Origin of the sequence: Flavobacterium labens (genome assembly GCF_048286755.1) — a bacterium.
In the GTDB taxonomy this organism is placed as follows: domain Bacteria; phylum Bacteroidota; class Bacteroidia; order Flavobacteriales; family Flavobacteriaceae; genus Flavobacterium.
This window is the reverse complement of record NZ_JBLVPL010000001.1, coordinates 173,015-1,095,760: the sequence shown is the minus strand read 5'-3', so window position 1 is coordinate 1,095,760 and position 922,746 is coordinate 173,015. Positions and strand designations below refer to the sequence as shown.

The window sequence follows — 922,746 nt, the reverse complement described above, 5'->3', positions numbered from 1 at the left end:
AATGGAGAGAATTCTCCTCTTCCTGCCGCAGTAAGATTTTGCTTGTTGATTTTTTTATTCTCACTCAAAATAGCAACTATTGCCGTGGCTCTTTTAGTCGATAAATCCCAGTTATCCGCAATTGGACCTGAAGCTGTAAACGCATCATCATCCGTATGACCTTCTATAAGCACGGAGATATCTGGGTTGTCACCCAAAACTTTACCTAATTCTACAACTGCTTTTTTCCCTTCGGAACCTACTGCCCAACTTCCCGAATTAAAAAGTAGTTTGTTCTCCATAGAAACATATACTTTCCCGTTTTTTTGTTGCACGGTCAACCCTTTTCCTTCAAAACTATTCAAGGCTTTAGACAAGGTTTCTTTTAGTTTTTTCATGCTCGCTTCTTTGGCAGCAATCAAATCTTCTAATTCTTGCAAACGTTGTGCGCTTTTGCTCAATCGGTCTTGTTCTAATGCCAATGCTTTCCCTTTTTCGTCTAATTGCTCCAGCAAATCGCGATTTTTCTTCATATTGCTTTGCAAAGCATCACCGCTATTTTTTTCTAAAGCGGCGTAAGAATCTTGCAAGACTTTGAATTTATTTTGAGCTGCGGCGTAATCTGCTTTCAATTTATCCAATTCCGTTTTGGACTTACTCAAATCAGTTTTTAAACCGTCGCGGTCTAATTCTAATTGGTTTTTAGCTTTTAACAAATCGGTATTTTCATCTGCTAAACTTCTGTTTTCTTTTTTTAAATCGGTGAACTTACTTTCTAAGTCGTTGTATATTTTTTTAGATACACAAGAAGTTGAAAGAGCCAATACTAATAATCCGATGGAAACTCTTTTAATCATTTTGATGGTATTTATGTTGTTTCTAATGTTGTTTTGAACCCAAAAAATCAAATTGTATTCGAATGCCCTAGCCCCGATTACTTCACTATACTTTTGCCTTCATCGGAGTTCAGTGAACTTCGTTTGAAACGAAAATCCTTGTTGTATTTTCTTTAAAAACAACAAGATTACTTCACTAAGTTAATATTCTATTTTGGTGTTCAGTGAATTTCATTTGCAGTGAAAAGCGGGAAATAGCTCCTGAAAATGTTATTCGATTTCTACCAAAATTGGGCAGTGATCCGAATGCACGGCATCTGATAAAATAACGGCTCTTTTTAATTTATGTTTTAAAGAATCGGCAACTAAATTATAATCGATACGCCACCCTTTGTTGTTTCCTCTAGCTCCGGCGCGGTAGCTCCACCACGAATATTGGTGCGGCTCACTGTTGAAATGGCGGAAACTATCGACAAATCCGGACTTCATAAATCCATCGAGCCAAGTTCTTTCCTGTGGTAAAAATCCGGAAACATTTTTGTTTCGGATAGGGTCATGAATGTCGATTGCCTCGTGGCAAATGTTGTAATCCCCGCAGATAATTAGGTTTGGCGTTTCTTTTTTGAGTTCGTTGATGTAGTTTTGAAAATCATCCATAAACGTGAATTTATGATCCAATCGATCGATATTTGTCCCTGATGGCAAGTACAAACTCATCACTGAAAAGTCATCAAAATCAGCACGAAGGTTTCTTCCTTCGAAATCCATGTGGTGAATTCCGGTTCCGTGAACGACATTATTGGGTTTGATTTTCGATAGAATGGCTACACCACTATATCCTTTTTTGGTCGCTGAATAATAATATTGGTATGGATAGCCGGCTTTTGCGATATCCTCGACTGGTATTTGGTCTTCAGTTGCTTTAATTTCCTGAAGACAAATAACATCGGGATTTGCGTGCTGCAACCAGTCAATAAATCCTTTTGAAATGGCCGCTCTGATTCCGTTTACGTTGTATGAAATAATTCTCATTAAAGTATTTTTTGATTTCCAAATGTAACAAAAAAGTAGAAGTTTGATTCAGAAAAATAGAGAAAATGGAGTTTTTTGCTATCTTTGTTTCTTGCTCTAAAAAAACAAAAAAATACATGGGTTTAGTAACCGCGAAAGAAGTTGCAAAAGCAATAAATGCAGACAAGTACGGAGTTCTGGGGACTTTTTCTGGCTGGATGCTAATGAAGGTGCTAAAAATCTCTACCTTAAACAAAGTATACGACAGAAATAAACATTTAAAAGACGTTGCCTTTTTAAATGGGATATTAGATGATTTACAAATAAAATTCGAAATTCCGGAAGAGGATTTAAAACGTTTACCAAAAGAAGGCGCTTATATCACCATTTCAAATCATCCGCTGGGAGGAATTGATGGTGTTTTATTGTTGAAATTAATGCTCGAAAGAGAACCAAATTTCAAAATTATCGCCAATTTCCTTTTGCACCGCATTACCCCTCTCAAGAAATACATTATGCCGGTGAATCCTTTTGAAAATCATAAGGATGCCAAATCAAGTGTAGTGGGAATTAAAGAAACCCTGCGCCATTTAAGTGATGGAAAACCATTAGGAATGTTTCCTGCCGGAGAAGTTTCTACTTACAAAGACGGAAAATTAATGGTAGACAAACCTTGGGAAGAAGGTGCAATTAAAGTCATTAGAAAAGCCCAAGTTCCTGTTGTTCCTATTTATTTTCATGCAAAAAACAGTCGATTATTTTATTTGCTCTCTAAAATAAGCAGCACTTTTAGAACAGCAAAACTGCCTTCGGAAGTGTTTAGCCAGAAACGACGCGTGATTAAAGTGCGCATTGGTAAACCAATTTCTGTAAGCGAACAAAACGAACATGCAACGATTGAGGAATATTCGGAATTTTTGAGAAAGAAAACCTATATGTTAGCGAATCCTTTCGAAAAAGAAAGTAACTTTTTGCCGACACCCACTTTAAAAATTCCTAAAAGCCCAAAGAAAATTGTTACTGCAGCAAGCCAAGACAAAATGATTAAGGAAGTTGAGGCGCTACGTAGCACTGATTGCCGACTTTTACAAAGTAAAAATTACGAAGTTTTCTTTGCTAGAGCATCTAAAGTCCCTAATATCTTACACGAGATTGGCCGTCTTAGAGAAATCACTTTCAGGGAAGTAGGCGAAGGGACAAACGAGCCCATTGATTTAGACAAACACGACCAATATTATCATCACCTCTTTTTATGGGATGCTGATGCAAATAAAATTGCCGGTGCGTATCGAATGGGATTAGGTTCAGAAATTTATCCAAAATATGGAATAAATGGTTTCTACCTCAACGACTTATTCCGTTTTGAACCTGAATTATATGATATGATGCACAAATCCATAGAGATGGGTCGTGCTTTTATCATTAAAGAATACCAACAGAAACCAATGCCGCTTTTCCTGCTTTGGAAAGGGATTATGCACACAACATTGCGTTATCCAGAACATAAATTTTTACTAGGTGGCGTGAGTATCAGCAATCAATTTTCAGATTTTTCGAAATCACTGATGATTGAATTCATGAAGTCCAATTATTATGATCCTTATATTGCGCAATACATTCACCCGAAGAAAGCGTATAAAGTAAAACTAAAAGATGCCGATAAGGATTTCATTTTCGATGAAGCCGAATCGGATTTGAATAAGTTTGATAAAATTATTGACGAATTGGAACCAGGAAGTTTGCGTTTACCCGTTTTGATTAAAAAATACATCAAACAAAACGCAAAAGTAGTAGCCTTTAATGTAGATCCATTGTTTAATAATGCTGTAGATGGATTAATGTATATCAGAATTGCAGACATTCCGGAAAGCACCATGAAACCCGTAATGGAAGAGTTTCAGGCTGAACTGGAACGAAAATTAAACGACAAAGAAGATTAATTCAGATTTCAGATTATATAAAAAATCCCGATTCAATCGGGATTTTTTATATTTTAGAACCAAGCTTTTTTACCAACTTGATACGTTTGATAAAACTCTTCGTCAGATTTTGTTAAATATATTATACCTTCAATAAGTCCCAATATACTTGTTACTACTCCACATGTAAAAAGGCTAATTACCAACCATATTATCCCTTCTGTTGTATAACCCAACAGGAATTTATGAATCCCTAGAGGACCTAAAAGAATAGCAAGTAATCCTGCTGCAATTTTTTTATTATCTGGTTGAACAGGCCTCGGATTGTTCCATTCTTCGTGTTTTAAATTTTCCATTGGTTAATTGTTATTGGTTTGTCTTTAAGTTACTAAAAAAATTATTGAAATGCTGTATCGATTGGTTCCCAAAGTTCTATCTTATTTCCTTCGCTATCCAGAATCCAGCCAAATTTTCCATACTCATAAGACTCCATATCACCCACAATTGTTACACCTTCATCCGATAATTTTTGTAATAATTTTTCTAAATCATCCACTCTGAAGTTTTGCATGAACTGTTTTTCGCTTGGCGCAAAATAAGTGGTGTCCTCCGCAAATGGCGACCATTGGGTAGAACAGTCATTTCCTTCTTTATCTTTCCACCAAAAAGTAGAACCATAATCATCGGTTTTTAAACCCAAATGTTTTCCGTACCAAGCAACCAGTTCTTTAGGGTTTTTTGATTTAAAAAAGAAACCACCAATTCCCGTAACGCGTTTCTCCGACGCTTCAACTTTGGCTTGACCAAAATACTTTGCTTTTATTTTATCGACAATGACTTGCGCCAATCGCTCATGACTTTCGAATGTCCAACCAGCAATATGCGGTGTCAAAATCACATTCTTTGCTTTCAACAAGTATTGAAAAGCTTCCGGTGTGTGTTTATCCTTAAACAGCGTTTCGAAAGACAATTTCTCATATTCCAAAACATCCAAACCAGCGCCGAGAATTTTACCGGATTGCATAGCAGCTACCAAATCGGCAGTGACAATATTCTTGCCCCGAGAGGTGTTTATAATCCAAAAAGACTTCGCAAATCCATTGATAAAATCAGCATTTACCATTTTATCCGTTTGGGGAGTCCACGGAATATGCAAACTCACTACATCTACTTTTTGTTGAAATTCTGCTAATGAAACCTGTTTCGCATTGGCGTCACCCACATTTTCCTGAATATCATAACAAAGGACTTCCACATCAAAGCCACGCAATTTTTTAGCAAATGATTTTCCCATATTTCCGTAACCGATAATCCCAACTACTTTTCCATCCAACTCATGACCGCGGTTACTTTCACGATTCCAGTGTCCCGCTCGTATCTCGCTATCAGCTTCGTTCAATTTATTAAAAAGGGATAAAATCATTCCCAATGTATGTTCGGCAACAGCATTTCGGTTTCCTTCGGGAGCAGCAATAAGTGTAATGTTTTTGGATATTGCGTAGTCGCAATCGATACTTTCTAATCCCGCTCCTACGCGTGCAATAAATTGCAAATTAGTGGCTTTGTCCAAGAACGTCTTGTCAATTTTAAACCTACTGCGAATCACAATTCCTTGATATTCATGAATTTTGGCTTCAACTTCCTCTTTTAACGAAGTGAAATCGCTGTGATTTATAAATCCGGACTGTTGCAATTGATCCCACAGTAAGGAATGATTGCTATCGATATGAAGGACTTTGATATCCATAAAAGTAGTGTTTTTTTGATACTTCAAATTAACAAAAAAATTACGGTTTATTGTTTTGTCAAAGGAAATTAGCTCATAAAATCGTAAATTAGCAATCACAATTTTTATTATAAATCGAATGCTTATAATAAATGAAAACTAAAAAATGAAATTAACAAAAACATTCAAAGCTTTTTTTGAAAGTGAAAAAGCAGGTGGTCTTTTATTGCTTTTTGTAACAATACTCTCTCTTTTATTAGCCAATTCTTCTATTCAAACCGAATATATTGCATTTTGGGAAACCAATATCGGTAGTCATTCGATAACGCACTGGATCAATGATGGTTTAATGGCTATTTTCTTTCTTTTGATTGGGTTAGAATTAGAACGCGAAATCTATCAAGGAGAATTATCCAGTATTAAAAATGCGGCTTTACCTATTTTTGGAGCATTAGGTGGAATGGTTGTCCCTGCGGGAATCTTTTTACTATTAAATTTTGGAACTATAACACAAAACGGAGCCGGAATCCCTATGGCGACCGATATTGCTTTTGCTATTGGTATCCTATCACTTTTAGGAAATCGCGTTCCTACATCTTTGAAAGTATTCCTGACTGCGCTTGCCGTAATCGATGATTTAGGCGCCATCATGGTCATTGCCATATTTTATACAGACACAATTGCTTATCTGAATTTGTTTATTGCTTTTGCCATTATGGGAGGCTTATTTATTTTAAATCGAATAAAAGTACACAGTCTAATTCCTTATTTGATTGGTGGAGCAGCGATGTGGTATTTCATGCTAAATTCAGGTGTTCATGCCACAATAACCGGAGTATTATTAGCCTTTGTAATTCCGTTTGGGAATGGCGGCAAAAAAACATCTTCGTACCGATTACAGCATTTTTTACACAACCCAGTAGCATTTTTTATTCTTCCGTTATTTGCCATTGCCAATACATGTATAGCTATAAACTCGGATTGGCATGAGGAATTGAACCATCCCAACACGATTGGAATTATGCTGGGTCTCGTGGTAGGAAAACCATTGGGAATCTGGTTGTTTTCATTCCTTGCGGTGAGTTTAGGGATTTGTACGTTGCCAAGAGATTTAAAATGGAGTAGTATTCTGGGAGCAGGAATGCTGGGCGGAATAGGCTTCACGATGTCTATTTTTATAACCTTGCTTGCTTTTAAAAATGATGGCGAAGAAGTTATCACCTATTCTAAAATTGCGATTCTGGTTGCTTCATTTATTGCTGGAACCATTGGTTTCTTATGGTTGAAATTTAATTTGAAACCTGCTAAAGTAAAACAAACACAACCTAAGTAAATCAATATAACCTTTTAAGTTTTGTAATTTTTTACTTTTTTTGAAAATGGAAAAAACAATTAATGATTTTAGTTTTGGTCTAATTTTATGGCAAATTGTAATAGTATTTTGTTTAGTTGTAATTTTCTATTTTACAGTAAAACTGTACAGAAAAATTGTAAAATATTTAGACAAGAACCCTTAATCCTACACACATAAAATCAAAAAAGGGTGTTTTCCACAGCCTTTTTTATTTCTATCTCAATAACAAGATGTAATATCCATTATTATTTTTTCTTTATTTCCTACAAAGTATATCCAATTCCTATATGTAGATAAGGAATGTATTGATTTCTATTATACGCACCATCTACATTCTGTACATTACCATTAACCGAATTCTCTTTCAAATACACTACGCGATACCCAAATCCTACAGCAGTTTCATACGTAAAATGATTGCCTATTTGACGCTTTAAACCCCAAGTAGGAACAATCGCTAAATCGGCCGTTTTTGTCACGTTATCGGCTAAGTTTATCACAAACCAGTCTGGATGGTAACTTGTTTTAATCGAAATATAGTTTCCGCTGTTATTGGCTGTTTTTTTACCTTTTGAGTTCCTTTTTTCCAGATTGTAATAATATCTTGGCTCTACTGTAAGTACAGGTTGCAAAATAAAACCAGCGCCATCGTAATGATCTCCAACTGTAAAATCCTTTTCAAGCCCAATTTCACTTCGTAAAGCGATGCTATTTGAAAGTTTGCTTTCATTATTTAACCAAATTCCAGTGTGTACTCCAAATCCAGTTTGTATTCCAAAAATTGATTTTTCAACACCTACTTCTTGGGCGTTTATATTAAGATTAAATGCCAGAATCAGGATTGCTATTACTCTTTTCATTTTATATTTAATAATCTTTAATTTTTAAATCGGTTTTTGTTTATTTATTCGTCCAATAATCTACTACGGTGACTTTATCTGGTGCCGGATTCAAAACTGCCACAAAAGCTTTATGATCCGGATGAATCAAATACGCATCTCTATCTGCTTCACTTTTAAAAGTCAAGACAAAACAATGTGTTAAACCGTTATTTAAGTTTTCAGGACTGTTGTTAATTCCCCATTCATACGCTTTGATCAACTTTATTTTATGCTCTAAGTTACCAAAAGCAGTTATCACTTTGTCAATTGCTGCTGCATCTGTACCGGGTTTCCATCCAAACATCACCACATGTCTGAGCACTTGTTTTTGCTTGGCTTGTTGGGCGTTTACAGTGTAACTTGAAATTAAAATAAACATTAATAGGAGTAGTTTTTTCATGATAGTTTTTTTCAAATATAAGATTTATTTTATAAAATGATTCCTGATATAGCATATTGTGCGCGTAACTCATACATTGAATTCATAATTAAAGCTTTTTAATTGTTTATATTTTAAACTCTGTTTGTCAAATACTTAACAATGTGTCAATGTTACAAATTTTAAAAAAAATTGTGTAAAAGTTATATTGTAATGTATGCTGATATTTGTGTAAGTGAAAATTAATTCGCTCAATAAATACAAAAAAGATGAATACTGAAAAATCAATTGACATATTAAATTCGTTAATCCAAATCAATAACGATAGAATCCAAGGGTACGAAACTGCTTCAAAAGAGGCTGATGAAACAGACTTAAAAACATTGTTTTCTCATTTTACTGAAACAAGTTTAAAATGCAAATCAGATCTTGTTGCGGAGGTAAAAAGATTAGATGGAACACCAACTGAAGGAACAACTACATCAGGTAAATTATTTAGAGTATGGATGGACATTAAATCTGCCATGACAGGAAGCGACAGAAAAGCGATAATCAATTCATGTGAATATGGAGAAGAAGCTGCACTTGAAACCTACGATGACGCATTAACTCATGCTGAAGATTTATCCTCGGAACAACTGATGATGATTAACGAACAACGTGCTGCTATAAAAGCAAATCACCAAAAAATAAAAGATTTAAGCAATCTTATGGCTTAAATTTTTGTTTGTTGTAACGGGCATTAGTCAAATTCATTTTACTACCCAGTTGGTTATATTTATTTCAAGTAAAAAAATTGCTTAACGATTAATCAAGATACTAAATATCAGAATCTTGATTAATCGCTAAGCAATTTCTATTTGGAGTTTTATAGAAAATTATTTTTTGACCTTTAGAATTGCCTCTTCACGACAACAAACCTTTTCAAAGTATTGACCCAATAATTTGGGGAGCAGGGCACGCGCTACTTACGTTTATCCCTTAATTTGTTTCAAAGATGTTTTGATTCCACGTATTAATGACGAACTGAATCCGTGCATTTCCATTTCGTTCAATCCCGCAATCGTGCAGCCTTGTGGCGTGGTCACACGGTCAATTAATTGTTCCGGGTGTACTTTTTCTTCCAGCAGCATTTCGGCGGCACCTTTTACTGTTTGTGCTGAGATGGCCAAAGCAGTTTGCCAGTCAAAACCTATTTCGATTCCAGCTTGCATCGAAGCGCGAATGTATCGCAATGCAAAAGCAGTTCCGCTTGCTGCCAAAACGGTTGCTGCATCCATCAGTTTTTCGTCTATAATAGGAGCGGTTCCCAAACTCTGAAAAAGAGCAACTACGTCTTGAGCCTTCTCTTTATCTTTTTCATGGAATGCAATACAAGTGGCTGATGCGCCAAATTGTGCCGCAATATTGGGCATGATTCGGATGGCACTATTAGCAATACCTATTTTGTTTTGTAAATTTTCTATGGACAAGCCACTCACTGCCGAAGCAATGATTTTATTAGAAATTACAGGAAGGATTTCGGCTAAAACGGTATCCACTTGGTACGGTTTTATAGTCAAAATAATGACATCTGCTTCCTGAATCTGGTGTATATTATTGGTGGAAACTGTAGCACCTAATTTTTCAAGATAGAGAATACTGGATGTGTTTCTTCGGGTTATAGTTACTTGATTTTCTGGTGAAAATTTTGATAATCCTAATGCGATAGAGACTCCTAAGTTTCCTCCGCCAATGATGTGTACTTTCATGCTGGTTGTGGTTTTTCCTCTCCCTAACCCTCTCCAAAGTATAGTGAGCAGTTAGGGAAAAGTGTTGGTTGTGTAGTTATAGTTGTATTAGTTTGTTGTTGAATTTCCTCTCAATATTCTATTGTCTTTCTTCTTTGTTCTATTCTCTCTTAAAACCCCAGAATCATTTTTGCTATCGAAAAATAAATCAGAATTCCGCAAATATCATTGCTCGTTGTGATGAACGGTCCAGTTGCTAGTGCGGGATCAATACCAAATTTATCCAGCAATAACGGAATAAAAGTCCCTATTAACGAAGCAATTATAATTACTGAAATTAATGCTGTGGTTACAATAACACCAATGATAATCTCGACATTCAATAGAAAATGACTTCCTAAAAACAATATCGTAGCCAGAATCACTCCGTTTAACAAACTCAGCGACACTTCTTTTACCAATCTATTAAACAAGGAGCCACTTAACGTATTGTTAGCCAAACCCTGTACAATAATTGCCGATGACTGCACCCCAACATTTCCTGCCATAGCGGCAATAAGCGGCGTAAAAAAGAACAAATTTCCATGCTCGAGCATAGCTCCTTCAAACAAGCCCAGCACTTTTACGGAGATAAAACCGCCTAAAAGAGCCAAAACTAACCACGGCAAACGTGCCTTTGTATGTTCAAATATACTATCATCTGCTTCAACGTCCTGCGAGATACCTGCTGCTAACTGGTAATCCTCATCGGCTTCATCCTTGATTACATCTACAATGTCATCAATAGTGATTCGACCTACTAATCGTCCCATTTCATCTACGACAGGGATAGCTTCTAAATCGTATTTTTGCATGATTCGAGCCACCTCAACATCTTCAGTATCGACTTTTACGGAGTTTAATTTCCTGATATAAACATCGCTAACTGGTGTTCTAGAAGAAGTGGTCAATAAATCCTTGAGTGACAAACGTCCTTTCAGTCGGTCTTCATCATCCACTACATAAATCGAATGGACTCTGGAAATATTTTCGGCCTGAATACGCATTTCTTTCACACAGGTCAGGACATTCCAATTTTCATTGACTTTAACCAATTCCTTGTGCATGATTCCACCTGCGGTATCTTCGTCATAACGCAATAAGTCAACAATATCTTTAGCGTGCTCAACATCCTGGAGTTCTGATATTACTTCGGCTTTCAAATCTTTCGAAAGCTCCGCAATAATATCGGCGGCGTCATTGGTTTCCAGCTCGTCTAATTCTTCCGCAATCTCTTTTGGCGAAAGCCTGCTTAATATATTTTCCCGCAAATCATCTTCCAGTTCCAGAAGGATTTCGGCGGTTTTTTCACTGTCTAAAACTTTAAAAATATAGGTTGCTTCATTAAAATCAAGCTCATCAAGAATTTCAGCAATATCAGCATGGTGCATGTCATTCAATAATACTTCCAGTTGCTGGTCGTTTTTATTTTGAATGAGTTGCTCTAATTCTTGTATTAATTCTTTGCTGATTTTAAACTCCATCGGCTTCTATTTTTTGGGTGAGTGCTATGAACTGTTCTACATCTAATTGTTCTGGTCGAAGATTGAAAATTTCATCTTCTCTCAAACTATCCGACAAATTTAAGGTTTTTAAACTGTTTCGTAACGTTTTGCGTCGTTGTTGAAAAGCCGTTTTAACTACCGTAAAAAACAATTTTTCGCCGCAAGGCAAACTGTAATCTTTCTTCCTACGCAAACGCAAAACACCTGATTTTACCTTTGGTGGTGGAATAAATACATTCTCATCTACCGTAAATAAATATTCGGCATCATAAAAAGCCTGAACCAAAACCGACAGAATTCCATACGCTTTCGTTCCCTTTTTTTCACAAATACGTTGCGCTACTTCTTTCTGGAACATCCCTGCAAATTCCGGAATCTGATCGCGGTATTCCAAAGTTCTAAACACAATTTGAGTTGAAATATTATACGGGAAATTCCCAATAATCGCAAATTGTTTTCCTTCAAAAACATCGTTGACATTGTATTTCAAAAAATCTTTGGAAATGATTCTGTCTTTTAATTTTGGATAATTCTGGTCTAAATACGTTACTGATTCCGTATCGATTTCAATAACGTAGGTGTTCACCGGTTTATCCAACAAATATTTTGTCAAAACTCCCATTCCCGGACCTATCTCTAATACATCATCATAACCTTCTAAATTCAACGTGTCAGCAATGTCTTTTGCAATGCTTTCGTCTTTCAAGAAGTGTTGTCCGAGGTGTTTTTTGGCTGTTACTTTTTCCATGTTTTCATTGCGAGGCACGAAGCAATCTCGCTGTATTTTAGGTTTATTTTGGCACTAAGGCACAAAGTGTATTTTATTTCAAATTGGAGGTCGCAGATTGCTACTTCAAGATTGTGGTTCAAAACGACAATCTGAATATGCTTGCTTCATTCCTTACAATGACTCTAAAAATCGGCAATCAATTCTAATTCTGTTCTGAAAGCAAGCATTTTATCTCCAAACAACTTCGCTCCTTCTTCCCGAAAAGCCGGCGCATCTTCCTGGTAATATTTCTCCAAAGTTTCTTTGCTGTCAGTCGTATATTGAACCGAATAGGTTACTCCGCCCATTTCCTCTTCAATTAAAACCCTTACCATTCTTGCCGAAGAGAATTTTCCTGTTGCCAAAATTTCAGGAATGTGTTTGTATTGCATCCAGATCATCCATTGATCGTGAACGCTTTCGTGTATGTTTGTGGTAACGTTGTATAATATCATTTTTTTTAGATTGTTAGATTATTAAATTATTAGACTTTTCAAAAAATCCAAGAATCTAAATAATCTGTTTTTATAAATTAGTGTCTCCTCGCAATTGCCTGAATTTCTTCCGGGCTTCCACAAAATAAATACTGTCCTGATGATTGAACAATACCTTTTCATATAAAGGCTTCGCTTTTTCAGGCAACAACTGCTTGTTATAAATTTCTGCCGAAAAATACAACGCTTCATCTATATAAATTCCGTCGCTGTGCTGGTTAATAATGGTTTGGTATTGGCTTAAAGCTAAAGCAAAATCACCTTTCTTTTCGTATATTTTCCCTAATCGCAACAAGGTCACAGCCTCTATTTCTTGTCCTTTGTGGTTTTTCAAAATCAATTGAAACTGCGCAATAGCTTCCTGATTTCTGTTTTGATACAACAGATAATCTCCTTTTGCAAATTGCTTCAAAGCCGTTTGTGTTGAATCAGCTGCAGTGTTGTCGTTTATCAACAGAAAATATTCCAAAGCATCATTGGCAATCAACTGCGTATTGGCTGATTTCAATTCCTTAAATTGTTTCAATGCCCATGCAAAATCAGTTTTGAAATAACTCGTTTTTGCAGCTTTTAAACTGGCTTCATGCGCCATTACATCATTCTTCAAATCTAATTCTATCTGCGAATAATAGATCAAAGCCTGATTAAATTTTTCTTCGAAAAGCAGAATATCTGCCAGTTCCATTTTGGCATTGGCTAGCTGATAATCATTCAATTGTAATTCCAGCGCTCTCTTGACTATCGCCTTTCCTTCTTCTGGTTTTTTCAAATTAAATGCCGTGAAATGCGCCTGAATCAGCTGCAAAGATAAGGTAAAAGGACTTATTTCAAATTGTTTCAACAAACCGTCTAATTCTGTACTGATAGCTGCAAAGTCATTTTCGGATGCTTTTTCAATTTTCATGGTTATCAAATATGAATTCGCTTGGATAAGCAATTCTAAATCTTGTGTGTTTTCCAGTACAAATCCCAAAATTTCTTTAGCCGCTTCCTGATTCCCTTCTTCAATGGCGAGTTGTCCTAAATTCACAATATTAGCAAGTGATTCCGGATTGCGTTTGTAAATGGCTTTCTCCTGAATAAATGCTTTTTCGAATTCTTTTTGTTGTACATAAAACCAACTCAAATAATGATTCCAAAAGAGATCTTGATTTTTTTGAGTTCTAACAATTAATGCTTTGCGCAACAGTTCATTGAAGTTTGCATCACCTTCGTCAACCATAAAACGAACCAGTTGATTTTGGATTCTAATGGAGTTTTGAGGATTGGCAAATGCTTCATCCAGAAAAGTGGAAATCATCATTTCCATATTAGACAATTGACCGTAAAGCAATCCTATTTGATAATTAAAATTAAAATTCGGTTCTAATTCCGTAGCGGTTTTATAGGATTTTAATGCGTATTCGAGCAACACTTTTTTCTCAAAAGCGTTTGATATTCCGTAGACTTCATTAGGATTTTTTTTGATTCGTTCCAAAGCCTGTTCGTAGTACATCTTGGCTTTGACATCATTTTTTTGCAACTGATAATTATAACCCAATTCTACCAGAAGATTCCCTTGATTGTACTTGTTGAATCGTTCTTGAATGGCTTTTTCAGCGCTTTCAAACTGTTGCAATTGCTGAGAACAATCGATTATTCTTAAAAAATATTGCGAGTTTAACGGAATCTCTTTCAGTAATTCTTCATAGCTGATTTTTGCTTTTTCAAAATCACCTTTGTCATAATAATACTGCGCTAATTGTTCGTTTTGAGAAAAACAAACCAATGAAAAAAACAGGGCGATATGTAGAAAGAGTTTTTTCATTATTAATTGCAGTTTGCCTTGTCAAATATCTATTTTTTTAAACATATAAGTCATATTAAGACTTGCATCGCTTTCAATTTTAAACTTTGCAAAAACTTATATGACTTATATGTTAAATTTTTTAATCTATAATATCAAATCCGCAATACGGACGTAATACTTCTGGTATTACGATTCCTTCCGGAGTTTGGTAATTTTCTAAAATTCCGGCCAAAACTCTTGGCAAAGCCAATGAACTTCCGTTTAAAGTGTGTGCCAATTGGTTTTTTCCGTCTTTGTCTTTAAAACGCAATTTCAAACGATTCGCTTGAAAAGTCTCAAAATTAGAAACCGAACTGATTTCTAACCAACGATCCTGAGCGGTAGAAAACACTTCGAAATCATACGTCAAAGCCGAAGTGAAACCCATATCACCGCCACAAAGACGCAATATTCGGTAAGGTAATTTCAATTCTTGTAATATATTTTTAACGTGTTCTACCATTCCGTCCAAAGCTTCATACGATTTATCAGGATGTTCTACACGTACGATTTCCACTTTATCAAATTGATGCAAACGGTTTAATCCACGAACGTGCGCCCCATAAGAACCTGCTTCACGACGGAAACATGGCGTGTAAGCCGTTGTTAAAACTGGTAATTCATTTTCGTTAAGGATTACATCACGGAACAAATTCGTCACCGGAACCTCAGCCGTTGGAATCAAGTATAAATCATCGGTTTTATCATGGTACATTTGCCCTTCTTTGTCCGGCAATTGTCCCGTTCCATAAGCCGATGATTCGTTGACCATGTGCGGAACCTGAACTTCATTGTACCCTGCAGCTGTATTTTTGTCCAAGAAATAATTGATTAAGGCGCGTTGTAATCGTGCTCCTTTTCCTTTATAAACCGGAAATCCTGCTCCAGTGATTTTTACACCCAATTCAAAATCAATGATGTCATATTTTTTTACCAATTCCCAATGTGGTTGAGCACCTTCGTGCAAAACTGGAATCTCTCCTTCTTCAAAAACATTTAGGTTTTCCTCTGGTGTTTTTCCAACAGGAACGATATCAGCAGGAAGATTGGGTAAAGTATATAATTTTTCTAAAAGTTCAGCGGCAAGTGCATCAGCGGCTTCCGCTAAAGCCTTGCTTTTCTCTTTGTTTAAAACGGTTTTTTCTTTAAGAATTGCAGCTTTAGATTTCTCACCCGCTTTCATCAATTCGCCAATGTCTTTGGATAATTTATTAGATTCGGACAAAATGTTGTCTAGCTCCACTTGCGTAGCGCGACGTTTTTCATCCAGTTGTACCACTTCTTCAACAACACTTGTAGCATCGATGTTTCTCTTTGCCAAAGCGGTGATTACTTTTTCTTGATTCTCTCTAATAAATGCGATTTGTAACATAGCTTGATTTTTTTAACGCTAACTTTTATAATAATGGAAGCAAATTTAAGGAAATGTTTGATAGAAATGGGACAAAAAATTAGTCAAAAGTCCAAAGTCATAAAGTCACAAAGTCAAGTTCTAGGAAATAACCTTATTTAGTCACCCTTTGTTGAAATATAATATTTTGTTGAAAAGACAATGGAGTACAACAGAAAAATACCTTTAAGACTTTTGACTTACGACTTTTGGCTAAGTTTAGGCTCTTTTAATCTCATGACCCACAAATTCTTCTAAGGCTGCAAACATGTCGTCTACAGAAAGGACTTCGAAATCGGGATGTGTTTTTAAAAAATCAGCATTTAGAGTAATCAGGTTTTCTTCAATTTCGAAAAAAGTGTCGTTGTTAAGAAAATCTCGGATAGGATTTACTCCTTCCAATTTCCCTTTTAGGAATTTATTCAGTTTTATACTGCTCATTAATTTTATTTTTTTGGATTGTTGTTGGAACAATTCCAAATGCTTTTCAGCACCAATTAATGCTAAACCTTCTTCTATTAATTCGTTCAGTTCTTTATCCCAACCCGAATTATATACAAACTGAGCAAAATTTCCTTCGGTATATTGCGAGGTGTAATAGTCTAAATAATAACTCATTATAGCATCTTCGTGAATCAAATCATCGTTTACGCCTTCCTCGCGCATTAAGTTGATTACCGAAATATTAGAGTGAATCACATCTTGAAGGTTCTCACTATTAAAGGCTGTTTCTGAAATAATTATTCTACCGAATTCCATTTGTTTTGTATTTGAATATGTGTTGCAAATTTCGGGTAAATAAAAACAGAAACGAAATACAATGCAATTTATATGCTATCAGATTCGTTACTATTCTTTTTCTGATTCATTTTTGTAACTAAAGCTTTCAACCGTAAGGCTTTTTCTTTTTTTTCTTCATGAAGCTTAGCCTTTTTCCGATTGAGCAATTTGGTATGCAGCGCCTTATTTTTAGTGTTTTTTTCGGGTCCCTTTGCCATGATTTACAGTCTTCTTTAATTACGGTTACAAATATAATTAATCATTTTACATTATCTCAAAAAACGTCTTTCACCAACAAATCCCCTAGCCCCGATAGCAGTGAAATTCCTTATTGTTTTTAAAGAAAAAACAATAAGATTGCAATCTCGTCTTTAAAACGAGACGGTAAATAGCTTCAAATAAAAATTCTATTGCTTATTTTTGCACTCAATAAAATTGAATCATGATACAGAATCCAAAAAGATATACGATTACAGCGGCATTGCCGTATACGAACGGACCGATTCACATTGGCCATTTGGCGGGTGTTTACGTGCCTTCCGACATATATTCCAGATATTTAAGATTGCAAGGAAGAGACGTTTTGTTTGTTTGCGGAAGTGACGAACACGGTGTGGCGATTTCGATGAAAGCCAAAAAAGAAGGCATTACGCCACAGGAAGTAATCGACAAATATGATGGAATCATCCGTAAATCGTTCTCTGATTTTGGAATTTCGTTTGATAATTACTCCAGAACTTCGGCTAAAATTCATCATGATACGGCTTCGGAATTTTTTAGAAAACTGTATGAACAAGGTGATTTTATTGAAGAAGTGACCGAGCAATTGTATGATGCAAAAGCAGATCAATTCTTAGCAGATCGTTTTGTGGTGGGAACTTGCCCAAAATGCGGCAACGAAGAAGCATACGGCGATCAATGCGAAAAATGCGGTTCGACGCTAAATGCTACGGATTTGATTAATCCAAAATCGACAATTACAGGAGAAACTCCTATTTTGAAATCAACAAAACACTGGTTTTTACCTTTGGACCGTTACGAAGATTTCTTAAGAGAATGGATTCTCGTTGGACATAAAAATGACTGGAAACCAAATGTTTACGGTCAAGTAAAATCGTGGATTGATGGCGGATTAGAACCTCGTGCAGTAACTCGTGACTTGGATTGGGGAATTGATGTTCCCGTTGAAGGTGCCGAAGGAAAAAAATTATACGTGTGGTTTGATGCGCCTATTGGGTACATTTCTTCTACCAAAGAATGGGCTTTGCGCGAAGGAAAAGATTGGGAACCATATTGGAAAGATGAAGACACAAAACTGGTTCACTTCATTGGGAAAGACAATATTGTTTTCCATTGTATCATTTTTCCTGCGATGTTGAAAGCCGAAGGAAGTTATATTTTGCCGGACAATGTTCCTGCAAACGAGTTCTTGAATTTGGAAGGAAATAAATTATCTACGTCTAAAAACTGGGCAGTTTGGTTGCACGAATATTTAGAAGAATTCCCGAATCAGCAAGATGTTTTGCGTTATGCGTTGACATCGAATGCACCAGAAACTAAGGATAATGATTTTACTTGGAAAGATTTTCAGGCGAGAAATAATAATGAATTGGTAGCGATTTACGGGAATTTTATTAATCGTGTCGTGGTTTTAACCAATAAATATTACAACGGAATTGTACCACAACCAAATGAGCTTTCTGAGGTAGATGAAGCAACTTTAACCGAATTGAAAGCGTATCCAGCAGTAATTTCAAGTTCCGTAGAGCGTTATAGATTTCGTGAAGCTTTGAGCGAATTGATGAATGTAGCGCGTTTGGGAAATAAATATTTGGCTGACGAAGAGCCTTGGAAAGTGATAAAAGACAATCCGGATCGCGTGCAAACACAAATGTATGTGGCGTTGCAAATTGCTGCTGCATTGAGTTCACTTTGCGAACCTTTCCTACCATTTACAGCAAAAAAATTATCAAGAATTTTAAAAATAGAAAGTCCGTTGAACTGGAATACTATTGCTCAAAATTCTGATTTGATTCCGGCTGGACATCAAATTGGGGAAGCTGAATTGTTGTTTGCTAAAATTGAAGACGAAGAAATTCAAAAACAAATCGACAAACTGGAAGCAACTAAAACGGCTAATACTGCCGAAAACAAAAAAGCTGAACCACAGAAAGAAGCGATTCAATTTGAGGATTTTGCCAAAATGGATATTCGTGTAGGAACCATATTGGAAGCCGAAAAAATGCCGAAAGCCAACAAGCTTTTGATTTTGAAAATCGATACCGGAATTGACGTTCGCACGATAGTTTCAGGAATTGCAGAGAGTTTCAAACCGGAAGATATTATCGGAAAAAGAGTTACTGTTTTAGTGAATTTGGCTCCAAGAAATCTTCGTGGTGTAGAAAGTCAAGGCATGATTTTGATGACTACGAATGCTGAAGGGAAACTGGTTTTTGTAAATCCAGATACAGATGGTGTTGCTAATGGAGAGACAATCAATTAAGAAAATTATAAAATGAAAATAAAAAAGCCGCAATTAGCTTTAATTGTTGGGATACTCTGCATTTCGATTTTTCCAATATTAATAAAACTTCGGTTAACTCCCGGACTAATTTCGGCTTTTTATAGAATGGCAATTGCAGTAACCTTGTTATTGCCGTATGTCATTATTACAAAAAAATTCAAGCTTCCAACTTTCAAAGTATTAATTCCTGCTATAATTTGCGGAATTTTATTTGCCTCAGATGTTGCCGTTTGGAATATTGCTATCCAAGAATCCAGCGCTACTCAGGCTTCACTGCTTACTAATTTATCGCCGCTTTGGGTGGGCATTGGTTCGTTTTTATTTTTAAAAACAAAACCCGCCACTAATTTCTGGATTGGAACTCTAATCTCATTATTCGGAATGATTATGCTGGTTGGTTTTCAGTTTTTTATTGAACTGAATTTTGACACCGCATTCCTGTTAGCCGTGTTATCGGGTATTTTATACGCTATTTACTTATTGATCAGCAAAAAAGTACTTTCTAAAGTAGACGTGCTTTCATTTATGACCATCAGCCTAATCTCTTCAAGTATATATTTAGGAATTCTCTGTTTAATGTTAGGCGAACCTTTTTCTGGGTTTTCTGATGTTGGTTGGTTGGTCTTGTTGATCCAGGCAGTAGTTTGCCAACTTTTAGCATGGTTATCGCTCAGTTATGCCACACAACACATGCGCGCCACAAGAGTGTCTTTGAGCTTGCTAGCCCAAGCCGTTTTGACTGCTATTTTAGCTTGGTTATTTTTAGAGGAAATAATTACGCTGCAAATGATTATCGGTGGAATTATTTTACTTTTAGGTATCCGAATTACCTTTTATTCGAAAACAATTTCAATGAAGAAAGTCTTTTCCAAAACAGTTAAAAGTTAAAAGAAAAACCTCAATTATTATCAAAAATAAAATAAAAATGGAACTTAAAGTAATTGCTTTCGACGCCGATGATACCTTATGGATCAACGAAACGTATTTTGATGAAACCGAGAAGAAATTCTGTGGTTTAATGGAAGATTATTTATCACATCAAGGGATTTCTAAGGAGTTATTCAAAGTCGAAATCGACAATTTAAAATTATACGGCTACGGAATCAAAGGCTACATTTTATCGATGATTGAAGCGGCGATGACTATATCAAATAACACACTTCCTATAGAAATAATCGAAAAAATCATTCAATACGGAAAAGAATTATTGGAGAAACCAATAGTTTTATTGGAAGGTGTGGAAGAAACTTTAGCTGCTTTACAAGGAAAATATAAATTAGTGGTTGCTACTAAAGGCGATTTATTAGACCAACGAAGAAAGTTGCACAATTCAGGTTTGGGTCATTATTTTCACCATATCGAAGTAATGTCAGACAAGCAAGAAATTGATTATTCTGATTTGATTAAACGTTTGGAAATACGATCTGAAGAATTTTTTATGATTGGAAATTCCTTAAAGTCAGATGTGTTACCTGTTTTAGCCATTGGCGGACATGCTGTACATATTCCGTTTCACACGACATGGGCGCACGAGAAAATCGACCATAAAGTAGAGCACAAAAATTTCAGTGCTTTCGAAAAGATAACAGAAGTTTTGAAAAAACTGGAATGAGAAAACTTGTTTTAAACTTCTTTAATCAATAATAAAAGTCTTTTCAAGTAAAAAAAACTCTGTTTTAAAGTTAATATCTTTGAATAATCTATAAAAAAAATACAAAATATTGCTAAAATCGCCGATCTGAACTTAGTTTATAGAATTAAAACTAATTCTTACATAATTAACAGTTTAAAATTTCTTATTTAACAATATGTCGTATTTTTGCATAAAATTTTAAAAAATAAAATTATGAAAAAAATCATACTTACGTTAGTTTTTGCTTCTGCAATGACAACTTTGAGTGCTCAAACAGAAAATGTAGAAAGCGCAAGTACTGGAACTGAATTTAACAAATGGTCTGTTGAATTAGCTGGTGGTGTAAACAAGCCACAAAGACCTATGAGTTCTGGCTACTTTACTTCAACACCAAGTCCTTATGTTGTTGATCTTGGAGTTAGATATATGTTTAACAACAAATTTGGTTTGAAAGCTGATTTTGGATACAACAGCTTTGAAGGAAAAAACAATTCAGCAGATTTTGACACTAAATACTATAGAGTAGATTTACAAGGTGTTGCTAACCTTGGAAGAATCATGAATTTTGAAACTTGGACAAATACACTTGGTTTATTAGGTCATGCTGGTTTTGGTTTAGCACAGTTAGAAGATCAAAATTCTGCAGTGAAAGACAGAATGGGTAACTTTATGGCTGGTGTAACAGGTCAAATAAAATTATCTAACAGAATTGCTTTAACTGGAGATTTTACAACAATCTTAAACGCATCTCAAGATCATGCTTTTGATGCTGCAAGTAGTCCAGCTGCAAGAGGATTTTCTGGAATTCTTTTCAATGGTACAGTAGGTTTAACTGTTTACTTAGGTAAAAACGAGAAACATGCTGACTGGGTTATTGACAATGAAGGAAAATTTGACGCAATTGATGCTAGATTTATGGCTATCGAAAATAAAATGCTAGATTCTGATAAAGATGGTGTAGCTGATTATTTAGATGAAGAAGCTAATACACCTGCAGGTGCAATGGTTGATACTAAAGGAAAATCAGTTGACAAGAACAACAACAATGTTGCTGACGAAACTGAAGCATATATCTTGAAAAATTATGCAGGAAATACTGGTGACGGATCTATTATTTACAATAATGATTTAATCAAAAGTTTAATCAACGGTGGTTATGTTGCTGTTTATTTTGACTACAACAAATCAACTCCTACAAATGTTTCTACAGAAGGTACAGATTTCATCTTAACATATTTGAGAAACAATCCTTCTGCTTCAGTTGACATTATTGGTCACGCTGACGAATTAGGAAGATCTGAATACAATGATAAATTATCTGCTGCAAGAGCAAATAATGTAAAAAACACTTTAGTAAAAGCTAATATCGATGCATCAAGATTGAATGTAGTTGGTGCTGGTGAAGACAATTCTGTTGATAAAAATTCTGACGCTGCAAGAAAATTAGTTAGAAGAGTTACTTTCATAGTAAAATAATTCTTTCTCAATATTCTCTAAAACCCTAAAGGAATTTTCTTTTAGGGTTTTTTTATGCCTTTATGATTTCCATTTGAAAAAAGTCTTCTTATTTCTTTAAAATAAAAATTCCAAAAAACGGATTTATGATTTAAAAGATTAGCAGTACTTTTGAATCCTAAATAAAATTACAAAATCTTGAAAACACTTTTAGATATAGAGAACTGGCCTAGAAAAGAACATTTCCATTTCTTTAGACAATTTGAAGAACCATTCTTTGGTGCCACTGTCCAAATCGATTGTACGAAAGCGTATGCAACTGCAAAATCACTAAACACTTCCTTCTTTATCTATTATTTACACAAAACGTTAGTTGCTGTCAATGGCACCGAATCATTCCGCTACAGGATTACGGATGATCAAATATATGTTTGTGACCAAATTAATGCTTCGGCAACTATTGGTCGTGAAGACGGTAGTTTCGGATTTTCCTTAATCGAATACGATGTAGACTTTGAAATTTTCACTAAAAATGCATTGGCAGAGATTGAAAGAATACAAAATACGACTGGTCTTTTTACCCGAACATTTTCGGATGATAATGTAATCCATTTTTCGGCGGTTCCGTGGTTAGATTTCACTTCATTATCGCATGCCAGAAGCTATACTTTTCCGGATAGTTGCCCAAAAATTTCTTTTGGAAAAATGAAAATTAATGAAAACGGAGAAAGAACCATGCCAATGTCAATTCATGTGCATCATGGACTAGTTGATGGCTTACCTCTAGGTCAATTTGTAGATTGTTTCCAAGAATTGATGAACCAATAAAGGCGTCCAATTTTCACTAAAAAAAAGTCCCGGTTTGCAGTTTAATTATACTGCAAACCGGGACTTAACAATTAGAAACTAATTTTACTTTCCTAAAAGCATTACCTCATTCACGACGACTTCGGTAACATAGCGCTTTTCGCCATTTTTATCATCATAACTTCTATGGGTCAATTTTCCTTCGACAGCAATTTCTTTCCCTTTAGTAACATATTTTTCTATGATTTCAGCTGTTTTTCCCCAAGCTACAAGTTTGTGCCATTGGGTTTCCTCTACTTTTTCTCCTTTGTCGTTTTTGTAGCTTTCGTTTGTTGCTAATGTAAAATTGGCTAATTTTTTTCCTCCGTCAAATGATTTAATTTCCGGATCATTCCCTACGTGTCCAATTAACTGTACTTTGTTTCTTAATGTGCTCATGGCGTATAAAATTTAAATGTTAGTATATATTTTGTTGAATCGTTCTTTCAAATCAACATTGCAAAGATGCGGTGGCTTCCAAAAAGTATTCGGTTACTAACTATTTACTTTCGGTTGTAACTATTTGTAAACGTTTGTAAATGGAAAAATTTAGCTATATTTGATGAAAATCAAATTCTTATGCAAGCCAAAATAAACAAAGTAGAGTTACGAAATCTGAAATTTGATGACTACAAAGAGTTAAAAAACTCCATGGTAGAATCTTATCCGGAAATGGTTGGCTCTTACTGGAGAGAACATCATATCGAAAAATTATTAAGCATTTTCCCTGAAGGTCAATTGGTAATTTTAGTTGATGGAAAAGTAGTAGGTTCTGCATTATCCTTAATTGTTGACGAAAGTTTAGTCGATAAAAACCATAATTACTCTGATATAACCGGAAAATACACTTTCTCTACTCATAACCCAAAAGGAGATGTTTTATATGGAATAGATGTTTTTATTCATCCAAATTATAGAGGATTACGCCTTGGCAGACGTTTATATGATGCCCGAAAAGAATTATGTGAACAATTGAATTTAAAAGCAATTGTTTTTGCAGGAAGAATTCCTAATTATGGACAGCATGCGAAAACACTCACTCCAAAAAATTACATAGAAAAAGTAAAAAGAAAAGAACTTCACGATCCCGTACTTTCTTTTCAGTTAAGCAATGATTTCCACGTGATCCGAGTAATGAAAAACTACTTGGAAGGTGACTCTGATTCCAAAGAATTTGCCGTTTTACTGGAATGGAATAATATTTATTACGACGAAAGTCCAAAATTAATAAACCTCGCAAAAAGCGTCATCCGTTTAGGACTCGTTCAATGGCAGATGCGTCAATTGAATAATCTAGAAGCTTTGTTCGAACAATGCGAATTTTTTGTAGATGTTGTTTCCGGTTACGGAAGTGATTTTGCTTTATTCCCGGAACTATTTACTGCGCCGTTGATGGCGGATTACAACCATTTATCTGAAGCCGAAGCCATACGGGAGTTAGCCAAACATACTGAACCTACTCACAAACGTTTCCAGGAATTAGCCATTTCTTACAATATCAACATTATTACAGGAAGCATGCCCTATTTAGAAAATGGTATGTTATACAATGTTGGTTTTCTTTGTAAAAGAGACGGAACTTCAGAAATGTATGCTAAAATTCACGTCACTCCAAACGAAGTACAACACTGGGGAATGACCGGAGGATCCCAAATTAAGACTTTTGATACAGATTGCGGAAAAATAGGCATCGTAATTTGTTATGATGTAGAGTTTCCAGAACTTTCCCGATTAATGGCAGATGAGGGAATGAACATCTTATTTGTACCGTTCTTGACCGATACTCAAAATGCCTATACCAGAGTCAAACATTGTGCACAAGCAAGAGCCATTGAAAACGAGTGTTATGTTGCCATAGCAGGCTGCGTTGGAAATCTTCCAAAGGTGAACAACATGGACATCCAATATGCGCAATCTGCTGTATTTACACCTTCTGATTTTGCCTTTCCAAGTAACGGAATAAAAGCTGAAGCTACTCCAAATACGGAAATGACATTGATTGTCGATGTAGATTTAGATTTACTAAAAGAACTTCACGAGCATGGAAGTGTTCGAATTCTAAAAGACCGTAGAACTGATTTATACGACATCAAAAAAATCAACCCATGAAAACCTGCTTAGAATGTGGAGAGAAAATTGTAGGTCGCGAGGATAAAAAATTCTGTAGTGACGGTTGCCGTAATGCCTACAATAATAAAATAAACAAAGACAGCACTAATTTTATGCGCAACATCAACAATAAGTTGCGCAAAAATTACCGCATTCTATCTGAAATTAATGTAGAAGGAAAATCAAAAACCACTCGGGCAAAACTCTTGAGCAAAGGCTTTGATTTTGAATTTTTTACTAATATTTTACAAACGAAAACTGGAAATACCTACTATTTCCTATATGACCAAGGCTACATGCTTTTGGACAATGATTTTTATATGTTAGTCAGAAAAGATATTTAAATACCACAACCCCAAACCTATCTAACCAAAAATGAAAAAAGATTATTCCTCAATTTATGCCAGTTTATTTCTCCTAGGAATTCTAGGATTAATTTACTTTACCATGATGCCGCATTGGACTTCCGATGAAGAAGGTTCTCTTTCTGAATTTTCGACCAAAAGAGCTTTAACCCAAGTGGAAGCCATTTCCAAACAACCCCACTACGTAGGTTCCATAGAACATGAAGTGGTTGCTAATTATCTCATAAAAGAACTTAACAAATTAGGACTGGAAACTTCCGTTCAGCAAGGATTTACCTTGAGCGATTGGGGAAATCTGGTACAATCAAAAAACATTCTAGCTCGTATAAAAGGAACTTCAAGCTCTAAAGCTTTGTTGTTGCTTTCCCATTATGACAGCGCGCCGCATTCCTACTCTAAAGGCGCGAGCGACGCAGGTTCTGGTGTAGCAACAATACTAGAAAGTGTTCGTGCTTTTTTATATTCTAAAACACCTCACAAAAATGACATTATCATTCTGTTTTCAGATGCGGAGGAATTAGGATTAAATGGCGCAGCACTATTTGTAACCCAACATCATTGGGCAAAAGAAATAGGCTTGGTGCTTAATTTTGAAGCGCGTGGTTCATCCGGTCCAAGTTATATGTTGATGGAAACCAACAAGGGAAATGCAGGATTAGTAAAAGAGTTTGCTGCCGCAAAAGCGACTTTTCCAGTTTCAAATTCCTTGATGTACAGCATTTATAAAATGTTACCCAACGATACTGATTTGACCGTTTTCAGAGAACAAGGAAACATTCAAGGATATAATTTTGCTTTTATTGATGACCATTTTAATTACCATACCGCTCAGGACGACATCAATCATTTGAACAAAAATACGTTAGCGCATCAAGGCACGTACTTAATGCCTTTGTTGAATTATTTCTCAAATGCCGATTTAAGTACGACGCAGGCCAGCGAAGATTACGTCTATTTTACCATTCCATATACATTTATAAGTTATCCTTTTAGCTGGGTTTTACCAATGGTAGTAATCGCATTGGCACTATTTATTTTTCTGCTTTTTGTAGGAAGAGCCAAGCGTATTTTATCATTCCGAGAAATTGGTAGAGGATTTATTCCGTTTTTAGGCTCCTTGATTGTTACCGTATTAATAACTTTTTTTGGATGGAAAGGTTTATTAGCCGTATACCCGCAATACAATGATTTACTGAACGGATTTACCTATAACGGGCACGCTTACATTGCTGCATTTGTACTTTTGGCATTTGCGATAACTTTAGTATTTTACAACCGTTTTTCTGCTAAGAAAGTAACTATGAATCATTATGTAGCACCATTATTTATTTGGATTGTGATTAATGGAGCTTTGGCTTTTAGTTTACAAGGAGCTGGATTCTTAATTATTCCGGTTTATTTTGGATTATTTTTATTCGCTGCATTTATCATTACCCAAAAATCCCGTAAAATACTAAGTCTTATTTTTAGCATTCCTGCTTTACTAATTATAGCCCCTTTCATCCAGATGTTTCCTATTGGTTTGGGATTAAAAGTACTGTTTGGAAGTGCTATTCTTACCGTTTTGACTTTTGGATTATTGCTACCCGTTTTTGGGGCTTTCGCCAAAAAGGGAATCTGGTCTTTAGTGTTTTTTGTACTTGCCATCGGCTTTTTTGCGAAAGCACATTCTGAATCCGGTTATGAATCCGGAAAAGCAAAATCAAACAGTTTGTTGTACATATACGATGCCGATACTGACAAAGCTAGTTGGGCAACGTATGACACGAATCTTGATTCCTGGACCAAAAGCTATTTGGGTGAAAACCCAAAAGATGCAACCGCTTTGAATGAAACACCATTATTCAGTAAATACAATTCAGGTTTTACGTATGCTGCCGAAGCTCCTAAAAAAGACATTCTGAAACCAAGTATAGCATTTCTGGAAGACAGAATCGTAGGCAATCAAAGGTATTTGAAAATAAAAATTTCCCCGAATAGAAACGTTAATCGCTATGATATTTTTGCCAATGAAAAAATGGCGATTCATAATTTCAAAGCTAATGGCGTGACCACATTAGGCCAAAAAAATTCGCTTTACCAACGCAAAGGAAAGAAAATATTGAGTTACTATGTCGTTGGAAACGCACCTTTGGAAATCCAGTTCAGTTTAAATTCCTCAACGGTTTTAGATATGGAATTGATGGAAAGTTCTTTTGATTTAATAACTAATCCTTTATTTGGAATAGCCAAAAGAGAAAACTGGATGATGCCAACGCCTTTTGTTTTGAATGATGCTGTGGTAATCAAACAAAAAATAAAACCGACACCAGTTGTTCTTACAAATCCTCTAGACACCGCTATTACATATCCTGTAATAAAAGATAGTTTAACGGTTGTAAACGACAGTTTGAAAGTCAAATAATTTAAACCTAAAAATGACAAAAATTAGTATTCTGGGTTGCGGTTGGCTGGGCTTGCCTTTGGCGAAAGCCTTACTTTCAAAAGGATTTTCCGTGAAAGGCTCGACAACTTCTGATGAAAAATTAGCAACATTAAAAGATGCAGGAATCGCTCCTTTTTTAATTGCGCTTTCAGAAAATAAAACGACTGGAAATCTAACTGATTTTCTAGAGAATTCTGAAATTTTAATCATCGATGTTCCGCCGAAACTTCGCGGTTCAGGGGCAGAAAGTTTTGTTTCGAAGATTAGAAACGTGATTCCGTTTATAGAAAAATTATCTGTCAAAAAAGTGCTTTTCATCAGTTCGACATCGGTTTATAATGATGACGAAGCTTTTGTTAATGAAGAAACTATCCCAAAACCAGATACTGAAAGTGGCAAACAATTACTGGAAACAGAACAGCTTTTGCAAAACAATATAAATTTTAAAGCTACCGTATTGCGTTTTGGCGGTTTAATTGGCGATGACCGTCATCCTATAAAATTTCTGGCTGGTCGTGAGAATTTAGACAACCCAGATGCACCTATTAATTTGATCCATCAGGAAGATTGTGTGGGTGTAATTCTGAAAATCATAGAAAATGATGTGTGGAATGAAACTTTCAATGCGGTCACTCCATCTCATCCTACACGAGAAATGTATTATACTCAAAAAGCATTGGATTTAGATTTGGCTTTGCCAAAGTTTAATCATAAAAACCCATCTATAGGAAAAACAATTTTGAGTACTAAAATAGAAACCGTTTTAAATTATACTTTTACAAAATCAAATTTATAACGTGAGAACTAAAATTAAAAATGCTTTTTCGTCGAAAGTTAGTGCCATTGGATTACCTATTTTAGCATTGTGCTGGGTCAGTTTTTTTTGGGGAACTACTTGGATTGCTTCAAAAGAAGGTGTAAAACACATGCCGGCGTTACAACTTGCTGCTATTAGACAATTCATTGGTGGATTGCTTTATATTTCTTTTTTCTTGTTCAAAAAAACACCTTGGCCAAAAGGAAAACAATGGAAAACCATTATCATTTTAAGCATCCTTAATTTTGTTTTGAGTAATGGATTAAGCACTTGGGGCGTGAAATACATCAGTAGCGGACTGGGAGCAATCATTGGCGCTATTGTTCCGTTGTGGATTGTAATCATTACTTTTTTTAGGGGAGAACGATTGGCGAGGCTTACGGTTATTGGTTTAATTGTCAGTTTTGGTGGCGTATGCGTTATTTTTTACGACCATTTGAGTGATTTTATGATTCCTGATTTTAGATTTGGGATTATATTGTCATTGATAGCTACGTTAACTTGGGCATTTGGCTCGTTGTACACTAAGAAAAAGGCAGCCAGTTTTAATCCCTATTTTAGCTTAGGACTGCAAATGTTTATATCCAGCATTTTACTTTTTGCGTACAATGGTGCAACAGGAACTTCCGTTAGTTTGAGTGCTATTCCGGCAATTTCGTGGTGGTCTATTGCCTATTTAGTCGTTTTTGGTTCTGTACTTACTTTCATTGCCTTTATCTATGCGCTTCAAAATCTTCCTGCTGAAATTAGCAGTGTTTACGCGTATATCAACCCAATTATAGCCGTGATATTAGGTGCTGTAATTTTTGGTGAAGTCCTCAATGCAGCCATTGCCATTGGTGGAGGAGTTACATTATTTGGGTTGTATCTGGTGAATTATTCGTTGAGGAAATCACGTAAAAATAGTAGCGAAATCATATAAAAAAATCCCATTCAAATATACGAATGGGATTTGTGAAATCTTATTTATTTTGAAAATTACCAGAGTTAACTTTTATATTTATGAGTTACGGTAAAAGTTTGTTACCAATAAACAATGTCGATCAACACTGTATTAACCAAAACATTATTTTCAAATTTTTCTTGTTTGATTATGTTTCCAATCTTATCGAAGGAAAATTTGTATTCTACAACTGTATTCTTTGGTGATTTAGGCAAAGAATAAGTTCTTAATAAGTTACTTCGCTTGTCATATTCATTAATTGTGACTGAATGGTATTTAGATTTTTTGTATTCTAATTCTGATTTAATTCTATTTCCGTTTTTATCAAAAATACATTTTAAATAACCGTCTTTAAGTTCTCCTTGTTTATTGTATGAATAGGTAATTAAAGATTTATTTTTATAATCAATAGCTGTTTTTTCTGTAAATTCTAGTTGGCCATTTCTATCAAAATGTTCTACGACTATTCTGTTTCCTCGTTTGTCATATTGTGTTACTATTTTGTTAGCAAGCTTTTTGTCAAAGTAGGCTAAATACTCTATTTCATTCCCTTTTTTATCATACTTGTGCTCGATCAATAATTCTGGGCTATTGGTGGTAATTGATTTTGTAATTGATTTGATTACTCGTCCATTTTGATAAAAAAATAAAGTCTCGTCAAATTGATCTTTTGTATAAAGGTCTTTTTGTGCAATTTTATGACCTTCTCTGCTCCAGTTTGAAATTAGTTCGAAGGGTATTGTCTCTGGGTCTATAACAGAAGATCCTTTTATGTTTTTGACTTTTAATTCCTTTACCTGACCTCTAATATCTTGAATGTCACTATCGGGCATGAGGATTTTTTTTATTTTAATAGGAGCACAAGAGGCTAATAATGACAAAACTATAAACAAGGATATTCGCATAATTAGTAAATTTTGTAAATTAGAAAAATGATAAAAAGGTGTTTTCTTAACTAGGATTGCATTGTTTAACTCTTTTAAATACGACAACATCGATTACATTTATCTCTTTAAAAAAGCTTTAATTTCTTTTTTGGACATCTCGGTTGAAATGAATTCTTCTTTGACTAATGCGGTATATTCCTCACCATTAACCAATTGTACGTCACCTTCGGTGGTGTGAAAATAAGGTGTTAAATAATTATGTGACAGCATTGATTTATGATCATTGTTGTTTATTTCTTTGACAGGATAGTATATGTCAAAATTTAGAAGGTAGTACTCTTTGTTAAATTCATCAATGACTCCTAAAAAGCTTGATGGATAAACAGTATCACCCTCTTTAACACTAATTGAGCTAGATTTAAAACCATTGTAGTTTGCATAGGTACCATCTTCATGTTCCACACGCATACTATTTCTATCAGTGGTAAAAACCAACTCATCTTCGTAAGTTTTATTAGACTGTTTATTGGCAACCTCAATAACAATTCCTTTTCGCATGGCATAAATGCTATCAGGATTTTTGGCTCGAATAGCATATGATTTGAACTCGATGTCTTTTTTTTTGTTAAAATACACTTCATAAACATTCTTGCTCTCATAAACCACATAATTCTTAGCATTTTTAAATGGCAGAAGATATCGATAAGTACTGTCAACTTTAGCTTTGAAGTTTCCAGGAACATAAGAGACTGAATAACTGTATCCAATACCTTTATTTGGATCCCTTGGTCGTAAAATGCACAATGTTCCAGATTTGTCTTTTACAATTTTCTCAATATCACTTGATGATGTGTTTTCTAAATTTTTAAATTTTAGATAGACTGTATAAGTACCCGGTTTGAATTTTTCATAAGAAATCTCAATTGAATTGTTTTGATTTTTTACCGCATTAACAATAATTGGTCTTTCCTGCGCTTGTGCAACACTAAAGAAAATCAAAATCCAAAACAATGATATCGAGGGGACGATTTTTCTATTATACATATGTTAATAATTATTTATTTTAATAGGTTTTGTCTTTCACACCAAAGCTATTAAAATAAATATATTATATAGATTGAAGTAGATGATTTTTTAATTTTTTTTATTCTAAAGTGAATTTTAAGAAAATCGCTTAAAGTCAAATGGAATTCATCCATAATAGTATCTTTAACTAGTTAACCACCTAACTCAAAAGATAAGAAATATTCTAAACATATAAATTTCACACCAACAAAAAAGCCCATTCACTATTGTGAATGGGCTTTTTGAAATTCTATTTATTTTGAAAATTACCAGATTCTTACACGCTTTTCAGGTGCAATATACATTCCGTCATTTGCTTTGATATCAAACGCTTGATAAAAAGTATCAATGTTTTGCAAAGGCACATACGCACGGTACATTCCTGGAGAGTGCGGGTCTGTTTTTACTTGATTTTTCAAGGCTTCATCACGCATTTTTGAACGCCATATTGTTGACCAAGAAATGAAGAAACGTTGTTCTGGAGTATATCCGTCGATTAATCCTGGATTTCCATTTTCTTTCAAATACAATTGTAAACCATCGTAAGCGGCATTTACTCCACCTAAATCTCCAATGTTCTCTCCCAATGTAAATTTACCATCTACAAAAGTTCCAGGAATTGGTTCCAAAGCGCTGTATTGAGCCGCAAGTGCTCCAGTTAAAGCAGAGAATTGTTTCAAATCTTCAGCCGTCCACCAGTCTACTAAGTTTCCATCAGCATTGTAACGAGATCCTGAATCATCAAAACCATGTGAGATTTCGTGTCCAATAACCCCACCAATTCCACCATAATTTACCGCTTCATCCGCTTGGTAATTGTAAAAAGGCGGTTGCAAAATCGCTGCCGGGAATACAATTTCGTTATTTGAAGGATTGTAATAGGCATTTACCGTTTGTGGAGACATTCCCCATTTTTCTTTATCCACTGGTTTGTTCAACTCAGCAATATTCTCATTGAAACGCCATTTAGCCATGCTCAAAGCATTTGTAAAATAACTTCCTCCTTCTTCTGGACTTTTAATCGTCAAGGCTGAATAATCTTTCCATTTGTCAGGGTAACCAATTTTAATTCTTGATTTATGCAATTTAGCCAAGGCGCTTACCTTAGTTTCTGCAGACATCCAAGATAAATTATTGATTCTGTTTTCGAAAGCTAAAAAGATGTTTTTGATCATTTTCTCCGCTTTTACTTTGGCTTCAGCCGGAAATTTTTTCTCAACATATAATTTTCCTAATGCTTCTCCAACTGCTCCATTGATTGTTTGAAGTGCTCTTTCATCACGTGGTCTTTGGCTTACTGCACCAGTCAAAGTTTTTCCGTAAAACTCAAAGTTTGCGTTTTCAATTTCAGTTGACAATTGGCTAGAAGCTCTGTTCAACAAACTCCAACGCATGTAAGCTTTCCACTCGTCTACTTTGTTTTCTTTCAACATAGTTTCAAGCGCCACCATGTATTTAGGTTGCGATACAATTACAGTATCTACTTTTGCCAAACCAATTTTTGTGAAATAATTATTCCAGTTGATTGACGGAGTTAATTTACTCAAATCACTCAAAGTCATCGGATTGTAAGACTTACGACGATCTCTACGTTCTACTCTGTCCAATCTTGGTTTAGACATAGCAATTTCAAGCGCTAGAATTTTCTCAGCATTTGTTTTAGCCACTGCTGGTTCATCACCAAGGTATTGCAACATTTTAGCAACGTGTAAAACATATTTTGCACGTTTCTCTTTAGAATCGGCATCCTCAGAAACATAATAATCTCTGTCTGGCAAACCTACGCCCCCAGGACCTAAGTTAATCACATTTCTACTGCTGTTCTTTGCATCAGTTCCTACGCCGGCACCCATAAATCCAATACCACCGATAGGTTCCATTTCAATCAATAAAGCCTCTAAATCTTTGGCATTTTTAACCGCATCAATTTTTTTCAAGTACGGTTTCAAAGGAGCTATACCTAACTTATTTCTTCCTACAGTATCAAGAATAGATTTGTATAAGTTAATCGCTTTTCCTTGATCTGTATTGGATTTGTAGCTTGGATTTGTTGTCGCTTCTTTTAGAATTGCCAAGGCATCCGCGTCAGTTCGTTGACGCAATTCGTCAAAACTACCCCAACGGGTTCTATCAGCTGGAATCTCCGTATTGTCCAACCAAGTTCCATTCACATAGCGAAAGAAATCATTACTTGGTTTCACGTTTTTATCCATGTAATTCACATTGATTCCCGGTTCCTTAGCTCCCGGAGTGGTTTGCGCTTGACTCACCGCAAAGCCCATAATTGCGGGAATCACAAAAAGCAATTGCTTATTGCTGGTTTTTTTCATTTTTTTTAGGTTTTTAGTTATCTTAACAAAGTTATTAATAAATAATTTGATTTTTAGTTAAAATCTATTATTTACGAATACATCTTCATTTGACTCCAAAATTTCTAAAAGGTTTAATCCAAAAAGGCATTAATTTTATACCCTTATATTTCGAAGGAATCTATCTAAACTAAGTATTGTGTTAGGTCAAACGCATTAAAAATTGAACCACATAGAAACATAGAATTTAATTTTTGATTTAAATCTGTTCCGAACATTGGAAATTTAGGTGACATAGAAAAAAAGCCAATGCTTTTTTCTATTGTAAACTCTTATCTCCGTCAAAATTTACTTTTACAGGAATAAACACTATGTTTCTATGTGGTTCAATTTTTAATGCGTTTGACGTGAGTATTGTGTTAATTTGAATTAAAAACAAATCTCGTTTTCGTATTTTTGCATTAAAATAGCGTTATGTTAGAATTTTTCAAAAAATACCGACTCTTTTTCGGGGTCTTCATTGTTCTTTCGGCAATCATTTTATCTTTATTTTATTCGGCTTTAAAGCCCAAAAAAACACTTCCCATTTATAATCCTGCGGATGTAAATCCTGAATTAGTGGACAGCACCGTTCAATACAAAAGCAAGTATCATACGATTGCTGATTTTTCGTTTACCAACCAAAACGGAAAAACCATCACCCAAAAAGATTACGAAGGCAAAATATATGTAGCTGATTTTTTCTTTACTACTTGCGGTTCCATTTGTCCAAAGATGACTACCAATTTATCGGATATTCAAAAAGCTTTCGCTAATAATCCAAAGGTAAAATTATTATCATTTACCGTTTTCCCGGAGACTGACAGCGTTCCAGTTTTGAAGGCTTACGCCAAAAAACATCATGTTGATGACAGTAAATGGAACTTAGTAACCGGAGACAAAAAAGAAATTTATACTATGGCCAGAAAATCCTATTTGGCCGTGAAACTGGGAAAACCAGACGAATTATACGATATGGTTCACACCGAAAATTTTGTTTTGGTAGATACCAAAAAAAGAGTTCGTGGCTTTTATGACGGTACCAATAAAGAGGATATGAAACGATTAATTGAAGACATTAATTTTTTAAGTAACGAATAAGAAGCATTCAAACGAATCCCAGTTTTTATAAAGATAACCGTTGCATTATCTGTTGGATTGATTTGTTTTAATTACCGTATAAATGTGATAATTATCATTTGTGTTTGTATTAAAATGTGTATTTTTGCAATCTTAATTCAATCTAAATAAGGTTTGCAAACAACGATAAATTCTCTCAAAAAAGGCGAAAAAGCCATTATAAAAGACTTTGACATCGACACCGTTCCATTAAAATTATTGGAAATGGGTTGCTTGCCCGGAAATATGGTTGAATTGCTTCAAATTGCTCCTTTTGGAGATCCTTTGTATTTGAATATTAATGGTTCACATGTAGCAATTCGGGTCGAAACTGCAAAAGAAATTGAGGTTGACATTATAAAAACCAACTTATGGTAAGCAAACAAAACATCAATGTCGCTTTGATCGGTAATCCGAATGTGGGTAAAACTTCCGTTTTTAATCAACTTACGGGTTTGAATCAACAAGTGGGGAATTATCCCGGAATTACCGTTGAAAAAAAGATAGGTTTCTGCAAATTACCCAATAATATAAAGGCAAATATTCTGGATTTACCCGGCACATACAGCCTGAACGCCAGTTCCATTGATGAGAATGTTGTCATTGAATTATTACTCAACAAAAATGACAAATTATATCCTGATGTAGCGCTTGTCGTTACCGATGTGGAAAATTTAAAACGAAATTTACTTCTTTTTACCCAAATAAAAGACCTTGAAATTCCAACAATATTAGTCATCAACATGGCTGACAGAATGAAATTTAAAGGGATTACGCTAGATATTCCATATCTTGAAGAGCACCTAAAAACAAAAATTGCATTAATCAGTTCCAGAAAAGGGTATGGAATTGATGAGTTGAAAAAGTTGATTGTAAGCTACCGAACCATTTCGAGTGAACCTTGCCTGAATGCCTCCGTAATTGATCCGGACTATTTCAACAGTTTACGCAAAGCATTCCCAAATCAATTGCTTTATAAATTATGGTTGGTGATTACACAAGACGTAAATTTCCTAAATTTAGAACGAAATGAAGTCCGAAGCTCGTTCACAAAATCGCACTCAGATTTAAAACGCCTGCAACAAAAAGAAACCATAAAACGCTATCAATTCATCAATGATGTGCTGAAAGTAGGTTTAAAAATTGACTCCTCCGTTGCACGAGATTACCGTAGCAAACTCGACCGAGTGCTAACACATAAAGTTTGGGGATATGTCATTTTCTTTTTGATTTTATTTGTTATTTTCCAATCTATTTTCGAATGGTCTAAAATTCCAATGGATTTCATCGATGCCTCTTTTGCTTCGTTGAGCACGCATGCTGCCGAAGAATTGCCAGCAGGAGTTTTAACCAATTTAATTTCACAGGGAATCATCCCGGGAATTGGAGGGATTTTGATATTCATTCCACAAATTGCTTTCCTGTTTATGTTTATTTCGATTCTTGAAGAAAGTGGTTACATGAGCCGCGTGGTTTTCCTGATGGATAAAATAATGCGAAAATTTGGTTTATCGGGCAAAAGTGTGGTGCCACTTATTTCTGGAACAGCTTGTGCGATTCCGGCAATTATGGCAACCCGAAATATTGAGAACTGGAAAGAAAGATTAATTACCATTCTGGTAACTCCTTTCACAACTTGTTCCGCCAGATTGCCGGTTTACGCTATCATTATTGCACTTGTAATTCCGGACAATCGTGTTTTTGGATTTCTGAACATGCAAGGAATGACCTTGATGTTGTTATACCTTCTAGGTTTTGGAATGGCTATTTTCTCTGCTTACATTTTGAATAAAATCCTTAAAATTAAAGGAAAAACATACTTTGTAGTAGAAATGCCGAATTACAAATTACCCCTTTTCAAGAACGTGGGAATCAATGTAATTGAAAAAACAAAGGCTTTTATTTTTGGTGCCGGAAAAATCATTTTAGCTATTTCTATAGTTTTATGGTTTTTAGCTTCTTACGGTCCAGGGGAAAAATTTAATAATGCAGAAAAAATTGTCACTGAAAACACTATAAATAATCCGTTGCCGAAAGCTGAATTTGAAAATGCTGTGGCTTCTCAAAAACTAGAAAACTCCTATATTGGAATCATGGGAAAAGCCATCGAACCTACCATTTCACCGTTGGGTTACGACTGGAAAATAGGAATTGCTATTATCAGTTCCTTTGCAGCAAGAGAAGTTTTTGTGGGAACATTAGCCACGATTTACAGCGTTGGCGGAAGCGACAATGAAGTAACCATCAAAAACAAAATGGCTGCCGAAATCAATCCCGTTACCGGAGAAAAGATTTTCAACTTTGCCTCAGGAATATCATTATTGTTGTTTTATGCTTTTGCCATGCAATGTGCTAGTACGTTAGCGGTTACTAAAAAAGAAACCAATTCCTGGAAATGGCCGGTCGGACAATTGATTTTCATGTCTGGATTTGCTTATGTTGTTGCTTTAATTGCATACCAAATCTTAAAATAAAATATTGAACAAACGTTAAACTTCCTATTTTTATTATTTTTAATTTGTCTAAATAAGATTTCGATTTTATCTTTGCAGCGTAGAATTAATCTAAATAAAGATAAAATGAAAAATGCCTTTTCAATAGGACTATGTTTGCTTACTACAAGCTTATTTGCACAAGAGATAAATCCAACACTAAATGACACGGTTAAGACCTTGTTGCCTGTGATTATCACAACAAAAATTCAAAGTCCAGAAAGAATGCCTGAAGTAAGAGAAAATGTCTTATTTTCTGGTAAAAAAAACGAGGTATTAAAACTTTCTAACATCAACGGGAACTTTGCTACAAATAATACACGTGAAGTTTTTTCTAGAGTACCTGGTGTAAATATTTGGGAAAACGAAGGGTCGGGCATACAAATAAACGTAGGAGTAAGAGGGTTGAGTCCCAATAGAAGCTGGGAATTAAACACTAGACAAAACGGATATGATATTTCATCAGACGTATTCGGATATCCAGAAGCATACTACAATCCACCTCTCGAGGCAGTAGAAACGATCGAATTGATACGCGGAGGAGCTTCACTACAATTTGGACCTCAGTTTGGAGGAATGCTAAACTATGTATTAAAAAGAGAAACAAAGAAAAAATTTACCTTTGAAACCCAAAACAGCGTGGGTAGTTATGGATTAATGAGTTCATACAATGCTATTGGCGGTACCCTAAAAAACTTTTCCTACTACATTTACAACCATTCCAGAAGTGCTGATGGATGGAGACAAAACGGAGAATATACCGTCCGTAACACGCATGCTTTCTTAGAGTATCGTTTTACTCCAAACATTAAAATTTCTGCTGAGTATACCAATATGGATTACCAAATGAAACAATCTGGAGGTTTGACCGATGCACAATTTGACGCCAACCCACAGCAGTCTTTACGAAATAGAAACTGGTTTGGAACACCTTGGAACGTATTCTCGATTCAATTAGACACCAAGATAAATGAAAATTTAACGTCCAACACCAAATTATTTGGTCTTATTGGAGAGCGCAATAGCGTTGGATTTACTGCCACTCCAAACGTTACAGATGCTATAAATCCTACAACGGATAACTATGCCAACAGACGCGTAGATAGAGATTTTTACGAAAACTTTGGTGTAGAAAACAGAAATGTTTACAAATACAAATTAGGTAAAACATCACACAACTTAGCATTTGGAGCACGTGCTTACCAAGCAACAACTATTCGTAAACAAAGCGGAAATGGTACAACAGGAAGTGATTTTGATTTATCTGTAAATCCTGATTATACAAGAAACATAAAATTCAAGACTGAAAACATTGCCTTTTTTGCCGAGAATCAATTTAGAGTTACTGAAAAATTTAGTGCTACGCCAGGAGTTCGTTTTGAACACATTACCTCTAGTGGTGCAGGTTTGTTTGCTGTAAACAATGGTTCAAATGTAAATTTTGATGCAGCACCAATTGTTCGTAACAAAACGTTGTTTGGACTTGGATTAGAATATAAATTTAGTAGTACCAATGTGTATGCTAATATATCTCAAGCTTACAGACCGATACTTTTCTCTGACTTAACACCTCCTGCAGTTACAGATGTGATTGATCCAAACTTAAAGGATGCAAGCGGATATAATGCTGATTTAGGATATAGAGGAAATATAAAAAACTACATCAATTTTGATATTGGTTTATTTTACCTTCAATACAACAATCGTATTGGTGGAGTGAGACAGTTTACAAATAATGATCCATCACAAGGAACTTTTTTATACAGAACTAATTTAGGAACTACAGTAAACAAGGGTATCGAAAGTTTTTTTAACATTAATATTACTCGTTTTCTAGAAGTTGATAAGGAAATAGGAAATGTAGACTTTTTTGCATCGATGAGTTTTATTGATAGTCGTTACACCGATTTTGAGACTTTTACAACAACAGGAACGCCACCAAACACGGTTATTACTAGCTCAAATCTTAACGGTAAAAGAGTAGAAAATGCGCCGCGTTACATTCATAACTTTGGTCTTTCATGGGGGAAAAACAACATATCTACTACCCTGCAATACCGCTTGACAGGAAAAATATTTACTGATGCTAACAATACTACATCACCTTCTACCAATGGAGTTACAGGATTGTTAGATAAATACAATGTATTTGACTTTTCATCAGAGTATAAATTCTTAGAAAAATACAACATTAGAGCAGGAATAAATAATGTTTTTGACGATGCTTACGCTACAAGACGTGCCTCCGGTTATCCAGGACCAGGTATCTTACCCGGTGAAGGAAGAACATTTTACATTTCGGTGGGAGCAAAATTGTAATTGACTCTAAAATTACTATTTCATAATCTGAAATAAATCTTTGGAATTAACTTTGGAATCATGGCTCAGTTGTAAAAACTTTGTCATTAGTTTAACGCAAAAAAGCAACCCGAAAAGGTTGCTTTTTCTTATATTTACAATATGGATATTCAAGAAATTTTAGCTTTTTTAGCACTCGGAATAGCACTGGCTTTTTTGATTAAAAAATTCTTTTTCAAAAAGAAAAAATCAGATAAAAATTGTGGTAGCGGCGATGATTGCGGTTGTAATTAAAATTTTCATTATTTCTGTTTTTAATCTGAACTACTTTAAAACACAACAGGGTTAAACTTTCCTTAAAAAAACAAAAAAAAGCCTTCTACAAATTAATAAAATGCCTTTTTTTGATTAAATTTACTATAAAAAAATGAGTTTTTAGACTCAAAATCAGTCGTTTCCATTTTTTTGATTAAAAATTGGTTTTGGATTTGAACTTGATTCTAAGTTTACTTTTGGACATAATTTCAATTTTTATCCCTACAAAAAAGTGAAATTATAGAACTATTATGAATTGGTAATCCACATACGATTATACGATCATAATTTTTAATAAAAATCTGATATGTAAGTTGTAAATATTTTTAATCCCGATAAAATATTTACAATTCTGTTATAAACTTAAGTAATGTTCGTTTTTGGATAGACTTCTTTTAATAACTCGAAGAAAACTACCTTTTGATTTCATAACTATCCTTTTCACGGATTACTTTTCTCAAAAAAACACAAGAAGTAGTTCCATGAAAACTTCTTACACTTATTACGTTGCCATTGATTTCAAACCAAAACGAACCAATATCAACTAATCATGAAAAAGTTTGTCACCATAGTGTTATTTATGCTGAACATCTCCTTTCTTTTTGCTCAAAAAGAAATCTCTGGTTTTGTGATAGATAATTCCGGTGTTCCAATGTCAGGTGTTAATATCACCGAAAAAGGAACAAGCAACAGCGTTTCTACTAATATTAACGGAGCGTATAAGATTACTGTTAAAGAAGGTGCTATTTTAGTCTTTAGCTATACTGGTTTCTCCAAACAAGAATATGGCACAACCGAATCTATTCTGAATGTAGTTTTATCTGAAGGAGGCGGACAAAATCCTAACCAAGTTGTCGTTACCGGAACAAGAGCTACACCCAGAAGCAATACCACAACTACACTTCCTATTGATATTGTATCATCTGAAGAACTAATTTCAACAGGACAAACAACTTTTGACAAAGCATTACAATACAAAATCCCTTCTTTTAATACGGCTCAAACTCCCGTAAACGATGCTACTTCCTTACTTGATCCATACGAAATTAGAAATATGGGCCCCAGCAGAACTTTAATACTCATCAACGGAAAACGGAAAAATTTAAGCGCTTTACTGTATGTTCAAACTTCACCCGGTCAAGGAGAAACTGGTGTTGACATTTCTGGAATACCAATTAATGCCATAGAAAGAGTGGAAATTCTTCGTGATGGCGCATCGGCGCAATACGGTTCTGATGCTATTGCCGGAGTACTCAATATCATTTTAAAAAAGAGAACTGATAATGGTTCCGTAACTATTAAAACAGGCGTGACGGGTGAAGGTGACGGCGAAATGCTGGGTATAAGTTTGAACGATGGAGCTACTGTAGGCGACAGAGGTTTTGTGAATTATACGTTAGATTTTTCGAAAGTAAACCTGGCAAACAGGCCTGGAAAAATTGATGCAGATGGAGAGTTTACTGATTTTGGAGGCACTATTTCTGGCATTAACACCTCAACAGATATTAAAGCTTTTCTAACAAAATACCCCGACGCTAAAAATATAAATGGAGCACCAGAAACTGCTGCAGCAAAATTTTTAGTCAACGGTGGATTTAATCTATCCGATGAAACACAAATGTATTACAATGCTGCTTATGTGTACAAAAAAGTGAATTCTTATGCCAATTACAGAACACCATACTGGGGCTACGGAGGAGGAACTAGTGTAAACGAACTTCCCTATTTATTGAACTTCTTTGGAGATGGAACTGTTGCTTCATACAAAGGCTATATCCCAACATTTATAGGCGATTTAAACGATTACAATGCCACTTTAGGGTATAAATCCATAAAAAACGGATGGAATACTGATGCCAGCATAACTGTAGGCGGAAACAAACAAGCTTATGCTATAGAAAACTCTCATAACAGATCTGACATTCAAGATGAAAATGGAGTGAATTTATATCGTGAGAGCAGTCCCATTTTTTTCAAACCTGGAGGCGCTTCCTTCAATCATGTTGTAGGTAATTTAGATATTTCAAAAGTGCTGTCTGATAAAATAAGTATTGGTTTTGGCTCAGAAGTCAGAACCGAAACATTTGTAATTAACGAAGGCGATAAAGCTTCTTGGGATGGATTTGGCGCAGACTCATTTGCGGGGAATCGCCCCGAAAATTCTGGTAAATGGAATCGATACAATTTAGGTGGGTACTTTGATTTAGCGTATGACTTTACCAAAGACTTTTCGGTAAACAGTACCATTCGTTATGAAGATTATAGCGATTTTGGCGCAGCTACGGTTTGGAAATTGAGTTCCAGATATAAATTTTCTAAAGATAAAATTACCGTAAGAGGTTCTATTTCCTCTGGATTTAGAGCGCCTACATTACACCAAATTTACACTCAAAAATCACAATATTCTTTCGTTGCTGGCCAGGGAATCCAAATCAACGGCCTAATTAATAATATTTCTGCAAATGCACGCATTTTAGGTATCCCAAAATTAGATGCCGAAAAATCAACCAATATGACTGTAGGAATAGGTGCCAATCCTTTGAAGAATTTAAATTTTACTATAGATTATTACAACATTAAAGTAAAAGACCGAATCATTTTAGGAGATAAAGTAAATACTCAATTTGGCAGTGTGGCCTGGTTTGAAAACTCTTTCGACTCGAGAACTTCAGGTTTAGATGTGGTTATGAACTACGGAACTATAGCACTAGGAACCGGAGCAATGGGATTCCATTTATCCGGAAACGTAACTCTTGAAAACAAAAGGATTTCACCCGTTTCAAGTGATAATTTTGGCGCAACACTTGAGGCTTTGATGTTTACCTCCAGACCCAAAACAAAATGGATTTTGGGAGGAAATTACAAAATCAGTAAATTTGATATCTCGCTTAGCAACACGTATTTTGGGAAAACAACTTTTAAACAAGAAGGTTTAGATTCCAATTTAAGAACCGAATTTATACCCAAAATAGTCACTGATTTAGGAATTAACTACGCTGCAACAGATAAATTAACCGTGGCGCTTAACGTGAATAATTTATTAAATGTCGTCCCGGAATGGAAATTTAAAGCCGAAAACGCAATTGGAACAGCCATTTTAAACAATCCAACTCAAGTAAAATCACAATTTAACCTAATCACATTCAATGGGCGTTATTCTCAAATGACCTACGAAGGATATCACTTTAGCCAATTAGGAACGCTATTTAATTTATCCCTTATCTATAAGTTTTAAACCAGATCTTTCAAATCAAAACAAAAACTCATTAAAAACAGCATGATGAAAATTAAAAATCACATATTTATTCTAGGGGCAATTATCATGCTAATGGGAGGAAATACTATTGCTGCCCAAGAGAATTCTGGTGGGAAAGAATATGCTCTGAAAGCTGATTTTCTGTATCGTTTTGTAGACTATGTCTATTGGAAAAACTATTCTAAAAAACAAAATTTCAAGATTGCTATTCTGGAAGGAAGCCCAATTACCTCTTCATTACTTGACATTACTAAAAACAAAAAAATTGAAGTAAAGGAGTATAAAAATTTGAACGACCTAAGTTTTTGCAACATTCTGTTTGTTCCTTACAATAGCTCCATTCCAATAGAAACCATTCTTTCTAAATTTTCCGGTAAACCCGTACTGATTGTAACAGAACAAAACGGTTACGGAAAAAAAGGCACACACGTGAATTTTGTTACACTAGATAATAAATTAAAATTTGAAGTAAATATAAAAGCAATAAATAAAGCCGGAATAGGAATCAGTTCATTCTTATTGCAACATGCCATTATTGTGCAGTAAAAGTGTCAAATCACATATTTACATTGTCCCTTTTTATTTGAATTCGAACAATTTAAAACCTTTAAAATCAAGAAAAAACAAAACGTTTAGTATGTTATAAATATTAAAAAAACAATAAATGTATGATGAATCTACGCAACATATCAATTAAAAATAAGCTAGTGCTTATGCAGGTTTTTACCTCTGCATTTGTGTTAGGAATTTGTATTACTGCTTTTGTACTAATCGACATTAAAGGATTTAAAGACCGAAAAGTGATTAGTTCAATAGCAATTGCTCAAGTGGCAGGTTTCAATAATGTTTCGGCCCTAGAGTTTTTAGATAATGCTGCCGCCAATAAAATCCTGTCGGAATTAAACGTGCAAAACGACATTTTGAATGCAAACATATTGGACAAAAAAGGTAACGTTTTTGCCTCCTATACAAAACCGGGTTCTAATCCTAACTATCGATTTACTATTCCAGCCATGGATGAAAAAAGTTCCCATTTTACCAATGAAAATCTTTTTGTTTTCAGCAAAATCAAAAAAGACGATAAAATAGTAGGATTAGTTTGCATCCGATTTGAACTATCAGAATTGAATAAAATAAAAATGGATATACTGCGTCTGGGAATAGTGTTATTGGTCGTAGGAATTGGGCTGGCTTTCTTGATTGCAATGATTATTAAAAAATACATCTCAAAACCCTTGTTGAACTTGGTAACCGTTATACAGCAGATAAAGGACACAAGTGATTATGCAACCCGCATGACAGTTGAAGGAAAAGACGAAATCAGCATTCTTTCCCTAGGCCTTAATGACATGCTTTCAACGATCGAAAAAAGAGACAATGAAGTGGCACAATCCAAAGAAAAGTTAAATGAACAAAATATACTTTTACAATCGGTGATTCAAAATATGGGCGATGGATTAGTCGTTGCTGATGAAAATGGAAAATTCATCATTTGGAATCCTGCTTCTGAAAAGATAATTGGAATTGGTCTTTTGGATATACCCGAAGAAAAATGGGCTAACACGTATGGCATATTGTGGCCCGACACTAAAGCCATTTTAGCCACGGATGAACTTCCCATCGTTAAGGCATTACATGGCGAAGAAGTGGATGACATGGAAGTATTTGTACAAAATTACAAAAAAACAGAAGGTAATTTTGTTGTGATATCTGCCAGACCATTAAAAGATTCAGTAGGGAAAATCACTGGTGCGGTCGCCGTTTTCCATGATATCACAGAACGAAAAAATGCAGAAACCGAAATTAAAAAACTAAATGAAGAACTGGAACAAAAAGTAACGGAACGCACAGCACAATTGGCAGAAGCCATAGAAACACTTCGCAAAAGCGAGGAAAAATACCGTGAAATTGTGGAAAACATAAGCGATGTTGTCCATACATCAGACTACAAAGGATATTTTACTTACATCAATCCTGCTAGTAAAAAACTGACAGGTTATACCCAAGATGAACTTATAGGAAAACAATTTTCAGAACTAGTGGCTCCGGAGTGGAAAGACCGTGTGGCTGAATTCTATTTAAATCAATTTAAACATAAAATAGACGAAACATTATTCTCATTTCCAATAATTACCAAAAACAGGGAACAAAAATGGGTAGAACAAACAGTAATGCAGTTAAGGGAAGGAAATAGAATTACCGGTCACAAATCGATCATGAGAGACATTACGGAACGAAAAGCAGCCGAACAGAAATTAAAAGAAAGTGAAGGTCAATTGCAAACCATATTCAATGAAGCGCCTGATGCTTTGATTGTAATAAATGACGAAGGAATCATCATGAGATGGAATCCACAAGCCGAAAAAATATTTGGTTGGACAATCATAGAAGCCTTAGGCAAACGAATGCATGAATTAATTATGCCAAAACAACATAGAGAGAATCATTCAAAAGGACTTCAACACTTTATAGATACTGGTGAAGGGCCAATTCTTAATAAAACATTTGAAACCACTGCCCTTAACAAACAAAATGTTGAATTTGATATTGAACTAACTGTATCACAAGCTACCATTTTAGGCAAATATATCTTCATTGCTTTTATAAAAGATATTTCAATAAGCAAAAAACTAGAAGACGAAAAAATAGAAGCCGATAAATTAGTGCGACTTAATGAATTAAAATTGAAATTGATATTAGAAAATATTGGCGAAGGAATTATTGTAACTGACAGTCAGAAAAGAATTGTTTTATCCAATCACATGGCCGAAGAAATCATAGGTATAAAACAAGACTCTACAATGCCTACCACACTAGATTGGTCCACTAAATATGACTTGTATTATCCTGACGAGCGAACTGTTTTTCCTGCTCAAAATCTTCCATTGGAAAAAGCCTTAAAAGGCGAATCAACGGATGATGTTGAGATAATAATTGAAGATTCCGAAACTAAAACCAGAAAACGGGTTATCATCAGCGGCAGACCAATAATCGATGAAAACAATTATGTCATTGCCGCTGTTGCGAATATAAAAGACATCACCTACTACAAAGAACTTGAAGTCGCTCTAGAAGAAAGCGAACAGAAATATCGAAAATTAATTGGGTTCAAAAGTGATAAAAAATAACATTTACTATACTGTCTATCTTTAAAGATGCAATCATTCGCTAGTGTAAGAAAGGGTTATTTTACATACCCAATTTTTACATAATAGTTTTTCGGATTGATTTTAACACCTTCTTTTGGATAAGGAAAAACACTAATGTTTTTTATTTTTTTTTGCTTTTCGGGCAAATATTTAGCGAACCACTGTTTATTTTCTTGTTCGTTTTTCATCGAAAAAACCATCGTGTGGTCCTCCACTAATTTTGAATCTTTGTAAACTGAAACTATAACCGAAGCTTCTCCGGCCCAGATACAAGTCACACCTTCAGGGCAACGAGAATCATTTGCAATCGCTTTTAAAACCAGCTGAAATCCTTTTTGATTGGGACATACTTTTTGCTTTATAGTTACGTATTTAACTTTTTCTATTTTGGTGTTTTGTGCAAAAGTTACCGTACCAAGAATAAAAAGAAACAACAGCAATGACTTTTTCATGTTCTTTATTTTTTAAATAGTTTATCCAAAGATAAGGCCAAAATAGCTACATTAATTTTACAAAAAGGTTACTGGCAATTTTATTGGAAATGGTTAAATCCTTGTTGTCCACTTTTATTTTCAATGACAAATCGAAACTTTCCTTTCCTATGATTTCAATTTTAGAACCCAATGCGATTCCTTGTTTATCTAAATATTTTAAAAATTCGGATGAGGTATCTTTAACGCCTACACAAATTCCTGCTTGGTTTTCGTGCAATTCCGAAAGCAATTGCTTTTCGATTTTAACAATTTGACCATTTGCATCAGGAATAGGATCTCCGTGAGGATCTTCGGTAGGATTACCCAGAAAATCATCCAGTTTGTTGATGAGTTTTTCTGATTTGATGTGTTCCAGTTGTTCTGCAATATCATGAACCTCATCCCATGAAAAATCTAGCTTATCAACTAAAAAAACTTCCCAAAGACGGTGTTTTCTCACAATCATTTTTGCCGCTATTTTACCGTGATCTGTCAAAGAAACGCCTTGATATTTTTTATAATTCACTAAGTCTTTTTCGGCTAATTTCTTGAGCATATCTGTCACTGAAGAAGCTTTGGTTTCCATTTTTTCGGCAATGGCGTTAGTGCTTATTTCTGAATCCGAAATAATAGTAAGGTGGTATATGGTTTTAAGATAGTTCTCTTCTGAAAATGTCATTGAATATTAGATTGGTGATTCGTAATTTTGATTCCAAATGTCCTAGCCCCGATAATAGTGAAAATCTTTTTCCTTTTTTCTTTTAAAGGAAAAGATTACTTCACTATACTTTTATTTTAATTGGAGTTCAGTGAATTTCATTTGCAACAGATAGCGGGAATAGCTCCTGTAAAATTTAATTTTTAACAATAAGCAACGGAATAGAAATTTTGTGGCGCAGTTTGTTTACCGTAGTTCCAAAAATCAAATCCTTAAATCCGGTATGACCGTGCGTTCCCATTACTAAAATATCAAATTCTCCTTTATTGATAATCTCCGGAATAACTTTATCGGGCTTACCAAAACCTAACTTGGTTTCCACTTGAAATCCTTTTTCGGTCAATATTACTTTGTATTCTTCTAATAATTTTTCGTCGATTAGCGTTTCGTGATCATCAATGTTTTCTCCATACATCATGGCTCCTACGGTTTCTACCACGTGAATCAAAGTGTATTTAGCTTCTATTCCGCCTAGTTCAAAAGCATTATTTAAAGCAACTTCATCTGCACTGGAGAAATCTACAGAAACCGCAATATTCTTTTTAGTATAACTTCCCGATTTAGAAAATTGCAGTTTTAAACTATGTGGAGAATGATTTTGAATGTCTATTTTAGCTTTGGCAATAAAAGGCTTGAACACAATATAAAGTAACAAAATCAAGAATCCAAAAGCTAAAGGAACAACCGTTAACCATAACAAAAGTGGATTTTTTGAAGTTTCTAGCCAACCTGTTATTTCGTCAAAAACCAATTTAGCATTTAATGAAACAATAATTGTAGCAATAACCCAAGAAGCGATTTGTGTTACTTTTCCAATGTGAAATCCTTTCATTTTTGATTTATCGCTTACAAAATGAATCAACGGTATAATGGCAAAACCCAATTGTAAACTCAGGATAACCTGACTCAAAATCAGTAATTTTCCCGTAACACTTTCTCCATAAATCGTAATTACAATAACCGCCGGAACAATTGCGATTAATCGTGTGATGATTCTTCTAACCCAAGGCTGAATGCGTAAATTAAGATAGCCTTCCATTACAATTTGTCCGGCAAGAGTTCCCGTAATTGTAGAACTTTGTCCGGCAGCAATCAAGGCTACCGCAAATAATATAGGCGCAAATTTGCTTCCTAAAAGCGGCTCCAAAAAGCGATGGGCATCTTGAATTTCAGCCACTTCAAACATTCCGTTTTTATAAAATGTGGCTGCAGCCAATATCAAGATGGCAGCATTCACTAAAAAAGCTAAGTTTAATGCAATGGTAGAATCGATGAAATTGTATTTTAAAGCCTGCTTAATTCCTGCAGTAGTTCTTTCGAATTTTCTGGTTTGGACCAAAGAGGAATGCAAGTATAAGTTGTGTGGCATAACCGTAGCTCCAATAATTCCAATAGCAATATACAATGCCGCTTCATTAGGCATCGAAGGAATTAATCCAAACAATACTTTATCCAGTTCCGGTTGGGCAAATATCATTTCAAATATAAAGGAAAAACCAATGATAGCAACCAATACAATAATAAAAGCTTCCATTTTTCGGATGCCTTTATTGATTAAGAATAACAACAAAAAAGTATCTAAAACTGTAATTAAAACCCCTTCAATCAACGGAATGTCAAACAGTAAATTGATACCGATTGCCATTCCTAAAACCTCGGCAAGATCACAGGCTGCAATTGCAATTTCGGCAAGGAAATACAATATATAATTGATAAATGGCGAATAGGTTTCTCTGGATGCTTGCGCCAAATCACGTTGGGTAACAATTCCAAGTCGGGCGCTCAAGCTTTGCAACAACAAAGCCATAATATTACTCATCAATAAAACCCAAAGCAAGGCATACCCAAACTGGCTTCCGCCTGCAATGTCTGTCGCCCAATTTCCCGGATCCATATAACCAACACTAATTAAATAAGCCGGGCCAAAAAAAGCAAGGATTTTTCGGAATACTGATTTCTTGTTTAGTGTGGAAACGGATTGGTTTACTTCTTCTAAAGATTTAGTCATGACATTAAGTTATTGACACAAATGTAATTAAAAAATTTGTTTTGCAAAATATAATTTTTAGGTTTGTCTAAAATTTAATTTAATTATAATGAAAATAATAATTCCGCTACTCGTATTTCTAATCTTTAACTTTGGCTACAGCCAAGAAAAAACGATTCTTTCAGGATATGTTTCATCAGAAAAAAAAGGAGTTTCGGATGCCCGTATTTTTTTAATTGGGACAAAATACGCAACCCAAACGGATAGTTTGGGAAATTACAGCATAGCGAATATAGCTGAAGGAAATTATAAAATTCAGATTACAGCAAGCGGATTTCAAACTTTAAAAAAGAACATAACGGCCAAAATTAATGAAAACAACATTTTGGATTTTGAACTTTCAAGTACCGAAAACCAACTTAACGAAGTCGTGGTTTCGGGAACATTAAAAGCGGTAAAAAGATTAGAAAGTGCCGTTCCAGTCGAGGTTTATTCTCCAGTATTTTTCAAGAAAAACCCAACGGCCAGTATTTATGAAGCATTACAAAATGTAAATGGCGTTCGGCCGCAACTGAATTGTGGGGTTTGCAACACAGGCGACATCCATATTAATGGGTTGGAAGGTCCGTATACTTTGGTTTTAATCGACGGAATGCCCATCGTGAGCAGTTTATCTACGGTGTATGGATTATCCGGAATTCCAAATTCACTGGTGGAACGAATTGAAATCGTAAAAGGTCCCGCTTCCTCATTATACGGCAGCGAAGCCGTGGGCGGTTTAATCAATATCATTACTAAAAATCCAACAAACGCTCCCCTATTCTCTGCTGATGTGTTTACAACTTCTTGGTTGGAAACTAATGTTGATTTAGGAGTAAAACTCAATGTTGGCAAGAAAGCCACGACACTTTTAGGTTTAAATTATTTCAGATACAATCAAAAAATCGATAACGATAATGACGGTTTTACCGATGTTTCTCTTTCGGACCGAATTTCCATGTTTCAAAAATGGACTTTTGAAAGAAAAGAAAATCGATTGTTCACCATTGCGGCGCGTGGCGTTTATGAAGATCGTTTTGGTGGCGATGTGCGTTGGGAGAAAAAATACCGTGGCGGAGACGAAATCTACGGCGAAAGCATTTATACCAAACGGGCAGAATTAATAGGAAGTTACCAATTGCCTTTTCAGGAAAAACTGATACTGTCTTTTTCAGGAAACGTACATTTTCAAGACAGCCGATATGGTACGACAAGTTATATTGCGAATCAAAAGATTGGTTTTCTACAATTGACTTGGGACAAAAAAATAGGAAATCATGACTTACTTACTGGAATCGCCACCCGTTATAATTATTACGATGACAATACACCGGCAACTTCAAAACTAGGAACCAACAATCCAGAGAAAACGTGGTTACCTGGGATTTTTATTCAAGACGAAATCACATTGACCGAAAAACACAAGCTGCTACTGGGAATGCGATACGATTACAACTCATTTCATGGAAGCATCTTAACACCAAGAATTGCCTACAAATGGAAATTGGACGACAATAATATCATTCGTTTGAATGCAGGAACAGGTTTTAGAGTAGTTAATCTATTTACCGAAGATCATGCTGCATTGACTGGCGCTCGTGAAATTATCATCGCAAATAATCTGAAACCGGAACAATCCCTAAATGCCAATTTGAATTATATCAAGAAGATAAATTTCGATAACGGAACCTTTATTGGCATTGAAACTTCGTTTTTTCATACCAGATTCAGTAATAAAATTGTTTCGGATTATGATACTGATCCCAACCAAATTATTTATGACAACATCAATGGCTATGCAATAAGCCAAGGAATCAGTACGAATATCGATTTCAATTTTCCAAATGGATTAAAGATTATCACTGGTGCTTCTTTGCTAGACAATAAAAACGTTAAAAATGGCCGAAAAGAAACGCCTATTCTAACTGAAAAATTTACGGCAACCTGGAGTGTTTCTTACAAAATTCAATCAATCGATCTGAATGTAGATTACACCGGAAATGTGTACAGCCCAATGCAATTGCCTCTTTTAAGCTCTTTAGATCCTCGAACTCCTGAGTCGCCTTGGTACAGTTTGCAAAACATTCAATTCACCTATTCTGGTTTGCAACACTTTGAATTCTATGCTGGAATTAAAAACTTATTGAACTTTTTGCCTAAACAAAATAACCCATTTTTAATTGCAAGAACCAATGATCCTTTTGATAAAAATGTAACCTACGATACGAACGGTAAAGTGCTAGCAACACCTGAAAATCCTTATGGATTAACGTTTGATACGACTTATGTATATGGACCGAACCAAGGAATCAGAAGCTTTTTCGGACTTCGCTATACCTTAAAATAATGAAGAAGAATCTTTATGTACTATTGCTTTTATGCTGTGCAATTCCGTCTGGATTCGCGCAGCTGCATTCGGTTTCATTCGAAGAAATCGACAGTTCGCAACGTATCGAAGAGAAAAAAACGATTGTTTTCATTCAAACCGATTGGTGCCAGTTTTGTCATGCAATGAAAAATACCACTTTTAAAAACGAGGAAATCATCAAGGAGCTTAACGCTGGTTTCTATTTTGTTGATTTCAATGCCGAAGAAAAACGAACGATAGTTTTCAACAAAACCACTTTTCAATTCAAACCCACGGGAAATAACTCCGGTACACATGAACTGGCCATCGCATTAGGAACAATAAATAAGCAACTGAACTTTCCTGTTTTGTGTGTTTTGAACAGTGAAAACGAGATTATATTTCAGCACAGCGGCTACTTAAAACCAAAAGAATTAAAGCTGATTTTAGCCAAACTAAAAGAATAAAATTGCCTATTTTTGGGGAGAAATGTCAAATTCCCAAATGAAACACTACGATTATATTTTTACCGGCGCAGGATTATCGGCTTTGATGACCGTATATAAAATGGTAAAATCCGGTGCATTTAAGGACAAGAGTATTTTATTATTGGATGAAAACACTAAAAAAACCAACGACAGAACATGGTGTTTTTGGAAAACCAATGATTCACTTTGGGAACAATCTATTTCCAAAAAATGGGACTCGGCTTTGTTTGCCAATGAAGATTTTCGCAGGGATTTGTACTTGCAACCGTATCACTACAATATGATCAAAGGACTGGATTTTTACAACCAGGTATTTGATTTGCTTTCAAAACAAGAAAATATCACCTTCTTCAACCAGAAAGTTTTGGAAATCGAAGAATCCGAAACTATAATTCTGATACAAACCGAAAGTGAATCCTTTTCGTGCTCGAAATTATTCAACAGCATTTACAACAAACACAAAGCAGAAAGTCAGACAAAATATCCAGTTTTACAACAGCATTTTATTGGTTGGTTTATCAAAAGTGAACAGCCGGTTTTCAATCAGGAGCAAGCTACTTTCATGGATTTTTCGGTGAAACAAAAAGGAAATACCCGTTTCATGTACGTGTTACCAACATCTAAAACTGAAGCATTACTGGAATACACCTTGTTTTCGCACCAGCATTTGAAAAAAGAAGAATATGAAAACGAAATCCAGCAATACATCAAAAAATTGTGGATTTCGAACTATGAAATCGTCGAAAAAGAGCAAGGCAGCATCCCGATGACGTGTTATCCTTTTTGGAAAGCGAATACTAAAAACGTACTCAATATAGGTACTTCTGGTGGTTGGACAAAAGCCAGTACAGGTTATACTTTCAAAAACTCCGATAAAAAATCAAGTGAATTAGTTGCCTTTCTGCAAAGGGAAACCGACTTCACGAAATTTCATAAAAAGACTAAATTCTGGTTTTACGATTTACTTTTGTTAGACATTTTAGACCGAAAAAACGAATTGGGTTCCCACATTTTTTCTTCGATGTTCAAAAAAGCTAATCCAAACTTGATTTTTAAATTTCTAGACGAGGAAACATCTTTTATTGAAGATATTCAAGTGATTTTAAAATGTCCGAAAATGCTATTTATAAAAGCTATTTTTCACGTGGCTTTAAAAGCAATGAAATAACAATCAAACTATAACAAAACTTTATAATTGAACTTCTATTCTTGACTGTAAACTTTGTAACTTTGCATGACAAAATTAATATTGATTTAAAATAAAAAGATATGTATCCAGAAGAAATGGTAAAACCAATGCAAGCGGAACTAACTGCTGCTGGTTTTCAAGATTTACATAGTGCTGAAGCGGTAGAAAACGCAATGAAATTAGAAGGAACAACGCTTGTAGTTGTAAATTCGGTTTGTGGTTGTGCTGCTAGAAACGCGCGTCCGGGAGCAAAAATGAGTTTAGATGGCGCTAAAAAACCAGACCATTTAATCACTGTTTTTGCAGGAGTTGACAAAGATGCAGTTGATGCTGCAAGACAACACATGTTCCCTTTTCCTCCATCATCGCCAAGTATGGCTTTGTTCAAAAACGGAGAATTAGTGCATATGTTAGAGCGTCACCACATTGAAGGTCGCCCAGCGGAACTAATTGCTGAAAACTTGAAAGACGCTTTCAACGAGTATTGCTAAAATTTACATTTTAGAATGTATTAACCCTTTCAGAGTTTAGAACTCTGAAAGGGTTTTTTATTTATAAACTTTAAATGATTGCTTTTTTTGGAGCTATTTCCAGCTGTACACTATATCTTTTCCTGGCTAAAGAGGCCAGTAAAAGGATTTCGTTCCCATCTGGGCTAGAAAATATTTTATACAAAAGAGAGAAAAGTTGTATATATTTGATTATTTAGACAAACCGCTAATAATATCACTAGCATGAAAAAAATTCTATTTATCATCTTATTGTTGAATTTAAAAGTCAATTCTCAAGAATTAATAGGAAATTGGAAAGTCATCTCCTATGAAGATGAAATCGCTTATTTTAACAAAATGACTGACTCCATTTCTTATAAAGATGCTTCCCGAAAAGGTGAAGCTGAAAATTTTAGAAAAATGTCCGAATTAATAATATTTCCAATTACTTATAATTTTGAAAGTAATGGAAGCTACGCTATGATTCATCCAATAATCGGCAAAATTAGTGGTCAATTTAAATTAGATCAAAACAATAAAACAATCATTTTTACTGATGAAGAAGGTAAAAAAGATGAATTGCCTTTTATATATAAAGATGAAATATTATTTGTAGAAATGAAAATGGAATCTGGTTATATTAAAATCGGTCTAAAGAAAAATTAAAAAACCAATCCTCAAAAGCAAAACATTTAGCGCAAAATTATATTCTGCACCATCACAAATATCCAGCTATTCGCTTCAATCTTTTTCCCCGCTAAAAAAGCGGACAAAAAGGATTTCTCCCAAAGCTTCGGGACTATCTGGCCTAGGAAAAGTTTTAATCTAAAAGATGTGTATATTTGATAATTGCTGCCAATAAAAAGAAATTTATACATTTAATACTTATGAAACATTTTTTCACATTCATATTTTTGCTCTCACTAGCATCTTGTAATTCAATAGTTAAAGATACATCTCAAAAAGTTAGTCTTAAGAATTATGCAGAAGAAGCCATGAAGGATTCGTTACTTGGAGCCAGTCCAATAGTAATCATCTCAAAAGAATCAGTCAAAATATATTCCAAAATGAAATTAAATCATCCTGTATTTTCTAATCTAAATAGAAAAGGTCTAGTCATTATTCCAAAAAATTCAGATGTGATTGAAGAGATTTTCGATGTCGAAAGTAAATTAAATGGAGTAATCGTTTTCATGGAAGCACACGAACTAAAACCAGATTTTAAAAAGTTACGATATGTACTAAATGGAAAAGAAATTGAAAAATCTGTATCAGATACAATTAATATGAAAAATATAAAAAGTTTTGTAGTAATTCAAAAACGGAATACAAATCAATGTGTTGCTTTTTTAAATACTAAGTACTAAAAATAGTATATTAAAATTTAGACAAAACATTATCTATCTTCCCTGCTCCCGAACGAATCCTTTCACCCGACTGGAAGCGATAATTACCATTTTGGAAAACTAAAAATACTATTCACCACAACTATCCTAGCCCAGATGGAAACGGCATCCTGTTGTGGCGGGGTTTGCCACAACAGATATAGTGAACAGCTGGTTTAGCTCCTAAAAAAGTAAACCATTAAGACATTCAAGTAAATTAAGTATGCATTGTTATTGATTACGAACCTTACTTCCTTCAAAACTTTGCCCTCTGAACCTTTTTACCTACTTTTGCAAAAAATATATTTCTCAACTTAAAACTGTTTATAGCATGCAACTGTATAACACATTAAGCGCAGAGGAAAGGGCCATCATGATTGATGATGCCGGAAAACAACGTCTTACGCTGTCTTTCTATGCTTATGCGCAAATCTCAAATCCAACACAATTTCGTAACGAATTATTTCTGGCGTGGAACTCTCTTGAAGTTTTGGGTCGGATTTATGTAGCCAGTGAGGGAATCAACGCCCAATTATCATTGCCTGCCGATAATTTCTATGCGTTCAAAGATTCTATTGAAGTCTATGATTTCATGAAAGGAATCCGATTGAATATCGCTGTAGAACAAGACGACCACTCGTTTTTGAAACTGACGGTAAAAGTGCGCGATAAGATTGTGGCTGATGGCTTGGTTGATGAAACTTTTGATGTGACGAATATTGGAATTCACCTAAAAGCGGCGGAATTCAATGAACTTCTAGAAGACCCAAACACGATTGTGGTCGATATGCGAAATCATTACGAAAGTGAAATTGGACATTTTACCAAAGCTATAAAACCAGATGTTGACACATTCCGTGAAAGTTTACCAATCATCGAAGAACAACTTGCTGAACACAAACAAGACAAAAAACTATTGATGTATTGCACCGGAGGAATTCGTTGTGAGAAAGCCAGTGCTTATTTCAAACACAAAGGTTTTGAAAATGTATACCAATTAGAAGGCGGAATTATAGAATACACACGCCAAGTAAAAGCTGAAGGTTTAGAAAGTAAATTCATTGGAAAAAACTTCGTGTTTGATCACCGCTTGGGCGAAAGAATCACTGACGATATTGTTTCGCAATGCCATCAATGTGGCGAACCTTGTGACGTGCATACAAATTGCGTGAACGAGGGTTGTCATTTACTTTTTATCCAATGTGATTCTTGCAAGGAAAAAATGGAAGGTTGCTGTTCTGCTGAATGTGTCAGTGTGATTCATTTACCGGAAGAAGAGCAAAAAGCCATTCGCAGAGGAATTAAAAACGGAAATAAGATTTTCAAAAAAGGAAAATCAGATGTTTTGACTTTCAAAAACAACGAAGAAACGCATGGTGTTTTTGTTGCAGAGAAACCATCCCGAAGTGTCGGGACTGCAGTTAAAAAAGAACCAAAAGTTAAGAAAGTCTATATCGGAAAAGGAACGCATTTTTTTCCAAAACCAAGTATTGGTCAATTTCTAATTGAAGAAAACGAAATCAAAATTGGCGATACGATTCTAATCAAAGGTTCCACAACCGGAGAACAAAAAATAGTAATCGAAGAAATGCTAGTGAACGATTTGGCAAAAGAAAAAGCAGTTTCTGGAGACACTTGTACGTTTAAACTACCATTCAGAATCCGATTATCTGATAAATTATATAAAATTATAGAATAAATATTTAGAACAAAATCCTATGAAATTAACCCATTACAATCTGATTTGTAATGGGTTTTTTTATAAAAATTTTATGATTTATTGGTGCTTTTATGCGTTGTTCCATAAAATTAAAAAATACTATCTTTACACATTAAACGTTTTAAGAACTTAAGTTGTGCTCGTCGCAACACTACATATAAGATTATGGCATGTACAAGTTGTTCAACTTCTGATGGTGGCGCACCTAAGGGTTGTAAAAATAATGGGACTTGCGGCACCGATAGCTGCAATAAATTAACGGTTTTCGATTGGCTTTCTAATATGAGTTTGCCTAATGGCGACGCACCTTTTGACTGTGTTGAAGTACGTTTCAAAAATGGAAGAAAAGAATTTTACCGCAATACTGAGAAATTAACGTTAAGCATGGGTGACATAGTCGCTACTGTTGCTTCTCCAGGACATGATATAGGAATTGTTACTTTGACAGGAGAATTAGTTAAAATTCAAATGAAGAAAAAAGGAGCGAATTACTTGGGTAATGAAATTCCAAAAATCTATAGAAAAGCCTCGCAAAAAGACATTGATATTTGGTCTACCGCAAGAGATCGTGAAGAACCAATGAAGGTTCGCGCTCGTGAACTGGCGATTGCTCAAAAACTGGAAATGAAAATTTCGGATATTGAATTTCAAGGAGACGGATCAAAGGCTACGTTTTATTACACAGCAAATGACCGAATTGACTTTAGAGCATTAATTAAAGATTTTGCAAAAGAATTCAGTACCCGTATCGAGATGAAACAAGTAGGTTTCCGTCAGGAAGCAGCTCGTTTAGGCGGAATAGGTTCTTGCGGAAGAGAATTGTGTTGTTCTACTTGGTTGACGGATTTTAGAAGTGTAAACACCTCAGCGGCACGTTACCAACAACTGTCTTTGAATCCACAAAAACTGGCTGGACAATGCGGGAAATTAAAATGCTGCTTGAACTATGAGCTGGATACGTACATGGATGCCTTGAAAGATTTTCCGGATTTCGAAACAAAATTAGTGACTGAAAAAGGAGATGCCATTTGCCAGAAACAAGATATTTTCAAAGGATTAATGTGGTTTGCCTACACCAATAATTTCGCTAATTGGCATGTTCTGAAAATTGAGCAAGTCAAAGAAATTGTTGCCGAAAACAAACTAAAAAATAAAGTTTCTTCGTTAGAAGATTATGCTATCGAGATTATTGCTGAGCCAGAGAAAAACTTCAATAACGCAATGGGTCAGGAAAGTTTAACTCGTTTTGATCAGCCAAAACCAAAGAAAAAACAGCATAAAAAACGCAAACCGGCCGGTGAAAATGTAACTGTAGCAAACAACAACAAGCCCGCAAACAATAACAATAATAACCGTCAGAATCCAAATAACAAAAAGCCTGCGGAGCCAAGAAAACCTATAATTATTACTAAAAATGTGGATAAAAAATAGCGCTTTACTTCTTTTAGTGGTGATTCTCTTTTCTTCATGTGATAAAAAAAGAGTTTTTGATGACTATAAATCTGTTGGAAGTGCGTGGCACAAAGACAGCATTGTAACGTTCAATTTACCGGAATTAGATTCTACAAAACGATACAATCTATTTGTAAATTTGAGAGCCAATAATAATTATCAATTCAATAATCTGTTTTTAATTGTGGCATTGGAATTACCAAATGGTTTCACAAAAGTGGACACGCTTGAATACCAAATGGCAGATCCGGATGGAACACTATTAGGCGATGGATTTTCGGATATAAAAGAAAGTAAACTCTTTTATAAGGAAAATGTACGGTTCAAATCAAAATACAAAGTCTATATCAAACAAGCTGTTAGAGAAAACGGTAAAGTTCCCGGCGTAACGGCTTTAGACGGAATTACAGAAGTAGGTTTTAGAATAGAAAAAAAAGAATAAAATAGTATTATGGCTATCAAAAAAAATAACAATCAGACAAAAAACATTGATAAGGACATCACTTACTACAAAAAGAAATTTTGGAAAATCTTCTTTTATGGAATGGGTGCTGTTGGTTTGTTTTTCTTATTTGCTTCATGGGGACTTTTTGGTTCGATGCCTTCTTTTGAAGATTTAGAAAATCCCGATTCAAACTTAGCCACCGAAATCATATCGGCAGACGGAGTGGTTTTAGGTAAATATTTCGAAAAAAACAGGTCTCAATTACGCTATTCAGACTTACCAAAAAACTTGGTACAAGCATTAATAGCTACTGAAGACGCTCGTTTTTATGAGCATTCCGGTATTGACGGAAGAGGAACTTTAAGAGCGATTTCCAGTTTAGGAACAAGCGGTGGAGCGAGTACGTTAACACAACAATTAGCCAAGCAATTATTCCATGGTGAAGGGTCTAAATTCCTGCCTTTTAGAATTGTACAAAAAATAAAAGAATGGATTATCGCTATTCGATTAGAAAGACAATACACTAAAAATGAAATCATTGCCATGTATTGTAACGTATATGATTTTGGGAATAATTCTGTTGGAGTAAGTTCAGCGGCAAAAACTTATTTTTCCAAAGAACCTAAGGATTTAACCATCAGTGAATCGGCAATATTAGTTGGAATGTTTAAAAATTCGGGTTTATACAATCCTATCAGAAACCCGCAAGGTGTAAAAAACCGTAGAAACGTGGTGCTTTTGCAAATGGAAAAAGGAAAAATCATTTCAAAAGAAGAGAAAGAAAGATTGCAAAGTTTACCAATCAAATTAAATTTCAAATTAGAAACACATAAAGACGGAACGGCTACGTATTTTAGAGAATATCTACGTGATTATATGAAAAAATGGGCCGAAGAAAATAAAAAACCGGATGGCTCTGATTATGACATCTACAAAGACGGTCTAAAAATCTACACAACGATTGATTCCAGAATGCAATTGCATGCTGAAGAAGCGGTTACTGCCCACATGGCAAACCTTCAAGAAGAGTTTTTTAGTCAATCTAAGGATAATAAAAACGCTCCTTTTGTTAATATTTCTTCGGTAGAAACACAACGAATTCTGAATCAGGCAATGAAATCATCTAACCGATGGGCTGTGATGAAATCAATGGATAAAAGCGAGGAAGAAATTATAAAATCGTTCAGTGAAAAAGCAAAAATGACTGTCTTTTCTTGGAAAGGAGAAAAAGATACCATTATGACACCATTGGATTCTATTCGGTATTACAAACACTTTTTACAATCTGGGTTGATGGCAATGGAACCACAAACCGGTAATATAAAAGCTTGGGTTGGTGGTATCAACTACAAATATTTTCAATACGATCACGTAGGGCAAGGCGCCAGACAAGTAGGTTCGACTTTCAAACCATTTGTTTACGCAACCGCTATCGAGCAGTTGAATATGTCTCCTTGTGACTCGATTATTGACGGACCATTTGTAATCAGAAAAGGACGCCATCATGTTACAGAAGATTGGGAACCTAGAAATTCAGACAATAAATACCGCGGAATGGTTACCTTAAAAAGAGGTTTGGCGAATTCCATAAATACAGTATCAGCAAAATTAATTGATAAAGTTGGACCGGAAGCCGTAATCGATTTAACCCATAAATTAGGCGTAAAATCCGAAATTGTAAACCAACCTTCCATTGCGTTAGGAGCTGTAGAAATAACCGTTGAAGATATGGTTGCTGCCTACAGTACTTTTGCCAATCAAGGTGTTTATATGAAACCTCAATTTATATCTAAAATTGAAGATAAAAGTGGTGTTATCATCTACGAACCAATACCTGAATCACACGATGTTTTAAACAAGGATATCGCTTATGCAGTCATCAAATTACTGGAAGGTGTAACCGAAGGTGGTTCTGGAGACCGTTTACGCACCACAGGCGGCGGTAACGGAGACAACCGCTGGACGGGTTATCCGTATTCGTTTAAAAATCCTATTGCTGGAAAAACAGGTACTACTCAAAACCAGTCTGATGGTTGGTTTATGGGAATGGTTCCTAATCTGGTAACTGGAGTTTGGGTAGGTTGCGAGGATCGTTCAGCCCGTTTCAAAAGCATTACTTATGGTCAGGGAGCCACAGCCGCATTACCAGTTTGGGGTTATTTCATGAAATTGTGTTATGCTGATCCTGCCCTTAAAGTTTCTACGGAAGCCTTTGAAAGACCTGCGAATCTTTCTATAAAAGTAGACTGTTACGTACCTAGAAAAGTAGTAGACACGACAGCCGTAGAACAAGACACCGAAGAATTTGAATTGTAAAATTTTCATTAGGAGCTAATCCAGCTAACCGCTATATCTTTCTGATCCTGAAAAAAATCAGGACCAGAAAGGATGTCGCTTTTATCTGGGCTAGGGCTTTGGTTCTCAAAATGAAATTCTGTTGTTCTTAGTATTACAAGCAGACTTACTTCTTCATTAAATAAAATTCGACAAATAGAAACTCATTTTTATGATTAACAAAAAAGTAAATAACGTTCAGGAAGCCCTTCAAGGAATTGAAAACGGGATGACTATTATGCTTGGCGGTTTTGGATTATGTGGTATTCCAGAAAATTCCATCGCCGAATTAGTAAAAAAAGAAACTACGGATTTAACGTGTATTTCAAACAATGCAGGTGTTGATGATTTTGGTCTTGGACTGCTTTTGCAAAAGCGCCAAATCAAAAAAATGATTTCTTCTTACGTAGGTGAAAATGCCGAATTTGAACGCCAAATGCTTTCTGGAGAACTCGAAGTAGATCTTATTCCTCAAGGAACTTTAGCAGAGCGATGTCGTGCAGCACAAGCAGGAATTCCCGCTTTCTTCACACCAGCCGGTTATGGAACTGAAGTAGCCGAGGGTAAAGAAGTTCGCGAATTCAATGGAAAAATGCATGTTATGGAACACGCTTTCAACGCTGATTTTGCAATAGTAAAAGCATGGAAAGGTGACGAAGCCGGAAACCTAGTTTTCAAAGGAACCGCAAGAAACTTCAACCCTTGCATGGCCGGAGCAGCAAAAATCACTATTGCCGAAGTAGAAGAATTATTGCCTGCAGGAAGTTTAGATCCAAACGAAATTCATATTCCGGGAATACTTGTAAATAGAATTTTCCAAGGCGAGAAATATGAAAAAAGAATTGAACAAAGAACCGTGAGAAAAATTTTCTAATTATGGCTTTAGATAAAAACCAAATTGCAAAACGTATTGCAAAAGAATTGAAACACAACTATTACGTAAATCTTGGAATCGGAATTCCAACATTAGTAGCTAATTATATTCCAGAAGGAATTGACGTTGAATTTCAAAGTGAAAACGGAATTCTTGGTATGGGTCCATTCCCTTTTGAAGGCGACGAAGACGCTGATTTAATCAACGCAGGAAAACAAACCATCACTACTTTGCCCGGAGCAAGTTTCTTTGACTCCGCATTCAGTTTTGGAATGATACGCGGACAACATGTTGACTTAACAATCCTTGGCGCTATGGAAGTGGCCGAGAATGGTGATATTGCCAACTGGAAAATCCCTGGTAAAATGGTCAAAGGAATGGGAGGCGCAATGGATTTAGTGGCTTCTGCGGAGAATATTATTGTTGCGATGATGCACGTTAATAAATCCGGAGAATCAAAGATACTTAAAAGATGTACTTTACCATTGACAGGCGTGGGTTGCGTTAAAAAAGTAGTAACTGAATTAGCCGTTTTAGAAATAACACCGCAAGGTTTCAAATTATTGGAACGCGCACCAGGTGTAACCGTAGAACATATCATCGCTTCTACTGAAGCCGATTTAATTATTGAAGGTGAAATTCCGGAAATGATTATCGACTAACTATTTTCGGTTCAAAATCGATTGAAGAAAATGCATCCCTTTATTAGGATGCATTTTTTTTAGTATTAATTTCACATCTAATTCCAACTCAGAAAACACCCATTTTCATGGGTTTTGCATTTCACAATAAATACAAATCAATTAATTTAACACAAAACTAACATTATGTTGTTTTTTTGTTAAATTTGACTATATTTTTTAACTAACCAAAACACCTATTAAATGAAAACAAAATTACTCGGAAAAATTGCACTTTTTGCCTCCGTTTCTTTTTTTGCTTTAGAAACAAATGCACAAGACGCTACTAAAAATGTAAAAGAAAAATTTACCGACGAGAGAGGAAAACCTGCACTAATCGTTTTTAATGAGAAATCAACTTATAAAAACACCGACTCTGAGAAGGCATTCAGAGAACAATTAGAGTTAAAAGGTAATTCCAGTTTCGCAAAAACTAAATCAGAAACTGACAAACTGGGATTTTCTCATGAAAAATTCCAATTGTTTCACCAAGGCATAAAAGTTGAATTCTCTTCATACACCTTGCACTCTAAATCAGGGAAATTAGAATCCATGAGCGGCGAGTTTTATCAAGTAGAAAACGTAAACACTAATCCGGTTTTATCAAAACAACAAGCTTTCAATAGCGCTTTAAAACAGATTGGAGCAGCAACATATCTTTGGGAATCTCCAGCGGAAGCAAAGATTAATGAGTACCAAAAGCCTACTGGCGAATTAGTTTTATTGCCTCTTGTGGACGAAGATGCGAAAGGTAAAAAAACTGAACAAATTCGTTTAGCCTACAAATTTGATATTTACGCCACAAATCCGGTAAGCCGCGGTGACATTTATATTGACGCAATAACTGGCGCTACTTTATTTTACAATGCAACCATCAAACATCTAGATGAATTCAGCAATGGTGGAAAACATAATTCTGTACATAAAAAATCCGAAAATAACACAGCAACATCATTTGTAATTGCAAATGCTGACACTCGTTATAGTGGTTCTCAATCAATACAAACTACATTAAGTGGAGCATCATATATATTAGCTGATGCAACTCGTGGTAATGGAGTTATGACCTATAATATGAAAAAAGGAACGAGCTATACGGCAGCTGTCAATTTTACAGATGTAGATAACAACTGGACTGCCGCAGAATACAATAATGTAAACAAGGATAATGGAGCATTAGACGCGCATTGGGGAGCTGAAAAAACATATGACTACTTTTCTCTTTTTCACGGAAGAAACAGTTATAACAACGCTGGGGCAGCTATAAAGAGCTACGTTCATTACAGCACAGCATACAATAATGCATATTGGAATGGCTCTGTAATGACTTACGGCGATGGTTCTGGAACTGGTGGTTTTGATATCCTGACGTCAATTGACGTAGCTGCACACGAAATAGGCCATGCTGTTTGTACAAGTACTGCAAACTTAGTGTATCAAAAAGAATCTGGAGCAATGAATGAAGCGCTTTCCGACATTTGGGGAGCTTGTATTGAATATTATGCCGCGCCAAACAAACAACGTTGGTTAATTGGTGAAGATATAGAAAGAAGAGCAGGACACCTATCTTTACGTTCTATGAGTAACCCTAAAAGCGAAGGCCAACCTGACACTTACGGTGGGATAAACTGGACTAGTCAAACTAAATGCAGACCAACTTCAAATAATGATCAATGTGGAGTTCACAACAATAGTGGTGTTTTAAACCATTGGTTTTATATACTTACTGAAGGCAAAACAGGAACTAATGACAAAGGAAGTTCGTATAACGTAACAGGTATAGGAATTGATAAAGCAGCTAAAATAACTTACCGTATGGAAAGTGTTTACATGACGTCAAGCTCTACATACGCAAATGCAAGAACTTACGGAATTCAAGCTGCTACAGACTTGTACGGAGCAGGTTCTCCTGAGGTGATAGCGACGACTAATGCATTTTATGCTGTAGGTGTTGGAACTGCATATTCTGGATCAACTGCCAGAACTAGCTCTGCAAAAGTAGCGAGTACCGAAACTACGAATGAAGCATTTGTATTGTATCCAAATCCAGCAACTGACGTTTTGAATATTTCAATCAAAGAAAACAAAAGTGGTTCTTATAAAATTTATAATTCTTTTGGATTTGAACTTCAAAACGGAAAAACATCAGGAGGACAAATTAACGTAAGTACCCTGACCAAAGGAATTTATTTCTTCGAATTAAATAATGGTCAAGAAACTATAGTAAAAACGTTCATCAAGAAGTAATCATTCCAGATTAAGTCAAAAGAAAAGCCTCACAATATTGTGAGGCTTTTTTATTTTACATTCAAATTTCTATTTCTAAAAGAACCAGGTTGCCACAAAAATCGCAGTAATCACACAGATTAAATCTACGACAAGCATCGTTCCTAATGCATAACGAGTGTTTTTAATATTTACAGAGCCAAAATAAACTGCTATCACATAAAAAGTACTCTCGGCACTACATTGAAAAATACTGGCCAATCGTGCCGTTAAGGAATCAGCGCCAAAAGTGTTCATCGAGTCAATCAAGAATCCTCTTGATCCGGCAGAACTAAAAGGACGAAGTAACGCAACCGGTAAAGCGTCCGTGATTTCTTTACTTACTCCCATATTAGAAAAAATGAAAGCGATCCAATTACTTATAATTTCAAATAAACCACTGTTTCTGAACAAAGAAATAGCAACTAACATTCCCAAAACATAAGGAAAAATAGTCACTCCGGTTTTCACACCATTATTGGCTCCCACTACAAAACTTTCAAAAACTGTTGTAGATGCTTCCGTAAATTTTTTCTCATGGATGAACGAAAAAATCAAGGTAAAGGCAATAATTCCAATTAATATTAAAGCCGAAAGATTAGAGGTGAAATAGTTTTTACCGATTAAATCCAAATGATTTACATACATCAACAAACCAACAATTGCAGCTATTAAAACCATCAATACGATAACCAAAGAAGCGCTTTTGAAATTGATTCTTTGTTTTATTCCAACAATTAAAAAAGCGGCTATTGTCCCTATAAAAGAAGTGATAATGCAAGGCAACATTACATCCGCTGGATTGCTGGCATTTGCCGCTGCGCGATACCCTATAATAGATGTAGCGATTAAAGTAAGACCTGATGCGTGCAAACACATAAACATAATTTGTGCATCGCTCGCCTTGTCTTTCTCTGGGTTTATCTCTTGTAAACTCTCCATAGCTTTTAGACCAAAAGGAGTTGCGGCAGAATCTAATCCTAAGAAATTAGCAGCAAAGTTTAAGGTCATATAAGAAATAGAAGGATGGTTTTTGGGAATACTTGGAAAAACTTTTACAAAAACAGGACTTAATGCTTTCGCCAATTTTCCAGAAGCTCCAGAAATAATTAATAATTCCATTAATCCACAGAAAAAAGCCAAATAAGCCATCAACGGCAGGACTAAATCTAACAAAGTACTTTTACACGTTGGCAATAAACCATCTGATTTTTGAACGCCACTGTAGATTTTTACCGTTTTGTTTTTAAAAACATAAGTTGTGTCTGCATTTAACGTATCACGATTGATAATCATGGTTTGTTCTGGCGCTTTTTTGATGCTGTCTTTAATAAAAGCAGGAAGTTCTTCGGCAAATTTCTCCGAAACCAGAATTGGATCATCTTTCTTTCCGTTCAAAACGTGGTCAATGGTATAACTGTCTCCAGAAAACAAACTAAACACCACAAACACAATTGCTGAAATAAAAATGACCAACCAAAATCTACTCAATACCATAATCTATAATTTTTGTAAATGTAATAAATCAATATCAATAACAATTGCAATGTCAATTTCAATAAAAGAATTTTAAAATTGTATTTGCCATTGAATTTTGATATTGATATTGCCATTGAAGTTACTTACACATGAATAATCTCCTCCTCTATCAACAATTCTTCTCTACGTAATCGGAGGAAAATCTGTGCAACCGCAATTGTATCTTTCTCGCAATAGGTTACTATTCTATCAATATCCTTGTCTACATAAAAAACATGTCCTACTTGACTGCCGTCGATATCGCCTTTAGGCGAAGGGATTCCAAGTACTTTACACATTAACTTTAAGGAAGTAAAATGCTTGTAATCACCAAATTTCCACAATTCCAATGTATCTAAATGTGGAATTTCCCATGGTTTTTTTCCAAATAAATTCAGCTTGTTCGGAATGGCGATTTGGTTGATAATCATTCGTCGGGCGAGAAAAGGAATATCGAATTCCTTGGCATTGTGCCCACACAAAACATGTTGCGGCTGATTGAAATGATTGTTCAGAAGATTATTAAAATCCAACAATATTTTCTTTTCTTCTCCTAAGAAAGAAGTCACTCTAAAATTCCGAATATCGCCTTTGATGGTAAAATAACCTACCGAAATACAAACGATTTTACCAAACTCTGCCCAAATTCCCGCACGATCATAAAAATCCTCCGGCGTATATTCGTCTTTGCGTTGGTATTGGGTTTTGTGTTCCCAAAGATCTTTCATTTCAGCATCTAACGCATTGAAATCTTCGGCTTCCGGAACGGTTTCTATATCGAGAAACAGAATGTTATTGAGGTTTATTTTTTCTATCATTTTATGGCACGCAGATGACGCGGATTTTACAGATTTACACAGATTTTATTAAACTAATATACCAAATTTATTGACAAACCACTAAAAAAGAGTTTGTTGCGTAGTTGGATTCTCATGTTCTAATAACCATTTCTTTCGCCATAATCCACCTGCATAACCGGTCAATGAACCATCTGTTCCAATGACTCTGTGACAGGGAACGACAATCCAAAGCGGATTTTTCCCATTAGCAGAAGCAACGGCTCGAATGGCTTTGACATCGCCCAGTTTTTTAGATAAATCCATATAACTACAGGTTTTTCCAAATGGGATTTCCAGTAATCCTTTCCAGACTTTTTGTTGGAATTCAGTTCCTTTTGGATTGAGTGCAAAGTCAAAATCAGTTCGTATTCCTTCGAAATAATCATTCAGTTGTAAGACCGCTTCTTGCAAAACAGTTGGAATTCTATTTGAAACTTCGCCTTCATCCGAAACTGAAATTACGGATATTCCATTTTCATCCCCAATGATTGTGGCAATTCCTAAAGGTGTTTTGATACATACTGTTTCCATATTTTAAAGATAAAAAAATTAACCACATTGTTCCCAAAGAAGTAACAAAGTTCAGAAATAAATAAAAATCAGAACGTTTTGAACATAAAAAAACCACTCGCAGAGACGAATGGTTCTTGTATTTTAGCCCCGATAGTCCCGAAGCTTCGGGAGAAATCATTTATGTTTTCCTTTAAAAACATAAAAACACAGCGTAGAGCGGGATTAGCTCCTGAAAAATATCAGGATTATTTCAAATGTGAGTAAACGTAAGCTTCTAATGCTTTTAATTCATCATCAGACATGGCTTTAGTAACCGCAAAGTTTGTTTTCATAACTTCGTATTGGCTTGGGTCAACAATAGGTTCACCTTCGCCTTTTAAAAACGTTACGATACTTGCATTTTTATCTTTGTAAATCTTAGCAATATCCTGCAGACTTGGTCCTATCACTTTCTTGTCTACTTGATGACAGGCAACACAATTTCCTTTTCCTTTGAAAATTTCCTCCCCTAATTCCTCTGGAGTTTGGGCAACTTCTTCGGTAGTGGTTGGGTATAAAGGTTCTTTTTTGACTTCTTCTTTTTTACAAGAAGCAAAGGCTAAAACAGCAAATAAAAACAACGTCTTTCTCATAATATTTTTTTTAATTTTAAGTATCTAAATCACTAAAAATTACCAACCAATATATTTGGGTGGCTGAATTTGATTCAGATTCAAATATACTAAAATTTGTGCTCTGTGATGGGTAACATGATCTTGCATCAAGTTGAGTATTTGCAGTTTTGATTTTGGACCAACAAAAAAAGCTACTTTTTGGGATAATTCAGCATCATTGGTTTTTTGTACAAATGCTTTTGCTTTATCAAAAGAGGATTTTATTTCTTGGATTATTTGCGCTTTCGAAAGTCCTTTTACAGCTTCTTTTTTCATATATTTCTGTTCCGAAAAATGCGTTGTACTCAACCAATTCATATTCTCTTGTATGTGAAATAACTGTTCTCTAAATGACATTTCACGGGCAGTTGGTTTGTAATCATATTTATCTTCCGGCATAGCTTCTGCAACGGCTACTAAATAATCTTTGGAATTATCCCATTTCTCGATGAAAGTAGCAACTACCTCAACTTGTGCAAAAATGCTATTGGAAAGCAATAATACCGCTATTATTAAACATTTTTTCATGTTTATTTGTTTAAAAGTATTGCAGCTTCTTTAGCAAAATAAGTCGAAATCAAACTGGCTCCGGCGCGTTTGATACACATTAATTGTTCCATCATTATCTGATCATGATCCAACCAACCTCTTTCGGCAGCGGCTTTAATCATTGCGTATTCTCCCGAAACGTGGTATACCGTTACCGGAACATTTACCGCGTTTTTAACTTCACGAACGATGTCTAAATAGGCAATTCCTGGTTTTACCATAACCATATCAGCGCCTTCTTCCACATCCCACAACGCTTCTTTGATGGCTTCGATGCGATTAGCATAATCCATTTGGTATGTTTTTTTGTCTTTTGGAATTTCAGTGGCGTCAACAGGAGCGCTGTCTAATGCATCACGGAAAGGTCCGTAAAATGCAGAAGCATATTTTGCTGAATAACTCATGATTCCTACGTTATGAAAACCTGCAGCATCAAGACCTTCACGCAAACGCAGTACGCGCCCGTCCATCATGTCAGAAGGTGCTACAAAATCGGCACCGGCTTGCGCGTGAGAAACGGCCATTTTTACCAAGGCTGCGTTCGTCGAATCATTTTCAACATCGCCGTTTGCAATGATTCCGTCATGGCCATAAATAGAATAAGGGTCTAAAGCTACATCGGGCATTACAATCATTTCTGGGCAAGCCATTTTGATCGCACGAATGGCATTTTGCATTAATCCATTTGGATTCCAAGCTTCATTTCCTTCGTTATCTTTTAAATCCTCACTTACTTTTACATAAATATTCACCGCACGAATTCCCAATGCAAATATTTCTTTGACTTCTTCTACCGTTAAATCTATCGAACGACGAAATATGCCTGGCATGGAGGCAATTTCTACTTTATAGTTTTCTCCTTCAGCAATAAACATGGGAAACATAAAATCCGCTGGACTCAAACTGGTTTCACGAACTAAACTACGGATAGATTCATTCGTTCTTAATCTTCTGCCTCTGTGTAATGGGAACATATATTTTCGTTTAAAGTTAAACTTTAATTTATTTTTTTTAACCATTAAGAAATTAAGGTTCATTAAGGTTCTACACTTAATTTTTCTTAACTTGTTAATGGTTTAAGTATTTAAATCCAATTTTTAGTATTCTCTAATACGTTTACTAATTTTTCTTCTTCGCTTCCAGCTTCTGCATGATGGTCGTATACCCATTGCACATGTGGCGGCAAACTCATCAGGATACTTTCGATTCTTCCGTTAGTTTTTAGACCAAATAAAGTGCCCTTATCATGAACCAAATTAAACTCGACATAACGACCGCGACGAATTTCCTGCCACGTTCTTTGTTCTGGAGTATATGGTAAGTTTTTTCTTTTTTCAACAATGGGAACATAAGCTTGCAGGAAACTATTTCCAACTTCGGTTACAAAGTTGTACCAATTTTGCATACTCATGTCATCTGTTGCTTTGCAATAATCGAAAAACAATCCACCAATTCCGCGTGCTTCATTGCGGTGAACGTTCCAGAAATAGGCATCACATTGTTTCTTATATTTTGGATAAAACTCCGGATTATGTTTGTCGCAAGCGGTTTTACAAGTTTGATGAAAGTGAATTGCATCTTCTTCAAACAGATAATATGGGGTTAAATCCTGTCCGCCACCAAACCATTGTTGAATTACGTTTCCATTGTCATCGTACATTTCGAAATAACGCCAGTTCGCGTGAACGGTTGGTGTCATTGGATTTTTTGGGTGCAAAACCAAACTCAATCCACAGGCAAAAAAATCAGCTTCGCCTACATTGAACATTTTCTGCATGGCTTCGGGTAATTTCCCGTGAACTGCCGAAATATTAACTCCGCCTTTTTCGAAAACTTTTCCGTTTTCTATCACGCGTGTTCTTCCGCCTCCGCCTTCCGGACGTTCCCAAAGGTCTTCACGGAATTTGGCTTGACCTTCAACAGCTTCCAATCCTTTACAGATTTGGTCTTGAAGGTTTTGTATGTAGGTGTAAAATTGATTTTTCATTGCTTACATATAATATTTATTGACATATCCAATAATAAAGAAGATGGCAACGTGAGTTAATACACCTAATATAAATGCCAACAATGCGTTTAAATAATTTACTGTTTTTTTCTCTCCAAAAAACTGCCCGATTGCCCAAATTTGATAAACAATAAAGAAAATAGTCAAATTACTAAAAATATTTGTGATTTTAACTAATGTAATTATAGGAATTATTATGAGTAAACCTGTGGCTAAAACATAGGACATTAATACAATCATTTCGAAAATATTGTATTTTCTCTTTCTATATAACAATACTAACCAAGGTGCTATACAGAATCCTACAATAATGTTGGTGTACGCAATATGACTAATTAACCAATTGTCAATGGTTTTTAAATTTACTTTGTCTTTTAATGGTTCTATATAACCCACATTTAAGTAAGTATATTGAATATGAAAAAATGAGGTGAACAAAGTGAAAATTAACGATGCGAAAAACAAATAAACTATTGGTTTTACATATTTATTTCTATTTTCAAATAAATAGGTTCGAATAGTTTTTCCTGGTTTTATTATCAAGTGCCAAGCCGTAAAATGGAACCCTTTTTCGAAATGAAGCAAGTGTTCTATTTCATGAATTAGATAGTGAAAATCAATACGTTTTATTGTTTTGGGCTGTCCACATTTCGAACAAAACTCATCTACAATTTGATTATCACAGTTTTTACAATTTGTCATTTTATTTATAATCTGATTTCAATAATTCATAGTAATTAATATCTTCTATTTTATCAAGTTTCCAGTTAGTAAATTCTTGAGTTATTGATTATACTCCTTCACTGCATCAATAAACGCTTTCGCGTGATCCACAGGAATATTTGGTAAAATTCCGTGACCTAAATTCACGATGTATTTGTCTTTTCCGAATTCGTCAATCATTTCGTGTACCATTTTCTTGATAACCGGAATTGGTGACAACAATCTTGACGGATCAAAATTTCCTTGTAATGTGATGTTTCCACCTGACAAGTATCTTGCATTTCTTGGAGAGCAAGTCCAATCAACACCTAATGCTGATGCTCTACTTTTCCCCATTTCGCCTAATGCGAACCAACATCCTTTTCCGAAAACAATAACCGGTGCATCGTCTGCTAAAGCTTCAATGATTTGGTTGATGTATTTCCAAGAGAATTCCTGGTAATCTACTGGAGACAACATTCCGCCCCAAGAGTCAAAAATTTGAACGGCATTTACTCCCGCTTTTACTTTTTCTTTTAGGTATGCAATAGTAGTATCGGTAATTTTTTGCAATAAAACGTGCGCTGCTTCTGGATGTTGGAAACAAAATCCCTTGGCCATATCAAAACTTTTAGAACCTTTCCCTTCCACTGCATAACACATAATTGTCCAAGGTGAACCTGCGAAACCAATTAATGGAACCTCATCATTCAGCATTTCTTTGGTCAATTTGATAGCTTCAAAAACGTATCCTAATGTTTCGTGAACGTCTGGAACAATTACTTTCTCCACATCTTGAATCGTCCGAATTGGATTTGGTAAATACGGACCAAAATTAGGTTTCATCTCCACATCAATTCCCATAGCTTGAGGAATTACCAAAATATCTGAGAATAAAATCGCAGCATCGGGAGCAATTCTTCTTATTGGCTGAACTGTAATTTCAGCAGCTAATTCCGGAGTTTGACAACGGGTGAAAAAATCATATTTATCACGCAAAGCGATGAATTCCGGTAAGTATCTACCGGCTTGACGCATCATCCAAACTGGTGGACGTTGTACAGTTTCTCCTTTTAGTGCTCGTAAAAATAAGTCGTTCTTAATCATGTATTTAAATTTTAGCAGATTGCTAGATGCTTTCCGTTTTATAATATTCAATAACTTCCTTAATCACCTCTTCGATAGTTGGTGTTTCGGCAATTACTATGTTTTTAACTTTCTTTGATTCTAATGCTGATGCTGTGGTAGTACCTACGCAAAAACACACTTCATTCTTGATTTTATTATTTGTCAAATAACTTTCTACGGCAGATGGGCTAAAAAATAGAATTCCGTCAAAATTTTCTTGATCTGATATTTTAAAAGGCGCAAGAGTTGTTTGATACACTTCAATTTCATTAAAAGTTATTCCGGCATTTTTTAATGCTTGAGGCAACGTCTCTTTGCGCAAATTTCCGCTTAAAAAAGTATAGCTTTCCTTATTGTAAATCAAAGTGATTATTTCAGCTAATTCAGATGCGTAATCTAAATAAACATCCACTGTAAATCCATGCGACTCCAGTAATTCCTTGGTTTTAATACCTACGCAAAAAACAGGTTTCGTCTTTAAAACTTCCCAACCGTTTTGTTCAATCAAACTTAAAACAGCATTTTGGCTACTAAAAATCAAGTTGTTGTTGATGGTCTTTAATTCAAAAAGGTTATTTTTTATTTCGATGAAATCCTGTTCTAAAAGATCAAAATTAGCATCAAGAAATACTTGTCTTTGTTCTGCCGACAATGTTTTGGTGGATAAAATGCTTGTTTGACTCATTATTTCTTCAAATTAATTTTAATTTCTGTCATCAATTCTGCTCCGCCATTTTCTAAAATTTCTTTGGCACAATAAAAGCCTAATTTCTTCCATTCTTGCATCGGAACGGTTTTTTCGATTTCGATTTTTTGCTTCCCATCGATAGAAAACAGAACACCTTTAAACAAAATATCATCTTCTACAAAAACTGCTAAAGCGCCAATTGGTGCCGTACAACCGCCTTCGAGTGTTTTTAAAAACTGTCTTTCGATATGTGTACAAACTTCGGTATCAATATCGTTGAGTTCGTTTAGTGCTTGTCTGCAAAATTCATCATTTGCCATTGCAACAACAACCATAGCACCTTGAGCCGGCGCTGGAATCATCCAGTCCAAATCAATATAATCAGTTGGTTTCAAATTGATTCTCTCCAATCCTGCTGCCGCAAAAACGGCTCCGTTCCAATCGCTTTCCTGCAATTTCTGCATCCTCGTATTGACGTTTCCACGTAAATCCACTACTTTGTGATTGGGATATTTATTTAACCATTGTGCTTGACGACGCAAACTTCCAGTGGCAATTGTACCTTCGCCATTAAGAAAATCAAGGTTTCCTTTGTGTACCAAAATATCCAAGGTATTCGCTCTTTCCAGAACAGCCGCCTGAACAATCCCTATTGGCAAAGCTGTAGGAACATCTTTCATGGAATGCACCGCAATATCTACATTACCATTTATCATAGCGATATCGAGTGTTTTAGTAAAAATTCCTGTGATTCCTAATTCATAAAGTGGTTTGTCAAGGATGATATCTCCTTGTGATTTTACCGCTAAAATTTCGGTTTTATAGCCTAAATCATTTAGCTTTTTTTCGACGGTATGGGCTTGCCAAAGCGCGAGTTCGCTATCGCGAGTTCCTATTCGTATTGTTTTGCTCATTATCTTGTAGTCGCTCCTATTTTGAAAACTTTTTCAATCCATTCAATACTTTCATCTACCATGGTATCATCATCTTTCAAATGATTAGCGAAATGAGTCGTTATTTTTTGGATAATTCTGTTGCTGATAATCTCCGCTTGCTCTTCATTGAAATTTGAAATCTTTCTACTTTGGAAATCTAATTCAGATGTTTTTATCGCATTCAATTTTGCTTTCAACGCATTGATTGTCGGTGCAAATTTTCTGCCTTTAGTCCAAGTTATAAATTCCTCTTTGATTTCTTCAATGATGGCTTCAGCAGCAGGAATGTGTTTTTTTCTGTTTTCTAAAGTCTCGTCTGTTAGTTGTGACAAATAATCCATGTGAATTAGCGTAACACCTTCTATTTCTTCCACATTTTCATGCACGTTTTTCGGAATTGATAAATCCAAAATCAACATTGGTTTTTTCAAATTCAGAATTGCTTTGTCAATAGTTGGATTTTGTGCACCGGTTGCTACCACAACAACATCTGCTTTTTGTAGTTCCAAATGCAGTTCAGAATAATCTTTTACGATTAAATTCAATTTTCCGGCTAATTTCTCTGCTTTCTCTTTGGTTCTGTTGATTAAGGTAATATGTTCATTTTTAGTATGTTTTACTAAATTTTCACACGTATTTCTACCAATTTTTCCGGTACCAAACAAGAGAATGTTTTTGTTTCCAATATCTTGCACATTGTTGATAATATAACGAACTGCGGCAAAAGAAACCGAAGTAGCGCCAGAACTAATTTCTGTATCTGTTTTTATTTTTTTACTGGCTTGGATAACTGCATTTACCAATCTTTCCATAAAAGCATTGGCTAAACCCAACGATTTTGATTGTGAAAAGGAATTTCTTATTTGTGCGATAATTTCAAAATCACCCAGAATCTGACTGTCTAAACCAGTTCCTACACGAAACATGTGGCTGATGGCTTCTTGATTTTTATAGACAAAACCTACCTTTTGAAACGCTTCAACAGAGCCTTGACTATTCTCGCAAATTAATTTGATTAATTGAAACGGATGTTCCGCATAACCGTAAATTTCAGTACGGTTGCAGGTAGAAGTGACTATTAAACTCTCTATTCCTTCATTCTTAGCTTGTTCCAGCAAACGCGTTTTTGCAGCAGCGTCTAAACTAAACTTACCTCTAATCTCAGCATCTGCTTTTTTATAGCTCAATCCAACTGCGTAAAAATAGTGATGCTTTGATGTGTTATTGTTTTCCATATTTGCACTTTTCAAGAAAGTGGAACAAAATTATCATTATAGTTTTTATAAAAGTAACGCTAGAAGTTCTTTTTGTATCGCTTCGTGATTTTTTAATTCTAATGGCTTATTTTATGGTAAAAAAATCTATTTTTGTAATGAATTCAAGTCATTTGAATTAAGTTATTTAGAGTTGTTCTAAATAAAAAGGTTTGATAATTATGATTTTCATATTAAAAAAATATCGCTATGGGTTCTCAGGAAATTATAAAAATTGAAGATGACTTTACGCTTATCCGTTTTCAAAATGACGGCATCGAAAATTTTAACGCTCAACGTGAAGTCAGCAGTGGCCTGATTCAGTTTCATTTTGGATTAAAAGGAAGCGCCAAATTCATCTTTAATCAAGGGAATTATGCTTTGGAACTGAAAGAGGAAAAATCGTTGCTTTTATACAACCCACAAAAGGAACTGCCTTTAAATTTGGAATTAGCCCCAAATTCCTGGGTGATATCTGTGATTATATCTATCAAGAAATTTCACGCTTTATTTTCAACAGAAGCTGATTATATTACTTTTTTAAGCGCCGATAATAAAGATAAAAAATATTATAACGAAGGAAATATAAGTCCATCGATGGCAATTGTTTTATCGCAACTGTTCCATTACAGCTTGCATCCGTCGATTAAAAACCTGTATTACAAAGGAAAAGGATACGAATTATTGAGCTTGTATTTCAATAGAACCGAAGATCCAAACGCAGAACAATGTCCGTTTTTAATAGACGAGGAAAATGTAATGAAAATTAGAAAAGCCAAAGAAATCATCATTGCCAACATGGCCGAACCGCCAGGATTACAGGAATTAGCAGATGAAATAGGCTTGAATTTAAAGAAACTAAAAATGGGTTTCAAACAAATTTATGGCGATACGGTTTATGGTTTTCTATTTGACTACAAAATGGATTTTGCCCGAAAATTACTCGACAGCGGTTCCTATAACGTAAATGAAGTAGGATTGAAAATTGGGTACAGCACCGGAAGTCATTTCATAGCGGCATTCAAAAAGAAATTTGCCACTACGCCCAAAAAATATTTGATGTCAATCAACCCAAATATGCCGTAAACAATTGATTTCTTATATTAAACAATAAATAAAAAATAGTTAATCACAATTTATAAAAAAGTAAGTTTAATTACTTTTGTACCAACAAAAAAAGACAACATGAAAGGTGTATTATTAGTTAATTTAGGTTCTCCGGAAAGTCCAACTGCTAAAGATGTAAAACCATATTTAGATGAATTTTTAATGGACAAATACGTGATTGATGTTCCGTTTTTATTGCGAGCATTACTAGTTCGTGGAATAATTTTACAAACAAGACCTAAAAAATCAGCTGCCGCTTACGCAAAAATATGGTGGGATGAAGGTTCTCCATTAGTTGTTATTTCCAAAAGAATGCACGAAAAAGTACAAAAATTAGTTGACGTTCCCGTTTCCTTAGCCATGCGTTACGGAAATCCGTCTTTATTATCTGGTCTACAAGAACTGCATGACAAAGGCGTAACCGAAGTGCTGCTTTTCCCTTTGTACCCACAACATGCGATGGCGTCTACGACTACTATACTAGAATTAGCTGAAGAACACCGTAAAAAATATTTCCCAGAAATGAAATTTACGATTGTTCCTGCTTTTTATAACAAACCTGATTATTTACAAAACCTGGCTGATTCTATCAAAGGACATTTAGAAGGTTTTGATTACGATCATTTATTATTCTCATACCACGGAATCCCTGAGCGTCACATTCGCAAGACGGATATTACGAAATCACATTGTAAAATTGATGGTTCTTGTTGCAACACGCCTTCGCCGGCACATGAATTTTGTTACCGTCACCAATGTTACGAAACGACGAAACAAGTGGTAAAATTACTGGGAATCCCAGAAGGAAAATACAGCCAGACTTTTCAATCTCGATTAGCGGGTGACAAGTGGTTGACCCCTTACACGGATGTTGAAGTGAACAAAATGCCTGAAAAAGGAATTAAAAATCTTGCTGTTGTAACACCTGCTTTTGTATCTGATTGTTTGGAAACTTTGGAAGAAATTGCCATGGAAGCCAATCATGAATTTAAAGTTCACGGAGGAGAAAACTTCAAAGCAATTCCATGTTTAAATGACGGTGATGACTGGTGTAAAACCGTGAGTAACTGGATTTCAAATTGGTCGAACGCCTCTTCAACCGTTAAAGTTGACTCTGAAAAAATTAATGCTTAAATGGCTGTTAACGCCGATGAGTTAGGAACTCAGGACATCAAAAAACTCTTGATAAAACAAGCAGTTCCATCTTCTATTGGGATTTTATTCATGTCGGTTAATATTTTAATTGATACCATATTTGTGGGTCAATGGATTGGTTCTTTGGCCATTGCGGCGGTAACCGTAGTTTTGCCCATCACCTTTTTGATTTCTTCTTTAGGAATGGCGATTGGTGTGGGCGGAGGTTCAGTACTTTCCCGAGCATTAGGCGCGAATCACAAGGAAAAAGCATTGCAGACTTTTGGTAATCAAATTATGATGACTTTTTTATTGGCGTCTGTTTTTGTGCTATTTGGTCTTTTTTTTAGCGACGAAATGCTAATGCTTTTTGGTGCTAAAGGAGCTATAATGGAACCCGCTAAAGAGTTTTTTATTCCCATAATTATTAGTGTACCATTTTTGGCACTTTGCATGATGGGTAATAACGTGATTCGTGCAGAAGGCAAGGCAAAATTTGCGATGGTTGCCATGATTATCCCAGCATTTGTAAATATTGCCTTGGACATTCTTTTTATCAAATACTTAGATTTAGGAATGTTTGGCGCGGCTTTGGCTACAGCCATATCCTATTTTACCTGCTTCTTATTTGTACTTTGGTTTTTTGTTTTTAAAAGCGAACTAAAATTAAAAACAAGACATTTTAAATTCAACATTCCCATTGTCAAAGAAATAACCGAATTGAGTTTTGTCACGTTTTCGAGACAGGGAGTCGTGAGTATTTTGGCGATAATCCTGAACCATACTTTATACACATATGGAGGCGAACATTCAGTTGCTATTTATGGAATTATCAGCCGAATGTTGATGTTTGCCTTGTTTCCAATTCTGGGAATTACGCAGGGATTTCTACCAATTGCCGGATTCAATTATGGCGCGGGAAATTATTCAAGAGTAAAAGAAAGTGTACTGCTTTCAATAAAATATGCAGCAATTCTAGCCTCGCTGATTTTTGTGGTTATTCTAATTTTTGCCAAACCTATTGTTGCCGTTTTTACAACTGATCCACTCGTAATTGACCAAACTCCGGAAGCGTTGCGCTGGGTTTTTGCGGCTTCGCCAATTATTGCCGTTCAACTCATTGGCGCGGCCTATTTTCAAGCTGCTGGAAAGGCAAAAAAAGCATTGCTTTTGACGCTAAGCAAACAAGGATTTTTCCTAATTCCGTTAGTGCTGATTCTACCAAATTTTTTAGGTATTTTTGGCGTGTGGATTGCATTCCCAATCGCAGATATTTTATCAACTATATTAACTGGCTATTTTCTAAAAAAAGAAATGAATACAAAACTGATTCAAAATAACGATGGAATACTATAATTACCTTAAATCCTTACACCTCATCTTTGTAATCACATGGTTTGCAGGATTATTTTACATTGTTCGCTTATTTGTTTACCAAATAGAGGCGGCTCAAAAACCTTCGCCAGAGAAAGAAATTTTACAAAAACAGTACAAAATAATGACCTATCGCTTGTGGTATATTATCACTTGGCCGTCAGCAGTTTTAGCTAGTATTTTTGCTTTTTGGATGCTGTTTTTCACAGATTTAGGGCAAGCGTGGTTAAAAATGCCGTGGATGCACGTAAAACTTGGCTTCGTATTTGTGTTGTATTTATACCATGCCAAATGCCAACAAATATTCAAGCAATTGCAAAATGACGAGGTAAAATACACCACTACTTTCATGCGGTTGTGGAATGAAGGCGCAACGATTATCCTTTTTGCAGTGGTTTTTTTAGTAATTTTAAAAAATGCGGTCAACTGGATTTATGGCGTGATTGGGATTTTCTTATTTTCCATTTTGATAATGCTTGGGTTTAAATTTTATAAAAAAATTAGAGAAAGAAATCAATCTTAATATGTTTAAAAGCTTCAAAATATCAATGCTATCATTACGAATCAGGATTTTCCTTTCGATGATTGTATTGATAGTAATGGCTTCGGTTTTATTGGCTTCCATTTCTATTATTCAGTTTAAAAACGAAGCCAAAGAATACCACCAAGAGCGTTTAGAACGAAAAGAAGATGCGATAAAAGAACACATCAATTATGTGCTTTCGACCACGACATATCCTTTAACAAATGAGAATTTAGATTTAATTTTCAAAGATAAAATACACGAATTAGCTCAAATCCACAGTATTGAAATTAACATTTACAGTCTGGACGGAAAGTTGCTAAAGTCTTCCAAAGAATCATTTTCTGTTGATAAAGTAGCCCCGCCAATTCCCAAATACATTTTAAAACTGGTTCGCTCTTCGATTGAAAAAAGATACGTGGACATTAAAACTATTGATGGCAAAAAGAATCGTTCTGCTTTCAGCCAAATTAAAGACGACAAATTTAAACCATTAGGAATCTTAAACCTGCCTTACGTAGAAGACGACGGCTATTATGAAAACGAATTAAAAAGCTTTTTAATTCGACTGGGACAAGTGTATTCCTTTATGCTTATCGTCGCGTTTGCACTAGCCTATTTTCTCTCTTCTTACATCACTAAATCCTTAAAAACAATCTCAGATAAATTAAGCGAAACGAGTTTGAATCAAAAAAACGAAAAAATTGTTTTGGAAGCCAGTAGCAAAGAAATTAATCTTTTGATAAAAGCATACAACGGAATGGTGGATGAACTCGAGAAAAGTGCCATCAAACTAGCACAAAGCGAACGTGAAGAAGCTTGGCGCGAAATGGCGAAACAGGTGGCGCACGAAATCAAGAATCCGCTTACGCCAATGCGACTAACGGTACAGAGTTTTCAGCGAAAATTTGACCCAACTGATCCCAATGTAAAACAGAAAATGAACGATTACTCCGAAACGTTAATTCAACAAATTGACACCATGAGTGCGGTGGCTTCTGCTTTTTCAAATTTTGCATCGATGCCAGCGCAGCAAAATGAAACCTTGAATGTGGTGGAAGTGGTAGAACTCGCCATGGATATTTTCAACGAGGAATACATTGAATTTCACAGTGATTCTCCCGAAATTATTTCGAAAATTGACCGAACACAACTCATTCGAATTATCACAAATTTAGCGAAGAATGCCATTCAGTCCATTCCGGAACAGCAGGAAAACAAGTCCATTATTGTATCCGTAAAGAAAGAATCAAACAACGTTCTAATTACTGTTGCAGATAATGGAATTGGTATTCAGCCAAAAGACATTGACCGTATATTCGAACCTAAATTTACCACTAAAAGCAGCGGAATGGGGCTTGGTCTTGGAATAATAAAAAACATAATCGAAAATTATAAAGGAACGATTACCTTTGAAACTGAATTTGGAAAAGGAACTACTTTTACGGTTTCACTTCCAATAATTAACTCTTAAAATTATAATTATGAACTACGAAAATCTTTTAATTACAACCGAAAATAACATTGCTACGATTACCATTAATCGTCCTACAAAACTAAATGCGTTGAATGTTGCTACCATTTCAGATTTGAACAAAGCGTTTAAAAACTTAGGAAAAAATGATGAAATTCGTGTTATTATTTTAACTGGAAGCGGTGAAAAAGCGTTTGTAGCCGGTGCTGATATTTCAGAATTTGCTCATTTCTCGATTGAAGAAGGAACGCAATTAGCGGCAGAAGGGCAAGAAAAATTATTTGATTTCATAGAGAATTTAAAAACTCCAGTAATTGCAGCCGTAAATGGTTTTGCATTGGGTGGCGGATTAGAATTAGCGATGGCGTGTCATTTCAGAGTCGCTTCAGAGAATGCAAAAATGGGATTGCCTGAAGTTTCACTGGGCGTAATTCCGGGTTACGGAGGAACACAGCGTTTGCCACAATTAATAGGAAAAGGGCGTGCGATGGAAATGATTATGACCGCAGGAATGGTAACGGCACAGGACGCCTACAGAACTGGATTGGTAAATCACGTAGTTCCAGAAGCCGAACTTTTAGATTATTGTGTGAGTGTGGCAAATAAAATAATGAAGAACTCTCCGTATGCTATTGGCAAAGCCATAAAAGCAGTCAATGCTAATTTCAAAGAAGGAAAAAATGGGTATGAAGCCGAAATAAAAGCCTTTGGAAAATGCTTTGGAACAGAAGATTTTAAAGAAGGAACAACGGCTTTCTTAGAGAAAAGAAAAGCAGTTTTTACCGGAAAATAATAACAAAAGAGAGCCACATTGGTTCTCTTTTTAGTTTATAAATGATTATCGTTTAAAATAATCTTTCCTTAAAAGAGATTGTTTGGTTTACAACACTTAATTTTACAGACCCGTTTCGGAATATAACACATCATCTAAAAATCAACATATGTCCTTCCAACCTGTATTTGTACTTTTCTGGGAAAAGGTAAAAGAAAGTATCGAAAACCATACCTACGCTAAACTTACGCTTGCCAAAACAATTGGTGATACCGAACTGAAAAATATTTATGTGCGTCCAGTTTTATTGGAAAATGACGTATTTAGTCTTTCGGTTACGGCGCGCTACAAAACCGAAGAAGTAGAAAGTTTCCATACGCTTGACGAAGCTTTTATTATATTGGCTCCGTATATGAATAATCCTTTTTTGACAGCGCTGCTATTTACTACGGAGAATGATATCACCTTTAAACTCAATAAAAAAAGAGTGGGAACCATTATTGAGCAAGCGCCCACTTTTAAAAACGCTTCGGATGTTATTCTGGAGATGAAAGAAAAAGGAATTTAAAAAACAATTTGCATTGTAGAGACGCACTGCAGTGCGTCTCTACTATCGTGCGTCTTCACAATCAAAAATATTACTTTTCCCCTTCCCATTCCGCATAAAACTTCGCCAGAAATCCTTCCATATAATGATGTCTTTCTTGTGCAATTTGTTTTCCGGTTTGGGTATTCATCTTATCTTTTAAGAGCAATAACTTCTCGTAGAAATGATTGAGCGTTGGAGAATCATTCTTTTTGTATTCTTCCTTTGTCATACTGGAATTTGGGGCGATATTAGGGTCATATAGCGCTCTATTTTTAAATCCGCCGTAATTGAATGTTCTCGCGATTCCAATGGCGCCAATCGCATCTAACCGATCTGCATCCTGAACCACATCTAATTCTATTGATGAGAATTTCTTTTCGAAATTACCGCCTTTGTATGAGATGTTTTCAATGATATTCACCACATGAGTGATAATCTCCTCATCAACATTTTCTGATTCTAAAAATTCTCGGGCAATTCTTGGCCCAACGGTTTCGTCTCCGTCATGAAACTTACTGTCGGCAATATCATGAAGCAAAGCCCCAAGTTTCACAACCGTAACGTCACAAACTTCATTTTTTGAAATCAGAACAGCATTTTTAAACACTCTTTCGATATGGAACCAGTCGTGTCCGCCTTCGGCATTTTCTAGTTTTTCTTTTACAAAAAGAATCGTTTTGTTTATTAAATCAGGGTTTGTCATTGTTTATTATATTTTAAAAAAAATGTTGAATTTCAAAGTTCTCCAACTTCAAAATTCAACATTTTTATTCTTTATTTAGAACTCAAAAATCTATCTTACTAAAGCTGGCTCAACCCATTTGAAGATATGTGATTCTTGTGGAATGACTAATCTTTCTGAAATTTTTGCCATTCTTCCTGGTAACTTCATCAAATAATCACGGGCTTTTTCTGCTTCATCTGTCAAACCGGAAATTTTATCAATTTCCCATTTGTCAATTAATTTTTGCATAATATCCACATAATCCGCTGCGGTATAAACCCCAATTCTTTGTGCCGAATCAGAAAACTGTTCGAAAGCAGTGCTTATCTTTTCACCGGATTCTCTCAAGAAATGTGCCGGCATAACGATTTTTGCTTTCATCATGTATTGAAACGCAAGCATCATTTCACTTGGATCAACTTGAAAAATACGGTTTACAAATTCGCTATATGCATGATGATGACGCATCTCGTCACCAGCAATCATTTTGCACATTTTAGACAATTTGTTATCACCATATTTCTTAGCCATTTGCGCTACTCTGTTGTGTGAAACGTATGTCGCTAATTCTTGAAAACTGGTGTACACAAAATTTTTGTATGGATCTCTTCCGGTTCCAATATCAAAACCGTCGTTGATAAGGTGCTGCGTTGTCATTTCTACTTCGCGCATGTTTACACGACCCGATAAATACAAATACTTGTTCAGTAAATCACCGTGACGATTTTCCTCTCCAGTCCATTGTCTGATCCATTTAGACCAACCGTTACGCTCTACATTATCAATTCCTTCTACGTCCATTAACCAGGATTCGTAAGTTGGTAAAGCTTCCTCAGTAATGGTATCACCTACTAAAGTTACCCAGAAATCATATGGTAATTCTTTTGCAATTTCGCGTAATTCTTTGACCTCATCAAAAAAAGTATCGCTTTGGGAATTAGGCAAAAAATCAGTTGGTTGCCATATTTTCTCCACTGGAATTAGATACTGATCGACAAAGCTGTCTACGTTTTTTTCCAAAAACTGCATTACTTCTAATCGAATGTTTTTTATTGACATTATATATAAATTAAATTTTTATTCCTTGAACAACTGCTGTTTCTGTTTTTTCTATTAAATCAGCAAAATCATAATCCTTAACCGCTAACGGTTTATGTACCACAAAGGTAAGGCGATTTCCTAAACCTAAAGGGAAAAACCCGTATTTAACTATTTTCCAAGAATTGTTTATACTTACTGGAACCACATATGCCGAGGGCGCATATTTACATAAAATTTTCAAACCGCTTTGGGCAAACTCTTTTGGTTTACCAGTCTTGCTTCGTGTTCCTTCCGGAAAAATAACTGCAGAACGGTTGTGTTTTTCAATATATTCTGATAATCCTTTGATAGCCGGAATGGCTTGTTTGGGATCTTTACGATCGATAAGAACAGAACCTCCATGACGTAAATTAAAAGATACACTCGGGATACCTTTTCCTAATTCTTTCTTACTGACAAATTTACAATGAAATCGGCGGAAAAACCAAATCATAGCAATAATATCGTACATACTTTGATGATTGGACACAAAAATCAAAGGAACATCTTTTGGAATGCTTTCTATGTTTTCAAATTTGTACGTTGTTCCCAAAAGATTTGTGCATCTCAATAAGAAAAAATTCAAATAATCGACACTTTTTTTATGGGCTTGATAACCAAAAACATTGAAGCAAACCCACTGAATTGGATGAAAAATAACCAATGTAAGACCGAAACATAAATAATAAATTACGGAAATGGGATACGAAATTAGTTTTTGCATGCTTTAAAAATTTGCCACAAAAGTAAGAAATATATTTTTAGCGGTATTTAAATCCGAAACAATATACAGGCTCAACGTTTAATCGTAACTTTGCGCGTCAAAATCAATGTCTTTTTTATATTAAAATGAACTTCACTTACCCAAAAAACGAAAAGCTAAAAAGCAAAATAACCATTGGATTATTATTTACCGAAGGAAAATCAGTATCTAAATATCCGTTGCGATTGGTGTATAAAGCCGGTTCTTTTGACGCGAGTGAAAAAATAAAAATGGGAGTTTCTGTTTCCAAAAAGAATTTTAAGAAAGCCGTAGACCGCAATTACTTCAAGCGGGTACTACGCGAAACCTATCGACTGAATAAACACCTATTGATTGACAATCTGGACCAACCATATTCCTTTATGTTTTTTTATCAAACTAAAAATCGCTTGACATACGAGGAAATTAATACCAAAACAATTCAATTATTTGAGAAGTTTATTGCTCAAAACATTAAAAAACCAGCATCAGAAAGCGATTCTATTTCTGAAATTTAAACATTTGACATATTCTTATTAAACAAAGTTGCGTTTAGATTTAGTCCTGCCTAATTGTTTGATGATTTATTGTTATTTTAGTGGTCTCAAATTTAGTTAATTAAACCTATGAACTTCTTCAAAAAAAAATTCATAATTCCCGTTGTAGCTTCGGCATTTCTGTTTATTGGAACCAGTTTCAAAGACGATTTTTTCGAAATTGCCAAACAAATCGAGATATTCACCACACTTTTCAAGGAATTAAATCGAAATTATGTCGATGAAACCAATCCTGGTGACTTAATGGATAAAGCCATCAAAGGAATGCTGGCTAATTTAGATCCGTACACCGTTTATTTCAACGAGCAGGATGTGGTGCGATTTAAGATAAATAACACTGGAGAATATACTGGAATAGGCGCTCTACTGACTCGGAAAGAAGATAAATTAATCGTCAAGGAAGCCTATAAAAACTTCCCTGCGGATAAAGCCGGCCTTAAAGCGGGTGATGAAATTACTCAAATAGGCGATGTATTGTTATCTGATTTCAAAGAAGATGCTTCTCAGCTTTTTAAAGGTACTAAAAACACGAAGATTGACATTAAATACATCCGTCAGGGAAAAATGAGCACCACTCAAATTATTCTGGACGAAGTCGAAATAAAATCGGTTCCCTTTTTCGCAAAAATAGATGACAAAACCGGATATATTGTATTGTCTCATTTTAACAAAAAAGCGTCCTTCGAGACCAAAGAAGCATTGGAGCAATTAAAAAAAGACGGTGCGGAACGCATTGTTTTGGATTTAAGAGATAATCCGGGCGGACTTTTGAATGAAGCTGTGAATATCTGTAATTTATTTGTTCCAAAAAACGAGATTATAGTTACTACAAAATCAAAAATAGAAAAACACAACAGCACCTATAAAACAAGCAAAGATCCTGTAGACACTGAAATCCCTTTGATTATTATTGTCAATGGCAGAAGTGCATCTGCTTCAGAAATTGTGGCTGGCGCCTTGCAGGATTTAGATCGTGCAGTGGTGGTAGGTAGCCGTAGTTTTGGAAAAGGATTGGTACAAAGACCTGTAGATTTAACTTTCGGAACACAACTAAAAGTAACCATTTCACGCTATTACACGCCGTCTGGAAGATGTATTCAAGCATTAGATTACACCCGAAAAGACAAAAATGGGAAAGCCATAAAGACCGAAGAGAAAAACTATAATGCTTTTAAAACCAGAAAAGGGAGAACCGTTTATGATGGTGGCGGTATTCAACCCGATGTGGAACTGGAGGAAGCAAAATTAAGTCCAATAACGGATGCCTTGATAAAAAATGACGGAATTTTTAATTACGTAACCAGTTATTATTATAAAAATCCCGATTTAGGAAACCGCATTCCTACCGTTACTGACGCTGATTTCTTGGATTTCAAACAGTTTTTAAAAGTACAAAAATTCTCTTTTGACACTGAAACAGAACTCGCTTTGAAAAACACTTTGGCTGTAGCCAAAAAAGAAAAAATAGAGGAATCCATACTTACAGAATACCAACAATTGCTTACTGCACTTCAGAAAAGTGAGAATGCTTTATTAGATAAAAACCAAAAAGAAATTAAAAATCTGATTTTGGATGAAATCATTAAACGCTATCAATACCAAGAAGGATTGTATCAATATTACATAAAAAACAATTCGGAGATTAAGAAAGCGGTGAGCATTTTGAACAACAACTCTGAGTATAAGACTATTTTAAAAATATAATGAAGAACTTATTTAGTCTAATCTTTTTGCTTTTTTTTAGTTACTTAACCGCTCAAATTAAAACCGCAGAAACCGTATATTTTGAATTTGATAAATACAATCTTTATAACGACCAGATACAAACTATTGTCGATTTTATAAAAAGAGTAGATACTGCAAAAGTCGAATCCATTCAGATTTATGGGTATTGTGACGATAGAGGTGATAATGATTACAATTATAAATTATCAGACAACAGAGTAAAAACAGTTCAAGATATCCTGACTTCAAATGGTTTTAATAAAAACAAAATTGTTATTATCGAAGGGAAAGGTCGGGTGATTTTAACAAATGATCCTTTTGAAAATTTAACTGAAATCCGTTCCAAAAATAGGCGTGTTGATTTACTAATTGTAAAGAAAAACAGTTTTGGAAAAGGAATTTACAACTCTTTTCAGGACAATCATAAAGTTGGTGACCGAGTCTATCTAGAAACTATTTTATTTCCTTTGGGAAGCAGCAAATTAACGGAACAATCCAAAGTGGAATTAGACAAAATTTCAAAAATTTTGCAAAAACAAAAGAACATACAATTCGAGATTAAAGGTCATGTATGTTGCACTCCAAGCTATTACGATGATGCCATCGATAAAGACAGCCACGAAAGAAAACTTTCTTTGAATCGAGCCAAAAATGTGTACAAATACCTCATGTCTAAAGGCATAAACAGCCTTAGAATGAAATACACAGGGTGTGGAAATAAATTCCCTACGGGTTTAGGAGAAGAACTAGACCGAAGAGTCGAGTTTCTTATTTTGAAAATTTAATTATTCTCTTTTCATCTCAATATGCGGAATATCATCTTCCAGATACATTTCGCTGGTTTGCACAAATCCGTGGTTTTCGTAGAATTTTTTTAGATACAACTGCGCTCCAATAGTGATTTTGCTTTCGCCAAAATGATACGCAATACCGGCAATTGATTCTCGCATTAAGTCATGTCCCCATTTTCTGTCACGATAATTAGCATCGACAGTTACCCTACCGATAGAAGCATTGTCAAAACTGATTCCTGGCTTGAATAATCTGGAATGAGCCACAATTTTACCGTCAAATTCACCTATAAGATGTAACGCTACTTTATCTTTCCCGTCAAGATCAAGATAAACGCAATTTTGCTCCACTACGAAGATCTCACTTCTTAATTGCAACAAATCATATAGTTCGTGAACCGTTAGTGCGTCAAACGCCTTAATTTTCCATTGTAACATCGTGCCTCTTTTTTATGTTTTTTGTATTGTACAAATAAAAGAAAATAAGATTATCTTTTCAATACATCTACTGATTTTATAATAGATTCCAATTCATGCATCAGATCGCGTTTTTCTTTGGATGGCGCATAACAAAAACCTTCTAAAACCAGTATTCGATTGTATTCCTTATCGATAATGGCATAATTGATAAAAGGACCCGACATGAAATCATTATTTAACTCCCAAGTTCCCTTCGTTTCAAAGGTTTCCTTATCGTTAAGAGTAATCTTAGAAAGGTATGGCGCATAGGCCTCCTCTGTAATCATAGTAGTGTTAGGTTCGGTTCCGCTGATGTATAATTTCCCAATGGAATCTCTCATTTTTATAATACTGGAGATTAAATCCCCATCTTTTTTTATCGAGCTTAAAGGAACCTGATAAATTAAAAGACTCGTGTTTCCACCGATAATTTCCTTTTTTAACCACATAAAATTACTTTTGTGAAGCACGTATGCATAACCGGAAGGAACCTGCAATGTGATGTGGAATTTATTCGAAATTACCTTAGGGTCAATATGGGATTGACTGTTGATCTTCTGTGTTTCAGCTATTTCTGCCTGCTTGATCAGCTGAATCATTTTGGGCGCATTTTTTTCAATGCTTGCTATAATATCTGCACTTGTTTTACCAGAAATATGAAATACATTCTGAGGGGATGCATATTGATCTTTTACAATCTCAAATTTGTTTATATCGCCTTTCTTTATCACAATAATCGCTCTGGTATCAGTCATAAAACCTTCCAAAAGCTTAACTGGATATTGATTGATGTTGAAAAGTGGTTCTTCCTGTGGCAATCCAATTACCGGAGATGCAAACTTGTTTCGAATGCTGTCTCCTACATCACCATTCCATAACTGATCGTCAATAATAACTGAAATAGTATTGATTTTCCCCGAAGTTTTTCGCGGCAAAGATTCATTTTCCTTTTTACAAGAAAACAACATCAGAGAAATCAGAAGAAATAAAAAATGGGCTTTATTCATTGCTATTCAATTATAAAATAAAACCCAAATTTATAGAAGTTTATCGTATTATCCGTTTATTTTTAACTTCATTCCAGGCTTGAGTTCTTCATTGCGAATACCGTTCCATTTTTTTAAGTCAGAAATGGTTACTCCTGGATATTTTTTAGAAATACTATACAAGGAATCTCCTTTTTTAACATAGTAATCAATCGCTTCTTTCTTAGAAGAATCGGTGATATTCGTTTTTTTCTTAAACGAATTTACGGTTGCTTTATTGGTATTAATCACAATTTCATCTTTGGCAACAATCAAAGTGGCGCCTACGCCAATCGTATTGTCCTGTAAATTATTCCATTGTTTTAAATCCATTAATGATGCTCCAAATTTCTTAGCGATATTCCCTAAATTATCTCCTTGTAACACAACATATTCAATGTCTTTTCGCTCCGGAGCTGAAACTAATTCTTCTTTACGGTCAGACTCTTTTTTTACAACTTGCAATGAAGCTCCTAATTGCACATTATCACTGGAAAGGTGATTCCATTCTTGGATTTCGGCAACGGTAACATCATATTTCTTTGCAATACTTCCTAAATTATCTCCTTTTTGAACCACATAAAATGCAGGTGCATTAGATATTATCGGTTCTTGTTGCGTTGTTTTTTTAGTTCTTTCATCCTTATTGGCTTTCACTTCAGAAGCGACTATTCTTTGATTGCTCGAAATTTTCTCTGATGGAACCAATTCCATTTTAGGTTCCTTCTTTAAAGTTGTCAAATCAGCACCAATCACTATTTTTAAACTTTTTCCATAAGCCAAAGCATTACTTTTAAGTTTATTCCATTTTTTTATGTCTGAAACATCAACGTCATATTTACTGGCAATCATAGTCAGATTATCTCCGCGTTTTACTTTATAATACGCTGTTTTTGGCAGTGCAATCTTCTGAATCGTGTAATTCGCAGTGTCCTTTACAGCCAGGGCTTTTTCAATCTGAAATGGCTTTTCACGTTTGTCTGATTCATATTGAGTGTAAGCATAAATCTGAGCTTCATTAGACGCAAAAACGGCTATTTTTTCTTGTGGCAACCTCAAATAATGATTTTCATCATGATAAAACGGAATCACATTTAGCTTGTATGAAGGATTCAAAACCTGCAATTGTGCTACCGGAACATCTAATAAATCTGATATTTGCTTGAACGTCATTTGCTTCTTAATCATAATCGTATCTGTGGCAAAATGCTTCACTGATGCTCTGTTAGGAACAATTCCGTGTTCTTTATGGTATTCATAAATGTACATTGTAGCAAGAAAAGCAGGTACATATCCTTGTGTTTCTTTAGGAAGATTTTTTCTAATGTTCCAATAGTTTTGTTGCCCCCCGGAACGTCTGATTGCTTTTGCAACATTACCCGGACCAGAATTATAAGACGCCAAAACTAAATCCCAATCGCCAAATATTTTATACATATTTGTCATGTATTGCGCAGCGGCTTCACTGGCTCTCAATGGATCACTGCGTTCATCAACATAGGAATCAATTTTCAAACCGTATTGTTTTCCGGTTTGATACATAAACTGCCAAAGTCCTGTGGCGCCCATTTTAGAAACTGCTTTTGGATTCAAAGCCGATTCCACAATAGCCAAATATTTTATCTCCAAAGGAACATTTTGTTTCGCCAAAGCTTCTTCAAAAAGCGGAAAATAATATTCTGATGTGCCCATCAAGCGCTCAAAAGATTTTTTTCTATTTTTTAGAAATGATTTAATGATATTTTCCAGACCTTGATTGTATTCGATATTGAAAGGTGATTTGGCATCCATTGCCGCCAATCTTTCTTTCAAAAGGGCAGTTGGCAATTCATAATCGACTATTTGGTCAATATTAATGTTCTTAATATCATCCGATAGGTTGTTGTATAAATCCAGGTTTGTTAATTCTTTCATCCACAAACTGTCAACACAAGATGCTAAGTCATCTTTTATGAAGGTTTTCTTGATGGAATCTAAATAGGATAATTTTGTTTCTACTCTTACAACATCTTTATTTACAACTGTTTCTTGCGAAAATAAATGCACGGATGCTAATAGAAAAAACGATAGGGTGGTATTTTTTATATTCATATTTTTACGATCAAAGACCTATATTTCAAATGATTACAAAGCTTGTTTTTACAAACTTAACAGGTTTAAACTAAAAAATTCTATAAATATTGTTAAAAATGTAATCTTTAGTTCTTTTATAAAGAATTTTCAGTGGTTTTAGAGGCAAAATTCCCTTTAAAAAAACAATTCTTGAAATTTAAAACAAAAAACCTCAGCGATAAATAGTATCGCTAAGGTTTTTATTGAATTTTGTTACCGGTTTTTAATTTGAAATCATTACAAATCAAACCGGTTTATATTTATTTAGCAATACGGTATTAGTCAAGAATAGCTGCTATTCCTGGCAATGTTCTACCTTCAAGCATTTCTAGCATGGCACCACCACCTGTTGATACGTAGCTCATTTTATCTTCTAAGCCAAATTGTTTTACTGCAGCTACAGAATCTCCTCCACCTACAAGTGAAAACGCTCCGTTTGCAGTAGATTCAGCAATGAAGTTACCCAAAGCAATGGTTCCGTTAGCAAAACTTTCCATTTCAAAAACACCTAATGGTCCGTTCCAAAGGATAGTTTTAGAATCCATAATTACTTTTTTGAAGTTTTCCAAAGATTTTGGTCCTGCATCCAATCCTTGCCATCCATCAGGAATTTCTTTTACATCAACTATTTGAGTATCGGCAGTATTTGAGAAAGCATTTGCAGCTACAACATCAACTGGAATGTGAATTTGAACTCCTTTTTCCTTAGCCAATCTCAATATTTCCAATGCCAATTCTTGTTTGTCATCTTCACAAATAGAATCTCCAATTTTACCTCCTAATGCTTTTACAAAAGTAAAAGTCATTCCTCCGCCAATAATCATGTGGTCTACTTTGTCTAAAATATTCTCGATAACCGTAATTTTAGAAGAAACTTTAGATCCACCAAGAACTGCTGTTACCGGTTTTTTACTGTTTTTCAAAACTTTGTTCAAGCTTTCGATTTCTTTAGCCAATAACAATCCGAAACATTTTTCTGTTGGGAAAAACTGAGCGATAATTGTAGTCGAAGCGTGCGCTCTGTGTGCAGTTCCAAAAGCATCGTTTACATAAATATCACCAAGTGACGCTAGTTCTTTTGCGAAAGCAACATCACCAGCTTCTTCTTCCTCATGAAAACGTAGATTTTCTAATAACAAAACTTCTCCAACTTGTAATTTTTCAGCAGCATTTTTAGCTTCCTCACCAATACAGTTTGAAGCAAACTGAACAGGTACTCCAAGTACTTCTGAAGTTGTTTTCAAGATATGTTTCAATGAAAATTTTTCTTCAACACCTTTTGGTCTGCCTAAATGTGACATTAAAATTACGCTTCCGCCTTGAGCCAGAATAGCATCAATTGTAGGTTTTGCCGCTTCGATACGAGTTGCATCTGTTACATTGAAGTTTTCATCTAAAGGCACGTTGAAATCTACGCGGATTATGGCTTTTTTATTTTTGAAATCAAAATCGTTTAAAGTTTTCATTAGGTCTATTTTTAGTTTGTTTATTTGTAAAATGATAACAAATATAGAACTTTTAGACTATTAATAAATTTGATGAAATCAAATAAATCCCGTTTTTAGTAACGAAATCGATGTAAATTAATAAACAATGTGTCTTTTTATTATTATAACTGTTTTTAATTCTGAAATATGTTAAATTAAATGTCTTAAAAAATATCCTGATCCAGCTGTAAATTTGAAAATTCATACTACAAAACTTTGCATCCGAAAATTTTAGACTAAACCATTTTCTGCTATCTTTGCTTTATGCAATTTTCAGAAATTTTAGGACAAGAACACATTAAAAGTCATTTGACAAGAAGTGCTAATTTGGGAAGAATTCCACATGCGCAACTGTTTGTTGGTCCTGAAGGAAGCGGTACTTTACCCATGGCTATTGCTTATGCACAATACATCATTTGCAACAATCAAAACGCAGAAAACTCGGGTTCAAATGAAGCGTGCAACATCAAATTTCAGAAAACTTCGCATCCCGATTTGCATTTTATTTACCCAACCGTAAGTACCGAAGATGTAAAAACGAAACCAAAAAGCATCGATTTTATCACGGAATGGAGAGATTTTTTAAACCTAAATCCATACGGAAGTTTGTTTGATTGGTATCAAATATTAGGTGTTAAAAACAAACAAGGAGAAATTAGGGTTGATGATGCACAGGAAATCTTGAAATCGTTAGCGTTGAAATCCTACGAAGGCGGATACAAAGTAATGATCATTTGGATGGCTGATAAACTAAACATTGCAGCTTCCAATAAATTATTAAAACTACTCGAAGAACCTACCGACAGAACGGTTTTTATTCTGATTTCAGAAAACGAAGAAGATATTATCCAAACCATTCGTTCCCGATGCCAAGTTCTACATTTCAACGGATTAAGTGAAACCATAATCGCTGAAGCATTAGTTTCAAGAGAAAATACGGAATCAAGAGAAGCCTTAAAAATAGCGCATCAAGCACAAGGAAATTATAACAAAGCATTGCAATTATTACAACCGGACAGCGAATCGGTTTTTTTTGAAAAATGGTTTGTTGATTGGGTTCGAGCCGCTTTTAGAGCAAAAGGAAACGCAGCGGCTATTCAGGATTTGATTCAATGGAGCGAACAAATTGCCGGTTTAGGAAGAGAAACTCAAAAGAAGTTTTTACATTTTTGTATCGATATGTTCCGTCAGGCCTTGTTGTTGAATTATCAAACCGCAAGTTTAGTTTACATAGAGCCAAAAGTGGAAAAATTCAAATTGGAGAATTTTGCCCCTTTCGTGAATGGCAACAACATAAATGATATTTTCAAAGAACTTTCGGATGCTATGTATCACATTGAACGCAACGGAAACGCAAAAATTATTTTAACCGATTTATCTATAAAACTTACCCGTTTAATTCACAAAAAATAAAAAAATGAACAACATTACTTCGATTTTAATTTTAATTTTTCTGGCCATTACTTTCCTGCAATCTGGTTACGACAAACTGTTTTATTGGAAAGATAATGTCGACTGGCTGAAAGGTCATTTTGCCAAAACTCCATTAAAAAACCATGTGCCGTTAGCATTACTTAACATTCTAATATTAGAATTAATTTCTGGTATTTTATGCGTAGTGGGTTGCATTGAATTATTCGTAAATAATGGCAGAATATTCGGTTTTTACGGAGCTGTCTTCTCTTGTATCACTTTATTGATGTTGCTTTTCGGACAGCGATTAGCAAAAGATTACGATGGTGCCAGAACAATTGTTATCTATTTTATCCCTGCAATATTAGCAGTTTATTGGTTAAACTAAAACCATACTATTATTAAAAACAACAATTTCCTTTTTACATAAAAAAACATGACTCCAAAACATCCTTCAGAATCCCTGACTATATTAACTGATTTGGTTTTACCAAGTGAGACCAATCCTTTGAATAATCTTTTTGGTGGCGAATTATTGGCCCGTATGGATCGCGCTGCGAGTATTGCGGCACGAAGACACTCCAGAAGAATTGTAGTTACGGCTTCGGTAAATCACGTTGCCTTTAACAGAGCCATTCCGCTGGGGAGTGTTGTTACTGTTGAAGCAAAAGTTTCAAGATCGTTTAAAAGTTCTATGGAAATTTTTATTGACATTTGGGTAGAAGACAGAGAGTCTGGCAACAAAACCAAAGCCAACGAAGCAATTTATACTTTTGTTGCGGTTGATGATACCGGAAGACCTGTAGAAGTGCCACAAATAGTTCCGGAAACTGAGCTGGAAAAACAACGTTTTGATGCCGCATTGAGACGCAAACAACTAAGTCTAGTTTTAGCAGGAAAATTAAATCCTCATGAAGCTACTGAATTGAAGGCCTTGTTCCTATAACACAAATAATCAACTTATTTTTTATTGAAAATTAGATTTAAAATATTCTTGAAAGAGAAAATTCACATTAAAAAAAGAAGTATTTTTACGAAAATAAATGTTCGCACACAAATGAAATTTTCAGGATAATTAGTCATTCTGTCAGTTTCTTAGAGTTATAAAATAATACAAATAGATGAAAGAAAAGGTAAAAGAGAAGATGAGTACAGAGAAAGAATCCAAATTAAAAGCGCTACAACTTACGCTTGACAAACTTGACAAAACGTACGGAAAAGGAACGGTGATGAAAATGGGAGATAAAGCCATTGAAGAAGTGGAAACTATCTCATCAGGATCTTTAGGAATCGATTTAGCATTAGGCGTTGGCGGTTACCCAAGAGGTAGAATTATTGAAATATACGGTCCGGAATCTTCTGGAAAAACAACCTTAACACTTCATGCTATTGCCGAAGCTCAAAAAGCAGGTGGAATTGCTGCTTTTATTGATGCGGAACATGCTTTCGATAGAAATTACGCAGAGAAATTAGGGGTAGATATCGAAAACTTAATCATATCGCAACCAGACAACGGAGAACAAGCTTTAGAAATTGCGGAGAACTTAATTCGTTCAGGAGCGATTGACATTGTAGTAATTGACTCAGTTGCCGCATTAACTCCAAAAAGTGAAATTGAAGGAGAAATGGGAGATTCTAAAATGGGTCTTCACGCTCGTTTAATGTCTCAAGCATTGCGTAAATTAACAGGAACCATCAGTAAAACAAATTGTACTGTTTTCTTTATTAACCAATTAAGAGAGAAAATCGGTGTAATGTTTGGAAATCCAGAAACTACAACTGGAGGAAATGCATTGAAGTTTTACGCTTCGGTTCGTTTAGATATCCGTCGTTCCACACAAATTAAAGATGGCGATAATGTCCTTGGAAACAGAACCAAAGTAAAAGTGGTGAAAAACAAAGTAGCTCCACCATTTAAAATCGCTGAATTTGACATCATGTATGGTGAAGGAATTTCAAAAACAGGAGAAATTTTAGATCTTGCAGTAGAATTTGAAATCATCAAAAAAGCGGGATCTTGGTTCAGTTATGGTGAAACCAAATTAGGACAAGGTCGTGATGCTGTTAAGTCTTTAATAAAAGACAATCCGGAACTAGCGGATGAACTTGAAGAAAAAATTAAAGCCAGAATAAAAGAATTGGCAGAAGCATAAAAACTAAAACCCGAGAATATCGGGTTTTTTTAATTTATAACGCAACCTTTTTAAAAAATTTCATCTATTAAGAAAACCGTCAATAAAGCTTTTTAAACTGACGGAATAGTATTAACTTTTAAATTAGTAAAGATGAAAAAAATTGTTTTACTCACCCTCTTTTTATTATCCCTGACGGGCTGTAGTATTGACGATGATCAACCCAATTACAGCTTTGAAGTGCTACCTGTAGATAGCTATACATTACCCGAAAAATTTATATTAGGGAACACCTATGAGATAAAATTAAAGTATACAAGACCTTCCGAATGTCATTTTTTCCAAGGGATATATTATGATAAAAATTTAAATACAAGAACCATAGGAATTCAAACGGCATTGAATACTAATCAAGTGTGTACACAACAAATTCCAGCACCATCCGAGGTTTCTTTCAATTTTTATGTAACTAATACCGGTTCTTATATTTTTAAATTTTATAAAGGTGAGGATGCCAATGGTCAAAATATATTTGAAGAAGTTGAAATTCCAGTGATTAATTAATGACTGAAAAAACTGTGGTATTAGATCAAATAATTAATCAATGTAAAAAAAACTGCCCCAAGGCACAAGAGCAATTGTATCAATTGTTTTCTAAAAAATTCTTTGGGGTGTGTTTAAAATATTCCAGTGATTATGCAGATGCCGAAGACAATCTACAGGATGGGTTTTTGATCATTTTTGATAAAATTGAGCAGTATAATTTTAAAGGTTCTTTTGAAGGATGGGCAAAGAGAATATTAATTAACAATGCCCTTCAAAAATTCAGAGGCGTTAGATATATGGAGGTCATAAACGACAATATTCCTGAGGAAGAAGTCGAAATTGAAGACGAAAATATTTCTATCGAGTATCTAATGCAAATCATTCAAGAGTTACCAGACCAGTATAGATTAGTTTTCAGTCTCTATGTACTTGATGGATATTCTCATAAAGAAGTTTCCGAAATGCTTAAAATCAGTACAGGAACCACAAAGTCAAATCTTGCCAGAGCCAGAGCGATTTTGAAAGAAAAAATTGATCATCATACAAAAATTAAAATAAATTCATTGGCAAAATGAACGACAAAAAAAATATAGACCGATTGTTTCAAGAGCGATTCAAAGATTTTGAATCAGAGCCAAGTAAACATGTTTGGATAAACATCCAAGCCTCTTTAAAAGAAAAAGAAGAGGATCGAAAAGTGATTCCGTTTTGGATGAAATCTTCTGGGATAGCCGCGGCTTTCCTTTTAGGTTTTTTTGCATTGAACACAGTCATAAACAACAAAATTGAAATAAAAAATGATGTCGTTATAGGCACGAAAGTTTTAAAAAATTCGTTTGAAGGAAAGGATTCTACTCTTGATAAAACAAAAAAAGAGCGTAATCCTTTAGAATTGAAAACAATTCCTCAGGTCGTAGTTAACAAAATTAAAACAGGAAAAACAGATGAAAAAGAAATTATATCTTCTGATAGATTTAAAATCAATTCGAACAAAGAGAAGAATCAAAACGGTTCTGTTGTTTATTTCCAAAAAAATAATTCACCGCTAAAACAAACAACAGCAAATACTGATAACCTAAAAACTACGGCTGTTATTGCTGAAAAAAACAACACAAAAACCCAAAACCGGTTTGAAAATATTCCACAAAATCAAACACTCGAAAAAAGTGGTTTAAAAGAAGGAGAAAATGCTAAAATTGCTGCAACAGATTCAAAAAAACAACCATTAAATACTACTGAAACTCCAAATGAATTAGAAGAAATCCTTAAAAAGAAAAAAGGAGAAGAAAAAGAAGTTGTGGTTCTCAATCAAAAAAACAAATGGCAAATTACGCCAAACATTGCTGCTGTATATCTGAATTCAAATTCAGGTGGTTCTGCCATTGATCCTCAATTTTCAGAAAATCAAAAAACGGGCGATAACAGCTTAAGTTTTGGTGTTGGGGTAAATTATGCTGTTTCTAAAAAAGTAGCCTTACGAAGCGGAATAAACAAGCTCTCGTTGGGATACAACACGAATAACGTAGTCTACTCAACCGGTTTGGCCAATAATAATCTGGCAAATATTAATTATTCTTCAAATGTATTAATTGAGATTAAAAACCAATCTGCTATGAGCGGTTTAATCACTTTCGAAAAAGACCTACAAAAAACAAATACAGGCGCCATCAATCAAAAAATGGGCTATTATGAAGTCCCTTTAGAAGTTTCCTATGCTGTTTTGGATAAAAAATTTGGCATTAACGTTATTGGAGGTGTAAGTACTTTATTTCTCAGTCAGAATAAAATATCGTTAGTTTCCTCAGAAACCAATGTAAAATTAGGAGAAGCAAAAAACCTAAATCAAGTTCATTTCAGTACTAATGTGGGGTTAGGATTTAAATACCAGATTATAAAATCATTCCAAATTAATGTGGAACCGATGGTTAAATATCAGCTAAATACCTTTTCGAACAACTCCGGTGACTTTAAACCGCTATTTATCGGTTTGTATTCCGGTATTAGTTATAGCTTTTAATTGGTTCAGAATCGAAAGCTATAAGTTGGTTGTATATTATTTCGCGTACTTCTTCCCGAATTTCTTTGCGATCAACACCCGTTTTTCCCAAAGTCTCTACATGCGAATGCATTTTTACACGCATAATTCCTGGACTTCCGCTGAAAAAAGTATACGAGAATCTTTTTTTATTATCGGCAAAAGTAATTGGAACAATAGGGATTTCATGTTCTATCGCCAATCGGAAAGCACCGTCTTTGAAAGTATCCAACAGCACCGATTCATCATCTGGAACGCCGCCTTCGGGAAAAATACAAATACTCAATCCTTGATTAATTCTTTTTTGAGCACGGTTAAAAACTTCCATTCTACTTTTTGAAGAGCTTCTGTCCACTAGAATACAGGTTCTTTTATAGAAAAACCCGAACAAAGGAATTTTTGAAAGTTCTTTTTTACCCACAAAAACAAACGGATTTCTAGTCAGGGCAAGCATCAACATAATATCGGCCATAGAAGTATGGTTGGCAACAATCATGTAACTTTTTTGGTATTCCATTTCTTGGCTTTTGTCTATTTTATAATAAAATCCCATCCCAAAAAGAATAAATTTTGCCCAAATACGAGCCATCTTAAAAAAATAAGGATAACCGCTTTCCGTCAAAATAGACAATACCAGAAAAGGAAACATCACCAATATAGGAATGGCCATTAAAATATAAAACCAAATGCGCCACAGTACCCAAAAAATAATTTTTAATCCTCTCATAGGTTCAAAAGTAAGAAATCGTAGGCGAATAATAATAAAAGAATTTGCTTTGGAAAACTACCTATTAGAAAAACTTTACAATCGTTGCAAACTTTGCGAAAATCTTTGCGAACTTTGCGGTTAAGAAAAAAGAAATAATGGCAAAAATACTTACAGGCGTTCAAAGTACCGGAACACCACATTTAGGAAACTTACTTGGTGCAATAATTCCCGCAATAGCATTATCAAATAAACCTGAAAACGAATCGTTTCTTTTCATTGCCGATTTACATTCGATAACACAAATAAAAAATGGCGAAACATTAAGAACCAATACCTACAGTACTGCTGCAGCGTGGTTGGCGTGTGGTTTGAATGTGGATAAAGTTGTTTTCTACAGACAATCAGATGTGCCGCAAACAGCTGAATTATCGTGGTATTTAAGTTGTTTTTTTCCTTTTCAGCGCTTGACATTAGCGCATTCTTTCAAAGACAAAGCCGACAGACTGGAAGATGTAAACGCTGGTTTGTTTTCGTATCCAATGCTGATGGCTGCCGATATTTTATTATACGACGCAGAATTCGTTCCCGTAGGAAAAGACCAATTGCAACACCTTGAAATCACTCGTGATGTAGCGTCACGTTTCAACCACCAAATGGGAGAAACGTTCGTACTTCCGGAGGCCAAAATTCAGGAAGACAGCATGTTGATTCCAGGAACCAATGGTGGAAAAATGAGCAAATCTGCAAATAATATTATCAATATATTCCTGGATGATAAAGCGCTACGCAAACAGGTGATGAGTATTGAAACCGACAGCACGCCGCTGGAAGAACCTAAAAATCCAGATACGTGCAATGCTTTTGCTATTTATACTTTATTGGCAACCGAAGAACAAATCGCGGCGATGAAAGCCAATTACCTTGGTGGAAATTACGGTTACGGACATGCTAAACAAGCTTTATTTGAATTGATTACAGAAACTTTCAAAACCGAAAGAGAAAAATACAATTACTACATGAATAACCTTCCCGAAGTAGATGCACTTTTAAAAATTGGTGCTCAAAAAGCTTCGGCTGTTGCGAATGGTGTTTTGGCAAGAGTGAGAGAAAAATTAGGATTTGAGGTGTAACAATCTATTTTTAAAACATATAAGTCATTTAAGTTTTTTATAGTTTTATTACTATTTCATGAAAGCTTAAATGACTTATATGTTAAAATCAAATCGCGTTTATAGAAATCCCTTTTTAGTTAATAGACAGAAAGATTAGATTTTAAAAACACGTATGAAGCATATGGAAATCAACACGGTACCATAGCAGGATTATATCTCAATAGTATGAAAGAAGCTTTAAAAGGATTTCATAAAACTGCTCTTATAGATGATTATAATAAATATATAAATAACTATGGACAAGCACCAAGCGATGCTTTTTATGAAGCGCTGGCTTGGAGCCGGTCTAAGAGAAAATAATGTTAAAGCCTGGGCCGATTTACCCGCAGAAATAGAAGCACTAGCGAAGAGAGTTGATGGTTTTAGCAGAACTGTTCCTTGTCCTTAACTAATTATTATAAAACTATTTGATTTATGAAAACACATATTTTAATTATATTATCGCTTTTTTTTCTTAACTCTCTAAAGGCTCAAGAAAAATCAAAGGACACACTTTTTTTTAATATAGATAAATATTACACAATATCTCCTACAATAATTCCAAATCTTTCGAAACAAACTTATCCTGAAAGGATGGAAATTGAAAAACAGCAAATGATTCATACAAAAACAAATGGCTATATATTCTTTGTTGGCAATGGTTTTTTAACAAAAGGGCTAAAGCCAAAAAAAATCCTATCTATAAAAAACTACATTGAAAACCGAAAATTTTATTATGATGGAAAATATAACCGAATAATAGACAAATGGAAACTAAAAGATTCATTGACCGATAAATACATAATATACTTTGTCAATGGTAATGAATTTATCCAGCCTAGATATTTAGAGTATCATTCTTACTATCCAATTGGTAAAGGAGAAAATGAAATCACCAATAAAATAAAAGATACACTTTTTTTTAAGTTGGATAATGATTATGTTTATGAATCAAAGATTACTCCTGGGAGTTATTTAATTGAAGATAGTAAAGGGAGTGAAATCATTTTCTTCGAGAAAATGAAAACCATATTTGGTCTGAAGTCAAAAAAAGTACTGCATCTTAAAGAATTTGTAAGACACTCAAAATTTTTTGATGAAAATAAATTTGTTAAATTAGATTATTTTGGACTCAATCAATATCTTAATAATTATGAAGTATTTTTAATTAAAAATAAAGATGAATCTCTTCATGTAAATACAACTACTGTGATTTATGATTGATATGCTTCGATAAGGCAAGGTTATGCAGATACAGGAACAAAGAATAAGAGAAAAATTAGGATTTGAGGTTAAATAATAATTACAATCCTATCAGGGTTTCGAACCCTGATAGGATTAAATCAAATAGCCTCAAACAATTTCCCCGGTAAAGGCCGAATCACACCTTTCAATTCCATATTCAACAACATTCCTGAGATTTTATAAATAGGGAAATCACAGCGCAAAGCAATAATATCCATAAGTTCTTTTCCGGTCTTAAGGAGATAATCGTATACTTTTTGCTCGTCATCGTCTAAGCTTACAAACAATTGTTTCTGTACTGGTTTGGATTCTTTTTGAATATCCCAATTCAAAATATAAATCAAATCCGCAGCACTTGTCAAGACATTTGCTTTTTGGGTTTTTATCAGGTTGTTGCAACCCTGACTGTACTTATCCGTAACACGTCCCGGAACCGCAAAAACATCACGGTTGTAATCATTGGCCATGTTTGCCGTAATCAACGAACCGCCTCTATCGGCTGACTCAATTACGATGGTCGCTTCAGACATTCCCGCAACGATTCTGTTTCTTTTTACGAAGTTTTCCTTATCAGGATTCGAGGAACTCCAAAACTCGGTCATAAAACCACCGTTCTGCTCGACTTTCGATACATATTTTTTATGGGTTTTTGGGTAAATTTGGTTCAACCCATGCGCCACCACGCCTATCGTCTGTAAATTATGTTCCATTGCCAGTTGGTGTGCGACAATATCAACACCATAAGCAAAACCACTTACGATTATAGGATCTAGCGGAGCTAAATCTTCTATCAATTTTCTGCAAAATTCAGTTCCATACGAGGTAATTTGGCGCGTTCCTACAATGCTGATTATTTTTCTGTTTTTTAAATTGATATTTCCAGAGGTGAATAATAAAATTGGTCCGTCAATACAATGTTTCAAGCGTTCCGGATAATCTACGTCCTGAAAATAAACTGCATTAATTTCATTTGCTTTTATAAACTCCAGTTCCTGAGTTGCTTTTTCGAAAACCGATTTGTCTCTTAAATTTTTCAGTAAAACAGATCCAACTCCATCAATAGCAGCGAGTTGGGAAGCCTTAGTATTAAAAACCGCTTCCGCAGTTCCAAAATGAGTCAGCAGTTTTTTGGCCATTATGTCGCCCACGCCTTCTATTCTTTGCAATGCCAATAAATAAAATAAATCCTGCTCTTTCATGCTAATTATTTGAGAGTGAAATGTATAAATTTTTATGCGGATTGTTAATAAAAATTGTGAATAAAATTTTGATAACTATTTTCGTTGTATAACTTTGTAAGTATGAAAATCGAACTATACATCGCGCAGCTTTTATACCGTTATCAATGTGTAACCATTCCTGGTTTCGGAGCTTTTTTGACCGAAATTCAATCGGCTAAACTAAACGAAAGTACAAATTCATTTTCTCCACCCAAAAAAATGATTGCTTTCAATGCAAATCTAAAAAACAATGATGGTTTATTAGCCAATCATATCGCTTTAGCAGAAAAAACTTCTTATGAATATGCCGTAAGTAAAATTCAATACGAGGTATTTAATTGGAAAAAAGCATTTGAAGAAAACGAACTTATTTCAATAAAAAATGTAGGTGATCTTCGTCTGAATGCAGATAAAAACATTGTTTTCACGCCTTACGATCAAACAAATTATTTAACTAGTTCTTTTGGATTGGCTCCTTTTGTTTCACCACTTGTAAAAAGAGAAATCTTCGAAAAAGAAGTGGAAGCAATCGAAGAGAAAGCAACCATCACTATGGTTCTTGAGACCAGAACAGCAAATCCATATTTAAAATACGCTGCTATTTTTGTATTAGGATTAGGTCTTGCAGGAAGTTTTGGTTATCCAATGTACCAAAACCAAATTGCCTCAGAAACGATTCTTGTTGAAACTGCCGTTCAAAAACAAGTTCAAAATAAAATTCAGCAAGCCACTTTCTTCATCGAAAGTCCAGTTCCTGCCGTGACGCTTACTTTAAAATCCGACAAGGAAATAAAAATGCCGTATCACATTATGGCTGGCGTGTACCGAGAAGAAAAAAATGCTGATAAAACTTTACGAATTTTGACTCGTTTAGGATATGATGCCAAACGGATCGCTCCTAACAGAAACGGTTATTTTCCGGTTTTATATGGTAGTTACGCCACATTTGCTGAAGCAGAAAAAGCAAAAAAAGAAATCAATGAAAAGCACAATCCAGAGGCTTGGATATTGATTCAATCACTATAAAACAAAAACCCTATTCTTACCGAATAGGGTTTTTTAGCTTTAGCACTTTGTTGTTTTTAATTTAAACTGGCTTTGTACATTCTCGCTTCTTCCCAAGAGAATTTATGGCCGTGTTTTTCCATCATGGTATTCAGTGATTCTTCTCTATATCCTGCAAAAGCAGTTGCTAAATCCTGCATTTTATCCTCCGGTAAAACTTCCGAAATGGATACCGCTTTGGTTTGTATCAACTTCACAAAATGCGAGTAAATCGTTTGTTTGGTCAGCACCCTGATTGTAGCAATATCTTCAATTGATTTCTTTTCTACCCACAATTCGTAGGTTTCCTGAACTGTTGATTTTTTAGGTACTGCTGTTTTAGATTTCTTCGCAGTATAACGTTCCACGTCCCTATCGTCTTCAATCAGTGTAATATTTAATTCCTTGAACTGATTTTGTATGGCTTCCGTTTTACGGCTGATGTATTTTTTTATTTCTGAGGACGTTAATTTCTCTTTCGAAATGGTTTCTCCCGACACAACAGTTTCTATCAATAATTTGGCCTTCATTAAGCGCAGAACGGCCTTGGTTTGCAATTCTTCCAGCACAATTAATTCATCGTAAAACGCTTTTACTTTTTTGATGCGTTTTACTTCTTCTATTTTCCAAAGAATTTCAAAAACCAAATCGTCCATTGGTTTCAAGAAATAACTGAAAGCGGCTTGAATGCGTTCCGAAACATGATTTAAATCGACTGTTTCCTGACCAAAAAGCTTATTCAATTGTGAAATGAATTTTTTGGATGGATCCAAAAGCTGTTCGATGACTTCCGTTTGCTTTTTGGCCCATAAGGCATGTTTTGATTTTCCTGAAACTTCCGAGTTTTCATTGTAACTGAATCGGTGATTGCGCCATTCCTGAGCCAAATCATTCCAATCGAACGTGTTTATCAGATAGTTATGGATGAAATTTTTGGTTTCAAAATGCAAGGCATTCTCTAAAAACGAATCCGAAGCTTTGTTCAACGAATAATCCATCACATCCTGATCGTTTGAAATGCCATTCATACGCAGCGGAGAAAGCAAAATAAGCCCTTCTAACGAGCGCAAACGCGATAATGCGACATACGCCTGTCCAGGAAGAAAAACTTGCGAAACATCAAGTGCAGCTTTATCAAATGTCAATCCCTGGCTTTTATGAACCGTAATTGCCCAAGCTAATTTGATGGGATAATGCACAAAAGTTCCCAAAACTTCTTCCTCAATTTCTTTGGTAGTTTCATCTACTTTGTAGCGAATGTTTTGCCATTCGTATTTTTCGACTTCTATAGTTTTGTTTTCTTCCGGGAAGTGAACCAGAATTTCCTGACTCGAAAGCGATTTGATAACGCCCATTTTTCCGTTGAAATAGTGCTTATCAAAAGACAAATCGTTTTTTACAAACATGATTTGCGCGCCCACTTTCAACTGCAGTTGTTGTTCCACGGGAAATATCTTTTCCGGAAAATCACCGGTTATTTCGGGTTTGTAAATGACTAACTTTCCTTCCAGATCTTCCAAAGCCTGCGCATTCATCGTATCGGCTTTGTTGTTGTGCGTTGTTAATGTGATATATCCTTTATTTGCTTTTAAATCAAAATCGGGTTTAACGTATTGATTTAAAGTTTGAATGTCTTGTTGCGAAATTTGGTTGTTGCGAAGATTATTCAAAACCGAAATAAACGTATCATCAGTTTGACGAAAAATCTTGGACAGTTCAATGTATAAAGGCGGATGTTGCTGCACAACGTGCGAATGAAAAAAGAATTTTCCTTTGTAATAGGTTTTCAGCGTACGCCATTCTTCGTCCCGAATTACTGGTGGCAACTGCAATAAATCGCCAATATACAAGACTTGAACGCCACCAAAAGCAGTATTTTTTTTTCGGACGGTTTGCATCATATAATCCATAGCATCCAGCAAATCAGCGCGAAGCATACTGACTTCATCTATAATCAACAATTCCATATTGCGAATCACTGATTTCTTCAAACCGCTCATTTTGAAATGTCTGCGCAACGTAGCTTTGGTTTCAAATTTGGTGCTTTCGGAAAATTGAGGCGATGAATTATCCGGAATAAATCCTCCAAACGGCAACTGAAACATCGAGTGAATCGTAACTCCGCCAGCATTTAAAGCGGCAATTCCAGTTGGCGCCACAACAACAGTATTCTTGTGCGTGGTTTGAATAATTTCCCGTAAAAGGGTAGTTTTTCCCGTTCCTGCTTTCCCGGTAAGGAAAACGGATCGATGGGTTTGATTGATAAATCGTAAGGTATAAGCGGCGGCTTCTGAAATGGTTTGCATTAGGCGTGTATATATAAAGCTAAAGTATTGAAAATTAGTAATACTATTTTAATATTGGAAAACATTTTATGTTAATAATACCAATGTTTTTAGCCCCGATAGTAGCGGAAATCCTCGAAATTTAGAAAGTGATTTTTTTATGACCGGAAAAGAGCGACCAACGGAAGCTCCTTTTATGAGTAAGAAAAAACACTTTCTAAACGAGAGATTACTTCACTATACTTTCATTTTAATTGGAGTTCAGTGAACTACGTTTACAGCAGATAGCGGGACACGAGCGAAGCGAACTGACGAAGTAAATAGCTTCAAAAAAAATGCCTTCAATCTAAAGCTAGACGAAGGCAATTTTTTGAATTAATATAAAAAAATTATTTTTTAGCTTCTGCTTTTTCTTCTGTCTTAGCAGGTGCTTTGTATTTGTCATTCAAGGCTTTGATAATTTCTTTTGTAATATCAAATTTGTCTTCAGCGTATAGAATTGAAGCCGCGTCACCTGTTCCGTAGATGTACGCATATCCTTTTTCTTTACCGTACGCTTTGATGAATTTTTTCACGCCGCTTACTAAAGAATCCATTTCTTTTCCGCTCTCCACTTGCAATTCCTGAGACAACGCTTGTTGTGCGTAACTTAATTGTTGTTCTTTCTTTTGTAATTCAGCACCTTTTTGTTGTGCCCAAGCTTGACCGTTTGCTTGTGCTTGAGTTTGAAAATTTGCAGCTTCTTGTTTGAAACGATTAATTTCAGCTTCTAGCTGTCTTCCTTTTTCCTCCGCTTTTGTTTTATATTTTGCTTCAAGGTCTTTTGCCTCTGTATATTCTTTCATTAATTCAGAAGTGTCTACGTAAGCTGTTTTTACTTCTTTAGCTGCTTCGGCTGGTTTGTTACAAGCAACTAGTGAAATTGAAAGTGCGATAATTAATAATGCTTTTTTACTCATGTTTTTAATATTTATTTTTTGGTATTCTTGAATCTTCGATTTCATTTTGGTTAATTTCTAATTTTTAAGTATTGGTCACAAAAATATAAAAAAATAGACAGCATTGACATAAAGTTTAAAAAATGCTACATTTTTATGATATAAGATTTTCTTATTGTGATTGATGAATGAATAATTTACGACTATCAAAAGCGGCTTTCATATCTTTTAACTAAAGGAATTAATTTAAAAATCCGACAATTACCCTTGATTTCATTAAAAACTATCCTTAAATGCGCTTAAAATGATTTTTAGTTGTTTTTTAAGATGTAAATGTGTGAAGAATACTCGAAATTGTTCTTCGCTTTCCAATTCGACTGCAAACCGATGAAAAAGGCTTTTATATAATTCATTTTGCCCGTTTTGTATTTTTCCGAAAGTAAGCTCACGTAAAAAGAGTCGAATTTCATAGGAAGTACTTTTACCAATTTCATTTCTTCTTTTTCGAAAAGCATTTTTATAGCCGTTTTAGAGAAATGCCAAAAATGAATTGGCACATCATAAGCAGCCCAAAACTTTCCGTAATGTTTTGCGTCGAAAGATTTGAAATTTGGAACAGCAATAATTAAAGCTCCGTTCGGTTTTAATAATCGTTTCAACTCTTTGATTTGGTTTTCTAAATTTGGAACGTGTTCCAGAACATGCCACATCGAAATCACATCAAAAGAGTGATTGTCTAATTCACTGGTTTCCCCAACAAATAAAACGCCTTTCTTTTTTGCAATAGCTTTTGCTTTTTCGCTTGGCTCTACTCCTATCGTCTGCCAACCGTTTTCTTTGGCAACAGACAAAAAATCTCCTGTTCCAGCACCAATATCTAAAACGCTACCTTTATTCGGTTGCAATGAATTGATTAAATTCAATTTGTTTTTAAGCGCAATGCTTTTTACAAAATGATATGCTTTTTCAAATAAAGATCGTTTACTATCTGTGTGCGAAATATAATCAACGCTTTCGTAGTACTTTCCTGAATTCTCTAAGCTGGGTTGTGGAGACGTAATCAGCATATCCAATTTCTCATCATGATATAAATCGAAAATTTCTTGAGAAACAGAATAATCTTTAACGGTTAAAAAAGGCTGTTGGTTTAAAATGTCCATTAATTAATAGTGCTTTTATATTTTAATTTTAAACTAAACCCTGAAAACACCAACGGATGCTTTCAGGGCTAAATTATTTATTTTTGCGATTCTTCAATTATAGCAAGGCTTCACAGCGTAGTTTCACGTGGAACAGTTGATTGTAGATTTAAATCAAAAATCGTTAATCATACATCTCAAATCTTATCTTCCCATATAAATCAACAATACAGAAACATCACTTGGCGAAACGCCACTGATTCTTGATGCTTGAGAAATAGTTACCGGACGAATCTTACTTAATTTTTGTTTTGCCTCAATCGACATTGATTTGATTTTTTCATAATCAAAATTCTCCGGAATTTTCACATCTTCCAATCGAAGCAACTTATCAGCATTGTTTCTTTCTTTTTCGATATAACCAGAATACTTCACTTGAATTTCTGCTTGTTCCAAAATTTCTTGGTCCAAATCATTTTCTGCAACATAAGCTGCAACCTTATCAAATTTCATGATGTCTTCTAAATCAATTTGCGGACGAGAAAACACTTTGAACATTTTATCTCCTTGTGTAATCAGCGCCGTATCTTTTGATTCTAAAATAGGATTTGCTTCCGCAACCGAAACACTCGTTTCTTTGAAGAATGCTACCATTTTTTCAGATTCATTTAATTTGTGTTCCATTCTGCGCAAACGCGCTTCTGAAGCCAAACCTATTTCATGAGACATCGGCGTCAATCTGAAATCGGCATTATCCTGACGCAACAAAGTTCTGTATTCTGCACGAGACGTAAACATTCGATAAGGCTCTTCCGTTCCTTTCGTAATTAAATCGTCAATCAAAACTCCAATATACGCTTCGTCTCTTTTTAAAATTAACGGCGCTTTTTCATGTACTTTTAAATGTGCATTAATTCCAGCCATCAATCCTTGAGAAGCCGCTTCTTCATATCCGGTAGTACCGTTTATTTGTCCGGCGAAATACAATCCTTCAACTAATTTTGTTTCCAAAGTATGTTTCAATTGTGTCGGCGGAAAATAATCATATTCGATTGCATAACCAGGACGAAAGAATTTCACCTTCTCAAATCCTGCAACAGAACTCAAGGCTTTAAATTGAATATCCTCAGGAAGCGAAGTGGAAAATCCATTTACATAAACCTCGCACGTATTCCATCCTTCTGGCTCCACAAATAACTGGTGTCTTTCTTTATCTGCAAAACGATTAATTTTATCTTCAATTGACGGACAATATCTTGGTCCAAGACTTTTTATCCTTCCGTTAAACATTGGAGAACGATCAAAACCTTCTCTCAAAATATCATGAACATCAAGAGACGTGTACGTCATGTGACAAGATCTCTGATGAACCAACGGAGAAGTCACATCCGAATAGGAAAACTTATCCGGTTTAGCATCTCCTTTTTCTTCATTCATTTTTGAATAATCCAAAGAACGTCCATCTACTCTTGGAGGTGTTCCCGTTTTCATTCGACCCGATTCAAAACCTGCAGCAACTAAATCTTCGGTGATTCCATGTGCAGCACTCTCGCCTGCTCTTCCTCCGCCAAATTGTTTTTCACCAATATGTATCAAACCATTCAAGAAAGTTCCATTGGTCAACACAACCGATTTAGATCGAATTTCAACTCCAAGCGAAGTTCGGATTCCTTTTATTTTTCCATTTTCAATAATCAAACCTTTAACCATTTCTTGATAAAAATCAAGATTTGGAGTTCCTTCCAACATCATTCTCCACTCCTCAGCAAAACGCATACGGTCACTTTGAACACGCGGCGACCACATTGCAGGACCTTTGGATTTGTTCAACATCTTGAACTGGATTGCAGTTCTGTCCGAAATAATTCCCGAGTATCCTCCAAGCGCATCAATCTCACGCACAATTTGTCCTTTGGCTATTCCGCCCATCGCTGGGTTGCATGACATCTGGGCAATATTCTGCAAACTCATTGTTACCAATAAGGTTTTTGAACCCAAATTTGCGGCAGCGGCTGCAGCTTCTGAACCTGCATGCCCTGCACCCACAACGATTACATCATATTCATTTAGAAACATCTTCTTTTATAATTTAATCCTTGTTCAGGATTGTAATTTTGAAATCTATATTTTGTTCCACGTGAAACATTGCAAACCTATTTTCAAACCAACCTTATATGTTCCACGTGAAACACTTTTGATTTGAAAATTTGAAAGACACTATTGTTCCACGTGAAACATAGCGATTTTTTCATCTTCTTTAGAACGCATTAAAAGCTCTTCGGCCTCACCTTTGTCCTTGTAACCGCAGTAATGTAAAATGCCGTGAACCAACACTCGCTTTAATTCTTCCTCAAAGGAAACATTAAAGTCAGTAGCATTGTCTTTTACTCTTTCGATAGAAACAAAAATGTCTCCGTTCAATTCATTACCCATAGAATAATCAAAGCTGATAATGTCTGTTAATGTATCGTGATCGAGATACTCTACATTGATTTTATGCAAATACTCATCGTCACAAAAGATATAATTTATTTCTCCTTCTTTCTTGTTTTCCGAGGTGATAACATATCCCAACCAAGCAGCTGTAGCTTCTTCGTTGTCTAAATTAAAGTCGGTTTCGTAATTAAAATTGATCATTTTTTATTAAAATATTCTTGAACCTTTTGATTAAAATTCGAGCGCAAAGGTAAGGATTGTCTATTTAATATTTCTATGCTATTTAAATAATCTAATAAAGCAGCTGGCAGCGCATTAGATTGATTATTAAACTCCTTTTTATTAGTTTCAGATTGGCGTTTATTTTCCTCTCCTTGTTGCTGAATGGCAGAATTCAATTTCAACAATTCTTGTTTTACATTTAAAATTTTTTGAAGTGTTTCGTTCTTAAAACCTTTGTTCAACAATTGCTTTTCAATTTGCTTCATTTGTTCCAAAGCGCTTTGTCCATTTCCACCGAATCCTTGTTTGTTCAATTCGTTTTGCAATGCTTCACGTAATTGTTTTTGCTCTTTATAAATTTCCATAATAGCCTGTGCATCGCCTTCACCATCCTCACCATCTTGACCTGATTCCCCTGGCTTACCTTGCTTGCCATTTTGTCCCTTTTGTCCTTCACCACGCTTCTCGCCTTTCTTCATTCCGTCTTTCATTTTCTCGCCAAGACCTTCTTGCTTTTTAATAATATCCGGCAATTGCATTCCTTGTCCTTGACCTGGTTTAGGTTTACCAGAGCCCATTCCTGACATTTGCATTTGCATATTGTTAAGCATATCACTTAGGAAATCTGCTAATTTGTTAGCCGCAGAAATGGTATATTGTTGATGCGACAAACCTTTTGGAACTTGAGCATCTGTTAAACTGGACAAAGACTTATCTACGTTGTAAACTACATTGCCAATCTCTTTAGTAATATCCTCCGCAATTTTAGGATTGCGCAACGACATCGCAAACAAACTATCATCAACATGCTTGAACTGTTGTTTTAAATCCTGTTGGAATTTTATGTTTTTATTGAACGCCGGAGATCCTGATTTATGCTTTTTAAATTGGTTCATCAAGTCTTCCTGGGATAAAGAAAATGCTAATAGGTTGTCCAAGATTTGTCTTAACATGGCAACATCTTCCTCCAGCTGTTCCATCTCACCTTCCTCCAAAGTTTGCTCCATTTTTTTCGCCATCTCTTTCATTTTCTTAGATGCGCTTTTTTGATTTGGCTTAGCTTTATCTTTTTTGTCCTTCTTCAATTCCTCAGAAGCTTTCTTCAAATCTTCATCAATACTTTTCTCTTTAGCATCGTCTTTAGGTAGATCCAAAGGTGATTTTAACTCCTTATTTTCTTTTTCCAAATCATTTAAATCTTCTTGGATTTTGTCAAACTCAGTATTAATATCTTCTTGCTTGTCTAGTTTGTTTTCCTTTTCATCATTAGATAACTTATCTTGTTTCTCAGAAAGCTTGTCTAATTTGTCTCCTAATTGTTCCGCTTTCTTTTCTACATAAAACCTCTTTGTCAACTCTACTAATTGTTCTAAATTCTTAGTTTGATTTTTACTGTTTTGTTTAAATTTATCCAACTTAGTCAACAACTCTTCATTCTGAATTTTATCGTTTAGTTCTTTCAATTCATCTAAAAGTTTCTGGTTTTTCTCCAATTCCTTTTCCGCTTTGTCCATTCGTTTTTGAAGCTCTTGTTTTAATTCATCCTTCTTATCGGTTTTGAATTGCTCCAAATTATCGTTCATTTTTTTAGAAAATTCTTTCATCATCTCATCCTGTTTCATTTGACGCTTGATGAAATCATTTACTTTTTGCTGATCTTTGAAATCCAGATTTTCTTTTTCTTTTCCGGTTTTTTGCAACTTCTCCATTTCAGAGATTTGCTTATCCTGATTTTTTAAAGACTTCTCTAAACTGTTAATGTTGACATTTTGCTGCTGCAAAATTTGATCTTCTTTTTCTTCATCTGTAGAAACACGATTCGAGAAAACAGAAGACTTTGTACTTTTGAAATTATGGATTGCATCGCTATCAAAAACTTCAAAATAATAATCATAAGACACGCCTTGCTCTACCGGAAGATTACTTGGAAACGAAAACACGAATTGGTCAAAAGCACCTTTCTTAATAGCAATTGTTCCACGTTTAGCAGTTTGTGGCTTCTCTCTTTCGTAATAAACAATCTGAAGTTTAGACAAACCATAATCATCGGAGATTTGACCTAAAACATAGTTCTTAGCCACCTTCAAACTGTCTGGTGCATTGTTCACATTGATTGTTGGGAACTGATCTTTGACAATAGTAAGCTGATAATTGAGTTTTTCATAGTTTTTTACCTTATCATTTGAAGTAAGGATTTGATAATCTGTGTTTTGAACTATATTTTTTGATAAAACAAAGGTGTTTTCTGTTATTGAAAAAGTAGCTTTCGAGATTCCATCCATCCACACTACATTTTCTGTCGCTTGTGTATTCATTTTCCAAGTCACACTCGTTCCTTCCGGAATGATTGCATTTCCTGTTCCTTTGATAGTTTCTGATTTTTTATTCAAATACGAAGGAAAGTTCAACTGCATTTCAAAATTAGCAATCGATGGAACAGTTATCACTTTCAATTCATAATCCGGAGAAGAAATAGCATTTCCCTCCACGTGGAACAAAATATTTTCTGAAGGCTTTGCCATCTTAAATTGAAACTCTCCCGCTTTAGTCGATTCCATAAAATAACTTTCATCATCAATAAAAATCATCGCATTCTCAGGAACTACTTTCCCTTCGGTTTTAATTCGAAGGATAAAATCCTTTCCTTGTTCAGTTTGTAAATTAGAATTAAGAACTGCAAATTTAAATGGTGCAGGTGGCAAAAAAGTCGAATTGAAGTGCACTACTCTATTCAAACTTTGAGAAATCATATTGCTGTTTCCGGAGAAGTAAAAAAAAGCAAATAACAATATTGGAATCAAAGCCAAAGGAAAATATTTCCTGTTAACATTATAGTTTATAGCGTTACCAAAAGGAATTGGTTGCAACGCATTGGCTTTTTGTTCAATCGAAGCAGCTAATAATTCCGATTTTATTTGATAATCATTCGGATTTGATAATTGTAAAAAGTTAGTAAGTTTGTCACTCACTTCCGTAAAATGATTTCCAATAATTGACGAAGCCTGATTGTAATCGATTCCTTTTTGAAGTTTGAATAATTTAAAAATTGGAAACAAAATAAAACGGAACAACAGATACACTTCTACTCCAACGAAAGTCCAAAATAAAATCGTTCTTCCCATTGGCTTGAGCCAAAGAAAATATTCAACAAAAAGCGTAAATAGGAAATACAACAATCCTAAACCGATAAAGAAAATAGTTCCCCGAATCAATTCGTTGGTGTAAAACTTTCTGATGAAAGCTTCTAATTTTTGATAAATAAATTGCTGAGTTTCCAAAATTTCTACTTTGTTTTTTGTAACCAATAAAAGTAATAATTTATATGAATAAAGAAATGTTAAAAATCATTAAACTCATTAATCTTACATTATCTCATTTTCAGATAATAACAAGAGAAATCGAATTTGTATCTTCGCAAAAAATTTATAGCAATGTCTAAACAAGTTCGGGTGCGTTTTGCACCAAGTCCAACTGGACCTTTACATATTGGCGGAGTTCGTACCGCACTATTCAATTATTTGTTTGCAAAAAAAAACAATGGTGTTTTCTTCCTGAGAATTGAAGATACGGACCAAAATCGTTTTGTTGCAGGCGCCGAAGAATATATCATGGAAGCACTGGAATGGTTAGGCATTGCAACAGATGAGACTATTGGTAAAAATGAAAAATTTGGTCCATACCGTCAAAGCGAAAGAAAAGATTTGTACCAACAATATGCTGCTGAATTAATCAATTCCGGAAATGCGTATTATGCTTTTGATACAGCCGAAGCTTTGGATGCAGCACGAAAACTAGAAGAAGAACAAGGAAAAACCTTTATATACAATCATACCAACAGAGAAAAACTGGACACTTCGCTAGTGATTTCTGCAGACGAAACTACTAAAAGAATTGCTGCTGGAGAACATTATGTCATCCGTTTTAAAACTCCAGTGAATGAAACCTTGCATTTGCATGACATTATTCGTGGTGATGTGAAATTTGAAACGAATCTTTTGGACGATAAAGTATTATTTAAAAGTGACGGAATGCCAACGTATCATTTGGCTAATATTGTAGATGATCATTTAATGGAAACGTCTCACGTAATTCGTGGTGAAGAATGGTTACCATCAATGCCTTTACACGTTTTATTGTACCGCGCATTTGGTTGGGAAGCGCCGGAATTTGCACATTTACCATTGATTATGAAACCTATTGGTAACGGAAAATTATCCAAACGTGACGGTGACAAGATGGGATTTCCTGTATTTCCATTGGATTGGCAAACCGCAGAAGGCGTTTCATCAGGTTACAGAGAAAAAGGATTTTTCCCGGAAGCAGTAATCAACTTTTTAGCATTATTAGGTTGGAATGACGGAACCGATAAAGAATTATTCTCGCTGGAAGAATTAGTGGCAGCATTTGACTTGAACAGAGTTCATAAAGCTGGAGCTAAATTTGACCCGGAAAAAAACAAATGGTTCAATCACCAATATTTAATCAAGCAAGAAGATGCAACTTTGGCGAAAGCCTATGCTCCTATTTTGGCAGAAAAAGGGTTTTCTGTTGATGAAAGTGTCTTAACAAAAGTGGTTTCTTTAATCAAAGAACGTGCGCATTTTGTTTCTGAATTTTGGGAAATGAGTGATTTCTTTTTTGTGGCTCCAACAGCGTATGATGAAAAAGCCAGCAAAAATTGGAAGGAAGAAACTCCCGCATTAATGCAGGAATTAATTTCTGTAGTAGAAGAAATCACAGATTTTAGTTCTATGAATATCGAAACGATTGTAAAAGACTGGATGACAAAAAACGAAATTGGAATGGGAAAAGTAATGCAACCATTTCGTTTGAGTTTGGTTGGAGCGCTGAAAGGTCCTCACCTATTTGATATTGTTGAAGTAATTGGAAAAGACGAAACGATTAAGAGAATTCAAAAAGCAATAGCTACTTTATAGTTTTTAAACACAAAGATCATCACGAAGGCTCAAAGTTCAATACATTTAATTTAGTGAATTTTGAGCCTTCTACCTTATATTCTTATGTGATTAGTTACAAATAAATAATCAAATTCCCATTTAGTATTCCTGGATTCCCTTTGAAATTTACTCCTAAATTCTTGTTGTTCAAGTTTTCAAGCATGTTATTGACTCCATATTGATAGGAAACATTAGCTCTGAAATGACGAACACCAAACGTGATTCCAACCGTTGGATAAAAATTAAAATTTGAAATCTCCCTAATATCTTTGGCTAGCAAAGTTGTACCAGAAATGACATTGTTTTCATCTGTATTATCAATATTTAATTTTCCATTTACTTGAACAATTGGTCCAAACTCAATACTCAAATGATTTTCAACAAGTTTATAACTTACTTGTAAAGACACTTGAGCTGACGCCAATTTATAATTAACGTCTTCCTGTGCCAAAGTAAAAGTGTTGGTTGCTACAGAGAAATTATTCTCGCTAAATTGAATGTTATACACCATGTCCCAATTATTATAGAAATTTCCTCGCATAGAAAGCCCCGCATTCCAACCCAAATCAGGTTTTGTCTGGAAATTATCAGTGTTCAAGGTAAATTGATTGACTCCAAAACTGATTCCTATCCTATTTGAATCCCTGTATTTATATTGCGAAAAGGCTGTTATTGAAATGAAAATAAAAAATAAAGTAAGCGTTATCTTTCTCATATAATTGAAATTTACAAAGACAAACCTAAAGTTTTTTTGTAAATTGTGAGATAATTTATAACTAAAAACAAAAAACATTATGAATATTGCATTAATTATCCTACTAGTCTTTGGGTTCTTTATTTTACTGTCATCGTTTTTTACGGTAAAACAACAAACGGCTGTTGTTGTTGAGCGATTTGGAAAATTTTTAAGTATCAGACAATCTGGTTTGCATTTGAAAATTCCTTTAATAGATAGAATTGCAGGACGAGTAAATCTAAAAATCCAACAATTAGATGTTATCATTGAAACAAAAACCAAAGACAACGTTTTTGTGAAACTTAAAGTTTCCGTTCAATTTATGGTTATTAAAGAGACTGTTTATGATGCTTTTTATAAACTGGAATATCCACACGATCAAATTACTTCTTATGTATTTGATGTCGTTCGTGCCGAAGTTCCAAAATTAAAACTGGATGATGTTTTTGAAAGAAAAGATGATATTGCCATTGCGGTAAAAAGAGAATTGAATGAAGCCATGACTACTTACGGATACACCATTATCAACACTTTAGTAACGGATATTGATCCAGATATTCAAGTGAAAAATGCCATGAATAGAATTAATGCTGCTGATAGAGAAAAAACGGTAGCTGAATTTGAAGCTGAAGCATCAAGAATTAGAATTGTAGCAAAAGCCGAAGCTGAAGCGGAAAGCAAGCGTTTACAAGGACAAGGTATTGCAAACCAAAGAAGAGAAATTGCAAAAGGTTTAGTAGAAAGTGTAGATGTTTTGAACAGAGTTGGAATAAATTCTCAGGAAGCTTCAGCATTAATCGTAGTTACACAACATTATGATACGCTACAAGCTATTGGTGCTGATGCCAATTCAAATTTGATTTTATTGCCTAATTCTCCGCAAGCCGGAAGTGACATGCTCAACAACATGATTGCTTCATTCAGCGCCTCCAATCAAGTGGGTGAATTAATGAAAAAGAGAAATGGAAAAGGAACTTCCAGAAGAGAAAAAGACATAGAAATACCTGAAAGGCCAGAAGCTCCAGAAACACCGGAAACAGAAGAATAATTTACTTGAATTCATAAAAAAAGAGGCTTAATTGCCTCTTTTTCTTTTTGCAAACCAATTTTTTATAAACGGTATTGCTTTATTAAGTATAAATGGTGCTGCCGTCGAAACGATTGCTCCATAAGGAATAACGGAACTATACGAACCTATTAAGTCACTTACGATGTTTTGAGGTGTAAAGCTTTCTTTCGTTTTCTTTACTCCAAAAACCAATTTTTGATAACTGAGTTCTTTTTCAATTTTTAAAATTTCTAGTTCTCTGTCGATTTGAGCATACGAAGAATATTTTTTGGTATCCATGATTTAGTCGTTAAAAAATATTTCTGAAAATTTCTCTAATATTGGTCCTTCTACAATTTTATCTTTTATTAAAAATAATAGACTGGTTATCAATAGATATATTCCTCCAATTATTAAAAATCCCAATAGATAACTATCTAAATATTTACCAATTGCCATTGCTCCTGCTATTGAACAAAACAGTAAAACCATACTAAAACACAAAAATATCAATGTGAACTTTAGAATCATGGTCGTAGATTTCATTGCTACTTTGAAACCCCATAATTTATAATAAGCCACATTGCTCTGGATATACCCTTGTATTTGTTCCTGAATATCCTCCGTATTTTCTTTTAATTCTTCAAAAGCCATGTATTTAGTTTTAAGATTTGTTAGATCGATGAATCAAGACTATTTCTGAAGCTTTGCATTTTGTCGTTTTAACTCCGCCAATTTTTCTTCTAAGAAAGAAATTACATCTTCGGTCTTGTGACTCATATTTGAAACTAGTTCTTCGTAAGTTCCTTCTAAGTCATATTTTGCGCTTGTGAATTTATCTTTCAATTCTAAAGATGCATTGTCTAATTTATTTTTTAATTCGTTTTTAGCATCATCAAAACCATCTTTAATTTTTCCTCTTGTTTTAGAACCTTTATCCGGAGCAAATAAAATTCCAATTCCAGCTCCAATAGCTACTCCAGTCAAAAGAGCCAATAATGTATTTCCTGTATTATTCGACATGATTCTTAATTTTAAAAGTTTGTTTCATAAAGATACGTATTTATTAACAACTACCCGTTAACAACTCGTTAAAGTGTAATTTTATAAGACAAAAAGTGAATAAAAGCGAGCTGTTACACATTTATTTGAATTCCATATTGATTCTCATTTGTTTTAAAAAACTGTCTTAAAATCAATTTATGAAGGTAATTTTCGATTGAAAAAAAATATTAAAAACAATATTTTTATAAGAAATTACAATAATAAGAAAAGCCCTCTAAGAAGAGAGCTTTTAATTGATAAAATCTATAACTAATATTTTGAATTATATTTTAAGATCGTTTAATAATTGTAACACTTTTTCGTTTTTCTCGTTCGTTTTTAATTCTGAAAGTTGTGTTTCAAAAAGGCTAAAATTATTCAAATCATTTTGCAAATTTTCAATCGCTAAAATTCTAACCGCTGCCATTTGACTTTTTAATGACATGGTGTATAATTTTGTCAAAGCTTCTTCTTCGATATCTTTTACTTGCACTTTATCAGAATGATGTAAAATCAAATTAGAAAACAACAGCGAGTTGTTATCATTTTTAATGCTTTTGACAATTGTCTGAATAATTAAACTGTAATTATCAATACTTTTGATGTTATCAACAATGTTATTTAGAATCAAATTGGAATTTTTTTCGTCCTTTTCTTTTACATATTTATTGATTTCTTTTTGAGTATTCATCAATAAATTTTCTTCTTTTTTGCCTTTTTCTTCCCAAGCATCTTTTAATCCAACGGTTTTATTAAAGACAATTTTGCCTTCAGCCGTATCTTTATCCACATTGAAATAACCCAAACGTTGAAACTGGAATTTCTCTCCAGATTGAACCGTTGCTAAACTTGGTTCTACAAATCCTTTTACAATTTGTAACGAACTTGGATTCATAAATTCTAAGAAATTTTTCTCTTTATGACTGTCTGGCGCTTCATCGATAAACAAACGATCGTACAAACGAACTTCTGCTTCCAGAGCATGTTGAATAGAAACCCAATGCAAGGTTCCGGCCACTTTACGTTGACTAGCTTCGCTCCCACTTCCACTTCTACTGTCTTCATCATACGTTACATGAATCTCCGTAATAGTTCCTGCAGCATCTTTTATAACACTTTCTCCTTTAATGATATACGCATTTTTAAGACGTACTTCTCTGCCTAAACTCAATCGGAAAAACTTAGCCGGAGCATCTTCAAGAAAGTCTTCTCGTTCAATAAATAATTCTTTAGAAAAAGGAACTTTTCTAAATCCTGCGCTTTCGTCTTCCTGGTTATTTTCGGCTTCTAACCATTCTTCTCTATCATCAGGATAATTCGTGATGACTAATTTTATTGGATCTAAAACCGCCATAACTCTTGGAGCCGTTTTATTCAAATCTTCACGTAAGCAAAATTCCAAAAGTGAAAAATCAATTATATTTTCTCTTTTGGCAACACCAATAATATCACAAAATTTACGAATAGAATTGGCTGTATATCCTCTTCTTCTTAATCCTGAAATAGTTGGCATTCTTGGATCATCCCAGCCATTTACTATATTTTCCTGTACCAATTGCAACAGTTTTCGCTTGCTCATTACTGTGTAATTCAAGTTCAAACGCGCAAATTCATATTGATGTGGTTTTACTTTTGATTCATCATAAATTTGGTCCAAAAACCAGTTGTATAATTCTCTGTGCATTACAAATTCTAACGTACAAATAGAATGTGAAATTTGCTCTATATAATCACTTTCTCCATGTGCAAAATCATACATTGGATAGATTTTCCAATCGTTTCCGGTTCTATGATGATGACGGTGTAAAACACGATACATCAATGGATCACGCATCAACATATTAGTCGAAATCATATCAATTTTAGCACGCAAAACATGGCTTCCTTCTTCAAAATCTCCATTTTTCATTCCTTCGAACAAAGCAAGATTTTCTTCAATAGAACGGTTTCTATAAGGTCCATCAACTCCAGGTTGTGTAGGCGTACCTTTTTGCGCAGCCATATCTTCTGAAGATTGACTATCAATATACGCTTTACCATTTTTAATCATTTTTACAGCCCAATCGTACAATTGTTGGAAGTAATCAGATGCATATCGTTCTTCGGCCCAATTAAAGCCCAACCATTGTAAATCTTCTTTTATGGCATCTACGTATTCCTGCTCTTCTTTAGCAGGATTTGTATCGTCAAAACGTAAGTTAACTGGTGCATTGTACTTTAATCCCAAACCAAAATTCAAGCAAATCGATTTGGCATGGCCAATATGCAAATACCCATTAGGTTCAGGTGGAAAACGGAAACGTAATTTATCTTGGGGAAAACTGTTTGATAAACTGTCTTCAATGATTTGTTCTATAAAATGGAGTGATTTTTCTTCAGTTGACATTTTTTTGTTTTATTTTAGCAAAGGTAAAAAAGTTTAAGGTTTAATGTTTACTGTTTCCATATAAACCTATGAAAAGTTAGTAATTCCACTTTAAACTTTACACCATAAACAAAAAAAATAATAATGGGAATCATAAAACTTAAAAATATCAGAACCTACTCCTACCATGGTTGTTTAATCGAGGAAGGAAAAATTGGGTCTGACTATACCGTAAACTTAGAAGTTAAGACTGATTTGAGGAAATCCAGTATCTCAGATGATTTGAAAGATACTGTAGATTATGTGCTATTGAATCGCATTGTTGTAGAAGAAATGGCCATTCGTTCGGACTTATTAGAACATGTGGCACACCGAATCATAACTCGTATTTTTGAGGAAATTCCTGAAGTTTCCAGAATTATTGTTGCAGTTTCTAAACTCAATCCTCCTATTGGTGGTGATGTTGAAGCAGTTACTATAGAAATGGAAGAATATAGAAGTTAAATAAGAAATGTTTAAAAAGGATAAAAAAATATTTTTTGAAACTTTTAAACTTTAATCTTTTAAACTTTAAACTTTTTAAGTACTTTTGCCATCCGTTTAACCATGGCGTCGTGGCCGAGCGGCTAGGCTGGGCTCTGCAAAAGCTCCTACTCCGGTTCGAATCCGGACGATGCCTCTAAAAGAGATACAGAAATGTGTCTCTTTTTTTTGTTTCAATTTTTAAGAAAAATTAAGTAAAGATAGAGTTCGAATCCGTCCTGAAGCTTCGGGAGATGCCTCTAAAACCTTCAAAGCAATTTGGAGGTTTTTTTATGTCACATTTTAATAAATAATTAAAAATTTCTAATTTAAACCATTAAGGAATTAAGAAAAATTAAGTACAAAGTCTTAATGACACTTAATTCCTTAATGGTTTTAAATAATACTTGAATAACTTATAATGTTAAATAAAATGCCTTGAGTCAAAACCATTTTTCTTTCTTCCGGGAACCAAATTTGTTTGATTAAAAAAATTAAGGAATTAAGAAAAATTAAGTGTTAATTCTTAATGAAACTTAATTCCTTAATGGTATAAAAATAATTTTAATTGATAATTTAGTAACTAAAAACTTAAATGACTTACATGTTTAAATAAAAAAAAGCCCTGAATCTAAATCAATTAGAGTCAAGGCTTTTACTATTTTATAAAAATATTATTAATTATCTATTTTGTCAAATGCTTTTTTAACCATTGCTTTTTCTTCTGGGAACCACCCTTGAGTGATTAAAACCATCCCAAAAACCATCATTACAATACTGATTCCTTTCTTAATTTTAAGAATGTTTACCGGTGTTAGTTTTGTTTTTAATTGCTTAGCCAAAAGTATTTTGATACAATCAATAAACAAATAAGAAACAATTACCGATATAAAAAAAGTCATCATTCTAGAGGTTTGCATTTCAAGTTTTGGTCCCACTGAGATAATAATAGCAAGCCAAAAACCAAGAACACCAATATTGATAATGTTCAACAAAAACCCTTTTATAAAAAGGCTTAAATAGTTTTTTTTTACTATTTCCCTGTCAATAATATCAGTGTTTATTTTTTCTTCTTTTTTTAATTGTATGAAGGAAATTATACCATAAACTAACATCAATACACCTCCAAAAATAAAAAGTGCCGGTTGATCTTTTAAACTTTGTATCAACCTATAACTTCCTAAATAAGCAATTCCAATAAAAACAATATCTCCTGAAACTACGCCTAAATCAAATACTAAAGCAGCTCTAAATCCTTTTATAATACTTGTTTCCAGTAAAATAAAAAAAACAGGACCAATCATAAAACTTAAGAAAATTCCCCAAGGAATACCAGATAAAATATCGTTTATCATTAAAAATTTAAATTTATTACCATAAAATCTAAACCAAAGTACTAATTTTTTTCTAAAATAGTACCGCCAATGAAAACTTCCTTGTTGATCTGTTTTGGTTTTCCGTAGATAAAAATAGAGCCTCCAGCTTTCACTTTTGCATCAACCAATGTAGTTGCATGAATTTCAGATTTTCCTCCTGCAGCAACGCTTATTGTTGTTTGTGTAGTATGTAAATCAATTGCTTTTAGAATTCCACCTGATGTAATAACAACATCTTGATTTGTAGCTTTACCAGAAACATCAATTATTCCACCTGCACTGGCTTTTACATTCACTTTATCAACATCTATTTCAATGTTAATCTCTGCTCCTGATTTTGCATTCAAATCTAACATTGTTTGTTTGAAATCAGTATCACTTGAAACATAGCTTCCCTCGCTGGCACTGATACTTTCAATATTTTTAAAATATAGTTTTATTGTAATAGCATCACCTGATAATAATTGTGAAAATGGCATTCTGATTTTCAATTCACCATTTTTGTTTACAGTTTCCACTTCATCTGCTCGGTCTCCAGTTATAACTATTTTGTTTTCTGAAGCTGGAATTAATTTTACATTGATTTTATCAAATACTTTTACTTCATCAAAATCTCCTAAGTTTCGCGTTACTTGTGCATTTGTCATTTGACTTAAAAATACAAAGGCAATAATCACTAATTTTTTCATTTTTTTATTTTAACGGTTCTCCAATTCTTCTTAAAAAATTAAAATCCAGTTGTTTTTTAACTAAATCAGCATTTTTTACTTTAACGTAAATTTCATCTCCTAATTGTAATAATTTTCCAGAAGTTGCGCCGGTTAATGCATATTGTTTTTCGTCAAAGGTGTAATAATCGTCTTTTATATCACGTATTCTACACATTCCCTCACATTTATTCTCAATAATTTCTACATAAATTCCCCATTCCGTCACACCAGAAATTACACCTAAAAATTCTTGATCCTGATGATCTTGCATGTATTTTACTTGCATGTATTTGATAGAATCACGTTCAGCATTAGTTGCTAAACCTTCCATTGTTGACGAATGCAAACATTTTGTTTCATACGTTTCTTCATCAACTGATTTACCTCCATCTAAATAATGTTGTAATAATCGATGTACCATTACATCCGGATAACGACGAATTGGTGAGGTAAAATGCGAATAATATTCAAAAGCTAAACCGTAATGTCCTATGTTATCCGTAGAATATTTGGCTTTACTCATACTTCTAATTGCAAGAGTATCAATTAAATTCTGTTCTTTTTTACCATTTACTTCTTCCATTAACGCATTCAATGATTTTGAAATATCGCCTTTGTTACGGAAATCAATTTTGTAACCAAACTTGGCAATCACTGTTTGCATCGCAATTAATTTATCTTCATTTGGTTCATCGTGGATTCTGTAAATGAAAGTTTTCTTTTGTTTTCCAATGTATTCTGCTACTTTTTTATTGGCCAAAAGCATGAATTCTTCAATCAGATGATTAGCATCTTTTGAAACTTTAAAATAAACACCTTGAGGTTCTCCGGCTTCATCTAAATTGAACTTCACCTCTACTTTATCAAAAGAAATTGCTCCCTCAGCCATTCTTCTTTTTCTGAAAATTTTAGCTAATTCATCCATTTTTAGCGTCGCAGCGACAATTTCTTTAGAAACTTGATAAGAACTTCCTGTTATCGAAATTTCTTCTGGAATCACATCGTCTTTGGTTTCTATGATGTATTGCGCTTCTTCATACGCAAAACGCTGATCAGAGTAAATTACTGTTCTTCCAAACCATTGGTTCACTACCTGCGAGGTTTCGGTAATTTCGAATATGGCCGAAAACGTATATTTTTCTTCATTTGGACGTAATGAACACGCAAAATTTGATAATACTTCGGGCAACATTGGCACTACTCTATCCACTAAATAAACCGAAGTTGCTCTTTGATACGCTTCATCATCTAGGATTGTGCCTTCTTGCAGATAATAAGATACATCGGCAATGTGAATACCAATTTCGTAATTACCGTTTTCTAATTTTTTAAATGAAAGTGCATCATCAAAATCCTTCGCATCTTTTGGATCTATCGTAAAAGTCAATGTATCACGCATATCGCGACGTTTGGCAATTTCACTTTCTTCTATCGAAGTATCAATTTTTTGTGCAAACGTTTCCACTTCAATAGGAAACTCTGACGGTAATCCATATTCAGCAAGAATGGCATGGATTTCTGTATCGTGTTCTCCTGGTTTCCCTAAAACTTTTATTACGGAACCAAAAGGACTATCGGCTCTCGCTGGCCAATCTTCGATGTGAACCAAAACTACATCGCCTTGCTCTGCCTCGCCTATTTTATCCTTTGGAATAAAAATATCAGTGTACATTTTTGGATTTGCAGTAGAAACAAAAGCAAAATTAGCTTGAATCTCAATTACACCAACAAAGTCAGTTTTATGTCTTTCAATAACTTCAATCACTTCACCTTCAGGTCTTTTTCCTTTTCTTCGATTATAAACATACACTTTAACAATATCTTTGTCTAAAGCGTGGTTCAAATTATTAGTAGGAATAAAAACATCTTCTTCCATTTCAGGACAAACAAAATAAGCTGTTTTACGTCCTGTCATGTCAATTTTACCTTCGTAATAGTCTTTGCTTATTGCTTTTACTAAATATTTTCCAGGTTCAGATTCTATTATTTTATTTTGAGAAGCCAGAATCTTCAAATCTTTTATAATTTGGTTCCTGCTTTGGGTATCGTCGAGTTCCAGCTTTGCTCCTATTTGTTTATAATTGAATGCTTTATTAGCACTTTGCGATAATATTTTTAATATTTTATCAGAGTAGTCTTTCTCTTTTTTTATCGGCTTTCTTAATCTTTTACTCATATATCTGTTCTTAAAAGTTTAAAATTACAAAATACTTAACTGTTATTAGTACAGAGTGCACAGTTTTAAAGAAAATATAACTTTAAAGAATAGTTGTATCTTTATAAAAACAATTAAAATGGAAGATTTTCAAACAATTGCGATTTTTAATTACTCACATGAAATTGTAGTGCTGAAGCATTTATTAGAACAAGAAAAAATTAATTATTTTTTTGAAAACGAAACCTTAGTTTCCGTCGATCCATTTGGGAGTTTTGCTTACGGTGGAATCAAGCTTAAAATTCACATTAATGATTTTGAAAAAGTACAAGAATTTTTAGATGACTTGAACAACAATCTAAAAATCGTTTAAAAGAAATTAGAACACAAAAATCTGTTTTTTGAATTTTAATTTTTTCAAAGTTGTCAACATATATTTAAATAAACAAAAAGAAAAATTAAATTTAAATTCTTTCTTGGTTGTTATTATAGTGTGTTAATAGTGGCAATAAATTTATTTTAAAATGTATTGAAATCAAGTTAAAAGATGTTATACTGACTTATCAACATAGTTATTTTATACTAAAGTATTCGTTTTAAAGTCTTTTCTAATTTTAATTAACAATGGTTAATAATCTAAAAAGAATTCATTTTGTAAATAAGTACTTTTTTAAAATTTGTTGATAAACTACTTTTTAATATTGATAACTATTCTAAAAATTCAACAAACTAAATTTGGATTTCTAATGTGTGTTTTGGATTACTTATTTTTTGGTTACAACCATAAAAAACTTCTAATATTCTATCTAAAGTTATGAACATTCTATGTTAATTTAAAGTTAACTGAATATCAAGTGATTGCGTTTTGCTATTAACAATGTAAATTTTTAACATTTTAAATATAAAATCTACATTGATTTACAGCTATTTATAAATTTATTAGAATTGTTGATAACCGCTAATTAAATAGTAATCTGACAGTTATAAAATCTATTGTTAACTTTTATTTTTACTGACTTTTATCAATTATAATAATCAATTAAAGAAGCGAAATTTAAATTCTGCAAAACTAGATTTCTTTATTTAAATTTGCACCACACAACTTAATACATACAAGATGAAAATCTCCATAGGAAACGATCACGCAGGACCAGATTACAAAAAAGCAATTGTTGAGATGCTTAAAGCAAAAGGGCATGAGGTAACTAATTACGGAACAGATTCAGCAGATAGTGTTGATTATCCTGATTTTGGTCATCCAGTTGCCACGGATGTTACTGAAGGAAAAGCTGATTTTGGAATAGTTATCTGCGGAAGTGGAAACGGAATTTCTATGACAGTGAATAAACAATCTAAAGTTCGCGCTGCTTTATGCTGGATGAAAGAAATTGCGGTTTTGGCTCGTCAACATAATGATGCAAATATTATTAGTATTCCTGCTCGTTTTACTTCAATTCCACAAGCAGTAGAAATGGTAGAAGCGTTTTTAAATACTGAATTTGAAGGTGGAAGGCACCAAACTAGAGTAGATAAAATTTCTTGTTAGTACTCTATTATTCCAGAATAAAAAAGTACAAAAAGGATTAAAACTTGGATTAATGTAATTCCGTAAAACCTCAAAAGGAAGCTTCCTTTTGAGGTTTTATGTTTAAAAAAAAGCATCGCTAACCCAGAACCAATTGTTCCGCCCAGAATACTTGTAAACAATAAATTACGTTCTGAAATTCTCCATTTTTGCTTTACGGCGAGCCATTTGTCTACTCCTGTTGTTGAAAACGCAACTAAATTAATTAGCGGAAAATACCAGAATAAAAAAGACATAAATAAGTAGTTTTGACTCAAAGATACTATTTTAGCAATATGATTTTATAATCTTAAATTTAAAATGACTAACATACAATTCATAGCTAAGTCTGTTCAAACAACAGCAATTAACATTCAAAATACCGTTCAATTATTACAAGAGGATTGTACGATTCCTTTTATTTCGAGGTATCGAAAAGATAAAACAGGTAATCTGGACGAAGTTTTTATTGAGCAAATTGCTAAATTTCAAAAGGAGTATGAAGTGGTGGTAAAACGCAAAGAAGCGATTTTAAAATCGATTCAGGAACAAAATGCGCTTACAACAGAATTAGAGAAAAAAATTCAGCAAAGTTTCGATTTACAGGAATTGGAAGATTTTTATTTGCCATTCAAAAAGAAGAAAAAAACTAAAGCCGATACTGCCCGCGAAAACGGATTAGAACCGTTAGCTAAAATCATCATGGCACAAAATAATGATGATGTCGATTTTATTTCAACACAATATTTGAATGAAAATGTCATCAATGAAGAAGCAGCTTTGCAAGGAGCAAGAGACATTATTGCCGAATGGATTAATGAAAATATTTATGTTCGAAAACAACTCCGAAGATTGTTCGAACGCAAAGCCACCATTACAACCAAAGTAGTAAAAACGAAGAAAGACGACGAAGCAGCACATAAATTCAACCAATATTTTGATTGGTCAGAACCGTTGACTAAAGCACCTTCGCACAGATTATTAGCGATGCTTCGCGCTGAAAATGAAGGTTTTATCAAGTTTAAAGTAGAAGTAGATATTGATGAAGCGTATGATATTATTGATGCTTTAGTTTTAAAAAGTCAAAATAAAACTACGCCACACGTTCAATTAGCCATTGAGGACAGTTACAAACGATTGTTGAATCCAGCTATTTCAAACGAAGCTTTGCAAGAAGCAAAAGCTAAGGCTGATGCCAATTCGATTCAGGTTTTTGCGAATAATTTGGGACAGTTATTATTAGCACCGCCTTTGGGTGAAAAACGAATTCTGGCGATTGATCCAGGATTTAGAAGCGGTTGTAAAATTGTTTGTCTAGACAAAAAAGGGGATTTATTGTATAACGAAACCATTTATCCGCATGCGCCTCAAAAAGAGGAAGCCATGGCGATGAAAAAAATTCGTTCGATGGTCAATTCGTATAAAATTGATGCGATTTCAATAGGAAACGGAACGGCTTCACGAGAAACCGAATTTTTTATTAAGAAAATAGCTTTTGATAGAGTGGTGCAGGTTTTTATCGTTTCCGAAGCGGGAGCATCGGTGTATTCAGCTTCAAAAATAGCTAGAGATGAATTTCCTAATTATGATGTCACGGTACGAGGTTCTGTTTCTATCGGAAGACGATTGAGTGATCCTTTAGCTGAATTGGTAAAAATTGACCCAAAAGCCATTGGCGTAGGCCAATACCAACATGATGTGGATCAAAACAAGTTGAAAGAAGAATTAGACTGTACGGTGATTCGTTGCGTAAATTCAGTTGGAGTAAATATCAACACAGCGAGTAAACATTTGTTGAGTTATGTAAGCGGAATAGGAGAGAAGCTGGCTGAAAACATAGTTCAATACCGTTCAGAAAATGGTCCTTTTCAAGATAGAAAACAACTGAAAAAAGTCCCTCGTTTGGGTGAAAAAGCGTACCAACAAGGGGTTGCTTTTATCCGAATTTCGAATGCAAAAAAACCGTTGGATAATTCAGCGGTTCATCCTGAATCGTATGGAATTGTGGAGAAAATGGCAAAAGATTTGAAATTGACAGTGCATGATTTGATTGCCAACAAAGAAAAAACAGCATTAATAAAACCAGAAAATTACATTACGCCAGAAATAGGTTTATTGGGATTGAAAGACATTATAAAAGAACTCGAAAAACCCGGATTAGACCCAAGAAAATCAGCTAAAGTATTTGAATTTGACCCGAATGTAAAAACGATAAAAGATGTAAAATCAGGAATGGTTTTGCCTGGAATTGTTAATAACATTACTAATTTTGGTTGTTTTGTAGATATTGGCGTAAAAGAAAGTGGTTTGGTTCACATCTCACAACTCAAAGCAGGTTTTGTAAGCGATGTAAACGAAGTGGTAAAATTACACCAGCATGTTCAGGTAAAAGTAACGGAAGTGGATGAGGATAGAAAGAGAATTCAGTTAAGTATGATACTTTAAAAATAAAAAAAAGGCTTTTCATAATTGAAAAGCCTTTTTTTTATTTTGTTTCGTCTTCTTTTTTATCAGCTGGCTGACCGTCTTTAGCTGCATTTTTGAATTCTTTGATTCCGCTTCCTAAACCTTTCATAAGTTCCGGGATTTTTTTACCACCAAAAAGTAATAAAACAATCGCTAATATAACGAGGATTTCTGTAACACCTAATCTTCCCATGATTGAATAATTTATTGCCGAAGCAAATTTGTAATAACTTTAGAGGCAAAGGTATATAGAATTACTTAACAGAAACTCATTTTAGCAGATTTATTTGGTTTCAAAAGCGTTAAAAATTTATTAAAAATAAATTTAGGTTAAAAAAAGTGAACAAAAACATGTGAATACAATCAACGACAATAATTGTTATATTTGTTCAATAATAAAAAAGTATGTCAAAAAAACGACTAAAACGGCGCAAACTCAAAGAAAATTTATTCAATAAACGACGTTTAATAATACTTAACGAAGATACTTTTGAAGAGACATTTTCTTTGAAACTTACCCTGATGAATGTATTTATCGTAGCGTCATTGGGAGCCATAATCATCATATTTGTCACTACATTTATTATTGCTTTTACTCCTTTACGAGAATTTATACCAGGTTATTCTTCTTCAAAATTAAAGAAGGAAGCAATGGAACTGGCTTTAAAATCAGATTCTTTGTCAAAAGCCTTAAAAAGAAATGAAGCATACATCCAGTCGATTCAAAAAGTGTTGACAGGAGAGTTAGAATATGCAAAATTCAATAAAGATTCTATACTTTCGGTTGCGGATGAAGTACCTTCTCAAGCTGATTTATCTGCATCAAAACAAGAACTGGAATTGCGGGAACAAGTAGCAAAAGAAGAAAAAAAAGCGCTTTCTAAAAAATCAAAAAAAGAGTAAAAAACAATTTTTATCTTTTAAAGAACAAAAATAAAAATGTCAATAAAATCAATTGCAGCCAAATTATTTGCACAAAAAATATACAAGAAAACACAACTTTGGGCCACTAATCCTATTGAAACTCAAAAGAAGGTTTTACAAAAATTAATTAAAGAAGCGAAGAAAACACAATTTGGTATCGACCATCATTTTGATCAAATAAAAAACGAACAGGATTTTGCAAAACAAGTCCCAGTTCGGGATTATGAGGCGTTGAAACCGTATGTTGATAAGGTGGTAAAAGGTCAGGAAAACATCCTTTGGAAAGGAAAACCGCTTTATTTTGCCAAGACTTCCGGAACTACTTCCGGTGCTAAATACATTCCGTTGACTAAGGAATCCATGCCTTTTCATATTGAAGCTGCTCGAAATGCAATTCTACATTACATTCATGAAACCGGAAATGCTGATTTTGTTGACGGTAAAATGATTTTCTTGCAAGGAAGCCCCATATTGAAAGAAAAAAATGGAGTCAAATTAGGCCGATTGTCTGGAATTGTGGCTCATTTTGTTCCAAAATACCTTCAAAAAAACAGAATGCCATCTTGGGAAACGAATTGTATTGAAGATTGGGAAACCAAAGTTAATGCGATTGTAGAGGAAACTTTCAACGAAAATATGGCTGTGATTTCCGGGATTCCTTCTTGGGTGCAAATGTATTTTGAGAAATTGCATCAAAAAGGAGGGAAGCCAGTGGGTGAAATCTTCAAAAATTTCAATTTGTTTATTTACGGCGGTGTAAACTATGAACCATATCGCGCCAAATTTGAGAATCTTATTGGGCGAAAAGTAGACAGTATCGAGTTATTTCCTGCTTCGGAAGGATTTTTTGCCTATCAGGATTCGCAAAAAGAAAAGGGAATGTTGCTGCTTTTGAACTCCGGAATTTTTTATGAATTTATAAAATCGGACGAATTCTATACTGATCCCGACGGTTCGGGACCAAGACGTTATACGATTGGTGAAGTAGAATTGAATATAAATTATGTTTTGATAATTTCTACCAATGCAGGACTTTGGGGTTATAATATTGGAGATACCGTTCAGTTTACCAGTTTAAAACCCTACCGAATCATAGTATCAGGAAGAATCAAACATTATATTTCGGCCTTTGGTGAACATGTGATTGGTAAAGAAGTGGAAAGTGCGTTGCAAGAAGCAATTCTTGGAACGGATATAAGCATTAATGAATTTACCGTTGCGCCACAAATCACACCGGCAGAAGGATTGCCGTATCACGAATGGTTCATAGAATTTGAGAACGAACCGGAAGACAGCGTATCTTTTGCGGAAGCGCTGGACAATGCCATGCGAAAACAAAACATATATTATGACGATTTGATAGTGGGTAAAGTGTTGCGTAAAGTGGTTGTCACCAAAGTAGTAAAAAATGGGTTCCAGGATTATATGAAATCGATAGGCAAGTTGGGAGGGCAAAATAAAATCCCGAGGCTCTCAAATGACAGAAATATAGTGGATTTATTAAAAAATAAATAAAAGAGTTACCTTTGCAGGTTAGAAAATAAGTAGAAAATGAAAGAAACAAAAAATATATCACGGTCCAGAGCGCAAGAATCATCAGCAGCAATTGAAAAAATGTACATCACCATGCGTCATCTTTTCAATAGAGGATTTTATAAACCAATGGGAGTTTCCGGAGATACATTGAGAGAAGCATTATTGGCATTAAGCCCAGAAATATATGGAAATATTGCAGATGAAAAAGTAGAATTAAATGGACTTTTGTATGTAATAGAACGACTTCCTGTAGGAATTGAAGAATGTAGATTTATCAATTTAACTTCGGAAGAAGGCTATTCAAAATCTCATTTTCAAGCTATTGTTCCACCAAAAAGACGACGCAATTGTTACCGTATCGATGAGGAGCAAATGAATGTGGAAATCACCCGCGGACGCTCCGATATTTATGATATTTTGACGCATTTGACGTTTATTTTTATCGAGTCACACAAAATTAGAAATAGAGTTTTACTGGATGACGCAGGCGAAGTTTCTCGTGATTGGTTCAAACTCGAACAAGCGGTTTCTCAAAAGAAAAAGCTGACTCAAATAGAAAAAGAAAAAGCCATTTCACATGCTGCGAATATTCTGGGAAGAACGTTTGAGGAAGTATTGGATATTTATGATGCATTTGGTTCAACGGCAGCGCCAGATCGTTTTTTACATGTTATTTTTTGGTTAGGAAAACTGGCCATTGAAGAAATTGTAGATGATAATAAGAGAACAATCACTTTCAGTCCTATTTTAAGAGAGCGATTGGGACATCATATTCACGGCGAAATTTGGGCTACTAATATCAAGGAGGTTTTGAAAGAAAACCAACTTTTAGACCGTCCAATTCACGTAATCAGTGCGAATATGCACAGTGTGATGAATTCTATTTTTGCCACCGAGGTTTTAAAAACGAAGTTTAAAGGCAAATCGGATTTCTTTATTTACGAAGAACTAAGCAAATCGGGTGCAAACGAAGTTCGTAATCAGGTTGAAGAAGTAGCTTTGAAACACGGAATGATTTCGTTGCCGGATACATCGGGAACAAATATTGATGTTCAGATTTTTGATACCGCCAAAATCGATTGGTCCAAAACATCATTTCCAAAGGCAAATTCCGGAGATAAAAAACCGGTTTTGATTGTTATGGATTATGCTTTTGGGGAACAAGCGTATGAAACCATTGATGAGTTATTGAAACCGTATAAAAAAGCTACTTTGCTTAATGTGGAATCAGTTTCTATCATGGGGAAAGCAGGAATTCTGGAAGGTGGAAAAGGGGATATTATGATTCCGAATGCACACATCAATGAAGGAACGGCGGATAATTATTTTTTCGAAAATGAATTGACTGCCGATATGTTTGAAGGAAATGACATTGCTGTTTTTGCCGGACCAATGGTTACTGTTTTGGGAACTTCATTACAAAACCGAGATTTATTAAAATTTTTCCATGAATCAACTTGGGGAGTCATAGGATTGGAAATGGAAGGTTCATATTACCAAAAAGCCATTCAATCGGCTTCAAAAATCAGAAAGAGTGTTCCTCATGACATCAAAGTGAGATATGCGTATTATGCATCAGATAATCCGTTGGAAACTGGAAGTACATTGGCTTCAGGCGGACTAGGAACTACGGGTGTAAAACCTACTTATTTGATTACCATTAAAATATTGGAACAAATTTTCAACGTAAAATAAAAATATAGGATGAACAAAAACCAACCCAATAACCAAGAGGATCAAGAGATTGATTTGATGCAAATTTCTAAAAAAATAGGAAGTTTTTTTCAAAATATTAACACATTTTTATTTAACTGTATTCAGTTTTTTGTAAAAAATGCGATTGTAATTTCAATTTTGTTGGTAATTGGAGTTGGAGTAGGGTTTTATTTAGATGTGACAAAAAAAATCTATAATCATCAAATTACAGTGACTCCAAATTTTGGAAGCACGGATTATTTATATTCAAAAATTGACTTGATTGAATCAAAAATCCAAGAAGGAGATACTGTTTTTTTGAAAGAAGTTCTAGGTGTAAAAAAGCCTAAAGCAATAGTAAAAATTGAAATAAAACCAGTTACAGACGTTTATAAATTTATTGAGAATAAAACCGAGAACTTTGAATTAATCAAGTTGATGGCTGAAGATGGTGATATAAAGAAAGTACTTGAAGAGAATTTGACAAGTAAAAATTATAAATTTCACACGATTACTTTTCAAACTAAACATATAATAACTGAAAAATCTGCAATTGAACCGATATTACATTTTTTAAATGAATCGGAGTATTATTCAAAAGTGCAGAAAGAAATAGTTAATAATGTTCAGTTAAAGATGATTCAAAACGACACTATTATAGCACAGATAAATGGTGTTTTAAGTGGTTTTTCGAATACAGCAAAAGGGACAAAAAGTAATAATCTAGTCTATTATAATGAAAATATCCAATTGAATGATATCATTAAAACGAAAGAGTCTTTAATAAACGAACAAGGATTTCTTAGAGTTGATTTGGTAGGATTAAATAGAATTGTAAAGGAAAATAGTTCAATACTTAACATTGAAAATAACACTTCTATAAATGGAAAATTAAAATTTATTTTGCCAATTTTATTTGTTTGTATTTTCATTTTGATTCGTTTTTTTATCACTTTTTATAGAAGGCAGTCTGTAAAAGCAAACTTAACTAAGTTATAAAGAAGTATAGAGTTACTGTTGGCAGACAGTGTGCGAGGAAAACCGTAAAATAAAACAGAAACATTTAATATAAATTAACCTTAATTACAAGCTGAAACAAAAATGAAACTAATTAAATTAAACTTAGCAATTTTACTTTTATTAACGATTACAAGTTGTGTAACAACATTACCTATAAACAAGCAATTTTATAATACTAAAAAAGTTGGCGTAATATTACAAGTAGATAGTATTGGAATGGCAAAAGCAGGTGGACAAGGATTATTAGATATGGCGCTAACACCAGGGAATAGATTTACTGAACCATTGAAGAAGATAGAACCAAGTTTTAAATTGAATGAAACATTAAAGACTGAAATTAGTAATATGTTAAATTCAAAAAACAAACAGTATCAATTTATTGATGAAAAAGTTGACTACAAATCGCTAAATAAATTTGAGAAACCGAATTCTGACAAAAAATACAGCAAAAAAGATTTTAGAAATTTTAAAACTTCAAACAATGTAGATGAAATAATGGTTGTTAAAGTGAAATACGGTATACTTGTGAGTTATTACGGCGTAATAGAATTAGACAAACAAGGATATGTAAATATTGAAACTGAGGTAGTAGATTTAACAGATAATTCACTTTTACAACAAGAAATGTTTCAAACTGCTGCAAAAATGAATGGAAACTGGAAAAAAGGCGAAGATTTTGGAAATCTCAAAAGTTCAATTCAAGATGCAATAAATAGTTCAATTTCAACTCTGAAAGCAAAATTCTAAAAAGACAACAATCTGCCAACAGCAGTTTGCAAAAATGGTGGGTTTTAGGTTCCTTAATCCGCCACTTTTGCATAATAGAAAAGGCTACTTACAGTAAAAAACGCACGATATGATCAATAGATAGTATGTAAATGGATATAAGTAGGACAAGATTAAACATAATATCTAACTTTTTTTACATAGGTGTAATGAAGTTTCTGAATATTGGTTCTAAGTATATTCTGGTGGGTTATTTAATTAGAGTTTTAGGTGAGAATGGATATGGTACATTAACATGGGTAGATTCAATTGTTCAATATTTTATAATGTTAATCAATTTTGGCTTTGATTTGTATGCGGCTAAATATGTAGTCGAAAACAAGAACAACCCTAAAAAGCTGAACGAAGCAATTTCTGCCATATATTATATCAAAGGAATACTATTTCTCATGTCCTTTATTTTATTGATTCCACTGACTTTTAATACAGAAATTAATACTGTTATTAATCTAATTTTTTTGATGATGGTCATGGGAATCGGTGAAGTATTCACTCCTATTTGGTTTTTCCAGGGTATTGAGAAAATGAAAACGATTACCGTTATCACTTTTTTCTCTAAACTAATCCTAGTTCTACTCACTTTTTTCTTTATCAAAAATAGTACTGATATTCATTTGTACATTTTGTTTTTAGTGTTTACAAATATTATTTGGGGCTTTTTTGGGTTTCTAATGATGAAAAAAGAGGCAAATTTTAAATTTGTTGCGGTTACTTTTCAATTAATTAAAAACTATTTAAAAGAAGGATATCTCTTTTTTATTGGTAAGTTTTCTACCTTTTTGTTTAATCTGGGGACGGTATTTTTAATAGGTTATTTGTTTACCAAAGGTCAGGTTGCAGGTTTTGATATCGCTATTAAAATTGTCTTTGTTTTTATTATTCCTTTTGAAGTTTTGCAGCAAGCACTTTTTCCAGTTATAGTAAGGGGAGTAAGGAAAAGTGTACTTCGAAAGATTACAGTTGCAACATTTATTATCAGTTCAGCTGCCGCTATTGTATTATATGTTTTTTCTGAAAATATAATTGTAATTTTTGGAGGAACTGAAATGTATAAATACAGTTATGTCCTTGATTTGGTTTTGGTTTTAATTCCTATTGTTAGTTTAACAATAGTTGTGGGAAATTGTATTCTTGTGGCAAAAGGGCATTATAAGCAATACAATTCGTCTTTGATAGTGTCAGCAATGGTTTTTGTTTCCTTACTGATTGTATTAAAAACTACTGATCAATTGAATTTTTTAAATGTTATTCTAATTCGGGTTTTGGCAGATTTCATCCAATTATTAATTAGATTTTACTATAATTTTAAATTTAAAATAATTTAAATAGTACTATGAAAGTGATTAAAAAAGCTAATTTTGAAAAAAAGTATAAAAATGAGAATAAATAACGCAATGGCTTTAGGGCTTTTTTCTTTGTTTTTAGTTTCTTGTTCGAAGAACTCAAAGGAATTAGTATTAGAAGCAAAAAATGGCAATATAGAAGATGCTTTAATATGTAAATTTTTACCGTATCAAAATTTTTCTGAAGAAGAAAATATCCATTTATACTCCTCTAAGCAAGGAGATTCAATAAATGTTAATAGGGTGGTTTTAAATTTTAAGGAAATTCCGGCCAATATAAAAATTGATAGCGCTTTTTTACAATTAAAATTTAATGCAAAATCGGTAATTGGAAAAGAGAGTTATGGTGAAAACGGCTTCGTTATTCAACGTATAATTTCTCCTTGGGACGAAACCGAAGTGAATTGGGCAAACGCACCTGTTACAATAGATGATAACCAGATTTTCACTGATAAAACTAAGCTTAACAAAGATCCAAACAGAATTAATGTTACAAGATTAGTTCAAGATATTTCTGATGATAAAGACAATAGTTATGGGTTTTTATTAAAGTTGATAAATGAAAACAGTAGTTCTTTAGTGCTCTTAGCATCTAGTAATAATAGTGATGCTAGTTTAAGACCTAAATTAAAAATATACTATTCAGATAAACAATAAAACCATTTTATTTTTATTTGATGAAACTATATTTTAGAAAAACATCTTTGCCAGTCCTATTTGAATTTATATTATTTATAAGTTTAGTGGAGACTGGTTTTTTTTATTTTTTTAAATTACTTGGACTTCAGCAATTTCAAATGATACCTTACTTAAGGTTAATGTCATTGTTGTTCACCTTTTTATTCTTCTTCAAAAACAGATTTTACCTCAATAAATTTTTTAAAATCAGTTTAAAAGCAAACTCGGAAAACCTTTTGGTTGTGGTATGGGTTAGCTCTACTATTCTAGGTTTCTTCATAGGTATAATACATCAAAATTCTGTTTTATATCTTTTTACAGATATGATCTATATCCTTTTTGGCTATTTTTTGTATCGAATTTTTTATAGCAATCAAAAATTACTGGATGAAATTACAGTTGAATTAACGCTACCGCAAGAACACTATTTTGTTATCTCTATTTTATTTCTTTCAGTATTAGCATTTGTTTTAAACATTGATTTGCCTTCTTTCACAGTGGTTTTCACCTTAGTTTATGCATTATATCAGTACAATAAAAAAAATTATGGCCTGATGTTTTTGTATTCACTACCTTTCTTTTTTCAAATACTTAAATCAAATAGGGCATTATTACTTGTTTTTGTTTTAGTGTTGTTTTTTGCCTTTGTACAAAAAAGATTTTCAAAAAAAAACATCAACGATTTTCTGCTAATTATTGTAGTTTTTCTATTGCTCTGTTTTTTCTTTTTAGATGATGTATTAAAAGTCATAATTAATTATTTTCCGGAGAATTCTACTTTAAAAGATCGATTGGTTCAAGTGTATTTAGTATTAAAAGGCAATGTAGATTGGAACTCTCCCGCATTACTATCACTTAGTCAGCGAATCGATGAAGCAAAAGCGGTAATTGCATATTGGTGCTTGAATCCTTTCAATTTTTTATTTGGAGGAGGTATGGGAGCTACAATTGAAGGTTTTTCTTTTAAAGACATTGGCGTTGCGGACTCTGCATTATTAGGAAAAACAGCTATTCATAATATTCATTTATTACCATTTGCTTTAATTTTTAGGTATGGAATTATTGGAATTGGTTTATTCCTTATTTTGATATATAATTTATTTAAGTATTTATTTAAAATCATTTTATCGGAACAATCCTTGTTTAAAACATTGATTGTTTTTCAATTTTGTTGGATATTATATTCCTTTCCTGCTGCCTCTTATTTATGGACCTGCCCACTATTTTGGATAACATTAGCTTATGTCTCAAATGAAAAAAGAATTAACTTTTCTTAATTATATTTTATATTCTATAGCTTTTTTTATACTGTTGCCTAATAGTATAAAGGAATTACCATTTATGTTATTGGGACTATTTTCTATTGTTGTTTTTAGTAGAGAAAGAAAGATTGACACTAAAATGTTTACTATACTAGTGCTTTTTTTTGTTGTAAATCTTTTCAGTTTGTTATATACCAAAGATTTATTTTATGGATTAAAACGAATAGAAGGATTCCTTCCTTTGCTTTATCTTGCTTTTTGCTATTGTGTATTCTCAAAAATGGAATTAAGATTTGAAAGAAAATTTGTAGAAAATTGGATATTAATTTTTAACGGCTCTAATTTTGTTTTTTTAATAGTTGTTAGCTTATATTTTTATTATCAAAACATTCCAGTAACGTACAATACAATCAGGACCGTTTTCGATGAGATCCCTTTGATTAATATGCATCCTATTTACCTATCGATTACTTCAGTTCTGGGTTTAATGTCTTGTGTTTTTATTTTCGGAAATAACTTAAAAAAATGCTCTTTTTTAATAGTGGTAAATATTCTTTTGCTTTTTCTAACTGGGGCAAGGGCTACTTTTATTGGGTTTTTTATGATTTTATTTTTGGTATTATTTTTTGGAAGATTATCTTTAAAAATAAAATTTTCGGTAGGAGTAGTTTCTTGTTTTTTGATTTATTTCCTTTTTGCTTTTAATAGTGATTTTAAGAAAAGGTTCCAAGAAATGATTATTCCGGTTTCCTATTCAAAGGTAAATCCAAACAATTCCACAAGTGTTCGAATTGCGGTTTGGGACTGTGGAATTCAAAAAATTAAAAGTTCAAATACTTTAATTGGAAATGGGATTGGAGATGTTCCTTCTGTTTTGCAACAATGTTATGATACACAATATCCTGAATTAGAGAAGTATTATAATACACACAACCAGTATTTCAGTATTCTTTTAGGAACGGGTTTGATAGGCTTACTAAGTTTCTTGCTTTTTTTTGTGTATCTTTTAGTTAATGCTTTAAAAAATAAAAATAATTTTCTGTTAGTGCTTGTTTTATTTTATCTCTATATATTTAATTTTGAAAATATTATAGAGAGAAAATACGGAATTTTATTATTGCTGTTCTTCTTGTTTTTCGTTTTTAATATTTTTACTAAACCGGCAAATAAACCTGTTGAAATTGTTTAATTCTTGATGCAAAATAAAATTTTAATTATAGGTCCTTTTCCGCCACCAATATCTGGAGTGAGTATTGCGAATGAGGTTATTTCTAAAGGATTGCGTAAAAAAAACTGGAAAGTTGACACGATAAATTCAGAATATTCAGAATCCATTACCAATAAACACGGTAGAATTAGTTTAAAAAAATTATATTTTATTAGAACGTATTTACATGTTGGTAAAGTCTTATTTTCAAAAATCACTTACATCACTATAGGCCAATCTTATTTTGGAGTTTTAAAATATCTCCCATTCATAGTATTAGCTAAGATTGCCAAAAAAAAACTAGTGGTTCACTTACATGGAAATCATCTGCTCAATGAGTATAATGTATTAAAAGGGTTAAAAAGAATCATTTTCCACAAGTTAATTTCAATGTTTGATTATGGAATTGTTTTGTCTGAATCATTGCGCAATAATTTCGAACCTTTTTTAAAAAAAGAATCTATTTTTGAGTTGCATAATTTTTTTGAAGAATCATTAATTCTTCCTCCTGAAAAGTTAATTCAACAAAAAGAGTATGCAGAGTTAAGAGTTGTATTTTTGAGTAATTTAATAGAAGAAAAAGGAATTAATATTTTATTGGAAGCAGTAAAAAAATTAAAAGTAAAAGGAATAAATATTCAGTTAAAAGTTGCTGGAAACAAGATTAAAGAAAATAATTTATCTAATTATTTTAATACTTTGGATGGTGTTGATTATGTGGGAGTAGTTCATGGGGAGGAAAAACAGAAATTATTACTTTGGAGCAATGTTTTTTGTTTGCCGACCTTTTACAAAATGGAAGGTCAGCCAATAAGTATATTAGAGGCAATGGCGATGGGGAATTTGATACTCACAACTAACCATGCTGGAATAATAGATGTTTGTAAAGAGCAAAATGCAATCTTTTGTGAAAAAGAAAATGTAGAAGATTTAGCAAATAAATTAGAAGATTTAGTGAATGACCAAAATCAGATTCGAAAAAAAGGACTTCTAAATATACAATATGCCAATGCATATTTTACAGAAGAAATGTTTATTGAAAATGCAAATAAAATTTTATTGCAATGTATCAACTAAAAGAGTTTAAACTTCCCGAGGGATTCAGAGGGAGAAATGCATTTACAGTACAACTCTGGTGGTTGGTTTATTTTTTTTTATTTAAACCGTCACCTCAGGTTATGTACGGTTGGAGACGTTTTTTATTAAGACTTTTTGGTTCAAAAATTGGGAAAAAGGTAATTTTGAGACCATCATGTCAAATAACGTATCCATGGAAGTTGGAAATAGGAGATTATTCCTGGATAGGAGATGAAGTTGTTTTGTATACTCTTGGTGAAATAAAAATAGGAAGCAATACTGTAATTTCACAACGAAGTTATTTATGTACAGGTTCTCATGATTATACGAAAACTGATTTTCCAATTTTTGTAAAGCCAATACTTATTCACGATTCCTGCTGGTTAGCGGCAGATGTTTTTGTTTCTCCTGGAGTGGAAATAGTTGATGAGGTTATTGTAGGAGCTAGGTCTTCTGTCTTTAAGAGTATTTTGGAGAAAGGAACTTATAAAGGAAATCCTTTGAAAAAGGGATAAATACCTATAAATTGATCAAATGAATATAACAATAATTAGTAACCATTATTATCCTGAAGATAGTGGAATTGGACTATATTCTACAGGAATGGCTGAGTTTTTAGCTCAAAAACATACGGTTAAAGTGATTGCTGCAACACCCTACTATCCACAATGGAAAATATATCAAGAATACGATAAAAAAGGACTTTTTAGCACCGAAGTTATTAATGGTGTGGAAATCTTTCGGTTCAAACAATTTACCCCTGAAACCCCCACATTCAAAGGGAGAATATTTCAAATGATTCATTTTTTTATAGGTTCATTTTTTAATGTTTTTAAAATAAAAAAAAATGATATTGTCATAGTTGTAATGCCTTTTACGCTATCAGCAGTTTTAGGCTGGTTTGTAAAAACATTTCGAGGAGGCAAACTTTGGATACACGTTCAGGATTTTGAATTTGATGCTGCTTTCGAAACGGGAATTTCTAATAAAAAAGGAATCTTGCCCAGAGTTGTGTTTAGAATAGAGCGATTTATATTTAATCGAGCAGATTTCACGAGCACAATCAGCAATGGAATGTTAAACAAATTAGAAACTAAATCAAACACAAAAAAATACTTTTTCCCTAATTGGATTGACCATTCGAAGATAAATCCAGATCTGGCAAAGCCAAGTTTATTATTTGATACTTCAAAATTTAATATTTTGTATTCTGGAAATATTGGCGCCAAGCAAGATTGGGATTTTTTTATTGATTTTGTAAATGCTTGTCAAGAAATAAAGAATGTTCAGATTTATTTGATTGGTGAGGGAGCAAAACGGAAAGAAGTAGTCGAGAGTTTAAAACAATTTCAAAATTGCAAATACTATCCACCAGTTCGTTACGAAGAATTAAATGATGTGTTGTGTAATGCAGATTTACATCTACTTTTTCAAAAAAGCACAGTTATTGATACTGTAATGCCATCAAAAATATTAGGAATGATGGCAAGTGCAAAGCCCTCTATTGTTACTGGGAATGAATATTCGGAGGTAAAATATAATCTCGAAATTTCCGAAGGAGGATTTTATTTTCATCAGGATAAAAAACTTGAAGAAATAATGGGAGTTCTAAAAAAATTAATTCAAAACCCATGGCAGTCTATGATTATGGGTGATAAAGCAAGAAAATTTGTAATTGAAAAATATTCTATTGAAAGTGTTTTGAGTCAATTTCAAAAGGATATTGAAAATGGTTTATAAACGAATTTTTAGAATTAATTCGGTTTGTTGTAAATTCAAATGTGATTGAAAAATGTTGTTTTTTTAATGAAAATATTAACGGTTTATTATACCTTGCATTCGTAAAATTGACTCATGAAAAGAATACTCATCACCGGAGCCGCTGGATTTTTAGGATCACATCTTTGTGACCGTTTTATTAAAGAAGGTTATTTTGTTATTGGAATGGACAATCTCATTACAGGAGATTTAAAAAATATAGAACATTTGTTCAAACTGGAGAATTTTGAATTTTATCATCACGATATTACAAAATTTGTTCATGTTCCGGGTCAACTAGATTATATTCTTCATTTTGCATCGCCTGCAAGTCCAATAGATTATTTGAAAATCCCGATACAAACCTTAAAAGTGGGTTCTCTAGGAACGCATAATCTTTTAGGTTTGGCACGTGTTAAAAAGGCTAGAATCCTTATTGCATCTACTTCTGAAGTGTACGGAGATCCATTGGTTCATCCACAAACGGAAGAGTATTATGGAAACGTAAATACCATAGGTCCAAGAGGTGTTTATGACGAAGCAAAACGTTTTCAGGAATCCATAACAATGGCGTACCATACGTTTCATGGTGTAGAAACAAGAATTGTTAGAATTTTCAATACGTATGGACCAAGAATGCGTCTTAATGATGGCCGAGTAATTCCCGCTTTTATAGGTCAGGCAATTCGTGGGGAAGACTTAACTATTTTTGGAGACGGAATGCAAACCCGTTCGTTTTGCTATGTAGATGATCAGGTAGAAGGTATTTTTAGATTATTACATTCTGATTATGTGTATCCGGTAAATATTGGAAACCCTGATGAAATCACCATCAAGGATTTTGCAGATGAAATTATAAAATTGACAGGTACCAATCAAAAAGTAGTATACCATGCTTTGCCGATAAATGATCCTTTACAACGTCAGCCTGATATTACTAAGGCAAAAGAACTGCTTGGATGGGAAGCCAAAATAGGTCGTGCCGAGGGAATGAAAATTACTTATGATTATTTTAAATCCTTATCTAAAGAGGAACTTTCTAAAGAAGAGCATAAAGATTTTTCCAGTTATATTAAGTAAATGAATTTATTTAATGTTTGTAATGTATAGTTTTAATATACTTTGAATGTAACTGAAAATAAAAAAATAGTAACATATTTACTGTACTAAATTTTGCGTAGCTATTTCAAGAGGTTAAAAAAACAAACGAACAGTAAATCCAATAAAGTGAATTCTATCCATTTTTTTGTTTGTTGTATTTTACAATTTTCACTAGCTACCAAAAGTAAAAACAGATGATATGTTAGCAAACGAAAGTAAAACTATCAGAAATAACAGGTATTACCTGCAACTATTTCAATTCAATAGTAACAGGGAATTTTTTAAAACCGATAAAAAACCAAACAGGTTATATTCGTTAATTATGAGTGCATCTCAAACAGGAAGATATTCAAAGTACATTAGACCCATTAGTATTTCAATAGATCTAATCGTTATTATGATTCTTGGTTTTTTCTTTTTCAAAGACCTTAATTTTAAGATTGAGCAATTTATTATTTACCAGCTAGTTGGATGGAGTATAATTGCTTTTTTCATAAGATTCTACGGAATATATCGCTTTACAACTCCGCTTGAAATAATATCAAAACTAGTAAAACAAGGAGTTCTGTTTCTTTTAATAACTATTGCTTTTTTTCCGTTTTCAAAGCAAGTTGTTTTTAACGCAATGGTGATTGCCATGTTTATCTCCTCTGCGATGTTACTAATTACTATTTCAAAATTTTTATTGTTTTACTATCTAAAAGAATATAGGATAATAACCGGAAGTAATTATAGAAGCGCTGTCATTATTGGATATACTCCTGAGGCAATAGAATTAAAAAATCTTTTCGAAACCAGAAAAGATTATGGCTATCGTTTTTTAGGTTATTTTTCAGATAAAAAAACAAATCAAAATATTAAAGGGAAATTGGCGGATTTAAAACCCTTTGTAATTGAAAATTGTGTAGATGAAATTTATTGCTCATTAAATGAAATTACCAATGAGCATTTGAAAGATTTAATTGATTTTGCCGATGAAAACAATAAAACGATAAAATTCATACCGGATACAAAAGAGATTTTTTCTAAAAATTTGAAAATTGACTATTACGAATTTTTTCCAGTACTTTCTTTAAAAAAAACCATGCTTCATGAACCTGCTACAATGATATTTAAAAGGGTTTTTGACATTGTTTTTTCCAGTATAATTATTATAGTTCTCTTATCCTGGCTCATTCCATTATTAGCAATTTTAATAAAGTTAGAATCTAGAGGTCCGGTTTTTTTCAAACAAGGAAGACCTGGAATTGATGAAAATGAATTTTTCTGTTATAAATTTCGTTCTATGAAAATCAATAAAACAACAGAAAAAGAAGCCTCGAAAAACGATCCGCGTGTTACTAAAATAGGGAAGTTTATGAGAAAAACGAGTTTAGACGAAATGCCTCAATTTCTAAATGTTTTACTGGGTGACATGTCGGTTGTGGGGCCGCGTCCACATCTTTGGGCTCAAAATAAAGTCTATGGGAATAAAGTTAAAAAATATATGGTACGCCATTATGTTAAACCAGGAATTACTGGATTAGCGCAGGTGAGTGGTTTTCGTGGCGAAATTGAGACAGAAGCTGATATGATTAACAGAATAAAATTTGATGTTTTTTATATTGAGAATTGGTCCTTAATTTTAGATTTAAAAATAATTTTCCAAACGGTTATCAATATTTTTAAAGGAGAAGAAAAAGCCTATTAGAATGGAAAAACCTCTTGTATCCATAATAACACCATCCTTTAACTGCGAAAAATTTATCGCAAAAACAATCTTGTCCGTACAGAATCAAACCTACAAAAACTGGGAAATGATTATTGTAGATGATTGCTCTTCTGATGAAACGGTTTCAATAATAAAAGAAATTTCCAGTCAGGATAATAGAATTCAACTTTTTCAACTTGATACAAACTCGGGAACCGGAATTGCCAGAAATACTGCTTTGGCTAAAGCAACTGGAAAATATATAGCCTTTTTAGACGCAGATGATTTGTGGAAGCCGCTTAAGTTAGAACTACAAATTGATTTTCTCAAAAAGCATAACTTACCGTTTACTTTTTCCTTTTACGAATGCATTAATGAAGCAGGAGAATCGCTGAACAGAAGAATAGTATCACCAAGGAATCTCTCTTATCGTCAGTTATTTTTTTGTAATTATATCGGGAATCTAACGGGAATCTACGATGTAAACTACTTTGGGAAAATCACCATTTCTTCTTTTCGAAAACGCCAAGATTGGATACACTGGCTTATTATTCTCAAGAAAATAAAAACCGCTCAACCTGTTCCGGAAAGTTTAGCTTTATATAGAATTAGAGAAAACTCAATTTCGGCCTCTAAATATGAGCTTCTAAAACACAATTTTGCCGTTTACAGGAAGTTTCATGGGTATAATACAGTTCTTTCGATACTGTGTATGACAGGATTTTTATTCACACAATTAATCATAAAACCACGTTACGTTAAATCATTGATTTAAATTGCTTCAATTTTCCTCTGTTACTTCTTTCTAAAGATTTTTTTCTAAGAAAACTAAATTTTAAATTTGGTTCCAAATACAAAGCAATCGCCTTTTCTATTTTTTCAATTTGTGCCAAATTTAATTCGGTTTCGCTCACATATTCAATTTCAAAAGTATCTAATTTGGTTTGTTTTATCACAAATTCTTTTACGTTTCCGTCGTCTTCGATGATGCTTTTTGTCACATAATAAAAGGTGAGTCCAGGTGATTTTTTCCCGCTGGGTAAAATGGCAACATCATTGGTTCGGCCTATTAATTTTTTGACAATCGGTTTTTGTAACGTGCTTTTTTCATCCAGAATTCCAATATCGCCAATGTCATAGCGTATAAAAGGATGCGCTTTATTGAACAAAGAAGTAATCACGATACGCCCAGAAGTACCATTTGGAACCGCTTTATTATTATCATCCAAAATTTCCACAAACAACGTTTCCGAATTGACTTGCCATTCTCCTGTCTTATTTTGAAAAGCAATCAAATCCAATTCCGAAGCACCGTATTCATTAACAATAGGAAAACCAAATTGTTTTTCTAAAAGGAGTTTGTCTTCTTCAAAAAGCATTTCAGAAGTTACCATGCAAACTTTCAAAGTGGGGCAAACTGTAGTTAATATGATATTTCTCTTTTGTAAAAATTTAGCAAATAAAACAATGGAACTCGTATAACCATTGATGTAATCAAATTTTTTAGTTCTAAAATGATTCAAAAACTCTTCTAAAACTTCATCCGACAAATCGAAAATAGAGAACCGAAATCGATGGCTCAAAAAATCCTTGAAACGTTCCTTTTTGTTTCCGATAAAATCCATCGGAATACCATAAAAACGTGCTTGATAGGAAGTATTAAAATCAATTCCATACCAACCAAAACGGTAAATGTTTGAAGCCCAAGTCAAGGCATGACAATATTTGTCTTTGGCAAAAATAAACGGAGTTCCGCTAGAACCAGACGTTTTATTGATGTAACTGTTTTTAGCGGAATAGCCTTCCGAAAGCCTTTCCAGTAATGGTTTTTGTAAGTTTTTCTTATTCAAAACGGGTAACTCTTCCCAGTTTGTAAAAGTTGTCATTCCTGCTAAATCTTTATAGAAAGCATTATTTTGCAAATGAAAATGGACAATTTCTAATTTTTTATTTTGGAGGAAAAGGTCATGTTCTTTTTCAGAAAATGCTACTATTTTCCGCAATTCGGCTTTAGCTTCCTTCATTTGGAAGCCATTTATCTGCAGCGATAAGTCGAATAGTCGTAACATTTTAAAGGTATATTTCACCAAAAATAATATTTACCAACAACTAATGATGGAGAACCAACAACTTTTTAAAAATTAATTATTTTTTAAGTTCAAAAGCAATTATTTTTGCACCACAACTAAACACAACTACACATGACAATTTTACTACTGGGTTCGGGCGGAAGAGAACATGCTTTTGCATGGAAAATGATTCAAAGTCCGCTTTGTGATACACTTTTTGTAGCGCCAGGAAATGCTGGAACTGCTTCTATAGCTACTAATGTTGCTATCAGTCCAACTGATTTTGAGGCTATAAAAACGTTTGTTATCCAGGAAAAAGTAGAAATGGTTGTCGTAGGACCAGAAGATCCTTTAGTAAAAGGGATTTATGATTTCTTTCTGAACGATGCCGCATTAAGTCATATTCCTGTTATCGGTCCATCAAAAATTGGTGCGCAACTGGAAGGAAGTAAAGAATTTGCTAAAGAATTTTTAATCAAACATAACATTCCAACCGCTGCTTACGATAGTTTTACTGCTGAAACAGTAGAAAACGGATGTGAATTTCTGGAAACATTGCAACCGCCGTATGTTTTGAAAGCTGATGGTTTAGCCGCAGGAAAAGGGGTGTTAATTATTCAGGATTTGGCAGAAGCCAAAGAAGAATTAAGAAACATGTTGGTGCATCAAAAATTTGGTGATGCGAGTTCTAAAGTCGTTATCGAAGAATTTCTTGACGGAATCGAATTAAGCTGTTTCGTTCTTACGGATGGAAAAAACTATAAAATATTGCCAACAGCTAAAGATTACAAACGTATTGGCGAAGGCGATACAGGTTTAAATACAGGCGGAATGGGAGCGGTTTCTCCAGTTCCTTATGTTGATGCTGTTTTGATGGAAAAAATTGAAACACGCATTGTAAAACCTACAATTGATGGTTTTCAAAAAGACGGAATTCCGTACAAAGGATTTGTTTTCATTGGATTGATTAATGTGAAAAACGAGCCAATCGTAATTGAATACAATGTGAGAATGGGTGATCCGGAAACCGAAGTGGTTATCCCGAGATTGAAAACGGATTTAGTGGAATTATTTTTGGCTGTAGCCAATGAAAAACTTGAAGAAATCAATCTGGAAATTGACGAAAGAAGTGCGACTACCATTATGGTTGTTTCTGGTGGATATCCAGAAGATTTTGAAAAAGGAAAAGTAATTTCAGGATTAGAAACTATTGAGGATTCTATTGTTTTTCACGCAGGAACAAAATTAGAAAATGGAAATGTTGTTTCTAATGGCGGAAGGGTTTTAACCGTAACTTCGTATGGAAATAATTTCGAAGAGGCCATAAAAAAATCTTACCAAAACATAGAGAAACTACATTTTGATAAGATGTATTTTAGAAAAGATATTGGAAACGACTTAAAATAGTTTCCAATTATCGTTCACTTTTTTTTAATTCTTATTTTAAGAAAGAGTGAGCGGTAGTATCTTGCTTCTCAGTTCCAGCGTCTTCAAAAATTTTCAATTGTTTGATCCAGTATACCATTGCCGAAGCGCAAATAATCATGAAAATCCAATTGATTGTATTAGCCGCAAACCAAGATGACAGCTCTAATGAACGTAAAAAGTCTAGAGGAGCAAATAAAATATTTACAAATAAGTATTGTATTCCTTCGAAAAATGCTTTCATAATGTATAAAATTAATTTTATTAATTGTTTTTGAGGAACTCTGGTAATTAAAAGTTCTTATTTAGAAGAATCTTTTTGAACTTGCAGGGTTTACTTTTTAAACAAGTATTATATTTACGAACACAAAAGTATAAAATATCCTTATGATAACAAGTGTTTTTAGAAAATCTACACCATTAAATTTTTCATTGGTCGTAATTTTAATGCTGGTTTTCTTTTCTATATACCAATTTCAAGATTTATCCTGGATGAATTCCTTTTTATTAATTTCAAAAAAGGGAATGCTATTTTGTGTTTTATTGGCATCTGTTTTTATCACGAATTTTGTTGTAAAGAAAAACGGATTGAGTAAAGACAGTAGCTACACGGTTTTTTTTTACTTTTTATTGCTGCTTTTTTTTCCTTCAGCATTAGATAATTTAAACCTGATTTTATCTAATTTCTTTATTCTATTGGCACTTCGCCGATTGATTTCATTGCAATCCCTGAAAGCCTCTAAAGAAAAAATATTTGATGCATCATTATGGATTTTTCTGGCTGCATTATTTCATTTTTGGAGTATAATTTTCATCGTGTTGGTTTTTATATCCATAATTTTCCATGTTTCCAGAGATTATAGAAACTGGATATTACCTTTTATCGCTTTTTTTATTGTTGTAATTCTGTTTATGATTTATGCAACAGTTTTCGATTTGAATGTTATTGAGTATATTACTAAAAGTGTACAAATCAATTTTGAAATCAACTATTTCACGAATAATTACCAAAACGGCGCTTTATCAATCTATGCTACAATCGCTTTGTTTTTCCTAGTTTCTATGTTTGCCACATTATCAAACAGACCACAATTATTACATATTTCATTCAAAAAAGTCATCGCCTCTTTCTTTATTGGAGTAGTAATTTTTCTAATTTCGGCCAATAAAAGTAATGATTTGTTGCTATTTACATTTGCGCCTTTGGCCATAATGGCAACCAGTCACATTGAAATTCCTCAAGAAAAATTAAATCAGGAATTAGTGATGTATGTGCTGACTGCCTGTAGTCTTTTTGCTTTTTTCTCCCAATTATAATTTTTCACCGTAAGCTAAATCTCCTGCATCTCCTAATCCTGGAACTATGTAACTATGCTCATTTAGCTTTTCGTCCAAAGAAGCGACCCAAAGATGACAGTTTTCCGGCAAATGTTTTTCAAGATATGCAATGCCTTCTGGTGCGGCAATCACAACGGCAATGTGAATTTCTTTTGGCGAACCTCTTTCCATTAATTTGTTGAAAACAGCAACAATAGATTGACCGGTAGCAAGCATAGGATCAACTAATATTAGATTTTTTTCATTTATAGCAGCAATAGCTTGGTATTGCACAAGTATATCAAAGTAATCATCATTGTTAGGATGGTGTCTAAAGGCGGATATGAAACCATTTTCGGCATTATCAAAATAATTCAAAAACCCCAAATGTAAGGGTAATCCAGCACGTAAAATGGAACATAACACCAATTTATCCTTAATCTCAGTGGTTGTTTTTATACCTAATGGTGTTTGGATTTCGACAGTTTTGTACTGTAATTTTTTACTTAATTCATACGCCATTATTTCGCCAATACGTTCAATATTTCTTCGGAAACGCATGCTGTCATTGTGAACATTTACATTTCGTATTTGTCCCAAAAAATGATTTAGGATGCTATTGTCTTCTGATAAATAGTGAATTTGCATGTTTTTATTTTTGCTGTTAAACTTATAAATATTTTTATAATCTATAAAAGTATAAAAAAGTATCTTTGTCCTTTAAAATATAAAGATATGTTTTCAAAATTAGCGTACTCCGTATTCGAACAAAGTATTAAAGATTATCATCAGTTTGATAATGTTGACCAACCGATTAATAACCCTTTCCCAAAAGATAAATTTGAACATTTGTTGTATCATAAAAACTGGATTGATACCGTTCAATGGCATTTTGAGGATATTATTCGCGACCCAAATATTGATCCTGTAGCTGCTTTGACTTTAAAAAGAAGAATCGATGCTTCTAATCAAGAACGCACGGATATGGTGGAATATATTGACAGTTATTTTCTTCAAAAATACAGTTATGTAAAAGTAAAAGACAATGCAAAAATCAACTCAGAAAGTCCGGCTTGGGCTTTTGACCGATTGTCTATTTTAGCATTGAAAATTTACCATATGCAAGAAGAGGCTACTCGTGCTGAAGCTTCACAAGAGCACAGAGATAAATGTCAGGCAAAATTGAATATTTTATTGGAACAAAGAACAGACTTGTCTTTGGCGATTGATGATTTATTGACAGACATCGAGAATGGAGATAAATTCATGAAAGTGTACAAACAAATGAAAATGTACAACGATGATGATTTGAATCCTGTTTTGTACCAGAATAAGAAGTAAAAGATATTTTGAACATTAATTAATTGTCCAAAAAAATCCAACATATAGCCGTCATGAGACTTTCCGCAATGGGAGATGTCGCCATGACGGTTCCTGTTTTACGTGCTTTTGTAAACCAGCATCCACAAGTTAAAATTACGGTCATTTCCAGACCTTTTTTTAAACCTTTTTTTGAAGGAATCCCTAATATTACTTTTTTTGCTTTTGATGAAAAAGAGAGACACAAAGGATTTCTGGGGTTGTTGCGTTTGTTCCAAGATTTAAAACGTTTAAACATCGATGCTTTTGCCGATTTACATAACGTTTTGCGTTCAAAAATTGTCCGAAACCTTTTTGCTTTAAGCGGAAAAAAAACAGCTTCGGTGGATAAAGGAAGAGTAGAAAAAAAAGCATTGACGCAACCCGAAAATAAAGTGTTCCAGCAACTGCCAACGATGTTTGAGAGACACGTCAAAGTATTTGAACAACTTGGTTTTACGGTTGATTTATCCTCCGGAAGTTTTGGGACAGTTTTTCCTGAAAAAGCAATTTTGAGTCCGGAAATTTTAACGATAATTGGACAAAAAAGTCAAAAACTAATAGGAATTGCTCCTTTTGCACAATACGATTCTAAAGTGTATCCGTTGGATTTAATGCAGGAAGTGATTGACAAATTAGCTTTGGATACAACCAATACCATTTTGCTTTTTGGAGGAGGAAAAAAGGAAATCGAAATCCTGGATTCGCTTGCTGCTAATAAAGAAAACGTCATCAATATGGCGGGAAAAATTAAGTTTCAGCAGGAATTGCAGCTCATAAACAATCTTGATGTCATGCTTTCCATGGATTCCGGAAACGCGCATATTGCAGCAATGCTAGGTGTAAAAGTCATTACGCTTTGGGGCGCGACACATCCATATGCGGGATTTTCACCGTTTAATCAACATTTTGAAAATGCTTTAGTTTCTGATAGAAATCTGTTTCCTAAACTACCCACTTCGGTGTATGGAAATAAAAAAGTAGCTGGTTATGAAGATGCCATGCGAACGATTGCTGTTGAAGCGATAGTTGAAAAAATTAAAATTGTTTTGAACCGTTAAGGGATTTAGAAAAATTAAGTCCTAAATGATACATTACAATATGTTTTACAAAAAAAAGAGTTTGCACATTGCAAACTCTTTTTTTTAATTGAATACCGCTATCGTAAAGGGAACAGTTTCCTAAACATCATCATAATCTACATAGATAGTTTCTGATGTAGGATGCGCTTGACAGGTAAGAATCAAACCATCAGCGATTTCTTTATCGGTTAAGATGGAGTTTTTCGTCATTTCGGCAGTTCCAGATGTTACGCGAGCCAGACAGCTGCTGCAAATTCCACCTTGGCAAGAATACGGAGCATCAATGCCTTGTTTTAAAGCGGCATCAAGAACGGTTTGTTTTTGTGACATTTCGAAAGTCGTTTCCTCGTCATCCACCATAATGGTGATTTTAGAATGGCCGCCTAATGATTGCTCTATTTTATTTTCTTTGGTAGAAGAAGAAAACAATTCAAATTTTATTGCTGCTTCTTTAATATTATGTTCTTTTAAAACTCCAGAAACGGTATTAATCATTTCTTCGGGACCACATAAATAGAACTTATCAAATTCCAATTCCTTGTGTTTGTTATTCAAGACAAAATTCACCGTCGATTTTTCAATTCGACCAAACAAAGCATGTTCTACTTTGGCTTGACTGTAAACATAGTGTACAAAAAGACGCCCTACGTATTGCAATTGTAAATCGTGTAATTCTTGGTGAAAGATAGTTTCTTCTGGTGTTTTGTTACCATAAACCAATACAAAAGAACTTTTAGGCTCATTTTTCAATACCGATTTTAAGATGGAAAGTACCGGTGTGATTCCGCTTCCGGCAACAAAAGCGGCGTAGTTTTTTTGTCGGCCAACTTGAGGTTCAAAAGTGAATTTTCCTTCTGGTTTTCCTACTTCAAGAACATCTCCAGCTTTGAGTTTTGTGTTAGCAAATTGAGAGAAAGCACCGTTTTTCACTGCTTTTACTGCAATGCGCAATTCCCCGCTGTCAGGAGCCGAGCATATAGAATACGCACGACGAATTTCTTCACCGTCCAAGGTTAATTTTAGATTGATATATTGACCGGCAACAAAAGTGTAATTCGCTTTTAATTCCTCAGGTACGTTAAAAAGTACGGAAACAGCGTCTTTGGTTTCGCGTTTTACTTCTTTTATTATTAGTTTTAAAAAAGATGGCATGTGATTATTTTTTTACAAAGATAGGAAACACATTAGGTTTCTAAAAATCAAAAGTATTGAAAATTTATATACCTAAAACTATTATGTATAAGAATCTTATGTATATTTGATTTTTGAAATAAGAAATACCACCAAACTTGCACCGATTGAATCATGAAAAATTCTCAATTATACAAAGGAAGTCTGAATACGATTATCATGAAATTGCTGGAAGAAAACGGCAAGATGTACGGCTATGAAATCACCCAGAAAGTTAAGCTCATTACCCAAGGCGAGCTGAACATAACCGAAGGCGCTTTGTATCCGGCCTTGCACAAACTGGAAGCCGAAGGTTTGCTGGATGTAGAAATTGAAAAAGTGGATAACCGCATGCGAAAATATTATAAACTCACGGAAACCGGTCATAAAGAAACCGTAAACCGACTCTCAGAACTCGAAGATTTCATTCGAAACATGCAGAGTTTAGTGAACCCAAGTCCAAAATTAGAATTTTAATTTTTTGAAGATGAAATTAACCACCGAACAAATAGAATGTATTAATCAAACTTTAGTTAAAAAAGGGGTCAAGTTTGACGATTTGAAAATGGAAGTTTTAGATCATATTGCTTCACAGATTGAATATGAGATGACAACTTCTCAAAAAACGTTTCCAGATGCATACAATCAGGTTTTTGAAAGATGGAATGCAGAATTTGAACCCACCAGAGCTTTTTTTTCGCTAAGAACCTATTATCCTAAATTGGCGAGGAGTAAATTCGGAAATCAAATAAAACTTGAAATATTTACAACATTTACAATCGCCGCAGTATTGTTCTGTAGTTTTCAATTGGTATCGGATTCAAATACAAAACTGCAGTTTATTTTCTGGATTAAAAAAGTATTTTTCTACGCTTATATTGGAACAATACTGTCGATGTTTATTTTTAAATTTTTCAATGCAAAATCAAAAGTGTCGTCTACTTATAAACATTCATTTGATGCTCGATTTCCTTCGATTTTCATTTGGTTAACTTTAATTTTTAATGATAATATTCCTCAAGATGCAACCAATCAGAATTTGTTTGTATTGTCGATGGGCTGTCTTTTTATGTATTTATTGTCCACTGTTTATTTAGGATTTAAGCATTACCAATTCCAAAAGAAATTTTCAATACAATAAAGTCATGAAACTAACCAACCAACAAATTGCTAAAATAGAAGAAACTTTGGTTTTAAACGGCGTTGTTTATGACGATATTAAAATAGAATTGATTGATCATATCGCTTCGGAAATAGAAGAAAAAATATATAATGAAACGAGTTCTTTTGAAGTTGCTTTCACAGAAGTGTTTGATAAATGGAAACCAGAATTAAAACCATCCTTTTCTGGATTGATAGGTTTTACAAATCCAAGAATAATGACTGTCAAATGTCATAAAATAGTAAAAAGACAATTATTTACTGCAATTACAATTTCTTCTTTGATGGCGCTCGCATCAATGGTATTTGTAAGAAATTCAAGCTATGGATTGGCTCTAACAAATATTCAAGGAGTTTTGAGATCATTTGTTCTTGTCGAATTTTGTTTGGTTATTTTGGCTTGTGGTTTTGTTTGGCAATCAAAACACCAAACCACTTATAGTTATTTGATGAAGAAAAAAAGCTTTGGTCTCATCATCGTTCTTTTTATGCTTGGTATTGGTTTGTTTCCAGTAATGTTAAATCATCCAGATGCTAAAATTGCTTTTGTATCTGTTTTTACTGCAACGACTTATGTTTTAATCACTGGAATTTACCTTCAATTGGCATACAAACATTTTCAATTTGAAAAAAAATTATCCTTTACCAAACTGTGAAACTAACCACCGAACAAATAGAATATGTATCTAATTATGTCAAATCCTTTGATATCAAATGGTATGAATTACAAGTAGAATTGACGGATCACTTTGTAAATAGTATGGAAGAAATTTGGGAGAAAGATCCAGAACTTACTTTTCATCAAGTAAAACAGTATGCTGAAAATCATTTTGGTCGCAACGGTTTTAAAGCCATAGAAAAAGAAAGAATCGAGATTCTTAGAAAAGAATACAATCGAATTCAACGAAAAATGATAACTGAGTATCTGAAATTCCCTAAAATTTTTGGAAGCATTCTGTTGGGATTTCTAGCTTATCAAGTATCTTTTTACTTCGAAAAACCGCATGAATTTATTTTTCGTTTAAATCTGTTGCTTCTGGCGTTATCGATTCCATTTATATACAGTTGGATTAAAAATCAAAAAATAAATGGGAAACGTTTCTTGACAATTAACGGTCAGAATTTTTATATCAGTGTGATCGTGTTTCCTCAATTTGGAATTAACTTAGCCAATGGATTTAAAGAGGAAATCCAACAGAATCATCTCTTAGTGATACCTTTTGTTTGTGTTTGGGTTTTAGGTGTTTTATTCAGTATCACAGGTTTACATATTAACACTAAAATTGTAGCGAAGATCAAAGAACAATACCAATTGAATTAATTTTATGAAATTAACCACCCAACAAATAGACCAACTCTACCTTTTTACCCGCCAGCATTATGTAGAATATTACGATTTGCAAACGGAATTAGTCGATCATTTGGCAAACGCCATTGAAACTGAATGGCAACAAAATCCTAAACTAACTTTTGACGAAGTTTTAAACAAAGAATTCAAGAAATTTGGCGTTTTTGGGTTTATGGATGTAGTAGAAAGTCGGCAAACTGCTCTAGGGAAAAAATACAATCGGTTAGTGTTTCAACATTTTAAAACTTTTTTTAAAGTCCCGAAAATTTTATTAACGATAGTAATGACCTTTTTGCTTTTTAATATTCTGAAAACAAGCATTTACAACGACTATATTTTAATAGGTATTTGTATTATTTATTTTGGATTTATTTTTCATGAATTTTACAAAAATAAGAAAATCAAAAAGATACAAAAAGAGACCAATAAAAATAAATGGTTGTTTGAAGAAATTATCAACCAATATGGTGTTTCTTCGGGAGCTTTTTCGGTTCCGTTTTATTTTTTTATTCAAATAAGCAGTCGTGCAGAAAGGTATTTATTAAATGATTATTGGATTTTCACCTTGAGTTTTATGATAGTGCTTTTTGGAATTTTAAATTATATTTTATTCAGAGTCATCCCTTCCAAAGCTGAAGCCTATTTAAAACAAACCTACCCAGAATATAAATTAGAAAATTTGTAACGTTTTCTTATTTTGACTACATATTACAAAACCAAAATTACCAAACTATGATTCAAAAATTCCTTTATCTCGAATGGAAAGCATTTTTTAGGTCGGCTTCCTTCGCAACTAATTTGGCTTTGAAAATCCTGATGGGTTTTGTCGCCGTTTATTTCATTTTAATTTTCTTGGCATTAGGAGTCGGTGCATTTTATATTTTAAAGAAAATGAATCTGGACCCAATTGTTACCGTGAATCAATTCATGATTTATTATGTATTGATGGATTTAATCGTCCGATTGCTGTTGCAAAAAATTCCGGTGATGAACATTCGCCCGATGTTGATTTTCCCCATAAAAAAATCCACAATTGTTCATTTCTCTTTAGGGAAGACGGTTTTGTCCTTCTTTAATTTGGTGCATGGTTTTTTCCTGATTCCGTTTAGTGTTGTTTTAATTATTGAAGGTTATGATCCTGTTTCTGTAGTACTTTGGTATACTGCGTTGTTTTCATTGCTGTACATCAATAATTTTTTGAATATTCTACTGAGTAATAAAGACAATTTATTTGCTGTTTTCTTAGCATTAGCAGCCGTTTTAGGTGGATTACAGTATTATGGACTGTTCAATATCACAGATTATACAGCGCCATTTTTTGATGCTATTTTCAATACATATTGGGCTTTTTCCATTCCAGTAGTAGCTTTAATCGCTTTATATTATTTCACATTCCAGTATTTCAAAAAGAATTTATATTTGGATGCGGGATTGTCTAACAAACACGATGAAGCCAAAACAGAAGAGCTGACTTGGTTAAACCAATTTGGAACCATTGGAACCTTTTTGAAAAATGACATTAAATTAATCAAAAGAAACAAACGATCTAAAACTACTGTTGGATTGAGCGTCATGTTTCTTTTTTATGGTTTTCTTTTCTTTACTAATGCAATTGCAGTATACAACAATCCTACAATGCACATTTTTGCCGGGATTTTCGTTTCTGGTGGATTTCTTATCACTTTCGGACAATTTGTACCTAGCTGGGATAGTGCCTATTATCCGTTAATGATGACGCAAAACATTCCTTACAAAGGCTATTTGAGTTCTAAATGGTGGTTGATGGTAATTGCTACAATAGTTACCACAACCATTGCGTCATTCTATCTCTATTTTGGAGTTCAGGTATATTTAACCATTGTTGTAGGTGCAATTTATAATATCGGAGTCAATTCTCATTTGGTTTTACTGGGTGGTGCATACACTAAAACACCAATCGATTTGAGTTCCGGTAAAGGCGCTTTTGGTGACAAAAAAGCATTCAATGTAAAAACTATGCTCATCTCAATTCCACAATTAGGATTACCCGTTTTACTGTATTGGTTGGGTTCAAAATTTGGAAACCCAAACATAGGCTTAGCACTAGTAGCAGGGGTAGGAGTAATTGGATTTGCCTTCAAAGAGAAAGCATTTTCCTTGATTGAGAAAATTTACAAATCAGAGAAATACGCGACCATAGCGGCTTATAAACAAAAAGGATAAATAACAATTAAAGTAACCAACAAGACAAAAGCTTTAAGTCCTGTTTTAGACTTAAAAAAGGGAAACGATTCAAATAGAAATATTCATCAAGCCTTAATTTTACTTAATAACTTAATGGTTTAAAAAAATATTTTCAATTTTTCAAAAGCTTTTGCCTAAATAACCAAATAACTAGTCAACCGATTAAACTTTAAAAAATGATACAAGTAAACAACCTTTCGAAAACATACAACGGAACAACCGTATTAAAAATAGATACTTTAGAAATAAAAAAAGGCGAAAGCTTTGGATTAGTGGGGAATAACGGAGCAGGAAAAACTACTTTTTTCAGCCTTTTATTGGATTTAATTCAGCCATCAACAGGGAATATCATCAACAATGACGTTCAAGTAAACACCAGCGAAAACTGGAAACCATTCACCGCTTCTTTCTTGGACGAAAGCTTCTTAATAGGTTACTTAACTCCCGAAGAATATTTTTATTTCATAGGCGATTTACGCGGACAAAACAAAGCCGATGTTGATGCTTTATTGGCCAAGCACGAAGAATTTTTCAACGGAGAAATACTTAAAAACAAGAAATATTTACGCGATTTATCCAAAGGAAACCAGAAAAAAGTGGGTATCATCGCCACTTTAATCGGGAATCCAGAAGTGATTATTCTGGACGAACCGTTTGCTAATTTAGATCCAACGACACAATTTAGATTAAAAAAAATCATCAAAGATTTAGCTGATAATCCGGATGTTACAGTACTGGTTTCCAGCCACGATTTGTTGCACACCGTTGAGGTAAGTGACAGGATTGTCGCGTTGCACAAAGGCGAAGTAGTTAAAGACATTCAAACTTCTGAGGAGACCTTAAAGGAATTAGAGCTGTTTTTTGCAGTTTAAACATAAAATAACTCAACCGCAAATTCGCTAATTATATAGTCTAATGAGTCTATGTAATTAGCGAGTTTGCGGTTTATTTTTAGTCTTCAAATCCATAAAGTTTAATTTGGGCGTGACCCGGAAAAAAATCCGGGTCGGGCTTTCGCTCTCAATCTTTTTTATTCTTAAAAAAAAAGAATAAAAAAGGATTTCCGCTACATCCCTCACGCGCGCATGAGACTCAAATAAACCCCGATAATTTTCACGATATCAAAAAGAAACGTATTTTTACAAGTCAGTATACTAAAATGCATTTTTAAAAGTTAATTGATAAAAACGTTTTCCATTGAAAGTCAATAGATTCAAACAGTTATTTTTCCTCTTATTTTTCGGTTTTTTAGTGGCCTGTTCTACTAAGAAAGACACTTTTATGGCCAGAAATTCCCACGCCTTGAGTACAAAGTATAATATTTTGTACAACGGTCAAGTAGGTTTGGACAAAGGAGTTAAGGAAATAAAATCCAACAGTGATGACGATTTCTGGAAACGTCTGCCAATAGAAAAAATGCAAATTGTAGAAGACTTCACTTCCACAACAAAACCTAAAAATACGAATTTTGAATTGGCAGAAGCTAAAGCGACTAAAGCCATTCAAAAGCATTCCATGAATATTGGCGGTAGAGAGAAAAACACTCAAATTGACGAAGCGTATCTTATGCTTGGGAAATCCCGTTATTACGACCAACGATTTGTTCCTGCACTTGACGCATTCAATTATGTTTTATACAAATATCCCAACAGCAGCAAGATTTATGAGGCTAAAATTTGGCGTGAAAAAACAAACATGCGCTTAGGAAATGATGCTTTGGTAATAAAAAATATAAGTAAATTATTAGAAGATCACGAAGTAAAAAAACAGGTTTTTGCGGATGCTAATGCGCTTCTATCAGAGTCTTTTTTAAATTTAGAAGAAAAAGACAGTGCGGTTGCTAAACTAAAATTAGCCATAGCGTTTACCAAGGTAAATCAGGAAAGAGCACGATATCGTTTTGTTTTGGGACAATTGTACCAACAATTAGGATATAAGGATAGTGCCGTGACTTCGTATCAATCAGTGATTGACATGAACCGAAAAGCGGATAGAAAATTTGTCATTCAGGCGCATGCTAAAAAAGCGGAATTGTTTGATTATCAAAACGGTGATTTCAATTCTTTTATAAAAACATTTGATGAACTGGCAAAAGACAGAGAAAACCGCCCGTATAAAGATTTAATTTTTCATCAGATGGCAGTTTTTTATGATCAGAAAAACGACCAGAAGAAAGCGTTGGATTTTTACAATTTATCCTTAAGAACAGATTCAAAAGATTCCTATTTAGTAGCTTCAAATTACCGAAATTTAGGAAATATGTATTTTAGAAATGCGGAATATCCTGCTGCTGCAAAATATTATGACAGTACATTGGTAAAACTCAATGACAAAACGAGAGAGCATAATAAAATAAAAAAAATTAGAACTAATCTAGATGAAGTGATTTTGTATGAGGCTCTTGCCAAAAGAAATGACAGTATTTTGAATGTGGTTGCATTGAATGAGAGTGATAAAATAGCTTATTTCGAAAAATACATCCTCAAATTAAAAGAACAAGATGAAATCAACAGAGTTTTAGATGAAAAACGAAAAGAAAAACTAGAAAATATAGAACGAAATAGTACAATTAGTTCTATTGATCCGGCTTCTAATCAGGAACCTGGAAAACCGGCCAAAAAATCAACGTTGATGCCGCCAGCTATTCCCAATGTTTCCTCACAACAAGCAGGAAGTATTTTCTATTTTTATAATCCTACAACCGTAGCTTTTGGAAAAATAGAATTCAAAAAAACGTGGGGCGACAGAACTCCAAATGGCAATTGGAGAATCTCATCCAGTACTGGAAATCCAACATCGGTAGATCCTTTGAGTGATGACAAAGAAACTCTTGAGGATGTATCAACAGCGGAGAAAATTGTGGAGCAATACACTACTGATTTTTATTTGAAACAACTTCCAATAGCACAAACGGAGATAGACAGCATTGGTAAAGAACGTAATTTTGCGTATTACCAATTAGGGATTATTTATAAAGAAAAATTCAAAGAAAATAATTTGGCCATCGCTAAACTGGAACAATTATTAAACAACAATCCTGAAGAAAAACTGGTGCTTCCATCGATGTATAATTTGTATAAATTGTACCAAATCACCGATGCAAGCAAAGCAGAAGCGATGAAAAAAAGAATATCAGCTCAATATCCGGATTCTCGTTATGCGCAAATTATGAACAACACAAGCTCCAATGCGGCTTCAGTAAATGAAACACCGGAAAGTGCGTATACGAAATGGTATAAATTATACGAACAAGAACAATTTGTAAAGGTTTTAGAGAACTCAGACGCTTTGATTAATCAGTTTTCGGGAGATGAAATTGTATCAAAATTCGAACTGCTTAAAGCAAATACCATTGGAAAACTGAAAGGACTAACGGCTTACAAAAATGCATTGCAAGGAGTAGCGGATAATTATCCGAACAGCGAAGAAGGTAAAAATGCACAAGAAATCCTGATGAGTCAAATTCCGTTTTTAGAGAAAATGGAGTTGAATTCAACAGACTCAAATAATTGGAAAATTCTATATCGAGTAGGTTCACGAGAGGATAAAAACACAAAAGCAATAGAGGAAAAAATCAAAATGTTAGTTGCTGCAGAAAGTCCTCAGAAACTATATTATTCCTATGATATTTATACTGAAAAAGAAAATTTCATCACGATTCATGGAATAAAATCAGAACTTTATGCTAAAGACATTGTATTTGTATTGAAGGATAATGTAAAATATAAATTGGTCGATCCTGCTATTGTAGTTTCAGGTGAGAACTATAAAGTGATTCAAATCAAGAAAAATATAGACATTTATTTAGCGCCAAAAAATCAATAAACATGTTTGATAAAAAGCAAAAATCATACACCGATCTTTTGGGTAAAACCAATAGAATTGTTGAAGGAACTACTATAAAAGGCGATATTATTTCGCACGCTGATTTTAGATTAGACGGAAACTTGATAGGTAATTTTCAGTCTGGCGGGAAAATTGTAATTGGCCCAGCTGGAAGCGTTACTGGTGATATCGTGTGTAAAAATGCAGATATTGAAGGAAAATTTGATGGAAAAATTCAAGTAACCGAAGTGTTGAATGTAAAATCAAAGGCCAGCATTCATGGAGAAGTTACCACAGGAAAATTATCTGTGGAGCCAGGAGCTGATTTTAGCGCTTCTTGCACAATGAAGACTAATGTAAAAAATCTAATCCAGAACGATGGACAACAATCCCAACAAAAAAAGAGCGAATAAATGGCTTGCGCTGATTAACATTCCTATTCAAATGGGAGCAATCATCTTTCTGTTTTCCTATCTGGGAGACTGGTTAGACGAAAATCATCCACACCCAAAAGTTTATTACAGTAAAATTTTAGTAATGGTTGGCGTTGCACTGGCTTTGTATAATGTGATACGACAGGTAAACGAAATCAATAAAACGCAATAATTTTTTTAAATAAAAATCAAAAAACAAGTTGTAAACGTCTGGATGGTCGTATAAATTCAAATAACTTTGCACCTTAGTGCCGTTGGGGCAAAAAACAAATACAATGAATTTAAAAAATTACAAACCGCTTCTGCCTTTATTGGCACTTGCGGGATTGGCTTATGTGCTTCATCGCGTTGCTTTTTATCTATTAGATATAAATGATGCGACTTTTTATTATTCGATAGAAACCCTTTATATGTTATTTCTGGTTTTGTCGATTATGGTATTTGTAGTCCTGTTAAAAGTCAAAGAACGCAGTTTTGATAATGTGGGGATGTCATTTCTTTTGAGTACCAGTATTAAAATGATTGTTTGTTATCTGATTTTAAAGCCTATATTGCAGGTTACAGCTCAAAACAATGCAATAGAGAAAAAGAATTTTTTTATGATGTTTATTCTCTTTTTAGCAATTGAAACCATATTAACAATACGTATATTAAACGAAAAGCAATAAATATGTTATTCAAGGAACAAATCCATCAAAAATAATTTTTTATATTCTTTTGAATATTAATAAAAGATGTACATTTGCACCAAATTTCAGAAACGTAATAAATTAAGATAATTAACTGTTATGGTGATTTCAAACAAACCACTTAGATTTATATTAGCGACTTTAGTAGCGTGTCTTCCTTTAATTAGTTTTGCAAATCCTGAACAGGATACTGTAAAAGTAAAAACAGAAGTTGCCCATGAGGCAGCCGAAGGAGCTCATGCTGAACCAACAGATGTAAAATCTAAAATTAAGGCATTTATTAATCATCACCTTTTGGATGCGCATGATTTTACCTTTTCAGCAAATGAAGAAACAGGCACGCATTATGGTTTTTCATTGCCAATTATTCTTTGGGATAATGGTTTGCAAGTATTTTCTTCTTCAAAATTTCATCATGGTGAAGAAGTTGCAGAACATAATGGTAACTTTTACGTATTGCACCACGAGAAAATATACAAAACGGACGCTTCTGGAGCTTTAACAGAAGAGCACGGTCACCCAACAAATCCAACGCCACTAGATTTATCTATTACAAAAAGTGTAATCGGTATTTTAGGAATAGCAATCTTAATGTTTGTATTGTTTACAGGTTTAGCAAAATCGTATGCTAAAAATGGAGGTATAGCTTCAGGAGCAGGACGTTTCTTTGAGCCACTTGTTCTTTATGTAAGAGACGAAATTGCCATTCCAAACATTGGAGAAAAAGGATATAAAAAATACATGAGTTATTTATTGACTATATTTTTCTTTATTTTCTTTTTAAATATATTAGGATTAACTCCACTAGGATTTAACGTAACGGGAAATATTGCTATTACAGCATCATTAGCTTTGTTAACGTATTTGATTACAACTTTTACGGCTAACAAAAATTACTGGGGACACATTTTCTGGATGCCAGGTGTGCCAACTCCAATGAAATTTATTTTGGCTCCAATTGAATTATTGGGAACAATCATCAAACCATTTTCATTAATGATACGTTTGTACGCTAACATTTTAGCAGGACACGTTGTTTTGATGAGCATCATTGGTTTAATGTTTATCTTTAAAAGCTGGATTGGAAGTACTTTGTCATTCGGATTGGCATTTGCACTTTCTATCCTTGAAATATTAGTTGCTTTTTTACAAGCGTATATTTTCACAATGTTATCTGCACTTTATTTTGGAGCAGGAAACGAAGAGCATCATCACGACGAGGCTCACCATTAAATTGCTTTAAGCAATAAGCTATAGGCAATAAGCTGCAAAGCATAAAGCCTACCGCCTAAAGCATAAAGCCAAAAAAGAATGTTTAATTTTTAATATATATATTATGGAAATTCCAACTATTGTAGGAGCAGGATTGATTGTTATCGGAGCAGGTTTAGGTATTGGTAGAATTGGTGGTTCAGCAATGGATGCTATTGCTCGTCAGCCAGAAGCTTCTGGAAAAATCCAAACAGCTATGCTTATCGCAGCTGCACTTATTGAAGGTATTGGTTTCGCTGCGTTATTCGCATCTTAATTAAAACTTAAAAAACAATAGTTACAACGGTTGGTTGTAACTATTGTTTTTAAAATTAAAACATTACAAATTGCGATTAAAAGCAATTCATACTTTAAAATTTATAATTAGATATAATGGATAAGTTAATAAATGATTTTTCGTTTGGTTTGTTTATTTGGCAAATAGCAATATTTGTTGGATTAATACTCTTGTTAAAAAAATTCGCTTGGAAACCAATTCTTGATGCAGTTAATGATAGAGAAGAAGGAATTAAAAATGCATTACTTTCTGCTGAAAACGCTAGAAAAGAAATGCAAAATCTTCAAGCTGACAACCAACGTATTTTACAAGAAGCAAGATTAGAGCGTGACAACATGCTTAAAGATGCTCGTGAAATGAAAGAGAAAATGGTTGCTGATGCTAAAAATGAAGCGCAAGCTCAAGGATTGAAAATGATCGAGCAAGCGAAAGCAGCAATTGAAAGCGAAAAAAATGCAGCTATGGCAGAATTGAAATTACAAGTTTCAACTTTATCATTGAGTATCGCAGAAAAAATATTGAAAGACGAATTATCTAACAAAGAAGCTCAAACTAAATTAGTTGAGAAAATGTTAGGTGACGTAAAGTTAAACTAACAATTATGGCAAGTACAAGAGCAGCAATTCGTTATGCAAAAGCAATTCTAGACTTAGCAAACTCAAAAGGTGTTGCCGAAGTTGTAAATAACGACATGAAATTGATTGCTTCGACAATTAATGGTAATTTGGAATTGAGTACTTTTATTCAAAATCCAACCATGAAAGTGGAAGTGAAAGAGAAAGCACTGTTAGAAGTTTTTGCAGGTATCAATGGCGTAACTCAAGGGTTGTTTCATTTGTTATTTGAAAACAAAAGATTCGAAATTCTAGAAGCAATTGCAATAGAGTACAGTAAATTATCTGACATTATGAATGGTATTGAAGTAGCTCAGGTTACTACAGCAATTCCTATGGATGCAGGATTAGAAGCACAAGTTTTGGCTAAAATTGCAACCCTTTCAGATAAAAAAATCACAATAGAAAATATAGTAGATGCTTCAATCATTGGAGGATTTATTCTAAGAATAGGCGACAAGCAATACAATGCTTCAGTAGCCAACAGATTACAAGTATTAAAAAGAGAGTTAAGTAATTAGTTTTATTGCACATTTAAGTGTCTAAATTATAAATTAAGATGGCGGAAATCAAACCTGCTGAAATTTCAGCAATATTAAGAAAGCAAGTAGAAGGTTTTGAATCTGGTGCTACACTAGAAGAAGTAGGAACAGTACTTCAAGTTGGAGATGGTATTGCTCGTGTTTACGGGCTTTCTAATGTTCAATATGGAGAGTTAGTTGAATTTGACAATGGATTAGAAGCTATTGTTTTGAATCTTGAAGAAGATAATGTAGGTGTGGTACTTTTAGGACCATCTACAGGAATCAAAGAAGGTTCAACTGCAAAAAGAACACAACGTATTGCTTCTCTTAAAGTAGGAGAACAAATGGTAGGTCGTGTAGTTAACACTCTTGGTTTTCCAATTGATGGAAAAGGGCCAATTGGTGGAGATTTATACGAGATGCCTTTGGAAAGAAAAGCTCCTGGAGTTATCTTCCGTCAACCAGTTACTGAGCCATTACAAACAGGTATCAAAGCAGTAGATGCAATGATTCCAGTAGGTCGTGGACAACGTGAGCTAGTTATTGGTGACCGTCAAACAGGTAAATCAACTGTTTGTATCGATACTATCTTAAATCAAAAAGAATTTTACGATGCTGGGAAACCAGTATTTTGTATCTACGTTGCTATTGGACAAAAAGCGTCAACTGTAGCAGGAATTGCTAAAATGTTAGAAGAAAAAGGAGCAATGGCTTATACCATTATTGTTGCTGCTAATGCTTCTGATCCAGCTCCAATGCAAGTTTACGCTCCTTTCGCGGGTGCAGCAATTGGAGAATATTTTAGAGATTCAGGTCGTCCGGCTTTAATTGTTTATGATGATTTATCTAAACAAGCTGTTGCTTACCGTGAGGTTTCTCTTTTATTAAGAAGACCACCGGGACGTGAAGCATATCCTGGAGACGTTTTCTACTTACACAGTAGATTATTAGAGCGTGCTTGTAAAGTAATTGCAGATGATGGAATTGCTAAAGACATGAACGATTTACCAGATTCATTGAAATCAATTGTAAAAGGTGGTGGTTCATTAACTGCTTTACCTATTATTGAAACTCAAGCTGGTGACGTTTCTGCATACATCCCAACAAACGTAATTTCGATTACAGATGGTCAAATTTTCCTTGATGGAGATTTGTTTAACTCTGGGGTTCGTCCAGCAATTAACGTAGGTATCTCGGTATCTCGTGTTGGAGGAAATGCACAAATTAAATCAATGAAAAAAGTAGCAGGTACTTTGAAACTGGATCAAGCACAATTCCGTGAATTGGAAGCGTTTGCTAAATTTGGTTCTGATTTAGATGCAGTTACTTTAAATGTAATTGAAAAAGGAAAAAGAAACGTTGAAATCTTGAAACAAGGTTTGAACGATCCTTATACAGTTGAAGATCAAGTTGCGATTATCTATGCTGGTTCTAAAAACTTATTGAGAAATGTTCCTGTGAACAAAGTAAGAGAATTTGAGAAAGATTTCTTGGAATTCTTGAACAACAAACACAGAGCTACTCTTGATGCGTTGAAAGCAGGAAAATTAACAGACGAAATTACAGATGTAATCGAAACTGTAGCAAAAGAATTATCAGCAAAATATAACTAATTTAGTGAAAAGTGAAAAGTGAGTAGTTTTGGCTATTCACTTTTCACGACTCACTCTTCACTATAAATAAAATGGCAAATTTAAAGGAAATCCGTAATAGAATTACTTCCGTTTCATCTACGATGCAAATCACATCGGCAATGAAAATGGTTTCTGCAGCAAAGCTAAAGAAAGCACAAGATGCAATCACAGCAATGCGCCCTTATGCCGAAAAATTAACGGAATTATTGCAAAATCTTTCTGCTACCCTTGAAGGTGATGCAGGTGGAGAATTTACAACACAACGTGAGATTAAAAAAGTTTTAGTGGTAGCGATAACTTCAAATAGAGGTTTATGTGGTGCATTTAATACAAATGTTATCAAAGAAGCAAAAAGCCGTTCAGAGTTTTATGCTGGAAAACAAGTTGATATTTTTGCTATTGGTAAAAAAGGAAATGATGTTTTGAGCAAATCACTTTCAATTGTGGATAATCAAAGTGCTATTTTTGACGATTTGACTTTTGACAATGTGGCTAAAATTGCTGACTTGTTAACGGAGAAATTCGTTTCTGGTGAATACGATAAGATTGAGTTGATTTATAACCAATTTAAAAATGCTGCGACACAAATCGTTCAAACAGAACAATTTTTGCCATTAGCACCAATTAAATCAGATCTTACTGCTTCGACTGGAGATTATATCTTTGAACCTTCAAAAGAAGAAATCGTGTTGACTTTGATTCCAAAATCATTAAAAACACAGTTGTATAAAGGAATTCGTGATTCATTTGCTTCAGAGCACGGAGCGCGTATGACTGCAATGCACAAAGCAACTGATAACGCAACGGAATTGAGAAATCAATTGAAGTTGACTTATAATAAAGCACGTCAAGCTTCTATTACTAATGAAATCTTAGAGATTGTTGGTGGCGCTGAAGCATTGAATGGGTAATACATTATTGATTCAAAATATATTTTAAGAGCCAACAGATGTTGGCTCTTTTTTTGTTTAATTTTATAGTTTAAAACAATACTTGGAAGAATGAAATTACAACTCAAAGAACTTACCACTAAACAAGAAATGCTGGCGCAATACCCAGTAATGCAATATTTATATACTAATTTCAGTTTAGAGAAATACAATACCTATCTTGATGATATGATCCCACACAACTACAAACAAATCGCTGTTTTTGAGGGTGATGAATGTGTTGGACTCTCTGGATTGTGGTCTGGAACTAAACTCTGGTCAGGCAAGTATTTAGAAATTGATAATTTTATTGTACATCCAGAACATCGTAAAAAAGGAATTGGTAAAATGCTAACGGATTATGTCGATGCCAAAGCCAAAGAACTTGGATGTACTATGATTGTTTTAGACGCTTTTACGGGAAATTATACTGCACACCGTTTTTATTACAACCAGGGATACGTGCCTAAAGGATTTCATTTCCTTAAAATTTTAAACGAAGATGGATTAAGTTAAATAGAAAAGTATGAAAGGATATAAAACAATTGTTCTCTTATTTATCATTGCAATCAGCCTGACTTTTTGTGCTATGAAAAAAGAATTTCAAACGGAATTTCCGCAAGAAATACAATCTGCGTTTTATCAGAAAATGAAAGATGGTATTGATAGCGGTGGAACACATTTTTATATTGAATTCAAAAAACCGCTTGCAGCAAACATCAAACTGGAGAAAATCTATTTTCAAAATCAGCAATCTGCGGTTCAAGAAATTACTCCAAAAGACTTTGAATCTACTTTTTTGCAAAGCAATAAAAAAGAAGATTTGATTATGGATAAAAATCCTGCTAAAGAATATGGAAACAAAGCGCCGGTAATTCAAAAAACTAAGTTTGATTTAAAACCCAACGAAGCAGTGTTGGAATACAAGAAGGACGATGAAACCCAGTTTTTTAAAATAACAAATCTCATAGAAAAGCCATTAAGATAATTTTGGTAAAAATGAATCAGTTCTAGTCGTAGGTATTTCTGTTCCAAAACAAATATTCACTTCAGATGATTAAACCAAAGAATTCGTTATTTTTGTTTTTATAAATAGTAATAGACACATCATTTTGGGATTATATAAAAATCTTTTTAAACAGACTGCCATTTATGGATTGGCTACGGTCATACCAAGAATGTTCAGTTTTATATTGGTTCCATTATACACAGATTTGCTTCCAAAAGCTGAATACGGAAAGGTTTCCATCATTTTTGCGTGGATGATTTTTTTTAATGTAATTCTCGCGTATGGATTTGAGACTGCTTTCTTTAGGTTTTACAATAAAGAAACCGATAAGAAATCGGTTGTGGAAACAACATCTGTTTCTCTTTTTTGGACTTCTATTTCGTTTTTATTCATTGCCTTATTATTCAGGAATAAATTAGCCATTTGGTCTGGAATTGATGCTCAATATATCACGTATACCATCTGGATTTTAGTCCTAGATGCATTAGTGATTGTTCCTTTTTCTAAATTAAGGGTCAATCAGCAACCCATAAAATATGCTATAATTAAAATTGGAAATGTTGTAATAAATCTGGTGTTAAACCTTTTCTTTTTGAGTTATTTACCGGCAATTTCTGAATCAAATCCGGATAGTTTTTTAAGTTCTTTTTACTTAGAAGATTTTCAAATAGGCTATATTTTTGTGTCTAATATTGTTGCGAGTTTAGCTACATTCCTTATACTTTCTCCTAATTATCTTTTGCTGAAATGGCATTTTGATTACAAGCTTTGGAAACGAATGATGCAGTATGGTTTGCCTATTATGGTAGCCGGAATCGCATTTGCCATCAACGAACAGTTTGATAAAATTTTATTGGGGAAATTACTGCCTGCAAATATTGCTGATGCCGAAGTAGGGGTATATTCTGCGTGTTATAAACTTGGTTTGTTCATGGTTTTGTACCGTACGGCCTACACATTAGGAATCGAACCTTTCTTTTTTAGCCACGCTGATAAGGAGGATGCGCCTCAAACCTACGCCACGATTACTAAGTATTTTGTCATTTTTGGCTCTTTTATTTTACTGTCCGTAATCGTTTTTGCCGATGTTTTAAAATACATCATGATTCAGGATGAGTCGTATTGGGAAGCTATGAAAGTGGTGCCGTTAATCATTTTGGCTAACTTTTTCTTGGGCATTTACACCAATCTTTCCGTTTGGTATAAACTTATAGATAAAACTCATATTGGTGCTTATATTTCCATTATTGGAGCTATAATTACATTAGCGTTAAATTACTTGCTAATACCAACAATGAGCTATTACGGCTCTGCAATTGCTACGATTGCGGCCTATGGGAGTATGATGTTTATTTCCTACTATTTCGGAAATAAATATTATCCTATTCCATATGACACCAATAAAATTGCTATGTATCTATTGATATCAATAGGATTTTCGGCAGTTTCATTTTATGGTTTTAGAGAAAATTATTATGTCGGAATCACATTATTACTCGGATTCATCTATTTCATATACCACAACGAAAAAGAATTATTAACCAAAATTTTGAATCGAAAAAAATAGGGACAAGTCGCGACTTATACCTACAACATATTTTAAATAAAAAGCAATGACAATAAATATAATCAACAAATCACAACATGCCTTGCCAAACTATGAAACCATAGCTTCAGCAGGAATGGACTTACGAGCGAACTTAACAGCATCGATATATCTTAAACCATTGGAAAGAACCATTGTAAAAACAGGTCTTTTCATAGAATTACCAATAGGTTACGAAGCACAAGTGCGTCCAAGAAGTGGTCTTGCTGCCAAAAAAGGAATTACTGTGCTCAATTCTCCAGGAACAGTAGATGCAGATTATCGTGGCGAAATAGGTGTGATTTTAGTAAATTTATCCAACGAAGATTTCGTTATCGAAAATGGAGAGCGTATTGCACAACTTATCATCGCAAAACACGAACGTGCTGAGTGGATTGAAGTACAGGAACTAACAGAAACATCCAGAGGCGAAGGTGGTTTTGGAAGTACAGGAGTGAAATAAATTTAATAATTTAAAGATTGTTGATTCTAATTTTTCAATCTTTTAATATAAAACAACATGAAAATAATTGTCCCAATGGCAGGTCGTGGTTCACGTCTTCGCCCACATACATTAACTATTCCTAAACCATTAATTCCTATCGCTGGAAAACCAATTGTTCACCGTTTGGTCGAAGACATTGCTGGCGTTTTGAATCAAGATATTGAAGAAGTAGCCTTTATTATTCACGAGAGTTTTGGCAAAAAAGTTGAGGAGGAATTACTTGCTATCGCACAAAAATTAGGCGCTAAAGGAACTATTTATTATCAAAATGAAGCGCTGGGAACCGGTCACGCCATTATGTGTGCCAAAGATTCTTTGAGTGGACCAGCAGTTATTGCTTATGCCGATACTTTAATTCGTGCCGATTTCGATTTAGATCAAAATGCCGATAGTGTTATTTGGGTAAAACAAGTAGATCATCCAGAAGCTTTTGGTGTAATCAATTTAAATGAAGCTAATGAAATAGTCGAACTGGTGGAGAAACCTAAGGAATTTGTTTCGGATCTAGCTGTTATTGGAATTTACTATTTTAAAGATGTAGCGGTTTTAAAAAATGAATTGCAATTAGTATTAGACAATAATATTATTCACGGCGGAGAATATCAAATTAACGATGGAATCAAGCAAATGATGGCCAAAGGCTTGAAATTTGTTCCTGGTAAAGTGGATGAATGGATGGATTGTGGCAACAAAGAAGTTACTGTGGAAACAAATTCAAGAATGTTAGGTTTCTTGCACAATGACGGGACACATTTGGTAGATTTTGATGTCAAGTTAGAAAACTCCACAATTATTCCGCCATGTTATATCGGGGAAGATGTGGTGTTGATAAACTCAACAGTTGGGCCTAATGTTTCTTTAGGAAAAGGATGTCATGTAGTAAATAGCAGTATTAAAAACAGCTTGGTACAAACGCACTCTCATATAAAAAACACGAATTTAGATAATGCAATGATTGGGAATCATGCCAGTTTTGATGGTAACTTTACAAGCATCAGTATTGGAGACTATTCGGTTTTAGAATAAAATGGTTCGATTCTTGTATGTATAATTAGGATTTAGGATTAAAAAATAGAATGAAAAAAAGCGCTTTAATACTTTTATTTCTGGTTTTGCAATGCAATTCAGCTTTGCTATTAGCGCAAACGGAACCTGAAGAGATTAAGCTCGATACAGATCAGTTTCAGGAATTTTTTTATGAATCATTGCTTCAAAAAGGAATCGAAAATTATGACAAGGCGGTTGTAGCTTTAGATAAATGCATTAAGATTAAACCAAATGATGCAGCTGTTTATTATGAATTAGGAAAAAACTATTTAGCATTAAAGGAATATAAAAATGCCTATTCTTCATTTGAAAAAGCCACACAAATTGATCCCAAAAACAAATGGTTCTGGGTTGGAATGTATGATGTGAGTTATGAAACGAGCGATTATAACCAGGCAATAATGGTGATCAACAAATTGATAGAATTTGATGAGAAGTATAAAGAAGACCTGACATCTCTATATATGGGGACAAAACAGTTTGACAAAGCGTTGGATTTAATTAACGAGTTGAACGAAACATTTGGAAAAACGGACAGACGGGATTTGTACAAAAGCCAGATTTTATCGGAAGTGAAATTTCAAAATATGGAAGCTTCAAATTTGTTAGAGCAAATTGAAAAGAACCCAAAAGAAGAGTCTAATTATATAAGCTTGATAGTTTTGTATTCTAAAAATAATGAGGAAGAAAAAGCTTTTGAAATTGTCAAAAAACTGGAAAAAGCCTTGCCAAATTCTGAATGGGCCCAAGTAACGCTATTCAAAAATTATTTGGATAGTAATGACGCACCAAAAGCAATAAACGCGATGAATGTGGTTTTGGCCAGTAATAAAATTGATGCTAAAATAAAGCACAGAATACTGAATGAGTTTTTGATTTTTGCAGATAAAAATCCTCAATACACAACTGATTTAGAAAAAGCGATTTCATATTTCGATAATGACAAAGAAGTTAATGTAGCTAAGGAAATAGGAAAGTTTTTCCATGCTAAAAAGCAATGGGCAAAAGCGATTAAGTATTATGAACAAGCATTAAAAAACGGTTCAGGAGATGATATAGAAACCAACTTGCTTTTGCTTCAAACGTATACAGAAACAAAGCAATTTGAATTAGTAGCCAAAAAAGCGTCGGCAATGGTGGATACTTTCCCTACACAGCCCCAGTTTTATTACTATTCAGGTATGGCAAATAATCAATTGCAACAATTTAAAAAAGCTAAGGATATGCTGGAAATGGGCTTGGATTATTTAGTAGAGGACAAAGCATTAGAAATAAACTTCAACATTCAGTTAGGAGAAGCATACAACGGTTTAGGAGATTTCAAGAAAAAAGAAATGTATTTTTCTAAAGCCAATCAATTATTAAAAGAAAAAAAATAATGAAAAAAATAGCAATAGTAGTATTAATAGCTCTTTTCATGGTGTCTTGTAAATCGAAAGCCATTGCCATTTCGGCCAGTAATGTGCCTGTTGCAGCGGCAGAACAAATGTCGGCCAAAAAAATAATAGAAAATCATTACAACAATAAAAATGAATTTTCTACATTATATATTAAGTCAAGCGCCCGCTATGCCGATGACAAACAAACGCAAAACGTTACCGCTGAAATCAAAATCAAAAAAGATGAACAGATTTTGGTAAGTATTCGTTTTCTGGGGATTACAATGGCAAAAGCATTGATCACTCCTAAAACAGTGAGCTATTATGAAAAGATAAATGGAAAATATTTTGAAGGTGATTTCAGTAGCTTAAGCCAATGGCTCGGAACTGATTTAGATTACAATAAAATCCAGAACATGTTATTAGGTCAGGCAATTGATGATTTGACCAAAGGAAAATATTTAGAAACGTTATTGGAACAAACCTATCGATTGGATGATACCTCGAATAAAAATACGAAAAAATCATTCTTTTTGGATTCCGATAAATTTTTAGTTCAAAAACAAGAAATTACGCAAACTGCCGAAGAACGAATGATCAAAGTAGCATACGCTGACAACAAAGTTTATAACGAGGCGATTTTGCCTACGAGCGTTTTAATCAATACGTTTCAGAAGAAAGGAAACACCGAAATTAATCTGGAATACAACTCGGTAACATTTAATGAAGAACTTTCTTTTCCTTATAGTGTTCCAAATGGGTACAAAAGAATTATAATTAAGTAAATTAGCAAAAATATTTTTTCGATATGCCAAAATTTCTCCTAAGCCTAATTTTTATCTGTATGACTTCATTACTGTGGAGTCAGGAATCCCAACAAGAAAAATTAGAAGAACGTAAAGCTCAAATTCAAAAAGAAATTAGAGAAAATGAGAAGTTATTACAATCTGTAAAGAAAAAAGAAAAATCTGCTGTCAACGTCGTGGTTATTCAAAGCACTAAAATAAAGCTTAAAGAAAAATTAATAAACACGACTGAAAAGCAAACCAAATTGCTGAATAATGATATGTATATTAATCAAGTTCAGATTAATAAATTGAAGAAAGAATTGGCAGAACTTAAGGAGGATTATGCCGAAATGATTGTTAAATCGTATAAAAGTCGTTCATCGGAAAGTAGAGCGATGTTTTTATTGTCATCTGAAAATTTTTTACAGGCGTACAAAAGAGCGCAGTATATGAAACAATATACTGGTTACCGCAAAATGCAGGGTGAAGAAATAAAAACGAAATCTAACAAGCTTACTGATTTCAATCAAAAACTGAATGTACAAAAAACAGCAAAACAAAAACTGATTGCTGAAAATGAAAAAGAGCGCTTATCACTCGAAAAAGAGAAAAAGGAGCAATTGAAGTTAGTAAACGTTATCCAAAAAGACAAAAAGAAGATAGCCCAAGAAATCAAGAAAAAACAGCAGGAATACAGAACGATTGACAGACAAATCAATAAATTGATTCGGGAAGCAATTGCTGCAGCCAATAGAAAAGCGGCCTTAGAAAAAGCGAAAGCCAATCCAAGTGCGCCTGTTTCAAAAGCTGCCGTATCATCGTCCAAAATTGAGTTGACACCTGAATCTAAAATTATTGCAGATAATTTTAGAGCCAACAGAGGAAGATTGCCTTATCCGGTTGAAAAAGGATATGTATCACTAGGATACGGAAACCAAACGCATCCTTTATTTAATACGATAACCGTACACAATAGCGGTGTGGAAATCACCACAGATAAAGGCGCAAGTGCCAGAGCTGTTTTTGGTGGAGAAGTAACCAGTGTTATTGTATTGTCACCCGTAAACAAAGCGGTAATGATACAACACGGAGATTACTTCACAGTGTACCAGAATTTAAGTTCAGTAAATGTAAGCAAAGGTGATAAAGTAAGTATAAAGCAAACTTTGGGGAAAGTAAGAACTAATGGGGAAACAGGAAAAACAATCATTAAGTTCCTAATTCTCCAGAATACAACTTATAACAATCCTGAGGGTTGGTTGTCTCCGAGATAACAAAAGTTACATTATAAATAAAAAAGCACTATCGTATTCTTTGGAATGTAATAGTGCTTTTTTTAAGTTGTTTATAACTGTAAACCTGATCTATATAAAATTAATATTTATTTTTAGGAGCTCAGACATTTTTAGAATAGTTTGTGCTTTTTAGAACAATCGTTTGACGAACACTTCAACAGCCAGTTTTTAAAAAAAACTAAGTGTAATTTGTAAATAGACTAGATCAAATAAGAAATCTTAACATGAAAAATTCAAAGGATATACTCAATATAAAAAATTCCAAAAAAAAGATTGTGAAGCTAATGAATCTGTTAATTATGTTACTGCTAATTACATTTATGATTGCTTGTAACAATAGAAAAGTGGAAGAAAAACAACATTCTTTTAGAGCAATTAATGGACGAGATACAGCCTACTTATCACTCACAACAGGAGATAATTATTTTATTGGAAAATATGAAATATTTTATGGACATAAAACAATGAAAGACTCAGGATATGTAAGAGGTAAAATAGTTGGTGATACTTTGTTGGGTGCTTATTATTACAAATCGTACGGAGGTTTAGGTTTAAGTAAGCCAATCGCTCTGTTAATGAAAGAGGACAAATTACTATTAGGTACAGGAGTACAGAGTAGTGTATTGGGACTAGTTTTTTTTACTACTGATGTACCAATTAACTATGATCAACCAATATTTATTTTCGAAAAATTTCAAAAAAAGAAGTAGGTCATTAGTAATTCAATAATCAGTTTTTAAAAATCCTTGACGACATCTCTTTTTAGCTTCTAAATTTTTTTGCTACAGATTAAACCGAACACAGTATTACTCTGACTTATTGAATGAGGAATTAATAGATTTCATCATCCCTTCAGTAGACCAAGTTCCAGAAACAATAATACGCCTAATGGTATATAATGGATCTACAGAATCTCTTTTGGTTGACAAGATATACGCCATTCCATAACCACTTTTCTTAATTTCAGGAATTGCAGCCGTATTCCATAAACCAAAAGGATAAGCAAAATCAGTTACTGGTTTTCCTATGATTTCCTCCAGTTTTGCTTTTGGTTTTACCAATTGTGTATTCCAGTCGTCCCCAGCATATTTTGTAACCATGTGATGATCCCAAGTATGCGCGCCTACCACATGCCCGTCGTCAGATAAGCTTTTAATTTGTTCTTTGCTCATATATCCGGGACGATTAATAGAAACAGTCATAATAAAAAACACGCCTTTGAAACCGTATTTTTTCATTTCGGCTGCGCCAATGCTGAATTGTTCTCCTCGCGTATCATCAAAGGTAATCATTACTGGATTTGATGGTAACGGTACATCATATACGAGATAGTCGTGTAATTGATTGGGTAAAATACTATGATAACCGGCATCAGATAAGGCTTTCATTTGCTGTGCAAAATTTGCTGGTGAAACCGTATATGTTTTTGTCATTTCACCATCACCCGCTTTCAATTCTTTAATATTATGATAACATAAAATGGGAACTTCTTTTTTCGAAAGAATGGCAGCGGCATCAGCAGCTACTTTTTTTGACGCAACAACTTCTGCTGGAGCAGCAACAAGCGGAACTTCCGGAACTATTTTACCTGGTTCAGACTTACAGCTTACCATTAAAAATAGTCCAACGAAAACGGAATAAAGAATATTTTTCATGAATTCAATGGTAAATTATTGGTACTGAATGTAAATTGGTTTCGGAGTAAATTTTACTAATTCTTCAGGACTATACATTTTCCAGTCGTTTTTATTGTCATTTTTATAAAACAATTTAAAACCGGCAAATTGTACAGGTTCTCTATAAATATAACTTACGTAAGAGTCTTTTTTTAATACTTTACTTCCAAAACCATCCATATCCATAACGATTTGAACTTCGGGAACGGTTTTGATTTCTTTATAATTTTTGACCATTCCTTGTGTAAAACGATGTACTACAAGTACTTTTGGAGTCAGTTTATTTTTGCGCACAATATTGGCCAATATGTCAATGGCATCATTAATATCTGCTGCCGTAAAATGGCCGATTTTAGAACCTGGTCGTTCTCCGTTTTTCATCGAAAATTCAGGGTCAATTCCAAGGTGTACATTTGGCATAGAAAGGTATTTTTCTAATTCCGCCACTTCAGCTTTCACCGAACTGTGACCTACTTGAATATCTAAAAACACTAATGCATTGATGGGTTTTGCCCAACTGATAACAGTGTCAATTTGTTTAAAAGGCATTCGCAAGCGATGCATATTATTTTTTCCTGGAGCACCTTGAGCCGTTACAGCAATGTAATGCAAAGCAGGTATTGCTTTTACAGTAGAATCAGCTGCCTGCCATTTGGCTACTTCGCCTTGCAATTTTGCTAACATTTCTTTTCTAGGGATTTCACCCAATATTCCCATTCGGGTAGAGTATAAATTTCCGTAATACGCAATAATTCGATTGTATGGTAATAACGCTCCCGGCAAAGGATAAGGCGCTTTTACGGGCCATCTTCCGGTTGTGTCATTGTTGCTTAAAGCAATCATTCTTTTGTTAAAATCAACAGTATCTATTGTCAGAGTTGGCGTTTTTTGTTCAGTAACCGTTTTTACAGTATCTGATTTTTCTGTACCGGATATACCATCTGCTGCTTTTCCTTTCTCACAGGAAATATTCATTAGCAGTAATGGAAGTGCAAGTAATGCAATAGCTGATTTTTTCATATATTAATTCTAATTTTTTATTGTAAAGATAAAGTATTTTAGAAGCGAGAAATCATTTAAAATTGTGTTTTAACGCCTATTTATTACATAATTTACGGGTTTTAGTTTTAAATTTCTTTTAATTCAATAATTAAACGAAATCTATTTCAGTTAATTGTCAGGTCGTGATTATAATTAAAAAAACAGTTTTCTTTGATCACAATTTCAGAATAGCTTTTGGAAATAAAAAGAAAACCCTAACTTTATAAACGTTTTACTAATTCAAATACGCAAACAATTGTTCAAATTTCCCCTTACTTTTCTTTTTTTTATATGTTGTGCGACTGCTATTTTTGGACAAATAAAAAAAGACACTATTGCTCTTTCAGAAGTAACTTTGAAAGGATCACCAATCAAAAATGTGCTTCAAAATGTTGCGGCATCCGTTTCAGTGATTACTACCGCCGATATTAATAAAAGTGACGGAATTATATTGACTCCGGTTCTAAACAAAATTCCCGGTGTGACGATGCAACAAGGTGCTTTGAACACTAACAGGATTACGATTCGTGGTATTGGTGCGCGATCTCAGTATGGAACCAATAAGATAAAAGCGTATTTTGACGGGATTCCACTAACTTCGGGTGAAGGTGAAACTACGATTGACGACATTGATTTGGCAGCAATCGAAAAAATAGAAATCATAAAAGGACCAAATTCCACTAGTTTTGGATCCGGTTTGGGCGGCGTGATTCAGCTGTTTTCGAGAGAAACTCCATTATTGGAATCTTTTGGAAAATCAACAGTCACTTTTGGTAGTTTTGGTTTATTGCAACAGCGACTTTCGACCGGATACAGTGATTCTAAAACGAATGTATTCACAAGTTATACAGATTTAGAAAGCGATGGATTTAGAGCCAATAGTTCCTATAACAGAAAATCATTTAACCTGCACGGCAAACAAAAAATTGGTTCCAAAGGTGATTTATCATTTTTGGGAACGTTCACCCGATTGAAAGCCTATATTCCAAGTTCTATAAATGAGACGGATTTAAAAAATAATCCGGAGAAGGCAGCCGCTACTTGGGCAGCCGCACAAGGTTTTGAGTCGTATGATAAATTCATGTTAGGATTAGGATACGATCATCAATTTTCTGAAAAATGGTCCATGCAAACCAGTGTTTTTTCTAATTTTAAAGATGCTTACGAACCCAGACCGTTTGATATTTTGGATGAAAAAACAAGTGCTGTAGGTTTTCGTTCTAATGTCAATTATAAAGACCACTTGTTTTCGTTGCCCTTTGAAATGAGTTTTGGCTCCGAATTATTAAGGGAAAAATATGATTATACCTTGTATCGAAATTTATACCAATCGCAACCTGGTCAGGGAAGTATTCAAGGTGATGAATTCAGCGCCATCAAACAAAACAGAAATTATAGCAACTACTTTTTACAAATGGAACTTTGGATTTCCAAAAAGATGCATTTGGAAACTGGTCTGGCATTAAACACAACCAAATATTCGTTAGAAGATGTTTTCGAAAATAATCCTGGTGGTCAAAAAATGCCATTCACTTTTGGAAATGTTTGGTCTCCAAGAGTTGGTTTGTCCTATAAAGTAAGCAATGGGAAAAATATATTTACGTCCGTCAGCAAAGGATTTTCGGTTCCTTCAGTTGCAGAAACATTGACTCCCGAAGGTCAAATAAATACCAATTTGAAACCAGAAATAGGTTGGAATTATGAATTGGGTTTCAAAGGGAACTGGCTTAAAAATAAAATATACACGGAAGTAACGTTTTATACCACACAAATTGAAAATTTATTAGTGGCACGACGTACCGCCGATGACCAATTTGTAGGGATTAATGCAGGCAGTAGTTCACATTCGGGATTGGAATTCTTGGTTAATTACAAACTTTTGGAACTAACCCAATTTCAAATTACACCCTATTTTTCAGGAGCGGTGAATAACTTTAAATTCAAAGAATTCTTGGATGGTGATGCTGATTATTCGGGAAACCAACTTACAGGCGTTCCCGAAAAGCAATTTAATTTTGGACTGGATTTAAACACAAAAAACGGATTTAGTGTCAACACCTCTTTCCGAACGATGAGTAAAATCCCGCTTAACGATTCCAATGCAAAATACAGTGCACGGTATTCGTTGCTTGATATAAAAACGACCTATGTTTTTACGATTCTTAAAATCTTGAAAACAGAGTTGAATGCTGGAATTAATAACGCTTTAGATACCAAATATGCGGCTAATATTTTGCCTAATGCAGTTGGTTTTGGCACTGCTGCTCCGCGTTATTTTTATCCGGGAAATCCCATCAATTATTACGGTGGTTTTTCAGTAGCGTATGTTTTTTAGATAGAAATCCTAAGTCCACATTTTATTTTTTAATAGCAGCGACTTCTTTCTCGGTAACGACTTTCGTTTGTTTATTGCTCCAAGAAGTCATGATGTAATTCATCACATCAGCCACTTCCTGATCCGTAAGTCCCATTGCCGGCATGCTGCTATTGTACTTTATTTTATTGACAACAATTTCGCCACTTTGTCCAAATTTTACCGCAGCAATACTTTGATTTCTTTTAGTTTTCAACCAGTCAGAACCATCAATAGGAGGGAAGTTCTTAGTGTCTCCTTTGCCATTTGCACCATGACATTGCATGCAAAAATCAGCATAAATTTCTTTTCCGGGGGACTGAATTTTTGAAACAACTGCGGTTTCAGTATTCAAGTCAATATAGTTGTCTTGGGAAAATAGGTTTTCGAAAGAGAAGCTTCCCAATACAAATACTCCAAAACCCAAAAATAATTTCGTTATCAACATCATTTAGTTCGGTGTAATTTTTACGATTCCTTTTCCTTCAACGCCCATATAAATATAACCATCCGGGCCTTGCACAACATTACGTACGCGACCAATATCAGTAGCAATTTTTTGTCTGCCAATAACTTCAGTGCCTTTCAACTTTAGTAATTCAAGGTATTGGAATTTTAAAGAACCTACCAGTAAATGTCCTTTCCAGTCTGGATATTTATCGCTGGTTACAAAAGTCATTCCGCTTGGCGCGATGGACGGCAACCAATAATAAATAGGTTTTTCAATGCCTGGTTTGTCGTTTTCTTTACTAATTGTTGTACCGTCATAATCGATACCATAAGTAACTACAGGCCATCCGTAATTAGCCCCTTTTTTTATGATGTTGATTTCATCTCCACCTTGAGGGCCGTGTTCATGTGCCCAAATTTCCCCTGTTAATGGGTTTTTTGCAATTCCTTGCGGATTGCGATTTCCGAAGGTATAAATCGCTTCTTTTGCTCCGGTCTGACCTACAAAAGGATTGTCTTTAGGGATACTTCCATCATCATTTAATCGGTATATTTTACCGCCATCGCGTTTTATGTCTTGCGGATTTACAAAATGTTCCCCACGTTCTCCAACGGAGAAATACAAATAGCCATCGTTGTCAAATACAATTCGGGAACCAAAATGCTGTCCTTTTGTAGTATTTGGAGTGGCTTTGTAAAGTGATTCAATTTGTGTCAGACTTCCGTCCAATAATTTTGCTCGTATGAGTTTTGTGTTACCGCCGGTTCCTTCACCTTCATCTGAAGCAAAAGTCATATAAATCCACCCATTTTTAGCATAATCTGGATGTAGAACAATATCTAACAATCCGCCTTGTCCGCGAGAATATACTTTGGGAACATTTTTGATTTCGGTTTTTGCTCCGTTTTTGACGTGATATAAAATACCGCTTTTTTCAGTAACTAATAGTGCTCCGTCTGGCAACCAAGTCATACCCCAAGGGATAGCAATATCGGAGGCCACGGTTTCAAGCGTGTAGTTTTTTACTTCATCTTTAAGAGCAATGTCATTGGATTTTACCTGCGCATCACAACTGAAAGAAAGAAAGGATATAATTGAAAGTGAAACTAATGTGATTTTTTTCATGAGTTTGGTTTTTGATTCTTTGTAAGATAGAAATCTTTTTTAAAGGTAGTAAAAGCGGATTTAAAAAGACAAATAAGTCTCTAATTTTGCGTATAATTAACAAAAAAATGCCATTAGAGTTCTGTTTTGATTATCAGATTTCAAATCAAAATTTGGAATTGGGCAAAAAAAACCACCTAAAAATCTAGGTGGTTTAAATGTTATTTATTTACTTCTTAACGCTGTATTTTTCAGTTCTGGCGTCTTTGATTATCCCTTTCCAGTTCAATCCAAAACCAAAATCATACACATTTCCAGAAGAATCTGTATACGGAATCATGTCGTGAGGAACGTCTTCCAGTTGTTTTTCAACGGTTGACATATTCAACGGCATTTGTAAAGGAAGTAATCCGGAAGGTTCTGTTTTACCTGAAACAATATCTAGCAAAGCTTCTACTTGTACGCCGAATTCTCCCACGATGGCGTCAACGTCTTTTTCAAATTCTGCAAAAACCATTGGATTAGAAATATTCACAGTAACTAAAACCGGCTTTCCATTCATAGCTTTTTTCGTTTCCAGAATAGTATTTAAATCCGGATATGAATTTGATTTTGACATTTTATTGAGATACGAACGATTGGTAATCGTTGGGTCAATCACAGGATCTCCAGCTGCAATACTTTGCGCTCTGGCATCGACTGCGGTATAATCTTTTAATTGTAAACTGATTGGCACATATCCATTTCCACCGGCTTCTCTGTCGGCTCTGCTGTATCCGCCACTTATCGGGCTTTTTATAAATACAATCGCAAAATCTGCTTGAGCAGGATCTTCCGTTACGGTGTAATATTTTTTAATCAATTCTAAATTAACCGGATATTCAATTTTTTCAGGTGATGGCTGTCCAAAAAAGTTGATTCCTGCAGGAGTAACTCTTTTTGGGATATAGACCGTCTTCCCTTTTGCAATTGGCAACGTTTTATTTTGGTTTTTAATCATTACAACCGACTTCAATTGCGCATCGTATCCAGCTTTCATAAACTCTGGTTTTCCTACAATAGCTTTGGTTTCATTAGGGTCTAAATAGGAATTTTCGAATAATCCCACTCGGAATATATTCAAAAGCAAACGAACTGCTGATTGCTCAAAACGTTTGCGCATGAATGGTTCACCGTGTTCTTTTATTCCCATTTGATACGCTTCAAGCACTGGATTAATGTCGTTATTCCCACCAAATTGATCGACTCCTGCCATCAGAACTTTATAATGTCTTTCGGCTACACTTAATTTTTCGACACCCCAAGATTTTCCTGAAAAAACATCTGGTTTAGCTCCTTCATCTGCAGTAATGAGCCAATCCGTGCAAACAACTCCATCATAACCGTATTGGTTTCTTAATAAGTCCGTAATGATGTATTTACTGAATCCGTTACCCACATTTTCACCATATTTTTTGTCCTGACCATACGAAATCGTGTAATATGGCATCACTGCAGACGCTTTTTTAGTAGCTCCTTTTAATTGAAAAGCGCCTTCGGTAAATGGTTTTAAATGGGTTTCGAAATTATTTCCCGGATACACGGCAAATTTCCCGTACGCGAAATGACCATCACGACCTCCTTCTTCAGGACCGCCACTTGGCCAGTGTTTAATCATTGCGTTAACACTTTGATTTCCCCATCCTTCATAAGCTTTAATCGATTTTGGTGACGTTTGAAATCCATCTACATACGCTCTTGCCATAGCTGTCGCCAGCTTTGGGTCTTCGCCAAAAGTACCCACAAAACGATTCCATCTTGGTTCTGTTGCCAAATCAATCTGTGGTGATAGCGCTGTGGTGATTCCCATAGCTCTGTATTCTTTGGCAGCAATTGCACCAAATTGTTCCGTGATAGCAGCATCAAAAGTAGCGGCTAGACCTAATTCTTCCGGCCATTGTGAGATAGCGCCGCCGGAACCCGCATTATATTCAGCATCTTTATTGGCGCCGTTTCTAGGGTCAGAACTGTTGTTAGACGGAATTCCCATTCCAATACCTTCGACTAAAGCTTGTATATTGTTATTCCAAGTTGCAGCAACCGTTGGACTTTCAACAGAAGTCATCAGTACATGACGTAAATTGTCTTTGGTTAAAAATGCAATTTGCTGGTCAGATAAATCAGATGATTTTGCACTACTTTTAGAAAATGGTTTTTCATTATAGGTTCCGGTAAACATTCCTGCTTCGGCTGCAGGAATAGCCTGATGCCTACTATATAACATTAACCCAGCCATTTGTTCTACCGACATTTTAGAGGCAAGATCTTTGGCACGTTCCGCTACCGGTTTTCTCCAGTCTTCATAAATATCTAGCTTCCCATTTTTGTTGAGGTCTTTAAAAGCCAAACCGTCAACTTGTATGATTTTAATTCCTGATTTTGGCGAATAGCCTAATGTTTGACCTCTTTTATTTTGAACAATAGTATGAGAGTCTTTAGTGGTTTCGGTCCATTTGGATTGCGCCTTCAATGATACAGCTAGTAACAATAAAGACGGTAGGAGAAAGATTTTTGATTTCATGATGGTTTATTTATCAGTCTAATAGCGTTTTGTAGTTTCCAAATGTAAAAAATAATTGTGTTATTTCGACACATTGAAAAAATATTTTTTTGGCGGTGACAATATGGTGCAAAAACTAAATTAATTATTGCCTTCTAAGAGTTAAATTGTGTTGAGGATTTATATTTTTTTTTGTTTAACTTTGCATCAAAATATTTAAACAAAAACATTCGTTTTTTAAAATTTGTAAATCTCCTTTTGATTCGAGCAAAATTTGGGAATCAAAAAAAAGTATTAAACGAATAGTATTTTGAATTCATTTTGAAAAAATATAGATGAAATAAATTGGTATTAATTCATTGGTAGGGATTAATTGGTATCGGTAAAATAAAAGAAAAAGTAAATGGAAAATAAAAAACCAGATAATGTTGTATACACAGTCGAAGCAGGATATAATGCCAATGTTCTGCCTTACGCAACTGGAGTTGGAGCACCGGTGATTAGAGTTGATGACGTGGTTTCCTGGAAAAGTAGAGGAATTGATAATGTGAATAAAGAGCTAGGTAATAAATTTAATGAACTGAAACTGCAATATGAAAAACTGATGCAGGAATACGAATGGAATGAATTAGTATACAGTGCTAAATTTTCATTTGAACCCGTTATTGGTGAAATCTATCATTTGTACAGAGATGCTGGAGGCGTGAACTTTCTTTCGTTGATAGGTCCGAACGAGTGGAACAAAGAACATATTGGTACTTTTAAACTCAACAGTGATAAAAAATGGATTCTCCTGAATGCACATGATTCGCAGCTATACTAATCTAAAATAATCGAAATAATTTGGAGATAGAGCGTTTCTTCATATTTCAAAAATAGAATTGATTTCTAAAAATGGCACTAAACTCAACGTGTTGTTTTGTCTGTATTTGTCGTATGATTTTTAATTTTTGTATTCAAGATTGGCAATAGATCCTGATCGTTCTTTTTTAATCGTATTTTTATCCGAGTATTAACAAAAGGAGGTATGGAAGAAATTTTAAGAAGACAAATTGAGAAAATAGTACCATTAAATGATGATGAATTTCAATTGGTACTCTCTCATTTTTCGGTAGGTAAATATAAAAAACATCAATACATTGTACAGCAGGATAGTCCTGTTCCTTATGTCCATTTTGTTGTAAAAGGACTGTTGAAATCTTTTTATATCGACAAATCGGGAAAGAGTCATATCCTGCAATTTGCCATGGAAGACTGGTGGATAACGGATAACCAAGGTTTTTATAATAACCAGAATGCCACACTCAATATTGACTGTTTAGAAGACGCGCAAACCTATTACATTACTCTTGACAATAGAGAAAAATTGTGTGCCGAATTACAGAAAATGGAATTCTTCTTTTTGCAAAAAATGACCGCCGGTAATATTGCGCTTCAAAACCGAATCCTATCGTTGATGAGCAAGAATTCAGAAGAACGATACATGCAATTTATCCAATTATATCCGGATTTGATTCACCGCATTCCTAAAACTTTAATAGCATCGTATCTGGGAATTTCAAGAGAAACGTTGAGCCGTTTGTCGCATTGATGTGATATAGGTCACAAATTATATGTGACGTATGTCCTTTATAATCCATGGAAAGTTTTAGAATTTTGTACTTGATAAAATTTAAAAACAGAAATATGGAAAATATAGCACTAGTTGTTGGAGCAACCGGAATCACAGGAAGTAATCTTGCAGAAAAACTTATTGCTAAAGGCTGGACGACTTTTGGTTTAGCCAGAAACCCACGAAAAGATATAGAAAACCTTCAGCCAGTTGCTGCGGACCTTTTGGATCTGGAGCATTTAAAAACAGCTTTAAAAGACATTTCTCCCACTCACATTTACATTACAACTTGGATGCGTCAGGATTCTGAAGCCGAAAACATTCAAGTAAATAGCATGATGATCAGGAACCTTCTCGAGGTATTATCTCCAAAAAAATCCGTGCAACACGTAGCGCTCGTTACGGGATTGAAACATTATCTTGGACCTTTTGAGGCTTATGCCAAAGAAGGATTTTTACCCGAAACACCACTTAGGGAAGAGCAGCCGCGTCTTAATTTAGAGAATTTTTATTATGCGCAAGAAGATGAGGTTTATGCCGCTGCTGCGCGGGATGGTTTTACATGGAGCATCCACCGACCGCATACGGTTATAGGAAAAGCAGTAGGCAACTTAATGAATCTTGGTACTACGCTAGCGGTGTATGCCAGCATTTGTAAAGAAACAGGCAAACCATTTCAGTGGCCTGGTTCAGCAGCACAATGGAATGGACTTTCGGACGTTACGGATGCCAGAATTCTGGCGGAACATTTAATATGGGCTTCCACTACTGCAGCGGCTCGTAACGAAGCATTCAATGTGGTCAATGGAGATTTTTTTCGTTGGAAATGGCTTTGGAACAAATTAGCGGAATCGTTCGGAATTGATGCAATAGGTTTTGATGGTACGATTCATCCTCTTGAGGAACAAATGATTCAGGAAGCTCCGGTCTGGAAAAATATGGCTACAAAACATGCTCTTAAAGAGTCTGATTTAGATAAATTGGCTTCTCCTTGGCATACGGATCTTGATTTAGGTCGTCCCATAGAAGTGATGACTGATATGTCTAAAAGTCGTAAACTCGGATTCCCTGTTTTTCAAAGTACTGAAGATTCCTTTTACGATTTGTTTGAGCAACTTCGCAAGGACCGATTGATTCCGTAGTTACTTTAAAGTGGTGTGCATAAAATAGGGGTTTCAAGATTTGTTCTTGAAGCCCCTGTTTTATTTATATTTCGAATGAATTGGCAACAGCCAACACCTTCAATATTTATACATCTATAGCATCATAAACCACGACCTTTTCCCATAAATGAGAACAGTTCTTTATAAAATCCTGATGAATTGGATGGTCTTGATATATTTTTTGGCCGGCTTCATCATCAAAAAACATGAGTTCTGAAACACTCCAAGAAGTGTCAACAACCTCACGCTTCTCTGTCGAAGCTATTACTCCTACATGAATTTTACGAATCGTTGGAATTGCCGCCAAAGTTTTCAAACCAGAAATCAATTGCTGTTTATCCGCCTCCGATTGAGGGTTTTTTAGCCAAAAAAATACATGGTGCAACAAGAATTTTTTCTTTGGACGCATTGCAAAGCCCATAATACCTGCAACTCCAAATAAAGCTGCGGAACCAATAAATCTTCTACGTATCATCATTTATTTATTTTAATAGGTAAATATCGAAATTTAATAAATAGAAAAAGAAAAATAACACCTTTTATTTGTTGGGATAGCTTGGCATAGAAAGCCCGAAATTGCTGTCAGGTTTTTATCCAAAAATTATCAGATTCATGAATCAATTATTTCTTCGTTACTTTTAAATCTTTAAAAAATCCTATTGTTCCTATTTCAACCCAAAGCGCAATACTACCTTTTTTAGAAGTTCCAAGCATTTTTGTAACGATAAAGCTAGGTGATTTTTGGTTATTAATATATAAAACCGCCTTTTCATCCTGAAATTCAATACGTACATCAATCCATTCGTTTAAACCAATATCAGCATAGGTTTCATACAAACCATTTGCTTCTTTTCTCAATCGGCTAAACGTATTATCAGGATAGGAAAAATACTGAATGGTGTGGTTGCGCCTCAATTGATCATCGGCTCTGCCATTACTTGGACGAAGGTAAATGGCATCAAAATTTTTATTTTCTGGGTCTACTCTGTAAGCTACTCCTATAAATCCCCGCGCAGCAGGAAAAGGAGAATTTTCCATGATTCGGCTTAACATTTTAACTTCAATCGTTCCGTTCTCGATGTCAACATTCGTTAATTTAACGTAAGTAGGACCATCAGTTGAGGCGTCAATATTTTTTTCATCAAAAGGAAAAGCAATTAAATCACGCTCCACTTTTAAGACTTGAACACCGTCCATATTCACGATTGCTACTTTGGTATTCACCGCTTCAAATTCCTTATTCTGCCAAGTAAATTTTTGAGCAAAAGCCATCGTTATATTTAAAAGAAGGACGCAGTATAAAATTACTTTTTTCACGTTCAACGGATTTAGTTTTCTTTTATAAACGGAGCGATACTAGCCCAAGTGGCGTTAAAATTTAAAATAAAAGCAGGATGACCAGCATTTGGAACAATCGCTAACTGGTGATTTGGAATCAGCATTGCGGCATTGAGTACGTTTTGAACCGAGTTGCCCTCATCTCGGTCGCCCGCCATCACTAAAACGGGGCACTGTATAGAACTTAGTAATTCAGCTCCTACGGTAAGTTGGCTATAACAAGTCGCGATTTGCTGAAACACCTCTTTCAATCGATTCGGTTCTGGCATTAAGTCGCGTTGTTGTGCCCAAAATTCCGAATCCATTTCCATCGCTTGATTAAAGTTGAAACTAAAATCTCTTAATCCGGGATATAAAACACCCGCGCCTATCACAATCATTTTTTTAACTTCATCAGGATACATCGAGCCAAATTTATAAGCGGTAAATCCGCCATCACTAAATCCAAGAATCATTACTTTTTCTGTGGTTACTTTACGGATTACAGCCAATACATCATTTGCTCTTTGTTCTAATGTCAATGGTTCGGTTCCTATTTCCGATTTACCATGCCCACGAGTAGAAACTGCTATTACCTGAAAACGTACGGAAAGGCTGTCTATGATTTTTGCCATTTCTACGGTTGAACCAAACAATCCACCATGTAATATTACAATGGGTTGTCCTTTGCCATATACTTCATAATAAATTTTGGCATCTTTTGATTGTACATAATGTCCCGCGAGTGGATTATTTCCATAGGGAATGGTATTTATTTGTTCGTCTTTGCTTTGCATGAAATGACGCAACGGTTTTTGTGCAAATACACTGGAGCAAAAAACAACATGTATTAAAAATGCTAGTATTAATTTTTTCATTTTATAAATTTATTAAAACAATTTTTCAGCTGGAGGAGTAGCGCCTACCAATCGTAAATAAACAGTAGTTTGTGCTCTATGATGAGTTTGATGTTCAAAACACTTATTTAGTACTTGTGCTCTGCTCAAGTCAAATGTACCGAAAAGTTTAATTTGTTCCCCAAGTTTACTATTAGGATATTTTTTGATGTTATTAATAGCAAAATCATAGGCAGCCATTACTTTGGCGGTTACACTTGCTTTATTCTCATCAGCAGATTTTTCTAAATCTCCAAAACCTACTGGCGGCTTTTCATCGGTAGCAGCACCTAAGAAACCATATATGGCATCGCTCAAGTGTAAAACCTGAACTGAAAAAGAACGCATTTCTTTTGTTGGTTTAAAGGAATAGCCACTTTCAGGCATGGCATCCAGATACTCTTTAGTATATGCTTTGGCTCTTTCCCAATCTTTAACGATATCCTCTGTTCCTGTTTGTGCATTTAAATTACTTATAGATAAAAATACGGTCAGAAGGAATACAATCTTTTTCATGTTTCTTGTTTTTATAGTTTTTTACAAATTTACAACCATTAGTGTATATTTGTAACCAACAAATTAAATACCGGTAACCCGTAGGTTACTAGAAATTATATGAGATATATAGAAAACCCTTATGATTGTCCCGTAACAAGAGCCATGTCTATTTTTGGAGGTAAATGGAAACCTATAATATTGAATTGTATTGGTGAAAGTTCATTGCGTTTCGGAAAACTAAACCAATTAATGCCTGCTATTTCAAACAAGGTACTTTCTAATGAATTAAAAGAATTAGAAACATTGGGTTTAATCGAAAGAAAAGAGTTTAAAGAAAGTCCTCAAAGAGTAGAATATACCTTATCTAATTCAGGGAAAAGTTTGATGCCTGTTTTGCATGAAATTGCAAGCTGGGGTAATTCAAACGAGGCCAAAAAGATTGTTACCGAAATGGTTAAATAGAAAATCCCATCCATAATATTTCATTCTGACAAGGAAAAAAGATAACACATTGTAATTCAATAGATTTTGTTTTTTTTATAATTTATTGAAAATGATCATATTACGTTTGTAAAATCCAAATATTGATCTAATATTTGTAGCAAATAAATGTTTTATGAATACATCGTTTGAACGTTGCGAAAACACAAAAGTTGAGTGGTTAACTCCACCTAATTTAGTTTTAAAATTAGGTGAATTTGATTTAGATCCTTGTAGTCCAATAGATGCTCCTTTCTTACATGCAAAAAATAATTTTACAATTATTGATGATGGTTTGTCAAAAGATTGGTTTGGTAAAGTTTATTTAAACCCACCTTATGGAAGGGGAATGGAATTATGGCTTGAAAAATTAAAATTTCACGGAAACGGTATTGCATTAATTTTTGCAAGAACAGAGACAAAATGTTTCTTTGAGCATATTTGGAATAATGCAGATGCAATATTATTCGTAAAAGGGAGAATAAGATTTTACCATATTTCAGGTATTCAAGCAGGAACACCAGGAGCTCCAAGTGTATTTATTGCTTATGGAAAAGAGAATGCGCTGGCTTTAAAAAATTCGGGTATTATAGGTAGATATTTGGAATTAAAATCATGAGATTTCATAAATAATAAATTCAGCAATGTTGAATTCAGCATCAATTATCCATTCGTTTTCAATTAGAAGTTTTTTTAATGCTTCATCCTCATTGATGACATTTTCAACTATTCCTATTACTTGCATGTTATTTACTTCGTATAAACTGTTTGGGGCTTCAGTTGAGCCTTCGGGTGAAATAAATATATATTTTTTCATATTTCAATTTTTTTATAATTTCCTCTTCCGTTAAACTCTATTAATCCTCGATCTCTCAAAAACTGTAATTGTTGACGGATTTTGTCTTTGATATGATTATTGTTTGGATATTTAATTTTTAATCTATTTTCAAATGCATATAATTCATCTAATGTAAATGTTTGCTTTTTAATTTCTTCAACGCAATTTAAAATATCCAAAATCCAACCTCTTGTTTCTAAATTTTTAGTTTTTAAAAAATCAGTGTTTTTTAATTTTATGTATACTTTTTCTTGTTCAATTATTTTTGAATCTTCTACTATAAAAATCCTTCCACTTTGAGGAACTTTCGAAATGTCAATATTACAACCAATCCAACCAGCTCGTTTAGCGGTAATGGATAAAGGTTTTCTTTTGATGATAATTTCTGGAGTGAAAAAATGTTTTGGTATTACCAAGAAATTATTAACCTTATTATTATCATATGTTAAAAAGAAGAAATTAGGGTTTGTATCCGAAGTAATCCTTTTTATCATACTATCATAAGCTCCATCATTAATTATAGTACTTAACTTCCCGTTTTTACTTTTTAATTCGAACTCTTCTCTACAACCTAAACAATAGAAATCGGCAACCGGCATATTGTTTTCAAAATCGTTTAATGGTAATTGACCGCAGTTTGGACAGTATGAATTTTCTTTAACCCAATTTTCAGTTAAAATTCTTGCAATCTGCGAATTGCTTTTATATCCTAGAGCTAGATCTAAATTAAAATTCAAGTTCATTAAAATAATATTTATGGAAAAGAAAAAGCTAATTGAGTGAGAAAATGTTTTTTTAAACTCGTCTATTCAACAAAGATTTTGCTACTATTCTTTTTTATCAAAAATACTGTTTTATTATAATTTATTTCGTTTTTCTTTTCGTTGGGGAATATTGGTTTGTGCTGCAGCTTTTTTTGGAGTAGGAGGAAATTGTGATAAGGCAATGCAACATCAATTTTTAGTTTTTATTTGCAAGTCTCGCTTTCACTACCGCTTTAAAACAAAAAAGACCTTACATTGCTGTAAAGTCTTTTTAAAAAGCTCCCGTGAATGTTGTTATTTCGAACCAATTTAAGGAAGATTTAAAGAAATTATATTACTTACATGATAATATTAAAGAATTGCTTTAAAAGATTTAGCAGTAATGATGGTGATTTTTTAGCTGTGGCCATGGTAGGTATTCAACCAAATTATTTTTATTAAGGTTTATAAATTCCCCCCGATTGTAATTTTAAGAACCTTAATAAAAATAATTTAGTAATTAATTAGCTATATTAGCATGAAAAATAACCTTTTTAATTAATACCTTTGCAAAATAATTAGGGAGGGAAATTTTTCATACTTAATTTAAATTATTTTCATTTATATTTATAAAAAAAATGTTTGGATTTCCAAAAGTAGATTATTCAATAAGAGATTCTTTTAAGCAAAATTTTCTTAGAACAGTAATTGTTCAAATAAAATTTGAGCAAACTGATGCTTTATTCAAAAACAAAAATAAAATTTTATCTGATTTCCAAGAAAGATATCCAAGGCTTAACGATAATGTTTCTAATAATTTTCAAATACAGATAAATAAAAATGAAACACCAATTGTTAATACTTCAAAAGGGAAAGGTTTTGTGCTTAAATCTCTGGACGGAAATAGAAGTGTAAATTTTACTGAAAACATCGTTGAAATAAATATTAACGGAAATAGCTATAAGGATTTTTCTGAAATTTTAGATTTTGAGATAAATAAGATTATAAAATTATTTTTAGAATTAAATATTTCCGTCGTTAATAGATTAGCAATTAGAAAAATTAACATTATTGGCGTTGGTATTAATGAAAATACTACCTTAACCCAGATTTCAAAGAACTTACTAAACGAAAAGATAGGTTTTAGTTTTGATTGTTTTCCAATGGAAGAATTAATTCAGCAAAATATTAATACTATTAATTATTTAAAAGATAACGATGGTTTAAACATTAGAATTGGTCACGCCATTCCACAACAAGGGTTACAAATTCAAAATTCAAAAGTAGGGCATATAATTTGTGATATTGACAGGTACAATATTGCTTCAATTGAATCTAATAGAATTTCAGAAGTTTTGTCTTCAATAAACGAAGAAATATTTGACGTTTTTTTATGGTTTTTAAACGATAATTCATTAAAAATATTAAAAAATGAATAATTATAACATTGTAGATATTAATTACACTAATGATTTTATACAAGAAATAGTTGATGAAAAATATAATAGTTATATTTCATTAAAACCCTTGTCCTATATTTTATTATTTGGTGTAACAACAGTTTTTGGGGCAAATTTGCCTCAGGAAAAAGCACCAGTTTTCAAAACATCAGAAATTGAAATCATGTCTAATTTTGATTTTCAGATAGAAGAATATCAAAAAGATATTTTATTAAATGAAAATTATTGTGACATTGAGTGCGTTAACAATGAAAAAAAAGAGTGGATTGAAACTATATTGTCTTTTAAATCATTACATGAAAGCTGGGATGGATTCGGAGCTTTACCACTTGAGATTAAAAGCGCATCCAATGCTATAACATTTTTACAAAATATAGATTCCAAATTTGATTTTATAAGTCCTGTGGATGTATCTCCAAACCCTAGCGGTACGGTGAATTTAGTTTGGGAAAATGAAGATAATGAAAGATTGGCTGTTGAAATAGGTAATAAAGAATTATCTTTTTACACAAAATTTAATAATGTAGAACCTGAATTTTTCAACAACATTGATATTACTACCTATAACATTGAAGACATTACTCGAAAAATTCAAGCTTTATTTTAAAGCTGTTCCTAGCTTAATAGCTGATAGTGAGAAAATTGTTAAAGTAGTTTTTTCTCCTATGAATTTTAATAAAAGCGGGTTAAGAGGAAATGCTTTTCGATGTAAACGAGATGATTTATCCGTAAATAGACTTGATTACACTACCTTAAACTTTTGTAAAAGGCAAGGGATTAAATTAGAAAAATCATCCAACATGCCTAATAAACGTTTTTATGGTATTGCTTTATTATTTGCATTAGAGATTAGAAGTTTGGCAAGTATAATATTTCGCCCAGTAAAAGGGAACAAAGCTCATGCTGAAATCGTTACGGGACATATTCAAGGAGAAGTTGGGGAAGTGTCTTCGGCGCAGTACAATTATATGACAGATGAATTGGCAAAAAAATCAAGAATTTATATTGATGAAAATTTAACATCAAACTGGTGGGAAGCTGATAATGTAAATGAGATTTTAGACATTAAATTATAGTCATAAATTCATTGTGAAATGAATTAGAAGGAAATTTAATTGTTAATTATATTTATAATGGTTTTTTAAGATTATAGTTCTTAAAACCAAATTTTTTCTTAATAAAAATTCAAATTTGAACTTACTATAGTAATTTTAACCATGTAAAAGACGTTACAGGGAATGATTTATTGAGCAAAAACACGCTTTTTAAGACCAATAAGTGTTGTTTTGATATGTGCACACTCACGTTAATGATTAATTTTTAATGTCCAGTAAGGATGTGGTTATTCTATATACCCTTCCCACTGGAATTTTTTTTATAGTGTTTGCGGGGGTTGTTATTTGTCTTTACCCCTCTTGTTATGGTGACGATGAAATTTTAAGTCATACTACAATCAGATTTTTATTTAAAAACTCTACCATTTTATATTTTAAATTTTATAGTGTCTCATTTTGGGACACTAATATTTTTGTGGATTAATTTTTTTTTTAGAAAAAAAGTACCAAAAAGCTACACTTTTGCAGAAACTTCAGTATTTATATTAGTAGATACTTGGTTGCGCCCCTTGTAAGGAGTTCTTGTATTTAGTCAATAACAAAAAATATAAATTTAAAAATTAAATGAAATATGAAAATTTAAAAGCATTTATTAAAAGTACAAAATGTAGTAAAAGTAAAATATATAGGTTTTACAAAATGAATGAACAATTAAAAGCTGAAACTAAATTAAAAGGAAAAAGATATTATCCTGAAAGTCATTTAAAATATTTTAGTAGCGAAATAATGTTCGATGAAAACAAGGTACTAACATTAGAAAATCGATCAATGAGAAATTTGATTGATTGTTTAGTAGATAGAAATAGTTTAGCCAGTAGATTATGGGAAATGGATTGGTCATTTTTTTTTACTGTTGCCTATAAAGTTGAAAGAAATAAAAAGTCTTGTTTCAAGCAAATGCACAGAATGTTTGAGTTTTTAATTTCAAAATATGGTGATGATACAAGTTTGCGGTTATTTTTTACGACGGAACCATTTTCCAATAGAGCTGGATTTCATAATCACTTTGTAATCCATGTTGATAGCAAAATACTTCATGAACAGATTGTTAATGAAATAAAAAATTATTTTAGTTATGATAGGGTCGATGTAAGTATTTATGACCGCTATAAAGCTGGATTGTTTTACGTCGCAAAGAATGGGCTGGTGAACGAGGATTGGGATGTTTTAGGAAATAATTTAGGTGATAATACAATTAATTATGAGAATTAAGGTGACAATAAAACAGTTTAAATTATTGTTAGCTAACTTTTCCGTCTTGAAAGAAAAAGGTTTGGCACTGCAAGTAAAAGGCTCAGTAATTAATAATGTTTTAAAGAAATAGCATCATACCATTTTTAGACTATAGTCATTCTCTAGCATAGCAATAGTATAAACCTCAACACAAAACAAGGATTACAAGTGTACTAAAAATAACTACCCTAAAATTAGCACACATGAAATAATTTTATATCTTTGTAGTGTAATAAAATAGATATGAAAGCAAGATATAATAGAATTTCGACGGCGAACCAAAATTTAGAAAGACAATTAGCTAAGCAAAACCCAGACGAGGTTTTATATAATGATGTGGTCAGTGGTTCAGTTACTTTTTCTGAGAGATTGAGAGGTGGTGACCTATTGAAAGATATTGAAGCTGATAAAATTAATTTTGTGGTAGTGTCGTCAATCGATAGATTGGGAAGAAATTTGCACGATATTGTTAATACATTGGAATTTTTTAATGATAAAGGGGTAGTGTTGAGGGTTGATAATTTAGGTTTAGAATCACTGGTTTTGGGTAAGCCCAATCCAACATTTAACCTTATCGTTAGTGTTATGGCAAATGTAGCTGTAATGGAGCGTGAAACATTGCTAGAAAGACAGCGTGAAGGAATTAGTATTGCTAAGGCTAAAGGAATTTATACAGGACGTGTGAAGGGTTCGGTTGAGTCTGATGATGAGGTGCTGGCAAAATATAAGGAAGTGGTTAAATTCTTAAAGATGGGAAAATCATTGAGAGATATTGTTGGTAGGTGTGGGGTGTCACTTGGGACTGTGCAAAAAGTTAAACAAATAATTAAGAAATAAGATGAAACAATTTAAAATTAAGATGTGTCTAGGAGCAAGCTCGACGGAAACTTATGTGACTGCGAGCAATAGTGCCCATGCTTTGGTGATAGCCCGAAAAATGTTTCCGATGGCCCGAGTTGTTTGGGCTAAGGAAATATAAGATTTACTGTAAATTTTTTAAAACCGAGTAATTAAGTTTGCTCGGTTTTTTTTTGTTAATAATTAATAGACTTTACAATTTTTTTGAATTAATATTTTAAAAATTTGGGATTAGGTAATTAAAATAATATTTTTGTTATGTGTTCCGATTACTGTTAAAGTATTCGAATCCAGATAAATAAAACAATTTGTAACCGATGGGCTATTTTCGCTCGCTGGATATCGATTGTTTTTTTTTGGCCTAAAATAATCGTCCACCAATAAAAGAGAAATGGTGAGTAAGCAAAAATGAGTTTAGATAGAGAAAAAATTAATGAAATAACGTTAAACATCGTCCACGAAATAAAAAAGAATTTGTGACTGAGAGAATAAATGTTAAGTAAAACTGAATGTAAAAAAATTTTAAATAAAAAAGGGATTTGTTATAGCGACGAAGAAATTGAAAAAATAAGAGAGGTATTGTATCAAATCGCAGAGATTATGTATAGCCAAAAAAATAAATAAAAATAAACAAAACAAAATGACAAAAATTAATGTAATCACTTACGGGAGAGTAAGTACAGAAGAGCAAAAAGAAAATGGTTTTAGTTTAAACCACCAAGAAGAAATGCTGAAAAAATATTGTGAAATTAAAGAATATAATATTCTTAGGCACTATGTAGAGGATTATTCGGCAAAAACTTTTAACCGTCCAGAATGGAAAATATTGATGGATTATGTTAAAAAGAATAGAAATTCTATAGACATGATTTTGCTTACAAAATGGGATAGGTTCTCAAGAAATGCAAAAGGTGCGATGGCTGTTATAAGAGAGTTATTAAAGATGGGAATAATTGTAAATGCAATTGAACAGCCCTTAGATATGACTATCCCAGAAAACAAGTTAATATTAGCAATGTACCTTGTAATGCCCGAAATAGAAAACGATAAGATTGCTCAAAGGACAAAAGACGGAATGCGTCGGGCAAAAAAAGAGGGTTGCTACATGGGTAAAGGGCCTTTTGGTTACTCTAATGCTAAGGTTCTTGAGAAAACGTCAATAGAACCTAATTCAGATTCAAAAATTGTAATTAAGGCGTTTAAAGAAGTAGTGAAGGGGCTAGAACCAGTTGAGGTAATTAGAAAAAAATTTAAAGAGAAGTATGGGCTAAAACTTGAAAAACAACAATTTTATAACATGCTGAGAAACATAACTTACTGTGGTATGATAAAAATTCCAGAGTACAAAAAAGAAAAAGAGAAAACCATTACGGGAATACATGAACCGATTATTGATTTTGAGCTATTTAAAAAGGTCCAAAATGTTTTAGATGGTAGAAAGAATTCTGATGCTAAATTTCCGACCAGTGTAAGCGATTTGTTCCCCTTGCGGGGGAATTTTGTTTGTCCTAATTGTGGAAAACAAATAACGGCCAGTAAGTCTAAAGGGAACGGGGGGCATTATGAATACTACCACTGCAAATCGTCTTGTAGAATTCGATTGAAAAAAGAAGTGGTGCATGATAGAGTGCAAGTATTACTAAATAATATTTCATTAAACGAGAATGCAAAAGAGCTATTTAAAGAAGTTTTAAGCGATGTTATACAATCTAATAGCGTAGATGCTAAAACTCGCATAAAAGTACTGCAATCAGAGCAAGAATCGATCAGAATGTTGTTGGAAAGTACAGAGGATAAATACATAGCAAATGGGCTATCACCAGAAGACTATTTTAAGATTAAAAATAGATATTCAGATAGAATATCAGATATTGAAAACAGCATTGATACACTAAAGGAGAATGATACTGATTTAAAGAAGTATGTGAGTGATTCGGTTAATTTATTATCGCAATTGGGAAATGTATTCAACCACTTGCAGAATAAGGAAAAAGGTTCGTTTTTGAGGGTTATTTACCCAGAAAACATAATACTGGAAAAAGAGTGTTTTCGAACCAATTCTGAGAATGTCTTAGTGGAGCTTATGACTAGAATTTACGGAGGTTCGCAAAGTATAGAAATGAAAAAAGCCACTCCGAAGAATGGCTTTTCCATTGTAGCTCCCTCTCTTGGGCTCGAACCAAGGACCCTCTGATTAACAGTCAGATGCTCTAACCAACTGAGCTAAGAAGGAAACTGTATATTTTTATTCTGATACTGAATGAACGTTTTTGGTTGCTTATTGGTGAAGTGTGTTTCACTTGTAAAGCGGTGCAAAGATAGGCTATCATTTGGTTTTTGCAAATAAAAAACGAACTTTTTTTATTTTTTTTTACTTCCCTACAATTGACTTGTAAATGTCATTTCCGTTAGCAAATAGTAACAGTGTTATAAGTAATACGAAACCAACCATTTGCGCATTCTCTAAGAATTTATCGCTAGGTTTTTTACCACTGATGATTTCATATAATAAAAACATTACGTGCCCACCATCAAGTGCTGGAATAGGCAATAAGTTCATTACACCAAGCATAATTGATAACAAAGCAGTGATGTTCCAGAAAACTTCCCAGCTCCAAGTATTAGGAAAAATATCAAATATCGCTTTAAAACCACCTACTTGTTTGTAAGCACCAGTGCTTGGACTAAAAATCATTTTCAATTGTTTTCCGTATCCTAGTAATTGATCTTTTCCTTTAGTAATCCCAACCGGAATAGATTCTATGAAACTAAATTCCTGTTTGCTGATTTTATAGTAACCTAGTTTCTTTAATGATTCCATTCCTAAGCTTCCGATACCAATTCCTAATTTTGCATCTTTAGAAACAATAACTTGTAACGGAACTTGTTTTTCATCTCTTAAAACAACAGCCGAAATGGTTTTGTTTTTATTCTTTTCTAAAACTGAAGTAACTTGGTCATAATATTTGGTCGATTGTCCATTTAAAGATAAAATAATATCTTTTGGCTGTAAATTAGTATTCAATGACCCTTCAGAAATTGAGGTTATGGCAAACGGTTTTCTAATCGAAACTAAAGAACCTTTTTCTAATTTAGACAATTGATCCACAAAATCAACTGGTATTTTTATAGTTTGCTCTATTCCATTTCTTTCAATCAAGACTTCTTTGGCCATGATGATTTTGATATTTATGTCATTGTCATACTTGACAATTTTTTCGCCATCAATAGCAATGATTTTATCTCCGGTTTGAAAACCTACTTTATTCATTGCTGGATTCTCAATCAAAAGACCGTCTTTCAAATCTTCATTAGCAATATAGGTATCGCCATAAGCAAATGCCATTCCAATGTAAATGATAAAAGCCAAAATGAAGTTGACGGTAACGCCTCCCAACATAATAATCAAACGTTGCCAAGCCGGTTTTGAACGGAATTCCCATGGTTGCGGAGGCAAAGCCATTTGTTCCTTGTCCATACTTTCGTCAATCATTCCGGAAATTTTTACATAACCGCCCAAAGGCAACCAACCGATACCGTATTCAGTTTCGCCAATTTTCTTTTTGATAAGGGAATATTTAACATCAAAAAATAAGTAGAATTTTTCGACTCTGGTTTTAAACAATTTAGCAGGAATGAAATGTCCTAATTCGTGAAGTATAATCAGTAATGATAAGCTCAATAAAAATTGAGAAAGCTTGATAACTATGTCCATTTATTTGTCATTGCGAGGAACGAAGCAATCTAATCCTCTTATTAATTTAAATTTTTAACTCACAAAAGTAAGGTTTTCTATTTGTTTATTTTACAATAATTGTTCCATACCATTTTAAAAATTTGTTAATTAATGTAAATTGAATTCTAAGTTTGAGTTGTGAATCTTAACTTTACTTTTTTGAAATGAGTATTTCTTGTTTCTTTCACTTTTAAAATAAAGATATGTCGTCAAAATTATTTTCTCCTCTCACAATAAAAAACATCACGCTCAAAAATAGAATTGTTATTTCACCAATGTGCCAATACTCGGCCCAAGATGGCTTTGCCAATGATTGGCATCTCGTACATCTTGGAAGTCGCGCCAGCGGTGGAGCAGGATTAATCATTCAGGAAGCGACTTCAGTTTCTCCCGAAGGTCGAATTTCTCCCGAGGATTTGGGACTTTGGAAAGACGAGCAAATCGAAAAAATGCAGCAGATTAATCAATTTATTATCAGTCAGAAATCCGTTCCCGGAATCCAACTGGCGCATGCCGGAAGAAAAGCAAGTGCCGCATCACCCTGGAACGGAGGTCGAAAACTATACGCAACACAAGGCGGCTGGGAGACCGTGGCGCCAAGTGCAGTTGCGTATCATCATACTGAAAACCCACCCGTTGCATTAGATGAAGCGGGAATTGTAAAAGTAATTTCCGACTTCAAATCAGCAACAAAAAGAGCCGTTCAAGCAGGTTTTCAGGTAATGGAAATTCATGCCGCACATGGGTATTTGTTGCATCAGTTTCTTTCACCATTATCCAATTTTAGAACCGATGCATACGGAGGAAGTTTCGAAAACCGAATCCGTTTAACACTCGAAGTCGTGGATGCAGTTCAATCAGAATGGCCGGAAAACCTGCCTTTATTCGTTAGAATTTCAGCTACAGACTGGGCAGAAGGCGGATGGAATGCTGAAGAATCTGTAAAGCTGTCGAAAATATTAAAAGAAAAAGGGGTGGATTTAATCGATGTTTCTTCGGGAGGATTAGTGTCGCACCAACAAATTCCGTTGGGCCCAAATTACCAAGTTCCTTTTGCGGAAAGCATAAAAAATGAAACTGGAATCCTGACAGGCGCTGTAGGTTTAATTACTTATGCCGCTCAAGCCGAGGAGATTGTCGCTACAGGAAAAGCAGATTTAGTGTTATTTGCCAGAGAATCCCTTAGAAATCCGAATCTGGGATTAACATTCGCCCATGATTTAAATGCGGATATCGAATGGCCAAAACAATATGAAAGAGCTAAAATCTAAATAGTAGCGTCTTTCTTTTTTAAAATTGAAGTATAAAAACCATTTTAGAAATGGGACTTCATTCAATACTAAAGTGAACCGAGATAGGCTCCATAAAAATAATACCATGCAAAAAATAAAAACTGCTTTGCTTTCCTACGGAATGTCCGGAAAAGTATTTCATGCTCCTTTTTTAAATTTTCATCCCGGATTTGAACTACTTGGTTCTTGGGAACGAAGTAAAAAATTAATCCACCAAGATTTTCCTTCGGTAAAAAGTCACTCCACGCTGGAAGAGTTGTTAGATGATGATGTAGATTTAGTCGTTATAAATACGCCGGTGGAAACACATTATGAATTTGCAAAAAAAGTCCTTCTTGCTGGAAAACATGCCATTGTCGAAAAAGCTTTTACCACAACGGTTGCCCAGGCGGAGGAATTAGCGGCTATCGCCAAAGAAAAAGGATTGAAACTGGCCGTTTTCCAAAACAGAAGATGGGACAGCGATTTCAAAACCGTCCAAAAAATAATTACGGATAATATGCTTGGTGAAATTGTGGAAGCCGAATTCCATTTCGACCGCTACAATCCTATTTTAAGTCCGAAACAACACAAAGAAACGGCCAATTCCGGTGCTGGAATTCTGAAGGATTTAGGACCACATTTGATTGATCAAGCGTTATGTTTATTTGGTTTGCCACAATCCGTTTTTGCTGATATACGGATCACACGAGAACATTCTTTGGTAGATGATTATATTGATATTTTACTGTATTACTCCAATTTCCGTGTCCGACTCAAAGCAGGATTTTTTGTTCGGGAAGCGATTCCAGCCTTTGTTATTCATGGTAAGAAAGGTTCGTTCCTGAAACCGCGTGGTGATGTTCAGGAAGACGAATTGAAATTAGGAAATAAACCAAATTTAGAAATGTGGGGAACGGAATCCATTGTAAAACGAGGACTTTTGCACACTGAAATTAATGGAGAAATTGTTCAGGAAATTATACCCACACTTCAAGGGAATTACTACGACTTTTTTGACGGAGTTTATCATTCGATTACAAATGACGCTATAGAACCGGTGACGGCACAAGAGGGTGTTCATGTTATGCAAATTATTGAAGCTGCGATACAAAGCAGCGCGCATAAAAAAGCAATTGACCTATAAAATCTACCGCGAATTCGCTTATTTCTATACTTTTTTAAAAATTAGCGAATTCGCGGTAATCATTTTTTATAAACAATAACGTTGTATTTTTCCTCAAATGTGTTGTTTTGACACAACCAATGAATGGTTTTTGTAATTTTGACCCCTTAATGCTAAAATAAATCACTTTGATAGATTTAAACTTTTTAGGAAGGTCAAAAACTAAAGCCAAACTCAAGAAAACATACACAGAAGCCAAGGTTTCTTATCTGAACAGAATCCGTTGGGCGGTGTCCATGTTCTACTTTGGGATGGGTTTGTGCTTTGCCACTTGGGCTAGCCGAATCCCGGATATCAAAACCGCATTGGATTTGAGCGAAGGCGATTTAGGAAGTATTTTATTCGCTTTGCCATTAGGACAATTAGTGATTATGCCTTTTTCCGGAAAATTAGTCACCCGTTTTGGCAGCCACAGAATCTTGATATTCGCCCTTTCACTATATGTTTTTAGCATGACAAATTTAGGCTTGGCTGCAGCGGCTTGGCAATTGTCATTGGGATTATTTGTGTTTGGAATCTTTGGAAATCTATCTAATATCGCTGTAAACACACAAGGCGTTTACACCGAAGTGCTTTTCAAAAAAACCATCATGTCATCTTTTCACGGGATGTGGAGTTTTGCCGGATTCATGGGAGCATTAGTAGGACTTGCAATGCTGGCTTTTGAGTTAACACCGTACATTCACTTTCTCATTGTGGCCGGAATCGTATTTTTGATGATGGCGTTCAATTATAAGTTTTTAATAAAAGCCAAAGAAACTATCCAACCCAAGAAGAAAAAATTATTCTCAAAACCGGACAGTGCGCTGATTTGGTTGGGAATAATCGGGTTTTGTTGCATGGCCAGCGAAGGCGTCATGTTCGACTGGAGCGGCGTTTATTTCAAGGATGTCATCAAAGCGCCAGGACCATTAGTTATTCTGGGGTACACTTCCTTTATGATTATGATGGCCGGCGGAAGATTCTTAGGAGACGGTCTGATAGGTAAATTTGGTCGAAAAACCGTCTTACAAATCAGCGGCATCATGATATCGGCCGGACTTTTTACAGCAGTATTCTTCCCATTTGTCATTCCCGCAACCATCGCGTTTATGTTTGTTGGATTGGGAGTTTCCACCATAGTTCCCACAGTGTACAGTGTGGCCGGAAAAACCCCAAATGTATCGCCCAGTGTAGCCTTAACCACGGTTTCCAGCGTCAGTTTTCTGGGTTTTTTGATGGGTCCGCCAATCATAGGTTACATAGCGGAGCTGTCAAGTCTTAGATTTTCATTCGCATTCATCGGCGTTTTTGGGATTCTTATCGCCATTATGGTGTCCCGAATCAAAGCAATCGAGTAACTATAAATTTTTAGGAGCACTACATTTCGTTTCCACAAAAACAAATTCTCCCGCTGTTCGCAGTATCTTTCCAGTCCTGAAAAAGCTCAGGACTGGAAAGGATACTTACTGCCATCGGGGCTAAAGACTACTTTTTATATTTATAAGAAATTTTTTATTTAAAATTAATTGTATATTATTTTTTTGTATATTTAATATTATAATTCCTTCAATAAGGAATTAATAAAGAATAAAAAATTTCAAATACCACTCTTCTATAATCATTCCCATTGGGATTTACGTCCCATTTTTCCAAAATTCATTTTTAATTATTTTCAAGTTGTTGTCCAATTTCGGATGACGCTTTCTATGCTTTTTGTTCAGCCGTTGAAATTCCTTTCGACGGTTGAACTTTTTGCTAGGAATAAAAATTCGCTTAATCTTAATTTTAGTCAATGTAAACCATCATCAAAATTTGAATATATGAATAAATTTTACCTCGGGTTTTTTTTTATGTTTCAAATAGGATGTACTTTAGCACAGAATAACACAGGATTTTTTGGAAAAACCGTGGACTCAAAAACACAAAATCCATTAGGTTTTGTCGTCGTCAGTGTTCAAAATACGACTTTAATGCAACTCACTAAAGAGGATGGTAATTTTAGTTTTGATTCCGTTCCCACAGGAAATATTTTGCTACTTATTCACAGTCAGGGCTTCAAAGATGGCTTGTATCCTGTCGAAATTACGGAAGGAAAAATGCTGGATTTAGGAACCATAACTTTAGAAGAAGACCAATCCACAGAACAACAAAACAGTATCATCACAACTTATTGAAAGCGATTTTGGCGAAGACAACAGCAATTCCGAAAGTACTTCTGGACTCCTGCAATCCTCCCGTGATGCTTTTCTGCAAGCCGCTGCATTCAACTGGGGACAAGCTCGTTTTAGAGTTCGGGGATTAGACAGCGAACATTCCACGATGATGATTAATGGCGTTTCCATGAACAAAATTTATGATGGAAGACCGCAATGGGGAGAATGGGGCGGATTGAATGACGCGCTCCGCAATCAGGAATTCACCCTCGGAACTGCCCATTCGGATTATACTTTTGGAGGTATTTTAGGAACACAGGAAATCAATACGAGGGCTTCCATTTACAGACCGGGTTCCCGAATCTCCTTTTCATCAACCAATACCAATTACAGTTGGCGCACAATGGCAACACATGCTTCTGGCATGAATTCCCGCGGTTGGGCTTTTGTAGTTTCGGCAGGAAAGCGCTGGGCGCAGGAAGGATATTTCGAAGGGACAAATTATGAAGCGAATTCCTTTTTTATAAGCCTCGAAAAAAAATTAAATGAGAAGCATTCATTGAATTTAACCGCGCTTTACGCACCAAATTCCAGAGCCAAAAACTCTCCAAACACCGCCGAAGTTACGCAATTGACAAACGTAAAATACAATTCCTATTGGGGCTTTCAAGATGGTAAAAAGAGGAATGCCCGCATAAAAACCATTGAAGAACCTACGATAATGCTGAATCATTATTTTAAAATCAATGATAAAATCAATTTGAATTCGAGTGTAATGTATCAATTTGGAACAATTGCCAACAGCAACATCGATTATCAAAATGCGAATAGTCCGGACCCAACGTATTTCAGAAAGATGCCCAGTTATTATAGCTCGCTTTATGCTCCGGATAACGGAGAATTTTCGGGAGCATTCACTCCAGATTATGAAAATGCCGAAAAGAGCAAAGCAGAATTTTTAGTAAATCCTCAAATCGATTGGTCAGCATTATATCAAGCCAATCAAAATCCAATTTTGGATGCTAATGGAACAATTACGGGCTACGAACCCACAAAAAGCAAGTATGTCTTATATGAAGATCAAGTGGAAGATGAAACCGCAGTGGCCACAACAAATTTGAGCGCGCAACTCTCAGAAAATATTTTTTTGAATGCCGGAGCGTCATTCAAAAAACTAAAATCACATAATTCACAAAAGTTATTAGACTTGCTTGGCGGTTCTTATTTTGAAGATATCGATGCTTTTTACAGTGGGAATCAATCGCAATCTGATCTCAATAATCCAGACCGTCAAGTAGTCGTTGGCGATACATACGGATACAATTATAATTATTTTGCCAATACATTAGAAGCATTTACCCAATTTAAATTCACCTATAACAAAGTAGATTTTTATCTTGCGCAAAATTTTTCCAAATCGGAGTATCAACGGGAAGGTTTATACAAAAACGGAATTTATGAAACGAATTCCTTCGGTAAAAGTGAAAAGGTACTTTTTGAAAACTTTGGCTTCAAAGCCGGATTCAATTTGAAAATCTCCGGCAAACAGTTAGTGACTTTTAATGCGGCACATTTGACCAAAGCACCTTCTTTGAAAAATACGTTTGCAAATTCCCGATTGAATAATGCAATTGTAAACGGAATCGAAAGTGAGAACATCAGCAGTTTGGATGCGAGTTATGTCTACCGTTCACCAAAACTGAAAGCCCGACTGACAGCTTATTATTCCCTGATTAAAAACGCAACTCAAATTTCTTTTTTTTATGCCGAAGGAATTTTTGATGATGGCGCTGGATATTTAAACACGGATGCTTTTGTGAGTCAAACATTAACGCAATTAAACAAGAAAAATATGGGTGCCGAATTCAGTTTGGAGTACCAATTGACGCAAACATTTAAAACTACTTTTTCGGCAGGTTTTGGGGAATATACGTATGACAGCAATCCGAAAGTGACGTTGACAAACGATGCCGAAGCAACTCCAGAAAACACCAGTCCGGTTTTTGATTTTGGAACGGCTTCCCTTAAAAATTACAAGCAAGCGGGAATGCCACAACGCGCGTATTCCGTGGGAATTGAGTATCGAGATCCAAAATATTGGTGGATTAGCGCCAATGTAAATTACCTCACCAACAGTTATATTGATATTTCACCCATCTCCAGAACCGAAATATTTTATAGAAATCCCGCAAGCGGTTTCAATTTTCCGGAAGCGACTGAGGAAAGAGCCGCAGTATTATTAAAACAAGAAGAATTTGATCCTACAATGTTGCTCAATCTCGTGGGTGGAAAATCATGGCGAATTTATGGAAAGAATGTTGGCGTTTTTGCCAGTATCAATAATGTACTCGATGTTACCTATAAAACGGGTGGTTACGAACAAGCCAGAAACGCAAATTTCAGACAAATTAATCAAGATGTTTCCAGCGGTACGCCTTCTTTTGGACCAAAATATTTCTACGGATACGGAAGAACGTATTTCGTAAATCTTTATATCAATCTATAAATTAAAGCATATGAAATCAACATTTTACAAATCGGTTCTATTTTTACTGTTGACAATTACATTTGGCAGTTGCGTGACAGATGAGGTTGTGGCTCCAAAACTAGTTTGTACGCAACCGGATTTGGTGACAAACAAATCAGTGAGCGAAGTTCATGCGGTTACGAATGCCATTGTAACGCAATACAAATATGATGATATCATCGAGGCGTATGTGGTTTCCAGCGATGAATCGGGGAATTTTTTCAAGTCAATTTCCTTTCAGACTTTGGCAACAGCCACAACACCAGCCATAGGATTTAGCGTTCCCGTGGATGCTACAAATTTGTATATTGACTATAGATTAGGCAATAAAGTATACATAAAATTGAAAGATCAATACACGGATATTTCGTTTGGTGGCATGCGTATCGGAAGCATTTTTGTGAATTCCTATAATGAAGGCGGAGTAGGGCGACTTTCGCAAAATGACTATAAAAAAGTGTTGAATGCGTCGTGTACGAATGTAAAGGAAGAGGCTTTAGTTCGCTCGTTAACAATGTCGGAATTGTTGAATGATTCCAATTTGAATACTTTGGTCGAATTGTCTGATGTTCAGTTTTCATCTGCTGCAGTAGGACGCCATTATTTTGAAGAAACCAATAATGTGGGCGGTGCGACGAACTGGGGTTTGATGGATAAATTAGGCAATCAAGTGTATTTTAGAACGAGTAGTTTTTCTAATTTTGCAACTAAAATAGTTCTCAATGGGAGCGGAAAAGTGAGAGGAATTTTGACGAAATATGGAAGTGATTACCAATTGTTGCCTCGTTCCGAAAAAGATGTAGTGATGACTGGAAGCAGAGCGATTCCTTTTTTCTATCAAGATTTTGAAACGGTTGAAAACAATGTTAAAATAAATCTTCCAGGTTGGGCAAATATGGTCCAAAAAGGATCACTTTTCTGGAAAGGCACAGTGTATTCCGGAAACGGTTATGCTGAATTTAATATTACAGGAACTAAAGTTCTTTCGAATATTGCCTGGTTGATTTCGCCAAAAATTGACATGGATGTTCATACGAAAGAAGTCTTGACTTTTAGAAGTGCTCAACATCATTTAGATGTTGATTCGTCATTAAATTCACTGGAAGTCTATGTTTCCACAAATTTTGACGGGTTGAATTTTACTACTGCGACTTGGACTCCGTTGGTGGTTAATTTACCAAAACAAGCCACGCCTTGGTATCAATTTGTAGGAAGTGGCGCAGTGGATTTATCTTCGTACAAAGGCAAAATCAACATTGCTTTTAAATATACTGGTTCCGGGAAAAATCTGGCTTTGGATGGCGCTTTTCAAGTAGATGATGTTCAGGTTTTTGGTGATAAATGATTTTTATAAAAGGTTTTACTTGAATTGCTATATTTGCAGCCTTAACCTTTAAATTAAATTATGAAATCTACTTTATTAGCATTAGTTTCTTTATTATTTGTTTCTTGTTTATCGGATAACGAAGCATCTAAACCTGTTGATTACACGGTTCAAAACGAAAAAGAAATCGTGGATTACATTGCCAAAAATAATTTAAAAGCGACGAAAACCGATTCAGGTTTGTATTATGTAGTTAACGAAGCGGGAACTGGGGTTCAACCAACAACTTCATCTAATGTAACAGTTGCCTACAAAGGGTATTTTACGAATGGAAACATTTTTGATAAAAGCGATTCTGCTGGAATTTCATTTGGTTTAAACCAAGTGATAAAAGGCTGGACAGAAGGGATTCCTTATTTTAAAGAAGGTGGAAACGGAGTTCTTTTAATCCCCTCCCATTTAGGTTATGGAAGCGATGGAAGTGGACCAATTCCAGGAGGTTCTGTTCTTATTTTTGATGTAAAACTGATTAAAGTAAATTAGTTTTAAAACTCTTATAAAATCAAAAAAGGCTGTCTATTTAGACAGCCTTTTATAGTTAGTTACTTTTTGATTTCAACAATGCTTACCGCATAACCTCCACCCGGAGCACTAAGTTGTGCCAGTTTCGATTTGTTGGTTACCATCATTTTACGAATCGTATACGCTTGCGGATTGGTTTTATAATGTGCATCTTTTGCATCAGCATAAATCGTTGCCTCGTATTTTTTTCCTTTTTCCAAGAAATCAAATTTGATTGTTGAGGTACGAGAAGTATCGCCATTTACATTACCGATGAACCAATTGTTAGTCACTTTTGCTTTACGCGCAACGGTAACATATTGACCAGGTTCTGCTTCAAGGTATTTACTGTCAGACCAATCTACTGCGACATCTTTGATAAACTGGAAAGCATCTGGAAAACGGTCGTAGTTTTCTGGAGTATCAGCTGCCATTTGCAACGGGCTGTACATTGTTACATACAAAGCCAATTGATTTGCAAGAGTGCTATTTACGTGGGAGTTGTTGTCCTTGTTCATTTTACTCAAATCCATTTCAAAAATTCCAGGAGTGTAATCCATCGGTCCGCCCACTAAACGTGTAAAAGGCAATACCGTCACGTGATTTGGTTTAGAACCACCAAAAGATTGATATTCTGTTCCTCTTGCCGCTTCGTTACCTATTAAGTTAGGGTATGTTCTTGCAATCCCTGTTGGGCGAACTGCCTCGTGGGCATTCAACATAATTTTATAGTCGGCTGCTTTTTCTATTGCATATTGATAGTGGTTATTCATAAATTGGTTATAATGATTTCCACCGTTTTCAATGATAGAACCTACGTAACCACTTTTTACAGCATCATAACCATTGTCTTTCATAAACTGATACGCTTTATCCATGTGACGCTCGTAGTTACGTACTGAACCTGAAGTTTCATGGTGCATCATCATTTTAACGCCTTTTGATTTGGCATATTCATGCAATCCTTTGACATCAAAATCCGGATAAGGAGTCAGAAAATCAAAAACATAATCTTTGGAATGACCAAACCAGTCTTCCCACCCTTCATTCCAGCCTTCGACTAAAACGGCATCAAAACCGTGTTTAGCTGCAAAATCAATGTATTTTTTCACATTAGCATTATTTGCACCATGTTTTCCATTAGGCTTCGCTTTTGAAAAATCAGTAACGCCAAGTTGTACCGTAGGAAATTCATCCGTATACGCCCAAGAGCTTTTTCCAGTAATCATTTCCCACCAAACACCCACATATTTAACCGGTTTTATCCATGATGTATCTTCAATTTTATTAGGGTCATTCAAGTTCAACGTCATTTTTGAAGCCAGAATTTCTCTGGCATCATCACTAGCAATTATGGTACGCCAAGGCGAATGATGTGGAGCCTGCATGTATCCTTTGTCTCCTTTTGCATCTGGTGTTAACCAAGATTCGAAAATCATAGTTTTATCATCCAGATTCAAATGCATGCATGAATAATCGATTAATGCTGCTTCGTGTAAATTGATATACAATCCGTCCGCTGTTTTTAACATTAGCGAAGTTTGAACTCCTGTCAAAGAAAAAGAAGTTTGTGATACATTTGTCGTTTTTGCTTTTTCAGCCAATCCTCTGATTTCTGATAATTTTGAGGTCGTATAATCGTATTCTTGGGTGTCATAATCGCCAGGAATCCAAAACGCGGTATGATCGCCTGTCATGGCAAACTGTGTTCTTTCTTCTTTGATTACAAAATAAGTAAGGTTTTTTTGCGAAGGGAATTCATAACGAAATCCTAGACCATCGTCAAACAAACGGAAACGAATCACAATTTGTCTATCGGTTTCTTTTTGATTTAAGGTTACTGCCAATTCGTTATAATGATTGCGAATTGAGGCTACTTCTCCCCAAACTGGTTTCCAGCTTTCATCAAAAGTTGTCGCTTTCGAGTCAACAATAGTAAAATCATTTAACAACGATTTTTTATCGTTTTTCAACTCAAGACCCAATTTACTTGGTTTTACAACTGCTTTATTTTTGTAATTTAAACTGTAACTTGGAGTTCCGTCATTTTGTAAAGAGAACTCCATTACAAATTTTCCATTTGGTGATTTTAACTGCTGCGATTGTGCAGGGCTAAAAAACGCGAGCCACATTAAGGCTGTGAAAAGAAATTGCTTCATTTTTTAAATAGAATTTGATAAATTAATTTTTCAGGTTTGGTAATAGATTCTGATTTTCACGAAATCGATTTATAGAAAAACCCAAAGTTTTCCATATTTCGAAAAGGTAAAAGTAAACGCTTTACACACTACATATTTTTGTCATCATAAAAAAGTAGATTGCGTTTCTCTTTTTTAAATGCAAGATACTGAATAACTGTTTATTATGTAAATTTAGTGTTTAAAAAAAGTGGTAGATTTATAATAAAAAAGTGGTCTTTGAGATTGTTTTAATCCCAAAGACCTTCTTAAAAAACAGAATTTTTCTATTTTAAATTGGTTCCGATACGCATTACTTTGGCTTCAAAATCTTCTCTTGGACCCGCTGCTTTGTTTTTGAGTTGCGAACGGTAATTATAAATGGTGGATACCGAATACCGAAGAAAAGTCGAAATTTTTGCGCTGTCTTTGATGCCCAAACGAATGAGTGCAAAAATCCGTAGTTCCGTATTCAGCAGTTCGCCTTCTTTCAATTGAATCGCTTCGTCATCAATCAACAAAGCGCTGAATTCCGGTATGAAATTAGGAAAGAGTTGCAGGAAAGTCTTATCGAAATTCGTGAGAAATGCAGCCAGTTCATTTTCGACAAACTGTTTTGATTTTACGGCACTAATCAGGTCATTCATTTTTCCCGTTGTTGCCATCACATTCAATTTTCGGCGGTATTCGTCTAATTTTCCGATGTAGTCCGAACACTGATCCATGTAACGACCAATGTATATTTCTTTCAAAAGATTGGCTTCGGTCAGCGTATAATTGGTTTCGTTCAATTTTTCATTGAAAGTATTTAGTTCAGTATTTAATTCCGAAAGCTTGCTGTTGGCAAAACTTAAATCCTGCTTTGCTTTGGATAATTTTTTCATTTGCTTAAAAAGTAAAAAAAGCACCGCCAACAGGAACATGGATAAGATACTCACACTTATTAAAAACAATACCAACTGAAATCGATTGGTTTCATTTTGTTTTTGATACGCTTCATTGATAATGGGCAGCATCTTCGAAATTTCATAGGTTCGTAAGCGCGCATTACAAAAAAGAGCATCTTCAAGCGAGCGTTTTATGTATTTGTAAGCGCGATCAATATCCCCGTTTTCATACATTAGAAAAGCCAACGAACGCAACGAAATGTATTCTTTCTTGGCCAACTGCAAATCGGAAATAGCCGAAATAGTCAACCATTTTTTCTCCTGATTAAAGTCTTTTTTTTGGCGATACGCCTGTGAAATAATGTAGGCAATAACCGCTCGATCATCACTGTTGTGAGCAATTTTCGGGAAATAGTTCAGCAATAAAGCCAGCGTTTCCTTGTGGTTTCCAGCATCAAGAAGCGTACTGGACTTTGCCATAATATAAGCACTTGATTGTGGTTTGTAATAGTTTAAAGAAGAATCACGGTACTTTTTTGTTAAAACAATATACTTCTTTTTTTCCTGAAGCGAAGCCGCATAATCAGACATATAGCCATAAACGACACTATTTACGGTGAAATAATAACCTTTTAATTCGGGTGAGGTAGTGATGTTGATTCGATTAAGAATATCGGTTGCTTCCTTGTACATTCCTAATGTTCCCATGATGGAAGCTAGATTTAATCGGGCATGATTTAGCTTTTCAATGTCATTTAGTTTTTCGGCTATTTGAAAACTCTTTCGAGCATAAATTAAGGCTGAATCTGATTGATACGATTTATATTCCGCATACAACTTTCCGTAAACATCATATTTTTGAATATCGGACGAAGTAGAAAGTAGCAGTTCTTTGAGTTTTTTGATTTGAATCTCTTTTTTATCCGAATACAATTGGTAATCCGCAACCGTTTGATCCAATTCCTGCAATAATTGTTCAGAATTATTTTGGGCAAAAAGAAAAAGGGGAGACAAAAATGCAAGAAGTACTGTCAAAAAGCGATTCATTCAAATGGTATTAAATTGCTGTAAAAATAATTAAAAATCCAATGGAACTTCAAAAGTAAGCAGTGCAAAGGTCTGAGATTTTACAATTACCGCAAATTTGCTAATTTCTTTTCGATAAACTTTTAGCCACTAATTATTCCGATATTGACTAATTTTTTTAAAAGTAAAGATTAAATCGTGGAAAAATCTTTCTTCAGTCTAATTTTTGGCCCGACCAAAATACTATCATTATTCACACGTTATGTTTTTTTATAAACCCAGAACTCAATAAGTCCCTTACAAATCATTAAATTTGTAACTTATTCAAAAATATGTTAGAAAAAGAAGTATTAAATTTCGAAAAAACGGCTATAGTTGGTATTGTAACTCAAAACCAAAGTGAAGAGAAACTACGCGAATATCTTGACGAATTGGAGTTTTTGACTTTTACCGCAGGAGGCCAAGTGGTGAAACGTTTTTCGCAAAAAATGGAACGTCCAAATCCTAAGACTTTTGTAGGAACTGGAAAAATTGAAGAGATTCATCTTTTTGTAAAAGAAAATGATATATCAACTTTGGTATTTGATGATGAATTATCGCCTTCACAACAAAAAAATATATCTAAAATCATTACAGAATGTAAAATTCTGGACAGAACGCACCTTATCCTGGATATTTTTGCGCAACGTGCCGAAACTTCGTATGCAAGAACGCAGGTAGAATTAGCACAATGTATCTATATGTTGCCTCGATTATCAGGATTGTGGACACACCTTGAACGCCAAAAAGGGGGAATTGGAATGCGTGGACCTGGAGAGACAGAGATTGAAACCGACAGACGTATTGTAAGAGATAGAATCGCTTTATTGAAAGATAAAATCAAAGCAATCGACAAGCAAATGGGGACGCAAAGAGGCAATCGCGGTTCCATGGTACGCGTGGCTTTGGTTGGGTATACTAATGTGGGGAAATCGACTTTGATGAATGCCGTTGGGAAAAGTGACGTTTTTGTAGAGAATAAACTTTTTGCAACTTTGGACACCACCGTTCGAAAAGTAGTCATCAAAAACCTACCTTTCTTACTTTCGGATACCGTAGGATTTATCAGGAAATTGCCAACACAACTGGTAGATTCTTTCAAAAGTACGCTGGATGAGGTTCGCGAAGCGGATTTGTTATTGCACGTAGTTGATATTTCGCATCCGGAATTTGAAGATCATATTGCATCTGTAAACCAAACTTTATTGGACATCAAGGCAAATGACAAACCCGTTATTATGGTTTTCAACAAAATCGATGCCTACAAGCATTTGACTATTGATGAAGATGATTTAATGACCGAAAAAACGCCAAGACATTACACGCTGGAAGAATGGAAAGCGACTAGGATGAGTCGAGTAGGAGAGCAAAATGCGTTGTTCATTTCGGCTACCGAGAAAGAAAATTTCGAGGAATTCAGAGAACGCGTTTACGAAGCCGTAAGACAAATTCACATCACCCGTTTTCCGTACAATAAGTTTTTATATCCGGATTATAAAGACGCGGTGGAAAAAGAAGACAAAGACGAAGAAGAAAACGAATAATTTTCTCGTAAACATAAAATACACAATCCCTTTTGATATTTTCAAGAGGGATTTTTTTTAGCATGTCCCAGCTTTCTCTATGTTGCAGCTGCGTCAGGCTGTTCGTTTCAATCTTTTATGTAGTCCCGAAGATTCGGGACTACATAAAAGGATTTCCGCTGCCATCCTTCATGCGGTTTAGCGATAACGATAATTAATAAATAAAAAGTCCATTTGAAGATTTGTAAGATAATTATTAAAGTGTATATTTGAAAGTAATACGATACGCTGTAGCGCTTATCCACCCAAAATAAGATGTATATACTCTATTTTGTAGCGTCTATATACAAGTTATGTGGCATTTTAAAGAACCGACAGCAGAATGACGAATGAAAATCTAATCATAATTAGTGGTGGTGCATACAACGATGTAAAAAAAGCTTTGCGACAATGGATTGACCTTTATACTGACGACTTACAGGATGGCTTGACTTTTGAACTTTTCAAAAACGGTCATGGAAATCACATAATTTTAGCAGACGAAAGAATAGATAATGAAAGGTTTTATTATCTTGTTAATTACTTGAATTATCCCGAAGGAATTAAATACAAAATAGACATTGAAGGATTTACGACAGGTAAAGAAAACAATGTTTTAAAAGACCAAAAGTTACTTGTTTATATTTCATCAACCGACAAAGAAGGTGATAATGTTTTTGTTACAACCTCCTCCAATAATAATTACAAAATTGACTTTGGACGTGGTATTTCAGACACTAGAGTACGAAAATTATTTCGTCTTCCTATTAACCTAAATCTAGATAATCCAGAAGTCCTAAAAGTTAACAAACAAGTAGTTTCCCGTCAAATAAAAGGAAAATCAAAAGACAGTTTAGAGAAACGATTTCGAATAATTTCATTTATTGCTATTATTCTATTCTTAACAAGTCTTTCTACATTATTTTACAACTCTCAAACATTCATTCAAGCAACCTTTTTCTTGGGTATGGGACTTGGACTTTGGTTTTTTATTGATTTTAAAATGTTACGATCAGACAAATATTATTTTTACGGCTTGCTAATTTCCATAATATTTTTAGGCTATACCGTTCTCATAAAGAAAGTACTAAATAATATGGAAGTAGACTTTGTGGACTTAGGAGCTTTCTATCCTTTGACTCTTTTAATTATCCAATGGCCGACAAGAAAAATTTATATAATGCTTTTTAAAAGAGAGCCTGAAGTTGATAAACACGGAAAATTTGCTGACATGATATATACAATTATATTATTTTTTGGCTTTGCTGTTTTGCCATTTATTATAATGGACAACTTAAAATAAAAAGAAAAAAACGCCACATAACAACCACTACAACGGATTTGGGCATTTGGCTTAATGGAAAAATGGTTTTGTATTTAGGATGATTTGGCAAATCCGAAAATAGGGCTTAATTTAGTCCCAAACCCGCTGTAGTGCCAAGACGTTAGCAAATATTTCAAAAAAACTATGAAAGAAACTTTATTGATAATCTCATTATTTTTAATTTTTAGTTGTTCAACTTCTCAAAAAATAGTTGATATAGATAAATGTTCACAATACTACGAGAATAAGTATACAGAAATATTAAACAAAAAATATGAAACTATCTATAACAAAGATACAATCACATTTAATGAAATAAGATTTGAATGTGTTTATTCTGCATTATATACACATAAAGTGATGTTTGATAAATTCGGAAAATGGGATAAAGCTATTTATCCGAATAATAAAAAACATCCAATTTTAGTTTGGGAAAAAGTCGACTTATACTCAAATGGAAAAAAATATAATGTGTACACTAATGGAACTGAAGAATGGAAACATATTTACGCATCTGTTATGGTTTTTGACGAAAATGGTACAGATTTGCTTTTTAATGAATCACCTGAAAAAGAAAATCTTAAAAATTATTTTTCCGAACTAATTAAGAAACAGAATTCGAAAAAGAAAGATTTCTACAAAGTTTATTGGACAATGGTTGACCCAGAACGCGCGAAATATATAAATTATTAAAAGCCTTTGCTAACAGCGGTTTTGCAGCATTTGGGTTTTCGGGTTAATTTGAAGTTGGTCTTGTACTTGAAATAAAAGTGGTAATCCGAAAGAAAAATCTAAACTTAGTCCCAAAGCCCGAGCAAAGCAGCGGGGAAGTTGTAGGTAATTATAAAGAAGCACAAATTAATTGAATTATATGAAAAGATTATTATTTATTTTAATGATTTCCATATCAGGAAATATCTTTGCTCAATCTGAGCCACAGAATTTATTAGACAGTTTTTTTAAGACTTACGAAAAAGATGCTGGAAAAGCGGTAAAAGATTTATACGCAACAAATAAATGGACTGAAAGATTAAAGGATGACATTGAGAAAATTGTTGGAACAGTAAATGGATTTACAGAAAGTTATATGGGGAAATATAATGGACACGAAATTATCACAACTAAAAAATTCTCTGAAAGTTTTATTTTATATTCATATCTCGTGAAATATGATCGACAACCAATAAGATTCATATTTAAATTTTACAAACCAAGTGACAAATGGCTATTATATTCTTATGCTCTTGATGATAGTTTAGATGACGAAATTCAAGAAGCGGCTAAACTTTTTTATCTGGATTTAGATAAAAAATAATCCGGATCGCGTTGATATGAAATGGTTAGCGCATTTTTGTAAACTGCATACATTTTAACTTCTACTGTTTCTCGTTTTTCCAGTTCTCTGGTGCTCGTCTGTGAAGAGTACTTTCTTAAATCAACACACAAATTATAGCGTTTTCAGAACAGATCATTAAAACCCGACCGCGCTCAAACTGTGTTGCGTTTTTAAACATTTCAAAAATTGATTGAAATTAATTTCGGGTCAAGTTCATAAATTAATTTAATACATTTGATTAAAAATATAAATAAAAATTTATGAACTATTGAGTGTAATTTTGCATCATTATATCAAATATAAAGAAAATGATAAAAAATTTATTCAAGGTTACTGTAATAGTAATTACATTTCAAATGTTCAGTTCTTGTTATACAACAACTAAAAATGTAAGGACGCAAAAGGAGGCAACATCTTCAGTTGATGTATATAGGCAAAGACACGTCATGACAAAAACGGAACAGGATTCTTTAACTCCCGAACAAGTTTTAGCAGAATTTAAGGACGGTAATCGCCGCTTTAATACTGGAAACATAACAAAACGGGAGCACTCGGAAGAAGTAAGAAAAGCTGTAACTGGTGGCCAATTTCCTAAAGCAATAGTCTTAAGTTGTGTTGATAGCAGAGTTCCAGTAGAAGATGTATTTGACCAAGGTCTTGGTGATGTTTTTGTAGGCAGGGTCGCTGGAAACTTTGTAAATATGGATCTTTTAGGGAGCATGGAATTTGCTTGTAAGGTATCCGGTGCTAAGTTAATAATAGTAATGGGTCATCAACACTGTGGAGCAATAAAAGGAGCGATTGATGATGTGCATTTAGGGAATATCACTGCGATGCTATCGAATATAAAGCCAGCCATAGCAATGAGTCAAAATTTTGAAGGTGAGAAATCTTCAAAAAATGAAGCTTATGTAAAAACTGTTAATAAAAATAATATACTATATGCTGTATCTGAAATAAGAACTAAGAGCATAATATTAAAAGAAATGGAAAATAAAGGACAAATAAAAATAGTAGGTGGATATTATTCACTTCTTACAGGTAAATTAGAATTCCTTAATTAATATATTAATTTAAATAAAAACTTATTGGTTTTTTTGCGCGACGAGAGAAATTGTGGCATTGAATGACGATTGCTAACAGAATTATTTCAAGACGCTAAAGAACAAAAAAAAAGACCTTTAGAGTTTTCTAAAGGTCTTTTTTTATAAAAATGTATTTCCTTAAAAACCGTAGTTAACGCCTAATCCAAATACTTCCCTTACCTGAACGGCTTGAATCGAATTATCATCATAAATGGCTTGTACCGCTACGTTAGCCGACAAGTATTTATTGATTTTCATGATGACATTCATTTGGTAATCAACATCCACGTTTTGAGGATTATCTAAATAATTGGAATATAAATTCAGTCGGTTTTCTACAGACACATTTGTCATAATATTGAATTTATAGTATGCCGTAATACTGGCTCCAAACTCAAATCGAGTAGAATCGCCTTGCAATACTCCAAAAGAAGGACCCAATTCAGTAAAATGAGGATGAACAACAACTAGTTTTGCTGTTGCCGGAGAAAAATTGACACTTAAATTATTGCTTTTTTTCCACAGCATTCCTGGTCCCAATTGGAAATATGCCGGAGAGAAAAAATGCGATATTTTATCATCATTTTTGTCTAAACCAGTGTCCATTTGTGTCTTGAAATTAAAAAACATCGAATAGTACCATTGTCCTTTGGCTTTCTTTCCCCAAAGAGAATTCAGTTCCAGACGATCGTCCGTTTTTGCGGTTTTTTCGTCTCCTTTTATTTTGGTTAAACCGTACGCTAAAATAAATTTGTTATCCCAAACGATATCTTCTTTTTTATAATTGAAGTCATAATTCAGTCCAAAATTCCCCGCAATATTTGAAGTTCCGCCACCCAGCCATTGTTTATTATAAGCCGATTGATTAAAAAGCAGTGAGATATTCCCTTTTTTGGTCCAATACTTTATCGTGTCTGTTGCCGTTTCTTGTGCAGCAGCAGAAAGCATTGCAAAAAGAAACACTACAGAAAAAACTATTTTTTTCATGTTTTATATTTTGAATTACACTTTAAACTATTACTAAACGTAAATATATTATCCCTTTTTCGGTGCTTTGTACAATGGAACGGCTGAGCATGCTTCGCCATACATAATACTTCGAGCAAAAGGCTGTAAAAAATGCGCAGCTAAAACGTAAGCCCGCATCGGAACCGGTTTTCTGGAGCATCCTTTTATAATAACAGGCTTATTTTCATAAACCGAATAGTCAATTTTAGGCAATAATTCTTCATAGAGTGAAGCGTCTAAATCTTCCAAAGTTCCATTAATGATTTTCTTTGCAAATGGCGCTAGTTGAATGGCTACCAAAATTGAAGCCCAAGCCGGAACGATAGCATCGGTACTGCAATGAATGGCGACATATTGATCTTGGTATTGTGACCAATCATGATTTTTCAATTCCTCTCTAAAGTCTTTTTCTTTCAATAAAAAACCTTCCAACAGCCATTGCGAAGTATCGATTTGCGTACGAATCCCCTTTGGATAATAATCTTCGAGATCGAAAACTTCCAAAACACTATTCGCAACTTTATTTATTATTTCTTCCATTTTGAAAAGTTTAAAAGGTTTAAAGTTTAAAGTTGCATAACCTTAAACTTTAAACCTGAAACAAATTTTACAACATTCCCAATTCTAATTTTGCTTCTTCGCTCATTAAATCTTTGCTCCAAGGCGGATCAAAAGTAATTTCTACTTCAGCATCTTTTACATTTGCAATCGATTTTACTTTTTCTTCCACTTCTCTTGGTAAACTTTCTGCAACCGGGCAGTTTGGAGAGGTAAGTGTCATCAGGATTTTCACTTCGTAATCAGTATTGACCATCACGTCATAAATCAATCCTAATTCGTAAATATCTACAGGAATCTCCGGATCGTATATAGTTTTTAATATTTTTACGATTGATTCTCCTAACTCGGTGGTGTCTATTTCTTGTTCCATTTTTTTAATATTTAATTTTTATTATTCGTAAATAACCGATATCAATGTAGTTGTGTCAAATAAGGAAGCGATTTCACTAACTCCAAAATTATTATTTGAAAATATAATATCAGGGGTAATTTTATTATTGTACTTTTTGTTTAGAGTGACTGCATTGGTATAATAATGGTCTTTGGTTTGAAAAGTGTATGTTCCTATGCAGTTATCGCCATTTATAAAATTGATTTTTTTTAATTGTGAATCAAATGATTCTGAATAATTTGTACTCGGATAGTTTGTATAAATTTGTTTTGAATTGTAATCAACAACAATATTGAATAGGAATGTATTATAATTACCTCCAAAATATTTTTTGAAAATTTCGGTTAAAGCTTTATTTCCTCTCTTGAAGAATAGTTTCGTTTTATTCTTTTTCAAATCATAGGTTCCTTCTATAGTGTGAGTGGTATGGTATAAAGTACTTTCTAGTATTTTTTTATCTTCGTTATTAAAATTTTTAATTTCAATAAATCCAACAATTTTTGTCGAATCAAGAGGACTTATTACTTTTGAAAATTTTAATTTTGGGTATTGAAATTGGAGTAATAATGTGTCTGCATACACTTTGTCATTTTCAATGAAAAAGTTCGATTTTTGTTCATAAACAAATTTTATTTTTGAATATTTTTCCGGTATTACTGTTTGTGAGAAAACAATATTACAGGCCAAAATTATCAATGTAAAAAATATTTTTTTCATACGAATTCCGCAATTAATTCTGCGTATTGAACGCCAATGCATACATTTTTATGTTTTTTATCATCGATACCAATCCGTTGGCGCGAGTTGGTGATAAGTGTTCTTTTAAACCTATTTCATCAATAAAATTCATGTCAGCTTCTAGAATATCAGACGCTTTTTGATTGGAAAAAGTACGAATTAATATCGCAATAATTCCTTTGGTCAAAATGGCATCGCTATCGGCAGTGAAAACAATTTTGTCATCCGTTTGTTCTCCTTGCAACCACACTTTCGACTGGCAGCCTTTAATCAGATTGTTTTCAGTTTTGAATTCTTCTTTGATTAAAGGAAGTTTTTTCCCTAGTTCGATAATGTATTCATAACGCTCCATCCAGTCGTCAAACATGGAGAACTCGTCAACAATTTCTTCTTGTATTTCTTTAATTTTCATACTATGCTGAATTTATTTTCAGTTTTTTTCTTTAGCTAATAAAGTTATCGTATTCACGAATTTCTTAATTTCTTTTGGCGGAAAACCATGATCAAAACTATTCGTTTCATAGGCTTTATCCTTGAAGTTGATTTTCAAATTCGCGATAGCCGCACCGTCATGAAAACGTTTTTCGGTTGGTGCTTTTAATTTGGCTAAACTATCCAATTCCACCTTTTTAAAACAATCTACTAATTCTTTCCAGTCTGCATCCGAAATTTTTGATGGTACCGGCTTATCATTTCCGTCTCTGTCTTTTGAAACTGTCAGCATCTGATTTTTCACTGTTATTTTTTGATAAAAACCTCTGGTGTTAGCTATGTATTCAATAGTAGCGGTTTCAATATCTTGCGCTTTGGCGCTATCGCAACCGTTGCCTAGGAAAATAGTCAGAAATAATAAGGATAGAATTTTCATGTGTTTATATTTTTAATTTTTTTAGGACAACATGCGTTGCGCTTTTTTAATAGCTTCAACCATAACATCAATTTCTTCTTTGGTATTATAAAAAGCAAATGATGCTCGTATAGTTCCCGGAATATTAAAGAAATTCATAATGGGTTGGGCGCAATGATGGCCTGTTCGTACTGCTATTCCTAATTTGTCAATTATGGTGCCAATATCGTACGGATGAATTCCTTCAATGTTAAACGAAATTACGGAAGTTTTTTCTTTGGCGGTGCCAAAAATCTTTAAACCTTCAATTTCTAATAATCGTTTAGTCCCGTATTCCAGTAATTCTTTTTCTTGTTGTTGAATGTTGTCAAAACCAACTTCATTCATATAATCAACGGCAGTTCCCAGCACAATTCCACCAGCAATATTTGGTGTTCCGGCTTCAAATTTATGAGGCAACTCCGCATAAGTAGTTTTCTCGAAAGTCACTTCCTTAATCATTTCGCCTCCACCTTGATAAGGCGGTAATTTATTTAGCCAAGCTTCTTTTCCATATAAAATTCCAGTTCCTGTTGGACCACATATTTTATGTCCTGAAAAAACATAAAAATCACAATCCAATTCCTGAACATCTGGTTTCAAATGCGGAACAGCTTGCGCTCCGTCAATCAAAATCGCCGCACCAACTTCATGTGCTTTGTCAATCATGTATTTAATTGGATTGACAGTTCCAAGAGCATTCGAAATGTGATTTACGGTAACAACTTTGGTCTTATCCGAAAGTAATTTGTCATACTCTGACATAATCAATTCGCCATCAAGATTCATTGGAATCACGCGCAAAGTCGCTCCCGTTTTCTCGCACAACATTTGCCAAGGCACAATATTGCTGTGGTGTTCCAATGCCGAAACTAAAACCTCATCGCCTGGTTTCAAAATCGAAGCAAATCCATTAGTAACTAAATTGATTCCATGCGTTGTTCCCGAAGTAAAAAGCACTTCATGGGCAAATTTTGCATTGATGTGATTTTGAAGTTTACCGCGTGAAATCTCATACGCATCGGTTGCTAATTGACTTAACGTGTGAACGCCACGGTGAATATTAGCGTTGATTTCCTGATAGTATTTTGAAATCGCATCAATCACCACTTGTGGTTTTTGCGAAGTGGCTCCGTTGTCGAAATAAACCAATGGTTTCCCGTTTACTTTTTGTGAAAGAATAGGGAAGTCGGCTCTAATTTTATTAATGTCTAACATTTTGTCGGCTTGTTTTTTTAATGTTTTTATTGGTCCGAAATAAAGCCAACAGTCAACATTTTTTTAGAGAAACTAATTTGGAATTAGTCTTTCATTATTTAGAATTTTTCTAAATACAAAAGTAGTGAAATTGGAATTAATTTTTGGCAAACACTTGTTAATAAAAGTTGATTTTCTCAATTCGGTATCGGTTCAAAAATGTGGTTCTTTTTTATTAAATTGCTTCAAATTAATTCTATATGAAAAAATTCTTCAAGTTCGTTGGTTTTGCTTCTTTTATCGGAATCTTTTATTTGGGGTTCGCAACCTATCCAAAACTGGATTTAATTTCTGGCTTTTCAGCCAAAAGTATCGCCTCGGGGCATTTTATTGATAATCGTTCACAAGAAATGATTGAGAAAGGCGACAATGATATCGACATGATTGATTTGGCCAAAAACAAAATTGAAGATGCCGGAAAGTTTGCTGTGGCTTCGGTTTATGGTTTAAAAGAAAGAAAAGCAATTTACCGCGAAGGTTTGGGAGCGACTTTAATCAATGATGATTTTGATGTTTCAAAACCGTATTTGGTTCCCAAAAGAACAAAATTGAATAACAATTTACCTTTTCCGTATGGAAATAAGGAACCTAAAGATACCGTTTTTAGTAACGTTGATTATAATAAATTGAATGCTGCTGTCGCCAATGCTTTTGATGCAAAAGGGCAAATCAAAAAAAGAACACGTTCCCTTTTAGTAATTTATAAAGACAAAATCATAGCCGAAAAGTATGATACCGGTTTCGATAAAAACAGCAAAATTCTGGGCTGGTCGATGACCAAAAGTATTACCAGCGCCATGTTTGGAATTTTGGAGAAACAAAGAAAATTTGATATTGACGATCCTGCTCCAATTCCGGAATGGAAAAATGACAACCGAAAATCGATTACAACAAGTGATTTACTCCACATGAATTCCGGTTTACAATGGGAGGAGAAATACGATAGAATTTGTGATGCTACCGAAATGCTTTTTCAAGCCGAGGATATGACGCGTTCCCAACTTGAGAAACCGGCGGCATTCAAACCCAACACGAGATGGAATTACTCCTCAGGAACGACGAATTTGCTTTCCGGAATTTTGCGTAAGCAGTTCAAAACGCATCAGGAATATTTAGATTTTTGGTACACAGATTTAATAGATAAAATAGGAATGAATTCTATGGTTATCGAAACCGATATGGCAGGAAATTATGTGGGCTCGTCTTATGGTTGGGCTACAACACGAGATTGGTCTAAATTTGGGTTACTGTATTTACATAACGGCAATTGGAACGGGGAACAAATTTTCAATGAAGGTTGGGCAAAATATACAGCAACACCTACGAATACGTCAGACGGAAGATACGGTGCTCATTTTTGGCTTAATGCTGGTGGCACGTTTCAAGATGTTCCAAAGGATATGTATTTTTGTAGTGGTTATCAAGGTCAAATGATTTTGATTATTCCGTCACTTGACTTAGTTGTGGTGCGAATGGGTTTAAAAGAATCTCCAGAATTTAATTTTAATGAAATCATGAAGGGGATAATCGCTTCCATAAAGCACATGAATTAAAATAGCAAAAGGCGCAAAGTTATAGTAACTCTGCGCCCTTTGTGTATAATTTTGTAACATTTGGGATTAAAAACTACAAATCAAATCCCAATTTCACCCCTAATTTTGTGGCGATAATTTTGGTGATGCGCTGTTTTAATTCCGGTATTTTTATGTTTTCAATAACAGCATTCGAGAACGCATACATCAATAACGCTTTGGCTTCTTTTTTAGGAATTCCACGTTGTTGCATGTAGAACATTGCTGTTTCGTCTAATTGTCCAACGGTACAACCGTGAGAACATTTTACGTCATCGGCAAAGATCTCCAATTGTGGTTTTGCATTTATTGTCGCTTTGTCGCTCAATAAAATATTGTTACTTTTTTGGAACGCATTTGTTTTTTGAGCGTCTTTTTCCACATAGACTTTTCCGTTGAAAACTCCCGTAGAACGATCGGAATAAATTCCTTTATAATCCTGGAAACTTTCGCAATTTGGAGCCGCATGTTTCACTAAAGTATAATGATCTACGTGTTGTTTTTCACCAATAATCGTGATTCCGTTTAATGTACTTGTCAATCGTTCCCCAAAGTGATAAAAGTTCAAGTTGTTTCTCGTTAAGTTTCCTCCAAAAGAGAAGGTATGAACCGAAACGTGACTTTCTTTTTGTTGAGAAACGTACGTATTATCTATTAAATTCGCTTCAAGCGTATCGTTTTGAATTTTGTAATAATCAACGATAGCACGTTTTTGAGCAAAAATCTCGGTAACAGAATTCGTTAAGACCGGATTTTCGTTTAAACTTTGATGACGTTCGATAATTTGAACATGTGAATTTTCACCCACAATCACTAAGTTTCTAGGCTGAACCAAAAGAGCCGCTTCATTTCCTGTTGAGAAATACATGATTTCAATAGGCTTATCTGCTACTTTAATTTTTGGAATGTTGATATACGCTCCTTCAATAGCAAACGCCGTATTCAAGGAAGTTAGACTTTCGTCTTTGTTAGCAATTTGGTTAAAATAAGTATCAATAACCATTTTGTATTTCGGTTTAGTCAATGCCGATGACATCAAGCAAACATCAATTCCTTCGTGTGTGGTTGACGATAAATGCGAACTGAAAACGCCATCGATAAACACCACTTTATAAGTGTCTATTTCGTGTAAAAAGTATTTTTTTACGTGGTTGAATTCAACTGCGTTTTCTTGCTTTGGAAAAACGGTAAAGTCATTTTTTAAGATGGCGTTTAGCGAAGTGTATTTCCAAGCTTCGTCTTTTTTGGTTGGGAAACCTTTATTTTCAAAGTTTTTTATGGCGGCGGTTCTCACGTCATGAAGTTCAGAGTGAACATCGACACGCTCTTCAAAAGCCATAAAAGACGATAGTAATTTTTCTTTTAATTCCATTTTTATATTGTTTAAAGTTTAAGGTTTAAAAGTTTAAAGTTATCTCGAGGCAACTTTAAACTTTAAACTTCAAACAAAATTTTAAGCTTCTTGTTCTTGTTTAATCCAGTCGTATCCTTTTTCTTCCAGTTCGTGCGCTAGTTCTTTTCCACCGGATTTTACAATTTTTCCGTTGTATAATACGTGAACGAAATCAGGAACGATATAATCCAATAAACGTTGGTAGTGTGTAATTACTACGATGGCGTTTTTGTCGCTTTTTAGTTTGTTAACTCCATTAGCAACAATTCGTAACGCATCAATATCCAATCCAGAATCGGTTTCATCAAGAATAGCCAATTTTGGTTCTAGCATTGCCATTTGGAAAATTTCGTTACGTTTTTTCTCTCCACCAGAAAAACCTTCGTTTAGAGAACGAGACAAAAATTTACGGTCAATTTCTAATAATTCTGATTTTTCACGAATCACTTTTAGCATTTCATTTGCAGGCATTTCTTCCTGACCGTTTGCTTTACGCGTTTCGTTGATAGCAGTTCTCATGAAGTTAGTAACTGAAACTCCCGGAATTTCAACCGGATATTGGAACGAAAGAAAAACACCTTTATGTGCTCTTTCTTCTGGTGCCAATTCCGAAAGGTCTTCTCCGTCTAAAGAGATTTCACCTTCGGTTACTTCGTAGTTTTCGTTTCCTGCAATGATAGACGCTAGGGTACTTTTTCCAGCACCGTTTGGTCCCATAATCGCGTGAATTTCTCCTGCTTTTACTTCAAGGTTAATTCCTTTTAATATTTCTTTGTCACCTATCGAGGCGTGTAAATTTTTTATACTTAACATGTTTTCTTTGTTTAAAGTTTAAAGTTTAAAGTTCTCGTGTTTACTGAAACTTGGTGCCTTTAAAATCTTTCTTGTTTAAATATGATATAAAATTGTTTATTTTTCCACTTAAATTTTCGAAGTCAGTTTTTAAAATTTCAAACTTTTCTTCATTGATATAATTGTAATCTAAAATGCGGTATAATTGCGACCTGGTTTCTCCAGCGGATCCTTTTGCGATATACAAAAACTGTCTAAATTCTAAATTTCCGTTTCTCTCAAAACCTTCAGCAATATTATCCATTACTGAGCCTGACGATGCTTTTATTTGATCTTTAAATCTGAAATCATTTTTTAAATCTGATTCTACAGAAATAATATGAATTTCTTTAGCCAGTCGTCTAGCCTCTTTCCAAATTTCTAAATCTTCAAACCTAGTTATTGTCGCCATTCATTTTTGTTTAAGGTTTAAAGTTAATCATAAGTTGCTCAACTTTAAACCTTAAACTTTAAACAAATTTTTATCCTACAGAACCTTCTAATGAAATTTCTAATAATTTTTGTGCTTCTACGGCGAATTCCATTGGTAACTTATTCAATACATCTTTACTGAAACCGTTTACGATTAAAGCAATTGCTTTTTCAGTTGGAATTCCACGTTGGTTGCAATAGAAAACTTGGTCTTCGCCAATTTTACTTGTCGTAGCTTCATGTTCTATTTTTGCTGATGGATTTTTACTTTCGATGTAAGGGAAAGTATGCGCACCACAATTGTTCCCCATTAATAAGGAATCACATTGTGAAAAATTTCTGGCGTTATCTGCATTTGGTGAAATTCGAACTAAACCACGGTAACTATTTTGTGATTTTCCAGCAGAAATTCCTTTAGAAATAATGGTCGATTTAGTATTTTTACCTAAATGGATCATTTTGGTTCCTGTATCGGCTTGTTGGAAATTATTGGTCACCGCAATCGAATAAAATTCTCCTACTGAATTGTCTCCTTTTAAAATAACCGAAGGATATTTCCAAGTTATGGCAGAACCAGTTTCTACTTGTGTCCAAGAAATTTTTGCGTTTTTCTCGCAGATTCCTCTTTTGGTTACAAAATTATAAACACCACCCTTTCCTTCTTTGTTTCCAGGATACCAGTTTTGTACGGTTGAATATTTGATTTCGGCATCATCCAAAGCGATTAGTTCCACTACAGCAGCGTGTAATTGATTTTCATCACGACTTGGTGCAGTACAACCTTCTAAGTAAGAAACATAACTTCCTTCGTCAGCAACTAAAAGCGTTCTTTCGAATTGCCCTGTTCCTGCCTGGTTAATTCTGAAATAAGTTGAAAGTTCCATTGGGCAACGAACGCCTTTCGGAATATAACAGAACGATCCGTCAGAGAAAACTGCTGAATTCAAAGCCGCATAAAAGTTGTCTTTTTGCGGTACAACTGTTCCTAAATATTTACGAACTAATTCTGGATGCTCTTTGATGGCTTCAGAAATACTCATGAAGATAATTCCTTTTTCGCCTAATGTTTTCTTGAATGTAGTCGCTACAGAAACTGAATCGACAACGATATCCATTGCTACATTATTCATCATTTTTTGCTCATCGACAGAGATGCCTAACTTTTTGTACATTTCTAAAAGTTCCGGATCTACATCGTCCAAAGTTTTATTAGGATCTACCGCTTTTGGAGCTGAATAATAGGAAATCGCCTGAAAATCAGGTTTGGTATAATTCACATTTGCCCATTCTGGCTCTGTCATTTGCTCCCAAGCACGAAAAGCCTCCAGACGCCAATCGGTCATCCATTGTGGCTCTCCTTTTTTGTGCGAAATAGCGCGAACGATATCTTCATTTAAACCGATAGGAAACGTTTCTGATTCTAATTCGGTGTAAAATCCGTATTCGTATTCTTTAGTTTCGAGTTCGATTTTTAAATCGTCTTCTGTATATTTTGACATATTTTTTGTCTTAAAGTTTTAAAGTCTAAAGTTTTAAAGTCATTACAAGTCTTTCGACTTTATGACTTTCGACATTCGACTATAATGAAAATGATTCTCCGCAACCACAAGTTCTATTGGCATTTGGATTGTTGAAAACAAATCCTTTGCCATTTATTCCACCTGAGAATTCTAATATTGTCCCGGCTAAGTATAGAAAAGATTTTTTCTCAACAGCAATTGTGATATCGTTGTCTATAAAAATTTTATCGTCTTCGCTTTTTGTTTTATCAAATTTTAAATCATAAGACAATCCAGAACATCCGCCGCTTTTTACACCTACTCTTACGTAGTCAATTGCAGCGTCAAAACCATCATCTTTCATTAAATCGATGATTTTTTTTCTTGCTGTGTCAGAAACTTTTATCATAGCTTATATTGATTTTGTCTAAATTAAGCACAAAGATAGTGTATAAAAAGCTTTTTCCATAATTGATAACATTATTATAACTAATGCAAAAATAGAAAAAAGCTATTTGCGACCAGTAAAAGCGTTTGAATTCCTTAACTTTGTTTCCTCTCGAAAAAAAGAAAAATCATGAAATTATATCCCATAGAAACAGGCAATTTTAAATTAGATGGTGGCGCAATGTTTGGCGTGGTGCCAAAAACTATTTGGAACAAAACCAATCCTGCCGATGAAAATAACCTGATTGATATTGCGGCGCGCTGTTTATTGATTGAAGACGGCAACCGATTAATTTTGATTGATACGGGAATGGGAAACAAACAATCCGAGAAATTTTTTGGGTATTATTCGCTTTGGGGAACACATTCCATGGATAAATCGTTGGCTAAATATGGTTTTCATCGCGATGATATTACCGATGTTTTTATGACACATTTACATTTTGACCATTGTGGTGGAAGCGTACAATGGAACGCTGACAAAACAGGATACGAACCTGCGTTTAAAAACGCTAAATTCTGGTCTAACGAAAATCATTGGGAATGGGCGACAAAGCCAAATCCAAGAGAGAAAGCATCCTTTCTATCCGAAAACATTTTACCGATGCAGGAAAGCGGACAGCTGAATTTCATTCAAAGACCCGAAGGAGATTTTTTAGAAAAATCGGAACTGGGTTTTGGCATTTTCTTTGCTGATGGACATACAGAAAAGCAAATGATTCCGCACATTCAATACAAGGACAAAACAATCGTTTTTTGTGCTGATTTATTGGCAACAGCCGGACATATTCCAATTCCGTATGTGATGGGATATGATACCAGACCTTTATTGACTATGCCAGAAAAAGAAAAATTCATGAATGCTGCGGCAGATAATAATTATTATTTGTTCTTGGAACACGATGCGCATAATGAAATAATAACCGTACAAAAAACCGAAAAAGGTGTTCGGTTGGCAGAAGTTTTTACTTGCGAACAAATCTTAACATAGTGTTAATCATAACACCATTTGTAACAAAAAAAATTATTTTAGACAAATATTTAAAAATCAACAAAAACATTTTCAATGAATACCATTAAACCCATTTACATTTCTGCTTTTGCTCTTTTAGCATTAGTGGGATGTGGCGCTTCAAAACAAGTTTCAAATACCACTAATTCTGATCTAGTTGCCATAAGCGCACCTTTAAATATTAAAAAAAAGGCACCAATTGCTGAAAACGATTTGAAAAGATGGAGTCATCTAGATATCGTAACTGATACTATTCCTGGAATGAGTGTTGACAAGGCGTATGCTGAATTATTGAAAGGCAAAAAAGGCGTGCCAGTTATTGTTGGAATTGTAGATTCTGGTGTGGATATCGAACACGAAGATTTGAAATCTGTACTTTGGACCAATACAAAAGAAATTGCCGGAAACGGAATTGACGATGACAAAAACGGATATATTGATGACATTTACGGATGGAATTTTCTTGGAGACAGCACCAAAGAAAACTTGGAATACGAAAGAATCATTAAAGATAAAACTTTAGTAGATGATGCGACTTATCAAGAGGCAAAAGCATTGAATGATAAAAAAGTGGCTGAAGCTGCTGCAGGGAAAACACGTTCAGAGCAAATGTTAGAAAGTATTACTGCAGGTGATGCTGTACTAGTAAAACATTTAGGAAAACCAGTTTATACAGTCGAAGAGGTAAATGCAATTGTTTCACAAGAACCGGCAATACAAAAAAGTAAAGCGGCTATGCAACAAATGCTTTCTTATGGATTGCCAGTAGCGGAACTAAAAGTTGCTGTTCAAAAACAATTAGACGATCAGGTTGCCCTTATAAATGGAGACAATCTGAAAACAGATTACCGTAAAGTGGTAGGAGATAATCCAAACGATATCACCGATACTAAATACGGTAACAATAATGTAATGGGACCAGACAAGAACGAAATTCTTCATGGAACGCACGTTGCCGGAATTGTTGCTCAAAGCAGAAACAACGTATTAGGTGGGGATGGTGTTGCAAACAACGTTCAGATTCTTACCGTTCGTGCAGTGCCAGACGGTGATGAGTACGATAAAGATATTGCACTTGGAATTCGTTACGCTGTTGATAATGGTGCCAAAGTAATCAACGGAAGTTTTGGAAAAAGTTTTTCTCCACACAAGCAATGGGTTTATGATGCTATAAAATATGCTGAGAAAAAAGATGTATTAATTGTTCACGCAGCGGGTAATGATGCAAAAGACATTGATTTTGCAGAAAATTTCCCTAACGATTCTGAAGATAAAGTGAAGGAGTTTGCTGATAATTTAATCACAATTGGTGCTTTGAATTTTGAATACGGAAATAAAGTTGTGGCTCGTTTCTCTAACATCGGAAAAATCAATGTGGATGTTTTTGCTCCTGGAGTAAAAATCTACGCTACAACTCCAAACAATACATACAAATACTTACAAGGAACTTCAATGGCTGCGCCAAATGCTGCCGGAGTTGCTGCATTAATTCGTTCGTACTATCCAAAATTATCTGCTCAACAAGTGAAGCATATTTTGATGGATTCTGGAATTGCAATTACAACGGATGTTATTGTAGGAGGAAAAGCAAATGATACGCGTTCATTTACTGCTTTGTCTCAATCAGGAAAAATAGTAAATGCATATAACGCTTTACTGATGGCAGAAAAAATGTCTAAATAATATTTAAACAATTCATTATATGGAAGGACAAACTGTCCTTCCATTTTTATTTAAATCACATATGAAAAAACTACTTTTATTCTCTTTTGTCACTTTGAGTTTCGGAACTGTTTTTGCCCAAAACACTTCATATTGGCAACAGCATGTCGATTACAAAATGGATGTTTCCATGGATGTAAAAACATACCAATACAAAGGAAAACAGGAATTGGTTTACACCAATAATTCTCCTGATACTTTGAGAAAAGTATATTATCACTTACTTAATAATGCCTTTCAGCCTGGAAGCGAAATGGATGCAAGAATCCAAAGCATCAAAGATCCAGATGGCAGAATGGTCACCAAAGTAAAAGTTGGTGATAAAGAAGTCAAAGAAAGCCGCATTAAAAATTTGAAACCAAATGAAATTGGTTATTTACGAATTTCTAATTTCAAACAAGACGGAGCAGTTGCTAATGCAAAAGAGATTGGGACTATTCTTGAAGTAACTTTGGCTAAGCCAATATTACCCAATTCCAAAACTACATTCACATTAGATTTTGATGGTCAGGTTCCCATTCAGATTCGTCGTTCCGGAAGAAATAATGCCGAAGGCGTAGAATTATCAATGGCGCAATGGTATCCAAAACTAGCTGAATTTGATTTTGAAGGTTGGCATGCCGATCCGTATATCGCTAGAGAATTTCATGGCGTTTGGGGAAATTTTGACGTAAATATTACTATTGATAAAGATTATGTTTTAGGTGGTACCGGTTATTTACAAAACAAAAACGAAATTGGTCACGGTTACCAAGATCAAGGTATTGTTGTGTCTGTTCCAAAGAAAACAAAAACATTGACTTGGCATTTTAATGCACCAATGGTTCATGATTTTACTTGGGCTGCTGATAAGAATTACATTCATGATATTGCAAAAGCACCAAATGGGGTTGATATTCATTTCTTGTACAAAAACAATCCAAAATTTGTACAAAACTGGAAAGATCTGCAACCAAAAACGGTTCAGCTGATGGAAATTTACAATAAAACTGTTGGCGATTATCCGTACAAACAATACTCTGTAATTCAAGGTGGTGATGGCGGAATGGAATATGCCATGTGTACGTTGATTTTAGGACAAGGAAGTTTTGATGGATTATTAGGCGTAACCGCTCACGAAATGGCGCACTCTTGGTTCCAGCATGTATTAGCTTCCAATGAATCAAAACACGGATGGATGGATGAAGGATTTACATCGTTCCTTGAAGATTTTGGACTGAATGAAATTGCCGATAAAAAAGTAGAAAACCCATTTACAGGAGCGTATGCTGGATATTTTTCAATGGTGAATTCAGGTAAAGAATTGCCACAAGGAACACATGCAGATCGTTTTGACGAAAACAGAGTATACAGCATTTCTTCATATAGTAAAGGAGAGCTTTTCCTAACACAATTGATGTATTTGATAGGCAAGGAAAATCTGATGAAAACTTTAAAAAAGTATTATAGCGATTTCAAATTCAAACATCCTACGCCAAATGATATCAAAAGATCTGCCGAAAGAATTTCCGGTGCAAATTTGGATTGGTATTTGACGGATTGGACACAAACCACAAATACTATTGATTATGCAATCAATGACGTAAAAGAAAATGCAGATAAAACAACGGTTACTTTAGGAAGAATAGGCAGAATGCCAATGCCAATTGATTTATTAGTGGAATATACAGACGGAACAATGGAAAGTTTTTACATCCCGTTGCGAATGATGAGTTTTGAAAAAGAAAACCCAAATCCTGCTGTAAAAAGAACAGTTTTGAATGATTGGGCTTGGGCGTATCCAACGTTTGAATTCAACATTGCTAAATCGAAATCTTCCATCAAGAAAATAACTATTGATCCAAGTGGATTAATGGCTGATCTGAAAAAGGAAAACAATACCTACGAATTAAAGTAATATTTAAAAGCCCTGAAAAGGGCTTTTTTTATGCTGTTTAATGAAAATATTGGTGCCTGAAAATTACCTTCGGAATTTAAAATATTCTGATAAAGGATGTTTCTTATTTTTCAACATTTCAGAAACGAGTTCCATTCCAATGACTGAAAATGTGATGCCGTTTCCGCCAAAGCCCAAAACAAAATAAGCGCTTTGAAAATTGGGATGTTTACCAATGTAAGGTAGGCCGTCTTTGGTCTCGCCAAAAGTACCTGCCCAAACAAAATCCATTCTGAAATCATAATCAGGTAAAATTTTCTTCAGATATTTAGTCAACTTATCAGACTTGTCGTTGAGTAGTGAATCTCTTTTTGCAGCGTCTACAAAATCTTCGTCTTCTCCGCCAATAAGCAATCGGTTGTCATCCGTGGTTCGCATATACATGTAAGGCTCTGCCGTATTCCAAAACAGCGTGTCGTTAAGATATGATTGGTCATCCTCGAAACGTTCTCCCACAATGGCGTAAGTAGAAAGTAATTTTACAAATTTGTCTTTAATGATTTCGGTACTTTCAAAACCGTTGCAGTAGATTATCTTTTTAGCGGTAATGGTAGTTCCATGTTCTGTTAGAACGGTGACGCCATTTTGTTTGTAAGTAACTTTTTTGATATCGGTTTTATCGAAAACTTGTAATCCTTTTTTATGATTGTACGCTAGAATATCGTGAGATAAGTGGAATGCATCAATACTGCCGCCTTGTTCTGATAAGATTCCACCATGCGAATGTTTGATTTTAAATTTTTTATCAATTTCTTCGGCTTCCAGCCATTTTACTGGCATACCAATTTTTTTTCGCGCTTCGAATTCTTTTTTTAACCAGACAACATCTTTCTTTAAAGCGGCAAAATAAAGGGATTCTTTTTTCTTGAAACCACAATCAGATTTTACTTGTTGCACTATTTTCTTCAAATCATCAATCGATTTATAGCATGCCCAGTAACTGTCAACGGCAGCTTTTTCGCCAATTAAATCAATAAGTTGGTGCAGCGGCACGTCAATCTCATACTGTAACATGGATGTCGTAGCTGATGTACTTCCGTGACCTATTTCTCTGCGATCAATCAGAACGGTTTTGTAACCATCTGCCATACATTGATGCGCTATTAGACTGCCGGTTATTCCGCCTCCTACGATTAGAATTTCTGTATCCAAGTTTTCTCTTAAAGAAGGATAGGAGTTAATGATTCCGTTTTTTACCAACCAAAAAGGTTCACTTGATTTTAGTTTCATTGCGCTTAGGTTTTTATCAAATCTAATAAAAAGTAGCTTTAAAATCTTACCAATGAAGTAAATACTTCCCAATTGTATTACTTTGATTCAAAAAAAATCGGGTTTTAAAAAACTAGATTTCCCCCCTAATTTTTTAAAACCCGAATTCTATATAAATAAAAGTATTATGCTTTTTCGGCACTCAAATTTTTCAACATATCCGTAGTCATCGTTTCCAAATCAAATTCATGTTTCCAGTTCCAGTCTTTTCTGGCTTCAGCATCATCAATACTTGCTGGCCAGCTGTCCGCTATTTTTTGACGGAAATCCGGCTCATAAGTGATGGTAAATTCAGGAATATGTTTCTTGATTTCTGCAGCAATCTCTGTTGGCGTAAAGCTCATGGCAGCTAGATTGTACGAAGAATGAATTTTTATTTGGTCAGCCGGCGCTTGCATAATTTGGATGGTCGCAGCAATGGCATCGTCCATATACATCATCGGCATTTTAGTTTCTGAGGATAAAAAACATTCGTATGTTTTATCGGAAAGTGCTTTGTGAAAAATATCCACCGCATAATCCGTAGTTCCACCACCAGGAGGCGATGACCAACTGATTAAACCCGGATAACGAATACTTCTTACATCTACCCCAAAAATATTATGGTAGTATTCGCACCATCTTTCGCCCGCTTGCTTACTAATTCCGTACACTGTTGAAGGTTCCATAACCGTGTATTGTGGCGTGTTTTCTTTAGGAGTTGTTGGTCCAAAAACGGCAATACTCGAAGGCCAGAATATTTTTTTTATTTTTCCGGCTTTCGCCAAATTCAAAACGTGAAACAACGAATTCATATTCAAGTCCCAAGCAAATGCAGGATTTTTTTCGGCTGTTGCTGATAACAATGCAGCCATCAAATACACTTCGTCAATTTGGTGTATTTCGACCAAATGTTCAATTTGATTAAAATCCAAAGCGTTCACGACTTCAAATGGACCGGAATTTACCACATCAATATTTAGTTTTCGGATATCCGAAGCGATTACATTTTTGGTTCCGTGTATTTTTCGCAACTTTTGGGTAAGCTCCGTTCCTATTTGGCCGCAAGCGCCAATAATCAATATTTTTGTACTCATTTTTGTCTGTTTTGAAAAACAAAGATAACGTTTTCGTAAATAACACAATTTTGATAAAAAAAGGTATAAATTTCTTAAAACAGTATTTAAAAAGAAGTTTTATTTCTTAATTTATGACTTTTTAAACACAAAAATAGCTTCAGGAATATTAGATTGTTATTCCAATACTGGAATTCATTATTGTAAATTTACTTTGTAACTTTGCACTTAAATTAATGGAAATTTTTAAAGGGTCATAATTGCTTCTTTTTTAAAAAATTACAACTGTATTTGAATTACTTTCATCCATTAAAAAATGATAAATTGACGCACATGAAATATAAAATAGCCGTTTTCTTCTCACTGGTTTTTGTTTTGTTCTCTTGTAAAGATGACAATCAAAAACGAATTGCTGAAAACAAAAAAGAGATACAAAAAAAAGAAGTGATATTAGCAAACATACAGAAAGGTTGGGTTTTATATGATGAGCCAGTAACCGAAGCGGGTGAAAAAAGCATTGCATCTTGGAACGAATGGCGTATGTTTTTAGCTGAATTAGCGCAAAAACCTAAAAAAAGTATTGGAGCTTTTCAGCAAAAATCAACAGCGCTTTCGAAAAAAGTGATGGCTTTGAACGACAATATTCCTTATGATTACAACAAACCTCAAATAAAAAGCAGGATTTCCACGTTGATTACCAAAGTTAGATTGCTGGATTTATTCATTCATTTGGATAATATTCCTGATAAAAAAGTGACGTTGTTAGTGTCAGAAATCAACTTGGAATTAGTTTCGCTACAAAGACAAATGGACAAAATTGTGGAGAAAAGTAAAATTCCGCTTGAAGAAGGAGAATCTGATTTATTGAAAATGATGGACACTACAAGAGCCATTCCTAACACACCAGTCATCGACCCAAATCTACCACGCGTTGAGTAAAACAGCCTTATACAATACCTACGATAATTCCCCTAAAACCCAGCAAATTGTTGCTCGTTTATTAGAGAATAACCAAGTCAAAATGCACCTTTCGGGACTTTTGGGTTCTGCACTTTCATTTGTAATTCGGTCTGTTTTCAAGAAATCCGAACTTCCTTTTTTAGTTGTTTTAAACAATAAAGAAGAAGCGGCGTATTATTTGAACGATTTGGAACAAATGATTGGGGAGCAAGATGTGCTATTTTATCCCGGTTCATTTCGTCGCCCTTACGAAATCGAAGATACGGACAACGCGAATGTTTTGCTTCGCGCCGAAGTGCTAAACCGAATCAATTCCCGCAAGAAACCGGCCATTATTGTTACCTATCCCGAAGCGCTTTTCGAGAAAGTGGTGACCCGAAAAGAATTGGACAAAAACACGCTGAAAGTTGCTGTTGGCGACAAGATTTCTATTGATTTTATTAATGAAGTTTTGTTCGAATATGAATTCAAAAGAATCGATTTTATTACGGAACCTGGAGAATTTTCGGTTCGTGGAGGAATAGTCGATGTATTTTCATTTTCGAATGATAATCCGTACCGAATTGAGTTTTTTGGAGACGAAGTGGAGAGCATTCGTACCTTCGATGTAGCGACGCAATTGTCTATTGAAACGCAAAAAAAAATTACGATAATACCAAATGTCGAGAACAAAGTTTTTCAGGAAAACCGAGAAAGTTTCTTGGATTATATTTCGGAGAAAACAGTAATTTTTATTCAGAACACCGAAGATTTTTTATCACAATTAGACAAACAATTTGGCAAAGCTGAGGAAGCTTTTGCAAAATTGTCTCAGGAAATAAAGCGTTCATCTCCTGAACAATTGTTTTTGAATCAAGCAGCATTTATAAAAAGAGCGTTGGATTTTTCGATTGTTGAATTGAGTTCAAAAGCTATTTTTAGAACCAACAAAAAATTCGAATTTCACATTCAGCCACAACCGTCTTTCAACAAACAGTTTGATTTGTTATTGAATAATCTGAACGAAAATCATTTCAACGGTTACAAAAATTATTTGTTTTGTTCGAATGATGCCCAAGCCAAACGATTTCATGATATTTTTGAGACCTTGGATGAAGCCAATTCTGAGAATATCCGCAAGCAATATCACACCGTTGTTTTGCCTTTGTACCAGGGATTTATTGACGAAGAAAACCAAATAACCTGTTACACTGACCACCAAATTTTTGAACGCTACCATAAATTCAGCATCAAAAATGGCTATTCGAAAAAACAGAATATCACTTTAAAAGAACTGACGACACTTTCGGTTGGGGATTATGTGACGCATATCGACCACGGTATTGGACGTTTTGGAGGGCTGCAAAAAATACAAGTCGAAGGCAAAACACAAGAAGCCATCAAGCTCGTTTATGCCGATAATGATATTGTGTATGTGAGTATTCATTCGCTGCACAAAATTTCAAAATACAACGGGAAAGACGGAACGCCACCCAAAATTTACAAATTGGGTTCGAATGCCTGGAAGATTTTAAAACAAAAAACCAAGGCTAGAGTCAAACATATCGCATTCAACCTGATTCAGTTGTATGCCAAAAGAAGACTCGAAAAAGGATTCCAGTTTGCGCCGGACAGTTATTTACAAAACGAATTAGAAAGCTCGTTCATTTATGAAGATACGCCGGACCAAACCAAATCTACGGCAGAGGTAAAAGCCGATATGGAAAGTGATCGCCCGATGGATCGCTTGGTTTGTGGGGATGTAGGTTTCGGGAAAACCGAAGTTGCCATTCGTGCTGCTTTCAAAGCTGTGGATAACAGCAAACAAGTTGCGATTTTGGTTCCTACGACTATTTTGGCCTACCAACATTATAGAACTTTTACAGAACGATTGAAAGATATGCCCGTTTCTGTGGGTTATTTAAACCGTTTTAGAACCGCCAAACAAAAAGCGGAAACACTAAAACAATTGGCCGAAGGAAAACTCGATATTGTGATTGGAACCCATCAATTGGTCAACAAAAATGTGGTTTTTAAAGATCTTGGATTGCTGATTGTGGATGAGGAGCAAAAATTTGGTGTTAATGTAAAAGACAAACTCAAAACCATTGCTGCGAATGTCGATACGTTAACTTTAACGGCAACGCCAATTCCTAGAACGTTGCAGTTTTCACTAATGGCTGCGCGTGATTTATCAGTGATTACAACGCCTCCGCCCAATCGTTATCCTATTGAGACGAATGTAGTTGGTTTTAGTGAAGAATTGATTCGGGATGCGATTTCGTATGAAATCCAGCGTAACGGACAGGTTTTCTTTATCAATAATCGAATAGAAAATATCAAGGAAGTAGCCGGAATGATTCAGCGTTTGGTTCCCAATGCTAGAGTTGGAATTGGTCACGGCCAGATGGATGGAAAAAAACTCGAGGAATTGATGTTGGCTTTCATGAATGGAGAATTTGACGTTTTGGTTGCTACAACCATCATCGAAAGCGGATTAGACGTTCCCAATGCGAATACGATTTTCATTAATAATGCGAATAATTTCGGATTGTCTGATTTGCATCAAATGCGCGGTCGAGTAGGGCGTAGCAACAAGAAAGCGTTTTGTTATTTTATTTGTCCGCCATATTCTGCGATGACCGATGATGCCAGAAAACGAATTCAAGCATTGGAACAATTCAGCGAATTGGGAAGCGGATTTAATATTGCGATGAAAGATTTAGAGATTCGTGGAGCGGGAGATTTATTAGGCGGTGAGCAAAGTGGTTTCATCAACGAAATTGGTTTTGACACCTACCAAAAAATCATGAATGAAGCCATCGATGAATTAAAGGAAAATGAATTCAAGGATTTATATCCGGAGGAAAACAATTTGGAAACCAAAGAATACGTCAAAGACCTGCAAATCGATACTGATTTTGAGTTGTTGTTTTCTGATGAGTATATCAATAATGTTTCGGAACGATTGAGTTTATACAATGAATTAGGCGCTGTGAAAAACGAAGAAGAACTCATCATTTTCAAAAATAAATTGATTGACCGTTTTGGTCCAATGCCACCTCGTGCCAAAGCGTTAATGAATAGTATTCGAATCAAATGGATTGCAACCCGAATTGGTATCGAAAAATTAGTAATGAAACAAGGCAAGATGATTGGTTATTTCATTTCGGATCAACAATCAGATTATTATCAATCGAATCGTTTTCATAAAGTACTGCAGTTTGTACAAAAACATCCTAATTTATGCAAAATGAAAGAAAAGCAAACGCCAGCTGGTTTGCGGCTTTTGTTGACTTTTGACAATGTAAAAAATACCAGGACAGCTTTGGAATTGATGGAGCTATTGGGAGGAGAATAAAAAAGGAATTTACTGTTAAGTATTTCTTGACGGATTCTTAATTTGTAAATGATCCTAATTGTAAAAAAACCAATCTTATTATGATTGGTTTTTTTATTTCTTATATTTGATTTTTACAAATTCATTCTCAATGAAATTAAAATCAATAGATGAGTTTTACCAGGAAATCTCTGGAGACTCTGTTACAGATCCGAGCACATTATTGCCAAAAGGTATTCAAAAAGAAATTGGTCATTTCAATGTTTTTAGTATCAAAGAACTTTATGAAAGGCTAAAGGATAAGTCATTTATGCCTTATGACCGGAGAGCGTATTATAAAATAAGCTTGATACGAGGAAAAAACAGAGCTGAATATGCAGATAAAATAATTGACATTGAAAAGAATGCTCTTTTATTTGCTACGCCAAAAATCCCCTATCATTATGTTCCTCTAGACACGCAGCAGTCGGGAAATTTTTGTGTTTTTACGAGCGAGTTTTTAACAAAAGATAAAAGCGGAATTGTACTTGACGAGCTTCCTATTTTTAAATCAGATGGCTATCCTATTTTTGAACTCTCTGATGAGGATGCAATAGAAATTGACTTGATATTCAAAAAGATACATAAAGAAATCAATTCTGATTATGTGTATAAATACGATTTGATTCGGAATTATGTGGCAGAGTTAATACACTTTGGACAGAAATTGCAACCTATAACCGCCTTATATTCAAAACACAATTCGGCAGCAAGAGTATCTTCCTTGTTTGTGGAACTATTGGAAAGACAATTCCCGATTGAGTCGCCTCGTCAACGATTAGAATTGAAATCGGCCAAAGATTTTGCAGCTCGTTTGTCCGTGCATGTCAACCATTTGAATAAAGTTTTAAAAGAGAACACAGGTAAAACGACTACTGAATTAATCAGTGACCGATTGATTCATGAAGCTAAGATACTTTTAAAAGAAACCGATTGGAACATTTCGGAAATCGCCTATTCACTTGGCTTTGAAGAGTTGGCACATTTTTCTAATTTTTTCAAAAAGCAAACAACTTTGACACCTATATCTTTTAGGGTTTAAATAATTTGATTTGAATTTTGCAAACTCTGGATTGATATTTACAATTGACAAGCTTAATATCGGAATTAATTTTGCAGTATTAATTTAAAACAATTTAAACATGGAAATCAATAACAGTAAAATAGCATTAGTTACCGGAGGAAGCCGCGGATTAGGAAAAGACATGGCTTTAAGTCTTGCCAAAAAAGGGCTTGATGTAATCCTAACGTACAACAGCAAAAAAGACGAAGCGGATGATGTTGTATCCGAAATCGAAAAAATGGGACAAAAAGCAGCAGCCATTCAATTGAATGTTGCCGATGTGAGTAGTTTTGATTTGTTTTTTCAAAATGTAGCGAGCGCTTTAAAAAGCGCTTTTGGTGCTGAAAAAATGGATTTTTTAATCAACAATGCTGGTGTTGGTCTTCACGAAAGTTTTGCGACAACAAGTACAACTCAATTTGATGATTTGGTTAATATTCAATTTAAAGGACCCTTTTTTCTGACTCAAAAAGCTTTGGAGCTACTAAACGATGGTGGTGGAATTGTAAATATTTCGTCAGGATTGACCCGTTTTTCATTTCCGGGATATTCAACTTATGCAAGTATGAAAGGCGCGATGGAAACCTTGACTAAATACCAAGCGAAAGAATTGGGCGAAAGAAAAATCAGAGTCAATATAGTGGCTCCAGGCGCAATAGAAACTGATTTTGGCGGAGGTGCAGTTCGGGATAATGAGCAATTAAATCAAATGATTGCTTCGTTGACGGCATTAGGACGAGTAGGTTTGCCAGATGATATTGGAAGCGTAGTTGCCTTTTTGTGTACCGATGATGCTAAATGGGTAAATGGACAACGTTTAGAAGTTTCGGGTGGAACGAATTTGTAATTTTAAACTGCTGTTTAGAAATGCAGTAACGGAATATTATTTTATAAAAAAGCTTCCAGTCTTCAAAAGGCTGGAAGCTTTGTTGATAACGGAATTTTCTAATTTTTCAAATCCTTAATCACTTTAAAAGTCATATCCACTTGGTCTTCACTTACTAGTATGGTATATTCATTTGAAGTCGAAATTATTCTATAATAATTTTTTGACTCGAAATGATTCCATTGCTCTTGATTTTAAGAATATAGACTCCTTTTATAAGGTCCGATAGATCAATAGTATTATTAGCAGAAGGATAATTAAACGAAATGATTTTTACTGTTTTTCCTTCCATGTTGTTAACTGTTATTTTTTCTAAAATCAAGTTATTTATATATAGTTGTCCTTTGGTTGGATTAGGGTAAATTGTTGATTTATCAATCGCAATATCTGCAGTTGATAAATTTTGGCAAATAGCATTATATTTTGCAGTCGAATCTTTTAGATTAAACCAATTTGTTTCTGAATAAGTTGTATCATCAACTTGAATGCAAGTTAAATATAGGTTATTTCTGAAGCTTGTTGGGGGTGTTTGAAAATTTTTGTTGTTTCCATTTTTTAAATTGAGAGTAGTCAATTTGTTGGACTCACAATTCAAAACTTTTAACATTGTATTTTTTGAAATATCTAATTTGTTTAGCAAATTATCATAACACGCCAAAGAAGTTAATAAGGTATTCTGGGAAAGATCTATATTTTGTAATTTATTTGAACCAAAGTTAAGTTGGTCTAAGTAAATACAGTTGTTAACATTCAAATTTGTTATAATGTTGTTATAGCAAGAAAAAAAAGTGAGATTTATATTATTTGAAACGTCTAAGGAAGCTAAATTATTATTTGTTGTGGTTAAATTTTTTAATAACGTATTTTTAGTAATATTTAAATCAGTCAGAATGTTACTACTACAATCAATATCTGTAATTTTAATATTTTTGTAAAAGTCTAAAGTTTTAATTTGATTATCGGAGCAATTTAATATTGTTAGATTTTCGTTTTGTGAAATATCAAGGCTTGATATTCTGTTCTGACCACAGTTTACTTCTATCAGAAGTACATTTTTAGAAAGATCTAAACTTGTTAATTGATTTAAATTGCAAAAAAGTTTTTTTAATGAAGTATTTTTAGATAAATCGATAGTAGTGAGTTTGTTCAAATAACATTGTAGTATTTCTAAATTCACAAAGTCTTGAATACCTGTTAGGTCAGTTATATTTTGACTTCCAATATATAAAGATTTAATCGTATTAATATTTGAAGTTAAAACTTTTCCGTCTTTTGCTCCAGTGTCAACACCTGAGTTAATTAAATATTGCTCAAAATTACCATCTGGAATTGAGGTATACTGGCCTACCATTTGTATGGTAAGAAATAAAAAAAGAATAATTTGAAGTTTTTTCATGAAAAAATGTATTTTTTGCAATTTAACATTTTTTTTAAATAAATAATGTAAACTTACACCGTTTAAGACTCAATTATTAATTGTTTAAATAAAAAAGGGATTGGTTTTTCAAAAACTAATCCCTTTTTTATTTAAATGATAAACTTATCTAATTCTTCAAATCCTTAATTACTTTAAAAGCAACATCAACTTGTTCTTCACTCACTAAAATAGTGAACTCATTAGAAGTCGAAATTACTTCGTTTATGATAATTCCTTCCCAAGCCAAACGTTGAAAAATGAAATAGTAAATCCCAGGAACGACAATGTTTTCTTTAGGTAATTTTACCGTAATCGAAGCTAGATTGTCTAATTTCTGAATCAGTTTTTCAGTAGCAAAATGCTTGTCTACTAAGTGATTGATGCTGTTACTAACCACAATGTTGGTTTCGTTCACTCCTCTGGATGAAGTGTAAAAAATATCCGGTAACGTATTGATATCTGCAATTAAATCTGCTTGTTTATTTAAAACAGTATCGGATGCAGCAAAAGTATAATCCGTCAAGGCCGAACGAACGGTGATTTCCCCAATGTTTTTGATGACTTTATTAATCTTATGATTTAACCTGAAATCTAGTTCTTCTGTTAGTCTTTTTAAAGCCATAACAACCGCACCTTGTTTTACTTCCTTGCCAAATTCACTTTCTAATTCGGTCATTATGTTTCGGGATAATGAGGTCAGATTAATGATGCCTAATGATAGTGCATTTAGCAAAAAAGGCTTTGTTTTAATGTAGTTTTCTACAATGGAAGAAACAGTTTTCATGATGTAATTTTTTTTAGTTGGTTGTTATTTTACGCGTAGTTAGTGTGTAAATATGACGCAAATATAAATAAAAAACAATTTGTTACAAATATAACATCAAGAAAAAACGTTTAAAAGTGATAAAAAGCATCGATAAGATGCTCAATTACAAAAGATTTCCCTTCTTTATGGATAGCTATAATGTCAAAACGGACTTCAATATCTAAATCTCTTTCGTTGACAAACGCATCAACAGCCTTCACAAGAAGCTGGATTTTTTTTGGTTTTACAAAATCTTGTGGCAAGCCAAATTCTAATGAGGAACGGGTTTTGACTTCAACTATGGCCAGTGTATTTCCTTTTTGGGCAATAATGTCTATTTCGGCTTTTTGGAACGTCCAGTTCGTTTGCAAAATCGTGTAGCCGTCTTTCCGTAGAAATTCAACCGCCATTTCTTCTCCAAGTTTTCCGAGCTCGTTGTGTTCCGCCATTGAAAAATTTTGTTTTAAGTTTAAGGTTTCAAGTTTTTAAACTTCTGCAATCTTAAATCGAATTGTCTTTATTCAAAAACCAACGTACTGCATTTTTCATTGACATTCAGAGTCACTTTGTTCCCTAAAATCAATGCTCTATTATCTTGAATATGACCGGCCGGGAAATTATATAAGACGGGAATATTGTATTTTTTGGTAACATCCTCTATAATTTCAATGGCATTTTTACCCCATGGAATATCATTGTCCTTCATTTTTGTCATGGAACCCACAACAATTCCCTTGATGCTTTCCAGACAACCATTTCGCTTTAAATTCATCATCATGCGGTCAATATGATACAAATATTCGTCTAAATCTTCTATAAATAAGATTTTATCAGTACAATCAATCGCAGATGGTGAACCAAACAAGCTATATAGAATCGATAAATTTCCGCCCACTAATTCTCCGGTAGCTTTTCCGTGTCTGTTCATCAAGAAAGGATCTATTTCATAAGACAATTTTTCACCAAATAAAGCAATTCGCATGGTTTCAATCGCCTCTGGAGTTGCTCTAGGAGCGGTTATCGGCATGATTCCGTGAATGGATTTGTAACCCATTGTATTCAAATGATTGTGTAAAACAGTCACATCACTGAAACCAACAATCCATTTTGGATTTTTTTTGAACGCAGTAAAATCCAATAAATCAATCATTCTTACGGTTCCGTATCCGCCTTTTACACACCAGATTGCTTTGATGTTTGGATTATCCATTTGCTGCTGAAAATCGGCGGCACGCTGTTCGTCGGTTCCAGCTAATTGGTCGTTGTCTAAACCTATTGTATTTCCAATGACTACTGCTAAACCCCAACTTTTCAATAAAGCAATAGCGGGTTTCAAGTTGTCATCTGTATTTTTTCTGGCTGTTGCCAAAATAGCTACTGTATCTCCTTTTTGTAAACTTGGCGGTGTAATCATGTTGTGTTGGGCTTGGCTGTTGAAAGATTGTAAAACAAAAATAAGCATTAGAAATTGATATAAAACAGGACAGCGTAATGTAAAAGTAAATCGGTTTATGTTCATGCTTTAATGCTTTTCTGAAAAAATTCTAGTGGTATGGTCTTTAAATGATAAAAACAAAGATAGACAATTAGAAAATAATTTTAAGTTCAGGTTCAAATGACTATTTTTACAATAGCCAGATTCTAAAATGGAATCTAATTCACCGACTGGAAATAAATAATATTTATGAGAATTACGTATTGGATTCCTATTCTTTTTTTATTTTTTCCGTTGGTAAAATCAAATTCTCAACAGAAAAAATACGTTATTCATACCGTTGCGTTTTATAATTTCGAAAACCTTTTTGACACCATAAACGATCCAGATACTTTTGATGAAGAATGGACGCCAACAGGTTTGCAGCGATGGACCTATGATAAATACGAAAAGAAATTAAGCAACTTAGCCCGTGTTTTATCTGAAATAGGTTCAGCTGATAATACGGATTCACCTACATTTATTGGCGGATGCGAGATAGAAAATAGAGGCGTTTTAGAAGATTTAGTCAAACAACCCAAATTAATCGAGAAAGATTACGGGGTCATTCATTTTGATTCGCCTGACAAAAGAGGAATCGATGTGGCGCTCCTGTATCAGAAAAAGAAATTTCAGCCCACCAGTTACAGCAATATTCCGTTGTATATTTATAAAGTAAGCGGAAATACAAATGAAAATTCTAAAGCTAGTTCTGAAGATAAAACAGATGATGACCTGCAAATTAGTCCTAAGAATTATCGGGTTTACACTCGAGATCAACTTTTAGTAACGGGATTTCTGGACGGAGAGGAAATCAATATTATAGTCAATCACTGGCCATCACGTTCTGGTGGTGAGAAAAAATCTAGTCCGTTCCGAGAGGCCGCCGGCGCATTAAATCGAAAAATAATAGATTCGTTACAACGAATCAATCCAAATGCAAAAGTGATTACGTTGGGTGATTTGAATGATGGACCTTATAATAAAAGTGTCAAAATTGGGCTTGGCGCCAAAGCAAAAAAGTCTGATGTGCTTCCGTTTGGAATTTACAATCCATTCGAAGAAATGGCTAAAAAGGGATTTGGCACCATCGCATTTCGGGATGCTTGGGATGTTTTTGACCAAATAATGGTTTCAGAAACCTTATTACTAACGGATTATTCGAGCTTTCGGTATTGGAAAGCTGGAATTTACAATAAATCCTTTTTGATACAAAACAGCGGACAATATAAAGGCTATCCGTTGCGACATTCCAATACCGAAATAGGATTTAGTGACCATTTTCCCGTGTATATTTATTTGATTAAGGAAAAAAGATACTAAACCGCTCAGGTTCCATGCTATTGAGAAAATTATTATGTTCTATAATTTAAAATCTTAGTACCTTAGTACCATAGAAACTTTGAACCTCAGAAAAAATGGCAATTGCAAAACCCTTCAATCTCAATAAATGGATTAATGAAAACCGTCATCTTCTTAAACCACCTGTTGGCAATAGAAATTTGTACAGAGAATCCGGTGATTATATTGTTATGATTGTTGCGGGTCCAAACGCCCGAAAAGACTATCACTATAATGAAACCGAAGAATTGTTTTACCAACTTGAAGGGTCCATCAAAGTGATTATTCAAGAAGATGGTATGCGAAAAGAAATGGAATTGCATGCCGGTGATATGTATCTTCATCCTGCCAAAATCCCGCATTCTCCAGTGCGTTCAGAGGGTTCTATAGGGCTTGTCATCGAACGAAAAAGAGCAGGAAAAGGATATACTGATGGTTTATTGTGGTTTTGCGATAACTGTAATCACAAGCTGCACGAGGTTTATTTTGAATTGCATAATATCGAGAATGATTTCCTTCCTCATTTTGAACATTTTTATAATTCAGAAAAGTTGAGAACCTGCGAAAAATGCGGAACCATAATGGAAACCGACCCGAGATTTGTATCCAAAAAATAATTTAATTCCGAATTCAAAGTGGTTTTAGGAGCTAATCCCGCTATCCGTTCTATCTTTTGTAGTCTCGTAAAAAAACGAGACTACAAAAGGATGCCACTACTATCGGGGCTAAAAATCGTAAAATATAAAGTAGCAATGTTTAGTTTTTCACGTTAAATCAATATATTTGTAAAAAAATATAACAATTTTTAATAAAAAAGTTACAATGATAACAATAGCAGATCAATTCGGAATGAAGGAAGCATTGGCGCAATTGGGTGTAAAAGCCATAAATGAAGGAACATCAACTGGGATAAACCATTTTTCAAATGGGGAAATTCTTGAAAGTTATTCACCAGTTGACGGTCAGCTAATAGGTACTGTAAAAACAACTACGGCTGCTGATTATGAAAAAGTAATGCAAACCGCTACCGAGGCTTTTAAAACTTTCAAAGTAATGCCCGCGCCGCAACGTGGTGAAATCGTGCGTCAGTTTGGTGAAAAATTACGTAAAAACAAAGAAGCTTTAGGCAAATTAGTTTCCTACGAAATGGGGAAATCATTGCAAGAAGGATATGGCGAAGTTCAGGAAATGATAGATATCTGTGATTTTGCAGTTGGATTATCGCGTCAATTACACGGATTAACAATGCACTCCGAACGTCCGGGTCACAGAATGTATGAGCAATACCACCCAATGGGAGTTGTAGGTATTATTTCTGCCTTCAATTTTCCAGTTGCCGTTTGGGCTTGGAACACGGCTTTAGCTTGGATTTGTGGCGATGTTTGTGTTTGGAAACCATCTGAAAAAACACCACTTTGTGGAATTGCATGTCAAAATATTATTGCCGAAGTTATCAAAGAAAATAACCTTCCGGAAGGAATTTCCTGTTTGATAAATGGAGATTATAAAGTGGGTGAAATGATGACTAACGACAAGCGTGTGCCATTGATTTCTGCAACGGGTTCTACTCGTATGGGGAAAATTGTTGCGCAAGCAGTTGCAGGTCGTCTTGGAAAATCATTATTAGAATTAGGCGGAAACAACGCCATCATTGTAACTCCGGATGCTGATATCAAAATGACGGTTATTGGTGCTGTTTTTGGTGCGGTAGGAACTGCAGGACAACGTTGTACATCAACACGTCGTTTGATTATTCACGAAAGTATTTATGATAAAGTTAAAGATGCAATTGTATCAGCTTACAAACAATTACGTATTGGAAATCCTTTGGATGAAAATAACCATGTAGGCCCTGTAATTGATAAGCATGCTGTTGAAATGTACAATAAAGCATTAGAAAAAGTTGTTGCCGAAGGTGGGAAAATCCTCGTGGAAGGCGGCGTACTTTCTGGTGAAGGATTTGAAAGTGGTTGCTACGTAAAACCAGCAATTGCAGAAGCAGAGAATTCTTTCGAAATCGTACAACATGAAACTTTTGCGCCTGTTTTATATTTATTGAAATATTCAGGAACTGTGGAGAATGCTATCGCAATTCAAAACGGAGTGGCGCAAGGACTATCATCCGCTATTATGACAAACAATTTGCGTGAAGCAGAACTTTTCTTATCCGTAGTAGGTTCTGATTGTGGAATTGCAAACGTAAACATAGGAACTTCCGGTGCAGAAATTGGAGGTGCTTTTGGTGGTGAAAAAGAAACTGGAGGCGGAAGAGAATCAGGTTCTGACGCTTGGAAAGTATATATGAGAAGACAAACGAATACCATTAATTACACTACAAGTTTGCCATTGGCACAAGGAATCAAATTTGATTTGTAGTAATAAAATACAATAAACTAAAAAAGGCAATTTGAACTATTCAAATTGCCTTTTTTTATTAAAATTTCTTCGTAAACGTTGTGGATAATTGTTCTACAAATTGAAAGAAGCGCCAATATTAAACGTGAATTGGTTATTCAATTTGTCAAAGCCTACAGCATCTGTTTTATAACTTGCGATTGGAATTCCCGCTTCGGTGAAAATACCAAAACCTTCCGTAAAGAAATAACGGAATCCTAAATGCGCACCGAAATTTCTTAGTCCTAAATCTAATCCTGGATAAACATCCATTTTTGGATCAAATTGAAAAACATTCCCCAAGTTTGCATTGAATCGTCCTTTAATATCCATTCTGTCTCCAAAATCAGGTTTATTTCCCAAATCATCATTAGAAACCGATAACAAATAAGAAGTAACAAATCCGAATGACATGTTTTCACCAAGACCAAAATCAGAAGAAACACGAATTCCAGAACCTCCGTTTTGAATGTTGGCTCCAACATCAAATTTAACGTCACCTTTTCCTTTGAAAGCCTGTGCATTAATCAAGCCAATTGTCAATAACAATACTAATGTGGTAATCTTTTTCATACTTTTAATTATTTAAGTGGGTGCAAAAGTAGTTCAATAAAATCTAATTTCTTCCCTTTTCATCAAAATACAATTGGTTCAGAGGTTCACTTTGCCAGAATTCCTTGGTGTCAACATCCATAATCGTTAACGGACCTTTGAAAGCTGCGCCTGTATCCACATTCCAAACATTTGCTTTTTGAATCGGGGTTGTTTCGCCTATTCGGGTGACAGGCGTATGGCCAATATAAATTTCATTGTATAAAGTAAAACGTTTTGGATAGAAAAGATCATCCTTTTTTAAAGTGCGGTCTAATGCCAAAGCCGTTTCCCATAAGGTTCTGTCCCAATAAAAAAGCCCGGGAAAATATTCAAAATCGACACCGTTCATATTAGTAAAACCAGCATGAACAAACAGGCGACGTTGCTCATCTAGATGAAAATTTTCTAATGATTTCAAGAATTCAATATGCTTTTGCTTCGTTTCTGCGCTAACGGATTCGTAGGCCAAAACAGTCGCTTCACCACCATGTTTATACCACAACAGATTGTCTTTACTTTCGTCTAGCCATTCCAGCAATAAATCATCATGATTCCCGCGTATGCACACACAGTTCTGTTTGGTTTTCAAATCAATTATAAAATCGAGTACCTGAGGGGATTGGCTCCAACCATCAACATAATCTCCCAGAAAAATCAAGGTGTCGTTTTTAGTAACGTTGGCTCTCTCCATAATTTGGTGTAATGCTCGCAAACCACCGTGGATATCGCCTATAACAAGTGTTCTCATGTACTGAATGTTCTTTATTAGAATAAAAACAGCTAAAAATTAATGCTATTTTCAAGTCATAAAATTAAGTAAAAGAGAGGTTAAGTAGGCTTTTTTAACTTATTTTTTTTAATAAATTAAAAGTAGCGGTATTTTAAAGATTGTAATTTTTATTTAAATTTCAGTAGAAATTTCTTCGAAATTGTGTTTTAATCAATGAACAAAATATCACTGTTTTTGGTGATGGTTTTTTTTGTTTTTTAAGATTAACTTTACAAGAAATTAAATCTCTCGAAAATGAGTGCACTTCTTGCGTTAACGTTACTTTTGGCTAAAATGATCTGTGAGGTTTTAAAAGAATTATTAGCTTTGATTTAGAATTATAAATCAATACTTTCTTTTTCAAAACCATTTTTTCAATCAGATAAATGCTCAAAATTCACATGAAAATATACCTGCAAATATTGTTTTGTTTTCTGGTGTTAAGTTGTACGTCTAATAAAAAAGCAACAAATACCAAAGTCGATAATCAAGAATTTGAGGTCAAGTCAGATAGCGCCAATTGGCTGGATAGTTCCAGAAACAGATTAATTCCGGTAGCGTTTTATTCCCCTATTGTAAACGAAAAAATTAGAAATCAACAGCTGGTAATTGTGAGTCACGGATATGGAGAAAATAAACCTGGCGCAAATAAATCGTATTCATACTTAACAAAAAAATTAGCATCCAAAGGCTATTTTGTAGTGAGTATTCACCATGAATTACCAACCGATGATTTGTTGCCTTTGACAGGAATTCCTCAAGTTGTAAGACGATCAAATTGGGAAAGAGGAGCAGAGAATATCCTATTTGTTCTGAATGAATTGAAAAAAATAAAACCAGAATTAGATTTCAAACATGTAAACTTAATTGGACATTCTAATGGAGGTGATATGACGGTTTTGTTTGCTCATAAATACCCAAATTTGGCAGATAAAATAATTTCTTTAGACAACCGCAGAATGGAATTACCCAGAACTTCTCAGCCTAAAATCTACTCGCTTCGTTCCAGCGACCAGTCTGCTGATGAGGGAGTTTTGCCTACTGTTGCAGAGCAGAAAAAGTTTGGGATAAAAATCATTAAACTCCCGAATACCATTCATAATGATATGAATGACAGAGGAAATAAAAGACAAAAAAGAGAAATTAACACCTATATAATGGATTTTCTTAGGGAATGAAATAGTGTACTTACTGCACATCATATTTCATTTTTCTCAAAATTCGCAACGCTTCTTTAAACGATAAATATATGGGTATGAAAGGTTTTAAAAGCACTTTGGCATCAATCAGTTTTTGCTTGGCTTCTTCAAAACCGTTGAGGTAACAAATCATAAAAGTGGAAGGTAAATTCTCTAAATCTTTGTGCTCCCGCTCGGACAATGAAAGTCCTTTTTGCAGTTTTTTCAGCAAAGCAATATTAGCATTGTAAATATGGAATAACATTTTTTTGTTGAATTCCGGCGGCTGAAAAAGCATCTCTCTTTCAATTTTATAATAGCCATTATCATGAAAATGAATCGTCTGTTTTTCTAAAGGATAATAGCTCGTTTTGTCGTTTAAACCCAAAGGAACATATTCAATAATGGTAAAAGTGTCTTCGTCAAAAGTAATTTCGACCACATCTTGAGCCGAATAAAATAGCTTGATTTGTTCATTGATCAATTCAATATCAACACGTGACAAATACGTTTTCTCACGAGATTTTTTGGCAATTCCAGCCCAGCAAATCACAAATAATTCTTTGAATACTTTATACTTTGGCGCCATATCCTTGTGGCGAAAATTCATGAAATCAATCACGCCATCGAGTGTGTATTCGATGCTGTTTCTGGAGTTGTTTTCGATGCCAATTACGGTTTCAGTATTCTGGTAATTTTTTTCAATTTCGCCTTCAACCGGCATTGTGTTACTGCCTCGCCGTATAAAAATACTGTTGGCAGGAATCGTATGAATTCCTTTTTTGAAATAGGAAGTTTTGCTTTTTGGCTTGACCGTTACCAATCCGATAACTTTATCTTTTGGCAAATTTGGGAATGGCACATTTTCGTACTGAATTTTCGGAGGATTCTCCAGATAGGCATTCACTAAATTCTGAATCCGACTGTCATCAAAAAAATCATCGCCCACAATAGTATTATCTTGGTCTTCAACACCCACGACGATATAGGAATTGTTTGTAGGATTCGAGTTAGACAGTGCACAAATGTGTTTTAAAAATTTTGCTTTTCCTTCCCGTGTATGTAAATTCAACTGACGCTTTTTATCATAAAAACTACTCTCATCATTGTGAGCAAGCAGATTCTTGATGAGAATACGTTTGTTGATCATCATTATTGATTATTATATTTTTTAGACAGTTGGATTCTTAGACTTTCTAAAAATCCAACAATCTAAAAATCCAATTTAAATATCTCTTTTTAAAATAGTCGCTGCGGCTTGTGCTGTTGGCAACACCATCAAATCGGCAATATTTACATGGTACGGTCTGGAAACTACAAAGTGAATAATATCAGCAATGTCTTCTGGATGTAATGGTTCAAAACCTTTGTAAACATTGGCGGCTCTGTCTGCATCACCTTTGAAACGCACTTCGCTAAATTCTGTTTCTACGGCACCAGGATGAATGGCGCCAACACGAATTCCGTAAGGATTCAAGTCCATCCTCATGGCTTGGTTCAAGGCGTCAACTGCATGTTTGGAGGCACAATATACGTTTCCGTTTGGATATACTTCTTTTCCGGCGATGGAACCAATGTTGATAATATGACCTGATTTTTGTTCTATCATTTGTGGTATTACAGCTTTCGAAACATATAAAAGTCCTTTGACATTGATGTCAATCATGGCGTCCCAATCGTCTAAATCCCCGTTTTGAATGGGATCTAAACCATGCGCATTTCCTGCATTATTAATCAAAACATCAATCTTGGAAAAGTCTTCTGGGATGGAATTAATACTTTCAAAAACCACTTTTTTGTCTCGAACATCAAAGGATAATGCATGCACTTCCGTAAATGCTGAAAGTTCTTTTTTGAGTTCAATTAATCGGTCTTCACGGCGTCCGCAAAGAATAATTTTATAGTTATTTTTAGCTAATATTTGTGCTGTCGCTTTACCAATTCCGCTGGTGGCTCCAGTTATTAGGGCTGTTTTACTCATGAGTCTTTTTTCTGTTTGTGATTTTAAAGTTGCTGAACTGAACACTATTCTTAGGCTACATCATTCCCCATGCTTTCGGTCCAAATGGCAAACCAATCTTCTTTGTCTAATTCTAATTCTACGGCTTTCATCAATGATTGAATTCGGGCCACATTTACGGTTCCTGCAATAGGAATAACTTGCGCCGGATGTTTTAAAATCCAGGAAAGCAAAATCGTATCAGAGCCAAAATGGTATTTTGAAACCAAAGTCGCCAGTAATTTTTTCAATCGTCTGGTTTGTGGAATATCTTTTCTAAAAACTGACCCCAGTGGATTCCAAGACATCGGACGAATGTTGTTTGCTTGCATGTAATCAAAACTACCATCGATCATAGGCTCGAAATTAGTGGCCGAAAATTGTACTTGATTGTACAAAACTTCTGTTTTTTGACGAATCAATTCGGTTTGTGTAGCTGTGAAATTAGAAAGTCCAAAATCAATAATTTTTCCATCTGATTTTAGTTTCAAAACCGCTTCTGCAATTTCATCGGCTTGCATTAATGGGCTGGGTCTGTGTAGTAAAAGAACATCCAAATAATCGGTGTGTAGGTTTTTTAAGGAGTTTTCAACAGACCAAACAATGTAATCTTTTGAATATTCATAATGTTTTATAGTGTTGACGCGGTTTTCCGTGACCATTTGGATGCCACATTTGGATATTAATTGCATTTTTTCTCTGGCAATTTTACTCGAGGCAAAGGCTTTTCCAAAATCAGATTCGGTGGTATAATCACCATATATATCGGCATGATCGAAAGTAGTAATTTTGTTTTCCAAGCATACATTAATCATGTTTTCCATTTCTTTGGTATTGAGATTTTTATCCCATATTCCCCAATTCATGACACCCGCTACAATAGGCGATAATTTTGTTTTATTCATGGTTTTTATTTTTTATTGAAATTCATAATTCTGCTATTTCAAAGTATATTTTTCAAAGTTCTTAAAAATATAAAAATTGTATCATAATTAGTCCTTAAAATTAGCGCTTTTGTCGAAGTTTTAACCATTTTTTAACATCTTACTTCTAAAAAAAAATTGAATTTGCACCATCAAAACAAAGGCATTAAATTCAAGGTTTTAAAAATAATAAAATGGAAGAAAATACAGCGACTTTAGACATCAGGGCAATCAATGAAAAAATTGAAAGAGAGAGTGCTTTTATAGACCTTCTCACAATGGAAATGAACAAGGTTATCGTAGGTCAAAAGCACATGGTGGAGCGTTTGTTAATTGGACTTTTGGGTCAAGGACATATTTTATTGGAAGGTGTTCCCGGATTAGCAAAAACTTTAGCGATAAATACTCTTTCACAAGCCGTTCAAGGATCTTTCAGTAGAATACAATTTACACCAGATTTATTGCCAGCCGATGTTGTGGGAACAATGATCTACAACATTAAGTCAAATGAATTCTCGATAAAAAAAGGGCCAATCTTCGCTAATTTCGTCCTTGCTGATGAGATTAACCGTGCTCCTGCCAAAGTACAATCGGCATTACTGGAAGCCATGCAGGAAAAGCAAGTGACTATTGGTGATACGACTTTTAAACTAGACCGACCATTTTTAGTATTGGCTACGCAAAATCCAATTGAGCAAGAAGGTACTTATCAGTTACCTGAAGCGCAAGTCGATCGTTTTATGTTGAAAACGGTTATCGATTATCCAAAAATGGAAGATGAGCGTTTAGTGATTCGTCAAAATCTAAAGGGAAGTTATGAAAAAGTAAATCCTGTAGTTTCAGTGGAACAAATTTTACGCGCTCAAGAAGCAGTTCGCGAAGTTTACATGGATGAAAAAATAGAAAAATACATACTTGATATCATTTTTGCCACGCGTTATCCAGAGAAATATAAATTGGCTGATTTGAAACCATTAATCAGTTTTGGAGCGTCACCTCGTGGAAGTATCAATTTGGCGAATGCCGCAAAATGCTACGCTTTTATCAAACGTCGCGGCTATGTAATTCCAGAAGATGTTCGTGCTGTAGTTCATGATGTATTGCGTCATAGAATTGGAGTTACCTACGAAGCCGAAGCTGAAAACATTACTTCAGTAGATATCATTAACAAAATTGTAAACGAAGTAGAAGTACCTTAAAGTTTGTTTAAGGTTTAAAGTTTCAAGTAATTGGATTACGAACTTGGAACGTTAAACTTTTAAACTTTAAACAAATTAAAAATGGATACAAAAGACCTCTTAAAAAAAGTCCGAAAAATAGAAATTAAAACCCGAAGATTGAGCGATCACATCTTTTCGGGAGAGTATCATACGTCTTTCAAAGGACGTGGAATGACGTTCAGTGAAGTGCGTCAATACCAATACGGAGATGATATTCGTGCGATTGATTGGAATGTAACCGCACGTTACAACGAAGCGCACGTAAAGGTTTTTGAAGAAGAACGTGAATTGACCATGATGTTAATGGTCGATATTTCAGGTTCAGAAAGTTTTGGTTCAAAAAATCAATTCAAGAAAGATATTGTTACAGAAATTGCTGCAACGATGGCTTTTTCAGCCACTCAAAACAATGATAAAATAGGTTTGATTTTGTTTTCGGATGAAATCGAATTGTACATTCCGCCAAAAAAAGGAAGATCACACGTACTTCGAATCATTCGGGAATTGATAGAGTTTCAGCCTAAAAGTCGTAAAACAGATATTGCTCAAGCCTTAAAATTTTTATCGGGAACCCAAAAAAAGAAAGCGATTGTGTTTGTGATTTCTGATTTCATGTCGGAAGATTATGAGCAAACTTTAAAAATTGCTGCAAAAAAACACGACATAACTGGGATTCGCGTGTACGACATTCGAGAAGAAAAAATGCCCGATTTAGGGATGGTTTCTATGCTTGATGCCGAAACCGGAGCAGTCGAATTGATAAATACCGGTTCGAAAGCAGTGCGAATGAATTATGAAAAACAGTACCGCGACAAAGTCAATTATTTTAAAGAAACATTCAGTAAATCAGGTTCCGGTGTTGTAAACACTAGAGTTGATGAAAGTTATGTGACTAAATTATTAAGTTATTTCAAATCGAGATGATGATTTCAGATTTTTGATTAACGATTTTTGATTTCAGATTTTGTAGAAAAAGAAAATAGATTTTAAACGGGCAAAATAAAAATATAAACTTAATAAGTGAATAAGCAAGAATTAGAAAATAGATTGATAGATTTTGCAGCCACAATAATAATCGTTGCAAGCAAATTTGAAAAAAACTATGCTGGAAATCATCTTGCAGGGCAAATAATTAGATCTGGAACTTCTCCTGCTTTAAATTATGGAGAGGCACAAAGTGCAGAAAGTAGTAAAGATTTTATTCATAAAATGGGCATTTGTTTAAAAGAATTAAGAGAAAGCTTTGTTTGTTTAAAAATTATTGAAAAATCAAATTTAACGTCCGATTTAACAAATCTAACTATTGCAAAAACTGAGGCTAATGAGCTAATTTCTATTTTCGTATCAAGTATTAAAACAGCTAAAACAAATCTGAAATAAATTTAGATTTTTGATTAAAAACGAATCGAAGTTTCTTGGTCAAATCTGAAATCAAAAATCGTTAATCTTCAATCAAAAATCGAAAGAGGTTCAATAATAAAAGATGAAAAAACAATTATACCTACTACTATTGCTGCTTTCTACGGCTGTTTTTGCACAACAAAAGCAAGTAGTCACAAGTATTGACACGACTAAAAATAAAATTGGTGCGGAATTTAAACTGTCCATAAAAACTACTGTTGATACTTCGTCTAAAGTGATTTTCCCGAAATTGAAAAACTTTGGAGCTTTAGAGGTTATTCAGTCTTATCCTATTGATACTGTCAAAATGGACGGACGTTATGAATTAATTAAAAAATACGGTTTAACCCAATTTGATTCCGGTAGATATGTTGTTCCAAGTATCAAGATTTTTATCGACAGCAAACCGTTTATGACGGATTCGCTTTTGGTTGAAGTGGCAAATGTTCAGGTGGATACTTTGAAACAAAAAATGTTCGACATCAAGGACATTGCTCCAGCTGATAACTCAATTGGTGACTGGTGGAAATACCTATTGATAGTCGCTATGATTATTGGAATTGGAGCATTTATTTATTGGTTTATTAAAAAACGCCAAGAAAAGAAACTACAGGAAGAAATTTATAAAACGCCAATCGAGAAAGCGACTAGTTTGCTGGATACTTTAGAGAAAAAAGAACTTTGGCAAAAAGGAGAAGTAAAAGCATATTATAGTGAATTGACGGATATTGCTAGAAACTATATCGAAGAAGCAATTGAAATTCCGGCTATGGAAAGTACGACTTCAGAATTGATTCAGGGTCTTAGAGCAGCTTCTGTAAAAAAGAAAATGAAGCTTTCGCAGGAAATTATCGAGAATCTAGAGCGTGTTTTGAAACAAGCCGATTTAGTGAAATTTGCCAAGTCAAAACCACTGGATTTTGAAATCACAGAAGACCGAAATAAGATTCAAAAAGCAATACTGACATTAGACAATTCAATTCCTGTGGAAATTCCGGTAGAGGAAGATATGTTGTTAAATGAAGCGCAAAGACAAAAACAGATACAAATTCAGTTGCGCAAACAAAGGAACAAACGCATCGTAACCGCGGTAGCTTCGGTTGTTTTTTTATTGGCAGCGACCACTACTTTTTTCATTGTTACCAAAGGGTTTGATTATGTAAAAGACAATATTATTGGTCATCCTACAAAAGAATTATTGGAAGGTGAATGGGTAAAAAGTGAGTACGGAAATCCTGGAATTATCATAGAAACACCAAAAGTGCTTAAGAGAGTAGATTTGACAAAAACACTCCCTAAAAACGGAATGGCTTTAATCAAAGAAATGCAGTCTTTTGCTTATGGAAGTGTTTTGGACCGTTTTTATGTGATGGTTTCTACACTAAAATTCAAAGCAGAAACGCAAATTGATTTGGCAAAATCTATGGATGGTGCTTTGCAATCACTTGAAGCGCAAGGAGCTCAAAACATGATTGTAAAACAAGAAGATTTTGAAACCAATGAAGGAGTCAAAGGATTGAAAGCCTATGGAACGTTCTCCCAAATTGATAGTGACAATAAGACTACTGCAAAAATGTATTATGAGGCAATATTGTTCAGTCAAGAAGGCGGATTGCAACAGATTTTAATTTTTCATGAAGAAGGAGATAAGTATGGCAACGAAATATCAGAACGCGTTTTGAATGCTGTCGAATTAAAACAAGCAAGTAAATAATGGAGAAAATAACATTTTTAAACCCAGAATTTTTTTGGTTGCTTCTGCTGATTCCAGTTGTAATTGTCTGGTTCATGCGAAAAAAGAACCATCAATCAGCCACGTTAAAAATAAGTTCGTTACAAGGATTTAAAGGTTCTAACTCGTATTTGACAAAGCTAAAGCCGATGTTGAATGTATTTAGAATTTTGGCTTTATGCTCTTTGATTGTAGCTATGGCAAGACCAAGAACAGTCGATGTAAGTAATAAAACAAAAACTACTAAAGGAATTGATATTGTTATGGCAATTGACGTTTCAGGAAGTATGCTAGCCAAAGATTTGAAACCAAATAGAATGGAAGCCCTGAAACGAGTGGCCGCTGATTTTGTTGATGAAAGACCAAATGACAGGATTGGACTTGTGGTATATGCCTCTGAAGCATACACAAAAACACCGGTAACTAGTGATAAAGCCGTTATTCTTAATGCTATCAACAGCATTAAATATGATAATGTTTTACAAGACGGAACTGGTATAGGAATGGGATTAGCGACTGCTGTGAATAGATTGAAAGACAGTCAGGCTAAGAGCAAGGTGATTATTCTTTTGACCGACGGTGTGAATAATGCCGGATTTATCGAGCCGGAAACTGCATCCGATATTGCCAAACAATACGGAATTAAAGTGTACACAGTAGGAATTGGTACAAATGGAATGGCTATGTTTCCTTATGCGGTAGCGCCAAATGGGCAGTTTTTATTCCAAATGATGAAAGTGGAAATTGATGAGCAATTGATGAAGAGCATTGCTAAAAAGACAGATGGTAAATATTTTAGAGCAACGAGTAACAGCAAACTAGCGGAGATTTACGCCTCAATCAATAAATTAGAAACTACCGAAATTGAAGAATTAAAATTTTATGATTATGATGAGAAATTTAGGTCTTTTGTATGGTTTGCCGGTTTTTTATTGTTGCTGGAATTAGGATTACGAAATACAGTTTTTAAAAGCTTTATATAATGACAGTCGCAAACTGAAAACTGTAACTGAAAACTGCGACTAAAAGTAAAAAAATGGAATTAGACGAAAAAAAATATTTATATCTTCTCTTTATACTGCCTTTGGTGGTGTTGGTTTTTCTGTTCAATTTATATTGGAAAAGAAAAAAACAACGCGAGTTTGGCGATTTAGAAATGGTAAAAAGGCTGAGCCCGGAGAGTTCCTTTTTTAAACCGGTTTTGAAATTAGGAGTATTGCTTTTGGCATTGACCGGATTAATTCTTGGATTAGTAAATCCAAAAATTGGTACTAAAATGGAAACCGTAAAGAGAGAAGGAATCGACATTGTTTTTGCAGTGGATGTATCCAAAAGTATGCTTTCTGAAGATGTAGCGCCAAATCGTCTGGACAAAAGCAAGCAAATTGTTTCGCAAATTATCAATCAATTGGGAAGTGATAGAATAGGAATTGTGGCGTATGCAGGAAGCGCGTTCCCAGTATTGCCTATTACTACGGATTATAGCGTTGCAAAAATGTTTTTGCAAAGCATGGATACAGATATGGTTTCCTCGGTAGGAACGTCATTCAACGAGGCAATCAAATTATCATCAACTTATTTTGATGATAAAAAAACGAGTAAGCTGTTGATTATGATTTCTGATGGTGAAGACCACAATGAAGGTGCAGAAGAAGCGGCGGAAGAAGCCAATAAGCTTGGGATTAAAATCATTACAATTGGTGTTGGAACTGAAAAAGGAGGTACAATTCCATTGAAAAGAAATGGAATTGTCGAAGGTTTCAAAAGAGATGGCAATAATGAAGTAGTTATAACGAAACTGGTTCCAGAAAGTTTAACGGCGATTGCTAAAGCGACTAAAGGCGGTTATGTAAACGGAAACAACACTAAAGAAGTGCTCGAATATATTAAGAATGCATTGAATAATATTCAAAAAACAGAATTTGAAGCAACAGAAATGGCTGATTTTCAATCGCAATTTCAATGGTTTTTAGGTTTTGCTTTTGTTTTCTTATTTCTGGATATTTTTCTTTTGGAAAGAAAAACAAGTTGGGTAAACAAATTGAATTTATTTAACGAGAATAAAAAAGGTTAAAGTATAAAGTTGCGCTCCATTATTGGAATAAAAATACTAGTATACTTTGACACTTACATTTAAAATACAATGAAAAACATAATTTTATACCTGTTATTGCTTTTTTCTTTTGTTGCAAATGCACAACAGAAAGATAGAATATTGCCTAAAGCGAACGAGGAATATGCTGAAAATAAATTTGTAGATGCCGAAGCTAATTATAGGATTTCGGATTCAAAATTTCCAAATAAAGCAACCGCGCCTTTCAATTTAGGAAATAGTATTTACAAGCAAAAACAATCTTCGGAAGCCAAGTTTGCGTATGCTAAAGCTTTGAAAAATTCAAAAACAAGACCGCAGAAACATCGCGCTTTTCATAATTTAGGAAATGTTTTCATGAATGAAAAGGATTATACGCAAGCGGTTGAAGCTTACAAAAATGCATTAAGAAACGATCCGACAGATGAAGAAACACGTTATAATTATGCTTTGGCAAAAAAAATGCTAAAAGAAAATCCTCCAAAGGACGATAATAAAAAAGACGATAAAAAGAGCGATAAAGACAAGAAGGACGATAAGAAAGACGGAGAAAAAGATAAAAAAGACAATAAGGATAAAGATAAGAAAGACGATAAGGGAGATAAAGACAAACAAAATAAAGACCCTAAACCTAATGAAAATGGAGAGCCAAAACCAGCTCCAGGAGGAATTTCTAAAGAACGTTTAGAGAATCTTTTGAATGCAGTGAATAAAGAAGAAAAGAAAGTGCAGGATAAAGTAAACGCCAAAAAAGTACAAGGAAAACCAGTTAAGACGGAGAAAGATTGGTAGTTCAATTAGATAATTTGAAAATGAAAAGATTTATAGCAGTAATAGTTTTAATGGTGTGCAATTTACTTAGCGCTCAAGTGCAATTTGAGGCTAGGGTAAGTAAAGCAACGCTGGGTATAAACGAGAGACTTCGTATCGATTTTATGATGAATGTAGATGGGGATAATTTTGTGCCACCCTCTTTTGAAGGATTTAGAATTATTGCCGGTCCAAGTCAGCAAGTAAGTCAGTCTTGGGTAAACGGAAGAAGTTCTTTTGAGAAAATATATTCTTATTTTCTTTTGCCAAATCAAAAAGGGACATTGGTTATCAAGCAAGCCGCAATCGAATACAACGGGCAAATTTATAAAACATCACCTTTAAAAATAAATGTTACCGCTGCAACGGAACAGCCTAGAGATCCAAATGATACCAGTGTTTCGGCAGATGATAATATTTATCTTGTTGCTGATATTTCTAAAACAAATCCATATGTAAACGAACCCATTACGGTAGTTTATAAAATGTATTTCAGTTATAATATTGGAGTCACAAATTCTAACGAAGTTAGTAAGCCAAAATACAATGATTTCTGGAGTCAAAATATTGATATAAAACAGTTTGTTGCTGAAGAAGGTATGTTTAAAGGGGAGAAATACCGTTTTATTGTACTTAAAAAAATAGTTTTGTATCCTCAAAAATCAGGAAAGCTGGTTATTGAACCGTTGTCATTAGATATTGATGTTCAATTGCCGTCGAATCGTAGAGATATGTTTGGTCGAATGGTTGTCACCGAAGGCAGGAAGAGAGTTTCTGCAGGAGCGAAAACTATAAATGTTAAGCCACTTCCCGAAGCAGGAAAACCAGACGACTTTTCAGGCGCAGTTGGAAATTTTGATTTCAAAGTAACACCAACGAAAACCGATTTAAAAAACGGAGAAAGTCTGGACTTAGTAGTTAGTGTAACCGGAAAAGGGAATCTGAAATTATTCAGTTTACCAAAACCGGTAGCGCCAAATGCCCTGGAAATGTATGATGCAGTTCATAATGAACAGGTCAACACGCCGCTTTCAGGAATGGCTGGAAAAATCTCAGATAGTTATACCATTGTTCCGCAGTATAAAGGGAATTACCCTATAAAACCATTAAAATTCACGTATTTTGATTTGGGTTCAGGAACGTATAAAACGCTAAGTTCTCCAGAGATAATGATTAATGTTCTCGATGGTCCTTCGCCTACTGATGCGACCGTTGCTTCTGGTGCAAACAAGAATAAAATAGACAAAGTAGAGCAGTTCAAATTCATAAAGTTAAAAAGTAATCTTTTGACGATGAATAAGAAAGACTTCTTTGGGTCTAATTTGTTTTATGGATTATTCTTTTTCCCATTTTTAATGCTGCCTTTAATCGTATTATTCAAAAAGAAAAAAGAAGCTATTGATGGTGATATTACCGGAAACAGAATTCGAATGAATAATAGATTGGCGAAGAAATATTTATCAGAAGCCAAGAAGCAAATCAACAACAAAGAACTGTTTTATATTGCGCTCGAGAAAGCAATGCATAATTTCTTGAAAGCCAAGTTGCATATTGAAACTTCAGAAATGAGTAAGGATAATATTCAAGAATTGTTGTTGTCAAGAAATGCGAATCCTGAAGCGGTGAATGATTTTATTGCACTTACGGAAAACTGTGAAATCGCGCGATATGCACCATCATCAAGTGTTACTATACAAAAGGATTTTGATAAAGCGGTAGTGATTATTTCAGATTTAGAAAAACAGATTGCTTAATAATTTGCTTAACCACAAAGTGCACAAAGAAGGCACAGAGTACACTAGTTTTTTTAAACAAATGACTGAAAGCGAAATATCAAAAATTGTATTTGAAAGTGCTTTGAAAGTACATAAAGTTTTAGGTCCCGGACTATTGGAAAGTGCTTATGAAGAGTGCTTGTTTTATGAACTTAAAAAAAGTAATTTAAAAGTAGAAAAGCAGAAAGCGCTTCCTTTGATTTATGAAGAAGTAAAACTGGATGTGGGGTACAGAATTGATATGATTATTGAGGATAAATTTATTGTTGAGGTAAAATCTGTTGAAGCTATGACAGATGTTCATTTGGCTCAATTACTTACGTATTTGAGATTGTCGGATTGCAGATTAGGATTACTAATTAATTTTAATGTAAAATTACTAAAAGAAGGTGTAAGAAGAGTTATAAATGGAGCACTTTAAATAGTGTCCTTTGCGGCTTCCTTGTTACCTTTGTGTTTAAATTTTTATGAAAAACATTCTATACATATTATTACTTTCAACCCAAGTTTTCTTTGCCCAAATCGGCTTTGAAAAAGGAAATGAGTATTATCAAAAAGGGAAATATAATGAAGCGGTTGAGGCTTATGAAAGTGTTTTGACAGATAGCAAACACTCTTCTGAATTGTATTATAATTTAGGAAATGCCTATTATAAGTTGAACAAAGTAGCGCCTTCTATTTATAATTATGAAAAAGCATTGGTTTTAAATCCAAATAATATCGATGCCATTAACAACTTGAAATTTGCTCAAAAACGGACTATCGATGAAATTAAAGTAATCCCAAAAGTAGGTTTTGCAAAGCTGATTCGGGATTTTACGGGAATCTATCATTACAATACGTGGGCGTGGATTTCTATTGGACTGGCAATGGCGTTCCTGTTGTTTTTTGTAGGGTATTATTTTTCCCAAATTACACTATCAAAAAGAATTTTCTTTTTTGGAATGTTTGTCCTTTTTTTTCTAATTCTAATCAGTGTTTCGTCTACGATTTTTGAAAAAAGTCATTTTGATACTGAAAAACCAGCGATTGTTTTTGCGGAAATGGCCAATGTAAAAAGCGAACCCAGAAATGGCGGTCAGCCAATATTTATGCTACACGAAGGAACAAAAGTGTATGTGGAGGAAATCATTGGAAAATGGAAAAAAGTGCAATTAACAGATGGAACTGAAGGCTGGATTGAAAGCAGCGCGATCAAGGAAGTGAAATAATAGCTTTTAATCTGACCACTGATTACTTTTTCTTCAAATTATCATACCAATTTTCTATCGAAGGATACATGAATCCTGCTGTTTTTTGGATTGGATTATAAAAAATGGACTTGTCTAAGGTTTCTTTTTTGGCTAAAAAATTGTGATAGTTTATTTTTTCGAAAACTTTGAAAACAATTCCTATTATCAAAATTGTTTTTAGCACCCGAAAGAAGCCACCACCAATCTTATTCAACCATCCTAAAAAGGCAAAATCAGCTATTCCGGTGAGGAATTTCCCCAAAAGTGATATTCCAATTACGACAAGGATAAATGTCAATACAAAGGCAACTACTTGAATTGTATTGGGATTCCATTTGACAAATCCAGCTAATATTTCTTTGATAAATGACGAAAATTTTATGGCAAAATAAATTCCTGCCAATAGCGAAACCAAAGAAGCTAATTCTACAAAAAGACCATTTCTAACGCCTTTATACAAAGCAAAAGCGAGTAATACACCCAAAATAATATCCAAAAATCCCATGACACTTAATTAAGAAAAATAAAAGTGCAAATATAAAAGAATTGTTCTTTACCATTGCCAATTTTCAAGTTCTTATCTTTGCCCAAAATAATTTTATAGATTATGGATTCATAACTCATAATTTATAATTCATAATTAAAGATATGTCAAGAGACACACAACTTAAAGAACGCTGGGAACAGCTTGTAAATATACTTTCCAATCAATTTTCTCAAGGTGAGGATTTAGATCTCGACGCTATTATTTATCTAATTGGCGTACAAGAGCTTGGGAAAGTGCATAGTGAATACAAAAAAGACGAAAAATTAAACCTGATGCACATCGCGATTTGCAGGTTGTTAGAGCCGTATGGTTTCTATGAATTTGAGTTTTTTGATGAAGAAGGCTGGCCACATTACAAAGTAAAAGAGGAATTACCACCGCTTAAAGCTGGAGAACAGTCGGTTTTAATGAAAGAAGCTATTGTAAATTATTTTCTGGAAAGAGAACTGATAGAGTAGTGTTCAGTAAAAAACACCTAGCTTAAATGAACTTTTAGGGCTTATTATAGAAGCAGAACAGCGGTGAAAAGTAATCTAACAATTTAGAATGGAAACTTTAAACTTTAAAGAGTATACTTGGAACAAATTTCCTAAATTTGCACTCTCAATTATTGGATGAAAATGATAGATAAGATAAAAGAATATATTGGCGAAGCACAAGCTTTCTCAACGCAAAACGCAGCAGAATTAGAAACATTCCGAATTAAATTTCTGGGAAGCAAAGGGCTTTTAAAAGACCTTTTTGCTGAATTTAAAAACGTTCCTAATGACCAAAAAAAGGAATTCGGACAGGTAATCAATTTGCTTAAAACTTCTGCCGAAGACAAAGTAAAAACCATACAGGAAGCTTTAGAAAGTAAAGAAGAAATCAAAGGTTTTTATGGTGATTTGACGCGTTCGGCTGAACCTATAACTATTGGTTCTCGTCACCCTATTTCATTGGTGAAAAACCAAATTATTGATATCTTTTCAAACATTGGTTTCAACGTTTCTGAAGGTCCGGAAATCGAAGATGACTGGCATAATTTCACAGCATTAAACTTACCGGAATACCATCCGGCGCGTGACATGCAAGACACGTTTTTCATTCAAACAAATCCTGATATTTTGTTGCGTACGCATACATCATCCGTTCAGGTGCGTTACATGGAAAATAATAAACCGCCAATTCGAACTATTTCTCCCGGAAGAGTTTTTCGTAATGAGGCAGTTTCGTCCCGTTCGCACTGTATTTTTCACCAAGTGGAAGGATTATATATTGACAAAGACGTTTCTTTTGCCGACTTAAAACAAACGCTTTTATATTTCACCAAAGAGATGTTCGGAAAATCAAAAATCCGTTTACGTCCATCCTATTTCCCGTTTACTGAGCCTAGTGCTGAGGTTGATATTTATTGGGGCCTTAAAACAGAAACCGATTATAGAATCACCAAAGGAACCGGTTGGTTAGAAATCATGGGTTGCGGAATGGTAGATCCTAATGTTTTGAAAAACTGTGGCATCAACCCTGATGAATACAACGGTTTTGCATTTGGTATGGGAATCGAAAGAATCGCCATGTTGTTATATCAAATCGGCGATATCCGTATGTTCTACGAAAATGACGTTCGTTTCCTAGAGCAATTTAAATCAAGTATATAAAAATTAAAATTTTTGATCAGCGATTTTTGATTTTAGAAGTTTAAATCTACAATCAAAAATCGTTAATCATCAATCAACAATCAAATAAATGAAAGCTGACATCATCATCCCCGAAGTAGAAAACGTATTTCTTGCTGTAGTTCAAGAATGGAGTGACGATTTCATGGAAAAAGTGTGGTATGCTTATTTAGTAAATGATAGCGATTACTTAATCGAAAGTGTTATGGTAGTTTCCAAAGCTTTTGGAACTATTGATGGCGAAATGAAGAAAACATCACTTTTGCGTCACGCTTTTGTCGAAGTACCAGCGGTTTCAGTAGTGAAAATTGAAATGATTGAAAAAAGTGTTTTGGCACTCAACAATGAGTTCATGCTAACTTTCTTTATTGGAGACAAATTATACGATAAAAAGTTCATTTTCAAAGCACATTCCATCCATGAGGATTTCGTTGAAGAAGTGCCTATTTTATTTGTTGACGGCGTTATCGTGAGATAAGTCCATATTAGTTTCACTTTTTATTTTCTTCTTCCAACTAAAATAACTTACCACAAATATTCCGGCCAGAACGAATAATGCGGTACGGATTGTGTTTTTTTCAGATAAATACACCTCTTGAAAAGTCATACTGTATAAATCAAAAGCAGCAGTTATAAAAAAAACTAGTAGTCCCCAAATTAATCCGTATTTGAGTTGATATTTCCATCTTTTACTCATAAAAATGATTTAGCGGCTTTGTTGTTTAACTTTTGATTTCCAGGTAAAATAACCTAAAACAAATATGCCTACAATGATATAAGCAGCTGCGCGAATATAAAAATTGGGGGTAGCAACCTGTTCTGAAAAAGGGATTTCTTTTATGTCAAATAACACATTGAAAACCGTCATAAATACACCCCAAATTCCGCCAGTTTTAATCTGGTATTTCCATCTTTCGCTCATGAAGTGATTGTGTTTTGATTATTAAATCTGGTAGTTAAATTAATCCAGTTTATCGGTCAATTTTTTAAACACGGCTTTGGCTTCTTGTCCTTCGTATAAAATACTGTAAACAGCATCTATAATTGGTGTTTTGGCACCATACGCCTGATTAAGTTTGTAAGCGCTTTTTGCGGCATAATATCCTTCGGCAACCATACTCATTTCCATCATTGCTGATTTTACGGTGTAGCCTTTGCCAATCATATTCCCAAACATTCTATTTCTGGAGAATATAGAATAACCGGTAACCAATAAATCGCCTAAGTAGGCAGAATCATTGATGTTACGTTTCATTTTGTGGACTTTTTTGATGAATTTTTTCATCTCACGAATCCCATTACTCATCAATACGGACTGGAAATTATCGCCATAACCCAGACCATGAGCCATTCCCGCTGCAATTGCATAAATGTTCTTTAGCATCGCTGCGTATTCTGTTCCTATAATGTCGTCTGTAATTTTAGTTTTGATATAATTTCCAGATAAATTTTTAGCTACGGTTTTAGCTTTGTCAGGATCTCCGCATGCAATAGTAAGGTAAGAAAGGCGTTCCATTGCAACTTCTTCAGCATGGCAAGGACCGGTAATTACACCTATATTATAATAAGGAATGTCATATTTTACATGGAAATGTTCGCCCACAATTAAGCTTGTTTCTGGTACAATTCCTTTAATTGCTGAAAAAATGATTTTATCTTTTAATGAAACTGTTAATTTTTCTAATTCACCATCTAAAAAAGCAGATGGAATAGCAAAAATGATGTAATCTGCATACGCAACAGCTTCATTGATATCACTAGTCAGTTTCAGTTTATTGATGTCGAATTCTACTGAACTCAAGTAGTTTGGATTGTGTTTGTATGCTTTAAGGTGTTCTATAGCAGCTTCATTACGCATGTACCATGAAATTTCGGTAAGATTTACGCATAACATTTTTGCTATCGCTGTCGCCCAACTTCCACCACCTATTACTGCGAATTTTATATTTTCAGCCATTTTTTATTGAATTTAATCAAAAGTACTTAAAAAAGCACTGATTATACAAATAAAATTAGAACAAGAACGTTGATTTTTAAACGTTTTGGAAATACTGCAATTGTGTCCGACAAAAAAAAATTTTAATTTTTTTTGTTTTTTAACACAATATAAATATTCCTATTTCGTTATTGTTGTTTATTGTTTAAATATTTAACAAAATAATGCGGATTGAGTTAGTTAGTTATTGTTTAGAATTTTAAAAGGCGTTCCCATATAAAATGAGAACGCCTTTTTATTTAAAATGCTTCAATCGGTAATCTAGTTATTTGAATTAATAACTCATTTCAACAATAGATTTTACTTTTTCTAAAGTAATATTTTGTTTTTCTCCTAAACCTAACCAACCTCTTTCTTTAAAACGATCCACTATAAAATCTGCCGTTTTATCAAAATCTTTGGTATAATCAGATAATTTAGTGTCCATTCCCATCGTATGGAAAAATTCAACTGTTTTGTTGATGGCTTCATTTGCGATTTCATCATCAGTTCCAGTTAAATTAAAAATACGTTTTCCGTATTGTGCCAATTTTCCTTTTTTGGTTTCAAACATCACTCGGTATAAATTTGGACCCACAACTGCCAATGTTCTTGCATGATCGATTCCGTATAAAGCCGTTAATTCATGTCCAATCATGTGCGTTGCCCAATCAGAAGGAACTCCTTTCTGGATTAAGCCATTCAGCGCCATCGTACAACTCCACATAAAGTTAGAAGCCAAAGCATAATCAGTAGGCTTTTCAACAACATCAGGGCCAACTTGAATCAAGGTTTGTAAAATACTTTCGGCAATCCTATCTTGAAGGTATCCTTCGTGCGGATACGTTAAATATTGTTCTAAAACATGGGTGTAGGCATCCACAATTCCGTTTTGTAATTGTCTTTTTGGCAAAGACTCAATTACCGTTGGATCACAGATAGAAAACTTTGGAAACAAGGCGCTACCACCAAAGGATAATTTTTCTTGCGTAGATTGAATAGTGACAACTCCGCCAGAATTCATTTCACTTCCTGTTGCCGGTAATGTCAATATAGTTCCAAAAGGAATAATTTTAGATACATCTTTAGTTAATACTCGTTTTTGAAGAATATCAATAGGGTTTCCGTCAAAGTTTACAGCTGCAGAAATGAATTTTACTCCATCGATTACAGAACCTCCACCAACGGCAAGGATAAAATCAATATTTTGTTCCTTGATAATCGCAACTGCTTTCATCAATGTTTCAAAATGCGGATTTGGTTCAATTCCTGCAAATTCTACGATTTCAAAACCTTTTAGATTGTTGATAACCTGCTCATGAATTCCATTTTTGAAAATACTTCCACCGCCATACGCCAAAAGTATTTTTGCTCCTTGAGGCACTAGCGTGGATAATTTTTCTATTTGCCCTTTTCCAAAAACTAAATTGGTAGGATTGTATAATTCGAAATTTAACATCTTCTTATTTTTTTGAATTCAATTGGTTTAATAATTTTTCCGCAACCAGTTTAGACGAAGCTGGATTTTGACCTGTAATCAATAAACCATCTTCTACTGCATATGGCTGCCAATCTCCTATTTTTGAATAAGTTGCACCATTAGCCTGCAACGCATCTTCTAATAAAAATGGAACAACATTGGTTAATCCAACCGCTTCTTCTTCGGTATTAGAAAATCCAGTTACTTTTTTACCTTTAACTAAAAATTCCCCATTTACTTTTACGTTTTTCAATACTGCTGGTGAATGACATACAAAAGCAACAGGTTTGTTATTCGTGTAAAAATCTACAATTAAAGCACTTGAAGATGTATCAGTAGCTAAATCCCATAATGGACCATGACCTCCAGGATAAAAAACAGCATCATAATCAGCTTGTTTAACATCAGCTAGTTTGTGTGTTTTACTTAGTTTTGCTTGTAGCTCAGTATCTTTGTCAAATCTTTTGGTGTCTTCAGTAGCCGAGGATGGATCTGAACTTTTTGGGTCAATTGGTGGCTGTCCTCCTAGTGGCGATGCAATATCAATGATCACTCCTTTATCAGCTAACTCATAATAAGGAGCAGCAAATTCTTCAATCCAAAATCCTGTTTTTTCTCCTGTGTTCCCTAATTCACTATGACTAGTTAGAACAAATAATACTTTTTTCATACCTTTTTTATTTTGTGCAGTTGCTGTGATACAACTTGCGGTTAATGCTATAATGGCAAATAATGCGATTTTCTTCATTTTTAATTTTGTTTCTACAAATTTACGGCGAATATGCTATTAGTAAAAATAATTTAAATTATGTTTGTGATAAATATATTTATATCATGGTTAATCTCGAATGGTATCGAACGTTTAAATCCGTTTATAAAAACGGTAATTTTTCTATGGCTGCTAAAGAATTATTTATCAGTCAACCTGCTGTTAGTCAGCAAATATCAATGTTGGAAGCGCATGTAGGATATAAACTTTTCAATCGAAAGTCTAAAGGTGTCGAACCAACGGAATACGCTAAGTTACTCAATAATTTAATCATTGAAGCATTGGACCGATTGGAAAATGTGGAGAATGGTTTTCGTGCCAAAGCCTTTAATGCCAATCGATTAATTTCAATTGGAATCTCAAAGCATTTGATGCGAAGTTTGGGAAACGCTTTGGTTTCCAAATTTGATTTTATTGATTTTAGCTTCCATGAAAACGATACGCTTTTTGAATTGGTAGATTCTAAAAAACTTGATTTTGCGGTTGTCACCAAACAATATGATACGTTTGACACTATTCAGAAAAAGGTTGGCGAAATCAAACAAGTCATTGTCGGTTCCAATACTATCGATGCTTCCGAGTTGAAGTCTGCTATTAAAATAAAGGATTTCTCTGCTATCGAAAATTGGTTAAACGACCAAAAATGGTTCAGCCACAACGCGCAGATTCCGCACATAAAGTTGTTTTGGTTGCATGTTTTTAATAAAAAAAGACCGTCGATGGTTCCCAATTATATTATTCCGTCAGAATATGAAATGCTCGAAATCATTTCGATAAATACAGGAATAGGAGTAGTTTGGGATATAAATGCAAAAAATTTAATCGAAGAAAATAAAATCCAATTGTTGTGGAACAGCAAGCAAATGCCAAGTACCGAAGTGTTTGTATTATCCGGTAAAAACGATAATTTGAGTACGATTTTCGAAAATATTCAACAGGAATTGAAAAGGGTTTTGGGATAATTACTTCTTATAAAAATTATTATGATCAATATAGTCCCAAACTTTTGCAGGCAATAAAGGCTGAACATTTTTTCCTTTTTTAATATTGTCCCGAATAAATGTGGCAGATATCTCGACAACCGGAGCATCAATCATGTGGATTTTTGTTCCGAATTTTTGTAAAATTTTTAAATCCAAATTGTCCGCGTCGCTAGAAATTGCTTCTTCAACAGAAACTTTGGCCTCTAGTCTAGGATAAACATAAATATCATGGTTTTCGAGAATCACTTCGTAGTTTTTCCATTTGTGCAAAGATTTTAAATTGTCTTCGCCCATGATTAAGGAGAACTCGTATTTTGGAAATTTTTCTTCTAAATGAACCAAAGTATTTACCGTGTAATTAGGCTGGGACAATTTGAACTCAATATCCGAAGGCTTAATTTTTGGAAAATCCTCAGTGGCAAGATGCACCATTTGCAACCGGTGGTAATCATCGAGCAAAGTGCTTTTTTTCTTTAAAGGATTATGTGGGGTAACGACCATCCAGATTTGGTCTAAATCAGAATGCTCTGCCATGTGATTGGCGATAATGAGATGCCCAACATGAATGGGATTAAACGTTCCGAAATAAAGTCCTACTTTCATTAATTTAAAGATTTAAAAATTAAATGATTTAAAGATTAGAAATAACTTTGAATTTTTCAATTCTTTAATTTTTCAATCTTTTAATCCTTAACAAAATTCTTCACCAATTGATATGCTTCTTCAAGAGCTATAGGCAAATCGTAGTTTTTTATAATCACATCAAATTGTGGTGCTGTTGCCAGTTCTACAGAGGCTTTAGCGATACGCATGTTGATTTTGTCATCACTTTCAGTAGAGCGTTCCTTTAATCGTCTTTTTAGTTCATCCACGCTTGGAGGTTTCACGAAAACAGCTAAAGTTTCTTCTGGGAATTTATGTTTGATACGCAATCCGCCAGATACATCAATATCAAAAATCACATTCTTTCCTTTGGCCCAAATGCGTTCCACTTCACTTTTTAGGGTTCCGTAGAAATTATCGCGATAGACCTCTTCCCATTCTAAGAAATCTTCGTTTTTGATGTGTTTTTTAAATTCTTCGGTAGACATGAAATAATAGTCTTTTCCACTTACTTCTTCGCCTCGTGGTGCGCGGGAAGCTGCCGAAATAGAAAATTCAAGATTCAAATCTTCTTTGCTTAATAAATGTCTAACGATAGTAGTTTTCCCTGACCCTGAAGGCGCCGAAAAAACAATTAATTTTCCTCCTGTGCTCATTTTATGCTGAATTTATTTCAGTATCTGTTTATCTTTTCCTGCAAGGTTTCTAAAACCTTGTAGGTATGTTATAAAATTAATTAACCTGCAAAATTATATAAGTTTGCAGGTTAATAATTACAATACGTTTAATACTTGTTCCTTGATTTTTTCCAATTCGTCTTTCATCTGAACGACTAATTTTTGCATTTGTGCGTGATTGGATTTAGAGCCCATCGTATTGATTTCACGTCCCATTTCTTGGGTGATGAAACCTAATTTTCTACCGTTAGCTTCGGTTCCGTTGATGGTTTCCAGGAAATAATCCAGGTGATTCGTTAAACGGACTTTTTCTTCGGTGATGTCTAATTTCTCTAAATAATAAATCAATTCCTGCTCAAAACGATTTTCATCTACATTCACTTTCAATTCTGAGATTGCAGTTTGTAAACGGTCTTTTATAGCCTGAACGCGTTCTGGATCAAGTGCTAAAGCTTCGGTCATGTATTGACGAATATTACCAATTCGCAATTGAAATTCTTTTTCAAGAGACATTCCTTCATCTCTTCTAAAGTTCAAGATGTTTTGCAACGCTTCTTCGATAACGGTTTGGATTTGTACCCAGTCGTTTTCATCGATTTCATCGCGTTCTATTTTCATGGTGTCCGGCATGCGAACTGCCATTTTCATTAGTTCGGTTTCATCAGCATCAGCATAAACTTCTCTTAACTGATTGATATATGCTTTTACAATCGGCACATTCACTTTCGTAGAAGTTTGTTCCGCGGTATTTTCGATAAAAATAGAAAAATCTACTTTTCCTCTTTCCAGTTTTAGTGCAATTTGGTTGCGTAAACCCAATTCCATTTCGCGGTACAGCGAAGGCATTCTCACATTTAAATCCAAACCTTTACTGTTTAAAGATTTTACTTCTACCGTGATTTTTTTGGTTGGTAATTGCAAAGTCGCTTTACCAAAACCCGTCATTGATTGTATCATATAATTTTCTAAAAGAGGTCAAAGATAATAAAAAAGTACTCAGTGGTCCGTTTTTAGTATTCAGTGCTTTTTTATAAATAGGTTTGGACTTGTAAAAAGATTGAAATTAGAAGATTCTAAATCAACGACTGAACACTGATTACTGAACACTCTTTTTCTGTGTAACCAAATAAACACCCACAAATATCAAAACTGCCGAACCAATTTTCACCAAACTCAATTCGTCTTTGCCCAAGCTTATCGCAAAAATAGTGGCGAATAAAGGTTGTAAATAAATAAAAACGGCAACTGTGGTTGGTTTTAATTCTTTCATCGAAAGCAAATTCAACAAATACGTCAGGAAAGTCGAAAAAACCACAACAAATCCTATTTTCCAGCAAATATCCATTGGGACTAAAGCCCAGTTCACAGTTTGAAATTGGCTCCAGCCAAAAGGCAAAACCATAATAAAACCAAATAAATAAATCCATTTTACAAACGTAAAGGCATTGTATTTGTCCATCAATTTCTTGACGATAATCAGGTAAAATCCATAGGAAATAGCGTTGACTAAAACCAGAAAATTTCCCAATCCGGCGTTTGTGGCGCTGCCAATGGATTTCCCGTACAGAATTAGAAAAGCAGTTCCTATTAAACCAAGGATAATCCCAAAAACCATTCGTTTTTGCATACGCTCTTTCATAATCAATGCCGAAAGTGTCAACACAATCATAGGTGTTGAAACCATAATCACTGCCGCGCTAATAGGAGAAGTAAGGCTTAGTCCTTTGAAAAATGTAAGCATATTAAACGCCACGCCAAAGAAAGCTGCGGCAATAATTCTAGGAAAATCACTGAGTGCAATTTTCTCCTTTGGCATAAAAAGCCAAACCAGCCAAAACAATAGCACCGAACCGCCTACGCGCAACAAGATGAAACCATAGGCGTCAATATACAACGGCATGACATCTTTGGCAATGGTAAACGTGACGCCGTAAATTATAGAGACAATTGTGGCGCCAATTAGTGCAAGATTTCTTTTGGACATTATACCAGCGCTTTCATTACCTGCAACATATTTTGTTGGGTATTGCCAATGTAAATTTTGTCTTTGATGATAAAAACGGGACGACTCAAAAACGTGTAATGTTCCAAAATGTATTTTTTGTAATCGTCTTCCGTTAACGATTTGTTCTTCAAATCCATCGATTTGTACAACTGTGCTTTTTTGCTAAAAAGCGCTTCGTAACTTCCTGAAAGCTCACGCATTTTTTCTAATTCGGCAACAGTAATTGGATCTTGTTTGATGTCGTGAAATTTAAAATCATGTTCTTTCGGTAATGATTTTATAATTTTTCTGCAGGTATCGCAAGAAGCGAGATAGTATATTATGTCCATGTAAATAGCGATTTCTTTGTGCAAAGAAAATTCATTTGACACGGAAAATGATTATTTTTATCAAAAAAATAAAAAAATGCATCAAACATTTAATATTGCCAAAGCAAGTAGAAAAGTGTTGTCACAATTTCTGGAAAATTATACGTTGGAACAACTAAATAAAATGGCTCCGGGATTTAATAATAATCTGATTTGGAATATCGCTCACATTGTGGTTACGCAGCAACGATTAGTCTATAAATTTTCGGGAGTGCCTATGATTGTATCGGATGAATTATTCGAAAAATACAAAGGCGGGACCAAGCCAAGCCATGATGTTACACAAGCTGAGGTTGATGAAATTCGGTCATTGCTTTTCGAAACTATCACTCAAACCGAAGCTGATTTTAATAATAAACTTTTTAAAACCTATCAAGAATATTCAGCTTCAATAGGTGTAACTATTAAAAACATTGAAGGTGCTTTATCTTTTAATAACTATCATGAGGCACTACATATGGGCGTAATTATGAGTATTAGAAAGTTTGTATAAGTCAAAAAATGATTATTTTTATCAAAAAAATAAAAAATGAATCAATTATTCGACGTTAGCACTACAAGCAGAAATATGGTTTCAAAATTTCTATCGGGATACAATCTTGACCAACTCAACACGATTCCGGAAGGATTCAGCAATAATTTGATTTGGAACATCGGTCATATTATCGTCTCACAACAACTATTAGTTTACAAACTTTCTGGTTTGCCGATGATGGTTTCTGATGATTTAGTCGAGAAATACAAAAAAGGAACCAAGCCGGAACATATCGCTAAACAAGCCGAAGTGGACGAAATCAAATCGTTATTGTTTGAAACAATCCAGCAAACTAAAGTGGATTATGACAATCAAATTTTCAAAAACTACATGGAATATACCACATCAACAGGCGATCACGTTTTAAGAAATGCCGAAGACGCCATGGCATTCAGTAATTTTCATGAAGGGCTTCACATTGGAAATATGATAAGTCTCCGAAAATTCATTTAGAATTAACACCTATGAATATTGGGAGCTTAATCCCGTTATTCGCTTATATCTTTTCCTTTTTAAAGAAAAAAGTAAAAGGATATACGCTGCTATCGGGGCTAGGGAATCGTGAAAAAAAACACTATTTGGTCTTTAAAAATGAAATGTTTTTTAAAGACCATTTTCTATTTAACCGCCAAATAATCATTCACTTCAGTGTATGGCAATAATAATTCTTTTGGTCCGTCAGCATACGATGCGGCTTCGTAGGAATTGTAATAAAGCAGCAATCCTTTATCGGTATAAAAAATATTTTGGGGCAACTGGAATTTTTCTTTCTCAAACATCAATCCGGTTGCATTGATGGATTTGTTTGCAGGAATTTTATATTTTGCCCTGAATTTTTTTTCGGCGAAAGCCTTGAAAGCTGTTTTATCATTAAATAATTCCTCATTCGAGATTGATTTTCCAGTATTTGGATCAAAAAGCAGCGAACGCAATCCTTGGTATCCGTGAGCGCCACCAGTATAGGTGTAATGTTTGATTTCAATATTCAATACAGCATCTGATTGGTATTTTACATTTCCTTCAATGTCAGCTTCCCAGCCAAATTTATCATTGGGAAATTCTTTCTGAAGTTTGTCGTAGGAATCAATAAAGGAGGCTAATAAACCATTATAATCGGTTGCTGTGTAGGGCTTTTCGCCAAAATAAATAATCTCTTTCATTACCGAAAACACTTTTTTATTAATGCTGTCCGCAACAACCGGGACGGCAATTGCAACCGGTATTTTTACACTAATCGACGGACAGTTTTCTTTGCAAGGCATCGTGGTTTTTTTCTGAAAAGATTCCTCTTCAAAAACCAATTCGTTTGAACATTGTGCAGCTGAAAAAAGCAGTAAAGTGTAAATAATAAAGTGTTTCATCTCAAAATTGTTAATTAAATACAAAGGTACCTACTTGTAGCTTGGTTAAAATAAATTAAAGGGTAAATTTGTGAAACAATTTTGCATTAAAAATTAAACTTATGAAATTCAATACTAAAGTCATTCACGGTGGACAACACCACGACCCAAGCACAGGAGCGGTTATGCCTCCGGTATATCAAACATCAACTTTTGTACAAACTAGTCCGGGACAACCTATAAATCCTGATTATGAGTACAGCAGGGCTGCAAATCCTACTCGAAGCGCGCTTGAAAACGCTTTGGCAAGTATCGAAAACGGAACTCGAGGATTGGCTTTTTCATCAGGATTAGCTGCAACGGATTGTGTTTTGCGTTCTTTCAAATCCGGGGACGAAATCATTGCGATGGACGATTTATATGGCGGAACCTACAGAATGTTTACGCGTATTTATAAAAATTCAGGTATAAAATTCCATTTTGTGGATATGAATGACATCGAGAAATTCAAGTCATTAATCAACGAGAATACAAAACTGGTTTGGGTAGAAACACCAACAAACCCTTTGATGAAACTTGCTGACATTCAAGAAATCGCAAAAATCACTAAGGAAAATAAAATCCTTTTTGCAGTTGATAATACTTTTGCAACGCCTTATTTGCAAAAACCATTGGATTTAGGAGCTGATATTGTAATGCATTCGGCGACTAAATATTTGGGAGGTCATTCCGATGTTATTGCAGGGGCTTTGATTGTAAAAGATGAAGCGTTAGGAGAACAATTGCATTTTCAACAATTTGCGACAGGAGCAACATTAGGACCAATGGATAGTTTCTTAGTTCTTAGAGGAATTAAAACCTTGCATTTGCGCGTGGAAAGACATTGTGAAAATGGAGGAAAAGTGGTGGAGTTTTTAAACAATCACCCAAAAGTGAAAACAGTTTATTACCCAGGATTACCAAGCCATCCGTATCATGAAATTGCAAAAAAACAAATGAGCGGTTTTGGAGGAATGGTTTCCTTTACTTTTGTTTCCGGTAAAAAAGAGGACGCAATTGATTTTCTGGAAAAACTAAAAGTTTTCACACTGGCTGAATCTTTAGGCGGAGTGGAGTCATTAGCAAATCATCCTGCTTTGATGACGCATGCTTCCATTCCGGAAGACAAACGTAAGGAAGTTGGAATTACTGATGATTTGGTTCGATTAAGCGTAGGTATTGAAGATGCTGATGATTTAATCGAAGATTTGAAACAAGCATTAGTATAAATTGACAAAAACAAACCCCCAATTCTATCCCCGAAGTGTCGGGATTAGAATTGGGGGTTTTGTTTTTTATATACGGTTGTTTAAATGGCTATTGTAAGTAATAAATGTAACCCACATTGAACCAAACTAACCAGTCATTTGCTTTATTTTCTTTGTAAAGTTCCGGATTAGGATTTAAACCATCTACCCAGTTAGAGAAAAAATATTGAAACCGTAAGTCGACCATTAAATCCGACAAAGGCGCTAATTTATAACGGGTTCCTACACTGGAAACAACGGACCAAACTGTTCCTCCTTCATTAGAAAATCCATAAGGTCGACCGTCTGTAGGAGTTAAATATTTAGGAAATGTGGTCAAAGGAGTTCCTAATGGACCAAGAGTGGAGGAGGCTTCTGCATTGTAATAACTGAATTGTCCACCAAGACTGATAAATGGACCCAAACTACCTGTTCTTGCTGTGAAATCACGAATGCTCCATGGGAAAAATTCAAGTTGCATCCCAATATTAGTTACGGCGGTACTTCCCGTCATAGCTTTTAATTGCTCTTTTCCTTTGGAAGGTTTTCCTTCAATATATTCTCCAAAATGCTCTAATTCGGTTTTATTATAGGATATTTCAGATCTAAGTTTAAAGTGGTCGTTGAAATACGTTTCAGGAGTGTAACAATTACATTCGGCTTTATACGAAAAGTTTAAATAATGGATAATTCCGATACCTAATCCAGTATTTCCGGCGTTTGTCGATAAATCATAACGTTCTCCATAATCAGATTGAAAAGCAACCGGTCCAGCTATTACCCCTATTTCATGTGAAAATCCACCAAACTGTGCGTTTACATCAGGAGAAAATCCAAAACAGATTAATAGAAAGAGGATTACTTGTTTAATCATTAGGGTTGTTTTTCTAATCTTGACAAATATATAAAAACATCATACACATATAAAAATAAAATGGAAATTAAAAATAAGCAGACAAATTCTTATTTACTTACGAAAGTGGTAGCCATTTGGTTTAAATGAGGATATCATAAACACAATTGTTTAAAAATGCTTAATAAAAAGATAATTCTATTTAGAAATTAAAAAAAATAGAGTCCGAATATTTTTATAAAATGTATCTTTGTAAATTACAACGAAATCGTTTTCTTAATTAATTATTTATAATCTATGTTACTAAAAATAAATGATTTTATGGCTCAAGTAGAGGCCAAGAATCCAAATGAACCTGAATTTATTCAAGCTGTTAGGGAATTTGCAGAGACTGTAATTCCATTTATTGCAGAGCAAAAAAAATACGACGGAAAAAATTTGCTTCTCAGAATAGCGGAGCCGGAGCGTTCTATTATATTTCGTGTTCCTTGGGTAGATGATAAAGGAGAAATTCAGGTAAATAGAGGTTTTAGAATTCAAATGAATTCAGCAATTGGACCTTACAAAGGTGGAATACGTTTTCACCATACTGTAAATTTATCTGTTCTTAAATTTTTGGCTTTTGAGCAAGTATTCAAAAACAGTTTGACTACTTTGCCAATGGGTGGAGGAAAAGGAGGATCTGATTTTGATCCACAAGGAAAATCTGATGGAGAAGTAATGCGTTTTTGCCAGTCATTCATGACTGAATTGTGCAGACACATTGGACCACAACTAGACGTTCCTGCTGGGGATATCGGAGTTGGAGCCAGAGAAATTGGATATTTATTTGGTCAATACAAGAGAATAAGAAATGAATTTACCGGAGTTTTAACCGGAAAAGGATTGGCTTATGGAGGTTCTTTAATCAGACCGGAAGCAACAGGTTACGGAGTAGTTTATTTTGCAGAACAAATGCTGAATACTATTGGTCAAAACATCAAAGGAAAAAGAGTATCTATTTCTGGATTTGGAAACGTTGCTTGGGGTGTAGCCTTGAAAGTAAATGATCTTGGAGGAAAAGTAGTTACTATTTCTGGTCCTGATGGATATATTTACGATGAAGAAGGTATTTCTGGTGAAAAAATTGACTTTATGCTTGAAATGAGAGCAAGAGGAGATAATAGAGCCGAAGCTTATTTAGAAAAATATCCAAATGCAGTTTTCCACAAAGGGAAAAGCGTATGGGAAGTAAAAGTTGATGTTGCAATACCTTGTGCTACTCAAAATGAGTTGAACGAGGAAGATGCTAAAAAGTTAATTGCAAATGGTGTTATCTGTGTAACAGAAGCAGCAAATATGCCATGTACATTAGAGGCAATCAAACAATTCTTGAAAGCGAAAGTACTTTTTGCTCCTGGTAAAGCAGCAAATGCCGGAGGAGTAGCAGCTTCAGGATTAGAAATGACTCAAAACTCTATTCGTTTAAACTGGACCAGTGAAGAAGTGGATTCTAGATTAAAAGAAATTATGGTTGGCATACACAATCAATGTAAAAGATACGGTACTGATGAAGAAGGCTATGTAAACTATGTAAAAGGTGCAAACATTGCCGGATTTGTAAAAGTAGCTGATGCTATGCTAGCTCAAGGAGTGGTATAAATCAGATTTATTATAATTTAAAAAGCCTTTCACCATTCCGAAGCTCGGGATTGGATGAAAGGCTTTTTTTTGCGTAACAAAATGCTAAGACTTTCGTTTGTTCTATATTTGTAAACCAATATTAATGCAAATAATGAAAAAGAGCGTTTTATATTTTTTTCTTTTACTTTTTATCCAAATGGGTTTTGCCCAAAGTAACTTGACGTGGCAAGGTTATTTCTCTTATAATGAAATTAAAGATGTATCAGAATCTGGAACGGCTGTTTTTGCTGCTTCCGAAAATGCTTTATTTTCAAAGAATTTAGCAACAAACGTAATTAAAACTACCAATACTATTGACGGGCTTTCCGGACAAACAATTTCATCGGTATACCATAGCACATCATTCAATAAAACAATTGTTGGTTACGAAAACGGACTGATAATAGTGATTAATGAAGCTGATGGAAGCATGCTGAATGTGGTCGATATAATCAACAAACAACTTTCTCCGAATATCAAAAAAATCAATCACTTCATGGAATTTGAAGGGATTGCCTATGTCTCCTGTGATTTTGGAATTGTTCAGTTTAATCTGGCTACCATGCAATTTGGGGACACTTATTTTATTGGCGACAACGGAGCCGAAATTAGAGTGAATCAAACAGCACTTTTTAACGGATTTATTTATGCTGCTACAAATAGCGGTATAAGAAGAGCAAATAGTTCTAATAAAAATTTAATCGATTACAAGCAATGGGAAACTATTGCTACGGGAAACTGGTCAAGTGTAGTGACTTTTGGTACGGATTTGTATGCCATTAATACTGCGGGATACATTCATAAATTTAATTCGGGTTCTAATTCTTTTGCAGGATTTATTACTCTTTCTCAGTCTTCTCTAGACATGAGAGCAACAGTAGATTATTTGATAGTGACAACTTCTAGCAGTGTTTATATTTACAACAATCAAATGGCTTTGGTGCGTCAAATAAATACAAATCAAATTACCGATAGTAATCCAAGTTTTACTTGTGCAACTATAATAGGAAATGCTATTTTTATTGGAACAAAAGCAGATGGATTGATTACAGCTTCGCTTTCTTCGACAGTAACTTTTGAGAATATAACACCTATTGGTCCTTCGCGTAACAATATATTTTCGCTTAAAGCCACGACAAGTGCGCTTTGGACGGTTTACGGAGATTATTCCGCAGATTATAATCCATATCCCTTAGATAGTTACGGTGTCAGTAAATTTAGCGCAAGCGGATGGTTGAATATTCCTTATGAAGAAGTTTTAGGAGCACAATCGATGACCAGAATTACGGTTAATCCAAACAATGAAAACGAAGTATACGCAAGTTCTTTTTTCTCTGGTTTGCTAAAAATAGAAAATGATATCCCTACAATTTTATACAATCAAACCAATAGTGGCTTAGAGTCTTTGACCTTTGCGGGTCCTACTTATATAGATATCAGGGTTAACGGAACGGCATTTGACAAATTAGGAAATCTTTGGGTTACTACCAGCCGAATAAAAAACGGATTGAAAGTATTTAAATCTAATGGTCAATGGCAAAGTTATGCTATGGAAAATATCCTAGATTCGGCTATTGATAATAATTTTGGAACAATTGCAATTGATAAAAATGGAACGAAATGGCTTTCAACGAGTGAAAATGGGGTTGTTGGTTTTAATGAAAGTAGCAATGTATTCAAAAAAATAACAACAGGACCAGATACCGGAAATTTACCTATTTCAAATGTGAAGGTAGTTGCAGTGGATAATAGAAACCAGCTTTGGATAGGAACAACAAAAGGATTGCGGGTTTTGCCAAATGTAGGTAGCTTTCAAACAGAAGACCAGATGACAGCTAATCCCATTATTATTTTAGAGGATAATCTGGCGCAAGAATTATTATACGAGCAATTTATTACTGATATTGCTGTTGATGGAGCAAATAATAAATGGATTGGTACTGCTGATTCAGGTTTGTTTTTGGTCTCACCAAACGGTCAGGAAACCAAATATCATTTTACGATAAATAATTCGCCGTTGCCCAGCAATGTGATCAATGATATTGATATCAATAGCGCTACGGGCGAAGTTTTTATAGCTACTGCTAAAGGGTTAGTTTCTTTCAAAGGAACTGCGACTGCGCCAAATGATGATTTAAGTAATGCCTTTGTGTATCCAAATCCAGTGCGGCCAGAATACCAAGGAACGGTTAAAATTGCCGGATTACTAGATAAAGCCAATATTAAAATCACCGATATTGAAGGAAATTTGGTTTATGAAACCATTTCTGAAGGCGGGACAATAGAATGGGATACCACTGCTTTTGGGAAGTATAAAGTTGCTTCCGGCGTGTACATGATTTTTATTTCGGCACAAGACGGAGTGGAAACCAAAGTTAAAAAAGTAATGATAATCAGATAATTTAGAAGAATGAATTTTTCAATCTTTAAATTTTTCAATCTTTAAATTAAAATTGTGCTCGTAAAAACCAAAGCCATCGTTCTTTCGTCTTTAAAATTTCAAGAAAAAAGCTTGATTGTGAAATGCTTTACGCTGTCTCATGGTTTGAAATCGTATTTCGTTCGCGATGCTTTTTCAAGCAGAAAAGCGAATCAGAAAATCGCCTATTTTCAGCCGTTGACCATTCTCGAAATTGAAGCAGTTCACAAAAATAAAGGCACTTTAGAAAATTTCAAGGAAATAAAAATTGCCTCAGCTTTTCATTCGATTCATTCAGATATTTATAAGAGTACGATTGTGATGTTTATCTCAGAAATGCTGCACCATTCCATTCACGAAGAAGAAACAAATGAGCATCTTTTTACCTTTCTGGAAACCGCTTTGCATTGGTTGGACAATCACGATGAAATTGCTAATTTTCATCTTATTTTATTATTGGAAACCACAAAATATTTGGGTTTTTATCCTGATATTTCCGACATGGATATGCCTTTTTTCGAAATGAATGAAGGTATTTTTACGCCTTTTCACGCCATCAGTTCGCTCACGGAACATGAAAGTAATTTGTTCAAAAAACTGATTGATTTAAAATTCGATAACAATCAAAAAATATTCCATGTCATTGAAAGACAAATCGTTTTGAGAATACTGATTGATTACTACAGTTTTCATTTGGATGGCTTTAAAAAACCAAAATCATTAGACGTTTTGAAAGACGTTTTTTCGTAGGAGGAATTTTTTTTTCATAATTTAATTTCGTGTGAAAAAGTAAAGTATATTTGTCTTTTAATCAAGTTTGTTATTCTTTATGGAAAGCAAGCTTTAACCAATTAACATTATGGAACCAAAAGCAAAACAAGAAGGAGATATTGAAAAAATTGATAAGTTTACAGGTTATCAATTACCTAATAAATTTAAAATTGTTGGATTAATATTGTTTGTTATATCATTCATTTCAGTTCCAGTGATCTCAATTTATTTAGAAAATAATAAATACCAAGATTTATTTCAAAGGATAGGTTCGACTCTAGCTATTTTAAGTTTGCTCATGATCGCAATTTCTAAGGAAAAAGTAGAAGATGAGTTAATCGCAAAGATTAGGATGCAATCCTACCATTACGCTGTTATTGGAACGGTATTAGGCTATTTATCACTGCCATTTGTTAATTATATAATTTCCTTTAGTTTTTCTGATGCCACAAAAATGGAAGGTGTTAAGGATATTCCAATATTTGGGGTTTTATTGTTCATGCAAATTCTTACTTTCCGTAAGTTAAAAAAAGCGTACAATGAAGAATAGACTAAAAATAGAACGCGCCATTTTAAACTTAACGCAAGAGGAATTAGCGGAGAAAATAGGCGTTTCCAGGCAAACGATAAATTCAATTGAAACCAATCGCTTTGTGCCATCAACAGTTCTGGCGTTAAAATTATCAAGGTTGTTTGGAAAACCAGTTAATGATTTTTTCGAGCTGGATGATGATGACAAATAAGGGTTAAGTACTTAAAATTCATAAGAAATTGCATTTAGCTTAAAGACTTAAGTAACAAAGATAATTTATAAAATTCAACATAAATTTAAGGTCAAAAAACCAAAATCGCTGGACGTTTTTAAAGAAGTTTTTGCTTAAAATAGAATGTTGTCGGACTTATTATGAATTTTATCGAATTCTCTAATCAAATTTGTCTATTTTCTCTCATCTTTTCTTTCTTTTATTCAAAATTCCTTACTTTCGCACCTCGATTTAGAAAAGGATAAAATGAGCACAAAATTTACTGAATACAAAGGACTTGACTTACCAACTGTGGCGTCAGAAGTTCTAGATTTTTGGAAGAAAGAAAATATATTCGAGAAAAGCGTAACCACTCGTGAAGGAAACCCACCATTCGTGTTTTTTGAAGGGCCACCTTCGGCAAATGGATTACCGGGAATTCACCACGTAATGGCGCGTGCCATTAAAGATATTTTTTGCAGATATAAAACTCAAAAAGGGTTCCAAGTAAAGCGTAAAGCGGGATGGGACACCCACGGTTTGCCTGTGGAATTAGGTACCGAAAAAGAATTAGGAATTACCAAAGAAGATATTGGAAAAACCATTTCCATCGAAGAATATAACGAAGCGTGTAAAAAAACCGTGATGCGTTATACAGATGTATGGAATGATTTGACCGAAAAAATGGGCTATTGGGTTGATATGGAAGATCCGTATGTGACCTATAAATCCAAATATATGGAAACGGTTTGGTGGATTTTGAAACAAATCTATAACAAGGATTTGATGTACAAAGGCTACACGATTCAGCCGTATTCTCCAAAAGCAGGAACAGGATTATCGTCTCATGAAGTGAACCAGCCGGGAAGTTACCGTGATGTAACGGACACGACTGTTGTGGCACAATTTAAAGTGATTGACGCGCACAAAGAATTGTTGTTCTCTAAGTTTTACGATTACATCAGTTCGAATAATTTACTGCATTATAAGTTAGAAGCTTTGGATTTAGACGAAATCTTTATCTTAGCTTGGACGACAACGCCTTGGACATTGCCAAGTAATACGGCTTTGACTGTAGGTCCAAAAATTGAATATGCTTTAGTAAAAACATTCAATCAATATACATTTCGTCCCGCAACATTAATTTTGGCTAAGAATTTAGTTGGAAAACAATTCGGGAAAGGGTTCTTCGAAAGTACAGAACCTGCTGACTTTGAAAATTTCAAAGAAGGCGACAAGAAGATTCCATATCAGGTTTTGGCGGAATGTAAAGGAGCGGATTTAGTTGACATTCGTTACGAACAATTAATGCCTTTAGTTCTTCCATATCAAAATGCTGAAAATGCTTTTAGAGTTATTTCAGGGGATTTTGTAACTACTGAAGACGGAACAGGAATTGTACATACTTCACCTACTTTTGGAGCAGATGATGCAAAAGTAGCAAAAGAAGCTACGCCTGAAGTTCCGCCGATGTTGGTTCTTGACGAAAATGGAACTCCGGTTCCGTTAGTAGATTTACAAGGAAAATTCACTTCACATGTGGGGGAATATGCCGGTAAATATGTAAAAAATGAATATTATAACGAAGGTGAAGCGCCAGAACGTTCCGTAGATGTTGAAATCGCCATTCGATTAAAAGAAGAAAACAGAGCGTTTAAAGTAGAGAAATATGTTCACAGTTATCCACATTGCTGGAGAACAGACAAACCTATTTTATACTATCCTTTGGATTCATGGTTTATAAAAATTTCTGAAGTTAAAGACAGAATGTTTGACTTGAACGAAACCATCAACTGGAAGCCAAAAGCGACTGGAGAAGGTCGTTTTGGAAATTGGTTGAAAAATGCCAATGACTGGAACTTATCCCGTTCAAGATTCTGGGGAATTCCATTGCCAATTTGGAGAACCGAGGACAAACAAGAGGAAATTTTAATAGGTTCTGTTGAAGAGTTATACAATGAAATTGAAAAATCTATCGCTGCAGGTTTCCAAAAAAACAATCCTTTCAAAGGTTTCGAAATTGGAAATATGGCCGAATCAAATTACGATTTAGTTGATTTACATAAAAATGTAGTCGATGAAATCACGTTGGTTTCTGCTTCTGGCAAACCGATGACGCGTGAAGCGGACTTGATTGATGTTTGGTTTGATTCCGGTTCCATGCCCTATGCGCAATGGCATTATCCTTTTGAAAACAAAGATAAAATTGACGAAAACAAAGATTTTCCCGCTGATTTCATTGCAGAAGGAGTAGATCAAACACGTGGTTGGTTTTATACGTTGCACGCCATTGGAACATTAGTTTTCGATAAAGTAGCGTACAAAAATGTAGTTTCTAATGGATTGGTTTTAGACAAAAACGGACAAAAAATGTCCAAACGTTTAGGCAATGCCGCAGATCCATTTGAAACCTTAAAAGAATACGGTCCTGATGCGACGCGTTGGTATATGATATCAAATGCAAATCCTTGGGACAACTTGAAATTTGACTTAGAAGGAATTGCTGAGGTTCGCCGTAAATTCTTTGGAACTTTATACAACACGTATTCGTTCTTTAGTTTATATGCAAATATTGATGGTTTTAAATTTGAAGAAGCGGAGATTCCGTTAAACGAAAGACCGGAAATTGACCAATGGATCATGTCAGAATTGAACACTTTGATAAAAGATGTTGATAGTTATTATGCAGATTACGAACCAACGAAAGCAGCTCGTGCAATTTCTGAATTTGTTCAGGAAAACTTGAGTAACTGGTACGTTCGTTTGTGCAGAAGACGCTTCTGGAAAGGGGAATACGCACAGGACAAAATCGCGGCTTATCAAACTTTATATACTTGTTTGTTAACCATAAGTAAACTGGGTGCGCCAATCGCTCCGTTCTTTATGGACAAACTTTACAGAGATTTAACTTTAGCAACACAGTCGGAAAAGTACGACAGTGTACATTTGGCGGAGTTTCCAATTTCGGTTGAAAACTATGTTAATAAAATGTTAGAGAGCAAAATGCAGAAAGCACAGACCATTTCATCATTGGTATTATCACTCCGCAAAAAGGAAATGATAAAGGTACGCCAACCGTTACAAAAGGTAATGATTCCAGTACTTGACGACAATCAAAGAGCTGAAATTGAGGCCATTTCTGACCTTATAAAAGCAGAGGTAAACGTGAAAGAAATCGTACTTTTGGACGATGCTTCTGGTGTTTTGGTGAAACAGATTAAACCTAATTTTAAGGCGCTCGGACCTCGTTTTGGAAAGGATATGGGCTTGATTTCTAAGGAAATACAAGGGTTTTCAAAAGAGCAAATTAGTCAATTAGACAAGGAAGGAAGTCTGAATATTGTTATTGCAGGAAATAACGTAATTTTAACTTTAGAAGATGTAGAAATAACATCACAGGATATTGAAGGTTGGTTAGTAGCCAATTCAAACGGAATAACGGTTGCGCTTGACATTACAATTTCTGAAGAATTAAAACAAGAAGGAATTTCCAGAGAATTGGTAAATAGAATCCAGAATATCCGTAAAGATTCTGGATTTGAAGTTACCGATAAAATTAAAGTTCAATTGAAAAGAAATGGAATTCTAGAAGAGGCGATTCATAAAAATGAAGCGTATATAAAATCAGAAACATTAACCAGCGATTTGGTTTTTGTGGATGAAATAGAAAACGGTATAGAAATTGAGTTTGACGATATAAAAACAATGATATTAATTTCAAAATAATATAAAGATGGTAGATGAAGCTACAAAATACTCTGATGCTGATTTAGCAGAGTTCAAAGAGATAATCCTGAATAAAATTCAAAAAGCACAATTAGATTTAGATTTGATAAAAAGTGCTTATATGAATGACTTAAATAACGGAACTGACGATACTTCGCCAACATTTAAAGCCTTTGAAGAAGGAAGCGAAACAATGTCTAAAGAAGCAAACTCACAACTGGCGATTCGTCAGGAGAAATTCATTCGTGATTTGAAAAATGCACTCTTCCGTGTAGAAAACAAAACCTACGGAGTTTGTAAAGTTACAGGTAAACTAATTGGGAAAGAAAGATTAAAAATCGTTCCTCATGCAACAATGAGCATTGAAGCAAAGAACTTGCAACGATAAATCTCTTGTTAAACAATATTTAACGCTCCATTGGGAGCGTTTTTTTTGATTAAATTGTTATTTTTGCGCCATTAAAATTTATAAAATGTCATTACGAAAAGCGTATCTCCTTATTTTTATCTTATTGCTTGTTGATCAAGTTTCCAAAATATATATTAAAACTAATTTTATTTTAGGTGAAGAGGTTGAAGTATTCAAATGGTTCAAAATTCTGTTCATCGAAAATGAGGGAATGGCTTGGGGAGTTCAAATTCCGGGAGCTTATGGAAAATTATTTTTAACTCTTTTTAGAATTGCAGCCGTTGGTGGAATTGGATATTGGTTGTGGGATTCAGTGAAAAAGAAGAGTTCGGATTACTTAATTGTTGCGATTTCTTTAATTCTTGTTGGCGCTTTCGGGAATATTATTGATTCTGTTTTTTACGGTGTTATTTTTGACGACAGTCAACAACAATTAGCTACTATGTTTTCGGATCAACCCTATGGAACTTGGTTTCATGGAAAAGTAGTAGATATGTTTTACTTTCCTTTTTGGCATGGAAATTTACCAAGTTGGTTACCAATTTGGGGCGGAAAAGAATTTACTTTTTTCAACGCTATTTTCAATGTTGCCGATATGGCTATTTCAACAGGAGTTGGAATCTTGATTTTTTTCAACAAAAAAGCATTTCATCACAATTAGATTTAAGCTTATTCACATTATAAAAAAAAGACCTGTTCATAATTTGAACAGGTCTTTTTTATTAATTTTTATTTTGTCCGGGTGCGTAACGTTTAGCACTTTTTCCTCCATATATTTTTTTAGCTTGTCCTGGGGGCAGTTTTTTAGCCTTATAGGTTGATCTGCTGGTTCCGGTGTGGATGCTACAGTTTGAAAATGAAACTGCAAATAGAATAACCATAACGCTTACGGCAAATCTTGAATTTTTAAATGTTCTCATAACTTGATTAGATTTTATCTGTTGCGAAAGTACGGATTAAAATTAAAACGAGTGAACTTCATTCGGAGTTACGCAATAGTCCAGTTTTACATCGCCTTCAAAAACATCGGTAATCAATTCTTCGGGTTCAAAGAAAGACAGCCCGATTTTGATTACATCCGGTTTACATTCCGATAAAAATTTGTCATAAAATCCTTTACCGTAACCCACCCGATGCCCTTTTTTGTCGAAAGTCAAAAGCGGTACAAAAACTATGTCGATTTTATTGGATTGAACTATTATTCCATCAACAGGTTCCGGGATATTGTATTCATTTTTCTTGATTCGGGTGTTGTCAGTCAATAGGAAATGAGTCATGTTTCGAGTTTCAAAATCAGCTTTGGAAACAATAATCTCCTTGTCTTTTCCGGATAATAAATGCAGAATAAATTCCGTATTTACTTCATGATGTTCTGTAATGGGAAGAAAAATATGGAAATAGGTTTTCTCCCAAATAGGAAGTGTCAGTATTTTATTGGCTACAGCCAAACTCATTTCCTCTATTTCATTTTCGGAAAGGGAATTTCGTAAGGCTTTGTATTTTTGTCGTAACTCTGTTTTGTTCATTTTAAATATTTTATTCTCCTTCTTCTCCAAGAGCATTCGACAAATGATAAATAGCATCGCCTTCGTAAACAATAGGGGAATGATTGGCGTTGATTACGTAACCATCATTTGGCGCTTTGACTTTTCGCTCAAACTTTCCGTACGGATCTGTTATGGTAGCTAGAATTGTTCCCTTTTTTACAAAATTACCAATAGTGTTATAATCGTGCAACAGTCCGGAACATTTGGCTCTGATCCAGCCCGATTTTTCAATATAGATTGAAGGTGATTTTGGTTTGATTACCGTATGTTTTGGATCTAACATGCCAAGGTGAGACAAGAGACGTTTTGCACCATTAACTCCTTCGTCGGCTACGGAATTATTAATATCCAGTGATTTTCCACCCTCAAAAAGCAGCATTTTCACATTCAATTTCTCACTGGAACTTCTGAAAGAACCTGAAATGTTTTTGGAATATAAAGTAAACGGAGCATTAAAAACATCGGCTAATATTTTTAACGGCTCATTGTTCTGGGTAAGACGAATTTGTGGCGCATTGAAACGGCTGGCGCCACCGGCATGAAAGTCAACGGCATATTGTACAATTGGCATAATCTCCTTTAAAATATGAAAGGCAAACCTGCTTGCTAAAGAACCTGTTTTGCTGCCAGGGAAAACCCGGTTTAAATCCCTTCCATCAGGAAATTCTCTGGATTTATTGACAAATCCGTATACATTTATGATAGGAATACAAATGATTGTACCTTTTTTTGGTCGGTTTATTTTCTTGCTGATAATTTGCCGAACGATTTCGACACCATTAATTTCATCTCCATGAATTCCAGCTGAAAAAAGTACGACAGGACCATCAATTTTAGATCGTCTTACAATAACGGGTATGTTCAATTTTGTAGTGGTGTGCAGTCTCGCAATTTCGACATTGATGGTTTTGCTCTCGCCGGGAATAATGCTTTCGCCGAAAATTACGATTGGTGTGATATTGGTTTTTATCATAGGTTCTTGAAAAGATAAAAATAACGATAATAACGAATTAGAAACTAAAATTTTGATAAAAATTTCGGTAGAAAGATTTCAAGTGTATTGATTTGTATTTCGTGATTTTTGAGATTAACTTTGTTACATGAATCCAACTACTTTAGCCTTACAAATCCAAACCTTGCCTGATGGTCCCGGCGTATATCAATATTACGATAAGGAAGGAAAAATTCTGTACGTAGGCAAAGCCAAAAACCTAAAAAAAAGAGTCTCTTCTTATTTTAATAAAATTCATGATACGGCCAAAACCAATGTGCTAGTAAAGAAAATTGTCTCTATAAAACATATTGTGGTTCCTACGGAAACCGATGCGCTGTTATTAGAAAATAACTTGATAAAAACCTTGCAGCCGCGTTACAATGTATTGTTGAGGGATGATAAAAGTTACCCATGGTTGTGTATCAAGAAAGAGCCTTTCTCGCGCATTTTTGCTACCCGAAGAATGGTCAAAGACGGCTCGGAATATTTTGGACCGTACACCAGTTTTAAAACGGTAAGCACTATTTTAGAATTGATTAAAGAGTTGTATCCGCTACGAACTTGCAACTATGATTTGAGTAAAAGCAATATCGAAAGCGGGAAATTCAAGGTTTGTCTTGAATATCATATTGGGAATTGCATGGGACCTTGTGAAGGTCATGAAACTTTAGAAAATTACCAGAAACAAGTGCATGCGATTCGCGAAATTTTAAAAGGGAATTTCAAGGAAAGCATGAAGGATTTCAAACGTGTCATGACGAATCTGGCCGCTGATATGCATTTTGAAGAAGCACAAAAAATAAAAGAGAAAATAGAAATTTTAGAAAACTACCAATCACGTTCTACGATTGTAAATCCAAAAATCACCAATATTGATGTGTTTTCGATTGTTTCGGATGAAAGCGCGGCCTATGTGAATTTCCTGCAAATTTCGCACGGTTCTATTATTCGTTCGCACACGATGGAAATCAAAAAGAAACTCGACGAATCCGATGAAGAATTATTAGAATTGGCGATTATCGAATTGAGAGAGCGTTTTCAATTATTGTCTCGAGAAGTTATTGTTCCGTTTCACGTGGATTTGGGTGAAAACATCAAAATTACAGTTCCACAGTTGGGAGATAAAAAGCAAATTTTGGATTTGTCGATTCGCAACGCTAAATTTTACCGAATTGAACAGTTGAAACAATTGCAAATTGTAGACCCGGATCGCCACACGAAAAGAATTATGGCACAAATGCAAAAAGACTTGCGATTGCCGGTAGAGCCACGACATATCGAATGTTTTGATAACTCGAATATTCAGGGAACGAATCCCGTTGCGGCTTGCGTGGTTTTTAAAGATGGAAAACCAAGCAAAAAAGATTATCGACATTTTAATATAAAAACGGTCGAAGGACCGGATGATTTTGCGTCAATGACCGAAGTCGTTTACAGAAGATACAAACGATTGCTGGATGAAAATCAACCTTTGCCCAATTTGATAATTATTGACGGTGGAAAAGGACAATTGTCATCAGCATTAAAAAGTATTGATGAATTGGGATTACGAGGAAAGATTGCTATAATTGGTATTGCCAAAAGACTGGAAGAGCTATTTTATCCGGGCGATTCTATTCCGTTGTATTTAGATAAAAAATCAGAAACTTTGAAAGTAATCCAGCAATTGCGAAACGAAGCACACCGTTTTGGGATTACGCATCACAGAGATAAAAGGAGTAAAGCAGCGCTGAATTCTTCGATAGAAAGCATTCCTGGAATTGGAGAAAAAACCATGTTGACTCTGATTCAACATTTTAAAAGTGTTAAAAGATTGAAATTAGCGACAGAAAAAGAAATTTCGGACGTTATAGGTATGTCTAAAGCCAAAAAAATTACCGAATTTTACAAGGCTACAAATGAATGATTAATTTAAATTATTGATATTTGGGCAAATACTATCTGATCTGGCCAAATTCTATTACTACCAAATTGCTGTTTATGAAGAAAATTGCGCTGTTACTCCTTATTTTTGCTAGTTTGACTGTGTTTTCGCAAGAGCAAAAGAAGCCAAAAATTGGTTTAGTTTTAAGTGGTGGCGGAGCAAAAGGATTTGCGCATATTGGAGTTTTGAAAGTGTTGGAAGAAGCTGGTGTCAAGATTGATTACATCGGCGGAACAAGTATGGGAGCCGTTATAGGTGGTCTTTATGCTTCTGGTTATAATGCCGGTCAAATTGATTCTATTTTTCAAGCCACAAATTTCAATGAATTACTAAACGATTTTATTCCCAGATCCTCAAAAAATTTTTACGAAAAAAGAAATGACGAATTATACGCGCTCGTTTTGCCGTTTAATAAAATGAAAATTGGAATTCCGGAAGCCTTGTCTAAAGGAATGTACAATTATAATTTATTGAGCAGGATTACTAGAAACGTAAGGCATATCAAAGATTTCAATAAGCTTCCGATTCCTTTTTTGTGTATTGGAACTAATATTGAAACCGGAGAACAAGTGCTGTTGAATAAAGGGAATTTGGCGCAAGCAATGATTGCCAGTTCCGCATTTCCGTCTTTATTTTCTCCTGTGGAAATTGACGGAAAACTGCTGGTGGATGGTGGTGTCATTAATAATTATCCAATTGAGGAAGTTCGAAAATTAGGCGCGGATATTATCATAGGAGTTGATGTACAAGACGATTTATTAGACAGAAATCAACTCAAAGATGCAACGAGAATTTTGGTTCAAATTACAAATCTTCAATCTATTGAAAGGATGAAGAAAAATGTAAAAGAAACTGACGTCTATATTAAGCCGGATATTAAAAATTATGGCGTAGTATCTTTCGATAAAGGAAAGGAAATTATTAGAAAAGGAGAAGAAGCCACATTCTCCGTTTATGAACAAATAAAGTTGCTGGTTGATGAGTCCAATCCCTACAAGAAGCCTAGTCTAAAATTAGCAACAGACAGCTTGCAGATTGTAGATATCAATAGCAATGAATTAGATAATTACACTAAAGAATATGTGATAGGTAAACTAAGGTTTAAACCAGGAGTTAAAACCTGTTATGATGATTTGTTGAAGGGAATAAATAATATCAACGCAACTCAAAACTTCAGTGCTATATCTTATTCATTAGATAAAAATAAAAACGGGGATAATTTAAATCTAACGTTAAAAGAAAATCCTTCAAAAACGGATTTAAAATTTGGACTGCACTATGACAATTTATTCAAGAGTGCTGTTTTGATTAACCTGACGCATAAAAAGACTTTTTTTAAAAATGACAGAACTTCTCTGGATATCGTTTTGGGAGATAATATCAGGTATAATTTAGATTATTATATAGAGAATGGATTTAATTTGAGTTTTGGCTTCAAATCGCAGTTCAATCAATTTAATAGAAACGTAGCCAAAGAAATAAGCAGTTTAGATTTAGGCGCTTTGGGTATAAATGCTATCAATGTTGATTTTCACGACTTGACAAATCAGGCATATTTTCAATCACTATTTGTTCAGAAATTTTTAATAGGAGGAGGAATTGAATTAAAATATTTGAAAATAAAGTCGGAAACATTGGCGAATACGGACCCTATAATTGATAATAGTAATTACTTAAGTCTTTTTGGTTATATGAAATTTGATTCCTTTGACAATAAATATTTTCCTAAAAAAGGATGGTATTTTTCAGGGGACATACAATCGTATTTGGTCTCTTCAAATTATACAGGAGATTTTCAGCCTTTCTCTATTGCAAAAGCTGATTTTGGGGTAGCAGCAACACTTTTTAAAAATGCTACGGTTAAATTTAATACAGATGCTGGTTTCTCCTTTGGTAATGAAAGCGTTTCTTTTTTCAATTTTATTTTGGGAGGTTATGGTTACAATCCTATAAATAATTTTAAATATTTTTATGGGTATGATTATTTGAGCATTGCGGCCAATAGTTATATAAAATCAACAGGAACTATTGATTATGAGTTTTATAAGAACAATCATTTTAATTTTTCGGCAAACTTTGCTAATGTTGGAGACAGAATTTTCGAAACGGTAGATTGGATTTCAATACCTAAATATTCAGGTTATGCAGTAGGTTATGGTCTTGAAACAAGAATTGGGCCCATAGAAATAAAACATTCCTGGTCTCCGGAAAATGCAAAAGGATTTACTTGGTTTAGCATCGGGTTTATGTTTTAATTGTAATTTAATTCAATAATAATTCCGATATTTGTTATCATGAAAACAACTTGGAGCGGTTTATTAGGATATCTGCAATTTCTCATCAAGAGGAATCCTGAATAGATTACATTTTTTTTGATTTAATTAAATAAGTTTAGTTCAATACAACTTTAAACTTTTAAACTTTAACTTTTAAGCAAAAAAATCATGCCTTTATATCATAAATTGGGAAATTTCCCCCAAAAAAGACACACACAATTTGAAAAACCAAATGGCGGTTTATACTACGAACAGCTTTTTGGAACCGAAGGTTTTCACGGTCATTCGTCATTATTATATCACGTTCACAGACCAACACAAGTAAAGGAAATTCTAAAATCCTATTCGGTTGAACCTAAAATTGCCATTGGAAAAAACATAAAATCATTATTACTAAAAGGTTTTGAGCTGAAGCCCGAAGATGATTTTCTAGACAGCCGCAAACCGATGTTAGTCAATAAAGATTGTACGATAGGATTAGCTGCACCAAGACAATCATTGCGCAACTATTTCTATAAAAATGCCGATGCTGATGAAATGATTTTCATCCATAAAGGAAAAGGGAAATTGCGCACGATGATGGGAAATATTCCTTTCGAATATGGTGATTACTTGATTATTCCTCGCGGAATGATTTACCAAATTGACTTTGAAACATCAGAAAACAGACTTTTTTATGTCGAATCCTTTGCACCTTTTTACACGCCAAAAAGATATAAAAACGAATCAGGACAACATTTAGAACATTCACCATTTTGCGAGCGTGACTTCATTTTACCAACAGAGTTAGAAACGCACGATGAAAAAGGAGACTTTCTTATCAAAATCAAAAAAGAAGGAATGATCCATGAATTCGTTTACGCCACGCATCCCTTTGATGTAGTAGGTTGGGACGGATATAATTTTCCTTACGGATTCAACATTCATAATTTTGAGCCTATAACAGGCCGCGTGCACCAGCCGCCGCCGGTTCATCAGACATTTGAAACGTCAACATTTGTAGTTTGTTCGTTCTGTCCACGATTGTATGATTACCATCCAAAAGCAATTCCGGCACCTTACAATCATAGTAATATTGACAGTGATGAGGTTTTGTATTATGTAGATGGCGATTTTATGAGTCGCAACAATATCGAGCAAGGACATATTACTTTGCATCCAAAAGGCATTCCACACGGTCCCGCGCCGGGAGCAATGGAACGTAGCATAGGTCATACAGAAACTCAAGAATTAGCCGTAATGGTCGATACATTTCGCCCATTAATGGTCACTGAAGAAGCCATGGGGTTGGATGATGGTCAGTACTATAAATCTTGGGTAGAGTAATAAGGAGCTATTTCCTGTCTCGTCCTAAAAGACGAGATTACAATCTTTTTTTCGGTTAAAAAAACCTCAAAAAAGGATTTTCACTTTTATCAGGGCTAGGGCTTTAGAATAAATAACAATTTTTTTTTTAAAATTAATAAATCCGTGTACATCTGTTTTATCCGCGTCATCCGCGTTCCAAAACGAAAAGTACCGAATCAAAAAATAAATCACAATGAGCAAAGAAATAAAATCAGTAGAATACGGGCTAGAAAAAATATTTGAAGGAGCACAAGATTTTCTTCCGTTACTAGGAACCGATTATGTGGAATTCTACGTAGGAAATGCAAAACAATCCGCACATTATTATAAAACGGCTTTCGGTTACCAATCTTTGGCGTATGCCGGATTAGAAACTGGAGTACGAGACAGAACATCGTATGTGCTGAAGCAAGATAAGATCCGCATCGTATTAACCACGCCATTAACTCAGGATTCTCCAATTCATGAACATTTGAGAAAACACGGTGACGGAGTAAAAGTGGCGGCACTTTGGGTAGAAGATGCCACAAGTGCTTACGAAGAAACTATGAAACGTGGGGCGCGTTCTTTTATGGAGCCTACTGTGGAGAAAGATGAATTTGGAGAAGTAGTACGTTCCGGGATTTATACCTACGGAGAAACAGTTCACATTTTTGTAGAGCGCAAAAACTATACTGGTGTTTTCTTGCCTGGTTATAAGGAGTGGAAATCTGATTACAATCCAGAACCAACTGGCTTAAAATACATAGACCACATGGTAGGAAATGTGGGTTGGAACGAAATGAATACTTGGGTTAAGTTCTATGAAGACGTCATGGGATTTGTAAATTTCCTTTCTTTTGATGACAAGCAAATCAATACTGAATATTCAGCGTTGATGAGTAAAGTAATGTCCAATGGAAACGGAAGAATTAAATTTCCAATTAATGAACCTGCAGAAGGAAAGAAAAAGTCGCAAATCGAGGAATATTTGGACTTTTATGGCGGACCTGGAATTCAGCATATCGCCATTGCAACGGATGATATTATCAAAACGGTATCGCAATTGAAAGCAAGAGGAATCGAATTCTTATCTGCTCCTCCGCATACGTATTATGAAGCAATTCCAGAACGATTGGGAGAGCACATGAAAATGATGAAAGAAGATTTGAACGAAATCGAAAAGCTTGCCATTATGGTCGATGCCGATGAAGAAGGATATTTACTGCAAATATTTACAAAACCGGTACAAGATAGACCAACCTTGTTTTTTGAAATTATACAAAGAATGGGGGCCAAAGGATTTGGTGCAGGTAACTTTAAAGCGCTATTTGAATCAATCGAGAGAGAACAGCAATTGCGAGGAACGCTATAGAAACGTCTTATTTTTACACATTGTGAAAAAATAACCGATGAACAGCGTGTTTTTTTGTAAATGTTGTGTTAAACTTTATTTTTCACTAAAATAACTGAATTTGTTAGCTACCTTTGCACTCGCAAAAAGGGAAGGGGTGGTTTCCTTCCTGATTTCATATAAATTTCATAGTTTATAGTTTTTTGGTTAGTTAATAGCATAAAAACTCAGTCATTATTTGACTGAGTTTTTTTGTTTTAATATATTTGGAACAAAATTTGCTATTAGAGTCAATAAATTGACGAATAAAGTAATGATGAAAAAAATAATACTATTCTTTGTAGTGATATTGACCGTAAGTTTTGATTCTCCAAAAGAGGATGCTTATGATGTGGGGGAGTGGTTTAAATTTCGAATTCATTATGGAATAGTAAATGCCGGCTACGCCACATTAGAGGTGAAAGATGCTACAGTAAATAACAAAAAAACGTTTCATGTTGTAGGCAGAGGATATACTACCGGAATGTCACGATTTTTCTTCAAAGTAGACGATTTATACGAAAGTTATATTGATAAGGATACCAGAAACCCATACCAGTTTGTCCGAAAAATTAATGAAGGCGGGTATACTAAAAACCAAGAAGGCTTTTTTAATCAATCTACAAATAAAGTTCTTGTCAAAGATTACAAACATAAAACAGAAAAAACAATTTACGTTCCTAAGAACACACAAGACATTTTGTCCACCTTTTATTATCTAAGGAATTATCCTGGAATAGATAAGTTAAGAATTGGAGAGTCTGTTGCGATTGATATGTTTTTTGATGATGAAACGACAAAATTTAAACTTAAGTTTATAGGTCGTGAAAACATTGCAACTAAATTTGGAGTGGTATCAACAATGGTTTTTAGACCTTTGGTACAATCAGGACGTGTTTTTAAAGAACAAGAAAGTCTTACCGTTTGGATTTCAGATGACGATAATAAATTACCTATCAGAATAAAAGCCAGCTTGGCAGTAGGTTCAATAAAAGCAGATATAGATGCATATAGAGGATTGAAAAATCCTTTTAAAACAAATAAATAATGAATAACATTGATAGTTCAGAAGCGATTTTAAAAGAAATTGAAATTAAATACCAAGCAATAAATCAAAAAACAGAGACGCAACTGGAAGGATTATTATGGTCAAAACCAATTACATATTGGGATTATATCCAAACAGATGCTTTGTTGAATCTGCAAATTCAAAGAACTACACTTCCTGACGAAATGGTTTTTATTATGTATCATCAGGTGAATGAATTGATATTTAAGATGATACTTTGGGAAATGCGTCAGATTTCCTATTGTGAAAATATTCAAACTGATTTTTTTACTGAAAGATTAATGAGAATCAGCCGCTATTTCGATATGCTAACGACTTCTTTCAGTATTATGGGAGATGGAATGGAGGTAGATCAATATATGAAGTTTAGAAATACGTTAACCCCTGCCAGCGGTTTTCAAAGTGCGCAATACCGTTTAATAGAATTTTCTTCTACAGACCTAATAAATCTTATTGATCACCGTTATAGAGATTCAATAGACAGAAATACGCCTTATGAATTTGCGTTAGAGCATTTGTATTGGCAAGCAGCCGGAAAAGATTATCATACCGGTAAAAAATCTTTTCTATTGGAGGAATTCGAAAGAAAATATAAGAAGATGTTCTTAAATCATATGGAAGAATATAACACCATAAATATTTGGCAAAAATTCAAACAACTTCCAGATTTAGATCAAAAAAATCCAGAGTTAATATTAGCGATGCGTCATTATGACCATACAGTGAATATTACTTGGGTAATGCAACATTTAAATACGGCAAAGAAATATATAGATCAGAGCGGTAAAGGAGATGGTGAAGCGACAGGAGGAAGTGACTGGAAAAAATACATGCATCCAAAATACCAACGCAGAATATTTTTTCCGGAATTATGGTCGGCAGATGAGTTAGCGCAATGGGGAGAAGAAAAATAATTTGAATAAAAAAACATAGTTTGAAACAAGTATTATTAGCAATTATAGTATTATTTTCTTTGATTTCTTGTAATAAATCTGAAGAGATTCTGGAAAAAGAAATTATAAAACCAGCAGTTAAGAAGATAGAGTTTGGGTTTAAATATTCTGATTTTAATGTTGTTCAGGATACTATAAAAAAAGGAGACACTTTTGGGACTTTACTAGAAGGACAAAATATTGGTGAGCGAGAAGTATATGATATTATCGCTAAGGTAAAAGACACTTTTGATGTGAGAACAATCAGGGTAAACAAGCCTTTTACAATGCTTCGGTCAAAAAACAAGAAGAATGATTTACAGGTTTTTATCTATCAGCCGGATGCGTTAAACTATTATGTAGTTGATTTACGTGACACGGCTGTTGTTGCTTATAAAAAAACAAAACCCATTACTATTAAACGTCGCACCATTGGTGGCGTTTTGAAAGAATCATTGTCAGAAACCTTAGGCAATGCCAAGATTGAAGGAGCATTGGCGAGTAAAATCTCTAAAATTTACGCATATTCCATCGATTTTATGAAACTCAAAAAAGGGGATCGTTTTGCGATAACTTTTACGGAGCGATTCATAAATGATAGTGTTTATGACGGAGTAGAAGAACTGGAAGCTTCCTTTTTTGAATACAAAGGAAAAATTATTTATGCATTTCCTTTTGCCCAAAATCCGGATTCAGACAAAATAGAATATTACGATGAAGATGGAAAAACCTTGAAAAATTTCTTTCTTAAGTCTCCAATAAAATTCAGTAGAATATCCTCTCGATTTTCAACGAGTAGATTTCATCCTGTTCAGCACAGATGGAAAGCACATAAAGGAACTGATTATGCAGCGCCACGCGGTACCCCTATTACTGCAACAGCAGGCGGAGTTGTGGAGCAAAGTGGTTTTACTGCCGGAAACGGGAATTTTGTAAAAGTGAAACACAACGGAACATACTCAACACAATACTTGCACATGTCTAAAATATTGGTAAGAAGAGGACAACGTGTCAGTCAAGGACAGGTTATTGGTTTAGTAGGAAGCACAGGTTTAGCAACTGGTCCCCATGTATGTTATCGATTTTGGAAAAATGGTGTACAGGTTGATGCGTTGAGATTAAAATTACCAACCGGCGAACCTATGACCGGGAATAATAAAAGTCGTTTTATTAAACAAATAACTCCGTTAAAATTTCAATTAGACAGTGTTGCTAATTTATAATACTATAATATAAATTGACAAAAAAAATATTTAGTTTAAAAATAGAAACACTTGATGTGCTTATTGGACGACTACTATTTAGTGTTTTTCCTGCTAAATTGTTATATAATCATAAACTCATTTAGCATTAAAAGTAATTTCAGTATTTTTGCCACATTAAAATAATACTACAAACTACCTAATAAATGGCTTTAAATACAATAAACCCAACAGAAACGAGCGCTTGGAAGAAACTTGAAATGCATTACAATGAAATGCAAAAAGCTTCTATGCAAGAATTATTTCAATTGGACGCAAACAGAACTGAAAAATTCAATTTGAAATGGAATGAATTTTTAATTGACTATTCAAAAAATATTATCAATCAGGAAACACTTCAGTTGTTATTGCAATTAGCAGATGAAGTAGGACTTAAAAGTGCTATTACCGACTATTTTGATGGTGCAATAATCAATCAAACCGAAAATAGAGCCGTACTTCATACTGCATTACGAGCCAAAGAAGCAGCAATTATAAATGTTGATGGCGATAATGTAGTTTCTGAAATTTATGAAGTAAAAAGCAAAATAAAAGCATTTACGAATGAAGTTACTTCCGGTGAAAGAACTGGTTACACGGGAAAATCTTTTACGGATGTTGTTAATATAGGTATTGGAGGTTCTGATTTAGGTCCTGCTATGGCTGTTGAAGCATTACAATTTTATAAAAATCATCTAAATGTTCATTTTGTTTCAAATGTGGATGGCGATCATGTAAATGAGATTATTAAAAAATTAAATCCAGAAACGACTCTCTTTGTAATTGTTTCTAAAACGTTTACCACACAAGAGACATTGACTAATTCTGAAACTATCAGAAAATGGTTTTTAGAATCAGCTACTCAAGAAGATGTAGCGAAGCATTTTGTTGCGGTTTCTACCAATATCCAAAAAGTAACAGAGTTTGGGATAAACCCCGATAATGTATTTCCTATGTGGGATTGGGTTGGCGGGAGATTCTCTTTGTGGAGTGCCGTTGGACTTACGATAAGTTTAGCCGTTGGATACGATAATTTTGATGAATTGTTAGAAGGGGCGAATGAAATGGACGAACATTTCAAAACGGCTGATTTCGACCAAAATATGCCGGTAATATTAGCTTTATTGAGTGTTTGGTACAATAATTTTTTTGGTGCCGAAAGTGAAGCCTTGATTCCGTACACACAATATTTACAAAAATTAGCGCCTTATTTACAACAAGGAACAATGGAAAGTAATGGTAAAAGTGTTGGACGTGATGGGAAGCCAGTAAATTATCAAACGGGAACTATTATTTGGGGAGAACCGGGAACGAATGCGCAACACGCTTTTTTTCAGTTAATTCATCAGGGAACAAAATTAATTCCTGCAGATTTTATTGGTTTTGTGACTCCTTTATACGGTGATAATGATCATCATGACAAACTAATGTCTAACTTTTTTGCACAGACAGAAGCGTTAATGCATGGAAAATCTGGAGAACAAGTTCAGGCTGAATTTGATAAACAAGGTATTTCAGAAGACAAAGCTAAATTTCTTTTACCGTTTAAAGTTTTTGCGGGGAATAAGCCTACCAATACTATTCTAATCCAAAAATTATCTCCAAAAACTTTAGGTTCTTTGATAGCTTTGTATGAGCACAAGATTTTTGTACAAGGAATTATCTGGAATATTTTTAGTTTTGATCAGTGGGGAGTGGAATTGGGCAAACAATTAGCTAATTCTATATTGGAGGAAATTAATACTAAAACGGTTAAAAATCATGATAGTTCTACAGCCTTTTTATTGAATCATTTTCTGATGAATAAATAAGATAATTGATGTTGTTTGTTTTTATAATTTCATAAGATTTTTATGATTTCAAATTTTCTTGCTTTTTTTAATATTTTAAAGAAGTCAAAAACCCTGATTTTATCTAAATCAGGGTTTTTTATTTATAAGTTACTCTGTTTTAGTAATTTTTTAAAAAATAGCGCTTTTTTTAACTTAAATTTATTTTTGCTTTTAGTGTTAAAATATTAGCAAAAAATCAGTGTAATAAACAATAATTATATTTTTTAGTAAAAAAATCTTAAAATTTATTTTAAGAAAAAAATCCTATTTGAAAATATGCTTTTCTTAACGTTGTGTTAACTTTTTAAACTAAAAATGTTATATTTTTGCCAAATATTAATAAACTAAACAATATGAAAAAATTATTAAAATTATTTTTAATTCTAGTTGTGCTAATGTGTGCTAACTCTGGAGTTTATGCTCAGGGTAACACTACCTCTTCTATTAGTGGTAATGTTTATGATAAGGACTCTCAAACCTTACCAGGAGCTTCAATTCTTGCAACACACACTCCATCAGGTACTCGATACTCTGCGTCTACAGATGGTACAGGTAACTTCAGAATCTCGAATATGAGAGTTGGAGGTCCATATAAAATTGTAATTACTTTTGTTGGATTTAAAACTTTTGAAGATAGTGATGTTTATCTTCAATTAGGTGATACTAAAGATTTTAAAGTTGTATTGCAAGAAGAATCAAATGAATTACAAGAAGTTGTAGTTAGAACTTCAAGAGATAATACTTTTAATTCACAAAGAACTGGAGCTCAAACAGTAATTAATTCAGATAAGATTAAAGCATTGCCTTCTTTATCTAGAAATATCTCAGATTTTGCTAGACTAACACCACAAGCTCAATTAAGAGGTGATGATGTTTTATCTATTGGAGGTCAAAACAACAGATTCAACGCTATTTATATTGATGGAGCTGTGAGTAATGACGTTTTTGGATTAGCTGCAAATGGAACTAATGGAGGTCAAACAGGAGTAAGTCCTATCTCTATTGATGCAATTGAGCAATTTCAAGTAAGTGTAGCTCCTTATGATGTAAAACTATCTGGTTTTGCAGGTGGAGCAATTAGTGCAATTACTCGTTCAGGAACTAATAATTTTGAAGGGTCTGCTTATTTTTTTAATAGAGATGAATCTTTAGCAGCAAAAACACCTCCATCATTAGTAGGAGTTAATGGAAGACAAAAATTAGCTGATTTCTCAGCGCAGACTTATGGTGTTCGTGCTGGTGGATCAATCGTAAAAGATAAATTGTTTTATTTCATCAATTATGAAAAACAAGACAATGAAACTCCACAACCATTTGACCCTTCCACTTATACAGGATTATCATTAAATAGATTAGGAGAATTAAGAACTAAACTTGCTTCTTATGGCTATGATCCAGGTTCTTTTGAAAATAACGTAAGAACACTTGTAAGTGATAAAATCATTGGTAAATTAGACTGGAATATTAATGACAATCACAAATTGTCTTTAAAACACAGTTATGTAAAGGCTGAGAATTTTTCACCAAGTAGATCTTCTGCAACTTCAATAAGTTTTATAAATGGTAGTCAGTTGTTTAATTCTACAACTAATTCTACGGCTTTAGAATTAAATTCAAGATTTGGGAATAAATTTTCAAATAATTTAGTTGTTGCTTACACTAATGTAATCGACGATAGAGATGCAGCTGGAGATCCATTTCCTTCTGTACAGATTTTTGATGGTGCTAATCAAAGTATTTTCTTTGGAGCTGAAGGTTTTTCAACAGCAAATTTCTTAAGTCAAAAAACATTGACTATTTCAGATAATTTTGAAATTAATGCTGGAATGAGTAAAATAACTATTGGTACTCACAATGAATTTTCATCTTCTAGAAATGTTTTCTTTGGTAACAATTTCGGATCATACAGATATGCTACTTTAAATGATTTTTTAAATGATGCAAAACCGAATAGATTTCAATTAAACTATTCTTTAATTGGTGGTGAAGGTGATGATTCTCAAGGAGCAGCTGAATTTGGAACAAAACAATTCGGATTCTACGTTCAAAATGATATGAAACTTAACAGTAAACTTAGAGTTTCTTATGGTGTTAGGGTAGATATTCCTGTATGGGAAGACGGAGTAGGAAATGCTGATTTTAATAACAGAACAATACCTTTGTTACAGGCTGCTGGTAAAAATTTACAAGGAGCAACTGTTGGAGAAGGTATCAGAAATTCTGCTCACTTTGCACCACGTTTTGGATTTAATTACGATCTTAACGGAAAAAAATCTACTCAGTTTAGAGGTGGATTTGGTATATTTACTTCTAGATTACCTCTAGTGTGGCCAGGTGGTACTTACAATAACAATGGTGTTTCTCAAGGAGCTATTTCTATAACAAGCCCTACTGGAATGCCTACATTTAATCCAAATCCAAGTGTTGCTAGTCAAATTGCACCGCTTCCGGCATCATTCCCACGTCCAGGTTCAGGACGTACTGGAGGTAATGTTGATTTATTTGCAAAAGATTTCAAGTTACCTCAAGTATTCAAAGCGAGTTTTGCTGTTGATCAAAAATTACCATTAGGTTTCGTTTTGACATCTGAAATTACTTACAATGATAATATTAGTGCAATCACTTATGAGAATTTGAATATTAGAGCTGCTTCAAGCTATTTAACGGGAGCTGATACTAGACCTCGTTATAATGGAAACAGCAGGGTAGATCCTTCTTATTTAGGAGTGTATCTTGCTTCAAATACAGATGAAGGGAAAGCATATAATATAGCTTTTACATTGGCTAAAAATTTCAGATCTGATTTCATTGATGCTAACATTTCTGGAACTTATTCTTACGGTAAGTCTACTGTTCTACTTGATGCAACATCTTCTCAAAACAGTTCACAATGGAATAATACTGAAACGGTTAATGGTGCAAACTATTTGGCGCTCTCAAGATCTGATTTCGATCCAGGAAGAAGAGTTATTTCTAATGGTAATGCAACATTCAAATGGAGTAAATTCACTAAATCTAGATTAGGTGTATTCTACGAAGGTGCTCAAGGAACTCCAATCAGTTATGTTTATAATGATTCAGGTCGTTTATTACAAGATACTTTCTCTAACTCGGCATTGATTTATATTCCTGCTGCACAAAGTGAGATTAGATTAGTTTCTACTACTGCAAATACTTTAACTCCTCAACAACAATGGGACGCTTTAAGTGCTTTCATTGAAGGGAATGAGTATTTAAGAGGTAGAAAAGGAGGTTATGCTGAGCGTAATGGTGACCGTTTAAAAACAAGTCATGTTGTAGATTTAAAATTCGCTCAAGAATTTACTTTTAACATTGGTAAAAAGAAACATACATTAGAGTTCACTGCTGATATTTTTAACTTTACAAACCTTTTAAATAAAGATTGGGGTAAAAGATATTTTACAAGTAATGACCAAGTACAGTTGTTAACACAAGTTGGTTTCTTAACAGGTACTAACACACCAACATTTAGTTATAATCCTACTGTAGGAAATAGTATTAACCAAGTTGATGATGTTGGTCTTAACTCTTCAAGATGGCAAATGCAAACTGGTGTTCGTTATACGTTCAACTAGTTTAGTTTAAAATAATGTAACCCTCATTTCAATTGAAATGAGGGTTTTTTTTATGTCTTTTTTTCTTATATTTGTTAAAACAAAAACAGTATTTATGTACGATTTCATTCAAAAATTTCATTCTGGTTGGGCTTATCTAGCACTTTTAGTATTAGTAATTGCAGTGGTTAATTCCTTAATCGGGATGTCTTCTAAAAAAGATTTTACTTCAAAAGATCGGAAAATTGCATTGTTTGCTTTAATAGCAATACACACTCAATTATTAGTTGGTTTTATTTTATATTTCGTGTCTCCTAACGGATTAGATATGATAAAAGCAGTAGGAATGGGTGGATTAACAACTGAAAGTAGATTGCTAGCTTTAGAGCATCCATTAATCAATATTATTGCCATAACATTAATTACAATTGGTTGGTCTAAGCACAAAAAATTAATAGCTAGTGAATCAAAATTCAAAACTTTCTCTATTTTTTATGGTTTAGGATTATTACTTATTTTAAGTAGGATTCCATGGAAAATTTGGTTTTAAAAACCAATTAAAGCTCTAGGAATAGGGCTTTTTTTATCTAGGTATGGTTTTTGTAAAATAGATTTAACTAATACGATATATATGAAAAAATCAATAACATTATTTTTTTTACTTGCAATTATTAGCTTAGTCAGCAGCCAAAGTTCAACCTCAGAAAAACAAAAAGCAGCAACCCAAAAAGATACGCTTAAGAAAGGTAAAGCAAGTATTGAATTGGAAGAAAACAAAATAGATTCTTTAATTACTTCATTAGGAAAATTTAAAATCTATAAAAAAGAAGCACATGCATCCTATTATGCAGATAAATTTAATGGAAGACGGACTACAAGCGGGAGGAAATTTGATAATAACAAATATACTGCAGCACATAAAAAACTTCCTTTTGGTACAAAAGTAAAAGTGACCAATGAAAAAAATGGAAAGTCCGTGATTGTTGAAATTACTGATAGAGGACCATTTGTTAAATCAAGAGAAATCGATCTTTCAAAACGTGCATTTATGGATATAGCCTCCAATAAAGGCAGTGGAGGTATGCAAGTAACAATAGCGCTATTAAGTAACTAAATTACCAGTTTTTGTATGGATTAGTGCTTAAATATGCGTTGTAATAGCGATTAATATTTGTCACTTCTTCACCCAACCAATTAGGTTTTTCAAAAGTTTCCGTTTCAGAACCAAGCTCAATTTCAGCGACAATTAATCCTTCATTTTCACCATAAAATTCATCAATCTCAAAAACATGGTTGCCTTGTTTTACCTCAAAACGGGTTTTGTCAATAACACCTTTTTCGCATAACAATAATAATTCCTTTGCTTCGGTAACAGGAATTTCTTTTTCCCACTCAAAACGGGACATACCGGAATCATTTGAAATTCCTTTTATGGTCAAATACCCTTTGTCGCCTTTTATACGTACTCGCACCGTGCGTTCTGGGGCCGAACTTAAATAGCCTTGTGCAATGTGATTTTGAGCAAAAGCTACTGCCTTAAACGAATCGTCTGTAACCAAAAATTTTCTTTCTATTTCAATCATTTTAATGTTATATAAGTATTTAGAGCAATTTCCAGCTATTCGTTTCAATTTCTCAATCATAAAACTTTTTTTCTATTTTTAAAAAAGGAGCTTCTTAGGTCGCTCTTTTTAAAAAGAAAAAATAGTTTTTCTCAATCGAAGATTTCCACTTCTATCTGGGCTAATCCAGAAACTCAAAGGTATCAAATATTTCCATTTTTAATGCTCTACTATCTTTTGTCATAATCGTATAATAAAAAGTGGTTATAATATTGTACCTTAAATTTGCTTTCGTAGCAACGAAATTTAATACGTTAATTATGTATAAAGCATAGTTTGCGTCTAGTTAACAGTTATTTTATGAATAAGTTAATGGAAGTTATTGCGTCGATTTGTATTTTTACAAAAACCGAATGAATTTAAACATGCCAATTTTTAAAGTAAAATCTAAGCCAACACCAGCAACACTACTAATCAAGTTTTTTGGAGAAAGCCAATCGTGGCGTGAAACAGATGATAATTTAGAACCTTTAATCGAATTAATTAGGCAGATAAGACCTTTGAAAATAAAAAATCTGGAAACGGTCAATTTGCAAGAAATCATTTCCTTCTTTAATGAAAATGATTCTTGCAGGGAACAATTCTCAATATATCTCAAAGAAATACTAAAAGACAAGAAATTCAATAAAATACTTTCTGATGCGGCTATTCTGCAAGATGTAGATTTTATATTTGAAGTCAAAAAAAGAATATTCGCTAAATTGTTACCGTATCAGCCCCAAAAAGATACTTTAGAATATATCTTGAATCAGGTTTTTTATAGGGCCAATGATACCATTTGGATCAACAAAATTCCATCCAATCAATTGGAAGAATTATATGGAATTTTAAAATTCAAATCAATTTACGAAAGCGTTGAACCTAATTCAGTTTTATCGGAAGTATTAGTTGCAATGGATTTAATCACGCAACGCATTAGTGGTCGTGCCTTGGAAACGGATGTTATCAAAATGGTGCCGGAATTTGATGATTACGAAAGTCCTTTTACAGCTTTTGAAAAGGAATTATTCATGATTGAAGACCGAATCAGGAATTCTGAAAATCATTTTATTAAGCCAGATGATTTGTCCTATGCGCAGTTATTAGTTTTACATAAGCAATGTGAAGACTTTGTGGAGAAAGCATTTCACAACAGTTCAAAATATGGGATTTCGCTTCGTGTAAATCAGAATTTATTGAAAATTAGACAGCAATTAGTGCGACTTAAATTTTTAGTTTCGTTGTTAATTATAGAAAAAGGGACTGATAAAAAAAATAATGGAATTGTATTGGCTCTGCACTTAATTAAGTACAATTGCTATAAGAATAATGTCAGGAAGTTTATTGGTGAAAGCACCCAACTCATTTCCTATGAAATAACGCAACATACGGCTAAAACCGGGGAACATTATATCACCGAGAGTAAACAGGAGTATTTCAAGATGTTTAGGACGGCTTTAGGAGGAGGATTTATAGTAGGGATTTTATGTATTATTAAAGTGTTACTTTCTAAAGCTGATACAAGTTTTTTTGGGCATGCTTTTCTGTACAGTGTGAATTATGCTTTTGGATTTATTGCTATTTATCTTTTAGGTTTTACGCTGGCGACAAAACAACCGGCGATGACAGCTTCTGCTTTAATTAAAGCGTTAGAGGAAGGTGTCATAAAAAAAGGAAAAGATGCCGAAAAGTACAAAGCTTTTGCTATTCTTTTTGCACGTGTATTTCGTTCTCAGTTTATCGCTTTTGTGGGGAATGTAATCATGGCTTTCCCAGTTTCACTACTTGGAATCTGGGGTATTGATTATGCGTTTCAGTATAATATTGCTGCCACTAAATGGGAAGGGCTACTTATTGATTTGAGTCCTATTCATTCCTTAGCCATATTTCATGCGGCTATTGCCGGAGTATTTTTGTTTTTATCAGGAATCATCTCAGGAAGTATTGCAAACAGGGATAAGCACAATCAAGTGTATTTCCGAATTACTGAACACCCTTTGCTGAAAAGGAGTTTGGGGAAAGATAGGACGATTAAATTAGCTAAATTATATAGAAAAAGATGGGCTGGGATTATTTCAAATTTCTGGTTTGGAATATTCATGGGAAGTACAGCATCTATAGGCTTGTTCTTAGGATTGAATCTTGATATTCGACATATTACTTTTGGTAGCGGAAACCTTGCTTTGGCATTATACGGTGCGAATTATGCAGTAAGTAACTCCATGTTATTTTGGGGTATTTTTGGTATTGGTGTTATAGGATTGGTTAACTTTATGGTGAGTTTTAGTCTTTCGCTGGGACTGGCATTTCGTTCAAGAGCCATCTCAGTATTCGAATTGCGATTTGTTACAGTTTCCATTTGGAATCATTTCAAGTCGAGACCTATTAGCTTCTTTTTTCCAACAGAAAAGAAAAATAAATCGGTAATTGTAGAGAATTATTTGCATGTTGAAGATCAAAAATAATTTTTAGCGTTACTAAATCTTTCAAAAATAGTATAGGATATTCAATCAGTTAGATGCAGGAATTAATTCCAAATAGAAAAATCATACACGTTGACATGGACGCTTTCTATGCTTCAGTAGAGCAGATGGATAATCCATTATTGCGTGGGAAGCCTATTGCTGTTGGCGGTTCAGAAAATCGTGGTGTGGTGGCTGCAGCAAGTTATGAAGCCAGAAAATTTGGAGTTCGAAGTGCTATTAGTGGTGTCATGGCCAGAAAAAATTGTCCAGAACTCATTTTTGTAAAACCGCGTTTTGACAGATACAAGGAAATTTCGAGTAAAATCCAAAAGATTTTTTATGAATATACGGACTTGGTTGAGCCATTGTCACTTGATGAGGCTTATTTAGACGTTACCAATAATAAAAAAGGAAATCCAAGCGCTACTTTATTGGCACAAGAAATAAGACAGCGTATTTTCAACGAAGTGGGTTTAACAGCATCTGCAGGAATATCAGTGAATAAGTTTGTGGCTAAAATAGCCAGTGATTACAATAAACCGAATGGTCAAAAAACGGTTAATCCAGATGAAGTTATTTCGTTTTTGGAAGAATTACCCATTCGAAAATTTCATGGTGTTGGAAAAGTAACCACTGAAAAAATGTACCAACTGGGAATTTTTACCGGAGTGGAATTAAAAAGCAAAACATTGGAATTTCTAGAGAAACACTTTGGGAAATCAGGAAACTTTTATTACAATGTGGTAAGAGGAATTCACAACAGCGAAGTAAAATCAAACCGAATTACTAAATCAGTTGCTGCTGAACACACTTTTGATGTCAATCTTTCTTCTGAAATTTTTATGATAGAAAAATTGGAAGTTATTGCAACTGCATTGGAGAAAAGATTAAAAAGGTACAATGTGGCTGGTAAAACCGTTACTTTGAAAATAAAATACAGTGATTTTTCTCAGCAAACTCGCAGTAAAACCCTACCTTATTTTATATCTGATAAAGCTTTAATAATTGAAGTCGTAAAAGAACTATTGTATCAGGAACGAATGAAAGATTCCGTCCGATTGCTTGGAATTTCCTTAAGTAATTTAAACACGGAGGAGAAGAAGTTTGTTGTGGTTCAGTTAAAATTTGATTTCTAATTGGGCTTTAGTTCGTTCAACAATGGTTAAAGTCGGAAAATTGTTGTTTTATCTTTATAAATAAAATTACATTTGATTTTTTAAATCGAGAAACCATGAATAATTTTAGACAATATGAAGAGGCTATTGCATTACATCATAATGGTTTAAGTGTAAAGACTGCTCCTGTTGTGTGTTGGGATTTCCACAATGAATTTTTGACTGCAGTAAAGAGCTTTTTTTTGGATTTAAATAAATTAAATGCAATTGCATCCCAAAATAAATGGATTAAGAATAATTGGGATTTAAAAAATAGTCTCAAAGAGGAAGTAATTATTGTTACTGATTCAAAATTAAAAATTGTTTTTGCATCACACAATATAGTAAAAATGAATGGGTATGTAGAAGCAGAAGTTTTGGGCAAAAGTCCAAAAATGTTTCAAGGAGAGGCTACTAACCAAATTACTTCAAATGAAATTCGTAGAGCGATTATTGATCAGCAACCTTTTGAGAAAACAGTAATGAATTATAAAAAAAATGGAGATGTCTATGCTTGTCTGATTAAAGGTTTTCCTGTTTTTAATAGTAAAGGACAGTTAAGTCATTACATAGCTTTTGAGAAAGCCGCATAAAAGAGAAAACCTTTCCAATTTGGAAAGGTTTTCTCTTTTGTAATTTTTTATAATGGTTTTAGTTTTTACTGTTTAATTTAGATAGTAATCTTAAAAATTCGATATACAACCAAACCAGCGTAATCATCAATCCCATTGCACCATACCATTCCATGTATTTTGGCATTTTTTGTTCTGATCCTTTTTCTATTCGGTCAAAATCTAAAAATAAATTTAAAGCAGCAACAACAATCACAAAAATACTGATTCCAATGCTCATCATTGAGTTTCCATAATGCACAGGAACAAAACTCGTAAACATAGAAAATACCCAAGATATAAGATAATACGTTGCAATAGCCAATGTAGCAGCTACAACAACTGATTTGAATTGTTCTGTTACTTTTACTATTTTATATTTATACAATCCCAGACAAACCATAAAAGTTACAAAAGTTGCACCTACTGCCTGAATTACGATTCCAGGATACATTGCTTCAAATATTGCCGAAATTCCGCCAATAAATAATCCTTCGAATAAAGCATATCCCGGAGCTAAATATGGAGAGTATTGTGGTTTGAAAGCAGAAATAAGCACTAAAACTAATCCAACAACAGCACCACCAATTGCAGGAACCATTGGATTCATTCCGTTAAAAGTCAACCACCAGATTACAGTTGCAGAAGCGGTAAGGAGTAAAAATAAGATTAAACTTTTATTGATAGTGCCAGACAAAGTCATCTCGTTGTTATAATCAATGATAGTAGCTTGATGTACTTCATCATTTTTTGAATCTGCAGTAGAAAAAGTTTTGTTATTTAAAAATGGATTTTTAGAATTAAAACTCATAATTTGTAGGGTTATTTGTTGCTCAAATATAAATTTTATTTTGCATAAGATTGTTTAAATAGTCTTAAATTTTTTTAAGAAGAAAATCGTTTTACATTAATTAATGCATAAAAAAATCCGTCTCATTTATCTAACGAGACGGATTTTTAATATTTAATGAAATAGCTTTTACTATTCTATTTCTGACACTCTTAAGGTGTTAACCATTCCTTTATCTTTAATAGGCATTGCTGCTAAATTGATAAGAAAATCTCCTTTTTGTACAAAACCTTTTTGTTTTACAATTTCGTTTATGTCAGTTACAGTATCATCTGTGCTTACATCTTTAGTGTACATGAAAGATTTTACTCCCCATAATAAATTAAGTTGGGTAAGGATTCTTTTATTAGAAGTAAAGACTAAAATATGTGCATTAGGTCTCCAAGCTGAAATTTGGAAAGCAGTATAACCACTATTTGTCAAAGTACAAATTGCTTTTGCCTTGATAACGTTAGCCATAGTTGCTGCATGATGACAAATTGTTTTAGTGATAAAACGTTTTGTTTTGATCTGTGGTGTGTTTTGTGGCACTTGAATTAGCGGAGAATCTTCTACTGCTTCAATAATTTGAGTCATTTTTTGAATTACTTGAACTGGATAGTTACCTGTAGCGGTTTCTCCAGAAAGCATCACTGCATCTGCACCATCCATAACTGAGTTTGCTACGTCATTTACTTCAGCACGTGTTGGCGTCAAGCTAGTGATCATAGTTTCCATCATTTGAGTGGCAACAATTACGGGGATTCTTGCAGTTTTAGCTCTGCGAATTAATTCTTTTTGAACTAAAGGTACTTCGTGTGCAGGAAGTTCAACTCCTAAATCTCCACGAGCAACCATCAGAGCATCGCAATACGCAACAATTTTGTCAATATTTTCTAATGCTTCTGGCATTTCTATTTTGGCAATAATTGGGATTTTATAGTCGGAGTGTTCTGCAATTAATTCTTGTAGATCTTGTAAGTCTCTTGGTGTTTTTACAAAAGATAATGCAATCCAATCAACATTTTGCCCAATAGCAAAAATAGCATCTGCTATATCTTTCTCAGTCATTGCAGGAAGAGAAATTTTAGTATTAGGTAGATTTACTCCTTTTTTAGATTTCAATTCACCACCTTGAATTACTCTTGCTATAACTTCTGATTTTTTATCAGTTTCAACGATTTCAAAGATAAGTTTTCCATCATCAAGCAAAATTCTTTCTCCTGGATTTACATCATTTGGAAAGTTTTGGTATTTCATGAATACTTTCTTAGCTGTTCCAAGAATGTCTTCGGCAGTAGTAAATGTAATTAAATCACCGTCATGTACTACTACACCCTCCTCCATAACTCCTACACGAAGTTTAGGTCCTTGTAAATCACCTAGGATTGCAGTTGTATAGCCAAATTCGTCATTAAGACCTCGTATGATATTAATTTTTTCTTTTACATCATTGTAGTCAGCATGTGAAAAATTCACTCTAAATACATTTACACCGGCATCAATCATGTCTTTTATGATTTCTCTTGTACTACATGCGGGCCCAAGTGTGGCTACAATTTTTGTTTTTTTGTTTGTAAGCATTTGTATTAAAAAATTAAATTGTTTTTTGATTTTATTTGATTTATATCAACCGTATAAACTGTTGATACGTTATCTATGGTATTTAATTGTATCTGTATTTTTGATACATTCATAGTATCTTCATTATTTTCTATTTTTAAAAAGTAATCTACTTTTTTAAATTCCGGAAGTAAAAAAACTTTTGTTGAAACTTCCATTGTGACATTTGAAAATAAATTTTGAGTACTTCCTTTCTTATATTGAATTACTTCGTTTTTATTTTGAATCAAATTCCAAGAGACCTCTTTTTCGGCATCATTATAATAAAATCTTGAAAAATTTGTTTCTCCTTCTTTTATATTAATTTGAATTTCATTTTTACTTTTACTCAAATTTATAGGCAGCTTTTGATTTATAAAATAAGCCAATCTATAGTCTTCTAATGAAGTATGAATTGCGATGAGATAGTAATCTATTTCGTCAAATTCGCCAAGATCCAATTTATGAATTGCCATTTCATGAAAAAATAAGATGTAAATATAGTATTTCTATCGAAGCGTAGACCTCTCAAAATAAGATGTTTTTGTTAATTTATGAACGAAAACGATATAGTTTTATGAAAATTGATATTATTTTCGGTCCATTTTTTCTTGAAATGCAAAATAAGCACGTTGGGATGCTTTTTCTTCTGCTTTCTTTTTTGAAGTTGCTCTTGCTCTTCCAATCACTTTGTCATCAATACTTAGTTTTACGCCAAACAAACGTTGCCCGTCAATTGCGTTATCTTCGAAAATGTCATAATGAAATATTTTCTTTTCTTTTTGACACCATTCTATGACCAAACTTTTATAACTAATTACTTTTCCTTCGAGTCTTGCGATATCTACGTAAGGAATTATAACTCTTTTTTGAATGAATTTTTCACAATATACATAGCCTCTATCCAGATAAATTGCTCCTACGAGTGACTCAAAGATATTACCATGTATGTTTTCACCAAAATGCTGTATCGGCACTTTGCTTTCTATGTATTGTACTAAATTTAGGTCTTTTCCTAATTCGTTCAAATGTTCTCTGCTTACAATTTTTGAACGCATTTTAGTAAGATAACCTTCGTCTCCAGCGGGCGCTTTGCTAAATAAATGAGCTGCAATTACGGAGCTTAACATAGCGTCACCTAAAAACTCTAATCGTTCGTAATTAATTGGATTTCCTAAAACATCCATGCGATTTGAGGAACGATGCGTGAAGGCTTTCCTGTAATTGTCTAAGTTTATTGGGTCGAAACCCAAGATTTTCTGAATAGAATCAAAAAAAATCCCGTCTTCTGGAGAACGGGATTTTGAAAATATTTTTCTGATTATACGCATATATAATTATTAGATTTCTAATTTTTTTACCAATACACAAGCATTGTGACCGCCAAAACCAAAAGTATTACTCATAACAACATTCATTTCTCTTTTCTGAGCTTTGTTGAAAGTAAAATTTAATTTAGAATCAATGCTTTCATCATTTGTAAAATGATTTATTGTAGGTGGTACAATTCCATGTTTCATGGAAAGAATAGAAGAAATTGTTTCAACAGCTCCTGCTGCGCCAAGTAAATGACCCGTCATGGATTTTGTTGAATTTAGATTCATTGTGTAAGCGTGATCGCCAAAAACATGAAGTATAGCTTTGGATTCTGCCATATCACCTAAAGGTGTTGAAGTTCCGTGCATATTTACTCCATCAACATCGGTTGGTTTTAAACCAGCGTCTCTCAAGCAGTTCAGCATTACATTTTTAGCACCTAATCCATCAGGATGTGGTGCAGTAATATGATGGGCATCTGCTGACATACCGCCACCGCCAATTTCGCAATATATTTTTGCTCCACGAGCAATTGCATGTTCGTATTCTTCAAGGACTAGAGCACCAGCACCTTCTCCTAAAACAAATCCATCACGGTCTTTATCCATAGGTCTGGAAGCTGTTTTTGGATCGTCATTTCTTGTTGATAAAGCATGCATGGCGTTAAATCCACCCATACCTGCTATAGTTACGGCAGCTTCAGATCCTCCGGTTACCATAGCATCTGCGTGACCTAATCTAATATAATTGAAAGCATCAATAATAGCATTTGTAGAGGAAGCACAAGCTGAAACAGTTGTGAAATTAGGCCCTCTAAAACCATATTTTATTGAAATGTGACCACCAGCTATATCGGCAATCATTTTAGGGATGAAGAAAGGATTAAATTTTGGGGTACCGTCACCAGCAGCAAAATTAAGAACTTCTATTTGAAAAGTTTCTAATCCGCCTATTCCAGATCCCCATATTACGCCCACTCTGTCTTTATCTAATTTTTCAAAATTGAAACCTGCATCATTTACAGCTTCGTCAGATGATACCATTGCGTATTGTGCATATCGGTCCATTTTTCTAGCCTCTTTTCTGTCTAAGAAATCTTCAGCATTAAAATTTTTCAATTCGCATGCAAATTGAGTTTTAAATTTTGAAGCGTCAAAATAAGTGATTGGAGCAGCTCCACTAACGCCGTTAATAAGTCCGTTCCAATACTCTTCAATGTTATTTCCAATGGGTGTAAGAGCGCCTAAACCTGTTACAACAACTCGTCTTAATACCATAAATTCTTTATTTTTGTTATCTTTAAACAAATAAAACCCATGCTTTCTTTGCTGTATTACTATTACGAAAGAGCCATGGGTATTACAATAAATATAGTTTTTGATTGAAATTCAATCTCGAATTTAATTTTAAAAAAAATAATAACACCCGTAAGCAAGATTGCAGACGGGTGTGTAATTTATTATTTTTTAGCTTCCTCGATATAAGAGATTGCTTGACCTACAGTAGCGATGTTTTCTGCTTGATCGTCTGGAATTTGAATGTCAAATTCTTTTTCGAATTCCATAATAAGCTCAACAGTGTCTAATGAGTCAGCTCCTAAATCATTAGTGAAGCTTGCTTCTGTTACAACTTCGTTTTCGTCAACACCTAATTTGTCTACGATAATCGCTTTTACTCTTGATGCAATGTCTGACATAATCTTTAATTTTAGAATTTAATTTGTTGGCAAAAATAAAAAACTTTATTTTAAAACAACTATTTAGTTAATAAATGTGACATCTAATTTATGAAATTTATTTTAACAAAGCTGTCGCAATGTTATTTATTTTCGATTTTTATGCCTTTTTTTGTGCAATTAAAATTTGATAGGTTATGAAAAAAATTGTGGTTTTTGCTTCTGGATCGGGTACTAATGCTGAAAATATCATAAAGTATTTTGCAAAAACAGAAATTGGAACTGTCGAAGCGGTGTTTACAAATAACCAAAGTGCTCAAGTGATTGAAAGAGCAAAAAACTATGAAGTTCCATCCATTATTTTCTCAAAAGAAGAGTTAATTGAAGGAATTGTATTACATAAAATAAATAAAATCCAGCCTGATTTGATTGTTTTAGCAGGATTTTTATTAAAATTTCCCAAAAATATCATTGCAGTCTATCCTAATAAGATCATAAACATTCATCCTGCATTACTGCCAAAATACGGCGGAAAAGGAATGTATGGTATGTATATCCATAGAGCAATTGTTGGTAATAAAGAGGTGGAAACAGGAATAACCATTCATTTTGTTGATGAAAATTATGATGAGGGTAATATTATTTTTCAAAAAAAGGTAGCCTTGTCGGGCGATGAAACACCAGAAGAAGTGGCCGGAAAAATTCATGAATTAGAACAAAAATATTTTCCGGAGGTAATCGAGAAATTGTTAGAAAAGCTATTATAGTATTACAAAAAATCTAACAATCTCTAAGTCTAAAAATCTAAAATGGAACACGACGTACATATATATACGGATGGCGCTGCCAAAGGAAATCCCGGAAACGGTGGTTATGGAGTAGTGATGGAATGGGTAGGAAAGCCGTACAAGAAAGAGTTCTATGAAGGTTTTCGTCGTACAACTAATAATAGAATGGAGTTGCTGGCAGTAATTGTAGGTCTGGAAAAATTAAAAAATCCTAACACTAGAGTTTTAGTTGTTTCGGATTCTAAATATGTAGTAGATTCAGTAGAGAAAAAATGGGTTTTAGGTTGGGAAAAAAAAGGATTTGTTGACAGGAAAAATTCCGACTTGTGGAAACGTTTTCTGGTTGTTTATAGAAAACATAAAGTAAATTTTAAATGGATTAAAGGACATAATAATCATGTCCAAAATGAACGATGTGATGAGTTAGCCGTTATGGCTTCGATGCAAAAGCAACTTTCAGTTGATGCATTTTACGAAAAAGAAGAGGCAAAGCTGTTGTGATTATTTAAAAGATTCTTCTCTTTTTCTAATGTAATCGATTCCTAGATAACAATCAGAACTTAAATCATATCCATTTTTAAATAAAAAATAGGCTATCGTTTCGCGTTCTCCCTCTTTTATAATTTCGCGTTTGAGAGCTATTCTTTTCGAGGCCGTTATCTTTGAATATTTTGTTAAAAACCTCTTAATACCTAAACGAGCATATTCTTTTTCTGCATTTGAGTTTGGTTTAAAACTTTCCAAATAAGTTAGTTTTTTAAACAATCTTTTGTCTAAAACAAATCTCTGATTTAAAACCTTATCTAAAAATTCATGAAAGGTTTTGAATTTTCTAAAATAATACTGTTTGTAAAATGCAGATAATTCATGATTATTAGTCTTATAAATTTCATTATTATTTGTTTGAACATACAAATCAAAAGAAAGATAATAAGACGGAAGCCCATTGTTTTCAACTATTAATTTCCCAATCATTTCTTTAGAAAAGTTTGGTTCTTTTCTTTCGCAGGAGATCAATAAACAAAACAACGTTAATAGAGTTATGATTTTTTTCATGATTCAAATTTAATAGGACACAAATTTAATTAAATAAGCACTAAAAATTTTACGTTAATCAAACAAAAGAAAAGTCTTAATTCATTCATTTAGAATGCTTTTATGGTTAAAAAAGATAGTGTTTTTTTAAGAAAACTTTGAGATTTAAAACCATTGCAACTTTACAACTTATAAACTATCTTTGCGCCTTAATTCGAAACTCAGAAAATGAATAAATTATTGATTGTTGGAAGCGTTGCTTTTGATGCCATAGAAACGCCTTTTGGCAAAACTGATAAAATTTTGGGTGGAGCTGCACCTTATATAGGACTTTCGGCTTCTTTTTTTAATTTACAATCTGCCATAGTTTCTGTAGTTGGCGATGATTTCCCACAAGAATATTTAGATTTATTAACAGCAAGAAACATTGATATTTCAGGCCTTGAAGTTGTTAAAGGTGGGAAAACGTTTTTTTGGAGCGGTCTTTACCATAATGATTTGAATTCAAGAGATACATTGGCAACGGAACTTAATGTTTTGGGTGATTTTCAACCAAAAGTACCTCAAAACTTTAAAAATGCCGATGTAGTGATGTTAGGAAACCTACATCCATTAGTACAAAGCAGTGTTTTGGATCAAATGGAAAGCAAACCAAAATTAGTAGTTTTAGATACTATGAATTTTTGGATGGATTGTGCTTTACCGGAATTACTTGACGTAATGAAACGTATAGATGTAATCACTATTAATGATGAAGAAGCAAGACAACTTTCCGGAGAATATTCTTTGGTAAAAGCGGCTGCAAAAATTCATGAAATGGGACCAGAATACGTAGTGATTAAAAAAGGAGAGCACGGTGCTCTTTTATTTCATAAAAAAGAAGTGTTTTTTGCGCCAGCATTACCATTAGAAGAAGTTTTTGATCCAACTGGAGCTGGAGATACTTTTGCAGGTGGATTTGCAGGATTTATAACGCAGAGTGAAAACATCTCTTTTGAGAACATGAAAAATGCTGTTATATACGGTTCTAATTTAGCTTCATTTAGTGTGGAAAAATTTGGAACAGAAAGGATGGTTAATTTAGATAAAAAGGAAGTTGTTTCCAGATTACAACAATTCAAATCACTGACACAATTCGACATAGAATTATAATGCACTGAAACCTCGGAAACGAGGTTTTTTTGTTAAATAAAATTAGCAGGGAATTACATCTGATTTATCAATTTTTTTTAGATCAGTTCAATTTATTTTTTACAATAACACAACAACACAAACAAACTTACAATGAGCGATGCTTTAAAACACGAGTGTGGTATAGCCTTAATTAGACTACTCAAACCGCTTGAATTTTATAAAGAGAAATACGGAACTGCTTTCTACGGAATACAAAAAATGTATCTTCTTATGGAAAAGCAGCACAATCGCGGTCAAGACGGAGCTGGTTTTGCAAGCATAAAATTAGATGTGGAACCAGGAGAACGTTACATTAGTAGAGTTCGTTCGAATCATGCGCAACCCATTCAAGATGTTTTTGCTCAAATAAACGACAGAATAAATGAGGAAATGGCCGCTCATCCGGAATACGCAGATGATGTGGCGTTACAAAAACAAAAAATTCCATATTTAGGAGAATTGTTTTTGGGACATGTTCGTTATGGAACTTTTGGTAAAAACAGCATTGAAAGTGTTCATCCTTTTTTACGTCAGAATAACTGGATGCACAGAAACTTGATTTTGGCTGGAAATTTCAACATGACAAATGTTAAAGAGCTTTTTCAAAGTTTGGTTGAACTAGGGCAGCATCCAAAAGAAATGGCGGATACGGTTACAGTGATGGAAAAAATTGGTCATTTTCTTGACGATGCAGTAACTGATTTGTACCAAGAGTGTAAAAATGAAGGATTGACTAAGAGAGAGGCTTCACCCGTTATTGCAGAGCGATTGGATGTAGCTAAAATTTTGACCCGAGCTTCTAAAAATTTAGATGGTGGTTATGCCATGGCAGGACTATTAGGTCACGGGGATTCATTCGTATTTAGAGATCCAGCAGGAATACGTCCCGCTTATTTTTATCAAGATGATGAAATAGTGGTAGTAGCTTCGGAGCGACCAGTGATACAAACCGTGTTCAATGTTCCTTTCGAAAAAGTACAAGAGATCGAGCCCGGAAATGCTTTGATTATTAAAAAAAATGGAACAATTTCTATGAAGGAAATTTTGCCTCCCACAGTTAAAAAAGCATGTTCTTTTGAACGAATTTATTTCTCCAGAGGAAGTGACGCCGAAATATATCAAGAAAGAAAAAATTTAGGAAAACTTATTTTGCCTGCCGTTTTAAAGTCAATCGACGAAGACACAGACAATACTGTTTTCTCTTATATACCAAATACTGCGGAGACATCGTTTTACGGATTAGTGGAAGCAGCACAAGATTTCTTGAATCAAAGAAAGAACAATTACATTCTGCAAAATAGAAATACCTTAACAAAGGAATCGTTGCAAGAGTTACTGTCGGTAAAAATACGTACCGAAAAAGTAGCTATTAAAGATGCTAAACTAAGAACCTTTATTACTGAGGATAGTAGTCGTGACGATTTAGTAGCCCACGTATATGATGTTACGTATGGTGTTATTAAACCAACAGACAATTTAGTTATTATTGATGACAGTATTGTTCGAGGAACGACCTTGAAAATGAGTATTATTAAAATGATGGATCGTTTGAATCCAAAGCGAATAGTTGTTGTTTCATCAGCACCACAAATACGCTATCCGGATTGTTACGGAATTGATATGGCTAAACTTGAAGGTTTAGTAGCTTTCAAAGCAGCATTAGAATTGCTTAAAGAAAGAAACTTATATCATATAGTCGACGAAGTATATGTGAAATGTAAAGCACAGGAAAACTTCAAGGACAGTGAAGTTGTAAATTACGTAACGGCAATATATGCACCTTTTCAACCTCAAGAGGTTTCAGATAAAATCGCACAAATGTTGAGCTCTCCTGAGATAAAAGCCGAAGTGAAAATTATTTTCCAAACCGTAGAAGATTTGCATATTGCTTGTCCAAAAAATTTAGGCGATTGGTACTTTACCGGAGATTATCCTACGCCAGGAGGAAACCGCGTAGTAAACCGAGCATTCATGAACTTCTATGAAGGAAAAGACGCTAGAGCATACTAATAATTGAGTCTATGGGTTTTTAATCGGTTTTCTAAGTTGTTCATCTAATTTATTTGGTGGCAACGAAGAACTAATATAATTTTGACTCACCATGACATTAGTAGGTTAAGTTTATGGTAGATTTGGGGCAAAAAAGGTGGAAGAGATTCCACCTTTTTTATTGGAATAAAGTGAAGAAATGATATAAAAAAAAGCGCCGATTTCAAAATTTTGAAATCGGCGCTTTTTGTTTTAATAAACAAGACAAAAAGACAACAGTAATTTTTGAAATCTTTAATCTTGACGCTCTTTTTATTTCTCTAGAGCAAATCTTCTTGATACTTCCGTCCAGTTAATTACATTGAAAAAAGCTTCGATATAATCTGGTCTTCTGTTTTGATAATGTAAATAGTAAGCATGCTCCCAAACATCCATCGCTAAAATTGGAGTTCCGCCACAACCTACACCAGGCATTAATGGATTGTCTTGGTTTGGAGTACCGCAAACTTCTACTTTTCCTCCTTTATGAACACAAAGCCAAGCCCATCCAGAACCAAATTGTGTTGCTCCAGCTTTGCTGAAACTAGCTTTAAACTCTTCAAAAGTTCCAAAAGCAGCTTCAATCGCAGCCAATAAATCTCCAGTTGGAAGTCCGCCACCGTTTGGTGTCATAACCGTCCAAAATAAATTATGATTATAAAAACCACCACCATTGTTACGAACGGGCATGTTTTTCATATCAAGGTTAATCAGAATATTTTCAATCGTCTTACCTTCCATATCCGTACCTGCAATAGCAGCATTCACGTTGGTAATGTAAGCGTTGTGATGTTTCGTGTGATGAATTTCCATCGTGCGCGCATCAATATAAGGTTCTAATGCGTCATACGCATAAGGTAATTGTGGTAATTCAAAAGCCATAATATGATTGTTTAATGATTTATAAATATTTATTCAAATTTAAACATTAAACTTTGGAAACGGAAATTCTATTTCGTTATAATTTCATTAAATTAATTGATAGTATATTCTTTGGAGTTGTAATCGGCTTGTTTTCAGGAGCTATCTAATTCGTCAGTTCACTCCGCTCGTGTCCTGCTTTCCGTTATAATCTTTTTATCCGCCGAAAAGGCGCATAAAAAGGATTTCCACTACAAACGAAGTTTACTGAACTCCTATGAGTGTAAAAGTTAGGTGAAGTAATCAGGGCTAAAAAACGGTGGTGCTTTAAATTGTCATTTTGTTTTAAATACCCGTTTTTAGAACCAAAATTTTTAAATTACGATTGCGCCATTGCCATACAAACAATACTGATTTTTGCGCCGGGAATTTTTAATAAAGCGCGGGAACAAGCTTCCAATGTTGATCCTGTTGTAATAACGTCATCAATTAAAAGGAAATGTTTATTGTGGTCTTTTTCAGTAAAGGAAACATCAAAAGTGCTTTCGATTCCTTCTGTTCTTCCTAATAAGTTTTTCTTGGATTGTGTTTTTGAGTATACATTTCGAACTAAAATAGTATCATTGTAATCGATGTTTAAACTCGAAGAAAGTGCGGTTCCAAAAGCGGTGACTTGATTGTAACCTCTTTCTTTTAATTTTCTTCGGTGCAATGGAACCGGAATAATTTCATGAATAGATTGTAATGATTCAATGGTTTTTAAATCTTCGGCATACCATTCGCCAAGAACAGTTCCTATTTCCTCGTGTCCTTTGTATTTCAAATTATGAATGAGCTCTTGGACAATTCCCTTTTTATGAAAATAAAATAATGCCGAAGTATGCACTACAGGAATTCGCCCATAAAACTTTTTGAAAGCATCATTTTCAGGATTTAAGTGATGATTCGTTAACGGAATTTCGTGTCGGCAAACCGTGCAAATTACATTTTCATTAGACAATAAAAAAGAGCTGCAACCGGAACAGACTTTTGGAAAAAAGAGATTAATAATGCTTTCAAACATGTAATCAGGGATTTATTTATAAAAATAGACAAATCAATGCTTCAATCTTTAACAATTTTCTTTTTTTTAAGTTCACTTTTTATATTTTTGCATCATTATGGCAAAACAAGAAGATTTATTTAAGAATGTAGTTTCGCACGCAAAAGAGTACGGATTTATTTTTCCGTCAAGCGAAATATACGATGGTTTAAGTGCAGTCTATGATTATGCACAAAACGGAGTAGAATTAAAAAAGAACATACGCGAATATTGGTGGAAAGCAATGGTTCAAATGAACGATAACATTGTAGGTCTTGACGCGGCAATATTGATGCATCCAACTACTTGGAAAGCATCTGGTCACGTTGACGCTTTTAACGATCCATTAATTGACAACAAAGATTCAAAAAGAAGATATAGAGCCGACGTTTTGATTGAAGATTATGCTGAAAAGCTAAATCAAAAAGCAATCAAAGAAATCGAAAAAGCACGTGCTCGTTTTGGTGATGCTTTCAATGAACAGGAATTTGTGACGACAAATACCCGTGTAATGGAATACAAAGCTAAAGAAAGAGAAATTCTCGAAAGAATGGCACGTTCTTTAGGAAACGAAGACTTGGAAGATGTAAAAGCATTAATCGAAGAATTAGAAATTGCTTGCCCGGAATCAGGTTCAAGAAACTGGACCGAAGTGCGTCAATTCAACTTGATGTTTGGTACAAAACTTGGAGCTTCAGCAGATTCAGCAATGGATTTATATTTGCGACCAGAAACGGCGCAAGGTATTTTTGTGAACTTCTTGAATGTACAAAAATCAGGAAGAATGAAAGTTCCTTTTGGAATTGCACAAACTGGAAAAGCGTTTAGAAATGAAATCGTTGCAAGGCAATTTATTTTCCGCATGCGCGAGTTTGAACAAATGGAAATGCAATTTTTTGTGCGTCCAGGCGAAGAAATGAAGCATTATGAATTTTGGAAAGAAGCTCGTTTAAAATGGCATTTATCACTTGGTTTAGGTAGAGAAAATTATCGTTTCCACGATCACGAAAAATTAGCGCATTATGCTAATGCGGCTGCGGATATTGAATTTAATTTCCCGTTTGGATTCAAAGAATTAGAAGGAATTCACTCCAGAACTGATTTCGATTTGAAAGCACACGAACAATTCTCCGGTAGAAAATTACAGTATTTTGATGCTGAATTGAACCAGAATTATGTTCCTTATGTTGTGGAAACTTCAGTAGGATTAGACAGAATGTTCTTGGCAGTTTTTGCAACTTCATTAAAAGAAGAAACGTTAGAAGATGGTTCTACAAGAACAGTGTTGAAATTACCTTCGGTTTTGGCTCCAACAAAAGCAGCCATCTTACCATTGGTAAAGAAAGACGGATTACCAGAAATCGCACACAAAATCATTGAAGATTTACGTTGGGATTTCAATGTTTCTTATGATGAAAAAGATGCGGTAGGAAGACGTTACAGAAGGCAAGATGCTTTAGGAACTCCGTTTTGTATTACAGTAGATCATCAAACAATAGAAGATCAAACAGTAACAATTCGTCATAGAGATACGATGAAACAAGATCGTGTAGCTATTGCAGACTTGAAAGCTATTATCGAAAATGAGGTATCAATGAAAAACTGGTTGATGAAAATGTAATTAGTTTAGGACTATATAAAAAAAGCTTCTCGATTGAGAAGCTTTTTTGTTTAAAATCTGTAACCTAATGTTATTCCGCCTCGTCCAACAATCTCTGGACTATTATCACTAAATAAATTGCGTCCTATTCCAGCATTGATTTCAAAGACAAATCCTTTTCTGTGAATCCATTTAGATCCTAAGCCAAAACCAAGAGCAAAGTCAGCTCCTGTTTCATCTGCTACAAAATTAGTTACAGTCGTTCCATTATCATAATAGTATGTTGTGTAACCGTGGTCTATATATGAATTAAACATTGCAAAACCTTCTACAAAAAATCCAGCGGCTGGTTTTTTACCAAAATAAGCGCGATAATATGGAGTTAGACTTAAGTTAGTTTCAAATTCATCTTCAGACACAAAGAATAAAGAAACTCCAAGTCCAGTATCTTGATTAATAATTCTTTCATAAGTTATTTCTACTGCGCCCAGTACTAAAAAAAGAGCATTTCCTTTTAATTCATTTCTTTTGAAATTGGTGGTTTCTTTTTCTTGGCTAAAACCAGATAACGAAAAAGTTAAGCAAATTAATACAAATAGTTTTTTCATAGGGTTAATTTTTCGCATAAAAGTAAGATAATTTTGTAAAAAAAGTATTTTTGTGCTTATTTTTTTGATTGTTAATTCGGATAATGTTATAAACAATCGATCGATATGTTAAATTTTTAGGTCCTCAATAAAATGGGTAAAAGATTTTCTATTGGAATTTTTTTTGGATAATAACGTGATGTTTTCAGGCATGATTTACTAGACAGTTATAATTTTTAACTGGTTTTAAAATAAAAAGAATGCTCTTTATCGGATAAATTTGCACTTCGTCTCAATGTGTCAACATTTGTTAAAAACATATTAACAACATATATGTAAAAAAGGTTAAATGCTTATTTTTAGAATGTTAAATATGATTTTTTTGTTTAACTAGTTTCCCAAAACTACCATTGTTACTTAATAATTTAAAGTATATTTTGCTTTGGACGTATAATGTAATGCCTAACAATTTCAGGAAAAACCATTGATGAATTATTCGTACATTATTATTGACGACGATCAAGAAAGTGTTTTGAAAACAAAAGCCATGGCTGATAGTTTTTCAGAACTCGATTTTGTAGCATCGGCTAATAATTATGAAGAGGGTTTAAATCTGATATTAGAACATACACCACAAATAGTTTTTTTGGAAATTGACCCCGTTGATCCGGCCAGTAATTTGTCTCTGGCTCTAATTAATGAGTTGCACCGGTATTTAAAAGTAATTCCTAAAATTATCATTACAACTGCTAGGAAAGATTTAGCCTTTGATGCTATAAAATACGAGATTTTCGATTATTTAATAAAGCCACTGACACGAATCGATGTTGTAAAATCAGTTTTAAAATTGAATAAATCAATTGTTTCTAAAGAAGTTTTTTTAGAGCAATCATTAGTTGTTGATAAAGAACCTACAGTTTTTTCCAGACAAGAAACCCCAAATCAAGATCAATCTCTAATTCTGTGTATCAAATCCTATGGTGATTATAGATATATTGCAGCCAAAGACATTTGTTATTTCCAAGCCGATAATAACTCTACGGATATTTACCTAAATAATGGTGAAATGATAACAGCTTTCAAAACATTGAAGCATTTTGAGGGTGTCTTGTCATTCCCTTTCATTAGAATTCATAACAGTTATATAGTCAATCGTAATTATATTTCTAGGATTCATAGTGGAAATTCAGTGTGTTACATTAAAAACAGCGCTGTGAAACTGCCTTTTTCCAAATCATACAGGGTAAATATCGACCTTATTATTTCTGATTTTTCCAATGGAAATTATCTGGAAATTTAAAAAACAGTCATCCACTTTAATTTGACGGCCATTCACTCTCAAACGGGTGCATTCTACCATAAACGCCTTTTTTTGTAGGAATTTTTGAAGTTGTCTCTGTAGTTTTACAAAAGAATTGCATGTGAGTGTGGTTCAAAAATAAGACAAAACAAAACAACAACATAAAAACTCCAAATTATGAAAAAAGCAATCTTAACAATCGGATTATTTTCTTTGGTGATGATATTGACATCTTTTACTACACCTGAGACTAAAAACAATGCTAAAGTTGAAAACAATGCAATTGTAGACTTGACTGGAAATCAATCATTAGGTGGAAATAAAAAAGTAGATTTAACTGGTAATCAGTCACTAGGGGGGAATAAAAAAGTAGATTTGACGGGAAATCAGTCATTAGGAGGAAATAAAAAAGTGGACTTGACAGGAAATCAATCATTAGGAGGAAATAAAAAAGTTGACTAAATAAATTAATATTTAGGATAATTTCATAAAAAATTATTAGGCTATCAAATTTTTGATAGCTTTTTTTATGTCAATAGGTTTATTTCACTATTTTTGGTGAAATACAAGAATACCTATTGAAAAACATTTACTACATATTTTTTCTTATACTGTTTGTGCTTCTTGGTTGCACCAAGAAAACAAAAGTAAATTCAGCAGGAGTATCTTCAAAGGATAGTTTGACTTCCTATCTTTCGCTGGCAAATGAAGATAGCCTGCCGCTTATCAAAAAACAAGGGTACAACCAAAAAGCATTGGCTATCATCATCAGTCAGCCCAATGATTCGATGAATAAGGTAAACTTGTTTCGGGTAGCTAATCGGTATTATAACATGAATGATTGGAAAGGGTACAAAGAAACAGTACACCTTGTTTTAGAAAACTCAGAAAGTAATAAGGACACCGTGAATATAGCGAAAGCCTATACTTATCTTGGGGATTATTACGGCGCTCAAGCCGTTTCGGATAGCGCTTTCCTGTACTATTCTAAGGCCGAGAAAATGTACCGTCATGATAATTATAATTTGGCAAGAATACGGTTGAACAAAGCATTGTTGCAATATGGTGAAGGGGATTTTTCGGGTAGCGAAATAGCCGTATTCAACGCCCTGCGAGCCATAAAAGGAGAAAAGGCCAATGATATTCTATACGATTCCTATAACTATTTAGGAGCTTTATATAATGAAAGGGAAGAATACGATAGAGCCATAGAATTTCACACTAAAGCCTTAGCTAATATAGATAATGAGGTATTGCCATCTGTATTTCAGTCGAAAGCCGCTTCATTGAACAATCTTGGGTTTGTTTATCAAAACATGAAAAAGCACAAACAGGCAATATTTTATTTTCGACAAGGATTAGAACAAAAAAACTTATTGATTGATAAACCATCGTTATATGCGATGATTTTGGATAATTTAGCGTATTCGAAATTCAAACTGAATGAATCTGAGGGGTTACCCGAGCTGTTTTATCAATCACTGAAGCTGAGGGATAGTTTGCAGTTGACAGCCGGAATTATTACTAATAAAATCCATTTATCGGAATATTTTGCTTCAAAAAGGGATACGCTAAAAGGGATACGGTATTCCAAAGAAGCACTTGCAACAGCCCGGAGTTCCAAAAACTTCCGAAATGTCTTGGCTTCGCTTAAGCAATTAGCTGTTATAGAACCCAAAAAAGCAACTAGCTATACCAAACAATACATTCATATTAACGACAGTCTCCAAAAGGCGGAACGAAATATGGGGGAAAAATTCACCCGCATAGAGTATGACACGGATCAGATAAAAGATAAAAACTCGGATTTAGTAGAGCAAAACAGGAATCTAGTTTATATTTTCAGTGGATTAGCAATGTTGGGTTTGTTTACTTTTGTCATTAAAACGCAGAAAGCTAAAAATAGGGAGTTACAGTTCAAACAACAACAACAAAAAGCAAATGAGGAAATCTATAATTTAATGATTTCGCAACAGAATACTATTGAAGGGATTAGAATTAAGGAGAAAAAAAGAGTAGCTCGTGAGTTACACGATGGAGTTTTAGGAAGGATGTTTGGAGTCCGAATTAACTTAGACAGCTTAAATAAAATTGATGACGGAACCGCTGTTGAAAAAAGGAATGATTATTTAACAGAGTTAAAAAGTATTGAGCAGGATATTCGTGAAATTTCTCATGATTTAAATAGAGAAAAATCAGAATTAATTAATAACTTCGTCGCTATTGTTGACAATTTATTTGAAGACCAAAAAAAGACATTTAAGTCAAAATTAGTTTCAATTATTGACTCAGGTATAAAATGGGAATTAATAAGCAATTCAGTCAAAATTAATTTATATCGAATTCTTCAGGAAGTACTTCAAAATGTCAATAAGTATGCTATAGCAGATAATATTAAAATTGAACTAAAAAAAGAAGAAGATCATCTGATTTTGATGATGAGTGATGATGGGGTCGGCTTCAATGTTAAGACAGCCAAAAAAGGAATAGGATTGCAAAATATACTTTTCCGAACCAATGAATGCGATGGAGTTGTTGATATAAAATCGAAAAAAGGAGAAGGCACAATTATAACAATTACAGTCCCAATAGAATAAATAAAAAAAACTTACACAGAAATGATAATTGAGCAATCAATAAGAAAAAATAATATATTAATCGTTGATGACCACCCTTTTATTATAGAAGGATACAAAAATGCAATTACTAGATATAATCCTGATAAGTTTGAGTTTTTTATAACGCAAGCTAAAGATTGTGAATCGGCTTATGGGATTATTACAAATCCGGATGCTTTGTTGTTTGACATTGCCTTTTTAGATATTAGTATGCCGCCTTATGAAGAAAAAAATATTTATTCAGGTGAGGATTTGGCAAGATTAATATCAGAGTACATGCCAAAATGTAAAATAATTTTGCTTACTATGTATACAGAATTATTAAAGATAAAAACCATTATCAAATCTATAAACCCTAATGGGCTGGTTATAAAAAATGATTTAACCTTTGATGAATTACTTTTTGCATTTGATAAAGTTATAAAAAATGAAAAATATTATAGTCAGTCGGTTCTAAAAATGTTAGCCCAATCTGAGGAAGATAGTGTTGAAATTGATCAATTTGACAAGGAAATTTTATTTCATATTTCAAAGGGAACTAATTTGAGTGACATTCCACAATACATTCCAATTTCATTAGGGGCCATTGAGCAAAGAAAAATAAAATTAAAAGAGTTATTAAAGATAGAAGGCGGCAGTGATATCGACTTAGTCCGAGAGGCAAAAAATAAAGGATTGCTTTTCTAAATTTTCTTAAACAAAAAACGACACCTATTAAGTATCGTTTTTTGTGTTGATTAATGAAGTTTTATTGAGTTAGAGCATCCCAACCACGTGCTTTCAAAGCAATTTTGGTGTTCGCTCGAGTAACTAAATGAATTCCTTCACTTTCTTGTGTCATATGGCCAATAATTGTGAAATTTGGATTTGCTTTGATTTTTTCAAAATCTTCCATGGCAATAGTGAAAAGCAATTCGTAATCTTCGCCTCCGTTTATGGCAACTGTTGTACTGTCAATATTAAATTCTTCACAAACGTTAATAAATGTTGGGTCGATTGGTAATTTGTCCTCATATAAATTACAACCCACTTTGGACTGTTTGCACAAATGCATAATTTCAGATGACAATCCATCCGATATGTCAATCATTGAAGTTGGTTTTATTTCTAAAGCATGTAATAAAGTACGAACATCTTTACGTGCTTCAGGCTTCAATTGACGTTCGATTAAATACGTATATGCATCTAAATCCGGTTGTGAATTTGGATTAACTTGAAAAACTTGCTTTTCACGTTCCAAAACTTGTAATCCCATGTAAGCAGCACCAATATCTCCGGTAACTACTAATAAATCAGTTTCTTTGGCACCGTTTCTATACACAATCTCTTCTTCATCTGCTTCGCCAATGGCAGTAATACTGATAATTAATCCTTTTTGGGAGGAAGTAGTATCACCACCTATAACATCCACATTATATTCACGGGCTGCATGCGTAATTCCGGCAAATAATTCATCCAACGCTTCTAGTGGAAACCTATTGGAAACAGCAACAGAAACCGTGATTTGTGTTGGTTTGGCGTTCATCGCACAAATATCTGAAACATTGACTACAACTGCTTTATAGCCCAAATGTTTTAAAGGCATGTAAGCCAAGTCAAAATGTATACCTTCAATCAGTAAATCTGTAGAAACGACTACCTTTTTATCTTTGAAATCCAAAACAGCAGCATCATCGCCAATCCCTTTTAGAGTAGAAGGCTGATTGATTTCAAAGTTTTTTGTTAAATGGTCTATCAATCCAAATTCTCCTAATTGAGCAATACTTGTACGTTGTGGGCTTTTATCTTCGATCATTATTTTTAATGTTTTGAGATTGCAAATATACAAAGAAATATTCGCGTCGAATTGCATCAATTTTCGCCATTTTTTCGCATCTTTAAGTAATTAAAATCATCAACAATGGAATTATTTGATATCGTTACTATAACAGTTAACTCGGCTTTAGATAAAAGCACTCATTTTAAAGGATTAGTTCCAGAACAGAAAATTAGATGTGAGGAACCGAGGTTTGATGCTGGTGGAGGCGGAATAAACGTGTCTAAGGCAATCTCTCGTTTAGGTGGAACTTCATTGGCGGTTTTTACTTCTGGCGGACCTACAGGTAAAATGCTGGAAGAATTGGTTGCTAAAGAAGGAATTGCCTATGAAGGAATTGCCGTTGAAAGTTGGACCAGAGAAAGTTTTGTTGCTGTGGATGACAATACTAATTCTCAATACCGTTTTGGATTTACAGGAGGAAAAATCTCCAAAGAAGAAAGCAAAAGAATATTAGAAACGATAGCTAATTTAAATCCAAAATTTTTAGTAGCTAGCGGCAGTTTGAATGAAGGTTTGTCCGATGATTTTTATTCTAAAATTGCTAAAATAGCAAAAAAATCAAGTGCTAAATTAATTGTGGACACTTCAGACGAAGCACTAAAAAAAGCGTTAGAAGTTGGTGTTTATATGATCAAACCAAATGTTGGTGAACTCGCAAAACTGATTGGCGTAGAGCGATTGGAACTGGAGGAAGTAAATGAAGCGGCAAAACAAATAATAGCTAAAGGTGGCGCCGAAATCGTCGTTGTTTCACTTGGACCGCAAGGCGCAGTTTTGGTTACAAAAGATGTTTACGAGTTTGTTCCGGCTCCTAATGTGGTCAAAAAAAGTACTGTAGGTGCCGGAGACAGTATGGTTGGCGGAATGGTTTGGGCGCTTTCGCAAAATAAAAGTCTGAAAGAAGTCATCCGTTGGGGAGTCGCTTGCGGTTCAGCAGCAACCATGAATGAGGGAACCCAATTGTTTAAATTCGAAGATGCCAACCGATTATTTGAATGGTTGAAGAATAAATAAAAACAAAAAAACCTGACAATTTTTATATTGTCAGGTTTCATTTATAATTTAAAATTCAGAATTTAAAATAATTTTTAATCATTCAGCTTCAAAACAGCCATAAACGCTTCTTGCGGAATTTCAACATTTCCAACCAGTCTCATACGTTTTTTACCTTTTTTCTGTTTTTCCAATAATTTACGTTTACGAGAAATATCTCCACCATAACATTTGGCAGTTACATCTTTACGTAATGCTTTTATCGTTTCACGCGAAATCACTTTTACTCCAATAGCAGCTTGAACAGGGATGTCAAATTGCTGGCGTGGAATTAATTCTTTTAGTTTCTCACACATTTTTTTACCAATCGAATATGCATTATCGGCATGCATCAAAGAGGATAAAGCATCAACAATGGTAGCGTTCAATAAGATATCTACTTTAACCAAATTAGACGTTCGCATCCCAATTGGAGTGTAATCAAACGAAGCATATCCTTTAGAAACGGTTTTCAAACGGTCGTAAAAGTCAAATACTATTTCTGCCAACGGCATATCAAAAGTCAATTCTACACGTTCTGTAGTCAAGTACGTTTGATTAGTAATCAATCCACGTTTTTCGATACACAAACTCATTACATTTCCAACATAATCAGCCTTAGTAATAATAGTTGCTTTTATAAAAGGTTCTTCAACATGATCCAAACGAGAAGGCTCCGGCAAGTCCGAAGGATTATTTACGATAAGCGGTGTTGTAGGATCTTTTTTGGTGTAAGCTAAATATGAAACGTTGGGAACGGTAGTAATAACTGTCATGTTAAACTCTCTCTCCAAACGTTCTTGGATAATTTCCATGTGAAGCATTCCCAAGAATCCGCAACGGAAACCAAATCCCAAAGCTGCTGAGCTTTCCGGTAAAAATACCAACGAAGCGTCATTCAACTGAAGTTTTTCCATAGAGTTTCTCAACTCCTCGTAATCTTCGGTGTCTACAGGATAGATTCCCGCAAAAACCATTGGTTTCACATCTTCAAAACCAGTAATTATATTTGTTGTTGGCGTTTTTGCATCGGTCAACGTATCTCCCACTTTTACTTCTTTTGCCTCTTTAATTCCAGAAATCAAATAACCAACATCACCTGCTGAAATTACTTGTTTCGGAACTTGGTTTAATTTCAATGTGCCAATTTCGTCTGCAAAATATTCATTTCCGGTAGCCATGAATTTAATCTTCTGGCCTTTTTTAATTTGTCCATTTTTTACACGAAAAATAACTTCGATTCCTCGAAAAGGATTGTAATGCGAGTCAAAAATCAATGCTTGCAACGGCTCATCCACATTTCCTGATGGAGGCGGAATTTTTTCGATAATAGCTGCTAATATATTTTCAACACCAAAACCAGTTTTACCTGAAGCGTGAATAATATCTTCCAATTTACATCCAAGTAAATCGATAATATCGTCACTTACTTCCTCTGGATTGGCGCTTGGTAAATCCACTTTATTCAATACCGGAATAATTTCCAAGTCATTCTCCAAGGCCAAATATAAATTTGAAATCGTTTGTGCTTGGATACTTTGCGCTGCATCTACAATCAAAAGCGCACCTTCACAAGCAGCAATCGAACGAGAAACCTCATAGGAAAAATCCACGTGTCCCGGAGTATCAATTAAATTCAGGATGTATTCTTGTCCTTTATACGTGTATTCCATCTGAATCGCGTGACTCTTAATCGTAATCCCACGTTCACGCTCCAGGTCCATGTTATCAAGCAATTGCGCTTTTTCTTCACGAGCGGTAACGGTTTGTGTGGCACCAAGAAGTCTGTCAGCAAGCGTACTTTTTCCGTGGTCAATATGTGCAATAATGCAAAAATTTCTAATATGCTTCATCTTCTGTATCTGTCAATTTTACTAATGCTTACGCATTTAATCTGCAAATATAGGGTAAAAGTTTGACAGTTGAATTGGAATTCATTTTCAGGTATTTTAAAAAATTATATTTTACCTCATATTATATTTTGCATTGTAAAAAGTGGTGTCTTTTTTTGAAAAAACTACTCTTCTGTTGTCTTCATTTTTGAATTCGAAGTCGTCATTTACTACAAATTTTACTTCAGTAAATTTATATCCAGTTTCAAATGTTACGGTTATTTCATAAAGACTGTCTTTTTTAATCTCATTCATTTTGGTGTTATAATCCCAAGATAAAGGTTTGTCGTTTCCTCTTATTCCCACTTTTTTACTATTTTTTATTTTGGATGCATCCAAAGTAAAAACAATAGTCTTTTTATACGATTTCTGCACGCAACTTGTTACTAATAAAGTAAGTACTAATGCTATTATTGTTACTGGGATTTTCATAATTATATTTTGGTTTTAGTTAGTAGATAATCAATTCCAAATCTTCCTGAACCTAGAATTAAATAAAACATCGCCACCCAAAGAAATCCCATGGCGGCAAGACAATTCCATAATCCGTTGTTGATTTGTTGCATAAAAATAGCAACCAGCATAGTACATATAATAAGGAAAGAAGCAATTCGAGTTTGAAGTCCGAACAATAACAATAATCCGCCAATGGCTTCTGCAAAGGCACCCATCCAAGCAAAAAATATTGGAGCAATAGCAAAAATTCCACCATAATTTGCCACATCATTTGGAAACCAAAAAGCGACTTCAAAAAATCCTAAATTAGCATCGGTTGGTGACCAAGGCATTCCGAATTTTGCTGCTCCAAAATTAAAGGCTAACAAGTAGCCACAAACAATTCGGGGAATTGTTAAAAATAAATCTTGTGACCAATGAGGCAACAAAATGGGTTTTGTGATTTTAGTTAGTAGTTTCATGGTTATTTGTTTTGAGAGTGAGTTTGATTTTTGAATTTGGTATTTTTTAGAATTAAATCTCCATTACCAGATTTTTTTGAACCCGAATCAAATTTTGCTTTGCCTGTATTAATGACATCTCCATTTCCGATTAATCTAGCTGAAAGCATTTCAGAAACATTGACAGTCAAGTTCCCGTTTCCAGTGCTTTTTAATTCCGCTTTTCTAGCGTTAAGATTCGAAGCATCAATATCACCATTTCCAATTTTAATAATGTCCAAAACATCAACTGTACCACTAACATTGCTATCACCATTTCCAGTATTTTCTAGTATAAAGTAACGCCCTGAAATATTCTGAACTCTCAAATCACTGTTTCCGGAATTTTTAATGACACTCGCTTCTGGCATCGTAATTTTAATTATGATATTGGAATCTTCAACATAGATTTTATTGTTTTTGTTTTCTTTGAATTGAATTTTTAATTCATTTTCTGAAACGTTTTCTGAGAAGCTTAAAAGGCTTTCTAGGTTGTCATCAATAGTTATTAAAACACTCCAAGTTTTTCCAATTTCAATTTCTATTTTTCCATCTAAATCTTCAAAATAGACTTTGTCGAAGTTTTTGTAATCATAATTTTTAGTACTAATTTTTCCCGAACCTTTCAGTTGTGCATTTGCAAAAGTTGAAGTTAATGTCAATACAATTGCGATAATTAATTTTGCCATGTTTCTTGTTTTAATGATTAATAACAGGACAAAATTGCGCTATAAATTATAGCCAATCGCTTCAAATTATGATTTGAGACTAATATTTGAATTTAATAAGGCTGTAAATAAATAAGTTATAGCGTTTCGATGAATTCTTTCGGAGTTTTTCCAGTATTTTTTTTGAAAGAGCGGTTGAAAGTAGCTTTTGAATTGAACCCATTATCAAAAGCGATTCCTAGTAAGGTAGATTTTTTTTGTTCGCCATTTATAAAACTATTTTTTACGGCTTCAATTCGGTAATTATTGATACAATCGTTAAAATTCATTTGAAAACCTTGGTTGATAGCTTTAGAAATCACAGCAGCATTTGTTTCTAATTTTTTTGCTAAATCGGTAAGGGTTAATTCAGGATTTTTATACAATTTTTCAGTTTGAATTAAGGTTGCAATTTTTGATTTCCAAAGTTCAATTTCGGGCGATTTTTTTTCTTCAAAAGTTTCGTGCTGAATATCAATTATGGTTTCTGATTCATCTGAATTATTTTCATTCAATAAAAGAATCGGATTTTTATCAAAAAACGACATCTTAAAAGGAATTGTGGTATTTATAGGATTGGAATATCCTGTAATTGCAATGTAATACATAACTATCGAAAAGGACAGAAAAAACCACCAACTGCCTTGATACGATTTTATTTCGGGATAAAAGAATCCTACAATATCAAAAAAAATAGGAAGAAGAAGCATCACTAAAAAAGCCATCAGATAGGTTTTTATCCATTTAAATAAAATAGAATCGGCATAACTAACTACTTGAAACATTAGTTTTTTGTATACATTATAATATCGGATACTCAAAATAAAATAAACAATCATAGAAAGTAAACCCAGCTTTTGGTACCATTGGTCAAAATCCTTGTCCATTCCGTTTTCATAGAAATAATTTTCGCCTAAAATGAACTTATCATAAATCCAAATGGCAACAATATAGATAAGGTAAAAAAATCCAGGAAGTAAATGAAGGGCTTCTTTTTTTGAAAATTTGAAAGATGGATTTAACAGGCTTTGCGTGTAAAAAAAGATGGTAGGCCCTATAAATAAAAGGTGTTGAAAAGGAGTATAAAATAAAAAATCCCTGTATGGTTGATTGTCATACCAACCAGCAAAACCAAGCATCCAAGGCGCAATATAAAGGCTACAGAGGAAAATAAAAATACTTAACCAATAATTTGACTTGTTTTCGGTTTTAATGGCTTTTGCAAGTAAGAGTAAGCTGTAAATGATCCCTTGCGTAAACGAAATGAGTAAAACGGAACTGTAGAAGCCAAATTGATAAAGCATTGCAAAGTTTTCGTAAAAATAATTATTAATTTTAAATGATTGTCACACATAAGATTAAATTTCATAACCGAACTTTCTTAACTATCTTTGCAAAAAAATAAATTGATGATCAAGATTGGCAACATAATATTACCTGATTTCCCTTTACTTCTCGCACCTATGGAAGATGTGAGCGATCCGCCTTTCCGCAGATTGTGTAAAGCCCATGGAGCTGATATGATGTATTCTGAATTTATTTCTTCGGAAGGATTAATTCGCGACGCCATTAAAAGCCGAATGAAACTAGACATCTTCGATTACGAACGACCTGTAGGAATTCAAATTTTTGGCGGTGATGAAGAAGCTATGGCCATGTCCTCCAAAATTGTTTCAACCGTAAACCCGGATATAATAGATATCAATTTTGGTTGCCCTGTTAAAAAAGTGGTTTGCAAAGGCGCTGGTGCCGGAGTTCTCAAAGACGTTGATTTAATGATTCGTCTGACTCAGGCTGTTATTGATAGTACGCATTTACCGGTAACCGTAAAAACCCGTTTGGGTTGGGATGATAATTCGATTAATATTGATGAGGTTGCAGAGCGTTTGCAAGACATTGGTGTTGCCGCTTTAAGCATACACGCTAGAACTCGTGCTCAAATGTATAAAGGTCATTCCGACTGGTCGCACATTGCCCGAGTAAAAAATAATCCTAGAATCACAATGCCAATTTTCGGTAACGGAGATATCGATTCTCCGGAAAAAGCATTACAATATAAAAATGAATACGGCATCGACGGAATTATGATTGGTCGAGCTGCTATTGGTTATCCTTGGATTTTTGACGAAATCAAACATTACTTTAAAACGGGAGAACATTTAGCAAAACCAACTGTTATAGACAGAGTAGAAGCCGTTCGAAATCACCTCACTTGGGCAATGGAATGGAAAGGCGAACGATTAGGAATTGTGGAAACGCGTCCTCATTACACCAATTATTTCAAAGGAATTCATTCTTTTAAAACGCACAAACAAAAATTAGTAACGCTTGATCGTCCTGAAGAGTTGTTCGCCGCTTTGAATGAAATCGAAGAAGCGTACGTGGGATACGAGGTTGTTTAAAATATAAAAGGCTTAACAAATTTGTTAAGCCTTTTGTCTTATACTTTTATACGTTTCCATTTCCCTCTTTTGTAAAGAACGATACTTGCTAAAGTAATGGCAGTTTCAGCTATAGGAATCGCTATAAAAACACCAGTTGGCCCCATTTTATAATATTTGGATAATAAATAAGCCAACGGAATTTGGAACAACCAGAATCCGAAAAAATTAATCATTGTAGGAGTCCAAGTATCACCGGCACCATTGAATGTATTAATTAACACCATCCCAATTCCGTAAAAAACATATCCCAAACACATGGTTTGTAATGCTTCAACGGCAATCTTTTGAATAATCAGGTCGTTAGTGAAAAATGAAATTAGAGAACGGGAAAATACCAATGTGATAACCGTAATAATCGCCATAAAAATTACATTGTATTTTGCGGTGGTAAAAACTGATTTTTCGGCACGTTCAACTTTTTTAGCACCTAAATTTTGACCTACTAAAGTTGCTGCGGCATTACTTAATCCCCAAGCTGGAAGAATAAAAAACATCATGATGCGCAATGCCGTTTGATATCCCGCCGAACCGTGATCTCCACCGGTTGTGGCGACTAGTTGAGCCAAAAATATCCAACTACAGGAAGCAATAACAAATTGCAATACTCCAGGAGCAGCGATTTTTACCAATGCTTTAATCTGTTCCAAATCTGGGATGAAATAAGAAGGTATAATTTTCAATATTCCTCTGCCATTAAATAAATGATACAATTGGTATAAAACACCAATACTTCTTCCTATAGTTGTTGCCATTGCGGCACCCATTAATCCAAAAGCAGGAATAGGTCCAAATCCATTAATTAATATGGGACATAAAATAATATTGCAAATGTTAGCCAACCAAAGACTTTTCATGGCAATGGCAGCATTTCCTGCGCCACGGAATATTCCGTTAATAAGAAATAAAAGCATGATACATAAACTTCCGCCCATCATAATTCGAGTGAAGTTAACTCCATATTCAGCTGCTTCAACGGAAGCCCCCATAAATAACAAAATATCTTTGGCATAAATAAAACCAAAAATGCTGATTATTGTATTGATGACAAGTGCAATAATGATGGCTTGCATTCCCGCTTTTGCAGCAGCAACAGGATCTTTTTCGCCAATTCTACGAGCAACAACCGCAGTTGCGGCCATGCTAATTCCTATGGCAATAGAATAAACAATCGTGATTACTGATTCGGTTAAACCAACCGCTTGAATAGCATAACTGCTTTGTTCTAAATGACCAACAAAATATAAATCGACAAGAGCGAAAACGGATTCCATTAGCATTTCTAATACCATCGGAATGGCGAGGAGAATTACTCCTTTTTTGATGCTTCCAGAGGTGTAATCAAAAGATTCATCTCCTTTGATAGCTTGTTTTACTGTTGAGAAAATTCGAGAAAATAAGTTTTTTTGTAATGTTGTTTCTGTCATGATAAATTAGGATTAATGAGAAGATTAGTCCAGACTTATTAGCTGAACTTAAAGGTAAATAAAGTGGTCCTAATTATTTTACAAATAAAGAAGGACTAGACAGAAACTATCATAGCGTTTAGAATTTAAGAAAGTAAATGTAAATATTCTTTTTAATTAAAAAAATTAATCCAACAACTTCTTGCTCACGCGACTACTTGCAATTAAGGAAGCAATAAAGCCAAGTGTGACAATTGTTCCCATAACAATCAGTACATTTTCTAGAGAGAAAATCACTGGATAAGCTAGTGTAGGAGTAATCATAACCAACTGAAAATACTCTTGTAACAACACGATTATAATTCCTAGAACTAAGCCAATAATTCCTCCAAAAACACTCAGTAAAGTACCTTGAAGCAGGAATATTTTTCGTAAATCCTTGATTTCAGTTCCCAGATTAAAAAGGGTTTTTAGGTTTCCTTTTTTGTCTAAGATCATCATAATCAGTGCGCCAATCAAGTTGAAAAGCGCTACAACAATTACTAGGGTGAAAATTAAATAAACCGCAATATTCTCCGTATTCAACATTTTGTAAAGAGCCTCGTTGAGTTGCGCCCTGTTTTTTACAGTAATTTTATTGTCGAAAATAGTTTGAAGTTGTTCAGTAATTGCAGTTTCATAAGCATCAGTTTTCGTCTTGATTTCAATTCCAGAAATCTGATTGGTTTTGTATTCCAATAATTCTTGGGCTAAACCTAAATCAGCAAAAACATATTTCGAATCTAAATCTTCGCTAATGGCATAAATCCCAACAGGAATTAGATCCGTTTTGTTAAAAGCTTCTTCAGGATTTTCAATAGCGCCTTTTCCGGGTTTTGGAACTAAAACTTCTAATTGACGATTAAAATCAAGCAATCCCATAGAGAATTTTTGGGAAATTCCATAACCCACAACCACTTGGTAAGTATTTGGTTTCAACCATTGTCCGTTGAAAAGCTTTGTTTCTATTGCGTTAACTTTTTTGAAATTAGCATCAACGCCTTTCAAGTACGTAACTTCTTGTTTTCCGTCAAAAGTGAATAAAACACGCTCTTCAATAATTTTAGTAAACGAAACCAAGCCTTCAATTTTCTTGATTTGGCTTTCTTGATTTGGAGTAATCAAAAAAGATTTTCCTAAAGTACTGCTTATTTTTAGATCGGGATCAATGTCATTCGTAAACGAAAGACTAAAAACTTTCAACCCACTAAAAACAGATAAAACCACAAACAAAGCCATCGCGCCAACAATAATTCCCATGCTGGCAATGCGATTGATGATGTTTATAGCATTATTTTTACTATTGCTAAGAATGTAGCGTTTGGCTATGTAAAGGGGGAAATTCAAATTTTATTGAAATCTGCGTTTGTCCAAAAGATCTCTGTTCTCGATAGGATTATCTCTATTGGCTAGCGCATTGTCAATTTTTTCAATGTAATCTAAAGAGTCGTCAATAAAGAAAACCAAATTTGGAACTTTTCTTAATTGCAAACGAACACGTTGTGATAAATCATGCTTAATGTTTTTAGCATTAGACTTAACCGCCTCTAAAATTTCTTTTGCTTTGTCCTGAGGGAAAACGCTTAAATGCACTGTAGCTACTGATAAATCTGTAGTCACAGTAACCTTGGATACCGAAATGATTAAATTAGCCAATCCGTTTTTTCTCACTTCACCTTGCAGAATATCAACCAAATCTTTTTGGATAACCCCACCTATTTTTTTCTGTCTATTTGTTTCCATGCTGCAAAAATACTACTTTTAAGTTTTATCCCGAAGTTTCGGAACAAATTTTAAAAAGTAACCTATTAATACATGTGTTTTTAGGAGCTATTTCCTGCTGTTCACTATATCTTTTTATAAAGTGATGAAAAATCACCTTATAAAAAGGATGCCGTTTCCATCAGGGCTAGGAGATTTGGGAAATTAGGACGCTAATTCTAAATCAGAAATAAAAAATCGTTAATTAAAAAATTTTAATGCAAAGACCTTCATTCTCCATATACGACGCATCAGCTGGCTCTGGAAAAACCTATGCGCTTGTCAAAGAATACCTGAAAATTATCCTTGTCGCACCAAAAAATGATGCCTACCGCAATATTCTCGCCATTACGTTTACCAACAAAGCGGTACACGAAATGAAATCCCGAATCGTAGGCAGTCTTTCCGAATTTGCCAAAGACGAACCAAGCGAGAAAGCACAGGATTTAATGCAGGATTTGGTAAACGGCAAACGAAAAGAAAATAATCCTGAAGAATGGAGCGAAGAGCCAATAGGACTTTCTATCATTGAAATCAAAACCAAATCACAGCAAATCATCAAGCACATAATTCATAATTATGCCGCTTTTGATATTTCGACCATCGATAAATTTACGCATAAAGTCATTCGGGCTTTTGCCCATGATTTGAATTTGCCCATGACGTTTGAAGTCACTTTGGATACCGAAAATCTGCTTGTAGAAGCTGTTGATGCCATCATCGCCCAAGCCGGTGAAGATGAAACGTTAACCAAGCTTCTCATCGATTTTACGATGGAAAAAACCGACGATGATAAGTCTTGGGATATTTCTCGTGAAATTCTTGAAACCGGTCGCTTAGTTTTAAATGAAAATAATAGAAACGAAATCACGCATTTTCAAGATAAATCCATCGCTGAGTTTGTCGAAATAAAAACCAAACTTTCCGAAGCCTGCAAAGACTTAGAAAAGCAAACGATTGTTTTTGCAGAAGAAGCGTTGACCTTAATTGATAAAAATGGAATTGATGTAAAATCTTTTTCCAGAGGGACTTTTCCCAATCATATTAATAGTATTCAGCAAGGGAAATTCAATCCTAAGAATAAAATGTTTCATGAGTTTGATGATATTGCAATCAATAAAACGGCAAAAGACCGAGCGATTATTGAAAACCTTATTCCTGAATTTTTGCAAATTCTGACTAAAGTTTACACAGCTTTCGAAAAGATAAATTTTTATAAAGCTTTCCTGAAAAACATTACGCCTTTGTCATTGTTGAATTCAGTAAGTAATGAATTAGCCAAAATTCAGGAAGAACAAAATGTACTTTCTATCTCGGAATTCAATGCGATTATCCATAGGGAAATTCAAAACCAACCCGCTCCTTTTATTTACGAACGATTGGGAGAGCGTTACCGTCATTTTTTTATTGACGAATTTCAGGATACTTCCGAAATGCAGTGGCAGAACCTTATTCCACTGATTGATAATGCACTTTCGGGACAGGATGATTTTGGAGTAAAAGGAACTTTGATGATTGTGGGCGATCCCAAACAATCCATTTACAGATGGCGTGGCGGAAAAGCGGAACAATTCATTGAGTTGAGTAAAAATCAAAATCCGTTCAATAATCCCGACAAAAGACTCGAACATTTAGATAAAAATTACCGGTCTTATTCGCAGATAATCGAATTTAACAATGAATTTTTCAAATTGATTTCGAACGAATTCGAGCATTTGGATTATAAAGATTTGTATGAAAATCATAGTCATCAAAAAACGAATGACAAAACCGGTGGATACGTAAATATTTCTTTTATTCCAGAAATAGAAACTTCGGAAGATGACGACGAAACTTTGGGTAAAACCGATTTGTATGTTTTGGCAACCTTAAACACGATTCAAAAAACGTTAAAACAAGGGTTTCAATACAAAGACATTGTGATTCTGACTCGAAAACGAAGCCAAGGAATTGCGATTGCGAATTATTTGACGGAGCAGAGAATTCCGCTTTTGTCTTCGGAAACCTTGATGATTCAAAATGCAACCGAAGTTCGGTTGATTATTCATTTATTGAAATACTTGAAAAACAGTTCCGACTTGGAATCCAAAGCAAACTTTCTTCAATATTTAGCGCAAAATAGTCAGGATAAATTGCCAATACATGATTTTATAGCTCAAGGCATGGCGTTATTTCAGGAAACTGATTTTGAATTGTGGTTAATGAGTTTTGATGTCTCACTTTCGTTTCAAAACATTCGAAAAAAATCATTGTATGAAGCGGTAGAGACAATAATAGCAAAGTTCCTGAACCCAAAAGTTAGTAATGCCTACGTTCAGTATTTCTTGGACATTGTTCTCGAACGAGACATTCGCAACCAAGCAGGAATTTCAGATTTCTTGAATTTCTGGGATAAAAATGCGGAGAAATTTAGTATTCCATCTCCGGAAGGGACAAATGCCGTTCGAATTATGACGATTCATAAATCGAAAGGATTGGAATTTCCAGTCGTGATTTTTCCTTTTGCCGAAGAAGATTATACCAGAAAACCAAAAGATAAATTATGGCTCAATGCTGAAGAACAGGATTTTGGTTTGCCAAAGGTTTTAATAGATAATAGCAGTGCGGTAGAAGGTTTTGGAGAAGAAGCTGCTGAGGTTTACAATCAAAAGAAACAGGAAGAATTATTGGATAACATCAATGTTTTGTATGTGGCTTTAACGCGTGCCGAAGAGCAATTATATGTTATTTCAAACATGAATTTATCCAGTAAAGGGGAATTGCCAAAGAATAATATGTGTTCATTTTTTATTAATTATTTAGATAACAAAGTTGGGTTTGATGAAAATCAATTGGAATATGAATTTGGGAATTCGATGAAATTATCTGCGGGAAAAGAGCACGTTGATACTTCAAAAACTATTCCTTTGGTAACGGAAATTCTGAATCCAAAGAATATAAAAATTGCGCAACGAGAAGCATTAATGTGGGGAACGCATCAGCAGGAAGCTATAGAATACGGAAATGTAATTCACGAAATTTTATCTTTTGTAAAAACTAAAAACGATGTTGATTTGGCAATTACGAAGTCTATTGAAAACGGATTGATAACTTTTGGTCAAAAAGAAACTGTTTTTAATACGATTCAGGAAATTGTTAATCACAGTGAATTAGAAATTTGTTTTGCTGAAGGGAATGATGTTTTGAATGAGCAAACTATTATTCAAAAAGAAGGTACAACTATTAAGCCCGACCGAATGGTTTTGACAAAAAATAAAGAAGTTTTGTTATTGGATTATAAAACAGGTACACACAATGTGAAATACCAACAGCAATTGGAAAATTATCAAACGGCAATTGAGTTAATGGGTTATAAAGTGATAAAAAAAGCACTTATTTACATCGGAAAAGAAATCGATGTAGTAAATTTGTAACCTTAAAAATGAATTATTCGCAAAATTGAACTTTTAAAAATATAAAAATGTACGGAAAAATAAAAGAGCATCTTCAAGCAGAATTACAGACTATTGAAGATAATGGAATTTTCAAAAAAGAAAGAATTATAACTTCACCTCAAGGAGCAGAAATCACTATTTCTACAGGAGAAACAGTTTTAAATTTTTGTGCCAATAATTATCTTGGATTATCATCGCACCCAGAAGTGATTCAGGCTGCTAAAGATGCTTTGGACACCCATGGCTTCGGAATGTCATCCGTGCGTTTTATTTGTGGAACTCAGGATATTCACAAAACATTGGAGAAAAAGATTTCTGAATTTTACGGAACTGAAGATACTATTCTTTACGCAGCAGCTTTTGATGCTAACGGAGGGGTTTTCGAACCCTTGTTAGGAGAAAACGATGCGATAATTTCAGATAGTTTGAATCACGCTTCTATTATAGATGGGGTTCGTTTGTGTAAAGCGGCTCGTTATCGTTATGAAAATAGTAATATGGAAGACCTGGAACAACAATTAATCAAGGCTACGGAAGCTGGAACTCGTTTCAAATTAATTGTCACAGACGGTGTTTTCTCGATGGATGGCGTTGTAGCTCCTTTGGATAAAATTTGTGATCTAGCAGATAAGTATGACGCGATGGTTATGGTAGATGAATGTCATGCTGCCGGATTCATTGGTGCAACCGGAAAAGGAACGCTCGAGGCAAAAGGTGTAATGGGAAGAGTCGATATCATAACAGGAACATTAGGAAAAGCACTTGGAGGTGCGATGGGAGGTTATACTACAGCCAAAAAAGAAATCATCGAAATATTGCGTCAACGCTCCAGACCTTACTTATTCTCTAATTCTTTAGCGCCTGCAATTGTTGGTGCATCCATAAAAGTATTTGAATTATTAGAAAAGGATACTTCATTACGTGATAAATTAGAATCGAATACTAATTATTTCAAAGACGGAATGAAGAACGCAGGTTTTGACATCATTGATGGTGATTCTGCGATAGTTCCAGTTATGTTGTATGATGCAAAATTGTCACAAAAAATGGCAGATGAACTCTTAAAAAAAGGAATTTATGTTATTGGATTCTTTTTTCCGGTAGTTCCTAAAGATAAAGCGAGAATTAGAGTACAGTTATCTGCAGCACATACAAAAGAGCATCTAGATAAGGCTATCAGTGCTTTTGTTGAAGTTGGTAGAATGTTAAATGTTATATAATTTTGATTTGAAGTTATATAATTTCCACTTTTGGCAGTATTTATAGGTTTTTTTTAACATTTAGTTTTGTAGTTAAAAATTTACGCATTACTTTTGTTTATAATTAACTAAATTGTAATTAAAAAAATTAAGTATGAAACATCTTAACAAACTTTTAGTTGCTGTAATGATGGTGATGGGATTAAGTTCTCAAGCACAAGACAGTAACAATCCATGGGCACTCTCTTTTGGAGTTAATGCCGTAGACACTAAAGCAAGTGCTGGTGGAGGACATAATTGGCTAGATCAACATTTCTCTCAACCATTTGCAGTTAAAGACAACTGGAATATTCTTCCTTCTGTGTCTTATTTAACTTTATCTAGATACGTAGGAGATAATTTCTCTTTCGGACTTTCTGGTTCTGTGAATAAAATTGACAAATTTGTGAGATTTGCTCCAACTGCAGTAGGTCATGATTCACGTGGTTATGTAGTATCTAATCCTGGAGATTTAATGTATTATGGTGTAGATGCGACTGTTAAATATAGTTTCATGAATTTGATTAGCTCTAAAATTATTGATCCGTCTCTATCTGTTGGAGGAGGTTATACTTTCTTTGGTGATAGTAGTTACGGAACTTTAAACCCGGGTGCTGGTTTAACTTTATGGTTTACTGAAAATGTAGGTATAGAACTTGCTACTAAATATAAAAAATCTTTTGGTGATAGAGTAGATGCTTCTGGAACTCCAGATGCTCCATCACATTTTCAACATTCAGCTGGTCTTATCTTCAAATTTGGAGGTAAAGATACAGATGGTGATGGAATTTATGACAAAGATGATGCTTGTCCAGAAGTTGCTGGTTTAAAAGAATTCAACGGATGTCCTGATACAGATGGAGATGGAATTCAAGATAGTGCTGATGCTTGTCCAGAAGTTGCTGGTTTAGCTGCATTGAACGGATGTCCTGATACTGACGGAGATGGAATTGCTGATAAAGATGATGCTTGTCCGGAAGTTGCTGGTTTAGCTGCATTGAAAGGTTGTCCTGATACTGACGGAGACGGAGTAGCTGATAAAGATGACAAGTGTCCAACTGTTGCAGGTCCTAAAGAAAACGCAGGTTGTCCTTGGCCAGATACTGATGGAGATGGTGTTTTAGACAAAGATGATAAATGTCCAGACGTAAGAGGTACTGTTGCTAATCAAGGTTGTCCAGAAGTTTCTGAAGAAGTTATGAAAACTTTAAACAACTATGGTAAAATTATCTTGTTTGATTCTGGTAAAGCTACTTTCCAAAAAGGTACTTACACAGTTTTACAATCAATCACTTCAATCTTAAAAGAATATCCTTATTCAAGATTCATGATCGAAGGTCACTGTGATAGTGATGGTAGTAATGAACTTAACCAAACGTTATCTGAGAACAGAGCTGCTGCAGTTAAAAATTATTTAATTGAAAACGGAATTGCTGCTGATAGACTTAGATCTACAGGTTTTGGAGAAACTAAACCAATTGCAACTAACAAAACTGCAAAAGGAAAAGCAATGAACAGAAGAGTTGAAATATCTTTGATTAAAGAATAATTTCTTTCTAAAATATTTATGAAAACGCCTCGATTTATCGGGGCGTTTTTTTATTTTTATAGAATGACAAATACTTCTTTTTTAGATAAAATAGCCACAGTTTTAATTGAAAATTATTTAGGCAATCTTTCCAATACGATTGTAGTTTTACCAAACAAACGAGCTAAAATATTTCTTATTGAGGCGTTAAAAAATCAAGTTTCAACTAATATACTTTCTCCCGAAATTATAAGTATTGAAGATTTTGTGCAAAATATTGCTGGTATTCGTACCATAGATCCCATTGAACTATTATTTGAATTCTACGAAGTCTACTTATCTATTACCGATAAAGCAAACCAACAATCTTTTGAATTGTTTGCCAATTGGGCGAAAACACTGCTACACGACTTTAATGAGATTGACCGCTATTTATTAGAACCATCGCATGTTCTTTCCTACCTGAAAGATATCGAGGATATTAAAAAGTGGGGAATTGAAGTCGAAAACAAAACGGCATTATTAGAAAAATATATTGATTTTTGGAAATTGTTACCCAATTACTATCAATCCCTTTATACACATTTACTCAACAAAGGAATCGGATATCAAGGTTTGATTTACCGTGAAGCAGTTAATAATCTAAATCATTTTTCGAATTCGGTACAAGGGAAACAATTCCTGTTTGCGGGTTTTAACGCATTGAATGCCGCTGAAGAAAAAATAATCCAACACCTTATTGCCTCTGATCAGGCCAGAATATATTGGGACGTAGACCAAACCTTTCTAAATGACCCATATCACGATGCAGGACTGTTTGTGCGACGTTTCAAAGAAAGCTGGAAACATTATAAGCAGCATCCGTTTGAATGGATTGTAAATGATTTTTCGCAAACAAAAAACATTCAGGTTATTGGTACACCAAAAACAATTGGTCAAGCAAAAATAGCCGGGAGTATTATTGAGAATGTTATCAATGAATCCCGAAGCCTCGGGACTGATGGGAAGTTGAATAAAGTTGCTGTGGTTTTGGGCGAAGAAAATCTTTTGGTGCCACTTTTATATTCGTTGCCATCCACTGTTGGAGCTTTGAATATTACGATGGGGTATTCGAGTAAGAATAATCCAGCGCAGATTTTGATTGCCAAATTATTCAAAATGCACACAAATGCATTATCCAGAAATGCCAAAAGTTATGTGTTGTATTACAAAGATGTGTTAGATATTTTGACGCATCCTTTGGTGGAACCATATGCAAAAACCAGCTCGCTTGTACATACCATCAATCAAAATAATTATACTTTTATTACCCATCATAAATTGATGGAATTGAATGCAATTCCGAGTGAATTGTTTCTCTTATTATTCCAAAAATGGGAAAAGGGTTCGATTCCTGTATTGGAGACGATTTCTAAATTATTGCAAACCATAAAAGAAAATTTAAGCAACGATAACGAAGAAGAAAAAATCACCAAAGCTTTTGTTTTTGCCATTTTCAAAGTCATTAACAAACTGATTAATTATTATTCGAAACACGAACATATTGATAAAATAGAAACGCTTTATGCCATTTACAAACAAGTAATTGATTTGGCTGAAGTTTCTTTTGAAGGAGAACCGTTGAATGGTTTACAGATTATGGGAGTCTTAGAAAGTCGTGTTTTGGATTTTGACACCGTTATTGTCACTTCGATGAATGAAGGGAAATTTCCGGCTGGTAAATCCCAGAATTCGTTTATTCCGTATGATGTGAAACGCGAATTAGGGTTGCCAACTTTCAAGGAAAAAGATGCGATTTACACCTATCATTTCTATCATTTGTTGCAACGCGCCAAAAATATTTACCTACTTTATAATACGGAAAGTGAAGGCCTGGATGCGGGTGAAAAAAGCAGATTCATAACTCAACTGGAAGTCGAGAAGCAAAATAATCATACTCTTACGCATGAAATTTACAATGCTGTTTTACCTGAAACAGCCTATCAACCGATGGTAATTCCAAAATCGGAAAGTGTGATGGTACGATTAAAAGAAATTGCCGAAAAAGGGTTTTCTCCATCGGCATTGACGAGTTATATTCGCAATCCTATTCAGTTTTATTTTCAGAAAATTTTACGCATCAGCGAAGTCGAAGAAGTCGAGGAAAATATTGCCTTGAATACATTGGGAACGATTATCCATGAAACTCTAAAAGTTTTGTACGAGCCTTTCATTGGTAAATTTATTTCTGAAAGTGATATTTTAAATTGTTTCAAACAAATAGACGCTGAGGTTTTAAAACAATTCAAATTAGTTTACAAAGAAGGCGAAATCAAAAAAGGTCGAAATTTATTGGCGTTTGAAGTAGCTAAACGAAATGTTTCTAATTTCTTAAAAGTAGAATTAGAAAGTATAAAAAACGGTGATGCAATAAAAATAATTGCTTTGGAACAAACTTTTGGAAGAACTTTAAATCATCCGAATTTGCCTTTTCCAGTATTGATAAAAGGAAATGTAGATAGAATTGAAGAGCGCAACGGAGTCATTCGAATTATCGATTACAAAACAGGTAAAGTAGAAAAAGCAAGTGTCACTCTGAAATCCTGGAACCGATTAACGGAAGATATTAAAAGCGATAAAATCATCCAGGTTTTGGCGTATGCTTTTATGTATGAACACGAAGCAAAAGGAAAACCAATTGAAGCCGGAATTATCTCTTTCAAGAATTTAAAAGCTGGTTTTCTTCCGTTTAATTTTAAAGAAGACAAAGAAGTAAATTCGATTATAAATGAAGAAATTTTGAGTAATTATCTAGAACAAATGGTTCTTTTATTAAGCGAAATTTTAGATCAAAATATTCCTTTTGAAGAGAAAATAATTTAAACAAAACTCCCAATCAGAAAATTAGCCAACATCTTTGAGTTTTACAAAAGCACTTTGACAATAAACGTGTCAATAAGCGCTTTGGCATGGGTTTTTGGAGGATTTGAAACCTTCAAATACGTACTTATTATTTTTGGTTTCTGTATCAGTATTTTGGTAAAAGAAGTAAATGCTAAAAATGAATACCTATTTTATTACAACAACGGGATTTCAAAAATACAGTTATTCGTGTATGGTTTCCTATTGAATTTTATTTTTTCGTTGGCGCTGATATTACTTATTAATTTAGTATTGAAATATCTATGACAAAGAGTGTTTTAGAAGTAGATAGCGTTCAAAAACAGTATGATGGGAAAATCATAGTTTCTGATGTGTATTTGAAATGCGAAACCACCGATATTATTGGTGTTTTAGGACGAAATGGTTCTGGAAAATCGACCTTGTTGAAAATCATTTTCGGAATTGTCACTGCTGATTTTAAATTTGTTCGAGTTGATGGTGCTGTGAAATCAAAAACCAGTGAGTTGCTAAACGAAATCAGTTATTTGTCTCAGGATAATTTTATTCCAAATTCATTCTCGATAAAAAAGACTATTCAATTGTCTATTTCCAAAGAGAAGTTACAGGAATTTTATGCTGATGAAATGATTCAATCAATGCTGAACAAAAAAATAAAGCATTTGTCCGGCGGAGAATTGCGGTATTTAGAAATTAAATTAATCCTGAATAATGCGTCAAAATTTGTTTTACTGGACGAGCCTTACAATGGTTTATCGCCCATAATGATTGAAAAAATTAATAAATTAATCACTACAATGTCCAGTGTAAAAGGCATCATTATCACAGATCATAACTATGAAAATGTGATTAAGGTTTCCACAAAACTGGCGTTGATGAAAGAAGGAAAAATGCACCATTTGAAAGACAAAAGCGAATTGGTGGAAAAAGGGTATTTGAAATCTGGAATGATTTAGATGCTTTTGAAAAAAGCCAACAATACAATCAATAACTGGTTTTGGTTCTCAATGTGGCTCATGTGTCCGTCCGGAAAAGTGACCAGTTTCACATTCGTACTTTCGATTTGTTCTTTGGTTTCTTCGTAATTCAGGACAGGATCTTTTTCGCCCAGAATTAATAATTTTGGATAGGGTGTAAGGTGCAATAACACTTCCCGATCTTGTCGTATTTTCATTCCTTCCAGTGACGCAACGATTCCTTGAAGCGGTGTTTTTAGAGCTTCTTTTTTTACGATTTCAATTTCTAATGAAAGTCGTTCTCTGTTGGATTCGCTGAATAAGTTTGCAATAGAAAGCGAAACAAAATTCATAAAAGATTGTTTTACCGCTTTGATAGCTCGATCCCGATTTGTTTTTCGTTCCTCGCTGTCGGCTCTTGAGGTCGAGTTTAGTAAAACCAATCCTTTTATCGTGTCAGGATATAATTCGGCGAAAGCCAAAGCAACATAACCGCCCATAGAATGCCCGACAAAAATGGCTTTTCGGATGCGTAATTCCGATAAAACTGCGTGAACGGCATCGGCATTATCTTCCATCGTTTGCACGTAACTCAAACATTCCGTTTCGCCATGTCCCAATAAATCAATCGTGATGACGCGGTTTTTTTTACCAAACTCCGGAATATAAAAATCCCACATGCCTTTGTTTTCCAAGAAACCATGAAGTAAGACAATAGCGGTTCCTTTCCCGGTATCGGAATAGGATATGTTGGTATTTTTGAAGAGAATTTGTTTCAAAATGAAAATTTAGTCTACAAAAGTAGCATTTTATTTTTTTAACCATTTAAGAAATATAAGGGCAAGTAAGTATTGCTTCCATTTGCTTAAATGACTTATATGGTTAATAAAACGGCTCCCATTTCTGAAAGCCGTTAATGAAATTTAAAATCTTCTATCGCCATCGAGTAAACTTCCTAATCCGCCTAATAAACTTCCTTCGTCACGACTGTTTCCGCCAGCTCTCGGTGCAGATGCTATGATTCTGTCCGCAAGTCGGCTGAAAGGTAAGGATTGCACGTAAACTGTTCCCGGACCACGAAGTGTGGCATAAAACAGACCTTCGCCACCAAAAATGGAATTCTTGATTCCGCCAATAAACTCAATGTCATAGTCAACATCTTTGGTGAAACCTACGATGCAACCCGTGTCCACTTTTAAGATTTCGCCTGCGGCTAATTCTTTTTTGGCTAGTGTTCCGCCGGTATGTACAAACGCCATTCCGTCGCCTTCTATTTTTTGCATGATGAAACCTTCGCCACCAAACAATCCACGACCCAGTTTTTTAGAGAATTCGATTCCCACAGAAACACCTTTGGCAGCGCAAAGGAAAGAATCTTTCTGGCAAATGAATTTTCCACCAAATTGTGTCAGGTCAATTGGGATTATTTTCCCTGGATAAGGCGATGCAAATGAAACTTTGCTTTTGATATTGTTTTGATTGATGAATGCAGTCATAAAAAGACTTTCGCCTGTCAGGACTCTTTTTCCGGCGCTTAAAAGTTTTCCGAACAATCCGTTTTCTTGTCCGGAACCGTCTCCAAAAATGGTTTCCATTTGGATGTTATTGTCCATCATCATAAAACTTCCCGCTTCGGCAATAACAATTTCCTGTGGGTCCAGTTCTAATTCCACATATTGCATTTCCTCGCCGTAAATGTGGTAGTCTATTTCGTGTGCTAGCATGATTTTTAGTATTTTGATTGAATAGATAAGTTGGACATAGGTATAAAATGTTACAGCCTTTTTTAGGTTTTATAATGGATTTAACATTTTAGTTCTTCTGAAAAACATACGTTCTGTGTAGCCCTGATGGAAGTGGTATCCTCTTGTAAAGTGCAACGGAGCAAGAGATATAACAGACAGCAGGAGGAAACGTTGTTTTGAAAAGCGATACTTTCTGCTCAAAAAAAAACAGCCTAGATTGCTCTAGACTGCCTGTTTTTTATATGAAAGACGTATTATGCGTTCATTAATTCTTCGATTTCGTCCACTTCAATTGGGATGTTGCGCATCATATTGAATGGTTCGCCGCTTTCCTGAACGATTATGTTGTCCTCAAGACGGATTCCGAAACCTTCGGCAGGAATGTAAATTCCAGGCTCAACGGTGAACACCATATTGGCTTGCATAGGTTCAGTCAGGATTCCGTAATCGTGCGTGTCTAATCCCATGTGGTGGGATGTCCCGTGCATGAAATATTTTTTATAAGCAGGCCATTCCGGGTTTTCATTTTGCACATCGGCTTTGTCAATAAGACCCAAACCTAGCAGTTCTGAAGTCATTAATTTACCTACTTCGATATGGTATTGTTTCCAAAGTGTTCCTGTAGTCAGCATTTTTGTCGCTTCATTTTTCACACGTAAAACGGCATTGTATACTTCTTTTTGTCTTTTGGTGTACTTTCCTGAAACTGGAATGGTACGCGTCATATCACTAGAATAATTCGCATATTCAGCTGCAACATCTAGTAAAATCAAATCACCGGCTTTACATTGTTGGTTATTTTCGATGTAGTGCAACACATTGGCATTGTTTCCGGAAGCGATAATTGGAGTGTAAGCAAAACCTCTGGAACGGTTGCGAATGAATTCGTGAATCAGCTCGGCTTCGATTTCGTATTCGGTAACGTTTGGTTTCACGAAAGGCAATAATCTTCTAAAACCAAGTTCCGTAATATTACAGGCTTTTTGGATTAAATCCAATTCTTCGGTTTCTTTTACGGAGCGAAGGCGCTGCAATATCGGATTACTTTTTGCAACAGCATGTGCAGGATATTTCTCTTTCCACCATTTTACAAAACGGGCTTCGCGCGTTTCAGTTTCTACGGTAGCACGGTAATGCTCATTAGTATTGATGTAAATTGTTTCAGCATGAGTCATCATTTCGAACAAAACTTTTTCAAAATCCTGCAACCAATGTACGGTTCTGATTCCTGTTACTTCAAAAGCACGCTCTTTAGTCAGTTTTTCACCTTCCCAAATGGCAATGTGTTCGCTGGTTTCTTTCAAGAATACCATTTCTCTTTGATGCTCGTAAGGCGCATCCGGAAAAAGCAATAAAATACTTTCTTCCTGATCGACTCCGCTTAAATAAAATATGTCGCGGTGTTGTGCAAATGGCAAAGTACTATCGGCAGAAACGGGATAAATATCATTAGAATTGAAGATGGCAACACTTTTTGGCTTCATCTGAGCCATGAATTTTTCTCTATTTTTTATAAATAAATCTCGGTCAATTTGATGATATTTCATAACAATTCGTTTTTATACATTGAATATTCAAAAATACTAACTTTGAGAGAAACGGATGTTAATTACTGTATAAAATTTTCAGATAACTATTTTTATGATTAATTTTCCAATTCAAATCAGTTTTTATGAAAAAAATAGTACTCTTTTCTGCCATCATAGTCCAAAGTGTCTCTTGGGGACAAGTTTCTGCGGAAGCGATTCAGCAATCATTGGAAGCCAAAAAACAAATGGAAAATCAATCGCTTTTTCAGAATGTTGCTTTTGAAAATGTAGGTCCAACGGTGATGAGCGGAAGAGTGGTGGATGTGGATGTAAATCCGGAAAATCCAACCGAGTTTTATGTAGGATATGCTTCAGGCGGACTTTGGTACACCAATAATAATGGGATGAGTTTTTCGCCGGTTATGGATGCGGCGCCTACGCAAAACGTGGGTGATATTGCGATAGACTGGAAACGAGGAATGATTTGGGTAGGAACTGGCGAAGTGAATTCGTCCCGATCGTCTTACGCCGGAATTGGAATTTTGAAATCCGAAGACAAAGGGAAGACTTGGCAAAATATGGGATTGCACGACAGCCATCACATCAGCAGAATCCTGATAAATCCATCAAATCCTGATGAAGTTGTTGTGGGTGCCGTGGGACATTTGTATTCGAAAAATGAAGAACGAGGAATTTATAAAACGATAAATGGCGGAAAAACGTGGAGTAAAACCCTTTATATCGACGATGAAACCGGGATTATTGATGTGGCTGTTTCGCCAAAAAATTTCAAGGTTCAATTTGCGGCTTCTTGGAGCAAAAACAGAAAAGCGTGGGATTTTATAGGAAGCGGAGCCACTTCGGGAATTTATAAAAGTGAAGATGCAGGAATGACATGGAAACTTTTTACGAATGCTGAAAGTGGATTTCCTGTTGGCGAAGGCGTTGGGAGAATTGGTTTAGCGGTATATGATGACAATAACGTGTATGCTGTTTTGGATAATCAATTCAAAAGACCGTTGCAATCCAAAAAAAGCAATTCATTACCAATTGCGTTTTCTATGCCGGGAGATGAATTCCTGAAATTACCAAATAAAAGTCTGAATTCTATTTTAAAGAATTACGGTTTAACCGAAAAATATAGAGCTGAAAACATCAAACACTGGGTTCAAAATGGGTATTTACAACCTAATGAGGCGGCAAAAGTGGTTCTGGATGCAATAAATAGTTTGGCCGAAACAGAAGTTATCGGAGCCGAAGTTTACAAATCAAGTAACGGAGGAAAAAATTGGACGAAGACGCATCAAGATTTCATTGATGATTTCTTTTATTCGTACGGCTATTATTTCAGCGTCATTTCTGTTGATCCAAACGATTTGAATAAAATTTATTTATCAGGTGTGCCGATTATCAAATCAAATGATGGCGGAAAAACATTTAGCTCCATAAGCGAAGAGAATGTTCACTCAGATCATCACGTAGTTTGGGTGAACCCGAATAAATCCGGGCATTTAATTAATGGAAATGACGGTGGTTTAAATATTTCGTATGATGATGGAGCGCATTGGGTAAAAAGTAATTCGCATTCCGTAAGTCAGTTTTATGCAGTGAATGTGGATGAGCAAGAACCGTATAATATTTATGGCGGGATGCAGGATAATGGCGTTTGGGTTGGACCAAGCACTTACAAATATTCATCAGAATGGTACCAAACCGGAAAATATCCATACGAAAATTTGATGGGAGGCGACGGAATGCAAACTCAAATTGATAAAAGAAATCCAAATATTGTTTTTACAGGATTTCAATTTGGAAATTATTACAGAATTGATCGTGCAACTAACAAGCGAGAATACATTTCGCCAAAGCCAAAAAAGGACGAAAAACCATTACGATTTAATTGGCAGACACCTATTTTATTGTCTTCGCACAATCAGGATATTTTATACATGGGATCTAATTTCTTGCACCGTTCGATGAATCAAGGGCAAACTTGGACTGCGATTTCACCTGATTTGACGCAAGGAGCTAAAGAAGGAAATGTAGCTTTTGGAACAATTGCTACCATCAGCGAAAGTCAATTGCAGTTTGATTTGCTCTACACGGGAAGTGATGATGGATTGATTCATGTTTCGAAAGACGGCGGTGCGACTTGGAATAAAATTTCGGGAAATTTACCTCAGAATCGTTGGGTTTCCAGAGTCGTGGCTTCGGCGCACAAGAAAGAAAGAGTCTATGCGACTTTAAACGGATATCGAAATGATGATTTCACGAGTTATGTGTATGTATCAGATGATTTTGGTCAAAGTTGGAAAAATATCTCCAATAATTTGCCTGCAAGTCCTGTGAATGTAATTGTGGAGGATAATGTCAACGAGAATGTTTTGTATCTGGGAACGGATAACGGATTGTATGTTTCCTTAAATAAAGGCATATCTTGGGATGATTTTTCGAACGGAATTCCGAACGTTGCCGTTCACGATTTAGTGATTCAAAAGAAAGCAAAAGATTTAGTGGTGGGAACGCACGGTCGTTCGATTTATAAAGTCAATTTAGAACAAGTGCAACAATTGAATGATAAAGTGGTAGCGGAAAATCTTCATATTTTTGAACTTAAAAAAATCAAAAAAGCAAGAGAATGGGGAAACAGCTGGAGTTCTTGGGCTAAAGCTTCAGAGCCAAAAGCAGAGATTTGGTTTTATTCGAATGGGGATTCAGAAGTGCTTTTGCAAATTGAAAACAGTTTGAAAGAAGTTATTTATTCTCAGAAGGTGAAAGCGTCAAAAGGATTGAATAAACACATTTACGATCTTTCAATGACTAAAACGGCAGCGGATAATTGGAAAAGTAAAGACAAAAAACTAAAATTGGAAGAAGCCAAAAATGGGAAATATTACCTTCCAATTTCAATCAATAAAATCAGTATCCAAAAAGGAAAAGAGAAGGTGGTTACTGATCTTGAAATTATAGAATCAAAATAGAAAGTCTTTTTATTTTAAAAACAAAAAACACGATTCCATCTGAAATCATGTTTTTTTTATGGTTGCTATTTTGTTTAAAACTGCGCTACTTCTGTAGAATCTTTCATTGCGGTTGTAGAAGATTTTCCAATTGTCACAGTATTTTGTACCGCATCAAAATAAGAAGTCCCTACAAAACCTTGGTGTTTAACCGCTTTGAAACCGTGTTTTTGCAAAGCAAATTCTCTTTCCTGCAATTCAGAATAGCCTGCCATTCCTCTTTCTTTGTAGGCTTTAGACAATTCGAACATACTAGTATTCAATGCGTGGAATCCGGCTAAAGTGATGAATTGGAATTTGTATCCCATTGCGGCAAGATCTTCTCTGAACGTTTCCATTTCAGCAACGGATAATTTTGCAGCCCAATTGAAAGAAGGCGAACAATTGTAAGCCAACATTTTTCCTGGGAATTTTGCGTGAATTCCTTCAGCAAATTGTCTTGCGTAATCAAGATCCGGATTACTGGTTTCCATCCAAATTAAATCAGCGTAAGGCGCATAACTCAATCCTCTGTCAATTCCTTGCTCCACACCACAATTTACATAAAAAAAACCTTCTCCAGTTTTTTCACCCGTGATGAATTTAGCATCTCTTGGGTCAATATCGCTAGTCAATAAGTTGGCTGCATCCGCATCTGTTCGGGCAACAACGATTGTTGGCGTTCCCATTACGTCAGCTGCTAGTCTTGCCGCAATCAATTTGTTGATGGCTTCTTGCGTAGGAACCAATACTTTTCCTCCTAAGTGACCGCATTTTTTAGCAGAACTCAATTGGTCTTCAAAGTGAACTCCAGCAGCTCCCGCTTCAATCATCGATTTCATTAATTCGAAAGCGTTTAGGTTTCCACCAAAACCAGCTTCGGCATCAGCCACAATTGGTACTAAGTATTCTTTTTTGTCTGCAGTTCCGTTAACCACTTGTATTTGATCCGCTCTCAAAAGCGCATTATTTATTCGTTTTACTACTAATGGAACGCTGTTAGCAGGATATAAAGATTGATCAGGATACATTTCGCCGGCTACATTTGCATCAGCGGCAACTTGCCAACCGCTCAAATAAATAGCGTCTAATCCTGCTTCTACCTCTTGAATGGCTTGATTTCCGGTAAGCGCGCCAAGTCCGGCTACAAAATCCTGAGAATTAAGTTTATTCCATAAAGTATTCGCTCCAATTCTGGCTACACTGTGCTCTATTTGATAAGAACCTTGCAATTTCACCACTTCTTCAGCAGTGTAGGGACGCTCAATGCCATTCCATCTTGGGTTCGTAATCCAGTCAGTAACTAATTCTTGAATTCTTGTTTCTGTAGTTTTCATTTTTCTTTTTTTTGGTTGTTTGTTAATAGGTATTGTAATTAATTTTTTAAATGTATTTGTATCCAGGAATGGTCAAAAACTCGATAAAATTGTCGTTCACGACTAGAATGTCTAATAATTGTTCCGCTAATCTGTATTTTTGTTTTTCGTGATTGTCGTCTCCCACGAGCTTTCTGATTTTTTCAAATTCTTCCATTGCTATACGATGATAATAATTTGTATTTAATGTTTTTTTATTGTCCAAAATGACTTCGTTTTGCAACCATTGCCACAATTGTGATCTCGAAATCTCAGCGGTAGCAGCATCTTCCATTAAATTGTGCAACGCTGCGGCGCCTTGTCCGTTGAGCCATGAAGCGATGTATAGAACGGAAATACTAATGTTTTTTCGAACACCTTCCTCGGTAATGGTTCCTTTTGGAGTCTCGAGCAAATCACTTTCGGTAACGTGTACGTCTTCTCTTTTTACATGAATCTGATTTTTGGTTGACATGTATTTATCAAAAACTGTCATAGCAAGTGAAACTAAATCCGGATGTGCGACCCAAGTGCCGTCATGACCATTTTTTACTTCCCGTTCTTTGTCGGCTATTACTTTGTCGAAAGCAATTTTATTGGCTTCTTCGTTGTTTTTTATTGGAATTTGTGCCGCCATTCCACCAATTGCGTGAATATTTCGTTTGTGGCATCTTTGAATAACCAATTGGGAATACGCACTCATAAATGGTGAAGTCATCGTCACCTGATCTCTGTTTGGAACGATGAAAGCTGGGTTCTTTCTTAGTTTTTTGATGTATGAAAAAATGTAATCCCATCGCCCGCAATTAAGGCCTACAATATGCTCTTTCAGTTCAAAAATGATTTCGTCCAATTGAAAACTGGCAGTGATAGTTTCGATTAAAACCGTCGCTTTGAATGTTCCGTTTTTTACGCCTAAATATTCCTGCGTGAATTCGAAAACTTCATTCCACCATCTTGCTTCCAGATAATGTTCCAGTTTTGGAATATAAAAATAAGGCGCCGTTCCATCTTCAATAAGTTGTTTGTAATTATGAAAAGCATACAAACCAAAATCAATTAGCGATCCCGAAGTTTGTTCCCCGTTGATCAAAATATTTTTTTCTGGCAAATGCAATCCTCTTGGACGAACAAGCAGTACGGCAGTTTTTTCGTTCAAACTGTATTTTTTATTCTTTATAGTATCTTCAAGAGTAATAGTTTTATTCACCGCATCTTTCAGGTTTTGCTGTCCCGTCATTAAGTTGCTCCATGTAGGAGAAGTGCTGTCTTCAAAATCAGCCATGAAAGTTTTTGCTCCTGAATTCAATGCATTAATCACCATTTTTCTATCGACCGGTCCGGTTATTTCGACTCTTCGGTCTAATAAATCCTCGGGTGTTGTTGCCGCTTCCCAATTACTTTCTCTGACACTTTTGGTTTCAGTAGGCAAAGTAGGTAAGGCACCTTGATCAAATAAATCCTGTTGTTTTTTTCTTTCGTCTAATAACAAAAGTCTTTTGTCATTGAATCGCTCGTGGAGTTCTGTAATAAAATTAATTGCTTCATCCGTCAAAATTTCTGGATAATGCTCTTTCGTTTCATTAGCAAACTGCAATGGTTTTTCGGTTGTTTTGGTATTTGCTTTCATGGTTAATATGTTTTACACGACAATGTTACGAAAAGTTTTTGTTAAAACAAGCGAACGTACGCTAAAAATGAAAAATATTTTTTTTGGCGTAAATATTTTTTAGCGTATCTTTGAGATATGAACATAGAAAAGGATTATATCAAGTTGATTTTTGGGCTTAAACTCAAGCAGGCTCGCACCAATAAGAATCTGTCACTATTTGGTTTGGCAAAAATCACGGACCTTTCAAAATCGTATTTAAACGAAATTGAAAAAGGTAAAAAGTATCCAAAAACGGATAAAATCATTCTGTTAGCCGAAAAACTCGATATTTCCTATGATAATATGGTATCGTTGAAACTGGATAATAATCTGGCACCCATTGGAGAAATCCTAAAATCGGGTATTCTAAAAGAGATTCCTCTGGAGATTTTCGGAATTCAGGAAAACGATCTTATCGATATTATTGCTAATGCTCCTGCAAAAGTCAATGCGTTTATCAGTACGATTATCGAGATTGCGCAACATTATAATTTGACAAGAGAGAGTTTCTTTTTGGCTTCGTTGCGTTCATATCAAGAAGCACATACGAACTATTTTGAAGATTTAGAGCAGAAAGTGTTGCAGTTTTCCAAAGCTTTTCACGTGAATATTGAGACCAAGATTTCGATTGAAGAACTTACGGCGATACTAATTGAAGAATATGGTTATACGATAAAAGAACTCGTTTTTTCTGAACAAGAACAATTGGGTGATTTGAGATCGATTTTTGTGCCAAAGAGTAAAACGTTACTTCTTTCTTTAGATATTGATGAACCTCAAAAGGCATTTATCTTAGCTAAAGAAATTGCTTATAATTATCTTGAAATCACAGAAAGATTGTATACGTTCAGCTGGATTAAGTTTGATAATTTTGACCAAGTCTTGAATAATTTTTACGCTTCTTATTTTGCCGGAGCGTTGCTAATTCCAAGGCAAAGACTGATAGATGAACTGAATTTATTTTTGTCTAAAACAGATCCAAAACCACAGGAAATGATTGCTTTGATGAGCGGATTCAATGTTTCGCCCGAATCGTTCTATCAAAGGTTGACTAATATTTTGCCAAAAGACTTTCAGTTGAAGAATCTTTTCTTTCTGAGATTGTCGCATCAAATAGGAACGGACACGTATCAGATAAAAAAGGAATTGCATATCACGAACCAGCAGGAACCGCATGCGAATGAAATGAATGAGCATTACTGCCGAAGATGGGTTTCCATACGAACGATTGAGGAATCTTTGAAGCAAAAGAAAAACCATTTTTTTGATGCGCAAATTTCCAGTTATGAAAACAGCAAAAATGAATATCTTGTTTTTTCATCAGCAACGCCGGATCCGTTTAAAGTAGATTGTATCCGTAGTATTTCTGTAGGGATATTGATTACACCGGGAATGAAGAAAAAATTCAAGTTTATTGAAAATGATTCGATTAAAAAACAGGTTGTCGGGGTTACCTGTGAAACTTGTGCCGTTAAAAATTGTTTGGAACGCGCTTCGCCACCAATCCAATTAGAGCAAAAAATGCGCAACGAAAATACGGATTTAATTGTGCAGCAATACATAGCAAAATTCAGTTAGCGGAATACTGTCTTTAAAAAAAAAACACCGAAAGTTTAAGTATGAATTGTCGGTGCTTTTTTTAGAAATATAAAATTAATCCACCCATTTGTAATAACGAGCACCAATTAAATTAGGAATTTCATTTTCAATTCGGTCTAAAATCCATTCATTTTTTGGAGTTTTAATGCTGGTTTTTTGTTCCTTTTTGTGTAGTTTATTGTAGGTTTCAAAGTCAATTTCGAAACTTTCTTCTAATGTTTCAAAAAGATTGACGTTAGCAATGGCTAATTTCCAGTCTTGTTGAATCGTTCCTTCAAAAACTTTTGATTTTGAACCGCTTCCATAAGCCAGAAAGCCAAATTTACTATCGCTTATTTCTTTTTTAGTATCGTAAAAATGAACCAAAGTTGATAGTAATCCCATGAAAATAGAACCTGTGTATAGATTTCCAATTAGAGAAGAAGCGATTTCTGCAGGCGTTAATTTTTTATTTACAAATTCTTTGTAGGCTTCTGATTTGCTGATTTCTTTCAGTTTATTTTGGTATTCAGAAGTATCTTCATTACCGGAAATAATTGTATTGGAAGCGTCCAAAGCATAAATTTCAGACAACATTCGACGTCCCTGAAAAGCATAAGGCAAGTGCATGACGATGCTTTTCCAGGAATCGTAAACAGTTTCGTTGGTATTTTTTAATTTTTTGAATGAAAAATAAGCGTCTCTAGTTCGATCCATATAACATTGATTCGAATATTGACCGTCAAAAACCGGTTGGTCTTTGTGGATTTCAACTTCACTTTCTAAATTTTCAAACCAGGGTTCATTAGTTGTATTTCCTGTAATTGCTGTTTTCGAAATCGTTCGGAACGGTTTAAAAAAGTCAAAAACTCCTTTTGTACTCGTTGCCCAATTGTTTTCGAAAGCAATAATTCTTGGGTTTGAAGTTATCAACATTGCTAAAGCGCCAGCACCTTGCGTGTATTCTCCGGTAGAGTTTAAATCGTATTTAGCAAAATCAGTAGTGACAACAATTGCTTTTTTTGTTGGATTCAATGTTACAAAATCAATACAGTTTTGCATGGCATCAACTCCGCCAATACAAGCAAAAGTAAAATCAACCACGTCACATTCTGATAAAGTGTTTTCTCCAAATTTTTGTTCCATCAATGCAATCAAAAACGAGCTTATTGGTTTTGAGCTGTCAATGGCGCTTTCGGTTCCTACATAAATTCGGGCGATTTCGTTTAGGTTGATATTATTCTCTGAAATTAATTTTGTCAATGCATTGGCACCAAAAACTACTGTGTCTTGATGAGTGTCTGGCAATGTCATTTTGATTAAACCCAGTCCTTTTTCCAGTTTTTCGGGTTCGATATTTCTGGCTTTTGCCAAAGTATTTATGGGTAAATGTATTTTTGCAACATCAAAAGAGATGGCGTCAATTCCTGTTTTCATTCTTCAAATTTTAACTTGTAAAGTTAAAAACGCAGAGGCTTGATACAATTATTTTAGGGACATAAATTGATGGCGCCTGGTGTTTTTATTGATTTAGAAATAAAGAACAATAAAAATTATTGAATTAGTAATTTTGAGCTATTTAGGGGTTGGTTTTCGGTCAATTTCGTGGTCTATTATTTAAGATTTTTTTCTTTTTTGTTTAACTGATTTTCAGGGTGTTTTTGGATTTATGTTTGATATTTAAGGATTTCTTGATGTTTTGTGTAAAACACTTTAAAATCATTATAAATAACAGCGAAAAGGTTGTAGTTACTGTCTAATTGCTTTATTTTTGTAGAATTTTTTAAAACAAATTATATAAAACTTATGGCAAAATCTGCATTATTGAAATCGTCAATAGCAAAAAAAGTAGCTATGGCACTTTCAGGACTTTTTTTGATGTTGTTTCTAGCACAGCATTTTTTTATCAATATGACATCGGTCTTTAGTGCCGACACTTTTAATTCGATTTCTCATTTTATGGGAAACAATCCATTAGTTCAATTCGTAATACAACCTATTTTGATTGTAGGAGTGGTTTTTCACTTTATCATGGGTTTTGTTTTGGATTTCAAAAACAGAAGTGCCCGACCTATTGCTTATGCAAAGAATAATGGAGCGGCAAATTCTTCTTGGGCATCAAGAAACATGATTATTTCCGGTTCAGTTATTTTAGCGTTTTTGGCATTGCATTTTTACGATTTTTGGGTTCCTGAAATGGTGTATAAGTATGTAGATGTTAGTCCATTGGATGAAACAAGGTATTTCCATGAACTAGTTGCAAAATTTGAAAGTCCAGTTCGTACAGGATTGTATTGTTTATCTTTTGTATTGTTAGCAATACACTTGAATCATGGATTTAGTTCTTCTTTTCAATCGGTAGGATTCAATAATAAATATTCTAGAGGATTGAAAAATTTCGGATTAGGGTTTGCTTATGTAGTTCCTTTCGGATTTATTTTTATTGCGCTTTTTCATCATTTCAATCATTAATATTCAATTATAATGGCATTAGATTCAAAAATTCCAAATGGTCCAATTGCGGACAAATGGACAAATTATAAAGATCATATTAATTTAGTAAACCCTGCTAACAAACGTAATTTAGATATAATTATAGTTGGTACAGGTCTTGCTGGAGGTTCTGCTGCTGCAACTTTAGCAGAATTAGGATATAACGTAAAAGCTTTTTGCTTTCAAGATTCACCACGTCGTGCGCACTCTATTGCTGCACAAGGGGGAATCAATGCTGCAAAAAACTATCAAGGAGATGGAGATTCAACTTTCCGTTTGTTTTATGATACTGTAAAAGGAGGAGATTACCGCGCACGTGAAGCAAACGTTCACCGTTTAGCTGAGGTTTCTACTAATATTATTGACCAGTGTGTGGCTCAAGGAGTTCCTTTTGCCCGTGAATATGGAGGATTATTAGACAATCGTTCTTTTGGAGGTACATTAGTTTCTAGAACTTTCTATGCTAAAGGACAAACAGGACAACAATTATTATTAGGAGCGTATTCAGCAATGAATCGTCAAATAGGTCGTGGGAAAATAAAAATGCACAACCGTCACGAGATGCTGGATTTAGTTATCGTAAACGGGAAAGCAAGAGGAATTATCGCTCGTAACCTGGTTACAGGAGAAATCGAAAGACATTCTGCTCATGCCGTAGTTATTGCTTCAGGAGGATACGGAAACGTGTTTTTCCTTTCGACTAACGCGATGGGAAGTAATGTTACAGCAGCTTGGAAAATTCACAAAAGAGGAGCATATTTTGCAAATCCTTGTTATACGCAAATTCACCCAACTTGTATTCCTGTATCCGGAGATCATCAGGCAAAATTGACATTAATGTCAGAATCGTTGCGTAATGACGGACGTATTTGGGTTCCTGCAAAATTAGAAGATGCTAAGGCGATTAGAGAAGGGAAATTGAAACCAACTCAAATTGTAGAAGCGGACAGAGATTATTATTTAGAAAGAAGATATCCTGCTTTTGGAAATTTAGTACCTAGAGATATCGCTTCTCGTGCTGCTAAAGAAAGATGTGATGCAGGTTTTGGTGTTAATAAAACAGGAGAAGCTGTTTACCTTGATTTTGCTGCGGCAATTGAAAGATACGGAGTGGATCAAGCAAGATTAAAGCATTTAGACGAGAATGATAAAGCTTTAGTTATTAAATTAGGAACTGAAGTTGTTGCTAATAAGTATGGTAACTTGTTCCAAATGTATGAGAAAATTGTGGATGAGAATCCATATTCAACTCCTATGATGATTTACCCAGCTGTACACTACACAATGGGAGGAACTTGGGTTGATTATAACTTACAAACTACAATTCCGGGTTGTTTCTCTATTGGAGAATCTAACTTTTCAGATCACGGAGCAAATAGATTAGGAGCTTCTGCATTGATGCAAGGTTTAGCTGATGGATATTTCGTTCTTCCATATACAATTGGAGATTATTTAGCGCCAGACATTAAAATGGGGACTGTCTCTACTGATTTACCGGAATTTGAGCAAGCGGAAAACAACGTTAAGCAACAGATTGAAGCTTTAATGAATAACGGCGGTTCTAAACCAGCAGATTACTTCCATAAGAAATTAGGGAAAATCATGTGGGACAAAGTTGGAATGGCTCGTAATGCTAAAGGTTTAACCGAAGCACAAAGTGAAATTGCAGCAATTAGAGAAGAATTTTACAAAGAGGTGAAAATTCCTGGAACAGCTAATAGTTTCAATACTGAACTAGCTAAGGCGCTTCGTATTGCAGATTTCCTTGAATTGGGAGAGTTGTTTGCTAAAGATGCTTTACATAGAAATGAATCTTGTGGAGGTCACTTCCGTGAAGAGTATCAAACGCCAGAAGGTGAAGCACAGCGTGACGACGAAAATTTTGCATATGTTGCAGCATGGGAATACAAAGGTAGCCCTAGCGATGCAGTGTTGCACAAAGAAGAGTTGAAATTCGAGAATGTTAAACTAGTTCAAAGAAGTTATAAATAGTATTTAGAAAAGTCTCGATACTTAATTCTTAATACTTAATACTTACAAAAAAAATGAAACTTACATTAAAAATATGGCGTCAGAAAAATGCCGCTGCAGAAGGAAAAATAGTTGAATATCCAATTGACGGAATTGAACCAGATATGTCTTTTCTTGAAATGCTTGACATTTTGAACGATGAGTTAATCGTAAAGGGAGAAGATACCGTTGCATTTGACCATGATTGTCGTGAAGGAATTTGCGGAATGTGTTCGTTATACATCAATGGTGAAGCACATGGTCCTGACCGTTTGGTTACGACTTGTCAATTGCACATGCGTAAATTTAAAGATGGAGACACTATTTTTATCGAGCCGTTTAGAGCAAAAGCTTTCCCGGTAATTAAAGATTTAGTAGTTGATAGAGGTGCATTCGATAGAATCCAGCAATCTGGTGGGTTTATTTCTGTGAACACATCTGGAAACACTATCGATGCCAATACAATTCCTATTCCTAAACATGATGCTGACAGAGCTTTTGATGCAGCTACATGCATTGGTTGTGGAGCTTGTGTGGCGAGTTGTAAAAACTCTTCTGCTATGTTATTTGTTTCTGCAAAAGTGTCTCAGTTTGCTTTATTACCGCAAGGGAAAGTAGAAGCTGCTGACCGTGTAATGAACATGGTTGCTCAAATGGATGCTGAAGGTTTTGGTAACTGTACCAATACTGGAGCTTGTGAAGTAGAATGTCCAAAAGGAATTTCTCTTGAAAATATTGCCAGAATGAATAGAGAATATTTATCTGCAAGTTTAAAAGGATAAAAATTCAAAGTATATAATTAAAAAACGCATTCAATGTCAAAGTTGAATGCGTTTTTTTTTGTGCAAAATAATCAATCTTAAATTAATCTTTCCATCCCCAAGGTGCTGAAGGTGTTGCGACTGTTTTTGTCAAGTCAAATTTCACGGTAAACAATCGGTCTGAACCGATGCGTCTTAGATTATAAGTAAAAGAAGTTTCGTCTAAAGTGATCCACCATACATTTGCGGAAGCATTTGGAATCAAATCACAAGTTTGTTGATCTGCCGGAAAAAACTGAAGCGTTGATGAACCAGAATTAGAGGTTGTTCCACCGTATTGAGTCACCTTATCTTCGGAACCGTCTTCGTGGCGGTGGTCGTGTTTCAATTGAATACGGTCATTTTTATAGGTTAACACCCAAGTTCTCGATTTGTCATCTCCTACAAAAAACGGAATTCGAATCGTGTTCTCATCGCAATTGCGAACGTGCATTACTAGTTTTTTATCCCGAAAAGTGTCATTGGCAGCGCCTTCTTTGACTTCTCCTTCAAAGGATTTTCCGCATTGTTTTTGCAGGTTTTCCCAAAATTGTTTTGCTCCTGATTTTTCTTGGCCAAAAATCAAAATAGAGCATAACAGTGTGTATACAAGAAGTATCTTTTTCATAAAGTTGTTTTTGCTAATATAATGAACTTATGGTATTGTGATATTTCTTATTTTTATAAAAAATAAAATCATGCAAGTCACCCTAATTCAAGCTCCTTTAATTTGGGAAAACCCAAATTCAAATCGTGATTATTTCGAAGCGAAAATCAATTCAATTACTGAAAATATTGATTTAATTGTATTGCCGGAAATGTTTACAAGCGGTTTCACAATGAGCCCTGAGACTGTAGCTGAAACAATGCAAGGCGAAACAATAACTTGGCTTAAAGCGTTGGCGAAAGGTAGGAACTGTGCTTTTACGGGAAGTTTAGTTATAAAGGAAAATGGAAATTTTTACAATCGATTAGTATTTGTATTTCCTTCCGGAGAAATTCAGTTTTATGATAAAAGGCATTTATTTACTTTGGCTGGAGAAGACAAAGTCTATACAAGTGGCAATCAAAAAATAGTGGTAGACTATTTGGGTTGGAAAATTTGTCCGTTGATTTGTTATGATTTGCGATTTCCTGCTTTTTCCAGAAATTCAGAGGATTATGACTTGTTAATTTATGTGGCAAGTTGGCCAAAAATCAGAACGAATGCTTGGGATGCTTTGTTGAAAGCCAGAGCGATAGAAAACATGAGTTATGCAATTGGGGTCAATAGAATCGGTACTGATGCAAATGGTTACGAATACATTGGTCACTCGCAAGCAGTCGATTTTCTTGGGAATTATGTCTTGGAGCCAGAAGAATCTGAAAGTTCTTTTTTAGTAGTATTAGATAAAGAAAAAATGCTGGAAACCAGACGAAAATTAGGTTTTTTGAACGACAGAGATTCTTTTGAAATAAAAAATATTTAGCTCTAGTTTTTCTTATCAGTTTTCTTGTCTGTTTTCTTTTTAGGTTCGGGAGTGTAAGGAATACTCAAGTCAAAAATTTGATTTACATCCCAATTGGATCGAACATCGATTTCTTTGGAAAAATAGATCACTTCCTCGGCCTGGCGTTTTTCTAAATAGTTACCGGAATCCCATTCCTTGTTTTTATTAGTGTCATAAATAACACGTAATGTATAAAGCGCAGGTTCGATTAAATTAAATTCTACCGTGGTGTTTTTTTCAATGTATTCAGTTGCCAAAACATCGCCTTTTATATTTGTCAGTTCTATAATGACAGGAAATTCTTTTATATTTTCTAATACAACGGTAAGATTCCCGTAATCAGCAGTGCTTTTAGTGCTTAATTTATATGTTAAAGTGTCATTCGATTTTTCGAAAAAATCAGTTAACGCTCCAGGCAAAAGTTCAAAAGTGTAATTTTCTGAGGGCTCCTTTTTAAAGTCAAAATACAATTTCTGATTAAATTCGTCGTATTCAGTGGTAAAAGGTACTGCAGTTTTTGCATTGTTGATTAAATTTATTTTAGAATTCTCAATGCGGATTAATGGAGTTGAGCTTTCTAATGTAAAACGCTCACGAAATTTTAAGTTGCCAGTTTGTAAGGCAGAGATACTTAAGGTATCCTTTTTTTGGTCTTTTATTTTAAAGGTGAAATTGGCTTCATATTTATCTTTGGCTACAGCCAAATTTAGCGAATCTACTTTGATGGGTTTGTACCAAACTTTTAGAGAATCCTTTTTTGGGAATTTAGTAATGATATTGGAAAGAACTTCAGTGTTGTTTCTCAATATTAATTTTGGTCGGGCAGCAGCTGAATTTACAACGCCTTCGTATCCTAATAACAATCTGTTTCCAGAAGCTTGGCTTGGTTTGAAAGTTTTAAAAGGGAGCGTTTCCTTGAATAATTCCAACTCGTAAAGCGTGTCGTTTGGGATAGTGATAAATTCTTTACTGAATCCTATTTTATCCGTTTTTGGATTGTATTTATTATTGCTGTTGTAGTCTTTCATGGCTACAAGAAGATATTTTCCGGCTTTTAAATTTTCAAAACGAAAAGTCTTCAGACTGTCTAATGTATTAGTCACATATCTTGGATTCTCATTATAGACTACCGAATCCTTAAAAGTGTCATTCACGTCATACAGCATAACCGAAACGAATGATTCCACTTCTTTGTCATAAGCGCTTTTTACAGTTCCGCCAAGGCTTAAAGAATCAATATAATCTCCTGTTGAAAATACATATTTGAACTGATTGAATGGATTTCCTTCATTATTATCTGCGATGCTTTGTCCAAAATTAAAGCTGTAAGTAGTATTAGGTTGTAATGTATCTTTGATTTTTATGGTAATCGTTTTACTTGGAGTAGTAGGCAGAATTGATGGTTCGTATTTCATGGGAGGTGAAATAATCAATTGCTTGTTGAGGTTTTTAAGTTTAATGTTCTCGTCAAAAACTAATTTGATTTCGTTTCCTTTGAAATTTTTGCTAAAATTTTCAGGAAAGCTTATTTTTAAAACCGGTGCAATGGTATCTTTCAAACCGCCAGTGATGGAGCCTCTTTTTGCACATCCAACAGTAATTAAAAGCAATAGAAAGAAGGTGTATTTTAAATTGTTTTTCAACATATCAAATCATAATTAGAATCTACAAAATAACAATTATAATTCATGCAATCGAAATTTTTTATAGAATTATTATGAGCGACTGAATTCCGCTTACTTTTCTAGAATGCTTCCTTTTTTTGTTTTTAATGTTTAAATTTACGTCAAATAAATTTCAGTACGGCTGACTTACTGCTTGAGTTTAAAACCAACGTTGAATTGATAGTATAAAAAATGAGAAAAATAGAACATATAGGGATTGCGGTTAAAGACTTAGAGGTTTCAAATTTAGTTTTTGAAAAACTCTTTGGTGCCCCGGCTTATAAATTTGAAGATGTAGAAAGCGAAGGTGTGACAACTTCTTTTTTTATGAATGGACCCAATAAAATTGAACTTCTTGCTGCAACTAATCCGGATAGTCCCATTGCTAAGTTTCTGGAAAAAAAGGGAGAGGGAATTCATCACATCGCTTTTGATGTAGAAGATATTGTAGCTGAAATAGCACGTCTAAAAATGGGAGGTTTTGTAGTCTTGAATGAAATTCCAAAAAAAGGCGCTGATAATAAGCTTGTTGCATTTTTACATCCAAAAAGCACCAATGGTGTATTGATTGAATTGTGTCAAGAAATAAAATAATTTAAGTATCCATAAATGGGTAGTGTTCTAATATTCAGTTGGTTTCTCTTTGAAAAAAGTTAATAATTGAACTATATTAAAATCTAAGTCAAAAATATTTGGAGCAAATGAAAAATAGTGGTAATATTGCACACTCTTAACCGGTCCTATAGCTCAGCTGGTTAGAGCACCTGACTCATAATCAGGTGGTCCCTGGTTCGAGCCCAGGTGGGACCACAAAAACCCTCTAAGACAAATGTTTTAGAGGGTTTTCTTTTTTTACTAAAAACCAAATTGGACTAAAACACGTATCTTTGTGTATTAGGAATAAGTACTTTATGTTTAATGGTTTTATAGATTTTTTTATTTCATTAAATTTACTATTTTTGAAGCCGATGAAGATTGAGTCAAATAAATTTTATTTTTTAATCATTTTCCTTTTTGGGATTATGGATGTTTTTGCTGGTCCTGGTGGGTCTGGTCCTCCGGCACCTACGGCAAAAAAACCGCCACCACCACCTGGATTGTCTATTGATGAAAATAGTGTTATTATAATTGCAATTGCATTGTTATTTGGAATTTATATCGTTTATAGTAATATGTTAAAAACAAAAACCCCAATTTAAATTGGGGTTTTTGTTTTTAACATCTAAGGGTGTTATTTGTTAGCGTATAATCGAGAAACGTATTTGCCAATCACATCAAATTCAAGGTTTATTTTTGTGCCAACTTCGAAGTTTTTGAAATTGGTATGCTCATGTGTATAAGGGATTATGGCTACGCTAAACTGATTTTTTTTAGAATTCACAACGGTTAAACTTACGCCATTTACGGTAATTGAACCTTTTTCGATAGTGATATTGTTTAGTTTTTCATCGTATTCAAAGATGTAAAGCCAGCTTCCATCGGTTTGTTCAGCGGTGATGCAGGTTCCTGTTTGGTCAACGTGGCCTTGTACGATGTGTCCGTCAAGTCTGTCGCCAAGTTTCATCGCTCTTTCTAAGTTAACGCTGTCTCCAACTTTCCAATCGGCTAAATTTGTTTTTTTTATCGTTTCATCTATGGCGGTCACGGTATAAAAAATATCGTTGATAGCAACAACAGTGAGGCAAATTCCGTTGTGAGCAACGCTTTGGTCAATTTGCAGTTCGCTGGTAATCGATGAATTCATCGTTATATGAACATTACTGTTCTCTTTTTTTATTTCTTGGATTACACCAAGGGTTTCTATAATTCCTGTAAACATTTCTTGTTTTATTTTACTAAATTTGCACTTCAAAATTAGCAATAAATAACGTTAGATCATGATGAAAAAAGCAGAAAATATAATCGTTGGGATTTCTATAGGAGATTTAAACGGTATTGGAAGCGAGGTTGTTTTAAAAACATTCGAGGATTCTCGTATGTTAGAGTTGTGTACTCCTGTTATCTTTGCTAATGTTAAGTTATTGTCTTTTGTGAAGAAAAGCTTTCAGTCGGCTTCTTTATTGCATGGAATTGATAAACTGGATCAGATTATACCAGGAAAGATTAATGTTTTAAATGTTTGGAGAGAAGGGGTTGATTTAAATCTTGGAGTAAATGATGCAAAGGCAGGTGAATATGCTATAAAATCATTTGTTGCGGCTACCAAAGCTTTAAAGGATGGTCTTGTAGATGTATTGGTAACTGCGCCTATAAATAAGTACAATATCCAGTCAGAAGAGTTTAAATTTCCGGGGCATACGGATTATTTAGACCAAGAACTTGAAGGAAATGCACTTATGTTGATGGTTCAGGATAATTTAAGAGTTGGGCTCTTGACGGATCATATTCCGTTAAGTGAAGTGGCTTCTCATCTTACGGAAGAATTGATTAAAAGAAAAATCGGAACGGTTAAGCAATCATTGATACAGGATTTTAGCATTAATAAGCCAAAAATAGCTGTTTTGGGATTGAATCCGCATTGCGGTGATGGAGGAGTTATTGGTACTGAGGATGATTTGATTATAAAACCAACATTGAAAAAAATATTTGACAAGGGAACTTTAGTGTTTGGTCCTTTTGCTGCTGATGGTTTTTTTGGAAGTAATCAGTATGAAAAATATGATGCTATTATAGCGGCGTATCACGATCAGGGTTTGATTCCTTTCAAAACATTATCTTTTGGGAATGGAGTGAATTATACGGCTGGTTTGAATAAAATAAGAACGTCGCCAGATCATGGTACGGCTTATGATATAGCGGGAAAGGGAGTGGCTGATTTTAACTCATTTAAAGAGGCCGTTTATCTGGCAATTGATATTTATCATTCGAGAAATCAATATGCCGAAATTAGTGTGAAGCCATTGAAAACAAAAGAAAAACAGTTGTGAACAAAAAAAAGTGAATAACATTATTAGATTTGCAATAATTTTATATCTTTGCACTCCCGAAGTTTAGGGTCAAAATGTTGTTGAAATGAAGAAGACAAAAGAATTTTTAATACCTTTTATAGGATTAAAGCTAGGAAAACATCATTTTGAGTATCAAATAAATAATTCGTTCTTTGAAATCTTTGATTATAATGAATATCAAGATTCAAATATCAAAGTAAATGTAGTTTTAGAGAAAAAAAGTACGCTATTAGAGTTAAGTTTTAAGCATAAAGGTGTTGTAAATGTTCCTTGTGATTTAACAAGCGAAGATTTTGACCTGCCAGTTAAAGGCAAAATGAAATTAATTGTTCGTTTTGGAGAGGATTATAATAATGACAATGAAGAATTGTTGATTTTACCTCATGGAGAGTTTGAAGTAGATATTGCACAATATATCTATGAAATGATAGTGTTGTCAGTGCCTCTAAGACGAGTTCATCCCGGAGTTAAAGATGGAAGTTTGAAAACCGAAGCTTTGACTAAACTGAATGAACTGATAGTAAAAGAAGAAAAAAAAGAGAATAAACAAGAAGAAAATATTGACCCGCGTTGGGACAAATTAAAGCAACTATTAACGGATAAATAATATAGTAAAATGGCGCATCCTAAGAGAAAAATCTCCAAAACAAGAAGAGATAAAAGAAGAACACATTACAAAGCTACTGTAGCACAGATTGCTACTTGTCCTATTACAGGAGAAGCGCATTTATACCATAGAGCTTACTGGCACGAAGGTAAAATGTATTACAGAGGGCAAGTTGTTATAGATAAATCTGTAGCTGTTGCTTAATACATTTTTGTAAATGATATTCGAACTCTCACATCGTGAGAGTTTTTTTGTTGTTTATAATTTTCGTTAAATAAGAAGTTCCAAATCAATGAAAATGGAATTTTTTTTTTGTAATTTTCAAGTCTTTTAAAAATTTTTCAAATGAAAACATTTGACAAAAAATAATCGCATAAAATGAATACAATTACAGCCGCAATAACCGCTGTTGGAGCCTATGTTCCAGACTTTGTTTTGACAAACAAAGCTCTTGAGGCCATGGTTGAGACCAATGATGAGTGGATAACCTCTCGTACAGGAATAAAAGAAAGAAGAATCCTCAAAGAAGAGGGTAAAGGAACTTCTTTTTTAGCCATAAAAGCTGCACAAGATTTATTAGCTAAAGCTAATATTAATCCTCTAGAAATAGACTTGTTGATAATGGCAACTGCAACGCCAGATATGCCAGTGGCTGCAACAGGTGTATATGTAGCAACCGAAATAGGCGCTTTAAATGCTTTTGCATATGATTTGCAAGCAGCATGTTCCAGTTTCTTATTTGGAATGTCAACGGCAGCAGCTTATATTCAGTCCGGAAGATACAAGAAGGTACTCTTGATTGGTGCTGATAAAATGTCTTCTATCGTAGATTATACGGATAGATCAACTTGTATTATTTTTGGAGACGGAGCTGGAGCAGTATTGTTTGAGCCTAATTATGAAGGATTAGGATTGCAAGACGAATACTTGCGCAGTGATGGAATCGGAAGAGATTTTTTAAAAATTGATGCTGGTGGTTCTTTACTTCCTTCTTCTCTTGAAACGGTAAGAGATAATAAACACAATATTATTCAAGACGGAAAAACGGTATTTAAATATGCTGTAACTAATATGGCTGATTCAAGTGAATTAATTCTGAAAAGAAATAATTTAACAAATGAAAATGTTGATTGGTTAGTTCCTCATCAAGCCAACAAACGTATTATCGATGCAACTGCAAATAGAATGAATTTAGAAGATTCTAAAGTTCTGATGAATATTGAAAAATACGGAAACACAACTTCTGCGACTTTACCATTAGTCCTTAATGATTTTGAACATTTATTCAAAAAAGGAGATACGATAATTTTAGCTGCTTTTGGAGGTGGATTCACTTGGGGATCTATATATCTAAAATGGGCATACGATAAAAAATAAATTTAAACTAAAAACAAATAATTATGGATTTAAAAGAAATTCAAAATCTAATCAAGTTTGTAGCAAATTCAGGAGTTGCAGAAGTTAAATTAGAGATGGATGATGTAAAAATCACCATCAGAACAACTTTAGAGGGGAATGTAACTGAGACCACGTATGTTCAACAAATGCCAGCTCAAGCTACACTTCCACAAGCAGCAGCACCGCAACAAATTGCTCCGGTTGCAGCAGCTCCAGAAGTTCCAGTAGTAGAAAACGCACACTATATCACCATAAAATCTCCAATCATTGGAACTTTTTATAGAAAACCATCTCCAGATAAACCAATGTTTGTTGAAGTAGGTAAAACAATTTCTAAAGGTGACGTACTTTGTGTAATTGAAGCCATGAAATTATTTAATGAAATTGAATCTGAAGTTTCTGGTAAAATTGTAAAAATATTGGTTGACGATATGTCGCCAGTAGAATTTGACCAACCTTTATTCTTAGTAGATCCATCATAATAAATTATAAATTTTGAATGATGAGTTTTCGTTATTTGAAATAATTTAAGATTTAAAATTCTACATTTAAAATTTCAAAAAAAGATGTTTAAAAAAATATTGATTGCCAACAGAGGGGAAATTGCGTTACGCGTAATTAGAACATGCAAGGAAATGGGTATAAAAACAGTAGCCGTTTATTCTACTGCTGATGCCGAAAGTCTACATGTAAAGTTTGCTGACGAAGCGGTTTGTATTGGGCCACCTCCAAGCAACTTGTCCTATTTAAAAATGTCAAATATTATTGCCGCTGCCGAAATCACTAATGCAGATGCAATACATCCAGGATACGGATTCCTTTCTGAAAATTCTAAATTTTCTAAAATTTGTCAAGAACATGGTATCAAATTCATTGGAGCTTCTCCAGAGATGATTGATAGAATGGGAGACAAAGCTTCCGCAAAAGCTACGATGATTGAAGCAGGTGTTCCTTGTGTTCCTGGTTCAGTTGGAATTTTAGAATCATACGAACAAGCCTTACAATTATCAAGAGATTTTGGTTATCCAGTAATGCTTAAAGCAACTGCTGGTGGTGGTGGAAAAGGAATGAGAGCCGTTTGGAAAGAAGATGAATTGTTAAAAGCTTGGGAAGGTGCACGTCAGGAATCTGCAGCAGCTTTTGGAAATGATGGAATGTATCTTGAGAAATTAATCGAAGAGCCTCGCCACATTGAGATTCAAGTAGTAGGAGATTCTTACGGGAAAGCATGTCATCTTTCTGAAAGAGATTGTTCAGTACAAAGACGTCATCAAAAATTAACCGAAGAGACTCCATCTCCGTTTATGACAGATGAATTGCGTGAAAAGATGGGTGAAGCAGCTGTAAAAGCAGCAGAATACATTAAATATGAAGGCGCTGGAACGGTAGAATTTTTGGTGGATAAACACCGTAATTTCTACTTTATGGAAATGAACACCCGTATTCAAGTAGAACACCCAATTACGGAGCAGGTTATTGATTATGACTTGATACGTGAGCAAATTATGGTTGCCGCTGGAGTACCTATTTCTGGTAAAAACTATTTGCCACAATTACATGCGATCGAATGCAGAATTAATGCAGAAGATCCTTATAATGATTTCCGTCCGTCTCCAGGAAAAATCACAACATTACATATGCCCGGTGGACATGGAGTTCGTTTAGATACTCACGTGTATTCAGGGTATACTATTCCGCCAAATTACGATTCAATGATTGCAAAACTTATTACTACAGCTCAATCTCGTGAGGAAGCTATTAGTAAAATGAGAAGAGCCTTGGATGAATTTGTAATCGAAGGAATAAAAACGACAATTCCATTTCATAGACAATTAATGGACGATCCTCGTTATATAGCAGGAGAGTACACTACGGCATTTATGGATACTTTCAAAATGAATGATCCGGAATAAAAAATACTTTATTTAATACAAAACCTTGCAGCGATGCAAGGTTTTTTTGTTTATTATAATTTTGATACTGGGGCAAAGTGTGTAATTTTTATACACTTTGCCCCCAGTATTTATACATCTTTCATGTGTTTTAATTCAGTAGTTATTTTTAAGGCATTGTTTTTTAGCACTTTAACGATGCGATGTGTTGCTTTAAAAGATTGGTATAATTATTTCTTTGTCTTAAGTAACAATAACAAATAAATAATTAAAATTTAAATACTATGAAAAAGTTAATCTTATCAGCAGCAATTCTATTAGGAAGTTTATCAACATTTGCAAGCACTATTCCTGCAACTAATGAGGATGTCAAAACAACATCAATTCAAGAAGAATATTCTGAAGTAAAACTGGAAGAAGTTCCTGAGGCAATAAAAGCGGCATTAAAAACGGCTTATCCTGATGCTGTTCTGGACAAAGCATATATAAATGCTGCCAAAGAATACAAACTAGATGTAACTATTGGGGATAAAAAAGGAAATCTTTTTGCGGATGCAAATGGAAAATGGATTAAAAAATAAAATTAGAATAATTAATTAAAACAAATAGTATGAAAAAGTTAATGGTATCAGCAGCAATCGTTTTGGGAAGTTTATCAGCATTTGCGACTACAGTTCCAAATCAGAATTTTCAAGTTCAATCCTCATTATTTCAAGAAGGTTATGCTGAAGTAGAAACAGTTCCAGACGCTGTGAAAAAAGCATTAGAAACAGCACATCCGGGAGCAGTTCTTGGAAAAGCATATATAAATGCAAAGAAAGAATACAAATTAGAGATTACAGTTGGAGGCCAGAAAGCTACTGTTTATTCAGATGCTAATGGCAACTGGATAAATAAATAATTTAGGTGAGTTTTGTTTTTAAAAAGAGAGATTGTATGTAACAGTCTCTCTTTTTTTTGCATAAAATTATGAGAATACAAATTTAATAACTTTATTTTAGCCTTAAAGTTAAAATGTAATGGCTAAGATTTTATTGATTGAAGATGATGTTGCCTTTTGTAAATTATTAGAAAAATTTCTAATAAAGAAATTGTATGTTGTAACGGCAGTCTTTTCAGCTGAAGAAGCAAAATCCAAAATTAAGAGTGACAAATTCGATTTAATCATTACTGATTTAAGACTTCCAGATTCTGATGGAATTGTGCTTATGTCAGAAATAAAATTGACTCATCCAAATATTCCCATAATACTAATGACGGGATATTCTGATGTGAGTACGGCTGTAAAAGCTATAAAAAATGGTGCTGCGGATTATTTTTCCAAACCATTTAATCCTGAAGAAGTTTTATTGGTTATTACCAATGCTTTGCAAATTTCAAATGACAAGGAGCCAAATCAAATTGTCACTAATCAAAGAATTGGAAAACAAAGTGTAAAAAAAACTACCAGCGAATTTGTTAAAGGGATTTCTAAAGCGTCCCAAAAACTTGCTGAATACATCCAATTAGTCAGCCCGACAAATATGTCAGTTTTAATTATTGGCGAAAGCGGGACTGGAAAAGAAGTCATTGCAAAAAGTATTCACGAAAACAGTTCCAGAAAAAACACTAATTTCATTGCCGTTGACTGTGGTTCCATTCCAAAAGAATTAGCAGCGAGTGAATTCTTTGGTCATATTAAAGGATCTTTTACTGGAGCAATTCAGGATAAAATTGGTTTTTTTGAAGCGGCAAATGGAGGAACTATTTTTCTGGATGAAATAGGGAATCTGTCTTATGAAAATCAAATTCAGCTTTTGAGGGCTTTACAGGAAAGAAAAATAAAACCCGTAGGCAGTAATAAAGAAATAGACGTAGATATCAGAATCATTACCGCCACAAATGAAGATTTGCGTGAAGCGGTTAAAAATGGAGATTTCAGAGAAGATTTATACCATAGGATCAACGAATTCTCTATTCATTCTCCATCATTAGTCGAGAGGAATGAAGATTTGATGATTTTTTCTGATTTTTTTCTTGAGAAATCAAATCAGGAATTAAATAAAAATGTCATCGGATTTTCTTCGGAGGTTATGACTATTTTTCAAAACTACAGATGGCCGGGAAATCTTCGAGAACTTCAAAATTGTATTAAAAGAGCAACGCTTTTATCGCAAGGTGATTTTATTGAAAAAACGGCACTTCCTATGGAGTTTTTTCAAAATGAAGACAAAAAAACAACCGATTTTTCTTTGTTTGAAAATGAGAAAGAAACTATTCTTGATGCTTTAAATCAAACGAATAACAACAAATCTGAAGCCGCAAAATTGCTTAAAATTAACAGAAAAACATTGTATAATAAATTAAATCGTTACGATATTAATTAGTCTAATTCCTTTTGCAAAAGAGTAAAAAGACTGTCAATTTTATCTTTTAAGTTCTCAGAATGAATTTTAATTAAGTCAATTGTAAAATCATCCAGCTCTAATTGATCTAATATGGTACTGATTTCGTTAGCTTGAATTTGCTTGAACATTGGTCCCATTTTATGAGCGATATTTTTAATCTCAATAAAATTTTCTGCTGAAACTGCCCGATTTAAATTTTTTAAATTTTCTTTGGTGCTTGTTATAAACGATTCTAAAACCTCATTTAAAGCTTTTTTTTCATTGGGCAAAAATGATTTTAAAGCTTTTAAAGAATAAGGCTTGTCTGTTTTTTTAGTATCATTTCTATTTTTTGATCCAATAGGAATTTCATCATTATTCAAAATTGCGTTTATAATTTTAAGTAAAGTTTTGGGCGAATATGGTTTTCTGACAACGGTTGTGAATCCGGCTTTTCTATAAGTCTCTAAATCCAAATCACTTTTTCCGGTTACCGCTATTACGGGTTGTTTTTGATAATTGGAGTTGGGTGTGTTTTGGAGTTCTTTTAAAAATAAAAAACCGTCCATAACCGGCATTTGAATATCCGTAATTATGAAATCAAAACTGTTGTTTTTGACCCAATGAAGCGCTTCGTGTGCATTGTTAAATGGGATTGCATTGAAGTGATGCTGTTTTAAAACTTCTGTTGTCAATTTTAATAAACTCACATCATCATCAATAATAACTGCGGTAAATTCTTCTTCTGAGGGATGTTTATTTGATTCTTTTTGAATCGAATCGTCAAATTGTAATGGAATTTGGAGCTGAAAAATACTTCCCTTGCCCAATTCGCTTTTCAAACTTAATTCACCACCTAAAATAGCTGTCATTTTTTTAGAGATGGTAAGCCCTAAACCCGTTCCGCCATATTTTTTTTCAATATTTTCATCGGCTTGTGTGAATTCTTCAAAAATTAATTGTTGATTTTTTTCTTCTATTCCAATGCCTGAATCTTCAATTAGGATAATTATGGTATTCGTTTCTGAATGAATTTTGGCTCTAATTTTTATGAATCCTTTTTCCGTAAATTTGAAAGCATTCCCAATGATGTTAGACAATATTTGCCTCATTCGAAATGGATCTCCAATGATTCTTTTTTTAAGATTAGGATTAATTTCAATAATCAGTTCAATTTGTTTTTGCGTATAAACGGATTGAATGCTGTTCCCAACTTCGTTAATGATGTCGTATAATGAAAAAGGAATTTTTTCTATGGTAATTTTTTCGGCTTCAATTTGAGTGAAATCAAGTAAGTCCTGTACTAATTGTGAAATGTAATCGGAGGAGCTTTTGATGTTTTTGGTGAAATACAATTGTTTGGTATCCAATTCAGAATTTCCCAGCAGTTCCGTGTAACCAACAATGGTACTCAATGGTGTTTTTAAGTCATGGCTTACTGTCGAAATAAGTTGTTCTCTGCTTGTTAAGAGTTTTTTAGTTTTTGAATTTGCGACTTCCAATTGTTTTTTATAGGATTGGGTTTTGGAGTAATCATTTAAAATAATAATCAAAAAGAACAAGGTCAGTAACAATCCAATTATTGCGGCTGTGGTAACAATTTGGTTTGTTTTTTTTAGGGAATTTTCTCGGTCTGAATAGCTTTTGGTTGTGTTTATAATAATTTCGCGTTCGATAATATTGAGTACTTTTCTTAATTGGTCGGATATCGAAAGTTCATTTTGCAGTAGTTTATTTTCTTCCTGATTTAATAATTGTTTCTTTTTAGCGGTTTCTTTTTTTACGTCATTCAGCAAATTTTTAGAAGCCATTAAAATAGAATCCGAAGCTTTTTTACTTAATGTGTTGGTACTGTCATCGGGAATATTTTGATTCAAATAAGCCACGTACTTTTTTAGTACATTCCGTTGGTATTGTCCCATCTCCGAAGGATATTTTACAAAATCTTCCAATTGAAGTTTTCGCAACGAAGTCTCCATTTTTGTCAAATCTTCAATGGCGTTTTTTACAGCACTTTCATCTTCGGTTTTGTTTTTTATCGTTTTTAGTTGCTGTATGTTTTTAGTTTTTTTGTACAATAAATACTTAACACTATCCAATAAAGTGATTTGATAGGGAGTAGAAACAAATAGTTTTAAAGAATCAATATCTGATTTTAAAGCCGCAGTTTTGTTGATATAATTTTTAAAATCATCTTCTGATTCGGATTGAATAGCTATTCGGGCTAAACTTTCCGTTTTATGCATATTAGATAGTAAATTGCTCACTTTCAAAATAGTGCTGCTTTCCTCCGTAATTCTCTTTTCTGTTTTAGAAAAACTCTTGTTTTCAGTATATAAAAACCACCCGACGCTTACAAAAAGTAACGCCAGCACCAGGTAACTTATGAAAATTTTTATCGGGATATAACTTTTTTTACTGTCCATTTTTCAAAGATAAAAATTACAAAAGCGTTTAAAGTTAAGTTATTCAAAATGTTTTGATACAAACAAAAAACCCCACTGAAAAGCGAGGTTTTATTTCTTTAAGTTTTAATTTACAAGGTTTCTTTCAGCCATTTGAAAAATTCACCTTGCCAAACCTGAGCATTTTGAGGTTTTAATACCCAATGGTTTTCTTCGGGGAAATACAAGAATCTGCTTTTTATTCCTCGCAGTTGTGCCGCTTGAAAAGCTTCTTGACCTTGTCCTATCGGTACACGAAAATCTTTTCCGCCTTGAATAATTAAAATTGGTTTGTTCCATTTTTCCACTAGCGTCATTGGGTTGAAAATAGTGTAGGCTTTTTGTGCAACAGCATTGTCTTTTTCCCAATATGCACCACCAAAATCCCAGTTGGTAAAGAAAACTTCTTCGGTCGTTCCATACATACTTTGTGTATTAAAAATACCATCGTGGGCAATAAACGTTTTGAATCGGTTGTTGTGCATTCCAGCTAAATAGAAAACAGAATACCCGCCGTAACTGGCGCCAACGCATCCTAAACGACTCACATCAACATATTTTTCCTTTGCCACATCATCAATCGCTGAAAGGTAATCATCAATCACTTGTCCGCCCCAGTCTTTGCTGATTTGCTCATTCCATGCTACGCCGTGACCCTGCATTCCGCGACGGTTTGGAGCAACAACAATATAACCATTAGCAGCCATCAACTGTAAATTCCATCGGTAAGAATAAAATTGCGTCAATGGAGATTGTGGACCGCCTTGACAATACAAAAGCGTTGGGTATTTTTTTGAAGCATCAAAATTAGGCGGAAGTACCACCCAAACTAACATTTTTTTGCCATCCGTTGTCGTAACATATCTTCTTTCCGTTTTGCTTAGCGCCAATGATTCATAAGTTGCTGTATTGACATTCGAAAGTTGTTTCCAAGTATTTTTCTTTAAATTATACGAATAAATTTCTGCCGCATGATTCATGTCGGTTCTCGATACAATGATGTTATCACCGGAAAAACCAACTAAGTCATTGACGTCAAATTCTCCAGTAGTGATTTGGCGAACGGTAATTGCTCCCGAAGCTTCGGGATTGGTCAGACCCGGAAAATTAACTTCAAATAATTGTTTTGTACCATCTATCGGCGCCACAAAATATATTTTTTTTCCGTCAGGACTCCAAATAAAATGTTCCACAGTTCCATCCCAATTAGCCGTTAAGTTAATTTTCATTCCTTTAAAACTCACCATCAGGTCGTTTTTATCAGCTTCATAACCGCCATGTTTCATTTGCAACCAAGTCAAATTTCCGGTTGGAGAAAATTGTGGAGCCGTATCACTTCCTAGATTTTCCTCGGTTCTATTGCTGGTTTTTCCTGTTTCCAGATTGTATTCAAAAATATTGGTGTTGGTAGAAACAGCATAATCGGTTCCTGCTTTTTTCTTGCTTACGTAAAGGATGCTTTTGCTGTCTGGCGACCAAATATAATCTTCATCTCCACCAAAAGGTTTTTGTGGACTGTCAAAATTTTCGCCTTTCAGAATGTCAATTCCCGTTGCACCTTCCTTATTTTCTTTGTAAAAAACATGGTTGTATTTACCTTCGTTCCAAGTATCCCAATGGCGGTAATTTAAGCCGTCATAGATTTGAACGTCGGATTTTTCAAGTTCCGTATAAAAATCTTTTCCGTGAACTTTTTCGATTTTTACTTCTTCATTATAAACGATATATTTCCCGTCTGGAGAAGTATTTTTATCTTTTAAAAGGGCTGCGGTATCTGTTACTTCGGTTGGATTCCCACCATTTACTGGTAAAATGTAGAATTTTGAGTGCGATTTATTTTCTTGAACAGAAGGAGTGGTAACTTTATAAACTACATTCTTTCCATCTTTGGAAATGCCTAAAGGAGTTACTCTTCCTAATTTCCAAAGCAGTTCTGGAGTCATTACATTTTGTGCCATAGCATTTAAACTCATCATTAATAAAGGTATAATCAGTATTTTTTTCATTTTAATAATTGATTTTTTCAAGCTATAAAATTAGCCAATTTAATTTGATGTTTTTTCGTTTTTAACACTTGCTTTTTAGCCCCGATGGTCCCGAAGTTTCGGGAGAAATCCTTTTATTTTTTTTGTTTAAAAAATAAAAGATTGCTTCATACTACTTTTATTTTAATTGGAGTTCAGTAAATTTATTTGCAACGGATAGCTGGATTAGCTCCAAAAAATTATTATTTTTATGGAAAATATTTAAACATGGATTTGAGCTATTGGGAGTTGAAAAACTGGTTTACTGATGTAGATTATACCATCGTAGGAAGTGGTATTGTAGGCTTGCATGCTGCAATACGCTTGCGCGAAAGATTCCCGGAAAGCAAAATTCTAGTATTGGAAAAAGGAATGTTACCGCAAGGAGCAAGTACTAAAAATGCTGGTTTTGCGTGTTTTGGAAGTCTTTCAGAAATCATAGACGATTTAAAATCCCATTCGGAAGAAGAAGTGATTCATCTTGTTCAAAAACGATGGAAAGGGTTACAGTTGTTGCGTAAAAGACTCGGTGATGACACGATAGATTTCAAACCGTATGGTGGATATGAGTTGTTTTTAAAAGACGATGAAAGTTGTTACAGTGAATGTGTTGGGAAATTACCATTTATCAATGAAATTTTAAGACCACTTTTTAAAGCTGATGTTTTTGCCAAAGAAGTCGACCGTTTTGGGTTCAGCGGGATACAGGAATATTTAGTTTTCAATCCTTTTGAAGCACAAATAGATACCGGAAATATGATGCAGGCTTTGTTGAAAGAAGCGGTTTCTAAAAATATTTTAATTCTAAACCAACAAACCGTCACTTCTTATTACGACAAGGGAAATGGAGTGGAAGTGGCGCTTGGTGATTTCAGCTTCAGTACTAAAAAAATATTGTTTGCGACTAACGGTTTTGCAAACGGATTGACAAATGGAGCCGTAAAATCAGCCAGAGCGCAGGTTTTAATTACGGAGCCTATTAAAAATTTAGACATAAAAGGGACTTTTCACTTAGATAGAGGGTATTATTATTTCAGGAATATTGACAACAGAATATTATTGGGCGGAGGGAGAAACCTCGATTTTGAGACTGAAAATACAACTGAATTTGGGCAAACAGAAATCGTCCAAAATAAATTGGAACAATTATTAAAAGAAGTAATTTTGCCTCAGCAGGATTTCCAGATTGCACACCGTTGGAGTGGGATTATGGGTATTGGCAACAGCAAGAATCCAATTGTTTCACAACTGTCCGATAATGTCTATTGTGGCGTTCGATTGGGCGGAATGGGAGTGGCAATAGGAAGTTTAATTGGAACAGAATTAGCAGATTTAGTAAAATGGCAACGAAAATAACACCAAGAAAATCAAGACAACCCGTTAAAAAAGAACCAACCTCTTTTATGAGAAAGCTAACTCGTTTTTTATTCAAAGTATTGTTGTGGTTCTTCGGACTCTCTTTGTTTTTTGTGGTACTTTTTAAATTTATCCCCGTTCCTTTTACACCTTTAATGGTCATTCGTGCTATTGAAAACAAAACAGCTGGAAAAGAAGTTTTTTTCAGCCACGACTGGGAACCAATTGAAAATATTTCCATGAATCTTCAAAAAGCCGTAATTGCCAGTGAGGATGGAACGTTTTTGAAACATAATGGTTTTGATTTTGTCGCGATGCAAAAAGCGTATAAAAGTAATGAAAGAGGTCGAAGAATAAAAGGAGGAAGCACCATATCACAACAAACAGCCAAGAATGTATTTCTTTGGCAAGGCCGAAGTTATTTGAGAAAAGGACTTGAAGCCTATTTTACGGTTCTGATTGAAATCATTTGGGGAAAAGAACGCATCATGGAAGTGTACTTGAACAGTATCGAAATGGGAAATGGTGTGTATGGAGCACAGGCAGCCGCAGAACATTGGTATCGAAAAGGAGCTTCCAGTTTCACACCGATGCAGGCAGCAGGAATTGCAGCAATTTTGCCCAATCCAAGAAAGTATTCGGCGACTAGTTCTTCTTCATATATCAACAGACGAAAAGCTAAAATTGTCCGTGTGATGCGACAAGTGGGGAAAATAGATTATTCAAAATAGTTATCTTTGATTATAAAAATAAAAAAACCGTAAACTCTTACTTAAAAGATTTTACGGTTTTTGTTTGTGGAGAATACCGGATTCGAACCGGTCACCCCTTGCCTGCCAGGCAAGTACTCTAGCCAAATGAGCTAATCCCCCAAACGTGTTCGCAAATATAACATATAAATTTTCCAAAAAGCAAATTTCAAAATACAAATCTATTCTATTTGAAAAAATGCCAAATCCTACTTTACTTTTTTTAACTTTACATCAAAATTTCCGCTATGGTATCAGAAAACCCAATAGGTTCGCTCTTCACAACAATCGAAAATAAAATTGCAACCGTTGCATTTGGTCACCCTTCAAGCAATTCTTTTCCAAGAGAATTGTTAGATCGTTTAACGAATGAGGTTGTTGTTTTGGGTTCAAATCTAGCTGTTTCGGTTATTGTTATTCAAAGTGAAGGCTCTGGAGCTTTTTGTGCAGGTGCTTCTTTTGATGAACTTATGGCTGTTTCGGATGAAGCCGAAGGAGCCCATTTTTTCTCTGGATTTGCGCATTTAATCAATGCAATGCGTTCATGTTCCAAGCTTATCGTGGGTCGTGTTCACGGAAAAGCAGTTGGCGGAGGAGTAGGAATTGCTTCTGCCTGTGATTATACATTGGCAACAAAAAACGCATCAATAAAACTATCGGAATTAGCGATCGGAATTGGTCCGTTTGTGATAGAACCAGTAGTTTCAAAGAAGATTGGAAAGACGGCAATGGCCGAAATGACGCTAGCTGCTCAAGAATGGAAAACAGCTGATTGGGCTGAAGCCAAAGGATTGTATGCGAATACTTTTGAAACCGTCGATGAATTGGATGCCGCAATAGCTAATTTCAGCGCTAAATTATCCAGTTATAATCCCGAAGCTTTATTGGAAATGAAAAAAGTTTTGTGGGAAGGAACGCAACATTGGGATACATTGTTGTTAGAACGCGCCGCTATTTCGGGTAAATTGGTGTTGTCTGATTTTACCAGAAAAGCGTTGTCGCAATTCAAAAAGTAATTTTTTCAGGACTTATTCTGAATCCATTTCCTGCTGTTCACTATATCTTTTTATAAGGTGAAGAAAAATCACCTTATAAAAAGGATACCTCCCGAAGCTTTGGGATCATCAGGGCTAGAACATTTGGGAACTATCAAATTCAGATTATAAACAAAATATTTCCATCCTATTCTCCTTCCCTTTTGGAAAGGGTTGGGAAGGGGAAAGATTTAAATCCCATTTCTCATATCAATTTGCTAAATTTGCATCAAAATTAAACTCCGATGAGCAATATCAGAATTACAAAACAATTTAGTTTCGAAACCGGTCACGCCTTATACGGTTATGACGGGAAATGTAAAAATGTTCACGGACATAGTTATAAATTGTCAGTAACGGTAATTGGAACACCAATTATAGATCGTTCCAATGTGAAATTTGGAATGGTGATTGACTTCACGGATTTAAAGAAAATTGTAAAAGAAGAAATTGTAGATCAATTTGACCATGCGACTGTTTTTAACGGAACGACGCCGCATATCGAATTGGCAAATGAATTGATGAGCCGCGGACACCATGTTATTTTGGTAGATTACCAACCAACGAGTGAAAATATGGTCGTTGATTTTTCTCAAAGAATCATCAGCCGATTACCGGAAGGAATCACGCTTTTTTCCTTAAAATTACAGGAAACTGAATCATCTTTTGCTGAATGGTTTGCCAGTGATAACATGAAATCCATACTGTAACTACATGCAATTACCCCATAATAAAAAAGTATATTTCGCCTCCGATCAGCATTTTGGCGCACCAACACCCGAATTGAGTTTTCCTAGAGAACAAAAATTTGTGGCATGGCTCGACGAAGTTAAAGACGATGCAGAAGCTATTTTTCTGTTGGGTGATTTATTTGATTTTTGGTTCGAATATAAAACCGTAGTCCCAAAAGGATTTATTCGTGTTTTAGGCAAACTCGCTGAAATCCGGGACAGTGGAATTCCCATTTATTTCTTCGCGGGAAATCACGACTTATGGATGGAAGATTATTTTCAGAAAGAACTGAATATTCCCGTGTTTCATGACAATCAAGAATATACTTTTGGAGATAAAACATTCCTTATTGGCCACGGCGACGGAAAAGGCCCTGGTGATTTAGGTTACAAACGAATGAAAAAGATATTTACAAATCCGTTTTTCAAATGGCTTTTTAGATGGCTTCATCCGGATATTGGCGTGAAACTGGCGCAATATCTTTCCGTAAAAAACAAACTGATTTCTGGTGATGAAGATGTAACTTTTCTTGGCGAAGACAACGAATGGCTGATTCTTTATTCCAAAAGAAAATTAGAAACCAAACACTACAATTACCTTATTTTCGGACACCGTCATTTGCCTATGAAAGTAACCGTAGGAGAAAATGCCGAGTATGTGAATCTAGGTGACTGGATATCATATTTTACCTATGGCGTTTTTGATGGTGAGAATTTTGAGATTAAAAATTATTAAAATCATCATAAAAATTAAATTATGAAAACTGAAAATAAAGTATCTAAATTCTTTTTTTTACTTGGCTCAATATTGCTACTAATGGGGCTGTTATCTGTAAACTTAGATGATTTTTCATTTGAAATTAATAAAGGACCATATAGAAATATCATCCTTGGAGCTTTATTTTTAATGATTGGCTTGTACAAAGTTTACAAAGAGAAAAATACCAATCAGATTAAAGAGTAGTTAGTTGACAAAACTCCACACAATTATACATTCAAATTTGTTATGCTGTAAGCTTCTTTCAACGGAGGTGAGAGTATTTCGTTTGTGTTTATAAAAAAAAATGTTGAATGATATTTAGCAAATCCCTAATTCATCCCCTCTCCATACAAATAATCATCCAGATTTATTTTAAACAAAGTGCCTTCCACCAAGTCATTTACGGCATCTAATTCTTCCATGGAAACGGCCAAATCAATTTGGGAACAAGGTGTTTTTAGTAAAAATTTGTGGCATTTGTTTTTCAGTTCACAATCGTCGCAGTATTTGTTTTGGATATAACTCTCTTCAATACAGCGCTTAAATAGTTGCAGTTCCTTTTGGGTAAAATAAAAGCCCATTTCTCTAAAAACCAGTTGTACTTTGTCCAATACTAGATCATTGTCCTTTCTCCAGTAAAAAGCCGTGCCTAAATGGTTATGATATATTTGTTTTATTTCTTGCATGTGTCATCAGTTTTGAAACAAATATAAGTATTATTTATATTTGTTCTAAATAATAAAACATAAAAAAGGTGCAAAAAAGTCGGTAAGTAATCTTGAGATTATTTTACTGACTAGTAATATGAAGTATTTGTTCTGAAAATATCTATTTATATCTCGCTCTTTTCATGTTCCTCAATATCTTTTTGCAAGTCCAGTTTTCTAAAAGTTGGGGATATGACTCCGGTAAGAAACACGGTAATCAATGTCATGCTTCCCCCAAAGACCACAGCGCTAACAGTCCCCATCAATTTTGCAGTTAATCCGCTTTCAAAAGCACCCAATTCATTAGAGGAACCCACAAATATAGAATTCACGGCTGCAACTCGGCCTCGCATGTGATCGGGAGTTTTCAATTGCAAAATAGTTTGGCGTATCACCACCGAAATGCCGTCGAAAACACCACTTAAAAATAAAGCCGCTACGGACAGCCAAAAAATAGAAGAAAGTCCAAAAACGATAATACAAATCCCAAATGCAAAAATAGCCGACAACAATTTCATACCCGCATTTTTAGTAAAAGGAATATAAGCTGAGATTATTAACATCAAGAAAGCGCCAACAGCCGGAGCGGCTCTCAAAACACCAAATCCTTGTGGTCCCACTTTCAAGATATCCTGTGCAAAAATGGGCAATAACGCGACGGCGCCACCAAAAAGAACGGCAATCATATCCAACGATAAAGCGCCTAAAATCGTCTTATTGTTGAAAACAAATTTCACGCCTTCTTTCAAACTTTCCATTATGGGTTCCCCAATTTTTGGATTCAAAATAGGTTTTGTTGCTATTCGGGTTAAAGCAATCAAAGCTAAAAGTGAACATCCCAAAACGATGGACATAGACCAATGAACGCCAATCCAATTGATAGAGAAACCGGCTACTGCTGGCCCTAAAACCGAACTTATTTGCCAAACGGAACTGCTCCATGTGGCAGCATTCGGATATATTTTTTTAGGAACAATCAATGCCAAAAGAGAAAATATCGTAGGGCCAAGAAAAGCACGGACTAATCCTCCTAAAAACACGAAAAAGTAAATGGAATATAAAATAGTTTGGGTAGAAAAATCTTTTATAAACGGTGGCCACGTAAATAAAAACAAGCCCAAACTAATGATTGAAAACCCTAAAATACATTTTAAGAGCAATCCTTTTTTCTCTTTTTGATCCACAATGTGTCCGGCAAATAAAGCCATCGAAATGGCTGGAATAACTTCCATTAATCCTATGATTCCTAATGATAACGGATTCTTGGTCAAACTATATACTTCCCATTCAATGACAATAAACTGCATCGACCAGCCAAAAACCATGGCAAAACGTAATAGTAAAAAAATATTAAATTCTTTATAACGCAGTGCCGAATAAGGGTCGTTTTTTTTCATAATAATATAATCATTCTTTAATATCTCGCAATCGCAATTGCAAACTTAATTTACCTTTCCATTCGTTTTCATCGATGCAATACACCGCTTGAAAAGGTTTTTGATGCGTAGTCAGTTCGATTTTGTTTCCCAAATTAAAACCAATTGCAGCGATACCTTCGGAGTTATTTTGTTTGATAAAAAGTTTTAAATGTTCATCTTCTTGCCCCATAGGTTTTCCATAACCAGTGTCTTTAATATTTTTAGTTAGGAAAATTGGCGTCATATTTTGTGGTCCGTACGGTTCAAATTGTTTCAGGATTCGGATTAATTTTGGAGTGATATTAGCAAAATCAATTTCGGCATCAACTGCAATTTCTGGTGTCAGCATGTCCGGATGAATGGTTCTTTCTACTTCTTGTTCGAAAGCCTCTTTGAAGATTTGATAATTTTCTTCCTTCAACGTCATTCCTGCGGCATACATGTGACCACCAAATTGTTCTAAATGTTCGGTACAGGCTTCGAGTGCATTATACACATCAAACCCTTTTACGGAACGTGCCGAAGCAGCATATTTATCACCACTTTTCGTAAAAACAAGTGTTGGGCGATAATAGGTTTCAATCAGTCGGGAAGCGACAATTCCAATCACGCCTTTGTGCCAATCTTCTTGAAAAACTACAGAGGTAAAACGCTTTTTTTCATTGTTTTCCTCAATTTGTTTTAATGCTTCTTTGGTGATTAATTTGTCTAAATCTTTTCGCTCTGAATTATACGCCTCGATTTCAGAAGCAAATTGTTGGGCTTGCTCAAAATTAAATTCGGTTAATAATTCCACTGCATGATTTCCATGTTTGATGCGTCCTGCAGCGTTTATTCTGGGTGCGATGATGAAAACAACATCGGTAATATCTAAAGTTTGTTTTTTTATTTGGTGAATGATGGCTTTGATTCCTGGTCTTGGGTCAGAATTGATGACTTGCAATCCAAAATAAGCCAGCACCCGATTTTCTCCAGTCATAGGGACGATATCAGCAGCAATCGCAGCCGAAACTAAATCTAAATATGGAATCAAATCATCTATAGTTTCATTTCGATTTTGGCCCAAAGCCTGAATCAATTTAAAACCTATTCCGCAACCGCACAATTCATCATAAGGATATGTACAATCGTCTCTTTTTGGATCGAGAACGGCAACGGCTTCGGGTAAAAATTCTCCCGGTCTGTGGTGGTCACAAATGATAAAATCGATGTTTCTTGCTTTGGCGTAAGCCACATGATCGATGGATTTTATACCACAATCTAAAGCGATGATAAGCGAAAATCCATTGTCATCAGCAAAGTCAATTCCCTTAAAAGATATTCCATAACCTTCGTCATAACGATCCGGAATGTAGGTCGCCACGTTTGGATAATAGGTTTTTAGATAGGAAGAAACGAGTGAAACTGCCGTGGTTCCATCGACATCATAATCACCAAAAACAAGAATATTTTCCTCATTTTCAATCGCTTTTTCAATTCGGGCGACTGCTTTTTCCATATCTTTCATCAAATATGGATCGTGCAAATCCTCTAAACTCGGGCGAAAAAACCGTCTGGCATCTTCAAATGTTTCAATACCGCGTTGCACTAATAAAGTGGCCACAAAATCTTCTACATTCAACGCTTTCGCCAAATGTTGTACAGTCTCCTCGGAAGGTTTTGGTTTTAAGGTCCAACGCATAGTGATTTGGTATTATAGAATTGTGTTAGGAATTTTGTTTGATCGAGCGCAGTAGAGTAACCGATGTGTCTCGACTGCACTCGACCTGACAGCGAATTTTAATTTTTATTTCAACACTAAAGCACTTCCGTAAAAGGCAATTCCATCCCAACCGGTTTTCATAAAACTCCGAATGTTTTGATGATCTGTTCCGTTTGGATTTTGTAAAACATCTTCGTAATAATAGGCTCCAAAACAGGCTAGTGTTTCTGCTTCTGATAAGTTTTGAATTTCGGCAAACGAAAATAATTTGCAAGATCCTGTATTTTCTCCTGCTGCATTGTGTTGCAAACCATTCTCAAATGCTGTGGGTGTAAAGTCGTAGTTTTCTTCGATAGTAGCAATGGTTTCTGAAAATACTATCGCTTCAGGTGTTTGTTTTAATTTCTCTAAGAAAGCGGCTATAGTCATATTGATTTTCATTGTTTAGAATTGTGAGGCAATTGTTTTCGCGGCAAAAATAGCGCCATCCATATAACCAGGGTTTTGATTGGCTGTTTCAGCTCCGGAAGCATATAATTTATCGTTTAGTAATGGTGTTTTGAAAAGGGAATGTCCGTTGTTTTGGTGCGCTAACACGAGTTGTTCATACGGCTGAAATGTAAGCGGTTCTTCCCTCCAAACGTTCTCATAATAGGCTACATAATCCGTAGCTTCTGGCCCAAAGAAAGCCGTTAGTTGCGCTATTACTTTTTCTTTGCGTTCTTCAAAAGACAGGACTGCGGTACCCCCATTTAGGAAACCTTTTAATGCAAAACCGGAATTATCAGCAGTGCTGTGATCATACATTTCCTGAATAATACTGGCTTGGCTGAATAAGGTTCCCGAATAATTATTCTTTTTCCAAAAAGGAGTTTTATATTCCACAGCAAATTTTATGGATTCTCCCATCCAAGTATGCGTTTTCTTGGCTAGTTGTGTAAAATTGTCTGGTAATTTGGGTTCAAAAAGCACCGAGTTTACCAGCAAATTAGGTGGAATAGTACTAATCACTTTATCGGCTGAATAACTATTACCACCTGAATCGGTTACTATTAATTGATTATTTTCCTCTTTTATCCCCGTTATTCTAGTTTGTGTTTTGATATGTTGTAGACCAATCTCAGAGACTAATCTATCAATTAGTGCTGCCGTTCCGCCCTCAATGCGAAAAGAAGGTTCTTCGGAATCTGATATTTCAAATTTCTGTGGTGGTACAAAAGACATTGTTTCAAATAATGAAATTCCCTTTGTATGTTGTCTAAAATAGGGGAGTTCTAAAGTTTGAAGTACCTCCAGAAGATGCCGGTGTTGGTTTCCAAACCAAGTCGCACCCATTTCCATCGAGACAGCTGTTGTTCCGGTTATGGTTTTTATGCGGCCTCCAATTCTGGTATTAGCCTCCAATATCACAACTTCTATTCCCTTTTTTTGAAGTAAAAAAGCAGTGTAGAGTCCACAAAGCCCCGCACCGATTACAATAACTTTTTCCTTTTTCATTATTATTCTTCAGCTGAGAATTTAGATTTTTTAGGTTCTTTGGTTATTGGTTTTCCACCTACAACCACAACAATTTCTCCTCTCGGAGCTATTTTTTCAAAATGAGTCAAAACTTCTCTTACCGTTCCTCGAACATTTTCTTCGTGTAATTTTGATAATTCTCTACAAACACAAATCGGTCGCTCTTCACCAAAATAAGTAATGAATTCCGATAAAGTCTTCACTAATTTATGCGGTGAAACATACAAAATCATTGTACGCGTTTCTTCGGCTAAGGCCAAATAACGGGTTTGTTTACCTTTTTTGTCAGGCAAAAAGCCTTCGAAAACAAATTTATCATTAGGTAAACCACTGTTGACTAATGCCGGAACAAATGCTGTTGCACCGGGCAAACATTCAACTTCAACTCCATTTTCAACACAAGCTCTAGTCAATAAAAAACCGGGATCTGAAATGGCAGGCGTTCCTGCATCCGAGATTAATGCAATGTTTTCTCCAGCTTTTAAACGAGAAATTAAATTCTCTACGGTTTTGTGTTCGTTGTGCATGTGATGGCTGTACATGTGCGTGCCAATTTCGAAATGCTTTAACAGTTTTCCACTCGTACGCGTATCTTCAGCGAGAATCAAATCGACTTCCTTAAGAATCCGAATCGCTCGAAAAGTCATGTCTTCGAGATTGCCAATAGGCGTAGGAACGATGTATAATTTTGACATAGATAAAATAATTAAATACAAATTTTATAGAAAATCTGTATTTGTTCAAATGTTTAATCAGAAAAATTCAAGGAAATTTACAAGAATTTTTTCTCTATAATATCCATAAAACGTTCCTCATAATCCTGTTTTCCTTCCCAGTTGTTGTAGTCCGGTTTTACCATTTCTTGAATGAAATCTCTGGTTTCGTAGAACGTATCAAACGTAATTAATTGATTTAAAACGCGGTTGTAATCTTCGCTGCTGTTTCCAAAAAGGTGTTTTATGAAAGCAATTCGGTCATTCAAATCGATGTTGATTCCTTTGGCTAATTTTTCGTTCAGCGAAACTGTTTTTGGCTCAACAGCTTCCTCTTTGATAGGTACTACTTTTTCTTCCTCTGCAACAATTTCTTTTGGAGTTTCAATTACTACTGCAGTAGGAATATTTTCAATTTGTTGCACTTTTACAAACTGGGTGTCATGATAATTTCCGCCCAATAAATCTTCGAAAGAAATTTGTACCGGTTCCATTTTCTTTGGTACTTCCAGTTCTGTTTCTACTTCCTCTTCTTGTGATAATTCAAAAGCCGGAGTGAATGGAGTCGTTTCAGGTTCTGAAGTTTCTTCTTCCTCAGCAATTATTTCTTCCTCAATAATTGGTTCTTCTTCTTTTTCTTCTTCTTCCGCAGTTACTTCTTCATTAGAAATTGTTTCTTCCAAAGGCGTTTCAACGGTTTCTTCTTCCGCAATACTCGTTTCAGATTCATCATTAGTTGCTGTTGTTTCTTCCAAAGGAGCTTCAACAGTCTCTTCTTCCACACTACTTGTATCAGATTCAGATGCATCAACAGTTGGTGGTTGTTCCAAAGGCGTTTCAACAATTTCTTTGGCAATAGTTTCTTCGACTACAGCTTTAATTTCCGGTTTAACTAATTCTGTTTTATCAAAAATAGATTCAATTTTTTGTTCCACTTCAGCAGCGCCAATAGTTGGTTTTGCCTCACTAAAGTGTTCGTCTACAAATCGTAAGACAGAAAGTTTTTCATATAATTTCTGCGTTTCCAGATATAATTGATTGATGTCAGATTTATTTTTTAGTTGTAATACTCTGTGTGCAATGCTGATTAAATCGGCTTCCAATTTTTTTTTCATGACTTTTGAAATTATAGTGTGTTAGGCGGGTCTTTTTTATAAATGTCTTCCTAGTTTTTATTTAGCATAAGGAAGAAGGAACCTTTGCTCGCGTTATTTATTTTTTAAATAAGAGCTCGCGAATCTCCGATTTAATAAAAATGTTATACTTTTGAAACGACGTAAAAGTATAAAATTTTTAAGTCGGTTTTATCCATTACAAAGTAATAAAAACTATTCATTTTTTAAGTCAGAAAAATACAAAATGTTTCTCGAAAATACAGTAAATCATAAAGAACAATTTGGTTGGATTGAAGTCATTTGTGGCTCCATGTTTTCGGGTAAAACCGAGGAATTGATCCGTCGTTTGAAAAGAGCGCAATTTGCCAAGCAAAAAGTAGAAATTTTTAAACCGGCAATCGATACGCGTTATGATGATGAAATGGTGGTGTCGCATGATGCTAACGAAATTCGTTCAACGCCTGTTCCTGCTGCCGCAAATATTGCTATTTTGGCGCAAGGTTGCGATGTTGTAGGCATTGATGAAGCACAGTTTTTTGATGATGAAATTGTCAAAATTTGCAATGATTTGGCGAATCAGGGAATCCGGGTAATTGTTGCCGGATTAGATATGGATTTCAAGGGAAATCCTTTTGGTCCAATGCCCGCATTAATGGCAACTGCCGAATATGTGACCAAAGTGCATGCCGTATGTACCCGCACCGGAAATCTGGCGAATTACAGTTTCCGTAAAACTGACAATGACAAGCTCGTCATGTTAGGGGAAACCGAAGAATACGAACCCCTCAGTCGTGCCGCGTATTATCACGCTATGAAAAAAGATCAGGAGTAGTAAAATATTATTTAGAAGAAGCCCTTTCAAAGTTTAAACTTTGAAAGGGTTATTTTATAAAAAAGGGGAAACTTGTTTTAAACAAATTTCCCCTTTTTAGTATTTTTAAATTCTAAATTACATCTTCTTTCTCATTCTCGCTACCGGAATGTCGAGTTGTTCTCTGTATTTTGCAATGGTTCTTCTCGCGATTGGATAGCCTTTTTCTTTAAGAATTTCGGCCAATTGATCATCCGGAAGTGGTTTTTTCTTGTCTTCTTCTTCAATGGTGTTCTGAAGAATTTTTTTGATTTCCAGTGTAGAAACATCTTCGCCTTGATCATTTTTCATCGCTTCCGAGAAGAATTCTTTTATCAGTTTAGTACCATAAGGCGTTTCCACATACTTGCTGTTTGCTACGCGTGAAATCGTAGAAATATCAAGACCTACCATATCAGCAATATCTTTCAGAATCATCGGTTTCAACTTGGTTTCATCACCATCCAGAAAATATTCTTCCTGATAATGCATAATCGCATTCATGGTTACAAAAAGCGTTTCCTGACGTTGGCGTATCGCATCGATAAACCATTTAGCTGAATCCAGTTTTTGTTTGATAAACTGCACCGCATCTTTTTGCTGTGCTGATTTATCACGGGAATCCTTGTAGGTTTGCATCATTTCCTGATAATCTTTGGAAACGTGCAGGGAAGGAGCATTTCGTCCGTTTAAGGTCAATTCCAGTTCACCGTCCACAATTCTGATGGCGAAATCAGGAACCACATTTTCCGTCACTTTATTATTTCCGGTAAACGATCCGCCTGGCTTTGGATTTAGTTTTTCTATTTCGTGAATGGCTTTTTTCAGTTGCTCATTCGAAACATTGTATTTTTGTAACAGTTTATCGTAATGTTTTTTGGTAAAAGCATCAAACTGATTTTCGATAATATCAGTAGCTAATTCCACGTATTCCGTTGGAGTTTTGTGTTTTAATTGCAACAACAAGCATTCCTGTAAATCACGTGCTCCTACGCCGGATGGTTCGAGTTCATGAATCACCTGCAACATTTTCTCCACCATCTTTTCATCAGTGTAAATGCCTTGGGTAAACGCCATATCATCTACCATATCTGGAACGCTTCTGCGGATATAACCCATGTCATCAATACTTCCTACCAAAAATTCTGCAATTTCACGCTCCTCATCATTCAGGATAAAAGTATTCAACTGATTGATTAAATCTTGGTGGAAACTGACCGGTGCTGCAAAAGGTGTTTCACGATCATCGTCATCATCGCTATAATTGTTAGCCTGTGTTTTATAATCTGGCGTTTCGTCGTTGCTTAAATATTCGTCAATGTTGATGTCTTCGGCTTCAATTCTGTCTGATTCTGAATCATCATAATCGTCATAATCTTCGTTTTCGAACTCGTCCTTTTCATACTCATCTTCTTCTTTTCCGGCTTCCAAAGCTGGATTTTCGTTCATTTCTTCCAATAAACGTTGTTCGAAAGCTTGCGTAGGCAATTGAATTAACTTCATCAGCTGAATTTGCTGTGGAGATAATTTCTGTGATAACTTTAAATTTAAGAATTGCTTTAGCATTTTTATTGTTTAAAAGTTTAAGGTTTAAAGTTTAAGGTTGCTGAACTTTCAACAACCTTAAACTTTAAACTTGAAACAAATTTTTAGAATTCCGCATTCATTGGCGTTCTTGGGAAAGGAATTACGTCACGAATGTTTGTCATTCCTGTTACAAATAATACCAGTCTTTCGAACCCAAGTCCAAAACCAGAGTGAACCGCTGAACCAAATCTTCTAGTGTCTAAATACCACCACAATTCTTCTTCATCAATTCCTAAGGCTTTCATTTTTTCAACCAAAACATCAAAACGTTCTTCTCTTTGAGAACCTCCCACAATTTCTCCAATTCCAGGAAAAAGGATATCCATGGCACGAACTGTTTTTCCGTCTTCGTTCAAACGCATGTAAAATGCTTTGATATTTGCCGGGTAATCAAACAAGATTACGGGACATTTAAAGTGTTTTTCCACCAAATAACGCTCGTGTTCTGACTGTAAATCAGCTCCCCATTCGTTAATGATATAGTTGAATTTTTTCTTTTTATTTGGCGTACATTCTCTTAAAATGTCAATTGCTTCCGTGTATGAAACACGTTTGAAATTGTTTTCCAAAACAAAGTTTAATTTGTCAAGCAAAGCCATTTCACTTCTTTCAGCAACAGGTTTTGATTTCTCTTCATCCAATAATCTTGTTTCTAAGAATTTCAAATCTTCCGGACATTTGTCCATCGTGTATTTGATTACATACTGAATAAAATCTTCAGCCAAGTCCATATTATCATTCAAATCATTGAACGCCACTTCTGGCTCAATCATCCAAAATTCTGCAAGGTGACGCGAAGTGTTCGAGTTTTCAGCTCTAAATGTTGGTCCAAAAGTATAAATCTGACCCAAAGCCATGGCAAAAGTTTCTCCTTCTAATTGTCCCGAAACCGTAAGGTTCGTTTCTTTCCCGAAGAAATCTTCCTTGTAATTTACTTTTCCGTCTTCGGTTCTTGGCGTTCCGTCAAATGGCAAAGCGGTAACTTTAAACATTTCACCGGCACCTTCAGCATCCGAACCTGTAATGATTGGCGTATTCACATACACAAAACCTTTCTCTTGAAAATAACTGTGAACCGCATACGATAATACTGAACGCACTCTCATTATCGCTCCAAACATATTGGTACGAACTCTTAAATGCGCATTTTCACGCAAGAAATCCAAGCTCGGTTTGTTTTTTGGTTGTATCGGGAATTTCTCCGCATCTGAATCTCCAAGGATTTCCAGTTTAGCCACCTGAATTTCAAATTTTTGTCCGGCACCTTTACTTTCCACCAAAGTTCCAGTAACAGATATTGCTGCTCCAGTCGTAATTCTCTTTAACGTTTCGTCTGGTGTGTTCTCAAAATCGATAACACATTGTATATTATCAATGGTCGAACCATCGTTTAAGGCAATAAATTGATTGTTTCTAAAAGTTCTCACCCATCCTTTTGCATTTACTTCATGAAGCGTCGTGGTACTGTTTAGTAAGTCTTTAACTTTTGTATGTCTCATTTTATGTATATAATTGATATTAAAAATTGTCTCGTGACTGAACTGCAAATATAAATGATTTGTTTGAAAAGTCATTGTAAGAAATAGGGTAATCAGGAGCTATTTCCCGCTATCCGCTATATCTTTGTGTTTTTAAAGAAAAAACACAAAGGATGCCGCTACTATCGGGGCTAGGTTGTGGTGGAATTTTAGGTTTTCAAGCAAAATTAGAAGCTGTCCCAATAAAAATAATACGATGAACGAAAGACTGCACGCATAAATATTTTAAAAACTTGACAAACCTACTAACAGTTTGTATTTTTGCCACATGAACGACAATTTTGTAACAGAGTATTTTGGTATTGGGATTCAAAACGGTAAAACTCCTGAGAACTTGGGTGTATTATGGCGCACAGCACAAAATCTTGGTGCAAGTTATATCTTTACCATTGGCAATCGCTACGCGAAGCAGGCTTGCGATACGCATAATGCTGTAAAGTCAATCCCTTATTTTCATTATGAAACTTTCGAAGACTTCTATAAAAATTTACCCAAAGGCGCTCGCCTAGTAGGTGTCGAATTAGATGAAAATGCAACTGATTTAGAAACTTTTGAACATCCAAGACGTTGTGTATATCTATTGGGCGCTGAGGATAATGGGCTATCGAAAGCTGCTATTGCAAAATGCCATTACCTCGTAAAATTCAAATCTGAGAAAAGTTTGAATGTTTCTGTTGCTGGAAGCATTGTTCTTTATGATCGTGGACTTAATAAACCCAGATCATAAAAAAATTCCCGCTCTGAAAAACGGGAATTTTAGTAATTGATTATAGTTTTTTATTGATTGTTGTCCATTTCTAGAATTAAATTAGCAATAAGAGCGGTCCATCCGGTTTGATGCGAAGCACCTAAACCTTTACCGGTGTCTCCATCAAAAAACTCATAGAAAAAATGCTGGTCCTTAAAATGCTCTTCTTTAGAGAAAACATGATTTGAATCATCAGCATGGTACTGGTATTTTCCATTTTCATCTCGTTCAAAAAGTTTGACTAGCCTTTTTGTTAACTCGTTTGCAATTTCGTTTAAGTTTAGTTTATTTGAGGAGCCCGTTGGGAATTCATACAAATAAGTAGGCCCATAAAAAGTGTAATATTTGCGTAGAGATTGGATGATCATATAATTCAGTGGCATCCAGATAGGTCCACGCCAATTAGAATTTCCCCCAAACATACCAGACCTGCTTTCGCCTGGTTCGTACTGAATTTTATGATGTCCTTTGCTTCCAAAAACAAAAGGGTTGTCCTTATGATATTTAGAAAGGGATCGAATCCCATAATCCGATAGGAATTCCTTTTCGTCCAGTAAGCGTATTAAAAGATGCTCTAGTCTAAAACCACGCATAATCGAAAATAGAAAATTACCATCTTTATTAGCAGTTTCTAAGTTGGATATTAATGAGGCTAGATCCGGACGAGTTCTGATAATTTCGTTTGCTCTTTTTTGAAAATCTTTCAATTGTTCGAATAGCTCTTTGTGCATAATTTCTACAGCAAACATAGGAATTACGCCTACTAGAGAACGTACTTTCAAGCGTTCTGTGCTGCCATCAGACATTTCAACAACATCGTAATAAAAATTGTCTTTGTCGTCCCACAAGGAAAGATCTTTTTTCCCTATGTGATGCATTGCCCATGCAATATTTAGGAAATGCCTGAAAAACTTAGCTGATATTTCTTCGTAAATTTTATTGGTTTTCGCTAATTCAAGTGACATGCGCAACATGTTTAAGGAAAACATGGCCATCCAGCTCGTAGCATCGGCTTGCTGCATTTTTTTGATTCCTTCTGGCATGTGGTTGCGATCAAAAACACCAATGTTGTCTAATCCTAAAAAGCCCCCTTCAAACAAATCTGTTCCACTGGTGTCTTTTTGATTGACCCACCACGTAAAATTCACGAGGAGTTTCTGGAAAGCAGTTTCTAAAAATTCAGTGTCGGTTTTACCGGTACGTTTTAAGTCTTTTTCATAAACAGTCCATACTGCCCAAGAATGAACCGGCGGATTCACATCACTAAAGTTCCATTCATAAGCGGGAATTTGGCCATTAGGATGCATGTAGCTTTCTTGTAACACTAGTAGGAGCTGCTGCTTAGCAAAATACGGGTCAATTTCAACAAACGAAGCCATGTGAAAAGCAAGATCCCAAGCGGCATACCATGGGTATTCCCATTTATCAGGCATCGAGATTACATGTCGGTTTGTCAAATGTTGCCAGCTGGTATTTCGTTTGTCTGAGCGATTTGGTGATGTCTCTCCTGGCCCTCCAAAAAGCCATTTAAATACATCATAATAATAAAATTGTTTGGTCCACAACAATCCTGAAAAGGCACTTTTTACAATTTTTTGTTGCTCTTTTGGAATTTCCGCGCTTATTATTTCGCTATAAAATGTTTCACATTCCTTTTTTCTAGCTTCAATAACGGTATCAAAATCAGTAAAAGGATTTTCTAGCGGCACATTACTCAACCGTATTTTTACGCTTTTTTCTTCTCCAGGTTTTAAATCAAACTGATGCCAAATGGCAGCTTTGGTCCCAAATTTTTCTGGGTTTACAGTAGGTTCATCGCTAATTACGTGGTTATTGATTCCATCTTTTACAAAATCATACTCATTGGGAGCATTGTATATGCGCTTGTTGTTGGTTTCGTTTTCACAAAAGAGTTGTTCTCCTTCGAGGTGATAAAAGTAATAGGATCCGTTTCGGCTACTAGTAGAAAGGATTGTGTTATTTGCTACAGACTCCATATTTGGTCGGGGATGTCTATCATTGTGTTTCCAGAAATTACGAAACCATAAATGTGGAAGTACATGAATTGTAGCGGTTGTTGCACCTCTATTGATTACGGTAATTTGCATCAAGATATCATCAACATCTGCTTTTGCATATTCGATAAAACAATCAAAATATGCATTGTCAGTAAAGCTATCCGTATCTAATAATTCAAATTCTGTTTCTTCCCGACTGCGTTGATTTTTTACAATTAAATCCTCGTAAGGAAACTCGTTTTGAGGATATTTATAAAGGTATTTGTTATAGGAGTGAGATGGTGTTGAAACTTGATGGAAGTAAAGTTCTTTTACATCTTCTCCATGATTACCTTGATTATTGGTTAAACCAAATAAACGCTCTTTGAGTATAGGATCTTTTCCGTTCCAAAAGGCAGGAGCCAAGCATAGTATTTCACGAGAATCACAAAAACCTCCAATTCCTTCTTCGCCCCATCTATAGGCGTTACTTCGAGCTCTATCGTGGTTTATGAATTCCCAAGCATCGCCATTTTGGCTGTAGTCTTCACGAACAGTTCCCCATTGTCTTTCGGCTAAGTACGGCCCCCATTTTTTCCAATTTCTGTAATTATCAGAAACGGCTAATTTTTGTTCCTCAGAAATGTGGTGCGTCATATTTTGCAGTCTTAGTATTATTTTTGAACTTGAAAAACATAACTGTTGCTCTTATTACAAATAGCACAGGAGTTTTTTACTCTATTGTAAGTTTTCTATTCTTCTATGTTTGTAAAAATATGATTTATTTTTTAGTAGTACGAAATCAGCGGTTTACTATTGTTTAATTACCTACCAATGGCAACTTTCTTTAAATATCCCGTAAATTTTGAGGTCTTAATTTATCAATTTTTGTTGAAAATAAAATAAAATTACCCCAATAAGGTGGGCAAGAAACACAATACGGGTAAATAGAAAACGTTTTTGTTTTTTGTGAAAAACAGAAAAAACGTCATATCTCCATGCTTCGGGCGGAGAAATAGATCTTAATTATCCAATTTTTTCTTTTCTAAATCGTCAATTTCGGCATCACTTGGTTCGATGATATCAATTTTTGGTTCGATAAAATCTTGTTCGTTGGCCAAGGTTTTGTTCAAGGTTAGTACCAAAGCTGGCAACAACATCAAATTTGAAAGCATTCCGAATAATAATGTCAAAGAAATTAATCCACCAAGCGCTATTGTACCTCCAAAACTGGACAACATAAATACCGAAAATCCAAAGAACAATACGATAGAAGTATAGAACATGCTCAAGCCGGCGTCCGTAAATGTGGCATAAACCGATTTGCGGATTTTCCAGTTATTTTTCTTTAGTTCCTCACGGTATTGCGATAAGAATCGAACGGTATCATCTACCGAAAGTCCAAACGCAATTCCGAAAACTAATATCGTCGACGGTTTCAATGGAATGTCCAGAAAGCCCATGATTCCTGCGGTTAACATTAACGGCAGTAAATTTGGAATGATGGAAACCAGTACCATTTTGAACGAACGGAACATAAAACCAATCAAAAGCGCAGTCAAGAAAAAGGCAAATGCCAGCGACGAAAGTAAGTTGTCCAGAAGGTATCCAGTTCCTTTTTGAAAAACCAAAGCTTTTCCGGTGATAGTAACTTTATATTGATCTGGCGGGAAAATTTTATCGGCTTTCTTGCGAATTTCGGCTTCAATTTTGGCAATATTATCGCCGTTTTCATCGCGCATGAAAGTCGTGATTCGGGCAAATTGTCCCGTGGAATCCACATAACTTTTCATCAAATTGTCTTTCGAGTTTTTGGTGGCATTTTTAGCATACGACAAAATAAACGACTGTTCTTGTGAACTTGGTAAATCGTAATATTCGGGGTTTCCGTTGTAATAAGCTTGTTTGGAATATTTTACCAGATTCACAATAGAAATAGGTTTAGATAGTTCCGGGATTTCGTCAATGGTTTCCTCAAGTTCGTCCATTCGCCTCAGCGTAGACAATTTCATGACTCCTTTTTTACGTTTGGTGTCAATCATAATTTCGAGCGGCATAACACCATCAAATTCTTTTTCGAAGAAAACAATGTCTTCAAAAAACGCTTCTTTTTTAGGCATATCTTCAATCAAACTACCAGAAATACGCATTTCATAGATTCCGATAATGCTAATTACAAGAAGAACAATGGAAACGACATAAATTGAAAAACGATTGTATTTTACATTTCGCAGAATCCAATCCATGAAAACTTTTACGTAATTGCGGTCTAGATGCTCAATGTGGCGTTCTTTAGGAGCTGGAATATAACTGTGAAAAATAGGGATCACAATAATGCACAAAAAGAAAAGTGCCATGATATTGATGGAAGTCACCACACCAAATTCTAATAATAATTGATTGTTTGACGCCACAAACGTAGCAAAACCAATGGCTGTAGTTAGATTTGTCATTAAGGTTGCCATTCCCACTTTGGTGGTGACACGCTGTAATGCTTTGGCTTTGTTGTGGTGAATTTTATATTCCTGATGGTATTTATTGGTCAGGAAAATACAATTCGGAATCCCGATTACGATGATCAAAGACGGAACTAAAGCCGTTAAAACCGTGATTTCGTAATTCAATAAGCCTAAAAATCCAAAAGACCACATCACGCCAATAATAACAATAATCAATGATATTAACGTCGCTCTAAAGCTTCTAAAAAAGAAAAAGAAAAGCAGTGAAGTAACTAATAATGAAGCTCCAATAAAGATGCTAATTTCATCAGTAATGGTTTTTGCATTCAGCGTTCGGATATACGGCATTCCTGAGACACGCAGGTCGATTCCGGTTTCTTTTTCGAATGTTTCAACCGCGGGAACTAATTTTTCAAGGACAAAATCTTTTCGGGCTGCCGTGTTTACAATTTTCTTATCCATGTAAACGGCCGAACGTATGCTTCCAGATCTTTTATTGAATAGTAATCCTTCGTAAAAAGGCAAATCATTAAAAAGTTCTTTTTTTATTTTCTGAAGATACGCGGGGTCAACGGTTTTGCTTTGGTCAACAAAAGGAACTAGTTCAAAGGTTTCCAGCGAATCATTTTTTTGTAATTTCTTTAAGTCATTTAACGAAACTACTAAATCAACCGCTTTGTCTCCTTTCAGCGTATTCATCATTTTACTCCAAGAAGCATAGGCTTTTGGGGTAAATATGGCGTCGTCTTTTACACCGATTATGACCAGATTTCCTTCTTCACCAAATTTATTCAAAAAGGCGTTGTATTCGATATTTACAATATTATCATCCGGTAATAAATTGGCTTCGGTAAAAGTGAAGTGGATATTTTTCCATTGCAGTGCTAAAAGCCCAGTTATCACAACAATAATGGATAACATTAAAATTCTATTTCTAAGGACAATTCGGGCTATTAATTCCCAAAATCCTAAACTAAACCACTTAATCATAATTGATATTTAACGGCGGTAAAGGTAGTTAAAACCGCTATAAATCATTTGTTTTAACGGAAACTTTTTAAATGTAAATGCCAATATTAACGCAACTTTATTTTATTTGTAATTAAATATTTTTTTGAGATATAATTAATACATTTGAATTCTCATCGTCATGGTTGACAGTTGAGAATGCTGACATAAAATAGTATATGAAGAATTATAAAAACACAGTTTTTTATTTGGTGATAACAGGCGGTTTTACTGCTTTGATGTATTGGATTATAACCAAAGGGAAACGTTTAGAAGTGGCAGAAACAATAGTTACACCTGAAAGCGGAAAGGGTTCTTGGGGCGATTTTCTAACTTCGATGCAACACAATTTTCAAGATCCTTTGGCTATTCTTTTGGCCCAAATTATAACCATAATACTTGTTGCCCGTGTTTTTGGATGGATTTTCAAGAAAATTGGTCAGCCCTCCGTAATTGGGGAAATTATTGCTGGAATTGTCATCGGGCCGTCTTTATTGGGATTGTATTTTCCGGAATTTTCTCTAGCTTTATTTCCCGCTGAGTCCTTAGGGAATTTAAAATTTTTAAGTCAGATAGGATTAATCCTTTTTATGTTCGTCATCGGAATGGAACTCGATTTGAAAGTGCTGAAAAATAAAGCCAATGAAGCGGTGGTCATCAGTCATGCGAGTATCGTAATTCCATTTGCTCTCGGAATAGGACTAGCATATTTTGTGTATAATCGATTTGCTCCTGAAGGTGTTAAATTCCTTTCCTTTAGTTTGTTTATGGGAATTGCGTTGAGTATCACTGCATTTCCGGTTTTGGCCAGAATCGTGCAGGAACGAGGAATTCATAAAACGAAACTTGGTGCGATTGTCATTACTTGTGCTGCTGCCGATGATATTACGGCATGGTGTATTTTGGCGGTGGTAATTGCCATTGTCAAAGCAGGAACTTTCGTTAGTTCTTTATACATCATTATGTTGGCAGTGCTTTATGTTATAGCCATGATTTATATTGTAAAGCCATTTCTAAAGCGAATTGGAGATTTATATGGTTCAAAAGATACTATTATCAAACCAGTTGTGGCTATCTTTTTTCTGGTGCTTATTATTTCGTCTTATGCTACCGAAGTGATTGGGATTCATGCATTATTTGGAGCGTTTATGGCGGGAGCAATTATGCCTGATGTTCCAAAATTCAGAACCATATTCATAGAAAAAGTAGAGGATGTGGCGTTGATACTTTTACTGCCTTTATTCTTCGTATTCACGGGTTTGAAAACAGAAATTGGTCTTCTAAACGATCCGTATTTATGGAAAGTTACTGGTTTTATTATTTTGGTAGCTGTAGTTGGGAAATTTTTAGGAAGTGCCTTGGCAGCCAAATTTGTTGGTCAGAGTTGGCGTGACAGTTTAACAATTGGCGCTTTGATGAACACTAGAGGTTTGATGGAATTGATTGTGTTGAACATTGGATTGGAGCTTAAAGTTTTGACTCCAGAAGTGTTTACAATGATGGTAATTATGGCGCTGGTCACTACTTTTATGACGGGACCGGCTTTGGATTTAATTAATTACATCTTTAAAACTAAAGATGGAGTTGAAGTTTTGGAACCAACAAACCATAATAAATACCGAATTTTAATTTCATTTGGTAACAATGAAAAAGGAAAATCCTTGTTGCGATTAGCCAATAGTTTGATGAAAAAACAGAAAAGCACCTCCAGTATTACCGTGATGCATTTGTCTTTAAGTGACGAAGTGCATACTTTTAACATGGAAGACAAAGAAAAAAATAGTTTTTATCCTATTGTTGAAGAATCCCAATTGTTGAAACAGGATATTACCACCATTTTTAAAGCAACGATGGATATTGAAACTGAGATTGCTGATGTAGCCAATCAAGGCGATTATGATTTGTTACTGATAGGTTTAGGGAAATCAATATTTGAAGGTACCATTCTTGGAAAAGTAATCGGTTTTACCACCAGAATCATCAATCCGGATCGTTTGATTGATAAGTTTACAGGAAAAGAAGGATTGTTTGAAAACTCTCCTTTTGACGAAAGAACCAGACAGATTATTTCTAAAACCAAAATGCCAATTGGGATTTTGATTGATAAAGATTTGCAGCACGTTAACCATGTTTTTATCCCTATTTTCACTCCCGAAGATTCTTTTGTGATTGATTATATTCAGAAATTAGTATACAATAATAACTCAAAAATTGTCATTTTGGATGTAAATGGACATCTCACGACGAACTTTGTAATGAATAGTGCTATTGATTCTTTGGAACAAAAATATCCAAATAATATAGTTCTGATAACCGACAAAATAATTAAAGAGGAATTTTTGGCGCAGCAGGATTTAATGCTGATTAGTCTCGAAAGTTGGAAAGAATTAGTTGATTCCCGAAGTGATTGGTTGAGTGGCGTTCCTTCGGTGTTAATTTTAAAACAGTAATATGAATTGGGTATTATTAATAATTGGCGGTCTTTTTGAAGTGGGTTTCGCTACTTGTTTAGGCAAAGCCAAAGAAAGTTCAGGAATGATGGCGACATTATGGTTGGGCGGATTTTTGGTTTGTTTGACAATAAGTATGGTGTTGCTTTATAAAGCCACACAAACATTGCCAATTGGAACTGCTTATGCGGTTTGGACCGGAATTGGAGCAGTGGGGACGGTTTTTGTTGGAATTTTTGTGTTTAAAGAACCGGCTGATTTTTGGCGCATATTTTTCATCACCACTTTAATCAGTTCTATTATTGGACTGAAATTCGTTTCGAGCCATTAAAGCCCCAGATTAAGAACGAAACTTATTTTTACCGCTATGTTATCTTGAAATTTACTCAGTTGATTGGGTCCGTAACGGTAAAATCCGCCTAATCCCAATCCATTGTAAATTTGGTTCAGTTCTATTCCAGATTCGAAATAACCTTTGTCCAAGGTTTTGTAATCCAATCCAACATGTTGTTCAGGTTTTCGTAAATTTCCCCAAGCCATTCTTGAAACAAGAACTAAGGAAGGTTTTACTTTTTTGAATAATGTTACGCGGCTAAAGCCATGTTTGAATTGAAAATAAGCATATTGACTGGAGAAAAATTCATTAAAAAACATAGTTTCAAAACTGTTTTTTCCCGCAAAAGTGATTCTCTGCATAATAGTTTCTTTGGTGATATTATTAGGAGACGTATTGTACAAATGTGTCAGCGGCACATCGCCAAGAGCATAACCGGCTTCGAAAAGTAAGCTTGTTTTTTGACCGTTTAAATATTTTTTTTCATACTCTGTTTTGAAATCGAATTTGCTGAACTCAAAATCATTTTGCATAACCTTAGGCAGGGATTGTGTGTATTGAAAAGTGAATTTCGGGAAACGTTTTTCTACTTCAATTCGTCCCGTAGGTGTTTGCATGTAATCGCTGAATGGATTCCAACGTAAAGAAACCATTGCGGTGGTCATAACATAGCTCGTATATAATTTCTCGTTTAGGTTGTATATGTAATTGAATTTAGGTTCTATTGCGGCACGGGAAAGCTCCCAAAAACTTTCTGTTTTTGGAATAATTTTGGTTTCTATAAATGTTTTCCAACTCACATAATTGTAAAATGTACTGATGTTTATAGGTCTTGGATCATAGATTTTAAATGCTTTTTTATCAATTGTAAACACGGTGCTTGCAATTTCTCGAATGTCATCAGTATAGGAAACGCCAATCCACGAATTAGAAAATTTACCTACGCGAGTTGCCATCCCTAAATTATATTTGAAATTACCATCCTTAGTTCCATAAGCGGTGTAGCCTTCGATTCTGAATTTTTTTGAAAATTGTTCATTAGTGACTCCGCCAATTCCCAATCTGAATCCTTCGTAATTATTATAACTGAATAATTTACGTAAGTCTAAATCGAATTTCCCAATAGGTAAGTATCCATTGATGATTTTTCGTCCAAAACGGATGCGACTTTCAATTCGTTTTTTAACTGAAATACTGTCCAGTGCCAAATATGTTTTTTGGCTTCGGCTGTCTAAACTGTCTTTTCTGTAGGTGTTCCAAAAACCTTCTGGTTTGTTAATTGCATCGTCTTTGATTTCGATATAAATCGCCGATTTTTTAATTTGTATTGGAGTATTATACTGAATTTCAAAATTATTCGTGTGCGAAAACAAATATGTAAAATCTGAGGCAACCTTTTTTCTTTCTTTAAAATCTTGTTCTACATCGCCATCAAATTGAATGGTTCCGCCAAGGATTTTTATATCGTCATCATTCTTGCCTTTTACAATTTTAAACGTTTTGTCTGTTGGGAACCATAATTTTTCACTTGGAATGTACTTAAAATCATGAATCCCGCTAATGTCAAGAACGCCTTTTATGCGCATTACCGCTTTGGCGACAGCAAAGTTATTTTGGTCAATATAAAGTACGCCTTCCAGTCCTGATGATTTTCTTTTTTTCTTATTTTTAAAGTAAATCATATAGGTATTTCTACCTTCAATGCGGAGTGAATCCAAGAGTTTGTAGTTGTAATCGTTTAGTGCATCATTTGCAATTGGACTGTTGTATTTGGTTTCAAAAAGCTCGTAGCTGGAATCGTAAATAGAGAAAGACTGCAAGTTAAAAGCAATGATTTCATAAACAGGTTGTTTGAAACCCGCCATTTTGGTGCCTAATATTGTTTCTTTTAATGTACTATTTGCAAATTGATATTGTGATACTTTCTCGGTTTGAAAAAGATGTTGTTTACTAATAATGTCTTTAAATTTATAATCAGAAGAGTCAATTTTTGAGAATTGTTTTCCAAAAGACTTTTGTACAAAAACAGAATCGATTCTTCCGTCAATAGAGTCAGGATTTGCGGTTACAATGAGTTTATTATAAGATTTAAACTCAAAACTGTGGAGCTTTTTTTGGGGATTATTGTTGTTTTTATTTTCGATTGTCTTTCTGATAATTGCCAAAGCCGGATTTTCATTTGAAATTTTCACTTCATTCAAATTATCCGTCTTTTGAGAAAGAACAACCACATAATAATTTTTGTTTTTTTCGATGGTAATCCTAGCTTTAGTAAAACCAATATAAGAAATGTCAAAAGCTGTAAAGGGAATTACAGTTACAATACTAAACTTTCCATCGACATCTGAGATGGAATTTAGACCGTTATTTGTGGCAATCGTGGCAAACGGCAACGGTTTGTTGGTTGTAGATTCTTTCACAATTCCATTGACCTGAAATTGCGCCTGTAGCGAAAGCGTTAAAAAAAAGAATAACAAACACAATTGCTTCATAAATAGGGTTTACTACAAAACGGGTATAATCTCATTTTGGTATTGCAAAAATAACAATAAAAAAATCCGTCTCGTTAAACTAACAAGACGGATTTTTAATATAGTTTGAAAGGAAATTACACCTTCATAATTTCAGCTTCTTTCACTACTAAAAGTTCATCAATTTTACGGATAAACGTATTGGTTAAGTTTTGAACTTCTTCTTCTGCACTTTTACAAATGTCTTCTGATGTTCCTTCTTTTTCTAATTTTTTAATATCTGTATTTGCATCTTTTCTTGCATTTCGAATTCCAACTTTAGCATCTTCGGCTTCCACTTTAGCTTGTTTGGCAAGATCGCGTCTTCTTTCTTCAGTTAATGCGGGAACGCTAATGATAATTACATCACCGTTATTCATTGGATTAAAACCAATGTTGGCAACCATAATTGCTTTTTCAATTACTTGCAGCATATTTTTTTCAAAAGGTTGCAATGTAATAGTTCTGGCATCAGGAACACTAATTTTTGACACTTGTGAAAGTGGTGTAGCAGATCCGTAATAATCTACAAAAACACTTCCAAGCATAGCTGGAGATGCTTTTCCTGCACGAATATTCAAAAATTCTTTTTCTAAATGCGCAATAGAACCTGTCATAGATTCTTTAGTACTATCTAATATAAATTCAATTTCTTCAGTCATAATTTAGATCTTTGGATTTTTAGATTTTTAAATCTTTAGACTGTCTGACAATCTAAAAGTCTAACAATCTAATTTGTCTATTTATATATTTACTACGGTTCCTATATTTTCGCCTTCGCAGATTTTCAATAAGTTTCCTACTTTATTCATGTCGAAAACAACGATTGGTAATTTATTTTCCTGACTTAATGTAAATGCAGTCGTATCCATTACATTTAATCCTTTTTTAAGTACATCTTCAAAGGAAATAAAATCGAATTTCACAGCCGATGCATTTTTTTCTGGATCACAATCATAAACACCATCCACGCGAGTTCCTTTTAAAATCACATTGGCATTAATCTCAATACCGCGCAAAACTGCTGCAGTATCCGTTGTGAAATATGGATTTCCAGTTCCGGCTCCAAAAATTACAATTCTTCCTTTTTCAAGGTGACGATCTGCTCTCCTTTTGATGTATGGTTCTGCTATGGATTCCATTTTCAGTGCCGTTTGCAAACGGGTTTTCATTCCTTTTTCTTCTAGTGCTCCTTGTAGTGCCATTCCATTGATTACGGTGGCTAACATTCCCATATAATCTCCTTGAACTCTGTCCATTCCTGCACTTGCTCCGGCAACTCCTCTAAAAATATTTCCACCACCTATTACAATAGCGATTTCTACTCCTTTATCATGAATTTGCTTGATCTCATCGGCATATTCAGCTAATCTTTTTGGGTCAATTCCGTATTGCAGGTCGCCCATTAAAGCTTCGCCACTTAGTTTTAGAAGAATTCTTTTGTATTTCATGTGTGTGTTGAGTTGATTGGTGCAAATATAGAATATTCTTTTTTTTTAAAATAATGTTGCTGAAATTTTATAAATTAAGTTTTTCGTACGCTTTTTTTGCGGCTTCATAGCCAATATTGAAAACGGCATCCATCTTCACTTTATTGGTTTCAAAGGTGCTGTAAAGACATAAATCCTTTGGTTCAATAACCCAATCGCAAATATTAAATTTATGCAGGTTTGAATTTGCCGAAAGAATATCAAATGCTCGTGTGGTTACTGCTTTGATAGAATTGAGATCTTTAGCTTCAATTTTTTGAATCGGACTCACATAAACACCTATTAATGTATCGCATTGCCCTTGTAAAATATCAGTGGGAAAATGATTTAGTATTCCGCCGTCACTATATATTTTTCCTTTAATTTCATACGGAGATAAAATTCCGGGAAATGCAGACGAAGCTAGAATGGCATCGATTATTTTTGTTTCCTGTCCAAATATTTTTAATTTTCCTCGAACCATATCAGTTGCCGTAATTTGAATCGGTATTTTCAAATCGCCTAATGTGGCATCCTTAAAAATACTATGAAAATAAGTTTTGAACGATTCAGAATCAATTAATCCTGCTTTTTTAAATGTTAAATGCTTCCAGTGAAAAAGGTATATTGATTTGAAAAATTCCAGAATTTCTTCGGGAGTTTTCCCCCAGGCATACATGGTACCAACAATTGAACCTGCACTTGTTCCTGCCATTTGAGATGGTCGGATGTTTTGTTCTTCTAAAAATTTAATCGCACCAGCATGGGCTATCCCTTTAGAACCACCGCCGGAAAGTACTAATCCTATCGATTTTGTTTTTAAATCCATCTTTTTTATTTGTGATAAAATTACTCTTTTTGCGGAATTGAAAGTGACATATGTCATATTTATGCTCCAATTTTGTGGTAACTTTGTGAAAACAAATAATTCATTATGAAAATTCCAGTAGCTAAAGCATTGTTTAATAGTCATTCCTATTCTGAGTATAGAAAACTAGTTTCAGATTTATTGCTCGAAGGAAAGTCAACCGGTAACGAACAATCTGATGATTTAAAACATTACAGTGAGTTAAATGAAACCCGAATGAATCGTTTGGATAAAACGATGAAAATTACCGATGAAAATATTTTGAAATTAAAGAATTTAAAAAGCGAATACATTTGGTTAGTAATTTCAGAAGGTTGGTGCGGTGATGCAGCCCAACTGTTGCCAATTATTAATAAAATGGCAATTGATTCCGGTAAAATAGAATTGAAAATTGTTCTGCGTGATGAAAATGACGAATTGATGAAGTTGTTTTTAACCAATAAAAAGAAATCAATTCCAGTTGTGGTGGTTGTAGATAAAGAAACGGGAAGTGTTCTTGGAAAATGGGGTCCAAGACCCAAAGGAGCAACAGATTTAATTACGGATTATAAAAAGGAATTTGGAGTTATAGATGAAACTGCAAAAACCAACTTGCAATTATGGTATTTGCATGATAAAGGAATTAGTACCCAAAATGAGTTGGCTAACTTGATGCTTGATTTGGAACGATAGAATTTAAAAATTGGCAACTTTCATAACTTTCAGCGTCTTTTAATTGCCAAAAAAACTTCACAATAGAGCAAGATATCATTGTTTTGATGTGAAATTTTTAATGTAAAAAAGACCTGAAGTTCTATGTTTGTTGAGGTCAAAAAATTAAATTTATTTTTTTGTTAATTTTTTTGCGTATCAAAAAAAAATACGTAAATTGGTGACTGCCAACCAGGTCTATTGTTAATTTACTTTTTTTATTGGTGTTTAAATATTGTTCACAACTAAAAAACATCATTATGAAAAATCGATTTGAAAAGTTTTATGATTATTTGTCACATTTACTATTTGGAGGTAAAAAAGCAACTAATTATTAAACAATCGGCGCAAGCCTAGTAGACAAATAGAGTATGGATTAAAACTACTTTAACTTTAGAAAAAACACATCGCAAATTCAATTTAATATTGGATTTGTCATGTGTTTTTGCTTTTGATTACAATCCTTCGGTAAGACTTTGTTCGAATAAAGTAACATCCATTGCATCAGCCACGTTATAATCTCCAATTTTTGTTCGGCGCAAAGCCGTTAAATGCGAACCTGAATTCATAGCTTTTCCAAAATCAAAAGCCAAGGAACGAATGTAAGTTCCTTTACTGCAAACCACTCTGAAATCTATTTCCGGAAGTGCGATTCGAGTAATTTCAAATTCGTGAATCGTTGTTTTTCTAGTCGCAATTTCTATGGTTTCTCCGGCGCGTGCATGTTCGTATAAGCGAACACCGTCTTTTTTTATGGCCGAGAAAATGGGTGGTTTTTGGTCTATTTCCCCTAAAAACTGCTTTACAGTTTCGTGAATTAAAGCTGCGTCAATATGTTCCGTTGGGAAAGTCTGATCGATTTCGGTTTCTAAATCATACGAAGGCGTTGTGGCTCCAATATAGAATGTTCCGGTATATTCTTTAGCTTGACCTTGAAGTTCCGTAATTTTTTTGGTAAATTTTCCGGTACAAACTAACAATAATCCGCTTGCCAAGGGATCTAAAGTTCCGGCATGACCAATCTTGAATTTTTTTGGAAGATTAGCTTTACTGATTAAAGCCCATTTCATTTTATTTACCGCCTGAAAAGAAGTCCAATTCAAAGGTTTGTCAATGAGTAAAATTTGTCCGTTTTGGAAATCTTCGGCTGTTTTCAATGGAAATTATTTTAAGTATGAAAAGTAGATCAATAAAAAAACGCCTACTATTATGCGATACCATCCCCAAGGTTTGAAACCGTATTTTTTGATAATTTCAATAAAGAATTTAATGGCTATAATGGCAACAATAAAAGCAACAACATTTCCTATTAAGAACAATTGTATGTTTTCGTTTGATTTTAAAATCAATTCGTAGCCTTTCATTTGAGATGTTTCGTAGGTTTTCAAGAATACAGAATAGCACGTTACTGCCATCATGGTTGGAACTGCTAAAAAGAAAGAGAATTCCGCAGCTGCGTGACGCGTTAATCCTTGTTGCATACCGCCAATTATGGAAGCGGCAGAACGACTTGTTCCTGGCATCATTGCTAAACATTGCCAAAAACCGATGGTTACTGCTTTTTTAATGGTGATGTCTTCTTCTTTAAGAACCGTTGGACTTTGAAAACGACTGTCAATAAATAATAAAACGATTCCACCTAAAATTAATACAATCGCAATTGGAATTGGATCTCCAAGAACGGCTTCAATCTTATCATCGAATAATTTTCCTAAAACCAATGCAGGAATTACGGCACAAATAAGTTTTATGTAAAAGTTGATGGCTACACTTTTTGAAGAGAAATCGAAAAATTTCTTCCAATACAAAGCGACAACGGCCAGTATGGCTCCAAATTGAATAGAAACCTGAAATAGTTTCACAAAATCATCTTCTTGAATTCCAAAATAAGAACTTAGAAAAACCATGTGAGCTGTTGAAGAAACAGGAAGATATTCTGTTAATCCTTCGATAACAGCAATTAAAAATGCTTGTAATGTATTCATTATATAGTGATCGGTGTTCAGTTTTTAGTGTTCAGTTGATAGAGTTTGCTTTATACTGCAACTTATTACTCGTCACTGTTTACTATTTTTTTGGATTCTTAAGAATGGCATAAACGGTAATTCCAAAACCTATTAAAACGGTAGTTGGCGCCAATCGAATTCTTCTGAAATTGAAGATATCTTCATTGAAAACATTTGGGTCATCACTTCCTCCGCCAGCCATTAGAATAAATCCTAAGGCAATTACTCCAATCCCAATTAATAGGATTTTATAATTTATTTTGTCAAAAAGAAATTCGGGTTGCTGTTCGTTGTTTTTCATTTATGCTGAATTTAGTTCAGCATCTAAAAATGCTGAATGATAATGCTTTTTTTAATCTTCAATTAATAAAGGTCGTCTGTTCTTAAATTCAAGAAACGTTGTGTTGCAAAATATGTGCTTAACCAGGTGATCAATATTCCAACGCCTAAAACAGCTAATAATACCAATCCAATTAAAGCTTTATCGTCAAGTATACCAAGATTTGGAAAATTAGTTTGAACGTAAATTAAAAGACCAATTAATGCAATGATGGCAAGTCCTGCGCCAATCATTCCCAGTTTTATGCTTCGCATCACAAATGGTTTTCTGATAAAGGCTTTGGTTGCGCCTACCATTTGCATGGTTTTAATGATAAATCGGTTGGAGTGTATGGATAAACGCAACGAACTATTAATCAGTAATACGGCAATCACGGCTAAGAATCCGCTGATTACCAAAATCCACATACTTACTTTTTTGATGTTATCATTTACTAAATTCACTAATTGCTTGTCATACACAATATCCGAAACCATAGCGTTTTTACGCAAGCGGGTTTCAATTTTTGCAATACTGTCTTTGATTACATAATCAGCTTTCAAGTGAATGTCGTAAGAGTTTTGCAATGGGTTTTCTCCAAGAAATTCCATGAAATCTTCTCCAATAATATCTGTATGTTGTTTTGCAGCAGCTTCTTTAGTTACATAATCGTATGATTTTGCAAAACGGCTCGATTTTAATTCAGTTCCAAAAGCCTTCAAAATACTGTCATTCGCTTCGTTCTTGAAAAAAACGGTCATGGCAATATTTTCTTTGAAATCGTCCGCTAATTTTTGAGAATTTATTATAAAAAGACCCAATACGCCCAATAGAAATAAAACTAAGAATACACTTAGCACTACTGAAAAATAAGAGGAAATTAATCTGCGTTTTTGAAATTTATCAAAGGAAGAACTCATAGTTTATTGAAATTATTGGGTAAAAATAATAAAGAATTTCTTTATTTAAAGTTAATAACGCTCAAAGTTTTAACTTTCGTACAATAAACGTAAATTTGGCACCTTGAAATAATCATTTCTCCAAATATAATACAGCAACTTAGTAACCGAGTTAATTTGAATCTTATTAATATGACTTGAGTGTGCGACAGCATGACTCCATTAAAAAAATAATTAAGAAAGTAGAATGAAGTACAATCCGAACGAAATAGAGGCCAAATGGCAGAAATATTGGTTAGAAAACGCAACGTTTAAAGCCGAAAACAACTCAACAAAACCTAAATATTACGTACTTGATATGTTTCCTTATCCATCTGGAGCGGGATTACACGTAGGACATCCGCTGGGATATATTGCCTCTGATGTGTATTCAAGATACAAAAGACACCAAGGTTTTAATGTGTTGCACCCAATGGGCTACGACAGTTTTGGATTGCCTGCGGAACAATATGCGATACAAACGGGACAACGTCCTGAAGATACGACTTCAGTAAATATTGACGGAGGAACGGATAAAGAAGGAAATAAAATTGCGGGATATAGAAAGCAATTGGACAAAATTGGATTTTCGTTCGATTGGAGCAGAGAAGTGCGTACTTCAAATCCGGATTATTACAAACATACACAATGGATTTTCATCCAATTATTCAATTCTTGGTACAATAAAAACAGCGATAAAGCCGAAGATATTTCGACTTTAGTTTCCATTTTTTCGACAGAAGGAAATGCAAATGTCAACGCCGTTTGTGATGAAAATATCGAAGGTTTTTCAGCAAATGAATGGAACGCTTTTGCAAAAGAACAGCAGGAGAAAATTTTGCTGCAATACAGATTGACGTATTTAGCCGAGACTGAGGTGAACTGGTGTCCGGGATTAGGAACCGTTTTAGCGAATGACGAAATCGTAAATGGTGTTTCGGAGCGTGGTGGTTTTACGGTGGTGCGCAAGAAAATGACGCAATGGAGCATGCGAATTTCGGCTTATGCAGAACGTTTGTTACAAGGATTAAATCATATTGACTGGAGCGAAAGCATCAAAGAAAGTCAAAGAAACTGGATTGGAAAATCGGTTGGAGCGACTGTGGAATTCAATGTTCAAAATTCAGAAGCTAAAATCGCAGTTTTCACCACTAGGCCTGATACTATTTTCGGTGTTACGTTCATGACATTGGCTCCGGAACATGAATTAGTTTCACAAATTACAACTTCAGAACAAAAAGCAGAAGTAGAAGCTTATATTGAAAAAACGTCAAAACGTTCCGAAAGAGAACGTATGGCCGATGTAAAAACTATTTCTGGAGTATTTACAGGCGCTTACGCGGAACATCCTTTTACTAAAGAACCAATTCCGGTTTGGATTGGCGATTATGTTTTGGCAGGTTACGGAACAGGCGCTGTTATGGCGGTTCCTTGTGGCGATGAAAGAGATTATGCTTTTGCTAATTTCTTCAAAGGGCAACAAGGTATGTCAGCCATTAAAAACATTTTTGATAAAGATATATCCGAAGCTGCTTTTGGAGCCAAAGAAGGTTTTCAATTAGTAGATTCTGATTTTCTAAATGGATTAGATTACAAAAAAGGAACTCAAAAAGTAATTGAAGAATTAGAAAAATTAAATCAAGGAAAAGGAAAAACAAATTACCGTTTGCGTGATGCCGTTTTCTCTCGCCAGCGTTATTGGGGAGAACCGTTTCCTGTATATTATGTGAATGGCTTACCGCAAATGATTGATGCCCAACATTTGCCAATCATCCTTCCGGAAGTAGAGAAATATTTACCAACCGAAGACGGTTTGCCGCCTTTAGGAAACGCTACGGTTTGGGCTTGGGATAGTGTTAATAATAAAGTTGTTTCTACTGATCTTGTCAACCCGAGCGCAGTCGAGGGTCAAACGATTTTTCCTTTAGAACTCAACACAATGCCAGGTTGGGCGGGAAGTTCTTGGTATTGGATGCGTTACATGGATGCACATAACGAAAACGAATTTGCCAGCAAAGACGCTTTGGCATATTGGGAAAGCGTAGATTTATACATTGGCGGAAGTGAACACGCCACCGGTCATTTATTGTATTCTCGTTTTTGGAACAAATTCCTAAAAGACAAAGGGTTTGCACCAACCGAAGAACCATTCAAAAAACTGATTAATCAGGGAATGATTTTGGGAATGAGTGCGTTTGTTTATCGATTAGACGGAACAAATACATATGTTTCTAAAAATAAAATTGACGGACAAAAAGTACAGCCTATCCATGTTGATGTATCAATGGTTAATTCTTCAGATGAATTAGATATTGAAAGATTCAAAAGTTGGAGAGAGGATTATGCTGATGCAGAATTCATCACCGAAGAAAACGGAAAATACATTGTTGGTCGCGAAATTGAAAAAATGTCGAAATCAAAATACAATGTGGTAACACCGGATGATATTTGTAACGAATACGGTGCCGATACCTTGCGTTTGTATGAAATGTTCTTAGGACCATTGGAACAAGCGAAACCTTGGAACACGGCAGGAATTTCGGGAGTTTTTGGTTTCTTGAAAAAACTGTGTCGTTTGTATTTTGATGATAATGGTTTGATTGTTACCAATGACGCACCAACCAAAGACAACTTAAAATCATTACACAAAACCATCAAGAAAGTGGCGGAAGATATTGAAGGGTTCTCTTTCAATACGTCGGTTTCACAGTTTATGATTTGTGTGAATGAATTGTCCACTCAAAACTGTCATTCTCGTGCAATATTGGAGCCATTAGCAATTGTGATTTCGCCGTATGCACCTCACATCGCCGAAGAATTATGGTCGTTATTAGGAAATACAGGTTCGATTGCGACAATTGCTTTCCCAGTTTTTGAAGCTAAGTATTTAGTAGAGAGCGAAAAGGAATATCCAGTTTCTTTCAACGGAAAAATGCGTTTCACGATGGTGTTACCTTTGGATTTGACCAAGGAACAAATCGAGGAAATCGTAATGAAAGACGAAAGAACCATCAAACAATTAGAAGGAAGAACGCCAAATAAGGTAATCATTGTTCCGGGGAAAATCATCAATTTGGTTGGATAGGTATTCAATGTTGCAATAATCATATTAATCCAAATTCTATTTTTAGAATTTGGATTTTTTAATTCTAATAAATAAAAATCTTCGCAAATCCGTTTCATCTGCGTTATCCGTGTTCCATTTCACCAATGCCAAATTGACAAAATAAAAAATTGGTTCAGATTTTGATAAATCTTTTATAACTTTAACAATACAATTAAAAAACAAAAATATGGGAATGGGTTATTTGATTCTTGCCGGAGCAATTATGCTTTTCAGCTGGTTAGTTAGTTCAAGACTAAAAAGTAAATTTGAACATTATTCTAAATTACAATTACAAAACGGAATGTCAGGCGCTGAAATAGCCGAAAAAATGCTTGCCGATAACGGAATTCGCGATGTGAGAATAATCTCTACACCGGGACGTTTGACGGATCATTACAATCCGGTAGATAAAACCGTGAATCTAAGTGAGGCGGTTTACAACCAACGCAATGCGGCAGCGGCTGCTGTTGCGGCGCATGAATGTGGTCACGCCGTGCAACACGCTGTGGGATATCAATGGCTGACGATGCGTTCTAAATTAGTGCCTGTGGTGAATGTGGCATCAACGTATATGCAATGGATTTTGCTTGCCGGAATCTTGATGATGAAAACTTTTCCACAATTGTTATTAGTAGGAATTATCATTTTTGCAGCAACCACTTTATTTTCGATTGTTACTTTACCAGTCGAATATGATGCGAGTAATCGTGCCTTGGCTTGGTTAGAAAACAAAAGAATGCTGACGCAACAAGAACAAGCGGGAGCGAAGGACTCCTTGAAATGGGCTGCCAGAACGTATGTCGTGGCTGCTTTAGGGTCGATTGCTACGCTGTTGTATTATGTTTCTATTTATATGGGCGGAAGTAGGAGAGATTAGATTATTAGACTTTTAGAAGGTTAGATCTTTAGATTAATTGTATAAAAAAGCCGTCTTGTTTCATAACGAGACGGTTTTCTTGTTTTAGAAATCTAATAATCTAAAAATCTAAAGTTGTATTTGTCTGTCGATTTGTTGGTCTAGGGAAATGAAGGTTTCTGTTCTGGAAACGCCTTCTATAGCTTGAATTTTGGTATTTAGTAAATGCATTAAATGTTCGTTATCACGACAGATAATCTTTATCAGAATCGACCAGTTTCCTGTGGTGTAATGGCATTCCAAAACTTCGGGGATTTTCTTTAAATCACGAACCGCTTCTGGATTTCGGGCGGCTTTGTCCAGATAAATCCCAACAAAAGCCATCGTATTGTAGCCTAATATTTTATTGTTTACTGTAAATTTTGATCCCGAAATAACGCCGGATTGTTCCAGTTTTCGCAAGCGTTGATGAATTGCCGCTCCTGAAATCCCTATTTTATTGGCGATTTGAAGAATTGGTTTTCGGGCATCTTCCATCAGGTCGCGTAAAATTTCTTTATCGATACCGTCAATTTCTACTATTAGGGAATTGATTTTCATGAGTTATTATTTTAAACTAAAATATAGAATCCAGTTTGAATTGAAAACCAAATTTAAGCAAAAAACGATTAGTGTAAAGAACGACCAGCCTTTTTTATAACTTACGCCATAAAAAAAGCCATTCGGATTACGAATGGCTTTTTGATTTTATTTTGAAAAGTAATTTTTATTTTCCTTTATTGGCTTCAATAATGTATTTTTCTAAAGCCATTGTCATCGAAGGTGTTGCTGGTGTTGGTGCAAGAATATCCACTCTCAAACCGTGATCCAATGCTTCTTTTTGAGTAGTACTTCCAAAAACGGCAATTCGAGTATTGTTTTGCTCGAAGTCTGGGAAGTTTTTAAACAATGATTTTATTCCTGTTGGGCTAAAGAAAGCCAAAACATCATAATATACATCGGCTAAATCAGATAAATCACTCATTACGGTTCTGTAAAAAACAGCTGGAGTCCAGTCTACTTTTAATGCGTTTAGCGTTATTGGCGCATCGGCATTCAATTGGTCTGAAGCAGGTAATAAGAATTTTTCGTCTTTGTATTTTTTTATCAGCGGAGATAAATCAGCAAAATCTTTTGGTCCCACGTAGATTTTACGTTTTCTATACACAACGTATTTTTGCAGGTAAAAAGCAATAGCTTCTGATTGGCAGAAATATTTTAATCCTTCAGGAACTTTATAACGCATTTCATCAGCCACTCTAAAAAAATGATCTACGGCATTTTTACTCGTTAAAATAATTGCGGTGTAATGATTAAGATCGATTTTTTGAAGTCTAATCTCTTTTGCATTAACTCCTTCTACATGAATAAAAGGTCTGAAATCAATTTTTACTTTATGCTTTTGTTGAAGTTCAAAGTAAGGGGAATTCTCCACTTTAGGCTCAGGCTGTGACACCAAAATTGTTTTCACTTTCATATTTAACGGTTTCTAAGCACTCCCTTTTGTAAACCAATAATACATAAAATAATAGGGTGCTATTTCAAGAGCGCAAAGATATAAAATAAAATAAAACAACTTACCGAATATTATATTTTGATAATTTTTTATTGAAATCAAATAAGTTAATATGTTTATTATCAATACTGTAGCAATAATTAGCAACGGAATATTTCTTGAAAATGAGTCGTAATAAAACAAAATAATATTCAATGGCAGTATGATTAGTCCAATATAGGTTCTGTAAGTCACCTTTTGGAGGTTAAACTGCTCCATAAATTCTTCAATATTGAATGAAGTGGCTATTATTTTCTCAATCAAATATTTAGATAAAATAAAGAAAGTTAGGAAGGTAAAAATTTGAATGTAAAGTATCCAATCTGTCTTTGAGGCATGGCCAAAATAACTTAACGAAATTTGGATGAAGAAAGCAATTGAAATCACTTGGACAAAAAACAAGGAGATGGTGAAACCGCTTTTTAAGTGGCTGCTATCTCTGTAAACTTTGTTGTATTTATTGGAAAAAATTAAATTGGCGAAATCACCAAATCTATTTTCGAAAACAGATTTTGTAACAGCAATAATAGCAAATGACAAAACAAAAAGCACGGTTGCCCAGTCTTTGCTGTCAGTTATTCTTGGATGAAGTATATTTTCGATCATAACGTTGCAAAATTACTAATTTTTATATCATTCTTTTTATTATAATTTTATTAAGGATGAAATGGCATAAAAAGTTTACTTTTGCGGTGAAATTAGTTAAAAATATGAATGATTGTATTGTTATAATTCCTACCTATAACGAAATTGAAAATATAGAAAGCATTATTCGATCAGTGTTTTCGCAACATAAATCTTTTCATGTTCTTATTATTGATGATAATTCACCGGATCATACTGCTGATAAGGTCGTTTTACTTCAATCTGAATTTGGAGGGAGATTATTTTTGGAAAAAAGAGAGAAAAAATCAGGTCTGGGAACGGCTTATGTTCATGGATTTAGATGGGCATTAGCACATAAATATGATTTCATTTTTGAAATGGATGCTGATTTTTCCCATAATCCAAATGATTTAGAGAAGTTATACAATGCGTGTCATTTTGGCGACGCTGATTTAGCGATTGGCTCCCGTTATGTAACTGGTGTAAATGTAGTAAACTGGCCGTTGAGCCGTGTTTTGATGTCGTATTTTGCATCGGTTTATGTACGAATGATTACCGGGATGAAAATTCATGATGCCACAGCAGGTTTTGTTTGTTACAAAAGACAAGTGCTCGAAGAGATCAATTTAGATAAAATAAAATTTGTTGGATACGCTTTTCAAATTGAAATGAAATACAGAACGTATTGTAAAAAATTTCAAATTGCTGAGGTTCCCATCATTTTTACCGATAGAACAAAAGGGCAATCCAAAATGAGTAATTCAATAATTGTTGAAGCCGTTTTTGGAGTTATTGCACTTAGATTAAAAAGATTAGTCAACACATTATAAGAAAAAGACAGGATGAATAGGGTTTTAATTAAGAATGCCAAAATAGTAAATGAAGGAGTGATTTTTGAGGGCGATGTATTAATTGAAAATGACTTAATTGTTGAAATTTCAGAAAGCATTAGTGCAAAATCCTCTCAATGTAAAATCATTGATGCCGAAGGGAATTATTTAATTCCGGGTGCAATTGATGATCAAGTGCATTTTAGAGAGCCCGGACTTACGCATAAAGGAGACATAGAATCAGAATCTAAAGCGGCCGTTGCAGGAGGAATTACTTCTTACATTGAACAGCCTAACACGGTTCCAAATGCGGTTACCCAAGAAATATTAGAACAAAAATACGAGTTGGCTGCCCAAAAATCGTATGCGAATTATTCTTTTATGATGGGTGCAACTAATGATAATTTGGAAGAAGTTTTAAAAACAAATCCAAAGAATGTTGCCGGAATAAAAATATTTTTAGGTTCCTCAACAGGGAATATGTTGGTGGATAATGAAGCAACTTTAGAGAAAATATTTTCAAGTACACCCATGCTAATTGCGGTGCATTGTGAAGATGAAGCGACTATCAAAAACAATTTAGAGAAATACAAAGCAGAGTTTGGTGAGGATGTTCCAGTTACGGTTCATCACCTTATCCGAAGCGAGGAAGCGTGTTATATTTCGTCTTCCAAAGCGGTTGCGTTGGCTAAGAAAACGGGTGCTCGCTTGCATATTTTTCATCTTTCGACTGCCAAAGAAATGGATTTGTTTACAAACAAAATTCCTTTGGAAGACAAGAAAATCACTGCCGAAGTTTGTGTACATCATTTATGGTTTACCAATGATGATTATGCTACAAAAGGCAATCTTATCAAATGGAACCCAGCTGTAAAAACGGCTAATGACAGAAAAGTGCTTTGGGAAGCCTTACTGGATGACAGAATTGATGTGGTTGCAACGGATCACGCGCCACACACATTAGAAGAAAAAAAACAATCGTATTTGAATGCACCTTCCGGCGGACCATTAGTGCAACATGCTGTAGTGGCTATGTTTGAAGCGCATCATCAAGGAAAAATAAGTATTGAAAAAATTGTGGAGAAAATGTGCCATAATCCGGCTAAAATCTTCAAAATAGAAAAACGTGGTTTTATCAAAGAAGGCTATTACGCGGATTTGGTTATCGTTAATTCAGGCTTGCCTTGGAGCGTAAAAAAAGAAAATATTTTGGCTAAATGTGGTTGGTCTCCATTTGAAGGTTTTACTTTTAAATCTAGAATTACCCATACTTTTGTCAACGGACAATTGGTTTATACTGCTTTTAAAGTAAAAGATATTCGTGCAGGAAAACGTTTGTTATTCGAAAGATAAAAATTTCATCAATGAGAAAAATCATAGTACTTTTAACAATCATAACACTGTTTGTAAGCTGTAAAGAAGAAGTGGTGAGTAAGCCGGAACGACTTATAGAGAAAGACGTTATGGTAAGTATTATGTATGATTTATCTATTTTGGAAGCCATAAGAAATCAAAATCCGGCTTCCTTGGATACTTTCAAAATAAATTCCAGAGATTATATTTTTAAAAAATATAAAATTGACAGTGTTCAATTTGCTAAAAGCAATGTCTATTATGCATCTGATTATAATGAATACAAAAGTATGTTTGAGCAAATCAACAAGCGATTACTAGCTAAAACAAAGAGTGTAGATTCTTTGATCAAATTGAAAAAAAAGAAGAAGAGTCCTATTGTTGACAAAAAACAAAAACAAGCTGCAATCAGCAGAGATAGTACAAAATTAGACTAAGAAAAGAGCTTAAAGATTAGAGATTTCTTTAATGTATTGGTGAATATTTATAAATTCAGTTTTCAAAGTGTCTTTAATCTTTTGGTTGGAAAATATAGTTGTTGCATATGAAGCTTTTGCAGTTGTTCGAGTTAATCTTCTCTTCTGTTGAAAAACATTCGAAACAAACCAATCCAATCTCCAGAGCATCTCCATCAAAAAGGGTTTTGCATGGATTTCAGGTGGTTTTACACCCAATGAATCGGCCATGGAATTCAGAATGTCACGAAAAACACTATTTTCTGCAATCAAAGTAAAGCGTTCATTTTTAATTTCGCTTTGCATTAATTGGTAAGCGATTTGAACAACATCACTAACAGCAACAAATCCGGTTGAGCCCAGCGTGTAAAATTTCAATCCATTTTTTACTTTCGTAAAAAGTTGTCCACTTCCTTGCTCTCTAAAACCTGGTCCAAGAATTACACCTGGATTTACAATTATCACATCTAAACCTTCTTGCTGTCCGCGCCAGATTTCCATTTCGGCACCATATTTAGAAATGGCATAATCATTATGGTACTTTTCCGGATTCCATTCGGTTTCTTCGGTGATAAATTTTTCATGAGGCAGTAAGTCGCCTAAAGTGGCAATAGAACTTACAAAACAAAGTTTTTTTATTCCAAAAGCGATACAAAAATTCACAATATTCGCGGTGCCTTCAATGTTTGTTTTTCGCAATAGATTTTCATCTTTTGGGTCAAAAGAAATCAAAGCGGCGCAATGATAAACCGTGTCAATATTTTGAAAGGCGATTTCTAACGAAGGAACTTCAGTAATGTCTGCTTGAATCCATTCTATTTGATCGAACAACGATTCCTTTTTGTACATGGAAAACAGCGATTTAGTTTTCTCCATCGAAGCGACACTTCGATAAATAGCACGAACTTTTTCTGTCCCGATACTTCGGGATTCAATTAAATGAAGCAATAAATGTGCGCCTACTAAACCCGTTCCTCCTGTGACTAAAATCATGCTACGAAAATACGAATAATTTTTTTCGAATAACCTATTAAACAAATAACCTAATCCGCAATAAATTTTATCTTTGTGCACACGAAGCCTAAAAGGCTGAATTGACGAAAGTAAATTGATTAAAAAGATGAAGAATTTTATTGAAGAAGTAACTTGGAGAGGAATGCTCCACGATGTTATGCCCGGCACAGAAGAACATTTGATGGAACAAATGCGTGTGGCGTATGTGGGAATTGACCCAACTGCCGATTCATTGCATATAGGACATTTAGTTGGAGTAATGTTATTGAAACATTTTCAACTATCGGGACACAAGCCATTAGCGTTAGTAGGTGGTGCAACAGGAATGATTGGTGATCCATCCGGAAAATCGAATGAAAGAAATTTATTGGACGAACCAACATTGCGTGACAATCAAGAAGCGATAAAAGGACAATTGGCTCGTTTCTTAGATTTTACTTCTAATTCGAATAATGCAGCAGAATTAGTGAATAATTACGACTGGATGAAGAACTTTTCTTTTCTGGATTTTATTCGTGATGTAGGGAAACACATTACTGTAAATTATATGATGGCAAAAGATTCTGTGAAGAAACGTTTGTCTTCTGAAGCTGCCGAAGGAATGTCATTTACAGAGTTCACGTACCAATTGGTTCAAGGGTATGACTTTCTGCATTTGTACAGAGAAAAGAATTGTACGTTGCAAATGGGTGGAAGTGACCAATGGGGAAATATCACTACCGGAACCGAATTAGTACGTAGAATTGCCAGTGGTAAAGCGTATGCATTGACTTGTCCGTTGATTACAAAAGCAGATGGAACCAAGTTTGGAAAATCTGAAGGTGGAAATATTTGGTTGGATTCGGCCAGAACTTCTCCATATAAATTTTACCAATATTGGTTGAACACTTCGGATGTTGATGCAGAAAAATACATTAAGATTTTTACTTTTTTATCAAAAGAAGAAATCGAAGTTTTAACTGAAAAACATAGAGAAGCACCACATTTACGTTTGTTACAAAAACGTTTGGCCGAAGAAACTACGGTAATGGTACATTCAGCGGAAGATTTAGAAAATGCGATAAAAGCATCGAATATATTGTTCGGGAATTCTACTTCAGACGATTTGAAACAACTAGATGAAGCAACTTTCTTGGATGTTTTTGATGGTGTTCCTCAAGCAGAAATCAGCAGAAATGAAATCGAAACTGGAATTAATATTGTTGACGTTCTAAACGAAAAAACAGGATTCTTAAAATCAAATGGTGAAGCAAGACGTGCTTTGACAGCAAATTCTATTTCAGTAAATAAAGAAAAAGTTGCCGAGGATTTTGTGCTTTCGACCAAAGATTTAATCAACAATCAGTTTGTACTGTTGCAAAGTGGCAAGAAAAATTATTTTGTGGTAAGAGTGGTTTAACCGTAAAATTCATAAAGATATTCATAAAGTTCGCAAGGTTTCTTGCGGACTTTTTTATTCTTTAAAATTAATTGCCATTTTGTTTGATTGAAGCCAACCTTTGATAATTGTTTCATCTTCTAATATTCTTTTAAAATCTTCAGATGATACTTTTTCTTTGAATTCTTCTTTCATTAAGTTAATACATAAATCAAAATAATGAGTTGCTTTTTCGTTTAAATAATATTCGATGTCAAAGTATTGAGAATATCTGTTTTTGTCCCAGTTTAAAGTTGCTGAAAATTTTTTAATTTCTTTAGGATTTAATTTGATAATACTATTAAGGATGTTTTGACTTATTTGCCTTTTGTTTTTTGCAATGTCATCATAAATATTATTTTTAGAACCGTTTTTTGTTTGTGCTAATTCTAATTCTTTTATTATCTTCTGAAATTCTTCATTAGCTGTTTTAGAATTAAAAATACTGACAGAGTTAATGATTTCATCTCCTTGGTATAATCTGTAGGCTGGGGAATAAGACATTGAGCTTGTTGCGTTTGGTCTTATGGAATTTGTGTTTAAAATAAATGATACGGGATTATTAGTAAGGTTTTCAATATGATAGAGTACTGTAAATTTTCTTTCTTTTTGGTTTGAATCATTCGAAATAATTGAATCAATATTAATTAATAAAGCGGTGTTTTGTGAAAAACTGGAGATAGAATAAAGCAATAGTATGAAGTAGTTTAAACGCATCATTTGGTTAGTAGTAATTTATTGTTTGTTCCTTTTTAAATATTTTGCAAATGTTTAAATTACCATCAAATTACAACCTCGAATATCAGAATTGTCAAAACGTCCCAATACCTCGAAAGAGTTGTTAGGATTTTTTTTGCCTAAATCCTGGGTAGCAATAAACGAGCAGGAATTGATGTTAGCCAAATCAATGACGTTGATTCCGCCTGTTTTTCCGTCTTGAATATAGGTCAAGGCATCTTCGGTGTCGCGAACGAGGATTTGTATCCAAGAAGGGCATTCAAATACTCCATTTCCTAATGAATAGGCTTGCGAAAGTAATTCGGTCATGCCGTATTCAGAATGTATGGTCGAAACGCCAAATCCTTTGCACAATTGTTCGTGCAATTCTTCCCGAATCATTTCTTTGCGTTTTCCTTTCATGCCGCCCGTTTCCATAATAATGGTATGCTGCAATTGAAACTGGTGTTTTTCAATTAAATCCAATAAAGCAAAAGTAACACCAATCAGAATGACATTTTGACCGGCTTCATCTAAAGCGATAAGCTTGGCAATCAATTCGTCGTGATTGTGGAGGTAAAAACCACTTTCAGGATGATTGGAAAGTTCAATTAAATCCTTGACCATGTATATTAAGGAAGAACCTTCTCTTTCCAGATAGGATGGAAGCAATGCTAGAACTACATAATCTTCAATGTTGCCATAAAATTCGGAAAATCCTTTGCGGTAGCTTTCCTCATATAACGTAACATCCGTAACCAGATGTTTACTGGTTATCATCCCGGTTGTTCCGCTGCTGGTAAAGGTTTCCTGAATGGGATTGGTATTAGAAACCACTTCATGACTCTTAAAAAACTGAATGGGTAGAAAGGGAATCTGCTGTAAAGACTTTACTTTCTGAGGATCTGTTTTCAAAAAATCACAAAATTCTTGATAGACCAAGTTGTTCTCGTATTGGAAACGAAACACTTTCAAGGCGATTTTCTCAAACTGTTTTTGACTGGAAATAGCAAATATATCGGAGGATGTAATCAAGAATTTTTTTTACAAAAGTAATCAAATTTTTTAAGGGAAACCCATTAGCAGAACAGCAATAGTCTGTTTTTTGGAATCCATTCCATTCCAATTATGCATAAAAAAAGCCCCAATAGGAATTGGAGCTTTGTATTTAAATGTTGTCGTATTATCTTATAATTAATTTTCTGGTCGCAGATGCCTCTTTTTCATTAATCTTTATGATATAGACACCTGAAGTTAGATTAGAGACATTTAGCTCTCTAGAACTAAGCATCGTTTGAAGCACTTTTTTTCCTAAAACATCAAAGATAATGATTTCTTTATCCAAGTCATTTTTTGAAGTAATGTAGACTTTGCCATTACTCACAGGGTTCGGGTACAAGCTTAAACCTTCAATTACAGCGGTTTCTTGTGTTTTTGGTTGTTGCTTAGTTTCTTGAGCACTAGCGCTCATAGAGAATAAAAAAACCAATAAAGTGATACTATAAAAGTAGTTTTTTGCCATCGGATTAGTTTGAATAGTAAATATACAAAAAATAATTCAAAAAGCGTACCAAAAAAAAACATCCTGATTACTCAGGATGTTTACTATAAATCAAATGGATTGTTTATTACAAATTTGATAATAAATTAACGCCATCAACAATTGCCCAAGCTCCAGGAGTCAATGCAGCTCCAGTTGCTGTTGTGCTAGTTGTGAAGTTTACAGGTAAAAATGAAACTGTGAAAGCTGCACCAGCACCCCATTGAACTGTATTAGTGTCTGTAATTTTTACATTCAACATTTTTATTTTACCAGCAAGAACTTGATTAGTGTTTGTAGCAGCATCTTGTATTCTTACGGCAACAGCATTTGTTGTAGTTGTTCCTGAAGTTGCAGTATTTGTGTATCCTGAAATTACTACATTACTATATTCTCCGTTACCTTCTTTTTTAAATTGGATTGCATCAATTTCAAGTGGATTACCAGCTTCAGTTGCAGTACCAGCAGCTCTTCTTAAAGTAATGTTAGATACTTTAGGGAAGAATGCATTGTTCACACTTTTTGACTCGATTTCCATTCCAAAATTTCCAGCTCCAGTTTGATAAGCATACCAGTTAGTGTTTGCTTGACCTTGCCATCCATCTTGCCAGTCAAAAGAATCATCTGTGTTTCCGTAAGAAATAAGGTTTTTAGCACTTACAGTTCCTCCGTAAAATTCAAAACCATCATCAGCTCCTTTGTAAGAAACTAGATTTTCTAATACTGTTCCTGAACCTACTGAATAAAATGAGAAACCATTCATCTCAGAGTTTCCGTCAAGGATTTTTTTACCTGCATATTCTACTCGTACATACTTCAAAGAACCTCCATTATGAGCAGCATTTGTACCACCGTAAACAATGTTTGTTCCGTCTTCAGAAGTTGCAGTTGTAATAGGAGTTCCGTCAGCTGTTTTTCCAGAAACGATAGGAGCATCACCAAACATGATTATTCCACCCCAAGAACCTGCAGTTTTAGATTTTTCAGTAAATACAACAGGTTCTGCTGCAGTTCCAGAAATATTTAATTTTCCGCCTTTTTCTACTAATAAAGCATCAGCACCATCAGCTACATCAGCAGTAATAACTGAACCAGCTTCAAAAGTTAAAGTAGCATCGCTTTTTACTCTAACAGTACCTTTGATAGTATAAACCCCTTTTGTGTATGTTTTTGCTGCTGTGATATCTCCTGTGATTTCACCCGTTGCAGTCGGTGGAGTTGTTACTACATCGTCATCACTTGAAGTACAACTTGTAAAAACCAAGCTCAATAATGCAAGACTGAATACTAATTTTTTCATTTTTAATGATTTTAAAATTATAAGTTTTTTTGTTAATTATTTATGTCAAAAGTACTCCCGAGCTTCTGAAATTTAGTTATGTAATTGTTATTAAAGTATTATATAACAATGAATTTGATGTAAAGTTTGTGTTACTTATGTAAACAAAAAAAAGAGCCATTACGGCTCTTTTCTATTATTGTTTTTAAAACGTATATCCTATGTTAAAGGAGAACCCGACACCTTTTTTGAATTCTCTTAAAATTAAAGAGTCTTCTGTAATGTTTAGAGTGCTTTTGCTTCCCAACTCTTTTTTGTAACTTGGATTTAAGATGTTGTCTACTCCAAATTTAAGTTCGATACTTTTTGAAATTGAGTTAGTCCAAACAAAATCTAATTTACTAAAAGATTTCTCGTAGATATGATCAATTCCTGATGAACCTACAGCAAAAATACGATCTCCATAAACGTTGTAAACCAATGTCATTGAGTTTTTCCAATCTTTATTAAGGATGAAATCATACTTCAAATCAGAATTGATTAACCAGCTAGAAGCACCTTGCAGCTTACGGTTTGTACTGTTTTCTAATTCATTCCCTTGTTTTTTAAGGTCAATTTTAACATCAGTACTCATTAATGATGTATTAAAACCTAAAGAGAAATTAGAAAGAGATTTACTTATTCTACTCAATTGGAAAAGCATTTCTATTTCGGCACCATAAATAACCGCTTGCTCTGAGTTTTTGAAAGTTGTGATTTGACCACCGCTATTTGCAGTTGGTTTGAAAACTCTTTCAATTGGATCATTGATCATTTTTCCAAATACACCTACAGCAAACAATTCTTTGTTGTTAGGGAATAATTCATATTTGAAATCTACATTATAGTTTTCACTGTCTTTTAAATCCGGGTTTCCACTTTCTGAAGTTCCATCGGCATTGATGTAATTTATTGGTAACAACTCCATCGCAACTGGACGAGTTATTGTTTTTGCCAATGACACTCTCAAATTGCTGTTTTCATTCAAAATTCGTTTCGCGTTTATAGACGGTAAAATGTCAAGCTTGTCATCTGTCTTTTTGCGGTAAGCACTTCCAAAAGGATCTCCTTGTTGTCTGTATTTTATGGTACGAGTTGAACTTTCGCCTCTAATACCAGCATTCAAATCCCATTTTTCTCCAAGATTCATAAACAAATTGAAGTAACCTGCATTAACAAACTGATTCAATTTTACTTTATAATCTCCATTTGATTCTTCTTGAACATAAACAATTCCGTTGTTGATATCTTCGTTGATGTTTTGGCTTATAGTACTTAAATCAGCAGTATAGTTTTTCTCTAAATTCCTTCTTCCAGAAAAGAAACGGTAAGAAGATTCCATGTCATTCAGCGAGCTGTTGTATCCAATAGATAATTTGTTAGAATCTTCTTTATCTCCAAATTTTAAATTATATTCTAAAAGTGAAGAGTAATAGAAGTTTCCTTTTACATCAAGGAATTGACGGTTTAAGTTATTACCACCATAAGACATATTTATTTGGGTTTCATCTAGTTTTACACCTGTGATAAATTTTCTATCCGGTTGTTGAAAAGAAGTTTTTACATAAGAACCTCCAGCTTTTAAGGTCTGTTTTCCATCTTCAGTCAATTTATAATCCCCATACAATTGCGTGTTCCAATAGTTAGATTCTTCGTACTGGTTTAATCTAATAAGATTATTTGTCTGATTTGCTAAACTGTTTGTGTATCCTAACTGATCTTGGATTTTGCTTTCAGTTGCTTTAATCAAGAACGTGTTGAAGTTCAAGTTAAAACGGTTTGTTTTGTATTTCAAACCAGCTAAACCAGAAAAAGTAGTTTGGTAGCTGTATTGTGTATTGTATAGATTATTGTCGTAGTTTCCTTGTCCAAGATTGAAAGTTCTATCTACACCTTCTCTGTAAGAATATTTATTGTCAAAATTGAAAGACATTATATAACTAATATTTCTTTCTTTTTCAAGATTGAATTTTTGAGCATGTAAAAATCCAATGCTAGAATTCAAAGGACTTTTTGTATTGTTAACATCCCAAGATTTTTTACCAAAACCATTCTCATATTCCGCAGGAGAAAGTTTTTGTCCGCTTGGAACTGATCCAAAAATACCAGGAAGCGCTCTGTCATTACCAATAAGTCCTAAAGAACCTTTCGTTGAATTTGCATCATTAGAAAGCAAGAAATCTTGAAGATTATTGTTAGTTGTATATCCAAAACCAATATTCAGTTTAGTGATATTTTTTGGTTGAGGCGTTTCAATATTAACAGTTGCTCCTGCAAAATCTCCAGAAATATTAGGATTAAATGTTTTGTAGATATTTAATACTCCCACAACATCTGTAGGGAATAAATCCAATGGGATAATTTTCTTGAAAGGGCTGTTTGATGGGGATTGTAAATCGTTTATCAATAAGTTATTGTAACGGTCTTCTAGACCTCTAATGAACAAACCTCTTCCGTCAACTTTAGTGATTCCGGTAATTTTTGTCAAACCTTCCTCAACATCGCTAACTCCTTTACGGGCCATTTCTTGAGCACCAATACTTTGTTTAATTACAACTGCTTGTTTTTGGTCTAATAAAAGAGCTGTTTCCTTTTCTCTACTTGCTGTGTTTCTTACAATAACATCTTTCAGAGTATAGCTTCCAGAACCTAGTGCTTTGTTAATAGTTACTGTTTCATCAGCAACTACTGTCACGGGAATCTCTACAGATTCATAACCTACAAAACTAAGTTGTAATGTATAACTTCCAGGTAGTATTGTTATGGTGTATTTACCATCAATATCAGTATTAGTTCCTATATTTGTTCCTTTAATAAGAACGTTAGCAAAAGGTAATGACTGATTATTAGCATCTTTGTCTGTTAACGTTCCAGTAATAGTACCTTTACTTTGTGAGTAAGAGATCGCTGTAAGTAATAACGTGAAAAATAGTAACTTGAATTTCATTTGGTTTAAATTTTTTGCAAAGTAACGCCTGAAATGTAAAATGTAAGTTACTGACTTGTTATGGTTATGTTTTGTTTTGGGTCTTAAAATCATCCCAATATTAAATTATGGTTAACACCATCTGAATACTCCATTTATTATTACATTTACAATTCAAAAACAATTTTTGGCGCTTTATGAAGAAAAAAAACACAAAGATTCTATTAGTAGATGATGAACCGGATATCTTAGAAATTGTAGGATATAATCTCTCTCAAGAGGGGTATCAAATCGTTACGGCCGCAAATGGGAGAGAGGCAGTGGCGAAAGCTAAAAAAGAAATGCCAGACCTTATTATAATGGATGTTATGATGCCGGAAATGGATGGAATGGAAGCTTGTGAAAACATTAGAAAGATTCCGGAACTCAGTAATGTAATCATTACTTTTTTGACAGCCAGAAGCGAAGATTATTCCCAAGTTGCAGGCTTTGATGCGGGTGCGGATGATTACATCACAAAGCCAATTAAACCTAAATTATTAGTCAGTAAAGTAAAAGCATTATTACGCCGATTAAAAGAAAAAGAACAAAATAGCGAAACACTTAATGTAGGCGGAATAGAAATAAATCGCGAAGAATATAAAATCGTTAAAGATAATATTGAAATCGCATTGCCTAGAAAAGAGTTTGAATTGTTTTACCTTCTTGCTTCAAAACCTGGTAAAGTATTCAAACGTGATGAGATCTTGGACAAAGTTTGGGGAAATGAAGTAGTTGTTGGAGGAAGAACGATTGATGTTCACATCAGAAAACTAAGAGAAAAAATTGGAGAAGAATTGTTTAAAACAATAAAAGGAGTTGGCTATAAGTTTGAAGTATAAATGACAATAAATTTTAAAAAAACATATCGTTTTGCCGTAAAGTCAGCGCTTTACATTACTCTTTTTTCTACAGGATTAGTTGGTTTTCTTACGTATTTATTTTTTACTTTTTCCTATCGATTTTGTTTGATTTTTGCCATTGCGATTGCTGCATTTTCATTTTTGGTTATACAGTATCGAGTGGAGCGCTTTATATATAAAAAAGTAAAAAAAATATACGATGACGTTTCTTTATTAGAGTCAAGTACTTTTAGAAACCAACCCATTACTACAGATATGGCAACACTAACACGTGAAGTGAAAAAGTTTGCCACTGATAAAAAGTTAGAAATTGAAACTTTAAAAGTTCGTGAAGAATATAGAAGAGAGTTTCTAGGGAATGTTTCTCATGAGCTCAAAACGCCACTATTTATGGTTCAAGGGTATTTGTCAACGCTGCTTGACGGAGCTATGAGTGATAAAACAATCCGAAAAAAATATTTAGAACGTGCCGAAAAAGGAGTAGAAAGACTGATTTATATCGTACAAGATTTAGACATGATTTCGAAACTAGAAATTGGGGACTTGAACTTGGAAATTGCCGAATTTGATATTGTTAAATTAGTTCAAAATGTCTTTGATTTACTCGAAATGAAAGCTTCCAAGAAAGATATTCTGTTGATGTTTGACATGAAGTACAATAGGCATGTTATGGTCGTTGGAGATCAGGAAAAGATTCAGCAAGTAGTCATGAATCTTGTCGTAAATTCAATCAAATATGGAAAAGTAAAAGGTTCTACCGAAGTTAGTATTGAAGATTTGACTGATGAAAAAGTCATCGTTCGAGTAACTGATAATGGAGAAGGGATTGAGAAGAAAAATATTCCAAGACTTTTTGAGCGTTTTTACAGAGTTGACAAGAGCGGAGCAAGAACAGAAGGTGGTTCTGGTTTAGGTTTGTCTATTGTAAAACATATTATTGAAGCGCATGATGAGAAAATATATGTAGACAGTACATTTGGCATAGGATCTGAATTTTCTTTCACACTTGAAAAAACAAAAGCAAGTAAAAAAACAACATAAAAATCAAAGATTAATAATAGTAAAAAAAACCGATTCTTGTGAATCGGTTTTTTTATTTCTATGTATCAAAGGTTCATTATTTTCCAAAAACTTGGAACAAATTAGCCCATTCAATTTTAGAATCTAAGCGAGGCAATCCTTTATATTCCTCAATCTCCAGTATATTCTCCATTTTAAAATCATCTTGCGGTGCATAAGGAACCAAACCTTCTTTCTTTAATTTTTTGGCTAAATATTCTTGTTCATATTGACCTGGCGTTGGTATAAAAAAAGCTTTTTTTCTCAGTTGTGCTAAATCCATGATTGTAGTGTAACCCGAACGGCAAAGAACCATTTCACTTTCATTAAAAGCCTGTTCCAGTTCGGTTGAATTCATGAAGTTGTAATACGTCACATTTCTAATTGTGGTAGTTTTTTGTTCCTTTTCGATATTTCCTTCAATGAAAATTACATTGCCATTGTATTTAACGATTTCTTTTTTTAAATGTTTTTCTAGCATACCACGTTGAGGTTCGGGACCAGATAGAATCACTAGTAAATCATATTTTTTGGGCAATAGTTTCTTTTGGAGTCTGCTCAAAGGACCAATGTATTTTGTCTTGAGATTTGGATTATCAATATGGCCTAGTTTACCTGTTAGATTTGGAGTTCCGGCAAGATCAGGAACCCAGCATTCCGTATATTTTTTTATGATAGATTGATGTATTTTACTGGTGATCCAAGTGGTATTTCCGGTCATCACATTCAATTGATGGGTAATAAACACGGATGGAATTTTCTTGCTGAAAACGCCTAATCTGTTATCCGAAATAATTCCGTCTATTGCATATTTTTCAACCCAATTTTGAATTATTTTTTTTTCTTCCAGAATGGCTCTGATCATTTTTGGACCATTCTTTATTAATTTCCATTTGAAATTGGCGCCATTTTTAGCATATTCAATTTGGTAGGATGGGAGTTCCAGTGTTTGTATGTTAGGAAACTCTTTTCGCAATAATTCAAGAGCAATACCATCTGAAGCAATTATAGGGATGAAGTTGTTTTCTTGTAAAGCCCTGATGATTGGTATGCAGCGGGTGGCATGGCCTAAACCCCAGTTCAAAGGTGCAATCAAAATAGTTTTAGGGGCGGTTTTTATATCCATTTCTAATTGTATCAAATATTTTTTATAGGTGAAAGATACATAAGTTAAGGTCTTTTTGATATTTGTAAAATATTACTAAACTATTAAGTTATTAAATATTATTTCAGGATGCGACAATGGATTAAAATAAAAAAAGGCTATCTTTTTAGATAGCCTTTCCAATATATTTTCTATAAAAATTATTCTTGTATATAGGTTTTATTTCCGTTTGAGTTAATATAATATTTTCCTCCTCGAGGACCAGTATATACTTTTTTACCATTGTATTCTCCTGTTATTTTGTCAGCTACTTTAGGTGCTTTTTCGTTAGTTTCCTTGATTTTTTTTATTGATTTTGCACTTGAAGCTTTTTCTTTTACAGTTGTTTTAGCTGTTGCTGCTTTGTCTTTAGCTGTTTCTGCTTTTTCTTTAGCAGTTTTTTTAGATGCAGTTGCTTTTTCTTTAGTAGTAGCTGCTTTATCTTTGACAGTTTCGGCTTTATTTTTTACTACTTTATTTTTTGCAGTTTCCGTTTTTTCTTTAGCTGTAGTTGCTTTATCCTTTGCAGTTTCCGCTTTCTCTTTAGCTGTTTTTTTAGCTGTAGCAGCTTTTTCTTTTGCAGTTTCGGCTTTGCTTTTGGTTGTTTTTTCTTTAGCTGTAGCTGCTTTTTCTTTTGCAGTTTCCGCTTTCTCTTTAGCTGTTTTTTTAGCTGTAGCTGCTTTCTCTTTCGCTGCTTCGGCTTTTTCTTTTTTGGCTTTTGCCAATTTTTCAGTTTTAGATTTTGTTGCTTTCTTTTCAGCTGCAGTTTCTTGTGCTTGCAAGTTTACTGACAAAATAATTACAAAACACAACAACAGTAATTTTTTCATAATGATTTGATTTTAAATTTTATATAATAAAAATAATAAAAAATAATCATATTTAGAAAGTCGTTCAATGAATTATTCCAAATTCAACAATTAAAAATAAGCTCTTAATTGTACATTTCCAGTGTGAATGGCTTGGCTCGTTTCACTTTTTCTTCCTTGATAATTGAAATTAATATCTAAAAACTGTGTGATGTTTTTCTGTAAAAGCAATCTCCAAGTCAAGTTCTGCCCGGTTTGTAATCCTTCGAGCATTTGAAATCCAACCGAAGAAAACTCATTTCCTTCAAATTTATTTTGGTAAAAAGAAACTTCTCCATTCAGCGTTATTTTTTTATCGCTGGCATAAGAAAAGGCAGTTCCAAAACGGTTTTGCAACAACGTTTCGAAAACTCCAATCTGGTTTTTTTTGCTTTGTAATTCATAAAAGAGATCCCAACTGGTATTTTTAGAGAATAAATAACTGATTTTTGGCGCTAATTGGTACCCGTTAATAACATAATTTTTTTCTGGAAAATTCTCAGATTGAATAGTTGTATGGATTGTTTTGGCAAAAAAACCGAACAACCAGCTTTTTTGGTACAAATGTCCATACTGCAATTGATGTGAACTGTTTGTAGCTTCTTGCGAACCTATTGATAATAAGTTTTTGGTTTTATTTTGAAGATAAGAATAGGTAACAGAATGGTTTTGTTTTCCCCGATTGTAAAACAAACTGTTTCTTAAACTAGAATTCAGCCCCAGAACATTTTCATTAGAACTGCTAAACGGATTTAATTCAAAATTGTCTCCGTCACTTCTCGTTTTTCGATCGATTATAAAGGCGGTTTGATTATAAAAATAGGAAAGTAATTTTTTTATTCCTTTTTCATTTTGCCATTGATTCGGGTTTAAGGTCACGGATTGTGAGAACTTATTTTGATGTGTTTTTATATAAATCCGATTGGGTAAAAATACTCTGATGAATTTTGCTTGATCAATAAACGGAGCAACTTCAAACTCCTGTAATTCCTGAATTCCATTGACGTTATAATCATTCCAAGTGTAAACACCCTGACCTGCAGAAACTTCGAGATAAGTGAATTCTTGTTGCGGAATGGTTCCGGAATTCGTTTCATAAACCGTTGTGCTTTGGATTAATTGATTGAAAAAACGATCTGTGTACACTATTCTGGAATTTAATGTAGGCTCTCTTTTTCTTGTAGCATCCACAAAATCCAAGATTCTGTAATTGGCATAAAGGGACAAATCACTTCTGTTGGTTTGTATTAATTTAGATTTCAGCATCAAAGTCTGAGAAGAATTTACCCGCTGAATCAAACTCCCGACACTTCGGGATTGTAAGCTGTCATTGTTTCTTCTTAAATACCCCAATTCTACAAAAACTTTAGTGCTATCGCCACGACCGGTAAAAAAACCATACTCCGTAAATTTTTGGCTTAAAGCCGAAAACTGATTAGTTGTTTTGTTTTTTTCTTGATTGTCTTCTAATCGTAAGCTGGAACCAACCCAATTTTTATCAAAATGAAAACGCATTTGAGATTGGTTTCTTAAAAATTTAGAAGATAAAACAGTACCGTCACTTTTTAGGAAACTGCCTTGGTTTTGAAAAGTCCATTTTTTTATTCGAAACAAACCATTCAAAATATGCCTGCTGCCTGAAAAATTTTCGGAGAAATCAAGTTTTTCAAATTGATACACTACTAATCCTTTGTTGGTGGATTTTGGTTTTGGATTTAAATCCAATTGTAATCCGGAAACTAATAAACTCTGATTCCCAACAGCCGCAGTTCCTAAATTCCAATCTCTGTCAAATTCTATATTGTACAGTCGTTCCACTGATCTGAAATCTTTCTGAATGAATTGATAATTTGCAAAAGCATCTACCTGCCATTTTCTTGAAAAAAGCCGTTGTTTTGCATTGATTTTTCCTGCCAAGCCTTGGTTGTTGGTGTCATCAATGGATGAAAATAAATTTTGGTCATTATTGCTCAGACCAATTTCAAAATCGACAGTCGTTTTTTCACTAGGTTTGTATTTTCCTAAAAAGGTTGCTACTTGAATTTTTGTTGGCGCGATGAGCTGAATTATGGGTTCGTAATTTCCTTGAGGAATACCATTTATGGGCTCGATGTATTCATAAACTCGGGTAATTGTTGCCGAATTTGTCACGATATAATTTCCATTATTGGTTCCAACAAGAGTGAATCGGACATTGAATAATTCCTGTTGAGCGTCATTTGAATATTCGAAAATTTCTACGGCATTAACGAGCGTTTTTCGATACAGTACTTTGTTTTCTGAATAGGAATCAGCATACGCAGAAGGTGCTGTCATTAAATTAGGATTGTCTCCTGAATTGACTAATATCTGGGCTTGTTCTTGTGATAAATTTTGTTGTAACGGTTGATTTTTTAAGTCGTTTTCCGAATATAAATAGCCTTCAAAACTCCATTTTTCATTTTCATGTGTAGCGCCGGCATACGTCACAAAGCGAGTGTAATTCCTGTCGGAATATTGATATTCTATAGCAATTCGCATTTCGGAAGTGATGGTAAAAAGAGGCGTAAATACAATTTCACCGGCATTGTAGTCTATCGTATAATCATTGTTTTCGCCACGTTTCAGTAAAATTCCATTTACGTAAACCCGCTCTGAACCCGATACAACCAGAACATATAATTCTCCATTTTGCCCTTTTAATTTATAAGGACCTTGATTCCCTTCTTGTCCCACAAAATTGCTTTTTGCATATTGTCCTCGAACTAATGCCGCTGATGCAAATACATTCGTTTTGTTTTCTTCGGTTCCAAAGTTGAAATTAGTCGCCAGTCCTTGTACTTTTTTGTTGAAATTCAGGAATTGGGTTTTCTTGTTTTCCAGAAAAATATCTCCTGCTCGAATGTTCCATTCGTCGCTGAACAATTCCATAAAAACATTGTCAAACTGATCCAGCTTTTGTGAATAGCCGCCCTCCTGCAATGGAATATTACTGTCTTGAATGGAGGCTCTCAAACTTACTTTTTCGGAAATCTTTCCTGTGATTTGTAAATCTAAATTAGAATTCAAAACTGCATTTTGATTGTTTCCGATGGTTATGCCACGAGTAATACTTCCTGAAGTATTCAACCCGTCAAAAGGCACGTTTTTCTTTAGATTTTTCTCTTCAATTTTATACAAATTCCCAGTTCCGGCTTCATTACTGACGACTCTGCTGGGATCGTAAATGCGGTATTCTTTGGTTAGGATTTCAGGAAATTTAAGATACTGTACTGTAAGTGAATCGGAATTTAAAGCGCTGTTTTCCTTTAAAATCAGAGTTCCCTTTTTGAAATTTATTTTAAATAAAGTACTGTCGATGGATTTGCCATTGGCGTCAAGCAGTTTGAAAAAGCTGGAATTAATACTTTCTTTTTCGATATAAATTGTGTCACGGGAAGGAAGAATTTTTTTGGTTTTGTACAGCGAATTAATTTCCTGAGCATGGAGCCCAGAAAAACAGCCTATTACAATCCAAAAAAGTAATTTTTTCAACATAAATACTATAACTCGAAAGTATCAAAAGTAGTATTTATAATTCGATAATTAGAGAATGTACCAATCAGAAAATCAAGGAAAAGTTAAGTCCATATATTCTGGTTTTCAGCTATTGATTTTATGCTTTGGAACAGCAAAAAAAATGGGAATCAAATTTAATTTCGATTCCCATTTTTATTAGTATTAAAAAGTTTTTAAACTTCTTTAGTGATCACTTGCATGGTTTCACGGCTGACTTGTTTCAATAAAACGACTTTATTTTCTTCGACAGTTTGCGCTGCCTTGTCATTGAAATGTCGGATTGTATATAAGGTTACATTTTCGTCAAATTCAACTTTGAATTTTTTAGATAAAATGGCATTCAGTGCTTTAAAATTATCAAATTTATCCTCTACACATACAGAGAAACTAATGGCAGAATTCTGAATTAAGTTTACTTTTATTTTGAATTGGTGAAACAACGCAAAAATCTCGCTGATGTTTTCTTCCATGATGAAAGAGAAATCTATTGATGAAAGAGAAATCAAAAGCTGGTTTCTTTTGACAATAAAACAAGGTAAATACGGTTCTAAATCGACACCTTTAGAAACACTTGTTCCTTTTAATAATGGGTTTATAAATGATTTTACATACAAAGGAATTTCCTTTTTCTGTAAAGGTTGCAGCGTTTTTGGGTGAATAACCGTTGCGCCGTAAAAAGCTAATTCAATGGCTTCGCGATACGAAATTTGATTTAATAAACTTGCATTTTCAAAATATCTTGGGTCGGCATTCATTACTCCTGGGACATCTTTCCAGATAGTTACACTTTCAGCATTTAAGCAATAGGCAAAAATTGCAGCAGTATAATCAGAACCTTCACGACCTAAAGTGGTAGTGAAATTATTATCATCTGAACCCAAGAATCCTTGTGTGATGTTCAGGATTTTTCGTTTTACGTTTTTGGCAATGTTTTTCTGTGTCAATTCCCAATCTACTTCTGCATCTCTATAATTTGCATCTGTTTTTATGAAATTGCGAACATCCAGCCATTGTGTTTTTATTCCCATGAAATTCATGAAATGACTAAGAATAGTTGTCGAAATTAATTCACCATAACTTACAATCTGGTCGTAAACAAAATTATAATTGGGCGATTTATTATGTGTCAAGAAATATTCTAAATCAGCAAATTGAGTATTTACAGCAGCAAAAACTTGGTTTTTGTCATCTTCAAATAAATCCATCAATATTTGATTGTGGTATTTTTTTACTTCTTGTACTGATGAATTAAGCTCTGCTGATTTGTCGAAATAGTTTTTTATGACAAGTTCCAATGCATTGGTCGTTTTCCCCATTGCAGAAACCACTAACAAAACATCTTCGTAACCCACTTTTTGTAAAACGTCATATACGTTTTTAATTCCTGCGGCATCTTTTACAGAAGCTCCTCCAAATTTGAATACTCTCATATTTTTAAACAAAAATTATTCTTTACTTTATTTCAATTTATTCTCCACAAAATGGTTGATTCCTATTTCATCCATTTGTACTACATACCAATCTCTAAGCACTTTTGCACCTGATTTTTCATAGAAATCTATTGCTGGAGTATTCCAGTCCAATACATTCCATTCCACTCTTCGAACCTGATCTTTTTTACCCTGTTTTATAATTTCAGAATATAAAGCATATCCAAGTCCGGTTCCACGCATTTTGTCTTTTACCACTAAATCTTCTAAATGAATTGTTTTCCCTTTCCAAGTTGAAAAACGGTAATACCACAATGCGATACCCACGATTTCTGACTCCACTTCGGCAACAAAAACATGAAATAGAGGAACAGGGCCAAAACCATCGCGAATTAAATCGTCAACAGTTACAAGAACAGCATCTGGCTCCTTTTCAAATTCAGCCAACTCTTGGATAAGACCTAAAACAGCTTGCATATCTTGCGGGTTTCCTCTTCTAATATTCATAAATTTTTATTTTAATGATTCAAAAATGCAATAAAATAGCACTTTTACGTATTTATTTTGTGTTTTATTCAGCAAATATACAATACTGTAAAACTAAATAAATAGTATTCAAATTGTTTTCACAAAAAAAACGATATTTGTGACTTCAAAACAACTACATCGATTTCGTAATGGAAGAACGCAACAAAACACTAGGAGAATTTATCATTGAAAACCAAAATGCTTTTCAATATTCGTCAGGCGAATTATCCCGAATCATTAACTCCATCCGATTGGCTGCCAAAGTAGTCAATTATAAAGTAAACAAAGCAGGATTAGTTGATATTGTTGGGGCAGCCGGCGAGCAAAACATACAGGGTGAAGATCAGCAAAAACTGGACGTTTATGCTAATGAAGTTTTTATTCAAACTTTAATCAATCGTGAAATTGTATGTGGAATCGCTTCCGAAGAGAATGATGATTTTATCACTGTAGAAGGAAGTGACAACAGTCATAACAACAAATATGTGGTTTTAATGGATCCGCTGGACGGCTCCTCAAATATTGATGTTAATGTTTCGGTTGGAACTATATTTTCGGTTTATAGAAGAGTTACTCCAATAGGAACTCCAGTTACCATTGAAGATTTTTTGCAACCGGGAATCAATCAGGTTGCGGCAGGATATGTTATTTACGGAACCTCGACAATGTTAGTGTATACAACAGGACATGGGGTGAACGGATTTACGCTGAATCCGGCTATTGGAACCTTTTATTTATCACACCCAAAAATGCAATTCCCAACTGACGGTCATATTTATTCCATTAATGAAGGGAACTATGTTCATTTTCCGCAAGGAGTAAAAGATTATATAAAATATTGCCAGTTAGAAGAAGGAGATAGACCTTATACTTCAAGATATATAGGAAGCTTGGTTTCGGATATTCATAGAAATATGATTAAAGGCGGAATCTATTTATATCCTACAAGTTCCAAAGCACCAAAAGGAAAATTACGATTGTTGTATGAATGTAATCCGTTAGCTTTTATTGCTGAACAAGCTGGAGGAAAAGCTTCGGATGGATTTAACAGAATCATGGAAATTGAACCGACAGAATTACATGAAAGAGTGCCGTTCTTTTGCGGAAGCTATAACATGGTCGAAAAAGCGGAAGAATTCATGCATAAAGCAAAATTAAGTAAATACTAAAAACGTAGGTTTAATAAAAAAGCTCCCAGATATCTGAGAGCTTTTTTTATACTTTACAATTACTTGTTCATGTTTTGCATTTCGAAAAGGAAAGTATCTAAATCTACTTTTCTATCTACTAATTTAAGTGCTTTGTGCACAATGTAGTCTACGTTTTCAGCATTAAAGCCTAGCGCAACTCCAATTTTTCTTAATAATAATTCTTGTTTGTCACCTAACTGATGATCTACATGAACCATTCTTGCTAAATCAAACAAACGCTCCAGTCTTTGCTCATGTAAATAAGGAGGGTTTATAGGATATTTTAATGGATTTTCTAAAATTTCTTCATATTCTGCTTGAGAAATTTCTAATCGAACGGCCAGTTTGTCTAAAAATAGTTTTTCTTCCTGAGCAAACTTATCGTCAGCAAGTGCTACACGAACAATAGCTGAAAAATGACCTTTATTTCTTTGTTTGAATTCGCTATCAAATAAATCTGAAAATGACATAATTATTGTTTTTTTATCTTACAAAGATAAATCTATTTTTAAATTAATGATTTTAATTTTTTTATATTTTTTCTTTGAATTTGATCTCTTTTGAATTGTATTTATTTAAATAATCAAATCAATCATTTTCAAAATTAATCGTAAGTTTACAACCCCTTTATCAACCTAATATATTACCCATGTCAGAATTTTGGATTTACTTTCAAATAGGATTAAAACACGTTTTAGATATTCATGCATATGATCATGTTTTATTTTTAATAGCCTTGGCGATTCCTTTCTCTTTTAAAGATTGGAAGCGAATTGTGCTTCTGGTGACGCTTTTTACCATTGGACATACGATGGCTTTATTGCTTTCTGTTTTTGGTATAATTGTAATTAAAGTGAATGTGGTAGAATTATTAATTCCAATAACCATACTAATAACGGCGTTGTTTAATCTTTTTACGGCGGGAAAATCAAGCAAGAAAGAAAGTATAAATTTGGTGTTTTTCATCACGCTTTTCTTTGGAATAATTCATGGATTGGGTTTTTCAAATTATTTCAAATCGATTCTTGGAGGCGATGCTGTTTCTAAAATAGTACCATTATCAGAATTTGCATTAGGAATCGAAGCGGCACAGATTGTAGTGGTTTTTGTGGTTTTGATTTTGTCGTATATTGTTCAAACCGTTTTTAGATTTTCGAAACGTGATTGGACATTGGTAATGTCGGCATTTATAATAGGAGTAGTGATACCATTGATTGTTGAAAGTGAAATCTGGATTAGATAAAATGAACGAAAAGAAATTAAATAAATACGATAAAGCGTATCTTAGAATTGCCAAAGAATGGGGTTTACTGTCATATTGTAAACGCAAACAAGTTGGTGCGATTATTGTGCGAGATAGAATGATAATCTCTGACGGATATAACGGAACACCATCTGGTTTTGAAAATTGCTGTGAAGATGAAGAAGGATTAACGCGTTGGGATGTTTTACATGCTGAAGCAAATGCGATTCTGAAAGTGGCACGATCTACGCAATCCTGTGAAGGAGCGACTTTGTATATTACGCTATCGCCTTGTAAAGAGTGCAGCAAATTGATTCATCAATCCGGAATAAAAAGAGTGGTATATCAGAATGGTTATCGTGACGATTCAGGAATTCAGTTCCTGATAAAAGCAGGAGTAGAGGTAGAACATATCCCAGTATTAGAAGAATAATTATTGTCTTCGTATGAAATATAATGTAAAATATTTGCCCATTCTTATTTTCTCAACACTCGCTCTGGGTGTTGTGCTGGGAGGAATGTTGAATTTTCCTAATGCAGTTGATTTTGCAGACAGAAATAATTCTAGGAGCAAACTCAACAAACTGATTGATTTTATTGACAATGAATATGTCGATGATGTCAATACGGATTCTATTGTAAACCTTACCGTAGATAATATTCTGGCGCAACTCGACCCACATTCTGTTTATATTCCACCAAGCGATCAGCTGGAAGTGGTAGAAAGCATGAAAGGAAACTTCGTGGGAATAGGCGTAAACTTTTACATGTACAATGATTCAGTTGCAGTTATAAAACCAGTTGAGAATGGCCCTTCGGCAAAAGCTGGAATAAAGGCAGGCGACCGAATTTTATATGCCGATAAAACAAAATTATTTGGGCGAAAATTACCAAGTGACAGTTTGTATTCTAAATTAAAAGGAACGGTGGGTTCTGATATTGAATTGACTATCTACAGAAAATCCGAAGGCAAAAAATTAAAAGTAAAAATAAAAAGGGATGTTATTCCTCTAAAAAGCGTTGATGCCGCTTTACTTTTGAGTAATAAAACGGGCTATATAAAAATAAATAGATTTGCCGAAACTACCTATAGAGAGTTTATGGCGGGTTTAACTAAACTGAAAAAGCAAGGTGCAAAATCACTTGTAATTGATGTTCGCGATAATGGTGGCGGTTATATGGAAGAAGCAATTGCTATTGCTGATGAGTTATTGACAGACAAGCAGTTGATTGTTTTTACCAAAAATAAAAATGGGAATATAGACAAGACATTTGCAACTGCAAAAGGCAGTTTTGAAAACGGAAACGTATTTGTTTTAATCAATGAAAACAGTGCTTCAGCCAGTGAAATTCTAGCGGGCGCCATTCAGGATAATGATCGTGGAACTATTGTTGGTCGTCGTTCTTTTGGAAAAGGATTAGTGCAACGAGAAATGGATTTTGCCGATGGTTCAGCCGTTCGATTGACTATTGCCAGGTATTACACGCCAACGGGTCGCTCGATTCAAAAACCTTATTCGAAAGGAAATGAAGCTTATTTCAAAGAATCAGAAGCGCGTTTTGGAAATGGGGAATTGTATGAAAAAGACAGTATAAAAGTTTCGGATACTTTAAAATTCAAAACTAAAAAAGGTAAAATTGTTTACGGCGGTGGCGGAATTGTTCCTGATGTTTTTGTACCCTTAGAAGTAGAGCACGGAAACGAAAGTACGGCTTATTTATTGCAATCCGGAATCGTGGGTAATTCTGTTTTCGAACAATTAGATAAAAACAGAAGCGCTTTTAAAGGACTTAATTTCGAACAATTTAAAACTAAAATGAATGAAACGGATTTGTATTTTAATTTGTTTCAAAAGTTTATTTTCGGAAACGGATTAGATTTGAATTTTGGAAAGAGCAAGTCGTTGGTAAAAAGATATTTGACCGCTGAATTTGCCCGACAATTGTATGGGGAAAGCTATTATTATGAGATTGTATTGAAAGAAGATGCGATGATTAAGGCGGTATTAGAAAAAAAATAATCAATATATTTCATAGTATGGAAAGTAAGTTTTCTGGAATGACAGTTAATGAACGTTTGTATGTTGGAGGTCTTATGAATGATTTTGATAATTGTCTGAAACAAAAAGATGTTGAAGGAATTAAATCTATTTTAAAGAAAGTTGAACTAAATGAAGAATCGATTTTTGATATAGTTAATAGCTTAGAAATTGATCGTTAGCTAAAAGTTTTATACTTGATTTTGTTTATTGTTAAAAAATGACAACTAAATTTCATTGTCCCAGTCTTTTCTATACCGAATGAGTTCTTCGTCTATCATTTTTTTAGACGTGTTTAATAGATAGGCCGCATCTTCAGAATAAATAGGCGAAAAAAAAGTTATTTTAATTTCAGTAGTCCATTTTCCAAAACACTTTAAAAAATGTGGAATAAAAGTGCCGTCTCCCACAAAGGCATCTGTTTTTTCTTTATAATCAATGGCAATAGGAATAACCGCTGCTTTAATTTTAGTAGCCATCACAAAGGAACCGTAATTGAAATCTACAGTGGTTGGCAAAACATCTGTTGTGCCTTCCGGAAAATTAATGATAGAATATCCTTTTGCTAGAACATCTCGAATATTTTCGGCAGTTTCTTGTCTGCTTTTTGTGCACTTTCTGTCTACAAATAAAACACCTGATATTTTACAGATGTAACCAATCATTGGCCATGATGAAACTTCTTTTTTGCCTACAGGAAAAGCATGTATTTGATTTACAATAACGATTGGGTCAAAATAGGAGCGATGATTGGCTACTATTAATCCTTGTATAGTAGGTTTTTCGCCGTAAATGATAGTTCGGATACCTAAAATATAATTGGATACCTGAATTAAAAAATCGCGCAGATGAAGTGCTCTTTTGGAATTCATTTCTTCACTACAAAAGAAACTTGTCAAATAGAAAAGAATTGAAAAAAAGGAAACAAATACTATAAAAATGATGAGTCTGGTCAAGCCCAATAATAGTGATAACATAAAATAGTGTATTGAAAATGTAAACCTACTACTATTTTTCTAGAGATTTTTCAGAATGAAATTCTATTTACCTGATACTATCGTGAGCATGAGTTTGCACGCCGTTATTCCATAAGGTGAGAATATCTGTTGCAACAGCGGCACCGCTTCCAGAAGCAATGGCGAGTTGGCTTCTCCATCCTGCTAAAGTTCCTATGACATAAATTCCATCGGCGACTTTGTGGTCGTTATTTTTAAGTTGGATTCGTTGTTTTTCAGGAAGGGATTTTTGATGAGGCTCTACATAATGCATCAATCCATCAATTGCAAAAGTATTTGCGGAGCCTATGCCTATGACGATTGATTTTGTTTGGTAAGAATTTCTGTTTGTAATGACTATGAATTCCGGAAATTGCCCTTCAATTTTCAGTACTTTTTCATCTGGAATTTGAGTGATATGAGGATAAGCTTTTGAAAGATGTTCCGTGCTTTCCTTCAATAATTCAGAGCCTAATTTGCCTGGAGCGATTCCATAAGCATTATAAAACAGAGCTTCTTGAAGAGATGATGCTTTTTGATGGGTGAAAATGCCAATACTTTTGTCAGAGACAAAGGATTTGTTTTTTGCAGAACCCAAAACGAGTGCGCAGGATATTCCAGAAACGCCACCGCCAACTATGAGAACATCAAACATTATTACAGTTGGTCATTTGATTTTTCTTCAATCTTTTTTGCCATTTTAAAAATCAGAAGAATCAAAACGGCACAGAAAGAAGCAGCAATTCCAATAAAAGCAACTACGCTATCTCCTTGAAATGGATTTCTAAAGTCCAACAAAGTAACATTAAATATGATTAGCGCTATTGCTAAAAACACCAAGATGTTAGTGAAAATTTTCATAATACATTTTTGTTTTTGATATAAAAGAAACAGATTTTTTATTTTAGAAACACTTGTCGGTTCAAAAATCAGATTACCTTTTAAAGGTATCTTAGGGGTAAATTTATGAAAATTTATTTTAGACGAACAAACCTTTAACATTCGCAGCGAATAATTTAACAGCAATTGCAAGAAGTACTACGCCAAAAGTCTTTCTAATAACGCCAAGTCCATTTTCTCCTAGTATTTTTTCAATTTTGGAGGATGATTTCAAAACGATATATACTAGTATAATATTCAAAATTATTGCGATGACAATATTTATGGTAAAAAACTGGGAACGTAAAGAGAGTAAAGTAGTCATTGTTCCTGCTCCGGCTATCAAAGGAAACGCTAAAGGAACAATAGATGCAGAACTCGCTTCTTCATCGCGATAAAGCCGAATACCTAAAATCATTTCCAACGCCAGAAAGAATAATACAAAGGAACCGGCAACGGCAAATGAGTTTACATCAATCCCTATTAAATTCAGTAATTCCTCTCCCACAAAAAGAAAAACAATCATGATTATACCGGCTACTATCGAAGCTTTTTCGGATTCGATATGTCCATGTTTTGATCTTAGATCAACAATGATAGGGATAGTTCCCACGATATCAATTACAGCGAAAAGTACCATTCCAACCGTAATTATTTCTCTAAAATCGATTTCAAACATAATTTTTTTGTTTGCAAAGTTAAACTTTTCGGTAGATTTTTGATTAAAATTAAATTTTATTACAACAATTCTGATGCATTTTTTTATAGACTGATTTTCAATTGATTTCTTGTTTGTTGTGATTGTATGTTTCTAACAATTAGTTTGTTAGCATTCTTTAAAAGTAGATTGTTTCGTTGGTTTTTCAAAAAGTTAAAGTTGATTTTTATCTAAAAGATTACAACTTACTTTGACTACCTTTGCACTTTATAATCTCAGTATCCCAAAATAATGTTTCAATTAGGAAAAACCATCGTCTCAGAAGACATACTCGAAAAAGATTTTGTTTGCAATTTGTCAGCCTGTAAAGGAGCTTGTTGTGTTGATGGCGATGCGGGAGCACCATTGAGTCTTGAGGAAACTAAGATATTAGAAGAAATTTATCCTAAAGTAAGACCATTTTTACGCAAACAAGGAATTGCTGCCATTGAAGCGCAAGGAACTTGGACAAAAGGAACTGATGGTGATCTTGAAACACCGCTTATTGACAATAAAGATTGTGCTTACGTAATGTTTGACGGCAAAACGGCTTTATGCGGAATCGAGCAAGCGTATAATCAAGGTGTAATTGACTGGAAAAAACCTGTTTCTTGTCATTTGTATCCTATTCGTGTGAAAGATTTCACGGAGTTTGCTGCCGTTAATTATGACAAATGGGACATTTGTGATCCGGCCTGTTCCTTAGGTCAGGAACTTGAGGTGCCAGTGTATAAATTTGTCAAAGAAGCGTTGGTTAGAAGGTTTGGTGAGGACTGGTATGCGGAGCTTGAAATAGTCGCGCAAGAACTCAAAAAATAAATCTAAAATAAATTCAAATTTTCTTGTTTGCTGTTTTTAAAATCCTATATTTTACGGTACTTCATCTCTTTTTTTAAATTTTAAAATACTGATTTCTAGTCGTTTAAAATACTTATGAAAAATGTCTCAATTTTTTTCGTTTGTTAAAAACTATGGCCGATTGTGAATAAGTTTGACTTTTAATTCCGGCAATATTTCACAATCTTTGTAATCCACAGAAAGCATAAAATTTCGTTAAAATCTCAAAAAAACAAACTACTATAATGGCACAACTTGAACCAATTTTACAAGAAAATAAAAATCGTTTCGTAATTTTTCCTATCAAACACCATGATATTTGGGAGTTTTATAAAAGTATGGAAGCTAGTTTTTGGACTGCTGAAGAAATCGATTTGTCACAAGATTTAAATGACTGGAATAATAAACTTTCTGATGATGAACGTTATTTTGTAAAACACATTCTTGCTTTTTTTGCTGCTTCTGACGGAATTGTAAATGAGAATTTAGCTGAAAATTTTGTGAACGAAGTGCAATATGCTGAAGCAAAATTCTTTTACGGTTTTCAAATCATGATGGAGAACATTCATAGTGAAACGTATTCGTTGTTGATTGATACCTATGTGAAAGATGAAGCTGAGAAAGATGAATTATTTAATGCTTTAGAAGTTTTTCCGGCAATTAAGAAAAAAGCGGACTGGGCATTAAAATGGATTGAATCTGATTCGTTTGCAGAGCGTTTGATTGCTTTTGCAGCTGTGGAAGGGATTTTCTTTTCGGGAGCATTTTGTTCTATTTATTGGTTGAAAAAACGTGGATTAATGCCAGGATTGACGTTTTCTAACGAATTGATTTCTCGTGACGAAGGTGTTCACTGTGATTTTGCAGTGCATTTACACAACCATCACTTGGTAAACAAAGTGCCAAAAGAAAGAATCAGAAGTATTATTGTGGACGCTTTGAATATTGAAAGAGAATTTATCACTGAATCGCTACCTGTAAGTTTAATAGGGATGAATGCGGTGTTAATGACACAATATTTAGAATTTGTTGCGGACCGTTTATTAGTGGAATTAGGTTGCGACAGAGAGTACAATACTTCAAATCCTTTTGATTTTATGGACATGATTTCACTTCAAGGAAAAACAAACTTCTTTGAAAAGAAAGTTGCCGAATATCAAAAAGCAGGTGTTATGAATACCGATGAAGATGCTCAGAAAATATCTTTTGACGCTGATTTTTGATTTTTTTAAACCATTAAGGAATTAAGGTTTATTAAGTTTTAATTTATCTAAATATGTTGGTGTTAAAGAAACATTTTAATTTTTTAAATCTTAAATGATTTACTGATTTTTATTTTTCAGATACTGATTAGCCCCGATGGAAGGGAATATCCTTTTTGTTTTTTCTTTAAAAACAAAAAGATTACCTCACTTTACTTTTATTTCCATAGGAGTTCAGTGAATTTCATTTGGAATGGCAGCGGGATTAGCTTCCCAAAAAAAATTAACAAATACCCAAAAAAATAGAAAAGGGATTTTCTGTTTTTTAAAAACAATTGAGCTTATGTATGTAATTAAGAGAGATGGCCACAAAGAGCCGGTAATGTTCGACAAAATCACAGATAGAATTAAAAAACTATGCTATGGTTTAAATGATTTGGTTGATGCTGTGAAAGTGGCAATGCGCGTAATTGAAGGACTTTATGATGGTGTGTCGACATCGGAGTTGGATAATCTTGCTGCCGAAACTGCTGCGTCAATGACTATTGCGCATCCTGATTATGCACAGTTAGCCGCTCGTATTGCAATCTCAAATTTACATTCGAATACAAAAAAATCATTTTCGGAAACGATGAATGATATGTTCAATTATGTAAATCCAAGAAACGGTCAATATGCTCCGTTACTTTCTGAGGAAGTGCATAAAGTGATTATGGATAATGCGGAGTTTTTAGACTCACATATTATATACAATAGAGATTTCAACTACGATTATTTTGGTTTTAAAACCTTAGAAAGATCGTATTTGCTAAAAATAAACGGTAAAATCGTGGAGCGTCCACAGCACATGTTAATGCGTGTTTCTGTTGGAATTCACTTAGACGATTTAAAATCGGTGATTGAAACCTACGACTTAATGTCGAAAAAGTTCTTTACGCATGCAACTCCTACATTATTCAATGCAGGAACTCCAAAACCTCAAATGTCTTCTTGTTTCCTTTTGGCAATGCAAGATGATAGTATTGACGGGATTTATGACACGTTGAAACAAACGGCTAAAATCTCGCAATCAGCGGGTGGAATTGGGCTTTCTATTCACAATGTGAGAGCGACTGGTTCTTACATACGTGGGACAAACGGAACGTCTAACGGAATTGTTCCGATGTTGCGTGTTTTCAATGATACCGCAAGATATGTGGATCAAGGAGGAGGAAAACGTAAAGGAAGTTTTGCTATTTATATTGAAACTTGGCATGCGGATATCTTTGAATTCCTAGACTTGAAAAAGAATACCGGAAAAGAAGAAATGCGTGCTAGAGATTTGTTCTTCGCGATGTGGACTTCGGATTTGTTTATGAAACGTGTGCAGGAAGATAGTTATTGGACGTTGATGTGTCCTAATGAATGTCCAGGATTGTATGATGTGTATGGGGAAGAATTTGAAGCGATGTACATTGATTACGAGAAACGTGGAAAAGGTAGAAAAACCATCAAAGCACATGAATTGTGGGAGAAAATTCTAGAATCGCAAATCGAAACTGGAACCCCTTACATGTTGTATAAAGATGCAGCCAACAGAAAATCAAACCAAAAAAATCTAGGTACGATTCGTTCTTCGAATTTGTGTACGGAGATTATGGAATATACTTCTAAAGATGAAATCGCGGTTTGTAACCTGGCTTCACTTTCGTTGCCAATGTTTGTGGAAAACAAAAAATTCAATCACGACTTGTTGTTCAGTGTTACCAAACGCGTAACCAGAAACTTGAATAAAGTGATTGACAGAAATTATTATCCGGTAAAAGAAGCTGAAAACTCTAATATGCGTCACAGACCTGTTGGTCTTGGAGTACAAGGATTAGCCGATGCTTTCATTATGTTGCGTTTGCCTTTTACGAGCGACGAAGCTAAAAAAATGAACCAGGAGATATTCGAAACTCTATATTTTGCAGCTGTTACCGCTTCAATGGAAATGGCCAAAGAAGAAGGACCATATTCTACTTTTGAAGGTTCGCCAATGTCACAAGGAGAATTTCAGTTCAATTTGTGGGGAATGAAAGATGAAGAGTTATCTGGTCGTTGGGACTGGGCTTCATTAAGAAAAGAAGTGATGGAACACGGAGTGAGAAACTCATTGTTAGTAGCTCCAATGCCAACAGCTTCGACTTCTCAAATATTGGGTAACAACGAAGCATTCGAACCATACACTTCTAATATTTACACGAGAAGAGTACTTTCGGGAGAATTTATTGTGGTAAACAAACACTTGTTACACGATTTAGTGGAGCGTGGTTTGTGGAACGAAACTTTGAAACAAGAATTAATGCGTAATAACGGTTCAGTTCAAGCGCTGGACATTCCACAAGACTTGAAAGAATTGTACAAAACTGTTTGGGAAATGTCGATGAAAGACATTATCGATATGTCACGTCAACGTGGTTATTTTGTGGATCAATCGCAATCATTGAACTTATTTATGCAAAATGCAAATTATTCTAAATTGACATCGATGCACTTCTACGCTTGGCAATCCGGATTGAAAACGGGAATGTATTATTTAAGAACAAAAGCTGCGGTAGATGCGATTAAATTTACATTGAACAATGATAAAAAAGCAGAGCCAATCGAAATCAAAGAGCAGTCAATCGCTGTTCCTGCAGTTGCAGAAGCAGTAGAAATGACTGCCGATGAATACAGAGCAATGATTGAGTTATCTAAAAATGCAGGTCCAGACGAATGTGAAATGTGTGGCAGTTAAAGATTTCAGAATGATGATTAACGATTTTTGATTGAATCGTAATAAATAAAATTTTTGTCATTTAGGTGAAAAAGAAATATTAAGCAGCTATTGTAATGATAGCTGCTTTTTTTTTTTGGAGCTATTTACTTCATCAGTTCGCTTCGCTCGTGTCCCGCTTTTCGTTGCAAATGAAATTCACTTAATTCCTATGTAAATAAAAGTATAGTGAGGTAATCTTTTTATTCGCCGAAAAGGTGAACAAAAAGGATTTTCACTGCAATCAGGGCTAAAATACCAAGAGCTAGCAGTCTAAATTTGTAAATAATTCACTATATTTGAGATAGTTATTATTGTTAAAGTTTTTTTTGTAATAATCAAAAATAATAAAAATGGAAAATAAAAAATTTACTGTTACAGATGATTTATTAGCTTCCAAAAACCAGCGTTTCCTAAATTTTCTTATCGATATATTGATTGTCTATATTATTGAAATCACTATTGGTACGACCATAATTTTAATTGGAGATTTGACTCGAAGTGATACAGCGTCAAATTGGGTTTCCTCATTAAGCGCAGTTGAAAGTTTCTTTTTTGGATTAGTTATACTTTTTTTTTACTACGGATTGACTGAAATGTATTTCTCCAGAACCTTCGGGAAGTATTTCACGAAAACACTAGTTGTAAAGTATGATGGTTCAAGACCCAATATGAAAAGCATTATTATACGAACACTTTCTAGATTAATTCCTTTGGAACCTTTTTCATTTTTAATTGCTGAGCGAGGATGGCACGATACATTATCGGTTACGTATGTGGTGAAAAAGCATGAGTTTGTTGCCAAAAAGAAATTGCTTGATCCATCTGATGAAATCGTAGTTTGATATTATTTTTTTTTCTAAAAAGAAAACCCAGTAGATTTTTAAATCTACTGGGTTTTTTCAAATGAATTATATCGTTACAATGTTATTTACTGCAATTCTCATTTCTTGAGCAGCGGCTACCATTTCGATTAAAGCCTTTTTGGTTTCGTCCCAATGGCGGGTTTTTAAACCACAATCCGGGTTTACCCAAAGTTGGTCAAGAGGAATAACTGCTGAAGCTTTTTCTAATAATTTTACCATTTCGGTACTGGAAGGTACACGAGGCGAGTGAATATCATATACGCCAGGTCCTATTTCGTTTGGATAATTGAAATCGGCGAAAGCATCCAGTAATTCCATTTGCGAACGCGAACATTCTATGGTAATTACATCGGCATCCATGTCGGCAATATTCTGGATGATATCGTTGAATTCGCTGTAACACATGTGCGTATGAATCTGTGTGTCATCTTTTACGCCACTTGCCGAAATTCTAAATGCTTTTACCGCCCAATCCAAATAGGTTGCCCATTCTTCTTTACGTAAAGGCAAGCCTTCTCGAATAGCGGGTTCGTCAATTTGAATAATCTTAATTCCTGCACTTTCTAAATCGACAACTTCGTCTCTAATCGCCAATGCAATTTGAGTACAGGTTTCTGAACGGGGTTGATCGTTACGGACAAAGGACCATTGCAAAATAGTTACGGGGCCAGTTAGCATTCCTTTTACCCATTTTGGCGTAAGCGATTTTGCAAAAGCAGACCATTTTACAGTCATTGGATTTGGACGCGAAACATCGCCATAAATAACTGGGGGTTTCACACAACGGCTGCCGTAACTTTGTACCCAGCCGTTTTTGGTAAACGTAAATCCATCGAGTTGCTCTCCAAAATATTCCACCATGTCATTGCGTTCAAATTCTCCGTGAACCAAAACATCAATACCGGTTTCTTCTTGAAAGCGAATCGTTTCTTCGGTTTCTTTTTGAAGTAAATCATCGTATTGTTGTTGATTTAATTCTCCTTTTTTAAACTTTGCTCTCCAGCTGCGCACTTCGGCAGTTTGAGGGAAAGAACCAATAGTTGTCGTTGGAAACAAAGGAAGATTCAATACGTCTATTTGTTTTTCTCTACGAATGGAAAATGGATTTTGTCTTTGATCATCGCCGGTTGTAATGCTGGTAACACGATTTTTTACCGCATCGTTATGGATTAATTTTGATGTTTTTCGGTTTTTATTGGCAATCGTGTTTTCTTCAAAACGGATAGAATTACTGATGTCTATTTCATTTGAAGCAAAATATTTAAGCAGTACTATTTCCTCTGTTTTTTGTTTGGCGAAAGCCAGCCATTGCTTAATTTCAGGAGTTAGTGTTGCGTTGTTGGTTTCTAATTCCAAATCACACGGCGAGTGAATAAGAGAGCACGATGGCGCAATTAGTATTCTATTTTCGCTAAGTGCGTCCGTTGCTTTTTTGATAAGGGCTAAAGATTTTTTGAAATCATTTTTCCAGATATTTCTACCATCTACAACACCAAGCGAAAGATTTACATTGGCTGATAATTGTCGTGATTCCAGAATGTCATCCAATTGAGAATGACAACGCACCAAGTCTAAATGCAAAGTATGAACAGGTAAGGCGAGAACAGTGTCAAGATTTTCGCCAAAACAATCAAAATAATTAGCAAGAATCAATTTGATTTTAGGGAAACGTTTGTTGATTTCGGTATACACATAAGTGATAGCACTTCTTTCTTTATCTGTTAGATTCAAAGCTAAAAATGGTTCGTCAAATTGAATCCACTCTACTTTTTCATTCTCCAGTTTTTGAAGAATTTCAAAATATACAGGAAGTAATTTTTCGATAAGATCAATTCTATGGAAACCTGCTTCCTTTTCTTTTCCAAGAAGTAAATAAGTAACGGGTCCTATTAGAACTGGTTTTGTAGCGATTCCTAAGGTATTGGCTTCTTTGAATTCGTTGATTAATTTTTCGGAGAATAATTTGAATTCTTGATCTTTTGTGAATTCGGGTACGATATAATGGTAATTGGTGTCAAACCATTTTGTCATTTCCATAGCAACGACATCTTGTCCGTCTTTTTGTGAACCTCTTGCCATGGCAAAATACAAATCGATAGTGGAGTTAGTTTTTGCTAATTCTTGATAGCGCTTTGGAATAACACCTAATGTGAGTGATAAATCCAGTACTTGATCGTAAAACGAAAAGTCGTTAGAAGGGATTAAATCGATTCCAGCCTCGACTTGTAATTGCCAGTTTTCCTTGCGGATAGTTGCGCCTACAGCCAAAAGTTCGTCTACTGAAATTTTTCCTGCCCAGTACGATTCACAGGCTTTTTTTAATTCTCTGTTGCTACCAATTCGCGGGTAGCCAAGATTGTTTGTTAGCATTTTGTTGCTTTTTAAATGATGAATAAATCAATTAAAAGCTCTTGATGCATTTCAGAATGCTCGTTAGAAATGAAAAGTAGAAAGGAGAATACGTTGCAAAAGAGAAATGCACAATAAGGCATAAATAGTCATGCTCATTGTGTTAAGAACGCACCATACCTGACTATTGCTTCAAATCGCGAAAGCATTGTCAATTCGATAAAAGGCAGGTCTCCTGACTTGTAACATTTTTATCATCCTTCCCATTTGCCATTGGCATACAGTGGATCTTTTTTCAGATAAAAACTTTTTGTGTTACTTACAGTTGCGCGACAGTTCGTGATTTACACACGATTCCCTATTAATCTACAGTTAAGTAAAACCCTTATCGGTTGATGAAGAAATAAATTAAGAACTTAAATTCGGTACAAAAGTAACACTAATCCTTTGAAGTTTTTTTCGATAGGTTTGTTAATTTGTTATTTTTAGGATATTGTATTAATAGGAGGAGATACTTTATATTTTTCATATAAATAAAGCCATACCTGACTTTATTTCACTTGATAATGTGTCAATTTCTTCTATCTTTGGAAAGAAATTTTAAAAAGAAATCATGAACTGGGAACAACTTTTATCACTAAGACGACAAGGCGACAAAGGCAAAAGATTGCGTGTAGAACAAGACGACACCCGCTTGGGTTTTGAAGTTGATTATGACCGTATTATTTTCTCGTCCGCTTTTAGAAGTTTGCAGGATAAAACACAAGTTATTCCCTTGTCAAAAACTGATTTTGTGCATACCAGATTGACGCACAGTCTAGAAGTCTCGGTTGTGGGGCGTTCTTTGGGACGATTAGTTGGTAAAAAAATCATCGAAAAATATCCACATCTGAAAGAAGTTCATGGCTATCACATGAATGATTTTGGGGCTATAGTTGCAGCAGCATCATTGGCTCATGATATAGGGAATCCGCCTTTTGGACATTCCGGTGAAAAAGCAATTGGCGAATATTTCTCCATTGGAAAAGGGCAACAATATAAAGATCAACTTACGGCAAAAGAATGGCAAGATTTAATTGATTTTGAAGGAAATGCAAATGGATTTTCGGTACTGACGGCCAGTCGTCCCGGAATTGAAGGCGGACTTCGAATTTCGTATGCAACTCTTGGTGCTTTCATGAAATATCCAAAAGAAAGTTTACCTAAAAAACCAACAAAAGACATAGCCGATAAAAAATACGGTTTCTTTCAAACCGAAAAAGCTTTTTTTCAAGATGTAGCTTCTGATATGGGTTTGATTCCAAATAAATCCGGAGACAGTATTGGTTTCGAAAGGCATCCTTTGGCGTATTTAGTCGAAGCTGCAGATGATATTTGTTACACCATTATTGATTTTGAAGACGGAATCAATTTAGGATTAGTTTCCGAAGATTTTGCGTTGGAATATTTGATAAAATTGGTAAAAGACAGCATTGATACTTCAAAATACAAGACTTTAGAAACCAAAGAAGATAGAATCAGTTATTTGCGTGCTTTGGCAATTGGTAGTTTAATTAATGATGCAGTCAAAGTTTTTATCGAAAATGAAGCATTAATTATGGATGGTAAATTCCCATTTGCTATCATGGATAAAAGTAAGTACAAAGCACAGATGGATGATATTATTAAAATCAGTGTTAAAAACATTTATCAAAGCCGCGAAGTTATTGAGAAAGAAATTGTCGGCTATCAGATTATTCAAACTTTGTTGGATAAATTCATAACGGCTTTCAATAATAAATTCAACGGAACTGCTTCTAATTACGACTCTTTAATTCTGAAAATGTTGCCTGAGAAACACCATTTGGAAAAAGAGAATCTTTATGGAAGATTACTTCATATTTGCCATTATGTGTCGCTTTTGACTGACGGGAATGCACTTGAATTGTTTGAAACTATTAATGGTAGAAAGAAGAATTAATTTTTAGAATATATATTCGATTCCAACACCAATGGCTTGTCGAACTTGTGTTTTTGGACCTTCTGTTACTTGTATTCCTTCGATTTCTCTTTTAGATTTGATATCGTCATCATAAATAACATGAGCTCCAATATTTGCTTTCACATATTGATTTACCACAAGCTCTACTAGAAAGTCGCAATCTACATCTATATTTCCAAAACGGTTTATATAATCAGAATATAAGCTTAAGCGATTTTCCAGATTAATGTTTTTGAAGATTTCTTTTTTGTATTTATTGGTAACTAAGAATCCAAGTTCCATTTTTGATGTTTCTCCTTCGGTAAGTAAATTTCCATCCAAGTCGTAGGTGGCTTTAGCAACTCCAAAAGCACCTTGATTAGCTAATCTTTGATCTAAAACCAAGGTGGTTTTAAATGTAAACGGTGAGATATAAAATGTTCTTTTTTTATCCTTATCGATATTTTCAGCGCCTACACCCATAAAAATATAGGCAGGTGCAAAGGGTTTTGAGATTGCTTTTTCAGTATTTGGATAGGCGTAACCGTTTGTGAATTGCGTATTAAAATTAAATTTAGCCGAATGATACCAGTTAGAAAGAGTATCTTTTCTGTAGCCAAATGTAGAGTTTAATTGTATTGCGTCTTCTGTTTTTCGTATATCAATTCCGTCTTGTTTATTCAATCCGTATTTAACGATTAACTCATTTGACCAGTTGTAATTACTACGGGCATAAACTCGATGAAATTTTCCTTTAAACAATCCTGAAATCGAACTTGTTCCTCCGGCACTCCAGTTAACAAAGGCAACTTCAGAGATGTCAAAGCCTAAACTGTTTTTTTTGCTCCAATAGGATAACGGAAGGTAATGCGTTAGGGTTTGAATTTTCAGTGCTACTTTCAGCGGTCTATTTGCTGTTGATAGCGTTGTTATTGGTCTAAGTGTGTCAGATAACGGTGTGATTCTTACTTCTTGAGAGAAACAATTGAATGAGATTGTAAATGTTAGTAAAAGGAAAGTGTAGGTTAATAATTTCATTTTGGGCTAGTTGTATTTGAGGTTGCAAAATAATTATTTTAATAACTCGAAAAAAGTATTTCAAGACTTTTAACGTCAATTTTGCAATATTGTTGTAATTCGGCTACAGTTCCATGTTCAATAAACTCATCAGGAATACCCAAAACAGTAATTTTTGAGGTATAATTATTTTCTGAGGCAAACTCGAGAATTGCACTTCCAAAACCGCCTTTTACAGTTCCGTCTTCTATAGTCACTATAGTTGTAAATTCAGTGAAAATAGTGTTTAATGCCTTTTCGTCTAACGGTTTAACAAACGAAAAATCATAAAGCGCAATATTTTCTGGATGTTTTATTTTGGCTATAGCCAAAGAGACATTATTGCCAATAGTTCCATTGGATAAAACGGCTACTTTTGAACCTTGTTTTATGCAAATACTTTTTCCAATTGCTAATTTCTCATAGTTTCCAAAATGTTTCGTTTGCCAATCTTGAATGACACCGCGACCTCTCGGGTATCGAATGGCTATAGGATGATTTAATCCTAATTGAGCAGTATATAAAATATTTTGCAACGCTATTTCATTTATTGGGGCATAAACAATCATGTTAGGAATGCAACGCAAATAAGCCAAATCGAAAACACCGTGGTGGGTTGCTCCGTCTTCTCCCACTAAACCTGCTCTGTCCAAACAAAAAATTACCGGAAGATTTTGTAGCGCCACATCGTGGATTATTTGGTCGTATGCTCTTTGTAAAAATGTCGAGTAAATATTGCAATAAACTACCATTCCTTGTGTTGCCATTCCGGCGGCTAAAGTTACCGCGTGCTGTTCAGCAATTCCTACGTCAAAAGCACGTTTTGGGAAAGCATCCATCATAAATTTTAACGAACTTCCGGATGGCATTGCCGGTGTGATTCCTATAATTTTTTCGTTACTTTTAGCCAAATCCAATACGGTCAAGCCAAAAACATCTTGATATTTTGGAGGTAAATTTTCTTCGGATTTAATGTGAATTTCTCCTGTTGCAGCGTCAAATTTTCCAGGAGCATGGTATTTCACCTGATCGTCCTCGGCTTGCTGCAGTCCTTTTCCTTTTGTGGTAATTATATGAAGGAATTTTGGACCTTTTATCTTTTGCAAACGCTTTAATTCTTTAATCACGGCAAAAAGATCATGTCCGTCAATAGGCCCCGAATAATCAAAATTTAATGATTTAATCATGTTATTTTGCCTCGGATTTTTTCCTTCTTTTACAGCAGTGAGGTATTGTTTCAAAGCACCTACACTTGGGTCAATCCCGATAGCGTTATCATTGAGAATTACCAGTAAATTAGCATCTGTAACTCCGGCGTGATTTAAGCCCTCAAAAGCCATCCCTGAGGCTATGGAGGCATCGCCAATTACTGCAATGTGTTGTTTGTTGAACTCGCCTTTCAAATTAGAAGCTAATGCCATTCCTAATGCTGCCGAAATAGAAGTAGAGGAGTGGCCTACGCCAAAAGCATCGTAAATACTTTCACTTCTTTTTGGGAAACCGGAAATACCGCCGAGTTGCCTGTTGGTATGAAAATTTTCTCTTCGACCGGTCAGTATTTTATGGACGTAGGCTTGATGACCTACGTCCCAAATCAATAAATCGTTTGGTGTGTCAAAAACATAATGCAAGGCAATTGTCAATTCGATGACTCCTAAGCTTGCACCGAGATGACCTTCTTTTACAGCTACAACGTCGATAATGAAATCGCGTAATTCTTGGGCAACTTGAGGAAGTTGCGCTTCATCAAGCAAGCGTAAATCGGTTGGGTTATTGATGTTTGAAAGTAAATTGTATTTCATTGTTTTTATAAAAAGCAAATTTACGGTTTTAAATTGGAATCTTTTTTTCAATTTAAGACGATTCTAATACCAGTCTTACGATATACAGGTAGTTAATTAAATGGGTCAACTAAGTCTAGATTGGCTGCTTTTTGAAACAGCTACGATTAGTTATATAAATATGCTTTGTCAAAACTATTTTGTTTAGATCAAAGAAATAGGTGCAGTGTATAATGTTCGTGTTTTTTTACCATTTTGTTCACCTGGTTTCCATTTAGGACATAATTTCAAAACTCTAATAATTTCACTTTCTAAAGCTTCGTCAATTTCAGATTGGGGTTTGACATAGGTTAATGAGCCGTCTTTATCGACAACGAATGAGATTGAGATTTCGGTAATTTTATTTTTTATATTTTCTGGATGTTTGAACTCTTCTTTAAAAAAAGTATAAAATTTTTCAATCCCGCCTTTATATTCTGGAGGGAATTCGAAACCAATACCTCCATTGTAAATTACATCTTCAACAACAGTCTCGTTCTTTGTTGTTTCTTCGCAAGCAATTGTTTGGGGATTTATAAATTTTACATGATTTACCTTGGTTGCTGGTGCTGGAGGTTGAACATGGTTTTGGGTATTGTTTTTTTCTGGCAACATCATGCCAACAGTTATTCGAGATGCTTTTGTACTGTCTTTAACCACTTCAACAGCATCAATTTTTTGTTTGTTTCCATTATTATCGGCACAACTAAACAAAGTGGTTCCCATTGTGATAAACAATGCTAACAAAAACATTTTGTGATACTGAGTTTGAATATAAAGTGCACGACTCGGGATTTGAATGGTAATCGAATCTAATTGCGATTTTCTCATTCTACCACAGATATTCTGGTTTTGATTTTGGATGAAAAAATGCTGCACTTCTTCAGGTAACATTGCAGTGAAATCTACAACAGTTTTAGCGCAACTCATACAAAAACGACCTTGGTCATTTGGAGTCATTTTGTTCCAATCCTCTTGACAAGGTTCCGAAATTGTGATTTTATATTTCCTTACCATACTTTACGTTTCTGATTATAAAACTAACGAAAATTATTTCAAATCCTTACTTTTGCTGTATGATAAACCCATTTACCGACGAATATTTCATGAAAAAAGCTTTGCAGGAAGCTGAAATGGCTTTTGAAAAAGGCGAAATTCCTGTTGGCGCTCTAATTGTCATTGATAATAAGGTCATTGCCAGAAGTCATAATTTAACCGAATTATTACATGACGTTACGGCCCACGCCGAAATGCAATCAATCACTGCTGCTGCGAATTATCTTGGTGGGAAATATTTAATAGGTTGTACACTATATGTCACACTGGAACCTTGCCAGATGTGTGCAGGCGCTTTGTACTGGAGTCAAATTTCGAAAATTGTGTATGGTGCAAGCGATGAAAATCGCGGTTTTGTAAAAATGGGAACGCAATTGCATCCTAAGACAACTGTTGTTTCGGGGATTTTGGCTAATGAAGCTTCGGAGTTGATGAAGCGATTTTTTGTCGAGAGAAGGAAATAATATTCTTCTCTTAAATACTCTAGCCCAGATAGAAGCGGCATCCTTTTGCAAAGCTGCCAGCCTTTTGAAGGCTGGCAGCTTTGCAAAAGATATAGCGGATAGCTGGAAATAGCTCCTAAAAACAAATAAATTATAATTTACAGATTGCTTCGAAAAATCTCGCAATGACGCAAAAAAAAACTCCCCAATTTCTTGAGGAGTTTGTAATTTATTCTATGACAGCATTTTCTTTTTTGTCGTAGAAATGATATTCTAAATACGTGTAAGCATCACGAGGTATAATTTTCACCCATTTTTTATGCTCAAGAAACCATTTTGAACGTAATGATGGAAAACCTTTGGTAAGGTATGCGGCCACAAAAGGATGTACATTAAGCACAACATCTTTGTGGTTTTTTAATACTCTTTCTAAATCAAAAGCAATTTTATCAATGATTTGAATTGGCGCTTCAATTTCGCCACTTTCATTGTTTGGATCTTCTTCTCTAGTTTTAATATTTACTTCAGGTCTTACTCTTTGTCTTGTAATTTGAACTAATCCAAATTTACTCGGAGGTAAGATCTTGTGTTTTGCTTTATCATCGCTCATTTCTTCTTTCAAGAAATCGAACAACACTTTACGATTTTCAGGATTTGACATATCGATAAAATCAACTACGATGATTCCGCCCATATCACGAAGACGTAATTGTCTTGCGATTTCGGCAGCAGCAATCATATTGACTTCCATGGCTGTATCTTCCTGGTTGGTGGCTTTATTAGAACGGTTTCCGCTGTTTACGTCTATAACGTGCAAAGCTTCAGTGTGTTCGATAATAAGATACGCACCTTTACTCATGGATACTGTTTTTCCAAAAGAAGTTTTGATTTGTCTCTCTATGTTGTATTTCTCAAAAATAGGTGTGTCTTTTGATTGATAAAACTTAACAATTGATTGTTTGGATGGTGCAATTTCTTGCAAATAATCCTTTGTTTGGTTGTACAACTCTTCGTCATCTATCTGAATACCGCTAAAGGTATCGTTGAAAACATCTCTTAATATCGAAGAAGCTCTGTTGAGTTCTCCTAATACCTTAGACGGATGATGAGCAGTTGGTAATTTTTTACACATTGCAGTCCATCTGCTGAGCAGGTTCTGCAAATCTTTTTCTAATTCGGCTGTATTTTTGCCTTCGGCTACTGTGCGAACAATAACACCAAATCCTTTTGGTTTGATGGATTGTACTAATCGTTTCAAGCGTTCTTTCTCTTTTTTGTCTTCTATTTTTTGTGAAATAGAAACGCGGTCAGAAAACGGAACCAAAACTATAAATCTTCCGGCAAGAGAAAGCTCAGCGCTAATTCTAGGTCCTTTTGTAGATATAGGTTCTTTGACGACTTGTACTAAAACAGATTGATTGGAACTCAAAACATCAGTAATGGTGCCATCTTTGTCTATTTCTTTTTCAAACTGAAAGTTTTTTAGGGAGAAATCTTTTAATTTACCTGCGCTTACAAGTTTTATGAATTTCAGTTGGGAAGCTAAATTAGGTCCTAAATCATGATAATGTAAAAAAGCATCTTTTTCGAAGCCTACATTTACAAAAGCAGCGTTAAGTCCGGCAACTGGTTTCCTGATTTTGGCGATAAAAATATCACCAACCTGGAAGTTGCTTTTTTCTTCTTCTTTGTGTAATTCAATTAGTTTTCCATCTTTTAATAAGGCAAAATCTACGGCTTCAGAACTAGATCTAATGATTAATTCTTTATTCACGCTGTACATTTTTATCTATTCGCCAAGGCGAACAAATGGATTAAACAATATTTTAACAGGTATTGAACCCGGGGAAAATTAGCTGGCAGTTTGCAGTGTAAAGTTCGCAGTTGACTGGATACTAAAAACGGAATGCTGATTACTAATTTTCAATTTCAATGAACGTTTAAAAAGAAAAAAGTAGTTTAAAACTACTTTTTCTTCTTGTGACGGTTAGCTCTCGCTCTTTTCTTGCGTTTGTGCGTTGCTACCTTATGTCTCTTTCTTTTTTTACCACTTGGCATATCTTGTAGATTTTATGATTAATTAATATTGTTATTTTGCTTCGTTATTTGTTTTCACTCCTTCTACAAAAACTTTTGCAGGTTTGAATGCAGGAATGTTGTGTGCAGGAATTTTTATTGTTGTATTCTTGGAAATATTTCTTCCTGTTTTCTCAGCTCTAGTCTTCACTATAAAACTTCCAAAACCTCTTAAATAAACATTGTCTCCAGTTTCTAATGAATTTTTTACTTCATTCATAAAGGTCTCTACAGTTGCCTGTACATCTCCTTTTTCAAGACCTAATTTTTCTGAAATTTTTGCTACGATATCTGCTTTCGTCATTTTCTTTCCTATTTATAATGTTGTACTATTTTTTTGAGTTTGCAAATATAGGAATTTAAAAAACAATTATTCAAGCTAATTCATTAAATTTTAATCACATAAACTTTTACTTTTGCTAACAAATAATTAAAACATGATTTTTTCTAACTCGCTAATACAATGGTATTTACAAAATAAACGTGATTTACCTTGGCGAAATACTACCAATCCGTACCCTATTTGGCTCTCTGAAATCATGTTACAACAAACGCGTGTTGCACAAGGAATGCCTTATTTTTTATCTTTTACAACCGCTTTTCCTACTGTTTTTGATTTGGCGAAAGCCAATGAAGAGCAAGTTTTGAAACTTTGGCAAGGGCTGGGATATTATTCCAGAGCTAGAAATTTGCACAAAACAGCACAGCATATCGCTTTTGATTTATCGGGAATCTTTCCGGGGACTTATAATGACTTATTGAAATTAAAAGGTGTAGGAGAATATACCGCAGCGGCCATTGCCTCTTTCTCTTATAATGAAGCCGTTCCTGTGGTTGATGGAAATGTATTCCGGGTTTTGTCGCGTTATTTTGATATGGATACGGATATTGCTCAGGCTTCCGCCAAAAAAGAATTCGCTGCATTGGCTTTCGAACTGATGCCAAAAGACAATCCGGCAACGTTCAATCAAGCCATTATGGAGTTTGGCGCGTTGCAATGCGTTCCTAAAAGTCCGAATTGCGGTATTTGTGTTTTCAGCGAAAGTTGCGCTGCTTTGCAAAAAAATAAAGTTGATCAGTTGCCTGTAAAATCCAAAAAACTAAAAGTTAGAAACCGTTACTTTAATTATATGGTAGTTGCAGATGAGAATGACAACACTATAATTCAAAAAAGAACGGACAAAGGGATTTGGCACAACTTATATGAATTTCCTTTAATGGAAACTGAAAAAGAGGAAGATTTTGATTGTGTTAGCGAAGCTGTTCAAGCGGATTATTTTAAGGATAATACCATCGTAAGTATGTTAGAATACAACGAGAAAAGTATTATTCATAAGCTGTCACACCAGCATTTATACATCAAGTTTTGGAAAGTAAAAGTGAAAGGAACAATTGAAAACGGAATTGACGCTGAAACTTTGAAGACTTTTCCCTTTCCCATTGTGATTCATAATTTTATTGAAAAGGATTTATAGAGTTTCTAAAAAAATGTATCTTTGATAAAATACCAAATTCTAAAATGAACGGAACATTAAATAAGGTTATGCTAATTGGTTTTCTTGGTGACGACATCAAAATGCATTATTTTGATGGAGGCAATTGTATAGGAAGATTTCAGCTGGCAACAAACGAAGTCTATATCAACAAAACCACCAACGAAAAAATCACTTCTACGGAGTGGCATAATTTGGTAGTACGTAATAAAGCGGCTGAGCTTTGTGAAAAATACCTTTCTAAAGGAGATAAAATATATGTGGAAGGACGCATTAAGTCCCGTCAATGGCAATCAGAGGATGGAACTACAAAACACACCACTGAGATTCAGGTAACGGAATTCACTTTTCTTACAACAAAAAAAGACAGTGAAAACAACAAACAAATTCCTGCAGCTGATGTTCCTAAAAACACTAATTTTGACCCGGAAAATAATGTCCTGCCTATTAATGACTTGCCATTTTGATTGTTTAATTAATCTTAACTAATTTGGACCCAGAGCCCAGTTTATTTTTTTCTTACGCTATTGATGCTAATGTAGTATTTGGCTTTATAGGAATTGCCATTTTGCTGTTTTGTTCCGCTTTAATCTCAGGTGCTGAAGTAGCCTTGTTTTCGTTGTCACAAAAAGACATCGATGAAACGATACAAGAAAATAACTCCAAAGGAAAAATTATTTCGGAACTTTTAGAAAAACCAAAAAAGCTCGTGGCCACTCTTCTTGTTGCTAATAATTTTATCAATATTTCCATAGTATTATTGTTTTCCGTTGTTGGGAAAACTATTTTTTCTGCATTAACAGCACCACTTTTAAAATTTATTCTGGAAGTAGTGACTGCTACCTTTTTAATTTTGTTATTCGGTCAGGTCTTGCCAAAAGTATATGCCAGCAGAAACAATATCAAGTTTGCCAAACTGATTGTATATCCAATTGCTTTTCTCGATAAATTGCTTTCGCCAATAAGTTTGCCCATGCGCGCTGCCACGATTTATTTGCACAATAAATTAGGAAAGCAAAAATCAAATTTCTCCGTTGATCAATTATCACAAGCCTTAGAATTAACAGCTTCGGATGAAACTTCTACCGAAGAGCAAAAAATATTGGAAGGCATTGTAAGCTTTGGAAATACCGATACAAGACAAGTGATGAGTCCCAGAATAGATATTTTTGCTTTAGAAATAGACGAATCCTTTTCTGTTATTTGCCCCAAAATCATTGAAAAAGGATATTCCAGAATTCCGGTTTATCGGGACAATATAGATCAGATTGAAGGCGTTTTGTATGTCAAAGATTTGCTGCCGCATATTAATACAAATGAATTTGACTGGAAATCGTTGTTACGAGAACCTTTCTTTGTTCCGGAGAATAAAAAACTGGACAATTTACTGAAAGACTTTCAGAGCATGAAAAGTCATCTCGCGATTGTGGTCGATGAATATGGAGGAACTTCCGGGTTGGTATCTTTGGAAGACGTTATTGAAGAAATTGTAGGGGATATCAGTGATGAATTTGACGATGAAAATATTAATTTTTCCCAAATTGACGATAGAAATTATCTTTTTGAAGGAAAAATAAACCTCAAGGATTTCTACAGAATAATTGATGTTGATGAAGAATTATTCGAAATCAAAAAAGGAGAAGCCGAAACGCTGGCTGGTTTTATTCTTGAAATTTTGGGAAATTTTCCGAAAAAGAACCAGAAAATTTCATTTGAAAATTGCCTGTTTACTATAGAAGCAGTGGATCAAAAAAGGGTAAAGCAAATAAAAGTAACAATTGAATAAGTAAAAATGTTAAAAAAAATAATCACTTTTTCGGCAATAATTGCAGTCTCATTCTTGAGTTTTAGTTGTAAAGATGATGTCTTGCCTAAACCATCAAGCTATTTGCGATTGGATTATCCGGAAGCCAAATATGTAAATTTTGAGAACGAATGTCCTTTTGCTTTTGAAATGAATTCAGATGCCATTATCAAAAAAGAGACGAATTGTGGTTTTACGATTACGTATCCAAAAATGAAAGCGACTATTTATCTTACCTATAAGCCAGTCACGAAAAACATTAATGAACTGTTGCGTGATGCACAAAAATTGACTTATGAACACGTTATAAAAGCAGATGATATTCTGGAACAGCCTTATTTGAATCCCGATAAAAAAGTCTATGGAATGTTTTATCAGGTTGAAGGAAATGCGGCAACAAATTCGCAGTTTTATGCTACTGACAGTACGCGACATTTTGTAACAGGTTCTGTTTATTTTTATGCAAAACCCAATTATGATTCTATTATGCCTGCCGCGAGTTATATTAAAAATGACATGCAGCGACTGATGGAAACCTTGAAATGGAAATAATATTTCACAAAAAAAGCATTCGCGAGTAACGAATGCTTTTTTTTACAATTTGAAAGTCTGAATTAAGACTTCATATTCGAAACTTTGTATGTTTTACCATCAGCAGCGGCTTCTACAACTTTAGTCAATTTTTCTGGAGTTTGAATCGTTTTGTCAAAAGTTACTGTGGCTAATTTTGTATCAAAATCTACCGTTGCTTTTTGGACACCATCCAATCCAGTCAAATCTTCTTGAATCGTTTTGGCACAACCTACAGCGCATGTCATTCCTTCTACAGAAAAACTTGCTGTTTGAAGATTGGCAGCTGCGATTTCCTTTTTAACTTTTGGAGATGCTGTTTCAGCAGTTTCTTTTGAAACTAAATTCGTTTCTTTTTCTTTACAGCCTACAAATAAAACACTTGTGAGTACTAGCGTTACGATTGATTTTTTGAAATTCATTATGATATAAATTTTAAAGATTAAAAGCGTGTTTCTGAACTGCAAAATTAATTAAAAAAAGAAGGACTAATTCATAAAATAATTACAATTTTGGGGTAAAATTATCTTTATGGAATCGAAGCAGTTAAAATGGGTTTACTTGATGGTTCTTGCCTTAGTTTGGGGAAGTTCATTTATATTAATTAAAAAAGGGCTTATAGGTTTAACAGCTTTACAATTGGGATCGTTGCGAATTATTTTTGCGGCTGTTTTTTTATTGTTGATAGGATTTAAAAGCTTGTCTAAAATTCCGGTACATAAATGGAAGTACATTGCCTTAACTTCTATGTTTGGGACATTTATTCCGGCTTATTTGTTTGCGATTGCGCAAACTGAAATTGATAGTTCTGTGAGTTCTATTTTGAATTCGCTTACTCCTTTAAATACATTGATTCTGGGTGCATTGGTTTTTGGATTGCAGTTTAAAAGAAATCAGATTTTTGGGATTTTAATTGGTTTAATAGGAAGTGCCTTGTTGATTTTGAATGGCGCAATTCATCATCCAGAACAGAATTATTATTATGCTATTTTGGTTTTAATAGCTTCTATATGTTATGCGGTCAATGTGAATTTAATCAAAAAATATTTGCATGATTTGAGTCCGTTGAGCATTACGACAGGGAACTTTATGGTGTTGTTTTTTCCAGCATTTATCATCTTGTTTTTCTCCGGTTTCTTTGAAGTGGTTCATGATGTAAAAGTACAGGAATCGGTTTTGTTTATTATAATTCTTGGAGTTGTTGGAACGGGAATTGCCAATATTTTGTTCTTTAAACTTATCCAAATGTCTTCACCAGTTTTTGCAACTTCAGTGACATATTTGATTCCCGTAGTTGCTTTCTGTTGGGGATTATTGGATAATGAAATGCTTACTCCAGTTCAGTTTTTGGGTGCTTTTATTGTTTTAATAGGAGTGTATTTATCGGCTAAGAAGTAGTATTCAGTGTTTAGTATGAAAAATTTAAAGAGTATAAAATAACAAAGGCTGTCTTTTTAGACAGCCTTTGTTTATTAATCCAAGTTTTGATTATTGAAAATCAGCATCTGAAACACCTTCATTGATTTTTACGTCAGATATTTTAATGTCCAATTCAAATCCTATATTTTGAATAATATTAAAAGGAATCTTAACGCCTTTTACATCCTTGTAATCTCCGTAATTTGTAGTTTGCGTTATGGTTTGACCGCCTTGTTCTATTACTTTGGATTCAGCCAGTTTTAATCCTGAAGTCACATCGTAATAGAATGTTGTTTTTCCGTTTTTTACGGCGTAGGCTTCTTTTCCGCTGATTGTCTCGATACCGCTTAATACTAACCCTTCTTTTTTAGAAAGTAATAATTCTTCAAAAGTTGTTGCGCTTGCTTTCATGTCAGTAAGCGTCGTCCCTTCGATGTTTTGGCGTTGTCCTTGTTGCATTACATAAGCTCCTTTTTCATTTACCACTTGTTTCATCAAGCTCATGGTTCCCATCTTTAATTCAACCATTAGTTTGCCTTTAGCATCAATTTTTGTAGTAAAATTTAAAGGGGAAGGTGCTTGCGGAATTGTTGTAGTTCCGTTCATCGCTATTGTTTTTACAGCAGAAGCCGCTTTTTCACCACCAATAGCTTTGATGTAATTATCGATAACACTTTTTGCAGTTACGCCAGCAGGAATGTCTTTTTTGAAAACTGGTTTTTCCAATGGATTACCATATTTGTCAAAATAAAACATTGGAATTTTTAGTTTTTCCAAAGCTGGAATTACTTCAGATCCTTTTCCGGCAATAATAATTCGTTTGTTATCTAAAAGGAAATATTTGTTGGCTGCACGAAGTATATCGTCGGCAGTTACGGCATTGATGGTTTTGATATAGTTTTCATAAAAATCTTTTGGAAGATCTTCAGTCTCTATATTCAAGGCGTATCGTGCGATTGATTGCGGCTTTTCTACCTGCATCACAAATCGTCCGATGTAACCTGCTTTAGTGTTACTCAATAGTTCCTCACTTACTTTTTCGGTACGTATTTTTTTGATTTCTTTGATAAATTCAACTACTGCACTGTCTGTAACAACGTTTCTTACCGCCGAAGTCGATCTTAATTTAGTTACGTATTTTCCACTTCCTATTACAGAACTGGCGCCATAAGTCCATGCGTGTTTTTCTCTTAGATTCATATTAAGGTAACTATTGAAGTCACCACCAAGAATAGAAGTCGCGATTACAGCAGCGAAGAAATCAGGATCACTCATCTTTAAATTCACTGTGTTTACTAATGAAATCTCTGATTGTACGGCATTAGGAACATCAACAAAATTGATTTGAGTGAACGGTACATTTTCTGGTGCGGCGTAAGTCAGTTTTGGCGTGCTTCTTTTTTGCCATGATCCAAATAGTTTTTCTATAATTGGTTTTGCTTCTTTGTATTTGATGTCTCCAATAATCACTAAATAAGCATTTTCGGGAACAAAATAATTGGCATAATTAGCTTGAATATCCGCAAGAGTTACATTTTTAATCGTTTCTTCGGTCATGTACTCTCCAGAAGGGTGGTTTTTTCCAAAAGCAAGCGCATCGACAACTCTATTTGCAATTGCAGGAACACTTTTTTCTTGAGATTTAAGTCCTTCCAGTAATTTTGCTTTCTCTTTCTCGAATTCTTCTTGAGTAAAATTTGGATGTAAAGCTCCTTCAGCCATCAATTCCAGTATTCGTTTAGAATATTTAGAAAGGGTACTTGCGTAAGCTCCTTGTGAGTTGAAATTAATGTCAGCTCCCAGAAAATCAATCTCTTCATTGAAAGCATCTTTGGCTAATTTTTTACTTCCATTTCCTATCATGCTGCTCGTTAATTCATCAACCCCTTTTTTATTGCCTTCGGCATAAGGCGCATTGTCTAATGAAAGACTGAAACTAACTTTTGGTAGTTTGTGATTTTCAACAATCATAACTTTCAAACCATTTGACATAACAAAAGTTTGTGGTTTTTTGATGTTAACTACTGGTGAAACTCCAGGTTTTGGTTGTGTGCGATCTTGTGCCTGCATAATTCCTGTTACCAACAAAATGAATAATAATATATTTGTTTTTTTCATGATTTAGAATGTCTTAGTTTTTAGCCTGTTCTGTGGAAGGAATATAATCCAAAAGCAATCTTTGATTTGGATTCAAATATTTTTTTGCGACCTCTCTAATTTCCTCACGAGTGATAGAATGTAAAAGTTCTATCTCGGTGTTGATTAAATTGATGTCACCATAAAGCATATAATAGGTTGCTAAATTTTCGGCAATTCCCTCTACATTTGAATTGGCATTCACGAAATTATTATCAAACTTATTTTGTAATTTTTGAAAATCTTTCTCCGAAATCAATTCCGTTTGAATTTTTACAATTTCTTCGTCAATTTCTTTTAATACATCAGCTGCTGTATTTGCTCCCATTGGTAAACCATACAAGATATACATTCCATAATCTTCTTGACTAAAACCTACGGCACCTATTTGTAATGCCATTTTTTTCTCGTCAACGATTTTTTTGTACAATTTAGAACTTTTTCCATCACTTAAATAAGAAGAAATGAAATCCAAAACTCTGGCATCTCTAGTTTTCATTGACGGTGTTCTGTATGAAGCCACTAACATTGGAATCTGGATGTTGGCATCCTGATACGTTGCTTTTAACGTTTGAGTAATTGGTTCTTCAATAAAAGTTTGTTTCGTTACATCAGCTCCTTTTTTTATTGGTCCAAAATATTTCTGAATCCATTCTTTAGCCTGATTTTTTTCGAAATCACCGGCAACGACTAAAACAGCATTGTTTGGAATGTAGAATTTTTTATTAAATGCCTGAAACTCTTCTAAGGTTGCAGCGTCTAAATCTTTCATTGAACCAATGGTGTTCCAACGATACGGATGTTTCTTGAACATATTTTCTTTTACAACCGTAAGGATATTTCCATAAGGGCGATTGTCAAAGCTGGTTCTTTTCTCTTCTTTCACAACCTCATTTTGAGTGTCAACCCCAATTTGATTGATTACAGGATGCATTAATCTTTCGGATTCCATCCAAAGGGCTAATTCTAAATTATTAGAAGGAAATACTTCATAGTAATAGGTTCTGTCATCGGAAGTGTTTGCATTGTTTGTTCCTCCATTTGAACTTACAATTTTCATCCATTCGCCACGTTTTATGTTTTCAGTTCCTTCAAATAATAAATGTTCAAAGAAATGGGCAAAACCTGTTCTGTCCGGTTTTTCGTCTTTGGAACCTACATGATACATCACGGAAGTGACAACGACAGGCGCAGAAGGGTCGTTATGTAAAATGACATGCATGCCATTGTCTAAATTATATTCTTCGAAAACTACTTTTTGAGCCGAAGCTACTCCACCAAGCATGAGCGCTGTACTTAAGGCCATTATTGATTTTTTCATATTGGATTAATAATTTTATTTTCTATAAGTAACGGAAAAACGGTTATTGTTACATCAAAAATAGTACAGAATAAAACTTTAACAACTGTTCATTTCATTTTTTTCTTAATTGGCTTCAAAAGCATGAGAAATCAGGACATTAGGGATGAAGAATATTTTTTGTTTTACTAATTGCAGGTTAAATATTTAATTGTATATTTGCAACCTTAAAAATTATTAAAACAATTCAGTATGTATGCAATCGTAGAGATAGCAGGGCAACAGTTCAAAGTAAGCAAAGACTTAAAGGTTTATGTTCACCGTTTGACTAATGAAGAAGGTTCAAAAGTTTCTTTTGACAAAGTTCTTTTATTAGATGATAACGGAACTATCACTTTAGGCGCCCCAGCTATAGAAGGTGCTTCAGTAGAAGCTAAAGTGTTACAACACTTAAAAGGAGATAAAGTTATCGTTTTCAAAAAGAAAAGAAGAAAAGGATACAAAAAGAGAAACGGTCACAGACAGTATCTTACTCAAATTGTAATTGAAGGTATTTCTGCATCAGGTACAAAAAAAGCAGCTCCAAAAGCTGAAAAAGTTGCTGAAGCAAAAGCTCCAAAAGCAGCAAAAAAAGCTGATGATTTGAAATTAATTGAAGGAGTTGGTCCTAAAGCAGCAGAAGCATTAGTTGAAGCTGGTATTACTACATTCTCTAAATTAGCAAAAACAAGCGCTGATGCGGTAAAAGCAATTTTAGAAGCATCAGAATCTAAATTATCTCATTTAGATCCAACTACTTGGGCTCAACAAGCACAATTAGCTGCAGATGGTAAAATGGATGAATTAAAAAAATTACAAGATGAATTAAACGGTGGTAAAGCTGTTTAATTAATTTATTAACAAATATAAAACTAATACGTCATGGCTCACAAGAAAGGTGTCGGTAGTTCTAAGAATGGTAGAGAATCAGAATCAAAACGTTTAGGCGTTAAGATATTTGGTGGTCAAGCTGCTATTGCTGGGAACATCATCGTAAGACAAAGAGGTTCAAAACATAATCCAGGTGCAAACGTTTACATTAGTAAAGATCACACACTACACGCAAGAGTAGATGGAGTTGTTTTCTTCCAAAAGAAAAGAGATAACAAATCATACGTTTCTATACTTCCATTCGAAGTTGAAGCATAATTGATTTTCTCAATTATTAAAAAACCCGTTTCGAAAGAAACGGGTTTTTTTGTTTAGATGTTGATATGATTATAAAGCAAATTCTTAGAAAAAATAAAGAACTGGTTAAACAAGAAGCATTATTTAAAGTTGATTTACGCTATGGTTTTATATAAAATAAATGCATTTAATAAAAAATAAAAAAAGGCAGGTAAAGAAACCAATACTGAGTCTTTCATTTTTATTCTTACTCCAGTACCAAGAAGCATTAATAATGTCAATCCTCCAGAAGCAAGCACTAAAACAACATAATTCTGAATACCTATAAATAAACCTAAGGCGCCAGCCAATTCCAAAATAGCAGTTAATAGACCAAATTTTTCAAGACCAAAGCGTTTAAATTCATATTTCATATTTGATGACACAAAATACGCTATTCCGTAAATGAGAAAGGAAACGGCTGAGAAGTAAATTAATATATTTAAGTAATTCATTATGTAACTATTTGGATGCTAGAAGTGCTACAAAAAGAGATAAGACTAAAAGAAATAAAGAAGGTAGATGCTTAGACCATGGATTTTTTACTTTGAAATGAAAAAATTGTGCGGATGCCATTAAAAAAGCCATTAAAAGTGCCGGTATAAATACTACTTGAGGAAACCATATTCCTGTTATTAATAAGGTTGCTAGAGTAATTTTTGTGGCGCCAATGACGTTTCTTGTCAAATCCGACAAACCGTATTGTTTAAATTCGGCAACGATATTATCAAATCTAAAAACCCAAACATAACTTACAGACAATGCAATTATAAGTTGGGCAATAATGGAATAATTATTCATGATTATATAGTTAAAGTTATTCTTTCTTCGATTATATGAATAGGGCTTTTCAGCAGGTATAATTTCCAGTACAAAAATAATTTACTCAAATATAGCATAAACTTAGATTATAACGATTCCGTTACTGATTTATTAGTAAATAAAAGACATTGTTTCTATTGTACTACTAACTGAAGTACTGTCTGTAAGCTCTAACCATCAACGGGATTTGGTATTATGCTTTCAAACAGCAGATAAATCGGTGTGGTCGAGTTTATACTAATTACTAAAAGTGATTCAGTTGGGTTTGTTCCAAAACAAAAAACCCTCACATCACTGCAAGGGTTTTAAAAAACCAATAATCTAAAATTCTAATTTCAGACTAGTATCTGTAATATTCTGGTTTAAATGGACCTTCAACTGGAACACCAATATAATCCGCTTGATCAGTGCGTAAAGTCTCTAATTCAACACCTAATTTAGCTAAGTGCAACATTGCTACTTTCTCATCTAAATGTTTTGGTAACATGTACACGTCATTGTTATATGCTGCACTGTTTTTCCACAATTCGATTTGAGCAAGAGTTTGGTTTGTAAATGAGTTACTCATTACAAAACTTGGGTGACCTGTAGCACAACCAAGGTTTACTAAACGACCTTCTGCCAAAACGATAATATCATTTCCAGCAATAGTGTATTTGTCAACTTGAGGTTTGATTTCGATTTTTGATGCACCGTGGTTTGTGTTCAACCAAGCCATATCAATTTCGTTATCAAAATGCCCGATGTTACAAACGATAGTTTTGTCTTTCATTTTTTCGAAATGAGAACCTAAAACGATATCTTTATTTCCAGTAGTCGTAATGATAATATCAGCAGTTGCGATAACGGTATCTAATTTTTTTACTTCAAAACCGTCCATTGCAGCTTGTAAAGCACAAATTGGGTCAATTTCAGTAACCGTAACAATAGAACCAGCACCTCTAAAAGAAGCCGCAGTTCCTTTACCTACGTCACCGTAACCACAAACGATTACTCTTTTTGCGGCAAGCATAACATCTGTTGCACGACGAACCGCATCAACTGCAGATTCTTTACAACCGTATTTGTTGTCAAATTTAGATTTAGTAACCGAGTCATTCACGTTGATTGCTGGCATTGGCAATGTTCCCGCTTTTACTCTTTCGTATAATCTGTGAACTCCAGTTGTAGTTTCTTCAGATAATCCTTTGATTCCAGCAACTAATTCCGGGTAACGGTCAATAACCATATTCGTTAAATCTCCACCGTCATCAAGAATCATGTTCAATGGTTTTTTATCTTCACCAAAGAATAATGTTTGCTCGATACACCAGTCAAAATCTTCCTCATTCAAACCTTTCCAAGCATAAACTTGAATTCCTGCAGCAGCAATCGCAGCAGCAGCCTGATCTTGAGTAGAGAAAATGTTACAAGAACTCCAAGTCACTTCAGCACCAAGAGCTATTAAAGTTTCAATCAAAACTGCAGTTTGGATTGTCATGTGCAAACATCCAGCAATACGAGAACCAGCTAGTGGTTGTTCGTTTTTATATTCCGCACGAAGCGCCATTAAACCTGGCATTTCAGCTTCAGCTAGTTCAATTTCTTTTCTTCCCCAAGCTGCTAGAGAAATGTCTTTAACTTTGAAAGCCACAAAAGGCATAGTTGTAGTACTCATTTATAGTATATTTGTAATTGTAAATTTTTTGCAAATTTACGTAATAACTTTAGAATTTAACTATTTTCTAGAAGATTTATGAATTGTTTAATTCGCTAATCTTTTGAACATTAACTAAATAATTTCTTGAAGCTGAACTTGTTTCAGTTTCAGGAGCTATTTCCCGTTATTCGCTATATCTTTTATCACGCAAAAAAGCGTGAAAAAAGGATGCCGCTGCTACCGGGGCTAAAAATCAATATCATAACACGATGCCGCTTTACAAAACGAAACATATTAATTCTAGAACTCAAATTCTCGTTTGGAAAGTAACCGAATCCTATGCGGAATTATTAAAACAAGTGGTCTTAAACGATAGCAATCGCATTCGCCTTGACGGAATGAAATCAGAGATGCACCAACGCGCATTTCTTAGTGTTCGTAAGTTATTACAAGAGGCCGGCCACACAGACTTAGATCTGTATTATGATCAATTCGGCAAACCCCATCTTAAAGGAGAGAAACATATTTCGATAACACATTCCCATAATTTTTCGGCAATTATTATCAGTGACGAAACGGTAGGAATCGACATTGAATTGCAAAGAGACAAAATCACTCGAATCGCCGATAAATTCTGTGATTCAGAATTACAATTCTTGGATACAGACAGTGACGAATATATTAGGAAATTAACGGTTATTTGGGGAGCCAAAGAAGCTATTTTTAAAATTAGAAACGAAAAAGGAATCAGTTTCAAAGACCATATAAGTGTTGAGGAGTTTCATATTAACGCTAAACTAACTAATGCCAAACTTCATTTTAATAATTTAGTAAAAGATTTCAAAATCCATTTTGAAGAAATAGAAGAGTTTACTTTAGTTTATGCCTTTGAAAATTAATACAAACTGCGAATTTGCGGCAGAACTTATGGAGAACCTATACAACCAAATAATACAAGCCAAAAGGAGTAACCAAAAATTATTAGCTATTCTTCTTGATCCTGATAAAATTGATTTGAACACTGTATCAATACTAATTTCAAAAATACATCAATCGCCGGCAACGCATATTTTCATCGGCGGAAGCTATGTTACAACAAATATTCTAGATGAATTAATTGTAAAAATTAAACAAAACTGTAATTTACCCATTATTCTTTTTCCCGGAAACCCATCCCAGATTTCAGATAAAGCTGATGCGATTTTGTTTTTGTCATTACTATCTGGTCGAAATCCGGATTTTCTAATAGAACATCAGGTAAAAGCAGCTCCTGTTTTAAAGAAAACCCAACTTGAGATTATTTCTACAGGCTATATACTCATTGAAAGCGGGACTGAAACCGCCGTAGAAAGAGTGAGCAAAACCAAACCTTTAGATAGAAATGATCTTGACTTAGCATTGGCTACGGCACAAGCCGGCGAAATGTTAGGCAATAAGTTAATATATCTGGAAGCGGGAAGTGGCGCTAAACAAGCTGTTCCGCTAGAAATGATTACATTAGTTGCTCAAAATATTGAAATTCCGTTACTTGTTGGTGGCGGAATTGTAGATTTGCAGGGAATTCAAAACGCTTATCATGCTGGAGCCAATTTAGTTGTAATAGGAACTGCTTTTGAAAATGACATAAACTTTTTTAATCAATAATTTTAGATTGACTAATGATAGAATACTTTTTTTCTCAGTATAGAGATTACCCAACCTTAGACATAGTTTTAGAAATTGTGGCGGTTATTTTTGGTTTATTAAGTGTTTGGTACGCTAAAAAAGACAATATTTTGGTTTTTCCAACGGGATTAGTGAGTACATTTATATATGTTTATTTGCTTTGGAAATGGACTTTATGGGGTGATATGATGATCAACGGGTACTATTTTGTTATGAGTATTTATGGTTGGTATCATTGGACCCGAAAAAAAGATGATACAATTGAGTTCCCAATTTCAAAAATTTCTAGTTCAGAAAAACGTATTGCGATAATTCTTTTTATATTTACTGTCGCTTTTGTGGTTTCGGTGTATCACTATTTCGGAAAATTCACCACTTGGTATGCTTATGTAGATACATTTATCACAGGAATTTTCTTTGTAGGAATGTGGCTCATGGCCAAAAGAAAAGTAGAAAATTGGATATTTTGGATTATTGGAGATGTAATTTCAATTCCATTATATTTTTCAAAAGGTTTTACTTTTACCAGTTTTCAATACGTAGTATTTACAATAGTTGCCATTTTTGGCTATTTAGAATGGAAGAAAATCTCAGACAGCTCTCAAACGGAGCTACAAAAATAATAAAAGTAGCCTTATTTGGTCCCGAAAGCACTGGCAAAACAACATTGGCTAGACAGCTTGCGGAATATTATAAAACCAAATGGGTTCCTGAATATGCACGAGAATATCTGCAAGAAAAATGGGATTTAGATAAACAAATTTGTAGTATTGATGACATGCTTCCCATTGCTTTTGGGCAAACCAAATTAGAAAATGAAAGCACTTTAATTGCTAATAAATATCTTTTTTGTGATACTAATTTATTAGTTACTAAGGTTTTTTCTGAAGTATATTATAATTACTGTGATCCATTATTAGACCAAGCAGCTCGTGAACATGAGTATGACTTGTTTTTTCTTACGGACATTGATATTCCATGGGAGAAAGATGATTTAAGAGATCGTCCAGACGAAAGAGAGTCGGTGTTTGCAAATTTTAAACAATCCTTAATCGATAACAATAAGCCATTTATAACACTTTCCGGAGATAAAAAATTACGGCTGAAGAAAGCAGTTGCCATTATCAATGATCTAACAAAGGCCAAAGAAATGGGACTTTCTTCGCTTGATTTTATTCAAATTTATGAAAAGGGAGTTCCTTTAAAAAACATCCAACAACAACTTGATTTTTTTAGAAATGGAATAACGACGAGTAATCTGGTTGGACCTGCAACTTTATTTAATGGTATTTTAAAATTATCAGAAAGTGATTTTCGACTAAATGCAGATTATTTTGAAGCAAATAAATCAAATTTTAAGCTAGAGAAATTTGTTCCTGCATCTGGAGCTGCAAGCAGAATGTTTAAGTTTTTGCTTTCTTTTTTGAAGGATTTTGATGTTGAAAATGAAACGATTAATGCTTATGTTAATAGAAAAAAAGAAACAGAACTTCCTGTTTTTATAGTTGGTTTAGAAAAATTTCCATTCTTTAAAGCAGTTGATAAAAAACTTAGAGAGGAATTTATTGACTTTGAGTTTCTTCATCGAGATTATAAAAATTACTATTTCATAAAATTACTTTTGGCTCCAGATTACTTCAATTTTGCAGGTAAGCCTAAAGGCGTACTTCCGTTTCATAAATATCAAAATCATATTTATACACCAGTAGAAGAGCATCTTAATGAATGTGTTCATTATGCAAATTCAAATTCAAATTCAAATTTGCATTTTACGGTGTCAGAATCACATTTGACACAGTTTGAAACGATGATTAATGCCATTAAAGGAAAATTAGAAAAAAAATCAGGAATAGCAATACATACCAGTTATTCTTGTCAAAATGAGAATACGGATACTCTTGCTGTAGATTTTGAAAACAACCCTTTTAGAGATGAAAATGGGAAGTTGTTTTTTAGACCGGGCGGTCATGGAGCCTTGATAGAAAACTTAAACAATCTAGATTCCGATATTGTTTTTATAAAAAATATTGACAACGTTATCCAAAATAATATTGACAAAATAGCTTTGTATAAAAAAGCATTGGCAGGAATTTTAATAGAATTACAACAGCAAGTATTTAAGTATTTACATGCAATAGATGCTGATGAAATTCAACAGGAAAACGGTGTGGAAATTTTACTTTTTTTGCAAGAAAAACTAAATATTAGTATCCCAAACAGCTTTTACAAGCTTAGTTTTGAAGATAAAATCACCGAAATAAAAGCTATTTTAAATAGACCTATTAGAGTTTGTGGAATGGTTAAAAATGAAGGTGAAGCTGGTGGTGGCCCATTTTGGGTAAAAGACAGAAAAGGTTTAATTTCGTTACAAATTGTTGAGAGTTCCCAAGTAGATTTATCAGATGATAATCAAAGAGAAATACTGAATGCTTCTACGCATTTTAATCCTGTTGATATAGTTTGCGGAATCAAGAACTATAAAAATGAAAAATTTGATTTGACTCAGTTTGTAGATCATAATAGTGGTTTTATTGTGGAGAAAACTACATTTGGAAGAGTTATTAAATCCTATGAACTACCTGGATTATGGAATGGCGCCATGGCAAATTGGATAACCATATTTGTGCAAGTTCCTTTAATTACATTCAATCCGGTAAAAAGCGTAAATGATTTATTAAAATCAGCGCACCAACCTTAATAAAATTGGAAAAACAAAAAATCATATCAGAGTTAAGCTTCAAAGCTGTTCGTAGCAGTGGTGCTGGCGGACAAAATGTAAACAAAGTTTCCTCTAAAGTGGTTTTGACTTTTGATTTGAAAAATTCTCAGGCTTTAACCGAAGAAGAAAAACTTTTGGTCGAAACCAAATTACCTTCAAGATTAAAGACTGATTTAGTTTTAATCTTGAACTGTGATGAAGATCGAAGTCAGTTTAGAAACAAAGAAATTGTAACCAAAAGGTTTTTGGAACTTATAAAAAATGCGTTGCTTATTCCTAAAGAACGTAGGCCAACTAAAATTCCCAAGTCTGTCATTAGAAAGCGAATAAAGGATAAAAAGAACATTTCTGAAATTAAAAAAACACGCAGAAAACCTGATTTTTAAAATTTATTCCAATTCATAATTTATAATTCACAATTTATAATTAGTTTTGCGCTGTCTCAAAGGGGTGCTCTAAATAACGAGCTGAGATTATACCCAAAGAACCTGGACAAGTAATGTTGTCAAGGGAAAAAATGACAAACAAATAGTGTGCACGCTACTTTATTAGTCATAGGAAACAATCATTTTTTAATTTAACAAAAGAATAATTCCCCCTTTTATTCGTAATATTTTTACGGATGAACACTTTTATTACAGTTACAAAGTCTCAAAATCTCAAAGTCACAAAGTCCAAGAAGCTGACATGTTATATGTCTTCTGTCTTTCTTTTTGCAACTTTTATCTCTTTCTCACAAGTCAAAGACACGACAAAAGTAAACCAACTCGATGAAGTTTTGGTTTCAGCGGTTCGTGTGACTACAAAAACTCCAGTTAGTTTTAGCAATTTGGACAAAAAGGAAATCAAATTTCGAAACCTAGGACAAGATATTCCTATTTTGATGAATTATTTGCCTTCGGTGGTTACCACTTCTGATGCCGGAAATGGTGTAGGTTACACCGGAATTCGCGTTCGTGGTAGCGATGCGACAAGAGTGAATGTTACCATCAACGGAATTCCTTACAATGATTCTGAAAGTCATGGAACGTATTGGGTAAATATGCCTGATTTTGCATCTTCAGTTGAGAGTTTGCAGTTGCAGCGTGGCGTAGGAACTTCAACTAACGGCGCAGGAGCTTTTGGAGCCAGTTTAAATATGCTTACCGATAATTTTGCCAAAGAAAGCACTGGAGAAATCTCCAACTCTTTTGGAAGTTTTAATACTCGAAAACACACCGTAAAATTCAGTACGGGTTTGATGAACGATCATTTCGAAATCGCGGGACGTTTGTCTGCTTTAAATTCGGATGGGTATATGGACCGCGGTGCATCTGATTTAAAATCCTATTTTCTTCAGGGTACCTATGTAGGCAAAACTACTTTGATAAAAGCCTTGGTATTTGGAGGAAAAGAGAAAACGTATCAATCTTGGAACGGAATTGACGGCGAAACATTGAACAATGATCGCACTTTTAATTCAGCAGGAGCTTTTACGGACGAACAAGGAAATGCTCGTTTTTATGACAATGAAACCGATAATTACCAACAAGATCACTCTCAATTGCATTGGAACGAAAAAATATCAGAAAACTGGAGTACTAATTTTGCGTTGCATTACACAAAAGGAAAAGGGTTTTATGAAAATTACAAAGAAGACGCTGATTTAGCTGATTATGGATTACAGCCAGTTGGTCCCGTTACAACAACTGATTTGATTCGTCAAAAATGGTTGGATAACGATTTCTACGGAACAACATTTTCTGCAAATTACAAGAAAGAAAAACTGGATGTGATTTTTGGTGGCGGATGGAATAAGTATGAAGGCAGCCATTTCGGTAAAGTTATTTGGGCGCGATTTGCTTCACAGAGTGAATTAGGAGATCGTTATTATGATGATTATGCCGTTAAAACGGATGGAACAGTTTTTGCCAAAGCTAATTACCAAATCACAGAGAAATTAAGTTTATTTGGAGATTTACAATACCGTACGGTAAATTATAAAGCCAACGGGGTTCAGGCAGATGTGGTTGATGATACCTTTAATTTTTTTAATCCAAAGACGGGATTGACGTATGACATCAATGCTAATAATGCCTTGTATTTTTCCTATGCAAGAGCTAACAGAGAACCAAACAGAACCGATTATGAAGGCGGAAACGTAAAGCCAGAAAAGCTGAATGACTTTGAATTGGGTTGGAGACATGTTGCTGAGAAAGTACAATTCAATACCAATGTGTATTATATGGCCTATAAAGATCAATTGATTTTGACAGGAAGTTTAGATGATGTAGGCGCTCCGATACGTTCTAACAGTGAAAAAAGTTACCGTTTAGGACTGGAAGTAGATGCTACAATAGCATTGACAAATCAATTGATTATTCGTCCTAATTTCACCTTGAGTGCTAATAAAAATACTGATTTAGCAGTAGAGGGACAGAATTATGGGACAACTGATATAGCATATTCACCATCGATTATTGCCGGAAATATTTTGGTCTATACCCCAGTGGAAAATCTTCATATTTCATGGTTGCAAAAATTTGTGGGCGAACAATACATGAATAACATTGAATTACCGGCTGCTAAGTTGGCGGAATATTTTGTCAATGATTTGAATATCGCTTATGAGTTTAAACCAAAATCGGTTTTTAAATCGATTATTTTGACAGGTTTAGTGAATAATTTTTTAGATAAAAAATACGTGTCAAATGGATACATGTATGATATTTACCCTTACTATTACCCACAAGCAGGAATTAATTTCCTTGCTGGTTTGACATTGAAGTTTTAAAGAAATAAATTATTTGTTATTGGATGAAATCCTGATGGTTCGCTGTCAGGATTTTTTGTTTAATTATAAACTCTAAGTGCCGTCCCGTTTACTTGAACACGATATTGTTTCATGGGATATTGTAAAGTTCCTTGTCCGGTAAATAAGCTGTATTCTTTACTGTCACATCCACAAACTGCATTTATTCCATCTATGGTCATAGTAGAACAAGAGCTTATAGCTTGATTGGGACAAGCTGCATCAAAAGCATTGTAACCGCTTCCCGTATTGAAAACAATAATACCGCGCGCGCCCACTCCTGCGTAATAAATACCATTACTAGGATACTTTAAATTAGAATACGCGGGCAAATTCATATTAATATCTACCGAAAAAGTATAATTAGGGACAAATGGATTTGTATTATCAAAACCAGAATCACTACACGAAAAAAAGAAAGGAATTATAAAGGAAAGCAGTAGGTATTTTTTCATTTTAAAATAGTGTCAAAGTATTAGTGAAACAAATTTAATTTATTTAACTTTGAATTATATATGATTAACATATATTTATAGACGAAAAAATAATAATAGTATCTTTGTGGAAAGAAATCCCGTCCTGATGGGATTTTTTCTATTTATATAAATGATGAAGTTATGAGTACAGTATCGTATTACACCGCAGAGGGGTTGAAGAAATTAAGAGAAGAATTAGATTATTTAAAAAGCGTAATGCGTCCAAAAGCATCTGCAGATATAGCCGAAGCAAGAGATAAAGGTGACCTTTCAGAGAATGCTGAATACGATGCTGCGAAAGAAGCACAAGGTATGCTGGAAATGCGTATTGCTAAATTGGAAGAAGTACATTCGAATGCCAGATTGATTGATGAAACACATCTAGATGTTTCTAAAGTATTGGTATTATCTAATGTGAAAATCAAAAACCAAACCAATGGAATGGAAATGAAATACACATTGGTAGCTGAGAGTGAAGCCGACTTGAAAACCGGAAAAATCTCTGTAACCTCACCAATTGGTAAAGGTTTACTAGGGAAATCAGTTGGAGAAGTGGCAGAAATCACTGTTCCAAACGGAGTGTTGAAATTTGAAATTTTAGAGATTTCTCGCGATTAAATAGTTAAAGGTTTAACAGATTCAAACAATTAACCAATTCAACAATGTCAAGTATATTTACAAAAATTATAAACGGAGAAATCCCGTGTTATAAAATTGCAGAGGATGAAAATTTTCTTGCTTTTTTGGATGTAAATCCAAACGCAAAAGGACACACACTTTGTATTCCGAAACAAGAAATAAATAAGATTTTTGAGATGGAAGATGATTTGTATATCGGACTGATGCAGTTTTCTAAAAAAATAGCGGTTGCTCTGGAAAAAACGGTTCCATGTAAAAGAATCGGAATGGCAGTTGTAGGACTAGAAGTTCCCCATGCGCACGTTCATTTGATTCCCTTGAATGAAATGGATGAAATGCGTTTTCAAAATAAAGTATCGCTATCCAAAGACGAATTTGAAGCTTTGGCAGAAAGCATAAAAACCAATTTATAATAGTTGTACAAATAAAATAAATTGGTATGGTTTTAGTTTAGAAAGGGGATAGGTGAAAACCTATCCCCTTTTAATTTTTGAGCCTACATTATTATTATGAAAAATATTTATTTAGTACTTTTTTTCTTTATCTCGTTTCTGAGTTTTGGACAGGTCAACACAGGATATTCTTTGGTTGATGCTAAAATGGCTGTTATTCCTGCTAGTTCAACTACTTCTACCGATGCAATTGCCAAATATATCAATAGTAACTTCAAAACAGAAACAGATAAAATCAGAGCTGTTTTTTACTGGACCGCATCGAATATCAGCTATGATGTTGCTAATATGTTTGCCGTAAATTTCAATGAAACCGAACAGGAAAAAATCGCAAAGACATTGCGAACCAGAATAGGGGTTTGTATTCATTATGCTGTTGTTTTTAATGAGCTTTCGCAAAAAACAGGAATCCAGTCCTATATAATTGACGGATATACAAAACAAAACGGAAAAGTAGGTGACTTAGCTCATGCTTGGACAGCTGCAAAAATTGATAAAAAGTGGTATATATTTGATCCAACATGGGGTTCTGGTTATGTCAATAACGGGAGATTTTCAAAAAAAATAAACAACTATTATTTTAAGGCTGATCCCACTAAAATAATCGCTTCACACATTCCATTTGATTATTTATGGCAATTTTCGAATTATCCTATTACCAATGGTGAGTTTTATGAAGGGAAGATCCAAATCAATAAAAACAAGAAATACTTTGATTTTGAGAAAGAAATCACCAAATATAATGACTTGTCTGAAGCCGATCAATTATTTGCTTCGGCAGAAAGAATAGAGAAAAACGGCTTGAAAAATGCTATGATTCTCGAACGCTATGAAGGGAAAAAGCAACAATTGACTTATTTGAGACAAAATAACAATATTGAAAAATTGAATGCTATTGTGAATGAAATGAATGAGGCTGTTGTGTTACTGAATGATTTTATTCATTACAGAAACAATAAGTTCAAGCCTACTTTTTCTGATTATGAAATTAGCAGTATGATTGAAACGCCAAGATCAAAACTAGCCAAATGTCAGAACGATATTTACAGCGTTGGTGCAGTTGGTAATAAAAATGCATCTAATGTAGCGTCGATTAAATCATCAATTGGAGCAGCTTTGGCGCAAGCCGAAGAACACTCATTGTTTGTAAAAAATTATCTGAGTAAGTCTAAAATAGTTAGAAAAACGATGTTTTCTAAAGTTTCTTGGTTTGGCGTTCCGTTAAACTAAATTACTTTTTTTGAAACTGACTTGCATCGTTGTTCCTTTTCCAATTTCGGAATTCAGCACTTTGATGGTTCCTTTATGGTATTCTTCCACGATTCTTTTAGTCAATGAAAGACCCAATCCCCAACCGCGTTTTTTAGTTGTAAATCCAGGTTCAAAGATGCTTTTGAATTGACTTTTTTGAATCCCGCTTCCAGTATCGGTAACGTTTATTTTTACTGAATCGCCTTCTTGCTGAATCTCTAGCGCTAATCTTCCTTTTCCTTTCATGGCATCGATGGCGTTTTTGACAAGATTTTCAATGGTCCAACTGTGTAAAGTTGGATTCAAAGAAACAAGGATAGGAGATTTTGGTGCTTTGAATGAAAACTCAATTTGTTTAGAAAATCGGGATTGCAAATAGTCGTAAGACTGTAGCGTTTCTGCTACGATGTCTTTATTTTCTAATTTTGGTTCCGAACCTATTTTAGAAAAACGATCTGTTATGGTTTGTAAACGTTCAATGTCTTTTTCAATTTCGAAAGTGATGCTTTCGTCCACATTTTCAGATTTCAAGAGTTCGACCCAGCCAATCAAGGAAGAAAGCGGAGTTCCTATCTGATGTGCCGTTTCTTTTGCCATTCCCGCCCAAAGTTTATTCTGCGTGGCCATTTTGGTGCTTCTGTAAAAATTGTAAACTAGCGCGCCAAAAAGCACAATGATAAGTACTAAAGCAACAGGATAATATTTCAGTTTATTCAGTAATGCAGAATTACCGTAATATAAATTTTGAAATTTCCCCGGTACATATTCAATGACTATTGGTTCATTTTCGCTTTTTAATTTGGATAAAAAATCCTTGGCTTTGAGCTCATTTTTTACAATGGCATCGTCAATGTTTACAGTGTTTATGATACGGTCATTCTCAGTAAGGATAATAGGAATGGAAATATTGTTACTGAAAATCTGAAGCGGAAGTTCTACATCGGTATTTTCACCGGCATTATTGAGCGTTTTTTGAGCTTTTGCCCAAAGGTTCATTTTTAAACGTTCTTCATTTTTGAAGATTTGAAAAAAAGTATAAGTGTTCCAGAGAATTAATGAAATGATAAAAAAGGATGCAAAAATAATAACCCAACGAGTCGTATTTCTTCTTTCAGAAAACTGCATAAATATAATTTAGAGGTATAAATATAACGAAATAAATGCTTTTGTATTTTAGTTTTAGGGAAAGAATTTTTTTTTGGAAAAATCATACCTTTTATTTTATTGTAATTTAGGGTTACTACTTCTTAAACTTAATTCATTTGTCTATTTTTGTATCTTTCAGCAATAAATTAAAAACGTATGATAACTATTGATCCTAAAAGTATCGAAACAGCAAAATTGCAAGGGTATTTGCAAAGTTCTGTTGGGCCAAGGCCTATCGCTTTTGCCAGTACTATTGGTATAAATGGAATTCCTAATGTATCGCCTTTTAGTTTCTTTAATGTGTTTAGTGCGAATCCTCCGATTCTGATATTTTCACCAGCAAGACGCGTTCGTGATAATTCGATAAAACACACGTTAATCAATGCCGAAGCAACTCGGGAAGTAGTGATTAATGTGGTGAATTATGACATGGTGCAGCAAACTTCTCTGGCAAGCACAGAATATGCTGATGGAGTTGATGAGTTTATAAAATCTGGCTTGACGCCAATTGCTTCAGAGGTTGTAAAGCCTTTTAGAGTAAAAGAATCACCTGTTCAATTTGAATGTAAAGTCACTCAGGTTATTCCTTTGGGAACAGAAGGAGGCGCAGGGAATTTGATTCTTTGTGAAGTCTTGCGCATTCATATTGATGAATCTATTTTAGACGAAAACGGAGCGATTGATCAACATAAAATAGACTTAGTTTCCAGATTAGGAGGTAACTGGTATTCCAGATCGAATAAAGGTCTTTTTGAAGTGCCAAAACCATTATCCACATTAGGAATTGGAGTGGATGCGATTCCTGATTTTATAAAAGAAAGTCCTGTTTTTGATGGAAACGATTTAGGAATTTTAGGGAATGTAGAAGCCTTGCCTACCAAGGAAGAAGTTAGTATATTTGTAAAACAAAATTTCGCGGTAAAAGGAGTTTTAAGCTCCGATGATGAGTTAAAATTACACTTAGAAGCTAAAAAATATTTAGATAGTAATGATGTGTTTTCAGCATGGAAAGTACTTTTAGCGGAAAGAAAAAAATAGAGCAAAACAATTAAAACATAGAAGATGGAAGTTACAGGAAAAATTAAAATGATCGATCAAACTAAGGAAGTTGGATCTGGAGGTTTCAAAAAAAGAGATGTTGTAGTTACAACTGATGAGCAGTATCCACAACATATTCTAGTTCAGTTTGTTCAGGACAAATGTGACTTATTGAACGGTTTTCAAGTAGGAGAGCCTGTAAAAATTGATATTAATTTAAGAGGTAGAGAATGGACAAATCCTCAAGGGGAAACAGTTTATTTTAATACTATCCAAGGATGGAGAATTGGAAAATTGCAAGCTGAAACTCCTTCTGCTGCGCAAATGCCTCCAATGCCAGCTGCTGAAGCATTTGCACCAGCAACTAACTTAAACGAAGAAGAAGCAGACGATTTACCTTTTTAATCATTTGATTTTCTATTGATATAGTAAAACAAACCCGACAGGTATTCAAAACACTGTCGGGTTTTATTTTTTAATAAAGAATGTATTATTTAACTACAGCATTATTCTTTCCACCCGTTTCTCAGACTAATTCTACAGGTATTCTTGCTCTTGGAGGAGATTTGTCGACTGAGCGTTTACAGCTTGCTTATAGGAATGGGATTTTTCCATGGTTTGAAGATGGTGAACCTATTACATGGTGGTCACCTAATCCTAGAATGGTTTTGTTTCTGGATGAATTGATTGTTTCTAAGAGTATGCGCAACATTGTCAATAGGAATATTTTCAAGGTTACATTTAATCAAAATTTCAGGGACGTAATTTCGAATTGTCAAAACATAAAACGAGACGGTCAAAATGGGACTTGGATTACCAATGACATGATAGAAGCCTATTGTAAACTACATGAATTAGGCATTGCAAAATCAATTGAAGTCTGGCAAGATGAGGTTTTGGTTGGCGGTTTATACGGAATCGATTTGGGTCATATTTTTTGTGGTGAAAGTATGTTTTCAAAAGTTTCGAACGCTTCCAAAGTGGCTTTTATAGCTTTGGTAAACCAATTAAAAAAAGAAAATTACAAACTGTTGGATTGCCAAGTTTATAATCCGCATCTTGAAAGTTTGGGTTGCAGGGAAATAGAAAGAGTTGATTTTATGAAAATTCTGAAAAGTATATAATATTCATATTCCGAATTTTACGATTCTATCTCACTGGAAACTAGCTTTTCTTCCAGCAATCAGCTACGTGATCATTAACCATTCCGGTGGCTTGCATGTGAGCATAAACAACCGTGGAACCAACGAATTTGAATCCACGTTTTTTTAAATCTCTACTAATTTCATCTGATAGCGGGGTAGTTGCAGGAACTTCTTTCAAGGATTGTCGGTTGTTTTGAATGGGTTTTCCATTAGTAAATTCCCAAATGTATTTAGAAAAACTTCCAAATTCTTCTTGTACTTTCATAAATGCAACGGCATTAGAAACAGCTGCGCGAACCTTTAATTGATTTCGGATTATTCCAGCGTCTTGAAGTAATTCCTGAATTTTATCTTCGGTATAAAGGGCCACTTTTTTATAGTCAAAATCATCAAAAGCTACTTTAAAGTTTTCTCTCTTTTTAAGGATTGTAATCCAACTTAATCCTGCTTGGAAAGTTTCTAAGATTAAGAATTCAAATAATTTTTGATCCTCATGAACTGGAACTCCCCATTCTTCATCATGGTATTTTTCGTAAATATCAATTCCAACGCACCATTTACATCTTATTTTTTCTTCCATTTTTTATTCTTTTTCAGAGGCTAAATAATTCTTGATAATATAATGACCCAAATAAATTAATGGAGTCAAGAGAATGGCAATTCCGATTTTAAAAGTATAACCTGTCAATGCAGATGTGATAAAAGTATCAAAGTTAATTTTACCGGGTAACCAAAAAGCAATTCCAAGGACAATAAAAGAATCGAATAATTGAGAAATTATAGTGGAACCCGTTGCTCTAAGCCAAATTTTATTATTTCCTGTACGGTTTTTGAAAAACCAAAAAATAGTTACATCAATCAATTGTGAAACTAGAAATGCAGTGATACTTCCAACGATGATCCACATACTTTGTCCAAAAACTGCAAAAAATTGGTCATCGTTTACCGGACTTATTCCTTTTGCTGCGGGAATACTTATGGCTAAAAAAAGGAGGATAAAAGCATAGGCGATTAAACCAGCAGTGATTAAAGACAGTTTTTTTACTCCTTTTTCTCCGAAATATTCATTGATTAAATCTGTAGTCAAGAAAACGATAGGCCAAGGTAAAATACCGATACTCATTACAAATGGACCTATTTGTATCAGTTTTCCACCGATGAGTTCTGCGGTGACGGCGTTAGTAATGAAGATTCCTGCTAGAATAACAAAGACAAGTTCTTTTTTGGTTTTAAACATAAAAAATAATTAGTATTCAAATTTAGGGTTTTATTTTTAAAAGAAAAATCCCATCTCATTTTTTCAAATAAGATGGGATTTTATATAAATTCGAGTTGTGAAATTTACTAATGTGATTTCGTTCCCCGCAATAAATTATCCTAAAGTAACTCTTTTGAAACCTGTAATCTCAACGTTGAATCCTTTAACATAATCGCTAACTTTTTTACTGTCATCTTTGATGAAGTTTTGATCTAATAAGGCTTTCTCTTGATCTAAAGTAGTATTGTCAGAGATGAAACGTTGAACTTTTCCAGGGATAATTTTATCCCAAATTTGTTCTGGTTTACCTTCAGCTTTTAATTCAGCTTTAGCATCCTCTTCAGCTTGTTTTAAAACTTCTTCAGTTAATTGAGAGAAAGAAATGTATTTAGGAACATTTTTCAATGTTTTTCCTAAACGTTTTGCTTCTTCATTTTCTTTTTCGATTATAGCAATACGAGCAGCTAGTTCAGAATCAACGAAAGATGGATCAAAATCTTTGTAAGATAATGTATCAGCTCCCATTGATGCCACTTGCATAGAGATATCTTTAGTAAGAACTTCTGCGTTAGCTACAGCAGCAGAAATAGCAGTTAATGCAGCAATTTTGTTAACGTGAACATAAGATCCAACAAAAGCACCTTCTAAAATTTCAAAACCACCGATTTCGATTTTTTCACCGATAACACCAGTTTGTTCGATCAATTTTTCAGCAACAGTCATTCCGTTGAAATCTGAAGCTAAAAATTCTTCTTTAGAAGAGAAGTTAATCGCTTTTTCAACTAATTGTTTAGCTAAAGTTACGAAAGATTCATTTTTACCTACGAAATCTGTTTCGCAGTTTAAAGTGATGATAGCTCCTTTAGTTTTATCAGCATTGATAAAAGAAACAGCAGCTCCTTCAGAAGACTCTCTGTCAGAACGGTTAGCAGCAACTTTTTGTCCTTTTTCTCTAAGGTTTTGAATAGCTTTGTCAAAATCTCCATCAGCTTCAACTAAAGCCTTTTTACAGTCCATCATTCCGGCACCTGTAGTTTGTCTTAATTTATTTACGTCTGCAGCAGTAATTGTTGCCATGTTGTATTATTTTTTAAGGTTAAAAGTAAAAAATTCCAAGTGTTAAATCCAATTTCCAATTTTATTAAATTATCAACATATTGTTTCTAATTATTTTTGGAGAGGAATTTAAAACTTGGAATTAAATGTTTATTTATTCTTCAGTTGCAGTAGGAGCAGCTGCTTCAACAGCAGGAGCAACCTCAGCTACTTCAGCAGCAGGAGCAACAACTTCAGCAGTAGCTTCAGTTTCTTTGTCAGAACCTCTATCAGAAAGTCCTTCAACAATTGCAGCTGTAACTAAAGATAAAATTTTATCAATTGATTTAGAAGCATCATCATTTGCAGGAATTACATATTCTACTTCACGAGGATCAGAATTTGTATCAACCATTGCAAAAACTGGAATGTTTAATTTTTGAGCTTCTTTTATAGCGATGTGTTCCGCTTTGATATCAACTACGAACAATGCAGCTGGTAGTCTAGACATGTCAGCGATTGAACCTAAATTTTTCTCTAATTTAGCACGAAGACGATCTACTTGCAAACGCTCTTTTTTAGAAAGGGTCATGAATGTACCATCTTTCTTCATTTTATCAATAGTAGCCATTTTTTTAACAGCTTTACGGATAGTTACGAAGTTAGTTAGCATTCCACCAGGCCATCTTTCAGTGATATAAGGCATGTTTGCAGCTTTTGCTTTTTCAGCAACGATATCTTTTGCTTGTTTTTTGGTAGCAACGAATAATATTTTTCTACCTGATGCAGCGATTTTTTTCAAAGCGTCATTCGCTTCTTCAATTTTTGCTGCAGTTTTATATAGATTGATAATGTGAATACCATTACGCTCCATATAAATGTAAGGAGCCATGTTTGGATCCCATTTTCTAGTCATGTGTCCGAAGTGAACACCTGCTTCTAGTAATTCTTTTACTTCTACTTTGTTTGCCATTTTGTTCTAGTTTACGTTCTGTTGATTAGCAATGAATAAATGGCGGTTTCCCGGCTTTATACATTTAGATGCTAAACTATTTCCTACCTCAGTAGGAGAGCAACAACAACTGTTTTTTTAAATTCAATAATAAATGAACTATGTCTTGTCCCATTTGAACAAGACAGGTAATATTAACGTTTAGAGAATTGGAATCTCTTACGAGCTTTCTTCTGACCGAATTTCTTACGTTCAACCATTCTTGGATCTCTTGTCAATAAACCTTCTGGTTTCAAGATTGCTCTGTTTTCAGCATTTACTTCACACATAACGCGTGCCAATGCCATTCTTACAGCTTCTGCTTGACCAGTTGAACCACCACCGTAAACGTTAACTTTTACGTCAAAGTTGCTTACATTTTCTGTCATAGACATAGGTTGTAATACTTTGTACTGTAAAGTTGCAGTTGGGAAGTACGTTTCGAATGCTTTTTTGTTTACAGTGATTACTCCTGTTCCTTCTGAAACATAAACACGTGCAACAGCGGTTTTTCTTCTACCGATTTTGTGAATAACTCCCATTACTTAAGATCGTTAAGGTTAACTGTTTTAGGTTTTTGAGCGCCTTGTTTGTGCTCAGATCCTACAACAACATTTAAATTTCTAAAAAGTTCAGCACCTAATTTATTTTTAGGTAACATCCCTTTTATTGCTTTTTCAACTAGTAATGCAGGGTTTTTTGATTGCAATACTTTAGCAGTTAAAGTTCTTTGACCTCCTGGATAACCTGTGTGACGGATGTATGTTTTTTCATCCATTTTGTTACCTGTAAGGTTAATTTTTTCTGAGTTGATAACGATTACGTTATCACCGCAGTCCACGTGTGGTGTGTAACTTGGCTTGTACTTACCTCTCAAAATCATAGCGACTTTTGAAGCAAGACGACCTAAGTTGTGACCATCAGCATCTACAACAATCCACTCTTTAGTAACTGTGGCTTTGCTTGCTGATTGTGTCTTGTAGCTTAATGCGTCCATAATATATTTTTAATTAAACATTCCATCCCCAATAAAGGGGTTGCAAAAGTACAATTAATTATTTTAAATACAAATACCTTAAATGAATATTTTTTTCTCGTTTTTACTCTGATTATCAAATGTATATTTAAAATAATATTCTAAGATTGAATTTGTGTTTCTCACTTCTGCCTGAGTTGAATCCAATGTGCTATCGTTTTGATTAAATATTATTGTACATTTCTAATTTTCAGCAGCAAATTTTACTTTTTATTGGCTATTTTTGTCTTTTTAGTGGGTAATATTCTAATTATTCATATCTTGTTACTTTTTTTATTATTAAAATCACTTCAAATATCTCCTTATGAAAGCTAAAGCAACTTTAAAGCAAATCGCTAAAGAACTGAATGTTTCTGTTTCTACAGTTTCTAAAGCGTTGAACGATAGTCCGGAGATTAGCGAACAGACAAAGGTTAAAATTAAAGAATACGCAAAGCTTAAAAATTACAAACCAAATGTAATTGGTTTGAATCTTAAAAACAGAAAAACCAAAACCATTGGTGTTATTATTCCAAATATTCTGAATTCCTTTTTTGCCAAAGTATTTAGCGGTATCGAGAAAATCGCTGATGAAAAAGGATACAATGTTATTATGTGTATCTCTAACGAATCAGCAGAAAAAGAAGCCCATACTCTAGAGATGCTAAGTAATGGAACCATTGATGGATTTATTGTTTCTGTTTCTGAAGAAGCACAAAAAAATCATGATTACGAACATTTCTCTGCAATTATTAATGACGGAACTCCTATTGTTATGTTTGATCGAATTGCAGACGGCGTTGATTGTGATAAAGTAATTGTTGATGATTTTGATTCGGCTTTAAATTCAACTCAGCATTTAATTGATTTAGGATGTAGACATATTGCTTTGTTGTCCTCCATTGATAATTTGAGTGTGGGTAAATTAAGAACCGATGGATATTTGAAAGCATTGGAGAATAACAATATTGCTGTCAATAATGATATTATTTTAAGAACTGATTCCGAAGATGATTTAAAGGATAAAATTAAAAAAGTATTTGATAACAAAATAGACGGAATCTTTGCTCTTGAGGAAAATGACTCCGTAGCGGCTTTGCGTATTGCGCTTAAAAAAGGATATAAAGTACCAGAAGATATTTCTATCATTGGTTTTGCCGATGGAATTTTAGCTTCCCGTAGATTGTCTCCAAGTTTAACTACGGTAAGTCAGCACGGAATAGAAATAGGAGAAGTGGCCGCTAAATTACTTATTGACAGATTAGAATCTAAAGAAGAGCATATTCCATATGAAACGGTTGTCATTAAAACAAAATTGAAAGAAAGAGAGTCAACAAGAAAATTGTAGCAACTCATTTTATATACAGCAAAAAAAATCTCTAATCGTTTTTGAATGATTAGAGATTTTTTTTGAGTGAAATTAATTTTAATGCGCTTCCAGCCAATCTTTACCAGCTCCTAAATCAACATCTAAGGGAACTTCTAACTTGAAAGCATGTTCCATTTCATGTTTAATCATTGGTTTGATTTTTTCTAGTTCATCATTATGTACGTCAAACACAAGTTCATCATGAACCTGTAACAACATTTTGCTTTTCCAATTTTCCGAAATTAATTTTTCATGAATATTGATCATTGCAATTTTGATAATATCGGCAGCACTTCCTTGAATTGGTGCATTTACCGCATTTCGCTCTGCACCACCACGTACAATGGCGTTTTGCGAATTGATATCTTTCAAATAACGACGACGTCCTAGGATTGTTTGTACATAACCATTGTCTCTCGCGAAATCTATTTGTTCTTGAATGTAGGATTTTAATCTTGGATAGGTTTGGTAATAGGCCTCAATTAAATCAGCGCTCTCTTTGCGAGATAAGTTAGTTTGATTGCTCAATCCAAAAGCCGAAACCCCATATATAATTCCAAAATTTACCGTTTTGGCATGACTTCGTTGTTCGCGAGTTACTTCTTCCAGCGGCACATTAAATACTTTTGAAGCAGTAGATTTGTGAATGTCTTCATGATTTTGGAATGCCTTAATCATGTTTTCTTCACCGCTTAATGCAGCAATTACACGCAATTCTATTTGAGAATAATCCGCAGAAACCAACGTGTAATTTTCATCTCGGGCCACAAATGCTTTCCTTATTTGTCTTCCGCGTTCAGTACGAATAGGGATGTTTTGTAAGTTGGGATTATTTGAACTCAAACGACCAGTTGCCGCAACGGTTTGCATATAATCGGTATGAATTCGATTTGTGATTTTGTCTACTTGGTTTGGCAAAGCCTCGACATAAGTGTTTTGTAATTTTACTAATTGTCTCCAATCCAGAATAGCTTTTACAATAGGGTTTTCAGCAGCTAAATAACTTAAGATTTCCTCTCCGGTTGCATATTGACCGGTTTTGGTTTTCTTTTGTTTTACGCCTCCAATTTTCAATTTATCGAATAAAACATCACCCAGTTGTTTCGGGGAGGCCAAATTGAATTTCTCTCCGGCAGTTTCAAAAATGTTTGCTTCTAATATTTTAATGTCATCGTCTAATGTTTTTGACAGTGATTTTAAAAAATCCACATCAACACGAATTCCTTCTTTTTCCATATCAGCTAAAACTTTTACTAATGGAATTTCGATTTCCTCAAAAAGTTTCTTGGTTCCGGTTTTATCCAATTCTAAGGTGAATATTTCCTTAAGTTGCAAGGTTACATCGGCATCTTCAACGGCATATTCTTTGATTTCCTCCAGTTCAACGTCACGCATTGATTTTTGGTTTTTTCCTTTTTTACCAATTAAGGTTTCAATGGATTGAGGTGAATATTTCAAATATGTTTCCGATAAAATATCCATATTATGACGCATATCCGGATTAATCAGATAATGTGCAATCATCGTATCAAATAGTTTCCCTTTTACTGTAATGTTATAATTAGAAAGAATTTTTAAATCATATTTTAAATTCTGACCAATTTTCTCGATGTTTTCATTTTCGAAAAAAGGAATGAATTTCTCAATTAAAACGTGTGCTTCTTCTTGATTCTCCGGAAATGGAACATAGAATCCCTTTCCTTTTTCATACGAAAATGATATTCCCACTAATTCGGCGTGCAAAGCATCAAGTCCGGTGGTTTCCGTATCAAAACATACTGAAGTTTGTTTTTGTAAATTCTGCAACAGCAATTTCAATCCTAAATCACCTTGAATTATCTGATAGGAATGCGCTGTGTTTTCTAATGAACTGTAATATTGATGACGGGTTTCTTCTGAAGAATCATCCTGGATGGCACTTCCAAAAAGGTCGAACTGTTCTTCGTTTTTAGGTTGTGGTTTTTTATACAATTTAGTTTCGTCAACCGAATTGCTGTTGGCGGTTGTACTTCCGCCTTTTTTGAATATGGCGTCAAATTGTTCCGCCATTCTCCTGAATTCTAATTCGTTGAAAAGTGCATCTGTTTTTTCAACATCGGGAGTTGATAATTCATAATCGGCTTCGTCAAAAATAACGGGGCAATCCAGTAAAATTGTCGCCAAGGTTTTAGATAATAATCCTTTTTCTTTGTTGGCTTCAATGTTTTCTTTCATTTTCCCCTTTAGCTTGTCAGTATTTGCTAAAAGATTTTCCATTGTTCCAAATTCCTTCAACAGTTTCTTAGCCGTTATTTCGCCTACACCAGGAAGTCCTGGAATATTATCGGCAGCGTCACCCATCATTCCAAGAAAGTCGATTACTTGGTCTGGTCTTTCGATTTCAAATTTTGCCAAAACCTCTGGAATTCCCCAAATTTCAATTCCATTACCCATTCGGGCAGGTTTATACATGAATATGTTTTCAGAAACCAGTTGTGCAAAATCCTTATCCGGCGTAACCATAAAGACTTTGTAATTCTGTTTTTCTGCTTGTTTAGCTATAGTTCCAATTAAATCATCAGCTTCATATCCTTTTACTTCTATAATAGGAATATGCATGGCTTTTAGTAAATCTTGGATATAAGGAATCGCAATTTTAATAGCTTCGGGAGTAGCGTCGCGATGGGCTTTGTATTCTGGAAAAATATCATTTCTCAATTGACTTCCACCATTATCAAAGGCAACGGCTAAATGGTCTGGTTTTTCTCTTTTAATTACATCCATTAAGGAATTCATGAAACCCATAATGGCTGATGTGTCCATTCCTTTAGAGTTGATTCTTGGATTTTTTATAAAAGCATAATAACCTCTAAAGATTAAAGCATAGGCATCAAGAAGGAAAAGTCTTTTTTGTTGTGACATAATTGTGATTTTGTAAAGTTTTCAAAAGTACAAAACTTGTGAGATAAAGGAGTGAAGGTTTGAAATATTTCTTATGATTGATACAGGTGTCTCTTTTTTTGTTTTCTGAAAATTTCGACTGGAAAATTTTGTAATCAATTTTTTATTTCGAGAAATATTGCGAATAATGATTTGAAAGAAAATTGTTATTAATCTGTTACGCATAATTATTTTTAAACAATTAAATTGTAAGAATATAAATATACATTTAATAAAAAGATACTTTTAATCGATTATTTATGTATTTAAACGTTGTTTTGCGTAAATTTACACACAGAGTTTTAAGCCCAGTGAGGCTATTTATATTAAATCTTTAATTCGTTATATTATGAGAAAAAATTATTTTTCAAAAAAGGTATTACAAGCCTGTGTGTTATTTTTCATGATAATAACAACAAATGTGTTTGCCCAAGTAGGTATAGGAACGATTACGCCACATGCAAGTTCTGTATTGGATGTTTCATCAACAACCCAAGGGATGTTGACGCCCAGAATGACAACTGTACAAAGAGCGGCTATTGCGTCTCCTGCTGATGGTTTAATGGTTTATGATACAGATTTGAAATCTTTTTATCATTACAATTCAACTATAACATCATGGAATGTAATAAATAGTGGTACAACTGGTAGATTAAAGTTTAAACGTATAAAATCTACAGATGTTTTAGCGACAGTTTTGGCGGCAGAGAAGGCTGCAGGAAGTAATACAAAGTATGTTTTGGATGTTAATACCTATTATGAAATAAATGGGACCATAATTTTTGATTTGCCAATTGATTTAAACAACGCTTATATTTCAGGTCAGGATGCTAATGAGGATAAATTAGTTAGAACATCTGGAAATCTGTTTGATGGTGCAACAGGAGGAAGTATTAGAAATGTTACCATTCAAGTTACCGGAGGAGGGAAAGTTTTTAACTTAAGTGGAGCAGCAACAGAAAATATAATTATTAGAGATACAGTAATTGCAGGTTCTTCTAATGTGGGTTCTATAACTGGTTTTGGATTAGTTTTTGTCAGTATAGTTCAATATGTTGGAAATACTACTGGTATTGTTTATGATTCTATCAGTAAATTATTGTTGAGTAATGCTGCGTGGTTTAGTAATAATGGAGGGACTTATGAAAAATTACAAGGTACATTTGGTTTAGTGCAAAAACAAGGAGGTTTTAGCGAGGTTTCTGGAGCAGCCGTTGGTTTTGATGTGTCTTCTAATCCAACAATAACTGGAGATGCTGTTATGGAGACTGTTGTTTTTACAGGAACTGTAACTACCGGGAAATATGTAAACGGATATACAGTTGGAAGTTATACAGGATATAATTTTAATAACAATTGGAATGTTCGTTGTGCAGGAATTCCAAATGAAACTGATGCTACCGCGGTTGGGGAGTTTTCTGTAGATTATGCAGTAGGTTCAGGGGCATCTACGGGTTTTAATACATCTAATCCTAGTAATATTGTTAAAGTAGCAGGGACTTCTGCTTCGTCAAATTTATTTAGATTTTCTACAGGAAGTCCAGCAACTAATAATAAATTAGTTTATCTTGGAAAAAAGAAGAGGTTTTTCCAAGTTACTGGCTCAATTTCCTTTCAAGTTACAAATCCAGGAACTTACATAATTTATATTGCGAAAAATGGTGCGGTAGTTACGCAATATAAAATTTATGGACGGGGAACTGTTGCAAGTGATATTATTGTATTGCCATTAAATGCTTTAGTTGAATTGAATATGAATGATTCTATTGAAGTATATGCTCAGCGTTACACCTCTACTATGATCACTGACAATATGATAACTCCAAATATGACATTAGTTCTGAAATAGTAAAAGCTTATATAATTTAGAAACCGCATTATTTTTAAACTAAATAATGCGGTTTTTAATTGTAATTCATATTTTTAAATTCAGGGTGCTTTTTTAAGTTCAATCAACCGTTAAATTTTAATTAATAAAAAACCATTTTGATTAATTGTTTTGTTATTTTGTTAAAAATTTTTTAAAATGATTTTTCGTATCGTATTCTTGTGCTTAATCCTTCTTATTATTGAGCTTTATACTTTTCAAGTATTAAAAACTTTAATAAAATCAAAGCCAGTATTGTATTCAATTCAGGGTATTAGCATATTGGTTTTAGTATATATCGTTTATTCTTTGATGCAATTTGACCGAAGCGTAGGTCAAACCAAACAAATGATGGTTATCATGGGTTTGCTGCTTATTGTTTATGTTCCAAAATTAATTTTGACATTGATATTAATGGGAGAAGACATCTTTAGATTAGGTGCCGGAACTGTTAACTATTTTGCTAATTATGATAAAAACACAGACTTTCTAAATTCAAGAAGAAAATTTATCAGCCAGGTAGGTCTTGGGCTCGCAGCTGTTCCTTTTTTATCTTTAATATATGGAGTGACTATAGGCAAATACAATTATAAAGTTATCAAGCAGCGTATATTTTTTCCGGATTTACCAGATGCTTTTGATGGTTTTACGATTACTCAAATATCAGATGTTCACAGCGGAAGTTTTGATAATCCGGAGAAAATTAATTATGCAATAGATTTAGTCAACGAACAAAACTCAGATTTGATTTTGTTTACCGGAGATATTGTGAATACTGACGCCAAAGAAATGCATCCTTGGATAGAGACCTTTAACAGGATTAAAAAACATGAGTATGGAAAATATTCCGTTTTAGGGAATCACGATTATGGAGAATATGTAACTTGGCCATCAGAAGCGGCAAAAGAAGATAATTTCAAAGCTATAAAAAGTTTGTATGGGGAAATTGGTTTCAATTTATTACTGAATGAGCATACTTTTATCGAAAAAGGAGATGCCAAAATAGCATTGGTTGGTGTCGAAAACTGGGGTCATAACTTCAAACAGGCTGGAGATTTGAACAAAGCTGCGGGGTCTTTAAAGAAAGAAGATTTCAAGATTTTGATGAGCCATGATCCTTCACATTGGGAGCATGTTGTGCAACATGATGAGAAGCATTATCACCTCACGCTTTCGGGTCATACACACGGAATGCAATTTGGAATCGAAATTCCGGGTTATTTTAAATGGAGTTTGGCACAATATGTTTACAAACAATGGGCTGGTTTGTACGAAAATCTAGGGCGATACGTTTATGTAAATAGAGGTTTTGGGTTTCATGCCTATCCTGGCAGAGTAGGAATCATGCCGGAAATAACGGTCATCGAACTAAAAAAAGGTGTTAATGTGGCATAATTCGTTTAAAATGCTACATTTGTAAAATAAATATCTCTTTTTAGTGAATTTAAAAAATTAAATTTTTGGTTTTATGTCAAAATTTGGAGAACTTATAAATGCTCAAGTACCTGTGTTAATAGACTTTTACACAGAATGGAATGAGCCTTCAGTTTCAATGCATCCTGTAATTAGAGATGTAGCAGCCGCTCTTGGCGATAAAGCAAAAGTCATAAAGATTGATGTGGATAAGAATCAAGAATTAGCAGATGCTTTGCGTATTAAAGGTTTGCCTACGTTGATGATTTACAAACAAGGTCAAATGATATGGAGACAATCTGGAGAATTAGATGCGAACACTATTATTAGTATTGTTCAAGAACAATTGTAACGTATTTCATTACAACACCTCACAATTAAAATTATTTTCTTTTAAATAAGCTAATGTTTTAGGCAATACATATGCTAAGTTTTTGAAAGCTTTTATGCTGTCGTGGAAAACAATTACACTTCCTGGTCTTAGATTTGATAGTACATTTTCTAAGCATTTTTCCTGCGATAAAGTTTGATCAAAATCAGCACTAAGTACGTCCCACATAATTATTTTGTAGCCAAGTTTTCTAATTTTTTTAGATTGAGATGCTTTTATCTTCCCATAAGGTGGACGAAATAGAGTAGATTTTAGATTAGAGGAACTGTTTTTTTGAATCGTTTCTTCGCATCGTTTTGTGTTCTCAATATAGGTTTCTGTTGGCGTTTTCCATCCGTTCAAATGATTAAAAGTATGATTTCCTATAGAGTGACCTTCGCTAATTACCTTTTTGAATATTTCAGGGTTTTTATCAATATTGTCTCCAATGCAAAAAAAAGTAGCTTTTACGTTATACTTTTTTAATTCATCCAAAACCCATTCTGTGACTTCTGGAATAGGTCCATCATCAAATGTGAGGTAGACTGTATTGCTGTTTCCAGCATTGGGAAAATCCCAAGTATAATTTGAGAATATTTTTTTTATAAGCCAATTTGTCTTTATCCAGTAAAATTTCATTTTTTAGTTTTAAAATTAAAAAAAAATAGCGACATTTTTCAATATCGCTACCTTTTCTAATCAGGATCTTTTTTGTTTAAAATTATTCTTTTTCGCGTCCAAAGCGGTCAAACATTTTAATGTAAGTGTTGAATACAATTTTGTTTTTATTATAAAAATCTAAATCGCCATTTTCTTTCATTACGGTCAAAAGACTTCTGTATCGCTCAATATCAGTGATAATAGGAATGGCAATACTAGTTTGCTCAGAAGATTTTAGATTGCCATAATAATTAAGGTTCTCTCTGTATTTTAGAATTAATTTATCCAACAATTGTTGTGCTTTTAATTTCTCATCGATCTTGTAATATCCTCCAGCGAATGGTTCTACTAAAGAGTAATAGTCAAAATATTCCACAGGCATTTTTGTCATTGCCAAATCGATAATTTTTTTTGCTTTATCTTTTTGTCCTTCAACAATTAACTGATTCATTAATCTTGAAAGGTTGGTTCTGTATGTTATGCTATTTCTACGCGTTTCAGGGTCGTGATAAATTTTTGGACTTTCGCCATTGCCCCAATCCCATTTCATTACTTTAGCATACATTTTATCAGAATCTATTTGTCCCATATCAAGTGGACTTGCATCTTTTGACAAAGCGGTTCTTATTGGAACAAGTTTGTAAACTATTCCTTCTAATTGAAGGTATTCTTTCATCCATATATAATCTTCGCTGTCAAATGCGCCACCGCTAAAATAGATTGGTCTTTTCCAATTGTTATTAGCAACAATATCAAGCATCATCAATCTGTTTTTGTACAATGCATTTCCTTTGATGTCCAAGTCAATGTAAGGAACAATAGAATCATTGTGTTTAGGATTAACTACTTTATTTTTGATGATTGTATTTTTATCAACAGGAATTCGAATCTTATTTGTAGGGTAAAAATGGATTGTTTGTCCATTTTGCATGTCTACAGTTGATTTTGGATTTTTGATAAAATTGATGAAGTCTTTTATATCCCAACGGCTTTCAACTTTTGGAATGTGAGCTACATAATCCAGTTTATCACCTACATATTCATCGTGTGTAAATGAAATAGGAAGAGCATCTGATTCGTATGTTTTAGTTTTCATCTGATCGATATACCAATCTGTCATGAAAAGGCTCGTGTTCACAATTTTGACATCCGTTCTTACTTTTTCAATCTCTTGTGCGTACCAAAGCGGGAACGTATCGTTATCACCAATCGTGAATAAAATAGCGTCAGGATCACATGATTCCAGATATGCTTTTGCCATTGCAACAGCAGTATATTTTCCAGAACGGTCGTGATCATCCCAGTTTTGAGAAGCCATAAGAACTGGAGCTGCTAGTAAGCTGGCTGCAATAATAATAGGACCTGCCAGTTTTGGAGCTAGATATTTCTGGGCACTTTCATATAATGCATAAACACCAAAGCCTATCCAAATGGCAAATACATAAAAGGAACCTACTAAGGCGTAATCTCTTTCTCTAGGTTCGAAAGGTCTTTCGTTTAAGTAAATTTTTAATGCTATTCCCGTAAAAAGGAATAAGGCGAGTAATACATAGAAACTTTTTAAGTCTTTATTGGCGTGATACATTAAACCGATTAAGCCGAGAATAAGTGGCAGAAAGAAATACACATTTCGACCTTTATTGTTCAATACATCCGAAGGAAGATTGGCTTGACTTCCTAAGTGTAATTCGTCTATAAATGATATACCGCTAAGCCAGTTCCCATCGAGATAGTCGTATTTTCCTTGGACATCATTTTGTCTACCAACAAAATTCCACATCAAGTATCTCCAGTACATGTAGCCAAACTGGTATTCAACCATGAACCCTAAATTGTCAGCAGTTGTTGGTTTTTCAACAATTAAATAATCACCATAGCTTTTCAGGAACGTAACATAGCCTTCGTTGTCAATTTGATTTTGAGCGTAAGCTTGTCTGAATTCAGTAACAATTTTTTCAGTTTCATTTTTCAGTTGAGCAATTGCCTTGTTATAATCTTCCTCGCTCAATTGACTCGGATCGATACCGTATTTGGCTAAATCATCCTCATATGGATAATCAGGATTTAATCTGAATTGAGGCGGATTTGTAAAATTCATGTAGTTCTCGATGTGCTCACCGCTCCACATTCTTGGCAAAATAGTTTTCTGATTGTTATCGGTATTTTGCTCAGCATTTTTGAAATTATTCGTAATAATATATTTCCCTGTTTTATAATCTCTTTCGTAATTGGGCGCTTTATCTAAGTAAGGATTGTTCTTGTCTAAACCAGCAAAAGCTTCGGTATATTGAGGGCCGTAAAACAAAGGATTTACACCGTATTGTTCTCTGTTGTAGTAGGCAAGAACTTCAGCTGCATCCGAAGGTTTATTTTCGTTAATTACGGTATTGGTATTTGCTCTGATGGGTAACATCATCCATGTAGAGAAACCAATTAAAATAAATAATATGCAAAGGATTATAGTATTGTAGAATGCAAAACCTTTTTGTTTGGTGTATTTTAATCCAAAGTAAAAGAAAGCAATTAAGACTAAAGCAACAAACATGGTTCCTGAGTCAAATGGTAATCCTAAATTGTTGACCATGAAAACTTCGGTTTTACCAAAGAATCCCATAGTCAAAGGAAGAAGTAATTTGAAAATAAATAATAGAATGGCAATAACAACAACATTTGCAATGATGAAATTTTTGAGAGTAACTACTTTATAGTTTTTGAAAAAATAAAGGAAACCTATCGCTGGAATTGTTAATAATGCCATGAAATGGACTCCAAAAGAAAGCCCGACAACAAGAGATATGATTAAAAGCCATTTGTTTCCTCTTGGCTTGTCCATGTCTTGTTCCCATCGTAAACCCAGCCAAAATAATAAAGCAATAAGTAAAGATGCCATAGCATAGACTTCGGCTTCTACGGCATTGAACCAAAAACTATCTGAGAAAGTATAGGCTAAAGCTCCTACGAATGAACTTCCAAGAATAACAATGTCATTGCTTTTATTTGTCTGCTCCGTCTTTTCGCCTTTTTGGCTCAGGTCAGAAAATCGAGAAACTATTTTTTTTAATACTATCGATGAAGACCAAAATAAGAATAAAATGGTAAATGCACTGGAAAACACAGACATCATGTTTACCATTAATGCAATTTGTGTGTTGTCTGAAGCAAACATGGCGAAAAATGCACCAATCATTTGGTATAAAGGCGCTCCGGGAGGATGACCTACTTCAAGTTTTGCTGCTGTGGCTATGTATTCACCACAATCCCAAAAACTCATTGTGGGTTCAACAGTTAAAGTGTATGTTAATAATGCTATTCCAAATGTAAGCCAACCAATAATTGTATTCCATTTATTGAAATTGAATGCTGCTTTATCCATGTACTAAAATTTAATTTAATTTTGAGTTACAAAGAAAATGTTTTTTTGTTTAACCCTGATAGCATTAACAATATTTTCTGGAAAAGTATTACATTTCAATAACACATTGAGTGTAAAGGTTTTTTGTGATTTTTTGAAGTTGATTTTAATTTTTAGCAAATTTTTTTTCATAAAAAGGCAAAATAAATTTGTACAAACTAAAATTTATTTTAAATTTGCACTCGCTTAGCAGCAATGCTGGTCTATGGTGTAATGGTAACACAACTGTTTTTGGTGCAGTCTTTCAAGGTTCGAGTCCTTGTAGACCAACGTAAAACCCCTCTTTCTTGAGGGGTTTTTTTATGGAATAAATTTAACAGATTGTTTTTTGGGCTTTATTTTATAGAAATGGCTTTGATAAACGAGAGGTTGGTTTTAGATCATTTTATTTAATTTTCCTTTTGGATTAATTAAATCTTGAAAGTTATTACCGGTTTAACAGTGTGGTTGACTAAGTTTTCACTGATGCTACCGTTGAAGAAGTGAGCAAATCCTGTTCTTCCATGTGTGCAAAGGCCTATTAAATCAGCATCAATGCTATTGGTGAAATTGACAATTCCGTTTTCTATATTAACGTCATTGTAGATGTGTGTAGAGTAATTTTCGATTTCAAAAGAGGCGATGAATTTTTTCATTATCTCCTCGGACATTTTTGTAGTTTTAAAGCTGTTAGGTGTGCAAATCATAACTAAGTATAGATTTGCATTGAATATTTTGGCAAATTCTATCATTTTTTTGAAAGGTTTTTTAATTTCTTTCGAAAAATCAGAAGCAAATACAAAGTTGTTGAATTTAAAGTCACGAATATTCTTTTTTATAACCAATACCGGGATTTCTGACAGTCGAACTACTTTTTCGGTGTTGGATCCAATAAGTACTTCTTCGATGCCGGAAGTTCCGTGTGAACCCATTACAATTAAATCAATTTCATTTTTTTTATTAAAAGATAAAATGCCGCTAAAAGCTCTTTCGAATTGTACCGATGCATTTACTGAAATCCCATTTAAATAGGGTTGCTCTTTGATTTTTTGGAGTGTTTCGTTTGCTTTTTTTATAAACAACATTACTTCGGGGATGCTGCTTCCGCCAGTTAGTGCGTCATTCATTTGGTTCGGTAATTCCAATAAATGCAACAAAAAAATTTCACAATTATTATTTTTTGCAATTATGGCGGCAATTTTTAAAGCGTTTTCAGCATATTCAGAAAAATCGGTAGGGACTAAAATTCGTTTCATAATTATAAAGTGTTAAATTATGATAAAAACTGTTATTTTAATGCTCCTATAAAGATAAGAAATTATTTTAGAGCAATCGATTATTTTAGTTTATAAAAAAAACACTATATTTGCACCGTTATTTATTAAAATCTAGATAATGAGGGGACTAAATGTCCCCTCTTTTTATAAAAATATGACATTTAAAGAAAAAGTAAATACGTTGTTGACGGAAGGCTTGTTAGAAAAGCCATCAATTTTTTTGATAGACCTTATCATTACTGATGCTTTCAAGGTTATTGTGACTTTGGACGGTGATAATGGAGTGGCACTTCAAGATTGCATAGATGTGAGTAAATTCATAGATAGTAATCTAGATAGAGAGGAACAAGATTACTCTCTGGAAGTAGCTTCAGTAGGAGTTGGGTCACCATTGAAATTAATAAGACAATACAAGAAAAATATAGGTCGAACATTGATTGTGAAGACTTCGGTTGAAATTATTGAAGCAGAATTAGTGGATGCTAATGATGATTTTGTAATTTTGTCTTGGAAAGCAAGAGAGCCTAAAAAGATAGGAAAAGGGAAAGAGACAGTTCAAAAAGAGCTTAAATTACCTTACGTAGATATAAAAGAAGCAATTGTTACAGTAACATTTTAATTAAAGAATTCGCATGGAAAATTTAGCATTAATCGATTCATTCTCAGAGTTTAAAGATGATAAACTTATTGATCGTGTAACGCTTATGGCAATTTTGGAAGATGTATTTAGAAATGCATTGAAGAAAAAATACGGTTCAGATGATAATTTCGATATCATTATAAATCCTGATAAAGGAGATATGGAGATATGGCAGAGAAGAGTAATCGTTGCGGATGAAGACTTAGATTTTGATCATCTTGAAATCACTTTGACTGAAGCTAGAAAAATAGAGCCTGATTTCGAAATTGGTGAAGAAGTTTCCGAAGAAGTGAAATTAATTGATTTAGGAAGAAGAGCAATTTTAGCTTTACGTCAGAATTTAATTTCTAAAATTCATGAACATGATAACACAAATCTTTATAAACAATTTAAAGATTTAATAGGTGATATCTATACTGCTGAAGTACACCATGTGCGTCCAAGAGTCGTGATTTTGGTTGATGATGAAGGAAATGAAATTATTTTACCAAAAGAAAAACAAATACCTTCTGACTTTTTCCGTAAAGGAGATAATGTTAGAGGAATAATAGAAAGCGTTGAATTAAAAGGAAATAAACCTCAAATTATTATGTCTAGAACTTCTGAGAAGTTTTTAGAAAAATTATTTGAACAAGAAATCCCTGAAGTGTTTGACGGTTTAATTATGGTTAAAAAAGTGGTAAGAATTCCTGGCGAAAAAGCAAAAGTAGCTGTAGATTCTTATGACGACAGAATTGATCCTGTAGGAGCTTGTGTAGGTATGAAAGGATCTCGTATCCATGGAATCGTTCGTGAATTAGGAAACGAAAATATCGACGTTATCAATTATACAAGTAACATTCAATTGTATATCACGAGAGCATTAAGTCCTGCAAAAGTTTCTTCTATTAAAATAAATGAAGAAACAAAAAGAGCAGAAGTTTTCTTGAAGCTTGAAGAAGTTTCAAAAGCAATTGGTCGTGGTGGACACAACATTAAATTAGCGGGTTTATTGACTGGTTATGAGCTAGACGTTATTCGTGAAGGTGATGTTGCAGGTGCTACAGCTGATGAGGATGATGTTGAATTGACTGAGTTTTCAGATGAAATTGAAGACTGGGTTATCGAAGAATTTGCAAAAATTGGTTTGGATACAGCAAAAAGTATCTTGAAACAAGATGTAGAAGATTTAGTAAGAAGAACAGACCTAGAAGAGGAAACAATTCTGGACGTAATGAGAATATTGAAAGAAGAATTTGACAGTTAGTCAAATGTATCTTCAACGATAAACATGCCACTTTACAATGAATTCTTGCTCGGTAGGTATCGAGTTGGGAGTAAAGTGAGGAATAACAAAAAAGGTAATAATAAAAAGGTTTTATGTCTGAAGAGAGAATTATTAGAATAAACAAAGTTTTAAGGGAATTGAATATTTCTTTAGAAAGAGCTGTGGATTATCTAAAAGATAAGGGGATTGCTATTGAAGCAAATCCAAACGCAAAAATTTCTGATGATGTATACAATGTCTTGTGCGGTCAGTTTGCAGGTGACAAAGGGAATAAGGAGGCTTCTAAAGAAGTAGGGGAAGAGAAAAGAAAAGAAAAAGAAGCTTTGCGTTTAGAACGAGAGAAAGAAATCGAAGACAAACGTAAAATTGAGGAAGAGCGCGTAAAACAACAAGAGGTTATAAAAGCGAGAGCAATTATATCTGGTCCGGTTCAAGTGGGTAAGATTGATCTTAATCCAAAAAAACCGTCAATCGTTGCGCCTGTTAAAACAGTTGAAAAAGCAGAAGCTCCAGTAGCTAATGTGCCTGAAGTAAAAGCTGTCTCAAAAGAAGTTTCACCTGAGAAACCATCAACTGAAAAACCGTCAACTGAGAAACCTGTTTCAGACAAAAAAGAGGTAAAACCTATTGTTGGGATAAAAGAGGTAAAAACAGAAACTCCTAAAGAAGTTCCTGCTGAACCAAAAGTGGTTGCAAAAACTGAGGCAGTTAAAGTTGATGAAGCGCCTGTTGATGAAACCATCACAACGCAATATCAAAAACTATCGGGAACTACTTTAACGGGTCAGATAATTGATTTGTCTCAATTCAACAAGCCGAAAAAGAAAAAAGAAGAGCCAAAAATCACTCCGAATAAACCGGGTGCTCCAGGTTCGGCTGCAGCCAATGCAAATAAAAACAAGCGTAAAAGGATTGCTCCTAAACCGGGTGCTCCTAGACCGCCTGCAACACCGGGGGTTCCTGGTGCGCCAAATCCTAACAAGATTACACCTAATACTGGTGGTGGTGGATTCAATGCAAACAGAAGTGCTAGACCTGGTTTTGTAAAAGGAAACAGACCTGCTATTGTTGCAAAAGTTGAGCCTACAGAAGAAGAAGTTAAAAATCAAATTAGAGAGACTTTAGAGAAACTACAAGGTAAAGGTGGTAAATCTAAAGCAGCTAAATATAGAAGAGATAAAAGAGATACGCACCGTCAAAAATCTGATGATGAGCAAAGAGCTATTGACGAAGGAAGTAAAACTATTAAGGTTACTGAATTTGTTACTGTAGGTGAAATTGCTATCATGATGGATGTGCCAATTACTAAAGTTATTGGTACGTGTATGTCACTTGGAATCATGGTTACCATGAACCAACGTCTTGACGCAGAAACGTTAACTATTGTTGCTGATGAATTTGGTTATGAAGTTGAATTTATCACTGTAGACATCGAAGAAGCAATTCAGGTTGTTGAAGACAGAGAAGAAGATTTAGTTTTCAGAGCGCCAATTGTAACGGTAATGGGTCACGTCGATCACGGTAAGACATCGTTACTGGATTACATTCGTAAAGAAAACGTAATCGCAGGAGAGTCTGGAGGAATTACACAACATATTGGTGCTTACGGAGTAACTTTAGATAACGGACAAAAAATTGCATTCTTAGATACACCAGGTCACGAAGCGTTTACTGCGATGCGTGCGCGTGGTGCTCAAGTTACAGATATTGCTATTATTGTAATTGCAGCTGATGATGACATAATGCCGCAAACTAAAGAAGCAATTAGCCATGCTCAAGCGGCGGGGGTTCCTATCATATTTGCTATCAATAAAATTGATAAGCCAAATGCTAATCCTGAAAAAGTAAAAGAAAGATTAGCAGGTATGAATTTACTTGTTGAAGACTGGGGTGGAAAAATTCAATCACATGACATTTCTGCTAAAGTAGGAACAGGTGTGAAGGAATTATTAGAAAAAGTATTGTTAGAAGCAGAACTTTTAGATTTGAAAGCAAATCCAAATAAAGCGGCTTCTGGAACTGTTGTTGAGGCTTTCCTTGATAAAGGAAAAGGATATGTTTCTACGATATTAGTTCAAAATGGAACGTTGAAAATTGGAGATTATATGTTGGCTGGTAAGCATCATGGTAAAATTAAAGCCATGCATGATGAAAGAGGGAATATAGTTACTGTTGCGGGTCCTTCGACTCCGGTTTCAGTTCTTGGTCTTGATGGAGCAGCAACTGCGGGTGATAAGTTCAATATTTTTGAAGACGAAAAAGAAGCGAAACAAATTGCTTCGAAACGTTCTCAATTGATGCGTGAGCAATCCGTACGTACACAACGTCACATTACATTAGACGAAATTGGACGAAGAATTGCATTGGGTCAATTTAAAGAATTGAACATTATCCTTAAAGGAGATGTTGATGGATCTGTTGAAGCATTGTCTGATTCGTTCTCTAAATTATCTACTGAAGAAATTCAAATCAATATTATCCATAAAGGTGTTGGAGCAATTACAGAAACTGACGTAATGTTGGCCTCTGCTTCTGATGCGATTATCATTGGATTTAATGTTCGTCCTGCTGGAAATGCAAGACAATTAGCAGACAAAGAAGAAATCGATATCCGTTACTACTCTATTATTTACGCCGCTATTGATGACTTGAAAGATGCAATGGAAGGAATGTTAGCTCCTGAAATGAAAGAAGAAATTCTGGGTACTGCTGAGATTAGAGAGATATTCAAAATCTCTAAAGTAGGTTCAATTGCAGGTTGTATGGTAATGGACGGTAAAATTGTCAGAAGCGCTAAAATGAGAATTATTAGAGAAGGTGTAGTTGTCTTTACAGGAGAGCTTTTAGCACTGAAACGTTTCAAAGACGATGTGAAAGAAGTTGCTAAAGGTTACGATTGTGGTATTCAAGTAAAAGGATACAACGACATCGAAGAAAGAGATGTTATTGAATCCTACCATGAAGTAGCTGTTAAAAAGAAATTGAAATAGAATTTCAATATATCTTATAATTAAAATCCCGAGCAATCGGGATTTTTTTATTTTTATAGCGTACTAAAAATTAAATTTATGAATAAATTACTTGCATTATTTTTTGTTGTAGTTAGCACCGTTGCCTTTTCTCAAAATAAAACGGAATTCCATAAAGTTTCTTTAAAAGATAAAAATGATAAAGCAGTTGGTTTTAATTTTTATGTAGAAAATGTTTATGATGGAAGACAGTTTAAAGAAAATATCGGAACTGTTCAAAAAGGAGGTTTTAATAGAAAAGTGTTAGCTAATTTCGAGAAGCCTTTATCAGAAGAATTTTTTGATTATCTCTCCATTATTTGTCCAAAGCAAGAGAATAAGCCTAAGATTTCTATCCGGATTAATGATTTGTATGTTTCTGAACTTACTCGAGCAATGTCTGAGACCGTATATGCAACTTTGGCAATTGATGTTATAGAATCTAAAGATGGTGTTGATTATATCGTAGGGTCATATACGGCTTCGACAGAAAGTAACGGTATGGATGTTACCGGTAAGCACGATGAACGATTGAAGAAAGTTTTGCAGGAATGTTTGAATAGCTATATGAAAACAAGTGATACCGATAAAACGGCTTTAGTTTTTGATGCTAATCAGAGTATTACAACTAAAATGATTGCAGATGTTCCGATCAAAGGTGTTTATTTGACTTATGCTGATGTTTTAAATGGAAAACCATTAGATGGTACTAAGTTTGAAATCACGAACAAAAAAGAAAAGTTTTATTTGCTTAATAAAGCTACTAATTCAGGAGAACTGAATTATTATGGATTTAGCGATGGAGAAAATTTTTACATTAATGTTTCAAAATATGCAAGTTCAAATCATTATGCCAAGACGGAAATTATTAGTGGTAAGTATTACATTGAAAATGTAATTTATAATTCTAATAATGCGATTGCTATGGGAGCGATGTTTGGATTGATTGGAGTTGCAATTGCTTCTGCGGCCGGTGATGCATCAATTCCTATGCTTATTGATTGTTATACAGGGCAACCATCCTTTTTATCTAATAGAGAGATGAAAGTGATGTTGTCGTCTTATCCGGAGCTTTTAAAAGAATTTAAAGATGGTAATAAAAGTAGTGGCGATAAAAAAAATATTATTAAGAAGTATTACCAAGTAACTTTGGGACAATAAAAAAAAGACACCTGATTAGGTGTCTTTTTTTTTATTTGTTAGGCTTTATTAAATGTAAATTACTGTATCTTTTTTTGATTTCGATTAGATTTCGTTCTGCTTCGATTCGTGTTTTAAAATTACCTACCCAAACTTTGTAATTTGGCGTAAAGAAAACAATAGTGCCATCTATATCTCTGAATTCTTGTTTGAAATCATTTAATGTTTTTTTTGCTTTTTCGCTGTCTCCGCTGAAAATTTGAATTTTATAATAGCCATTTACAGTGTTTGAAACATTTGTTTTTCTCTTTTCATTTAATAATTGTTCGAATTTTGAGTCTTGATTTACTCTGATGTTTCCGTCTTGAGCGTTTGCATTACAATAGGAAATAACTAAGATCAGAGAGATAAAAAATGCTTTTCTAAGGGCTAAAATTCTCATAATGTGATTGTTTTTGTGCAAAAGTAATATTTAATGATTGATAGCAAATACTAAATGTTATTTAGAATTAATATAAATTGAAATTAAGACTATTTTAAGGTTTTGAGAATAGTTCTTAAGTCGTATTTTTGTCGAAGTTTTTAAATAAAGGATCAGTTTTTATAATTCAATTAGAAAAAACTGTGCCAATTTTTAGTAGATAATCATTATACTATATGAAAAAGGTGGGTAACCATAATTCGATCTCAAGAAAATTAGTCTTAGGCATAGCCCTGTCGGTAATTTTCTCTTTAACTTCATTTGCTCAAGAAGCTGCGGCAGTTACAGCTGATGCGGCAACAGCTGCGCCAGTTGCGGCGACGGGTGGAGATGCTGTAAAAGGTAAAGAATTGTTTAATGCAAATTGTGCTGCATGTCACAAATTAGATGCGAAAGCAACAGGTCCTATGTTAAGGGGTATTGCTGCTAAGTACGAGATGGCATGGCTTTACAAGTGGGTAAAAAATAGTTCAGACTTAATTAAATCTGGGGATGCTCAGGCTGTAAAAGTGTTTGAGGAAAATAATAAGGCTGTAATGTCTGCTTTTCCTCAATTATCAGATGCTGATATTGATAACATCATTGCTTATACTTCGGAGCCTAAAGCTGAAGTTGCTGCTCCAGGACCTGGTGGTGCTGAAGTTCCTGGTAAGCCAGCTGTTGATAGTGGTATTTCAAACAATATTATATTAGGTGCTTTAGCACTTGTTATGGTTATTCTGGTTGTAATGCTATTCTTGGTAAACAAGGTTTTATCTAAAGTTGCAAAAGCAAATGGTATAGAGACGGCTCCTAAAACGCCAACAACTCCTATATGGAAAGCATTTGCGAGAAATCAGTTTTTGGTTTTAGTTACGGCGATATTCTTGCTTTTGGCGAGTGCTTATTTTGTGTACGGTTTTTTAATGCAGGTTGGTGTTGATCAGGATTATGCTCCGATTCAACCAATTCACTACTCTCACAGAATACATGCTGGAGATAATGAAATTAACTGTAAATACTGTCACTCTGCTGCTAGGGTAAGTAAAAACGGAGGAATTCCATCATTGAATGTTTGTATGAACTGTCATAAGAATATTGCTGAAGTTGCTGAAACTACTGCAACTCCGGAATACAGCAAAGCATTCTATGATGAGCAAATCCAAAAATTATATACTGCTGTTGGTTGGGATAAAACAACTCAAAGTTATACTGGAAAAACACAGCCTGTAAAATGGGTTCGTATTCATAATTTACCTGATTTCGTTTACTTTAATCACTCTCAACACGTAACTGTTGCAGGAATTGAATGTCAAACGTGTCATGGTCCAGTTCAAGAGTATGAAATTCAAAAGCAATTTGCTCCATTAACAATGGGTTGGTGTATTGATTGCCACAGAAAAACGGATGTTAAGATGGAGGGTAATGAATACTATACTAAAATTCATGAAGAACTTTCTAAGAAATACGGTGTAGACAAGTTGACTGCAGCGCAAATGGGAGGTTTAGAATGTGGTAAATGCCACTATTAATCAAATTATTAAGATTTTAATATTTATATATGTCATCAAACAAAAAATACTGGAAAAGTGTTGAGGAACTAGACAAAAATAGTTCTATTGTTGAGGCGCTTAGAAATAACGAATTTGTTGAAGAAATTCCTACTGATGAGTTTTTAGGAAATAATGACGCTTTGTCATCTTCATCAACATCACGTCGTGATTTTTTAAAGTACGTTGGTTTTAGTACTGCAGCGGCTACGCTTGCAGCTTGCGAAGGTCCTGTGAACAAATCAATACCTTACGTACTTCAGCCGGAGCAAATCATTCCTGGAGTTGCGGATTATTATGCAACTACTGTTTTTGACGGTTTTGATTTTGCTAATCTTTTGGTAAAAACCCGTGAAGGGCGTCCTATTAAAATAGATAATAATACTATTGCTGGAGCTAAGTTTAGTGCTAATGCAAGAATTCATGCGTCTATTCTATCTTTATATGATAGTATGCGTTTGAAAGAACCGAAAATTGAAGGTAAAAATTCAACTTGGACTGCTGTTGATTCTAAAGTTAAGTCAAGTATAGCTGATGCTGCTGCAAAAGGTGGTCAAGTAGTACTTTTGACAAATACATTAGCGAGCCCGTCTACTGAAAAATTGATTGCTGAGTTTATCGGTAAAAATCCAAATGCTAAGCATGTTGTTTATGATGCGATATCTGAATCTGAATCTTTAGATGCTTTTGAGGCGGTTTATGGAGAAAGAGCTTTGGTTGATTATGATTTTTCTAAAGCGTCACTTATAGTTTCTGTTGGAGCTGATTTTCTTGGGGATTGGCAAGGTGGAGGATTTGATTCGGGTTATGCTAAAGGAAGAATTCCTAAAGCAGGAAAGATGTCTCGTCATTTCCAATTAGAAGCAAATATGACTTTGTCTGGTGCTGCTGCTGATAAGCGTTTGCCAATGTCTACTGCTAATCAAAAACAAGCATTAGTATACATATATAATATTATAACTGGTTCTTCTGTTTCTGTAAGTTTAGAAGATAAATTTAAAGCAGAAGTTACAAAAGCGGCTCAACAATTGAAAGCTGCTGGTTCAAAAGGAGTTTTAGTATCTGGTATTCAAGATAAAAATGCTCAATTGTTAGTTTTAGCTATCAACCAAGTGTTGGCAAGTGAAGCTTTCAGTACTTCAGGAGTAAGACAAATCAGAAAAGGATCTGATGCAAAAGTTACTCAATTAATTAACGATATGAAAGCGGGAAGCGTTCATACTTTGATAATGAGTGGTGTTAATCCAGTGTATACTTTAGCGGATAGTGCTTCTTTTGTTGAAGGACTTAAAAAAGTAAAAACATCAGTGGCATTTTCTTTAAAAGAAGATGAAACTGCTTTAGTAAGTACTATTGCAGCTGCTGTTCCTCATTATTTAGAATCATGGAATGATGTAAGTGTCACAAAAGGAACTTACGGAATTACTCAGCCTACTATTCGTCCTCTTTTTGCAACAAAACAATTTCAAGATGTCTTGTTGTCTTTAAATGGATCTACAGGTACATTCTACGATTATATTAAGGCTAATGCATCAACAATAATTACTGGTTCTTCTTGGAATAAAGTGTTACATGATGGTGTTTATGTCGGAGTTATTCCAACGGTATCTGCGGGTTCTGCTGATTATAGTGCTGCTGCAAATGCTTTGGCAAAATCAAAAGCTTCTCAAGGATTAGAACTTGTTTTATATACTAAAACAGGTATGGGAGATGGGCAGCAAGCGAATAACCCTTGGTTGCAAGAGTTTCCAGATCCAATTACAAGAGTATCTTGGGATAATTATGTTACTGTTTCGAATGCAGATGCTAAGAAATACGAACTTTCTAATGAAATCGTTGCAAATGGTGGATTAAACGGAAGTTATGCTACTATTACTACTGCTGATGGAATTAAATTAGAAAATGTTCCGGTAATAGTTCAACCAGGACAAGCTGTTGGGACTATTGGTCTAGCATTAGGTTACGGTCGTAAAGCGGCTTTGAAAGAAGAAATGATAGTGGGTTTAAATGCCTACTCTTTATATAAAGGATTTGATAATGTACAGTCTGTAACATTGGCGAAAGCTGGAGGAGAACATGAGTTTGCTTGTGTTCAAGGTCAGAAAACATTGATGGGAAGAGGTGATATTATAAAAGAAACTTCTTTAGAGATTTTCAATACAAAAGATGCTAAAGAGTGGAACGAGCAACCAATGGTTTCATTGGATCACAAACTAGTTGAAGCAACTAAAGTTGATTTATGGGATTCATTTGATCGTTCAACTGGACATCATTTTAATCTTTCTATTGACTTGAATGCTTGTACCGGTTGTGGTGCTTGTGTAATTGCTTGTCATGCTGAAAACAACGTTCCTGTTGTTGGAAAATCAGAAGTCAGAAGAAGTCGTGATATGCACTGGTTGCGTATTGACAGATATTATTCTTCTGAAAGTACTTTTGAAGGAGATAACGAAAGAAAAGAAAATATCGCAGGTTTATCAAGTTCATTATCTACATTTAATGAAATGGAAAAAGCTGGAGATAATCCACAAGTTTCTTTTCAACCTGTAATGTGTCAACATTGTAATCATGCACCTTGTGAAACAGTTTGTCCAGTTGCTGCAACTTCACACTCTCGTCAAGGTCAAAATCATATGGCTTATAACAGATGTGTTGGAACGCGTTATTGCGCTAACAACTGCCCATATAAAGTACGTCGTTTTAACTGGTTCTTGTACAACAAAAACAGTGAATTCGATTATCATATGAATGACGATTTAGGACGTATGGTATTGAATCCAGATGTTAATGTTCGTTCTCGTGGAGTTATGGAGAAATGTTCAATGTGTATTCAAATGACACAAGCGACGATTTTGAAAGCAAAAAGAGAAGGAAGAGCAATCGTTGATGGTGAATTCCAAACTGCATGTTCAAATGCTTGTTCTACTGGAGCAATGATTTTTGGAGATGTAAATGATAAAGAAGCGGAAGTTACTAAATTAGCTGCTGACGAAAGAATGTATCATTTATTGGAGCATGTTGGAACAAAACCAAATGTGATTTACCACGTTAAAGTTAGAAATACCTAGTACAAAAAATAATTAATTAAGAATCAATATAAAGGATTATGTCGTCTCACTACGAAGCAACCATTAGAAAACCCTTAGTTATAGGTGATAAATCTTATCACGATGTAACTGTAGATGTAGCTGCGCCTGTTGAAGGTAAAGCAAACAAACATTGGTGGATTGTATTTTCAATCGCATTAATAGCCTTCCTTTGGGGACTTGGCTGTATAATTTACACCGTATCTACAGGTATTGGAACATGGGGATTAAATAAAACTGTAGGATGGGCTTGGGATATCACGAACTTTGTTTGGTGGGTTGGTATTGGTCACGCGGGAACACTTATTTCGGCGGTATTATTACTTTTCCGTCAGCGTTGGAGAATGGCGATTAACCGTTCTGCAGAAGCAATGACAATTTTCTCGGTTATTCAAGCAGGTTTATTTCCAATCATTCACATGGGTCGTCCATGGTTAGCATATTGGGTTTTACCAATTCCGAATCAATTTGGTTCTCTTTGGGTAAACTTTAACTCACCATTACTTTGGGATGTATTTGCAATTTCAACATATCTTTCTGTTTCATTAGTATTCTGGTGGACTGGTTTATTACCTGATTTTGCAATGTTACGTGATAGAGCTATTACTCCTTTCAACAAAAGAGTGTATTCTATATTAAGTTTTGGATGGAGCGGTAGAGCAAAAGACTGGCAACGTTTTGAAGAAGTATCTTTAGTACTTGCAGGTTTAGCTACTCCACTTGTACTTTCTGTGCATACTATTGTATCGATGGACTTTGCTACATCTGTTATTCCAGGATGGCATACTACAATTTTCCCTCCGTACTTTGTTGCTGGAGCAGTTTTCTCAGGATTTGCGATGGTTAATACTTTGCTTATCATTATGAGAAAAGTATCTAATCTAGAAGCTTACATAACGATTCAACACATTGAGTTGATGAATATAGTTATCATGATTACTGGTTCTATTGTTGGGGTTGCCTACATAACTGAATTATTTGTTGCATGGTATTCTGGTGTAGAGTACGAACAATATGCTTTCTTAAACAGAGCAACCGGACCTTACTGGTGGGCATATTGGTCAATGATGACTTGTAATGTTTTTTCTCCGCAATTCATGTGGTTCAAAAAATTAAGAACAAGTATCATGTTCTCGTTTATAATTTCGATAGTTGTAAATATTGGAATGTGGTTTGAGAGATTTGTAATTATCGTAACTTCGTTACATAGAGATTATTTACCATCTTCTTGGACAATGTTTTCACCTACATTTGTTGATATTGGAATTTTCATTGGAACAATAGGTTTCTTCTTTGTATTGTTCTTATTGTATTCAAGAACATTCCCTGTAATTGCACAAGCAGAGGTAAAAACAATTTTGAAAGGAACTGGAGATAATTACAAAAGAGAAAGAGAAGTAAATAAAGATTCACATCATGAGTAATAAAGTAATATACGCCATTTATAATGACGATGATATATTGATGGATGCGGTTAAAAAAACCAGAGCAGCTCATCATCATATTGAAGAAGTTTTTACTCCATTCCCTGTACACGGTTTGGATAAAGCTATGGGAATTGCACCTACAAGATTAGCTATTTGTGCTTTCCTTTATGGTTGTGTCGGAATCTCAGTAGCAACAGCTATGATGAATTATATTATGATTCAAGATTGGCCACAAGATATTGGTGGTAAGCCAAGTTTTAGTTATATTGAAAACATGCCAGCTTTCGTTCCAATTATGTTTGAACTTACGGTGTTTTTTGCTGCTCACTTAATGGTTATTACTTTTTATATGAGAAGTAAATTATGGCCTTTCAAAGAAGCTGAAAATCCAGATGTAAGAACTACAGATGACCATTTTTTAATGGAAGTATCTGTAAATGATAATGAAGAAGAATTAGTTTCTTTTTTCCAAAGTACGGGAGCTGTAGAAGTTAAAGTAATAGAAAAGCATTAATTATAGATATGAAAAGCGTATATAAAATAACACTTTTATTTGGCATAACTATTTTAGTTTCATCTTGCCATAATAATGCGAAACCGAATTATCAGTATTTTCCAAATATGTATGAGTCAGTAGGGTATGAAACTTATTCTGAATCAAATGCATTTAAAGATGGTAAAGAGGGTCAGCTTCCTGCTGCAGGAACTATCAATAGAGGATTTGAACCTTTTGAATATGAAAATTCTACTGCAGGGTATGAGTTGGCAAAAGCAAATCTTAAATCTCCTTTAGATTCGTTAAGTAGAGATTCTGATAAAGGAAAAGAGCTTTTTGAAATATATTGTATCAGTTGCCATGGAGCTTCTGGAAACGGTAAAGGAAAGCTTGTAGAAAGAGAAAAATTTCTGGGTGTTCCTAGTTATAAAGATAGAGTTATCACTGAAGGAAGTATTTTTCATGTTATAACTTATGGTTTAAATTCAATGGGTTCACATGCTAACCAATTGAGTGCCCATGAACGTTGGTTAGTTACTGACTATGTTCTAAAACTAAAAAGCGAATTATAATTGTTGAACAAACTGATCGTAATAGATATGTATACATTTTCAAGTAAATTAAAAACTTTTTCTTTCATCTTAATGGCTGTAGGTCTTTTAGGAATTGGATATGGTTTTTTAACTGCACCTAAAGATATTCAAGAAGTTGAAAAGCTTCTTGCGGCCGAAAGTCATGGTGGTCATGGTGAAGCTAAACATGAAGCGACTACTGCTGCTGAACCTTCACATGAAGCTGCTGCTGGTCATAGTGAAGCTACCGAAGAGAAAAAAATGGAAGAATCTCATGAAGCTGTTGCTCTAACTGATGATACTACTAAAGTTGCTGAAGCAACGCATGCTGAACCAGTACACGCTGAGGCAGCTGTTAAAAAAGAAGGTCATGAAGTTAGTGAAGAGGCTGAACATACTGAGCATTTGAATCATGTTTTACACCAACTACAAAACAAACCTTGGTCTGCTTTATACGTTGCTTGTATTTTCTTTATGCTTGTCTCTCTTGGTGTTTTAGTATTTTATGCTATTCAACAAGTAGCTCAGGCTGGATGGTCTCCTGTATTATTTAGAGTTATGCAAGGTATAACTTCTTATTTACCTGTTGGTTCTGTTATCTTTTTTGTTATTCTAATATTATGTGGTTTGCATCTTAATCACATTTTTATATGGTTAGATCCTGAAGTTGTAGCTAGTGACAAACTGATTGCTAATAAATCTGGTTATTTAAATTTTCCTTTTTGGATTATTAGAGCTGCTATATTTTTAACTGGTTGGAGTTTATATCAATATTTTTCAAGAAAGAACTGTTTGGCACAGGACGAAGCAAATGATAACTCATTTTACAAAAAAAACTTCAATATTTCAGCGATGTTTTTAGTTTTCTTCATCGTATCAGAATCTATAATGTCTTGGGATTGGATAATGTCTATTGATCCTCACTGGTTCAGTACATTATTTGGATGGTATGTATTTGCTAGCTTCTTTGTTAGTGGAATTACGACTATTGCTTTAATTACTTTATATTTAAAATCTAGAGGATATTTAGAGCATGTAAATACAAGTCATATTCACGATTTAGCAAAATTCATGTTTGGATTAAGTGTTTTCTGGACTTATTTATGGTTCTCACAATTCATGTTGATTTGGTATGCAAATATTCCTGAAGAGGTAACATATTTTATCACTAGAATTGAATTGTATAATCTTCCATTCTTTGGTGCTGTAGTAATGAACTTTTTATTCCCTTTATTAATATTAATTAATACAGATTTCAAGAGAATTACTTGGGTACTAGTTATGGCAGGTATTGTAATACTAACTGGTCATTATATTGATTTCTTTAATATGATTATGCCGGGAACTGTAGGGGACAGATGGTTTATTGGTATACCTGAAATAGCATCAGTTCTTTTCTTCCTAGGATTATTTATTTATGTTGTTTTCACAGCGTTAACTAAAGCTCCTTTGTTAGCAAAAAGAAATCCTTTCATTGAAGAAAGTAAACATTTTCATTATTAATATTTAAAGAAAAAAACAGATGACAAGTTTGTTGGTAATTATAGTTTTAGTTTTATTAGCTGTTGCTTTATGGCAATTGACTAAAATATTCGACCTGACGCAAGTTGGATCTAATTCAGATAGTTCAGAAATAGCTACAGATAACGACAATAACGTTCAAGGTTATTTGATGTTTGGGTTTTTGGCTTTCATTTATATTTTTTCAATTTACGGATTGTTTAAATGGGGACCTCTTGTTCTTCATACACCTGCTTCAGCCCATGGTGGTGAAGTAGATAATTTGATGAATATTACATGGATTCTTATCTTTATAGTACAGGCTATAACTCAAGTGTTATTGCATTATTTTGCATTCAAATACAGAGGTAAAAAAGATCAAAAAGCACTTTATTTCGCAGATAATAATAAGTTAGAAGCCATTTGGAGTGTTATTCCAGCTGTAGTTTTAGCAGGTTTGATTCTTTATGGTCTTTTCGCTTGGACAAATATTATGTTTGTTGATGAAGACGAGGATACTATAATTATTGAATTATATGCACAACAGTTTAACTGGAAAGCTAGATATTCGGGTAATGATAATGTATTAGGGAAAGCTAATGTTAGATTTATCGAAGGAGCTAACGCTGTAGGTGTTGATTTAGCGGATCCTTATGCACAAGATGATATTGTTGTTACAGAATTACATATCCCTAAAGGAAAAAAGATTCTTTTTAAAATGAGATCTCAGGATGTTTTGCATTCAGCTTATATGCCTCACTTTAGAGCACAAATGAATTGTGTTCCTGGTATGGTTACGCAATTTGCTTTTGAACCTATATACACGACAGCAGAATATAGAGAATTGCCATTTATGGTAGAAAAAGTAGCTAATATTAATGCTCTTAGATCTAAGAAAAGTATTGATTTAGTTGCTAAGGGTGAAACTGCTCTTGATCCTTACACGTTTGATTACTTATTGCTTTGTAATAAAATTTGTGGAGCATCTCATTATAATATGCAAATGAAAATTATTGTAGATACACCTGAAGACTATAAAGCATGGTTGAAAGATAAAGCTACAATTGTAAGTGAAGTAAAAGCTGCAATGGCTGAACCTGCTGCTACTGATGGAGCAACTGGTACAGATTCTACTAAAGCAAAAGATACTGCAGCAGTTGCCGTAATGGCCATGAAATAATTAACAAGAAAAATTTAAAGTAAACATATATGTCAGCAGAAGGTCACGATCACGCAATAGATCACGAACACGAACATCACCATAAAGACACTTTTATTACTAAATATATTTTTAGTATTGATCATAAAATGATTGCCAAACAATACCTAATTACGGGTATTATTATGGGAATTATAGGAGTAGGGATGTCTATGCTATTTAGAATGCAATTAGCATGGCCAGAAGAATCATTTAAAATTTTCAATATTTTACTTGGTGATAAATTTGCCCCTAACGGAGTAATGACTAATGATATTTATTTGGCTTTAGTTACGATACACGGAACGATAATGGTATTCTTTGTATTAACCGCCGCTTTAAGTGGTACTTTTAGTAACTTATTGATACCGCTTCAAATTGGAGCACGTGATATGGCATCTGGTTTTATGAACATGGTATCATACTGGTTGTTCTTTTTGTCTAGTATAATTATGGTTAGTTCTCTTTTTGTTGAAGCTGGTCCAGCCTCTTCAGGATGGACAATTTATCCGCCTTTGAGTGCATTGCCACAAGCTATTCCTGGTTCAGGTTTAGGTATGACATTATGGTTAGTTTCAATGGCTATCTTTATCGCATCTTCTTTGATGGGTTCTTTGAATTACGTTGTAACAGTAATTAATTTAAGAACTAAAGGGATGACTATGACTAGATTGCCTCTTACAATTTGGGCTTTCTTTGTAACTGCAATTATCGGTATCGTTTCTTTCCCAGTTCTTTTATCTGCAGCATTATTGTTGATTTTTGATAGAAGTTTCGGAACCTCATTCTTCTTATCTGATATTTATATTGCTGGAGAAGTTTTGCATTATCAAGGTGGTTCACCAGTATTGTTCGAACACTTGTTTTGGTTCTTAGGACACCCTGAAGTTTATATCGTATTATTACCTGCTTTGGGTATTACTTCGGAAGTTATTGCAACAAATTCACGTAAACCAATTTTTGGTTATAGAGCGATGATTATGTCAATTTTGGCTATTGCTTTCTTATCAACAATTGTTTGGGGTCACCATATGTTTATCTCGGGTATGAATCCATTTTTGGGATCAGTATTTACTTTTACAACATTATTGATTGCTATCCCTTCTGCTGTAAAAGCGTTTAATTACATCACAACACTTTGGAAAGGTAACTTACAGTTAAATCCAGCTATGTTGTTTTCAATTGGTTTAGTTTCTACATTTATTACTGGTGGTTTAACAGGAATTATTCTTGGAGACAGTACACTTGATATTAATGTCCATGATACTTATTTCGTTGTAGCTCACTTTCACTTAGTAATGGGTATTTCTGCTCTTTACGGAATGTTTGCTGGAATTTACCACTGGTTCCCTAGAATGTTCGGAAGAATGTTAAACAAGAACCTTGGATATGTTCACTTTTGGGTAACTGCAATCTGTGCTTATGGTGTATTTTTTCCAATGCACTTTATTGGATTAGCTGGATTACCAAGACGTTACTATACAAACACAAACTTTCCATTGTTTGATGATTTACAAAACGTAAACGTTTTGATTACAACATTTGCATTGATTGGTGGAGCATTTCAATTGGTTTTCTTATACAACTTTTTCGTTAGTATTTTCTACGGTAAAAAATCTGTAATGAATCCATGGAAATCAAATACATTAGAATGGACTGCACCGGTTGAGCACATGCACGGTAACTGGCCAGGTGAAATTCCTCACGTTTATCGTTGGCCTTATGACTACAGTAATCCAGCACACGATGTGGATTTTGTACCTCAAAATGTTCCAATGAAAGAAGGTGAAGAAGTTTTACACCACTAAAAATAATAAAAAAAGCCTCTGCTTCAGCAGAGGCTTTTTTTGTGGCGTTTATTATTGTTTGCTCTTCTTACTATACTATTGCATAGCTGCTTTTTTAATTTTTATAGCATTTAAAATTTAAAATTTATAATTCAAAATTGCTTTGCTATCTTTGTTACATGAATGAAAATTTAGACCCAACATCAAACGGTTACAATTCGGAAGAACTTGATCTTGAAAAAAAATTAAGACCACTTTCTTTTGATGATTTTGCAGGACAAGACCAAATATTAGAAAATCTAAAAGTTTTTGTGCAAGCTGCTAATCAACGTAATGAAGCGCTTGATCATACGCTTTTTCATGGTCCTCCCGGTTTAGGAAAAACGACTTTAGCTAATATTCTTGCCAATGAACTTCAAGTTGGAATCAAGATTACTTCAGGTCCAGTATTGGATAAACCTGGTGATTTAGCGGGTTTATTGACTAATTTAGAGGAAAGAGATGTATTGTTTATTGATGAAATTCACCGCTTGAGTCCTATTGTCGAAGAATATTTGTATTCTGCTATGGAGGATTTCAAAATTGACATTATGATTGAATCAGGACCAAATGCAAGAACGGTCCAAATCAATCTAAATCCATTTACATTAATTGGTGCCACTACACGGTCTGGTCTACTAACGGCTCCTATGAGAGCTCGTTTTGGAATATCGTCCCGTTTACAATATTATACAACAGAGTTACTGACCACAATTGTAGAAAGAAGTGCTACTATCTTTAAAATGCCAATATCAATGGAAGCAGCCATAGAAATAGCAGGTAGAAGTAGGGGAACACCTCGTATAGCTAACGCATTGTTGCGTCGTGTACGTGATTTTGCCCAGATTAAAGGAAACGGTACAATTGACATAGAAATTGCTCGTTATGCCTTAAAAGCGCTTAATGTTGACGCTCATGGTCTGGATGAAATGGATAATAAAATTTTGACCACAATCATCGATAAATTCAAAGGTGGACCAGTTGGTTTAACTACTTTGGCGACAGCCGTATCAGAAAGTAGCGAAACAATCGAGGAAGTTTATGAGCCGTTTTTGATTCAGGAAGGATTTATCATGAGAACGCCGCGAGGTAGGGAAGTTACCGATAAAGCGTATAAACATTTAGGAAAATTAAATACAAACATTCAAGGAGGATTGTTTTAATTTTTTTGGAGCCATTTCCTGCTATTCGCTGTATTCCCAATTGACAAAAACTACGGCTGAAAAGCCTTGTTTTTCTAAATATGGAGATGCCGCTGCTATCATGGCTAGTAAATTTCATTTTTCAACTTCTATTTTCTGATTATAAACCACAAGTCTACATACACGCAATTTATCAAATCCGAAGCGGAACGTCTCGGATTTTTATCATGTGGAATATCAAAAGCTGGTTTCTTGGAACAAGAAGCTCCTCGTTTAGAAAACTGGTTAAAGAACAACCGAAATGGCCAAATGTCCTATATGGAAAACCATTTTGACAAGCGTTTAAATCCAACTTTATTAGTCGATGATGCTAAAAGTGTTGTTTCGCTTTTGCTAAATTATTATCCTGAAGAACTTCAAAACCCGGATTCTTATAAAATTTCAAAATATGCTTACGGGCAGGATTATCATTTTGTAATCAAGGAAAAACTTAAAGAGTTTTTATTCTCTATTCAATCAACAATCGGAGAAGTTTCTGGCCGAGCCTTTGTAGATTCTGCACCAGTACTTGATAAAGCGTGGGCTGCCAAAAGTGGTTTGGGTTGGATAGGCAAAAACAGTAATTTATTGACGCAAAAAGTAGGTTCTTTTTACTTTATTGCAGAACTCATTATCGATTTAGATTTAGACTATGACAATCCCACAACTGATCACTGCGGAACTTGTACCGCCTGTATTGACGCTTGTCCAACCGAGGCCATAGTTGCGCCTTATATGGTTGATGGTAGTAAATGTATTTCCTATTTCACGATTGAATTAAAAGAAAACATTCCTCAGGATATGAAAGGGAAATTTGATGATTGGGCTTTTGGATGCGATGTTTGTCAAGATGTTTGTCCTTGGAACAAGTTCTCAAAAGCGCATAGCGAACCTTTATTTAATCCAAATCCAGAATTACTTTCCATGTCAAAAAAGGACTGGATAGAAATAACCGAAGAAACATTTAAAGCAGTTTTTAAAAATTCTCCTCTTAAAAGAGCTAAGTTTCAAGGATTAAAAAGGAATATTGATTTTCTAAAATAAGGATATTATAGAACTCCATTTTACTTAAATTTTATAGACGATTCTCTAACAATAATCTTAGTTTCTAATTCAACAGTTCTTGGAGTGAAAGGAATTCCTTCTTTATGGCAATTCATTTCTTCCAATAATAAGTTAAAAGATTCAATCCCCATTTCATGGCTTGGCTGATCCACAGTACTTAATTTTGGTGTCAGCACTTGCGACATGAACCAATTGCTAAAACCAATTACAGCTACCTGTTCAGGTACGTTGATTTTATTTTCATTAAAATAAGCAAGTGTTCCTACTGCAACCAAGTCTGTAATTGCAAAAACACCATCGATGTCAGGGTGTTCATTTATAATTTGCTTGGCAAAATCTCTACCTTCCTCAAAAGTTACGGTTTCACAAGTATAGACTAATTTATTATCAAAAGGGATGTTGTTTTTTTCTAACGCTTTTTTATAACCAATGTATCTGTCTATAGCATTTTGAGGATTCAATGGACCACGAATATGAGCTATCTTCCTGCAACCATTATCAATTAAGTGTTGGACAGCATTAAAGGCGGCTTTTTGGTCATCAATTACAACTTTTGAACATTTAGAAAGCTTCGCAATTTTATCAAACATCACAAAAGGAATATTTCTATTCATTATTTCCTTAATATGATCATCGTTATTGGATTCATTGGATAGCGACATAATTATGCCATCCACTCTCTTGTTTATAAGCAATTCTACCTGTTTTTTTTCTAAAGCCAACGTTTCATTAGACTGTAAAATAATAACCAAATATCCATTTTTTTCGGCTTCATTAATAATGGCATTTACCACATTTGAAAAAAAGTGATGCACTACTTCAGGGATAATTAAACCAATGGTTTTTGATTCTTTTGTTCTTAAATTTACAGCAAAACTATTAGGGGTATAATGTAGTTTTTGAGCAAGCTCAATTACCGCTCTCTTAGTTGTCTCACTAACATCCGGATAGTTTTTTAGCGCTTTTGAAACAGTAGTTATCGAAATTCCCAGTTTTGTCGCAATTTCTTTAAGAGTAATATCTTTCATGAATTGAATTTCTACGTATTTAATTTTAGGAAAATATTTTTAGAAATGACTTTCTTTTAAGTCTTCATGTGTTTAATTTATGTCGGTAAAAAATGACTCTAACTTAAAATATTCTTTACCAAGATATTAATTTTTATCTTATTTCTGAGTTTTTTGTCAAAATAAACAAATTAATATTTATTCGTTAAATTAAGAAAAGAAGCGTTGGTTGTTTATTGTAGGATTCATTTTTTTTATGTTGATTCCCTTTCAATTATGCTTGTTTCTAATTCAATTGACTGAAAAACAACAGGTAAGTTCTTCTTTTTAAGATAGATTTCATCAAATAGAATCGACGCTGACCTTCTTCCAATTTCAAAACCAGGTTGGTCAACTGTTGAAATTTTGGGTGATATAACGCTAGACATAAACCAATTGCTGAAACCTAAAACTGCAATTTGTTGCGGAATGGAAATCCCTGTTTCATTGAAGTATTTAATAATTCCAATGGCTACTAAATCGGTAACAGCAAAAATAGCATCGATTTCTGGATGCTCCTTAATCACTTTTTTTGCATTTTCATAACCATCTTCAAAATCCAAATTGTTGTCACACACATAGACCAGTGAGGAATCATAAGAAATACCGTTATCTTCGAGTGCTTTTTTATATCCTAAAAATCGATCGATAGCGTTCTGCGGTAGATAAGAGCCTCTGAAGTGCGCTATCTTTTTGTAACCTTTATTTATAAGATAGCAAACCGCGTCGTATGCGGCTTTTTTGTCATTAATGGTTACTTTTGAGCAGTTCACAAGCTTTGCAATTTTATCAAAAAGTACCAGTGGAGTCCTATTAGCAATAATCGATTTTAAATGTTCAAAATCACCAGTTTCATTAGACAAAGACATCAAAATACCATCTACTCTTTTGTTCAATAATAAATCAATTTGTTTTTTTTCAAACTCTAATTTTTCATTGGATTGTAAAATGATAACCATATAGTCCCGCTTCTCAGCTTCTTCCAGAATTCCCTTAATTACACTCGAAAAAAAATCATGAACAAGTGTAGGGATTATCAATCCTATAGTTTTTGATTCTTTCGTTCTAAGATTTACTGCAAAACTATTAGGAGTGTAATGTAATTTTTGAGCAAGTTCAATAACTGATTTTTTTGTTTTTTCACTGACGTCTGAATATCCTTTTAGTGACTTTGAAACTGTGGTTATTGAAATTCCCAATTGGGCGGCAATTTCTTTGAGAGTGGGATTATTCATAGTGCAATACTCTATTTGTGAAAGCCAAAAAAACTGCTTCCTAAAAACGAATTTACAATTTATTTATTGTAAACCAATTTTCAAAAAACAGTTTGATAGACTTTTATTAGTTTTAAAAGAAAAAGATAAATTTAATACTAAATGAATAGCTTGATTATTAATTAAATGGAAAATTTCACCAGAAGGTATTTATTATTTAATGCCTTTGCAATTATTTTAACTAGCATTTAGGGATTCATAAAATCATTGATTTCTTTACTGGAAATTTTTGGATTTGCCCCTTCGTTTTTTGCTACAATTGCCCCTAGTGCACAAGCAAAATCAATTGCTTTTTGAGGGTCACTATTAATAAGCAACTCGCTTAGCAATCCTGCTAAAAAGGAATCTCCTGAGCCTACAGTATCAACAACATCAATTTTATAGCCACTATTGTAATACATTTTTTCATTGTAATACAAAACAGCGCCATGACTTCCTTTAGTCACACAGATGTGTTTTGTATTTGTCTGTTCTGCGATAAAAAGTATATTTTGTTCTAATGAATGGTAAGGAGAATTCATAAAAGCACTTATTTCATACAACTCTTCATCATTGAATTTTATAAAATCTGACTGCATCATCAAATTAATCAGTATTTCTTTTGTGTAAAAAGGAGCACGTAAATTAACATCGAAAACAGCGTATTTTGCATAGTTTATTATTTCTAAAAGTGATTCTTGCGAAACAGAATCTCGGCATACAAGACTTCCAAAAACAAGTGCATCCGCTTTTTTGACCATAATTTCATCTTCCGGAATGCAAATAATTTTGTCCCAAGCAACAGGGTAATTGATGGTGTAGGAAGCAGAACCCTTCTCGTTTAATTGAACAATAACTTGCCCGGTTGATAAGTTTTCGTCTATTTGAATCGTATCGGTATCAACTCCGTTTTTTTTAATAAAAGCAAGGAGTTCTTTTCCAATTTCATCATTTCCTACACGACTTATTATTTGGGCATTGATGCCAAGTGATGCCAAGCGCAGTGCCACGTTCAATGGTGCTCCTCCAATTTTTTTATGCGTTGGGAAAACGTCAAACAAAACTTCGCCGAAACAGATTATATTTTTAGTCATGGTTATTCGTTTTTTGATAGACTTTCAGATAGTTCTTCTAATGTTCTTCCTTTAGTTTCCGGCATTTTTGTGAATACCCAAAGCAATTGGAAAATCATCATTATGCAGAATATGGCAAAAACAGTTGTAGTCCCAATTTCTTTAAACAAAAACGGAATAAAAGAAGGAATCAATGCAGCTAAAACCCAATGAACAGAAGTCCCAAAAGAGATTCCGGCCGCTCTTAGTTTATTTGGGAATAATTCAGAAATAAATACCCAAATTACGGCTCCTTGTCCTATCGCGTGAGAGGCTATAAACAAAAAGAAAAATAACGGAACAGCCATTCCTTTCCACTCAAAATAAAAGGCAGTTGTCACTAATCCTAAAGAAATTATATATCCTACAGAACCTAAATACATCAATGTTTTTCTTCCATACTTATCGATTAGCGAGATTCCAATCATGGTAAATATCAAATTAATCACTCCTATTCCGATACTACTCAAAAAAGATGCTGATTTTTCTAATCCTGCCAATTCAAAAATTCTAGGCGCGTAATACAGAAAAGCATTAATCCCGGAGAGCTGATTGAAAAAGGCAATAAAAAACGCCAATAGTAATGGTTTTCTGTATTTTACCATGAAAATGGATTCGTTTTTCCCTTCATGAGTAGTTTCTTTTTCGATAGCTGCAATTTCTGCTTCTACTGCTGCGTCACTGTTAATTTGTTTCAAAATAGCGACTGCTTTTGCTCTGTCTTTCTTGTATTCTAAAATCCAACGCGGACTTTCCGGGATTCCAAATACCAGAATTGTGTATAAAAAGGATGGGAAAGCCTGTATTCCTAACATCCAACGCCAGGCATTTTCTCCAATATCCTGTAAATAATAGTTAGATGTAAAAGCGATTAAAATTCCAAAAACAATATTGAATTGGTATAAAGCAACCAATTTTCCGCGGTCTTTTGCAGGAGCAATTTCAGAAACGTATGTTGGAGCCGCAATAGTAGATGCCCCGATACCAATTCCGCCAAGAAATCTAAAAATGGAAAAGAAAATAGGATTATTTGCGAAGGCAGTTCCAATGGAAGAAACAAAAAATAGCAATCCTATAATTATTAAAGTCTTTTTCCGACCTAAAATATTCGTTGGAAACGCACCAAAAATAGCGCCAATAACCGTTCCCCATAATGCGGATGACATCACTACTAGTCCATGAAACAAATCAGAAGAACCCCATAATTGCTGCAATTGTTTATCGGCTCCCGAAATTACTACAGTGTCAAATCCAAATAAAAATCCTGCAAATGCAACGACAATGGACCAATAAAGTATTTTTTTGTTATTCATTAGTTTGTTTTTTGGTTAATTATTTTGGTTGTTATAAAGAATTTTCCCACCAGATTCCCTTTACTTTAGAAATGGTAAGGTTTTTAATTTCCTGATTTTTATTTGATTGAATGCTAAGTTTGGTGTACGGTTTGCTTGGGAAAATTTGTTCCGTAAAACTATATACACCACCGTTCAGAAAAATTTCAATTGAGGACCAATCTACTATGATTTGATAATCAATTGTTTCGGTTGTAATGTTTGGAATTTTGGTGTTGTGAATATTTTCTCCAAAACTTTTTTCGAAATTTACCATTCCGGAATGTCTTCGGTCTACAGAAAAAGTCTTTCCTTTCGCATCGTAATTGAGAACTAGAGAATCCTTAACTTCATTGGAAAAAACCAATTTTAAATTTTCATTTTTGGCATTCAATTGTACTTGAGATTGATTCAAATATTTGTAATCAAATGTTGTTTTTTGATTCGGTTTTAAGGTGATTTTATCTTTGGAAAAAGCTGTAGCTTGTTGCTTTTTGAATTGATCAACAGGAATGTTTTTTAGGACATAATTATCATTAATTTTAGCCAGTGAAAGTTCTCTTGGCAATGTCATAGCGCTTCTCCAGTTTTTTGTTGGCGTGTTTCGGGCATATGACCAATTGCTCATCCAGCCTATGAATATTCGTTTATTATCTGGTGTGTTGTTGTATGTGACTCCAGCATAATTATCAGCGCCATTGTCAATCCATTTGATGTCTTTTTGAGTTGTTTTAAAACTTTTTCCATCAAAATCACCAATAAAATATTGTGTTCCAGAACCTCCATTTGGTGCGCCAGGATTGATGCTGATAAGTAAAACCCATTTTTCTTCATTGGTACCGGCAACTTTTAATTTAAAAATATCGGGACATTCCCATACACCGCCATGTGCTCCTATATTTTTACCAAATTCACTTTCAAGAGTCCAGCGGATTAAATTTTCGGAAGTGTAAAATTGTGCGTGATCGCCGGCGACTAATACCATATTCCAAAGATTGCTATCGGTATTCCAGAATACTTTAGTATCTCTAAAATCTTTCATGCCGGAATTTTTAACAATTGGATTACCATCATATTTTACCCAAGTCTCGCCTTCGTCGAGACTATATGCTAATCCTTGCGTTTGATAGTTTGTTCTTCCCGCTTTTTCACCAGCCATGTCGTGATAGGTGAAAATGGCAATCATTGGTGGGTTTTCTTTTGTACCAAGGCCAGAAGTGTTTTTTAAATCTACCACGGCACTTCCTGAAAATATCATTCCTAATTTGTCAGGAAACAAAGCGATTTTTTTATGTGTCCAATGGATTAAATCCGTACTTGTCGCGTGTCCCCAATGCATCGGTCCCCACACAATGTCGTCCGGATAATATTGGTAAAACAAATGATAAATTCCTTTGTAGAAAACCATTCCGTTTGGATCATTCATCCATTTTTTTTCAGGAGAAAAATGAAATTGTGGTCTATAAGGTTCTATGTATTGCACCGTGGAATCAGTTTTTATACTTTCGGAAGAAGCTATTGTAATAACTCCATTTTCCGCTTCTTTTTTACAAGAAAACAAGAATAAAGAGGCTCCAAATACTAAATAAAAGGGAAGTATTTTATTTGTGAACTTCATTAAAATAAGGTTTAATTATTATATTATCTTCATAAAAATAGAATTATATTCTTAAATTAAACATAATTGAGTTATCGAAAACGTTTTTGATAAGTCGAAAACGTTTTCGTTTTGTATTCGACATACATTATGAAACTATTCAATATTTCTACCTAAAAAATATATAAGTTTGGAAATATTATTAAAAAATTAAACTATGGTTTCAAAAGTTAAAAGTTTGTTGTTTATGCTCTTACTAACTACAGTCGTTTTTAGCCAAAGCAAATCAGATGAGTGGCACTTATTCGCAAATTCCAGGGAAAATTATTATGGTGTTGCCATGGCCAACGGTCAAATAGGAATTGTTACAGACGATACGCCTTTAAAAACAAAAGAAATTATTCTGAATGGCGTTTACGATGGTAGTCCCGAAAATGGAATCAGTAGAATAGTTCGAGGAATTGAGTTTTTGAATCTGCACTTGAATATAAATAATCAAGAAATTAAATCAGACAATATTGATAACTGGAGCCAAGTAGTTTCTATGAAAGAAGGGACGAGTACCACTTCATTTTCATTTAAAGATTTGGCGACTATTAATTACACGATTTTAGCCAATAGAGCTATTCCTTTTTCAGCGATGGCAATTGTCGAAATCATTCCTACTAAGGATATAGAAATTACGGCTAACAATTATATGGTTGTTCCTGACGAATTGAAAGATGCTAAAAGTCAGTTTAGGGTTTTGAAGGATAATCAATATTTAATGCCAGTTTTTGGAACAACAGCTAAAACGCTAACTGGGAAATATACGGTAGCGGCTTCAACTACATTTCTTTTTGACGGGCTATCCGAAACCTTAAAGCAAACCGGAAATGAAGTTGGTTTTACTAAAAAATTAGTTAAGGGTAAAAAATACCGTTTTGCAGTTGCAGGAGGAATTTGCACTTCAAAAGATGTTACGGATCCTTTGAATGAATCCGAAAGACAGCCCATTTATGCTTTACAAGAAGGAATTGATAAATTATTGAACCGCCATAAACAAGCATGGGCTGAGTTATGGAATACGGGCGACATACAAATTGAAGGTGATCTGGATGCGCAGCAACGCGTTCGTTTTGCATTGTATAATTTATATTCGTACATCCGTCCTGAAACCAGACAAAGTATTGCCCCTATGGGATTGTCCTCGCAAGGTTATAACGGACATATTTTTTGGGACACCGAACTATGGATGTATCCAACACTTTTAGCACTGCAACCGGATATGGCAAAATCATGTTTGGATTATCGTTCAGATCGTTTGCAAAAAGCAAAACAAAAAGCCTTTATTTATGGATATAAAGGAGCGATGTATCCTTGGGAGTCTGATGATACGGGTGAAGAAGCAACTCCAACTTGGGCCTTGACTGGAATTTTTGAACAACATATCACGGCGGATGTTTCAATCGCATTTTGGAATTATTACAGCTATACACAAGATAAATCCTGGTTGAGAAAAGAATGGGCAGTTCTAAAAGAAACTGCAGATTTTTGGGTAAGTCGTGTAGTTAAAAATCTGGATGGAAGTTTCTCTATTTTAAATGTAGTTGGTGCTGATGAATATGCACAACATATCGATGATAATGCCTTTACAAATGCATCAGCTATTGAGTCTTTGAAAAATACAATTAAAGCGGCAACAATTTTGAACGAACCGATTAACCCGAAATGGATTGAAGTGTCGGAGAAATTAGTCATTCACAAAGAGAATGGGATTACTCAAAATTATAAAGGGTATCAGGGGCAAATGATAAAACAAGCCGATGTAAATTTGTTAGCCTATCCTTTACACATAATCACAGACAAAGCCCAAATTGAAAAAGATTTAGAATACTACGCAGAAAAAATAGATAAAAAAGATGGTCCAGCAATGGCTTCTGGAGTTTTATCGGTGCTGTATGCCCGTTTAGGAGATAGAGAAAAAGCCTATAGTTATTTTGTAAAATCCTATTTACCAAATAGCCGCCCGCCTTTTGGTGTGTTTTCGGAATCAGCAAATAGTAATAATCCATATTTTGCTACGGGGGCAGGAGCGATGCTTCAAGCTGTTATTTATGGTTTTGGTGGAGTGGAACAAACAGACCTTGGATTGAAATACAATAAAGGATTGTTGCCAAAACAATGGAAATCGTTAAAGATTGTTGGAATTGGTGCTGACAATAAAACCATTGTCATAAAATAATACGTTAAAGAATTTTTTTTTTGCCACGAATACAGGATTCAATCTGTTTGTAATAGATTTAATTGCTGTATCCGTGGCTTTTTTATTCCCTTTTATGGATTGTAATCAAGGCATGGCATAAACAAACTAAATTTTTAAATGTGTTTGTGAACTTGATGCAATGTAAAACAGATTGATATTTTGCATAAAATATATTGTTAGTGTATCTAAATCTTTATGTTAATGTGTTTTTGTTAGATTACTATTTTGTTAGAGTTATGAAATGGAAAATAAAGCAGATGTGGTTTTTTTAGCCAAATGTTTTGAGGTATATTTATTTAGTCAAATTCAGATTGTTGATTTAGAGCAAAAAACGACATTGCTTTAAATAATTCGCAATGTTCTTTCTTATTAGGCTCTTTTTTTGATTAAAACGCAATGATTTTTCGTTGTAAAAGCGTAAATAATACAATAATGGTTTTTTTATTGCCTTTTTTTTATGTTTATTATAATTTTAGTATTAATTTTTTAAAGGATTAATTTTAAAATCGAAAACGTTTTCGGCACAACGAAAACGTTATAGTTTAGTAAAATCTTAATATTATCATAAAATTATAATTATGTTTGAACTTAATATTTAAACAAACCATTAAAACAAATTATTAACCAACTTATTTATTACGTATGAAAAATAGTCTAATTAAAGGCTTGATGGTGTTTCTAACGATGCTATGTACAAGTTTGACATATTCGCAAGATGTGTCTGGAACTGTATCTGATGCTAGCGGTCCGCTTCCAGGGGCTTCTATCTTAGTTAAAGGAACAACAAATGGAGCGCAAACTGATTTCGATGGAAAATTTACTATCAAGAATGTTGGCTCAAACGCAGTTTTAGTTTTTAGTTACATTGGTCTTAAAACTCAAGAGGTAAATGTAGCAGGAAAAAGCACAGTTAATGTAGTATTAAAAGAAGACTCAGCTGAATTAAAAGAAGTTGTAGTTATTGGCTACGGTTCAGTTAGAAAGAAAGATGCAACTGGTGCAGTTGATCAAATTGGAGCAAAAGATTTTGACAATGTAGCATCTCCTTCGCCTGCTCAATTATTGAGAGGTAAAGTAGCAGGTGTACAAGTAACACAATCAAGTGGGGAGCCAGGAGGTGGAGTTGCAATTAGAGTTCGTGGAAATACTTCTATTCGTTCAGGTAATGGACCACTTATCGTTATTGATGGTGTACCATTAGATGGAGGAAACGTTTCTGGTGGTGGTGATAATTTATTAGGTGCTTCTTCTGCAAGAAACCCTTTGAATTTCGTTAATCAAAATGATATTGAAAGTATCAGTGTATTGAAAGATGCTTCTTCTACAGCTATTTACGGTTCTCGTGGAGCTAATGGGGTAATTGTGATTACAACTAAAAAAGGAAAATCTAAAGTACCACAATTAGCATACAGTTCTTCTGTGACATTTAGTAAAATGGCAGGTGATTTTGATGTAATGACTCCGGAGCAATTCGTTGCTGCAGGAGGTGATGATAAAGGATCAAGAAGTTACAACTGGAAAGATGCTGTTTTGCAAAAAGGTTTTTCTATGAATCACGATTTGTCTTTTACAAAATCAACTGAGAATTCTAATACAAGAATCTCTTTGGGTGCATCTAATACAGATGGTATCGTTAAAAACACAGGTTTAGATAAATATTCAGCTACAGTTTATAACTCAAATGACTTCTTTGGAGGGGCTTTGAAAGTAGAAGAAAGAATTATGTATGCTTCATTGAAAGATGATACTACTATCTTGTCTAACGATGCTGGTTATATTGGAAACATCATTGGTACTTCTTTGTACTGGAATCCAACTTTACCTATCTATAAAGCTGATGGTACGTATAATGTAGTTAGTAATACGTATTTGAATCCAGTTCAATTGTTGAATTCGTATAAAGATTTTACAAACACTAATAAATTTTTAGGAAGCATCAATACTACTTGGAAAATTAACAGTAAATTGAAATACCAATTCTTATTTGGTATTGAAAGTTCTACTTCTAGTAGAAAAAGTCAATTGTTACCAACTATGGATATTCAGAATGTGGCACAAGCTTCAGTTCCTGGATCTACAGATGTTAAGTATGGTCAAGCATCAATTAATTCTCAAAATAAATTTAATAAAACTTTTGAGCACACATTGAATTATAACAATGACTTTAGTGATAATTTTAATTTAGATGCTTTAGTTGGTTATTCTTATTATGACTATACTGCAGATGGACATGTTGCAATAGGTAAAGGGTATGATATGGCTCAAACTAACTTAATTGACAATATTGAAGGTGGTCTTCAAAATGAATTCAGAGTGTTTTCTTATAGAAACAGATCAGAATTACAGTCTTATTTTGCAAGAGTAAATGCTACTCTATTCAATAAGTTAATTCTTACTGGAACGTTACGTTCTGATGGTTCTACTAAATTAGGAGTTAATAACAAGTACGATTATTTTCCATCTGCAGGTATCGCTTACAAAGTAGTTGAAAACAAAGAAGGAATTGTAAATGATTTCAAAATTAGAGGAAACTTTGGTAAAACAGGTAACCAAGAATTTGCACCTAACTCGGCTATTTCAAGAGGTGCTTATGGTCTAAACGGAAGTTTGAATGTAGATAGTAATGCAAATGCTGATTTGAAGTGGGAAACTACTAGATCTTATGGAGTAGGTGCTGATTTTGAATTATTCAATAACAGATTGACTGGTACAGTTGATTATTTCCAAAAAGATACTAAAGATTTAATCTTCCCAGTTCCTGCTGCTGCAACGCAACCAGGTCCTCCATCTCCACGTTTCAAAAACTTACCAGGAAACTTAATCAATAAAGGTTTTGAAGTTTCTTTAAGCTATAAAGTGATTGAGAAAGAAGATTTTACTTGGGATGTTTCTGGAAATGCTTCATTCTTAGCTAATAAAATGACAAATTTTGCTGGGTTTATTTCTACAGGTGGAATTAACGGTCAAGGTTTATCAGGAGCTTATGCACAAGTTATTACAAATGACAAGCCAATTTATTCTTATTACATGTATGAGTGGAGAGGATATGATGCAACTGGAAATTCAATTTATGCTGATGCAGCAGGAAATGATACTGGTTTAGGTACAGCAGCTAAAATATTATTAGACAAACAACCTTTACCAAAAATCAATGTTGGTTTCAATACAAACTTTACTTACAAGAATTTTGATTTAGGAGCTTCATTCTATGGTGCTTTTGGACATTACATCTACAACAACACAACGAATGCTTATTTCTTTAAAGGAGCTTTCTTAGGTGGTAGAAACGTAACTCAAGAAGCAGCTACATCTGCTCAAGCGCAAGGAGATCCAAATTCACCTTCTACTAAATACTTAGAAAAAGGAGATTTCTTGAGAATGGGTAACTTAACTTTTGGTTATACAGTTAAAGGAGCTATTTTAGATAAACTTAAAATGTCTACTGCAAGATTATATGTAAATGCTTCTAATTTATTTATAATCACGGGTTATTCAGGAACAGATCCAGAGGTAGATACTGATAAATCATTGAACGGTGTTCCTTCAGCAGGTATGGAATATTTATCATATCCAAGAGATAAAAGTGTATCTGTAGGTCTTAACGTAACATTTTAATTAAAAAACGATGAAAAGAATTAATATTATAAAAGGCATCTTATTAACTAGTACTATTGTATTAGGTGTAAGTTGTACTAATCTAGATGAAGAAGTATTAGATGGTGTAGTTATATCTAATACTGGTGGAGGAACAGTAAACGCTGCTTCACTTTTAACTAGTTCTTATGAAGGTTTAAGAGGCTTTCAAACGCAAGGGCAAATGTTTGCTTTAGACGAAATGTCATCTGATGCATTAGTTGGACCAACACGTGGAGGTGACTGGGATGATAATGCCACTTGGAGACAAATCCACGTACATACTTGGGCTCCTGATCATAATGAAGTTAGAAATGCTTGGAATGCTTTATTATCTCAAGTATACAACTGTAACTTAGTTATTGAAAATGGTTCAGGTTCACAAATAGCTGAAGCTCGTTTCTTAAGAGCATTTTATTACTATAATGTAATCGATTTATTTGGACAAGCGCCATATAGAGAAGCTGGATCTCCATTAACAGATGATCCTAAAGTTTGGACTAGAACTGAAGCAACAGAATTTGTAATTAGTGAATTAGAAGCTATTGTAGGTTCATTGCCTGCAAGAACTGCTGGAGATGCAAGTATAGCAAATAAAGATGCGGCTCACTTTTTGTTAGCTAAATTATACTTGAACAAAGGAGTATTTACTGCAACTACTCCTGCTGGACCTTATACTTTTGCTGCTGCAGATATGACTAAAGTTGTTACTAATGTTGATGCAATTAATAGTTCATTATCTGCTGATTATTGGGATAACTTCAAGCCTACTAACAATACATCGCCAGAGATTTTACTTTCTTCTAAAAATATTCAAGGTGGTGCAGGTGGTGGAATTCAATACCATTGGAGAATGTCTATGCACTATAATCAGACTCCTGATGGATGGAATGGTTTCTCTACAGTAGCAGAATATTACAATAAGTTTAATCCAAATGATAGACGTATAAAAAATGCTGATCCAGCTATAATTGCTGCTTTTGGTAATCCAGTAGGTCTTCAGGTAGGTCAAATGTACAAACCAGGAGGTACTGTTGCATTGAAAGATAGAAATGGAAATCCATTGTTTTATACTTCTGCAGTTACTTTGATTACTAGTGGAGCAACTCTTGAAACGGCAGGGATTAGAATGCAAAAATATATTCCAGATGCTGCTAATCTTGGTGCCCCTAATAATGACTTTGTATTCATGAGATATTCGGATGCTTTAATGATGAAAGCAGAAGCAATAGCTAGAGGTGGTGCTGGTACAAATGATGTTGCTAAATTGGCAACCATAGTATCTAGATCTGGACAAGCTGGTGTTTTTCCAACTACTTTAGATGGAATTTACAAAGAAAGAGGTAAAGAATTGTGGTTAGAAGGATGGAGAAGAAATGATATGATTCGTTTTGGAACTTTCCTAGCTGCAAGAGAATTGAAACCTTATGTGTCGGATAATAGATATGTATTGTTTCCTATACCAGCAGATGCATTATTTAATGCAAACCTTGCTCAAAACCCTGGTTACTAGATTTTTTAAATTATTATTATATTTTTGAGTTAGTTATAAAGAGGGCAATAGTATTGCCCTCTTTATTTTTTTAATTTTAACTCAATTCTTTATTTTATTTACTGAATATTATATAAATTAGGCCTTTCTTTCCTTTTAAATGTCATAACTAAATACTGCATATAATATGTTTACTCGTTCTATTTTCTTTTCTATTTTAATTCTTCTTTTTGTCAATTGTTCCAAAGAAAACTCAGAAAATAAAGATGCCTTATTCTCCAAATTGGATGCTTCAGAAACCGGAATTAATTTCCTAAATGAAGTTAAAAATGGCGCAGACATGAACATATTCAAATACAGAAATTTTTATAATGGTGGCGGTGTCGCTCTTGGAGATATCAACAATGATGGTCTTTCAGATGTATATTTTACTTCAAATCTTGGAACCAATAAACTCTACTTAAATAAAGGAAATTTTAAATTCGAGGATATTTCTAAAAAAGCTGGTGTTGAAGGAACCAAAACCTGGTCAACCGGTGTTGTAATGGTTGATTTAAATGCCGATGGGTTACTTGATATTTATGTATGTAATGCAGGAAATAGTCTGGGTAATCAACAAAAAAATGAACTTTTTATAAATAATGGCAATAATACTTTTACCGAAAAAGCAGATGAATATAATCTAGCTGATACTGGAATCACAACCCATGCAGCTTTTTTTGATTATGATAAAGATGGCGATTTAGATGTATATATTCTGAACAACAGTTTTATCCCGGTAAGTAGTCTTAATTATTCTAACAAAAGAGACTTAAGAGATAAAGATTGGGATGTAGCGGAAATTCTGAAAGGTGGAGGTGATAAGCTATTGCGTAATGATAACGGAAAATTTGTTGATGTAAGTGAGAAATCAGGAATATATGGTAGTTTAATAGGTTTTGGTCTTGGAGTTACTGTAGGAGATGTAAACGGGGATTTGTATCCGGATATTTACATTTCGAATGATTTTTATGAAAGAGACTATTTATACATAAATAATAAAAACGGAACCTTTACCGAACAAATTCAGGGATGGACCTCACACATTAGTCAATCCTCAATGGGAGCTGATATGGCAGATGTCAACAATGACGGGAAAGCCGATATTTTTGTAACAGATATGTTACCTGAACCGGACGAACGCTTAAAAACGACTACAAATTTTGAAAACTATGATTTATTTACTAGGAAAGTAAATCTGGATTTCTACTACCAATACATGCAAAATACATTGCAAATAAACAATGGTGATAATCAATTCCTTGAAATAGCAAATCATGCCGGCGTTGCTAAAACTGACTGGAGTTGGGGCGCTTTATTATTTGATATGGACAATGATGGTTATAAAGATATCTACGTTTGTAACGGAATTTATAACGATTTAACTAATCAAGATTTTGTTGATTTTTTTGCGAATGAGTTCATGCAGAAAATGGTGGTTACTGGTAAAAAAGAAGAAATCCAGACTATTATCAGTAAAATGCCAAGCACACCAATACCAAATTACGCCTTCAAGAATAATAAAAACCTGACTTTTAGCAATGAAGCTATTAAATGGGGATTAGATACTCCAAGTTTTTCTAACGGTGCCGCGTACGGGGACTTAGATAATGACGGGGATTTAGATTTGATTGTTAATAATGTCAACATGGAATCTTTTGTTTATCGAAATAATTCAGAGAAAAACAAGAAAAATCATTACGTTAAGGTAAAACTAAAAGGAGACAATCAAAACAAGTTTGCTGTTGGAAGTGTTGTGGAATTATTCTCTGGCAAAGAAATTCTTAGACAAGAATTAATTCCTTCAAGAGGTTTTCAATCTTCTATCGATTATGTAATGACTTTTGGTATTGGAACCAAAAAAATTGATTCATTGCAAGTAATTTGGCCAAATGGTAAATCTCAAACAATTAAAAAAATCACCAATAATAGCACTTTAAATTTGAACATTAACAATGCTAAAGTAGATTATGTTCCTAAAAATGACAAGCCAAAACCATTGTTTGCTGAAAAGAAAACAATTTTCTCAGCACACAAAGAAAATAATTATGTCGATTTTGATCACGAAGGATTAATCTCCAAAATGCTTTCTCAAGAAGGGCCTTCACTCGCAGTTGCTGATTTAAATGGTGATGGGAATGAGGATGTATTTATTGGCGGAGCCAAAGGGCAATCCGGTAAAATATATTTAAATAAAGGGAATGGTAATTATTCAGTTACAGACCAAAAAAACTTAGAGGCAGATGCAACTTTTGAAGATACTGCTGCCAGTTTTTTTGATGCTGATAATGATGGAGACATCGATTTAATAGTAGGTTCCGGTGGAAACGAAAAATCTGATCAGGCTAATTATAAAAACCGTCTGTATTTGAATAACGGTAAAGGAGTTTTTGTAAAAAGCAAAACTAATATGCCAACAACAAATAATAACGTTTCAGTAATAGCGCCAAATGATTTTGATAATGATGGCGATATTGATGTATTCATAGGAAGCCGAAGCGTTCTGGGTGTTTATGGAATTGATCCTAAACATTTGTTATTGGAAAATGATGGAAAAGGAAATTTTACCAATGTAACTGATAAAAAAGCATTTAAAATTAATGCAGTTGGAATGATAACAGATGCGGTTTGGGAAGATATTGATAACGATTCCAAAAAAGATTTAATATTAGTGGGAGATTGGACGGCACCTATGATTTTTAAAAACAATGGACGCCGATTAGTAGAATTCAAATCTAATCTTAAGGGGTATCTTGGTTTTTGGAATGCCGTTAGTTGTGTTGACTTGAACAAAGACGGTAAAAAAGATTTGATTCTGGGGAATAAAGGAACTAATACAACCTACAAAGCGACCAATACAAATCCGATGAAATTGTTTACCAATGATTTTGATAATAATGGAACTATTGAACAAATTGCAACCCGTTCTATTGAAGGTAAAGATTTACCAATAAATCTAAAACAAGAATTGGCCAAACAAATTCCTTCGATTAAGAAGAAAAACTTGAGCTATGCAGATTATTCCAAGAAAACATTTCAGGAATTATTTGCGAAGGAAGTAGTTGATAATTCGATTCAAAGGACAGTGAATATTCAAGAAAGTGTTATTGCAATCAACAAAGGAAATGGTAAGTTTGAGATAAAAGCACTTCCAAAAGAAGTTCAATTTTCTTGTGTAAACACCATTACTACAATGGACGTGAATAATGATGGAATTTTGGATTTAATTTTAGGTGGAAATCAATACGAATTCAAACCACAATTCTCCCGACTGGATTCTAATTATGGCAGTGTGCTTTTAGGAAGCAAAAGTGGAACTTTTTCCTGGTTGCCCTATAATAAAACAGGTTTCTTCATAAAAGGGGAAGTGAAACAAATGAAAATAGTAAAAGACAAAAATAAAACGGTTTCAATTATAGCTGTTGTTAATGATAATACTCCTAAAATATTTACACGCCATGAATAATTTTTTCAGAATAGGACTGGCTTCATTGCTCTTTATGGGTTGTTCCAAAAAAGAAGGACAATTGTTTGAAAAATTGTCTTCTGATGAAAGCAATATTACTTTCAATAACGAATTAGTTGAGTCCAAAAACATCTCTATTTTAGATTATCTCTATTATTATAATGGCGGAGGTGTAGCTCTTGGTGACATCAATAATGATGGTTTGGTGGATGTTTATTTTACTTCTAATCAAGGAAAAAATAAATTGTACTTGAATAAAGGGAAAAATAAATTTGAAGACATTTCAGCAAAAGCCGGAGTAGAAGGACAAAGTGACTGGAACGCCGGTACCGTTATGGCTGACGTAAATGGAGATGGATATTTAGATATTTATGTTTGTGCGGTCGTTGGGATTAATGGATTTGAAGGTCAAAATGAATTGTTTATCAATAACAAGGATAACACGTTTACCGAAAGCGCAGCTGAATACAGTTTAGATTTAGATAATTATAGCTCTTCGGTAGCGTTTTTTGATTATGATTTAGATGGGGATTTAGACATGTATTTATTGAATCACGCCGTACACTCTGAGTCATCTTTTGGAAATGCGGACATTAGAAATAAAAGAAGCTATGAATGTGGGGATAAATTATTTCGAAATGATAACGGAAAATTTGTAGATGTAAGTGAGCAGGCAGGAATTTTTGGCGGTGCTAATGGATATGGTTTGGGATTGGCAGTTTCTGATTTTAATCTAGATGGTTATCCTGATATTTATGTGGGGAATGATTTTCACGAAGATGATTATTACTATTTAAATAATGGGGACGGAACTTTTACGGAAAGTCTCAAGCAGTATTTTGGACACACCAGTCGTTTTTCAATGGGGGTTGATGTTGCAGATGTAAATCATGACGGTTTTCCTGATATTTTGAGTTTAGATATGTTGCCTGAAGATGAAAAAGTTTTAAAATCCTCTTTAGGTGATGATAACGTGCAAATGCTAAAAATGAGAACCGAAAAACTAGGCTATCATTATCAGTACTCCAGAAATATGCTACAGCTTAATCAAGCGGGAGGCGGTTTCACTGAAACAGCTTTGTTGAGCGGTGTAGCAGCGACGGATTGGAGTTGGAGCACTTTATTTGGTGATTATGATCAAGATGGAGAGCAGGATATTTTTGTAAGTAACGGAATTCCTAAGCGACCTAATGATTTGGATTACGTGAAATACTATTCCAATGATCAAATAAAAAGCAAAATCAGTACGACGAAGTTATTGGATAAAGAAGCGTTAAAGCGAATGCCAAAAGGAAATGTGACAAATTATGTTTTTCAAGGTGCAGCTGATTTACAGTTTAAAAACCGTTCAAGTGATTGGATAGAAAATGATTCTATAATTTCAAATGGTAGTGGCTATGCAGATATTGATAATGATGGAGATTTAGACGTAATTACCAATAATACAAATGCTACGGCTTCAGTTTACATTAATAAAACAGATACAAAATCAAACTATTTAAAATTAAAACTTAGGTTTGCCGGAAAAAACACTTTTGGGGTTGGAGCCAAAGTAATTTCTTATTCAAAAGGGAAAAAACAATTCAAGGAACTGCAAACAACAAGAGGATTTCAGTCTTCATCAGAACCAATGATTCATTTTGGTTATGGAAAAATAACTAAGATAGATTCGTTAGTGGTGATTTGGCCAGATAAAACGTATCAAACAATAAAGAATGTTAAAACGTGCCAAACGCTTACCATAAAAGCCAATCAAAATAGAAAAGCTTTTGATTATAAAAAATTGCATCCAAGTGTTTTGCCAATTTTCAAAAAGCTTGAAACGGGTTTAGGAATCGACTTTGTGCATCAGGAAAATGATTTTATTGATATTTTAAGCCAAAAATTAATTCCATACCAACGCACTGATCGTGGTGCAGCTACTGCAATTGGTGACTTGAATGGTGATGGTAAAGAGGATATTTTCTTTGGGGGCTCTAAAGGTAAAAAAGCTGCAATTTATTTTCAAAATGCTACCGGATTTTCTAAAAAAGGGCTAGCTGAAATTGAAAAGGATTCTGTTTTTGAAGATGCTTCAGCTGTTATAGGCGATTTCGATAACGATAAAACAAATGATTTATATGTGGCTTCCGGTGGAGGTGAAAATGCATCTAATTTGCAAGACCGTTTATATTTAAATACAAACAATCAATTGCTGAATGCTCAGTTGCCTAAGTTGACTCAAAATGCATCCGTGGTAAAGGCTTTTGACTATGATAAAGATGGTGATTTAGATATTTTTGTTGGAAATAATTCAGTTAATAATAGATTTGGAAGCATGCCAGATTGTTATTTGTTAAACAACAATAAAGGAGTGTTTACTATTGTTCAAAACAAAACTTTTGAGAAAATAGGGATGGTAACGGATGCTATTTTCAGTGATTTTAATAAAGATGGAAAAATAGATTTAATTGTAGTGGGTGAGTGGATGAAACCTACTTTTTTTGCTAATAAAAACGGTAAATTTACGGATGTAACAGCAACCATTTTTCCAGAAAAAAGCAATGGATTGTGGCAATCAGTACTTTCTTTTGATATAGATCATGATGGTGACCAAGATTATTTGGTAGGAAACTGGGGAATGAATTCTAAATTTAAAGCTTCACAGGATTTTCCAATGAAAATGTATTATGATGATTTTGATACTAACGGATCTTTTGAAACAATTGTGGCAATAGAAAAGAAAGGACAATATTACACTACATTAGGTCTTGATGAACTTGCGGAACAATTCAGCGGGATGCTAAAAAAGAAATTCAATAGTTACAAATCCTTTGCAGGAAAAACACTTGAAGAAGTTTTTGATCCAAAAATGCTGGAGAAAGGAAAGTTGTTCGAAGTTCATAATTTGAAATCGGGCTATTTGAGAAATGATAAAGGGAAGTTTACTTTTGTTCCTTTTTCGAATAAAATGCAAGTCGCTCCTATTACTAGTTTTCTGAAATCTAATTTCGATTCAGATGCGAAAGAAGAAGTTTTTGCAGCAGGAAATTACTTTGGGGTTTCTCCTTATCACAGTAGGTTTGACGGATTTTCAGGAGCTTTAATCAAGAATGATAAAACCATATTTTTAGGTAATCAAATAGGAATTGATTTGACCCAAAAAGCAGTTAGACACCTGGATATTGTCAATTTCAATGGAAAGAAATATATGTTGATTACTATCAATAATAAGAAGGCGGAATTGTATGAAATGCCTTCAGTTAAAAAATAATTTAATGACAAACAAAATAATTAAATCCAATAACATGAATTCTAAAATTTTTCTTTTAGGACTTGTGATGCTTTTTTTAACTTCATGTAAAAAAGAGACTCCAATTAAAGTGACGACCGATGACTTCTGTGCTGCAGTTGATACTGTAACAGGAATTATGGTTCATGATATATTTTCGCCTCCGGTTGCTAGTAGAATTTATGTTTATCCTAATGTTGCCGCCTATGAGATTATGGCTCAAAACAACACTAAATATGAAAGTTTACAAGGGCAGTTAAAAGGATTAGATTCTATTCCTAAACTAGATCCGAAAAGTGGAGTGAATAAAAATTTAGCAGCACTTATTGCCCATATTGAAGTGAGTAAACAATTGATTTTTTCCGAGGAAGCTTTAGAAAAATACAGAGATAGTTTATATGAAAAGTGGGGTACTGAAAATCAAAAAGAATTTGATGTGTCTAAAGAATACGCTTTAAAAGTGGTAGACAGAATCAAAATGTGGATGGGAAAAGATAATTATAAACAAACTAGAACTTCTTCTAAATTTTCAGTTTATTCAGATCAACCCGGAAGATGGCAGCCAACTCCGCCATCTTATATGGATGGTGTGGAACCACATTGGGGCGAAATAAGGACTTTAGTTATGGATTCGGCATCTCAATTTAAACCAAAAGCACCTCATCCTTTTTCTACTGATAAAAATTCTGCTTTTTACAAAGAAGCAAAAGAAACCTACGATGTAGGGAATTTGATTTCCAAAAAATTAATTGAAGTAGAGAAAAATCAAAGCAAACCAATTCCAGAAGAATCAGCAATTGCCTCATTTTGGGATTGTAACCCATATGCGACAGTGATACAGGGGCATATGATGTTTGCAAAGAAAAAAAATACACCGGATGCACATTGGATTAATATTACTAAAATTGCTTTAAAAAAATCGAAGTCAGATTTTGAGACTACAGTTTTTGCTTACACTATAACATCAATTGGAATTTTTGACTGCTTCATTAGTTGCTGGGACGAAAAGTATAGAAGTAATGTTGTACGTCCTGAAACGTATATTAATCAAAACATAGATGAGAACTGGAGACCACAATTACAAACACCTCCTTTTCCGGAATATGTAAGCGGACATTCAGTGGTGTCTTCGTGTTCGGCAATTATTCTAACCTCTATTTTTGGAGATAATTTTAGTTATATCGATGATTCAGAAGTTCCTTTTGGGTTGCCTAAAAGAGCTTTTAAATCATTTAAACAAGCTGCCGAGGAAGCATCAATTAGCAGGCTTTACGGAGGAATTCATTACAGAGCTGCTATTGAAAATGGTGTTGCTCAAGGTAATACTATTGGAGATTATATTAATAATAAATTAAAGATGATTAAGAAATAATGGCTGTTAGAAAAAAAAATATAATAGGATTTAGTGCCTTATTCTGTTTGTTTTTAGTTTGGTATTTGTTCATAAAAGAAACAGATTATTGTATTTCTTTTAAAGTAAAAGCACCTACAGGAACCGTTTTTCAAGGAATTCAAGAATGGTCTGCTATTCAATTGATAAGTGAAAAAGAAAGTTTTACCATTTTAGAAAAGAGAAATTTTGATTTCATTAGACAAAAAATGAAAAAAGGTGATGCTCAAATGGAATACATCTGGGATATTACGTATATAAATGATTCAGTGACAAAAGTGAATGTTGGGATTAAAGATTTAAATCATAGTTGGTATAATAAAATAACGGCTCCATTTTTTAATACTAAGTTCAAACAAGAACAAATCAGAAAAGTTACTGATTTTAAGAAAGGATTGAGCGATCATTTGAAAAATTTTAAAGTAAGAATTGATGGAGAAGGTACTTCGGAAGAATCATTTGTAGCGTACATTAGTTTGAAAAGTGTTTTACAGGAAAAAGCACAAAATATGATTGCTAATGATGCTTTAATTACTGGCTTCCTTTTTGAAAATCAAATCAAAATAATAGGAAGGCCTTATGTTGAAATTATAAATTGGAATTTAGACAAAGAAACTATCGATTTTAATTATTGCTTCCCAATTGATAAAAACACCAAGATCATTGAAAATGAAGTTGTAAAATTCAAAACCTTACCTGCTATCAAAGGATTGAAAGCTACTTATTACGGCAATTTCAGGACTTCAGACAGAGCTTGGTTTGCCTTGATGGATCATGCCAAAAAGCACAGTCTTAAATTGGAAAATAAAGTTTTGGAACATTTCTTGTCCAATCCATTTAATGGAGGAGAAGAGCTGCAATGGGAAACGAAAATAATCATTCCTTTTGCTTCAAAATAAAGAGTAATTTTTTAGATGATTTAAAATTATCGAAAACGTTTTCGGGTCTTCCGAAAACGTTTTTGTTTTTATTCTATTTTTAATTGGCAATTTTAAAATTAAATTTATAAAAAATTAACAAATTAATCATCTAGAATGAATTTAAAAGTAAAATTGAGCTTTTGGCAGATAATCAATATGAATGTTGGTTTTTTTGGAATACAATACAGTTTTGGTTTGCAACAAAGTGCCGTAAATCCTATTTATGATTTTTTACATGCAAGTCCAGATCAAATTCCGATACTGAATCTTGCAGGTCCTTTAACGGGCTTATTGATTCAACCCATAATTGGAGCAATGAGTGATAAAACCTGGCATCCAAGATGGGGAAGGCGAAAACCATACTTTTTTATTGGTGCAATAATCTGTAGTATCGCTTTATTTCTATTTCCATTTAGCAGTTCCTTGTGGATGGCAGCAGGTTTGCTTTGGATTTTAGATATTGGAAATAATACTGCTATGGAACCTTATCGTGCTTTTATTGCAGATACACTAGACGAAGAGCAGCAGCCAACAGGTTTTCAGGCGCAGAGTTTCTTTACTGGTTTCGGGCAGTTTCTCGCTTATATTTCTCTTTTTCTGTTTCCAATTGTTTTTGTTGGTTATACCGGATCGTTACCCACTTGGATTTACGCATCCTTCTTTTTAGGTGCAATCCTTTCAATCTCGTCTATATGGTGGAGTATGAACAAAACGAAAGAAATCCCGCCAACGGCAGAAGAAATAGCCATTTTAAAAGCAGAACCATTAAAGATTTTTTCACCCTTTATTGATATTTATCAAGCCGTTTTAGAAATGCCAACAGTGATGTGGCAACTTTTTCTGGTGTATCTTTTTCAGTGGTATGCTATGATGTGCTATTGGCAAAACAATTCAAAAAGTATTGCCTTATCTGTGTGGAATGTAACTCCAAAGAACGTGATGGGGTATGAAAAAGCAGTAGAATGGAATGGATTAATTGGTGCTTTTGGCTTTATTGTTACCTTTTCAATTGCTTTTTATTTGGCAAAATTAGCCAAGAAACACGGTGCTAAAATGATTCATTTTGTATGTCTGTTATTTGGAGCCGTTTCTTTTTTATGGTTTCCGATGGTGCAAAATCAATATGTGTTTTTTGCCGTGATTATAGGTTACGGAATTGCTTGGGCAAGCATGATGGGAATACCGTATTTGATGGTTGTCGCTGTAGTTCCAAAAGAGCGTTATGGAGTTTACATGGGAATTATTAATATGATGATTGTTATTCCGATGATAATTCAAAACCTATCTTTTGGTTACATTTTAAAGAACTTATTAGATAACGATCCCCGTCAAGCAATTACTTTTGCAGGAGTATTATTAGTTCTTGCTGCAATCTGTACTTTATTAATCAAAAACAAAAAAACTAACGTAAGTGAATAATACAATAAATAATAAGATGGAAACTATAGATATTCTTTGTGTTGGTGAAGTATTAGTTGATTTTATCGGGCATCAAGAGGGTGTGCTGATTAATGAAACTAGGGATTATCATAGGTATTTAGGAGGCTCACCTACTAATGTGGCGATGAATTCCACACGATTAGGTTTGAACACTATTATGGTTGCCACGGTGGGGAACGATGGTTTTGGTTCTTATATCACGGAACGCTTAACAAGTGTTGGAGTGAATACAGAACACCTTAATGTTCTAGACGATAAGTCGACTAGTGTTATTTTTGTTTCAAGGTCTGAGGGTACACCTGATTTTATACCTTATCGTTCAGCGGATTGTTGTATTTATGAAGAGCAAATTTCAAAGGAAATACTATCTAATACAAAGATATTCCATACCACTTGTTTCGCATTGAGTAAGAATCCGGCGCAAAAAACAATCTTGAAGAAAGCACAAGAAGCGCACGATTTAGGATGTAAGCTAAGTATTGATCTTAACTATGCAAGAAAATTGTGGAAAAGTCAAAAAAAGGCTTTCAAAGTTATCAAAACCTATTGCCAGTTCAATCCACTAATAAAAATTAGTGAGGATGATATGTTACGTCTTTTTGAAAAAGAACTTCCACATGAAGAGATATTCGAATTTTTTCACCAGCAAGGTGTGGATTTGGTTTGCCTAACCTTAGGTAGCAAAGGGGTGAAATTATCTCAAAAAGGGAAAGAAGTAATACAAATGCCGGCAATAAAAATTGACAAAGTGATGGATTCTACGGGAGCGGGTGATGCTTTTTGGTCTGGATTTTTGTTTGCTTACATAAAAGAAAAATCAATTCATGAATGTTTGGATATCGCTTTAAAGTTAGCCGCTTTAAAACTGCAAAATGTAGGTCGACTTCCAGATAATATCAATATCCTTTCTAAACTTCTTTAAAATACAATGATACAAGACAATAAAAATATCAGCAATGGTGTAATGCTTAATGTTTATCCGGATAGTATTGGAGAAAAATTTAGGGATTCAATAGCCATGCTTAAAATGGAAGAATTTAAAGATGTGTTTTCTCTAATATACGTTTTGCCTACCTTTTTTAACAGTGATTTAGATAGAGGTTTTTCTATTATTGATTATGATATAAACAAGGAGTTAGTAGATGAGAAAGATTTAAAGGACTTGAATGAACTCCAAATAAAACTGAAATTTGATATTGTATTAAATCATCTCTCTGTTGCTTCTCCTCAGTTTAAAGACATGCTGCAACATGGGGAAAAATCTAAATTTAAAGATTTTTTTATCAATTGGAATGAATTCTGGGAAGGAAACGGAACGAAGAATGAAGATGGAATTATAATACCAAAACCAGAATTTCTCAATAAATTATTCATGAGAAAGTCAGGTTTACCCATATTAAAAGTACGTTTTCCGGATGGGACTGAACAACCCTATTGGAATACCTTTTATCAGCAAATTACCTCCAATCCAATTGCCGAAGCTGATTTGCAGTCTATTGAAGGGTTGACTGAGACGCAAAAACAATCGGTTGTCACTCTTGTGAACGCAACTATAAATGACAATCAAGATTTTGCTACCCTAAATTTTGATGATTGTGCTCCGTTTAAATCAGAAATTTTACAAATTGTAGAACAAAAAAGATCTTATTTAGGACAAATGGACGTCAATGCTGCTTCACCATTAGTATGGGAATTTTACGAGGAGACTCTAAAAAAATTAAGTGGATATGGTTGTACGATTCTTAGATTAGATGCTTTTGCCTATCTGCATAAACAAGTGGGAGAATCCAATTTTTTTAATATACCAGGAACTTGGGAATATTTAGAGCGTATTAAGAAAATAGCACAACAAAATAATTTGATGCTTTTGCCAGAAATTCATGCAGAATATGGTTTGCATTTGCATGATGAGGTCGCAAATGAAGGGTATTATATCTATGATTTTTTCTTGCCAGGCTTAACCATTCACACTATCGAAAGTCAAACTAGCAGCGCTTTAATTCGATGGGCTAAAGAAATTATAGGCAAAGGATATAAAACGGTAAATATGCTGGGTTGCCATGACGGAATACCAGTTTTAGACTTGAAAGGCAAGGAGGTAAATGGCGTTTATAATAAAGGACTTTTAGAAGATGCTGAGATTGAAAGTATCATGAATACAATCATGGAAAGAGGTGGTCGTGTCAAAAATCTATACGACCCATCTGGAAACAAAATTTCTTATTATCAAATAAATGCCACGTTTTTTAGTGCATTGGGTGAAGACGAACAAAAATTACTGCTTGCTAGAGTCATTCAAATGTTTATGCCCGGAATACCGCAAATTTGGTATCTGGATATTTTTGCAGGTAAAAATAATTATGAAGCGGCGGATAATGGTGGTAGTGCTGGTCATAAAGAAATTAATCGGACTGCATTGTCAATGAATGATATTGAAGAAGGTCTGAAAACAGAAATTGTCAAGAAACAGCTCGAAATCATTCGCTTAAGAAATACTTCGGATGCATTTTCTGGTGAAGTAGAAATAAATGATTTTGCGGATGACATCTTAGATATCAAATGGACTAATGGTACTAGCATTGCGCACCTAATTGCAAACCTTAACAGCAAAGGTTTTACAATTAAACATACTAAGAATGAAATAACAACCACCAAGAGTTATTGATTTTTCTCTAATCAAAATAACAAATAAAAAGCTATTGTAATACGGATAATTACCTCCAAGCACTGAAATCTAATAATTATTCAAAAAAGTAAAAAATGAAAAAAAGTACGGTTAAAATTGCGATGTATCTCAATTACTTCGTTTTTGCGATTCTGCTGAATAGCGTAGGAATTGTGATATTAAAGGCGCAAAAAAATTATGGTGTAGATGAACTGCAGGCTAGTGTTTTAGAGGCTTTCAAGGATTTGCCCATTGCGATAGTTTCTTTTTTAATCGCTTCTTTTTTGCCTAGAATAGGATATAAAAGAGCCATGCTTATTGGCTTAGCCCTAGTTTCTGTTGCTTGTATAAGTATGTATTTTGGAAATTCTTTTGGAACGGCTAAATTACTTTTTGCTACCGTAGGTGTTTCTTTTGCATTGATAAAAGTATCAGTGTATTCGCTTATTGGAACAATAACAGAAAATCAGCAGGAACATAATAGTTTGATGAGTAGCATTGAAGGCGTATTTATGATAGGAATTGCTTTAGCGTATTTCTTGTTCCCGGCTTTTAATTCAGATGTAAATCCAGATGCTTGGCTGAATGTTTATTGGTTATTAGCTGGAATTTCGTTACTGTCCTTTGGCTTTCTATTTTTTACCAAATTCGAAAATCAAACGGATATTCCGGGCGTTGATCTAGCCGATGACTTCAAAGAAATGTTCAAATTATTTGCAAAACTATTAACCATAGTTTTTGTAATCAGTGCATTCTTATTTGTAATGATTGAGCAAGGAATCATGTCTTGGTTGCCAACTTTTAATAGTAAAGTGTTACATCTTCCCGAGAATATAAGCATAATGATGGCGAGTATTTTGGCAATCTCATTAGCAGTAGGCCGACTTTTAGCGGGTGTAATTACTAAAAGAGTCAATTGGATTTGGGTACTTAGTTTTTGTATCGTTGCAGCTATGCTTATTGTAATTTTTGTCCTTCCTAAAACAGTTGGTTTGGAGGTCAAAGAAATCAATTCCCTTGGGGATATTCCATTAATAGGATTTGCATTTCCATTAGTAGGACTTTTTATTGCTCCAATTTACCCGCTATTAAACTCGGTGGTTTTGAGTGCTTTGCCTAAAAAATTACATAGTTCAATGACCGGTTTAATTGTTGTTTTCTCTGCTCTTGGAGGTACCTTAGGGTCAAGAATTATAGGCTATTTGTTTAAGAACGAAGGTCCGGAAAATGCCTTTTACTATACCTTAATTCCTATGTCATTTTTGCTTGTTTCTTTCTTTATTCTAAAAAAACTTACTGCTAAACAATGAAATTCGTACTTAACATAGACAAAGTATTCCAGGAACTATTGCTTCAAGAGGATACTGACCAAGATAAAAAAATCACGAAAGACGATAATGGACCTAAAAAATTTCTATTAGTTGACGAAATTTCCAAACAACAGGAAACTATTGTAGGTACGTATCATTTGTCCAATTTATTGCAGGAATTAGCCCAGCTTAAGGAAGCGAATTCAACATTGGGTGAAGTTGATTTGAGTCGTATTCAAGAGAATCCAGTTCAGCGAATTTCAAGAAAAATTAAGGATGATTATTGGGAAGAACTAACTAGAACCATTGACAAAAAAGGCTTGACACAAATTATTGAAGACGAAAAAACGTCCAGTGATGTAGCAACGCTTTATGTTGCTGCCAAAGACAAACAAGGAGTTACTTACTTTCAGGCATTAGAAAAAGAATTACCAAATTTTAAAGTTGAAATTCTGCCTGAGAATTATTCGGTGGAATATGTGGAAACTTTAAATGAGAAACCGGGAATTCTGGCTTTGGCTTTGGAACAAAAAATTTACAGTCTGCAAGGCGTTCCTTTTGTAGTTCCTGGCGGAAGATTTAACGAAATGTATGGTTGGGACAGCTATTTTATTGGCGTTGGGTTGCTGATTGACGGTCAAATAGGCAAAGCAATCGCGATTGCTGAAAATTTTAAATATCAAATTATTCACTACGAAAAAATTCTAAATGCGAATAGAAGTTATTATTTGACACGAACGCAACCACCTTTATACTCCTCTTTGCTAATTGAAATTGCAAAAAAGGGAATGCCAAGTTTAGAGTGGTTAAGAAGCCATTTGGAAACGGTCATTTTGGAATACAATACGGTTTGGATGGTTCAAGGAAACCGATTAACACCAACGGGTTTAAATCGATACAAAGCGGATGGAATTGGAATGCCATTTGAAGTGGAACCCGGACATTTTGATGATGTTTTAGAACCGTATGCTAAAAAATATAATTTACCCATTAGGGAATTCGAAAAGCAATATTTACAGCGAACGCTAATTGATGATGAACTGGATATTTATTTCGTTCATGATAGAAGTATGAGAGAAAGCGGGCACGACACAACAAACCGATTAATTAATACGTGTGCCAATTTGAATTCAGTAGATGTCAACAGTTTTCTTTATAAGTATGAAAAAGACGTCGCCAATCTAATTAAAACTTATTTCGGGAACGCTTTTCAAGTTGGCGATATCATTTATACTTCGGAGGAATGGGAACAAAAAGCGCTTTTTCGTAAAGATAAAATGAATGAATTGTGCTGGAACGAGGACGCAAGTATGTATTTTGATTATGATTTTGTGAATCATAAGCAGTTCCCATTTGAAGCTGCAACAACATTTTTTCCTTTGTGGGCTGGGTTGTGTGATGAAAATCAGGCCAAAAAATTAGTTGAAATTGCTTTACCACAATTTGTGAAAACAGGTGGAATTACAGGAAGTACTGAGGCGAGTATAGCAGATGCTCCAGAAGAAGCACCGCAACGACAATGGGATTATCCTTTTGGTTGGGCGCCGCACCAAATGTTGTTATGGGAAGGATTGATTAACTATAATTATCTTGATAAAGCACAAGAAATGGTATACCGTTGGTTGTGGTTAATTACCAGAAATGCGGTGGATTATAATGGTACGATTCCTGAAAAATTTGATTTGGAAATTAGTTCACATAAAGTTTTTGCCGAATATGGAAACGTAGGGACTGAATTTGATTACATCGCAAAGGAAGGTTTTGGCTGGGTGAATGCGTCTTATCAGTATGGATTACAAATTTTGAACGACGAATTGAAACAGAAATTAGGAGCGTTAGTTTCTCCTGATGATATATTTTAGAGGTTAAAAAAATGTTTTTTGTTGTTTGAATGCATATTTTTTTTAACTTTATAATTCACTAAATGAATCAATTATGACAGTTAATCAAATTTTAGGCACTAAAGGAAAGGAAGTTTATTCCATACTTTCCACTAACACTGTATACGAAGCATTGACAGTGATGAGCGAAAAAAACATCGGAGCAATTCTTATCATTGAAGATGCCGTTTTGAAAGGAGTTTTATCCGAGAGAGATTATGCACGAAAAATTGTTTTGAAAGCAAAATCTTCAAAGAAAGCATTTGTTCATGAAATTATGGAGACGGATGTGGTTACGGTAAGCCCGTCAGATAATTTAGAGTACTGCATGGAATTAATGAGTACCAAAAGAGTCCGCCATTTGCCCGTTTTAGAAAATGAAATTGTAATTGGAATTATCTCAATTAGTGATGTCGTAAAAGCCATAATCGAGATGCAAAAAGATACTATTCAACATTTAAATTCTTATATTACTCAATAAAAAGAATCAAAATAATGATACTTACAGAAAGCTGCAGTTATTGCGGCTTTTTTTTTGGAATCCAATTAGGCTTGTTTCTATACAAAAGAATGGGGAAAAAGTCCTCTTTTTTTAAATCTAGACCCCTATCTTTGTAAGCTAGAATAAAATCTAAAAACAATGGAAAAGAATAGCAAAAGAAGAGAAGCATTATTATACCACGCAAAGCCAACTCCTGGTAAAATTCAAGTAGTTCCCACTAAGAAATATGCAACACAAAGAGATTTGTCATTGGCATATTCGCCTGGTGTAGCTGAGCCGTGTTTAGAAATTGCAAAAGACGTAAACAACGTTTATAAATATACCGCTAAAGGAAATTTGGTTGCAGTAATCACTAATGGAACTGCAGTTTTAGGATTGGGTGACATAGGCCCGGAAGCTTCAAAACCAGTAATGGAAGGAAAAGGATTGTTGTTTAAAATTTTTGCTGACATTGATGTATTTGACATCGAAATTGGAACTAAAGATATTGAAGAATTCATCCAGACGGTTAAAAATATAGCACCAACTTTTGGTGGAATAAACCTGGAGGATATAAAAGCTCCGGAATCTTTTGAAATTGAAAGAAGATTAGTCGAAGAGCTAAATATTCCTGTGATGCACGATGATCAGCATGGAACAGCCATTATATCATCTGCAGCATTGTTGAATGCATTGGAATTAGCGGATAAAAAAGCAGAAGATGTAAAAATGGTCGTTTCGGGAGCAGGTTCTGCTGCTTTGGCTTGTGCCGATTTATATGTTTTATTAGGAGTGAAAATTGAAAATATTTTCATGTTTAATAGCAAAGGATTATTGACAAAAGACAATCCGAAACTATCGGAATTACAGTTAAAGTATGCAAAAGATATACCTTCTATGAATTTAGAAGAAGCTTTAGTTGGGGCAGATATCTTTCTTGGCTTGTCCACCGGAGGAATTATGTCTCCGCAAATGTTGCTTGGAATGGCTGATAATCCTATCGTTTTTGCAATGGCAAATCCTGATCCGGAAATAGATTATAATTTGGCAATTGCAACTCGCAAAGATGTTATTATGGCAACAGGACGTTCTGATTTTCCTAATCAGGTGAATAACGTTCTTGGATTTCCTTATATTTTTAGAGGCGCATTGGATGTTCGTGCAACCAAGATAAATGAGGCTATGAAAATGGCAGCCGTTAAGGCATTGGCATTATTGACAAAAGAATCAGTGCCTGAGCAAGTAAATATTGCTTATGGAGCTACAAAATTAAATTTTGGTAGAGAATATATCATCCCAAAACCATTTGATCCAAGATTAATAACTATTGTTGCGCCTGCTGTTGCAAAAGCTGCTATGGACTCTGGTGTGGCATTGAATCCTATTACTGATTGGAAAAAGTACGAAGAAGAATTATTAGACCGTTTAGGGAATGATAATAAAATGGTTCGTTTGATTACAAACAGAGCTAAGATGGATCCTAAGAGAATCGTTTTTGCTGAAGCAGATCATTTAGACGTGCTTAAAGCAGCTCAAATCGTATGGGAAGAAGGTATTGGTTTTCCAATTTTATTAGGGAACAAAGAAATTATTTTAGAATTAAAAGAAGAAATTGGTTTTGATGCAGATATTGAAATTATAGATCCTAAAATTAAAGAAGAGGAAGTGCGAAGAAATAAGTTTGCAAACACGTATTGGTCTTCTAGACAAAGACGCGGGATTTCCTTTTTGGATGCACAGAAATTAATGCGCGAAAGAAACTATTTTGCAGCAATGATGGTTAACGAAGGCGAGGCTGATGCTTTGGTTACAGGACATTCCAGAAGTTACCCATCTGTGGTGAAACCAATGTTACAGCTTATTGAAAAAGCGCATGGAGCCTCAATTGTTGCTACTACAAATATGATGATGACGGCTCGTGGGCCAATGTTTTTATCGGATACCGCAATAAACATTAATCCATCAGCAGATGATTTAGCTAAAATTGCTATTATGACTGCGAAAACGGCGAGAATGTTTGGTGTTGAGCCAGTAATTGCAATGATATCATTTTCTAATTTTGGATCATCAACAAATGAAAGTGCTGGTAAAGTTAGAGAAGCAGTAGCTTATTTGCATAAAAATCATCCTGATATGGTTATTGACGGAGAACTTCAAGCCGATTTTGCATTGAATCCTGAAATGTTAAAAGAAAAATTCCCTTTTTCTAAGTTAGCAGGAAAGAAAGTAAATACGTTGATTTTTCCTAATTTAGAATCTGCTAATATCACTTATAAATTATTGAAGGAATTGAATAAAGTAGACTCAATAGGACCTATTATGTTAGGAATGGGGAAACCAGTTCATATATTTCAATTAGGCGCGAGTGTTGAGGAAATGGTAAACATGGCGGCAATTGCGGTGATAGATGCTCAGGAGAAAGGAAAGAAAAAAGCAAATTTACTTTAGTTTAATAAGCTATAAATTATTAGCGAAGTTAAATTGATGAATATGATAAAATTATGTGCTAATTTTATTATATTTGGTGCTATATTTAAGAATTAATGATAGCACATTTACAAGGAAAATTAGTAGAGAAATCGCCCACGCAAATAATAATTGATTGTGGAGGAGTTGGTTATCATGTAAATATTTCTTTACATACATATTCTTTGCTTCCAAATACGGATTTTATAAAAGTATATACGCATCTTCAAATAAAAGAGGATGCGCATACACTTTTTGGTTTTGTGGAAAAGTCAGAAAGAGAGATTTTCAAAATGTTATTATCAGTCTCTGGAATAGGAGCAAGTATAGCGAGAACAATGCTTTCTTCATTAGACCCAAAACAAATCACTAATGCAATTGCATCTGGGGATGTGGTAACCATTCAATCTATAAAAGGGATAGGTAGCAAAACAGCGCAAAGAGTAATACTGGATTTGAAAGACAAAGTATTAAAATTGTATGATTTAGATGAAGTTTCTATGTCGCAAAGCAATACAAATCGAGATGAGGCGTTATCAGCTTTGGAAGTTTTGGGGTTTTTACGGAAATCTTCAGAAAGAGTGGTAGAAAAGATTGTCAAAGAAGACCCAGATGCTTCTGTGGAGTCAATCATCAAGAAAGCTTTAAAAAATCTATAGAGGTATTCAAGTAACACGAGTTGTATGCATAAAATTTGTACTTTTTTGCTTGTATTATTCTGTGGTTTTGCATCGCAAGCCCAAGTAAATCAAGCAGCTCAGGATACCGTTAAAACTGGATTTTCTATTGGAAAAGTCCAGATGAAAAACCCAAAGAGTATTCTCTCAGCTTATACCTATGACCCTATAACAGACAGGTATATTTATACAAATTCTATTGATGGATTCTCCATCAATTATCCTATTATATTGACGCCAAAAGAATATGAAAAATTGGTTTTGAAAGAATCAATGCGCGATTATTTCAAAAAAAAGGTGGATGCTATTGAAGGTAAAAAAGAAGGTAGCGAAGAAGCTAAAAAAGATTTATTGCCAAGATATTACGTTAAATCAGGGCTTTTCGAATCTATTTTTGGAAGTAATACCATTGATGTAAAACCAACCGGATCTATAGAAATGGATTTAGGAATGCGTTATACAAAACAAGATAATCCCTCTTTTTCACCTAGAAACAGATCCAATCTTTCTTTTGATTTTGATCAAAGGATAAGTATGAGTTTGATGGGAAAAGTAGGAACGCGACTTAATGTAAATGCTAATTACGATACTCAATCAACATTTGCTTTTCAAAATTTAATGAAGTTGGAATATGCGCCTTCAGAAGACGATATCATCCAAAAAATTGAAGTAGGAAATGTAAGTATGCCTTTGAACAGTTCTTTGATTCGAGGCGCACAAAGTTTATTTGGTGTAAAAACACAATTGCAATTTGGGAAAACGACTATTACAGGCGTTTTTTCTGAGCAAAAATCACAAACGAAAAGTTTAATCGCTCAAGGCGGAGGGACGATTCAAGATTTTGACATGTTTGCATTGGATTATGATAATGACAGACACTTTTTCTTATCCCAATACTTTAGAAACAGATACGATAAATCATTAGTGAATTATCCATTTATAGACAGTAGGGTTCAAATTACCCGACTTGAAATTTGGGTAACTAACAAACAAAATAGGGTTGTAGCTACTAACAATAACCTCAGAAATATTATTGCACTTCAGGATTTAGGGGAAGGACAATTAAATGGTTTGACGGATAATGAAGTAGTTGTTTTGGATCCTATTCCTTCTAGTCCTCCGTTTTTTATTGCAGGACCGGATACTCCAACAGATAATAGAAACAATGCATACAATCCTGAATTAATTCAAGCAGGTGGTGGTTTATTGAATCCAAATATTCGTGAAATTGTAACTTCAAACTCAGGATTTAATGTCACTGTGAGCGAAGGACAAGATTATTCTAAATTAGAGAATGCCCGAAAACTGAATCCAAATGAATACACGTATAACGCGCAATTAGGATATATTTCATTACAACAAAGATTAGCTAATGATGAGGTTTTGGCAGTTGCTTACCAATATACAATTGGAGATCAGGTGTATCAAGTCGGGGAATTTGGAAATGACGGAGTTGATGCAACTGTAGTTACAGGAAACAGTCCTTCAAATCAAGCTATTATTTCTCAGAGTTTAATTCTGAAAATGCTGAAAAGTAATTTGACAAATGTTAAAAATCCTGTTTGGAACTTGATGATGAAAAACATCTATCAGATTCCGGGTGCTTATCAAGTAAAACAAGAAGATTTTAGATTTAACATTCTTTACACAGATCCTTCTCCTTTAAATTATATTACTGAAGTTCCTGGAAGTCCTTTTCCGCCGAATCCATTGCCTCAAAATGAAGTTGCCGAAACGCCTTTGTTAAAAGTATTTAACTTGGATAAATTAAATTACAACAATGATCCTCAAGCCGGAGGTGATGGTTTTTTTGATTTTATGCCGGGCTTAACTATGGATGCTCAATACGGAAGGATTATTTTTACTACGAAAGAACCATTTGGAGAATTATTGTTTTCTAAATTGTCAACTGGAGGAGAAAGTTATAACAATACGAGTTCTTATAATGAAAATCAAAAGAAATACGTGTTTCGCAGTATGTACCGAAACACACAATCTGGAGCTTTACAGGACAGCGATAAAAATAAATTTTTATTAAGAGGAAAATATAAATCATCAGGTGGTGACGGAATACCGATTGGCGCTTTAAATGTGCCGCAAGGTTCTGTTGTGGTTACTGCTGCAGGTAGAGTTTTAGTTGAAGGAATTGATTATAGTGTAAATTATCAATTGGGAAGGGTTCAAATTTTAGATCCATCACTTCAGGCTTCCAATACGCCTATCGAAGTGTCATTGGAAAATAATTCCGTTTTTGGTTTACAAACCAGAAGATTTATGGGTGTAAATGTGGAACATAAAATTTCGGAAAATTTCTTGATTGGAGGAACTTTCCTTAAGATGACTGAAAGACCATTTACTCAAAAATCAAGCTTTGGTCAGGAATCAGTTAACAATACTATTTTTGGATTCAATACTAATTTTTCAACCGAAGTTCCTTTCTTGACTCGATTGGTAAATAAATTACCAAATGTAGATACTGATGTGCCATCTAATCTTTCCGTAAGAGGTGAAATCGCTTTTTTGAAACCAGATACTCCAAAAGCAGATCAATTTCAGGGTGAGTCTACCATTTATGTTGATGATTTCGAAGGGTCTCAATCTACCATTGATATGCGGTCTCCGTATGCTTGGAGCCTGTCGTCAACACCGGAAAGAAATACCATGAGCACGTATGATTTCAATGCAAATGCAAATGATTTGAGTTATGGTTTTAAACGCGCCAAACTAGCTTGGTATTCTATTGATCCTATTTTTTATACTCAAAAACCAGCAGGAATTTCAAATGAAGATTTGTCATTCAATAAAACCAGAAGAATTTTTAGTGCGGAATTGTATCCGTTGACGGATATTGCACAAGGGCAGTCACAAGTTATAAATACGTTGGATTTAAGTTATTATCCATCTGATAGAGGTCCGTATAATAACAATTTGAATTCGGCTACAAATCCAAGAGATAATTTTGGAGGAATTATGCGCTCATTAAATTCGACTAATTTCGAACAAGGAAATGTTGAATATATTCAGTTTTGGGTATTAGATCCTTATGTAGGAAATGGTCAGGTGCAGCAATCTAATACGGGAAAAATTTATTTCAATTTAGGTGAAATATCTGAAGATGTTTTGAAAGATGGAAGAAAACAATATGAAAACGGACTTGGACCTGATCAGATATTGGTAAATCCACAGCCATTATGGGGAGATGTTCCGGCTTCACAATCACTAATTTATGCTTTTGATACTAATGTAGCAAACAGAACGAATCAAGATATTGGTTTGGATGGTTTGGCTAATGGTAATGAAGGGGCTGTATATACAAATTTTGCCTCAGAGTTAGATCCGGCGGCAGATGATTATACGTTTTATTTGAATGCTTCCGGAGGAATTTTAGACCGATACAAAATGTATAACGGTACTGATGGAAACTCGGCAGTTGATATAAGTGATCCAAACAGAGGATCAACAACCGTTCCTGATGTAGAGGATATCAACAGAGATAATACGATGAATACTATCAATGCGTATTACGAATATAGTATTGATATTCAGCCAAACATGAATGTGGGGCAAAATTATATTACTGATATAAGAAATACTCAAGTGACTTTGCCGGATGGTTCCACTACTGATGCGAGATGGTTGCAGTTTAAAATACCAGTTTCACAACCTGAAAATACTATAGGAAACATTTCAGATTTTAGATCGATACGGTTCATGAGAATGTTTATGACAGGTTTTAGTGAAGAAGTAACTGTTCGTTTTGGTGCGTTGGATTTGGTTCGAGGAGAATGGAGGCGCTATACCAATACGCTTGATTTTAATGATACTAACATTGCTGATGATGATACTAATCTAGATGTTTTAGCGGTTAATGTTCAGGAAAATAACGAGAGGTGTCCAATTAATTATATTGTTCCTCCAGGAGTGCAACGAGAACAACTATACAATAATAATACGGTTATCAATCAAAATGAGCAGTCGTTAGCATTGAGAGTATCAGGAAGCGGATTAGAACCAGAAGATTCCAGAGCAGTTTTTAAAAATGTAAGTATTGATATGCGTCAATTCAAGAAACTGAAAATGTTTTTGCACGCAGAATCATTACCAAATGAAGTTGTGCTACAAGACAATCAAATGGTTGGATTCATCCGTTTTGGAAATGACTTTACTCAAAATTTCTATCAAATTGAAATTCCTTTAAAAGTGACGAACCCAACTTCTGCTTCAAATACAGATTGTTCGCCTTTGAGCGCTGAGGAAGTTTGGCCAGAAGAAAATGAGATTGATTTGTCTTTGGCTTTATTGACAAAATTGAAAATTCTTGCAATGAGTATTAACCCAAGCACATTGCCCTTGGATGGTATTTATTATCCGGATAATGATCCGTCAAATACGGAGGGTGACGGAAGTGACAGGTTGCGATTGGGTATAAAAGGAAATCCTAATTTTGGATTAGTGCGAACGCTTATGGTTGGTCTAAAAAACAATGAATCCCGAAATGATGTCAAAGGAGAAGTTTGGTTCAATGAACTTCGCTTAGCTGATATGGATAATCAAGGCGGGATGGCTGCTTTATTGAATGTTGATACAAATTTAGCTGATTTTGCAACAGTTTCTGCTTCAGGTAAAAAGAGTACTATTGGTTTTGGAACTTTAGAACAAGGACCAAACGAAAGAAACCGTGAGGACACAGAGCAGTATAGTATTGTGACAAATGTTAATCTTGGTAAATTATTGCCTCCAAAATGGCAAATTAATCTGCCTTTTAATTATGCTATAGGCGAAGAGACAATAACTCCAGAATACGATCCATTTAATCAAGATATAAAACTAAAACAATTACTGGATAACACGGCTAATCAAGCCGAAAAAGACAATATTGAAAAAAGAGCTATTGATTATACAAAACGTAAAAGTATAAACTTCATTGGGGTTAGAAAAGACAGAAGTCCAGAACAAAAACAACACGTTTACGATCCTGAGAATTTTACTTTTTCCCAGTCATTTAATGAAGTCGAAAGACATGATTTTGAAATTGAAGATTATGTAGACCAACAAGTAAATACATCGGTGGACTATGCCTATACTTTTAAACCAAAATCAGTAGAGCCTTTCAAGAAGACAAAATTCATGAAAAAAAGTAATTATTGGAAATTATTAAGCGATTTCAATTTTAATTATTTGCCTTCTAATGTGTCGTTTAATACCAATATCATCAGACAATACAACCGTCAGCAATTTAGACAGGTAGATGTTGAGGGAATTGGATTGGACCCTTTGTATCGAAGAAATTTTGCCTTCAATTATCAATATGGATTTAATTATAATTTGACTAAGTCATTGAAATTAAATTATACGGCTTCTTCCAGTAATATCGTGAAAAATTATTTGAATGAGGACAATGAACCTATCGATACTTTTACAATCTGGGATAGTTATTGGGACATTGGAGATCCAAATCAACACATGCAACAATTGGTTGTGAATTATGAAATTCCAATTAATAAAATTCCATTATTTAGTTTTGTCAAAGCCAATTATTCCTATACGGGAGACTATAGCTGGCAGCGTACTTCTAATGCATTGTCACAAATAGAAATTGAAGGGAATAGTTATAATTTAGGAAACACCGTTCAAAATGCGAGTTCAAACAATTTGAATGCAACTTTAAATATGGACATGTTGTATAAATATTTAGGGCTGACAAAAAATGCAAATAAAACGGTTCCAAAACCTAAAACAACTGCTCCAAAACCAGGTGAAAAAATAGTAAATACAAATCCTAATCAAGTACCAAAAAACAATGAATTTGTAGATGGTTTTATAGGTGTTTTGACTAGTATTAAAAACATTCAGATGAATTACACCTATAACAGCGGTACGGTTTTACCTGGCTATACACCAAGTGTAGGATTTTTGGGTTCATCAAGGCCATCGTTAGGATTTATTTTTGGAAGTCAAGCCGATGTGCGATATGAAGCAGCAAAAAGAGGTTGGTTGACTAACTATCCTGATTTTAATCAAAATTTTTCACAAGTAACCAATAAATTATTTAAAGCTACTGCAAATGTAGATTTGTTACCAGATTTAAAAGTTGACCTGACATTAGACCGCGCTTACTCTGAAAATTCTACAGAACAATATGATGTTACGGATGGGGTTTATAATCCTAGATCGCCATATGATACAGGTATTTTTTCAATTTCTACGATGTTGATAAAAACTTCGTTTTCTGCTAGTGATGAAAATTCATCGGTTGCATTTGATGATTTTAGAATGAACAGACTTACGGTAGCCAATCGATTAGCTTCGCAACGAGGAATTGACATTAATAATCCAGGTAATTTAGACCAAGATGGATTTCCGATAGGATATGGAAAAAATAATCAAGCAGTATTGTTGCCTGCATTTTTAGCAGCTTATTCAGGTGGAAATGCTTCGGATGTTTCTCTTGGGATTTTTAGAAATTTCCCAATTCCAAACTGGTCGATAAAATACAATGGCTTGATGCGTTATGGTTTGTTTAAAAAAAATTTTAAACGTTTCTCTTTGCAACATAACTACAGGGCGTCCTATACGATAAATGCGTTTAGGTCAAATTTTGAATATGACAAAGACCCAGGCGGAAAGGATGCCAGTGGTAATTTTTTCAATCAAACTATAATGTCAAATATAAACTTGGTGGAACAATTTAATCCATTGTTAAGAATGGATTTTGAATTGAAAAGTTCATTAAAAGTATTGGCTGAAATTAAAAAAGACAGAGCTTTGTCAATGAGTTTTGATAATAATTTGTTGACAGAAGTTAAAGGGATAGAATATGTGGTAGGACTGGGTTATCGTTTCAAAGATGTGATTTTCTCTTCCAGACTAGCTGATAATCCAACAGGAATAATAAAAAGCGATATCAATTTGAAAGCAGATGTGACCTATAGAAACAATCAGACGATTGTAAGATATTTGGATTACGATAATAATAAATTGGCAGGAGGACAAAATATATGGTCTTTGACGGTCAAAGCAGATTATGCTTTTAGTAAAAACCTTACGGCTATTTTCTACTATGATCACTCTTTTTCAAAAGCAGTAATATCTACTTCATTTCCGTTGACAAATGTTCGTTCCGGAATCACACTTCGTTATAATTTTGGGAATTAATTTTTCTAAAAGGGAACAATTTTGAATAGAAGATTATTACATTTGTGGCATAAAATTTAAATTATCAATAAATAATTATCAATTACAATTTATATGAACATACCAGTAAATTTAAAGTACACTAAAGATCACGAATGGGTTAGTATTGATGGCGATACTGCAACTGTAGGAATCACTGATTTTGCACAAAAAGAATTAGGAGATATCGTTTATGTTGAAGTTGAAACTTTAGACCAGACTTTAGACAAAGATGAGGTTTTTGGTACGGTAGAAGCAGTTAAAACCGTTTCTGATTTGTTCCTTCCATTAACAGGTGAAATTATTGCTTTCAATGACGCTTTAGAAAGTACTCCTGAAATTGTTAATTCTGACCCTTATGGAGCTGGATGGATGATCAAAATAAAAATTGCAAACATGGCAGAAGTAGATGATTTATTGTCTAGTGATTCTTACAAAGAACTTATTGGTGCCTAAACAAATATATTTTTTGGCCGCTTTATTATGGGCTGGAGTTATTGCTTTTTTTTGTTTGGTTCAACTGAATAATGTTCCACTGGGAGAGGTTTCAAATCTGGATAAATTAGTGCATGTTTTTTTTCATTTTGTTTTAACGGTGCTTTGTTTTTTATTTTTTCAAAAATATACAAATGCATTAAACAGTTTAAAACCCATAATAATTTCTTTTCTGTTTTCTGTTTTTTTTGGAATAGGTATTGAAATTGCGCAAGAATTATTTACAACCACAAGGCATGCAGATGTATTTGATGTTTTAGCAAATTTATCTGGTGCAATTTTAGGAGTAGCTGTTGTCATTTTATTGGATTTAAAAACAAAGATTAGATAAAATTCAATTTATTATAGAGTCCCACTTTGGTGGGACTTTTTATTTTATGGCATTCAAAAACACGAATGTTTATTTAGTATGGTTCATCTTTTTTTTAAAAGCATGTAAAAACTTCAGTTCTAGCGTTAAAAATGCAAAAAAGTAAAATTTTATAGTAAACTTATGTTTATATAAAATGTATTTTTGTGCGTAATAATCGACTCTAATTAAGAAATCAAAGCGCATGAATATCAAGCAATATTTAGATTCTACCTATTTAAAAACGGCAGAACAAGCGGGACTCAGCGAAAAAGAAAATACTTTGGTAGTCAAAGGATTTGTCCAAGAAGCAATTGAGGAACATTTTAAGCTTATTATGATTCGTCCTAATATGGTTTCATTGGCAAAAAAAATGATTGTTGAGGCAAATTCAGTTGTATCAATAGGAACTGTAATTGATTTTCCTGAAGGTAAATCTTCGTTAGAAAATAAACTTATCGAAGCTCTTCAAGCGATACACGATGGTACTGATGATTTAGATTTTGTATGTAATTATGAAGCATTCAAAAGAGGAGAATTAGCCTTGGTAAAAGAAGAAGTTTTGAAATGTACCCAATTGGGTTTAGATAATAATAAGGTTGTAAAGTGGATTATTGAAGTGGCGGCTTTAAGTGATAAGGAGATTATCCAGTTGTCAAGTTTGATAAAAAATATAATAGTTTCTAATTTCAAACAAGAGCTCTTTGCATCAGTTTTTGTGAAGTCCTCGACGGGTTTTTATAAAACAGAAAATAATTTACCAAACGGAGCCACTATTCCTTCAATACTGATGATGCTTGAAAATGCATCGCCCCTTCCCGTGAAAGCTGCAGGAGGAGTGAGGACTTATGAGGAAGCGGTTAAGATGATTCAAATGGGAGTTAAAAGAATAGGGACATCAGGTGCTAAAATTATTGCTAACGGACAAAATTCACATAATGAATATTAAATTCACAAAAAATATAAACATGAAAAAAGGGTTGCTAGCTTTATTTTTATTTTCGTTTTCCTTTTTTTCTTATTCCCAAGATTTAAATAGTACTTCAGTACAATCAGGCAATTCGGTAGAGCGATTTCCTGTTTTTCCTGATTGTGTCAATTTACAGTCCAAAGTGTTAGAAAATTGTTTCTACAGCCAAGTTCAGGATTTTGTTTTTGAAAATTTTCAAGTTCCGGATAATTTAAAGCAAAATAATTTTCAAGGGAATGTGAAGGTTCTTTTTGAAGTAGACAGTAATGGCGTTTTTAAAGTGATTTATGTTGATGCTATTGATGAGGCATTGATAAAAGAAACAAAAAGGGTTTTTGGTACATTTCCAAAAATACAACCATCAACATATAATGGAAAACCAACCTATTCTAAATTTACCATAACTATTGCCATACCTTTAAAAAGTAGGGATGAAATTGAAGCAGAAGCTTTGGCGAAAGCCGAAATCGTTTCAAATAATAAACCAAAACTTACGGAATTAGATAGTATTGTTTATAAAAAATTTACTAATCCTGAGTTTGAAAGTCATTTAAATGTTCCTTTTTCGCATAGTTATTACGCTCAGTTTGATGGGGCCTTAAATCAAGTGGGAAGTAATAATCACACCGCTTCAAAACCATATACGTATGCTGAGGTTTCAAAATATTACGACTTGAAAGGAGTTAATGAAAAGATAAAAAAGAAAACTTCCGGCTGGTGGGCAAGAAAATTATGGAATGAGAGTGCCGTTGAAATCCAGGGTGATGGATATTGGTTTACACTAAATCCTATACTTGATTTACAGGTTGGTAAAGCTTCAAAAAGTGAGGCTTCTTATAGCTATGTAAATACACGCGGAATCAATTTTAGAGGAGGTTTGGGCAAGCAGCTTAACTTTTCTACCACGGTTTTTGAGAGCCAAGGACGTTTTGCAGATTACTTCAATCGTTATGCAGAATCTATTAAGCCCGCTGGAGGAAATCCTGCGATTATTCCGGGGATAGGAATTGCAAAAGACTTCAAAACAGATGCGTATGATTTTCCTTTGGCTGAAGCCAATTTGACTTTTACGCCAAGTAAATATTATGATTTGCAATTGGGTTACGGCAGAAATTTTATTGGTGATGGATACCGTTCTTTGTTAGAAAGTGATGGTGCCAGTCCGTATCCTTATTTTAAATTGAATACTAATTTTTGGAAAATAAAATATACAAATACTTATATGTGGCTAAAAGATATTCGCCCTGAGGTGACATTAGAAAGAACGTATGCCACGAAATTTATGGCAAATCATTATTTGAGTTGGAATGTTTCAAATAAATTAAATCTTGGTTTCTTCGAATCGGTGATTTGGACCAATACGAATGACAGAGGATTTGATGTGAATTTTGTGAATCCAATTATATTTTATCGTTCGGTTGAATTTGCTTCTTCAGCAAGAAGTGGAAATGCAGTTTTAGGATTGACTTTTAAGTACAAATGGAGTAATCAAATCAATTTTTACGGACAGTTTATTCTGGATGAATTTTCTCTTGGAGACATCAAGGAGAGAGACAATAGTTGGAAAAATAAGTACGGTTATCAGTTAGGTATTAAGTACTATAATGCTTTCAAAGTAGATAATTTACTGTTGCAATTTGAGTACAATCATGTGCGTCCGTATGTGTATTCTCATAGTATGCCAATTACAAATTATGCTCATAACAATCAGAGTATTGGGCATCAATGGGGTGGAAATTTCAAGGAATTTATTGCCATTGCTCGTTATCATAAAGGAAGGCTTTTTGCTGATGCAAAAGTTACTGTGGGAACACGAGGACTGGATTTTGATACAGCCGAAGACAGTTTTAATTACGGTGGGAATATCTATAAAGATTACGATGAAAACAGGGCTTTTGATAGTAGTGTGAAAGTAGGGCAGGGAAATAAAACGGCTATTTTTATAGCTGATTTTCAAGGTGGTTATTTGGTGAATCCGGCTACGAACCTGAAGCTTTTTGGAAGTTATATTTACAGAAGTTTTGATCCTGCAAAAAACACTGCAACCACTTTTACCGAAAGCACTAATTGGTTTACTTTAGGATTGAGAGCTGATATTTTTAATTGGTATTTTGATTATTAATCTTTTTGTGAATTGTTTTTTGTCAAATCCCTTTTGATACACTACTTTTGCAAAAGTTTTTCAAAACAAACAAACTCTAGTATTGGACGCAACACAAAATACATTTTCATTAAAATCCATTTATATTGATTTCCGAGAGATCACTAAGGCACGTTTAGCTATTAGTGTTGTGTTTTCGTCTATCGCGGGATTTATGCTTGGGATTTATGATTTGCATTCATTGGATTGGATGGTTTTACTAAAATTGGCAGTTGGTGGCTATTGTATGGTAGGAGCATCAAATGCTTTTAATCAAGTTATTGAAAAAGATTTGGATGCTTTGATGGATAGAACGAAAAATCGTCCCGTTCCAGCTGGCAGAATGTCTCAGGCTACGGCTTTGATTATTGCGAGTTTTTTAACGATCGTTGGGATTGCTATGCTTTATACGATCAATCCAAAAACCGCTATGTTTGGCGCCATTTCAATATTTTTATATACAAGCGTTTATACTCCTTTGAAAACGATGACTTCATTGTCTGTTTTCGTGGGAGCTTTTCCTGGAGCAATTCCTTTTATGTTGGGTTGGGTTGCGGCTACAGGAGAATTTGGAATAGAAGCAGGAACCTTATTTTTAATTCAGTTTTTTTGGCAATTTCCCCATTTTTGGGCTATTGGGTGGTTTTTGTATGAAGATTATGAGAAAGCTGGTTTCTTTATGTTGCCTACAGGTAAAAAAGACAAAGGAACTGCATTGCAGATTATTCTATATACAGTTTGGTTGATTTTAGCGTCACTTTTACCAGTTTTGGGTTATACAGGACGATTATACATGACGCCAATTGCTGCGATTATTGTATTTTTACTGGGATTATGGATGCTTTTTTATGCTGTTCGATTATACAAATTAAGAACTGCAAAAGCGGCCAGAACTTTAATGCTAGTTAGCGTTTCTTATATTACATTGTTACAATTGGTTTATATATTTGATAAATTTTTAAGATAGTTATGGAGATGATAATGACAACTGAGGAACAAAAATCCAGAACAGCCAGATCATATAAGTTGATTTTGTTGTTTGCAATGGTAAGTATGACTATGATGTTTGCTGGTCTTACCAGTGCTTTTGTAGTGAGTAAGTCAAGAGCTGACTGGTTGAAGGATTTTCAATTACCAATAGCATTTTATTACAGCACAGCAGCGATAATAGGTTGTAGTGTTGCTTTTCATTTGGCTAAAAAAGCAATTCAGAAAAACAATCAAAGTAAAACGACAATTTTTCTTTTGACGACATTAGTTCTAGGAATATTGTTTGTAATTTTACAGTTCGTAGGATTTGGTCAAATAGTGGATAATGGGTATTATTTCACCGGAAGTGGAAGCTCAATAACCACTACTTTTTTATACGTTGTTACGGTTGTGCACTTGATTCACCTTGCTGGTGGCGTGATTTCACTTCTAATTATAATTTATAATCATTTTAAACAAAAATACAATTCATCTCAAACCCTTGGAATTGAACTAGGTGCAATGTACTGGCACTTTCTTGACTTATTATGGGTTTATTTGTTTTTGTTTTTATATTTCTTTAAATAAGAAAAAAACGTAAATTTGGGAACTTTTTAACGAATAACTTTTATGGAAGCGACAGTTACTACTGCAAATAGTGAAGAAAAAACTTGGGGAGGCGGCAATGAGCCAATGGGAGCAAGTTATGGCAAATTAATGATGTGGTTTTTTATCGTATCAGATGCTTTAACGTTCTCTGGATTTCTAGCGGCGTATGGTTTTTCTCGATTTAAATTTATTGAAACTTGGCCGTTGGCCGATGAAGTGTTTACTCACTTCCCATTTATGCACGGCGTTTCTGCTCCGATGTATTATGTGGCATTAATGACTTTTATTTTGATTTTTTCATCTGTAACAATGGTTTTGGCTGTTGATGCAGGTCATCAAATGAAAAAGAACAAAGTAGTTCTTTACATGTTCTTAACCATTATCGGTGGTTTGATTTTCGTAGGATCTCAAGCATGGGAATGGAAAAATTTCATCAAAGGGGAATACGGAGCTATTGAAACAAAGGGAGGAAGTTTACTTCAGTTTGTGGATAAAGACGGTAATCGTGTTGCTTTAGCTGAGTTTGCAGCTGTTTTACCTGAAGAAAGAGAACAGTTGACAAGAAGTAAAGGAAAATGGTTTATGGATGAACCAGCTTTGCCATCTTACTCAGTTGCCGAAGTTCAAGCGGGTTTCAAAGCACATCCTGAACTTTTGATCAGAACTGAGGTTATAACCAAAGACAAGAAGAAAACAATCCTTTCAAGAGAAGAGTCTGAAGCAAGATTGAGTCAAGCACATTATGTTGTTGAAGGCGCAAACTTGGTAAGAAACGAATACGGAAGTAAATTATTTGCTGACTTCTTTTTCTTTATCACTGGTTTCCACGGATTCCACGTTTTTTCTGGAGTAATCATAAATATTATCATATTTTTCAATGTGTTAATTGGAACTTATGAGAAAAGAAAAAGTTATGAAATGGTAGAAAAAGTGGGTCTTTATTGGCACTTTGTCGATTTAGTTTGGGTATTTGTATTTACAGTTTTCTATCTAGTTTAATTTCAAAAAGTAATTATCATGTCACACGAACACGTATCTAATATAGGTAGAATCTGGAAAGTTTTCGGAATATTATCTGCCGTTACTATTGTTGAAGTTTATTTGGGTATATTGAAACCAGATTTTCTTTTCATGAATGATTTTTTAAGTATGAACTTACTTAATTGGATATTCTATGCTCTTACTATTTTTAAAGCCTATTACATTGTATATGCATTTATGCACATGGAAGGTGAAAAAAGTTCTTTAAGAAGTGCAGTTGTTTTTCCAGTAATTTTTCTGATATTATATTTACTCTTCATTCTTTTGACAGAAGGGGATTATATTTATGAGGTTTTTAAAAATTCTACCATTAAATGGAATTTTTAACAAGATATTAATTCAAAAAGAGGGTACGCATTGCGTACCTTTTTTTATTTTTGTACTTTAATAAGTATCACTACAATGAAAAAAAATATTGTCCTTTTCGTTCTTTTTATTTTACCTATAGTTGCCTACCTTTTTTTTGCTTCAGGTGTGAATGGCTTTACTAAATTACCTACAATAACTCCTAATACTGCTGATTTAGGTAATTGGCAATCTTTAGACGGCCAAAAAGTTAGTTTGAATGGCAAAGTAACGATTCTCGGTTTTATGGGCACTGAGCTTTTAAAAAACAGAGGTAATCTTTTCAATTTAAATCAAAAAATTTATCAAAGGTATCATGAGTTTAAAGATGTTCAGTTTGTGATGATTTGTCCAGCTGGAACTGAAAAAGATGCTAAAAAAGTGGTCGATGCTTTAGGTGCTTTTACTGATGTTGCTCAATGGCGCTTTGTATTTGCATCAACAGAAGAGATTGCCACTTATTATGATCAATTAAAATTGGTGGAGAAATTAGATGAGAATTCTGGTACGCCGAAAGTCTACATTATTGATAAAAAACGAAATCTTCGCGGTCGAAAACTAGTAAAAAACACTAAAGAAGGTTACAATACATTTCACCCAGCAGAGTTGAGTAACGAAATGCTGGATGATTTTAAAGTCATACTTTATGAATATAGAGCAGCTCTTAAAAAGAACAATAACGCTACCAGAAAAATTTAATATTTTATGTTCAAAAATAAATCATACATAGGAATCTCTTTTATTATTTTGATTTTTGGGATTTATGCAGTTCCAAAAATAGTAGAAAGAATTAAAAACGATAAAGTGGTTCAATGGGATAGACTTGACAGTGTTAACCCAGCAACTGCTGAAGAAGGGCAACTAATTAAAATAGGGCCTGCGCCTAAATTCGAATTAGTAAATCAAGACAACAAGAAAATTACTAATGAAACCTACAAGGGTAAAGTGTATGTTTTAGAATTTTTCTTTTCTACCTGTCCTACTATTTGTCCAAAAATGAATGAAAGTATGTTGGTTTTAGAAAAGAGTTTTTTTGGTAATCCTAATTTTGGAATTGTCTCAATTACTATAGATCCAGCTCATGACACGCCACAAGTATTAAAAGAACATGCAGATCTTTTAGGGGTAAAATCCTCCAATTGGAATTTTTTAACCGGAGATAAAGCCTATATTTTTAATTTAGCTAATAAAGGTTTTAATCTTTATGCAGGTGAAAATAAAAAAGTTGCTGGTGGTTTCGAGCATTCAGGGTTGTTTGCATTGATTGATAAAAATGGAAATATCCGTTGTAGAAATGATGATTTTGGAAATCCAATTTTATATTATGATGGTTTGGATAAAAAAGGAGTAAGAAATATTCAGCAAGATATTAATATTTTATTAAAAGAATAATAATGGAAAATAATACGTTTGAACAGAGATTTAATAAGTTAATTATAGCAGTTTCAATTTTAATACCAGTTGTGGTAGCGATACTTTTTGGAGTAAAATTAAAAGATTTTGGATATAATGTAGAACCACTTTCATTTTTGCCACCAATTTATGCTACTACTAATGGGGTCACAGCTATTATTTTAATCGCGGCAGTTGTTGCTATTAAAAACGGAAAAAGAAAACTTCATGAAAGGTTGATGACTTCGGCTATAGCTTTGTCTGTTGCTTTTCTAGTTATGTATGTAGCGTATCATATGACTTCTGATTCTGCTGTATTCGGAGATTTAAATCATAACCGTTTATTGGAAGATTCTGAAAAATTAAGTGTCGGATCTTTGAGAATAGTTTATTTGCTAATTTTAATTACTCATATTATTTTGTCGATTGCCATTATTCCTATGGTTTTAATAACGTATGTTAGAGCATTAGCAGAAAATTTTGACAAGCATAAAAAAATATCCAAAATTACTTTTCCTATTTGGTTGTATGTTGCCGTAACTGGAGTAGTTGTTTATTTAATGATTTCACCGTATTATGTATACTAAATCTAAGAGTAAAGAGTTAAAAGCTAAGAGTAGAATCGAGAAGTTATGCATTTATGCCTTTATTCTGGTTTTTAGTCTTTCCTCGCTATCAGCAAATGCGCAATGTGCCATGTGTCGCGCCGCATTGACTAGTGAAGGAAATACAACTAAAGCAGCAGCGGTAAATGATGGAATCGTTTATTTAATGGTAATTCCATATCTGCTTGTCGCAGGAATTGGGTATGCTATCTATCGAATGAAAAAGAAAAAATCCTAAAAATTTCAATAGCGATTCAAAAATCAATCTTAAAACAGTGTGTTTGATGGTTTACTGATGACTACAAACTGACCACTCTACTTCAGTCCATCTACGGAAACATTAACGGTTCCTTTTACTTTTATAAAGGCAATAATAGCTTGATTTGTCAATTGGATTTTTTGAAATTGAATTTCCTCCATTTTTCCGTTTACAAAAACACCTTGCATCGGAGAATAATTTTTTAAATAGGTCATCATGCTTTTTTGGCCTTCTTCAAGATTTGGTTTGATGGAGTAGCGACAGCTTTGCTCTATTTTTCTTAAAATTAGTCCTTGCGCTAACCAATTGGCAGTTCGCATTAATTTATTTTTTGTGTCTAAAGCATAATCCAATTGGTCGAAAAATACTTCTTTGGTTTTGTCGTTATATTGAGGAAAACCGGCTAAATAGATGGTTCCATTTACAGATCCTAATACATCTAAAGCGATTATCATTTTTCCGTTTTTGTGCCAAATAGAAACATTTTGAACTTTTACTTTCTTGGAACCTGAACCAAATTCTTGTCCGGCAAAATTCTTAGTCATTAGTTTTGAAGCTTCTAGATAGGTAGAAACAGCAACAATGTTTGCGGTAATTTCCTGAGGTATTTTAGATACTGGTTTTAAAACAATTTTGCTGGCATTAAATTTAGATTCGGGTTGCCTTCCTATTAATGTTTCCATGTTGCATTTCATTCCCATTTCCAGTACAAAAGTGTCGTTTTTAAGTTTGGCATTGGTTGAATAAATTTCGATAGGAACAATTCGAAGCCAACTTTCATAAGTATCGCTCATTTTAAAAGGAACACAAATTTTTTCTAATGCTGCCAAAACATTCGGCTTGAAATCCATTGATTTTGCAATAGCATCATCAATTTTCTTTTCTATTTTAGACTTGAAAAGCTTTATTCCTGGATTGATAAGATAGGTAACAGGCACGTTTTTTCCAAAAACGGTCATCGTAGGACTTTCATTCCAATCCAATGATTTTAGTTCCGTTTTGGTATTCATTTTCCAATTGGTTAAACCTATATCGCTGAGCAAGGTTACTACGCCATCAAGATTAAATTCTTTAGTGTTGTATAATTCGACACCCATTTTCTTTGTTCCAATCCTATATTTTACGATAGCTTTCAAGGGTAAGACTGTTATGATTTTTTGACCATTGGCACCGTTGTCATTTTTGATTGTGATTGGTGCTAATTTCCAAATCTTCATTTCGATATCATCATCTTCGATATTGTTGTCTTCATAAATCAGCCCATTTAGAAGTGAATTTGTTTGGTTTTCGATATCCTTCAATTTTACACTGATGGGTAAATTGATAAAGGAAGGAGTGTTTTCGTATACTAAAGGAGTGGCATCATCAGGTTCTGGTTTTAGAGTAGCTATTTTGTTTGTCGTAGAACAGCTTGTTATCAATATGATAGAAAAAAAGGTAAGAAGGGCTGAAAAATATCTATGCATTTTATTTTAGTTTGATGAGGCTAAATTAGCAAAACAATTCTTTTTTAGAATTAATGTGTAACATTTTCATATCAATTAAGTCTTATGATTAAATTCCTGATAAAGGTATTAACGTTTTCTTATTACAATTTCTTTTAGAGAAGAATTAATATTGTTTTAAAATTAACATAATTATGATTGAAATTAAAGATTTGCATAAGTCCTATAAAATGGGAAATTCCGAATTACATGTATTAAAAGGAATTAATTTCAACATTAAAGAAGGGGAATTAGTAGCTATTATGGGTTCTTCTGGTTCAGGGAAATCTACACTGCTTAATATTCTTGGAATTCTTGACGAAGCTGATTCTGGGAATTACATTTTGGATAATGTGCCTATTAAAAATCTCAACGAAACTATTGCTTCAAGATATCGCAACAAGTTTTTAGGTTTTGTTTTTCAATCTTTCAATTTAATTAATTATAAAAGTGCTTTGGATAATGTGGCGATGCCATTGTATTATCAAGGTATAAAAAGGAAAGAACGCAATGAAATTGCAATGAATTTTTTGGAAAAAGTAGGTTTGTCATCGCATTCGCATCACTTACCAAATGAACTTTCCGGTGGACAAAAACAACGTGTTGCCATTGCAAGAGCATTGGCCTCAAATCCCAAAGTATTATTGGCCGATGAGCCTACAGGAGCTTTGGATACCAAAACATCTTATGAAGTTATGGAGTTGATACAAGGGATTAATGACGAGGGGAAAACGATCTTAATTGTAACGCATGAGCCTGATATTGCTGCCATGTGCAAAAGAAATGTGGTTTTAAAAGATGGTTTAATCATCGATGATAAATTAGTAGAACAAGTAAGAGCATCCGCTTATGTTTAATGTAGAGCGCTGGCAGGAAATTTTTGAGGCAATTGCCAAGAACAAACTGAGAACTTTTCTCACGGGAATTTCTGTGGCTTCTGGAATTTTCATATTAGTAATCCTTTTGGGCGTGGGCAAAGGACTTCAAAATGGGATTGAAAAACAGTTTGAACGTGATGCTGATGGATTAATTTCTGTTTGGTCAGGTACTACAACAAAAGGGTTTAAAGGATTAAATCCGGGGAGACAAATTCAATTCAGAAATAGTGACTATGCTATTTCAATTCAGAAATTTGGAGATCAATTAAACATAAAATCTGCCAATTATATTTTTTGGAACGGAGTTATGGTTTATGGTAAAGAAACTGGAAATTACAGATTTATAGGGGTTTATCCTGATTATATAAATGTTGAAAATGCCACCATAGTTGAAGGAAGATTTATCAATGAAAATGATTTAAAAAACAGTGAAAAAGTAACGGTTATTGGACAAAAAGTAAAGCTGGATTTGTTCAAAGAAAAAAATCCTATTGGTGAACAGATTGTCATTAATAATATCACATTTAAAGTGATAGGAGTTTTTACTGATCCTGCTGGAGAAAGAGAGGAGTCTAGAGTTTATTTGCCGTTGACAACTACACAACAAGCTTTTGGCGTAGGAGATAAAATTAGTAATCTTGATTTTACACTTCCTAAAAAAGATACTTACGAGGAGGCTTTAGCACAATCAACAAAATTCACAGAAGAGTTAGGACAATTATTGAGAAGTAAAAACACAATTGCACCAGATGATGAAAGTGCTATAGGAATTAATAATTCTATAAAAAATGCAAAACAGTTTTATGATTTAAATCTATATATCCGATTGTTTTTTTGGTGGGTTGGAATTTGTACCATAATAGCAGGAGTAGTTGGAGTAAGTAATATTATGTTGATTATTGTAAAAGAAAGAACAAAAGAAATTGGTATTAGAAAAGCACTTGGCGCCTCTCCTGTTTCTATCATCGGAATGATTTTGCATGAATCCATTTTTATTACGACAATAGCTGGATTTGTTGGGCTTTTATCAAGTTTATTATTGCTGGAATTAGTTGGTCCGCAAGTATCAAGCGATTATTTTTTGAATCCCGAAGTTGATTTTAGCATTGCTTTAACCACTTTGATATTATTAGTTGTTGCTGGTGCTTTGGCTGGATTTTTTCCGGCATACAGAGCGGCCAAAATTAAACCCATTGTAGCACTTAGAGACGAATAATTATGTTTGACAGAGATAAATGGAACGAGATTTTAGAGGCTTTAACTGCTAATACATTCAGGACGATTCTTACTGCGTTTGGTGTTTTTTGGGGAATATTTATTTTGGTAATATTACTCGCTGCAGGAAATGGATTGGAAAATGGCGTTAAAAAAGGATTTGATGGAATTGCGACCAATACTATGTTTATGTGGTCACAAACTACTTCAAAACCGTTCAAAGGATTGCCTACAACCAGAGAATTTAATTTTAAAAATGCTGATATTAATGCTTTGAAAGAGAATTTCCCGGATTTATTATACGTTTCGCCCAGAAATCAATTGGGTGGTTATGAAGGAGCAAATAATGTGGTCAGAGGAACAAAAACGGCAGCTTATACGATTTACGGAGATTACCCGGAATTGATTAAGCAAGAATCAATAGACATCATAAAAGGACGTTTTGTTAATCAGCAAGATATTTTATTGAAGCGTAAAGTTGCAGTTATTGGTCAAGGCGTAATAAACGAAATGTATGAGAAAGCAGAAGAAGTTATTGGAACTTACATCAAGATTAACGGCGTGAATTTTATGGTAGTGGGTGTTTATAACTCAAAATCTAGAAATAATGGAGATGCTGAATCTGCTCAAAAAAATATTTTTATGCCATTTACTACCTTTCAACAAGCGTTTAATTATGGTGATACAGTAGGATGGATGGCGCTTACAGCTAATGATGATGCTTCAATTACGGAGTTGAAACCTAAAATTTTAGACTTCATGAAATCCAGACATTCAATACATCCTCAAGATGACAGGGCGATTGGTAATTTTGATTTGTTTCAGGAGTTTAGCAAGATACAAGGCTTGTTCCTTATTCTAAAATTCATTGCTTATTTTGTAGGAACATTGGTATTGCTTTCCGGAGTAATTGGGATTTCTAATATTATGTTGATTGTTGTTAAAGAGCGTACCAAAGAAATAGGAATTCGAAGAGCTTTAGGCGCAACTCCGGGTGCGATTCGTTCCCAAATATTATCAGAAGCTATCTTCCTGACTATTGTCGCAGGAATGTTTGGAATTGCATTGGCTACAGGATTATTAGCAGTTATCAATATGGTTTTAGCATCTATGCCAAGTGAAGGAATGATGTTCGCCAATCCAAGTGTAGATTTGACAGTTGTTTTTATTGCTTTGCTTATACTCATTGGTTCGGGTTTATTAGCAGGATTAATTCCGGCTCAAACTGCCATAAATGTAAAGCCAGTAGACGCATTAAGAACAGAATAAAAGTATCAATCAAAAAATTATTTAATCGATTAAACAATAAGCAAAATGAAAAAAGGATTAACCATAACTATTTTAATTACAATCGCGCTAGTGTTCTTTGGTGCTTTGTATTATTTGTATGCCAAGAATCAGGAATCTCCAATTGTTTTTGAAACCGATAAGGCAGAAATAAAAACGATTGTGAAGAATACCATTGCTACCGGTAACATTGTTCCAGATGAAGAGGTGCTTATCAAACCTAATATTTCAGGTATTATTGAAGCGGTTTACATCAAAGCAGGTGAGAATATCAAAGCGGGAGATTTAATAGCAAAAATTAAAGTTGTTGCCAATGTATCTAATTTAAGTAATTCTCAAAATCAGGTGCAAACATCTAAAATTGCTTTAGACAATCAAGAGAAAGTGTTTTTGAGACAAAAAACCTTATTTGATAAAGGTGTTATTTCGGCTAATGATTTTGATGCTGCCCAATTAGCATATAAACAAGCGAAACAGAATTATAGTGCATCTCGACAAGGGTATGATATTGTGAAAACTGGAACAACTTCCGGACTGGGAAGTTATGCCAATACTTTGATTCGTTCTACAGTAAATGGAATGGTGTTGGATGTTCCAGTGAAAGTAGGAAATCAAGTAATTGAAAGCAATAATTTCAATGAAGGAACAACTATAGCCAGTGTTGCCGATGTTGGGCGTATGATATTCGTCGGGAAAATTGACGAATCAGAAGTAGGTAAAATAAAAGAAAAATTGCCCATCGAAATTACTGTTGGTGCTATTGAAAACAAAAAATTTGATGCCGTTCTACAATATATTGCTCCAAAAGGTAAAACAGAAAATGGAGCGATTCAATTCGAAATAAAAGCATCTTTGGCAAATAGAGACGATACTTTTATCAGAGCTGGTTTAAGTGCAAATGCTTCCATTATTTTAGAAAAAGCGGATAAGGTTTTAGCTATAAAAGAATCCTTGATTCAATTTGATAAAAAAACACAAAAACCATACGTCGAGGTTGAAACCGGAGTGCAAAAATTTACAAGAAAAGATTTAGTCTTAGGCGTTAGCGATGGAATTTATGTCGAAATAAAAAGCGGAATTAAAGTATCAGATAAAATAAAAGTATGGAATCAAGGTCTAAAAAATGAAGAAATGAAACCTTAAAAATACATTCAAAAAAGAATTTTAGTTTTTAAAAAAATGTTAAATATGTGTAGTACCTTTGCTACACTTTCATTCAAAATATATGAAAAAAATTAGTTGTATCAGTTTCGTTTTTATTGTGCTATTTGGTTTGTCCGTTCAGGGACAATCCAAAAAATGGACTCTGGAAGAATGCGTAAAATATGCCATACAAAATAATATCTCAATCAAGCAATCCGAGTTAGATACTAAAACGGCAGCCATTGATAAAAAAGGAGCGATTGGAAACTTCCTTCCATCATTGAATGCCAGTGCTTCTCATTCTTGGAACATTGGTTTGAATCAGGATATTACAACAGGGCTTTTGCGTAATCAAACGACTCAGTTTACGTCTGCTGGAGCAAATGTGGGAGTGGATATTTACAAAGGTTTACAAAACCAAAATACATTGCGTAAAGCCAATCTTTCGATTGTGGCGGCTAAATATCAATTGCTTAAAATGCAGGAAGATGTAGCTTTGAATGTTGCCAATGCTTTTTTACAAGTGCTTTTTAATAAAGAAAACTTAAAAGTGCAGAAAGAACAATTGGGAATTAATGAAAAACAATATGCGCGCTCAGAAGAGTTAGTGAAAGCGGGATCTATTCCGCGTGGCGATTTATTGGACATAAAAGCTACTGTAGCATCAAACAATCAAAATGTTATTGCTGCAGACAATGCGTTATTAATTTCAAAATTAAGTTTGGCTCAACTATTACAACTAAAAGACTTTGAAAACTTTGATGTTGTTGATGATACAGACATTAAAGATGAAAATAATATTATGGCACAATCTCCGGTAGCCATTTATGACAAAGCTAAAGAAGGAAGGACTGAATTGAAAATTGCGAGAACTAATTTAGAAATTTCACAGAAAAATTTAGAAATTGCCAAAGGAGCTTTTCAACCTACTTTACAAGGGTTTTATAGTTTTAATAGTCGAGTTTCTTATGCAGATGTTCCTGCCTTTGACAGTATGGGAAATATAGTTGGTACAAGAAGTCCAGCACCATTTTTTGATCAATTCAGTAATAATAAGGGGCAATCTTTTGGTGCCCAGTTATCTATTCCTATATTTAATGGATTTTCAGCTAAAAATAATGTAGAGCGTTCTAAAGTAAGTTTAGAAAGATCAAAAATCGCTGTAGAGCAACAAGATTTAGATTTACAAAGAAATGTTTTCACTGCATTTGCAGATGCGAAAGGTGCGTTGAATGCTTATGAATCTTCGGTTGTAGCACTTGAATCAAGACAAGGAGCTTATGATTATGCTAAAGAGAAATATGCAGTTGGTTTGATGAATGCTTTTGATTTTAATCAATCACAAACCTTACTTACTAATGCACAATCAGATGTTCTTAGAACAAAATACGATTATATTTTTAAAATTAAAATATTAGAATTCTATTTTGGAATTCCACTTATCAAAAACTAATTTATCATGTCAAAGAAAACAATTTATATACTAATAGGTGGAGCAGTAGTACTTATTGCTGCGTTAATAGGACTTTCAAAATCTGGAGTTATCGGGAATAAGGACAAGGGAACTGAAGTTGAAATCGCCCAAGTCAATCCTGTAACTATTGTTGAAACGGTTTCGGCTACAGGGAAAATTCAACCAGAAATTGAAGTTAAAATTTCATCTGAGGTGTCAGGAGAGATTATTTCTTTAAACGTAAAAGAAGGACAAGTTGTAAAGAAAGGGGATTTATTAGTTAAAATAAACCCAGATTTATATACTTCAGGTTACAATCGTTCAGTTTCTAATTTATCAGGAACAAGAGCAAATTTGAGTCAGGCCGATGCTTCGTTCAAAGAGTCTAAGTCAAGTTACGACCGAAATAAAACATTATTCGAAAAAGGAATTGTTTCAAAGTCAGATTGGGATAAAGCAGTTGCTTCTTATGAAGTGGCAAAAGCAGCTAAACAAACGGCTTATTTTAATGTTCAAAGTGCATCGGCAACTGTTAATGAAGCCAAAGACAATTTAGGACGTACGACAATCTATGCGCCTGCGGATGGAACAATTTCTATGTTAAACGTAGAATTAGGTGAGCGCGTTTTAGGTACGCAACAAATGACTGGAACGGAGATTTTAAGAGTAGCCAACTTGAATAACATGGAAGTGGAAGTGGATGTCAATGAAAATGATATTGTAAAAATTAAAGTAGGTGATGATGCTAATGTTGAAGTTGATGCTTATCTTAAAAAACAATTTAAAGGAACTGTAACTAGTATTTCTAATTCGGCAAGTTCAGCTTTGACAGCAGATCAAGTAACTAATTTTAAAGTTAAAGTAAGAATTCTGAAAGAATCGTATCAAGATTTATTAGAAGGAAAACCAGATACCTATTCTCCTTTTAGACCTGGAATGACTGCAACGGTTGATATTATTACAGAAACAAAAACGAATGTATTGTCAGTGCCAATTAGTTCAGTTGTAGTAAAATCAGATACGACGGCTGTAAAAGAAATTAAAGTGGAAGATCCTAATGAAGAACAAAAAGGAGCTGCACCTAAAAGTGATAAGAAATTTGAATGCGTATTTGTAAAAGTAGGTGATAAAGCTAAAATTAGAATTATCAAAACCGGAATTCAGGACGATACAAATATTGAGGTTTTAACCGGTCTTAAAAAAGGAGACGTAGTGATAACCGGACCTTATACTACCGTTTCAAAGGATTTAAATTCTGGAGATAAGGTAACGTTAAAAACGGATAAGGATAAAACAGAAAGTAAGAAGTAATAGAGTATACTAATATTTTAAAAATCACAATCATGGAATATATTTCATGATTGTGATTTTCAAGTTAAAATAAAATCTGAAAATTGGAATACATTCTCAACATAGAAACCGCTACGAAAAACTGTTCAGTTGCTCTTGCAAAAGACGGTAAAACAATTGTATGCAAAGAAATTGCCGAAGAAGGATATTCTCATGCAGAACGACTTCATGTTTTTATTGAGGAAATCATAAAAGAAGCAGGAATTACGCTTAATGATTTATCTGCCATTGCAGTGAGTCAAGGTCCAGGATCTTACACAGGATTGCGAATAGGTGTTTCGGCGGCTAAAGGACTGTGTTATGCACTTGATATTCCATTAATTGCTGTAGATACTTTACAAGCTTTGGCGTCGCAGGTAGCCATTTCAAACGGATTAATCATTCCCATGATTGATGCCCGAAGAATGGAAGTATATAGTGCTGTTTTTGCTCCAAATTTGGAACGAAAAAGAGAAGTTCTGGCCGAAATAATTACAGAGAATTCATTTGAAGATTTGCAGGAAACACTTTATTTTGTAGGTGATTGTGCTGAAAAGTGCAAGTCAGTTTTGACCAAAGAAAATTATATTTTCCTTGATGAAATTGTATATCCTTCCGCTAAAGAAATGAGTGCGATAAGTTTTGAAAAATTCAAAAAAAGCGACACTGTAGATGTCGCTTATTTTGAACCATATTATTTGAAAGACTTTATGATTACAACTCCAAAGAAATAATTTATTTAAATTAAGAATTCTCCTTAGTTAATTCTCTTATGTAAGGCTGAATTACAATTCCGGCTGCGTCAAATTCCAGTTTGCAGCTTTCTAAAGTTTCAGAGAAAACGTCACCATAATCTTCATTATTAGCCCATGGTCTCACCGCAAGTTGAATGGCATTGTCAGTTAAGTTTTTTACAGAAACTTCGGCAGCGGGGGTTTGAAGTACTTTTGGATTATTTTTTAAAATGGCAGTAATTATTTCTTTCACTTTTTTAATATCCGTATCATAGGAAATAGCGATAGTCAAATCTGCTCTTCTAATTTTTTGCAAAGAATAATTGATAATGTTTCCATTTGACAAAGATCCATTTGGAACAAAAATAGTTTGATTATTTGCTGTGATTAATTTGGTTACAAATATTTGTATTTCGCTGACAGTTCCTATTACTCCTTGTGCTTCAATAGTATCATTTACTTTAAAAGGTTTAAAAAGAATGATCAACATGCCGCCTGCAAAATTAGATAAGGAACCTTGAAGTGATAAGCCTACTGCAAGTCCCATTGCGCCTAAAATGGCTACAAATGACGAAGTTTCTATTCCTAGATTTGAAATGAAAGTCACAAACAAGAGTACTCTCAAAACCCAAAGTAAAATATCGGCAAGGAACTTTGTCAATGTAGGATCTAAATCTCTTTTTATCATTAGTTTTCTAATGAATCTATTGATAAGCCGAATGGCGTAAAGACCAATAAATAAAATTACAAAGGCAGAAATAATTTTTGGCGAATAATCAACCAATACAGTGATGAATGTATTGGCATAATCAGTTAACTGATTTGGATTTAAGTTCATTTTTTATCTAATAAAAAACCTTCTCAAAAGAGAAGGCTAAGTTTGAAGTGCAAAAATACAAATAAATTATTTTTTTATAAATTAATCTGCGTCTTCTTCTATTTTATTTATAGTTTCTTTAGCTTTTTCAGTGGTGTCTGCATCACCGTCTTTTGCTAATTCACTTGCTTTTTCAGAAACAGTTTCAACAGCATCAGTAGCTATTGTTTTAGTTTCACTTGCTATTTCTTCGACTTTTTCTGTGGCTGCGGCAGTTTTTTCTTTTACGGATTCTACTACTTTCTCAGAATGTTCAGTAACAGTTTCTTTAGCATGACCAGCAAAATCTTCTACTTTATCTATAATTGGAGCTGCAGTTTCTTTTACTTTTTCAAATGTTTCTTCTACAAATGTTTCTGCTTTTTCAAGGTAAGGAGTGGCAGTTTCTTTTGCTTTTTCAAATGTTTCTTCTGCAAATGTTTCTGCTTTTTCAAGATAAGGAGTGGCAGTTTCTTTTGCTTTTTCAAAAGTTTCTTCTACAAAAGTTTCTGCTTTTTCAAGATAAGGAGCTGCAGTCTCTTTTGCTTGCTCAAAAGTAGTTTCAGCTTTGTCAGCTAATTCGCTGGCAGTTTCTTTGGCTGAGCCAAATAAATTTTTTAAAAATGAAGATAGTCCCATGGTATTTTTATTTGATTAGTCTTACAATATTAAACAATTTTTTCTAGGATTGCTTTATTAAATTATTAATAATTTGCTGAAAATCAGTATTTGGTATCAGTTTCGTCCTGTTTTGGCAAACATAAAACAACATTTTCTTTTTTATGTAGTGTGCAGATAATAACACTATTTTATTTTTTGGTTTCAGCCAGAATCATTCAGTTTGAAATTACAAAAGAATTACCTGACGCCAGAAAGTAATGCAAATGATAGCCTTAATAGCTTCTAGAAATAAAAAAGCGTTTGCCGCAGCAAACGCTTAAATGAATCGGTCCAATTAATCTATTCGAGTTCGAAAGTTAATTTTAGGTTTACTCTATATTCTGTGATTTCACCTCCACTTACAGCTGCACTGTGGTCTTTAATGTACACAGAACGTATGTGGTTTATGGTTTTAGCTGCCTTTGCTACTCCTTTTCGAGTGGCATCTTCCCAACTTATATCTGAACTGGAAAGCACTTCAATTACTTTTAATACTGACATAATTTCTATTTGTTAAGTTAAGTATTAAATGTACCTATTTTATTTAAAATGGCAATTATTTTCACATAACTATAATATTTTCAATTAATTGTGCGATTTTGTTTTGCTTATGCGTTTACGGCTTCCACTTTAATTCCTTCGTCGTTCAGCATGCTTTTCAGCATGTTTTCGATACCGCTTTTTAAAGTAAATGTTGATGACGGACAACCGCTGCAAGCTCCTTGAAGGATAACTTTTACTGTCTTGTCAGTTTCGTTATACGAATCGAATGCAATATTTCCACCGTCAGCTTGCACTGCAGGTTTTACATATTCCTCTAATATGTTGATGATTTGTTGTGAAGTCACATCCAGATTATCAAACTCTTTTGCTTTGGTATCTTCTTCGGCAGTAACGGCTTGAATGAAATTTTCATCTAGAACTGTTCCGCCGTTTTCAATATATTGCTTGATGAAACTTCTTAATTCTAATGTTATTTCCTGCCATTCATTGATTTCATATTTAGTTACCGAGATGTAGTTTTCATCAATGAAAATCTCTTTCACATAAGGAAATTTAAAAAGTTCTTTTGCTAATGGAGATGCACCTGTTTGATCAATATTTTTGAATTCGATAGCGTTTTTAGTCAACATTTTACTCACTACAAATTTCAATGCAGCTGGATTTGGAGTGGTTTCTCCATAAACGGTCACGGGCTGTTTTTTAGTTTTGTTTTCGTCAATAGTGATTATTGTTCCGCCATTGTTTACAAATGTTTCCATTTGTTCTGCTACGGCATCTTTGACATCGTCCCATTCCACAATACTATATTTTTCGATTGCTATAAAATTTCCGGAGATGTAAATTGTTTTTACAAAGGGAAGGTAAAATAATTGCTGTGCTAGTGGAGACGTTTTAGCCTCATCAATGTTTTTGAATTCAAAACTTTCATTTTGAGTTATAAAATCTTGAAATTCAAACTTTAATATAGTTGGGTTTTGTGTTTCTTTTATGCTAACTTTGTTCATGACTTTTAAATTTTTACAAATTTACTAAAGTTATTTTCTACGAATAACTATATTTGAGTTTTTAATGAATAAATTAACTTTAGTTTAATTTTTAGATAAGCTGTTTGCTCTTGTTTCCATAAAACTTTTATTGATTTAAAATTATTCATTCTTATTAAAAAGTAATTAAATGTATAATAAAATTAAATTTTTATCTGCTCTTTTTTTTATATCCTTTTATTCCTTTTCGCAGGAAGGAATCCCTGTTTATTCCGATTATCTTTCCGATAATTATTACTTAATTCATCCTTCAATGGCAGGTGCGTCAAATTGTGCCAAAATTAGGTTGACAGGTCGTAAACAATGGTTTGACCAGGAGGATGCTCCAGAGCTTCAAACCTTAAGTTTTAATGGGAGAGTAGGTGAGAAAGCGGGTGCCGGAATTATACTTTTTAATGATAAAAACGGATATCATTCCCAAAAAGGAGTTAAGTTTAGTTATGCCTATCACTTAATGTTTTCAAGAAATGAAATTGATTTGAATCAATTGTCTTTTGGAATCAGCGCAGGATTAATTCAAAGCCAATTAGATGAAACGGAATTTCTCCAGTCTGGTGATTTTGATCCCATTATTGATGGAACTGTCGTGCAAAAAGATTCTTATTTTAATGTAGACATCGGCGCCTCATACAATTATTTGGATTTTTATGCACATGCTACAGTGAAAAATGCGATAGAAACCAGAAGAGATATTTACACTGAATTTGAAAGTGATAATTTAAGAAAGTATTTATTGAGTGCCGGATATATCTTTGGAGACAGAGACAAAATATTATGGGAGCCTTCTATTTTATTCCAAATGGTGGATCAAACCAAAGAAAAATCGATTGACATTAACTTTAAAGCTTACAAGACTTTAGATTTTGGAAAGCTTTGGGGCGGATTATCTTATAGAAGAAGTTTTGATGGTGCAGAATACATTAATGGAAATTCTGTTTCGAAACAAAAGCTACAATATATTACGCCAATTGTTGGTGTCAACTTTGATAAATTTATGTTTGCTTATACGTATTCTCAATTATCGGGAGCTGTTAAATTCGATAATGGTGGCTATCACCAAATTACTTTAGGTATCGATTTGTTCTGCAAGCCTGTGAAATACGATTGCAACTGTCCTGCAATTAATTAATATTTATTCTTTTTTGCCATGCTAATTAAATCTGTTAACGGTAAGTTACCTTCAATTCCTGAGGATTGTTATGTAGCCGAAAATGCAACTATTGTAGGCGATGTTTCTTTTGGAAAAAATTGTAGTGTTTGGTTTAACGCCGTAATTAGAGGTGATGTCAATTTCATCAAAATTGGGAATAAAGTAAACATACAAGATGGAGTAGTAATTCATTGTACGTATAAAAAGCACCCAACAATTATAGGAAATAATGTTTCTATTGGCCATAATGCCATTGTGCATGGATGTGTCGTACACGATAACGTTCTAATAGGGATGGGAGCGATTGTTATGGATAATTGTGTTATCGAAAGCAATTCTATTGTGGCTGCCGGTGCCGTTATTACCCAAAATACAGTTGTAGCATCTGGTACTATCTGGGCGGGAGTTCCTGCTAAAAAAGTAAAAGATATTGATCAATCTGATTTTGCGGGTGAAATCGAACGCATTTCAAATAATTACGTGATGTATTCAAGTTGGTTTAATGAGGAATAGGATTTAGATTATTAATGCACTATTCTAACTATAAATTAATTTTCTCAAAGAACGAGTTCTTGTAGCTTTCACTAATTGGGATTCTTTTTTCGGCAATGATAACCTTGTTTTTTTGGATTGATTTCACATGTTTTATATTGATGATATACGACCTGTGAATCCTTGCAAATCCTTTGGAAGAAAGTAAATTCTCCAGTTTTATAAGACTGATTAATGTTAGTGTGTACTTGTTGTCAGTAGTGTATATTTTGACATAATCTTTCAATCCTTCGATAAACAAAATATCTAAAAAGTTCAATTTTACATTTTCATATTCAGCTCTTACAAACATAAAATCTTGTTCGATTTCAGGAATAGAAATAGGAGTATTATTTGCCGGTAAATTTTGTGGATTAAAAATTTGTTGCGCCCGTAAAACGGATTTTAAAAACCGATGAAATGGAATAGGTTTTACTAAATAATCAACTGCGCCAAGATTAAATCCTTCAACAGCATAATTAGAATAGGCGGTTGTAAATATGATTAACGGTTTTTTTTCTATGGCATTAATAAAATCAATTCCTGAAAAATGAGGCATTTCTATGTCCAGAAAAATCAAATCAACATTAGACTGATTGATTATAGTGATGGCATCAATGGCGTTTGTAAATGTGTTTACCAGTTCAAGATAATCTACTTTGCTCACAAATTCTTTAAGCAAATCAACTGCTAATGGTTCGTCATCTATAATTACACATTTCATCTTTTTTGTTTTTTATTTAATAATTGGAACAACTAAAATTAATATTCCTAATTGAAAGAAGTTTGGATCTGGTCTAGTTTTAAATTTAAATGTACACTGTAATTCGTATCTGTTTCAATAATAGTGAGCTGGTGTGCATTAGGATAAAGCAAATTCAGACGACTTTCAATATTAGTCATTCCTATTCCTGAATTTTCAGGATCTTTTCGGTGATTTTCAATTTTGTTTTCGACCCAGAAATCTAAAATGTTATCTTCAATTATTATTTTGATCTTTACAAAAGCAGCTCCTTTATAATCAGTGCCATATTTGAAAGCATTTTCAATAAATGAAATCAAAAGCAATGGCTCAATGTATTTGTTTTTTGTCTCGCCATGAATATTAATAGTGATGTTTTCAATATTATTCAATCGTAGTTTTTGCAGCTCAAGATAGTTTTTAATGTAATTAATTTCTTTTTCCAGAAATACGGATTTATTATCGGTTTCATAAAGCATGTACCGCATCATTTCTGACAAAGTTACAATAGCATCCGGAACTAAATCGGATTTTTTATAGGCTAATGAATAAATGCTGTTTAGTGAATTAAATAAAAAATGTGGATTGGTCTGTTTTCTTAGATAATTCAATTCAGTAGAAGTCCTATGTGTTTCGGCAATTAATTTATTTTGCTGATTGGTATATAGTTCGGATAATGTTTTTATAATTGTACCAATAGTAATGATTAATATATAGAAAAAAGAAGGAGCAGCCTTAAAAAAAAACGGTTGTTTTCTTTTCAAATTGGCATTTATTAAAATCTCTTTTCCAGATGAAGTAATCATTTTTAGAGGCCTCATATTCTTAAATTCGGGCATAAAAAAATTATATCTAATAATCATAAAAAGGATTATTAGAGAAATTACAATCGTGAAATAGTACCAGTATTTCTTTTGCAAAAGCAATAAAGGAACCAGATATAAATAATTGACATAGAATAAAAGTATTCCGGTAATCCACTGTACATAAAAATCAATACCAATGCTAAAAGGACTTTCGTAAAACTGAATTAATGAGGCTACAATAAAGAAACACCAAATCATACTATGAAAAAGTATTTGGTTTAAATTGTTATTTTTAATTCCTTCTATGTTCATCTAGATTTTTACTGCTAATAAAAATAAATCTTTTTTTGTTACCGTAGGCGATAAATCGTCTTTCAATTTTTGTAATACTAAGTTTCCAACTTTCAGCGCTTCTCTTTCCGTTTTAAAGCTTTTGTTTTCGCTGATAACGGGAATTATAGCTTGTTTTATTATAATTTTTCCATTGTTAGTTATATAATACCCCCAGCCCGTGGGTGTTTTTAAGGATTTTAGAATTAAATTTTCGCTTTTGTTGCAAGAAATAAACAAGAACAAACCCAATAGAAAAAGCACTTTGTTTTTTGTAATTAATAGATAAAAATTCTTCTGGATTGTAGTCCAGAAGAATGTATTAGTTGCATTAATTGTCATCATCATTCTGTTCTTCTAAAGGTTTAAATTCCCATGAATCGTCAAAATAAGAGGTTCCGGTTCTTCCCAGCATCACAAATCCTCGTTGGTTAATAGAAAAACCTATCGCATCAGTTCTGGCTGATCCTTCAAGTGGCGTTCTTTCTAACCAAATATCAGTTGCTGGATTGTATTCCCAAATCGATTTTGAGCTTTCACCACAAGCAATATATCCCAAACCATTCATAGAAAAACTGGTCGCATTAGAACGTAGAATTACATAGTCATCATTGTAATCATCGTCATCATCAGTGTCTTGATCAATGTCGCGTTTTCTTGTCCACACTTCAGTTGCAGGATCAAACATCCAAAAATCGACTTGATAAGCTCCATTATTTATTCCAGTTCCAAAATAAGCTTTATCGTCAATTACAAAAACAGTTGCATTTCTTCTTTTGTTCCCACTAAAACCATTTGCCAATGACCAAGAATTTGTAGTTGGGTCGTATTGATAAAAGTCTTTTAGATAATTTCCATCATAACCTGTTCCAAAATATGCTTTGCCACCCACTTGAAATCCCACCGCTGAATAGCGTGCTGTTCCTTCAAAATCAGCTTTTTGCAGCCAAGTATTGCTACTAGGGTCATATTCATAGAAATCTTTTAATTTGTTTGTGCCATCATAACCAAGACCTATATAGCCTTTTTCGTTTAATTCAAATCCAGAAGCCGAACTTCTTGCTGCTCCAATAAAATCAGCTTTTTGCTCCCAATAATCTCCTGTCGAATTATAAGCCCAAAGATCTTTTAAATATTCATCTCCTGTATATCCGGTAGTTACAAAGGCGTAAGTGCCGATTACAAAACTCGTTGCGCTTGATCTGGCAGGTCCATCAAAGGAGGATTTTTTAATCCAGTTTCCAATCAAATCGTCGGATTCATCATCATTACTGCAGCCTGTAAATACCAAACTCGCAAAAAGTGTAGAGAACAATATTCCTTTTTTTAAACTATTCATAATTTAGTGTATTTATTAATGTTTGTATTTTATTCCAATGTTAAAAATGTAGCCGTTACTGCTATTAAAATCAAATTTTGAGTCGCCACTGCTGTTCGTTAGATTATACTTTTTGTTGAATTCGTAGCCTCCTTTTAAACTCACAAACCAGTTTGAATCCATATTTCTTTCATATTCTAAAGCGGAAGTCATTTGTGAAAAACTCACTTTTGTGGCAGCATTCAAATTATCAAGAACTCTGGGTTTATCTAGGTTGTAAAAATTTCCATTGAAACTATTTGTAAAACGGAAACTATTTCGAATATTATTTGAATAAGAAATAGTGGAGTTTGGAAAGCCAACTTCAACAAATGCATTTTGGTTTATTTGATGGTAAAAAGAAAAAGTAGGCAGTATTTCCGGTTTGCCAAAAAGTGTCATTCTTTTTACGCCAATGCTGATTGCGTTTGAACTATTAAAAGAATGATTTACCTCTAAACCTCCTAAAAGTGACACATCAGAAATTCCAAGATTCCTCTCGAAATTGACTGTTGGATTAATTTCTAAATTCAGTTTTGTATTAACAGTTAGTTGATGAGAAAATTTAAAATCATTTTCGAAACCAGTAAACTGATTCAGACTGTTTTGTAAATCATAATTTTCTAATGAATAATTGAGTCCAATATTTTTGTACTTAAAGGTGTTTGTTATTTTATTGTTTGAATCAATATTCCTAAAAACGGTTAATCCAATTCCGGTTTCATTTACTGAGATTTTCTCAGTAGGTTGTGTTTTTAGATTCAACTCTAATGAGTATCCGCTTTGGGCCGATGCACTAAGAATTGGAATCATAAACAACAGATTAGCTAAAGTCTTTATTCTCATAATTTTTTTATTGATTCAAAAGTAGATACGTTATCCAATAAAAAAAAAGAAGATATATGTACCGCCTAATTTCATAGATAAACAAGGCATTTGTACGGTCGAATGATTAATTACTTGCTGTGTCTTAATTATAGATTAGAAAGGCCATTTTATAGACACAAAGCTTCGAGCGGTATATGTTATTATGCGGTATAAAGTGGTCTCCTATATATTTGTTCAAAAAACATTTATGTATAAGATATTGTTGTTGCTGTTTTTTGGACTTATGATAACTTCATGTAATTCTGATGCCGACACAGGAGAATTTGTTGTTGGGTCAGATTATTTATCGGTTAATAATAAAGTAATATTAATTGATACTGTAACTGTTGATGTTGCCACAATTAATTTTGATTCGTTAGTGACTTCCAGTCAGAGTAGGATTTTGGTTGGGAATTATGATGATCCTGTTTTTGGAAAAGTAAAATCAGACAGTTATTTCCAACTTTCGGCGTCTAATTACGCGCTGTATAATGAAAGTTCTGATACTGATGCTCCAAATTATGTTTTCGATTCTATTAAAATGGTTTTAAAAGAAGATAAATATTTTTATGGAGATACAACAAAAGTGCAATCTCTCAGCATTCATAGATTGACACAAAAAGTTAAACCTAATTCTGAGGACGATAGCTTTTACAATAATTCCAGTTTAAGTTATGATGTCGAAAGCCTCGGTAGGATTTCATTTAAGCCAAAGCCCAACAGTAAGGACTCAGTAGTTGTGAAACTGAATAACGAATTTGGGAATGCTCTTTTTCTAAAATTGAAAAAAAGGGAAATATCAAATTTTGATCAATTTACAGAATATCTCAAAGGATTTGTTATCAAGTCTGCATCGGGAACTTCTTCTAGCATTGTTGGTTTCAATATGTCTAGCGCACTTCGTTTGTACTATTCAAAATACCAGGGTGATTCAGAGACCTCATTAATCAAAAACTTCTCTATTCTGGATGTATCCAAGCAATTTAATAATATCACTTTGGATAGAGCTGGAACGCAAATTCAGGATTTACCTATTTCATCCAGTAAGCTGTCCAGTTTATTAACGGGTAATAAAGCTTTTATTCAATCTGGAACTGGGCTAGCTTGCCGAATAGAGTTTCCTAATATAAAACAATTGAAATACCTCTCTGAAAAAGGAGCAATTGTAGATGCTGAATTAATCATAAAGCCAGTCAATAATACCTATTCAGTTGCTTATCCCTTGGTGGATTCTTTGCGTGTTTTTGTAGGGGATAAATTAAATAGAATCAAAGGAACGCTAAATACTGTAGACGGAACGGCTGTTTATGGACTCTTGAATGCAACTAGCGACGAATTCAATGAGAATATAGGGTATAAAATTTCGATTGGTGCTTTTTTACAAGCTGAGATGCTAAAGGAATCGGACTCTAAATCTTCCTTAATTCTCACATTGCCCAGTATTTCTAAAGCGGTTGACAGACTGGTTTTAGGTGATCAGAAAAATGCCAACAATAAAATTCAATTGAAAATTTATTATATTTCTTATTAGATGAAAAATAAAATAGCATTCGTAGGTTTATTTCTTTTTATAACAATAGTTTCGTTTTCACAAAGTATTTCCAGTTCTCCGTATTCATTGTATGGATTAGGAAGTTTGTATGAATCAGATCTTGGTTCAATTCCCGCTATAGGTTCTTCGGGAATTGCCTTGCCTTCGAACCGATTTATCAACAATCTAAATCCTGCATCTTTGGGATTTATGTATCAAAATCATTTTTTGTTTGATATAGGAGGGAAAGCTATTTTTTCGAGTTACGAAAACAATTCCAAAAAAGAGAATCGAAATAACCTTCAGTTTTCTCATATTACTTTTGCTTTTCCAGTATCTCCAAAATCAGCTTTTAGTTTGGCACTGAAGCCCTATTCGAGTTCCACATTCAAAATATCTAATTTATCATTGCCAATTCAGGATAGTCAAGAAAACTATACTTTGAATGCTACTGGAACTGGCGGACTGAATGATTTTGATATTTCGTATGGCTATAGAATTGGTAAAAAAATAGCATTAGGACTTTCGACCTCTATTCTTTTTGGAAATACTACAGATGACAGAGATTATACTATTGCTAATTCCATAACTAACATTTATAAAAAAATAAATTATAATGGAGTCAGGGCATCTCTGGGAGTTCAGTTCAAAGTTGATTCTACCTTAACTCTGGGAATGAATTTGAAATCACCAACAAAAATAAATGCCACCAAAGTGCAATCCGTGACTTCAGTCTTTAATTCAGGATCTTTGGCTATTGAGTCAGAAGTTGCATCTGACACAGATGATTACTATATGCCATTGGAGATAGGAGTGGGTTTAAGTAAGGTTTTTAAGAATAACTTAAATCTAACACTTGATTATGGAAAGGGGCTGTGGAATAGCACAAATCAATCTGATTTGTATGGAAATTTTGTCAATCAGAATAAGTTTGCTTTAGGGTTTTCTTATAGTAAACCAAAAAATATAAGAAGCTACTACGATAGAATTCAATATTCGACAGGATTGAATTATGATACGGGTTATCTTGAAGTTGATAATAAAAGAATTAATTCTATGTCATTTTCACTTGGAGTTTCTCTTCCTATTGAAAATACTTTTTCAGCTCTAAATATCAGCTATTCCTTTGGTCAAAAGGGTAGAATCAGTGATGGACTTATCAAAGAAAATTATCACAAATTGTCTCTTAATTTGGGACTAGACGGAATTTGGTTTGTCAAAAGAAAATTTGAGTAGTTTAAAACTCTATTTGTTTAGCCGTATATTTATTTTCTAAAATTTCAGTCAAAACTCTGGGATTTGTATTCGTGTAAAAAACAGGTTTACTTTTTTCTTCCGATGAAAAACCTACTTTGTCTCGTAATATATTTTTTGTTTGTTTCGCAACAGCTTCACCAGAATCTATAATTTGAATGTGTTCCGGAAGAATTTTTTTTATTTGAGGAATCAAATAGGGATAATGACTGCAACCTAATACTAAATAATCAATGTTAGCTTCAATCATCGGATTAAGGTAGGAGTGAAGTAGTTTCGTCATTTCTGGGGAATTGATGTCCCCATTTTCAATCAGTTGGACTAATCCGTGACCTACTTGCTCAATTATTTTGGTGTCCTGGTACTTTTCAGTAGTCTTGTTAAATAGTTCACTGTTCAAAGTGCCTTGTGTCGCCAAGATTCCTATTATTTGCGTTTTAGAATGTGTAACGGCGGGTTTTATTGCTGGTTCAATACCTATAAACGGAATGTCATATTTTGCTCTTAATTCTTGGATTGCATTAGTCGTTGCGGTATTACAAGCGATCACGATTAATTTACATTTCATCTCCAGTAGGAAATCAGTATTTTTCATACTCAAAGCAATAATCTCTTGTTTGGATTTTTGTCCATAAGGGGCATTTTTACTATCTGCCAGATATATAGTTTTTTCATTGGGCAGTAATTGATGGATTGCTTTCCAAATGGAAGTTCCGCCAATCCCTGAGTCAAAAATTCCTATTGGTTGGTTATTGCTGTTCATAAAAACAAAGTTACATGCTGGAATTTGAATTTCCTAAAATTTATTTTAAACAAAAAACTGCTCAAACCTAAGATAAGGGTGAGCAGTTTTGTACGATTATCTATTTTTTTTAGAAACCTAAATCTTTTTTTACATCCATAGTCAAGTTTGGACCATCAGCAAGTAAAAGACTAGAACCATCAAGAACATATTGGAATCCTTTAGCTTTACCTACTTTTTGAATAGAAGCTCTTACTTTTTCCATTAATGGTTTAACGATATCAGATTCTTTTTGTTGCAATTCTTTTTGAGCATTGTCTCTAAAGTCAACAATTCTTTTTTGCATATCTTGAACTTCTTTAGAACGCTCACCATTTACAGCTTCAGTAACTGTAGCAGCTTCAGCTTCGTATTTTTTCAATTTTCCTTGGTATTCTTCAACCATTTTTTTGTAGTCAGCATCATACGTAGTACTCAATTTATCCAATTGTTTTTGAGCGTCTAGCATTGCTGGCATTTTTGTCATAATCTCACTTACATCAACATGAGCAGTTTTTGCTTGTGCATTAATTGTTTGGTTTGCTCCTAAAATAAAAATTGCAGCAATAAATAGAGTTTTAATTTGTTTCATCGTTTTTAAAATATTTAATAATTAATTTTTGTTTGTATTTTCTTTTAATTTTTCTTCTTTGGCTTTCCTGATAGCTTCTCTGTCTTCCAGTATTTTTTTTCTTTTGTCGTCTAATGTTTTCTTGCGATCCTCTAAAACTTTCTTACGATCCTCTAATGTTTTCGCTCTTGCATCTGCTTGTTTTTGTTTAGCATCTTCAATGGCTAGTTTTGCACTGTCTTTAGCTGGATCATTACTTACAGATTTTTCTGTGGCGTCTATTTTAACATTTGCAGAAACCGTGCCATTTTTTTTAGCCTCTCTGTCGGCTATAACTTGTTTCCTTTTATCATCAAACTCCTTTTTCTTTTGCTCCTGAAGCAATTTTCTGTCAGCGAGTATTTTATCTCTTGTTGCTTTTTTATCATCTAAGAGTTTTTGTCTGTCTGCCAATGCTGGATTTTCATCTAATGCATCTTCTTTGTTTTCTTTGGCTTCTTCCGCTTTTAGTTGTTTTTTAGTCAACTGTTCTCTCTTTTCGGTCCTGTTTAATGTGCGTAAAATTTGATCGCTGATGTCAAATCTTTTTGCCGCAAATAACATGGTCAAGTCAGAAGTTTTGTCAAAGATAAAATCATATTTTAATCTTTCTGCAATATCTTGAACTGCAGTAAAAACTTGATCTTGTATTGGTTTTACCAAAACCGATTTTTGGATCATCAAATCTCCGTTGGCACCAAATCTTTTTTGTTGGTAATCCAGATTTTCGTTTTCAAGAAAATTAATTTCTGTTTCTCTTTCATCAACAAGCTCTTTAGTCAACAAGGCTCTTTCTGCCTTTAAGGCTTCCTTCAGTTTATTGATTTCAATTTTCTTTGTATCGATTTCCAGTTTCCACTTTTCAGCCTTTTGCTCTAATTGAGCTTTTGCTTCCGTATAATCAGGTACATTTTGTAAAATGTACTCCATATCAATGTAGCCTAGCTTAGTTCCTCTGGTTTGTGCGTTAATTGTTTGTCCAACAACTAATGCCAAACATAGATATAAAAATTGTTTTCTCATAACGGTACTGTATTAGAAAATTTAAAACCAATTTTTTTTAGAATTGTTGGCCAATGATAAAATGGGTTTCCCATCCATTAGCTTTTGCTTGTCCTGGCAATGTATCAAAACCGTGACCAAAATCAATTCCCAATAAACCAAATGCTGGCATAAATACACGTAATCCAATTCCAGCAGAACGATTTAAGGCAAAAGGATTATAGCTTTTGAAATCCCTAAATGATGATCCTGCTTCCATAAATGCCAATGCATAAATTGAAGCCGATGATTTCAATGTTATCGGATAACGTAATTCCATTGAGAATTTATTAAAAACAGTAGCTCCAATTTGATCTCCTGCCTCATTTACTGGTGTTAATGAGTTGTTAGGATATCCTCTCAACTGTACCGTTTCTCTTCCGTCCATAGAATAATTTGCCAGTCCGTCACCACCAAGATAGAATCGTTCAAAAGGAACAACTCCTCTCTCTTGATTGTATGCTCCAAGGAACCCAAATTCAGCTAAAGTTCTAAGAACTAATTTACCATAAATTTTTGTATACCAGTCTGCTTTAAACTTTATTTTATAATATTCTAACCATTTAAAACGCTCTTGATCTACTTTACTCACATCCGTAGCAGCTAGATTGAAGTCGGTTACTTTGTTTCCATCGGTATCAATATAATCTCCTATTTGAACAATGTTACCATTTGCATCTGGAACATTTAAGCGGTCAACAGTGTTTTTTAATTTGTATTCTTCTTTATCTCCTAATGTCGAATAATTGATTCCATTTAACAATGAATAAGGAGGTGTTAATTTAGCTGAAATACTAAATTCCGACCCGTATGTTGGGAATATTGGATTCACACCTTTGTTGCTTCTTGTTAACCCAACAGTGTAAGCAAAGTTTCTTGACGTTCCATCTCCAAAAGTAAATAATCCTGTATTGTAATTATTTAAATCATAATGTTGGTAACTTAACGATTGTGACAATACAAAGAAATCATCTGGAACAGTAAGTCTTTTTGCTAATCCAACAGACAATGTCATGATGTTAAAACTTTTAGTTTTATCAGCTCTTTGTGTAACAAAATTATTTAAAAATTGTTTACTATACGATATAGAGCTGCTAAATTGTACTGGTTTTTTTCCGCCAAACCATGGTTCTGAAAATGATACACTATACGTTTGAAAAAATGTACTGGCTTGCAAACGTAAAGATACTTTTTGACCATCTCCCATTGGTAGTGGTTTGTAAGCATCTTTGTTGAACATATTTCGTGCGGAAAAGTTGTTGAAAGAAAGTCCCAGAGTACCAATGAAACCACCTCCACCATAACCACCTTGAAGTTCAATTTGACTGGAACCTTTTTCTACAAGATTGTATTCAATATCTACAGTTCCTGCTCCTGAATCAACATTCTTGAACTTTGGATCGATAGCTTCCGGATCAAAAAATCCTAGTTGACCAATCTCACGAATGGTTCTAACTAACTCTTCTTTACTGTATTTTTCTCCTGGTTTTGTTCTTAATTCACGATAAATTACACGGTCGTTTGTTTTGTCATTTCCAACAACAGTAATTTTGTTAAAATAAGCAATTGGCCCTTCGGTGATTCGTATTTCAAAATCAATAGTGTCATTTGCAGTTCTAACCTCAACTGCATTTATATTAGAAAATAAATAACCATTATTTTTATATAAGTTGTCAATGTCTTCTCCGTCAGGTTTTGATGCATCTGCAATCCTTTTTTGCAACAGAACACCATTATAAGTTTCTCCTTTTTTCACACCTAATACTCGGCTCAATCCTTGGTCCGTGTATACTGTATTTCCTAAAAATTTAATGTCTCCAAAGTAATATTTGTTCCCTTCCTCAACATTAATTTTAATGGATAATGCGTTCTTTTCTTTATCAAAAGTTACGGAATCCGAAAGTATTCTGGCGTCTCTGTACCCTTTTTCTTTATAAGCCGAAATTACTTTTTCTAAATCCGTTTTGTATTTGTCTTTTATAAATTTAGATGCTTTTAGAATTCGAATAGGATTTTTTTGTTTCGTATCCTTCATCGCTTTTCTCAAAGCTTTGTCTGACATTTTTGTATTTCCTACAAAATCAATTTTTTGAATTTTTACCTTTTCACCCTTGTCAATAGTGATAAGCATATTTACTGAATTTACTGTTGAAGTATCTTTAACAGTGTTTATGTTTACTTTAGTATTGTAAAAACCGTCTTTTTTGTATTTGTTTTCTATGTAGTTTTTTGTATTAGTAATCAAGTTCTCATTAACTACTTTGTTTTTATTTAAACTGTTGTCTTTTATTAAAGCTTCTGTCTTTGTTTTCTTAACACCTACAAATTTTACTTGGTTTAATTTAGGTAACTCTACAATGTTCAAATCAAGATAAATACTGTCATTTTGCACTTTATTTACATAAAATGAAATTTCATCAAAGAGACCTAGTTTTCCAAGTTTTTTTATAGCAGCACTGATTTCTTCACCTGGAACTGTTATTTCTTGTCCTTTTTGCAAACCTGAGAAAGTGACTACGGTTTGAGAGTTAAAACTGATGTCTCCAACCACCGCTACATCGGCTAATATGTATTTTTTTCCTTGATCAAAAGGGACTCTTTCTTGAGCTTTAACTTGTGAAAAACTTCCAAAAATCAAAACGGTAAGGACTATTTTTATGCTTTTATTTAACACTAAAAAATTATTTAATTTGTTCACTTGTTTTTCCAAATCTACGTTCTCTTTTTTGATAACTAATGATAGCCTCATATAAATCTTGTTCTTTAAAGTCTGGCCACAATATATCAGTAAAATACAATTCTGCGTAGGCAATCTGCCACAACAAAAAGTTACTTATCCTATGTTCTCCACTTGTTCGTATTAATAAATCTACGTCAGGTAAATTTTGCGTGTAAAGATGCTCATTAATAATGGAATCGTCAATAGTGTCTATTGAAATTATATTATTTTTAACTTTATTACAGATGTTTCTGACTGCGTTGACAAGTTCCTCTCTGGACCCGTAGCTTAACGCCAGAGTCAATGTCATTTGTGTATTGTCTTTAGTTTTATCAATAACATCAAGGAGTTCTTTTTGTGCTGATTTTGGTAATTTTTCTAAATTACCTATAGCATTCAGTTTGATGTTGTTTTTTTGGAGTGTTACAAGTTCTTTTTTCAAGGAGTTGATCAGTACTTTCATTAAAGTTTCAACTTCTAGTTTTGGTCTGTTCCAGTTTTCAGTGGAAAAAGCATATAAAGTAAGAAATTCGATGCCGAGCTTAGCACTCGATTCGATTATAACTTTAACTGATTTTGTTCCACTTTCATGGCCTAAAGCCCTTAAAAGCCCTTGTTGTTTTGCCCAACGCCCATTACCATCCATAATAATGGCTAAATGTTTTGGCAAGTTGTTCTTGTTGATAGTCTCTAGTAAATTCATTTTTTTATTCTGCACAATAACAGGGTTTATTCCCAAAGGTATAAGTTAAAGTAACTCCTGAAAAAACATACCAATCATTATTATTTATATTTCCAAATCGGAGCGATTCCAAATTTTTGTTTTCCGGATTATTTCCGTCTATGTTATCTGTCAAAGTATATCTTGCACCAACTTCTGCAGCCAATATTAAACTAGGAGTAATATTTGATTTTAATCCTATAGTCATTGGTATTGCAAATGAACCTTTGTTCTTGTCTTTTTTAGTTTCTCCGTCCAATACATACAATTCGTCATGTCTAAAATAACTTACGCCAGAATGCACATAAGGAGTAATTTTAGTACTGGCTTCATGAAGATTAAAATCAAAAAAGTTAAATTCAAGGCCTAAAGATACTTCTTTTATACCGTTTTCAAAGCGATAGCCTCTCTGGTTTCTACCGGGCTCTTTTGAATCTAAATCATTTGAAACGATTTTTGATTGCGTGTAAGAAAATCGGTAAGCATGTCTGGCACTTTTATTCCACTTGTATAGCAATCCAAAAGCAGGTTCGTTTGGCGAAACATATGTAGTAGGGCCAACATCACCTATAAAATTACTTCCGCCTATGAAAACACCAACCTCGTTTATCTGAGCATTGGTAGACATTAAAGTGAAAAAGCAAAAAAATAAATAAAAAATTTTGTTCATTTAATCAAAAATTGCGTGCAAATATAATAATTATCAATTCGATTCAATACCCATTCAGTTAAATGTGTGTTTTTTTAATAATTAACTACTAAACTCACACTAATTAAGTATTAGTTTTACTAAAACGGGGAAAATTGATAAAATCGTATAGCGCTTGATTAAAATGATTTAATTCCTTTTGTCTTCTCCCCAAAGTAATTTCTTGCGAAGTGTTTTCAAAAAAGTTTCTTCGGTGATTTCGACCATATTAATTTGAAAAGGCGTTTTCTTTAAAGTCAGAATCGATTCGTTTTTTACCGAGGTAACTCTGGAATCTAAGGAGACTAAATAGTTTTCTTCTCTTCCTGAAACTTTCAGTCGGATTTCAGTTTCATCAGGAACTACAAGAGGTCTTGCGGTAAGATTGTGAGGAGCAATAGGAGTAATAACGAGACTTTTTACGTCAGGTGTCAAAATGGGACCGCCACAACTGAGGGAATATCCTGTGGATCCTGTAGGTGTAGAAATGATTAAACCATCAGCCCAATAGGAATTCAAATATTCATCATTCAAGTAAGTGTCAATCGTAATCATCGAAGTAGTGTCTTTTCGGCTGACCGTAATTTCATTCATGGCAAAATTAATTGCGTCAATGGATTCATTTGGAGGTGTACACGTTAAACTCAGTAAAGTTCGTTTAGAAATTGTGTATTTTTTATCGATGACAAATTGCATAAACGAGGCAATATTCTCTTTTTGTACAGAAGCTAAGAAACCTAATCTTCCTGCATTTATTCCTAAAATAGGTATGCCGGAATCTCGCACTAATGTTGCGGCTCTTAGTATAGTTCCATCTCCACCGATGCTTATCAGCATGTCAAAACTATCGTCAAGCTCTGTGTGAGATGTGAAAGTTTTGTATTTTTTTTCTACAATCTTTCGTTCATTAAGCATCAACAAAAAATGAGATTCAATAATCATCTCTACATTGTTTTTGTTGAAAAAAACAAAGATGTCGTTTATGATGGGTTCTGTACTGTTCTGATAATATTGACCGTAGATAGCTACTTTCATCTTTTTGTTTAATCGTTTAATGTTGATATGTTTATTTTAGCATTTAATCGATTAAACAAATAATCGGTTAAACGAAAACTATATATTAAGGTATTTGTCTAAATAATCAGAGCGTTCTTTTAAATTATTGATATAATTGTCTTCCTGATGTTCTGATATGATTTCATAATTATACCTTCTAAAAGTTTGTATGATTTCATTCATCGCACCCAAAGTTATTTTTAGGGTCACTTCTACACTATCCACATCGGCTTCCGAAATGAATAAACCCAAAAGCTTGCCGTTATTGCTTTCGACAATTTGAGTAATCTGACTCATAGAATAATCCAAAACTCCTTTTTTGACAACAATGATTCCACCTGGTTCTTTTAAAAATGGTGTTTCATGAAAAAACTTCATGATATCCTCTATTTCATAATATCCTACGTAGGTATTGTTTTCGTCCAAAACGGGAACTAAATTAGTGTGATTTTTTGCAAAGACTTCCAAAACATCCAGCCACATCGTATTTGTTCTGGTAAAAAATCCCTCCAGAGTAAAGCGATAATCTGCTGCTTTTTTATCACTGTCAAAAGTCTCTATATCTTCCGATGCAATACTGCCAATGTAAACGCCCTCTTCAACAATTGGAAAATGTGAAAAGTGTAAGTCACTAAAAAAGTCTTGAATAGCCGCAATAGAATCGTGGCTGTCAATCGCTTTAAAATCATTGGTAATATATTCTGTAATTTCTGTCATAAATCAATCGGCAATATTTCATGCAAAATAATCAAAAATAAGCAAAATCTCCTAAGTTTTACTTTGTATTTTTGCTCCAAGTAAATACTAGTATCAAAATCAAAAAGTGTTCTAATGACAAAATTAAGTGTAAATATCAATAAAATAGCTACTTTGCGAAATGCTCGCGGAGGAAATGTCCCCGATTTATTAAAAGTAGCCACCGACATTCAGAAGTTTGGAGCCGAAGGAATAACCATACATCCGCGTCCGGATGAGCGCCATATTCGCTATCAAGATGCCCGAGACTTAAAGTCGATTGTTTACACCGAATATAATATTGAAGGAAATCCAGAGAAAACATTTATCGATCTTGTTCTCGAAATAAAACCAACTCAAGTGACTTTAGTACCAGATGCAATTGATGCCATAACTTCTAATGCGGGTTGGGATACCATAAAACATGCCTCTTATTTAACTGAAATCGTTCAGGAATTTCAACGCAACGGAATCAGAACTTCCATTTTTGTGGATCCTGTTCTCGAAATGATTGAAGGCGCCAAGAAAATTGGAACCGAAAGAATCGAATTGTACACCGAAGCATTTGCTCATCAATACAGTTTAGGGAATCAAGATGGAATTAAACCGTATACGGAATCGGCAATTTTGGCCAATGAACTTGGATTAGGAATCAATGCTGGTCATGATTTGAGTTTGGATAACATTCAGTTTTTTAAACAAAACATTCCAGGATTACTGGAGGTTTCTATTGGTCACGCTTTAATTTCCGAAGCTATTTATTTGGGATTAGACAATGTGGTGAATATGTATTTGCAAAAATTAAAATAGTTTTTTAAACCATTAAGAAATTAAGATAGATTAAGTCAAAAGCCTAATGACCTTAATATATTAATGGTTTGTAATTTAAATTATAACGTTAAAATCTAAAACCATATGCTTTTTTCAAAAATAGAAGGTTCAGGAAAACCGCTTTTAATCCTTCATGGATTTCTGGGAATGTCTGATAATTGGAAAACACTCGGAACGCAATTTGCGACTGATTTTCAGGTTCATATTCTCGATTTACGCAACCACGGCCGAAGCTTACATTCAGAAGAATTCAGTTATGAAATCATGGCTCAGGATGTTTACGAGTATTGCCAGGCTCAAAATTTAGAAAACATCAATATAATAGGACACTCGATGGGCGGAAAAGTAGCGATGCTTTTGGCAACGACTCATCCGGAATTAGTAGATAAATTAATTGTGGCTGATATTGGTCCAAAATTTTACCCGCAACACCATCAGGATATTTTGGCGGGATTGAACGCCGTAGATTTTTCAAAAAAACCAAGCCGCAATGAGGTCGAAGAACTCATGACAAGTTATATTCCTGATTTTGGAACCAGACAATTCTTAATGAAAAATTTATTTTGGCAAGAGCCGGGACAACTTGCTTTCCGATTTAATTTGGCAGTATTTAATCATAAAATGGATGAAATAGGAATTCCTTTAGCAGAGAATTCCATTTTCGAGAAACCAACATTTTTCATTCGCGGTGGAAATTCCAATTATATTTTAGACAGCGATTTCGAAAATATAAAACAACATTTTCCGGATTCAAGCATCGAAACGATTCCTAATGTAGGGCATTGGCTTCATGCCGAAAACCCAGCTGAATTTTATCAAAAAGTGACTTCTTTCCTAAAATAAACGCGATGATTTTAAATTTTCACTACATTTATTAAAACTTTAAAACAAAAATTCATGAATTTACTGATCAAAATTCTTATCACTTCGGGCTTAGTATTGCTAATTGCGAACTTTATGCCGGGAGTTCATGTAGCGGGATTTACTACAGCATTAATCGTTGCAATAGTTCTTGGGTTACTTAACATATTCATCAAACCGATATTGGTAATACTTACATTGCCGGTTACCATCATTACTTTAGGATTGTTTTTATTGGTAATTAATGCACTGATGATTTTGTTGTGTACAAAAATTGTGGGAGGATTTAGCGTAGACACCTTTTGGACCGCCTTATTTTTTAGTATTATTTTGTCAGTATTGCAGTCTATAATGAATGGAATATTAGGTGAAGGAAAGTAAAGAATTGTTTTTAACATGTATTTGTGAATGAATTAATTTACAGTATTTGTTAATTTTATACCTTTGTGCTTCTATATAAGATAAACAATGTCTAAAAAGTTTTACATAGTGCTATTAGTTATGCTTGGTTTCTTTATGACACCAAGCGTGGCTTTTGCATGTGGAACAAAAGCAGACAAATCGTGTTGTAAAAAAGAATCCTCTTCAAAAAAGGATAAAAAAGAATGTTGTAAAAAAGAACAGTCTTCAAAAAAAGAATCTCATGAAGGTTGTAGTGGAGCTTGTAAAGATGTTACTTGCAGCAGTTCAACCGTATATATAGGGATGACTTCGTTGTTTTACACCGAATTAAACAACCAAGTTTTTAGTTTTTCTACTGAAAAACAAAATTATTATTACTCGGAAATATTTATTTCTTCCCATTTCCGTTCTATTTGGCTTCCACCTAAAATAAGCTAAATTCCTTCTGTGACAGCCTGAAAACTGTCTTTTTCAAAGCAAATGATGCTTTAACAATCATTAAATTTTAGTCGAATACAAATTGAAATGTAGCGAAATATGCTATTGTTTTCAATGTTTTTGCGACTAATTCACCTCAAAATTATTCATACAATGAACTCAATAAAAAGAATATTGATGGCAATAATCCTATTGCTTTCAGTTACAATTACAAGCGCGCAAATTAAAAACGGTAAAACAGAAACGGTAAAAATATACGGAAACTGTGACATGTGTAAAAGCAAGATAGAAACTGCCGGAAACCTGAAAAAAATAGCCAAAGTAGTTTGGAATAAAGATTCTAAAATGGCAACACTTACGTATGATTCCACTAAAACGAGTCAAGACGAAATATTGAAACGCATTGCTTTAGCCGGTTACGACAGTGATAAATTTCTTGCTCCGGATGCTACTTATGACGCATTACATGGATGTTGTCAATATGAAAGAGAAGCTAAAGTAGCCGTTCCAACAGAGATGAAAATGGAAAGCGCTGCTGCAGAAAATCATATAAATCACGCCAATCATTCTGATAATGAGGCAACAAAACAGCAAATAGACACTAAACTAAAAGTTGTTTTTGATACCTATTTCTTATTGAAAGATGCTTTGGTGAAAACAGATGGAAAAGCGGCCTCTACTATAGGAAAAGACGTTCTAACAGCTTTGAATGTAGTAAAAATGGACGAGCTTGCTATGGATGTTCACATGATTTGGATGAAAGAAATGAACGGTCTAATGGCTGCTGCCAAGAATATTTCGGAAACGCAAGATATCAAACGTCAAAGAGAATTTTTTATTCCTTTTTCAAAATCGATGTATGAATTGATAAAAGTGGCTAAATACGAAACTCCGGTTTATCTTCAGTTTTGCCCTATGGCAAATGACGGTAAAGGTGCAAACTGGTTGAGCAAAGAGAATGCAGTTAAGAATCCATATTACGGTTCTCAAATGATGACTTGTGGAAAAACAGTCGAAACGATTCAATAAGCATTTAAAAGGAAAATAAAATGAAAAAAATAATGCTGCTATTCAGTTTAATAATCAGTATTTCAACTGCAACTGCTCAAATAAAAATTGGTGACAGTTTGCCTGATTTTGAACTTAAGAATAATAAAGAGACAGCCATAAATTTAGCTTCTCTGAAAGGGAAAACAGTCTTAATTGACTTTTGGGCTTCTTGGTGCGCGCCTTGTAGACTGGCTAATAAAAAGTTGGTTCCTTTATACAATCAATATAAAAATGACAACTTCGAAATTGTTGGGATATCGCTGGATAAGGACAAAACGAAATGGATGAATGCCATTCAGAAAGATAAATTAGCATACGAGCAATTAATCGATGCAAAAGGTTTTGATGCGAAATCTGCACTGCTTTTTGGAGTAGAAGCATTACCTAATTCGTATCTATTTGATGCATCAGGAAAATTAGTAGGCATCAATCCTACGGAGCAAGAAATAATAATGCAAATCAAAAAATAAAGCAAAATGAAAAATATAAATTTAAAATTCATAGTTATCGCTTGTTTGTTTTTAATAACAAGTATAAAATCCTACTCTCAAATCTCAAAAGCAGAAATAGTGGCAACAGGTTTAACGTGTTCCATGTGTTCCAATGCGATAAACAAACAACTGAAAGCAACTGTTGGTGTGGATAGCGTGAGTACTGATTTGAATACGAATACCTTCACGGTTTATTTTAAAAAAGAAAGTAAAATAATGCCAAGAGTATTAAAAGAAGGTGTTGAAAAAGCAGGTTTCTTTATTGGTTCATTAGTAATTACAATGCCTACAGAAAGCTTAAAAATCGAAGACAATAAAACCATTTCATTTAACGGTTCCACTTTCGTTTTATTGAATGAAGAACTTAAAAACAGTAAAGGAGAAACAAAATTGAAAATTTATGATAAAGGTTATGTAACTCAAAAAGAGTATAAAAAACTGCTTAAAACGTTTTCAAAAACAACGTCATATCCATTAGATAATGAAGACGATTACCATATTAAAACTGTAATTTAATGAGAAAATTATTAATCGTATTTACGCTTTTTCTAATTCAGGGAATATCGGCTCAAGAGCTTTTTGTGGTTACAGATCCGGCAAGTAATGTTCCTGCGGGTTCATTAGGAATTCGTTTGGGACAATCCATTTTTAAGGAGCAAATGAAATCAGGATATAGTTATCATCTCATGCCCGAAGTTACTTGGGGAATCAATAAAAATTTGATGGTGAGAACATCCATGTTTGTCAGTAATAGAAGCAATCAATTGGTAACTGAAGGCGCCAGTTTTTATACTAAATATCGTTTCCTTTCCACGGATGATTTACATAGTCATTTCAGGATGGCAGCATTTGGGAGATACAGTTTTAATAATGCCGATATTCATCAGGAACAGATAGAAATTATGGGGCATAATACTGGTTTTGAAACAGGGATTGTTGCTACGCAGCTTATAAAAAAGGTAGCCATAAGTGCATCTATTAGTTTCGAAAAAGCATTTGACAATAAGCCGGATTACAGATTTCCTGAAGCGCAAAGTGATAATGCAACCAATTATACAGTATCGTTAGGAAGATTGATGTATCCAAAAAAATACACTAATTTTAAGCAAACAAATATTAATACAATGCTTGAGTTTGTTGGTCAGACATTAAACGAAAATGGGAAATCATATTTGGATATTGTGCCTTCCATACAATTTATCATCAACAGTCAGGCACGGATAGATGTTGCTTACAGACAAGAATTATACAGTTCTATGTTGCGGTCTGCGCCAAATGGATTCTATCTGAACTTAGAATATAACTTTTTCAATGTTTCAAAATAAAATAAGTGATAATCAGTACCAAATGAATTCTCAAAAAAGCAGTGGTCAAAAAGTATAGTAATTCGCTACAATAATTAATAATTAAATAATTTATTAAAATGAAAAATACAATCCTATCAATAATCACATTAGCATTAGTGACGGTTTCTTGTAACCAAAAAAACAAAGAAACGCCAGCTGATACATCAGTAGCAACCAAAACGACTTCGGAATTGTATTCGTGTCCGATGCATCCTGAAGTTACCGGTGAAAAAGGCGCAGAATGTCCGGAATGTGGCATGGAACTAACCGAGAAAGTGGCGCAAAGTGCAACAACGGAAAAAGATGACGCCAGTACCATTGATGTAGAAACAAAAAATGCTGCGGCAATCACTAAAACAGTTGCGGCAACTTCGTTTACAATTAATGAAATTGTAAACAGTTATTTAAAGCTTAAAAATGCATTAGTAAAAGATGATTCTAAAGGCGCGGCTAATGCTGGAAAAGCTTTGTATGCTGCATTTGGCAAAGTAAATTCTAATACTATTTCAAATGTAAAATTGAAAAATAAGTACAATGACATTGCCAAAAATGCTAAGGAACATGTGAAACATATTGGCGATAACGCTGGAAAAATCGATCATCAAAGAGAATATTTTGCGCTGTTGAGCAAAGACGTACATGATTTGATAAAAAGTTTTGGAACAGACCAAAAATTATATCAGGATTATTGCCCAATGTACAATGAAGGAAAAGATGGATATTGGATAAGCGAAACCAAAGACGTTAAAAATCCATATTACGGTTCTGAGATGTTAACTTGTGGCAGAATGGTGGAAGCAATTTAATAGCGATGAAATTCTACATCAAAAATATGGTATGCGATCGCTGTAAAATGGTTGTGAAATCCGAACTCGAAAAGATTGGGATAATTCCTGTTTCTGTGGAGTTAGGAGAAGTCGAACTAGTAGAAAATTTCAAGGAGAATCAGAAGCTAGAGTTTGAAATAAAATTGCAATCTCTTGGATTTGAATTGTTAGAAGATAAAACAACGATACTTATAGAGAAAATTAAATGCCTAATTATTGATTTGGTACACCATCAAAATAATGAATTAAAAACTAATTTATCGCACTATTTATCAGAACAATTAGGGCAGGATTACAGTACTTTGAGTAATTTATTTTCAGAAGTGCAAGGCGCAACTATTGAGCATTATTTTATTGCTCAAAAAATTGAAAAAGTAAAGGAATTATTAATGTATAAAGAGTTAACTTTAAGTGAAATTGCAATAAGATTGAATTACAGCGATGTAGCGCATTTAAGCAATCAATTTAAAAAAATTACGGGCGTAACGCCTACTCATTTTAAACAATTAAAAGAAAATAACAGATTGCAAATTGATTTGGTGTAAAAGTTACAAATCATTTCCAAAATTCTACAACAAGTCAAAATATAAGGTCGTGTACCTTTGACTAGTAGCAATGAATTTTAGTTTAATATTTTAATAATAGAAAAAATGAAAACATTAATTATCGTACTAAGCGTATTCTTAGCAGTAAATTCAATGGCATCAGCTCAAGAAGTGGTGAAATCTTCCCAAAAGGAAACCCATAAAGAAATGTATGCTTGTCCAATGCATCCAAAAGAGATGAGCAGTAAAGAAGGAGAGTGCAGAAAATGTGGAATGAAATTAGTAAAAACACTAAAACACGACACCTCAGGTAAAGGGAAAAAAACAGAGGTAGTTTCAAAATACGTTTGCAAAATGGATGGAACAACAGCTGATAAACCTGGAAAATGTTCTAAATGCGGAATGAAAATGATTCCTCAAGAAGCTCAAAAATCGGTATATTCTTGTCCAATGCACCCGAAAGAAATGAGTGATAAATCTGGAAAATGTCCAAAATGTGGTATGCAGATGACTCCAAAAGCAAGTGACACAAAAGAAGACAATCATCAACATTAAATTTTTTTTAAAACGGTTCTATACTTTATAGAACCGTTTTTTTTAATTCAACATTATGAAACATACCTATACAGTCACTGGAATGTCTTGCGACGGTTGTCGTTCCAAAGTAGAAAAAACATTAAACGCTATTGATGGGATTCAAGCGACACTTACTTTGGATCCGCCAATAGCGACAATAACAATGGATGAACACATCCCGACTACTCAATTACAAGAGGCTTTAACAGCAGCCGGAAACTATACGATAGAAATGAATAAAGCGGTTGATTCTCATGGAACTGCCGAAAAGCCAATCGAGAAATCGTGTTGCAGTTCTAATAAACCACAAGAGAAACCAACAGTAATTTTACCCGCTACTGCACAAGGCAAATATTATTGTCCGATGCATTGTGAGGGTGAAAAAGTCTATGATAAACCAGGAAGTTGCCCGGTGTGTGGAATGAATCTGGAAAAAGTTCCAGAATTGAGTTTGGCAAAAACACTGTACACTTGTCCCATGCATCCCGAAGTAATCAAAGACGGTCCCGGTTCGTGTCCCATTTGCGGAATGGATTTAGTACCAATGGAACCCACGGATTCTGAAGAAAATAAGGTGTATAATGACTTAGTGCGCAAAATGAAAATAGCGGTAGTGTGTACGGTTCCTATTTTTATTATTGCGATGTCAGATATGATTCCGAATAATCCATTGATGAAAATGATGGATGCAGAAAAGTGGAATTGGGTGCAATTGCTACTTTCACTTCCAGTTGTTTTTTATGCGTGTTGGATGTTTTTTGAGCGCGCTTGGAAATCCATAGTTACTTGGAATCTAAATATGTTTACCCTTATCGGAATTGGTTCTGGTGTTGCTTTTCTGTTTAGTTTGGTTGGATTATTTTTCCCCGCCATTTTCCCGGATGAATTTAAAACGCATAGCGGAGCCGTTCATCTTTATTTTGAAGCAACAACGGTGATATTAACCTTGGTTTTATTGGGACAGTTACTCGAAGCCAGAGCGCACAGCCATACGAGTGGAGCGATAAAAGAGTTGTTGAAATTAGCACCAACCGAAGCCACTTTGGTAATCGACGGAGCTGATAAAGTAATCTCCATTCATGATATCAAAAAAGGAGATTTATTGCGTGTAAAACCGGGAGATAAAATTCCTGTGGATGGAAAAATTACTGATGGTGAAAGCACTATTGATGAATCGATGATTACAGGTGAACCTATCCCTGTTGATAAAAAAATAGGCGACAGTATTAGTTCCGGAACCATCAACGGCAATAAATCCTTTGTGATGATTGCAGAGAAAGTAGGTTCGGAAACCTTGCTTTCGCAAATTATACAAATGGTCAATACTGCCAGCCGTTCTAAAGCACCAATCCAGAAACTAGCGGATAAAATCGCTAAATATTTTGTACCAATTGTAGTCTTTGTTTCGGTAATCACGTTTTTTGTTTGGGCACAATTTGGTCCAGAACCTGCAATGGTTTATGGATTTATCAATGCAATTGCCGTATTGATTATTGCTTGTCCGTGCGCTTTGGGATTGGCCACACCCATGTCAGTCATGGTTGGTGTTGGGAAAGGAGCACAATCTGGAGTTTTGATAAAAAACGCCGAAGCATTGGAAAACATGAACAAAGTAAATGTTCTGATTACGGATAAAACAGGAACCATCACCGAAGGAAAACCTTCTGTAGAGAAAATATTCGCTACTAATAATGACGAGGATTCTTTATTGCAAAGTATTGCTTCGTTAAATCAGTACAGTGAACATCCTTTGGCGCAAGCCGTAGTCAATTTTGCGAAAGCGAAAAACGTTTCATTAATTGAAATCAAGGATTTTGAAGCGATTTCCGGTAAAGGAGTCACAGGCACAGTTACCAATAAAAAAGTGGCACTGGGGAATAAAAAATTGATGGAGCAAGTGAATGCCAAGGTTTCGGAGGAATTAGAAAATCAAATTATAGCCGAACAAAAACTCGGAAAAACGGTTTCTTATATTTCAGTTGACGGAATCGCGGTGGGGTTTGTATCGATTACAGACGCCATAAAATCAACAAGTGTTGAAGCCATAAAAGAACTGATGAGTCAAGGTGTTGAGGTGATCATGTTAACAGGCGATAACGAAAATACGGCAAAAGCAGTGGCGACACAATTGAATTTGAGTTCGTTTAAGGCGAGTTGTTTGCCGGAAGATAAGCTCAAAGAAATTAAAAGATTACAAGCCGAAGGAAAAATTGTAGCCATGGCAGGCGACGGAATCAATGATGCTCCAGCTTTGGCACAAGCGGACATCGGAATTGCTATGGGAACCGGAACGGATGTGGCTATCGAAAGTGCGAAAATTACGTTAGTAAAAGGCGATTTACAAGGAATAGTAAAAGCCAAAAACTTAAGTCATGCGGTGATGCGTAATATTAAGCAAAATTTATTCTTTGCCTTTTTCTATAATGTATTGGGAATTCCAATTGCAGCGGGCGTTTTGTATCCGTTTTTTGGCGTTTTGCTTTCGCCAATGATTGCGGCTTTGGCAATGAGTTTCAGTTCTGTTTCTGTAATTGCAAATGCATTAAGACTACGAAGTTTAAAGCTTTAAATAAAGAAGTTGTTGCTTTTTTTTGCAGTTACGACTTGTATTATACTCGGTTGCAAATTAGGCTTTGGTTGTTTTAAACATAGAAAATCATAACTGAATGTGCAGATATTGTCTTAAATTTATAGTATGATTTTAATCGGTTTTGGTTTTTAATAGTTTGATTTTCAATAACTAAAAAATAGTATACTCAAATGAAAATAATATTAGCAACCGATGGTTCGACTTTTAGTGTAGGAATGGTCAAAGATTTTGCTCATTGGACTTTACCTCTAAATACAAAAGTAAAAATCATCTCAGTTTATGAAGTAGATTCTCTTATGAATGTGGCTCCAATGGGTATTTTAACGGAATATTACGACGATGCTAATATGAATTCTTTGCAATTTGCAGAGAAGTCTGTAGCTGCAGCGGCGGAAATCATTAAAAATAAAAATCCTGAACTTGCAATTACAACTTCAGTAATTGCAGGAGTTCCTAAAACTGTTATTGTTGATGAGGCCGAAAAGTTTGGCGCTGATTTAATTGTTCTTGGATCACATGGTTATGGTCTTGTTGAGCGTCTTTTATTAGGATCAGTTTCACAATCCGTTGTACTTCATGCAAAATGTTCTGTTGAAATTGTACGTAAAAAAACAAAATAAAAGTGTAACCGTAGCTTAATGGAAAAAGTACAAGCGATTTTCTAATAAACGAAGAATTTTGGTTAGTTGGCTAGTCCTTTATTATTGAATAGCAAAAGGAAGTAATTATATAAATTTTTTTCAAAATTAAACAAGGTTTTTTTGATTTAAAACGCTGACCTTTATTGGGTTAATAGGTTTTAACAAATAAATTCAATATCATGAAAACAGTACAAAAAATTGTAGTATCGATTGGGTTAATTGGTCTTCTATATTCTTGTCAGTCAACCAATCAGGTTCTTTCAAAATCAGATAAGAGAATGGAAATTATGAACGAGATTGCTAATAATGAAAGTATGTCTAAAGAGATGATGGCGATACTTATGAATAGCAAAAGTGGTATGATGATGATGCAGGAGAAAGAAAAGGAAATGATGAAGGGAAGTCATGCGAAAATGATGACAATGATGAAGGAAAATCCAGAAATGATGAAAAGTATGATGTCAGAAATGATGAAGAATAAACCAGAAATGATGAAAGAGAATCATGCTAAAATGATGGCAATGATGAAAGAAAATCCGGAAATGATGAAAGCTATGATGTCTGAAATGATGAAAGGAATGAAGGATGACCCCGAAATGATGAAAAGTATGATGGCAAAGATGATGGAATCATCAAAAGGAGATGATGCTATGATGGCTGGAATGTGTAAAGAGATGATGGATAGTCCCGAGATGATGAAAATGATGGAAAAAATGAAAGGTGAAAAAATGGACATGAAAAAAATGAAAACGATGGATAAAAAAGTGGAAAAGAAAGAAGATCATAAAGCGCATCATTAATAATTAATTTAAACTTTAATACTAAAGAATTATGTTAGAGAACGGTAACGGAGAAATGCATATGGGAGAATATTCTTTCATGGGAATGCATCCATTTTGGTTAATTTTAGTAATTGTGCTGCTTCTTTTTGCGTTGGTAATGTTAAACCGATTTAGAAAAAAAAAATAATTAATTCAAAATTTAGAATTTTAAAAATGAGAATAATACTAATAGTTTTGATTCTGTTTATTGGTTCTTTTGTGCAAGCGGAAAATAGTAATGACAGAAATATTTTCAAAAAAATGGCTATTCAACAAGTACAGCCTGTAACCTATACTTGTGTAATGCATCCTGAAATTCATGCCACTAAACTGGGAAAATGTCCCAAATGTGGCATGGATTTAATCAAGGAAAAAGCAAAACCGGTAAAAAAATCTGTTCCAAAAAAGCAAGCGCCAAAGACAGTTGTTAAAAAAGCATTGCCTGCAAAAGCAACCGATATTAACACTAAAGCAGGAAGTGATGATTTGCATCAAAATCATACAAATGTTCCCACAGATAACAGTAAACTGAAAGCAGAACCGGTTCAAAGAATAGTTAAAAATGCTCCGCCCAGAACTGTTCGGTATGATTTGTATGTTCGTGATACAATTGTCACTTTTGGTGATAAACCAAAAAGAGCGATTGCCGTAAACGGACAAATCCCAATGCCAACACTTACGTTTACCGAAGGCGATATTGCCGAAATTTATGTGCATAACGAATTAAATGAAGATACTTCGTTGCACTGGCACGGATTGTTTTTGCCCAATAAAGAAGACGGTGTGCCTAATTTGACTCAAATGCCAATCAAACCGGGTACAACACATAAATATACCTTTCCAATTATTCAGCACGGAACGCACTGGTACCACAGTCATACGGGTTTGCAGGAGCAAATTGGGATGTACGGTTCTTTTGTCATGAATAAAAGAAACGAAGACCCAACCTTTAGGGAAGGAATTGATGATTTACCGACAGTTCCAATTATTCTCAGCGAATGGACAGATATGAAACCGGAAAACGTGCATCGAATGCTGCACAATGCCACGGACTGGTTTGCAATTCAAAAAGGAACTACGCAAAGTTATTCTGAAGCTATAAAAGCCGGACATTTTAAGACTAAAGTCACCAATGAATGGAAGCGGATGAATGCCATGGACGTAAGTGACGTGTATTACAATAAATTCCTGATCAACGGGAAAAATGAAAGCCAACTTTCGCAATTCAAGGCGGGTGATAAAGTGCGTTTAAGAATTTCTAATGGTGGTGCATCAACGTATTTTTGGATGAATTATGCCGGCGGAAAAATCACCGTAGTTGCCAGTGATGGAAATGATGTGGAACCCGTTGAAGTCGACCGATTAATAGTTGCTGTTTCTGAAACGTATGATGTTATTGTTACGATTCCAGCAGATAAAACAGCGTTTGAATTTTTAGTGACTTCGGAAGACCGAACCAAATCGGCTTCGTTGTATTTAGGAGATGGAATCAAGCAATTGATTTCGCCTATGCCTAAATTAAAGTATTTTGAAGGGATGAAAATGATGAACAGCATGATGAAAATGAATGGAGATTTAGACGATATGGGAATGAAAATGTCGCTGAATCAAATGGACATGAATGTGGTTATGTATCCAGAAATTACGGGGCCTTTAAGCGATAAGGGAGAAGCTCAAAACGAAGTTGAAATGGATCATTCTTCGCACGACATGGGGAAAATGAAAATGGATGATTCTTCTCCAAAAATGGACAACATGAAAATGACTGAAGCCGATTATAACAGCAACGAACTTTCAGAAATCAGGACTTTGAATTATGCGATGCTGAAATCACCCATTAAAACAACATTACCCAAAGACGCACCGGTAAAAGAATTACGTTTTGAATTATCCGGAAATATGAATCGTTATGTTTGGAGTCTCGACAATAAAGTAGTTTCGGAAGCCGATAAAATTTTAATTAAAAAAGGAGAGAACGTCCGAATTGTGCTCTTCAACGGCTCCATGATGCGTCACCCGATGCATCTACACGGACACGATTTTAGAGTATTGAACGGTCAAGAAGAGCACGCGCCGCTGAAAAATATCATCGACATCATGCCGATGGAAACCGATACAATTGAGTTTAATGCTAATGTGAAAGGTGATTGGTTTTTTCATTGTCACATTCTCTACCACATGATGGCGGGAATGGGTCGCGTTTTTAGTTATGAAAATCAAGAGCCAAATCCTTTGATTCCGAATCCAAAATTAGCGCAACGCAAATTATTTGCTGATGACAGAGCTTTTCATGTGATGGCCGAAAATGATTTTGCCACCAATGGAAACGATGGAATGTTGATGATTCAAAACACGCGTTGGAGTATTGGTACGGAATGGCGCTTGGGTTACACTAAGCATCATGGGTATGAAACCGAAACGCATATTGGGCGTTACATCGGGAAAATGCAATGGCTCATGCCGTTCATTGGTTTTGACTGGAGGTATCGAAAAATGGAAATGGGAGAAATGGAAGAGAATCTTTTTGGTCAAACCAATACCAAAGACAACCGCGCTGTTTTCAGTGCCGGAGTCGAATATACGTTGCCAATGCTTATAAAAGCACAAGCCGAAGTGTATACCGACGGGAATTTCAGATTGCAATTTGAACGCATGGATATCCCGGTATCCAAAAGATTGCGCATGAATTTAATGTGGAATACAGATAACGAATACATGGCGGGATTGCGGTATATTGTCAAGAGAAATTTTGGGATTACCACGCATTACGACAGTGATATGGGAATGGGTTTTGGATTGAGTTTGAATTATTAAAAACAGAATACTATCCGTTGGGTGTAGTTAATAAAAATTTCATATAATCTTAAATAAAAAAATTGAACCACATAGAAACATAGAAAAAAAAAGTCGCATAGTCCAATTATTGGGTTCACATAGCTATGGTTTTCTCTAAAAAAGTGAAACGCTTTTCAAAATTGTAAAATCTATGTTTATATGTGGTTAAAAAATTAAACAAACGGAATTAGACACTACAGGTAGAATACTTTGTTTTTGTAATTTTGAGGAAAATATAGTCTAAAGTAATAAGTTTTAGGAATGTGGATTTATCCTGTAAAATCATTAAGTGGAATTTAATTGCAAAGCAGGAGGGAAGTGTTAGTGTTGGCGATGTTGTGGTTATATTGAAAAAGAAAGTTGTTTAAATATAAGAGAGGTAAAGGGCATTAAGGAAATTAAGATTTAAAGCTGAGGAGCTGCTGTTGATGTAATAATATAAAAAAAGCCATGATTTGTTCATGGCTTTTTTTTTGTGCTTTACTGTTTTGGAAGGGATTGTATATTGGTCTTTAGAGTTGCAATATATTTTAAGATAACTCACTTTGTCCTTGTTAACTGTTTACTAATCAAAGGAGTATAATGGCTTGTTTGAATACAAATAAGTGCATTTCGTCGATTTTTTTTACTTTTTGTCGGTATTGATGATAGCTTTGTTAAACAATTAGGAAACAATAGCAATCATTTTGGGATGCAATTTCTCAAAAAAAATCTAAATATTATGAACTTCTACTTTCTACGTACCGTTTTATTCATCACAATAATTTTTACGATGAATTCTTGCTCATCTGATTCCGCTGAAACTCAAACAGTGGAGACCACAACTCAAAAGATAGTTAGTTATAATTACACTACATCTGAGATTGAAACAATGAAATTGATAAATGAATACAGAACCAGTATTGGATTAAATGTTTTGGGAAAAATAGATTTTAACTCATTAAAATCAGAAGAACATAACAATTACATGATCACTAATAATGTTGTTAGTCATGATGGTTTTGTATCTCGTTCGGAAGAAATAAAAAAAGTATTAACGGCCAAAATGGTAGGTGAGAATATAGCTTATAATTACAGTACAGCTCAATCTGCTTTAAATGCATGGTTATCAAGCCCTGGACATAAAGAAAATATTGAAGGTAATTTTACTCATTTTGGTATTGCAATAAAGGAAAATCCTGCTACAGGTAAAAAGTATTACACAAATATTTTTGTTAGAATATAATTTAGTTTTGAGTAAAAAGAGGCTGTCTTCCCCCCGAAAGACAGTCTCTTTTTTATTTGGTTTAAATAATTTAATTGACCTACAATCCATATTCGTTTTTAAATCTAAAACGTTTCTTTATTAAAAATAATTAGCTTAATACTGTAAAAAAAGGCCTTGTTTGATATGATTATAAGCAATCAAATTAATCTTTTTTATGTTGTTCTGTGTGATTTTGATTTCCGTTAATTGTATGATCCCCCACGTTCATTCCGTTTGACATCCCAATCATAAAGGCGGTAATGATTAGCATGATTTTTCTTTTTGCCCAAAGAATAGGGCGTTTAGGTTGCTCTAAACGTGCTTTATTATTGTGTTTATACATTTTGTAAATGATAAATGATTAGACATTTGGTATCATCTTTATGCATGGAATTGCATAAATGCGTAGAAAAAAATTTCTAGGCTGTGTATAAACTTTTATAGGAATTTCGGGAAGTAATCATCTCATTTATGAAGATGTGTTGCATTGCAAATGAACTTACTTTTTGATAAAGTAGCGTCTGTAATTGTAGAAGAACCGGAATTTGAAGACTGTAACTATCTTGAAATTGGAGATAAGCTAACTGAAATTGGAATGAAGTTTTTTCAACCGAATTTATCGGATTGAAAACATATAATTTTGAACCCTTACTGTTTAATTCTCTTCTTAGAATTACGCTAGAGAATTGGTAATATTCAACCGAATTGGATTGAAAATCTAAAGTACCATCATTCACCATCAGGCCAAAAGCCAGAAAGAGCGAAAGGAGATATTTTATATACTTTGTCAATCTATTTTAATTTGAATTATTGTATGACGTTCCTAGGTTTTGTTAGGATTTCGCGGCTAAATTACCTTTAATTTTTGAATTATTAGTGCCGAATTCTTTATTATCCACTACTCTTGAACCACTTATTTGAAAAAGGTAAGTCGTTTATCTTTCACGGAATCTATGCGAAGCATTTTATAATCCAGCACATAATTTTGGTAAACACGCCATGGTGCTTTGTTCCCTTGACTAGGAAGTGTATTAGCTGCTCTGTTAATGTACCCGGAGTTAAGATTCAATAGCGGAACGGGCTTTAAATTTGTCTCGACTACTTTTGCCTGCACCGCTTTATAATTGTGGTTGTCTAAATATTTCAAAACCCGAGATATATATTCGCTGGTAAGGTCACTTTTCAGTGTCCACGAAGCATTGGTATAGCCAACAAAAATAAAGAAGTTGGGCAGGTCGCTTAACATAAGGCCTTTGTATACAAAAGATTTAGAAACATCAAAAGGCTGCGAATCCAATTGGATTTTCACGCCTCCAAACGCTACTAAATCAAGTCCGGTTGCAGTGATTATAATGTCGGCGGCTAGTGTTTTTCCTGACTTTAATAAAATCCCATTGGTTAGAAAGCGATCGATATGGTCCGTAACCACAGCTGCTTTCCCTTTTCTGATGGCTCTAAAAAAATCACCGTTTGGGGCAATGCAAAAACGTTGTTCCCATGGATTGTAGTTGGGAATAAAATGAGGGTCTACAGGGAAGTCACCCAGACCTTTTTTAGCCCCTTTTATGATAAATTTTTTCATTGCCTCCGGAAAGAACTTGCACAGATTAAAAAAGACAATAGCATAGAAAATGTTTTTATAACGAATCAGTCTATAGGCTACTTTTTTTGGGAACCAGCGTTTCAGGCGAGCAGCGATTTTGTCTTTATTGGGCAAAGCAGCAATATAGGTTGGGGATCGTTGCAGCATAACAACTTGCGCCCCTTCTTGGGCAAGTTCAGGAAGGATGGTGACAGCAGTTGCTCCGCTGCCAATTATTACCACTTTTTTATCGGCAACATCTAATTTTGCAGGCCATTTTTGGGGATGGACTATTTCACCTTCAAAATGGGATTGATCCTTAAATTCAGGACTATATCCTTTGTTATAATTATAATAGCCGCTACAGCTAAAGATAAATTGGCACGTATAAACCGTTTCTTGTTCCGTGGCAGTATTTATGGTAGTGACGGTCCATAATTTCGCTTTTGTATCGAAGTTATAAGAAAGAGCGCGTTGATTGTAGCGGATATGTTCGCGTACTTTATATTCGTCTGCGGCTTCATTCAGGTATTTCAAAATAGAAGGTCCATCAGCGAAAGACTTTTGGTCTTCCCATGTTTTAAAGGAATAGCCAAAAGTGTACATATCCGAATCGGAACGGATTCCGGGGTATTGAAACAAACTCCAGGTACCGCCAAGTTCTGCCCTAGCTTCTAAAATAACATAGGTTTTGTCTGGATTTTTACGGGACAAATGACAGGCAGCGCCTATACCGGATAATCCTGCTCCTATTATTATAATATCGGTATGCGTCGTATTCATGTCGTTATTTTAGAATTAAATGCTGTTGCAAAATACAAAATACTATCAACAAAAAACGCCATTACATTTTCTTAAATAATGATGTTTGTAAGTGATGCGAAAACCTTTTGAAAGTGAAAAGTGAGTACGATGTTGTTTGAGGAACGCGAAGAGATTTTGTCTTTGTCTTTTCTACGAAGGAGAAATCACTGCTTTCGATCGGATATTTACCCGACTCACGTTAATTTTATAGTTTGATTTAAGGATAAAACGCCATGAAGTCTCTTGGCTTTTTGAAGTTTTGTATTCGAATGGAGCCGTAAACTGAAAGCAATGATAAAATGTTTAAAAAAAATGTCTCTTCCTGTTTTATCGTAAGTGTTAATCCTGAATGAATTATAATTTTCAAATAAAAAAATGTGGTTTCCACGCAGCGGTTTTTGAGTTTGGCTTTGCGCATCTCAAAAATAGTGTTATTTTTGCACCCGAAACAATGAAAATGGCCCGTTCGTCTATCGGTTAGGACGCATGGTTTTCATCCATGTAAGAGCGGTTCGATTCCGCTACGGGCTACAACTCATAAACAACAAACTTAAAAAGCCTCGAAAATTATTTTTCGAGGCTTTTTTTAGTGCCAGTTTTGGCTGTTCTTTTTTTAATTATATGAAATAAGAGCATACTTCCCCTTTAAGAAAAGTAGATTAGTATCAAGAAATCATTTTAGGCTACTCAGGATTGCAAGACTTCGTGCCAATTCCTATCTGCCGGTAACACTTTACACTCACGTTATTATTTGCTCATTATTGTGGTCGCAAAGAGACGATTGCACAGCTTGTTTGTTGGAAATGTGTGAATTATACAATTATTACTAAAAATTGTATTACATTTTTGCCAATGTATAGGGCTATTTTTGCTTCTTAGTATCAAATTATTTGAACCATCTTTTAAACTATTTAGATGAATAACCCCTCAGCACCAAAGAAAATCACCTGGATTATAGGGTTGATTTTCGGAATACTTGGAATTATTGGACATTTCATAGATGTTCAGGTTTTAACAGAACATAATTACACACTATTGCTTGTTGGTTTCTTTGTTTTGGGAGTAGGAACAACTGTAAAAGGAGTTTAAATAATTAGAAATGATGCTAGGATGAGAAATAAGTATTAATATAAAAAATATATAATAATGTCAGAGAAAAACAAAAAACAATTTGGTGTTTGGATGGATTTACATCATGCAACTATTGTAGGAAGAGAAAATGTAGATTCAGGTGAGTTCGTAATATTAGGTCACGAAAAAGTTGACGGACAAGGTCGTAATTCAAGCGAAAACGCAGCAAACAATGCTGAAAGAGATTTACTTCATAAACTATTCAAAAACATTACTGCTCATATGCAAAATGTTGATGAATTGCATGTAACAGGAACGGGTACTGCTCAAGAACAATTTATTAAATATTTGAATGAGACTCCACAGTATAAAAATGTTGAGACTAAAGAAAGTACTTCTAATAAAATGGATGATGAAAGTTTAATTGAATATGTGGCTGCACAGTTCAACTAATCGCCTTAAAAAAAAGCTATTTTTTATTGGTTAAAATGAAATGCCTCCAAAAAGTCAAAAGCTATTTGGAGGCATTTTTATGGAGAGAAAAGTCATAGGCGTTTGCGCAGCTTAAACGATAAATTTATTATTTGAAATAACACTTTGCGGAGCTGGGTATTTTTCTAATTTTGGGGATACCGCTACCTTATTGAACCCTGAAATTGTGGACAAAATTAAAGATAATAAAGTTTAAGGTTGAGAATCTGTCGAAAGATTTTCAACCTTTTTTTTATCATTTATAATGAATCGATAAATTAGATAAAACGAAGTGAAATGCAATATTCTATCAAAGGTGTTCAAAACTACATCTTCAATAAAATAAGTTCCAATAGCGGCAAAAATATCGTTAAAAATTAAAGCAAATGCACCAAAAAAGTAATAATACGCTTTTTTGTTTCCAAATTTTCCCAGATATAAAACTGCTGTAATTCCAAGAAATACGGCTACTATTGCATTAAAAATCAAAATGATGTTAAGAAAATTATCATCAATAATAGACATTAAAACATATAAGATTGCTACTAAAAACACACAATTTATGACTAATATAAAAAGTGAAAATCCTTTTGGTATCGTGTAAAGTTTTTTAGTTTTGATTGAATTGTAGCCTAAATTTATTATTGCTGAATAACAAAAGAAGGATGCCACTAATGCAGTTCTGTACAGCGGTATTGCATCTTCCCACAACAAAAGTAATATCTCATTTAGATAAAAGAAAAAAACGTATAAATAATAATTTAGAGTAAGTTTCTCAAAATTACTCAATACGGCATAAATTATAAAAGTTGGAATTATAAAAGGTTTAATATAAATTATATGTGCTGGATTATAAAAAACTCCAGCACAAAAATAGACTATTAATAGAGTAATAGGTATAAATATTAATGATCTTCTAGTGTTGATTGTGTACATAGATGTTAAGTTTGACGACATTGTTGATAGCGTTTCTCCCCGTTGCTGTCCAAATTTTTTTCTATTTAGTTTGTTTTAATTCTACTTTTCGGTTGTCAATAAATAATCTGCAGCTTACAGAAAAGAAACCTGAAATATTTGTTTTAATATTCAGCTTTTCTCCTTGTTTGTTAATTAGATTACCGGTCATATTACTGGGTGTAATAAAACTTAATTGTTCGTCTTGCAGTTCATTATTTACATAAAGTTTTTCACCACTAAACCAATTATTAGTTATTTTAATTTCGGTTTCTTCGTATTTTGCAATCCATTCACTTTTCATTATTTAATATTTTTTAGATTAATTTTCATTCCTGCTTTTGTTTAAGTCACGAGCGGGACGCTCGTGCTAGCTTGAGCATCTGTTTCATCGTTCTCCCGTTTTCCTCCAGGAATGTAATATTTGTTTTTCGCAAAACTTTTTGTCGACAGTATCGATTTGTTCTGCAATTCTATCCAGGCTAGTTTATAAATTGATTTCATTTGGAGAAATTTTCAGTAATTAAATTATGGTGAATGTTTCTGTACAACTATTCGCTGCTGTTGCTAAAAATCCAATAATATAGCGAATGTAGCTACTTTTTACAATATACGATCTTGTTTTTTAGAGCAATATAATTTATGTTGCAATTTTGCATTTGTGACGCAGTTATGGGTTTGTTTATATACAGAACTTTAAATATCAGTGTTTTAGTTTACTTTTTTTAAAATTTTTTAACCGAGTTTATAAAAATATTTATATATTTGTTTAACATTAATTATAAAAAGTTAAACAATATGGAACATCTTAAAGTAAAATTATTGCTATTGGTAATGGGTATTTCTCTATTTTTTGTTGCTTGTGACAATGAAGATGATGCTCCTGCGCCAACTGTAGTTAACTTCAAAGTCTATCAATTAGGCGCAGTAGGAACTTCTGGCGTAACAGGAACGGCTACCATAATTGAAAAAAGTGATGCAACACTAAGCGTAGAATTAGAATTAAAAAATACTGTTGCAGGAGCTTTACATCCAGCACACATTCATTTGAATACCGCTGCTGAAGGTGGTGATATTGCACTTACATTAAAAGCAGTTGACGGTACGACTGGAAAAAGTACAACTACATTCAAAGCATTAGATAACGGTACTGCAATAATGTATCAAGAACTATTGAATTTTGATGGGTATATCAATGTTCATTTAAGTGCAAGTAACTTAGCTACACTTGTTGCGCAAGGAGACATAGGGCAAAACCAACTTACTGGAGTTTCTAAAGTATATCCTTTGGGAAGCGTTGCTGTTCCAGCAATTTCGGGAACTGCTACTTTCTTTAAAAGAGTAAACGGAGAAGCATTAGCAGTTGTACAATTGCAAAACACTGCAAATGGTGCTTCACACCCAGGCCACATTCATGCCAATACAGCAGCTCAAGGTGGTGGAATTGTATTTTCTTTCAAACCAGTAACAGGAGGTTCAGGATTAAGCGTTACAAATATCTCTAAACTAGATAACGGAACTGCTTTTGGTTATGACCAATTACTAACCTTTAACGGATACATCAATTTTCATCAAAGTACTACTGATTTAGGAACTCTTGTTGCTCAAGGCGATATTGGCCAAAATGAGTTAACAGGAAAAAAAGTAAGTTATGTATTAGCTCAAAAAGACGTTGCAGGAATTAGTGGTACTGTAGAGTTCGCAGAGCGTCTAAACCTAACTACATTAGTAACCATCAAATTGATTGGAACAACTGCAGGTGCGAGTCACCCGGCGCACATACATGAAAACAATGTAGTTATGGGTGGAAATATCATAGCGGGTTTGAATCCAGTAAATGGGACTACCGGAATTAGTAAAACACAAGTAGCAACCTTAGTAGGAGGAGCCGCAGTAACGTACACTCAGTTCTTAACATTAGCGGCTTACGTAAATGCACACTTGAGCGAAGCTAATATGGCGACTATTGTAGCACAAGGAAATGTTGGTTCAAGTGTTGGAAGCGGTGCTGGAACTGTTGAAACAAAAACATACACAGTTACTAATAGCGGTTCTTCATCTTATATTTTTAATGGTGAAGGACTAACGAACGCAAGTAATCCAAATTTAACATTAAGAAGAGGCGGTACGTATACTTTTAATGTGGATGTACCTGGACACCCTTTCTACATTAATACTGTTCAAGGTACGGGAACTGCCAATGTGTACAATTCAGGTGTTACTGGTAATGGAGCAGTAAATGGAATGGTAAAAATCGTGGTTCCTTCAAATGCACCTAATACCTTATATTACAACTGTGAATTTCACGGTATGATGACGGGAATAATAACAATAACCAACTAGTTTTAAATTTGTAGTTTGTAAAAGAGGAATGGTAAAACATTCCTCTTTTGCTTTTTATAAAACGAATTTGAACCCTTTTCCTTAAATGCCCTTATTGTAAAACGGGTAATTTACAACGGATCACAGTTTTTGACCAGCGGGTCGCAAAGTCAGAAACCTTTGCGCAGCTTAAACGATAAATTTATTCTTTGAATAAACACTTTGCGGAGCTGATGTTGTAATTATTTAGTTGGTTCAATTTCATAAAATATGGGCATGTGGTCACCTAGTTTTAGCCATTTGTCAGCTTGTCCGATTTCAATTTTTTTGTTCGTTTAGTAAATTTTTCAGGTCCAAATATGTAGTCAATATGATAAGGTCTTGCAATGTTATTCTGAAAATACAACGTCGGAATAGATTCTTTTCCGTGTTCTTCTCCTTTGAAGCCATGATAAATGCTTTCAATTCCATATTCTTTTAATTCACTTACGACATCAGAGTGATTCCACCATCTATCCCATTGGTCCCAAATAGCATTACTGTTAAAATCTCCTGCTATCAAAGTTCCGTTTAGCTTGTCTTTGTTTACTTGTAAATATTTCCATAGTTGTCCTATATAACCAAAATTTTGTGAGTTATTTCTATGTGTCCAAACAGCAAGAAGGTCAAAGTCATTATTTACTTTACAGGGTAAAAAATGTTTTACAGAGTGATTCTGAAAATTATTTGTCCAATCTAATTTTTCAAGAGTGACTTCTGGTTTTGCAAAAACTGCAAGTCCTTTGTTTTTCGTGTCACCAATCCAAAGATAATTTTCCGCCCAATTCTGATATTCTTTATGTTTAGATTCTGCTGGATTTTCACATTCTTGAATTATATGAATGTCTGCTTGATAGTCTAATAAACTTTCAAACTTCTTTCTAAATGCACCGTTACAATTCCAGGTTATTATCTTCAATTTCGTGTCATTTTTTTTTACAATGTCCGCCAACTTGTATAAATCCGCTACTAAGTAGTGCTTTTAAACCCAATTTTGGTTGGCTTTGCGCTACTTTTTTTGGTTTTATCTTTTTTCAAGTATATAAATAAATTATTACAAACTATCAAAGCAACTTCATATCGTCGTAAACCACAATTCGCGTGAAGGATGGCAGTGGAAATCCTTTTATGAAGCGTAGCGCAATAAAAGATTATAACGAACAGCCTGACCCAAAGTTGCGAGGAGGAACGACGAAGCAATCTGTAGGGACACGCCCAAATTATTTTCCTTTTTCGGCCTTTGATTTTGTCAAATAACTGCCTAAAATTCAATCCCGAAGGTTCGGGACTAAAAAGCTTGTTTGGGTTGCAAAAATTTTATAATTTTGCAACCCAATTTTATTATGTAAATTAAAGAAGAAGATGGATATCAAAAGACTAGCAATAGACGCTGTGAATGAAACAATTGTAATGACTGTTGTTCACATGGATTACAAAGGACAAGTTGCAAAAAGAATAAACGAAAAAATGCCTTTGGCAACTGTTAAGGGTTTTAGAAAAGGAGCGGTGCCTAAAGATCTTGTTGAAAAACAATACGGTAAAGCAATAAAGCAAGAAGAAGTTCAGAAAGTTGTTGATTTGGCTCTAGAGCGTTTCGTACAATCTGAAAGATTAAACCTTCTTGGAACACCACTTCCTAAAGTAAACGAAGATTTTTCTTGGGATGCTGAAGAATTGGTTTTTGAATATGAAATTGGTTTAGTGCCAAACTTCACTTTAGACTTAGATGCTAAAAACGACATCGTGAAATATGTAGTTACTGCTGACGATAAATTAATCGATGGTCAAGTGGAAAGAATCCAAAAACAATTTGGAACTGCAATTCCTCAAGAAGTTGTTGCTGCAGATTCAGATGTGACTGGAACATTCATTAACGAAGAAAAAGGAATTAATAACGCTACTACTATTGCTGCAGATCTTTTCAAAGACAAAGCGACTTTTGACTTGTTCATAGGTAAAAAAGTAGGTGATGTAGTGACTGTAAATACTAAAGGTTTATTTGAAGACGACCACCAATTGATGGACGTGATGAAAGTAAGTCATGATGACGTTCACGGTTTAGATGTTGATGTTGCTTTCACAATCGAGGCAATCAACACTGCTGAATTAGCAGAATTGAACCAAGAATTGTTCGACAAATTGTTTGGAGCTGGAACTGTTTCTTCACTAGAAGAATTGAAAGCAAAAATCAAAGAAGATGCTGAAAATCAATTTGCACAGCAAGCGGACCAAAAATTATTAGGTGATGTTACTGAGTTCTTAATCGAAAGCACAAAATTTGATTTACCAGCTGAATTCCTTAAAAAATGGTTGCAAACTGTAGGTGAGAAAAAATTATCTCCTGAGGAAGCTGAAGTAGAATATGCACGTTCTGAAAAAGGATTGCGTTTTCAATTGATCGAAGGTAGAGCAATGGCTCAATCTGATATCAAAATCACTTTTGAAGACTTGAAAACATTCACTACAAAAAATATCCGTCAACAAATGGCACAATTCGGGCAAACAAATCCTACTGACGAAGAAGTTCAAGGAATTGTAGCGAGAGTTTTGTCTAACCAAGACGAAGTAAAAAGACTTTCTGACCAAGTTGTTGCTGAAAAATTATTGGAATTGTTCAAAGAAAAAGCAAATCCAACAACTAAAGAAGTTACTTACGAAGAATTTATTGCTGCTTCTTACGGAGAATAAATTCTAGTCTTAAAGTCAAATGTCATAAAGTCAAAAGTTGAAAAAACGGAAAACAATTTCGTTAGTTGTTTCAAATTTTATGATTTGATTACAGATTGTAAACAATAAAAAATAGTTATATTTGAGCGTCAGAAAAAATATTTTTTGGCGCTCTTTTGTTTGAATTAATTTCAGGAGCCAATCCAGCTGTACGTTTCAAGTTTTTTCTTCCGTTTCTGTTTTTTAAATTCCTGCAAGAGCTTCTTCCAGTCGCTTTGCAAGAATAAAAAAACTAAAAAACGGAATTCAAAAAGCTTTTCTCTTCCATCTGGGCTAAAAAATAAGACATATTGACATCATTTATAAAGAGGTATGACCTTTGCATTAAATGGAATCACAAGATATAACGTAAAACTTAGAACAAAAAAATATGAACTACGGTAAAGAATTTAAAAAATTTGCTACAAAGGACCACGGCGTAAACTCTATGTATTACGATAAAATCGTAGGCGCAATGACTCCTAAAAACATGACTCCATATATCATTGAAGAACGTCAGTTGAATATTTCACAATTAGACGTTTTCTCCAGATTGATGATGGACAGAATTATATTCCTTGGAACAGGAATTGATGACCAAATCGCAAACATCGTTCAAGCACAGTTATTGTTCCTTGAAAGCGCCGATGCTTCTAAGGACATTCAAATTTATTTAAACTCCCCTGGAGGAAGCGTTTACGCAGGATTAGGGATTTATGACACGATGCAATACATCAAACCAGATGTAGCAACAATTTGTACGGGTATGGCAGCTTCTATGGGGGCAGTGTTGTTATGTGCAGGTGCTGCAGGAAAACGTTCGGCTTTGCCACATTCAAGAGTAATGATTCACCAGCCATCAGGTGGTGCGCAAGGAGTTGCTACTGATATGGAAATCAACTTACGTGAAATGTTGAAACTGAAAGATGAATTATACAAAATTATCTCTCACCACTCCGGACAAACTTTCGAGAAAGTACACAACGACAGTGAGCGTGACTATTGGATGATTGCTGAAGAAGCAAAAGCATACGGAATGATTGATGAGGTTTTAATAAGAGGATAAATTATTAGTCGAAAGTCAAAAGTCCGAAAGTCAAAAGCATAGCTGAGACTTTACGACTTTTGACTTTATGACATTAGACTAAAAGAATGGCAAAAGTAGTATTAGAGTGTTCGTTTTGTGGAAGAAAGAAGCCAGAAACCAATTTGTTGATTGCTGGTATCAATGCGCATATTTGTGATAAATGTATCGAACAAGCTCACGGAATTGTTTTAGAGGAATTAAAATCCAGCGGAAGTTCAAAACTGGTTGGTGATTTGATTTTAAAAAAACCAAAAGAAATCAGAGCGTTCTTGGATCAATATGTTATTGGACAGGACCAAACTAAAAAAGTAATGTCGGTTGCGGTTTACAATCACTACAAACGTTTGATGCAACAGCAATTAGACGATGAAGTTGAGATTGAAAAAAGTAACATCATCATGGTGGGACAAACAGGAACAGGAAAAACATTGGTTGCTAAAACCATTGCAAAAATGTTGGATGTGCCTTTAGCTATTGTTGATGCAACCGTTCTTACTGAAGCAGGTTATGTTGGGGAAGATGTCGAAAGTATTTTGACACGTCTTTTGCAAGCTGCTGATTATGATGTAGCCAAAGCAGAACGCGGAATTGTATTCATTGATGAAATAGATAAAATTGCACGTAAAAGTGATAATCCGTCTATTACGCGTGACGTTTCGGGTGAAGGGGTGCAACAAGCATTATTGAAATTATTAGAAGGAACCGTTGTGAATGTGCCACCAAAAGGAGGACGTAAGCACCCGGACCAAAAATTTGTTGAGGTAAATACTCAGAATATTTTGTTTATTGCCGGTGGTGCTTTTGATGGAATCGAAAGAATTATTTCGAAACGATTGAACCGTCAAGCCGTAGGGTATTCTACTTCTAAAAATGTGGATAATATTGATAAAGACAATTTGTTGCAATACATTATCCCAAAGGATATTAAAGATTTTGGATTGATTCCGGAGATTATTGGTCGTTTGCCAGTATTGACACACATGGATCCTTTAGACAGAGAAACCTTGCGTGCGATTTTGACACAACCTAAAAATGCTTTAATCAAACAATACGAGAAATTGTTTTTGATGGATGAGGTAGCTTTTACCATCACAGATGAAGCCTTGGATTTTATTGTGGATAAAGCGTTAGAATATAAATTAGGTGCTCGTGGATTGCGTTCTTTATGTGAAGCTATCTTAACGGATGCGATGTATGAACTGCCAAGTTCTGATGATAAAACATTAGAAATTGATGTTGAATATGCTAAAGAAACGTTGAATAAAAACTTATTGAAACGTTTGGAGATTGCATCATAATTTGAATTCGGATAAAGATTAATTTTTAATCTTTTCTAAAAATATAAAACCTGTTCATTCATTTGGGCAGGTTTTTTTATGGAATGTTTTAAAAGTTATATTCTTGATTATAAAAGAGAACCGATTTCAAATATTTTGTAAATTTATAATCCAAAATTTAAAAAAGAATCGAGAAATGATAACAGTACAAAATACAATAAATGCTTCAATTGAAAAAGTCTGGGAATTATGGACTGCTCCGGAACATGTCATGAAGTGGAATAATGCCTCAGAGGATTGGCATACTCCTTTTGCAGAAAATGACTTGAAAGTTGGAGGAAAATTCAAATACACGATGGCTTCAAAAGACGGTACAATGCGTTTTGATTTCGAAGGGATTTATACTAATATAGTGAATCCTTCTTTGATAGAATATAAACTTGCCGATGACAGAAAAGTGAAAATCACTTTTGAAAGTCAAAAAAATGGCGTCTTGCTTATAGAAAAATTTGACCCCGAAACAGAAAATTCCGAAGCGTTGCAACAACAAGGTTGGCAGGCAATTTTGGATAATTTTAAAAAATATGTTGAAAATTCAACCCTTTAAAAACTAACAAAATGACAACATTGGAATTTAAAATCGAGATAAATGCTCCCAAAGAAAAAGTTTGGGGCATTTTATGGAATAAAGAAACATACAAACAATGGACCTCCATTTTTTGTGAAGGGTCTTATGCAGTAAGCGATTGGAAAGAAGGTAGTAAAATTCAATTTTTGTCTCCAAACGGAGACGGAATGAACAGCATTATTTACAAGAAAATTGATAATGAATACATGGCTTTTAAACATTTGAGTGAAATCAAAAAATTTGAGGAAAAACCTGTTGATGATGCGACTCAAGAATGGGTTGGCGCTAGTGAAATGTACCGTTTGACCGAAGATAAAGGAATTACTGTTTTAGAAGCAAAAATGGATTCAGTCGAAAAGTATATCGATTATTTCAAAACGACATGGCCAAAAGCACTAGATTTGGTAAAGAAACTTTCAGAAGAAAAATAATATATTAATTTAAAAATTACTATCATGGCAGCAATTAATCCATACTTAGTTTTTAATGGAAACTGCGAAGAGGCATTTCTATTTTACAAATCAGTATTTGGTGGGGAATTCCCTTATATCGGAAAATTTAAAGACATGCCACCAGCAGAAGGGAATCCAGTGCTTTCTGAAGCAGATGGGAATAAAATTATGCATGTTTCATTGCCAATTGGTGACGGATCTGTCCTGATGGGAAGTGACAGTAATTCGGCAAGTGGCGAAGTTACTTTTGGACAAAATATTTCAATTTCTATAAATACGAAAAGTAAAGAAGAAGCAGACAAATTGTTTAAAGGACTTTCGGTAGGAGGAACGGTGACCATGCCAATGAGTCAAACCTTTTGGGGTGCTTATTTTGGAATGTTTGCTGATAAGTTTGGAATCGGTTGGATGGTGAATTTTGATGAAAATGAAAAATAATCAATACTAAAATAGTTCTGATATATTTATGGATTGCGTTTTTCTCAAAAAAATAAACCTGTTCATTCATTTGGGTAGGTTTTTTTATGGGTAATTTAAACTATTTGTTATTGTTTAAAAAAAGGAACATTATTTTTTTTTATCAACGTCAGATTGTCGATTTTTGTCCATACTAAATCAAATAAATATAAAATGCAAATAGAAGATGTAGAGGTAATTTTACTAAAAGTTTCAGGTCAGGACAAACCCGGAGTAACCGCAGGTTTGACATCCATTTTGGCGAATTATGATGCTATTATTTTAGATATTGGTCAAGCAGATATTCATGATACACTCTCTTTAGGTATTTTATTTGAAATAAAAGCGGGTTCTTCTTCCGCTCCTGTTCTAAAAGATTTATTGTTTAAAGCCTATGAATTGGGTGTGAAAGTAAAGTTCATACCAATTTCAATTGCGGATTACGAAATTTGGGTAAAAGCACAACGCAAACAACGCTATATTATAAATATTTTGGGAGAAACACTAACAGCGGTGCAATTGGCTGCTGTGACTAGGATTCTCTCCAACCAAAGCCTGAATATTGACGCTATCAAAAGATTAACTGGCAGGGTTTCTATTATCGATAAGGAAGAATTTCCTCGTTCTTGTATACAATTATCAGTTACAGGAACCATTGTAGATAAAACATTCATGACGGCCAGTTTTATGGAAATTTCCAGAACATTGGATGTGGATATTTCCTTTCAGGAAGATAATATGTACCGAAGAAACAGACGCTTAGTATGTTTTGATATGGATTCGACCTTGATTCAAACGGAAGTAATTGATGAATTAGCAGAGTTGGCGGGTGTGGGTGAGCAAGTAAAAGCCATTACAGAAGCAGCGATGAACGGCGAAATCGATTTTAGCGAAAGCTTCAAGCAACGCATGGCTTTGCTAGAAGGTTTGAGTGAGGACGTGCTGCAAAACGTTGCTGAAAATCTACCAATTACCAAAGGTGCGCATCGCTTGATGAAGGCCTTGAAATATTATGGGTATAAAACGGCTATTCTGTCCGGAGGATTTACCTTTTTTGGAAAATACCTTCAAAAAGAATTAGGGATTGACTACGTTCACGCCAACGAATTGGAAATCAAAGACGGGAAATTGACAGGTAATTATCTCGGCGAAATTGTCGATGGTAAAAAGAAAGCGGAATATCTTCAAGCCATTGCTGATAAAGAAGGCATTCACATCAATCAAACTATTGCTGTTGGCGATGGTGCCAATGATTTGCCGATGCTGAATTTAGCAGGTTTAGGAATTGCTTTTCATGCAAAACCTACGGTAAAAGAAAAAGCAGAAAGTTCTATTTCCAGTTTAGGTCTGGACGGAGTTTTATACCTTTTAGGATACCACGACAGACACATTGATATGATGGAGCAAGAGTAATTGTAATAATTATAAAAAATAAAAAGGGCTGTACCAGAATCATTTTCGGACAGCCTCTTTTTGTTTTATGTTTTAACTGTAAACGCTTTTTCAGGCTTTTTTAATGCTTGTTTTTCGGGAGATTTACAAATCCCTCTGGCACCACAACTCATTCTGTGCGGTCCGCAGGAACCCAATAAAAATAGTGTTATCAAGATGTAGAAGGTATTTTTCATCTTATCGTTTTTTTATACAGCTTGAAACTGCATGCTTTTCAGTTGTTCTAAATAGTCCCTTTGATTGGATAATCTTGGAATTTTATGTTGTCCACCCAATTTATCTTTGTCTTTTAACCAATCATAAAATAAATTTTTACGGGCTATATTTATTATTAACGGATTTAACGTCATGTTGTTGTAACGTTTCGCTTCGTAATCGGAGTTTAAGGATTGTATGGATTCATCTAATGCTTTCTGGAATTGAGATACATCAGCCGGATTGTCTTTGAATTCAATCATCCATTCATGAGCACCTTTTTCTTTGCCTTCCATAAATATAGGCGCAACGGTGTAATCAACCACTTCGGTTTGGGTTAGTTTACACGCTTTGGCTATAGCCTGATCGGTATTTTCGACCATCAATTCTTCGCCAAAAACATTAATATGATGCTTGGTTCTGCCCGTAACCCGAATTCGGTATGGATTCAATGACGTAAAACGTACGGTGTCGCCTATCAAATAGCGCCACAAACCGGAATTGGTAGTGATTACCAAAGCATAATTTTTGAACAATTCTACGTCTGCTAATCGAATAACTTTTTGATCAGGTGTGCCAAAAGTATCCATCGGGATGAATTCATAGAAAATTCCGTAATCCAACATCAATAATAAATCACTGGAATTATTTAGATCCTGAATGGCAAAAAAGCCTTCAGAAGCATTATATATTTCGTAATATTGAAACTCTTTATTCGGCAGTATTTTTTTGTACTGTTCTCGGTACGGTTCGAAATTTACTCCCCCATGAAAGTACACTTCTAAGTTTGGCCAAAGTTCGAATAGATTTCCTTTTCCGGTTTCTTCCAGCATTTTATTCATTAAAACTAACATCCAGGAAGGAACTCCGGCGAAACTGGTTACATTTTCGTTTTTTGTTTCGTTTATAATAGCTGCAATTTTAGTTTCCCATTCGCTCATCAGGGAAATTTTGTTACTTGGTGTGCTGCTGAACTCCGCCCAAATAGGCATGTTTTCGATTAAAATTGCGGATAGATCTCCAAAGAACGTATTGTTGTCTTCATAGATTTGAGAACTTCCGCCAAGACGCAGACTTTTTCCAAGAAACAGTTCTGAATCTTCGTTGTTATTCAAATACAAACACAATAAATCCTTACTTCCTTTATAATGACAATCTTCCAAGGCTTCATTACTCACCGGAATAAATTTACTTTTGGCATTGGTAGTTCCGCTTGATTTGGCAAACCATTTTATAGGTGTTTCCCAAAAAACATTTTGTTCGCCTTTGCGGGTTCTTTCAATCAATGGCTGTAATTCTTCGTAGGTTGAAATAGGAATTCTTTCGGCAAAAGTCGCGTAGGAATGTATCGAAGCATACTCATATTCTTTGCCTAAAGCAGTATTTTTTGATGACTGAATTAAATTCATAAGCAATTCTTCCTGAACCTCATTTGGATATTTTAGGAAAAGTTCGATCTGATGAATTCTTTGTTTGAGAACCCAAGAGGCAAACGAATTGATTATGGTTAGAGGCATTTTTAAATTATGAATTATGAATTGTGAGTTATAACTTTACCAAAAATAACAAAATTTGTTTAACTGTTGCGTTAAACCCGAAACTTTAATCACAATGACATACGAAGGTGTACTTACCAAAATGCAAACCGAATTTGGAAACCCAATTCAATATTACTTAGTTTTTGAGAATAGTTTTTTAAATGTGAATCAGTTGCTGAATAAAGAACTCGAAATCAATTTTGTGGGATACCAATGTTTGAATTGTGGGAAAAAGAAAAAAATTTTTCGTCAGGGATTTTGTTATGATTGCTTCTATTCAAGTGCTGCTGTAGGGGATTGGATTATGAAACCGGAGTTGAGTACCGCTCATCTTGGGATTCAGGATAGGGATTTGGCGTATGAAGAAAAAGTACAATTACAACCGCATATTGTTTATTTGGCTTTGTCAAGCGAAGTAAAAGTAGGCGTGACCAGAAAAACGCAAATGCCAACACGATGGATTGATCAGGGCGCAACACAAGCGATTTCGATTGTGGAAGTTCCCAATCGCTATTTAGCAGGAATTACTGAGGTGGCATTGAAAAATCATTATGCAGATAAAACCAATTGGCGAAAAATGTTAACGAATAATGTGGAGCAAATTGACTTAGTTGCGGAGCGATTGAAAGTCGAAAATTTGATTCCAACAGAAGTTCAGGAATACTTTTATTCGCAGAAGAATGATTTGTATGAGATGCATTATCCCGTTTTACAGTTTCCAACCAAAGTAAACAGTTTGAGCTTGGATAAAACACCGCAGTTTCAGGGAAAACTTACCGGAATAAAAGGGCAATATTTACTTTTTGAAGACGGAACGGTTTTTAATATTCGTGGTTCCGAAGGATATGTAGTGACAATTAATGTATAAGAAACACAGGTTTTTTAACCATTAAGGAATTAAGTTTCATTAAGATTTAGAGCTTAATGAAACTTAATTCCTTAATGGTAAAATCTCAAAAGCAAATAGTTTCGTTGTTTAGATTCAAGTATAAAATTCAATAAAAAAGAGGAATCTCACTTGGTGAAATTCCTCTTTTTTGCTTCATAAAGCGGTCTTAATTTACTTTTGTAGTATCTACTGCTTTCTTTTTCTTTTTAAATAAACCGTTAAGTAAATCGGTAGCTTTAGCTTTTACCTCTTCTTTTGTGGCTGATTTAATAGGAGTTGCTGTTTTTGTAGTATCTCCAGGTTTTTTGTTTTTATTAATATAATCCGTCAAAGCCGATGTTCCTTGTTTTACAAGTCTGTCTTTTTGTTGGTTGACTAGTTGAGTAGTCAATTTAGTCACGGCACTATTGATGTCGGTTGTAATTTTTGGATTTGTAAAATTACCCCCTAATACAGCATTTATAGGAAAGCTTTCTAATTTCGCAGCATCGGCAGCAGATAATTTTGCTATTAATGCATTCGCTTCTGAGCCCAGATATTTAGCAGGAACATCAAATTTTAAATTGTAATTCATGCTTTGGTCAAAACCGTGCGTTCCTCCAATTGTTGCCTTGATGTCTTTGTACTTGATGTCAAATGGTTTTACATTTACTTTTCCGTCTTTGAACGTGATTGCCGCTTTCAAATCATTCAAATTGATTTTACTCACGTCAATGAATTTCAAGTTAGATCCTAAAGCGGTCAATAAAGTGGAATTACTGGAGTTTACAGTCGTAGAAAGCAGTTGTCCTAATAAATCTCCGGTAAGCGTTTTCAAGTCAGGAGTTAGTTCTGTTGCATCAAGATTTCCGTTCAATTTGATGCTTGAATTTAATTTCCCGTTGATGATTCCGGCAATTGGTGCTATTTTTTTCAACATGTCCAGTTGGGTGAACGATTGCGCAATATCGACTTGATTTAATTTTAAATCCATGTTGAAAACTGGTGTTTTTCCTTTTGTGGAAACAGCTCCATTTACGCCAATTGTTCCACCGAAAATAGATGTTTTTACATTTTCTAAAGTTACTTTTTCGTCTTTCACGATTAGTTTCCCCGAAACATCTTTGAGAGTCAAATTGTCATATAAAACCGTAGTCGCTTTTGCAGTAAGCGTACAATTTAAGAAAGCAGGAATCTTCATTGCGTCAGCTTTTTTAGCCCCAACTTTAGTGGTTTCACCTGTTGTCATAAAATCATCAACGGCTAATTGTTTAGAATTCATATTGAAATTTCCTTTCAATTCTTGGTTTCTAAATATAAATCCGTAAAAATTTTCCAAAACTCCTGTTACACTAATGTCGCTTTTTCCGGTAGTTGCGTTCAGCTCTTTCAAATTGACTTGGCTAGGATTAAATTGAACTAAAGCAGTACTGATATTCATTGTTTTGCCGTTTTCATCTACATAGTTGAAACCAGATAAACTCATGGTTCCGGCATTGTTGATGTTTTGATACTGACTTTTCTCTACAGACTCCATATCAAATTTTGTAGTCACATCAGCCTTTAAAATTCCGGATAAGGGCTTGTCCAGCTTTATAGGATACGCTTTAGAAAGATTGGCTAAATTGATTGTTCCTTTTAAAGCCGCATCAACGATTGCATTTTGAGTGATGTTTCGGATGTTTGCTTTTGCATTAAAAAAGTCTTGATCAATTTTGAAAGAGAGCTTATCCAAGTTTACATACGTATCGTTTAGAATACCTGTTTCGTTGATGATTTTGGTGTCAATAACGATATTTTGAACTGATTTCGGTAAATTAGGATATTGAAACGATGCGTTATTGGAAGCAATTTCAATATTGAATTTTGGCACCGTTGTGTCAGAATACAAGCCTTTTGCAAAACCCGCAACTGTAAAATCACCAGTTGTTTTCACGTTGTCTAAACTCGAGGCATACGCTGCAGGAATAATTCCCAAGAAATTTTTGAAAGACGAAGTTGGTGTTTTAAATTTCAAATCATACTGTTGACCTGCTTCCACCATTTGAATAAATCCATCAAATTCTAATGGCAATTGATTGATTAAAGCTTTGTTTTCTTTGAAGGTGTATTTACTTTTTTCTAAATCAATTCCTAAAACGGCGTCCAAAGTCAAAGCAACATTGTTCATGTAATTCACTTTGTCCATATCCAGCGATACTTTTGCAGTAGATTTGGTAACCAAATCTAATTTTTGTGCTGCAAAATCGCCTGTTCCTTCATGGTTCAAACTGTCGATTACCATTTTTATTTTTGAATTTTCGTCAAAATAACGAAACTTGAAATTCTCAATTTTATACTCTTGGATTTTTAATGATAACGGACTGCTTTTTCCATCTGTTGCAGTTTTTTCCTCTTTCAAAGCAATGTCATAATTCCCGATTCCGTCTTTGTTGAAAATGATATTGATTAATCCGTTTTTCGAGGTGATTCCGTCAATAGATATCGCTTCATTTTTGCTTTTAAAAAGTTCCTTGATAGACATTTTTAAATTCAATTCGCCTAGTGAAATCAAAGTATCTCCTTCAAAAGGAGCTTTGTTGATAATGACTAATTTTTCCAAGGTTACATTCGCATTTGGGAAGTTTTTGAATAAGCTTAAATCCGCTTCTGCAAAAGAGACTCTGGCATCTACTTTGGCATTGATAGCTTCAGAAATTTTAGCTTTTATTTGGTCTTTAAATAGATAAGGAGCAGCAAATAAAGTTACGACGAGCAGGATAATCAGAACTCCAATGATTTTTAAAACTTTCTTTACCATAATTTAATTTCTTTAGATTCTATGAAATGTAACAAAAATAATGCCTTCTATTCTTTTACAAAAATAGTATTTTTATGACAGACTGAATTTTTTGGTGTTTTATATAAACAATAATTTAACTTTATAGAATAAAAAAAATCCGTTTAAACAATTGATTAAACGGATTTTCTGGTGCGTTATAAAAGTTCTTAATGAATATTAATTTCAAAAGGCATTAAGGCCTGAACTCCTTTTTGAGCTTGCAATTTTTTTATTTGTTGCATGATTCTATAGTTTTCTTCTCCTATTTCTTCTTTTATAAAGTCTTCTTTAGATTTTGCAAAAGGAAGATTAGCTAAAAGATCATTAAAGTTTTTCTCGTATTCTGGATAATTTTGGGTGCTATAGCTTTTTACTTTTGCCAAAGAAGCGGCTTTTGCAATAGCATCATCTAAACCTCCAATTTTGTCTACAAGTCCAATTTTTAAGGCTTCTGAACCCGTCCAAACTCTTCCTTGTGCAATAGCATCTACTTGTGCAAATGTCATTTTTCGACCTTGTGCTACGTGTGTAACAAAAGTTTTGTAAATGTGTTCCACACCTTCTAACGTAACTGCTTTGAAATTTTCATCGATTGGAACAAAAGGACTGTAGTTTGCTGAGTTTTGGTGCGTTTTAACTTGTTCGGTATGAATTCCAATTTTAGTGGCTAATGGTGTGAAATTAGGTAATATTCCAAAAACGCCTATTGAACCGGTAATTGTATTTTCTTCGGCAAAAATGGTATTGGCATTACAAGCAATATAATATCCGCCTGAAGCTGCATAATTTCCCATAGAAACCACGACAGGTTTTACTTTTTTAGTCAATTCAATTTCTCTCCAAATTAAATCAGAAGTCAAAGCACTTCCACCTGGACTGTCAATGCGGAGTACAATAGCTTTTACATTTTTATTTTTTCGAGCCTCTTGTAACGAACGGCGCATTGAACCTTCGCCAATCACATTCACATCGCCTTCACCACCTAGAATTTCTCCTTGCGCATAAATAATGGCGATTTCGTCTTTACTATCAAAAGTTTGTGAAGTAGTAGCTATTTTTTGAGCATAATCAATAACAGACACTTTATTGTAGTCTTCGTCATTAGCTACTTTAAGCGCTTTACGGATGGCGTTATGATACACATCTTCATAGGCAATAATGTCAACTAATTTTTGGGATTTTGCCATTTCCGGAGTACGAGCAAGAAGCCCATTGGCAATTTCGTTCAGTTTTGCCACTGATATATTTCGGCTTTTAGAAATGTCAGCGGTAATAGAATTCCAAACAGAATTTAATAATGCGGTAGTTTGTTCTCTGTTGGCATCACTCATTTTATTTTCTAAAAACGGTTCTACAGCACTTTTATATTTCCCATGACGGATGACTTCCATTTTTAATCCTGATTTTTCCTGAAAATCTTTAAAGAACATAATTTCAGAAGATAATCCCTTGAAATCCATTTCTCCAACCGGATTGATATAAATTGGGCTGGCAACAGAATTTAGATAATATTCTTTTTGAGAATACGAATTGGCATAAGCCATAACGAATTTGCCTGATTTTTTAAAGCTTTCCAGAGCATCTCTCAGCGCTTTACTTTGCGCCATTCCCAGCGAAGAAACGTTATTTAAAATAGAGATTCCTTTGATGTCATTATCTGATTTAGCCTCTTCGATAGCATTTATAATGTCTGATAAACCTACTTTTTTGTTTTCTGAAAAAATAGTCACCCACGGATCTTTATATTTTCCGGCATAATCATTTCTTATGTCTTCCAAATTCAATTCAATCACAGAATTATTCTTCACTGTAATGCCTTCAGATTCACCGCCAAAAATGGCTCCAATGAGTATGATTCCAAAAAAGAACAACATAAAAAAAACAAAAATACCTATAATGGTCGCCAATACATTTCCTAAAAATCTCATAATTATATTTTTTTAATATGTCGCAAAAAAGATAGAAATGTTACAAACAATCGTTTGGTATTTTCGAGTTTAATTATCAACACAGGATACAAATATATTGCTAATTCTAAAATTCTTTTAGTTAATTTGCACCTAATTATGAAATCACAACATCAGGTCATTTTATCTATAGGCAGTAATCAAGGCAATCGTTTGGAAAATATCGAGCGTTCCTTAGAATTGATACATCAAGAAATTGGTACTGTAATCAAAGTCTCCAGATTATATGAAACTCCGGCTTGGGGTTTTGAAAGTGATGCTTTTTATAATTGTGCATTGGTTTTACACACTTTTTCCTCTGCTCATAAAATTCTGACTCAGGTTTTAAAAATCGAAAAAAGATTGGGTCGTTTGCGAAACAAAACTCAAGAATACCAATCTCGTACGATTGATATTGATTTGATTGCTTTCGATTCCGAAATTATTGCTACCGAAAAACTGCAGATTCCACATCCCTTGATGCAAAACAGGAATTTTGTTTTGTTGCCTATTCAAGATTTGAATTTAGATTGGAAACATCCCATTCTTCAAAAAAATATTGCCGAATTGCTGATTGCATCTCCAGATGACAGTGTTTGTAAAGTCGTTCAGGATTTGGTAAGTCCTTTGCAAAATATTTCTTTAGAGCAATTTAATTACGTTGCCTTTGAAGGGAATATTGGAGCTGGAAAAACAACTTTGGCGACAAAAATTTCTGAGGATTTTAATGCGAAAACAGTATTGGAACGTTTTGCTGATAATCCTTTTTTACCTAAATTTTACAAAGATCAGAACCGATATGCATTTCCACTTGAAATGTCATTTCTTGCTGACAGATACCAACAATTATCGGATGACTTAGCGCAATTTGATTTGTTTAAAGACTTTCTGGTTGCGGATTATCATATTTTTAAATCCTTGATTTTTGCCAAAATAACACTGGCTGAAGATGAATATCGTTTGTACCGCAATCTTTTTGATATCATTTACAGAGAGATGCCAAAACCGGATTTGTACATTTATTTGTATCAAAATTCAGAAAGGCTTTTGCAAAATATTAAAAAACGTGGCAGAAGCTACGAACAAAAAATCCCAGCGGAATATTTGGATAAAATCAATAGCGGTTATCTCGATTATATTAAATCACAAACCGATTTGAATGTTCTCATCATTGATGTTTCTGATAAGGATTTCGTAAAAAATCAAGAAGATTATCTGTGTATTCTAGATGAAATAAAACTAAAAATTCAAAAATAGTTTACTTTAGCTATTTATCTCTTTAAAGAAAAATGTCCTTTTTTTTCTCGGCCGTCTTCCAGTTTTAGAGTGAACCAATAATCATCTGCTGGTAGGGGGATCCCATTAAAAGTGCCATCCCAACCTGGATTTAAAGAGGGAACCCACTGTTTTAGTAGCTTGCCATATCTATCAAAAATGTAGATTATAGATTTAGAATTAAAAGTTTCATTCACCCCTTTTATACTCCAATAATCATTATGGCCATCACCGTTTGGTGTGAAAAATTTTGGCACACCAACAACTACAATTTCTTGATAAACAAGACCACACCCATTTTTATCATTGATATACACTATATGGATTCCTGCAGGTACATTATTAAAAAAACTAGAGTCTTGCCAAGATGCATTTGGTTCATCCAAACTGTATTGGTAATCTCCAGGTCCAGTTGTAGTGATAGTTATGGTGTTATTGTCTGTTAAATCTACAACATCCACAGAGTCTATAGTTGCTGTATTTGATGCAGTGACAGTAATGGTTCTAATTCTGCTACAACCCGCATTATTGATTACTTCAACGGTATAATCTCCCACGGTATTTACATCTAACGTTGGGGAATTTGTCCCGACAATTATTTCATCTTTCGTCCAAATATAATCGTAATTACTTGTTGGCGAACCGTCTAAAACACCTGCGTCCAGCGTTACAAAAAAGCTCGAAAGATTGGAACAAACTAGTTCGTTTGAAAGGCCATCTAAATTCAAGTCAATATTTGGAATAGGGTTGACAACAAAATTTAATGTCGTCGATGCCGTACAAATTGTGTTTAATGGGTTCTGAACATTTACAGTAATATTTTGTGTTTTGGTTACAAATGGATTGGGTAATGGACTTGGCAAAAGCATATTATTTTGATCGTAATATTTGACAATCATTCCAGTTTGTCCGCCAAGAATGGTGGTTTCGAATGATGAGGTATCAAAAGTAAATTGACCATCTTGATTGATTGGATTCGCTTCGTCGTCACAAGTTGTTGTAAGGGCTGAAGGAACAGCATTAGCAATTGGCGAAGCATCTACAATAAATGTTATGATGGATTCATCAAAGCATTGTTGAGTTGTATTATTGGTTACAACCGCTTTAATGGTTTGCGAAGTTGATGTGAAATTTGCCGGAAATGGACTTGTAATCGAAACTCCATTGGCATCTTTCAGAGAATTATTGGCTTGATCGAAATAAGTAACCGTTACATTGGTTTGTCCTTGTAATAAATCAGATTCCAACGAAGAAGTATTGAATGTAAATATTCTATCGTTGTTATCGTCGCATTGTCGAGGAATAACAACTGTATTTGCAACAGGTAACTCTTCAACAATTAAAGTTAAATACGGGCCAAGACCGTAACAAGCATTATCCAAATCACTGTCAATCCGTATCCAAATATCTTGAGAATTGGGGTAGCCAATATTTCTATAATTCGAAATATCTGTAATTACGTTAGTTTCTGCCAAAGCATCCACTTCGTTCTTGTAGTAATTAATAGTATAAACATCAGAAGTAGGTAATAGTCCTTCTATAATCGCTTTTGTCGAAGAGAAATCAAAAGTGGTAATCCCATCACGATTGTTATTGTTTCCATTATTACTACCATTGATATCCAAAAAGTCATCGCAAACAGGAGGAAAAGTAATTTTGTAGTTTGGAATAATGTTCGTAGCGGGAACTTTCAAAGTGATTTTCGCAACACTATAACAACCTGTTATTTTGTTACTGACTCTCGACCAAATATCCATTACTGTTGGAGTTGTATTTTCAAAAGCCAATTCATTTGAAATCAAATCAGCTGAAACGGCATTATTTGCTCCGTTTAGCGAAGTATAATAAGTAAAGTTTTCATTGATAGAGTTTGCTGAAATTGCATTGTTATTTACGGTTAAATTAAATAATGTCCTTCCATCTACAATTAAATCAGTATCACATTGGATAATTTCAACATCTTTTACTATCGGCAATGGATTAATGATTACTGAGATTTCAGCTCTCGGTCCTTCACATCCAGTAGCTGTGATGGTTTGACTTACGTAATATTTTGTTGTGCCTACAGTGGCCGTCGATGGAGTAGGGCTTGTTGCGCTTGATGGCCCGCCTGTTGAAATTGTGTACCAATTAAGAGTACAATTTGCCGAAACGGTTGCCGTTAGAGGAATTGCAACTTCATAATGACAATAGTCAATATTACTTGTTATTGGAGCCGTCGGTAATGGATTTACAATTACAATGATTTCAGCTCTTGGTCCTTCACAACCTGTGGAAGTTATGGTTTGACTCACATAGTAATTTGTTGAGCCTAAAGTTGTAGTAGAAGGGGTAGGACTTGTTGGGCTAGATGTCCCACCCGAAGCTGTTGTGTACCAATTTAAAGTGCAATTTGCAGAAGCTGTTGCTGATAAAGACACAGCAGTTTCATTATTACAATAGTTTGCATTACTCACAATTGGTGCAGTAGGCAATGGATTTACAGTTACTATAATTGCAGCCCGAGGACTTTCGCAACCGTTTACTGTGTTTGTTTGACTTACATAATAAGTGGTGGAACCTGCAACTGTTGTAAGGGGTGTAGGACTTGTATTTGAAGCAACTCCGCCAGTTGGCAAAGTGTACCAATTTAAAAAGCAATCTGTCGAGGCGGTTGCAGCTAAAGGAATAGCTGGTGCATTCAGGCAATATAAAACGGGACTTGTAGAAGATATTGCGATTTGAGGTAAACTAGGCAAAGCTTTTATAGTGGCGATAATTTCAGTTCTTGGACCATTTGGGCAATTTCCATTTGAGGCATCAACATAATAAGAAGTTGTAGTGGTAAGAGTTGGAGTTGTAAATGAATTTCCTGTTGCTATCGGAGTTTCACTAGTATTTGAAGTATACCAACTAACGATACCATCAGTTGAAGTTGCTTGAAGAGTAACAACCCCTGATCCACAAATAGAACTGGGAGTTGTGCTGGTTATTTTAGGAATTGTAACCGTCGTACTTGCTGATATTTGAAGAATTGGATCTCCTGGCATACCGCCATATTCAACTATATAACCTTGGGGATAATAATTAGGGTTTGTAATTGGATCCCCAGTTTCTCTAAGATCGTTCCAGGTACCAGGACGTAAAAGTGCAGGTGCTGTTATATGAGCATAATCTTCGTTGTTGTTAGAGTCATTTGGTTCATTACCAGATGTATTCCAATTAGCATAATTAAAGGGAGGTGTTGTTGTGCCAGTACCTTTTCCAATCCAGAAGGTAATTCCAGTTCCACCATTAGCAAGGCCTTCAGGACCTGTTACCCATTTCCAAGTGCCTTCTGTTGCTGCGTCACTGCCGCCAATCCATCCAGTTCCTGGTGCTTGAGTTCCTGCTAATTGAGCTTCATCTGCAGCTGTTAATGTTGCTAAATAGCCTTTCAGACCATAATATATTTTGTTTGCAGCCTCATCTCTTGCTTTTGTCCAATTAATTCCTAAACTCGGAACATATTCATAAAAATGTCCATTTGAAGGCAAGTAATTGGCTGAGCCAAAACCTAAATTAATAGAAAAATCTCTAGTTCCAGAAGGAGATATTGACGAATTAGTAAATGTTACATCTTTGATTGCGGTTTCAAAATCTGAATAAGTAACCGGAATTCCTGTTGGACTATATAGTTTTAATTTTCCTTCTAAAGAACTCCAAGATGTTGTAATTGTGGGATGTAAAAGCGGATTAGCTAGTGCTAATAAATCCTGACCAGAAACATATCCTGAAGAGATTTGAATGTAAATAGCATCGGTGCTAGGTTCAGAAGGGTCATTGGTAATAGAAATGGTTTCAACTATTTTTAAAGAAGTTCCTGGGCAATAGGTTTGATTTCCTGTTGCTGTAATTTTGGGCGGATCGATTGTAGCTGCAGTTTTACTACAATCTTCAGAATAGCGGGCGGTGGCATCTTTTTTGGAAGGATCCCAAGAATTTGAAACTGCTTCATTATCTACTTGAATACAGCTTAGATTTGGATTATTAAATGCATTTAAAGCAAATAAATCTCTATTGTTGCCGTTCTTTAAATTTAGACTAGTCAGTTCATTCCAACTACAAAATAGTTGACTCAAAAGGGTGTTTTTGCTAAGATCTAAACTTGTTAATTTATTTTGGAAACAAGACAAGTAGGTCAGCTTGGTGTTTCTTGTAAGATCTAAATTCGTTATGTTGTTACCCCAACAGTTTAATAGAGTTAATGAGGTATTGTTAGTTAAATCTAAACTCGATAATTTATTGCGGGAGCACTCTAAAAAAGTCAAACTTACAAAATCCTGTATTCCGGTTAAATTACTGATATTGTTAGCCGAAATGTCCAAGCTAGTAATTCCACTCACATTAGTAGTAAGCACTTTTCCATCAATAGCACCACTATCAATGCCTTTATTAATTAGTGCACTTTCAAAATTCACATCTGGAATCAAAGTATTTTGGGCACAGCAAAAAAAAACAGAGAATAGTGTAATAAGGTGGTGTAGCTTTTTCATGAAATGATAGAAAAAAATTGGGAAAATTCAATTAAAAAAATCATTTTGGCCAGTTCAGTTTTTGAAATAAGTCCCAAACTACAATTCCTGCACTAACTGATATATTTAACGAATGTTTGGTGCCTAATTGTGGGATTTCAATACAGCCATCGCATAGTGCAACTGCTTCTTGAGAAACACCATATACTTCGTTTCCAAAAACTAAAGCATATTTTTCTCCCTTTTTAACCTCAAAATTTTGCAGAAAAATTGCGCTTTCCACTTGTTCTATGGCAAGTGTCATTACATCTTCCGCTTTTAATTTTTCAATAACGGCAAGAACGTTCTCATGATGTTCCCAAGTTACTGTTTCGGTGGCGCCTAACGCTGTTTTATGAATTTCCTTGTTTGGAGGTGTCGCAGTAATACCACATAAATATATTTTTTCAATTAGAAAAGCGTCGGCAGTTCTAAATACGGAGCCAATATTATGCAAACTGCGAATATCATCTAATACTAAAATCAGCGGTGTTTTTTCAGATTTTTTAAATGCTTCAATAGATTTTCGATCTAGTTCGCTGTTTTCTAGTTTTCTCATATTTTGTAAATTATTCAAAAAAAAAGCTTCCGAAATTAATGGAAGCTTTTTTGTATATTTAATTAAAATCTAGCTTTTTGAAGATTCAGCGGCTAAAACATTTCCTTTTATTGTAAGTGTTTTGGTAGGAACAACAGCATTAGTTGTCAATGTTACTGTTTTAGTAAAAGCTTGACCACCTCTTGAAGTGTCATATTTTACTCCAATAACTCCTTTTGCTCCCGGAGCAATTGGCTCTTTAGGATAAGTAGGCACTGTGCAACCACAAGATCCTTGAGCATTAGTAATGATTAAAGGTTTGTTACCGTTATTTGTGAAAACAAATTCGCGTTTACCATCAGAGTTATAAGCAACAGTACCGTAGTCAATAGTTTCAGTTACGAAAACCATTCCTGCGCCATTCACTTTTGCAGCAACTTTAGCAGTAGTTGCTTTCAGTTTTTTAGAAGTTTCTTGTGCAGTAGAAGTTGCAACTCCTAAAACAACTAGCATAGCTAGGGTAATTATTTTTTTCATATCTATTTCAATTTAAAAGTATTTACAAATCTAAATAAAAAATAGAAAATATGACTTAAATCTTTCTTAAAATAGTTTAATTTTTTGAACCCCTTATTTATTTGTTTTAAAATATATAAATTCGCTGATATTTTTTCATTTTTAAACACAAATACAATTGGCATCTAAAGATAAAGTAGTTAAGGAAACTCCGTTAATGAAGCAGTACAATGAGATAAAAAGAAAGTACCCTGATGCTTGTCTTTTGTTTCGTGTTGGGGATTTTTATGAGACATTTGGAGAAGACGCAGTTCGTGCTTCAAAAATATTAGGAATTGTCTTAACGAAGCGCGGAGCAGGTTCTGAAACTGAAACGGCGTTGGCTGGTTTTCCGCATCATTCCTTGAATACCTATTTACCAAAATTAGTCAAAGCAGGACTTCGTGTAGCAATTTGTGATCAACTCGAAGATCCAAAAATGACTAAAACCATTGTGAAACGTGGTGTTACTGAGCTGGTAACCCCGGGAGTTTCTATGAATGACGAGGTTTTACAATCAAAAACGAATAACTTTTTAGCGTCCATTTTCTTTGCCAATAAATCTATAGGAATTTCATTTTTAGATGTTTCTACAGGTGAATTTTTAACGGCGCAAGGCAATGCAGAATATATTGATAAACTGTTGCAGAATTTTAATCCAAGTGAGGTTCTGATTCCAAAAAATAATAAGAATGATTTCCGGGAAATTTTCGGAGATGATTACCATAGTTTTTACTTAGAAGATTGGATTTACAAAGAAGACTACGCTTTCGAAACCTTAACTAAGCATTTTCAGACAATTTCTCTAAAAGGATTTGGAATCGAAGAATTGAAAGAAGGAATTATTGCTTCCGGAGCCATTTTGTATTATTTATCCGAAACGCAGCACAATAAAGTGCAACATATAACAGCGATTCAGCGTATTGCTGAAGACGCTTATGTCTGGATGGACCGTTTTACCATTCGTAATCTGGAATTGTACCACAGTTATAATCCAAACGCGGTGACGCTTCTCGATGTTATTGATAAAACGCTTTCGCCAATGGGTGGTCGTTTGTTAAAAAGGTGGTTGGCGCTTCCTTTGAAAGACAGTGCTAAAATAAAAAGTCGTCACCAAGTAGTTTCTTATTTAAAAGATAATCAAGATGTTTTAAAGAATATTCAGAATCAAATCAAGCAAATTTCTGATTTGGAGCGTTTGATTTCAAAAATTGCTGCCGGAAAAGTATCGCCTAGGGAGGTAGTTTATTTGAAAGAATCATTGGATGCCATTATTCCAATAAAAACTTTGGCGTTAGAAAGTCCGCAAGAAGCCGTAAAAGTAATTGGTGACAGTTTGCACAGTTGCGAATTGTTGCGTGAAAAAATCAAAACCGTTTTAAATCAAGATGCGCCTGTGGCTATTGCCAAAGGAAATGCCATTGCCAAAGGAATCAATGCAGAATTAGATGAGTTGCGTGCGATATCAACTTCTGGAAAAGAATTTTTGGAAGGAATTGAAAAGCGAGAATCACAATTAACGGGAATTTCTTCGTTGAAAATTTCCTTTAATAATGTTTTTGGCTATTACATCGAAGTTAGGAATATGCATAAGGATAAAGTTCCTGCGGAATGGATTCGAAAACAAACTTTGGTTAATGCGGAACGGTATATTACTGAGGAATTAAAAGAATATGAAACAAAAATTCTTGGTGCCGAAGAAAAAATTCATAAAATCGAAGTAGAATTATTCGAACAATTGGTTAGCTGGATTGGCACGTATATAAAGCCGGTTCAAATGAATGCTAATCTGGTGGCGCAACTGGATTGTTTATGTTCTTTTACACAATTAGCTATCGAAAATAAATATGTTTGTCCTGAACTTGACGAAACTTTCGAATTAGAAATCAAAAACGGAAGACATCCCGTAATCGAAAAACAATTGCCGGTTGGAATGCCTTATATTGCCAATGATGTTTTCTTGGATAGAGAAACACAGCAATTGATTATGATTACAGGTCCAAATATGTCTGGAAAGTCAGCTATTTTGCGTCAAACGGCGCTGATTGTACTCTTGTCTCAAATGGGAAGTTTTGTTCCTGCAGACAGCGTTAGAATGGGAATTGTAGATAAAATATTTACCAGAGTAGGAGCGAGTGATAATATCTCGATGGGAGAATCTACTTTTATGGTTGAAATGAATGAAACTGCCTCTATCTTGAATAATATTTCTGATAGGAGTCTAGTGCTTTTAGATGAGATTGGAAGAGGAACGAGTACGTATGACGGAATTTCCATTGCATGGGCAATTGCAGAATTTTTACACGAACATCCTTCGCAACCAAAGACATTGTTTGCAACGCATTACCATGAGCTGAATGAAATGAGCGAATCATTGCCTAGAATTCAGAATTATAATGTGGCTGTCAAAGAATTGAAAGATACCGTGCTTTTTATTCGAAAATTGGTAAAAGGAGGGAGCGCACACAGTTTTGGAATACATGTGGCGAAGATGGCCGGAATGCCTCAGATTGTAATTTTGAAAGCGCAGAAGCTTTTGAAGAAATTAGAAAAAAATCATTCCAGTGATGCGCTGAACGGAATTAAAGCTGCAAAAGATGAAATGCAAATGAGTTTCTTTAATCTGGATGATCCTTTGTTAGAAGAAATCAAAGAAGAGATTATAAGTCTGGATATTAATACCATTACGCCTATGGAAGCGCTCATGAAATTGAATGAAATTAAAAGAATGTTGACTAGAAAATAATTTATTTTATTTTAAAGTTTAGGTTATCAGAACATTAACTTTTATCTGTAATTTTTTTATAAAAAAGGCTTGTATAATTCAATAAATGTCCTAAATTTGCATCCGCAATACAGAACAAGTATCGCGGTTCTTTCTAAGAATTGAAAATGCGAAAATAGCTCAGTTGGTAGAGCGCGACCTTGCCAAGGTCGAGGTCGCGGGTTCGAGCCCCGTTTTTCGCTCCAACACCACATAATGCTCGGATGGTGAAATTGGTAGACACGCTGGACTTAAAATCCAGTGAACAGCAATGTTCGTGCGGGTTCAAGTCCCGCTCTGAGTACTAAACCGCTTCAATTGAAGCGGTTTTTTTTGTTTTATGGTTTTTCATAAAACTAAATCTGTTGGAACTAATATCAACTCCTTCTTTTTTGTGATTTATAATTTGAATTTTTGTTATTTTAATAAACTATGGGGGCTTTTGTAATTAGTAAAAGATATAACGACGAATATAAATTTGTTTTTACTTCCAGAAAGGGGAAAGTTGTTTTTACAAGTTTGAGTTATGAACTTAAGTTTGAGTGTGAGGAAGATATTGATAAATTTAAAGCTACAATTGAAACTGCTGACTTTTTAAAGTTTAAGTCTTCTGGTGGGAAATTCTATTTTAAATTGATGTTGGAAGGAAATCATTTTGCAACAAGTAGAAAATATACCACTTCGTTGCGTCTCCAAAAAGGAATCGATGAAATTGTACGGTATGGTTCAAATTCAGAGGTATTGGATTTTTCTGGAAATGATTTTATTTTTTCGGATTAAAGGTTTTTGAATTAATGGGTAAATAAAAAAGAGAGTCGTGAAATTTAAATTTCACGACTCTCTTTTTTATTTGTACTTCTCTTGTTGAAGGATTGGAAATGTTACAAATTAAAAAAGCCATCTCGCATAGCGGATGGCTTTAAAATTTTTAGAATTTGAGTTCTAATTATTTTTTTGCAGCTTCAGTAGCAGTTGCAGCAGCTTCAGTAGCAACAGCAGCAGCAGAATCAACAACAACAGCAGCAGAATCAACTACAGCAGCAGCAGAATCAACAACAGCAGCAGCAGAATCAACTACAGCAGCAGCGTCCTCAGCAGGAGCGTCAGCTTTTTTACATGATACAACAGTCAAAACAGCAACAGCAGCTAAACTTAAAAATACTTTTTTCATCTTAATTTAATATAAAAGGTTAATTATTAATTCGTGGCAAAGATATAAATTTTTTAATATGTAAAATATTTTTTTATTTTTTTTTTAAAAAATAATATTTTTTGTCAACGCCGAAACAAATAACAATTATTGTGCCAATTAAGCTAAATAATTAATAAATGCTTTATATCGTCGTTGAGTCCTTGATTTTACTTTAAGTTTTTCTTTTTCAAAGGTTTGCTTTTCTTTGGGTGAACCATTTTTAGCTCACTTATCAAGTTTTTTGCACCGGCATATTTATCCATAATAAACAGGACGTAGCGTATGTCTACCATAATGTTTCTACAAATACTTGGGTCGTAATAGATATCACTCATGGTTCCTTCCCAAACCCGGTCAAAATTAAGTCCTATTAAGTTTCCATTAGCGTCTAGCGCTGGACTTCCTGAGTTACCTCCAGTAGTATGATTTGTACCGATAAAGTTAACAGGCATCTTTCCGTTTTCACCATAAGGACCGTAATCTTTGGTTTTGTATAGATTTATTAATCTGGCTGGAACATCAAACTCATAATCTCCGGGAATGTATTTTTCCATTACCCCATCTAAATAAGTTATTGGTGTGTAAAGCGTAGCATCTTTCGGCTCGTAACCTTTTACTTTTCCATAAGTAACACGTAATGTACTATTGGCATCCGGAAAAATTCTACTGTCTTTGTTCAATTCCAATTGTGCTTTCATATACGTACGTTGTAGCGCAGTAATCTTTAAATTGATTTCGTCGTATTTTGGCGCAACTTCTTTCGAATATTTGTCAGCTAATTCCTTTATCAGTAAAAAACCTGGGTCATTATTTAAACTCGTCAAAACGGTTCTCGTGTCGCCGGTTAATAATTCTTTCAGACCTGCATAATTTTTAAGTTTGGATTTGGTATATATATCCGAAGCCAAATTTTTAGCATTTACATTCATTAAACTTTGGGGCAAAAATTGTTTTGGAGATTTGGTAGCATATAATTCAATCAATTGTTCAAAAACTTTTTCATCAACAGTTGCATTAAAATCTTTGTAAAAAGCTTCCTGGCTTGTTAGTAAATTATTTTTTCGGTCAGTGAAAGATTGCTCTCCTTTGGTTTTGTAAACTTGCTCCAGCTGATACAATTTATAACCAACGCTTAATAATTCGGTATTAAGTTGCACAACTTCTGTGAAATAATCTCTGGCAGAGGCATATGGCGCTATTTCTGCGTAGTTTTTTTCAAAATCTGCTAATAGTGCTCCGTATTCTTTTTCTTTGCCTGCTTTTGTTATTTTCTGCTGAAATGTTTTTTCAGATTCTTTTTTAATAGCAACGGCATTTGATTTTTTTAATCCTTGAGTTTCGCCAATCCATTTTTTCCAAGAATTAGCAATCCTGGCATATTTAGAGGCATACTGAATTTTGATGGCATTGTCTTTTCTCATGAAGCCATCAGCAACTTTTAATGCTTTGTCTCTGATTTCGATTTTCGCCGGATTTAATTCGTTTACAATTTGCTCAATCGCAACAGAGGGTAAGTATTCATTCGTTTTTCCGGGATAACCAAAAACCAGTGTAAAATCATCTTCGGCTACACCATCAAGTGAAATCGGCAGAAAGTGTTTAGGTGTGTAAGGAACATTGTCTTTAGAATACCCAGCCGGGTGATTGTTTTTGTCTGCATAAATTCTAAACAATGAAAAATCTCCGGTATGACGCGGCCAAACCCAGTTATCAGTATCAGAACCAAATTTCCCTATTAAGGAAGGTGGAGCACCAACCAAGCGGACATCTGTAAAAGTTTCTGTTACAAAAAGCATGTACTGATTGCCTTCGTAAAACGTACGGATTTTATTTTCCTGCCAATTTTCCTTTGGGGAAGAATTAGTAAGTGCCGTAATATTTTCTTGAATTTTATTTTGTTTTTCAGATTCGCTGGTTAGAGCAGTAGTTCCTTCTAAAACTAATGTGGTTACATCTTCGATTTTTACAATAAAAGTAACGGTCAAGTTTTTATTAGGTAATTCGTCTTCCATTTTGTAAGCCCAAAATCCATCAGTCAGATAATCATGATCTACTGTAGAGTGTGATTGAATTTGTGAAAACCCGCAATGGTGATTCGTTAAAATCAAACCTTTTGGAGAGATAACTTCAGAGGTACAACCGCCATTAAAGTGCGGAACGGCATCTTTCAAACTCGATTGATTGACATCGTAAATCTCTTTCACAGACATTTTCATGCCTAAATTTTTCATTTCTGTTTCATTCATTCCTTTCAAAAGTGAAGGAATCCACATGCCGCCTTGCTGTGCCTGCACCTGAATGACAAATAGTAATAAGAATAATTTTAAAAATTTCATGGTATTAAATTTAGGGTGTATTTTTATCTGATTTTGTATTTCATCAATTTTCTGTTGTGCAATTCAAAACTGTGCGTAAGGTACAATTTTTGTGCTTTTTCATTGTGCTTTTCCACTTCCAGATAAATCAGTTTTAACGATAGTTTGTGACTTTCACTTTGAATAAATTCGAGCGCTTTACCACCAATTCCTTTGCCTCTCACTTTTTCGGTAAGATATAATTCGTCTAAAAAAGCAATTTTTCCTTGGTATTCAAAACTAAAAACGAATGTTAGAATAATGTATCCTATAAGTTCATTATCGGATACAATGAGCCATGATTTTCCTAAATTTTCATGTTTAATAAATTCCTCAAATAAAGCTTTGGAAACCTCAATGTCAATGGGGTAATTATCAATCGCATAAAACTCTTGCATCATGGTGACAATCATTTCAATATCAGCAATTGTTAATGGTTTAAATTGAATCATTCAAGATGTGTTTTAAAATACTGGCAGTAGCTCCTTTATTCATTTGTACAAAAGTGCTGCACATATGTCCTTTTTCTTGTCGAATGTCATCATTCTGGATTAGGTTTTTAAATGCTTCGTCTAGTTCTTTACTATTATTAATAGAAATACACGCTTCCATATTTACCAGTGCAGTAGCTTCTGCAAAATGCGAATAGTTGGGGCCAATGAGAATTGGAACTCCAAAAGTCGCCGGTTCCAGTAAATTATGAACTCCGGAATTCCCGAATCCACCGCCTACATACGCAATATCGGCATAGCTGTAGATTTTTGTCAAAATACCAATTGTGTCAATTATAAAAACGTCAAAATCAGCAAGATTTTTTCCTTCTTTTTCAGTGAATATAACTGTTTTTTTGGTAATTGAATTTTTTAAAGCCTGAATTTGTTCTTCTTTAATATTGTGTGGCGCAATTATAAATTTGACATTTAAGGTATTCGAATTAATAAAATCCACTAATAAATTTTCGTCTTTTGGCCAAGAACTTCCCACTACAATAGTTAATGTGTTGTCTTTGAATTGAGAAATAAAATCCAAGGAATTGTCTTTTTCTAAAATTGCGGTAACTCGGTCAAATCGGGTGTCTCCAGAAACCGAAACATTCGTTTTACCTACTTGTTGCAGTAGGTTTTTTGAAATTTCATTTTGAACAAAAAAGTAGGTGAAAGCATCCAGCGCGTCTCTATAAAAACCACCGTACCATTTAAAAAACAGTTGGTTTTTTCTGAGTATTCCAGAAATTAAATAGGTTTTGGTATTACGTTTTTTGAGTTCAGATAAATAATTTGGCCAATACTCATATTTGATAAAAAATACTAAATCCGGATGAACGAGTTGTAGAAATTGTTGTGCATTTTTCTGGGTGTCCAAAGGCAAATAAACCGTAACATCAGCAACAGTATTGTTTTTACGAACTTCATAACCCGAAGGAGAAAAAAAAGTAACCACGATTTTGTGCAAAGGGAATTGCTCTTTTATCTTTTCAATAACGGGTAAACCTTGCTCGTATTCGCCCAAAGAAGCAGCATGAAACCAGATTGTTTTGTCAGTAGGTTTTATTTTTTGTTCCAAAACAGGAAAAACTTCTTTTCTGCCGTCCACAAAAAGTTTCATTTTTGGACTGAAAAGCGCAGTGATTTTTAATAAAAAACCAGCAAAATGAACGATTAAGTTATAAAGAAAAAGCATGATTAAAATTTTGGGCTAAAATACGTTTTCTTTATTTTAATTTCTTCTGCAGTAATATTTAAATTTTGGTTACGGGTACTCCCTTTTTATTTCATTGGAATATTATCTTTTTTTCCTGTTGGTTGCATTGGTTTAAACTCATAAATAACTATTTTTGTTCTTCGTTTTAAGAAAGTATTTGCTGTGTTTAGAAACGGTAATCTTTCGAACATTAAACAAAAATTACAATGAAAAAAATCCAAATGGTTGACTTAAAAAGTCAATATGAAAAAATAAAAGACACCGTTAACGTTTCTATTCAGGAAGTTTTAGATACTAATACTTACATTAATGGACCTCAAGTTCATCAGTTTCAAAAATTATTAGAAGAATATCTTGACGTAAAACACGTAATTCCGTGTGCTAATGGAACCGATGCGTTGCAAATAGCGATGATGGGATTGGATTTAAAGCCTGGAGATGAAGTAATCACTGCCGATTTTACTTTTGCAGCGACAGTGGAAGTAATTGCTTTACTGCAATTGACACCCGTTTTAGTCGATGTGGATATGTATAATATGAATATTTCTATCGAAGGGATTAAAAAAGCGATTACACCAAAAACAAAAGCGATTGTACCAGTTCATTTATTTGGCCGAGCCGCTAATATGGAGGCTATCATGTCTATCGCCAAAGAATATAATTTATACGTTATTGAAGATAATGCACAAGCTATTGGTGCCAATTGTAAATTTTCGGACGGGACTAAAAAGAAAGCGGGAACGATTGGACATGTAGGAGCGACTTCATTTTTTCCTTCCAAAAATCTGGGATGTTACGGAGATGGTGGAGCGATTTTTACCAATGATGATGCATTAGCTCACAAACTTCGCGGAATTGTAAATCACGGAATGTACGAGCGATACCACCATGATGTAGTAGGTGTTAATTCTCGATTAGACAGTATTCAGGCTGCGGTTTTGAATGCTAAGTTACCTTTGTTAGATGAATATGGAAGAGCAAGACAAGATGCTGCCAGAAAATATTCAGCTGCTTTTGAAGGACATAAAAATATCGTTGCGCCAAGTATTTGTGATATTTGTGACTGCCATGTTTTTCATCAATATACGTTGCGAATCATTGATGCTGACAGAAACGGATTAATGCAACATTTGCTTGACAAAGGCATTCCATGTGCTATTTACTATCCAATTCCGTTGCACTCTCAAAAAGCATATGCTGATTCTCGTTACAAAGAAGAAGATTTTCCAGTAACCAATCAATTAGTGACGGAAGTACTTTCATTACCGATGCATACAGAATTGGATAACGAGCAAATTAAATTCATCACGGATAGTGTTTTAGAGTTTTTAAAATAATGGGAAGACGCGATGTATTGCGTCTTTTTTATGTGGTATAAATATTAGAGATGCGATACGTTGCATCTGTACAAAAAAGTAATCATGAAAATATTAGTTACAGGAGGTTTAGGTTTTATTGGATCGCATACTGTTGTCGAATTGCAAAATGAGGGTTTCGAAGTAGTAATTGTAGATAATTTATCGAATACATCATTGAATGTGTTGGATGGAATTCAGAATATTACCGGAAAAATTCCTGCTTTTGAAAAGTTAGACTTACGCGAAAAGGATAAAGTCCAAGACTTTTTTAAAAGACATCATGATATTTCAGGTGTAATTCATTTTGCAGCCTCAAAAGCGGTGGGTGAAAGCGTAGAAAATCCATTGCTGTATTATGAAAATAATATCAATGCGCTGGTCTATATTTTGCAGGAATTACAGCAAAAACCGGAAGCAAATTTCATTTTCAGCTCCTCATGTACGGTTTATGGTCAGGCCGAAACAATGCCAATTACTGAAAATGCTTCAATTCAAACTGCGATGTCTCCTTATGGAAACACAAAACAAATAGGAGAAGAAATTATCACGGATACAGCCAAAGTTACTAATGTCAATGCTATTTTATTACGTTATTTTAATCCAATAGGGGCGCATTCCTCTACTGAAATTGGAGAATTACCAATTGGAGTTCCTCAGAATTTAGTACCGTTTATTACTCAAACCGGTTTTGGATTGCGCAAAGAATTAGCTGTTTATGGTGATGATTACCCAACTCCAGACGGAACAGCAGTGCGCGATTATATTCACGTAGTAGATTTGGCGAAAGCCCATGTAATCGCTTTGCAACGCTTACTGAATAAAAAAAATACGGCCAAAGTAGAAACCTTTAATTTGGGAACCGGAACCGGAAGCTCTGTTTTAGAAGTGATTCATACTTTCGAAAAAGTAAGCGGTAAAAAATTGCCTTATAAAATTGTAGGCCGTAGAGAAGGAGATATAACTTCAGCGTATGCCAATACGGATAAAGCCAATACTGTTCTGGGATGGAAAGCACAATCCACGCTTGAAGAAGCGATGGCAAGTGCTTGGAAATGGGAACAGAAAATTAGGAAATAAAAAATAGGCTGTCATTGACAGCCTATTTTTTTGAATTATTTTTTTGCGGCTTCTTTCAATTTTTCAGCGGCTTGATTCATTTTGTCAGCTCCTTTTTCAAGAATTTTTCCTGCTTTAACTTTAGTGGAATCAGCTGCAGCATCAACTTTTACAGCTGCTGTATCGATAGCATCTTCCATTTCATTACCGACGGCTTCAGTAGCCTCTTTTACTTCGTCTTTTGTTTCTTTTTTGCAAGAAGTCATTAAAGTTGCAATAAATGCTAATCCTAAAAGTGCTTTTTTCATTTTTTTCATTTTAAAAATTAAAATTAATTTGAACTTGTTTTATAAAGATAAAAAAAATCCTCATAAACTCTGGTTTATGAGGATACTATTTTGAACATTAAAGGCTAATTATGCATTTGCAGTAATCGCTTCTTTATCAATTTTTCCAATCAATCCTGCCAATACTTTTCCAGGACCAACTTCAGTAAATAAAGTTGCTCCATCTTTAATCATTTGTTGTACTGATTGCGTCCATTTTACCGGAGCTGTCAATTGGATAATTAAATTCTTCTTGATTTCGCTTGGATCTGAAACTGCGTTTGCCGTCACATTTTGATATACCGGACAAATAGGAGTGGAGAAAGTGGTTGCTTCAATAGCTGCAGCCAGTTCCTCACGAGCTGGTTCCATCATTGGAGAGTGAAAAGCACCACCAACAGGTAATAACAATGCACGTTTTGCACCTGCTGCTTTCATCGCTTCACATGCTTTTTCAACTGCTGATGTTTCTCCAGAAATCACTAATTGTCCAGGGCAGTTGTAATTTGCAGCCACTACAATTCCGTCAATTGAAGCGCAAACTTCTTCAACGATATTGTCAGCTAATCCTAAAACGGCTGCCATGGTGGAAGGTTTTATTTCGCAGGCTTTTTGCATTGCCAAAGCGCGTTGTGAAACTAATTTTAATCCGTCTTCAAAGGATAAAGCTCCGTTCGCCACTAAAGCTGAGAATTCACCTAATGAATGCCCCGCTACCATTTCTGGTTTGAAATCTTCGCCTAACGTTTTTGCTAAAATCACCGAATGCAAGAAAACGGCCGGTTGCGTCACTTTGGTTTCTTTCAATTCTTCGGCAGTTCCTTCAAACATGATGTCTGTGATGCGGAAACCTAAAATTTCATTGGCTTTCTCGAATAATTCTTTTGCAAGAGCAGAATTTTCATATAAGTCTTTACCCATTCCTGTGAATTGTGCGCCTTGACCTGGAAATACGTATGCTTTCATGTGTCTAATTTAAAGATTGAAAATATGTATAGATTGAAAAATGAATTTCAATCGGGATGCAAAAATACTATTTTTTACGCTATTTAAAACTATCGCTTTAACTCGTTTTGTTATCGGAAAATAGCTGTCGATTTACAGTAGATGTTTTAAGAGCAAAAAAAATCCACTCCAATAAATAGAGCGGATTGGCACTAAAATCAAAATACTAAAGAACGAAATACGTGTTCTTTAAAGGTTGAATGGGCTGATTCGCTGTTTGATATAAATAATATTCTTCCTCAAACTCATCTCTATATTCGTTTACCATTTGCATAAGGTTTTTTTCGATTGTATTTGAAATAGCGCTTACAGGAGTGTCTGTAGGTCTATTTTCAAATGGATCCTGCAAATGAATGGCCATTTTTTCAATCAGGAAGAAAGCAACGGCAATGGTTGTCACCAAAGGAATTTGAAGCCAGCCAATATTATTTATCAAGCCAAAAGGCAATAGAATAATAAATAAACATAGCGCAAACCTAATGTACATGCTGTAAGTTGTTGGGAAAATGGTATTTTTTATACGCTCACATTTACCCATAGCATCACACAATCGCGATAATGTATTGTCTATTTCTACCTGTTGGTAAACGTTAATTTTACCGGTATTAAGTGCTTTTTTTAAATCTTTGGCATACAATAATAAAATGGCGTTGGGAACATGTTTGTGTTTTTTTACAAAACGTAATTCATCTTCGTCCAGTAAACCTTTTATTGGCTTTAAAGGATCTTTTTCTCGAAGTGATTGTCCAAGACTGTAGCACCACGCCGCTTGTCTTTTTGCAAATTTTTCTTTAAAATCGTTTGCCTGAACCGAAAAATCTGAATCATCATAAAAAATAATGATCTGGCGCAATAGCGTTCTGGAATCGTTAACAATAGAACCCCAAATTATTCTTGCTTCCCACCAGCGGTCATAAGCCTGGTTCGATTTGAATGCCAGTAATAATGAAATAATAGTTCCAATAATAGTAGGAATCGCAATAGGAATATTGGTTGGTATAGTTTCGAAGAAATAATGAAACATTTGAAAGGAAATGCAAAACACAATGACTAATGTCAATTCGGTTCTTATTTTACCCAACACATATTTCATTGGAATTTTTTTATTTAGTAACATATACTTTTGATTAAAATTTGAAACAATCTGTTGGTTTTCTTAGGAAATCTCTTCATATAACGAAAGAACAGGTAAGCCGAGCAACTCGTTGAGTGCTGCTTTTTCTTTCGTTAACAGTTTTAATTTTTTTGGCTTTCTGGTTTCAATCAAGATATTGATGTTGTTTTTAGCTATTGTATCGTTCAAAAAAGGTTGGCTGCCGTTCGTGTCGCTTTCACTCACAATTTTCAAAGAAAAAATGGTGTTGACATAAGCTTGTAAATCTTCTGCATGAAGGTGTGAATCTGAATTTTTAATATACAATGCTTGGCTGAATATGTCTTTGTCAAAGTTTGTGTTGGTGTGCAGAATTGGGCATTTGCTGTTAGAAATAATTTGGATGCAAAACGAATTAATTTTCTTTTTTGATGATTTAAAAGAAGGAGTTATAATGGTTAAACCAATGTTGAAATGGCTTACTAGATTTTTAAAAACCGGTGAAGAAATTCCGTATTGATGGTGGATTTTTAAGCTGCAATTTTTAGTTTTCGAAATGATTTGTCGACACACATCCAAAACATTTTCTTGGGTAGAGTTTAAGCCTGTATTGATGTTTCTTAACAAACTTGCAGAGGAAAACGTATCAGGAATGTCTGCAAGTAACATTAATGTGAGCTGACATTGGTTGCCATTTGCAGAGTGTATAGCCGTTTTTACAGCATTGATAGTGTCGTTTTGTAATGTCGATGGGATAAGAATATTTTTCATATGTATCAGATTTGATTTCTTTATACATACAAAATAACTGTTCCTAGATTATAGCAACCTTAAATTAAAATTAGAATATTCTAAGAATTAACATTAGAATTTTTAATGTTGACCGTATTAAAAGTAATATTTACAATTGTCCCTTTGTCAGGTTCCGATTGTATTTGAAGTTCTCCGTTGTGCATCCTGATTATTTTCATGGCAAGCGGAAGTCCTAAACCATAACCATTGTATTTTGATGCTTTTTTGCCTCGAAAGAAAGGCTCATAAAGATGTGGAATATCTTCTGCGGGAATACCAATTCCAATATCGGTAATTGAAATTTTAATGCTTGAGTTGTTGGCAGATAAAGTAACAAATACTGTTTCGTTATCAGAATATTTGACTCCATTCGCGATAATATTATTCAATGAAAGTTCCAATAAAGATTTGTTACAAGGGATTTCAAGCAAGCTTGGGTCACTTGGGATTTTCTGGATCTTAATAGTTACTCTGTTATTGGGATAAATTTTGTCAATATCTGATTTTACATCCATTAAAAGTTCGTCAATACGGACGGTATCTAATAATTGTTTTTTGCCGTCATAACCGGTTTGGGTCAGTTTCAAAAGACTTTCTGTAAGATCACCAAGTCGGGAAGCCTGACTGTGAATGTTTTCTAATGACGCTATGTAATCCGAAACATTTCTTTCTTTCAAAAGCATGATTTCTGCTTCGGCAATGATGGTTGTTACGGGTGTTTTTAGCTCGTGTGACGCATTATTGATAAAATTTGCTTGGATTTCAAATGAGGTTTCCAGTCGGTCCAGCATATTGTTAAACGTCTTTGTCAAATCTCCAATTTCATCTGAACTTTTAGTTTCAGGAAGTCGGTTGTGAAGGTTTGATGCGCTAATTATTTTTACTTCATCCGTAATTCGCGCTACTGGATTGATCACTCTTCTGGCCAAAAATCTACCCAGAAAATACGCCAATAATATAAAAGCCAATCCTCCAAAAAAGAGAATTTGAATGATATATGTACTGCTCACATTTCCCCTACGGTCTATCGCAGTAATGATTACAATATATTTTTGATTGGATTCGGTAAAAGTCTGAGCATAAAAATAACGGTTGTCATCTTCAAACCAATTAGAGCCATCGGCCATTACTTTAGTATAGAAATCAGCCGGTAAATCAAGATCGGTGTTGTATTCAAAGGTGTTTTTTCCGCTGACTTTTAACACATAATCGTGCTCATCAATCAGTTCTTCAAGTCCATTGGCTTTAAATTCTTTGAAATAACGAGTTTTTACAGGGTCATTTTGATAATGAATAGATGCTACAATTTTAGCCCGATCTTGTAATCTTTTTAAAAAATGATATTGGTTATTTTGTTTGAACAAAAAGAAAACCACCAAACTCAATAAAAGTGTGCTGAGGGTTGAAAGCGCAATATAGGTAAAGGTAATTTTTTTCTTAATCTGCATTTTTTATGGTTTCATTACATAACCCAAGCCTTTCATGGTGTGAATTAATTTAGTGTCGTATGGTTTGTCAATTTTTTTTCTCAAATAGTTAATATAGACATCAATTACATTGGTATTCATATCAAAATTAATATCCCAAACATTATCTAAAAGTTGTTCACGGGATAAAATAGTTTCAGCGTTAATAGCCAGGTAATACAGAAGTTTAAATTCTTTGGCTGTTAATACAATGGTATCTCCATTTCTGATTACCGATTTTGTTTTTGAATTGATTTGAAGATCAGCAATCGTTATGATTTCATTCGGTTTTTGTATTTGACCGGCTCGTCTGGAAAGTGCGTTAACTCTTGCGTCCAGTTCTAGGAATTTAAAGGGTTTCAATAAATAATCATCGGCTCCGGAATTCAATCCGTTTATTATATTTTCAGTACTTCCTAAAGCGGTTAACAACAAAATGGGAACAAAGTTTTTTGCGGTTCGCAAACGTCTGCAAATTTCAATTCCATTAATGTCAGGCAACATTACATCTAGAATTACCACATCGAAATTGTGATTGGAAAGTAAGTCTAATGCTGTTGTACCATCAAGCGCAACACTTACTTCGTGATTTTTTTCTGAAAATCCTTTGCGGATAATTGACGAAAGATTAGGTTCATCTTCAACTATTAATAACTTCATTAACATTACGATTTCCACAAATCTACTGATTAAACTTTTATTTTTTTTCGAAAAAACCGCTGCTAAACTAATATTAACAAAACCTTATAAATAGTTGAAAGTTTTATTTTTAGCTTTTTTTATCCAAATTAGAATATTCTTTTGGTCTTCATTATTAATTTATTACCACTTTTTTCTGTAACATTTTTTGTTTTCGGTTACTAATAAATAATAAAAAATAGCTTTATGAAAAAGATAGTTGGTATTGTTTTCTTATTCCTTTTTGGGTTTTTATTATTTTATGGCATCCTTCCGGTAATCAATTATGGCTTTACGGGTTTTGCCTTTATTTTGTTGCTTTTAGTACTTCTTGCCACTGTGTTTTCTCTTGGATTAACCGTCTCGCAGCAAACAAAACAGGTCAAGATTGTCTCTAAGCCAAACAAGATTTTATTTGTTTTGGCAGGAGTGCTTTTGGTGTATTGTATCGCACTTCCTTTTGTAACCAGCATAAAAATTTTCCGAAGCGATTCGTATCAAAAATTAATAGGCGAGGTTAAAAACGGTCAAAAAATTACCAATCACATTGCGCCAATTTCTATTGATAAAATACGTGTGGTCGATGAGGAATTAGCCCATCTTTTGGGAGAGAAAATTTTAGGTTCACAGCCAGCATTGGGAAGTCAGGTAGAATTGGGAGATTTTTGTATCCAAAAGGTAAACCAAGATCTGTATTGGGTTGCGCCTTTATTGCATTCGGGTTTTTTAAAATGGTTTAACAACCAAGAAGGAACTGCGGGATATGTTATGGTTTCTGCAACCAATGAACGTGATGTAAAATTAGTTCAGAGTATAGGAGGGAAGGACATTAAAATTAAATACCAGCAAGGCGCCTATTTTCAAAGTGATATTCACAGACACGTTTATTTTAACGGAAATGCTACGGTTGGTCTGGCTGATTTTAGTTTTGAGATTGATGATGCTGGAAATCCGTTTTGGATTGTTACAAAATATGGAAAAAAAATTGGTTTCTCTGGAAAAGAAGCGATAGGTGTTATTGTGGTTGATGCGCAATCTGGTGTTATAAATGAATATTCAATTGCTAAAACTCCAAAATGGGTGGACCGAATCCAGCCTTTGGATTTCATAGAAGATCAATTGAATGATTGGGGCGAATACGTTCACGGGTATTGGAATTTTTCTAATCAAGATAAACTTCAAATTACGGAAGGATTGACATTGGTTTACGGCAAAGACAATAAATCGTATTGGTACACCGGATTGACTTCCGTGGGGAAAGAAGAGTCTGCCGTAGGTTTTGTTTTGGTGGATACCAGAACCAAAGAAACTACTTTTTATAAACAAGGTGGCGCAACAGAATTTGCTGCTCAAAGCTCTGCACAAGGGAAAGTTCAGGAAAAAGGATACAAAGCCTCATTGCCTATTCCTTACAATATTAATAACATTCCCACCTATGTGATGACGCTGAAAGATGATGGCGGATTAGTTAAAATGTTTGCGATGGTTGCCATTTCAGATTACACGATTGTGGGCGTGGGCAATACCATGCGGGAAACGTTAACTTCGTTTAAAAACGTTTACAATATGGCGGATAATAAAATAAATCCGAATAGTGTTTCTAATAAAAAATCGTTGAAATCAGTGATAACCCGAATTCAAAATGATGTAAAAAACGGGAATAGCTTCTATTATTTTAAAGTCAAAGATTATCCTAATATTTTTGTGGGTTCATCCCAAATATCCAATCAATTGCCGGTGACAATGGTGGGTGATAGTGTCACAATTTCTTTTGATGTAGACTTAGAAGAAGTAATTGATATTTCGAGTTTTGAGAATAGTAATCTCAAATTGAGTATGAAATCGGATTAATGACAAAGGGCTTAAAGATTTTACTTTAAGCCCTTTTTTTATTTTTTTGGCAGTAATTTGAATGAGGTGACTTTGAATTTATTGTCAACCACTATACCAACCACTTCTGCTTTTCTTATAGCAGCGCAAAAACCATCACTGGCATGCGCATCACCATGGGAGTCGATGGAACTTCCGTCAACAAAATAGGATTTTCCGTCAATGCGAACGGCTAATTCACAACCGTGTCCTTCCATCCCAAACTGACTTTGTCCGCACGAAGCTTCAACAATTTGAGGTTTTGGTTCTTCTTTTTTATCCTGAGCGCTGGCAAGTGTTGCCGAGAACAAAATAGCTAAATATAGTATCTTTTTCATAAATGATTAAATTTTACTTTAGCTAAGATACAGGTTTTTTTACATCGAATAATTTTTAAACATGTAAATCCATAATAATCTGGAAAGACGAATATTGATGGAAGCCATTGCGATGATCACCACGGCAATGATTGGAATGATTCGTAAATCGAAAGTTTCTTTAAAGAAGAATTGAGAAATAACATAGGTAGCAATTCCTTGGGCTACTGTTAAACCATAATTTACATACATGGCTCCAAAAAAGTAACCAGGTTCTTTTTCGAATTTGTAATTGCAATGAGAGCAATATTCGTTCATTTTAGGGAATCCAAAATTGAAAAATATACTTTTTTCATTGAATACTTTGCCCTTTTCACAATTAGGACAATCGTTATTTAGGATATGGATAATTGAATTTGACATCGTTATTATTTTTATCAAAGGTATTTCTTATTCATGTCATGGATGTTTTCTATATTCGCTAATTATAGCACAATAAAGACATTTATGGCAAAATGAAAAAATATCCTATTTATAACATTCAACGGTTTAACTGTACTTCAGTGAATAGTGATTTGTATATTAATACCTTTAAAAATCACTTAATTGACCATAGTTTTGTTGAGGAACCGCACAGGCATAATTCGTATGTTTTGGTCTTTTTTATCAAAGGTTCGGGAACGCATGAAATCGATTTTGATGTATTTTCGATTCAGCCCGGAAGTATGTTTTTTCTGCAACCCGGACAAATGCATCATTGGAATTTATCTGATGACGTTAATGGATTCGTAATTTTCTATTCGCAGGAAATGTATAATCTTTATTTTGGACAAAAAACAATCGCCGACTATCCATTTTATTCTTCGGTGGACAATAAACCGGAAATGGTTTTTGAAGTATCTGAATTGAAAGCGATTCTGCCTTATTTTGAAAGCCTGATTTTAGAAACACAATCGAATCAGCTGTTGAAGCAAGATAAAATAATGAATTTGTTGGATATTATTCACATCGAAATTGCCAGAAAATATAGTGAAACACATTTGCACGAAGCACATTCGTATAATGTGAAAATTAAAAATTTCGAAGTGCTTTTAGAGCAAAATTATAAAACAGAAAAGGCACCTTTTTTCTACGCTTCACAACTCAATATTACTTTGAAACACTTGAACAGGATTTGCAATGAAATGTTGCAAAAAACCACAACCGAAGTGATTACAGCTAGAATTATCCTTGAAGCGAAACGCATGCTGATGGATAAAAAGTTTACTGTCAATGAAATTGCAACGGAATTAGGCTTTGATGATTATTCGTATTTCACCCGATTGTTCAAGAAACATACTGGAATAACTCCGACGAACTTTCGAATTTCTAAAAAGTAATGGAGAATCAATGTCGTTTCCTTAAGACGTTTGTCAAGTCGAGCACAGTCGAGACTAACTGTTGAGTCTCGACTGCGCTCGAATTGACAATACTATCGATAGTAAATTACGAGTGCACGGTAACCAAACTGGCTGCTTTCTTCGCTTTTTCTACCACTTCTTCAATTGGAGTTTCTAAAGTATCATTGACTAAAGCTACAGCCATTCTTCGATACGGTCTTGAAGTTGGTTTGCCAAAGATTCTGAAATCCGTTTTTGGTAAGGAAGCAATATTTTCAATGCCGGAATAGGTTGGATTTGTTGAATTTTCTGAGGCTAAAATTACGGCGCTAGCTCCCGCTTTTTCTAATGTAATTTCGAAAATAGGCAAACTCAAAATAGCTCGTAAATGCAATTCGAATTCGTTGAAGTTTTGCGTTCCTGCTAATGTTACCATTCCTGTATCATGAGGTCGAGGCGATAATTCCGAGAAATAAACACCATCATCAGCCAAGAAAAATTCGACTCCAAAAAGTCCTGCACCACCCAAAGCTTCGGTTACTTTTTCGGCCATGTCTTGCGCTTCGTACAAATCCTTGTCGGATATTCTGGCGGGTTGCCAGCTTTCCTGATAATCGCCACGTTCTTGACGGTGACCAATTGGCGCACAAAAAAGTGTTGGGTTATTATTTTGTACCACCGTTAACAATGTGATTTCCGAATTGAATTTGACAAATGCTTCTACAATTACTTCTACGACATCGCCGCGGGAACCTTGCACAGCATAATTCCATGCTTTTTCGATATCCGCTTCGGTTTTTATGGTTGATTGTCCTTTTCCAGACGAAGACATTAAGGGTTTTACCACGCAGGGCATTCCAACGGCTTCAACTCCTTTTTGTAATTCCTCGGCAGTGGTGGCGTAGCGATACTTGGCTGTTTTTAGTCCGAGTTCTTTGGATGCTAAATCTCGGATTGCTTTCCTATTCATCGTGAAGTTTGCCGCTTTCGCAGAAGGAACTACGGTAATTTCTTGCTTTTCATAGTCATAAAAACGCTCGGTTCTAATGGCTTCGATTTCTGGAACGATGAAATCAGGTTTGTGTTTGGCGACGATTTTGTCTAACGCATCTCCGTCTAGCATGTTGATGACTTCAAAATCATGGGCAACTTGCATTGCCGGAGCATTTTCGTAACTGTCAACGGCGATTACGATTTGCCCGATGCGTTGTGCAGCGATTGTAAATTCCTTTCCTAATTCGCCTGAGCCTAGCAATAGTATTTTCATTTTTTTGAAGTCTTAATTAGAATGTAAAAATACTAAATTGCTTTTTTATGACTGCCCATTCACTACAAACTTTGCCCGAAAGTCAGCAGATTGTTATCTGGGTCCAATATCGAAAATTCTTTTTGTCCCCAAGGTTTGATTTCCAGAGGACCATTGGGATGAATGGCAACGCCGTTGTTCAAGAAGTTTTTATATACGGTTTCGATATCCTGCACCCGAATGTAAACTCCTGAGTAATTTTCAACAGCATTAATGGTTGCAAACTCAAAAAAATGAATTTCAATGCTGTCTTTTTGTACCATCAAATACCCATCAAAATCCGCGCTACCCCATTCCTGAAAACCCAATTGGTTGATGTAGAAATTCCGTGTAATTGCTTTGTTACGCATAGGTAACTTTGGGTTGATGGCTGTGAGCATGATGGTTTGGGTTTTGATGTGAATGTTAGAGATTGTTTTTAAAATAATGTTAAATGATTGTAACAGGTTTGTCTAAATATTAAACATATATTTTTTCTGTTTTTTCATAAATATTCCAGGTGATATAACGGTTGGTCACTTGGTGATGTGGCTGCTTAAGTAAGCCTAAACTTTCAGTTAAAGACTGATTTTACAATTACAATACCAACTTTAAATTGAGCCTAAATCTGCTATTTTGCAAATGGCGGTTGGACGATGTTTTTTTTTATCAAAATTTATTAATTTGGTTCAAATGTTTTTGGAATTTTTTCTTCTCTTTCTCTTTCAAATATCAGCGAAACAATATTCCATTTTCCTTTATCGAAGAAAAGTTGAATACTGTTAATTCCTCTTCTTGCTACTGGTCCATTTTTCACCAATCTCGTTTCATATGTACTCCAAACATGTGCAATATTTCCAAATAATCTCATTTCTCTATTAATTTCACTTTCATAAAATGCAGTTTCCATTATCATTGCATCGGTTTCTTTGTGAAAATCTTTCAGCGACATTGTTACTTGTTTTAATTCCCCGTTTACGTTGTCCAAGTATGAATAAATTGCATTTGGATCATGAATTGATGAATCTCTTTCCCATTGTCTTTTTTCTCCTGCTTCTCCTGAAACGACTTCATAAAATGCTTTGATTATTCCGTCGATTGTTACAACGTCTTTTTCTAATGGATAATTTTTAGTTAATTCTTGTGCTTTTGAATTTTGAGTTGTCATAATTACGATTAAAATTAGTTTTAAAATTGTTCTTTTTATTTTCTTCTTTCGAGTAAACTAAAACTTAATAAACCTTTTCTAAAAACTTTTTATTCAAACGTATTGATTTCTTATTTCGTTATTTCTATTTCTTATTTTGTAATTACAACGTGTATTTATTTATAGCCGAATTTAGACATTCTTTGTAACTTTTTCCAACTGCAACTTTTGTATTCATTAAAATTATGTGATTATCCTCTAAAATATCAATGTTAGTTAAATTTACTATATGCGAATTATGAACTCTCATAAATTCGTTTGGTAAGTTTTCAATTAAATCTTTTAGCGATTTGTAATAAATATATTTTTTATTTTCTGTTGTTTGAATTTCAACATAATTTCCTAAACCTTTAATTACGGTGATTTCGTTGAAATATAATTTTACTAATTTTTTATCAGTTTTGATAAAAGTAAAATTTTTACTTATCATAGAAGTTTGTTTTTTAATTATTACCTTAAAAGTATAAAATTAAAAATACAAATCATCAGAGATTTCATTATGTTTCTGAATGTGTTAAGAAGTGTAAGGACAGCTCACAAGCAGTCCTTACTACATTAGAATAATTAGGATTTTGGCAGGGTTTGCGTGAGGGAGTGTAGTGGAAATCCTTTATATTTTTTCTTTAAAAATATAAAGATTGAAGCGGAAAGCCCGACCCTTGCGGTCACGCCCAAAAACAACAAAACCCCAAGAATATCTTGAGGCTTTGATGGTATTGTAAGTTGGATTTTTGAGTTTCTAACTTTCGATTTTATGAGATTTGACTATAGTGCCAAAGCATCTTTGATTCTTTTTAATGCTTCTTTCAAGATCTCGTCGCTGGTTGCGTAAGAGAAACGGATACAGTCAGGATTTCCAAAAGCGTCACCTGTTACCGTTGCTACGTTAGCTTCGGCCAAAAGGTACATTGATAAATCCATTGCATTTTTGATTTCGGTTCCTTTTAATGTTTTTCCGAAGAAAGAAGAAACGTCTGGGAATACGTAAAAAGCTCCTTCAGGAACGTTGATTTTTACGCCTGGAATTTCTTTTAATAATCCTACTACTAAATCTCTACGGCTATGGAAAGCGTCAACCATGTGTTTCAATACACTTGGATCAGCATCTACTGCTGTAATGGTAGCGCGTTGTGCGATAGAATTTGCTCCTGAGGTTACTTGACCTTGAATTTTTGTACAGGCTTTAGCAATGAATTCTGGTGCGCCAATGTATCCAATTCTCCATCCTGTCATGGCGAAAGCTTTAGCAACTCCATTTACAGTAATTGTTCTTTCTAACATTCCTGGGATAGATGCGATGCTGCAAAAAGTCCCTGAGAAATTGATGTGCTCGTAGATTTCGTCAGCTACAACGTATACGTGTGGGTATTTTTCTAACACTTTTGCAAGAGCCGTTAATTCTTCTCTATTATAAACAGATCCACTTGGATTACAAGGAGAACTGAACCACATCATTTTTGTTTTTGGTGTGATTGCCGCTTCTAATTGTTCTGGTGTAATTTTGAAATCCGTATCAACAGATGTAGGAACTTCTACAGGAACTCCACCGGATAATTTTACAATTTCGAAATACGAAACCCAGTAAGGTGCCGGTAAAATTACCTCGTCACCATCGTTTAGCATTACTTGTGCAATGTTGTATAAGGATTGTTTTGCTCCTGTTGAAACTACAATTTGAGATGGTTTGTAGTCTAAATCATTGTCTCTTTTAAATTTTCTGCAGATGGCTTCTTTTAATTCCGCATATCCTTCTACAGGAGAATAAGTGCTGTAATTTTCGTCAATTGCTTTTTTTGCTGCTTCTTTGATGAAGTCAGGTGTATTAAAATCAGGTTCGCCTAAGCTTAAACTGATAATGTCTTTTCCTTGTGCTTTTAATTCTCTGGCCAAAGCAGCCATTGCTAGTGTTTGTGATGTTGCTAGATTGTTAATTCTATCGGATAATGGATTCATTGTAATAGGTTGTAGTTAGTTTATTTATTAAGTAGAGATGCACCGCAGTTGATCTCTAGGTGTTGCATAATTATGTAAGTTCCGGTTTCATTCCCAGCTCTTTCAAATGTTTGAAATGAGCAATAACAGCACTTCGCATTGTTTTGTATTCGTAATACGGCAAGTTGCATTCTTGAGCCGTTTCTTTTACGATACTGGCAATTTTACCATAATGCACGTGACTAATATTTGGGAAAATATGGTGCTCGATTTGGTGATTCAATCCACCAGTGTACCAGTTAACAATCGCATTTTTTGGAGCAAAATTAGTTGTAGTAAACAATTGGTGTATCGCCCAAGTATTGTCCATTTCGCCTAATTCATTTGGTGATGGATTGGTTGTTTCTTCCACAACGTGTGCTAATTGAAACACAACACTTAGTATTAAACCAGCTGTGTAATGCATCACGAAGAAACCAATAAGCACTTTCCACCAGGTGATTCCAATTACGATTGGTAAAACAATCCAGATAGAAACATAAATTACTTTTGTGATAATTAAAGTCGTCCAAAGTATTTTTGGGCTTTTCGCTTCTCCGTACGATAATTTTCTTTTCAAGTAGCTTCGCATCTGTTTAAAATCAGTTGTGATAGCCCAGTTGAACGTTAGTAATCCGTATAAGAATACCGAATAATATTGTTGAAAACGGTGAAAATTATACCACTTTGCTTCCTTAGTAAAACGGATAACACGTCCGGCATCTAAATCCTCATCATGTCCAGGAATGTTTGTGTAGGTGTGGTGTAAAACATTGTGTTGCACTTGCCAGTTGTATACATTTCCTGCCAAAACATAAATAGTTCCACCCATGAATTTGTTGACCCAGGTTTTATTAGAATATGAACCGTGATTTCCATCGTGCATCACATTCATTCCTACTCCAGCCATTCCAATTCCCATAACGATGGTCAACAGAAGATGTGCCCAAAATGGCATACCAAGTGTCAGAATTAAAAAATAAGGCGCAAGAAAAACTGAAAAGAGAATTATAGTTTTTAAATATAGCTTCCAATTCCCGGTCTTTTGGATGTTGTTTTCTTTGAAGTAATTGTTAACCCGTGAGTTAAGTGTTCTAAAAAACTTTAGGCTATCTTGCTTAGCAAATGTCGGAGCATTATTATTCATATATTTTCAATAAAGTTCAAAGGTAATTATTATAAATTTTTGGATATACAAAATTGAGATAAATATTTTAACTGTAAAGTATTACTTTTGTTAAAAAAATTAATAGATGGACGAGATTCTTAAGTATTTTCCTAATTTAACTGATATTCAGAAAGAACAGTTCGAAAAATTGGATTTTTTATACCATGATTGGAATGAAAAAATCAATGTTATTTCGAGAAAAGATATTGATGCTTTGTATACCAAACATATATTGCATTCTTTGGGAATTGCCAAAATTATAAAATTTGAGCCTGGAACTTACGTATTGGATGTAGGTACCGGTGGCGGTTTTCCAGGAATTCCATTGGCGATTCTTTTTCCAGAAACGCGTTTTTATTTGATTGATATTATTGCAAAAAAAATAAAAGTAGTTCAGGCTGTTGCCGAAGGATTGGAATTGAAAAATGTAAAAGCGGAACAAATGCGTGCCGAAAATGTGAAAGGAGATTTCGATTTTATCGTGAGTCGTGCCGTTACAAATATGCCGGATTTTGTTTCTTGGGTAAAAACCAAAATCAAAAAGAACAACAAACACGAATTGAAAAACGGAATTCTCTATTTAAAGGGAGGAGACTTAACTGAAGAATTGAAGGATTTCCCAAAAGCAACTGAATACAATTTAGCTGATTTCTTTGAAGATGAATTCTTTGAAACTAAGAAAGTAGTGCATTTGCCTTTGAAGTTTCAATCGTAGTCATAAGGTCGAAAGATAAAAGTTAGTAGAAAAAATGAAAAAAAAAGCCGAATCTAAATTTTAGATTCGGCTTTTTTACTATTTGTATGTTCTTTAAGACTTTCGACTTTTAAACTTTACGACTAATTTATTACCCTAAAAACGGATATCTATAGTTCTCTGGAGTAACAAAAGTTTCTTTGATTGTTCTTGGAGAAACCCAACGCAATAAGTTTAATACAGAACCAGCTTTGTCGTTAGTTCCTGAACCTCTTGCTCCACCAAATGGTTGTTGACCCACAACTGCTCCTGTTGGTTTGTCGTTGATGTAGAAATTACCTGCGGCATTTTCTAAAACTTTCATGGCGTATTCAATTGCATAACGGTCTTGGCTCAAGACAGCTCCTGTTAATGCGTACTCAGAAGTTGAATCCACTAATACAAGTGTTTCTTCCCATTTAGCATCTTCGTAAACGTAAATTGTCAATACTGGTCCGAATAATTCGGTTTCCATTGTGCTGTATTTTGGATTTGTAGTTACGATAACGGTAGGCTCTATAAAATAACCAACAGACTTGTCGTAATTTCCTCCTGCAATAATTTCGGCATCAGCATCTTTTTTAGCTTGGTCAATAAAACCTGCTAATTTGTCAAATGAACTTTCTGAAATTACGGATGAAACGAAATTATTTGTATCTCCTGGAGATCCCATTTTCATAGAAGCTAAATCGGCTACTAGTAGTTTTTTTACTTCCGGCCATATAGATTCTGGTACATAAGCTCTTGAAGCAGCGGAACATTTTTGTCCTTGGTATTCGAAAGCTCCTCTGGAAAGTGCTGTAGCAACTTGAGCTGGTATAGCTGATGAATGTGCTACAACAAAATCTTTACCACCAGTTTCTCCTACGATTCTAGGATATGTTTTGTATTTGCTGATGTTTTGTCCAATTTTTCCCCAAATGTCATTGAAAACACGAGTGGAACCTGTAAAATGAATTCCTGCGAAATCTGGACTTCCTAATAAAGTTTCAGAAATCATTGCTGAGTCTCCATAAACTACATTGATTACACCATCCGGTAATCCTGCTTGTTTGAATACTTCTACGATTACATTTGCAGAATAAATTTGTGTAGCACTTGGCTTCCAAACTACAACATTCCCCATCAATGCTGGAGCAGCTGGTAAATTACCTGCAATTGCTGTAAAGTTAAATGGAGTGATGGCGTAAACAAATCCTTCAAGTGGTCTATGCTCTAATCTGTTCCAAACACCTTCTGATGAAACGGGTTGTTCAGCATAAATTTGAGTCATGAACTGTACGTTATAGCGTAAAAAGTCTATAAATTCACATGCTGCATCAATTTCAGCTTGATGTACTGTTTTTGCCTGAGCAATCATAGTAGCTGCATTTATTTTTGCACGGTAAGGTCCGGCAAGCAATTCAGCAGCTTTTAAAAATATAGATGCTCTGTGTTCCCAAGCTAAATTTGCCCATTTCTTTTTAGCTTCTAGAGCAGTTGAAATGGCTTTTTCTATATGTTCTTTATTTGCTTCGTGATACTGTCCCACAGTGTGTTTGTGGTCGAAAGGAGGATTTATTGATTGAGTTTTTCCTGTACGGATTTCTTCTCCTCCAATGTATAAAGGAACATCAACTGTTTCATTATACATTTTATTGAAAGTGGCTAGAACTTCTTCTCTTTCCGGACTTCCTGGAGCGTATGACTTAACGGTTTCGTTAAACGCTTTTGGGACGTTGTAAATTCCTTTTGGCATATTAATAGATTTTAATTAGAATCAAAAATTGAGCTGTAAAGGTAGCAATAATTCATCAATCAGAGAATCAGATTGGAAGTTAAAATTCTAATAAAAGAGTTGTGATTTAATTCAAAGCAAACGGCGCACATAACCTAAAAGTAGGTACGATAACTTTGAAGTTTCTTGTAGAGGTGAAGTTAATCATGTTGAAATATCCTTTCATGGCACCATAAGGCGAAGAAAGTAAACAGCCAGAACTGTAGGTGTGTTGCTCGCCGGGTTTTAGTACTGGTTTTTTTCCAATTACACCTTCGCCATCGACTATTTCTATTGCATTTAGAGAATCAAAAATTTCCCAATGACGAGAAATCAACTGAACGGAATCTTTACTGTGATTTTCAATTGTGATTACATAACTAAAGGCAAAGTGAATCTTGTAGTTTTTGAAGTAGGTTCCTTCAAAACTAGTCAAAACTGAAATTTTTATACCTCTTGTTATTTGAGAAACCATGATTAAATGGATGAGTATGTGTTTATTATTGACAAATTTACAAAAAATTGATCTCGTTTTGCCAAATTTTTGAAAAGTTTTTTTAGTTGGTGATATTTAGTGAATTTGCTATTCCTTTCCCAACAACTCTATCGTATCGATCTATATTCTCTCTGTAATAAACTAATACTGTGTAATCATTTTCGGTTTGATAAAAATTCCCGTCAATTGCATTTTCATAGTCAATAACTCCTTTATCATCAGCTACAATATATTTATAGTTTGTAAAACCCTGCTTAACCAAAATAGCTTTTTCATAAACGCTCTTTTGGGAATTATACTCCATTTTGTATTCTGGAGTCAAATTGTAATTATTAAACATTCCGCCAACATAAATGTTTTTTTTCAGTCTAAAAGTAGGGGCAGAAAGACTGAAATAAACCCAAACATAATCCGCTTCGATTTCAGGATTAGTGGCGTTTATGTTATTAACAACAAAATCACCATTAACATCTTGGGTAAACGAGTAAGGGAAATTTGTTCGTGCCGCATTGGTGTACAAATAGGAACCGTAAATAGCAGTATTAGAATCTATGCGCGCTATATTGTTACTTGCGGAGCGGATGTCTTTGTTCTCAAAAAATAGAAATTCATTTCCTGCCCAAAACTGTGTTTCAGGATCATATTTGTAAATCAGGTCATTTCCAATGGTGTATTGTGGAACTATATTTTTTATGGCTGTGTTAAACTGTCCGTTTTGAAGTAAGACTACTCTAACATTTTTCATAGGATTTTGAAATGTAATTATGCTTGATTTTATAGAGAATTCTAAATTATGTTTCAGTTCTATGTTGCTTACTGTTCGTGCTCGCTTCACCTGCATTGGAACTGTAACAAGATCTTCACATAAAATGAATTTTCTGGAAAACACGACTTCTTTATTTTCGTCTAAAACTTTAATGATATAATTCCCGCTGATTCGCAATTGCTGCGTAAATTGATTGGGAATTGATAATTTGTAGTGTGAATAGATTTGTAATGTATTGAAGGAATTAGTGTAATCTTGAATTCTTTGATTGTCAAAACCTTGTAAATATTCGTTTTTTGGAATTGCAGTAGGATTCCAGTTGTAATCGCAATGAATTATTTCGTAATAATAATTGGCTTCATTGCCAAAAAGGTCATCAAACTGCAATTGAAATCCTTCACCTAATTTAAAAATTGGAATCACATTTCGATCACTTTGTAAAAAAGAAATCGTTTTGATATTGTAAGGCGCGGCTACTTCTTTTTCTGCTTGTGCAGAGGAAGAATTGGTCGTAAATACCAAAAGAATAAAGGAGATAATTTTAAAAAAAGGGTTTGTCATTTTGCAGCGCTTAAGATTTTGTAAATATAAGGAATACTCCCCGTTTTTATCCGATAATGTAATTCAAAGCATAAATATATTTTGTATGTAATTTCTGTTAATTAAAATATAATATTTTTAAAGTTAGGAGTTATCTTATTATTTTTACTTCAAATATATCTAACCTTATGAAAAAAATCAACAATTTAGTATTTGGAATAATGCTATTTCCATTGGCTGCTTTTGCACAGCAAATGGATTATTCAAAAGCAATTCCTTTTGATCCATCTGTAAAAACAGGTAAGCTGGAAAATGGCTTAACTTATTACATCAAGAAAAATGCCAAACCAGAAAAAAAAGTAGATCTTAGGCTGGTGGTTAATGCTGGTTCTATCCTTGAGGATGATGATCAGCAAGGATTGGCTCACTTTATGGAGCATATGTGTTTTAACGGAACCAAGCGTTTTCCTAAAAATCAATTGGTCGATTATTTGCAAAGTATTGGTGTAAAGTTTGGGCAGCATTTAAATGCATATACCAGTTTTGATGAAACTGTTTATTTTTTACCAATTCCATCTGATAGTCCTGAAAAATTAGAAAAAGGTTTTCAAATTATTGAAGATTGGGCGTTTAATACGGTTTTGACACCAGAAGAAATTGATAAAGAAAGAGGCGTAGTTTTAGAAGAATACAGATTGGGTTTAGGTGCTCAAAAGAGAATGTTGGGTCGTTACATTTCTAAAATGATGCATGAATCACATTATGCGGAGCGTTTGCCAATTGGTCAAAAAGAAATTTTAGAAAAATTCAAACACCAATCCCTAATCAATTTCTATAAAGATTGGTATCGTCCTAATTTAATGAGCGTAATTGTTGTTGGTGATATTGATGTTGCCGAAATGGAGAAGAAAATCATTTCTCATTTTTCAAGTTATAAAAATCCAGCCAAAGAAAAACCTAGAAAATTTTATGACGTTCCTAATCACAAGGAAACTTTTGTAGCTGTTGAAAGTGATAAAGAAGCTTCAAGTGCTCAAGTACAATTGATTTACAAAGATTATGGAGCTCCAAAAGCAATCGTAAATATTGGGGATTTTAAAAATTACATTGTTGAAGGATTGTTCTCCACGCTTTTAAATACTAGATTGGGTGAACTTACAAATTCAGCGACACCTCCATTTACCTATGGTTATTCGTATTATGGTGGAACTTTTGCCAGAAATAAAAAAGCATATCAGTCTGTAGCAATGTCTCAAGAAGATAAGCAATTAAGTGCTTTGAAAGTATTGGTTACTGAAAATGAGAGAGCTAAGAAATTTGGATTTACTCAAGGAGAATTAGATCGTTCGAAACTAGAATTCCTTGCTTCTATTGAAAAAGCATACAACGACAGAGATAAAACGAATTCAGTGAATTTTGTTGGAGAATATCAAGCTAATTTCTTAGAAAAAGAACCAGTTCCTGGGATTGAATGGACCTATCAAACGATGAAACAATTGATGCCTTTGATTGAATTAAAGGATGTAAATAGTTTGATTAAAGATTATGTAAAAGAAGATAACCGTGTCATTATACTTACTGGCCCTGAAAAAGAAGGTTTGAAAAAAGTTTCCGAACAACAAGTTCTTGATGCTTTGAAAGTTAACGCAGATGATCTTAAACCTTATGAAGATGCTGCCGTTGCCACAAGTTTAATGCGAAATGAGGTGAAACCGGGTACAATTGTTAGTCGTGAAAGCAATGCTAAAATTGGAACAAAAACGCTAGTATTATCTAATGGTGTGAAAGTGACCTATAAGAATACTGATTTCAAAAATGATGAGGTTCTTTTTGAAGCAGTGAGTCTTGGAGGAACTAATTTATACTCTAACGAGGATATGAAAAAAGTTCAATTTGCTAACGGAGCATTGGCAGAAGCCGGATTCTCAGGATTAAAATTGAATGAGATCAATAAATTTATGACGGGTAAAATAGCGAGAGTAAGTCCTTATATCGGCGGTGTTACTGAAGGTTTAAGAGGAAATGCCACTTCTAAGGATTTAGAATATCTTTTCCAAATGACGCATGCTTACTTCACTGATTTGAACTATGATGCTGAAGCTTTTGAAGGTTTTAAACAAAAGCAGTCTAGTTTCTTTAAGAATATGGCTTCGCAACCGCAAAACTATTTTCAACAAGAGTTTTATACGTATTTGAACAAAGAAAATCCAAGATTCAACGGAGTTATGCCAACGGATAAATCTTGGGCTGATACAGATTACAAGTTAGCGTACAATAAGTACAAAGAGCGTTTTGATAATGCTGCTGATTTTGAGTTTTATTTCGTTGGAAACATTGATGATAAAACTATGGAAGCATATTCAATTAAATATTTGGCGTCTTTACCTGCAACTGATAAAAAAGAAAAAGCAGTAGATTTAGGGTATAGATTGCTAAAAGGAGATTTGAAAAAAGTCGTTAATAAAGGAACAGATCCTAAAAGTAACGTAACCATAATGTATTATGGAGATGCAAAATATTCTGCTAAAGATGCGATTAGTATACAAGCATTAGGGGAAGTTTTGACTATAAAACTAATCGAGCAATTACGTGAAAATGAAAGTGGTGTTTATGGTGTTAATGCAAGAGGAAGCATGAATAAAGTTCCAAATGGATCGTACAACTTTACGATTGGTTTCCCATGTGGACCAGACAATGCCGAGAAATTAACAGCTTCTGCGTTGAAAGAATTACAAAACATAATTGATAACGGTCCAGATGAAAAAGATGTGGCTAAATTTAAAGAAGGTGAATTAGCTGATTTCAGAAAAGATAGCAAAGAAAATAGATATTGGTTGTCTAATTTTACTAGATCTTATACTAATGGAAGTAGTGCTGAAGAAGTTTTGAAATTTGAAGAAACTGTTAATTCAGTAACCGCTAAGGATATTCAAGATATTGCAAAAAAATATCTTACAAAAGATAAAGTAATTGGAATATTGATGCCAGAGAAAAAATAAACCAACTCGTTTATAAACTAAAAACCTGCTAAAATTAACTTTAGCAGGTTTTTTTATGGGGTAAATTATTTAAAACAAACAGGGATGATTTCCCCTTTGGCTAAACAATATTTTTCTACTAATTCAGGAGCAATTTTATTGGTGTAATCTTCTTCAATAACTTTGAAACCGATACTTCGTAATTTATCAAAATAATCGCGACCGTAAATACGCACGTGATCGTATTGACCAAAGATTTTAGCGCGTTCTTTTTGATCCGTAATTGAATCATCAGCAAAAGTGGTTGCTCTGGATAAATCCTGTGGAATTTGTAAAATTGCCATTCCGCCTGGTTTCAAAACCCGATACAATTCCTGCATGGCTTTCGTGTCATCCGGAATGTGTTCTAAAACATGATTACAAAGAATAACATCATATTGATTGTCTTCAAAAGGTAAATTACAAATATCAGCTTTTACATCCGCTAACGGTGAAAATAAATCGGTTGTAGTATAGTCCAGATTTTTTTGGTTTCGAAACAATTTATAAAAAGCTTGCTCTGGCGCAAAATGTAATACTTTCTTTTTTGCGGTTGAGGTAAAAAAATCTGTTTCTTCATTCAAATACAACCATAATAAACGGTGTCTTTCTAGGGAAAGTGTACTTGGCGAAAGCACATTGTTACGTTGTGTTTCGTATCCATAAGGCAACATCGATTTGAAGCTTTTCCCGTCGATTGGATCTGTGAAATTAGTTCCTCTTAATGAAAAAGCGATAATAGGACGCGCTACATAACTTAAGCGAATAAGAATAGGACGCGGAATCGTATTTAGTACAAGTTTAAATAGTTTTTTCATTACAGAACCAAAGGTTTTTGTCTAAACTCATCTTCTTCATTACTCACAATTCCTAACGCTTTGTAGATGTATCCAAAAGTCGATAAAATCTCTGGTTTTCCATCAATAATCGCAACATCATGTTCAAAATGTGCACTTGGTTTTCCGTCAGCAGTCGTGATTGTCCAGCCGTCTTTGTGCTGTTTGATATTTCGGGTTCCCATATTGATCATCGGTTCAATGGCAACAACCATTCCTTCTACAAAAAGTTTTCCTCTTCCTTTTTTGCCATAATTAGGCATTTCAGGATCTTCGTGCATTTTTTGGCCCAAGCCATGACCTACTAATTCACGAACAACGCCATAACCATGCGATTCCGTATATTTCTGAATTGCATTTCCTACGTCTTCTACACGATTTCCTAGTCTTAATTCGCGGATTCCAACGTATAATGATTCTTTAGTAACCTGCAATAATTTTTTAGTTTCAGGAGCAACTTCACCTATTTCAAAAGAATAGGCATGATCGCCATGGTATCCGTTTTTATATGCGCCACAATCTACTGAGATTACATCACCACTTTCTAGTGGTTTGTTGTTAGGAATTCCATGTACTACTTGTGAGTTTGGACTCATACACAGTGAATTTGGAAAACCATATAATCCAAGAAAACTTGGTTCAGCGCCATGGTCACGAATGAATTCTTCGGCTAATTTGTCCAGATATAAAGTAGTAACTCCTTCTTTGATTTCAGAAGCAATCATTCCCAATGTTTTTGATACGATCAACGCACTTTCGCGCATTAATTCTATTTCTTCACGTGATTTTACAATAATCATAATTTCGAATTTTCAGTTGGCAAAAGTACAATTTTATAAATTATTTAATCCGGATTAGCCATAATTTTAAAAAGCTCTGAATTTGAGACGTAAAAACGATTCTCTAGAGCAATCTTAGAAAGTTGAGCGCTGACTAAATTATTCTCTCGGGTATTGATTATAAATAAGGAACTTTCACCAAAAGAAAATAATCTTTCCTCTGAGTTTAACATCGTGAGATTGTCTTCTACCAAACCTTTTATCAGCTCCTTTTGTCTGAGCAATGACTCAATTTCCATTTTTTGGGCATTGATTTTATTGGTTAATTGCACTTTTTCTAAATCCAATGTAAATTCAGATTCCTGGACTTTATACTTTGCTAATTTCAGACTACCGCGTTCTTTTCGAAGAAACAAAGGAAAATAAAAATCCAATCCAATTTTATAATCCTCAAACTGATAGTTATCAATATAACTGGGTTCTGATATATAGGAGTAACCCACATCAATTTTAGGCAAAAGCATGTTGGCTTTCAGTTTTCGTTCCACATTGAGCATGTCAATTTTGCTTTGTAACGCATTAATTTTTGGATGATTGGTGATGGAGAAATCCGTATTCATTAAATCATTCGTTTTTAAGCTTTCCTGAATCGTGAATTCCAATTGCGTTTCAGGAATTAATTCATCGGATAATTCCAGTGGAATATTGTTTTCTAACCAAAGAAAATTAGCGAGTTCTAATTTGGCTTTAGCCAATTTCAGATTCGAATCTTCCAAGCTTAGTTTCCTATTTTTTACAATAATTCCGGCCTCAACACTATCAATGGCTGGTTTATCTCCTTGTTTGATTAACGACTGAATTCCCTTGAACCTAATTTGTGCATTCTTGTTATATTCTTCATACAATTGCACTTCATTGAAGTTTTTCTTCCAATTAAAATAAGCCAAAGAAGCATCGTATAAAACTGTAATAGCTTGCAGTTTTCTTTCGGATTGGCTTAGTTGCATTTGCATTTTTGCTTTTCGAACATCAGCCATCCTTTGATTAATAAATAAACCTTGTCCAAGCGGAACCGTTACGCCCAGCGAAGTTAATCCTTGATTGGGAAGTGTGTTTTGGGGATTCAAATAAACACCTTCACTATTGTCAAAACCCGCTTTAATCTCGATTCCGTACCAAGTTGGGATTTTGAAGCTGCTGTTTAAAATGGAATAATATTCCTTGTCTTTGAACTGTTTTTTACTGAAATCCACTTCAATTTTTGGATCAAAACCACCGCGAGCCATCATCAAATTAGCTTGCGCTTTATTGATTTCCAAGTTGGCATTCTTGACCAGCGGATGGTATTTTTTTACATATCCCAGAAACTCGGTGTAGCTAAGTTCTTTTGAGGTGATATCTTGGGCTGTTGCAGCAAAACCCAAAAATAAAAATGCTAAAAATAGTTGTTTCATTATTTTTTATCTGTTGTTGGTTTTACCGCTGGTTTGTAATAATTAGGAGGGAATCCGTTTAAGGATCTCCACAATTCAAACCAAACAGGTACATTATTTAGTAATGCAATAGTTTGTGCTCCAGCGCCTATACTCAGTTGCTCAGGCCATTTATCACCACTATCGTCAGGCGAAATTAATACGCGATATTTTCCATTGACACTAATGAAATTTTCAATGGCAACAATTTTACCACCAAAAGTTCCGTACGACATGTTTGGCCATCCGGAGAATACAATTGTAGGCCATCCATCAAACCAAACTCTGACTTTTTCTCCTTTGCGTAACAGCGGAAGGTCAATTGGGTTTACAAAAGTTTCTACAGCAATATCATATTTTGAAGGCATTATGGTTGCAATTGGGGTTCCTTCTTTAATGGTTTCCCCTATACCGGACTGCAATGCCCTATTGATGTAGCCGTTTTGCGATGCTTTGATATAATACATTCCGTTTCTAATGCTGTAATTTGCATATTGATTTTCAAGTTTATTCACTTGCGCATCAGTGTCGTACTGACTGCTAAGTGCTGTAAATTTGTCACTATTAGCTTTTGAGACCTTTTCTGCATACTCCGCACTTATTCTGTTTATCTCAACTTTAGCATTGATAAACTCGTTTTTACTGGTTAAGTATTTATTTTCCTGAGTGATAATTTTCGCTTCCACTTCTTGTAACTTCAGTCTTTTCTCTTCAATATCAGTAAGCGGTTTCAGTCCTTCCTTATTCAGTTGAACGGAACGATTGTATTGCGTATTGGCTATCTTTAGCTGGGTTCTTACGGCAACTAAATCGATACTGTCGCTCTTTATTTTCAAAACTGATTGTTTGATTTTATTTTGCGCTTGTTCCAGTTTCAAAACTTTTTCTCTTTCGATGGCTTGTATCTGGCCGGTAAACGTGCTTACTTTTGAACCATACGATTGTAAAGATTGTTTTTTTGCATCTATTTGATTTTTGGTGTTTTGAACTAAATTTGGATCCATATAATCCTCTTTTATTTCTGAAATGAATAGAATTGTATCGCCTTTCTTTACAAAGTCACCTTCCTGAACATACCATTTTTCAAGTCGACCAGAAATTACACTCTGAATGGACTGCGGTCTTTGGTCAGGTCTTAATGTGGTAACGCTTCCGCTACCTGAAATGTTTTGTGTCCAGGGCAGGAAAAGTGCTATTACACCAATAATTGAAACCCCTACAATAATTTTATTCAAAATTTTATAGTGAGGTCTGTTGACCAGGTTTTTCACCGTACTAAAACGATCTAATGGCGGCAGTTTTGTTTTATTGTCAGAGATGTTTAGCATAACTATTTATTTTTTAAATCAAGTTGAATAGTACCATTTTCCATAGTGATGATACGACTGCATTTGGTTTTCCAATATGGGTTTTTTGAGGAAACTATTATCGTCCAGTTGTTCTTCTCGGATGTAAGGAAATCAATAATTTCATTAGCAACTTTAATGTCCATCATATCCGTAGGGTCTTCATAAAAAAGGATTTTAGGTTTGTGTATGATACTTCTAGCCAATAGTACTTTTTCAGCATCGGAAGATGATAATTGCTTGCCTTCCGGGAAGATGTGTGTTTCGAGACCCTTCGGCATCGTTTTTACAAAGCTCGAAAGTTGTACTCCCTCAATAGCCCATTTTAGATTTTCAGTACTAATTGACTTGTCATTAAACGTAATGTTTTCTAACAGAGTACCTTCAAATGGTGTTTCACCTTGAATAATACCGCCAATTTGGGAGCGATATTGCTTAAGATTAATTTTTCTGTACGTATCGTCATTAATGTAAAAAGTACCAGATGTAGGTTCTAATAAACCGGACAATATGCGAATTAGCGTTGTTTTCCCAGAACCATTAGGACCTTCAATCGCTATTTTTTCTCCCTGTTCGATTTTAAGAGACAAATCATTCAATATTTCCTTATTGGAGTCCGGAAATTTAAAAGTAAGGTTTTCTATTTCCAATGAAATATTAGCATAACAAGTATCGCTGCTAAAAGCGGTGTCGTCTTCTAATTCCATGTCAGTCACTTGACCAATTTTTTCAATTGAAGTTAGTACGTCGTAAAATGTTTCGAGTCCAATGATGATTTTTTCGACAGAGGTTATAACTAATAAAATAATGATTTCTGCCGCTACGAATTGGCCAATGTTCATTTGTTCTGAAAGTACCAAAAAACCTCCAATAGATAGTAATCCACCAGTTATTAAAATTTTAAAAATGATTAATTGAGTAAATTGTCTTTTAATTACATTGAAATGTTTTTCCCGATAATTTAAGTAAGCGGCCGCTATATTGTCGTTTTTTTGGAGTCCAAAATTGTAATGAAGGTCATTTTTGAAACTGTAATTATTCCGAGCTAATTCTTGCAACCAGCCTGCTACTTTATATTTGAATTTCGATTCTTTCAAACTTGTTTCTAGACCAGATTTAAAAGAGAATCGGAAAATAAAATACAAAAGAAAAAATAGTAGTACTCCAAAAATAATAAAATAGGGATGGTATAAAGACAGTAAAATTACTCCAAAAGCAATTTGCAACAGTGCTGCCGAGAAATCGATTAACAGTTTGGAAGTTCCTTTTTGGATGGTCATTGTGTCAAAAAATCGATTAGCTAATTCCGGTGGATAGGAATTGTATAATTGATCCATTTTTATTTTTGGCAAACGGGCTGCAAATTCAAATGAAGCGCGAACAAATATTTTCTGTTGTAAATTTTCAGTGATTCGCAATTGCATCAAGGATAAAATCCCAACTAATGCAACACCAAAAATTACCAAAATAATTAAAACAATCCAAGAGGCACTTACTCTTCCAGATTGTATAAAGTTGATGATAGCCTGAATACCTAATGGTAAAGACAAGCTTATTAATCCGGCAAAAATGGCATAGAAAAATATTTGATAAACATCTTTTTTATCTAATTCAAGTAAGTTGTAAAAACGTTTTAATGGAGTCATAGTAGTTTTTTTTCGTTTATCGAAGGACATTCGTTGTAAGATTTAGATAAAATTCAGTGGTACTCACGGATTCATTACAATCGGTAATCGTTTTTAAATGTTCAGTTAGAAAATGTTGGTGCAAACTACCTTCAACAATAGTAGAAACTAATGATTTAGCAAAAGGATATTCAGGGTTGACTTCTTTTATAATACATACAATTCTATTGATTACCCTTTTATAAATCAGAAAGAAACCTTCCTTATTTTCCTGATCCACTTCTTTCGTTTGTACTGTTTTTGTAAATTCAGCAATGATAATTTTATTCAAAATAGCTTCATTGATGTGATCAGTGTTCGCGTCATCAGTAACTTTTTCAGTTACAATAGTGATTGCTTTTTTTAATTTTTCGGTTGGATCCGAAATATTTGTCGTAGCAAAAACCAGTTTGTATTCCATCCAGCTCCAATACCAAGAGGATAAATAAACCAATAATTTATGTTTGTTTTCAAAGTAACGATAAATCGAGCTTTCATTGGAACCAATTTTTTCTCCTAACTTTTTGAAGGTGAAATTATCGAATCCAATTTCGTCTATCAAAAGGATACTTTGTTCTATAATTTTTTTACCTAAGGGAGACGTTTCAGGGTCCTTAACGTATATTTTAGGATTGACTTGTATTTTTAAATTAGATAGTATTGTATCCATAATTGATAATATTTTATGCAAATATAATAGTATTACTATCAATAATGAAATTTTAACTTTTATTTATAAAAAAAGCTACTCAGAAAAAGAGTAGCTTTTAGTTAAAATATCGATTCCGAATTGATTTAAAGTAAAGAATGACAGGTCATTACTTCTGGTTTTTCTACTCCCATTAATTCCAAGATGGTTGGAGCGATATCGCCAAGAACTCCATCATGAATCACTCTTAAGTCTTTGTCTACTAAAATAATTGGAACTGGATTAGTTGTATGTGCTGTATTTGGACTTCCGTCAGGATTAATCATCGTCTCACAATTCCCATGATCTGCAATTACGATAGTCGTATAATTGTGTGCTAATGCTGTCGTGATTACTTTTTCGACACATTGGTCAACCGCTTCACAAGCTTTTATTGCAGCACTCATAATTCCGGTATGTCCCACCATATCGCCGTTGGCAAAATTAAGACACACAAAATCTACCTCTTCTTTTTCCAATTCAGGAATTAAAGCTTCTGTCAATTCAAAGGCGCTCATTTCTGGTTGTAAATCATAAGTGGCAACCTTTGGAGAGTTTTTTAAGATGCGGCTTTCGCCAATAAAAGGTTGCTCTCTTCCACCAGAAAAGAAGAAAGTCACGTGAGGATATTTCTCCGTTTCAGCAATACGAATTTGCTTTTTGTGGGCTTTTTCTAAAACCTCACCAAGAGTTTCCGTAATATTATCTTTGTTGTAAACGACTTTTACGTTTTGGTAGGTTTCGTCATAATTAGTAAGCGTGACATAATACAAATTGAGTTTGTGCATGTTTTGTTCATGACAATCCATTTGAGTCAATACTTCCGTTAATTCTCTTCCTCTGTCTGTTCTGAAATTAAAGAAAATAACGACATCATCTTCTTCAATTGTGGCCAATGGTTGGTCATATTCATCAACAATAACTGTTGGATGAATAAATTCATCGGTTACATTAACTTCATAACTTTCTTCGATGGAAGCAACAGCATTTGTTGAATGTGTTCCAGTTCCGTTTACCAATAAATCGTAAGCGAGTTTTACTCTTTCCCAGCGTCTGTCCCGATCCATTGCATAATAACGTCCCACAACTGAAGCCAGTTTTACGGTAGTATTAGCAATATAATCCTGTAAATCCTGAATGTAATGTTTACCGGATTTTGGATCTACGTCACGACCATCTGTAAAGGCATGGACAAAAACTTTTTGTAATCCGTGTTGTTGTGTCGCGTCAATCAAGCCGCGTAAATGAGAAGTATGCGAGTGTACACCACCATCTGAAACCAGACCTAAAAAGTGTACTTTTTTATTGTTTATTCGAGCATAAGTAAAGGCATCAACTAAAACTTGTTCCTTTGCTAAAGTGTCATGTGCAACGGCAAGGTTAATTTTAGCTAAATCCTGATAGACAATTCTACCAGCACCAAGATTCATGTGACCTACTTCACTGTTTCCCATTTGTCCTTCAGGAAGTCCAACATTTAAACCGTCTGTTCTAAGTTGGGCACTTGGAAAATTTCTATATAAACTGTTAATAAATGGCACATTGGCATTATCAATTGCTGATACTTTAGGGTCAGGAGATTTTCCCCAACCGTCCAAAATCATAAGAATTACTTTTTTGTTCATTATACTATATTTTAAACAAAGATAAAGTATTTCTAAAAATGTTCGAATGAATGGAAATCACTATTATACATTCGGAGGTTAACAATAACAAATAATGATTATTTTGTTGTGGAAAGTTGTCTTTTTTAAAATTAATGCATTTAGAATTTATTCTTAACTTGATTGTAATCTATAAAATAACGCACACTTATTGAGAAAACATGACTCAATGCATCGTTATTTAATAGATTAGTAACATTGTCTCTAAATTCTTTATTGATGTCTCTTTCAAATGCACCAGCATTATTTCGATATAAAACAGAAACTTGACTTCCGGGAGCAAACCACCAAGAATAGGACAAGTCAGCATTCCAGGAATAAAAACTCGAGTTTTTATTAGTTGTATATCCTGTAAAATCAGCAAGTCTTCCGTTTTGTTCTAATGATAAAGTATTTTTATTTTCGGCATATGACCAATATTGACGCAACGAAATATTAAATGTCATTTGGCTGTTCAATGAATACTTTCCAGAAAGCGTGTTCGAATATGTAATTACGTTTCTATTGGCAAAAACTATCGTGTTTGGCGTAGCCGAATTCAGGTCGTCATTAATGCTGTCAATGTATCCTTTATTATTGTTTTGTCTGAAAAAATTGAAGTTATAATTCAGTGATAATTTATCATTAAAACGATATCTTGGACCAATAGAAAAACCATAGGAATTTCTTCCTGACTCATCAAAAAAAGCATAAGAAGGATTTACATCGATGGCAAAACTATTATTGTAATTAGTGGAAACATATATATAACCTCCTATTTTAGTTGGTTTTATAACGTATCTGTCGGCCGTTCTAGGCTCGTAATAATCAAATGTTTCTAATGGATTGGCATCAATCCCAATTCCAAAAAAGTGATTTTTTTTGTTTTTAGAATTTATCTCAAAATTAATATTACTGGATTGAATTTTACCTGTTTCTTTTTGAAACTGTGAGTAAAGGTTTAGGTAAGCATTAAAGCTGTTAAACACCTTAGTCGGATTAAGGATTCTGTAACTTGTATTCCCATATAAACTGTAATAATTAGTTTCAAAATTGATTCCTAAATCATTATTGTCAAAATCTTTAGTAGCTACGTTAGCACCAAAACCATAACGGTATTTTCCACTGGTTTCAGAGAAATTTAATTGGGAATTAATCCCTTTTTTATCTTCAACATCATTGATATAACTGTATTTGAAATCTCCAGAAAGGTTGTAGGTGTTTTTCTTAGTGTTTAAGTCCCAAACTAAAGCTGTAACATTTCCATCTCTAAAACTTCCGTTCCGAGTCACATTCGTATTTACAAATGCAATGGAGGAATTTTTGCGAAAGCGCTGATCCAGTACCAAAACATTATAATTTGCGAGTGGTTCAACGACTTCTTTTCGGACTTCTTGTGTGTTATTATTTCTAATTGTAGCAGTTGTTTTTTCGGTAACAGCATTTAAGATACCAACTCCCAATCCATTCTTAGTTCTTCCAGAAACTTTTAAAGCATTGATAAGATTGACACTAGCCGGATTGTCTATGATTTCTTCATTGGCACCAGCGTTTGGATAATTGATTGGGTTTCCCCCAATTCGACGCGAATAAACTAAATTTCCTTTGCTGAACAAATCGGTTCCTTCTGTGAAAAAAGGTCTGTTCTCGTTAAATTGTTGTTCGAATGGCCCTAAATTAAGGATTTGATCATCGTATTTTGTTTGTCCAAAATCAGGAATCAGAATCATATCTAGCGTAAAAGCGTCGTTTATTCCATATTTTAAATCCAATCCGCCTTTGAGCGTTCCGTATGTTTTTTGTTTCGAGTCAGCATTTACATAAAAGGAAGAATACGGTAAAAGAAAGAGTCGAGTAGGAGGTTTTATGTTTTCAATTCCCTCTAAAACTCCAGTTTGTTGGGTAAATGTTCCGAGTTTCGAATCGATGAAGTTCCAAGTAAATTTTTGTCGGTCTCGTCTTATTTCTCTAAAAAAATTCAGTCCCCAGGTTTGTTTATTTTCGGCAGAAAAACGCAATGCGGCGTATGGAATTCTCATTTCAACAACCCAACCTTTGTCCGTAATTACGGATTTGCTTTTCCAAACGGCATCCCAGGAATAATCCTCTCCATTAGTATCTGTGGTAATACAATCGGCTTGGCCATCTGCTGCATTGACAAAAAATTGAAAATCTTGTTGTCCATCATTAAAGCCATTTATAAAAACTCCAAAAAGGTCAGAAGTACCAAAATTATCTCGTTGGGTAATTTCTCTTAGAATTTTTTCAGGATTATCATCATACATAATGGCTCCAATATATATGGCGTCATTATCGTATAAAACTTTTACTTCGGTTCTCTTATTTTCCGGGATTGCTTTGCCATTGTCTGGATCAAACATGATGAAATCATTGGCTATTGAAGCGGTCTGCCATGTATTCTCGTCTAATTTTCCGTCGATTTCAATTTTTTCCGAAATGAATTTAGTTTGTAAGACTTTTTTTTGGCTGTAGCCAAAAGCAGATAGAAATAGAAAACAAAGTAATAACTGATTTTTCATGAAGCGATTGATTGGTTGATTGATGCAAAAATTATAAAAACCAGAAAGCTTCAAAGGGAGAAATTACCAATCCACTGAATAGTTTGAGTTAATAGACTCTCTTTTCAATTGAATGTTACAGTTTGATTTAAATTAAAATTTATTTTTCACAGCATTGTAATCAATAAAATAACGAATGCTTATAGAAAGTACATTGGTAAGATCGCTGTTAAAAATACTTTTTAGATTTTTAGATAAATCTTTTTCCACTACTGCAGCTCTTTCTAAGCCATAATTACGATACAAAATAGAGATTTCGCTTCCTGGAGCAAACCACCAAGAATAGGATAAATCGAAGTTCCAAGAATTGAAATTTCGGTCTTTGTTCTGTGCGAAGCTAGTATTTGGAGTTAAATAACCGCTGTTTTGCAAGGTAAAGAATTCATGATTTTTAGAATACGACCAATAATAGCGAGCCGTTAAGTTAATGGTCATTTTATTGTTTAAGGAATATTTTCCAGTAAGATCGTTTTGAAGAATTTCTCGATTGCGTTCTGCAAATACAATTCCTGTATCATCAAAGGCAACCCATCCACGATCATTATTCATTTTGGTGTATTCAGATGCGAAGGCTAAAGAAAATTTGTCATTGAATCGGTATTTTGGACCTAAATAAAAGCCATAATTATTTCTACCACTCTCATTGTATTTTGTAAATGTAGGTTGGATAGTTAGTGTAAAAGGATTGTTGTCGTTTGAGGTGAAATTTAGAATGGCGATCATTTTTTCTGGAAGAAATACATATCTTCCATACTCACGTGGCTCGTAAAAATCGAATGTTTTGACGGGTGTTAATTCGAATAAAAGCTCTAAAGAATCATTCCCTAATGTTGTCGCCCTTATTTCTGTCCCAAAAGCACCAGTTTGTAATTTTTTAGACGTATTGTCCACTTCAAAATTTATATATTCATTTAATCTGAAAGTATTAAAAATTTTGGTTGGATTTACTATTCTGTAGCTTGCATGCCCGTAAACATTGTGGTAATTAGAATAAAAATTGATGCCTAAATCATTCACATCGTAATTTTCAGAAAGATATTTTCCAGAAAAACCGTATCTATATTGCCCACTTGTTTTTTCAAAACCAATTTCTGTTTTAAATCCATCATAGTCTTCAATGGTATTGATGGAGCTGTATTTAAAGTCACCGTATAGATTATAGGTATTTGATTTTGTGTTTAAATCAAACAATACTGCCGCAACATTTGCATCTCTAAAATCTCCGTTTCTGGTTGTATTTGCATTGACAAAAGTCACAGAAGAGTTTTGATTGAAGCGTTGGTCCAGGACAAACATATTGTAATTTGTCAAAGGTTCAATGACTTCTTGTCTAGTGTCACCGGTGTCATTGTTTAAAATAGTAGCTTTAGTTTTTTCAGTAACTGCATTTAAGAATCCAATTCCTAAACCTTTTTGAGTTCGACCAGATATTTTTATTGCATTTAGTAAATTGACTGTACTAGGATAATTAGTTATTTCTTCATTTGCTGCGGTTGCTGGTTCGGTACTTGGGGCACCGCCAATTCTTCGCGAATAAAACAAACCTCCTTTGTTAAACAAATCCGTTCCTTCTGTAAAGAAAGGTCTGTTTTCTTCAAATCTTTGTTCAAAAGGCAATAGGTTTAAAATAGCATTGTCAAATTTTGTCTGTCCAAAATCAGGTACTAAAATAGCATCTAATGTAAAGGAGTCGTTAATTCCATATTTTATATCTAATCCAGCTTTGAAAGTTCTGTCAGAGCCAATATCACTTTGCTGATAGTAGGCGGATGTATATGGAATTATAAAAAGTCGGGTAGGAGTTTGTATTTTTTCAATTCCTTGAAGAATTCCCGCTTGTGTAATAACGGCGCCAATTTTAGTGTCAATCCTATTCCAAGTATATTTTTGGACATCGCGCTTGATTTCACGCATGAAGTTTAAACCCCAAGTTTGTTTATCGGCTTTTGAAAATCGTAAAGCGGCATAAGGAATTTTCATTTCAACGACCCAGCCAAATTCAGTGAGTGTTACTTCGCTGTCCCAGATGGCATCCCAAGTAAAATCTTCAGAATCTTCAATTGCTAAACAATCCATTTGGACTCCCGCAGCACTTACAAAAAACCTAAAATCTTGTTGGCCATCATTGAAACCATTTATATAAACGGAAAAATGATCAGAAACTCCAAAAACATCTCGATTTGTTATTTCTTTCTGAATTTTTAAGGGTTCATTGTCATAAAGCAATGCTGATATGTAAATTGCATTGTTGTCGTACAGTACTTTTACCTCTGTTTTTTTATCATTGCTTATAGGTTTTCCATTATCAGGTTCAAACATTATAAAATCAGAAGCAATTGGAGCTGTTTCCCAAACTTTTTCGTTTACCTTTCCATCAATTGTTATGTTCTCAGTGATTGGTTTTGCTTGAAGCGTTTTTTTTTGGCTATAAACAGTATGACTAAATAATATTAAAAAATATAAAGCTATAGAATGTAATTTTGACATAAATTGGGATTGATTCTAAACAAAAATAACAAAATTAACATAGAAATTGTGTTTTTTATGGTTTTTCACTCAATATTTCATCAAGTTTTTCGTTATAAATGAACTAAAATTTTGTTAAAAATGTTTTGATTCTTATTTTTTGACGTACATTTGCAAACCCAAATTAACTTATAACTTAAAGATAATCAATGATTTATAATATATTTCCTACTATTTTGTTTATGCTTTTTTCTTTGTCTTCTAGCAAAACAATCATTCCTGAGCCAAATAATGGTAAACCAGTAGTTTATGCTAAAACGGTAGAATCTAGTGTTGATGCCAAAATCGAAATGGCATACAACAATTTGCATTCTGATAAATTTGCTTTGCCTAAGTTAGAAAGCTTTGCAGAAGCTTTGAAAGGGTATTATTCGTTGAAAGAAAAAGGATTAATTAAGAAAGATGTTTTAACCTTAATTGATTTCAGTTTGTCTTCGAATACCAAAAGACTTTGGGTAATTGACTTACTAACTGGAGATATATTGTTTCATTCTCTTGTTGCTCATGGTAGAAATACAGGCAATGAATTTGCTTCTAATTTTTCAAATTCAGCTGAATCGTATAAAAGCAGTTTAGGTTTTTATGCCACAGGAGAGATTTACAATGGCAAACATGGAATGTCACTTAAATTAGATGGTTTAGAAAAAGGAGTTAATGACAATGCAAGAGCAAGAGGTGTTGTGATGCATGCTGCTGATTATGTTTCTAATTCATTTATCAAAAACAATCACAGACTAGGAAGAAGTCAAGGTTGTCCTGCTGTGCCTGTTGAATTGTCTAAAGAAATTATCAGTACGATAAAAAACAAATCATGTTTCTTTATTTATCATCCTTCAAGAGTTTCTAAATTTGGAGCACAATCAATTTCTTAGTTTAGTATATAAATCGGCATCTAGATTGTAAATATCGTCTCTAAAAATCAGTTTGTTGTTTTCGCTCCAAGCAGTCCAATATAATAATTGGAAGGAAACTTCTTTTTTAATTTTTACAAATTTTGTTTTTTCGCTTTGTAGAATTTCTGTAATTTTCTCCAGATTCCAATTTACGGAATCATTCAGTAAATATTCTGTTAGCTCTAGTGGATTGTCTACTCTGACACAACCGGAACTCAACGAACGATCTATTTTGTCGAAATAATCTCTATGATTGGTGTCGTGTAAATAAACAGAAAAGCGGTTTGGGAAAATAATTTTAACCATTCCTAACGAATTAAAAGTTCCTGGACTTTGCACATAACGATAGCTTTTGGCTTGCGATAGGTGCCATTCGTAAGGGCTTACAATTCCCCCATTACGATCGTATATTTTAATATTTGATTCAGTTAAGTAGCTTCTGTTTTTTAAAATGGCAGGAATAACATCTTCTCGCAAAATGGTGGGAGGAACTGTCCAAGTTGGATTAAAAACAACCTGAGCTAGTCTAGACGATAAGATTGGTGTTTTCCTTTTCGCTCTCCCTACTATAACTCTATGAGACCTTAGTGTGTCTTTGTCTTTGATTAATGTCAATCTGTAGTCGGGAATATTAATGATGATATATTCTTTTCCCATTTCTTTTGGATACCATTTCCAGCGCTCTAGATTAACTATGATTTGTTGTATTCGTTGTTTTTTAGAAAAATTGAGAGAGGCAATTGTAGCGGGTCCAATTATTCCATCCGTGGCTAAGCCATGACGATTTTGAAATTTTTTTATGGCAAGCATTGTTTCTTCATCGTAAATGGATGTTAAGCTGTCTTGAGGTTGTAATTCTTTCCAGTAGGTCAATCTTTTTTTAATGTCAATTATAGAAGGATTGGTATCGTTTGGAGAAATTATTTCTGCAATTTTTAATACTTTAAAATTATCTTTAGGAAAAGTGTTGATTAATTTCAGTGCTGTTTTTAATCTTTTGTAAACAATATGATTGGGTTTTAATTGCTCTATTTTATCTGCTAAGGAATCGTTGTTCAGTAAGTCTGTCAAGGTTTCGTTTATATCAATAAAGTTTTCTTTTAAATCCCAATTTTTATACAGTTTTCTTGGATTTAATGTTCCGTTTGTTAAATGTGAGATGTATTTTTGAAAACTTTCGGTCAGTAAAATATCATATTTAGCCAAATCTGCATCGTTAAGTGTTGCTGATTTTTTTTCAAAATCAATTAATGTTTTTAAATTGTAATCTTCTGGATTTAATCCCTCCTCTTCAGATTTAAGGAGTTCTGCTAAAATTATTTTTCTACTATCCACAGATTGCCATGTCGTTCTGTAATTAGTGGATTTGTAAAAATCGGAAAGTGTTTTGCTGTTAAAGGAAGATAGCAAGGTAGAGTCAATTCTAATAGATTTATCTTTAGGTAGAACATAAGGATTAGAAAAGTCACTTTTCATGATTACCTCACTTTTTAGTTTTTCCTTTTTGCAACTAATAGTTGCACAGATTAATAGTATTAGAATCAACGTTTTCATCATTCAATTTTTTAAATATGATAATGTGTTCTCCAACTCCTTTATATTTCAAAAGGCAATCTTTATTACTTGATATTTTTTTTAATAGAATCTAATGGCTTCTTTCGTACTATTGAACCAAACTAAATTTGAATTTTGGTCCCTACAATATTTCTCCAAATCCCTTTTTTGATACTGTTTTTCTGCAGTAAATAAATCGTTTTTTACTTCGAATAAAGAAATAACTCTTGCAGATTTTTGTGTCATACAAGTCAAAATGAAGAGTAATCTCTAAAGTACCTCCATCAAAACGACAATTTTCTATCGTTTTTTTCAACCCGAAGTATAGGATTTCGTGCGGAAAATGTATCCAAAGCAACTATTTGTTCAATGTTTTGCATTATTTTTTCAAAGTTTTTTTTATGTCTTATAAAGGTATAATATTTTCATATTAAATTCTTTATGATTTGAATCCTCTTTATTAAAAAAGGTTCAAGCGGTAAGATTCAGACTTTTTAAGAAAAAAACTTGCATTCAAGCAAACTTATTAATTATATTTGCACCGTTGTTAATGCGAAAGTAGCTCAGTTGGTAGAGCTCCAGCCTTCCAAGCTGGTTGTCGCGAGTTCGAGCCTCGTCTTTCGCTCTAAGTTTCAAATTTATTTTGAAATTTTATTTTACTGTTATAATGCGAAAGTAGCTCAGTTGGTAGAGCTCCAGCCTTCCAAGCTGGTTGTCGCGAGTTCGAGCCTCGTCTTTCGCTCCAAAAACCTCAAACTTTTGTTTGAGGTTTTATATTTTAAGGTTGTGCTAGTCCCGAAGCTTCGGGATATCCCGTGAACGAAGAGATACGGGAAGCCTACTCTTTCGCTCTTTAAAGCCGAAACTTAATTGTTTCGGCTTTTTTTTATCATTTATTTTGGGACTACTTTAAAAAACTTAAATCAGTTCCGCTTTCCAGTTCTTTGGGTACTTGATTTTGTCTAAACAAGCGTGCTGTCAAATCGCCTTTTAAAGTGATGTTGTCTCCTTTTACGTCTAGCCAGCTGCCTTCTCTTAATCCTAAAACAGGTACAGAATTATAAGCATGAAACTCTATTATTCTGGTTTCACGAGTTTCTCCCATGTGCTCGGAGTTGGTGTCAGGATCTAAATAATGTGGATTTAGATTGAAAGGAATTAATCCCAGCGTCTTAAAACTTGGCGGATAAACAATCGGCATATCATTTGTTGTTTGCATCGTTAATCCGCAAATGTTACTTCCTGCACTTGTTCCTAAATACGGAGTTCCATTTTTTACTACATCAGCCAGAACTTCCATACTGTTGTTTTTGTATAATTGTGAAACTAAGACAAATGTGCTTCCGCCTCCGGTAAAAATTCCTTCTGCATTTTTTATTGCTTGTGGAGCGTCTTCAAACTCATGAATTCCGATTACTTTTTTATTTATTTTGTCCAAAGCCAAGCTTACCATTGCGGTATATTCCTCATGAGAAATGCCTCCGGGTCTTGCGTAAGGAATAAAAAGAATAGTATTGCAGTTTTGAAAATGCAATTGCAATTCAGGTAATAAATAGTCCAGATAATTCTGGTTAGCAAGAGTAGAAGTACTTGCGATAAGTATATTTTTCATTTTTTAGTGAATAATTTGTGCTAAAGATATTAAATCAGTCTTTTTGATTTCACATTTTTAATTAACATTTTTTTACCAACCCATTAGTAATTAATTTGGAACGCATTAAGATACTTTTACGAGGTGTGAATAACGGATTTAAAAAGGGATGATCAGAATTGTGTACTTATATTTGGCTTTTGTAGCAACGAATGTTGTAGCACAAGAAACTTCTCGAATAAAATTGAAAGGAAAAGTGATTTCTGATGTTTCTGTTTTAGAAGGAATTTATGTGATAAACTTAAAAAGTGAGCAAGCATTAGTTACAGATAAAGAGGGGGATTTTTCTATTCTGGCTAAAGTTGGAGATACATTATTATTCACGGAAGGACAGTTTAAAGAAGTTAGAATTGGCTTAACCCAAAAGGATTTTGAACAAGAAATGCTTACTGTAAAAATGATGCCCATTGTAAATCAATTACGCGAAGTTATTGTTAGGAACGGTATTAATGCGGTTTCAATGGGGATAATTCCAAAGGGACAAAAAATATACACTCCCGCAGAACGAAAATTATATACTGCCAGTAATCTTAATGCCACTGCTAATGCGGGTTCTATGATGGGCGGTTCAATCTCAGCGGATCCTTTATTAAATTGGTTTTCAGGTAGGACTAAAATGCTTAAAAAAGAAGTTGAAGTTGAAAAGAAAGAATCCTATATGAGGCAGTTAGAGAATATGTTTACCATTGATTATTTTGTAAAGACATTAAAAATTCCTTCTGAATATGTTAAAGGATTTGAATATTATATTGTTGAGAACGAAAGATTCGTGACTATTTTAAAATCAAAAAATGTGACAATGACTACTTTCTTAATTGGAGAATTAGCAACTAAATATAAAGAAATAATAGCCAGTGAAAATTAAAAATACGCTACAGTTTATTGTTTTTTTGTTCGTGCAAGTTGTTTTTGCTCAAACGGGTAACGTAAAAGAGCTTCGAGGAAAAATTATCGCCGATTCTGTTGCGGTTGATCGGATTACTATTGAGAATGTAACAACGGATAAAACTGCTTTTTCGGATGCGAACGGTTTCTTTACTATAGCAGTAAAAGAAAACGACGTTTTGGTGTTTACAGCCGTTAATTTAGAAGGTCTCCGAATGAAAATTGACAAACAGGATATGCTGCAGGAAGTTATTACGGTAAAGATGATTCCTAAAAGTATTATTTTGAAAGAAGTAATAGTGAATGATTCTTCCATTACGGCAGAGAGTTTAGGAATTATCCCTTATGGACAAAAAAAATATACACCCGCCGAAAGGAAATTATACACGGCAACTTCTGGTAACGGTATCGATGGATTGCTAAATGCAATTTCAGGACGTAAAGCCATGCTGAAAAAGGAAATTGTAATTGAGAAAAAAGAACAATTATTAGCTAGAATCGAAGTTCTTTTTGAAGATAAATATTACACTGAAAGCTTAAAAATCCCTACAGATTATATTAGAGGATTTCAATATTATTGTATTGATGATACTAGTTTTGCAAATGCTTTGCGATCTAAAAATAAGACAATGGTCATGTTTTTAATTGTAAGGCTCGCCGAAAATTATAATGAAATTATTGCAGGTGAAAATAAATAGAATTCTTCAGGTGGTTTTATTTTTAATGTGCCAAATATCTTTTGGGCAAACTGCTGCTGAAAAGCTCCTTCATGGCAAAATTAGAGTCGATTTGGCTTATATAAGTGGAATAAATGTCTTAAATTTAGTAAACGAAAAAACAGCGGTCACAAATAGTGATGGAGAATTTTTTATTTTGGCTAAGGCCAATTTCTACACTTAAGAAAAATAATGCTTATAAAATAATCCAAAATGAAAACTAAAATAAGAATCCTTTGTTTGCTTTTCTTTTGCCAACTTTCTTTTGGACAAAATGAAAACAGAAAGTCTTTGCATGGTCAATTTATAAATGAATCCGCTTTAGTAGATAACGGATATGTTTTTAATTTGAATTCAAAAACAAGAACCTTTATTAGTGGTCAAGGTTTTTTTGATATTTTGGCGAAAGCCAAAGATACATTGTTAGTTTCAAGCCCATCTTTCAAGTCTAAAAAAATTGTGATTCAGGACAAAGATTTTTCAAAACCTTTGTTTGTGGTTAATTTAGAAACGCAAACTACGTTGTTGAAGGAAGTAATTGTGAAGCGTAAAGCGGAAATAAAACCAATAACGGGAAATTCTCAGGGAATTGTAGACCTGCAGTTTTTTGATGATGCAAAATCTTCCCCTGTAAATAGAACAATGCCTTCGGATGGTAGCATAGAAAACGGAATGGATTTTGTTAGAATATTTAAAATGGTTTCTAAAGTGTTTAAAAATGATTCGGCAAAGAAAACTGCTTTGAATTCTAATGTAGATTTCTCGGATGTAGTTTCTAAAGGAATTGACAAGTATTTCTTCATCAATACATTGAAGTTGAAAAATGAGGAAATTGGACTTTTTCTGGATTATTGCGAAAATGACCCAAAATCAAAAAGCCTTTTGAAACAAGAAGACGAATTTTTACTAATTGATTTTTTAATCACCAAGAACGAAGAGTTTAAAAGAATTACTACTTTTGAAAAATGAAATCGCCATGATTCCAGAATACAAATAAGATTGAAGAACGGCGATGCCATATTCCGATAAAAAACAAATAGAATCTTCGAATGAAAAAAACAATCTTAATTACTTTTTTTGGCCTATTATTTTTAACCTTGACATCATTTAGTGTACATAAATTTTATGTAGCATTATACCAAGTAAATTACGCTCCTCAAAAGAAAATACTTCAAATCACCGCTCGTATTTTTGTTGATGATTTGAATAGCGCAGTTGGGAAAAAGTATAATAAAAAAATCAATTTAGGCTCCGAAAAAGAAACAGATGAAGATTTGATTTTGTTGAAAAAGTATTTAAACGAAAAATTCTCCATAAAAATAAATGGGCAATCTAAGTCCATGAATTTTTTAAGTAAAGAAATGGAAGGGGATGTACTTATTTGTTATTTAAGTATTAAGGAAATTCCTAAAGTTAATTCACTCGAAATTTACAACACCATTATCATAGAAGGAAATTCAGAGCAACAGAATATTATGCATTTTAATGTGACTGGTGTAAAAAATACATTACTATTCACAGAATCCACATCCAAGGGAATGTTAAAATATGAATAAATTTAGAGAAATTTGTTTTAAATTATTATTTTCACGCACTGAATAACCAGATTTCCACCTATGAAAAAATTTACATTATTATTACTTCTTCCCGCAATTTTATTTGCCCAAGAAAAAACCGCACCTGTTGCGCCAAAACAAACAGGAAAATACGATACCAATAAGTTTAGCCAAATGTATGATTTGTTAGCAACGCCTAACATGTTTCGTACTGCTTCTGGAGCTCCGGGTCCGGCTTATTATCAGCAACAGGCTGACTACAAGATAAATGTAGAGCTGGATGATAAAAAATCTAAATTAACAGGGTCTGAAACGGTTACTTATTATAACAATTCTCCAGATACTTTAGAGTATTTATGGGTTCAATTAGACCAAAATCAAGCTGCGAAAACGTCACAAACTCCATTGGCGGAAAGCCAAAGAATGGAGCAGGTTTTTCCTGCTGGAAACTTTGCAAATAAGTTCTTGAAACAAGAGCAAGAGCGTGGTTTTAACATTGAGTTCGTGAAGGATGTAAAAGGAAATGCTTTGTCCTATTCGATCAATCAAACGATGATGCGTATTAATTTATCAACTCCAATGAAACCTGGTGAAAAATTCACTTTTTCGATCAATTGGTGGTATAATATTAATAATTACAGGCAAGATGGTGGTCGTTCAGGCTATGAGTTGTTCGAAAAAGAAGGAAATAAATTATATGTAATTGCTCAGTTCTATCCTAGAATGGCTGTTTATAATGATGTTGAAGGATGGCAGAATATGCAATTTTGGGGAACGGGAGAATTTACGTTGCCTTTTGGAAATTTTGATGTAAACATCACCGTACCTGCAGATCACGTTATGGAAGCTACAGGGGAATTGATGAACAGAAGCGAAGTATTTACTGCTGAGCAAGTAAAAAGATATGAACTGGCTCAAAAATCATTTGACAAACCAGTTGTAATTGTTACTCAAGCGGAAGCAGAAGCAAGTGAAAAAGGCTTTTCAGAAAAGAAAAAAACATGGAAATTTAGTGCTAAAAACGTAAGGGATTTTGGAATTGCCACTTCTAGAAAATTTATTCTGGATGCGATGGCAGTTCAATTGACGAATAAAACAGTTATGGCAATTTCAGTTTATCCTAAAGAAAGTAATCCGCTATGGGGAGAAACGTCTACTAGAACTGTAGCGCATACTTTAAAAAGTTATTCAGCACATACATTTGACTATCCTTATCCAAAAGCGGTATCAGTTTCAGCAGAAGATCAAGGTATGGAATATCCAATGATTTGTTGGAATTATGGTCGTCCTGATGAAAAAGGAGTGACAAGTGAACGTATTAAAAACGGAATGATAGGTGTAGTAATACATGAAGTAGGACACAATTTCTTTCCTATGATTGTAAATTCTGACGAGCGTCAGTGGTCTTGGATGGATGAAGGGCTTAATACCTTTATGCAATACATGGCTGAACAAGAAATGGGAACAAATTTCCCTTCAAGTCGCGGACCTGCAAGTAAAATTGTTCCTTACATGAGTGGAGATCAAAAATTCTTGGAGCCAATTATGTCAAACTCTGAAACGATAGTTCAATTTGGTGCTAATGCTTATGGTAAGCCGGCAACGGGTTTAAATATCCTTAGAGAAACGATTATGGGAAGAGAATTGTTTGACCATGCTTTCAAAGTATATGCAAACAGATGGAAATTCAAGCATCCTACACCAGAAGACTTTTTTAGAACTATGGAAGATGCATCTGCAGTAGATTTGGATTGGTTTTTCAGAGGATGGTTTTACTCAACTGATTTTGTAGATATCGGTGTGAAAGAAGTAAAACAATATTACGTGTCTGAAACTGCTACTAAAGATCTAAAAGACGCTGTAGTAAGAAGAGGACGTTTTGGTCAAGAAAAAGGACCTTTCGTTTATTTAGTTCCTGGAACAAGTGAAGAATTGTCATCAAAAGATAAGAAAGCATTAGCAATTGCAGATGTAAATTTACTATCGGAGTATGTAAACCAAAATTTTTCTGCGGATGAGAAATCAAAATTAAAATCTCCTAAGTTTTTCTACGAAGTAGAGTTTAATAAGCCAGGAGGAATGTTAATGCCAATCATCGTTGAATTGACTTACGAAGATGATACGAAAGAAACATTCAAATATCCAGCTCAAATTTGGAGAAAAAACAATGATACCGCTAAGAAAGTGTATGCAACTGAAAAAGCAATCAAAAAGATTCAGATAGATCCAAAATTAGAAACAGCTGATATTGATGTAACCAATAACGCTTGGCCTAAAGAAGAAGTGAAGTCTAAATTTGATTAAATAAAGACCTAAAATTAAAGAAGACTCTGAAAAGAGTCTTTTTTTTATGAAAAAATTAAAAGTCAAAGATTCAAAATTAGGTATATTTGTAGCAATAAAAAATAAGAAATATGTTTGGCATAGGAGGAGGAGAGTTAATTTTCATCATGTTTATAGTACTCATGCTTTTTGGGTCAGATAAAGTACCAGAAATAGCCCGTACTATGGGTAAAGCAATGGCACAATTAAAAAATGCCACTAATGATATAAAAAGTGAAATTCAAAAAGGAGCTGAGGCTAATGGATTTGATACACAGACATTAACTGATTTCAGAGGAAATATCACATCGCATATCAATAAAGCTAAGGATGATCTATTGGGAGATACCTCTCAAATTACTGATATAACAGGAAATATCACTTCAGAAATTAACAAAGCCAAAGACAATTTACTTGGTGATACAACCACTCAAATTGAAGCTACTAAAGAAATTATAGAAGACGTTGCAGGACCTATAAAACGTCAGATGTAATGTTGGAAAAATTACTTTCTTTAGATACAAAATTATTTGTTTTTTTGAATGGATTTGGGTCGGAAACGTATGACGGACTTTGGTTATTTGTCACCAAACAAAGCAACTGGATTTCTCTTTTTTTACTTCTGTTGTATGTCATTTATAAGAAACTAGGCGCTAAACAAACCTTGTATTTATTACTCTTTGTAGCAGTTTTAGTTACATTTACAGACCAAACAACCAACTTGTTCAAGAATGGATTTCAACGATTACGCCCTTGCAATAATCCTGAAATTAATTCCTTTATTCGTATAGTTCAAGTCAGAAATTCATTTAGTTTTTTCTCGGGTCATGCTGCAAATTCAATGGCAGTTGCGACATTATTATACTTTACTCTTAGGCAGTATTTCAAATATTTTTGGCTGTTATTTTTATGGCCGCTAATCTTTGCTTATAGTAGAATCTATCTGGGATTGCATTATCCGTTAGATATTTTATCAGGCTATTTGTTCGGATTTACTTTTGGTTTTTTGATATACAAAGGATACAAAATGGCACAACAAAAGTATTTTCCACTATAATATTTTTAGAATTATTAGGAGCTTTTTCCTGCTCTACGCTGTATCTTTCTAGTCTCGTTCTAAAAACGAGACTAGAAAGGATGCCGCTTCTATCAGGGCTAGGGCATTTGTTTTCAATAGAAATATCCTAAACTAAAGAACTCTACTCACTGTCAAACCATCACGAATAGGCAACAAAACCGTCTCTACTCTTGAATCAGTTGCTAATAATCGATTGTATTTCAGCAATACTTTTGTACTCAAATCATTCGGTTGTAACGGCTCCAAAACTTTACCGCTCCAAAGCACATTATCTGATAAAATAATCCCGCCTTTATTCATTTTTGGAACAATCAATTCAAAATAGTTGAGGTAATTTTCTTTATCAGCATCTATAAAAACCAAATCAAATTTCAACTCAAGTGTTGGAATGATATCAATTGCTTCTCCTAAATGTTGTACAATTTGCTTTCCCCAAGGTGATTTGTCAAAATGTTTTCTTTGAAAATCAACTAATTCTTCTTTGATGTCAATCGTGTGTAACTGTCCGTTTTCTTGCATGCCTTCGCACAAGCACAATGCCGAATAGCCAGTATACGTTCCAATTTCCAGAATATTCACAGGTCGAATCAGTTTAGACAACATGCTCAAAACACGACCTTGAAAATGTCCGCTCAACATTCGTGGCAATAGAATTTTTTGGTACGTTTCTTTATTTAACGCTGCCAATAAAGCAGGTTCTTTTTCGGAATGTTGCTCGATATAATCTTCTAATTCTTGGGAAATGAAATGCATTATTTTAATTTTTTTACAAAATTACAAATAACCAAATTCACAAATAACGAAAACCTCAAAATACTTACTAACTTTGCACCATGGAAATCGACAAAAAAGACATACGCGCCTTATCAAAAGAACAACTACGTGATTTTTTCGTTGCTAATAACGACAAAGCCTTTCGTGGGAACCAGGTTTATGAATGGTTGTGGAGTAAAGGCGCACATAGTTTTGAGGATATGACTAATGTTTCTAAGGGAACACGAAATATGCTGGAAACGCATTTTGTTATCAATCACATCAAAGTGGATACCATGCAGCGCAGTGAAGACGGAACCGTAAAAAATGCGGTTCGTTTACATGATGGTTTGGTGGTGGAATCGGTTTTGATACCTACAAATACAAGAACTACAGCGTGTGTTTCGAGTCAAGTTGGTTGTAGTTTAGATTGCAACTTTTGCGCTACAGCGCGATTAAAAAGAATGCGAAATCTGGAACCGGCTGAAATCTATGATCAGGTAATTGCCATTGATAAAGAAAGTCGTTTGTATTATAATCATCCGTTGTCGAATATTGTTTTCATGGGAATGGGCGAACCGCTTATGAACTATAACAATGTCTTGAAAGCAATCGAAATGATTACGTCTCCGGAAGGTTTAGGAATGTCACCTAAACGTATTATGGTTTCGACTTCGGGAGTTCCTAAAATGATTAAAAAATTAGCTGATGATGATGTGAAATTCAAACTTGCCGTTTCGCTACACTCAGCAATTGATGAAATTCGATCTCGAATTATGCCGTTTAGTGCTAATTTTCCTTTGGCGGATTTACGGGAATCATTAGAATATTGGTACCGAAAAACCAAAAGTAAAATCTCCTACGAATATGTTGTTTGGAAAGACATTAATGATAATAAAGCTTCCATAGATGCTTTGGTGAAGTTTTGTAAATATGTTCCTTGTAAAGTGAATCTTATCGAATACAACCCAATCGATGATGGAGAATTTCAACAAGCTTCCGAAGAATCGATAAATGCATACATAAAAGCACTTGAAGCCAGCGGAATTGTCGTAAAAGTGCGAAGAAGTAGAGGTAAAGATATTGATGCTGCGTGCGGACAATTGGCCAATAAAGAAGCATAAAAAAAGCTGTCCGAAAAGTACTTTTGGACAGCTTTTTTTTTTTAAATATTATTTTTATTTTACTACTGAAGAGATTTCTTTTGCAATTGGATGATTGGCTTCAAATGTATATCCCATAATTTTAGCCATGGTTTGTGCAAATTGATCTTGGTACAATTGATTTTTCTCTTTCATTTCCCCTTTTGCTTCAATTTTCGGTCCCATAGTGGCAAACCATATTTCTGAAGCATCTTTAATTTGTGGTCCATGACTTGTCCATTCAGCTTTTATAAGATCGCCTCTGCCATGATCTGTTGTAAATACTAAAGCCGTTTTGTCTTTGTATTGAGGGTCATTTTGTACAAAGTCCCAAATCTCTTTAATCCAAGCATCCACTTGGTGTGCTGCATCTAAATAGGAACGATAAAAGCCTGCATGAGCCCATTCATCAGTTTCACCATACGAGATGTATAATACTTTTGGTTTGTTCGTTTTCAATTCTTCAAGAGCACCATAATGTGTAAATACATCCAGACATTCCTCCTCATGAAAAGGTTTAAATGAATCTGCTAGCATAGCATTAATTAATTTTTGTCTCTCTGTTGGTGTTTTTCCACCTACCTTATCAAAAGCAGATACCACTGGAAAACCTGCTCTTTTTTCGTTTAAAATATTATCAAAAGCATCCCATGCTCCAAAAGCAGCAACTTTGCCTTTTATTTTAGCTTGCTTGTTTAAGAATTCTAAAACAGTAATATTGGGATTTGCAGGATACTTATTTGAATTGATTAAAGTATCAGCGTAGCCTGTCATGATTTCGTTATAACCAGGATAACTAAACCAATAGGGATTGGCATTGTTTACCTTGTTGCCAAGGGTTCTGTTACCATAAATTTGTCCTTTTTTAGCTAAAACAGACCACATAAAAGGCATTAATTTTTCTCTTCGCTCGTTTACATTTTCAGCCCAATATTTTTTATAAATATAGGAGCTGTCGTTCTGATTGAATTTTTTGTCCTTTGCTAAACTTTCGTCCATTCCCTTGAACGCCTCTTGCCATCTAAATCCATCAGTGGTGATGATAATGATGTTCTCTGCTTTTTGGGCTTGGGAACTAACCGCAACAAAAAGTATCAGAATTAAAAATATTTTTTTCATTTTCATTTTTTATTAAAAATTATCCCACCATACTTTTGCGTTAATATTGTCGCTTCCTCCTATTTTTTGTATCGCCTCGCTGTTATTTTCTTTGTTTACTGATTGCTCTAAACTTGGATATAAGATTCTTCTAGGTACTTTGCCGTTGTTTTTAGCTCCCGGACCTGCTTGTATAAAACTTGGTTTTCCAGTTCTTTTCCAATCCAACCATGATTCTATTCCAGTGTGGTATAAAGCTAACCATTTTTGGGTATATAGTACTTCATTTGTAGCGTTATAGGGTGCTGTGACTGTCAAATAATTATTTGGCATTGTTACATTCCATTGTCCAAAAGAAGCTGTTACTGCGGTATCGTAATACATTTTGGCTGATCCAGTTGTAATAAGATTGCGTTGGCTCGCTTCTGCTAATAAGAAATTCAATTCACTATAGGTCATGAATATTGAAGATATTTTCGTTTTCGTATAAAAATAGTCTTCAGCTCTTCTAGAATATTTTGTTGGTTCCCCAATCTGATCTAACGGTAATCCAGGTCTTAATCCTAAATGATTCGTTGTTCCTGCAATAGGATCAATCCATTCATCAAGTCTGGGGTCATTATTTGCAATTAATGTATTCACTAAATTTGTGGAAGGAATTACAATATTGTAACCGTACAATCTGTTCACTCCATCACTCATAGGTGAAATATTAGGATAGCTTCCTGAGTACACATAGTTTGCATTGTCAGTATTCGATTGGAATAATGGATATACTGTTGGTTTTGTAACAATCTCATTTAATTTAGCGCTAACATTGACCTTATTTGAAATACGCATCAAGAGACGAACATGTAGTGAATTACAGAATTTTTTCCATTTCAACATGTCACCTTTATACAATAAGTCCCCTTCTACTTTTGATTTTACATTTATCATAGCGTTTGCATTCTCTAAATTTAAAAGCAGTTGCGTATAAATGGTTTCTTGAGAATCATACTTAGGTTTCAGTATCCCTGATTCTCCTTTTGAAGCTTCAGAATAGGGAACGTAACCATAGGTATCCGTAATTAGACTCATGGTATAGGTTTCAAGAACAAGACTAATGGCCTCGTAATTTTTGTCATTTAATGCAATCGCTTGTTTTTTAATATCGTAGATATCGTTAAGCCATTTGTATAGTCCCCAAAAACGGTTGTCAGCACCCCAGTCATAAATGTCTAATTGATTGTACTCGTAGAAACCACCATATTGAGCTGTGATGTCTCCAAAATCATAGGAGTTGGTCACGTTACTATTGGCCAAGTTGAAAATAACGTTGGGAAGCATCTGCTTTGGTTGTGAAGCAGTTGGTTGATTTTTATTAGTGTTGATTTCTTCAAACCCATCGGTGCAAGAAATACTAAGAGTTAATAGTACAATAAAGGCTATGATTTTTTTCATGATAATTTTTTTAGAATGAAGCATTTAATTTGATTCCATAGTTTCTGGATGATGGCAGTTGCAATACTTCGAATCCAGGTAATAATGTACCGCCACTTATTGCTTGAGTTTCTGGGTCAATGTTTGGAACTTTTGTCCAAAGTGCTAGATTATTCCCAACTAATCCAATACTTAAGTTTTGCATTTTTATCGCTTTGGTCCATTTGTCAGATAGTCTGTAATTCAAGCTTACCTCTCTCATTTTCACGTAAGAAGCGTCAAATGAATTGGCCTCAATATTATCTCTACGATAAGCATTGTAGTAATACCAGTTTTCCGCACTTACAGAAGTTGTGTTTGGGCTATATGTTCCATCTGTATTTTGAACAACACCTTTACCTATAATTCCTGTTTCTCTGCCTGGTAATGAAACGGCAAGTATGCCACTTTCCATACCAATTGAATTGGTCATTGAGTATATTTTACCTCCGTGTCGTACATCAAATAATGCATTTAGATTGAAGTTTTTGTATTTAAGATTAGTACTTAGACCCAACATCCAATCTGGATTGTAGTTTCCTATTTTCTTGATTTTCGTATCTAAAATTGGTGAACCATTAGTGTCGAATACAATTTGATTGTCAGGACTTCTTAAATAACCACGTCCGTACATATCTCCCATTCGTTCGCCAACACGAGCTTCAATTGTGCCGCCATTAGGACCTTGAGCAATAATATAATTGTCAATTCCCGGAGTCAATTCTTTTACAGTACCACGGTTTTGAGTGAAATTAGCGTTAAGTGACCATTCAAAATTTGCGGTTCTAACAGGCGTAATTCCTAATCCTATTTCGATTCCTTTATTTTGTATTTTACCTGCGTTGATTACGTTCGAATTAAATCCAGAAGCTTGTGACACATCTAAACCTACGATTTGATTTTTAGAATTGGTAATATAATAACTGGCATCAAGCGTAATTCTTTTTTTGAAAAACTGTGCTTCAACACCTACTTCATAAGATGTTGCAATTTCAGGTTTCAAATTACTGTTTAAAATAGTGCTAGGATTAGTTAATGTTCCCGCTAAAGTACCATTGTTGTATGTTTTAACTAATTTATAAGGATCAGTGTCGTTTCCTACAGAAGCTGCGTTTACTCTCAGTTTTAAGAAATCAATATTTTCATTCATTTCAAACAATGAAGTTGGAATAAAGCTTAATGAAGCAGAAGGATAGAAGTAAGAATTGTTGTCTGCCGGAAGAGTAGAAGACCAGTCATTTCTTGCCGTTAGATCTAAGTATAGAAAATCTTTGTATCCAATATTTGCAAAACTATACATGCTGTTAATACGTTTTTTGTAAATATTCCTAGATGAAATCGGCGTAACATTAATATTTTGTAAATTGTAAATTCCAGGGATACTGATTCCTTGTCCTTCAATTTTGCTTTCAGATGTGTATTGGTTCATGCTGTTAGCTCCGTACGATATTTTAACCGAAAAATCTCCAAAATTATGATCGTAACTCAATAACATATCGGCATTGTATTCTGTAAAACCAATCGTTTGTTCGCGGTACATTCCTGCAGCATATCTAGAAGATCCAATTGGTCGTCTTGACCATCTAAAATCATTAGAATTGTCCATTCCTATTCTAGCCATGAACGAAAAGTTTTCATCGATTTCATAAGTAGAAGAAATGTTTCCAAAAAGGCGCCCTTTTTTAAATGCATTAATGTTTTCATTAGCAATTTTAAATGGATTGTCTCCCCAACCAAACATGCTGTTTTGTCTCACATCTTTAACAATCCAGTAATCTTTAAGCCAATCTAAGTCTACATTGGTATGATTCCAAAGTAAATTGTACATGATTCCTTGACTTCCGTAACCTGTTACTGGAGTATTGTCACTAGCACTTTTTGTATAAGTAGCTACTGTGGCAATTTTCCATTTGTCTGAAATAGTGTAATTAAGGTTGAGACTTATGTTTTCTCTTTTTAAATTAGAATTAGGTACTATATCTTCGCTAGTAGTTTTTCCATAGCTTAGTCTGAAATTAGTTTTTTCATCTGAACCTGAAATCGATACTGAGTTTGAAATGGAATTTCCTTTTCTAAAAAAGTCATTTAAGTTGTATCTGAATTCAAATGGTAAAACTTGTCCTTGTCCTATTGCATATCCGGGACTTCCATTTTGTAATAAAGAGACACCTGAGTCAAAACGGGGACCTAAGTTTGTATCTGCACCAGGATCGTATACTTGTTTTGATCCCGCACCATAAACACCTTGTATTTCAGGTAATCGCAATGCTTCGCTTGTCATGAAAGAAGAAGAGAATGAAACGCCAAGTCCTTTGCCTTTTTTACCTGATTTAGTTGTAATGACAATAACACCATTTGCCGCTCTAGAACCATAAAGTGCTGATGCGGCTGCTCCTTTTAATACGTTTACGCTTTCAATGTTTTCTTGATTAATTTCTGAAGCTCCATTGCCATAATCAGTTGGTAAGTCAGTTTGAGTAGTGGGACCGCCTCCTACACCATATACATTATTATTGATTGGAATACCATCAACAATAAACAAAGGGCCGTTATTGTTGATGTTCAAAGATTTATCACCACGGATAGTAATTCTTGAAGAGCTAGTGATTCCGTTTCCTGAGCCTGTAATTTGAACTCCTGATATTTTACCTGTTAAGTTGGATACAAAATTTGCCGAGTTTACTTTATTGATATCCTCTGATTTTAACTCTTGGGATGCATACCCTAGTGCTCGTTTGTCTCTTTTAATTCCTAAAGCAGTTACAACGACTTCGCCTAGTGATATAGAATCATCTTGCAATGTAACATTTAGGTTTTCTTGGTTAGTCACTAAAAGTTCTTTGGTAATGAAGCCCATAAAGGTGAAAATCAATATTTTTCCCTTTTCGGTTTTAATAGTGTAGTTTCCATTTTCATCTGCAGCGGCTGCAGTTTTAGTTCCTTTAACTAAAACAGTTGCTCCAGTTAGCGGGAATCCGGATGAATCGGTTACTTTTCCTGAAATTGTAGTGGTTTGCGCAGTAGTAATATGTGCGCAGAATAGAAGTAAAAGAAAGAGTAGATTTTTTCTTAAAATTTTCATTTGTTTGTTGTTTTGTTTTGAGGTGCAAACATATATCTCTGCTACTCGCGTAAGATTAAGATAACTTTAACAAAAAGAGATATGAAATTAAGAATAGGTTAGCAATGTTAAGGAGAATATTTTTTTAGAATGAACCACTTAAATTGGATTTAAGGCTGAATATATTTGTCAAAAGATGTAACTTTGAATCCTAAATGAATGTCACTTCACAAATAAAACAGCCCATTTTCAATGAAATGGAACTTTTTGAAAAAAAGTTCTATGAATCGATGACTTCACAAGTGGCTCTACTCAATAGAATTACCTATTACATAGTAAACCGCAAAGGAAAACAAATGCGTCCTATGTTTGTTTTTCTAACGGCCAAAATGGTTTCGGCCGGAATAGTAAATGAACGAACGTATCGCGGAGCTTGTGTTATTGAACTGATACATACTGCGACATTAGTTCACGATGATGTAGTGGATGATAGCAACCGCAGAAGAGGTTTTTTCTCGTTGAATGCACTTTGGAAAAATAAAATTGCGGTACTTGTGGGTGATTATTTATTGTCCAAAGGATTGTTGCTTTCTATCGATAATGGAGATTTTGATTTACTCCGAATTATTTCTGTCGCTGTACGCGAAATGAGTGAAGGCGAGTTACTTCAAATTGAAAAAGCCCGAAGACTTGATATTACAGAAGACGTTTATTACGAAATCATTCGGAAAAAGACAGCAACACTTATTGCTGCCTGTTGTGCTCTTGGTGCAAGATCCGTTATTGAAGATGAACTTCAAGTTGAGAATATGCGCAAGTTTGGAGAACTCATTGGAATGGCTTTTCAAATAAAAGATGATTTATTCGATTATACCGATGAAGCCATTGGTAAACCAACCGGAATTGACATCAAAGAACAAAAAATGACGCTGCCTCTTATTCATGTTTTGAATACGTGCACTTCCAAAGAAAAAAGCTGGCTTATCAATTCTATTAAAAACCATAATAAAGATAAAAAACGCGTCAAAGAAGTTATTGCTTTTGTAAAAAAAAATAACGGATTACTTTATGCAGAACAAAAAATGATAGAATTTCAGCAAGAAGCCCTTTTGCTTTTAGATAATTATTCTGATTCTGAGTTTAAAGATGCGCTGATTTTGATGGTAAATTATGTAATTGAAAGAAAAAAATAATTTTTTTTTAAATATTTTTTTCTCGTTAACTACCAGTCTTATTGACTTTTTTGTTTTTTTAATTTTAAAATCAAAATTTTTTCTATTTAAGATGCAACCTTTTTGCATCGTCAATCGTCTATACTTATAGAAACACTTTATAAAAATTTTGAAAGTAATCAACTTACATCAGGAGGGAAATGAATTAATCCAGTTAGCTGTCGAAAACAATCGGCAGGCACAACAGCAGATTTATACTAAGTTTTCTCCAAAAATGTTAAGCATTTGCCGCCAATATATAAAAGACATTCATCAGGCCGAAGATATCATGATTACTGCTTTTATGAAAGTGTTTACGAATCTGAAGAATTTTCAGCACAAAGGAAGTTTCGAAGGTTGGATTAGAAGAATTATGGTCAATGAATGTATTTCTTTTATCCGAGTTGAAAAAAAGCTAAAGTATAGTGAAGATGAAACCTATTTTGAAGAAAGTTTCAATAATATCGAAAGCCAATTTTCAATAGACGATATCCAATTTTTGATTGATAGTTTGCCGGATGGATATAAAATGGTTTTCAATTTATATGCTATCGAAGGATTTAAACATCATGAAATTGCTAGTATGTTAGGGATTAATGAAGGGACTTCAAAATCGCAATTATCACATGCCAGGAAAATGCTGCAAGCACAGATTAATACCTTAAAAAATTACAGTTATGGAACCGAATAAATTAGAAACACAGTTCAAAGAGCTATTAAATTCTAGGGAAATCAAACCATCAGAAATGGCTTGGAGCAAATTGGATGCAATGCTTACGGCTGCTGAACCGAGCAATAGCGAACAAGCGAAGCAAAAACCAAAAGCTAAATTCCCTTGGATGTTTATAGCCGCAAGTTTTGTTGGGTTTTTATTGTTAGGGACCATTTTTTTTAATGGATTTGACACTGTGAAAATAGATCCAACTACTCCCATAGTTCTAGAAGAAAAAACAGATAGAAATAATTTAGAAGCGCCAGAAATAATCAATGAAGGTATTTTGCCTAGCCAAGTTCAAAAAACAACAGTAGAGACACATAAAGTTGTTGCTGACAATAATAATCTAAAAAAGCAGCCAAAGCAACTTAATAATACAGAAGAAGATGTTTTAATCATCAATCAATCAAAAGAGAATGAGGCTGTAGTTAATTCTTCTGAAAACAAGAATTACCAATCAAGAAGTGTAAATAAATATATTTCAGCAGAAAAATTATTAGCAGAAGTTACGAATACTAAATTTGAACCAAAAGCTACTGATAAAGCAATTGAAAAAACTAGAACAGTTATTTCAGTAAATCCAAACAGTTTATTGGCAAATGCTGAAACAGAATTAAATCAATCATTTAGAGAGTCTGCATTGAATAAATTCAACAAGAATTTTAATGCTATAAAAACAGTTTTAGTTAATAGAAATTACGAAGAATAAATCAAAATCAATCATCAATCAAAAAACGAAAATCATGCAAAAAATTATTTTAATCACAACAATTGTGTTGCTTTCCTTACTAAGTAAGGTAAATGCTCAAGGAGTAGACGCTATAAAAAACAGTTCAGACTGGCATTATAGGGGTTCAAAAGCAGAAAGTTATGAAATGGGATCAGATGCAGGGGCTGAAAAAAACAATCAAACGGTTTACAAAATTAAATCGATTCAAAGTAAAACGAATGGTTTTGGTACTATAATGAAAACCATACAACCGGATGCATTTTTAGGAAAAACAGTCAAAATGACTGCATATGTAAAAAGTGAAAATGTAAAGTCATGGGCAGGTTTGTGGATGCGAGTAGATTATTATACTGCAGCAGTTTTAGCTTTTGATAATATGCAAAGAAGACCCATCAAAGGAACTAAGGATTGGACTAAATATGAGGTAGTTTTATATGTTCCAACTGAGGCAACAGCTATTTCGTATGGTGTTTTATTAAATGAAACTGGGCAAATTTGGTTTAAGGATGTAGCAATAGAAATAGTTGAGGATTCCCTTGAAGAAACTGGACAAAATAAAGGAAGAGACCATAAAGCAATTTCCTTTGAAACCAAAGCCAAAGCTATTAGTAACGAAATTAAAGCCATTACAGATAATGAAAAAAATGCCTTAAAAGCGGCTGTGGAATTAATAGACAATGACTTAGAAAAAGGTGTTGTCACTAAGGAGCAAGCAAGTGACCTTAAAATGCAAAAAGCAAAAATTCATGCTTCAGCCATTGAGGCAAAAGTGAGTGTTGAACAAGCAAAGTTAAATCAATTGGTGCAAGATAAAGTTGATGGAAAAGTAACAGATGAAAAGGATCATAGAAGCGGAGGTCGAACAATTATTCTAGGTAACAATCCAAATTCAATTGGTTCTCAAACTGAAATTAATATCACCTCCATGAAGGTTTATAATGGTCAGGAAGATAAAGAAGAACGCCAATCTAAAAGAACTACTTCACAATTGGTATTAGCTACTGGATTGAATAATGTAGTGACCGATGGCTCTATTCAAAAATCAGATTTCAGGTATTTAGGTTCTCATTTTTATGAATGGGGAGTAACTTATAATACCAGAATTTTAAAAAACAATAATCTATTGCATGCAAAATATGGATTTTCAGTGATGTATAATAATTTGCGAGCTACAGATAATAGGTATTTTGTAGCGGATGGAGACCAAATAAATCTGGAGGTAAATCCAATTCGTCAGGATGATACTCGTTTCAAGAATGTAAATTTAGTATTTCCAGTGCACTTAGAATTTGACTTCACAAAATCCAAAGAAAGAGATGGGAAGACCTATTTTAAAACACACGATAGTTTCCGTGTTGGTTTAGGAGGATACGTTGGTACAAATCTAAAATCGAAGCAACATATAAATTATGATATTGATGGGTATAAGTCAAGAGAAATAACTAAAGGTGATTTTAATGTTGATAGTTTTATATATGGATTGAGTACTTACGTAGGATATAAAGCTACCAGTTTGTACTTGAAATATGATTTAAATCCATTGTTTAAAGACAATGCAGTGAAGCAAAATAATGTTTCTGTAGGATTGCGTTTTGATTTTAATTAGAAATTGTTTTAGTTAGTTTTATACTTTGAAAAGCACTTTGAAAGAAGTGCTTTTTTTGTTTTAGATATTGAATTATCAACTTTGATTTGCGTATTTTTACAGACTTTTCAATTATTAAATATTTTATCCAATTTGATTTCAAAAGCCACTATTGATACTGTTTTCGAAACCGCCCGAGTAGAGGAGGTTATCGGTGATTTTGTGCAATTAAAACGAGCAGGAAGTAACTTTAAAGGGCTAAGTCCATTTTCTGAAGAGCGTTCGCCATCATTTATGGTATCTCCAGCCAAAGGAATTTGGAAAGATTTCAGTTCTGGAAAAGGGGGGAATTCCGTGGCTTTCTTGATGGAACACGAAAAGTTCACATATCCGGAAGCTATTCGGTATTTAGCCAAAAAGTATAATATCGAAATCGAGGAAACGGAGCAAACGGATGAGGAAAAAGCCAATACTGATGTTCGAGAAAGTATGTATTTGGTTTCAGAATTTGCAAAAACCTATTTCCATAATACACTTTTAAACTCTGAAGAAGGGAAAGCAATTGGCTATTCTTATTTTAAAGAACGGGGTTTTACCAATGAAACCATAAAGAAATTTGGATTGGGTTATTCCCCAGAAGCTTGGGATGCTTTTACTAAGGAAGCATTAGGCAAAGGATATAAATTAGAGTTTCTGGAAAGTACAGGGCTCACAATTCCCAGAGAAGACAGGCCTTTCGATAGGTTTAAAGGGCGTGTGATGTTCCCAATACAAAGTATGTCAGGAAGAGTTTTGGGTTTTGGAGGAAGGATTCTTACCAATGATAAAAAAGCCGCAAAATACCTAAATTCACCCGAAAGTGAAATTTACCATAAAAGTAAAGTGTTGTATGGTATTTTTCAAGCCAAACAATCCATTGCGAAACTGAATAATTGTTATTTAGTCGAAGGGTATACGGATGTAATTCAGTTCAATCAATCTGGAATTGAAAATGTTGTCGCTTCCTCAGGGACAGCTTTGACGCCAGATCAAATCCGATTAGTAAATAGATTGACAAAAAATATTACCGTTCTTTTTGACGGTGATGCGGCCGGTTTGCGTGCTTCCATTCGAGGAATCGATTTGATTCTTGAAGAAGGAATGAATGTAAAAGTATGCACTTTTCCTGACGGAGAAGACCCGGATAGTTTTGCCAAAAAAACATCTTATGATGATTTAGTTTTATACCTTGAAAATAATGCTAAAGATTTCATTCAGTTCAAAGCATCGCTTTTGATGAATGAAGCCAAGAATGATCCCATAAAAAAAGCAGACTTGATTCGAGATATGGTAGTCAGTATTTCGAAAATTCCGGATAGAATTCAACGCGAAATTTATATTCAGGAATGTTCCCGAATTATGGATATTTCAGAGCAAGTGCTTGTGAGTACCTTAGCGCAATTGGTGCAAAAAGATGTTGTTGAAGTTGGAAAAAAACAAAAACAAGAGCAAAAAGCTTTCGAAGTTGTAAAAAATGAAAATCCTGTTGATGCTGAAAAAGTAGATACTTTGGGTATTGTAGAATGTGAAATTATAAACATACTTTTATCATACGGAAATATTTCTGAAAAATTTGAAGGGGTATTGATTGGAACTAATCCCGAAGGGGAAGTTGGGGAAGTACTTGTAAAGAGAGAAAGAAAGGTTTATGAAGAAATATATTTAAGTCTACAGGAGGATGAAATAGAATTTGCAACTGGTTTGTTTAAAGAAATTTATAATGATGTAATAAGTGTTTATTTGCAAAATGATAATTTTAATTTAGAGAGATATCTAATGCATTTGAAACCGGAATTTGCTCAAATAATTACTGATATTGTGATGAATAATGAGAAATATGTATTGCATAATTGGGAAGGACAAAATATTTTTCCGAAAACTAAATTAGAGCAATTGAATCAAAATGTAACAGATAATTTATTTACGTTAAGATGGTATTTGATTAGTCAATTTATAGAAAATGCTAAGAACTCAGTTTCAAAAGAATCTGAAATAGATAATAGTGAGGTAATAGCTGAAATAATGGATTATATTAAACTTAAAACAAAGTTCTCTTATAAAACTGGCAGAGTAGTAGTGAGATATCATTAAAAAGCTCTCTATCATCTGAAGCTGGTTCAGATAACACAGAGCCTTTGTCTATGGTTATGGATTATAATATATTAGTCCATTCGTTTTCAAAAAAATTAGGGAGAGTTATGTCGCGGTACTAAACGATCTCTAAAGTTTTTGCTTTGTTTACCAAGTCTACTAAATTAGTAACATTTAGTTTTGTAAGTAATCGTAATTTGTACGTACTAATTGTTTTTTCGTTTAGTTTTAGAATATCAGCTATCTCATGATTTTTCTTCCCGTCACTTAGATAGCGTAAAACTTCTACTTCACGATTAGAAAGCTTACGATATAAGCGTTCACTCTTACTTTGTTTTGCAATTAGTGCTAGATTTTTCTTTACGGTTTCATTTATAATTATCTTTCCTTGGTGGACTTTGATAATTGAAACTCCTAAAGTTTCTAGTTTTTCTTTTTTGTGGATGAATCCTGAAACTCCCGCTTTAATAGCATTAGGGGCATAAATTTGTTCTGAAAGACCACTGAAAATGATAATTTTAGTTTTTGGAAAATTTTTCAAGACTGCTTTGACCTCAAAAATACTGGAAAGACCTTCCAGCTCCAAATCTAAAACTAAGACATCAATCTCTTTAGTTAAAAGTATATCCCGTACCATCAAAAAATTACCAACATTGGCAACTATTGATATGTCTGCATTATCTTTAAAGTAAGATTTTACTCCAAAATGCACAACAGGATAATTGTCGGCTATACATACTTTAATCATGATTTTAAATTTTTAGAATTATTTGTTATTGGAAATGTAAAATTAATAAATAAATTCTGTAATTAATTGTAAATCAATATAAAATGTGACTTCTTTATTCTTTTGGGATAAAACAAACAGGAATTGCTGTCATTTTATGTTGATTGATAGTGTTTAATCGCTTATAAATCTCGAAAACAGCCTTTTCTCTTCCTGAAAAAGCATCCGAAGATTGTCCAGCTTCATCTTGGGTCATTGCCCATTCCAGTTCGTCATAACTGGCGCCTAATTGATCTTCATCGGTTCTTTCATCTCCAAATAATCCATCAGTAGGTGATGCATTTAAAATGGAGTCTGGAACTTTTAAATAACTTCCTAAAAGAAACACTTCAGACTTCATTAAATCTGCGATAGGACTTAAATCAACTCCGCCATCACCATATTTTGTATAGAAACCCACTCCAAAATCTTCTACTTTATTTCCAGTTCCGGCGACCAATAAAGAATGAATCCCAGCAAAGTAATACAGAGTTGTCATTCTTAATCGTGCTCGAGTATTAGCAAGCGATAAATGAAGTTTTGCTGTATCCGAGACATCTGGCACAACTGTCTTGAAAGTTTCAAAAACAGAGGTTAAATCAGCTTCAATGCTGGATACATTTGGAAATCTTTTTTTTAATTGCTCAATATGCTCCCGTCCTCGAGTTACATGACTTTGTGCTTGATGGATGGGCATTTCAACGCATAAAACTTTTAATCCTGTTTGTGCACATAATGTTGAGGTAACTGCCGAATCTACTCCTCCGGAAATCCCAATTACAAAACCATTTACTTTTGCATTTTCTGCATATGTTTTTAACCAATTTACGATGTGGGCATTCACTTTTTCAACTTGTAATGTGCTTTTTTTAGTCATAATAGTTTACGTTTTAAAAATCAGGAATGTATATTTGCAAAATAAATTTGTTGCGCATTCGTTTCCCTAGATTCTTTGGAAACAAATTTAATTAATATATATGAAAAAATATCTGTTTCTTGTAGTCTTTTGTCTCTTTATTTTATCTTGTGATAAGAAAAATAAAGTAGAAAGTGCTGTTACTGCAATTCCTTTGGAAGTAAAAGTGGAACGCTTTGATAAAATATTTTTTGAAACTCCACCACAGGATTTAGAAACAGTAAAAAAACAATTTCCGTTTTTTTTTCCTCCAGGAAATGACAATAGTGTTTGGTTGAATAAAATGCAAGATCCGTTATGGAGAGAATTGTACATAGAAGTACAAAAAAAATATGGTGATTTTGAACCAGTAAAATTAGAGTTAGAAACACTTTTTAAGCACATCAAATATTATTTTCCTAAGACAAAAACACCCAAAGTAATCACTGTAATCTCTGAAATGGATTATAAAAACAAAGCTATTTATGCGGATAGTTTAGTTGTAATTTCGCTCGAATTATATTTAGGGAAGGATCATAAGTTTTATCAGTTTCCAAATTATTTAAAGCAAAATTTTGAGGAAAGACAAATCGCACCTGATGTAGTATCGAGTTTTTCAGCACGTAATATTCCACCTGTTTTAGACAAAGATTTGCTAAGTCAAATGATTTATTATGGAAAGCAATTGTACTTAAAAGACTTACTTTTGCCGGATTATACCGATGCTGAAAAAATGGGATATTCTCCTGCGCAAATTATATGGTGCCAAGAAAATGAAAGTTATATGTGGCGTTATTTTATTGAAAAAGAAATGCTTTACAGTAATGATCAAAAATTAATTTCCCGGTTTATAAATCCGGCTCCATTTTCTAAATTTTATTTAGAAATTGATAATGATTCCCCAGGTCAGGTTGGTTCCTGGATAGGATGGCAAATGGTACGCTCTTATATGAAAAATAATGATGTGCCTTTGGTAGATTTATTAAAAACCAATGCAAAAGAAATATTTGTTAAATCAAAATACAAACCCAAAAAGTAATGTCGAATAAAAATACATCAGAAATTAAGTTTCTAATTGAGTTAGATGAAAATCGTGTTCCGGAAAAATTAATGTGGTCTGCAAAAGACGGTGGAGTAGAACAAGAAGAAGCAAAAGCAATTATGTTGTCTATCTGGGACAGCAAGGCTAAAGAAAGTATGCGAATTGATTTATGGACTAAAGATATGCCAGTTGATGAAATGAAAATTTTCTTTCACCAGACTTTAGTGGCAATGTCTGAAACATTTAAACGTGCTACTGATGACGAAAAAATGGCTGATACCATGAAAGATTTCTGTGATTATTTTGCGGAAAAATTGGAGTTGACAAAATAGAATAGATTCTAAATCAAAACAAAAAATCCCAAAACTAAATTATAAGTTTTTGGATTTTTTTATATAATAAAATGTAGTTTCTAAAATTGATTATTATTTTTAAAAACCTCTTGGTTTACTTCGTCAATATAGGTTAATAACTCTTCTTTTCCGGTAGATTCTGTTGCGGAAGTAACAAAATAATGAGGCATTTCGGCCCAATTGTTAGCGAACATTTTCTTTTTGTAAGCCGCAATATGAGAATCGATTTTTACTTTACTGATTTTGTCTGCTTTGGTAAAAACAATACAAAAAGGAATTTCACTTTCGCCCATATAGGACATGAATTCAATATCTATGGTTTGCGCTTCATGACGAATATCAATCAGAACAAATGCACAAACTAATTGTTCTCTTGTTTCGAAGTAGTCAGTAATAAATTCCTGAAAAATTGATTTCGTTTTTTTAGAAACTTTAGCATAACCATAACCTGGTAAATCTACAAGAAACCAATTGCTGTTAATCAAAAAATGATTAATTAATTGTGTTTTTCCTGGTCTTCCTGAAGTTTTAGCTAACTTTTTATGATTCGTTAGCATGTTTATCAAAGAGGATTTCCCAACATTTGATCGGCCTATAAAAGCATATTCCGGCAAAAAGTCTTTCGGACATTTGGCTACATCGGAGTTGCTGATAACAAATTCGGCAGTATTAATTTTCATTTTTTCTAGGTGTAAAATTCTCCTTTTGGGATTAGTGTACTGATAAATGCGTGTTTGTTAGCCAGTCTTCTAATAAACGATTGAATTCATCAGGATGCTCCATCATAGCAGCATGACCACATTTATCTATCCAATATAAGGTAGAATTAGGTAATAATTTATTGAATTCTTCTGCAACATCAGGAGGTGTAACTTTATCGTTTTTTCCCCAAATTATACAGGTTTGAACATGCATTTTTGGCAAATCTTTTGCCATATTATGACGAATCGCACTTTTTGCAATTGTCAGTGTTTTTATCAATTTTATTCTGTCATTTACAGATTCGTAAACTTCATCAATAAGTTCTTTGGTAGCTACTTTTGGATCATAAAATACATCCTCAGCTTTTTTCTTGATGTATTCATAATCACCTCTTTTAGGATAGCTGTCGCCCATTGCGCTTTCATAAAGACCAGAACTTCCGGTTATTACAAGGCCGGCTACTTTTTCAGGATACATTTTAGTGTGGTATAAAGCAATATGGCCACCTAATGAATTTCCTAAAAGAATTACTCTGTCAAGTCCTTTGAATGTGATGAAATCTTTAACATATTTTGCAAAACTTTTTACATTCGTTTTTAAAATGTTTTGAGTGTATATAGGTAAATCTGGAATGATTATTTTATATCCCTTTGTAGAAAAGTAACTTGCAACAGCATCAAAGTTGCTAAGTCCACCCATTAGCCCGTGCAAGATGACAATTGGAGTTCCTTCGCCTGCTTCATAATAGCTATATCTACCTTCTTTTTTATAGTGTTTTTCCATTTTTTTTGAATGCGGATTTTCAATTTTGACAAATATAGGATTTAATAAATAAAAAAGAATTTTTACAACAATTTTAATTGTAAAATTATGCGGGTCGTGGTAAAAATAGAGGTCTCTTTATTTGCTTATTCGGGCTTCAAATTTCATTTATTTCGAGCTTGTTCTTGTCATTTTAAATTGAAATATCATTGTATTTCACCTCCTTTTTTCAATAACATTACCTTTCTTACAAATAAAACAAAAGTGACCTAACGTTCTGACTGTCTAAAAATTAAGGGTTTTTGGCTGGAAGTGGTTAAACTTATTAACAAAGTGGGATATAGTGGTAAATTGTGGTAATATTTTTTATATTTTTGCTCTACATCATTTAAAACTTTTTGATTGGATACAATTATTGGAACATATGAATGTAAAGTCGATGCTAAAGGGAGGTTGCTGTTGCCAGCGCCTTTAAAAAAGCAATTGGCTGCTTCACTTCAAAACGGTTTTGTTTTGAAGCGTTCCGTCTTTCAACCATGTCTAGAGTTGTATCCTATGAATGAATGGGATTTGATGATGCAAAAAATCAATAAACTGAATCGGTTCGTGAAGAAAAACAATGACTTTATCCGCAGATTTACTGCTGGGGTTAAAGTGGTTGAAATAGATGCTTTAGGTAGGTTATTAGTGCCAAAGGATTTGGTGGTATTTGCAAGTATTGCTAAGGAAGTTGTGTTTTCATCGGCAGTGAATATTGTTGAGATTTGGGATAAAGATTTATACGAAAAATCAATAAATGGTGAGGATGTTGATTTTGCAGATTTAGCAGAAGAAGTAATGGGAAATATAAATGACGACGACAATGGAATATCATAATCCGGTTTTGCTTCAGGCATCAGTAGATGGTTTAAATATTAAGCCAGACGGCATTTATGTAGATGTGACTTTTGGCGGTGGAGGACATTCGAAAGAAATTTTGAAAAGACTCGGGCCAAACGGAAAGCTGTTTGCTTTCGATCAGGATGAAGATGCTTTGGCGAATGCCTTGCCTGATGAAAGGTTTACGCTTATTAATGAGAATTTCCGTTTTATAAAACGGTTTTTGCGTTTTTATGGTGTGAAAAGTGTTGATGGAATCTTGGCAGATTTAGGAGTTTCGTCTCATCAATTTGATGTTCCTGAAAGAGGTTTTTCTACTCGCTTTGATGCGGAGTTGGATATGAGAATGAGTCAGAAAAATGATTTGAATGCCTATCGGGTTGTCAATGAATATGATGATGTGAATTTAAAAAGAGTGTTCTTGGATTATGGTGAATTAAAAAATGCACCTGCTTTGGCAAGAACAATTATAGAAGCCAGAGAAGAACAGCCAATCAAGACGACTGATGAATTGAAAGAGGTCTTGGCGAGATATTTACCAGAAAGAGTTCGAAATAAAATATTAGCTCAAATCTATCAGGCTATCCGAATTGAAGTGAATCAGGAAATGGATGTTTTGAAAGAATTTTTGGAACAATCCTTAGAAATATTAAATCCTGGCGGAAGATTAAGCGTGATATCATATCATTCATTAGAAGACCGTTTGGTGAAAAGATTTATGAAAAACGGAATGTTTGAAGGGGAACCTGAGCGTGATTTTTTTGGTAATTTTTCTGTGCCATTTAAAACAGTTGGTAAATTAATCGTTCCGGATAATGCTGAGATAAAAGAGAACAACAGAGCAAGGAGTGCCAAATTGAGAATTGCCGAAAAGATATAATTAGTCATAAAAATGAAAAACGGAGTTTACAGCCTATTGAAAGCGCGGTTTCTTATAAATGATGATGCGGTAAAAAACTGGCGGTTTATTGTTTTTGTAATCCTATTGGCGATTGTAATGATTGCCAATACACAGCGATTTGAGCAGAAAGTTTTTCGGATTGCAGAGTTGACAAATCAGGTTAAAGAGTTGCGTTCAGAATTTGTGGACAGACGCTCAGAATTAATGAAATTAAAAATGGAATCAACTGTGTCTCAAAAAATGATAGAGAAAGAAATTTTTCCGTCAACAGTTCCTCCAATAAAAATAAAAGTTAAAAAAGAAGAAGAAAAAAGCTTTTTCAAAAAAATATGGCAGTAGAAGATAAATACATATCGTACAGAATTTATCTGGTTGCATTCGCTATCTTTTTGATGGCAATTGCTATTGCTGTAAAGTTGACAAATATTCAATGGGTCGAAGGTGATTATTATAGAAAATTAGCCAAGGAAAGAACCGTTAAGAATTTTGTGATTCCAGCAAATAAAGGAAATATTTATTCTGCCGACGGAAGTCTTTTGGCTACTTCTATTCCTAATTATGAAATACGTTTTGATGCTGTTGCTCCAAAAGCTGAAGCATTTGAAAAAAATGTTAAATCATTGTCAGATTCGTTGGCTTCAGTTTTAGGAAAACCATCTAATTTTTTTGAAAACGAATTAAGAAAAGCCAGGGCAAATAAGAACAGATATTATTTAGTTGCCCGTAAATTAAGTTATACCCAGTATTCTAAAATCAAAGGGTTTTCGTTGTTTAATTTGGGAGCTTACAAGGGCGGAATTATAATTGAACAAGAAACGGTAAGAGAACACCCTATTGGCAAAATTGCTGAAAGAACCATTGGTTACGATAGAATTGACGAAAGTGGTCAATTAAAACGAGTAGGAATAGAAGGTGCTTTTGGAAAATATCTAAACGGAAAAGACGGTAAAATTTTAAAACAAAAAATTGCAAAAGGACAATGGAAACCCATTCGTGATGTAAACGAAGTTGATCCGCGAGATGGATATGATGTAATTTCAACTATTGATGTTTACATACAAGATATTGCGCATCATGCCTTGTTGAAACAATTGGAAGAATATGGCGCTGAACACGGTTGTGTAGTGGTTATGGAAACCAAAACAGGTCAGGTTAAAGCAATTTCTAATTTGGGAAGAGACGAAAAATCTGGTAACTACTACGAAACTATAAATTATGCTGTTGCAGAATCTCACGAGCCAGGTTCTACATTCAAATTGGTGGATATGATTGCGCTTTTGGATGATAACAAAGTCGATACATCTAAGGTTTACGATAGTCATGGTGGCGTTATTACTTACAGAGGAGATAAAGTTCGTGATTCGCATGAAGGTGGATATGGGAAAATTTCGCTTGGAAAAGGCTTTGAAGTTTCTTCCAATACTATTTTAGTTCAAGCTGTTGTAGAAAATTATAAAAATAATCCACAACAATTTATCGATAGAATAAATAAAATGGGTTTGAATAAACCTCTTGGATTGCCCTTTCAAGGTGAAGGAAAACCTATTGTTCATCAAACATCAGATAAAAATTGGAATCCTAATATTTTACCATGGATGGCTTTTGGATATAGTGTAGCAATGACACCTCTGCAAACTTTGACTTTGTATAATGCTGTTGCAAATAATGGAGAAATGGTAAAACCACAATTCGTTTCAGAAATTAAAGAATGGAATAAAACCATCAAGAAATATGATAAACAAATTATCAATCCGAAGATTTGTTCTGATGGAACTATCAAAAAACTAAAAGCGTTGTTGTCAAATGTGGTAAAAAGAGGAACAGGCGCAAAGCTATATTCTAAAGATTTTTCTATGGCAGGAAAAACAGGAACAGCGCAAGCTAATTATGGAAAAAATGGCGGAAATGACAAACATTATATTTCATCTTTCGTAGGGTTTTTTCCTGCTGAACATCCTAAATATTCTTGCATTGTTGTTGTTCATGCACCAAATACATCTATGAATAATTATTATGGAGCGGATGTTGCCGGACCAGTTTTTAAGAGGATTGCGCAAAAGATTTTCACAGATGCGCCTTCAACAAATGAGATTAAAAACCTAAATAGAAAAATACAAAAACAAGAAAATAATTATGATTCTTACTTTGTAAAATCAGAAAAGAAGATGCAATTAATTCCTAATGTGAAAGGAATGTCAGGGATGGATGCTGTCGCTTTATTAGGCAATTTGGGCATAAAAGTTAAGGTTACAGGAGTTGGTAAAGTGAAAAAACAATCACTTGCTGCGGGTCAGAATATTGTAAAAAATACAACTATACTATTGGAATTATCATGAGTATATTAAAAGATATATTGTATAAAGTAGCTATCGAAGCCGTAAAAGGCTCGACGGATATTGCCATTAATAAAATGGATTTCGATTCTAGAAAAATCGAGACTAATGATATTTTCGTGGCTATTCGTGGTTCCATTTCTGATGGACACGATTTTATAGAAAAAGCAATTGAGCTAGGAGCTGTAGCGGTTATATGCGATACATTTCCAGAGAATATTGCCAAAGGAATTACCTATGTTCAGGTAAAAGACACGAATTCTGCCTTGGCATTTATGGCTGCAAATTATTTTGGAGATCCTTCACAAAACTTGAAATTAGTTGGAATTACAGGTACAAACGGTAAAACTACCATTGCTTCTTTATTGTACCAATTATTCAAAAAAGCGGGTTATAAAGTTGGTTTACTTTCTACAGTAAAAATTTTAGTTGACGATGTTGAATATAAAGCGACTCACACGACTCCAGATTCAATTACTATAAATCATTATCTAGCTGAAATGGTTGAAAACGGGATTGAATACTGTTTTATGGAAGTGAGTTCTCATGGGATTCATCAAAAAAGAACCGAAGCATTGCATTTTGTTGGCGGTATTTTTACCAATTTGTCGCACGATCATTTGGATTACCATCCCACGTTTGCAGAATATAGAGATGTAAAAAAATCGTTTTTCGATAATTTGCCTAAAACAGCATTTGCACTGTCCAATATTGATGATAAAAATGGTCAAGTGATGTTACAGAATACTGTGGCTAAAAAATTGACTTATGCCTTAAAATCATATGCTGATTATAAAGCGCAAATTCTTGAAAATCAACTGTCAGGTTTGTTGTTAAAAATAAACGGAAATGAAGTTTGGGTAAAACTGATAGGAACATTTAATGCATATAATTTATTGGCAATTTATGGTACTGCGGTTGAACTTGGAATGGATAGTCTGGAAGTACTTCGATTGTTATCCGATTTAGAAAGTGTTTCAGGGCGTTTTCAATTTATTGTTTCTGCTTCAAATATTACGGCAATTGTAGATTATGCGCATACGCCGGATGCCTTAGAAAATGTGCTAAAAACCATTAATGACATTCGTTCAAAAAACGAACAATTAATCACGGTTGTAGGTTGTGGAGGAAATAGAGATAAAACCAAACGACCTATTATGGCTGGCATTGCATCTGAGTTGAGTGATAAAGCAATTTTCACTTCGGATAATCCAAGAAATGAAGACCCAGAAATTATTATTGCTGAAATGGAACAAGGTGTTGCTCCTCAGAATTATAAAAAAATGTTGACTATAACCGATAGGAAACAAGCCATAAAAACCGCATGTCAATTGGCTCAGCCCAATGATATTATTTTAATTGCCGGGAAAGGGCATGAGACGTATCAGGAAATAAATGGTATTCGTCATGATTTTGACGATATGAAAATAGTTAAAGAAATATTAGACCAACTCCATAAATAGAAAAATATGCTGTATTACTTATTTGAATATTTAGACAAAATATTAGATGTTCCAGGAACAGGTGTTTTTCAATACATCACTTTTAGATCTGCGTTAGCGTTGATGCTTTCGTTGTTATTGTCTACAATTTATGGAAAAAGAATCATACGCTTTTTGCAAAGACAACAAGTGGGGGAAACCGTTCGTGAACTTGGTTTAGCAGGTCAGAACGAAAAAGCGGGTACGCCAACAATGGGAGGCTTAATTATCATATTTGCCACTCTGGTTCCAGTTGTACTTTTTGCAAAACTGCATAATATTTACATTGTTTTATTGATTGTAACCACACTTTGGATGGGGACAATTGGTTTTATAGATGATTATATTAAAATTTTTAAGAAAGATAAAGAAGGTTTAAAAGGAATATTCAAAGTTGTAGGACAAGTAGGTCTTGGTTTAATAGTAGGAACTGTTCTTTATTTTAGTCCTAGTGTAACGGTTCGTACGGATACTTCAACATCAGATATTTTTAGAGTGCCAACAGAAACCGTGATTTTACCTGCTCCAGTTGAGGAAAAATCTACTGCTACGACAATTCCGTTCTTTAAAAATAATGAATTTGACTATGCTGAATTATTAGCATGGACAGGTGAGGGATATGAAAAATGGGCTTGGTTGATTTTTATTCCGGTTGTAATTTTCATTATTACGGCAGTTTCTAACGGTGCTAATTTAACGGATGGTATCGATGGACTTGCCGCAGGGACTTCTGCTGTTTCAGTTCTGGCGTTAGGAATATTTACGTTCGTTTCGGGGAATATAATTTTTTCCAATTATTTGAATATTATGTACATCCCTAATTCGGGGGAAATGACGGTTTTTATTGCCGCATTTGTAGGGTCATTGATTGGATTTCTTTGGTACAATTCGTATCCGGCATCGGTTTTTATGGGTGATACAGGAAGTTTGACTATTGGTGGAATTATCGCTGTTTTGGCAATTGCCGTTCGAAAAGAAATGCTGATTCCTTTATTATGCGGAATTTTTCTGGTCGAAAATTTATCTGTGGTTTTACAAGTAAGTTATTTTAAATATACCAAGAAACGCTTTGGCGAAGGCCGAAGAATATTTCTAATGTCACCTTTGCATCATCATTATCAGAAGAAAGGCTATCACGAAAGTAAAATAGTAACTCGATTCTGGATTGTTGCCATAATGCTGGCCATATTATCAATTGTTACCTTAAAATTGAGATAGTATGAGGCTAGTAATTTTAGGTGGTAGCGAAAGTGGTGTAGGTACTGCTATTCTGGGCAAGAAAAAAGGATATGAAGTTTTTGTATCTGATTTTGGAAAGATAAAAGGGAATTACAAAGAGGTTCTTATCATTAATGGAATAGCTTGGGAAGAGGAAAAGCATACCGAAGATTTGATTTTGAATGCTGATGTAGTTATGAAAAGTCCCGGAATTCCAGATAAATCTCCAATAGTGAAGAAGCTTATAGAAAAAGGAATTTCAGTATTGTCAGAAATTGAGTTTGCGGCACCTTTTACAGATGCAACCATAATAGGGATAACCGGTAGTAATGGAAAGACAACTACAACAATGCTTACGCATCATTTGCTAAAATCAGCAGGATTAAATATAGGACTGGGAGGAAATATTGGAAAGAGTTTTGCCTGGCAAATAGCAGATAATAAATACGATTCTTATGTGCTGGAGTTGAGTAGTTTTCAATTAGACGGAATCTTAAATTTTAAGCCACATATTGCCATTATTACAAATATTAGTCCAGATCATTTAGATCGATACGATTACAAATATGAAAATTATATTGATGCAAAGTTTAGAATTACGATGAATCAAACTGAGGAAGATTACCTCATTTATGATGCCGATGACGAGGCCATTGCAGAATGGTTTAAAACACATACAACAAAAGCCAAATTAATTCCTTTTTCATTGACAAAAACTTTCAGCGAAGGAGCTTATATAAAAAACAACAAAATGGAAATTTCAATCAATCAAGAAGAGTTTACAATGGACACAGAACATATTGCCTTAGAAGGAAAACATAACATGAAAAACGCAATGGCAGCAACCTCTGTGGCAAAATTGATGCAGATTAGAAAATCTACAATACGTGAAAGTTTATCTAATTTTCAGGGAGTAGAACACCGTCTTGAAAAAGTATTGAAAATTCAAAATGTACAATACATAAATGATTCAAAAGCAACTAATGTAAATGCTACTTTTTTTGCTTTAGATAGCATGAATACACCTACAGTTTGGATAGTAGGAGGTGTTGATAAAGGAAATGATTACAATGAATTAATGTCATTAGTTCGTGAGAAAGTAAAAGCTATTATTTGCCTTGGTGTGGATAATAAAAAAATAATTGATGTTTTTGGTAATGTTGTAGACATTATGATTGAAGTGGATAATATGAATGATGCTGTGAAAATGGCACAACGATTATCAGAAAAAGGGGATACAGTTTTATTGTCACCAGCTTGCGCCAGTTTTGATTTATTCGAAAGCTACGAAGACAGAGGAAAACAATTCAAACAAGCAGTTAAGAATTTATAGAAAAGTTTAATGTTTAAAGTTTAAGGTTGAGCAACTTTAAACTTTAAACAAAATGAAACTTTAAACAAATAAAAAATGAAACAACTAGTCAACAATTTAAAAGGAGATAAAGGGATTTGGTCATTCGTGGCCTTATTGGCCTTGTTTTCATTTATGCCTGTTTTTAGTGCTAGTAGTAATTTGGCTTACATCGGTCAAGGAAACGGAAATACATTAGGCTATTTGGTTAAGCATATCGTGCATATTTGTATTGGTTTCACCATTATTTTTATGGTCCATAAAGTGCCTTATCACTATTTCAAAGCTGTTTCTAAAGGAGCGTTGTATATTGTTTGGGTACTATTAGCCTACACGTTAATAAAGGGAACCGTTATTGCTGGTGCCAATGCCAGTCGATGGATTCAGGTGCCATTTATAGGGGTTACGTTTCAAACTTCAACATTGGCAGCAATGGTGTTGTTTATTTTTGTAGCGCGTTATTTGTCTAAAACCAGAGAAGTTCCTATTTCTTTTAAATCTTCTATTTGGGAGCTTTGGTTGCCGGTATTCATTACTTTGGTATTCATTCTTCCAGCCAATTTTTCTACTACGGCATTGATATTCTCTATGGTGCTGATGTTGGTTTTCATTGGGAAATATCCGTTGCGTTATATTGGAATTATAGTAGGTTCAGGAATAGTTTTTCTTGCATTTTTTATCCTTGTTGCTAAAGCTTTTCCGGATGCTTTTCCTAACCGTGTCGATACATGGATTAGTCGTATTGATAATTTTACAAGTGATAAACCCGATGAAGATGATTATCAAATAGAGAAGGCTAAAATTGCGATAGCTTCCGGTAAAATATACGGATTAGGTCCAGGAAAAAGTGTTCAAAAGAACTTTTTACCTCAATCTTCCTCCGATTTTATTTTTGCCATAATCGTTGAAGAATATGGACTTATAGGTGGTTTAGGAGTGTTGACGTTGTATTTATTGTTATTGTTCCGATTTGTAATAGCATCGCATAAAGCCAATTCACTGTTTGGTAAATTAGTAGTTGTAGGATTGGGTTTCCCCATGATATTTCAGGCAATGGTTAATATGGCAGTTGCAGTTGAATTATTACCTGTTACTGGGCAAACATTGCCTTTAATCAGTAGTGGAGGAAGTTCCATCTGGATGACTTGTTTTGCACTTGGGATCATCATTAGCGTTACGAAAAAAGAAGAAGAAATTGCCCAAGAAATGAAAGATACTGCCAAAAGAGAAGAGGCACTTCAAAAATTAATTGACAGGGAATTAGAAGAGGAACAGGTTGTGGCTGAGAATTATTCGATTGAAGATAAAGCTAAGAATCCAATGCATGCGGTTTTAAATAAATAAGTCGTTTTTGAAAATTAGAAATTAATAACAATGAAACAGTATAAATTCATATTAAGTGGTGGCGGAACGGGAGGACATATCTATCCTGCAATTGCTATTGCAAATGAATTAAAATCTCGTTTTCCTGATGCGGAATTTCTTTTCGTAGGTGCCAAAGACAAAATGGAAATGCAAAAAGTACCTCAGGCAGGGTATAATATTAAAGGACTTTGGATTTCAGGATTACAGCGTAGACTGACATTTGACAATGCTCTTTTTCCAGTTAAGTTGCTTTCAAGCTTATTAAAATCCAGAACAATAATCAAACAGTTCAAGCCAGATGTGGTTATTGGAACAGGAGGTTTTGCAAGCGGCCCGTTACTACAAGTAGCCGCAATTGCAGGAATTCCAACAGTGATTCAGGAACAAAATTCCTTTCCGGGAATTACCAATAAACTGTTGAGTAAAAAGGCGAATAAAATTTGTGTTGCTTATGAAAATCTGGAACGCTTTTTCCCAAAAGAGAAAATGATTTTGACTGGAAACCCAGTCCGTCAGGATTTAATTGACATTGAAAGCAAAAGAGAAGAAGCAATTCAATATTTTAATTTAGATTCAAATAAAAAAACATTATTGGTTCTTGGAGGAAGCCTTGGAGCGAGAAGAGTAAACCAATTAATCGAAAAAGAGTTAGTCAATATACTTGCTCAAAATGTTCAGGTGATTTGGCAATGCGGAAAGTTGTATTTAGAAGATTACAAAAAATATAATTCCACAAATGTTCAGGTAGTCGCTTTTATTGAAAGAATGGATTTAGTGTATGCTGCGGCAGATGTTGTTATTTCTCGTGCTGGTGCTTCATCTGTTTCGGAGTTGTGCATTGTGGGTAAACCAGTAATTTTTATTCCGTCCCCAAATGTTGCCGAAGATCATCAAACTAAAAATGCTCAAGCCATAGTCGATAGAAAAGGAGCTTTAATGTTGAAAGAATCCGAACTTGATTCAGAATTCGGCCTTGTTTTTGAAGTCTTACTGAAAGATCAAGGAAAGCAAAATCAGCTGAGTGAAAATATAAAATTATTGGCCATGCCAGAAGCAACAAAACAAATTGTTGATGAAATTGTAAAGCTAATTAGATAGAAATAAAAAAGATAATATACCAAAGACTCAAAATAAAATGAACTTAAATCAAATACATAACGTCTATTTTATCGGAATCGGAGGCATTGGGATGAGTAATTTGGCTCGTTATTTCAAGAACCTGGGCAAGAACGTCTCAGGTTATGATAAAACACCATCGGCTCTTACCAATGAATTAATAGCAAGTGGAATTTCAATTCATTTTGAAGACAGCATTGATGCGATTCCTAAAGATTTTTACTTAGAAAATACGTTGGTGATTATTACACCGGCAGTTCCAAAGACGCATTTAGAGTGGAATTATTTCTTGGAGAGAGATTTTCAAGTTAAAAAACGCGCAGAAGTTTTAGGGATAATTACAAAAGATACTTTTTGTTTTGCAGTTGCCGGAACACATGGAAAAACAACTACATCAGGAATTTTAGGACATATTTTGAACGAAAGTGGAGCTGATGTTACTGCTTTTATTGGTGGAATTGTTGAGAATTATAATTCGAATTTAATAGGAAGCGGAAAAACAATAACTGTTGTTGAAGCAGATGAATTTGATCGTTCGTTCTTGCACTTGCACCCTAATATTGCCTGCATAACTTCTATGGATGCGGATCATTTGGATATTTACGGAACCAGTGAAGCGATTGAAGAATCTTTTCTTGAATTTGCTTCGAAAATAGAAGATAAAAGCAATCTTTTTATAACAAAAGAATTGCCACTAGAAGGTGTTACCTGTGCTGTAAACGAAGATGCGGTTTTCAAAGCTTTTAACGTTAGAATAGGAAATGGCAGCTATGTTTTTGATGTGCAAACACCTACGGAAGTAATCAAAGATTTGCATTTTGGCTTGCCAGGAAGACACAATTTAATGAATGCATTAATGGCTATCGCAATGGCAAAATTATTCGGCACCCCAACCGATGCCATTGCAAAAGCCATTACTTCATTCAAGGGAATAAAAAGAAGATTTTCTTATCAGATTAAAACAGAAGCTAAGGTTTATATTGATGATTATGCACATCATCCAACGGAGATAAATGCAGTGCATCAGGCGGTTCGAGAATTGTATCCAAACCAAAAAGTTTTGGCGATTTTTCAACCTCATTTGTTTAGTAGAACGAGAGATTTTGCTGATGATTTTGCCAAAAGTTTATCGGCTTTTGATGATATAATTTTACTGGATATTTATCCGGCCCGTGAATTACCAATGGAAGGAATAAACTCACAGTGGCTGATGGATAAAATGACTAATAGTCATAAAAAAATAGTAGCTAAAGACGATTTGATTGCCACAATTTTAGCAAGTGATGCAGCTATTATTGTAACAATTGGAGCAGGAGATATTGGAGAATTAGTACCATCAATTAAAAAAGCGATAAATGAAACTCTTTAATTGGACAAATATTCGATTAATACTGATGTTTGTGTTGGTAATTTTTCTGTTTTCGTTTACGTCAAATCGTAATGAAAATAGAAAATTGACTAAATCGGTTGTTATTTTTGTAGGAGATAACGCTCCTTTTGTAAAGCAAGAAACGGTTAATAAATTGTTAATAGAAAATAAAAAAGATGCATCAAGCATTCAAAAAGTTAATTTAGATTTGAATAAACTGGAAACAACTCTCGATACACAAGAAATGATTGAAAAATCAGATGTATTTGTGAGTATTGATGGTGTGTTAAAAGCAGTGGTGAAACAAAAAACTCCTATTGCTAGAGTTTTTGACAATAACGGTTCTTTTTATATTGATTACGAAGGAAATAGAATGCCATTGTCAACTAATTTTACAGCTAGAGTTCCACTTGTTTCAGGGGGAATAAATAAAAAAAATAACGAAGATTTATCCGATTTATTTCGCTTAATCTATGACGATGCGTTTTTGAAAAAAAACATCATCGGAATTCAAATTATGCCTAATGGAAGCTTAAAAATGCTCAATAGAAATTTTGAATATCAAATTGATTTTGGTAGAATGATAAATGTGGAGCGTAAATTCAGGAATTATAAAGCTTTTTTTCAAAAAGCGGTTTTAGATAGTTCGTTGTATAAATATAAAAAAATTGACCTCCGATTTACGGAACAAGTAGTTTGCACTAAATAATAGATAATGGAAAAAGAGAATATTGCAGTAGGTCTAGATATTGGGACAACTAAAATAGTTGCCATGATAGGCAAGAAGAATGAGTATGGGAAACTAGAAATTTTAGGTGTAGGTAAATCTAAAAGTTTAGGTGTGGCTAGAGGCGTTGTAAATAACATCACTCAAACCATACAATCAATACAGCAAGCGATTCAAGAAGCCGAAAATAATTCAGGCTATAAAATAAAAGACGTAGTAGTAGGAATTGCGGGACAACACATCCGTAGTATTCAACATACAGATTACATCAGCAGAAGCAATCCCGAAGAAGTAATTGGAGGGAACGATATTCAGCTTTTGATTGACCAAGTGAATAAATTGGCAATGTTACCTGGCGAAGAAATTATACATGTTTTGCCACAAGAATTTAAAATTGACGGACAATCAGAAATCAAAGAACCTATAGGAATGTATGGTGGAAGATTAGAGTCTAGTTTTCATGTTGTAGTAGGGCAAGCTTCATCGATTCGTAATGTAGGTAGATGTATTCAAAGTTCAGGAATAGAATTGTCAGGCTTGACATTAGAACCATTGGCTTCGGCTGATGCCGTTTTGAGTCAGGAAGAAAAAGAAGCTGGAGTTGCGCTTATCGATATCGGTGGTGGAACAACAGATTTGGCTATTTTCAAAGATGGTATTATTCGTCACACAGCGGTAATTCCTTTTGGAGGAAATGTAATTACTGATGATATCAAAGAAGGATGTTCTATCATTGAAAAGCAGGCTGAATTATTGAAAGTGAAATTTGGATCAGCTTGGCCAGGAGAAAATAAAGACAACGAGATTGTTTCTATTCCAGGATTAAGAGGTAGAGAGCCAAAAGAGATTTCTTTAAAAAATCTATCTAAAATAATTCATGCACGTGTTGTGGAAATTGTGGATCAAGTATTCACGGAAGTGAAAGCCTATGGACACGAAGATCCTCGTAAAAAATTAATTGCAGGAATAGTACTTACTGGTGGTGGTGCACAATTGAAACACATCAAACAGTTAGTGGAATATATTACTGGGATGGATACTAGAATTGGATATCCAAACGAACATTTAGCTGGAAATTCAGATGAGGAAATTTCAAGTCCTTTGTATGCAACTGCAGTTGGATTAGTAATGAAAAGCATTGAGAATAAAACACAAAGTGCGGTAAGAATGGATGCTATAGAACAACCGAAAGCTCCGGTATATAGGCAGCCAGTAATTCAAAATCCGGTAGTGAATGAAATAGTAGAGAAAGAGGAAGAAGAAGAGGAGCAAAACTTAAATGAGAAACATAATTCTACGGTAAACAGGATACAAAGAAATTTCTTTGACCGTTATGTAGATAAGATTAAGGATTTCTTAGATAATGCAGAATAGGGCAGTGCCCAGAAAAACACAATAATTAATAATAAATATCAAAAACCAAATAAAATGATGAGCAACTCAGAATTTGGAAGTATTTCATTTGATTTACCAAAGAACCAATCAAATGTAATAAAAGTTATTGGTGTAGGTGGAGGCGGAAGTAACGCTATAAATCACATGTTTAAACAAGGAATTAAAGGCGTAGATTTTATCGTATGTAATACGGATTCTCAAGCCTTACAGAGCAGTTCTGTGCCTAATAAAATTCAGTTAGGAGTACATCTAACTGAAGGACTTGGTGCTGGAGCTAACCCAGATGTAGGACAGCAATCCGCTATTGAAAGTATTTCCGAGATTGAAAAAATGTTGGATAGAAATACTAAAATGGTATTCATTACTGCCGGAATGGGTGGTGGAACTGGAACTGGAGCTGCACCTGTAATTGCACAATTGGCTAAAGAAAGAGACATTCTTACTGTAGGGATTGTGACATTACCTTTCTTATTTGAAGGGAAAGTACGTCAGGAACAAGCGTTAATTGGTATTGAAAAATTACGCAAACAAGTCGACTCTTTAATTGTTATCAATAATAATAAATTAAGAGAAGTATACGGGAATCTTGGTTTCAAAGCAGGATTTTCAAAGGCTGATGAAGTTTTGGCAACAGCCTCAAGAGGTATTGCCGAAGTAATTACGCATCACTATACTCAAAATATCGATTTAAGAGATGCTAAAACAGTATTGTATAACAGCGGAACGGCTATTATGGGATCATCTGTTTCTTCTGGTGAAAATAGAGCTAAGGAAGCTATTGTTGCTGCTTTAGATTCTCCTTTGTTAAATGATAATAAAATTACTGGTGCCAAAAACGTATTGTTGCTTATCGTTTCTGGAACTAATGAAATTACAATTGACGAAATTGGAGAAATCAATGATCATATTCAAGCTGAAGCAGGGCATAATGCAAATATTATCATGGGGGTTGGTGAAGACGAATCACTTGGGGATGCTATTGCAGTTACCATTATTGCTACAGGTTTTGACATTGAACAACAAAACGAAATCGTAAATACTGAGCCAAAAAAAATTATACACACATTAGAAGATGAACAAAGAAGTGTTCATAATCTAAGTAATAAAACGGTTGCAGCTTTTGATTTAAATACAGAATCACCAGCTTCAAATTCAAACGAAAGAATAGTTTTTGATTTATTAGAAGATACGGTTGTTGCTCCTGAACCAGTGGTAACGTCACCAACTATTAATAAAGAAGAATTGATGGTAATGTCTGAGTTTATTAAAAATTTAGACGTGACTTTCGAAATTGTTTCTCCTATTACTGATATTGATTTTACAATTTCATCTCCAGTAGCAGAAGTAAAAGCAGTTCAGCCAAAAGTTATCGAAAGACAAGAGCAAACGACTTTCTCTTTTGATTTACCACTTTTTAAAGCAGAACCGGTAGCACAAGTTGAGGAAAACAAAGTAATGTTTGAATTGACAAGTGAAACTCGTGATATCAAAGTAAACGAAGCAGTTCAATTTGTTCCAGTAACAGAATTGAGTGATAATGGAATTATCAAATATTCTCTTGAAGAGTATATGGAGCCAGAACATGATTTCATGGCTAAGCCAGTTGCTAAAACTCCAGAAGTTGTTATTCCGGCAGAATTAAACATCACAATGAAACAAGTTGATACATCAGTAAATACACCTGTTGACTTTGATGCTATTTCTCCTATGGAAATGACAATCGAGGAATCATTGAGAATGAGAGCTGATGAAAGAAGAAAAAAATTAAAAGAATTCAATTATAAGTTTCATAATAATGTTTCTAAAATTGATGAATATGAAAAAGAACCGGCTTACAAAAGATTGGGAATAGACATCTCAAACAATCAAGCCAATAATACAAATTCGAGAATTTCTGTGGGAACAGACAGCAACAACGATTTGCAGTTGCGTTCTAACAACTCTTATTTACATGACAATGTAGACTAACTAACTCAAACCAAAATGAGGTAGCCCGAAAATTCATTTAATTTTCGGGTTATTTTTTTGTCGTTTTGAGCAACAAAGCAATCTATTGTTAATTACAGTAAATTTCTTTAATTTTGTCGGGCCTTAATCCAGCTGTCGTTTCAAGCTTTTTATCAAAAACGTTTTTTCTACTCACGAAGCTTCGGGACTGGGGCAGAACAGAATCGTTTTCAAAATAGCATTTCAACAATCGATTCAACAAGCAATCGATTAACCAAATTAACAACAAAGAATATGAGTTTATCAGTACAAATCATGGACGAAATGAAAAACGCCATGAGAGCCAAAGATACAGTTGCATTAGAAGCTTTAAGAGCTATTAAATCTGAAATCCTATTAGCGCAAACAGCATCAGGATCAAAAGAAGAAATAACGGAAGACGATGAAGTTAAATTACTTCAGCGATTGGTAAAAACCCGTAAGGAAAGTGCTAGAATTTTTACAGAGCAAAACCGTTTGGATTTAGCTGAACCAGAATTAGCACAAATTGCAGTAATAGAAAAATTCTTACCGGCACAATTAAGTGAAGCTGAAGTAGAAGCAGTGATTGCAAAAATTATTGCAGAAACTGGTGCATCAGGAATTGCTTCAATGGGAAAAGTGATGGGATTAGCAGCAGCTCAATTAGGAGGAACAGCCGAAGGAAAAACTATTTCTACAATAGTTAAAAAATTATTGACATAAATCTTTGGATTCAAGGTTAACGATTTTAGTTCATAAATCTAAAATCGTTAATCAGCAATCTAAAATCAAATGGCTGCGTAGTTCAACTGGATAGAATATCAGATTTCGACTCTGAGGGTTGCAGGTTCGAACCCTGTCGCGGCCACTGAATATTGTAAAAGCCTGTAAAATTTATATTTTACAGGCTTTTTTGTATATAATAAAGAATAAGATCTTCAATAAATTGGTCTAGATGATAGCTTATTAATGATTTTAGATATGAATAGCTTTAGGTGTTTAGACAGCCGAATCTTTTTGATTTAAAATTCTGTATTTAATATGTATTTTGTCTAAATGTCATTTGTGAAAAATAGGGAATTGTTGCCGGTTTAAAACTCAATTGAGGAACTATTTCCTTTTCCTTTAATTAATTTGCATTTTTTTGTTATATTTTTAAATAGTTTTTAAAACACTAATGATATGATTTTTTTTATATTTGTTTTAAAATTACTGGAGAATATCATTAAAAAAAAATATTTTCAACTCAGCCTCTTCATATTCCTAATTTAGGTATACTATCTAAAATAGTTGACGATTTCTTTACTTTTGACTATAAACTAAATTGTTAGCATTAATTAGCTAATAATATACTATAACCAACCAATCATTATGATAAGAAGTATCTTTTTTATACTGCTTTTAAGTTTCGTTTTAATACAGAGTTCTTGTAACTCATCAGACAAAGATAAAAGTAAAATTTCTATAGGATTTTCACAAAGTATTGATCATGATATTTGGAGAAAAACAATGGATCATAGTATGCAAGTAGAGGCCTCGCTTCATCCAGAAGTTAACTTGACCATTTACAATGCTAATCGTAGTGCAAAAAAGCAAATTCATGATCTTGAAAGATTTATTGCTGATAAAGTGGATGTTATTATTGTTTCTCCTTTTGAATCGGACTCAATTGTTCCAGTAATAGAGAAAGCTAGAGAAAAAGGAATTCCAGTAATTATGGTGGATAGAAAGGCAAATACTCCAAATTATACCGCATTTTTAGGAGCAGATAACATTGAAGTTGGGCGATTAGCTGGTAAGCATATTGCTTCAATTTCCAACGGACATGCTACTGTGGTTGAAATTGATGCAGATTTAAAAACATCCCCTGGTCTTGAAAGAAGTATAGGATTTCAACAAATGGTTAAGCAATTTCCTGGAATTAAAGTTATTATTACAGACTCTAATGACTTTGGGAATCCTAAATCAACTTTTGGTAAATTATTAGACAGTTTGCCAAATATAGATTATGTCTATTCTTTTAATGATTTGATTGCTTATAATGCATGGAAAATTGCCAAATCAAAGGGTCTAGAAAATAAAATAAAATTTATTGGGGTCGATGGACTTAATGGACCATTTGGAGGGATTCAACTTGTTCAGGACGGAATACTGGAATCTACCATTTTATATCCGACGGGAGGAAGCGAAGCTATCAAATTGGCAATGAAAATAGCGAATCAAGAGATTGTTCCCAAAAATAATAAACTCAATACCATATTGATAAATTCTCTCAATGCAGATATTATGAGTAATCAATTTGATAAAATATCAAAGCAACAACTTGATATTGAGGAACAACAGGGCGTTATAAAAAGTCAAGAAGAGAAGTATTCCGGTCAGAGCAATCTTTTAAAACTTTTATTTTTTCTATTTATATTGGCACTAGGTTTAGCTTTTTTCAGTATTTATTCCCGAATAACAATAAGTCGTAAAAAGATTGAATTAGAAGAGAGAAATAAAAAAATTAAAAGCCAAAGAAATGAAATTAAAAAGTATTCAGAAGAATTAAAACAAAGTAATGAAGCTCGTTTGAGTTTTTTTATGGGTTTATCTCATGAATTCAAAACGCCTTTGACTTTAATTTTAAGTTCTGTCGAATCTTTGGGCAGTGAACTCAAAACCAAAGGGAGTTCAGTAAATAAAGAAATTAATTTGATGTATAATAATTCTAGAAGGTTGCTCCGACTAATCAATCAATTATTGGATTACAGAAAAGTAGAAGACAAAAAATTTATATTAAGAGCTTCAAGTACTAATTTATTAGATTTTTCAAAAAGTATTATTGTAGATTTTGAAAGAGAGGCAAAGAAACTCAATATCGATTTTTCCTTGATGTCAAATAATCCTGAACTTGAGGTATATATTGATCGTAATTTAATGGATAAAGTCTATTTTAATTTATTATCAAATGCTTTTAAATTCACACCAGAAAATGGAAAAATAACAATAAAAATAAATGAAGATAAAACTAATAATGTAGTTAAAATTTCATTTAAAGATTCAGGAATAGGAATCCCGGAAAACGAATTAAATCAAGTTTTTAATGCCTTTTACCAAGGGTCTAATAATTATAGAAATAGCTCAGGGGTTGGGCTGCATTTGTCAAAAAGTTTTATTGATTTGCATAAGGGAACAGTAGAAATTGTTTCTAAAAATGGGACCGAATTTATAATAACATTGCAGTTAGGAAAAGCACATCTTGACGAAAAGAATATTCTAAAGAATCCGGTTTTAGAAATAATTAATCAAACAGATTATTTAGATGAAGAAGTGATTCAAAGTTCAGAGTACAAAACTAATGAGGATAAATATTCTGTTTTGTATATCGAAGATAATAAGGATTTGTCTGATTTTATTTCAAATAAATTGTCTGTAGAGTATAATATTTATACCTCTAATGGATTTGATGCTATTGAACAATCTTTAGAAATAATACCAGATGTTATTATTTGTGATTTGAACTTACCTGGAAAAAACGGTTTTGAAATATGTCAAATTTTAAAGAAAGATCTTAGAACTTCACATATTCCAGTTTTGATTTTGACCGCCTCAGATGATCCGGATTCTTATTTAAAAGCATTAGAGAGTGGCGCTGATTTATTTTTGACAAAACCTTTTAATTTAAAAGTGTTGTCTCAATCTATAAAAGGATTGCTATTTAATAGAGAGAAACTTCGATTTTATTATACCAATAATATTTTAAATATTGAGGATGGCGAATTTGGTGTTTCTGAACAAGATTTTCTAAAAAAGTTGAATGATCTTATTGAAAAAAACTTGGATAATTCTGCTTACACTGTTGAAGATCTTGCGCGAAGTTTAACTATTTCTCGGGTACAATTGTATCGAAAAGTGAAAGCTATATTAGGAATTAGTGTCAGTGACCATATAAATAATATGCGATTAGATAAATCAAAGGAGCTGCTGAAAAAGTCAGAATTAAACATTTCAGAAATTGCCTATGCAGTGGGTTTCTCTTCACCAAATTATTTTTCAACTTCCTTTAAAAATAAATTTGGAGTTACACCTAAAGAATATAAAAGTAAAAAGTAGATTGTTTTCTATGCACCCATTTTCTTTCTGATTAAAATAGCGTAACATAATTGTACTTTATGTAACATAAGAGCAACTACAACGAAGTAGTTGCTCTTTTTTTTAGTTGTAATTACTTTATATATAAGTGATTAGTGTTTTTTTAATAACTTTTAAAAGCATTGAATGAAAAAGAAACATTCTCGAGATAAAAGCTAAATTTTTACGAATATATTAGTAATTCAATTTCATTTTTTTAATTGATTATAAATTACCTCTGTAAAAAAGTCAGAGAACGATTAATTATTATTTAATCAAATAATACGGAGGTTTTTCATTTTTTAATTAATCATTTTTATAAAAATTTTTAATCTGAGGGTTTTTAATGTCTTTAGGATATTTGATAGTTCTCTTAAAACTAACTAAATATGAAAATAAATCTTAAGGTTTTGTGTCTTCCACTTTGTGTGGCACTATTTTATAATTGCAGTAGCGATGATAAACCAGGAGCTGAAAACCCAGGTGCCGAAACAACTGCACCAGCTTGTCAGCCAGCTGTTGAATCGGCAAATCAATATACTACTTTTTATAAACCAACTACCGGTTGGGTAGGAGATCCTATGCCATTTTATGAAAACGGAAAATTCCATATTTTCTATTTGTATGATGCCAGAAACACCTTGCCTACGTTTCATCCTTGGTATAAAGTAACTACAACTGATTTTGCTTCATTTGCAGACAATAGCGAAATGATTCCTACAGGAACTGCGAATCAGCAGGATGGAGCATTGGGTACAGGATCCGTTTTTAAATTGAATGGAATTTATTACGCTTTCTATACAGGTCATAACGGAGTTCTTGATCCTAAAGAAAAAATTATGCTTGCAACGTCTACGGATTTAAAAAATTGGACCAAAGATCCTTCCTTTTTATTGCAGGCTTCTTGGGGATACGATCGTAATGAATTTAGAGATCCAATTATTATAAAAGATAAAATTTCGGGAACTTATAAAATGTTGATTGCAACACGTTCTGAGGTTGGTTTAGTTTCTAATAGTAATGTGCCATGGCGAGCAGTAATCGCTCAATACAGTTCTTCCAACTTGAGAGATTGGACTTTGGAAAAGCCGTTTTATGAGGATACAACTACCTTTTTAACTGAATGCCCTGATGTGTTCACGATGGGTGATTATCAGTATTTGATTTACTCAAGTATTGATGATAGAATGGTACACTATAAATACCGTCCATTAACATCAAATACTTGGATTACTCCTATAAATAATAAGTTAGATGGTATTGCCTTTTATGCTGGAAAAACAGTTACAGACGGTACCAATCGATATATAACAGGATGGTGTCCTACGAAAAATAAAGATATTGATTCTAATAAATTTGATTGGGCAGGATCACTCGTAGTGCACCGTCTTATTCAGCATGCTGATGGAACTTTTGGTGTATCTATCCCTGAGGGTGTAAATAACAAATTTATTATTAATAAACTATTGAATCCAGTAATAGATTTTGGTTCTGTTAAACAAGGTGGGACCTATACGTTGAAAGCTAATGGCACTGAAAAAGCATTTTCAGTGTTTGACAGAGAAACTGGAGCATTTAAAATTAAAACACATATAAAAGCGACATCATCCACTCAATTTGGTTTTGAATTAGGAGCCTGTGGAACACGAAATGAAGTATTTGCCATTGTATTCGATTTAGCCAAAAATCAATTAAGATTAGATAAGGTTATAAAAAATGCGTCCTCCTTAAATCTAACACAGCTTCCGCTAAATGTCCCGGCAAATAAAGAGTTTGATATTACAATCATTTCTGAAAATTCTGTATGTGTGATATATATTAATGACGAAATCGCTTTTACAAACCGTATCTATAAAATGAATCAGAATCCGTGGGCTATTTTTGCTGATAATGGTGAAGTCACTTTTTCAGACTTAAAAATTTTTAAATAAAGCGAGTATAGAAAAGGATGACTTTAATCTTTATTATAACGTTAGTTTTTATAAAGGTTCAGGTTTAGTAATTAAAATTAATTCTGTTCATTTTTTACTTTCTTACCTGCGAAATCTTAAAATCAAAACCATCAAAATCTAATTTTGATGGTTTTTTTATGGCTTTATTTCAATGCAATATTTCTGCTGCTTTCCGCACCGGATGTAACTATTGAGAATCTGGGATCGAATGCCTTTTGCTTAATAAAACGGAGCATAAGATTCATTGGGAATTGTTTTAATATAGGTTTTCTTATTCTTGTTGCAATTCCAATACGCAGATATAAAAACATTACTGAATCTTGAGTTCACATTGCATTTCATCTGTGTAATTTTTCTTAAAAGCTTAAGAATACTTCATAATGTAGAATTGCTTAATAAATTCATTTTTTTTATCGATTATTTTTAAACTTCCTGTAAAAATAAATTTAAAATTTTATTAATCGAATAAAATTTATCAAGTGACTTTTTTTTATTCCTGAATATCTATTTTTTTAAAAAAATACGTGTAACATGATTGTAACATGTGTAACATAATCGAACTACAACGAAGTAGTTATTTGTTTATTTTAATATGTAACTATATGATAATGAGTATTTTGTTATTAGTTCGTTATTGTGAAACAGTATTAAATGAAATTGTAACATCCTCAAAATAAAATCGAAATTTATGCGGATATCTTAGCAATCTAATTTAATATTTTTTGATAATGAAAAAAATTGTTGTTTGGGCTTTGATTGCGTCATTAGCAGGCTTCCTATTTGGTTTCGATACTGTTGTTATTTCTGGAGCAGATAAAAAGCTTCAAGTTCTTTGGAATTCTTCGGATGCATTTCACGGGACAGTTGTTATGGGAATGGCATTATGGGGAACTGTACTTGGGGCAATATTTGGAGGGATTCCCACTAATAAGATAGGAAGAAAAAATACCTTATTGTGGATAGGGATTTTATTTTTGTTTTCTGCAATTGGATCTGCATTTGCAAATAGTCCATTTGTGTTTGCCGCATTTAGATTTATTGGAGGTTTGGGTGTTGGAGCATCGACCATTGCAGCACCTGCATATATATCAGAAATTGCTCCTGCAAAAGATAGAGGCAAGTTGGTTGCTTTTTATCAATTCAATATTGTTTTAGGGATTCTTATGGCTTTTTTATCTAATTATCTTTTAAATGATGTAGGTGAAAATTCTTGGAGATGGATGATGGGAGTACAAGCAATTCCATCTGTAATTTATCTTTTATTAATGATTTTGATTCCTGAAAGCCCAAGATGGTTATTATCTAAATTCAAGAATGACGAAGCTAAAAAAGTTTTGCAATTAATGGGGCAAGAAGCTGACTATGAAAAAATAAAAGAAGAGTTAGATAAAGACAATAATGATGCTTCTAAAGCTAACGATACTATATTTTTAAAGAAATACAGAACCCCTTTGGTATTGGCTTTTTTAATGGCTTTTTTCAATCAATTATCTGGGATTAATGCTTTTTTATATTATTCCAGTAGAATATTTCAGGAAGCGGGTCTTGGAGAAAGTACTGCGTTACTAAGTAGTATTGGAATAGGAGTTGTGAATTTAATTTTTACACTATTGGGAGTTTTCTTAATCGATAAATTAGGGCGTAAAGTATTAATGTACATCGGTTCTGTAGGATATATTATATCACTTTCACTTGTTGCAATGGCTTTCTTTTTTCATTGGGAAGGAATAGCTGTTCCAGTTTTCTTATTCTTATTCATTGCTGCACATGCAATAGGTCAAGGTGCTGTAATTTGGGTTTTTATTTCAGAAATTTTCCCAAATCATCTTAGAGCATCAGGACAATCCTTTGGTAGTACTACGCATTGGGTTTTAGCAGCTATTATTCCATCATTAATTCCGTATCTATTTTCTACAGTAGGACCTGGTGTAGTATTTCTGTTTTTTGCAGTAATGATGGTTTTTCAACTCTTGTTTGTCGCTTTTATGATGCCAGAAACAAAAGGAATTTCATTGGAAGAATTAAGTAAAAAATTAATTAAATAAATAATAGTTATGAAGACAATAATTAAAAAAGAATTTTTCAGGATTATGTGTTTCATCATAGGTGCAGTAGTTTTAGTTGGATGTAAGCAATCTTTATTTGAAGAAAAGAAGAGCTATACAGAATCAGAATTATACAGACCAAATTTTCATTTTACTCCTAAAAAAGGATGGATGAATGACCCAAATGGGATGTTTTATTATAATGGATATTACCACCTTTTTTACCAGTATTATCCAGATTCAAATGTTTGGGGACCTATGCATTGGGGTCACGCTATCAGTACTGATCTTATAACATGGGTTGAAAAACCCATCGCACTTTATCCAGATGAAAAAGGATATATTTTTTCAGGAAGTGCAGTGGTTGATGTGAAAAATACTTCAGGATTTGGGAGCTTAAAAAATCCTCCAATGGTTGCGATGTTTACGTATCATGATATGAAAAAAGAAAAAGCTGGTGAGATCAATTATCAGTCACAAGGTATTGCCTATTCCTTAAATGAAGGGTTGACTTGGACGAAATATGAAGCGAATCCAATCATTGAAAATCCAAATATCAAAGATTTTAGAGATCCTAAAATGACTTGGGATGCCATTCATCAACAGTGGATTATGATACTTGCTGCAGGAGATAAAACAATGCTTTACGGTTCTAAAAATTTAAAAGAATGGGCAATGCTTTCAGAATTCGGGAAAGAGATTGGAGCTCATGGGGGTGTTTGGGAATGCCCTGATTTTTTCCCTATGCTAGTTGAGGGAACTGATGATTATAAATGGGTAATGTTATCAAGCATTAATCCTGGAGGGCCTAATGGCGGTTCAGCTACACAATACTTCGTAGGTGATTTTGATGGAAAAAAATTCACTATTGATGAAACTTTTTCAAAAGATGTAAAGCAACAAAAAGGGCTTTGGATTGACTACGGAAGAGATAATTATGCAGGCGTTACTTGGGCTAATATTTCTGAGGTTGATGGTAGAAAATTGTTTATAGGGTGGATGTCAAATTGGGATTATGCACAAAAAGTACCAACTGAAACATGGAGAAGCAGTATGACTATACCTAGAGAATTAGTACTTGTTAAAGATGGTGGTCACTATATTATTTCTTCTAAACCCGTAAAAGAATTAAAAAATTATATTGCTAAAACTATTAAAAAAGAATCTCTTAAAATAGATAAGGAAACAGTTTTGGCAGATAAGACATTAGTCGATTTATCAAAACTAGATATTCATTTTTCATTAAAAAATCTTAAAAAGGATGTTTACACCTTTTCGTTATCAAATGATGCTAAGAATACAATTCAATTTGGAATCAATAAAAAGGAGAATTACTTTTTTATTGATAGATCAAAATCTGGAAAATTAGCTTTTTCTAATCTTTTCGCAAAAAACATTTCAAAGGCTCCTTTTAAGGGTGACTTTGATAAAATGGATGTAAGGATAATCGTTGATAAAACCTCAATTGAAATTTTTTATAACAATGGAAAAACAGTTATGACTGAAATATTTTTCCCGGATAAACCTATGGAATATTTTTCAGTTTCTAAAGCCAACACGGACTATACCATTGAAAACTTAATTATTAACCAACTAAATTTTAACTAAACTAACTAAATTATGAAACACAAAATTATTCTTTACTTAATCCTGATGGGGTCGTTTTTTTCTGTATCGGCCCAAAACATAGGTGTCAAAGGAGTGGTAACTTCCTCCGAAGACGGAATGTCTCTTCCTGGTGCATCAGTACTGGTTTCTGGAACTAAAGTCGGAACAACTACGGATCTTGACGGTCAGTTTTCAATTAACAATATAGACAAAAATGCAACCTTAGTATTCAGTTTTACGGGATATGAATCTCAGTCTGTTAAACTTAATGGACAAACTATTTTAAATATTGCTTTGAAAGCAGAATCCTTAAAACTACAAGAGGTTGTTGTAACGGGTTACGGTAAAGAGAAAAAAGCCGATTTAACCGGTGCCGTTACGGTAGTTGAACTGAAACCTATTACTGGGCAAACCATGAGTTCTGGAAATGCTATGCAAGCTTTGCAAGGAAGAGTTGCCGGTTTGAATATAGAGAAATCAGGAGATCCAAGTGGGGCAAATAGTAGAATATTAATTAGAGGGGTAAGTACACTTGGTAATACAGATCCATTGTATGTTATCGATGGGGTTCCTACAACTAGACCTGAGGTTTTTGCTAGTTTGAGTCCTAGTGCTATTGCATCTATTCAAGTCTTAAAAGATGCATCGGCTTCCTCTATTTATGGTTCTAGAGCTGCCAATGGGGTAATCATTGTTACCACCAAAAATGCTGCAAAAGGGGGTGTGACTAAAGTATCATATAGTACTAACGTTTCTGTACTTTCCGAGAAAAAACAACGATACAAAATGCTTAATGCTCTAGATAGAGGAAAAGTGTTATGGCAAGCCTCTGTTAACGATGGAGCAAGTCCGTCTGGCGGATATGGTGAAATCTATGATTTTGATTGGAATAATGATTTCAGTAATCCAATATTGAATAGTGTAAGTGTAAAACCATATGTAGGTGGAGATACTAATGTTCCTTCAGGAGATACTGATTGGCAGAATACTGTATACCAAACAGGACTTCTTATCAATAATGATTTATCTGTATCTGGTGGATCTGATAAAGCAAATGCAGTATTGAATATGGGATATTTAGATAATTCTGGGATGCTAAAATTTACTAATTATGAGAGATATTCTGCAAGACTTAATGCCAATTTCAAGTTGTTTAACGATAAGGTAAGATTTGGTGTGAATTCTCAATTTACACAATCAAGCGAAAGAAATGCCGCTAATGACGTTGGAGGCGCTCCAACACCAGGTTTAGCTATAACTCTTGCCCCAACGATTCCAGTTTACACTGCATCTGGCGAATATGCTGGCCCATTGGGTTCTGGTTATTCAGATAGAAACAACCCTTTACTAATGCAATATTTGAACAGATGGGATAATAGCAAAAAAATGGCTTTGTACGGTAATGTTTTTACTGAAATTGACATTTTGAAAGGGTTAACGTTTAGAAACAGTATTGGTATGGATTTTAATGATTTCAGTAGAAAAGACATTGAACCAATCGTAAAAAATGGATTTGTTAATAGAGGTAATAATAGTTTAGCTTTTGATACCAATAAATATTCTAGTTTAACAATTTCAAATACTTTAAATTATAACCTTAATGTAGGTGAGCATAAATTTGGAATCCTAATAGGAACTGAATCAACCAAAACGGATTTGAATACGTTGTATGCTCGTGCTGAGGGATTTGCGGTTGAATCAGAATCTTATTTTACACTATCTGCAGCTACTGGGGCTAGAACAAACAATGGAATTTCAACTGGTAGTAGATTACTTTCTCAGTTTGGTAAATTTAATTATTCGTTTTCTGACCGATATTTAGCTTCATTCACTATTCGTAGAGATGGTTCATCAAGATTTGGTCAAGACAATAGATACGGTATTTTTCCAGCTCTTACTGCAGGATGGAGGATAAATAATGAAGAATTCTTTCAAAATGTAAAAGCAGTTTCAAACTTGAAACTACGTGCTGCTTATGGAGAAGTAGGAAATCAATCTATTGGTGATAATGCTCGTTTTGGTTTATATGAAGCGAGATACGGACCAAATCAAAATGTTTATAATCCAGATTTTTTCAACATTTATTATAACGTAGGTACTGCTTATGATTTGAATGGAGCTAATACCGGAAACTTGCCTTCAGGATTTGTGTCTATACAAGCAGCGAATTCAGGATTAAAATGGGAAACTACCAAAGAGGTTAACGTAGGTTTGGATTTTGGTTTTTTCGGAGATAAATTATCAGGTTCATTTGATTATTTCTCAAGAAAGACAGAGGGAATTTTGATTAAACCACCAGTTGCATCAACTGTTGGAGAAGGACAGCAACGTTTTGTAAATGGTGCTTCGACTGCAAATAAAGGTTGGGAACTTACAGTAGGATATGCAGATAAATTAGATAATGGATTGTCTTTTAATGTTACTACAAATTTTGGTGCGACTAAAAATAAAATCACAGATTTGCCCGAAGTGGTAAGAGCAGCGTATCCAGGAACTGCAGCTAATTCGATAATTGGTCATTCACAGTTTGAAGTTTTTGGATTTAAAACCGATGGATTATTCCAAAGTCAAATTGAAATTAATGAATCTCCAACTCAAGTAGGTGCTAGGCTGGGAGGTATCAAATTTGTAGACATCAACGGTGATGGTGTTATAAATTCAGATGACAGAACTTTTATTGGTTCAACACTTCCAAAATTAGAATACGGTATTAATATTAGTTTAGCGTATAAAAATATTGATTTTGCCATTTTTGGTTCTGGCGTAGCTGGGAGAGTTGGGGTTGATCCTTATGTTTTTTGGAATAATTTTGTTCAAGGAAGAGATAATGCAGGACCAGGAACATTGAATGCTTGGACACCAACAAATACAAATACTGAGGTACCATCTCTTTCATTAGCAAAAAATGATACACAGATGTCAGATTATATCTTAAGAAATAATTCCTATTTCAAACTTAGAAACGTACAAATTGGATATTCATTTGCAGACAAATTAGTTGAAAAAACAGGATTCATTACTAGTTGTAGAGTCTATGCGCAAGGGGAAAATCTATTTTGGATTACACCAAAGGGATATATAGGACAGGACCCAGAGAGAACAGATGTTAATAGAATACCAGTACCAACTACTTACTCATTAGGTATAAACTTTAATTTTTAATTAATTATCATGAAGAAATATAATAATATAGTTATCATTTGTTTGTCAATTTTATTCTTGACATCATGTAGCTCCGATTTTTTAGATTATGAACCAACAGGTGTGTTGTCTTCTGGAAATGTGGCGACTGCTGCAAATGCAGAAGCACTTGTAAATGCGGCCTATGCTGCAATTGGGAATGACGAAATGGTAGGCCCAATAACAAACCAATGGGTTTATGGAAGTGTTCGATCTGATGATGCTTATAAAGGTGGAGGTGGTCGTGGCGATGTTGATGTAATTGACCGATACGAACAATACAACACTACCATTGCAGATTATGGTGACTGGATGTTACCAAGAACTTGGACAAATCATTATAAAGCTATTTCTAGAGCTAATTTTGCATTGTCGGTTATTAATGCAATTCCAGATGCGGATTATCCATTAAAAAAAGTGAGACAAGCAGAATTGCGTTTTTTAAGAGCGCATTCTCATTTTATGCTAAAGTTATTGTTTAATAAAGTTCCTTATATCACAGAAGATCTTTCGCAGGAACAAATTTTAAAAACATCAAATGATTTATCAAGTGATGCTTTATGGGACAAAATAGCAGCTGATTTGCTCTTTGCATTTGATAATTTACAACAGAGCCAGGATCAGGTAGGTAGAGCAGATAAAAATGCTGCAGCTGCTTACTTAGCAAAACTAAGTTTATATCAAGCATATAAGCAAAATGATGCGCATCAAGTAACTAGTATAGATGCAGCAAAATTACAAAAAGTAATAGATTATGCTGATAAAGTGACAGGAAGTTTAGAGCCTGACTTTGGAAATAATTTTTTAGATGGTCATGATAATGGTTCAGAATCTATTTGGGCTGTTCAGTTTTCTATTAATGATGGTACAAACACTGGAAGAGTAAGTTTTGTTACAGGGTTAAATTCTCCTCACGGAACTCCTCTTTATGGATGTTGTGGTTTTCACTTGGCTAGCCAAAATATGGTAAATGCATTTAGAACTGATGCTAATGGCTTACCATTATTAGACACTTTCAATAATTCAGATATTTTTAATACAATTACTAATGGTGATGCTCCACTAGCAGCCGGAGTTACTTTAGACCCAAGAATTGACCATACTGTTGGTGTTCCAGGAAGACCATTTAAATATAAAAACACTTTGAAAACTTCAGGAGATATGGTCTACAAATTGAGTTGGGCTAGAGATCCAGGAGTTTATGGATACTTTGGTAATATGAAAGAGCAGCAATCTCCAGACTGTTCCTGTTATGTGAAAAATGGACCATTTATAGGTACTTCAAAAAATGTTGATTTTATCAGATATGCAGATGTGTTATTATTTAAAGCGGAGGCTTTAATACAATTAAACAGATATACTGAAGCACTACCAATAATTAATCAAGTTAGAGCTAGAGCTGCAGCCAGTAAAGCAATGCCATTGGCAGCAGGAGCTTCAGATGTTTATAAAATTGCTCAATACCCTTCTTTTTCTTCAAAAGATTATGCTATGAAAGCACTAATGTTTGAAAGACGATTGGAGTTTGGAATGGAAGGCCCTCGATTTTTTGATCTTGTAAGATGGGGTATAGCTGAGCCAGTTTTAAATGCTTACCTTAATGTTGAGAAAACTAAAAGAGATTTTCTTTCTAATGCTAAGTTTACTGCCGGTAGAGATGAATATTATCCGATACCTCAAAGAGAGATTGATTTTACAGGAGGTTTATACAAACAAAATCCTGGATATTAATTGAAAGGATTATAGTTTTTGAGTTAGTTTGGTAATTCCAGAAGAAATTAATTAAAAAAATTTCTTCTGGATACCTAAGGATTAATCATATTCATATAATTATCAAAAGAAGTTATGAAATCTAAAAATGAAATTAAATTTTTATCTCAGTTCTTCTGTTAAGCCTTTTATTGAGGTAAGCAGTTGTCAAACGAATGATGATTTACTAACTATAAAATAACAACTAAAATAAGAAAATCATGATTAAAATTATTAAAAGAATATCGATGTTTTTAGTGTTCGGCATCTTATTAACACTAACTTCATCATGTGATGATATAGATTGGGGCGCAGTAATGCCAACTATTGCTCAAAAAGTAAGCGGATTAAGTGTTGCTTTAAAAGGTGACGATGCTGTTTTAACTTGGACAAATCCCTCAAATGTAAGTGGCATAGTTGTAATTCATACCGATGGTGTTGCAAACATTGAAAGTGCGGCAACAACATTTAGCTATGGCATTATTGATGTAAATAAGGATTATACATTTACAGTAAAAACAAAAGATGCTGATGGTAATCTTTCTTTAGGTGAAACTGTTAGTTTACGCAGGGAAGGTCCAGAAGCTGTTCGCAACTTTAAGGCCGAACAAAATGGTAGAGACGTTATTCTTACATGGGATCTGATAGAAACTGGTTTAAAAAGTATAAAGCTACAAATTAATGATCAAGTGGTAAATTTACCTGGAAATGCCACATCTTATACTATTACTAATGTTGCTGAAGGAAATTATACTTTTAAGATTAACACTTTTAACACTGCTAATGTCATTTCACCTTCTAGAATTATTAAATATCTTGTGAGTTTTAATATTAGAAAAATAGCATTTTTAGGTGCTGCTGCAGAAAACACACCAGCTGCATGGAATGCCTGCAATGGAGGAGATTTTACAGTAGATGACGATGAAACTGCGGCAGCATGGTTTCCAAATATTGCAGGGCCATTAACAGAAGTTAGCTATCATTCGTTTACTGATGTAGCAAATGGTGTAGTAGATTTAAGTACTTATGATGCCATTTGGATTCAGTATGATGGAGGCTGGTGGGGAGATAGAGTAGCCCAATTCCCTAAAAATGGTGCTAACTGTATAATTGGCGAGGGACCTGCAGATGGTCCTGCGTGTTCAGATTTAGCCGATAAATTAATTAATAAAGTTAAAACCTATTATCAAGCAGATGGAAATATACTTGTAAGCAATTTTGCTGTATTTATTTTAGATGATATTGGTGTAGTGGATGGTAATGGAGTTCCTAATCAAGCTTGGGGTGGTTTAGGATATGAAGACGGGTTAACAGGTGGTGCTTGGGGTGGTAGTTGGACAGCAGATACTTCTAGTCCTTACTTTGCAGGTGTATCTTCAAGTACAGGTGGTTGTATTGGTACAAATTTTGAGACTTTAGCCGCTGGTACTCAAAAAAAGAATAGAGTTGCTCAATATAATATGGATTTTGGTCCATGGAAAGCCGCGACATTGAATGAAACAAGGTCAAATTTTGAAGCTGCTGTAGGTGGTAAAATTCTTTGGGGTAACTGTGGAGGTAACGAAGTTTGGGGTGTAGAATGGCCATCAAAAGGAACAACTGGTACTGTAGTTTGCGCGATAGGAGGAACTTGGGACTGGGAAGTAGGAGGTAAGCCTAATGGTAATAACATGAAGATAATTACTAAAAATATTTTAACCCATTTAGCAGATTTAGGTCTTGCAAACTAATAACATATTTAATGGCAGTGTATTCTAATACACTGCCATTGTTAAAATTATTTAATAGCAATATTTTTAAAAAAAGAAAAAATCACTCATGAAATATAAAGTTATAAAAGTGAGAACTTAACAATTCGTAATTAATAACTTTTGTTTGTTACGATAAATAAATATTAGAAAGCTATAGATAATAGTATTTCTAATGACATGATTGCGAGTTTTAATAATGTGTTTAATAAATAAATTTGTTTTAAGTAGTGTTTAAATTAAATTGAGGGTAGACTTTTGTTTATCCTCAATTTTTAAATTTTATAATTATGAATACAAAATACACTTTAAGTGCTGTATGTTTTGGGGAAGTTTTATGGGATATTTTCCCAAAACATAAAAAAATTGGAGGAGCTCCATTGAATGTGGCTTTACGCATGAATTCCCTTGGGGTAGAAACGGCAATGATAAGTCGTGTAGGTGAGGATGAAAACGGAGAAGATATTTTATCTTTTTTGAGCAGTCAAGAAATCACTACTGATTTAATTCAAGTAACTAAAGAATATAAAACGGGCGCAGTAAACGTAATGATAAACGAAAAGGGAAATGCTTCCTATGATATATTATATCCTTCTGCTTGGGATAAAATTTTAGAAACTGAAATAATGAATAAAGTGATTTCTGAAGCAGATGTTTTTGTGTTTGGAAGTTTGATATGCAGAGACGAAGTGTCTAGAATCACTTTATTAAATCTTTTGGACAAAGCTAAATATAAGGTTTTGGATGCGAATTTAAGAGCTCCATACTATACAACAGAGATATTAAATAATCTGATGCAAAAAGCTGATTTTATTAAGTTGAATGATGAAGAATTGCGCGAAATAAGTAGAGAATTGGGGTCCCCATATAATTCATTTGAACAAAATATTAAATTCATTGCTGAGAAAACAAATACAAAACAGGTTTGTGTAACTAAAGGAGAATTTGGTGCGGTTTTATATTATAATGATAAATTTTATTACAATAGTGGTTATTTTGTAAAAGTAGTAGATACAGTAGGTGCAGGAGATTCTTTTTTAGCTTCTCTTCTTATTCGACTACTTAGAGGGAAATCACCACAAAAGGCATTAAATTATGCCTGTGCGGTAGGAGCATTAGTAGCAGGTCAAGAAGGTGCTAATCCTATGATTAGTGAAAAGGATATTAAAAAATTTATGATGATTTAATATAATACTACTCATGAGCTAAATGAGAAAGTCCCAATTAAGGGACTTTTTGCTTTTATATAGTTGTCAATTTTTTCAAATCAGCGATAGTTGCAATAGGATCAGTAGCTTTAAAAACATAGCTTCCAGCTACAAGAACATCTGCTCCAGCTTCCACTAATTGTTTGGCGTTTTTATTGGTAACACCACCATCAACTTCAATGATAGTAGTTGCGCCTTTTTTAGTGATTAAAGCTTTTAGTTTTTCAATTTTAGCATACGTGTTTTCGATAAAAGATTGTCCTCCAAAACCTGGATTCACACTCATAATACAAACTAAATCAATGTCATTGATTACATCTTCCAGTAAGTCAATATTAGTGTGTGGATTGATAGCAACTCCAGCTTTCATTCCTTCCGCTTTGATAGCTTGTAGCGTTCTGTGAAGGTGCGTGCAAGCTTCATAGTGTACACTTAGAATATTAGCACCTAATTCAGCGAAAGTTTTAATGTAACGGTCTGGATCCACAATCATCAAGTGAACGTCAATTGTTTTTTTTGCATGGCGGTTGATGGCTTCCAGAACTGGCATTCCATAAGAAATGTTTGGTACAAAAACCCCATCCATGATGTCAATATGAAACCAATCGGCTTCACTGTTGTTGATCATTTCGATGTCGCGTTGCAGGTTTCCAAAATCGGCAGCAAGCACTGATGGTGCAATAAGTGTATTCTTCATTGTGTAGTTGTTATGTAGAGATGAACTGCAGTACATCTTTACAGTTTGTGTTGTTTGTGCAAAAGTAGTTTTTTTGCAGCAATTGGCGAAAGTTTTTTTTGTAGATACGACTAGCGAATTGTCCTTACATCGCGAAAGGGATAGAGGCGGTATCCTCGTAGCGTAGCGGAGAGATATAGACGAAAGCCCGACCCGAAGTTTTTACGGAGGGTTACGCCCAAATCATTATAAAAAGGGAATAGCTTCAAGGGAATCTGAAATGAATTTATATTAAAAAATAAAACTCCGGTAATCAGCCGGAGTTTCAATCATCAATCAAAAAACGAACAGTTAATCAGACCGTCGTTACTTATTAGTCGAAAGCTGAAAGTCAAAAATCATACTGTTGTTGGACGATATGATTTTTGACTTTGTAGCATTTGACTGTATTATCCTAAATACGTTTTTAGTATTTTACTTCTTGAAGTGTGTTTTAATCTACGGATTGCTTTTTCCTTGATTTGACGCACACGCTCACGAGTTAGGTCAAAAGTTTCTCCAATTTCCTCTAATGTCATTGGGTGTTGATCGCCAAGACCAAAGTACAAACGTACAACATCAGCCTCTCTTGGAGTCAACGTTTCTAATGAACGCTCGATTTCAGTACGTAATGACTCGTGGATTAATTCTCTGTCTGGATTTGGTGATTCACCTGAACGTAAAACGTCATAAAGGTTAGAATCTTCTCCTTCTACAAGAGGCGCATCCATTGATAAGTGACGACCAGAGTTTTTCATAGACTCTTTTACGTCATTAACTGTCATGTCAAGTTCTTTTGCAATTTCCTCAGCAGATGGTGGGCGCTCGTTAGATTGCTCTAATAAAGCGTACATTTTGTTGATTTTGTTGATAGAACCAATTTTGTTCAAAGGCAAGCGAACGATACGAGATTGTTCCGCCAATGCTTGTAAAATAGATTGACGAATCCACCAAACTGCATACGAGATGAATTTGAAACCACGTGTTTCATCAAAACGTTGTGCTGCTTTTATCAATCCTAAATTTCCTTCGTTAATCAAATCGGGAAGTGTTAACCCTTGATTTTGATATTGTTTTGCTACCGAAACCACGAAACGTAAATTGGCTTTTGTCAATTTCTCTAATGCTTTCTGGTCACCGGCTTTAATCTTTTGTGCTAATTCTACCTCTTCGTCAGCGGTAATAAGGTCAACTTTTCCAATTTCTTGTAAATACTTGTCTAATGAAGCAGTTTCACGATTGGTTACCTGCTTGGTGATTTTTAGTTGTCTCATGTTTTTTTGTCTCCTCAATTTTTAAGTGTACAAATGATTATACGTATGGAGTTACTAAAAAGTTACAATAGTTTCTAAAATAATTTAATTTAAAGCAAAAATTCCGTTTCAAATACATGAAACGGAATTTTTTATAAATAAACCTTTAGTAAACTAAGAATTGATTACTCTTTTTTCTCCTCACGTGGAGGTCTTGGCATTAAGGCTTTTCTAGATACTTTCTCTTTACGAGTTTTAGGATCTAAACCTAAATATTTAATCATGAATACATCACCCATGTTTACTACATCGGCAACATTTTCTGTTCTTTCCCAAGCCAATTCAGAAACGTGAAGTAATACTTCATTTCCTGGAGCGTCAAGGTACTCCACAACTGCACCAAAATCTAGCATTTTGATAACTTTTACTTCGTAAGCTTCTCCCATTTGTGGTTTGAAAGTGATTGACTTAATTTTAGCCAATACTGCTTCAATTCCAGCAGGGTCAGTTCCTAAGATTTCGATAACTCCTTGCTCATCTACTTCGTTGATTACGATAGTTGTTCCAGTAGCTTTTTGTAATTCTTGAATTACTTTTCCACCAGGTCCAATCAAAGCACCAATAAAGTTACCAGGAATTGTTCTTGTAATGATTTTTGGAGCATATGCTTTAACATCCGCTTTTGGCTCAGCTAAAGTTTCGATTAATTTTCCAAGAATATGTAAACGACCGTCACGAGCTTGTGCCAATGCTGCTTCCATAATCTCGTATTTCAAACCGTCTATTTTGATGTCCATTTGGCAAGCTGTAATTCCTACTGAAGTTCCAGTTACTTTAAAGTCCATATCTCCTAAGTGATCTTCATCACCAAGAATATCAGACAATACAGCAAAACGTTCTCCATCAGTAATTAATCCCATTGCAATTCCAGATACTGGACGAATCATTTGAATACCAGCATCCATTAATGATAATGTTCCAGCACAAACTGTAGCCATAGAAGACGAACCGTTAGATTCTAATACTTCAGAAACGACACGAATTGTATAAGGACAATCAGCAGGAATCATGTTCTTTAATGCTCTTTGAGCTAAGTTTCCGTGACCTACTTCTCTTCTTGAAGTTCCTCTTAATGGACGAGCTTCACCAGTTGAGAAAGGAGGGAAGTTATAATGTAAGTAGAATTTCTCTTCACCTTGTTCTGATGGTGAGTCAATTTGGTTTGCTTCTCTAGATGTTCCTAAAGTTGCCGTAGCCAAAGCTTGAGTTTCTCCACGTGTAAACAATGCTGATCCGTGTACAGATGGTAAATAATCTACTTCACACCAGATTGGTCTGATTTCTGTAGTTTTTCTTCCGTCTAAACGTGTTCCTAAATCTAGGGTTACGTTACGAACTGCTTCTTTGTTTGTTTTATAAAAATATTTAGAAACTAAATCGCCATTTTCTGCCAATTCTTCTTCTGTAAATAATGCTTTTACTTCTTCTTTTACTTCTGCAAATGAAGCAGTACGTTCTTGTTTTGAAGAACCTTTACTTGCAATAGCATAAATTTTATCGTAAGATGCTGCTTTTACTTTAGCATAAATAGCCTCATCTTCTTTTTCTCCTTCGTAAGTACGAACTTCTTTTTTTCCAAAAGCAGCTTGCAAACGTAGTTGAGCAGCAATTTGATTTTTAATGTGTTCGTGTGCAAATTTAATTGCTTCTAACATTTCTGCTTCTGAAATTTCTTTCATTTCACCTTCTACCATTGCGATAGAATCCATAGAAGCTCCAATCATCATATCTATATCAGATAATGCTAATTGTGCGCGACTTGGATTGATGATGAATTTACCATCAATTCTTCCAACTCTAGCTTCAGAAATTAAAGTTTCGAAAGGGATGTCAGATAAAGCTAATGCTGCTGAAGCTGCTAAACCTGCTAATGCATCTGGCATTACATCTTCATCATAAGACATTAATTGAATCATCACTTGAACTTCTGCGTGATAATCATCTGGGAAAAGTGGACGCAATACACGGTCTACTAAACGCATTGTTAACACTTCGTTATCGCTTGGACGCGCTTCTCTTTTGAAGAAACCACCAGGAAAACGCCCTGCTGCAGCAAATTTTTCACGATAATCTACCGTAAGTGGTAAAAAGTCGATACCTGGACTTGCTTTTCTTGAAGATACAACTGTTCCTAAAATAACAGTTTTACCTATTCTTACTACTACAGATCCATCCGCTTGTTTGGCTAAACGACCTGTCTCGATTGTGATGTTTCTGCCATCACCTAAATCGATACTTTCTACAAATAATTGTGGAATCATAAATTTAATTTATTAGTTAAACATGGGTTCTAGTTGTGTTGTAGTTGTTGTTTTGCGTAGTTAATGCCTAAAACCCAATGAAAAACCAAACTTTTTTTATTATTGTGTATAAAAACAAAAAGAGGCACTTTCGCACCTCTTTTATATTGATTATTTTCTGATATTCAATACTTTGATAATTTCACGGTATCTGTTGATTTCTGTTTTCTTCAAGTAATCCAACAAAGATCTTCTTTTACCTACAAGCAATACTAATGAACGCTCTGTGTTATAATCGTGACGATTTTTTTTCAAGTGCTCAGTTAAGTGGCTAATTCTGAAAGTGAATAAAGCAATCTGCGCTTCAGCTTTTCCTGTGTTTGTTTTTTCTCCGTGTTGAGCGAAGATTTCTTCTTTAATCTCTTTAGTTAAATACATTCCAATATTTGTTTAATGATTTTTATGTATGTCATATATCTATTATATAACGGGTGCAAAAGTAAAAAATAATTATGAATTATGAATTATGAATTGTGAATTATTTTAAATCAATATATAACTTCGCAATTTCCTGATTAACAAATTCCAAGAATTTTTCATCATCTTCAGTAAAAGGATCTAAGACATGGCTGTCAATATCAATTTGTCCTATATTTTCTCCATTAACAAAAAGTGGTACTACTATTTCTGATTTCACGGTAAAACTACATGCAATATAATTGTCTTGTGCTGCAACGTCGGGAACTACAAAGTTTTCATTAGAAACTGCCACTTGTCCGCAAATTCCTTTTCCAAAAGGGATTACAGTATGATCTGTTTCTGCTCCTACATAAGGTCCTAAGTGCAATGTTTTAGATTCATGATTTGCAAAATAAAATCCAACCCAATTGTAATAGGAAATGGAGTCGCTAAGCAATTGACAGACAGCTAAAAGTTTTTCGTCTCTTGACAAAGTTGTATTTAATGTGATTTCGGTTACTTTTGGTTGTAATTCTTGAAATGTCATATTTTTAATTTTTATTTATGCAAAAGTATTTAAAGCCAGTTTCAAAATTACATAAATTTGTTAAAAAATAGATTTTGAAAAAATATTTTATTCTCTACAAGCCTTTTTTGCTTTTTCTAGCAACCTTTTTTTTGACTTACATTGTGTTGACTTTTTTGTACCAGCGCTATCTTAATGGTTTTGAGGAAAATAAAATAGATGCTATTACACGAATGGTGAGTGAAAATACCGAGCAAGTGTTGCAAGTGTTCAATAACGAATCTTCAATTGAAGAAAGTGATGGGCATCCTTATATGAAGTTGTTTTACAATCAGAAATACGTTGCCAGAATTGTTGAAGGCTGTAATGCGATTAGTGTAATTGTCTTGTTCATTTCATTTGTGGTTGCTTTTTCAGGAAAGCTAAAAACAACACTGTTTTTTATCTTTGGCGGAAGCCTGCTTATTTATGTGTTGAATGTTTTGAGAATAGCGGCTTTAAGTGCGCTGATTTTTTATTTTCCAAAACAAGAACCGTTTTTACACGGAGTCCTTTTTCCTTTGTATATTTATGGTGTAGTTTTTATGTTGTGGTTAATTTGGGTTCGTAAATTTTCAAGATATGCTTCAAAAGATATTAAATAACAAATTGAGGTTCGTACAATTTCTTTTTTTAGTTGTATTATTAGTTCTTGTTCGCACTTTTGAAAATCAGTTGTTCTATGATCCCTTTCTTGATTTTTTTAAAAAAGATTTTACGAAGTTAAGATTGCCAAGTTTCAATTCAGCCCAATTATTTTTAGGACTATTGTTTCGTTATACATTGAATACAACTGTTTCACTGGGGATTGTTTATATCCTTTTCAAAGATCTAGCGATGGTTAAATTTGCCTTCGTCCTGTATTATTTTTTCTTCATGATTTTAATTGTTGCTTTTTTCTACATAGTCTACTTTGCGAATGAACAGAGTAATTGGGTTTTATTTTATGTTCGCAGGTTTTTGATTCAGCCTATTTTCGTCTTATTATTTGTTCCGGGATTTTATTATCAAAAACAAAATAAGTAGTCTTTTTTCTTTATCTTTATGTTGGTTTAAGTGTCTGTTTATTAAATCGATAAGACTATGAAAATTATCAAGCATTCTGGAGATATTGTCGAATTTAATTCTGATAAACTTAAAAGATCACTTTTAAAATCCGGAGCAAGCGCTATTGCGGTCGACAACATACTTCATGCAATAAAAAAACAAATGTATGAGGGGATTTCTACCAAGCAAATTTATAAAATGGCTTTTTCATTATTAAAAAAAACGGCTAATTCACATGCAGCGCGTTACAATTTAAGAGAAGCGATACGATTGTTAGGTCCTGCAGGTTTCTTTTTTGAAAAATATATAGCCCGTCTTTTTGCTACGGAAGAATATCAAACGGTAACAAATATGACTTTGCAGGGCAAATGTGTGATGCATGAAATTGATGTTTTAGTAAAGAAAAATGAGAATATTTCCATGATTGAATGTAAATACCATGTGGGTAGGGATGCCGCTTCTGATGTGAAAGTTCCTATGTATATTTTGTCTCGTTTTAATGATTTGAAGGAAAGGCAACATGTTATTTTTGAAAAAAAAGATGTTATTTCAAATTGTTGGATCGTCACAAACAATAGGTTTACAACTGATGCTGTCGATTTTGCAAAATGTTCAGGATTGAGTTTGTTAAGTTGGAATTACCCGGAAGACAATAATTTAAAAACTAAAAATGACACGCATTATCTTTATCCGGTAACTTGTTTAACTACATTGTCAATAGCAGAAAAAGATAAGTTATTGATATTAGATGTGATCTTGGTAAAAGAAATAATAAACCATGCGGATAGTTTGGAAAAAATAGGATTAAGCCCCAACCGTATAAAAAACGTATTGAAAGAGGCAACGGAATTATGCCGTTATATTTAAAATAATACTAGATCGTTTAATTTTAAATTCAAATCAAATGAAAGTTAAATTTATTGGTGGGGCAGGCACAGTAACTGGTTCTAAAACATTAATTGAAAGTAATGGGATTCGGATTTTGATAGATTGTGGGCTGTTCCAAGGAATTAAACCTTTACGGGAACTCAATTGGGAACCTTTGCCCATTTTGCCATCCACGATAGACTTTGTTTTGCTTACTCATGCTCATTTAGATCATTGTGGTTGGTTGCCAAGGTTGGTAAATCAGGGTTTTGAAGGTAAAATTTATTGCACTAGTCCCACAAAAGATATTACAAAACTCATTCTTCTGGATAGTGCTAAAATTCAAGAAGAAGAAGCTAAAAAGGCGAATGAAGGAAAATATTCGAAACATGAAATTGCGGAACCACTTTATACGGTAGAGCAAGCTGAAAAAGTTTTTCCATTTTTTAGAGTAATTAATGCCAATGAGCCTTTTCCTTTAGATGCCCAAATTGAAGCTGTTTATACTAATGCGGGACATATTTTAGGCGCTTGCAGCATTGCTTTAACACTTGAGAATAAGACCTTAGTTTTTTCGGGCGATATTGGTCGGGATGACGATGTGTTGATGTATCCGCCAACCAAACCCAAAAAAGCCGATTATGTTTTTCTCGAAAGTACCTATGGTGATCGACTGCATCCTCATACAGATACTAAATTAGAACTTGAAACTTATATCAACAATACGATTGAGAAAGGCGGAACGATTATTATTCCGAGTTTTGCCGTAGAGCGTGCCCAAACCATAATGTATTTGCTGTGGCAGCTAAGGAAAGAAGATAGAATTCCTAATATTCCTTATATTATTGATACTCCAATGGGAATTAATGCACTGAATATTTTTTCCAATAATAAGAAATGGCACAAGTTATCGCTTGAAGAATGTGCCGAAATGAGTAAAATGTTTTCATTAGTTTCTGATTATCAGGAAACAATTGAAGTAATTTTTGATGAGCATCCTAAAGTGGTGATTGCAGCAAGCGGAATGGTAACTGGAGGAAGAGTGTTGGGTTATCTCGAACATTATATTAGTCTTCCGGAAACTACCGTAATTATTGTAGGTTATCAGGCCGAAGGAACGCGTGGACGAAAATTATTAGAAGGTGCGAAAGAAATTAAAATTCATGGTCGCTATTATTCTGTAAAAGCAAATATTCTTGAAATACAAGGTTTGTCAGCGCATGGGGATCAAAAGGATTTGCTGAATTGGTTGTCCGAATTGGAAAATAAACCTACAAGAGTTTTTCTCGTGCATGGAGAAAATCAGCCGATGGATGAACTTCGGATAAAAATTTATGAAAAGTATGGTTTTGATTGTAAAGTTCCTTTAATGGGACAGGAATTTGAGTTATAAATTTTTCAGGAATTTGATTTTTTGATGTGATAAAATCACTAATTTTGGAAGGTGAAATTTAACAGACATATAAGTTTACTTCTTGCTTTTTTCGTATTGGTTTCCAATATGGGATTAGCATTTAATGTTCGTTATTGCGGTAATGATATTACTTCGGTTACTCTTAAAACGCCTGCTCAGGAACAAAATTTAGAAAAAGATTGTTGTGGAGTTGTTGAAAAAAAATCACATTGTTGCAAAGATAAAGAGGTTAAATTTCAAAAGAAAACGGATGATTTAATTCAAAAAATAGTCTCTTTTCATTCGGATTTTATATTTCTAACAAATGAATGGAATCCTTCGGTGTTTTCATTTGTTTCAAATTTTAAAAAAGACTCATTTACTTCGTATTACTGCGATGCAAATGCGCCTCCTTTTTTTAAATTATACCACCAGTATATTTTCTACGCGTAGTTTTCGATGTTTCTATAGAAGTTAAATCACATTTTTGTGGTTTTATATTTTTTTTAAACATTAAAAATCTATCATGAAAAAACAAATTTCAATACTTTTATTGTTCTTGTTTTGTAGTTTTAACTCGTTTTCGCAAGATACTTTGCAGGAGATTAAAGTGCAGAATGACCGTAAAAGTTTAAAAAAATCATATAGCCTGACGGCTAATACTACTACACTTACAAGCAAAGAATTACTCAAAGCTGCTTGTTGTAATCTGGCAGAAAGTTTCGAAACAAATCCTTCAATTGATGTCAATTTTTCGGATGCATTGACGGGAACGAAACAAATAAAAATGCTAGGATTGACGAGTCCTTATCTAATGATTACGGAGGAGAATATTCCTACGGTACGTGGGGCTTCTCAAGCATACGGATTGTCATTTACACCGGGAACTTGGGTAGAAAGCATTCAAATTACCAAAGGTGCAGGAAGTGTAGTCAATGGCTTCGAAAGTATTTCAGGGCAAATTAATACCGAATTAATAAAGCCAATCAGCGATATTCCATTTTTTCTGAATTTCTATGGTTCAACAGATTCCCGATTTGAATTAAATACCCATTTCAACAAGAAGATTTCTGATAAATGGAGCAGTAGTCTTTTTGTTCACGGAAATACCAGAGTTTCAAAAAACGATATGAATGACGATGGTTTTCTAGACAATCCATTGGCAAAACAAATCAATGTTTTAAATCGTTGGCAATATACCAATGCCGAAAAAGGATGGGTGAGTTTCATCAATTTCCGGTATATGAATGATCAAAAACAAACGGGAGAATTAAATTTTGATCCGGATAGGGATAAGGGAACAACTAATTATTGGGGTTCTGAAATCAATACAGAACGTTTTGATATTTCTACTAAATTAGGCTATGTTTTTCCTGACATACCGTATCAGAGTATTGGTTTTCAGAATGCTTTTAACAGTCACGATCAAAACTCTTATTTTGGGTTAAACCAATATAATATTAAACAAAAAAGTTATTACTCGAACCTGATTTTTAATTCGATTATCAATAATACGAAACATAAATTCTCAACGGGTTTCAACTTCACTTATGATAAATACGGTGAGTTTGTCAATGTGAATGATTTCAGCAGAATTGATAACTCGGTGGGTGCTTTTTTCGAATATACTTATGATAATACGGATAATTTTAGCGTAGTCCTTGGTGGTAGGATAGACAATCATAATCGTTTGGGGACTTTTGCTACGCCAAGATTGCATGTGCGATACAATCCTTGGGAGAAAGGAGTTCTTCGATTTTCGGCAGGAAGAGGGAAACGAAGCGCTAATGTTTTTGCCGAAAATCAACAGCTTTTGGCAAGTTCAAGAACCTTTGATTTTTTAGATACCAATGGAAAAATATACGGTTTGAATCCTGAAATTGCATGGAATTACGGAGTTAGTTTTATGCAGGGTTTTTTACTTTTTGGTAAAAGTGCTGATGTTGGTTTTGATTTCTACAGAACCGATTTTCAAAATCAAGCTGTTGTTGATGTATTACAAAGTCCGCAACAGGTTTTGTTTTATAACTTAAAAGGGAAGTCGTATGCGAATAGTTTGCAAGTAGAGTTTAATTATGAACTGAAAAAGCATTTTAATTTGAGAACAGCCTACAAATTCTATGACATTCAAACAGATTATTTATCAGGAGCTTATCAAAGACCATTACAGGCAAAACATCGTTTCTTTGGGAATTTAGGATATGAAACTCATATTCTAGATAAGGGAAAACAATGGAAGTTTGATTATACTTTCAATTGGCTCGGCAAACAACAATTACCTAATACTTCAACAAATCCAGAAGGAGATAGGCTACCTGAATTTTCGCCTTCATTTTCTGTAATGAATATCCAAGTTACCAGAACTTTTTCCTATACTTTTGAAATGTACCTTGGCGGGGAAAATATTGGAAATTATAAACAGGAAAATGTTATCCTGGGTAATGAAAACCCATTTGGACCAACTTTTGACGCATCAATAGTTTATGGTCCAGTTTTTGGACAAATGTATTATGCGGGTTTACGGTTTAAAATTAAATAATCTTAAAAAAAATAAAGGATGAAAAATATTATAGTAGTGTTGTTACTTACATTTGTTGGATTTACAGTTCAGGCTCAGGAGGTTAAAAATAAAAACGCTAAAGTTGAATTTCAGGTGAACGGGAATTGTGAAATGTGTAAAAAGAGAATTGAAAAAGCGGCATTGAGTGTTTCGGGAGTGAAATCTGCCGATTGGCATATGGATTGTGACACTTTATATTTGATAGTAAACGAGCAGAAAACTGATGTGACTACAATTCAAAAAGCGATTGCAAAAGCAGGTCACGATACTGATGAATTAAAGGCTTTAAAGGAAGATTATGACAAACTTCACACTTGTTGTCAATATGAGCGAAAATAATTTTTAAAAAAAACCAAAGTGAAAACTTTGGTTTTTTTAATGCCAGACTTTAATTTTTTTTTAAGTGAAGTTACGGTTGTAAACAAAAAAAACTGTTTAGCATTTAACTAAAATCATGATTGTTACAAGCAACATTTGATTGTAAACTAGGTAAAGTTAATTCGGCTAATTTAAATAGTTAATAAAACTTTAAAATAGTATCATAAATTGTGGTTAAGATATATTATCCGTACTTTCACGCACGAATAATTTTAGCATAAAACACCGTAGAATGAACGATTTTGATTGGAAGAATTTGATTGACCCGCTTTTTTATATTCATTTTGATGTTAATGGAATTAAATTGGGTATTTATATAGTTTTATTTATTGTTTTTGCAGAAACAGGTCTTTTTGCGGGTTTCTTTTTACCAGGTGACAGTTTGTTGTTTTTGGCAGGGATTTACAGCCGTGATTTAATAGAGAATATTGTATTTATTAATAACGATTTTATAAATGTTGTTCTTTTATCAACCCTTGTGGCATTATCAGGAATATTGGGAAATGTTGTAGGATATTGGTTTGGTTCAAAAAGTGGTTACTATTTGTACAACAAGGAAGATAGTTTTTGGTTTAAGAAAAAATACTTGGTTCAATCGAAAGACTTTTTTGAAAAATACGGTGGAAAGGCAATCATTTTTGCTCGTTTTCTTCCAATATTTAGAACCTTTGCGCCTATAGTAGCAGGAATTGTGTCCATGGATAAACAAAAATTCATGTTTTATAATATCTTAAGTTCATTTATCTGGTCGTTTACATTAATTTTTGCAGGACACTATTTATATGGATTCTTGCTTGATAATTATCAAATTGATTTAAAGGAACATATCGAGTTAATTGTTTTGATTTTAGTCGGAATTACGGTTTTACCCGTAATTTACAAGTTCAGTAAAAAATCGAAAATTCAAGAATAAACAAAAATTACAACCCATAAAAAAACCGTCTCGATAATATCGGGACGGTTTTTTATTTATTAAGGATTGATATTACATCATTCCTGGCATACCTCCACCCATTGGGTTTCCACCGCCATTATCTTCTTTAATATCAATCAAAGCACATTCAGTAGTCAATATCATTCCAGCAACCGAAGCTGCGTTTTCTAATGCTACACGTGTTACTTTTTTAGGATCAATAATACCTGCTTTAAGCATATCAACATATTCGTCTGTTTTTGCGTTGTAACCAAAATCACCTGTACCTTCGGCAACTTTAGCAACTACAACAGAACCTTCAAGACCTGCATTTTCAACAATAGTACGCAATGGAGATTCTACAGCACGAGATACAATTTGAATTCCTGTTGCTTCGTCAGCATTATCAGCTTTAATTGTACTAAGTGCATTTTTAGCTCTCAATAAAGCAACACCACCACCAGCAACAATTCCTTCTTCAACAGCAGCGCGAGTTGCGTGAAGTGCATCGTCAACTCTGTCTTTTTTCTCTTTCATTTCTACTTCAGAAGCAGCACCAACATAAAGTACAGCAACTCCACCAGCTAATTTAGCCAAACGTTCCTGCAACTTTTCTTTGTCATAATCAGAAGTGGTAGCTTCCATTTGACCTTTGATTTGGTTTACGCGATTTTTGATGATATCAGCTTCGCCAGCACCACTTACAATTGTAGTATTATCTTTATCGATAGTCACTTTCTTAGCAGTTCCTAACATTTCGATAGTTGTGTTTTCTAAAGTATATCCTCTTTCTTCAGAAATTACAGTTCCTCCAGTTAAGATAGCGATGTCTTCTAACATTGCTTTTCTTCTGTCACCAAAACCAGGTGCTTTTACAGCAGCAATTTTCAAAGCTCCACGTAATTTATTTACAACTAATGTAGATAATGCTTCACCATCAACATCTTCAGCAATAATCAATAATGGTTTTCCAGATTGAGCAACTGGCTCAAGAACTGGTAATAATTCTTTTAATGAAGAAACTTTTTTGTCATATAAAAGGATGTAAGGATTTTCCAATTCTACTTCCATTTTTTCTGAATTAGTCACAAAATACGGAGAAAGATATCCTCTGTCAAATTGCATTCCTTCTACAACATCAACATACGTATCAGTTCCTTTGGCTTCTTCAACAGTAATAACACCTTCTTTTCCAACTTTTGCGAAAGCAGTAGCGATTAACTCACCAATTACTTCGTCATTGTTAGCAGAAATCGAAGCAATTTGTTTAATTTTCTCAGAATCACTTCCTACTACTTTTGCTTGTTTTGCTAAGTCAGCCACGATAGCTTCAACAGCTTTGTCAATACCGCGTTTCAAATCCATTGGATTTGCACCCGCAGCAACGTTTTTCAAGCCTTCTTTTACTATAGCTTGTGCCAATACAGTTGCAGTTGTAGTTCCGTCTCCAGCTAAATCATTAGTTTTAGACGCTACTTCTTTTACCATTTGAGCACCCATGTTTTCCAATGGATCTTTTAATTCAATTTCTTTTGCAACGGTAACACCATCTTTAGTAACGTTTGGTCCACCAAAAGCTTTTCCAATAATTACATTACGACCTTTTGGTCCTAGCGTTACTTTTACTGCATTTGCCAATGCATCAACACCACGTTTTAATCCGTCACGTGCTTCAATATCAAATTTTATATCTTTTGCCATTATTTTTAGCTTTAGGCAGAAGGCTTTAGGCAATATGCCCAGCCAAACTGCAGTTGTTTTTTTTATTTTTTTGCTTAAAACTTATCGCTTAATGCCTTTTTTAAATTGTAGATTTTACTTTTTATAATATTAACCTCTTTTTCAAGATGTTCAAATAATTCGATGTCAATATATTTTAGATCTTTTGAAAGAATCAGTAAATATTCTGTTTCACAAGCCGAGCCTAAAGCAATATTAAGAAATTGATTAAACTCTTTGTCACTGTTTCTGCCACATCCTTCACTAATGTTTGTTGGAATTGATGAAGATGCTCTACGAATTTGACTAGTTAAACCATATAATTCTTCTTTAGAAAAAACAGAAGTGATTTTATAGATTTCTAATGTAAAAGCGTGACTTTGTTGCCAAACCTCATATTTTTTGAAGTCTCTCATTTGCGTAAAGCTTATTGCCTATAGCTTAAAGCTATATTATTGCTAAAATATCGTCTTCACGCATGATCAAATAATCTTTTCCTTCTAGTTTTAATTCAGTTCCAGCGTATTTACCGTAAAGAACAGAATCACCAATTTTCACAGTCATTGTGTGTTCTTTTGTTCCGTTTCCAACAGCAACAACAGTTCCTTTTTGGGGTTTTTCTTTAGCTGTATCTGGAATAAAAATCCCTGAAGCAGTTTTTGTTTCAGCTGCAACGGGTTCGATAAGAACTCTGTCTGAAAGTGGTTTAATGTTTAAAGCCATGATTTTATGTTTTTATAGTTTTATTTTTATTACTGTTATAGAGATTTCAGAAATTGTGCCATCCTAATGAAACTGACATAATTTCTTATAAAAAATGCCAGCTTTGACAGGCTGGCATTTAGAATATGTTGTAATAATTTATTTTGCTGGATTTGTTGCAGCTGGTGTGTTTTGGGCAGGAGCAACTGGCGTGTTTGTAGCTGGCGCTGCACTTCCTGTGTTTTCAATGATTTTAGAATCTGTATCACTTAATGTTCCTGTAAAGCTTAAGCTAGAAAGTAATATAAGTGCAATTAGTATAGTTGCTAATGTCCAAGTGCTTTTGTCTAAAAAATCAGTTGTTTTTTGTACTCCACCTAACATTTGAGAACCACCTATTGTAGATGATAATCCTCCACCTTTAGGGTTTTGAACCATGATAACTACGATTAATAGAAAACAAACTATAGTTATTAAAACTAAAAAAATTGAAAATGTGCTCATTGTTTAATTATTATTATGTTGTAAAATCTTAATATCCGATATGCGGTCTGCAAAGAAACTACTTTTTTCTGGATATTTCAAAATTAATATTTCATAAGCTTGAATCGCTTTTTGATATTTTTTTTGTTCCAAATAGACTCTGGCCAAAGTTTCCGTCATCAAGAAGGAATTGTCGGCTGCATTTAAGTCAAAAGTAACGGTGGAAGTAACTCCGTGTTTTACCGGAGAAATCTTTGGACTCGCTTCAATAAACTTATCTATTAATTCTAATTTTTTTCTTTTGTCTTCATCTATTATAGGAAGTGGCAAATTAATAGGGCTTTCTTTTTCTCTTTCGATAGGCTCAGTACGGGAAAGTTGAAGCCATTCTTGAAAGGAATGTTGTTCACTTTTAGAGAAATCTAAAGGCTTTCCAATTGCCAGTTTCTCTTCGGGGGTTTTTGAAGAATTATCATCAACATCAACTGCTGAAGCCTCTTTTATTGAAGTAAGTATGGATCTTTCTAAAGAATTTATTTCAGACTCCGTTTTTTCTTCAGTAACAATAATTTCACTGTCGACTACTTTTATGTCAAGAATTTCTAATGCTTTTTTATCGTAAAGTCCTTTTTGAATCGAAGTAAACGTGTCCGAAGTGATGAAATCAAATAAAATAGATCGGTCTGTTGAATGTGCTGCAGTAATTTTTAAAGCAGTATTGTATTTAAAACTGTTTTGATTGTAAAGCCCTTTTAATTGAATTGCTCTAGCACTTTGAAAATAAGGAAACTCGACGAGTACTTTTTCCAAAGCTTCCGTTTGCTTTTCATGGATAGCATCAGGTTTATTAATCAAATAAGTATAATCGGTTACGTTCATAAAGGTTATTCGTTTATTTGGTCATTCGTTTATTTGTTCTCCGATTAACCGAATCAACAAATAACCGAATCAATACTTCATTTACCATTTTGCAAGTGACTCATTAAAAATATCTTGTGTAATTCTTTCAAAAATTTCCTTTAAAGCGCTGTTTAAAGTTGCACCTGTTAATTGCTGTTCTGCAGGATAATCGTAGAAAAATGTGAATGGTTTTTCAAAATCATCTGACTCTTTATTTTTATTTGTAAACCGAACATTAACTCTAATTGTCAAACGGTTTTGAGCAGCTCGCTGATCCGCAGTTGCGGTCATTGGACTTATTCTGTAATCTACAATTTCTCCTTCGTAGGTCAAATCAGCGCCATTTTTGACCAAGTTCAAATTGGTTTGATTCTGAATTAAATCTTGAAGTTCTAATGTAAATGTTCTGTCAATACCAGGTTCAATCAATTCAGCGTTATTCTGAAAAAAACCAACCTGAAATGTTTTAGCGTCAATTTTGCCAGTTCCGGTAAAGTTATAAACCGAGCAACTATTGATGCTCAGGACTATTATTGAAAGAAGAATAAATTTGATATGTTTCATTTTTTATTTTAAAAATTACTTCGCCGGTTCGCTAAGGCTTAGGTCAAAGATATTCATTTTGAATTAAATCATTTTGTCTCTTAGTGTTTTTGTGGTAAAAACTACAAGTCAAATTGCTTAATTTTTCTATATAAAGTCCGTTCAGAAATGCCTAATTCGTCTGCGGTAGCTTTTCGTTTTCCTTTGTTTTTTTCTAATGATTTTTTAATCATTTCGATTTCTTTTTGTTCTAAACGCAAAGTTTCTTCTTCTTCGATTGTTTCTGCAAAAAGATAATTATCATCATGTTCATGGTATAAATCCTCATTGTTTTGAGACGTTATTAATGATGCTCTAGGTTCTTCTTCAAAATCTATTTCACTGTCATTTTCTTTTGAACCGTATATTTTTTTTATCAAATTTTGATTTGTCTCCTGCACTTTTGAACTTCCGTTTTGAATCAATTCTAATGTTAGTTTTTTCAAATCATTCAAATCACTTTTCATATCAAAAAGGACTTTGTACAAAATTTCTCTTTCAGTACTAAAATCACTTTCACTTTTCTTGTCCTTTATAACAGATGGTAAATTGTTTCCCAAAACCGGAAGATACGATTGCAAAGTTACTGCTGATATATCTCGATTCGTTTCTAAAACGGAGATTTGTTCGGCTACATTTCGCAATTGTCTAATGTTTCCGCTCCAGCGAAATTTCTGTAGTAACTGAACTGCATTCTCATCCAGTTTCAAAGGCGGCATTTTGTATTTATGGGCAAAATCAGCAACGAATTTTCTGAATAACAAATGAATGTCATCTTTTCGATCGCGCAAAGGAGGCAATGTAATATCCACCGTACTCAAACGATAATATAAATCCTCTCTGAATTTCCCTTTTTCGATAGCATCAAATAAATTGACATTCGTAGCGGCTACAATTCTCACGTCAGTTTTTTGAACCTGTGAAGAACCTACTTTTATAAATTCCCCATTTTCAAGAACACGCAACAAACGCACTTGAGTGGTAAGTGGTAATTCACCTACTTCATCTAAGAAAATAGTTCCGCCGTCAGCCACTTCAAAATAACCTTCACGCGTATTAGTTGCACCGGTAAAAGCACCTTTTTCATGTCCGAAAAGCTCACTGTCAATCGTTCCTTCTGGAATGGCTCCACAGTTTACAGCAATGTATTTTCCGTGTTTTCTATGCGAAAGTGAATGAATAATTCTAGGAATGTTTTCTTTTCCAACGCCACTTTCTCCTGCTACTAGTACAGTAATGTCAGTAGGAGCAACCTGTATGGCTTTTTCTATCGCACGATTAAGCTTCGGGTCATTCCCGATAATCTCAAATCGTTGTTTTATAGCTTGAACTGATTCCATTTTATTTTTGTTTAAAGTTTTCTTTGTTTCAGGTTTCAAGTTATCGAGAGAACTTTAAACCTGAAACCTGAAGCAAACTTTTTTAATTCATTTCACTCAAACCAACTGCTTTTCCTTTTAAGGTTCCGCTGGTACAGCTTTCAATTTTAACCAAAACAAAATCACCAACCTTGTAATTCTCTTTAGGAAAAACAACGGTAATACTTTGTGAATTTCTTCCAGAAAATTCTTCTGTTGATTTTTTGGAAACTTTTTCTACTAAAACTTCTACGGTTTGTCCAATGAATTCTTCACTGCGGAACCAAGCGTGTTTTTGCTGTAAATCGACAATTTCCTGCAATCTTCTGGCTTTAGTTTCTTCGGTAACGTCATCTTCCATTTTTCTTCCTGCCAAAGTTCCCGGACGTTCTGAATACGAGTACATATAACCAAAATTATATTTTACATATTCCATCAAGCTCATTGTGTCTTGATGATCTTGTTCGGTTTCTGTTGGAAAACCAGCAATCATATCCTGTGAAATAGAGCTATTTGGAATAATAGTTCTGATTTTGTCAATCAAAGTCATGTATTCTTCACGCGTGTGCAAACGGTTCATTTCTTTTAGGATTCTATTGCTTCCTGATTGAACCGGCAAGTGAATGTGTTTGCAAATGTTAGGATGTTTCGCAATCACATGCAAAACACTTTCGTGCATATCTTGTGGATTAGAGGTTGAAAATCGGATTCTCATTTTAGGAAAACCAATGGCTACCATTTCAAGTAATTGGTCGAAATCTACAGCTGTTGCTTTTTGCATTTCGGTAGCATTCTCAAAATCTTTTTTCAATCCGCCGCCATACCAAAGAAAACTATCCACGTTTTGTCCTAAAAGTGTAATTTCTTTAAACCCTTTGTCCCACAAATCTTGGATTTCGGCCATGATACTTTGTGGTTCACGGCTGCGTTCGCGTCCGCGGGTAAAAGGCACCACGCAAAACGTACACATATTATCACAACCACGAGTAATAGAAACCAAAGCTGTAATTCCGTTGCTCATCAATCGAACGGGAGAAATGTCACCATAGGTTTCGTCTTTTGACAAAATCACGTTAATAGCATCGCGCCCTTCTTCGACTTCTTGCAAAAGGTTTGGTAAATCTTTATAGGCATCAGGCCCCACAACAAGGTCTACAATTTTTTCTTCTTCTAAGAATTGACTTTTCAAACGCTCGGCCATACAGCCTAAAACGCCGACTTTCATTTTTGGATTAATGCGTTTCACCGCATTGTATTTTTCCAAACGTTTTCGAATGGTTTGCTCTGCCTTGTCCCGAATAGAACAAGTGTTCACCAAAACCAAATCGGCTTCTTCCAGCACTTGAGTTGTGTTGTATCCGTTTCCAGATAATATGGAAGCTACAATTTCACTGTCCGAAAAATTCATCGCACAACCGTAGCTTTCTATAAATAGTTTTTTTGTATTCTCAGGTTTATTCTCTAGAACAAGACTCTCGCCCTGCTTACTTTCTTCAATAATCTTTTCCATCATGTATTTTCAAAGGACAAAGATAACGCAATTCAAATAAATATGACAAGATGTCAGATTAAGAATTAACACTATTTTAAGGCATTTTTTCTGGGGAGCTATTTCCCGCTTTCCGCTACAATCCCGACCCTTCGGGACTCACAAAAAAATTCAAGTTTCCAAAGTTCTAAAAAGAGCTTCCGTTGGTCGCTTTTTTAGAACAGGAAACTTTTACTTTTTTGCTCCGGGCTTTACACTATAATCGGGGCTAAAAAACAGTCGAATATGGCAATAACTTACCTATTAATGATTGTGAAAAAATTCAAAAACAAAATCTAAAGCCTAATATTTAAAAAAATTAGATACTTTTGTCCCAGAAAAATAGAGCAATGGCAAAGAATTTAGTTATAGTTGAGTCCCCTGCAAAGGCAAAAACAATCGAGAAATTTCTAGGAAGTGATTTTCAAGTAGAATCCAGTTACGGGCATATTGCTGACTTACCTTCCAAAGAAATTGGTGTAGATGTAGAAAATGGTTTTAAACCCAAATACGAAGTTTCTGCCGATAAAAAAGCGTTGGTCACTAAATTAAAAGGATTAGCAAAAAAAGCCGAAATGGTGTGGTTAGCAAGTGATGAGGATCGCGAGGGTGAGGCTATTTCTTGGCATTTAGCCGAAGAATTAAAATTAGATAAAACCAAAACCAAGCGAATTGTTTTTCACGAAATTACTAAAACTGCGATTCTAAAAGCGATTGATAATCCTCGTGAAATCGATTATAATTTAGTAAATGCGCAACAAGCGCGACGTGTATTAGATCGATTGGTTGGGTATGAATTGTCGCCTGTACTTTGGAGAAAAATAAAAGGCGGACTTTCTGCCGGACGTGTGCAATCAGTCTCTGTTCGTTTGATTGTGGAACGTGAAAGAGAAATTCACAACTTTAATGCTGTTGCAACATATTCTGTTGTGGCGGAATTCACTAACGAAGCTGGAAAGTCATTTAAAGCTAAACTGCCTAAAAATTTCAATACTAAAAAAGAAGCTGAAGATTTTTTAAATAAAAATATAGGTTCTACATATAAGGTAGCTGATTTAGAAACCAAGCCTACCAAAAAATCACCAACTGGTCCATTTACAACTTCTACTTTGCAACAAGAAGCAGCGAGAAAATTGTATTTGCCTGTTGGAATTACCATGCAACTCGCACAACGTTTGTATGAAGCTGGACTTATCACTTATATGAGAACGGATAGTGTGAACTTATCCAAAGATGCGATGGAAGCTGCTCAGGCTGAAATTATCAAGTCCTATGGAAAAGAGTTTTCTAAACCGCGAACATTTGTTAATAAAAGTAAAGGCGCACAAGAAGCACACGAGGCGATTCGTCCTACGGATATGTCCCGTCATACGGTAGATATCGATAGAGACCAGGCGCGTTTGTATGATTTAATTTGGAAAAGAACATTGGCTTCACAAATGAGTGATGCACAATTAGAACGTACTAACGTGAAAATTGAAGCAAACAATCACGGTGAAATATTCACGGCATCAGGAGAAGTGTTGCTTTTTGAAGGTTTCCTTAAAGTATACTTAGAAGGTCATGATGACGATGAAGAAGAGCAGGAAGGAATGTTACCAGCGATGAAAGTCAACGAAAAATTACAAAATAATTACATTACTGCGACAGAGAGATATTCTCGTGCAGCTGCAAGATATACTGAAGCTTCCTTGGTGAAAAAATTAGAAGAATTGGGTATTGGTCGTCCTTCTACTTATGCGCCAACAATTTCTACGATCATCAATAGAAATTATATAGAGAAAGGAAATTTGGATGGACAAGAACGTAATTATACGCAATTGACTTTGCAATCCGGGAAAGTAGGAGAGAAGTTATTGAAAGAAAATACCGGTTCTGATAAAGGGAAATTAGTTCCTACCGATATAGGAACGATTGTTACGGATTTCTTGGTTAAGAATTTCGGAAATATTTTAGATTATAATTTCACTGCAAAAGTGGAACAGGATTTTGATGAAATTGCCGAAGGAAATATCGTTTGGACGAAAATGATGCAAGAATTCTATGATCAATTTCACCCAATCGTGAAAGATGTAGAAGCGAATGCGGATAGAGAAAGTGGGGAGAGAATTTTAGGAATAGATCCAAAAACAGGGAAACCAGTTTCGGTGCGTTTAGGGAAATTTGGACCAATGGCACAAATTGGAGCAGCAGATGATGAAGAGAAAAAGTTTGCTAGTTTAATGGCAGATCAAAATATTGGAAACATCACTTTAGAGGAAACTTTGAATTTGTTCTTATTGCCAAAAAATCTTGGAGAATATAAAGGAGAAGAAGTTGAGGTAAGTAACGGTCGTTATGGTCCTTATATTCGTCACGGTGCTGCTTTTGTTTCTTTGCCAAAAGGTGAAAATCCACTAGATGTAGATTTTGAAAGAGCACAGGAATTAATTGATGAAAAAGCACTAGCCGATGCTCCAATTGCTGTTTACAAAGGCGAAGGAGTACAAAAAGGAACGGGTCGTTTTGGTCCCTTTATCAAATGGGACGGCTTGTTTATAAATGTGAGTAAGAAATATAATTTTGATAATTTGTCTCAATCGGATATTGAAGCGTTGATTGAAGATAAATTGCAAAAGAATATTGATAAGGTTTTGCATAATTGGGAAGAAGAAGGAATTTTAGTTGAAAAAGCCCGCTGGGGTCGTTCAGTTATTACAAAAGGTAAAATCAAAATTGAATTAAGCAAAGATGTTGATGCTACAAAATTGACATTAGAAGAAGTTCAGGAAATGATTGCCAAGAAAACACCGGCTAAAAAAGTAGCTGCTAAAAAAGCACCTGCGAAGAAAGCAGTCGCAAAGAAACCAGCAGTTAAGAAACCCGTAGCAAAAAAGTAAAAAATGGAATTTGATTTTCTTAAACCCCTAGATGATGAAATCCTAGACTTTATAAATGGATTGACTTCTCAGCAACTTGGAAGTAAAATAGTTTTACACACTAATGAACAATTTCCGGATTTAAATAAGATTAAAATTGCTGTTATAGGCGTTTTAGAAAACCAAGGAGATAAAAAAGCGGTTTCTGATGTTGATTTAGTACCACTTAGAAAAGAGCTTTATGGGTTGTTTCCAGGAAATTGGGATGCTTCTATTGCTGATTTAGGAGACATTTTAGCAGGAAACTCTACTGAAGATACTTATTTTGCATTAAAAAAAGTAGTTGCAAGTCTAATTAAGAAAAAAATTACACCTATCGTTATTGGCGGTTCTCAAGATTTGACGTATGCGCTATACAGAGCTTACGATGATTTGGAACAAATGGTCAATTTAGTTTCCATTGATAACAAATTTGATTTTGGTAAGGACGAAGAGGAAGTTTCGGCTTCTTCTTATTTAACAAAAATAATTGTAGACGAACCAAATAATCTTTTCAATTATTGTAATATTGGGTATCAAACGTATTTTAATTCGCAGGAAGAAATAGATTTGATTGAAAAACTATTTTTCGACGCCTATAGATTAGGAGAAGTTTCTAATAATATATCTATTTCGGAGCCTGTTTTTAGAGATGCCGATTTAGTAAGTATTGATTTGAATTCGGTTAAATCATCTGATTCTGGAAATTTTATTTCGTTTGCACCAAATGGTTTTAATGGAAAAGAAATTTGTTCCTTGTCGCGATACGCAGGGATAAGTGATAAAGTTTCGTCATTTGGAATATTCAACCATAATAATTCGGCTCAAGAATCTGTCATCATAGCACAGATAATTTGGTATTTCATAGAAGGGTTTCATTATCGTTCTAATGAATATCCTTTTGGGAGTAAAGAAAATTATTTAAAATACATTGTCCCATTAGAAGAAGAGGAACTAGTTTTTTATAAAAGTGATAAAACGGATAGATGGTGGATAGAAATTCCATTTATTTCAAATGGTAATAATAAACTAAAAAGAAATACGTTATTACCATGTTCCTATGAAGAATACTTATTAGCATGTAACCAAGAATTACCTGAAAGATGGTGGAAAGCTCAACGTAAGAATATTTTATAATTTAATATTTGAGATTTACAATTCAATCCTTGAAAAGTGTTTAAAAATTAATATATTTTATAAGCTTAAATGTAGGAAAAGCATAAAAAAAATAATTTTAATGCATTTTATCGGTTATTTTTGCATTTTGTCGATAAAATATTTTTTTTGTATTTTATTTAACATTATTTTTGAGCTCGAATTAATTTCATAGCAAAAATATTGTTTTATTAATAAATAATAAATAGGTTTACACACTTAAAAAATAATGAATAGATAACCAATTTTATATGAAGAAGTTCATTGCATATACGTCAATTTTGGCCCTTTTAATCGGCTGTGGTAAATCAAGCGATAAAGGAGAATTAGTTGGTATTAATGGAGGAAAATGGCATCCTGAAAAGCCTTTCGGAATGGCTTTAATTCCTGGTGGTGCTTTTATTATGGGTAAATCAGATGGTGATTTAGCTAATGTGGAAGATGCACCTACTAAAACAGTTACTGTGCGTTCATTTTATATGGATGAAACGGAAATTACCAATAGTGAATACCGTCAATTTGTAGAATGGGTAAAGGATTCTACTATGAGAGTTAGATTAGCTATTCTTGCTGATGAAAGTGGTCAGACAGCTGGAGCTGGAGATCCTAAAGGTAAAGGTAAAAATGCTGGAAGTATTGGTGATTTTGCTTTTAATGATTCAGATCCTGAAAAAATGACGGCTTATGATAAATACATGTATGATAATTATTATAGTGTAGGTACTGCTGATGATCCGTATGCAGGAAGAAAATTGAACAAAAAGGTGAAACTAATCAAAGATACTAAGTTGTATCCTGATGCGTATTACGCGGAAGTAATGGACTCAATGTATTTGCCAATAGAGGCTTCATACAATGGATTAAGAACTATCGATGTAAATAAATTGAAATTTCGTTACTCTTGGATGGATATCCAGGCAGCTGCAAAAGCTAAAGTTGGAAATAGAAAAAATTTCATCAGAACAGAAGAAGTAAAAGTATATCCTGATACTACAGTTTGGATTAAGGATTACGCTTATTCTTATAACGAGCCTATGCACAATGATTATTTCTGGCATAAAGCTTATGGAGATTATCCAGTAGTAGGAGTTAAATGGACTCAGGCAAAAGCTTTTTGTGCTTGGAGAACTTTAAATAAAAACACTTACATAAAATCTAAAAAGAAAGGTCACGATTTAATTAATTCATTCAGATTACCAACAGAAGCAGAATGGGAATATTCAGCAAGAGGTGGTTTAGAATCAGCTACTTATCCTTGGGGTGGTCCTTATACTAAAAATGACAGAGGTTGTTTTCTTGCTAATTTTAAACCTAATAGGGGGGATTATGCAGCAGACGAGGCTTTATACACTGTAGAAGCAAAATCGTATGAGCCGAATGGTTATAATCTTTATAACATGGCCGGAAACGTTTCTGAATGGACGGATTCATCTTATGATCCAAATGCTTACGAATATGTTTCTTCAATGAACCCTAATGTTCAGGATTATAGAAATCAAAGAAAAGTAGTTCGAGGTGGATCATGGAAAGACGTTGCTTATTTCCTTCAAGTAAGTACTCGTGATCATGAATATGCAGATTCTGCGAGAAGTTATATTGGTTTTAGAACTGTTCAGGATTATATGGGGCTTCAAACCACTGGGAACGGGAAAAAGAAATAAATAAATAAAAGAAACCAAATCTATATCTATTAAATTAAAAAAAAACTATTATGGCATTACTAAGTAAAAAACACATGAATTTCGCATACGGTATGGGAGCTGCGGTTGTAATTATTGGAGCATTATTCAAAATTACACATATTGAATTTGGAGTCATAACTGGAAATTTAATGCTTACAATAGGTCTTGTTGTTGAAGCTGCAATCTTTGCTCTTTCTGCTTTTGAACCAGTTGATGATGAATTAGATTGGACATTAGTTTATCCAGAGCTCGCTAATGGTAAACCTGCTGGAGAAAGAAAACAAAAAGTAGAAGCTCCTGCTGATACTCAGGGATTATTGTCTCAAAAATTGGATGCGATGTTGAAAGACGCTAAAATTGATGGAGAATTGATGGCAAGTTTAGGAAATAGTATCAAAAATTTTGAATCAGCAGCTAAAGGAATTGCTCCGACTGTAGATTCTATTTCTGCAACTAAAAAATACAGTGAAGAACTATCTATGGCTGCGGCACAGATGGAATCATTGAATAGCTTATATAAAGTACAATTAGAAAGTGCTTCAAGAAATGCTGAAGCAAATAAAGAAATTGCTGAAAATGCAGGAAAATTGAAAGAACAAATGCAATCTATGACTGCAAATATTGCTTCATTGAACAATGTTTATGGTGGTATGCTTTCTGCAATGGGTAATAAAGGATAATTAGTTTCAAACGATATAAAAACAACAAACTAATTAGTAGAAAATATGGCAGGAGGAAAACTAACCCCTAGACAAAAGATGATTAACCTAATGTACTTGGTTTTCATCGCGATGTTAGCTTTAAATATGTCCAAAGAGGTGTTATCAGCTTTTGGGATTTTAAATAATAAAATAGTAGAGTCTAACTCTATAACTGATACCAGAAATGAAAGTTCATTTCAACAATTAGCTCAAAAAGCAGTGGATCAACCAGGGCAATTTGGAGATAAAAAAGCTAAAGTTGAAAAAATTAGAGCTTTGTCTAAAGAGTTTAACGACTACATAGAAAATATCAAAACTAAGGTTACTACCAAATTTGAAAGAGATGCCGAAGGAAATTTGCCATACGAGCAAATGGATAAAGGGGATTTAATTGACAGAATGTTTTTTACTGGAGATAGAGTTTCTAAACAAGGTAAAGAGTTTTTAGATAAAATCAATAATTTCTCTACTCAGATAAAAGCCATTGGTGGAAGTTCAATTGCTGAATCTGAAATGAAAAAGATTGAAGCAAGATTTGCTACAAAACCAGTTTATTCTGAAAAAGCAGGTGCTAAATTAGATTGGATTGATTACAACTATAAAGGATATCCACTTATTGCTACAATTACTAAATTGTCACAATTACAAGCTGATATCAAAACAACGGAAAGCGATGTAATGACAGGAATGTTTCAATCGGATTTAGTTGCTGCAGCCTCACTTACAGCTTACCAACCTATTGTAGTTCTTGATAAATCTGTTTTCTTTCAAGGGGAAGCGGTAACGGGAAAAATTATTTTAGGTAAATTTGATCCTTCATTAAAAGCAAAATCTGTTATTGTAAATGGATCTAGTGTACAAGCGCAAGCAGGTCAAGCTAAATTCTCTTTTGGAGCAGGTAATATTGGTGAACATGCTATTGGCGGTTCATTTAATTTTGACGAAAATGGGAAAGTGGTTAGCTTACCTATTAAAGATAAATATGTTGTTGTTGCAAGACCAAAGTCGGCTACGATTTCTGCTGATAAAATGAATGTAGTGTATAGAGGTGTTGTAAACCCAATGACTATTTCTTTTGCAGGTGTTTCAGCTGATAAAGTTTCAGCTAGTGCTCCTGGATTAAGTTCTGCGGGTGGTGGTAAATACAACATGAGTCCAGGTTCAGGTTCTGAAGTAGTTATTAATGTAACTGGTGCTCTTCCTGATGGTTCTAAAGTTTCGGATAAGAAAACCTTTAGAATAAAAGGTATTCCTGGTCCAACTGGAACTATTAGAGGAGAAATGGGTGTGGTAAAAGGACCTAAATCAAATTTACAAATTGCTACAATTGGAGCTAAATTAGTTGATTTCGACTTTGAAGTTGGTTTGAATGTAGTTGGATTTAATTTGAAAGTAACAGGCCAGCCTACTGTAGTTGTTACAGGAAATAAATTGAATGCACAGTGTAATGCAGTACTTTCAAAAGCAGTTAGAGGAGATCAAGTTACTATTTCTGAAATAAAAACAAAACTTGTAGGTGCTGGTAATTATTTATTGCCAAGAACTGCTCCAGTAATTTTTGAAATACAATAAATAATAAGTAAGTTTATATTTGACCTACTTCAATTCTTATTATGATACCATGATGAATGTAAGAAATTTTTTAATCGCTATAGTCTCTATTACGGGAAGTTTTGCTTCTTTTGGGCAGTCTAATTTGCTTAATGCAAAAACTCCTGACCAAATTGGACTTAAAACTGCGGCACAGCTCATTTCAGATAATGATAAGCCATTAGTTTATGGTTATGTACATGATAGAGATGTTTTAATGGGTAAGACTACATGGGAAATTATTGACTTAAGCGAAAAAATTAATTTTGCTTTGTACTTTCCTATTGATACTGCAAATATTGGATCTGATAGAAGATCCCTGTATGATGTGCTTACTAAAGCTTTGAAAAACGGTAAAATTACTGAGGTGTACACTGACAGTTATTTCAATACTAAAAAATCGATGCAAGATATTCAAACTTCATTGACTCGTATTGACACAACTGATGCAGGTAGAGAGCAAATAAATGCAGGAAATCAAATATCGGATGAGTATATTTTAAAACAAGACTTAGCGGCTCAAGATGTAACCCAATACAAAATTAAAGGATACTGGTATTTTGACAAACGTCAGAGTGAGTTGAAGTATCGTTTGTTGGGAATTTGTCCTGTAACTCCGGATGTTTATACCATGAACAGTGATGAAAAAGATTATATCGAATTGTTCTGGGTATTCTTCCCAGCAGCAAGGGATGTTTTGCATGAAGCAAAAGCTTTCAATGATAAAAATTCAGCGATGCCAGTTTCATTTGATCAAATATTAAACTCTAGGCGTTTTAATAGTGTTATTTACAAAGAAGAAAATGTATACGGCGATAGAACTATCGAAGAATACATGAAGGATAACGCTCAAAATCAATTATTAGAATCAGAAAGAGTAAAAGAAAAAATTCGTAATTTCGAACAAGATATGTGGAATTATTAATGCTGATTTTAAAATATAATAAAAAACTCTTACTGTAATGGTAAGAGTTTTTTTGTTTTAATGTGTTTACTTTGCACTTATTTTTAAGGTATTATTTCAAATGATTGATTATTTAATTGTAGGTTCTGGTTTAGCGGGTATTTCATTTGCAGAGGTTGCTTTGCGTAATGACAAATCTATTTTGGTTTTGGATAACAATTCTCAAAATTCATCCAAAATTGCTGGAGGTTTGTATAATCCGGTTATTTTAAAGCGTTTTAGTGAGGTTTGGCAAGCCCAAGAGCAATTAGCGATTATGAATGAATTTTATACTTTTTTAGAAGAAAAACTAAATTGTAAAGTTGATTTTAAAAGTCCAATTTTGAGAAAATTTTTTTCTGTCGAAGAACAGAATAATTGGTTTGCAGCTTCAGATAAGGTTGCGCTTGCTCCTTTTTTATCTACACAGTTGATTTCTAAAAAATATGTTGGGATTGATTCCCCTTGCGGATATGGTGAAGTTTTACAAACGGGTTATGTAGACACCGCTTTATTATTAAATAAATACAGAGAATATCTAAAAGAAAGCAATTTATTTCAAGAAGAAGCATTTGATTATGATGATTTACAAATTGAAAGTGATGGTATTCGTTATAAAGATATTCACGCCAAGCATATCATTTTTGCGGAAGGTTTTGGTATGCATGCCAATCCTTATTTTAATCAGTTGCCTTTAGACGGTACTAAAGGAGAGCTTTTCATTATTAAAGCACCTCAGTTGGATTTAGATGTAATTGTCAATACGAGTGTATTTATTTTGCCTTTAGGGGATGATTTATTCAAAGTTGGAGCAACATATAATTGGAAAGATAAAACGGATTTGCCTACTGAGGAAGGAAAAACGGAATTAGTAGAAAGGATAAAAGAAATTATTAGCTGTGATTTTGAAATTATAGAGCATTTTGCTGGTGTTCGACCTACAGTAAAAGACAGAAGACCATTAGTGGGAACACATCAAAATTATGAGTCAATACATATTCTAAATGGTCTGGGAACTAGAGGAGTTATGCTAGGACCAGCAATGGCAAAAGCATTATTTGAGAATATTGAACGCCAGGTGCCTTTAAATAAGGAGATTGACATTAACAGATTTCTACCTAAAGGAAAGAAATAGTGTTATTTTAGTTTGGTTTTTGGATCATAGGAAACAAACATATTGATGTATATGTTTCTGGACCAGCGCAAGACAAATGGAAATAAGACAATAAGTGACGCAATTATAGCAATAAAAGCCACTTTTAGGCTGGAGCCAAAGATTACAAATGAGATTATGAAGGCTGCAATTCCAACTGTAACATTCAATCCGTAACTGACATACATTGCGCCGTAAAAAAAAGAAGGTTCAATTTGATATCTTAAACCACAATGGCTGCAATTTTCATGCATTTTCAAGATTTTGTTGAAATGTAACGGATTTTTATCCAAATACATACTCTCATTCTGACATTTAGGACAAGTTCCTGTTAAAATGCTATATAATTTGGATCCTTTTTTTAACATTTGCAAAAAATTTAATTTTTCCTTTCTTAGAGTTACAAATTTACGCATTCGAAAAGGAATAAAATAACAATACATGCTTAATATACACAATTTATCCGTTTCGTTTGGTGGTACTTATTTATTTGAAGAAGTTACCTTTCGATTGGGTGCCGGAGACCGTGTGGGTCTTGTTGGGAAAAACGGAGCGGGGAAATCTACCATGCTTAAAATGTTAGCAAAAGATTTTGCTCCTGATTCAGGTGTTATTTCTCAGGAGAAAGATCTTCGTATGGGATTCTTGCGTCAAGATATCGATTTTGAACAAGGAAGAACAGTTCTGGAAGAAGCGTATGAAGCTTTTACTGAGATAAAAATTGTTGAGAAAAAGCTGGAAGAAATCAATCATTTGTTAGTTACAAGAACGGATTATGAAAGTGATGAATACAGTCAAATCATTGAAGACTTATCTGATTATACACACCGTTTTGAATTATTGGGCGGATATAATTATGTGGGTGATACAGAGAAAATTTTACTTGGTTTAGGTTTTAAAAGAGATGTTTTCGATAATCAAACCGAAACTTTTTCTGGTGGATGGAGAATGCGTATCGAATTAGCCAAATTATTATTACAAGCAAATGATGTTTTGTTACTGGATGAGCCTACGAATCACTTGGATATAGAAAGTATCATTTGGTTAGAAAGTTTTCTGCGTAATTATCCTGGCGTTGTGGTGATTGTTTCACACGATAAAATGTTTTTAGATAATGTCACCAATAGAACTATCGAAATTTCCCTTGGTAAAGCATATGATTTCAATAAACCGTATTCTCAATATTTAGAATTGCGTCATGAAATTCGTGAAAAGCAATTGGCTACTCAGAAAAACCAAGCCAAAAAAATTGAAGAAACAGAAAAATTAATCGAAAAATTCCGTGCTAAAGCTTCTAAAGCATCAATGGCACAATCATTAATAAAAAAATTAGATAAAGTAGAACGTATCGAAGTTGATGAAGATGACAATTCGGTGATGAATATTACTTTTCCAGTTTCAAAAGAGCCAGGAAGAGTAGTTATAGAAGCCGAAAATGTTACCAAAAGCTACGGGGACAAAACGATTTTGAAAGATATCAATTTGTTAGTGGAGCGTGGAAGCAAAATAGCATTCGTTGGACAAAACGGACAAGGAAAATCGACTTTCATTAAAGCTATTGTTGATGAATTCGAATATAAAGGAAATATCAAATTAGGGCATAATGTACAATTAGGGTATTTTGCGCAAAATCAAGCGGAATACTTAGATGGTGAAATCACCTTGTTACAAACCATGGAAGATGCCGCCGCTGATACAAACCGAATGAAAGTACGCGATATGTTGGGTTCTTTCTTGTTTCGTGGTGATGATGTGGAGAAAAAAGTAAAAGTGCTTTCTGGAGGCGAAAGAAACCGTCTGGCGTTGTGTAAATTGTTGTTGCAACCAATCAATGTTTTATTGATGGATGAGCCTACGAATCACTTGGATATCAAATCTAAGAATGTTTTGAAAGCGGCACTTCAAAAATTTGGCGGTACTTTATTGCTTGTTTCTCACGATAGGGATTTCTTGCAGGGAATGTCAAATTTAGTGTATGAATTCAAAGACCAAAAAATAAAAGAATATTTAGGTGACATCAACTATTTCTTGGAACAGCGCAATATGGAAAATATGCGTGAAGTTGAGAAAAAAGATGCGCAGAAAGCAGCTGCACCTAAAGAAAGTAATAAAGCTTCTTACGAAGATCAGAAAAAAGGAAAAGCGTTGCAGAATAAATTAAGCAAAGTGGAGAGTCAAATCAAGCAATTGGAAAAAGACATTCAGCAAGATGATAAAATGCTGGCCTCTAATTATGACAAACACATTGAAGATGCTAAGTTTTTTACGGCATACAACAAGAAAAAATCTGAATTAGACAAACTGTTGTTAGATTGGGAAGTTGTTCAGGAAGAAATAGATAATTTATAAAAACGAGAGTTCCATTTTTGGAACTCTTTTTTTATACAATAATTCCAATCATTTTTGAATGTGCTATGGCTTCGCTGCTGTTTTGAAAATAGCAAACAGAAACTTTCAGGGTTTCTAAATTTTTCAAAATAGCTGTTACTTTTTCTTTTTTAGAGTCACCGGTTTGCCTAATGTAAACTGCTTTTACGGTTACTGGGAAAATTTTACAAATGGCTTCATATAAAAATGCATCATGCTGTGAATCATCTCCAAGAAGTACATATTCTAAGTTTGGGTAAAATTCTAGAATGTGTTTTATTTTGTCAAACTTATGGTTGTGATTGCCTCTTCCGGTCAAGAAAAAATCAGTGAGACTTGTTTTAATATCTTTCAATAATAAAACAGCTTTTGGGAGCTGATGAATTTCAGTGAATTTTGTGATAAAACGATACAAATTCCATTCGCTGCTGGAAACATAGAAAAAAGCATTGAATTCTTCTTTATTTTCCCTTCCTGCTGTGCTTAAAGCTTGATAATGTGTCACAACGTCTTCGTATATTTTTCTCTTATTTACGTTTTTAAATAATAAAACATATAGTTTTTTCAAAGGATTCAACGTGTGCGAAACTAAAAAAGTGTCGTCAATATCAGATATGATTCCTAAATTTCCTTTGTGAGGTCGAATATAACTGTCTCTGGTTGTTATAGATTCATTTTTGTAAACAATACTTACTTCATAATCAATCCATCCATAATTAGTGTTTTGGTCTAATGGAACACAGAATTTAAAATAACCGTCGACTAATGTTTTGGTATGAATTTTGGCATTGTTGTGTTTCAAGTATACATCGGCGTTTGCCTGTGTTTTTATTTGAAACATTTTAATTACCGAAGTAGCATTTTTTAGATTCTTTTTTTGAAAATTATATTCTTGTACTGTTGTTGGTTTAAAAACATGCCCCATTACAATCAATTCCTGTTCATTAGCATAGCCGCGATATAATTTTAAAATTGGTTTCATTTATTGTAGTACTTTTGAGTGTTGTTGAAATTAATTATTTTTAATCAATAAAAGAAGAAAAAGTTTGAAAAATAACATTATGCTGGTTGTAAATCCAATTTCTGGAGATGTTGATAAATCAGAGTTGATTGATGCGACAACAATTTTTGCCGGTAACGAGAATTTAAATCTTGTGATTTATAATACTTCGGGCGTCTCTGATATTGAGAATATAAAAGTGCTCTATGAAACCTATAATCCGGAACGAATTATTGTAGCAGGTGGAGATGGAACAATAAAAATGGTTGCTGAAGCTATGGAAAACCATGACGTTATTATTGGAATTTTACCCGCTGGTTCTGCCAATGGTTTGGCTGTCGATTTAAATTTACCATCCTCAATTGAAGAAAACCTCGAAATTGCATTTCATAATGACTACATGGAAATAGACATGATTTCCATCAATGGAAAAAAAAGTATCCATTTAAGTGATTTGGGTGTAAATGCAGAAATGATCAAGAACTATGAAAATAGTAGTATTCGAGGAAAATGGGGATATGCGATACAAACGGTCACAACTTTGATTGATTTAGATGATCCTTTTACAGCAACAATAACAGGCGATTTTGAAACAATTGAATGTACAGCAAGAATGATTGTAATTGCGAATTCTCAAAAATACGGCACCGGAGTTTCTATTAATCCCAATGGTGTTATGGATGATGGAAAGTTTGAATTAGTTATTTTGAAAAATTTAGATTTGGTAGTACTTGGAAAAATCATTTCAGGGAATATGCCTATAGATTCAGACGATGTTGAGATAATTTCTACTGATAAAGCAATCGTTAGGACAAATACCCCAGTTAGTTTTCAAATTGATGGAGAATATTGTGGTACTGAAACAAAGCTTGATATTAAAATTTTACCCAAACAAATGAAAGTGGCTATTCCTAATTTAAATAGTGGAGTTATTTAAATGGGTTTCGTTCCTGCCAGTTAGTTTCTGGTTCCAGATATCTAAATATTTTTGGCATATAAGAATTGACTATTTGATTGCTATGCGCAATAAATCCATACATTTTTATAGGTTTTGCACCAACAGAACTTTTAATTTCCAATGCCGTTCTTGCAAACACAATTTCCTTAAAACCTTTATTGATGGAATATGCTATCATGTCATATAGCATGTTTAAATACAGCATTTTTTCGCGTTGAATGCTTTCGTCATACCCTAAGAAATACGTGTCCATTACAGGACCGTTTTTTATTAAAGTATTAAACCCAATTAATTTTTCATCAATAAAATAGCCATAAAAAAGGAATTTGTCTTTAAAGATTTCTTTAAAAACTCTAAAATGATTTTTAGGTAGAAAAAAAGTATTGAAAGGAGCATTTTTGGCCACATGAAGATACAAGTCATAAATAGTATCTTCCAGAGCTATGATCTCTTCCAGATGTAATTTTCTTTTCTCAATAACGGTTGCTTTTTTTCGGGCTCTTTTATATTGATCTCTGTATTTTTTTGAAAGTGAGTCAATGTAATCTTGCTCTGATTTCCAGTTTTCATTAATGTGAAAAACCATATTAGGTTGTGTCGAAAACTGATAATCATTTTTGAATTCCGGAATGCCAAAGTTCGTAATGTCTTCTTTGTGGAAATCTTTATAGGTGGTAATATGAATCTTTTTCCCTTTAGATTGGAACATTTTTTTCAATGCTGTTGTTGCTGATCTTAAGGTATGCAGTGCTTTCTTTTTATCAATAGATTCAGATAATGCAAAAGAATTTTGACCAGTCAGCATATTGTTTCCAATCACTAGAACATGAGAACCGAAATTTCTGAAAACTAAATTTCGAACAGTAGTTTTAATACATTTATCCCGATCTCCAAAAGATTCCAGTTGGTTTAAATCTAAAAATTGAGAAAGAGCAATGCCAACTAAAGTTTCATTTTCGAATAATCCAATATAATGACACACCATATTTTCTGGAGATGATTTTTCTAAAATCTCCAGGTATTTTTTGGATAAAAAAATGGTTGAAACAGCTAAGTCATCCCAGTTTGAAGGAAGTTGCGCTGTAGTACTATAAATTTTAAAAGAATAAGGTGTGCTCAAATTGAAGAGAAATTTTTTTCAAAATTAGTTAATAAAGTTAAAGTATTTCTCAATGTCTCGAAATTAACTAACTTTATATAAATTAAAAAAGTAGATTATGAAAACCTATTCAGCAGAGACAATTCAACCAGAGTTAAAAGCGCTCAAAGACTGGCAATTTGCTACTAACGGAATTGAGAAAAAGTTTATTTTTTCAGATTTTAGTCAAGCATTAGGTTTTATAGTACAAGTAGGAGTGATGGCCGAGAAAAGAAATCATCATCCGGAATTGTTCAATGTGTATAATAAAGTGACAATTAGGCTGACTACACATGACGCAAACGGTGTTACGGATAAGGATTTAGATTTAGCAAAAGCTATTGACGGAATCCAATGAAAAAAATAAATTTCGTCTTGTATTGAACCAAGACGAAATTTATTTTATTTTTTTTAAAATTATTTCCAAGCACAAATAATTCCACCCATTATCATAAAGCATACAATCCAAAAACCGCCAGTGACAAGAGTGTATTTGAAACTTCTTCTTTCGTATAGCGCATTAGTTCCTATAAGTGGTAATGCTAAAAACAGGCCGGTCATAAAGCCGTGTAATGCTCCGTGTTTGAATGATCTAAATGCTAATCCATAATCTGCCATGAAAGCTCCATAAGAAGGTTTTGCGATACTAGGATCTCCGCCAACCATTCCTAAAGCGCCAAATTGATGGATTGTTAACATCTGGAGTATAAGGCTTATAAAAAAAGCGTATAATAATGAAACTCCAAATGTCAGGAGCATATTTCCTCCTTTCATTTTTTCTTCCGTCAAGCCGGATTCTTTCATCCAAATTGTTCCAAAAACTTTTGGATTGTACCAAACAAATCCTACCACAAGTGTAGATAAAGCAGCGACAAAAAGTGCTAGAAAATTGATTTCCATATAATTGGGTTTAAAAATTAGTAATCAAATTTAATAAATTAATATTTAATTAAGAAAATCAAACATTATTGTAAGATATAACTCTATAAAAAGTAAAAAACAGTGTATTTTGTCGATTTTATTTGCATAATAGCTTCGTTGTGTATAGTTTTATATGTATTAAAGAACTAAAGCTAACGTTATGAGAAATATAACTACTCTATTTTTAACCCTTTTGTTTTCATTTTCAATGTTTGCAGATGTGTCTCAGTCAGAGAAAGATGCGTTGGTAAAACTGTATCAATCTACAAATGGAAATCAGTGGAAAGTAAAATGGGATTTAGCATCGCCAATTTCTACTTGGCATGGTGTTAAGTTACAAGACGATAAAGTAATTTCTATTAATTTAGATAATAATAATTTGGTTGGTGAAATTCCCGAAGAAATTTTAAATTTAGTAAGTTTACAAGAATTGGATTTGCATAAAAATCAAATATCAGGTACGATTCCTTCTTCAATAGGGAAATTAAAAAAAATGAAAGTATTGAATCTTTCTTTCAATAGAATATCAGGAACAATTCCTTCTTCTATTTGTGAAATGAGTAATTTGAAAGATTTAGAATTGTATATGAACGCAATTTCAGGAGAATTACCAATGCAAATTGGAGCTTTAAACCAATTAGAAACACTTTCTTTATTCAATAATGAAATAGTAGGGCAAATTCCTAATTCATTATATGACATAAAAACGTTAAAAACATTGCTTTTAAACAGTAATAAACTTTCGGGAACATTAAGTAATGAAGTGGTAAACATGACATCACTTGAAAATCTTAGTTTATTTGATAATAAAATGAATGGTCAAGTACCTTTAGAACTTGAAAAATTAGATAAATTGAAAGAAATGAATATTTCTTACAATATGTTTAATGGTATAATATCTAGAAATTTAGCGGTTTTAGATACATTGAACATGACAATGATAAATGATAAAGGAGTAGCGTTTTTATTAGAAGTGAATACTGGTAAAAATACTGCGATTGCCTCTGAGGATTAATTTAGAAATAGAAAAGAGTTTGCACTACTCTTCGATATTACATATTTAGTTGTTTTAATAAACTTAGTTTGTCAATACCTGCGAAGCTTTCTTCGCAGGTTTTTTGTTTAAATTACTTTAGAGTTTAGAATTTAAAAAAAATATCTTTTAAGAGTGATTTGATGCTCTTGCAAGTATAACTGAAGTGTTTTTTTATTACTTAAGTTTGAATTCTTTTAAGTATATAAAATGCTAAAAACAAATTCATAAAATACTTAATATTTTTAAAACAAAAACCTCCAGATTTCTCTGAAGCTTTCTAGTAGCGAGTAATCTTGAAAAGTCTAACGAATTTATTGTTGATCTTTATAAAATTGTTTGTGTTAATGATGATATTTAAAATAAGTAAATTTTTAAATTGAAAATCCTTGATTTTAAATTATTGTAAGTTGAATATCTTGTTCTTCAAAATTTTCTATAATGACCTTGTCGATAATTTATTTGAAGACATGAAGTTATTGATTTTAATTAGCATTAGATCAAATTCTATTATGGTCACAAAATGAATAAAAAGCCTGCAAAGTATTAATTTTGCAGGCTTTTTTTGGTTCGACAAAATCGTCGATAGTTTTAATTAATAGCCCCTTGTTTTTTACCGAGTTTATTGTTCAAATCATTTAAAGCATTTTAAATTATAGGGTAAATTTTTGACAGCAGGACTTTAAAAAAAAATTGATTTGTAATTGTTTTAAACTGTTTGTCAATCTTAAAATTTTTGTAATAAATTATTTTTTACTTCTCGATACAAAAGTTAATTCATAAAAAAAATTGTCTTTTAATATCGTAAATGTGAAAAAAAATAATCTAAGACTTTGGCCAATTTTTTAGCTAAGTTGATTACGTTTAAAAAAAAACTTCGAAAAAAAATATTTAAAAATAGTGTTGTTTTTTCTTTCTTTTTTATGGTCATTTAGTTTAACAGCTCAATATAATGCTGAAGATTTGATACCTTTTATTGAAGATACTTTTGGGAATCTGACAGCGCAAGGAACTGTATCTGGCGGGTTAGCATGCCTCTTTTGATCGGCTTCGAACTGCCGAGATTGATAGCTGCAGATTAGACTAATTTTGCTATTGCATCAATTCCTTTAGGAGTAACAGCCCCACAGTTTTATAAATGGCGAAAAGGTTTCGAGGAGTTTGGAGAAGGAAGTTTTCTTGGAAAAAGAAATTTAAAACTAACTCCTGAGCAAGAAAAGATTCGTGAACTTAGGTAAAGCATCAGCGATACCCAATTGGAGCGTAATATCTTAAAAAAAGCAAGCAATATTTTCCCCAAGAACGGTCCATGATTTATAGTTTCATTAGAAACAACGAACAACTACTTCCGATTAAAAAAACTTGCAAAGTTCTAGAAGTAAGCAGTGGAAGTTATTACCGATAAAAAAAATTACCGCTTCGTTGCAACAAAAAATTGCCATAAAAGAACAAAACATCTTGTCTACTTCATTATTCCTCTAAAGTTTCGTTGGTCTACACTATTAAACCGCTTAACTAAGTTTGATAATCACTTATCGAAAATATCACTTGTTAGCCTGAGTTCAAATGTATCTTCGTAAGGAAATCAGAATGTAAATTTATACAACTCAAAACAAAATAAAAAGGAATTAATTTAAAACTAGAGCCTTTTCTGAAATTTAATCTAAGAGAAATTTTTACAAGATATAATCAAATAATTTCTTCAGAATAATAGCAATAAAAGATCTTCTTATAAGCTAGATGGTAATTTTTTAATTAATAATAAAATTAAAAAAATTAAGAAAAAAATATTTTTTTACAATCGCGTTTAAAAAAACATTGATTTACAATTGTTTATCAATCTTGAAATTTTATTAAATATTATTTTATTACTCGATACAAAAGTTAATCCACAAAAAATTGTCTTTTAATACCAAAAATATGAAAAATAATTACTCCAAGACTTTGGCTAATTTTTCAGCTAAATCTATTGTGTTAAAAAAACAACTCCAAAAAAAATATTTAATAATAGTGTTGTTTTTTCTTTCTTTTTTATGTTCATTTAGTGCAATAGCTCAATGTAACACTGACAATCCAATACCTTTTATTGAAGGCACTTTTGGGAATCTAACAGCGCAAGGAACTGTATCTGGCGGGTTGGGATGTCTCCTTTGCTCGGCTACGAACACCCCGAGATTGATAGATGCGGATTTGACTAATTTTGCTACTGCCTCAATTCCTTTAGGAGTGGCAGGATCTGTTAATTTTAAAGTTACCGATGGCGATACGGATTATGCTGCAGGAACTTTTGTAGGATACAGAATAGCGCCTTCTGGAGGTCTTTTGTCATTAGAATTATTGAATACTATTTCAATTAAAACCTACCTAAATGGTAGTGGTACTGCACAAGAAACATTTACGGGAAATTCTTTACTAAGTCAAAGTTTAGTTTCTAGTCCTGGAAATTATGTTGTAGGTTTTAATTCAACTGTTCCCTTTGATGCGATTGAGATTAGTATAGGCAGTTTGGTAGGTTTATTAAATGTTGTCAATGTATATTATCCGGTAATTCGAAATTACTGCGCAGGTCCTGCATTAGAATGTAACGTTTCTACGGCAATGAACTTGCCAATATTTCCAGTGTCTATTGAAAATATTCATACTGGATTATCTGGTGTAAGTGTGGGAAGCATTTCAAATGCTGAAAATGTTACTAGCTCAAACACCACAGATTTTGCCACTATTAATCTGACAGTTGGTTTGTTAGCTTCTGGAAGTATTGCCGTTAAAGATCAGCTTACGGATTATCCATCTGGGACTTATGCGGGTTTTGAAATAGAGAATTCTAATTTAGTAAGTGTATCCGCTCTTGGTAATTTACAAATACGGACTTATTTGAATGGAATACTTAGTCAGGATTTTTCCGGTAATAATTTATTGGTAAATGGAGTTCTATTGAGTGCAACAGGTCGTTATAAAGTAGGTTTTGTATCTAGTTCTTCCTTTGATGAAGTTCGAATAACAGTTAACCAGACCGTTGGTATCAATCTTGGTTCTACTAAAGTGTTCAATGCGGTATTCGAGAAATTTTGTGCAGGGCCGAGTTTGCCTTGTAATACGCAAACGGCGATTACTGCTCCTGCCTATCCTGTTTTTGTAAATGGAGCTAAGACGGGAATTGATGGAGTAGTTTGTGCTCTTTGTAGTGTTACTGGTCAGGATAATTTAATTGATGTAAATACTACAAATTATGCCGAAATTAATTTGACGACAAGTGTTGGTACTACAGGAAGCATTTCCATAAAAAATCAAATAACAGATTATCCGGCAGGAACATTTGCAGGTTATGATATTGAAAATCCATCTTTATTAAATGTAAATGTTTTTGATGCCATCAGTATAACAACCTATTTAAATGGTATACAGCAAGAAACTAAATCGGGTAATGCAGCCTTGATTTCTGTAGGAACAAATTTATTAGTAGGGACCGGCAGGCAGACTATTGGGTTTGTATCCACATTAGCTTTTGATGAGGTTAGAATTACTTTAACTAATCTTGTGTCGGTAAGTTTAGGCATAACCAGGGTTTATGCAGCAGTTTTTCAAAAATATTGCGCGGCAACAGTAGCGTGTAACCAGTCTTATGCATGGACAAATCCTGATTTTCCTGTAGTCGTTGATGGTGATAATACAGGAATTGATGGTGTAGCTTGTGTGGCTTGTTCTGTCAACAATACTAATAATGTACTGACTTCCGATACTACAGATTTTGCTAAAATTGATGTTATAGCTGGTGTTATTGGATCGGGTTCAATTGCAGTGGTAGATCAGTTATTTACTTATCCGGCTGGTACTTTCGCTGGATTTGTTATAAAAGATTTGAACACTTTGATACAATTAAATTTATTTCAATCCTTAGCGGTCTCTACCTATAATAATGGAGTCCTTCAAGAATCAAAATCTGGAGGGCTGTTGATTGATTTGACGCTATTAAGTTCTCCTATTTTAGGGTCTGGCCCTGGGTATTATAATGTAGGGTTTAATGTAAGTTTACCTTTCGACGAGATTAAGTTCTCTGTGGCTTCTCTTGCTGGTGTTATTAATTCTATTGAAGTATATGGAGCTTTTGTTGACACAAAAGATAGTAATGGCGGCTCCTTACTTTGCGTTAGTGATCTAACAGTAACGAAAATGGTAAACAATAGAACCCCAAATGTAGGTTCAAATGTTACCTTCACGATCACAGCGAGCAACAATGGACCGAGTGACGCAACAGGCGTTTCGGTATCGGATGTATTGCCATCAGGCTATACTTTTGTAAGCGCGAGCCCATCGACAGGAACATGGACAGCACCTACTTGGACTATTGGAACTCTAGCCAATGGTGGCACAGTGACTTTGGATATTGTAGCTACGGTAAATGCAACGGGAGTGTATGCCAATACGGCAACAATCTCAGGAGCAGAAACCGATCCAAGCTCAGGCAACAACAGTTCCACAATTACCCCGGTACCAGTAGCTCAAACGGATGTAACAGTAACGACAACGGTAAATAATAGCACCCCAAATGTAGGTTCAAATGTTACCTTCACGATCACAGCGAGCAACAATGGACCGAGTGACGCAACAGGCGTTTCAGTATCAGATGTATTGCCTTCAGGCTATACTTTTGTAAGTGCGAGCCCATCGACAGGAACATGGACAGCACCTACATGGACTATCGGAACTCTAGCCAACGGTGGCACAGTCACTTTGGATATAGTAGCTACGGTAAATGCAACGGGAGTGTATGCCAATACGGCAACAATCTCAGGGGCAGAAACTGATCCAAGCTCAGGCAACAACAGTTCCACAATTACCCCGGTACCAGTAGCCCAAACGGATCTAGCAGTAACGACAACGGTAAACAACAGCACCCCAAATGTAGGTTCAAATGTTACCTTCACGATCACAGCGAGCAACAATGGACCGAGTGACGCAACAGGCGTTTCAGTATCAAATGTGTTGCCTTCAGGCTATACTTTTGTAAGTGCGAGCCCATCGACAGGAACATGGACAGCACCTACTTGGACTATTGGAACTCTAGCCAATGGTAGCACAGTTACTTTGGATATAGTAGCTACAGTAAATGCAACGGGAGTGTATGCCAATACGGCAACAATCTCAGGGGCAGAAACCGATCCAAGCTCAGGCAACAACAGTTCCACAATTACCCCGGTACCAGTAGCCCAAACGGATCTAGCAGTAACGACAACGGTAAACAACAGCACCCCAAATGTAGGTTCAAATGTTACCTTCACGATCACAGCGAGCAACAATGGACCGAGTGACGCAACAGGCGTTTCGGTATCAAATGTATTGCCTTCAGGCTATACTTTTGTAAGCGCGAGCCCATCTACAGGAACATGGACAGCACCTACTTGGACTATTGGAACTCTAGCCAATGGTAGCACAGTTACTTTGGATATAGTAGCTACGGTAAATGCAACGGGAGTGTATGCCAATACGGCAACAATCTCAGGAGCAGAAACTGATCCAAGCTCAGGCAACAACAGTTCCACAATTACCCCGGTACCAGTAGCCCAAACGGATGTAACAGTAACGACAACGGTAAATAATAGCACCCCAAATGTAGGTTCAAATGTTACCTTCACGATCACAGCGAGCAACAATGGACCGAGTGACGCAACAGGCGTTTCAGTATCAAATGTATTGCCTTCAGGCTATACTTTTGTAAGTGCGAGCCCATCGACAGGAACATGGACAGCACCTACATGGACTATCGGAACTCTAGCCAACGGTGGCACAGTCACTTTGGATATAGTAGCTACGGTAAATGCAACGGGAGTGTATGCCAATACGGCAACAATCTCAGGGGCAGAAACCGATCCAAGCTCAGGCAACAACAGTTCCACAATTACCCCGGTACCAGTAGCTCAAACGGATCTAACAGTAACGACAACGGTAAACAACAGCACCCCAAATGTAGGTTCAAATGTTATCTTCACGATCACAGTGAGCAACAATGGACCGAGTGATGCGACAGGCGTTTCGGTATCGGATGTATTGCCATCAGGCTATACTTTTGTAAGCGCGAGCCCATCGACAGGAACATGGACAGCACCTACATGGACTATCGGAACTCTAGCCAATGGTGGCACAGTTACTTTGGATATAGTAGCTACGGTAAATGCAACGGGAGTGTATGCCAACACGGCAACAATCTTAGGGGCAGAAACCGATCCAATCCCAGGCAACAACAGTTCCACAATTACCCCGGTACCAGTAGCCCAAACGGATCTAGCAGTAACGACAACGGTAAACAACAGCACCCCAAATGTAGGTTCAAATGTTACGTTCACAATCACAGTGAGCAACAATGGACCGAGTGATGCGACAGGTGTTTCGGTATCAAATGTATTGCCTTCAGGCTATACTTTTGTAAGTGCGAGCCCATCGACAGGAACATGGACAGCACCTACATGGACTATCGGAACTCTAGCCAACGGTGGCACAGTCACTTTGGATATAGTAGCTACGGTAAATGCAACGGGAGTGTATGCCAATACGGCAACAATCTCAGGAGGACAAACCGATTCAATCTCAGGCAACAATAATGCAACGATTACCCCGGTAGCCATACAGTTAGTTCAAACGGATCTAACAGTAACGAAAATGGTAAACAACAGCATACCTACTGTAGGTTCAAATGTTACCTTCACGATCACAGCGAGCAACAATGGACCGAGTGATGCAACAGGCGTTTCGGTATCGGAAGTGTTGCCTTCAGGCTATACTTTTGTAAGTGCGAGCCCATCGACAGGAACTTGGACAGCACCTACTTGGACAATTGGAACTCTAGCCAATGGTGGCACAGCTACTTTAAATATTGTGGCTACGGTAAATGCAACGGGAGAGTATGCCAATACGGCAACGATCTCGGGGGGACAAACTGATCCAACCCCAAGAAACAACAGTTCAACGATTACCCCAACACCTTTGCAACAAAACCCAGCTATAGCACTTATAAAAACAGCGGTGTTTGAGGATGATAATAACGATGGTTTTGCACAAGTTGGAGAGAATGTGAATTATGCTTTCACAGTGATGAACATGGGGAATGTAACGCTTCGAAATGTAAGAATAACGGATCTTTTACCTGGAATTGTAATAACAGGCGGCCCAATAAGTTTGTCAGTAGGGGAATCTAATAGTACCGCTTTTGTTGGGGTTTATAGATTAACACAACAAGATATTACTGCGGGTTCTGTAGCTAACCAAGCAACGGCATATGGAACTAGTCCTTTGGGAGTAATTGTTACAGATATATCGGATAATGATAGTTCGTTAGAATCTGATCCCACAGTAATTGCTGTTACTGGTTGTGTTCTGAAAGTATTTAATGCTGTATCGCCAAATGGTGATGGCTTAAATGATGTTTTTTACATTGGAGGTATAGAATGTTATCCTAATAACACAGTTGTAATATATAATCGATGGGGGGTTAAAGTATTTGATGCGCAAGGTTATGATAATATTAATAGAGTGTTTAGAGGGATATCTGAAGGGAGGGACACGATCAGTCAACCTGAAGGATTACCAGCCGGTACGTATTTTTATAGTATTAGATATACTGATTTAAATGGTAATGGAATTGATAAGTCAGGTTATCTACATATAGCTAAAGATTAATTTAAAAACTTCCGAAGAATCATTTCCTTTTTTTCTGAATAAATAAAATATATATTATGAAAACAAAGATTGTAATAATCATTTTACTGTTCGTAACTATGTCGGGTTTTGCACAACAAGATGCCCAATATACAAATTATATATATAATACAACGAACATCAATCCTGCTTATGCGGGAAGTCGCGGAGTAATTAGTGTTTTTGGATTGCATAGAACACAATGGGTAGGTTTAGATGGTGCCCCGGTTACTAATGCATTTTCTATTCATACTCCAATAGAAAACTCAGATTTAGGGGTGGGACTTTCTTTTGTAAATGACAGAATTGGGGTTTCCGATGAAAATACTATTTCTGCGGACATATCCTATACTATTCAAACCACATATAATTATAATTTATCATTTGGAATAAAAGGAACTGCTAATTTATTAAATGTAGATTATACAAAATTAGATCGCTATGATATGAATGACCCTCAATTTCAGAATAATATCGATAATAAATTTAGCCCAAATATAGGCGCAGGAGTTTATTTTTATTCTGATAAACTTTATTTAGGATTTTCAGTTCCTAATTTTTTAGAGACTAAATATTTTAACGATAATCAATCATCCACTGTAAAAGAGCAAATGCATTATTATTTGATAGGAGGTTATGTTTTTGATCTAAGTAGAGATATAAAATTTAAACCGACATTTTTATCTAAGATTGTCGCAGGCGCACCGTTACAATTAGATGTTTCAGCAAATGTTTTATTCAATGAAAAATTTTCGGCAGGGTTAGCATGGAGATGGGGTGCTGCGATGAGTGCCATGGTAGGATTACAGTTGACTGATGGGTTATTTATTGGTTATGGTTATGATTTAGAAACAACCAAATTAGAAAATTATAATTCAGGTTCTCATGAAATATTTTTGCGATTTGAGTTGATCAAAAATAAAAGAATGGTAGTTTCACCAAGATTTTTCTAAATAGCATCACATGAAAAATAAAATTAGCGTATTACTCGTATTAAGCATCATTTCGATACAAATGTACTCACAGGGCTTAATTTCAAAAGCTGATAAAGAGTATGATGGTTATGCTTATATAGATGCAATAAAAACGTATGAACGTATTTTAGAAAAAGGTTATAAATCAGACGATTTATTGCAGAAACTAGCCAATTCCTATTATTTTAATGGGGATTTAGAAAAATCTGCTAAATGGTATGGTGAGTTATTTGTCCTCAATAATGAAATCGCTCCTGAGTATTATTATCGATATGCTCAATCTTTAAAAGCAATTAAAGAGTACGATAAAGCAGATGTTATGATTGTAAAATTTAATCAAAAGAATGGAAATGATCTTAGAGCAAAATTAGCAGCTGAGCAAAAAGACTATTTGGCCGTAATCAAGAGAAATTCAGGAAGATATACTGTAGAAAATGCAGGTGTAAATTCTAAATATTCTGATTATGGAACTTCCTTTTATGGCAATAAAATAGTTTTTACCTCCGCTAGAGACACCGTAGGGTTTGGAACAAAGATCGATTCTTGGACAGGAGAAGGATTTACAAACCTGTATGAAGCTAATAAAGAATCAAATGGAAAACTTTCTTCAGTAGAACATTTATCTAAAAAACTCAATTCCAAATTCCATGAGGCCACACCCGTTTTTACCAAAGACGGTAAAACGGTTTACTTTACAAGAAATAATTTTCTAAATGGAAAAAAAATCAAAGATAAAAATAAGACAATCTTATTAAAAATTTACAAAGCGACATTAGATGGTAATCAATGGACAAATATAACTGAACTGCCGTTTAATAGTGATAATTTTAGCGTTGCTCATCCAGCTTTAAGTCCAGATGAAAAACAGCTCTATTTTGCTACTGATATGCCAGGAACGTATGGGCAATCTGATATTTATAAAGTGACTATTAATGACGATGGAAGTTTTGGAATACCACAAAATTTGGGAAATAAAATTAATACAGAAGGACGAGAAACTTTTCCTTTTATTACGTCAGAGAATGAACTTTATTTTGCCTCAGATGGACATCCAGGTTTAGGAGGATTAGATGTGTTTGTATCTAAACCAAAACAAAATGGTAATTATGAAGAGGTATTAAATGTTGGGGAGCCATTAAACAGTTCTAAAGACGATTTAGCATTACTGATTGATACTAAAACTCAAAGAGGTTATGTAACTTCAAATAGAGACGGAGGTCAAGGGGATGATGATATCTATACGTTCAAAGAAATAAATAAAATCGAATATGCCTGTGAGCAATTTTTGACGGGTATGGTTACAGATATAGATACAGGAATTTCCCTTATTGGAGCTAAAGTTAGCTTGTCAGATAGTAATTATAAACTATTAAAAGTGATTTTAACAGATAACGATGGAAAGTTTGATTTTGATCAAGTGGAATGTAATTCGAAATATTATATCAAAGTGGAAAAATCAGAATATAATACTACAGAATTCCCAGTAATTATTTCTAAAAAAACAGGAATAACTTTTGTGCCACTAATGTTAGAAAAAACGATTAAAAAAGTCACCATCGGGGATGATTTAGCAAAAGTATTTGACATTAACGTAATCTATTTTGATTTAAACAAATCTAATATCCGACCAGATGCAATTATAGACTTGTCAAAAATTCTTGATGTAATGGAACAAAATCCAAAAATAAAAATTGATATTCGCTCCCATACCGATAGCAGACAATCTCAAGCTTATAACGAAGAATTATCAAACAATAGAGCTAAAGCTACTTTGGAATGGTTAGTCGAAAAAGGAATTGATAGGTCCCGTTTGACAGCCAAAGGATACGGAGAAACACAGTTAAAAAATAGATGTGCTGATGGTGTAGAGTGTAATGAAGTGAATCATCAAGCTAACAGGAGAAGTGAATTTATAATAGCGAAGTGAGACCAACTACTTCAGTAACAGAATGACCATAATAAATTCACAGATTCAATTAGAAATATTTATTTGATATTCCTGATTTTGTCCATTATGGTAGAGAATAGGGAATATCTAACCAAAAAAGTAAACGGTATTTTTGACTTAATCTCAGTGTTTGTAGGGGTTGAGGAAGGTAGTAAAAATGAAAAAACCCATCAAAATTTTGATGGGTTTTTCTAGTAGCGGGAACAGGACTCGAACCTGTGACCTTCGGGTTATGAGCCCGACGAGCTGCCTACTGCTCTATCCCGCGATGTGCGTTTTGTAATCTCAATAAGGCTACTTAGTAGCGGGAACAGGACTCGAACCTGTGACCTTCGGGTTATGAGCCCGACGAGCTGCCTACTGCTCTATCCCGCGTTGTTTCGGGTGCAAATGTACAACGAATTTCCGTATTTCCAATAAAAATTTTTAAAAATATTTTATTTCGTCTATTGACTTGATATGTCTACCTTTGCACAATAAATTATAATAGAAATGTCACATAAAGCAGGTTTTGTAAACATCATAGGAAATCCAAATGTTGGGAAATCAACACTAATGAACGCCTTTGTTGGAGAAAGATTATCAATTATTACTTCAAAGGCACAAACAACTCGTCATAGAATTCTAGGAATTGTAAACGGGGAAGATTTTCAATTAATCTTATCGGATACGCCGGGAATCATTAAGCCAGCTTATGAAATGCAGGCGTCCATGATGAACTTCGTTAAGTCCGCTTTTGAAGATGCTGATATCCTGATTTATATGGTGGAAATTGGAGAACAAGAATTGAAAGATGAAGCTTTTTTTAATAAAATCATTCACGCTACAATACCTGTTCTGTTATTATTGAACAAAATAGATAATTCTAACCAAGAACAACTTGAGGAGCAGGTAGCTTTCTGGACTGCGAAAGTTCCTAATGCCGAAATTTTTCCAATATCAGCATTGCAGAATTTTAATGTTCCAGAGGTTTTTGGAAGAATAATAGAATTGTTACCGGAATCTCCTGCGTATTACCCAAAAGATCAATTGACAGATAAACCGGAGCGTTTCTTTGTAAATGAAACCATCCGCGAGAAAATATTGTTGAATTACAGCAAAGAAATCCCATACGCAGTAGAAATCGTAACCGAAGAGTTTTTTGAAGATGAAAACATCATTAGAATCCGTTCTTTGATTATGGTGGAACGCGATACCCAAAAAGGAATTATCATCGGGCATAAAGGTGCCGCTTTAAAGAAAGTAGGAATGGATGCTCGTGCTGATTTAGAGAAATTCTTTGGCAAGCAAATTCATATTGAGTTGTACGTAAAAGTGAATAAAAACTGGAGAAGCAACGCGAATATGTTGAAGCGTTTTGGTTATAACCAGTAATTTTTTCTGGTCCTTTTTTTGAAAAATCAATATTGGAATTCAACTTTCGATATTGATTTTTTTTTAGCCCAGATAGCAGCGGCATCCTTTTGTGCAGTCACGAAACATCGGGACTGCACAAAAGATATAGCGGAGAGCTGGAATTGCTCCTAAGAAAAACTAAGATTCTATAATTTCCAAGAATATGTTTTCCAGATCATTCATTTGGTCGTGACCGTTACTTCTGATTTGTTTGGCTACAACATAGAGTAGAAACCAGGCAAAAATCATTAATCCCATCACGACTAAATCGAAGGTAATGGAATTTTTAAGAATGTAATCAGTGTAAGTAATTCCGGAAAAAATCAGAAATATTCCCGCTATAATAAAATGGAAGAACATAAAAAGTGTCCATAAGGTTGGGTCAGGGCCAAATAATGCTCGGATATGAGTTTCGTTTTGGTCTTTTGATTCCATTTCTATATGCAAATGAGGTGACCAATACGCTTTTTTTTGACCTTTTATGTTCAGCCAAATGTGATAGCCCCGTATTTTTACAAAGTAATCTTTGGACTTAATTTGAGCGTAATCAGCAAATTTAACACGCAAAGCATCTATGTTTTGCGGAACATCTTTGTAAAATCGTAATCGAAGTCTGAGCTCTTTATTAGCGTCCATAACAGCAAACTTGTAAGTGTTAAAAGGATAAGGGTTTGCTAATATATCAAAAAAATAGATATTCATGGTTTTAAATACTACCTTTGCAAAATATTTGAATTTATATTATGAATAACATTGTTGCGATAGTAGGAAGACCTAATGTAGGGAAATCAACCCTTTTTAATAGGCTGATACAAAGAAGAGAAGCTATTGTAGATTCAGTATCTGGGGTGACCCGCGATAGAAACTATGGTAAAAGCGAGTGGAACGGAAAAGAGTTTTCTGTAATTGATACCGGCGGATATGTGCGCGGTTCTGATGATGTTTTTGAAGGAGAAATCCGTAAACAAGTCGAACTTGCTATTGATGAGGCTGATGTTATCATTTTTGTGGTTGATGTGGAAGAAGGGATTACTCCTATGGACGATGTTGTTGCGCGTTTATTGCGTAAAGTGACTAAGCCAGTTCTTTTAGCGGTAAACAAGGTAGATAATGCCATGCGTGAGAAAGATGCTCTTGAGTTTTATAACTTGGGTTTAGGGGAATATTATACATTTGCAAGTATTTCAGGGAGTGGAACCGGAGATTTATTGGATGCAGTAATTGATGCTTTTCCTGTGAAACCAGAACCAATTCAAGAAGAAGTAGTTTTGCCTCGTTTTGCAGTGGTAGGACGTCCTAATGCAGGTAAATCAAGTTTTATCAATGCATTAATTGGTAAAGAACGTTTTATGGTAACGGATATCGCTGGTACAACGCGTGATGCAATTGATACGAAGTTTGACCGTTTTGGTTTTGAATTTAATTTAGTTGATACTGCGGGAATCCGTCGTAAAGCTAAGGTAAAAGAGGATTTAGAATTTTATTCTGTAATGCGTTCCGTTCGTGCGATTGAACATGCAGATATTTGTATCTTGATTATTGATGCCACTCGTGGTTTTGAAGGTCAGGATCAAAGTATATTTTGGTTAGCGGAAAAGAATAGAAAAGGAGTTGTAATTCTTGTAAACAAATGGGATCTAGTTGAAAAAGAAACCATGTCTACCAGAGATTATGAGGAGAAAATTAAAAAAGAATTAATGCCGTTTACCGATGTGCCTATTCTTTTTGTTTCAGCATTAACAAAACAGCGTTTGTTAAAAGCATTGGAAGCGACTGTAAAAGTGTATGAGAATAGACAACAACGTATTGCGACTTCAAAATTCAACGAATTTATGTTGAAAGTGATTGAAGCATATCCGCCACCAGCAACAAAAGGGAAGTATGTAAAAATTAAATATTGCATGCAGTTGCCAACGCAGACACCACAATTTGTGTTTTTTGCCAATATGCCACAATATGTAAAAGAACCGTACAAACGTTATCTGGAAAATAAAATTAGAGAAAAATGGGACTTTTCAGGGGTACCAATTGATATCTATATCAGGGAGAAATAATCTTTATTTCGATAATCACACTAGAAAGTTTATTGAGTTTGTAAAAGCTCGATAAACTTTTTTTATTTTTATAAAAAAAATGAATGCAATAAATGGCAAAATTGTTTGGATTACCGGAGCTTCAAGTGGGATAGGAGAAGCTTTGGCTTATGAATTGGCAACTAGAAATTGTAAACTCATTCTTTCGGCACGGAACATAAAAGCTTTAGAAGATGTGAAATCTAAATGTTCAACAGCGGAAGTTGTGATTTTGCCTTTTGATCTGTCGGATTTTGACAATGCTAAAAATCAGGTAGAAAATGCCATTGCTGCCTTTGGAAAAATTGATATTTTAGTAAATAACGGAGGTGTTAGCCAACGCTCACTGATTGCTGACACCGATTTTGAAGTAGATAAAAAACTAATTGAAGTAGATTATCTTGGTACAGTTGCGCTGTCAAAAGCTTTGCTGCCTCATTTCATCAAAAATAAGAAAGGGCATTTTGTTACCATAACCAGTTTGATGGGGAAGTTTGGTTCTCCATATCGTTCCGGTTATTGTGGCGCAAAACATGCCTTACATGGTTTTTTTGACGTACTAAGAATGGAACATCAAAAAGACAATATTAATGTCACCTTAATTTGTCCCGGTTTTATCCAAACGAATGTGGCAAAAAATGCACTTACTGCTGATGGATCAAAACAAAATACTGACGATGAAGCCACTTTAAATGGTATGCCGGTGGCTATTTTTGTTAAAAAATTAATCAAAGCTGTTGAATCAAATACCTTTGAAGTTTACATTGGAGGAAAAGAAGTTTTAGGCGTTTATTTAAAACGTTTTTTTCCTAATCTGTTGCATCGTTTTGTTCTGCAAAGTAAAGTTAGATAATCTGAATTTCAATAGTTCAAATTGATATTTATAGTGTTGTGAAATACGAAGAAATCCCGAGCAGTCGGGATTTCTTTATTAAAAACGGATTTGCGCGATTAGCTTTCTTCTTCTTTTTCCAAAGTTTCCATTGGATGGTCGCCGTACCAATCTTTAAATGTTTTTGTAGTTTGATAATCATCAGTTATCACGGTGAATACCATAAAAAGGATCAACGGTATACCAACGCAATATAGGGTCATTATTACCGGTAAAGCAACATTAGTTTGACATAAACCGGCAAAAACAAAAACATAAATGGTAGTGAACCACACGAGTTTAATTGCAAAATTTTTCATGGCTATATCTTTTAAATAAAGTTACGGCACGAATTTTAAAAAATTAGTTAATATATTGATAATCAAAGTTTAAAATATTTATAATTATTTATCGGTAGCAAATTATAAATGCTGTTTATACTTTTTTTAAGATTTTTATTTTATGAAAAATGCTGAACCGGATAATGTCTCTGCTGAAATAATCGATTCCATTATTTCTTCTTTGAAAACTGTTTAGGTATCCGAGTTCAAATGCTAAATTGCTATTGAGTCCATAATGTATGGCAGCATAAATTCTATTTTGATCAAAAGTGTTTTTAATTATTTTTTTTCCAAAATTGAACATTATCTCATCAGACAGTACGGCTTTTAATAACTGTTTTTCTTTTTTCCAAAAAATGTAATCGGCTTGAAGTCTGTATCTGAATCTCCAAAAAAATGTAGTGCCAGGAAGCAACTCATCTTTATTAGCATTGTGAATAAATCGCTCTTCTACTTGAAAACGTTGTGTCAGGGTTACTTTATTTACATTTGATTTCCATGTAAGATCCTGCTGTCCTCTATATTCAGGGGTATTGTAATCAGCATTAATTTCAGGGACTTGTGTATCAACAGAAAAATAAGCAAAGCCAGCACCTATCTCTAAATGATCATTGATTTTATAGCGACCTTGAATTCGGACGACATATAAGTTTTCTTGCACTGGTTTTAGAAAAAGTCGGTTGTCAAATTCAGAATGCAAAGACCATTTTTCGCTTAGCAGTAATTGATTGTAATAACGAGTCCAAAGAATACTTTGATGATCTATATTTTTTTCCTCCGTTTGCGCTTGGCAAAGAACAGACAGGAGTAAGAATAAAATGACTCTAAATTTTTTCACGGAGCTTTATTTCAATTTTGGCAAATTTACATAAAGTCCATAAATCCTATAGGTATTGTTTTGTGTTTTAAAAAAATATTTTAATTTATCAACTTAATAGTATTTTAGAAAAAAGAAAACAGCACTCTTAAACTTGATTTTTAAGAGTGCTGTTTCAAATTTTAATTTTTTGAAAGTTTTTTAAAGTGAATATTTCAATGTAACTCCATACGTTCTTTGATCGCCTAATACGCCTGCATAATGTCCTGCATTTCCTCCAGCTGGCAGTAATTGCTCGAAGTAATCTTTGTTCAATAGGTTACGACCCCAAAAGTTTATAGATAATCCTTCGGTTGCTCTAAATCCAAAACGACCATTAAAGATAGCGTAACCTTGTACCACCAAGTATTTTGAAGCTGATGGGCTAGATGAAAATTCAGAACGCGCATAAGAGTCAATTGCTACAAAGAATTTACCTAGGTTGCTAAAAAACTTAGCAGATTTGGTATATTCTCCGCCTAAACTTCCAGCCCATTTTGATACACCCGGTAAAGTACTTCCAGACACATCTTTGAAAGATACAGAAGCTCCCGTTTCTTCAAGTGGTAGTGGAGCATTGGTGAATTTAATATATTTTCCATCCGTATAACTCAACGCACCGTTGAAAGCAAAATGCTCATTGATTACAAAACTAGCATCTACTTCGGCACCTCGCACACGTACTTTGTCCGCATTGGCTAGGTAACCACGATTAACTCCTAATTCAGCTGCTTGTACATTGGTTTGGAAATCTTTGATATCTGTATTGTACAACGTCAGGTTTAAAATAGCTCTTTTAAACGGAGAGGTTTTTATCCCAATTTCATAATGATTTACGTCTTCAGGTCTAATGACAGCAAGATCAGCCAATGTTTGTCCTGTAGCAGGAGTAGGCAAACCAGCCACATTTACACCTACTGGTTTGTAACTTTTAGCATAAGTAGCGTAGCCATTAATTTTATCAGTTGCTTTGTAATTCACCGTTATATTTCCTGAAAAGTCAAACTTATCTTTGTTAGCAGAGAAAGTTTGGTTCGTGTACACCGCTCTTTTTATTGCCAATAATTGTGGATCGTTGGTTTGTAAACCTCCGTATGTTTGACGGTCGTAATTCGATTCTTTTTTATCATAATTGTAGCGTAAGCCCGGTAGAATGTGTAATCTATCGGTAACTTGCCAATCTAATTGACCAAATAATGCCGCACTTATAGCATGAATATCAGCAATGGTGCGTATTCCATAGCCTTCAAGCAATCCTGGTTCAGCCCATCTAGCAAGCGGTACAGGAGTTGAAACCCCGTTATTGTTATAGTTTACTGGCGATTGAGAAAACCGCCACTGTGCATTTCCAGATTCTTCTGTTCCTCTAATCTTAACCGTTTGATCGATAAAAAAGGCACCAACCACTCCGCTTAATTTAGAAGATACTTGTCCTGCATAGCGAATTTCTTGTGTCAACTGCGTATGTCTGGCTGGATTTTGTGATTTAGCCAAAACTTGAAGTCCTGTGAAATCTCTATCATTTGAAGGATCCCAGTTCCAAAAACGCCATGCCGTAGTTGAAGTCAAGGTACGTTTACCAATTTTAGTATCTATGTTAAGTGAGGCACCGCCTAAATCTTGTCCCGAGCGCCATGGTGTATCGTGATCAATTTTACGGTCAAAAGCATTTCTGCTAGGGAGTTGATAATTTAAATCGGCAATGATGGCGTCAAATTGGCGGTAAGCAGCCCTTTTTGTTGGTGCTACACCAGCAATAACTTGTGCATATCCATCAGGACGCTGTGTGGTGATATCAGCTGCGAATAAAATGTTCGTATTTTCAGTAGCATTGTACAATAATTGTCCTCTAATTCCTTGATTGTTTAAGGTATTTGTGGCTCTTCCAGTCACTACATTATCAATTAATCCGTCTCTTTGTGTTCCTGAGAAAGAGATTCGACCAGCCAGTTTTTTGCTCAATCCACCTGTAATGGATGTTTTAGCTTGAAGGAAACCGTAATTTCCGTAGCTTACTTCAAAATCAGCACCAGAGGTAAAACTAGGTTTTCTGGTGGTAATGTTAAAAGCGCCTGAGGTTGTATTTTTACCAAAAAGAGATCCTTGTGGTCCACGCAATACTTCGATTCGATCAATATCGACAAAGTCTAAAGTGGTGGCTGCTGGACGCGAATAATACACACCATCAACATAAAAACCAACTCCAGGATCAATACCATCATTAGTTAGTCCATAAGGCGAACCAAGTCCTCTAATGTTGATACCTGTATTTCTAGGGTTTGAGGAATACAATTGTACAGAAGGGATCAATTCTTTCACTCGATTCACGTTGAAAGCCCCTGCTTGTTCCGCTTGTTTTCCAGTTACTACAGATACGGCAATTGGGATGTCCTGCGCTTTTTCTATTCTTCTGCGAGAGGTAACGACCACTTCAGAGAGTACTTTTTCTTCTCCGTATGAGATGATAATTTCCAGTGGTTTTATGTTGGTAGGTAATTCGGTAATTTTAATTTCTTTGGTATTGTAGCCAGCATATTGCACAATAAGCGTGAAGGGAAGTGACTTTGCTTCGATATTAAAGGATCCATCAGTTAGCGTTGTAGTAGTGTTTGTGGTGCCTTTTAGTACGATATTGACACCTGCAATTGGGGTATCTTGTTCGTCTTTTACTTTTCCCTCAAGAACAACTTGAGCAAAAGATGTTGAGAATGTTAAAACGAATACTATTGTAATTATATTTTTTATAGAATTTTTCATTTATATTAAGTATATGTAATTAGTAGAATTTTAATTAAATTTTTTTACTAGCACATACACATTATTTGAGAACTCTTTTTTTCAATTATAATTAGTTGATTTTTTCGGGATTGCCTATTCAAAAAAGCAAGCTTACTTCGGTAAGTTTTCATACGTTTAAATTTGGATTGTTAATGATATATTAAATTTGATGCAAATATATAATTAATTCTATAAAATTAGTAGAGTTTAAAATATATTTTTTTATTTTTTTACCAATGAAGCAATAGTAATGCCTTGCATAGCCTTTAAAGTTTCCTCTCTAATAGTAATCAATCCATGTCGTAGTAGGCATTCCGATTCATCGATGCAATCAGAACAGCGTTCGTAAAAATTCAATGATGCACAAGGAAGTAATGCAATTGCACCATCAAAAAGTCGGTGAATATCGGCTAAAGTAATGTCGTTTTTAGATTTTAAAAGATAATAACCGCCAAATTTACCTTGTTTACTTCCTACGAAATGTCCACGTTTTAAATCCAACAGAATCTGTTCCAAAAATTTTTTTGGAATAGAGGCCGCGTCCGCAATTTCGATAGTTCGAGAAATATGGGTTTCTTCTTGTTGCGCTAAATATAAGAGGGCTTTTAGTGCGTATTTGGCTTTATGTGAAAGCATTTACTGTATTGATTTATGTTTTTTGAATAGATTAGGCATAACAGATATTTAAAAGGGCTTTTGCTTTTTTGAATATTGGTTCTTTTTAGAAAGATGGAAACTTTAGATTACCAGTCTCCACCAGATCCACCGCCAGAGAAACCTCCGCCACCAAATCCACCACCGAAACCTCCTCCGCCAAATCCACCACCAGATGAACCTCCGCCGAAACCACCTCCGCCACTGTTTCTTCCAAGGCTGCTTAGAATAATGACGTCTAATAAACTAGGTCCTATTCCGCCACCTCTGTTACCAGAATTGCCACCGCCTTTGTTTCGAGATATAAGTACTAATATTATGATGACAATAACTATTAAGGGTAAAATAGGGAATCCTTTATCTTTAGTTGTTTTAACTCGTTCACCTTTATATTTTCCTTTAAAAACATCAAATAAAGCATCCGTTCCTTTATCAAGTCCTTTATAATAACTTCCTGCTTTAAATTCAGGAATAATGATGTTTCGTGTAATTTCTCCACCTATACCGGCAGTCAATCGATCTTCAAGACCATATCCTGGTGAAATCCATATTTTTCTTTCGGCTTTTGCCAATAAAATAAGTACTCCATTATCATTTTTTGCTGTTCCTCCAATTCCCCATGCATGTCCCCATTTTGGAGTAAGGATGCCAATGTCTTCACCTTTAAGGGTTTCTATGGTAATAATCACAATTTGAGTAGTGGTAGAATCAGAATATTTAATCAGCTTTTCTTCTAATTGTGCTTTTTCTGTTGTGCTTAAAACATTCGCATAATCATAAACAGAAGTCTGTAAAGTTGGTTTTTCAGGAATAGTAAATTGCGCAAAGCCAATTTGTGTGAATAACAAACAAACAAACAGCTTTAGGAAAATTGTAGTATTCTTTTTTTGTAATAGCATTATCCTCTAGATATTTCGTTTGATAATTCATTTGTGTCGCCTTCCAGCCAAGGGAAATATTTCTGCAATTGCTCTCCAGCTCTGGTAATTCCATCGATAAGACCTTGCTTGAAATCTCCTTTTTTGAACTCTGCTACCATAACGTCTCGGGTACAATTCCAAAAATCATCTTGTACGACATCATTAATGCCTTTGTCACCACAAATCACAAAATTTCTGTCTTCTACCGCTAAGTAAATCAAAACACCATTTTGAAGTTCGGTTTCATCCATTTTTAGTTCATGAAAAACTTCCATGGCGCGATCATACGCATCCATGGAAGTTGTTTTTTCTATATGAACTCTAATCTCGCCAGAAGTATTTTTTTCAGCCATACGAATAGCTTCAACAATTTCTTGTTCTTCTTCTTTGGTTAAAAAATCTTCTACTTTTGACATTGAAATAGTTTTGATTTAAGATTAACGATTATTGATTTCAGAATTTTCAAATCCGTAATCAAAAACCGTTAATTTTTATAGGTTGTTTCTTCAATTTTAATTTATTTGGACTTCTAAAAATCTAAGAAGTCTAATAATCTACCTTTAGAATTTTACTTCAACTGGTTTATCTGCACCTTCAACTGCATTGAAATATGCTTTTTCTTTGAATCCGAATAATCCAGCAAATAAGCTGTTTGGAAACGTTTTGATGTGAGAGTTATATGGTTTTACTGCTTCGTTGAAACGCGTTCTCGCCGTTAGAATTTGATTTTCTGTACTGGCCAATTCGTCCTGTAATTTCAAGAAGTTCTGGTTTGCTTTTAATTCTGGATACGCTTCAACCGATACTAATAAACGAGACAATGAACTGCTCACGCCACTTTGTGCTTTGTTGAATTCAGCTAATTGTTCCGGAGTAATATTTGCTGGATCAATTTTTACAGATGTAGCTTTAGAACGCGCTTCGATAACTGCTGTCAACGTGCTTTTTTCAAAATCAGCGGCACCTTTTACCGTATTTACTAAATTCCCAATAAGGTCATTTCTTCTTTGATACGCTGTTTGAACATCACCCCAAGATTGTTCTACATTTTGGTTTAACGTTACTGCAGTATTATTAATTCCTTTAACCCAGCTGTAAATTACAAAAATTACAACCGCTCCGATAATCCAAGGCAAAAATCTTCTCATGTTTACTTAATTTAATGTTTATTATTTAATTGTTTAAAGTTTTAATTAGGAAGTAGTCGTGCTGACTACAATTCATTTTTAATATTTGTTAATTGTGTGCGTATCGTTTCTAATTTTCGAATAATTTCAAACTTATCCAAGGTTTTCTTTTGTCCTTCTTTTAAATGCGTTTTGGCACCTTCCAGCGTAAAACCTCTTTCTTTTACCAAGTGATAGATCAATTGCAAATTTGTGATATCTTCAGGCGTAAACATTCGGTTGCCCTTTGCATTTTTCTTAGGTTTTAAAATATCAAACTCACTATCCCAAAAACGAATCAGCGATGCATTCACGTCAAATGCCTTGGCTACTTCGCCAATGCTGTAATATCTTTTGTCTTTAGATAATTCAATATGCATATCTGTTTTTTATTTTTTGTCCAGTTGAATTGTCACTGAATACTATTTTTTATCTTATATCTGAACACTGTGAATCGAACACTGCACACTACTTTTGTATTAGTCTAATGATTGATTCTCTTGGTTCGCCAGTTGCGCGATTACAACATATTCTACTGCCGAAATATTTCCGTAATAAAAATTAAGCGGATTCACCACTTTTTTATCTTTTAGGACTTCATAATGCAAATGTGGTGCTTCGGATCTTCCTGTGCTTCCCACATATCCTATAACGTCACCTCGTTTTACGCGTTGTCCAGCTCTCGCTTTATATTTGCTCAAATGTGCGTATAAAGTTTCGTATCCAAATCCATGCCGAATAACAATATGATTTCCATATCCTGAGGCGGTATTGTCTGCTTTTGCTACAACTCCATCGCCAGTGGCATAAATAGGAGTTCCTGTTTTTGCCGTAAAATCCATGCCTTCATGCATTTTCCTTGCTTTTGTAAAAGGATCCGTTCGGTATCCAAAACCAGATGCCATTTGCTTTAAATTTTCATTTTGCACTGGCTGAATGGCAGGAATGGCTGACAAAAAATCACTTTTGGCTTCTGCCAATTTCAAAATCACATCCAATGATTTGGACTGAACCGCTAATTCCTTGCTAAGGACATCAATCCTTTTTGTGGTATTGATTACCAACTGGGAATTGTTATAACCTTCTAATGTTTTATACCTATTGATTCCCGGTAATCCTGCTTTCCGAATGGAATCAGGAATAGCCGATTTGTTAAAATACACGCGATACAAATTATTATCTCGATCTTCAATAGCTTCAATAACGCCATTTACCTGATCCATTTTTTTGTTCAGCAGCGCATAATTCAATCTCAAATTTTCAATTTCACGTGCTTGCAAACGGTCTTTTGGTGTTTCAAAATAAGGAGTGTTCAATAAAAGAATAAAACTTAAAAAACCAAACAATGCCGATGCCAATAAAAACAGAATAATAACACCAAGTTTTCTTCTTTTTCGTATTTTTATTTTTCTATAGGTTAGATTTTCGGAATCGTAATAATATTTTACTTTCGACATATTTTAAAATACCCTATTTTTGCACACTGTAAAAGGTTAGACGAACAAATTTAATAAATGTTTCATTTGTTACACCCTTTTTTCAAGAATAAATAAAATAATGTGCCTATTCCAGCTATTCGTTACAAGTTCTCGTTTATAAATCTTTTTTTCTTATGAGCTAGCAGGAGCTTATCCCGAGACTTCGGGAGTCGCTCTGCCATCTCAAGAAAAAATAAATCTATAAATCTCGAAGCTTTTCACTGCTATCTGGGGCAAAAAAAATGTTAATTTGTTAATTTGGTTATTCGTTTATGCGATGCAGCCGATTAACCAAATTAACAAATAACCGAACAAACAATAAAAATGAAATCACAAGACGTACGTAAACAATTTCTGGATTTTTTTGCATCAAATGGGCACTTAATCGTTCCATCGGCACCCATAGTTCTTAAGGACGATCCAACACTGATGTTCAACAACTCAGGAATGGCGCAGTTCAAAGAATATTTTCTGGGGAACGGAACTCCAAAAAGCACCAGAATTGCCGATACGCAAAAATGTCTTCGTGTTTCAGGAAAACACAATGATCTGGAAGATGTAGGTTTTGACACCTATCATCACACCATGTTTGAAATGTTGGGGAATTGGTCTTTTGGAGATTATTTCAAAAAAGAAGCCATCAACTGGGCTTGGCAACTTTTGACAGAAGTTTATAAAATTCCAAAAGAAAATTTATACGTTTCCGTTTTCGAAGGAAATCCGGATGAAAATGTACCGTTCGATCAGGAAGCTTGGGATATATGGAAGGAATTAATTGACGAGGACCGAATCATTCTTGGAAACAAGAAAGACAATTTCTGGGAAATGGGTGACCAAGGACCATGTGGACCGTGTTCAGAAATTCACGTTGACATTCGTTCTGCAGAAGAAAAAGCTTTAGTTTCAGGAAAAAGTTTGGTAAACAATGACCATCCGCAAGTTGTGGAAATTTGGAACAATGTATTTATGGAATTCAACCGTAAAGCAGATGGTTCTCTGGAAAAATTGCCTGCAAAACACGTTGATACCGGAATGGGATTTGAGCGTTTGTGTATGGCATTACAAGGAAAAACTTCCAATTATGACACCGATGTTTTTACACCACTTATTGAAAAAGTTGAACAAATTACAGGATTAAAATACACTTCAAACGAAGTTTTAAATATTACCGAAGAACAGAATAAAACTAATATTGCTATTCGTGTAGTGGTCGATCACGTTCGTGCGGTAGCTTTTGCTATTGCTGACGGACAATTGCCATCAAACACTGGCGCTGGTTATGTAATTCGTAGAATTTTGCGTCGTGCAATTCGTTACGGATTTACGTTTCTGAATACTAAAGAACCTTTCATCAATCAATTGGTTGGTGTTTTAGCGAATCAAATGGGGGAATTTTTCCCGGAAATCAAAGCACAACAACAATTGGTTACCAATGTGATTCGTGAAGAAGAAGCTTCTTTCTTGAGAACTTTAGACCAAGGATTACAATTATTAGAAAATGTAGTTGCCGAAACTAAAGGATCAACTGTTTCTGGAACAAAAGCATTTGAATTATACGATACTTTTGGGTTTCCAATTGACTTAACCGCATTGATTCTTAGAGAAAAAGGTTTCGAACTGGACGAAGCTGGTTTTAACGCTGCGATGCAAGAACAAAAAAATCGTTCCCGTGCTGCATCAGAAGTTTCTACCGAAGACTGGTCAGTGTTGATTCCCGGAAATGTAGAAACATTTGTAGGCTACGATCAATCAGAAAGTGACGTAAAAATCACTCGTATCCGTAAAGTGGATAGTAAAAAAGATGGGATTTTATACCAAATCGTTTTAGATAACACACCATTTTATCCAGAAGGTGGTGGTCAAGTAGGTGATAAAGGAATGTTGGTTTCTGCAAATGAAACGATAGAAATCATCGATACTAAAAAAGAAAACAACCTGATTTTGCATTTTGCAAAACAATTACCGGAAAATGTAAATGCTGGTTTTGTTGCTAAAGTAAATCAGGATTTGAGAAGCTTATCTTCCAGAAATCACTCGGCTACGCACTTGATGCACCAAGCCTTGAGAATTATTTTGGGAACTCACGTAGAACAAAAAGGTTCTTTAGTAAATCCAAACTATTTGCGTTTTGACTTTTCGCATTTTGCTAAAATGACAGAAACCGAATTGCAACAAGTAGAAGATTTTGTAAATGCAAGAATCCAGGAGCAATTACCACTTATCGAAAGAAGAAACATTCCTTTTGCGCAAGCAGTTCAAGAAGGAGCGATGGCACTTTTTGGAGAGAAATATGGCGATGAGGTTCGTGCGATTAAATTTGGCGAAAGCATGGAATTATGCGGTGGAATCCACGTGAAAAACACAGCTGAAATCTGGCATTTCAAAATCGTTTCAGAAGGAGCGGTTGCTGCGGGAATTCGTCGTATTGAAGCGATTACAAGTGATGCGGTAAAAGCACATTTTGCTTCGTATGAAAACACATTAAATGAAGTAAAAACAGCATTGAAAAATCCTCAGGATATTTTGAAAGCCGTTCATTCGATGCAAGAAGAAAATGCCAAATTAGCGAAACAAATAGAAGCTTTGGTAAAAGATAAAGTCAAAAATTTGAAAGCGAGTTTAATTGCTGAAATACAGGAAATAAACGGTGTTCAGTTTTTGGCAAAACAAGTGGATTTAAATCCGGAAGGAGCAAAAGATTTAGCGTATGAATTAGGGAACTTAGGGAATAATTTATTTTTAGTTTTGGCTACAGCCGACGAAGAAAAACCAATGCTAACTTGTTATGTTTCTAAAGAATTAGTCGCAGAGAAAAACCTAAATGCTGGACAAGTGGTTCGTGAATTGGGTAAATTTATACAAGGCGGCGGCGGTGGGCAACCATTTTTTGCTACAGCAGGAGGGAAGAATGTCGCAGGAATTCAACAAGCTTTGGAGAAAGCAGTTGAGTTTGTAAAGTAGAACAAATTTATTTTTTTATAATAGAAACCCTTTTAGGACTTACGTTCTAAAAGGGTTTGTTTTTTTGTCAAACACAGTATTTATAGCGGCTGCACATAGTGTTATCGGGAGGTTTAAAAATAGTAGTTCAACCGAAATATAGGGATTGTAACGATGAATATTGTGGCTTTTGTTTTGTTTTTCTAGGTTTGACCAATGTAGTACCCCAAGGTTTGAGGAAGGCGAATTGATTTATTTATTATAATGAAACAGACAAAAAAAATATTTTTCGTATTATCAATTTTTATTTTAACACTTTATTCGTGTTCAAATGATACTGACGATAGTATAAAATTGCTAAAGAAAGTTGTTGAGACTTCAGCGCAAGGTACTGAAGCAACAACGTTATTTACTTATAATGGAACTGAAATAGTTCGTGTTGAAGGAACTCAGAAACGTACTGTTTTTACCTATGCGGATGGTTTGATTACAAAAGTTGTAACGTTAAATAAAACAAATCAACAAAGTGAGACCATTGAATACAGTTACCTTCTGGGTAAATTAGTTGAAGTTGAATCTTTAGGGAATTACAGAATAAGTTATATTCATAATTCAGATAAAACCGTTTCTTATCAAAAATTCACGATTGGTTCAGGAAATCAGGAGGTAAAAGAATTTCACGGGACATTGTATTTTGAAAATGAAAATTTGATTAAAGAGGAAAGGATATTAGACAATACGGTTGCAGGAGTTGCTTCAAATTACAGCATAAGTTTTGACTATGATTCGAATAATAATCCTTTGTATAATGTATTAGGATATAAAAAATTATTAAATCATATGGAGACCATTTCATCAAATAACAGTTTGATAAATACAGTAATTACAACTACTACTAATGGGAATCAAGTATTATCGTCTGCTAATTTTTATAAAAGCTCTTTTAAATATGATTCGGATAATTATCCAACGGAACAGGTTTCGGAAACCGCACTTTTGGCTAATGGAAATAGAGGGTATCTGAAAACAGAATACTTCTATTAATAAAAATATTTATTTTAAAGTAACCCTTTCAGCGTATAAAACTCTGAAAGGGTTTTTTTATACCAATGAAAATAGAACTAAACCTTATTTAATTCGCTAAAATTATTCAAATTTGTAGTAAATAAAATAGCAATGCAATTCAGAACCCAAATCCCCATTTCTAAAAGTAATTATCGAATAGATTATAATTCAAAAATTATGTCTTTAGGTTCTTGTTTTGCGGTTAATATGGCGGAAAAACTGGACTATTTTAAGTTTCAAAATAGCTGTAATCCATTTGGAATTTTATTCCATCCGTTGGCGATTGAAAAACTAATAGATTTTGCTGTTTCCGAAAAGCAATTTACAGAAAACGACATTTTTTTTCACAATGAACGCTGGCATTGTTTTGATGTACATTCTGATTTGAGTAATTCAAATAAAGAGGAATTAGTCGCAACATTAAACACCATAATCAAATCAATAAATCAACAAATAACTGAATCAACTCATTTTATCATCACGTATGGAACCTCGTGGGTATATCGAAATATAGAAAGTGATGCCATTGTGGCGAATTGCCATAAAGTGCCACAAAAGCAGTTTAAGAAAGAATTACTTTCTGTTGAAGAAATAAAAAAAAGTATTACAAATACAGTAAAATTAATTCATTCTGTAAATCCAGATTGCAATATTATTTTCACAGTTTCGCCGGTGCGTCATATCAAAGACGGTTTTATCGAAAACCAATGGAGCAAAGCCAATATAATTAGTGCGCTTCATTGGACTATTGACTTTCAACTTTCGACTATAAATTACTTTCCTTCTTACGAAATCATGATGGATGAACTTCGGGATTACCGTTTTTATGCCGAAGATATGTTGCATCCCAACCAAGTGGCAATCGATTATATTTGGAAGCGATTCCAAGAAACTACAATTTCTGAAACTGCTTTAGCGGTGATGGAAGAAGTGGAGGGAATTCAAAAAAGTCTTTCACACAAACCTTTTAACCCAAATTCTGAAAGTCATTTAAAGTTTCAGTCCAAAGTCAGAGAAAAAATCACTAAATTGGAAAATCAATATTCATTTATGAAATTTTAATTATGCTTAGAAGAATACTTATTGGAATAGCAGTTATCGGTGGAATATTTTTGTTGTTTAAATATTGCGATTTTAAGAAAAAAGATGATGAAGATATCACATACAACACAAATCTTATTCAGCAACAAATTCTGAACGTAGGGAAATTGGTAGTTACAGAAGGTCATTTTTCTGAAGTGATCACCTATAAAAATCAACAAAAATACTTGTTGGATATGCTTTCTTTCGAGAAAAAAGCTTTGGTGGTTGTCAATGCCGATGTGACTGTTGCGTATGATTTGCACAAAATGAAATACGATATCGATGAAAAAAACAAGACCATAACGATTGTAAGTATTCCAAAAGAAGAAATAAAAATCAGTCCTGACATTCAATTTTATGATGTCGAGCAAAGCAAATTGAATCCGTTTACGGGAGATGATTACAATAAAATCAACAAATCGGTAAAAGCAAATCTGGCTAAGAAAATAGAAAAATCCTCCTTAAAAACGAATGCTCAAAATCGATTGATCAGCGAGTTGTCTAAACTATTAATCACAACGAGTCAGTTGGGTTGGACTTTAAAATACGAAGGAAAAGTTATCGAAAGCGAAAAAGATTTTGGTAAGCAAATAAAATTATAATTAAAAAATGAACCGCAAATTCGCAAATTATTAGAGTTGTCTAAAATTTGTGAATTTGCGGTTCCTTTTTTTAAGCTTTCTCTTTATCAAAAATCAAGTCTAAACCACCTGCAATCAAATGCGCTACTTCGGGTTTTTTTTGTTTTAATTGATCCAGATAAACCATTATTTCCTGTAGTAATTGAGGTTCGTTTCGGTTTTTCAAAAGCTCAGTAATCTCAACTGCTAACAACCAATCGTTTGGATGTTCGGTAACTAATTTTTCATAAATTGGAGCCAGAGAAGTTTGCATATCCTTAGTTTCTCTTATGTTCCGAATCGTTTGGTATAAAACCTCTAAATCATCACGTTCCGCAGTATGTTTTGCTTTGATGGTTTTGCTGGACGGAAGATGCGAAATCAAGTCAAAACTATTCACATCAGCAGGACCAGAAAAAGCCGAAATTACTTTTTTACCAACAGCCATATCATAAATTCCCCATTCTGGTTGAAACAAAATAGTTTCTCCGTGCGTTACAGTACAATTTTTAAAGCGAATCAGAATAATTTCTCCCTGTAAGTTTCTGGAACCAGTTATAATTTCACCTTCCACAGTAATGCCGCCTTCAAATTCTAGTTTGACGGTTTTAGATTCCAGAATATCATAGGCATTCAGGTCTTTTGGACTCATGTCTTCAATTGCCAGATTGATTCCTTCCAGTTTTCCTATTGGACTTCCAAAACCCTCAGGATGTGTCAAAGTTCCATGGCCTACTAATTCTTTTTCTCTGTATGCCAAAGCCGTTTTTCCGGTAGTTTGTATGTAAATTGGTTTCCCTTCATGTTCTATTACGGAACTGAAAACACCCGAAATTTGTAAACCAGTACTCAATTCGATTGTTCCCAGAGCATTCGAATCAATTAATTTTTCTATTCCGGATAAACCACCTGTTCTAAGCGCCATTTTATTCGCAAACTCTTCTAAAACCAAGCTTAAGTAAGCAAAATCTGGAGTTACATAAAGTTGTGGTTGCAGTTTTGTAATATCAAAACTCTGGTTGGCAGCCGATATATCATAAGGGATTTTTTTAACCTCATTGGTCATGCAATGTGCACTTTCGCCAATTGATGACAACAAACCGGCGCCATATATTTTTGGATTTTCCACCGTGCCAATCAATCCGTACTCGACAGTCCACCAATGCAGGTTTCTGATTTGCGCCATTTCGGATAATTCACCCATGTTATTTTGCAAATCTTCAACAGCTTTTTCAGCAGCGTCAATAGTGGCTTGGGGAGTATCCTCGGCTTCTTTCACTATCGAAAGCAAACGGATGGCTTCGTACATTTGATAATCCTTATCCGAAGAAATCGCTTTACAGCCTATTTCGCCAAAACGACGCAAATATTCTGCGTATTCCGGATTGGCAATAATGGGAGCGTGACCGGCACCTTCATGAATAATGTCCGGTGCGGGTGTATATTCTATATGTTCGAGTTGACGAATGTCAGAAGCAATTACAAGCACATTATAGGCCTGAAATTCCATAAAAGCATTGGGCGGAATAAACCCGTCCACGGCAACGGCAGCCCAGCCTATTTCGGTCAGAATACGGTTCATGCCGTACATACTCGGGATATTGTCAATCTCGATTCCTGTTTTTTTCAACCCTTGAAGGTAGGAACTATGTGCTACTTTTGATAAATAATCTACATTTTTGCGCATCACATAACGCCAAACCGCTTGATTTATGGGCGTGTAATCGCTATAATCCTGAGGCTTAATGAATTGTTTTAAGTGCTTTGGCAATCGGTCTAATAACGGATTGCTTTCTATAGTTGAGTTCATATCGAAAACGTTGTAGTTCTACTGCAAAAGTACGAATTTCAGGAGCTATTTCCCGCTTTTCATTGCAAGTTTTTGCAAACCCGTTTGTTTTTCTAACGTTCCCGCAGGAGCTTCCTTTGGTCGCTCTGCAGCAACATGAAAAACCAAAACGGCTTTCGCAAAAAACTTTTCATTGCAATCGGGGCTAGGGGAGTTGGGTATTGAAAGATATTTTTTGGATTTACTACTTCACCAACTCAAATACCAATATCTGCGTTTTTTGTTTATCTGAAAAATTATTATCCGAAACAAAAATGATGGATGGATTGCCATTTGCTAATTTTGGTCCAAAAGTAAGTCCTTCAATATTATCAATAAAAAATCCCAAATCATCCATGTTAAGGACCAGTTTTTTAGAAGCCAATTCTAATTTTTGGTTTTGTAAGGAAGCGTAATTTTTCACATTAGTTGCCTTTTTCAAATCACACAAAAACACTTTTACGGTGCAGGCTTGTGTCCCAGTAGAATAGGAGCGTTCCACTACCAATAACTGATTTTTACTATAATACTGAATTGCCGAAACGCCATTTACTGCAAAAGCACCTTTCGGATTGGGCGCAAGCGCAATAGGTTCTAGTTGATAACCGTACTGAGCGGTGTTCTTTTTTGTTTTGGCATCAAATTGATACAATCTGATCAAACCTCCTTTGCTGGTATTGGCTTGGTCGCCATCTTCAAAAAGCGGTTCTTCAATATTGGTATAGATGGTTTTGTATTTTGTGTCAAAAGTAATTCCTTCTAATGTGCCATTGTTTCTGGGACCTTTTTCTTGTTGCTGCATTTTTAAATTTTCTGGCAATGTGATATTGCCTAGAAAATTACCTTTTAAATCCATGAAGTTCAGGGAAGGATTTTGTAAGACCTCTTTGTCTGCAGTGACCACTCGCGCGCCCTCACTGCTCCAAATTAAAGAATTCGTTTTTTGATTGAATCGGATATCTTCGGGATCTGCGGAAGTAGTTGGCATGGTGCTCCAATTTCCATACGCTTTTCCAGTTTCGTTTTTCAAAGTGCTGACACTTTGGAAATCGATACCTTCTACTTTATTTTCGAACAAACGAATTTTTGCCTTATAAAATCTTGAATCGTTGAACATCGATCTATCATCACATATCAGGTAATACAAATCGTTTTTTGCATCATAATCGATTCCGGACAATCCGCCCACTTTTGTATTCTGAAACGTTTCTTCAAATGGAATTTCAATCGAGCTGACTAGTTTTAAACTGGGAGTTGTTTTGCTATCAACGCTTTGTTTTAAATTAGAACAAGAAAATAGAAAAGTTGGAAAAACGGCAAGAAATATTAATTTACGCATAAAGGAATGTGTTGCTGTTTGCAAAAAGGAACTGATTTTGGATTAAAAAACCACTTTAAAAACTACTAATTATTCGTTTGGTTTTTTTCAAGATTACGGAAATAGTCAATTTTGTAATTAAACATTTCAGCCATATTTTTAGCACGTAGTTTAGCTTCTTCGGCCAATGGACCTGCAAATAAACTATCAGTAGTTTCAGTGAAAATTTCCATCCAGCGGTCAAAATGTTCTTTGGCAACCGGTAATTGTTTGTGTGGTGGAAATGGACTTCCGGAATAGGAATGCACTTCAAGTAAAATAGTTTGCCAAAAGCGGTACATTTTTTCCAGATGTTCGGGCCATCGATTTCCTATTTTCTCATTGAAAATGGGTCCAATAAATTCGTCTTTTTGAACTTTAGAATAAAAAGTATCAACCAGTAATTTGATATCGTCGAATGTAGTAATGTCGGTTTGTGGTGTCATGATTGGGTATAAAAAAAGCCTACGCAAAGGTAGACTTTTATGTTTGAATCTTATCGGAAACTATTTTGCTTTTGGTGGAAATTGCTCTAAAATTTTAGCTACAAATTCGTTGATTTGTTTTTCTTTTTCACTGCGGTTTTCACTTAGGTAACCAACACCTTCACCTTGCCAAACCAATTCTTTTTTCTTGGCATCAATTAAATCAATATACAATGTACCTTCAGTTGAAGAGGAAACATAAGTGCTGCGGCCTCCCCATAAATAAGGATTCCATCCCCAACCCCAACCATAACCCCATCCGGCGTTATACTGGTTTACGTCAATTTTTTCTCTTTCTTTAGTAAGTATATTAATCAGCAAATCTGGATTTTCACTTTTAGTCATGCCTTTTAAGCTCAATTCTCGGTCTATTGCATTTAGTATTCTTTTTTTGTCCAATTCTGAAATCTCAACTTTATCGATACCTTTTTTATGGAAAGCATACGTTTTGTATTGACTAAAATCCACATTATTATCATAATCGGAATATACTTTTACGGAACTGCAAGAGGCAGCTAAGAAAAGTAAAAGTACTGGGAGGAGTTTAATTGCTTTCATGGCTTGATTATTAGATTACTAAATGATATTAAAGATACGTTCAACTTTTTAAAAATCCAACAAATTGTTGGCTACTATATTAGGGATGGTCACTTTTAATAAAGGTTGCGTCTCCATCGCTCTTTTTATTGCAAATAGTGCTCCGTCGTTTCGTGCCCAGCTTCTTCTGGAAATTCCGTTATTGACATCCCAGAAAAGCATTGATTCTAAACGTCTTGAAGCTTCTTTTGAACCATCAAGAACCATACCAAAACCACCGTTAATTACCTCGCCCCAACCTACGCCTCCGCCATTATGAATGGATACCCATGTGGCACCGCGAAAGCTGTCTCCAATGACGTTTTGTATTGCCATATCAGCCGTAAAACGGGAGCCGTCATAAATATTAGAAGTTTCTCTGTACGGCGAATCAGTGCCAGAAACATCATGGTGATCGCGACCTAAAACTACAGTTCCTATTTCGCCTTTGGCAATAGCCTGATTAAATGCTTCGGCAATTTTTACTCTTCCTTCAGCATCAGCATAAAGGATTCGGGCTTGGGAACCTACAACCAGTTTATTTTCCTGAGCGCCTTTTATCCAATGGATATTATCCTGCATTTGTTGCTGAATTTCCTCGGGAGCAGTTTTTGCCATTTCTTCAAGAACTTGGCAAGCAATTACATCTGTTTTGGCTAAATCTTCCGGTTTTCCTGAAGCACAAACCCAACGGAAAGGACCAAAACCATAATCAAAACACATGGGGCCCATAATATCCTGTACATAACTAGGATACCTGAAATCGATATGATTTTCCGCCATTACATCAGCACCGGCACGGGAAGCTTCTAATAAAAAAGCATTTCCATAATCAAAGAAATACGTTCCTTTGGCGGTATGTTTATTGATAGCAGTCGTATGACGTCGTAATGTTTCTTGAACTTTTATTTTAAACAAATCAGGATTATTAGCCATCATTTCATTCGCTTCTTCAAAGGAAATATTGGCAGGATAATAACCGCCAGCCCAAGGATTGTGTAACGAAGTCTGATCAGAACCTAAATCGATATGAATATTTTCTTCGTGAAATTTTTCCCAAATATCAACCACATTTCCAAGATATCCGATGGAAACAATTTCATTATTAGCTTGTGCCAATAGGACTCTTTGTACTAATTCATCTACATTTTCAATGACTTCATTGATCCATCCCTGACTATGACGAATATGTGTTATTTTTGGGTTAACCTCTGCGCATACGGTAATACAACCGGCAATATTTCCGGCTTTAGGTTGAGCGCCAGACATTCCGCCCAAACCGGATGTGACAAATAACCCCCCTTTTGGGTTGCGTTTTATTTTGCGAAAACCGTTCAAAACCGTTATAGTTGTCCCGTGTACAATTCCCTGTGGACCAATATACATGTAGCTTCCTGCGGTCATTTGTCCGTATTGAGAAACGCCTAGCGCATTCATTTTTTCCCAATCGTCCGGTTTAGAATAATTAGGGATTACCATTCCGTTAGTCACTACAACTCGTGGAGCTTCTTTGTGCGAAGGAAATAATCCCATTGGATGGCCAGAATACATTGTCAAGGTTTGCTCATCTGTCATTTCTGACAAGTACTGCATCGTCAATAAATACTGTGCCCAGTTTTGGAAAACGGCTCCATTCCCACCATAGGTAATTAACTCATGGGGATGTTGTGCCACGGCATAATCTAAGTTATTTTGAATCATCAGCATAATCGCTTTTGCCTGTTCGCATTTTCCTGGGTATTCAGCAATTGGTCGCGCATACATTTTATAATCCGGACGCAAACGGTACATATAGATACGACCATAGGTTTCCAGTTCTTCCGAGAATTCTTTGATTAATTCAGCGTGATGTTGCGGTTCAAAATAACGTAAGGCATTGCGCAGAGCCAGTTTTTTTTCCTCATCCGAAAGGATTTCTTTACGTTTTGGTGCGTGATTGATATCTGTTTCGTAGTGTTTTTGTTTTGGTAAAACCGAAGGAATTCCTTGTTGTATTTGTTCTTTAAAAGTCATTTTTAGATTTTGTTTCGTTAATTTTTTGTGTTTATTCGTTAAAGAAGCATTGGCTTCTTGTAAAAAAGATGAAACAACTAAGGATAACGAATATCCGACCTGTGGTAGGATTTGTGAATTTTGATTCTATATTTCTGTGAACAAATATCCATTTTTATGTTTTTTAAAACTGATGCAATATTACTGCTTGTTATTTAGATTCTAAAAAGCGATTACTTTTTATTGGTTCCTGTTTTTTTATCAAAACCGTATGGACAATGGCGACAGCCACTTTTACAGCAATAGCCACGTTTTAAATGGTGTTTTTCAGTAAAACATTTATAGCCTTCGGATGTGTAATAGAAATCTTCCCCTTCTATTAATTTATTTTCATTACTTTGGTCAATCATATTTTGGGATTATTCTATGGTATAAATCATTTGGAATACTAATTCATTAAAATCAACTCAAACGATTGAGATTTTCATTAAATAGAACGATTTTATTATTACAAATTTATAAATTTTATAGCGAATGTTTCTGATTGTTGTTAAATATTTAATTCCTAAAGGATATCGTGGATTGGCTGTATTTCCTTTTGTTTTTGTTAAATATGAAATGGATAAAAGAAATAGAGTTTTTGTCAATCATGAAAAAATCCATCTTCGTCAGCAGGCAGAATTATTAATACTTCCCTTTTTTATTTGGTATCTCTTAGAGTATTGTGTTCGATTGGTTCAGTATAAAAATGCAAATCTGGCTTATAGAAACATTAGTTTCGAAAGAGAGGCTTATGCAAATGAATCAAATTTAGTGTACTTAAAAAATAGAGTCTTTTTTCGATTCTTAAGATATTTAGACTTAAAAAAGTAATAGTATTTAGAGAGTCAATTTGTTAAATTTGATTGTATTTCATTACCATCTGTTTGTGGAGTTAAAACAATTCTACAGTATTAACTTACAGTGTTTTAAATGTTTTTTCAATTTAAAATTCTTAAATGGTTAATTACTATTGTTTGATTTTTAAATTGTAAGAAATTATATATTTAAAATTAGAAAAAATGTATTTAATCGATTATTTGTACTTTTTATCGGTATTTATGTTGATTCCTATTCTGTTTTTTTTGTAACTTTATATAAAAATAACTCAAAACAGCTTTTATTCCCTGAAATCCTTGATTTAGGAATGTGTTTTTAGACCTTTTTAAGGCTAATGATTATTTCATTTTTTAAAATTAAAGGGACATTATTTCAGGTATAATGTCTTTATAAAAATATAATTTATTTAATACTAATTAATTTAAAATGCTGGCTTATGGACTCAAAATTACTTAACCGAACACTATTGATTGTTACTGGATTATTTTTGCAGAACAATGTAAATGCCCAGATGTATGTAAGTCCTAATAGTTATGTTTTTGCAAATAACCAAGTGGTTTTTGTGAAAGAACAACTGGAGTTAAATGCTGCCAGCAGTAATTTCTATTTAAGGACAGATGCTCAGTTGGTTCAAGGCTCAGAGTTACAGCGAACGGATTCACAAAGCAAAAATAAAGGTCTTGGAAGCTTGTCCGTTTTTCAGGAAGGAACAACAAACAATTATCAATTTGATTATTGGTGTTCTCCAGTCGGGGGCAGTAATGCAATTGCAGGAAATTCTGCTTTTGGAATTACGCAGCTAAAAGATATTTTAGATGTAACTAATAGTGCTAATTCAACACCTTTGGCAATGAATAATTATAATGGTACTGCTAGCCCATTTGCAATTGCACCTTACTGGATTTTTAAGTTAACTGCTTCATCCAACTATTCAGATTGGATTCAGGTAGGAACAACTTCGAATATTAATGCAGGAGAAGGATTTACTATGAAAGGGAGTTCAGGGATTAATTCAACAACAGTAAATGGAGTTCAGAACAATCCTGGAGGTATACAGCGCTACGATTTTAGAGGAAAACCTAATGATGGGACTATTTCCATTCCAGTTGCATTTGAACAATTTACATTGACAGGAAATCCATATCCATCGGCAATAGATTTGTCTGCTTTTTTAATTGAACAAACACATTGTACCGGAATTGCTTATTTCTGGGAGCAGGATAAAACAGTTGATTCCCATTTTATTGCGGATTATAAAGGCGGATATGGAACTTTTTCCCCTATCTCCAGAGGAGGATCAGGTATATACGTGCCAGCTACTTTTTATTCCTATGATGGCTCTGGGAATGAAGCATCGGCTTCTGGTGCAGGAGGAAATTATGAAAGACGTTTTTCTCCTATTGGACAAGGCTTTATGATTGATGGTTTAGTTAACGGAACTGTGGAGATGAAAAATAGCTACAGGGTTTTTGTTAAAGAAGGCGCATTAAATTATTCTCAATTTGAGAAAACAGCTGTTGCAACTAAACCAAAAACTACAACTGAGTATTTGTCGAGAATTCCATCTGTTTCAGGTTTCGATTATACAAAAGTTAGCCTCGCACCAACACCTCAAATTCAATTTAATACTTTATTAAATAATGAAGGAGTTCGTCAAATTGTTCTAGCATTTGTTCCTGAAGCTACTGATGGGGTAGATCGTGCTATGGATGCAATATCTTCAAGTGATGATAGTCCGGCAGATGTTTACTTTGTGATAGATGACGAAGAATATCTGATTAACGCAGTGAGTTTTGATATGGATAAAAAAATCCCAATTGGTTTTAAAAATACAAATCAAGCTAATTTTAAGATTACAGTGAAAGGAATGTTGAATTTTACAAGTGCAAACGCGGTTTATTTGCACGATAAAAAAACTGATTTATATCATGACATCAAAAATGATTTCTATGATTTAACATTGCCGGCAGGAGTTAATAATACACAGTTTGAAATTACTTTTAAAAAAAATACTACTTTAGGAGTTGATGAAACAGTACGTCAAAGTTTTGTAGTTTATCAAAATAATTCTACTAAAAACCTAACTATCAGTAATCCATTATTACTAGATCTTGAAACTTGCAATTTGTATGATGTAGCCGGAAAATTAATTTTTAACAAAAAAGATTTGGGTGCGAATTCGTCTCATACCTTTTCTACCTCGGGACTTAGTGATGGAATTTATATTGTTAAAATAGCAACTAAAGATAAAATTGAAGTTGGTCAGAAAATAATCATCAGACGATAATAGTCAATATTATTGAAACGAAATGCAATCTCTAGAGGTTGCATTTTTGTTATATATAATTTTACCTTTGTGCCAAAATCACTCAGTTTGAATCAACACCTAATAGCTCCGTTTCTAAATTCTATTTCAGTAGCCATCAAACGAGAGGATTTGATCCACCCTTTTGTTTCAGGAAATAAATTCAGAAAGCTAAAATACAATTTGCTGCAAGCGAAAACAGAGCATTTCGAAACGTTGCTTACTTTTGGAGGCGCTTTTTCAAATCATATCGCAGCAGTGGCTTTTGCAGGAAAAGAAAAAGGCTTTAAAACTATCGGAATTATTCGTGGGGATGAATTAGAGAGTAAAATCGCTGATAATCCCACGTTGTCTTTCGCTCAAAATTGCGGCATGCAATTGAAATTTATTTCAAGAGAAGAATACCGTTTGAAAAGTGAGAGTTCATTTTTAGCGAATTTAAAACAGCAATTTGGCGATTTTTATCTAATTCCAGAAGGCGGGACAAATGCTTTAGCCATCAAGGGGTGTCAAGAAATTCTAACTCCAGAAGATGCTGAATTTGATTATATTTGCTGCTCCATAGGAACCGGTGGTACGATTTCGGGAATCATTAACAGTGCTTTACCGCACCAAAAAGTTTTAGGATTTCCGGCTTTAAAAGGTGATTTTTTGAAAGAGGAAATTTGTAATTTTGTCCAAAATGAAAATTGGGAGCTAATAACGGACTACCATTTTGGTGGGTACGGGAAAGTAAATGAAGCCTTAATTGGTTTCATCAACCAGTTTCACACCGAAAATCAGATTCCCTTAGATCCCATTTATACGGGAAAGATGGTTTTTGGCGTTATAGATTTAATTCAAAAAAACTATTTTCCAGCCGGATCAAAAATTTTACTAATTCATACGGGTGGAATTCAAGGAATTCAGGGAATGAATATGAAATTAAGAAACAAACAATTACCAACAATAGATATCAATGTTTAAAAAAATCCTACTGCTTCTTACTATAATTACTTTGATAGGTTGCAATGCCGCAAAACCTGTTATTGTAACTAAGAAAGCTCCTTTGAAACCAAAATCAGAGGTAGTACGCACGATTAAAAAACCAGCTGCATCAAACACTAATACTACAAGGCCAACTGTTGCTAAACCAGTAAAAAAGGAACAAAGTAATCGAGAAACAGAAGTTATCGTTTCAACTTCAAAAACTGTGGTTACTAATGATGTAATCGTATCTTATATTTCTAAATTTAAAGAAATTGCGATGGGAAACATGAAGAATTATGGGATTCCCGCAAGTATTATTTTGGCTCAGGGAATTTTAGAATCGGGTGCTGGAAGAGGCGATTTAGCAATAAGTGCCAATAACCATTTTGGAATAAAATGTCATGTAGGATGGACAGGAGAAAGCGTTAAGCATGACGATGATTCTGATCAGGAATGCTTTAGGAAATATGACAACCCTTCGGAATCATTCAAAGATCATGCGTTATTTTTGACTGGAAGAAGCAGGTATGCCAAGCTATTTGAATTCTCAAAAGGCGATTATAAAGCTTGGGCAAAAGGACTAAGAGCTGCGGGTTATGCCACAGATCCTAAGTATCCGGACAAGTTGATTTCTTATATTGAGCGCTATAATTTGCATCAATATGACAATCAGGTTTTAGATATCAATTATGTATCTAACGAAAATCAGATGGTTGAGGAATTAACTATAGAGTCCAGAAATACAATCAATCATGACTTACTTTCATATGTTGTTCAAAAAGGAGATACATTATATTCCATCTCAAAAAAATTCGATTTAAAGGTCGATGATTTAAAACAGAAAAATAATCTTTCTGACAATACACTTTCTATTGGACAGAGATTGATGGTGAAATAATTGAAAAAATAACTATAATTCATAATTTATAAATGTTGTATAAAAGAAGCAGTCAGCTTTTTGCTGAAGCAGAAAAAGTAATTCCAGGAGGTGTAAACTCACCAGTAAGAGCATTTAAAGCAGTAGGTGGAACTCCAATTTTTGTCAAAAGTGCCAAAGGCGCTTATTTGTATGATGAAGATGGAAACCGTTTAATTGACTATATCAATTCTTGGGGGCCAATGATTTTAGGACACGCTTACGAACCGGTAGTACAAGCCGTGATTGAAAAAGCGAAGTTAGGAACGTCGTTTGGAATGCCAACGGAATTAGAAACACAAATTGCAGCTTTAGCCGTTGCGATGGTTCCAAATATCGATAAAATTAGATTTGTAAATTCCGGCACCGAGGCGTGTATGAGCGCTGTAAGACTGGCTCGCGGATTTACCAAAAGAGATAAAATAATAAAATTTGCAGGTTGTTATCACGGTCATTCCGATTCGTTTTTAATCCAAGCGGGAAGTGGAGCTATTACTTTTGGTTCACCAAACAGCCCAGGAGTTACGGCAGGAACAGCCAAAGACACTTTGCTGGCAAAATACAATGACTTAGAAAATGTAGCTACTTTAATAGAAGCTAATAAAAATGAAATTGCTGCCATAATTGTGGAACCTGTTGCGGGGAATATGGGTTGTATTCCGCCTAATAAAGGCTTTCTAGAAGGCTTACGCCAATTGTGTACCGATAATGGAATTCTGTTGATTTTTGATGAGGTAATGACAGGTTTCAGGCTTGCTGCTGGTGGTGTTCAGGAATTACTTAACATAACGGCTGATATTGTTTGTTTTGGAAAAGTAATTGGTGGTGGATTACCTGTTGGTGCTTTTGCCGCTCGCGAAGAAATTATGAATTATCTGGCTCCGTTAGGTCCCGTTTATCAGGCAGGAACATTGTCAGGAAATCCATTGGCAATGGCCGCAGGATTAGCTATGTTACAAGCTTTAGATGCGGATCGTACTATTTTTCAAAGATTAGAAGAGAAAACAGCATATTTGGCAGCAGGAATTGATAAAGTATTGAAAGCGAATAATGTTACATTTACAATCAATACTATTGGATCAATGATTTCGGTTCATTTTGATGCAACTCCGGTTGTTGATTTTAAAACCGCTGCAAATGGCGATAACGAGACGTTCAAAAAATTCTTCCACGGATTATTGCAGGAAGGAATATATATTGCGCCTTCCGCTTATGAAACGTGGTTTATTACCGATGCGTTAACGTATGAGGATTTAGATTTTACCATCCGAGCGATAGATAAAGTTTCGAAAACATTTTAAATTAAAAAAGCCCCTAATTTGGGGCTTTTTTTATGAACTAAGATGAAATAGTTTAAGTAAATGGATTATTTTTTTTCACCCATTTTTGCTGGTTTTCTATTCTGATGGTATGCCATTCTTTTTTTCATTCCGTTGTGCCTTTTTCCTTTCATGTCATCCCATTTTTTATATTGGTCTGCTGAAAGAATTTTTTTCATTTTCTCTTTCATCACAATTTGCTCGTCTAACATTTGGCTTTTTTTAGCAAAACGTTCGTCAGCGGTAAGTTGTTTTTTAGCCGAATCTTTGTTTGCTTTTCTCTCTGCCATTCTAGCTTCTCTTTTGGTACTTTTTTCCGCAATGACTTTACTCATTTCTTTTTGTTGAGAAGCATTCAAATCTAATTCTAGGGTCATCTTTTTCAATTGCAATTGGTTTCTTTGCTCAGGAGTCATTTGCTCCATTTGAGCTCTCTCTGGTCTTGCTTTTCTTTCTTGTGCAAAGCTTGTCATTCCGACAACTAATAATGCAGCGATAAATAGTTTTTTCATTTGTATTGTTTTAAGTTTTATAGCTATAAGATAGGAATAGGTCTAAAAAGTTTAATCGTTAACAAAAGTTTATCGTTTTGGTTTTAGGATTAAATGTAAAGTTGAAGTTATTTTTTTTCTATGAAAAGGCACAAAATAAATACTGTTTATAGCTTTGAAAGCATGATATTTATCAGTTTTTATACGGTTTTGTTTCTCGATTTTTGTGGTTTATTTATTTAAATCATTTTAACATGACAACACGTAAACCACTACATACTTTTCATATCCCGGTTATGGGACTTGCTTATACGATTGATAGTCCGATACGAGTGGCAAAGTATGGAATTTCGTCCGTGATTTCAATTATGGATGATGAACTTATCGAAAAAATGAATGCTTTTTACAGCAAGAAATTCGATTTTCCGTATCAGGAAATTACCCAAAAAATACATGATTACCGTGCAGAACGCATTACTTCTTATCTGAATTTGGTAGACAAAATCGTGAAGGAAAAATTCGAAAATTTCAAAACGGAATTATCCGAAAGCAAATCAGCTTTGGAAAATTACATCGCAATGCTGCCCAACAAATCAGAAATTAAAGCAGGCTTGCAAAACTTGATGGAAGACGGTTTTGCTTTCAAAGAAAATATCAAGAATTATCTGGAGAAAAATCTTTATCCGGGTGATATCGATGTTAATATTATGACCAAATTAGATAAGGATAATTTCATTAAAGAGGAACAATTGCCCATTATTTTTAATGACGCGCATGCCGCGCTTCGGGGGTTTGTAAACAGTACATTAGAATCTTCGGTCGTTTTATCGGCAGGGATGAATCCAAGATTATACAGCTATTTCGAAAGTTTTTCGGCTTTCTTTCCAGATGCGAATAATGCATTGAAAAAGAAAATCACCCTCAAAGTAAGCGACTTTCGTTCGGCGATGATTCAAGGGAATTTTTTGGCTAAAAAAGGACTTTGGGTTTCTGAATATCGAATCGAATCCGGACTGAATTGTGGCGGACATGCTTTTGCAACCGAAGGCTATTTGTTGGGACCGATTTTAGAAGAATTCAAACAGAAAAAAGAGCAATTAATTCAATCCGCTCATGATTTGATGGTGAAAGCATTGGGACAAAAAGAAATGCATGTTCCAGAACAGCCTTTGGATTTAAAAATCACGGTTCAAGGCGGCGTAGGAACTGCTGAAGAACACGATTTTCTTTTGGACCATTATGAAGTGGATTCTGTGGGTTGGGGTTCGCCGTTTTTATTGGTTCCTGAAGCTACATCGGTTGATAAACACACCAGAGATTTATTGGCTGGAGCCAAAGAAAATGATTTATATTTAAGTCATATTTCGCCGTTAGGAATTCCTTTCAATACGTTGCGAGGAACGACGAATGAAAAGTTGAAATTGAAACGAATTGAGGAAAGCAAAGCGGGAAGTTCATGTCCAAAACGATTTTTGGCGCTAAGCAAAGAATACGATGCCAAAGGAATTTGTACGTCTTCCAAGAAATACCAAGATTTAAAACTGGAAGAATTACTTCTCGAAAAAGATATTTTAACTGCGGAAGTTTTCGAAAAAAAGAAAAACAGCATTACGGAGAAAGCTTGTCTTTGTGTGGGTTTAGCCAATGCTTCGTATCTTGAAAATGACATTAAAATTAAAGGTCAAGCGCAGGGTGTAATTATTTGTCCAGGACCTAATATGGCTTATTTTGATAAAGAAGTTTCGCTGTCTAAAATGGTACAGCATATTTACGGAAACGCTTCTGTTTTGACGGTTACTGATCGACCAAATCTGTTTGTCAAAGAATTAAAAATGTATTTGGATTATCTGAAAAATGAAATCACAGCGGTTACCGAAGAAATAACTTTGGGACAAATTAAAAAATGGAATTCGTTTAAAAATAATTTACTACTAGGGATTGGATATTATGAAGATTTATTCGCAAAAACTCCTTTTTTAGAAAGCACTAAAAATGAGATTTTCAGTCAATTTGATTGCTACAAAACGGAATTAAACGAGATTGAAATCCCTGAATTAAAATTGGCGTAAAGCCTCCAAATATTTGTTTTTAAATAGAATGATTTTTACAGGATTATTCTATTTAAAAACATTTTTTTTTACTGTATGATGTTGTAAATTTGCACCGTGAAAAAAATCATATTTATAATTGTATTGATCATGCTTATAAAGCCCGTTCTTCCGGTTTTAGAGTATGTCGTGAATTATGAATACATTTCAAAAGTGCTTTGCATCAATAGGGATAAACCTAAAATGCAATGTAACGGAAAATGTCATTTGATGAAAGAATTGGCCAAAGCTTCTGATGCAGAAAAGCCTCTTTCTTCCGATAAAAAAGGAAATGCTCCTATACTGGATGTGATCATTTTTGAGGAAATCAAATCTTTCGAAATGGCAACAGTTTTTTTTGGCACCAAAGAAAAAATAAACCCATACTATTCTAATTTATATACTCACTTGAATAGTGCTTCTGTTTTTCACCCACCCACTTTTATTTCTTAAATTTTTATGCACGTAATGTGCTTTTTTAATCCGTTTTTTTACAACGGATGGCATTCTGTTTGCTTTTTTTGGAAATAATACTCCAAAAATGGCATGCGAAACTGTACTTATATTCAAAATAAAAATCTTAAGAAATGAAATTTCAATTAAAAAATATACTAGCTGTAATGGCTATCTCAGTTACCTTGTTTTCTTGTTCTAATGCCGATGATAATGAAGTGATTACCGGAAACGGAAACCTTAAATTAGAGTTTGACAACGTGTATAAATCGGCTAATTTTGCTTTCAATACGAACTATACCAATTCGAATGCTGAGGTTGTAGCGGTTTCAAAAGTGAAGTACATTGTGAGTAATATTGTCTTGACAAAAGAGGATGGAACTACCTTTACTTACCTAAAAAGTCAAAGCTATTTTATTGTAGATGAAGCTACGCCTGCAACATTAATAATTAATCTTTCAAACATTCCTGCCGGAAATTACACTAAAGTAAAATACGGAATTGGAGTCGATAAAACGCAGTGGGAAGCAGGAGCAACGGGTCAAGGAGATTTCTTGGCAACAGCCCAAACTGCCGGAATGATGTGGTCTTGGAGTGCAGGTTATAAGTTTGTGGCTTTCGAAGGTACTTTTACAGCTCCTACAGTTACAACTTCAAAAGAATTTAAAGTGCATACCGGACAAACTGGAACCGATTATAATTATGCTGAAGTTACTTTGAGTTTTCCTGAAAATGCTTTGGTACGAACTACAATTACGCCACAAGTACACATCATGACTGACTTGTCTCAAGTTATAGATGGAACTAATAAAATCAATCTTACGGAAGCGGCAACCGTTATGGGTGGCGCTAAACTGGCTTTGGTTACTACTAATGTTTCTTCAATGTTCAAAATAGATCACGTTCACAACGATTAATTTTTAATCTGGAAGCGGTTGGAAATTAAATCTCCGACCGCTTTTTTAAAAAAATATAAAATGAAAGCAAAATATATCATATTGCTCATTTTTCCGTTGTTGTGGTCTTGTTCTGCTGATGAAAGCGAAGACTATCAGGACGTTCCTCTGAACTTTCAGGTTCCAGCAAATTTCCCGCCTTTGGCATACAATCTAGCGAATAATCCACCCACCGAAAAAGGATTTGAACTGGGTAAAAAGCTTTTCTACGACGGCCGATTGGCTTCGGATGGGATTGTTTCCTGCGGATTTTGTCACATTCAGGAAGATGCATTTACGCATCACGGACATACCTTGAGTCACGGAGTAGATGACGCTATTGGAACCCGAAACACGCCGCCAATCCAGAATTTGGCCTATCAAACCACTTTTATGTATGATGGAGCAACATCACATTTGGATTTACAGCCTATCATTCCGTTCACAAGTCCTATAGAAATGAATGGCGATTTTGCGAAAGCGATTGCTATGATGAAAGGTGATTCCGAGTACCAAAAGCTATTCAAAGTTGCTTTTACGGATGGACAAATCAATTCAGAAAATATGCTCAAAGCCTTGGGGCAATTTATGGTTATGGTGACGTCCTCGAATTCCCGTTTCGATAAGTACCGCCGCAATGAATCTGGCGGAACGCTCACGCAAGACGAGAAGGACGGTTATGTCATTTTTAACCAAAAATGTTCCAGTTGTCACGCCACGGATTTGTTTACGGACAATTCTTTTAGAAACAACGGTTTGTCAATTGATCCAGCGTACAATGATATCGGTCGTTTTCGCGTGACGGAGTTGTCTCAGGATAAGTACAAATTCAAAGTACCAAGTCTAAGAAACATAGAAAAAACAGCGCCTTACATGCACGATGGACGCTTATTCACATTAGAAGCCGTCATGGATCATTACAATTCCGGTGTAGTCAATTCAGCTACTTTAGACCCCATTTTGAATAAAAACGGGTCACTCGGAATCCCTTTGACAGAGACAGAAAAATTAAAAATTATTGCTTTTCTAAAAACATTGACAGACACGCAATACCTAACGGACAAACGCTTTTCTGAATATTAATTTCAGAAGCTATTTCCTGCTGTACTCTGCAAGTCCTCGCTATAAAAGCCGTTTTTCTAAGTCCTGAAAAGAGCTTTCTCCGGTCGCTTTTTCAGGACAAGAAAAACAAGCTTTTACCGCTCCGGGCTTTCCGTTTCCATCAGGGCTAAAAACAACAAACATGAAAAAATACACATTGCTTTTAGTACTTCTTTTTCAATTGGCAAACGCCGCCGAAAAAGACAGTTTAAATACCGTAAATCCATTTACAAAATACCATTCCTTCCTTGAAGAAGAGGATTTCTGCGATGCCTGCGGTTGCTCCGCCAGTGGCGGAAGCATGGGGTTCGCCTCGATGTTGAACTCTAATTTCGTTGGGATTCGGTATTTCAATCAACAATACAAATCCATGGATGGCTTGTACAGCAATTCGTCTTGGTACAAAGAAAATTTCAACACCGTTCAGGTTTGGGGCCGAATCCCGGTTAGCGAAAAGGTTCAGGTTTCAGCATTATTGCCGTATCATTTTCATGAAAGAGAAACCGCAACTGGCAACAAAAGCATCAATGGGATAGGTGATATTACTGTTTTGGCAATGTATCGTTTGTATCAAACCCATAAAGACAGCACTTTCTTAGTACATACATTACAATTGGGAGGTGGAATCAAAGCGCCGACAGGAAAGTTTAATGAGGCAAATTCCGGTAGTATAAATCCAAGTTTTCAGGTAGGAACAGGAAGTTGGGATTATCTTTTGGCTACCGAATATGTCGTAAAAAGAAAGCAATTTGCTTTAAACTCGATGCTGAATTATGTTATAAAAACGGAAAATCAAAAGAGTTACCGTTATGGAAATCAACTCAATTACGCTGGGACTTTTTTCTATTTGTACGAGAAAAATAGTTTTTCTATTGTTCCGCAACTTGGTTTTGCCGGTGAAGTTTATGAAAGTAATTACCAGTACAATCAAAAATTAAGAAATACAAACGGTGATATTCTTTTTGGGAAAGTAGGTTTTGAGGTTGGGAAGGATAGACTTTCTTTTGGAGCTAATGCCATGCTGCCCATTAATCAAAATCTTACCGGCGGCAATGTTGAATCAAATTACAGATGGAGTGTAAACTTCAATTACAGTTTGTAAAAAAAAGGTTGTTGAAGTTTTTTAGTTAACCTTTTATGTTCTCAAGATGACCTGAGTCTGCTTGTACCGTTCAAGTCGAAGGAGGTTTTTACTATTGTTATACGTTTCAATTTAGTTGTTGTTTAATTTTTTTTAAAATTTTAAAACCATAACGAACTACTCGTCGTATATGATAGGATAACTAAATAAACAAACGATGAAAAATAAACAAAAAAATTTAGGTTTTGCGTCCATTATTGGGCTAGCACTTTTATCTTTTACTGCAATTTCATGCAATGATGATGAGAACAATGAAATGATGATGCCTGTTGCGGCACCTGACGTTAATTTTACTGCATTAGCCAGTAATAATACCATTCTTACTTTCAACGCACGAAATTTAGGAACTCCATCTTCAACTACCCCAATTGTTGGTTTACCTACATCAGAGAGTATTGTAAGTATAGACTACAGACCTGCAACGGGACAATTATATGCATTAGGTTCCTCAAGCCGTCTCTACTTTATCAATGAGAAAAGCGGAGTAGCAACGGCACTAGGCGTAGGTTCTTTCTCGCCTGTAGTTACGGGAGGTGATGCCTCGATAGATTTTAATCCTACAGTTGATAGAATTCGTTTGGTAACTAATTCTGGTCAAAATTTAAGATTGCACCCAGAATTAGGAACTGTTGTAGCAACTGATGGTGTTATTAATGGTGGGACAAATGCTAAAATTGGTGCTGTAGCGTATACCAATAGTATGGCTGGAGCTACAACAACGATGTTGTATGATGTTGATTTTGAACAAGATAAACTATATATGCAAACGCCGCCTAACGATGGAGTACTTCAACTTGTTGGTGACTTAGGAGTTAACTTTCAAGGTGTAGGAGACATGGATATTTTAGCAGATAATTTAACTGCTCTTGCTGTAACAAACAATGCAAATGTATCCACATTATATACAATCGATTTAACTACAGGAAAAGCAGTTGATGTTGGTAAATTCACCGCTCCAGTAATAAGTATTGCACTTAAGACTAATCCAATTGCATATGCTACAACTGCAGGAAATATGTTGGTTCGTTTTAATCCTACAAACGGAAGTAATAATTCTGTGGCATTAACTGGTTTAGCTGCAAATGAAAGTATTGTCGGCTTAGATTTTAGACCTGCAAACGGAGGTTTATATGCTGTTTCAAATCAAAGCAGATTGTTTTCTGTGAATACCGCTAGCGGAGCATTAACAGCAATTGGGTCTCCCTTGTTAACGGCATTATCAGGTACTTCTTTTGGTTTTGATTTTAATCCTACAGTAGACAGAATAAGATTAGTAAGTAATACAGGTCAAAACTTACGTTTACACCCAGATTTAGGAACAGTAGTTGCGGTTGATGGCAATTTAAATCCTGGAACACCATTTGTAACGGGTGCTGCTTATACTAATAATATTGCTGGAGCAACTACAACCGTTTTGTTTGTAATTGACTCACAAACGGATATGTTATACCGTCAAGACCCGCCAAATAACGGAACATTAGTTGCTATTGGAGGTTTAGGGGTAAATGTTGATGCTGACAGCGGATTTGATATCGGTGGGAACAGTGCTGCTGCTTTTGCTTTATTGAAAGTAAACAATGTTACTTCTGTATACAGTATTAATATGACAACTGGTGCTGCAACTAAAGTTTCCGATATAAATATTCAAGCTACAGCTATGGCAGTTGGTTTAGGATTCTAAAACTAAAATATTCTTAATAAAAAAAGTCGGCTCTTTGATTAGAGCCGACTTTTTTTATTGAACCGAAACAACATCAATATTATTGTAGAGATAAAAAAAGGAGCTTCAATTGAAGCTCCTTTTTTATAAATATATTTCCCGAATAAATTACTCTTTCAATCGACACGCTTTAGTATCACCATCAACTACTACTTCAGTCAATCCCAAAGAAGATAAGTTTTTCATGGCTTTGTCCCATTTTTTACCGCTCAATCCAGAATTAATTTTAAGTAGGCCAAATTCCATTTGGTTGTTATTGGTTTGCAATAACACAACAATCAATTTCTCATCTTCTTCCAATTCAATTTTAACCTGTTTTTTCTCAGGACGCATTTGAGGGAACAATAATACTTCTTGAATAGAGGCATTATTTGTCAAATACATAATCAATCGATCCATTCCAATTCCCATTCCAGATGTTGGAGGCATTCCGTATTCTAAAGCTCTCAAGAAATCTTCATCGATAATTCCAGTCGCTTCATCATCCCCTTTTTCAGATAACCTCATTTGGTCTTCAAAACGTTCTCTTTGGTCAATTGGGTCATTCAATTCAGAGTATGCATTCGCTACTTCTTTTCCGCAAACCATTAGTTCAAAACGTTCTGTCAATTCTGGATTGTCGCGGTGTTGTTTACACAATGGTGACATTTCTTTTGGATAATCCGTGATGTAAGTAGGCTGAATGTAATTTCCTTCACATTTAGCGCCAAAAATCTCATCAATCAGTTTTCCTTTACCCATGGTTGTATCCACGTCAATTCCCATTCCTCTAGCGGCGTCAAATAACTCTGTTTCACTTTTTCCTGAAATATCAAATCCAGTAAAATGTTTAATAGAATCAGTCATCGTAACTCTAGCATAAGGCGCTTTGAAATTAATGGTGTGTTCTCCAAAAGTCACTTCTGAAGTTCCATTTACGGCAATTGCACAATGCTCCAAAAGGTCTTCGGCAAATTTCATCATCCAGTTGTAGTCTTTGTAGGCTACATATATTTCCATAGCAGTAAATTCAGGGTTGTGTGTTCGGTCCATCCCTTCATTACGAAAGTTTTTTGAAAACTCATACACTCCTTCAAAACCACCAACAATCAATCTTTTTAAGTACAACTCATTCGCAATACGCATGTACAGTTGCATGTCAAGCGAGTTGTGGTGTGTGATAAAAGGACGCGCAGCAGCACCACCTGGAATTGGTTGTAAAACAGGCGTTTCTACCTCTAAATATCCTTTGTTATTAAAGAACGAACGCATCGCATTGAATAATTTTGTTCTTTTGATAAACGTTTCTTTTACGTGATCGTTCACTGTTAAATCCACGTAACGACGACGGTATCTTTGTTCCGGATCAGCAAAAGCATCGTGCGTTTTTCCATCTGCATCCGTTTTTACTACAGGAAGTGGTTTTAAGGCTTTTGCCAAAACCGTCAATCCATAAACATGAACCGATATTTCGCCCACTTGTGTTTTGAAAACCGTTCCACGAACCCCAATAAAATCACCAATGTCCAATAGTTTTTTGAAAACTACATTGTACATTGTTTTTTCTTCATCAGTTGAAATATCATCTCTCGAAACATACACTTGAATACGTCCTTCAGCATCTTTCAATTCCGCAAATGACGCCTTTCCCATGATACGCTTACCCATCAAACGACCTGCTAAAACAACCTCTTTTCCTTCGTACTTCTCGAAATCAGCTAAGATTTCGCTAGAATATGCGGTTGTGGTAAATTCGGCTGCAGGATAAGGTTCGATACCTAAATTGCGTAATTCTGTAAGTGCTTCTCTACGTAGAGTTTCTTGTTCGGATAATGCCATTATATTCTGATTTTAAGAGCTCAAAGATACTATATAAGTTCTAAAGTTGCAAAGACAGTAATACATAAAGGATTTTAGTTTTTTGAAGCACAATATTTCGTTTTTCCAAGACGATTTGTCCCGCTATTCGCTCTATCTTTTTTTCTTGTTTGAAAAAAAAATAAGAAAAAAAGGATGTCTCCCGAAGCTTCGGGACTATCGGGGCTATTCTACTACTTTTTCTTTTTTTAAAACAGCATGAAAAATAGTACAAATAATTTATATTTGGAAGCCAATAAATACTCTAAATTACCAAATGAAAAAATGCGCCCTTCTACTTATAGTACTATTTTTAACAAGTTGCCAAGTCACTGAAACCATTCATTTAAACCAAGACGGAACCGGAAAAATTGAAATCAATGAGTTGCGAGACGAGCATAGTTTTATGCAATTGATGGGTGAAAACTACTCCAAAGAAGAAGTTTTTAGAGATACAACATATGTTTTTCAGGATTTGATAACGAAACATTCCGAGACGTTTTCCAGATTGCCAGCATTTGAAAAAGCCATTTTTCAAAAATTTTCTAAGGTAAAAGTACATATCAAGAAAAGTTCATTCGAGAAAGAATTTCGCACAACAATCAGTCAAAATTTTACTAAAATAATCGAAGTTGCGGATTTATACAAGACCGAAGAATATGCAGATGATATCGAAAATAATTATGCATTGGTTGCCGAAGAACATTATTATAGTGTGAACTATGCTTTTGACGGAAGTGTTTTCAAAAGAATAGTGAAAATTACTGATCCAATAGAATTAAAGAAACAACAGGATAAGATTGAAGGATACAGAACCCAAGTTTCTAAATTCAAAATCACACAGCCTTACATATTAAAGTATCATTTCCCAAAGAAAATAAAGTCCGTTTCAAATCCGAATGCGAAAATTAGTGAAGATAAAAAATCATTGGAATTACAATTTCTGATAGCGGATTGTTTGGTAAATCCTGAAAGTACTAATCTGGAGGTGGTTTTGGAAACAGATGAGGTCAATTAAAACTACATTACGCAGCTATGGGATATATCTCTCAATTAAATCCAATCATAGTGAGGCACGAAGATGTAGTAAAATATAAAAGTAATAATTATGTAAGTATCATTATTAATTCTATAAAAACGATGGCGAATATATAATCTATTTTTGATAAAAAGCATATTTTCAAACCGTTATGCTTCAAAATCTGATTAATAGAAAATAATTTAAATAATGATATTATGAAAGCACTTGTTTATTTCGGTCCGCGCGATGTGAGGGTCGTAGAAATGCCGGATGCCAAAATTGAGCAGCCGACGGATGTACTGGTAAAAATAACGACTACAAATATTTGCGGATCCGACCTTCACATGTATGAAGGAAGAACCGATATGGAAGCCGGAAAGATTTTAGGTCATGAAAATATGGGTAGGGTAGTTGAAGTGGGCAAAGCCGTAACGCAAATTAAAGTGGGAGATATGGTTTGTCTTCCTTTTAACATTGGTTGTGGTCACTGTCAAAATTGCGAAAGCGGCTTGACTGGTTTTTGTCTTACAATGAATCCGGGAACTGCGGGTGCTGCCTATGGTTTTGCGGGAATGGGTCCTTACAGCGGCGGCCAGGCTGAATACCTTCGGGTGCCTCATGGGGATTTTAACTGCCTTAAATTACCAGAGGATGCGATAGAGAAGGAAAATGATTATGTGATGTTATCGGATATTTTCCCAACAGGATATCATGCAACGGAATTGGCAGGTGTAAAACCTGGTGACTCCGTGGTGATTTATGGTGCAGGCCCCGTTGGACTAATGGCAGCACATTCGGCAATTATTAAAGGCGCCAGTAAGATTATGGTGGTAGACAATCATCCTGACCGTTTGAAACTTGCAGAAGAATTGGGTGCTATTGCAATTGATTTTTCAAAAGGGTCAGCAGTGGAGCAAGTACTGGAACTCACCAACGGTGTGGGTGCCGACAGAGGTTGCGAATGTGTAGGGTACCAGTGTTGTGATAAACATGGTAAGGAACATTCCAATGCAACCATGAACGAACTAGTACAGGCCGTAAAAGCAACCGGTTCTATTGGGGTTGTAGGTGTTTTTGTTCCTAAAGATCCAAAATCAAAAGAAGAGTTGCAAAAAATAGGCCACATGGATTTTGATTTTGGTCAATTCTGGATGAAAGGACAGCGAATAGCAACAGGTCAGGCAAATGTAAAAGCGTATAACCGTCAGCTTTCTACCTTGATTTCTGCTGGTAAAGCAAGGCCATCATTAATTGTCTCGCATGAACTTTCATTAGACGAAGCTCCGAATGCATACAAACATTTTGATGCTCGCGATAAAGGATGGACAAAAGTGCTACTGAAACCAGAGATGATAAAAGCTAAAAAATAAATATATAATGAGTTGAAGATTTTGCACATCATAACTACTAATTTATGTTTTTATTTTGTGCCTCGTTGGTCAGCAATTAAATGGATAATAATAATTCAAAAAGGGTGGATTGTTATTATCCATTTTTTTCTTCTCGCTAAATATGATTTTGGGTATAATTTTCATAATTACAAAATTCCTAATTCATTATTCAACATTCGTATTTCAAACCTTTGTACCTTTGTACCTCAAAACCTTTTCGCCTTATTAAAAAATGAACAAAACCATCCAACTTCAAGATTTAGGAACTAAAGATTACAAAGAAACCTGGGAATATCAGGAGGAATTGTTCAAAGGAATCGTTGACTTGAAAATTCGAAATCGCAGAGAAGAACTCGATCTGGAGACTCCTAATTATTTTCTTTTCGTAGAACATCCACATGTTTACACTTTGGGGAAAAGTGGTGATGTAAGTAATTTACTTTTATCTGAAAAGCAATTGGAAACCAAAGGAGCCACTTTTTACAAAATCAATCGTGGTGGTGATATTACGTATCACGGACCAGGGCAAATTGTAGGGTATCCGATTATAGACTTAGAAAATTTCTTTACTGATATTCATAAATACCTTCGTTTTCTGGAAGAAGCCATTATTCTAACCCTTCAAGAATATGGAATCGTTTGCGGCAGAAGTGAAGGCGAAACAGGAGTTTGGTTAGGAGCAGGAACTCCATTTGCCAGAAAAATTTGTGCGATGGGCGTTCGCGCTTCCCGTTGGGTAACCATGCATGGATTTGCTTTAAACGTAAATGCTGATTTGGGTTATTTTGACAATATCATTCCGTGTGGGATTCGTGGCAAAGCTGTAACGTCATTAAATGTAGAGCTTGGAGTAGCAAAAGTTAATGAAGAAGAAGTCAAAGAAAAAATCCTAAAACATTTCGTTATTCTTTTTGACGCGACTTTTGAGAAATCTTAATACTTAAATCAAAAAATCTTTACAAGATTCTGTAAGGTGAACTGCCGAAGCAATAAGCAATCAAAAATCAAAAGAATACTGTTCCGGCAATAACCGAAAACTCATTCGGTGGTATTTTGTAACCCCATAGATTCGAATTGCTTCTCGATGTTCTTTGGTTGGATATCCTTTGTTTTGTTTCCAATTGTACATTGGGAATTCCTCATGAATCCGGTTCATATATTCATCTCGATAGGTTTTTGCTAGTATGGAAGCGGCAGCAATACTCATATATTTTGAATCTCCTTTTACAATACTGGCGTTCGGAATCGAATTTAGGATTTCAATTTCAGCATCGGTAAAAATCTTTCCTCCGCGATTTTTAATGCCGCCTTTAGGAATTAAAGGACTATTTCCGTCTACAATAATTGATTTAGGTCTTGGATCTAGTTTTAAAATACTTTCCTGCATTGCTTTTATGGATGCGTTCAAAATATTTATTTCGTCAATAATTGAAGGTTCCAGATGCGTTACTGCAAATGAAATGGATTGTTGTTCTATAATCGGTCTTAATTTTTCCCTAGCTTTTTCAGATAGTTGCTTGCTATCATTCAGTAACTCATTTTGAAAATTTTCTGGTAGTAGTACAGCGGCGGCAGTAACAGGTCCTGCCAGGCAACCACGACCAGCTTCATCCGTTCCTGTTTCTAAAAATTGTGTTAAAAAGAATGGGCTTAACATTAATTTAATTTTGGCAAAAATATAACTTTATGAAACATTATGTAGGAATTTACAAAATATAATGAGTTTATCTATTGTTTTAAGTATAAACTTTAACAAATGTTAACTTCTTTAGTGGTAAAATAAATTTGTTTCTTTAAGAAATTATTATGATTTTTGTAAAATAACTAATTCAATAAATTAATATGAGATCAAAGTACAAATGGATTATCACGCTATTCTTAGCGTTATCAATGCAGTTATCGTTTGCTCAAGAGAAAACGGTATCTGGTGTAGTATCTGATTCATCAGGCCCTTTGCCTGGCGTAAATGTTTTGGTGAGAGGTTCCAAAACAGGAGTTCAGACTGATTTTGATGGAAAGTATTCCATCAAAGCAAAAACAGGAGATGTATTAGTATTTTCTTTTGTGGGAATGACCGATGCTACCAAAACGGTTGGGGCATCAAATACAGTAAATGTATCACTGCAAGATGGAGTAAGTTTGAATGAAGTTATTGTTCAGACTAATCTAGGGTATTATTCAAAAGATTCTAGAAAAGTGTCTTCCTCTGTTTCGACAGTTTCTGCAGATGAAATAGCTAAGCAGTCTCCTGCGCTAACTATTCAAAATGCATTACAAGGACAAGCAGCTGGGGTGCAGGTTACTGCTCAAAATGGAAAGCCTGGAGCTGCGGCTTACGTTACTGTTCGTGGTGCTGTTAGTATTACAGGAGGTACGGCTGAAGCTATTTATGTGGTTGATGGTGCATTTGTGAGCGGAACAGAAGCTTCTGCTTTGAGTTCAAATGATATCGAATCTGTTTCTATATTAAAAGATGGAGCGTCTGCTGCAATTTATGGAGTACGTGGTGGAAATGGAGTTGTAGTTATTACTACTAAAAAAGGTAAAAATGCAAAAGGTAAATTTCAGTTCAACAATTCCCTTGGATTTACACAAAAAATTGCTGATCCATTTGACATGATGAATGCAGATGAAAAAATCCGATATGAAGGTTTAATAGGTCAGGGAGGTTCTATAGGTAAAACTCCAGCTGAGTTGGCGTTATTGCGTTCTTATAACCACAACTGGCAAGATGACTTGCTAAGAAAAGGATTTGTACAAAATAATAATTTTTCTTACTCAGGTGGTAATGATCAATTTACTAATTTTATGTCTGTAGGTTATACTGAGGACAGTGGAATTATTGACAAACTTAAAGGGTTCAATAGAATTACGGCTAGATATAATAGTGAGTATAAGGCTAATGACAGAGTGAAATTTGGTTTCAATGTTGGTGGGTCATATGAGAAATTTAATGATTCAAGAGATCGTAACAATGCGCAAAGTCCAATTAGAGCAATGTATGATTATAATCCTTACGAGACATTTTACGCTAGAGATGCTAGCGGTAATGTGATTAAGGATGTTTTAGGGAATCCGGTTTTTAATACAAATTTAGCCGCAGGTTTTCCTATTCAAGAGGCTATTGTTAATAACACAGAACAACGTCGTTTTTTCAGATTATACGGTCGTCCTTATGTAGAGTTAGGAATAGTTAAAGATTTGACATTCAAAACTCAAATGAATATGAACTACGAAAGATATCAAAGAGAGTCTTTCACAAAACCATTTTCATTTTTGGATTTAATTGTTGGAGATCCTGCTGCTAGAGGTAATAAAGTTGATAACGGTTGGGATTCGTTAGAGTATCAGTTGACTAACAGTTTGAATTATAAATATAGTATCAATGGTAAGCATAACTTTGAATCTACTGTTTTGTATGAGTACTTCAAATCTAACTTTAGATCATATACAATGACTAGAAAAGGATATGTAAATGGTGATTTGCCTACGGCAGGGACAGCAGTTGTTGGAGTACCTGCAACTGGAAGGACTGAAAATGCGACTGTTTCTATCTTTGGTAACATCGATTACGATTTTGATGGTAAATATTTAGTATCGTTATATGGAAGACGCGATGGTTCCTCTGTGTTAGGTACTGAAAATAAATACTCATTTGCTAAGGGAATCTCTTTAGGATGGAATGTTACGAGTGAATCTTTCATGAGTGATGTAAAATGGTTGAATAATTTGAAGTTGAGAGCATCTTATGGTGAACTAAATTCAACTAACGGTATTGGTAGTTATTCTGCTCAAAGTCTTTTTAGTACTTCACAATATGGTGGAGGTATCGGAACTATATTAACAGGAAGTACTGTTGGAAATAATAACTTAAAGTTTGAAAAAGCGGAGAAATACGAAATTGGTATTGAATCTGCATTATTAAATAATTGGTTGACCTTCTCAGGTTCGGTATTTCAAGATAAAAGAAATGATTTTATCTATAGTGATAATACTACTGTTGGTACGTCCTTTTCAGCACTTATTAATGCGGGTGACTGGACATCTAAGGGAGCTGAAGTTGAGCTTAAGGCTTTTGCAATCAAAAATGCAAACACAACTTTGTCTTTTTATGTTAATGCTGCCACTTTTGATAGAGAAATTAACGAGTTAAACCGTCCTGGTGATCCAAATAATCAGCTTTCAAGAGGGTTAACATGGAATAAAGTGGGTCGTTCTCCTGATGATTTCTTCCTTGTACCTTACGCAGGAGTTAATCCTACTAACGGTCGTGCTATGTACACTAAATTAGATGGTACAGTTACTGATGTTTACAGTGCTGGAGACAGAGTTTTTACTGGTAAAACTCCTTATGCTAAATATGAAGGTGGTTTTGGTATGCAATTTGCTTATAAAGGATTTGATATCTCTACTGATTTTGTATTCAAAGAAGGTAACTATACATACAATTACATGTGGCAGAATATGGTTGCTGATGGTGCAGCTCCAACAAGAAATCAAGCTGTAGCAGCTTTTGATTTTTGGACTGCAACTAACACAACCGCATCTTTACCTGCACCAAGACAATTGTCAGGTATTAACTCTAACCTTGAATCTGATCGTTTCTTAGAAGATGCAAGTTATATTAGATTTAGAAATCTTAATATTGGGTATAAGTTTACTAAAAAAGCTTTTACTAATTTACCAGTAGAGGATATTAGAATTTACACTCAAATGCAAAACTTGTTTACATGGAGTAAATTCAATGGTGATCCAGAGGTAGGAATAGGTAGTGCTGAGAGTCAAACAGGGTTATTAGTTCCTGGACAATTTGCATTGTATTCTTATCCTAGTGTTCAAACATTCCTTTTTGGAATATCAATTAATTTATAATTAAAAAAATTATGAAAAAAATAATATATCTTGTAGCTTTATCTTTCGCATTAAATTCTTGCGACGATGAAGATATCACATTCGCTCCATACAATGCCATTAGTGAGACTATTGTTTTGCGTAATGCGGCTGATTTTGAGAATATGCTAACTGGAGCATACTCTTATATGATAAAAAATGGTGGTGACGGTGGTTACGGTTCGGAGTTTGTAATAGACTCTGAGGTAATGACTGATAATCTAATACTTAAAGTTGAAGGACGACAGTCTAATGCTGGTGGTTTTAGATTGCAATCAGTGCCTAATAGCTCTCATTTTAATTATTATATTAGTGCCTATAGAGCTGCAGAAGCAGCAACTAGAGTTATCGACAATATTAATGTTATACCTCAGGATGCGGTTAGAGATAATATCGAAGGGCAAGCTCGTTTCATTAGAGCGTTAAACAACTTTGACTTAGTTAGAATTTATTCTAAAATTCCTACTCAGTCTGCTGATGCAAATGCTTCTTTAGGGATGTATTATCTAGATGCTGTAGATCCTTTTTCTAAACCATCAAGACCAACTGTTGAAGATACCTATAAAAAAGTAGTTGATGATTTACTGATAGCTGCTAGTAAAATTGGTACAACTAATACAAATGCATCGGGTAAAGCTTCAAAAGCTGCGGTTTATGCTTTGTTATCTCGTGTGTATCTTTATTTAGGAGATTTCCCAAAGGTTATTCAATATGGAAACCTTGCTATTGCAGGTAATACTGTTTGCCCTAGAGCAAGTTTCGTTAATCTTTGGAAAGATGCAAATGCTTCGGGTGTTTTATTTAAACTTAGAATAGATCAAGTTGATGGTGTTACTCCAGGAGTTGTTTACAATCAGACTGTAGCAACTGGTATTCGTTCAGAGTATGTTGTGCCTAAAAGCTTTTCAGATTTGTTTCAAACCACAGATATTAGAAAAGCTGCTTACATTCAGACAAGTGCATATAACACCGTACCTTACAATCACGTTATCAAATACTTAAGTCGTTTAACTGGTAACCCAGCTATTGTTGATATCAAAGTATTGCGTATTGAAGAAGTATATTTAAACATGGCTGAGGCTCAGTATCGAATCAACGGTGGAGGTTTAGCGTTTCTTGATGCGGTAAGATCTCAAAGATATTCTCCTTTTGTTTCAGGTAATGAAACTGGGGCAGCGTTACTAAATGCTATTTTACTTGAACGTAGATTAGAACTTGCTTTTGAAATGGATCGTTTCTTTACATTAAAAAGATTAGGTTTGTCAATGGTAAGAAATGCTGTTGAAGGTGACTTCGCTAGTGGTCTTGGTACCAAAGTTGAAGCTACAGCTTTGACAATTCCTGCTGGCGATTTTAAATGGCAACTTCCTGTTCCACAATCTCAAATAGATTTGAATAGTAATTTAAAGCAAAATCCAGGTTATTAATTAATAGCTTTAATATTTTAAAAACCTCCCTTTTTAACCATTTGGGAGGTTTTTGTTTTTAAAATGTTTTGTATATTTGGTAGATTACTAAATTTAATTCTTATTTTTTGTAAATGAAAAAAATTTTATTTTTTATACTGATTTTTCAATTTTCTACTGCACAGAACTTGGAACAACGAAAGAAGATTATACGGTCCTATGACAATGAAAAAATCAATAGTTTTGTTGATAAATTAGTAGAAGCGCAAAAGGAGCAAAAATTGAAAGTTAAAAATTATAAGCTTCAATACAGGTTGTTAGATTCGGAAACAAATTCACTCCAGCGTATATATGATGGATTGCCTTTTTTTTATACTATTGAAAATGATGAGTCCGTGGCTACAATTCGTGCAAATTCGTTGCAGCCAAACGGGATTCTAGGCCTTAGTTTGACCGGTAATGGAATAACTGCGGGGGTTTGGGATGGAGGAAAAGTCCGGGAAACACATCAGGAATTGTCTGGGTCAAAGGTTACGTTTGGTGATGGAGCAATATCTCCTAGTGCTCATTCCACACATGTAACGGGTACGATAGTTGGATTAGGTATTGTACCAAGAGCTAGAGGGTTCGCATATCAAGCGAAAGCCAAAACGTTTTTTTGGGATAGTGATGTTGAGGAAATGACGAATTTTGCCAGTGAAGGTTATTTAGTGTCAAACCATTCCTACGGGTATGGGATTTCAAATTCTTTTGCAAATGCCCGATTTGGCTACTATGACCAGACTTCTGCTGATTTTGATAAAATTTCAGAGGTGTTTCCTTATTATCAAATAGTTGTTGCTGCAGGTAATTCAAGAAACAGTACCCATTCACAAATAAATGCTAAGGGTGGTTTTGATATGCTTACTGGTAGTACTGTATCTAAAAATACGATTGTCGTTGCGGCTGTTAATTCTGTTCCAAATTATACTGGTCCTGCGAGTGTTACAATGAGTTCGTTTAGTAATTATGGTCCCACTGACGATGGAAGAATTAAGCCAGACATAAGCGCTAAAGGCGTTGGGGTATACTCATGTAATGGACCAAATGACAATACGTATGAGACGCTAAGTGGCACGTCAATGGCAGCTCCAGCAATCACAGGTTTAATTGTTTTACTTCAACAGCATTATAATAATTTGAATACTGCATTTATGAAAGCTGCAACAGCTCGTGGTTTACTTTGCCATACTGCAGATGAAGCGGGTTTTTCAATAGGTCCTGATTATGAGTACGGTTGGGGTTTAGCAAATGGGGAAGAAGCCGCTAAAGTTATTAGTTCAAACGGAAAGACCTCGTTGGTTTTAGAAACTACTTTAACAGATCAAGTGGTTTTTAAGAAGCAGGTTTCTATTTCTTCACCAAGAGCATTAAATGTTTCAATAGCTTGGACTGATCCAGTTAAGAATGGCGCCGTTGTTACTCCTATTGTTGAAGATAATAGGAATACTAATCTGGTAAACAATCTAGATCTTAAGATTATTGATGAAGCAGGTACTGTTTACTATCCTTGGAAATTATATCCTACTGCGTTAAATAGTCCGGCGACTCAAAATTCTGATAATAATGTTGATAATATTGAAAAAGTATCAATTGCAAACGCAGCTGCTGGTAAGTATACTATTCAGGTCACAAATAAAGGGAGTTTATTGGCAGGTGTTCAGGATTTTACATTAATCGCTAGTGGTTTAGATGATTTGACCTTAGCGACTGTAGATTATGACAAAAATAATTTGGTTAGAGTTTATCCTAATCCAGTACAAGAAAATTTATTTTTTGATTTACCAGAGTCTTTTTCTCCATCTGAAGTTATAATATACGATATTTCAGGAAAATTAATTAGAAGCTTTAGATACGAAGGAAAGAATAATGTAAAGGTGGGAGAACTAAAATCAGGAGTCTACATCGTCAAGTTTGTTAGTCAAGATAAAAGCCTTAACTTCAAGTTTATTAAGAAATAGAAATTCTGGATTAATTTCAGACTTTAAAAAACATCCACGTACGCTGGATGTTTTTTTATTTATAGCTATTTATAATATACCTTTGCCAATCTAAAATGATATCATTGCCTAATTATATTCCTTTCAAATGAGAATAATATTTTATCTGTGTTTTTTGGTGTTTCCAGCTGTCGTCTTTTCTCAAGAAAAAAGAGAACAGACAATTATTTATGATAGTAAATACAATAGCTCAGATTCTGTTAAAAAGCAGATTCAAAAAACAGCAACCATCGATCTCTATAAGGTAATCACTATAGAAAATGATACAACTTATATTGATACTTCTCTTACCATTCAAAAAGAATATAGCCACAACTATTTGCGAAAAGACATTTTCGGTCTCTTGCCGTTCTCAAATGACGGACAAACGGACAATACCCTGCAGTATAGTTTAACTGATTTTTCACCATATCCTGAGTTTGGTTTTAAAGCAAAACATTTTAATTTTTTAGAAGCGAATCAAATAAGATATTATTCCGTTGCGACACCCGTTACCGAATTATATTTTAAAACTACTGTCAGAAAAGGGCAGTCTGTTGATGCTTTTATTACATTAAATACTTCTGAAAATCTTAATTTTTCTATTGCATATAAAGGTTTGCGTTCAGAAGGGGAATATATTAATCAGTTGTCAAGTACAGGTAATTTTAGGTTTACCACAAGTTTTAATACCAAAAATAAGCGCTATTTTGCTAAAGTGCATTATACTTTTCAAGACATTCTGAATGAGGAAAATGGGGGAATAACAACAATAGATGATTTCGAAAGTGAAGATCCAAACTATAATAATCGCCAACGATTTGAAGTTTACTTTTCAGATGCTAAGTCTTTTCTTAAAGGAAAAAGAATATTTCTAGATCATAATTTCAGGATAAATTCAGAAAAAGGGAATAATAACTTGTATTTAACCCATCAGTTCAATTATGAAAATAAATTTTTCGAATACAATCAGGCCACTGTTCCATCAACAGTAGCAGGGACAATTGTATATAGATTTGGGGAGTCTTTTAAAACCAGCGGGATAAACGATCAAACCCGTTACAATAAAATGTACAATAGAGTAGGGTTAGTTTATGAGAACACCACTTTAGGTAAATTCCAGTTTTTTGCTGATGATTTTAGATCGAATTATTATTACGATCAGATTTTGATTTTTGATAATCAAAATGTGATACCAAGTTCATTTAGTCAAGAAATTAATAGTGTTGGTGGTCAATATGAGTACCAAAAAAACAAATGGAATGGTAAGTTTTTATACTCAAGATCTTTAACGGCGCAGTCTTTGTCAAATCTTGATGCTAAATTAGAATATGATTTTAATGATGAAACACAATTCTCATTTCAGTATCAGAATATAAATAAATTACCAAACAGTAATTACAATCTATATCAAAGTAGTTACGTTCAGTACAATTGGTCAAATGATTTTAAGAACGAAAAAATAAATTCAATTAGCGCAAATGCAAATTCTCCTTGGGTAGATGCAGAAGTACAGTTTTCAGTTTTAAAAGATCATTTGTATTTTAATGATGTGTCAAGTTCTGAACAAGCATTAGCAAAAACACAAATAGTGGCTCCATCTCAATATGACGGGACTATAAATTATTTGTCTGTAAAAGTAAGTAGAGAATTGATATTTGGAAATTTTGCTCTAGATAATACCATTTTATATCAAAAAGTAGATCAACAAGATGCGATTTTAAATGTTCCAGAAATTGTAACAAGAAACACATTTTATTATTCGAATTATTTGTTTAAAAAAGCCTTATTTTTGCAAACAGGCATCTCGCTCAATTACTTTTCGAGCTATTATGCCAATGATTATAATCCTGTGATAGGAGAGTTTTTTGCCCAAAATGATAAGCAAATTGGAAATCATCCAAACTTTGATTTTTTTATAAACGCAAAAATTCAAAGAACGCGTATTTATTTCAAAGCGGAGCATTTTAATTCCTCGCTTACGGGTAATAATTTTTATTCTTCACCAAATAATCCATCGCGTGATTTCACGATTCGATTCGGATTAATTTGGAACTTCTTTAATTAATTTCAGACGGTTGTATAGCCTTTAAGTGCTCTTTTCTTGGGCGTTTCCCGTGCTGTCTGCTATAGCCACTTGCTTAAAGGAAGCAAGTAAAGGATGCCGCTACCATCACTAACGCAAAATTCCGTAAACCAGGATATTTTTATAACAAAATACTATCTTTGCAGCAGTATTTACAACAAATGACAATCTTAAATCCACAATAAAATGCGCTACGCAGAAAATATATTAGGCACAATAGGCAATACACCATTAGTAAAACTGAATAAAGTGACTGCAGAAGTAGAAGCTTTGGTACTTGCTAAGGTGGAAACGTTCAACCCAGGAAATTCCGTAAAGGATAGAATGGCAGTAAAAATGATTGAAGATGCCGAAGCTGACGGAAGATTAAAACCAGGCGGAACTATTATTGAAGGAACTTCCGGGAATACAGGAATGGGATTGGCATTAGTAGCCATCATAAAAGGATACAAACTGATTTGTGTGATTTCAGATAAACAGTCGAAGGAAAAGATGGATATTCTTCGTGCAGTAGGAGCTAAAGTTGTGGTTTGTCCTACTGATGTTGAGCCAACTGATCCGCGTTCCTACTATTCGGTTTCCAAAAGATTAGCCAAAGAAACGCCTAATTCTTGGTATGTGAATCAATACGATAACCCTTCAAATGCTATTGCGCATTACGAACAAACGGGACCGGAAATTTGGGAGCAAACAGGAGGTAAAATCACTCATTTTGTTGTAGGAGTAGGTACTGGGGGAACAATTTCTGGTGTAGCTAAATATTTAAAAGAGAAAAATCCAAACATTAAAATTTGGGGAATAGATACCTATGGTTCTGTATTTAAAAAGTATCATGAAACTGGAATTTTTGATGAAAATGAAATCTATTCGTATATCACAGAAGGGATTGGAGAGGATATTCTTCCAAAAAATGTTGATTTTTCTTTGATTGACGGATTTACAAAAGTAACGGATAAAGATGCAGCGGTTTATACCCGTAAAATTGCACTTGAAGAAGGAATATTTGTAGGGAATTCAGCTGGAGCTGCGATAAAAGGATTATTGCAACTCAAAGAACATTTCAAACCTGAAGATGTCGTGGTTGTTTTATTCCATGATTCAGGAAGCCGTTACGTAGGTAAAATGTTCAATGATGATTGGATGCGTGAACGTGGTTTTTTAGACGAAGAAATTACAAAAGCTGAGGATGTTATTAAAGATCATATCGATAAACCATTAATTGTAGTTCGCACAGAAGAATTAGTTTCGCATGCTATAGAAAGAATGCGTAAATACAAGATATCTCAAATTCCGGTTATTGACGTTACAGGATTTGTAGGTTCTGTTGATGAAAGTGATTTGTTTCAAAGCTATGTTGCCGATAAAAATGTTGCTGACAAACCTATAAAAGAAGTTATGGGAAAACCATTTCCGATAGTAAAATTTGGTACTCCAATAGAAGAAGTTTCTCGATTATTTACAAAAGAGAATGAAGCCGTTTTGATCGAATTAGAAAATGGAAATCACCATATTATTACCAAATATGATATTATTGGATCGATAAAATAAAATTTTATAATTCAAAAATATTAAAGTTTTTAAAGCCATGAATTTGACGAGTTTATTTCGTTAAATTTGTGGTTTTTTAGATTTATAAGAAACATATAATATGACCTTCACTGCCATAGATTTTGAAACTGCTACCGCATTCCATCCTTGTTCCGTAGGTATTGTTACCGTAGAAAACGGGATAATTGTTGATGAGTTTGTTAGTTTAATTAAGCCACCAAACAATCTATATTCGCCTTTTACAATTCAAGTTCATGGGATATATCCGCGAGATACGGTGAATGCAAAATCATTTGCACAGGTATATCCTGAAATACAAAAACGCCTTAAAAATAGAGTAGTTGTAGCCCATAATGAGAGTTTCGACAGAAATGTTCTTGCGAAATCAATGGCGCTTTATGGTTTGGATTATGCTGATTTGAATATTGCATCCCGTTGGGAATGTACCGTGAAAATTTATAAAGCCAAAGGGTTAAAGCCAACTAAATTAAGTGATTGTTGCCGAGAAATGGATATCGCATTAAATCATCACGAAGCATTATCTGATGCTCGGGCTTGTGCCAAATTATATATATTGAAATAAAATTCTTTCATTTTAGTTTTTTTTCCTTATTTTAGAAGTCTCTTATCTCCAAGTATATACTCTATTATCTAAAAAAAAAATGAAAGAAGATTTTCTCCATTACCTCTGGAAGTTTAAGAAGTTTGATGTTCTGAATTTAAAGACTGTCAACAACGAGGAAATCACAATTGTCAATGTAGGTCAGTATCTTGAATTAGCAGGGCCAGACTTTTTTAATGCTCAGATAGTTATTGGTACTCAAAAATGGGCGGGTAACGTTGAAATTCATCTTAAATCTTCGGATTGGTATGTGCATCATCACGAAAAAGATGTGGGTTATGAAAATGTAATTTTGCATGTGGTTTGGGAACATGACGTGGCCGTTTTTAGAAGTGATAATTCTGAAATTTCAGTTTTAGAATTAAAAAAATACGTAGAAAAAGCGACTGTTGAAAACTATCAGTCTTTAATGGCCCCGAAATCATGGATTTTTTGTAAAAAACAACTAAAAGATGTTGATGCGTTTGCATTGAAAAACTGGCAAGAACGTTTGTTTTTTGAACGTTTGGAAAGAAAATCTCAACCTATATTTGATTTATTGGAGCAAACCAATCAAGATTGGGAAGGAGTTTTATTCTGTTTATTAGCTAAGAATTTTGGATTAAACACAAACGGAGAAATTTTCTATAAAATGGCGCAGTCTCTTCCTTTTTCAATAATTAGAAAGGAAAGTTTTGAAGTCGAAAACTTAGAAGCTTTGATTTTTGGTGCTGCTGGGTTATTGGATTCTGAAAAAGAAGATAACTATTTCAAGGACTTAAAATTCAAATATTTCCACTTGTTGCATAAGTATCAAATGGAAAAGGTTTGTTTAGGACCAGTACAGTTTTTTAAGCATCGACCGGATAATTTCCCAACGATACGACTCTCTCAGTTAGCCAATTTATACCATAGTAAGCAGAATTTATTTTCTAAAATAAGTAGCCTAAATTCATTGAAAAGTACTTACGAATTGTTTCAAATTACTGCTTCGGAATATTGGCAAAGCCATTATCAGTTTGATAAAGAAAGCCCGATAAAAAAGAAAACTCTTTCTAAATCTTTTATTGATTTAATTGTGATAAATACTATAATTCCGATTCAATTTGCTTTTGCAAAAAGTCAAGGAAAAGAAATTTCGGAGGACTTAATTAGATTTTTAAATGAAGTTGCGGCAGAGAAAAATGCCATTATAGAAAAATTTACTTCTTTTGGAATACTATCAAAAACTGCTTTTGAAACACAATCTTTGTTGCAAATAAAGAATGAGTATTGTAATAAAAGTAAGTGTTTAGAATGTGCTATAGGTATGGAATTAATGAAAAAAAGTTGATATGTTGATTCGTTTATTCATTTATACGAAAAATTCGTAATTTTGCTAATAATTCATAACTCATAAAATGTCAGTAGTAATAAAACTAAAGTTCTTTTTTGAAAAACATGGTTTTCATGTTTCTTCTCGTTTAGCTGATACTTTGGGAATGCGTGCTAGTAGTGTGCGATTGTTTTTTATCTATTTGTCTTTTGTCACAGTAGGTTTATGGTTTGCGGTTTATCTCACATTGGCCTTTTGGATTCGATTGAAGGATTTAATTCGCGCCAAACGAACCTCGGTTTTTGATTTGTAAATAGCTATAAATGAAAAAGGGATTATAAAGTATTTAAATACTTTATAATCCCTTTTTTTATTTATGACAAAATTTTATTTGTCTGGATTGTTTAATTTACTGTTTTTCTTTCCGTAAACAAAGTAAATAACAACACCTAATGCCATCCAAATAACAAGTCTCGCCCAGCTTTCATTTGGTAATGAATACATCAAGGCTAAACAGATTAGGATTCCTGCAATTGGTACAAAAGGTACTAAAGGCGTGCGGAAAGATCTTGGAGCATCTGGCATTTTTTTACGCATTACTAAAACTCCGATACATACTAAAACGAAGGCTAATAAAGTTCCAATACTTACCATATGACCTAAATCACTTACTGGTACAAAACCTGCAAAAAGGCTTACGAATACCATAAAGAAAAGATTTGTTTTCCATGGTGTTCTAAATTTTGCGTGAATATCACTAAAGAAAGAAGGTAATAAACCATCTTTACTCATCGTATAGAAAACACGACTTTGTCCCATTAACATCACAAGCATTACCGAAGTATAACCTGCTAAAATAGCTACAATTAAACCAGTTTGTAAAAACGTATATCCAGTTCTTGCAAATGCAGTTGCTGCTGGTTTAGCATCTCCTGCAAATTCATTATACGGAACAAGTCCAGTCATTACATGTGCAAATAATACATATAAAATAGTACAAATGATAAGTGATCCTAAGATACCAATTGGCATCCCTTTTTGTGGGTTTTTTGCTTCTTGTGCTGCTGTAGAAACTGCGTCAAAACCAATGAAAGCAAAAAATACAGTTCCAGCTCCTGCGGCAATTCCTGACCATCCAAATTCTCCAAAAACACCTGTGTTTTCAGGAATGTATGGCGTGTAATTTGCGGTGTCAATAAAGCTCCATCCTAAAACAATAAACATAATAACTACTATTACTTTTACTATAACTAGGAAGTTATTTATAGATGCAGATTCTTTAGTTCCTCTGATCAATAACAAGGATAACATTGAAACGATAAAAATAGCAGGAAGATTAATGATTCCTCCTTCTATAATTGTTCCGTCACTTAATTTTAATGTTTCCCAGGGAGAACATATCAAATCATGTGGAAGATGTATTCCGTATTTGTTTAATAATTCGAGTAAATATCGCGACCAACTTACCCCTACTGTAGCGGCTCCTAATGCGTATTCAAGAACTAAATCCCAACCGATAATCCAAGCCATAAATTCTCCCATAGTTGCATAAGAGTATGTATAAGCACTACCTGCAACGGGTATCATTGATGCAAACTCAGCATAGCAAAGTCCTGCAAAAGCACATCCTACGGCGGCTAGAATAAATGAAAGTGTAACTGCTGGACCGGCATGCTCAGCGGCAGCAATACCTGTTAATGAGAATAATCCTGCTCCAATAATTGCTCCAACTCCAAGTGCTACTAATGAACGTGAAGACAAAGTCCTTTTTAATCCTTTTTCGGATTCTGATGCTTCATTTAGCAGTACCGAAAGTGGTTTAGTTTTCCAAATTGACATGGGTTATATGGTTTTGTTTGTTATTAAGCTCCAAATGTATAGTTTTTTATAAAAAATAAAAACAATAATTTAATTTTAAGTTATAAAAAAGTAATTTAATTGTCTTTATTTGGGGTTTAGTATGAGAAAAAACTTTTTTTGAATGTTGCTGTACTGATTGTCACTCTGTTTTTGAAATAAGTTTTACTTCTTTTAAATATTTTTTCTTAGAAAGTGATAGATCTTGATTTAATTTATAAATTTAGGAATCTTAATTTACTCTATTAATCCTCATATTATAAATGAATTTTAAAACTGTGCGAACTTTCTTCAATTATACTCGAGAGCAACGCACGGGTATTTTCGCATTGTTTGCAATCATAATTCTTTTGCAAATGATTTATTTTTTTGCAGACTTTAGTTTTGAAACAAAAGAATATCCTGATAAGCAAAAATGGCTTTCTCTTCAGTCTAAAGTTGATTCTATGAAAGTAGATAATAACAGGAAGTTGCCTAAAATGTATCTTTTTAATCCTAATTTCATAACTGATTATAAAGGATACAAGTTAGGAATGTCAGTGAAAGAAATTGACCGCTTGTTGGGTTTTAGAAAACAAAATAAATATGTTAATTCGCCTAAGGAATTTCAAAACGTAACTAAAATTTCGGACTCATTGTTAAATGTGATAGCTCCTTTTTTTAAATTTCCTGATTGGGTAAATAATAAGAAAGAATTTAAAGAATTTAAAAAATATCCAAATCAGGCTTTCGCCAAAAAAGAAAAAATCGTTTTAATCGATATTAATCAGGCATCTAAGGAGGATTTGATAAAAATTTACGGAATAGGTGAGGCGATTTCTTTACGAATTTTAAAACAAAAAGAAAGTTTAGGAGGATTTGTTTCCATGGAACAAATGAAAGATGTTTGGGGATTATCGCCTGAAGTGATTGAGAATCTAAACACTCATTTTAAAGTTTCAGTACTTCCAAATTTTAAGAAAATAGATATTAATAATGCTTCTTTAAAAGAGCTTTCCCAGTTTTATTATTTCAGATACGCTTTAGCAAAAGAAATTGTTACTTATAGAAGCATGAGAGGGAATATTAATAATATTGAGGATTTAACAAAAATTAAGGGATTTCCTGTTGATAAAGCAAAAATAATTGGCTTATATTTGGACTTTAATTAAAAGAATCAAATTTTAAGCTCGTGAAAATTGTGTTTTAAGACATTTTAAAATTGATGTAGCACTTTTATTTACTAATTATTTTAACCGTTAAAAAAAGAAATCTGAGACATTACTGCATTATTATGTTTCAATTAATACTATTTGTTAAAAAAAATATATAATATATGAATTCAATTTATTTCACTGAAGAACACCAAGCGTTTAGAGAAAGTTTAAAAGATTTTTTGCAAAAAGAAGTTGTTCCTCATATTGAGAAATGGGAAAAAACAGGTACAATAGAACGTTTTATTTGGGAAAAATTCGGAGAAATGGGATATTTTGGTATTGCCTATCCAGAAGCTTATGGCGGACTTGATTTAGATTTGTTTTACACGGTTATTTTTCTTGAGGAATTACAAAAAATAAAATCATCTGGTTTTGCCGCAGCCATGTGGGCTCATGGGTATTTAGCTATGACACACTTAAATGCCGAAGGTGACGAAAGAATAAAACAAGACTACTTAGTGCCAAGTATTGCTGGAAAGAAAATAGGTGCTTTATGTATCTCGGAGCCTTTTGGCGGAAGTGACGTAGCAGGAATGCGCACAAATGCCGTAAAAAAAGGAGACAAGTATATTATAAATGGTTCTAAAACGTTTATAACTAATGGTGTTTATGCTGATTATTACATTGTAGCTGCAAAAACAAACCCAGAACTGGGTAACAAGGGAATTAGCATCTTTTTAATGGATACGGGTTTGAAAGGGATATCAGCTTCAAAACTTGATAAACTAGGTTGGAGAGCATCGGATACAGCAGAGATTGCCTTTGATAATGTAGAAATCCCTGCTGGAAATTTAATGGGTGAAGAAGGAAAAGGATTTCCTTATATTATGCAGCATTTTGCTTTAGAGCGTTTAATTATGGCTATTAATGCTCATGCTAGAGCTGAATATGCTATTGATTACACTATTGATTATATGTCACAACGTGAGGCTTTTGGTAAAAAAATCAGTAAGTTTCAAGCATTAAGACACACGCTTGTGGAACATGCAACGGATGTTGAGCATTGTAAAATTTTCAATTATGCTGCGGTAGCCCGTCTTGATAAAGGGGAATATGTAGTTAAAGAAGCAACAATGGCAAAATTGAAATCTACAAAAGTAGCCGATGAGACCATTTACAGTTGTTTACAAATGCTAGGAGGCTACGGTTACATGGAAGAGTATCCGTTAGCACGCTTGTTTAGAGATAGTCGTTTAGGGCCTATCGGTGGAGGTACATCAGAAATCTTAAAAGAAATTTTAGGAAAAATGATTATTGACAATCAAAATTATGAGCCCGCTGTAAAATAGTTTGGTTTCCTCGTGTGTAAGGCACGAGTTATAAGCATTAGTAAGAGTCTTGTTTTTCAAGGCTCTTTTTTTTTGTGTGAAGGATAGAAGTGGAAATCCTTTATGGATGCGAAGCAGCAAATAAAGATTGTAGCGCATAGCCTGACGGCAAAAAGATAGTATTTCAATAGATAAAAAATACTTGCTTGCCGGCACACCCAAAATAAATAACAATAAATAGCGATAAAGTAAAAATAATGTCTACTTTTGCAGCCTAAAGAAAGGGGGTGTCTATATTATGTTAATTATACCAATTAAAGACGGAGAAAATATCGATAGAGCGTTAAAACGTTACAAAAGAAAATTTGATAAAACAGGAACTGTTCGTCAATTAAGAGCGCGTACTGCTTTTATTAAACCTTCAGTAACGAATAGAATCAAAATTCAAAAAGCGGCTTATATCCAAAATATGAGAGATAACTTAGAGAGTTAGTCAATATCTATTAAAATAAAATACCGTTAGTCATTAAAAGTTTTATAACTTTGATGCTAACGGTTTTTTTATGGCTACTAATAAAGACGCATTTCGGGATTATCTACAGTTGGAGAAAAAATATTCTTCACATACCGTTACAGCGTATTGTAATGACATTACTTCTTTCGAATCATTCAATACGATACATTTTGACCAAGAGAACGTAGAGCAAGTTAATTATAGCCAAATTAGAAGTTGGATTGTGTCTCTTGTTGATAATGATACATCAAATACTTCAGTTAATAGAAAAATTGCATCCTTAAAAGCATTTTATAAATTTCTATTAAAAACTAAGCAGATAGAAGTGAGTCCGTTGTTGAAACACAAGGCATTAAAGGCTACGAAGTTGTTGCAGATTCCTTTTTCTGAAAAGGAGGTTGTTGATGCTTTGGGTGTGATGCAAAATACTGCTAGTTTTGAAGGGATTAGAAATAAACTTATTGTTGATTTATTTTACACTACAGGGATGCGTAGAGCGGAGTTGATAGGTTTGAAAATTTCAAACATTTATTTGTCTGGTAGTACAATAAAAGTGTTGGGTAAGCGAAATAAGGAGCGAATTCTTCCTGTTTTGCCAATAATAAAAGATCAGTTTGCTTCGTACTTGGAAGAGCGAGGTGGTTTGTTATCTATTGTGGATTGTGATTATTTATTTCTCACAAAAAAAGGGTTAAAATTAAATGATTCCTTTGTGTATCGATTAATAAATTCTTACTTTAGTACTGTCTCTGAAAAAGTAAAAAAGAGCCCCCATATATTGAGACATACTTTTGCAACGCATTTGTTAAATAATGGAGCGGATTTAAATTCAGTCAAGGAATTATTAGGTCATTCTAGTCTGGCATCGACGCAGATATACACACACAGTAGTTTATCAGAACTGAAAAGTGTATATAAAGAAGCGCATCCACGAGGACGGAAGTAATTTTGAGAAATGTTTAACTATTAAAAAAAAATGATTATGAAGGTAAGTGTTCATGCAGTTAACTTTGCTGTTGACAAAAAGCTAGTAGATTTTGTTCAAGAAAGAATGGACAAGTTGGAAAAGTATTATGACAAAGTAGTATCAGCAGATGTTTTTTTAAAGGTTGAAAAAACAAGTGATAAAGAAAATAAAATTGCCGAGGTAAAAATCAATGTTCCTGGAGATGATTTTTTGGTAAAAAAGCAATGTAAAACTTTTGAAGAGGCAGTTGAGCTTTCGGCGGAATCCTTAGAGAGAATGTTGGTAAAAAGGAAAGAAAAAATAAGTTCGCACATTTAATATGAATTTTTTTTAAAAAATGTTTTGATTGAGAGATAAAATCTCTACATTTGCAGTCCGTTAGAAATAGCGGACTTTTTTTATTGATTCGCCAGCGTAGCTCAGTTGGCTAGAGCAGCTGATTTGTAATCAGCAGGTCGTGGGTTCGAGTCCCTCCGCCGGCTCAAGACTGTAAAGGTTTGACGATAAAAAAAGTAGGGGAGATACTCAAGCGGCCAACGAGGGCAGACTGTAAATCTGCTGTGTGAACTTCGCAGGTTCGAATCCTGCTCTCCCCACAAGAATTAATTGTTGGATTGCAAATTTTTAGATTGAAAGTCTAAAGTTAGGAGTCTAAGCTCTTTAATCAAGGGTTCTGCCGACTTAGCTCAGAGGTAGAGTGCTTCCTTGGTAAGGAAGAGGTCACGGGTTCAATTCCCGTAGTTGGCTCAAGTAAGAAGGAAATTGAAATAAATATATAAACTAGATTAAAAATTAAGTAAAATGGCAAAAGAAACCTTTAACCGTTCGAAACCACACTTAAATATTGGTACGATCGGACACGTAGATCACGGTAAAACTACTTTAACAGCAGCAATCACAAAAGTGTTATCTGATGCTGGTTACTGTCAAGCAAAATCATTTGATCAAATTGATAATGCTCCTGAAGAAAAAGAAAGAGGTATTACAATTAATACATCACACGTTGAGTACGAAACTGCTAACCGTCACTACGCACACGTTGACTGTCCTGGTCACGCGGATTACGTAAAAAACATGGTTACTGGTGCTGCTCAAATGGACGGTGCTATCCTTGTTGTAGCTGCAACTGATGGACCAATGCCACAAACACGTGAGCACATCCTTTTAGGTCGCCAAGTTGGTATTCCTAGAATGGTAGTATTCATGAACAAAGTGGATATGGTTGATGATGCTGAGTTGTTGGAACTTGTTGAAATGGAAATTAGAGACTTATTGTCTTTCTACGAATATGATGGAGATAATTGTCCAGTTGTTCAAGGGTCTGCTCTTGGAGGATTGAATAATGATCCAGCTTGGGTACCAAAAATCATTGAATTGATGGAAGCTGTTGATAGCTGGATTGAAGAGCCAGTTCGTGATACAGAAAAACCATTCTTGATGCCAGTTGAGGATGTATTCACAATTACTGGTCGTGGAACTGTTGCTACAGGTCGTATCGAAACTGGTATTGCTAATACAGGAGATGCTGTTGAAATCATTGGTATGGGAGCTGAAAAATTAACTTCTACTATTACAGGAGTTGAGATGTTCCGTAAAATCCTTGATAGAGGTGAAGCAGGAGATAACGTGGGTTTATTGTTGCGTGGTGTTGATAAAGAGTCTATCAAAAGAGGAATGGTTATCATTAAGCCGGGATCAGTTAAACCACACGCTACTTTTAAAGCAGAGGTTTATATCTTGAAAAAAGAAGAAGGTGGACGTCATACTCCATTCCATAATAACTACCGTCCACAGTTCTACGTACGTACAACTGACGTAACAGGAGTTATTACTTTACCAGAAGGTGTAGAGATGGTAATGCCAGGAGACAACTTAACTATTAATGTTGCTTTGTTAAGCCCAATCGCAATGAGCGTTGGTTTACGTTTCGCTATCCGTGAAGGTGGTAGAACAGTAGGTGCTGGTCAAGTAACTGAAATAGTAGGATAATCTACTAAAAATAAATTCAAAAAGTAGTGTCGTTTAACGATGACACTACTTTTTATTCTACGGGCGTAGTTCAAGGGTAGAATAGCGGTCTCCAAAACCGTTGATGGGGGTTCGAATCCCTCCGCCCGTGCAAAAAAATAAATCATAATGACAAAAGTTGTTAATTACATATCAGAAGCATTTGAGGAATTAAAGTCAAATGTTACTTGGCCAGCTTGGGCTGAGGTGCAACGTCTAACGATTGTTGTTGCTGTTTTTTCAGTATTATTCGCTTTGGCAACTTGGGGAGTAGATGAAATTTTCGCAAAAGCTTTGGCTGGATTTTTTAACTGGATAAAAGCATAATTTTTTTGTTATGGCAGATAATAATATTAAGAAGTGGTATGTTGTTAGAGCAGTAAGCGGGCAAGAAAATAAAGTGAAAGCTTATATTGAAACCGAAATTGCGCGACTAGGAATGGGAGATTATGTTTCGCAAGTTTTAGTGCCTACTGAAAAAGTGGTTACTGTAAAAGAGGGGAAAAAAATAATCAAAGACAAAGTTTATTTTCCTGGTTATGTTATGATTGAAGCAAATCTTATTGGAGAGATACCTCATATTATTAAGTCTATAACAAGTGTTATTGGTTTTCTAGGTGAAATCAAAGGTGGAGAGCCTGTGCCATTGAGAATTTCTGAAGTAAACAGAATGTTAGGTAAAGTGGATGAGTTAGCTGTGAATACAGATACACGTTCTATTCCGTTTAACATTGGTGAGACTATTAAGGTTGTTGATGGACCTTTTAATGGTTTTAACGGAACTGTTGAAAAAATTAATGAAGAAAAGCGTAAACTGGAAGTAATGGTTAAAATTTTCGGAAGAAAAACACCATTAGAATTGAGTTTTATGCAAGTTGAAAAAGTATAATTTTTTGTTACATCTATAATATCCATTACAGTCGCTTCCAATGATTGTAGTGTTAAATTTTTTAAAAAATGGCTAAAGAAATTAGTAAGGTAGTTAAACTACAAGTTAAGGGAGGTGCTGCGAACCCGTCGCCACCGGTTGGACCTGCTTTAGGAGCTGCTGGGGTAAACATCATGGAATTCTGTAAGCAATTTAATGCTAGAACTCAAGATAAACCTGGCAAAATATGCCCAGTACAAATTACTGTGTATAAAGACAAATCATTTGATTTTGTTGTAAAAACTCCTCCAGCGGCAGTCCAGTTATTGGAAGCTGCAAAGCTAAAGTCAGGATCTGGTGAACCAAATCGTAAAAAAGTAGCTAGCGTTACTTGGGATGTTATCAAAGCAATTGCTGAAGATAAAATGGTAGATTTAAATGCATTCACAATCGAATCTGCTATGAGCATGATTGCTGGAACAGCTAGATCTATGGGTATAACTGTATCAGGAGATTCTCCTTTTTAATTAAGAGAAAGACATGGCAAAATTGACAAAAAAGCAAAAAGAGGCTGCTTCAAAAATTGAAAAGAACAAATTATACTCTTTAAAAGATGCAGCTGCATTGATAAAAGTAATTGCTTCTGCAAAATTTGATGAGTCTGTTGATATCGCAGTTCGTTTGGGTGTAGATCCAAGAAAAGCGAATCAAATGGTTAGAGGTGTGGTAACATTACCTCATGGAACTGGTAAGGATGTTAAAGTATTAGCATTAGTTACTCCAGATAAAGAAGCGGAAGCTTTAGCAGCTGGTGCAGACTATGTAGGTCTTGACGATTACCTTCAAAAAATTAAAGACGGTTGGACAGATGTTGATGTTATTATCACTATGCCTGCTGTTATGGGTAAATTAGGTCCATTAGGTCGTATTTTAGGACCTAGAGGTTTAATGCCAAACCCTAAGACAGGTACTGTAACTATGGATGTTGCAAAAGCTGTTCAAGAAGTTAAAGCTGGTAAAATCGATTTCAAAGTTGATAAAACTGGTATCGTACATGCAGGAATTGGTAAAGTTTCTTTTGGAGCTGAGCAAATTTATGACAATGCACACGAAATTATTCAAACATTAATCAAACTTAAACCAACTGCTGCTAAAGGTACCTACATTAAAGGTATTCACCTTACAAGCACTATGAGTCCTGCAATTGCATTGGATCCAAAAGCAGTATAATTGGTAGTTAATAATTTTTAGTATGACTAGAGAAGAAAAATCAATCGCGATTGAAGATTTAACTGCACAGTTAGCTGGTACAAATATCATTTATATATCTGATATTTCAGGACTTAATGCAGAGACTACTTCAAGCTTGAGAAGAGCTTGTTTTAAAGCAGGTATTAAATTAGAGGTTGTAAAAAACACTTTGCTTGCAAAAGCAATGGAAGCTTCTGATAATGATTATGGTGATTTACCATCTGTATTGACAGGTAATAGCGCTATATTTATTTCAGATGTTGCAAATGCACCTGGAAAAATAATTAAAGATTTCAGAAAAAAATCAGCTAAACCTGTATTAAAAGGAGCTTATATTAACTCTGAAATTTATATTGGAGACGATCAATTAGATGCATTAGCAACTATTAAATCTAAAGAAGAGCTTATCGGCGAAATCATTGGATTGCTTCAATCACCAGCTCAAAGAGTTATTTCTGCTCTTCAAAACCAATTCGCAAAAAGCGAAGAGGCTACAGAAGAAGTAGAAGCATAATAAAACAGACTTTATAGTATAAGTTTTATTTTAAAAAGCGCACAATAAATAAATTATATTTTTACAAATCATTTTAAAACGATAGAAAAAATGGCAGATTTGAAACAATTCGCAGAACAATTAGTTAACCTAACGGTAAAAGAAGTTAACGAATTAGCAACAATATTAAAAGATGAGTACGGAATCGAACCAGCTGCTGCAGCTGTAGTAGTTTCAGGTGGTGGTGAAGCTGCTGCTGAAGAAGTTCAAACTGAATTTACAGTTGTATTGAAAGAAGCTGGTGCTTCTAAATTAGCAGTTGTAAAATTAGTTAAAGAACTTACAGGTTTAGGTTTGAAAGAAGCTAAAGACGTAGTAGATAGCGCTCCAAGTAATGTTAAAGAAGGTGTAACTAAAGAAGAAGCTGAAGGGCTTAAAAAATCTTTAGAAGAAGCTGGAGCTGTTGTTGAGCTTAAATAGTTAAACTCAGTTTAAAGAATTAGGTTTAGGTCTTGGGTTTAGTCACCCAATGACCTAAACCATTTTTCGTATAACAAAAGTCTAGCTTGTATTCTTACAATTTATACTTTTAAATACAATTATTTTACCCATTACGAGAAAATAAATCAATAGATAATAAGAAAGTAGTTATCTTAAATTGATTTTTTAAAGATGTAATGGTTGTAAAATTTAAATGTAAATAAATTTTTATTTACACCAAAAATTACTTTTTTAATCAAAATTTTGTCCATTGATGCTAACAAATCAGACTGAAAGATTGAATTTTGCCTCCACAAAAAATATTCCTGACTATCCAGATTTTCTAGATGTTCAGGTTAAATCGTTTAAAGATTTTTTTCAATTAGAAACTAAATCTGACGAAAGAGGTGACGAAGGGCTTTACAACACCTTCATGGAAAATTTCCCAATTACTGATACAAGAAATAACTTTGTATTAGAATTCCTTGATTATTTTGTAGATCCACCACGTTATACTATTCAAGAATGTATAGAAAGAGGTCTTACTTATAGTGTGCCTTTAAAAGCAAGGTTAAAACTATATTGTACAGATCCAGAACATGAAGATTTTGAAACTATTGTTCAAGATGTTTATCTTGGTACAATTCCTTACATGACACCGAGTGGTACCTTTGTTATTAATGGTGCTGAGCGTGTAGTTGTTTCTCAATTACACAGATCTCCGGGTGTTTTCTTTGGTCAATCATTCCATGCAAATGGAACAAAATTGTATTCTGCCAGAGTAATTCCTTTTAAAGGTTCTTGGATAGAATTTTCTACAGATATTAATAGTGTAATGTACGCTTATATCGACAGAAAGAAAAAATTACCAGTTACCACTCTTTTTAGAGCAATTGGTTTTGAAAGAGATAAAGATATTCTAGAAATTTTTGATCTTGCCGAAGAAATTAAGGTTTCTAAAACAGGTCTAAAAAAATATATCGGTAGAAAATTAGCTGCTCGTGTATTGAATACATGGCATGAAGATTTCGTTGATGAAGACACTGGTGAAGTTGTTTCTATCGAACGTAACGAAATAATCCTTGATAGAGATACAATTATCGACAAAGATAATGTAGAAGAAATCATCGATTCTAACGTTAAATCTATTTTGTTACATAAAGAAGATGCTAATCAAGGTGATTATGCCATCATTCATAATACGTTGCAAAAAGATCCAACAAACTCTGAAAAAGAGGCTGTTGAACATATCTACAGACAATTACGTAACGCTGAACCGCCTGATGAAGAAACGGCTCGTGGTATTATCGATAAATTGTTCTTCTCTGACCAACGTTACAACTTAGGTGAAGTAGGTCGTTATAGAATAAATAAAAAATTAGGTTTAGATACTCCAATGGAAAAGCAAGTCTTGACCAAAGAAGATATCATAACTATTGTGAAATATTTGATTGAATTGATCAACTCTAAAGCAGAGATTGATGATATTGATCACTTATCAAACCGTCGTGTAAGAACAGTTGGAGAACAATTGTCTCAACAATTCGGTGTAGGTTTAGCGCGTATGGCTAGAACTATTCGTGAGAGAATGAACGTTAGAGATAACGAGGTGTTTACACCAATAGATTTGATTAATGCAAAAACATTATCATCTGTTATCAACTCTTTCTTTGGAACGAACCAGTTGTCTCAGTTTATGGATCAAACGAATCCACTTGCCGAGATTACGCATAAGAGAAGATTATCTGCACTAGGACCAGGTGGACTTTCGAGAGAAAGAGCAGGTTTTGAGGTACGTGACGTTCACTATACGCATTACGGACGTTTATGTCCAATTGAAACTCCTGAGGGACCAAACATTGGTTTGATTTCATCTCTTGGTGTGTATGCTAAAGTAAACGGAATGGGTTTCATTGAAACACCTTACCGTAAAGTAACAAACGGAACTGTAGATTTAGTGTCTACTCCAGTTTACTTAAGCGCAGAAGAAGAAGAAGGAATGATGATTGCTCAGGCAAACATTCAGATGGATGCTACAGGAAAAATTACTGCCGAAGACGTAATTGCACGTCAAGAAGGTGATTTCCCAGTAATTGAACCAACAAAAGTTGATTATACTGATGTTGCTCCAAATCAAATTGCTTCTATCTCCGCTTCTTTGATTCCTTTCTTGGAACATGATGATGCGAATAGAGCCTTGATGGGATCTAACATGATGCGTCAGGCCGTACCATTAATTCGTCCTGAAGCTCCTATTGTTGGAACTGGTTTAGAGCGTCAAGTAGCTTCTGATTCTAGAGTATTGATTAATGCTGAAGGAGACGGAGTTATAGAATATGTAGATGCAAATATCATCACTATCAAATACGATCGTTCTGAAGAAGAAAGAATGGTGAGTTTTGAGCCAGATGAAAAAACATACAATCTAATTAAATTTAGAAAAACCAATCAAGGTACAAGTATCAACCTAAAACCTATCGTAAGAAAAGGGGATAGAGTGGTTCCTGGACAAGTATTATCTGAAGGATATGCGACTCAAAATGGTGAATTAGCTTTAGGTCGTAACCTAAAAGTTGCATTTATGCCATGGAAAGGATACAACTTCGAGGATGCGATTGTAATTTCTGAAAAAGTAGTTCGTGACGATATTTTTACCTCTATTCACGTGGATGATTATTCATTAGAAGTTAGAGATACTAAATTAGGTAACGAAGAATTAACGAACGATATACCGAACGTTTCTGAAGAAGCTACAAAAGATTTAGATGAAAATGGTATGATCAGAATTGGAGCCGAGGTTAAACCTGGTGACATTCTTATCGGAAAAATTACTCCAAAAGGAGAATCAGATCCTACTCCGGAAGAGAAATTGCTTCGTGCAATCTTCGGGGACAAAGCAGGTGATGTAAAAGATGCTTCATTAAAAGCTTCTCCTTCTTTACATGGTGTTGTTTTAGACAAAAAATTGTTCGCAAGAGCAGTAAAAGATAAACGTAAACGTACACAAGACAAGGATGCTTTAGGAGCACTTGAAATGGAGTTTGAAGTTAAATTTGTTGAATTAAAAGACAAATTAGTAGAAAAACTTTTCTTGATCGTAAACGGAAAAACATCTCAAGGTGTAATGAATGATTTGGGTGAAGAAGTTTTACCAAAAGGTAAAAAATACACTCAAAAAATGCTTTATGCTGTTGAAGATTTTGCTCACTTAAGTAAAGGTCAATGGGTTGCTGATGATGCAACTAATAAAATGGTGAATGATTTAATTCATAACTATAAAATTAAATTGAATGATTTACAAGGTGCATTACGTAGAGAGAAATTCACTATTACTGTTGGAGATGAATTGCCAGCAGGAATCTTGAAATTAGCTAAAGTATATATTGCCAAAAAACGTAAACTGAAAGTTGGGGATAAAATGGCAGGACGTCACGGTAACAAAGGTATTGTTGCTCGTATCGTTCGTCATGAAGATATGCCTTTCCTTGAAGACGGAACACCAGTTGATATAGTGTTGAACCCATTAGGTGTACCTTCACGTATGAACATTGGTCAAATTTATGAAACGGTACTTGGTTGGGCTGGAATGAACTTGGGTAGAAAATTTGCTACACCAATTTTTGACGGAGCAACTTTGGATCAAATTAATGAATTGACTGACGAAGCTGGAATACCACGTTTTGGACATACACATTTATATGATGGTGGTACAGGAGAACGTTTCCATCAAGCGGCAACAGTAGGAGTTATCTATATGTTGAAACTTGGACATATGGTTGACGATAAAATGCACGCACGTTCTATAGGTCCATACTCGTTGATTACACAACAACCACTTGGAGGTAAAGCTCAATTTGGAGGTCAGCGTTTTGGAGAGATGGAGGTTTGGGCACTTGAAGCTTATGGAGCATCAAGTACACTTAGAGAAATCTTGACTGTGAAGTCTGATGATGTTATTGGTAGAGCAAAAACTTACGAAGCTATCGTAAAAGGTGAATCTATGCCAGAACCAGGGTTACCTGAATCATTCAATGTATTGATGCATGAATTGAAAGGTCTTGGACTAGACATTCGTTTAGAAGAATAAATAAAATTTAGTAATCAGTCCCGATTTTTCGGGGCTGATTACTCATTTATATAAGTTTTTAGGATTTAGACCCGTAACCCGTTCCGATTTTTTATAAAATCTCAGAAGATTTTATAACTAGCACTTCAAAAATTTGTTGAAGTTTAGAGAAGTAATCCGAGGTAATATGTCGAGAAGTAGTATGGCTACGTCTCCATAAAATCAATTTTTTAATTGCAAATAAATCAATAGTAAAAACTATGATGAATAATAGAAATAATAACAATAAAGATAAAAACCCTGTAAAAAGGTTTAATAAAATCTCAATCGGACTTGCTTCTCCTGAATCTATCTTGAAAGAATCAAGAGGTGAAGTGTTGAAACCTGAAACTATCAACTACAGAACGCACAAACCAGAGCGTGATGGTCTTTTCTGCGAACGTATTTTCGGACCAGTAAAAGATTTTGAATGTGCTTGTGGAAAATATAAAAGAATACGTTACAAAGGAATCATCTGTGACCGTTGTGGTGTTGAAGTTACAGAGAAAAAAGTACGTAGAGACAGAGTAGGTCACATCAATCTTGTTGTGCCAATTGCTCATATCTGGTATTTCCGTTCTCTTCCAAACAAAATTGGTTATATCCTTGGTCTTCCATCTAAGAAATTAGATATGATTATCTACTACGAAAGATACGTAGTTATCCAAGCTGGTATTGCTAAAAATGCAGAAGGTGAATCTTTGCAAAGACTAGACTTTTTGACAGAAGAAGAATATTTAAATATTTTAGATACACTTCCTGCTGACAATCAGTATCTTGATGATTTTGATCCAAATAAATTTGTTGCCAAAATGGGAGCAGAGTGTATTATGGATTTATTAGCAAGAATTGATCTTGATGCATTGTCTTACCAATTAAGACATAACGCTAACAATGAAACGTCTAAACAACGTAAAACTGAAGCGTTAAAAAGATTACAAGTTGTTGAATCTTTCCGTGAGTCTAACTTGAACCGTGAGAATCGTCCAGAATGGATGATTATGAAAGTGGTACCAGTTATTCCACCAGAATTACGTCCGCTTGTGCCACTTGATGGAGGTCGTTTTGCAACTTCAGATTTAAATGATTTATACCGTCGTGTAATTATACGTAACAACCGTTTGAAAAGATTAATGGAGATTAAAGCTCCAGAAGTTATCTTAAGAAACGAAAAACGTATGTTGCAGGAATCTGTAGATTCACTTTTCGATAATACGCGTAAAGCATCTGCAGTAAAAACAGAATCAAACAGACCATTAAAATCATTATCTGATTCATTGAAAGGTAAGCAAGGACGTTTCCGTCAAAACTTACTTGGAAAACGTGTGGATTATTCTGCTCGTTCGGTAATTGTTGTTGGACCTGAATTAAAATTATCTGAATGTGGTATCCCAAAAGATATGGCAGCAGAGTTATACAAACCTTTCGTTATCCGTAAATTGATAGAAAGAGGAATTGTAAAAACTGTAAAATCAGCTAAGAAAATAATAGATAAGAAAGAGCCTGTAGTTTGGGATATCCTTGAAAATGTAATTAAAGGTCACCCAATATTACTGAATCGTGCTCCTACTTTGCACAGATTAGGTATTCAAGCATTCCAACCAAAATTAATTGAAGGAAAAGCAATCCAATTGCACCCTTTAGTTTGTACTGCATTTAATGCGGATTTTGATGGGGATCAAATGGCAGTTCACTTACCATTAGGACCAGAAGCTATTTTGGAAGCACAACTATTAATGTTGGGTTCTCACAATATTCTGAATCCTGCAAATGGAGCTCCTATCACGGTACCTTCTCAGGATATGGTTTTGGGTCTATACTATATGACCAAAGAACGTTTATCAACTCCAGAGCTTAAAATTTTAGGAGAAGGAATCACTTTTTATTCTGCTGAAGAAGTAAATATTGCTTTGAATGAAGGTAGATTAGAATTGAATGCTTCTGTAAAAATTAGAGCAAAAGATTTTAATGAAGCAGGTGAGTTAGTTTACCAAATCATCAAAACTACTGCGGGTCGTGTATTATTTAATGAAGTAGTACCAGAAGCAGCTGGATATATCAATGATGTATTGACTAAGAAAAACCTTAGAGATATTATCGGACACGTTTTAAGTTCAACTGATGTACCTACAACAGCGGCTTTCTTGGATAACATGAAAGACATGGGGTACAAATTTGCCTTCAAAGGTGGTTTGTCATTCTCTCTTGGAGATATTAGAATTCCAGATCAGAAACCTAAATTAATTGCTGACGCAAGAGAGCAAGTAGGAGGTATTTCTGCAAATTATAACATGGGTCTTATTACCAATAACGAGCGTTACAACCAAGTTATTGATGTATGGACTTCAGCAAATGCTCAATTGACAGAGTTAGCAATGAAAAACATTAGAGAAGACCAACAAGGTTTCAACTCAGTGTATATGATGCTTGATTCTGGAGCAAGGGGTTCCAAAGAACAAATTCGTCAGTTAACTGGTATGCGTGGTTTGATGGCTAAGCCAAAAAAATCAACTGCTGGTGGTGGTGAAATTATTGAAAACCCGATTCTTTCTAACTTTAAAGAAGGTCTTTCTATCCTTGAGTACTTTATTTCTACTCACGGTGCGCGTAAAGGTCTTGCGGATACGGCATTGAAAACTGCCGATGCAGGATATTTAACAAGAAGATTGCATGATGTATCTCAAGATGTTATTGTTAACATCGAAGATTGTGGTACATTAAGAGGTGTTGAAGTTTCAGCATTGAAGAAAAATGAGGAAATTGTTGAATCATTAGGAGAAAGAATTTTAGGACGTGTTGTTTTACAAGACGTAATTAATCCTTTGAATAATGAAGTTTTAATTCAATCTGGACAACAAATTACTGAAGTTATAATGAAAGCAATTGATGCTTCTCCAATCGAGAAAGTAGAAGTGCGTTCTCCATTAACTTGTGAAGCGTTGAAAGGTATTTGTGCAAAATGTTACGGTAGAAATTTAGCTACTGGTAAAATGACACAAAGAGGAGAAGCAGTTGGTGTTATTGCAGCACAATCTATTGGAGAACCTGGTACACAGTTAACATTACGTACATTCCACGTTGGTGGGGTTGCGGGTGGTATTTCTGAAGAATCAAGTATCATTACGAAATTTAATGGTAAACTTGAAATCGAAGATTTAAAAACTGTTAAAGGTGAAGATAGCGAAGGTAATGCAGTTGATATTGTTGTATCTCGTTCTACTGAATTGAAATTAATTGATGAAAGAACAGGTATCTTATTAAGTACAAATAATATTCCTTACGGTTCAAGTATTTTCGTTAAAGACGGTCAATCTGTTGCTAAAGGAGATGTAATCTGTAAATGGGATCCATATAATGGAGTTATCGTTTCTGAGTTTACCGGTAAAATTGCTTACGAAGATTTAGAGCAAGGTCAATCATTCATGGTTGAAATTGATGAGCAAACTGGTTTCCAAGAAAAAGTAATTTCTGAATCTAGAGCAAAAAAATTAATTCCTACTTTATTGGTTTACGGTAAAGAAGGGGAACTAATTCGTTCTTATAACTTACCAGTTGGAGCCCACTTGATGGTTGAAAACGGAGAGAAAATTAAAGCAGGTAAAGTTTTGGTAAAAATTCCACGTCGTTCTTCTAAATCAGGAGATATTACAGGAGGTTTACCTAGAATTACAGAGTTGTTAGAAGCTCGTAATCCTTCAAACCCAGCTGTTGTTTCTGAAATCGATGGTGTTGTTTCTTTTGGAAAAATCAAAAGAGGTAACCGTGAGATTGTTATCGAATCTAAATTTGGTGATGTTAGAAAATACTTGGTTAAATTATCAAGCCAAATTCTAGTTCAAGAAAATGACTTCGTAAGAGCAGGAGTACCTTTATCTGATGGTGCAATTACTCCGGATGATATTTTAAGAATCCAAGGGCCAGCAGCTGTTCAACAGTATTTGGTAAATGAAATTCAAGAAGTATACCGTTTACAAGGGGTAAAAATCAACGACAAACACTTTGAAGTAGTAATACGTCAAATGATGCGTAAAGTAAGGGTTCAGGATCCAGGTGATACTTTATTCTTAGAAGATCAATTAATTCACACTAAAGATTTTATCGTTCAAAATGATAAATTATACGGTATGAAAGTAGTTGAAGATGCTGGAGATTCTAGTGCTTTAAAAGAAGGACAAATTATTACGCCTCGTGAGTTGCGTGATGAAAACTCTTTATTGAAACGTACAGATAAAAATCTTGTTGTAGCTCGTGATGTTGTTACTGCAACAGCAACACCAGTTTTACAAGGTATTACAAGAGCATCGCTTCAAACTAAATCGTTTATTTCTGCTGCATCTTTCCAAGAAACTACTAAAGTATTGAACGAAGCTGCTGTTGCAGGTAAAATCGATTACTTAGAAGGACTGAAAGAGAATGTAATTGTAGGACATAGAATCCCTGCCGGAACAGGTATGAGAGAATATGACAATACAATTGTAGGTTCAAAAGAAGATTATAACGATATGATGGCTAACAAAGAAGAATATATTTACTAAAATATGAGTAATTCTAATCAACAACAAGAGCAAATTAATATTGAGCTAGATGAAAAAATTGCAGAAGGAATTTATTCCAACTTGGCAATAATAAATCACTCTTCATCAGAGTTTGTTTTAGATTTTGTAAGTATCATGCCTGGTATTCCTAAAGCTAAGGTGAAATCAAGAATTGTCTTGACACCACAACATGCTAAAAGATTGTTGAAAGCAATAGGAGAAAATATTCATCGTTTTGAAGTCGCTCATGGCGAAATAAAAGACAGTGAACAAGCACCAATACCGCTTAATTTTGGTCCAGCAGGACAAGCATAATGTTTTAAAGGCTCCAGAAATGGAGCTTTTTTTTGTTTATAGATTAATTCTTTCTTTTATAACGTAACTATTAGCTTTGTATTTTTTGATTTAAGATGCATAATAGTACCACTTCAATATTTCTCTATTATTCGTTCCTGAAATTTTGAATTTCTAAAAAAAAATCAACAATACTTTTTATTTGATAAATTGACATTAAGAAACCTTTAAATTCAGGGACTTAATAACAAGTTTGTGTTTTAAACGATTATTAAGGTGCTTCATCGAAAATATTTTTTGCTCGTATATAAATGATATACTTTCGTTCTCGAGATGGGGAAGTAAATCCTATCCATCATAAAAAAAACGAATTGTTATGAAATATTTTTCTTTAAAAGCTAACACTAAAGGGATTCCAAATCTCTTGATAATGTTTGTTTTTATATTAATGTCAAACGTATCTGTATTTGGTCAATCTGCTCAAAAGCTAGTTGATGTTAGTACTATCGAAGTTAACAGTAATGCAAAAAAAGAAAATGTTTCAGCAGCTTCTTCTTCAAATAGTATGAATTTTGTATTATGGTTTATGGGTACTAAACAAGGTCCAAACGGTACAATATCTTCAGAAAGTTCAAGTGCAAAAATACAGGTTATAACATCTGGTTCTGCTCCAAACCGTTTGTTAATAAAAGCTTTTTTAAAGAAAGCAGTAGATACTGACAGTATGATGTCTTAAGTGGAGGTTTATTTTAAAAGGTATATAAAAAAAACGCTAATTTTTTAATTAGCGTTTTTTTTGTAATTATATTGAAAGATATTTTTTTATTCAAATTCTGAAGTAAAGTATAATTTCACATTTGGATACTTATTCTGTGTCATCTGGATTGTAAAGTCAGAATCGGCGAGAAATACTAATTGTCCGTACTTATCATGAGCTAAGAATTTTTGTTTTATTCTTCTAAATTCTTTAAACTCATCACTTTTTGGGTCGTTAGGTTTTACCCAACAAGCTTTGTGTACCGGAAAGTTTTCATAGGTACATTTTGCACCGTATTCATGCTCTAAACGGTACTGAATTACCTCGTATTGAAGTGCACCAACCGTTCCAATGATTTTTCTGTTGTTCATTTCCAAAGTAAATAACTGCGCAACACCTTCATCCATTAACTGATCAATTCCTTTGTCCAATTGTTTGGCCTTCATTGGGTCAGCATTGTTGATGTATCGGAAATGTTCCGGAGAGAAACTTGGAATTCCTTTGAAACTCATGATTTCCCCTTCGGTCAACGTATCACCAATTTTGAAATTTCCGGTATCATGTAATCCAACAATATCACCAGGATACGATATGTCTACAATTTCTTTCTTTTCAGCAAAAAAAGCATTTGGACTTGAAAATTTTAAGTTCTTTTTTTGACGAACATGATAATATGGTTTGTTTCTTTCGAAAGTTCCAGAAACAATTTTTATAAAGGCCAGACGGTCTCTGTGTTTTGGATCCATATTGGCGTGGATTTTAAAAACAAATCCAGTCATTTTTTCTTCTTTAGGATCTACTAATCGTGTTTCAGAATCTTTTGCTCTTGGTGATGGAGCAATTTGAACGAAGCAGTCCAATAATTCTCTTACTCCAAAATTATTCAATGCCGAACCAAAAAATACTGGTTGTAATTTTCCGTCTAAATAATCCTGACGATCAAATTTAGGATATACTTCATCTATTAACTCTAACTCTTCTCGTAATTTGTCAGCGGGTTTTTGACCGATAATTTTCTCTAATTCTGGATTTTGAACATCGGAGAAAGCAATAGTTTCTTCAATGTTTTTACGACTGTCACCACTAAATAAGTTGATGTTTTGTTCCCATAGATTGTAGATTCCCTGAAAATCATAACCCATTCCTATTGGAAAACTTAATGGAGTAACTGTTAATCCCAGTTTTTGTTCCACTTCATCCATCAAGTCAAAAGCGTCTTTTCCTTCTCGGTCTAATTTGTTGATGAATACAATAATTGGAATTTTTCGCATTCTACAAACAGCTACTAATTTCTCCGTTTGTTCCTCAACACCTTTGGCAACATCAATTACAACAATAACACTGTCAACAGCAGTTAAAGTTCTAAAAGTGTCCTCGGCAAAATCCTTGTGTCCTGGAGTATCGAGTATGTTTATCTTTTTATCTTTATAATTGAATGCTAAAACTGAGGTAGAAACCGAAATTCCTCTCTGGCGTTCAATTTCCATAAAGTCACTGGTAGCACCTTTTTTAATCTTATTATTCTTTACGGCACCTGCTTCTTGAATCGCACCACCAAAAAGGAGGAGTTTCTCAGTAAGTGTTGTTTTTCCGGCATCAGGATGTGAGATAATCCCGAAAGTTCTTCTGCGTTGTATTTCTTCTAAAAAGCCCATATTTGTATAAATAGTTTGCAAAAGTACTATTTATAAATGCCAATTAAAAAAATTGTATACTCTAAATGGAGTAGGTAGGTTTTGAAGTTGCAATTCAGGCGATTTTAATTCAATATTAGAATTGCGAAGATTCAATTACTGATAAAAAAAGCTGCCTTTTCAGACAGCCTTTATGATATTTCGGTATTACATGTTGATTGACCAAACAGAATATCCATTTGGAGGACATTGAATTTTCACCCATTTATCACCCTGGGTTGTAGGGAACCAATTTGAATTTCCGCTAAAATCTTTGATTTGTGCATTAGCCCAATTCGTTTGAATCCATCTTTCTTGCCAAGTTGATGAGTTATTGATGTAAACCACTAAACCTGGATTTCCATTATAACCATTTCTTCTAGCGATATATTCATCAGTATCGGTGTATAAAATAGAAGTAGTTCCTGTAGCTTTGTTGTTGTGAATCCAAATAAGATTATCCATTTTCCCTTTATTCAACCATTCCTCATAATCCCTGTAAAAAATAGTTGGATATCCTTCGTGCGTTAAGATATAAGCGTATGCTAACTCTTTTTTCCAAATTTCATCAGTGTCATGATTGGAAACGAAAGTAACCGCTTTATAAGGATTTCTTTTCCACATCATGTCATCATTCAAAAGATTTAAATTGTTTCCATCAAATGCATCGTTCATTTTATAATAACAGGCAAAATCAAAAACAGAACTATTGGCATTATTCGCCCAATCATTCAGTATGTTTACGTTAGAATCCCATAACTCACCAACGGAAAATCCACCTACGTTTGCATTCCAATCTTTTATGACCCACGGAGCAAAACCTTTAACGTAATCAAATCTCCATCCGTCAAATTTCATCGTATTTTTATAATATTTACCGACTCCATCTGCTCTTTTCCAAAGCCAGTCTTGTACATTTGGTACCACATGGGCTAAGTCAGGAAAACCACCAAAAGCACCTTCATCATTATTTCCGTAGGCATTTTTATAAAAATCAGCACTAGTTCTTGGGAATTTACCAGAAGCAACACCAGTAAAGTTAGTATAAGTTTGTGTTCCTGTAAAAGGATTACTTTCTAATTGCCCACCGCTATGGTGATTTAATACCATATCAGCATATACTTGCATGTTTTCGGCGTGCACTTTTGTTATCAGACTTTCTAGTTCTGTTCGGGAACCAAATCGTGTTTCTACAGTACCATTTTGATTGTAATTTCCAAAATCAAAATAATCTGTTGGATCATATCCCATTGAAAAAGCACCATTTTGTGCTTTTGAAACTGGAGGAAGCCAGATGGAACCGATACCTGCATTAGACCATGCGGTTATTTTCGCATTTACAGTATTCCACCACGTTCCACCAGCAGGAACATCCCAATAGAAAGCTTGCATCATAACACCGCCGCCAGGATTTGCAACATATCTTCCAGTTGTTGCGTTTGTGGATTTTCCAGTACTGAAAGGTTGTCCGTCGTGATGTGTAACATTGATTACTTTGAATTGTGAAGCTGCGGCAGCGGAATCAGTAGCCATATCGTCATTCGAATTGCACGAATACAGACCAACTAATAAAGCTGATAATAGATACGTTTTAAAATTTAGTTGTTTCATAAAAAGAATAAATTAGGTTAAGTAATAGATTTTGGAGTAACAAATGAAAAATAGAAAGGAATATGAATTTTAGAGATTTAATTTTTATTTACTGTTTTTTTTTAAGGGTTTGGAATTAAAACTCATTTATTAAAATCAAAAAAATAAATCAAATAATTGTTTTAAATTTATTTTTATGTTTAATTTTTTAATAATAAATCACTTTTTTAGCTAATTTATACAAATTCTTACGCGGTAAACATGAGAATTTTTTTAATTCATCACGAAAACGTTGTAGTGTTTACAACTTTTTGAATAGAGAGTTAAAATGAGAAATTTAAATCCTGATTTTTTAATGTTTTGTAGCTAAAGCTCAATTTAGTACAAGTGAAACATTAGAACAGAAAACATATTTTACAAAAAAAAGGGATGTTTCAAAAATGGAAATAAAATGATACTGTAACAATTTAATAATGTACAATGAAGGTTTTATTTTTTTACTTCTAACGTTCAGTTTCTATATGATTTAGGAACTGAACACAGCAATGAATAAATGCGTTTATAATTTTTTGTTAATAGTAGGTAGGAAACTTGTATTATGTAATTGAATTGTTATTTTTGTTCGTTTTAAATTTGAAGAATGGTAAGAAATTGTATTATAAATTCAATTCGCTTCTTGATTCTTAAAGTGTATATTTGCCAAAATTATTCTGGCCTTTATAAAATAGGTTTAAAGACAGTAGAATAAAGGATGTTTTACAATAAATACAAATTATAATAATGCCAATAAATAAAATACAAATGAGATCCATCAATAATAGAATTGCACTTACTTTTTTTGTTTTGCTTTTTTCCAGTGTTGTAGCAAGTGCTCAAGAAATTATTAAGGATAGTGTCATTACTCCGGTTAAAAAAATCCAATCTACCGGGAAACAAAAGATTGACGGTGTAATTGCCACAGTAGGAGATTATATCATACTTGATTCAGATATAGACAAGTCGTATCTTGAGATTTCGACTCAAGGTGGATCAGTAAAAGACATTACAAGATGTCAAATGCTTGGAAAATTATTAGAAGATAAATTATATGCTCATCAAGCTATTCAAGATAGTATTGTAGTTACAGATGCCGAAGTTAAAGGTATGATGGAAGACCGTTTGAACTATATGGTAGAGCAAATTGGATCCTTGGAAAAAGTGGTGAAGTACTATAAAAAAGATTCTGAGGAAGAATTTAGAACTTATTTTTCTGATATTTTGAAAGAAGGTAAGTTAAGTTCAGAAATGCAAAAGAAAATTGTTGATGCTGTAGAAATTACTCCTGAAGAAGTTCGTAATTATTTCAAAACAATACCTACTACAGATCTTCCGTTTTTTGGTGTAGAATTAGAAGTAGCACAAATTGTGGTTACTCCTAAAGTTTCAGATGCTGATAAACAAAAAGTAATTGATAAATTGAATGGTTTTAAAAAGGAAATAGAAGAAGGTTCCAGTTTTTCTACTAAAGCGGTTTTGTATTCTCAAGATCCAGGTTCAAGATCTAACGGAGGTTTTTATAAAATGAATCGTAGAACTCCATTTGTAAAAGAGTTTAAAGATGTTGCTTTTAGTCTTGCTGAAGGAGAGATTTCTGCTCCATTTCAAACAGATTTTGGGTATCATATTATTTATGTAGAAAAAATCAAAGGGCAAGAAATAGAATTGCGCCATATATTATTGACTCCAACAGTAACTGAAGAGGCTTTGAATGAAGCGAAAGAAAAAATTACTTTGATTAAAAAAAGAATCGAAGATAAAGAAATCACTTTTGCAGATGCAGCCAGAACATTATCTGATGAGAAAGAAACTAGAGCTAACGGTGGTGCTTTAATAAATCCAAAAACTCAAGATACTCGTTTTGAGTTGACAAAAATGGATCCTACTTTTTACAGTCAAGTTTCTAATTTAAAAGAGGGTGAAGTTTCTGCTCCATTATTAGAACAAGGTGAGGAAGGAAAGAAAACATTCAAGTTAATCACTGTTACAAATAGAATAGATGAGCATGCAGCAGATTATGCTAAAGATTACATCAAGATAAAAGAGTTGGCTTTAAAAAGCAAACAAATTACTACTATTGGAAAATGGTTTGATGAAAAGATTAAAGAAACATACATCAAAATCATTGGAGAATATAGAGATTGTGATTTTACAAACAATTGGCTTAAGAAATAGTCTCCTTCATTCATTTATTTGATTAGAATTAAGAATAAAAATTTTTCGATAAATAAATAAAAAGAGTTAGTTTTATGATTTCATAACGCTAACTCTTTTTAATTTTAAATACTTAATACATGTCAGACGTAGCAGCAATACATAACTTGGTTCAAAAAAGGAATGAGCTAAAAGCGGAGATAGCAAAAATCATTGTAGGTCAAAATGATGTAGTAGATCAAATTTTGCTTTGTATATTTTCTGGGGGGCATGCATTATTAGTTGGAGTTCCAGGATTAGCCAAAACATTGATGGTAAATACGCTTGCGCAAGCATTGGGACTTGATTTCAAAAGAATTCAGTTTACTCCGGATTTGATGCCGTCAGATATACTTGGAAGTGAAATACTAGATGAAAACCGTCATTTCAAATTTATAAAAGGGCCTATTTTTTCGAATATTATTCTGGCTGACGAAATCAACAGAACGCCCCCAAAAACACAGGCTGCTTTGCTGGAAGCCATGCAGGAACGTTCCGTTACTATCGCTGGTGAAAACTATAAACTAGACCTGCCTTATTTTGTTTTGGCTACTCAAAACCCTATTGAGCAGGAAGGGACTTATCCTTTGCCGGAAGCGCAGTTGGATCGTTTCATGTTTGCTATAAAACTAGAGTATCCTTCTTTTTTAGAAGAAGTTCAAGTGGTGAAACAAACTACTTCTGATATAAAAAACACTATAAATCCATTGTTTACTGCTCAGGAAATAATTGATTTTCAGCAGTTAATACGTAGAATACCTGTCGCGGATAATGTGATTGAATATGCAGTGACGTTAGTTAGTAAAACTAGGCCCGATAATCCGATGTCTAATGAGTTTGTGAAAAATTATTTAGATTGGGGTGCTGGACCAAGAGCTTCTCAAAATTTGATTTTAGCGGCCAAAGCCAATGCTGCTTTTAATGGGAAATTTTCTCCGGATATCGAAGATGTAAAAGCGGTGGCTACCGGAATTTTACGTCATCGAATTATCAAAAATTATAAAGCCGATGCCGAAGGAATTACCGAAGAGGCTATTATTCAGAAGTTGATGTAATAATTTTTAATATTGAGAAAAAAGCCAAGCAAATTCTAAAATTTGTTTGGCTTTTTTTGTTTTTACTTAATATGTTAATTTGACCAAAAGAGCCTTTAAAAACACAACTACAACGTTGTAAATGGTAATTTAGAAAGGTTCTTAGCTGAAAGTAGTGTAAAATCTCACTCTCTAAGCATCATTAGATTTCAACTTTCTCAAAGAAAAGATTTAAAATTATTAATAATTCATTATTTTAATTTAAAATTGAATTTTTGACAATAAAGACTAGTAAAACTCTTTATTTTATAATAATAATTTTTGAAAAAGCTACATCTATTATATTTTTTTTAATTCTCGGCTTTAATTCCTAAATTTGCGTACAAAAAATAAAAATACCAAGAAAAGACTTCTATTATGAACACTTATAAGGATTATATTCAAGAGATTGAAGAGCGAAAAGGCCAAGGGCTTAACCCTAAACCAATTGATGGCGCTGAATTATTAAGCGAAATCATTGCGCAAATTAAAGATTTAAATAACGAATACAGAGCAGATTCTCTTAACTTCTTTATTTATAATGTTGTGCCTGGAACTACTCCTGCGGCTAATGTAAAAGCTAATTTTTTAAAAGAAATCGTTCTAGGTCAATCAGCGGTTGCTGAAATCACGCCTGCTTTTGCTTTAGAATTATTATCACACATGAAAGGTGGGACTTCTATCAAGGTTTTACTTGATTTAGCTTTAGGAAATGATGTTGCTATTGCTAAACAAGCTGCTGAAGTATTGAAAACACAAGTTTATCTTTATGAAGCAGATACAGATCGTTTAGCTGAAGCTTTCAAAAACGGTAATGAAATTGCTGCAGCTATATTGGAGAGCTATGCTAAGGCTGAGTTCTTTACTAAATTACCTGAAATAGCAGAAGAAATTAAGGTAGTTACTTTTATAGCTGGTGAAGGAGATATTTCAACTGATTTACTTTCTCCAGGAAATCAAGCGCACTCAAGATCAGATCGTGAACTTCATGGTAAATGTTTAATTTCTCCTGAGGCACAAGCTGAAATCAAAGCATTGGCAACAGCGAATCCTGATAAAAGCGTAATGTTAATCGCTGAAAAAGGTACTATGGGTGTAGGATCTTCAAGAATGTCAGGTGTAAACAACGTGGCGCTTTGGAGTGGAAAACAAGCAAGTCCATATGTTCCATTTATTAATATTGCTCCAATCGTTGCAGGAACAAACGGAATTTCTCCAATTTTCCTAACAACTGTAGATGTTACTGGTGGTATTGGTCTTGACCTTAAAAACTGGGTAAAAAAACTAGATGAAAATGGAAACGTTCTTCGTAATGAAAGCGGTGATCCTATTCTTGAGGAAGTTTATTCTGTAGCTACAGGTACTGTTCTTACCATCAACACAAAAACAAAGAAACTTTATAGTGGAGATAAAGAATTGATAGATATTTCTAAAGCATTCACACCTCAGAAAATTGAATTTATAAAAGCTGGTGGGTCTTATGCCATTGTATTTGGAAAAAAATTGCAAACATTTGCATCAAAGACTCTAGGTATTGATATTGTACCTGTATACGCTCCGTCAAAAGAGGTTTCTGTTGAAGGACAAGGTCTTACAGCTGTAGAAAAAATATTTAATAAAAACGCAGTTGGTTCAACTCCAGGTAAAGTTTTACACGCTGGTTCAGATGTTCGTGTTACCGTAAATATTGTTGGTTCGCAAGATACAACTGGTTTGATGACTTCTCAGGAATTAGAGTCTATGGCTGCTACTGTGATTTCTCCAATTGTTGACGGTGCTTACCAATCAGGTTGTCATACTGCTTCAGTTTGGGATAATAAATCTAAGGCAAATATTCCTAGATTGATGAAATTCATGAACGACTTCGGTTTGATCACAGCTCGTGACCCGAAAGGCGTTTATCATTCCATGACTGATGTAATTCACAAAGTACTTAATGATATTACTGTAAACGAGTGGGCTATCATCATTGGTGGTGACTCTCATACAAGAATGTCTAAAGGAGTTGCTTTTGGTGCTGACTCAGGAACAGTTGCTCTTGCATTGGCTACTGGTGAAGCTTCAATGCCAATTCCTGAATCTGTGAAAGTAACTTTCAAAGGAGAAATGAAAGGGTATATGGATTTTCGAGATGTAGTTCATGCTACACAATCTCAGATGCTTAAAACATTTGGTGGAGAGAATGTATTCCAAGGAAGAATTATTGAGGTTCACTTAGGAACTCTTAACGCAGATCAAGCCTTTACTTTTACGGACTGGACTGCAGAAATGAAGGCAAAAGCTTCTATCTGTATTTCTGAAGATTATACCTTGATTGAATCATTAGAGATGGCAAAAGGTAGAATTCAGATCATGATTGATAAGGGAATGGATAATAAAAATCAAGTTCTTAAAGGATTGATTGCTATTGCTGATAAGAGAATTGCTGAGATTATATCAGGTGAAAAACCAGCACTAAGACCAGATGCAAACGCTAAATATTACGCTGAAGTTGTTGTGGATTTAGATGTAATTGCTGAACCAATGATTGCTGATCCAGATGTAAATAATGCTGATGTTTCTAAACGATATACGCACGATACCATTAGACCTCTTTCTTTCTATGGAGGAGTTAAAAAAGTAGATCTTGGATTTATTGGTTCTTGTATGGTTCATAAGGGAGATATGAAAATCCTTGCTCATATGCTTAAGAACATTGATGAACAAGAAGGTAAAGTAGAGTTCAAAGCGCCACTAGTTGTAGCTCCTCCTACTTATAATATTGTTGATGAATTAAAAGCAGAAGGGGACTGGGAAATTTTACAAAAATATTCTGGTTTCGAATTTGACGATAATGTCCCTAAAGCTGCAGCACGTACTTCATACGAAAATATGTTATATCTAGAGCGTCCAGGTTGTAATCTTTGTATGGGTAACCAAGAAAAAGCGGCTAAAGGAGATACTGTTATGGCAACATCTACTCGTCTTTTCCAAGGAAGAGTCGTAGAAGATACTGAAGGTAAAAAGGGAGAGTCATTACTTTCTTCTACACCTGTTGTGGTTTTATCTACAATACTTGGTAGAACTCCAACAATAGAAGAGTATATTGCAGCGGTAGATGGTATTAACCTAACTAAGTTTGCACCTTCTCATAAGTTATTAGTTAAATAATTCACATAATTAGTTAATTATAGTTTAAAAGCCTGAGTCTAATGACTCAGGCTTTTTTTTGTACTCTATTTTTTTGTATCTTGTATGTTTAAAATAGAATAGTAACAATTATATATAAATCTTATGGCTTTTGATATTGAAATGATTCAAAAAGTGTACGCAAATATGACATCCCGTGTGGACAAAGCACGTGAGATAGTTGGTCGTCCACTTACTTTAACAGAGAAAATTTTGTACAATCACCTTTGGGATGGAATGCCATCAACTGCTTTTGGAAGAGGTGTTGATTATGTAGATTTTGCCCCGGATAGAGTTGCTTGTCAAGATGCAACGGCTCAAATGGCATTGTTGCAATTCATGCACGCCGGCAAAAAGAAAGTGGCAGTTCCTACAACCGTACATTGTGATCACTTGATTCAAGCTAAAGTTGATGCTGTAACTGATTTGGCCAGAGCAAAAACACAAAGTAATGAAGTGTTTGAATTTCTTTCTTCAGTATCTAATAAATACGGAATTGGTTTCTGGAAACCAGGAGCAGGGATTATACACCAAGTAGTTCTTGAGAACTATGCATTCCCAGGAGGAATGATGATTGGTACTGATTCTCACACTGTAAATGCAGGTGGTTTAGGAATGGTAGCCATTGGTGTTGGTGGTGCTGATGCGGTCGATGTTATGTCAGGAATGGCTTGGGAATTAAAATTTCCTAAATTAATTGGAGTAAAATTAACTGGAAAACTATCAGGTTGGACAGCTCCAAAAGATGTTATACTTAAAGTAGCCGGAATTCTTACTGTAAAAGGTGGAACAGGTGCTATTGTTGAATATTTTGGTGAAGGTGCGACTTCTATGTCTTGTACTGGAAAAGGAACTATCTGTAATATGGGCGCCGAAATTGGTGCTACTACTTCTACATTTGGTTATGATGCTTCAATGGGGCGTTATTTACGTTCTACAAATAGAGCTGATGTTGCTGATGCAGCGGATAAAATTGCTCTTTACTTAACAGGTGATGCTGAAGTATATGCTAATCCAGAATTGTATTTTGACCAAGTAATCGAAATCAACTTAGACGAATTAGAGCCACATTTAAACGGACCTTACACTCCGGATTTAGCAACTCCAATTTCTAAAATGAAAGAGGAAGCAATCAAAAATAACTGGCCTTTGAAAATTGAAGTTGGTTTGATAGGTTCTTGTACGAACTCTTCTTACGAAGATATTGCTCGTGCAGCTTCTTTGGCGAAACAAGTTACCGACAAAAATTTAAAAATAAAATCTCAATTTACCATTACTCCAGGTTCTGAAGTAGTGCGTTATACCATAGAACGTGACGGATTTATCGATATTTTCGATAAAATGGGAGCAACTGTTTTTGCAAATGCTTGCGGACCATGTATCGGAATGTGGGACAGAGAAGGTGCTGAAAAAGAAGAACGCAACACAATCGTTCACTCTTTCAACCGTAACTTCTCTAAACGTGCCGATGGAAATCCAAACACTTTAGCATTCGTAGGTTCACCTGAATTGGTAACGGCTCTAGCTATTGCTGGAGATTTAGGTTTCAATCCGTTGACTGATACTTTGATCAATGAAAATGGTGAAGAAGTAAAATTAGACGCTCCAACAGGAAATGAATTACCTCCAAAAGGTTTTGATGCAGAAGATCCAGGTTTTCAAGCACCAGCCGAAGACGGTTCAGGTGTTCAGGTTTCGGTAAGCGAAACTTCAGAAAGACTGCAATTATTGGCTCCGTTCTTACCTTGGGATGGTAAAAACATCACAGGAGCTAAATTATTGATCAAAGCTTTCGGAAAATGTACAACAGATCACATTTCTATGGCTGGACCATGGTTGCGTTTCCGTGGACATTTAGATAATATTTCTAATAATATGTTGATTGGTGCTATCAATGCATTCAACCAAAAACCAAATACAGTGAAAAATCAGTTGACTGGTACTTACGATGCAGTTCCTGCTGTAGCGCGTGCTTACAAAGCAGCAGGTGTTCCTTCAATTGTCGTTGGGGATCACAATTACGGGGAAGGATCTTCTCGTGAGCATGCCGCAATGGAACCTCGTTTCTTAGGTGTGAAAGCCGTATTGGTAAAATCATTTGCGCGTATCCACGAAACAAACCTTAAAAAACAAGGTCTTTTAGGATTGACATTTGCAAACGAAGCGGATTATGATAAAATTCAGGAAGATGATACCATCAACTTCACAGATTTAGTTGATTTTGCTCCTGGAAAACCATTAACTTTAGAATTCGTTCATGCTGATGGAACCAAAGATATTATCTTGGCAAATCACACCTATAATGAAGGACAAATTGGCTGGTTCGTTGCTGGTTCAGCATTAAATTTGATTGCCGCTGCTGGAAAAGCTTAAGTATTTCAATGGTGTATTTCTAAAACTCTCAAGGAAACTTGGGAGTTTTTTTGTTTCAATTACAATTTATTTCTGGAGCTATTTCCTGCTGACCGCTTCAAGCTTTTTCGCACAATTACTTTTTTCCAAGATAAAAAAGGAGCTTCTTTTAGTCGCTCTTTTTTCTCAGGAAAAATTTGCAATTCCGCTTCAAAAGGCTTTCCACTCCCATCAGGGCTACAAATCAAAAACCAGGATTTCAATTCCTGTTTATTGATTTGGAACGAAATTTTTTTTAAAAAAGAAAAGAGCTTTAAGCCGAAAATAGTGGCAAAATTCAAAAAACAAGGTTAAATTTTATTTTTTGAACGTTAAAATTAAAAAAAAGGTCGTGTTTTTTGATTAAATCTCTTATATTAGCTTTTTGGAAAAATTAAATTTTCAAAGAAGTTTTTTTGATTGTTTTTTAAATCAACCTTCTTTAGAATTTTTATTTTCAGCGCAACAATACATTAGGATTGTACGGCGTTACTATTTCAGCTGCTTTTGCAATTGAAATAAAAATCAACTAGAATTTAAAACGAACACATTCTGACCCTCTTTTGATAAAAGAGATAAGGATTATTTTTACAATTTTTTAAATAAATAAAGTAAAAAAGCAAACCATAGCGAGATTTAATAATTATATCCCGAAATCGCTGTGTAGAATAAAAATGGGGTAAGTAATTTGAAATAAATGAATATGAGTTTAAGATTAATTGTAACATTGTTTTTATTGAATAGTATCGTTCTTTTTTCTCAGGAAAATACCACGAAGCACACCATCGTAAAAGGAGAAACAATTTCTAGTATTGCGGAGAAATACGATGTTAAACAAAGCGCTATTTTTAAATTAAATCCAAACGCAAAAAACCTCTTAAAACTCAATTCCATTTTATTAATTCCTGTAGCAGCCACAAAAAAGACAAATGCTAAATCCAAGGTTGCAGCAAACTACTCCGCAAAAGAACATGAAGTTCTTGCCAAAGAAACGCTTTACGGAATTGCAAAAGAATACGGAATCTCTCTAAAAGAATTAAATGAACTCAATCCAACATTAGAATCTACAGGATTGAAAATAGGTCAAAAAATTATAATTCCAGCAAACACATCTTCAACGGAAGTAGCTGTTGCGCCTCAAGTCAAAAAGGTTTCTCAAAAACCGGAATTAGTAGTTACTCCTCAAGTAATCGAAACTAAAAAATCCACTACGGAACAAACCACGATAGAAGTCCTGCCAAAAGAATCAAAATATTCTATCGCTAGAAAATACGGAATTACAGTTAAAGAATTAGATAAAGCCAATCCAACTATAGGTACCAAAGCGCTTAGAGTAGGTCAAAAAATAACAATTCCAGGAAATGGAATACCTGTAACAGATGTTGCAGTTGTTCCACAACAAAACAAAGAATTGCCAACTCCGGAAGTTACAGTTAGTACTGAATTGGCTAAAGTTGTACCCAAAATAGAAGAAGCTGTTGTTTCTCAGCCGAAAATAGATTTGCCTAAATCAGAAGTAACAGCTGTTTCTCAACCAAGTGAAATAGTAAGCGCAACTTTAGATAATATTGTTCGTGAGGTGTTGCCAAAAGAAACCAAATATGGTATTGCTAAACAATACGGGATTACGGTTCAGGAATTAGAAAAACAAAATCCATCAGTTAAAAACGGACTTCGTGTAGGTGATAAATTGAACATCAGCGCTAATAACGCACCACTTGAAAATAATGTTATTGTTAGTGCTGATAGCGACATGACGACTACGATTCAAAGCACTAAAATTGATTTTAACAACACATTAAAACCTACTTTTAATCATGATTTTTTAGATCAATTGATAGAACGTGCTTCGGAAAATATAGGAACCAGATACCGTACTGGAGGAACTTCAAAATCAGGATTTGACTGTTCTGGTTTAATGTGTACAACTTTTGGAGCATTCGATATTAAGTTACCAAGGACATCACATGAGCAATCCAACATTGGAACTAAAATTAACACCGAAGAAGCTCAAAAAGGGGACTTGATTTTCTTTAAAACAAACGGTAGAAGCCAAATTAATCATGTAGGTATGGTGGTAGAAGTTTGTGAGGGAGAAATAAAATTCATTCACTCTTCAGTGAGTAATGGAGTTATTATTTCTTCAACTAAAGAAAAATACTATGAGAAAAATTTCTCCCAAATAAATAGAGTGCTACAATAATTTCTCCGAAAAAATAAAAATATTTATATATAAAACGTTCCAAGATTGGAACGTTTTTTTATGTCTTTTAGATTTTTATTTCTCCTTCATTACCACTTACATAATTAGTTCCTGTAACAACTGATGCCGCCATTTTCAGAAAATTAACCATTTGATTTCCTTTAGTATCCCAGAAGTATGCACTGCTTGGTTTTACTTTAATAAGCGAAATGTTAGGGTCATTTTTACCTTCTTTAAACCATATATTTACAACGGGAGACCATAGCTCTTCAATTTTTTCTTGATCAGTAACTATTGATCCTTCACCATTTACAACCATGTAACTTCCTTTTCCGGGATGTGCAAAAAATAATTGAACACTGGAATCTTGCTCAATTTCTTTGTTTTTTTCACTGCCTTTTTCGCTAAAGAACCAAATGTTTCCTTTCTCGCATACTTTTACAGCTCCCATAGGTCTTGTGGTTGCTCCATCATTCGTTTTGAGATTGGTACAAAAAAGACAAGTGTTGATTTCTTCAACTAGGCTTTTAAGTTTATCTATTCCTTCAACTGTATGTTCATTTGCTTGATCACTCATAATCCTACGTTTTATTTCGATTGTTAGACTCTGTAAATTCTTTTACAAAGTTGGCAAACAAAACAGTAAAAAGGATTACACAATTCAGAGTAAAAGTTTCAACTTTCACATATTGATGTCATAAGTAGCTGTTAATTCAACAAATACAACTTCCGTAGGATATAAATTAAAAGGGAAGTAGCTGAACTTGGTTATTTTTCAACACTGTTAATTTCAATCCAATAGCCATCTGGATCCTGGATGTATATTTGTTTGATTCCGTCAGCTCTAACGGTTATCGTATCAAGTTTCCCCGGCCAGTCGGAATAGGTAATGTTGAGGTTTTGCAGCTTAGTGATTAAAGCATCAAAATTAGTGACTTTAAACGCAAGATGTACTGCTTTGTTTATGGTAACAGGTCCTTTAATAGTGGAAACTAAATGTAATTCTTTGCCATCACCCAATGAAACCCAACGAATGCCTTCCTTTCTTGTAAGATTTGTGATTTCAGAAAGTTTCAAAACGTTAGTATAGAAATCAACGGAACGATCCAAGTCTTTTACAGAAAGTGCCATGTGATCCAATTTCAAAGCAAAAGAGTTAGTATTCTGGGCGCAAAGTGTTCCAGTGAAAACAAAAACAATCAGGAATGCGGTTGTTTTTTTCATGGTTAATTTGATTTATATTTTACTAAAATAGTATTTGTTGTTTTGTCGTTAAAATTAATTTTTACCAAGAATATCATTTATCACTTTGATTGATTCCGCTGTTGTACTGGTATTGGTGTTTATGGCTACACTATTATTGTTGTATGGCCTATACATGTTTATATTTGGACGAGAAAATAAGCCCACTGTAGGTGTTAGTGAAGCACTGGCCAAATGCATAATCCCACTGTCGGCACCAATGAAAATTTCAGTATTGGCAATTACAGAACCAATTTCTCTAATGTCTTTACTATAAAATGTAGGTGCTTTAAATCCTATTTGTGAAATATTTTCTACCGGTAAAACCTCTAAAATATTATAATCTTCATATTTTGTTTTTAATTGCTCATAAAATTCTTCCCACCATGTTTCTGAGTAGCATTTGTCGTCCGTTGCATAAGTGAAAATAGCAATAATTTTTTTGTCATTAGGAACTATTTTGTCTACTATTTTTTTGCCTTCAGCTAATTCAGCGGGACTCAATTTAAGATCTAAAGGCGGAACTGAACTGTCATTTTCCTGAAAGCCTAATTTGGTCAAAAAACTTCTAAATTCGTACACGGGATATTTTGCAATATGCTCATAGTCTGTGTGTTTTAATTGCATTTCCTCATCCAGTTCTCCGAAAAATTTGTATTTGGCATCTGCAAATTGTGCCGATAATCGTCCCGAAGAGGAGTTTTTATCCACGTTGATGACAATGTCATATTTTTGCTTTTTAATTTTCACCCAAACCTTGAAATAGTCGACCAAATTTTTGAAAGGTTTTTTTGGAAGTTCAATGATGTAATTGATGTTGTTATAATTTTCAAATACAATTGGTGCCAAACCTCCTTTTACAAACAAATCAATTTTGCAGTCTGGAAAAGTAGCGATTACATCCTGTACCAGTGGTGTTATGAGTAACAGATTCCCAAGTCTGTGATTGGGTCTGGAAATTAAGACTCTTTTGATTTCAATTTTTTGAGTCAAATCTATATCTTGATTCTTCTGGGAACTGCCGATATTTTTAGTAAGGCTTCGTGTTAAAATCCTTCGGAATACATTTACTTTTTTTAAGATACTCATGCTTTTAAAATATTATATAGTATTGAAATCATTTTTAAATATAAAATTGAAAAGGTCTGTTTTTATTCTTTTTTATAGAACATAAAATTAATAACACCACCCAAAACGGATTACCTAACGGGCAAATATACAATATAGAAGCTAATAATATTTGTAGCTCCTTATAATATACTTTATTCTTAAGGATTGGATATGCAAATAAAAACGGCACATAAAGTTATGCTGCATTTTTGCAATTAATTTGATTGTTATGTTCTTCAATGGTTGGATATTTCAATGCAGAATGGCCTCTTTTTTTATTGACGCAAATTGTAAGATATTCAAAAAATTCCAATTTATAATTTCTTTTAGTTGCCTCCGATTGCTTCTAATTTAAGTGTAACATAAAATAGAATTAATGTAAATTACGTTTTGGAATCATAAAAAAGCGCAGCAATGCAGAAAGGTCCTAAAATATTTTGCAATCTTTGAACTCTAAAAAAATTAAAGCATTATGAGCAAGACAAAACTAACAATCAATCGCAATGGTTCTATAAAAATAGAAGGCGATTTTGAAATAACAGACTGTGAAGGAAAAACATACGGATTAGAAGGAAGAACGGCTCTAGGGCTTTGCCGTTGCGGATTGTCAGCAAACAAACCTTTTTGTGATGGTTCCCACCGCAACGGTTTTGAGCATGAATCAGCTGCATTTGACTTGCCACCAGTGAAAACGAAGTAATATCGTTTTCTGATTCGATTAAATAAAAAAAGCTACATTCCTAAAGATGTAGCTTTTTTGTTTATTATTTGAACCAATTAAACTCTATCGTTTATTCGGTAGAAGTATTGCTATTCAAATATCACTTATTTTTTAGACTGCTGATAATTGCCATCACATCTTGATCGCCTAATCCTTCTTGTTCTGCTGCAGCATAACTATCATACAAAGGATGAATGAGTGGAGAATCGAGTCCGGCTTCTTTGGCCAGTCTTAAATCTTTGACTAAATGTTTCAAAGCAAATGCTGCCGGATAAGAATCGTTCAGAATGGAAGGTGTTTTGATATTCGTGATTCCGTTACCGCAAGCGCCTTGATTGATGATGTTGAGCATGTCTTCTTTGCTTACGCCGTTTTTCTCGGCAAATAAAACTGTTTCGGCTATTCCTTGAAGATTTAATCCTAATAGGTAATTGATGGCTAATTTAGCCGAACTTGCCACACCAGGTTCGCCTACGTGAATGGCAATTTTACCCAAAATATCAAATATGGGTTTTGCTAATTCGTAGTCTTCATTTGAAGCACCCACGAGAATAACTAAAGTTCCGTCTTGTGCCGGTTTTACACTTCCGGAAACGGGAGCGTCTATGAAATGTACGTTATGTTGGTTGCAAATAGTATTTAAATAACGCGAGGTTTCCGGAGCGACCGTGCTCATGTTGATGATGGTTTTGCCAGAATTGCTTTTAGACAATAAACCCGTTGGTCCCTCAAAAACTTCTTTGACAGCCGCGTCGTTAGATAACATCGTCAAAACTACGTCACAGGTTTGCATTAGTTCTTGTAAACTGCTTGCTGATTTTGCTCCTGCAGCCAGTAATGGCGCTTCTTTATCTTTGGTGCGATTGAAAACAGTTACTTCAAATCCCGCTTTGAGTAGGTTCATAACCATTGGATTTCCCATGTTGCCAAGACCTGTCCATCCTAATTTTAATGTATTCATAGTTTTTGTGTTATTTATATTATCTGCTCATTGTGGGCACAGTTTGTAAAACTACGCTAACGATTGTGGCATATCAGCGCGGTCGGGTTTTGACTTATTTAGTAGTTAATGAATGTAATTTATTTAGTTTTGTTTATGTTTGAAATTACTCCAGCAATTATTAATGCAAATCCAATAAATACTAACGATAATCCAGTCCATGATAAAAAACGATTATTATAAAGTTTATATAACATAATTGCAATTCCAAAGCATTGTAAAACAAGTCCAAATATTGTTAAGGTATATTTTTTCAAAAATTAAATTTTTTAAGGTTTCTTTTTTTTTTACTCTATCTACCAACGTTCCCGCGCTACAGGCAGTTTGGGACTAAATTATGTCCGTTTTTCGGATTTGCTAAATCTCCCAAATACAAACCAATTTTCCGATTAAGCCAAATGCCCAAATCGCTTGTAGTGGCTGTTATGCGATGTATTTATTCTAGATTCATTTTTAATTGGATTGGATTTTCCTTTCGCTGTTTTTTATATTTTTTTCCTTGGTTTGTCTCATATGTGTTGTTGGATGTAATTACTTCGATGACTGTAATTACTTTACTAAGAGTTATGTAAATCTTGCCAGTATCATCAATTCTTCTACTTTGTTGTAAAACACATTTTATCGCTGTAGCAGTGTTAAAATCGACTTCAAAGTTCAAAACGGAATCTTTAAAATATTGATCTTTCATTTGAAAACCAATAATTTCATTGTTATAGTAACCTTTCCAATGGAAATTTCCAGACTTTAAAACAGGAGAAATTATATCGATTGTTGCTTCTTCATCAATTAATGGTGGGAATTCTGCAGTATTTATTATAAATGATGAAAATTGATTTCTTTCAACAATTTTTTCTGGAATTGTAGTATTATCATTTGAATCTATTCCAGTAAATGAAACGCTCGTGATTTCTTTTTCAGAAAGTAGTTTCCTGTAAAAATTTGATTTGTGCCAATTGATTTTGAAATCATTTTCGAAATATTCTACAAGTAAAATTACGGTATCACTATCTACTTTGTTTGTATCTGATTTTTCTCGCAATTGTTTAAGTTGCTCTTTTTTGATTTCATTATCTAATTCAATATTTTCAATTTGCTTTTCCGTTAATTTTTTATTCTCAACTGGAACTCGCGAATATATTAGTGCGAGAATTGCAATTAGTAAAGAAAGTTGTCCAGAATGTTTACCAAGAAACTTCCATATTTCTTTAAAACCACCTTCTTGAGGTATTTCGGAAATAATTGTTGCATCAATTTCTAAATCTGAACACAATATTTTAATTACGCTTAATAATTCGTGTTCACATTCATTTAATATAAATGCGTCGATGATATGTAATTCATCATTACGATAAAAATGTAATTTTAAAATGTTTGTAATTTCTTCCATATATTCTGTGGTTCTCTAATATATCGCATAACTAGTATATAGGCGAAAATAACTTTCGTATATGCACCCAAATATGGGTAGGTTGGCGAAGGTTTGTTTCGCTTTATATTTTCTCAAATATATTAAAATTTTCTTACAAATTTTCTTGAAAAGAATAAACGTTATTTTATTGCGGTTTGCGTGAGGAAGGGAAGTGGCATCCTTTATTTTCTTTCTTTAAGAAAATAAAGATACAGCGTACCGCCCGACTCAAAGTAGCGAGGAGGAACGACAAAGCTACTGCAGGGTCACGCCCAAAGGAACAATCTCACTCTTCATCACTCACCACTCACTTTTCACGTACTTTTTATGAAATTTCTAAAAAAAGTATATCTTTAGCCAACTAAAACCAAAACTCCAAAACCAAAAAATATGGAAGACCAAAAACCAGACGATTTTAAAAGAGAATTAGGATTACTTGACGGAACCATGCTTGTGGTGGGTTCTATGATAGGTTCCGGGATATTTATTGTAAGCTCGGATATGGTGCGCCAGTTGGGATCTGCCGGTTGGTTGATTGCTATGTGGGTGCTTACGGGCGCTATTACCGTGATTGCCGCCGTGAGTTATGGCGAGTTGAGCGCGATGTTTCCTAAAGCGGGTGGTCAATATGTGTACATTAAGGAAGCTTACGGGAAACTGGTGGGTTTCTTGTACGGTTGGAGCTTTTTTGCCGTGATTCAAACCGGTACCATTGCTGCTGTGGGTGTGGCTTTTGCCAAATTTGCCGCCTACTTGTACGCACCTTTAAGTGATAAGAATATTTTATACGAGATTGGGGATTTCAAACTCAATGCGGCGCAGATTGTTTCTATTTTCACCATTATTTTGTTGAGTTATGTGAACAGTCGCGGGGTGAAAAACTCGAAGATTTTACAAACGGTGCTTACGGTGGTCAAAGTGCTCTCGCTAGCGGGTTTGATTGTTTTTGGTTTTATTGCTGCGGATGGAGCAGTTTGGGATGCGAATTGGGCCAACGCTTGGTCAGCTCAAAGCCTGAATGTAGATACTGGCGAGTGGTTGCCTATTGGTGGTTTGGCATTAATTAGTGGTATTTCGGCGGCCTTTGTGGGTTCGCAATTTTCGAGCGTGGCTTGGGAAGGGGTGACCTTTATTGCGGGTGAAATTAAAAACCCAAAACGCAATGTGGGCTTGAGTTTGTTTTTAGGAACTTTGATTGTAAGTGTAATTTATATTTTAGCCAATGTGATGTACTTGGCAGTAGTGCCTTTGTTTAATATTGCTACTGCCGAATCTGATCGTGTGGCGGTGGTGGCTTCGCAAACTATTTTTGGATCGGTGGGAACTTTGATTATTGCCGTGATGATTATGATTTCGACTTTTGCGTGTAACAATGGTTTGATTATGGCTGGTGCTAGGGTTTATTATACGATGGCTCAGGATGGTTTGTTTTTTAAGAAAGCGGCCCAACTGAATAAAGCTAGTGTTCCTGCATGGTCTATTTGGGCACAATGTCTTTGGGCTTCTGCTTTGTGTTTGACCGGTAAATACGGTGATTTACTTGATTTTGTAGTGATTATTGTTTTGATATTTTACATCTTAACCATTTATGGGATTTTTATTTTACGTAAAAAAATGCCAAATGCAGAGCGTCCGTACAAGGCTTTTGGTTATCCGGTACTGCCAGCGCTGTACATTTTAATTACGGTGGCAATTTGCATGGCGTTATTGTATACAAAACCAACTACATGTGGATGGGGCGTTTTGATCATGCTAATAGGTATTCCAGTATATTATTTGACGAAAGCTAAGGAGTAGTTTTTTTTAGTTGTGAGTAGTGAATAGTGAGTAGTGAGTAGTGAATGGTGAGATGTGAGTTGAAAATTTTTGGATATTAAATCGAATTTTCAAATAAGACTTTTTTGGAAATCAGTGAAAATCCGCTTAATCCGTGTCATCAGTGTTCCATTCAGTACAAAAACGGCAAATTAACACATAAAAAAATCCGTCTCGTTTTGATAACGCGACGGATTTTCTATTTAATTCAGGCTGGGTTGCTGTTTTCTTCAATCTCAATCTAAAAACTAAAAAACTAAAAATTACAATCTGCAACCATCAACCTGTAATCTATAGGCTAGTAATACGTAAAACGTCTTACTTTGGCAATGTATTTTGCTAATCGGATTACTTGGTGGCTGTATCCGTATTCGTTATCGTACCAAATGTATAGCACGATGTTTTTTCCATCGGCAGAAACGATTGTGGCATTACTGTCATAAATAGCAGGAGCTGATGTTCCCACGATATCCGAAGAAACCAATTCGTTATTCAAAGAATATTTGATTTGCTCCACCAATTCGCCTTCCAAAGCGTATTTTTTCATGATGGCATTGATGTCTTTAACGGATGTTTTTTTAGAAACTTCCAAATTCAAGACTACCAATGAACCGTTAGGAACTGGCACCCGAATCGCATTTGAGGTTAATTTTCCTTCCAATGACGGCAATGCTTTTGCAACAGCACTTCCAGCACCCGTTTCTGTAATCACCATATTTAAGGCTGCAGCTCTTCCACGACGGTATTTTTTGTGCATATTATCCACAAGATTCTGGTCGTTTGTATACGCATGGATGGTCTCCAGATGTCCTTTGACAACTCCTAAAGTATCTTCAACAGCTTTTAATATTGGCGTAATCGCATTTGTAGTACAAGATGCCGCTGAAAAAATATTGATTTCATCCGGATTGTATTCGTTATGGTTTACACCGTGAACGATATTAGGAACTCCTTTTCCGGGAGCGGTAAGTAGTACTTTATCCACACCTTTGGAAACCAAATGGCGGCTTAATGCTTCGTGCGTGGTAAAAGCGCCTGTGTTGTCAATTACCAATGCATTATCGATTCCAAAAAGCGTATAATCAATCTCTTCAGGTCCGTTTGCAGTAATAACGTGAACGGTTGTCCCGTTGATAATCAAAGCATTGTTTTCTGTATCAGCAGTTACCGAGCCTTGAAAATCACCGTGAATAGAATCGTATCGCAATAAAGAAGCTCTTTTTTCTAGAGAAGTAGCATCATTTTTATCGCGTGTCACGATAGCGCGCAATCGCATTTGACTTCCTTTTCCGGTTTTAGACATTAATTCTCTGGCTAATAATCGACCAATTCGACCAAAACCATACAATACGACATCTTTCGGCTGAATGTCCTCAGAGTTCTTGGCGTTTTTAAGTTTGTCAATGACAAAATATTTGGCGTCTGGATATTTATCTTCTTCTAAACCATATTCGTACGTAAGTTTTCCAATGTCCAATTTTGCAGGTGGTAGATTCAATTCTAAAATAGCCTTTGCAATTTTAACCGAATCAAATACTGAAATGGGTTTGCCTACAAATTCAGCGGCATATTCATGCAGGTTGATAATGTCACTGACATTTCTATCAATTAATTGATTTCGAAATAAAACCATTTCTATGGATTTATCATACCATAAATCGCTGATAATTTTAATCAGTTTTACTCCTGCACGTCGCCTGTCGGCTTGAAAAGTAACTTCTTTTTCGTATAAAGTTGTGGTTGCCATGTTGAAAATTTAATGAAAATAAGTGATTGTATTTTTTAAAATTTGCGCAAAAGTACCCATTTCAATCGATTTCGTAACGTATTTTATGAATTATTTATAAAATAAAAAAGCCACCTTGTTTTTTCAAGATGGCTTTGGTTTTTTAAAGCGGGGATGCGTTAGAGAATCACACGCATAATTTCTCCGTTTTTATTAATCATTTCGATACGTACCGTTTGGCTTTCCTCTTTTTTACTTAAAAGTTTAGAAACGGTTTCCACATCAGTAGCTTTTACATTATCAATACTCAAGATAATATTTCCTATTAACTCGTCTTCGTATTGTTTCAAGTTTTGGCTGCTTATGGATTTGATTCGTACACCGTAATCAATTTTAAACTTCTTTTTGTCAGCAGCTTCAATGTTCTCTAATTCGATGCCTTTAAATTCAGCATTGAAAAATTCATTTTTGCTTAAAACTACTGGAACCACTCTCGTTTCTCCGTCTCTGATGTACGTAACCTGCACTTTGTCATTTGGTCTTTTAGTATTGATGTATCCGGAAAGATCCGCAAAGGTAGCCACATTTTGTTCGTCTAATTTGATGATGACATCGCCTTTTTCAAGTCCTGATTTTTCGGCACCGGAATTTTTAGTTACTTTATTAATATAAAATCCTTGAGTTTGTGTTATGCCTAACTCTTTAGAACTAATGCTGTTCAATTCGCCTCCTTCAACGCCAAGAATTCCACGTTGTACATTTCCAAATTCCATTAAATCTTCAATGATTTTTCGGGCAATATTCGAAGGAACCGCAAACGAATAACCTACATAAGAACCCGTCATGGAGGAAATCATCGTGTTGATTCCTATCAATTCACCACGTGTGTTGACTAACGCTCCACCACTGTTTCCTGGGTTTACGGCAGCATCTGTTTGTATGAAAGACTGGATTCCGCTGGTGTCTAAATCTCTGGCTTTTGCCGAAACAATTCCGGCAGTTACCGTAGACGTTAAATTATATGGATTTCCGACTGCTAAAACCCATTCACCAATTTTAACCGAATCAGAATTGGCA

At 34.2% G+C, this 922,746-nt stretch carries 801 protein-coding genes, 17 tRNA genes, 3 pseudogenes and 1 riboswitch (2 of these 822 only partly in view); of the genes and pseudogenes, 485 read left to right on the top strand and 336 right to left on the bottom strand.

Translation table 11 applies throughout. The annotated features are described in order from the left end of the window. On the bottom strand, positions 1-836 hold the 5' portion of the coding sequence (locus ACNQF8_RS04830; protein ID WP_417951016.1) for an OmpA family protein. It extends 106 nt beyond the left edge of the window; the window shows 836 of its 942 coding nt (coding positions 1-836); its start codon is at positions 834-836; the stop codon falls past the left edge of the window. A gap of 249 nt (positions 837-1,085) precedes the next feature. Then, the gene (locus tag ACNQF8_RS04825; RefSeq protein WP_417951015.1) at positions 1,086-1,847 is read right to left on the bottom strand and encodes an exodeoxyribonuclease III; all 762 of its coding nucleotides are present in this window, start codon (positions 1,845-1,847) and stop codon (positions 1,086-1,088) included. 116 nt (positions 1,848-1,963) lie between these two features. On the opposite strand from ACNQF8_RS04825, the gene ACNQF8_RS04820 reads away from it, so the two are divergent. Further along, positions 1,964-3,766, top strand: coding sequence for a GNAT family N-acyltransferase (locus ACNQF8_RS04820; protein WP_417951014.1), 1,803 nt, complete (start codon positions 1,964-1,966; stop codon positions 3,764-3,766). A gap of 53 nt (positions 3,767-3,819) precedes the next feature. Here the strand turns inward: ACNQF8_RS04820 and ACNQF8_RS04815 are convergent, their stop codons facing one another. The 3 genes and pseudogenes from ACNQF8_RS04815 to ACNQF8_RS04805 all read right to left on the bottom strand — a co-directional run. Beyond that, a complete protein-coding gene (locus ACNQF8_RS04815) occupies positions 3,820-4,101 on the bottom strand; it encodes a TM2 domain-containing protein (RefSeq protein WP_417951013.1) in 282 nt (93 codons plus the stop codon). Positions 4,102-4,142: 41 nt separating this feature from the next. Then, entirely contained in the window at positions 4,143-4,508 is a 366-nt protein-coding gene (locus tag ACNQF8_RS04810) for a VOC family protein (RefSeq protein WP_417951292.1), read from the bottom strand. A 45-nt stretch (positions 4,509-4,553) separates the two neighbouring features. Then, a pseudogene (locus ACNQF8_RS04805) lies at positions 4,554-5,492 on the bottom strand (2-hydroxyacid dehydrogenase); the annotation flags it as partial. A 145-nt stretch (positions 5,493-5,637) separates the two neighbouring features. Between ACNQF8_RS04805 and nhaA the strand changes: the two are divergent. Then, on the top strand, positions 5,638-6,804 hold the full coding sequence (gene nhaA, locus ACNQF8_RS04800) for a Na+/H+ antiporter NhaA (protein ID WP_417951012.1): 1,167 nt from the start codon (positions 5,638-5,640) through the stop codon (positions 6,802-6,804). 284 nt (positions 6,805-7,088) lie between these two features. Here the strand turns inward: nhaA and ACNQF8_RS04795 are convergent, their stop codons facing one another. Further along, positions 7,089-7,685 carry a hypothetical protein gene (locus ACNQF8_RS04795; RefSeq protein WP_417951011.1) on the bottom strand — a complete coding sequence of 199 codons (597 nt, stop codon included), beginning with the start codon at positions 7,683-7,685 and terminating at the stop codon, positions 7,089-7,091. A gap of 40 nt (positions 7,686-7,725) precedes the next feature. Continuing rightward, complete coding sequence (locus ACNQF8_RS04790) at positions 7,726-8,106, bottom strand: Dabb family protein (protein WP_417951010.1); 381 nt, start codon at positions 8,104-8,106, stop codon at positions 7,726-7,728. Positions 8,107-8,354: 248 nt separating this feature from the next. On the opposite strand from ACNQF8_RS04790, the gene ACNQF8_RS04785 reads away from it, so the two are divergent. Next, positions 8,355-8,804 carry a ferritin-like domain-containing protein gene (locus tag ACNQF8_RS04785; protein ID WP_417951009.1) on the top strand — a complete coding sequence of 150 codons (450 nt, stop codon included), beginning with the start codon at positions 8,355-8,357 and terminating at the stop codon, positions 8,802-8,804. Positions 8,805-9,059: 255 nt separating this feature from the next. On the opposite strand, the gene proC is transcribed toward ACNQF8_RS04785, so the two are convergent. The 7 genes from proC to ACNQF8_RS04750 all read right to left on the bottom strand — a co-directional run bounded on the left by proC (position 9,060) and on the right by ACNQF8_RS04750 (position 16,599). Continuing rightward, positions 9,060-9,836: a pyrroline-5-carboxylate reductase gene (gene proC / locus ACNQF8_RS04780; protein ID WP_417951008.1), complete on the bottom strand. Its 777-nt coding sequence runs from the start codon at positions 9,834-9,836 to the stop codon at positions 9,060-9,062. Between the two features lie 149 nt (positions 9,837-9,985). Continuing rightward, positions 9,986-11,338, bottom strand: coding sequence for a magnesium transporter (mgtE, locus tag ACNQF8_RS04775; protein ID WP_417951007.1), 1,353 nt, complete (start codon positions 11,336-11,338; stop codon positions 9,986-9,988). Further along, entirely contained in the window at positions 11,328-12,107 is a 780-nt protein-coding gene (rsmA, locus tag ACNQF8_RS04770) for a 16S rRNA (adenine(1518)-N(6)/adenine(1519)-N(6))-dimethyltransferase RsmA (protein ID WP_315205417.1), read from the bottom strand. The genes mgtE and rsmA overlap by 11 nt, the downstream gene beginning before the upstream one ends. A 164-nt stretch (positions 12,108-12,271) precedes the next feature. After that, on the bottom strand, positions 12,272-12,583 hold the full coding sequence (locus ACNQF8_RS04765; protein WP_417951006.1) for a DUF4286 family protein: 312 nt from the start codon (positions 12,581-12,583) through the stop codon (positions 12,272-12,274). A gap of 70 nt (positions 12,584-12,653) precedes the next feature. After that, a complete protein-coding gene (locus tag ACNQF8_RS04760; protein ID WP_417952975.1) occupies positions 12,654-14,429 on the bottom strand; it encodes a tetratricopeptide repeat protein in 1,776 nt (591 codons plus the stop codon). Positions 14,430-14,550: 121 nt separating this feature from the next. Then, entirely contained in the window at positions 14,551-15,822 is a 1,272-nt protein-coding gene (gene serS / locus ACNQF8_RS04755; protein WP_417952974.1) for a serine--tRNA ligase, read from the bottom strand. Positions 15,823-16,059: 237 nt separating this feature from the next. Next, positions 16,060-16,599: a DMP19 family protein gene (locus tag ACNQF8_RS04750; protein ID WP_417952973.1), complete on the bottom strand. Its 540-nt coding sequence runs from the start codon at positions 16,597-16,599 to the stop codon at positions 16,060-16,062. A 463-nt stretch (positions 16,600-17,062) separates the two neighbouring features. On the opposite strand from ACNQF8_RS04750, the gene metG reads away from it, so the two are divergent. The 5 genes from metG (at position 17,063) to ACNQF8_RS04725 (ending at position 23,060) form a co-directional block, all read left to right on the top strand. Then, positions 17,063-19,123, top strand: coding sequence for a methionine--tRNA ligase (gene metG / locus ACNQF8_RS04745; protein ID WP_417952972.1), 2,061 nt, complete (start codon positions 17,063-17,065; stop codon positions 19,121-19,123). A 12-nt stretch (positions 19,124-19,135) separates the two neighbouring features. Beyond that, positions 19,136-20,032 (top strand): DMT family transporter, encoded by an 897-nt coding sequence (locus ACNQF8_RS04740; protein ID WP_417952971.1) that lies wholly within the window; start codon positions 19,136-19,138, stop codon positions 20,030-20,032. A gap of 37 nt (positions 20,033-20,069) precedes the next feature. After that, positions 20,070-20,756 (top strand): HAD family hydrolase, encoded by a 687-nt coding sequence (locus ACNQF8_RS04735; protein WP_417951000.1) that lies wholly within the window; start codon positions 20,070-20,072, stop codon positions 20,754-20,756. Between the two features lie 234 nt (positions 20,757-20,990). After that, positions 20,991-22,253: an OmpA family protein gene (locus tag ACNQF8_RS04730; protein WP_417950999.1), complete on the top strand. Its 1,263-nt coding sequence runs from the start codon at positions 20,991-20,993 to the stop codon at positions 22,251-22,253. A 177-nt stretch (positions 22,254-22,430) separates the two neighbouring features. Next, on the top strand, positions 22,431-23,060 hold the full coding sequence (locus ACNQF8_RS04725; RefSeq protein WP_417950998.1) for a CatA-like O-acetyltransferase: 630 nt from the start codon (positions 22,431-22,433) through the stop codon (positions 23,058-23,060). 84 nt (positions 23,061-23,144) lie between these two features. Here the strand turns inward: ACNQF8_RS04725 and ACNQF8_RS04720 are convergent, their stop codons facing one another. Beyond that, a complete protein-coding gene (locus ACNQF8_RS04720; RefSeq protein WP_417950997.1) occupies positions 23,145-23,477 on the bottom strand; it encodes a single-stranded DNA-binding protein in 333 nt (110 codons plus the stop codon). Positions 23,478-23,657: 180 nt separating this feature from the next. On the opposite strand from ACNQF8_RS04720, the gene ACNQF8_RS04715 reads away from it, so the two are divergent. The 5 genes from ACNQF8_RS04715 to ACNQF8_RS04695 all read left to right on the top strand — a co-directional run bounded on the left by ACNQF8_RS04715 (position 23,658) and on the right by ACNQF8_RS04695 (position 29,716). After that, positions 23,658-25,187, top strand: coding sequence for a GNAT family N-acetyltransferase (locus ACNQF8_RS04715; protein WP_417950996.1), 1,530 nt, complete (start codon positions 23,658-23,660; stop codon positions 25,185-25,187). Next, on the top strand, positions 25,184-25,531 hold the full coding sequence (locus ACNQF8_RS04710) for a hypothetical protein (RefSeq protein ID WP_417950995.1): 348 nt from the start codon (positions 25,184-25,186) through the stop codon (positions 25,529-25,531). Before ACNQF8_RS04715 ends, ACNQF8_RS04710 begins: the two co-directional genes overlap by 4 nt. A gap of 103 nt (positions 25,532-25,634) precedes the next feature. Continuing rightward, positions 25,635-27,956, top strand: coding sequence for a M28 family peptidase (locus ACNQF8_RS04705; protein WP_417951291.1), 2,322 nt, complete (start codon positions 25,635-25,637; stop codon positions 27,954-27,956). Between the two features lie 13 nt (positions 27,957-27,969). After that, entirely contained in the window at positions 27,970-28,773 is an 804-nt protein-coding gene (locus ACNQF8_RS04700; RefSeq protein WP_417950994.1) for an SDR family oxidoreductase, read from the top strand. A gap of 1 nt (position 28,774) precedes the next feature. Next, the gene (locus ACNQF8_RS04695; protein ID WP_417952970.1) at positions 28,775-29,716 is read left to right on the top strand and encodes a DMT family transporter; all 942 of its coding nucleotides are present in this window, start codon (positions 28,775-28,777) and stop codon (positions 29,714-29,716) included. Between the two features lie 101 nt (positions 29,717-29,817). Here the strand turns inward: ACNQF8_RS04695 and ACNQF8_RS04690 are convergent, their stop codons facing one another. From ACNQF8_RS04690 to ACNQF8_RS04680, 3 genes are all read right to left on the bottom strand, one after another. Beyond that, positions 29,818-30,570, bottom strand: a complete 753-nt coding sequence (locus tag ACNQF8_RS04690; protein WP_417952969.1) for a hypothetical protein — start codon at positions 30,568-30,570, stop codon at positions 29,818-29,820. Between the two features lie 171 nt (positions 30,571-30,741). Beyond that, complete coding sequence (locus ACNQF8_RS04685) at positions 30,742-31,668, bottom strand: M23 family metallopeptidase (protein ID WP_417950991.1); 927 nt, start codon at positions 31,666-31,668, stop codon at positions 30,742-30,744. A 287-nt stretch (positions 31,669-31,955) separates the two neighbouring features. Next, positions 31,956-34,019 (bottom strand): M13 family metallopeptidase, encoded by a 2,064-nt coding sequence (locus tag ACNQF8_RS04680; protein WP_417952968.1) that lies wholly within the window; start codon positions 34,017-34,019, stop codon positions 31,956-31,958. 453 nt (positions 34,020-34,472) lie between these two features. On the opposite strand from ACNQF8_RS04680, the gene ACNQF8_RS04675 reads away from it, so the two are divergent. From ACNQF8_RS04675 to ACNQF8_RS04640, 8 genes are all read left to right on the top strand, one after another. Continuing rightward, positions 34,473-35,138, top strand: a complete 666-nt coding sequence (locus tag ACNQF8_RS04675; protein WP_417950989.1) for an SCO family protein — start codon at positions 34,473-34,475, stop codon at positions 35,136-35,138. 153 nt (positions 35,139-35,291) lie between these two features. After that, positions 35,292-35,534, top strand: a complete 243-nt coding sequence (locus tag ACNQF8_RS04670) for a FeoA family protein (RefSeq protein WP_315205478.1) — start codon at positions 35,292-35,294, stop codon at positions 35,532-35,534. Then, positions 35,528-37,630: a ferrous iron transport protein B gene (gene feoB / locus ACNQF8_RS04665; protein ID WP_417950988.1), complete on the top strand. Its 2,103-nt coding sequence runs from the start codon at positions 35,528-35,530 to the stop codon at positions 37,628-37,630. Before ACNQF8_RS04670 ends, feoB begins: the two co-directional genes overlap by 7 nt. Positions 37,631-37,735: 105 nt before the next feature. After that, on the top strand, positions 37,736-39,967 hold the full coding sequence (locus ACNQF8_RS04660) for a TonB-dependent receptor family protein (protein WP_417950987.1): 2,232 nt from the start codon (positions 37,736-37,738) through the stop codon (positions 39,965-39,967). Between the two features lie 141 nt (positions 39,968-40,108). Further along, entirely contained in the window at positions 40,109-40,240 is a 132-nt protein-coding gene (locus ACNQF8_RS04655; RefSeq protein WP_315205486.1) for a FeoB-associated Cys-rich membrane protein, read from the top strand. A 571-nt stretch (positions 40,241-40,811) separates the two neighbouring features. Beyond that, positions 40,812-43,496 carry a TonB-dependent receptor gene (locus tag ACNQF8_RS04650; RefSeq protein ID WP_417950986.1) on the top strand — a complete coding sequence of 895 codons (2,685 nt, stop codon included), beginning with the start codon at positions 40,812-40,814 and terminating at the stop codon, positions 43,494-43,496. Between the two features lie 42 nt (positions 43,497-43,538). Then, positions 43,539-44,063 carry a YfiR family protein gene (locus ACNQF8_RS04645; protein WP_315205492.1) on the top strand — a complete coding sequence of 175 codons (525 nt, stop codon included), beginning with the start codon at positions 43,539-43,541 and terminating at the stop codon, positions 44,061-44,063. A 167-nt stretch (positions 44,064-44,230) separates the two neighbouring features. Further along, positions 44,231-46,645 (top strand): PAS domain S-box protein, encoded by a 2,415-nt coding sequence (locus ACNQF8_RS04640; protein ID WP_417950985.1) that lies wholly within the window; start codon positions 44,231-44,233, stop codon positions 46,643-46,645. 56 nt (positions 46,646-46,701) lie between these two features. Here ACNQF8_RS04640 and ACNQF8_RS04635 read toward each other — a convergent pair whose 3' ends face one another. The 3 genes from ACNQF8_RS04635 to ACNQF8_RS04625 all read right to left on the bottom strand — a co-directional run bounded on the left by ACNQF8_RS04635 (position 46,702) and on the right by ACNQF8_RS04625 (position 49,865). Beyond that, a complete protein-coding gene (locus tag ACNQF8_RS04635; protein ID WP_417952966.1) occupies positions 46,702-47,118 on the bottom strand; it encodes a hypothetical protein in 417 nt (138 codons plus the stop codon). A gap of 46 nt (positions 47,119-47,164) precedes the next feature. After that, positions 47,165-47,818 carry a metal-dependent transcriptional regulator gene (locus ACNQF8_RS04630; RefSeq protein ID WP_417950983.1) on the bottom strand — a complete coding sequence of 218 codons (654 nt, stop codon included), beginning with the start codon at positions 47,816-47,818 and terminating at the stop codon, positions 47,165-47,167. Positions 47,819-47,993: 175 nt separating this feature from the next. Further along, positions 47,994-49,865 carry an Nramp family divalent metal transporter gene (locus tag ACNQF8_RS04625; RefSeq protein WP_417950982.1) on the bottom strand — a complete coding sequence of 624 codons (1,872 nt, stop codon included), beginning with the start codon at positions 49,863-49,865 and terminating at the stop codon, positions 47,994-47,996. Positions 49,866-49,953: 88 nt separating this feature from the next. Here ACNQF8_RS04625 and ACNQF8_RS04620 point away from each other — a divergent pair, with 88 nt between their 5' ends. The 13 genes from ACNQF8_RS04620 to ACNQF8_RS04560 all read left to right on the top strand — a co-directional run bounded on the left by ACNQF8_RS04620 (position 49,954) and on the right by ACNQF8_RS04560 (position 65,535). Then, on the top strand, positions 49,954-52,230 hold the full coding sequence (locus tag ACNQF8_RS04620) for a TonB-dependent receptor (protein WP_417952965.1): 2,277 nt from the start codon (positions 49,954-49,956) through the stop codon (positions 52,228-52,230). Beyond that, complete coding sequence (locus ACNQF8_RS04615; protein WP_417950980.1) at positions 52,230-52,697, top strand: thioredoxin family protein; 468 nt, start codon at positions 52,230-52,232, stop codon at positions 52,695-52,697. The genes ACNQF8_RS04620 and ACNQF8_RS04615 overlap by 1 nt, the downstream gene beginning before the upstream one ends. Positions 52,698-52,734: 37 nt before the next feature. Then, complete coding sequence (locus ACNQF8_RS04610; RefSeq protein ID WP_417952964.1) at positions 52,735-53,886, top strand: lycopene cyclase family protein; 1,152 nt, start codon at positions 52,735-52,737, stop codon at positions 53,884-53,886. Positions 53,887-53,987: 101 nt separating this feature from the next. Beyond that, positions 53,988-54,398, top strand: a complete 411-nt coding sequence (locus ACNQF8_RS04605) for a BrxA/BrxB family bacilliredoxin (protein ID WP_091172289.1) — start codon at positions 53,988-53,990, stop codon at positions 54,396-54,398. Positions 54,399-54,641: 243 nt separating this feature from the next. After that, positions 54,642-55,064, top strand: coding sequence for a hypothetical protein (locus tag ACNQF8_RS04600; RefSeq protein WP_417952963.1), 423 nt, complete (start codon positions 54,642-54,644; stop codon positions 55,062-55,064). A 248-nt stretch (positions 55,065-55,312) separates the two neighbouring features. Beyond that, positions 55,313-55,765 (top strand): hypothetical protein, encoded by a 453-nt coding sequence (locus ACNQF8_RS04595; RefSeq protein WP_417950977.1) that lies wholly within the window; start codon positions 55,313-55,315, stop codon positions 55,763-55,765. Between the two features lie 349 nt (positions 55,766-56,114). Continuing rightward, the gene (gene trhO, locus ACNQF8_RS04590) at positions 56,115-57,482 is read left to right on the top strand and encodes an oxygen-dependent tRNA uridine(34) hydroxylase TrhO (protein WP_417952962.1); all 1,368 of its coding nucleotides are present in this window, start codon (positions 56,115-56,117) and stop codon (positions 57,480-57,482) included. 186 nt (positions 57,483-57,668) lie between these two features. After that, positions 57,669-58,934 (top strand): PSP1 domain-containing protein, encoded by a 1,266-nt coding sequence (locus ACNQF8_RS04585; protein WP_315205520.1) that lies wholly within the window; start codon positions 57,669-57,671, stop codon positions 58,932-58,934. Beyond that, a complete protein-coding gene (locus ACNQF8_RS04580; protein ID WP_315205523.1) occupies positions 58,918-59,397 on the top strand; it encodes a gliding motility lipoprotein GldH in 480 nt (159 codons plus the stop codon). The genes ACNQF8_RS04585 and ACNQF8_RS04580 overlap by 17 nt, the downstream gene beginning before the upstream one ends. Positions 59,398-59,406: 9 nt before the next feature. Then, positions 59,407-61,716: a penicillin-binding protein 1A gene (locus tag ACNQF8_RS04575; protein WP_417950975.1), complete on the top strand. Its 2,310-nt coding sequence runs from the start codon at positions 59,407-59,409 to the stop codon at positions 61,714-61,716. Between the two features lie 190 nt (positions 61,717-61,906). Further along, the gene (locus ACNQF8_RS04570; protein ID WP_315205529.1) at positions 61,907-62,608 is read left to right on the top strand and encodes a CoA transferase subunit A; all 702 of its coding nucleotides are present in this window, start codon (positions 61,907-61,909) and stop codon (positions 62,606-62,608) included. Between the two features lie 2 nt (positions 62,609-62,610). Continuing rightward, positions 62,611-63,270: a CoA transferase subunit B gene (locus ACNQF8_RS04565; protein WP_417950974.1), complete on the top strand. Its 660-nt coding sequence runs from the start codon at positions 62,611-62,613 to the stop codon at positions 63,268-63,270. Between the two features lie 222 nt (positions 63,271-63,492). After that, positions 63,493-65,535 carry a M4 family metallopeptidase gene (locus ACNQF8_RS04560; protein ID WP_417950973.1) on the top strand — a complete coding sequence of 681 codons (2,043 nt, stop codon included), beginning with the start codon at positions 63,493-63,495 and terminating at the stop codon, positions 65,533-65,535. Positions 65,536-65,610: 75 nt separating this feature from the next. On the opposite strand, the gene ACNQF8_RS04555 is transcribed toward ACNQF8_RS04560, so the two are convergent. The 3 genes from ACNQF8_RS04555 to ACNQF8_RS04545 form a co-directional block, all read right to left on the bottom strand. Then, positions 65,611-67,050: a nucleoside recognition domain-containing protein gene (locus ACNQF8_RS04555; protein ID WP_417950972.1), complete on the bottom strand. Its 1,440-nt coding sequence runs from the start codon at positions 67,048-67,050 to the stop codon at positions 65,611-65,613. A 125-nt stretch (positions 67,051-67,175) separates the two neighbouring features. Next, positions 67,176-67,889: a 3'-5' exonuclease gene (locus tag ACNQF8_RS04550; RefSeq protein WP_417950971.1), complete on the bottom strand. Its 714-nt coding sequence runs from the start codon at positions 67,887-67,889 to the stop codon at positions 67,176-67,178. Positions 67,890-67,970: 81 nt separating this feature from the next. Next, complete coding sequence (locus ACNQF8_RS04545) at positions 67,971-68,441, bottom strand: methylated-DNA--[protein]-cysteine S-methyltransferase (protein WP_417950970.1); 471 nt, start codon at positions 68,439-68,441, stop codon at positions 67,971-67,973. Between ACNQF8_RS04545 and ACNQF8_RS15315 the strand changes: the two genes are divergently transcribed. Further along, complete coding sequence (locus tag ACNQF8_RS15315; protein WP_470303434.1) at positions 68,429-68,506, top strand: tyrosine-type recombinase/integrase; 78 nt, start codon at positions 68,429-68,431, stop codon at positions 68,504-68,506. The two genes, ACNQF8_RS04545 and ACNQF8_RS15315, sit on opposite strands and share 13 nt — an antisense overlap. A gap of 162 nt (positions 68,507-68,668) precedes the next feature. Here ACNQF8_RS15315 and ACNQF8_RS04540 read toward each other — a convergent pair whose 3' ends face one another. From ACNQF8_RS04540 to hemA, 9 genes are all read right to left on the bottom strand, one after another. Next, a complete protein-coding gene (locus ACNQF8_RS04540) occupies positions 68,669-69,055 on the bottom strand; it encodes a c-type cytochrome (RefSeq protein WP_417950969.1) in 387 nt (128 codons plus the stop codon). Positions 69,056-69,094: 39 nt separating this feature from the next. After that, entirely contained in the window at positions 69,095-69,604 is a 510-nt protein-coding gene (locus ACNQF8_RS04535) for a DinB family protein (protein ID WP_417952961.1), read from the bottom strand. Positions 69,605-69,606: 2 nt separating this feature from the next. Then, on the bottom strand, positions 69,607-70,599 hold the full coding sequence (hemB, locus tag ACNQF8_RS04530; RefSeq protein WP_417950967.1) for a porphobilinogen synthase: 993 nt from the start codon (positions 70,597-70,599) through the stop codon (positions 69,607-69,609). Positions 70,600-70,709: 110 nt separating this feature from the next. Beyond that, positions 70,710-71,612 carry an oxygen-dependent coproporphyrinogen oxidase gene (hemF, locus tag ACNQF8_RS04525; protein WP_417950966.1) on the bottom strand — a complete coding sequence of 301 codons (903 nt, stop codon included), beginning with the start codon at positions 71,610-71,612 and terminating at the stop codon, positions 70,710-70,712. A 3-nt stretch (positions 71,613-71,615) separates the two neighbouring features. Then, complete coding sequence (locus ACNQF8_RS04520; protein ID WP_417952960.1) at positions 71,616-72,335, bottom strand: DUF3667 domain-containing protein; 720 nt, start codon at positions 72,333-72,335, stop codon at positions 71,616-71,618. Between the two features lie 81 nt (positions 72,336-72,416). Further along, the gene (hemE, locus tag ACNQF8_RS04515) at positions 72,417-73,442 is read right to left on the bottom strand and encodes a uroporphyrinogen decarboxylase (protein WP_417950964.1); all 1,026 of its coding nucleotides are present in this window, start codon (positions 73,440-73,442) and stop codon (positions 72,417-72,419) included. Between the two features lie 22 nt (positions 73,443-73,464). After that, positions 73,465-74,148: a uroporphyrinogen-III synthase gene (locus tag ACNQF8_RS04510; RefSeq protein WP_417952959.1), complete on the bottom strand. Its 684-nt coding sequence runs from the start codon at positions 74,146-74,148 to the stop codon at positions 73,465-73,467. Next, on the bottom strand, positions 74,148-75,068 hold the full coding sequence (gene hemC / locus ACNQF8_RS04505; protein WP_417953096.1) for a hydroxymethylbilane synthase: 921 nt from the start codon (positions 75,066-75,068) through the stop codon (positions 74,148-74,150). Before hemC ends, ACNQF8_RS04510 begins: the two co-directional genes overlap by 1 nt. Further along, positions 75,065-76,321 (bottom strand): glutamyl-tRNA reductase, encoded by a 1,257-nt coding sequence (hemA, locus tag ACNQF8_RS04500; RefSeq protein ID WP_315205559.1) that lies wholly within the window; start codon positions 76,319-76,321, stop codon positions 75,065-75,067. The genes hemC and hemA overlap by 4 nt, the downstream gene beginning before the upstream one ends. Positions 76,322-76,549: 228 nt before the next feature. On the opposite strand from hemA, the gene ACNQF8_RS04495 reads away from it, so the two are divergent. From ACNQF8_RS04495 to ACNQF8_RS04465, 7 genes are all read left to right on the top strand, one after another. After that, complete coding sequence (locus ACNQF8_RS04495; RefSeq protein WP_315205562.1) at positions 76,550-77,425, top strand: helix-turn-helix domain-containing protein; 876 nt, start codon at positions 76,550-76,552, stop codon at positions 77,423-77,425. A gap of 99 nt (positions 77,426-77,524) precedes the next feature. Continuing rightward, complete coding sequence (hemH, locus tag ACNQF8_RS04490) at positions 77,525-78,580, top strand: ferrochelatase (RefSeq protein WP_315205564.1); 1,056 nt, start codon at positions 77,525-77,527, stop codon at positions 78,578-78,580. After that, positions 78,581-79,936 (top strand): MATE family efflux transporter, encoded by a 1,356-nt coding sequence (locus ACNQF8_RS04485; RefSeq protein ID WP_417950962.1) that lies wholly within the window; start codon positions 78,581-78,583, stop codon positions 79,934-79,936. It begins immediately after the preceding gene. Next, complete coding sequence (locus tag ACNQF8_RS04480) at positions 79,923-80,477, top strand: CopD family protein (protein ID WP_417950961.1); 555 nt, start codon at positions 79,923-79,925, stop codon at positions 80,475-80,477. Before ACNQF8_RS04485 ends, ACNQF8_RS04480 begins: the two co-directional genes overlap by 14 nt. A 58-nt stretch (positions 80,478-80,535) precedes the next feature. Further along, the gene (locus tag ACNQF8_RS04475; RefSeq protein ID WP_315206214.1) at positions 80,536-81,951 is read left to right on the top strand and encodes an ATP-binding protein; all 1,416 of its coding nucleotides are present in this window, start codon (positions 80,536-80,538) and stop codon (positions 81,949-81,951) included. 10 nt (positions 81,952-81,961) lie between these two features. Continuing rightward, positions 81,962-82,744, top strand: coding sequence for an enoyl-CoA hydratase/isomerase family protein (locus tag ACNQF8_RS04470; RefSeq protein ID WP_417950960.1), 783 nt, complete (start codon positions 81,962-81,964; stop codon positions 82,742-82,744). Positions 82,745-82,892: 148 nt separating this feature from the next. Then, positions 82,893-83,291 carry a hypothetical protein gene (locus ACNQF8_RS04465; protein WP_315205576.1) on the top strand — a complete coding sequence of 133 codons (399 nt, stop codon included), beginning with the start codon at positions 82,893-82,895 and terminating at the stop codon, positions 83,289-83,291. Between the two features lie 70 nt (positions 83,292-83,361). Here the strand turns inward: ACNQF8_RS04465 and ACNQF8_RS04460 are convergent, their stop codons facing one another. The 3 genes from ACNQF8_RS04460 to ACNQF8_RS04450 form a co-directional block, all read right to left on the bottom strand. Further along, positions 83,362-84,015: an HD domain-containing protein gene (locus ACNQF8_RS04460; protein ID WP_417950959.1), complete on the bottom strand. Its 654-nt coding sequence runs from the start codon at positions 84,013-84,015 to the stop codon at positions 83,362-83,364. Between the two features lie 90 nt (positions 84,016-84,105). Continuing rightward, positions 84,106-85,095, bottom strand: a complete 990-nt coding sequence (locus ACNQF8_RS04455) for an acyl-ACP desaturase (protein ID WP_196852559.1) — start codon at positions 85,093-85,095, stop codon at positions 84,106-84,108. A 10-nt stretch (positions 85,096-85,105) separates the two neighbouring features. After that, positions 85,106-85,840, bottom strand: a complete 735-nt coding sequence (locus ACNQF8_RS04450; RefSeq protein WP_417950958.1) for a lysophospholipid acyltransferase family protein — start codon at positions 85,838-85,840, stop codon at positions 85,106-85,108. A 125-nt stretch (positions 85,841-85,965) separates the two neighbouring features. On the opposite strand from ACNQF8_RS04450, the gene rnpA reads away from it, so the two are divergent. The 3 genes from rnpA to ACNQF8_RS04435 all read left to right on the top strand — a co-directional run bounded on the left by rnpA (position 85,966) and on the right by ACNQF8_RS04435 (position 88,925). Then, positions 85,966-86,376, top strand: a complete 411-nt coding sequence (gene rnpA, locus ACNQF8_RS04445) for a ribonuclease P protein component (protein ID WP_417952958.1) — start codon at positions 85,966-85,968, stop codon at positions 86,374-86,376. A gap of 108 nt (positions 86,377-86,484) precedes the next feature. Continuing rightward, a complete protein-coding gene (locus ACNQF8_RS04440; RefSeq protein WP_417950956.1) occupies positions 86,485-88,119 on the top strand; it encodes a S41 family peptidase in 1,635 nt (544 codons plus the stop codon). After that, positions 88,119-88,925, top strand: a complete 807-nt coding sequence (locus ACNQF8_RS04435) for an OmpA family protein (RefSeq protein WP_417950955.1) — start codon at positions 88,119-88,121, stop codon at positions 88,923-88,925. The genes ACNQF8_RS04440 and ACNQF8_RS04435 overlap by 1 nt, the downstream gene beginning before the upstream one ends. On the opposite strand, the gene ACNQF8_RS04430 is transcribed toward ACNQF8_RS04435, so the two are convergent. The 4 genes from ACNQF8_RS04430 to ACNQF8_RS04415 form a co-directional block, all read right to left on the bottom strand. Continuing rightward, positions 88,926-89,369 carry a GNAT family N-acetyltransferase gene (locus ACNQF8_RS04430; protein ID WP_417950954.1) on the bottom strand — a complete coding sequence of 148 codons (444 nt, stop codon included), beginning with the start codon at positions 89,367-89,369 and terminating at the stop codon, positions 88,926-88,928. Between the two features lie 50 nt (positions 89,370-89,419). Then, the gene (locus ACNQF8_RS04425) at positions 89,420-90,397 is read right to left on the bottom strand and encodes a DUF4837 family protein (protein WP_417952957.1); all 978 of its coding nucleotides are present in this window, start codon (positions 90,395-90,397) and stop codon (positions 89,420-89,422) included. Positions 90,398-90,445: 48 nt separating this feature from the next. Continuing rightward, positions 90,446-92,506 carry a LysM peptidoglycan-binding domain-containing protein gene (locus ACNQF8_RS04420; RefSeq protein ID WP_417952956.1) on the bottom strand — a complete coding sequence of 687 codons (2,061 nt, stop codon included), beginning with the start codon at positions 92,504-92,506 and terminating at the stop codon, positions 90,446-90,448. 299 nt (positions 92,507-92,805) lie between these two features. Next, complete coding sequence (locus ACNQF8_RS04415; RefSeq protein WP_417952955.1) at positions 92,806-93,993, bottom strand: phosphoglycerate kinase; 1,188 nt, start codon at positions 93,991-93,993, stop codon at positions 92,806-92,808. Positions 93,994-94,278: 285 nt separating this feature from the next. Here ACNQF8_RS04415 and ACNQF8_RS04410 point away from each other — a divergent pair, with 285 nt between their 5' ends. From ACNQF8_RS04410 to ACNQF8_RS04380, 7 genes are all read left to right on the top strand, one after another. Then, a complete protein-coding gene (locus tag ACNQF8_RS04410) occupies positions 94,279-95,427 on the top strand; it encodes a DNA polymerase III subunit (protein WP_417950950.1) in 1,149 nt (382 codons plus the stop codon). A gap of 4 nt (positions 95,428-95,431) precedes the next feature. Beyond that, positions 95,432-95,815, top strand: coding sequence for a DoxX family membrane protein (locus ACNQF8_RS04405; protein ID WP_091166490.1), 384 nt, complete (start codon positions 95,432-95,434; stop codon positions 95,813-95,815). Between the two features lie 48 nt (positions 95,816-95,863). Then, on the top strand, positions 95,864-96,373 hold the full coding sequence (locus ACNQF8_RS04400; RefSeq protein ID WP_282714026.1) for an acyl-CoA thioesterase: 510 nt from the start codon (positions 95,864-95,866) through the stop codon (positions 96,371-96,373). Positions 96,374-96,572: 199 nt separating this feature from the next. Next, a complete protein-coding gene (gene recA, locus ACNQF8_RS04395) occupies positions 96,573-97,580 on the top strand; it encodes a recombinase RecA (RefSeq protein WP_099716226.1) in 1,008 nt (335 codons plus the stop codon). Between the two features lie 132 nt (positions 97,581-97,712). Next, the gene (locus ACNQF8_RS04390; RefSeq protein WP_417950949.1) at positions 97,713-98,123 is read left to right on the top strand and encodes a hypothetical protein; all 411 of its coding nucleotides are present in this window, start codon (positions 97,713-97,715) and stop codon (positions 98,121-98,123) included. Between the two features lie 14 nt (positions 98,124-98,137). Beyond that, positions 98,138-98,680, top strand: coding sequence for an RNA polymerase sigma factor (locus tag ACNQF8_RS04385; protein WP_417951288.1), 543 nt, complete (start codon positions 98,138-98,140; stop codon positions 98,678-98,680). Beyond that, the gene (locus ACNQF8_RS04380; protein ID WP_417952954.1) at positions 98,677-100,122 is read left to right on the top strand and encodes a hypothetical protein; all 1,446 of its coding nucleotides are present in this window, start codon (positions 98,677-98,679) and stop codon (positions 100,120-100,122) included. The genes ACNQF8_RS04385 and ACNQF8_RS04380 overlap by 4 nt, the downstream gene beginning before the upstream one ends. On the opposite strand, the gene ACNQF8_RS04375 is transcribed toward ACNQF8_RS04380, so the two are convergent. Beyond that, positions 100,106-100,867 carry a lysophospholipid acyltransferase family protein gene (locus ACNQF8_RS04375; RefSeq protein ID WP_417950947.1) on the bottom strand — a complete coding sequence of 254 codons (762 nt, stop codon included), beginning with the start codon at positions 100,865-100,867 and terminating at the stop codon, positions 100,106-100,108. The two genes, ACNQF8_RS04380 and ACNQF8_RS04375, sit on opposite strands and share 17 nt — an antisense overlap. 137 nt (positions 100,868-101,004) lie before the next feature. Between ACNQF8_RS04375 and trpS the strand changes: the two genes are divergently transcribed. From trpS to ACNQF8_RS04360, 3 genes are all read left to right on the top strand, one after another. Then, positions 101,005-101,979: a tryptophan--tRNA ligase gene (gene trpS, locus ACNQF8_RS04370; RefSeq protein ID WP_417950946.1), complete on the top strand. Its 975-nt coding sequence runs from the start codon at positions 101,005-101,007 to the stop codon at positions 101,977-101,979. A 207-nt stretch (positions 101,980-102,186) separates the two neighbouring features. Continuing rightward, on the top strand, positions 102,187-102,321 hold the full coding sequence (locus tag ACNQF8_RS04365; RefSeq protein WP_417952953.1) for a hypothetical protein: 135 nt from the start codon (positions 102,187-102,189) through the stop codon (positions 102,319-102,321). A 114-nt stretch (positions 102,322-102,435) separates the two neighbouring features. Further along, positions 102,436-103,224 carry a hypothetical protein gene (locus ACNQF8_RS04360; protein ID WP_417950944.1) on the top strand — a complete coding sequence of 263 codons (789 nt, stop codon included), beginning with the start codon at positions 102,436-102,438 and terminating at the stop codon, positions 103,222-103,224. Positions 103,225-103,343: 119 nt separating this feature from the next. Here the strand turns inward: ACNQF8_RS04360 and dprA are convergent, their stop codons facing one another. Then, positions 103,344-104,444: a DNA-processing protein DprA gene (gene dprA / locus ACNQF8_RS04355; protein ID WP_417950943.1), complete on the bottom strand. Its 1,101-nt coding sequence runs from the start codon at positions 104,442-104,444 to the stop codon at positions 103,344-103,346. Positions 104,445-104,546: 102 nt separating this feature from the next. Between dprA and ACNQF8_RS04350 the strand changes: the two genes are divergently transcribed. Continuing rightward, a complete protein-coding gene (locus tag ACNQF8_RS04350) occupies positions 104,547-105,491 on the top strand; it encodes an HU domain-containing protein (protein ID WP_417950942.1) in 945 nt (314 codons plus the stop codon). Positions 105,492-105,547: 56 nt separating this feature from the next. On the opposite strand, the gene ACNQF8_RS04345 is transcribed toward ACNQF8_RS04350, so the two are convergent. The 6 genes from ACNQF8_RS04345 to ACNQF8_RS04320 form a co-directional block, all read right to left on the bottom strand. Then, positions 105,548-107,815, bottom strand: a complete 2,268-nt coding sequence (locus tag ACNQF8_RS04345) for a helix-turn-helix domain-containing protein (RefSeq protein WP_417952952.1) — start codon at positions 107,813-107,815, stop codon at positions 105,548-105,550. 368 nt (positions 107,816-108,183) lie between these two features. After that, positions 108,184-108,798, bottom strand: coding sequence for an OmpH/Skp family outer membrane protein (locus ACNQF8_RS04340; protein WP_315205664.1), 615 nt, complete (start codon positions 108,796-108,798; stop codon positions 108,184-108,186). A gap of 245 nt (positions 108,799-109,043) precedes the next feature. After that, entirely contained in the window at positions 109,044-109,892 is an 849-nt protein-coding gene (locus ACNQF8_RS04335) for a class I SAM-dependent methyltransferase (RefSeq protein ID WP_417952951.1), read from the bottom strand. A gap of 183 nt (positions 109,893-110,075) precedes the next feature. Further along, positions 110,076-111,947, bottom strand: coding sequence for a tRNA uridine-5-carboxymethylaminomethyl(34) synthesis enzyme MnmG (gene mnmG, locus ACNQF8_RS04330; protein ID WP_417952950.1), 1,872 nt, complete (start codon positions 111,945-111,947; stop codon positions 110,076-110,078). 141 nt (positions 111,948-112,088) lie between these two features. Next, a complete protein-coding gene (gene ybeY / locus ACNQF8_RS04325; protein ID WP_417952949.1) occupies positions 112,089-112,508 on the bottom strand; it encodes an rRNA maturation RNase YbeY in 420 nt (139 codons plus the stop codon). Continuing rightward, positions 112,505-115,807, bottom strand: coding sequence for a hypothetical protein (locus ACNQF8_RS04320; RefSeq protein ID WP_417952948.1), 3,303 nt, complete (start codon positions 115,805-115,807; stop codon positions 112,505-112,507). Before ACNQF8_RS04320 ends, ybeY begins: the two co-directional genes overlap by 4 nt. Before the next feature lie 153 nt (positions 115,808-115,960). Between ACNQF8_RS04320 and gltX the strand changes: the two genes are divergently transcribed. Further along, a complete protein-coding gene (gene gltX / locus ACNQF8_RS04315; protein ID WP_417952947.1) occupies positions 115,961-117,466 on the top strand; it encodes a glutamate--tRNA ligase in 1,506 nt (501 codons plus the stop codon). Between the two features lie 94 nt (positions 117,467-117,560). On the opposite strand, the gene ACNQF8_RS04310 is transcribed toward gltX, so the two are convergent. Beyond that, complete coding sequence (locus tag ACNQF8_RS04310; RefSeq protein WP_417950934.1) at positions 117,561-118,202, bottom strand: outer membrane beta-barrel protein; 642 nt, start codon at positions 118,200-118,202, stop codon at positions 117,561-117,563. A gap of 79 nt (positions 118,203-118,281) precedes the next feature. Here ACNQF8_RS04310 and ACNQF8_RS04305 point away from each other — a divergent pair, with 79 nt between their 5' ends. Continuing rightward, positions 118,282-119,271, top strand: coding sequence for an SPFH domain-containing protein (locus tag ACNQF8_RS04305; protein WP_113664700.1), 990 nt, complete (start codon positions 118,282-118,284; stop codon positions 119,269-119,271). A 27-nt stretch (positions 119,272-119,298) separates the two neighbouring features. On the opposite strand, the gene ACNQF8_RS04300 is transcribed toward ACNQF8_RS04305, so the two are convergent. The 4 genes from ACNQF8_RS04300 to ACNQF8_RS04285 form a co-directional block, all read right to left on the bottom strand. Beyond that, positions 119,299-119,571 (bottom strand): DUF6327 family protein, encoded by a 273-nt coding sequence (locus ACNQF8_RS04300; RefSeq protein ID WP_315205683.1) that lies wholly within the window; start codon positions 119,569-119,571, stop codon positions 119,299-119,301. Positions 119,572-119,574: 3 nt separating this feature from the next. Continuing rightward, on the bottom strand, positions 119,575-119,925 hold the full coding sequence (locus ACNQF8_RS04295) for a competence protein (protein ID WP_417952946.1): 351 nt from the start codon (positions 119,923-119,925) through the stop codon (positions 119,575-119,577). A 39-nt stretch (positions 119,926-119,964) separates the two neighbouring features. Then, entirely contained in the window at positions 119,965-120,294 is a 330-nt protein-coding gene (locus tag ACNQF8_RS04290; RefSeq protein ID WP_417950932.1) for a YtxH domain-containing protein, read from the bottom strand. Between the two features lie 304 nt (positions 120,295-120,598). Then, positions 120,599-122,701, bottom strand: a complete 2,103-nt coding sequence (locus ACNQF8_RS04285) for a glutamine--tRNA ligase/YqeY domain fusion protein (protein ID WP_417952945.1) — start codon at positions 122,699-122,701, stop codon at positions 120,599-120,601. 123 nt (positions 122,702-122,824) lie between these two features. Here ACNQF8_RS04285 and folB point away from each other — a divergent pair, with 123 nt between their 5' ends. Together folB and ACNQF8_RS04275 are read left to right on the top strand one after the other, a co-directional pair. Beyond that, positions 122,825-123,184, top strand: a complete 360-nt coding sequence (gene folB / locus ACNQF8_RS04280; protein WP_282714051.1) for a dihydroneopterin aldolase — start codon at positions 122,825-122,827, stop codon at positions 123,182-123,184. 104 nt (positions 123,185-123,288) lie between these two features. After that, positions 123,289-123,359 (top strand) — tRNA-Cys (locus tag ACNQF8_RS04275). 520 nt (positions 123,360-123,879) lie between these two features. On the opposite strand, the gene ACNQF8_RS04270 is transcribed toward ACNQF8_RS04275, so the two are convergent. The 3 genes from ACNQF8_RS04270 to rnr are packed head-to-tail and all read right to left on the bottom strand — an operon-like array spanning position 123,880 to position 127,464. Beyond that, on the bottom strand, positions 123,880-124,557 hold the full coding sequence (locus tag ACNQF8_RS04270) for a LysE family translocator (protein ID WP_315205696.1): 678 nt from the start codon (positions 124,555-124,557) through the stop codon (positions 123,880-123,882). 41 nt (positions 124,558-124,598) lie between these two features. Next, positions 124,599-125,267, bottom strand: coding sequence for a head GIN domain-containing protein (locus tag ACNQF8_RS04265; protein WP_417952944.1), 669 nt, complete (start codon positions 125,265-125,267; stop codon positions 124,599-124,601). Between the two features lie 4 nt (positions 125,268-125,271). Next, positions 125,272-127,464, bottom strand: a complete 2,193-nt coding sequence (rnr, locus tag ACNQF8_RS04260; RefSeq protein WP_417950929.1) for a ribonuclease R — start codon at positions 127,462-127,464, stop codon at positions 125,272-125,274. Positions 127,465-127,582: 118 nt separating this feature from the next. On the opposite strand from rnr, the gene ACNQF8_RS04255 reads away from it, so the two are divergent. Both ACNQF8_RS04255 and rpiB read left to right on the top strand, forming a co-directional pair. Next, positions 127,583-127,816, top strand: coding sequence for a hypothetical protein (locus ACNQF8_RS04255; protein WP_099713953.1), 234 nt, complete (start codon positions 127,583-127,585; stop codon positions 127,814-127,816). 744 nt (positions 127,817-128,560) lie between these two features. After that, the gene (gene rpiB, locus ACNQF8_RS04250) at positions 128,561-128,989 is read left to right on the top strand and encodes a ribose 5-phosphate isomerase B (RefSeq protein WP_417950928.1); all 429 of its coding nucleotides are present in this window, start codon (positions 128,561-128,563) and stop codon (positions 128,987-128,989) included. On the opposite strand, the gene ACNQF8_RS04245 is transcribed toward rpiB, so the two are convergent. Continuing rightward, on the bottom strand, positions 128,986-129,264 hold the full coding sequence (locus ACNQF8_RS04245; RefSeq protein ID WP_417950927.1) for a DUF1294 domain-containing protein: 279 nt from the start codon (positions 129,262-129,264) through the stop codon (positions 128,986-128,988). The genes rpiB and ACNQF8_RS04245 overlap by 4 nt on opposite strands. A gap of 64 nt (positions 129,265-129,328) precedes the next feature. On the opposite strand from ACNQF8_RS04245, the gene ACNQF8_RS04240 reads away from it, so the two are divergent. Beyond that, entirely contained in the window at positions 129,329-131,452 is a 2,124-nt protein-coding gene (locus ACNQF8_RS04240) for a Tex family protein (protein ID WP_417952943.1), read from the top strand. Between the two features lie 40 nt (positions 131,453-131,492). Here the strand turns inward: ACNQF8_RS04240 and tatA are convergent, their stop codons facing one another. Next, positions 131,493-131,666, bottom strand: a complete 174-nt coding sequence (gene tatA / locus ACNQF8_RS04235; protein WP_417950925.1) for a twin-arginine translocase TatA/TatE family subunit — start codon at positions 131,664-131,666, stop codon at positions 131,493-131,495. 329 nt (positions 131,667-131,995) lie between these two features. Between tatA and ACNQF8_RS04230 the strand changes: the two genes are divergently transcribed. The 15 genes from ACNQF8_RS04230 to ACNQF8_RS04160 all read left to right on the top strand — a co-directional run bounded on the left by ACNQF8_RS04230 (position 131,996) and on the right by ACNQF8_RS04160 (position 148,325). Further along, a complete protein-coding gene (locus ACNQF8_RS04230) occupies positions 131,996-132,376 on the top strand; it encodes a peptidase (RefSeq protein ID WP_417983467.1) in 381 nt (126 codons plus the stop codon). A gap of 36 nt (positions 132,377-132,412) precedes the next feature. Continuing rightward, entirely contained in the window at positions 132,413-133,912 is a 1,500-nt protein-coding gene (locus ACNQF8_RS04225) for a GH3 family acyl-acid amido synthetase (protein WP_417950923.1), read from the top strand. Positions 133,913-133,948: 36 nt separating this feature from the next. After that, positions 133,949-135,628: a DUF6909 family protein gene (locus ACNQF8_RS04220; protein WP_417950922.1), complete on the top strand. Its 1,680-nt coding sequence runs from the start codon at positions 133,949-133,951 to the stop codon at positions 135,626-135,628. 9 nt (positions 135,629-135,637) lie between these two features. After that, positions 135,638-136,627 (top strand): hypothetical protein, encoded by a 990-nt coding sequence (locus ACNQF8_RS04215; RefSeq protein WP_417950921.1) that lies wholly within the window; start codon positions 135,638-135,640, stop codon positions 136,625-136,627. 102 nt (positions 136,628-136,729) lie between these two features. Continuing rightward, the gene (locus tag ACNQF8_RS04210) at positions 136,730-137,395 is read left to right on the top strand and encodes a hypothetical protein (RefSeq protein ID WP_417950920.1); all 666 of its coding nucleotides are present in this window, start codon (positions 136,730-136,732) and stop codon (positions 137,393-137,395) included. Between the two features lie 131 nt (positions 137,396-137,526). Continuing rightward, entirely contained in the window at positions 137,527-138,759 is a 1,233-nt protein-coding gene (locus tag ACNQF8_RS04205) for an oligosaccharide flippase family protein (RefSeq protein WP_417950919.1), read from the top strand. A 33-nt stretch (positions 138,760-138,792) separates the two neighbouring features. Beyond that, positions 138,793-139,434 carry a DNRLRE domain-containing protein gene (locus ACNQF8_RS04200; protein WP_417950918.1) on the top strand — a complete coding sequence of 214 codons (642 nt, stop codon included), beginning with the start codon at positions 138,793-138,795 and terminating at the stop codon, positions 139,432-139,434. Positions 139,435-139,454: 20 nt separating this feature from the next. Continuing rightward, entirely contained in the window at positions 139,455-140,732 is a 1,278-nt protein-coding gene (locus ACNQF8_RS04195) for a hypothetical protein (RefSeq protein WP_417983465.1), read from the top strand. Continuing rightward, a complete protein-coding gene (locus tag ACNQF8_RS04190) occupies positions 140,707-141,906 on the top strand; it encodes an O-antigen ligase family protein (protein ID WP_417952941.1) in 1,200 nt (399 codons plus the stop codon). Before ACNQF8_RS04195 ends, ACNQF8_RS04190 begins: the two co-directional genes overlap by 26 nt. A 6-nt stretch (positions 141,907-141,912) precedes the next feature. Then, a complete protein-coding gene (locus ACNQF8_RS04185) occupies positions 141,913-143,001 on the top strand; it encodes a glycosyltransferase family 4 protein (protein ID WP_417950915.1) in 1,089 nt (362 codons plus the stop codon). Further along, positions 142,989-143,516, top strand: coding sequence for a WcaF family extracellular polysaccharide biosynthesis acetyltransferase (locus ACNQF8_RS04180; RefSeq protein WP_417950914.1), 528 nt, complete (start codon positions 142,989-142,991; stop codon positions 143,514-143,516). The genes ACNQF8_RS04185 and ACNQF8_RS04180 overlap by 13 nt, the downstream gene beginning before the upstream one ends. A 19-nt stretch (positions 143,517-143,535) precedes the next feature. Further along, positions 143,536-144,741: a WcaI family glycosyltransferase gene (locus tag ACNQF8_RS04175; protein ID WP_417950913.1), complete on the top strand. Its 1,206-nt coding sequence runs from the start codon at positions 143,536-143,538 to the stop codon at positions 144,739-144,741. A 114-nt stretch (positions 144,742-144,855) separates the two neighbouring features. Further along, entirely contained in the window at positions 144,856-145,839 is a 984-nt protein-coding gene (locus ACNQF8_RS04170) for a UDP-glucuronic acid decarboxylase family protein (protein ID WP_315205743.1), read from the top strand. A 220-nt stretch (positions 145,840-146,059) separates the two neighbouring features. Beyond that, complete coding sequence (locus ACNQF8_RS04165) at positions 146,060-147,550, top strand: undecaprenyl-phosphate glucose phosphotransferase (RefSeq protein WP_417950912.1); 1,491 nt, start codon at positions 146,060-146,062, stop codon at positions 147,548-147,550. Between the two features lies 1 nt (position 147,551). Further along, positions 147,552-148,325, top strand: a complete 774-nt coding sequence (locus ACNQF8_RS04160; protein ID WP_417950911.1) for a glycosyltransferase family 2 protein — start codon at positions 147,552-147,554, stop codon at positions 148,323-148,325. On the opposite strand, the gene ACNQF8_RS04155 is transcribed toward ACNQF8_RS04160, so the two are convergent. Then, the gene (locus ACNQF8_RS04155) at positions 148,309-149,619 is read right to left on the bottom strand and encodes a phenylacetate--CoA ligase family protein (RefSeq protein WP_417950910.1); all 1,311 of its coding nucleotides are present in this window, start codon (positions 149,617-149,619) and stop codon (positions 148,309-148,311) included. The genes ACNQF8_RS04160 and ACNQF8_RS04155 overlap by 17 nt on opposite strands. 132 nt (positions 149,620-149,751) lie before the next feature. Here ACNQF8_RS04155 and purD point away from each other — a divergent pair, with 132 nt between their 5' ends. Next, positions 149,752-151,026, top strand: a complete 1,275-nt coding sequence (gene purD / locus ACNQF8_RS04150; RefSeq protein ID WP_417950909.1) for a phosphoribosylamine--glycine ligase — start codon at positions 149,752-149,754, stop codon at positions 151,024-151,026. 31 nt (positions 151,027-151,057) lie between these two features. Here the strand turns inward: purD and ACNQF8_RS04145 are convergent, their stop codons facing one another. After that, positions 151,058-151,288, bottom strand: a complete 231-nt coding sequence (locus ACNQF8_RS04145) for a DUF6341 family protein (RefSeq protein WP_099713975.1) — start codon at positions 151,286-151,288, stop codon at positions 151,058-151,060. A gap of 143 nt (positions 151,289-151,431) precedes the next feature. Here ACNQF8_RS04145 and ACNQF8_RS04140 point away from each other — a divergent pair, with 143 nt between their 5' ends. Next, the gene (locus ACNQF8_RS04140; RefSeq protein ID WP_315205759.1) at positions 151,432-152,361 is read left to right on the top strand and encodes a DUF6427 family protein; all 930 of its coding nucleotides are present in this window, start codon (positions 151,432-151,434) and stop codon (positions 152,359-152,361) included. Here the strand turns inward: ACNQF8_RS04140 and upp are convergent. Then, positions 152,356-153,009 (bottom strand): uracil phosphoribosyltransferase, encoded by a 654-nt coding sequence (gene upp, locus ACNQF8_RS04135; protein ID WP_417952939.1) that lies wholly within the window; start codon positions 153,007-153,009, stop codon positions 152,356-152,358. The genes ACNQF8_RS04140 and upp overlap by 6 nt on opposite strands. 87 nt (positions 153,010-153,096) lie before the next feature. Between upp and ACNQF8_RS04130 the strand changes: the two genes are divergently transcribed. Together ACNQF8_RS04130 and ACNQF8_RS04125 are read left to right on the top strand one after the other, a co-directional pair. Further along, positions 153,097-153,702 carry a DUF4254 domain-containing protein gene (locus tag ACNQF8_RS04130; protein WP_417950907.1) on the top strand — a complete coding sequence of 202 codons (606 nt, stop codon included), beginning with the start codon at positions 153,097-153,099 and terminating at the stop codon, positions 153,700-153,702. A 53-nt stretch (positions 153,703-153,755) separates the two neighbouring features. Beyond that, on the top strand, positions 153,756-154,781 hold the full coding sequence (locus tag ACNQF8_RS04125) for a glycosyltransferase family 9 protein (RefSeq protein ID WP_417950906.1): 1,026 nt from the start codon (positions 153,756-153,758) through the stop codon (positions 154,779-154,781). Between the two features lie 120 nt (positions 154,782-154,901). On the opposite strand, the gene ACNQF8_RS04120 is transcribed toward ACNQF8_RS04125, so the two are convergent. Then, positions 154,902-155,954 carry a 2Fe-2S iron-sulfur cluster-binding protein gene (locus ACNQF8_RS04120; protein ID WP_417952938.1) on the bottom strand — a complete coding sequence of 351 codons (1,053 nt, stop codon included), beginning with the start codon at positions 155,952-155,954 and terminating at the stop codon, positions 154,902-154,904. Between the two features lie 153 nt (positions 155,955-156,107). Here ACNQF8_RS04120 and ACNQF8_RS04115 point away from each other — a divergent pair, with 153 nt between their 5' ends. From ACNQF8_RS04115 to ACNQF8_RS03990, 26 genes are all read left to right on the top strand, one after another. Beyond that, positions 156,108-156,449, top strand: coding sequence for a PadR family transcriptional regulator (locus ACNQF8_RS04115; protein ID WP_417950904.1), 342 nt, complete (start codon positions 156,108-156,110; stop codon positions 156,447-156,449). Between the two features lie 10 nt (positions 156,450-156,459). Beyond that, positions 156,460-157,113 carry a hypothetical protein gene (locus ACNQF8_RS04110; protein WP_417952937.1) on the top strand — a complete coding sequence of 218 codons (654 nt, stop codon included), beginning with the start codon at positions 156,460-156,462 and terminating at the stop codon, positions 157,111-157,113. Between the two features lie 4 nt (positions 157,114-157,117). Next, positions 157,118-157,789, top strand: coding sequence for a hypothetical protein (locus tag ACNQF8_RS04105; protein WP_417950902.1), 672 nt, complete (start codon positions 157,118-157,120; stop codon positions 157,787-157,789). Continuing rightward, on the top strand, positions 157,786-158,454 hold the full coding sequence (locus ACNQF8_RS04100; RefSeq protein WP_417950901.1) for a hypothetical protein: 669 nt from the start codon (positions 157,786-157,788) through the stop codon (positions 158,452-158,454). The genes ACNQF8_RS04105 and ACNQF8_RS04100 overlap by 4 nt, the downstream gene beginning before the upstream one ends. A gap of 4 nt (positions 158,455-158,458) precedes the next feature. Further along, the gene (locus tag ACNQF8_RS04095) at positions 158,459-159,166 is read left to right on the top strand and encodes a hypothetical protein (RefSeq protein WP_417950900.1); all 708 of its coding nucleotides are present in this window, start codon (positions 158,459-158,461) and stop codon (positions 159,164-159,166) included. Between the two features lie 47 nt (positions 159,167-159,213). After that, positions 159,214-160,683, top strand: a complete 1,470-nt coding sequence (locus tag ACNQF8_RS04090; protein WP_417950899.1) for a DUF5687 family protein — start codon at positions 159,214-159,216, stop codon at positions 160,681-160,683. Positions 160,684-160,880: 197 nt separating this feature from the next. Further along, the gene (locus tag ACNQF8_RS04085; RefSeq protein ID WP_315205800.1) at positions 160,881-161,576 is read left to right on the top strand and encodes an ABC transporter ATP-binding protein; all 696 of its coding nucleotides are present in this window, start codon (positions 160,881-160,883) and stop codon (positions 161,574-161,576) included. A gap of 379 nt (positions 161,577-161,955) precedes the next feature. After that, on the top strand, positions 161,956-164,529 hold the full coding sequence (gene porW, locus ACNQF8_RS04080; RefSeq protein WP_470303433.1) for a type IX secretion system periplasmic lipoprotein PorW/SprE: 2,574 nt from the start codon (positions 161,956-161,958) through the stop codon (positions 164,527-164,529). A 2-nt stretch (positions 164,530-164,531) separates the two neighbouring features. Then, entirely contained in the window at positions 164,532-164,942 is a 411-nt protein-coding gene (locus ACNQF8_RS04075; protein WP_305629049.1) for a bactofilin family protein, read from the top strand. Next, entirely contained in the window at positions 164,908-165,135 is a 228-nt protein-coding gene (locus tag ACNQF8_RS04070; RefSeq protein ID WP_315205810.1) for an AtpZ/AtpI family protein, read from the top strand. Before ACNQF8_RS04075 ends, ACNQF8_RS04070 begins: the two co-directional genes overlap by 35 nt. Before the next feature lie 103 nt (positions 165,136-165,238). Beyond that, positions 165,239-165,631 carry a hypothetical protein gene (locus ACNQF8_RS04065; RefSeq protein WP_417950897.1) on the top strand — a complete coding sequence of 131 codons (393 nt, stop codon included), beginning with the start codon at positions 165,239-165,241 and terminating at the stop codon, positions 165,629-165,631. A gap of 120 nt (positions 165,632-165,751) precedes the next feature. Continuing rightward, positions 165,752-166,885: a F0F1 ATP synthase subunit A gene (atpB, locus tag ACNQF8_RS04060; RefSeq protein ID WP_417950896.1), complete on the top strand. Its 1,134-nt coding sequence runs from the start codon at positions 165,752-165,754 to the stop codon at positions 166,883-166,885. Positions 166,886-166,988: 103 nt separating this feature from the next. Continuing rightward, positions 166,989-167,180 (top strand): ATP synthase F0 subunit C, encoded by a 192-nt coding sequence (atpE, locus tag ACNQF8_RS04055; RefSeq protein ID WP_073353856.1) that lies wholly within the window; start codon positions 166,989-166,991, stop codon positions 167,178-167,180. Positions 167,181-167,296: 116 nt separating this feature from the next. Further along, on the top strand, positions 167,297-167,797 hold the full coding sequence (locus ACNQF8_RS04050; protein ID WP_099713990.1) for a F0F1 ATP synthase subunit B: 501 nt from the start codon (positions 167,297-167,299) through the stop codon (positions 167,795-167,797). A gap of 5 nt (positions 167,798-167,802) precedes the next feature. Then, the gene (gene atpH, locus ACNQF8_RS04045; protein ID WP_315205822.1) at positions 167,803-168,336 is read left to right on the top strand and encodes an ATP synthase F1 subunit delta; all 534 of its coding nucleotides are present in this window, start codon (positions 167,803-167,805) and stop codon (positions 168,334-168,336) included. Positions 168,337-168,374: 38 nt separating this feature from the next. Further along, positions 168,375-169,952, top strand: a complete 1,578-nt coding sequence (gene atpA, locus ACNQF8_RS04040) for a F0F1 ATP synthase subunit alpha (RefSeq protein WP_035669021.1) — start codon at positions 168,375-168,377, stop codon at positions 169,950-169,952. A 71-nt stretch (positions 169,953-170,023) separates the two neighbouring features. Next, the gene (gene atpG / locus ACNQF8_RS04035; RefSeq protein ID WP_315205826.1) at positions 170,024-170,884 is read left to right on the top strand and encodes an ATP synthase F1 subunit gamma; all 861 of its coding nucleotides are present in this window, start codon (positions 170,024-170,026) and stop codon (positions 170,882-170,884) included. A 90-nt stretch (positions 170,885-170,974) separates the two neighbouring features. After that, a complete protein-coding gene (locus tag ACNQF8_RS04030; RefSeq protein WP_417950894.1) occupies positions 170,975-171,418 on the top strand; it encodes a GNAT family N-acetyltransferase in 444 nt (147 codons plus the stop codon). Between the two features lie 10 nt (positions 171,419-171,428). Continuing rightward, the gene (locus ACNQF8_RS04025; protein ID WP_417950893.1) at positions 171,429-171,890 is read left to right on the top strand and encodes a hypothetical protein; all 462 of its coding nucleotides are present in this window, start codon (positions 171,429-171,431) and stop codon (positions 171,888-171,890) included. 124 nt (positions 171,891-172,014) lie between these two features. Then, complete coding sequence (locus tag ACNQF8_RS04020) at positions 172,015-173,478, top strand: lipopolysaccharide biosynthesis protein (protein ID WP_417950892.1); 1,464 nt, start codon at positions 172,015-172,017, stop codon at positions 173,476-173,478. Positions 173,479-173,524: 46 nt separating this feature from the next. After that, a complete protein-coding gene (gene dut, locus ACNQF8_RS04015; RefSeq protein WP_417950891.1) occupies positions 173,525-173,959 on the top strand; it encodes a dUTP diphosphatase in 435 nt (144 codons plus the stop codon). Positions 173,960-174,016: 57 nt separating this feature from the next. Beyond that, positions 174,017-175,027, top strand: coding sequence for a sugar phosphate nucleotidyltransferase (locus ACNQF8_RS04010; RefSeq protein ID WP_417950890.1), 1,011 nt, complete (start codon positions 174,017-174,019; stop codon positions 175,025-175,027). A 50-nt stretch (positions 175,028-175,077) separates the two neighbouring features. Continuing rightward, a complete protein-coding gene (locus tag ACNQF8_RS04005; protein WP_417950889.1) occupies positions 175,078-176,427 on the top strand; it encodes a tetratricopeptide repeat protein in 1,350 nt (449 codons plus the stop codon). After that, a complete protein-coding gene (gene lolB1 / locus ACNQF8_RS04000; protein ID WP_417950888.1) occupies positions 176,427-177,212 on the top strand; it encodes a lipoprotein insertase outer membrane protein LolB1 in 786 nt (261 codons plus the stop codon). Before ACNQF8_RS04005 ends, lolB1 begins: the two co-directional genes overlap by 1 nt. A gap of 59 nt (positions 177,213-177,271) precedes the next feature. After that, on the top strand, positions 177,272-178,489 hold the full coding sequence (locus tag ACNQF8_RS03995) for a murein hydrolase activator EnvC family protein (protein ID WP_315205853.1): 1,218 nt from the start codon (positions 177,272-177,274) through the stop codon (positions 178,487-178,489). A 320-nt stretch (positions 178,490-178,809) separates the two neighbouring features. Continuing rightward, positions 178,810-179,220 carry a hypothetical protein gene (locus tag ACNQF8_RS03990; RefSeq protein ID WP_417950886.1) on the top strand — a complete coding sequence of 137 codons (411 nt, stop codon included), beginning with the start codon at positions 178,810-178,812 and terminating at the stop codon, positions 179,218-179,220. A gap of 96 nt (positions 179,221-179,316) precedes the next feature. On the opposite strand, the gene ACNQF8_RS03985 is transcribed toward ACNQF8_RS03990, so the two are convergent. Both ACNQF8_RS03985 and ACNQF8_RS03980 read right to left on the bottom strand, forming a co-directional pair. Further along, entirely contained in the window at positions 179,317-180,165 is an 849-nt protein-coding gene (locus ACNQF8_RS03985; RefSeq protein ID WP_417952935.1) for a polysaccharide deacetylase family protein, read from the bottom strand. 15 nt (positions 180,166-180,180) lie between these two features. Then, positions 180,181-181,206 carry a hypothetical protein gene (locus tag ACNQF8_RS03980; protein ID WP_315205863.1) on the bottom strand — a complete coding sequence of 342 codons (1,026 nt, stop codon included), beginning with the start codon at positions 181,204-181,206 and terminating at the stop codon, positions 180,181-180,183. Positions 181,207-181,483: 277 nt separating this feature from the next. On the opposite strand from ACNQF8_RS03980, the gene ACNQF8_RS03975 reads away from it, so the two are divergent. Further along, entirely contained in the window at positions 181,484-183,562 is a 2,079-nt protein-coding gene (locus ACNQF8_RS03975) for a TonB-dependent receptor family protein (protein ID WP_417950884.1), read from the top strand. A gap of 22 nt (positions 183,563-183,584) precedes the next feature. Here ACNQF8_RS03975 and ACNQF8_RS03970 read toward each other — a convergent pair whose 3' ends face one another. The 3 genes from ACNQF8_RS03970 to ACNQF8_RS03960 form a co-directional block, all read right to left on the bottom strand. Continuing rightward, positions 183,585-184,031: a c-type cytochrome gene (locus ACNQF8_RS03970; RefSeq protein ID WP_417950883.1), complete on the bottom strand. Its 447-nt coding sequence runs from the start codon at positions 184,029-184,031 to the stop codon at positions 183,585-183,587. Continuing rightward, positions 184,032-185,156, bottom strand: a complete 1,125-nt coding sequence (locus tag ACNQF8_RS03965) for a PQQ-dependent sugar dehydrogenase (RefSeq protein WP_417950882.1) — start codon at positions 185,154-185,156, stop codon at positions 184,032-184,034. 208 nt (positions 185,157-185,364) lie between these two features. After that, positions 185,365-187,695, bottom strand: a complete 2,331-nt coding sequence (locus ACNQF8_RS03960) for a glycoside hydrolase family 3 protein (RefSeq protein ID WP_417950881.1) — start codon at positions 187,693-187,695, stop codon at positions 185,365-185,367. Positions 187,696-188,077: 382 nt separating this feature from the next. Here ACNQF8_RS03960 and ACNQF8_RS03955 point away from each other — a divergent pair, with 382 nt between their 5' ends. From ACNQF8_RS03955 to ACNQF8_RS03945, 3 genes are all read left to right on the top strand, one after another. Then, on the top strand, positions 188,078-188,497 hold the full coding sequence (locus tag ACNQF8_RS03955; RefSeq protein ID WP_417950880.1) for a DUF2452 domain-containing protein: 420 nt from the start codon (positions 188,078-188,080) through the stop codon (positions 188,495-188,497). Between the two features lie 204 nt (positions 188,498-188,701). Beyond that, on the top strand, positions 188,702-189,265 hold the full coding sequence (locus ACNQF8_RS03950; RefSeq protein WP_417952934.1) for a Crp/Fnr family transcriptional regulator: 564 nt from the start codon (positions 188,702-188,704) through the stop codon (positions 189,263-189,265). A gap of 95 nt (positions 189,266-189,360) precedes the next feature. Beyond that, positions 189,361-190,428 (top strand): SDR family oxidoreductase, encoded by a 1,068-nt coding sequence (locus ACNQF8_RS03945; RefSeq protein ID WP_417950878.1) that lies wholly within the window; start codon positions 189,361-189,363, stop codon positions 190,426-190,428. A gap of 106 nt (positions 190,429-190,534) precedes the next feature. Here ACNQF8_RS03945 and ACNQF8_RS03940 read toward each other — a convergent pair whose 3' ends face one another. The 4 genes from ACNQF8_RS03940 to ACNQF8_RS03925 form a co-directional block, all read right to left on the bottom strand. Beyond that, positions 190,535-190,927, bottom strand: coding sequence for a Dabb family protein (locus ACNQF8_RS03940; protein WP_206531504.1), 393 nt, complete (start codon positions 190,925-190,927; stop codon positions 190,535-190,537). Between the two features lie 143 nt (positions 190,928-191,070). Continuing rightward, positions 191,071-191,721 (bottom strand): hypothetical protein, encoded by a 651-nt coding sequence (locus ACNQF8_RS03935; protein ID WP_417952933.1) that lies wholly within the window; start codon positions 191,719-191,721, stop codon positions 191,071-191,073. A gap of 56 nt (positions 191,722-191,777) precedes the next feature. Further along, positions 191,778-192,644, bottom strand: a complete 867-nt coding sequence (locus ACNQF8_RS03930; protein WP_417952932.1) for an alpha/beta fold hydrolase — start codon at positions 192,642-192,644, stop codon at positions 191,778-191,780. Positions 192,645-192,656: 12 nt separating this feature from the next. Continuing rightward, complete coding sequence (locus tag ACNQF8_RS03925) at positions 192,657-193,178, bottom strand: DinB family protein (RefSeq protein WP_417950875.1); 522 nt, start codon at positions 193,176-193,178, stop codon at positions 192,657-192,659. Between the two features lie 99 nt (positions 193,179-193,277). On the opposite strand from ACNQF8_RS03925, the gene ACNQF8_RS03920 reads away from it, so the two are divergent. Beyond that, the gene (locus ACNQF8_RS03920; RefSeq protein ID WP_165152212.1) at positions 193,278-193,622 is read left to right on the top strand and encodes a winged helix-turn-helix transcriptional regulator; all 345 of its coding nucleotides are present in this window, start codon (positions 193,278-193,280) and stop codon (positions 193,620-193,622) included. A 154-nt stretch (positions 193,623-193,776) separates the two neighbouring features. Continuing rightward, entirely contained in the window at positions 193,777-194,259 is a 483-nt protein-coding gene (locus tag ACNQF8_RS03915) for a DNA N-6-adenine-methyltransferase (protein WP_417950874.1), read from the top strand. Here the strand turns inward: ACNQF8_RS03915 and ACNQF8_RS03910 are convergent. Both ACNQF8_RS03910 and ACNQF8_RS03905 read right to left on the bottom strand, forming a co-directional pair. Continuing rightward, positions 194,254-194,457, bottom strand: coding sequence for a hypothetical protein (locus tag ACNQF8_RS03910; protein WP_114753713.1), 204 nt, complete (start codon positions 194,455-194,457; stop codon positions 194,254-194,256). The two genes, ACNQF8_RS03915 and ACNQF8_RS03910, sit on opposite strands and share 6 nt — an antisense overlap. Next, entirely contained in the window at positions 194,454-195,221 is a 768-nt protein-coding gene (locus ACNQF8_RS03905; RefSeq protein WP_417952931.1) for a DpnI domain-containing protein, read from the bottom strand. The genes ACNQF8_RS03910 and ACNQF8_RS03905 overlap by 4 nt, the downstream gene beginning before the upstream one ends. A gap of 638 nt (positions 195,222-195,859) precedes the next feature. On the opposite strand from ACNQF8_RS03905, the gene ACNQF8_RS03900 reads away from it, so the two are divergent. The 6 genes from ACNQF8_RS03900 (at position 195,860) to ACNQF8_RS03875 (ending at position 202,081) form a co-directional block, all read left to right on the top strand. Next, positions 195,860-196,660 carry a TIGR04255 family protein gene (locus tag ACNQF8_RS03900; protein WP_417952930.1) on the top strand — a complete coding sequence of 267 codons (801 nt, stop codon included), beginning with the start codon at positions 195,860-195,862 and terminating at the stop codon, positions 196,658-196,660. Continuing rightward, complete coding sequence (locus ACNQF8_RS03895) at positions 196,653-197,288, top strand: hypothetical protein (RefSeq protein ID WP_417952929.1); 636 nt, start codon at positions 196,653-196,655, stop codon at positions 197,286-197,288. The genes ACNQF8_RS03900 and ACNQF8_RS03895 overlap by 8 nt, the downstream gene beginning before the upstream one ends. 58 nt (positions 197,289-197,346) lie before the next feature. Next, a complete protein-coding gene (locus ACNQF8_RS03890; RefSeq protein WP_417983463.1) occupies positions 197,347-197,757 on the top strand; it encodes a hypothetical protein in 411 nt (136 codons plus the stop codon). A 678-nt stretch (positions 197,758-198,435) separates the two neighbouring features. Continuing rightward, positions 198,436-199,008, top strand: coding sequence for a hypothetical protein (locus ACNQF8_RS03885; protein WP_417983461.1), 573 nt, complete (start codon positions 198,436-198,438; stop codon positions 199,006-199,008). A gap of 264 nt (positions 199,009-199,272) precedes the next feature. Further along, positions 199,273-199,866: a recombinase family protein gene (locus tag ACNQF8_RS03880; RefSeq protein WP_417952926.1), complete on the top strand. Its 594-nt coding sequence runs from the start codon at positions 199,273-199,275 to the stop codon at positions 199,864-199,866. Positions 199,867-200,527: 661 nt separating this feature from the next. Beyond that, positions 200,528-202,081, top strand: coding sequence for a recombinase family protein (locus ACNQF8_RS03875; protein ID WP_417952925.1), 1,554 nt, complete (start codon positions 200,528-200,530; stop codon positions 202,079-202,081). On the opposite strand, the gene ACNQF8_RS03870 is transcribed toward ACNQF8_RS03875, so the two are convergent. Both ACNQF8_RS03870 and rseP read right to left on the bottom strand, forming a co-directional pair. Further along, positions 202,047-202,120: transfer RNA gene (locus ACNQF8_RS03870), tRNA-Asn, on the bottom strand. The genes ACNQF8_RS03875 and ACNQF8_RS03870 overlap by 35 nt on opposite strands. 138 nt (positions 202,121-202,258) lie before the next feature. Next, positions 202,259-203,602: an RIP metalloprotease RseP gene (gene rseP / locus ACNQF8_RS03865; protein ID WP_417950872.1), complete on the bottom strand. Its 1,344-nt coding sequence runs from the start codon at positions 203,600-203,602 to the stop codon at positions 202,259-202,261. Between the two features lie 224 nt (positions 203,603-203,826). On the opposite strand from rseP, the gene ACNQF8_RS03860 reads away from it, so the two are divergent. From ACNQF8_RS03860 to ACNQF8_RS03830, 7 genes are all read left to right on the top strand, one after another. Further along, a complete protein-coding gene (locus tag ACNQF8_RS03860) occupies positions 203,827-204,894 on the top strand; it encodes an NADH:flavin oxidoreductase/NADH oxidase (protein ID WP_417950871.1) in 1,068 nt (355 codons plus the stop codon). A 106-nt stretch (positions 204,895-205,000) separates the two neighbouring features. Then, complete coding sequence (locus tag ACNQF8_RS03855; protein WP_417952924.1) at positions 205,001-206,041, top strand: Gfo/Idh/MocA family oxidoreductase; 1,041 nt, start codon at positions 205,001-205,003, stop codon at positions 206,039-206,041. A 167-nt stretch (positions 206,042-206,208) separates the two neighbouring features. Next, on the top strand, positions 206,209-207,420 hold the full coding sequence (locus tag ACNQF8_RS03850) for an MFS transporter (protein WP_417952923.1): 1,212 nt from the start codon (positions 206,209-206,211) through the stop codon (positions 207,418-207,420). Positions 207,421-207,882: 462 nt separating this feature from the next. Further along, positions 207,883-208,236 (top strand): carboxypeptidase-like regulatory domain-containing protein, encoded by a 354-nt coding sequence (locus ACNQF8_RS03845; protein ID WP_417952922.1) that lies wholly within the window; start codon positions 207,883-207,885, stop codon positions 208,234-208,236. A 166-nt stretch (positions 208,237-208,402) separates the two neighbouring features. Continuing rightward, positions 208,403-210,721 (top strand): TonB-dependent receptor, encoded by a 2,319-nt coding sequence (locus ACNQF8_RS03840; RefSeq protein WP_417952921.1) that lies wholly within the window; start codon positions 208,403-208,405, stop codon positions 210,719-210,721. 10 nt (positions 210,722-210,731) lie between these two features. After that, the gene (locus tag ACNQF8_RS03835) at positions 210,732-212,087 is read left to right on the top strand and encodes a DUF5689 domain-containing protein (RefSeq protein ID WP_417950867.1); all 1,356 of its coding nucleotides are present in this window, start codon (positions 210,732-210,734) and stop codon (positions 212,085-212,087) included. A 60-nt stretch (positions 212,088-212,147) separates the two neighbouring features. Beyond that, positions 212,148-212,609, top strand: coding sequence for an FKBP-type peptidyl-prolyl cis-trans isomerase (locus ACNQF8_RS03830; RefSeq protein WP_417950866.1), 462 nt, complete (start codon positions 212,148-212,150; stop codon positions 212,607-212,609). Positions 212,610-212,668: 59 nt separating this feature from the next. On the opposite strand, the gene ACNQF8_RS03825 is transcribed toward ACNQF8_RS03830, so the two are convergent. Beyond that, a complete protein-coding gene (locus tag ACNQF8_RS03825) occupies positions 212,669-214,786 on the bottom strand; it encodes a glycoside hydrolase family 97 protein (protein ID WP_417952920.1) in 2,118 nt (705 codons plus the stop codon). A 305-nt stretch (positions 214,787-215,091) separates the two neighbouring features. Next, positions 215,092-216,726, bottom strand: a complete 1,635-nt coding sequence (locus ACNQF8_RS03820) for a DUF6377 domain-containing protein (protein WP_417952919.1) — start codon at positions 216,724-216,726, stop codon at positions 215,092-215,094. Between the two features lie 323 nt (positions 216,727-217,049). On the opposite strand from ACNQF8_RS03820, the gene hflX reads away from it, so the two are divergent. The 5 genes from hflX to ACNQF8_RS03795 all read left to right on the top strand — a co-directional run bounded on the left by hflX (position 217,050) and on the right by ACNQF8_RS03795 (position 222,042). Then, entirely contained in the window at positions 217,050-218,300 is a 1,251-nt protein-coding gene (gene hflX / locus ACNQF8_RS03815; RefSeq protein WP_417952918.1) for a GTPase HflX, read from the top strand. Between the two features lie 361 nt (positions 218,301-218,661). Continuing rightward, positions 218,662-219,621 (top strand): hypothetical protein, encoded by a 960-nt coding sequence (locus ACNQF8_RS03810; RefSeq protein WP_417950862.1) that lies wholly within the window; start codon positions 218,662-218,664, stop codon positions 219,619-219,621. Positions 219,622-219,786: 165 nt separating this feature from the next. After that, positions 219,787-220,335 carry a hypothetical protein gene (locus tag ACNQF8_RS03805; protein WP_417950861.1) on the top strand — a complete coding sequence of 183 codons (549 nt, stop codon included), beginning with the start codon at positions 219,787-219,789 and terminating at the stop codon, positions 220,333-220,335. A 178-nt stretch (positions 220,336-220,513) separates the two neighbouring features. Then, positions 220,514-220,957, top strand: coding sequence for a hypothetical protein (locus ACNQF8_RS03800; protein ID WP_417950860.1), 444 nt, complete (start codon positions 220,514-220,516; stop codon positions 220,955-220,957). A 329-nt stretch (positions 220,958-221,286) separates the two neighbouring features. Next, entirely contained in the window at positions 221,287-222,042 is a 756-nt protein-coding gene (locus ACNQF8_RS03795; RefSeq protein ID WP_417950859.1) for a carbonic anhydrase family protein, read from the top strand. 159 nt (positions 222,043-222,201) lie between these two features. On the opposite strand, the gene ACNQF8_RS03790 is transcribed toward ACNQF8_RS03795, so the two are convergent. From ACNQF8_RS03790 to ACNQF8_RS03760, 7 genes are all read right to left on the bottom strand, one after another. After that, positions 222,202-223,050: a DUF3078 domain-containing protein gene (locus tag ACNQF8_RS03790; RefSeq protein ID WP_417952917.1), complete on the bottom strand. Its 849-nt coding sequence runs from the start codon at positions 223,048-223,050 to the stop codon at positions 222,202-222,204. 48 nt (positions 223,051-223,098) lie between these two features. Next, on the bottom strand, positions 223,099-223,611 hold the full coding sequence (locus ACNQF8_RS03785) for a DUF2480 family protein (protein ID WP_417950857.1): 513 nt from the start codon (positions 223,609-223,611) through the stop codon (positions 223,099-223,101). A 67-nt stretch (positions 223,612-223,678) separates the two neighbouring features. Continuing rightward, positions 223,679-224,002 carry an SUF system Fe-S cluster assembly protein gene (locus tag ACNQF8_RS03780; RefSeq protein WP_131908033.1) on the bottom strand — a complete coding sequence of 108 codons (324 nt, stop codon included), beginning with the start codon at positions 224,000-224,002 and terminating at the stop codon, positions 223,679-223,681. Positions 224,003-224,023: 21 nt separating this feature from the next. Then, on the bottom strand, positions 224,024-224,740 hold the full coding sequence (locus ACNQF8_RS03775; RefSeq protein ID WP_417950856.1) for a hypothetical protein: 717 nt from the start codon (positions 224,738-224,740) through the stop codon (positions 224,024-224,026). Positions 224,741-224,753: 13 nt separating this feature from the next. Further along, the gene (locus ACNQF8_RS03770; RefSeq protein WP_282711128.1) at positions 224,754-225,173 is read right to left on the bottom strand and encodes a SufE family protein; all 420 of its coding nucleotides are present in this window, start codon (positions 225,171-225,173) and stop codon (positions 224,754-224,756) included. Positions 225,174-225,191: 18 nt separating this feature from the next. Further along, a complete protein-coding gene (locus ACNQF8_RS03765) occupies positions 225,192-225,629 on the bottom strand; it encodes a hypothetical protein (RefSeq protein WP_417950855.1) in 438 nt (145 codons plus the stop codon). A gap of 21 nt (positions 225,630-225,650) precedes the next feature. Then, positions 225,651-226,865 carry an aminotransferase class V-fold PLP-dependent enzyme gene (locus ACNQF8_RS03760; RefSeq protein WP_417952916.1) on the bottom strand — a complete coding sequence of 405 codons (1,215 nt, stop codon included), beginning with the start codon at positions 226,863-226,865 and terminating at the stop codon, positions 225,651-225,653. Between the two features lie 239 nt (positions 226,866-227,104). On the opposite strand from ACNQF8_RS03760, the gene ACNQF8_RS03755 reads away from it, so the two are divergent. After that, entirely contained in the window at positions 227,105-228,457 is a 1,353-nt protein-coding gene (locus ACNQF8_RS03755; RefSeq protein ID WP_417950853.1) for a serine hydrolase domain-containing protein, read from the top strand. 73 nt (positions 228,458-228,530) lie between these two features. Here the strand turns inward: ACNQF8_RS03755 and sufD are convergent, their stop codons facing one another. From sufD to ACNQF8_RS03730, 5 genes are all read right to left on the bottom strand, one after another. Continuing rightward, positions 228,531-229,847, bottom strand: a complete 1,317-nt coding sequence (gene sufD, locus ACNQF8_RS03750; RefSeq protein WP_417950852.1) for a Fe-S cluster assembly protein SufD — start codon at positions 229,845-229,847, stop codon at positions 228,531-228,533. Between the two features lie 81 nt (positions 229,848-229,928). Next, positions 229,929-230,681, bottom strand: a complete 753-nt coding sequence (gene sufC, locus ACNQF8_RS03745; protein ID WP_099714056.1) for a Fe-S cluster assembly ATPase SufC — start codon at positions 230,679-230,681, stop codon at positions 229,929-229,931. 40 nt (positions 230,682-230,721) lie between these two features. Beyond that, positions 230,722-231,111, bottom strand: a complete 390-nt coding sequence (locus tag ACNQF8_RS03740) for a four helix bundle protein (RefSeq protein ID WP_417952915.1) — start codon at positions 231,109-231,111, stop codon at positions 230,722-230,724. Positions 231,112-231,181: 70 nt separating this feature from the next. Next, a complete protein-coding gene (gene sufB / locus ACNQF8_RS03735; protein ID WP_417950850.1) occupies positions 231,182-232,630 on the bottom strand; it encodes a Fe-S cluster assembly protein SufB in 1,449 nt (482 codons plus the stop codon). A gap of 79 nt (positions 232,631-232,709) precedes the next feature. Next, positions 232,710-233,039, bottom strand: a complete 330-nt coding sequence (locus tag ACNQF8_RS03730) for a HesB/IscA family protein (RefSeq protein ID WP_282727663.1) — start codon at positions 233,037-233,039, stop codon at positions 232,710-232,712. 168 nt (positions 233,040-233,207) lie between these two features. On the opposite strand from ACNQF8_RS03730, the gene ACNQF8_RS03725 reads away from it, so the two are divergent. The 3 genes from ACNQF8_RS03725 (at position 233,208) to ACNQF8_RS03715 (ending at position 237,708) form a co-directional block, all read left to right on the top strand. Then, positions 233,208-234,068: an MBL fold metallo-hydrolase gene (locus ACNQF8_RS03725; RefSeq protein ID WP_417950849.1), complete on the top strand. Its 861-nt coding sequence runs from the start codon at positions 233,208-233,210 to the stop codon at positions 234,066-234,068. A 75-nt stretch (positions 234,069-234,143) separates the two neighbouring features. Next, positions 234,144-235,772 carry a S8 family peptidase gene (locus tag ACNQF8_RS03720; RefSeq protein WP_417952914.1) on the top strand — a complete coding sequence of 543 codons (1,629 nt, stop codon included), beginning with the start codon at positions 234,144-234,146 and terminating at the stop codon, positions 235,770-235,772. 61 nt (positions 235,773-235,833) lie between these two features. Beyond that, a complete protein-coding gene (locus ACNQF8_RS03715; protein WP_417950847.1) occupies positions 235,834-237,708 on the top strand; it encodes a M1 family metallopeptidase in 1,875 nt (624 codons plus the stop codon). Between the two features lie 63 nt (positions 237,709-237,771). Here the strand turns inward: ACNQF8_RS03715 and ACNQF8_RS03710 are convergent, their stop codons facing one another. Beyond that, positions 237,772-238,977: an NAD(P)/FAD-dependent oxidoreductase gene (locus ACNQF8_RS03710; protein ID WP_417952913.1), complete on the bottom strand. Its 1,206-nt coding sequence runs from the start codon at positions 238,975-238,977 to the stop codon at positions 237,772-237,774. 164 nt (positions 238,978-239,141) lie between these two features. Next, entirely contained in the window at positions 239,142-240,092 is a 951-nt protein-coding gene (locus tag ACNQF8_RS03705) for an L-threonine 3-dehydrogenase (RefSeq protein WP_417950845.1), read from the bottom strand. Positions 240,093-240,404: 312 nt separating this feature from the next. Here ACNQF8_RS03705 and ACNQF8_RS03700 point away from each other — a divergent pair, with 312 nt between their 5' ends. From ACNQF8_RS03700 to ACNQF8_RS03685, 4 genes are all read left to right on the top strand, one after another. Further along, complete coding sequence (locus ACNQF8_RS03700) at positions 240,405-241,010, top strand: hypothetical protein (protein WP_417950844.1); 606 nt, start codon at positions 240,405-240,407, stop codon at positions 241,008-241,010. After that, a complete protein-coding gene (gene mfd, locus ACNQF8_RS03695; RefSeq protein WP_417950843.1) occupies positions 241,003-244,371 on the top strand; it encodes a transcription-repair coupling factor in 3,369 nt (1,122 codons plus the stop codon). The genes ACNQF8_RS03700 and mfd overlap by 8 nt, the downstream gene beginning before the upstream one ends. Before the next feature lie 130 nt (positions 244,372-244,501). Next, complete coding sequence (locus ACNQF8_RS03690; protein ID WP_417950842.1) at positions 244,502-245,431, top strand: helix-turn-helix domain-containing protein; 930 nt, start codon at positions 244,502-244,504, stop codon at positions 245,429-245,431. A gap of 100 nt (positions 245,432-245,531) precedes the next feature. Further along, positions 245,532-246,299 (top strand): SDR family NAD(P)-dependent oxidoreductase, encoded by a 768-nt coding sequence (locus tag ACNQF8_RS03685; RefSeq protein WP_417950841.1) that lies wholly within the window; start codon positions 245,532-245,534, stop codon positions 246,297-246,299. Positions 246,300-246,397: 98 nt separating this feature from the next. Here the strand turns inward: ACNQF8_RS03685 and ACNQF8_RS03680 are convergent. The 5 genes and pseudogenes from ACNQF8_RS03680 to ACNQF8_RS03660 form a co-directional block, all read right to left on the bottom strand. Next, positions 246,398-246,487: pseudogene (locus ACNQF8_RS03680) on the bottom strand (aspartate kinase); the annotation flags it as partial. Further along, on the bottom strand, positions 246,484-246,945 hold the full coding sequence (locus ACNQF8_RS03675) for a T9SS type A sorting domain-containing protein (protein ID WP_417953095.1): 462 nt from the start codon (positions 246,943-246,945) through the stop codon (positions 246,484-246,486). The gene ACNQF8_RS03675 and the pseudogene ACNQF8_RS03680, both read right to left, overlap by 4 nt. A 937-nt stretch (positions 246,946-247,882) precedes the next feature. Next, entirely contained in the window at positions 247,883-248,539 is a 657-nt protein-coding gene (locus tag ACNQF8_RS03670; RefSeq protein ID WP_315206009.1) for an aspartate kinase, read from the bottom strand. A gap of 110 nt (positions 248,540-248,649) precedes the next feature. After that, complete coding sequence (locus ACNQF8_RS03665; RefSeq protein WP_417950840.1) at positions 248,650-249,009, bottom strand: YraN family protein; 360 nt, start codon at positions 249,007-249,009, stop codon at positions 248,650-248,652. A 68-nt stretch (positions 249,010-249,077) separates the two neighbouring features. Then, positions 249,078-249,974 (bottom strand): S66 peptidase family protein, encoded by an 897-nt coding sequence (locus ACNQF8_RS03660; RefSeq protein ID WP_417951286.1) that lies wholly within the window; start codon positions 249,972-249,974, stop codon positions 249,078-249,080. A gap of 270 nt (positions 249,975-250,244) precedes the next feature. Here ACNQF8_RS03660 and ACNQF8_RS03655 point away from each other — a divergent pair, with 270 nt between their 5' ends. The 3 genes from ACNQF8_RS03655 to amaB all read left to right on the top strand — a co-directional run bounded on the left by ACNQF8_RS03655 (position 250,245) and on the right by amaB (position 253,751). Then, entirely contained in the window at positions 250,245-251,357 is a 1,113-nt protein-coding gene (locus ACNQF8_RS03655) for an endonuclease/exonuclease/phosphatase family protein (RefSeq protein WP_417952912.1), read from the top strand. 95 nt (positions 251,358-251,452) lie between these two features. Then, the gene (locus ACNQF8_RS03650) at positions 251,453-251,992 is read left to right on the top strand and encodes a 3-hydroxyanthranilate 3,4-dioxygenase (RefSeq protein ID WP_417950838.1); all 540 of its coding nucleotides are present in this window, start codon (positions 251,453-251,455) and stop codon (positions 251,990-251,992) included. A 205-nt stretch (positions 251,993-252,197) separates the two neighbouring features. Further along, positions 252,198-253,751: an L-piperidine-6-carboxylate dehydrogenase gene (gene amaB / locus ACNQF8_RS03645; protein ID WP_121364136.1), complete on the top strand. Its 1,554-nt coding sequence runs from the start codon at positions 252,198-252,200 to the stop codon at positions 253,749-253,751. 93 nt (positions 253,752-253,844) lie between these two features. Here amaB and ACNQF8_RS03640 read toward each other — a convergent pair whose 3' ends face one another. Both ACNQF8_RS03640 and ACNQF8_RS03635 read right to left on the bottom strand, forming a co-directional pair. Next, positions 253,845-254,342: a DUF6646 family protein gene (locus tag ACNQF8_RS03640; RefSeq protein WP_417950837.1), complete on the bottom strand. Its 498-nt coding sequence runs from the start codon at positions 254,340-254,342 to the stop codon at positions 253,845-253,847. A gap of 43 nt (positions 254,343-254,385) precedes the next feature. Then, positions 254,386-255,111: a metallophosphoesterase family protein gene (locus ACNQF8_RS03635; protein ID WP_315206031.1), complete on the bottom strand. Its 726-nt coding sequence runs from the start codon at positions 255,109-255,111 to the stop codon at positions 254,386-254,388. Positions 255,112-255,533: 422 nt separating this feature from the next. Between ACNQF8_RS03635 and ACNQF8_RS03630 the strand changes: the two genes are divergently transcribed. Then, entirely contained in the window at positions 255,534-256,310 is a 777-nt protein-coding gene (locus ACNQF8_RS03630) for an alpha/beta hydrolase family protein (RefSeq protein ID WP_417950836.1), read from the top strand. Positions 256,311-256,320: 10 nt separating this feature from the next. Here the strand turns inward: ACNQF8_RS03630 and ACNQF8_RS03625 are convergent, their stop codons facing one another. The 3 genes from ACNQF8_RS03625 to ACNQF8_RS03615 all read right to left on the bottom strand — a co-directional run bounded on the left by ACNQF8_RS03625 (position 256,321) and on the right by ACNQF8_RS03615 (position 259,214). Continuing rightward, entirely contained in the window at positions 256,321-257,460 is a 1,140-nt protein-coding gene (locus tag ACNQF8_RS03625) for an ATP-binding protein (protein ID WP_417951285.1), read from the bottom strand. 75 nt (positions 257,461-257,535) lie between these two features. Further along, positions 257,536-258,291, bottom strand: a complete 756-nt coding sequence (locus ACNQF8_RS03620) for an SDR family NAD(P)-dependent oxidoreductase (protein WP_417950835.1) — start codon at positions 258,289-258,291, stop codon at positions 257,536-257,538. A gap of 50 nt (positions 258,292-258,341) precedes the next feature. Then, a complete protein-coding gene (locus ACNQF8_RS03615) occupies positions 258,342-259,214 on the bottom strand; it encodes an aldo/keto reductase (protein WP_417950834.1) in 873 nt (290 codons plus the stop codon). Between the two features lie 212 nt (positions 259,215-259,426). Here ACNQF8_RS03615 and ACNQF8_RS03610 point away from each other — a divergent pair, with 212 nt between their 5' ends. The 10 genes from ACNQF8_RS03610 (at position 259,427) to ACNQF8_RS03565 (ending at position 269,473) form a co-directional block, all read left to right on the top strand. Further along, positions 259,427-260,431 carry an AAA family ATPase gene (locus ACNQF8_RS03610; protein ID WP_417950833.1) on the top strand — a complete coding sequence of 335 codons (1,005 nt, stop codon included), beginning with the start codon at positions 259,427-259,429 and terminating at the stop codon, positions 260,429-260,431. Between the two features lie 81 nt (positions 260,432-260,512). Next, complete coding sequence (locus ACNQF8_RS03605; protein WP_131908067.1) at positions 260,513-261,376, top strand: DUF58 domain-containing protein; 864 nt, start codon at positions 260,513-260,515, stop codon at positions 261,374-261,376. Between the two features lie 96 nt (positions 261,377-261,472). After that, positions 261,473-261,832 (top strand): four helix bundle protein, encoded by a 360-nt coding sequence (locus ACNQF8_RS03600; protein WP_282742023.1) that lies wholly within the window; start codon positions 261,473-261,475, stop codon positions 261,830-261,832. A 103-nt stretch (positions 261,833-261,935) separates the two neighbouring features. Next, a complete protein-coding gene (locus tag ACNQF8_RS03595) occupies positions 261,936-263,567 on the top strand; it encodes a hypothetical protein (protein WP_417952911.1) in 1,632 nt (543 codons plus the stop codon). Beyond that, positions 263,567-264,568, top strand: coding sequence for a vWA domain-containing protein (locus tag ACNQF8_RS03590; RefSeq protein ID WP_417950831.1), 1,002 nt, complete (start codon positions 263,567-263,569; stop codon positions 264,566-264,568). Before ACNQF8_RS03595 ends, ACNQF8_RS03590 begins: the two co-directional genes overlap by 1 nt. Positions 264,569-264,621: 53 nt before the next feature. Continuing rightward, complete coding sequence (locus tag ACNQF8_RS03585) at positions 264,622-265,659, top strand: VWA domain-containing protein (protein WP_417952910.1); 1,038 nt, start codon at positions 264,622-264,624, stop codon at positions 265,657-265,659. 69 nt (positions 265,660-265,728) lie between these two features. Further along, positions 265,729-266,469 carry a tetratricopeptide repeat protein gene (locus tag ACNQF8_RS03580; RefSeq protein WP_417952909.1) on the top strand — a complete coding sequence of 247 codons (741 nt, stop codon included), beginning with the start codon at positions 265,729-265,731 and terminating at the stop codon, positions 266,467-266,469. Between the two features lie 20 nt (positions 266,470-266,489). Beyond that, positions 266,490-268,241, top strand: coding sequence for a BatD family protein (locus ACNQF8_RS03575; RefSeq protein ID WP_417952908.1), 1,752 nt, complete (start codon positions 266,490-266,492; stop codon positions 268,239-268,241). Between the two features lie 61 nt (positions 268,242-268,302). Further along, positions 268,303-268,683, top strand: a complete 381-nt coding sequence (locus ACNQF8_RS03570) for a GxxExxY protein (RefSeq protein ID WP_417950827.1) — start codon at positions 268,303-268,305, stop codon at positions 268,681-268,683. A 46-nt stretch (positions 268,684-268,729) separates the two neighbouring features. Continuing rightward, a complete protein-coding gene (locus ACNQF8_RS03565; protein WP_417952907.1) occupies positions 268,730-269,473 on the top strand; it encodes a tetratricopeptide repeat protein in 744 nt (247 codons plus the stop codon). A gap of 22 nt (positions 269,474-269,495) precedes the next feature. Here ACNQF8_RS03565 and ACNQF8_RS03560 read toward each other — a convergent pair whose 3' ends face one another. Further along, complete coding sequence (locus ACNQF8_RS03560; protein ID WP_417950825.1) at positions 269,496-269,999, bottom strand: CvpA family protein; 504 nt, start codon at positions 269,997-269,999, stop codon at positions 269,496-269,498. A 143-nt stretch (positions 270,000-270,142) separates the two neighbouring features. Between ACNQF8_RS03560 and ACNQF8_RS03555 the strand changes: the two genes are divergently transcribed. The 3 genes from ACNQF8_RS03555 (at position 270,143) to ACNQF8_RS03545 (ending at position 272,177) form a co-directional block, all read left to right on the top strand. Continuing rightward, on the top strand, positions 270,143-270,499 hold the full coding sequence (locus tag ACNQF8_RS03555) for a hypothetical protein (protein WP_099714087.1): 357 nt from the start codon (positions 270,143-270,145) through the stop codon (positions 270,497-270,499). 162 nt (positions 270,500-270,661) lie between these two features. Further along, positions 270,662-271,681 carry a phenylalanine--tRNA ligase subunit alpha gene (gene pheS, locus ACNQF8_RS03550; protein ID WP_099716240.1) on the top strand — a complete coding sequence of 340 codons (1,020 nt, stop codon included), beginning with the start codon at positions 270,662-270,664 and terminating at the stop codon, positions 271,679-271,681. An 88-nt stretch (positions 271,682-271,769) separates the two neighbouring features. Beyond that, positions 271,770-272,177 (top strand): hypothetical protein, encoded by a 408-nt coding sequence (locus ACNQF8_RS03545; RefSeq protein ID WP_099714088.1) that lies wholly within the window; start codon positions 271,770-271,772, stop codon positions 272,175-272,177. Here ACNQF8_RS03545 and ACNQF8_RS03540 read toward each other — a convergent pair. The 5 genes from ACNQF8_RS03540 to ACNQF8_RS03520 form a co-directional block, all read right to left on the bottom strand. Next, positions 272,148-272,396 (bottom strand): hypothetical protein, encoded by a 249-nt coding sequence (locus tag ACNQF8_RS03540; RefSeq protein ID WP_417950823.1) that lies wholly within the window; start codon positions 272,394-272,396, stop codon positions 272,148-272,150. The two genes, ACNQF8_RS03545 and ACNQF8_RS03540, sit on opposite strands and share 30 nt — an antisense overlap. A 9-nt stretch (positions 272,397-272,405) precedes the next feature. Continuing rightward, positions 272,406-272,621 carry a hypothetical protein gene (locus tag ACNQF8_RS03535; protein WP_315206073.1) on the bottom strand — a complete coding sequence of 72 codons (216 nt, stop codon included), beginning with the start codon at positions 272,619-272,621 and terminating at the stop codon, positions 272,406-272,408. 39 nt (positions 272,622-272,660) lie between these two features. Next, entirely contained in the window at positions 272,661-273,656 is a 996-nt protein-coding gene (locus ACNQF8_RS03530) for an NAD(P)H-dependent glycerol-3-phosphate dehydrogenase (protein WP_315206076.1), read from the bottom strand. 313 nt (positions 273,657-273,969) lie between these two features. Continuing rightward, entirely contained in the window at positions 273,970-275,133 is a 1,164-nt protein-coding gene (locus tag ACNQF8_RS03525) for an iron-containing alcohol dehydrogenase (protein ID WP_417950822.1), read from the bottom strand. 4 nt (positions 275,134-275,137) lie between these two features. Beyond that, positions 275,138-275,902, bottom strand: a complete 765-nt coding sequence (locus ACNQF8_RS03520) for a type 1 glutamine amidotransferase domain-containing protein (protein ID WP_417950821.1) — start codon at positions 275,900-275,902, stop codon at positions 275,138-275,140. 86 nt (positions 275,903-275,988) lie between these two features. Here ACNQF8_RS03520 and ACNQF8_RS03515 point away from each other — a divergent pair, with 86 nt between their 5' ends. Continuing rightward, positions 275,989-276,885 carry a LysR family transcriptional regulator gene (locus tag ACNQF8_RS03515; RefSeq protein WP_417950820.1) on the top strand — a complete coding sequence of 299 codons (897 nt, stop codon included), beginning with the start codon at positions 275,989-275,991 and terminating at the stop codon, positions 276,883-276,885. Here the strand turns inward: ACNQF8_RS03515 and nadD are convergent, their stop codons facing one another. The 5 genes from nadD to ACNQF8_RS03490 form a co-directional block, all read right to left on the bottom strand. Continuing rightward, positions 276,886-277,509 (bottom strand): nicotinate (nicotinamide) nucleotide adenylyltransferase, encoded by a 624-nt coding sequence (gene nadD / locus ACNQF8_RS03510; RefSeq protein WP_417950819.1) that lies wholly within the window; start codon positions 277,507-277,509, stop codon positions 276,886-276,888. An 80-nt stretch (positions 277,510-277,589) separates the two neighbouring features. Next, positions 277,590-278,165, bottom strand: a complete 576-nt coding sequence (gmk, locus tag ACNQF8_RS03505; protein WP_165152160.1) for a guanylate kinase — start codon at positions 278,163-278,165, stop codon at positions 277,590-277,592. 117 nt (positions 278,166-278,282) lie between these two features. Further along, complete coding sequence (locus ACNQF8_RS03500; RefSeq protein WP_417950818.1) at positions 278,283-279,143, bottom strand: YicC/YloC family endoribonuclease; 861 nt, start codon at positions 279,141-279,143, stop codon at positions 278,283-278,285. 139 nt (positions 279,144-279,282) lie between these two features. Next, positions 279,283-280,170: a DMT family transporter gene (locus ACNQF8_RS03495; RefSeq protein WP_417950817.1), complete on the bottom strand. Its 888-nt coding sequence runs from the start codon at positions 280,168-280,170 to the stop codon at positions 279,283-279,285. Further along, positions 280,170-280,520 (bottom strand): arsenate reductase family protein, encoded by a 351-nt coding sequence (locus ACNQF8_RS03490; RefSeq protein WP_091166548.1) that lies wholly within the window; start codon positions 280,518-280,520, stop codon positions 280,170-280,172. Before ACNQF8_RS03490 ends, ACNQF8_RS03495 begins: the two co-directional genes overlap by 1 nt. Positions 280,521-280,596: 76 nt before the next feature. Here ACNQF8_RS03490 and ACNQF8_RS03485 point away from each other — a divergent pair, with 76 nt between their 5' ends. Both ACNQF8_RS03485 and ACNQF8_RS03480 read left to right on the top strand, forming a co-directional pair. After that, a complete protein-coding gene (locus ACNQF8_RS03485) occupies positions 280,597-281,052 on the top strand; it encodes a DinB family protein (RefSeq protein ID WP_417950816.1) in 456 nt (151 codons plus the stop codon). 36 nt (positions 281,053-281,088) lie between these two features. Further along, on the top strand, positions 281,089-281,547 hold the full coding sequence (locus tag ACNQF8_RS03480; protein WP_417952906.1) for a DinB family protein: 459 nt from the start codon (positions 281,089-281,091) through the stop codon (positions 281,545-281,547). 164 nt (positions 281,548-281,711) lie between these two features. Here the strand turns inward: ACNQF8_RS03480 and ACNQF8_RS03475 are convergent, their stop codons facing one another. Beyond that, positions 281,712-282,455 (bottom strand): DUF3298 and DUF4163 domain-containing protein, encoded by a 744-nt coding sequence (locus ACNQF8_RS03475; protein ID WP_417950814.1) that lies wholly within the window; start codon positions 282,453-282,455, stop codon positions 281,712-281,714. A gap of 101 nt (positions 282,456-282,556) precedes the next feature. On the opposite strand from ACNQF8_RS03475, the gene ACNQF8_RS03470 reads away from it, so the two are divergent. Further along, positions 282,557-283,702: a cystathionine gamma-synthase gene (locus ACNQF8_RS03470; RefSeq protein ID WP_315206112.1), complete on the top strand. Its 1,146-nt coding sequence runs from the start codon at positions 282,557-282,559 to the stop codon at positions 283,700-283,702. 88 nt (positions 283,703-283,790) lie between these two features. Here the strand turns inward: ACNQF8_RS03470 and ACNQF8_RS03465 are convergent, their stop codons facing one another. Beyond that, complete coding sequence (locus ACNQF8_RS03465) at positions 283,791-284,594, bottom strand: THC0290_0291 family protein (RefSeq protein ID WP_417950813.1); 804 nt, start codon at positions 284,592-284,594, stop codon at positions 283,791-283,793. 276 nt (positions 284,595-284,870) lie between these two features. Between ACNQF8_RS03465 and gdhA the strand changes: the two genes are divergently transcribed. The 8 genes from gdhA to ACNQF8_RS03425 all read left to right on the top strand — a co-directional run bounded on the left by gdhA (position 284,871) and on the right by ACNQF8_RS03425 (position 294,964). After that, positions 284,871-286,214, top strand: coding sequence for an NADP-specific glutamate dehydrogenase (gene gdhA / locus ACNQF8_RS03460; RefSeq protein WP_417950812.1), 1,344 nt, complete (start codon positions 284,871-284,873; stop codon positions 286,212-286,214). 133 nt (positions 286,215-286,347) lie between these two features. Further along, positions 286,348-288,636: a type IX secretion system anionic LPS delivery protein PorZ gene (gene porZ, locus ACNQF8_RS03455; protein WP_417952905.1), complete on the top strand. Its 2,289-nt coding sequence runs from the start codon at positions 286,348-286,350 to the stop codon at positions 288,634-288,636. 54 nt (positions 288,637-288,690) lie between these two features. Then, a complete protein-coding gene (recO, locus tag ACNQF8_RS03450) occupies positions 288,691-289,404 on the top strand; it encodes a DNA repair protein RecO (protein WP_417950810.1) in 714 nt (237 codons plus the stop codon). A 109-nt stretch (positions 289,405-289,513) separates the two neighbouring features. After that, complete coding sequence (locus ACNQF8_RS03445; RefSeq protein WP_417950809.1) at positions 289,514-289,975, top strand: hypothetical protein; 462 nt, start codon at positions 289,514-289,516, stop codon at positions 289,973-289,975. Then, on the top strand, positions 289,965-290,168 hold the full coding sequence (locus ACNQF8_RS03440) for a helix-turn-helix transcriptional regulator (protein WP_417950808.1): 204 nt from the start codon (positions 289,965-289,967) through the stop codon (positions 290,166-290,168). The genes ACNQF8_RS03445 and ACNQF8_RS03440 overlap by 11 nt, the downstream gene beginning before the upstream one ends. A gap of 267 nt (positions 290,169-290,435) precedes the next feature. Further along, positions 290,436-293,894, top strand: a complete 3,459-nt coding sequence (gene ileS / locus ACNQF8_RS03435; protein WP_417952904.1) for an isoleucine--tRNA ligase — start codon at positions 290,436-290,438, stop codon at positions 293,892-293,894. A 7-nt stretch (positions 293,895-293,901) separates the two neighbouring features. Continuing rightward, on the top strand, positions 293,902-294,282 hold the full coding sequence (locus tag ACNQF8_RS03430) for a TraR/DksA family transcriptional regulator (RefSeq protein ID WP_315206130.1): 381 nt from the start codon (positions 293,902-293,904) through the stop codon (positions 294,280-294,282). Between the two features lie 85 nt (positions 294,283-294,367). Next, a complete protein-coding gene (locus tag ACNQF8_RS03425) occupies positions 294,368-294,964 on the top strand; it encodes a lipoprotein signal peptidase (RefSeq protein ID WP_315206134.1) in 597 nt (198 codons plus the stop codon). A 61-nt stretch (positions 294,965-295,025) separates the two neighbouring features. On the opposite strand, the gene ACNQF8_RS03420 is transcribed toward ACNQF8_RS03425, so the two are convergent. From ACNQF8_RS03420 to ACNQF8_RS03410, 3 genes are read right to left on the bottom strand one after another with little or no spacing between them, the layout of a single operon-like run. Further along, positions 295,026-295,223, bottom strand: a complete 198-nt coding sequence (locus tag ACNQF8_RS03420; RefSeq protein WP_131990566.1) for a hypothetical protein — start codon at positions 295,221-295,223, stop codon at positions 295,026-295,028. A 42-nt stretch (positions 295,224-295,265) separates the two neighbouring features. Continuing rightward, the gene (locus ACNQF8_RS03415) at positions 295,266-295,829 is read right to left on the bottom strand and encodes a 5-formyltetrahydrofolate cyclo-ligase (protein WP_417950806.1); all 564 of its coding nucleotides are present in this window, start codon (positions 295,827-295,829) and stop codon (positions 295,266-295,268) included. Between the two features lie 10 nt (positions 295,830-295,839). Continuing rightward, positions 295,840-296,823: a succinylglutamate desuccinylase/aspartoacylase family protein gene (locus tag ACNQF8_RS03410; RefSeq protein ID WP_417950805.1), complete on the bottom strand. Its 984-nt coding sequence runs from the start codon at positions 296,821-296,823 to the stop codon at positions 295,840-295,842. Positions 296,824-296,950: 127 nt separating this feature from the next. On the opposite strand from ACNQF8_RS03410, the gene uvrC reads away from it, so the two are divergent. The 11 genes from uvrC to ACNQF8_RS03355 all read left to right on the top strand — a co-directional run bounded on the left by uvrC (position 296,951) and on the right by ACNQF8_RS03355 (position 313,526). After that, positions 296,951-298,750, top strand: a complete 1,800-nt coding sequence (uvrC, locus tag ACNQF8_RS03405; RefSeq protein WP_417952903.1) for an excinuclease ABC subunit UvrC — start codon at positions 296,951-296,953, stop codon at positions 298,748-298,750. 74 nt (positions 298,751-298,824) lie between these two features. Then, complete coding sequence (locus ACNQF8_RS03400; protein ID WP_417950803.1) at positions 298,825-301,023, top strand: patatin-like phospholipase family protein; 2,199 nt, start codon at positions 298,825-298,827, stop codon at positions 301,021-301,023. A gap of 189 nt (positions 301,024-301,212) precedes the next feature. Beyond that, entirely contained in the window at positions 301,213-302,370 is a 1,158-nt protein-coding gene (locus ACNQF8_RS03395; protein ID WP_417950802.1) for a homogentisate 1,2-dioxygenase, read from the top strand. A 214-nt stretch (positions 302,371-302,584) separates the two neighbouring features. After that, on the top strand, positions 302,585-303,745 hold the full coding sequence (gene hppD / locus ACNQF8_RS03390) for a 4-hydroxyphenylpyruvate dioxygenase (RefSeq protein WP_417950801.1): 1,161 nt from the start codon (positions 302,585-302,587) through the stop codon (positions 303,743-303,745). A gap of 295 nt (positions 303,746-304,040) precedes the next feature. Further along, positions 304,041-304,811 (top strand): DUF3108 domain-containing protein, encoded by a 771-nt coding sequence (locus ACNQF8_RS03385; protein WP_315206224.1) that lies wholly within the window; start codon positions 304,041-304,043, stop codon positions 304,809-304,811. Continuing rightward, on the top strand, positions 304,811-305,746 hold the full coding sequence (locus ACNQF8_RS03380) for a tryptophan 2,3-dioxygenase family protein (protein ID WP_417950799.1): 936 nt from the start codon (positions 304,811-304,813) through the stop codon (positions 305,744-305,746). Before ACNQF8_RS03385 ends, ACNQF8_RS03380 begins: the two co-directional genes overlap by 1 nt. Before the next feature lie 20 nt (positions 305,747-305,766). Further along, the gene (locus tag ACNQF8_RS03375; protein WP_315206161.1) at positions 305,767-306,987 is read left to right on the top strand and encodes a M23 family metallopeptidase; all 1,221 of its coding nucleotides are present in this window, start codon (positions 305,767-305,769) and stop codon (positions 306,985-306,987) included. Between the two features lie 185 nt (positions 306,988-307,172). After that, entirely contained in the window at positions 307,173-308,816 is a 1,644-nt protein-coding gene (pgi, locus tag ACNQF8_RS03370) for a glucose-6-phosphate isomerase (protein ID WP_417952902.1), read from the top strand. Between the two features lie 374 nt (positions 308,817-309,190). Further along, positions 309,191-312,433 carry a TonB-dependent receptor gene (locus tag ACNQF8_RS03365; protein WP_417950796.1) on the top strand — a complete coding sequence of 1,081 codons (3,243 nt, stop codon included), beginning with the start codon at positions 309,191-309,193 and terminating at the stop codon, positions 312,431-312,433. Between the two features lie 94 nt (positions 312,434-312,527). Further along, positions 312,528-312,962, top strand: a complete 435-nt coding sequence (locus ACNQF8_RS03360; RefSeq protein ID WP_417950795.1) for a hypothetical protein — start codon at positions 312,528-312,530, stop codon at positions 312,960-312,962. Positions 312,963-313,043: 81 nt separating this feature from the next. Then, positions 313,044-313,526 carry a septal ring lytic transglycosylase RlpA family protein gene (locus ACNQF8_RS03355; RefSeq protein WP_417952901.1) on the top strand — a complete coding sequence of 161 codons (483 nt, stop codon included), beginning with the start codon at positions 313,044-313,046 and terminating at the stop codon, positions 313,524-313,526. 1 nt (position 313,527) lies between these two features. On the opposite strand, the gene ACNQF8_RS03350 is transcribed toward ACNQF8_RS03355, so the two are convergent. After that, positions 313,528-313,995, bottom strand: coding sequence for a CYTH domain-containing protein (locus tag ACNQF8_RS03350; protein ID WP_417950793.1), 468 nt, complete (start codon positions 313,993-313,995; stop codon positions 313,528-313,530). A gap of 404 nt (positions 313,996-314,399) precedes the next feature. Between ACNQF8_RS03350 and ACNQF8_RS03345 the strand changes: the two genes are divergently transcribed. The 3 genes from ACNQF8_RS03345 to ACNQF8_RS03335 all read left to right on the top strand — a co-directional run bounded on the left by ACNQF8_RS03345 (position 314,400) and on the right by ACNQF8_RS03335 (position 318,225). Then, positions 314,400-316,478 (top strand): recombinase, encoded by a 2,079-nt coding sequence (locus tag ACNQF8_RS03345; RefSeq protein ID WP_417983458.1) that lies wholly within the window; start codon positions 314,400-314,402, stop codon positions 316,476-316,478. Between the two features lie 53 nt (positions 316,479-316,531). Next, positions 316,532-317,614: a DNA polymerase IV gene (gene dinB / locus ACNQF8_RS03340; protein ID WP_417950791.1), complete on the top strand. Its 1,083-nt coding sequence runs from the start codon at positions 316,532-316,534 to the stop codon at positions 317,612-317,614. A 95-nt stretch (positions 317,615-317,709) separates the two neighbouring features. Next, entirely contained in the window at positions 317,710-318,225 is a 516-nt protein-coding gene (locus tag ACNQF8_RS03335) for a PAS domain-containing protein (RefSeq protein WP_315206185.1), read from the top strand. Between the two features lie 58 nt (positions 318,226-318,283). Here ACNQF8_RS03335 and ACNQF8_RS03330 read toward each other — a convergent pair whose 3' ends face one another. From ACNQF8_RS03330 to ACNQF8_RS03305, 6 genes are all read right to left on the bottom strand, one after another. Next, positions 318,284-319,054: a Bax inhibitor-1/YccA family protein gene (locus tag ACNQF8_RS03330; protein WP_417950789.1), complete on the bottom strand. Its 771-nt coding sequence runs from the start codon at positions 319,052-319,054 to the stop codon at positions 318,284-318,286. Between the two features lie 171 nt (positions 319,055-319,225). Continuing rightward, positions 319,226-320,656 carry a pyruvate kinase gene (gene pyk / locus ACNQF8_RS03325; protein WP_315206191.1) on the bottom strand — a complete coding sequence of 477 codons (1,431 nt, stop codon included), beginning with the start codon at positions 320,654-320,656 and terminating at the stop codon, positions 319,226-319,228. A gap of 5 nt (positions 320,657-320,661) precedes the next feature. Beyond that, positions 320,662-321,150 carry an IPExxxVDY family protein gene (locus ACNQF8_RS03320; RefSeq protein ID WP_417950788.1) on the bottom strand — a complete coding sequence of 163 codons (489 nt, stop codon included), beginning with the start codon at positions 321,148-321,150 and terminating at the stop codon, positions 320,662-320,664. Between the two features lie 114 nt (positions 321,151-321,264). Next, positions 321,265-322,005: a ribonuclease III family protein gene (locus ACNQF8_RS03315; protein ID WP_417952899.1), complete on the bottom strand. Its 741-nt coding sequence runs from the start codon at positions 322,003-322,005 to the stop codon at positions 321,265-321,267. A gap of 9 nt (positions 322,006-322,014) precedes the next feature. Further along, positions 322,015-323,268, bottom strand: a complete 1,254-nt coding sequence (fabF, locus tag ACNQF8_RS03310) for a beta-ketoacyl-ACP synthase II (RefSeq protein WP_315206199.1) — start codon at positions 323,266-323,268, stop codon at positions 322,015-322,017. A 182-nt stretch (positions 323,269-323,450) separates the two neighbouring features. Then, positions 323,451-323,687, bottom strand: coding sequence for an acyl carrier protein (locus ACNQF8_RS03305; protein WP_007137004.1), 237 nt, complete (start codon positions 323,685-323,687; stop codon positions 323,451-323,453). A gap of 176 nt (positions 323,688-323,863) precedes the next feature. Here ACNQF8_RS03305 and purN point away from each other — a divergent pair, with 176 nt between their 5' ends. Both purN and rnhA read left to right on the top strand, forming a co-directional pair. Continuing rightward, positions 323,864-324,433, top strand: coding sequence for a phosphoribosylglycinamide formyltransferase (gene purN / locus ACNQF8_RS03300; protein ID WP_417950785.1), 570 nt, complete (start codon positions 323,864-323,866; stop codon positions 324,431-324,433). Between the two features lie 42 nt (positions 324,434-324,475). Then, on the top strand, positions 324,476-324,955 hold the full coding sequence (gene rnhA / locus ACNQF8_RS03295) for a ribonuclease HI (protein ID WP_417950784.1): 480 nt from the start codon (positions 324,476-324,478) through the stop codon (positions 324,953-324,955). Here rnhA and ACNQF8_RS03290 read toward each other — a convergent pair whose 3' ends face one another. Beyond that, positions 324,956-325,510, bottom strand: coding sequence for a hypothetical protein (locus tag ACNQF8_RS03290; RefSeq protein WP_417952898.1), 555 nt, complete (start codon positions 325,508-325,510; stop codon positions 324,956-324,958). A gap of 207 nt (positions 325,511-325,717) precedes the next feature. On the opposite strand from ACNQF8_RS03290, the gene ACNQF8_RS03285 reads away from it, so the two are divergent. Together ACNQF8_RS03285 and ACNQF8_RS03280 are read left to right on the top strand one after the other, a co-directional pair. Further along, positions 325,718-326,641 carry a PfkB family carbohydrate kinase gene (locus tag ACNQF8_RS03285; RefSeq protein ID WP_417950782.1) on the top strand — a complete coding sequence of 308 codons (924 nt, stop codon included), beginning with the start codon at positions 325,718-325,720 and terminating at the stop codon, positions 326,639-326,641. Positions 326,642-326,773: 132 nt separating this feature from the next. Next, positions 326,774-328,672: an amidophosphoribosyltransferase gene (locus ACNQF8_RS03280; protein ID WP_417952897.1), complete on the top strand. Its 1,899-nt coding sequence runs from the start codon at positions 326,774-326,776 to the stop codon at positions 328,670-328,672. A 291-nt stretch (positions 328,673-328,963) separates the two neighbouring features. Here ACNQF8_RS03280 and ACNQF8_RS03275 read toward each other — a convergent pair whose 3' ends face one another. Together ACNQF8_RS03275 and ACNQF8_RS03270 are read right to left on the bottom strand one after the other, a co-directional pair. Continuing rightward, entirely contained in the window at positions 328,964-329,572 is a 609-nt protein-coding gene (locus tag ACNQF8_RS03275) for a superoxide dismutase (protein ID WP_417952896.1), read from the bottom strand. 358 nt (positions 329,573-329,930) lie between these two features. Next, entirely contained in the window at positions 329,931-330,614 is a 684-nt protein-coding gene (locus ACNQF8_RS03270) for a ComF family protein (protein WP_417952895.1), read from the bottom strand. Positions 330,615-330,711: 97 nt separating this feature from the next. Between ACNQF8_RS03270 and ACNQF8_RS03265 the strand changes: the two genes are divergently transcribed. Beyond that, positions 330,712-332,253, top strand: coding sequence for a glycine--tRNA ligase (locus ACNQF8_RS03265; RefSeq protein ID WP_417952894.1), 1,542 nt, complete (start codon positions 330,712-330,714; stop codon positions 332,251-332,253). Between the two features lie 50 nt (positions 332,254-332,303). On the opposite strand, the gene ACNQF8_RS03260 is transcribed toward ACNQF8_RS03265, so the two are convergent. After that, the gene (locus ACNQF8_RS03260; protein ID WP_417950778.1) at positions 332,304-332,840 is read right to left on the bottom strand and encodes a DUF3575 domain-containing protein; all 537 of its coding nucleotides are present in this window, start codon (positions 332,838-332,840) and stop codon (positions 332,304-332,306) included. 466 nt (positions 332,841-333,306) lie between these two features. On the opposite strand from ACNQF8_RS03260, the gene ACNQF8_RS03255 reads away from it, so the two are divergent. The 4 genes from ACNQF8_RS03255 to ACNQF8_RS03240 all read left to right on the top strand — a co-directional run bounded on the left by ACNQF8_RS03255 (position 333,307) and on the right by ACNQF8_RS03240 (position 337,424). Continuing rightward, positions 333,307-334,119, top strand: a complete 813-nt coding sequence (locus ACNQF8_RS03255; protein ID WP_417950777.1) for a LytR/AlgR family response regulator transcription factor — start codon at positions 333,307-333,309, stop codon at positions 334,117-334,119. A gap of 177 nt (positions 334,120-334,296) precedes the next feature. Then, a complete protein-coding gene (locus ACNQF8_RS03250; RefSeq protein WP_417950776.1) occupies positions 334,297-334,581 on the top strand; it encodes a 3-oxoacyl-ACP reductase in 285 nt (94 codons plus the stop codon). A 116-nt stretch (positions 334,582-334,697) separates the two neighbouring features. Further along, a complete protein-coding gene (locus tag ACNQF8_RS03245; protein ID WP_417950775.1) occupies positions 334,698-336,716 on the top strand; it encodes a tetratricopeptide repeat-containing sensor histidine kinase in 2,019 nt (672 codons plus the stop codon). A gap of 21 nt (positions 336,717-336,737) precedes the next feature. Further along, positions 336,738-337,424, top strand: coding sequence for a response regulator (locus ACNQF8_RS03240; protein ID WP_417950774.1), 687 nt, complete (start codon positions 336,738-336,740; stop codon positions 337,422-337,424). A gap of 61 nt (positions 337,425-337,485) precedes the next feature. On the opposite strand, the gene thiL is transcribed toward ACNQF8_RS03240, so the two are convergent. Continuing rightward, positions 337,486-338,532 carry a thiamine-phosphate kinase gene (thiL, locus tag ACNQF8_RS03235; RefSeq protein ID WP_417952893.1) on the bottom strand — a complete coding sequence of 349 codons (1,047 nt, stop codon included), beginning with the start codon at positions 338,530-338,532 and terminating at the stop codon, positions 337,486-337,488. 105 nt (positions 338,533-338,637) lie between these two features. Here thiL and ACNQF8_RS03230 point away from each other — a divergent pair, with 105 nt between their 5' ends. Beyond that, positions 338,638-339,570, top strand: a complete 933-nt coding sequence (locus ACNQF8_RS03230) for a 1-phosphofructokinase family hexose kinase (RefSeq protein ID WP_417950772.1) — start codon at positions 338,638-338,640, stop codon at positions 339,568-339,570. A gap of 74 nt (positions 339,571-339,644) precedes the next feature. On the opposite strand, the gene lepA is transcribed toward ACNQF8_RS03230, so the two are convergent. The 5 genes from lepA to ACNQF8_RS03205 all read right to left on the bottom strand — a co-directional run bounded on the left by lepA (position 339,645) and on the right by ACNQF8_RS03205 (position 344,426). Continuing rightward, positions 339,645-341,441, bottom strand: coding sequence for a translation elongation factor 4 (gene lepA / locus ACNQF8_RS03225; protein ID WP_417950771.1), 1,797 nt, complete (start codon positions 341,439-341,441; stop codon positions 339,645-339,647). Between the two features lie 111 nt (positions 341,442-341,552). Further along, entirely contained in the window at positions 341,553-341,912 is a 360-nt protein-coding gene (locus tag ACNQF8_RS03220) for a hypothetical protein (protein ID WP_417952892.1), read from the bottom strand. Positions 341,913-341,914: 2 nt separating this feature from the next. Beyond that, on the bottom strand, positions 341,915-342,397 hold the full coding sequence (locus ACNQF8_RS03215) for a DoxX family protein (RefSeq protein ID WP_417950770.1): 483 nt from the start codon (positions 342,395-342,397) through the stop codon (positions 341,915-341,917). A 2-nt stretch (positions 342,398-342,399) separates the two neighbouring features. Next, positions 342,400-343,104 (bottom strand): GIN domain-containing protein, encoded by a 705-nt coding sequence (locus tag ACNQF8_RS03210; protein ID WP_417950769.1) that lies wholly within the window; start codon positions 343,102-343,104, stop codon positions 342,400-342,402. 116 nt (positions 343,105-343,220) lie between these two features. Beyond that, positions 343,221-344,426: a helix-turn-helix domain-containing protein gene (locus tag ACNQF8_RS03205; RefSeq protein WP_417950768.1), complete on the bottom strand. Its 1,206-nt coding sequence runs from the start codon at positions 344,424-344,426 to the stop codon at positions 343,221-343,223. A 105-nt stretch (positions 344,427-344,531) separates the two neighbouring features. Between ACNQF8_RS03205 and dusB the strand changes: the two genes are divergently transcribed. Continuing rightward, positions 344,532-345,524 carry a tRNA dihydrouridine synthase DusB gene (gene dusB, locus ACNQF8_RS03200; RefSeq protein ID WP_417950767.1) on the top strand — a complete coding sequence of 331 codons (993 nt, stop codon included), beginning with the start codon at positions 344,532-344,534 and terminating at the stop codon, positions 345,522-345,524. A gap of 38 nt (positions 345,525-345,562) precedes the next feature. Here the strand turns inward: dusB and ACNQF8_RS03195 are convergent, their stop codons facing one another. The 3 genes from ACNQF8_RS03195 to rbfA all read right to left on the bottom strand — a co-directional run bounded on the left by ACNQF8_RS03195 (position 345,563) and on the right by rbfA (position 348,751). After that, complete coding sequence (locus ACNQF8_RS03195; protein WP_417950766.1) at positions 345,563-346,990, bottom strand: MATE family efflux transporter; 1,428 nt, start codon at positions 346,988-346,990, stop codon at positions 345,563-345,565. A gap of 165 nt (positions 346,991-347,155) precedes the next feature. Continuing rightward, positions 347,156-348,355: an ABC transporter permease gene (locus ACNQF8_RS03190; RefSeq protein WP_417952891.1), complete on the bottom strand. Its 1,200-nt coding sequence runs from the start codon at positions 348,353-348,355 to the stop codon at positions 347,156-347,158. Between the two features lie 3 nt (positions 348,356-348,358). Further along, the gene (gene rbfA, locus ACNQF8_RS03185) at positions 348,359-348,751 is read right to left on the bottom strand and encodes a 30S ribosome-binding factor RbfA (protein WP_099714149.1); all 393 of its coding nucleotides are present in this window, start codon (positions 348,749-348,751) and stop codon (positions 348,359-348,361) included. A gap of 236 nt (positions 348,752-348,987) precedes the next feature. Between rbfA and ACNQF8_RS03180 the strand changes: the two genes are divergently transcribed. The 5 genes from ACNQF8_RS03180 to ACNQF8_RS03160 all read left to right on the top strand — a co-directional run bounded on the left by ACNQF8_RS03180 (position 348,988) and on the right by ACNQF8_RS03160 (position 358,805). Beyond that, positions 348,988-352,182, top strand: coding sequence for a UvrD-helicase domain-containing protein (locus tag ACNQF8_RS03180; RefSeq protein ID WP_417952890.1), 3,195 nt, complete (start codon positions 348,988-348,990; stop codon positions 352,180-352,182). 47 nt (positions 352,183-352,229) lie between these two features. Then, on the top strand, positions 352,230-353,423 hold the full coding sequence (kbl, locus tag ACNQF8_RS03175; RefSeq protein WP_315209618.1) for a glycine C-acetyltransferase: 1,194 nt from the start codon (positions 352,230-352,232) through the stop codon (positions 353,421-353,423). Between the two features lie 133 nt (positions 353,424-353,556). Further along, positions 353,557-354,990 carry an OmpA family protein gene (locus ACNQF8_RS03170; protein WP_417950762.1) on the top strand — a complete coding sequence of 478 codons (1,434 nt, stop codon included), beginning with the start codon at positions 353,557-353,559 and terminating at the stop codon, positions 354,988-354,990. Between the two features lie 63 nt (positions 354,991-355,053). After that, complete coding sequence (locus tag ACNQF8_RS03165) at positions 355,054-357,831, top strand: PD-(D/E)XK nuclease family protein (RefSeq protein WP_417952889.1); 2,778 nt, start codon at positions 355,054-355,056, stop codon at positions 357,829-357,831. A 302-nt stretch (positions 357,832-358,133) separates the two neighbouring features. Further along, complete coding sequence (locus tag ACNQF8_RS03160) at positions 358,134-358,805, top strand: ATP-binding cassette domain-containing protein (protein WP_417950760.1); 672 nt, start codon at positions 358,134-358,136, stop codon at positions 358,803-358,805. Here the strand turns inward: ACNQF8_RS03160 and ACNQF8_RS03155 are convergent. The 3 genes from ACNQF8_RS03155 to ACNQF8_RS03145 all read right to left on the bottom strand — a co-directional run bounded on the left by ACNQF8_RS03155 (position 358,802) and on the right by ACNQF8_RS03145 (position 362,097). Continuing rightward, positions 358,802-359,584, bottom strand: coding sequence for an alpha/beta fold hydrolase (locus ACNQF8_RS03155; RefSeq protein WP_417952888.1), 783 nt, complete (start codon positions 359,582-359,584; stop codon positions 358,802-358,804). The two genes, ACNQF8_RS03160 and ACNQF8_RS03155, sit on opposite strands and share 4 nt — an antisense overlap. A 144-nt stretch (positions 359,585-359,728) precedes the next feature. After that, positions 359,729-360,529 carry a TIGR00266 family protein gene (locus ACNQF8_RS03150; RefSeq protein ID WP_417952887.1) on the bottom strand — a complete coding sequence of 267 codons (801 nt, stop codon included), beginning with the start codon at positions 360,527-360,529 and terminating at the stop codon, positions 359,729-359,731. Positions 360,530-360,804: 275 nt separating this feature from the next. After that, positions 360,805-362,097 carry an aminopeptidase P family protein gene (locus ACNQF8_RS03145; protein ID WP_417952886.1) on the bottom strand — a complete coding sequence of 431 codons (1,293 nt, stop codon included), beginning with the start codon at positions 362,095-362,097 and terminating at the stop codon, positions 360,805-360,807. Between the two features lie 125 nt (positions 362,098-362,222). Here ACNQF8_RS03145 and ACNQF8_RS03140 point away from each other — a divergent pair, with 125 nt between their 5' ends. Further along, a complete protein-coding gene (locus ACNQF8_RS03140) occupies positions 362,223-365,060 on the top strand; it encodes a WD40/YVTN/BNR-like repeat-containing protein (protein WP_417952885.1) in 2,838 nt (945 codons plus the stop codon). Positions 365,061-365,134: 74 nt separating this feature from the next. On the opposite strand, the gene aceA is transcribed toward ACNQF8_RS03140, so the two are convergent. Together aceA and aceB are read right to left on the bottom strand one after the other, a co-directional pair. Further along, positions 365,135-366,415, bottom strand: a complete 1,281-nt coding sequence (gene aceA, locus ACNQF8_RS03135) for an isocitrate lyase (RefSeq protein ID WP_131990435.1) — start codon at positions 366,413-366,415, stop codon at positions 365,135-365,137. Between the two features lie 46 nt (positions 366,416-366,461). After that, complete coding sequence (gene aceB, locus ACNQF8_RS03130; protein WP_417952884.1) at positions 366,462-368,063, bottom strand: malate synthase A; 1,602 nt, start codon at positions 368,061-368,063, stop codon at positions 366,462-366,464. Between the two features lie 117 nt (positions 368,064-368,180). On the opposite strand from aceB, the gene ACNQF8_RS03125 reads away from it, so the two are divergent. Beyond that, positions 368,181-369,662 carry a helix-turn-helix domain-containing protein gene (locus ACNQF8_RS03125; RefSeq protein WP_417950754.1) on the top strand — a complete coding sequence of 494 codons (1,482 nt, stop codon included), beginning with the start codon at positions 368,181-368,183 and terminating at the stop codon, positions 369,660-369,662. Between the two features lie 75 nt (positions 369,663-369,737). On the opposite strand, the gene ACNQF8_RS03120 is transcribed toward ACNQF8_RS03125, so the two are convergent. Beyond that, complete coding sequence (locus ACNQF8_RS03120; RefSeq protein WP_417952883.1) at positions 369,738-371,099, bottom strand: hydroxymethylglutaryl-CoA synthase family protein; 1,362 nt, start codon at positions 371,097-371,099, stop codon at positions 369,738-369,740. Between the two features lie 369 nt (positions 371,100-371,468). On the opposite strand from ACNQF8_RS03120, the gene ACNQF8_RS03115 reads away from it, so the two are divergent. Genes ACNQF8_RS03115 through ACNQF8_RS03105 form a run of 3 tightly spaced genes read left to right on the top strand, consistent with a single transcriptional unit; the run spans position 371,469 to position 374,947 of the window. Next, positions 371,469-372,134: a succinate dehydrogenase cytochrome b subunit gene (locus ACNQF8_RS03115; RefSeq protein WP_417950752.1), complete on the top strand. Its 666-nt coding sequence runs from the start codon at positions 371,469-371,471 to the stop codon at positions 372,132-372,134. Between the two features lie 12 nt (positions 372,135-372,146). Then, entirely contained in the window at positions 372,147-374,147 is a 2,001-nt protein-coding gene (locus ACNQF8_RS03110; RefSeq protein ID WP_417950751.1) for a fumarate reductase/succinate dehydrogenase flavoprotein subunit, read from the top strand. Between the two features lie 53 nt (positions 374,148-374,200). Continuing rightward, positions 374,201-374,947 (top strand): succinate dehydrogenase/fumarate reductase iron-sulfur subunit, encoded by a 747-nt coding sequence (locus ACNQF8_RS03105; RefSeq protein WP_196851235.1) that lies wholly within the window; start codon positions 374,201-374,203, stop codon positions 374,945-374,947. An 82-nt stretch (positions 374,948-375,029) separates the two neighbouring features. On the opposite strand, the gene ACNQF8_RS03100 is transcribed toward ACNQF8_RS03105, so the two are convergent. Further along, entirely contained in the window at positions 375,030-375,593 is a 564-nt protein-coding gene (locus ACNQF8_RS03100; protein ID WP_417952882.1) for a hypothetical protein, read from the bottom strand. Between the two features lie 70 nt (positions 375,594-375,663). Here ACNQF8_RS03100 and ACNQF8_RS03095 point away from each other — a divergent pair, with 70 nt between their 5' ends. Beyond that, the gene (locus tag ACNQF8_RS03095) at positions 375,664-376,434 is read left to right on the top strand and encodes an amidohydrolase (protein ID WP_417950749.1); all 771 of its coding nucleotides are present in this window, start codon (positions 375,664-375,666) and stop codon (positions 376,432-376,434) included. 2 nt (positions 376,435-376,436) lie between these two features. On the opposite strand, the gene ACNQF8_RS03090 is transcribed toward ACNQF8_RS03095, so the two are convergent. Further along, the gene (locus ACNQF8_RS03090) at positions 376,437-378,101 is read right to left on the bottom strand and encodes an Ig-like domain-containing domain (protein WP_417952881.1); all 1,665 of its coding nucleotides are present in this window, start codon (positions 378,099-378,101) and stop codon (positions 376,437-376,439) included. Between the two features lie 210 nt (positions 378,102-378,311). On the opposite strand from ACNQF8_RS03090, the gene mce reads away from it, so the two are divergent. From mce to ACNQF8_RS03075, 3 genes are all read left to right on the top strand, one after another. Further along, entirely contained in the window at positions 378,312-378,713 is a 402-nt protein-coding gene (mce, locus tag ACNQF8_RS03085; protein ID WP_417950747.1) for a methylmalonyl-CoA epimerase, read from the top strand. A 142-nt stretch (positions 378,714-378,855) separates the two neighbouring features. Then, a tRNA-Ile gene (locus tag ACNQF8_RS03080) sits at positions 378,856-378,929 on the top strand. Between the two features lie 158 nt (positions 378,930-379,087). After that, positions 379,088-379,318: a hypothetical protein gene (locus ACNQF8_RS03075; RefSeq protein ID WP_417950746.1), complete on the top strand. Its 231-nt coding sequence runs from the start codon at positions 379,088-379,090 to the stop codon at positions 379,316-379,318. A 32-nt stretch (positions 379,319-379,350) separates the two neighbouring features. Here the strand turns inward: ACNQF8_RS03075 and ACNQF8_RS03070 are convergent, their stop codons facing one another. Continuing rightward, on the bottom strand, positions 379,351-379,938 hold the full coding sequence (locus ACNQF8_RS03070; RefSeq protein WP_417950745.1) for a riboflavin synthase: 588 nt from the start codon (positions 379,936-379,938) through the stop codon (positions 379,351-379,353). A gap of 58 nt (positions 379,939-379,996) precedes the next feature. On the opposite strand from ACNQF8_RS03070, the gene pdxA reads away from it, so the two are divergent. From pdxA to ACNQF8_RS03025, 9 genes are all read left to right on the top strand, one after another. Further along, positions 379,997-381,046, top strand: coding sequence for a 4-hydroxythreonine-4-phosphate dehydrogenase PdxA (pdxA, locus tag ACNQF8_RS03065; RefSeq protein ID WP_417950744.1), 1,050 nt, complete (start codon positions 379,997-379,999; stop codon positions 381,044-381,046). A gap of 85 nt (positions 381,047-381,131) precedes the next feature. After that, a complete protein-coding gene (locus ACNQF8_RS03060) occupies positions 381,132-381,674 on the top strand; it encodes a YceD family protein (RefSeq protein WP_417952880.1) in 543 nt (180 codons plus the stop codon). Between the two features lie 9 nt (positions 381,675-381,683). Continuing rightward, positions 381,684-381,878, top strand: coding sequence for a 50S ribosomal protein L32 (gene rpmF / locus ACNQF8_RS03055; protein ID WP_007137315.1), 195 nt, complete (start codon positions 381,684-381,686; stop codon positions 381,876-381,878). Between the two features lie 174 nt (positions 381,879-382,052). Next, entirely contained in the window at positions 382,053-383,051 is a 999-nt protein-coding gene (locus ACNQF8_RS03050) for a beta-ketoacyl-ACP synthase III (RefSeq protein ID WP_417950742.1), read from the top strand. Between the two features lie 23 nt (positions 383,052-383,074). Then, a complete protein-coding gene (accB, locus tag ACNQF8_RS03045; protein ID WP_099714177.1) occupies positions 383,075-383,554 on the top strand; it encodes an acetyl-CoA carboxylase biotin carboxyl carrier protein in 480 nt (159 codons plus the stop codon). Between the two features lie 84 nt (positions 383,555-383,638). Continuing rightward, complete coding sequence (accC, locus tag ACNQF8_RS03040; protein WP_417950741.1) at positions 383,639-384,985, top strand: acetyl-CoA carboxylase biotin carboxylase subunit; 1,347 nt, start codon at positions 383,639-383,641, stop codon at positions 384,983-384,985. Positions 384,986-385,248: 263 nt separating this feature from the next. After that, positions 385,249-385,545 (top strand): hypothetical protein, encoded by a 297-nt coding sequence (locus tag ACNQF8_RS03035; RefSeq protein ID WP_315209548.1) that lies wholly within the window; start codon positions 385,249-385,251, stop codon positions 385,543-385,545. Positions 385,546-385,574: 29 nt separating this feature from the next. After that, positions 385,575-385,865, top strand: a complete 291-nt coding sequence (locus tag ACNQF8_RS03030; RefSeq protein WP_417952879.1) for a hypothetical protein — start codon at positions 385,575-385,577, stop codon at positions 385,863-385,865. A gap of 118 nt (positions 385,866-385,983) precedes the next feature. Then, positions 385,984-387,330, top strand: a complete 1,347-nt coding sequence (locus ACNQF8_RS03025; protein ID WP_417952878.1) for a sigma-54-dependent transcriptional regulator — start codon at positions 385,984-385,986, stop codon at positions 387,328-387,330. Here ACNQF8_RS03025 and ACNQF8_RS03020 read toward each other — a convergent pair. Together ACNQF8_RS03020 and ACNQF8_RS03015 are read right to left on the bottom strand one after the other, a co-directional pair. Beyond that, positions 387,327-389,756: a hybrid sensor histidine kinase/response regulator gene (locus tag ACNQF8_RS03020; RefSeq protein ID WP_417952877.1), complete on the bottom strand. Its 2,430-nt coding sequence runs from the start codon at positions 389,754-389,756 to the stop codon at positions 387,327-387,329. The genes ACNQF8_RS03025 and ACNQF8_RS03020 overlap by 4 nt on opposite strands. A 110-nt stretch (positions 389,757-389,866) precedes the next feature. Then, the gene (locus ACNQF8_RS03015; RefSeq protein ID WP_417952876.1) at positions 389,867-391,780 is read right to left on the bottom strand and encodes a S9 family peptidase; all 1,914 of its coding nucleotides are present in this window, start codon (positions 391,778-391,780) and stop codon (positions 389,867-389,869) included. 246 nt (positions 391,781-392,026) lie between these two features. Here ACNQF8_RS03015 and ACNQF8_RS03010 point away from each other — a divergent pair, with 246 nt between their 5' ends. Together ACNQF8_RS03010 and mtgA are read left to right on the top strand one after the other, a co-directional pair. Then, positions 392,027-393,154 (top strand): NAD(P)/FAD-dependent oxidoreductase, encoded by a 1,128-nt coding sequence (locus tag ACNQF8_RS03010; protein ID WP_417952875.1) that lies wholly within the window; start codon positions 392,027-392,029, stop codon positions 393,152-393,154. Then, entirely contained in the window at positions 393,139-393,885 is a 747-nt protein-coding gene (mtgA, locus tag ACNQF8_RS03005; RefSeq protein WP_417952874.1) for a monofunctional biosynthetic peptidoglycan transglycosylase, read from the top strand. The genes ACNQF8_RS03010 and mtgA overlap by 16 nt, the downstream gene beginning before the upstream one ends. Before the next feature lie 67 nt (positions 393,886-393,952). Here the strand turns inward: mtgA and ACNQF8_RS03000 are convergent. Further along, positions 393,953-394,026: transfer RNA gene (locus tag ACNQF8_RS03000), tRNA-Ala, on the bottom strand. Between the two features lie 125 nt (positions 394,027-394,151). On the opposite strand from ACNQF8_RS03000, the gene ACNQF8_RS02995 reads away from it, so the two are divergent. The 4 genes from ACNQF8_RS02995 to ACNQF8_RS02980 all read left to right on the top strand — a co-directional run bounded on the left by ACNQF8_RS02995 (position 394,152) and on the right by ACNQF8_RS02980 (position 396,632). Next, a complete protein-coding gene (locus tag ACNQF8_RS02995; RefSeq protein WP_417952873.1) occupies positions 394,152-394,919 on the top strand; it encodes an enoyl-CoA hydratase/isomerase family protein in 768 nt (255 codons plus the stop codon). A 263-nt stretch (positions 394,920-395,182) separates the two neighbouring features. Further along, a complete protein-coding gene (locus ACNQF8_RS02990) occupies positions 395,183-395,647 on the top strand; it encodes a 6-pyruvoyl trahydropterin synthase family protein (RefSeq protein WP_315209525.1) in 465 nt (154 codons plus the stop codon). Between the two features lie 4 nt (positions 395,648-395,651). After that, entirely contained in the window at positions 395,652-396,404 is a 753-nt protein-coding gene (locus ACNQF8_RS02985; protein ID WP_417950736.1) for a UDP-2,3-diacylglucosamine diphosphatase, read from the top strand. Positions 396,405-396,425: 21 nt separating this feature from the next. Continuing rightward, positions 396,426-396,632, top strand: a complete 207-nt coding sequence (locus ACNQF8_RS02980) for a hypothetical protein (RefSeq protein WP_417950735.1) — start codon at positions 396,426-396,428, stop codon at positions 396,630-396,632. 125 nt (positions 396,633-396,757) lie between these two features. Here ACNQF8_RS02980 and ACNQF8_RS02975 read toward each other — a convergent pair whose 3' ends face one another. The 7 genes from ACNQF8_RS02975 to ACNQF8_RS02945 form a co-directional block, all read right to left on the bottom strand. Further along, a complete protein-coding gene (locus ACNQF8_RS02975) occupies positions 396,758-397,114 on the bottom strand; it encodes a hypothetical protein (protein WP_417952872.1) in 357 nt (118 codons plus the stop codon). A gap of 146 nt (positions 397,115-397,260) precedes the next feature. Beyond that, positions 397,261-398,532, bottom strand: a complete 1,272-nt coding sequence (locus ACNQF8_RS02970; RefSeq protein WP_417952871.1) for an MFS transporter — start codon at positions 398,530-398,532, stop codon at positions 397,261-397,263. 10 nt (positions 398,533-398,542) lie between these two features. After that, complete coding sequence (gene recJ / locus ACNQF8_RS02965) at positions 398,543-400,234, bottom strand: single-stranded-DNA-specific exonuclease RecJ (protein ID WP_417952870.1); 1,692 nt, start codon at positions 400,232-400,234, stop codon at positions 398,543-398,545. 105 nt (positions 400,235-400,339) lie between these two features. Then, positions 400,340-400,684, bottom strand: coding sequence for a HopJ type III effector protein (locus tag ACNQF8_RS02960; RefSeq protein WP_417953094.1), 345 nt, complete (start codon positions 400,682-400,684; stop codon positions 400,340-400,342). Positions 400,685-400,699: 15 nt separating this feature from the next. Beyond that, complete coding sequence (locus ACNQF8_RS02955; protein WP_417952869.1) at positions 400,700-401,752, bottom strand: flavin monoamine oxidase family protein; 1,053 nt, start codon at positions 401,750-401,752, stop codon at positions 400,700-400,702. A gap of 2 nt (positions 401,753-401,754) precedes the next feature. Beyond that, positions 401,755-402,468 (bottom strand): 16S rRNA (cytidine(1402)-2'-O)-methyltransferase, encoded by a 714-nt coding sequence (gene rsmI, locus ACNQF8_RS02950; protein WP_315209508.1) that lies wholly within the window; start codon positions 402,466-402,468, stop codon positions 401,755-401,757. Between the two features lie 77 nt (positions 402,469-402,545). Beyond that, a complete protein-coding gene (locus tag ACNQF8_RS02945) occupies positions 402,546-403,601 on the bottom strand; it encodes a hypothetical protein (protein WP_417952868.1) in 1,056 nt (351 codons plus the stop codon). A 244-nt stretch (positions 403,602-403,845) separates the two neighbouring features. On the opposite strand from ACNQF8_RS02945, the gene ACNQF8_RS02940 reads away from it, so the two are divergent. Continuing rightward, positions 403,846-404,433, top strand: coding sequence for a thymidine kinase (locus ACNQF8_RS02940; RefSeq protein WP_315209505.1), 588 nt, complete (start codon positions 403,846-403,848; stop codon positions 404,431-404,433). Between the two features lie 117 nt (positions 404,434-404,550). On the opposite strand, the gene rpoN is transcribed toward ACNQF8_RS02940, so the two are convergent. Next, positions 404,551-406,017 (bottom strand): RNA polymerase factor sigma-54, encoded by a 1,467-nt coding sequence (rpoN, locus tag ACNQF8_RS02935; RefSeq protein WP_315209503.1) that lies wholly within the window; start codon positions 406,015-406,017, stop codon positions 404,551-404,553. Positions 406,018-406,100: 83 nt separating this feature from the next. Continuing rightward, positions 406,101-407,537: an asparagine--tRNA ligase gene (gene asnS, locus ACNQF8_RS02930; protein ID WP_417952867.1), complete on the bottom strand. Its 1,437-nt coding sequence runs from the start codon at positions 407,535-407,537 to the stop codon at positions 406,101-406,103. A gap of 307 nt (positions 407,538-407,844) precedes the next feature. Here asnS and ACNQF8_RS02925 point away from each other — a divergent pair, with 307 nt between their 5' ends. Continuing rightward, positions 407,845-408,303 carry an RNA methyltransferase gene (locus ACNQF8_RS02925; RefSeq protein WP_113634124.1) on the top strand — a complete coding sequence of 153 codons (459 nt, stop codon included), beginning with the start codon at positions 407,845-407,847 and terminating at the stop codon, positions 408,301-408,303. Positions 408,304-408,353: 50 nt separating this feature from the next. On the opposite strand, the gene ACNQF8_RS02920 is transcribed toward ACNQF8_RS02925, so the two are convergent. Together ACNQF8_RS02920 and ACNQF8_RS02915 are read right to left on the bottom strand one after the other, a co-directional pair. Further along, positions 408,354-410,978: an MGH1-like glycoside hydrolase domain-containing protein gene (locus ACNQF8_RS02920; RefSeq protein ID WP_417950724.1), complete on the bottom strand. Its 2,625-nt coding sequence runs from the start codon at positions 410,976-410,978 to the stop codon at positions 408,354-408,356. A 365-nt stretch (positions 410,979-411,343) separates the two neighbouring features. Then, positions 411,344-413,770, bottom strand: a complete 2,427-nt coding sequence (locus tag ACNQF8_RS02915) for an efflux RND transporter permease subunit (RefSeq protein ID WP_417952866.1) — start codon at positions 413,768-413,770, stop codon at positions 411,344-411,346. Positions 413,771-413,967: 197 nt separating this feature from the next. On the opposite strand from ACNQF8_RS02915, the gene ACNQF8_RS02910 reads away from it, so the two are divergent. Next, positions 413,968-416,238: a cation:proton antiporter gene (locus tag ACNQF8_RS02910; protein ID WP_417952865.1), complete on the top strand. Its 2,271-nt coding sequence runs from the start codon at positions 413,968-413,970 to the stop codon at positions 416,236-416,238. A 1-nt stretch (position 416,239) separates the two neighbouring features. Then, positions 416,240-416,569, top strand: a complete 330-nt coding sequence (locus ACNQF8_RS02905) for a DMT family transporter (protein ID WP_417950720.1) — start codon at positions 416,240-416,242, stop codon at positions 416,567-416,569. Here the strand turns inward: ACNQF8_RS02905 and ACNQF8_RS02900 are convergent. The 4 genes from ACNQF8_RS02900 to ACNQF8_RS02885 form a co-directional block, all read right to left on the bottom strand. Continuing rightward, the gene (locus tag ACNQF8_RS02900) at positions 416,566-419,064 is read right to left on the bottom strand and encodes a DUF5686 family protein (protein ID WP_417950719.1); all 2,499 of its coding nucleotides are present in this window, start codon (positions 419,062-419,064) and stop codon (positions 416,566-416,568) included. The genes ACNQF8_RS02905 and ACNQF8_RS02900 overlap by 4 nt on opposite strands. A 116-nt stretch (positions 419,065-419,180) precedes the next feature. Then, positions 419,181-419,744 carry a ribosome recycling factor gene (gene frr, locus ACNQF8_RS02895; protein WP_113634119.1) on the bottom strand — a complete coding sequence of 188 codons (564 nt, stop codon included), beginning with the start codon at positions 419,742-419,744 and terminating at the stop codon, positions 419,181-419,183. A gap of 81 nt (positions 419,745-419,825) precedes the next feature. After that, complete coding sequence (gene pyrH / locus ACNQF8_RS02890; protein WP_113634118.1) at positions 419,826-420,533, bottom strand: UMP kinase; 708 nt, start codon at positions 420,531-420,533, stop codon at positions 419,826-419,828. Between the two features lie 67 nt (positions 420,534-420,600). Continuing rightward, positions 420,601-421,380: a patatin-like phospholipase family protein gene (locus ACNQF8_RS02885; protein ID WP_315209479.1), complete on the bottom strand. Its 780-nt coding sequence runs from the start codon at positions 421,378-421,380 to the stop codon at positions 420,601-420,603. A 105-nt stretch (positions 421,381-421,485) separates the two neighbouring features. Between ACNQF8_RS02885 and ACNQF8_RS02880 the strand changes: the two genes are divergently transcribed. Continuing rightward, complete coding sequence (locus ACNQF8_RS02880; RefSeq protein WP_417950718.1) at positions 421,486-422,091, top strand: thioredoxin family protein; 606 nt, start codon at positions 421,486-421,488, stop codon at positions 422,089-422,091. Positions 422,092-422,564: 473 nt separating this feature from the next. Here ACNQF8_RS02880 and truB read toward each other — a convergent pair whose 3' ends face one another. The 4 genes from truB to ACNQF8_RS02860 all read right to left on the bottom strand — a co-directional run bounded on the left by truB (position 422,565) and on the right by ACNQF8_RS02860 (position 425,354). Continuing rightward, the gene (truB, locus tag ACNQF8_RS02875) at positions 422,565-423,266 is read right to left on the bottom strand and encodes a tRNA pseudouridine(55) synthase TruB (RefSeq protein ID WP_417952864.1); all 702 of its coding nucleotides are present in this window, start codon (positions 423,264-423,266) and stop codon (positions 422,565-422,567) included. A gap of 6 nt (positions 423,267-423,272) precedes the next feature. Continuing rightward, positions 423,273-424,094, bottom strand: coding sequence for an undecaprenyl-diphosphate phosphatase (locus tag ACNQF8_RS02870; protein ID WP_315209472.1), 822 nt, complete (start codon positions 424,092-424,094; stop codon positions 423,273-423,275). Between the two features lie 82 nt (positions 424,095-424,176). Continuing rightward, positions 424,177-424,416 (bottom strand): DUF3098 domain-containing protein, encoded by a 240-nt coding sequence (locus tag ACNQF8_RS02865; protein ID WP_417950716.1) that lies wholly within the window; start codon positions 424,414-424,416, stop codon positions 424,177-424,179. Between the two features lie 62 nt (positions 424,417-424,478). Then, the gene (locus tag ACNQF8_RS02860) at positions 424,479-425,354 is read right to left on the bottom strand and encodes a cell division protein FtsX (protein ID WP_417952863.1); all 876 of its coding nucleotides are present in this window, start codon (positions 425,352-425,354) and stop codon (positions 424,479-424,481) included. 226 nt (positions 425,355-425,580) lie between these two features. Between ACNQF8_RS02860 and leuS the strand changes: the two genes are divergently transcribed. Then, positions 425,581-428,457, top strand: coding sequence for a leucine--tRNA ligase (leuS, locus tag ACNQF8_RS02855; RefSeq protein ID WP_417952862.1), 2,877 nt, complete (start codon positions 425,581-425,583; stop codon positions 428,455-428,457). A 208-nt stretch (positions 428,458-428,665) separates the two neighbouring features. Then, positions 428,666-429,355 (top strand): zinc metallopeptidase, encoded by a 690-nt coding sequence (locus ACNQF8_RS02850; protein WP_417952861.1) that lies wholly within the window; start codon positions 428,666-428,668, stop codon positions 429,353-429,355. A gap of 108 nt (positions 429,356-429,463) precedes the next feature. On the opposite strand, the gene ACNQF8_RS02845 is transcribed toward ACNQF8_RS02850, so the two are convergent. From ACNQF8_RS02845 to ACNQF8_RS02835, 3 genes are all read right to left on the bottom strand, one after another. Beyond that, positions 429,464-429,934 carry an Lrp/AsnC ligand binding domain-containing protein gene (locus tag ACNQF8_RS02845; protein WP_099714208.1) on the bottom strand — a complete coding sequence of 157 codons (471 nt, stop codon included), beginning with the start codon at positions 429,932-429,934 and terminating at the stop codon, positions 429,464-429,466. 166 nt (positions 429,935-430,100) lie between these two features. Next, the gene (locus ACNQF8_RS02840) at positions 430,101-430,850 is read right to left on the bottom strand and encodes a uroporphyrinogen-III synthase (protein WP_113634110.1); all 750 of its coding nucleotides are present in this window, start codon (positions 430,848-430,850) and stop codon (positions 430,101-430,103) included. A 12-nt stretch (positions 430,851-430,862) separates the two neighbouring features. After that, entirely contained in the window at positions 430,863-431,534 is a 672-nt protein-coding gene (locus ACNQF8_RS02835) for a DUF4271 domain-containing protein (protein WP_417950714.1), read from the bottom strand. 104 nt (positions 431,535-431,638) lie between these two features. Here ACNQF8_RS02835 and ACNQF8_RS02830 point away from each other — a divergent pair, with 104 nt between their 5' ends. The 3 genes from ACNQF8_RS02830 to ACNQF8_RS02820 are packed head-to-tail and all read left to right on the top strand — an operon-like array spanning position 431,639 to position 434,154. Further along, positions 431,639-432,364, top strand: coding sequence for a polyprenol monophosphomannose synthase (locus tag ACNQF8_RS02830; protein WP_315209680.1), 726 nt, complete (start codon positions 431,639-431,641; stop codon positions 432,362-432,364). A 12-nt stretch (positions 432,365-432,376) separates the two neighbouring features. After that, positions 432,377-433,717 (top strand): dihydroorotase, encoded by a 1,341-nt coding sequence (locus ACNQF8_RS02825; protein WP_417952860.1) that lies wholly within the window; start codon positions 432,377-432,379, stop codon positions 433,715-433,717. 11 nt (positions 433,718-433,728) lie between these two features. Continuing rightward, positions 433,729-434,154 (top strand): DUF4296 domain-containing protein, encoded by a 426-nt coding sequence (locus ACNQF8_RS02820; RefSeq protein ID WP_417950712.1) that lies wholly within the window; start codon positions 433,729-433,731, stop codon positions 434,152-434,154. A 9-nt stretch (positions 434,155-434,163) separates the two neighbouring features. Here the strand turns inward: ACNQF8_RS02820 and ACNQF8_RS02815 are convergent, their stop codons facing one another. Further along, positions 434,164-435,165, bottom strand: coding sequence for an NAD-dependent epimerase/dehydratase family protein (locus tag ACNQF8_RS02815; protein ID WP_417952859.1), 1,002 nt, complete (start codon positions 435,163-435,165; stop codon positions 434,164-434,166). A 127-nt stretch (positions 435,166-435,292) separates the two neighbouring features. On the opposite strand from ACNQF8_RS02815, the gene tyrS reads away from it, so the two are divergent. Further along, a complete protein-coding gene (gene tyrS / locus ACNQF8_RS02810) occupies positions 435,293-436,585 on the top strand; it encodes a tyrosine--tRNA ligase (RefSeq protein WP_417952858.1) in 1,293 nt (430 codons plus the stop codon). 54 nt (positions 436,586-436,639) lie between these two features. On the opposite strand, the gene ACNQF8_RS02805 is transcribed toward tyrS, so the two are convergent. The 5 genes from ACNQF8_RS02805 to ACNQF8_RS02785 form a co-directional block, all read right to left on the bottom strand. Beyond that, complete coding sequence (locus ACNQF8_RS02805) at positions 436,640-437,320, bottom strand: hypothetical protein (RefSeq protein ID WP_417983456.1); 681 nt, start codon at positions 437,318-437,320, stop codon at positions 436,640-436,642. Between the two features lie 54 nt (positions 437,321-437,374). Then, complete coding sequence (locus ACNQF8_RS02800; RefSeq protein ID WP_417952856.1) at positions 437,375-438,355, bottom strand: LuxE/PaaK family acyltransferase; 981 nt, start codon at positions 438,353-438,355, stop codon at positions 437,375-437,377. Positions 438,356-438,503: 148 nt separating this feature from the next. Then, complete coding sequence (locus tag ACNQF8_RS02795) at positions 438,504-438,842, bottom strand: T9SS type A sorting domain-containing protein (protein ID WP_417950707.1); 339 nt, start codon at positions 438,840-438,842, stop codon at positions 438,504-438,506. 106 nt (positions 438,843-438,948) lie between these two features. Beyond that, a complete protein-coding gene (locus tag ACNQF8_RS02790; protein ID WP_315209438.1) occupies positions 438,949-440,160 on the bottom strand; it encodes a hypothetical protein in 1,212 nt (403 codons plus the stop codon). Positions 440,161-440,344: 184 nt separating this feature from the next. Beyond that, the gene (locus tag ACNQF8_RS02785; RefSeq protein ID WP_417950706.1) at positions 440,345-443,125 is read right to left on the bottom strand and encodes a TonB-dependent receptor; all 2,781 of its coding nucleotides are present in this window, start codon (positions 443,123-443,125) and stop codon (positions 440,345-440,347) included. 176 nt (positions 443,126-443,301) lie between these two features. On the opposite strand from ACNQF8_RS02785, the gene ACNQF8_RS02780 reads away from it, so the two are divergent. Both ACNQF8_RS02780 and ACNQF8_RS02775 read left to right on the top strand, forming a co-directional pair. Beyond that, positions 443,302-443,985: a response regulator transcription factor gene (locus tag ACNQF8_RS02780; protein WP_315209432.1), complete on the top strand. Its 684-nt coding sequence runs from the start codon at positions 443,302-443,304 to the stop codon at positions 443,983-443,985. After that, positions 443,986-445,047, top strand: coding sequence for a sensor histidine kinase (locus ACNQF8_RS02775; RefSeq protein WP_417950705.1), 1,062 nt, complete (start codon positions 443,986-443,988; stop codon positions 445,045-445,047). A gap of 76 nt (positions 445,048-445,123) precedes the next feature. On the opposite strand, the gene ACNQF8_RS02770 is transcribed toward ACNQF8_RS02775, so the two are convergent. The 5 genes from ACNQF8_RS02770 to ACNQF8_RS02750 form a co-directional block, all read right to left on the bottom strand. Next, a complete protein-coding gene (locus ACNQF8_RS02770) occupies positions 445,124-446,191 on the bottom strand; it encodes a glycosyltransferase (protein ID WP_417952855.1) in 1,068 nt (355 codons plus the stop codon). Between the two features lie 179 nt (positions 446,192-446,370). Then, positions 446,371-447,039, bottom strand: a complete 669-nt coding sequence (locus ACNQF8_RS02765; RefSeq protein ID WP_417950703.1) for a hypothetical protein — start codon at positions 447,037-447,039, stop codon at positions 446,371-446,373. A gap of 90 nt (positions 447,040-447,129) precedes the next feature. Further along, positions 447,130-450,573 carry a hypothetical protein gene (locus ACNQF8_RS02760; protein WP_417952854.1) on the bottom strand — a complete coding sequence of 1,148 codons (3,444 nt, stop codon included), beginning with the start codon at positions 450,571-450,573 and terminating at the stop codon, positions 447,130-447,132. Between the two features lie 194 nt (positions 450,574-450,767). After that, positions 450,768-452,024 carry an aspartate kinase gene (locus ACNQF8_RS02755; RefSeq protein ID WP_417950701.1) on the bottom strand — a complete coding sequence of 419 codons (1,257 nt, stop codon included), beginning with the start codon at positions 452,022-452,024 and terminating at the stop codon, positions 450,768-450,770. Positions 452,025-452,051: 27 nt separating this feature from the next. Further along, on the bottom strand, positions 452,052-452,531 hold the full coding sequence (locus ACNQF8_RS02750; RefSeq protein ID WP_315209414.1) for a GNAT family N-acetyltransferase: 480 nt from the start codon (positions 452,529-452,531) through the stop codon (positions 452,052-452,054). Between the two features lie 170 nt (positions 452,532-452,701). Here ACNQF8_RS02750 and fbp point away from each other — a divergent pair, with 170 nt between their 5' ends. Next, the gene (fbp, locus tag ACNQF8_RS02745) at positions 452,702-453,721 is read left to right on the top strand and encodes a class 1 fructose-bisphosphatase (protein WP_282714307.1); all 1,020 of its coding nucleotides are present in this window, start codon (positions 452,702-452,704) and stop codon (positions 453,719-453,721) included. Positions 453,722-453,780: 59 nt separating this feature from the next. Here fbp and ACNQF8_RS02740 read toward each other — a convergent pair whose 3' ends face one another. After that, the gene (locus ACNQF8_RS02740; protein WP_417952853.1) at positions 453,781-454,212 is read right to left on the bottom strand and encodes a TerB family tellurite resistance protein; all 432 of its coding nucleotides are present in this window, start codon (positions 454,210-454,212) and stop codon (positions 453,781-453,783) included. A gap of 179 nt (positions 454,213-454,391) precedes the next feature. Between ACNQF8_RS02740 and ACNQF8_RS02735 the strand changes: the two genes are divergently transcribed. From ACNQF8_RS02735 to ACNQF8_RS02720, 4 genes are read left to right on the top strand one after another with little or no spacing between them, the layout of a single operon-like run. Beyond that, complete coding sequence (locus ACNQF8_RS02735) at positions 454,392-454,985, top strand: HupE/UreJ family protein (RefSeq protein ID WP_417950699.1); 594 nt, start codon at positions 454,392-454,394, stop codon at positions 454,983-454,985. Position 454,986: 1 nt separating this feature from the next. Beyond that, positions 454,987-455,418, top strand: a complete 432-nt coding sequence (locus ACNQF8_RS02730; RefSeq protein WP_114753665.1) for a deoxycytidylate deaminase — start codon at positions 454,987-454,989, stop codon at positions 455,416-455,418. 13 nt (positions 455,419-455,431) lie between these two features. After that, positions 455,432-457,006, top strand: coding sequence for a S41 family peptidase (locus ACNQF8_RS02725; RefSeq protein WP_417950698.1), 1,575 nt, complete (start codon positions 455,432-455,434; stop codon positions 457,004-457,006). A 17-nt stretch (positions 457,007-457,023) separates the two neighbouring features. Further along, positions 457,024-457,206 (top strand): hypothetical protein, encoded by a 183-nt coding sequence (locus ACNQF8_RS02720; RefSeq protein ID WP_417950697.1) that lies wholly within the window; start codon positions 457,024-457,026, stop codon positions 457,204-457,206. A gap of 45 nt (positions 457,207-457,251) precedes the next feature. Here ACNQF8_RS02720 and ACNQF8_RS02715 read toward each other — a convergent pair whose 3' ends face one another. The 4 genes from ACNQF8_RS02715 to ACNQF8_RS02700 form a co-directional block, all read right to left on the bottom strand. Further along, the gene (locus tag ACNQF8_RS02715; RefSeq protein ID WP_417983454.1) at positions 457,252-458,001 is read right to left on the bottom strand and encodes a lysophospholipid acyltransferase family protein; all 750 of its coding nucleotides are present in this window, start codon (positions 457,999-458,001) and stop codon (positions 457,252-457,254) included. 67 nt (positions 458,002-458,068) lie between these two features. Further along, the gene (locus tag ACNQF8_RS02710; RefSeq protein WP_417952851.1) at positions 458,069-458,674 is read right to left on the bottom strand and encodes an FAD-dependent oxidoreductase; all 606 of its coding nucleotides are present in this window, start codon (positions 458,672-458,674) and stop codon (positions 458,069-458,071) included. A gap of 2 nt (positions 458,675-458,676) precedes the next feature. Then, positions 458,677-458,880 (bottom strand): hypothetical protein, encoded by a 204-nt coding sequence (locus ACNQF8_RS02705; protein ID WP_099714232.1) that lies wholly within the window; start codon positions 458,878-458,880, stop codon positions 458,677-458,679. Positions 458,881-458,998: 118 nt separating this feature from the next. Continuing rightward, positions 458,999-459,577 carry a MarC family protein gene (locus ACNQF8_RS02700; protein ID WP_417950694.1) on the bottom strand — a complete coding sequence of 193 codons (579 nt, stop codon included), beginning with the start codon at positions 459,575-459,577 and terminating at the stop codon, positions 458,999-459,001. Between the two features lie 270 nt (positions 459,578-459,847). Between ACNQF8_RS02700 and ACNQF8_RS02695 the strand changes: the two genes are divergently transcribed. The 4 genes from ACNQF8_RS02695 (at position 459,848) to ACNQF8_RS02680 (ending at position 465,255) form a co-directional block, all read left to right on the top strand. After that, positions 459,848-460,414, top strand: a complete 567-nt coding sequence (locus ACNQF8_RS02695; RefSeq protein ID WP_417950693.1) for a DUF3109 family protein — start codon at positions 459,848-459,850, stop codon at positions 460,412-460,414. Positions 460,415-460,677: 263 nt separating this feature from the next. Then, on the top strand, positions 460,678-461,655 hold the full coding sequence (locus ACNQF8_RS02690; protein ID WP_315209387.1) for a ribonucleotide-diphosphate reductase subunit beta: 978 nt from the start codon (positions 460,678-460,680) through the stop codon (positions 461,653-461,655). 322 nt (positions 461,656-461,977) lie between these two features. Continuing rightward, on the top strand, positions 461,978-464,392 hold the full coding sequence (locus tag ACNQF8_RS02685) for a ribonucleoside-diphosphate reductase subunit alpha (RefSeq protein WP_417950692.1): 2,415 nt from the start codon (positions 461,978-461,980) through the stop codon (positions 464,390-464,392). A 371-nt stretch (positions 464,393-464,763) separates the two neighbouring features. Beyond that, positions 464,764-465,255 carry an RDD family protein gene (locus ACNQF8_RS02680; protein WP_417950691.1) on the top strand — a complete coding sequence of 164 codons (492 nt, stop codon included), beginning with the start codon at positions 464,764-464,766 and terminating at the stop codon, positions 465,253-465,255. Between the two features lie 66 nt (positions 465,256-465,321). On the opposite strand, the gene metE is transcribed toward ACNQF8_RS02680, so the two are convergent. Next, a complete protein-coding gene (metE, locus tag ACNQF8_RS02675) occupies positions 465,322-467,646 on the bottom strand; it encodes a 5-methyltetrahydropteroyltriglutamate--homocysteine S-methyltransferase (protein WP_417952850.1) in 2,325 nt (774 codons plus the stop codon). A 187-nt stretch (positions 467,647-467,833) separates the two neighbouring features. Continuing rightward, a riboswitch (cobalamin riboswitch) is annotated at positions 467,834-468,027 on the bottom strand. A gap of 211 nt (positions 468,028-468,238) precedes the next feature. Here metE and ACNQF8_RS02670 point away from each other — a divergent pair. Next, a complete protein-coding gene (locus ACNQF8_RS02670) occupies positions 468,239-469,585 on the top strand; it encodes a deoxyguanosinetriphosphate triphosphohydrolase (RefSeq protein ID WP_417952849.1) in 1,347 nt (448 codons plus the stop codon). 3 nt (positions 469,586-469,588) lie between these two features. Here the strand turns inward: ACNQF8_RS02670 and ACNQF8_RS02665 are convergent, their stop codons facing one another. The 3 genes from ACNQF8_RS02665 to ACNQF8_RS02655 all read right to left on the bottom strand — a co-directional run bounded on the left by ACNQF8_RS02665 (position 469,589) and on the right by ACNQF8_RS02655 (position 473,478). Next, positions 469,589-470,623 carry a DUF3078 domain-containing protein gene (locus ACNQF8_RS02665; protein WP_417952848.1) on the bottom strand — a complete coding sequence of 345 codons (1,035 nt, stop codon included), beginning with the start codon at positions 470,621-470,623 and terminating at the stop codon, positions 469,589-469,591. 38 nt (positions 470,624-470,661) lie between these two features. Beyond that, positions 470,662-472,443 (bottom strand): 1-deoxy-D-xylulose-5-phosphate synthase, encoded by a 1,782-nt coding sequence (locus ACNQF8_RS02660; RefSeq protein ID WP_417952847.1) that lies wholly within the window; start codon positions 472,441-472,443, stop codon positions 470,662-470,664. A 183-nt stretch (positions 472,444-472,626) separates the two neighbouring features. Then, a complete protein-coding gene (locus tag ACNQF8_RS02655; protein ID WP_417950686.1) occupies positions 472,627-473,478 on the bottom strand; it encodes an energy transducer TonB in 852 nt (283 codons plus the stop codon). A 59-nt stretch (positions 473,479-473,537) separates the two neighbouring features. Between ACNQF8_RS02655 and ACNQF8_RS02650 the strand changes: the two genes are divergently transcribed. Then, complete coding sequence (locus ACNQF8_RS02650) at positions 473,538-473,981, top strand: nucleoside deaminase (RefSeq protein WP_417950685.1); 444 nt, start codon at positions 473,538-473,540, stop codon at positions 473,979-473,981. A gap of 208 nt (positions 473,982-474,189) precedes the next feature. Here ACNQF8_RS02650 and ACNQF8_RS02645 read toward each other — a convergent pair whose 3' ends face one another. After that, the gene (locus ACNQF8_RS02645) at positions 474,190-475,734 is read right to left on the bottom strand and encodes an Rne/Rng family ribonuclease (RefSeq protein ID WP_113634220.1); all 1,545 of its coding nucleotides are present in this window, start codon (positions 475,732-475,734) and stop codon (positions 474,190-474,192) included. Between the two features lie 315 nt (positions 475,735-476,049). Next, a complete protein-coding gene (locus ACNQF8_RS02640) occupies positions 476,050-476,340 on the bottom strand; it encodes an HU family DNA-binding protein (RefSeq protein ID WP_066080765.1) in 291 nt (96 codons plus the stop codon). A 133-nt stretch (positions 476,341-476,473) separates the two neighbouring features. Here ACNQF8_RS02640 and mutY point away from each other — a divergent pair, with 133 nt between their 5' ends. From mutY to gldD, 4 genes are read left to right on the top strand one after another with little or no spacing between them, the layout of a single operon-like run. After that, complete coding sequence (mutY, locus tag ACNQF8_RS02635; RefSeq protein ID WP_417950684.1) at positions 476,474-477,511, top strand: A/G-specific adenine glycosylase; 1,038 nt, start codon at positions 476,474-476,476, stop codon at positions 477,509-477,511. Positions 477,512-477,555: 44 nt separating this feature from the next. Beyond that, positions 477,556-477,996, top strand: coding sequence for a single-stranded DNA-binding protein (locus ACNQF8_RS02630; RefSeq protein WP_417950683.1), 441 nt, complete (start codon positions 477,556-477,558; stop codon positions 477,994-477,996). A gap of 23 nt (positions 477,997-478,019) precedes the next feature. After that, on the top strand, positions 478,020-479,315 hold the full coding sequence (locus ACNQF8_RS02625) for a gliding motility-associated protein GldE (RefSeq protein WP_417952846.1): 1,296 nt from the start codon (positions 478,020-478,022) through the stop codon (positions 479,313-479,315). 6 nt (positions 479,316-479,321) lie between these two features. After that, a complete protein-coding gene (gene gldD / locus ACNQF8_RS02620) occupies positions 479,322-479,885 on the top strand; it encodes a gliding motility lipoprotein GldD (RefSeq protein WP_417950681.1) in 564 nt (187 codons plus the stop codon). Positions 479,886-479,947: 62 nt separating this feature from the next. Here gldD and ACNQF8_RS02615 read toward each other — a convergent pair whose 3' ends face one another. Next, positions 479,948-480,325 carry a heavy-metal-associated domain-containing protein gene (locus ACNQF8_RS02615; protein ID WP_417950680.1) on the bottom strand — a complete coding sequence of 126 codons (378 nt, stop codon included), beginning with the start codon at positions 480,323-480,325 and terminating at the stop codon, positions 479,948-479,950. 109 nt (positions 480,326-480,434) lie between these two features. On the opposite strand from ACNQF8_RS02615, the gene ACNQF8_RS02610 reads away from it, so the two are divergent. Beyond that, positions 480,435-481,301: a DMT family transporter gene (locus ACNQF8_RS02610; protein WP_417950679.1), complete on the top strand. Its 867-nt coding sequence runs from the start codon at positions 480,435-480,437 to the stop codon at positions 481,299-481,301. Positions 481,302-481,391: 90 nt separating this feature from the next. Here the strand turns inward: ACNQF8_RS02610 and ACNQF8_RS02605 are convergent, their stop codons facing one another. Then, positions 481,392-483,440: a M16 family metallopeptidase gene (locus ACNQF8_RS02605; RefSeq protein WP_417950678.1), complete on the bottom strand. Its 2,049-nt coding sequence runs from the start codon at positions 483,438-483,440 to the stop codon at positions 481,392-481,394. Positions 483,441-483,453: 13 nt separating this feature from the next. Continuing rightward, positions 483,454-484,779 (bottom strand): M16 family metallopeptidase, encoded by a 1,326-nt coding sequence (locus tag ACNQF8_RS02600; RefSeq protein ID WP_315209320.1) that lies wholly within the window; start codon positions 484,777-484,779, stop codon positions 483,454-483,456. Positions 484,780-485,010: 231 nt separating this feature from the next. Here ACNQF8_RS02600 and rplU point away from each other — a divergent pair, with 231 nt between their 5' ends. Both rplU and rpmA read left to right on the top strand, forming a co-directional pair. Then, the gene (gene rplU, locus ACNQF8_RS02595) at positions 485,011-485,646 is read left to right on the top strand and encodes a 50S ribosomal protein L21 (RefSeq protein WP_282743419.1); all 636 of its coding nucleotides are present in this window, start codon (positions 485,011-485,013) and stop codon (positions 485,644-485,646) included. A 33-nt stretch (positions 485,647-485,679) separates the two neighbouring features. Continuing rightward, positions 485,680-485,946, top strand: coding sequence for a 50S ribosomal protein L27 (gene rpmA, locus ACNQF8_RS02590; RefSeq protein ID WP_086453627.1), 267 nt, complete (start codon positions 485,680-485,682; stop codon positions 485,944-485,946). A gap of 134 nt (positions 485,947-486,080) precedes the next feature. Here rpmA and ACNQF8_RS02585 read toward each other — a convergent pair whose 3' ends face one another. From ACNQF8_RS02585 to ahcY, 3 genes are all read right to left on the bottom strand, one after another. Next, on the bottom strand, positions 486,081-486,419 hold the full coding sequence (locus tag ACNQF8_RS02585; RefSeq protein ID WP_417952845.1) for a DoxX family protein: 339 nt from the start codon (positions 486,417-486,419) through the stop codon (positions 486,081-486,083). 7 nt (positions 486,420-486,426) lie between these two features. Beyond that, positions 486,427-486,765 (bottom strand): DoxX family protein, encoded by a 339-nt coding sequence (locus tag ACNQF8_RS02580; protein ID WP_417950675.1) that lies wholly within the window; start codon positions 486,763-486,765, stop codon positions 486,427-486,429. A 361-nt stretch (positions 486,766-487,126) separates the two neighbouring features. After that, a complete protein-coding gene (gene ahcY / locus ACNQF8_RS02575) occupies positions 487,127-488,443 on the bottom strand; it encodes an adenosylhomocysteinase (RefSeq protein ID WP_417952844.1) in 1,317 nt (438 codons plus the stop codon). A 251-nt stretch (positions 488,444-488,694) separates the two neighbouring features. Here ahcY and ACNQF8_RS02570 point away from each other — a divergent pair, with 251 nt between their 5' ends. The 6 genes from ACNQF8_RS02570 to ACNQF8_RS02545 all read left to right on the top strand — a co-directional run bounded on the left by ACNQF8_RS02570 (position 488,695) and on the right by ACNQF8_RS02545 (position 495,582). After that, positions 488,695-489,324: a 4'-phosphopantetheinyl transferase family protein gene (locus tag ACNQF8_RS02570; protein ID WP_417950673.1), complete on the top strand. Its 630-nt coding sequence runs from the start codon at positions 488,695-488,697 to the stop codon at positions 489,322-489,324. A 28-nt stretch (positions 489,325-489,352) separates the two neighbouring features. Continuing rightward, positions 489,353-490,069, top strand: coding sequence for a phosphoglycerol geranylgeranyltransferase (locus ACNQF8_RS02565; RefSeq protein WP_417950672.1), 717 nt, complete (start codon positions 489,353-489,355; stop codon positions 490,067-490,069). A gap of 14 nt (positions 490,070-490,083) precedes the next feature. Beyond that, positions 490,084-490,713, top strand: coding sequence for a nicotinamide riboside transporter PnuC (gene pnuC, locus ACNQF8_RS02560; RefSeq protein WP_417950671.1), 630 nt, complete (start codon positions 490,084-490,086; stop codon positions 490,711-490,713). Beyond that, positions 490,668-492,788: a DUF4301 family protein gene (locus ACNQF8_RS02555; RefSeq protein WP_417950670.1), complete on the top strand. Its 2,121-nt coding sequence runs from the start codon at positions 490,668-490,670 to the stop codon at positions 492,786-492,788. Before pnuC ends, ACNQF8_RS02555 begins: the two co-directional genes overlap by 46 nt. Positions 492,789-492,793: 5 nt before the next feature. Next, positions 492,794-493,195 (top strand): alternative ribosome rescue aminoacyl-tRNA hydrolase ArfB, encoded by a 402-nt coding sequence (arfB, locus tag ACNQF8_RS02550; RefSeq protein WP_417950669.1) that lies wholly within the window; start codon positions 492,794-492,796, stop codon positions 493,193-493,195. Between the two features lie 236 nt (positions 493,196-493,431). Beyond that, complete coding sequence (locus ACNQF8_RS02545; protein ID WP_417952843.1) at positions 493,432-495,582, top strand: TonB-dependent receptor; 2,151 nt, start codon at positions 493,432-493,434, stop codon at positions 495,580-495,582. A gap of 59 nt (positions 495,583-495,641) precedes the next feature. Here ACNQF8_RS02545 and ACNQF8_RS02540 read toward each other — a convergent pair whose 3' ends face one another. Beyond that, positions 495,642-496,055: a Rieske (2Fe-2S) protein gene (locus tag ACNQF8_RS02540; protein WP_417950667.1), complete on the bottom strand. Its 414-nt coding sequence runs from the start codon at positions 496,053-496,055 to the stop codon at positions 495,642-495,644. Positions 496,056-496,217: 162 nt separating this feature from the next. On the opposite strand from ACNQF8_RS02540, the gene greA reads away from it, so the two are divergent. The 3 genes from greA to ACNQF8_RS02525 all read left to right on the top strand — a co-directional run bounded on the left by greA (position 496,218) and on the right by ACNQF8_RS02525 (position 498,397). Then, positions 496,218-496,694 (top strand): transcription elongation factor GreA, encoded by a 477-nt coding sequence (gene greA, locus ACNQF8_RS02535; RefSeq protein WP_091165910.1) that lies wholly within the window; start codon positions 496,218-496,220, stop codon positions 496,692-496,694. A 44-nt stretch (positions 496,695-496,738) separates the two neighbouring features. Beyond that, positions 496,739-497,128 (top strand): HIT family protein, encoded by a 390-nt coding sequence (locus ACNQF8_RS02530; protein ID WP_131914927.1) that lies wholly within the window; start codon positions 496,739-496,741, stop codon positions 497,126-497,128. Between the two features lie 96 nt (positions 497,129-497,224). Then, a complete protein-coding gene (locus ACNQF8_RS02525) occupies positions 497,225-498,397 on the top strand; it encodes a transglutaminase domain-containing protein (RefSeq protein WP_417952842.1) in 1,173 nt (390 codons plus the stop codon). Here the strand turns inward: ACNQF8_RS02525 and ACNQF8_RS02520 are convergent. Beyond that, positions 498,389-499,543, bottom strand: a complete 1,155-nt coding sequence (locus tag ACNQF8_RS02520; protein ID WP_417950665.1) for a sensor histidine kinase — start codon at positions 499,541-499,543, stop codon at positions 498,389-498,391. The two genes, ACNQF8_RS02525 and ACNQF8_RS02520, sit on opposite strands and share 9 nt — an antisense overlap. 177 nt (positions 499,544-499,720) lie before the next feature. Here ACNQF8_RS02520 and ACNQF8_RS02515 point away from each other — a divergent pair, with 177 nt between their 5' ends. From ACNQF8_RS02515 to aat, 3 genes are all read left to right on the top strand, one after another. After that, the gene (locus ACNQF8_RS02515; protein ID WP_417950664.1) at positions 499,721-500,602 is read left to right on the top strand and encodes a flavin reductase family protein; all 882 of its coding nucleotides are present in this window, start codon (positions 499,721-499,723) and stop codon (positions 500,600-500,602) included. Positions 500,603-500,626: 24 nt separating this feature from the next. Further along, positions 500,627-501,007 (top strand): DUF3127 domain-containing protein, encoded by a 381-nt coding sequence (locus tag ACNQF8_RS02510; RefSeq protein ID WP_417950663.1) that lies wholly within the window; start codon positions 500,627-500,629, stop codon positions 501,005-501,007. An 80-nt stretch (positions 501,008-501,087) separates the two neighbouring features. Further along, complete coding sequence (gene aat / locus ACNQF8_RS02505; protein ID WP_417952841.1) at positions 501,088-501,726, top strand: leucyl/phenylalanyl-tRNA--protein transferase; 639 nt, start codon at positions 501,088-501,090, stop codon at positions 501,724-501,726. Positions 501,727-501,766: 40 nt separating this feature from the next. Here aat and ACNQF8_RS02500 read toward each other — a convergent pair whose 3' ends face one another. From ACNQF8_RS02500 to rplM, 6 genes are all read right to left on the bottom strand, one after another. Continuing rightward, complete coding sequence (locus ACNQF8_RS02500; protein WP_417950661.1) at positions 501,767-502,327, bottom strand: DNA-3-methyladenine glycosylase I; 561 nt, start codon at positions 502,325-502,327, stop codon at positions 501,767-501,769. Between the two features lie 3 nt (positions 502,328-502,330). Beyond that, positions 502,331-502,984 carry a queuosine precursor transporter gene (locus ACNQF8_RS02495; RefSeq protein ID WP_417952840.1) on the bottom strand — a complete coding sequence of 218 codons (654 nt, stop codon included), beginning with the start codon at positions 502,982-502,984 and terminating at the stop codon, positions 502,331-502,333. Between the two features lie 135 nt (positions 502,985-503,119). Next, positions 503,120-504,082 carry a translation elongation factor Ts gene (tsf, locus tag ACNQF8_RS02490; protein WP_417952839.1) on the bottom strand — a complete coding sequence of 321 codons (963 nt, stop codon included), beginning with the start codon at positions 504,080-504,082 and terminating at the stop codon, positions 503,120-503,122. 133 nt (positions 504,083-504,215) lie between these two features. Further along, on the bottom strand, positions 504,216-505,013 hold the full coding sequence (gene rpsB / locus ACNQF8_RS02485; RefSeq protein ID WP_315212068.1) for a 30S ribosomal protein S2: 798 nt from the start codon (positions 505,011-505,013) through the stop codon (positions 504,216-504,218). 173 nt (positions 505,014-505,186) lie between these two features. Further along, positions 505,187-505,573, bottom strand: coding sequence for a 30S ribosomal protein S9 (rpsI, locus tag ACNQF8_RS02480; protein WP_066080508.1), 387 nt, complete (start codon positions 505,571-505,573; stop codon positions 505,187-505,189). Continuing rightward, positions 505,573-506,028 (bottom strand): 50S ribosomal protein L13, encoded by a 456-nt coding sequence (rplM, locus tag ACNQF8_RS02475; RefSeq protein WP_035669714.1) that lies wholly within the window; start codon positions 506,026-506,028, stop codon positions 505,573-505,575. Before rplM ends, rpsI begins: the two co-directional genes overlap by 1 nt. 343 nt (positions 506,029-506,371) lie before the next feature. Between rplM and ACNQF8_RS02470 the strand changes: the two genes are divergently transcribed. Continuing rightward, positions 506,372-507,394, top strand: coding sequence for a LacI family DNA-binding transcriptional regulator (locus ACNQF8_RS02470; RefSeq protein WP_417950660.1), 1,023 nt, complete (start codon positions 506,372-506,374; stop codon positions 507,392-507,394). Positions 507,395-507,472: 78 nt separating this feature from the next. Here ACNQF8_RS02470 and polA read toward each other — a convergent pair whose 3' ends face one another. After that, a complete protein-coding gene (gene polA / locus ACNQF8_RS02465; protein ID WP_417952838.1) occupies positions 507,473-510,316 on the bottom strand; it encodes a DNA polymerase I in 2,844 nt (947 codons plus the stop codon). A gap of 367 nt (positions 510,317-510,683) precedes the next feature. On the opposite strand from polA, the gene ACNQF8_RS02460 reads away from it, so the two are divergent. From ACNQF8_RS02460 to ACNQF8_RS02450, 3 genes are all read left to right on the top strand, one after another. Continuing rightward, positions 510,684-512,183 carry a hypothetical protein gene (locus tag ACNQF8_RS02460; protein ID WP_417950658.1) on the top strand — a complete coding sequence of 500 codons (1,500 nt, stop codon included), beginning with the start codon at positions 510,684-510,686 and terminating at the stop codon, positions 512,181-512,183. A 177-nt stretch (positions 512,184-512,360) separates the two neighbouring features. Further along, the gene (locus ACNQF8_RS02455; protein ID WP_417950657.1) at positions 512,361-513,596 is read left to right on the top strand and encodes a metallophosphoesterase; all 1,236 of its coding nucleotides are present in this window, start codon (positions 512,361-512,363) and stop codon (positions 513,594-513,596) included. A 73-nt stretch (positions 513,597-513,669) separates the two neighbouring features. Beyond that, the gene (locus tag ACNQF8_RS02450) at positions 513,670-513,966 is read left to right on the top strand and encodes a thioredoxin family protein (protein WP_099714276.1); all 297 of its coding nucleotides are present in this window, start codon (positions 513,670-513,672) and stop codon (positions 513,964-513,966) included. Between the two features lie 9 nt (positions 513,967-513,975). On the opposite strand, the gene ACNQF8_RS02445 is transcribed toward ACNQF8_RS02450, so the two are convergent. Both ACNQF8_RS02445 and ACNQF8_RS02440 read right to left on the bottom strand, forming a co-directional pair. Next, complete coding sequence (locus ACNQF8_RS02445) at positions 513,976-514,623, bottom strand: polysaccharide deacetylase family protein (RefSeq protein ID WP_417950656.1); 648 nt, start codon at positions 514,621-514,623, stop codon at positions 513,976-513,978. A gap of 82 nt (positions 514,624-514,705) precedes the next feature. Further along, on the bottom strand, positions 514,706-518,017 hold the full coding sequence (locus ACNQF8_RS02440) for a glycosyltransferase family 117 protein (protein ID WP_417952837.1): 3,312 nt from the start codon (positions 518,015-518,017) through the stop codon (positions 514,706-514,708). 238 nt (positions 518,018-518,255) lie between these two features. Between ACNQF8_RS02440 and ACNQF8_RS02435 the strand changes: the two genes are divergently transcribed. Further along, positions 518,256-518,326, top strand: a tRNA-Gln gene (locus tag ACNQF8_RS02435). Between the two features lie 140 nt (positions 518,327-518,466). Here the strand turns inward: ACNQF8_RS02435 and ACNQF8_RS02430 are convergent. Beyond that, the gene (locus tag ACNQF8_RS02430; RefSeq protein WP_417952836.1) at positions 518,467-519,291 is read right to left on the bottom strand and encodes a universal stress protein; all 825 of its coding nucleotides are present in this window, start codon (positions 519,289-519,291) and stop codon (positions 518,467-518,469) included. 175 nt (positions 519,292-519,466) lie between these two features. On the opposite strand from ACNQF8_RS02430, the gene rimP reads away from it, so the two are divergent. From rimP to ACNQF8_RS02410, 4 genes are all read left to right on the top strand, one after another. Beyond that, entirely contained in the window at positions 519,467-519,931 is a 465-nt protein-coding gene (rimP, locus tag ACNQF8_RS02425) for a ribosome assembly cofactor RimP (protein ID WP_417950653.1), read from the top strand. Positions 519,932-519,944: 13 nt separating this feature from the next. Continuing rightward, positions 519,945-521,198 (top strand): transcription termination factor NusA, encoded by a 1,254-nt coding sequence (gene nusA / locus ACNQF8_RS02420; RefSeq protein WP_131914962.1) that lies wholly within the window; start codon positions 519,945-519,947, stop codon positions 521,196-521,198. Positions 521,199-521,311: 113 nt separating this feature from the next. Beyond that, positions 521,312-524,209 (top strand): translation initiation factor IF-2, encoded by a 2,898-nt coding sequence (gene infB, locus ACNQF8_RS02415; protein WP_417952835.1) that lies wholly within the window; start codon positions 521,312-521,314, stop codon positions 524,207-524,209. 78 nt (positions 524,210-524,287) lie between these two features. Beyond that, on the top strand, positions 524,288-525,388 hold the full coding sequence (locus ACNQF8_RS02410; RefSeq protein WP_417952834.1) for a DUF6563 family protein: 1,101 nt from the start codon (positions 524,288-524,290) through the stop codon (positions 525,386-525,388). A gap of 31 nt (positions 525,389-525,419) precedes the next feature. Here the strand turns inward: ACNQF8_RS02410 and ACNQF8_RS02405 are convergent, their stop codons facing one another. Next, complete coding sequence (locus ACNQF8_RS02405; RefSeq protein ID WP_417952833.1) at positions 525,420-525,809, bottom strand: SPOR domain-containing protein; 390 nt, start codon at positions 525,807-525,809, stop codon at positions 525,420-525,422. Between the two features lie 215 nt (positions 525,810-526,024). Here ACNQF8_RS02405 and ACNQF8_RS02400 point away from each other — a divergent pair, with 215 nt between their 5' ends. The 10 genes from ACNQF8_RS02400 (at position 526,025) to queG (ending at position 539,707) form a co-directional block, all read left to right on the top strand. Further along, entirely contained in the window at positions 526,025-527,359 is a 1,335-nt protein-coding gene (locus tag ACNQF8_RS02400) for a c-type cytochrome (protein WP_417950649.1), read from the top strand. 29 nt (positions 527,360-527,388) lie between these two features. Continuing rightward, positions 527,389-530,445: a TAT-variant-translocated molybdopterin oxidoreductase gene (locus tag ACNQF8_RS02395; RefSeq protein WP_417952832.1), complete on the top strand. Its 3,057-nt coding sequence runs from the start codon at positions 527,389-527,391 to the stop codon at positions 530,443-530,445. Positions 530,446-530,483: 38 nt separating this feature from the next. Continuing rightward, the gene (nrfD, locus tag ACNQF8_RS02390; RefSeq protein WP_417952831.1) at positions 530,484-531,887 is read left to right on the top strand and encodes an NrfD/PsrC family molybdoenzyme membrane anchor subunit; all 1,404 of its coding nucleotides are present in this window, start codon (positions 530,484-530,486) and stop codon (positions 531,885-531,887) included. Further along, the gene (locus ACNQF8_RS02385) at positions 531,880-532,404 is read left to right on the top strand and encodes a DUF3341 domain-containing protein (protein WP_315206273.1); all 525 of its coding nucleotides are present in this window, start codon (positions 531,880-531,882) and stop codon (positions 532,402-532,404) included. Before nrfD ends, ACNQF8_RS02385 begins: the two co-directional genes overlap by 8 nt. 8 nt (positions 532,405-532,412) lie before the next feature. Next, complete coding sequence (locus tag ACNQF8_RS02380; RefSeq protein WP_282710861.1) at positions 532,413-532,958, top strand: c-type cytochrome; 546 nt, start codon at positions 532,413-532,415, stop codon at positions 532,956-532,958. 27 nt (positions 532,959-532,985) lie between these two features. Continuing rightward, positions 532,986-534,461: a quinol:cytochrome C oxidoreductase gene (locus ACNQF8_RS02375; RefSeq protein WP_417950647.1), complete on the top strand. Its 1,476-nt coding sequence runs from the start codon at positions 532,986-532,988 to the stop codon at positions 534,459-534,461. 19 nt (positions 534,462-534,480) lie between these two features. Beyond that, positions 534,481-535,638 carry a cytochrome c oxidase subunit II gene (locus tag ACNQF8_RS02370; protein WP_417952830.1) on the top strand — a complete coding sequence of 386 codons (1,158 nt, stop codon included), beginning with the start codon at positions 534,481-534,483 and terminating at the stop codon, positions 535,636-535,638. 29 nt (positions 535,639-535,667) lie between these two features. After that, positions 535,668-537,464 (top strand): cytochrome c oxidase subunit I, encoded by a 1,797-nt coding sequence (locus ACNQF8_RS02365; RefSeq protein WP_417950644.1) that lies wholly within the window; start codon positions 535,668-535,670, stop codon positions 537,462-537,464. A gap of 158 nt (positions 537,465-537,622) precedes the next feature. Next, positions 537,623-538,645, top strand: coding sequence for a Holliday junction branch migration DNA helicase RuvB (gene ruvB / locus ACNQF8_RS02360; RefSeq protein WP_113665015.1), 1,023 nt, complete (start codon positions 537,623-537,625; stop codon positions 538,643-538,645). 138 nt (positions 538,646-538,783) lie between these two features. Beyond that, positions 538,784-539,707 carry a tRNA epoxyqueuosine(34) reductase QueG gene (queG, locus tag ACNQF8_RS02355; RefSeq protein WP_417953093.1) on the top strand — a complete coding sequence of 308 codons (924 nt, stop codon included), beginning with the start codon at positions 538,784-538,786 and terminating at the stop codon, positions 539,705-539,707. A gap of 20 nt (positions 539,708-539,727) precedes the next feature. Here queG and ACNQF8_RS02350 read toward each other — a convergent pair whose 3' ends face one another. The 5 genes from ACNQF8_RS02350 to ACNQF8_RS02330 form a co-directional block, all read right to left on the bottom strand. Then, positions 539,728-540,756, bottom strand: a complete 1,029-nt coding sequence (locus tag ACNQF8_RS02350; RefSeq protein WP_417952829.1) for a LacI family DNA-binding transcriptional regulator — start codon at positions 540,754-540,756, stop codon at positions 539,728-539,730. A gap of 233 nt (positions 540,757-540,989) precedes the next feature. Continuing rightward, the gene (locus ACNQF8_RS02345; protein WP_417950642.1) at positions 540,990-542,009 is read right to left on the bottom strand and encodes a LacI family DNA-binding transcriptional regulator; all 1,020 of its coding nucleotides are present in this window, start codon (positions 542,007-542,009) and stop codon (positions 540,990-540,992) included. A 227-nt stretch (positions 542,010-542,236) separates the two neighbouring features. Then, positions 542,237-543,121, bottom strand: coding sequence for a carbohydrate kinase family protein (locus tag ACNQF8_RS02340; RefSeq protein ID WP_417950641.1), 885 nt, complete (start codon positions 543,119-543,121; stop codon positions 542,237-542,239). Between the two features lie 2 nt (positions 543,122-543,123). Continuing rightward, on the bottom strand, positions 543,124-544,452 hold the full coding sequence (locus ACNQF8_RS02335; protein WP_417952828.1) for a sugar porter family MFS transporter: 1,329 nt from the start codon (positions 544,450-544,452) through the stop codon (positions 543,124-543,126). Positions 544,453-544,483: 31 nt separating this feature from the next. After that, the gene (locus ACNQF8_RS02330; protein ID WP_417952827.1) at positions 544,484-546,088 is read right to left on the bottom strand and encodes a glycoside hydrolase family 32 protein; all 1,605 of its coding nucleotides are present in this window, start codon (positions 546,086-546,088) and stop codon (positions 544,484-544,486) included. Between the two features lie 226 nt (positions 546,089-546,314). Between ACNQF8_RS02330 and ACNQF8_RS02325 the strand changes: the two genes are divergently transcribed. From ACNQF8_RS02325 to ACNQF8_RS02190, 28 genes are all read left to right on the top strand, one after another. Further along, complete coding sequence (locus ACNQF8_RS02325) at positions 546,315-548,291, top strand: glycosyl hydrolase family 95 catalytic domain-containing protein (RefSeq protein WP_417950638.1); 1,977 nt, start codon at positions 546,315-546,317, stop codon at positions 548,289-548,291. A gap of 663 nt (positions 548,292-548,954) precedes the next feature. After that, positions 548,955-551,927, top strand: a complete 2,973-nt coding sequence (locus ACNQF8_RS02320) for a SusC/RagA family TonB-linked outer membrane protein (RefSeq protein WP_417950637.1) — start codon at positions 548,955-548,957, stop codon at positions 551,925-551,927. 10 nt (positions 551,928-551,937) lie between these two features. Further along, entirely contained in the window at positions 551,938-553,458 is a 1,521-nt protein-coding gene (locus tag ACNQF8_RS02315) for a RagB/SusD family nutrient uptake outer membrane protein (RefSeq protein ID WP_417950636.1), read from the top strand. A gap of 166 nt (positions 553,459-553,624) precedes the next feature. Continuing rightward, entirely contained in the window at positions 553,625-556,942 is a 3,318-nt protein-coding gene (locus ACNQF8_RS02310) for a VCBS repeat-containing protein (protein WP_417952826.1), read from the top strand. Further along, a complete protein-coding gene (locus ACNQF8_RS02305; protein WP_417952825.1) occupies positions 556,935-560,195 on the top strand; it encodes a VCBS repeat-containing protein in 3,261 nt (1,086 codons plus the stop codon). Before ACNQF8_RS02310 ends, ACNQF8_RS02305 begins: the two co-directional genes overlap by 8 nt. 34 nt (positions 560,196-560,229) lie before the next feature. Next, on the top strand, positions 560,230-561,585 hold the full coding sequence (locus ACNQF8_RS02300) for a vanadium-dependent haloperoxidase (RefSeq protein ID WP_417953092.1): 1,356 nt from the start codon (positions 560,230-560,232) through the stop codon (positions 561,583-561,585). Continuing rightward, a complete protein-coding gene (locus ACNQF8_RS02295; protein WP_417952824.1) occupies positions 561,585-562,502 on the top strand; it encodes a GyrI-like domain-containing protein in 918 nt (305 codons plus the stop codon). Before ACNQF8_RS02300 ends, ACNQF8_RS02295 begins: the two co-directional genes overlap by 1 nt. Before the next feature lie 135 nt (positions 562,503-562,637). Further along, complete coding sequence (locus ACNQF8_RS02290) at positions 562,638-563,942, top strand: MFS transporter (protein WP_417950632.1); 1,305 nt, start codon at positions 562,638-562,640, stop codon at positions 563,940-563,942. Positions 563,943-563,958: 16 nt separating this feature from the next. Beyond that, positions 563,959-564,885 carry a carbohydrate kinase family protein gene (locus tag ACNQF8_RS02285; RefSeq protein WP_315206322.1) on the top strand — a complete coding sequence of 309 codons (927 nt, stop codon included), beginning with the start codon at positions 563,959-563,961 and terminating at the stop codon, positions 564,883-564,885. 6 nt (positions 564,886-564,891) lie between these two features. Continuing rightward, positions 564,892-566,628 carry an alpha-amylase family glycosyl hydrolase gene (locus ACNQF8_RS02280; protein WP_417952823.1) on the top strand — a complete coding sequence of 579 codons (1,737 nt, stop codon included), beginning with the start codon at positions 564,892-564,894 and terminating at the stop codon, positions 566,626-566,628. A gap of 95 nt (positions 566,629-566,723) precedes the next feature. Beyond that, positions 566,724-567,938, top strand: coding sequence for an MFS transporter (locus ACNQF8_RS02275; RefSeq protein WP_417950630.1), 1,215 nt, complete (start codon positions 566,724-566,726; stop codon positions 567,936-567,938). Continuing rightward, complete coding sequence (locus ACNQF8_RS02270; protein WP_417952822.1) at positions 567,935-569,800, top strand: trehalase family glycosidase; 1,866 nt, start codon at positions 567,935-567,937, stop codon at positions 569,798-569,800. The genes ACNQF8_RS02275 and ACNQF8_RS02270 overlap by 4 nt, the downstream gene beginning before the upstream one ends. 73 nt (positions 569,801-569,873) lie before the next feature. After that, positions 569,874-570,299: a CBS domain-containing protein gene (locus ACNQF8_RS02265; protein ID WP_315206334.1), complete on the top strand. Its 426-nt coding sequence runs from the start codon at positions 569,874-569,876 to the stop codon at positions 570,297-570,299. A gap of 159 nt (positions 570,300-570,458) precedes the next feature. Continuing rightward, entirely contained in the window at positions 570,459-572,747 is a 2,289-nt protein-coding gene (locus ACNQF8_RS02260; RefSeq protein WP_417950628.1) for an NADP-dependent malic enzyme, read from the top strand. A 95-nt stretch (positions 572,748-572,842) separates the two neighbouring features. Beyond that, the gene (gene ruvA / locus ACNQF8_RS02255; RefSeq protein ID WP_282714399.1) at positions 572,843-573,424 is read left to right on the top strand and encodes a Holliday junction branch migration protein RuvA; all 582 of its coding nucleotides are present in this window, start codon (positions 572,843-572,845) and stop codon (positions 573,422-573,424) included. Positions 573,425-573,448: 24 nt separating this feature from the next. After that, entirely contained in the window at positions 573,449-580,597 is a 7,149-nt protein-coding gene (gene sov, locus ACNQF8_RS02250) for a T9SS outer membrane translocon Sov/SprA (protein ID WP_417952821.1), read from the top strand. Between the two features lie 93 nt (positions 580,598-580,690). Next, entirely contained in the window at positions 580,691-581,071 is a 381-nt protein-coding gene (gene gcvH / locus ACNQF8_RS02245) for a glycine cleavage system protein GcvH (protein WP_417952820.1), read from the top strand. A gap of 13 nt (positions 581,072-581,084) precedes the next feature. After that, entirely contained in the window at positions 581,085-581,441 is a 357-nt protein-coding gene (locus tag ACNQF8_RS02240) for a VanZ family protein (RefSeq protein WP_417950626.1), read from the top strand. Between the two features lie 223 nt (positions 581,442-581,664). Further along, positions 581,665-582,408, top strand: coding sequence for a deoxyribose-phosphate aldolase (gene deoC / locus ACNQF8_RS02235; protein WP_417950625.1), 744 nt, complete (start codon positions 581,665-581,667; stop codon positions 582,406-582,408). A gap of 19 nt (positions 582,409-582,427) precedes the next feature. Then, on the top strand, positions 582,428-584,551 hold the full coding sequence (locus tag ACNQF8_RS02230) for an energy transducer TonB (RefSeq protein ID WP_417950624.1): 2,124 nt from the start codon (positions 582,428-582,430) through the stop codon (positions 584,549-584,551). An 82-nt stretch (positions 584,552-584,633) separates the two neighbouring features. Next, entirely contained in the window at positions 584,634-585,536 is a 903-nt protein-coding gene (gene cyoE, locus ACNQF8_RS02225) for a heme o synthase (RefSeq protein WP_417950623.1), read from the top strand. A 2-nt stretch (positions 585,537-585,538) separates the two neighbouring features. Next, positions 585,539-586,126 carry a cytochrome c oxidase subunit 3 gene (locus tag ACNQF8_RS02220; RefSeq protein ID WP_099714319.1) on the top strand — a complete coding sequence of 196 codons (588 nt, stop codon included), beginning with the start codon at positions 585,539-585,541 and terminating at the stop codon, positions 586,124-586,126. A gap of 42 nt (positions 586,127-586,168) precedes the next feature. Continuing rightward, complete coding sequence (locus ACNQF8_RS02215; RefSeq protein WP_417950621.1) at positions 586,169-587,146, top strand: cytochrome c oxidase subunit 3; 978 nt, start codon at positions 586,169-586,171, stop codon at positions 587,144-587,146. Positions 587,147-587,164: 18 nt separating this feature from the next. Beyond that, on the top strand, positions 587,165-587,515 hold the full coding sequence (locus ACNQF8_RS02210) for a cytochrome C oxidase subunit IV family protein (protein WP_099714321.1): 351 nt from the start codon (positions 587,165-587,167) through the stop codon (positions 587,513-587,515). Between the two features lie 75 nt (positions 587,516-587,590). Beyond that, the gene (locus tag ACNQF8_RS02205; RefSeq protein ID WP_417950620.1) at positions 587,591-588,232 is read left to right on the top strand and encodes a hypothetical protein; all 642 of its coding nucleotides are present in this window, start codon (positions 587,591-587,593) and stop codon (positions 588,230-588,232) included. A 6-nt stretch (positions 588,233-588,238) separates the two neighbouring features. Further along, positions 588,239-588,925: an SCO family protein gene (locus ACNQF8_RS02200; RefSeq protein WP_417952819.1), complete on the top strand. Its 687-nt coding sequence runs from the start codon at positions 588,239-588,241 to the stop codon at positions 588,923-588,925. A 2-nt stretch (positions 588,926-588,927) separates the two neighbouring features. Then, on the top strand, positions 588,928-589,512 hold the full coding sequence (locus ACNQF8_RS02195; protein ID WP_417952818.1) for a DUF420 domain-containing protein: 585 nt from the start codon (positions 588,928-588,930) through the stop codon (positions 589,510-589,512). Continuing rightward, entirely contained in the window at positions 589,502-589,768 is a 267-nt protein-coding gene (locus ACNQF8_RS02190; protein ID WP_417950617.1) for a hypothetical protein, read from the top strand. The genes ACNQF8_RS02195 and ACNQF8_RS02190 overlap by 11 nt, the downstream gene beginning before the upstream one ends. A gap of 77 nt (positions 589,769-589,845) precedes the next feature. Here ACNQF8_RS02190 and ACNQF8_RS02185 read toward each other — a convergent pair whose 3' ends face one another. After that, a complete protein-coding gene (locus ACNQF8_RS02185) occupies positions 589,846-591,255 on the bottom strand; it encodes a DUF4403 family protein (protein ID WP_417950616.1) in 1,410 nt (469 codons plus the stop codon). Positions 591,256-591,428: 173 nt separating this feature from the next. Between ACNQF8_RS02185 and ACNQF8_RS02180 the strand changes: the two genes are divergently transcribed. The 7 genes from ACNQF8_RS02180 (at position 591,429) to tsaB (ending at position 599,312) form a co-directional block, all read left to right on the top strand. Further along, positions 591,429-592,130: an ABC transporter ATP-binding protein gene (locus ACNQF8_RS02180; RefSeq protein ID WP_315162943.1), complete on the top strand. Its 702-nt coding sequence runs from the start codon at positions 591,429-591,431 to the stop codon at positions 592,128-592,130. After that, positions 592,123-593,367, top strand: a complete 1,245-nt coding sequence (locus ACNQF8_RS02175) for an ABC transporter permease (RefSeq protein ID WP_417950615.1) — start codon at positions 592,123-592,125, stop codon at positions 593,365-593,367. The genes ACNQF8_RS02180 and ACNQF8_RS02175 overlap by 8 nt, the downstream gene beginning before the upstream one ends. Positions 593,368-593,369: 2 nt before the next feature. Beyond that, entirely contained in the window at positions 593,370-594,635 is a 1,266-nt protein-coding gene (locus ACNQF8_RS02170) for an ABC transporter permease (RefSeq protein WP_417952817.1), read from the top strand. Between the two features lie 45 nt (positions 594,636-594,680). Continuing rightward, on the top strand, positions 594,681-595,796 hold the full coding sequence (locus ACNQF8_RS02165; protein WP_417950614.1) for an efflux RND transporter periplasmic adaptor subunit: 1,116 nt from the start codon (positions 594,681-594,683) through the stop codon (positions 595,794-595,796). Positions 595,797-595,878: 82 nt separating this feature from the next. Further along, complete coding sequence (locus ACNQF8_RS02160; protein ID WP_315206389.1) at positions 595,879-597,249, top strand: TolC family protein; 1,371 nt, start codon at positions 595,879-595,881, stop codon at positions 597,247-597,249. Positions 597,250-597,255: 6 nt separating this feature from the next. After that, on the top strand, positions 597,256-598,560 hold the full coding sequence (locus ACNQF8_RS02155) for an efflux RND transporter periplasmic adaptor subunit (RefSeq protein WP_417950612.1): 1,305 nt from the start codon (positions 597,256-597,258) through the stop codon (positions 598,558-598,560). Between the two features lie 83 nt (positions 598,561-598,643). Continuing rightward, positions 598,644-599,312, top strand: a complete 669-nt coding sequence (tsaB, locus tag ACNQF8_RS02150) for a tRNA (adenosine(37)-N6)-threonylcarbamoyltransferase complex dimerization subunit type 1 TsaB (protein WP_417950611.1) — start codon at positions 598,644-598,646, stop codon at positions 599,310-599,312. Positions 599,313-599,322: 10 nt separating this feature from the next. Here tsaB and ACNQF8_RS02145 read toward each other — a convergent pair whose 3' ends face one another. From ACNQF8_RS02145 to ACNQF8_RS02130, 4 genes are all read right to left on the bottom strand, one after another. Continuing rightward, positions 599,323-600,150: a mechanosensitive ion channel family protein gene (locus ACNQF8_RS02145; protein WP_417950610.1), complete on the bottom strand. Its 828-nt coding sequence runs from the start codon at positions 600,148-600,150 to the stop codon at positions 599,323-599,325. An 81-nt stretch (positions 600,151-600,231) separates the two neighbouring features. Continuing rightward, complete coding sequence (locus ACNQF8_RS02140; RefSeq protein ID WP_417950609.1) at positions 600,232-600,807, bottom strand: YtxH domain-containing protein; 576 nt, start codon at positions 600,805-600,807, stop codon at positions 600,232-600,234. Between the two features lie 321 nt (positions 600,808-601,128). Next, positions 601,129-601,329 (bottom strand): dodecin family protein, encoded by a 201-nt coding sequence (locus ACNQF8_RS02135; RefSeq protein WP_131990241.1) that lies wholly within the window; start codon positions 601,327-601,329, stop codon positions 601,129-601,131. Between the two features lie 107 nt (positions 601,330-601,436). Continuing rightward, positions 601,437-602,336: a NifU family protein gene (locus tag ACNQF8_RS02130; RefSeq protein WP_099714336.1), complete on the bottom strand. Its 900-nt coding sequence runs from the start codon at positions 602,334-602,336 to the stop codon at positions 601,437-601,439. Between the two features lie 169 nt (positions 602,337-602,505). On the opposite strand from ACNQF8_RS02130, the gene ACNQF8_RS02125 reads away from it, so the two are divergent. Together ACNQF8_RS02125 and ACNQF8_RS02120 are read left to right on the top strand one after the other, a co-directional pair. Next, positions 602,506-603,504: a PorP/SprF family type IX secretion system membrane protein gene (locus tag ACNQF8_RS02125; RefSeq protein ID WP_417952816.1), complete on the top strand. Its 999-nt coding sequence runs from the start codon at positions 602,506-602,508 to the stop codon at positions 603,502-603,504. 18 nt (positions 603,505-603,522) lie between these two features. Then, positions 603,523-604,038: a gamma carbonic anhydrase family protein gene (locus ACNQF8_RS02120; RefSeq protein WP_417950608.1), complete on the top strand. Its 516-nt coding sequence runs from the start codon at positions 603,523-603,525 to the stop codon at positions 604,036-604,038. A 28-nt stretch (positions 604,039-604,066) separates the two neighbouring features. On the opposite strand, the gene ACNQF8_RS02115 is transcribed toward ACNQF8_RS02120, so the two are convergent. The 5 genes from ACNQF8_RS02115 to ACNQF8_RS02095 are packed head-to-tail and all read right to left on the bottom strand — an operon-like array spanning position 604,067 to position 608,137. Further along, positions 604,067-604,780: a LytR/AlgR family response regulator transcription factor gene (locus ACNQF8_RS02115; protein ID WP_417950607.1), complete on the bottom strand. Its 714-nt coding sequence runs from the start codon at positions 604,778-604,780 to the stop codon at positions 604,067-604,069. 47 nt (positions 604,781-604,827) lie between these two features. Next, the gene (locus ACNQF8_RS02110; protein ID WP_417950606.1) at positions 604,828-605,916 is read right to left on the bottom strand and encodes a sensor histidine kinase; all 1,089 of its coding nucleotides are present in this window, start codon (positions 605,914-605,916) and stop codon (positions 604,828-604,830) included. Continuing rightward, positions 605,917-606,282, bottom strand: coding sequence for a DUF4907 domain-containing protein (locus ACNQF8_RS02105; protein ID WP_417952815.1), 366 nt, complete (start codon positions 606,280-606,282; stop codon positions 605,917-605,919). Then, positions 606,266-607,273 (bottom strand): Kelch repeat-containing protein, encoded by a 1,008-nt coding sequence (locus tag ACNQF8_RS02100; protein ID WP_417952814.1) that lies wholly within the window; start codon positions 607,271-607,273, stop codon positions 606,266-606,268. Before ACNQF8_RS02100 ends, ACNQF8_RS02105 begins: the two co-directional genes overlap by 17 nt. 15 nt (positions 607,274-607,288) lie before the next feature. Continuing rightward, positions 607,289-608,137, bottom strand: coding sequence for a DUF6268 family outer membrane beta-barrel protein (locus ACNQF8_RS02095; protein WP_417952813.1), 849 nt, complete (start codon positions 608,135-608,137; stop codon positions 607,289-607,291). A gap of 229 nt (positions 608,138-608,366) precedes the next feature. On the opposite strand from ACNQF8_RS02095, the gene ACNQF8_RS02090 reads away from it, so the two are divergent. Together ACNQF8_RS02090 and ACNQF8_RS02085 are read left to right on the top strand one after the other, a co-directional pair. Beyond that, entirely contained in the window at positions 608,367-609,689 is a 1,323-nt protein-coding gene (locus ACNQF8_RS02090; protein ID WP_417952812.1) for a DUF4270 family protein, read from the top strand. Further along, positions 609,690-610,925 (top strand): BamG family beta-barrel-assembly machinery protein, encoded by a 1,236-nt coding sequence (locus ACNQF8_RS02085; protein ID WP_417950601.1) that lies wholly within the window; start codon positions 609,690-609,692, stop codon positions 610,923-610,925. 1 nt (position 610,926) lies between these two features. Here ACNQF8_RS02085 and murI read toward each other — a convergent pair whose 3' ends face one another. From murI to ACNQF8_RS02045, 8 genes are all read right to left on the bottom strand, one after another. Continuing rightward, complete coding sequence (gene murI, locus ACNQF8_RS02080; RefSeq protein ID WP_417950600.1) at positions 610,927-611,706, bottom strand: glutamate racemase; 780 nt, start codon at positions 611,704-611,706, stop codon at positions 610,927-610,929. A 109-nt stretch (positions 611,707-611,815) separates the two neighbouring features. Continuing rightward, positions 611,816-612,316 (bottom strand): OmpH/Skp family outer membrane protein, encoded by a 501-nt coding sequence (locus ACNQF8_RS02075; protein WP_282714453.1) that lies wholly within the window; start codon positions 612,314-612,316, stop codon positions 611,816-611,818. Positions 612,317-612,337: 21 nt separating this feature from the next. Further along, positions 612,338-613,357 (bottom strand): OmpH/Skp family outer membrane protein, encoded by a 1,020-nt coding sequence (locus tag ACNQF8_RS02070; protein ID WP_417950599.1) that lies wholly within the window; start codon positions 613,355-613,357, stop codon positions 612,338-612,340. A 37-nt stretch (positions 613,358-613,394) separates the two neighbouring features. Next, positions 613,395-616,124: a BamA/OMP85 family outer membrane protein gene (locus ACNQF8_RS02065; protein ID WP_417952811.1), complete on the bottom strand. Its 2,730-nt coding sequence runs from the start codon at positions 616,122-616,124 to the stop codon at positions 613,395-613,397. After that, on the bottom strand, positions 616,057-616,797 hold the full coding sequence (locus ACNQF8_RS02060) for an isoprenyl transferase (RefSeq protein ID WP_315206432.1): 741 nt from the start codon (positions 616,795-616,797) through the stop codon (positions 616,057-616,059). Before ACNQF8_RS02060 ends, ACNQF8_RS02065 begins: the two co-directional genes overlap by 68 nt. 4 nt (positions 616,798-616,801) lie before the next feature. Further along, entirely contained in the window at positions 616,802-617,485 is a 684-nt protein-coding gene (gene porG / locus ACNQF8_RS02055; protein WP_417952810.1) for a type IX secretion system protein PorG, read from the bottom strand. Between the two features lie 168 nt (positions 617,486-617,653). Then, positions 617,654-618,538 carry an NAD kinase gene (locus tag ACNQF8_RS02050; RefSeq protein ID WP_315206437.1) on the bottom strand — a complete coding sequence of 295 codons (885 nt, stop codon included), beginning with the start codon at positions 618,536-618,538 and terminating at the stop codon, positions 617,654-617,656. Between the two features lie 78 nt (positions 618,539-618,616). Continuing rightward, a complete protein-coding gene (locus tag ACNQF8_RS02045) occupies positions 618,617-619,276 on the bottom strand; it encodes a CBS domain-containing protein (RefSeq protein WP_282727454.1) in 660 nt (219 codons plus the stop codon). A 114-nt stretch (positions 619,277-619,390) separates the two neighbouring features. On the opposite strand from ACNQF8_RS02045, the gene ACNQF8_RS02040 reads away from it, so the two are divergent. From ACNQF8_RS02040 to ACNQF8_RS01965, 16 genes are all read left to right on the top strand, one after another. Beyond that, the gene (locus tag ACNQF8_RS02040) at positions 619,391-620,104 is read left to right on the top strand and encodes a pyridoxine 5'-phosphate synthase (protein ID WP_282727453.1); all 714 of its coding nucleotides are present in this window, start codon (positions 619,391-619,393) and stop codon (positions 620,102-620,104) included. A gap of 105 nt (positions 620,105-620,209) precedes the next feature. Further along, the gene (locus ACNQF8_RS02035) at positions 620,210-620,968 is read left to right on the top strand and encodes an alpha/beta fold hydrolase (protein ID WP_417952809.1); all 759 of its coding nucleotides are present in this window, start codon (positions 620,210-620,212) and stop codon (positions 620,966-620,968) included. 54 nt (positions 620,969-621,022) lie between these two features. Beyond that, complete coding sequence (locus ACNQF8_RS02030; protein WP_091165627.1) at positions 621,023-621,367, top strand: phage holin family protein; 345 nt, start codon at positions 621,023-621,025, stop codon at positions 621,365-621,367. A gap of 87 nt (positions 621,368-621,454) precedes the next feature. Beyond that, a complete protein-coding gene (locus ACNQF8_RS02025) occupies positions 621,455-621,826 on the top strand; it encodes a hypothetical protein (RefSeq protein ID WP_417950596.1) in 372 nt (123 codons plus the stop codon). Between the two features lie 153 nt (positions 621,827-621,979). Then, the gene (locus ACNQF8_RS02020) at positions 621,980-622,855 is read left to right on the top strand and encodes a DUF3347 domain-containing protein (RefSeq protein ID WP_417950595.1); all 876 of its coding nucleotides are present in this window, start codon (positions 621,980-621,982) and stop codon (positions 622,853-622,855) included. 20 nt (positions 622,856-622,875) lie between these two features. Continuing rightward, positions 622,876-623,346, top strand: coding sequence for a TlpA family protein disulfide reductase (locus ACNQF8_RS02015; RefSeq protein WP_417950594.1), 471 nt, complete (start codon positions 622,876-622,878; stop codon positions 623,344-623,346). 6 nt (positions 623,347-623,352) lie between these two features. Further along, positions 623,353-623,883, top strand: a complete 531-nt coding sequence (locus ACNQF8_RS02010; protein ID WP_417952808.1) for a heavy-metal-associated domain-containing protein — start codon at positions 623,353-623,355, stop codon at positions 623,881-623,883. Then, positions 623,883-624,692 (top strand): hypothetical protein, encoded by an 810-nt coding sequence (locus tag ACNQF8_RS02005; RefSeq protein WP_417950592.1) that lies wholly within the window; start codon positions 623,883-623,885, stop codon positions 624,690-624,692. The genes ACNQF8_RS02010 and ACNQF8_RS02005 overlap by 1 nt, the downstream gene beginning before the upstream one ends. Positions 624,693-624,790: 98 nt before the next feature. Beyond that, a complete protein-coding gene (locus ACNQF8_RS02000; protein WP_417950591.1) occupies positions 624,791-625,519 on the top strand; it encodes a DUF3347 domain-containing protein in 729 nt (242 codons plus the stop codon). 5 nt (positions 625,520-625,524) lie between these two features. Continuing rightward, entirely contained in the window at positions 625,525-626,085 is a 561-nt protein-coding gene (locus ACNQF8_RS01995) for a helix-turn-helix domain-containing protein (RefSeq protein WP_315206468.1), read from the top strand. Positions 626,086-626,190: 105 nt separating this feature from the next. After that, positions 626,191-626,640 carry a heavy metal-binding domain-containing protein gene (locus ACNQF8_RS01990; RefSeq protein WP_417952807.1) on the top strand — a complete coding sequence of 150 codons (450 nt, stop codon included), beginning with the start codon at positions 626,191-626,193 and terminating at the stop codon, positions 626,638-626,640. A gap of 55 nt (positions 626,641-626,695) precedes the next feature. After that, positions 626,696-629,230 carry a heavy metal translocating P-type ATPase gene (locus ACNQF8_RS01985; protein WP_417952806.1) on the top strand — a complete coding sequence of 845 codons (2,535 nt, stop codon included), beginning with the start codon at positions 626,696-626,698 and terminating at the stop codon, positions 629,228-629,230. A 191-nt stretch (positions 629,231-629,421) separates the two neighbouring features. Continuing rightward, entirely contained in the window at positions 629,422-629,871 is a 450-nt protein-coding gene (locus ACNQF8_RS01980; RefSeq protein WP_417952805.1) for a universal stress protein, read from the top strand. 200 nt (positions 629,872-630,071) lie between these two features. Continuing rightward, complete coding sequence (locus ACNQF8_RS01975) at positions 630,072-630,692, top strand: membrane or secreted protein (protein ID WP_417952804.1); 621 nt, start codon at positions 630,072-630,074, stop codon at positions 630,690-630,692. A 195-nt stretch (positions 630,693-630,887) separates the two neighbouring features. Beyond that, a complete protein-coding gene (locus tag ACNQF8_RS01970; protein ID WP_417952803.1) occupies positions 630,888-633,527 on the top strand; it encodes a multicopper oxidase domain-containing protein in 2,640 nt (879 codons plus the stop codon). A 742-nt stretch (positions 633,528-634,269) separates the two neighbouring features. Next, a complete protein-coding gene (locus ACNQF8_RS01965) occupies positions 634,270-634,773 on the top strand; it encodes a CAP domain-containing protein (RefSeq protein ID WP_417952802.1) in 504 nt (167 codons plus the stop codon). A gap of 184 nt (positions 634,774-634,957) precedes the next feature. Here ACNQF8_RS01965 and ACNQF8_RS01960 read toward each other — a convergent pair whose 3' ends face one another. Next, the gene (locus ACNQF8_RS01960) at positions 634,958-635,137 is read right to left on the bottom strand and encodes a hypothetical protein (protein ID WP_417952801.1); all 180 of its coding nucleotides are present in this window, start codon (positions 635,135-635,137) and stop codon (positions 634,958-634,960) included. 150 nt (positions 635,138-635,287) lie between these two features. Between ACNQF8_RS01960 and ACNQF8_RS01955 the strand changes: the two genes are divergently transcribed. Beyond that, positions 635,288-635,422, top strand: coding sequence for a hypothetical protein (locus ACNQF8_RS01955; RefSeq protein ID WP_417983451.1), 135 nt, complete (start codon positions 635,288-635,290; stop codon positions 635,420-635,422). 285 nt (positions 635,423-635,707) lie between these two features. Here ACNQF8_RS01955 and ACNQF8_RS01950 read toward each other — a convergent pair whose 3' ends face one another. Beyond that, positions 635,708-637,159 carry a flavin-containing monooxygenase gene (locus ACNQF8_RS01950; protein WP_417952799.1) on the bottom strand — a complete coding sequence of 484 codons (1,452 nt, stop codon included), beginning with the start codon at positions 637,157-637,159 and terminating at the stop codon, positions 635,708-635,710. A gap of 480 nt (positions 637,160-637,639) precedes the next feature. On the opposite strand from ACNQF8_RS01950, the gene ACNQF8_RS01945 reads away from it, so the two are divergent. The 3 genes from ACNQF8_RS01945 to ACNQF8_RS01935 all read left to right on the top strand — a co-directional run bounded on the left by ACNQF8_RS01945 (position 637,640) and on the right by ACNQF8_RS01935 (position 638,704). Further along, a tRNA-Glu gene (locus ACNQF8_RS01945) sits at positions 637,640-637,711 on the top strand. Between the two features lie 384 nt (positions 637,712-638,095). Further along, complete coding sequence (locus ACNQF8_RS01940; protein WP_417952798.1) at positions 638,096-638,269, top strand: hypothetical protein; 174 nt, start codon at positions 638,096-638,098, stop codon at positions 638,267-638,269. A 57-nt stretch (positions 638,270-638,326) separates the two neighbouring features. Beyond that, on the top strand, positions 638,327-638,704 hold the full coding sequence (locus ACNQF8_RS01935) for a hypothetical protein (RefSeq protein ID WP_282727439.1): 378 nt from the start codon (positions 638,327-638,329) through the stop codon (positions 638,702-638,704). A gap of 231 nt (positions 638,705-638,935) precedes the next feature. Here the strand turns inward: ACNQF8_RS01935 and ACNQF8_RS01930 are convergent, their stop codons facing one another. From ACNQF8_RS01930 to ACNQF8_RS01920, 3 genes and pseudogenes are all read right to left on the bottom strand, one after another. Continuing rightward, positions 638,936-639,658, bottom strand: a complete 723-nt coding sequence (locus ACNQF8_RS01930) for a hypothetical protein (RefSeq protein WP_417952797.1) — start codon at positions 639,656-639,658, stop codon at positions 638,936-638,938. A gap of 61 nt (positions 639,659-639,719) precedes the next feature. After that, entirely contained in the window at positions 639,720-639,980 is a 261-nt protein-coding gene (locus tag ACNQF8_RS01925) for a hypothetical protein (RefSeq protein ID WP_417952796.1), read from the bottom strand. A 68-nt stretch (positions 639,981-640,048) separates the two neighbouring features. Continuing rightward, positions 640,049-640,180, bottom strand: a pseudogene (locus ACNQF8_RS01920) (DNA mismatch repair protein MutT); the annotation flags it as partial. A 294-nt stretch (positions 640,181-640,474) separates the two neighbouring features. On the opposite strand from ACNQF8_RS01920, the gene ACNQF8_RS01915 reads away from it, so the two are divergent. Then, complete coding sequence (locus ACNQF8_RS01915) at positions 640,475-642,019, top strand: CHRD domain-containing protein (protein ID WP_417952795.1); 1,545 nt, start codon at positions 640,475-640,477, stop codon at positions 642,017-642,019. Between the two features lie 271 nt (positions 642,020-642,290). Here ACNQF8_RS01915 and ACNQF8_RS01910 read toward each other — a convergent pair whose 3' ends face one another. Further along, positions 642,291-642,956, bottom strand: a complete 666-nt coding sequence (locus tag ACNQF8_RS01910; RefSeq protein ID WP_417952794.1) for an endonuclease/exonuclease/phosphatase family protein — start codon at positions 642,954-642,956, stop codon at positions 642,291-642,293. 209 nt (positions 642,957-643,165) lie between these two features. Here ACNQF8_RS01910 and ACNQF8_RS01905 point away from each other — a divergent pair, with 209 nt between their 5' ends. The 8 genes from ACNQF8_RS01905 (at position 643,166) to serB (ending at position 650,056) form a co-directional block, all read left to right on the top strand. Continuing rightward, positions 643,166-643,294 carry a hypothetical protein gene (locus tag ACNQF8_RS01905; protein WP_417952793.1) on the top strand — a complete coding sequence of 43 codons (129 nt, stop codon included), beginning with the start codon at positions 643,166-643,168 and terminating at the stop codon, positions 643,292-643,294. 105 nt (positions 643,295-643,399) lie between these two features. Further along, entirely contained in the window at positions 643,400-644,725 is a 1,326-nt protein-coding gene (locus ACNQF8_RS01900; RefSeq protein ID WP_417952792.1) for a trigger factor, read from the top strand. Between the two features lie 409 nt (positions 644,726-645,134). Next, positions 645,135-645,809, top strand: coding sequence for an ATP-dependent Clp endopeptidase proteolytic subunit ClpP (gene clpP, locus ACNQF8_RS01895; protein ID WP_039108847.1), 675 nt, complete (start codon positions 645,135-645,137; stop codon positions 645,807-645,809). Positions 645,810-645,895: 86 nt separating this feature from the next. After that, a complete protein-coding gene (gene clpX, locus ACNQF8_RS01890; RefSeq protein ID WP_417950574.1) occupies positions 645,896-647,128 on the top strand; it encodes an ATP-dependent Clp protease ATP-binding subunit ClpX in 1,233 nt (410 codons plus the stop codon). Positions 647,129-647,303: 175 nt separating this feature from the next. Beyond that, the gene (locus ACNQF8_RS01885; protein ID WP_417952791.1) at positions 647,304-647,714 is read left to right on the top strand and encodes an SRPBCC family protein; all 411 of its coding nucleotides are present in this window, start codon (positions 647,304-647,306) and stop codon (positions 647,712-647,714) included. Between the two features lie 11 nt (positions 647,715-647,725). Continuing rightward, positions 647,726-648,166 (top strand): SRPBCC domain-containing protein, encoded by a 441-nt coding sequence (locus tag ACNQF8_RS01880; protein ID WP_417952790.1) that lies wholly within the window; start codon positions 647,726-647,728, stop codon positions 648,164-648,166. 24 nt (positions 648,167-648,190) lie between these two features. Beyond that, entirely contained in the window at positions 648,191-648,625 is a 435-nt protein-coding gene (locus ACNQF8_RS01875) for a VOC family protein (protein WP_417952789.1), read from the top strand. 192 nt (positions 648,626-648,817) lie between these two features. Further along, positions 648,818-650,056: a phosphoserine phosphatase SerB gene (gene serB / locus ACNQF8_RS01870; protein WP_417950570.1), complete on the top strand. Its 1,239-nt coding sequence runs from the start codon at positions 648,818-648,820 to the stop codon at positions 650,054-650,056. Between the two features lie 65 nt (positions 650,057-650,121). On the opposite strand, the gene ACNQF8_RS01865 is transcribed toward serB, so the two are convergent. Beyond that, complete coding sequence (locus ACNQF8_RS01865) at positions 650,122-650,271, bottom strand: hypothetical protein (RefSeq protein ID WP_417950569.1); 150 nt, start codon at positions 650,269-650,271, stop codon at positions 650,122-650,124. Positions 650,272-650,283: 12 nt separating this feature from the next. Beyond that, entirely contained in the window at positions 650,284-651,807 is a 1,524-nt protein-coding gene (locus ACNQF8_RS01860; protein WP_417952788.1) for a GH3 auxin-responsive promoter family protein, read from the bottom strand. Positions 651,808-651,901: 94 nt separating this feature from the next. Between ACNQF8_RS01860 and ACNQF8_RS01855 the strand changes: the two genes are divergently transcribed. Beyond that, a complete protein-coding gene (locus tag ACNQF8_RS01855) occupies positions 651,902-652,696 on the top strand; it encodes a DUF2797 domain-containing protein (RefSeq protein ID WP_417952787.1) in 795 nt (264 codons plus the stop codon). Positions 652,697-652,883: 187 nt separating this feature from the next. Here the strand turns inward: ACNQF8_RS01855 and ACNQF8_RS01850 are convergent, their stop codons facing one another. Both ACNQF8_RS01850 and sppA read right to left on the bottom strand, forming a co-directional pair. After that, complete coding sequence (locus ACNQF8_RS01850; RefSeq protein WP_417950567.1) at positions 652,884-655,496, bottom strand: AsmA-like C-terminal region-containing protein; 2,613 nt, start codon at positions 655,494-655,496, stop codon at positions 652,884-652,886. Positions 655,497-655,684: 188 nt separating this feature from the next. Next, a complete protein-coding gene (sppA, locus tag ACNQF8_RS01845) occupies positions 655,685-657,445 on the bottom strand; it encodes a signal peptide peptidase SppA (protein WP_417950566.1) in 1,761 nt (586 codons plus the stop codon). A gap of 138 nt (positions 657,446-657,583) precedes the next feature. Here sppA and folK point away from each other — a divergent pair, with 138 nt between their 5' ends. Then, entirely contained in the window at positions 657,584-658,720 is a 1,137-nt protein-coding gene (gene folK, locus ACNQF8_RS01840) for a 2-amino-4-hydroxy-6-hydroxymethyldihydropteridine diphosphokinase (RefSeq protein WP_417950565.1), read from the top strand. A gap of 14 nt (positions 658,721-658,734) precedes the next feature. Here the strand turns inward: folK and ACNQF8_RS01835 are convergent, their stop codons facing one another. The 3 genes from ACNQF8_RS01835 to ACNQF8_RS01825 form a co-directional block, all read right to left on the bottom strand. Then, positions 658,735-663,252, bottom strand: a complete 4,518-nt coding sequence (locus ACNQF8_RS01835) for an Ig-like domain-containing protein (RefSeq protein WP_417950564.1) — start codon at positions 663,250-663,252, stop codon at positions 658,735-658,737. 40 nt (positions 663,253-663,292) lie between these two features. Beyond that, positions 663,293-663,829: an RNA methyltransferase gene (locus ACNQF8_RS01830; RefSeq protein ID WP_417950563.1), complete on the bottom strand. Its 537-nt coding sequence runs from the start codon at positions 663,827-663,829 to the stop codon at positions 663,293-663,295. A gap of 69 nt (positions 663,830-663,898) precedes the next feature. Then, entirely contained in the window at positions 663,899-664,345 is a 447-nt protein-coding gene (locus ACNQF8_RS01825) for a DUF1573 domain-containing protein (RefSeq protein WP_315206555.1), read from the bottom strand. A gap of 157 nt (positions 664,346-664,502) precedes the next feature. Here ACNQF8_RS01825 and mutS point away from each other — a divergent pair, with 157 nt between their 5' ends. The 4 genes from mutS to ACNQF8_RS01805 all read left to right on the top strand — a co-directional run bounded on the left by mutS (position 664,503) and on the right by ACNQF8_RS01805 (position 667,907). Beyond that, complete coding sequence (gene mutS, locus ACNQF8_RS01820) at positions 664,503-667,109, top strand: DNA mismatch repair protein MutS (protein ID WP_417950562.1); 2,607 nt, start codon at positions 664,503-664,505, stop codon at positions 667,107-667,109. A 148-nt stretch (positions 667,110-667,257) separates the two neighbouring features. Next, a tRNA-Gly gene (locus ACNQF8_RS01815) sits at positions 667,258-667,333 on the top strand. 12 nt (positions 667,334-667,345) lie between these two features. Next, a tRNA-Leu gene (locus ACNQF8_RS01810) sits at positions 667,346-667,431 on the top strand. A 128-nt stretch (positions 667,432-667,559) separates the two neighbouring features. Beyond that, on the top strand, positions 667,560-667,907 hold the full coding sequence (locus ACNQF8_RS01805; RefSeq protein WP_315206562.1) for a DUF1508 domain-containing protein: 348 nt from the start codon (positions 667,560-667,562) through the stop codon (positions 667,905-667,907). A 166-nt stretch (positions 667,908-668,073) separates the two neighbouring features. Here the strand turns inward: ACNQF8_RS01805 and ACNQF8_RS01800 are convergent, their stop codons facing one another. From ACNQF8_RS01800 to ACNQF8_RS01785, 4 genes are all read right to left on the bottom strand, one after another. Next, positions 668,074-668,298: a hypothetical protein gene (locus tag ACNQF8_RS01800; RefSeq protein WP_099714386.1), complete on the bottom strand. Its 225-nt coding sequence runs from the start codon at positions 668,296-668,298 to the stop codon at positions 668,074-668,076. A gap of 188 nt (positions 668,299-668,486) precedes the next feature. After that, positions 668,487-670,655 carry a S46 family peptidase gene (locus tag ACNQF8_RS01795; protein WP_417952786.1) on the bottom strand — a complete coding sequence of 723 codons (2,169 nt, stop codon included), beginning with the start codon at positions 670,653-670,655 and terminating at the stop codon, positions 668,487-668,489. A gap of 23 nt (positions 670,656-670,678) precedes the next feature. Next, positions 670,679-671,125 carry a GNAT family N-acetyltransferase gene (locus tag ACNQF8_RS01790; protein WP_417950560.1) on the bottom strand — a complete coding sequence of 149 codons (447 nt, stop codon included), beginning with the start codon at positions 671,123-671,125 and terminating at the stop codon, positions 670,679-670,681. Then, complete coding sequence (locus ACNQF8_RS01785; protein ID WP_417952785.1) at positions 671,112-672,353, bottom strand: 3-deoxy-D-manno-octulosonic acid transferase; 1,242 nt, start codon at positions 672,351-672,353, stop codon at positions 671,112-671,114. The genes ACNQF8_RS01790 and ACNQF8_RS01785 overlap by 14 nt, the downstream gene beginning before the upstream one ends. 227 nt (positions 672,354-672,580) lie before the next feature. Here ACNQF8_RS01785 and ACNQF8_RS01780 point away from each other — a divergent pair, with 227 nt between their 5' ends. Continuing rightward, positions 672,581-673,711, top strand: coding sequence for a DegT/DnrJ/EryC1/StrS family aminotransferase (locus tag ACNQF8_RS01780; protein ID WP_417952784.1), 1,131 nt, complete (start codon positions 672,581-672,583; stop codon positions 673,709-673,711). A gap of 84 nt (positions 673,712-673,795) precedes the next feature. Further along, a complete protein-coding gene (gene galE / locus ACNQF8_RS01775; protein ID WP_417950557.1) occupies positions 673,796-674,809 on the top strand; it encodes a UDP-glucose 4-epimerase GalE in 1,014 nt (337 codons plus the stop codon). Positions 674,810-674,844: 35 nt separating this feature from the next. Here the strand turns inward: galE and ACNQF8_RS01770 are convergent, their stop codons facing one another. The 6 genes from ACNQF8_RS01770 to ACNQF8_RS01745 form a co-directional block, all read right to left on the bottom strand. Next, positions 674,845-675,096: a hypothetical protein gene (locus ACNQF8_RS01770; RefSeq protein ID WP_417952783.1), complete on the bottom strand. Its 252-nt coding sequence runs from the start codon at positions 675,094-675,096 to the stop codon at positions 674,845-674,847. A 108-nt stretch (positions 675,097-675,204) separates the two neighbouring features. Then, on the bottom strand, positions 675,205-676,080 hold the full coding sequence (gene fabD, locus ACNQF8_RS01765; RefSeq protein ID WP_417950556.1) for an ACP S-malonyltransferase: 876 nt from the start codon (positions 676,078-676,080) through the stop codon (positions 675,205-675,207). Positions 676,081-676,285: 205 nt separating this feature from the next. Continuing rightward, positions 676,286-677,236, bottom strand: a complete 951-nt coding sequence (locus ACNQF8_RS01760; RefSeq protein WP_417952782.1) for a bestrophin family protein — start codon at positions 677,234-677,236, stop codon at positions 676,286-676,288. 39 nt (positions 677,237-677,275) lie between these two features. Continuing rightward, complete coding sequence (locus ACNQF8_RS01755; protein WP_417950554.1) at positions 677,276-677,983, bottom strand: hypothetical protein; 708 nt, start codon at positions 677,981-677,983, stop codon at positions 677,276-677,278. Positions 677,984-678,063: 80 nt separating this feature from the next. Further along, the gene (locus ACNQF8_RS01750; protein WP_417950553.1) at positions 678,064-679,452 is read right to left on the bottom strand and encodes a HAMP domain-containing sensor histidine kinase; all 1,389 of its coding nucleotides are present in this window, start codon (positions 679,450-679,452) and stop codon (positions 678,064-678,066) included. Positions 679,453-679,455: 3 nt separating this feature from the next. Beyond that, complete coding sequence (locus ACNQF8_RS01745) at positions 679,456-680,130, bottom strand: response regulator transcription factor (RefSeq protein WP_417952781.1); 675 nt, start codon at positions 680,128-680,130, stop codon at positions 679,456-679,458. Positions 680,131-680,355: 225 nt separating this feature from the next. Between ACNQF8_RS01745 and ACNQF8_RS01740 the strand changes: the two genes are divergently transcribed. Next, positions 680,356-681,999, top strand: coding sequence for a hypothetical protein (locus ACNQF8_RS01740; protein WP_417950551.1), 1,644 nt, complete (start codon positions 680,356-680,358; stop codon positions 681,997-681,999). A gap of 38 nt (positions 682,000-682,037) precedes the next feature. Here the strand turns inward: ACNQF8_RS01740 and ACNQF8_RS01735 are convergent, their stop codons facing one another. Then, positions 682,038-682,355 (bottom strand): DUF6370 family protein, encoded by a 318-nt coding sequence (locus ACNQF8_RS01735; RefSeq protein WP_417952780.1) that lies wholly within the window; start codon positions 682,353-682,355, stop codon positions 682,038-682,040. A 39-nt stretch (positions 682,356-682,394) separates the two neighbouring features. Continuing rightward, positions 682,395-682,757, bottom strand: coding sequence for a DUF983 domain-containing protein (locus ACNQF8_RS01730; protein ID WP_417950549.1), 363 nt, complete (start codon positions 682,755-682,757; stop codon positions 682,395-682,397). A 92-nt stretch (positions 682,758-682,849) separates the two neighbouring features. Here ACNQF8_RS01730 and ACNQF8_RS01725 point away from each other — a divergent pair, with 92 nt between their 5' ends. Beyond that, positions 682,850-683,713, top strand: coding sequence for an AraC family transcriptional regulator (locus ACNQF8_RS01725; RefSeq protein ID WP_417950548.1), 864 nt, complete (start codon positions 682,850-682,852; stop codon positions 683,711-683,713). Positions 683,714-683,819: 106 nt separating this feature from the next. Here ACNQF8_RS01725 and purT read toward each other — a convergent pair whose 3' ends face one another. The 6 genes from purT to ACNQF8_RS01695 all read right to left on the bottom strand — a co-directional run bounded on the left by purT (position 683,820) and on the right by ACNQF8_RS01695 (position 689,323). Beyond that, complete coding sequence (purT, locus tag ACNQF8_RS01720; protein WP_417950547.1) at positions 683,820-684,980, bottom strand: formate-dependent phosphoribosylglycinamide formyltransferase; 1,161 nt, start codon at positions 684,978-684,980, stop codon at positions 683,820-683,822. 62 nt (positions 684,981-685,042) lie between these two features. Further along, positions 685,043-685,399: a bleomycin resistance protein gene (locus tag ACNQF8_RS01715; RefSeq protein WP_417950546.1), complete on the bottom strand. Its 357-nt coding sequence runs from the start codon at positions 685,397-685,399 to the stop codon at positions 685,043-685,045. A gap of 278 nt (positions 685,400-685,677) precedes the next feature. Next, the gene (locus tag ACNQF8_RS01710; protein WP_417950545.1) at positions 685,678-686,166 is read right to left on the bottom strand and encodes a hypothetical protein; all 489 of its coding nucleotides are present in this window, start codon (positions 686,164-686,166) and stop codon (positions 685,678-685,680) included. A gap of 142 nt (positions 686,167-686,308) precedes the next feature. Next, positions 686,309-686,635 (bottom strand): LytR/AlgR family response regulator transcription factor, encoded by a 327-nt coding sequence (locus ACNQF8_RS01705; protein ID WP_417950544.1) that lies wholly within the window; start codon positions 686,633-686,635, stop codon positions 686,309-686,311. A gap of 335 nt (positions 686,636-686,970) precedes the next feature. Beyond that, a complete protein-coding gene (locus ACNQF8_RS01700) occupies positions 686,971-688,158 on the bottom strand; it encodes a pyridoxal phosphate-dependent aminotransferase (RefSeq protein ID WP_417950543.1) in 1,188 nt (395 codons plus the stop codon). Positions 688,159-688,228: 70 nt separating this feature from the next. Continuing rightward, positions 688,229-689,323: a fatty acid desaturase family protein gene (locus tag ACNQF8_RS01695; protein ID WP_121364424.1), complete on the bottom strand. Its 1,095-nt coding sequence runs from the start codon at positions 689,321-689,323 to the stop codon at positions 688,229-688,231. Between the two features lie 106 nt (positions 689,324-689,429). Here ACNQF8_RS01695 and rsmG point away from each other — a divergent pair, with 106 nt between their 5' ends. Further along, positions 689,430-690,059 carry a 16S rRNA (guanine(527)-N(7))-methyltransferase RsmG gene (gene rsmG, locus ACNQF8_RS01690; RefSeq protein ID WP_417952779.1) on the top strand — a complete coding sequence of 210 codons (630 nt, stop codon included), beginning with the start codon at positions 689,430-689,432 and terminating at the stop codon, positions 690,057-690,059. Positions 690,060-690,189: 130 nt separating this feature from the next. Here rsmG and pruA read toward each other — a convergent pair whose 3' ends face one another. From pruA to ACNQF8_RS01675, 3 genes are all read right to left on the bottom strand, one after another. After that, the gene (gene pruA, locus ACNQF8_RS01685; RefSeq protein WP_315206624.1) at positions 690,190-691,815 is read right to left on the bottom strand and encodes an L-glutamate gamma-semialdehyde dehydrogenase; all 1,626 of its coding nucleotides are present in this window, start codon (positions 691,813-691,815) and stop codon (positions 690,190-690,192) included. A gap of 106 nt (positions 691,816-691,921) precedes the next feature. Next, entirely contained in the window at positions 691,922-692,308 is a 387-nt protein-coding gene (gene apaG, locus ACNQF8_RS01680; RefSeq protein ID WP_315206627.1) for a Co2+/Mg2+ efflux protein ApaG, read from the bottom strand. 82 nt (positions 692,309-692,390) lie between these two features. Then, a complete protein-coding gene (locus tag ACNQF8_RS01675) occupies positions 692,391-693,656 on the bottom strand; it encodes a type IX secretion system plug protein (RefSeq protein WP_417950540.1) in 1,266 nt (421 codons plus the stop codon). Positions 693,657-693,823: 167 nt separating this feature from the next. Between ACNQF8_RS01675 and ACNQF8_RS01670 the strand changes: the two genes are divergently transcribed. Continuing rightward, positions 693,824-696,634 (top strand): M16 family metallopeptidase, encoded by a 2,811-nt coding sequence (locus ACNQF8_RS01670; RefSeq protein ID WP_417952778.1) that lies wholly within the window; start codon positions 693,824-693,826, stop codon positions 696,632-696,634. Between the two features lie 65 nt (positions 696,635-696,699). Here ACNQF8_RS01670 and ACNQF8_RS01665 read toward each other — a convergent pair whose 3' ends face one another. From ACNQF8_RS01665 to ACNQF8_RS01625, 9 genes are all read right to left on the bottom strand, one after another. Beyond that, positions 696,700-697,470 carry a class I SAM-dependent methyltransferase gene (locus ACNQF8_RS01665; RefSeq protein WP_417950538.1) on the bottom strand — a complete coding sequence of 257 codons (771 nt, stop codon included), beginning with the start codon at positions 697,468-697,470 and terminating at the stop codon, positions 696,700-696,702. Further along, complete coding sequence (gene map, locus ACNQF8_RS01660) at positions 697,470-698,288, bottom strand: type I methionyl aminopeptidase (RefSeq protein WP_417950537.1); 819 nt, start codon at positions 698,286-698,288, stop codon at positions 697,470-697,472. Before map ends, ACNQF8_RS01665 begins: the two co-directional genes overlap by 1 nt. A 44-nt stretch (positions 698,289-698,332) precedes the next feature. Then, the gene (locus tag ACNQF8_RS01655; protein ID WP_417950536.1) at positions 698,333-699,721 is read right to left on the bottom strand and encodes a TolC family protein; all 1,389 of its coding nucleotides are present in this window, start codon (positions 699,719-699,721) and stop codon (positions 698,333-698,335) included. After that, positions 699,721-701,067, bottom strand: coding sequence for an HlyD family secretion protein (locus tag ACNQF8_RS01650; RefSeq protein ID WP_417950535.1), 1,347 nt, complete (start codon positions 701,065-701,067; stop codon positions 699,721-699,723). Before ACNQF8_RS01650 ends, ACNQF8_RS01655 begins: the two co-directional genes overlap by 1 nt. Before the next feature lie 2 nt (positions 701,068-701,069). Continuing rightward, positions 701,070-702,731, bottom strand: a complete 1,662-nt coding sequence (locus ACNQF8_RS01645; protein ID WP_315206646.1) for a peptidase domain-containing ABC transporter — start codon at positions 702,729-702,731, stop codon at positions 701,070-701,072. Between the two features lie 16 nt (positions 702,732-702,747). Continuing rightward, positions 702,748-703,419 carry a TetR/AcrR family transcriptional regulator gene (locus ACNQF8_RS01640; protein ID WP_417950534.1) on the bottom strand — a complete coding sequence of 224 codons (672 nt, stop codon included), beginning with the start codon at positions 703,417-703,419 and terminating at the stop codon, positions 702,748-702,750. Between the two features lie 125 nt (positions 703,420-703,544). After that, complete coding sequence (gene gpmI, locus ACNQF8_RS01635) at positions 703,545-705,062, bottom strand: 2,3-bisphosphoglycerate-independent phosphoglycerate mutase (protein WP_315206652.1); 1,518 nt, start codon at positions 705,060-705,062, stop codon at positions 703,545-703,547. Between the two features lie 140 nt (positions 705,063-705,202). Then, positions 705,203-707,620: a DUF5916 domain-containing protein gene (locus ACNQF8_RS01630; RefSeq protein WP_417950533.1), complete on the bottom strand. Its 2,418-nt coding sequence runs from the start codon at positions 707,618-707,620 to the stop codon at positions 705,203-705,205. Positions 707,621-707,752: 132 nt separating this feature from the next. Then, on the bottom strand, positions 707,753-710,146 hold the full coding sequence (locus ACNQF8_RS01625) for a DUF5916 domain-containing protein (protein WP_417950532.1): 2,394 nt from the start codon (positions 710,144-710,146) through the stop codon (positions 707,753-707,755). 188 nt (positions 710,147-710,334) lie between these two features. Between ACNQF8_RS01625 and ACNQF8_RS01620 the strand changes: the two genes are divergently transcribed. Next, complete coding sequence (locus ACNQF8_RS01620; protein ID WP_417950531.1) at positions 710,335-711,057, top strand: murein L,D-transpeptidase catalytic domain family protein; 723 nt, start codon at positions 710,335-710,337, stop codon at positions 711,055-711,057. Here ACNQF8_RS01620 and ACNQF8_RS01615 read toward each other — a convergent pair. Further along, complete coding sequence (locus ACNQF8_RS01615; RefSeq protein WP_417952777.1) at positions 711,046-712,554, bottom strand: L,D-transpeptidase family protein; 1,509 nt, start codon at positions 712,552-712,554, stop codon at positions 711,046-711,048. The two genes, ACNQF8_RS01620 and ACNQF8_RS01615, sit on opposite strands and share 12 nt — an antisense overlap. A gap of 630 nt (positions 712,555-713,184) precedes the next feature. On the opposite strand from ACNQF8_RS01615, the gene ACNQF8_RS01610 reads away from it, so the two are divergent. Together ACNQF8_RS01610 and ACNQF8_RS01605 are read left to right on the top strand one after the other, a co-directional pair. Beyond that, positions 713,185-713,257 (top strand) — tRNA-Gly (locus tag ACNQF8_RS01610). A 44-nt stretch (positions 713,258-713,301) separates the two neighbouring features. Beyond that, positions 713,302-713,377, top strand: a tRNA-Gly gene (locus ACNQF8_RS01605). A 159-nt stretch (positions 713,378-713,536) separates the two neighbouring features. Here the strand turns inward: ACNQF8_RS01605 and pepE are convergent. After that, positions 713,537-714,244: a dipeptidase PepE gene (pepE, locus tag ACNQF8_RS01600; protein WP_417950529.1), complete on the bottom strand. Its 708-nt coding sequence runs from the start codon at positions 714,242-714,244 to the stop codon at positions 713,537-713,539. Positions 714,245-714,392: 148 nt separating this feature from the next. Between pepE and ACNQF8_RS01595 the strand changes: the two genes are divergently transcribed. From ACNQF8_RS01595 to ACNQF8_RS01560, 8 genes are all read left to right on the top strand, one after another. Then, positions 714,393-715,148 carry a hypothetical protein gene (locus ACNQF8_RS01595; protein ID WP_417950528.1) on the top strand — a complete coding sequence of 252 codons (756 nt, stop codon included), beginning with the start codon at positions 714,393-714,395 and terminating at the stop codon, positions 715,146-715,148. Next, entirely contained in the window at positions 715,138-715,866 is a 729-nt protein-coding gene (locus tag ACNQF8_RS01590; RefSeq protein WP_417950527.1) for a hypothetical protein, read from the top strand. The genes ACNQF8_RS01595 and ACNQF8_RS01590 overlap by 11 nt, the downstream gene beginning before the upstream one ends. Next, on the top strand, positions 715,853-716,068 hold the full coding sequence (locus ACNQF8_RS01585; RefSeq protein ID WP_417952776.1) for a hypothetical protein: 216 nt from the start codon (positions 715,853-715,855) through the stop codon (positions 716,066-716,068). The genes ACNQF8_RS01590 and ACNQF8_RS01585 overlap by 14 nt, the downstream gene beginning before the upstream one ends. A 29-nt stretch (positions 716,069-716,097) precedes the next feature. Further along, on the top strand, positions 716,098-716,853 hold the full coding sequence (locus ACNQF8_RS01580; RefSeq protein WP_417950526.1) for a hypothetical protein: 756 nt from the start codon (positions 716,098-716,100) through the stop codon (positions 716,851-716,853). 80 nt (positions 716,854-716,933) lie between these two features. Beyond that, positions 716,934-717,440: a DUF6702 family protein gene (locus tag ACNQF8_RS01575; RefSeq protein WP_417950525.1), complete on the top strand. Its 507-nt coding sequence runs from the start codon at positions 716,934-716,936 to the stop codon at positions 717,438-717,440. Positions 717,441-717,500: 60 nt separating this feature from the next. Then, positions 717,501-719,744 carry a M1 family metallopeptidase gene (locus ACNQF8_RS01570; protein ID WP_417952775.1) on the top strand — a complete coding sequence of 748 codons (2,244 nt, stop codon included), beginning with the start codon at positions 717,501-717,503 and terminating at the stop codon, positions 719,742-719,744. Positions 719,745-719,854: 110 nt separating this feature from the next. After that, positions 719,855-720,256, top strand: coding sequence for a Sec-independent protein translocase subunit TatA/TatB (locus tag ACNQF8_RS01565; protein WP_315206685.1), 402 nt, complete (start codon positions 719,855-719,857; stop codon positions 720,254-720,256). Next, positions 720,256-720,819, top strand: a complete 564-nt coding sequence (locus ACNQF8_RS01560; protein WP_417950523.1) for a phosphatase PAP2 family protein — start codon at positions 720,256-720,258, stop codon at positions 720,817-720,819. Before ACNQF8_RS01565 ends, ACNQF8_RS01560 begins: the two co-directional genes overlap by 1 nt. Before the next feature lie 132 nt (positions 720,820-720,951). Here ACNQF8_RS01560 and ACNQF8_RS01555 read toward each other — a convergent pair whose 3' ends face one another. Further along, positions 720,952-721,593, bottom strand: coding sequence for an O-methyltransferase (locus tag ACNQF8_RS01555; protein ID WP_417950522.1), 642 nt, complete (start codon positions 721,591-721,593; stop codon positions 720,952-720,954). 80 nt (positions 721,594-721,673) lie between these two features. Here ACNQF8_RS01555 and rlmN point away from each other — a divergent pair, with 80 nt between their 5' ends. Further along, positions 721,674-722,717, top strand: a complete 1,044-nt coding sequence (gene rlmN / locus ACNQF8_RS01550; RefSeq protein ID WP_417950521.1) for a dual-specificity RNA methyltransferase RlmN — start codon at positions 721,674-721,676, stop codon at positions 722,715-722,717. 54 nt (positions 722,718-722,771) lie between these two features. Here the strand turns inward: rlmN and ACNQF8_RS01545 are convergent, their stop codons facing one another. The 3 genes from ACNQF8_RS01545 to ACNQF8_RS01535 are packed head-to-tail and all read right to left on the bottom strand — an operon-like array spanning position 722,772 to position 728,376. Beyond that, on the bottom strand, positions 722,772-723,854 hold the full coding sequence (locus ACNQF8_RS01545; RefSeq protein WP_417952774.1) for an alkaline phosphatase family protein: 1,083 nt from the start codon (positions 723,852-723,854) through the stop codon (positions 722,772-722,774). Positions 723,855-723,866: 12 nt separating this feature from the next. After that, the gene (locus ACNQF8_RS01540) at positions 723,867-725,276 is read right to left on the bottom strand and encodes a SusD/RagB family nutrient-binding outer membrane lipoprotein (RefSeq protein ID WP_417950519.1); all 1,410 of its coding nucleotides are present in this window, start codon (positions 725,274-725,276) and stop codon (positions 723,867-723,869) included. Between the two features lie 10 nt (positions 725,277-725,286). After that, positions 725,287-728,376, bottom strand: a complete 3,090-nt coding sequence (locus tag ACNQF8_RS01535) for a SusC/RagA family TonB-linked outer membrane protein (RefSeq protein ID WP_417950518.1) — start codon at positions 728,374-728,376, stop codon at positions 725,287-725,289. A 194-nt stretch (positions 728,377-728,570) separates the two neighbouring features. Here ACNQF8_RS01535 and ACNQF8_RS01530 point away from each other — a divergent pair, with 194 nt between their 5' ends. The 5 genes from ACNQF8_RS01530 to dnaG all read left to right on the top strand — a co-directional run bounded on the left by ACNQF8_RS01530 (position 728,571) and on the right by dnaG (position 734,726). After that, the gene (locus tag ACNQF8_RS01530) at positions 728,571-729,548 is read left to right on the top strand and encodes a polyprenyl synthetase family protein (RefSeq protein WP_417950517.1); all 978 of its coding nucleotides are present in this window, start codon (positions 728,571-728,573) and stop codon (positions 729,546-729,548) included. A 148-nt stretch (positions 729,549-729,696) separates the two neighbouring features. After that, positions 729,697-730,257 (top strand): RNA polymerase sigma factor, encoded by a 561-nt coding sequence (locus tag ACNQF8_RS01525; RefSeq protein WP_417950516.1) that lies wholly within the window; start codon positions 729,697-729,699, stop codon positions 730,255-730,257. Further along, complete coding sequence (locus tag ACNQF8_RS01520; protein ID WP_417950515.1) at positions 730,244-730,990, top strand: hypothetical protein; 747 nt, start codon at positions 730,244-730,246, stop codon at positions 730,988-730,990. The genes ACNQF8_RS01525 and ACNQF8_RS01520 overlap by 14 nt, the downstream gene beginning before the upstream one ends. Before the next feature lie 34 nt (positions 730,991-731,024). Continuing rightward, positions 731,025-732,617 (top strand): hypothetical protein, encoded by a 1,593-nt coding sequence (locus ACNQF8_RS01515; protein ID WP_417950514.1) that lies wholly within the window; start codon positions 731,025-731,027, stop codon positions 732,615-732,617. A gap of 132 nt (positions 732,618-732,749) precedes the next feature. Beyond that, positions 732,750-734,726, top strand: coding sequence for a DNA primase (dnaG, locus tag ACNQF8_RS01510; RefSeq protein ID WP_417950513.1), 1,977 nt, complete (start codon positions 732,750-732,752; stop codon positions 734,724-734,726). A gap of 118 nt (positions 734,727-734,844) precedes the next feature. Here the strand turns inward: dnaG and ACNQF8_RS01505 are convergent, their stop codons facing one another. Together ACNQF8_RS01505 and nadE are read right to left on the bottom strand one after the other, a co-directional pair. Continuing rightward, complete coding sequence (locus ACNQF8_RS01505; RefSeq protein WP_417950512.1) at positions 734,845-735,474, bottom strand: LuxR C-terminal-related transcriptional regulator; 630 nt, start codon at positions 735,472-735,474, stop codon at positions 734,845-734,847. A 94-nt stretch (positions 735,475-735,568) separates the two neighbouring features. Next, positions 735,569-736,369 carry an NAD(+) synthase gene (gene nadE / locus ACNQF8_RS01500; protein ID WP_417950511.1) on the bottom strand — a complete coding sequence of 267 codons (801 nt, stop codon included), beginning with the start codon at positions 736,367-736,369 and terminating at the stop codon, positions 735,569-735,571. Positions 736,370-736,469: 100 nt separating this feature from the next. Here nadE and gldB point away from each other — a divergent pair, with 100 nt between their 5' ends. Both gldB and gldC read left to right on the top strand, forming a co-directional pair. Next, complete coding sequence (gldB, locus tag ACNQF8_RS01495) at positions 736,470-737,426, top strand: gliding motility lipoprotein GldB (protein ID WP_417952773.1); 957 nt, start codon at positions 736,470-736,472, stop codon at positions 737,424-737,426. After that, entirely contained in the window at positions 737,426-737,761 is a 336-nt protein-coding gene (gene gldC / locus ACNQF8_RS01490; RefSeq protein WP_091165314.1) for a gliding motility protein GldC, read from the top strand. Before gldB ends, gldC begins: the two co-directional genes overlap by 1 nt. 80 nt (positions 737,762-737,841) lie before the next feature. Here gldC and yihA read toward each other — a convergent pair whose 3' ends face one another. Next, positions 737,842-738,462, bottom strand: coding sequence for a ribosome biogenesis GTP-binding protein YihA/YsxC (gene yihA, locus ACNQF8_RS01485; RefSeq protein ID WP_315206738.1), 621 nt, complete (start codon positions 738,460-738,462; stop codon positions 737,842-737,844). Positions 738,463-738,493: 31 nt separating this feature from the next. Next, positions 738,494-739,267 carry an alpha/beta fold hydrolase gene (locus ACNQF8_RS01480; protein WP_315206740.1) on the bottom strand — a complete coding sequence of 258 codons (774 nt, stop codon included), beginning with the start codon at positions 739,265-739,267 and terminating at the stop codon, positions 738,494-738,496. Between the two features lie 381 nt (positions 739,268-739,648). On the opposite strand from ACNQF8_RS01480, the gene mraZ reads away from it, so the two are divergent. The 23 genes from mraZ (at position 739,649) to ACNQF8_RS01365 (ending at position 772,931) form a co-directional block, all read left to right on the top strand. Next, the gene (gene mraZ / locus ACNQF8_RS01475) at positions 739,649-740,122 is read left to right on the top strand and encodes a division/cell wall cluster transcriptional repressor MraZ (RefSeq protein WP_417950509.1); all 474 of its coding nucleotides are present in this window, start codon (positions 739,649-739,651) and stop codon (positions 740,120-740,122) included. Next, the gene (gene rsmH / locus ACNQF8_RS01470; RefSeq protein WP_315206745.1) at positions 740,097-741,005 is read left to right on the top strand and encodes a 16S rRNA (cytosine(1402)-N(4))-methyltransferase RsmH; all 909 of its coding nucleotides are present in this window, start codon (positions 740,097-740,099) and stop codon (positions 741,003-741,005) included. The genes mraZ and rsmH overlap by 26 nt, the downstream gene beginning before the upstream one ends. Before the next feature lie 12 nt (positions 741,006-741,017). Next, positions 741,018-741,365 carry an FtsL-like putative cell division protein gene (locus ACNQF8_RS01465; RefSeq protein ID WP_417950508.1) on the top strand — a complete coding sequence of 116 codons (348 nt, stop codon included), beginning with the start codon at positions 741,018-741,020 and terminating at the stop codon, positions 741,363-741,365. Beyond that, positions 741,356-743,362 (top strand): penicillin-binding protein, encoded by a 2,007-nt coding sequence (locus ACNQF8_RS01460; RefSeq protein WP_417952772.1) that lies wholly within the window; start codon positions 741,356-741,358, stop codon positions 743,360-743,362. Before ACNQF8_RS01465 ends, ACNQF8_RS01460 begins: the two co-directional genes overlap by 10 nt. After that, entirely contained in the window at positions 743,359-744,822 is a 1,464-nt protein-coding gene (locus tag ACNQF8_RS01455) for a UDP-N-acetylmuramoyl-L-alanyl-D-glutamate--2,6-diaminopimelate ligase (protein WP_417950506.1), read from the top strand. The genes ACNQF8_RS01460 and ACNQF8_RS01455 overlap by 4 nt, the downstream gene beginning before the upstream one ends. A 6-nt stretch (positions 744,823-744,828) precedes the next feature. Continuing rightward, positions 744,829-746,058, top strand: coding sequence for a phospho-N-acetylmuramoyl-pentapeptide-transferase (gene mraY, locus ACNQF8_RS01450; RefSeq protein ID WP_417950505.1), 1,230 nt, complete (start codon positions 744,829-744,831; stop codon positions 746,056-746,058). 1 nt (position 746,059) lies between these two features. Further along, entirely contained in the window at positions 746,060-747,391 is a 1,332-nt protein-coding gene (gene murD / locus ACNQF8_RS01445; RefSeq protein ID WP_417952771.1) for a UDP-N-acetylmuramoyl-L-alanine--D-glutamate ligase, read from the top strand. 75 nt (positions 747,392-747,466) lie between these two features. Continuing rightward, on the top strand, positions 747,467-748,753 hold the full coding sequence (locus ACNQF8_RS01440) for an FtsW/RodA/SpoVE family cell cycle protein (protein ID WP_315206763.1): 1,287 nt from the start codon (positions 747,467-747,469) through the stop codon (positions 748,751-748,753). A 30-nt stretch (positions 748,754-748,783) separates the two neighbouring features. Further along, a complete protein-coding gene (gene murG, locus ACNQF8_RS01435; protein ID WP_417952770.1) occupies positions 748,784-749,872 on the top strand; it encodes an undecaprenyldiphospho-muramoylpentapeptide beta-N-acetylglucosaminyltransferase in 1,089 nt (362 codons plus the stop codon). 37 nt (positions 749,873-749,909) lie between these two features. After that, positions 749,910-751,259, top strand: a complete 1,350-nt coding sequence (gene murC / locus ACNQF8_RS01430; RefSeq protein ID WP_417950502.1) for a UDP-N-acetylmuramate--L-alanine ligase — start codon at positions 749,910-749,912, stop codon at positions 751,257-751,259. Beyond that, positions 751,246-751,968, top strand: coding sequence for a cell division protein FtsQ/DivIB (locus ACNQF8_RS01425; protein WP_417950501.1), 723 nt, complete (start codon positions 751,246-751,248; stop codon positions 751,966-751,968). Before murC ends, ACNQF8_RS01425 begins: the two co-directional genes overlap by 14 nt. 6 nt (positions 751,969-751,974) lie before the next feature. Further along, complete coding sequence (gene ftsA, locus ACNQF8_RS01420; RefSeq protein ID WP_417950500.1) at positions 751,975-753,360, top strand: cell division protein FtsA; 1,386 nt, start codon at positions 751,975-751,977, stop codon at positions 753,358-753,360. Between the two features lie 54 nt (positions 753,361-753,414). Next, positions 753,415-755,349 (top strand): cell division protein FtsZ, encoded by a 1,935-nt coding sequence (ftsZ, locus tag ACNQF8_RS01415; protein ID WP_417950499.1) that lies wholly within the window; start codon positions 753,415-753,417, stop codon positions 755,347-755,349. A 273-nt stretch (positions 755,350-755,622) separates the two neighbouring features. Beyond that, complete coding sequence (locus ACNQF8_RS01410; RefSeq protein WP_417950498.1) at positions 755,623-756,072, top strand: GatB/YqeY domain-containing protein; 450 nt, start codon at positions 755,623-755,625, stop codon at positions 756,070-756,072. A 71-nt stretch (positions 756,073-756,143) separates the two neighbouring features. After that, positions 756,144-756,217: transfer RNA gene (locus tag ACNQF8_RS01405), tRNA-Arg, on the top strand. A 503-nt stretch (positions 756,218-756,720) separates the two neighbouring features. Then, positions 756,721-759,444 carry a hybrid sensor histidine kinase/response regulator transcription factor gene (locus tag ACNQF8_RS01400; protein WP_417950497.1) on the top strand — a complete coding sequence of 908 codons (2,724 nt, stop codon included), beginning with the start codon at positions 756,721-756,723 and terminating at the stop codon, positions 759,442-759,444. A gap of 407 nt (positions 759,445-759,851) precedes the next feature. Continuing rightward, positions 759,852-761,393 (top strand): glycoside hydrolase domain-containing protein, encoded by a 1,542-nt coding sequence (locus ACNQF8_RS01395; protein ID WP_417952769.1) that lies wholly within the window; start codon positions 759,852-759,854, stop codon positions 761,391-761,393. Between the two features lie 749 nt (positions 761,394-762,142). Beyond that, the gene (locus ACNQF8_RS01390) at positions 762,143-763,459 is read left to right on the top strand and encodes a sugar porter family MFS transporter (RefSeq protein ID WP_417952768.1); all 1,317 of its coding nucleotides are present in this window, start codon (positions 762,143-762,145) and stop codon (positions 763,457-763,459) included. A 9-nt stretch (positions 763,460-763,468) separates the two neighbouring features. Then, positions 763,469-765,067: a glycoside hydrolase family 32 protein gene (locus ACNQF8_RS01385; RefSeq protein ID WP_417952767.1), complete on the top strand. Its 1,599-nt coding sequence runs from the start codon at positions 763,469-763,471 to the stop codon at positions 765,065-765,067. Between the two features lie 12 nt (positions 765,068-765,079). Further along, positions 765,080-768,229, top strand: coding sequence for a SusC/RagA family TonB-linked outer membrane protein (locus ACNQF8_RS01380; protein ID WP_417952766.1), 3,150 nt, complete (start codon positions 765,080-765,082; stop codon positions 768,227-768,229). A gap of 9 nt (positions 768,230-768,238) precedes the next feature. Further along, a complete protein-coding gene (locus ACNQF8_RS01375; RefSeq protein ID WP_417950492.1) occupies positions 768,239-769,978 on the top strand; it encodes a RagB/SusD family nutrient uptake outer membrane protein in 1,740 nt (579 codons plus the stop codon). Between the two features lie 239 nt (positions 769,979-770,217). Beyond that, positions 770,218-771,726 carry a DUF4960 domain-containing protein gene (locus ACNQF8_RS01370; protein WP_417950491.1) on the top strand — a complete coding sequence of 503 codons (1,509 nt, stop codon included), beginning with the start codon at positions 770,218-770,220 and terminating at the stop codon, positions 771,724-771,726. A 308-nt stretch (positions 771,727-772,034) separates the two neighbouring features. Continuing rightward, positions 772,035-772,931 carry a carbohydrate kinase family protein gene (locus ACNQF8_RS01365; RefSeq protein ID WP_417952765.1) on the top strand — a complete coding sequence of 299 codons (897 nt, stop codon included), beginning with the start codon at positions 772,035-772,037 and terminating at the stop codon, positions 772,929-772,931. A 55-nt stretch (positions 772,932-772,986) separates the two neighbouring features. Here ACNQF8_RS01365 and rpe read toward each other — a convergent pair whose 3' ends face one another. From rpe to ACNQF8_RS01340, 5 genes are all read right to left on the bottom strand, one after another. Then, on the bottom strand, positions 772,987-773,649 hold the full coding sequence (gene rpe / locus ACNQF8_RS01360; protein ID WP_417950489.1) for a ribulose-phosphate 3-epimerase: 663 nt from the start codon (positions 773,647-773,649) through the stop codon (positions 772,987-772,989). 428 nt (positions 773,650-774,077) lie between these two features. Further along, complete coding sequence (locus ACNQF8_RS01355; protein WP_007137700.1) at positions 774,078-774,941, bottom strand: sigma-70 family RNA polymerase sigma factor; 864 nt, start codon at positions 774,939-774,941, stop codon at positions 774,078-774,080. A 164-nt stretch (positions 774,942-775,105) separates the two neighbouring features. Continuing rightward, positions 775,106-777,241, bottom strand: a complete 2,136-nt coding sequence (locus ACNQF8_RS01350) for a polyribonucleotide nucleotidyltransferase (protein ID WP_417950488.1) — start codon at positions 777,239-777,241, stop codon at positions 775,106-775,108. Between the two features lie 150 nt (positions 777,242-777,391). After that, on the bottom strand, positions 777,392-777,658 hold the full coding sequence (rpsO, locus tag ACNQF8_RS01345) for a 30S ribosomal protein S15 (RefSeq protein WP_113634840.1): 267 nt from the start codon (positions 777,656-777,658) through the stop codon (positions 777,392-777,394). A 100-nt stretch (positions 777,659-777,758) separates the two neighbouring features. Further along, complete coding sequence (locus ACNQF8_RS01340) at positions 777,759-778,226, bottom strand: GAF domain-containing protein (RefSeq protein ID WP_417950487.1); 468 nt, start codon at positions 778,224-778,226, stop codon at positions 777,759-777,761. A 74-nt stretch (positions 778,227-778,300) separates the two neighbouring features. Here ACNQF8_RS01340 and xrtF point away from each other — a divergent pair, with 74 nt between their 5' ends. The 8 genes from xrtF (at position 778,301) to ACNQF8_RS01300 (ending at position 785,402) form a co-directional block, all read left to right on the top strand. Next, positions 778,301-778,849, top strand: a complete 549-nt coding sequence (gene xrtF, locus ACNQF8_RS01335) for an exosortase family protein XrtF (protein WP_417950486.1) — start codon at positions 778,301-778,303, stop codon at positions 778,847-778,849. Beyond that, positions 778,827-779,270 (top strand): exosortase F system-associated membrane protein, encoded by a 444-nt coding sequence (locus ACNQF8_RS01330; RefSeq protein ID WP_417952764.1) that lies wholly within the window; start codon positions 778,827-778,829, stop codon positions 779,268-779,270. Before xrtF ends, ACNQF8_RS01330 begins: the two co-directional genes overlap by 23 nt. Positions 779,271-779,327: 57 nt before the next feature. Beyond that, positions 779,328-780,158 carry an ATP cone domain-containing protein gene (locus ACNQF8_RS01325; RefSeq protein ID WP_417950484.1) on the top strand — a complete coding sequence of 277 codons (831 nt, stop codon included), beginning with the start codon at positions 779,328-779,330 and terminating at the stop codon, positions 780,156-780,158. A gap of 37 nt (positions 780,159-780,195) precedes the next feature. Next, positions 780,196-781,551 (top strand): MBL fold metallo-hydrolase, encoded by a 1,356-nt coding sequence (locus tag ACNQF8_RS01320; RefSeq protein WP_417950483.1) that lies wholly within the window; start codon positions 780,196-780,198, stop codon positions 781,549-781,551. A gap of 51 nt (positions 781,552-781,602) precedes the next feature. Further along, the gene (locus tag ACNQF8_RS01315; RefSeq protein ID WP_417950482.1) at positions 781,603-782,004 is read left to right on the top strand and encodes an HYC_CC_PP family protein; all 402 of its coding nucleotides are present in this window, start codon (positions 781,603-781,605) and stop codon (positions 782,002-782,004) included. A 73-nt stretch (positions 782,005-782,077) separates the two neighbouring features. Further along, positions 782,078-784,090, top strand: a complete 2,013-nt coding sequence (locus tag ACNQF8_RS01310; RefSeq protein ID WP_417952763.1) for a TonB-dependent receptor plug domain-containing protein — start codon at positions 782,078-782,080, stop codon at positions 784,088-784,090. An 18-nt stretch (positions 784,091-784,108) separates the two neighbouring features. After that, positions 784,109-784,450 carry a heavy-metal-associated domain-containing protein gene (locus ACNQF8_RS01305; RefSeq protein ID WP_417950480.1) on the top strand — a complete coding sequence of 114 codons (342 nt, stop codon included), beginning with the start codon at positions 784,109-784,111 and terminating at the stop codon, positions 784,448-784,450. Positions 784,451-784,721: 271 nt separating this feature from the next. Then, on the top strand, positions 784,722-785,402 hold the full coding sequence (locus tag ACNQF8_RS01300; protein WP_417950479.1) for a DedA family protein: 681 nt from the start codon (positions 784,722-784,724) through the stop codon (positions 785,400-785,402). Between the two features lie 72 nt (positions 785,403-785,474). Here the strand turns inward: ACNQF8_RS01300 and groL are convergent, their stop codons facing one another. The 8 genes from groL to miaB form a co-directional block, all read right to left on the bottom strand. Beyond that, complete coding sequence (gene groL, locus ACNQF8_RS01295) at positions 785,475-787,103, bottom strand: chaperonin GroEL (RefSeq protein ID WP_196852072.1); 1,629 nt, start codon at positions 787,101-787,103, stop codon at positions 785,475-785,477. 74 nt (positions 787,104-787,177) lie between these two features. Then, entirely contained in the window at positions 787,178-787,537 is a 360-nt protein-coding gene (locus tag ACNQF8_RS01290; RefSeq protein ID WP_417952762.1) for a four helix bundle protein, read from the bottom strand. A gap of 31 nt (positions 787,538-787,568) precedes the next feature. Further along, on the bottom strand, positions 787,569-787,844 hold the full coding sequence (locus tag ACNQF8_RS01285) for a co-chaperone GroES (protein WP_007137725.1): 276 nt from the start codon (positions 787,842-787,844) through the stop codon (positions 787,569-787,571). A 138-nt stretch (positions 787,845-787,982) separates the two neighbouring features. Continuing rightward, on the bottom strand, positions 787,983-788,327 hold the full coding sequence (gene secG, locus ACNQF8_RS01280) for a preprotein translocase subunit SecG (RefSeq protein ID WP_282727367.1): 345 nt from the start codon (positions 788,325-788,327) through the stop codon (positions 787,983-787,985). A 3-nt stretch (positions 788,328-788,330) separates the two neighbouring features. Beyond that, positions 788,331-789,185, bottom strand: coding sequence for a tetratricopeptide repeat protein (locus tag ACNQF8_RS01275; RefSeq protein ID WP_417950477.1), 855 nt, complete (start codon positions 789,183-789,185; stop codon positions 788,331-788,333). Between the two features lie 81 nt (positions 789,186-789,266). Then, positions 789,267-789,770, bottom strand: coding sequence for an LptE family protein (locus ACNQF8_RS01270; RefSeq protein ID WP_417950476.1), 504 nt, complete (start codon positions 789,768-789,770; stop codon positions 789,267-789,269). 101 nt (positions 789,771-789,871) lie between these two features. Beyond that, positions 789,872-791,128, bottom strand: a complete 1,257-nt coding sequence (locus ACNQF8_RS01265; protein ID WP_417952761.1) for a sigma-54 interaction domain-containing protein — start codon at positions 791,126-791,128, stop codon at positions 789,872-789,874. An 82-nt stretch (positions 791,129-791,210) separates the two neighbouring features. Continuing rightward, a complete protein-coding gene (miaB, locus tag ACNQF8_RS01260) occupies positions 791,211-792,656 on the bottom strand; it encodes a tRNA (N6-isopentenyl adenosine(37)-C2)-methylthiotransferase MiaB (RefSeq protein WP_417950474.1) in 1,446 nt (481 codons plus the stop codon). Between the two features lie 368 nt (positions 792,657-793,024). Here miaB and topA point away from each other — a divergent pair, with 368 nt between their 5' ends. The 7 genes from topA (at position 793,025) to ACNQF8_RS01225 (ending at position 802,777) form a co-directional block, all read left to right on the top strand. Next, positions 793,025-795,553, top strand: coding sequence for a type I DNA topoisomerase (topA, locus tag ACNQF8_RS01255; protein WP_417952760.1), 2,529 nt, complete (start codon positions 793,025-793,027; stop codon positions 795,551-795,553). 3 nt (positions 795,554-795,556) lie between these two features. Then, positions 795,557-796,708 carry a formimidoylglutamase gene (locus tag ACNQF8_RS01250; protein ID WP_417952759.1) on the top strand — a complete coding sequence of 384 codons (1,152 nt, stop codon included), beginning with the start codon at positions 795,557-795,559 and terminating at the stop codon, positions 796,706-796,708. Between the two features lie 269 nt (positions 796,709-796,977). Next, positions 796,978-798,387, top strand: coding sequence for a T9SS ring complex lipoprotein PorK/GldK (gene porK, locus ACNQF8_RS01245; RefSeq protein ID WP_417950471.1), 1,410 nt, complete (start codon positions 796,978-796,980; stop codon positions 798,385-798,387). A 50-nt stretch (positions 798,388-798,437) separates the two neighbouring features. Continuing rightward, positions 798,438-799,088: a type IX secretion system motor protein PorL/GldL gene (porL, locus tag ACNQF8_RS01240; RefSeq protein ID WP_417950470.1), complete on the top strand. Its 651-nt coding sequence runs from the start codon at positions 798,438-798,440 to the stop codon at positions 799,086-799,088. Positions 799,089-799,133: 45 nt separating this feature from the next. Continuing rightward, on the top strand, positions 799,134-800,681 hold the full coding sequence (gene porM, locus ACNQF8_RS01235; protein ID WP_417950469.1) for a type IX secretion system motor protein PorM/GldM: 1,548 nt from the start codon (positions 799,134-799,136) through the stop codon (positions 800,679-800,681). A 52-nt stretch (positions 800,682-800,733) separates the two neighbouring features. Next, on the top strand, positions 800,734-801,624 hold the full coding sequence (porN, locus tag ACNQF8_RS01230; protein WP_417951281.1) for a type IX secretion system ring subunit PorN/GldN: 891 nt from the start codon (positions 800,734-800,736) through the stop codon (positions 801,622-801,624). A gap of 100 nt (positions 801,625-801,724) precedes the next feature. Beyond that, positions 801,725-802,777: an NAD(P)/FAD-dependent oxidoreductase gene (locus ACNQF8_RS01225; RefSeq protein WP_417952758.1), complete on the top strand. Its 1,053-nt coding sequence runs from the start codon at positions 801,725-801,727 to the stop codon at positions 802,775-802,777. Between the two features lie 2 nt (positions 802,778-802,779). Here ACNQF8_RS01225 and ACNQF8_RS01220 read toward each other — a convergent pair whose 3' ends face one another. Further along, positions 802,780-803,163: a DUF983 domain-containing protein gene (locus tag ACNQF8_RS01220; protein ID WP_417950467.1), complete on the bottom strand. Its 384-nt coding sequence runs from the start codon at positions 803,161-803,163 to the stop codon at positions 802,780-802,782. 73 nt (positions 803,164-803,236) lie between these two features. Here ACNQF8_RS01220 and ACNQF8_RS01215 point away from each other — a divergent pair, with 73 nt between their 5' ends. Next, entirely contained in the window at positions 803,237-805,144 is a 1,908-nt protein-coding gene (locus ACNQF8_RS01215; protein WP_417950466.1) for an ABC transporter ATP-binding protein, read from the top strand. A gap of 31 nt (positions 805,145-805,175) precedes the next feature. Here ACNQF8_RS01215 and ACNQF8_RS01210 read toward each other — a convergent pair whose 3' ends face one another. Next, on the bottom strand, positions 805,176-806,144 hold the full coding sequence (locus ACNQF8_RS01210) for an App1 family protein (RefSeq protein WP_417950465.1): 969 nt from the start codon (positions 806,142-806,144) through the stop codon (positions 805,176-805,178). Positions 806,145-806,208: 64 nt separating this feature from the next. Between ACNQF8_RS01210 and ACNQF8_RS01205 the strand changes: the two genes are divergently transcribed. Further along, complete coding sequence (locus tag ACNQF8_RS01205; protein WP_417952757.1) at positions 806,209-807,099, top strand: diacylglycerol/lipid kinase family protein; 891 nt, start codon at positions 806,209-806,211, stop codon at positions 807,097-807,099. Here the strand turns inward: ACNQF8_RS01205 and ACNQF8_RS01200 are convergent. Continuing rightward, positions 807,092-808,240 carry a GNAT family protein gene (locus tag ACNQF8_RS01200; protein WP_417950463.1) on the bottom strand — a complete coding sequence of 383 codons (1,149 nt, stop codon included), beginning with the start codon at positions 808,238-808,240 and terminating at the stop codon, positions 807,092-807,094. The two genes, ACNQF8_RS01205 and ACNQF8_RS01200, sit on opposite strands and share 8 nt — an antisense overlap. 97 nt (positions 808,241-808,337) lie before the next feature. On the opposite strand from ACNQF8_RS01200, the gene ACNQF8_RS01195 reads away from it, so the two are divergent. Beyond that, complete coding sequence (locus tag ACNQF8_RS01195) at positions 808,338-808,616, top strand: 4a-hydroxytetrahydrobiopterin dehydratase (protein ID WP_417950462.1); 279 nt, start codon at positions 808,338-808,340, stop codon at positions 808,614-808,616. A 59-nt stretch (positions 808,617-808,675) separates the two neighbouring features. Here the strand turns inward: ACNQF8_RS01195 and ACNQF8_RS01190 are convergent, their stop codons facing one another. After that, positions 808,676-809,158, bottom strand: coding sequence for a DUF1761 domain-containing protein (locus ACNQF8_RS01190; RefSeq protein ID WP_417950461.1), 483 nt, complete (start codon positions 809,156-809,158; stop codon positions 808,676-808,678). A 181-nt stretch (positions 809,159-809,339) separates the two neighbouring features. Between ACNQF8_RS01190 and ACNQF8_RS01185 the strand changes: the two genes are divergently transcribed. The 4 genes from ACNQF8_RS01185 (at position 809,340) to ACNQF8_RS01170 (ending at position 820,802) form a co-directional block, all read left to right on the top strand. Next, entirely contained in the window at positions 809,340-810,194 is an 855-nt protein-coding gene (locus ACNQF8_RS01185; protein WP_417950460.1) for a leucine-rich repeat domain-containing protein, read from the top strand. Positions 810,195-812,132: 1,938 nt separating this feature from the next. After that, a complete protein-coding gene (locus ACNQF8_RS01180; protein WP_417983448.1) occupies positions 812,133-817,883 on the top strand; it encodes a DUF7507 domain-containing protein in 5,751 nt (1,916 codons plus the stop codon). A gap of 56 nt (positions 817,884-817,939) precedes the next feature. Continuing rightward, a complete protein-coding gene (locus ACNQF8_RS01175) occupies positions 817,940-818,854 on the top strand; it encodes a PorP/SprF family type IX secretion system membrane protein (protein ID WP_417953492.1) in 915 nt (304 codons plus the stop codon). Between the two features lie 10 nt (positions 818,855-818,864). Then, positions 818,865-820,802, top strand: coding sequence for an OmpA family protein (locus tag ACNQF8_RS01170; RefSeq protein WP_417953491.1), 1,938 nt, complete (start codon positions 818,865-818,867; stop codon positions 820,800-820,802). 216 nt (positions 820,803-821,018) lie between these two features. On the opposite strand, the gene ACNQF8_RS01165 is transcribed toward ACNQF8_RS01170, so the two are convergent. After that, positions 821,019-821,091, bottom strand: a tRNA-Met gene (locus ACNQF8_RS01165). Positions 821,092-821,125: 34 nt separating this feature from the next. Next, positions 821,126-821,198, bottom strand: a tRNA-Met gene (locus ACNQF8_RS01160). A gap of 117 nt (positions 821,199-821,315) precedes the next feature. Here ACNQF8_RS01160 and era point away from each other — a divergent pair. After that, complete coding sequence (era, locus tag ACNQF8_RS01155) at positions 821,316-822,197, top strand: GTPase Era (RefSeq protein WP_113634912.1); 882 nt, start codon at positions 821,316-821,318, stop codon at positions 822,195-822,197. Between the two features lie 159 nt (positions 822,198-822,356). Here era and ACNQF8_RS01150 read toward each other — a convergent pair whose 3' ends face one another. Further along, positions 822,357-822,920: a hypothetical protein gene (locus tag ACNQF8_RS01150; RefSeq protein WP_417950454.1), complete on the bottom strand. Its 564-nt coding sequence runs from the start codon at positions 822,918-822,920 to the stop codon at positions 822,357-822,359. A 41-nt stretch (positions 822,921-822,961) separates the two neighbouring features. On the opposite strand from ACNQF8_RS01150, the gene der reads away from it, so the two are divergent. Further along, on the top strand, positions 822,962-824,272 hold the full coding sequence (der, locus tag ACNQF8_RS01145) for a ribosome biogenesis GTPase Der (RefSeq protein ID WP_417950453.1): 1,311 nt from the start codon (positions 822,962-822,964) through the stop codon (positions 824,270-824,272). Between the two features lie 79 nt (positions 824,273-824,351). Beyond that, the gene (locus tag ACNQF8_RS01140) at positions 824,352-825,143 is read left to right on the top strand and encodes an SDR family oxidoreductase (RefSeq protein ID WP_417950452.1); all 792 of its coding nucleotides are present in this window, start codon (positions 824,352-824,354) and stop codon (positions 825,141-825,143) included. Between the two features lie 98 nt (positions 825,144-825,241). Here the strand turns inward: ACNQF8_RS01140 and ACNQF8_RS01135 are convergent, their stop codons facing one another. The 9 genes from ACNQF8_RS01135 to ACNQF8_RS01095 all read right to left on the bottom strand — a co-directional run bounded on the left by ACNQF8_RS01135 (position 825,242) and on the right by ACNQF8_RS01095 (position 833,333). After that, on the bottom strand, positions 825,242-825,481 hold the full coding sequence (locus ACNQF8_RS01135; protein ID WP_417950451.1) for a hypothetical protein: 240 nt from the start codon (positions 825,479-825,481) through the stop codon (positions 825,242-825,244). 115 nt (positions 825,482-825,596) lie between these two features. Beyond that, positions 825,597-826,340, bottom strand: coding sequence for a DUF2490 domain-containing protein (locus tag ACNQF8_RS01130; protein WP_417950450.1), 744 nt, complete (start codon positions 826,338-826,340; stop codon positions 825,597-825,599). Between the two features lie 180 nt (positions 826,341-826,520). Further along, positions 826,521-829,115, bottom strand: a complete 2,595-nt coding sequence (locus tag ACNQF8_RS01125) for a TonB-dependent receptor (RefSeq protein ID WP_417953490.1) — start codon at positions 829,113-829,115, stop codon at positions 826,521-826,523. 243 nt (positions 829,116-829,358) lie between these two features. After that, positions 829,359-829,772: an RrF2 family transcriptional regulator gene (locus ACNQF8_RS01120; RefSeq protein WP_417950448.1), complete on the bottom strand. Its 414-nt coding sequence runs from the start codon at positions 829,770-829,772 to the stop codon at positions 829,359-829,361. A gap of 107 nt (positions 829,773-829,879) precedes the next feature. Then, positions 829,880-830,689 carry a TPM domain-containing protein gene (locus tag ACNQF8_RS01115; RefSeq protein WP_417950447.1) on the bottom strand — a complete coding sequence of 270 codons (810 nt, stop codon included), beginning with the start codon at positions 830,687-830,689 and terminating at the stop codon, positions 829,880-829,882. Continuing rightward, positions 830,689-831,126, bottom strand: a complete 438-nt coding sequence (locus tag ACNQF8_RS01110; protein WP_417950446.1) for a TPM domain-containing protein — start codon at positions 831,124-831,126, stop codon at positions 830,689-830,691. Before ACNQF8_RS01110 ends, ACNQF8_RS01115 begins: the two co-directional genes overlap by 1 nt. A 144-nt stretch (positions 831,127-831,270) precedes the next feature. After that, a complete protein-coding gene (locus ACNQF8_RS01105) occupies positions 831,271-831,858 on the bottom strand; it encodes a LemA family protein (protein ID WP_395379537.1) in 588 nt (195 codons plus the stop codon). A 65-nt stretch (positions 831,859-831,923) separates the two neighbouring features. Next, positions 831,924-832,256, bottom strand: a complete 333-nt coding sequence (locus ACNQF8_RS01100) for a MerR family transcriptional regulator (RefSeq protein ID WP_417950445.1) — start codon at positions 832,254-832,256, stop codon at positions 831,924-831,926. A 99-nt stretch (positions 832,257-832,355) separates the two neighbouring features. Further along, positions 832,356-833,333: a M23 family metallopeptidase gene (locus ACNQF8_RS01095; protein WP_417953489.1), complete on the bottom strand. Its 978-nt coding sequence runs from the start codon at positions 833,331-833,333 to the stop codon at positions 832,356-832,358. A 345-nt stretch (positions 833,334-833,678) separates the two neighbouring features. On the opposite strand from ACNQF8_RS01095, the gene alaS reads away from it, so the two are divergent. The 4 genes from alaS to ACNQF8_RS01075 all read left to right on the top strand — a co-directional run bounded on the left by alaS (position 833,679) and on the right by ACNQF8_RS01075 (position 839,044). Then, a complete protein-coding gene (gene alaS, locus ACNQF8_RS01090; RefSeq protein WP_417953488.1) occupies positions 833,679-836,315 on the top strand; it encodes an alanine--tRNA ligase in 2,637 nt (878 codons plus the stop codon). 333 nt (positions 836,316-836,648) lie between these two features. Beyond that, a complete protein-coding gene (locus tag ACNQF8_RS01085; protein ID WP_417950442.1) occupies positions 836,649-837,338 on the top strand; it encodes a hypothetical protein in 690 nt (229 codons plus the stop codon). Positions 837,339-837,470: 132 nt separating this feature from the next. After that, the gene (locus tag ACNQF8_RS01080; protein ID WP_417953487.1) at positions 837,471-838,421 is read left to right on the top strand and encodes a GSCFA domain-containing protein; all 951 of its coding nucleotides are present in this window, start codon (positions 837,471-837,473) and stop codon (positions 838,419-838,421) included. A 2-nt stretch (positions 838,422-838,423) separates the two neighbouring features. Beyond that, positions 838,424-839,044, top strand: coding sequence for a DUF4230 domain-containing protein (locus ACNQF8_RS01075; protein ID WP_417950440.1), 621 nt, complete (start codon positions 838,424-838,426; stop codon positions 839,042-839,044). Positions 839,045-839,114: 70 nt separating this feature from the next. On the opposite strand, the gene ACNQF8_RS01070 is transcribed toward ACNQF8_RS01075, so the two are convergent. From ACNQF8_RS01070 to ACNQF8_RS01045, 6 genes are all read right to left on the bottom strand, one after another. Beyond that, positions 839,115-840,872 carry an aromatic amino acid hydroxylase gene (locus ACNQF8_RS01070; RefSeq protein ID WP_417953486.1) on the bottom strand — a complete coding sequence of 586 codons (1,758 nt, stop codon included), beginning with the start codon at positions 840,870-840,872 and terminating at the stop codon, positions 839,115-839,117. 223 nt (positions 840,873-841,095) lie between these two features. Further along, positions 841,096-842,229, bottom strand: a complete 1,134-nt coding sequence (locus ACNQF8_RS01065; protein ID WP_417953485.1) for an esterase-like activity of phytase family protein — start codon at positions 842,227-842,229, stop codon at positions 841,096-841,098. 65 nt (positions 842,230-842,294) lie between these two features. Further along, complete coding sequence (locus tag ACNQF8_RS01060; protein ID WP_417950437.1) at positions 842,295-842,693, bottom strand: group III truncated hemoglobin; 399 nt, start codon at positions 842,691-842,693, stop codon at positions 842,295-842,297. 60 nt (positions 842,694-842,753) lie between these two features. Further along, positions 842,754-843,290: a DUF4136 domain-containing protein gene (locus tag ACNQF8_RS01055; RefSeq protein WP_417953484.1), complete on the bottom strand. Its 537-nt coding sequence runs from the start codon at positions 843,288-843,290 to the stop codon at positions 842,754-842,756. 48 nt (positions 843,291-843,338) lie between these two features. Then, positions 843,339-845,321, bottom strand: a complete 1,983-nt coding sequence (locus ACNQF8_RS01050) for a urocanate hydratase (protein WP_417950435.1) — start codon at positions 845,319-845,321, stop codon at positions 843,339-843,341. Positions 845,322-845,533: 212 nt separating this feature from the next. After that, positions 845,534-845,710, bottom strand: a complete 177-nt coding sequence (locus ACNQF8_RS01045; RefSeq protein WP_417950434.1) for a DUF5522 domain-containing protein — start codon at positions 845,708-845,710, stop codon at positions 845,534-845,536. Positions 845,711-845,834: 124 nt separating this feature from the next. Here ACNQF8_RS01045 and ACNQF8_RS01040 point away from each other — a divergent pair, with 124 nt between their 5' ends. From ACNQF8_RS01040 to hemL, 5 genes are all read left to right on the top strand, one after another. Beyond that, on the top strand, positions 845,835-846,173 hold the full coding sequence (locus ACNQF8_RS01040; RefSeq protein ID WP_417950433.1) for a hypothetical protein: 339 nt from the start codon (positions 845,835-845,837) through the stop codon (positions 846,171-846,173). A gap of 442 nt (positions 846,174-846,615) precedes the next feature. Further along, positions 846,616-848,466: a T9SS type A sorting domain-containing protein gene (locus ACNQF8_RS01035; RefSeq protein WP_417950432.1), complete on the top strand. Its 1,851-nt coding sequence runs from the start codon at positions 846,616-846,618 to the stop codon at positions 848,464-848,466. An 87-nt stretch (positions 848,467-848,553) separates the two neighbouring features. Then, on the top strand, positions 848,554-849,450 hold the full coding sequence (locus ACNQF8_RS01030) for a 1-aminocyclopropane-1-carboxylate deaminase/D-cysteine desulfhydrase (protein WP_417950431.1): 897 nt from the start codon (positions 848,554-848,556) through the stop codon (positions 849,448-849,450). Beyond that, positions 849,443-850,351: a glucosaminidase domain-containing protein gene (locus tag ACNQF8_RS01025; RefSeq protein ID WP_417950430.1), complete on the top strand. Its 909-nt coding sequence runs from the start codon at positions 849,443-849,445 to the stop codon at positions 850,349-850,351. Before ACNQF8_RS01030 ends, ACNQF8_RS01025 begins: the two co-directional genes overlap by 8 nt. Positions 850,352-850,383: 32 nt before the next feature. After that, a complete protein-coding gene (gene hemL / locus ACNQF8_RS01020; RefSeq protein ID WP_417950429.1) occupies positions 850,384-851,670 on the top strand; it encodes a glutamate-1-semialdehyde 2,1-aminomutase in 1,287 nt (428 codons plus the stop codon). A gap of 65 nt (positions 851,671-851,735) precedes the next feature. Here the strand turns inward: hemL and ACNQF8_RS01015 are convergent, their stop codons facing one another. Then, a complete protein-coding gene (locus ACNQF8_RS01015; RefSeq protein ID WP_417950428.1) occupies positions 851,736-852,200 on the bottom strand; it encodes a hypothetical protein in 465 nt (154 codons plus the stop codon). 233 nt (positions 852,201-852,433) lie between these two features. On the opposite strand from ACNQF8_RS01015, the gene ACNQF8_RS01010 reads away from it, so the two are divergent. The 6 genes from ACNQF8_RS01010 (at position 852,434) to ACNQF8_RS00985 (ending at position 859,577) form a co-directional block, all read left to right on the top strand. Next, a complete protein-coding gene (locus ACNQF8_RS01010; protein WP_417953483.1) occupies positions 852,434-854,248 on the top strand; it encodes a hypothetical protein in 1,815 nt (604 codons plus the stop codon). A gap of 129 nt (positions 854,249-854,377) precedes the next feature. Next, complete coding sequence (locus ACNQF8_RS01005) at positions 854,378-854,719, top strand: hypothetical protein (RefSeq protein ID WP_417950426.1); 342 nt, start codon at positions 854,378-854,380, stop codon at positions 854,717-854,719. 134 nt (positions 854,720-854,853) lie between these two features. Next, on the top strand, positions 854,854-855,636 hold the full coding sequence (locus ACNQF8_RS01000; RefSeq protein WP_417950425.1) for an MbnP family protein: 783 nt from the start codon (positions 854,854-854,856) through the stop codon (positions 855,634-855,636). A 60-nt stretch (positions 855,637-855,696) separates the two neighbouring features. Continuing rightward, the gene (locus ACNQF8_RS00995) at positions 855,697-856,737 is read left to right on the top strand and encodes a cytochrome-c peroxidase (protein ID WP_417953481.1); all 1,041 of its coding nucleotides are present in this window, start codon (positions 855,697-855,699) and stop codon (positions 856,735-856,737) included. Between the two features lie 160 nt (positions 856,738-856,897). Next, the gene (locus tag ACNQF8_RS00990; RefSeq protein ID WP_417950423.1) at positions 856,898-857,857 is read left to right on the top strand and encodes a transporter family protein; all 960 of its coding nucleotides are present in this window, start codon (positions 856,898-856,900) and stop codon (positions 857,855-857,857) included. 196 nt (positions 857,858-858,053) lie between these two features. Continuing rightward, the gene (locus ACNQF8_RS00985; protein WP_417950422.1) at positions 858,054-859,577 is read left to right on the top strand and encodes a DUF4394 domain-containing protein; all 1,524 of its coding nucleotides are present in this window, start codon (positions 858,054-858,056) and stop codon (positions 859,575-859,577) included. 147 nt (positions 859,578-859,724) lie between these two features. On the opposite strand, the gene lysS is transcribed toward ACNQF8_RS00985, so the two are convergent. Beyond that, positions 859,725-861,434, bottom strand: coding sequence for a lysine--tRNA ligase (gene lysS, locus ACNQF8_RS00980; protein WP_417953480.1), 1,710 nt, complete (start codon positions 861,432-861,434; stop codon positions 859,725-859,727). 295 nt (positions 861,435-861,729) lie between these two features. Between lysS and ACNQF8_RS00975 the strand changes: the two genes are divergently transcribed. The 3 genes from ACNQF8_RS00975 (at position 861,730) to lipB (ending at position 864,801) form a co-directional block, all read left to right on the top strand. Further along, the gene (locus ACNQF8_RS00975; RefSeq protein ID WP_417950420.1) at positions 861,730-862,470 is read left to right on the top strand and encodes a hypothetical protein; all 741 of its coding nucleotides are present in this window, start codon (positions 861,730-861,732) and stop codon (positions 862,468-862,470) included. 218 nt (positions 862,471-862,688) lie between these two features. Further along, on the top strand, positions 862,689-863,843 hold the full coding sequence (locus ACNQF8_RS00970; protein ID WP_417953479.1) for a glutathione-independent formaldehyde dehydrogenase: 1,155 nt from the start codon (positions 862,689-862,691) through the stop codon (positions 863,841-863,843). Between the two features lie 253 nt (positions 863,844-864,096). Continuing rightward, complete coding sequence (gene lipB / locus ACNQF8_RS00965; RefSeq protein ID WP_417950418.1) at positions 864,097-864,801, top strand: lipoyl(octanoyl) transferase LipB; 705 nt, start codon at positions 864,097-864,099, stop codon at positions 864,799-864,801. A 60-nt stretch (positions 864,802-864,861) separates the two neighbouring features. On the opposite strand, the gene ACNQF8_RS00960 is transcribed toward lipB, so the two are convergent. Continuing rightward, positions 864,862-865,521 carry a ribonuclease HII gene (locus tag ACNQF8_RS00960; protein ID WP_417953478.1) on the bottom strand — a complete coding sequence of 220 codons (660 nt, stop codon included), beginning with the start codon at positions 865,519-865,521 and terminating at the stop codon, positions 864,862-864,864. 185 nt (positions 865,522-865,706) lie between these two features. Between ACNQF8_RS00960 and ACNQF8_RS00955 the strand changes: the two genes are divergently transcribed. From ACNQF8_RS00955 to ACNQF8_RS00920, 8 genes are all read left to right on the top strand, one after another. Beyond that, entirely contained in the window at positions 865,707-868,736 is a 3,030-nt protein-coding gene (locus ACNQF8_RS00955) for a SusC/RagA family TonB-linked outer membrane protein (RefSeq protein WP_417953477.1), read from the top strand. Positions 868,737-868,747: 11 nt separating this feature from the next. Then, positions 868,748-870,181 carry a RagB/SusD family nutrient uptake outer membrane protein gene (locus ACNQF8_RS00950; RefSeq protein WP_417950415.1) on the top strand — a complete coding sequence of 478 codons (1,434 nt, stop codon included), beginning with the start codon at positions 868,748-868,750 and terminating at the stop codon, positions 870,179-870,181. A 113-nt stretch (positions 870,182-870,294) separates the two neighbouring features. Then, positions 870,295-872,160, top strand: coding sequence for a S8 family serine peptidase (locus ACNQF8_RS00945; RefSeq protein WP_417953476.1), 1,866 nt, complete (start codon positions 870,295-870,297; stop codon positions 872,158-872,160). A gap of 127 nt (positions 872,161-872,287) precedes the next feature. Continuing rightward, positions 872,288-874,246, top strand: a complete 1,959-nt coding sequence (locus ACNQF8_RS00940) for a putative porin (protein WP_417953475.1) — start codon at positions 872,288-872,290, stop codon at positions 874,244-874,246. A 204-nt stretch (positions 874,247-874,450) separates the two neighbouring features. Further along, positions 874,451-875,812, top strand: a complete 1,362-nt coding sequence (locus tag ACNQF8_RS00935) for a pyridoxal-phosphate dependent enzyme (protein WP_417953474.1) — start codon at positions 874,451-874,453, stop codon at positions 875,810-875,812. A gap of 100 nt (positions 875,813-875,912) precedes the next feature. Then, positions 875,913-876,395, top strand: coding sequence for a 3'-5' exonuclease (locus ACNQF8_RS00930; RefSeq protein WP_417953473.1), 483 nt, complete (start codon positions 875,913-875,915; stop codon positions 876,393-876,395). Positions 876,396-876,474: 79 nt separating this feature from the next. After that, positions 876,475-877,746: a DUF2851 family protein gene (locus ACNQF8_RS00925; RefSeq protein ID WP_417953472.1), complete on the top strand. Its 1,272-nt coding sequence runs from the start codon at positions 876,475-876,477 to the stop codon at positions 877,744-877,746. Between the two features lie 67 nt (positions 877,747-877,813). Beyond that, entirely contained in the window at positions 877,814-878,041 is a 228-nt protein-coding gene (locus tag ACNQF8_RS00920) for a PspC family transcriptional regulator (protein WP_099714538.1), read from the top strand. 74 nt (positions 878,042-878,115) lie between these two features. Here the strand turns inward: ACNQF8_RS00920 and ACNQF8_RS00915 are convergent, their stop codons facing one another. Beyond that, positions 878,116-879,567, bottom strand: a complete 1,452-nt coding sequence (locus ACNQF8_RS00915) for an amino acid permease (RefSeq protein ID WP_417950409.1) — start codon at positions 879,565-879,567, stop codon at positions 878,116-878,118. Between the two features lie 374 nt (positions 879,568-879,941). Between ACNQF8_RS00915 and ACNQF8_RS00910 the strand changes: the two genes are divergently transcribed. The 20 genes from ACNQF8_RS00910 to ACNQF8_RS00815 all read left to right on the top strand — a co-directional run bounded on the left by ACNQF8_RS00910 (position 879,942) and on the right by ACNQF8_RS00815 (position 898,299). Beyond that, positions 879,942-880,736 carry a ComEA family DNA-binding protein gene (locus ACNQF8_RS00910; protein WP_417953471.1) on the top strand — a complete coding sequence of 265 codons (795 nt, stop codon included), beginning with the start codon at positions 879,942-879,944 and terminating at the stop codon, positions 880,734-880,736. Positions 880,737-880,900: 164 nt separating this feature from the next. Continuing rightward, positions 880,901-882,070, top strand: coding sequence for an acyl-CoA dehydrogenase family protein (locus tag ACNQF8_RS00905; RefSeq protein WP_417950407.1), 1,170 nt, complete (start codon positions 880,901-880,903; stop codon positions 882,068-882,070). Between the two features lie 277 nt (positions 882,071-882,347). Then, positions 882,348-882,542: a 30S ribosomal protein S21 gene (gene rpsU, locus ACNQF8_RS00900; protein WP_035670421.1), complete on the top strand. Its 195-nt coding sequence runs from the start codon at positions 882,348-882,350 to the stop codon at positions 882,540-882,542. A gap of 70 nt (positions 882,543-882,612) precedes the next feature. Further along, on the top strand, positions 882,613-883,509 hold the full coding sequence (locus tag ACNQF8_RS00895) for a tyrosine-type recombinase/integrase (RefSeq protein ID WP_417953470.1): 897 nt from the start codon (positions 882,613-882,615) through the stop codon (positions 883,507-883,509). Positions 883,510-883,545: 36 nt separating this feature from the next. Beyond that, complete coding sequence (gene hpf, locus ACNQF8_RS00890) at positions 883,546-883,848, top strand: ribosome hibernation-promoting factor, HPF/YfiA family (protein ID WP_417950404.1); 303 nt, start codon at positions 883,546-883,548, stop codon at positions 883,846-883,848. Between the two features lie 90 nt (positions 883,849-883,938). Beyond that, positions 883,939-884,012: transfer RNA gene (locus ACNQF8_RS00885), tRNA-Thr, on the top strand. 33 nt (positions 884,013-884,045) lie between these two features. Beyond that, positions 884,046-884,126: transfer RNA gene (locus tag ACNQF8_RS00880), tRNA-Tyr, on the top strand. Positions 884,127-884,205: 79 nt separating this feature from the next. Further along, positions 884,206-884,277 (top strand) — tRNA-Thr (locus tag ACNQF8_RS00875). 54 nt (positions 884,278-884,331) lie between these two features. Continuing rightward, complete coding sequence (gene tuf / locus ACNQF8_RS00870; RefSeq protein ID WP_099714543.1) at positions 884,332-885,519, top strand: elongation factor Tu; 1,188 nt, start codon at positions 884,332-884,334, stop codon at positions 885,517-885,519. A 59-nt stretch (positions 885,520-885,578) separates the two neighbouring features. Beyond that, positions 885,579-885,649: transfer RNA gene (locus ACNQF8_RS00865), tRNA-Trp, on the top strand. A 17-nt stretch (positions 885,650-885,666) separates the two neighbouring features. Beyond that, positions 885,667-885,864: a preprotein translocase subunit SecE gene (gene secE, locus ACNQF8_RS00860; RefSeq protein WP_039109059.1), complete on the top strand. Its 198-nt coding sequence runs from the start codon at positions 885,667-885,669 to the stop codon at positions 885,862-885,864. A gap of 10 nt (positions 885,865-885,874) precedes the next feature. Then, positions 885,875-886,426, top strand: coding sequence for a transcription termination/antitermination protein NusG (gene nusG / locus ACNQF8_RS00855; protein WP_126455879.1), 552 nt, complete (start codon positions 885,875-885,877; stop codon positions 886,424-886,426). Positions 886,427-886,494: 68 nt separating this feature from the next. Then, complete coding sequence (gene rplK, locus ACNQF8_RS00850) at positions 886,495-886,932, top strand: 50S ribosomal protein L11 (RefSeq protein WP_035639405.1); 438 nt, start codon at positions 886,495-886,497, stop codon at positions 886,930-886,932. A 13-nt stretch (positions 886,933-886,945) separates the two neighbouring features. Then, the gene (rplA, locus tag ACNQF8_RS00845) at positions 886,946-887,635 is read left to right on the top strand and encodes a 50S ribosomal protein L1 (RefSeq protein ID WP_039111376.1); all 690 of its coding nucleotides are present in this window, start codon (positions 886,946-886,948) and stop codon (positions 887,633-887,635) included. Between the two features lie 22 nt (positions 887,636-887,657). Beyond that, positions 887,658-888,170: a 50S ribosomal protein L10 gene (rplJ, locus tag ACNQF8_RS00840; RefSeq protein ID WP_099714545.1), complete on the top strand. Its 513-nt coding sequence runs from the start codon at positions 887,658-887,660 to the stop codon at positions 888,168-888,170. Positions 888,171-888,260: 90 nt separating this feature from the next. After that, entirely contained in the window at positions 888,261-888,629 is a 369-nt protein-coding gene (gene rplL, locus ACNQF8_RS00835) for a 50S ribosomal protein L7/L12 (protein ID WP_114754963.1), read from the top strand. A 274-nt stretch (positions 888,630-888,903) separates the two neighbouring features. Further along, entirely contained in the window at positions 888,904-892,716 is a 3,813-nt protein-coding gene (gene rpoB / locus ACNQF8_RS00830) for a DNA-directed RNA polymerase subunit beta (RefSeq protein WP_417950402.1), read from the top strand. Between the two features lie 239 nt (positions 892,717-892,955). Continuing rightward, positions 892,956-897,269: a DNA-directed RNA polymerase subunit beta' gene (rpoC, locus tag ACNQF8_RS00825; protein ID WP_417950401.1), complete on the top strand. Its 4,314-nt coding sequence runs from the start codon at positions 892,956-892,958 to the stop codon at positions 897,267-897,269. Positions 897,270-897,272: 3 nt separating this feature from the next. Next, positions 897,273-897,584 carry a DUF3467 domain-containing protein gene (locus ACNQF8_RS00820; RefSeq protein ID WP_114754966.1) on the top strand — a complete coding sequence of 104 codons (312 nt, stop codon included), beginning with the start codon at positions 897,273-897,275 and terminating at the stop codon, positions 897,582-897,584. A gap of 355 nt (positions 897,585-897,939) precedes the next feature. Next, positions 897,940-898,299 carry a hypothetical protein gene (locus ACNQF8_RS00815; RefSeq protein ID WP_417953469.1) on the top strand — a complete coding sequence of 120 codons (360 nt, stop codon included), beginning with the start codon at positions 897,940-897,942 and terminating at the stop codon, positions 898,297-898,299. An 86-nt stretch (positions 898,300-898,385) separates the two neighbouring features. Here the strand turns inward: ACNQF8_RS00815 and ACNQF8_RS00810 are convergent, their stop codons facing one another. Together ACNQF8_RS00810 and ACNQF8_RS00805 are read right to left on the bottom strand one after the other, a co-directional pair. Further along, positions 898,386-899,975 carry a peptide chain release factor 3 gene (locus ACNQF8_RS00810; protein WP_417953468.1) on the bottom strand — a complete coding sequence of 530 codons (1,590 nt, stop codon included), beginning with the start codon at positions 899,973-899,975 and terminating at the stop codon, positions 898,386-898,388. A 186-nt stretch (positions 899,976-900,161) separates the two neighbouring features. Beyond that, a complete protein-coding gene (locus ACNQF8_RS00805) occupies positions 900,162-901,604 on the bottom strand; it encodes an alpha-amylase (RefSeq protein WP_417953467.1) in 1,443 nt (480 codons plus the stop codon). A gap of 780 nt (positions 901,605-902,384) precedes the next feature. Here ACNQF8_RS00805 and ACNQF8_RS00800 point away from each other — a divergent pair. The 5 genes from ACNQF8_RS00800 (at position 902,385) to ACNQF8_RS00780 (ending at position 912,647) form a co-directional block, all read left to right on the top strand. Beyond that, positions 902,385-903,794 (top strand): peptidylprolyl isomerase, encoded by a 1,410-nt coding sequence (locus ACNQF8_RS00800; protein WP_417950398.1) that lies wholly within the window; start codon positions 902,385-902,387, stop codon positions 903,792-903,794. A 119-nt stretch (positions 903,795-903,913) separates the two neighbouring features. Then, a complete protein-coding gene (locus ACNQF8_RS00795) occupies positions 903,914-904,867 on the top strand; it encodes an AAA family ATPase (protein ID WP_315207361.1) in 954 nt (317 codons plus the stop codon). A gap of 396 nt (positions 904,868-905,263) precedes the next feature. Beyond that, positions 905,264-908,035: a bifunctional aconitate hydratase 2/2-methylisocitrate dehydratase gene (locus tag ACNQF8_RS00790; RefSeq protein ID WP_417950397.1), complete on the top strand. Its 2,772-nt coding sequence runs from the start codon at positions 905,264-905,266 to the stop codon at positions 908,033-908,035. Between the two features lie 123 nt (positions 908,036-908,158). After that, the gene (locus ACNQF8_RS00785; protein WP_417950396.1) at positions 908,159-910,426 is read left to right on the top strand and encodes an aconitate hydratase; all 2,268 of its coding nucleotides are present in this window, start codon (positions 908,159-908,161) and stop codon (positions 910,424-910,426) included. 721 nt (positions 910,427-911,147) lie between these two features. Continuing rightward, positions 911,148-912,647 carry a LysM peptidoglycan-binding domain-containing protein gene (locus tag ACNQF8_RS00780; RefSeq protein WP_417950395.1) on the top strand — a complete coding sequence of 500 codons (1,500 nt, stop codon included), beginning with the start codon at positions 911,148-911,150 and terminating at the stop codon, positions 912,645-912,647. 67 nt (positions 912,648-912,714) lie between these two features. Here ACNQF8_RS00780 and ACNQF8_RS00775 read toward each other — a convergent pair whose 3' ends face one another. The 3 genes from ACNQF8_RS00775 to ACNQF8_RS00765 all read right to left on the bottom strand — a co-directional run bounded on the left by ACNQF8_RS00775 (position 912,715) and on the right by ACNQF8_RS00765 (position 914,978). Beyond that, positions 912,715-913,224, bottom strand: coding sequence for a pyridoxamine 5'-phosphate oxidase family protein (locus ACNQF8_RS00775; protein ID WP_417953465.1), 510 nt, complete (start codon positions 913,222-913,224; stop codon positions 912,715-912,717). A gap of 191 nt (positions 913,225-913,415) precedes the next feature. Further along, positions 913,416-913,871: a VOC family protein gene (locus ACNQF8_RS00770; RefSeq protein ID WP_417953464.1), complete on the bottom strand. Its 456-nt coding sequence runs from the start codon at positions 913,869-913,871 to the stop codon at positions 913,416-913,418. 54 nt (positions 913,872-913,925) lie between these two features. Next, positions 913,926-914,978 carry a glycosyltransferase family 9 protein gene (locus ACNQF8_RS00765; RefSeq protein ID WP_417953463.1) on the bottom strand — a complete coding sequence of 351 codons (1,053 nt, stop codon included), beginning with the start codon at positions 914,976-914,978 and terminating at the stop codon, positions 913,926-913,928. A gap of 493 nt (positions 914,979-915,471) precedes the next feature. Here ACNQF8_RS00765 and ACNQF8_RS00760 point away from each other — a divergent pair, with 493 nt between their 5' ends. After that, the gene (locus tag ACNQF8_RS00760; RefSeq protein WP_113665273.1) at positions 915,472-915,699 is read left to right on the top strand and encodes a CDGSH iron-sulfur domain-containing protein; all 228 of its coding nucleotides are present in this window, start codon (positions 915,472-915,474) and stop codon (positions 915,697-915,699) included. A gap of 121 nt (positions 915,700-915,820) precedes the next feature. On the opposite strand, the gene ACNQF8_RS00755 is transcribed toward ACNQF8_RS00760, so the two are convergent. Further along, a complete protein-coding gene (locus tag ACNQF8_RS00755; RefSeq protein WP_417953462.1) occupies positions 915,821-916,681 on the bottom strand; it encodes an NAD(P)-dependent oxidoreductase in 861 nt (286 codons plus the stop codon). A gap of 475 nt (positions 916,682-917,156) precedes the next feature. Then, a complete protein-coding gene (locus tag ACNQF8_RS00750; protein ID WP_417953461.1) occupies positions 917,157-918,107 on the bottom strand; it encodes a hypothetical protein in 951 nt (316 codons plus the stop codon). Between the two features lie 411 nt (positions 918,108-918,518). On the opposite strand from ACNQF8_RS00750, the gene ACNQF8_RS00745 reads away from it, so the two are divergent. After that, a complete protein-coding gene (locus tag ACNQF8_RS00745) occupies positions 918,519-919,925 on the top strand; it encodes an APC family permease (RefSeq protein ID WP_417953460.1) in 1,407 nt (468 codons plus the stop codon). Between the two features lie 316 nt (positions 919,926-920,241). Here the strand turns inward: ACNQF8_RS00745 and ACNQF8_RS00740 are convergent, their stop codons facing one another. Both ACNQF8_RS00740 and ACNQF8_RS00735 read right to left on the bottom strand, forming a co-directional pair. Continuing rightward, positions 920,242-921,690, bottom strand: coding sequence for a glyceraldehyde-3-phosphate dehydrogenase (locus ACNQF8_RS00740; protein WP_315207330.1), 1,449 nt, complete (start codon positions 921,688-921,690; stop codon positions 920,242-920,244). Positions 921,691-921,848: 158 nt separating this feature from the next. Further along, positions 921,849-922,746: the 3' portion of a S1C family serine protease gene (locus tag ACNQF8_RS00735; protein WP_417953459.1), read on the bottom strand. The gene runs 503 nt beyond the window's last position; only the last 898 of its 1,401 coding nucleotides appear in the window; the start codon falls outside the window, past its right edge; the stop codon is at positions 921,849-921,851.

Coding starts and splice junctions, on each gene's coding strand:
- pheS (WP_099716240.1), top strand. CDS start 270,662: ATGATAGATAAGATAAAAGAATATATTGGCGAAGCACAAGCTTTCTCA.
- ACNQF8_RS02750 (WP_315209414.1), bottom strand. CDS start 452,531: ATGAATATTAGAAGAGGAAACCCGCAAGATATGCAAGCTGTTTTAGGT.
- ACNQF8_RS02270 (WP_417952822.1), top strand. CDS start 567,935: ATGAAATTCGTACTTAACATAGACAAAGTATTCCAGGAACTATTGCTT.
- ACNQF8_RS03020 (WP_417952877.1), bottom strand. CDS start 389,756: ATGGACAGTAAAAAAAGTTATATCCCGATAAAAATTTTCATAAGTTAC.
- ACNQF8_RS02290 (WP_417950632.1), top strand. CDS start 562,638: ATGAATTTAAAAGTAAAATTGAGCTTTTGGCAGATAATCAATATGAAT.
- ACNQF8_RS01975 (WP_417952804.1), top strand. CDS start 630,072: ATGAAAACAGTACAAAAAATTGTAGTATCGATTGGGTTAATTGGTCTT.
- recJ (WP_417952870.1), bottom strand. CDS start 400,234: ATGCGTTGGACCTTAAAACCAAAACCTTCCGAGGAGACTGTACAACAT.
- ACNQF8_RS01930 (WP_417952797.1), bottom strand. CDS start 639,658: ATGTACACAATCAACACTAGAAGATCATTAATATTTATACCTATTACT.
- metG (WP_417952972.1), top strand. CDS start 17,063: ATGATACAGAATCCAAAAAGATATACGATTACAGCGGCATTGCCGTAT.
- ACNQF8_RS02220 (WP_099714319.1), top strand. CDS start 585,539: ATGGAGATGATAATGACAACTGAGGAACAAAAATCCAGAACAGCCAGA.
- ACNQF8_RS02680 (WP_417950691.1), top strand. CDS start 464,764: ATGGAAAATAAAAAATTTACTGTTACAGATGATTTATTAGCTTCCAAA.
- dut (WP_417950891.1), top strand. CDS start 173,525: ATGACAATAAATATAATCAACAAATCACAACATGCCTTGCCAAACTAT.
- ACNQF8_RS03355 (WP_417952901.1), top strand. CDS start 313,044: ATGAAAAAATCAATAACATTATTTTTTTTACTTGCAATTATTAGCTTA.
- ACNQF8_RS00945 (WP_417953476.1), top strand. CDS start 870,295: ATGAAAAAAATTTTATTTTTTATACTGATTTTTCAATTTTCTACTGCA.
- gmk (WP_165152160.1), bottom strand. CDS start 278,165: ATGAGCACAGGAGGAAAATTAATTGTTTTTTCGGCGCCTTCAGGGTCA.
- ACNQF8_RS04360 (WP_417950944.1), top strand. CDS start 102,436: ATGAAAACACATATTTTAATTATATTATCGCTTTTTTTTCTTAACTCT.
- ACNQF8_RS03495 (WP_417950817.1), bottom strand. CDS start 280,170: ATGTCCAAAAGAAATCTTGCACTAATTGGCGCCACAATTGTCTCTATA.
- ACNQF8_RS00925 (WP_417953472.1), top strand. CDS start 876,475: ATGAAAGAAGATTTTCTCCATTACCTCTGGAAGTTTAAGAAGTTTGAT.
- ACNQF8_RS01055 (WP_417953484.1), bottom strand. CDS start 843,290: ATGAAAGCAATTAAACTCCTCCCAGTACTTTTACTTTTCTTAGCTGCC.
- kbl (WP_315209618.1), top strand. CDS start 352,230: ATGTACGGAAAAATAAAAGAGCATCTTCAAGCAGAATTACAGACTATT.
- ACNQF8_RS01325 (WP_417950484.1), top strand. CDS start 779,328: ATGAAAATTATCAAGCATTCTGGAGATATTGTCGAATTTAATTCTGAT.
- ahcY (WP_417952844.1), bottom strand. CDS start 488,443: ATGAGTACTACAACTATGCCTTTTGTGGCTTTCAAAGTTAAAGACATT.
- ACNQF8_RS03950 (WP_417952934.1), top strand. CDS start 188,702: ATGGAAGAAATTTTAAGAAGACAAATTGAGAAAATAGTACCATTAAAT.
- ACNQF8_RS03145 (WP_417952886.1), bottom strand. CDS start 362,097: ATGAAATATCATCAAATTGACCGAGATTTATTTATAAAAAATAGAGAA.
- ACNQF8_RS03885 (WP_417983461.1), top strand. CDS start 198,436: ATGAATGAACAATTAAAAGCTGAAACTAAATTAAAAGGAAAAAGATAT.
- ACNQF8_RS03860 (WP_417950871.1), top strand. CDS start 203,827: ATGTCGTCAAAATTATTTTCTCCTCTCACAATAAAAAACATCACGCTC.
- ACNQF8_RS04305 (WP_113664700.1), top strand. CDS start 118,282: ATGAATATTGCATTAATTATCCTACTAGTCTTTGGGTTCTTTATTTTA.
- ACNQF8_RS00775 (WP_417953465.1), bottom strand. CDS start 913,224: ATGAGTGATCAAGCAAATGAACATACAGTTGAAGGAATAGATAAACTT.
- rplK (WP_035639405.1), top strand. CDS start 886,495: ATGGCTAAAGAAATTAGTAAGGTAGTTAAACTACAAGTTAAGGGAGGT.
- ACNQF8_RS02960 (WP_417953094.1), bottom strand. CDS start 400,684: ATGACTATAGCCGCTTTCTTAGAGAAATTAAAACAAACACCTGAAGCG.
- ACNQF8_RS02200 (WP_417952819.1), top strand. CDS start 588,239: ATGTTCAAAAATAAATCATACATAGGAATCTCTTTTATTATTTTGATT.
- rpsI (WP_066080508.1), bottom strand. CDS start 505,573: ATGGGAGTTATTCACAAAATCGGTAGAAGAAAAACCGCTGTTGCACGT.
- ACNQF8_RS02640 (WP_066080765.1), bottom strand. CDS start 476,340: ATGACGAAAGCAGATATCGTAGCAAAAATTTCAGAAAAATTAGGTCTT.
- ACNQF8_RS04785 (WP_417951009.1), top strand. CDS start 8,355: ATGAATACTGAAAAATCAATTGACATATTAAATTCGTTAATCCAAATC.
- ACNQF8_RS04625 (WP_417950982.1), bottom strand. CDS start 49,865: ATGACTAAATCTTTAGAAGAAGTAAACCAATCCGTTTCCACACTAAAC.
- metE (WP_417952850.1), bottom strand. CDS start 467,646: ATGCTAACAAACAATCTTGGCTACCCGCGAATTGGTAGCAACAGAGAA.
- ACNQF8_RS01135 (WP_417950451.1), bottom strand. CDS start 825,481: ATGAAAAATTTTGCAATTAAACTCGTGTGGTTCACTACCATTTATGTT.
- gldD (WP_417950681.1), top strand. CDS start 479,322: ATGTTAAAAAAAATAATCACTTTTTCGGCAATAATTGCAGTCTCATTC.
- ACNQF8_RS01580 (WP_417950526.1), top strand. CDS start 716,098: ATGAAAACTAAAATAAGAATCCTTTGTTTGCTTTTCTTTTGCCAACTT.
- nadD (WP_417950819.1), bottom strand. CDS start 277,509: ATGAAAGTAGGACTTTATTTCGGAACGTTTAATCCCATTCATGTTGGG.
- ACNQF8_RS04610 (WP_417952964.1), top strand. CDS start 52,735: ATGAAACACTACGATTATATTTTTACCGGCGCAGGATTATCGGCTTTG.
- ACNQF8_RS00955 (WP_417953477.1), top strand. CDS start 865,707: ATGAGATCAAAGTACAAATGGATTATCACGCTATTCTTAGCGTTATCA.
- ACNQF8_RS04205 (WP_417950919.1), top strand. CDS start 137,527: ATGGATATAAGTAGGACAAGATTAAACATAATATCTAACTTTTTTTAC.
- der (WP_417950453.1), top strand. CDS start 822,962: ATGAATAACATTGTTGCGATAGTAGGAAGACCTAATGTAGGGAAATCA.
- ACNQF8_RS03215 (WP_417950770.1), bottom strand. CDS start 342,397: ATGAAACTACTAACTAAAATCACAAAACCCATTTTGTTGCCTCATTGG.
- ACNQF8_RS01825 (WP_315206555.1), bottom strand. CDS start 664,345: ATGAAAAAAATAATTACCCTAGCTATGCTAGTTGTTTTAGGAGTTGCA.
- ACNQF8_RS03410 (WP_417950805.1), bottom strand. CDS start 296,823: ATGATAAAAACCAATATCACACCAATCGTAATTTTCGGCGAAAGCATT.
- ACNQF8_RS03915 (WP_417950874.1), top strand. CDS start 193,777: ATGAATACATCGTTTGAACGTTGCGAAAACACAAAAGTTGAGTGGTTA.
- ACNQF8_RS04730 (WP_417950999.1), top strand. CDS start 20,991: ATGAAAAAAATCATACTTACGTTAGTTTTTGCTTCTGCAATGACAACT.
- ACNQF8_RS01925 (WP_417952796.1), bottom strand. CDS start 639,980: ATGAAAAGTGAATGGATTGCAAAATACGAAGAAACCGAAATTAAAATA.
- ACNQF8_RS02830 (WP_315209680.1), top strand. CDS start 431,639: ATGAATGATTGTATTGTTATAATTCCTACCTATAACGAAATTGAAAAT.
- tyrS (WP_417952858.1), top strand. CDS start 435,293: ATGAAGAATTTTATTGAAGAAGTAACTTGGAGAGGAATGCTCCACGAT.
- ACNQF8_RS02730 (WP_114753665.1), top strand. CDS start 454,987: ATGAACGAAAAGAAATTAAATAAATACGATAAAGCGTATCTTAGAATT.
- ACNQF8_RS01960 (WP_417952801.1), bottom strand. CDS start 635,137: ATGTATAAACACAATAATAAAGCACGTTTAGAGCAACCTAAACGCCCT.
- recA (WP_099716226.1), top strand. CDS start 96,573: ATGAGTACAGAGAAAGAATCCAAATTAAAAGCGCTACAACTTACGCTT.
- hemE (WP_417950964.1), bottom strand. CDS start 73,442: ATGATTAAGAACGACTTATTTTTACGAGCACTAAAAGGAGAAACTGTA.
- ACNQF8_RS03430 (WP_315206130.1), top strand. CDS start 293,902: ATGGTAGATGAAGCTACAAAATACTCTGATGCTGATTTAGCAGAGTTC.
- porG (WP_417952810.1), bottom strand. CDS start 617,485: ATGAACAAAATTTTTTATTTATTTTTTTGCTTTTTCACTTTAATGTCT.
- ACNQF8_RS04365 (WP_417952953.1), top strand. CDS start 102,187: ATGAAAGAAGCTTTAAAAGGATTTCATAAAACTGCTCTTATAGATGAT.
- ACNQF8_RS02915 (WP_417952866.1), bottom strand. CDS start 413,770: ATGATTAAGTGGTTTAGTTTAGGATTTTGGGAATTAATAGCCCGAATT.
- tsf (WP_417952839.1), bottom strand. CDS start 504,082: ATGGCAACAATTACTGCTGCAGACGTAAATAAATTAAGACAAACTACA.
- ACNQF8_RS00990 (WP_417950423.1), top strand. CDS start 856,898: ATGAAAAAATACACATTGCTTTTAGTACTTCTTTTTCAATTGGCAAAC.
- ACNQF8_RS04740 (WP_417952971.1), top strand. CDS start 19,136: ATGAAAATAAAAAAGCCGCAATTAGCTTTAATTGTTGGGATACTCTGC.
- folK (WP_417950565.1), top strand. CDS start 657,584: ATGAAATCACAACATCAGGTCATTTTATCTATAGGCAGTAATCAAGGC.
- rpmF (WP_007137315.1), top strand. CDS start 381,684: ATGGCGCATCCTAAGAGAAAAATCTCCAAAACAAGAAGAGATAAAAGA.
- ACNQF8_RS02145 (WP_417950610.1), bottom strand. CDS start 600,150: ATGAACTTAAATCCAAATCAGTTAACTGATTATGCCAATACATTCATC.
- ACNQF8_RS02835 (WP_417950714.1), bottom strand. CDS start 431,534: ATGATCGAAAATATACTTCATCCAAGAATAACTGACAGCAAAGACTGG.
- sppA (WP_417950566.1), bottom strand. CDS start 657,445: ATGAGATTTTTAGGAAATGTATTGGCGACCATTATAGGTATTTTTGTT.
- ACNQF8_RS02850 (WP_417952861.1), top strand. CDS start 428,666: ATGGGAATGGGTTATTTGATTCTTGCCGGAGCAATTATGCTTTTCAGC.
- ACNQF8_RS01465 (WP_417950508.1), top strand. CDS start 741,018: ATGAAAAACGGAGTTTACAGCCTATTGAAAGCGCGGTTTCTTATAAAT.
- rnpA (WP_417952958.1), top strand. CDS start 85,966: ATGAACTTCACTTACCCAAAAAACGAAAAGCTAAAAAGCAAAATAACC.
- ACNQF8_RS02870 (WP_315209472.1), bottom strand. CDS start 424,094: ATGAATACATTACAAGCATTTTTAATTGCTGTTATCGAAGGATTAACA.
- ACNQF8_RS01010 (WP_417953483.1), top strand. CDS start 852,434: ATGACAACACGTAAACCACTACATACTTTTCATATCCCGGTTATGGGA.
- ACNQF8_RS02035 (WP_417952809.1), top strand. CDS start 620,210: ATGCTTTTTTCAAAAATAGAAGGTTCAGGAAAACCGCTTTTAATCCTT.
- porN (WP_417951281.1), top strand. CDS start 800,734: ATGAATGTAAGAAATTTTTTAATCGCTATAGTCTCTATTACGGGAAGT.
- ACNQF8_RS04680 (WP_417952968.1), bottom strand. CDS start 34,019: ATGAAAAAAACCAGCAATAAGCAATTGCTTTTTGTGATTCCCGCAATT.
- ACNQF8_RS03775 (WP_417950856.1), bottom strand. CDS start 224,740: ATGAAAAAAATATTTTTTACATTGATAATTTTGGCCTGTAATATTGTT.
- ACNQF8_RS02320 (WP_417950637.1), top strand. CDS start 548,955: ATGAAAAATAGTCTAATTAAAGGCTTGATGGTGTTTCTAACGATGCTA.
- folB (WP_282714051.1), top strand. CDS start 122,825: ATGGGAATCATAAAACTTAAAAATATCAGAACCTACTCCTACCATGGT.
- purT (WP_417950547.1), bottom strand. CDS start 684,980: ATGAAAATACTATTGCTAGGCTCAGGCGAATTAGGAAAGGAATTTACA.
- ACNQF8_RS04010 (WP_417950890.1), top strand. CDS start 174,017: ATGAAAATAATTGTCCCAATGGCAGGTCGTGGTTCACGTCTTCGCCCA.
- ACNQF8_RS01355 (WP_007137700.1), bottom strand. CDS start 774,941: ATGAGACAACTAAAAATCACCAAGCAGGTAACCAATCGTGAAACTGCT.
- ACNQF8_RS02880 (WP_417950718.1), top strand. CDS start 421,486: ATGAAAATTCCAGTAGCTAAAGCATTGTTTAATAGTCATTCCTATTCT.
- rpsU (WP_035670421.1), top strand. CDS start 882,348: ATGTTAATTATACCAATTAAAGACGGAGAAAATATCGATAGAGCGTTA.
- ACNQF8_RS02995 (WP_417952873.1), top strand. CDS start 394,152: ATGGTATCAGAAAACCCAATAGGTTCGCTCTTCACAACAATCGAAAAT.
- ACNQF8_RS03835 (WP_417950867.1), top strand. CDS start 210,732: ATGAAATCAACATTTTACAAATCGGTTCTATTTTTACTGTTGACAATT.
- ACNQF8_RS01695 (WP_121364424.1), bottom strand. CDS start 689,323: ATGAATAATAATGCTCCGACATTTGCTAAGCAAGATAGCCTAAAGTTT.
- ACNQF8_RS04090 (WP_417950899.1), top strand. CDS start 159,214: ATGATTCAAAAATTCCTTTATCTCGAATGGAAAGCATTTTTTAGGTCG.
- ACNQF8_RS02500 (WP_417950661.1), bottom strand. CDS start 502,327: ATGGAAGAAAAAATAAGATGTAAATGGTGCGTTGGAATTGATATTTAC.
- aceB (WP_417952884.1), bottom strand. CDS start 368,063: ATGAAAGCAAATACCAAAACAACCGAAAAACCATTGCAGTTTGCTAAT.
- ACNQF8_RS00760 (WP_113665273.1), top strand. CDS start 915,472: ATGAGCAAGACAAAACTAACAATCAATCGCAATGGTTCTATAAAAATA.
- ACNQF8_RS03290 (WP_417952898.1), bottom strand. CDS start 325,510: ATGAAAAAAATCATAACTCTATTAACGTTGTTTTGTTTATTGATCTCC.
- alaS (WP_417953488.1), top strand. CDS start 833,679: ATGAAATCACAAGACGTACGTAAACAATTTCTGGATTTTTTTGCATCA.
- ACNQF8_RS04430 (WP_417950954.1), bottom strand. CDS start 89,369: ATGTTACAATGGAAAATTAAGGCGTTTGACGCACTAACGGTTCACGAA.
- ACNQF8_RS02865 (WP_417950716.1), bottom strand. CDS start 424,416: ATGAAAAACAACGAACAGCAACCCGAATTTCTTTTTGACAAAATAAAT.
- ACNQF8_RS04760 (WP_417952975.1), bottom strand. CDS start 14,429: ATGAAAAAACTCTTTCTACATATCGCCCTGTTTTTTTCATTGGTTTGT.
- ACNQF8_RS02570 (WP_417950673.1), top strand. CDS start 488,695: ATGCCGCTTTACAAAACGAAACATATTAATTCTAGAACTCAAATTCTC.
- ACNQF8_RS01035 (WP_417950432.1), top strand. CDS start 846,616: ATGGACTCAAAATTACTTAACCGAACACTATTGATTGTTACTGGATTA.
- rbfA (WP_099714149.1), bottom strand. CDS start 348,751: ATGGAAACAAATAGACAGAAAAAAATAGGTGGGGTTATCCAAAAAGAT.
- ACNQF8_RS03360 (WP_417950795.1), top strand. CDS start 312,528: ATGTACGATTTCATTCAAAAATTTCATTCTGGTTGGGCTTATCTAGCA.
- ACNQF8_RS01875 (WP_417952789.1), top strand. CDS start 648,191: ATGGCAGCAATTAATCCATACTTAGTTTTTAATGGAAACTGCGAAGAG.
- ACNQF8_RS03270 (WP_417952895.1), bottom strand. CDS start 330,614: ATGTTTGAAAGCATTATTAATCTCTTTTTTCCAAAAGTCTGTTCCGGT.
- ACNQF8_RS03605 (WP_131908067.1), top strand. CDS start 260,513: ATGGATACAAAAGACCTCTTAAAAAAAGTCCGAAAAATAGAAATTAAA.
- ACNQF8_RS02615 (WP_417950680.1), bottom strand. CDS start 480,325: ATGAATTTCAAAAAATCAATCGTAACGCTAGTACTCACAAGTGTTTTA.
- ACNQF8_RS01885 (WP_417952791.1), top strand. CDS start 647,304: ATGATAACAGTACAAAATACAATAAATGCTTCAATTGAAAAAGTCTGG.
- ACNQF8_RS03565 (WP_417952907.1), top strand. CDS start 268,730: ATGAAAAACATTCTATACATATTATTACTTTCAACCCAAGTTTTCTTT.
- ACNQF8_RS04310 (WP_417950934.1), bottom strand. CDS start 118,202: ATGAGAAAGATAACGCTTACTTTATTTTTTATTTTCATTTCAATAACA.
- dinB (WP_417950791.1), top strand. CDS start 316,532: ATGCAGGAATTAATTCCAAATAGAAAAATCATACACGTTGACATGGAC.
- ACNQF8_RS03515 (WP_417950820.1), top strand. CDS start 275,989: ATGGTTAATCTCGAATGGTATCGAACGTTTAAATCCGTTTATAAAAAC.
- ACNQF8_RS04140 (WP_315205759.1), top strand. CDS start 151,432: ATGATAACAAGTGTTTTTAGAAAATCTACACCATTAAATTTTTCATTG.
- ACNQF8_RS03380 (WP_417950799.1), top strand. CDS start 304,811: ATGAATAACATTGATAGTTCAGAAGCGATTTTAAAAGAAATTGAAATT.
- ACNQF8_RS02160 (WP_315206389.1), top strand. CDS start 595,879: ATGAAAAAAATTAGTTGTATCAGTTTCGTTTTTATTGTGCTATTTGGT.
- ACNQF8_RS02545 (WP_417952843.1), top strand. CDS start 493,432: ATGAACACTTTTATTACAGTTACAAAGTCTCAAAATCTCAAAGTCACA.
- clpP (WP_039108847.1), top strand. CDS start 645,135: ATGAACTACGGTAAAGAATTTAAAAAATTTGCTACAAAGGACCACGGC.
- sufC (WP_099714056.1), bottom strand. CDS start 230,681: ATGTTAAGTATAAAAAATTTACACGCCTCGATAGGTGACAAAGAAATA.
- clpX (WP_417950574.1), top strand. CDS start 645,896: ATGGCAAAAGTAGTATTAGAGTGTTCGTTTTGTGGAAGAAAGAAGCCA.
- ACNQF8_RS01070 (WP_417953486.1), bottom strand. CDS start 840,872: ATGAACTCAACTATAGAAAGCAATCCGTTATTAGACCGATTGCCAAAG.
- ACNQF8_RS03960 (WP_417950881.1), bottom strand. CDS start 187,695: ATGAAATCAAAAATCTTTCTCCTACCGTCTTTATTGTTACTAGCTGTA.
- ACNQF8_RS02440 (WP_417952837.1), bottom strand. CDS start 518,017: ATGGATAAAGCAGCATTCAATTTCAATAAATGGAATACAATTATTGGT.
- ACNQF8_RS00750 (WP_417953461.1), bottom strand. CDS start 918,107: ATGGAAGAAATTACAAACATTTTAAAATTACATTTTTATCGTAATGAT.
- ACNQF8_RS01865 (WP_417950569.1), bottom strand. CDS start 650,271: ATGAAAAATACCTTCTACATCTTGATAACACTATTTTTATTGGGTTCC.
- rpoN (WP_315209503.1), bottom strand. CDS start 406,017: ATGCTAAAGCAATTCTTAAATTTAAAGTTATCACAGAAATTATCTCCA.
- gltX (WP_417952947.1), top strand. CDS start 115,961: ATGTCTAAACAAGTTCGGGTGCGTTTTGCACCAAGTCCAACTGGACCT.
- ACNQF8_RS03570 (WP_417950827.1), top strand. CDS start 268,303: ATGACTGAAAGCGAAATATCAAAAATTGTATTTGAAAGTGCTTTGAAA.
- trhO (WP_417952962.1), top strand. CDS start 56,115: ATGCAACTGTATAACACATTAAGCGCAGAGGAAAGGGCCATCATGATT.
- rplL (WP_114754963.1), top strand. CDS start 888,261: ATGGCAGATTTGAAACAATTCGCAGAACAATTAGTTAACCTAACGGTA.
- ACNQF8_RS01005 (WP_417950426.1), top strand. CDS start 854,378: ATGCTTATAAAGCCCGTTCTTCCGGTTTTAGAGTATGTCGTGAATTAT.
- ACNQF8_RS02370 (WP_417952830.1), top strand. CDS start 534,481: ATGACAAGTTTGTTGGTAATTATAGTTTTAGTTTTATTAGCTGTTGCT.
- rplM (WP_035669714.1), bottom strand. CDS start 506,028: ATGGACGCATTAAGCTACAAGACACAATCAGCAAGCAAAGCCACAGTT.
- ACNQF8_RS04095 (WP_417950900.1), top strand. CDS start 158,459: ATGAAATTAACCACCCAACAAATAGACCAACTCTACCTTTTTACCCGC.
- fbp (WP_282714307.1), top strand. CDS start 452,702: ATGGAAGAACGCAACAAAACACTAGGAGAATTTATCATTGAAAACCAA.
- ACNQF8_RS02845 (WP_099714208.1), bottom strand. CDS start 429,934: ATGAAAATCAATTCCCTAATAGTAGAAATTGACGGTATCGATAAAGAA.
- ACNQF8_RS03265 (WP_417952894.1), top strand. CDS start 330,712: ATGGCAAAACAAGAAGATTTATTTAAGAATGTAGTTTCGCACGCAAAA.
- rpoC (WP_417950401.1), top strand. CDS start 892,956: ATGATGAATAATAGAAATAATAACAATAAAGATAAAAACCCTGTAAAA.
- ACNQF8_RS03730 (WP_282727663.1), bottom strand. CDS start 233,039: ATGATAAAAGTTTCTGACACAGCAAGAAAAAAAATCATCGATTTAATG.
- rpoB (WP_417950402.1), top strand. CDS start 888,904: ATGCTAACAAATCAGACTGAAAGATTGAATTTTGCCTCCACAAAAAAT.
- amaB (WP_121364136.1), top strand. CDS start 252,198: ATGATAACAATAGCAGATCAATTCGGAATGAAGGAAGCATTGGCGCAA.
- ACNQF8_RS02765 (WP_417950703.1), bottom strand. CDS start 447,039: ATGAAAAAATTACTGTTGTTGTGTTTTGTAATTATTTTGTCAGTAAAC.
- ACNQF8_RS04270 (WP_315205696.1), bottom strand. CDS start 124,557: ATGATAAACGATATTTTATCTGGTATTCCTTGGGGAATTTTCTTAAGT.
- ACNQF8_RS01400 (WP_417950497.1), top strand. CDS start 756,721: ATGATAAGAAGTATCTTTTTTATACTGCTTTTAAGTTTCGTTTTAATA.
- ACNQF8_RS02295 (WP_417952824.1), top strand. CDS start 561,585: ATGGCTGTTAGAAAAAAAAATATAATAGGATTTAGTGCCTTATTCTGT.
- ACNQF8_RS04645 (WP_315205492.1), top strand. CDS start 43,539: ATGATGAAAATTAAAAATCACATATTTATTCTAGGGGCAATTATCATG.
- ACNQF8_RS02610 (WP_417950679.1), top strand. CDS start 480,435: ATGGAATCGAAGCAGTTAAAATGGGTTTACTTGATGGTTCTTGCCTTA.
- ACNQF8_RS03675 (WP_417953095.1), bottom strand. CDS start 246,945: ATGTTAAAAGTTTTGAATTGTGAGTCCAACAAATTGACTACTCTCAAT.
- ACNQF8_RS04580 (WP_315205523.1), top strand. CDS start 58,918: ATGTGGATAAAAAATAGCGCTTTACTTCTTTTAGTGGTGATTCTCTTT.
- rlmN (WP_417950521.1), top strand. CDS start 721,674: ATGGAAATCGACAAAAAAGACATACGCGCCTTATCAAAAGAACAACTA.
- ACNQF8_RS04640 (WP_417950985.1), top strand. CDS start 44,231: ATGCAGGTTTTTACCTCTGCATTTGTGTTAGGAATTTGTATTACTGCT.
- ACNQF8_RS02555 (WP_417950670.1), top strand. CDS start 490,668: ATGGAAGAAAATCTCAGACAGCTCTCAAACGGAGCTACAAAAATAATA.
- ACNQF8_RS04690 (WP_417952969.1), bottom strand. CDS start 30,570: ATGCCCGATAGTGACATTCAAGATATTAGAGGTCAGGTAAAGGAATTA.
- ruvA (WP_282714399.1), top strand. CDS start 572,843: ATGATAGCACATTTACAAGGAAAATTAGTAGAGAAATCGCCCACGCAA.
- hemA (WP_315205559.1), bottom strand. CDS start 76,321: ATGGAAAACAATAACACATCAAAGCATCACTATTTTTACGCAGTTGGA.
- ACNQF8_RS04075 (WP_305629049.1), top strand. CDS start 164,532: ATGTTTGATAAAAAGCAAAAATCATACACCGATCTTTTGGGTAAAACC.
- upp (WP_417952939.1), bottom strand. CDS start 153,009: ATGCAAATTCACTATTTATCAGAAGACAATAGCATCCTAAATCATTTT.
- thiL (WP_417952893.1), bottom strand. CDS start 338,532: ATGATCGAAGATAAAAGCCCACAACGTACAAGTATTGCTCAATTAGGA.
- ACNQF8_RS01105 (WP_395379537.1), bottom strand. CDS start 831,858: ATGAGAAGATTTTTGCCTTGGATTATCGGAGCGGTTGTAATTTTTGTA.
- ACNQF8_RS03830 (WP_417950866.1), top strand. CDS start 212,148: ATGAAATCTACTTTATTAGCATTAGTTTCTTTATTATTTGTTTCTTGT.
- ACNQF8_RS01170 (WP_417953491.1), top strand. CDS start 818,865: ATGAAAAATAAAATTAGCGTATTACTCGTATTAAGCATCATTTCGATA.
- ACNQF8_RS01380 (WP_417952766.1), top strand. CDS start 765,080: ATGAAACACAAAATTATTCTTTACTTAATCCTGATGGGGTCGTTTTTT.
- ACNQF8_RS03050 (WP_417950742.1), top strand. CDS start 382,053: ATGAATACAATTACAGCCGCAATAACCGCTGTTGGAGCCTATGTTCCA.
- ACNQF8_RS04565 (WP_417950974.1), top strand. CDS start 62,611: ATGGCTTTAGATAAAAACCAAATTGCAAAACGTATTGCAAAAGAATTG.
- ACNQF8_RS01630 (WP_417950533.1), bottom strand. CDS start 707,620: ATGAAAAATCAGTTATTACTTTGTTTTCTATTTCTATCTGCTTTTGGC.
- ACNQF8_RS03705 (WP_417950845.1), bottom strand. CDS start 240,092: ATGAGTACAAAAATATTGATTATTGGCGCTTGCGGCCAAATAGGAACG.
- ACNQF8_RS02780 (WP_315209432.1), top strand. CDS start 443,302: ATGAAGAAAAAAAACACAAAGATTCTATTAGTAGATGATGAACCGGAT.
- ACNQF8_RS04065 (WP_417950897.1), top strand. CDS start 165,239: ATGAATTTAAAAAATTACAAACCGCTTCTGCCTTTATTGGCACTTGCG.
- ACNQF8_RS02060 (WP_315206432.1), bottom strand. CDS start 616,797: ATGAATTTACTAGAGACTATCAACAAGAACAACTTGCCAAAACATTTA.
- ACNQF8_RS02580 (WP_417950675.1), bottom strand. CDS start 486,765: ATGAATAATTATTCCATTATTGCCCAACTTATAATTGCATTGTCTGTA.
- ACNQF8_RS02925 (WP_113634124.1), top strand. CDS start 407,845: ATGAACGACAATTTTGTAACAGAGTATTTTGGTATTGGGATTCAAAAC.
- ACNQF8_RS04085 (WP_315205800.1), top strand. CDS start 160,881: ATGATACAAGTAAACAACCTTTCGAAAACATACAACGGAACAACCGTA.
- ACNQF8_RS03315 (WP_417952899.1), bottom strand. CDS start 322,005: ATGCGTATAATCAGAAAAATATTTTCAAAATCCCGTTCTCCAGAAGAC.
- ACNQF8_RS03385 (WP_315206224.1), top strand. CDS start 304,041: ATGAAAAAAATAATACTATTCTTTGTAGTGATATTGACCGTAAGTTTT.
- ACNQF8_RS04700 (WP_417950994.1), top strand. CDS start 27,970: ATGACAAAAATTAGTATTCTGGGTTGCGGTTGGCTGGGCTTGCCTTTG.
- ACNQF8_RS04175 (WP_417950913.1), top strand. CDS start 143,536: ATGAATATAACAATAATTAGTAACCATTATTATCCTGAAGATAGTGGA.
- ACNQF8_RS02310 (WP_417952826.1), top strand. CDS start 553,625: ATGTTTACTCGTTCTATTTTCTTTTCTATTTTAATTCTTCTTTTTGTC.
- rpiB (WP_417950928.1), top strand. CDS start 128,561: ATGAAAATCTCCATAGGAAACGATCACGCAGGACCAGATTACAAAAAA.
- ACNQF8_RS03150 (WP_417952887.1), bottom strand. CDS start 360,529: ATGCTAGCACACGAAATAGACTACCACATTTACGGCGAGGAAATGCAA.
- ACNQF8_RS04050 (WP_099713990.1), top strand. CDS start 167,297: ATGGATAAGTTAATAAATGATTTTTCGTTTGGTTTGTTTATTTGGCAA.
- infB (WP_417952835.1), top strand. CDS start 521,312: ATGTCTGAAGAGAGAATTATTAGAATAAACAAAGTTTTAAGGGAATTG.
- ACNQF8_RS02075 (WP_282714453.1), bottom strand. CDS start 612,316: ATGAAACAAATTAAAACTCTATTTATTGCTGCAATTTTTATTTTAGGA.
- ACNQF8_RS01015 (WP_417950428.1), bottom strand. CDS start 852,200: ATGAAAAAACTATTTATCGCTGCATTATTAGTTGTCGGAATGACAAGC.
- ACNQF8_RS02230 (WP_417950624.1), top strand. CDS start 582,428: ATGAAAAAAGGGTTGCTAGCTTTATTTTTATTTTCGTTTTCCTTTTTT.
- nhaA (WP_417951012.1), top strand. CDS start 5,638: ATGAAATTAACAAAAACATTCAAAGCTTTTTTTGAAAGTGAAAAAGCA.
- nusG (WP_126455879.1), top strand. CDS start 885,875: ATGGCAGATAATAATATTAAGAAGTGGTATGTTGTTAGAGCAGTAAGC.
- ACNQF8_RS03320 (WP_417950788.1), bottom strand. CDS start 321,150: ATGGCAATTCATAAATTGGATCTTGGCGAATTTGACGAAATAGATTAC.
- dprA (WP_417950943.1), bottom strand. CDS start 104,444: ATGAAAGAGCAGGATTTATTTTATTTATTGGCATTGCAAAGAATAGAA.
- ACNQF8_RS01455 (WP_417950506.1), top strand. CDS start 743,359: ATGAGTATATTAAAAGATATATTGTATAAAGTAGCTATCGAAGCCGTA.
- ACNQF8_RS02165 (WP_417950614.1), top strand. CDS start 594,681: ATGAAAAAAGGATTAACCATAACTATTTTAATTACAATCGCGCTAGTG.
- ACNQF8_RS02430 (WP_417952836.1), bottom strand. CDS start 519,291: ATGAAACGAATTTTAGTCCCTACCGATTTTTCTGAATATGCTGAAAAC.
- ACNQF8_RS02190 (WP_417950617.1), top strand. CDS start 589,502: ATGTATACTAAATCTAAGAGTAAAGAGTTAAAAGCTAAGAGTAGAATC.
- ACNQF8_RS04295 (WP_417952946.1), bottom strand. CDS start 119,925: ATGGCTTTTGAAGAATTAAAAGAAAATACGGAGGATATTCAGGAACAA.
- lipB (WP_417950418.1), top strand. CDS start 864,097: ATGAACAAAACCATCCAACTTCAAGATTTAGGAACTAAAGATTACAAA.
- rplU (WP_282743419.1), top strand. CDS start 485,011: ATGTATGCAATCGTAGAGATAGCAGGGCAACAGTTCAAAGTAAGCAAA.
- ACNQF8_RS01970 (WP_417952803.1), top strand. CDS start 630,888: ATGAGAATAATACTAATAGTTTTGATTCTGTTTATTGGTTCTTTTGTG.
- ACNQF8_RS04025 (WP_417950893.1), top strand. CDS start 171,429: ATGAAAGGATATAAAACAATTGTTCTCTTATTTATCATTGCAATCAGC.
- ACNQF8_RS01835 (WP_417950564.1), bottom strand. CDS start 663,252: ATGAAAAAGCTACACCACCTTATTACACTATTCTCTGTTTTTTTTTGC.
- rsmG (WP_417952779.1), top strand. CDS start 689,430: ATGGACGAGATTCTTAAGTATTTTCCTAATTTAACTGATATTCAGAAA.
- ACNQF8_RS04215 (WP_417950921.1), top strand. CDS start 135,638: ATGAACAAAAACCAACCCAATAACCAAGAGGATCAAGAGATTGATTTG.
- ACNQF8_RS04820 (WP_417951014.1), top strand. CDS start 1,964: ATGGGTTTAGTAACCGCGAAAGAAGTTGCAAAAGCAATAAATGCAGAC.
- ACNQF8_RS00905 (WP_417950407.1), top strand. CDS start 880,901: ATGAATTCAATTTATTTCACTGAAGAACACCAAGCGTTTAGAGAAAGT.
- ACNQF8_RS01830 (WP_417950563.1), bottom strand. CDS start 663,829: ATGAGAAAACTAGAAAACAGCGAACTAGATCGAAAATCTATTGAAGCA.
- ACNQF8_RS02990 (WP_315209525.1), top strand. CDS start 395,183: ATGAGCAATATCAGAATTACAAAACAATTTAGTTTCGAAACCGGTCAC.
- ACNQF8_RS03090 (WP_417952881.1), bottom strand. CDS start 378,101: ATGTTGAAAAACAATTTAAAATACACCTTCTTTCTATTGCTTTTAATT.
- ACNQF8_RS00995 (WP_417953481.1), top strand. CDS start 855,697: ATGAAAGCAAAATATATCATATTGCTCATTTTTCCGTTGTTGTGGTCT.
- ACNQF8_RS02445 (WP_417950656.1), bottom strand. CDS start 514,623: ATGAAATTTTACTGGATAAAGACAAATTGGCTTATAAAAAAAATATTC.
- serB (WP_417950570.1), top strand. CDS start 648,818: ATGCAAATAGAAGATGTAGAGGTAATTTTACTAAAAGTTTCAGGTCAG.
- ACNQF8_RS04635 (WP_417952966.1), bottom strand. CDS start 47,118: ATGAAAAAGTCATTGCTGTTGTTTCTTTTTATTCTTGGTACGGTAACT.
- ACNQF8_RS00895 (WP_417953470.1), top strand. CDS start 882,613: ATGGCTACTAATAAAGACGCATTTCGGGATTATCTACAGTTGGAGAAA.
- ACNQF8_RS02975 (WP_417952872.1), bottom strand. CDS start 397,114: ATGCAAGAAATAAAACAAATATATCATAACCATTTAGGCACGGCTTTT.
- ACNQF8_RS03945 (WP_417950878.1), top strand. CDS start 189,361: ATGGAAAATATAGCACTAGTTGTTGGAGCAACCGGAATCACAGGAAGT.
- ACNQF8_RS03115 (WP_417950752.1), top strand. CDS start 371,469: ATGGCAAAATCTGCATTATTGAAATCGTCAATAGCAAAAAAAGTAGCT.
- tatA (WP_417950925.1), bottom strand. CDS start 131,666: ATGGGAAGATTAGGTGTTACAGAAATCCTCGTTATATTAGCGATTGTT.
- ACNQF8_RS04720 (WP_417950997.1), bottom strand. CDS start 23,477: ATGAGCACATTAAGAAACAAAGTACAGTTAATTGGACACGTAGGGAAT.
- nrfD (WP_417952831.1), top strand. CDS start 530,484: ATGTCGTCTCACTACGAAGCAACCATTAGAAAACCCTTAGTTATAGGT.
- sov (WP_417952821.1), top strand. CDS start 573,449: ATGCATAAAATTTGTACTTTTTTGCTTGTATTATTCTGTGGTTTTGCA.
- ACNQF8_RS04535 (WP_417952961.1), bottom strand. CDS start 69,604: ATGAAAAAATGTTTAATAATAGCGGTATTATTGCTTTCCAATAGCATT.
- rimP (WP_417950653.1), top strand. CDS start 519,467: ATGACATTTAAAGAAAAAGTAAATACGTTGTTGACGGAAGGCTTGTTA.
- ACNQF8_RS04345 (WP_417952952.1), bottom strand. CDS start 107,815: ATGCAAACCATTTCAGAAGCCGCCGCTTATACCTTACGATTTATCAAT.
- ACNQF8_RS03660 (WP_417951286.1), bottom strand. CDS start 249,974: ATGATTACACCGCCAAGTTTACAAAAAGGAGATACAGTAGCTATTTTG.
- ACNQF8_RS03785 (WP_417950857.1), bottom strand. CDS start 223,611: ATGGAAGAAATAATAAATAAAGTTGCGAATAGTGTTTTGGAAGTTTTC.
- ACNQF8_RS04480 (WP_417950961.1), top strand. CDS start 79,923: ATGGAATACTATAATTACCTTAAATCCTTACACCTCATCTTTGTAATC.
- ACNQF8_RS01225 (WP_417952758.1), top strand. CDS start 801,725: ATGATTGATTATTTAATTGTAGGTTCTGGTTTAGCGGGTATTTCATTT.
- ACNQF8_RS02195 (WP_417952818.1), top strand. CDS start 588,928: ATGGAAAATAATACGTTTGAACAGAGATTTAATAAGTTAATTATAGCA.
- ACNQF8_RS03790 (WP_417952917.1), bottom strand. CDS start 223,050: ATGAAAAAAATAGTTTTTTCTGTAGTGTTTCTTTTTGCAATGCTTTCT.
- ACNQF8_RS03640 (WP_417950837.1), bottom strand. CDS start 254,342: ATGAAAAAGATTACCACATTAGTATTGTTATTGACAATTGGCTTGATT.
- ACNQF8_RS01065 (WP_417953485.1), bottom strand. CDS start 842,229: ATGCGTAAATTAATATTTCTTGCCGTTTTTCCAACTTTTCTATTTTCT.
- sufB (WP_417950850.1), bottom strand. CDS start 232,630: ATGTCAAAATATACAGAAGACGATTTAAAAATCGAACTCGAAACTAAA.
- ACNQF8_RS02325 (WP_417950638.1), top strand. CDS start 546,315: ATGCTCTTACTAACTACAGTCGTTTTTAGCCAAAGCAAATCAGATGAG.
- ACNQF8_RS00820 (WP_114754966.1), top strand. CDS start 897,273: ATGAGTAATTCTAATCAACAACAAGAGCAAATTAATATTGAGCTAGAT.
- ACNQF8_RS01965 (WP_417952802.1), top strand. CDS start 634,270: ATGAACTTCTACTTTCTACGTACCGTTTTATTCATCACAATAATTTTT.
- ACNQF8_RS00935 (WP_417953474.1), top strand. CDS start 874,451: ATGCGCTACGCAGAAAATATATTAGGCACAATAGGCAATACACCATTA.
- ACNQF8_RS02705 (WP_099714232.1), bottom strand. CDS start 458,880: ATGAAAATTTTCACTAACATCTTGGTGTTTTTAGCAATAGCGCTAATC.
- ACNQF8_RS01410 (WP_417950498.1), top strand. CDS start 755,623: ATGAGTTTATCAGTACAAATCATGGACGAAATGAAAAACGCCATGAGA.
- hemH (WP_315205564.1), top strand. CDS start 77,525: ATGAAAGGTGTATTATTAGTTAATTTAGGTTCTCCGGAAAGTCCAACT.
- ACNQF8_RS03525 (WP_417950822.1), bottom strand. CDS start 275,133: ATGTTAAATTTCGAATTATACAATCCTACCAATTTAGTTTTTGGAAAA.
- ACNQF8_RS03230 (WP_417950772.1), top strand. CDS start 338,638: ATGGAATTATTTGATATCGTTACTATAACAGTTAACTCGGCTTTAGAT.
- ACNQF8_RS04470 (WP_417950960.1), top strand. CDS start 81,962: ATGAACTACGAAAATCTTTTAATTACAACCGAAAATAACATTGCTACG.
- ACNQF8_RS03990 (WP_417950886.1), top strand. CDS start 178,810: ATGTTACTGCTAATTACATTTATGATTGCTTGTAACAATAGAAAAGTG.
- ACNQF8_RS00920 (WP_099714538.1), top strand. CDS start 877,814: ATGTCAGTAGTAATAAAACTAAAGTTCTTTTTTGAAAAACATGGTTTT.
- ACNQF8_RS03400 (WP_417950803.1), top strand. CDS start 298,825: ATGAAGAAAATTGCGCTGTTACTCCTTATTTTTGCTAGTTTGACTGTG.
- ACNQF8_RS04655 (WP_315205486.1), top strand. CDS start 40,109: ATGGATATTCAAGAAATTTTAGCTTTTTTAGCACTCGGAATAGCACTG.
- ileS (WP_417952904.1), top strand. CDS start 290,436: ATGAGCACAAAATTTACTGAATACAAAGGACTTGACTTACCAACTGTG.
- ACNQF8_RS00790 (WP_417950397.1), top strand. CDS start 905,264: ATGAACACTTATAAGGATTATATTCAAGAGATTGAAGAGCGAAAAGGC.
- ACNQF8_RS01800 (WP_099714386.1), bottom strand. CDS start 668,298: ATGAAAAAAGTATTTTTAAGTTTAGCTGCTGTTGCTGTTTTGACTGTT.
- ACNQF8_RS04155 (WP_417950910.1), bottom strand. CDS start 149,619: ATGTTACGACTATTCGACTTATCGCTGCAGATAAATGGCTTCCAAATG.
- ACNQF8_RS03715 (WP_417950847.1), top strand. CDS start 235,834: ATGAAAAAACTACTTTTATTCTCTTTTGTCACTTTGAGTTTCGGAACT.
- ACNQF8_RS02520 (WP_417950665.1), bottom strand. CDS start 499,543: ATGCAGTTTTCTGAAAGAAGAAATACGACTCGTTGGGTTATTATTTTT.
- ACNQF8_RS03490 (WP_091166548.1), bottom strand. CDS start 280,520: ATGGACATAATATACTATCTCGCTTCTTGCGATACCTGCAGAAAAATT.
- mce (WP_417950747.1), top strand. CDS start 378,312: ATGAGAAAAATAGAACATATAGGGATTGCGGTTAAAGACTTAGAGGTT.
- ACNQF8_RS02065 (WP_417952811.1), bottom strand. CDS start 616,124: ATGAGGCTATCATTAGTTATCAAAAAAGAGAACGTAGATTTGGAAAAA.
- ACNQF8_RS03875 (WP_417952925.1), top strand. CDS start 200,528: ATGACAAAAATTAATGTAATCACTTACGGGAGAGTAAGTACAGAAGAG.
- ACNQF8_RS03800 (WP_417950860.1), top strand. CDS start 220,514: ATGAAAAGATTATTATTTATTTTAATGATTTCCATATCAGGAAATATC.
- ACNQF8_RS02795 (WP_417950707.1), bottom strand. CDS start 438,842: ATGGCAAAAAACTACTTTTATAGTATCACTTTATTGGTTTTTTTATTC.
- ACNQF8_RS02945 (WP_417952868.1), bottom strand. CDS start 403,601: ATGAAAAAAAAATTGGAAGCCGATTTAATCAGCATTGCACACAGAGTA.
- ACNQF8_RS01150 (WP_417950454.1), bottom strand. CDS start 822,920: ATGAATATCTATTTTTTTGATATATTAGCAAACCCTTATCCTTTTAAC.
- ACNQF8_RS03345 (WP_417983458.1), top strand. CDS start 314,400: ATGCCAATTTTTAAAGTAAAATCTAAGCCAACACCAGCAACACTACTA.
- ACNQF8_RS02815 (WP_417952859.1), bottom strand. CDS start 435,165: ATGATTTTAGTCACAGGAGGAACGGGTTTAGTAGGCGCACATTTATTG.
- serS (WP_417952974.1), bottom strand. CDS start 15,822: ATGTTACAAATCGCATTTATTAGAGAGAATCAAGAAAAAGTAATCACC.
- ACNQF8_RS03700 (WP_417950844.1), top strand. CDS start 240,405: ATGAAATATAAAATAGCCGTTTTCTTCTCACTGGTTTTTGTTTTGTTC.
- ACNQF8_RS02380 (WP_282710861.1), top strand. CDS start 532,413: ATGAAAAGCGTATATAAAATAACACTTTTATTTGGCATAACTATTTTA.
- groL (WP_196852072.1), bottom strand. CDS start 787,103: ATGGCAAAAGATATAAAATTTGATATTGAAGCACGTGACGGATTAAAA.
- ACNQF8_RS02000 (WP_417950591.1), top strand. CDS start 624,791: ATGAAAAATACAATCCTATCAATAATCACATTAGCATTAGTGACGGTT.
- ACNQF8_RS02565 (WP_417950672.1), top strand. CDS start 489,353: ATGGAGAACCTATACAACCAAATAATACAAGCCAAAAGGAGTAACCAA.
- ACNQF8_RS04710 (WP_417950995.1), top strand. CDS start 25,184: ATGAAAACCTGCTTAGAATGTGGAGAGAAAATTGTAGGTCGCGAGGAT.
- ACNQF8_RS03845 (WP_417952922.1), top strand. CDS start 207,883: ATGAATAAATTTTACCTCGGGTTTTTTTTTATGTTTCAAATAGGATGT.
- ACNQF8_RS01300 (WP_417950479.1), top strand. CDS start 784,722: ATGAACGATTTTGATTGGAAGAATTTGATTGACCCGCTTTTTTATATT.
- ACNQF8_RS04550 (WP_417950971.1), bottom strand. CDS start 67,889: ATGATAGAAAAAATAAACCTCAATAACATTCTGTTTCTCGATATAGAA.
- ACNQF8_RS03465 (WP_417950813.1), bottom strand. CDS start 284,594: ATGATTAAACAAGTAATCCTCTTTCTATTAATCTGTTTTGGATTTTCT.
- ACNQF8_RS02805 (WP_417983456.1), bottom strand. CDS start 437,320: ATGCGTTTAAACTACTTCATACTATTGCTTTATTCTATCTCCAGTTTT.
- ACNQF8_RS04165 (WP_417950912.1), top strand. CDS start 146,060: ATGTTAGCAAACGAAAGTAAAACTATCAGAAATAACAGGTATTACCTG.
- ACNQF8_RS01900 (WP_417952792.1), top strand. CDS start 643,400: ATGGATATCAAAAGACTAGCAATAGACGCTGTGAATGAAACAATTGTA.
- ACNQF8_RS04125 (WP_417950906.1), top strand. CDS start 153,756: ATGAGACTTTCCGCAATGGGAGATGTCGCCATGACGGTTCCTGTTTTA.
- atpG (WP_315205826.1), top strand. CDS start 170,024: ATGGCAAATTTAAAGGAAATCCGTAATAGAATTACTTCCGTTTCATCT.
- ACNQF8_RS01000 (WP_417950425.1), top strand. CDS start 854,854: ATGAAATTTCAATTAAAAAATATACTAGCTGTAATGGCTATCTCAGTT.
- ACNQF8_RS04110 (WP_417952937.1), top strand. CDS start 156,460: ATGAAATTAACCACCGAACAAATAGAATGTATTAATCAAACTTTAGTT.
- ACNQF8_RS02525 (WP_417952842.1), top strand. CDS start 497,225: ATGAAAAATATTTATTTAGTACTTTTTTTCTTTATCTCGTTTCTGAGT.
- ACNQF8_RS03530 (WP_315206076.1), bottom strand. CDS start 273,656: ATGGCTGAAAATATAAAATTCGCAGTAATAGGTGGTGGAAGTTGGGCG.
- ACNQF8_RS03110 (WP_417950751.1), top strand. CDS start 372,147: ATGGCATTAGATTCAAAAATTCCAAATGGTCCAATTGCGGACAAATGG.
- secG (WP_282727367.1), bottom strand. CDS start 788,327: ATGAGCACATTTTCAATTTTTTTAGTTTTAATAACTATAGTTTGTTTT.
- ACNQF8_RS03255 (WP_417950777.1), top strand. CDS start 333,307: ATGAATTATTCGTACATTATTATTGACGACGATCAAGAAAGTGTTTTG.
- ACNQF8_RS04230 (WP_417983467.1), top strand. CDS start 131,996: ATGAATGTATTTATCGTAGCGTCATTGGGAGCCATAATCATCATATTT.
- hemF (WP_417950966.1), bottom strand. CDS start 71,612: ATGAAAAATCAATTTTACACCTACATACAAAACCTTCAAGACCAAATC.
- ACNQF8_RS03615 (WP_417950834.1), bottom strand. CDS start 259,214: ATGAATAAAACAAAATTATCGCCTATTGTAGCGGGTGTCATGAATTGG.
- ACNQF8_RS03725 (WP_417950849.1), top strand. CDS start 233,208: ATGAAATTATATCCCATAGAAACAGGCAATTTTAAATTAGATGGTGGC.
- ACNQF8_RS04735 (WP_417951000.1), top strand. CDS start 20,070: ATGGAACTTAAAGTAATTGCTTTCGACGCCGATGATACCTTATGGATC.
- ACNQF8_RS01855 (WP_417952787.1), top strand. CDS start 651,902: ATGACATACGAAGGTGTACTTACCAAAATGCAAACCGAATTTGGAAAC.
- ACNQF8_RS03540 (WP_417950823.1), bottom strand. CDS start 272,396: ATGAGTAAAAGATGGAAATATCAACTCAAATACGGATTAATTTGGGGA.
- ACNQF8_RS02455 (WP_417950657.1), top strand. CDS start 512,361: ATGATTTTTCGTATCGTATTCTTGTGCTTAATCCTTCTTATTATTGAG.
- atpB (WP_417950896.1), top strand. CDS start 165,752: ATGGTGATTTCAAACAAACCACTTAGATTTATATTAGCGACTTTAGTA.
- ACNQF8_RS00930 (WP_417953473.1), top strand. CDS start 875,913: ATGACCTTCACTGCCATAGATTTTGAAACTGCTACCGCATTCCATCCT.
- ACNQF8_RS04245 (WP_417950927.1), bottom strand. CDS start 129,264: ATGTCTTTTTTATTCTGGTATTTTCCGCTAATTAATTTAGTTGCGTTT.
- ACNQF8_RS02315 (WP_417950636.1), top strand. CDS start 551,938: ATGAAAAGAATTAATATTATAAAAGGCATCTTATTAACTAGTACTATT.
- ACNQF8_RS03415 (WP_417950806.1), bottom strand. CDS start 295,829: ATGAACAAAACAGAGTTACGACAAAAATACAAAGCCTTACGAAATTCC.
- ACNQF8_RS02600 (WP_315209320.1), bottom strand. CDS start 484,779: ATGAAAAAATCAATAATGGCCTTAAGTACAGCGCTCATGCTTGGTGGA.
- ACNQF8_RS02510 (WP_417950663.1), top strand. CDS start 500,627: ATGGAAGTTACAGGAAAAATTAAAATGATCGATCAAACTAAGGAAGTT.
- ACNQF8_RS02460 (WP_417950658.1), top strand. CDS start 510,684: ATGAGAAAAAATTATTTTTCAAAAAAGGTATTACAAGCCTGTGTGTTA.
- ACNQF8_RS03305 (WP_007137004.1), bottom strand. CDS start 323,687: ATGTCAGACATTGCATCAAGAGTAAAAGCGATTATCGTAGACAAATTA.
- ACNQF8_RS04285 (WP_417952945.1), bottom strand. CDS start 122,701: ATGTCAACTGAAGAAAAATCACTCCATTTTATAGAACAAATCATTGAA.
- miaB (WP_417950474.1), bottom strand. CDS start 792,656: ATGGAAAAGATTATTGAAGAAAGTAAGCAGGGCGAGAGTCTTGTTCTA.
- ACNQF8_RS03825 (WP_417952920.1), bottom strand. CDS start 214,786: ATGAAGCAATTTCTTTTCACAGCCTTAATGTGGCTCGCGTTTTTTAGC.
- rplA (WP_039111376.1), top strand. CDS start 886,946: ATGGCAAAATTGACAAAAAAGCAAAAAGAGGCTGCTTCAAAAATTGAA.
- ACNQF8_RS01440 (WP_315206763.1), top strand. CDS start 747,467: ATGAAACAACTAGTCAACAATTTAAAAGGAGATAAAGGGATTTGGTCA.
- ACNQF8_RS02140 (WP_417950609.1), bottom strand. CDS start 600,807: ATGGGACTATCTTCATTTTTAAAAAATTTATTTGGCTCAGCCAAAGAA.
- ruvB (WP_113665015.1), top strand. CDS start 537,623: ATGAATGAAAATTTAGACCCAACATCAAACGGTTACAATTCGGAAGAA.
- ACNQF8_RS02740 (WP_417952853.1), bottom strand. CDS start 454,212: ATGTCATTTTCAGATTTATTTGATAGCGAATTCAAACAAAGAAATAAA.
- ACNQF8_RS01040 (WP_417950433.1), top strand. CDS start 845,835: ATGTTTCTGATTGTTGTTAAATATTTAATTCCTAAAGGATATCGTGGA.
- ACNQF8_RS01620 (WP_417950531.1), top strand. CDS start 710,335: ATGATTTATAATATATTTCCTACTATTTTGTTTATGCTTTTTTCTTTG.
- ACNQF8_RS03030 (WP_417952879.1), top strand. CDS start 385,575: ATGAAAAAGTTAATGGTATCAGCAGCAATCGTTTTGGGAAGTTTATCA.
- ACNQF8_RS02375 (WP_417950647.1), top strand. CDS start 532,986: ATGTATACATTTTCAAGTAAATTAAAAACTTTTTCTTTCATCTTAATG.
- ACNQF8_RS01770 (WP_417952783.1), bottom strand. CDS start 675,096: ATGAAAAAAGCACTTTTAGGATTAGCATTTATTGCAACTTTAATGACT.
- ACNQF8_RS01180 (WP_417983448.1), top strand. CDS start 812,133: ATGAAAAATAATTACTCCAAGACTTTGGCTAATTTTTCAGCTAAATCT.
- ACNQF8_RS03560 (WP_417950825.1), bottom strand. CDS start 269,999: ATGGGATTTTTGGATATTATTTTGGGTGTATTACTCGCTTTTGCTTTG.
- ACNQF8_RS02005 (WP_417950592.1), top strand. CDS start 623,883: ATGAGAAAATTATTAATCGTATTTACGCTTTTTCTAATTCAGGGAATA.
- ACNQF8_RS04440 (WP_417950956.1), top strand. CDS start 86,485: ATGAACTTCTTCAAAAAAAAATTCATAATTCCCGTTGTAGCTTCGGCA.
- ACNQF8_RS01625 (WP_417950532.1), bottom strand. CDS start 710,146: ATGTCAAAATTACATTCTATAGCTTTATATTTTTTAATATTATTTAGT.
- ACNQF8_RS01250 (WP_417952759.1), top strand. CDS start 795,557: ATGGAATTTGATTTTCTTAAACCCCTAGATGATGAAATCCTAGACTTT.
- rsmA (WP_315205417.1), bottom strand. CDS start 12,107: ATGGAAAAAGTAACAGCCAAAAAACACCTCGGACAACACTTCTTGAAA.
- ACNQF8_RS01370 (WP_417950491.1), top strand. CDS start 770,218: ATGATTAAAATTATTAAAAGAATATCGATGTTTTTAGTGTTCGGCATC.
- ACNQF8_RS00950 (WP_417950415.1), top strand. CDS start 868,748: ATGAAAAAAATAATATATCTTGTAGCTTTATCTTTCGCATTAAATTCT.
- ACNQF8_RS02030 (WP_091165627.1), top strand. CDS start 621,023: ATGAATTTACTGATCAAAATTCTTATCACTTCGGGCTTAGTATTGCTA.
- ACNQF8_RS02650 (WP_417950685.1), top strand. CDS start 473,538: ATGATAAACCCATTTACCGACGAATATTTCATGAAAAAAGCTTTGCAG.
- ACNQF8_RS02860 (WP_417952863.1), bottom strand. CDS start 425,354: ATGAGTTCTTCCTTTGATAAATTTCAAAAACGCAGATTAATTTCCTCT.
- ACNQF8_RS01940 (WP_417952798.1), top strand. CDS start 638,096: ATGAATAACCCCTCAGCACCAAAGAAAATCACCTGGATTATAGGGTTG.
- ACNQF8_RS02130 (WP_099714336.1), bottom strand. CDS start 602,336: ATGAACAAAGTTAGCATAAAAGAAACACAAAACCCAACTATATTAAAG.
- rnr (WP_417950929.1), bottom strand. CDS start 127,464: ATGAGTAAAAGATTAAGAAAGCCGATAAAAAAAGAGAAAGACTACTCT.
- ACNQF8_RS04475 (WP_315206214.1), top strand. CDS start 80,536: ATGATTGTATTGATAGTAATGGCTTCGGTTTTATTGGCTTCCATTTCT.
- ACNQF8_RS00800 (WP_417950398.1), top strand. CDS start 902,385: ATGAGATCCATCAATAATAGAATTGCACTTACTTTTTTTGTTTTGCTT.
- ACNQF8_RS03015 (WP_417952876.1), bottom strand. CDS start 391,780: ATGAAAAAAATACTGATTATACCTTTATTAATGATGAGTTTAAATGCT.
- ACNQF8_RS03795 (WP_417950859.1), top strand. CDS start 221,287: ATGATAAAAAATTTATTCAAGGTTACTGTAATAGTAATTACATTTCAA.
- ACNQF8_RS01290 (WP_417952762.1), bottom strand. CDS start 787,537: ATGAGAGACTTCAAAAAATATGAGGTTTGGCAACAAAGTCACGCTTTT.
- ACNQF8_RS03350 (WP_417950793.1), bottom strand. CDS start 313,995: ATGATTGAAATAGAAAGAAAATTTTTGGTTACAGACGATTCGTTTAAG.
- ACNQF8_RS02980 (WP_417950735.1), top strand. CDS start 396,426: ATGAAAACTGAAAATAAAGTATCTAAATTCTTTTTTTTACTTGGCTCA.
- ACNQF8_RS03425 (WP_315206134.1), top strand. CDS start 294,368: ATGTCATTACGAAAAGCGTATCTCCTTATTTTTATCTTATTGCTTGTT.
- ACNQF8_RS04485 (WP_417950962.1), top strand. CDS start 78,581: ATGGCTGTTAACGCCGATGAGTTAGGAACTCAGGACATCAAAAAACTC.
- ACNQF8_RS00810 (WP_417953468.1), bottom strand. CDS start 899,975: ATGGGCTTTTTAGAAGAAATACAACGCAGAAGAACTTTCGGGATTATC.
- ACNQF8_RS00985 (WP_417950422.1), top strand. CDS start 858,054: ATGAAAAATAAACAAAAAAATTTAGGTTTTGCGTCCATTATTGGGCTA.
- ACNQF8_RS03805 (WP_417950861.1), top strand. CDS start 219,787: ATGAAAGAAACTTTATTGATAATCTCATTATTTTTAATTTTTAGTTGT.
- ACNQF8_RS02285 (WP_315206322.1), top strand. CDS start 563,959: ATGGAAACTATAGATATTCTTTGTGTTGGTGAAGTATTAGTTGATTTT.
- ACNQF8_RS03965 (WP_417950882.1), bottom strand. CDS start 185,156: ATGAAAAAAATCACATTAGTTTCACTTTCAATTATATCCTTTCTTTCT.
- ACNQF8_RS01675 (WP_417950540.1), bottom strand. CDS start 693,656: ATGACAAACCCTTTTTTTAAAATTATCTCCTTTATTCTTTTGGTATTT.
- ACNQF8_RS03670 (WP_315206009.1), bottom strand. CDS start 248,539: ATGAAAACTGTTTCTTCCATTGTAGAAAACTACATTAAAACAAAGCCT.
- ACNQF8_RS04600 (WP_417952963.1), top strand. CDS start 54,642: ATGAAAAAAATTCTATTTATCATCTTATTGTTGAATTTAAAAGTCAAT.
- ACNQF8_RS04465 (WP_315205576.1), top strand. CDS start 82,893: ATGTCCTTCCAACCTGTATTTGTACTTTTCTGGGAAAAGGTAAAAGAA.
- ACNQF8_RS01710 (WP_417950545.1), bottom strand. CDS start 686,166: ATGACAACTCAAAATTCAAAAGCACAAGAATTAACTAAAAATTATCCA.
- accB (WP_099714177.1), top strand. CDS start 383,075: ATGGATTTAAAAGAAATTCAAAATCTAATCAAGTTTGTAGCAAATTCA.
- ACNQF8_RS04520 (WP_417952960.1), bottom strand. CDS start 72,335: ATGACAAATTGTAAAAACTGTGATAATCAAATTGTAGATGAGTTTTGT.
- ACNQF8_RS01220 (WP_417950467.1), bottom strand. CDS start 803,163: ATGTTAAAAAAAGGATCCAAATTATATAGCATTTTAACAGGAACTTGT.
- ACNQF8_RS01935 (WP_282727439.1), top strand. CDS start 638,327: ATGTCAGAGAAAAACAAAAAACAATTTGGTGTTTGGATGGATTTACAT.
- ACNQF8_RS03740 (WP_417952915.1), bottom strand. CDS start 231,111: ATGGCGACAATAACTAGGTTTGAAGATTTAGAAATTTGGAAAGAGGCT.
- ACNQF8_RS02720 (WP_417950697.1), top strand. CDS start 457,024: ATGGAAAGTAAGTTTTCTGGAATGACAGTTAATGAACGTTTGTATGTT.
- ACNQF8_RS02985 (WP_417950736.1), top strand. CDS start 395,652: ATGCAATTACCCCATAATAAAAAAGTATATTTCGCCTCCGATCAGCAT.
- ACNQF8_RS03935 (WP_417952933.1), bottom strand. CDS start 191,721: ATGGCTTTTGCTCAAAAATTTACTTGGCAGAATAAGGAATTTGAAGCG.
- mutY (WP_417950684.1), top strand. CDS start 476,474: ATGATTTTTTCTAACTCGCTAATACAATGGTATTTACAAAATAAACGT.
- ACNQF8_RS01385 (WP_417952767.1), top strand. CDS start 763,469: ATGAAGACAATAATTAAAAAAGAATTTTTCAGGATTATGTGTTTCATC.
- ACNQF8_RS02280 (WP_417952823.1), top strand. CDS start 564,892: ATGATACAAGACAATAAAAATATCAGCAATGGTGTAATGCTTAATGTT.
- ACNQF8_RS01540 (WP_417950519.1), bottom strand. CDS start 725,276: ATGAAAAAAATCATAGCCTTTATTGTACTATTAACTCTTAGTATTTCT.
- ACNQF8_RS04660 (WP_417950987.1), top strand. CDS start 37,736: ATGAAAAATGCCTTTTCAATAGGACTATGTTTGCTTACTACAAGCTTA.
- ACNQF8_RS04790 (WP_417951010.1), bottom strand. CDS start 8,106: ATGAAAAAACTACTCCTATTAATGTTTATTTTAATTTCAAGTTACACT.
- murC (WP_417950502.1), top strand. CDS start 749,910: ATGAACTTAAATCAAATACATAACGTCTATTTTATCGGAATCGGAGGC.
- ACNQF8_RS04335 (WP_417952951.1), bottom strand. CDS start 109,892: ATGGACATTTTAAACCAACAGCCTTTTTTAACCGTTAAAGATTATTCT.
- ACNQF8_RS01100 (WP_417950445.1), bottom strand. CDS start 832,256: ATGCATATTGAATTATCTAAAGACAAAAGATATTACAGCATTGGCGAA.
- ACNQF8_RS02710 (WP_417952851.1), bottom strand. CDS start 458,674: ATGTTTGATGTTCTCATAGTTGGCGGTGGCGTTTCTGGAATATCCTGC.
- ACNQF8_RS03275 (WP_417952896.1), bottom strand. CDS start 329,572: ATGGCTTTTGAATTACCACAATTACCTTATGCGTATGACGCATTAGAA.
- ACNQF8_RS02530 (WP_131914927.1), top strand. CDS start 496,739: ATGTCAAGTATATTTACAAAAATTATAAACGGAGAAATCCCGTGTTAT.
- feoB (WP_417950988.1), top strand. CDS start 35,528: ATGGTAAGCAAACAAAACATCAATGTCGCTTTGATCGGTAATCCGAAT.
- ACNQF8_RS01665 (WP_417950538.1), bottom strand. CDS start 697,470: ATGAAAAAACTATTTAAACTTGTACTAAATACGATTCCGCGTCCTATT.
- ACNQF8_RS04380 (WP_417952954.1), top strand. CDS start 98,677: ATGAACGACAAAAAAAATATAGACCGATTGTTTCAAGAGCGATTCAAA.
- ACNQF8_RS02910 (WP_417952865.1), top strand. CDS start 413,968: ATGAAGAATTATAAAAACACAGTTTTTTATTTGGTGATAACAGGCGGT.
- ACNQF8_RS01645 (WP_315206646.1), bottom strand. CDS start 702,731: ATGACTCCATTAAAACGTTTTTACAACTTACTTGAATTAGATAAAAAA.
- ACNQF8_RS01570 (WP_417952775.1), top strand. CDS start 717,501: ATGAAAAAATTTACATTATTATTACTTCTTCCCGCAATTTTATTTGCC.
- ACNQF8_RS02135 (WP_131990241.1), bottom strand. CDS start 601,329: ATGTCAGTATTAAAAGTAATTGAAGTGCTTTCCAGTTCAGATATAAGT.
- pyk (WP_315206191.1), bottom strand. CDS start 320,656: ATGCTTACAAACAAAAAAACAAAAATTGTAGCCACACTTGGGCCCGCA.
- ACNQF8_RS02920 (WP_417950724.1), bottom strand. CDS start 410,978: ATGACGCACCACATTTCTGAGGAACAAAAATTAGCCGTTTCTGATAAT.
- ACNQF8_RS03930 (WP_417952932.1), bottom strand. CDS start 192,644: ATGAAAAAATTAATACTAGCATTTTTAATACATGTTGTTTTTTGCTCC.
- ACNQF8_RS03710 (WP_417952913.1), bottom strand. CDS start 238,977: ATGAAACTAAAATCAAGTGAACCTTTTTGGTTGGTAAAAAACGGAATC.
- ACNQF8_RS02905 (WP_417950720.1), top strand. CDS start 416,240: ATGAATTGGGTATTATTAATAATTGGCGGTCTTTTTGAAGTGGGTTTC.
- ACNQF8_RS01115 (WP_417950447.1), bottom strand. CDS start 830,689: ATGCTATTACAAAAAAAGAATACTACAATTTTCCTAAAGCTGTTTGTT.
- ACNQF8_RS03330 (WP_417950789.1), bottom strand. CDS start 319,054: ATGAGTTTTAATTCTAAAAATCCATTTTTAAATAACAAAACTTTTTCT.
- deoC (WP_417950625.1), top strand. CDS start 581,665: ATGAATATCAAGCAATATTTAGATTCTACCTATTTAAAAACGGCAGAA.
- ACNQF8_RS02010 (WP_417952808.1), top strand. CDS start 623,353: ATGAAAAATATAAATTTAAAATTCATAGTTATCGCTTGTTTGTTTTTA.
- ACNQF8_RS03520 (WP_417950821.1), bottom strand. CDS start 275,902: ATGAAGAAAATCGCATTATTTGCCATTATAGCATTAACCGCAAGTTGT.
- ACNQF8_RS04195 (WP_417983465.1), top strand. CDS start 139,455: ATGAAACTATATTTTAGAAAAACATCTTTGCCAGTCCTATTTGAATTT.
- ACNQF8_RS01735 (WP_417952780.1), bottom strand. CDS start 682,355: ATGAAAAAGATACTATATTTAGCTATTTTGTTCTCGGCAACACTTGCC.
- ACNQF8_RS04210 (WP_417950920.1), top strand. CDS start 136,730: ATGAAACTAATTAAATTAAACTTAGCAATTTTACTTTTATTAACGATT.
- hppD (WP_417950801.1), top strand. CDS start 302,585: ATGAGCAAAGAAATAAAATCAGTAGAATACGGGCTAGAAAAAATATTT.
- ACNQF8_RS03610 (WP_417950833.1), top strand. CDS start 259,427: ATGGAAGAAAATACAGCGACTTTAGACATCAGGGCAATCAATGAAAAA.
- ACNQF8_RS03895 (WP_417952929.1), top strand. CDS start 196,653: ATGAATAATTATAACATTGTAGATATTAATTACACTAATGATTTTATA.
- ACNQF8_RS04005 (WP_417950889.1), top strand. CDS start 175,078: ATGAAAAAAAGCGCTTTAATACTTTTATTTCTGGTTTTGCAATGCAAT.
- ACNQF8_RS00960 (WP_417953478.1), bottom strand. CDS start 865,521: ATGTTAAGCCCATTCTTTTTAACACAATTTTTAGAAACAGGAACGGAT.
- ACNQF8_RS01515 (WP_417950514.1), top strand. CDS start 731,025: ATGCAAAAAATTATTTTAATCACAACAATTGTGTTGCTTTCCTTACTA.
- porK (WP_417950471.1), top strand. CDS start 796,978: ATGAAGAAGTTCATTGCATATACGTCAATTTTGGCCCTTTTAATCGGC.
- ACNQF8_RS04815 (WP_417951013.1), bottom strand. CDS start 4,101: ATGGAAAATTTAAAACACGAAGAATGGAACAATCCGAGGCCTGTTCAA.
- ACNQF8_RS04425 (WP_417952957.1), bottom strand. CDS start 90,397: ATGAATAAAGCCCATTTTTTATTTCTTCTGATTTCTCTGATGTTGTTT.
- ACNQF8_RS01655 (WP_417950536.1), bottom strand. CDS start 699,721: ATGAAACAACTATTTTTAGCATTTTTATTTTTGGGTTTTGCTGCAACA.
- porM (WP_417950469.1), top strand. CDS start 799,134: ATGGCAGGAGGAAAACTAACCCCTAGACAAAAGATGATTAACCTAATG.
- ACNQF8_RS03545 (WP_099714088.1), top strand. CDS start 271,770: ATGAAAGCTGACATCATCATCCCCGAAGTAGAAAACGTATTTCTTGCT.
- ACNQF8_RS03580 (WP_417952909.1), top strand. CDS start 265,729: ATGAAAAACATAATTTTATACCTGTTATTGCTTTTTTCTTTTGTTGCA.
- ACNQF8_RS03620 (WP_417950835.1), bottom strand. CDS start 258,291: ATGAGTAAAACAGCCCTAATAACTGGAGCCACCAGCGGAATTGGTAAA.
- ACNQF8_RS04415 (WP_417952955.1), bottom strand. CDS start 93,993: ATGAAAACTTTAAACGATTTTGATTTCAAAAATAAAAAAGCCATAATC.
- hemL (WP_417950429.1), top strand. CDS start 850,384: ATGTTGTATAAAAGAAGCAGTCAGCTTTTTGCTGAAGCAGAAAAAGTA.
- ACNQF8_RS02105 (WP_417952815.1), bottom strand. CDS start 606,282: ATGATGATGACAATTAATGCAACTAATACATTCTTCTGGACTACAATC.
- ACNQF8_RS02210 (WP_099714321.1), top strand. CDS start 587,165: ATGTCACACGAACACGTATCTAATATAGGTAGAATCTGGAAAGTTTTC.
- ACNQF8_RS03205 (WP_417950768.1), bottom strand. CDS start 344,426: ATGCTTTATCAATTTGGCTTCTACAGTTCCGTTTTACTCATTTCGTTT.
- lolB1 (WP_417950888.1), top strand. CDS start 176,427: ATGAAAAAAATAGCAATAGTAGTATTAATAGCTCTTTTCATGGTGTCT.
- ACNQF8_RS02670 (WP_417952849.1), top strand. CDS start 468,239: ATGAACTGGGAACAACTTTTATCACTAAGACGACAAGGCGACAAAGGC.
- ACNQF8_RS02305 (WP_417952825.1), top strand. CDS start 556,935: ATGAATAATTTTTTCAGAATAGGACTGGCTTCATTGCTCTTTATGGGT.
- ybeY (WP_417952949.1), bottom strand. CDS start 112,508: ATGATCAATTTTAATTACGAAACCGACTTTAATTTAGACAACGAAGAA.
- ACNQF8_RS01080 (WP_417953487.1), top strand. CDS start 837,471: ATGCAATTCAGAACCCAAATCCCCATTTCTAAAAGTAATTATCGAATA.
- map (WP_417950537.1), bottom strand. CDS start 698,288: ATGATTATTGTAAAATCACGTGAAGAAATAGAATTAATGCGCGAAAGT.
- ACNQF8_RS03335 (WP_315206185.1), top strand. CDS start 317,710: ATGAATAATTTTAGACAATATGAAGAGGCTATTGCATTACATCATAAT.
- ACNQF8_RS01750 (WP_417950553.1), bottom strand. CDS start 679,452: ATGCAGATTAAGAAAAAAATTACCTTTACCTATATTGCGCTTTCAACC.
- ACNQF8_RS01320 (WP_417950483.1), top strand. CDS start 780,196: ATGAAAGTTAAATTTATTGGTGGGGCAGGCACAGTAACTGGTTCTAAA.
- ACNQF8_RS02900 (WP_417950719.1), bottom strand. CDS start 419,064: ATGAAGCAATTGTGTTTGTTATTCTTTTTTTTAACGCTTTCGCTACAG.
- ACNQF8_RS02070 (WP_417950599.1), bottom strand. CDS start 613,357: ATGAGAAAACAATTTTTATATCTATGTTTGGCATTAGTTGTTGGACAA.
- ACNQF8_RS00910 (WP_417953471.1), top strand. CDS start 879,942: ATGATTTATTTTTTTGCAGACTTTAGTTTTGAAACAAAAGAATATCCT.
- ACNQF8_RS01215 (WP_417950466.1), top strand. CDS start 803,237: ATGCTTAATATACACAATTTATCCGTTTCGTTTGGTGGTACTTATTTA.
- ACNQF8_RS03995 (WP_315205853.1), top strand. CDS start 177,272: ATGACTTCATTACTGTGGAGTCAGGAATCCCAACAAGAAAAATTAGAA.
- ACNQF8_RS02825 (WP_417952860.1), top strand. CDS start 432,377: ATGAATAGGGTTTTAATTAAGAATGCCAAAATAGTAAATGAAGGAGTG.
- rsmH (WP_315206745.1), top strand. CDS start 740,097: ATGACGACGACAATGGAATATCATAATCCGGTTTTGCTTCAGGCATCA.
- porZ (WP_417952905.1), top strand. CDS start 286,348: ATGAAAAAGAGCGTTTTATATTTTTTTCTTTTACTTTTTATCCAAATG.
- ftsZ (WP_417950499.1), top strand. CDS start 753,415: ATGATGAGCAACTCAGAATTTGGAAGTATTTCATTTGATTTACCAAAG.
- frr (WP_113634119.1), bottom strand. CDS start 419,744: ATGACTGAAGAAATTGAATTTATATTAGATAGTACTAAAGAATCTATG.
- rpsO (WP_113634840.1), bottom strand. CDS start 777,658: ATGTATTTAACTAAAGAGATTAAAGAAGAAATCTTCGCTCAACACGGA.
- rpmA (WP_086453627.1), top strand. CDS start 485,680: ATGGCTCACAAGAAAGGTGTCGGTAGTTCTAAGAATGGTAGAGAATCA.
- ACNQF8_RS03690 (WP_417950842.1), top strand. CDS start 244,502: ATGAAATTAAAATCAATAGATGAGTTTTACCAGGAAATCTCTGGAGAC.
- ACNQF8_RS01310 (WP_417952763.1), top strand. CDS start 782,078: ATGAAAAAACAAATTTCAATACTTTTATTGTTCTTGTTTTGTAGTTTT.
- ACNQF8_RS01805 (WP_315206562.1), top strand. CDS start 667,560: ATGGGGGCTTTTGTAATTAGTAAAAGATATAACGACGAATATAAATTT.
- ACNQF8_RS01565 (WP_315206685.1), top strand. CDS start 719,855: ATGTTTGGCATAGGAGGAGGAGAGTTAATTTTCATCATGTTTATAGTA.
- ACNQF8_RS04340 (WP_315205664.1), bottom strand. CDS start 108,798: ATGAAATCGAAGATTCAAGAATACCAAAAAATAAATATTAAAAACATG.
- ACNQF8_RS02345 (WP_417950642.1), bottom strand. CDS start 542,009: ATGAATAATCCCACTCTCAAAGAAATTGCCGCCCAATTGGGAATTTCA.
- murD (WP_417952771.1), top strand. CDS start 746,060: ATGAGGCTAGTAATTTTAGGTGGTAGCGAAAGTGGTGTAGGTACTGCT.
- porL (WP_417950470.1), top strand. CDS start 798,438: ATGGCATTACTAAGTAAAAAACACATGAATTTCGCATACGGTATGGGA.
- ACNQF8_RS04705 (WP_417951291.1), top strand. CDS start 25,635: ATGATGCCGCATTGGACTTCCGATGAAGAAGGTTCTCTTTCTGAATTT.
- ACNQF8_RS01045 (WP_417950434.1), bottom strand. CDS start 845,710: ATGATTGACCAAAGTAATGAAAATAAATTAATAGAAGGGGAAGATTTC.
- murG (WP_417952770.1), top strand. CDS start 748,784: ATGAAACAGTATAAATTCATATTAAGTGGTGGCGGAACGGGAGGACAT.
- ACNQF8_RS01715 (WP_417950546.1), bottom strand. CDS start 685,399: ATGCTCACAGCCATCAACCCAAAGTTACCTATGCGTAACAAAGCAATT.
- leuS (WP_417952862.1), top strand. CDS start 425,581: ATGAAGTACAATCCGAACGAAATAGAGGCCAAATGGCAGAAATATTGG.
- ACNQF8_RS03170 (WP_417950762.1), top strand. CDS start 353,557: ATGAAACATCTTAACAAACTTTTAGTTGCTGTAATGATGGTGATGGGA.
- ACNQF8_RS03635 (WP_315206031.1), bottom strand. CDS start 255,111: ATGAGAACACTTGTTATAGGCGATATCCACGGTGGTTTGCGAGCATTA.
- ACNQF8_RS01790 (WP_417950560.1), bottom strand. CDS start 671,125: ATGATTCAATTTAAACCATTAACAATTGCTGATATTGAAATGATTGTC.
- ACNQF8_RS04225 (WP_417950923.1), top strand. CDS start 132,413: ATGTCAATAAAATCAATTGCAGCCAAATTATTTGCACAAAAAATATAC.
- ACNQF8_RS02180 (WP_315162943.1), top strand. CDS start 591,429: ATGATTGAAATTAAAGATTTGCATAAGTCCTATAAAATGGGAAATTCC.
- yihA (WP_315206738.1), bottom strand. CDS start 738,462: ATGAAAATTAATACTGCCGAATTTGTTATCAGCAACTCCGATGTAGCC.
- ACNQF8_RS02970 (WP_417952871.1), bottom strand. CDS start 398,532: ATGAAAAAAAACGACCCTTATTCGGCACTGCGTTATAAAGAATTTAAT.
- ACNQF8_RS04555 (WP_417950972.1), bottom strand. CDS start 67,050: ATGGTATTGAGTAGATTTTGGTTGGTCATTTTTATTTCAGCAATTGTG.
- ACNQF8_RS03590 (WP_417950831.1), top strand. CDS start 263,567: ATGGAGAAAATAACATTTTTAAACCCAGAATTTTTTTGGTTGCTTCTG.
- ACNQF8_RS02395 (WP_417952832.1), top strand. CDS start 527,389: ATGTCATCAAACAAAAAATACTGGAAAAGTGTTGAGGAACTAGACAAA.
- ACNQF8_RS02260 (WP_417950628.1), top strand. CDS start 570,459: ATGGAAAAGAATAGCAAAAGAAGAGAAGCATTATTATACCACGCAAAG.
- ACNQF8_RS02495 (WP_417952840.1), bottom strand. CDS start 502,984: ATGTTTAAAACCAAAAAAGAACTTGTCTTTGTTATTCTAGCAGGAATC.
- ACNQF8_RS01785 (WP_417952785.1), bottom strand. CDS start 672,353: ATGCTTTTTCTTTATAACTTAATCGTTCATTTTGCTGGTTTTTTATTA.
- ACNQF8_RS01700 (WP_417950543.1), bottom strand. CDS start 688,158: ATGAATCCATTATCCGATAGAATTAACAATCTAGCAACATCACAAACA.
- ACNQF8_RS02095 (WP_417952813.1), bottom strand. CDS start 608,137: ATGAGAATAAAGACTTTAGCTAATCTGTTGTTTATGATTCCAATTCTT.
- nadE (WP_417950511.1), bottom strand. CDS start 736,369: ATGACTAAAAAAAGCACATTACAAGTTGAAAAAGTGAATGCCCACATC.
- pruA (WP_315206624.1), bottom strand. CDS start 691,815: ATGCCAAAAGGAATTTACAACGTCCCAAAAGCGTTTAACGAAACCGTT.
- ACNQF8_RS02335 (WP_417952828.1), bottom strand. CDS start 544,452: ATGAATAACAAAAAAATACTTTATTGGTCCATTGTCGTTGCATTTGCA.
- ACNQF8_RS02045 (WP_282727454.1), bottom strand. CDS start 619,276: ATGACAGAAATTACAGAATATATTACCAATGATTTTAAAGCGATTGAC.
- ACNQF8_RS01195 (WP_417950462.1), top strand. CDS start 808,338: ATGAAAACCTATTCAGCAGAGACAATTCAACCAGAGTTAAAAGCGCTC.
- ACNQF8_RS02265 (WP_315206334.1), top strand. CDS start 569,874: ATGACAGTTAATCAAATTTTAGGCACTAAAGGAAAGGAAGTTTATTCC.
- ACNQF8_RS01025 (WP_417950430.1), top strand. CDS start 849,443: ATGTTTAAAAAAATCCTACTGCTTCTTACTATAATTACTTTGATAGGT.
- ACNQF8_RS01650 (WP_417950535.1), bottom strand. CDS start 701,067: ATGCTAAACATCTCTGACAATAAAACAAAACTGCCGCCATTAGATCGT.
- ACNQF8_RS02790 (WP_315209438.1), bottom strand. CDS start 440,160: ATGAAAAAATTAGTATTCAGTCTTGCATTATTGAGCTTGGTTTTTACA.
- ACNQF8_RS00755 (WP_417953462.1), bottom strand. CDS start 916,681: ATGAATACATTAAAATTAGGATGGACAGGTCTTGGCAACATGGGAAAT.
- hemB (WP_417950967.1), bottom strand. CDS start 70,599: ATGTTCCCATTACACAGAGGCAGAAGATTAAGAACGAATGAATCTATC.
- ACNQF8_RS00740 (WP_315207330.1), bottom strand. CDS start 921,690: ATGGCAACCACAACTTTATACGAAAAAGAAGTTACTTTTCAAGCCGAC.
- ACNQF8_RS02110 (WP_417950606.1), bottom strand. CDS start 605,916: ATGAACATAGAAGGAATTAAAAATAACAATTTAAACCAAATACTTTTT.
- ACNQF8_RS02050 (WP_315206437.1), bottom strand. CDS start 618,538: ATGAAAGTAGCTATCTACGGTCAATATTATCAGAACAGTACAGAACCC.
- ACNQF8_RS02450 (WP_099714276.1), top strand. CDS start 513,670: ATGTCAAAATTTGGAGAACTTATAAATGCTCAAGTACCTGTGTTAATA.
- ACNQF8_RS04615 (WP_417950980.1), top strand. CDS start 52,230: ATGAAGAAGAATCTTTATGTACTATTGCTTTTATGCTGTGCAATTCCG.
- ACNQF8_RS01980 (WP_417952805.1), top strand. CDS start 629,422: ATGAAAATAATATTAGCAACCGATGGTTCGACTTTTAGTGTAGGAATG.
- ACNQF8_RS02695 (WP_417950693.1), top strand. CDS start 459,848: ATGTTTCAATTAGGAAAAACCATCGTCTCAGAAGACATACTCGAAAAA.
- ACNQF8_RS01095 (WP_417953489.1), bottom strand. CDS start 833,333: ATGTCGAAAGTAAAATATTATTACGATTCCGAAAATCTAACCTATAGA.
- ACNQF8_RS00745 (WP_417953460.1), top strand. CDS start 918,519: ATGGAAGACCAAAAACCAGACGATTTTAAAAGAGAATTAGGATTACTT.
- ACNQF8_RS01760 (WP_417952782.1), bottom strand. CDS start 677,236: ATGTTACTAAATAAAAAAATTCCAATGAAATATGTGTTGGGTAAAATA.
- ACNQF8_RS02350 (WP_417952829.1), bottom strand. CDS start 540,756: ATGAAAGATATTACTCTTAAAGAAATTGCGACAAAACTGGGAATTTCG.
- ACNQF8_RS01140 (WP_417950452.1), top strand. CDS start 824,352: ATGAATGCAATAAATGGCAAAATTGTTTGGATTACCGGAGCTTCAAGT.
- ACNQF8_RS04130 (WP_417950907.1), top strand. CDS start 153,097: ATGTTTTCAAAATTAGCGTACTCCGTATTCGAACAAAGTATTAAAGAT.
- ACNQF8_RS04685 (WP_417950991.1), bottom strand. CDS start 31,668: ATGTATAATAGAAAAATCGTCCCCTCGATATCATTGTTTTGGATTTTG.
- ACNQF8_RS03535 (WP_315206073.1), bottom strand. CDS start 272,621: ATGAGCGAAAGATGGAAATACCAGATTAAAACTGGCGGAATTTGGGGT.
- ACNQF8_RS02685 (WP_417950692.1), top strand. CDS start 461,978: ATGTATGTAATTAAGAGAGATGGCCACAAAGAGCCGGTAATGTTCGAC.
- ACNQF8_RS01745 (WP_417952781.1), bottom strand. CDS start 680,130: ATGAAGTTATTAATAGTTGAAGATGAACCTAATCTTTCGTCAATTATC.
- ACNQF8_RS04435 (WP_417950955.1), top strand. CDS start 88,119: ATGAAGAACTTATTTAGTCTAATCTTTTTGCTTTTTTTTAGTTACTTA.
- ACNQF8_RS04495 (WP_315205562.1), top strand. CDS start 76,550: ATGGGTTCTCAGGAAATTATAAAAATTGAAGATGACTTTACGCTTATC.
- ACNQF8_RS03925 (WP_417950875.1), bottom strand. CDS start 193,178: ATGAAAAAGATTGTATTCCTTCTGACCGTATTTTTATCTATAAGTAAT.
- ACNQF8_RS02955 (WP_417952869.1), bottom strand. CDS start 401,752: ATGAAAAAGGAAAAAGTTATTGTAATCGGTGCGGGGCTTTGTGGACTC.
- ACNQF8_RS03120 (WP_417952883.1), bottom strand. CDS start 371,099: ATGAAAACAGGAATTGACGCCATCTCTTTTGATGTTGCAAAAATACAT.
- ACNQF8_RS04560 (WP_417950973.1), top strand. CDS start 63,493: ATGAAAACAAAATTACTCGGAAAAATTGCACTTTTTGCCTCCGTTTCT.
- ACNQF8_RS02655 (WP_417950686.1), bottom strand. CDS start 473,478: ATGGTAAGGAAATATAAAATCACAATTTCGGAACCTTGTCAAGAGGAT.
- atpH (WP_315205822.1), top strand. CDS start 167,803: ATGGCAAGTACAAGAGCAGCAATTCGTTATGCAAAAGCAATTCTAGAC.
- ACNQF8_RS03285 (WP_417950782.1), top strand. CDS start 325,718: ATGAATAAATTATTGATTGTTGGAAGCGTTGCTTTTGATGCCATAGAA.
- ACNQF8_RS02785 (WP_417950706.1), bottom strand. CDS start 443,125: ATGAAATTCAAGTTACTATTTTTCACGTTATTACTTACAGCGATCTCT.
- ACNQF8_RS03250 (WP_417950776.1), top strand. CDS start 334,297: ATGAAAAAAGCAATCTTAACAATCGGATTATTTTCTTTGGTGATGATA.
- ACNQF8_RS01545 (WP_417952774.1), bottom strand. CDS start 723,854: ATGAAAAAAATATTTTTAATTCTGATACTTTTTGTTGCGGTTAGTTCC.
- ACNQF8_RS02100 (WP_417952814.1), bottom strand. CDS start 607,273: ATGAATAGTTTAAAAAAAGGAATATTGTTCTCTACACTTTTTGCGAGT.
- polA (WP_417952838.1), bottom strand. CDS start 510,316: ATGTCACAACAAAAAAGACTTTTCCTTCTTGATGCCTATGCTTTAATC.
- ACNQF8_RS03365 (WP_417950796.1), top strand. CDS start 309,191: ATGAAAAAATTATTAAAATTATTTTTAATTCTAGTTGTGCTAATGTGT.
- ACNQF8_RS01905 (WP_417952793.1), top strand. CDS start 643,166: ATGAAGCGTAGCGCAATAAAAGATTATAACGAACAGCCTGACCCAAAG.
- ACNQF8_RS01985 (WP_417952806.1), top strand. CDS start 626,696: ATGAAACATACCTATACAGTCACTGGAATGTCTTGCGACGGTTGTCGT.
- tuf (WP_099714543.1), top strand. CDS start 884,332: ATGGCAAAAGAAACCTTTAACCGTTCGAAACCACACTTAAATATTGGT.
- ACNQF8_RS04170 (WP_315205743.1), top strand. CDS start 144,856: ATGAAAAGAATACTCATCACCGGAGCCGCTGGATTTTTAGGATCACAT.
- ACNQF8_RS01560 (WP_417950523.1), top strand. CDS start 720,256: ATGTTGGAAAAATTACTTTCTTTAGATACAAAATTATTTGTTTTTTTG.
- ACNQF8_RS02015 (WP_417950594.1), top strand. CDS start 622,876: ATGAAAAAAATAATGCTGCTATTCAGTTTAATAATCAGTATTTCAACT.
- ACNQF8_RS03650 (WP_417950838.1), top strand. CDS start 251,453: ATGGCAATTGCAAAACCCTTCAATCTCAATAAATGGATTAATGAAAAC.
- ACNQF8_RS01210 (WP_417950465.1), bottom strand. CDS start 806,144: ATGAAACCAATTTTAAAATTATATCGCGGCTATGCTAATGAACAGGAA.
- ACNQF8_RS01460 (WP_417952772.1), top strand. CDS start 741,356: ATGGCAGTAGAAGATAAATACATATCGTACAGAATTTATCTGGTTGCA.
- ACNQF8_RS02185 (WP_417950616.1), bottom strand. CDS start 591,255: ATGCATAGATATTTTTCAGCCCTTCTTACCTTTTTTTCTATCATATTG.
- ACNQF8_RS04300 (WP_315205683.1), bottom strand. CDS start 119,571: ATGGATACCAAAAAATATTCTTCGTATGCTCAAATCGACAGAGAACTA.
- ACNQF8_RS04120 (WP_417952938.1), bottom strand. CDS start 155,954: ATGCCATCTTTTTTAAAACTAATAATAAAAGAAGTAAAACGCGAAACC.
- ACNQF8_RS03440 (WP_417950808.1), top strand. CDS start 289,965: ATGAAGAATAGACTAAAAATAGAACGCGCCATTTTAAACTTAACGCAA.
- trpS (WP_417950946.1), top strand. CDS start 101,005: ATGGCAAAAATACTTACAGGCGTTCAAAGTACCGGAACACCACATTTA.
- ACNQF8_RS02400 (WP_417950649.1), top strand. CDS start 526,025: ATGAAAAAGGTGGGTAACCATAATTCGATCTCAAGAAAATTAGTCTTA.
- atpE (WP_073353856.1), top strand. CDS start 166,989: ATGGAAATTCCAACTATTGTAGGAGCAGGATTGATTGTTATCGGAGCA.
- ACNQF8_RS02840 (WP_113634110.1), bottom strand. CDS start 430,850: ATGAAAGTGAAAACAATTTTGGTGTCACAGCCTGAGCCTAAAGTGGAG.
- ACNQF8_RS02125 (WP_417952816.1), top strand. CDS start 602,506: ATGTATAATAAAATTAAATTTTTATCTGCTCTTTTTTTTATATCCTTT.
- ACNQF8_RS01850 (WP_417950567.1), bottom strand. CDS start 655,496: ATGGTAAAGAAAGTTTTAAAAATCATTGGAGTTCTGATTATCCTGCTC.
- ACNQF8_RS00805 (WP_417953467.1), bottom strand. CDS start 901,604: ATGAAACAACTAAATTTTAAAACGTATCTATTATCAGCTTTATTAGTT.
- ACNQF8_RS03480 (WP_417952906.1), top strand. CDS start 281,089: ATGAATCAATTATTCGACGTTAGCACTACAAGCAGAAATATGGTTTCA.
- ACNQF8_RS02940 (WP_315209505.1), top strand. CDS start 403,846: ATGTTTCTCGAAAATACAGTAAATCATAAAGAACAATTTGGTTGGATT.
- rpe (WP_417950489.1), bottom strand. CDS start 773,649: ATGAAGAATACACTTATTGCACCATCAGTGCTTGCTGCCGATTTTGGA.
- ACNQF8_RS03910 (WP_114753713.1), bottom strand. CDS start 194,457: ATGAAAAAATATATATTTATTTCACCCGAAGGCTCAACTGAAGCCCCA.
- ACNQF8_RS04460 (WP_417950959.1), bottom strand. CDS start 84,015: ATGACAAACCCTGATTTAATAAACAAAACGATTCTTTTTGTAAAAGAA.
- ACNQF8_RS02735 (WP_417950699.1), top strand. CDS start 454,392: ATGTCAGAATTTTGGATTTACTTTCAAATAGGATTAAAACACGTTTTA.
- ACNQF8_RS04290 (WP_417950932.1), bottom strand. CDS start 120,294: ATGTCGAATAATACAGGAAATACATTATTGGCTCTTTTGACTGGAGTA.
- gpmI (WP_315206652.1), bottom strand. CDS start 705,062: ATGAACAAAAAAGTAATTCTTATGATTTTGGACGGTTGGGGAAAATCT.
- ACNQF8_RS01305 (WP_417950480.1), top strand. CDS start 784,109: ATGAAAAATATTATAGTAGTGTTGTTACTTACATTTGTTGGATTTACA.
- ACNQF8_RS03140 (WP_417952885.1), top strand. CDS start 362,223: ATGAAAAAAATAGTACTCTTTTCTGCCATCATAGTCCAAAGTGTCTCT.
- ACNQF8_RS04510 (WP_417952959.1), bottom strand. CDS start 74,148: ATGAGTCAAACAAGCATTTTATCCACCAAAACATTGTCGGCAGAACAA.
- ACNQF8_RS03985 (WP_417952935.1), bottom strand. CDS start 180,165: ATGAAAAATATTCTTTATTCCGTTTTCGTTGGACTATTTTTAATGGTA.
- ACNQF8_RS03855 (WP_417952924.1), top strand. CDS start 205,001: ATGCAAAAAATAAAAACTGCTTTGCTTTCCTACGGAATGTCCGGAAAA.
- ACNQF8_RS04575 (WP_417950975.1), top strand. CDS start 59,407: ATGGCTATCAAAAAAAATAACAATCAGACAAAAAACATTGATAAGGAC.
- ACNQF8_RS02090 (WP_417952812.1), top strand. CDS start 608,367: ATGTATAAGATATTGTTGTTGCTGTTTTTTGGACTTATGATAACTTCA.
- ACNQF8_RS02170 (WP_417952817.1), top strand. CDS start 593,370: ATGTTTGACAGAGATAAATGGAACGAGATTTTAGAGGCTTTAACTGCT.
- ACNQF8_RS02340 (WP_417950641.1), bottom strand. CDS start 543,121: ATGACTAAAAATATAATCTGTTTCGGCGAAGTTTTGTTTGACGTTTTC.
- ACNQF8_RS01995 (WP_315206468.1), top strand. CDS start 625,525: ATGAAATTCTACATCAAAAATATGGTATGCGATCGCTGTAAAATGGTT.
- ACNQF8_RS01725 (WP_417950548.1), top strand. CDS start 682,850: ATGAAAAAATATCCTATTTATAACATTCAACGGTTTAACTGTACTTCA.
- ACNQF8_RS00970 (WP_417953479.1), top strand. CDS start 862,689: ATGAAAGCACTTGTTTATTTCGGTCCGCGCGATGTGAGGGTCGTAGAA.
- ACNQF8_RS04450 (WP_417950958.1), bottom strand. CDS start 85,840: ATGCAAAAACTAATTTCGTATCCCATTTCCGTAATTTATTATTTATGT.
- ACNQF8_RS02540 (WP_417950667.1), bottom strand. CDS start 496,055: ATGAAAAAATACCTACTGCTTTCCTTTATAATTCCTTTCTTTTTTTCG.
- ACNQF8_RS03780 (WP_131908033.1), bottom strand. CDS start 224,002: ATGGAACAAGAAATAGACACCACCGAGTTAGGAGAATCAATCGTAAAA.
- ACNQF8_RS01275 (WP_417950477.1), bottom strand. CDS start 789,185: ATGAACGTAACCGATTATACTTATTTGATTAATAAACCTGATGCTATC.
- ACNQF8_RS03555 (WP_099714087.1), top strand. CDS start 270,143: ATGTCAAGAGACACACAACTTAAAGAACGCTGGGAACAGCTTGTAAAT.
- ACNQF8_RS04795 (WP_417951011.1), bottom strand. CDS start 7,685: ATGAAAAGAGTAATAGCAATCCTGATTCTGGCATTTAATCTTAATATA.
- ACNQF8_RS03420 (WP_131990566.1), bottom strand. CDS start 295,223: ATGAGAACATTTAAAAATTCAAGATTTGCCGTAAGCGTTATGGTTATT.
- ACNQF8_RS03485 (WP_417950816.1), top strand. CDS start 280,597: ATGCATCAAACATTTAATATTGCCAAAGCAAGTAGAAAAGTGTTGTCA.
- aat (WP_417952841.1), top strand. CDS start 501,088: ATGTATTATTTAACTACAGCATTATTCTTTCCACCCGTTTCTCAGACT.
- ACNQF8_RS03470 (WP_315206112.1), top strand. CDS start 282,557: ATGAAATTCAATACTAAAGTCATTCACGGTGGACAACACCACGACCCA.
- ACNQF8_RS00785 (WP_417950396.1), top strand. CDS start 908,159: ATGGCTTTTGATATTGAAATGATTCAAAAAGTGTACGCAAATATGACA.
- ACNQF8_RS01050 (WP_417950435.1), bottom strand. CDS start 845,321: ATGACTTTTAAAGAACAAATACAACAAGGAATTCCTTCGGTTTTACCA.
- ACNQF8_RS03035 (WP_315209548.1), top strand. CDS start 385,249: ATGAAAAAGTTAATCTTATCAGCAGCAATTCTATTAGGAAGTTTATCA.
- murI (WP_417950600.1), bottom strand. CDS start 611,706: ATGAACAGCAATAACCAACCAATAGGAATTTTTGACTCAGGGATTGGC.
- ACNQF8_RS03095 (WP_417950749.1), top strand. CDS start 375,664: ATGCAAGTCACCCTAATTCAAGCTCCTTTAATTTGGGAAAACCCAAAT.
- ACNQF8_RS04070 (WP_315205810.1), top strand. CDS start 164,908: ATGGACAACAATCCCAACAAAAAAAGAGCGAATAAATGGCTTGCGCTG.
- ACNQF8_RS02770 (WP_417952855.1), bottom strand. CDS start 446,191: ATGGATATAAAAACCGCCCCTAAAACTATTTTGATTGCACCTTTGAAC.
- ACNQF8_RS04390 (WP_417950949.1), top strand. CDS start 97,713: ATGAAAAAAATTGTTTTACTCACCCTCTTTTTATTATCCCTGACGGGC.
- ACNQF8_RS02660 (WP_417952847.1), bottom strand. CDS start 472,443: ATGAAATACAATTTACTTTCAAACATCAATAACCCAACCGATTTACGC.
- gldC (WP_091165314.1), top strand. CDS start 737,426: ATGTCGAATAAAAATACATCAGAAATTAAGTTTCTAATTGAGTTAGAT.
- ACNQF8_RS02025 (WP_417950596.1), top strand. CDS start 621,455: ATGTCTAAAAAGTTTTACATAGTGCTATTAGTTATGCTTGGTTTCTTT.
- pgi (WP_417952902.1), top strand. CDS start 307,173: ATGGCTTTAAATACAATAAACCCAACAGAAACGAGCGCTTGGAAGAAA.
- rpsB (WP_315212068.1), bottom strand. CDS start 505,013: ATGGCAAACAAAGTAGAAGTAAAAGAATTACTAGAAGCAGGTGTTCAC.
- ACNQF8_RS02755 (WP_417950701.1), bottom strand. CDS start 452,024: ATGAGAGTATTCAAATTTGGAGGAGCTTCTGTAAAAGATGCCGCAGGA.
- ACNQF8_RS03625 (WP_417951285.1), bottom strand. CDS start 257,460: ATGATCAACAAACGTATTCTCATCAAGAATCTGCTTGCTCACAATGAT.
- era (WP_113634912.1), top strand. CDS start 821,316: ATGTCACATAAAGCAGGTTTTGTAAACATCATAGGAAATCCAAATGTT.
- ACNQF8_RS02820 (WP_417950712.1), top strand. CDS start 433,729: ATGAGAAAAATCATAGTACTTTTAACAATCATAACACTGTTTGTAAGC.
- ACNQF8_RS01780 (WP_417952784.1), top strand. CDS start 672,581: ATGAAAAAAATCCAAATGGTTGACTTAAAAAGTCAATATGAAAAAATA.
- ACNQF8_RS03575 (WP_417952908.1), top strand. CDS start 266,490: ATGAAAAGATTTATAGCAGTAATAGTTTTAATGGTGTGCAATTTACTT.
- ACNQF8_RS03685 (WP_417950841.1), top strand. CDS start 245,532: ATGGAAATCAATAACAGTAAAATAGCATTAGTTACCGGAGGAAGCCGC.
- fabF (WP_315206199.1), bottom strand. CDS start 323,268: ATGGTATTAAGACGAGTTGTTGTAACAGGTTTAGGCGCTCTTACACCC.
- ACNQF8_RS03280 (WP_417952897.1), top strand. CDS start 326,774: ATGAGCGATGCTTTAAAACACGAGTGTGGTATAGCCTTAATTAGACTA.
- ACNQF8_RS03920 (WP_165152212.1), top strand. CDS start 193,278: ATGAGATATATAGAAAACCCTTATGATTGTCCCGTAACAAGAGCCATG.
- ACNQF8_RS01480 (WP_315206740.1), bottom strand. CDS start 739,267: ATGGAAAAACACTATAAAAAAGAAGGTAGATATAGCTATTATGAAGCA.
- ACNQF8_RS01990 (WP_417952807.1), top strand. CDS start 626,191: ATGAAAACATTAATTATCGTACTAAGCGTATTCTTAGCAGTAAATTCA.
- rseP (WP_417950872.1), bottom strand. CDS start 203,602: ATGGACATAGTTATCAAGCTTTCTCAATTTTTATTGAGCTTATCATTA.
- ACNQF8_RS02725 (WP_417950698.1), top strand. CDS start 455,432: ATGAAATATAATGTAAAATATTTGCCCATTCTTATTTTCTCAACACTC.
- galE (WP_417950557.1), top strand. CDS start 673,796: ATGAAAATATTAGTTACAGGAGGTTTAGGTTTTATTGGATCGCATACT.
- ACNQF8_RS03970 (WP_417950883.1), bottom strand. CDS start 184,031: ATGATGTTGATAACGAAATTATTTTTGGGTTTTGGAGTATTTGTATTG.
- ACNQF8_RS03160 (WP_417950760.1), top strand. CDS start 358,134: ATGACAAAGAGTGTTTTAGAAGTAGATAGCGTTCAAAAACAGTATGAT.
- ACNQF8_RS03025 (WP_417952878.1), top strand. CDS start 385,984: ATGGCTAAGATTTTATTGATTGAAGATGATGTTGCCTTTTGTAAATTA.
- ACNQF8_RS01755 (WP_417950554.1), bottom strand. CDS start 677,983: ATGAAAAATATTCTTATCCCATCGACATTACAAAACGACACTATCAAT.
- ACNQF8_RS04715 (WP_417950996.1), top strand. CDS start 23,658: ATGCAAGCCAAAATAAACAAAGTAGAGTTACGAAATCTGAAATTTGAT.
- ACNQF8_RS04240 (WP_417952943.1), top strand. CDS start 129,329: ATGACTAACATACAATTCATAGCTAAGTCTGTTCAAACAACAGCAATT.
- ACNQF8_RS02700 (WP_417950694.1), bottom strand. CDS start 459,577: ATGTTTGAAATCGATTTTAGAGAAATAATTACGGTTGGAATGGTACTT.
- ACNQF8_RS02630 (WP_417950683.1), top strand. CDS start 477,556: ATGAACGGAACATTAAATAAGGTTATGCTAATTGGTTTTCTTGGTGAC.
- pnuC (WP_417950671.1), top strand. CDS start 490,084: ATGATAGAATACTTTTTTTCTCAGTATAGAGATTACCCAACCTTAGAC.
- purD (WP_417950909.1), top strand. CDS start 149,752: ATGACAATTTTACTACTGGGTTCGGGCGGAAGAGAACATGCTTTTGCA.
- ACNQF8_RS02385 (WP_315206273.1), top strand. CDS start 531,880: ATGAGTAATAAAGTAATATACGCCATTTATAATGACGATGATATATTG.
- ACNQF8_RS03180 (WP_417952890.1), top strand. CDS start 348,988: ATGCAAAGACCTTCATTCTCCATATACGACGCATCAGCTGGCTCTGGA.
- mtgA (WP_417952874.1), top strand. CDS start 393,139: ATGGCAACGAAAATAACACCAAGAAAATCAAGACAACCCGTTAAAAAA.
- ACNQF8_RS02275 (WP_417950630.1), top strand. CDS start 566,724: ATGAAAAAAAGTACGGTTAAAATTGCGATGTATCTCAATTACTTCGTT.
- topA (WP_417952760.1), top strand. CDS start 793,025: ATGGCAAAGAATTTAGTTATAGTTGAGTCCCCTGCAAAGGCAAAAACA.
- ACNQF8_RS03260 (WP_417950778.1), bottom strand. CDS start 332,840: ATGAAAAAACTATTTGTATTAATTTGCTTAACTTTTTCGTTATCTGGT.
- ACNQF8_RS00915 (WP_417950409.1), bottom strand. CDS start 879,567: ATGTCAATTTGGAAAACTAAACCACTTTCGGTACTGCTAAATGAAGCA.
- ACNQF8_RS01955 (WP_417983451.1), top strand. CDS start 635,288: ATGAACTTACTTTTTGATAAAGTAGCGTCTGTAATTGTAGAAGAACCG.
- ACNQF8_RS03195 (WP_417950766.1), bottom strand. CDS start 346,990: ATGACAGAAACAACATTACAAAAAAACTTATTTTCTCGAATTTTCTCA.
- ACNQF8_RS03125 (WP_417950754.1), top strand. CDS start 368,181: ATGAACATAGAAAAGGATTATATCAAGTTGATTTTTGGGCTTAAACTC.
- ACNQF8_RS03500 (WP_417950818.1), bottom strand. CDS start 279,143: ATGATACAATCAATGACGGGTTTTGGTAAAGCGACTTTGCAATTACCA.
- ACNQF8_RS01615 (WP_417952777.1), bottom strand. CDS start 712,554: ATGAAAAGTGACTTTTCTAATCCTTATGTTCTACCTAAAGATAAATCT.
- ACNQF8_RS03980 (WP_315205863.1), bottom strand. CDS start 181,206: ATGAAAAAATCAGCTATTGCATTACTTGCACTTCCATTACTGCTAATG.
- rplJ (WP_099714545.1), top strand. CDS start 887,658: ATGACTAGAGAAGAAAAATCAATCGCGATTGAAGATTTAACTGCACAG.
- ACNQF8_RS00940 (WP_417953475.1), top strand. CDS start 872,288: ATGAGAATAATATTTTATCTGTGTTTTTTGGTGTTTCCAGCTGTCGTC.
- ACNQF8_RS04420 (WP_417952956.1), bottom strand. CDS start 92,506: ATGAATATAAAAAATACCACCCTATCGTTTTTTCTATTAGCATCCGTG.
- ACNQF8_RS00780 (WP_417950395.1), top strand. CDS start 911,148: ATGAGTTTAAGATTAATTGTAACATTGTTTTTATTGAATAGTATCGTT.
- sufD (WP_417950852.1), bottom strand. CDS start 229,847: ATGGAATTAAAAGAAAAATTACTATCGTCTTTTATGGCTTTTGAAGAG.
- ACNQF8_RS03760 (WP_417952916.1), bottom strand. CDS start 226,865: ATGTTAGACATTAATAAAATTAGAGCCGACTTCCCTATTCTTTCACAA.
- ACNQF8_RS01705 (WP_417950544.1), bottom strand. CDS start 686,635: ATGATAAGTAAAAATTTTACTTTTATCAAAACTGATAAAAAATTAGTA.
- gdhA (WP_417950812.1), top strand. CDS start 284,871: ATGTTACTAAAAATAAATGATTTTATGGCTCAAGTAGAGGCCAAGAAT.
- ACNQF8_RS01595 (WP_417950528.1), top strand. CDS start 714,393: ATGATCAGAATTGTGTACTTATATTTGGCTTTTGTAGCAACGAATGTT.
- ACNQF8_RS01190 (WP_417950461.1), bottom strand. CDS start 809,158: ATGGAAATCAATTTTCTAGCACTTTTTGTCGCTGCTTTATCTACACTT.
- ACNQF8_RS03445 (WP_417950809.1), top strand. CDS start 289,514: ATGGAACCAAAAGCAAAACAAGAAGGAGATATTGAAAAAATTGATAAG.
- ACNQF8_RS04145 (WP_099713975.1), bottom strand. CDS start 151,288: ATGAAAGCATTTTTCGAAGGAATACAATACTTATTTGTAAATATTTTA.
- ACNQF8_RS01285 (WP_007137725.1), bottom strand. CDS start 787,844: ATGGCTTTAAACATTAAACCACTTTCAGACAGAGTTCTTATCGAACCC.
- ACNQF8_RS01390 (WP_417952768.1), top strand. CDS start 762,143: ATGAAAAAAATTGTTGTTTGGGCTTTGATTGCGTCATTAGCAGGCTTC.
- nusA (WP_131914962.1), top strand. CDS start 519,945: ATGGAAAATTTAGCATTAATCGATTCATTCTCAGAGTTTAAAGATGAT.
- ACNQF8_RS03165 (WP_417952889.1), top strand. CDS start 355,054: ATGACAAATACTTCTTTTTTAGATAAAATAGCCACAGTTTTAATTGAA.
- ACNQF8_RS03395 (WP_417950802.1), top strand. CDS start 301,213: ATGCCTTTATATCATAAATTGGGAAATTTCCCCCAAAAAAGACACACA.
- asnS (WP_417952867.1), bottom strand. CDS start 407,537: ATGAGACATACAAAAGTTAAAGACTTACTAAACAGTACCACGACGCTT.
- ACNQF8_RS02470 (WP_417950660.1), top strand. CDS start 506,372: ATGAAAGCTAAAGCAACTTTAAAGCAAATCGCTAAAGAACTGAATGTT.
- ACNQF8_RS03880 (WP_417952926.1), top strand. CDS start 199,273: ATGAAAGCAAGATATAATAGAATTTCGACGGCGAACCAAAATTTAGAA.
- ACNQF8_RS03585 (WP_417952910.1), top strand. CDS start 264,622: ATGGAATTAGACGAAAAAAAATATTTATATCTTCTCTTTATACTGCCT.
- ACNQF8_RS03220 (WP_417952892.1), bottom strand. CDS start 341,912: ATGAAAATCCCAGTAACAATAATAGCATTAGTACTTACTTTATTAGTA.
- dusB (WP_417950767.1), top strand. CDS start 344,532: ATGATCAAGATTGGCAACATAATATTACCTGATTTCCCTTTACTTCTC.
- ACNQF8_RS03765 (WP_417950855.1), bottom strand. CDS start 225,629: ATGAAAATTCTATCCTTATTATTTCTGACTATTTTCCTAGGCAACGGT.
- ACNQF8_RS04405 (WP_091166490.1), top strand. CDS start 95,432: ATGAACAACATTACTTCGATTTTAATTTTAATTTTTCTGGCCATTACT.
- ACNQF8_RS03210 (WP_417950769.1), bottom strand. CDS start 343,104: ATGGCAAAATTAATTATCGCAATTGTATTGACATTAACTTCAACTTTT.
- ACNQF8_RS01670 (WP_417952778.1), top strand. CDS start 693,824: ATGAAAAAAATCAACAATTTAGTATTTGGAATAATGCTATTTCCATTG.
- ftsA (WP_417950500.1), top strand. CDS start 751,975: ATGGAAAAAGAGAATATTGCAGTAGGTCTAGATATTGGGACAACTAAA.
- ACNQF8_RS01120 (WP_417950448.1), bottom strand. CDS start 829,772: ATGCTTTCACATAAAGCCAAATACGCACTAAAAGCCCTCTTATATTTA.
- ACNQF8_RS01730 (WP_417950549.1), bottom strand. CDS start 682,757: ATGTCAAATTCAATTATCCATATCCTAAATAACGATTGTCCTAATTGT.
- ACNQF8_RS04585 (WP_315205520.1), top strand. CDS start 57,669: ATGGCATGTACAAGTTGTTCAACTTCTGATGGTGGCGCACCTAAGGGT.
- ACNQF8_RS03905 (WP_417952931.1), bottom strand. CDS start 195,221: ATGAACTTGAATTTTAATTTAGATCTAGCTCTAGGATATAAAAGCAAT.
- ACNQF8_RS02120 (WP_417950608.1), top strand. CDS start 603,523: ATGCTAATTAAATCTGTTAACGGTAAGTTACCTTCAATTCCTGAGGAT.
- ACNQF8_RS01950 (WP_417952799.1), bottom strand. CDS start 637,159: ATGAATACGACGCATACCGATATTATAATAATAGGAGCAGGATTATCC.
- ACNQF8_RS04620 (WP_417952965.1), top strand. CDS start 49,954: ATGAAAATAATAATTCCGCTACTCGTATTTCTAATCTTTAACTTTGGC.
- ACNQF8_RS02205 (WP_417950620.1), top strand. CDS start 587,591: ATGAAAAAAAATATTGTCCTTTTCGTTCTTTTTATTTTACCTATAGTT.
- ACNQF8_RS03890 (WP_417983463.1), top strand. CDS start 197,347: ATGAATTTTAATAAAAGCGGGTTAAGAGGAAATGCTTTTCGATGTAAA.
- ACNQF8_RS01110 (WP_417950446.1), bottom strand. CDS start 831,126: ATGTCAAAAGTAGAAGATTTTTTAACCAAAGAAGAAGAACAAGAAATT.
- uvrC (WP_417952903.1), top strand. CDS start 296,951: ATGAATCCAACTACTTTAGCCTTACAAATCCAAACCTTGCCTGATGGT.
- ACNQF8_RS04265 (WP_417952944.1), bottom strand. CDS start 125,267: ATGAAAAAATTAGTGATTATTGCCTTTGTATTTTTAAGTCAAATGACA.
- rnhA (WP_417950784.1), top strand. CDS start 324,476: ATGGAACACGACGTACATATATATACGGATGGCGCTGCCAAAGGAAAT.
- ACNQF8_RS01395 (WP_417952769.1), top strand. CDS start 759,852: ATGAAAATAAATCTTAAGGTTTTGTGTCTTCCACTTTGTGTGGCACTA.
- ACNQF8_RS01880 (WP_417952790.1), top strand. CDS start 647,726: ATGACAACATTGGAATTTAAAATCGAGATAAATGCTCCCAAAGAAAAA.
- ACNQF8_RS00770 (WP_417953464.1), bottom strand. CDS start 913,871: ATGAAAAAAACAACCGCATTCCTGATTGTTTTTGTTTTCACTGGAACA.
- ACNQF8_RS03105 (WP_196851235.1), top strand. CDS start 374,201: ATGAAACTTACATTAAAAATATGGCGTCAGAAAAATGCCGCTGCAGAA.
- ACNQF8_RS01365 (WP_417952765.1), top strand. CDS start 772,035: ATGAATACAAAATACACTTTAAGTGCTGTATGTTTTGGGGAAGTTTTA.
- hpf (WP_417950404.1), top strand. CDS start 883,546: ATGAAGGTAAGTGTTCATGCAGTTAACTTTGCTGTTGACAAAAAGCTA.
- lysS (WP_417953480.1), bottom strand. CDS start 861,434: ATGGCATTATCCGAACAAGAAACTCTACGTAGAGAAGCACTTACAGAA.
- ACNQF8_RS03075 (WP_417950746.1), top strand. CDS start 379,088: ATGAAGATTGAGTCAAATAAATTTTATTTTTTAATCATTTTCCTTTTT.
- ACNQF8_RS04185 (WP_417950915.1), top strand. CDS start 141,913: ATGCAAAATAAAATTTTAATTATAGGTCCTTTTCCGCCACCAATATCT.
- ACNQF8_RS03070 (WP_417950745.1), bottom strand. CDS start 379,938: ATGTTTACAGGAATTATAGAAACCCTTGGTGTAATCCAAGAAATAAAA.
- ACNQF8_RS04540 (WP_417950969.1), bottom strand. CDS start 69,055: ATGAGAAAGACGTTGTTTTTATTTGCTGTTTTAGCCTTTGCTTCTTGT.
- ACNQF8_RS04825 (WP_417951015.1), bottom strand. CDS start 1,847: ATGAGAATTATTTCATACAACGTAAACGGAATCAGAGCGGCCATTTCA.
- ACNQF8_RS03955 (WP_417950880.1), top strand. CDS start 188,078: ATGGAAAATAAAAAACCAGATAATGTTGTATACACAGTCGAAGCAGGA.
- ACNQF8_RS03240 (WP_417950774.1), top strand. CDS start 336,738: ATGATAATTGAGCAATCAATAAGAAAAAATAATATATTAATCGTTGAT.
- ACNQF8_RS04675 (WP_417950989.1), top strand. CDS start 34,473: ATGTTAGAATTTTTCAAAAAATACCGACTCTTTTTCGGGGTCTTCATT.
- mnmG (WP_417952950.1), bottom strand. CDS start 111,947: ATGTTTCTAAATGAATATGATGTAATCGTTGTGGGTGCAGGGCATGCA.
- greA (WP_091165910.1), top strand. CDS start 496,218: ATGAGTACAGTATCGTATTACACCGCAGAGGGGTTGAAGAAATTAAGA.
- ACNQF8_RS02605 (WP_417950678.1), bottom strand. CDS start 483,440: ATGAAAAAAACAAATATATTATTATTCATTTTGTTGGTAACAGGAATT.
- pdxA (WP_417950744.1), top strand. CDS start 379,997: ATGATGAAAAAAGCAGAAAATATAATCGTTGGGATTTCTATAGGAGAT.
- ACNQF8_RS02665 (WP_417952848.1), bottom strand. CDS start 470,623: ATGAAATTATTAACCTACACTTTCCTTTTACTAACATTTACAATCTCA.
- ACNQF8_RS01740 (WP_417950551.1), top strand. CDS start 680,356: ATGAAAAAGATAGTTGGTATTGTTTTCTTATTCCTTTTTGGGTTTTTA.
- ACNQF8_RS04030 (WP_417950894.1), top strand. CDS start 170,975: ATGAAATTACAACTCAAAGAACTTACCACTAAACAAGAAATGCTGGCG.
- ACNQF8_RS03475 (WP_417950814.1), bottom strand. CDS start 282,455: ATGAAACACTTTATTATTTACACTTTACTGCTTTTTTCAGCTGCACAA.
- ACNQF8_RS02585 (WP_417952845.1), bottom strand. CDS start 486,419: ATGAATTACTTAAATATATTAATTTACTTCTCAGCCGTTTCCTTTCTC.
- ACNQF8_RS04750 (WP_417952973.1), bottom strand. CDS start 16,599: ATGGAATTCGGTAGAATAATTATTTCAGAAACAGCCTTTAATAGTGAG.
- hflX (WP_417952918.1), top strand. CDS start 217,050: ATGTTAGAAAAAGAAGTATTAAATTTCGAAAAAACGGCTATAGTTGGT.
- ACNQF8_RS01340 (WP_417950487.1), bottom strand. CDS start 778,226: ATGACATTTCAAGAATTACAACCAAAAGTAACCGAAATCACATTAAAT.
- ACNQF8_RS01425 (WP_417950501.1), top strand. CDS start 751,246: ATGAAACTCTTTAATTGGACAAATATTCGATTAATACTGATGTTTGTG.
- ACNQF8_RS01915 (WP_417952795.1), top strand. CDS start 640,475: ATGGAACATCTTAAAGTAAAATTATTGCTATTGGTAATGGGTATTTCT.
- ACNQF8_RS01575 (WP_417950525.1), top strand. CDS start 716,934: ATGAAAAAAACAATCTTAATTACTTTTTTTGGCCTATTATTTTTAACC.
- ACNQF8_RS01270 (WP_417950476.1), bottom strand. CDS start 789,770: ATGAAACATATCAAATTTATTCTTCTTTCAATAATAGTCCTGAGCATC.
- ACNQF8_RS03665 (WP_417950840.1), bottom strand. CDS start 249,009: ATGGCGGAACACAACGAGCTCGGAAAACTTGGAGAAGAAATGGCGGTT.
- ACNQF8_RS01350 (WP_417950488.1), bottom strand. CDS start 777,241: ATGATTCCACAATTATTTGTAGAAAGTATCGATTTAGGTGATGGCAGA.
- atpA (WP_035669021.1), top strand. CDS start 168,375: ATGGCGGAAATCAAACCTGCTGAAATTTCAGCAATATTAAGAAAGCAA.
- ACNQF8_RS00795 (WP_315207361.1), top strand. CDS start 903,914: ATGTCAGACGTAGCAGCAATACATAACTTGGTTCAAAAAAGGAATGAG.
- ACNQF8_RS01060 (WP_417950437.1), bottom strand. CDS start 842,693: ATGACACCACAAACCGACATTACTACATTCGACGATATCAAATTACTG.
- fabD (WP_417950556.1), bottom strand. CDS start 676,080: ATGAAAGCATACGTATTTCCAGGTCAAGGCGCACAATTCACAGGAATG.
- ACNQF8_RS00975 (WP_417950420.1), top strand. CDS start 861,730: ATGAAAAAATGCGCCCTTCTACTTATAGTACTATTTTTAACAAGTTGC.
- ACNQF8_RS01640 (WP_417950534.1), bottom strand. CDS start 703,419: ATGGATACAATACTATCTAATTTAAAAATACAAGTCAATCCTAAAATA.
- ACNQF8_RS03655 (WP_417952912.1), top strand. CDS start 250,245: ATGAGAATTACGTATTGGATTCCTATTCTTTTTTTATTTTTTCCGTTG.
- ACNQF8_RS03810 (WP_417950862.1), top strand. CDS start 218,662: ATGACGAATGAAAATCTAATCATAATTAGTGGTGGTGCATACAACGAT.
- ACNQF8_RS04605 (WP_091172289.1), top strand. CDS start 53,988: ATGTATCCAGAAGAAATGGTAAAACCAATGCAAGCGGAACTAACTGCT.
- ACNQF8_RS01795 (WP_417952786.1), bottom strand. CDS start 670,655: ATGAAATTTTTAAAATTATTCTTATTACTATTTGTCATTCAGGTGCAG.
- ACNQF8_RS01535 (WP_417950518.1), bottom strand. CDS start 728,376: ATGAAAATTTTAAGAAAAAATCTACTCTTTCTTTTACTTCTATTCTGC.
- ACNQF8_RS02175 (WP_417950615.1), top strand. CDS start 592,123: ATGTTTAATGTAGAGCGCTGGCAGGAAATTTTTGAGGCAATTGCCAAG.
- ACNQF8_RS02330 (WP_417952827.1), bottom strand. CDS start 546,088: ATGAAGTTCACAAATAAAATACTTCCCTTTTATTTAGTATTTGGAGCC.
- ACNQF8_RS02155 (WP_417950612.1), top strand. CDS start 597,256: ATGTCAAAGAAAACAATTTATATACTAATAGGTGGAGCAGTAGTACTT.
- ACNQF8_RS02115 (WP_417950607.1), bottom strand. CDS start 604,780: ATGAAATGTGTAATTATAGATGACGAACCATTAGCAGTTGATTTGCTT.
- ACNQF8_RS02365 (WP_417950644.1), top strand. CDS start 535,668: ATGTCAGCAGAAGGTCACGATCACGCAATAGATCACGAACACGAACAT.
- ACNQF8_RS00815 (WP_417953469.1), top strand. CDS start 897,940: ATGAAATATTTTTCTTTAAAAGCTAACACTAAAGGGATTCCAAATCTC.
- ACNQF8_RS02040 (WP_282727453.1), top strand. CDS start 619,391: ATGACAAAATTAAGTGTAAATATCAATAAAATAGCTACTTTGCGAAAT.
- ACNQF8_RS02885 (WP_315209479.1), bottom strand. CDS start 421,380: ATGGATTTAAAAACAAAATCGATAGGATTAGTACTTTCCGGCGGTGGT.
- ACNQF8_RS02715 (WP_417983454.1), bottom strand. CDS start 458,001: ATGTTATCACTATTATTGGGCTTGACCAGACTCATCATTTTTATAGTA.
- pepE (WP_417950529.1), bottom strand. CDS start 714,244: ATGAAAAATATACTTATCGCAAGTACTTCTACTCTTGCTAACCAGAAT.
- ACNQF8_RS03900 (WP_417952930.1), top strand. CDS start 195,860: ATGTTTGGATTTCCAAAAGTAGATTATTCAATAAGAGATTCTTTTAAG.
- ACNQF8_RS03595 (WP_417952911.1), top strand. CDS start 261,936: ATGAAAAAACAATTATACCTACTACTATTGCTGCTTTCTACGGCTGTT.
- ACNQF8_RS04375 (WP_417950947.1), bottom strand. CDS start 100,867: ATGAGAGGATTAAAAATTATTTTTTGGGTACTGTGGCGCATTTGGTTT.
- ACNQF8_RS00765 (WP_417953463.1), bottom strand. CDS start 914,978: ATGAGTATCTTAAAAAAAGTAAATGTATTCCGAAGGATTTTAACACGA.
- ACNQF8_RS02515 (WP_417950664.1), top strand. CDS start 499,721: ATGATAACTATTGATCCTAAAAGTATCGAAACAGCAAAATTGCAAGGG.
- lepA (WP_417950771.1), bottom strand. CDS start 341,441: ATGAAGCATATTAGAAATTTTTGCATTATTGCACATATTGACCACGGA.
- ACNQF8_RS04160 (WP_417950911.1), top strand. CDS start 147,552: ATGGAAAAACCTCTTGTATCCATAATAACACCATCCTTTAACTGCGAA.
- ACNQF8_RS01125 (WP_417953490.1), bottom strand. CDS start 829,115: ATGAAAAATTCTATAAAAAATATAATTACAATAGTATTCGTTTTAACA.
- ACNQF8_RS04180 (WP_417950914.1), top strand. CDS start 142,989: ATGTATCAACTAAAAGAGTTTAAACTTCCCGAGGGATTCAGAGGGAGA.
- ACNQF8_RS02760 (WP_417952854.1), bottom strand. CDS start 450,573: ATGTTGAAAAAATTACTTTTTTGGATTGTAATAGGCTGTTTTTCTGGG.
- ACNQF8_RS01555 (WP_417950522.1), bottom strand. CDS start 721,593: ATGCATTTCATTTCCCAAGAATTAGAAGATTATATCGAGCAACATTCC.
- ACNQF8_RS02020 (WP_417950595.1), top strand. CDS start 621,980: ATGAACTCAATAAAAAGAATATTGATGGCAATAATCCTATTGCTTTCA.
- ACNQF8_RS04400 (WP_282714026.1), top strand. CDS start 95,864: ATGACTCCAAAACATCCTTCAGAATCCCTGACTATATTAACTGATTTG.
- ACNQF8_RS04650 (WP_417950986.1), top strand. CDS start 40,812: ATGAAAAAGTTTGTCACCATAGTGTTATTTATGCTGAACATCTCCTTT.
- ACNQF8_RS04220 (WP_417950922.1), top strand. CDS start 133,949: ATGAAAGAAACAAAAAATATATCACGGTCCAGAGCGCAAGAATCATCA.
- ACNQF8_RS02405 (WP_417952833.1), bottom strand. CDS start 525,809: ATGAGAATTTTAGCCCTTAGAAAAGCATTTTTTATCTCTCTGATCTTA.
- ACNQF8_RS02775 (WP_417950705.1), top strand. CDS start 443,986: ATGACAATAAATTTTAAAAAAACATATCGTTTTGCCGTAAAGTCAGCG.
- ACNQF8_RS04765 (WP_417951006.1), bottom strand. CDS start 12,583: ATGATATTATACAACGTTACCACAAACATACACGAAAGCGTTCACGAT.
- ACNQF8_RS03100 (WP_417952882.1), bottom strand. CDS start 375,593: ATGAAAAAGATACTTCTTGTATACACACTGTTATGCTCTATTTTGATT.
- ACNQF8_RS04630 (WP_417950983.1), bottom strand. CDS start 47,818: ATGACATTTTCAGAAGAGAACTATCTTAAAACCATATACCACCTTACT.
- ACNQF8_RS01375 (WP_417950492.1), top strand. CDS start 768,239: ATGAAGAAATATAATAATATAGTTATCATTTGTTTGTCAATTTTATTC.
- gcvH (WP_417952820.1), top strand. CDS start 580,691: ATGAACATACCAGTAAATTTAAAGTACACTAAAGATCACGAATGGGTT.
- rsmI (WP_315209508.1), bottom strand. CDS start 402,468: ATGTCAAAATTATACATCGTTCCTACGCCTATTGGCAATCTCGAAGAC.
- proC (WP_417951008.1), bottom strand. CDS start 9,836: ATGAAAGTACACATCATTGGCGGAGGAAACTTAGGAGTCTCTATCGCA.
- ACNQF8_RS02085 (WP_417950601.1), top strand. CDS start 609,690: ATGAAAAATAAAATAGCATTCGTAGGTTTATTTCTTTTTATAACAATA.
- ACNQF8_RS02690 (WP_315209387.1), top strand. CDS start 460,678: ATGGCACAACTTGAACCAATTTTACAAGAAAATAAAAATCGTTTCGTA.
- ACNQF8_RS04570 (WP_315205529.1), top strand. CDS start 61,907: ATGATTAACAAAAAAGTAAATAACGTTCAGGAAGCCCTTCAAGGAATT.
- ACNQF8_RS03060 (WP_417952880.1), top strand. CDS start 381,132: ATGAAGAAGACAAAAGAATTTTTAATACCTTTTATAGGATTAAAGCTA.
- ACNQF8_RS04350 (WP_417950942.1), top strand. CDS start 104,547: ATGAAAATCGAACTATACATCGCGCAGCTTTTATACCGTTATCAATGT.
- ACNQF8_RS01185 (WP_417950460.1), top strand. CDS start 809,340: ATGAGAAATATAACTACTCTATTTTTAACCCTTTTGTTTTCATTTTCA.
- ACNQF8_RS01520 (WP_417950515.1), top strand. CDS start 730,244: ATGGAACCGAATAAATTAGAAACACAGTTCAAAGAGCTATTAAATTCT.
- pyrH (WP_113634118.1), bottom strand. CDS start 420,533: ATGAAATACAAAAGAATTCTTCTAAAACTAAGTGGCGAAGCTTTAATG.
- gldB (WP_417952773.1), top strand. CDS start 736,470: ATGAAAAAATATCTGTTTCTTGTAGTCTTTTGTCTCTTTATTTTATCT.
- ACNQF8_RS04190 (WP_417952941.1), top strand. CDS start 140,707: ATGAAAAAAGAATTAACTTTTCTTAATTATATTTTATATTCTATAGCT.
- ACNQF8_RS01530 (WP_417950517.1), top strand. CDS start 728,571: ATGAATGTCACTTCACAAATAAAACAGCCCATTTTCAATGAAATGGAA.
- ACNQF8_RS01330 (WP_417952764.1), top strand. CDS start 778,827: ATGCTTCAAAAGATATTAAATAACAAATTGAGGTTCGTACAATTTCTT.
- ACNQF8_RS03010 (WP_417952875.1), top strand. CDS start 392,027: ATGGATTTGAGCTATTGGGAGTTGAAAAACTGGTTTACTGATGTAGAT.
- ACNQF8_RS03630 (WP_417950836.1), top strand. CDS start 255,534: ATGAAAATATACCTGCAAATATTGTTTTGTTTTCTGGTGTTAAGTTGT.
- ACNQF8_RS04105 (WP_417950902.1), top strand. CDS start 157,118: ATGAAACTAACCAACCAACAAATTGCTAAAATAGAAGAAACTTTGGTT.
- mraY (WP_417950505.1), top strand. CDS start 744,829: ATGCTGTATTACTTATTTGAATATTTAGACAAAATATTAGATGTTCCA.
- ACNQF8_RS03720 (WP_417952914.1), top strand. CDS start 234,144: ATGAATACCATTAAACCCATTTACATTTCTGCTTTTGCTCTTTTAGCA.
- ACNQF8_RS03755 (WP_417950853.1), top strand. CDS start 227,105: ATGAAAAAATTCTTCAAGTTCGTTGGTTTTGCTTCTTTTATCGGAATC.
- purN (WP_417950785.1), top strand. CDS start 323,864: ATGAAAAAAATTGTGGTTTTTGCTTCTGGATCGGGTACTAATGCTGAA.
- ACNQF8_RS04115 (WP_417950904.1), top strand. CDS start 156,108: ATGAAAAATTCTCAATTATACAAAGGAAGTCTGAATACGATTATCATG.
- ACNQF8_RS04545 (WP_417950970.1), bottom strand. CDS start 68,441: ATGGAAACAGTATGTATCAAAACACCTTTAGGAATTGCCACAATCATT.
- ACNQF8_RS01175 (WP_417953492.1), top strand. CDS start 817,940: ATGAAAACAAAGATTGTAATAATCATTTTACTGTTCGTAACTATGTCG.
- ACNQF8_RS03840 (WP_417952921.1), top strand. CDS start 208,403: ATGAACAAAATTTATGATGGAAGACCGCAATGGGGAGAATGGGGCGGA.
- ACNQF8_RS01075 (WP_417950440.1), top strand. CDS start 838,424: ATGCTTAGAAGAATACTTATTGGAATAGCAGTTATCGGTGGAATATTT.
- ACNQF8_RS04455 (WP_196852559.1), bottom strand. CDS start 85,095: ATGTCAATAAAAAACATTCGATTAGAAGTAATGCAGTTTTTGGAAAAA.
- apaG (WP_315206627.1), bottom strand. CDS start 692,308: ATGGTTTCTCAAATAACAAGAGGTATAAAAATTTCAGTTTTGACTAGT.
- ACNQF8_RS04255 (WP_099713953.1), top strand. CDS start 127,583: ATGGAAGATTTTCAAACAATTGCGATTTTTAATTACTCACATGAAATT.
- ACNQF8_RS02300 (WP_417953092.1), top strand. CDS start 560,230: ATGAATTCTAAAATTTTTCTTTTAGGACTTGTGATGCTTTTTTTAACT.
- mgtE (WP_417951007.1), bottom strand. CDS start 11,338: ATGGAGTTTAAAATCAGCAAAGAATTAATACAAGAATTAGAGCAACTC.
- ACNQF8_RS03940 (WP_206531504.1), bottom strand. CDS start 190,927: ATGATGATACGTAGAAGATTTATTGGTTCCGCAGCTTTATTTGGAGTT.
- ACNQF8_RS01860 (WP_417952788.1), bottom strand. CDS start 651,807: ATGCCTCTAACCATAATCAATTCGTTTGCCTCTTGGGTTCTCAAACAA.
- ACNQF8_RS01265 (WP_417952761.1), bottom strand. CDS start 791,128: ATGGAATCAGTTCAAGCTATAAAACAACGATTTGAGATTATCGGGAAT.
- ACNQF8_RS03770 (WP_282711128.1), bottom strand. CDS start 225,173: ATGAAAATTAAAGAAATACAAGAAGAAATTGTTGACGAGTTCTCCATG.
- ACNQF8_RS04410 (WP_417950950.1), top strand. CDS start 94,279: ATGCAATTTTCAGAAATTTTAGGACAAGAACACATTAAAAGTCATTTG.
- ACNQF8_RS02410 (WP_417952834.1), top strand. CDS start 524,288: ATGAATAAATTACTTGCATTATTTTTTGTTGTAGTTAGCACCGTTGCC.
- ACNQF8_RS02215 (WP_417950621.1), top strand. CDS start 586,169: ATGGAAGCGACAGTTACTACTGCAAATAGTGAAGAAAAAACTTGGGGA.
- ACNQF8_RS01505 (WP_417950512.1), bottom strand. CDS start 735,474: ATGATTAAAGTATGTATAGCCGACAATTATCCTGTTGTGCATTTTGGA.
- secE (WP_039109059.1), top strand. CDS start 885,667: ATGACAAAAGTTGTTAATTACATATCAGAAGCATTTGAGGAATTAAAG.
- aceA (WP_131990435.1), bottom strand. CDS start 366,415: ATGAAAACTACAGAAACAAGAATTCAAGAATTAGTTACTGACTGGATT.
- accC (WP_417950741.1), top strand. CDS start 383,639: ATGTTTAAAAAAATATTGATTGCCAACAGAGGGGAAATTGCGTTACGC.